Below are 790,704 nucleotides of genomic sequence, written 5' to 3'. Positions count from 1 at the left end.
TCTCCTCTCGTCAGCGTGTCGGGCGATCCCGGTGGGCCGGGGGGCCGGCCAGGCCGGACACCACACTCTATCCACAGCCTCCGACGCAGGTCCACTGAGGTATCCACATGGTTGTCCACAGCTGTGGAAAGACAGACTTCTCCCGTGGACGGTGCGTAGGTGGAGGATGGGCGGCGAGGGATCGGTGGTACTGGTTCGGATCTGCGGTTATGTACAGCCTGGGGGCGTGTTGGTGAATGACCGTAACAACACGTCCCAGCCAGGGGCAACCCTCAAGATCGACTGGAGGCCGGAAGTCAAGCGTCGCGGCCGTGGGCGTGTCGAGATGGCCTGCGAAGTGGTGACGGTGGGACAAATGGGATTACACGGTTTGGTGGTCGGCGCGTCGTCCGCGTAATCTTGAACAGTCTGTCGTGCGCCCGCGGGCGCACGGCGCGTCGTGGTGCCGCCGACCCCGGTGATTCGACGACGTCTCGTACTCGAACAGGCGCTGGTCACGGCGCCGACTTCACGTGAGGAGCCAACCATGGCCAAGGGCAAGCGGACTTTCCAGCCGAACAACCGTCGTCGTGCCAAGGTGCACGGTTTCCGTCTCCGGATGCGCACGCGCGCCGGCCGTGGCATCGTCGGCGCCCGTCGTCGCAAGGGCCGCGCCTCGCTGACGGCCTGATCCCGGCCGGGGTGGCGCGTGCTTCCCAGGTCGCACCGGCTCCACCGTTCCGCTGATTTCGCGACGGTGGTGCGTAAGGGTGCCAGGAAGGGCCGCCGCACCATGGTCGTACACGCCCACGTGGACTCCGCGGATGTCCGCGTGGGCGGTCCGCGTTTCGGGCTCGTCGTGAGCAAAGCCGTCGGGGACTCGGTGACACGCCACCGGGTCAGCCGGCGGCTTCGTCATATCGCAGCCGAGGTGCTGGCGGACGTCGACCCAGACCTCATGGTCGTCGTGCGAGCGAACCCGGCGTCGGCGACGGCCCCTCATGCGGATCTGGTGCGGGATATGAGAACCGGGTTGGCCGCTGCGGCGGCACGGGCGCGGGGGGCCTCGTGACCCGGGCCCGTCCGGGACCCGTGGCGCGGGTCCTGCTGTGGATGCTGGACTTCTACCAGAAGGGCATCTCGCCGCTCACCCCGCCGAGTTGCCGCTTCGAGCCGACCTGCAGCGCGTACGCCGTCGAGGCGGTGCGCGTCCACGGCGCGTGGTACGGCACCTGGCTCTCGGTGCGGCGACTGTTGCGCTGCGGCCCGTGGACGCCGGGCGGGTGGGACCCGGTCCCGGAGCCACGGGCGCCGGATCCACCGGACGAGCATGATGCGCACGACCACAATTCACGAACGTAGCTAGGACTCACACACCCATGTCGTTCATCACCAACCCGCTGGTCTATTACCCGATCTCCGGGATCCTCTGGTTCTGGCACAAGATCTTCGCGTTCCTCGGGGGGCTGCTCCCCTGGGTCGAGGCGCCGGACTCCAACGGCGTCATCTGGGCGCTGTCGGTGATCTTCCTCGTCGTCACGCTGCGCGCGTTGCTCTTCTGGCCGGCGGCCAAGCAGATCCGCTTCTCCCGCAAGATGCAGGAGCTGCAGCCCAAGATGAAGGAGCTGCAGAAGCGGTACAAGAACGACCGCGAGAAGCTCGCCGTCGAGACCCGCAAGATGCAGAAGCAGGAGGGTTTCAACCCGCTGCTGGGCTGTCTGCCCATGCTCATCCAGATCCCCGTGTTCCTGGGCCTGTTCCACGTGCTGCGCTCGTTCAACCGGATGGGTGAGCAGTTCGGCGCACTGGGGATGACGGCCGAGGAGACGCGCAACACGGGCAACTACGTGTTCAACGCGGACGAGGTCCAGAGCTTCCTCGATGCCCGCCTGTTCGGTGCCCCGCTGTCGTCGTTCATCTCCCAGCCGGTCGAGCAGTTCCAGGCCTTCGTCGAGCCGGGCGCCGCGCTCGACTTCGCCCGCTGGAACATCATCCTCGTCGCCGTCCCGCTGATGATCATCTCGGCGGTCACGACCCACTTCAACGCACGTGTGTCGCTGTCGCGTCAGTCGCCGGAGGCGGCGGCGAACCCGCAGGCGAAGATCATGAACCAGCTGATGCTGTGGGCGTTCCCCATCGGCATCCTGGTGACCGGCGCGTTCTGGCCGATGGCGATCCTCGTCTACATGGTGACCAACAACCTGTGGACCCTGGGCCAGCAGTACTTCCTCTACGAGAGGATGGCCAAGGAGGACGACGCCGCCGCGCTGGTGCGCCGTGAGGAGCAGAAGGCGCTCGCCCCGCGCGTCGGTGTGAAGCCGGTCAACCCGAAGAAGGCCCGTGGTGGCGGGGCGACCGCCGCGTCGGGCACCGCCGTGGCCACCGCGCCCACCGTGGGAGCGGATGAGGTGAAGAGGGACGACGACGAGGTGGTCCCGCCGAAGGCCGCTCCCGCCTCGCCCGCGCCGAGCGGGCCCCGCCCGGGGCAGCGACCCCAGGCGCCGGGCGGACAGCGGAGTAGGCCGGCTCAGAAGGCCTCCGGATCGCGGCCCAAGAACAAGAAGAAGAAAAAGAAGCGGTGACCCGGTAGGGCACTCAACTGGACAAGGTCCCCGATGCTCCGGCGTCGGGGACCTTGTCCCATACTTGGGGTAGATACTCGTCGGCTCATGCGGGTGCGGCGATCGGCGGTCACGACGGAGGCGGGTCCATGTCCAAGAGGAGCATCGAGGTGTCCGAGGAACGATTGGTCGAGGAGGGCGAGGTGGCCGGTGACTATCTCGAGCAGTTCCTCGACATCCTGGACTTCGACGGGGACATCGACCTCGATGTCGAGGGCGACCGCGCCGTCGTGAGCATCGTCGGTGGCGACGATCTCGACACGCTCGTGGGGCCCGATGGCGCGGTGCTCGATGCGATCCAGGAACTGACCCGTCTGGCCGTCCAGCAGGAGCTGGGCGACCGCAGTCGACTGATGCTGGACATCGCCGGGTGGCGTGAGGCCAAGCGAGAGGCGTTGACCGATGCCGGTCGTGTCGCCGCCCAACGTGTGCTCGAGTCCGGGGAGTCGGAGGAGATGGAGCCGATGACGCCGTTCGAGCGGAAGATCATCCATGACGCCATCGCGGAGATCGACGGCGTCACCTCGGACTCGACCGGGGTCGAGCCGAACCGCCGGGTGGTCGTCCTGCCGGAGTGACCGGCCCTCACGCGACAGGGGGTGCGAGTCGAGCGGCTCGCACCCCTGGCGCGTGTCTGGCAGAGAATGACATCGATGTGGTTTCGATGTTTCACGTGAAACCGGGCCCGGGCCCGATCGAGGGAGCGAAACGTCATGACCGACGACACGACATACGAAACGACACGTGACAGCGCCGGTCCCGCGGTACCGGCCGGCGCCGCCGGCGTGTTCGGCGAGCGTCTCCCGCTGGCGATCCGGTACGTCGAGTTCCTCGGCACCGCGGGATTGGAGCGGGGTTTGATGGGGCCGCGGGAGCGTCCTCGTCTGTGGGATCGTCACGTTCTCAACTCGGCTGCGGCCGCGTCTGCCCTCGGGGTCGGGGAGGCCATCGTGGACATCGGCAGCGGCGCCGGCCTGCCGGGGATCCCGTTGGCCCTCGCCCGACCGGATCTCCGGCTGACGCTCGTGGAGCCCCTGTTGCGCCGCGTCACCTTCCTGGAGGAGATTATCGACGAGCTGGGGATCGAGGTCCGGGTGGTGCGCGGCCGCGCGGAGGAGAAGGGCATCATCGCGACGGCGGGAGATGCCGACGTCGTGACGTCCCGTGCGGTGGCGCCGCTGGCCAAGCTAGCCGGGTGGTCCGCTCCCCTTCTCCGTGTCGGCGGGCGCATGGTCGCGCTGAAGGGTGAGTCCGCGGCAGACGAGGTCGAACGGGATCGCGCGGCACTCGCCAAGCTCGATTTCGACGGGCTTCGCGTCGAGACCGTGGCCGCCCCCGATGCCGAACCGACGAGGCTGGTGATCGGCACCCTGGCGACTAGGATGGGACACCGTGGCTCGCGATCTCGCGGGGGAGGACGCCGCGGTCGGTGACCGGCCCGGGCATCCGGCCCGGGATCGTGTCGGTTTCACGTGAAACGCTGACTCCACGGGCAGCGGATGCTGCGCCGCCGGTGTCCATGATGGAAGTCGAAAGGTGACGGATGTCCGACGACGAGACCCCGATTTTCGCGGCTGCGAGGCAGGCGAACGAGGTGCTCCACGGGGATGCCCCCGCACTCCCCCGGCCTGAGACGCCGCGCATCATCACGATCGCCAACCAGAAGGGCGGCGTCGGGAAGACGACGTCCACCGTGAATCTCGCCGCCGCTCTTGCTCTCGGCGGACTGGGTGTCCTCGTCATCGACATGGATCCCCAGGGCAATGCCAGCACGGCGCTCGGCGTGGACCACCGCGAGGGGACGCCGTCGAGCTACGAGCTGCTGATGTGGGAGGCCTCGATCGAGGACCTCATGCAGAAAAGCCCCCATGCCGAGCGGCTGTACTGCATCCCCGCGACCATCGATCTCGCGGGCTCGGAGATCGAGCTCGTCGGCCTGCCCCACAGGGAGCGGCGTCTGGCCGAGGTCCTCCACCCGGACGACCTCCGGCTGCTCGGCATCGACTACGTCTTCCTCGACTGCCCGCCCTCCCTGGGCCTGCTCACCGTGAACGCGATGGTGGCCGCGAGCGAGGTGCTCATCCCCATCCAGTGCGAGTACTACGCACTCGAGGGCGTGGGGCAGCTGCTGCGCAACGTCGAGCTGATCCAGCAGCACCTCAACACCGAGCTCGAGATCTCGACGATCATGCTCACGATGTACGACGGCCGGACGAAGCTGGCCGAGCAGGTCGCGGGTGAAGTACGGAACCACTTCGGCGACACCGTGCTACGGACTGTCATCCCCCGGAGCGTGAAGGTGTCGGAGGCGCCGGGATTCGGGATGACCATCCTCCAGTACGACGCGGGATCACGAGGTGCCCTGGCCTACCTCGACGCGGCCCGCGAGATCAACGGCAGGGGCGTCAACGGTCGTGGCGTGAGCGGCCGGGGCGTCGATACGACGACGGACGAGTTGGTGGGCACCCCCGCCCCCGGCACTAGCGCGGACGAGACGCGTCCGGAGGAGAATCGATGAGTCAGCAACGCAAGGGTGGTCTCGGACGCGGTCTGGCGGCCCTGATCCCCACGGGACCCGGCGACGGACCGCGGCTCGGTAGCGATGCGGCCGACGTGATCCTGGGCCCCCGCGCGGGCGGCCCTCGCACCTCTCCCCCGCGCCCCCGTCGCCCTTCGACGGATCCCGCGGCGCCGGCGGATTCCTCCGCCGAGGGCCCGCAGGCCGCCGCAGACAGCGCCGGGTCGTCGACGTCCGGCGCAAGTGCGGACCGTGTCCGGGACCCTGTTTCACGTGAAACGCCGGCCCGTGATAGCGGCGACCGTTCGGACGAGGTTTCACGTGAAACCGCCGATCTGGTCGACCCGGGGGCGGTCTATCGGGAGATCTCGCCGACCGACATCGACCCCAACCCCAAGCAGCCGCGGACGTACTTCGACGAGGAGGCGCTCGCCGAGCTCGCGCACTCCGTGAAGGAGTTCGGCCTGCTGCAGCCGATCGTCGTCCGTGAGATGTCCGGCGGCCGGTATCAGCTCATCATGGGTGAGCGTCGCTGGCGCGCGAGCCAGCGGGCCGAGCTGGCGACGATCCCCGCGATCGTCCGCCAGACGGAGGACGAGGACCTCCTCCGCGACGCGCTGCTCGAGAACATCCACCGGGTGCAGCTCAATCCGCTGGAGGAGGCAGCCGCGTACCAGCAGCTGCTCGACGAGTTCCACGTGACACAGTCCGAGCTCGCCAACCGGATCGGGCGGTCCAGGCCCGCCATCACCAACAGCATCCGACTCCTCCAGCTCCCCACCGCGGTCCAGCGCAGGGTCGCCGCCGGCGTCTTGTCCGCAGGGCACGCCCGCGCGCTCCTCGGACTCGAGGCGGGCGCCGCCGCGCAGGACGAGCTCGCCGCCAGGATCGTCGCCGAGGGCTTGTCGGTGCGCGCCACGGAAGAGATCGTCACCCTCGCCAACCGTGACGCCGGTGAGGCCTCGGACAAGCCGAAGCCCGCCCCCCGCGGTCGTCGGAAGGACCCCGAGCTCGAGGCGGTGGCCGGAAGACTGTCCGACCGCTTCGAGACGTCGGTATCGGTGACGATGGGGCGCCGGAAGGGCCGCATCACGATCGACGTCGGGGACGCAGACGATCTGGCCCGTGTCCTCGCTCTACTCGAGGGCGGGTCAACCGGTACGACCCGATGATCTCGATTCGTTCGTTGGACCTGTCCGCCGTGGACCATCTCGGCCCGCGGGCGCGGCGTTGCATCTATTGGCAGACGGACGGCGATTCGACGAGTGGCACCCCCGGGGATCCGGAGTTCGAGAAGGAGGCGTGGATCTCCCACGTCTCGCTCGAGTGGGGCGTGTGCGGACAGATCGCACGGGCCGCCGACCGGCCCGCGGCGGCGGCCTTCTACGCGCCTCCCGGGATGATCCCTCGGGCGTCATGCTTCCCGACTTCGCCGGTCGGCGCCGACGCGATCCTCCTGGCGGGTATGAGCGTCGAGGGCAGCGCGCCCGCCGGGGTGCTCACCTCGCTCCTCGATGCCGTGGTCGTTGACCTCCGGAGCCGCGGAATCAAGGCAATCGAGGCGTTCGGGGTGACGTCCGAGAATACGGGCGAGATAGCGTCACGTGACGGGTGCGGCGCGGACTCGTGCGTGCCGGCGACGAGCTTCCTCATCGAGCACGGATTCACCATCATCGCGCCGCACGAGACCCACCCGAGGCTCCGCCTCGACATCCAGAGCGAGCACCTGTGGAAGGCGGACGTCGAGCGCGCGCTCGATCAGCTGTTCGCGGAGCGGGGCTTCGCCACCCGTCGGCTAGGCGTGCTGTCTGGGGCGTCGGCCCGGGCGCAGGCGGCCCGGAGCCGGGCGCCGCGGTACTGAGCGCCACCTCGCTGAGAGCCGCGGGGGCTGAGCGCCCCAGCGCGGTGTGCGTGTGTGGGTCGAGCCGCCGGGCTCAGCTTCGCTGGCGCTGCTCGTAGTCGATGAGATCGTCGACGGACATCGACCCGGTGGGGTGATCGTCCTCGTCGAGCAGGTAGAGGCGCTTGACGCCCACGAGGATCGAATCGATGATCGTGTCCTGCGCGTTCCGGTCCCCCAGGATGGCGAGGTCGCCGGCGTTGTGGGCGTACCCGAGGTAGATCTGCACGGACGGCATACGGGTCATCCGCAGGAGTGGCCAGCTGCGGCCGTGCGTGCGGCAGTCGCGCAGTTCGGTGCGGCTGACGATCTCCCGCTGGATGAACCCCGACAGGGCCTCGCCGAGCATGGACTCCGCGCCCAGCGAGTTACCGAAGTAGAAGGTCGCGACCCCGTTGCCCACCGGGTTGGGGTGGCGGTCGAGCCGCAGGGAGATGATGAGGTCGGCGTTGAACGCGTTGGCGATCTCCGCGCGCTCGGGATCGGTGGGGATCATCGCCTCGGGCCGCGAGAGGAAGACCTCCACGCCGGCCTGGTTCATGCGCTCGGAGAGGCGGCGGGTGATGTCCCACAGGAGCTCGGCGTCCGTGATGGTCCCGTACGGCGTCTCGATGCGGATCGGGTTCTCGGAACCGCTGGGGCCGGGGTCGAGCACGATGCGCTTCCCGGCGAGCATCGGCCCGGACGTGCGGGCGCGCTCCTTCTCCACGAGGGACGCCACATCGCCGCCCTTGAAGAGGGTTGAGAAGCGGTTGATGGTGTCGAGGGTCTCGGCGCCCACCACGCCGTCGGCGTCGAGGGCGCAGTCCCGCTGGAAGTCGGTGACCGCCGCGTGGGTGAGGGCACCGAAGGTCCCGTCGACGAGCCCCGCGTAGAACCCGAGCTCTCCGAGACGCCGCTGGAGCTGGGCGACGTCGTCCCCGGCCATCGGCTTGGAGACGAGATAGCTTAGGTCCCGGGTCCCCAGGACGTGGCTGGCGTCGTCGAGCGCGGCCTGGGTGGCCGGGCCCACGATTCCGTCGGAGATCAGCCCACGGGCCTGCTGGAAGGCCAGAACGGCCGTCTCCAGATCGGCGTCGAACACCGCATCGGTCCGGGCGAGGATCGAGCCGGTCTCCGGCTCGGTGATCCCGACCGAATCGATGTTGTGCAGCAGACCCATCCCCGCGAGGGTGGCCCGGATCGCGGCCACCTCGGGCCCACGGTCACCACGCCTCCACGCCATGGGGCTCCTCCCGCTCTCCTCGAGTTACGTACCCGCATGAACTTACCGCGTCGCCCTCCTGAATGCCGTCTCCGCGCCGGGCGGCGGGGGACCGCTCAGGGGGCTCTCAGACGCACTCGGAGAGACGCTCAGGAACCCAGGATGTCGCCCAGCTCCGAGCGCAGGGCCGACTTGGACTTGGCGCCGGTGAGGCGCTTGACGGGCTGGCCCTCGGAGAACAGCAGGAGCGCGGGGATCGCCGTGATCTGGTACTCGGCGGCGAGCTCCTGGTTGGCCTCGACGTCCACCTTGGCGACGGTGAGCTTGTCGCACTCGGCGCCCGCGAGCTCGTTGAGGACCGGGGCCATCATCGTGCACGGACGGCACCAGGTGGCCCAGAAGTCCACGAGCACCGGCTTGGAGGCGCTGGCGGCGAGGACGGCGTCGGCGAAGTCGGCCTCGGTGACGTCGACGATGTTAGGGGTGTCGGCCATGCTGGCGGTCCTTTCGGTGGAGGTGTGGGTGGCTGGGGGTCAGGCCTGCTCGGCGAGCCAGCGCTCGGCGTCGATCGACGCGGAGCAGCCGGAACCGGCGGCGGTGATGGCCTGGCGGTAGCGCTTGTCGACGAGGTCGCCGCAGGCGAAGACGCCGGGGATGGACGTGGCGGTGGTCTGTCCGGTGAGGACGTACCCGTCCTCGTCGACCTCGACCTGGTCGCGCACGAGCTCCGAACGCGGGTCGTGGCCGATGGCGACGAACATGGCGGCGGCCTCGATCTCGCTGGTCTCGCCGGTGATCGTGTTGCGCAGGCACAGCTTCTCGACCGATCCGGTCGATCCGGCCACGACCTCGTCCACGGTGGTGTCGAGGATGAAGGAGATCTTCTCGTTCTCCCGCGCCCGCTCGACCATGATCTTCGACGCGCGGAACTCCTCGCGGCGGTGGACGATCGTCACCGACGAGCCGAACTTGGTGAGGAAGGTCGCCTCCTCCATCGCCGAGTCGCCGCCGCCGACCACCACGATCGGCTTGTCGCGGAAGAAGAAGCCGTCGCAGGTGGCGCACGAGCTCACACCGCGGCCGAGGTACTCCTGCTCCCCCGGGACGCCGAGGTAGCGGGCGGCGGCACCCATCGCGAGGATGACGGCGCGGGCGCGGTGCTCCTCCTCGCCGACGCGGACGATCTTCACGTCGCCGGCCAGGTCCAGCGACGTCACGTCCTCCATCCGGAGGTCGGCACCGAACCGCTCGGCCTGCTCACGCATCTGCATCATGAGGTCCGGGCCCATCATGCCCTCGGCGAAGCCCGGGAAGTTCTCCACCTCCGTGGTGGTCATGAGCGCACCGCCGAACTGGGACCCCTCGAAGACCACCGGCTTGAGCTCGGCCCGCGCGGAGTAGATGGCGGCGGTGTACCCGGCCGGGCCGGATCCGACGATGATGACGTCGTGGACGGTCTCGCTCATGAGTTCTCTGGGCTCCTCGGGGTGGGCGGTCGATGGGAGAGTGACGGACCTGCACCCCCGTGTCAGGCCTCCTCACAAGGCCTCAACACCCGGGTGGTCCGGCTTGTTCCCCCAGTGTCCCCGGTCTCCCCCTCACGCGGTGAGGGTGACCCCCTCGAGGAGGACGGCGAGCTTGGCGCGGCCGCGCGCGCACCGGCTCTTGATGGTGCCCGGGGCGACGTTGAGCAGGTGGCTGGCCTCGGCCACGGTGCACCGCAACATGTCGACGACGACGACGGCGTCGCGCTGATCGTCGGGCAGTCCCGCCAGCGCCTCGGCGACGATGATCGCGTAGGCGGGATCCTGGTGGAAGTGGTCGCGCAGGGTGATCTGCTCGTGCAGTGACGGGGTGAGCTGCGTGTGGGTGCGCAGGCGTTGGGCGCGCATCTTGTCCAGGCACGCGTTGACCACGATCCGGTAGAGCCATCCCTGGACGGGGCAGGCGTGCGTGAACGTGTCCGCCTTGCGGTACGCCGAGACGAGCGCCTCCTGGAGGGCCTCCGCGGCGTCATCACGGTTGAACGACGTCCGGATGGCCAGCCGCCACAGGTAGTCGTAGTGGCGGCGGGCGAGCGCGGAGAACGCGTCCGGATCGCCGGCGACGTGCGCGTCGATCAGCTCGGCGTCCGTCAGCGGTGACTCCGCCCGCAGGGGCGCACGCGTCGTCGCCGGGGCGGGGGTGACGATGGCACCGGTGTTCACGGGCGTCACGGTAACCCGGTGCGTCAGCCGGTGGGGGTGTCACCTCGGCGCCGGAGGGGACGGCGGGCGCGGGAAGGCGGGTGCGGAACGGACGGCGGGATGACGAGGCGGGCGCGGGGCGAGACGGCCGGTGGAGTCAGCGGGCGAGCTCGACCTCGGTGATCTCGGCGTCGTAGGCCTCGGCCCCGGACGTACCGAGCCGGGTGATCCACACGAGGAGATATTGCGACTCCTCGGGTTCGTCGATCGTCACGGTCGCCTCGCCGCCCCGGACGGTGCCCGTACCGAGCCGGGTGGTCTCGTCCAGGGAGGTCGGCGTCGCGGTGGACGCCGAGCGCACCTCGAAGCGCACGTCGTCGTCCTCGGAGTGCAGGACGACCCGCCGTACCTCCTGCTCGTCGTCGAGGGTGAACATCAGCCCGATGCCCGGTTTGTAGGCCGACGGCGCGTCACCGATCTGCGCGCGGTAGGTGTCGCTCGACCAGGAGGTGGACCGGTCACCGTCGGCCACGTTCGGCGCGCTCGCCGAGTTCTCCGCCGTGCCGGCCGAGGACGCCGGCTGCCAGGTCGTCACGGTCGAGACCTCGACCGGGATGTCCGGGGTGTCCTGCTCGTTCTCCTCGGCGTCCGCGTCGGTGCCGGCCGGGTCCTCCGGCGCGGGCTCGGTGGTCTGGGACGCCCGGCTGGCCTGGGCGGCCCGCTCGATCGCGTCGAGTTGTTGGGACAGCGGCGTGTCGTTGCTCGTGCCGCCGAAGCCGCCGAGCAACCACGTGAGGACCAGCACGATCACCACGACCGCCGCGGCGGAGGTGCCGGCCATGATCTGCCAGCGTCGCTTCTGCGTCTCCGGGTCCGGCTCGGAGTACGACGCGCCGTAGGTCCCCGAGTACGGCACCGCCGCGTACGCCGCGCCCGCTGCGGGACCCTCTACGGCACCCGCGGCGGACGGGCCACCCGCCGTGTCGGGGCCCACGGGGCGGGTGACACGGGCGGCGCGCACCGGCCCGCCGACGCGGTCGGCGACCATGGACCTCACGGTGGCCGCCGAGCTCACCGACGACCCGTCGAGCGTCCGCATCGCCAGCACCGCGGACTCGGGCGAGACCCCGGAACCGACCACTGTGGGATCGAGGACCTCGTCGTCGTCGCCCCTCGGGGCCTCCCCCGGCCGCCCGTCGGCCGGATCGTGCCGGTCGGACCCGTCGGGCAGGGACAGCGGCCACGCCCCGGTGAGCAGCGCGTAGAGCACCGCGCCGAGCCCCTGCACGTCGGCGCGTACGTCCGCGCCCTCGCGCACGCCGGGGAAGGACAGGACGGCGCGCCCGTCCTCGGTGAGGCGGACCCGGTCCGGAGAGTCCAGCCCGAGGGCGAGGCCGGCCTCTTCGGCGCGGGTCGCGGCGTCGGACAGGCCCCACACCGCACCCACGGCGGAGTCCGGGTCCGGCTCCGCGGCGGCGGCGGCGAGACTGCGGCCCGGGATCCACTCGGTGACCACGATGCCGCCCGCGCGGCCGCGGATGACGTCGAGCACGCGCGCGAGGCCGTCAGAGTAGACGGATGTCAGGGCGACGGTCCGGTCGAGGACCCCGCTCGCCGAACCCGGGGGCTGCTCGCCGGGCAGGGGGTCGACGAAGGTGAGGGCGACGAACCTGCCGAGGCGCCGGTCGCGGGCCTTCCAGAAGGCCTGTCCGGCGACGCCGCCGCAGGACTCGAGCAGCTCGTACCGGCCACCGGAGACGAGGCCGCCGACGGTCAGGCGGGGCGGAGTCGGCGAAGCGGGGCCCGCTCCGGTCCCGGTCTGATCGCCCACCCGCTGTCCTCCTCGCCTGGTGCGCCGGCCTCCCGTCGGCCGCTCGTGACCTCTCGAGTGTACGTACCGCCCGCCCGGGGAATCGACTATCGCCTCAGACGCCCCATGAGGCCGCGGAGAACGGGGGTGATGGAGTCCAGTTCCGGCAGACGGGATCTCGACAGGACCAGCCCGGTGACCGTGAGGGTGAGGACACCGGCGACCCCCGCGCGGAGCACGTAGCCGATGCTGCCGACGGCGTCGGTGAGCGCGTCCATCGGCAGGACCGTGTCCACCGCGAGGGCGACCAGGGCGCCGGCGACCGAGGCGCCGAGCGTCCACGCGGCGGACCGGAGGGTCTCCCGGCCGCGCAACGACCCGAGCTTCGAGCGGAGCAGGACGTACCCGGCCACGGCGCCGACGACCCACCCGAGGCCGTTGGCCAGGGCCAGGCCGATCACCACGTGCGAACGCTCGTCGGCGACCGCGGGGACGAGGAGCGACAGGATGACCCGGACGACGGTGATCGCGAGGATCATCACCGTGGGCGTCCAGTAGTCCTCGCGGGCGTAGAAGACGCGCTGCTGCAGCAGAACGATCGCGTAGGGCACCAGGGTGAAGGCGCCGGCGGCCACGGTGAGGCCGAGGACCCGGGCGCTGTCGGCGTCGAAGTTGCCGTAGCGGAACAGGCCTGTGGCGATGGTCGGCCCGAACGCGGTCATGAAGGCGATGATCGGCAGGAGGCCGAACAGGGACAGTCGGGTGCCCAGCGAGATGTCGCGCACGACCGCGTCGTTCCGACCGGCGACGCCGTTGTCCGCGAGGCGGGGGTTGATCGCCGTGAGCAGCGTGACGCCGATGATTCCGTACGGGACCTGCAGCAGGAGCCAGTATGTCTGGTAGATGGCGATCGCGGCCTCGTCGGCGGCGGCGCCGATGCGGTTGGTCATGACCAGACCGACCTGCGAGATGAGCACGTACGTCACACCGGCCAGCGCGTGCCCGCCGAACTGCTTGATCCGCGGGTCCAGCCCCCACTGCGGGCGCAGGTCGACACCGGCGCGGCGCAGCGCGGGGACGAGCACGGCGGCCTGGACGACCACGCCGAGCGTCGTGCCCAGGCCCAGCAGCAGGATCGGGCCGCTGAGCAGGTTGACCGGTGCCGCCGGGTCGATGCCGCTGCCCACCACCGCGAACAGGGCGAGGGTGGCGATCGCGACGACGTTGTTCCACACCGGCGCCCACGCGCCGGGTCGGAAGACGCCGTTGTAGTTGAGCACCGCCAGCATCACGGAGAACACGCCGTAGAAGAAGATCTGCGGCAGCAGGAGGAACGCGAACGCGGTGGCCAGGTCGGTGTTGACCTCGCCGTCGCCGAGGTTGAGTTCGGTGAGCAGTGGCGCGCACGCCACGGCGAGCACCGTCGCTCCGAGCGCGAGCGCCGAGGTGACTGTGAGCAGGCGGCGGATGAACGACACGCCCCCGTCCGCGTCCTCCTGCGCCGCCTTGGCCAGCAGCGGCATGAACATGGCCGTGAGCACCGACCCCAGCACGAGCTCGGTGATCATGTTGGGCAGCGTGTTGGCGGTGTTGAACGCCGACGCGACCGCGGGGCCCAGCACGGTGAGGATGAGGATCATCCGCACGAACCCGGTGATGCGGCTCGCGAGGTTGGCCACCGCCATCGAGCCCGTCGACCGCATCACGGACGCGTCGGACGAGTCGCGCGTGCGGCCCCCGGTCCCGCCCCCGACGCCGGGCTCCGCGGACCCGTCCGTGGACGTGCCGGTCGCCGGGGCCGCCGCACTCACGGAGGCGGCCGTCATCGCGGGGGCCGGGATCGCGTCGGGGACGAACGAGTCGGCGACCGGCGGAGGCGACGCCGGGCCGGGCAGCACGCAGCTGCCCGACTCACGCCGCCTGGCCCTGAGGCCGGGATCCGGTCTGCGCAGTTCGGGTCCGGTGGACCCCTGCTCGTCGTTCACGGTCGGTGCCCTTCGTCCGCGGGGTCGAGGATGCCCCGACGGTAGCGCAGGTACCGCCGGCCCCCGAGGACGAGGGCGAGCGCCGCCGCGGCCAACGCGAACGCCTGCGCGACCGGGTAACCGCCGGTCTGGACGGACAGTTCCACCGGCTCCGACAGCGGCCGGCCGTCGGGTCCGGTGAGCATGAAGGTCACGGCGTGCCGGGTGCCGCCCTCGGCGTCGGACTGGGTGGGCACCTGCAGGGTGCGCGATCCGCTCGCCGGGATCGGGACGACCCCCACCGGGTCGACCCGGATGTCCTCCGGGGCGGTCACCGTCACGCCGACGCGGACCGGGAACGGCAGGGCGTTGCGCGTCACGAGCAGGAGCGGGCTGTTGGGGCTGGCCATCGTGAAGACGCTGCCCGGCGGCAGGAGGTCGACGCGGTCGAGGGAGGCGGTCACCGTCTCCTCGAGCCGGTCGAGTCGCGCGGCGGACCGGGCCAGCGCGGCCTCGCCGGTCCCGGATCCGGGGACCACACCGTCGCCCCCGGCGCGCCGCCCGGTCTCCGAGAGGACCCGCAGGGCGTCGGTGACCATCGGGTCGAGGTGGTCCTGGGCGCCCGCGGAGGTCGGATCGGAGGTGTCGACCAACGAGCGGAGCGTGCCGACGGCATCGAGGGCGGCGGCGATGCGACGGTCCGCCCCGGCGGGGTCGGGCGCACCGGGGTCGACCGCGCCCGTCGGGTCCGGGGCGAGGCTCCCGTCGGGGACGGTCATGGGGCCGGTGAGGCGCTCGGCGAGCGGGAGCGCCCTCATTCGGCCGGCCGCCAGCTGGGCGCCGAGGGACTCGAGCAGGGAGCCGGCGGACTCCCCGTCGACGGTCCACACCTGCGGCGGAACGGCGAGGACGCCCTGGGCGGCCGCCGCGGTGTCCCCCGGGCCGGCGGCGCCACCGGGGACGGCCCCGGCCGCGGTGCCCGGAGCGCCGGCCGCGCCGGTGCCGTCGCCCGCCGCGTCGATCGCGTCCACCACCGGTGCCAGCAGAGCCGCGCGGGCGTCCTGGAGACGGGCCGCCGGCGAGTCGGCCGTGAGCCAGTACCGGGTGGCCGGGTCCGAGTAGCGCGGGTTCTCGGGCACGTCGCCGGTCGCGGCCAGGGCCGAGCCGATAGTCGCGGAGTAGGTCAGCGCGCGCCCCGCCTCCGTACCGGCCAGGCCCACGACCCCGGGCGGCGGCACGAGTCCGGTGTCGGTGCGGGTGGACGGCGCGGCCACCACGGCGCTACCCGCGGCACCGCCCTGCGGGGCGAGGGCCTCGGCGGTGCCCGGCGCCAGAGTGCCCGAGGCGGGCACGAGAACGTCGGGGACGGGCGCCACCCCGAGGATCCGTTCGACGGAGCCCGCGTTGTCCAGCGCTGCACGCGTGAGGTCCGTGGACCCCACCGCCGCGACGGACTCGAGACCCGCCTGGGCGGCCGGCAGGCTCACCACGCACGCGCCGTCGGCCAGGGCGCGCAGCTCGTCCAACCAGCGCGTGGCGTCCGCGGCCACGGCTTCCGGATCGGCCGGGCGCGTGGTGGTCCCGCCGGCCCCGGAGTCGTCCTCGCCACCACCGCGGGCCCTACCGCCCCGCGCGGCGGAGTCGCCCGCGCGATCGGGACCGGTGTCGTCGGAGATCACCACGGTGCGGCCGCCCGCGATCTCGGACACGGTCCCCAGCAGCGCCGGATCCACTGCCAGACACGTCGAACTCCGCAGCTCCTGCCCGCCGGGACCGTCGAACGCCTCGTCGGCCGCGCGGACCAGACCGGTGAGACGACCGGACCCCGACAGCTCGCGGAGGAGGGAATCGTCGGTCAGCATCACCACGGGATCGGGTCCCTCGACACCGGGCACCGCCGCGACCCGCGTCGGAGACGAGGCCAGCGGCCACAGCACGGTCAGCGGGACCGGCGCCGGGCCCGGCTCGTCCGCCGGCGCGGGGTCGACCACCTCGTCGTCGTCGACCCCCGGCACGGTCGCCGGACGCGGCGCCTCGAGCACCGGCAACAGGGTGCGGGCGTCGTCGAGGCGCGCGGGGGATCCGCCCGCGGGTGTGCCGTTGACGTTGACGAGCAGCGGGTAGACGCCGGGCTCGGTGAGCTGCAGGTCGGGGCCCGGATCGCCCGGCACGGCGCGCGCGGGCATCGAGACGCGGTACGGCACCGACGCGCCCGGCGGCACGGCCTCGGCCACGCGCACGAACTCGCCGCGCACCCCGAACGACGGTTCCGACCACACCAGCGGTTCGCGCACCGACTCGGCGTCAGCGGCCCGCGGCCCGCGCTGCAGGCGCACGTCGACCGCCTCCAGCGGGGTGTCGCCGACGTTGGTGATGGTCCCCGACACCGTGACGACCGGGACCCCGGCCTCGGTGCCGACCGCGGCCCCTCCCCCGCCCCCGGCGACGCCAGGGTCGTGCGCGCCGTCGAGGACGCGCGGGGTGAGCTCATCGATGCTGATCCTGGCCAGTGCGGGGGCCGGGTTGGGGATGTAGCCGGCGGCCGAGGCCTCCTCGGGGGTGATCGTGCGGGCCGCGGCCGCGCCCCACCCGACGCCCCAGCCCGGTCCGATCGCCAGTGCCGCGCACAGCGCCGTCGGGACGACCGCCCGGACTACGCGCCCAACCGGCCGCCCGATCACGGCCCTGACTCCTCCGGGGTGTCGTCGCGGGGCGCCGCTGCGGAACCACGGGCGCCGGTGCGGCGGACCGGCGTCGGACCGTCGGCGCGGCGGGACGGGTCCACCACCTGCGCGTCGGCGGGCGGCGGGTTGTCGCCGGCGACCTCGGCGTGGACGAGCTGCGGCAACAGGGTGCGGGCGGCCTCGACCAGCCGCCGCTCGTCCGGGTAGGCCAGGCGGCGGGGCAGGTCGTCGAAAGGCACCCACGCGACCTCGGTGATCTCGGGGTCCTCGTCGCACAGCTCGCCGTGGTCGTAGCGGATGAGGTGGTGGTGGACGGTCTTGTGGATGCGCCGGCCCTCGGCCACGAACCAGTAGTCGATGGTGCCCAGCGCCGCCAGGACCGTGCCGTCGACGCCGGTCTCCTCGAGCACCTCGCGCCGGGCCGTCTCCTCGACGGTCTCACCCGGCTCGATGTGCCCCTTGGGCATCGACCACAGCATGCGCCCCCGCCGGTCGAGGCGACCGATGAGCGCGACCTCGAGTCGGGACAGGTCGGGTTGGGGCCCGCTCGCCGCGCGCTCGAGGCCGCGCACGACCAGCCCGCCGGCCGAGGTCTCCAGCACGGTCTTGAGGCGCTGGCCACCCCGGGGATGGCGCGCTCCCCCGCGGCCGCCGCGGGCGTTCTTGGCGCCACCCTTGCCGCCCTGGGCGCCGGGTTTGGACGCCGCCTTGGCACCGGTCTTGGGCGCGTTCTTGGCGGCCGCCTTGCCGCCGGCCTTGGACCCGCCCTTGCCGCCGGCCTTCCCGGGCGGTGCCGTGCGGGTGGTGTTGGCCGAGGCCGCCTGTCCCCCACCGGATCTGGACCGGTTGGAGGTGCGTGGGTGGCGGGGCGCCTGGCGTGAGGTCGCGCCGGCGGTGCCGTCGCCGGACTTCACGGTGTGGGTGGCGTCGGCGCTCTGCTGCTTCTGGGCCTCGGCCGCGCGGCCCTGTCCCCGGCCGCCGCGCCGTCCGCGGCCGCCGCGACGACGTCGCCGGCCCTGGCGGGGCTGTCCGTCATCGGGCGCGCCGGACTGTCCCCCCTGGGTGGCCTTCGGCCCGGACGCGCCACCGGCGCCGCCCGAGGGGTTCTGGCCGGCTGACTTCTGGGCGTCGCCCTGTCCGGAGCGCTGCCCGTCGGAGCCCTTCGCGCCGCCCCGATCCGGGCGCTGACCTGCGGAATCGCGGCCGGCCGAGCCGGGGCCGGCGGGCCGACGCGCACGACGACGCCGCGGCGCGTTGGCGCGCGGGTCGGCGGGACGATCGGCTTCGGACACCCATCGATGCTACCGGCCGGGGGTGACTTGACCGGAATCCACGGCGTGCCGTCGCCGGACCGCGCGGGCTCAGGCCCCGAGCGCCGGTCCGACGACGCGCCACGAGTCGCGCAGCTCGCGGGAGAACAGGCCGAAAGTGTGCGCGCCGCTGGCGTAGCGGTCGTAGGTGAACGGCACGCCACCGACCCGCAGCGCGGCGGCCATGTGGCGGGTCCCCAGGTCCGCGGCGAGCTCGGTGGGGGCGCCGATCGCGAGGGTCGCCGAGCCGGGCTCCGCGGCGTCGTCGGGGCCGGGGTTGCCCGGCGCGGAGGCCAGGTACAGGGCGGTGTCGCGGAGTCGCTCGACGTCGTGCGACGGGTCGTTGGCCAGCCACGCCGGGTCGCCGGGGGCGCCCCAGGCGTTGTGGACGTTGCCGCCGCCGCGGGCGACCATCGCCGTCATGGCGGCGCGGCCGAGCGGCGTGGAGACCCCGGGGCACCCGGACAGGGACGCGGCGGCCGCGTAGGGGACGTGGTCGGCGGGCGGCGGGGCGGGGCGGTGGTGAAGCCCAGGGCGGTGGAGGTGTCGACGCCGCCGGAGGACTGGACGCCGGCGGCCGGAAGGCCGGGCGGCTGCGCGCCCGCGAGAGGAGCGGTGCCGCCGCTCGGGACGGGCGCCGCGGCGAGGGCGACGGCGACGGCCGGCGCGACTGCGACGCGTGGGCGGCGGTGACCGCTCAGAGGGTGACGACGACGAGACGCGCCCGTCACTTTAAGTCACTCCTGTCACGGAACACAGGGTGTCTGGGCGGGCGTCACGTGCGGCGGGACCGGCGGCATGGACGCGGCTAGAGTCCGCTGTATGAGCTCTGGCCCGCCCGCGCACGCCCTGGTCCTGCGACACCGGGCCAAGCCGGGGCGTCGCGAGGAGCTGATCGAGGTGTGGCGCCGGCACATGCCCGAGGCGGTGCAGGCCAACGACGGGCACCGCGCCTACGTCCTGTGCGCCTCGTACGTCGACCCGGACGTGATGGTGGTGTTCCAGCACTACCGGGACGCGGCCGCCGCGCAGGAGTTCCTCGGCAACCCGGCCTACCTGCGGTATCTCGAGGAGTCGGGGGACCTGCTGAGCGGGCCGCCGGAGGTCGAGGCGGTCGAGCCGCTGTGGTCCAAGGCGGTCGTGGCGGACGACTGAGACCCGCGGCGGGTCGAGTGGACGGACGGCGGGCGGCGGCGTCGCAGCACATTCCGGGGCGGTCGCGCCGCTTCTCCGCCCGTCAGGGGGATGTCGGGCCCACTCGGTAAAGTCAGCGCCGTGACAGCCCGCAGACCGACCTCCGATCGCAGCACCGCCGGCGATCGTGCCGCCTCCGACCGACACGATGCCGCGGTGTTCTCGGGTCTGCAGGACGGCCCGGGCGCCAGGCCCGATCCCGCGGAGGTCGAGGCCCGCAGGGTCAGGCTGCTGGCAGGCGCCCAGACCACCCTCAACCAGCTCGCCGACGTGCTGTCCCCGCTGGCCGCCGCGTTCGGTGAGGCCGGGCACGAGCTGTACCTCGTGGGCGGCAGCGTCCGCGACGCCGTGCTCGGGCGTCTTGGGACGGACCTGGACTTCACGACCGACGCCCGCCCGGAGGCGGTCCGGGGGATCCTCGACCGTTATGCGGACGCGGTGTGGGACACGGGGATCGAGTTCGGCACCCTGTCCGCCGTCAAGCGGGACGGCGACGGGATCGAGCAGCAGATCGAGATCACGACCTTCCGCGCGGACTCCTACGACGGGGTGACCCGCAACCCCGAGGTCGTCTACGGGGACACGCTGTCCGGCGACCTGGTGCGGCGCGACTTCACCGTCAACGCCATGGCGGTGCGTCTGCACTCGGACGGCCGGCACGAGTTCGTCGACCCGCTGAACGGGATGGACGCGCTGCTGGCCGGCGTGCTCGACACCCCGGCCGCGCCCGAGCAGTCCTTCGCCGACGACCCGCTGCGCATGCTGCGGGCGTGCCGGTTCGTCTCCCAGCTGGGCTTCACCCTCGCGCCGCGCGTGTTTCGGGCGATGACGGAGATGACCGCGGAGATCGACCGCATCACCGCGGAGCGCGTGCGGGCCGAGCTCGACAAGACCATCCTCGGCGACTACCCGATCGACGGTATCAACATGCTGTGCGAGACCGGCCTGGCCGACCACGTGCTGCCCGAGGTGCCCGGCATGAAGCTCGAGCGAGACGAGCACATGCAGCACAAGGACGTCTACTGGCATTCGCTGACCGTGCTCAAGCAGGCCATCGACCTCGAGCCGGAGGGTCCCGACCTCGTCCTGCGCTGGGCGGCGCTGCTGCACGACATCGGCAAGCCGGCCACCCGCGCGCCCAAGCCCGGCGGCGGCGTGACGTTCCACCACCACGAGGTGGTGGGCGCCAAAATGGTCCGCAAGCGCATGCGGGCCCTGAAGTACCCCAAGCAGATGATCGAGGACGTCTCGGGACTGGTGTTCCTGCACCTGCGCTTCCACGGGTACGGCGAGGGCCAGTGGACCGACTCGGCCGTGCGCCGCTACGTCTCCGACGCAGGTCACCTGCTCCCCCGCCTGCACCGGCTCGTGCGCGCCGACTGCACCACCCGCAATAGACGCCGCGCGGCCAAGCTGCAGGCCAACTACGACTCGCTGGAGAGGCGGATCGCCGAGATCGAGGAGAAGGAGGACCTCGCCCGGGTCCGCCCCGACCTCGACGGCAACGAGATCATGACTCTGCTGGGCCTCAAGCCCGGGCCCGACGTCGGCCGCGCGTGGGCGTTCCTCAAGGAACTGCGCCTGGACCGCGGCCCGCTCGACCGGGACGAGGCCGAGGCCGAACTCCTCCGGTGGTGGGCCGCGCAGAAGGGCGGAGACCAGCCGACCGGGGGATCGGACACGGACCGGCAGAACGGCGACCCGGCGTGACCGGCGCAGCGGTCGACCGCTACCTCTCCTCGGCGGTCGGTCGCCTCGTAGTCGTCGTCCTCGCCGCCGCCGGCACGATGCTGCACACCGTCGGCATCCCCGGCCTGCAGCAGATCCCGCCGTACCGCATAGACCTCGACGTCTACCGCGTCGGCGGGCAGGTGTTCCGTGACGGCGGCGAGCTGTACGGCGAACTGCCGCAGCTCGCGCAGGGCGCGCACCTGCCGTTCACCTATCCCCCGTTGTCCGCGCAGATCTTCTCGCTGCTCACGCTGGTCCCGCTGCCGGTGGCGTCCGCGCTCGTCACGCTGGCGACCATCGCGGTGTTGGCGCTCGTGGTGCAGCTGGTGCTCACGCGCACGTGCGAGCGGCCGGCGCGGGAGCTGTGGTGGCTCACGGCCGCCGTCATGGTGGTGGCGCTGTGGTTCGGCCCGGTCCGCGAGACGATCGGGTTCGGGCAGGTCAACGTGTTCCTCATGGCGCTCGTGCTGGTCGACGTCATCCTCGGCCGCGGGCGGTGGTGGGGCGGCACGCTCACCGGGCTCGCGATGGCCATCAAGCTCACGCCCGCGGTGTTCCTGCTGTACTTCTTCCTGCGGCGGGACTGGCGGGGCCTGGCCACGGCGGTGGTGTCGGCGCTGGCGTTCACCGGCCTCGGCCACCTGCTCGCGCCCGACGACTCCGCCCGCTACTGGAGCTTCGCCATCCGCGATCCCGAGCGGATCGGCGGCCTGGCGTTCACCTCCAACCAGTCGGTCAACGGCGTCGTCTACCGGCTCGGCCTCGAGGACACCGCCGCGTCGGTCGTGTGGTTCGTCGTGGCCGCGACGATCGGGCTGGGGATCGCGTGGTTCGCGTGGCGTCTGCTGCGGTCCGGCCAGGAGGTCGCCGCGGCGGTCGCGGTGGGTCACGTCGCGCTGTTCTGCTCGCCCGTGTCGTGGGGCCACCACTGGGTGTGGGCGGTGCCGGCGGTCGTGCTCGCGCTGGTGTGGGCCGAACGTGCGGGACGACGGGCTGACCTCGACGAGCGCCTCTGGCTGGGCATCGCCGCCAGCGGCGTGGTGATCTTCCTGGCGACTCCCCAGTGGTGGGTGCCGAACAGCGAGGACCGCGAGCTGGGCTGGAGCCCGGTCGAGCGCCTCGTCGGCAACGCCTACCTGATCTGGGCGCTGGTGTTCCTCGTGGTGCTCGGTGCGCGGGCGGCACGCCTGGGTCGGCCCGATCTGGGCGGCGACCCCCACCAGCCGGTGGTGCTGGACCGCGCGCTCGCCCGCTGACCGCACCTCCTCCGATCTGTCCGGCGGGAAGGCGTCAAGGGCTCAAGAAGGTCTGTGGACAACTCCGAGCACTCTCCACAGATCGGCCGGCGGCACTGGTCGGTCCGGTTCACGCGCGACACGATCGGCGCATGGACTACTTCTTCGGAGACGGCGTCGGTGAGCCGACGCAGTGGCAGGGCGAGCCCGATCTCACCCTCGGAATCGGCGCGCCGGACGCGCTGTGGCTGGACTTCGACGGCGACGGGTACGCCGACGACGCCCTCTGGGACTCGGATTTCGACGGCACCGCGGACCGTGTCGTGACCGACGTCGGCGCCGCCGGCCAGGTCGCCTACGCCGACGACGGCAATCGCGGGGTGTGGAACGTCCACGCGGGTGGCGTGGGGGCGCTCGCGGCGGGTTCTCTCGGCGCGGGGGCCGCGGGCGCCGGATCCGTGGGCGCAGGCTCGGTCGGCGCAGGCAGCGTCGGCGGTGGCTCTGTGGGAGCGGGCTCGGTCGGCGGGGGCTCGGTGGGCGCGGGATCGGTGGGTCTCGGCTCCGTCGGCGCCGGGTCCCTGGCGGCCGGCTCGATCGCCGCCGGGGTACACGGATCGGGCGGTCTCGTCGACGGTGCACTGGCCGCAGGGTCGGACGCGATCGCCGCCGGTACCCGGTCCCTGGGGGCGCTGCCGGACTGGGGCTCGCTGCTGTCCGATGCGATCGGTGCGATCCACCACGGCTCCGCCGCGGCGGCGGACTCGTCCAGATGGTCGACTCCCCCGGTCACCGAACCCACCCCGGCCCCGTCCCCGCCGGTTCAGGGTGGCACGGTCCCTGAGCCCGCGGCCCCGGTCGTCGAGGAGGACGGGTCGATCACGGTCGACACGGGTGGCGGGTGGCTGTCGGTCGCGGACGTCGACGGCAACGGTCGCCTCGACACCGCCCTGCCGTTCGAGCCCCCGCGCATCGAACTGCCGCACTTCGAACCGCCCCACATCGAGCTCCCCACCATTGAGCTCCCGCATGTCGAGCTGCCGCACGTCGACGCGGGGTCGGTGGCCGGCTCGGTGGACGTCGGGGTCATCGACGCGGGCGCGCTCGGAGTCGGCTCCGCGGCCGCGGGTTCGGCCGGGGTGGGATCGGCGGCCGCAGGGTCCGCTGCGACCGGGTCGGTCGGCGCGGGCAGCGTCGGTGGCGGCTCCGCGGCCGGCGGCTCAGTCGGCGCGGGGAGCGTTGGCGCGGGCTCGATCGGAGCAGGCAGCGTCGGTGGTGGCTCGGTCGGCGCGGGCTCGGTCGGTGGGGGTTCAGTGGGCGGCGGTTCGATCGCCGCGGGCTCGCTCAGTCTGGGCTCGTGAGCGCGTGCCCACCACCACCGCGATCACGGCCGCGGCGGCGTACAGCACCGCCGGGACCAGCATCAGCGACACCGACCGGCCGTCCGCGGGCACGAGCGGCAGCACCACGAGCATGCCCACGACGAATGCCGAGTTGAACAGCGCGTCCTGGAGGGCGAACACGCCGCCACGGCGCGCATCGGGGACATCGGTCTGCATGGCGTTGTCGGCGACGAGCTTGACCACCTGCGCCCCCAGACCGATCGCCACCGCGCCCACCACCAGGGCCGTCGGGTCGAGGGTCGGTCCGACGACGACCTGGGCGACCGCGGATGCAGCCGCCCCGGCGGCCACGACGAGGACGCGTTGGGCTCGGGCGATGGCCCACGGGGTGACGACCGCGGCCAGACCCATGCCCGCGGCCACGGCCGCCGACATCAAGCCGAATCCGCCCATCCCGGCGACGACCGGGCCGCCCGACCCGCCGGACTCGGCATCGCGCAGGAGCAGGATCGCCAGCATCGTCGTGATCCCGAACGCGGCCCGCCCGAGCGTGACGCCGGTCAAGGACACCCGCACCAGGGCCGAGGAACGTGCGGCCCGGACGCCCTCGGCCAATCCCCCGGCGAACGCCCGGGCGGCACGGCGGGTGACGGCCTCGTCCGGGTGGGAGAGGAGGTCGTCGTCGTCGGGTCCCAGGTGGCGCGGCGGCAGGGCGAGGACCGCCCACACCCCCGCCAGCGCGGTGACCACGGACGGCACGAGGGTCCACGAGACCGCGGCGTCGCCCGCGCCCAGGACGGCGAGCACCGCGAACGCCGCGACCGCGCCCACCGCGGTGATGACCGAACCGACCGTGACCAGCACCGAGTTGGTGGCGGCGAGGAGCCGGTCCGGGACCACCTTGGGCATGGCCGCGGTCATCCCGGTGTTGATGAGTCTGCCCAGACCGATCGCCACGAGGGACAGCGCGAACAACACCGCCAGACCCGCGCCCGAGTGGACGGCACCGGCGGCGATGAGCGCGATGGTCGCCACGATCGCCAGGGTCCGCACCAGGGCGGCGACGGCCACCACGACCCGGCGGTCCCACCGGTCCAGCGCGGCTGCGGCGAAGGGCCCGACAATTGAATAGGGCAGCAGCATCACCGCGAACCCGCCCACGATCGCCGCCGGAGTGGTGCCCGACTCGGGGCTGAACAACACGATCCCGCCCAGGGCGGCCTGATGGATGCCCTCGCTGAGCAACGCCGCCAACCGTGCCGTCGACAGCCGACCCAGACCATCGGACTCGCGCAGGGCGGCGGTCAGGCGGCCCCGTGTGGGAACGGCCGGATCGGTGGGCGGTGAGGTCACGGGAGTCACGGTAGCGCTCGCGGCCGGGCCACCGACCACCGCGGCGAGACCCGATCGAGGGGACGCGCGTGTGGCCCGGCGGCGACGGGGGCATCATGGATACATGGACACGGGACCGGATGATCTGAGCGGCGGAGGCCTGTTCGGCGACCGCCTCTACGACGCCATGGACAAGCGGGATCCCGTCGCCGGTTCACTGCTCATCGCCGCGCCCGACATGCCCGACCCGAATTTCCGGCGCGCGATCATCTACGTGATCGAACACGACCATTCCGGGTCGCTGGGCGTGGTGATCACCCGACGCAGCGAGACCGATGTCGAGGAGATTTTGCCCGCCTGGTCCGAGCTGTGCGCTCCCCCGTCCGTGTTCCACATCGGAGGGCCCGTCAAGCCCGACACCGGCATCGCCCTGGTCGTGCTGAGCGCCGGCGTCGACGGCCATCGGTTCAGCGGGCTCCAGCAGATCGAGGGCCGCGTGCACGTCGTGGACCTGGACAGCGACCCCGACCTCCTGCGCGAGCACATCGACGGCATGCGGGTGTTCGTCGGGTACACCGGCTGGGCGCCCGGTCAGCTGCAGGACGAGCTCGACCGCGGCGACTGGTACGTCGCGCCCAGCCTGCCCAGCGACCTGCTCGCGCCCGCCCGCGTCGACGTGTGGGGCGCGGTGCTGCGCCGACAGGAGATGCCCCTGCCCCTGTACGCCACGTACATGCAGGACGGCGACCTCAACTGACTCAGTCACCTCCTGCTGTCTCATGATATGGGATAGCGTTTTCGTATTCTGGTCAGTGCCATAAGCTCCTGCAGGTGGAGACGGTAGACGGTGAGTCGACGACAGTGACGGCCCGGCATTGGCTGGTGCTGGCCGTGGCCACGTTCGTCGCCGCGTCCGGATCGGCGTTCGTGATCGGTGTCGGCTTCCTGCTCCCCCATCTCACGAGCGTCATGGGACTGTCCCTCCCGCAGGGCGGGGTCCTGGTCGCGATGCCGCTGGTCGGCATGGCCGCGGCGTTGATCGCGTGGGGCTGGCTGGTCGACCGTGCCGGGGAGAAGGTCGTCCTGGTCGCCGGGTCGGCCGGTGCCGCCGTCACCCTCACCGCGGCGCTCTTCGTGGACTCGTTCGCGTTGCTGGCGGTGTTGCTGCTGGTCACGGGTGCCTTCACCGCCTCGGGTAACTCGGCGAGCGGGCGACTGGTCGTGAGCTGGTTCCCCGCGCACCGCCGCGGGCTCGCCATGGGCGTCCGCCAGATGTCGCAGCCGGCCGGATCCGCGGTCGCGGCGATGACCATGCCGCTGCTCGCGCAGTCGTATGGTCTGGGCGCGGCGTTCGCGCTCCCCCTGGCGATGGCCGTTGTCTCGGCGGTGGCGGCCCTCGTCGTCGTCACCGATCCGCCCCCACCCGAGGCCACGCCCGACGCGGGCGGCGAGGCGGTGAGCCGCGCGGGCGGTGAGGCGGCGACCGACGGCTCACCGTACCGCGGGTCCGACTACCTGTACCGCGTCCACGGCGTCTCGGTGCTGCTCGTGCTGCCGCAGGGCATGCTTCAGGCGTTCCTGCTGACGTGGCTCGTGCTGGGGCACGGTTGGTCGGCGGTGTCCGCAGGCGTCGTGGTGACGGTGAGTCAGGTGCTCGGCGCGGTCGCGCGGATCGTGGCGGGCGCGGTCTCGGACCGGGTGGGGTCCCGCATGACACCCATTCGCGGCGTGGCGATCTCGGTGACCGCCGGCCTGGCCGCGCTGGCGGTGGCGGAAGCACTGGGCGCGCCCGGGGTCATCGCCGTGACGCTCGGCGTGATCGCCACCGTGCTCTCGGTGTCCGACAACGGCCTGGCGTTCACCGCTGTCGCCGAGTTCGCCGGGCCCCGCTGGAGCGGCCGCGCGCTCGGGGTGCAGAACACCACCCAGTTCGTGGCGATCTCGGCGTCCACTCCCCTGGTCGCCGCGGTGATCGACGCGATCGGCTACTGGCCGGTGTTCGCCGGCGCGGCCGTGATCGCGGCGCTGGCGATCCCGCTCGTGCCCACCGCCGACCAGCGACGGGCCTGACCGCCGCACCGCGCGATCGTCAGGGCAGGGGCGCGCCCCGGTACTGCCCCACCGACCACACGTTGCCCTCCGGGTCCCGCACGGAGAAGGTGCGATCCCCGTAGTCGGTGTCCTGCAACGCCAGCACCACCTCGGCCCCGGCGTCCACGGCCCTGCGGTATACCTGCTCCGAGTCGGCGGTCACGACGTAGGCCAGACCGGCGCCGGGTGGCGAGGCGTGCGGGTCGTCCGCCCCGCGCCCGCCCTCGCCCAGCATCACGCCTCCGCCCTCGGGCCACAGGAGCTCCGCGTGGGTCACCACGCCGTCCTCGGCGTAGCACGCCGTCTCCACGAACCCCAGGGTCGCGACCAGCCAGTCGATCACCGTCCGGGCGTCGGAGCATCGGAAGCAGTGCCACACCGTCGGCGCGGGCACGGCGCCCGTCTGATGTGCGTCCATGCGTCGAGTCTGCACCCGCCGGCCGGGCAGCGGAAGGCCTCTGTCGGGGGTGATGCGAAATCGTGGCTGGATAGACTGCCCGGCGTGTCGACCAGCCCCTCCACCAGCGCGGAGATCCGCGCAGAGATCCGCAAGGGTCTGGCCGACTGCTCGACCGTCGGGTTGGGGCTGGTGCCACTCGGGCTGGCGTTCGGGGTGCTGATGACTCAGGCGGGGTTCGACTGGTGGTGGGCACCGGTGTTCTCTCTGGTGATCTACGCCGGGTCGATGGAGTTCCTGGCGATCGGCCTGCTCACTGCCGTCACTCCCCTGTACTCGCTGGCCGCCGCGGCGTTCCTGGTGAACTTCCGCCACGTGTTCTACGGCCTGAGCTTCCCGCTCGAGGCCATCCGTTCACGCCTCGGGCGCCTGTACGCCGTGTACGCGCTCACCGACGAGGTCTACGCGATCACCGCCACCAAGCGGCGCGCGGAGATGACCGGTCCGCGGACGCTGACCATCGCGATCACCTGCCAATCTCTGTGGGTGATCCCGGGCGTGATCGGTGCGCTCGTCGGCACCGCCCTGCCCGAGGGGCTGGACGGGTTGCAGTTCGCGCTGACCGCGTTGTTCGCCGTCCTGGCCGTGGACGCGTGGCGGTCGTCCGGCGACCTGCCCGCGCCGGTGATCGGCCTCGTGTGCGGGCTGATCGCCGCCGTGGTGGCCCCCGACCAGATGCTCATCGTGGGCCTGTGCGGGTTTGTCGGTGTGCTGTTGGTGCGGTACGCGTGGCTGCAGCGAACCGGGCGGGCGGAGCGGCCCGGGCGGACGAACCGGCCCGGGAGTGATGTCGGGTGAGCGCGGTCCCCGGGACCGCCTACCTGCTCGCCGGTCTGGGCGTGATGTTCCTGGTCACCGTGGCGCTGCGGGCCGCCCCGTTTGTCGCGCTCACCCGCCTTCGCGACTCGGGCGTCGTCCGCTATCTCGGCCGCACCATGCCGGCCGGCGTGATGGTGGTCCTGGTGGTCTACACCCTGCGCGACACCACCACCGCGCTCGGCTCGTGGGTGCCGGCGACCGTCGCGCTCGCGCTCACCTTGGGCGTGCACCTGGCGTTCCGGCGCGCCGCCGCGAGCATCGTGCTGGGCACGGGGACGTACATGTTGCTACAGGCGTGGCTGGGCTGAGCACGCGGGCGGCGAAGGTCCGGCGCGGCGGTCAAGGCCTCGCCCGCGGGCGGGTCAGCTCGCCACGGGGCACACGCCCAGGTCGACCCTCCACTCGGTGAGGCCGTTGAGCCACCCGGAGCGCAGGCGCTTGGGATCGCCGAGCGCGGTGAGGTCCGGCAGGTGGTCGGAGACGGCGTTGAAGATCAGCTCGAGCTGCATTTTCGCCAGGTTCGCGCCCAGGCAGTAGTGCGGGCCCTGGCCGCCGAAGGTCACGTGCGGGTTCGGGTCGCGGAGGATGTTGAACGTGAACGGGTCGTCGAAGACCTCCTCGTCGAAGTTCGCCGACCCGTAGCAGATCAGCACCCGGTCGCCCTTGGCGATGGACACCCCGCCGATCTCGGTGTCCTCCATGGCGGTGCGCTGGAACTGGGTGATCGGCGACGCCCAGCGCAGGATCTCGTCGTAGGCAGTCTCGGGCCGCTCGCGCTTGAACAGCTCCCACTGGTCGGGGTGCTCGAGCATCGCGACCATGCCGTGGGTGGTGGCGTTACGGGTGGTCTCGTTGCCGGCGACGGCGAGGAGGGTCACGAACCAACCGAACTCGTCGGCGGAGAGGTGCTCGCCGTCGACGTCGGCCTGGACGAGTTTGGTGACGATGTCGTCGCGCGGGTTGGCCGCCCGGTCCTCGGCCATGGCGTTGGCGTAGCCGATGAGCTCCATGGAGGCGATGGCGGGCGCGTCCGGGTCGACGCCGGCGTCGTAGCTGGTCATGATGTTGGACCACTCGAAGATCTTGTGCCGGTCCTCCTGCGGGACGCCCAGCAGTTCGGCGATCGCCTGCAGCGGCAGCTCGGAGGCCACGGCGGTGACGAAGTCGTCGGCGTTGTTCTCGGCGGCGGCGGTGACGATCTTCCGCGCGCGGTCGGCGAGCTCGTCACGCATGCCGGCGACGCCGCGGGGGGTGAAGCCGCGGGAGATGATGCGGCGGTGCTTCTTGTGGATCTCGCCGTCCTCGTTGACGAGCATCGCGCGCTGGGCCTCGATGATCTCGCGCGGCGTGCCCTCGGCGAACCGCGGGATCATCGTGTTCTCCCCCGCGGAGAAGATCTCGCCGGTCAGGCGGGAGATCTCCTTGACGTCGGCGTGCCGGGTGACGAGCCAGTAGTGGTCGTCGTCGAACCCGTCGGAGCCGGGGCGTTTGTCCACGCGGTGGATGGGCTGCGTCCGCCGGAGCTGGCGCCACTCGTCGTGTGGCAGTCGCTTTTCGAACAGGTCCGGGTCGGTGAAGTCGAAGCCCGCCGGGATGGTCACGTCCATGGTGTCTCCTGAGACTGGTCGCCCACCGGCCCCCGGTGGGGATGAAACCGTGAATAGTGGTAACTATAAACAGGTGGCACTATCGTCGAGGGAGATTCTCGATCGCGCGTTGATGCTCTCCGAGCAGATGGCCGGGCACATCGAGCGCGCGGCGGCGAACTACGGGCTGACGGTGCCGCGCCTGGAGCTGCTGTTCGTGCTGGGCTTGCAGGGTGAGTGCAAGCAGGTGGAGCTGGCGACGTACCTCGACTGCTCCCCGCGCCAGGTGACGGCGCTGGTGGACGGCCTGGTCGCGAGTGGTTACGTGGAGCGGACGATGCCGCCGGATGACCGGCGGGTGCGGTTGGTGAGCCTGACGGAGAAGTCGCGCCGGATCGTGGATGAGGTGGTGACGGCGCGCGTCGGTCTCGCCGAGTGGTTGTTTGAGGGATTCGACGACGACGAGCTGCAGGCGTTCGGGGCGGTCGCAGAGAAGTTGATCTCGCGGATGAGTGGGCGGGCGCTGAGTCGGCTTCCCGAGCCGTGAACCGGGCCCGCCCGTCGGATCACGCAGTGCAGGCGTCGCAGCCGGTGTCCGCTCGGCCGTATTCGACGAACCCGCGGGCGAGGTAGTTGGGGACAGCGGCGGGGGAGTCGTCGGCGCACGTGTGCAGCCACACGCGGCGGCAGCCCGGGACGTTCCAGGCGATGCGGCAGACCTCGGAGAGGAACCAGCCGCCCAGGCCGCGGCCAGCGAAGGCGGGCAGGATGCCGAAGTAGACGATCTCCACGTCGACTCCGTCATCGGCGGACCCGGTCCCGCCCGCAGTGGCCGCGTCGGCCGCGCCGTCCTAGGGACTCATGCGCAGTTCCGCGTAACCGACGACCTCGTCGCCCAGTCTCGCGCGAACGGTGCTGACGCACGGGTCGGAACAGTAGGAGGACCAGCGACCCTGCGTCCACTCGAGGCGGTCGGTCCAGTTCCAGTCGCTGCCGATCTCGCAGTACATCCGCTCATTGAAGGCGGGCTCGGCGGGGAAGACGCGGGAGATCGTGAGATCTGCGCGATCGGCCGACAGTAGCTGTTCCGCGTCGGTCTGCTGCAAATAGGTCACGCTGGTCACCGCGCCATTCAAGCACCCAAACCCCGCTGCGCCGACCACTGTCGGCGTGCAGCGGGGCTGGCGTGCTGATGGGCGAATCAGTTCACCTGGATGTGAACGCCGGGGATATTCAGGCCGTTGACGGCACCCGCGACCGACCCGACCGCATCGTTGTACATCTGGGCACCGGCGTTCTGCAGGCCTCCCGCCACGTGGGGGTTGGTCCCGGCGGCACCGGCACCGATGCCGAGTGCGCCGAGGCTGCCGGCACCGCCGAGCGCCGCCGCTGCAACGCCGGCGACCGTGGGCGGGCCGGCGGCGATGGCCGGCCCGGCCACGGACGCGGCAGCGGGTCCGAGACCGACGAGGGCGGTCGTGATCGTGGTCCCGATCGCGGCGATGGCGGCGAGGATTCCAGCGGGGATCATTGTGTTCTCTCCTTGGTGTTCCGAATTTGACTGGCGAGATTCAGCCGAGGGTGACGTGCCGCGGCTGAATGGGTGGCTGAGGATTGACGGGTAGTAGTGGAATGTTGATCGGAGGCGGCTCAGGCACTGTTGGCGCTACCGGTGCAGGTGCAGGTGGTGGCACAGGCTGCGGCGCGGGAGCCGGCGTGTACCGCGGCCGCACGGGTGGTTGTGCGGGCGCCACCGGCACGCGGATCGCGGGTGCGGGTGCGGGTGCGGGTGCAGGCGCCGGCCGGGTCGGGGGCTCCTCGGATGTCGAGGATTCGGGCGGCTTGGCGTCTACCCGTGCCGTCGACGTCGCCGGGGTCGATGTGGGCGCTGTGGACGTCGGGTTGGCCGTCGTCGGCGAGATCAACCCCGCTTGTGCGACGGAAGGATCTGCGCGGTGGTTCGTGGATACTGAGGCGGTTGCTTCAGTCATCCATGCGGTTCCCGCCCCTGCCGAGAACCCCAGCAATGCCAGGCCGGTCAGGACGACGAGTGGAGCGGTGCGACGGAGCAATGAGGGCTTTGTGGCCAACGAGTACTCCTTCAGTGCACCGGGAGAGGCCTGGATCACCCCTCGATTTGCGTGAGCCGCTCAGCTCATGCGGCGTGAACGCTAAGGCTTGCCACACCGCTCCTCAACGTTTTGCTTCCTAAGGAGCCGTCCGCATGAGGGACGGTCTGAGCTGCTGATATGTCGCCAACTGCGGGTACGACAGAAAAGCGCTGGTAACGGGATCGCACATGTCATCTTCCGTCACATGTGAATCAGATGAAGACATATATATTTATGGTTGAGGTCACGCGCGAGAAGCCTTGGTGAGACCAGTTGCGAGGCCGCTTGAGATCCGTAGGGTCGCGGCATGGCGAACGTATTGATGATCCTGTCCGCAGCCGACCACTGGACTCTCAAGGACGGTTCCCAGCACCCGACGGGCTTCTGGGCCGAGGAGTTCGTGGCCCCCTACGAGGTGTTCACCGACGCCGGGTGGTCCGTCACCGTGGCCACCCCGGGCGGCCGCACCCCCTCCGTCGACCAGGCGAGCCTCGACGAGGGCGCCGGCGACCCGGAGACCCTGCAGCACGTCCGGGCCTCCCTCGACCGCCTCGCTCAGGTCCTCGAGGCGCCGACCGACCTGGCCAGCGTCGACCACAACGACTTCGACGTGGTGTTCTACCCCGGCGGTCACGGCCCGCTGGAGGACCTCGCCGTCGACAAAACCTCCGGCGCGCTCCTCCGGGACCGCGTGAGCGAAGGCAAGCACGTCGCGCTCCTGTGCCACGCGCCGGCCGCCGTGCTCGCCGCCTCCGACGACGCGTCCTCGTCGCCGTTCGCGGGCTACAAGATGACCGGGTTCTCCAACGACGAGGAGGAGCAGGTCGGCCTGGCCGCCAACGCGCCCTGGCTGCTGGAGGACAAGCTCGTCGAGCTGGGCGCCGACTACTCCAAGGCCGCCGAGCCCTGGGGATCGCACGTCGTGGTGGACCGCAACGTCTACACGGGCCAGAACCCGCAGTCCTCCGAGGAACTCGCCAAGCGGATCGTGTCCGACCTCGGCTGACCGGATGCCGATGAACCACATCGCCGACCGCGACGCCGTCATCGATGGCCACCGGATCCGGTTCGGCATACACGGCGAGGGCGAACCCGTCGTCCTCATCCACGGAACGCCCTCGTCGTCGTACATCTGGCGGGGAGTGGTACCCGGTCTCTCCGAGGCCGGGTACCGCGCCCACGTCTTCGACCTACTGGGCTACGGGCTGTCCGAGCGGCCGCTGGACCCGGAGGTCGACGCCTCGATCACCGGGCAGGTCGCCGTGCTGGACGGCCTGCTGGACGAGTGGGGACTCGACACGTTCCACCTGGTCGCCCACGACATCGGCGGCGGGATCGCCCAGCGGTTCGGCGTGCGCTCGACCGAGCGGCTGCGGTCGCTGACCCTGATCGACGTGGTGAGCTTCGACAGCTATCCCTCCGAGCGGACCCGCCAGCAGATGGCCGAGGGCCTCGACGCGCTCGAGCGGACGCCCGACGCCGAGCACCGCGAGCACTTCCGCGACTGGCTGCTGTCCACGCACAGTGACCCCGCGAACTTCGACCCGGACGCGCTCGACGTGTACCTCGACTTCATCAGCGGGCCGATCGGCCAACCCAGCTTCTTCCGGCACCAGGTCGCCCACTACGACCCGCGGCACACACTCGAGATCAGCGATCAACTGGGCAGACTGGGTCAGGTGCCGGTGCAGCCACTGTGGGGCGCCGACGACACCTGGCAGATCACCGAGTGGGCGCACCGGCTGCAGGCTGCGATCCCGGGCAGCGACCTCCGGCTCATCGAGCGGTGTGGGCACTTCGCGCCCGAGGAGCGCCCGCGCGAGGTGGCCGAAGGGATCGTCGACTTCCTCGACGCCCAGCGCCGCTGAGAGGTCAATGCTCCAGATCGGCGAGCATCGTGCCCTTGGGGGTCAGGAAGAACACCACGAACGCGAACACCACCAGGATGAGCCCGCCGATCAGGCCCGCCAGGCCCAGCCCGGAGGTGAAGGCCTCGCCGGCCCGCGCGGCCAGGTCCGGCAACCGCGCGGCCTCCGCCACGGCCACGGCCCCACCGAGCGAGTCCCGGGCGGCCTCGGTGGCCTCTGCGCCCAGCACCAGCGCTTCGGCCGGGGTGCCCAGCTCCCGCCGGTAGAGAAAGGACGCGAGCGAGCCGAGGATGGCGATGCCCAGCACGGCGCCGAACTCGTAGGAGGTGTCCTCCATGGCGGCGGCGTTGCCGGCCTTTGATCGCGGGACGCCGCCCATGATCATGGAGGAGGCCAGCGCCAGCGCGCCGATCCCCGCACCGATCAGGCCGAGCGCGATGAACACCGAGGTCAGGTCCAGACCCCCGCCCCGCACCCCCAGGTAGAACATCCCCGCCCCGGTGACGAACAGGGCGAGGAAGATCGTGGTCCGCATGCCGATCCGCTCCGAGGCCACCGGCGCCAACAGCGAGGTGACCGCGGCGGCCAGGGCGAGAGGCATGAGCTGGAGACCGGACTCGAACGCGCTGGCACCGTTGACCAGCTGCAGCCACTGCGCCAGCAGCAAGAGCCCGGCGGACATGGAGAAGCTCGCGACCAGAGCCGCCAGGACGCCGGCGGAGAAGATGCGGTGGCGGAACATCGTCACGTCCAGCAGCGGGGAGTCCGAGTGCAGGCAGCGTCGGACGAACCACGTCAGGGCCCCGGCGCCCACGGCAAAGGCGATCCACGCCGGCAGGTAGATCAGGGAGGCCTGCTCGCTGAACGTCTTGATGGCCCAGATGATGGTCGACATCCCGACCAGGGTCAGGGCCGCGGCGAACGGGTCCCACGGCCCGGGTTCGGGAACGCGGGATTCCGGGACGGTGACGATGGCGCTGACGAAGGCGATGACCATCATCGGAACGCTCACCAGGAACGCCGACTGCCAGTGGAACGTCTCCAGGAGGAACCCGCCGAGCAGCGGGCCCACCGCGGCGCCGATGCCGGCCACGGCAGCCCACACGGCCAGCGCGGTGGCGCGTTCGCGGGTGTCGGTGAAGGTCACCCGCAGCAGCGACAGGGTGGACGGCATGACCATGGCCGCGCCGACGCCCAGCAGGACGCGCAGCGCGATGACGAACCCGGGGGAGTGCGCCAGCAGCACCAGGACCGAGGCGAGTGCGATGAGCACGTAGCCGGTCATGAGCATCCGCTTGCGGCCCCAGCGGTCGGCGATCGACGACATGGAGATGAGCAGCCCCGCCATGACCAGCGAGTACGCGTCGATGATCCACAGCTGTTGCGACGCGCTCGGCTGCAGGTCCGCGGACATCGCGGGAATGGCCACGTTGAGGATCGTCATGTCCGTGGTGATGGCGAGCAGCGAGAAAGTCAGTGTGATCAGGCCCAGCCAGCGGCGAGACGGATCGTAGGAACCCACGATGTGCGGGTCGGTGTGCATAGTGTCGCGCGTGGGGGCGGTCGTGCCGCTCATGTGGAGAGATCCTCGTCGGGTTCGGCGGCGATGTCGGGCATGGTGGCGAGCGCCCGGATGGCGGCCTCGAGACGGGCGGGGACAGGCGGGCTGCCGGTGAGGGCGGTGTTGAAGTAGGCGCCGTCGAGGCACATGGCCAGCACCTCCGACCGGGCGCGCCCGAAGTACGGGGTGAGGATCTCGGACAGGCCGGAGTACCAGCGCAGGGCGAGATCGCGGAAGCCCTCCTCGAACAGCCCGGCGTACTCGAGCGAGCACTCGGCGAGCACGGTGCGGTGGTCCGAGAGGTCAGCGTGGGCGGACACGGCCAGGTACTCCACGGGGTCGTCGGCGGAGGCGATCCCGTCCGCCAGTTCGGCGAGGTCGCGGTCGACCCGCTCGGCGAGGAACTCCAGGGCGTGGCGTCGCAGGTCGTCGATGCTCGCGAAGTAGCGGGTGGTGGTGCCCACGGCCACGCCGGCCCGGGCGGCCACAGCGCGATGGGTGAGCGCCTCCACGCCGCCCTCGGCGATGAGATCGGCGGCCGCCCGACCGATCTCGCGGATCCGCCGTTCGGGGTCGCGCGTGCGACCGGGTGCGGTCACGGTGCCCCTCCGTAGCTGTACATATGTACGCGTACAAACGTACAGTATAGCTCCGAGGGCCCGGAACCGGGACCGTCCTGCAGACTGAGCCGGTGACGGAACCGACGACCACGCGACTCCGGGCCTGGGCGGCGGTGGCCCTGGTCGCCTACGGCGCGGTGGTGGTGTCGCTGACGATGTTCAAGGCGTTCTTCGTGATCGGCATGCTGTGGCGGCCGGAGGCCCAGCGGAATCGCTCGATGGAATGGACGCCGTTCGCCCTCTACCGGGACTCGACGAGCTGGTTCGGGCCGCTGTTCGACTATCTCGGCAACGTGGCGTTCCTCGTCCCGGTGGGGGCGTTGCTGTTCATCCTGCTCGCGCACCGGAGGCGGGCGGTCGGCCTCGTCGTCGGGATCGCAGCGCTGGCCAGCGCCGCGATCGAGACCCTCCAGTACGTGTTCGCCCTGGGGCATTCGGACGTCTCCGACCTGCTGTTCAACACCCTCGGTGCCCTGGTGGGTGCCGTGATCGCGCATCTTGCCGGCCGCCGCCTCCACGTCCTGTGGACCGGCGTCGCGGTGACCACCGCGATCGTATTCGCGGTCCTGGTCCTCCTCGGGCCGCGACTCGGTGACCCCGACAAGGTGGTGGAGGTCGCCGCGCCCGGGCCGGCAGAACCGGGCGGCGCGGCTCAGGCGGACGCGGCATCGGCCGCTCGGCCATAGCGGCCGGCCAGCCACGCGCACACGATCAGCTGGATCTGGTGGAACAGCATCAGCGGCAGCACCATGAGGCCGATGGGCTGCCCGACGAACAGCACGGCCGCCATCGGTAGCCCGGTGGCCAGCGACTTCTTGGAGCCGCAGAACTGCACGACGCGCTTGTCGCGGTCCTCGAAGCGCAGGGCGCGGGAGGCGAGCTCGGTCAGGCCCAGCACCACCGCGAGCAGGACGCAGCACGCGACGAGCAGCCACGCGAGCTCGGCCGCGCCGATCGTCGACCAGATCCCGTCGGCGACCCCCTCGGAGAACGCCGCGTAGACCACCAGCACGATGACGGTCTTGTCGAACAGCGCGATCCTCGGGATCCTACGGATGACGGGCAGAATCCACCGCCGCAGCAACTGGCCCACCACGAACGGCAGGAGCAGCTGCAACGCGATCGACCCCACCGAGTCCCACGTGATGACCACCGACCCGTCCGTGGTCATGAGGGCGAACACCAGCAGGGGAGTGACGAACACGCCCAGGAGGTTGGACACCGACGCCGACACCACCGCGGCGCTGACGTGTCCGCGCGCGATCGCCACGAACGTGATGGAGGACTGCACGGTCGACGGGACCAGCGTGAGGAACAGGAAGCCCGCGGCGAGCGCCGGACCGAGCACGGGCGTGAGGAGCCACTGCCCGAGCAGCCCGAGCAGCGGGAACAGGACGAACGTCGCGACGAGCACCACCGAGTGCAGCCGCCAGTGCGTGAGGCCGACCAGCAGCTCGCGGGGCTCGAGTCGCGCGCCGTAGAGGAAGAACAGCGCAGCGATGCCGATAGTCGTCACCCAGTCGAGGGCGTCGGCCGCGCCGCCGGTGGCGGGCAGGAACGCGGCGACGACCACCGCGGCCAGGATCGCCAGGATGAACGGCTCGATCCGGAGACGACGCAGAAGGCGCATCCCCCTATTGCATCACTCCCGCCGCCCGGGCGCCCGATAGGCTCGGGTCATGACGGAGCACGCCGGATGACAGAGCAGGGGTGGCGGCCCAGGGCGCTGCGGGACGGCGAGGAACCGGATCCGCGCTTCACGCTCGCCAACGAGCGCACCTTCCTGGCGTGGATCCGCACGAGCCTCGGGCTGACGGCCGGTGCGGTGGCGCTGGAGGCGTTCGCGGGCGACGAGATCCCGGAGATCATCCGCACGCCGCTCGCGTGCATCCTCCTCGTGCTGGCCGGGCTGCTGGCGATCGTCGCGTTCCGGCGCTGGATCCGTATCGAGTCGGCCATGCGACACCAGCGGCCCTTGCCGATGCCGCAGGCCTCGATTCTGCTGGTGCTGGGCATCGCGGCGGGCGCGGTGGTGCTCACCGTCGCGATCCTCAGCGGGACCTTCGGATGACCTCTCCGCGCCCGCGCCGCATCGGTGTGGAGCCCGAGGCGGTCCCGCCCGATTCCGGACTCCAGTCCGAGCGAACCAGCTTGTCGTGGGCTCGCACCTGGGCCGTGGTGGCGGCGAACATCATCCTCGTGGCCAAGCTGGTGGGGGAGCTGTCGTGGGCGTGGGCGGCCGCGTTCTCGGTGCTCGTGGTGGTCCCGCTGCTGGCCCTGCTGCGGGTGCAGCGTCGGCACGAGCAGCGGGTGGGCCGGTTCGTCCGCGCGGGCGAGGTCGAGCAGACGCAGACCCGCCACAACATCGGCCTCGTGGGTCTCGTGATCGTGATCGCCGCCTGCGGGCTCGTCGCGATCGTGGTGACGTCCCTGCGGTGACCCGCCGGGGGCGTCGCAGCCCGCGGATCACCCTCCCGGGCGCCCTGGAAAGGGGCCTCCGCGGATACGGATGTAGCCATGGAGGGAATGGACGTAACCATGTCGGCGAAACGACCTACAGACCAACATGGTCACGTCCAAATCGCGCCGCGCGGCCGCAGCCGTACCGCGCGGGCGTCGCGCGTCGCCGCGGCAGTGACAGCCGCGCCGCCCCTCGCCTCAGGTGTTCTTCATCCGCCCGCTCAGCGCGTCACGCAGCCGGTCGACCATCCCGACGCCCGCGCCGACCGTCTTGTGGAACAGCTCGGAGTGGGGGGCGCTGGGGTGCGGCCGCGTGGGGGCGACCTGCTTGGCGGCCTCGACCTTGCGGCCCATGTCCAGCAGCGTGTCCTTCGACAGGTGCTCGCGCAGCTTGGGGAACTGGTCGGATTCCTCGTCGTCGGCGTGGTGGTCGAGCAGGCCCTTGAGTTCGCGGACGAGGCCCATGAACTCGGCCTCCTGCGCGTCGACGTTCTCGAGCTTCTTCATCACCACGACGATTTCGTCGTGCTCTTCCTTGTCGTGCTCGACCTCGTCCTTGCCTCCGGGGATCTCACGTTCCATGACGGGGTAGACGAACATCTCCTCGGCCACGGAGTGGCGCATGACCTCGGCGGTGACGGCGTCGGCGAGGGCGCGACGCTCGGCGGGGTCGGTGGTGGCCTCGATCTGGTCGAGGAGCTCGATCATCTCGCGGTGATCGGCGGTGAGGATCTCGGTGACGTCCCGGGTCGTGTCTGTGGCGGCCATGTCGGTCTCCTTCCACGGTGGTGACTGATGTGTCCCACACCGTAGGGGCGACCGGGGGGCCGGGCCACCGGTCCGCTCAGCGGGTGGCGCTCTCCGTCTCGCACATGCCGTGGAGGGCGCACGAGCCGCATCCGCCGGTGACGCCGCAGTCGGCGGCGGGGTCGCCGGGGGCGCCGGACCCCGCGTCGGCGGGGGCGCAGGTGCCGGCGGGGGAGTCGCCGGAGGAGCCGCTCGCGCAGCCGGTGTCCGCGGCGTCCGCGCCGGAGTGGCCTCCGCAGCCGTCGGGGCCGCAGCCGCATCCGCCCACGTCACCGCGGGTGGCGTCCCACATGGCCGCCGCGCGTGCCCCGGCGAGGCCGGCGACGCTGAGCAGGGCGAGGGAACCGACCACGGCGACGACGACGACGAGGCCGCCCACCCATCCGCCGATCAGTCCCAGGGCGAGCGCACCGAGCAGGAGCACGAGACCGGAGCCGAGAAACGCGGGTCCGGCGGCCCGGTTGGCGAGCTCCCACGCCTCGGGGGAGCGCCGGGTCTCGGGCGTGCGTACGCCGAGGACGCCGTTGCCGGGGAGTCGGCCGAGGAGGCCCGCCAGCCCGGTGCCGCCGACCACGAGCGCGAGCCCCCCGAGGAGCACCATGACCACCACGAGCACTGCGTTCACGCCCCTGAGGGTACGCCCGCGCCGGCGGATCGCCGATTCGTCTCGACCCCGTCGACACCCCGCACCTTCGCGAGAAGTCGGGCGAGTTCCCGCTTGTCGTCCTCACTGAGGCGGTCGAGGAACTCGCGACGCACCGTGGCCACGTGGTCCGGGGCGGCCTGTTCGATCGCCCGCATTCCCTCGTCGGTGGCGGAGACGAACGCGCCCCGGCCGTCATCCGGGCAGGCGGTGCGCTGCACGAGGCCGCGCTTGATCATGCGGCTCACCTGGTGCGAGAGCCGGCTGCGCTCCCACAGCAGGACGTCGGCCAGGGCGGTCATGCGCTGCGGGCCGTCCGCCTCGCTGAGATACACGAGGACCTCGAACTCGGGCTCGGTCAGGTCGGAGGACGCCTTGAGGTCCCGCTGGATCTCCAGGTGGAGGCGGCCCTGGACGGCGAGGTAGTCCCGCCACAGGGCCTTCTCCTCGCTGTCCAGCCATCGCACCTGGTGGTTCCGAGCCTGATCTGCCATAGCTCCACTATAGCGGCGTAGTTGACACGACACGTAGCGGGTGGGTACAAATATGTGCCGTATCACCTACCGAGAGGGTTCCCATGACCACGACCGTCACCCGTCCCGAGGCCGCCGACAGCCGGCTGCTTCCCGTCCCTGCCGTTGTCCGCGACGCGGGCCTGCTCCTCACCCGCGCCCTTCTGGGCGTGGTGCTCATCGCCCACGGCTGGGAGAAGTTCGCCATCAACGGCATCGACGGCACCGGCGCCTTCTTCGACTCGGTCGGCGTGCCGGGTGGCGCTGCCGCCGCCGCCGTCGTGGGTGCGATCGAGCTCGTAGGAGGCATCCTGCTCATCCTGGGCCTGCTCACGCCCGTGGTGGCCGTCCTCGTCGTCGTCGTCATGATCGGCGCGTTCTTCACGGTCCACATCGGCTCCGGCGTCTACGTCGCCGAGAACGGCTGGGAGCTGGTCGCGGTGGTCGGGCTCGCCGCCGCGGTCTTCGGACTGGTCGGCCCCGGGCGCTACAGCGTCGACGCCGTGCTCGCCGGTCGGCGCGCGGCCACGGCCTGACCCCCGCCGCCCCGAGCGGCGCCAGCCTGGCCCGCGCCACCCCCGTGGCGGTGCGGCCCGGCGCCCACGGCCCCGCGCGGCCGGACGTGACCACCCGTCCGGCCGCGCGGTCCCCACGCTGACGCGGCCCCACCCCGGGCAGGGTTTAGGCTGGACACGGCCTGCGTGTGGGCACCGGCGAGACCAGGGGAGAGCAGACGACGTGAGCAGCAGCGACCAGAGCGCCACCGGCGTGCAGCCCGAGACCGCGGCGGCGTCCGGGAGCGGGACCCAGCCCGAGGCCGGGCCTGCCCACCGCTACGGCGCGGCGCTCGCCGGGGAGATCGAGTCCCGCTGGCAGCGCGAATGGTCCGAGCGCGGCACGTTCGAGGCGCCCAACCCCGTCGGCCCGCTGGCCGCGCCCGACGGTGACCTGCCCGCGGACAAGCTCTTCGTCCAGGACATGTTCCCCTACCCGTCCGGCGCCGGGCTGCACGTCGGCCACCCGCTGGGCTACATCGCGACCGACGTGTTCGCCCGCTACAACCGGATGCTCGGCACCAACGTGCTGCACACCCTCGGCTACGACGCGTTCGGCCTGCCCGCCGAGCAGTACGCCGTCCAGACCGGACAGCACCCGCGCGTGACCACCGAGACCAACATCGCCAACATGGAGCGCCAGCTCGGTCGGCTCGGGCTGGGGCACGACCGCCGCCGCGTCTTCGCCACGACCGACACCGAGTTCTACCGCTGGACCCAGTGGATCTTCCTGCAGATCCACGGCTCCTGGTACGACCCCGACGCCCCCGCCCGCACAGTTGACGGCGGAGACCACCCCACCCGCACCGGCCGCGCCCGGCCCATCGCCGAGCTCGTCGAGCAGTTCGCCTCCGACGTCCGCCCGCTGGCCGCCGGGCTGCCCGCCGATCTCGCCGCCGACCTCGCCGGCCGCACCTGGGGCGAGCTGACGCGCGCCGAGCAGGAGAAGGTCCTCGACGCCCACCGCCTGGTCTACCTCTCCGACTCCACGGTCAACTGGTGCCCCGGCCTGGGCACCGTCCTGGCCAACGAGGAGGTCACCGCCGAGGGACGCTCCGAGCGCGGCAACTTCCCCGTCTTCCGCAAGAACCTCAGCCAGTGGATGATGCGGATCACCGCCTACGCCGACCGCCTCGTGGACGACCTCGACCGGCTCGACTGGACCGACAAGGTCAAGGCCATGCAGCGCAACTGGATCGGCCGCTCGCAGGGCGCCCGCGTCCGGTTCGCCGTGGCCGACCAGTCCATCGAGGTGTTCACCACCCGTCCCGACACCCTCTTCGGCGCCACCTACATGGTCCTGTCGCCCGAGCACCCGCTGGTCGCCGAGCTCGCCGGGCCGTTCTGGCCCGAGGTCCCGGCCGGCGCGCCCGGCTCGGCCCCCGGCGAGGCGACCCCCGGCGGCCTCGACCCGCGCTGGACCGGCGGCCACTCCTCGCCCGCCGAGGCCGTGTTCGCCTACCGGCGCGCCGCGTCCATGAAGTCCGAGCTCGAGCGCCAGGAGAACAAGGACAAGACCGGCGTCTTCACCGGCGCCTACGCCGTCAACCCGGTCAACGGCGAGCAGGTCCCGGTGTTCGTCGCCGACTACGTCCTCATGGGGTACGGCACCGGCGCCATCATGGCCGTGCCCGGCCACGACGCGCGCGACCACGAGTTCGCCGTGGCGTTCGGGCTGCCCATCCGGCAGGTCGTGGCCCCCGCCGACGGGCGCGAGCTCGACGTGCAGGCCGAGGCCTACGCCGGCGACGGCGTCGCGGTGAACTCCACCAACGACGAGGGTCTGTCCCTCGACGGCCTGGGCGTGGACGAGGCCAAGGCCGCCACCATCGCCTGGCTCGAGGGGGAGGGCACCGGCGAGGGGACGGTCCAGTACAAACTGCGCGACTGGCTGTTCGCCCGCCAGCGCTACTGGGGCGAGCCGTTCCCGGTGGTGTACGACTCCGACGGCGTGCCCCACGCGCTGCCCGAGGAGATGCTGCCCGTCGAGCTGCCCGAGGTCGAGGACTACAAGCCCGTCTCGTTCGACCCCGACGACGCCGACTCGGTGCCGTCCCCACCGCTGGCCAAGGCCACCGAGTGGATGACCGTCGAGCTCGACCTCGGCGACGGTCTGCAGACCTACACGCGTGACGCCAACGTCATGCCCAACTGGGCCGGCTCCAGCTGGTACCAGCTGCGCTACATCGACCCCACCAACTCCGAGCAGCTGTGCGCGATCGAGAACGAGCGCTACTGGACCGGGCCCCGGCCCGTCATCCACGGCCCCGACGACCCGGGCGGCGTCGACCTCTACGTCGGTGGCGTCGAGCACGCCGTGCTCCACCTGCTGTACTCGCGCTTCTGGCACAAGGTCCTGTTCGACCTCGGCCACGTCACCAGCGAGGAGCCCTACCGGCGTCTCTACAACCAGGGCTACATCCAGGCCTACGCCTACACCGACTCCCGGGGCGTCTACGTCCCCGCGGCCGAGGTGACCGAGCGCGACGGGAAGTACTACTGGACCGACGCCTCCGCCGGCGCGGACGCCGCCGAGATCGAGGTGTTCCAGGAGTACGGGAAGATGGGCAAGTCGCTCAAGAACTCCGTCTCCCCGGACGAGATCTGCGACTCCTACGGCGCCGACACGCTGCGCGTGTACGAGATGTCCATGGGCCCGCTCGACACCTCGCGCCCCTGGGCCACCAAGGACGTCGTGGGCGCCCACCGCTTCCTGCAGCGGCTGTGGCGTGTGGTGATCGACGAGTCCACCGGCGAGGTCCGGGTGACCGACGCCGAGCCCGGCGAGGACGTGCTCAAGGCGCTGCACCGCACCATCGCCGGTGTCCGCGACGACTACGCCGGCCTGCGCGACAACACCGCGATCGCCAAGCTCATCGAGTACGTCAACACCCTGACCAAGGCGTACCCCACCGAGGGCCCGGGCGCCCCGCGCTCGGTCGTCGAGCCGCTGGTCCTCATGGTCGCGCCCGTCGCGCCGCACCTCGCCGAGGAGCTGTGGACCCGGCTCGGGCACACCGGCTCGCTGGCCCACGGCCCGTTCCCGACCTTCGACGAGTCGTACCTGGTCGAGGACTCGGTCGAGTACCCGGTCCAGATCAAGGGCAAGGTGCGCTCGCGCATCACCGTGCCCGCCGACGCCTCGCCGGTCGACGTCGAGGCCGCCGCCCTGGCCGACGCCAAGGTGCAGGAGAACCTTGGCGGCGCCGCGCCCAAGAAGGTGATCGTGGTGCCGGGCAAGATGGTCAACATCGTGCCCTGAGCCTGACGCTGACCCCGACGCGGCCGCGGCCGCGTCAGCGCGCCGAAATCCGCTACGCGGAATCGGGATCCGCTACTCGTAGGGGAGTAGCAGATCCGGAGGGAGGGTAGCGGATTTCGGGGTGCCGGCGGGGCGCCGGCGGGGTGCCGGGGCGTCGGGGCCGTGCGCGGCTCAGCCCCGCTGGACGAACACCGCCGAGGACGAGATCAGCAGGTACGCGGTGGTGACCATCCACATCGCGTAGGTCGCGTACAGCCACGGCCGCCAGCGGATCCGCGCCTGCCACCGCCGGTACGTCTTCACGGCGGACGTGATGGCCAGCACGATCGACAGCAGCAGCGGGATGATGACCACCTCGACGCGGTCGGAGGTCAGGCACAGCGCACCCTGGTCGACGCACTCGTCCCCGATGCCGCCGCGGATCAGCACGATCACCACGGCCAGCACCACGACCGCGAGTGTGGACAGCAATACGAACCGGAACGCCTGGTTGCCCTGACGCTCGTTCCGCTCCAGTCGTTCGAGCGGGTCGTTGATCTCCCCGAACTCGGCGGATGTCATTCAACCCTCCTTGGTGAATCCGTTGTGTCCGCCCGCCGCGGCCACCTCGTCCACTGTCTCGATCCCCAGCTGCTCGTCCGTCACGGGCGGGAAGAGCGGGCCCCCGCCGAAGGCACCCCGGTGCGAGAGCGGCACCTCGCCGTCGTCGTTCCGGATGCCTTTCTCGCGACCGTACTCGGCCGTGATGACGGTCGAGCCGCTCATACCCGCGAGGTCGGGGTCGTCGGCGAGGGCGGCGATGACGCGGCCGACGAACGTGGGGTCCTCGGCGCGGGCCAGGGGGAAGCCGTTGAAGTCCTCCATGCCGGTGGACAGCAGCAGCTCGGTGCGGATGAGACCGAGCCACAGGGACAGGGTGGACACGCCGGTGCCGGCGAGCTCGTGCGCCATGTCGGAGGCCATCTTGTCCAGGGCGGTCTTGCTCATGCCGTAGAGGACGGTGTGGAACGGCGCGCGCGAGCCGAACGACGAGATGTTGACCATCAGCCCCGACCCCTGCGGCACCATGACCTTGGCGGCCTCGCAGCTCGCGACGTAGTGCGCGCGCAGGCCGACGCCCATGAGCGCGTCCCAGTCGGTGGCGGGCCGCTCCCAGAACCGGCCGTTGAACCCCATGAAGCCCTTGGGGTTGGTCCACACGTTGTTGACCAGGAGGTCCAGGCGGCCGGTCTCGTCGGCGATCCGGGCGACGACGGCGAGGATCTCCTCGTCTCGGGAGTGGTCGCACTCGAGTGGACGGATCCGGCCCGGGGCGCCGTCGGCTGCGTCGATGGTGCCCTGCAGTCGCTCGGCGGAGCGTCCGGTGACGTAGACATCCCACCCCGCGTCGGCGAGCGCGGTGGCCACGCCGCGGCCGACCCCGCGGCTGCCACCGGTGACCAGCGCGACGCGGGCGCTCACGAGTCGGCTCCCTCGGTGGCCGCACCCGGGACGACGCTGACCTCCGGGTAGGTCACGGTGGCCTCGTCGAGGGTGCGGGTGATGGACCAGCCGGGCGCGAACAGGCACTCGGCCATCACCCAGCGGTCGTCCTCGATCACGTAGACGTCCGAGTACTCGCCGGTGGAGAGGGTCTCGGTGCCCTTGTCCCGGTCGATCTGACGGAACTGCAGGGTCCACGTGCCGGTGGCGCGGCTGGGCGGGCTGCTCGGTCCGCCCGACTCGACGGTGATGGAGGGCATGAAGCCGTGGTGCATGTCGAGGATGCGGGGCCCGCCGTCGGCCGCGGTGGCCAGGGCGATCTGCCGGAAGATGCCGACCATGGTGTCGGGGTCGGTCCGGCCGAGGGGGCCGAAGTCGAGTACTCCGCCGGTCGCCACGAAGCAGGAGCGGAAGCCGTCGGGGTCCTTGGCGTCGCACGCCCGCCAGTAGCGGTACTTCAGCTGCTCGATCGCCTCGCGGGCGCGCCTTTCCTCCTCGTACTGCATATGGTCACGTTAGCGTAGGGATCATGAGCCGAACACTGGTCGAGTTGTCCGACCGCTGGGATCTGCAGGACCTCATGACCAGGTACGCGACCTGCATCGACTCCCGCGACTTCGAGGGTCTGGACCGGGTCTTCACGCCGGACGCGCGGGTGAGCTACGAGGCCTCCGGTGGGCCCGACGACGCCTATCCGGCGATCCGCGCGTGGCTGGCCGAGATGCTGCCGGTCTTCGCGGCCACGCAGCACCTCATGGCCAACCTCGAGGTGAGCCTGGACGGGGACGCGGCGACGGGCCGGTGCATGTGCTTCAACCCCATGGCGCTGCGGCCCGTGGAGGAGAAGGACCAACAGGTGTTCTTCTATGGGCTCTGGTACGTCCTCGAGTTCGTCCGGACGGACGCCGGCTGGCGGATCTCGCGGCTGACGCAGCAGCAGGCGTACCACCACAACCTGCCCTGAGACCGCCGCGGCGCGCGGTCGCGACGTGCCCGGAGACGAGTGAAGGGCCCGCCGCGTGGCGGGCCCTTCCGTCGTTTGCGTGCGTCGGTCAGACGGTCCCGCAGGAGTTCGGTGCGGGACGGTCGTGCACCCGGTCCATGAGGTAGCGGGCGTTGGTCGCGCGCTCGGACAGCATCGGGATCGCGTGGTCGATCACCAGCCCCGGGGCCAGGGCGGGCACCTCGGCCGTGCGCAGTTCGACCGTGGTCCCCTGAGCGCACCAGTTCCGGACGAGGTCGACGGCGGTGTCGTGCGGCACCACGTCGTCGTTCCGCCCGATCAGGACGAGAGACGGGACGGCCGGCGCCTCGTCGCCCAGGTTGTAGCCCTCCAGGACGCGCATGATCTCCGGCTCGGACCGGGCCGCGTCGGCGAGGGAGCGACCGTCTCGGGTGAACTCGGTGGTGCGGTGCAGGCCGTAGGCGAAGCCGGTCTCGGCGACGCACTGCCCTGCCGTCACCTCGAGCATGCGCTTGCCCGCGTCGTTCAGTTGACGGTCGAAGGCGGCCCGCAGCTCGGGGTGGACCCGCAGGATCCCGTTGATCGCGTAGCCCACGGCGCCGGTGAGCAGGCCGCCGTCGATCCGCTCGAGCGTGCCGATCATGTCGGACGGCGGTGCGCCCGCGGCGATGCCCACGAGGTTGACGTCCGGCGCGTAGGTCGGCTGCATCTCACCGGCGGCCGCGGCGGCGCCACCGCCCTGGGAGTAGCCGCTGACCACGGTCTTCGAGTCGGGGGCGAGGTCGGTGCCCGGGAGGCGCAGTGCGGCGCGCGCGGCGTCCAACGCGGAGCGGCCCTGCGAGTCGCGGTTGACGTACGGGTGATGGCCGGGGGTGCCGAGGCCCTCGTAGTCGGTGACGACCACGGCGAAGCCCTCCCGCACCATCGTCAGGGCGTCGATCACGGCGTAGCCGGCGGCCGCCGACGGCGGCGCGGTCTGCACGCCGAGCCCGACCTCCATCGACTTGGACGGCGCGCACTGGTCGCCCTGGCCCTGCGTACCGGGCGTGACGACGGCGAGCGGCCGCGGGCCCGGCCCGGTCCACGGGGTCTTGGGCTGGAGGTACGTGCCGGTGACGGCGATCGGACCGCCCGCGGCGCCCGTGGATCGGTACATCATCCGCTGTGCGTCGGCGGGCAGCGCACCGCCGTTCGCCAGGTCGGGGAAGCTGGGCGTGATGGTCATGGGCTCGGTGCGGATGATCGCTGCCGGCTCGGCGGGCAGGTCGGCCGGCGGCGTGTAGAACGCGCTGCGGTCCGGCGCGGTGGACGATCCCTGCGCGGCGGCCTCCGGGGCGGCGGGCGAGACTGCGGGGGCCAGCGCCATCGCGACGCCCAGGGCGAGTGCACCCGCGACGGTGGACAGTCCGGGCGTTCTGCTGCGGCGGCTGGTCGGTGATCTCACAAGTGCTCCCCGGGGACCGAGACGGTGGGCGGTCCCTGAGGACCATGAACTGGACAAAATCCTATCTTGTGTCATGTCTGGCCGGTGGTGCACCTCACCGGTGCCGGCGCTCCATCCCACGTGACGTGCACTCGCCGGCCAGCGACGGCGCGGAACATTCTGATCACCGTGAACTTCTCGGTGGCCACTGTCGTACGCCGCTGTTACGGTGAGGCCGTGCCAAAAGATGTGCTGATGTGCTGGCGACGCGTACCGGAGAGGTCCCGCGTCGCCCACGCCGTCATGGCGTAGCACGGACGACGCGCGGGCCCACCGGAGAGAAGCGGGCCGCGGTCGGTATCAGCGGCGGTCCGCGCCGGAACCCGGGTCCATGCTCATGACCCCACGGCGGCGGAAATCAGATCCGCGCCGGCTCACTTCAGGAGAGTTTCCAGGTGACCGTAAGGCCCGACCCCACGTTCCACGCGCTGGAGGACACCGATGTCCTCGTGAGCGCGCGATCGTTGGCCGAGTACACGGACATGTTCGGTTTGAACGGGGCAGACCTGGAGGGCCGGATCGTCGACTGCCCGGGCGGCGCGGCCAGCGCGGTGGCGGAGATCTGCGCGGCCGGTGGGCACGCCATCGCTGTGGACCCGCAGTACGCCCGGGGCGCGGAAGACCTCCGCGGCCGGATCCTCGCGGACGTCGACCGGTCGGTGGCGCAGAAGCAGGCGCGCGAGGTGGACTTCGACTGGGACGTCCGCGGCGGCGTCGTGGGACACGAGGCGATCCGGCGCACGGCAGCCGACCGCATGCTCACGGACCTGGCGGCCTCACCTGAGCGGTACATCGCCGGTGCGCTGCCGTCGCTGCCGTTGGCCAGCGACTCGGCCGACCTCGTGCTGTGCTCGCACCTGCTGTTCACCTACGCCGACCGGATGGATCTGTCCGACCACGTCGACGCGATCGTCGAGATGGCGCGGATCGCGCCGGAGGTGCGGATCTACCCGCTGGTCGACCATCTCGGCAATCCGCTGCCGGAGCTGGTCCGCAGCGTGATCGCCCGGCTCAAGAAAGAGCGGCTGGCCAGCCGGATCGAGCCGGTCATCCGGCCATTCCAGCTGGCGGCCACGACGCGGCTGGTGGTGGAGCGGATGAACCACCAGCGGCCCTGACCCTCAGCCCCGCGGTCCGGGCGCGAGCCGCAGGATCTCCTGGCCGGTGAACGGGGAGACCTCGGCGCTGGCGACCAGCGGCTGCGGCCCGCCCACCTCGATCGTCTGGCCGGGCACGAACACCGTGCCGGTCGCCAGTGAATACGCCACCAGATTGCACATCTCGGAGTACACGGCCGCCGGCGCGGCATCCACGTCCAGGCGCTCGAGGTCCATCCGGCCGAACCTGCCCATTCCGGTGGTGTAGACGCACGACGTGGACTCGGACTGCATTCCCGCCCGCACCCCGACGAGCGCCGGCGCCGGCACCGGGTTGCCCGTCACGAGATCGCGGTACGGGCCGGCCGGCAGGGTCGTCGCGGCGCCGCCCACGGTGACCGCCACCGCGCCGGGTAGCGCGGTCAGTGCTGCCGTGACGTTCGCGACCGCCAACTCGCAACGGAGCGTGTCGAGGCGAGGATCCAGGTATTCGGGATCGGTGGGCTCGCCGTCGTCGCCGATCGGTCCCCACCGGAACGCCGCCACCACGACCTGGGACCGGTGCGTCTCCACCACGGCCTCGCCGCCGTTCCACGCGGCCAGGTCGCGTGTGTACTGGGCGGCCTCCGGCACGGGGGCGTCGATCGAGGAGACGATGACCGTCGCGTCCTCGATGTACACCGCCGTGGCGGGGTCGTCCTCGGTGCCGCGCTCGACCTCGTAGGAGCCCTCGAAGATCTCGGCGAGCAGTTCACCGATCTCGTCGTATCCGGGGGCGGGCCGGTCGAGCAGCACGATCGCCACGGGCGTCTGCTTCCACGACAGGTCCTCGCCGGTCCGCGGGTCGACGGCGGGCTGCTGGTCCTGCGGCTGCTCGGGCTGGCCGGGCTGGCCGGGCTGCGGGGAGTCGGTCATGCACGAAAGGCTAACCCTTGCCAGCGCGGTCCCCGGGGCGCCCGACCGCCCGCGTGGGGGCTCAGTTGAGCAGGAAGTCGATCACCAGCCGCTCGAACTTGTCCTTCTGCTCGATCATGGCCCAGTGGCCGCAGCGGGAGAAGGCGTGCAGCTCGGCCTTGGGGAGCTGGCGGAACGCGAAATGTGCCTGCTCGTACGGCAGCATGCGGTCGTCGCGGCCCCAGATGAGCAGCGTCTCCTGGCGGATCTGGGACGCGCGGGCGTACAGCGGGGTGTAGGCGTTCTCGGGCTTGAGGATCGAGCCGAAGATCGAGTACATGCGCTCGACTGCGCCCGGCGCGGTCGCGGCCTCGGTGCGGGCGCGGATCAGTTCGGGGGAGACGATCTTCTTGTTGCCGACCATCGTGTCGACCCAGGCGCTCATCTTCTCATCGGTCGGATCGGCGAGGAAGTCGAACAGCCGGCGCGAGCCCTCGCTGGGGTCCGGAGCGAACAGCGGCGCGGCCAGGCCGCCCGGGCCCATGAGGGCCATCTTGCGGACGCGGTCCGGGTAGGCGAGCGCGGTCTCGCACGCGACGTTGCCGCCCATGGAGTTGCCGATGATGTCGACCTTCTCGATGCCCTTGGCCTCGCAGAACGCGTCGATCGCCTCGGCGGCGATCATCGGGTAGGCCTTCTCCCACTCCAGGTCGGAGCTCTTCCCGAAGCCCGGCATGTCGAGCAGGATGGTGTGGAACCGCTCGGCGAAGACCGGGAAGTTGCCGGAGAAGTTGGACCACGCGGTGACGCCCGGACCGGATCCGTGGAGGAACAGGACGGGGACCGCGCTCTCGGGCTCGGCGACGCTCTGCTCGCCCGCCTCGTGGTAGTGCAGCTCGAAGCGGCCGGCGGTGATGGTCTTGCTGGTGGACTCGAAGTCGAGGGCGCTCATGGCCTCAACGGTACTAGAACGCGTTCTAGGAATCGCGATGTCCCGGGAATCCCGCGGCCCCGGCGAACCCGGCGTCCCTCGAAATGATGTCAGCCGCGCGGGGAGTCCCTGAAACATCCCCGCGCGGCGATGACGAGACTCTAACCCGTAGTGGCGCCATGTGACAAGTCTGTAACGATCATTGCGCAGATTGCAGTTCTAGCGCCCGTGCGCGCGGCCTGACGTGCGCGAATGCGCGGAACCAAATGGACGGCCGCACGGGATGGCGGCGGTCGTCAGTGATCTGAATCACTCCATAAACCCGTGACCGCATCACCCCATCACCCGCGCCAGGAACGCGGTCGCATCCGGGGTTGCGGCGTACACGGTCCCGCTGTGGTCGCGGTCCGGGTAGACGCGCAGTTCGAGCGGCTGCTGGTTGAGCGTCATCTCGGCGGCGAGCGACAACGCCGACGGCGCGGGCACGTCCAGGTCGAGCAGTCCCTGGCCGAGGAACACGGGCCGGTCGTACCCGGTGGTCGGCGTACCCATGTAGCGGCGCAGGTGGCCGAACACGTCGGGGATCTCCTGCAGGGGCCGCGAGAGCGCCTGCGAGATCTGAAATCCGCCCACCTTCTCTCGCATCGCCGCGTAGCAGAGGGTCTCGGCGGCGTCGACCATCTCGCGCCCGGCCGGCGTGAGGTAGCCGTTGATGTCGAGCTCGGGGTGCTGATCGCGAAACCCCGCGAGGATGTACATCGCGTACACGTTGAGTCCGGTCGGTAGCTGCACGGGCGGAAAGCCGGGCCCGCCCCACTGGAAGATGTGCTCGATGTTCGCCGGGGCACCCGTCGCCACGACGCCGCGGTAGTCCAGGCCGTCGGGCGCGCCGAGTTCGGTGGCGCGGACCGCGGTGTTGAGCGCGGCCCCGGCGCCCTGCGATTGGCCGACCAGCGCCCAGGTGGGGGACAGGGGCAGGTCGGCCGAGCGTGCGGCGATCACCGAGTCGACGATCGCCTGGCCGGTGGCGGGCCCGTTGAGGTAGCTGAGCAGCCCGGGCGTGCCCAGGCCCACGTAGTCGGAGGCGACCACGGCGTAGCCCCGGTCGAGCCAGTGGCCGAGGTACTCGGCGTCACGCTCGGAGCGGGGCTGGGTGGAGGGCGCGCAGTCGTCGCCCAGGCCGGTGGTGCCGTGCGCCCACGCGATGACCGGCCAGCCGCCCTCCGGCGCGGCACCGTGGGGGAGGAACACCGCGCTTCCGGAGACCGCGGGCCGGCCGTGCTGGTCGATCGTGCCGTAGACCTGCCGCACGGCCCGTCCGGCCTGCGCCAGCGAGAGTGACGGGTCGAGCGGGACGGTCTCCGCCGCGACCCCCGGCGCGGGGATCGGCCGAGCCCATTCGCGGGTGTCGAGTCCGGACCAGGTGGGTGCCGGATTCGCGGTGGTGTCGGCGTAGGGCGCCGCCGTCGTCGCGCCGGGAACGTCGTGCGCGGCGACGGCCGGCGCGACGACCGGGGCGACGACTGCAGCGGGCTGCGCGCCGGCGGTGGGGGCGGTGAGAGGGGCGACGACGACGAGGGCCGCAGCCGCCGCCGAAAGCGTCCGCGAAACTCTCGTGGAGGTGAGGGAGTTCATACCCGGAGGGTAGTCCGCCGCCGGCGCCTCACCGGACGGCTTCGCCGAGCCCGCAATCGGCGGCCCGTCTTCGTCCCGGCTAGCGCCGACCGGGCCGCCGGTTCGACACGTGACCGGAAACCCGCGGGCCCACCGCGGGTCTGGCCGTCATCATCGAACTTTTGGACGTCACCATCGTGGCCCCGGCGGCGTTTCGCCCACATGGCTACGACCTTTTCCGCGGTGGTTACGACCAGATCGCCGGCGCGGCCACTCACGCGCCCGTCGCGCGCTCCTCACTCGCCCGCCGCGCACCCGTCGCGCGCCCTCACGCGGTCTTCGCGCGGCCCTTCACGCGGGGCCGGTCCGCGCGGCCGGGTCCGCTGCGAAGTGGCGCGGGCGCGGGCGTCCGGGTCGTACGCTTCGGCCGTGGCGCACAAGCAGATCGATATCCCCGACCTCACCGGCCAGACGTGGCTCGTCACCGGATCGACGAGCGGAGTCGGCCTCGACACCGTGCGGTCGGCGTCCAGGCACGGGGCGCGGGTGATCCTCGCGGTCCGGGACTCCGCACGCGGTCGTCAGGTGGCGTCCGAACTCCCCGGGGACGCGCGCGTCGTGGAGACGGATCTGGCCTCCCTCGCGAGCGTGCGACGCGCGGCCGGCGAACTGACCGGCGAGGTCGGCCAGGGCGGCGAGGAGATCGACGTGCTGGTCAACAACGCGGGAGCCATCACGTCTCGTCGGCGTGAGACCGCGGACGGGTTCGAGATGCTGCTCGGCGTCAACGTGCTGGGCCCGTTTCTGTTCACGAACCTGCTGCTGCCCGTGGTGCGTCGGCGCGTGGTGATCGTCGCGTCCAATGCACACCACGCGGGCACCTTCGACGGCGACGACCCGCACTTCCGGCGTCGACGGTGGACGTCCGCGGCGGCGTACGCGCAGTCCAAACTCGGAGACATGCTGTGGGGGCTCGAGCTCGAGCGGCGGCTGCGCGACGGACGTGCCGAGGCCGGCAGGGCCGGGGTCGACGTCCAGCTCACGCACCCCGGGTGGGCCGCCACCGGGATATCCAACGCGACCGGTAACGCGACGCTGGACAAAATAGTCACCGGCGTCTGCTCCCTCTTCGCCCAGCCCGCGGCGCAGGCGGCCCTGACGACCATGAGCGCCGCGACCCGGCCGCTGCCGCCGTGCAGTTACACCGGTCCCGACGCGATGAGACACCTGCGCGGCATGCCCACACTCATCGGTCGGAGCGCCGAGGCCTCTGACCCCGCGGCGGCAGCGCGGTTCTGGGAGTTCGCCGCGGCCGAGACGGCCGCCGCGTCGGCGTCGCGCTGACCGCGTTCGCCAGGCGGTGACCGCGCCGACCAGCGCCGACCGCGTAGTCCCGCGCTGACCGCGTTCGGCCGTCGGCACGCTCATCTGCAACTGAACGGTTGCACTCGAGCGCACGACGTGTCATCGTGTTAGGGCAGGTGCAGCCGCGACACCAACTCACCGAGCGGGAGGCACCTCGGGGGAGAGGAGAGCCCGATGAGCGAGAACACCGTGCCCGTCGACGGCGATAGCGCGCCCGGAGCGGGACTGACCAGCGATGACGTGCCCGACGAGATCGTCCGCAGCGTCCATATCGAGGCCGACGTGCAGACGGTCTGGGCCATCGTGTCGGAGCCGGGATGGTTCATCAACGACGGCACGTGGACCGATCACGAGATCACGACCGAGGGCGACGTGTCGCGCGTCGTCGACCCGGTGCATGGCGAGTTCACGATCGGCACGGTTGAGCTCGACCCGCCGCGTCGCGCGGTGTTCCGGTGGCTCGGTGGCATGGCCGGAGAGGTCGACGAGGCGCAGGCCAACCTGGTCGAGTTCATGATCGAGGACCACGGATCGGGCGTCGTCCTGACGGTCCGCGAGACCGGGTTCGCGGGTCTGCACGACGACGCGGCCGTCCGGCGCCGGCGATTCGAGGAGAACTCCGAGGGCTGGGTGTCCGAGCTGGAGCTCGCGCGGGTACGCGCCGAGGGCGGCGGATGAGCAGTCGGAACGGAGAGGACCCGCACGACCGGCTGCTCAGCGTGGAGGCGGACGGTGTGTTCGGCGCCCTCGCGGACCGGACCCGCCGGCGGGTCCTCGTCCGACTCGCCGATCGGCCCGACGACGCCGGTGCCGTGGCCCGTGATCTGGGCGTGAGCCGACAGGCGGTCGCCAAGCACCTGCGCATACTCACCGACTCAGGGCTCGTGCACGCGCGAGCGCATCAGCGTCGACAGGTACACGCCGTGCGGCCCGACCGTATCCGGGAGATCTCCGACCTCCTCGGCGCGGTGTCGCAGGGGTGGGACCACCGGCTCGCGCAGGTCAAGGAGCGCGCCGAGCGCATGGAGCGTGCCGAGGCGGCCGAGCGCGCGGTGTCCGGCGAGGCGGCCGAGCGCGCCGAGGGTGTCGGCTCCGGTGAGGGACCCGAGTCCGGCGAGCGCGGGTCGGGCCCGGGCGCCTCTAGGTGAGGTGGTCGTACTCGCCGTCGACCCATGCCGCGTAGCGCTCGGCCGACCGCTGCACCGCGGCCCGCGCGTCCCGGGGAACGAACCCGCCGAAGTTGCTGTAGAGCCTGTCGTAGTCGTACCGCGAGACGTGCTCGGCGATCCGGCGCACCACCGCACCGGACAGCGGCATCCAGTTGGGAAACGACCGCATGAACGTCACCCACTCCCGGTCGGCGACCGTGCCGATCGTGTCGCCGCTGAACAGCACCCCCTCGCCGTCCGGAGCGGTCCAGTGCACGACCACGCTGCCGGGAAAGTGGCCGCCCGGCTGCGACGCCCGCACGCCGGGCAAAATCTCGATCTCGCCGCCGTCGGCCGGGTCCGTCGCGTGGCCCCCGCCCCACACGATCGTCTTGCGCGGTCGCAGGCCCAGCCACTGCTCGTCCGGAGCGGAGACGTACACCGGGCAGTCGTCGAACGCCGCCGACCACAACGACTGCAGCCCGTACATGTGCGGGTGCGAGGCGATGATCGCCGACAGTCCGCCCCAGCCGCGGATCGCCGCGACCGCCTCGTCGCTGATGTAGTTCGGGACCTCGACCAGGACGTTCCCGTGGTCGGTCCGGATGAGCGACGGCCGCTGGCCGATCCCGGGACAGTTCTTCTGCTCCAGACCGATCACGTCGGTCTCGCGCTCGGTGAACTCGATGGACGCACCCGCCGCCCGCGACTGCTCGGGCGTGGTCCAGCGCTGCCCGGAGACGGGCACGTACTGGCGCTCGTCCGCGCAGATCGGACACACCTCGGGCAGGGGCTCCGCCCGCTCGACCCCGCACGTCGCGCACTGGGTCACCGAATCCGGGCCCGTCCCGTGAGAATTGCGGTCGGCTCCGGCGTCGCGGGCCGCGCTCACGGCATGTCCCCCTCGATGTCGACGGAGTGCCACGCCTCGCCCACCTGGACCTCGAGGGACCCGTCGGCGGGCCGGGTCTCACGATGACCGGACACGGCGGACTCGAGGGCCTGCTGGGCGGTCTCGTGCTCGCCGAGACCGATCGTCTGGTCGGGGGTGTGGAGACGGTAGTGGGGCATGCCCCCAGTGTTCCCCCGCCGGGCGTCGGCTGCATCCCTCGCCGGCCGTACCCCCGGGCGCCGGGTGCACCCGTCGGCGCGGAGAGGCTCGCCCTGCTGCTCGGCGGGTCTTCCCCTCGTCCCGATCGCAGCGCACACTGGGAGCAGGCACCTCGTCGTCGGAAGGGCACACCATGTCGTCGTCGTCATCCTCCTCGTCACACGGTCAGGCACCCACGGCGCCGGCCGACCCCCCGTCTGGTTACCCCGCCCTGGGCGCGGACCCGATCGACGGGATCCGGTTGCTGCGCGTGCCCGCCGTGCCCACCGCCGTGGTCCGCGTGACGGGCGTGCCGATGTCGGAGCTGACCGGGGTGTTCGACTCCGTCTTCGGGACCGTCCTGCCGCGCGCGTTCGAGGCCGGCCTGGCTCCCGCGGGCCCGCCCATCGCCCTCTACACCGACGCGGTCGAGGGGCCCGACTCGGTGGTCGACCTGGAGATCGGCTTCCCGCTCCGTGCCCCGCTGGCCGAGCAGGTTGGGGCGGAACCGATCGAGGCCGACGGTCGACGGGTCGTCGCCTCCGAGCTGCCGGCCGGCGAGATCGCCGTGATCAGCCACGTCGGCTCGTACGACGACCTCGGGCCGGCCTGGGGCGACTTCATGGGCGAGATCGCGGGGACGGGACGCGCGCCCGGGCTGCCGTTCTGGGAGTCGTATGTCACCGAACCCTCGCCCGACATGGACCCGGCCACGCTGCGCACCGACCTTTTCTGCGCGGTGCGCACCCCCGACGACGAGGCCTGACCCCGGGCTACTCCATCTCCTCCAGCGAGCGGCCGGTCGTCTCGGGGATGAACCGCGCCACGAACAGCAGCGACAGCAGCGCCGCGACCGCGTAGAAGCCGTAGGTGAACGGCAGGCTGAACTCGGCCATCGGCGGGAATGCGGTCGACACGGCGAAGTTCGCCAGCCACTGCGCGGCCGCCGCCAACCCCAGCGCGGTGGAGCGGATCCGGTTGTTGAACATCTCGCCGAGCAGCACCCACACCGCCGGGCCCCACGACATCCCGAAGAACACGACGAATCCGTTCGCGGCGATGAGGGCGATGAGCCCCGGGGTGTCGCCGAGCTGCGGGGCGAGTTCGCCGTCCGGCCCGGCGACCATGGTGGCCTGGCTGAACATCGCCGCCATCACCGCCAGGCAGATGGTCATGCCGACCGAGCCGATCATGAGCAGTCGGCGGCGACCGATCTTGTCGATGAGCGAGATCGCCACGATCGTGACGACGATGTTCGTCACCGACGTGATGACCGACTGGGTGAACGCGTCCTCCTCGGCGAAGCCGACCGACTGCCACAGCGTGGTGGAGTAGTAGAAGATCACGTTGATGCCCACGGCCTGCTGGAAGACCGACAGGATGATGCCGATCCACACGATGGGCAGGAAGTTCCAGCCGCCCGGGCGGATCAGGTCCCGCCACGACTGGCGGCGGTCCTCGCGGACGGTCGCGCGGATCTCGCGGATGCGGGTGTCGATCCCGCCCTCCTGGATGGAACGCAGGACGCGCTTGGCCTCGTCGACCATCCCCCTGCCCACCAGGTAGCGCGGCGATTCGGGGATCATCAGCGCCAGGAACCCGTAGGCCACCGCGGGGATCACCTCCGCCCAGAACATCCACCGCCACGCGGCCGCCCCGAACCACAGCTCCTCGATCGCGCCGCCGGCCACTCCGGCCAGCCACGCGTCCGAGAGCAGGGCGACGAAGATGCCCGAGACGATCGCCAGCTGTTGGAGCGAACCGAGTCGGCCACGGATCGCGGGCGGCGCCACCTCGGCGATGTACGCCGGAGCGATGACGGACGCCGCGCCCACGCCGAGCCCGCCGAGGACGCGCCAGGCGATGAGGTCCCACGGGCCGGACGCGAACCCGGAACCGAGCGCGCTGAGGAGGAACAACGCCGCCGCCAGGACCATGACGCGGGTGCGGCCCCACCGATCGGCCAGTCGCCCCGCCAGGTAGGCGCCGAGGATGCACCCGAGCAACGCCGAGGAGACCGTGAACCCGATCAGCCCGGCACCGATACCGAAGTCCTGCTGCACCGCGTCGACCGCGCCGTTGATCACCGCTGTGTCGAACCCGAAGAGGAAACCGCCGAGCGCGGCGACCAGGGAGATGATCACCACCCGGCCGGTGTGGAACGACTCCTCGTCCGACGGCTGTCGGGACGTCTGCTGTGTGGACATGCGTACTCCGCTCCCCGGGCGCGCCGGCCCTGTGACAGTCGTGAGAGGAGGGTAGGGCTGGGGCGCAAGTGGCGCAACCGACGAGGAGGCGCAGCAGAAAATGGTCCGGTGCGCGCCCGCCGCGTGAGAACACGTTCTAGGCTCGGGTCACCTCGTCGTCGTCACCGAAAGGCCACCCACCATGAGCGCCGCAGCCACCGCACCCGAGCAGATCCGCGCCACCGCGCAGTCCTACGTCGACGCGCTCGTCGCCGGCGACCTCGAGGCCGTCATGGCCCTCTACGCCGACGACGCCACCGTCGAGGACCCCGTCGGCGGCGGCACCGTGCACGAGGGCGCGGAGGCGATCCGCGCCTTCTACTCCAGCGTCGTCGCGTTGAAGATCGAGGCGAAGGTCCTCGAGACCCGCGTGTGCGGCAACGACCTGCTGTTCAACTTCGAGATCACCACCCACTTCGACGGGGGCTCCAAGGCCACCATCAACGTGTGGGACCTCATGGTCCACGACGCCGAGGGCAAGGTCTCCTCCATGCGCGCCTACTGGACCCCGGAGAACATGAGCTGAGCGCGCATCGGCCGGGGGCGGGGGACCGCCGTCGCGCATCGGCCGGGGCGGCGGACCTACGACCCGCCCTGGCTCCCCGCGCCCTGCGGGACGTTCTCCGACGGCTGGACCACGACCAGGCCCTGCCCGCCGAACGCCAACTGGAACGTCTCGCCCGACCCACCGCGGATCAGCGACCGCAGCCCACCGGTGTCCACGCGCACGTCCATCGACACCCCGGCCGTCCACAACACGACGGCCTGCGGATCGGCGAAGGTCGGCGCCCCGGAGACGTCCAGCGCCACCGGCTGCCCCTTGGTCGTCACGGCGACGAAGCCGGTGCCGCGCAGGGAGACGTTGAACAGGCCGCCGGTCATGACGGCGCCCTTCGCGGCGATGCGGTGGATGTCCCACGCGATGCCCTCGGAGAAGGCCAGGACGCTGGCGCCGTTCACCGAGATCATGTCGTTCTCGAGGTACAGCACCTGGACCTCGGAGGCATGGTCGGCGAGGAACAGCTCGCCGCGGCCGGTGCAGCGCATGAGCGGCACGCCCTCGCCGGTGGCAGCGGCCTTGAACATCTTGCCGAGCCCGCCGCTGCCGATGTTCTCGAACCCGATCTGCCCCTGATAGGCGACCATCGATCCGGTCCGCGCGAGAATCGGCTGGTCGGCGAGGGTCACCTTGAGCATCTTGGAGTTCTGGAGCGCGAACGGTCGGCCCGTCTCCGTCTCACGCGCGCTCCGGAAGAGGTCCCCGTGGATCATGGCAACCTACGCTACGCCCGCTGCGCTAGCGTTGGGTCCATGATCACCGCAATCGTCTTCGTCCACGCCGAGACGGCGCGGATCCCCGAGGTCGCCTCCGCGATCGCCGAGATCGACGGCGTGTCCGAGGTGTACTCCGTCACCGGGACCATCGACCTCATCGTGCTGGTCCGCGCGCGGCGCAACGAGGAGATCGCCGACATCGTCTCCGACCGCCTCAACAAGGTCCCTGGGGTGGTGGACACCGAGACGCACATCGCGTTCCGGACCCAGTCCAAGCACGACCTCGAGGCCGCGTTCTCGATCGGTTACGAGGACTGACCTTTCGGCTACGAGGACTGACCGCTCGTCTGCTGCAGTCGGGCGAGCCGGCGCGCCCGGCGCCGCGCGCGTTGCAGCTCGGCGAGCAGGTCGGGGCCGCTCCACCGGCGCCGGTTCTCGCCGTCGGCCTCGGCCTCGCGCACCAGTTCCACGATCCGCTCGCAGGCCGGCGCCGACAGTCCGAGCTGACGGGCCATCTTTACGACCTTGCCCTGCAGGACGTCGATCTCGGTGGGCCGGCCCCGCAGCAGGTCGTCGTTCATGGACGAGGTGCCGTCGGCGTCGACCCGCATCACGGCCCGACCGAGCCGGCGGAACAGCGGGGTGGGCAGGCGCATCACCATCGGCAGGGCGCCGGCGGGCACGGCGAGCGGCACCCGGGGCACCACGCCGGCCGCGGTGAACACCCGGTTCGCCTCGGCCTGGCACAGGGCGAGGCAGCACCGCAGATCGCGGTCGAGCAGCTCGGTGCGCAGCGGCAGGCCGGACAGCGCCTGTACGGCGTTGTTGAGGTTCATGAGGACCTTGCCGTGCAGGACGGCCTGGATGTCGTCGGTGGGACGCAGCGGCAGTCCGGCCTCGGCGGCCGTGCGCAGCAGTGGGACGAGCCTCGGGTGCTCGGCGATCCGGATCTCGCCCGTGGACGTGCGGCGGTAGGTGGCGGGCGCGGTGCGGGCGACGTTGAACGGCACGACGCCGGCGATCACCGGCGCGGAGTCCACGCCTTCGCGGATGAGGTCCGCCGAGTGCAGCCCGTTCTGCAGTCCCACGACGAGGGTGGTGGGGCGCAGGAGCGGCGCGAACTCCGCGGTGGCGGCGGCCGTCTGCCCGGCCTTGGTGCACACCAGCACGACGTCGGCGCGCCGGACCGAGTCCGGGGTGGTGGCCAGGGTGAGCATGTCGGCGGGGACGTGCAGGCGGCCGCCCTCGTTGCCGCCCGCCTCCACGGTGAGGCCCAGCTCACGGATGGGGTCGAGGACGTGGGGACGCCCGACGAGGGTCACGTCGGCGTCGCGGGCGAGCCGACCGCCGATGTAGCAGCCGACCACGCCCGCGCCGATCACGGTGATCCGCAGAGGGGAATCGGGGCTGGTCATGGTGGTGCAGACGTTACGACACGCACGGCCGCGCGGCAGGCGTTCGCGGTATGCGGCCGTGCGGAGAGGGCGCGAGGGGGGTGGCGCGGGCGTCAGCGGGACCGCGGCCGCAGGACGACCTCGGTGGGGTGGGCGTCCGGAGTGGACTCCAACGCGTGTCGGACGGCGGTGGCCACGGAGTCGGCGCTGAGGTAGGCGCCGGGGTCGTAGGTACCGCCCTCGTGCGCGACGATCGCGCGCTGCATGTCCGTGTCGACGCGGCCGGGGTGGATGGAGGTGACGCGCAGGTCGGGTTCCTCGCCGCGGAGCGTGTCGGTGACGGCGCGCAGCGCGAACTTGGAGGCGCTGTAGGAGCCCCAGCCGGGCTTGGCGGTGGTCCCCGCGCCGGAGTTGACGACGACGAGGTGTCCTTGTGCCGCGCGTAGCGCCGGGAGCAGTGCCCGGGTCAGCTCGACCACGGCCAGCACGTTGACCTCGAATGCCCGGCGCCACTGCTCGGCGTCGGTGTGCTCGGTCCGGCCGAGATCGGCGACCCCGGCGCAGTGGACGAGCCCGTCGAGCGTGCTGAGGCCGTCGGCGACGCGGGCGACCCCGTCGGCGGTGGTGAGGTCGGCCTCGACGATCTCGACGGACCGGCCGTCGCCCGGGTGTGCGGAGCGGCAGTCGGCCGCGACGGCCCGGAGCGCGTCGGCGTCGCGGCTCACCAGGACCAGGTCGTGGCGGTCGGCCAGGGCGCGGGCGGTCGCCGCCCCGATCCCGCGGGAGGCGCCGGTGATGACGACAGTGCTCATGCCCGCCGAGGCTAGTCGGACGGAGGCGGGGGAGTGGGCCGCGCGGAGGTCAGGCGGGTCCGGCGGAGGCGGCGTCGAAGGCGTCGAGCAGGGCGTTGAAAGCGGGCACCGCCGCCGACAGCAGCTCGCGCTGCTCGCCGGTCAGCCGACCCAGGTGTTCGGCGAAGTCGCGGTCGCGGTCGGCCAGCACCTGCTCGATCCGCGCGCGGCCCAGGTCCGTCAGTCGTACGCAGACGCCACGCCGGTCGGACTCGTCGGGCTCGCGCTCGACGTACCCCATGGCCTCGATGACGCTCACCGAGTTGCTGGTGGTCGGCACCCGCACGTTCTCGAGACGGGCGAGGTCCGTCATGCGCAGACGACCGTGGCACGCCAGAGTGTGAAGGATCGACGTCTGCGCTCTACTCAGCGCGTACTGAGTGCTCTGGCGGCGGACCAGCAGGTCCAGCCGGAGGAGGATCGGCCGGAACTGCTCGGCGAGACCCAGAGCGGGCCCGACAGCTCCGGTGTCCGGTTCCCTCGTCGTCGTCACCATGACCCCAGCCCCCTCGACACCGGCTCCCCCCGGAAGCCTCGCGGCACCGAATGTAAGCCCTTCTTCTCCCGCCGTGGGGCGTCACGTCGAGGCACTGGTGGGGCGGCGCGCGATGGTGGACACTGACCGCATGGGTTTGTATCACCAGATCACCGGATCCGGACCGACCATCGTCCTCATCCACGGCGTCTGCCACCGCGCGCACGCCTGGGACGCCGTGGTCCCGTTGCTCGCCGACCGGTTCCGCGTGGTCGTCGTCGACCTGCCCGGACACGGACGCTCCGCCGACCTGCCGGACGCCGGGGACGTGCTCGACCACTTCGTCGGTGAGCTCGTCGACCTGCTCGAGGCGGTCGTCCCGGCCGGCGAGCGGCCGCACATCGCCGGCAACTCCCTCGGCGGTTTCCTCGCGCTGGAACTCGGGGCGCGCGGGTTGGCCAGCAGCGTCACCGCGCTCTCGCCCGCCGGGTTCTTCCGCTCGCACGCCGAGTGGCGCTACACGATCACCGTCTTCCGTAGTCTCCGACGCGCGGCCGGCAAGCTCGGGCGGCACATCCCCGCGCTCACCGAGCGGGCCGCCGGACGAGCGGTGATGATGGCGGTGTTCTGCGCCCGCCCGTGGCGGTACCCCGCCGAGGCCGCCGCGATCGACAGCGAGGCGATCGTGTCCAACACCGTGCTGGACCGGGCCGACCGCCGGACCTTCCTGTTCTCCGCGCCCGTCGACGAGGACCTGCCCATCACCATCCGCTGGGGCCGGTTCGACATGGTCCTGCCGGTCGGCCAAGTCAAGCTCGCCACGCGGCTGTTCCCGCAGGCGGACGTGGAGATCACCGCCGACGGGCACGTGCCGATGTCCGACGACCCGGAGGGCGTGGCCACCTCGATCGCGGCCTGCGCCGAGCGCGGACTGGCGTACACGGGCGCGGCGCCCGCCGCCGCGAGCGCACGCGCCGGGCGGTAGGCCGCCGGGCGGGCGGCCCAGGGCGGGCGGCCCGTCGCGACCGCCGGGCGGGCGGCCCGTCGAGAAGAGCGTTCGGCCCGCATCGCCCGAGTGGACGTGTGCGAAACGGTCTTCTCGACGGCGGCCTGCGCCCCGGTGCGCAGAGTCAGCGGCCTACGCTCCGGGGCGCGGCGGGGTCAGCGGCCGAGCGAGCCCATCGGCAGCGGACCCGCGCCCAGGGAGCCCGAGCCGAGCGATCCGGAACCGAGCGAGCCGGTGCCGCCGGAGAAACCGTCGCGCCAGGCCACGACCGTCGACGGACGCGGCTGGGAGTCGCCGCCGTCGGGCCAGTGCGAAGCCGGGTTCTCGATCGACGCGCCGTCCATCTCGCCCGGGTGCTGGACGTTGACGATCGCGCGATCGTTGAACACCAGCGGACCGCAGGTCTCCGCCCCGATCGGGACGGTGAGGAACAGCTTGGTCTCGCCGCGGTTCGGCCCCTCGGTGGCCACCGAGTAGAGGCCGTCGTTGAAGCCGAGCGCGTTGCCGTCGGTCGAGACCCACAGTCCGCCGGCAGGGTCGAACGCGACGTTGTCCGGGCAGGAGATCGGGCTGACCTTGGACTTGTCGAAGCCACCGAAGTAGGAATCGGCGGCGGCGGGATCACCGCAGACGAGCAGCAGGTTCCAGCCGAAGGTGGTGCCGGCGTGATCGTCGGTGATCTCGACGACCTGACCGTGCTTGTTGTTGTGCCGGGGGTTGGCCTCGTCGGCCGCGGCCCGACCGGAGCCGCCGCGCTGGGAGTTGTTGGTCAGCGCCATGTACACCTTGCCGGTGGTCGGGCTGGGCTCCACGTCCTCGGGCCGGTCCATCTTGGTGGCGCCGACCCGGTCGCCCGCCATACGCGTGTGCACGGCGACCTGCTCGGGCGTCATGCCTTCGACGTGTGAGACGGCCTTGCCGTCGGCGTTGACGGTCATGAGCGGGATCCAGGTTCCGCTGCCGTCGAACGCGCCGTCGGACGGCAGCGTGCCCGAGCCGTCGATCTCGGCCGCGGGCGAGTTGCCGGAGAAGGTGGCCACGTAGAGGGTGCCCTCGTCGAGGATCCGCATGTTCTGGGCGCGAGCGGCCCGGGTGTTGCCGGGGACGATGCGGCGGCTGGAGACGAACTTGTAGAGGTAGTCGAAGCGCTCGTCGTCGCCGGAGTAGGCCACGACGGTCCCGTTGGCGGTCACGTGGATGCTCGCGCCCTCGTGCTTGAACCGGCCCATCGCCGAGTGCTTGACCGGCGTCGAGTCGGGCTCCCAGGGATCGACCTCGACGACGTAACCGAAGCGGTTGACCTCGTTTGGCTCCTTCGCCAGGTCGAAGCGGTCGTCGAACCGCTCCCACAGCCGTCCGGAGGGGGAGACGCTGATGCCGTAGCGACTCAGCTGTGCGCGGCGCTCGGTGTCGGTGACCGAGCCGGAGGTGCCGAAGTACTGGTTGAAGTTCTCCTCGCCGGAGAGCACGGTGCCCCACGGGGTGTGCCCGCCCGCGCAGTTGTTCAGCGTGCCCAGGACGCGTGTGCCGGTCGGGTCGGCGGTGGTCCGGGTGAGCGGGCCGACGGCGGGGCCGCGCAGCTCGAACGGGGTGGTGGCCGTGATGCGCCGGTTGTAGGAGCCCATGACGGGGTCGAGGCCGCCGTCGGAGGAACGGGTGGCCAGCTCGACCACGGTCAGGCCGTGTGCGGCCCACGCAATCTCGACCTGCTCGCGGGTGGGGTTCGCGGAATCGTAGCCACGGAACATCGTGGGCTCGGTGGTGTACTCGTGATTGACGGTGAGCAGGTAACGGCCGTCGCGGTCGTCCATCGGGAACATCACGGCGAGGTCGCAGTTGTAGCCGTACTGCATGGCCTGGGCGGCCGCGGTCTGGTTCTCGAAGTCGAACTCCGGGGCGCCGGGCAGCACGGGATCGCCCCAGCGGATCACAACGTCGCTGGAGTAGCCCTCGGGGACCGTGACGGCGTCGGCCTTGTTGGGCGCGACCGGGGTGAAGCCCGTGTCGATCGTGGCCCCGCCGGTCGAGCCGGCGGCGCCGAGCGAGCCGGTGGCGCCGGAAACCTGCGCGGCGGCGGTAGCGGGGAGGGCCTGCGCGGCTCCCACCGCCAGCGCCACGACGCCCGCGGCCTTGAGGGCCCCGCGGCGGCTGATCTCGGTGGCGATGTCGCCGAAGTAGGGGTTGTCGGTCGTGTTGGGCACCGGGGCAGCGCATTGGTCTCCACACTTGTACACACAGGTCACGTGCTGGCGGTTGGAGATCCCCGGGGTGGCGATAGGAAGCAGGCGGCGGACGGACATTCGAGTCTCCCTGAAGACATCTACGGCTCATCGGACGCTGTGACGCTAGGCGCGCAGAACCACCGGACGGACGCGCCCGGTGGACGTCCGGATGAACTGTGGGCGCAGTGCCGGTGAACTCCGGCACGGGCCGCTACAGTCGTCGTGTCCACCCTCTATCTCGGATCGTCCGGCACGTTCCTGCCGGTGAAGGGAAAGACCCGCTCATGGCCTCGGTGACCTTCGAGAACGTGTCCATCATCTATCCCGGGGCCGCGCGGCGCAGCGTGGACCGCCTGGACCTGGAGATCGCCGACGGCGAGTTCCTCGTCCTGGTCGGGCCCTCCGGCTGCGGCAAGTCGACCACCCTGCGCGCGCTCGCCGGCCTCGAGGACGTGGCCGCGGGCCGGATCCTCATCGGCGACAAGGACGTCACCGGCACCGAACCCAAGGACCGGGACATCGCGATGGTGTTCCAGAACTACGCGCTGTACCCGCACTACACGGTCCGCGAGAACATGGGTTTCGCGCTCAAGCTGGCCAAGGCGAGCAAGCAGGAGATCGCCGAGCGGGTGCAGACCGCCGCGGAGATGCTCGACCTGGTTCCGTACCTGGACCGCAAGCCCAAGGAGCTCTCCGGTGGCCAGCGGCAGCGCGTGGCGATGGGCCGGGCGATCGTGCGCAACCCGCAGGTCTTCCTCATGGACGAACCGCTGTCCAACCTCGACGCGAAGCTCCGCGTGGCGACGCGTGCGCAGATCGCCAAGCTGCAGCGTGACCTGCGCACCACGATGATCTACGTGACCCACGACCAGGTCGAGGCCATGACGATGGGCGACCGCGTCGCGGTGCTCAAGGACGGGGTGCTCCAGCAGGTCGACACCCCGCGCGAGCTGTACAACAACCCGCTCAACGCGTTCGTCGCCGGCTTCATCGGCTCGCCGTCGATGAACCTCTTCGAAGCCCCCGTGGCCGACGGCGCGGTGGACCTCGAGGGGTTCCGCGAGCCGGTGCCGGACGGGTCGGGGCCGCGGGTCACGGTGGGCGTGCGGCCCGAGCATCTGCGGATCGCCGAGGACGGCCACGGATTGCAGGTGACGGTGGTGCTGGTGGAGGAGCTCGGCGCGGACAGCTACCTGCACTGCTCGACCGCCGACGGCCACCCCGTGGTGTACCGCGCCGGGTCCGGCGAGCACGCGCGCAAGGGCGACACCATGTACCTCGAGGCGCTCGACGGCGAGGTGCGCTTCTTCGACGTGGAGACCGGGGACCGGCTCCGCTGAACCGTCAAGCGACGCAACATCTGTTGTTGTTACAGTTAACGCCGTGACCTCGCCTGCGTGAACCCCACGTGGCGGCGGTGGAGCGAGCGACCCGGCCGATGATCGCCGTGGTCCCGCGCCACCGACCTCGTGTGGGTTACGCTCAGCAGGTCCTCAGTGAGATCCGCGTCACAGTCGACGTCGATCAGCTGCCCGTCGGCGCGCGCCGACGGGAGTCGAGACACGACAGTAGGAGAGAGAGCGCATGGCCGTTCACGGCAGGTTCCTCAAGGCGGCGACGGCCGCCTCCATCGTCGCGGTGGTCGCCGCGGGTTGTTCCTCCGGGGGCGGGGAGGACAGCGAACAGGCGAGCTCCGGCACCTCCGGCGTCGGCCCCATCACCTTCGCGATGGGTAGCAACGACACGGACAAGCTGCGTCCCGTCATCGAACAGTGGAACGCGGAGAACCCCGACCAGGAGGTCACCCTCCACGAGCTGCCCGCCGAGCAGGACGGTCAGCGCGACACCCTCGTGCAGTCTCTGCAGACGGAGAGCGGCGAGTACGACGTGTTCGCGCTCGACGTCACCGACACCGCGTACTTCGCGGCCAACGGCTGGCTCCAGCCGATCGAGGGTGAGACCGAGGTCGACACCAGCGGGCTGATCGAGGCCGCCGTCGACTCCGCGACCTACAACGACACGCTCTACGCGGTGCCGCAGAACACCAACGCGCAGCTGCTGTACTACCGCACCGACCTGCAGCCGGAGGCCCCCGCCAACTGGGGCGAGCTCGTCGAGTCCTGCGGCGCGGCCGTCGAGGCCGCCATCGACTGCGTCAACCTGCAGCTCAAGCAGTACGAGGGCCTGACCGTCGCGGCCACGCAGTTCATCCACAGCTGGGGCGGCAGGATCGTCGGCGACGACGGCCAGACCCCGGAGCTGGACAGCGAGGAGACCCGCGCCGGCCTGACCGCCCTGGTCGACGCCTACAAGAACGACGTCGTCGCCATGAAGTCCGACAGCTTCACGGAGGAGCAGACCGCGCAGGCCTTCCTGGGCGGCCGCACCATGTACGCCTACAACTGGCCGTACATGTACGACTCGGGCCAGACCGACCCGACCTCGGAGGTCGTGGACAACTTCGACGTCGCGCCGATCCTCGGCCCGGACGGGCCGGGTAAGTCCGTCCTCGGCGGCTACAACAACGGCATCAACGTCTACTCCGAGAACAAGGCCACGGCCACGGCGTTCCTCGAGTTCCTCATCTCCGAGGACGTCCAGATGGGCTTCGCACAGGAGTCCTTCCCGCCGGTGCTGTCCTCGATCTACGACGACGCCGCACTGCAGGAGCAGTTCCCGTACATGGAGGCCCTCAAGGCCGCCCTGGACAACGCCGAGCCGCGCCCGGTCTCGCCGTTCTACCCGGCCCTGTCGAAGGCCATCCAGGACAACACCTTCGCGGCCCTGAAGGACGAGAAGACCGTCGAGCAGGCGCTCACGGACATGAGCGCCGCGATCGAACAGGCTCAGTGACGGGCCGTCTCTGAATAACGGCCGGTGGGCCCCGGGTGCGATTCCCGGGGCCCAGCGGTCTCCCTGACAGGGTGGGGCGCACCCGGCGAGGAAGCGGCGAGATGACGACGAGCGAGAAGTCCCAGGCTCCGCTAGTGGCGAAAAAGTTCGACTGGCGACCGGTGTGGATGGTGGGCCCCGCGCTGATCATCCTCGCGGTGGTGATCGGCTACCCGATCGTCCGCGCGGTGTACCTGTCCTTCATGGCCGACCGGGGACTCGACCCGGCCACCGGGATGTTCACCCAGGGTGGGTTCGCCGGCTTCCAGCACTACCTCTACTGGCTCACGCAGGCCTGCCCGGCCCCCGGCGGCGGTACCGTCACCTGCCCCGACGGCGTCTCGGCCACCGACTTCTGGCCCGCCATGGGCAACACCCTGTTCTTCACGGTCACCACCGTCTCGCTCGAGACGGTGCTCGGCTTCGCGATGGCCGTCATCATGGGCAAGAGCATCTGGGGCCGCTCCCTCCTGCGGGCCGCGGTGCTCGTCCCCTGGGCGATCCCCACCGCCGTCACCGCCAAGCTGTGGGCGTTCATCTTCGACCCCAACGGCATCGCCAACACGATTCTCGGCACGAACATCGCCTGGACCACCGACCCCTTCTACGCCCGTGTGGCCATCATCGTGGCCGACGTGTGGAAGACCGCGCCGTTCATGGCCCTGCTCATCCTGGCCGGACTGCAGATGATCCCCGGTGACGTCTACGAGGCGGCCCGCGTCGACGGCGCCTCCCGGTGGCAGCAGTTCGTCCGCATCACCCTGCCGCTGGTCCGGCCCGCGCTGATGGTCGCGATCCTGTTCCGCACGCTCGACGCGCTGCGCATGTACGACCTGCCCGTCATCCTGGTCTCGGCGAACTCCAACTCGCCCACCGCGACCGTGTCCATGCTCGTGGTCAACGAGATGAGGATGGGCAACTTCAACAGCGCCTCCGCGATCTCGACTCTGGTGTTCCTGCTGGTCTTCGCCGTCGCGTACATCATGGTGAAGTTCCTCGGCGCGAACGTCGTGGAAGATCGCACGGGCAAGAAGGAGGAGATCCGGTGAGCCACCGAGTGCCTGACCACAGCACCTCGCCGACCACGACGACGACCACCTCGTCGTCGTCGACCTCCGGCCCGGACCGACGCACCGACGACAGGGACCTCAAGCCCCCGCGCAAGCCCCTCGGCCGCACCGCGGGCACCTACGTCGGCGCCCTGCTCATCCTCATCTGGGGGCTCGCGCCGTTCTACTGGATGCTCGTCACGGCGTTCCGCGACAACCGGTTCGTGTTCTCCGCGAGCCCCCTGCCCTCAAACGTCACGCTGGACAACTTCCGCGAGGCACTGTCCACGGACGGCGGCAACAACTTCCTGGGCGCGATCATCAACTCGGTGATCATCAGCTCGGTCACCACCGCGCTCGCCCTGACCTTCGGCGTGTTCACCGCCTACGCGCTCGCCCGGGTCGACTTCCGCGGCAAGTTCTTCGTCACCGGCCTCATCCTCGCCGCGTCGATGTTCCCCGGCGTCGCCCTGGTCACCCCGCTGTTCCAGCTCTTCACCGACATCGGCTGGATCGGCACCTACCAGGCGCTCATCATCCCCAACATCTCGTTCGCGCTGCCGCTGACGATCTACACGCTGACGTCGTTCTTCAACGACCTGCCGTGGGAGCTCGAGGAGGCCGCCCGCGTCGACGGCGCCACCCGCGGCCAGGCGTTCATCAAGATCATCCTGCCGCTCGCGGCACCGGCGCTGTTCACCACCGCGATCCTGGCGTTCATCATCACCTGGAACGAGTTCATCCTCTCGCAGCAGCTGTCCACCACGGCGACCGAACCCGTCACCGTGGCGATCGCCCGCTTCTCCGGCGTCAACCCTTACATCCCGCCGCACGCGGCGATCATGGCCGCCGGCGCGCTCGTCACCGTGCCGCTGGTGATCATGGTGCTGCTCTTCCAGCGGCGGATCATCTCCGGCCTCACCGCCGGCGGCCTCAAGAGCTGATCGGCGTGGCGCGCAGCGGCAGTGACGCGCTGGCCTCCCGTCAGCGCCTGGAGGTGATCGCCGGGTTCGTCGCCTTCTTCACCGTGCTCGCGCTGGTCAACGCGGTGGGCCTGATCCTCACCGGACGCCCGTCGATCTTCGCCTCGTTCGTCCTGGTGCTCATGCTGGTCATCTCGTGGTTCACGTTCCGCACGTGGCGGCGCGTCGACAGGGCGGTCCGCGCGGGCTGACGTCGCGGGGACCCGGCCCGCGCGGCGGGAGTCCTCAGCGCCCGTCGCGCCAGGCGACCAGCGACTCGACCAGATCCAGCGGGTAGTCGGGGCCGTTGAGCCCCACGGTGAACAGGGTGATGCCCTCCGCGTGCAGCTCGTCGGCCATGCGCCGAGCCTCGTCCGGGGTGCTGGCCCCGCCGATCTCGGTGGAGCGCTCGATCTCGGCGGGGTTCCGCCCGACGTCCGCGCAGTGTCGAGCCAGCACCTCGGACTTGTGACGGTAGGTCTCCACGTCCACGAACGAGTGCCAGATGTCGGCGTGGCGCGCCACGTGCCGGAGGGTCTTCTTCTCCCCGCCGCCGCCGAGGAGGACGGGGATGTCGCGGGTCGGTGCGGGGTTGAGCTTGGCGAAGCGCTGCTCGATCCGGTCGAGCGAGTGGCCCAGCTCGTCGAGGCGCGAGCCCTTGGTGCCGAACTCGTACCCGTACTCGACGTAGTCGCGTTCGAACCAGCCGCTGCCCAGGCCGAGGATGAGGCGTCCGTCCGAGATGTGGTCGACGGTCCGCGCCATGTCCGCGAGCAGTTCGGGATTGCGGTAGCTGTTGCACGTGACGAGGGCCCCGAGCTCGACGCGTTCGGTCTGCTCGGCCCACGCCGCGAGCAGCGTCCAGCACTCGAAGTGGGCGCCGTCGGGCTCGCCGTACAGGGGGAAGAAGTGGTCCCAGGTGAAGACCACGTCGACGCCGGCGTCCTCGGACCGCCGGACGGCGTCGCGGAGGAGGGCGTAGTCGGGCGTGTGCTGCGGCTGCAGCTGGACGGCGATGCGGACCGGACGTTCGGTGCTTCGGGTCATGCGCCCCATTGTGGGGTCTCGCGGCGGGCCCCGCACCCGAAGTCGGGCGGGACCCGCCGCGGTGGTGCCCCGGCGTCGGCGGGTGGTCAGCCGTCGCGCTCGAGGACGAACCAGAAATGCTCGCCCTCGTGGACGGTGCCGCGTCCGTTCATCACCGCGAGGAGGGTGGTGGGTCGCCCGTCCGAGCCGGAGGTGACGACGGCGAAGTGGTCGATCACCGGCAGTCGGTCGTACACCATGGAGGCGGTCGGGCGGCCCCGGAAGGAGACCTCCCACAGCGACGCCCCGCCGCCCCCGGTCGCGGAGGTGTCGGGCACGATCTCGCCGGATTCGTCGGTGACGAGAATGGGATCGACCTTCCGCGCATTGGTGAAGTCCTTGCCCCACCAGTGCATCGTCCCGAGGGTGCCGTACATCGGGTGGCCGGTGTCCAGTCCCGTACCCCGCCACCGGCTACCGGCGATCTCGTCGACCCGCGCGGGCTCGAGGGCGTCCCACAGTGTCGAGACGCGCTCGGACGGGACGGTCTCCAGCGCGCGGATCCGGTCGAGCTCGGCGTCGGCCCCACCGCTGTCGGCCCCCTCCCCGGCCCGGGCGCCGGTCACGGTGGAGTCTGTGCTGGCGGCGCTCACAGCCCGAGGGTCTTCCCGATGATGTCGCGCTGGACCTCGTTCGTGCCGCCGAAGATGGTGGAGACGACGGCCTGCCGGACCATGCGTTCCATGCCGTACTCGGTGGCGTACCCGTAGCCGCCCATCGACTGCATGCACTCGAGTGTGACGCGCTTGCTGAGCTCGGTCGCCTTGAGCTTGGCCATGGACGCCTCGCGCGGGAACAGGGCGTCGGGATCGGACTCGTCCACCTTCTTGGCCACCGCGTAGACGAGAAGTCGGGTGGCCTCGATCTCGGTGGCCAGATCCGCCATGCGGTGACGGATGACCTGGAACGTCCCGACGGGGCGGCCGAACTGCTCGCGCTCCCTGATGAAGTTCAGGCAGTCGTCGAACGCGCGCTGTGCCACGCCGAGCTGCATCGCGGCGAGGATGAGCCGCTCGGTGTTGAGGCCGGTCATGAGCTGCTTCCAGCCGCCGCCGACCTCGCCGATCACGGAGTCCGCGGGCAGGCGCACGTCGGTGAAGTAGAGGTCGTTGACCTCCTTCCCGCCCATGGTCTCGATGCCGGTGATCTGGAGGCCCTCGATGCCGGCCGGCACGTCGAACATGGTGATGCCCTCGTGCTTCTTGCCCGAGGAGTCGGTGCGGGCCACGAGCAGGATGCGGTCGGCGAAGTGGGCGTTGGAGCACCAGGTCTTCTGGCCGTTGATCACCCAGTCGTCGCCGTCGCGCTCCGCCTTGCACCGCAGCGCCGCGACGTCGGACCCGGCGCCGGGCTCCGACATGGAGATGGACAGGGTGCCGCCCTCGACGACCAGCTCGAGGGCGCGCTTGCGCTGCTCCTCGTTGCCGAACTTCTGGTAGGCGGCGGCGGTGATGAGGGTGGGGCCGATGCCGCCGATGGGGGCGAGGCCCTTGAGGAGGTGCTCGAGGAGCAGGCACAGCTCCACGGCGCCGGCGTCGGAGCCGCCGTACTCCTCGGGGACGGTCAGTCCGAGCCAGCCGAGGTCGGCCATCTTGGAGTAGATCTCGGGCGAGTGCGTTCCGCCCTCGGCGGTGAGCTCGCGCCGCTTCTCGGGGCTGCCGACCTCGCGTGCGCAGAAATCGTCAACGGATTTGGCGAAGTCACGCTGCTCTTCGGTGAGGATGTCGAACACTTCTCGCCTCGTTTTCTGTCGGTGGACTCGAGTGGGGTATCGGATACGGTCACGGTGGACTACTGTGGCCGGTATCACGGTACGCTACATCAAATATATGTGATCTGAGACGAGAGGGTGACGGATGACCACCACCGAGCCGAGCAAGACGGGGTCCACGTTCGCGAGCCTGGACCCCCGCGACGGCACCGTCCTCGCGGAATACCCGATCGCCGGGCCCGAGGAGGTCGCCCTGGCCGTGGAGCGCGCCCGGGCAGCCGCGCGCTGGTGGCGGAACCAGGGTCCGCGCGGCCGTCGCGAGTGGTTGCTGGAGTACAAGCGCGCCATCTCCTCGCGCGCGCAGGAGCTGGCGTCGCTGATCTCCGCCGAGACCGGCAAGCCGGACGAGGACGCGACGCTCGAGGTCATGCTCGCCGTCAGCCACCTGGAGTGGGCGGCCAAGAACGCGGACAAGGTGCTGCGTCGGCGGCCGGTCTCGGCGGGGCTGATGATGTCCAACCAGGCCGCGTACGTCGAGTACCAGCCCTACGGCGTGGTCGGGGCCATCGGTCCGTGGAACTACCCGGTGTTCACCCCGATGGGCACGCTGTCCTACGCGATGGCCGCCGGGAACGCCGTCGTGTTCAAGCCGAGCGAGCTCACCCCGGGTGTCGGGGTGTGGCTCGCCGAGGTGTGGGACTCCCTCGGGGCGTCCCAGCCGCTGATCCAGACCATCACCGGCGACGGATCGACGGGTGCCGCCCTGTGCAAGGCGGGCGTCGACAAGCTGGCCTTCACCGGTTCCGCGGCGACGGGCCGCAAGGTCATGGCCGCCTGCGCGGAGACGCTCACGCCGGTCGTCATCGAGGGCGGCGGCAAGGACGCGCTCCTGGTGGACGCCGACGCCGATCTCGACGCGGCCGCTGACCAGGCGGTCTTCGGCGCGATGGGCAACGCCGGGCAGACCTGCGCGGGCGTCGAGCGGATCTACGTCCACAAGGACGTCCAGGACGCGTTCGTCCAGAAGTTCACGGCCAAGGTCCGCGCGCTGACCCCCGGCAACGCGATCACCTCGAGTTACGGGCCCATGACGCTCCCCGCGCAGGTCGACATCATCCGCCGGCACGTCAAGGACGCGATCGCCCGCGGGGGCAAGGCGGTCCTGGGCGGCGAGGACTCGGTGGGGGAGAGGATCGTCGAGCCGGTTGTGCTGGTCGACGTCCCCGAGGACTCGAGTGCGGTGACGGAGGAGACCTTCGGCCCGACCGTGGTCATCAACCCGGTCGTGGATCTCGAGGAGGCCGTGGAGAAGGCCAACGCCAGCAGCTACGGCCTCGGCGGGTCGATCTTCACCGGTGACAAGAGGCGCGGGCTCGCGCTGGCCGAGAAGCTTGACGTGGGGATGGTGTCGGTCAACTCGTTCCTGGCGTTCGCCGGCATCCCGGCGTTGCCGTTCGGTGGCTCGGGCGACTCGGGCTTCGGCCGCATCCACGGCGCCGACGGCCTGCGTGAGTTCGCACGGCCCAAGGCCATCACCGCGCAGAAGTTCTCGGCGCCGCTGAACCTCATGACCATGACCCGCAAGCCGCGCGACATCAAGATCGTCAAGTGGATGCTCGCCAACGTCCAGGGAAAGCTGTGATGTGACATGACCGCCACTACTCCGGAGAAGACCGGGGAGACCACGACGAGGGCCTCGGACTCCGATCGGCCCGCTCTGCCCGGGGTGTTCGGGACGATCCCGGCCGACCTCGTCGTGGACTCGGCAGTCGAACACCCGCTGACGGCGCGGGTCCCGCTCAAGCCCGGGCGGTGGTACTGGCGGGATCTCATCGCGACGCTGGACCCGGTGGCGGACGCGGCGGAGATCCATCGCATCACCTCGACGTACGAGTTCCCGTGGGACTACCAGCGCGCCCTTGAGCTGGCGCTGTACAGGACCTACTGCATCCCGTCGGTGTCGGCCGTGCTGGAGGAGGCGGGCAACTTCCGCGACCACCCACAGAAGCGGTACGACGACACGGCGCTGCTCATGGTGGAGCTCGTCGAGCACGGCTATGACTCGCCGCGCGGCAAGGAGGCGTTGCGGGTGATCAACCGCCAGCACGCCCGGTACGACATCACGAATGACGACATGCTCTACGTCCTGTCGACGTTCATCTACGAGCCGCTGGAGTGGATCGACGCGAACGGGTGGCGGCGCCTGCACCCGAACGAGCGCCTGGCCGCGTTCCACTTCTACCGCGGGGTGGGCCAGCGGATGAAGATCGCGGACATCCCCGAGGACATCGGGGAGTTCCGGCGCTGGCGGGACGACTACGAGGCGCGCACGATGCGTTACGCCCCGAGCAACGAGCTGATCGGCACGTACACCCTGGACCTCATGTGTTCCTGGTACCCCGAGGCGGCCCGGCCGGTGGTGCGCAGGGTCGTGCAGTCGCTGATCGACGACGACATGACCCGGGCCTTCGGGTTCCCGTGGCAGCCGTCGGCGTTGCGGAAGGCCGCGTACGGGGCGTTGCGGGCGCGATCGAAGGTCGTCCGCTGGATGCCGGTCCGTCGCCACGAGCTGGGCTCGCGCGGGACCGAGAACCGGACGTACCCCGGGTACCCGGAGGGCTACCGGCCCGCTGACCTGGGGGCGTGCCCCATCCAGCCGCGCGACCGGATGGGCGCGTGCCCGGTGGCGCACGGCGCACCGGGAGAGGCCGTGGCGTGACGCTCCGGTCCGCACCCGCCCGCCCGGCACCCGTCCGCCCGGCGGGCGCCCCGGCCCGGTTCGCCGCCGACGAGGCGTGGGGGCGCAGGGCCGCCCGCATGCTCCGGCCGTTCGCCGACGTACGCTCGGGCCCGACGCCCGCCGAGCGGGCGAGGATCTCCCGGGCGCTGATGAGCGGTGATCCCGCGGCCGACGCCCTCCTCGAGGCCATCTCGCGCGGGGACACGTCGATGTCCCGGCTGCGGGAGGCCCTCGACGAGGCGATCGCCGGTCGTCCGCTGCCGGCCGACGAGCCGGAGGAGGTCCACGCCTTCGTCCGGTCGGTCACGGACCTGCCCGACTGGCTCGATCCGGACCTGGCCGACCGCGGGGCCCGCGTCTGCCTCCGGGCGGGACTGACCGGGCAGGACGTGCTCGGGGATCTCGCGCTGCTCGGCGGCTACCGGCCGTCCGCCACCACCGAGGTGCTCACCTCGACGGGCCGGCTCACGGGCGAGGGCACGTCCCGGCGCATCGCCGAGACGATGGCCTGGTGGCACGCGGTCGCGGCACCGGGCGGCTGGCGACCGGGGAGCCGGGGCTGGGAGATGACCGTCCACGTGCGCCTGATGCACGCGCGGGTGAACCGGGCGATGCTCGACAAGGGCTGGGACACCGCGGCCAAGGGCATGCCGATCAACCAGGGCGACATGGCCGCCACCAACGGCCTCTTCTCTGCCACGTTCCTGCTGGGGACACTCGTGCTGGGGATCCCGCACTCGCCCCGCGACGCGCGGGCCGTCATGCACCTGTGGCGCTGGGTGGGCCTGGTCATGGGCGTCGACGAGGACTTCCTGCACGAGCGGCCCCGCCGGGCGCTGCGGGACATGTACCACTTCCTGCGCATCTCGCCGCCGCCCGACGACAACTCCGTGGTGCTGGCCGAGTCGTTGCTGGAGTCCTACGGGATGACCGGCTTCCCGCGCCTGGCGACACTGCGGCGCCAGCTCGACGTCGCCCGGCACCGGGCCATCGCCACGTACCTCAACGGCCTGGCCGGGATGAGGGAACTCGGGCAGCAGCCGGCCGTGCCCTGGTACCCGGCGGTCATCATCCCCGCCAACGCCCTCGCCCACGGGGCGGCCGCGGTGTCGCCGAGGGTGCGGTGGGCGCTCGAGCGGCGCGGCGACCGCCGCATCCGTCGGCAGATCGCACGCTACTCCCGCGGGACGGTGCAGCCGATCGCCTGAGCCGACGGGCAGCCCCCCGCCGGTCGCCCGCCGCATTCCGACTGGCGCCCGCCCCGGGTCGCCCGCCGGCCACCTGCCGCGATCGCCCCGGCCGTCCCCAGCGCGGTGCGGGGCTCAGCGGGGGAGGAGGACGACCCGCGCCAACTCCGCGAGACGGCCGGCCACCGCCGGGTCGAATCCCGTGCCGCGCCCCCCGTCGAGGACCACCGCCAGGGCGGCGTGGACACGGATCCGGGCGATGTCGACGTCGGTCGGCGGCCCACCCCGCGCACGCGCCGCCTCGAGGAGCAGCCCCGCCCACCGGTCCAGCTGACCGCGCTGGGCGCGCCGGATACGACGCCGGTCGTCGTCGCCGAGCGAGCCCAACTCCGAGTGGTACAGCATCAGCTCCGGACCGTGGGAGAACGCGATCGCCACGTACTGCTCCAACAGATCCACCAGCACCTCGGCCGGGTCGGCGTCGGCGCTGTGCCAGGCGGCATGGCGGTCCAGCAAATCCCCGACCAGGACGGCCGTCCTGTCCACGGCGGCTGTCAGCAACGCCGACTTCCCCGGGAAGTACCGGTACAGTGCGGACGCCGCCACACCCACGTCGGCGCCGATCGCCTCCATCGTCACGCTGTCGTACCCCGACGAGTGGAAGCGCTCGATCGCCGCGGCGATGGCGCCCTCCCGCGTCGCCGCGCCACCCCGGAGCCGTCCGGCCGGTCCCGCCGAGCCGTTGAGGGCCGAGCCGTTGAGGGACGGGCCGGTTCCCGCGTCGGACGCGCGTCTCGTCGCCGCGGCGGGTGTGCGTCCCGCCTGCGGCACGGACGCCGCCAGGTCCTCGGCGATCGAGGTCATCAGCGCCACGGCGCCGGAGTCGTCGATCCCGATCCGGTGGTGCCCCAGCGAGGCGATGCACGACAAGATCGCCCCCGCCGCCGAACCCGCTCCGGCGGCCGGCCCACCTCGTCGTCGTCCCCGGACGGCTACGGCGAGCCGGCGGCGCACGCGGGCGTCGGCGGCGACCACCGCGGCGCGGTCCTCCGGCGCGAGGTACCGCGCCTGCCAGCGGTACAGGGCCGCGCGCGGCCGGTGGGTGAGAGTGACCCGGGTGACCGCGTCGACCAGCTGCGCCAACGCGGCGTCATCGTCGGGCCCCGCGCCCGCCTCGTCGGCACCGCCTCCCGCGCTCCCTACGGCCCCTCCTCCGGCATCACCGCCGGGCGCCGCGCAGGATCCCGCGGCGGCCTCGAGCTCGGACACCAGCACGGCCACGGCGTCGCGGAACATCTCGTACTTGCCCGGCACGTGCCGGTACAGCGCCCCTGGCGTGAGATCCAGGCGCTCGGCGATGTGCTCGACGCGGGTCGAGTGATAACCGCGGCGGGTGAACTCCTCGGCCGCCACGAGGGCTATCTCCGCACGTCGCGAGCCCGCGGCGGGAGGTGACAGCGCGGGCGCGGGAGGCGGGGGAGGCAGTGTCACGGCGTCTCGGCTCTCGGGTTCGACGGAACCATGTGTGATCTTGACAACACGGGTTACAGTGGCCATAGTAAACCCCAATTCACACATATATGTGATCGGATCCGTCGAGACCGCCCGCCCGGCGGCCCCGGCGGGCCCGAGCGCGGAAGGGATCTCCCACCAATGTCAGTGCCCGAGGCCTTCATCTACGACGCGGTGCGCACGCCCCGCGGACGAGGCAAGTCCAGCGGCTCGCTCTACAGCGTCGCCCCGATCGACCTCGCGGTCGGCGTCCTGCGGTCCATCGTCGAGCGCAACGGTGGACTCGACCCCGCGCAGATCGAGGACGTGGTCATGGGCATCGTCGGCCCGGTCGGCGAGCAGGGTGCGGTGCTGCCTCGCGTCGCCGCGATCGCCGCGGGTCTGCCGGAGACCGTGGCGGGCGTCCAGGAGAACCGCTTCTGTGCCTCAGGCCTGGAGGCGGTGAACCTCGCGGCGCAGAAGGTCCGCGCCGGATGGGAGGACCTCGTCATCGCCGGCGGCGTCGAGTCGATGTCGCGCGTGCCCATGGGCTCCGACGGTGGCGCCTGGGCGCAGAACCCGCGCGTCAACTACGAGACCTCGTTCGTGCCCCAGGGCATCGGCGCCGACCTCATCGCCACGCTGGAGGGCTTCTCCCGCCGCGATGTCGACGAGTTTGCCGCCCGCTCGCAGGAGCTGGCGTGCGCCGCGTGGGACTCCGGCCGGTTCGCCGATTCGGTCGTCCCCGTCGTCGACCTCGCCGGCCAGGTCGTGCTCGACCACGACGAGCACATCCGTCGAGGCACCACCGCCGACGACCTCGCGAACCTCAAGCCGTCCTTCGCCGCGCTCGGCGAGCAAGCCGGATTCGACGCCGTGGCGCTGCAGAAGTACCACTCGGTCGAGAAGCTCGACCACGTCCATCACGCCGGCAACTCCTCCGGCATCGTCGACGGCGCCACCGCGATGCTCATCGGCGGCGCCGAGGCCGGCGAGCGCAACGGCCTGAAGCCCCGTGCGCGGATCGTCTCCGCCGCGGTCGTCGGATCCGAGCCCACGATCATGCTCACCGGACCGACCCCCGCCGCCCGCAAGGCCCTCGCCAAGGCCGACCTGGCGATCGACGACATCGACCTGTTCGAGGTCAACGAGGCGTTCGCCGCCGTGCCCATGAAGTTCGCCAAGGACCTCGACGTACCGATGGAGAAGATCAACGTCAACGGCGGCGCGATCGCCATGGGGCACCCGCTCGGCGCCACCGGCGCGATGATCCTCGGCACCGCCCTGGACGAGTTGGAACGCCGCGACGCCCGCTACGCCCTCGCCACCCTCTGCGTGGGTGCCGGGATGGGCATCGCCACCATCATCGAACGCCTCTGACAAGCGCCGGCCTCCAGCCTTACAAGGACGAGAACACCCCAATGAGCAGCGATTACACCAACACCATCACCTACGAGCGCGGTGCCGACGGCGTCGTCGTCCTCACCATGGACGACCCCAACCAGAGCGCCAACACCATGAACGCCGACTACCTCGCCTCCATGGAGGCGGCCGTCGACCGCCTGGAGTCCGAGATCGACGACGTCACCGGCATCGTACTCACCTCCGCCAAGAAGACGTTCTTCGCCGGCGGCGACCTCGGCGACATCCTGTCCATCCCCGCCGACGGCTCCGACCTGGCGATCCAGACCGTCGAGCGGGCCAAGGCCCCGCTGCGGCGCCTCGAGACCCTGGGCAAGCCGGTCGTGGCCGCGATCGCCGGTGCCGCGCTCGGCGGCGGACTCGAGATCGCTCTGGCCGCCCACCGCCGCATCGTGGTGGACTCCCCGGCCGTCCAGCTGGGCCTGCCCGAGGTCGGCCTGGGCCTGCTGCCCGGCGGTGGCGGCATCGTCCGCACCGTGCGCATGCTCGGCGTGGCCACCGCGCTCATGGAGGTCCTGCTCGAGGGCAAGCGCCTGCGCCCCGGCAAGGCCGCGGAGATCGGCCTGGTGGACGAGCTCGTCGCCGGGCCCGAGGACCTGCTGCCCGCCGCCAAGGAGTGGATCAAGGCCACCCCCGAGGCCGCGCAGCCGTGGGACCGCAAGGGCTACCGCATGCCCGGCGGCACGCCGTCCAACCCCGCGCTCGCCGCCAACCTGCCCGCCTTCCCGGCCATGCTGCGCAAGCAGCTCAAGGGCGCGCCGTACCCGGCCCCCGTCGCCATCATGGCCGCTGCCGTGGAGGGCGCGGGACTCGACTTCGCCGCCGCGGAGAAGGTCGAGGCCCGCTACTTCGCCGGCCTCGCCACCGGGCAGACGTCCAAGAACATGATCCGCGCCTTCTTCTTCGACATGCAGAAGGCCAACGGCCTCGCCAAGAAGCACGGCTCGGCCGAGCGCGAGCCGGTCGGCAAGGTCGTCGTCCTCGGTGCCGGCATGATGGGCGCCGCGATCGCCTACGTGTGCGCCAAGGCCGGCATGGAGGTCGTCCTCAAGGACATCGACCAGGCCGCCGCCGAGCGCGGTAAGGGCTACTCCGAGAAGCTCGTCGCCAGGTCCGTCGCCCGCGCCGCCGAGGGCGAGGCACGCGACAAGGCCCAGCTCAAGGGTGACGCCCTGCTGGCGCGCATCACCCCGACCACCGACGCCGCCGCCGCCGACGGCGCGCAGGCCGTCATCGAGGCCGTCTTCGAGGACCCCAAGGTCAAGGAGCAGGTGTTCGCGGAGATCGCCCCGCACCTCGCGCCCGACGCGCTCCTGTGCTCGAACACCTCGACCCTGCCCATCACCATGCTGTCCGAGGGCGTGGACCGGCCCGCGGACTTCATCGGTCTGCACTTCTTCTCCCCGGTCGACAAAATGCCGCTGGTCGAGATCATCAAGGGTGCCAAGACCTCCGAGGACACCCTGGGACGGGCCCTCGCGCTGGTCGCCCAGATCGGCAAGACCCCGATCGTCGTCAACGACTCCCGCGGGTTCTTCACCTCCCGCGTCATCGGCACCTTCACCAACGAGGGCATGGCCCTGCTCGCCGAGGGCGTGCCCGCGCCGACCATCGAGCAGGCCTCCTCGCAGGCCGGTTACCCGGCGCCCGTGCTCGCCCTCATGGACGAGCTCACCCTGACCCTGCCCCGCAAGATCCGGGAGGAGACCCGCGAGGCCGCCGAGGCCGAGGGGCGCGAGCTGCCCGACCACCCGGGCAACGCGGTGCTCGACCGCATGATCGACGAGTTCGACCGCAAGGGCCGCTCGAGCGGAGCCGGGTTCTACGAGTATGTCGACGGCAAGCGCGCCGGCCTGTGGTCCGGCCTGGCCGACGCCTTCGGCGGCACCACCGAGATCCCGCTGCAGGACGCGATCGACCGCATGCTCTTCGCCGAGGCGATCGAGACCGTCAAGTGCCTCGACGAGGGCGTGCTCGAGACCACCACCGACGCCAACGTCGGCTCGATCCTGGGGATCGGCTTCCCCGGCTGGACCGGCGGCGTCGCCCGCTACATGGACCAGTACCCCGGCGGCCTCCCCGGTTTCGTCGCCCGCGCCGAGGAGCTCGCACAGCGCTACGGCGAGCGGTTCACGCCGCCCGAGTCCCTGCGCTCCAAGGCCACCTCGGGCGGCACCTACGAGGAGGTCCAGCCGTGATCCGCACCCGCTTTACCGAGGAGTTCGGTGTCCGCCACCCGATCGTGCAGGGCGGGATGATGTGGGTCGGCCGCGCCGAACTCGCCGCCGCCGTGTCCGAGGCCGGTGCCCTGGGCATCATCACCGGCCTCACCCAGCCGACGCCCGAGGACCTGGTCTCCGAGATCGCCCGCTGCCGGGAGATGACCGACCAGCCCTTCGGCGTCAACCTCACGATCCTGCCGTCGATCAACCCGCCGCCCTACGCCGAGTACCGGCAGGCGATCGTGGAGTCGGGCGTGAAGATCGTCGAGACCGCCGGGTCGAACCCTTCCGAGCACCTGCCGGTGTTCCACAAGGCCGGCATTAAGGTGATCCACAAGTGCACCTCCGTGCGCCACGCCCTCAAGGCCGAGCAACTCGGCGTGGACGCCGTGTCCATCGACGGCTTCGAGTGCGCCGGGCACCCCGGGGAGGACGACGTCCCCGGCCTGGTCCTCATCCCCGCGGCGGCGTCCAGGCTCACGATCCCGATCCTCGCCTCCGGTGGCATCGCCGATGCGCGCGGCATGGTCGCCGCTCTGGCCCTCGGCGCCGACGGCGCCAACATGGGCACCCGCTTCATGTGCACCGCCGAGTCGCCGGTCGCCGAGCAGGTCAAGCAGCAGATCGTGACCAACTCCGAGCTGGACACCAAGCTGATCTTCCGGACGTTGCGCAACACCGCCCGGGTCGCCGCCAACGCGATCTCGGCCGAGGTCGTGGCCAAGGAGGCCGAAGGCGTCGAGTTCTCCGACATCCAGCACCTCGTCGCCGGCGCCCGCGGGCGCAAGGTCTTCGAGGACGGCGACCTGGACGCCGGCATCTGGACCGCCGGCCAGTGCCAGGGCCTCATCGACGACGTGCCCACGGTGGCCGAGCTCGTCGACCGCATGATGGCGGAGGCGGAGGAGATCATCGCCTCCCGGCTGGCCGGGATGGTCGCGGCCGCGGAGGCCGTCCGATGACCGCCTCCGGACGCGACGCCCTCCGCCTCGACAGGGACGACGCGGGCGTCGTCACCATCACGATCAACCGCCCCGAGCGGATGAACGCCGTCGACTACGCGACCCTCCAGGCGCTGGGCGAGGTGATCGCCGAGGTGGGGGCGGAGGACGACACGCGTGTCATCGTCCTCGCTGGTGAGGGTGGCGCCTTCACCACCGGGGCCGACCTCCAGGCCGCCGGCGAGGCCGGCTCGTCCGGCGACGCGGTCGCCCCCGGCGTCACGATGGACGCCGCCAACAACCTCGTGCACGCCGTGCTCAAGGCGCCCGTCCCGGTGATCGCGGCGGTCAACGGGCCGGCCGCCGGCGTCGGGGTCTCCCTGGCGCTGGCCGCGGACATGATGTTCATGTCCGAGGACGCCTACCTGCTGTTCGCCTTCACCAACATCGGCCTCATGCCCGACGGCGGCGCCAGCGTGCTGCTGCCCGCGTCCGTGGGGCGCTCGGTGGCCTCCCGCATGCTGCTGCGCGGGGACGCGGTGTCGGCGGCCGAGGCGCGCGACGTGGGCCTGGTCGTGGACGTGCTGCCGGCCGCCGAGCTGCACGAGGCCGCGCAGAAACTGGCGCGGCGCCTGGCGTGCGGCCCCCGGCGGGCCCTCGAGCTGACCAAGCGGGCGGTCACCCTGGCCGCCCTCACAGAGCTCGACGAGGCCCTCCGACGTGAGCACGAGGGGCAGTGCGAACTGCTCGTCTCCGACGACTTCGCCGAGGGCGTCAAATCGGTTCTCGAGAAACGACGCCCGAACTTCACCTGACCCACCCACCAGTCACCCACCGTCGCCACGAAAGGCCGAGACCATGACCACTGCCACGGATCCCATCGCCGAGCTGCATGCGGCGCGCCGCAACAACTGGAACACGTGGGTCGCCACCCACGCAGAGATGAAGCCCGACGCCGAGGCACTGCGTTACCTCGGTCAGACCACCACCTGGGCCGAGCTGCGCGACCGCAGCAACCGGTTCGCCGACGCCCTCGCGCGCCGCGGCGTCGGCAAGGGTGACCGGGTCATGCTCATCACCCTCAACAACCCCGAGTTCATCGAGGCCGTGCTGGGCATCAACAAGCTCGGGGCGATCGCGGTGCCGGTGAACTTCCGGCTCACGCCCGGGGAGCTGGCGTACCTCGTCAGCGACTGCACGCCCAAGGTCGTCATCACCGACGCGATGCTCGCGCCGCTCGTCGGCGCCATCCGGGCACAGGGTGAGGAGCCGGGCGCCCACATCGTCATCGGCGGCGAGAGCGGTGTCGAGGAGCAGACGACCTTCGCCGACGCGATCGCCGAGGAGGGCGCGCCGCACGAGCCGGTCGACGTTCCCGAGGACTCGACCGCCCTCATCATGTACACCTCGGGCACGACCGGCCGCCCGAAGGGCGCCATGCTGTCGTACCAGAACCTCACCGCGCAGTCGCTGACCTGCATCCGGGTGTTCCGCCTGTTCGACGAGGAGGGGCGCGCCCTGTGCGCGGCGCCGATGTTCCACATCGCCGCCCTCGGCTCCATCGCCCCGAGCCTCCAGCTCGGCGGCGTGACGGTGGTCCACCCGCTCCAGGCGTTCGATCCGGCGGCCCTGCTCGACACACTCGAGGCGGAGAAGATCACCAGCATCTTCCTCGTGCCCGTGCAGTGGCAGGCCGTCTGCGCCGAGCAGCAGGCCCGGCCGCGTGACCTGGTGCTGCGCAACATCTCCTGGGGTGCCGCCCCGTCCACGGACACCATCCTGCGGGCCATGGCGGAGACCTTCCCGGACGCGCTCAACTGCGCGGTGTTCGGCCAGACCGAGATGAGCCCCATCACCTGCGCGCTCGACGGTGACGACGCGATCCGCAAGCTCGGTTCCGTCGGCAAGGTGATCCCCACCATCCAGGCGCGGGTCATCGACGGGTTCGGCGATCCGGTCGGACCGGGCGAGGTCGGCGAGATCGTCTACCGCGGCCCCACCATGATGGCTGGGTACTGGAACAAGCCCAAGGAGACGGCCGAGGCGTTCGAGGGCGGCTGGTTCCACTCCGGCGACCTGGTCCGCATGGACGAGGAGGGATTCGTCTACGTCGTCGACCGCAAGAAGGACATGATCATCTCCGGCGGCGAGAACATCTACTGCGCCGAGGTGGAGAACGTCATCGCCGGGCACCCGCGGGTGCGCGAGGTCGCCGTCATCGGCCGCCGGGACGACAAGTGGGGCGAGGTCCCGGTCGCGGTCGTCGCCCAGCACGAGGAGGAGGGCGTCGCCGACCTCACGCTCGAGGAGCTGACCGAGTGGCTGCGCGACAAGCTCGCCGGGTTCAAGCTGCCCAAGCACCTGGTCCACGTCGACGAGCTGCCGCGCAACGCCAGCGGCAAGGTCGTCAAGGGCACGCTGCGCGCCGAGCACGGCACCGTGGGCGTCTGAGCAGCGACGCGCCCCATCCGACTGCCGAGTGAGGAAGCCGTAGTGATCACCGAGCTACACCGCAATCCCGCGCCCGCCGTGGTGCGTTCGTCCCCGCCCGCCGTCACCGACGCGGTCGACTCGCTCGGCGCCGCGAGCGGCGTGGCCAACGTCATCATGCAGCTGTCATGGCCCGAGGTCGGCTGGGGCGTGCGGGAGAGCCGCGTGGACGCCGGCAACGTCTACAAGCGACCTTTCAAGCGGGCGCGCACCACGTTCCAGTACCTGGCGGTGGCGACGCTGGGCACCGACGAGGACAAGCGCGTCTACCGCGACGAGGTGACGCGCATCCACCGTCGCGTGCACTCGACGCCGGAGAGCCGCGTGAAGTACAGCGCGCTCGATCCCAAGCTGCAGATGTGGGTGGCCGCCTGCCTGTACATCGGGTTCGAGGACGTCTTCGAGTGGCTGCACGGCCCCATGACCGACCCCGACCGCGAGGCCTTCTACGCCAGCGCCCCGTCGCTGGGCACGACGCTTCAGGTGCGACCGGAGCAGTGGCCGGCGACCCGCGCGGACTTCGAGGAGTACTGGAAGGAGGGATGTCGAGGGTCCACTTCGACGCGCCCGTCCGCGAGCACCTCGTGGGCCTCACGGAACTACGGATGCTGCCCCAGCCCGCGACGCTGCTGTTCGGGCGGGTCGCCAAGTGGGTGACCACGGGTTTCCTGCACCGCGAGTTCCGCGACGCGCTCGGCCTGCCGTGGAGCCCGCGCGACCAGCGGCGCTTCGAGGCCTTCCTCGCGGTGTCGGCGCGGCTCAACGGCCTCCTGCCGGAGTCGGTGCGGACCATCACCTACCGGGTGCTGCTGCTCGACCTGAAGTGGCGGCTGAAGACGGGTCGTCCGTTGATGTGACGACGGCGAGGTGGGTCCGGGGCCGGGTGACCGTGCGCCGGGCCCGCCGCCGGGACCCACGGGGCATGCGGCGGGAGCCGGTGCGGGTGCTCAGGCCTCGGCGGCGAGTTCCGGTTCGCGGACCTCGTCCCACACGCCGGCCCGCTCGAGGTGGGCGACCAGCAGCCGCGCGCCGTTGGCGAACTCGCCGTCCACCACGTCGTGGGCGGTCTCGAGGTCCCTGTCTCGCAGGGCCTGCAGCATGCGCCGGTGGTCGACGATGGCACCCGCGCGCCACTCGGGATCCTCGGCGTAGAGGCGGTACGGCATGTACCGGGCCGCGTTGGACAGGAAGCGCGAGAGCTTGTCCGAGCGGGAGACCCGGTTGATAAACCGGTGGATCGCGTACTGGGCGTGCACGACGCCGTCGGCGTGGCCGGCCGCGGACGCCGCCTCGAAGTCGTCGATCAGACGGGCGTGGGCCTCGATCGCGGCGTCGTCGTACCTGGTGATGGCCCGGTCCACGATCCGCTTGGACAGTTCGGCCTGCAGCCAGAAGATGTCCTCGATGTCCTGGCGGCTCATGGGAGAGACCAGGTAGCCGCGGCGGGGCACGAGATCGACCAGGCCCTCCCCGCGCAGGGTGAGCAGTGCCTCGCGGACGGGGGTCACGCTCACGCCGAGGGTGGCGGCGGTCTCGTCGAGCCGGATGAAGTCGCCGGGGCGGATCTCCCCGCTCATGATGAGCGTCCGGACGTGGTCGGCGACCTCCTCGGAGAGCTGCGGACGCTGTGCGAGTCGTGTGGGGGCCAAGTCCGCCACCTCGTTTCTTCAAGGAAGAGCACCCGCGTGGGGCGCCACTGACCGATAGTTTAAATCAAATATATCGGTAGCGGCTCACCATACCGCGGCGGGGTGGCGCGTGCCGCCCGCCGAAGGGATTCACGTGAAACATCTCGTCTCCGCGCTCGTCCTAACGATGGTATCGCTCGTCGTCGTCCCCTCGGCCGCGGCGGCGCAGGCCGGCGCCGAGCCGCCCGCCGCGAACGTCGGCGCCGAGCCGCCCGCCGCCACCACCGGCGCAGTTCCGGCGCCCACCGCCGGAGGGCCGCATCCGGCCCCGCGTCGTTCGTCGACGGCCTGCGCGCGGAGGTCCAGAACCCGCTCGGCGAGCACCCGGCCACCAACGACTGGGACTGCGAGCTCACCGAGGCCCGCCCGCGGCCGGTGGTCCTCGTCCACGGCACGTTCCTCAACCGGCAGGACAACTGGGCGTACCTCGCGCCGACGCTGGCCAACGAGGGCTAATGCGTCAACGCGCTGACCTACAGCGCGCACCCGCAGGCGCCGTGGCCGCTCAGCGCCCTGGGCGGGACCCGCACGATGGAGGAGGGGGCGGCCGAGCTGGCGGCGTTCGTGGAGCGCGTGCGCGAGGTGACCGGCGCGGAGAAGGTCGACCTCGTCGGGCACTCCCAGGGGACGATCATGCCGGCCGTGTACGTCAACACGAACTGGGCGGTCACGAGTACGTCGAGAACTACGTGGGCCTCGGCTCGGTGTGGCGCGGCAGCACGGCGTTCTTCAACTCGCAGGCGTTCGACATGTTTTGCCAGGTGGGGATCCGCGACGAGGTGGAGCATTTCCTCCGGACCGTCGGCTGTGGTGCCTGCAACCAGGTGCTCGCCGGCAGCCAGTTCTTCCACGACCTGTGGCGGACCGGCACGCCGTACCACCCGGACGTGCGGTACACGAACATCCTCACGCACTACGACGAGATAGTCACCCCGTTCACCAGCGGCTACGTCGAGGGGCCGAACGCCCAGAACTACGTGGTGCAGGACTTCTGCGCGCAGGACTACTCCGAGCACGTCTCAATCGTCACCGACCCGGTGGCCCGCGACCTCGTGCTCAACGCGCTCGACCCGGACAACCCGCGGCCGGTGGGCTGCGTCTTCGTCCCGCCGATCACGCCGTTGCACAGCTGACTCCGCCGCCGCCCGGGGCGGCCCCCGGTGCGGCTCGGTGCCATCCTGTCCGCGCTCCGGCGCGCGAACAGCCGCCGTGACGTCCGCGGGGACGTGAGCGAGCATTCGGCCAGCGCGAGTGGCCTCGGATGCGCTGCCCGTTCGGCCCGCGCTGGGGGAATGCGCGGATACGGCCCGGGTGCGCTGGCCATGCGGACCAGAGGGGCAGCGTAAGACCGAGCGGCAGCGTATTTGGGCGCACCCACGCTGCCGGAATGCTCACCGAGCGGCGGCGGTGCAAGCGGATCGACCGGCGAATCGACGGGCCGGCAACGGAACCGGCGGCGCGGCCGGTGAACTGGCGCCGTGGCCACCGGCCGGCAGAGCGGCCACCGGCCGGCAGAGCGGCGACCGGCCGGCAGAGCGGCCACCGGCCGCTGGAGCCACCGGCGGCCGCCGAACCGCCACCACGGGCGGCCCGGCCGGGTGAGACTGGGCGCATGACCGACTCCGCTGGCTTCGAGAACCGTCCCGCCGTCCGCACCGAGCGCCGCGATCACGTGCTGCTCGCGATCCTCGATCGCCCCGAGGCCCGCAACGCCGTCAACGGCGAGGTGAGCACCCTGCTCGGGCGGGCACTGCACGAGGCCGACACCGATCCCGAGATCCGCGCCGTGGTCGTGACCGGCGCGGGCGAGCAGTCGTTCTGCGCGGGCGCGGACCTCAAGGCCATCTCCCGCGGCGAGGACATCTTCCCCGCCGACAATCGCGAGTGGGGCTTCGCCGGGATGATGCAGCAGTACGTGTCGGTCCCGGTGATCGCCGCCGTCAACGGCACCGCACTGGGCGGGGGCTGCGAGATCGCGCTGGCCTGCGACCTCGTGGTGGCCGCCGAGCACGCCGTCTTCGGCCTGCCCGAGGTCAAGCGGGGGCTCATCGCGGCCGCCGGCGGCGCGTTCCGGCTGCCCGCCCAGCTGCCGCACCGCGTGGCGATGGAGATGCTCCTCACCGGCGAGCCGATCTCCGCCGACCGCGCCCTCGAGCTCCACCTGGTCAACCGCGTCGTGCCCGCCGACCGCCTGCTCAACGAGGCGCTCGAGCTGGCCGCGGTGATCGCGGCTAACGCCCCGCTGGCCGTGCAGGGCACCAAGCGCGTCGCGCTCGGCATCTCTGACGGGGCGCGCCCTTCGGAGGCCGACAGGTGGAAGGTCAGCGACACCGAGATGATCACCGTCATGACCTCGGAGGACGCCGCCGAGGGGCCGCGCGCGTTCGCCGAGAAGCGGGCGCCCGTGTGGAAGGCGCGCTGAGACGTAGCTCTCGGTCGCACCGGGTGTGCGCCGGACGGAGCGGTATTACCGTCTCTTCATGAACGCCTCCGGCCGGACGATCGTGATCGAGGAGGCCGAGCTGGGACGAGGCGATCGGCGCCGACGGCGGGCCGCGCCCGGAGTACGAGCGCGTCGTCGAGCGGCTCGAGCGGGTGGGCACGGTGCGGCTGCGGGCGCGGCAGATCCGGGCTGAACAGGAGGCCGCCGTCGCCGGGGTGACGTTCCGGGTCCCCGGGGAGGACCGGCCGCTCGTCTTCCCGATGGCCTTCCTGCCCCGGATCGTCTCCTCCGAGGTGTGGGAGCGGCTGGCCGCGGGCGTCGAGCAGCGCGCCAGGGCGGTGGACGCGTTCCTCCACGACGTCTACGGCGACCAGGCGATCGTCGCGGCCGGTCGACTGGCCCCGGAGGCCCTGGACCGCGCACCCGGCTACCGCAGTACCGGGCGGGTGATGAGACCGGGCCGGATCCGCGCCCACATCAGCGGCGTCGACCTGGTGTGCGCTGATGACGGCCGGTGGCTCGTCCTGGAGGACAACGTCCGGGTGCCCTCGGGCATCGCGTTCTCCCACGCCCACCGCGAGATGACCACGACGCTGTTCGGCGACCTGAGGAAGGGCTACGACTCTACTCACCCGACGAGGCGTTCCCCATGATCAGGGGGCCTCGAGGCGGCCGCGCCCCCCGCGGCCGGGGACGACCCCGCGGTGGTGATGCTCTCGTCCGGGCCCACGGACTCGGCGTGGTTCGAACACCGCCTCATCGCCGAACGCGCCGGTCTGCCCCTGGTCACCCCGGACGCCGTCGCGTTCGTCGACGGCGTCCTGCACCGCCGCGACCGGGGCGGGCTGCACCGGATCGACGTCGTCTACGCGCGTATCGACGAGGACATGCTGCTGTCCTCGCCCGGGTTCGACGGGGTGCCGCTGCGCGACGGGCTCCTCGAGGCCCTGTTCGCGGGCCGACTCACCGTCGCCAACGCGCTGGGCAACGGGGTGGCCGACGACAAGGCGATCTACGCCGCGGTGCCGGAGATGATCGACTCCTACCTCGGCGAGACCCCGATCCTCGACCAGGTCCCCACGTTCCTCTGCGCGGACCGCACCCAGCGGGACCACGTCCTCGACCGGCTGGCCGAGATGGTGGTCAAACCCATCGACGGCTACGGCGGGGCGGGCATCACGATCGGCCCCGAGTGCACCGAGGCCGAGCTCGCCGAGCGGCGCGAGGACCTGCTCGCCCGACCGGAGCGGTACATCGCCCAGGACGTGGTGTCCCTGTCGACGCTGCCGACCTTCGACGGCCGCGAGATGCAGAGGCGTCACGTGGACCTGCGAGCGTTCGCGCACCTGCGCCGCGAGGGCGGCCGGACCACCGCGCACGCGGTCCCGGCGGTGCTGACGCGGGTGGCACCCGCGGGGTCGATGATCGTCAACTCCTCGCGTGGCGGCGGGGGGAAGGACACGTGGACCCTGCGCCCACCCGTTCGAGTGGATGGCGACCCGAGCTGATCAGGCGCTGATCGCGCGCGGATGCATGCCCGGACGGGCTCCCTTAGCGTTGGAACCATGACCCAGCGACAACGATGGATCAGGGTCGAGGAGGAGCTCCACCTCGTCGACCTCCGGACCCGACGACCGGTGCGCCGCGCGCCCGAGGTGCTCGCCACCCTCGCCGACAGCGCCGACTCGGCCGACAGTGCCGACAGCGCCGACACCGCCGCAGGCGGTGCCGACGCCGCGTCGTCCGCACACCACGGTGCCCTCCTGGTGTCCCACGCGGGTGCGCACACGCGGCTCGACGACCTCGCCGAGGAGATCCGGCGCAACCGTCGGATCCTCGGCGAGGCCGCGGAGACGTCACACATGGGGATCGTGGCCGCGGGCTCGCTGGCCTCTCCGGGTGTCGAGTTCGACCCCGGACCCGGCGACTTCCACCCCGGCCCCGGCCGGGAGGCGCAGACCCGCGCGGCCGCCCGCTTCTCGGTGGTGGTCGAGGTCGCCGATGCGGACGAGGCCCAGTACGTCGCGCGACGGGCGGTCGCGGTGGCCCCCACGCTGCTGGCCATGAGTGCGAGCTCGCCCTACTGGGCCGACGGCACCGACTCCGGCTACGCCTCCACCCGCACCTTCGAGGCCCGCTGGTCGCCCGCCCACGTCACCGCGTTCGCCACCGACACCGCCGAGGGCCTGCTCGCGGCCGAGGACGAACTCGTCGGGACCGGTGTCGTGCCGGGCCGGGAGGCGCTCGAGATCGACATCCGCCCGTCCCGGGACGGCGCCGGGGTCGAATTCCGGGCGTGCGACTCCTGTAGCACCGTGGACACCCTCGTCGTCGTCGCCGCCCTGTTCCGCGCGACAGTCGACACCCTCCTGGCCGAGCGCGCCGACGGTGAGAGCCCCTGGGACGACCCCTCCCCGGCCGTGCTGGACGCGGCGTTCTGGCGCGCCGCGCGGTCAGGCCTCGAGGGTGACCTCGTGGACGTGGTCTCCGGTGCGCCCCGGCCCGCCACCGAGGTGCTCGTCGACCTGGTCGCCGACCTCGGGTCGCACATCGAGGCCACCGGCGAGGCCGACCTCGTGCGCGACCTCCTCGACGGGGTCCGTGCGACCGGCACCTCGGCCGCCCGGCAGCGCGCCGCGCACCGGCGGCGCGGCCGGCGCGGCGACGTGGTGTCCGTGCTGCTCGCCGAGACCTCGGGCCGGCTGCGGCCGCGCGCCGTGTCCGACGACCGCGGCATGCGCTCCATGCTGTCCTCGTACTCGCCGCTCGGCGAGGCCGTCACCGAGGACGTCCACGACGAGGCGATCACTGCCGACGGCGCGCCGCGGCCCGAGTACGTGGACGTGCTCAAGGCCGTCTCCGACCTCGGCCCCGAAACCCTGTGCGACCGCAAGGCCGGCGTCGACGACCGGCTGCGCGACCTCGGCATCACGCTCAAGGTGTACGGCTACGACGAGCCGCAGGTCTTCCCGCTGGACGCCGTGCCGCGCATCGTGCCCGCCGACCAGTGGGGCCGCATCTCCGCCGGGCTCGAGCAGCGCGCCCGCGCGATGGAGATGTTCCTCCAGGACATTTACGGCCCGAGCGAGATCACGCGGGCGGGGATCGTGCCGCCCGAGGCGCTCGAGCGGGCGCCCGGGTTCCGGCCCACGGGCCGCGCGGTGCCCGAGGGCGTGCTGCACGCCCCGGTGTGCGGCGCCGACCTGGTCTCGACGGGGCCGGGCGAGTGGATCGTGCTCGAGGACAACCTGCGCATGCCGGGCGGCCTGGCCATGGCCGTCGCGCTGCGCGACCGGATCACCGAGGGCTACCCCGAGTTCGGCGCGCGCTCCGAGGTGCACGACCCGCGCGCGGGTCTGGAGCTGCTCGGCAGGACGTTGCGCGCGGCCGCGCCGGAGGGCGTGGACGATCCGCGGATCGCCGTGGTGGTCGCCGAGGACGAGCTGGAGGCCTTCGACCTCATCCACGCCGCCGAGGCGGTGGACGCCGTGGTGGTGACGCCGGACCGCCTGGTGTGTTCGGACGGGAAGGTCTTTGGCGACGACGACGAGGGCCGCCACCCCATCGACGTGCTCTACGTCCGTATGGACGAGGAGATGCTGCTGTCGTCGGACGGCGCGGACGGTGTGCGCCTGCGGCGTGGGCTGCTCGGCGCGATGGCCGAGGGGGCCGTGGCCGTGGTGAACGCGCCGGGCAACGGGGCGGCCGACGACAAGGCCATCTACGCGCGGGTCCCGCAGATCATCGACTTCTACCTGGGTGAGAAGCCGCTGATCGGCCAGGTCGACACCTACCTGTGTTCCGATCCCGAGCAGCGGCGCGAGGTGCTGGACCGGCTCGGCGAGCTGGTGGTCAAGCCCATCGACGGCTACGGCGGGTCCGGCATCACGGTGGGCCCGGAGTGCTCGCCGCGGGAGCTCGACGAGCGGCGCGACGAACTGCGCCGCGACGGTTCGCGGTTCGTGGCGCAGGAGGTGCAGTCGCTGTCCACGCTGCCGACGTTCGACGGGCACGAACTGCAGCGTCGCCACGTGGACATGCGGGCGTTCGTCATGCTCAGCCGCGACGCGGCCGGGCAGATCGTCGCCGAGGCGCCGCCGGTCGCGATGACACGCGTCGCGCCCGCGGGCACCATGGTCGTCAACGCCTCCAGCGGAGGGGGCGGGAAGGACACCTGGATCCACCGTGCCTGACATCACCGAGGTCACAGAGGAGAGAGAGTCACTGGACGTCGCCGGGTCGCCCGAGGACGCGGTCGGCGGCCCGGAGTACATCCGGCACACGTCGTCACCGTGCCTGTCGCCCGACGGGTCGATGCTGGCGTGCGTGGTCACCGAACGGACCGGCTACCCGCGGGCGGTGCAGCGGCCGCTCGGGCCGGGTGGGCTGGACGGCGCCGGCCCGGAGCGCGACGTCGTCCTGCCCATCGACGGTCCCGTCCGCAAGGTCGCGTACTCACCCAACGGCAAGTGGCTCGCCTGCGAGGTCGCGCCCGACGGCGGTGAGCGCGAGCGCATCTTCCTGGTCACCACGGACCCGGCGGACCACAGCGCGTACGCCGTGGACACGTGGGGCGACGCGACCGTGCAGATCGTGTGCTGGGACGGCGAACTGCTCGCCGTGACGGCGTTCGACTCCGAGGGCGTCGCCGAGGGGCGGCTCGTGGACCCGGAGTCGGGGGAGAGCACGGTCGTGGACCGGCGGATGGGCGGCGCGCTCGTCCACGCCCGCGACGGCGCCGCCCTGTTCCGGGTGGGCGCCCGTGGCATCCGCGAGCTGCTGCGGATCGTCCCCGACGGCCGGTGGTGGCCGCTGCTGCCCGTCGACACAGGGGCCACGACCGACGCCGGGGTCATCCTCGACGCCGGCGGGCCGGATCGGCCGATGCGCATGGTGGTCCGCAGCGATCACTCCGCCGAGCGGACGGGCCTGCTCGCGGTGGAGGCCGGCGAGGACGGCACCGAGTCGTGGCCGCTCGCCTACCGCGACGACGCCGACCTCGACAACGTCGAGGTCAGTCTGGACCGCTCGACCGCCGTCCTGCTGTGGAACGTCCGCGGAGGGCTCTCCGAGCTAGAGGTCCTGGACATCACGTCCGACCGGCCGCGCGTGATCGCCCGGCCGCCCCTGCCCGACGTGGTGGCCACGTCGCCCACCATCACCGCGGACGGTCGGCTGCTCGCGGTGACGATCGAGAGCCTCGACGAGCCGCCCCGGGTGGTGATGTACGACGTCGAGCGATGCCGGTGGACCGGCCGTGGCCCGCATAAGCCGGACCCGGCCCCCGAGCTGGTGACGTTCACCGCCCGCGACGGCCTCGAGCTGAGCGGCTGGCTGTACCGCGCCGCGCCGGAGGGCGAGCCCGCGCCCACCGTGGTGTACCTGCACGGCGGACCGGAGGGGCAGTCGCGGCCGGGGTACAACGACGTCGCCCGGCGGCTGCTCGACATCGGGGTGACGTGCTTCGCCCCCAACGTCCGTGGCTCGACCGGGTTCGGGCGCTTCTTCAGCCACGCCGACGACCGCTACGGTCGCTTCGCCGGGATCGACGACGTCGAGGACGCGCTGCTGCATCTCGTCGACGAGGGCATCGCCGACCCGGACCGCGCGGTGGTCGCGGGGCGGTCCTACGGCGGGTACCTCGTCAACGCCACGCTCGTGCGGCACGCCGGGCGCTGGTGCGGCGGGATCGCGGCGTGCGGGATGAGCGATATGCGGACCTTCTACCGCGACACCGAACCGTGGGTCGCGGCGGCCGCCTATCCCAAGTACGGCAATCCCCTCCAGGAGCAGGAGTTGCTCAGGGAGGTCTCGCCCCTGCGCCGGTTCCACCGGGTGGACGTGCCGATGCTGTTCGTCCACGGCGCGAACGACACCAACGTGCCGCCCAGCGAGAGCGAGCAGGCGGCCGAGGCGTTGCGCGACAGGGACGTACCGGTGGACGTGCTGATCTTCGAGGACGAGGGTCATGAATTCGTGAAATTGGCCAACCGGCAGCTGCTCGGCGACCGGGTGGTCCAGTTCTGTCAGGAGGTGTTCGATGTTCGGACGCGGAAAGACCGGAAGTGACAACGAGAAGCGGGACCCGAGCGGTCTCGAGGAGCGCCTGGTGGAGTGGCGGCGCCACATCCACGCGCACCCCGAGCTGTCGTTCGAGGAGTCCGAGACCACGGCCTATATCGCCGAGCAGCTCCGCGGGATGGGGCTGAAGCCGCGCGAGTTCGAGCTGGGCACGGGTCTGTGGTGTGACGTGCCGGCGGCCGACGGAGCCACCGCGAAGGACGTCGTCGCGCTCCGCGCCGACATCGACGCCCTGCCCATGTCCGAGGAGTCGGGGGAGTCGTTCTCCTCCGAGGTCGAGGGCGTGAGCCACTCCTGCGGCCACGACGGGCACACCGCGATGCTGCTCGGTGCGGCGGAGATGCTGGTCGCCGACCCGCCGCCGCGCCCGGTCCGCCTCATCTTCCAGCCCGCCGAGGAGACCATGCCCGGTGGCGCCAAGACATGCGTCGAGGAGGGTGTGGTCAAGGGCGTCGACCGGATCATCGCGCTGCACTGCGACCCCCACCGCCGCGTCGGGGAGGTCGGCGTCACCGGCGGGCCCATCACCTCGTCCAACGCCAAGATCGGCGTCCACGTCCACTCGGCCGGCGGTCACACGGCGCGGCCACACGAGACGCAGGACACCGTCCACGCGCTCGCGCAGATCGTCCTGGGCCTGAACGGCGTGGTCGACCGGCGGATCGACCCCCGCTCCGGCACGGTCCTCACCTGGGGGTCGATAAAGGCCGGCGGTTCGGCGCCGAACGTCATCCCGGACTCGGGTGAACTGTGGGGCACCCTCCGCAGCGCCGACCGCGACGTCTGGGCCACCGCCGAGCCGCTCGTCCGCGACGCGGTCGAGCACCTGGCCACGCTGTACGGCGTCCGGGTCGACGTCGACTACGTGCAGGGCGTGCCGCCCGTGGTCAACGACGACGAGTGCGCCGAGCTGGCCGCCCGCGCGGTCGAGGCCGTGCTCGGTCCCGAGGGCGTGGGCACGGCCGACCAGTCCAGCGGCGGCGAGGACTTCGCCTGGTACACCGAGGAGATCCCGGGCGTGTACCTGCGGCTGGGCGTCTGGGACGGCGAGCGCGACGAGACGGACCTGCACCACCCGGGCTTCGTGCTCGACGAGCGGGCGTTGCTCCACGGGGCCCGCATCTTCAACGAGTTCGCCCGCCTCGACCGCAGCGCCTGACCGACCGCGGTGCGGGCCGGGCGGGCCCGCCCAGCCCGCGCTTCCCGGCCTGCGGTGCCGGCCCGCCCGGCTCTCCGAATCGGCCTCGGCGTGCGCTTCGGCAGCGCACTTTGCGGCACTTGTGCGTCCTCTGTGCCCGCGGGCCGGCCGTACCGTACCGTGCATTCCAGCAGCGCATCAGGCCGCGCTTACGCTGCCCGTTCGGCCCGCGCTGCCGGATTGCCCGGTTCCAGCCGGGTTACGCTGCCTCGCGGGACCAGTCGCGCAGCGTGGGTCAATCGGGCAGCGCATCTGGCGGTAGGTGCGCGCCCTCATTGCACGCCATCCCGTCTCGCACGCGGTGCCAGCACCCTCGTCCGGCGCCACAACGGTTGGTGACGGCAGCCACCTCGCCCGCCAGGTCAGCGAATGGTGATGGCCGCGTCGTCGGCGGGGACGAGCTCGCCGATCACCGGAGCGCCCGGGATCTCGCCGGCCACCAGCAGTCCGCCGGAGGTCTGGGCGTCGGCGAGCAGCAGCAGCTCGTCCTCGCTCACCCCCGCGTCCAGGTGCGGGCGCACCCAGTCGAGGTTGCGGCGCGTCCCGCCGCTGACGAACCCGTCGGCGAGCGCCTGGCGGGCCCCCTCGAGGTAGGGCACCGCGGCCGAGTCGATCACCGCCGAGACCCCGCTGGCCCGGGCCATCTTGTAGAGGTGGCCGAGCAGCCCGAACCCGGTGACGTCGGTCGCGCACTCGACCCCCGCGGCCAGCGCCTGTCGTGAGGCGACGTCGTTGAGGCGGGTCATCGTCTCGACGGCCTCCGCGCTCACCGCGCCGGTGTTCTTGTGCCGGCTGTTGAGCACGCCGATCCCCAGCGGCTTGGTCAGCGACAGTGGCACCCCGGCGCGCCCGGCGTCGTTGCGCAGCAGCCGGTCGGGATCGGCGGTACCGGTGACGGCCATGCCGTACTTGGGCTCCGGGTCGTCGACGCTGTGCCCTCCGGCAACGTGGCACCCGGCGGCCCCCGCGACGTCCTGGGCACCGCGGAGCACCTCGCCCGCCATCTCGTACGGCAGCACGTCCATCGGCCAGCACAGCAGGTTGATCGCCACGATCGGCGTGCCGCCCATCGCGTAGACATCCGAAAGCGCGTTGGCGGCCGCGATCCGGCCCCAGTCGTACGGGTCGTCGACGACGGGCGTGAAGAAGTCGGCCGTGCTGATCACCGCGACGCCGCCGGAGATCCGGACCGCCGCGGCGTCGTCGCCGTCGTCCAGTCCCACGATGAGCTGGGCCGCCGGATCCTGCACGGGGGCGCCGACGAGCCCGGAGACGACGTTCTCCAAGGCGCCGGGCGGGATCTTGCAGGCGCATCCGCCGCCGTGCGCGTACGAGGTCAGCCGGTCAGGGAACGAAGCGGTGTCGGTGGCCATGCCCCGACCCTAGCCACGCGAGCGGCCCGGCGGGCCACCACGCGCCCCGGCTCGGCGGGCCACCACCCGCCCGGACCGGCGGGCACCCACGCGAGAGGACCGGCGGGCACCCTCGCTCGAGGATCGACGGGCACGTCCGGCGCGGAACGCCTACCCTCGTGGTGGCAGGGAGGCGTCCGGGCACCTGGTGGTCCCCGCGGTCTTCAAAACCGACGTGGCCGAGTATCTCGGTCAGGCGGGTTCGATTCCCGTCCGCCTCCGCCACAACCGTTCGTAAAGGGGAGCGACGATCGCCGAGCAGCCGCCCGCGGGGCCCACGCGGATCGCCGCCGACGATCCGCGCTCGGTGCAGGCCCGCTCCGCCGCCGACGATCCGCCCTCGGTGCCGGTCCCGGCGACCGCCGACGATCCGCGTCGACGCATCCCGTCGACCGACGTGCTGCTCCGCGCCCCACGGCTCGCGGCCGCTGTCACCGAGCTGGGGCGTGAGCTGGTCAAGGCCGAGATCCGGCGCGCCCAGCAACAGGCCCGCACGGGCGACCTCGACCCGGTGAGCATCGTCGACGTCGTCACCGCGGCCCTGCCCACCGCCGCGGTGACCCTGACGCGGGTCCTCAACGCCAGCGGGGTCCTCCTGCACACCAACCTCGGCCGGGCGCCGCTGTCCGGGGCCGCGGTGCGGGCACTCGCCGAGGCGGCAGGGACCAACGACGTGGAACTGGACCTGGCGACGGGGCGCCGTGGCAGGCGGGGTCGCGGAGCGCTGGACGCCCTGCGCGCGGCGGTGCCGACGGCCGGTGACGTGCACGTGGTGAACAACGGTGCGGCCGCCCTCGCGCTGGCCGTGACGGCGCTGGGCGGCCCGGGCCGCACGGTCGTCATCGCGCGCGGCGAGATGGTCGAGATAGGCGACGGCTTCCGCCTGCCCGAGCTGCTCGAGTCCACGGGCACGCGCCTGCGGGAGGTGGGCACCACCAACCGCGTCACCGCCGAGGACTACGCCCGCGCCATCGACGAGTCCACCGCGTTCGTCCTCAAAGTGCACCCGTCGAACTTCGTGGTGAGCGGCTTCACCTCGTCCGTCCCGCCCGCCGACCTCCGAGACCTCGGCGTGCCACTGGTCGTCGACATCGGCTCGGGCCTGCTGACGCCGCATCCCGCTCTCCCCGACGAGCCGGACATGACCACCACGCTCGCCGCGGGCGCGGACCTCGTCACCTCGAGCGGCGACAAGTTGCTCGGCGGGCCGCAGGCCGGGGTCCTGGCGGGCGACGCCGAGCTCGTCCACCGGCTGCGCCGCCACCCACTCGCCCGCGCGCTGCGGGTCGACAAGCTCACGCTCGCCGCGCTCGAGGCGACGCTGCGTGGGCCGCGCCCGCCCGTCGTGGTGGGGCTCGAGGCCGACCCCGTCGCGCTGTTGGCGCGCGCCGAGCGCATCGCCGGCCGCCTGCACGAGGCCGGGGTCGACGCGCGGGCCGTGCGGTCGGTCGCGGCCGTCGGCGGCGGCGGTGCACCGGGCGTCGAGCTCCCCAGCGCCGCGGTGTCCCTGCCGGAGTCCTTCGCCGACGCGCTGCGCGCCGGCCGCCCCGCCGTCCTCGGGCGGGTCACCGAGGGCCGGTGCCTCCTGGATCTGCGGGCGTTGCCTCCGGGGGACGACGACGAGCTCGCTGCGCTCGTGCTCCGCGTGGGGGCGCTCGCCTGATGTTCGTCGTGGCCACCGCCGGGCACGTCGATCACGGCAAGTCGACGCTCGTCCGCGCACTGACGGGCGAGGAGCCCGACCGGTGGGAGGAGGAACAGCGCCGCGGACTGACGATCGACCTGGGCTACGCCTCCACCACCCTCGACGACGGCCGGACCGTCGCGTTCGTCGACGTCCCCGGGCACCGGCGATTCGTCCCGAACATGCTCGCCGGGGTGGGGCCGGTGCCGGCGGTGATGTTCGTCGTGGCGGCCGACGACGGCTGGATGCCGCAGTCCGCCGAGCACCTCGACGCGCTCGCGGCCCTGCGGGTGCGGCATGGGATCCTGGTCATCACCCGCAGCGACCTGCTGGAACCGGAGCTCGCGTTGGCGGAGGCCCGCGAAGCGCTCGCGGGGACCCCGCTCGCCGACATTCCGGCCGTGTGCGTCTCCGCGGTCACCGGCGAGGGCCTGGACCGGCTGCGCGCCGAACTGGCAGAACTGGGCTCGCTCCTGCCCCGGCCCGATCCCGACGCCGACGTGCGCCTGTGGGTGGACCGCTCGTTCACGATCGGCGGCGCCGGCACGGTCGTCACCGGGACCTTGCCCGCCGGCACGATCCGCGTGGGCGACTCGCTCGAGCTAGGGCCGTCGGGTCCGCGCGTCACCGTGCGCGGCCTGCAGTCGCTCGGGCACAAGAGGGACGAGGTGACCGCGGTGGCGCGGGTGGCCGTGAACCTCCGCGGAGTCGCCGCCGACGACGTCCCGCGGGGCAGCACCCTGGTCGCGCCGGGTCGCTGGCGGGCGGTCGACACCGTCGACGTGCGGGTCGACGGGGGGACCGACGCGCTGCCCGAGCAGGTCATGGTGCATCTCGGCTCGGCGGCGGTGGCCGCGCGCGTCCGGCCCCTCGACGAGCGCCACGCGCGGCTGACGATCTCCGAGCCGCTGCCGATGCGGATCGGGGACCGGTTGATCCTGCGCGAACCGGGCGCGGACCGGATCCCCTCGGGAGCCGTCGTCCTCGACCCCGCGCCCCCGGAGCTGCGTCGCCGCGGGGCCGCCCGCCGGAGGGCGGCCGGGCTCGCGCAGGTGCCCGAGTCGCCGGAGTTGGAGTCCGAGCTGCGTCGCCGGGGCGTCGCGCACCTCGACGACCTGCGGGCGTGGGGCGTGTCCGCCCCGCCCGTCGGTGAGGCGTACCGCGGGTGGCTCATCGACCCGGAGTGGGCGGCCGCGCTGGCCGGTCGCCTGGTCGAGGCCGTCCGCGGGCACGACCGCGACGACCCCCTCGACCCCGGGCTGCCCACGGAGGCCGCGCGTCGCGCTCTCGACCTGCCGGATGCCGCGCTGCTGGAGGCGGTGCTCGCGCAGCCCGCCGCCGCGTCGCTGCGTACGGAGGGCGGTCGAGTGACGGCCGGTGCGGCTGCTCTGCCCGAGAAGGTCCGGTCCGCCGCGGAGCAGGTGGCCGAGCGGCTGCGGGTCGCCCCGTTCGACGCGCCCACCGCCGATGAGCTCGCCGAGCTGGGCCTCGGGCCGCGCGAACTGGCCGCGTGCGAGCGCGCCGGACTGCTGACCGGACTGGGACCCGGCGTCTGGCTGGGTCCCAACGTCGTCGACGAGGCGGTGCGCCGGCTGCGCCAGTTGCCGCAGCCGTTCACCCCGAGCACGGCCCGGACACATCTGAACTCCTCGCGGCGCGTGGTGATGCCGCTGCTCGAGGCGCTCGCCGCGCGCGGGCTCACCCGCCGCGAGGGCGACGAGGGCCACGTCGTCACCTGATCCGGTTGGCCGCGGGGGCGGTGTGCCGCGGACGCTCGTCCGCCGCCGCCGCCGCCGCCGCCGTCGTCGTCAGCGGGCCCGGTCGTCGCCCACCTGCTCCGCGTAGGCCTCGCCGCCACCGCGGGCGTCCCGGCGCTCACGCTGCGGCACCACCACGTACTTCGGGTCGTCCGCCGAGGCCATGCCCGCGTGGAACACCGCCCACCGCGTGCACGCCGACCCGGCGGCCATCGCCAGTCCGGACACCGCGGACAGCAGCCGACTGCGCCGGCCGAGGACCGCGCCCACCGCACCGGCGCCGGTGAGGACCTGCGCCGCCCGGTGGTACTTCCCGGCCCGGCCCTCGTGCAGGGGCTCCGCGGTGATGCCCATGGATCGCTGCATGATCTGGTCGGCGGTCAGCTCGAGCGCGGCGCCGCCCACCGCCAGCCGACGGGCGGGGCCGCTCTCGTCCAGCGGGTTGAGCAACAGGCCCACCCCGCCGGACGCGGCCGCGGCACTGCCGACGAAGACGAAGGGCAGCTCGCGGCGCGCCGCGCTCCAACTCGGCAGGGACGTGTCGGTGAGCAGCACCGCCGTGTAGGACGCGACCGCCGGGGCGGCGAGCGCCGCGACGAGGCCGGCGGGCCGCGACGCCCGGCTGATGAGCTCGGTGGGCAGTCGCCGGGCGAGCTTCTCGGGCAGCAGCGGCACGATCTCCTGACCCAGCGCCAGCCCGGCGAACGGTCCGTACGCGGAGAGGATCCACGTGCCCACGCTCATCGGCGAGGTGAGCTTGAGGACCCGCAGCATGTGGTGGAACCGCTCCGGGCGCCCCAGGTCGTGGACCAGGTAGTACAGGCTGCCGGTGATCCCACCGAGGGCGACGATCCGCGCCGAACGGCGCTGATTGGGCAGTCCGGCCAGGTCCGCACCGGCCGCGAGGAGCGACGAGCCACCGGCCAGCCCGCCGAGGAAGAGATACGCCGCGATGTCGTACTTCCACGGCGGAGCCTTGACGATCGGCTTGCCGTAGTACGACCGGAACTCCGCGGGGGGCACCACGAGCTGCTCGCGGCCCCCGCGGCCTCTCCGGCGGGTCCGGGCACGCTGCCCCGGCCCTCCGGGGACGTCCGCCTTGTCGTCGTCGGCCATCAGGCCCCGCCTCCCGCGGCGAACGCGGCCACCGCGCCGCCCAACAGCGTCACGGCCGCCAGCGCCGCCTGGCGCCACATCGCCCCCACGTGCCGCGTCGTCACCACGGGATCCGGCGGTAGCCCGTACACCTCGGGGTCGTCGAGCAGGAGGAAGAACGCGCCCGTGCCGCCGACGCCGTTGCGGGTGTCGTGGCCGTACAGCTGGGCGTTGGGCTCGCCGGCCTCGACCAGCTGGTCCAGTCGGCCGGCCGCCCGCTCGCGGAGCTCGTCGAGATCACCGAACTGGATCGAGTCGGTGGGGCACGCCTTGGCGCAGGCCGGGGTCTGGCCCTCGGTGAGGCGGTCGTAGCAGAGCGTGCACTTCTGAGCGATGCCCACCGCCGGGTTCCCCGCCGGCCCCGAGCGCCGCTCGATCACGCCGTACGGGCACGCGCTCACGCAGTACCCGCAGCCGTTGCAGATGTCGTTCTGCACCACGACCGTGCCGAACTCCGTGTGCATGAGCGCACCGGTCGGGCACACGTCCACGCACGCCGCGTGGGTGCAGTGCTTGCACACGTCCGACTCCATCAGCCAGCGGAAGTCGGTGGGCTCGGCGGCGTCGGGGGAGTCACCGGGCAGGGTCGGCGCGGGCATGCCCAGGTCGACGGGCGCGCTCGGCGCCGGCGCGACGGACGCCTCCGCCACGCGCGCGGGCACCTCCTGCTCGATGAACGCGACGTGCCGCCACGTCGACGCCCCCAGCGCCTGCGTGTTGTCATACGACATCCCCGACAGCTCGACGCCGTCCTCGGGGATGAGGTTCCACTCCTTGCACGCCACCTCGCAGGCCTTGCAGCCGATGCACACGCTGGTGTCGGTGAAGAAGCCCTTGCGCGGCGGTGGATCCGAATAGCCGTTGTCCTCGGCCGGATCGATGTCACCGAAGAAGGACCGTCCGAGGTCGGACAGGAAGGCGGACATGGTTCAGCTCTCCGTTCCCGGTTCGGGGGTCACGCCGGCGCGGCGACGGTACTCCTCGACGAACTCGAGTAGCGCGGGGCCACGCGGGCGACGTCCCGCGACGATGTCACAGCTCGTCGCCTTGGTCGCGGGGATGGACACGTTGGGGTCGAGTTGCTGCGGCAACAGGTCGTTGGCCGGGTCACCGATGCTCACACCGTTGCCGCCCCAGTGGTACGGCAGGCCGATCTGGTGGAGGGTCCGGCCGTCGATCTGCAGCGGCGTCATCCGTCGGGTCACCAGGACGCGGGCCTCGATCGCGGACCGGGCGGTCACGATCGTGGCCCACCCGCCGTTGACCAGGCCCCGCTCCCGCGCGAGCTCGGGGGAGACCTCGCAGAAGAACTCCGGCTGCAGCTCGGACAGGTACGGCAGCGTCCGGCTCATGGCCCCCGCCGTGTGATGCTCGGTCAGGCGGTAGGTCGTGAAGACGAACGGGAAGACGTCCGCGCCCGGATCGCCGTGCGACGGCTGCGTCTCGTTGTACCGGCCGGGACGGATGGACCGTGCGGGGTTGGCGTCCCGATCCGGGTAGATCGGGTTGGCCACGGGCGATTCCGGCGGCTCGTAGTGCGCGGGCAGCGGACCGTCGGCGAGACCGCGGGGAGCGTAGAGCCAGCCCATGCCGTCGTCCTGCATGATGAACGGCTGCGCGCCGCCGATCGCCTCCGGACCGACCGCGCCGTCCGGCGGGATGTAGTCGGGCGACTTGTCGGCCTCGAAGTCGGGGACGTCGTCACTCACCCAGCGGCCGGCCCCGTCGCCGGCCTCGGGATCCCAGCGGACGTACGCCTTGCGCTCGCTCCACGGCCGGCCCTCGGGGTCCGCCGAGGCGCGGTTGTACAGGATGCGGCGGTTGGCCGGCCAGGCCCAACCCCACTCCGGCGCGACCGGACCTTGCTCGTGCCGCGACCTGCGCCGCGCGGCCTGGTTCACGCCGTCGGCGTAGACACCGCAGTAGATCCAACAGCCGCACGCGGTCGAGCCGTCCGGCTTGAGCTGGGTGAACGCCGACAACGGCTCGCCGTCCGGGCCGCGTCCGTTGATCTCGGCGAGCACCGCTTCGGCGTCGGGCTCGTCGGTCCCGTGCTCCATCGGGTAGTCCCACGTCAGGTCCAGCAGCGGCCGGTCGCGGGGATCGGTGGAGTCGGCCAGCTTCTCCTTGAGGCGACGCCCGAGGTGGTAGTAGAACCACAGTTCACTCCGTGCGTCGCCCGGCGGCTCGACAGCCTGGTGGCGCCACTGCAGGAGCCGCTGGGTGTTGGTGAACGTGCCCTTCTTCTCCACGTGGTTGGCGGCCGGGAAGAAGAACACCTCGGTGCCGATGTCCTCGGTGCGCATCTCACCGGTCTCGATCTCCGGACCGTTCTTCCAGAAGTCGGCGGACTCGATCATGACGAGGTCGCGGACCACGAGCCAGTCGAGGTTGGCCAGACCGGCGCGCTGCATACGCCCGTTGGCCGTACCGACCGCCGGGTTCTCGCCCACCAGGAAGTAGCCGCCGCCGCCCTCGTTGACCTGCCGCTGCACGGTCGCGGTCGAGTCGTGCTTGCCCGTGAGCTTGGGCATGTAGTCGTAGGCGAAGTCGTTCTCGGGCGTGGCCGCGTCGCCCCACCACGCCTTGAGCAGGCTGACGGTGTACGAGCGCATGTGGCCCCAGAAGCCCTGTGCCTCGTCGTCCGTGCCGATGTAGCTGTCCAGATCGGGCTGGTGATGGGCGTTGGGCGTGGGCAGGTAGCCCGGCAGGAGGTCGTACAGCGTGGGGATGTCCGTGGATCCCTGGATGCTGGCGTGCCCGCGCAGCGCCATGATGCCGCCGCCGGGTCGACCGATGTTGCCGAGCAGTAGCTGGAGGATCGCCGCGGTACGGATGTACTGCACACCCACGGTGTGCTGGGTCCAGCCGACGGCGTAGCAGAACGCCGCGGTGCGCTCGCGTCCCGAGTTCTCCGTCAGCGCCCGCGCGACCCGCAGGAAGTCCTCCGTGGCGATCCCGCAGGTCCGCTCGACCATCTCCGGGGTGTAGCGGCTGAAGTGTCGCTTGAGGATCTGGAAGACGCAGCGCGGGTGCTGCAGTGTCTCGTCCGTGTTCGGATCGGTGGTGGTCGCCGATGCGCGGGCACCGGCGGCGCCGCCGACCTCGGTCGGCTCGTCGTCGCTCTCATCAGCCCCGCTGCCGCTCTCGTCTGGTAAATCGTTCTCGTGGCCCTCGTACTGCCACGACTCGAAGTCGTACGTCCGGTCCTCGATGTCGAACCCGGAGAACAGGCCCGCCAGGTCCTCGGTGTCGAGGAATTCCTCGCCGATGATCGTCGACGCGTTGGTGTAGGCCCGTACGTACTCGTGGAAGTACGAGTCGGTGGTCAGGACGTGGTTGATCAGCCCGCCGAGGAACGCGATGTCGGAGCCGGCCCGGATCGGCACGTGGAGATCGGCGAGGGCGCTGGTGCGCGTGAACCGCGGGTCGACGTGGATGATCGTCGCGCCGCGCCGCTTGGCCTCCATGACCCACTGGAAGCCCACCGGATGGGCCTCGGCCATGTTGGATCCCTGGATGACGATGCAGTCAGCGTTGGCGAGATCCTGCTGGTAGTTCGTGGCACCACCACGCCCGAACGAGGTTCCCAGACCGGGAACGGTGGAGGAGTGTCAAATTCTGGCCTGGTTCTCCACCTCGATGGCGCCGAGCGCCGTGTAGAGCTTCTTCATGAGGTAGTTCTCCTCATTGTCCAGCGTCGCCCCGCCCAGGCTGGCTATGCCGCGGGTGCGCCGGACGGTGTCGCCCTCGGCGTCGGTCTCCTCCCAGAACTCCTCGCGGGAGGCCAGAACGCGGTCGGCGACCATGTCCACGGCGGTCTCGAGGTCGAGCTCCTCCCACTCGGTCGCGTAGGGCTTGCGGTGGAGGACCGTGGTGATCCGCTCGGGATTGGTCACGAGCTGCTTGCTCGCCGCTCCCTTGGGGCACAGGCGTCCGCGCGAGATGGGGCTGTTGTCGTCGCCCTCGATCTGGACGACTTTGCCGTCGGAGACGTAGACGTCCTGACCGCACCCGACCGCGCAGAACGGGCAAACGCTCTTGACCACCTTGTCGGCGGTCTTCGTACGAGGGGTGATCTCCAGCGAGCGGCGCGACCGGGTGGCGCTGCCGCGGCCGAGCAGGTCGGAACCGGCCAGCTGGCGCAACACGGGCCAGTTGAGCGGCGAGCCGTACTTCGCCAGCTCGGGCCTCGGTCCCCGGGGCCGATCCGGCCCGGACTGCTGGTACTCCGACTCCGACATGCCACCTCCTGTACTCGCGTACGGGCCCCATGTAACGCGAGACCCCCGGACGCCGCAACCGATTCGCGCCGACTCCGCCCGGTATGGGGCAGAGCGAGAACCGATCCGCCGCGCGGCGCCCGGCGATCAGCATGATGGTGGGGTGGACGAGCAGACACCGACCGACGCCGAGTCGTACGCGACCGTCGGCCTCATGGCGGATCCCGGCGTGCCCCGGCGGGTGGCCCTGGCGATCGCGGACGACCTCTGTGACGACCTGGCGCGAGAGCTCGGGGGGCAGTGGAGGGTGGACGTCGACCAGGAGACCCTCCCGCTCGGTCCGGACGGCGAGATTCGGCTCACCGAGCACACTCCGCGCCTGCTGCAACAGCACGGCTGGGACTTCGTGCTCTACCTGACCGACCTGGCCACCCACCCGGACGGAGTGCCGGTGCTGTACGACGTGAGCGACTCGACCGCGGCGGCGCTGGTGTGTGTGCCCGTCCTCGGTGCGTTCCGGGTGCGCTCGAAGCTCCGGTCGCTGGCCCTGGCCCTGGTGCGTTCGGGCACTCACAGGACCGGCCTGGGGGCGCCCACCACCGACGATCTGCCACCCGCCGAGAGCCACGGCCTCGTCAGCAGGACGAGGCTGCTCCTGGGCATGGTGCACAACAACAAGCCCACCCGGATGATGACGGCCCTGTCCGGTGTCGTCGCCGCCGGTGCGGGCTCGGGCGCCTTCGGCATCTTCTACGGCAGCGTCGCGTCCCTGGCGGTGGAGCTGCATCCGCTCAGGCTGTTGCTCATCAGCGCGATGGGGGTCTCCACGCTGATGCTGTGGCTCATCATGCGCAACGGCCTGTGGACGCGGGCCGATGACGCCCTGACCCCGGGTAACCGGCGGATGGACAACGCGGCCACCGTGCTCACGGTCGGAACCGGCGTGGGCATCATGTACGTCGGCCTGCTGGTGGCGATGTTCCTCCTCGCGATCGCCGTGATGGACGCCGGTTACCTCGAGTCCCAGCTCGGTCGGCCTGTGGTTCTGCTCGACTACGTTCACCTGGCCTGGCTGTCCAGTTGCCTGGGTGCGTTCGCCGGCGCTCTCGGGTCGAACTTCGACGACGAGGACGCCATCCGGGAAGCGACCTACAGCCTGCGGTGGCACGAACGGCGCAAGATGTTCGACAGCTACCAGAACCGGGAGGGCGACGAGGGGGAGCAGAGGGAGCACGAGCGGATCGAGCGTGAGCACGACGAGGACGGCGACGAGGACGGCGACGGGGGCGACGAGGACGGCGACGGGGGCGGTGCTGACGGTGACGGCGACGGTGGTGGCCGAGGTGGTGACCGCGGCGGTGTCGGCGGCGAGGCTGGTAACGGTGTCGACGACGACGAGATCCGCCACCGCGACGCCGCTGGCAACGAGAGTGTGCGCCGGTCCGTCGAGGTGGAGGACCGCGGACCGAAGGGGTAGACAAGGGGCATGACAGCGACCACCACTCTCGCGCCCCCGCTCCCCACCGCCTGCGGCCCCCTGTCGGAGGCGGTCGTGCAGGCGCTGTCCACGGGCGACACGGCGCTGCCCGCGGTCCCGCCCGGCGCCGACCCGCTGGGGCGCGACCTCCAGCTGGCGCTGTACACCCTCTACGAGTTGCACTACCGGGGCTTCGACCGCGTCGATGCCGAGCTCGAGTGGGAGCCGGAGATCCTGCGGATGCGTCGGGACCTCGAGCGACTGTTCCTCGCGCACCTGCGTGGCGCGGTCGAGCCGGGCGACGACCCCGTGGCCGAGATGGACGCGATGTCGGTCGAGGCCACCTCCGGCACCGGCCCGTCGTGGTACTTCAAGGACGAGGGCACCTGGGACCAGATCCGCGAGTACTTCGCCCACCGCTCGCTGTACCACCTCAAGGAGGGTGACCCGCACGCGTTCGCGATCCCGCGGCTGCAGGGTCAGGCCAAGGCGTCGTTCGTGGCCGTCGAGTTCGACGAGTTCGGCGGCGGCCGCGGTGAGCGCGTCCACCAGCAGCTGTGGGCGGACCTCATGAGCGCGGCCGGGCTGGACCCGTCGTACCTCGGCTACCTCGACCGGGTGTCGGCCGAGACGCTGTCGACGGTTAACCTCATGTCGATGTTCGGCCTGCACAGGTCGCTGCGCGGCGCCGCGATCGGGCACTTCGCGGCGATCGAGATCACCTCGTCGCCGGGCTCCGCGCGTCTCGTGGCGGGCCTGCGGCGGATGGATGCCCCCGAGGAGTGCGTGCGCTTCTACGCCGAGCACGTCGAGGCCGACGCTGTCCACGAGCAGGTCATGCGCCACGACGTGGTCGGCGACCTGGTCGGACGCGAGCCCGGGCTGGCCGCCGACATCGTGTTCGGGATGCGGACGCTGGACTACCTCGACGACCTCGCGGCCGAGAAGATGCTCGCGGGGTGGAAGCGCGGCGAGTCCTCGCTCCTGCCCTGACGCGCGACGACCCCGGCGGGGTGCGGGGCCGACGCAGCCACCGCCCCACATCCGCTACTCCCGCTCCTGATCCGCTACTCCCGCAGGGGTAGCGGATCCCTACTCGGAGTAGCGAATTCCTGGTTGGGCGGGTCAGCCCTGCGCGTCGTCCGTGTCGGTGGGGCGCACCTTGCGGCGGTGGCTGGTGTCGCACAGCGGGTAGTTCTTACTGCGTCGGCACGCGCACACCGCCACCGTGAAGCGGTCCGAGCACACCCGGTGCCCGTCGGGCGTGGTCATGTCGACCGGGCCCTCGACCAGGATGGGGCCGCCCGGCACGATCCGGACGCGCCGGGCGTCTCGAGTTCCGCGCTCAGCTGCGGTCAACGCGGATCACCACCAGCTCCTCCTCGCGCCGTCCGGGCTCGAGCAGACCGGCGGCCTCGAGGCGCTCGGCGTACGAGGTCATGACGGGCCCGAAGTCGACGGTGCGCGTGGCGATCGGCCGCGCGGTGAACCCGACCTCCTCCATCCTGCGGACGGTCTGCGGCGGGTCGGAGAACTCCGAGTGGACGATGAGCATGGTCCCGCCGGGCGCGAGCAGGTCGGGGGCGAGCTCGCACAGCTCGTCGAGCACGACCCGCCCGTTGGCGCCCGCGTCCCACGCCCGGTTGGGGCCGGTGCCCTCGAGCGGGGCGTCGGAGGGGACGTACGGCGGGTTGGACACCACCACGTCGAAGAGCCCGGCGTAGCGGGCGTCGGAGAGCGTGCCCAGGCGGACGTCGACATCGACGCCGGCCCGCTCGGCGTTGCGGGACGCGCAGGCGACCGCGGCGGGGGAGATGTCGTAGGCGACCACCTCACGGGCGCCCTTGAGCGCAGCCTCGATGGCGAGGATGCCGCTGCCTGTACAGATGTCGAGCACGCGCCTACCGGCGACCACGTCGCAGTCCTCGAGTGCGTCGCAGAGCAGCCAGGAATCGTCTTGCGGTGCGTACACACCGTCGTCGACCTCGATATGGGCGAACCGTGTCTGGGTCATCGGGGCCTCCGGTTGAGCAGGGGGTCAGATGTTGCCCAGTCAATCCGTGCAGGCCGACGCCTGCAACCGATGTGACCGCGCGAGACGGTGGTCCTACTGCCAGTAGAGGCCGCCGGGCACGTCCGCGCCGCCGGTGAGTCGGCAGGTCAGGACGGCGCCGTCGGCACCGGTCACGGCGAGACCCTCCTGTGCGCACGGTCCGCCGGGGCGCGGCTGGCCGGTGGCCTCCGCGAGTCCGCCCCCGCCCTCGCCGGCGTCCGGGGCGGAGCCGGCGCGGGGTAGCCACAACGGGCCGGCGCCGCGCGGGTCCTCGGTGCAGAACAGCGCGGACCCGTCCTCGGCCTGGGCGACCTCGCCGAGCATCTGGCACGGTCCGCCGGCGCCCACGACGTTGGCGGGCAGCTGCGGCGGGGGCGCGGGCGAGGTGGGCGCGGCGGTGGTGGCGGGCGCGGAGACCGGTTCGGCGGCGTCGCGGGTCGGTGTGGGGGACGAGGAGGTCGTCGACGACGACGAGGTGCTCGACGCCGCCGCCGGCGGGGCGACCGGTTCGCCGTCCGGGTCGGCGGAACAGGCCGAGAGTGCGACCCCGGCCGCCATCGCGAGTGCGATGACGGCCGGGACACGGCGACGCCCCGTGGTGGTGGGCGGGTGGTTCGTCGCTGTGGGGTTCATTCGATCCTCTGTGGTGCGCGGGTCAGGCCCCGATGATGAAGGCCTCGAGCTCGGCGCGGGCCTTGTCGTCCGCCATCTGCTCCGGCGGGGACTTCATGAGGTACGCCGAGGCCGGCAGGATCGGTCCGCCGATGCCGCGGTCCTTGGCGATCTTGGCCGCGCGGACGGCGTCGATGATGATGCCCGCCGAGTTGGGCGAGTCCCAGACCTCGAGCTTGTACTCGAGGTTGATGGGGGCGTCACCGAACGCGCGTCCCTCGAGACGAACGTACGCCCACTTGCGGTCGTCGAGCCACTCCACGTAGTCCGAGGGGCCGATGTGCACGTTGCGGTCGTGGACCTTGTTCTTGAGCGACCCCTCGAGGTTGGAGGTCACGGCCTGGGTCTTGGAGACCTTCTTGGACTCCAGGCGGTCACGCTCGAGCATGTTCTTGAAGTCCATGTTGCCGCCGACGTTGAGCTGGTACGTGCGGTCCAGCGCGACGCCGCGGTCCTCGAAGAGCTTGGCCATCACGCGGTGGGTGATGGTGGCGCCGACCTGACTCTTGATGTCGTCGCCGACGATCGGGACGCCGGCGGAGCGGAACTTCTCGGCCCACTCGGGGTCGGAGGCGATGAACACGGGCAGGGCGTTGACGAACGCGACGCCGGCGTCGATCGCGCACTGTGCGTAGAACTTGTCGGCCTCCTCCGAGCCGACGGGCAGGTAGCTGACCAACACGTCGACCTCGGCGTCGCGCAGGGCCTGCACGACGTCGACGGGCTCGGCGGCGGACTCCTCGATGGTCTCGCGGTAGTACTTGCCCAGGCCGTCGAGGGTGGGGCCGCGCTGCACGGTCACGCCGGTGGGCGGGACGTCGCAGAGGGAGATGGTGTTGTTCTCGGAGGCGCGGATGGCCTCGGCGAGATCCATGCCGACCTTTTTGCCGTCGACGTCGAACGCGGCGACGAACTGCACGTCGTTGACGTGGTAGTCACCGAACTTCACGTGCATGAGGCCGGGGACGGTCGAGTCGATCGCCGCGTCCTTGTAGTACTCCACGCCCTGCACGAGCGAGGACGCACAGTTGCCGACGCCGACGATCGCGACGCGCACCTTCTGGTCGGTCATTGGGGTTCTCCTTGTGATGGGTTCTCTGTCCGGATGAGCTCGTTGATCCACCGCAGCTCGCGTTCGCTGGTCTCGAGCCCGAGCAGTGTGAGCTGCCGGGCGTATCGCAGTTCGGTGGGCCCGGTGCGTGCGGCGGCGTCACGCTGACCCTCGCGCCGCTCCTCGAGGACCCGACGCCGACCCTCGAGCAACCGCACCCGGGCGGGGCCGGGCGTGCGGTCGAAGAACGCCAGGTGGACGCCGAAGCCGTCGTCGGTGAACGACGACGTCCCGGGTTCGTCGAGCAGAGCCGCCAACGTCTCCTTGCCGCGCGTGGTGATGCGGTAGGTCTTGCGACCGCGCCGCGCGGTGGCGGGCGGTCGGGTGGCGGTGGCGGCCGAGGAGTCCTCGACGATGTCGCCCTGGTGTTGGAGGCGACGCAGCGTCGGGTAGAGGGAGCCGAAGGACACGGTCCGGACCGTCCCGAGCATCTCTGACAGTCGCTTGCGCAACTCGTACCCGTGCATCGGCCGCTCGTCGAGCAGCCCCAGTATGGCCAGTTCCAGCACCCACCTCCCCTTCCCACGTCGGTCGTGCCTGCGGATGTCATGCGATGGTCACCGATCGTACACCCGCTGATGTATCGGGCCGATATACCGGGCTGTGGCATCGCGCCGACGTGTCACCGCCGGGGCGCTGCACCCGGGTCGGGCCCGGGGCGCTGCACCCGGGTCGGGCCCGGGGCCCCGGCGCGGGCCGTAGGCTGGTGTCGTGGACCAGGCCGACTCCCGCTTCCCGCGATCCGGCCCCCCGCCGGGGCCGGAGGACCCCACCGGCCGTGCGGCGCTGCGGCGCCGACGGGTGGTGGACTTCGCGCTGCGCCGTCGCGGCGTCCTGGCCGCCCTGCGCGAGGGCGGACTGTCCCTGCGCGAGGTCTGCGACGCGGACGTCTACCTCCTGCGTGCGGCCGGCTTCCACGGCGTGGTCACCGAGACCGTGTGCCCCGTCTGCCGCAAGGAAAACCTCACCGAGGTGTCCTGGGTGTTCGGCGACGACCTCGGCCCGGCCTCCGGCTCCGCCCGCGGCGCAGACGAGATCGAGCAGCTCGCCCTGTCCCACGACGAGTTCACCGTCCACGTCGTGGAGGTGTGCCGCAGCTGCTCGTGGAACCACCTCGTCGAGTCCTATGAGGTGGGGCTCACGCCGGGGACCGGAAAGCGCGTACGACGGGCGGCGAGAGAGCTCCGACGCCACCGCTGAACACCCCGCCCGATGCCCGACGGCGCCTCCGGAGTACAGCGTCGGCGCTCTTTTCGTACACAATGGTCGCCAGAGCACCGCCGCCGGGGGCCTTCCGGGTCGGTCGGATCGGCTCGCGGGAGGGTAGAGCATGGCGCAGAACGGCAGGACGGGTAAGGCCGCGGACGAGGGCCGGGGCGTGGCCTCGGAACAGACCGGTTGGGTCCGTCGCCATCCGGTCTGGACGGCGGTGATCCTCCTCGCCGTCGTCCTCCTCGTCGTCCCCCTCACGGTCGCGGTCGTGACCTACAACCGCACGGAGATCCCCGATCCCGGCAGCGTCCGCACCGAGCAGATCTCCGAGATCTACCAGAGCGACGGCGCCACGATGATCGGCCGCATCGTCCCGCCGGAGGGCAACCGCACGCTCATCGAGCTCGACGTGGTGCCCGTGCACGTGCGCAACGCGGTCATCGCCGCCGAGGACCGCTCCTTCTACACCAACGAGGGCTACGACCCCACCGGCATCGGCCGCGCGGTGATCGGGCAGATCACCGGCGAGTCCAGCGCGGGCGGCGGCTCCACCATCACCCAGCAGTACGTCAAGAACACGATGGTCGGTGACGCGCCCACCTACGAGCGCAAGGCCAAGGAGATCATCATCGCCGCCAAGATGACGAACGAATGGTCCAAGGACCAGATCCTCGAGGCCTACCTCAACACCATCTACTTCGGTCGCGGCGCCTACGGGATCGCCGCCGCCTCCACCGCGTACTTCAACAAGCCCGTCGAGGCGCTGACGGTGGAGGAGGGCGCGCTGCTGGCCGGCGTCATCCAGTCGCCCTCCGCCCTGGACCCGCTCAACAGCCGCGAGGCCTCCGAGCGGCGCTGGAACTACGTCATGGACGGCATGCGCGACATGGGCGCGATCGACGCGCAGCAGCGCGGCAACGCCGTGTTCCCGCAGGTCGTCGAGGACCCGCAGACCGTCGAGCAGAACGTCGGCGACCCCACCAACGGCCCGATCCGTCGGCAGGTGCTCGCCGAGCTCACCCAGTCCGGAATCGACGAGCAGATGCTCAACACCCGCGGCCTCAAGATCATCACCACGATCGACCCCAAGACCCAGTCCGCCGTGGTCGACGCCGCGCGCTCCAACATGCAGGGCGAGAGCCCGGACAACCGGACCGCCGTGGTGTCGATCAACCCGCGCACCGGCGGCGTGATCGGCTACTACGGCGGCGAGGAGGCCGAGGGCTGGGACTACGCCAACGCCCCGCTGCAGACCGGCTCGACGTTCAAGATCTTCGGCGTCGCCGCCGCCCTCGAACAGGGCATCGGCCTCGGCACCCAGATCTCCTCGGCGCCGGTCACCACGGGCAACGTCACCGTCACCAACGTCGATGGCCAGTCCTGCGGCTCCTGCTCGATCTCCCAGGCGCTGCTGATGTCGCTCAACACTTCGTTCATCCGCCTGCAGCGGATGCTCGACAACGGCGCCAACGACGTCCGCGACATGGCCCACCGCACGGGTGTCCCCAAGCAGATCCCGGGCCTGCCGTGGGAGACCCTGAGCGAGCAGGGCGAGGACCCGTACGACGGTCTCATCCTGGGCCAGTACCCGATCCGCGTCCGGGACATGGCGACCGGCCTGGCGACCTTCGCCGCCGAGGGTGTCCACCGGCCCACGCACTTCATCGAGCGGGTCGAGACCGCCGACGGCGAGGTGCTCCTGGACAACTCGTCGATCGAGGGCGAGGAGGTGGTCGAGGCCGACGTCGCCAACAACCTCACCTCCGCGATGGAGCCCATCGCCGCCTACTCGAACGGCCACGCGCTGGCCGGTGGCCGCCCCTCGGCGTCCAAGTCCGGCACCACCCAGCTGGGCGACACCGGCTACAACAAGGACGCCTGGTTCGTCGGCTACACCCCGTCGATCGCCACCGCGGTCTGGGTCGGCACCGACGACAACAAGCCACTGCTCAACGCCTGGGGCGGCACGATGTACGGGGCCTCCGTGCCCGCCGACATCTGGAAGTCGGCCATGGACGGTGCGCTGTCCGGCACCGACTGGGAGTCCTTCCCCGAGCCCGGCTACATCGGCGGTCAGGCCGGCCGCTCGTCGTGGGAGTTTTCCGGGACCGGCTCGGGCCCCACTGGCGGCACCGGCACCGGCGGCACCGCTCCCCAGCCGAGCGTCGCGCCCGAGCCCGTCCAGCCCGCACCCGCCCCGCAGGCCCCCGGCCCGCTGACCATCCAGGTGCCCGGCCTGCCGGAGATCGTCATACCCGGCGCCGGCGCGCCCGCCCCGGCTCAGCCCGCCCCCGCGCCCCAGCCGGCGCCCGGCGGCGGCGGTGGCGCGGGCGGTGGCACCGGGGGCGGTGGCACCGGGGGCGGTGGCCCCGCGGGTGGGGGCGCCGCGGGAGGCGGCGGCGGAAACGAGACCGGAACCGGTGGTGGCGGCGGCGGGACCGGCGGCGACAACGACGGCGGGGCCTGACCCGGTGTGAGCGTGCAGAGCAACGGCCACCTCTCCCCGCTGCCGCTCGACGACGACCTGCGATCGCTCGAGCCGCACGAGCGGGTCCGACCCGGTGACGGCGCCGGGGCCGGGGCGCTCGCCGCGTGGGGCGGCCCTCTCGGCCGGCACGCCGTGGTCGGGCGCCAGCGCTTCTGGACGCCGCTGCGCGTGATCATGCTGTTCGCCGTGATCTTCCTGGCGTTCGGCTTCTTCTCCAAGGCCGCCTGTCTGGAGACCACCCACCCCACCGACGGCTCGCAGCCCAGCCTCAACTGGGACGGTCGGCAGTACTACAAGGCCTGTTACGCGGACCCGCTGCCGCTGTACTCCGCCGAGGGCCTGGACACCGGTGCGCTGCCCTACAAGTACTCCTGGATCGCCGACGGCGGCGAGGTCCGCTACATGGAGTACCCGGTGCTGTCCGGGATGTTCCAGTACGTCACCGCGCAGGCCGCCCAGGCCCTGCACGCGATCTTCCCCGGCGGGCCGCTCGAGGTGGTCACCTACTTCGCGCTGGGCTGTGTCCTGCTGGCGTTCATGTGGATGGTCGCCGTGTGGGCCACCTACCGCTCGGCCGGCCGCCGGCCCTGGGACACGCTGCTCATGGCGGCCAGCCCGCTGGTGATCTTCCAGGCCTTCACCAACTACGACCTCATGGCGGTGATGTTCGCCTCCGTCGCGCTGCTGCTGTGGGCCCGCCGCCGCCCGGTCTGGGCCGGGGTCGTCTTGGGGCTGGGCGTGGCGGCCAAGCTGTACCCGCTGTTCCTGTTCGGCGCGCTGCTGGTGGTGGCGATCCGCCGCAGGCGGTTCGTCGAGCTCGGTAAGGCCGCGGCCGCCGCCGTCGTGGCGTGGCTGGCGGTAAACCTGCCGATCATGATCCCGTTCCCCGACGGGTGGCGGGAGTTCTTCCGACTCAACTCCGACCGGCCCGCCAACCCCGAGAGCGTCTACGTCGTCATCCAGACGCTCACGGGCTGGCAGGGCTTCGACGCGGGTCGCGCCGCCGGGGAGGCCCCTGCGACGCTGAACACCGTCTCGCTGGTGCTGTTCGCGCTCGCGTGTCTGGCGGTGCTTGTGATCGGTCTGACCGCGCCCGTGACCCCGCGCGTGGCGCAGTTGGCGTTCCTCATCGTGGCGTTCTTCCTGCTGACCAACAAGGTGTGGAGCCCGCAGTATTCGCTGTGGCTGGTGCCTCTCGCGGTGCTCGCCGTGCCGCGCGCGCGGCTGCTGCTGACGTGGATGGCGTTCGATGCGCTGCTGTGGGTGGCGCACATGTCGTACTTCCACGGCGTCGCCAACAAGGGGATCGGGCCCGAGCTCTTCCACCCGCTCGTGTTGCTGCGCGACCTGCTCGTCCTCGCCGTGTGCGCGGTGGTGATCCTCGAGATCTACCGGCCCCATCTCGACCGCGTCCGCATGACGCATCAGGGCACGCCCGAGGGGCCCGACCCGCTCGCCGGGGTCCTCGCCGATCCCGGAGAACGGCCGGTCACCCGGCCCGCCACGCGGGCCCCGGGTGCTGCGCGCGCCGCGGATGCCGCGGGCATCGCGGGCGTCCCGCTCGCGTTCCTCGCGGACCCCTCAGACTCCGGTGGGGCACAGCCCGCCGACCCCGAGACGAAGGACCCGATCCGATGACTACCAGCGCCATGATCTGGATGTTTCTGTGCATCCTGGTCGGATTCGTCTGCATGGTGACCGCCGCTGGCGGCTACCGCGCGGGGTGGCGTCAGCCCGTGTGGATCGGCTGGACCGTCGCGGCCTTCCTGTTCCTCACCGTGATCCCGGTGACGCAGGCGCTGACGATCGGGTTGCAGCACGGCTGACGCATCCGGCGTTTCAGCGCCCGACCGCCGTAGCCCCGCCGCAGCTGCCCCGGCCACAGAATCCCCGCGACGCGGCTGCCGCGTGGGCATTCCGGCAGCGCGAGTGCCGCCGGATGCGCTGCCTCTTCGACCCGCGCTGCCGGAATGCACGCTCAGGGCGGGGTTGCGCTGCGTGTCAGGACCATTCGGCCATCGCAAGTCGAAGAGGCAGCGCACCTAGGCGGGGTTGTGATGCTTCTTTGCGCGCGCCGGCCGCCCGGAATACGACGCGGCCGTACGGACTTGTCCGGACATCTCGCCCGCAGTCGACGGTGGCCGTGCGAGTCCTCAGGATGAACTCACATTCATCGTATCGGGGGCACCAGCGTGTGCGGTCCAAGTACGACGCGGTGGTCAGACCCGCACGGACCAAGGCGCGTCTGCTCCTGCGCGCCGTCGAGGACGGGTACGTCCGGCTCGACGATCTGTGAGGGCGCGGGCTGCTCGCAGCACGGTCCGAGTCCGACGGGGATTTCGTCAGCCGAGTTCGGGCGGGGTAGCCTTGAGCGGTTGCTGACGCAACGACCCTCCTGCCACGGAGACACCGTGGCCGAATCTGTAGTCCACAGGAGGTGATGAGGTCCCATGCGTCAATACGAAGTGATGGTCATCCTCGATCCCAGTCTCGACGAGCGCACCGTGGCGCCGTCGCTGGACACGTTCCTCAACGTGATCCGGCAAGAGGGTGGATCGGTCGACAAGGTCGATGTCTGGGGGAAGCGCCGCTTCGCCTACGAGATCAATAAGCTCAACGAGGGCATCTACGCCGTCGTCCAGCTCAAGTCCGAGCCGGACGCGGTCAAGGAGCTGGATCGTCAGCTCGGTCTGAACGAGAACGTTCTCCGCACCAAGGTGCTGCGCGCCGACAAGTGACCCGGACTGTCCGACCACCCCGGTACTCTGGGCGCGGTCGGTCGGCCTCCGATCACCATCCACACCAGGCCTGAAACACGGAGGACAAGCGAATGGCACAGGGCGACACCCCCATCACGGTGGTCGGGAACATCGTCGCGGATCCCGAGCTGCGGTTCACGCCGTCGGGTGCCGCGGTGGCGAACTTCCGGATCGCCTCCACGCCGCGTCGCTTCAACTCGCAGACCAACCAGTGGGAGGACGGCGAAGGTCTGTTCCTCACCTGCAACGTCTGGCGCCAGGCGGCGGAGAACGTCGCCGAGTCGCTGCAGAAGGGCATGCGCGTCATCGTCAACGGCCGGCTTCGTCAGCGGTCGTACGAGACCCGTGAGGGCGAGAAGCGCACGGTGTACGAGGTGGAGGTCGACGAGGTCGGCCCGTCCCTCAAGTACGCCACCGCCAAGGTGACCCGCACCAACCGCGAAGGCGGCGGGGGCGGCGGTTTCCAGGGCGGCGGCCAGCAGGGTGGTGGCTTCCAGGGCGGCGGCCAGCAGGGTGGCTACGGCGGCGGTCAGTCGCAGGGCGGCTACGGCGGCGGCCAGGGCCGCGGCCAGCAGAACGACGACCCGTGGGGCAGCGCCCCTCAGGCCGGCGGTTCCGGTGGCTTCGGCGGCATGGACGACGAGCCCCCGTTCTAGATCGGGTCGATTCCCCGGGGCGCTGCCGGCGTCCCACCCCACAAGCATGAGACATGACCTCGCGACAATCCGGCCCAGGTCGGGTCCGTCGGAGGAAAGAAAGGTAGACGGATCATGAAGCTGATCCTCACCGCCGACGTCGACAAGCTCGGTGCGCCGGGCGACATCGTCGAGGTCAAGGGCGGATACGGTCGTAACTTCCTGCTCCCGCGCGGGATGGCCATCGTGGCCACCCCGGGTGCCGAGCGCCAGATCGAGTCCATCAAGCGTGCCCGCGAGGCCCGCGAGGTCCGCGACTCGGATCACGCCAACGAGCTCAAGCAGAAGCTCGAGTCGATGACCGACGTCAAGGTCGCGGTCAAGACCTCCGACACGGGCAAGCTGTTCGGCTCCGTCACCGCGGGTGACGTCGCCTCGGCCATCAAGGCCGCCGGTGGCCCCACGCTCGACAAGCGCTCCGTGGAGATGCCCAAGGAGCACATCAAGGCGACCGGCAGCCACAGCGTCGTCGTCGACCTGGGTCACGACACCACCGCGCGCGTCGCGGTCGAGGTCGTCCCCGTCTGATACACCCGCGCAGGGCCCCGGTCGTCACAGTGACGACCGGGGCCCTCGCCATTGTGGACGGCCTGTGGATAACTAGTTGTAAAGGCTAGGGTCCCGACGGTTCTCAGATCCGTCGCGTTCATCTTTCGTTATCCATTGTGTCCCGGTTTGTGACGTGATAAACGAGGTTCTCCACGGGACCTCCGACCTGCATCGATACCAGTGACCTGCGGTTTTGCAGGAACTGACCTGGGCTGTCCACTGGTTCTCCACAGAGATACGCCCATCGGCCCTGCGTAATACCCAACCATTCACAGTTCTCCACAGACGCCCTCTCGCAAATGTGGAGAAGCCTGTGGATAACCGGGCAGGCCCGACACGGGGGTGTCGTGTCGGTGCCCTACAGTGAAGGGGTCGCTCGCCGGTTCCCAGTCGGGGCCGGGCGGGCGGTCGAGTTCGACAGCGAAAGAGGAGCGGTCATGGCGCAGGCGGGATACGACGGTCCCGGCGAACTGCCCCCTCCGCCCGACGAGGGCGGCGGCGGCGAGTTCGGCCGTACCCCGCCGCAGGATCTCACCGCGGAGCAGTCCGTGCTGGGCGGCATGCTGCTGAGCAAGGACGCCATCGCGGACGTGGTGGAGGAGATCCAGCCGGGCGACTTCTACAAGCCGTCGCATCAGGCCATCTACGACGTCATCCTCGACCTGTACGCGCGCGGGGAGCCGGCCGATGCGGTGACCGTGGCCGCCGAGCTCGATCGCCGCGGGGATCTCCGCCGCGCCGGTGGTGCGCCCTACCTCCACACGCTGATCTCGACCGTGCCCACCGCGGCCAACGCGGGGTACTACGCCCAGATCGTCGCGGAGAAGGCGGTACTGCGTCGTCTGGTCGACGCGGGCACCCGCATCGTGCAGTACGGCTACTCGGGTTCCGAGGGTTCGGACGTCGCCGAAGTCGTGGACCGGGCGCAGGCGGAGATCTTCGAGGTCACCGAGCGCCGCACCACCGAGGACTACGTCATCATCGAGGAGCTGCTGCAGCCCACGATGGACGAGATCGACGCAATCCACACCGCCGGCGGCCTCTCGCAGGGCGTGCCCACCGGGTTCGCGGACCTGGACGCCGTCACCAACGGCCTGCACGGCGGGCAGATGATCATCATCGCCGCCCGCCCGGGTGTGGGTAAGGCTCTCGCCCTGGACACCGTCCTGCCCACCCCGGACGGTCAGACCACCATGGGCGAGGTCGCGGTGGGTGACCGCGTGCTGGGCGCCGACGGGCAGCCCACCGAGGTCGTGGCCGTGACCGAGGTGTGGGAGGACCGTCCCTGCTTCACCGTGCGGTTCAACGACGGCCCCGAGCTGGTCGCCGACGCCGAACACGAGTGGCGCATCGAGATGGGCGGCACCGAGCAGATCGTCACCACCAAGTCGCTGGACACGCTCATGCTGGTCTGCGACTTTGGCATCGTCGTCCCCGAGCACCCGGACTCCGGGCGTGCGGCGCGGCTCATCACCGACGTGCGCGGTGCCGCGAGCGTGCCGGTCAAGTGCATCGAGGTGGCCGCCGACGACCACCTCTACCTGGCGGGTCCCACCGCGATCCCGACGCACAACTCCACCATCGGCTTGGACATCATGCGGTCCTGCTCCATCAAGCACGGGCTCTCCTCCGTGGTGTTCTCGCTGGAGATGAGCCGCACCGAGATCGTGATGCGTCTGATGAGCGCCGAGGCGCGGGTCAAGCTGTCCGACATGAAGTCGGGCAAGATGAGCGACGAGGACTGGACGCGGCTGGCCCGGCGGATGGGTGAGATCTCCGAGGCGCCGCTGTTCATCGACGACTCTCCCAACATGACGATGATGGAGATCCGCGCCAAGGCCCGTCGGCTCAAGCAGAAGCACGACCTGCGGCTGATCGTGGTGGACTACCTCCAGCTGATGTCCTCGGGCAAGAAGGTCGAGTCGCGTCAGCAGGAGGTCTCGGAGTTCTCTCGTCAGCTCAAACTGCTGGCCAAGGAGATCGACGTGCCCTTGATCGCGATCTCGCAGCTGAACCGTGGGCCGGAGCAGCGAACTGATAAGCGGCCGCAGGTCTCCGACCTCCGTGAGTCCGGCTCGCTGGAGCAGGACGCGGACATCGTCATGCTGCTGCACCGCCCGGACGCCTCCGAGCGCGACGACCCGAGGGCCGGCGAGGCCGACCTGATCCTGGGTAAGCACCGTGGCGGTCCCACGTCCACGATCACGGTCGCCCACCAGCTCCACTACTCGCGCTTCGTGGACATGGCGCGGGGGCTGTAGGCGGCTGCCTGTCGGTTCGCGCGAGCAGACGGGCGACGCGCGGCGAGAAGCGGGACGGTGGGCCGTGCGAGCGTCAGTTGAAGATCGGCGAGACGGATATTCGAATGGCGGCTTCCGGAACAGAATGCGTGGCCGCTGCCTCGCCCACACGATCTCAACTCGCGCTCTGACTTCGCCTGGGGAACACGCTCGTGGTGGGTCACGCCCACGCACAGCTGGGCCAGCCCCTGCCACAGCTCGCGTTCGTCGTCAGGGCAGGACTTCACCGGACCTCGAGTGCCTCGTAAGCCGCGAACGGGCGCCCCGCCTCGAGCAGAGCGCGGGCGTCGGCCAGGGTCTCCTCCGGCGGCAGCAATTCCTCGGAGATGGGCTCGACGCCGGTCGCCCGGTACGGCAACGGCCACCCCAGGCAGCGCGGGGCCGCGACTGCTGGTGACGTCCCTGCTCGGTCCGATCGCTGTCACCGGTCATCCCAGTGCCTTCCCGTCGACCGGTGTCGCCTGTTCACAGCGGGGTCTCCGCGCCCCAGACCTCCCGGGCGATGTCGACGACGCTCCGGACCTTGGACCACTGCTGTTCTTCCGTGAGGACGTTGCCCTCTTCGGTGGAGGCGAAGCCGCATTGCGGGCTGAGGGCGAGCTGCTCGAGGGGCGCGAATCGGCTGGCTTCGTCGATCCGGCGTCTCACGTCGGCGGGATTCTCGAGATCGCCGCTCTTAGACGTGATCAGGCCGAGCACGACCGTCTTCTCGCCCTCCGGCAGGAAACGCAGCGGCTCGAATCCGCCGGCCCGGTCGGTGTCGTACTCGAGGAAGTAGCCGTCGTACGCCGTGTTGCCGAGCAACTGCTCCGCCACCGGCTCGTAGCCACCCGAGGCGATCCAGGTCGAGCGGAAGTTCCCGCGGCAGACGTGGGTGGTGACCGTCAGGTCGTCGGGCTTGTCGCGTAGCGCGTCGTCGAGAAGAGCGGAGTACCTCTCGGCGAGGCGATCGGTCCGGACTCCGCGCTCGGACGCCTTCGCCATCTCCTCCTCCGAGCACAGGTAGGCCCAGGCGGTGTCGTCGAACTGGAGGTAGCGGCACCCGGCCTCGTAGAACGTCCGGATCGCGTCGCGGTACGCCGCCGCCAGATCGTCCAGGGTCTCGTCGCGGTCCGCGTAGTGCTCGGTGGCGATCGCGTCCTGTTCGAGCCGGAAGTGCAGGACCGTCGGCGCGGGGATCGTCATCTTGGGCAGCAGGCCACCCACCTGCTGGGCCCGGTCGCGCAGGAAGATGAAGTGCTCGAGCATCGGGTGGTGCTCGGGGAAGCCGATCCTCCCGTTGACCTGCAGACCGCGGGGCTTGGTCTCCACGCCGGTGAACTGAAGGCCGTGGTCGAGCTCGACGACTTCCACGCCGTCGAGCATCCCGAAGTAGTCGAAGTGCCACCACGAGCGGCGGAACTCGCCGTCGGTGACGGCCTTCAAACCGTTCTCCTGCTGCCTGGCGACCAGTTCGCGGATCTGCTGATCCTCGACCTCTCGCAGTCCGGCGTCGTCGAGCTCGCCGGCCTCGTGGGCCGCGCGGGCCCGCTGGAGCGCCTCGGGCCGCAGGAAGCTGCCGACGACGTCGGCGCGGAACGGCGGGGCGATGCTCACTTGGGGACCTCCACATTTGTCACGCTCACTTCGAGGTGACGCCGACGGTACCCCGCCGAGGGGTCAGCGTTCCTCGAGCGCCGCAGGTACGGCCGTGGCGAGCTCGGCCGCCATCGGGTGCCCGGCGGCGAAGAACGGGGCAGGGAGCCGATCGGCGCTCGTGACCGCTCTGGCGGCGTTGACATCGCTGGACAGTACGGCGCGGCGTCTGGCGGACGCGACCCCAGGGGATGGCCGGGCGAGGTCGCAGGGGGTTTCCGAGTCGGCCTACGGAAGATGAGACGCCGGGCCCCCGTTCGTGGGCCTGGACCCTCTCCTCGCATCGGTACGACTGTGTATGCATCAATAACTTTCACCGAGGCGGCGCCTGCAGAGGGCGTCGCAGAGAAGGAGGACGACACGTTGACGACAGTTCGCAACGACTACCCGGAGACCGCATACGGAACGAACCTGACCGACTACCGGGTTCTGCAGAGCGCGCCGGACTACTCTGTCGCGCAGGAGATCGTCGACCGACTGTCTGATCGCGGTTTCCCCGTCGAGCGGGTTCGGATCGTCGGCAGCGGCCTCCGCTCGATCGAGCAGGTGACCGGCCGGATGACCACGGGTAAGGCCGCGGGTCGAGGAGCGCTGGCGGGACTGTGGTTCGGCCTTCTACTCGCCATCCTCTTCCTCATCCTCGCCCCGCTGGCGAGCTTCCTGTGGATCCTCGTCTGGTCCCTCGGCTTCGGCGCATTGTGGGGCGCGCTCTTCGGAGCCATCGGCCACGCCGCGACGGGCGGACGCCGCGACTTCTCGTCTGTGCAGACGATGGAAGCCGACTCCTACGATGTGCTCGTCGAATCCACGCACCTCGACGAGGCCGTCCAGCTGATCGGCGGACCCGCGCCCCGGACCGACCTGCAGAGCTGACCTCCGGCGCTGACCTGCACCGCCTCTACGCGTGAGCCCGGGCGCTGAGCTGAGAGCGGTCGGCCCCTCAGTGCGCCAGCGCCGGAGCGCGGCGGCGGATCCGCTGAGAGACGACCTGCACGATCACGACGAACACCGCGACCACGGCCACGGTCATGCACCACCCCGCGATGACGTCGCTGGGAAAGTGGACCCCGAGATAGACCCGGGACGCTCCTACCGCCAGCACGTAGAACGCCGCCGCCACGAGAGCCGGCCAGCGATACCGGGTGCCCCAGGCGAGAACGACGAGTGGCGCCGCGATCGACATCGACCCCATCGCGTGCCCGCTGGGGAAAGAGAAGGTGTTCTCCGCGGAGAGGTGCTCCCAGAAATCAGGGCGCGTTCTCTCGAAGAGGGCCTTGAGCGCCACGTTGATCCGCGAGGCGGCGAAGTAGGCCGCCAGCACGAACCCGGCGTCCACCCATCGGCGTCTGACGCACAGCACGAGGGCGGTGAGGGCGGCGGCGACCGGCACACCCTTCCCGCCGAGTAGCGAGACGAACGTCGCCGCGTCGGTCAGCCAGGGCGTCGTCGCGCCGTGGACCCACAGCATCACGGTCCGGTCGAACGCGAAGGAACCCTGCCGGGCGACTTCCACGGCCAGGACACCGAAGATCAGAAGCGGGATGAGGATCAGGGCGGCGGCCGCGCCGGGAGCGAGGCGCGTGGCGGTCACCGTGGATCGCCAGCGGCGCCGGCCGTCGTCTTCGGTGTTCACGGCATCAGCCTAGAAAGAACCGCTGAGAAAATCAGGAAAAACTTCGAGCGGCGAGCGCGGCGCGAGCGCGGGCGCGTGGCTCGCCGGCCGCACACATGCAGCGACCCGGGGGCTCCGCCCGCCGGACACCGAGATGTCCGGGGCGGGAGCCCCCGGGTCGCCGAGGAGTCGAGGCTAGGACAGTCCGCCGAGCAGGTCGGTCGGCAGGAGGCCGGTCAGCGAGTCGGTCGCGCTGCCGGAGCCGCTTCCGGGCCCACCGAGAAGCGAGCCGAGGCCGAGCGAGCCGAGGATGGGTGCCGCGAGTGACCCCGCGGCGAGCGAACCGAGCGATCCGAGAGCTTCAGAACCCATGGATGTGTCTCCTTTCGACGGGCATGTGGCGTGGGCGGGGAGTGATCCCCGCTCACTCGGCCGAGAGTAGCAGTGACTCTCGGCCTTTTCGGACCGCTCGCGGACTGATTTTTCCTGGATATCATCCGGGGCGCGGCATGGTCCTCCCGCCCACCGCCGGGAGCTGCGCAGATGCCGTATCCACCGGACCGTGTTCGCATCCACGACGCCGGCGCTCACTGCGCCCGTCGATCGCGCACGAGTGCCCGTCCGTCGCCGGCACGTACACGAACGGGTTCTGGGTCGGGGAGAGTGGCTCGTCGTACCTGATGGATGCGGAGCTCTACGAGCACGGCGACCCGGAACCGGACGACGCGCCCGACGAACACGACTAGGGTCGGCCGCAACGGGGCCCGGCGACGGGCTCACGGGAACGGCACAGTCAGTTCGAGGAGGCGCCATGACCGGATACTCGCACTCGCCGATGAACAGTGGACCGTCGACGGAGAACCGCCATCGCGTCGTCATCATCGGGTCGGGATTCGGTGGGCTCGCCGCCGCCCGGGCGCTGGAGAAGGCCGACGTCGACGTCACGCTCGTCGCCCGGACCGGCCACCACCTCTTCCAGCCGCTGCTGTACCAGGTCGCGACGGGCATCTTGTCCGTCGGCGAGATCGCGCCCTCGACCCGGCTCGTGCTGCGGGACCAGAAGAACGTGACCGTCGCGCTGGGGGAGGTGGACCAGATCGACGTCACCGCCAGGACAGTGCACGCGACGGCCGGGCACGTCGACTTCGAGCTCGAGTACGACAGCCTCATCGTCGCCGCCGGGGCCAACCAGTCGTACTTCGGCAACGATCACTTCGAGCACTGGGCGCCGGGCATGAAGTCCATCGACGACGCGCTGGAACTGCGGAGCCGCATCATGGGCTGCTTCGAGCAGGCCGAGGTGACGGACGACGAGGAGGAGCGGCGCCGGCTGCTCACCTTCGTCGTCGTCGGCGCCGGCCCGACCGGGGTGGAGATGGCGGGGCAGATCGCCGAGCTGGCGCGGCGGACCCTCAAGCACAGCTTCCGGCGGATCGACCCGGCGCGGGCCCGCGTCATCCTTGTCGACGCCGCCCCGGCGGTGCTCCCGCCGTTCGGCAACAGGCTCGGCAACGCCGCCCGTGCGCGTCTCGAGGAGATCGGGGTGGAGATCCAGCTCAACGCCATGGTCACCGACGTGGACTACTACGGGATCGAGGTCAAGGACCCGGACGGGTCACGGCGCCGCATCGACGCCACCTGCAAGATCTGGTCGGCCGGCGTCCAGGCGAGCCCGCTGGGCAGGATGCTCGCCGAGCAGACCGGCGCCGAGGTGGACCGGGCGGGACGTGTGCTGGTGAACAAGGACCTCTCCCTGCCGGGTCGGCCGGAGATCTTCGTGATCGGCGACATGATCAACCTCGACAACCTGCCCGGCGTCTCGCCCGTCGCCATCCAGGGCGGCAAGTACGTCGCCAAGCAGATCGCCCGCGAGGTGGCGACGGGGCGGTCGCCGGCCGCGCGTCGCCCGTTCAAGTACTTCGACAAGGGCTCCATGGCGACCGTGTCCCGCTACAGCGCGGTGGCCAAGATCGGCCCGTTCCAGCTGCAGGGCTTCATCGCCTGGGTGCTGTGGCTGCTCGTGCACCTGGCGTTCCTCATCGGCTTCCGGAACCGGGTCATCACCCTGCTGTCCTGGGGGCTGCACATGGGCGACCATCGCTCGCACCTGAACTCCACGGCCCGGTGGGCGTACGGACGGCAGGCCCTCGCTCGCGCGGAGCAGTCCGCCGAGCGCGAGACCGACCGCGCGACCGCCGACCGGGACACCGACCGAGCCCCGGCCGACTGATTCCGCGCCCGGCGCGCTCGGCGGTCGTCCGGTGGGCTCAGCGGTCGCGGCCGACGGTCCGGGGTGGGACCGTGGCGGTCGACGACGACGAAGTGAGCTCGGGCGGAAGAGGTGCGGTGACCCGATCAACCGAAGAGTCCGCGGGACGCGCCCGATCCGTCCGCGCCAGCCCTGACGTGCCCCAGCGGGCACCGATCACCGCCGCAGACCTCTCCCGATTCCTCGGAACTCCGGTGGTGGGCGGTTCGGGGGCGGCAGCCCGGGTGGCGGCCGACCTCGTCGTCGTCGACATCACCGACGACTCCCGGAGCGTCTCCACCGGACACGCCTACCTCGCCCTGCCGGGCAGCCACCACCACGGCCTCGACTTCGAGGCCGAGGCCGCCGAGGCAGGCGCCGTGGTCGCGATCAGCGACCGCCCGTCGGCCGCGCTGCCGACCCTCGTCGTCGGCGACCCCCGCGCGGTGAGCGGCCCGCTCAGCGCGTGGTTCCACGGCTGCCCGTCCCACGCGATGCGGGTCTTCGGCGTCACCGGAACCAACGGCAAGACCAGCGCCGCCCACTTCCTCGAGGCCGGCCTCGCCGCGGCGGGCGAGAGCAGCGGGTTGATCTCGGGCGTCGCGATCCGCGGTGCAGGCCTCGACCTGCGGCCTGTCCGGACGACGCCCGAGGCGCCGATGCTCCAGCACACGCTCGGCCGGTTCTTCCGCGGCGGCGCCACCGCGTGCGCGATGGAGGTCTCCTCGCACGCGATCGACCAGGGCCGCATCGACGGGGTCCGCTTCCGCACGGTGGCGTTCACCAACCTGGGCCACGACCACCTCGACTACCACCACACGATGGAGGAGTACTACCGGGTCAAGGCGTCGCTGTTCACGTCGGCGCGCGCTGACACGGCGGTGGTCTCCGTCGACGACCCTCACGGGCGCCGGCTCGCCGCAGAGTCGGAACCACCCACGTGGACGTGCTCGGTCCGCGACGTGGGGGCGGACGTCTACGCCGAGGACATCGTGTGCGACGGCACGGGTTCGCGCTTCACCGCCCGGACGCCGCTCGGCGCCGTGCCGATCCACCTGCGGGTCCTGGGGCCGCACCAGGTGCCCAACGCTCTCGTCGCGCTGACCGGCCTCCTCGCCGACGACATCGACCCACTCGCGGCGGCCGAGGGCATCTCCCGACTGTCCCGGGTCCCGGGGCGCTGCGAGCCGGTGCACGCCGGGCAGTCGTTCACCGCGCTCGTCGACTACATGCACAACGAGCCCGGCCAGCGCGCGCTGCTGCCCTACCTGCGGTCGATGGCCACCGGGCGGTTGATCCTGGTGATCGGGGCGACCGGCGGACGCGACCGCACCAAGAGGCGCCCGCTCGGGCGGACGGCGGCGTCCTTCGCCGACCTGGTGATCGTCACCGACGAGAGCCCCGAGGACGAGGACCCGGCCGCCCTCCGCGCCGAGGTCCTCGCCGGCGCGCGCGAGGCCGCGGTGGTCCGCGCGCGTGAGACCGCGGGGGTCGAGGTGATGGAGGAGCCGGACAGGGGACAGGCTCTGGCCCTCGCCGTGGCGGTGGCCGGGCCGGGGGACGTGGTGGTCGTCGCCGGTCGTGGGAGCGAGGTGTCCCGACGCTACGGGCCGCTCCGAGACGACTTCGACGACCGCGCCCGTCTACTGCAGGCGATCCTCGGGTCCTCGGCGAAGAACCCCGGACAACGCTCAGCGTAAGAGCGGCATCCGGGGTTAGGCTGCCCCCATCGTCCCCGCGCCATCCGCGAAAGGCCGACCATGGGCACGTTGAGTTACACCGCGACCGTCTCGCTCGACGGGTACGTCGCGGACGCGGACGGGGACTTCCAGTGGTCCGCGCCGGACGCCGAGGTCTTCCGGTTCCACGTGGACCGCATGGGGGCCGTCGCCCACGAGGTGCTGGGGCGCCACACCTACGCGCTGATGGAGTACTGGCAGAACCCACCTGAAGGCGAGGAGTGGGGCCCCGACGAACAGGAGTTCGCGCGGCGCTGGCAGGCGATCCCGCGGACACTCGTCTCATCCACCATGACGGCCGCCGACCTCGCCTCGGACACCGACCGCCTGGTGCCGCGTCTCGACCCGGGCACCCTGCGCCGCATCGTCGACGAGGCCGACGGTGAGGTGGAGATATTCGGTCCGACCACCGCGGCGGAGGCGATCCGCGCGGGGATGGTGAGCGACTTCCTGTTCTTCGTCGTCCCGAAGGTGGTCGGCGGGGGCCTGCGCGCGATGCCGCCGGACGCACGCCTGGATCTGGAGCTCGCCGAGCAGCGCGTCTTCGGAGGCGGGACGGTGTTCCTGCACTACCGGAGCCGGTGAACCCGTAACGGAGCGCGTGAGCTGTGTAGCCGAGGCCGTGAGCCGTGGCCAGGTCGTCGTCGTCACACCCCCGCCCGTACACCCGACGGCCTGCCCGGAATTGGACACGGTGCGCAGCGGGCGAGAAAAATGACGATCCACACTGTGCCACGTGCACATCCACCGCTGGGCGGGGTGACCCAGATCACCAAGCCGCCTAGCCTTGTCGCGGTCGTCGGTAGCCACCCCCCGCTACCCGGACCTAGGAGGAACATGGCAACGCCGGACGGGAACACCGATCCCCATGCGAGCACGACCGCGGTCGACGAGACGATCTCGGCCGAGCCGGTGCCCCGTCACCGGATCATCCTCGCCTCGCTCATCGGCACCACGATCGAGTTCTACGACTTCTACATCTTCGCCACCGCCGCGGTGTCGGTCTTCCCGCTGCTGTTCTTCGCCGGCGGCGACGCCAGCACGGCACTGCTGGCGTCGATGGCCACGTTCGGCACGGCGTTCATCGCCCGCCCGCTCGGGTCCATCGTCTTCGGGCACTACGGCGACCGCCTCGGCCGCAAGGTCACCCTGGTGGGCGCGCTGCTCACGATGGGTATCGCGACGTTCCTCATAGGACTGTTGCCGACCATCCACCAGATCGGCCTGTGGGCCCCGGCGATGCTGACGATCCTGCGCTTCTTCCAGGGCATCGGCCTCGGCGGGGAGTGGTCGGGCGCGGCGCTGCTGGCGTCGGAGACGGCGCAGCCGGGTAAGCGCGGGTTCGCCGCGATGTGGCCCCAGCTCGGCGCACCGTTCGGCTTCATCCTGGCCAACGGCATCTTCCTCTTGCTGACCGTGTGGTTCGCCTACGACTCCACCGCCGCGGAGCTGTCGGACCCGTTCCTCGTGTGGGGCTGGCGCCTGCCGTTCCTGCTGTCGATCGTCATGGTCGGCGTGGGCCTGTACGTGCGGCTGCGCATCGAGGAGACGCCGGTCTTCGCCCGCGCGGTCGCCAACAACGAGCGCGTCAAGACCCCGGTGTCGGAGGTGTTCCGCCGCAACTGGTGGGAGATCATCCTCGGCACGTTCATCATGCTGGCCACCTACGGCCTGTTCTACCTCATGACCACGTGGATCCTGTCGTTCGCGATCGGTAGCGAGGAGACCGGCGGGCTCGGTTACGGCTACCAGTCGTTCCTCATCATCCAGGTCATCGCGATCCTGCTGTTCGCGGCGTTCGTCCCGGTGGCCGGCTGGCTGGCCGACGTGCTGGGGCGCCGCCGCATGCTCATCGGCGTCACCGCCGCGATCATCGTCTTCGGCCTGAGCTTCGGCTGGTGGCTCGAGCCCGAGGCCATGGGCACCGGTGACGACCTCGACGTCACCCGCATGCTGCTCTTCCTGTGCGTGGGCATGATGCTCATGGGCCTGACCTTCGGCCCGATGTCGGCGGTGCTGCCGGAGCTGTTCCCCACCAACACCCGCTACACGGGGTCGGGCGTGGCGTACAACTTTTCGGCGATCCTGGGCGCGGCGCTCACCCCGTTCGTCGCGGTGTGGCTCGTGCAGAACTACTCGGTCGCCTACGTCGGCTACTACCTGGTCGGTCTGTCCGTGCTGACGATCATCTCGCTGATCCTCGCGCCGGAAACCAGTAAGACCTCGATGTACACGGAGGAGTCGCGCTCGGAGGACGCCCTGTCGTGACGCCCGCCCTGCGGTGGATCGACCTCTGCTGAAGGGGCGAGCCCCGCCGGGAACAGACCCCGGGACCGTTGTCCGGTCCCGGGGTCTGTCGTGTCCGGGGGGTGACGACGACGAGGTGATCGGCCTCCGCGCCGGCGGGCGGGTGGGTCGACGTGCGGGGGGTGCGGGACCGGCCGGGGGACGGGGCCGACGGCCGGATGGTCAAAATCGCTAAAAGTTCCCCCATTTGAGGGCGCGCCCATAGTGTGAGGGACATCACACAGGAGGCGCGATGCTCTCAGTTCGGAACCTCGAGGTCGTCTACGGTGACGCGATGCTCGTCATCCGAGGCGCGAGCTTCGACGTGCCGGACGGCCACATCGTGGCGCTGCTCGGCGCCAACGGTGCAGGTAAGTCCACTCTTCTGCGCGCGGTGTCCGGGTTGCTCGACGTGCACAACGGGGAGATCACCAAGGGCGCCGTCACGCTCGACGGCGACGACCTGGGCAGCCTCAGCGCCCCGGCGATCGCCCGCCGCGGGATCAAGCACGTCCTCGAGGGCCGCCGGATCTTCAAGGAGTTCTCAGTCGAGGAGAACCTGCGGATCGGCGCCCACGTCCGCCGCCGGCACATCCGCGAGGGGCTCGGGCGCGTGTACGACCTCTTCCCGGTCCTGCGAGAGCGACGGCACCGGGTGGCCGGGTACCTGTCGGGAGGCGAGCAGCAGATGCTCGCGATCGGTCGGGCGCTGATGTCCGAACCCCGCTACCTTCTGCTGGACGAGCCGAGCCTGGGCCTGGCTCCCAAGATGGTCGAGCAGATCCGCGACATCATCGTGGAGATCAACGCGCAGGGGACCGGCGTCCTGCTGGTCGAGCAGAACGCGGCGATGGCGCTGTCGATCGCCCGGCACGGCTACGTGGTGGAGACGGGCCGCGTGGTCATGGACCGGCCGGCGGCGGAGCTGCTCAACGACGACGATATCCGCGAGTTCTACCTGGGCGCGCGGTCCGACACCCCGGGCTCCTACCGGGACGTCAAACAGTACCGCCGGCGCAAGAGGTGGGCGTCGTGACCGCCGGCCCCGGCCCCGGCCCCGCGTCCGGCCCCGGCCTCGCGCCCGGCCCGGCTCCGGTGCTGGAGTTCGCGGACGTGAGCCTGTCCTTCGGGAACCTCACCGCGATCGACGGCGTCGACTTCACGGTGAACGAGGACGAGTTGTTCGCGATCATCGGCCCCAACGGCGCCGGCAAGACGAGCATCTTCAACGTCCTGTCCGGCGTGTACCGGCCGCAGAAGGGGTCGGTGACGCTGCGGGGGCGGCAGCTCCTCGGGCTGCGTCCGCACCGGATCGCCCGCCTGGGCGTCGCCCGGACCTTCCAGAACGTCGAGCTCTTCGCGAACCTCACGCTGGTCGACAACCTCATGCTCGGACGGCACGTGAAGTTCCGGTACGGCACCCTCGCCGCGATCGTCTGGGTGGGACCGGCCCGGCGTCAGGAGGAACTCCACCGCGCGGCGGTCGAGGAGATCATCGACCTGCTCGAGCTCCAGGCGTGGCGCAAGCTCCCGGTTGGTCTGCTGCCCTACGGCATCCAGAAGCGGATCGAACTGGGTCGGGCTCTGGCGATGGAGCCGGAGATCCTGCTCCTCGACGAGCCCGTCGCCGGGATGAACCTCGAGGAGACCGAGGACACGGCCCGGTTCCTGCTCGCGATCCGGCAGGAGTACCGGACCCCGATGATCCTGGTGGAGCACGACATGAGCCTGGTCATGGACATCGCGGACCGGGTGCTCGCGATCGATTTCGGGGCCCCGCTCGCGCTCGGCAGCCCGGCGGAGGTCCAGAACCACCCGGCCGTGGTGGAGGCCTACCTGGGTGGCCAGGCCACCACGTCCGCGACCGACGGGGGCGGATCATGAGCACCACCACGCTGGCCACGAGGGTCCGCGACAACGCCGCCGCCCATCCGCACGACGTCGCGCTGCGGAGGAAGTCGCGGGGCGTCTGGGAGCCCACGACGTGGGCGCGGTACTGGGACCTGATCCAGGACGTCGCGCACGCGATGATCGCGCTGGGTATCGAGACCCGGGATCGCGTGGCAATCCACAGCGAGAACCGACCCGAATGGCTGATCTGTGACATCGCGGCGGTCGCCGTCCGGGGTGTCTCGGTGGGGATCTACCCGACCAACCCGAGCGCCGAGGTCGGCTACCTGCTGGAGAACAGCCAGGTGACGCTGCTCGTGGCGGAGGACCAGGAGCAGGTGGACAAGGCGCTCGCCGTGTCAGACCAGTGTCCGGACCTCGCGCACATCGTCTACCTGGAGCCGCGCGGCATCCGCGGACACTACCGGGACGAGCGGCTGATCTTCTGGGACGACTTCCTGGCCCTGGGCCGGGAGCACCGACGCACCGACGAGGGGGCGGTGGCGCGGCGGATGGAGCAGGCGCGGCCCGAGGACCTCATCACCCTGGTCTACACCTCGGGGTCGACCGGCCCGCCCAAGGGCGCGATGCTGACCACCGCGAACGTGGAGTTCGCGATCGACACCGTCATGACCCGCGGCGGGACGTCCGACCCGCCTCCGGGGCCGTCCGACTACGTCCTCACCTACCTCCCGCTGTCCCACGTCGCCGAGCGGTTCTTCACGACGTGGATGAGCTGCGCGAGCCGGCTCCAGGTGACCTTCGCCGAGTCCATCGACACGGTGCCCCAGAACCTGCAGGAGGTGCAGCCGACGCTGGTCATGGGCGTGCCCCGCATCTGGGAGAAGCTCCTGGCCTCGGCGCAGATCCGCCTCGAGGACGCCACGTGGCTCAAGCGGAGGTGGTCGGCGTTCTGGCTGGCGCGTGCCGAGTGGATCGGGGACGTCCTGGTCTCGAACGGCGGTCGGCACACGCCTTCCAGCCGGGCGTGGTACGTGCTGGGCTGGCTGTGCATGTACCGGGCCCTGCGGGTGCGCACGGGCCTGCGGTTCACGCGCTACGCGGTGTCCGGGGCGGCTCCGATCGCCCCGGAGGTCCTCAAGTTCTTCATGGGGATCGGCGTCCCGATGCACGAGATCTACGGGATGACCGAGAACTCGGCCATCGCCACCACCAACAAGCCGGGACGGGTCCGGCTCGGCACCGTGGGCGAGCCACACGACGGCACCGAGGTGAGGATCGACGAGAACACGGGGGAGATCCTCGTCCGGAGCCCGGCGGTGTTCGCCGGGTACTGGCGGAACCCGGAGAAGACGGCCGAGACCATCGACGCCGACGGCTGGCTGCACACCGGGGACGTGGGCGAATGGGTCGACGGCACCTATCTCAAGATCACCGACCGGATGAAGGACATCATCATCACCGCCGGCGGTAAGAACGTCTCGCCGTCCGAGATCGAGAACGCGCTCAAGGTGTCGCCCTATATCAAGGAGGCCATCGTGATCGGCGACGGACGCAGGTACCTCACCGCGCTCATCGGGATCGAGCTCGAGACCGTCGGTGACTGGGCCACCCGCAGGCGGATCGCCTACACGACGTACCGGGACCTCACGGAGAAGCCGGAGGTCCGCGCGTTGGTGCAGGGGGTGGTCGACGCCACCAACTCCAGGTTCAACGCCGTGGAGCAGATCAAGGCGTTCGCGCTGCTGCCCAAGGAACTCGACCACGACGAGGGCGAGCTCACCGCCACCCAGAAGGTCAAGCGCGCGGCCGTCACCGAGGCGTTCGCCCCCCTCGTCGATGACCTGTATGCGAGGGCGACATGACCCAGTTCCTGTCCGCGTTGAGCATCGGCCTGGGGTCAGGGGCCATCTACGCGCTGGTCGCGATCGGTTTCGTCATGATCTTCAAGGCGACCGGCGTCATCAGTTTCGCGCAGCCCGCGTTCCTCATGTCCGGCGCGATCATCGTCAGCTTCCTCGCCCCGCTGATGGGGTTCTACGTGGGCGCGGTCCTGGGCGTGATGGCCATCGGCGCCGTCGCCTTACTCGTCGAAAGGGTGGCGATCCGCCCGATGATCGGCAAGGCGGTGTTCACCATCGCGATCATCACGGTGGGACTGGACATCGTCATCCGCACGGTCGCGGGCATGTTCCTGGGCACCCAGCCGCGGTCGGTCGGCGATCCGTGGGGCACCGACGTCTGGGTGATCTCGGGGGTCGTGGTCCAGCAACGGCACGTGGCCGCGTTCGTCACGGCGACCGTCATCGTCGTCGCCCTCCTGCTGTTCTTCCGCTACTCGGCGGTCGGTCTGGCGATGCGGGCGGTCGCGTCCGATCAGGAGGCGGCGATGGCCCAGGGGGTCAGCGCGAGCGCGATCTTCGCCCTGTCGTGGGCGATGGCGGGCGCACTGGCAGCGGTCGCGGGCGTCTTCGCCGCGACCGGCGGTCCCATCGGCAACACCCTGTGGTTGGTGGCGCTCATCGCGTTGCCCGCCATCGTCATCGGCGGATTCGACTCCCTCGGCGGCGCGATCATCGGCGGGCTGACGATCGGCGTCGCCCAGGCGGTCGTGTCGACCTATCACAACCAGTGGTTCGACGGCAGCGGCGTACTCCCGGAGCTCACCACGAACCTCGGGCCGCTGATGCCCTGGGTGATCATGCTGGCCGTCCTGCTGGTCCGGCCGCACGGACTGTTCGGGACCAAGGAGGTGGAACGGGTATGAGCCATCTCGTCTCAGCCTCGGAACCGTCGGATACGCCGACACCGGACAGGGGGACCGGTCGTCGGGGCGGGTTCTTCGGTCGGCCGCGGGGCCGCCCGGAGCTGTACTCCAGCTACCGGCAGGAGCAGGCGCTGTTCAACACTCGCGCCAAGGCGGTCGGCGCCGCGGTGCTCATCGCGATCGCGGTCCTGTTGCCGTTCAACGTGAGCGACGACGTCTTGCGGATCCTCGGCCTCGGGCTGGTCCTGGCCATCGGCGGTATCGGGCTCAATCTCATCACCGGATACGCCGGTCAGGTCTCCCTCGGCCACGCCTTCTTCGTGGGGGTCGGCGCGTACACCGCCTCGGTGGTGGCCGGCGATCCCGAGGGGCGCGCCTTCGGGCTGGGAATCACCGTCATCCCCGTGTGGATCCTGGCCGCCGGCGCGATGGCAGCGCTCTGCGGGGTGATCGTCGCCCCGTTGGCGACGAGGTTGAGAGGCCTCTACCTCGCCGTCGTCACGCTCGGCCTGGTCTTCCTCGGCACCTACGTCTTCACCGAATGGGCGAGTGTCACCGGAGGGCCGGGGGTGGGCCGCGAGGCGCCCCGCCCCGTCCTGTTCGGCGACGACCTCACCCTGGACAGCGCGTTCACCTCGGACCAGAAGCTGTACTGGTTCTTCCTCGCCCTGCTGCTGATCGGGGCGCTCGCGGCCCGGAACATCGCCCGGTCACGGATCGGGCGCGCCTTCGGTGCGATCCGCGACCGCGACATCGCCGCGGGGGTCATGGGCGTCGACCTGGCGCGCTACAAGCTCATCGCGTTCACTGTCTCGTCGTTCTACGCGGGCGTGTGCGGGTCGTTGCTGTTCGTCGCGAACCGACACTTCGGGCCGGAGCAGTTCGGGCTGATCATGTCGATCCAGTTCGTCGCCATCGTGTTCATCGGTGGGGCCGCGACCATCTCCGGAACGATCATGGGTGCCCTGCTGATCGCCTCCCTGCCCCGCATCTCGGCCGAGATCGCGCACCTGTTCCCGTTCATCTCGACGGCACCCAACACGAGCCCGAACATCTTCGAGGTCGAGGCGATCCTGTACGGCGGTCTGATCGTTGCGTTCCTGCTGTTCGAGCCCCGGGGCCTGTTCGGGGTGTGGCTGCGGATGCGCATGTATTGGAAGAGCTTCCCGTTCACCTACTGAGCCACCGAGTCACCGAGTCGCCGAGTCACCGAGGAGAGAGCAATGAAGTCCAAGATGCTACGCAGCGGGGTCGCCGGCCTGTCCGCGGTCGCCCTGGTCCTGGCCGGGTGCGGCCGAGACGACGCCGCCGACACCGAGGTCGCCGGGGTCACGGAGGAACCGTGTCCGGAGGCGGTCGATCAGGAGAAGGGCTGCATCTATCTGGGCGCGATCACCGACCTGACGGGACCGTTCTCACCCATCGGCGCCCCGATGATCGAGGGCTCCCAGGCGTACTGGCGCTACGTCAACGAGAACGGCGGCGTCGGTGACTACGAGGTCGACATGGTGACCCATGTGCGCGACAACACCTACAACGAGACCACCCACTCCCAGGAGTACCGGGAGATCCGGGATCAGATCCTCATGCTGGCCCATTCGATGGGCACTGCCCACACCAACGGCATCCTCGACGACACCCGACAGCAGAACATCGTGACCGTCCCGGCGTCGCTGGGCTCCAACTGGCTGTTCGAGGAGGGGGTGATGGAGTTCGGCACCAGCTACTGCGCCGAGGCGATGAACATGGTCGACTACGCGGTCGACGAGTTCGACGCGCAGAGCATCGGCGTCGTGCACTTCCCCGGTGACTACGGCGACGACGCCGCCAACGGCGCACAGATCGCGGCCGAGGAGCGCGGCGTCGAGTTCTTCCGGTACACCACGGCGCCCGGCGGGACCGACGAGCAGACGGCGGTGATCCAGCGGATACTGGCCGACCGACCGGATGTCGTGCTTCTGTCGACCAGCGCGATCGAGACCGGCGCTGTCGTGGGTGCCACGGTCGCGCAGGGGTTCGAGGGCCGGTTCATCGGCTCCACGCCCACGTGGAGCGCCGGGTTGATGGGCAGTCAGGCCGCGCCGGCGCTCGAGGCCCGCTACCTGCACGTGGGTGCGGTGGCGCCGTGGGGTCACGATTCCGAGGGCCACGAGCAGATGCGGCAGGTCGCCGAGACCATCGGGGCGGAGCCCAACGACTGGTTCGTGCTGGGCTGGGGGGCCTCGTCGGTCATCCACGGGCTGCTGGAGCAGGCGGCGGAGAACGACCAGCTCAGCCGTAGCGGGCTCTTCGAGTCGGTCGACTCGCTGTCCGGAGTGGACACCCGCGGGATGTTCCCGGAGGGCGCCGGGGACTACTCGGGCGAACTCAACGAGAACGCGTCCCGGGAGAACATCGTCAGCCGGGTCGAGGCGGACAGCCCGACGGGTCTGGTGCTGGAAGAAGAGTGGTACGTGGGACCCACGGCGGCCGACTTCGAGTACACGGAGGCGTGCTACCTGATGTGACTCGTGCGTCGTCGTGGGATGTCGTGACCGCGCCCGGGCCGGCTCTGCCGGTCCGGGCGCGCACGGGCGGTGGCCGGTAACGCCGGGTGGATACCCCCCGATGTTCACGGTGACACCTGCTAACGCGGTCGGCGCGATCCGTCGCCGACCTCGCACCGAGGAGTTCCCGCATGATCTTTCGCCCGGACGGTCCCATCAGCGGCCCCATGTACGACGCCATCAACGCGGTGTTCGGCGCCTTCGCCGGTTCCCTCGAAGCGATCGGAATCCCGTTCGAGCAGTCCGCGGTGCCTCTGAGCTTCCTCGCCATGCCCTTCGTCGGGGGCTCCAGCTACCTTCCCGCAGCCCTCGGCTCCTGAGCCCGGGGCCCGGCCCCGCCTCGGCTAGCATCGTGGCAGTCGGTTCAGGGAACCCGGTGAGAGTCCGGGACTGTCCCGCAACGGTGTGAAGCCGATCCCGCTCGCGGAGGGGATCTCCTCGGCTTCGAGTCCGATACCTGCCGACACGCTGCCACGACCGTGGTGAGCGCGTGCCAGGCCGAGGAGCCCCACCGCATGACTGCCGCCGCCGCCAGCGCCGCGTCCCTGCTCGTCGCCGGAACGACGTCCGACGCCGGCAAGAGCATCATCACCACCGCCCTGTGCCGGGCGTTCGCCCGCCGCGGCCTGCGCGTGGCGCCGTTCAAGGCGCAGAACATGTCCAACAACTCGATGGTCGTCTCCGCGCGACCGGGGCCGGGGCAGCCGAATCAGCCGGGCCAGTCTGGACAACCGGCGCAGCGAGGCCGGGCCACCGCCGAGATCGGCCGCGCCCAGTGGATCCAGGCCCTCGCCGCGCGCGCCGAGCCCGAGCCCGCCATGAACCCGGTGTTGCTCAAGCCCGGCGGTGACCGGCGCAGTCACGTCGTGGTGATGGGGCAGCCGGCCGACACGGTGTCGTCGCGGGACTTCGTCGACGGGCGTGCCCACCTGGCCGAGGCGGCGTTCGCGGCGTACGACGACCTCGCCCCCAGGTACGACCTGGTGATCTGCGAGGGCGCCGGCAGCCCGGCCGAGATCAATCTCCGCTCGAGCGACTACGTCAACATGGGGCTGGCCCGCCACGCCGACATGCCTGTAGTGGTGGTGGGCGACATCGACCGCGGCGGGGTGTTCGCGGCGCTGTTCGGCACGGTCGCGTTGCTCGAGCCGGCCGATCAGCGGCTGGTCGCGGGCTTCGTCGTCAACAAGTTCCGCGGCGACCCCACACTCCTGGCCCCCGGACTGGACCAGCTCACCGCGCTCACCGGCCGCCCGGTCCACGGGGTGCTGCCCTGGCACTCCGACCTGTGGCTGGACTCCGAGGACGCCCTCGCGGTCAGCCCCCGCGCCGCCGACGCGACCGCTACCCTCCGCGTGGCCGTGGTCCGTCTGCCGCGCATCAGCAACTTCACCGACGTCGACGCCCTCGGCCTGGAAGCGGACGTCGAGGTCGCCTATGTCACGGAGCCCCGCGACCTCGCGGGTGCGGACCTCGTCGTCGTCCCCGGGACCAGGGCGACCCTCGACGACCTCGCGTGGCTCCGCGCGCGGGGCCTCGACCGCGCGGTCACTACACATGTCGAGCGCGGTGGCGCGGTGCTGGGGATCTGCGGTGGCTTCCAGATGCTCGGCGGCGAGATCAGCGACCCCGACGGCATCGAGGGCGAGCCCGGCGCGCGCACGACCGGCCTCGGCCTGCTCGACGTGACCACGCGGTTCGGCGCGGAGAAGGTGCTGCGGCTGCCGACCGGGACCGCGCTGGGGCAGCCGGTGAGCGGGTACGAGATTCATCACGGCCGGGTGAGCGTCGGCGGTGGGGGAGATCCGGGCGACGACGACGAGGTGTTCCCCGGCGGGGCCCGGCGGGGGCGGGTGTTCGGCACCATGTGGCACGGGAGTCTCGAGTCGGACGGTTTCCGGGGCGCGTTCCTGGCCGAGGTCGCGGCAGGGTCGGGGCGGACCCGTGAGCCCTCGGACGTGAGCTTCGCCGCCGCGCGGGAGCGCCGCCTCGACCTGCTGGGCGACCTCGCCGAGGAGCACCTCGACCTGGACGCGCTGCTCGAGTTGTCCCGCGACGGCGCGCCCGAGATGCCCCTTCTGCCGCCGGGTGCCGGGTCGGGCGCCGTGCCCGCCCCCGGGTCGGGCGCTGAACCGCACGCGGGGCCGCGCATGGGGCCGGGCCGGTGATCCTCATCCTGGGCGGCACGGCCGAGGCCCGCGAGCTCGCCGTCCTTCTGATCGAGCGCGGGGTGCCGGCGATGTCATCGCTCGCGGGGCGGGTGGCTCGGCCGAGGCTGCCGGTGGGCGAGGTGCGGATCGGCGGGTTCGGCGGCGTCGACGGACTGCAGCGCTTTCTGCGCGAGGCCGGCGTGACCGCGGTCGTCGACGCCACCCACCCGTTCGCCGCGGGCATCTCGGCCAACGCCGCCGCCGCGTGTGCGGCCGCGCGGGTCCCGCTACTGCGCCTCGAGCGCCCGGGCTGGGCCGAGGCCCCGGGGGCGGACCGCTGGCACTGGGTGGACGACCACGACGAGGCCGCGGCGACCACGTCCCGCCTGGGCCGACGGCCGTTCCTCACGATCGGGCGGCAGTCGCTGGACAGGTTCATCGGCCCCCTTGCTGAGCATCAGGTGCTGGTCAGGGTGGTGGACCCGCCCGAGGTGGCGCTGCCCGAGCCGTGGCGGCTGTTGCTGAGCCGCGGCCCGTACTCGGTCGACGGCGAGCGCGAACTCTTCGCCGACCACGGCGTCGACGTGCTGGTCACCAAGGATTCGGGTGGCGAGCACACGTGGTCGAAGATGGCCGTGGCCGACGAGCTCGGCGCGCCGGTCGTGGTGGTGCGCCGGCCCGGCGCCGCGCCCGGAGTGCAGATGGTCGGCGACGCCGCAGCCGCAGCCGACTGGGCCCGCGCCTTTCCTTCACCTTCCTAGACGAACTGTGGTGTAGCTACTGCGAGAATCTGGCCGATTCATCGCAGTAGCTACACCAAAGTCGACCGCCCGGCCGCCCGCGGCTAGAGCAGCTCGAGGTTGATCTCCCGGATCCGGTCGCCGTCCACGGTGTACCGGCCCCTCAGGTTCAGCGTCATGGCCTGCCCCTCGTCGAGCGACATCCCCATGAAGTCCTTCACGTCGGCGCGTGCGGTGAGCGTGTTCACGATGGTGGCGGTGGCCGTGTCGCCGTCGACCTCGATCTCCTCGGGCGTCATGCGGTCGACGAACGTGCTGGTCATGGCGCGGTAGGTGTCGAGGTAGGCGGACAGCCCGTGCTGCGTGCCGGCGGCGGAATGTAGGACCACGTCCTCGTGCAGCACGGCAGCCAGCTGGTGCGGGTCCTCGCTGTTGTAGGCCTCGTAGTAGGCGGTGACGACGTCGCGGGTGGCCATTGTGTCTCCGTTCGTGCCGATGGCGATGCACTCTGCCCGATACGCGCTGACGCTACGCTCGGTGGCGCCGTCTCACAGCCTGCAAGCAGAAGTGCGGCCAATGGTCAGGCGAGGACACTAGGGTTCCCGTACCTGCACTGCACATTCGCATCGGACGATATTTGAGAGGGAGTGATGTACTGGATGAAGCGCGTCGTTTATGTCAGTCCACACCGAGGTGTTCCGGATTTCATCTGGGGGACACAACGGGGGACAACCCCTTCCAAGGATTCGCTGGTCTCGTGGATACCAAAAGTCTTGGTCTCTCGGACGACCTGTTCGGAGACTTCAAGCTCTGGGTGGGGGACTGGCATGCGAACTTCCTCGGCCGCAACAGAGTGGGAGGGATGCTGATCCCCGTCTGGACAGAGGGGTTTGATAGCTCCGAGTGGCATTCCCGAGGAGTTGCCTTGATGCGCAGATTGCAGGACGAAAGGCCGGACCTCGAAGTGAGGAATGGGTTCGATGCTGACATTTACCCCACGGATCCATTCACCCATACGCCGCAGATGGACGCGTGATGCGTAGCTAGGTTCTCTCGATAGTCGAAGGAGCCATCTGCGCCCGGTACCGGTGGGCGGCCGCCCCGTGCATGCCGCCTGACCCGCTCCGCGAACCGGACCGCCAGCGCAGGATGCCCCGCCCAGTGCGTGTGGAGGTACGAGGCGTGGACCGAGCCGGTGACGAATCCCTCCGGCCCGGCGCTGCTCGTCCACGCGGGAGCCGTGCCAGACCCAGCCGCGTAGTCCGCGCCATCCGCACCCGCCGGCGGTGTCACCGCCGTTCGGTGGAACTCGTGCCCGGTGACCTCGGTGCCGGCGGTGGCGAGGACGCTGTCGGCGACGGCCGTCGAGCGCCGGTAGGCCAGCGTGAGCCGCGGGGCCATGGCGGCGTCGGCGTCGATCGCTCCCACCATCGGCGCGCCGTCGAGGCTTCGGCAGAGATACAGCAGGCCCGCGCACTCGGCCACGGTTGGTACGCCCGCGGTCGTCGCCGCGCGGAGCTCTCGCAGCATGGGCTCGTTCGCGGCGAGGTCGGCCGCGTGCACCTCGGGGAAACCGCCACCGAGGTAGATCCCCGCGGTCCCCTCGGGCAGGGCCTCGTCGGCGAGCGGGTCGAATGGCGCGACCGAGCAGCCGGCGGCCTCAAGCAGTTCGACCGTCTCGGCGTAGCGGAACGTGAAGGCCCGGCCGCCGGCCACGGCGATGAGCGGGCGGCCCTCGTCGTCGTCGCCGGATCCGCGCCCGCCCCCCACCACCGCCTCCCGCGCCGACCACGCCGGACCCGGCAGCGCAGGTGCGGACCGCGCGATGCGCACGACGGCCGCGAGGTCGATCGACGCGGCGACCTTCCCGGCCAGGTGGTCGAGAGAGCGCGCGGCCTCGGGGCGTTCAGCGGCGGGGACCAGGCCGAGGTGGCGGGAGGGGGCGGTGACGTCGTCGTCGCGTTGGAGGACGCCCAGCACCGGGATGCCGAGCGGGGCGAGGGCGCGGCGGACCTCGTCGGAGTGGCGCACGGACCCGGCCTTGTTGAGCACGACTCCGGCGATCCGCACGGCCGGGTCGTACGTGGCCATGCCGAGCACCGTGGCGGCGATGGTGCGCGAGGTGTGCGAGATGTCGACGACCAGCACGACGGGGGAGTCGGTGAGGCGGGCGACGTGGGCGGTGGAGGCGAATCCGTCGCGGCCGATGTGGCCGTCGTACAGGCCCATGACGCCCTCGATCACCGCGATGTCGGCGGGCCCCGCCCCGTGCAGCAGCAGCGGGACCACGAGCTCCTCGCCCACCAGGTGCGGGTCGAGGTTGCGGCCGGGCCGGCCGGTGGCGAGGGCGTGGTAGCCGGGGTCGATGTAGTCGGGGCCGACCTTGTGGCCGGAGACCGCGAGACCGGTGCGGCGCAGCGCGGCCATGAGGCCGGTGGCGACGGTGGTCTTGCCGTGCCCCGACGCCGGCGCGGCCACCACCAGGCGCGGCAACTCGGTGCGGACGCCGGTCGCCTCGGACGAGCCAGCCGCCGACGAGCCCGCCGCGGTCCAGCCGACCCCGGCCGCCGCGGAGCTCACCACTCGATCCCCCGCTGCCCCTTCTGCCCGGCGTCCATGGGGTGTTTGACCTTGGTCATCTCGGTGACGAGGTCGGCCACCTCGAGCAGCCGCGGGTCGGCGTCGCGGCCGGTGATCACCACGTGCTGCCGCCCGGGCCGCCCGGCCAGCGTCTCCACCACGTCGTCGACGTCCACCCAGCCCCACTTCATGGGATAGGTGAACTCGTCGAGCAGGTAGAGGTCGTGCCGCTCGGCGGCGAGGCGGCGCTTGATCTCGGCCCAGCCCTCGGCGGCGTCGGCGGCGTGGTCGTCCTCGGTGCCGCCCTTGCGCGACCACGACCACCCCGAGCCCATCTTGTGCCACTCCACCGGCCCGCCCTCACCGGTCTCGTCGTGGAGACGGGCGAGGCGTTCCATGACGGTCTGCTCGCCGATGCGCCACTTGGCGGATTTCACGAACTGGAACACGCCGATGTCCCAGCCCTGGTTCCACGCCCGCATGGCCAGGCCGAACGCGGCGGTGGACTTCCCCTTGCCGGGCCCGGTGTGGACCATGACGAGCGGCCGGTTGCGGCGCTGGCGGGTGCTCAGGCCGTCGTCGGGGACGGTGGTGGGCTGTCCCTGGGGCATCAGGCGACCTCGTTTCGCGTCGTGGGGGTCGGTGCGGCGGCCCGGTCGGGGCGTGGCGCGGGGGCGACGGCGCCCTCCGAGCGCGACGCGGTGCGCGCGCGGTCGGTGTGGACATCGACCGTGCGGGTGAGGCTGTCGGCGGTGACCTCGCCCAGCGGGACGTGCTCGGCGCCGAGGTGCGCGGCGAGTTCGGCCGCCAGGCCCATGCGGAACCGGCCGGTCTCGCAGTCCACCACCACGGACGCCACGCCGAGGGAGGCCAGCCCGGCCGCCGCGGCGCGGGACCGGGCGAGGGCGTGCGGGCCGTGGGTGGCGCGGCCGTCGGTGACGACGACGACGAGAGGTCGCCGCCGCCGATCGCGGATGCTCTCGATGCGCAGGACCTCGGCGGTGGTGAGCAGTCCCTCCGCCAGTGGGGTCCGGCCGCCCGCCGGGAGGTCGGCCAGGCGGGTGGCCGCGACGTCGACCGAGGAGGTGGGCGGGAGGGCGACCTGCGCGCCGAACCCGCGGAAGGTCACCAGGCCGACCTTGTCGCGGCGACGGTAGGCGTCCAACAGGAGGGACAGGATCGCGGTCTTGACCTGTTCCATGCGGGTGCGGGCGGCCATGGACCCCGAGGCGTCCACGCAGAAGAGGACGAGGTTGGACTCGCGGCCCTCGCGCACGGCCGAGCGCAGGTCCTCGGGGGCGAGTAGGAGGCGAGTGTGTTCAGCACCGTCGTGGCCGGCCACGCGGCCGCGGGCGGCCTGGTGCGGCGCGGCCGAACGGATGGTGGCGGGAAGGTGCAGGTCCGAGCCGGTGAACTCGCCGGCCCCGACCCGCCGACCACTGCTCGTGCGGGCCCGCGACCGACGACCCGTCGCACCCTCGCCGCTGCCGGCGACGCTGAACAGCCGCGTGCGGTACGGCTCCGACGCGGAGGCCACGGTGCCGGGCTGCGAGGCGGCGGGACCGGCGGTCGAGTCGGAGTCGGCGCTGGTTGCTGGGGCGTCTTCGGTGCCAGCCGGGCTGTCGTGCTGTGCGTCCTCGCCACCGTCGGCGATGGTCGCGTCGCTGCCGGGCCCGCCGGGCGAGGTCTCGGAGTCGGGGGCGGCGGGGCCGTCCGAGTCCTGCCCGGGCTCGGGGACCGTCTCGTGCTCGGCGTGCTCGGCCGACGCCCCGGCCGGGGCCTGGTCGGTGGACGGGGTGTCCGTGCTGCTCGAGTCGTCGGCGGATTCGGACGGTTCGGCGTTCTCGGCCTGCGGCTCCTCGTCGCGGGGGTCGGGATCGGGCTCGTCGTCGTCGCCCAACAGCCGGTCCAGCAGCTCCTCGTCGAGGCCCGGCGCGTCGAACGGCGCGCGGCGGCGGCGGTGGGGCAGCGCCATGCGCGCGGCGACCCGGATGTCCTCGCGGCCGATGCCCGTGCGGCCGTGCCACGCGGCGTGGGCGGCGGCCGCACGGGCGGTGACGATGTCGGCGCGCATGCCGTCCACGTCGAAGCCCGCGCAGACCCGCGCGATGGTGGCCAACGCCCACTCGGTGAGCTCGACCCGGTCCAGCACGCGGCGGGCGGTGGCGATCCGCTCGCGGAGCGCGCGCTCGTCGTCGGCGTAGGCGGCGGCGAACCCGGCGGGGTCGGCCTCGAACGCGATGCGGCGGCGCACCACCTCGGCGCGTAACCCGGGGTCACGCGGCGCGGCCACCTCCACGGTGAGGCCGAAGCGGTCCAGCAGCTGCGGGCGGAGCTCGCCCTCCTCGGGATTCATGGTGCCGACCAGCACGAACCGGGCGGCGTGCTCGACCGACAGGCCGTCGCGCTCGACGGTGACCCGGCCCATCGCGGCGGCGTCGAGGAGCTGGTCCACCACATGGTCGTGGAGCAGGTTGACCTCGTCCACGTAGAGGATCCCGCGGTGGGCGCGGGCGAGCAGGCCGGGCTGGAACACGGTGACGCCCTCGGACAGCGCGCTCTCCAGGTGCAGCGATCCGGTGATCCGGTCCTCGGACACCCCGACGGGCAGTTCGACCAGGCGGACCGGCCGCCGCTCGGTGGGCGCGTCGGTGGGGATGCGGCCGTCGGGAGTCTCGGCGCCGCGGTCGTCGGGCGCGGAGGAGAAGCGGTCGCCGGTGACCACCTCGATCTCCGGGAGGACTCCGGCGAGGGCGCGGACCATGGTGGACTTGGCCGTGCCCTTCTCGCCGCGGATGAGCACGCCGCCGACCTGCGGCGACACCGCTGTGAGGGTGAGGGCCAGCGCCATGTCGTCGGATCCGACGACAGCGCTGAAGGGGTAGTGCAATGGCATGGGGGCTCCCGCTCTCGTCTGCCAGGCTGGTCAGCGCGAGGCCGGTCTCCGGACTTCCAGGCTCGTCTTCCGACGTTGCGCGCTGGCGCGGTGTCGTGAAGAGGCCTGGTCACCGTAGCGGGCCCTGTGCCGGATTCTCACCGGCTTCCCTGATTCTCCCCTCCGCCCGCTCTCGCGATCGTGGGGCACCTCGTGCTGTGGGTCATGTTCGGTTGTGGTGCTTCAGGCTAGCCGAGCCGCCGGTCGCGTGAGGAGGCCGGGCCGCGCTGTATGGTTCCGCGTCATGAACGCACGGGTGGTGGTCGTCGGCGTCGGCGGCGACGGGTGGCAGGGTCTCGACGAGGCCCGCCGACGCGCGGTCCTCAAGGCTGACGTGCTACTCGGCGGGGAGCGTCACCTGGCGATGATCCCGGGCGGCGTGACGGCCGAGCGGGTGCCGTGGCCGCGGCCCCTGCGGGACGGGCTGCCGGAGCTTCTTGGACGCTTCGACGGCCGAGCGATAGTGGCCCTGGCCTCGGGTGATCCGCTCGTCGCCGGGATCGGGACGACGCTCATCGAACTGCTCGGCGCGGACGGCGTCGAGGTGCTTCCGGCGGCGTCCTCGGTCGCGCTGGCGCGGGCGCGGATGCGCTGGCCGGCTGAGTCCGTGGCCGTCCTGCGCGACCACCGCGGACTGGTCCGCGAGCTGTCCCCGGGGCGGCGGCTGCTCGTACTCTCGGCCGACCGGCACACGCCGGCGGAGGTCGCCGCGACTCTGCGGGGCGCCGGTTTCGGGGGGAGCGCGATGACCGTGCTCGGCGATCTCGGCGCCCCGGCCGAGGCCCGGTTCAGCTGCCCGGCGTGCGACTGGGCCGCCGATCGCGAGGCGCCCGCGCTGCACGTGCTCGCGGTCGAGTGCGTGGCCGATGCGTCCGCCCGCCCGCTCGGCCTAGCGGCCGGGCTGCCCGACGACGCGTTCGAGAGCGACGGCCAGCTCACCCGCCGTGACCTGCGTGCGTCGGCCCTGTCCCGGCTCGCTCCCGCGGCCGGGGACCTGCTGTGGGACGTGGGCGCCGGTGCCGGGTCGGTGGGCATCGAGTGGATGCGCGCGCACCCGTCGTGCCGGACGATCGCCGTGGAGGCTGATTCCGAGCGGGCGGCGCGGATCGCACGCAACGCGGCGGCGCTCGGGGTGCCCGCGCTGGAGGTCGTCCATGGCCGCGCGCCGGAGGCACTGGATGGGCTTCCGCGGCCCGACGCGGTGTTCATCGGCGGGGGCGGCACCGCCCCTGGCCTGCTGCGAGAGTGCTGGGATGCGCTGGTCCCGGGCGGCCGGCTGGTCGCGCACGCGGTGACGTTGGAGACCGAACGCGTGGTGATCGATGCCCGCGCCGAGTTCGGCGGGGAGCTGACCAGGTTCCACGTGGAACTCGCCGATTCGATCGGCCGGTTCACCGGCTGGACCCCGGCCCGCGCGGTGGTGCAGTGGGCGGCCGTGAAGCAGTTCGCCGGTGGAGATGTGTCGTTGGAGATAGGGGAGAGCTCGTGACGGTTCACTTTGTGGGGGCCGGCCCCGGCGCCGCCGACCTGCTGACCTTGCGTGCGGCGGCGTTGCTGGCCGAAGCCGACGTGTGCCTGTATGCGGGGACGTACCTCGACGACGGCGTGCTCGCGCACTGCAGACCCGCTGCCCGGTTGGTCGACACCCAGCACCTGGACCTGGACGGCATCATCGCCGAGATCGTGGCCGCCCACGCGGACGGGCTCGAGGTGGTGCGGCTGTGCTCGGGGGACCCGTCGCTGTACTCGGCGCTGGCCGAGCAGACCCGCCGACTCGACGCAGCCGGCGTGCAATGGGACGTGGTTCCCGGAGTTCCGGCCTACGCGGCAGCCGCCGCTGAGCTGGGGGTGGAGCTGACGGTTCCCGACGTGGTGCAGTCGGTCGTGCTCACCCGGACGCAGGCGCGCTCGACCGCGATGCCGTCGGCGGAGGCGCTGGAGAACTTCGCCGCCACGGGGGCGACGCTGGTCCTGCACCTGGCGATCACCCGGACCCGCGAGCTCGCCGAGCGGCTGGTGCCCACGCATGGCGCCGACTGCCCGGTGGCGGTGGTGGCCAACGCGAGTCGCCCACACCGCGTCGAGTTACGCGGAACGCTCGCCGACATCGCGGACGCGGTGGAGGCGGCCGGCCTGCGCCAGGCGGCGGTCATTCTGGTGGGCCGAGCGCTGGTACGGCCGGGGGAGGCTGAGTCGTGGTTGTACGCATCGAGTCCGGAGCGGGAGGCGAAGCGCCGGGGCCTGAACTGATCGGACAAGGTGGCGGGCCAGGGACACAGTCCCCGGGCCGGCCAGGGAGCCTGACGAAACGGCAACTATCGGTTGCTCGGGAGCTCGGTGGGAACACCATTCTTCAGAGAAGCGTCGCGGAGGTGCATCCGGAGGACTACTAATCGTCAAGAGGGAGTTCGGCCAGGGCCTCGACCCATCGATCGGACTGCCGAGGGCTGGTCAATCTGACGACGGTGAGATCCGGGAACCGAGCCTCCAGCGTCGGCACCACCGGCTTGAGCTTGTGCCGCGTCCGCCATCCCCACCGCAGGATGTGGTCGCTGTCGGTGAAGACCGTGTGCAGCGGGGGCTCGGTGTTCCCGTTCCACAGCTCCTCCCGCCGCAGTCGCCTGCGCACGGTGCGGCGGACCAACCGGGTCATATGCACGCGGGCGGGATAGTCCAGCCACAGGAGGGTGTCCGCGCGCGAGACGACCAGGGGCCGCGCCTGGCGGTATTGCAACTCGATGACCCATCGCGGCCCGGCCACGAACTCGCGGACGTCGTCGAGGAACGACTCGCGCGGTGTCCACCCGGGGCCGTGGAACAGGCTGTCCATCTCGACCCGCGCACACGTGCGCACGCCTGCGAGGTGATCGCACAGGGTGGTCTTTCCCGATCCGGACACACCGGCCACCGCGATCCGCTGAGGGTTCCAGGTGATCGGGTCGTCGGCGTTGCGCATGTGGCTCTCTCCTCTGGCCGGTACGGCGATGAGTGGAAGGCGGGTAGCCTGACCAGTGTAGTTCTCCGCTGGTCGGCGTAGCGTCCGCGATAACGCGGATCCTCGACGCACTTCGGTCGACGGTGCATTCCGAGCTAGTCGCCGTGCGAATGGCGGAGATCGGGAATACTGGGCGCATGGGTAACCGAGACGACGTCTGGCCAGCCCTTCCGCTCGATCGCTGGATCGACACCAGGGACACGGTTCAGTTGTGGACCCAGATCGTCGGCAAGACGCGCATGGCTCTCGGCCCGGACATCAACCACTGGTGGGGCGTCCCCCTGTACGTGGACGCGCGGGGGCTCACCACGTCGCTCATGGTCGCGGGACACCGCGGTCTCGAGATCCGCTTCGACTTCGTCAGTCACGAGCTACTGTTCCTCGTCTCAGACGGAAGCACCGCCAGTATGGCGCTCGAACCGAGGACCGTCGCCGACTTCTACGCCGAATACACGGGGCTACTGAGCGATCTCGGCTTCGATGTGGCGATCGTCGGAACCCCGGTGGAACTGAACGACGCGACCCCGTTCGCAGAAGACACCGCACACGCCTCATACGACGCGGATGCGATGTCCCGCTTCTGGCGGTCACTCGTCAGCGTGCACGGTGTCTTCTCCATCTTCCGTGGTGAGTTCCGTGGAAAGTCGTCGCCTGTCCACTTCTTCTGGGGCGCGTTCGACCTGGCTGTGACCCGATTCTCGGGGCGGTCCGCCCCCGAGCACCCTGGTGGGGTTCCGAACTGTCCGGACTGGGTCATGCACGAGGCTTACAGCGACGAGGTATCGAGCGCAGGCTACTGGCCCGGAGGCGCCGAGGAGGGTGTGTTTTACGCCTACGCTTACCCACACCCGGACGGATATGACACCCATCCGGCGGTCGAGGCCCCGGCGTACTGGGACCACGCGCTGGGCGAGTACGTACTGCCGTACCATCTAGTCCGACAGGCACCGGATCCGGACGCCATGGTTCTGAATTTTCTCGAACAGACCCACCGTGCGGCGGCGGAGACGGCGAACTGGCCCTGACCGCCCCACTGCGGCGGTGGCCGGTCGACCAACAGTCCGACCCACACCGATTCAACCGACAGCGGCGACCGCCGCCAGAGCAAGGTGATCGCGGAGACCACGCTGTACTCGCTGGCTATCGGGACACTCGTCGTGCCGAGAACCAGCTCGGCGGGCGGCCCATGGCTGACTGCCAGAGCGACGGCTGCCCGGAGCATCTTCTCGAGGCGAGGAGTGTCGTAGGACTCGCGGCACTCGCCGTCGGGTTCGATCGGGCTCCGCGGCGCGGACTTCACAGAGCCCGGCGTGAATCGCCTCGCGGACGGCGCGATCCAGCCCTACGGTGCCGTGCCACGGCGGACTCGATCACTGGCTTAGCCTGGGTCGGCTTGCTCAGTGGCCGGAAGAAGTGTTCCGGAGCGCGAGGGTGGTCGCCGCGGCCGACCGTCGCGGAACGCCGTCGGCCGGGGCCGTTCACTCACGTCCACGTCGATGGTCGAATATTCGGGGTTGACCGGCTGCGTCATGTGCGACGCCGAGACGGACCACGCGGTCGGCGGTGGCGACGAAGCCGTCGTCATGCGTGGCGCAGCCGACGGCGACCCCCCTCGAGGCCGACTCGACGAGGAGTCGGTGGACGTGGTGCCGGCTCTCGGAGTCGAGTCCGGCGTCGGGTTCGTCCATCAGGACGATGTCCGCCTGGCGCGCGAGCGCCTGCGCGAGCAGGGTGCGCTGCCGTTGCCCTCCGGACAACTCCGCCAACGGCCGGGAGTCGAGGCCGGACAAGCCGACCGCGTCGATCATCTCGGAGACGACAGCGCGGGCCTCCCGCCTTCCGAGTCGGCGCCCCCACGTCCCCATGGAGACGGTGTCCCACACGGTGAGGGGGAGGGTTTCCGGCGCGGCGGGTCGCTGGACCACCAGAGCGACATCGCCCCTGCGACGCACCGTTCCCTTCTGCGGGGTGCGTACCCCGGCGAGCAGTTCGAGCAACGTCGACTTGCCGGCGCCGTTGGGCCCGGCGATGGCGGTGACGGTACCCGGCTCGAGATCCACATCGACGTCATGGAGGATCTCCCGTCCCGCATACCCGAAGCACAGCCCGCGGGCGCTCACCGCCGGAGTGTCCGGAGACAGCATCACAGACCTCACTATTGATAACGATTATCAGTAGCGTTAGTGTACTACCTTGTGTCTTGGCTCCTCGATCCGCTCAACACCGCGTTCGTCGCGCGTGCTCTGCTCGGTGGCGTACTGGTGGCGGCGATCTGCGGTGTCGTTGGCACCTGGGTGGTCGTCCGCGGGATGGCGTTCTTCGGGGAGGCGATCGGCCACGGGATGCTGCCGGGCGTGGCGCTGGCCACCGTCCTGGGTTTCCCGGCGATGGCCGGCGGCGCCGTGAGCGCTGTCGCGATGAGCGCGGCGATCGGTGCACTGCAGAGGCGCGGGCGACTGTCCTATGACACGACTATCGGTCTGCTGTTCGTCACGATGCTGTCGATCGGCGTGATCATCGTGTCCCACTCGGGCAGCTTCGCCACGGACGCGACGGCCATCCTCTTCGGTGACATCCTCGCAATCGGCACCCCAGAGTTGATCACCCTCGGTATCGCCCTGGTGGTGACGCTCGCCGTCGCGGTGTGTTTCCACCGAGCGTTCGTGGCCGCGGCGTTCGATCCCCGTATCGCACAGACCCTCGGACTGCGCCCGGGTCTCACGCAGGTGGTGCTCGTCGGACTCGTGACCCTCGCCGTGGTCGCCTCCTATCAGGCGGTCGGGACCCTGCTCGTGGTTGCGCTGCTCCTCGCTCCCGTGGTCGCGGCGAACCGGTGGGCCAGGCGCATCCCCTCCACGATGGTGCTCGCCGTAGCTTTCGGCAGCGCCGCCGTGGTGGCGGGACTGCTCGCGTCGTGGCATGCCGGGACCGCGGCAGGTTCCTCCATCGCCTTCTCCGCGATCGCCCTCGCCGGGGCCTCCGCGCTGGTGCGCGGCGTCTATCAGTCCTCGCGGACCCGTCGGCTGACCCACCACGCGCCCACCGCGGGAGTCGCCGCCGACCCCGGTACGCAGACCACCGCCGCCCCGGGCCACACCGTGCCGGTGGAAGGCGCATGCAGATCGATATGAGTACCGGAGAGCAGGTCATGCAGAAATCCAGAACGATCGTTCCCCTCGCCTTCGCCGTCGCCGTCGCGCTCGCCTTCGGCGGGTGTGCGAGCGGCACCGACGAGCCGGACACGGAGACGGCCGGCACCACCGCGGCCGCCGAGAAGTCCGCGGGTTCGGAGTCGCCGGACGAGGACGACACGGGCGCCGGGCACGGCGCTGTCGAGGGGGCCGAGGAAGTGGCCGAACCCCAGCTGCACCTGGTGAGCATCGACGGCGACGGCGCCGTCGGGATGGTGGACCTACTGGACGGCACCCAGTCCGAGCTCGGGGGCATCGACCCGCCCTCGGCGGTCACCTCGGACGGTCGCTACCTCTTCGTCGAGACGGCGATGGGCGTCGAGATCGTCGACAGCGGCGTGTGGACATGGGACCACGTCGACCACTTCCACTTCTACCGGACGGCGCCGCAGCTGCTGGGCCCGGTGCCCGGCTCCGGAACGGTTGTCGTGGCGACTTCCGCCAACGCGACCACCGGCGGCACCGGGTTGTTCTTCCCAGAGTCGGGCGAGGCGGTTCTGTTGGACAACCAGGCGCTGTCCAGGGGCCGGGTCGAGGAGCTCTTCCGGGTGGAGACCGACCCGCACGAGGGACTGACCGCCCCGCTCGCGGAGGGAGCACTCGTCACGTCCGTCGACGACGCGGGCGCGGTGACCGAGGTGCTGTACCACGACGCCGATGGCACCCCCGTGGACGGCGTGTCGGCGCCGTGCCCCGACGCGACGGGCACCATCACCAGCCGCGTGGGCGTGGTCGTCGGCTGCGCGGACGGAGCCGTCCTGGCGACCGCCGACGGCGGCGAGCCCACCCTGGAACACATCCGCTATCCCGAGGGAACGGACGCTCCCCCCGCCACCGATTTCCGGAACCGCAAGGGACGCCCGACCGCGGCCGCGCTGGCCGGGGACACCGGATTCTGGCTGCTCGACACCCGCGAAAAGAACTGGCAGTACGTGCCGACGGACCAGCCGCTCCTGCAGGTCTCGGCCTCCGACGACGCGGACGAGCACGTCGTCGCGCTGGACGGCGAGGGCCGGATTAGGGTCTACAGCGGCGAGGACGGCACCGAGCTCGCCGCATCGGAGCCGCTGCTGGCGAAGGCGGTCGCGGATCCGGAGATGCTCGCCGGGGTCGACCTCGTGGTGGACCGGGAGCGCGCCTACGTCAACGACCCCGCCACAGGCGTGGTCCACGAGATCGACTACCGCGGCGACGTGCGTGTCGCCCGTTCGCTCGAGACCCCGACCGCGCCGGACTTCTTCTCGGAGGCCGGGCGATGAGGCGCCGGTGGATCCCGGCAGCCGCCGCGCTCGCCGCCGTGCTGACTCTGGCCGGGTGCTCGGGGTCGGACGAGGGCCCGGAAGACCGGCCGTCGGTCGTCGTCACCACCAACATCCTCGGGGATATCGTCGAAAACCTGGTGGGCGAGAGCGCCGACGTCACCACGCTGATGAAGCCCAACGCTGATCCCCACTCGTTCGAGATCTCCGCGCAGGAGGCGAGCCGCATGGACCGCGCGGATCTGGTGGTCTCCAACGGGCTGGGGCTCGAGGAGGGGCTGCAGCAGCATCTCGACCGCGTGGCCGACGCCGGGGTGGAGCGGTTCACGGTGGGCGATCACATCGAGGTGATCGCCTACTCCGACGAGGAGGCCGGCGGGGCCCCCGACTCGCACTTCTGGACCGATCCGCAGCGGGTGGTCGACGCGGTGGACGCCCTCGAGCCGCAGTTGCTCGAGGTCGAGGGCATCGACAGGGAGGCGGTGGAGACGGGCGCCGAGCAGTACCGCGCCGAGCTCGCCGCACTCGACGAGGAGATGACGACGGCGTTCGCCGGCATCCCGCAGGACCGGCGGGCGCTGGTGACCAACCACCACGTCTTCGGCTACCTCGCCGAGCGCTTCGACTTCCGCGTCATCGGCGCGGCCGTGCCCGGCGGCACCACCCTCGCCTCCCCGAGCGCCGCCGACCTGGACGAGCTCGCCTCGGCCATCACCGAGGCGGGCGTCCCCGCGATCTTCGCCGAGTCCTCCCAACCCGACCGCCTGGTACAGGTGCTGGCGAGCGAGGCGGGGATCGACGTCGAGGTGATCGAACTGTTCACCGAGTCGCTGACCGAGCCGGGCCAGGGCGCCGAGACCTACCTGGAGATGATGCGCGCCAACACCGAGCGCATCGTCGACGGGCTTTCGACCTGATCACTCACACGAGAGGAACATCAATGACATCACGAATCACTCGCGGCGCGGGAGCGCTCGCGATGCTCGCGACGGCGTCGCTGTTGGCGGCGGCGTGCGGCGGTGGCAGTGGCTCCGGTGACGAGTCGGAATCCCGGGACGCGTCCGCCACCACCTCCTCTGCCGGGACCCGCGGCTCCGGAACCGCCGAGAACCGCCTAGCGGTGTCGTTCGAGAACGGGATCGCGGTTCTCGACGGCGAGACGCTCGAAGTGGTCGAGGAGTTCGAGTCGGAGGAGTTCACCCGTCTCAACGCGGTCGGTGACGGTCGGAACGTCCTGGTGACGATGTCCGACGGCTTCCAGGTGCTCGACACCGGCGAACCGTCCCTCACCGACCTGGTCTTCAAGGCCGAGACCCCGGCGCACGTCGTGCGACACGACGGTAGGACGGTCCTCTACGACGACGGTACCAGCGATACCACCATCTTCGAGACCACCGCCCTGCTCGACAGCAACGGACAGCTTCCGGAGACAGAGGTCGTTCCGGGTGAGGACGCCCACCACGGAGTGTCCATCGTCCTGTCCGACGGCACTTTCCTCACCACCATCGGCAACGACGCCGGCCGCTCGGGAGTGCGCGCGATGGACGCCGACGGCAACGAGGTGGCCCGCAACGAGGACTGCCCAGGGGTCCACGGCGAGGGCACGGCGGCCGACGAGACGGTGGTCTTCGGCTGCGAGAACGGCGCCCTGCTGTTCAAGGACGGCGAGTTCCAGAAGCTCACCGCCGAGGACGAATACGGCCGCATGGGCAATGCGTACGTCTCCGAGACGAGCCCGCTCATCGTGGGCGACTACAAGGACGACCCCGACGCCGAGGGCGTCCTGCTCGATCAGGTCGCGCTCATCGACCCGGCCGCCGGTACCCACCGGGTCGTGGACCTGCCGGACGGGGTCGAGTACACATGGCGGGGCGTCGCCCGCGGCCCCGGGGACCTGGCGTACATCCTGGGCACCGACGGCTCCCTCCACGTAATGGACCCAGCCACCGGCGAGATCTCCGACAGCTACGAGGTCGTGGACCCGTGGGAGGGTCCGGCGGAGTGGCAGAACCCGCACCCGTCCATGGTGGTCCGCGGGGACGTCGCCTACGTGAGCGAGCCGTCCAAGAACTCCGTGTACGCGATCGACCTCACCAGCGGTGAGGTCTTGGCCACCGGTGAGATCTCGGGCGAGCCCAACGAGATGGCCGTGGCGCTGGGGTAATACCGCCGACCGCGGGGGAGGGCGCGTTCTTCCCCGCGGCGGCTGCGCCGCGCCAGCGACTTGTCGAAGCCGGCGTCCCGCAGCAGGTAGCCGCAGGCTCCGGCCTCGATGGCGCCGCGGGCCGGCCCTCCTTTCAGACCCAGTCGACCGACAGTGGGGACCGCCGGTCCCAGCCCACGGTCTGCAGCAGCGGCTCCTCGAGATCGAGGGCTGGATGCCCGAGACACAGGTAAGCGAGGGGCCGGGCGCCGTCTGGTAGCGGCACACTGTCGGAGAGGTGGGCTGGGTCGACGAGACTGACCCAGCCCATGCCCAGCCCCTCGGTCGTCACGGCCAGCCGCAGCAGGGTGATCGCGGCGACCACACTGTGTTCGGTGGCAGCGGGAACGCCGGTGGTGCCCAGTATGGCGCCGGCGGGTGGGAAATGGCTGACCACCAACCCGACGGGCGCTTCAAGGATCCCCTCGAGGCGCAGGGAGTCGTAGAGACGGCGACGCTCGCCGTCGAAAAGTTCGGCCTCCGCGGCGCGAACTTCACGAAAGCCGGCGTGGACCACCTCCCGTACGGCGCGGTCCTGTACCACCGTGACATGCCACGGCTGACTCAGGCCCACGCTCGGCGCTACGTCGAAGACCTCGAGCAGCCTCTCGATGGTGTCGCGCGGAACCGGGGTGGGGTTGAAGTGGCGGTGGTCGCGACGAGTGGCGAGGATGCGCCAGAGCGAATCGCGGTCGGCGGGTCCGCCCCCGCTCTCGCCGGCGACACCCGGTGGCTCCGCCGTCATGACCGCACGAATCTCGGACTCCACACGCGGCCCGAATCGGCGACCCGGGTGCCTGAGGCGCCCACGATGAGCAGGCATTTCATGTCGACTGAGGCGCAGTCGAGGCCGGCCAGGGTGGTCACGGTGAGGGACTCCTCCGCCCGTCCGACGTCGCGGCCAACGATCACAGGTGTGGTAGGGCCGCGGTGGCGGAGCAGGATCTCGCGGGCGTCGGCGACCTGGTCGGTGCGTGATCGTGAGGCCGGGTTGTAGATCGCCAGCACCAGGTCGGCCTCAGCGATCGCCTCGAGGCGACGCTCGAGCACGGACCACGGCTTGAGACGGTCCGACAGGCTCACCACCGCGAAGTCGGCGCCGATCGGTGCGCCCGCACGCGCGGCCACCGCCTGTACGGCCGAGACGCCCGGCGACACGCGGATATCGATGCCGGCGAAGCGCGGATCCTCGGCAGCTTCGAACACCGCCGAGGCCATGCCGAACACCCCGGCGTCGCCGCCCGAGACCACGGCCACCCGTTCGTCTGCGCCGGCAAGCTCAAGGGCCATCGCCGCGCGGTCGACCTCGACGGTGTTGCCCGAGCAGTGGCGCCGTAGGCCTGGCCGTTGGGGGACCCTGGCGACGTAGGGGGCGTACCCCACCACGTGATCGACTTCGGACAAGATCCGCGAGGCTTCCGGGGTGAGCCAATCCTGCGGCCCCGGGCCCAGACCCACGACGTGCAGCACGCCGCGCGGCGCAGGGAACCGCTTGCCGGGGGAGCCAGGAGAGTCAGCCGAGTCGGTGGCATGCCCGGGGGACGGCCCGGCGGGCGCGGAGAGCTGCGCCGGTCGGCGGCCTGCGGGGTCGGCGTGCTGCGAGTCGCCGGGGACCACGATGAGTGAGAAGTACGGCACGGATGCCGGGTCGACCTCACTGACCGGGTGGTGAGCCTCCGCGTCGGTCGACGCGCGCTCGACGTACACCGCGCCGTCGAGCCGACCGGCCGCCTCGAGCGCCCGCCGCACGGCGGGAAAACTCCGGCCGAGCTTCATGATGATCGCGCCGTCGGTGTCGGCCAGGCGGCGGGCGAGTTCGGGTTCGGGCAGCGTGCCGGGCAGGACCGTGAGGACGTCGGTCTGCCGGACCAGGGGCGTGGCAGCCGCCGCCGTGGCGGCGGCGAATGCCGGGATACCGGGGACGATCTCGGTCGGGAAAAGCGGCGAGAGTCGATCGTGCATGTACATGAAGGACCCGTAGAACAGCGGGTCGCCCTCGGACAGAAGCACCACGTCTCGCCCGGCGGCCAGGTGCTGGGCCAGTCGCTGTGCGCTGCGTTCGTAGAAGTCCGCGATCGCGCCCGCATACCCGCCCGGGTGGTCGGTGACGCCCGTGGTCACGGGATACTCGAGCCGCTCCTCGACCGCGGAGCTGGGGATGAGCTCGGCGGCGATGCGGCGGGCGTTGGACTCCTTGCCGAGGCCGGCATGGAACGCAACCACGTCGGCGGCGCCGATGAGCCGGGCGGCCTTGAGTGTGAGCAGTTCGGGGTCACCGGGCCCCACGCCCACGCCGTATAGGCGGCCGGGGACGAGGGAGTCGGGTGCAGACGCCGCTCCGGGCCGGCTGCTGGTCACTCGGCCCCCTGCGCCAGGGCGTTGAGAGCGGAGGCGGTCATGGCCGACCCGCCGCGTCGGCCGTGGACGGTGATGAACGGCACGTCGATCCCGTGGTCCTCGGCGAACGAGGCGAGCGCCGCCTTGGACTCGGCCGCGCCGATGAAGCCGACCGGGCAGCCGACGATCGCCGCCGGGTGGGGAGCGCCGTCGAGCAGCATCTCCAGCAGGTGGAACAGGGCGGTGGGGGCGTTGCCGATCGCGACCACGGCGCCGTCGAGGCGGTCGCCCCACATGCTCAGCGCGGCGGCGGAGCGGGTGGTGCTCATCTGTGCGGCCAGGTCGCGGACGCCTGGCTCGGAAAGCGTGCACACTACGTCGTTGTCGCGGGGCAGGCGAGAGCGGGTGACGCCGGAGGCCACCATGTGGGCATCGCACAGGATCGGAGCGCCGGCGTTGATCGCCGCCCGCGCGGTGGACACGAGGCGCGGGTGAACCTGCAGGTCCTCCACGAGGTCGGTCTGCCCGGTGCCGTGCACCATCCGCACCGCGAGCCGCTCGGCGTCGGCGGGGACGCGTGACAGGTCCGTCTCGCGCCGGATGGTGGCGAAGGAGTCGAGGTAGATGGCGGGCCCGTCGTCGACGTAGTCGTAGCGACGGGGCGGCCTCAGGACAGCACTCATCAGGTCCTCCTCGGGGTTCTCGCCCCGGTGTGAGAAGTCGCAACGCCGCGGCGTGAGCGACGCTGATCCCCGGTGAGTATCTGGCTGGGACCATCGCGTGGACGGGCCTCACAGTGGCGGAACCGCCCCGGAGTTTCACCGGGTTCCTCGCCGTGGGACAGTCCGCAGCCTACGCGCGCACGGCCAGCACCCCGCGCCATGGGGTGACGATCAGCTCGGAGACCTCGCCGCCGGTGAGCCGGGCGATGAGGTCGCGGTCGAGGATCCCGTCCGGCGCCTCGACGTGCTCGAGCCGCCCCGCCGAGCCGTCGACCGGGCCGTAGGGCAGCGGCGGGGTCGGCTCGGGCAATCGCGGATCCGGGGCGGCGACCGACGCGAGCGCCGCGGACGGGTCGGCGGCCGTTGAGCCTTCCGCGCGCAGGTCGGCGGTCAGCTCCCGCACGTGCCACGGCGCCTCCGGGCCGGTGCCGCGAGCCTGCACGAATGCGCGGGCCAGCTCGACCAGCCGGGCGGCGGCGCCGGCCAGCGGCACCACCTCCGACCACCGATCGCCCACGCGCAGCTGCGCGGTCCCGGCGTCCAGGGCGACCAGGCCCAGGTCGCAGTAGCGCTCGATGAGGTCGCCGAGGCCGTCGTCCAGCACGAACAGGAACCGCCCCGGCAGCCCGCCCAGCGTCGGGTCGGCCAGCAGCCCGGCGTCCAGGGCGTCGGTCACCGGCCGCAAATCCGCCCGGCCACCGGCCCGCCCGCCGACCAGCTCGCCCAGCCCCGTGAGCGGCGAGACCATCACGTTCCGCACCAGCTCGTGTCCGGGGGCGGGCAGGAGGCCGGTCGCGGCGATCGCCGCGACCACCTCCCCCGGAAGCTGCCCGTCCGGACCGACCGGCAGGGCCCGGAGCTGGAGGTTCGCGCGCGACGTGAGGTGCACGTTGTCGTCGTCGCCATATCGCACGGCGACCCCGTGGAGCGCGGCCAGGGACGCCGGCGAGACGCGCCCGCCCGGGACGCGCAGGCGGACCAGTGCGCCGTCGGAGGCCGGCCACGGCCGCAACACTCCCGGGCACAGGTCGCCGCGGGTCCGGCGGGTGGGTTCGGAGATGCTCACGCCGGACAGTGTGGCACCAGCGCGGTGCGCCGCCGCGGCGGGCGCGCTCTTCCTGGTCTGGGTCGACGTGGCCTCCCGGGTCGTCGCCGCCCCCAGGAGATGCCGTTGAGCATCGTCACCGGTCTCATCGGTGCTCCGATCTTCCTGCTGCTCATGGGCCGCCGGGCCTATACCTTCGGGAACGCGTCATGACGTAGGCTGGCAGCGCTCACTTGACCGCCCACGACGTGTCCTGCGCGCGGGGGAAGCGGGTCATCGTGTCCGGCGTCGACCTCGACGTCCCGGTGACGGGATCGGTGACAGTGGACGGGGCGACGTGCCGGATGCGGTCCCGCGACCGCGCCCGGCTGATCGCGGTCCGGGGTGCACTGGACACCCTGCATTCCACGGTGGTGGCCGCGATCCACGACCTCGACCTGGTCCTGCGGCACTTCGATGCTACCGCTGTGGTCGATGACGGGCGGATCGTCGCCTACGGACCACCTGCCGGCGAGTAGACGGTCGAGGACAAGATCGCCGCTCTCAAGGCACACCCCGCCAGCCGCGACCTCAAGGCCGCGCGCGAGAACCGCATCGTCAACCTGCCCCATGGTATGTGGGTCTCCAGCCCCTCAACATCGATGCCGCCGAGACGATCCGCGCCGTCCTGGAAAAGCACGGGATCGCCCCGGAGACGAGTCTGACGCCGCGGCTGGCGGTGGCTGAGCTGGAGCTCGGGGGCAACGACTGGCTCTGGGCGGTGACATCGCCCGGAGACGAGGCACCCCGGCCCCGGGAATGCGCGGGGAGTGCCTCTGCCTGCCATTCCTCCTGGGACGGCAGGCAGGGGCGTGCCCTACGCCGTGGACCCGGTCGCGGCGTTCCGCTTCGCCGCGACGGTCCGCCAGGTCGACACCAGCAGGTCAAACCCCACGAAGACCGCGAGAGACGCGCCGAGCAGCGGGAGGAACATCCCGACGGCCACGGCGACGGCGGCGGCGATGAGATAGGCCGGCCAGTGGTGGCCGGTCAATCGGCCCAGGCCGGTGGGGAGGCCACCGCGGGTCGGTCGACGTTTCCACCACATCCGATACCCCAGGACCGCGACAGCGACGATCGCCAACGAGGTCGCGGCGAGGGCGATCTGCAGCGGCAGTCCGAACAGGACGCCCATGTGCAGGTAGATGCCCCAAGAGGACAGTTTCGAGTACAGGGACTGGTCCTCGAAGGCGAGCGTGTCGACGATCCGCCCGGTGGAGCCGTCAACGGCGACGGAGTCGGAGCTGAACGTCCAGGGGACCCACCGCTCGCTCACCGACCACGCGGTGTGCGGTGCAGACGGCGGGACCATCTGCACCGGACCATCGATACCGGACTGTCGCGCCGCGGCCAGGACGTCGGCCGCCTGGTCGACCGGGATCTGGAAGCTCAGGTCGGCCGTCCCGTGGCCGAAATGCTCGGAGTGTTCTTCCACGTCCGTCGCGTCGGCGACCAGAGAGGTCTGCAGCGGGTCGGAGCGCCAGCTCATCCTCTCGACGACCGAGTCCACATTAGCGCCCGCGAAGGTGGACCAGGTCAGGCCGGTCACCGCGATGCCCAGGATGGCGATCGTGAACCACGTACCGAGGGTGGCGTGCAGGCTCATGGTCTTCTGCCGGGAACCGGGGCGCGCGGGAAGACCTCCGAACAGGGTTCTGCCCGTCGACGACTTGCCGTGACGGGTAGATCGGACCTTGCGCCACCACAGGACCAGCCCGCTGAGCGCGAGGACGAGAAGCCAGGATGCGGCGAGTTCCGAGTAGAACTCGCCGGGCGAACCGAGGCGGAGATCCCTGTGCAGGCTGGAGATCCAGCTCCGCACCGGGAGCTCGCCCATCCCGGAATAACTGCTCAGGTCGCCTTGGACAGCCCCGGTGGCGGGGTCGACGAACACCGCGCGGTTGAGCCCGTCCGCCAGGGTGTCATCGGCGAACAGAATCCGGGTGGCGACGCCGGGCTCGACGGCCGGCCAGATCTGGACGACGTCCAGACCCGGGAACCGCGTCTGCGCGGAACCGATCTGCTGCTCCAGGGGAAGTGCGGTGGGCGATGGGGGCGCGGTGATCTGATCGCTGTAGACGATCCGCTCCAGCGTCGGGGACAGGGCGTACAGGGCACCGGACAGGGCGGCGACGATCAGGAACGGGGCGACGAACACGCCGGCGTAGAAGTGGACGCGGGTGAGGATCGCGCCGAGTTGCGCGGAGATCTTCCGCAAAGGCGGAGCAGGGTCGGAGACACCAGGGTCGCGGGTGTGGCGTTCCGTCGGGTGCGTGGCGGTCATGAGTGGATTAGCCCTTCGGGATCAGGCGGTCCGCGAGCGGGTGCATCCTGCCCGTGAGGCAGGACGCATCTCTCGTGCGGAGTGCTGCGTTCGCGGCCGCGGTAGGTCGGTGAGAGTGGGCGCCGCTCATCCCTGACGGCATTCGGCGCTGCGGGCTCGAATGGGACCGGCGGAGGAATCGGCGCCCGGGTGACGCAGCGGAGGTCGGACGACCACGCCACATGCTTGAGGAGACTCCGGGGTGCTTCTCGCGTGGGAGCACGAGGAAGCGCCGCCGCGGTGACGCCAGTGGGCCGGCACTGCTGCGCGTGGGGCAGGGAGACGGGGTCGCGAACGTGGTGGATCCACGGTGAGCATCTCCCGAGTGTTTCCGCGCACCGTTGAGCACATCGCGGGAACCGGCCAGCGGTGTGTTCCTCGCCAGCTCTCGTGGCGGCCGATCATCGGGATCGGGCCAACGTGGTCCGCGTTGGTAGGTGCGGGACTGTGACTATGCGGCCGCGGGCGGCGCTCTGGTCCCACCGCGGGAAACCAGGTAGCGCTTGAGCGGCGCGTCGGCGCCGCGCGGGGACAGGACGACGGCAACGACGGCGACGAGGTGCGCTGTCGATTTCGGCGGCATCGTCCGCGCGGACACCCAGGCCAGGGCGCCGGCGAGAACAGCGATGACCAGCAGTGCAGAGCCGATCGCGGCGGCGTGCGCGGCAAGCATCACGGGCGACATCAACGCAGCTGCGGAGGCCAGTGCATCGTGAGCGGCGGTGTCCATCGCGGCCCGGAGTGCCGCGGGATCGGTGGCGTGGTGGCCCGGCGGGTGCGAGACGGAAGCGTGGTGCGTGTGCCCGCCGGACATCGCGACGTGGACGGCGCCCTGCCCGATGGCCAGACCCAGAGCTGAGGTGAGCATCGGGAGCCGATATCGGGCTGCGGCGGCAGTGGCGGCGCCGATCCCGGCGCTGGTGACCCCTACGGTGAGCGCCTGGGCGAACGACACCGGGCCCATGTCCGTCGCGAGCCCGTGGGCGCTGATCCCGAAGATGCCACTGACCATCGCCACGATCGCGCCCACGATCGCGGTCATGACCGGGGGGAGCTCGGACGTCGTCCGGTCAGCTGGCACGCGCCGAGTCTAAATCACGGTCCTCACTCGCAGTGGCCGTCGGTACGCCAGCGGTGAGAGACCTCAGGGCGGAGTCGCCGGTGGCATCCGAGGGCGAGGGTCGGTCTAGGCGCGGCGGCGGATAGGCTCGCCCGTGCCGTGGTGCTCGGGAAGCCGGAGGAAAAGCCGGCGCGGCCCTCGCCACTGTAGTCGCGGAGCCACGCGACCCTCGTCCGTCCCTCGCGGGGCGGAGGCCACTGGATTCATCGGTCCGGGAAGGTCGGTCGCGCGGCGTTGACGCGAAAGCCAGGAGACCGGCCACGGCGACATGTTCCACGAGGGTTTGGAGAAGAACATGCGCCCCGACCGGCGTTCGGCGTCCCCTGACGACGCCCCGGCACGCTCCGACGTGCCCCACATCGCACTACTGTCCACCTCCGACACGGACCTGCTCTCCGCGCGCGAGTCCGGCGCGGCGTTCACGCTCGGCAATCCGTCGCGCCTGGACGTCGAGGCTGAGCTGCCCGTCCTGCTCGAGGGTGCCGACCTGGTGGTGGTGCGCATCCTCGGCTCGCGCCGCTCGTGGGACGACGGGTTCGCCGCCGTGCTGGGCGCGGGCGTGCCCGTGGTGGTGCTGGGCGGTGAGCAGACCCCCGACGCCGACCTCATGGAGCTCTCCACGGTCCCCATCGGCACCGCCGCCGAGGCGCACCGCTACCTCGCCGAGGGCGGGCCCACCAACCTCGCGCAGCTGCACGCCTTCCTGTCCGACACCGTGCTGCTCACCGGCGCCGGGTTCGAGCCGCCGGTCAGCGTGCCAGTGTGGGGGATGCCGGAGCGGCTCGGCGCGGCGAGCGTTGAGGGCCTGCCTCGGGTGGGCGTGCTCTACTACCGCGCCCACGAGGTGAGCGGGAACTCCGGGTTCGCCCACGCGCTGGCCGACGCGATCGACGCCGCCGGTGCGGTGGGCGTGCCGATCTTCGCCGGCTCGCTGCGCTCGGCGCCCGACGAGCTGTTCGACGCGCTCGGCACCCTGGACGCGCTGATCGTCACCGTCCTGGCGGCGGGCGGGACCACTCCTGGGGCCGCCAGCGCGGGCGGCGACGACGAGGCCTGGGACGTCGAGCGCATAGCCGCCCTCGATATCCCCGTGCTGCAGGGCCTGTGCCTGACCTGGAGCCGGGACGACTGGGCGGACTCCGACGACGGCGTCAACCCGCTGGACTCCGCCAACCAGATCGCGATCCCCGAGTTCGACGGGCGCATCATCACCGCGCCGTTCTCCTTCAAGGAGATCGACGCCGACGGTCTGCCTCGCTACGTCGCCGACCCCGAGCGGTGCGCGCGCGTGGCCGGGATCGCCGTGGCCCACGCGCGGCTGCGCCACGTCGCCCCCGCCGACCGCAAGGTCGCGCTCGTGCTCTCGGCGTACCCCACCAAGCACTCGCGCATCGGCAACGCCGTCGGCCTGGACACCCCGGTCTCGACCATCCGCCTGCTGCGCCGCATGCGCGACGAGGGCTACGACCTCGGCCCCGCCGACGGTCCCGTCGCGACATTCCTGGACCAGAAGACCCACGCCAGCGACACCGAGGCCGGCGACGCCCTCATCCACGCCCTCATCGACGCGGGCGGCCAGGACGAGGAGTGGCTCACGACCGCCCAGCTCACCGACGGCCACGTCCGCATCTCCACCGAGGACTACCTTCGCTGGACCGCCGACCTGCCGGCCACCCTGCGCGACGAGATGGTCGAGGCGTGGGGCGAGGCGCCGGGCACCCTGTTCGTCAACGACGCCGGCGAGATCGTCCTGGCCACCCTGCAGGCGGGCAACGTCGTGCTGCTCATCCAGCCGCCCCGCGGCTTCGGCGAGAACCCGGTGGCGATCTACCACGACCCCGAGCTCGCGCCGTCTCACCACTACCTGGCCGCCTACCGCTGGCTGGCCCACGGCTTCGGCGCCCACGCGCTGGTGCACATCGGCAAGCACGGCTCGCTGGAGTGGCTGCCGGGCAAGAACGCCGCGCTCTCGGCGGACTGCGCCACGGACGCGGCCATCGCAAACCTGCCGCTGATCTACCCGTTCCTCGTCAACGACCCCGGCGAGGGTGCGCAGGCCAAGCGCCGCGCGCACGCCACGATCGTCGACCACCTGGTCCCGCCCATGGCCCGCGCGGAGTCGTACGGGGACATCGCGCGGCTCGAGCAGCTGCTCGACGAGTACGGCAACATCGCCGCGATGGACCCGGCCAAGCTGCCGTCCATCCGCGCGCAGATCTGGACCCTCATGCAGGCCGCGCACATGCACGAGGACCTGGGCCTGGAGCAGCGCCCCGACGACGAGGAGTTCGACGACTTCCTCCTCCACGTGGACGGCTGGCTGTGCGAGATCAAGGACGTCCAGATCCGCGACGGCCTGCACGTCCTGGGACAGGCGCCCGCCGGCGAGGCCCGCGTCAACCTGGTGCTGGCCATCCTGCGCGCGTCCCAGGTGTGGGGCGGGGAGTCCGGTGCGGTGCCGGGCCTGCGCCGCGCGCTCGGCCTGTCCGAGGGCGCGCCGACCGAGGAGGTCGACCGGGTCGAGGCGCGGGCGCGCGAGCTGGTGGAGGCCATGGAGGCGCGCGACTGGGACGTGGCCGCGGTGCCCGAGGTCCTCGCCGCCGCGGGGCTGGGCCTCGGCGCGTCCGGTGACGCCGGGGAGCATGGCGACGGTCTCGGGGGCGAGGACGACGAGGTGGCGCAGGTGCTCGGCTTCGCCGCCCGTGAGGTCGTACCGAGGTTGGCCGGTACGGCCGACGAGCTGGACGCGGTCATGCACGCCCTGGACGGCGGGTTCATCCCGGCCGGCCCCTCGGGATCCCCGCTGCGGGGCCTGGTCAACGTGCTGCCCACGGGGCGGAACTTCTACACCGTGGACCCGCGCGCGATCCCGTCGCGCCTGGCGTGGGACACCGGCCAGGCCATGGCCGACTCGCTGCTCGAGCGGCATCTGGAGGAGACCGGCTCCTACCCGGCGTCGGTGGGGCTGTCGATCTGGGGCACCTCGGCCATGCGCACCTCGGGCGACGACATCGCCGAGGTGCTGGCCCTGCTGGGCGTGCGCCCCGAGTGGGACGAGGCCTCCCGCCGCGTCACCGGCCTCGAGGTGGTCCCGACCGAGGAGCTGGGCCGCCCCCGCGTGGACGTGACCGTGCGCATCTCGGGCTTCTTCCGCGACGCGTTCCCTCATGTCATCGCGATGCTCGACGACGCCGTGCGGATGGTCGCCGAGCTCGACGAGCCGGACGAGCTCAACTACGTCGCCGCCCACAGCCGCGCCGACCTGGCCGAGCACCACGATGAGCGTCGGGCCACCACCCGCATCTTCGGCTCGGCGCCCGGGTCGTACGGCGCGGGGATCCTGCAGACCATCGAGGCGGGCAACTGGCGCGACGACCGCGACCTGGCCGAGGTGTACACCCGGTGGGGCGGGTACGCCTACGGTCGCGACCTCGCCGGCGTGCCCGCGGCCGACGACATGCGGACGAACTACCGGCGCATCGCGGTGGCGGCGAAGAACATCGACACCCGCGAGCACGACATCGCCGACTCGGACGACTACTTCCAGTACCACGGCGGGATGATCGCCACCGTGCGCGCGCTCACCGGCGCGGAGCCGCGCGCGTACGTGGGCGACTCCACCACCCCGGACGCCATCCGCACCCGCACCCTGGCGGAGGAGACCCGCCGAGTGTTCCGGGCCCGGGTGGTCAACCCGCGCTGGATCGCGGCCATGCAGCGGCACGGCTACAAGGGCGCGTTCGAGCTGGCCGCCACGGTGGACTACCTGTTCGGGTTCGACGCCACCGCCGGCGTGGTCCAGGACTGGATGTACGACACCCTGTCCCGCGAATACGTGCTGGACGAGAAGACGCAGGACTTCCTGCGGACCTCCAATCCGTGGGCGCTGCGCGGCATGATCGAGCGGCTCTCCGAGGCCGCCGACCGCGGGATGTGGGCCGAGCCGAACGCCGAGGTCATGGATCAGATGCGGCAGGTCTACCTCGACGTGGAGGGCGATCTCGAGGACTCCCATGGCGACTGAGAGCGTCCCCGGCGCGGGCGGCGATCGGCCTCCGGCGCAGCCGTCCGGCGGAACGCGGCGGCGTGTGCGCGTGGTGGGCATCGGCTCCGGCGGCCTCGACCAGATCACGGTCGAGGCCGCCGAGGCCCTGCGCGCCAGCGCCTACGCCCTCGCCGCCGTGAAGGGCCCGGCCGACCCGCTGGTCGACCTCCGCGCGCGGTTGCTCGCCCGGCACGCTCCGGACGTCGAGTTGGTGGGCGTGCCCGATCCGGAGAGGGACCGCTCGTCGTCGTCGACCTCGACCCACGGTGACTACCGCGGCGTGGTCCTGGACTGGCACGAGGCGCGCTCGGTGGCCTGGGAGCGCGCGATCGCGGCGCGACCCGGCGACGTGGCGATCCCGGTGTGGGGCGACCCGGCGTTCTACGACTCCACGTTGCGGATTCTCGACCGGATCGCCGAGCGCGGCCGCCTGGACCTGGACGTGGAGGTCCTGCCGGGGATCTCGGCACTGCAGGTCCTGGCGGCGCGGCACCGGCTGGTGCTGCACGAGATCGGCGGCACCGTCATCGTCACGACCGGGCGGCGGCTGCGTGAGGCGGTGGCGGCCGGCGCGGACAACGTGGTGGTGATGCTCAACGCGGACCTGCCGCTCGACGAGTTCGCCGACTGGCGGATCTGGTGGGGCGGCAACCTCGGCGACGTGGGCGAGACGCTGGTGGAGGGCCGGGTCGGTGACGTGCTGGTCGAGCTGCGTGAGCGCCGCGAGCGGCTGCGCGCCGAGCACGGCTGGGTGATGGATGTGTATCTGCTGCGACGCGGAGAAGGGACGACGGCCTGATGGCGGCTGCGGAGAATGCGGCGGCCGGCGACGAGCGCGCCGACCGGGCTTCCGCCGAAGGGCAAAGCACCGGCCGGGTGGTGCTGGTCGGCGGCGGGCCGGGCGATCCGGGGCTGATGACCGTGGCCGGCCTCGAGGCCGTGCGCACCGCCGACGTGGTGGTGACCGATCGCCTGGGGCCGATGTCGATCCTCGACGAACTCGACCCCGGCATCGAGGTGATCGGTGTGGGCAAGGTGCCGTTCGGCCCCGCGACCCCGCAGGAGGAGATCAACCGGATGCTCGTCGAGCAGGCCCGACGCGGCCGCACGGTCGTGCGGCTCAAGGGCGGCGACAGCTTCCTGTTCGGTCGTGGCGCCGAGGAGCACCTCGCATGCACGGCCGCCGGGGTGCCCGTGACCGTGATTCCGGGCGTGACCTCGGCGCTGTCGGTGCCGGCGCTCGCCGGCGTCCCGGCCACGCATCGCGGGCTCTCGCAGGGCGTCTCGGTGATCTCCGGACACGTCGCGCCCCGCGACCCACAGTCGACCCTCGACTACGGTGCGCTCGCCAGGTCGGGGACGACGCTCGTGCTGCTCATGGCGGTGACGACTCTTCCCGCTATTACCGCCGAACTGCTAGCCGAGGGGATGGTCTCGGACACCCCGGCGGTGCTGATCGAGAACGGCTCCACCCCGGCGCAGCAGATCCTGCGCGGAACGCTCGCGAGCATCGCGCGGCAGGCGGCCGAGGCGGGGGTCGCGCCGCCCGCGATCACCGTGATCGGGGCGGTCGCCGGGCTGGCCGAGCAGCTGGTGCCCGGGCTGCCCTTCGCCTGACCCGGCCGGTCGCCTAGCCCGGCCGTTCGCCCGGGGTGGCCGGCGGCCGTAGCCGCACGGTGGGCTGGGCCCTTCCTCGGCGAGTGGTCGCACATGCTCGGGTCGCGAGAACGCGACCTGGGGAAACGTGAGCAGATGTGACCCCGCGATGAGACCGCGCGAGGGACGCAGCGCCGTGCGCTGCACTCACCCGGCTACGTCCGATCGCCTGGCCCGTCAGAATGGCCCGTTCGGGCGGGATGGGCCTCCACTCGCGCGGCGACATCGTCGGGGGGCACTCAGCGTCGATGACAAGGAGAGGGAGCCGACGGGCAAGTGGGAGACGGACTGTGTGAGTGACTATCGAGGAATCGGCCACTACCGTCGGACCTGAGCGCGGCACCGTGGGTGTCGGGCGAGTCGCGAGGCCAGGTGCACCCGGGGCAGACCGGGACCCTGGCCTTGCGCACGATCAGTAAGTCAGACTTCCCACCTGAGTAGGCCAGGCACCTGACTACGTTCGTTGATGAACTCTGCCAGCACGGGGTCGATTCATCCCGCGACGCTGAGTAGGTCGCCGTAGCGAGCCTGCACATCCTCCGACCACACCCAATGGTGGTGGCCGATCCGGTTCCGTAGCTCGCGCAGTCGTTTTACAGGGTCCTGAATGGTCGACTGGTCGCGCGTGGGTGCGTGGGGGAACGCGCCGGCGATATCGGGCCAGAGGAACATCTGGCGGCGGGAGACCATCTGGTGCCAGAACCCGAACAGCAGTTCGGAGATAATCTGGCCGGGGCTCAGCGGCTTGCGATTTCGCCTGACGCGGCCGATGCTCTCGGCGATGTCCTTGTACGGCTGGCGGTGCTTATCTACTCCGTTGCCGTCGCGACCCAGCTCTCGGAAGTCGTCGAATACCCAATGGCCCGAACATCCAAGCGCAAGATGACGTTCGGCCAAACGCGCATCGAGAGCATTGCGGAACACCCGTCCCTGTAGTCCTCCTCGGAGGGCCGATCACACGGCCGGGGTTCTGCTTGTGAACCGCTCCGGTTGCTGCTGCCGCGATTCCGTCCAGCCAGCTCGTCAGCGGACCGTCTCGGGAGGGGACGCTACCCGGGAGTTCCGGCCCCGTGGGGCGGGCTACATTCGCCGAAGCAGTTCCGCCCGACGGTCGTCCGGGGCGCGGCGCGGGCAACTCGCGCACTTGCCGCCGTCGGTGGCCACATAGATGAGGCAACACGAACTGCGGCGGACGAACCGTCGCGTCCGGGCGGGGCCCTCCACGTCGACGAAGCGGGCCGGCAGTAGAGGAGGGCGGCACACGGCGCGAGCAAGCGCGACGCCGCGGTCTGGGTCGCCGGTCGCTCGGCCCGCCTCGAGGGCCCGGTTGGCGATGGAATCCGTGGCGATCGCCCACAGTGCCCGCGGCGAGGCGCTGGAAACCTCCGCGAGGGCGTCGATCACCTCGCCGTGGGCCTCCCGCAGCGCGTCGGCGAAAGCCTCAACCGACGGCAGGAGGCGGTTCGACCGCGCCGCGTGGAGATAGCCGTTCGGCTGCAGCGAGACGGTGAGCCGACCAGGGCGGGGATCGGGTGCGCGGCCGCTCGCGAGCAGCATCGCCAGCGGCGCGATGACAAGCGTCGAGCTCGCCGAATACCACCACAGGGTCCCGTTCACTCGCGGATCGTCATGGTTCCAGCGCCGTCCGGTGTCCTCCACCCGCCGGGCCAGCCACCGCGGGTCCGTCAGCACCTCCCCGGGCAGGACCGGGGAGGCGTGCTCGATGGTGCCGGCGAAGTCCCCGAGGAGGCCCGTGGCGCCCGAGTATGCGGCTGCAACGGTCCCGGGGGAGCGGAGCTCGTCGTCGTCGCCGTCGTCACCCACCGGCACCTCACCCACTGGCTGGTCACCCATCGGCGAGCCCCGCCACGTCGAGCGTGCGGCGACCGTCCGGCCCCGCCCGCACCTGGCCGCGCACGCCGAACACCTCCCGCAGCACCGCGGCGTCCAGGACCTCCTCCGGCGCGCCCGTCGCGACGAGCCGCCCGCGGTGCAGGACCGCGACGGCATCGCAGTACTCGACGGCCATGCGCAGGTCGTGGAGCGTGAGCAGCACCGCGAGGCCGCCCGCCGCGAGCTCGCGCAGCAGCGCCAGGACCGACAGTTGCTGGTGGAGGTCGAGGTGGTTGGTGGGCTCGTCCAGCAGGAGGACGTCGGGCTGCTGGGCGAGGGTGCGCGCGATCGACACCCGCTGCCGCTCCCCGCCGGACAGTGCCAGCACGTCGCGGTCGGCCAGCCCGGTCAGCCCGACCCGCGCGAGAATGGTCTCGACGACCGCGGCGTCATCGGCGCCGAGCGGCTCGAACAGCCCGCGGGTGACCGTCCGGCCCAGACGCACCGACTCGCGGACCGTGATGCCGCCGAGCGAGACCGGCTCCTGCGTGCTGGCCCCCACCGCGCGGGCGAGCGCGCGGCGGCGCAGCGAGGCGATGTCCGCGCCGTCCACCGTCACCATCCCCGCCGCCACCGGCAGGGCCCGGTAACACGTGCGCAGCAGGGTGGTCTTGCCGCTGCCGTTCGGCCCGACCAGGGCCGTGACCAGGCCGGGAGTGACGGTCAGGTCGACGCCGTCGAGGATCTCCCGGCCGCCCAGGCGGGCGGAGACGTCGTGGGCGTGGAGGGTGGTCATATCGACGCCTTCCCGTAGCGGCGCCACAACATCGCCAGGAACACCGGCCCGCCCACGACGCCCGTGATGACGCCGACCGGCAGCTCGGCGCCCTCGCTCACCGCACGCGCGGCGATGTCGGCCAGGACCAGGGCGAGGGCGCCGAGCAGGGCCGCGGTGGGCAGTAGGCGCGCGGAGGTTCGGCCGGTGAGAAAGCCCGCCAGGTGGGGGATGAGCAGGCCGATGAAGCCGATGGTCCCCGACACCGCCACGGCGCCCGCGGTGAGCAGCGAGACCAGCAACAGCATGAGGATCCGGAACCGGGGCACGTGGACGCCCATCGCGGTGGCGCCGTCGTCGCCGGTGAGGAGCAGGTCCAGGTGGCGGCTGCACAGCATCACCACCGTGCCGGTGACGACGAGGATCGCGATCGGCGCCCAGACCATCGTCCATCCCGCGTCGCCGAATCCGCCGGCCAGCCACCGCATGACCGTGCCGAGTTGGTGGTCGTCGCCCAGCACGAGCAGCGTGAAGGTGTTGAGCGCGCCGAAGACCATCGTCATGGCCGCGCCGACCAGCACGATGGCGGTGGTGTCGTGGGCGCGGCGGGCCACCAGCACCACTCCGGCCAGCGGGAGCAACGCGCCGACGAACGCGGCCATCGGCAGGGTGAACACGCCCCACATCCCCGCGCCCACCCCGAGGACCGTGAGGGCGACGACGCCGAAGCCCGCGCCCGAGGAGACCCCGAGCAGGTACGGGTCCGCGAGCGGGTTACGGGTTACGGCCTGCGCGACGCCGCCCGCCACCGCCAGGGACGCGCCCACGGCCGCCGCCATCAGCGCGCGGGGCAGCCGCGACTCGAGGACGATCGCCTCGCGGGCGTCGGTCCACCACGGCTCGAACGCCCCGGGGGCGAAGCGGTGCGCGACGATCGCCCACACGTCCCCGATCGGGATGGACACCGAGCCCAGCGAGACGCCCGCCGCGATCGCGACCGCGAGTGCGGCCAGCAGCGGCAGGCAGATCAGCGCGAGGGGCCGGCGCCCGGTGGGCGCGGGGGAGGGGGCGTCGGTGGTGGTCGTGGTGGCTCCCGCGTCGGCGGTGTCAGTGGCGTCGGAGGGGGAGACGACGGCGAGGTCGGCCCCGGCCCGGGCCGGCGGGCGGCGGCCCCCGCGGCGATCGGGTTTCGCGGCTACCGACGTCATGTCACTACCCGAACGCATGCGGGTGCAGCTCGCGGGCGATGGTCTCCACCGAGGTCGCCATCCGCGAGCTCTCGAAGAAGTCCGCCAGCGGCACCACCACGATCCGGTCGTCCCGGATGGCCGGGGTGGTGGCCATGATCGGCTGCGCGCGCAGGTAGGCGATCTTGTCCTCCGCGCTGGTCGCGCCGTAGTCCAGCACGACGATCGCCTCCGGCTGGCGCTCGCCCAGGACCTCCCACGTGGTCTTGGGGTACGGCTTGTCGCCCTCGGAGAAGATGTTGTCCGCGCCCGCGTACTCGCCGATCAGCTGGCCGATGCCCACCCCGCCGATCGTCATGGGCTCGGCCTCGCCGCTGTCGTAGAAGAACGTGGGGATGCCGGTCACGCCGGCCGCGTCGAGCGCGGTGCGGACGTCGGTGAGCTGCGCGCGGATCCGGTCGGTGAGGTCGCGGGCGCCCTGCTCGACGCCGAGGACGCGGCCGAGCTGGGAGAAGTCCGTCTCGAGCATCGACAGGTCGGGGAAGCCCTCGCCGCAGTACTCCGAGAACAGAAACGTGTTGATGCCGGCGGCCTCGAGGGCGTCGCGGCTGCGTCCCTCCTTCTCGTCGAACGCGCTGCGCATGCCGGCGACCACGAGGTCGGGCTCGAGGTCGACGATCTGTTCCCAGGTGGGGTACTCATCGGCCAGGGAGGGGATGGCGTGGAACTGGTCGGCGACCTCGGGCAGCACGTCGTTCTGCTCGCCGTAGCCCATCCCGACGATCCGGTCGCCCGCACCCATCTGGATGAGGGTCTCCGTGACGTGGTCGTTCATCGAGACGATGCGCTGCGGCGGCTCGGTGTAGGTGGCCTCGCGCTCGCAATTGGTGATGGTGACGGGTTCGGCGAAGGGCTCGACCGTGCCGCCGCTCTCGAGCGCCTCACCGCGGGAGCAGCCGGCGAGCGCCAGGCCGGCCACGAGCAGCGCGGCCAGCGCGGTTCTGGGGTGGTGACGGAACATGATCAGACCTCGGATCGTGTCGTGTGGTCGACGAACACGGCAGACCCGCAGGACGGCAGGCGTCGACGACGCCACGTCACCTGACAGGACTCCGGATCGCAGACCTCGGCGATGACTTATTGAGTCAGGCCTCCGGGCAGGCGATCGGGCTCGCCGCCACTCGTCGTGGCGGCACACCGTTGCGGGTCAGCGCCGGATTCTCACCGGTCTTCCCCTGCGTCCGGAAGTCAGTAGTGCGTGATGAGCATAGGCCCACCGCGTCGCGCGGAGGTAGTCGTCCCCGGTCAGCCACCCACGTCGGCGGCCAGCGCCGCCAGCACCTCGATGTCCGCGGAACGGCGATGGGCCGGCCACGCGAGGACCGTGGTGATCTCAGGGGCGTCGACGACGGGGACCGCCGCATGCCGGGGCCACTGCCACGCGCGGCTGGAGGCGGGGATCACCAGAAGAGCCCTTCCCAGCGCGACGAGATGGGCGATCGCCGACTGCGTACGCACCTCCGGCCCGGGCCCCTCCGGATAGGTGCCGTCCAGCCGCGGCCACCGGGCCAGCGGCAGGTCCGGGACGTACCGGATCCCCTCCATCCCCAGCTCGGTCCGGGCGGCGAGCGGGTGGCCCGCGGGGTTGATCGCCACCTGACCTTCGGTGAGGAAGTCGCGGGTCTCGAATCCGGCGAGGTCGTCGACCGGCCGGTGAATGATCGCCACGTCGGCGCGACCTCGGCGGAGCAGCCACGACTGCTCGCCGACCTCGCACAGGAGCACCTCGACGTCGGAGAGGTCGCCGCGTTCGGCGACCGCGGCCAGTAACCGCTCCACCACTTCGAGTGAGGCACCGGCTTTGGTCGCCAGCACCAACGCGCGCCGACCGACGGCGGCCATCCGCGTCCGCCGGACCGCGGCCTCGGCCGCGTCGAGCACGCCCCGCGCCTCCGTGACCAGCACCCGTCCGGCCTCGGTGAGGTCGGCGCCGCGGGGAGTGCGTTCGAGCAGCTGCGTACCGAGCCGGACGCGCACGGCCGGATCACATGCGTAGCGCGTCACCTCATGCGTAAAGGGGACCGAAGCACCGACCTCACCTGGCGGCTGCGGTACAGCGACACCTATCGCGGAATGACCAGCGCGTGGCGGATCGAGAGACGAGAGATCCGTATAGACGTGATCGAACTGCGTGAAGTAAGCGGATCCGTTCGTGACGCGCCGGAGCCCGTGTCGCCCGAGGAGACCCTTAGGACGACGACGAGGTCGGCGCCTCGGACAACTGGGCGGCCAGCGCGTTGATCATGGTGGCGGCCAGTCCGGCCACGGCGGGTCCGTCCAGCTCCGAGGAGTCGGTCTCGTCGGAATTGAGCCAGACGGACAGCAACTGCGTCACTCCGCCGACCACGAACTGGGCGGCGTGTCCCACGTCCACGGAGGACTGCACCGACGCGCCTGCGGTCGCGGCGGTGATCCGGGCGAAGAACGCGGTGGACTCCTGCCGTTTCCGCGAGATCAGCGGGTTGTCGATCCGGTAGGAGAACAGGATGTGTCCCGCACGAGGATCCTTCTCGAGGGTCTCGACGAGGGCCGTCATGGCGCGCTCGATCTGCACGGGGAGGTCGTGTGGTGTGGCGAACGCCAAGGACACCGTTTCGGCGATACCGGCGACGCAGGTGTCGTACGCCGTTTCGGCGAGCTCGTCGGTGGAGCTGAAGTTCTCGTAGAAGTAGCGCGAGGTGAGCCCTGTGCGTGCGCACAGTCCGCGGACGGTGAGCTTCTCCCCGGCGATGAGGGTGTCGATGGCGGCGTCCAAGAGGTTCTGGCGACGCGCGGCCTCGCGTTCGGCCGGCGACAGTCCGCCGTACACCCGTCCCGCCCTGCTATTGTCCGCCACCGCGGCTCCCGCCTCGCTCTCCGTCCGCTCCCGCGTCGCCGCTCCTGTCGGCGTTGCCGATCTCTGCTGACGCTAGCAGTCGGGCGAGGCCCGAGGACGCCCCGATTCGATCTGACTACGCTCTTGATCAGATCGCCGTACCGGCCTACAGTGTGTGCCACGCCACCGAGGGCGCCGACCAGGAGCCCGGCCCAACCGCGAAGGACGGACATCATGACCGCGGTCCACCACTCCGCCGAATCCGGTTCCGACGCCCCGGCCGCGCCTGCACGTTCCGTGCCCGCACGAACCGGGTCTCGACGCGCGCGGCTGAACCCGGCCGAGCGTGATCTCACGCAGATCGACTCCCTGCTGGAGTTGTCCACGGGCCTGTGGCCGTGGCTGCCCGGGGCCAACGTGATCATGCAGCTGGCCAATCCGGCGGTGGGGTACGGCGTGTTCGAGAGCCGGGTCGAGTCGGGGCGGGTGGACCGGCACCCGATCAAGCGTGGTCGCACGACCGGGCTGTACCTGGCGGTGGCGACCATCGGGAACGAGTCCGACCGGGCCTTCATTCACGACGAGGTCAAGAGGATCCACTCCCAGGTGTTCTCGACCCCCGAGTCCCCGGTGCGGTATTCGGGCAATTCGCAGCAGCTCCAGCTATGGGTGGCGGTGTGTCTCCTGCGGTTCTTCGTCGACCAGTACGAGTTGTTGTACCGCGAGCTCACCCCGCCGGAGCGCGAGCACGTCCTGGCGTTGGGCAGGCCCCTGGCGACGGTCCTCAACGTGAGCCCGGACGCGTGGCCGGAGAACTGGCAGGCGTACGAGGAGTACTTCCAGGAGGGCATCGAGGCCGCGCAGATCGACGCCCCGGTCCGCGAGATGCTCGACGACCTCGTCCGGTTCGGCCCGGTGTCGGGAAAGCTGCTCGGGGCGGGCACCGCGCTGCACCGGCTGGTGGGTCCGGCGAACCACTCCTTCACCCGGTTCGGTGTGCCGCAGCGGACCCGCGAGGAGATGCACTGGGAGATCAGGCCCGCTGATCTGCGTCGCAGGCGCCGGATCAGTGCCGTGGCCCGCGCCGGCGACGTGCTGCTGCCGACACCGCTGAAGGTCCTGTACACCGTCGCCCTGTGGGATATGCGGATCCGCAGGGCGCTGGGGATCGCGGTCTTCTGACCCCACGGGGAAACTCGTCCGGTGGTCGCGGGTCGACGCTTCGACCACGGTGGAACGAGCCACAGAACGAAGGTCGTCGACCGCTGACGTAGGAGGTCTTCTCGTGCCCGACGTGATCTTCCCCCTCGATCCGAACCGGCCGTTCGACGACCAGGACCTCATCGGCCACAGTCGTTGGCATCCGGAGATCCCGCCGGTGGCGGCGGTCCGGCCCGGCCAGACCTTTCGGGTTGAGTGCCGGGAGTGGTTCGACGGCGCCATCAAAAACGACGACTCGGCCGAGGACATCCTCCGGGCGCCGTTCCACACCGGGCACAAGCTGAGCGGACCGTTCGCAGTGGAGGGCGTGAAGCCAGGGGATCTCCTCGTCGTCGACATCGTGGACATCGGCCCCACCTCCACTGACGAGCTCGGCCCCCTCGCCGGCCAGGGCTGGGGGTACACGGGGATCTTCTCCCCGCGCAACGGCGGCGGATTCCTCGGCCACCACTTTCCCGACGCCTACAAGGCGGTCTGGGAGTTCGGCGGCGGGCGCGCCACCACACGCCACATCCCCGGCGTGGGATTCGAGGGTGCGCCGCACCCGGGTCTCATGGGGACCGCGCCGTCGGCCGAGCTGCTCGCCAGGTGGAACAAGAGAGAGGCCGCGCTGGTCGCCACCAAGCCGCTGCGCGTCCCGCCGCTCGCGCTGCCGCCGCTGCCCGACGGCGCGCTGCTCGGTCATCTGGCGGAGGACGACGCCCCGCGCGTCGCCGCCGAGGCAGCGCAGACCGCACCGCCACGCGAGAACGGCGGCAACCAGGACGTCAAGAACCTCACCGCCGGCAGCCGGGTCTACTATCCGGTGTTCGTCGACGGCGCGAACCTGTCGGTAGGGGACCTGCACTTCTCGCAGGGCGACGGCGAGATCACCTTCTGCGGCGCCATCGAGATGGGCGGGTACATCGACCTGCACGTCGACGTGATCCCCGGCGGCATGGACACCTACCGTGTCCACGAGAACCCGGTGTTCGTCCCCGGCGGGGCAGGGCCCCGGTACGACGACTGGATCTCCTTCTCCGGCATCTCCGTCACCGAGAAGGGCAAGCAGCGCTTCCTCGATCCGTACCTGGCCTACCAGCGGGCCTGTCTCAGCGCGATCGACTACCTCACCAGCTTCGGTTACACCCGCGAGCAGGCCTACCTGCTCATCGGCGCCGCGCCGGTCGAGGGGCACCTGTCGAGCGTGGTCGACATCCCCAACGCCTGTGCGACGCTGTACATCCCCACGGCGATCTTCGACTTCGACGTCAAGCCCGGCGTCGACGGCCCACACCGCGTCGGACCCGGTGTGGACGTGCCGCGGGCCGAGGCGTCCCGACTGCCCGACGACGAGGTCCTGCGGGCGATCCCCAAGGACAAAAGCGCGCTCCTGGCGTCGGCGAGGCGGCTGGCCGGGCAACGGGTGCGTCCGCTGCGTGAGGCGATCAGCCGCATCTGGCGCTAGCCGGCGGGTGCGCTGCCGACGGGTACGTTGCCGGCGGATGCGTCGCCGACGGGTGCGTTGCCGACGGGTGCGTTGCCGACGGGTGCGTTGCCGATGGGTGCGTCGCCGGCCGCGCGCCGGCACGCCCGCGGCGCCCATCCGCCGGATCAGCCCCGCAGCGGAAACGCGCGGATCACGTTGAGAACCCCCAGCACCAGCAGCGAGACGGCGAAGAGCCACCAGAGGAAGCCCGCGCCCCACACGGGAGTGGAGAGCAGCGCGAACCCGGCGAGTACGGAGATGATCGCGAAGACGATCGTCAACGCGGTGGAGCCGGTGTCGCCGAGGGTGAACAGCGCGGTGAAGCCCTCCACGATCCACAACACGCCGATCATGACGGTCACGAACAGCGCCAGGAAGAGCGCCGACTCCTGTAGTGACGCGAAGGCGTAGGCGCCCGCCATGATGAACAACAGCCCGAGAAGGGCATGCCCGATCCGGCTGCCCGTCCCGTGGCGCTTGGCGAGGATCGCGACGGCGACATAGACGATTCCGCCGGCGATCGCGTAGACCGCGAGCACGCCGGTCACGGCGACGGCTGTCTTCACGGGCCACACCAGGACCGCCACTCCGAAGCCCACGGCGATCAGGCCGCCGATCAGGAGTGCGACGCGGAGCGGATTTACCCGGCGCCGGGCGTCGGGGGCGGTCGGAGTGGGCGAGGCGGTCCGGGCAGCTGACATCGCGGTGGGCTCCTATCGGCCGAGGCGCGCGAGGATCCCGTTGCCGGTTCGGCGCCGAGGGATGAGTGCGTCCTCCATCTAACGCCGCCCGCGCTGCCGCTGAGAGCGGTTTCAGCATTCATGCCGGGACCCGCGCCGCGGTCAGCCGATCAGATCCGCCTCGTCGGCGGCCACGGGCCCGCCCAGCTCTCCTGTGCCGTAGCGGTCGAGCACCGCTCGGGACTGCGCGCCCCAGCGGGTGTGCGCGGCCTGCCGGCTGATGCCGGCGGCCCGGCCGATGGTCTCCCAGGTGACGCCCCATCGGCGGAGCCCCACCACCGAGTCGAGGGCGTCGACCCCGGTGGCGTGCTCGATCCGGAACGCGAGAACCTGGACGGCCACGTTCCACTGATCGAGCTCGGACTCGACGTCTGGGCGGGGACCGAGAAGGGACTGGGCTTGCACGAAGGCCTCGCTCGCCGCGGCGGACGAAGCGGTGCGGACGGCATCGTCCACCGGGGCTGCCAGCGCCGCGGCCAGGGGGCCTGGCGAAGAGTGATCGTTCATGCCGTCAAAGGTAGGCTGACAGAATGGTTGCTGTCAACGTTTGGTTGACGCACGGCTGGTCGGCGGCAGTGCCGAGAGGCCGGGTTGCTTCTCGCGCTGGACCTCGCGCAGTTCGCCGGTGGAGACGTCGTAGACGAATCCGCGCACCGCGGTGCTGTGCAGCAGGAACGGGTCCGACTCCACGCGGGCGATCGACTGGCGGGCATCGGCCTCCGGGTCCGGGAACGGCTCGGGCGCCCAGTGCGGCCGCAGTCCGTGGGGTGGATGAGGACGATCTCCTCGGTCCCGAGCAGGCGCTGGCTGATGGTCAGCGACCGCACGACATCGTCGGTGACGACCCCGCCGGCGTTGCTGATGACGTGGGCGTCTCCCTCGGTCGGGCCCGGCAGGCCGTACGGGTTGAGCCGGGCGTCCATGCGGGCCACGACGGCAGGCGGACGAGCCTACGCGGCGACTCCGCTCGCCTCTGGCCGACCGGGGGCGGTGTTGTTCATGCAGTACATGCGGGCCCTCTCGGAGACGGGCTTGCCGTGGCGGAGGGCGCTGGCGGTGTCAAGGGCGAACCACAGCTGGGCGATCACGTCGCGGGCGGCGCGGAACAGGGTCATGGGAATCCCTCCTAGGGGGCGAAGGGTGGGTATACAGGTCTGTGAGCCTCGGCTGCAGATTAGGTATACAGACCTGTAAAGTCAAGGGTGATATGACTGCCGACTTTCCTGACCTCAGCGACCTGACTCCCGGGGCGCAGCAGATCCTCGACGTGGGCTCGGAGCTCTTCTACGAGCAGGGCATCCACGCGGTCGGGGTGGACACGATCGCCGCCGAATCCGGAATCTCGAAGCCGACCCTCTACAAACACTTCGGCTCCAAGGACGGGCTCGTGGTGGCCTATCTCCTCAATCGCCACCGTTGGTGGTGGAGGTTGTTGGAGGAGGAGGTGGAGCGCGCGGAGAGCCCGCGCGCTCTGGCGATCTTCGATGTCTACGCCGCCGACCACGGAAACGCCCGGCGAGGCTGCGCATTCCTCAACGCCGCCGCCGAGCTGCCCGAGGACCACCCGGCGCACGAGGTGATTCGCTACCACAAGCACTCAATCTGCGACCTGCTCGAAGATCTGGTCAAAGAGGATGCCGCGCCGGACATCGACCACCGACTGTTGGCCAACCATCTGTTTCTGCTCGTGGAGGGCGCGTTCGCGCACCGCCCCATCTACGGGACGGAACTGGTGTGGCAGGGCCGCGCAATGGCCAGTCGGCTGTTGTCCGGGCCCGGGATCGAGGGCCAGCCGGCCCGGGGGCAGGCGGGCGCGCCACCACGGTGACTGGTCACCCTGCGTGGCCCGCCCCCCGGGGCGGATCAGGCGGGGGCGCGCAGCGGCGCCTCGTGCACCTCGCGGTCGAACTCCGGAAGCGGCTCGGCCTCCCGCAGGACCCGGGCGATCGCCGGATCCGCCAGGTGCATCCGGCCGATGGAGATGAGATCGAACTCGCCGCGCTCCATGCACTCCACGACCGAATCGATGTTGTCGGCCGCCACGGCCGCCTTGCCCGACTTCTGCTCGCGCAGGGACGTCCCGATCCCCACGCCGCCCACGGCGCCCGCCGGCTTACCCGTGAGCCTGCGGGCCCACCCGGCGAGGGTCACCTTGCCGTCGTCACCTTCCAGGTCGGGGAACGCCGGGTCGTTGAACCGCCTGGTTGACGCGTCGAACAGGTCGACGCCCGCCTCGGCGAGCGCGCCGAGGTAGACGCCGAGCTCCTCGGGGTTGGTGGCCTTGAGCACCGTGTAGTCCTGCTGCGTGTGCTGCGAGAAGCGGTAGAACAGCGGCGCCTCCGCGCCGATGGCCTCGCGGACCGCCACCACCACCGCTGCGGGGAAGCGGCTCCGCGCCGCCAGGTCGCCGCCCCACTCGTCGGTGCGGCGGTTAGTATCGGCCCAGACGAACGCGTCCAGCAGGTAGCCGTGGCCGCCGTGCAGGGTGACCCCGTCGAACCCGGCCTCGAGGGCATACCGCGCCGACCGGGCGAAGGCGCCGATCACGTCGGCGATGTCCGACTCGGTCATCGGCTCCACCGCCGGCGACCAGCGCTCGATGCTCCGCTCCGAGTACGTGGTGACGCCCGGCGTGCCCCACAGACCCGACGGGCGCATGGGGTGCATCGCCACGAGGCGGTCGCGGTTCTCGCGATCGAAGCGGGCGTTGGCGCCCCACAGCGGACCGACGTGCCACAGCTGCGCCATGATCCGGCCGCCCGCGGCGTGCACGGCGTCCGTCACCACGCGCCACGCCGCCACGGACTCCGGACCGTCGAGGCGCGGGATCGCGGAGTGGTCGACCGACGTGGGGTGGTCCACGCCGATGCCCTCGGTGACGACCAGTCCGGTACCGCCCGCAGCGCGGGCCGCGTAGTAGTCCCGGTTGATCTCGTCGGGCAGCCCGCCCGGGCAGTCCATCCGCGTCATCGGCGACATGACCAGGCGGTTGGCCAGGTGCAGGGAGCGGACGTCAAGCGACCGGAACAGGGCTTCACGACCGGCGGCGACCAGCGGAGTCATGATGCGAGACCTCGTGCTTCTCGGTGTGGCGACGAAGGCGGAGTCCTGATTCGGACACGCTCGCCGTTGACAGACGTCAAGTCTAGACGTGGTAATTGAGGAAACCAAGTGAATGCTTGCTTGGTGGCTGCGGACGCGCGCGGGCTGGGCGCCGAGACGATGTGGGAGCGTGAGGATGACGGGACAGATCTCCCTGAGCAGTGGGGAACAGGCGCTGGCGATCGAGGAGATCACGCGCGTGTTCGCCGCCCGTCTGCGGGCGCTCGACGAGAAGCGGTGGGACATCGACCCGACGCTCCACACCGACGACGTGATGAGCGAGACCTGGGGCGGACTGCCCGAAGACAAGCAGTCGAAGACCCAGGGCACGGCCAACCGCGTGGTGGGGCCGGAGGCGGTGACCGCGGCGATCCGCGGGATGCTCGGTGGCCCGACCCACGTGACGACGTCCATCACGGGCACTCCCCGGAGATCGAACTGACCTCCGACACCACCGCCGCTACCACGAGGAATATCTGTGCGTGGACGGGCGGTGGCTCATCAGCTACCGGCGCCTGACCCGCCTCCGCGAAGACCACAGCCCCGGGTTCTTCGATTACATGCCGGCCCTTTGACCTTCCACATCCCAAATGCCTGCGGTCAGCGCGAGAGGCGGCGCGACAGGTGCTCGCGAAGGTCCTCGAAGTGGCGCTCCGCCGAGGCCTCGTCGTACATCGACGTATCCGCCATCGAGTAGCCGTGCGGAGCGCCCGGGTAGACGGCCTGGTCGAGCGCCACTCCGGACTCGCGGGCGAGGGAGGTGATGGCGTCCATGCCCTCCGGCGGCATCGAGGGGTCGTCGTCGGCGTGACGCAGCAGGACCGCGGCGCGGGTGGTCGCCAGGCTCCGGTGCGGACTGTCCGGCTCCTCCGTGACCAGGCCGCCGCCGTGGAACCCGCCGACCGTCTGGATCCGATCAGGGTGGTCCCCGCCCGCGCGCATCGCCAGACGCGCGCCCATGCAGTAGCCGATGACCCCGACGCCGCCCGCGACCCCGGGCAGCGCCGTCAGCGCGTCCAGGTAGGCGGCGGTGTCCAGGCGGGACAGCTCGGAGGTGAGGCTGTTCATCCGCGGCACGGCCGTCTCGAGGTAGCCGTCCCGCTCGCCCGGTTTGCGCAGGTCCGTGGTGGGTTCGAGCTCGTCGGCGGTGCCGGACCGGTAGAAGACGTTCGGCACGAGGACCACGTAGCCCCAGTCGGCGATGCGGTCGGCCATCGCGCGGATCTGCGGCCGCAGGCCGAAGATGTCGGGGAACATCAGCACGCCCGGCAGGTCGTGGTCCGCGGCCGCGCGGCGTGAGACGAACGCCTCCGCGGTCCCGTCGGCAGTGTCGATGCGCAGGTCTACGGTCATGGCGGCTCCCGGTGTCGCGGTCGACTCTCCTCTGTCCGTCCCGACCGTACCGCTCGCCGCCGCGCGGGACCGGCAGGTCGGCCGCGGCAGGGCTCGGTCCGGCTGCGCGCCCGGCGTCCCGCTCAGCCGCGGGCGGCGCGGACCGCGTCCCGGGCGTCGCGTGCCGTGTCGCTGTCGAGTGCGATCCGGGCGAACTCGCGGCACTGCTCGAGCGTGACCCCGGCCAGCGCGGCGCCGACGTGGGGGAGGGCGGCGGTGGCCACCGACAGCGAGGTGACGCCGAGTCCGAGCAGCACGCAGGCGAGGTCCGGGTCGGCCGCGGCCTCGCCGCACACACCCGCCGGGATCGACCGGCCGTCGGGGGCGCGGCGGGCGGCATCGGCGACCGTGCGGATGAGCCGCAGTACGGCGGGCTGCCAGGGATCGGTGAGCGCGGCCAGGTCCGGGGACATCCGGTCGGCGGCCATGACGTACTGGGTGAGGTCGTTGGTGCCGACGGAGAGGAAGTCGACGTGGGGCAGGAAGCGGTCCACCGCCACGGCGACGGACGGCACCTCGACCATGATCCCGGGCGTGAGGCCCCGGCTGCGGCAACGGTCGGCGAAGTCGCGGGCCTCGTCGACGGTGGCCACCATCGGCGCCATCACCCACGGTGAGGACTGCGCGCCGCCGACCTGCCGGCCGGCCGCCGCGAGGGCGTCGAGCTGGCGGTCGAGCAGTCCACGATCGAGCAGGTCCACGCGGATGCCGCGCACGCCGAGGGCGGGGTTGTCCTCCTCGGTCATTCCGGCGAACGCGAGCGGCTTGTCCGAGCCGGCGTCGAGGGTCCGGGTGACGACGCGCGAGTCGGGGAAGGCGCCGAGTACGCGGGCGTAGAGCGCGACCTGCTCGGCGTGGGTCGGCTCGTCGGCCCGGTCGAGGAACGCCAGCTCGGTACGGAACAGGCCGATGCCCGCGGCCGGGCCGGCGCCGGCCGCCTCCGCGCCGTCGCCGTCCTGGACGTTGGCGAGCAGGGAGACCGCGTGACCGTCGGCGAGGGCGGCGGGCCCGGTCCAGGTCGCGGCCGCGGCGCGGTGCCGCCGGTCGGCCTCGGCCGCCGCCGCGGCCGGGCCCTCCTCGGGCTCGACGGTGACGGTGCCCGCGGCGGCGTCGACGAGCACGCGGGTGCCGTCGGCGACGGCGGACAGGCCGTCCGCGGCGACCATGCAGGGAATGCCCAACTGGCGGGCGATGATCGCGGTGTGCGAGGTGGGACCACCGTGCTCGCACACGATCGCCAGCACGAGGGCCGGGTCGAGGCCGGCGGTGTCGGCGGGGGCGAGGTCGTCGGCCAGGAGGATGCCGGGCTCGTCGAAGGCGGGGATCCCGGGCTCGGGCAGGCCTCGCAATTCGGCGACCACCCGGGCGCAGAGGTCGCGCAGGTCGGTGATGCGCTCGGCCTGCCGGCCACCGATCTTGGCGAACTTCGCGGCGAAGCTCTCGGTGGCGGCGACCGCCGCGGCCTCGACCGCCGCCCCCTTCTTCAGCTCCTTGGTGACCTCCTTCGCCCAGCCGCGGTCGCGGGCGAGGACGGCGTTGGCGGTGAGCACCTCGGCGCTGACGCCGGTCGCAAGGGCGGCCCGTTGGTCGAGGCGGCGGGCGACGGTGGCCGCCGCGGCCGCGAAGCGCTCTCGGCCGCGCTCGACCTCGCGCTCATCAGGCGCCGGCGCGCCCGCCGAGCCGCCGGCCTCGGCCGCCGACCCCGCATCCGACGAGCCGCCCTCGGCCGTCCCCGCGCCCGCCGACGCCCCGCCCGCCGACCCCGCCGCGGGATCGAGCGCCTCGGGCCGCACCACCCACCGGGCGGGCCCGTGGGCGAGTCCGGCGACCACGCCGGTGCCGCGGATGACCGCCCCGGCCTTCGACTGCTGCGTCATTGGGAGCTCCTAGCGGACCGGGCGCCCGCGCCCGGCCGATCGAGTGGTTCTGTGATGAGACTAACTAAGACCGCTTGACTTTCCAACCGTTTCGGGCAGAATCCAACACACTCGGTCACAGGCGAAAGGCCCATCATGTACGGCAGCGAGCGACGACGGCGCATCACGGAGACCCTCGCCGCGTCCGGGCGGGTCACCGTGGCCGAACTCGCCGCCGACCTCGACGTGAGCGCGGAGACCATCCGCCGCGACCTGTCGGTCCTGGAGTCGGAGGGCCACCTCGAGCGCACGCACGGCGGCGCGGTGCCCGCGGTCCCGGGCGGGCGGGTGGAGCGGACCCTCGCCGCGCGCCGGTCGGAGAACGTCGAGGCCAAGAGCGCGATCGGCCGGGCCGCGCTGCGCCTGTTGCCCGCCGCCGGCGGGACGGTGCTGGTCGACGCGGGCTCCACGACCGCGGCCCTCGCCGAGGCGCTGCCCGCCGACCACGGGCTGACGGTCATCACCAACTCGGTGCCCGTCGCCGACGGCCTGCACCGCGCGGCGACCGACGACCTGCACGTGCTCGGCGGGACCGTCCGCGGACTCACCGGCGCGTGCGTGGGCGCGTCGGTGCTGCGGGCCCTGGAGGCGATCCGGGTGGACGTGGCGTTCGTCGGCGCCAACGGCCTCCACCCCGATCGTGGCCTCACCACCCAGGACCCGGACGAGGCGGCAGTGAAGCACGCTATGTGCTGCGCCGCGCGGCGGGTGGCGGTGCTCGCCGACTCGAGCAAGTTCGGCCACGAGTTCCTCGTCTCGTTCGCCTGCCTCGACCAGATCGACGTGCTGGTCACCGACTCGCCCCCGCCCGGCCCGCTCGCCGCCGCTCTGGACACCCACGGAATCGAGGTCGTGCTGCCATGATCGTCACGCTCACCATGAACCCGTCGGTGGACCGCACCGCGCAGCTGCCCGCGCCGCTCGCCGTGGGCGGGGTCAACCGCATCGCGACCGTCGACGACTCGCCCGGCGGCAAGGGCGTCAACGTCGCGCGCGTGCTGGCGGCCGGCGGGGTGGAGGCGCGCGCGGTGTTCCCCGCGCCGCCCGAGGACCCGTTCGTGACGATGTGCGCCGGGACCGGCGTCGTGACGTCCGTGGTGCCGGCGACCGGGGCCGTGCGGGTCAACCTCACGCTCGCCGACCCCGACGGGACCACCACCAAGATCAACGCCCCGGGCCCCGAACTCGACGCCGCCACCCTGGATCGGGCCCGGTCCACGATCGCCGACCTCGCCCGCGACGCGCAGTGGGTGGTGCTGTGCGGTTCCCTGCCGCGCGGCGTGGGGGACGACTTCTACGCCGACCTGGTCACCGCCCTGCGCCCGGCGGGAGCGCGCCTCGCCGTCGACACCTCCGACGCGCCCCTGGCCGCCCTCGCCGCGCGCCTCCCGGCCGCCGCGCCGGACCTGGTCAAACCCAACGGTGAGGAGCTCGGCCAGCTCGCCGGCGTCGACGGCGCGGAGCTGGAACGACGCGCCGCCGACGGCGACACCGGACCCGTGGTCGCCGCCGCGCGCGCCCTACGCGACCGGGGCGTCGGCGCGGTCCTGGTCACCCTGGGCGGTGCCGGAGCGGTCCTGGTCGACGACGACGAGACGTGGTTCGCGAACGCCCCCGCCGTGCAGGTCAGGTCCACGGTCGGGGCCGGCGACTCCGCGCTCGCGGGATATCTGCTCGCCGGGGCACGCGGACTCCCGCCGCGGGACCGCCTCGCGTGGGCGGTCGGTCACGGCAGCGTGGCCGCCTCCCTGCCCGGCACCGGCCTGCCCCTGGGCCTCGACCCCGCGACCTTCCGCGCCACGCTCAGGCGCCTCGACTGAGGTCCCCCGACCCCCGCCCCACCCCTTCTCACCACGACAGCCCTTCTCACGACGACACGGAGCACGGCCATGAACCAGCCCATCATCGAGACCGCCGCCGTGCGGCTCGACGCCGACCTCGGCGGCACCAAGCAGGAGGTGATCCAGGCGCTCGCCTCGACCCTCGTCGACGCCGGGCGCGCCGATGACCACGACGCGCTCGTGCGCGACCTGCTCGACCGCGAGGACAAGGCGGCCACCGGCATGAAGGGCGGGATCGCGATCCCGCACTGCAAGTCCGAGGCCGTGACCTCGCCGAGCCTGGCGTTCGCGCGACTCGACCCGCCCGTCGACTTCGGCGCCAAGGACGGGCCCGCCGACCTCGTGCTGATGATCGGAGCCCCCGCCGGCGGCGGCAAGGAGCACCTCAAGCTGCTCGCCACGCTTGCGCGGAACCTCGTGCGGGCCGAGTTCGTGGACTCCCTCCGGGCCGCCGCCACGGCCGAGGACGCGGTCGCGGCCATCGAGAAGGTGCTCGCCGCGCAGGAGCAGAAGGTCTCGTCGTCGTCCTCGTCGTCGCCCGCCCCCTCGGCGCCCGGCGCCGGTGCGGCGACCACCCCCGACGGCGGCGGTGCGGCGACGCCCACCAGCGGTGACGGCGACGCGCCGCTGCGCCTGGTCGCGGTGACCGCGTGCCCCACCGGCATCGCCCACACCTACATGGCCGCCGACTCCCTCGCCCAGGCGGCGCAGGCCCGCGGCGTCGACCTGCAGGTCGAGACCCAGGGCTCGGCCGGCGCCACCGCCCTCGACCCGGGCGTCATCGAGGCGGCCGACGCGGTCGTGTTCGCCACCGACGTCGGCGTGCGCGACCGCGGCCGCTTCGCCGGCAAGCCCGTCGTCGAGTACGGCGTCAAGAAGGCCATCGACGCCCCCGACCGGGTCCTCGACGACGCGCTCGCCGCCGCGCGCGATCCCCGCGCCCGACGCGTGTCGGCCGACTCCGGCGACGGCACGGCGACCGCCGCCTCGGGCTCGGCCGGCGCCGACGAGCACTGGGCCCGCGGGCTCCAGCGCGCGGTGATGACCGGCGTGTCCTACATGATCCCGTTCGTCGCCGCCGGCGGCCTGCTCCTCGCGCTGGGCTTCCTCTTCGCCGGCTACGACGTCGCGTTCGTGTGGCAGGAGCTGTCCACCTCGTTCACCCTCACCGACCTGCCCGGCGAGGTCTGGTACCTCGACGGCGAGGTCGTCTCCGCCGGCACCGCCGGAGCCGAGGTCCTCACGCACACGGGGCTGCGCCTCTACATCGGTGCGGTGCTGTTCGCGATCGGGCAGGCCGCGATGGGCTTCATGATCGCCGTGCTGTCCGGCTACATCGCCTACGGCCTCGCCGACCGCCCGGGCATCGCGCCCGGCTTCGTCGGCGGCGCCCTGTCCGCGACCCTCGGCGCCGGCTTCATCGGCGCGCTGGTCACCGGCATCCTCGCCGGCTACCTCGTGCGGTGGATGACCACGTGGAAGACCCCGCGCTGGCTCTCCGGGCTCATGCCCGTCGTGCTCATCCCGCTCATCGGCTCGCTGGCCATCGGCCTGCTCATGTTCCTGCTGCTCGGGCGCCCGCTCGCCTCGCTGACCTCGGCCATGGAGTCGTGGCTCGGCGGCATGACCGGCTCGTCTGTGATCCTGCTCGGCGTGATCCTGGGCCTCATGATGTGCTTCGACCTCGGCGGGCCCGTCAACAAGGCCGCGTACACGTTCGCCACCGCCGGCCTCGTCGCCGACAACCCGGCCACCCTGCGGATCATGGCCGCCGTGATGGCCGCCGGCATGGTGCCGCCGCTGGCGATGGGCCTGGCCACCGTGATCCGCAAGCGCCTGTTCAGCCCGGCCGAGCAGGAGAACGGCCGCGCCGCGTTCCTGCTGGGCGCCAGCTTCATCACCGAGGGCGCGATCCCGTTCGCGGCCGCCGACCCGCTGCGCGTGATCCCGTCCATGATGGCCGGCGGCGCCGTCACCGGAGCGCTCATCATGGCGTTCTCGGTGGAGTCGTACGCGCCGCACGGCGGGCTGTTCGTGGTGTTCGCCATCAGCCCGGTGTGGGGCTACCTGGTGGCAATCCTCGCCGGCACGCTCGTCGCCTGCGCGGCCGTGGTCACCGCCAAGTCCGCGCGCCGGACCCCGGCCGTGGCGCCGGCCGCCGCGGCCGAGCCGGTCGCGGCCTGATCGGCCGCCGCGGCTGAGCCGGTCGCGGCCTGACCGACCGCCCTGCACGATGGCGGCAAGGCCCGACCCCCGCGCCACCGCCACCCACCCCACCCACCGCACACGCACCTCGCACACAGGAGGAGAGTCACCATGGCCAGCACCACTGTCATCGTCGGATCGGCCGAGGGCCTGCACGCCCGACCGGCCGGCATCATCGCCGAGGCCGCCGAGAAGTACGACACGGACATCGAGATCACCTTCGACGGCGAGGAGGCCGACGCCGCCTCCGCGATGCTCATCATGGCGCTCGGCGCGGAGAAGGGCGCCGAGGTCACGGTGAGCGGCGACGACGCCGACGCCGTGGCCGAGATCGCCGCCCTCATCGAGCAGGACCTCGACGCCGACTGACGGTCTCGCCAGCCCCGCCGAGCAGAGGAAGTCGCCTGTATCGCCCGAGAAGCGATGCGCGAATTCCTCTTCTCGGCGGGACGAAGGGGGTGGCGCTCAGACGTCCACCGTCTCCGAGGTGCCCGACCGGGCCAGGGCCGCGAGCTGTCGGGTCGTCGCGCCCGGCAGGTACGCCCGACCGATCGCCACACCGATCCGAGGCAGATCCGCCTCGTCCCGGAAGCAGAGATACACGGGCTCGATCCTCGGATTGAACTTGCTCTTGAAATGGTGCAGCGACCGGAACCCGTAGTAGGGCTCCAGCGCCTGACCCAGCAGATCGAGTCCGCGGTCGAGGACGGCCACTTCGTCGTCGTCCCCACTGCGAGCCAACGGGGCACCGGACAACGAGACATAATCGGCGCCCTCCTCCCTGAACTGCAGGGCCGAACGGGCGATGAGGAACTCGACCATGTTGTTCGCGCCGGGGCCGTTCCGCTTGCGCATGAGGTCCAGCGTCCAGCCGCGCACGCCGCCGTCCGGGCCGCCGCGGTAGACCGGCAGCCACGACAGGGCCGCCTGGACGACCCCGCCCGAGTCGACGGCCAGGGCGATGCGCACGTCGTCGTCGAGCGCCTCCTCCACCGTCCCCAGGGTGAAGCCCATCTCTGGCAGCTCCTTGTCCCCGACCCACTGCTCGGAGATCTCCCGGACCTGCGCCAACACGGACGCCGGCTGCTCGCGCAGCAGTCCCGAGACGAACGTCGTGCCGCTCTTGGTGGCCTTGTTCATGGCGGTGCGGATCTTCTGCCACTTCTTTCCGCTGAACTCCAGGTCGGGCAGATCCATGATGGTGTCCTCGGCGATCTGCAGCGCCCGCCAGCCGTGCGCGCGCATCCGGTCGGCCGTCTCACCCGACACCGAGAACAGGCACGGTACCGCGGCCTGGGCCTCGGCGAAGTCGACGAACGAGGTGAGGAGCGTGTCGCGGTCGGCGGGGTCCGCCACGGGATCGGCGAGGGCGATGATCGTGCCGACGTGCATGCGGTAGCCCACGACGCCGTCGGGAGCGCCGGTGGCGTCCTCCCGGCCGCCGCCGAAGAAGTAGTTCATCGGCTGCCACGTGATCATCCACGACATGGTGCTGCCGCCGTGGCGTCGGATGAGCTCGCGGACGCGCTCCACCACCTCGTCCGAGTGCACGCCGGAGCCGGTGACGCGCTGCCGGATCCGCACGCCGAACGCGCCGCGACCCACCACCAGCAGGACGGCCTCGCCGATCCACAGCAGGCCGGTGCCGAGGGTGACCGCGCCGAGCGACTCGAAGTCGGCGGCGACGACCAGGGCGGTGACGACGAGCGTGGCGATCGCGGTGACCACGGCGTACGCCAGGGCCACGCCCCACGCGAGCCGGTACCCGCGGCGGAGCAGCTCGGCGGTCGCCGCGGCGATGAGGACGGACAGGAGCATGCCGGCCAGGCTCACGTCGTCGGCTTCCGTCGGTCCGAGGGGGCCATCGGACGGCAGGAAATACACCACCACGTGGACCGCCGCGATGAACCACATGCCCGCCGAGACCACCAGCCGGGTCTCCCGCCGGGTCCGGGGCGCCAGACCCCGCTCGGTGCGGGAGAAGAACCGTTCGCCGACGAACAGGAACACCACGAAGGCGATCAGGTGCGTCAGGTCGGCCAGACTTCCCACGAACAGGAACGACACGATCACGTAGCCGTACAGCACCGCGCGCGCCCGGAGCCGCCACGGCGAGACCAGGGTGGCGGTGGCGGCGGCGAGGACCGCGATCACCGCGGTCGAGCACCCGACGTCCAGGAGCACGGACAGTTCGGTGGCCCACTCCCACCCGACGGCGTCGCCGGGCACGATCACCGCGGCCGCGCCGAGCACGCCGATGAGCTGACCGACCGCGGCGACCACGGCCGTACGTGCGGGGCCGAGCCGCCACTCGCCCGCACCGATCCCCGCGGCGACCAGCACGAGCAGCGACACGTGCTGCAGCGGTGTGAGCCCGAACCACGGCCCGGTCACCAATGTCCACCAGCGACCGCCCTCCAGCGCGGGCACGCCGTAGGCGACGTCCGGGAACCAGGAGGCGTTGCGGGCGCTGCGCCACAGGGTCTCGAAGACCAGGCCGGTGACCAGCAGTGCCGCGACGATCGCGGCGGTGACGGGCAGGCGCCGCGCGGCGGTGGCGACGGCGTGGCCCGCGGTGGTCAGGGGGGACCGGGCGGCGGGTTCATCGGTCGTCTCGGTGATCTGTTGGGTGCTCACAAGGGGACCTCCGGCGAGGGGACGGCTCAAGTATGAGCCCGCCGGGGTGAACCTGTTGTTATTTCGTGAGCGACAGGGCTGTGAGGACGGTCTCCACCTCGGCCCGGTCACGGCCGCGCAGCCCCAGAAGCGGCCGGGGCAGGCAGTCCTCCGGAGCGAGGCCGAGCAGTTCGGCGACGGCCGCCACCACCCGCAGGCTCCCGTGCCGGGCGAAGAGGTCCCACAGTGGGGCGAGCCGGTTCGACGCGGCGCACGCCTCCCCGCTGTCGCCCGCCAGCGCCGCGCGGGCGATCTCGAGGGCAGGCCCGGGCAGGGTGCCGGCGAGGACGGAGTACCAGCAGTCGCAGCCGCCGAGGAGCGCCGCGGCGGCCGAGGGATCTCCGGACACCCCCAACCCGACGCGCGCGGGCACGGCCGCCCGGAGCCGCGCGATGTGCTCGCGCGCGGCCTCGGCCTCCGGCGGGGGCGGTGGGATCTTGATCGACGCGACCGAGGGCAGCTCCGCCAGACGGGCGTAGAGCGCGGGCGTGAAGTCGAACCGGGTGGTGCCGGGGTTGTCATAGACCACCATCGGCACGGACAACTCGGTCGCGACGTCGGTGTACAGGCACACCACGTCGTCGGCGGTGAGCGGTTGGTAGCTCATGGGGGCGAGCATCACCGCCGAGGCGCCGGCCGCCTGCGCGTCGTGGGCCAGAGCCCGTACGTGCGAGGTGCGCAGCGCGCTGATGCCGACGATCACCGGGACGTCGGCCGCGTGCCGAACGGTCAGCTCGGCCACGCGGCGCCGCTCGGCCCGGTCGAGGTAGGCGTACGAGCCGGTGGAGCCGAGCGCGCCGATCGAGTCGACCCCGGAGCGCGCCAGCCGCTCGACGAGCTCGACGTAGGCGTGCTCGTCGACACGGTCGTCGCGCAGCGGGGTGAGCGGGAACGCGCTCAGGCCGGTGGTCGCTTCCGTGCGCACGCGGCCGGTCACAGCGTCAGCACCCGCCCGCACACCACCAGGTGCACCTCGTCGCAGCACTCGGCGACGGTCTGGTTGAGCGCACCGAGTAGGTCCCGGAACAGCCCGCCGGAGAGGTAGGGCGGGACGACGCCGGAGCCGACCTCATTGGTCACCAGCACCACGTCGGCCCGGTCCTTCAGCGCGGCGCAGAGCACGTCGGTGCGTTCGTCGACCGCGGCGCGGGCCTCGTCGGTGGGCGCGTCCCACAGTCCCAGGCCGTCGACCGTCGCGGTGAGCCAGGTGCCAAGGCAGTCCACGAGGACCGGGCCGGGCGCCTCGCGCAGAGCGGTGGCAACGTCGGGGGACTCGACCGTGCGCCACCCCGCGGGCCGGTGGGCGCGGTGGTGGGCGACGCGTTTAGCCCAGTCGGGGTCGTCGAGGTCGTCGGCGGGATGGCCCGGCGCCACGAACGTCACCGTGTCGGGTTCGGACTCGGCTAGCAGTCGCACCGCGTGCCGGGACTTCCCGGACCGCACACCGCCGGTGACCAGGACACGCATCAGCGTCGACGATCCCGGCCGACCGCGGTCACTATCGCCGTCCGCGGGTGAAGTAGAGGATCGGCCCGATGAAGTTGACCACGATGATCGCGGCCCACTTGCCCTTGGAACCGTTGACCTTCGCGGCCGGTCGCGCGGCCAGGTCCGCCCACGCGGACACCGCGAGCGAGACCTGGAGGGCGACCAGCGCCCACAGGCCCGCCCGCTGAGCGTCGTTCAGTTCGCTGATGCGCTTCTTCCGGGCCATGCCGGACCTCCTCCGTCGATGTGGTGACCTGACTCTAGAGGGTCCGGGGCCGTGTCGATCCCCGGATGGCGGCGCCCGGCGGCGGGGTTTCCGGGCAGCAGCCGAGAGCGGAAGCGCGAGCCCGGGTACCACCCGGCGAACAGCAGAACGAGGATCGTGAGGTCCACGATGTCGCCGCCGTAGTACATGAGCTGGGCGCCGATGCGGGCCTCGGTCGGCTCCACGCCTGTCGGTGGGTGGGCATAGAGCCACTTGCCGAGGATCGAGTGGGCGCCGATGAACAGCACGAGCACGGTGGCGCGGGCACGCAGGGACGCGCGGTGGGGGTTCGGATCGGGCCCGATCATGGCCACGGTGAACGCCACCCCCGCGAGTAGGACGTGCACGTGCACCACCACGTGCAGCGCCGGTGCGCTGTGCATCTCCGCGAACAGATCGGTGGCGTAGAGCAGCCACAGACCGCCCGCGTTGAGGCCGGCCGCGACGACCGGATGGGTCACCACGCGGACGGGCGGCGAGCGCAGCACCGCCGACAGGGTCCGTGCACCGGGGGCCGGGAGTGTCCGGAGCGCGAGTGTCACCGGCGCGGCGAGGACCAGCAGGAGCGGTCCGATCATGCCCAGAAGCAGGTGTCCGACCATGTGGGCGGTGAAGTCGTGACGGGCGGCGTCGGCGAGAGGGCCTGCCCAGGCCAGGCCGACGCAGGCGAGCCCGGTGATCCAGGCGGTGGTGCGCCACCGGGCCCACGGTCCGCGCGCGCGGTGCCGGTGGACGCCGGTGAGGTAGGAGGCCAGGGCGAGGGCGAGGACGGTGAGCCCGATCGCTTCGGAGATCCACCATCCGGCTGCCGCGTCGTGCGCGACGGTCCCGAGCCCGTCGTGTCCGCCGCTCCCGGGGTGGCCGGGGTGACCGGCGTGCCCGCCGGGTGCGGGATGCCCGGTGTGCCCGGTGTGCCCGCGCGGGTCGTGCCCGGAGTCCACGGCCGGTCAGACCCAGGGGCGCCTGACGGCGGGGGCCCGCAGCGGAACGGCCCTCGTCCGGCGCAGGATGACGATCCCGATCAGCAGCAGAAGCACCGCGGAGATGATCCACACGAGGTCGTAGACGAGCAGGTCCACGCCGTAGCGGATCTGGTGTATGCCGAGGATCTTGTGGAAGACCACTCCGTCGAACAGCTGGAAGACACCGATCCCGGCGAGGGCCGACCCGGTCCATCGTCCCCACGGGACCGAAATCTGCTGGCGGACGTCGGCGAACATGAACAGGCCCCACACGGTGATGAGCCAGGTGGCCCCGTGGAAGAGTCCGTCGGCCACGAGGGCGACCGTCGTGGTGGACAGGTCGTAGAAGTGGTGCCACTGCAGGAGCAGATGGAAGATGAACAGGTCGATGACCGAGCCGGCGATACCGCAGCCGAAGAGGAATCCCGACAGGACGAGGCGTCGGCCGATGGCGGGCGGGGGCGACGTGCCGGCGGGGTCGACGTCGGGTGTGGGTGTCGACGGCGTGGGCATGGACTGGTCCCTCCGGCGGTGGGATCGGCGTGACCCCAGAGAGTAGAGCTGGGGAGTCGGCCGGGCCACCGTTTCGACGCGGTCGGTCAGCCCGCGCTGGCGGCCTCGGGTTCGTCTCTCTTCTTCCCGGCCTTCTCCCACTGGGTCCGCTCCCTCATCTCCCTGGGGCGGAAGTAGAGCAACCCGGACAGGATGGCCACGAGGAAGACGATCAGCATCGCGATGAACAGCGGCCAGACGCCCGTGAGGAAGACGATCGGCACGGCCAGCGCGGTGACGAGGCCGCCACCGAAGAACGGCTCGAAGACGAGTTGTTTGTAGCCGAACGCCTCGAACGCGGGGCTCTCGCCCTCCGGGTCGACGATGCGCATGAGGATGAGGCCTGTGGCGGTGACCCCCATGGACTGCCCGAAGTCACCGATGCCGCGCTCGAACCAGAACCGGCCGATGATTCGTGGTGCCAGCCAGAGGAAGATCCCGACGTTGAAGGCGATGCCTGCCACGGCGAGAATCGCGAAGGCACCGATGTTCTCCCCGATCGCCTGCAGGGACAGCGTGGCGATCGCCGCCACGATGAGGAAGTCGAGTGCCCACCCCTGGATCCTCAGCATGATCTGCGGGTCGATGACGTGGGCCACTCCGGCCTTCGAAGCGACGAGCTGGACGATCACGCCGCCGAGCAGGGCGATGGGGAACAGGGGTACGTACGCGAAGATCTCCAATGGAGTGTTCTCATCGAGCATGATCGACGCGTAGGTGGCCTGCTCGATCCAGCGCAAGCCCTCGAGGATCCCGAGCCCGATGAGAATCGCGACGGTGACCAGTGCTATGTGGAGGGACAGCGGCTCCACCGACGAGGGGCGCGAGGTCATCTTGCCCGCCGAGTAGTACTCGTCCTCGCGGAACAGGCCCTTCTGCTCACTGATGGACATCTTGGCGCTGCCGCTGATGAGTTCGGTCTTGCCCGTGCGGGCCCCCCAGTTGATCAGACCGATGCCGATCACGATGCCGCCGACGATACCCACCGTCGCCATACCGACGGCGAGGTCGGCCCCCACTTCGAAGCCGAGTTCCTCGAACACGCCGCGCATGCCTGCCGCGGTGCCGTGGCCACCCTCGAAGCCGATCTCGATGAGCGCGCCCGTCATGGGTGAGGCGCCCAGTAGCGGTACCAGGATCAGAGCGGCCAGCAGCAGGCCGACGACGTATTGCCCGGAACCCAGGGCCACACCGAGAGACAGCTGTGGGCCGACGAGCCTGACGGCCCGCTTGGGGCTCGGTAGGTCCTGGCCGAGGAACATCGTGGCGAAGATGACGCTGATGAGCAGGCCCGGGAGGGCGGACCACACCTCCACCATCGGTTCGGTGAACAGGCCGTTCTCTCCCCACGGCCCGTTGAACCGGCCGAGGACCTCTGGGCCGAGCAGGAGCAGGAGCGCCCCGCCGACGATGGAACTGGGCAGGAAGAGGGACTGGACGATCCCCACCTTGACGCGGATGACCTTTCCGATCAACAACGCCAACCCGAGGATGAGGAGGGCGAAACCGACGGTGTCTGCGGACATGGCGCGCTCCTTCGACCCTGTGAGAACCCGTGAGGCGGACGTTCTCTCGTGGGACTCAACCTACCGACCGAGGGGCGACCGCGCCCCGGTTCGGGGCGCGGTCGCCAGTCGCCGTCGTCAGCCGCGGCCGCCAGTCCGGTCGTCGGTCGCCGCCGTCAGGCGCGGATCAGCTCCCGTTCCCGGTCGCCGTCGGGTCCGGCGCCGGGGGTGGCGTCGGGCGCGGTCACCTCGCCGGCCGGTGGGGTCGGCGGGTGGGTGTGGTGGTCGATCGTCGTGCGCAGCGGCTTGAAGCGGTCGATGACGACGACGACGAGCAGGGAGATCACCCCCCAGACGGCGAAGGTCAGGAGATGGCCGGGCACCACGTCTCCGTCGAAGTAGAGGATCGACCGGATCGACTCGACGGCCGCGGGCATGGGCAGATAGTCGTGCAGGATGCGGAAGATCTCCGGCTCCATGTAGATCGACAGCGCGCCGTTGGAGGCGGGGACGCCGAGGAACATCAGCACGCCCACCACGGGGATCACGGCGAACAGGCCGATGAGTCGCTCGAAGATCGTGGCGAACATCGCGACGCAGTAGATCGCGACGATGCCGACACCGAACAGCGCCCAGAAGTGCCCGTCGACGGCTCCGGTGATCGGCCCGGCGATGAGCCAGATCAGGGCCGACATGAGCGGCGCGTAGACCGCGACGATCGGCAGCAGTGTGCGCAGCGGCCTGCTGGCCGGGGCCGCGTTGGCGCCCACCACGATGATCATGAACCCGGCCAGGACCCAGCCCATCGCGACGTACATGCTCACGGTGCCGCCGCTGTCGGAGCTGGGCAGCGGCGCCACGTCCTCGGAGACGACCGGCAGCTGCTGCGCCCCGGCGACCTGGGTGAACACCTGGTTGACCACCTGCTGCGCGGCGCTGCCGCCGGCCTGGTTGGTCATCACCGTGGCGGTGGGATTCTCGGCCGAGGGCAGCACGAAGGCGCCGACGATCTCGCGGTCGGCGACCATCTCGCGGGCGTCGTCGCTGGTTGCGGCCACCCGCAGGTCGAACATGCCGGTCATCTGCGCGTCGAGTCCGTCGACGGTCTGCTGCGCCTGCTCCGCGGTGGCACCGACCACGGCGACGGGCATCTCCCGCGGCGTCGGCTTGTCCATCGCGCCGAGCATCACGGTGATCATCATCCCCACCATGAGGAAGGGGAACAGGAACACCGCGGTGTAGCGCCAGAACCGGCTCTGGGGACGAGCGCCGCCGTGGAGGGACGGCATGTTGATGACCACGGGCGCGGGGTTGGGGTTCCTACGCCGCTTGATCACGTCGACGAGGGCCGTCAGAGCCAGGCCGACGACCGCGCCGATGGCCAGGACCGCCAGGTGCGGACCGACCCCGCGACCGTCGAGGTAGAGGACGGACCGCATCGCCTCGCCGATGGCGGGCGTGGGCAGGAACGTGTGCAGGTACGGGTACAGGCCCGGCATCGTGTGCACGGACATGCCCATGTTGGAGGCGGGCACGCCCAGCACCATGAGGAAGAGCATGCCCACAAGGACGGCCATGGCCCCGAACAGGCGCGTGAAGAAGAGCTGGACGGCGCCCACGGCGAAGACGCCCAGCCAGGCGATGCCGAGCACCTCGGCGGTGTGGCCCTCGACGACGCCGAGCACTGGGCCGGTGACAAGCCAGACGAGCGCGGCGATCACCGCGGACCACCCGGCGAGCAGCGGGACCGCGCGGCGGAACCGGAGCAGCTCCGGGGAGTTGGACACCAGCACGCTGAACGGCAGGTATCCGGCCATGACCAGGGCGGTGGCCATGAACATGGCGCCGAGGCCCGACATATCGGTGGCCGGGAGCGGGGCGGGGTCGATGGTCTCGAGGGTCATCCCCTGCGACAGGATCTGCGGGGCGACCAGCCCCTGGACGACGGACGCCTGCGAGGCGCCCGCCCCACCGGCGGTGTAGAGCGTCGCGGCGGGGCCCTCGAGGTGCACCGCTCCGGAGGCCTCCTGGTCGAGGACCATCTCCCGCGCGGCCTCGGGGTCGTCGACCACGCGCACGTCGACCGCGTCCGGGTCGGCCGCCTCGAGGGCGTCGGCGAACGGGACGGTCTCGGACGTCGCGCCGGAGACGACTATGGGCATGTCGTTGGGCGTCGGCGAGCTCATGGCGGCCAGGTAGCCGGTGATCATCATGCCGACCATGAGGATGGGCATGACGAACATCGCCACGTAGCGGCCGATCTTCTCGGCCCTGGCGCGCTTGAGCGCCGCGGCCTCATCCGCGGAGAGCTCGTCCGCGGAGAGCTCGTCCGCCGGGGGATCGGCGGACGCGGGCGCGGTGGTCGCGGGCTCGCTCGGCGAGGAACCGGGGGACGACTCGGACGTGGTGCTCAAACGACAACTCCTGGCGCATCAACGGGGTCGGCCGCCGTGGTGACGAGCCGACCGGGCAACTTTACGACAGGTGGCGTAAATTCGACGCCGGCTGTGATGAGGTCCACGCTGACGAGGTGGGCGTCCCGACGAGGGAGAGACAGGGTGGCGGATGAGTAAGCACGGGGACAGGGCCCGGCAGGCGCTGATGGATTCGGCGGAAGAGCTCTTCGCCCGGCACGGGATCGACGCGGTGTCCAACCGGCGGATCACCGAGCACGCCGGGACCGCCAACCACTCGGCCGTCGCCTATCACTTCGGCACCCGTGACCAGCTGATCCTCGCCATGGTCGACCGTCATCTGTCGGCGACGGGGGAGCGGCGCGCGCAGCGACTGGCGGCGCTGGGCGACGACGTGGGGCTGCGGGACCTGGTGGCCGCCGGGATCCTGCCGGTGGTCGAGGTGCTCGCTGCGCTCCCGGTCCCCAGTTGGCGCGCTCGCTTCCTGCGTCAGGCGCGATCGGTTCCGTCGGTGGTGGCGGTCCTGGCGACTCGGGCCGGTCACCCCGACGGTCTCGAGTTCCTCGCCCGGCACACCCCGCTGTCCACGGACGAGGGATCGCGGAAGGTCATGCAGGCGCGGGTCGGGATCGTCAGCCACCTGGTGTTCGGCGTCTGCGCCGAGTACGAGGCCCGGGTGGAGGACGACGACGAGGAGGGCACCTGGCTCGACGTGGGCTACTTCCTCGTTGACTCGGTCGTCGGCCTCCTCACCGCACCGGTCACCCATCGGAGCTCGTACCTCCCGCGGTCCTCGGTGCCCGGTCTGGTCTGACCGTCGCCGGACGATGCGGCGAACGGCCACGCGGCCGTCGCCCCCCGAACTAGCGTGACGACCACATCGACTTCTCCAGGAGGATCAGCATGGCCGGAAGGCTCGAGGGCAGGGTCGCGTTCATCACCGGGGTCGCACGGGGACAGGGTCGGGCGCACGCCGTCCGCCTGGCCGCGGAGGGCGCCGACATCATCGGACTCGACCTGGCGGGCCCGCTGCCCGAGGCCGTCCCCTACGACCCGGCCACCCCCGAGGACCTCGAGGAGACCCGGCGCCTGGTCGAGGAGCAGGGCCGCCGCGCGCTGCTCTCGGTCGGGGACGTGCGCGATCTGGACGGGCTCAAGAAGATCGTCGACGACGGGGTGGCCGAGCTCGGCCACCTGGACGTCGTGGTGGCCAACGCCGGCATCTGCACCCCGCAGATCTGGGACACCATCGCGCCGGAGGACTTCGCCGCCACCATCGACACCAACGTCACCGGCGTCTGGAACACGGTGATGGCGACCGCGCACCACGTCATCGCGGCCGGCGGCGGGTCGATCATCCTCACCAGCTCGTACGCGGGCAAGAAGATCCAGCCGTTCATGGTCCACTACACCACCTCCAAGCACGCGCTCGTCGGCATGACCCGCGCGTTCGCCGCGGAGCTGGGCCCGAAGAGCGTGCGGGTCAACAGCATCCACCCCGGCGGCGTGGCCACACCGATGGGCGGCGGCGACATGGTGAGCACGCTGGAGAAGGTCGGCGAGTCGAACCCGCCGCTCAACCTCATGGGCTCGACGTTCCTCGAGCAGACCTACGCCGAGCCCGAGGAGATCTCGAACGTCGTGGCGTTCCTGGCTTCCGACGAGTCGAAGTTCATCACCGCCGAGCACATCAGCATCGACGGCGGCTCCCAGTACTTCTGACCACTGCCCGAGGGTCTTCCGACCGCGCCGCGCCGCCGTGGGGGATCATCGACAGATGACGCAGACCCGGTGGAGAGACCTGACCGAGTGGCCCCTCATGGCGGCCGCGCTCGCCTTCCTCTTCGCCTACGCGGCCATGGTGCTCGCGAGGCCGGCCGGAGCGGCGTTGCTCGTCGCCGAGGTCGTGATGTGGGGTACCTGGCTGTTGTTCGCGGTGGACTTCGTGGTGCGGCTGGTGCTGGCGGATCAGTGGGGTCGGTGGATGCTCACGCACTGGTACGAGGTGGCGGTGATCCTGCTGCCCATGCTGCGTCCGCTGCGACTGCTCCGGCTGGTGACCTTGTTGGGGGTGATGCATCGGTCGGTGGGCAGCGCGGTGCGAGGTCAGGTCATCACCTACGCCGCGGGGTCGACGGCGGTGCTGCTGGTTGTGTCGTCACTCGCGATGCTGGACGCGGAACGCGGGGCGCCCGGGGCATCGATCGACAGCTACGGGGAGGCGCTGTGGTGGTCGGCGGTCACGGTGACGACGGTGGGGTACGGCGACTACTCCCCGGTGACCGCGGTGGGCAGGGCGATCGCCGTGGGGCTGATGGTCGCGGGCATCGCCCTGCTCGGTGTGATCACGGCGACGCTCGCCTCGTGGATCGTCGAGCGGATCGGTGAGCAGGGCGACGCCAATCAGGCCGCGACGCGGGCTCAGGTGGCCGAGCTGTCCCGCGAGCTCGCCGCACTGCGGCGCGAGCTGTCCGCGGGGCGTGTGCCTGATGACCCGGTCGGGGACTCACGTGACCACGCGCGCGGCGGCGCGTCCGTATCGTCGTGACATGAGCACTTCGGAGCCCATCGCACTGGAACTCACGGCCCGGTACGCCACCGAGTTCCCCGAGCTCGGCGTGCCGTGGAAGGCGGCCGAAGCGTCGGATCCGCGACTCCTCGCGCTCAACGAGTCGTTGGCCGCCGAGCTGGGCCTTGATCCGGAGTACCTGCGCGGCGTAGAGGGGGTGCGCCTGTTCACCGGCAACCACGTGCCGGACGGCGCCACGCCCGTCGCCCAGGCCTACGCGGGCCACCAGTTCGGCGGGTACTCGCCGCGACTGGGCGACGGCCGCGCACTGCTGCTCGGCGAGCTGCCCGACGGCCGCGACCTGCACCTCAAGGGCTCGGGCAGGACACCCTTCGCGCGCGGCGGCGACGGTCTGGCCGCGGTGGGCCCCATGCTGCGCGAGTACCTCATCAGCGAGGCCATGCACGCCCTCGGCGTGCCCACCACCCGCGCGCTCGCCGTGGTGGCCACGGGCGACACCGTGTACCGCGAGACGCCGCTGCCCGGCGCGGTGCTGGCCCGCGTCGCCGCGAGCCACCTGAGGGTGGGAACGTTCCAGTTCGCGCGGTCGACCGACGACGGCGAGCTGCTGCGCCGGCTGGCCGACCACGCCATCGCCCGGCACCACCCGCACGCCGCGGACGCGGAGAACCCCTACCTGGAGCTGTTCGCCTCCGTCGTCGGCGCCCAGGCCGACCTCGTGGCGCGCTGGATGCTGCTCGGGTTCATCCACGGCGTCATGAACACCGACAACACGACGATCTCCGGCGAGACCATCGACTACGGGCCGTGCGCGTTCATGGACACCTTCGACCCGGCGACCGTCTTCAGCTCGATCGACACCGGCGGGCGCTACGCCTACGCGAACCAGCCGCCGGTGATGCAGTGGAACCTTGCCCGCTTCGCCGAGACGCTCGTGCCGCTCGTCGACCCCGAGCCGGAGGAGGCGGTCCGCCTGCTCACCGAGGTCCTCAACTCCTTCCCGGAGCGGTACCAGCAGGCCTGGACGGCCGGGATGCGGGACAAGCTGGGGCTGTCGGCCGAGGTCCCCGACGCCGAGGCGAACGACCTGATCGAGGAGCTGTCCCGCCTGCTCAACGCGACCCGGCCCGACTACACCGGCTTCTTCCGCGCCCTCGGCGCCGCCGCGGCCGGGGACAACGCCCCGGTGCGTGAGCACGTCGGCACCCTGGCGGAGGGCTGGCTCTCGAAGTGGCGGGCCCTCGGACCCGACCAGGGATCGATGTCGCGTGCCAACCCGCTCTACGTCCCGCGCAACCACCTCGTCGAAGAGGCCCTCGACGCGGCCACGGCAGGGGACATGGGCCCGTTCACCGACCTCCTCGTCGTCGTCACCGATCCCTACACCGAGCGCCCGGGGCGCGAGCGCTACGCACAACCGGCCCCTCCGGACGCTGCGCCCCACGTCACCTACTGCGGAACCTGAGGCGAAACTCGTTACAGTACAAGCATCTTGACAGGAAACATTTACTTACTCACTCTGCCGTTTATCAGGCGTTCGTACGACACTGAGGTTGTTACATCAATCTTGTGGAGCGCCGGTGTGTGCCCCTGGGGGTCAGGACGTGCGAATATTCATCGCGGACAGCGACGGCGGCTACCGGCAGCCCTCGAGGATTCTTGGACGGTTCGTCGACAATCTGGCGGAATGGACAGGTGCCCGGGAGGCCGTCAGGGTGCAGTGGCCCACCCCGGGGCAGCTGAACCCCCGGCGGTCCCACACCTGGGAATCCGCGGCCGCCGCGGGCGTGGCCGACCTCAGCCGGCTCGTGCGCCTGCACCCCTCGGACCCGCTGGTGCTCATCGGCGTCTGCAGCGGCACGCGCGTCATCTACGACTGGATGGACGCCCATCCGGAAGATCTCGACCGCGTGGTGGCCGTCGGGATGATCGGCGACCCGTACCGGCCGCGTGACCGCTGGCTCGACGGCACCCCGGACCCTGGCGGGCAGGGCGTGGCCGGCCTGCGACGCGGCCCGATCCCGGAGCGCACCCACTGGGTGTCCGTGCCGGGGGATCCGCTGAGCGGCGTGCTACCGGACTGTCTGCTACGCGGCGTGGTCCGCGCCTCCGCCCTGGCCCCCGACCAGGTCTACGACGAGCTGCTCGAGGACCTGCCGGACACCCGGCCGCGTCTGGCCGCCCGGCTGAAGCTGGCGCAGCAGCCCGCGCAGTGGTCGCCGCAGCTCCTGCGCCGCCTCGACGACGCCGCGGCCGTCCTGACGACCTATCGACAGCGCGAGTACGCCGCCCTGTACGAGTCCGGCGAGGACGGGGCGTCCCCGCTGACGCGGCTCGCCGCGGCCATCGTCGACCGCGTCGACGCACGCGACCGCGAGGGTGGCGGCGACTCCGGCCACGGCGGCGACGCCGGCTGGTCCCGCGGCGTGCGGCCGCAGCTCAGCGAGTGCGCATCCGGGACGGCGTAGCGAACGACCGACCCCGGCCCGCGGCGCTGAGCCGGCCCTTCCGCTGGCCCGTCGCGTCGACCGGGTCCCGACCCTGTCCCGCGGCGCCGACCGAGTCTCGGTCGCGGTCGCGGAGCAGTTCCTCGAACGCCGCCGCCGGCCGGGGCGTGGGGAGCAGCCCAGCGTTGGCGTCGGCGAGCAGTGAGTTCACCGTCTCTCGCGCGCACGTCTTGTTGGAGCCGAGGAACCCGCGCGGGCCGCGCTTGATCCAGCCCACCACGTACAGGCCGGGGACCTCGCTGCCGCCGACGGCGTCGAGGACGCGGCCCTCGCGGCTGGGGATCGTCGCGGTGTCCGGGTCGAACGGCACGCCCGGCACCTCGACCCCGCGGTAGCCGACCGATCCCAGCACGAGACCCGCCGGGATGGTCTCCTCCGAACCGGCCCGGGGCACGGCGCGGACCCGGCCCGTCTCACCGCCGACGAGGTCGGTACGCACCACGCGCAGGCCCTCGGTCCGCTCCGTGCCCACGACCTCGACCGGGGCGGTCTGGAAACGAAGGACGATCCGGCGGCGCTCGGTGCCGTCGGCGCCGCGGGTGGCGCCGGCGGCGTCCGCGGACTCCTCCCCGCCGGCGGTCCTGGCCGCGATGCGGGCCAGGTACTCCGTCTTCAGCCGGCTCTGGCGGGTGGTCGCGGCGTCGGGGTCGATGCCGCCCGGGGCGTCGACGCGCAGGTCGATGTCGTCCCGCGCGGCGAGCCCGACCAACTCGGGCAGCGTGAACGCCGCGTGCTCCGGGCCGCGGCGGCCGAGCACCACGACCTCGCGTACCCGGCTGTCTCGCAGCGCCTCCAGGGCGTGGCGGGCGATGGAGGTGTCGGCGAGCCGCTCCGGGTCGGTGGCAAGGATGCGCGCCACGTCGAGGGCCACGTTGCCGTTGCCGACGATGACCGCGCGCTCGTGGTCCAGCGGGACGTGGGCGTCCGCGTGGTCCGGGTGGTCGTTGTACCAGGCCACGACCTCGGTGGCCGACGTGCTCCCGGGCAGATCGGTGCCGGGGATGTCTAGAGGCCGGTCCGTGCCGGCGCCGGTCGCGTACACCACCGCGTGATGATGGGCCGCCAGTTCCGCGGCCGTGACGTCCTCGCCGACGTGCACCCCGAGCCGGTACCCGAATCCGGGCTGGTCCTCGATGGCCCGGAACAGGTCGGCCACCGCGCGCGTGCTGGTGTGGTCGGGCGCCACCCCGTGCCGGGCCAACCCGTGGGGTACGGGCAGGCGCTCGAACACCGTCACCTCCACCCCGGGCTGGCGGAGCAGTTCGTCGGCGGCGTACAGCGCGGCCGGCCCGGCGCCCACCACGGCCACCCGCACGGTCGTGCGCGTGGGGCCGAGGCGCACGAGCGTGGGGACGCGCGCCTGCGGCCGGGAGGGACGGTCGTCACCGGTCAGTTCGGCGTTGATCTGCAGGAAGTCGTGCTGTTCCGGGGCCAGCTCGGTGTGCGGCACGATCGCCCCGACCGGGCACGCGCCCACACACGCCCCGCAGTCGACGCAGGACACCGGGTCGATGTAGAGCATCTCCGCCGTGGCGAAATCCGGCTCATCCGGAGTGGGATGGATGCAGTTGACCGGGCAGGCGTGGACGCACGAGGCGTCCGCGCAGCAGGCCTGCGTGATGACGTGGGGCATGGCGGCTTAGCTCGCGCCGACGGCCGGAGCGGGCTCGTGGAACGCCACCGGCGGCTCGCCGCGGAAACGGGAGGGGCGACCGTCGATCTTCAGCGCCTTCCACACCCGGCGGGCGGTCGGGTTCATGAGCCCGGAATCCTCGGCGAGCATGCGCACGTCCCCGAACAGGTCCGAGAGGAACCGGCGCGACTCGGCGCTGTCCCAGTACAGCTCGTCGACGACCTCCTGCGGGATGTCGAAGGCGTCGCGGAACTCCTTGGTGGGCTTGAGGATGGCGTCGCACAGCAGCCTCATGATCACCGGGAACGCCAGCGAGACCAGGAACTTCTCCCGGCGGGACATGCGCGGAGCGTTGCGGGCGACGAATGTGTGGGCGAAGGAGATGTGCCGGGCCTCCTCGGCGACGTGGATCTCCATGATCCGCGACAGCACCGGCGGCAGATCGTCCGAATTACGCAGCACCTGCTTCTGCGTGTGGTCGATCGGCTCCTCGCCGGCGAGTACGCCGATGAAGAAGGCAACCGGGAACGGGCCGGCCACCATCGGGATGATGGGGGAGAGGCGGCGCAGCCACTTGGGCATGCCCGGAACATCCGCGCCGATGGCGTTCACGCCCTGCTGGAACATCTGGGTGTGGTGGCACTCCTCGGTGGCCTCGTGGGTGAGGTAGCGGAACTCGGCCGAGCCGTTCCGCGACTTGAAGACGTACTGCATGATCCCGCGGATGAGGAGGTTCTCGAACTGCAGGCCGACCTTCATGATGTTGGCCTGGCGCCACAGGCCGATCGCGATCTGCTTCTCCTCGGGCTGTGCCAGGTACCAGGGGTGCCCGCCCAGCGGGTCGATCCCCGAGGGCAGGATCCAGCGCTTGTCGGTCGGGTCCACCTTGAAATCCGCGTGGTCCCAGGAGATGTCCTTGAACGGGTCGAAGCTGCGGTGGACCGAGGCGTCCGACAGGCGCCGGAGCGTGCTTTCGTACTCCTCGGTGGTGGCCGACGGGGCGGGTGCGACAGCAGTCATGATTTTCTTCCTTCCGGTCACCGGCCGTTGCCGGGAGCGTGGGAACCAGATCCGGATGGGTACAGAGTGACATCCGTCATCCATATGTACCTGACGCTAGACACAGAGGCTCAATTCGTCAAGCAGTCATGAGGGGATTGTCAGTTCTGCGCGGGCGCGCCGAGCAGTCTCAGCGCTGCGGGTGCGCGCCGAGGAGGGGGCCGAGATGGTTGCGGGCGAAGGCCCGGGCAACGGCGGGGTCGTCGAGGTCGATGGTCGTCGACGGCGTGAGGACGAAGGAGACGACCAGCCGGGCGGTCAGTTCCGCCACGATCAGCACCTCCTCGTCGCTGCGCGGGTCGGGGGCTGCACGGCTGATCTCCGCGGCGAGGAAGTGCGCGGCGGCGGTGATGAGCGGCGCGCCCTGGACGGTGAAGTGGGGGACCGTCGCCTCGGGTTCGGTCTCGAGGAGGCGGTTGAGCAGGTCGTGGTCGCGGAGCGTCTGCACGGTGAACGCGAATCCCTCGGTGAGCTTGTCCTCGATGGACTCGTGCACGTCGAGCTCCCGCTGCAGGTCCGCGAGAAACCACGACGCCTCTCGCAGGAGCGTCGCCTCGACGAGTTCCTGCTTGTTGGCGAACCGCCGGTAGAGGGTCATCCGCGCCAAACCCGCCCGGCGGGTGATGTCGTTCATCGTCGACCGGGCGATCCCGACACTCTCGAACTGCGCGGCGGCCGCGTCGAGGAGCTGTTCGCGGATCGGGTCGTCGGCCTCGGCGGCGTCCGGCAGTCCGCGTCCGGAACGGAGCATCGCCAGTGGATCGGACGACGGGTTCTCGCTCATGGGGTCGATTGTCCCACCCCGGTGCGACCGTGCCGGACCTCGCGCGCGGTCATGCCCCACCACCGGCGCGCGTACTGGCTGAAGGTGGTCGCGTCGCCGAGGTCGAGGGCCGAGGCGATCTGGTATAGCGGGATCTCCGTGGTGGTGAGCAGCCGCGCGGCGACCTCGCGGCGGACCTCGTCGCGGACCGCGGAGAAGCTCGTGCCCTCGCCCGCCAGACCGCGCTGGAGCGAGCGGGGTGACATGGACAGCAGCCCGGCGATCCGGGCGAGGGACGAGGCGCCGGCGTCGAGGGACTGGTGGAGCGCCGCGCGGGTCCGGTCGGTCAGACTCCGGCGGTCGGTGGGCACGTGCTGTTCGAGGTAGCGCAGCGCCAGCTGCTGGACGGCGTCGTCGCCGCCCGAGATCTCCCGGCCCAGGAGGTCGGACGGCACGCGCAGGACGGCGGACTGGGTCGACGGCGTGACCGGCGCACCGAACAGAGCCTCGTACTTCGCTGCGTCGGTGTTGAGCGGACCCGGGAGCTCGACGGAGAGCAGCCCGTAGTCGCCGCCGAGGACGGTGCACATGGCCCGGTGCAGGAAGAGCAGCACGAGGTCGACGGCCTGGGGCGGGATGAGCTGGCCGGGGTCCCGGTAGCCGAACCGCACGCCCAGCACGTCCGGGTCGCGGCGCGGATCGGGGACGACGGTGATCTCGATCGACCTCGAGTGGAAGAACAGGTACTTGGAAGTCATCTCGAGTGCGTCGGTGGTGGTGCGCGCGTTCTTCACCACCACCGCGACGGGGCCGAGCATGTCGAGATCCTGGTGTTCGGCCACGCGGAGCCCGAAGTCGGGGCATCCGAGTTCGGCGGCCGCGGTCTCCAGCAGGAGCGCGATCGCCAGGTCCTCGACCAGCATCTCGTCGCTGTCCAGGGCACCGTAAGGCAGGCCGGAGCGCCGGGCGAGGTCGTCGGCGTCGCCGCCGAGCCCGGCCACGACGGCGCGAACCCCCCGCAGCCCCGCGGATCGTATGAACGCCATGTGAGCACTCTGGGCGACGTGGCGTGAAAGAGCAACTTGTTGGCGCATTACGGAAACCATCACTCGCCGCGGGGGGGTTACGGTACGTGGCATGATTGGTAGCACCCACCTCCCGGGCGGGCCGGGCACCGAGCCCGCCGACCCGCTGGACCTGCTCATCGTCGGGGCGGGGATGTCGGGGATCGACCTGGCCCACCACGTCCACCGCGCCTTCCCGGACTGGCGCTGGGAGATCCACGACGTCCACGACGATCTGGGCGGGACCTGGCACACCTTCCGCTACCCGGGCATCCGCTCGGACTCGGACATGGCGACCTTCGGGTTCCCCTTCCGGCCCTGGCCCCACGACTCGACGCTCGGCAACGGCGAGGACATCAAAGAGTACATCCGCGACACGGCCCGCGAGGCCGGCGCGCTCGACCGCCTCCACCTGGGCTCGTGGGTCGCGAACGCCGACTGGCGCAGCGACGTGCGCCTGTACCGCGTGACCTGCCACACCGCGGACGGCGAGCGCATCGTGTGGGCCCGCCGGGTGCACTTCGGGTCGGGCTACTATTCCCACGAGGAGGGATTCCGCCCGGAGTTCCCGGGCGAGGAGGCCTTCCGCGGGGAGATCATCCACCCGCAGCAGTGGCCGGAGCACCTCGACTACGCCGGCCGACGGTTCGTGGTGATCGGCTCGGGCGCGACCGCGGTGACGCTGGTCCCGGCGCTGGCGGAGCTCGGCGCGGACGTGACCATGCTGCAGCGCACTCCGAGCTACATCGGCCCGCTGCCGGAGAAGGACGTCATCAGCGCGGTGTGGAGGCGGCTGCTGCCGGCGCCGTGGGACCACCGGATGGCCCGGCTCAACCACGGCGCGCGCGACACGGCGCAGTTCGTGATCGCCCAGCGCCTGCCGTGGCTGTTCAAGGCGGCGCTGCGGGCGATGCAGCGGCGCTACCTGCCGGCAGAGCAGATCGACCAGCACTTCACGCCGCCGTACCGGCCGTGGGACCAGCGCGTGTGCAAGGCCCCCGACGGCGACATCTTCCGCGCCATGCGACGCGGCGCCGCGCGGGTGGTGACCGGGCACATCGACCGGTTCACGGAGACGGGCATCCGCCTCACCACGGGCGAGCGCGTCGACGCGGACGTCATCATCACCGCGACCGGGCTGCGGCTGCAGGTCTTCGGCGGCGGCACTCTGAGCATCGACGGCGAGCCGCTCGACATCCCGTCTCTGGCCACGTACCGCGGCATGATGCTGGCGGGTGTGCCCAACGTCAGCTTCACCGTGGGCTACATCAACTCCTCGTGGACGCTGCGCGCGGACATGGTCTCGCGCTACATGGTCCGCCTGTGGGGGTCCGGCGAGGAGGTCTTCGCGCCGCGGCTGCCCGACGAACCGGCCGATCAACTCCTGCTGGACTTCGACGCCGGCTACATCCGGCGCGACGGTCACCTGTTCCCCAAGCAGGGCGCCTCGCGACCGTGGCGCTACGTGCAGAACTTCCTGGTGGAGATCCCCGAGCTCGCGTTCGGTGACCAGCGCCGCGAGATGGCGTTCGGGGAGGACGTGGTCCTGACCGGCGCCCGCCGCGCGCCGGGTGGCGGCGGTGGTGGTGCCGGTGGTGCCGCCGTGCGTGAGGTGGCCGAGAGGAGCGACGACGAGGTGGCGCGATCATGACCCGTTTCCTTCCACGCCGGAGCGCCGGACTGTCCGGGCAGGCCGCCTCCGACGGGCCGGGCAGACGCGTGCTCATCACCGGGGCGGCCTCGGGGCTGGGCCTGGCGCTGGCCCGGGAGTATCTGGCGCTCGGCGACGAGGTGATCCTCACGGACGTCCACGCCGACCCGCCCGCCGCGGTACAGGGGCTGCCCGGGCGGTGGTCGTACCGCCGACTGGACGTCACGTCCGACGCCGACTGGGCGGCCGCCGCCCAGGACATCGACTCACTGGACATCCTCGTCAACAACGCCGGCATCGCGGTCGGCGGATCCCTGGAGACCACGTCCATGGAGTCGTGGCAGCGGATCGTGGACATCAACCTGCTCGGCGTCGTGCGGGGTTGTCGCGCGCTCGCGCCGAAGCTCGGTCGCGGCGGCCGCCTGGTCATCACCGCCTCGGCGGCGGGGCTTGTCCACGCGCCGAAGATGGGGGCCTACAACGCGACCAAGGCTGCCGCGGTCGCGCTGGGGGAGACCCTCGACGCCGAGCTGCGGCCGCGCGGGGTGTCGACGTCGGTGATCTGCCCACAGTTCTTCAGGTCGGGTCTGGCGGAGTCGCTCTCCGGCGACGACCCGAAGGCGGACGAGATGGCGCGGAAGCTGCTCACGCGGACGCGACTGACGTCGGAGATCATCGCCCGGCGGTCGGTGCGCGGCATCGAGGCCCGCCGGGTGGTCATCACGCCCGACGCCCTGGCGACGTTCTTCTGGTATTCCAAGCGTTTCTCCCGCGTGCCGTTCCTCGGGTCGACGCGCCTGATCGGCCGGGCGGTGGCCCGCCAGGGCTGACGCCGCGGCGGGCCCCCGCGCCGAGACAGGCGCGGCGACGGCCCACCCGCGCCCGGGTCAGCCCCTCGGGTAGACGAAGCCGCGCCGGACGTCGACGCCCACGGCCTCGCCGACCCGGCCGGGCACCGCGGTCCCGGCCGGGGCGAGAACCCTGAGCTCGGTGTCGCCGTGGCGGCAGATGACGGTTCGCCCGCTGCGGCCGTAGAGGGAGGTGACGAACTCCGCGTCGATGCGTCCCGCGGACCCGTCGGGCGCGGCGAGGTCGAGTCCGCCGGGCAGCAGCGCGAGGGTCGCGGGGCCCGTCACCGCGCCGGCGGGCCCGGTGAGGACAGCGGCACCGAGCACGATCCCCCCGTCGTGGGAGCGGAACCCGTCGCCGTCGACCGTTCCGTCGACGAGCGTGGCGTCGTGCAGGAACCCGGCGACGAAGGCGCTGTTCGGCGCGGCGTCCAACCGGTCGGGCACGTCGCACTGCACGAGTCGTCCCCCGTGCAGCACCGCCACCTCGTCGCCGAGCGCGAGGGCCTCGCCCCGGTCATGGGTCACGTGGATCATCGTGAGGTCGTGCTCGGCGGCGAGCCGGCGCAGGACCAGACGGAGCGAGGCGCGCAGCGGCTCGTCGAGCGCGGACAGGGCCTCGTCGAGCAGCAGGACGCCCGGTCGCGCGACGATGGCCCGGGCGAGCGAGACACGCTGACGCTGCCCACCGGACAGGGTGTCGGGCCGGCGCCGGGCGAACTCGCCCAGCTCGACGGTCTCGAGGGCCTCGGCGACGAGCGCGCGTCGGCGTGCGGTCGGCACCTTAGCGCGGCGCAGCGGGTAGGCGACGTTGTCGGCCACGCTGAGGTGGGGCCACACGGCGTGGTGTTGGAAGACCATGCCGAGTCCGCGTTCCTCGGGCGGGAGGTGGATCCCGTCGCCGACGAGGGTGCGGTCGCCGACCCGGATCGTGCCCGCCGAGGGGCGCTCGAACCCGGCGACGGCGCGGAGGAAGGTGGACTTGCCGGAGCCGGACGGGCCCACGAGGGCGAGGATCCGGCCGGAGTCCACGCGGACATCGAGGTCCTGCAGGGCGACGGTCTCGCCGAAGCGGACGCTGACGCCGCGGGCGTCGAGTTCAGGCACGGATCCTCCCGGATGGGGCGTCGGACCCGGTGTCGGGTCGGGTGTAGCGGGCACCGAAGGCGGCCAGGACGAGCAGGCCCACCGCCATGAGCACCACGGACAGAGCGGAGGAGGCGTTGTAGTCCCCGGCCCGCTGGTATTGGAAGATCACCACGCCGAGCGTCTGGGTGCCCGGGGCCACGAGCAGGACGGAGAGCGTGAGCTCCCGAACCGCGGTCACGGCGACCATGACCGAGCCGATCCCGGCGGCGGGCAGGGCCATGCGCACGCTCGTGTCGATCCGCGAGCGCAGCGCCTTCGCGCCCCCGATCCGGGCGGCCTCCTCCATCGACGAGTGGATCCCCGCCAGTGGCCCACGGACGGTCTGGACCACGATCGCGGTGAAGGCGGTGACGTACGCGCCGAGGATGACCCAGCGGGTGTTGAACAGGCCGGTGTAGCGGCCGAGGATGAGCCACCCCGTGGCGATGACGAGGCCGGGGACGGCCTGCGGCAGCAGCACCGACATGAGCAGCGGTTCCCGGTCGCGTCCCGCCAGGCGGGTGGTGAACAGTCCGACGAGCAGTCCGAGGACGCCGCAGACGAGCGCCGCTCCGAGCGCGAGGACGACGGAGTTGGTGACGCCGTCGATCGTGGTCGAGGCGGTCAGCGCCCGCCGGAAGTTGTCCAGGGTAGCGGTCTCCAGGGTGAGGGGTACGCCCGGCGCGGGGAGGAGGGCCCGGACCGCCAGGCCGACGAGCGGGGCGAGGGTGACGAGGACGCTGACGGTCCACGCGACCACCGCCAGGGGCAGCCGCGACCGGCCGAGGGCTTGGGGCGCGGCGGGCCGCCCGGTGCCGCCGAACTCGACCGACCCCTTGGTGACCTGCCGGTCGAGCAGCGTTCCCAGGACGCCGATCAGCAGCAGCACCACCCCGATCTGGGAGACGGTCTGCAGCGGCGAGACCACAGACCCGGATTCGAGGAACCGGTAGACCATCGTCGACAGCGTCTCGTACCCGGCGGGCAGACCCACGATCACAGGGATGCCGAAGTCGCCGATGCCGCTGACGAAGGTCAGGGTGAACGCCGCCGCCATGGCGGGGCGGATGAGGGGCAGGGTGACGTCGAGGTGTGTGCGCGTCGTACGGGCGCCGGAGAGGCGGGAGGCCTCCTCGAGCTCTGCGGGGATGCGTCGTAGCGCGGCCGCGACGACGAAGTACGCCATGGGGTAGGCGTGCAGGGTGAGCAGGAAGATGACGCCCGGCCCGCCGTAGAAGTTCCACGGCGCGAACCCGAACAGTCGGTCGAGGAGCCCGCCGTCGGTGAGCAGGCCGCTCCACGCGATGGCCCCGATGAAGGGCGGGATGAACAGCGGCGTGAGCAGCAGCAGGCGAAGCGCCCCGCGGCCCGGCAGATCGGTGCGGTCGAGCAGGAACGCCATCAGCGTGCCGATGATGACGGCCCCGACCGCCGAGAGCAGGGAGCTGACGAGGCTGTTGGCGGTGGCCGTGAGCAGGCCCTGGTCGATGAGTTCGGGCAGGTGGTTGGCCCCCAGCCCCAGCGAGACGACCAGGGCCAGGGGCAGCACCATGACGCCCGCGAGGGACGCCCACAGGGCCAGCCTGAGGGGGAGCGTCACCTACCTGACGGCCGCGTTGAAGGCGGCCACGGCGTCGTCGCGGGAGGCGGCGATCGCCTCGAGGTCCTGGTCGAAGAGGGCGATGTCGGCCAGTGCGGGGGCGCCCTCAGGGCTCCCGGCGTCCTCGCGCACGGGCAGGTAGCTCTGGTCGACGGCGATCTCCTGACCCTTCTTGGAGACGAGGAAGTCGAGGAAGAGCTTGGCGGCCTCGGGGTTGGGCGCGTCGGCGAACACGGCACCGGGCTGGGTGATGTAGGGGACGCCCTCGCTCGGGTAGCTCACGGCGATGGGCGAGCCCTGGGCGGCGAGGTCGCGGACGAGGTAGTCCACCACGATCCCGACGGGCCGGGATCCCTCGGCGACGGCCTGCGAGACGGGCCCGTTGGACTCGGCGACCTGCGGGTTGTTGGCGCCGAGCTGTTCGATCCACTCCTCGCCCAGGTCCGGCTGAAGGCTCCACGCCGCGGCGTTGAAGGCGGCCGCGCCGGAGACGTCCGGGTTGGGCAGGATGATCCGGTCGGCGTACTCGGGCTCGGTGAGCTCGGCCCACGAGGTCGGAGGCTCGGTGATCTCGGTGGTGTTGTAGGCGATCACGGTGGGGATGATGCGGGTGCCGACGTAGAACCCGTCGGGGTCGATCGCCACGTCGGACAGGGCGTCGGTCTCGCTGGGCTGGAACTCCTGGAAGAGGTTCTGGTCCTTGTAGTCCTCGAAGGTGGGCACGTCGGCGGCGAGCAGGATGTCCGCGGCGACCCCGCCGGTGGTCTTCTCGGCCTCGATGCGCGCCTTGAGGTCGCCGGTGCCTGCGCGGAAGACCTTCACCTCGATGCCCGGCTGCTCCTCGTTGAACGCGGAGATGATCTCGTCGATCTTGGCCTGCGGCTCCGAGGTGTAGAGGGTCACCTCGCCGGAGGCCTCCGAGGACGCGGTGCCCTCACCGGATCCGGGGGCCGCGGGCTCGGAACATCCCGCGAGCCCGAGAGCTCCGGCGGCGAAGACCGCCACCGATGCCAGTACCGCCCGACGACCAACAGACCGCGACACGCGACCACTTCCTATCTGCACCATGAAAAGGACACTCCATCCTGGCACCCTCGTCGGTCCGGCTCGGGAGTACGGGGTGAACCCACGGTGAATTCGGCGCCGAAGGTCGACCGGATGAGAACCGGTGCCGAGCGCTGACCGGATGAGAACCGGTGCCGAGCGCTGACCGGATGCGGACCGGTGTCGAGCGTTGACCGGATGCGAACCGGTGCCGCGGCGGGCACGGTGGAGTCATGACTGATTCCAACGCCATCACCGTCGAGCGCGTGATCGACCACTCGGCGGCTGAGATCTTCGATTTCCTCTCCAACCCGGAGAACCACGCCCGCCTGGACGGCTCTGGCTTCGTGCGCGGCGACTACAAGACCGACCGCATCCAGCAGGTCGGTGACGTGTTCGCCATGGACATGGAGGGCGAGCACATGGGCGGCGAATACCGCACCGAGAACCACGTCACCGGCTTCGCCAAGGACAAGCTGCTGGCCTGGCAGACCGCGCCCGCGGGCACCGAGCCCAAGGGCTGGGAGTGGGTCTGGGAGCTCGAGGCCCAGGGCCCGGACTCCACACTGGTGCGCCACACCTACGACTGGTCCAAGGTCACCGACAAGGACGTGCTCAAGAAGGTGTCGTTCCCGCTGGTGTCGCAGAAGCAGCTCGAGGACTCGCTGGGTAACCTCGCCTCGGCCGTCGCCGGCTGAGCGAGCCGCCCACCGCGACTCGCGACCTGCCCGACCAACGATCCGCCCCTCTGATCTCGATCCGCCCTGGGAGTGCCGAACTCCGGGGGCGGATCGCATTCGTAGGGGCGGATCGCCGCCGTCGCCTGTGCGCGCAGGGCCCGGCGTGCCGCTCCACCTGTGCGCGCATGGCCCGACTCGCCGCAGGAGCGGATCGCGGACTACGCCCGCATCGCCAGCGCCCGCGCCCGGCCACGTCTCGCCTTAGTCGATCTTCTTCAGCGCCGAACCCTTATGCATGGCCATGTGGCCGGTCTTGTCGCTTTCGATCTCGTACTGCGGCTCCTCCTTGCTGCAGCGCCGCATGCGTCCCTTGAACTCGACGTCCTCGGTGTGGATTTTCCGGATCACCCCGCGCACCATCCCGGCCTCGGAGTTCCACTCGACGTGGTCGCCCTTCTTGAAGTCGCTCATGACGCCAGTATGGGGGCCGGACGACGACGAAGTGAGCCATCTCACGCACTCGATCCCGTCCGCCGCCGAGTCGGCGGAACCTGCGCCGTGACCTGCGAGGCTGCACATCAGCGGTCACCACATGCGCCGGCCGCACGGGCCGCGGTGCCGCTCCGGGGCTTGCGAGGCCCCGCCCGCCTCTTCGTAGTCTCGGCGGCCGTCCGACAAACGACGTCGAAGCAGACGAACCAGTCGAAGAGCACGAGACGAGACCTTCAGGAGGTCACGAGTGATGCAGAAGAAGCTTGTCCGAACCCTGACCGGTGCGATGTTCGCGGGAGGCGTGGCCGCGGCCGGCGTCTCTCTCGCCGCCCCGGCTGCCAACGCGGCCCCGGCCAGCTCCTGGGACCAGGTGGCCCAGTGTGAGTCCGGCGGCAACTGGCAGATCAACACCGGCAACGGCTACTACGGTGGCCTGCAGTTCTCCGCCCAGACGTGGAGCGGCTACGGCGGCGGCGAGTACGCGGCGACGGCCGACCAGGCCACGCGTGAACAGCAGATCGACATCGGCGAGCGCGTACTCGCGGGTCAGGGCGCGGGCGCCTGGCCGAACTGTGGTGGGCCGCTCGCCTGATCCGAGCGCTACACACGGATATGCGCATGACCGGCGCCGGGGCGATCCTCCGGCGCCGGTCTTCCATCTAACCGGGGGCGATCCTCCGGCGCCGGTCTTCTGCCCGGCCGGGGCGATCCTCCGGCTCCGGTCGACTAGTCTTCTGAACGGTGACCACCGCCGATCGTGTCTACTCCCGACTCGTCACCCGCTCCGACGACGCGGAACACGAACTCCCCGAGCCCGTCCGACGCGACCTGCCGCGCAACGGCCTGCGGCTCGTCGCCGCCAACACGCTGCAGTCGTCCGGGGACCAGACCGTCAACGCCTCCACGGTGCTGCCCTGGTTGTTCCACGTCCTCGGGGTGCCCGCGGCGCTCGTGGGCCTGCTGGTGCCGATCCGCGAGTCCGGCTCGATGCTGCCGCAGGCGTTCCTCACCCCGCTCGTGGTGCGGGTGCGCCACCGCAAGTGGGTCTTCGTCACCGGGGCGGCCGTGCAGGCGGCGTCGGTCGCGGTGATGGCCGTGATCGCCGCGCTGGGCCGGGGAACCGCAGCCGGCGTGGGCATCCTGGCCGCGCTCGTGGTGTTCTCTCTGGGTCGCTGCCTGTGTTCGATCGCGTCGAAGGACGTGCAGGGCCGCACCATCCCGTCAGGGGAGCGCGGGCAGATCGTCGGCCTGGCGACGTCGGCGGCCGGGCTGGTCGCCATCACCCTCGGCGTGCTCATCCGGTTGCTGGGTGGCGAGGATCTCGACCACACCGCGCTGGCGATCCTGCTGGCCGTGGGCGCGCTGTTGTGGGCGCTGTCGGCGTCGGTGTACGCGCGGGTGCGCGAGCCGGCCGGCGAAGCCCGCGACACCGACGAACCGGGATCCGGCGCGGACGGCCCCGCGTCCGACGAGTCGTCGCCCTCCTGGTTCGCGGACGCGGCGCGGCTCTTCCGTGAGGACGCCACGTTCCGCAGGTTCATCTCCGTGCGCGGCCTGCTGCTGGTGTCCTCGCTGAGCCCGCCGTTCATCGTGACGCTGTCGATCGCCTCGGGGACGGGCGCGCTGGCCGGGCTCGGTGGCTTCATCCTCGCCTCCGGCGTGGCGTCGCTGATCGGTGGGCGCATCTTCGGCCGGATGGCCGACCGGTCGTCTCGCCTGCTGATGGCGGGCGCGGCGACGGCGGCGTCGATCGTGGCGGTGGCCCTGGTGCTGATCGAGTCGATCCCGGGCTTCGACGGTGGCTCACTGCTCGGCGCCGCGGTGTTCGTCGGCGCGTACTTCCTGCTCACGCTGCTGCACGCGGGCGTCCGCGTGGGGCGGAAGACCTACGTGGTGGACGTGGCGAAGGGCGACACCCGCACCGCGTACGTCGCGGTCGGCAACACGATGATGGGCGTCATCCTGCTGGTGGTGGGAGGCGTCAGTTCGGCGCTGGCGGCCGTGAGCGTGGACTGGGCGCTGGTGTTCCTCGCGGTGCTCGGCCTCATCGGGGCGGCGTCGGCGATCTCGATGCCCGAGGTCTCCCGCGGCGCTCAGGCCTCGGGGTCGAAGCCGACCACGTCGTAGATGAGCTTCTGCACGCCGTTGCCGTAGGCCTCGCTCTCGACCAGCTCGAGCTTCTGCCGCGGCTTGTCGGTGTCGCTCCACATGCGTTTGCCGGCGCCGAGGATCCACGGGAACACCAGCAGGTGGTAGCGGTCGATGAGCCCGGCGTCGGAGAGGTTCCGGGCCAGCGTGGCCGATCCGTGCACGAGGATCGGCGCCCCCTCGGCCTGCTTCAGTGCTGCCACCTCGTCGAGGTCGCGCAAGATCGTCGTCGTCCCCCATCCCTCCACGAGGTCGCCCTCGGCGAGCGTCGTGGAAACCACGTACTTGGGCATGGCGTTGTACTTCGGGAACTCGTCGACCATCTGCGGCCACACGGCGGAGAACGCCTGGTAGCTGACGCGGCCGAGCAGCATCGCGCCGGCCTCGTCCTGCTCGCGGGCCTTGAGGTCGTAGACCTCCTCGAGAAAGTCCACGCCGAACGTCCAGCCGGTGTTGCGGTAGCCGGGCTCGCCGCCAGGGGCCTCGACCACCCCGTCGAGCGAGACGAACGCGGTGTAGATCAGCTGGCTCACGGCGGTCTCCTCACGCGGGTCTGCCAGAGTACGCCCGCACGTGCGGTCTGGGAACGGTGACAATGGCGGCGACGAGTGCCACCGCGGCGCCGCCCGGCGCCCTGTGACGGCGACGAGTATGACGACGAGTACGACGACGAGGAGTTCCCATGCCCGACGACCAGACCACCCTCGCGGACTTCGAGGCCAGCCTGCTCGACGGGAGCGAGAAGGACCTGTCCGACTACCTGGGGCAGGTCGTCCTGGTGGTCAACACCGCGAGCAAGTGTGGGTTCACGCCCCAGTACAAGGGGCTGCAGGCGCTGTACGAGGAGTTCCGCGACCGGGGCTTCGTGGTGCTGGGGTTCCCATGTGACCAGTTCGCGCACCAGGAGCCCGGCACCGACGAGGAGATCGGCGCGTTCTGCGAGCGCAACTTCGGCGTGGAGTTCCCGCTGTTCTCCAAGATCGAGGTCAACGGGTCGGGCGCGCACCCGCTCTACGACTGGCTGAAGTCTGAGAAGCCCGGGGTGTTGGGCGGGCGGATCAAGTGGAACTTCACCAAGTTCCTCGTGGGCCGCGACGGCCGGGTGATCGACAGGTTCGGGCCCACCCGCAAGCCCGAGGACCTGCAAGAGGCCGTAGAAGCGGCACTACGGGCGTAGCCCGAGGGCGGCCGAGTCGGGGGCGCGTGGCCGAGGTCCGGATTCGCACTTGGACAATGGTCCGTTAAGGTGCCTAAGTCACCTCTTAGAACATCTGGAGCTTCATGTCCCTCGGACTCCGCCGCTTCGCGGCCACCACCGCCGGCGCGCTCGCCGTCGCCCTGACCCTCGGATCCGCCACCCCGGCACTGGCGCAGACCGCCAGCATCGATCCGTCCACCCTCGGTCTCGAGGACCTCGAGGCCATCATGGAGGCGGCCGGTTCGGTGCCGCTCGGGTCGGCGACCGGCTTGATCGGGTCGGTCGGGTCCGCGGACTTTCCGCTGGACGGCGAGGGCTCCTACAACCCGCTGCCGAAAAAGCCCCGCCCGGTGCAGGAGAACATCACCGAGTCCGAGTTCCTAAAGGTCGAGCGCACCTCCGGCGAGTACGAGTACTGGCTGGTCACCTCCGCGGCGATGAAGCGCGAGGTCATCCTGGAGGTCGTGCCCTCGCGCGTCACCGATGACGGCCCGGCGCCCGTGCTGTACATGCTCGACGGCGTCGACGCCCCCGAGTACAACTCGGGCTGGAACCACCAGGCGAAGATCCACGATCGCGTGCGGGGCGACAACGTCCACGTCGTGATGCCGACCGGCGCGTACGCCTCGTACTACGCCGACTGGAACGAGAACGACTCCGCCACCGGCTACAACAGGTGGGAGACGTTCCTCACGCAGGAGCTGCCCGGCATCGTCGAGCAGGGGCTCGCGGCGAAGGACCTGGAGACGAACGGCAAGGCCGCCATCGGCGGCATCTCCATGGGCGGCCAGGCGGCCATGCACCTCGCGGCCACTTACCCCGAGATCTACCAGGGCGTCATGTCCTTCAGCGGCTACTACTCGACCATGGACCAGCTGGGCTACCAGACCATCCGTGGCACGATCGAGACCCGTGGCGGCGACGTCGGCAACTTGTGGGGTCCGCACGGCAGCGCTGACTGGAAGCGCCACGACACCGTCTCCCACGCCGAGGACCTGAAGGACACGGCCGTGTACTTCTCCGCGGGCAACAACCTCGCCGGTGAGGCGGACTACGCCAACTACATGAAAAACGGCCAGCTGGACTTCATGAGCATGATCCTCGGTCAGCTGCTCGAGATAGGCGTGCTGGAGGGCTCGAAGGACTTCGAGAAGGCGCTCGATCGCGCCGGCGTGGAGCACCGCGTCGACTACGCCGAGACCGGCTTCCACAACTGGCCGAACTTCCTCAAGAACTTCGGCGCCGGCTGGGACTACATCAAGCCGGCCCTGTACGGCGGCGTCGTGGAGCGCGGAACGGGCAACCCGGGCACTTCCGGTTCCACGGGCTCGGCCGGTTCCTCGGGGTCGTCCGGGTCGACCGGTTCCTGATCGACCACCTGAGAAGCGGTCCTGCGCCCTCCCACACCCGGGCGCAGGACCGCTTCTGCATTGCTCGCCCCCTGCACTGAAGGACACCGCATGAACACCCGTCTCCGCCGCAGCGCTGTCGCCGGCGCCCTCGCTATGGCCCTCGGCGCAGTCGCACCCGCCCACGCCCAGATCGGCGGCGACATCGATACCTCGTCCCTGGGGCTCGAAGAGGTGGAGCTGATCGGGTCGGCGGCCGGTTCGGTCCCGCTCGGTTCGACGCTCGAGTCCCTCGGGTCGGCGGGGTCCACGAACATCCCGCTCGGCGGCACCGGGTCCTACGTGGAGCTGCCCAATCCGCCGCGGCCGCGTGACGAGTCGATCAGGCTGACCGAGCTCCGCGCCATCACCCAGCACGGTGACTACGAACACTGGCTCGTCACCTCCGCCACCATGCAGCGCGAGATCGTGCTCGAGGTCGTCCCGTCGCGCGTCCGCGGCCAGGGGCCGGCGCCGGTGCTGTACCTCCTCGACGGGGTCGACTCGGTCGAAGGGAACTCGGGGTGGAAGCGGGCCGGCCGCATCGCCGATCAGATGGCGGGCGAGAACGTCCACCTGGTGACGCCCACGGGCGGTCCTTCGACGTACTGGTCCGACTGGGATCGGGAGGACGAGGTCTTCGGCTACCGACGCGGACCGGCGAACCTACGGTGACGACTACTTCGAGATGTTGCAGGGTCTGGTGCTGGAGAAGGGCGTGATCGAGGGCGCCAAGGCGTTCTCCCGCGAGCTCGATCGTCACGGCATCGAGCATCGCGTGGACTACGGAGACGGCTTCCACGGGTGGCAGACGTTCCCCGACTTCATCATGCCCGGCTGGCACCACATCAGGCCCGCGCTCCAGGGCTGACCGCCGCCCTCATGACAAGACGGCCAGGCGCCGGCTCTCCAGATGACGGGCGATCGCGCCGACCGCCCGCTCCAGCACGTCCGCCTCGGGCAGGCAGACGATCCGGAAGTGATCCGGGTCCGGCCAGTTGAAGCCCGTGCCGTGAGTCACGAGGACGTGTTCCGAGCGCAACAGGTCGAGGACGAACGCCTCGTCGTCGTCGATCCCGTACATTTCCCGGTCGATCCGCGGGAAGCAGTACAACGCTCCGCGCGGCGCCACGCAGCTCACGCCGGGGATCGCGTTGAGCCTCTCCGCCGTGAGTGCCAGCTGCCGTTCGATCCGGCCGTCGGGGTCCACGACGTCCGGGCCCCACGGTGAGTCCTCCGCGAGCGCCACCGGGATCGCGTACTGGCCGGGCACGCCGGGACAGACCCGCATGTTCGACAGCAGCGTCAGTCCCTCCAGCAGGTCGGCGGCGCGGCCGAGCGGTCCCGTGGCCACCACCCAGCCGGCGCGGTACCCGCACACCCGGTATGCCTTGGACAACCCGCCGAAGGTCAGGCACAGCACGTCGTCCCCGGCCGCGAGCGCGGCGTGATGATGCGCGGCGTCGCCGAAGACCAGCTTCTCGTAGATCTCGTCGGACAGCAGCACCAGTCCGTGCCGGCGGGCGATGGCGGCCATCCCGCGGACGGTCTCCTCGCTGTACACCGCGCCGGTCGGGTTGTTGGGGTTGATCATCACCAGTGCGGTGGTGCGCGGGGTGATGCGTGACTCGATGTCCTCGAGGGAGGGGTTCCAGCCGTTCGCCTCGTCGGCGAGGTAGTGCACGGGCACCCCGCCGGTGAGGTTCACGGCTCCCGTCCAGGTGGGGTAGTCGGGTGCGGGGACGAGGATCTCGTCGCCGGGGTCGACCATGGCCTGGAGGACGAGGGTGATGAGCTCGCTGACCCCGTTGCCGCAGAATACGTCCGCCGGCGAGACCCCGCGGACGCCGCAGCGGCGGTAGTAGTCCGCGATCGCCTCGCGAGCCGCCGGGATGCCGCGCGAGTCGGAGTACGCCTGCCCGTCCTCGAGGCTCCGCGCGACGGCGTCCATCAGCTCGGGCCGGGCGTCCAGGCCGAACGGGCGCATGTTGCCCAGGTTGAGCCGGAGCACGTCGTGCCCCTCGGCCTCGAGGCGCATCGCCTCGGTGAGGATGGGGCCGCGCACGTCGTACCGGACGTCGCGGAGTCGGCGGGACTGGCGGTAGGTCTGCATGGCCTCCATCCCAGCCCGGAAGTGGCGCGCGCAGAAGATCCACTTCGCACATTTCCGCGGGACCACTTAACGCCCGCCTCGCCTACGCTGAGGCGCATGGCCCGCCCCGCCGACCCCGCTCGTCCCGATCGTCCCGCGCGCACCGCCCGCCCCGTCTCGCTCGTCGTGGGCGAGGTGGTCGGCGCGGCCGATCTGGTGGACGGGATCATCGACCGGATCGCGGAAGGGGCGCTGGCCGACGGCGACCGACTGCCCTCGACGCGCGCACTCGCCGAGCAGACCGGACTCTCGCGCGGCACTGTGGTGCGGGCGTTCGACGAGCTCGCGGCGGCCGGTTTCGTCGAGTCCGCGCACGGCTCGGGGACCCGGGTCAGCGCCGGTGCCGGGCTCGCCGCGCGGGCGGGGGCGCGCACCCGCGGCCACGCCGATCCCGTCGCGCCGCCGACCCCCGAGCCCCGCCGGGGCCGCTCGCCGCGGGACCTCCGGCCCGGCATCCCGGACGCGACCCTGGTGGATCAGCGTGCGTGGCGCGCGGCGGCGCGGGCGGCCGCCGCGCAGGGGCTTGCCGGCCTCAACCCGTGGGAGGAGCCGAGTCCGTCCCTGCGCGCCGCGCTCGCCGGTCACCTGCGTCGACACCGCGGAATCGCGGGTGCGGAGCCCCTGCTGTTCGACAGCTCGCGCTCGGCGATCGCGGCCCTGTGCGCGGCGTTCACCGCCGCGCCGGGGCACGACCGACCACCCGCGGTGTTCCACATGGAGGACCCCGGCTACCGCGGCGCGCGACTGATGGCCCGCGAGCAGGGCCTCGACGTCCGCCTGCACCCCGCCGAGCCGGGCGGCCTCGACGCCGCGCGCCTGGGCACCGAGCGCGCGATCGTGTTCACCACGCCCGCGCACCAGTTCCCGCTGGGGCACCGCATGAGCGTGGACAGGCGGGTCGCGCTGGTGGAGTGGGCGCGGCGGACCGGGTCGCTGGTGATCGAGGACGACTACGACGGCGAGTTCCGCTACGGCGTGGCACCCCTGCCGGCGCTGGTCACGCTGCCCGGCGCGGCCGATCACGTCGCGTACGTGGGCACGTCGTCCAAGTCGGTGGCGCCCGACCTGCGGGTGGCGTGGTGCCTGCCGCCCGCGTCGTTGCGGCGCGGGGTCGAGCGGTGGCTGGTGGTCCACCGCCGGGGCCCGTCGTCGTTGCCGGCCGAGGCGCTCGCGGCGTTCCTGGAGTCGGGGGCGATGGACCGCCACCTGGCGAGGGCGGCGCGCGTGTACGCCGATCGTCGCGGCCGCCTGGTGGCGGCGCTCGCGCGCGAGTGTCCCGGCCTGGAGGTGACGGGCGTCGAGGCGGGCCTGCACCTGTGCGTGGTGCTACTCGGATATGACGACGACGAGGTGGTCCGCGCACTCGAGGAGAGGGGGTGGCGCACCCGCCCGCTCAGCGGACAGGCGGAGAGCCACGCGGTGGCGGGACTCGTGCTGAGCTACTCGAGGCTCACCGCGCGGGACGCGGCCGAGTTCGCGGTGGACCTGCGACGGGTTCTCGATCGGCTGGCCCCGCGCTGACCCGTGACGCCCGCCGCGTGCTCGGCCCGGGGGCACGATGCACCCGCCGAACCCCCGCCGCGGGTTCGCGGTACGCCCGCCGAGCGGGTGCGGTCCCCGCCGTGCGGCCATACAGTGAGCCCGCGAGCAATCCGCGGCGAGGGCGCAGAGGAGACGCACCATGGGCACATCATTCTGGCGACGCACGACGATCGATCCCCCGGCGGCCGAGTTCCCCGAGGGCGAGCACGTGGACCTGGTGATCGCGGGCGCGGGGTTCACCGGCCTCATCACCGCGATGATGGCGGCCGCGCGCGGGCGCTCGGTGGTGGTCCTCGAGGCGCACACGGTGGGCGCCGGCGCGAGCGGGGCGACCACCGCCAAGGTCTCGGTCCTGCAGGGCACGCGCCTGTCGACGCTGCGCTCGAGGCACGGGCTCGAGACCGCCCGTCATTACGCCGAGGCCCATCAGTACGGGCTGGACTGGTGGGCGGAGTTCTGCGAGACGCACGGCGTGTCCGCCCAGCGCAGGTCCGCGCTCAGCTACTCGCGTGGCGCCCTGGGGACGGCATCGTTGCGCAAGGAGAAGCAGACGATGGACGACCTCGGTCTCCCCGCCCGGTGGCACGACCGACTGGATGTTCCCTTCCCCGCTCGATCGGCCGTGGAACTGCCCGACCAGCTGCAGATCGATCCCGTCCAGGCGCTGGCCGCGCTGGTCAAGGCCGTGGACGCGCTCGGGGTGCGCATCGTCGAGCACTCCCGCGTCACCAAGGTGACCCCGCGGGGCGACGGCGCGGACGCCCACGCCGAGGTACGCAGTGACCGCGGGATCCTCACCGCGCGCGACGTGCTCCTGGCGACGTCCGGTCCGTCACTGGACCGCGGCCCGACGGTGGCGACCATGGAGGCCGAACGCTCGTATCTGTGCGCGTTTGAATACGACGGCGGCCTGCCGGAGGGCATGTACGGCTCGGTGGAGACGCCGGTGCGCTCGCTGCGGACCGTGCCGACCGAGAACGGGGAGGTCCTCTTCGTGGGCGGCAACGGCCACCGCACCGGAACCGCCGCCCCCACCGGATCCAAGATCGAGTCGCTGCGGGAGTACGCGGAGAAGTACTTCCCCGGCGCGCGGATGACCCACGGGTGGTCCGCGCAGGACTTCCACCCGGTCGAGATGGTGCCCAGGTCGGGACCGCTGCCGTGGGGGAAGGGCCGTGTGCACTACGCCGGCGGCTACAGCAAGTGGGGGGTCAGCGGGTCCGCCGCGACGGCGGGGATCATGGTCGACCGCCTCGAAGGGCTCGACCCACGCGTGTCGTTCGGCAAGCCGACTCTGACAGGCATGGTCAAGACCGCGCCTTCGATGTACGCCGACCTGCCCGTCCACATGGCCGCCGCCGCGGCGAAGTCGGTGGTCCGGCGCCCGCGGCCGAGTGTCCGACCGATGGGAGAGGCGACGGCCGACGACGGCGAGAAGTGCACTGTCGGCCTGCTGTGCCCGCACATGGGCGCCGTGCTCAGCTGGAACGACGCCGAGCGCTCGTGGGACTGCCCCTGGCACGGGTCCCGCTTCACGGCGTGTGGTGAACTCATCGAGGGCCCGGCCACGAGCGACCTGAAGCGCCACGACACCGCCTGACGGCCCCGCCCCACGGGTCTGCGGCGCCCGCCGCCGGCCCTCACCGCCACACACGTAGAGAGAAAAGGAACACCGATGAGCCCCACCGACCAGGGCCCGAACCCCTTCGTCGTCGACATCGAGGAGGCCACACTCGCCAACGACAACTACCGGACCACTCTCTGGACGGGCTCGCACATGCAGCTCACCGTCATGAGCATCAAGCCGGGCGACGACATCGGGCTCGAGGTCCACGACGACCACGACCAGTTCCTGCGCGTGGAGGCCGGCCGGGGCCGGGTCGAGATGGGTCCGGCGAAGGACCAGCTGGACTTCGTGCGCGAGGTCTCCGACGACTGGGTCATCCTCGTGCCCGCCGGGAGCTGGCACAACGTCACCAACATCGGCGAGGACGACCTCAAGGTCTACTCGCTGTACGGTCCGCCCGAGCACGAGCACGGCACCGTCCACCCGACGAAGGCGGACGACGACCACCACTGAGGGCTGGCCGGGGCGGTCCCTCCCTCCCGGGCGCGGACCCGCCGCGCATGACACGCTGGTGACGTGAAGACGCCGGTACCTGACTATCTGCTCGAGATCCGCGACGCCTGCTCGGACGCCGGGGAGGGTCGGCTCGCCGACTACATCCCCGAGCTCGCGGCCGTGGACCCGGACCGGTTCGCGGTGGCCGCCTGCACGATGGACGGGGTCGTCTACACCGCCGGCGACGCGGACGCTGAGTTCACCATCCAGTCGATGAGCAAGCCGTTCGTCTACGCGCTCGCCCTGCGCGACCGCGGGATCGAGGCGGTGCTGGAGAAGGTCGAGGTGGAGCCGTCCGGCGACGCGTTCAACCAGATCTCCCTCAACCGCGACACGGGCCGGCCGCGCAACCCGATGATCAACATCGGGGCGATCACCACGCACACGCTCGTCGGCCCGCCCGGCGCCTCGGAGGACGAGCGCAGCGAGGTCATCGCGGACGGGTTGTCGGCGTTCGCGGGTCGGCGTCTCGAGATCGACGGCGCCGTGTGCGAGTCCGAGCTGCGCACCGCGTTCCGCAACCGCGCGATGGCCAACCTGGTCCGGGCCGGCGGGATCATCGAGGACGACCCCGACGAGGCCGTGCGCGGGTACACCCGGCAGTGCGCGTACCGGGTGACGGTGCGAGACCTCGCCGTCATGGCCGTCACGCTGGCCACCGGCGGCGTCAATCCGGTCACGCGCGAGCGGGTCGTGTCGGCGCCGGTCGCGAGGCAGGTCCTCGCCGTGATGGCGACGTGCGGGATGTACGACGCCGCCGGCGACTGGATGTCCACGGTGGGGATCCCGGCGAAGAGCGGGGTATCCGGAGGGATTCTCGGCGCGCTGCCAGGTCAGGTGGGGCTGGGGGTGTTCTCGCCGCGGCTCGACGAGCACGGGCACAGTGTCGAGGGCGTGCGCACCTTCGAGCGGCTGTCGCAGGACCTCGAGCTGCACCTCATGAACACCACGGTCACCGAGGTCGAGGCCGTGCGGTCGGTGCGGTTCGACGAGATCTCCGGCCGACGCACGTTCCGCCTGCAGGGCCCCATGACCTTCGCCAGCGCCGAGCAGGTGTTGCGGCGCCTGGCCGAGATCCCCGAGGGGCCGGGCGAGGTGACGCTCGACCTCAGCCGCGTGTCCTCGGTCAACACGAGCGCCCGGCGGATGCTGCTCGAGGCGATGCGGCGGCTGTCCGCGGAGGGGCACACGGTGGGGCTCGCGGATCCGGGCCGGCGCCTGCCGGAGCCGGACCTCGGCGACGGGACCCGCCCGGTCACCCGCCGCGCGGCGCGCTGACCGTCCCCGTGGCGCTCACCCGCCGCTGGGCCCGCTGACCGGCCCGAACTCGTGCCCCTCGCCGGCGGCGAGGTCGCGGAGCCGCGCCAGCTGGTCGCAGTAGTGGGAGGCGTCGCGCGAGAGCGCCTCGGCCGCGCCGGCCAGCATCGACTCCAGTTCCGGGAGGGTCAGTCCGAACGGCACCCACCCGTCGCCGTGGTCGAGCGCCCGCCGCAGGGACCGCCGGGTCCGCCCGCCGATCCAGAGCGGTACCCGGTCCTGGATGGCGTGCGGCCTGACGATCACGGCTGAGTAGTCGTGAAACCGGCCGTGATACTCCGGCTCCGGGACCGAGAGGGAGGCGCGAAGCGCGGCGAGTGCGTCGTCGGCCCGTGCACCGCGGTCGTTGAACGGCGCGCCGAGGAGCTCGAACTCCTCCTTGAGGCTGCCCACCCCGAGGCCGAGGATCACCCGTCCGCCGCTGACCGCGTCCAACGTCCCGTAGCGCTTGGCGATCTCCAGGGGGTGGTGGTAGCCCAGCACCAGGACCTGGGTGGCCAGCCGGATGCGGGTGGTCCGGGCGGCCAGGTAGCCGAACGTGGCCAGCGGATCCCAGTAGGTTCCGCCGCGTACGGCGGCGGTCTCGGTGGGGACCGCCACGTGTTCGCTGCAGGTGAGGTGGTGGAAGCCGAGCTCGTCGGCGGCCACCGCGATGCGGGCGATGTCCTCGATCCCCGCTGAGTGTTCCCACGCGGACGCGGTCGGTGGATAGACGGTGACCACCGGAGTCGAAATACCCAGTCGCATACCGCGGAGTCTGCCCTGTCACACCCCGGCCCCGTTGGCCGCGAGCGCCGCGCGGACCGTGTCGGGGGCGGTGGTCATGGAGTGCTCGAAACCTTGCGTGCGGCGCGCGCCGTTCATGAAGTGCGCGCTCAGGCCGGCGAGGTCGGCGGGGGTCGGCAGGATCGGCACGACGGTCGTGCCGCGGGCGCGGACGGTGGCGATCTCGGCGTGCAGGACGGTCGACATCGGGCGGCGGATCATCCGGTACTCGAGCGAGCCACCGGGTCCGGGGATGCGGACGCCCGGTGCCGACGCCATGGGGGCGATGACGTAAATGACGTCCGCCTCCTCGGGGGCGATGAGGTCGACCGAGGCGGTCGAGCCCATCCCGCCGTCGACGAAGATGCGGTCACCGATCGGCACCGGCGGCATCCAGCCGGGCGTCGCCCACGAGGCGCGCAGCGCCTCGCCGACGGTCGCGATGGGGGAGCCGGGCGCGCCGAACACGACCCGCTCCCCGGCGCGGACGTCGTAGGCCACCATCCGGGCGGCGGGGTGGGGCAGCCAGGCGCCGACCTCGAACTGCTCGGCGAGTCGCTGCAGCCACCCCGCGTCCGCGCGTCCGGTGGGGGCGATGCCGGTGAGGCCGGCCAGCCCGGCGCGCTTGCGTAGGAGGCCCGGGTTGAGGAGGGGGAACCGCGGCAGCGGCGGCACGCTGGGCGGAGTGGAGGCGATGTGGTCCCGCAGCCTCGGGTCGGTCGCCCGGCCGTACTGCATGTCGACCAGTTCCCCGACGGAGACCCCGCCGGCGAGCATGGTGACGAGTTCGGCGCCCGCGGAGGTGCCGAGCATGACGTCCGCTTCGCGCGGGTCGACGCCGGTCTGCTCGGTCAGGGCGTGCATGGCCGCGATCGCCCAGGCGGCCCCGATGGTGCCGCCGCAGCCGAGCACGATCGCCGTCCTGCTCATGCGGCGGACTCCTGAGGGCTGCGGCTCCCGTCCGCGCCGACCCTATCCACGGGGCTCGGCGACGAACACGGGAATCGTCCGATCGGTCTTCTCCTGGTAGTCCGCGTAGTCGGGGTACACCGACACCGCACGCGCCCACCATTCGTCGCGCTCGGCGCCGGTGACCTCGCGGGCGGTGTAGTCGCCGACCCGATCCATGTCCTGCACCACGACGTGCGGGTTCGCGGCGATGTTCCAGTACCAGAACGGATGAGTGGGCGCGCCGCCCTGGGAGGCGACCAGCGCGTAGGCGCCGTCGTGTTCTACGCGCATGAGGGGCGTCTTGCGCAGCTTGCCGGACTTGTTGCCCACCGTGGTGACGATGACGACCGGGATCCCGCCCAAGTCCGAGGCCTCGTCCCCGTTGGTGCGTTCGTATTGTTCGACCTGCGTGCGCACCCATTCGCTGGGGCTTGGTTCGTATTCTCCGGTCAGCGGCATGGAGTCTCCTCGGGTCGATGATGTCCTCACCGTGAGTGGGACCTTACCGGCCGGAGCGCTCAGGCGTACCGGTCCGTGAACCGGGCGACCGCGTCGACCACCGCGAGGTAGCGCGGCGAGCGCACGGCGTCGAAGCCGTGCTGCGCGCCGGGCAGCTCGGCGTAGATCACCGGGTTCGGCGACCCCGCGCGCAGGTGCCGCACGAGCCGCCGCGAGCCCTTGACCGGCGTGTACGTGTCCAGCGTTCCGTGGATGATCGCCACCGGCGGTGCCCCCGACGCCGGGTGCCGCACGGGGTCCGAGACGTCCCGGGTCGCACTGCCCAGCCGCCCGTAGTACCCGTAGAGCCCGACCGCCGCGGCCAGCGTGGTGTCGACGTGCTCGAAGCCGGGCTGGAAGCGTGGATCGTTCGCGGTCAGCGCGGTCATCATCGCGATGTGGGCGCCGGCCGAGCTGCCCGCCACGACGATCGGCGCATCGGCCGGGATGTCGTGCGACGGCCCCTCTGCGCGGATCCAGTGGATAAGCCGCTTGATGTCCACCAGGTGCTGCGGGAAGCCCGACTCGGGGGTGGGCGACAGGGTGTAGGTCGCGCTGATGGCGGCCCAGCCGCGGCGGGCGTGGTCGAACAGCATCGCGCGGGACTCGCGGCTCGGTGCGCCCGCGCGGAAGTGGCCGCCGTGGATGTGGACGAGCACGCCGCGCACCCCGCCCGACCCCGCGCCGGCACCGTCCGCGCGAGACCCGGCGCCAACCCCGCCGGCGCCATCAGGACGAGTGCTTGCACAAGTGTAGAGATCGAGCCGGTTCGCCACGGGGTCCGGTCCGTAGACCATGCCCCGGCGGGCGCGCACCCCGTGCGGCGGCAGCGGCCACGGACGGGCCAGCACCGTCGGCCAGGGCGTGCGGTGGCGAGGGGCGGGGCTCGTCGCCGTCGCCGTACCGCGCCCCTCCGTGCCGACCTGCAGCGCACCGTCCCCTGGCGCCCGCTCCCGCAGCGCGCGGTCCAGGACGGGCCGCGCGGCGAGGTGGCGCGCGAGCACGACCCCCAGCCCCGCGCAGGTCAGCGCGGCCATCCCCGCGCCCACCAGGTCGGACGGATGCCGCTCCCGGCGGCCCAGCGCGCTCGCCGTGGTCGCGCTCACGAGCGCGCCGATGTGCAGCGGCATCTCGAGCGCCGGCAGGCTCGCCACCCACCCCGCGGTGGCGGCGGCGAACGGCCGACGGATCGGGCGAAGCGCGAGCACCGTGGACGCCGCGGCGGGCGCGACGAGCGCGGGCAGCGGGACGCGGGTGGGTCGGGGCACGGTCACTCCTCGAGCAGGTCAGCGCGTTCCCAGGCCGCCACCGGGCCCGGAATCAGGTCGAACATCGGGTGCGGCCGCGGGGCGGCGAGCCGGTCCAGCCACGGCGGATCGCGCTCGATGACCTTGGCCCGCAGGTGCGCCCACTCCAGCGCGAGCTGGCCGTCGGTGAGCGGCAGGCGCTCGGGCCCGGGCGGCAGGACGACGCGCGTGCGGTCGAAGCGGTAGCCGCGCGCGTCGGCGGCGTCGGCGAGACCGTGGAGCCACGTGGCGATCCCCGCGACCGGGTCGGCGAGCGTGCGGAACCGCTCGAGCTGGGGATGCGCGCGATAGCCCTTCGTCATCCCGCGGAGTACCTTCTGGGCCAGGAGCCCCTCGCGCCACCCGGCGACGAGCGCGGCGCGGTCGAGCAGGTCGGGATGGATGCTCCACAGGCGCACCCCGGCGAGTATAGGGACGGCCGCGCGGCGGGGGCCGGCGTGCGTGGCGGCGGGCGCGCCCGGAGGGGAAGGGACGAGACCATGACGACGACGACAACGCCGACGCTCGACGAGGTGATGGCCGAGCTCGCCGAGCTCGAGGACGCCCGGATCCGGGAGGTCAACTCCCGACACGGGGACGACCACGGGGTCAACCTGACGGCGCTGCGGGCGGTGGCCAAGCGGGTGAAGAAGGACCAGCCCCTGGCGGTCGAGCTGTGGGCCACCGGCGACTCGGCCGCGCGGCTGCTGGCGATCCTCGTGTGCCGCCCGAAGGAGTTCTCCGCCGACGAACTCGACGCGATGCTGCGCCAGGCCCGCACGCGGAAGGTCCACGACTGGCTCGTCGGCTACGTGGTGATGAAGGGCCCGCACGCCGAGGACCTGCGCGTCGCGTGGCTCGACGATCCCGACCCGGTCGTGGCCTCCGCCGGCTGGGCGCTCACCGCCGACCGCGTGGTCAAGAAGCCCGAGGGGCTGGACCTGTCCGGTCTGCTGGACGTCATCGAGGCCGAGATGGCCGACGCCCACGAGCGGCTGCAATGGGGGATGAACACCTGCCTGGCGCAGATCGGCATCCACCACCCGGAGCTGCGCGGGCGGGCGCTGGAGATCGGTGAGCGGCTGGGGGTGCTGCGCGACTACCCGACGCCGCGCGGCTGCACCTCGCCGTACGTGCCCGAGTGGATCGGGGAGATGGTCCGCCGGCAGCAGGGCTGACGCCGCGCGCGGCGAGTGGTCACAGACGCCGGTTTCTGGCGTCAGCGACCTGGGGGAGTTTCAGCGCTGCGCGGTAGATCGCGGCGTGGACGGCCGCGACGGCGGCGTCCTCGGCGTCCGGCGAGCGCGCGGGGACCGGCGGGCTGCCGAGTGCGGTGTCCAGTGCCGCCCGGAGCTCGGCGATGTCAGGTGACCCGGGGTCGTACGAGGCGACGTCGTGGCCCCACTGCTCGACCAGATACCCGATGCGCGGCACCACAGGCGGCAGACCCAGGTCGCGGCACAGCTCCAGCCAGCCCGAATGCGTGCCGTGGCGGTGCGGAAGCACGAGGGCGTCGAACCCGGCGAGGGCGGCGCACAGGGCGGCCTCCGGTAGGTGGTCGTGCGCCCGCACCTCGATATCGGCGCGCGCGGAGAGGCGGTCGAGCACGAGCGCGTCGGCGTGCCGCGGGTGGCGGGGATCGCGGGCGGCGGCGAGGGCATCGGCGCGGACCATCACGACCAGCCGGGCGCCCCGCGGCAGTGCGTCGGCGAGCGCGGGCAGCAGCTCCTCGGCCGCGACGCCCGCACGCAGTGAGCCGAGCACCACGCCCACCGTGCGGACTCGCTCGGGGCTGCCGTCGGCTGGCACGTGCTCGGCTCGTGCGGCCAGGTCCTCTCGGCGGACGCGTTCGTCGCGCTCGCGGCGGAGCGGCTCGGTGACCGCGGCCGGTACGAGGCGAGGATGCGGGACGACCTGCGCGTCGACGCCCCATCGCTCCCGGATCTCAGCGGCGGCGCCGACGGTCAGCGTGAGGACGGCGGAGGCTCCGCGGACGAGATGACCGGTGCGCTCGAGATGGGCGGCGGGGTCCGGCTCGTGCGGGTTGGTCAGGTCGTGGACGGTCACCACCAGCGGCATCGCCCGCGCCCGCAGTGCCGCGACGAACTCGGCGATCTGACCGGGCGAGCGGTGCTCGTACCCGAAGTGCACGTGCACGAGATCGGCATCGTCGAGGACCTCGGTCCGCTCTGCCGCCTCCAGCGCCGGATGTGGCCACCAGCGGGCGGGCTCGGCCGGGTCCAGCACCGGGTCGTCGAGCACGACGACATCGGCGGCGGGCCCGAGGGCGTGGCGGACGTAATCGTGCCCGGCGGGCACCGAGCGGACCCGCATCGACGGGGCGGGGGAGACGCCTGAGTTCACCTCGACACCGTGCCATGCGCCCCCGGAGCGGCGATCCCGGGCCTACTACTGTCGACGCGGTGAGCACCCGCGACCGGCCGACCGTCATGGTGATCGGCAACTGCCAGGCCGACGTCTACCGCGACCTGTTGCGCGCCTCGGACGAGGTCCGGGTCGTCGACGTGCGGCCGGTGTACGAGATGACCGCCGCCGACCTGCCGGGTCTGCACGCCGACCTCGCGCGCACGGACGTGCTGATCATCCAGCCCGTCCGCGATGACTACCGCGACCTGCCGCTCGGGCATCACCAGCTCGCCGCGCTGCTACCGCCCTCGGCGACGGTCGTTCTCGTCCCCGTCCTGCGCTACGCCGGTCTGCACCCGTACCAGGTGCTGGTCCGACCGCCCCGCGACCGGTCGCTGGCCCCGCCACTCGCGCCGTACCACGACCTGCGCACGATCCTCGCCGCCGCGACCGGCGACCGCGGCGTGCTCGAGGCCGCGCCGACCGCCGAGCAGGCCCGGGCCGCCGCCTGCGACTCGGTCGAGGCCCTGCGGGTCCGCGAGCAAGCGCACGGCACGCTGGTCGCCTCGGACCTGCTCGACGGCGTCCCGCACTGGCACACCATCAACCACCCCGACCGGCGCACACTGGCCACGGTGTTCGACCGCATCCTCGAGCGGCTGCCCGCGGGGATGCTCACCGCCCCGCCGCAGATAGGCGACCGCGAGCCCCTCGGCGCCACGCGCGCGCCCGTGGAGCCGGCCGTCGCCCGCGCACTCGGGGTGGCCGGATCCGGCGGCGACTGGTTCGTCGACGGCGCGCCGGTGCGCACTCAGGACATCATCGACGCGCATCTGGCCTGGTACGCGGCCACGCCGGGAGTCGTCAAGGAGGGCCTGCGCCGCCACGCCGACCGCGTCGACCTGCTGGGGCTGCGATGACCGCGCCGAAGGACGCCGCCGCGAACAACGCCGCAGACCCCGCCGCTGCGAGCCCCGCCGCCCAGCATGACGCCGCCCCGGGACCCGGGGCCCCGCTGACCATCGCCCTCGGCCCGTCCGAGCACGGGGTGACCCGCTTCGCCGTGGACAGCGCGCGCGCCGCGGGCACGCCGGTGCTCGAGGTCGCCGCCGTGGCCGGGCTACCTGCCGCGCTGGCCGGGCGGGCGCGCGTGCCCGTGCACCTGCACATCACTGACCCGCTGTTCGGCCGCACGCCCGACGAGGCCGCTACGGCTGTGGAGGCGCTCGCCGCGGACCGGCCCGTCGGCGTGACCCTCCACGACGTGCCCCAGCCCGCGGAGGGAGCCGAGCGGTGCCGCCGCCGCACTCGCGCCTACCAGCGCATCGCCCGGGCCGCCGGCCTGGTCGTGGCGGGTTCCGAGCACGAGCGGCGCCTCTGCGCGGACGCCGGCATCGCCGTCGACGCCGTCATCCCGCTGCCCGTCCCCGACCTCGGGCCGCCCGCCGACCTCAGCCCTGACGCGCGGTCGGTCGGGGTGTTCGGGTTCCTGCACCCGGGCAAGGCCGTCGACGTGGTCGCCGAGGCCGTCGCCGCCCTCGCGGCGGAGGGCGACGTCGACGTCGTTCTACGGCTGTTGGGCGCTCCCGCCGACGGGCACGACGACTACGTCGAGGCCGCGCTGGAGACCGTCCGCGCCGCCGGCGGGCGCGCCGAGGTGACGGGACGGGTCGACGACGAGGACCTCGCCCGCGCCCTCGGCGAGGTGACCGTGCCCGTCGCCCTGTTCCGCAACGTGTCGGCGTCCGGGTCGCTCGGCACGTGGGCCGCGGCCGGGCGCCGCCCCCTGGTCTGGGACTCGGACTACATCCGCGAGATGGAACACGACCGCCCCGGCTCCCTGCTCATCACCGACGGCACCGACCTCGCCGACGTCCTGCGGCGACTGCTCGACGATCCCTTGCCCACACGCATCCCGCCCCCGCCGCCGGGGATCGAGGAGCTCGGACGCGCGTACCGCGCGGCGTGGGCGCAGTGGCCGGCGGGAACCGGGGGGGCTCGCATGACCCCGAGCACCTCCGTGCGCGGCGGCATCGACGTGGTCATCCCGTACTACCGCGACCAGCGCATGCTCGACCGGATCCTCGCCGCCCTTCGCGGCCAGACCGGGCTCGACCACCGGGGCGCGCCGCGGGTGATCGTCGCCGACGACGGCTCGCCCACCCCGCCGACGGTCCCGCCCGGGGTCACCGTCGTGCGGCAGGACGATCGCGGTTTCCGTGCCTCCGCCGCACGCCACCTGGGTGCGGAGGCCGGCGACGGTGAGCTCCTGCTCTTCCTCGACGGGGACACCGTCCCCGGGCCCGGTTACGTCGCCGCGATGTGCGAGGCGCTGGAGGGCCGGCCCGACCTGCTGGTGGTGGGGCGCCGTCGGTACGGGCGCTTCCCGGATCTCGCGACAGCCGTAGAGCCCACCGAGGTTCTCTCGGACCCCGAGTGGCCGGCCAGCTACTACGCTGAAACCGCGAACCTCACCCGGGGCGAGGACCTGTGGCGCGGCGTGCTGTCCGCCGTGTGCGGCTTGCACCGCCGCCTCTACGACCTGGCCGGCGGCTTCGATCCGGACATCGTCGGCTACGGCGGCGAGGACTGGGACCTCGCCTGGCGCTGCGAACAGACCGGCGGCCACCTGCTGTACGTCCCCGACGCCGTGGCCTGGCACGACGGCCCCGACTGGTCCGGCCGCGCCGACTCGGGCGAGCGACCCGGGACCGACCGCGCCGACGCGGGCCGGCGCTCGAACGACTCCGACCACCTCGCCCAGAAGAACGCCGAGACCGCACGCCTGGCCCCGCTCATCGCGTCGACGCTCACCCGGCCGGCCGGCGGGATCTACGCGCTGCCCTCGATCGCCGTCCACGTCCACGCCGCCGACCCGGCGTTCGGCGGGACCGGCACGGCCGCCGCCACCTGCGCATCCCTGCTCACCTGGGGCGATGTCGCGGTGACCGTCGACCCCGCCACCCCCGACGCCGCCGTGATCGCCGCGCTCTTCGCCGACGACTCACGCGTGGACCTCCGCCCGCGCAGCCCGTGGTGGCGACCGGGGACGCCGGTGGCGGGACCTCGTCGTCGTCCCCCCGTCCTCGTCGACATCCACCGTCCCTGTGCGCTCGGGGCGCTCGACGCGCGGCGGCTGCGCGCCCTGTGCCCACCCGAGGGGAGCGTGACCCTGGACGACGACGAGGGGCGCACCCTCGCGAGCATTCGCAGCTCCCGGGCCCTGGCGCGAGAGCAGGAGTGGGGCGAGCGCCCTCCCGCAGCGCGATCGATCGCCGCGGCGGGCGTCGGGGTCCACGGCGTGGGAGGCGACGGCGACGGTGTGCGGCTCGAGCGGATCATCGGCGGATGGTGACGGTCGGATGGTGCGTCGGGGGTGACGCGCCGGTGCCGCAGCGGTGGCGCGGGGGCCCCCGGCAGGACACTATTCAATGTTCTGGCAGCGCCCGGACCGGTCGGGTGCCACGAGAGGACGAGGGGGGCTGTGGACGCCGGTAGCGAGCAGCGTCTGGACATCGCCGTGATCGGGCCGTCCCGGTTCCCCATACGGGAGCCGTACGCCGGTGGGCTCGAGGTGGTCGTGGCCAAGGAGGTCCGGGCCCTGCGCGCCCGCGGCCACCGGGTGACCCTGTACGCCGCCGCCGGCAGCGACGGGCACGACCCGCGGTTCGAGTTCACCGCCATGGCCACCGCCACCGGCCGCGGCGACAGCTACTACCCGCCAGGCGGCTACGAGGCCGACTCCGCCGAGTTCGAACGACTCATGGACCATGTCGCCGTGGCCGGCTACGACGTCGTGCTCAACCACAGTCTCAGCCACGTCCCGCTCGTACGCGCCGCCGAGATGGGCACGCCCATGATCACCACGCTGCACTGCCCGCGGCTCGAGCGCATGCAGGAGGCCTTCGACCGGTTCGGCGCGGCCACCGGTCAGGTGCTGGCCGTGAGCAGATCCGTCCTCGGTACCTGGCGCGTGCCGCAGGGGGCCGACGTCCTGCCCAACGGCGTCGACCTCGCCACCTGGCGTCCCGGGCGCGCGGCCACTTCGCGCCGCGCTACGTCGCGCCGTGCGGTGTGGACCGGCCGGATCGTGCCCGAGAAGGGCCCGCACCTGGCCGTCGAGGCGGCCCGGCTCGCGGGTATGCCGCTCGACCTCGCCGGCCGCGTCGGCGACGACCGGTACATGCGTAGAGTTCTGCAGCCCCGGCTGCGGGAGGCCGGTGAGCTCGCGCACCACCGCGGCCCGCTGGGGCGCGACGCGCTGGTGCCGCTGGTCGCGAGTGCGGCCGTCGCCCTCGTGACCCCCTGCTGGGAGGAGCCGTTCGGACTGACCGCCGTGGAGGCGCTCGCGTGCGGCACCCCGGTCGTCGCCCTGGCGCGCGGCGGCGTCCGCGAGATCCTGCGCGGGCAGCCCGGCGTGATCCTCGTCGACCCCGGCGACGACCCCGCGTCCGCGCTGGCCGCCGGCATCCCCGCCGCGCTCACCCTCGACCGGGCCGCGACCGCCCGCGCCGCCGCGGCCGCGTTCTCCCACGACGCCCGCATCGACGATCTCGAGGAGCGGCTCCAAACGCTGCTGGTGGGCGTGGCGTCATGATCGGGATCTACGCCCACCACCACGGCAGCGGGCACGTGCAGCGGGCGCTGTCGGTGGCCGCCGCGCTCGACGACGAGGTCACCATCCTCACCTCCGCCCGCATCGCCGACGGTGCTGTTCCCGATCCCGCGCGCATTCGGATCGTCGCGCTGCCGTTGGACTACGACGAGGGCGGGCACGGCGCGGGCGGCGCGAGTGCCGCTGCCGTGGCCGGGGCCGGCTGCGGCGCGGACCCCGACCCGACCGCCGGTGGGCGGCTGCACTGGGTCCCGCTGCGCCAGGCCGGACTGCGCCGCCGGATGGCGATGATCGCCGAGTGGGTCGACCGTCACGCGCCGACCGTGTTCTGGTCCGACGTCTCCGTCGAGGTGACACTCGGCGCCCGACTGACGGGCACGCCCGTGATCTCCACCGTGCTACCCGGCCGCCGAGACGACGCCCCGCACCGGCTCGCCCACGGGGTCTGCACGGCGCTGGTGGGCGGGTGGCCCCGCGCGGCCGGCGCGCCCGTGCCCGCCGGAGCGACACATCCGCTCGTGCCCGTAGGCGGCGTCTCGCGGTTCGCCGGTCGGGATCCGGGCGCCTTTTCGCGTCCGGGCGGGCGCCGGGAGACACGGCCCCGGGTGTTGCACCTGCGCGGTTCCGGCGGAGACGGTCACGACGCGCGGTGGGATGCCGTGCGCGACGAACTCGGCGAGGTCGACTGGATGTCCCTCGGCGGTCCCGGCGGTCGCTGGGTGGCCGACCCGTGGGACGAGCTGTGCCGCGCCGACGTGGTGATCAGTGCGGCCGGGCAGAGCTCGATCGCCGACCTCGCCGCCGCCGACGCGCACGTCGTCGTCGCACCCGAGGAACGGCCCTTCGACGAACAGGACGCCACCGCCGCCACCCTCGCCCGGCTGGGCCTGGCAGAGGTCGTCGGCCGTGGTGACTCGGTCGACCAGCTGACGGGCGCCGTCCGGCGCACCCTCGAGGCCGCCCGCTCCACGCCGGGCGCGGGCTCCGGGCTGCGCGAGGCGTGGGAGGTGGACGGCGCCGCCGAGCGGCTGGCCGGCGTGCTCGAGGCGGTGGCCGACGGGCGGGAGCCGGGGGTCGGCGGGCGGGAGCCCGGGTCTGACTGGCGCGAGGCGCTGGCCGGCGGGTGCGAACAGGGAGCCGAGCGGCGCGGCCCGCAAGCGGGTCCCGCGGAGTCGACGGTGGGAGCGGCGCGATGACCACCGCGGCGTCGATCGCCGTGGTGACGGTATGCACGCCGGGCCGCGCCGAACACCTGTGGTCCCAGCGCCGCGCGATGGCCGCGCACCTGCCCGGTGCCCGGCACGTGGTGGTCCTGCCCGACAGGCCCGGCAGTGGGGAACTGGCCGACGAGCTGTCCGACGAGGGCGTCGAGATCGTGGGGCTGCCCGCCGGGCCCGACCTGCCGGTCGCCCGCAGTCGGAACCTCGGTGGCGACCGGGCGGCAGACCTGGGAGCCAACCTGATCGTCTTCCTCGACGTGGACTGCATGCCCGGCCCCGAACTGGGTCGGCGGTATTCGGAGATCTCCGACGGTGTCGTAGGACTCGGGCCGGTGACCTATCTACCGGAGTCCGCGGGCGCGCCCGACCCGGCCGACCTGCCCGCGTCCACCGACCCGCACCCGGCCCGCCCGTTCCCCTCCCGCGGCACGCGGCGACTGGAGCCGGATGAGTTCGGGCTGTTCTGGTCGCTGTCGTTCGCGGTGCGGCCGGACCTCTGGCGCCGGATACGGGCGGATTTCGGTGGGTTCGACGAGGCTTTCACCGGATACGGCGCCGAGGACACCGACTTCGGCCGCAGGCTGCTCTACCGTCGCGTGCCTGTGGTCCTGGTGGCCGGTGCGCACGCGTACCACCGGTGGCACCCGGTGGTCGATCCGCCGGTCGATCACCTGGCCGACCTGCTGCGCAACGGGGCGCACTACGCCGAGCGGTGGGGGGAGTGGCCGGCGCCGGGCTGGTTCGAGAAGTTCGAGCAGATGGGGCTGGTCCGCAGAGTCGGCGATGGCTGGGAGGCCGTGCCCGGCGCGACCGGCGACACCGACGGGACGGGCGCCACCGCGGGCTGAGCCGGCACCGGCGGGCGGACGGCTGGGCCGGGTTCGTCGGAGTCGCCGGGGAACGAGAAGAGCGTTCCGCACACGTTCCCCGCGTGGGAGTGTGCGGAACGCTCTTTTCGATGGGGCCCGCGGGCGGGTCAGCCGAGGAAGGCCTGATCCGACAGGGTCGCGCCCTTGATGTTGGTGAACTCGCGCAGCAGGTCCTGCACCGTGAGCTTGGACTTGGCCGCGTCGTCGGCCTCGTACACGATCCGGCCCTCGTGCATCATGATGAGCCGGTTGCCCAGGCGGATGGCCTGCTCCATGTTGTGCGTGACCATGAGCGTGGTGAGGCCGCCCTCGCGGACGATGCGCTCGGTGATCGACGTGACCAGCTCCGCGCGCTGCGGGTCGAGGGCCGCGGTGTGCTCGTCGAGCAGCATGATGCGCGGCTGCGTGAACCCGGCCATGAGCAGCGATAGCGCCTGCCGCTGACCGCCCGACAGGAGCCCCACCTTTGCGGTGAGACGGTCCTCGAGGCCCAACTCGAGCATGGCGAGCTGCTCGCCGAACTGCCCGCGCCGCTTCCTGCTCAGCCCACGCCCGAGACCACGACGTTGACCGCGGAGGAGCGCCAGCGACAGGTTCTCCTCGATGGTGAGGTTCGGGGCGGTCCCGGCGAGCGGGTCCTGGAACACGCGGCCGATGTACTTGGCGCGCTTGTGGTCGGGCAGGCGGTTGACGCGCACGCCGTCGATGTCGATCGCGCCGGTGTCGACCGGCAGCTTGCCCGACACGGCGTTGAGCAGGGTCGACTTGCCCGCGCCGTTGGAGCCGATCACGGTGACGAAGTCGCCCTCGCCGAGCATCAGCGTCAGGTCGTTGAGCGCCCGGCGCTCGTTCGCGGTGCCCGGGAAGAAGGTCTTGGACACTCCGGTGACGGACAGCATCGTCAGACCTCCTTGGTGCCGGGGGCGGTGGAGTCGGGCCCGGCGGACCCGGTGGCGGCAGCGTCGGCCGCCGTGCCGGGACCCGGATCGACCGCGGCGCCGACGCCGGCCACGGCGCGCTCGTTGGCGGCGACCGGGGTGGTGGGCTTACGACCGAAGCGGCCTCCCACGGACTTCCAGCGGGGCAGCAGCAGCGCGATGACCACGAGCAGGGCGGTGATGGCCTTCATGTCGTTGGGGTTCAGGCCCACCTCGAGCGCCGCGAAGATGATGAGGCGGTACAGGATCGCACCCACGATCACCGCGAACACGGCCAGCCACAGGCGACGCTGGCCGAGGATCGCCTGACCCAGGATGACCGAGGCCAGGCCCACGAGGATGAGGCCGATGCCCATCGAGATGTCGGCGAAGCCCGAGTACTGCGCGATGAGCGCGCCGCACATGCCCACGAACCCGTTGGACAGGGCCAGGGTGAGCGTCTTGGTGAAGTCGGTGGAGACACCGAACGACGAGATCATCGGCCCGTTGTCGCCGGTGGCGCGGATCGACAGGCCGAGGTCGGTGGTGAGGAACCACAACACGACCAGGCCGAGCAGGATGACGGCCACCGCGAGGACGGCGACGCCGCCCCAGGTGCCGAGGATGCCGGCCTCACGCAGCGGCGTGAACGCCGTGTCCTGCCGGAGCAGCGGGACGTTGGCCCCGTCCATGATCCGCAGGTTGACCGACCACAGGGCGATCATGGTGAGGATGCCGGCGAGCAGTCCGTCGATCCGACCCTTGGTGTGCAGCAGGCCGGTGACCATGCCGGCCAGGAACCCGGTGCCGAAACCCGCGAGGGTCGCGAGCACCGGGTTCCAACCGGCGAGGAGCCCCATCGCTGCGGTGGCGGCGCCGGTGGTGAAACTGCCGTCGACGGTGAGGTCGGGGAAGTTGAGCACGCGGAAGGTCAGGAAGACCCCCAACGCCATGACCCCGTAGATGAGGCCTACCTCGACGGCCCCGATCACTTGCGATCAGCCTCGGCGAGGATGTCCTCGGGGATGGTCACGCCCTGACGCTCGGCGGCGGCCTCGTTGACCACGTAGGTGAACTCGGTCGCGGTCTCCACCGGCATGGTGGCCGGGTCCTCGCCGTCGCGCAGGATGCGCAGCGCCATCTCGCCGGTCTGGCGGCCCAGCTCGGTGTAGTCGATGCCCAGGGTGGCGACGGCACCGCCCTCGACGGTGCCCTCCTCAGCGGCGATCACCGGGATCTGCTTGTCCTCGGCGACCTGGACGAGCGAGGCGATGCCGGCCACGACCATGTTGTCGGTCGGCACGTAGATGGCGTCGACGTCACCCAGCGCCTCGACGGCCTGCTGGATCTCGTTGACGGTGGTGACGGTCTGGGTGACGATCTCCAGCCCGAGCGGGCCGGCGGCCTCCTCGGCCTGATCCACCTGGACCTGCGAGTTGACCTCGCCGGAGGCGTAGACGACGCCGACACGCTCGGCGTCCGGCACGAGCTCCCTGAGCAGCTCGAGCTGCTCGGAGATGGGCGCGGCGTCCGAGGTGCCGGTGACGTTGGAGCCCGGCTCCTCCATCGAGTCGACCAGCTCGGCCGAGACCGGGTCGGTGACCGCGGTGAACAGCAGCGGGATGTTGATGATGTTCTGGGCCATCGCCTGAGCGGCCGGCGTGGCCACCGCGAGGGTGAGGTCCAGGTCGTCGGCGGCGAACTGCTGGGCGATGGTCAGCGCGGTGGCCTGCTCGCCGTTGGCGTTCTGCTCGTCGAACTCGACCTCGACCCCGGCCTCGGAGAAGGCCTCCTTGAACCCGGCCGTGGCCGAGTCCAGGGCCGGGTGCTGGACGAGCTGGTTGATGCCGATGCGGTAGGACTCGCCACCATCGCCGGCGGCGTCGTCACCGCCGCCCGAGCAACCTGCGAGGACGAGAGCCGAGGTGGCGACCAGTCCGGTGAACAGCTTCGCGCGTGTGAATGCCATGTGCCATGCCTTGTCTGTGCCGTCTGAGCCTCCCGGGTGGGTACGCGAGGGGCCGGATGCGTGAACGGTGCTGGCACATGAGGGTACCGGGTCGCCCCGGCACGATGAGCCCGGACTCACCTGACGGGCTGCGGGCCCTCCTCCGACTCGGCCAGTTCGCGCTTCCAGGTACGGAAGCCCTCCTCGGTCCGGCCACGTCGCCAGTAGCCCGAGATCGAGGCCCGGGCGGCGGGCACACCCCGCTCCTTTCTCAGGTACGGCCGCAGGTGCTTCATGATCGTCTCGGCCTCGCCGTGGACGAAGACCTGCACGTCGCCGTCCGGCCACGGCAGGTCACGCACCGCGCCGACCAGCGGGGCGTCGCCGTCGATCAGCCCCGGGCCGGCGTCCGTCGAGGGGGTCCCGCGGTGGATCCAGGTGACCTCCACGCCCGCTGGCGCGGCCAGGTCGACCTCGTCGTCGTCGCCCCCGACCTCCAGGAACACCGCACCCATGGCGTCCTCCGGCAGCGACTCCAAGGCCGCGGCGACGGCCGGCACCGCAGTCTCATCCCCGGCCAGCAGGTGGAAGTCGGCCTCCGGGTCCGGACGGTAGCCGCCACCCGGACCGCGCAGCGCGACCTGCGTGCCCGGGGTGACCGAAAGCGCCCACGGGCCGGCCACTCCGGCGTCGCCGTGCACGACGAAGTCGATCCAGATCTCCCGCGCGACCGGGTCGCACCGCCGGACGGTGTACGTCCGCACGACCGTCTCGCCGGCGTGCGGCAGCTCGATCTTGACGTAGCTGTCCGTGTCGGCGCGGGCGGCGAACGAATCGAAGCTCTCGCCACCCAGGACCACCCGGACGAGGTGGGCGGTCACCGTCTCGGTGCGCAACACCGTCAGGACGGTCGGGGCGGGGGACTGGCGGTCGCGGGCCACTCGTACTCCTTCGTCGGGGTTAGGTGACCCTATCTTTCCAGGTTTCGGCGATTCGGGAGGGGCTGCGGCGCGCTGGATATCCGTGTAAGATATATGTGATCGGATCGAACGGTCGACGACGGGGAGTGGATGATGACCGCAGGGACGCGAACCGACATCGCGAAGGTCGAGGACCGGCGGATCCGGCGTCTCCCCGACATCTCCACTCACCTGGCGTTCTGGCTGCCCGCCGCGAACGTCGTGATGCAGTTGGCGAACCCGGCCGTCGGGTACGGCGTCGTCGAGAGCCGCGTCGACAGCGGTCGCGGAGACCTCCGGCCCATCAAGCGGGGGCGCACCACCGCCCAATACCTCGCCGTGGCCACGCTCGGCAGCGAGAAGGACCGTCAGTTCTTCCACGAGGCCGTGCACGAGATCCACGCCCAGGTGACCTCCACCGAGTCCAGCCCGGTGCGCTACAACGCCAACCACGCCGGTTACCAGCTGTGGGTGGCCCTGTGCCTGGTCCGCTACTACACCGACCAGTGGGAGATGCTCCACGGCCCGCTCAGCGAGGCGGAACTGGACCGCATCATCGACATCGCCCGGCCGCTCGGCACCACGCTCAACGTCCCCGAGGCCCGCTGGCCGTCCACCTGGGCCGAATACGAGCAACGCTTCGTCGAGGGGCTCGAGGACGTGACGATCGACGACACCGTCCGCGAGTACCTGCAGTCGCTGACGAACTTCCGGGTGCTCGAGATCAGGATGGGGAAGCTCGGGACGCTCGCGCACAAGACGATCGGCCCGTGGAACCTGTCCATGACCAAGTTCGCCGTGCCCCGGCGCATCCGCGACGAGATGCACTGGGAGATCACCCCCGGCGACCTGCGGCGACGCCGCCTGGTGCTCGCCGCCTCCACCGCCCTCGGCAAGGTGCTCCCGAAGCCGCTGCGCGCCTACTACGCCTGCAATATCCTCGACCTGCGCGTGCGGCGCGCGCTGGGGATCAGCGTCTTCTAGCCGGTCGGGCGCCGGCCGGCGGCCGCCATCGGCCGGGTGTCGGGCGCGCTACAGGCCGAGTTGCTCCAACCGGGCCGAGATCCGCGGATCGGTGCTCGGCACCGGCGCCTCCTTGTCCACCCACGAGTCGCCGTCGAAGTACAGGCGGAAGATCTTCTCCGCCGTCCTCGTGGCCAACGCCTGCGTCGACAACGTCGGGTTCGGCCCACCCAGGGAGTTGGCCAGCGCCGAGTTGTCGGCGATGAACAACCGCTTGACCCACCGGGCCTCCGCGTTGACGTCGAGAACCGAGTTCTGGTCCGACTCGCCCATCCGCATCGAAGAATGCACGTGGAGAAGCAGGGGAGCCCAGTCGAGGCGGTAGACCTTCCTGGCGCCGGCGGCGCGCATGATCTCGGCAGCGCGATGAACCATGAACTCCCGGTTCTCGAGAGTGCGGCGCTTGCGGTGTCGCAGAGAGACGTCGATCTTCGCGGGCGCGCCGTTCTCGTCGGCCGGGAACAGTGACGGGGTCACGCGGTTGCCCGGTTCGACGTGATCGTCGGTGATGACGAGGAAGTTGAGCAGATTGTCGATCCCCCCCATCATCAGCTCCTTGAGCTCATTGCCCACCAGGCGGCCGGCCGGCCCGTCCCAGGGGCCGGTGAACCCCCGGCCGTTGTCGTAGTAGCCGCGGGAGCCCGAGTCGGAGAGGCTGAGCGCGAAAGCCTGGATCGCCGGACCCAACCCGACGTTCTCGATCCCGCCGCGGCCGGGGAAGTCCACTCGCGCCGAGGAGTTGGCACCCTTGGAATTGCCGGTGTACTCGTCGAAGCTGCCGACGATCCAGTCGAAGAAGTGGTCGGTGTGCCCGCGGCCGACCCAGTCGTTGGGGTTGGGCAGGCCGCTGTTGAACCACAACCGGGGGCTCTCGGTGGCGCCACCGGCGAGCACCACGACGCGGGCGTCCTCGGAGAAGATCTCCCCGGTGGCGTTGTCCCGCCAGGTGACCCCACGGGCCACCGTGTGGGCGCCCTCCTGCTCGTGGCGGATCGACTGAACGAAGCTGTTCGCGAGCAGCTCGAAGGCGCGGCCGCCGGGGCGGACGGCGTCGGCGGACAGACCGAGCGGGACGTAGCTGTTGTCGGTCGAGCGCTTGGCGAACTGGTTCCGCGGTGCCTGCCGGGGCAGGTAACACCCCTGGAAGCAGTGTCCGCAGAAGCTGCAACCGGTCGCCTGCGGGTAGTTGAGCAGATTCGGGTCGTCGGTCTTCCCGGCGTTTCCGCCCGGCTGCAGAATGGCGTTCTGCTGTGGACGGAAGGCGTTCCGGGTGATGTTCCTGGAGGTCTGTAGGGGCAACCCGTAGTTCTCGCAGCCCCGGAAGGTCAGCGCCTCCTTAGTCCCCATGGCGGCGGTCTCGACGGGCAGCGTGGCCTCCACCCATTCGAGGTAGGGCACGAACTCGTCGTAGGTGAACGGGAACAGGTGTCCGGTGTCGTACTCCGCGGCGTCCGCGCCGGAGTAGCCACGGAAGACGCCGGGCATGGGGCGCGGGCTGTTGCCGTAGTAGTGCTGGGTGGTCCCGCCCACGCCGGACAACTGCCAGACGAACATGTTGGTGGTCCACTCCCGGAACCACGCCGGCTTGGAGCGGTCCTCGGGGCCGAACCGGAGAAAGCCGTTGTTCGGGTTATTGGCGTCGTTCTCCGCGTGCGACCACTCGTTCTCCGGGTCGGCCTGGCGGGGGCCACCCTCCAGGACGAGGACGTCGAGTCCGCGCCCGGCCAGTTCCGCTGCGACGACCGGGCCGCCGCCTCCCGCGCCGATGACGACGACATCACGCATCTGCCGGCACCTCCGTCCGATTCTGGTAGTAGCCGATGAACTCGTCGTGCCCGTCGACCAGGCCGTTCGGTCGATAACCGGTGAGGTCCCACGGCACCGGGCGCGGGTCGACGGTTCGGGTCTGCGGGTCGTAGGCGTGCTGCTCCGAGTACACGCCGAAAGCCGTCCCCTCGAGGAGGATGCCGCCGGCGAACTTCAGGAATCCGGACGCCGATCCCCGCAACGGCACCGGTAACGCGCCGTCGATGATCGAGACGAGTTGGGGCACCGGGCCCTCGATGCCCTCGAGTACGCGGAGCTTGTCGGTCAGCGAGAGTCGAGAGAACGGGGAACCCAGCGGGCCGACGATCGTCTGCGGCGCGGCGAGCAGCGCGCCGGTGTTGAGCAGGAGTGCCACCGGCAGGGACAGCGGGAGCACCTGGTCGCTGTAGACGTACCCGAGCACCTGGTCGATCCGGCGTCCGTCGGGCTCGCTCAGTCCGAGGAAGGGGCCCGTCTGGACGCCCAGATCCGAGAGCGCCTGGGCGACCCCCAGGGCGAGCGGGCGCGCGAGCTGGTCCCCCATGCCGAGGTAATTGTCGAAGAGGTCCTTCATGAACTCGCCGCCGCCGACCTCGATTGGTCCCGGGTCGGTACGCGGGGTGCCCTGTTGGAGCGACCACGGGTCAGGGCCGGGCATCACCATCACGCACAGTCCCCGCATGGTGTCCAGGGAGAACGCCTCCACCGCGTCGAGCGCCGCGCTACCCGTGCCCTGGGCGGACGCGCGGGGAAGGGCGCCAGGGAGCGGGCCCCCGGTGGGCGCCAGAGCTCCGGGAAGTGCGAGGCCGAGACCGACGGCGGCTCCGAGCATGGACGCCCGCGCGAGGAACGTTCTCCGGCTGAACTCGTCCATGCCTCCGCCTCCCCCCGATCGCACTGTGGAGACACGGTAACTATGTGACGCAGCTCACGCCACCGAGATTCAGGGAATTCTCATCCCTCGTTGGCGCGGAGATCGGGGCGGTTCGTATAGGGCAGCAGGCTCGACGAATCGCCCAGGTCGTCGCGACCGATCGCGCCGAGGCTGCCGTCCTGCTGGAGGATGACGGCGGCGACGTCCTCCAGTGATCCCTTTCCCGACTGCCGGGCGGCCGTGTGGACGTCCTCCTCCAGTAGGCGGTGACTCCGCAGGGCGCGGTGCTGCATCTGACCCCGGTAGTAGAGCAACACCGGTGGGTTGTCGAGCAGCGATCGGATCCGCGACGACCGCGCGCGGGCCGCGGAGAAGACCCACTGCAGGGTGACCAGCAGGACGAGCACGAGGACGGTCTGGGCCAGCGGCACCGAGGTCGCGGTGAGCGTGCGGCCGAACGCCGACCCGATCGTGACGGCCACGATGAAGTCCAGCGGCGTCATCTTGGCCATCGTGCGCGGGCCGGACACCCGCAGGATGATCACCAGCGCGACGAAGCCGCACACGACCATGACCACGGAGTGGACGACCGGTTCCCAGCCGTCCCAGAACAGAGTGGAATCCATGGCCGGATCGTGCGCCACCGGCGGTCGTGAGACAACCGCGCGGGGTGTTGTCCGCCACACAACCTTGCACGGACTGTGCAATCGTGCAATGCGCGTGCAAAACTGCGAAGGTTCGCGAGCCGCACCTACGCCCCGAGGAGCCCAGCGCATGGCGTCATTTCTCTACCGGATCGGCCGATCCGCCTACCTGCACAGGTGGAGGTTCATCGTCGCGTGGCTGCTCATCATCGCGGGCATGGGCACGGCCGCCGCCACCCTGTCGCAGCAGACCACGAGCAGCTTCGAGATCCCCGGCCTCGAGTCGATCGAGACGCAGGAGGAGATCCAGGAGCGGTTCCCCGGCTCGCCCAGTCAGCTCGACGCACCGACGGGCACCGTCGTCGTCCGGGCGCCCGACGGCAGCACGCTCACCGATCCGGCCGTGGCGGAGGACGTCGACGCCTTCCTCGCCGAGGTGCGCGAACTCGACTTCCTCACGGGCACCGAGGCGATCGTCAACCCGGTGATCGCCGCCGAGGGCATGCGTCAGCAGATGACCGAGGCCAAGGCCGCGCAGGGCATCCCGCAGGAGAAGATCGACGCCGACTTCGCCGCGCTCAGCCCCCTGAGCGAGGACGAGACGACCGGCACCCTCCAGCTCCAGTTCGCCGCCGAGACCACGATGAACGTCGAGACCGAGGACCGCGAGGCGTTCGCGGACCTCGTCGCCGAGCACCAGGACGGCCTGACGATCGCCTACTCGGGCAACGCCTTCCAGACCTCGGAGATCAGCGCGACCGGCGAAATCATCGGCATCGCCGTGGCCGCCGTCATCCTCACCATCACCTTCGGCTCGCTCATCGCGGCGGGCCTGCCCCTGCTCGTCGGCGTGGTGGGCGTCGGCATCGGCATCGCCGGCATCTTCGCCGCCACGTCCTTCACGGACACGATCAGCAACTTCACCCCGACCCTGGCGTCGATGATCGGCCTCGCCGTGGGCATCGACTACGCCCTGTTCATCGTCTCGCGCTTCCGCACCGAGCTCGTCAAACATATCGGCGGCAACGATCTCGAGCCCAGGGAGCTGGCGCAGCAGCTCAAGACCATCCCGTTCCGGGAGCGCGCGCACCTCGCTGGGCTCGCGGTGGGCAAGGCCGGTTCCGCCGTGGTGTTCGCCGGTCTGACCGTGCTCATCGCGCTCGCCGCGCTGTCGATCATCAACATCCCGTTCCTCACGGCGATGGCGCTGTCCGCCGCCGCGACCGTCGCGGTCGCCGTCTTCGTGGCGATCACCCTGCTGCCGGCCGTCCTCGGCGCCGTCGGTACCAAGGTCTTCGGCGCCCGCGTCCCGGTGGTCAAGGCGCCGGACCCGGAGGACGAGAAGCCGACGATGGGCCTGACCTGGGTCCGCCGCGTCCGCAAGCACCCGATCCTGCACGCCGTCGTCGGCGTGGTGCTCCTGGGTCTGCTGGCGATCCCGGCCGCGCAGCTGCGGCTCGCCATGCCGTCCGACGGCACGATGTCGCCCGGTACCCCCAACCGCACCGCGTACGACCTCACGGCCGAGGCGTTCGGCCCCGGCCGCAACGCGCCGATGATCGCCCTCGTCGACACGCTCGAGGTCCCGGCGGAGGAGCGTCCGGCCGCGTGGGCCACCGCCGTCGAGAACATCCAGGCGGTGGACGGTGTCGGCAACGCCCAGATCACCGAGCCCAACGAGGCCGGCGACGCCGCGCAGGTGCTCATCACGCCCGAGTACGGGGCGACCGACGAGCAGGCCGCGACGGTGCTGGACAACATCCGCGCGGGCATCGGCGAGTTCGAGCAGCAGACCGGCGGCACCTACTCCGTCACCGGCGTCACCCCGATCTACGAGGACATCTCCGAGCGCCTGTCCGAGGTGCTCCTGCCGTACATCGGCATCGTCCTGGCGCTCGCGTTCATCCTGCTCATGCTGGTCTTCCGCTCGATCTGGGTCCCGCTCATCGCGGCGTTGGGCTTCGGCCTGTCGGTGGCGGCGACCTTCGGCCTCACCGTCGCGCTGTGGCAGGAGGGCTGGGGCGGCATCATCTCGGACCCGCAGCCGATCATCAGCTTCCTGCCGATCATCCTCATCGGCATCGTGTTCGGCCTCGCGATGGACTACCAGGTCTTCCTCGTCACCCGCATGCGCGAGGGCTGGGTCCACGGCAAGACCGCGCAGAACGCCGTGGCCAACGGGTTCAAGCACGGCGCCCGCGTCGTCACCGCGGCCGCGCTCATCATGACCAGCGTCTTCGCCGCGTTCATGACGATCGACGAGCAGTTCATCAAGGTGATGGGCTTCGCGCTGGCCGTGGCCGTGCTGTTCGACGCCTTCGTCGTCCGCATGACGATCATCCCCGCGGTGATGTTCCTGCTCGGCGAGAACGCGTGGAAGATCCCGCGCTGGCTCGACCGGATCCTGCCGTCCGTGGACGTCGAGGGGTCGGCGTTGGAGGACGTCGGTGCGGACGGTTCCCGCGGGGCCGGGGACCGCGCCGGGGAGGGTGACGACGACGAGGTGGTCCACGCCGACGCGTTGGCCGTGGGCCGGCATTCCGCCGAGACCGTCTCCGACCAGTCCCCGGGCGCCGGTAGGCATGAGCTCGACGGCGACACCGACGGTGGTGGTGGCGTCGGGACGCGGGCCGATGGCTAGCCTGCGGGAGCGGAAGAAGGCCGACACCCGCACCCGTCTCTCGGCGGCCGCCGTGGAACTCCTGGTCGCCGAGGGGGCGGAGGGGGCCACCGTCTCGGCGATCGCCGGGCGGGCGGGGGTCTCCACCCGCACGTTCCACAACTACTTCGCCCACCGCGAGGACGCGTTCGTGCACTTCCTGCGCGAGCAGATCGCCGAGTTCGTGCGGCAGGTGGACCAGGCGGACGCGGACCTGACCCCCGTGGACATCTTCCGGACCATGTTCCGGGAGCTCTACGGGCGCTCGTCGGACGACATCGAGGCCGCCGAGAACCTGCTCGTGGCCGGGGAACAGATCGGCATCATGCTCTCCAGCGATGCCCGGACGTGCCTCGCGGAGCAGATCCTCGACCCGCTGTACGACGCGATCGGCCGCCGGGAGCCGCAGCTCAGCCGGTTCCGCGTCCGCGTGCTGGTGGACCTCAGCCTGGCCGCCGGGGCGTCGGTGCTGCGCCACCGCCCGCGCGGCGGTCGGCCGGACGGCGGCGCCGGGCAGAACGACGCGGGCGAGCAGGACCGCGGCGGGCAGGACGAGCAGAAGAGCCGCGCGGGCTACCTCGACGAGGCATTCGATGTCCTGGAGAACGGCGCGGGGAACCTGCTGCGCGGCGGCGAGCGCCGCTAGGGCGAGTCGCGGTCGCGGTCACCGGGGGGCCCGGCGGCCGCGACCGCAGCAGACCACCTCGCCGTCGACACCGGCCCGGGCGCCGAGCCCGCGCAACCGCGCGGCCAGGACGTCGGGCGGCGGATTGTGGTGGCCCAGGTGCACGGCCACCACCTCGGTCGCGTCGGCCACCGCGCCCACCTCGCGCAGTCGCGCGAGCATCCCACCGAACCGGGCCAGGCCCAGGTGCGCGGGGGAGAGCTCCTCGCGGTCGCCGAGGGTCTCCTCGAGGAACACCGCGTCGAAGCGGGCGTCACGGACCGCGGCGAACCAGTCCTCGTCCCACGGACCGGTGTCGGTGGCCCAGAGCACGCGCGTCCCGTCCGGGCCGGTGAGGTCGTAGAGCACGGCGTCGCCGTCGCGGAAGACCCGGTGCCGGGCCGGCAGCACGCGCACGTCGTAGCCGCCCACGGTGAGCCGGTCCCCGGCAACGACCGGGAGGAAGCGCACCGGGTCGTCCGGACCGACCCACGGACGGCACACCTCGAGCGCGTCGGCGGGACCGACCACCTCGAGCCCACCCGCCTCCGGAACCCACGAGCGGTAGAGCAACGCCTGCGGACCGAGATGGTCGGCGTGGGCGTGGGTGATGACCAGATGTCTGACCGACGCCAGGGTGCGCCCGAGCCGCACCGCCGCGCCGGGGGCCTCCGGGCCGCAGTCGATCAGCAGCTCGTCGTCGACAAGCGCGCAGGTCTGGCCGCGCACCACGCCGAGCCGGCGTGCCTCGCCGCACGACGTGCACCGGCAGAACGGGTTGGGCCAGCCGTCGGCCGCGCCCGTGCCCAACAGCACGACCTCCATCACGGCGCGCCTTCCCCGGGCTCCGCGCGCCCGGGCGCGCCCTCCTCGCCGAGCCCCGCTCCCGCGCCGCGCAGCGGCAGCACCGCCGGGCCGTCGGGGCGCGCCAGGACCTCGACGCGCGCGCCGTACACCTGCTCCACCCGCTCGGCGGTGAGCACCTCCTCCGGCCGGCCGTCGGCCACGACGCGCCCGCCGTCGAGCAGCACCAGCCGCTCGCCGTAGTGCGCGGCCGAGGTGAGGTCGTGCATGGCCGCGACCACCGTCAGCCCGCTCTCGCGGCGCATCGAGTCGACCAGGTCCAGCACCTGCTGCTGGTGACCGATGTCGAGGGCGCTGGTGGGCTCGTCGAGCAGCAGCACCCGCGGCTCCTGGGCGAGCGCCCGGGCCAGCACCACCCGCTGGAGTTCGCCGCCGGACAGCGTGGTCGCGGTGCGCGCGGCGAGCTCGTGCAGATCCAGGCGGTCGATGACGCTCTCGACGATCTCGTGGTCGCGGGCGCTCTCGGTCCCGAACCGGGCGATGTGCGGCGTGCGGCCCAGGTGGATGAGCTCGCGCGCGGTGACGCCCTCCGGCACCACCGGGCGCTGCGGCATCATCGCCACCGTCCGCGCGACGCGGCGGCGACCCGCGCGACGCGGCGCGAACCCGTCGACCTCGATGCCCCCCGACGCCGGGATGAGGCCGGCGAGCGCGAACAGCAGGGTTGTCTTGCCGGACCCGTTGGGGCCGACCAGCGACACCCAGGAGCCGGCGCGGACCGACAGGTCGATGCCGTGCAGGACCGGGGTGCGGTCGCGGGCCACGTGGAGGTCCCGGCAGGCCAGGGCGGGGCGGTGCCGGTCGGCCGGGCTCTCGGGCGCCCGGCGGGCGGGGTCGGTCCGGCTCACATATGCCCCCGGCTGCGGCGCAGGACCACCAGGAAGAACGGGGCGCCGATCGCGGCGGTGACCACGCCGATCGGCAGCTCGGCCGGGCTCATGGCGGTGCGCGCGACGACGTCGGCGAGGATGAGGAACGTCGCCCCGGCCAGCAGGGACGTGGGCAGCAGCAGCCGGTGGCCGGGGCCGATGAGCATGCGCACGGCGTGCGGGATGACGATGCCGACGAAGCCGATGAGGCCCGAGACCGAGACGACCGCCGCCGTGCCGAGGGTGGCGACGCTGATGAGGATGAGGCGCACGCGCGCCGGCGCGATGCCCAGGGTGGCGGCCTCGACGTCGCCGACCGCCATGACGTCGAGCATGCGTCGGAACAGGGCGATCACCGCCACCGAGATCAGCACGTACGGCAGGACCGTCCGCACATCGGTCCAGCCGCTCGTGGTGAGGCGGCCGAGCATCCACGAGTACACCTGCCGCAGCGTGTCGTCGTGACGCTGCATGAAGAAGGTCTGGATGGCGCTCGCGAACGCGGCCACCGCGACGCCGGCGAGGATGATGACGACCTCGCCGCGCCCGCCGCCCACGCTGCGCCCCAGTGCGTACGTGGCCATCACGGCGATCATGCCGCCGGCGAACGCGGCGGGCGGCACCATCGCCGAGCCCATCGCGCCGCCGACGACGATCGCCAGGGTCGCGCCCAGGCCGGCGCCGCTGGACACGCCCAGCAGGTACGGGTCGGCGAGCGGATTGCGGAAGACGCCCTGGTAGGTGGCGCCCGCGATCGCCAGCGTGGCGCCGACGATCGCGCCCAGCACGACGCGCGGGATCCGGATCTCCCACAGGATCACCTGCTGGCGCTCCGTCAGACCGGAGTCCACCGCGATGAACGGCAGGCGGTCGAGCAGGTCGAGCAGCACGCCGCCCGCGGTGAGCCCGGCCGGGCCGATGAGCGTGCCCAGCAGCATCGCCGCCCCGAAGAGCAGCGTCGCCCCGCCCAGCACGAGGGCGTGGCGGGGCGACGGTCGGGTCACGGGGCCGGCTGGTTCGCGGGCTGGTCGGCGGGGATCTGCGCGACGATCGCGGCGACCTCGCGCATGAAGTCCACGATGCGGGGGCCCCAGCGGCTGGCAAGGTCCTCGTCCACCACGTGGACGCGGTCCTCGCGCACGGCGGTGAGCCCGTCCCAGCCGGGACGCTGCGCCACGGTCTCCGGGGTTACGCCGCAGCACTGCCCGTCGGCGAGGAAGACCAGGTCCGGGTCGGCCTCGAGGATGAGCTCCTCGGACAGCTGCGGGTAGGTGTCGTCCCCGGTGGCGATGGAGGTCAGGCCGAGCATGGAGTAGACCTCGCCGACGTAGGTGGCGTCGGTGACGGTGTAGTACGTGTCGTCCAGCTCGTGGAAGTACGTCAGCGGAGTCTCGCGCTCGGGCACGGAAGCGACGATCCCGTCGATGTCGGTCTGTATCTCCGACACCAGCTCGGCGGCCTCGCCGATGTTGCCGGTGGCCGCGCCGACCTGCTCGAGCTGGGTGTACGTCTCGTCTAGGGTCTGGGCGGCGGGCAGCTGGAGCACCTCGACGCCCGAGCGCTCGAGGCCGGCCACGATGTCGGCGTTGTCGTCGGTGAGCACGACCAGGTCGGGGCCGTAGCCCAGGATCGCCTCGAGGTTGGGCGTGTAGCCGGACAGGTCGGTGACCGGCGCGTCGGAGGGGAAGTCGGACCGCTCGTCCACCGCCACCACCTGATCGCCCGCGCCGACGGCGTAGAGCATCTCGGTGGTCGTGGGGCTCAGGGACACGATGGCCTGCGGCTCGTCGGCCGCCGCGCCGGCCTTGTCGGCGGGGACGGGGTCCTCGCCGTCGGAGCCGCTGCACGCGGTGGCGACGAGCGCCAGGGCGGCCAGGGGCGCGATCAGCAGGGAGCGGGCGCGACTGGTGCGTCGGGGGCTCTGGGCGTGGCCGGCGCGAGGGGCGTCCGGGGCGCCGGTGGCGTCCGGGATATCCGGCCCGATCGGGGCACTGTGGTGGTGCATGGCATCCTCCGCGGCTCGGAGGACGAAAACAGCTCGGGCCGCGGCGGTGGGGCCGCTGCACGCGACCGTCCTTCGTCCGAGGTCAGTACGTACGGCTACCGCGGCACCGGCCGACCTGGCTCGCCCGTCCGGGGACGGGATCACAGTTGCGGGACAGCGTCGGATTCACACCGACTTCCGCCGAGTTGCCGCGGGGCGCCCGGCGCAGGGGGCCGGACCTCTCGAGGGTAGCCGAGCAGGCGCGGCGGGCAGAAGCTGCCGCCTCGCCGACCGGCGTCGCCACCCCGCCGCCGAGCTTCCGAGCGGAAACCGCCGCGTCACCCGCCCAGCACGACCCCCTCGCGCCGCGGGTCGGCGCCGCCGACCAGCGTGCCGTCGGACTGACGCAGGATCGCCGAGAGCCCCGACGACTGCTCCTCGGTGGAGACCTCGTGGCCGCGTTCGGCGAGCCACCGGGTCAGCTCGGAGTCGTCGGTCACCGCCGGGTGCTCGCCGCCGATCGCGGTCTCGGGAGAGTTGATCGCGCCGAACGACGGGGAGCCCACGGCCTGCTGCGGGTCGAGGTCCCAGTCGAGCATCCCGACCAGCGTCTTGACGACGAACTGGATGATTCGCGACCCGCCGGGCGACCCGACCACCGCTCGCAGTTCACCGCGCGCGAGGGGCGTGCCGTCGAAGACGAGCGTCGGGGCCATGGACGAGCGCGGCCGCTTGCCGGGCTGGACGCGGTTGGCCTGCAGTTCCCCGGCCTCGTCGCGCGGCTCGGCGGCGAAGTCGGTGAGCTGGTTGTTGAGCAGGAACCCCTCGACCATCTGGAAGGAGCCGAACGCGGACTCGACGGTCGTGGTGAGCGCGGCGGCATTGCCCTGCGCGTCGACGATGCTGATGTGCGTGGTGCCGTGCTCGGGGCCGGTGAACACGCCGCGGGCATCGAAGGGGAAGTCGCCGGGCTCGGCCTCGCCCATGGAGCGTTCGGTGTCGATCAGGCCGGCGCGTCCGGCGAGGTAGCCGGGCCGCAGCAGGGTCATCGCAGAGCCCAGCGGCGGCGGCACGAAGCGCGGGTCGGCGATGTAGACGTCGCGGTCGGCGTAGGCGAGCCGTTCGGCCTCGGTGACCAGGTGCACGGCCTCGGGCGCGGGCAGGCCGCCGTCGGGGCCGACGTCGGTCGGCGGGTACGCGGCGAGGTCGGACTCGGCGAGCATGGCCAGGGTCGAGGCGACGGCGGTGCCTCCCGAGGACGGCGGCGCCATGCCGCACACCGCGTGGTCGCGGTACGGGCTGCACACGGGGTCGCGCGTGACGGCCTCGTATCCGGCCAGGTCGTCGAGGGTCATGGCGCCGGGCGTGATGCCCTCGCGCTCGGTGCTGACCTGGTCGACGATCGCCTCGGCGATCGCGCCGGTGTAGAACGCGGCGGCACCCTCGGTGGCCACCGCGGACAGGGTCTTGGCATAGGCGGGGTTGGTGAGGCGTGTCCCGGCGGGTTTGGGGGCGTCGCCGTCGAGGAAGTACCCGGCGGCGTCCGGGTCCCGGGCGAGGTCCTCGGCGGACGCGGCGATCGACTCGGCCAGGCGTGGGCTGATCTCGAAGCCGTCGTCGGCCAGCAGCACCGCGGGGTCGAACAGGTCGCGCCATTCGCGCTCGCCGTGGTCGGCGTGCGCTGAGTCGAGCAGGCGGAGGATGCCGGGCACGCCGATGGACCGCCCGCTTCGCCGGGCGTCGGGCTGCGGGGCGCCGGTGTCCTCGGGCGAGATGTGCCGGAGGTAGTCGCCGGTGGCGGCGGCGGGTGCGGTCTCGCGGCCGTCGTAGGTCTCGACCTGGCCGAGGTCGGCGTCGTAGTGCACGAGGAACCCTCCGCCGCCGAGTCCCGACGACTGCGGTTCGACCAGCCCGAGGACTGCCTGGGCGGTGACCAGGGCGTCAGCGGCGGTGCCGCCGTCGGCGAGGACCTCGCATGCGGCCCGGGTCGACAGCGGGTGCGCGGTGGAGACCGAGTACGACGCGGTGGCGACGGGCCGCATCCCGGTGCGGAACCCGGTGGCGACCTCGGGGTTCAACGTGATGGGCCCCTCGGGGCCGGCCTGGCCGTCGCCGGTGCGGGCGACGGGTGTGCCGCCGCCGTCCTGCGCGCACGGCGCGGTGTCCTGGACCGGGAGGGGCTCGCCGCCGAGCGTGCCGGGCCGTCCGGAGGTGGCGCGGTCCGGGGGCGACGACGACGAGGTGGCCGTCGCGTCCTCCTCGGCCCCTCCGGGCTCGGTCGAGCAGGCGGAGATCACCAGGACGGGCGCGAGTCCGAGCGCGAGGACCGCGCGTGCGATCCGTCGGGTTGACCGTGAGCGCATGGGCGGGCCGCCTTCCCGAGCCGGATACCTGACCCCAGACTGCTCCGGCGGCGCGGTCGGTGTGGCGCTTTCGCCCGAGACGGGACGGGTCCTCCGGCGGGGACGCGGCAGGGGAGGATGGTCGGTGACCCACGAGGCACTGACCGACGACGCCCAGCGGAAGGACCACCAGATGACGACGACGAGTTCTGCCGGCGACGGGCCTGCGGCCCGGGACCTGCGCGAGCAGGGGTTCGCGGCCAGGCGCGAGGTGATGGGGGACGCCTTCGTCGACCGGGCGATGGACCGGGCGGCCGGGACGGCGTCGGAGGCCATCCAGTACGTGGTCACCGAGAACGTGTGGGGCAACATCTGGGACCGGCCGGGCCTGGGTCGGCGGGACCGGAGCCTGCTCAACATCGGGATGCTGGTGGCGCTGCGCGCGAACGCCGAGCTGGCCGGTCACGTCCGCGGGGGCCTGACCAACGGGCTGACGCGGGAGGAGATCACCGAGGCCGTCATCCACGCGTCGGGGTACTGCGGGGCGCCGGCGGCCCTCTCGGCGATGAAGACGGTCCAGGAGGTGTTCGACGCCCTCGACGAGGAGTCGTCTGGCGCCTGACCTCGGTGTCGTGGTTCTTCTACACGGTCGCGGGCGATTCCCCCGTGAGCGGGTGGTAGGGAGGGGGTGGGGGTAGTCTCGGCCTGAAGAGTGACCTACGGCATACGCACGTGGCCCGCAGGTCACGCACGCCCAGCGAGTAAGGAGCCCCTCCCATGCGCAGCACGATGATGCCGGAGCAGCTGAACATCAGCACGATCCTGCAGTTCGGTTCGACAGTCCACTCCGACGCCGTCGTCACCACCTGGACCGCGGAGGGGCCGCGCAAGATCTCGTTCGGCGACCTCGGCAAGCGCGCTGCGCAGCTGGCCCACGCCCTGCGGTCGCTGGGAATCGACGGTGACCAGCGGGTCGCCACGTTCCAGTGGAACAACTCCGAGCACATGGAGGCCTACCTGGCCATCCCCTCGATGGGCGCGGTGCTGCACCCGCTCAATATCCGGCTGTTCCCGGACCAGGTGGAGTTCGTGGCCAACCACGCCGAGGACAAGGTCGTCATCGTCGACCCGAGCCTGATCCCGCTGCTGCAGCCGCTGCTGCCGCGGTTCTCCACGGTCGAGCACGTGATCGTCACCGGTGGCGCGGCCGATACGCTCGAGGCGCCCGAAGGGATGACGGTCCACGACTACGAGGCGCTCCTCGCCGCCCAGCCCACCGAATTCGACTGGCCGGAGGTCGACGAGAATTCGGGCGCCGCGATGGCGTACACCTCGGGCACCACCGGCGACCCGAAGGGCGTCGTCTACTCGCACCGCTCGATCTACCTGCACTCGATGCAGGTGTGCATGTCCGACGGCATGGACATCTCGTTGGACGACAACGTCCTGGCGATCGTCCCGATGTTCCACGCCATGTCGTGGGGCCTGCCGTACGCCGCGTTCATGGTCGGCGCCTCGCTGCTCATGCCGGAGCGGTTCCTGCAGCCCGAGCCGCTCGCCGCGATGATCGCCTCCGAGCGTCCGACGTTGGCCGCCGCCGTGCCGACCATCTGGATGGCCCTGGACGCCTACAGCGTGGACCATCCCGTGGACATGTCGAGCTTCCGCGCGGTCGTCGTGGGCGGCAGCTCCTGCCCGCCGGAGCTGATCCGCAAGTTCAAGGAGCACTACGGGATCAACATCATCCACGCCTGGGGGATGACCGAGACCTCGCCCATCGGCACGCTGTCGCGGCCCAAGGCCGACCTGCCGGAGGAGAAGCAGTTCCAGCTGCGTACCACCCAGGGGCGCTTCCTCGCAGGTGTCAAGGCGCGGATCGTCGACGACGCCGGCAACGAGCAGCCGTGGGACGGCGAGTCCGTGGGCGAGCTGCAGGTCCGCGGCCCGTGGATCACCGGCAGCTACTACAAGGTGGACGCGACCGACTCGTTCGACGACGGCTGGCTGCGCACCGGCGACGTCGGCTACGTGCGGCCCGAGGGCTTCCTCCAGCTGACCGACCGCGCCAAGGACATCATCAAGTCCGGCGGCGAGTGGATCTCCTCGGTCGAGGTGGAGAACTACCTGCTCGAGCACCCGGCCGTGGCCGAGGCGGCCGTCGTCGGTGTGCCGGATCCCAAGTGGGACGAGCGCCCGCTGGCCACGATCGTCGTCAAGGAGGGCATCCCCGACCCGGACGTCGAGGAGCTGCGCGCGCACCTGGCGGAGCGGATGGCCAAGTGGCAGGTGCCCGAGCGCTTCGCATTCGTCGACGAGATCCCCAAGACCTCGGTCGGCAAGCTGGACAAGAAGCGCATCCGCGCCTCGCATTCGGAGGGCCAGCTCGAGGTGATCAACGCCCTCGAAAGCTGACCGCGGCCCCGCCGCCCGGGTCCGCCGGGCGGCGGGCGCCCTTCGCCCATCGAGAAGACGGTTCCGCACGCGCCCACTCGGCCGATGCAGGTGGAACCGTCTTCTCGTCGGACAGCGGGGCTGCCGGCCGCCCGGCTGGCGCTCAGCTCACCTATCGGATCCCTACGACACCTATCGGATCCCCGCGTTGGCGCGGACGGCTCCGCCTGCGCAACTGACCTCGCCCGCACCCGGAGCAGGCTCGGGCGGGGCGGGCAGAGGCGCGTCGTGCTGGTGGAACACGAGCGCGGGCGGGGCAGGCCGAGGCGGATCGCCCGGCCGGCGGGTCAGGCGTGGACGCGCGAGAGCGGGCGCAGTGAGACGGGCAGGCCGTCGCCGGGGTAGGGCAGCGAATCGTTCTTCATGGGCGGGGAGTAGTCCAGCGGCACCGACCACTCGAAGTGGCGCAGCAGCGCGCTGAGCACGAGCTTCGACTCGAGGTTCGCGAAGATCATGCCGAGGCACTTGTGCACGCCGCCGCCGAAGGGCTCCCACGCGAAGCGGTGAGACTTGTCCTCCCGCCGCTCCTCGGAGAACCGCTCCGGGTCGAAGATCTCCGGATCCGTCCAGTACTCGGGCATGTGGTGTGAGTACAGCGGCATCACCGAGGTGAGCCGGCCGGCCGGGATCTCCACGCCCAGGACCTCGGTGTCCTTGACCGTCTTGCGGGCCAGCACCGGAACCGGTGGGTGCAGACGCAGCGTCTCCTTCATCACCAGCGCCAGATCGGGCAGCTCCTCCAGCTCGGCCAGGCTCGGGTCCGGGCCCAGCGCCAGGCACTGCCGACGCAGCCGCTCCTGCCATTCCACGTCGCGGCCGAGCTCGTAGACCATCGACGTCACCGTGCTGGTCGTGGTGTCATGCGCGGCCATCAGCAAGAAGATCATCTGGTTGATGATGTCGTCGTCGTCGATCCCGCCGGAGGCGTCCGCCACCTGACACAGGGCGGAGAACAGGTCCTCACCCGGTTTCGCGCGGCGGGCCGGAAGATGGCGGCGGAGGAACTCCTCCAGCAGTCGGCGGCCACGGGTGGCGCGGCCCCACTTGGTGAACGGCACCGGCACGGTCGACCGGACGTACCCGTTGGCCGCCTGCACGCAGTCGACGAACGCCGTGTTCACGCGGTCGAGCTCGCCGGGAGCGGCGTACTCGGCGCCGCCCATGAACACGTCGGTCGCCAGGTCGAGCGTGTGCGACTTGAGTGCGGGGTAGATCTGGAACGCCCGATCCGGCGACCAGGACGAGATCCCCGCGTCGACGAGGGGCGCGAGCGTGCGGGTGTAGCCCTCGAGCCGGGGACGGGTGAACGCCTCCTGCATGATGTGCCGGTAGTGCTTGTGCTCCTCGAAGTCGAGCAGCATCAGCCCGCGGTTGAAGAACGGTCCCACCAGGTATCCCCAGCCCGGTCCGCTGGCGAACGCTTTGTCGCCGTTCTGCAGGGCGGCCTGGCACGCGTCGGGCCCGATGAGAGCGGTCCAGGTGCGGCCGAGGAGGTTGAGATCGGAGACCGGGCCGTGGTCGCGATAGCGACGGGCCATCGCGGACAGCGGGTCGTGCACATATTCCAGCGTCTTGCCCAGCACCGGCAGGTGGGAGCGCAATGGCGCGGGTCCGGGACGGAAGACCTTCTCGCGCGGATCACCGGGGATTGACATACAGCACCTCTGTGTCGGGATATTCCCCAGTGTGTGACACGCCTCACGCGTTGTCACGCGATTTCCGAAACCGGCGGTGTCGTTTCTCTGTCGCGCGCCGGGTCAGGCCCGGTCGACCAGCGCGCGGATGTCCACGCCGTCGGGCAGGGCGCCGTACTCGGCCGAGCGGTCGTCGCCGAGGCGGGCCAGGCAGAACGCCTCGGCTACCGGGGCCGGGGCGTGGGCGAGCAGTACCGCGGCCTGCTGGGCTAGCGCCATCGACTCGACCAGCCGGCGAGCGATCCCCGGGGCCGCGCCCGGATCGGCGGCAGCCCGGCCGATGAGCCCGCGCACCCGCTCGACGTGCCGGTCGTACAACTCGTGCGAGCCCAGCTGCGCTGCCAGCTCGGCATCGAACGCCGCCACCGACTCCGGCTCTCGCGCCATCGCCCGCAGCACGTCCAGTGCGATGACGTTCCCCGAGCCCTCCCACACCGCCAGCACGGGCTGCTCCCGGTAGCGGCGCGCGAGCGGGAACGCCTCGGTGTAGCCGTTGCCGCCCAGGCACTCCAGCGACTCGTAGGCGTGGTTCGGCCCGCGCTTGCAGACCCAGTACTTCGCCACCGCGGTGGCCAGCCGACGGTAGGGGACGAACTCCTCGTCGTCGTACGCCGACGCCAACCGTAGCGCCGTCCACGTCGCGGCCTCGGACTCGAGCTGCAGGTCGGCCAGGACGGCCGCCATCGCGGGCTGGTCGACGAGCGTCGCGCCGAACGCCGCCCGGTGCCGGGCGTGCCACGCGGCCTCGGCCACGCCCTGCCGCATGCCCGCCGCCGCACCGAGCACGCAGTCCAGCCGCGTGCGACCGACCATCTCGATGATCGTGCGCACGCCGCGGCCGGGCTCGCCGACCATCCACCCGAGCGTGCTGTCGAACTCCACCTCGGAGGAGGCGTTGGACTTGTTGCCGAGCTTATCCTTGAGCCGCTGCACGAGGAACGGGTTGCGCTCGCCGCCGGGCAGGACGCGCGGGACGAGGAAGCAGCTCAGCCCCTCCGGCGCCTGCGCCAGCACGAGGAACGCGTCCGACTGCGGCGCCGAGCAGAACCACTTGTGGCCGCGCAGGACGTGGCAGCCCGAGTCGCCCGCGCCACCGGAGCCACCGACGGTGACGGGCTCGGCGGTCGTTGTGTTGGCGCGTACGTCCGAGCCGCCCTGCTTCTCGGTCATCGCCATCCCGAACAGCACGCCCGACTTGGTGGCGGGGTCGCGCAGCTCGGGGTCGTAGACCCGCGAGAGCAGCGCCGGCTCCCACTCGGCGGCCAGCTCAGGGCTCAGCCGCAGCGACGGCACCACGGCGTGCGTCATGGACAGCGGGCAGCCGTGCCCGGCCTCGATCTGCGAGACCAGCATGAATCCCGCCGCCCGCTCGACGTTGGCGCCCTGCCCGGGGTCGGCCCACGCCGAGGTGTGCAGTCCGTGGGCGACCGAGTACTCCATGATGCGGTGGTAGGAGGGGTGGAACTCGATCTCGTCGACGCGGTTGCCCCACCGGTCGTGCGAGTGGTGCACGGGCGTATGGATGTTGGCGAGCTCGGCGTCGTGTTGGTACTGCGCGGTGCCGACATGCCGGCCGATCTCGTGGAACCTCTCGACCCGCGCGTGCGGCGAGAAGGTCGCCACCGCCTCCTGCAGCGCAGGGTTGAGGGCGAACTCGTCCACGTCGACCCGCGGCGGCGCCTGGTTGAGGACCTCGTGCGTGGCGTGGTGGCGCTGGCTGGTGTGATCGAGCGACGTCGTCATGGCGGCGGCTCCTAACTCTTGAGTACTCAGCTCTTGAAGTACTCAGCTCTTGAAATACTCAGCTCTTGAAATACATAAGCTGCGTGCCCGTCGCCAGCAGCGTCCCGCCGCGGCCCCACAGGCGCGCGGCCTCGTCGTGGTAGTTGCCGTGGAAGCGGTGCGAGTGCACGCTGCCCAGCAGGAAGTCGGTGCCCTGGGCGGCGATCTCGTCGGCGGTGGCCAGGAAGTGGATCGTCAGCGTCACCGTGCCCGCGGGGACCGGCCGACCGAGCCGCAGGAACGCGCGCGGGAAGAACGAATCGCACATGGCCGTCAGCGCGAGATGGTCGAGACCGCGGGCCGGGGCGTCGCGGATCCACATCGTCGTCGTCGACCCCGGGCTCTCCTCGCCCGCCGCGACGGCGTCCCATCCCCCCTCGACAAACCGCATGTCGTAGTTCTCCACCCACTTCACGCCGCGGTCGGCGCCGGCGGAGGGCACCTCCTCCGGCGCGGGCACGGCGGGCGCGGCGGCTTCGGTCTCCGACCACGTCTCGCGCCGCAGCCCGGTGATCGCCGTGGCGGTGGTGACCACGTCGTCGCCCTGGCGCATCTCGATCCACCAGTGCTGGTTGGAGCGGTTGGTGCGGGCGGGGCGGGCCTCGATCTCGAACTCGCCCTCGGCGACGGGCCCGGCGTAGTTGAGGGTCAGCGCGAGCGGGTCGCCGTGCCGCTCGGGGTGCTGCAGGACCGCGGCCAGCATCGTCGCCGCGGTGGTGCCGCCGAACGGGCCGACCATGTTGGCGTACGCCTCGTGAGTGCGGCCGCGGTAGAGGTTCTCGCCGAGCGGCTCCAGCGCCACCACCTCATCGAGCACGTGCGTGGCGGTGTCCTGACTGGTCACGGGGCCTCCTGTGGGGCGGGCGGGGCGTCGACGCCGGGGGCGCTTGCGGGCGGCGTTGGGCTCACCGTACCGAGAGAAAAGGCGACGACGACGAGGAACGCCCGTCGCGCCCGCGTGGGCCGACGGCCATAGGATCGGGTCATGCCGATGATCGATGCGAAGAGTCCCGAGTCCGTCTCCACCGCCGCCGTCGTGGCCACCGGGCTGCTCGGCGGGTGGCTGACCGCGCGTGAGACGGGGATCCGTCCGCTCGGTGGGGTCGTGCTGGCGGCGGCGGGCGTGTGGGCCGGTCGCTCGTGGGCGGCCAAGACGGACGTGCCCACCACGGTGGGGCTGTCGGCGCTGTACGTGGCGGCGTTCGGCGCCTCGCACCCGCTGGCCAAGAAGATGGGGTCGTGGCCGGCGGTGCTCACGGTGACGGCGGCGGCGTCGGGCGCGGCGTACGCGCTGGCCGACGCGAAGTAGCGGCCGGCCGTCTGCCGGCTCGCTGCGCGGCTCCGGAGCGCGCCGCCGCCCGGCTCAGGCGTCGAGGAAGATGTCGAGCTCCAGTTCCTCGAGCGGCCCGCCGTAGACGGAGAAGTCGGTGACCCCCTCCTCGGTGAGGACGTCGTCGTCGATGAAGAAGTTGCCCGTGCACTCGCGGGGATCGCGCGTGAGGACCGCGTGCGCGGCGTCGGCCATGATCTCCGGCGTGCGGCTCCGCGCGACCATCTCCTCGCCGCCGAGCAGGTTGGCCACGGCGGCGGTGGCGATGGTGGTGCGCGGCCACAGGCTGTTGGCGGCGATCCCGCGGCCCTTGAGCTCCTCGGCCAGACCCAGCGTCACCAGGCTCATGCCGTACTTGGCGATCGTGTAGCCGAGGAAGCTGCCCGCCCACTTGGGATTGAGGTTCAGCGGCGGGGACAGCGTGAGGATGTGCGCGGCGTCCGAGGTCTCAAGGTGTGGCAGCGCCGTCTTGGACAGCAGGAACGAGCCGCGGCAGTTGATGTCCTGCATGAGGTCGTACTTCTTCATGGCCAGGGCCGGGGTGGGGGACAGGTCGATCGCGCTGGCGTTGTTGACCACGATGTCGATGCCGCCGAACGCCTCGACCGTCTTGTCGACGGCCTCCTGCACCGAGTCCTCGCTGCGGACATCGCCGACCACGGCCAGGGCCTTCCCGCCCGCCTCCTCGATCTGGGCCGCGGCGGTGTGCACGGTGCCCTCGAGCTTCGGGTGGGGCGTGTCCGTCTTGGCGAGCATCGCGACGTTCGCGCCGTCGCGGGCGGCGCGCAGGGCGATGGCCAGGCCGATGCCGCGGCTGCCTCCGGACATCAGCAGGGTTCGTCCGGCCAGGGTGCGAGTGGAGTCCGTCATGGCCCCGATCCTCTCCGATAACCGCCGACCGCGGGGCGGGTATCGGCTACCGATCGCCCTACTTGACGCGCCCCCTAGTATAAAAAGCACCTCACAAATGGGTGTGGCTCCGACCGTGCAGGAGACGCGCGATGACCGGTCGCCCCGAGCTCACGGCTTCCAGGACGATGATCGTCGTTCTGACGGCCGCCCTCGCCGTGCTCGTGGTCGGGGCGGGCGTGGTCGTCCTGGTCCGCGGCGGCGGGTCGCGGTTAGGACAGGCGGCCGTCGAGACCGCGCCGTCGGCTGCCGTGACGTCCCCGGGGTCGCCCCGGATGTCCAGGCTCGTTCCGCTGTCGTCCGCGCCCGAGGTGACCGGGGTGCTGGAGGTGACGGGGCCGGAGTGCGATTCCGCCGTGATCAACGCCGACCTGCTGTTCCCGAACAGTGGCGCGCGGATCATCGACTGCCAGGCGGGGTGGGCTGTCATGGCCAGCGCTGTGTCGGGCGATCCGTACTGGGTGGCGTACTCGGGCGGCAGGTGGCGACGGGCCTCGGACGTGTCGATCCACCTGGGGACCTGCCCGGCCGAGGCGATCGCCAAGGGCGTGCCGGCGTGGATGGCGCAGAAGCACCTGACCAGCTGTGCGCCTTCCGAGCGACCGGGCCCGGCGGCACCGACGCCCACACCGACGGCCGCGCGGACGTCCGTGGTGACGACCTCGTCCGCGCCCCCCGCCTCGCCCACTCTCACCAGTGCGCGGACCCGGTCCCGCACCCCGGCCGACGACCCCACGTCGTCGGCGACGAGTTCGAGGCAGACCAGCGTCACCACGCCGACGTCGTCTCCGACCAGTGGCACGACGCCGTCCACCGCGGCGGATGGCGCTCCCGGTCCGGACGGGGAGTAGCGACTCGGGGCGGCACTGGTCGACCCCGGCAGGCCCGGCGCGGGCTCACTCCCGGTCGTGGAAACGTGTTCCACTTTCGTCTGAGGCGGGCAGAATCGAGGCCATGCAGCCAGCGCAGTCGCCGACGTTCACCGAACTCACCGAGGGCCGCCCCGTGCCGCCCATGGCCGCCCGCCCGGGCCCCGACCTCGCCGCGGCGGGATTCACGGAGTCCGAGTGGGCCGCGTCCGGCGAGGCGGTGTCGTACTCGGTCGGCGAGCTGCCCACCGATGGCCGGGTCACGCTCGCCGAGGCCGACTCCCAGCCCTACTGCACCCGCGTGCTGGTCCGCCGCCCGTCCGCCGAGCGGTTCAGCGGCGTGGTGCTGGTGGAGTGGCTCAACGTCAGCGGTGGGCAGGACGCCGCGCCGGAGTACACCTACCTCGCCGAGGAGATCGTGCGTGCCGGGCACGCGTGGGTCGGGGTGTCCGCGCAGTTCATCGCCGTCGAGGGTGGCGACGCCGCGGTGGGCATGGGCGGACAGACCGGCGGCCTGCGGGCGCAGCGCAGGGACCGCTACGGCGACCTGCATCATCCCGGCGACGCGTACGCCTACGACATCGTCACGCAGGTCGGTCGGTACTGCCGTGGCGGCGACGCTGCGGCCGGCACCAGCGGCCCTCGCAACGCCGCCGCGCCCATCGTCGGCGGGCCGCTGGCCGGGCTCGCGCCGGAGACGGTGATCGCGATCGGGGAGTCGCAGTCGGCCATCGCCCTGACCTCCTACATCGATGGCGTGCACCCGCTGGCCGGTGTGTTCGACGGGTTCCTGCTGCACAGCCGCGGCGGCGGCGCCCTCCCGTTCGACGACCGCGGCCGCGCGGCCGGCATCTCAGCCGCCGTCTCCTCGCAGACCCTGCTCCTGCGCGACGACCTCGACACGCCCGTCCTGGTCGTGCAGGCCGAGGGCGACCTCGGCGGCCTGCTCGACTCGGCCCGCGCCCGCCAGCCCGACTCCGAGAAGATCGTCACCTGGGAGATCGCCGGCCAGGCCCACGCGGACGCCTACCAGCTGGGCGAGCTCGCGGGCATGGTCGACTGCGACGCCGCGATCAACAGCGGCCAGCAGGTGTTCGTGTGCCGGGCCGCGCTGCGCCACCTCGTCACGTGGATCGGCGGGGGAGCGCGCCCGCCGGTCGCGCCGCCGGTGGAATATGTCGACGACGAGGTGGTCCCCGGCGACCTGGGCATCGGCCGCGGTGGCGTGAGAACGCCGGCCGTGGAGGCGCCGGTCGAGAAGTTGGTCGGTGCGCCCTATCCGCACTCGGCGCCCTTCTGCATGTTGCTCGGGCGCACCGAGGTGGTTCCGGAGGAGCAGTTGCGGCGGCGGTGGGCGGATCGCGAGGAGTACCTGCGGGCCTACACCGAGGCCACCGACCGGCTCATCGATGAGGGCTTCCTGCTGGCCGACGACCGCGACGAGATCCTCGCCGACGCCCGCCCCGAGCGCATCATCTGGTGAGAGGAGCCGGCACGGGCTGCCTCGGCCGAAGACACGGGCCTGATCGCACCTCTGTCACCGGTGGCGGCGTCGGCTGACCCCTGACACAGTGGCCCGGCTGCGGTGGAGGCCGTCCCCGAGATCCGGGCGAAGGCCCCTCGCAGAGTGAATGAAGAGGCGGCAATGAGTCAGGAAATCGACCACGACGACGAGGTCCGCTGGTCGCAGGTGGAGGATGCGTTCTTCGTCGGTAGCCACCGGGGGAACTTCGTGGGTTACATCGATCAGACGTCGGACGGCACGTTCAGGAAGTTCGACGAGATGTCGCAACCGCGAGGTGAAGCACGCACGCTCGAGAAGTCGATGACGTGCCTGAACGACCTGTACTTCGCCACTGCTCGCGTAGCGGGCGACCGATGACGGCGGGCCGGGGCCGGGAGAATGCGGAGCTGGGCGAGACGCTCAAGTATCTGGTGTACAGCAGTGTGCCCTCGCGGCCGATGGAGCCCGCCGATCTGGAGGCGATCCTGTACACGGCGCGGAGGCGCAATCTGGACGCCGGGATCACCGGATTGCTCCTCTACCGCAACAACACCTTCATCCAGTTCCTGGAGGGCCCACCCGCCGAGATCGACTCCCTGATGGAGGACATCTCCGCTGACGACAGGCACGACCGACTACAGGTCCTGGTCGTGGAGCAGACGTCCCGACGCAGTTTCGGTGACTGGAAGATGGGTTTCGGGATGCCCAAGGAGACCCGGCCCACGGGTGTCGACGGTGTCCGCGACAGTTTCGACGATCTGACCAGCGGCTCGAGCTACGACGAGGTCCGTCGGGCCGCCCAGGACTTCTCGATCTGGTTCAAGGTCAAGGAGCGCGCCATCTCCTACTGAAGTGTGCGGGCCGGAATCGGGTCCTGTCCCGTAGCGCTTCGGCGAGTCTTGCGGCCACGTGGCGTTGCCAGCAACCACAGCCCGAAGCCTGCGATGATGAGTCCGACCGCTGCGAGGGCAGACGGTCCCCGCTCGATAACGCGCTCGGAGAGGGCGAGACCTGCCTGCGGGCCGTCGACGAGGGTTGCTTCGCACCGGCTCGTCACGAGTCCGGCCCACTCGGTGCTGTAGTTCCAGTGCGTCAACTGCGTGGCGCCGGACTCGAGCATCGACATTCGGAACGTACAGGTCTCCATAGGGGAGCTAAGTAGGAACGCGGCGACGTAGAGTGCCAGGCCAACGACAATGCCGACCAGTGCAGACGCCCGGGTGGCCGCTCGTCTGGGACGGACGAACGGGGTTCTTCTGGCGGGCAAGGCGCACCCCTTCGATAGCGAGGGACGTGTCAGCCGTCAACGTATCGTGCCGCTGCCTCTGAGGGGGCGATCTGGCCTCTCCGGCAGGGGCGTGCGCTCCGGGGAGCGCGTCAGCAGGATGACCGCCACGAAGAGGGCCTGCGCTGCGACGTAGGTGGCCATCACGAGCAGGTCGCGCTGTGGCCAGTCGACGAGGTCGGGGCGGAACGCACCCAGGGCGATGAGCCCGTCGGACAGTACGAACAGCGCTCCGCCGAGCCCGCCTACCCAGCCGTGGTCCGCGGCCAACCACGCCACCGCGAGTAGGAGCATCCCGTAGACGAGGACGGCCGGCGCGAACGCCCCTGCCTCGGGCACCGTCACCGCCAACAGCGCCACCGTGACCACGACGAGCAACAGCGTCCACGCCATGGGCGCCCGACCCCGCTCGACACGGGTGAACGCCACGATCCACAAAACCTGGGCCACCGCGAACCCGCCCACCATCGAGAGGAACTCCGCGTCCTCCGGCACGACCCGGGGCAGGGAATCGCCCACCCAGCTCGCGGCCAGAGCGCCCAGAGCCCAGGGCCAGGCGGGCCCGCGATCGTCGCGCGGCAACGCGAGCAACACCAGCGCGAGCGCGGGCATGAGCGGGACCTGCGACCACGCGGCCGCGGTCGCCGCCCCGGCAATCAGCGCGACCAGGTGGACCCCGGTGACGACCACGATCGGAACCCAGCTCGGCCTGCGCATGCCGGAACGGTATCGCGGGCGGGGGCGGACGGTGGGGCGACGGGTGGGCTCGTCGTCGTCGCCCCTCTCCCCGGCCTTCCTCCGGGCGCTCCCCGGCCGCTCCCCGCGCGCTACCCGGAACGCCGGCGGGACAACACGGCGTGGGCCACCAACGCCGCCATCACCACCGCACAACACACCACGCCCACGCCGAACGCCATGGTGATGCCCTCGTCCGTCGAGTAGATGGAGGCGGATGCCTACCAGCTGGCCGAGCTCGCGGGCATGGTCGACTGCGGCGGCGCGATCAACAAGGGACAGCCGGTCGAGAAGTCGGTCGGTGCGCGCTATCCGCACTCCGCGCCCTTCTGCATGTTGCTCGGGCGCACCGAGGTGGTTTCCGACGAGCAGCTGCGGCAGCTGTGGTCCGATCGGGACGAGTACCTACGCGCCTATACCGAGGCCACCGACCGGCTCATCGATGAGGGCTTCCTGATGGCCGACGACCGCGACGAGATCCTCGCCGACGCCCGCCCGGAGCGCATCACTTGATGAGAGGAGCCGGCACGGTCGATCGGGCGTAGCGCCGTTGGTCCACGCCCCGGGGCGGGAGCGCACGATAACCGCGAGCCTCGATGAACGTGTGTCCCGAAGGCGCGGCACTTCGGCGAGGCGAGGCTGCTCGACGCGCCGGCCCTGGGGCACTCATGACAATCGATCGTGCGACCGACGTTGTCCTCACCGGGTTCGCCGGCAAGCTCCTCGTCGACCCGATGGCGGCCCACTTACCCGCCTTGCCAGCCACGCCGCGGCCAGCGTGAATCCGAGATGGAGGAGAGGGGCGGTTCGGTTAACGCCGCGCCAGTGACGGCACAGTGCCGTATCGCTTCTTGTACGCCGCCGCGAACCGACTCGCTGATGAGAAGCCCCAACGTGCCGCCACTTCACTGACTGTCAACAGCGGGTCAGCGGTGAGGTCCGCATGAGCCCGCTGTAACCGGATATCAAGCAAGTGCTGGGTGGGAGAGCGGCCGACCCACCGCTGAAACCCTTCTTGTAGCCGCCGCGAGCTGGTTCCGGCAAGGGAGGCCATGTCGGCAGCGGTCCAAGCTCGCGCTGGGTCATCGTGGAGCGCTTCGATCACCCGTCGGACCATTCGTGGCCGGGCAGTGGAACCGATCCCGCCCTCGAGGCAACACGCTTCGACGAGCCCCACTGCTACCGCGCCGGCAAGTTGGCGTCGTACGAGCCCGCTGTCGATGAAGAGATCGGAGTCGTGCACGTTAGTGGCGAGGCTGACGACCAGGTGATGCCAAGCCCTGGCTCGTCCCACAGTCAGGGACATCTGTTCCGGCAGTAACGTACGCACGTTGCCTCGGTCGGTCCCTAATAGTCTTTCGGTTTCAACTTCCAGCCATGAACTGTCGAACTTCACTCCGATAAGGGTGCAGGTGGCGTCCCAGTGGCTAATCAGGGAGGGAGTGTCCGCTGAGAAGAGTGTGCCCTGGCCGACCACCGAGGTGAGTGATCCGAACCGACCTCGGCTTTCCAAGTGCCCGGTGATCGGCATGTTCACCTCGAACGCCCCCGGATAGTCGCACTCGATAGCCACATCGGCACCCCAGCCGACATGGCCGATGAGGACTGGTCCGAGATCGAGTGTGCGCAGCGTCAACCGGGGTTCGTAGGCGCCGCCGAGGAGGCGTAACTCGTGCGGGAAGTACTCATGCGCGACTGCGCGTGAAGCCTGCCCCCAGTCTCGAGGTGAGGATCGCAGACGACGGACCATGGCCGAGAGAGTACCTGAGACTCAGGTCACAAAGTCGCCGCGCAACGCGTATAGGTGTCGCGCTTTCCGTGTTGTCGCAGTGATGTGATCGACCTAACTTGTGGACGTCCCAACGGCCCACTCTCGAGGAGCACCCTTGACCGCCACCTCGCACGATCTGTCCTGGCTCGATGACGTCACAATGAGCGAGCTCGAGCGCAACCCGTATCCGACGTATGAGCGACTGCGTCGCGAGGCGCCGATCGCGTACGTCCCGGTCCTCGGCTCGTACGTCGCGTCTACCGCTGAAGCCTGTCGCGAGGTGGCCTCCAGCCCCCATTTCGAGGGCGTGATCACCCCGGCTGGCGGGCGCACGTTCGGTCACCCGGCGATCATCGGAGTCAACGGTGACATCCATGCCGAACTCCGGGGCATGGTCGAACCACAGTTGCACCCCTCCGAGGTGGACACCTGGGTCGACGACCTGGTCCGACCGATTGCCCGCGACTACATCAGCAAGATCGAAGACCGCGGCCACGCCGAACTCGTCGGTGAATACTGCGAACCGGTGTCCGTCCGGTCCCTCGGCGACCTTCTCGGACTTCAATCGGTGTCCTCCGACAAGCTGAGGGAGTGGTTTCACAAACTGAACCGCTCGTTCACCAATGCCGGTGTCGACGAGAACGGCGAGTTCACCAACCCCGACGGTTTCACCCCCGGAGACGAGGCGAGGGCCGAAATTCAGGCGGTCGTCGACCCGCTCATCGACAAGTGGATCGAGCAGCCAGAGAACACCGCCATCTCGCATTGGCTGCATGACGGCATGCCGCCAGGCAAGACCAGAGAGCGTGAGTTCATCTACCCGACCATCTATGTCTACTTGCTCGGCGCGATGCAGGAGCCCGGACATGGCATGGCCTCGACGCTAGTAGGTCTCCTCGGCCGGCCCGATCAGATGGAAGAGGTAGTCGATGATGCGAGTTTGATCCCGCGCGCCGTCTCCGAGGGGATGCGCTGGACCTCTCCGATCTGGTCCGCCACTGCACGGATCAGCACGAAGGCAGTCACCATCGCTGGCGTTGACCTCCCCGCCAACACCCCGGTGATCCTGTCTTACGGCTCAGCTAACCACGACACGGGAAAGTACGACGCTCCTACCGAGTATGACCTGCACCGGCCCCCGCTGCCGCACCTTGCCTTTGGGGCCGGCAACCACGCCTGCGCTGGCATCTACTATGCCAACCAGGTGATGCGCATCGGTCTCGAGGAGCTCTTCGAGGCAATTCCCAATCTCGAGCGCGATACCCGCGAGGGAGTGGAGTTCTGGGGTTGGGGCTTCCGCGGTCCGACGAGCTTGCACTGCACCTGGGAGGTGTGAGTGATGGCCCCCGCGATCAGCGTGGCGGGTCGCCGCGTCGAGTGTCTCGAGAACCAGTCGATCCTCGAGGCATTGCTCCGCGCCGGCGTGTGGATGCCGAACTCCTGCAACCAGGGGACCTGCGGCACCTGCAAGCTCCAGGTTCTCAGCGGCGAAATCGACCACCGAGACTCTCCTCAGGAAACCCTCTCGTCGCAGGAGCGGACGCAAGGACTGGCCCTAGCCTGTCAGGCCCGTCCGCTCCGCGACACCGAAGTGGCACTTCGCGGTGCCGACGAGACCCGCAGTACGCACGTGCTGCATGACCTCGCGGGCACCGTGGCCAAGGTCGAAGAGATTGCTCGTGACACTCGCCGGATCCTGATCGACCTCGACGAGGCGCTTGAATTCTATGCCGGCCAGTACATCGAGCTCACCGTCCCCGGCACCACTGAGCGTCGTCAGTACTCGCTCGCCAACATCGCCGACGAGAACACAGTGCTCGAGCTCCACGTGCGCCGCGTCCCCGGCGGCCTCGCCAGCGATAAGTGGCTTTTCGGGACCGTCGCAGCCGGAGATCGGGTCGAGGGGCTGGGTCCGTTAGGCGACTTCCACGTCCCTCCCACCGAAGAAGACGCCGGCGAGCCGATGGTTCTTATCGGCGGAGGCACCGGCCTGGCCCCGCTGGTCGGCATCGTGCGCACTGCGCTGGCCCGGCATCCGAGCCGTGAGGTGGTGCTGTATCACGGCGTGCGGGGTCAGTCCGACCTGTACGACGGCGGTGTTTTCGCCGAGTTGGAAGCGACGTATGCCGGCTTCCGGTTCGTCCCCGTCCTCTCGGACGAGACCTCCCCCGAGCATCGCAACGGCTTCCCGACTGACGCTTTCCTGGAGGACATCGCCAGCTGCCGCGGTTGGTCCGGATGGCTCTGCGGTCCGCCTCCAATGGTCGAGGCTGGTGTGAAAGCGTTCAAGCGTCGCCGGATGACACCACGCCTCATTCATCGCGAGAAGTTCACGCCCGCCGACGCACTCGCCCGCGCCTGATGAAAAGGACCGACATGGCCGTCCTTACCGTCCTCTACGGGCAGCCCACCGACCCGGGGGCTTTCCGCCGCCACTACGAGGAGATCCACGTTCCGCTAGCCAAGGCACTCCCAGGTGCGACCGACGTAAGCTACACGCTCCACGTCGACACTCTCGCCGGGGAGGCAGTATTCGCTAGCTTTCACGCAACCTTCCCGACAAGGGAGGCGCTCGATGCCGCACTGGCCTCGCCAGAGGGGCAGGCCGCTCAGGCAGATGTCGCCAACTTCGCGGACGGGGGTGCCACCATTCTGGTCGAGCATGACTGATCAGTGCGGGGTGACTGTCTCCGTCATCGAGCCATCCCCCATTGTGATTCCCGTGTGGTGAACTGCTGTGCTCTGCTGACGGGCCGCGTGCCGGCGAGCACGGCTTGCGCGCAACCTCATCCTGCCCTCGGCTCGCTCCGATCAGTGCGTACGAATTGCAGAAACCCCAGAGGGGAGCGACCGCAGTCGGCGGCCCCCCAAGTGTCTGCGGCGACGAGGCGAGCCATCAACATTCAGCGTCCACCGCCGATAATATCCCAATCCTCCAAGGAGAAGCATGTCCACCATCGCAGTCCCGAGCGCCGCCGGCTCCGGAAGCGCCGCCACCGACAAGTTCAAGGGCAATCGCTTCACCTCCGACACCTCCCAGGAGCGGGCGGCCGCCATCTACAAGGATGTTCTGACCAAGCTGTCGGAGGTGATCTATGAGCACGAGGTCACCTACGACGAGTACCGCGTCCTGAAGCAGTGGCTCATCGAGGTCGGTGAGGGTGGCGAGTGGCCGCTGTGGCTGGACGTCTTCCTCGAGCACTTCATCGAGGACTCCAACAGCCGGATTTTCAGCGGCACCAAGGGCTCCATCGAGGGGCCGTACTACGTGCCGGATGCCCCGAACCTGGGCTCCAAGGGCGTCATGCCGATGCGTGAGGACGAGAAGGGGACCCAGTTCATCTTCCGCGGCCAGGTCCGTGACCTGGATGGCAAGGGCATCGAGGGTGCCACGGTCGAGCTGTGGCACGCCGATTCCGACGGCTACTACTCGCAGTTCGACGACGGGCTCGGGATCCCGACGTGGAACCTGCGTGCCACGTTCAGCACCGACGCCGAGGGGCACTTCCACATCACCACGGTCCAGCCGGCGCCGTACCAGATCCCGCACGACGGGCCGACCGGTGAGTTCATCGCCAGCTATGGCGGCCACCCGTGGCGTCCCGCGCACCTGCACCTCAAGGTGACCGCGCCGGGCAAGCGCCTCATCACCACCCAGCTGTATTTCGAGGGTGGCCAGTGGGTCGACGACGATGTCGCCGGTGCGGTCAAGCCGGAGCTCGTTCTGCATCCGGAGCCCAACGCCGACGGCATCGACGAGGTCGAGTACGACTTCGTGCTGGATCCCGTCTCCGAGAAGCGCTACGTGGCCTGACCGGGCCCGACTCGCGCAGTACCCCTCCGTCAGCCCCGGTCGCCACGAGCGGCCGGGGCCTCGGCGGTTCACCGGCCGACCCAGCAAAGGACCCCCATGTCTGACCTGACCATCCGTTCCGTGGAGACGCGGATCCTCGACGTGCCGCTCATCCGGCCGCACAAGTTCGCGACGACCACCGCCACCGCACAGGCGATCCTGCTCGTCTCCGTGACCACCGAGTCCGGGGTCGTGGGGTACGGCGAGGGCGTGACGCCGGGCGGGCCCTGGTGGGGAGGCGAGTCGGCCGAGACCATGCAGGTGCTGGTCGAGAAGTACCTCGCCCCGGTCGCCGTGGGCCGGCGGGTGGACGAGATCCCCGCCGTGCTCGAGGCGATGGAGGGCGTCGTCGCCCGCGGCCGCTTCGCCAAGGCCGCCCTCGAGATCGCGATGTTCGACGCGTGGGCGCGCGCGCTCGACGTGCCCGTGCGCTCGCTCCTCGGCGGAGCGGTGCGGGACTCGATCGAGTGCACCTGGGCGCTCGGCGCGATGCCGCTCGAGGAGATGGTCGCCGAGATCGACGAGCTCATGGCGGCGGACCGGCACCGCACCTTCAAGCTGAAGATGGGCGCGCTGGAGCCGGCGGAGGACGTGGCCCGGATCGCCGCGCTCGCGGAGCGGCTGAACGGTCGCGCCGGCCTGCGGGTCGACATCAACGCCCGCTGGGACCGCTTCACCGCCAACGTCCACCTGCCCGCGTTGGTGGAGGCCGGGATCGAGCTCATCGAGCAGCCGACCCCCACCGAGCAGGTCGAGGTGCTCGCCGAGCTCAACCGGTCCCTGCCGGTGCAGTTCATGGCCGACGAGTCGGTCCAGTCGCCGCACGACGCACTCGAGGTCGCCCGCCGCGACGCCGCCGGGGTCATCGCCGTCAAGACCACCAAGCTCGGCGGGTTGACCCGGGGCAAGGAGACGGTCGCCATCGCCCGCGCCGCCGGGATCGCCTGCCACGCCGCCACCTCCCTGGAGGGGCCGATCGGCACGCTCGCCTCGCTGCACCTGGCATGCGCCGAGCCCGGCTTCAACTACGGCTCGGAGCTGTTCGGCCCGCTGCTGCTGGCCGAGACGTACGTCACCACGCCGATCCGCTACGAAGAGGGCCGCGTGCACCTCCCGGAGGGGCCGGGACTCGGCGTGCAGCTCGACCACGACGCGGTCGAGCGCTTCACCCGCCGCTGATCACCGCCCGACCCACACCACAGACACGAAGGAGAGGCCGACAATGGCACTGTTCCACGTCCGGATGGACGTCAAGATCCCGCACGACTTGGACCCGGAGGTGCGCGCCGAGACGGTGGCGCGCGAGAAGGCGTACAGCCAGGAGCTGCAGCGTTCGGGGAAGTGGAAGGAGCTCTGGCGCATCGTCGGCCAGTACTCCAACATCAGCATCTTCGACGTCGAGTCGGCCGATGAACTCCACGAGCTGCTCCAGGGACTCCCGCTGTTCCCCTACATGGACATGGAGGTCATGGCGCTGACCCGCCACCCGTCGCGCGTCGACTGAACACTCCCAGGCCAACGACTTCGCATTATCGACATATCGCCGGGCGGCGCCGCCCGGCGACGCACACAACTCATAGAAATCACATTCCCGAAGGAGAAAATCCATGTCGCAGACCGTGAAGGGCGTCATCGCCCGTAGTAAGGGCGCCGAGGTCGAACTGGTCGACGTCGTCGTTCCCGATCCGGGCCCCAACGATGTCATCGTGCGGGTGCAGGCGTGCGGCGTCTGCCATACCGATCTGGCGTACCGTGACGGCGGCATCAACGACGAGTATCCGTTCCTCCTGGGTCACGAGGCCGCCGGTGTCGTCGAGTCCGTCGGGGAGCGCGTCACGCACGTGGCCGAGGGTGACTACGTCGTCCTCAACTGGCGCGCGGTGTGTGGCGAGTGCCGTGCGTGCAAGCGCGGGCAGCTCGAGTACTGCTTCAACACTCATAACGCGTCGAAGCCGATGACCCTCACCGACGGCACCGAGCTCACGCCCGCACTTGGTATCGGGGCGTTCATCGACAAGACGCTGGTCCACGAGGGCCAGTGCACGAAGGTCGATCCGTCGGCCGACCCGGCGGTCGCCGGTCTGCTCGGCTGTGGCGTGATGGCTGGCATCGGTGCCGCGATCAACACCGGCAGGGTCACCCGCGGTCAGTCCGTGGCCGTGATCGGGTGCGGCGGTGTGGGCGTCGCCGCGATCGCGGGCGCGCGACTCGCCGGGGCCTCCGAGATCATCGCGGTGGACATCGACGACACCAAGCTCGAGTGGGCCAAGGACTTCGGGGCGACCCACACGGTCAACTCGACCTCCACCGACCCCGTCGCCGCGATCCAGGAGCTCACCGGCGGTTTCGGTGCCGATGTGGTGATCGACGCGGTCGGCCGGCCCGAGACGTACGAGCAGGCGTTCTACGCCCGCGACCTCGCCGGCACGGTCGTCCTCGTGGGAGTTCCCACGCCGGAGATGCGCCTGGAGCTCCCGCTGCTGGACTTCTTCGGCCGCGGCGGGTCTCTCAAGTCCTCCTGGTACGGCGACTGCCTGCCCGAGAGGGATTTCCCGATGCTCGTCGACCTGCATCTGCAGGGTCGACTGCCGCTGGAGAAGTTCGTCTCCGAGCGGATCGGTATCGACGCCGTCGAGGCGGCGTTCGACGCCATGAAGTCCGGTTCCGTACTGCGATCGGTGGTGACGTTGTGAGTGAGACCTACACCAGTGCCGGCTACGCCGGCGGGCTGCGTATAGAGAAGGTCGTCACGAGCGGGATCTTCGCTCTCGACGGCGGCGAATGGGAGGTGGACAACAATATCTGGATCCTCGGGGACGACTCCGAGGTGTTCGTGATCGACGCGGCCCACACGGCCCAGCCGATCATCGACGCGGTCGGGGGGCGGAAGGTCAAGGGCATCCTGTGCTCGCACGCCCACAACGACCACATCACCGTGGCGCCGGAGCTGTCCGAGAAGCTCGACGCCCCGATCCTCGTCCACCCGGGTGACCAGATGCTGTGGGACGAGACGCATCCCGACGTGTCCCACGGTGAGCTGCAGGACGGTCAGCAGTTCGAGATCGCCGGCACCCGCGTCGAGGTGATGAACACCCCTGGGCATTCGCCGGGTTCGTGCGTGTTCCACGTTCCCGAGGCGGGTGTCCTGTTCTCGGGCGACACACTGTTCTCGGGCGGGCCGGGCGCCACCGGCCGCTCCTACTCGGACTTCCCGACGATCATCACCTCCATCCGCGAGCGGATCCTCACGCTCCCCGCGGAGACCCTCGTGCACACCGGTCACGGTGACGGCACGAAGGTCGGCGACGAGTCCCCGCACCTCGAGGAATGGATCAAGCGCGGGCACTGACGGGCTTCGGTGCGTTCGGGTCCGACTCGGTCGAGTGGGCTCGGGTATGGATGTCGAGCATCGCCAGGCCGCCGGGATCCCGTCCCCGCAGGAGACGACTCTGCGGTGCGTGCATACACCGCGCGCAGGGTGCCTACTGACGCGAGTGAGATCCGGCTCGATTTCGTGGTCCACGGCGAGGAGGGTGTCGCCGGACCATGGGCCCGCACAGTCCAGCACGGTGCGAGTGTGGTCGTGAGCGGTGCGTGGCGGCTATCGCCCTGACCCGGTGCGCGCGTGACGTGGCCGGGCGGCGACGTGCAGGTGTTCGCCCGCGGCGAGTCGGATGCGGTGACGAAGCACGTGCGACCGCATCCGTGCCGGGAACGTGGGGTCCGGCCGAGAGCGGGCATCGATCTCCGGCTACTGGGGCCGTAACCGCCCCGAGGGAAGGGCTTTCGGACCAGGAGGAGAGACCTGGTGGAGTCGAAGGCAGGCTCGGGGGTGAAGCCACTGGGTCGATCGGCGATCACCGGAGGGGCCTCGGTCGCAGCCAGGGCAGGGTCCCGGTTGCGACCGAATACGGCCCTCCCGTGCAGGACGCCGTTGCGAGTCGTCAGCGGCTGCGGTGACGTTGGCCGGGGAGATCCCCGGGCTAAGCGGGTGTCGGGCGATCTGTGGCGACGACGACGACTTTCCGGTAGCCCCGCGAGGTGAGCCACTGGCCCGAGATCGTCTCAAAAAATCGCCGCCGGAACCGTCCTCGGCCCAGACCGAGCAGGAGTCAGCGGTGCTTATTGGCCGGTGCGGGCGCTGGCCAGGCTGAGCTTCAGGGCTAGGAGCACGATTGCCAGTAGTAGCCCGGTCCAGGCGACCGGGCCGGATGCGACGACGAGACCGGCCATGGCGGAGGCGGCTGCGCCGAGGACGAACTGCCCGGCGCCGAGGAGTGCAGCGGCCTGGCCCGTGTTCTCTTCTACCGAGGACAGGCTGTTGCTCATGAGGGCGGGCTCGGCGACACCCAGGCCCAGCATGATCACGGCGACGGTGGCGACGAGTACTCCGATCGGCGCGCCGACGACGGTCACCAGCACCGCCAGCGCGGAGCCGACGCCGGACAGGACCACGCCGGTGACGGCCAGCGTGTTCTGCTCGAGGCGCTTGGCCAACCGGTTCGCGCCGAACGCGCCCGCCATCAGGGCGATGCCAGTGCAGGAGAACAGCATCCCGAACGCTTCCGAGCTGACACCGTAGTCGTCCTGGTAGATGTAGCTGGCGCCGCCGATGTAGGCGAACAGCAGCATGAACATCGAGACCACGGCCGCCCAGGGCAGGACGAACGTGCGGGAGGTCAACAGTGTCCTATAGCCACGCGCGGTCGAGCCAAGCGCCACGGGTGTGCGACGCTCTGCAGGGTGGGACTCCTTCAGAAAGGCTGCGGCATAGAGCATTGTCAGTACGCCGAGGATCGCCAGGGTCCAGAAGACCGAGCGCCATCCGAGCACGGCGTCCAGCCACCCGCCGACGGCGGGGGCGACGATCGGAGCCAGTGCGGTGACCGTCATGAGGACGGCGAACAGCTGAGTGGCGGCATGGCCCGAGGCCCTGTCCCGCACGGTGGCGTTGGCGACGACCGCCCCGAGCGCCCCGCCGGTGGCCTGGAGGAGGCGGGCGATGATGAGCCAGCTCATGCTCGGAGCAACAGCGGCGAGCACGGAGCCGGCCACGAACAGTCCCAGACCGATGAGCAACGGCCGGCGGCGACCCACTGCATCCGTGATGGGCCCCGCCACGAGTTGGCCGGCCCCGAGCAGGAGCAGGTAGCCCGTGAGTGTCAACTGCGTGGCCCACACCGGAGCGGAGAACTCCCGGCCGATGTCCGGCAGGGACGCGAGGTACATGTCGATCGCGAACGGCACGAGGCCGACGATGGCGGCAAGGCCCACCACCACGGTGGGTGCCGCGGCGCGAGGAGAGGCGGGTGTCATGGTGTGGTTCATGGGTGATTCCTTTGAAGAATCCGAGGGCCCTCTGACGCGGGGAGTGCGGGTGACCGGACGAGTCGTCGCGTGCCGCCGGAACGACGACACTAACCCATAGTGATACGATCGTATAACAATGTGAGGGGATCACAGATGTCAGCCGCACAGGTGCGAGGCCAGCAGCGCCGCTCAGCCATCTTGGACGCCGCCACGTCTCTGCTGTTCGGCTCCGGCATGTCGGCGGTGACCCACCGCCAGGTCGCTGCGGCTGCGAACGTTCCGCTGGGGTCGATCCGCTATTACTTCTCCACCAGAGAGGACCTGCTCCTGGCCGCGGTGGACCGGCTCGAGACTGAACGCAGTTTGGCAGCCGACAAGGCCCTGGTTGAGGCGTCGGAGAGTGCCACGCCGCGTGAGGCTGCCGAGTTGTTCCTGCTCGCCTTCTACGGTCCCGACCTGAGCGATAGGCGCTTGGCGGGGTATGTGGGGATCGTCGTGGACTGCTCGCGCGAATCCGAGCGCCTCTCACTGCGCATGCGCGAGCACCGGCAGATCATGGACCGACAACTACGCGACCTGCTAGACGCCTGCGGTTACCGACACGTCCCGGTCTCACTGGCCACGGCCGTCGTGGACGGAAGCCTGCTCAACGCCGCAGCGCTTCGCCTGAGCGACCTCGCGAACATCGCAGTCCAAGAACTCACGCCACTATTGACCCGTTCCGGATGACCGGCCCCACCTCGTCTCGAATCGGTAATTTCTGAAGCCGGACTTGTGGCTACCCATGAACAAATAACTTCGCGTAGTTGCTGGCGGTCCTTCGGGGCGCACATCTTCGACACCGCTCCGGACGCCGGCGACGACCGCAGCGCAGGCGAGGTGCGTGAGCGGCGCGGGACGGGCGAGTTCGCCGCCTTCGCGAGAAGCCACAGCTGGCCGCGTTCGGAGTCGACGCGGACACGGTCGGCACGCAGGAGGACCGGCACGGCGGCAGCCGACGGCAGAAGAAGTGAGGATGGCCGTTTGGGCCAACGTGGCGCGGCAGGCGGCCATACTCGACTGATGGCTATCGATCCCCGCGGAAGAGACCTCAAGCGCTACCTGGAGGAAGACCCCGGCGGTCCGGTGGTGATGCTGAACCTGCTCCGGTTCGCCGACGGCGGGCGAGAGGACTACGCGCGGTACGCCGCGGCGCTGAACGAGACGTTCCTCCCCCGCTACGGCGCTGAGGTTCTCTACGCGGGTGACGGTTCCACAGTCCTGGTCGCCGAGACCGGCCAGGACTGGGATGCCGTTCTGTTGGTCCGATACCCCAGCCGCGCCGCGTTCAGCGAGATGGTCGCCGACCCCGAGTATCAGACCGTCACGGCACTGCGTACCAGCGCGTTGCAGGAAGCGGTGCTCCAGGCCACTACCCCCTGGGCCTGACTCCGATCCCGAAGGCACGTCGATTCCGACGCGCATGGCCGCGTGCGATCGCGCGCAGAATGCGGGACGCCGGGGCTACTGATGGGCTCGTCGTCGTCGCCCCAGGACGGCGTGGAGCACCAACGCGAGCATCACCGTCGCGCAGCAGATCACACCCACGCCGAACGCCATGGTGATTCCCTCGTCGGTCGAGTACGCGGAGTCGGAGGGGTGCGCGGCGAGGACGGCGGCCGACAGTGCCGCGCCGATCGCGCCACCGACCGTGCGCAGCACCTGGTTGAAGCTCACCGCGCTGCCGAGCTGGTCCACCGCCACGCTGCGTGCGATGAGCGCGGGCATCGCGGCGTAACCCGAGCCGATCCCGGCACCGAAGAGGAACATGCCGATAGCCAGCGTCCAGAAGTCGCCGTGCCGCAGCCACAACAGGACCGATGCCACCGTCATCACGGCCGCGCCGACGGGGAGGAAGACCGCCATGTCGTAGCGGCGGGACAGGGCACGGACCGTGCGGTTGGCCACGAGACTGCCCGCCGACAGGGGCGCCATCATGAAGCCCGCCCACATCAGCGGCACCGCCAGGCCGAAGCCGGTGTCGGCGGGCGCCTGCGCCACGAGGCTCGCGATGGACAACCCGATGTACATGGCGGTGCCCAGGCCGATCGCGGTGGCGTTGGCCAGCAGGACCTCGGGCCGGCGGACCACGCGGAGGTTGACCAGGGGGTGCAGCGTGCGGATGCTGTGCACGATCCAGAAGAGGAGCGTGTTCAGCGCGACCACGAGGACGACGAGCGCCGTCGCCGACCCCCAACCCCAGGTCTGACCCTCGGAGATCCACAGCAGCAACGCGGCCAGACCGCCGCCCAACAGCAGGGCCCCGCCCATGTCGAACGGCGTGCGGGGCGCGAGCGGATCGGGGCCGGCGGGGATGAAGCGCCAGACGCCGATCGCCGCGGTGGCCACGAACAGTGCCGCGAAGGCGAACGCAGCCCGCAGGTCGAAGGTGGCCGCGAGGATGCCGGTGAGCGGGTAGCCCAGCCCCATCCCCACCGACACGGTGACCGAGAGGGTCGAGATGGTGGGCTGCGATTCGGTGTAGGTGAGGTGCCGGCGGGCCAGGGCGATGGTGACGGGCACCGTGCCGTAGAGCAGTCCCTGCAGCGCGCGGCCGATGAGGAAGACGGTGAAGCTCGGCGCGACCGTGGCGATGATGGACCCGAGGAAGATCACACCCAGACTGGTCAGCAGCAGTTTGCGGGTATGGGGGCCGTCGGCGAGGCGACCCATGATCGGGGTCGCGACCGCGCCGACGAGCAGGTTGGCCGTGAGCATCCACTGCGCCGTGCTCACCGGGATGCCGAACTCCGCGGAGACCGACGGCACCAGCAGCATGCCGAGGGAACTGACAATCGAGCTGGTCAGCGCGGCGTAGACGAGGGCCTGGACGAACCAGCGGGGCGCCGGGCGGCGGTAAGGAGTCATCGCGCGTCCTCGGACTCGAGGCGGCGGAGCAAGGGGATCGCGGCCGCGAGACGGTCGCGCTCGGCGTTGTCGAGGTGGTCGGCGATCGCGTGGGCCAGCCAGTCCTGGCCCGCGGCCCACTCGGTGCGGAGCTGCTCTTGCCCGTCTGCGGTGATGGTGACGAGGGTCCGTCGGCCGTCGGCGGGGTCCGGACTGCGGGAGACGAGTCCGAGATCCTGCAGTTCGCGGACGGCGTTGGCGACGGCCTGGTGGCTGATTCGCTCGAGGCCGGCCAGGTCGGTCGCGGTCAGGGGCCCGCGCTGCTCCAGGCGGGAGAGGATCCCGACCTTGCCCATCGACAACGTCCGGTGGGAGTTGAACCGTCGCCACAGGGGACGCAGCGCGTGGCGGAGATCGTCGGCCAGGGCGTCGATGTCGGGTGGTGGGTCGGTGGGCGGGTCTGCGGGCGTCACTCCGGCGAGTCTACAACCGAATTGCGCAACCTGCTTGCGCAAGCGTAGGGGGCGGACGGTGGGGCCCATCGAGAAGAGCGTTCCGCGCACCTGTCTCTCGGTCGATACGTGCGGAACTGTCTTGTCGACGTCGGGTCCGGGGCCGGGCCGCCAGCCCCGGGGCCCGGTGGTCCGGAGTCGCTGGCCTCAGTAGGTCCCGCAGTTGCTCGGCGCCGGGACGCCGTTGACGCGGTCGTCGAGGTAGCGCAGGTTTCCGTCCAGTCCGGTGAGCATGGGTGCGGCGTGACCGATCACCAGGCCGGGCGCGACGGCAGGCATCGGGTCGATGACCATGTCCACGGTGGCGCCCTGCGCGCACCAGTCGCGACCCAACTGTTGCGACTGGTGGCCGGGGACGACGTCGTCGTTCACGGGCGAGAGGACGCGCACGGGAGTCGTGGGGGCGAGCCGTCCGATCCGCTGGCGATCGAGGAATTCCATGAGTACCGGCTCGGAGCGCACGATGTCGCCGGCCGACTGTCCTGAGACCGTGTAGTCGGTGGTGCGCTGCTGGAAGAACTGGACCGCGGTCTCGCCGATGCACTGGTCGGCGGTGACCGCGAGCATGGCGCGGCCCCGGTCGTTGAAGTACGGGTCGATGACCGGCCCCATCCCCGGGTAGGCGTCGAGCAGGCTGTTGAGCGAGTAGCCGATCACTCCGGCGATCGCGGTGCCGTCGACCTGCTCGAGGGTGGCCAGCAGGTCGGCCGGCGGCGAGCCCGCGGCGGTGCCCACCAGGTTGACCTCCGGCGCGTACTGCGGGTGCAGTTCGGCGGCCGCGGCGACGGCGCCGCCGCCCTGTGAGTAGCCGGCGAAGACCGTGCGGGCGTCCGGGGCTATGTCGGCGCCCGGCACCGACGCCGCGACGCGCGCCAGGTCGAGCACGGCACGCGCCTGGGACTCGCGATTGATGTACGAGTGCAGGCCCGGCGTGCCGAGGCCCTCGTAGTCGGTCATGGCGACCGCGTACCCGCGGGCGAGCAACGCGTAGGCCTGGATGAGCTCGTACCCGAACCCCACGCCCGGCGGGTCGGTGCGGACGGTGGCGAGATTCTGGAAGGTCTTGGACGGTGCGCAGTGGTCAGCCTGGCCCTGGGTGCCCGGCGCGACGACGGCCAGCGGACGCGACCCGGGCCCGGTCCACGGTGCGCGCGGTTGCAGGTAGGCGCCGGTCACGGCGATCGCTTGGCCGCGCGACCCGACGGAGGTGTACATGATGCGCTGCGCGTCGGTGGACAGCGGCCCGGCGGCGTCGGAGATCGGCCCGGCGCCGGGGATCGGCGGGAGCGCCCCGGCCAGCGGGAACGGCTCGCTCTTGATGAGGGCGCCGGGAGTGCTGGGAGGCTCGGCCGGCGGCTGGTAGAACGAGGGCACCGGGTCGTTGGACGAACCCTGGGCGCCGGCGGCCGGCGCGGTGAGGGCGCCCGAAGCGAACGCGGTGGCGATTGCGGTGGCGAAGGCGGCTGCGCGGAGCGCGGTGCGGCGAAGTGTCACGGTCCCCCCGGACTCATATGGCGTGGATCACGATAAAGCGGAGCTTAGTCGGGAATCGCCCGTCGCGGTGAGATGTCGTCGGAGGGTGGCCCGTCGTCGTGCGACGGCGCGGAAGGAGCTGCCTCGCGGGCGACCGCGATGCCTGTCGCCCACCCGGGTGCTGAGCCGCAGTCGGGCGGCCGGAGCGGCCCCGCGTGCACGCCGGGCCGGTCGCGACGACGACCACCGAGGGGGCGACGCGTCCCCAGGCCGGCGCCATCTCGATCACGTGGCGCCGCAGGTCGTGATCGGGCGGATCGGTGAAGGTCTCCGGGGCGCCGTGGAACAGCGGACGCGGGTCCCGGTGCTCGCGCCAGGCCCGGTAGCGCTCCCTCCAGCGGCTGGTGTGAATCACCAGGTGGCCACCGGCGCCGACCGGCAGCCACCACAGGGCCACGCGCGCCTCGCCCGCGACCGGGCGCTCCGGATGCATCGCCACGCGGGGAGAATAGACCCCGGGCTGCCAGCGCGGACCCGCCTGAGCGGCTACCGGCTGCAGGCTCTCCCGGAACCGGTAGCGCAGTCCGGCGACATGCAGATTCCACGCGAGGTGCTCGCGGCGGATCACGGGGTTGCTCTGCTCGTCATGTCGTCAGACGATGCGGCCCGCCCGGCCGGCCTCTCACTTGTCGCGGCTCTTGCGCGTCTCCTTGTCGTTGGCCTTGCGCAGCGCGTCGACGAGCTCGTCCTTCGTCATGTCCGAGCGGCCCGGGATGTCGAGCTTCTGGGCCTGCTCGTAGAGGTGCTCCTTGGTCGCGTTGGCGTCGACGCCGCCCTCGGACTTCCCGGACGGGTTCGGGCCCCCGCTCTCCGACTTCGAGTCCGACGGCCCGGAGGAGTCCTTGGGTTCCCAGTGGTCGCCGACCTTCTCGTGCGTGTGCTTCACCGCGCCCCAGGCGGTGCGGGCCACGCGGGATTCGCTGCTGTACTCCTCCTCGGCGGAGTCATAAGCTTTGGCGAACGTGTCCTTGGCCTTCTGGTCGCTGCGCTGGAGGGTCGAGGGCAGTTCGCTCTCCTTGGCGTGGCCGTCCTTACCGGTCTTGGGCATGACGTCTCCTCTTCTGTTCAACTGACGAGAATCTGAGTGGCGATTTCCTTGAGCTTCGCTTGGGCCCACGTGGCCTGACGCGTGGTCTGTGGCTGACATTCCTCCGCGACGGCGAGGAGATCGCGGTGTCGCAACCCCTGGGCCGCCTGGGCGATGAGGAGCCAGTCCATGGCGACTCCTGAGGCCTCCATATAGACCGTGCGCAGGTCCTCGAGAAGGAGCAGTTCTGCATCGCCGACCCGGCCGATGACCTCGCTACCCTTCTCCCGCACCTTGGCGGCCGGTCCCAGCTCGAGCCGGGGAGCGGGGTCGAGGTCCTGGTCGTAGTCGCCGCCGATCCGGGCGATCTCGGCGATGTGGGTCCGCGACCAGGCCACGAGATCGCGGGCGACGTGGTGGATTTCGTGGTCCACCCGGTGGCGCTCGGAGGTCTGGAGCAGTTTTCGCCCCAGCGCGACCTCGGAGCGGTGCAGTTCGCGCAGGACGCGCCCGAGCTTCATGACGCTCCTCCCGCGAGCGCTGTCGCCGCCTCGCTGCGGGCGGTGTCCCCGTCGTCGGCGATCCGGGTGATCCGCGCGGCGGCGGTCTTGAAGATCGGCTGTTTCGACACAGGGTCCCAATCCGTGGGTGTCAGCTCGTTGGCGGCCGTGGCGGGGGCGTCCTCATCCGGGCCGGGGCCGCTGGCGGAATCCCAGTATCCGTAGTGGAACGGCAGGAAGATCACGCCCTGCCGGATCCCGGTGATGCGCGCGGCGGCGCGGACCCGCCCGCGGGGCGTGGTGATCAGCGTGCCGTCGCCGTCGGTGATCCCGGCGGCGGCGGCGTCTGCCGCGGAGATCTCGACCCACACCTCCGGGGCGGCGGACTGGAGTTCGGGGGCCCGCCCCGTCTTGGTTCGGGTGTGGAAGTGATAGATCGTGCGGCCGGTGATCAGATGAAGGGGGTACTGATCGTCGGGGCACTCGTGGGCGGGGACGTACTCCGCGCCCTTGAGCATCGCCTTACCCTCCGGGTTCATCGCCTTGTACTCGGTGGCGTCCTTCGGGGCGCCGGTGACCAGGTCGCGGCCGTAGTTCTCGCAGTAGTCGGGGGAGGCCCAGAACTTTCCGTCCGAGTAGAGCCGTTCGGTGCCGTCGGGGTGGGCCTCGTTGCACGGCCACTGGATGCCGGAGCCGCCGCGGAGCTTGTCGTAGGTGAAGCCGGTGTAGTCGCAAGGCCGACCGCGGGTGCACTCCTTCCACGCCTCGAAGGCGGACTCGGGGTCGTGCCACGTGATCAGCGGCTCGCCGTCCTTGTCTTTCAGTCCCAGCCGCCGGGCGTAGTCTATGAAGATGTCGAGGTCCGGCCGGGCCTCCCCGGGCGGCTCGACGGCCTTCTCCGACAAGTGGACGGTCCGGTCGGTGTTGGTGAACGTGCCGGTCTTCTCGCCCCAGGTCGCCGCTGGCAGCACGACGTCGGCGAGCTGCGCGGTCTCGGTGAGGAAAATGTCCTGCACGACCAGAGTCAGTCGCTCCTGCGAGAGGATCGACCGGATCCGGCGGAGTTCCGGTAGCGAGACGGCCGGGTTCGTCCCGCTCACCCACAGCAGCCGGATCGACCCCTCCTCGACGTAGCGCATGATCTGCATGGCGTGTGTCGGGGCGGTGTAGTGCGGGATGTCCATCGGGTCGACGTTCCAGATCCGGGCGAGATCCTCGACGTGTGCGGAATTGGACCAGTTCCGAAAGGCGGCCAGATCCCCGTCGGCCCCGCATTCGCGGGTGTTCTGCGCGGTGGGCTGGCCGTTCATCTGCAGGACGCCACAGCCTGGCCGACCCAGCATGCCGCGGAGCAGGTGGATGTTGTTGACCTGGACGGCCGCCGCCGTGGCCTGGTTGGACTGGTAGAAACCCTGCAGCACAGTGGACATCAGGCGCTCGGCGCTCCCGATCAGACGGGCGGCGGCGCGGATCTGCTCGGCCGGGACGTCGCAGATCTCGGCCACCCGCTCGGCCGGGTAATCGGCGACCTGCTGCTCCAATGAGGCGTATCCGACGGTGTGCTGGTCCACGTAGTCGTGGTCGACGTGGCCGGCGGCCAGGAGTTCGTGGATCAGGCCGTTCATCAACGCCAGGTTGGTTCCCGGTCTCGGGGCGAGATGGAGGGTCGCGTGCTCAGCGACCGGGGTCGGACGCGGGTCCACGCACAGCAGCTGTGGTGGATCGTCCCCGGCGAGTCGGTCGAGGATCCGCATCCACGTGACGCTCTGGGTCTCGGCCATGTTGTGGCCGTAGAGGCAGATGACGTCGGCGTGGTCGATATCGGCATAGGAGCCGGGCTGGCCGTCGCAGCCGAAGGAGGCCTTGAGAGCCGCGGCGGCCGTGGCCGTGCACAGCCGGGTGTTGCCGTCCACGTGATTGGTGCGGATGCCGCCGTGCGCGATGACGCCGAGCGTGTAGTACTCCTCGGCGAACAGCTGACCGGTGGTGTAGAAGCCGATCGCACTGGGGCCCTGCTCCTCCAGCAGTTCGTTGGTGCGGCCGACGATCCGTTCCATCGCGGTGTCCCAGTCCGTCTCCACGAGCTCGCCGTCCTCGCGGACCAGTGGCCGGGTGAGCCGGTCGGGCGAGGCGTTGGCCTGCCATCCGTACAGGTCCTTGACCCCCACCCTGCCGCGGTTGACCCGGTCGACCGCGCGGCCGCGCACGCCGGCGATCCGGTCGTCGCGGACCGCGATGTCCAAGGCGTCGCCGTTGGAGTGCAGGATCGACGCCGTCTGGACCCACCGCTCCACGTCGGTCTCCGCCACACCGTCGGCCAGGTGCATGTCCACCCGAACGGGCCATCGCTCACCGGGCCCGTAGGGCGTGCGGTCGCCCCACAGGTCGGCGACACGGTCGGGCGTCGACTTGCTCCGTCTCGTCATGACGAGTGCTCAGGTGTCGGCCGGACGACCGCGGTGGAGGAAGGACAGAGCGACCATGCCGATGCCCAGGCCCAGGTGCAGCCAGTTGTCGGCCGTGTTGAGCGGCACGAAGTTCGCCGCCGAGTCGTGGCCGACGAGCATTCCGTAGATCCACAGGACGAGGTAGACGATGCCGCCGACGAGCAGAAACAGGCGGGCTTGAGCCGGGGTGCGGGACATGAGGATGCCGAGCACGCCGAACACCAGGTGGACGACGTTGTGGAGGATCGACACCTGGAACACGCCGAGCAGCATGGCCGTGGATTCGTGGCCGATGAACTGCATCGAGTCGTAGTCGGTGGTGATGCCCGGGATGAATCCCGCGATCCCCACGAGCAGGAACACCACGCCCACGACGAGGGAGGCGAGCTGCACCGGAAGGCGGGGGCGGGCAACGTTTTCGGGTTGTGCGGTCATGACTGCCGTTCCTTTCTCGACTGGTCGACAACGAGAAGCAGGTGTGGTCTCGACCATAGAAAGAACCGCCGCGAAACGACACCGGTAGCGGCGAGCAGATCGCCACCCTTGCAAGGCATACCCTAGGGGGGTACCGTATGAGCCATGACCGAGCACGGATACACCCCCCACAAGGACGACCTCCTCAAGCGGCTGCGTCGCATCGAGGGGCAGGCCCGCGGGTTGCAGCGGATGGTCGAGGAGGACAAGTACTGCATCGACATCCTCACGCAGATCTCCGCCATGACCCGGGCGCTGCAGTCCGTCTCGCTGGGCCTGCTGGAGGAGCACCTCGGCCACTGCGTCGCCGGCGCCATCGAGCACGGCGGCCCCGAGGCCGAGGCAAAACTCGCCGAGGCGAACGCCGCCATCGCCCGCCTGGTCCGATCGTGAGCCGCGCCCGGAACTGAACCAGGTCCGAGCATCACGCCCCACACAGCCGACTGAAAGAAGGAACACCATGTCCGCCACCTACACCGTCTCCGGCATGACCTGCGGCCACTGCGTCGCGTCCGTGAAGGAGGAGGTCTCCGAGATTCCCGGCGTCACGGAGGTCGAGGTCGATCTGGAGTCCGGCCGCCTCGTCGTCGTCTCCTCCGACCCGGTCGATCCCGCGGCGGTCCGCGCCGCCGTGGACGAGGCCGGGTACACACTCACGGAGGCCTGACCGCCATGACCACGAGTGACTCCACCCGGACCTCCGCCGCCGATTCGGCGCGCGCCACCGGCGCGGCGCCCCCCACGACGTTCGTTGAGCTGCAGATCGAGGGCATGACCTGCGCGTCGTGCGCGAACCGGATCGAGCGCAAGCTCAACAAGCTCGACGACGTCACCGCCGAGGTCAACTACGCCACCGAGAAGGCGCGCGTCCGGATCCCGGAGGGCCTGCAGCCGCAGCTCCTGCTGGACACCGTCGAGCAGGCGGGATACCACGCGAGGTTGCCGAAGCCCCGGACTCGTCAGCCCGCCACGGGCGACGCCGCCACCGGCGACGCGTCCGACACGGACAGCGCCGCCGCCGACGCCGGCCGTACGGTCGGCAGCGCGCACAACCAGACCGACGACGCCGCCGGCCCCGATCGGGTCGACGACCTGCGCCGCCGCGTCCTCATCTCAGCCATCCTGTCGATCCCCGTCATCGCGATGGCCATGATCCCGGCGCTGCAGTTCACCAACTGGCAGTGGCTCTCGCTCACGCTCGCCGCGCCGGTCGTGGTGTGGGGCGCGTGGCCGTTCCACCGCGCGGCGGCGATCAACCTGCGCCACGGCGCGTTCACCATGGACACGCTCGTCTCGCTCGGCACGTCCGCGGCGCTGGCGTGGTCGCTGTACGCGCTGTTCTTCGGCCACGCCGGTATGCCCGGCATGACGCACGGGTTCGAGTTCAGCCTCTCGCCCAGCGACGGCGCGGGCGACATCTACCTCGAGGCCGCGGCGGGCGTCACCACGTTCATCCTGCTCGGCCGCTACTTCGAGGCCCGCTCTAAGCGCTCGGCCGGCGCCGCCCTGCGCTCGCTGCTCGAGTTGGGCGCCAAGGACGTGGCCGTCCTCCGCGGCGGCGTGGAGACACGCATCCCGGTGGACGCGCTGCAGGTCGGCGAGGAGTTCGTCGTGCGTCCGGGCGAGAAGATCGCCACGGACGGCGAGATCGTCGACGGCGCCTCCGCGGTCGACACCTCCATGGTCACCGGCGAGTCCGTGCCCGCCGAGGTCGGCCCGGGTGACGCGGTGGTGGGCGGCACCGTCAACGCGAGCGGCCGCCTCGTCGTGCGCGCGACCCGCGTCGGCGCGGACACGCAGCTCGCGCAGATGGCGCAAATGGTCGAGGACGCCCAGTCGGGCAAGGCCGCCGCGCAGCGTCTGGCCGACCGCATCTCCGGCGTGTTCGTGCCTGTCGTGCTGGTGCTGGCGGTGGCGACGCATCTGTACTGGCTGGTCACCGGGGGTGGCGCGTCGATGGCGTTCACGGCCGCCGTGGCAGTGCTCATCATCGCCTGCCCGTGCGCGCTCGGCCTGGCCACGCCCATGGCGCTCATGGTGGGCACCGGGCGCGGCGCCCAGCTGGGCATCCTCATCAAGGGTCCCGAGGTGCTGGAGTCCACGCGCGCCGTCGACACCATCGTCCTGGACAAGACCGGCACCGTCACCACCGGCCGCCACGCGCTGGTCACTACAACTGTCGCGCGCGGCGAGGACCGCGCCGAGGTTCTGCGCCGCGCCGGCGCCGTCGAGGACGCCTCCGAACACCCCATCGCCCGCGCGATCGCCGCGGGTGCGCGCGAGGAGGTCGGCGCGCTGCCGGCCGTCGAGGGCTTCCGGAACCACGAGGGCCTGGGCGTATCGGGCCGGGTGGGTGGCGGCGCCGGTGTCCGCCGTGCGGTCGGCGCGGACGCCGTGGAGGGTGTCGACGACGACGAGGTGGTCGTCGTCGGCCGGCCCGCCCTACTGGCAGAGCGGGGCATGCCGCTGCCGCAGGAGCTGGAGGCGGCCTTCACCGAGGCCGCGCAGGCCGGCCGCACGGCGGTCGCAGCGGGCTGGGGCGGGAAAGCCCGCGGGGTTCTCGTGGTGGCCGATCAGATCAAGGACACCTCGGCCGAGGCCATCGGTCGCTTCCGTGAGTTCGGGCTCACGCCCGTCCTGCTCACGGGCGACAACGCCGCCGTGGCCGCCTCGGTGGCCGCCGAGGTCGGGATCGATCCCGGCCCGGAGACAGTGATTGCCGAGGTGATGCCCGCTGACAAGGTCGAGGTGGTCCGCCGCCTGCAGTCCGAGGGCCGGGTCGTCGCGATGGTGGGCGACGGCGTCAACGACGCGGCCGCTCTCGCCACCGCCGACCTGGGTCTGGCGATCGGCACCGGCACGGACGCGGCGATCGAGGCCTCCGACCTCACCCTGGTCCGCGGCGACCTGCGCTCGGCGGCCGACGCGATCCGCCTGTCGCGGCGCACGCTGGGCACGATCCGGGGCAACCTGTTCTGGGCGTTCGCCTACAACGTCGCGGCGCTGCCGCTGGCCGCGGCCGGGCTGCTCAACCCGATGATCGCGGGGGCGGCGATGGCGTTCTCGTCGGTGTTCGTGGTGGCCAACAGCCTGCGACTGCGGAGGTTCCGCGCCGACGTCTGACCGAGGGGCGGGCGTACCGGCGTGCGCCCTGAACCGGACCCTGAGTCCCCCGTCAGGGGCACTCAGGGTTCCTACTATCGAGGTCATGAATCAGGACGCCGATCTCTCCGTGGCCGTTCCGCGCGACACCCTCGCGCCCACACCCCCGACATCCACTGACGTCGGGCCCACCGACTCCGGCCGAGCCCGGCGCCGGTGGGTGACTGCAGGCTGGATCGCCCACTGGGTGCTGCGCCTCTGGTTGGCCTGCACGTTGCTGATTTACGGCTGGTCCAAGGTGTTCCTCATGCAGATGGGCGTGGCCGACTACGGCGACTCCCTGACGACATTCGGTGAGATGAGCCCGATGGGCCTGCTCTGGCGGTTCATGGCCTTCTCGCCGATCGTGCAGATCCTGGCGGGAGTGGCCGAGGTGGTGGCTGCGGCGCTTCTTCTGTTCCGGCGGACGGCGTGGCTGGGTGGGCTCGTGGCAGCCGCGGTGATGGCCGTGGTCTTCTTGCTCAACATGACCTTCGACGTTCCGGTCAAGCAGCTCACTCTGGTCATGACGCTGGCGGGTCTGGTGGTCGCGGCCCCGTGGTTCGCGCACCTGGGCAGGATCCTCACCGGTCGACCGGTGCCCGCGCCGATGCTCCCCCGCCCCGTGCCCTGGACACGGTTGCAGCGAGTCGCCCGGTGGGCGGGGCCACTGACGGCGGTCGCGGTGCTGGGCGTCTCGGGAACGGTGTTCGCGACGATGACTGGTGGCGCCGGCGTGGCGGCGCCGATGTCACCGGGGCTACCGGGTGTGTACCGGGTCGTCGAGGACACCGCTCCGCCCGCTGACCAGCTCGTCGAGGACGCGCGCTGGCAGCAGGTGGCGTTCGGCCAGCACGGGGTCGAGCACGCGCGGTTCGCCCTGAGGCTGGCGAACGGGGAGTTCTACGAGGGCCGCTACTCCGTGGACGGAGACCGGGTGCTGATCGATCTCTACCCGGCACGGGAGGGAGACCGTCCATTGGTGCGCGAGTACGAACGCACCGTGGTCTTGACATGGGCGCCGGTCCCGGCGGGGGTCGCACTGTCCGGGGAAGGGGTGGACGTCATCCTCGCGGAGGACCCGGAGTCGCGGTACCTGTTCGATCGCGGCTTCAGCTGGGCGCCGACCACTCCGGTCAACCGCTGACCGCCCGTCGGACGGCACCTCCCGTCGGACGCTGGCAGTCGTCTCCGGGGCCGGACTCCGGCTGCGACATCGGCCCCCGCGTGGTTGGGTGGAGTTATGAGGTCTCACATGAATCCCGCGGCCGATACATCCTCCGGGCGCCCCGGTGACCTCGGAGAACCAGGCGGGCCCGCCGACGTCGCCGGCCCGGGCACCCTCGCGACGCCGACCGGCTGGGCACTGCCGGTCATCACCGTGCTGGGCACCGCCGCGGCGATCGTGGCCGCGTTCTTCGGCAGTGGCGCGATGGGTGGCACCCCTATCGCCGAGGCCGCCGGCGGAGTCCTGTCCGCCGACGCCACGCCGGTCGCCCCCGCCGGGTCGGCGTTCAGCATCTGGAGCGTCATCTACATCGGCCTCGCCGCGTACGCCCTGTGGCAGCTCACCCCGACCGCCCGTCGGTCGGCCCGGCAGGCGGCGCTGCGGCCGTGGGCGCTGGCATCGGTGCTGCTCAACGCGGCGTGGATCTGGGCGGTCCAGCTGGAACTGATCCTGGGTTCGGTCATCGTGATCGTGCTGCTGCTGGCCGTGCTCGTGCGCATCCTGTACATCCTCGGCGCGCCGCGGATCGGCGGGGTGGTCGAGTCCGTGGTCACCGACGGCACCTTCGGGCTGTACCTGGGCTGGGTGTCCGTGGCGTTCTTCGCCAACACCTACGCGTGGCTCGCGAGCGCGGGCGTCGACGTGGTGGTCGAGGTGCCGTTCGGCATCGTCGGCATCGTGGTGGCCGCGGCGGTCGGCGTGGCCACCGCGCTCATCAGCGGCGGGCGGATCCCGCCGGCGCTGGCCACCGCATGGGGCCTCGCGTGGGTCGCGTACGGCCGCACCTCGGGCGAACACGAGTCGGCCGCCCTGGTGTGGACCGCGGCGATCGCCTCGGTGGTCGTGGTGGTCGTGGCGCTAGGCCGACGGCTGTCGACGCTGCGGCGCGAGCGCGGCCGCGGTGCCGCCGACCGCGGGGCGCGCCAGCCCGTCTAACCGGCGAAGGCTGCTGAGCGCGCCACCCAGTAGGCGGCGCCGAGTACCGCGCCGAGGATCATCGCTGGGCCGAACGCGATCCCGCTCTTGGCGGTGACCCGTCGGGACGCGAGGAGCACGAGCGCGACGACGGCATTGAGCGCGAACGCGGCGAGGGTGCCGGCGAGGACGGCGGGCCAGCCGAGCCAGCCGAGGAGCGCCCCGAGCGCGCCCGACAGCTTGACGTCACCCAACCCGAGGCCGGACGGGTTGATCAGCGCGAGGACGAAGTAGAAGCCGAGCAGCGCGACGGCCGCGGCGGCGGCCCGTCCGAGTCCTGCCCAGTCGTCGGTGAGCCAGGCGGACACCGCGAGCCCGGCGAACAGGGCGGGATAGAGCGGGCCGACGATCGCGTCGGGTAGCCGGAACACCGCCAGGTCGATCGCGATGAGCAGGCCGCACGCCACCGCAAGCGCGGCGAATGCCACCAGCTCGGCCCAGTTCGTCGCGAGCGCCGCGGCACCGGCGCCCCCGGCCGCGGCGAGCGCCACGTGCAGTCCGCTGCGCAGCCACCGCGAATCCGACTCGGCGAGCCGGCGCATCCACCGGGTGAGCGCGGCGGCGGCACCACCGCAGAGGAGGGCGCAGATCAGGGCGGTGACGGGAGTGGTCACGTCAGGAGAACGCCTCCATCATGTTGATGACGGTCGGACCGAGCAGCACGATGAACAGTACGGGCAGGATGCACACCAGGAGGGGGAAGATCACCTTGACCGGCACCTGCTGGGCCTTCTCCTCCGCCCGCTGCCTGCGCTTGAGTCGCATCTCGGCGGCTTGAGTGCGCAGGACGTCCGCGACGGAGATGCCGTAGGCGTCCGCCTGGATGATCGCTCGGACGAAGCGCCGCAGGTCGGGCACATCGGTGCGCTGGGCGAGGTTCTCGTAGGCGGTGCGGCGCAGCTGACCCACCTGGATCTCCTGCAAGGTGCGGATGAGCTCCTGCGCGAGTGGGCCGGTGCCGTTGCGTCCGGCGCGAGCCATGGCGGAGTCAAAGCCGAGCCCGGCCTCCACGGCGATGGTCATCTGGTCGAGAGTATCGGCGAGTTCCAGCTGGATCTCGTCGTTGCGCTCCTGGCTGCGACTGGTGAGCAGCAGCTCGGGCAGGAAGTAGCAGACCACGGCGGTACCGAGGACCAGCAGGAGCAGCAGCGGCTCGGGCCGCGAGCTCACCATCAGCAGGCCCAGCATCACCACGACGAGCGGCAGGCCGAGCTTGACCACGATGAGTCGCTCGATCGTCCACCCCTGCGGACGGCCGGCGCGAATGATGAGTCGCTCGAGCCGCTTGACGGTCCCGCGTGGGGTGAGTCGCCGGGCGATGTCCACGATCCGGCTGCTGGCCTGCTCCTCGTCGTCGACGGGGCCTGCGGCGACCCCGTACCCCGCGGTGAGTCCGCGTTGCAAGTTCTCCACGGTGCGCACGCGGGCGCTGTCACGGCCGGCGAAGACGCTCCAGGACAATAGGAACATCGACGTGGACAGAACGAACACGGCCAACACGGCGGTCAGCGGCATCGTGGGGCCTCCTTTCGCGGAGACGGGAGAGGGGAAGAGGGAGGGGAAACTGGGGCACCGGCGAGGAGGGGTTGGCCGACGGTCAGAACTTGATGGACACGACCTTGCTCAGCCAGAAGCCACCCACTGCGAGCATGACGACGCCGGCGCCGATCATGCCCCAGCCGAGCATGCTCTCGGTGAGCACACCGATGTAGGACGGGTTGGAGATGAACAGGAAGCCGCCGATTCCGAACGGCAGGGCCATGAGCACGTACGCGGAGAGCTTGCCCTCGGCGGCGAGGGCTTTGACCTGCCGGCGGATCTGGTTGCGCTCGCGGATGGTGTGGCCGACGGCGTCGAGCACCTCGGCGAGGTTTCCTCCGACCTCGCGGTTGATGGCGATGGCCTGGGTGACCCACACGAAGTCCTGGCTGCCCATGCGGGTGGCGGTCTCCTCGAGCGCGGAGCCGAGGTCGCGGCCGACGCGAGTCTCGTTGATGATGCGCGCGAACTCTTCGGAGGTGGGTTCCTCGGCTTCGCGCGCTACGGAGGCGAGCGCCTGCAGCATGGAGTGTCCGGCTCGGAGGCTGCTGGACATGAGCTGCAGAGAGTCGTCGAGTTGGTCGGCGAAGGCGGCGCGGCGCCGCGCGGCGAGGACCTTGAGCAGCCCGACGGCCCCAAGTGGGACCAGGAGGACGAGGAACAGGCCGAGGAGGACGCCGGAGAGCACCAGGCCTAGGGCGAACGCGACGAGGGCCGCGACGACGACGAGGAAGACGTAGTCCTGGAGCCGCATGCGGATGCCGGCTTGTTCGAGCGCGCCGGCGCCGGGGGTCCCGCGGCGGCGCAGGACGGCGTCGATCCCCTCGGTCAGCGCGGCGGCCGCGCGGTTCAGCAGGCCGGGGCCGGCGGACTGGCCGGGCCGGCGGCGCTCGCGCGGGATGTGGCCGGGCGCCGGGGAGATCACCAGATAGGTCGCCATGACGGCGGCGGCGACGAGCGCGACGATCCCGAGGCCGGCGGAGGAGAGCAGGGAGGAGATCATCGGATAGCTCCTGCTCCGTCGCCGGTGACCCCGAAGACACGGGGTGAGAGGGTGATGCCGAGCTCGTTGAACCGGTCGGTGAAGCGCGGGCGCACACCTGTGGCCAGGGGTTTGCCGAGGAACTTGCCGTCAGGGCCGATGCCAGCGGAGTAGTCGAACAGGAATGCGTCCTGCAGGGTGACGGTCTGGCCCTCCATACCCTGGACCTCGGTGACGGCGGTGACGCGGCGGGTGCCGTCGCGCAGGCGGGTGAGCTGGATGATCACGTCGACGGCGGAGGCGATCTGCTCGCGGATGGCCCGAAGCGGCAGGTCCATGCCGGCCATGAGGACGAGGGTTTCCAGACGGGCGATGGCGTCACGTGGCGAATTGGCGTGGACGGTGGAGAGAGAGCCGTCGTGGCCGGTGTTCATGGCCTGGAGCATGTCGAGGGTCTCTCCGCCGCGGACCTCACCCACGACGATGCGGTCGGGGCGCATGCGCAGTGAGTTTCGGACGAGGTCGCGGATGCTGATCTCGCCCTTCCCCTCGATATTGGCTGGGCGGGACTCCAGCCGGACCACATGGTCTTGCTGCAGCTGGAGCTCGACCGCGTCCTCGATGGTGACGATCCGCTCGCCGTCGGGGATGAAGGAGGACAGGACGTTCAGAAGAGTGGTTTTACCGGTGCCCGTGCCGCCGGAGACGATGATGTTCAACCGGGCCTCGACACACGCCTGCAGCAATTCGGCCATCTCGGGGGACAGCGTGCCGAACCCGATGAGGTCGCGGACCTGGAACGGGTCGGCGGAGAACTTGCGGATGGTGAGCGACGAGCCGTTGACCGCGAGGGGCGGGATGACGGCGTTGACGCGGGAGCCGTCGGCGAGGCGGGCGTCCACGAGGGGCGACGACTCGTCGATGCGGCGGCCGATGCGGGAGACGATCCGCTCGATGACCTGCCGAAGGTGCTCCTCGGAGGTGAACCGCGAGGGGTGGCGGGTGATCTGGCCGCGGCGTTCGACGTAGATCATGTCGGGCCCGTTGACCATGATCTCGCTGATGTCCGGGTCCTCGAGCAGCTTCTCCAGCGGGCCGTGGCCCAACACGTCGGCCTGAACGTCGGTGATGAGACGAAGCCGCTGGTCGCTGGTGAGGGGGATGGTCTCGTCCTCGACCACCTTGTTGAGCTCGGCTCGCACCATGTCGTGGAGCTGCTTCTCGGTGAGCGAGGGGTTGTTCAGGCGCGCGCCGATCCGCTCGAACAACGCCGAGGCTGCGCGTTCCTTGAGCGCGATGAGCGGATCGCCCGCCGGGTCCGCGGCGAAGTTCGGTTCGGGAACGGCCGCGGCGTGCGTGCTCGGGGCGGCGGTGATCTCTGAAGGTGAGCCGACAGGCGAAACGGCCTCCGAGTCCGCCGACGCGGGGGCGGAGGTGACTTCTTCAGTGCCGACGGCGCCGCGGACTGCCCGCAGGCGATCGGACAGGCTCATCGTTGGGCTCTCTTTCTCAGAACTCGGTGGCGTCCCCCTACTGGGGTCGGTTCGGTGGTGTCGACGGACTGCATCGCACCCGTGGTGAATCGACCCACCAGCTTGCGCAACTGCTTGGTCGCCGGGTCGCGGCCGTCGTTCTGCAGGAGGGGAACCCCTTGGTTTACGGAGGCCAGCACTCCGCGGTGACGGGGCAGGAGCAGTGTCACTCCGGTGCCGATCGTGGCCTCCACGTCTGACTTGCTCAGCCCGCTGTGGGAGTCGGCGAAGTTGACCACCATGTGGCGCCCCTCGAAGGACAGCCCCAGATCGCGCAAGATATCGAGCTCTTTGCGCATGGCTCGGACGCCGGGCACGTCGAGGCTCGTGAGTAGGAGCAGATCATCGGCCTGGTCCATCGCCGCCAACGCGTGGTCGTTGAGCCCGGGTGCCGTGTCGAGCACGACGTAGCGGAACTCGGCAGCGAGCGTCTGCAGGAGCTGGACGATGTCGGCGGTGGTGACCTCGTCCGCGTCGGCGGGGGAGAGCGGGGCGCACACCGTGTACAGGCCGGTGGGGTGCTGGGTGAGGAAGGTCTTGAGGACCATCGAGTCCTGTACGGCCGGGCCACGGATCACGTCGAGAAGCGTGTAATCCGGGTCGAGGTTCAGCGCGCTGGCCACGTCTCCGAACTGCACGTCGAGGTCCACCAGCACGGTGGACAGGGGAGCGGCACGCGCGAGGCCCACAGCTAGGTTGCTGGCGACGGTGGTCTTGCCTACTCCACCCTTGGGCGAGACCACGGCGATAACCCGTCCCTTGGTGGAGGCGTTGCCGTTGCTGGCGGGATCGCCATGGCCTTGCTGCGCGCCGTTCACCGACTGGACGGCGCGGTTGAGGACGTCTCGGAGCTCGTCGGGGTCGGCATCGGGACGGACCACGTCACGCGCACCCGCCCGCAGTGCGGCAAGGGCGAGGGAGTCGGGCTGCTCGCTGAACAGGATGATCGCCATCCCGGGTACTTCGGCGGAAAGCCTGCCGGACAGGGACAGAGCGTCGTCAAGGCCCGCATCGGTGTCGATGAGCACGATCTGCGGGATGGCAGCTCCGGAGCCCAGCTGTTGGAACAGCTGCGACGGTCCGGTGGGTATCGGTCGCGCACCGATCACCGAGATCCGGGTACGGGCCGCGTCGGCGACGTGCTGCCGCAGTTCGGCGGAGTCGGAGATCAGGAGTAGGTGGCTCATCGGTACGCGTTCCCGGGGTCGACGATGCGAGTGCCGTCAGTCGAGGCATCCGGGTGGACGATGGAGAGCCAGATGCTCCCGTTCTCGGCGGCGAAGATGATGGTTTCCGCGTCGCGTGCGTTGACCGCGAGTGTGACCATCGCCCCGCCGTCGTGCACAGGAGCCGCCGCCGGGTCGTCACTGGCCGCGGTCGACTCCTCGTCACCGTTGCTGCCAGCGGAGGGGGAAAGTCCGCCCTGCACCCGGGTGACCAGAATCTTGTCCAGGGTTAGGTGGGTCTGCTCACCTACGGAGATGAACACGCCCACGAGGTCGCCGGGGGTGACGGTTCCGCCCACGACGCGCGCCGAGTCCAGCGGCAAGGTCACTTGGTGCAGTCCGTCCGGGACGGGAATGCCGCCGAACTCCTGCATCTCTAGCGGGGTCGCGAATCGACCGGCCAGGAGCTGTTCTCCGGCCTGGATGTCGGTAGCGGCAACCAGTCCGGAGAGTTCCGCCAGTGAGCGAACCGCACCGGGCCCGACCCCGGACGACGGGATCTCCTCGGCGGTCACAATGGGTGCAATGCCCTCGGCGGGTGTTCCCTGCGGAATCGGTGCTGTGGCGACCAGGACGCTAACCGGTTCCATTCCGGCGAGCGCACGCTCGTCGGCGTTGTTGACGTAGGTGATGAGGAGCACCCCGCCGAGCACGGCCAGCACGGCTGCGGCCACCGCGGCGATCACGCGACGATTCATTGGTTACTCGCTAGTCGGGTAGTAGGTAGACGGCCGAGGCGCCGAAATTCGGTGCGTCCGGTCCGTAGTCGAAGTCGGGGTCGGAGTGAACCATCGTCGTGAAGTAGCCTCGGATGCAGCGTTCCTTCCCCTTGCACGGGGCATTCCATTCCTGCCCGGAGAAGTAGTACCCGGTGACGTGGAATGCTGCGTATCCGTAAACCCGGTACCAGCCGTTTCTGCCGTTTCCACCGGTGCTGCCTGCGTCGGCGTCGTCGAAGAGCGGGACGAGGATGGTCCGGTCCCGGATGGTGGAGAGATCGCACTGCTTAGGGGTGTTACCTGGTTCGCTGTCCGCCTGGGTGTCTATCCATGTCGTGGTGAAGCAGCTCTTCTTGGAATCCGATTCCAGCCAGCCGAAGCCGCCCGGCATGTTGTGTGAGGACTCCGGGTTTGAGCAGCTGCCCGCGGGCGTTGTGACGATCGTCTGCTCGATCCCCGACGGACGCCCGTTTATGGCACGTGCGTTGTAGTCGCAGAGGGAGATGATGAGCGGTAACGCTGCTGTTCCGCCGGTCGGGGCACCCCAGGCGGCGCTGGCGGTGGTGCTGATCTCGGTGGAATCGATCCCGAGCACCGGTGCGAACCAGTGCTGACGAACCGCCGAGTTGGTTACCGTCACTCGGCCACTCGTTACTGAGGGGATCGAGGCCAGACTCGCAACGGCGTCACCGGAGTTGCTGTTGAGCGTCGCGAACGTCTGGGCCGTGTCTAGTGGCGAATCGCAGGCCCCGCGGCCACAATCTTGCGCTATGGCCAACGCAGCGGCGTCGGCACCAGTTTGGAGTTGCTGCTTTTCGGCGTACGTCGCAGCCATGTCGAGGGAGATCGCCGCGAAACCGAGAAGCGGAACCATGAGGATGGCGACGATCACCGCGACCGCCCCGCGGTCGTCAGTTATCCGAAGCATCGCATGGTCCCCTTACCGGTGAGGGTGAGATTTCCGATGGGCAAGAGGCCCGAGACCGGTGTGAACGGGTAGGTGATGGTGACCGATGCCATTCCTGGTGTGGTCACATCGGAGGTGCAGCCCGTCGTGGGGGTGACGACGATCATCGAGTCGGTGAGGGGGAGGGTCTCTGCGGAGCTCTTGACCATGGTGAGCGCAGCAGTATGAGAATCCTGCAGCGCCATTACTCTCACACCGTCGCGTGCGGCATTGGAGAGGGTGGTCTGGACGTGGTAGGCGCGGCCGAATTCGAGAATTCCGATGACCAGGAGAAGGAGTATCGGAAGTATCAACGCGAATTCCACTGCGGCTGCTCCGCGGTCACGTGAGGACGTGAGCATTGCGGCGCCTGAGGGGGTGGGAGAGGGTGGGGGTCGGGATGCTGGGAACCACAGCCTCGGCGCAGCGCTAGGTTGTCGCTGTGCCGAGGCTGCGATATGCCACGGGGTCGGGTCAGCCGGCAGGCACAGTGACGTTGTCGAATTCGGTCCGACTGTCGAGCTCGTTGCTGGTCCCTGCGAACATGTCGCTGACCGTGTCGCCCAAGAAGACAACGGCGGCGATAATCGCAACGGCGATCAGGCCGACCATCAGCCCATATTCGACAGCGGTCGCGCCGCGGTCCTTGCGGTTGTCCAGGCGATCGGAGAAAAAGGCCTGCAGGGTGGCGAGAGCGTAGTACGCCTGGTTCATGACGAACCCTTTCTTGCGAGGGATCGAGCCCGTGGGCTCGCGGGGAGGGCGCCCCGCGGAGGGCCAGAGGAATCTGTGCGGGGACTGAGAAGAGTATGCATCTCCCTCTCAGGTTCCGCAAGCCTTTGGACAAGTTTGCGTAACGAACATCACACAGCGTGGCGAGTGCGGGCCGCGGAGGGGGTCTCGCTGTCGAGAGTTGCTGCAGGCCAGTAGTTCTAAATGGGAGCGGACGCGACAAAGGCGTGGCCGCCAGGGCGGTCGTCCGACTCAAGTGTTGGCGAATCAACAAAACACCAGGTCATTTAGCCAAGCGGGTGCTTATTTTGTGCTAGCGCTAAGCTTTGGCGTTCGCCCGGTGAGAACCACTGTCATCCAAGGCGGTTGCAGGGCCTGAGCCTCTGGGTAGCGTGACGGCCACGACGCCGTCCGAGGAGGTTCTGATGACCGCACGCACCGTGTCCACCGCCCGCCTTTCGCGCAGAAAAATGCCGCTCGTCGCCCTAGGCGCATCCGCGCTCGTTCTCGCTTCGTGCGGCACAGGAGAAGACTCGCCGGCCGCTCAGGGCGACGTCGAGCCGCAGGTGACCGCGACGACGACCGTGACCGAGGGCGGCATGAATGGTGGCGCCGGCGAGGGAGAGGTCTTCGCAGTTGCCGAGCTGGTCAACCCCGAGGGCGAGGCGCGCGGCACAGCGGAATTCGCCGAGACCGACAGCGGCACGATCGTCACCGTCGACGCCACCGAGCTCACGCCCGGGTTCCACGGCCTCCACATTCACGGCATCGGGCTTTGCGAGCCGGACAGTGAGAATCCCAACGAGCCGGGCGAGCGCGGAGCCTTCCTGTCCGCAGGCGGCCATCTCGCCGGCCCCGACGGCGAAGCGGGCCACCCCGAGCACGCCGGCGACCTCCCGCCGCTCTTCGTGACCGAGGACGGCTCGGCCCGCATCATGACGTTGACCGACCGGCTCGACCGCGACCTGCTGCTGGACGACGACGGCTCGGCCGTGATGATCCACGAGAACTCGGACAACCTCGCCAACATCCCCGAGCGCTACGCGCCCGACGGGCCAGACGAGGAGACCCGCAACGCCGGCGACGGCGGAAGCCGCGTCGCCTGCGGCGTCGTTACAGAGCAGAGCTGACTGGCGGCGCTGCTGAGCGGCAGGCCAGCGCCGGTGGCCGGCCCGCGGTCTCCGGCGTGCGAACACTGGTCAGCGGCTACTTCTGCCGCGCCACGCGACCCATGAGGTAGAACTCGTTGTTCGGACGCATGTCCGTGGCGTTGGCGAGCCGATTGCTCAAGCCGAACAGTCCGGTGATGGCGGCGATGTCCCACGCGTCCTCGTCGTCCAGGCCGTGCTCGTGCAGGGTGGCGAAGTCGGCGTCGCACAGCTCGTCCGAGCGCAGGTTGACCTTGGTGGCGAAGTCGCAGATCGCCCGCTCACGCGGAGTCAGATCGGCCTTGCGATAGTTCACCGCCAGCTGATCGGCGATCTGCGGGGACTTCTTCACGATGCGCAGGATCGCCCCGTGCGCGACCACACAGAACAGGCAGTTGTTCTGCCCGGAGATGGTCACCACGATCATCTCCTTGTCCGCCTTGGACAGGTTCCCCTCCCGCTCCATGAGCGCGTCGTGGTACGCGAAGAACGCCCGCGACTCGGCGGGCCGCCGCCCGAACATCAGGAATACCTCGGGCACGAACCCGGCCTTCTCCTGTTCGGCGAGGATGCGCTCGCGCAGGTCGTCGGGCAGGTCGGCGAGTTCGGCGAGGGGATAGCGGTCCGACACGGGGGCCTCCGGGCGTCGAGGGGTGAGGGGTGGGCTCAGCCTAAGGCCCCCATTCACTCATCGCGGGCGTTGTGACCGTCCCGCCCCCGCAGGCCCCCGACGAGTCAGGTGTCGAGGAGTCGGCCCCAGACGTGGACGTGCTCGATCTCCACCCAGGCGTCGACGCGCGGCCTGTCGCGGGCGGGGTAGGGCTCGCCCGTGTAGTGGCGGGCGAGGGCGTCGATGCCCGACAGGTCCGGGTCGTCGGTGATCTCGGTGACCCGGCCCTGGATGCTCGCGTGGGTGTACCAGTCGCCCGAGTCGATGACCGACAGCGCCACCCGCGGATCGCGGCGGATGTGCTGCAGCCGCACTCGGCCCGCGTCCAGGTTGAGGTGGATCTGATCGTCGACCAGCCGGTACCAGGTGGGCACGGTCACCGGCGAGCCGTCCTTGCGCAGCGTCGCCATCACGCACGGGTTGGGCTTGAGGAGCAGGTCGCGAACGTCGTCGTCCAGGCTGGAATCGGTCATGGCTGGGGTCCTTTCCTTGGGCGGCATGTTCCGTCCCCAGTGTGCGTCGTCAGGCCACGGTCGTCACCCGCTACCAGCCGGACACCCGCAGCTCGGTTGCGCCCGGCTCGCGCGCAGCGTCGGCTAAGGCGTCATCGAACTCGAAGGCAGCTACTTCGCCTCGGAGGGCGCCGGAATGCCCGCGGAGCGACCGCCGGGGCCGGCAAGGAGGGAGCCGACGGCCTCGAAGAGCAGAGGCTGTTCGGCGGCGGCGTCGAAGCCTGTCGGCGCCCCCACCTGGCCGGCGAACCCGTCGACCATCAGCATCACCCACCTCGCCAGCCGGGCCGCGCTCACATCGGTGCGCACGCTCCCGGTGTGCTGGGCCGCGGCCAGCCAGCGGGTGAGCCCGGCCCGCACGATACGGTCTTCTTCGGCCAGCGCGGCCGCGATGTCGTCGCGCCCGACCAGGCCGCTGACGGCGCCGATGAACCCCGCGGCCCGGGGGTCGGCCAGATCCGCCAGCGACCGGCGTACCCAGTCGAATACCACCTCTGACGCGTCGGACCGGCCGTCCTGGGCGTCGAAAAACTCCTGCGTCTCCCCGGCCCCTTCCTCGATGATCGCCACCACCAGTGAGTCCTTGGTGGGGAAGTAATGAAAGAACGTTCCCGAGCCGATGGACGCCTCCCGGCAGATCGCCGCGGTGGTGGCGCCGGCGTACCCGTGACGGGCGAGGATGGTCAGTCCGGCGTCGATGATGTGCAGCCGGCGGGCGCGGTGATGTTCCGGATCAACGGGGCGGGGCATGCGCTCAGCCTAGTTAATAGAGTGACCACTCTGCTAACGTCGAGCCATGTTGCCGCTGCGCCGTCGGATTCTCCCGCTGCTGTGCGTGTTCCTGGGGGCGCCGGTCGCGGCCGAATACCTGCAGGCCTACCTGCCGTTCACCGGCGAACTGTGGGCATCGCTGTTCGGCATCGTCTTCTTCGCGCCCCTTTACGGCGGCGCTGCACTGCTCATCCGGGAGGTCGGGGTGCGATACGGGATGGGCTGGCGGGGCACGCTGCTGCTCGCCGCGGCCTTCGGGCTGGCGATGACCGGCATCATCGACATGTCGATGTTCGGCGAGGAGCGGCCCGACGTGCCGTACTGGGCCGAACTGCGCGAACCGACCCTAATCGAACCGCTTGGCGTCAGCATCGCGGCCACCCTGAGCTGGACGCTCGGGCACGTCATGATGAGCGTGGGTGCCCCGCTGGCTCTGCTCTACGCGTTGGCGCCGGCCCATCGCGGGCGGCCGCTGCTCGGGAAGAAGGGCATTCCGCTCACCCTTTTCTGCGCGGCGGTCATCGCGCTCGCGGTCCATCAGGATGGGCAGCAGACGTACGGCTATTCGTTGTCTCCCGCTCGGGTGGCGGTCGTCCTCGCCGTCGTCGTCCTCCTCGTCGGCGCGGCGTTCGTCGCCCGGCACCGCCCCACCCGCGCGCCCTCGAACGCGGACGACGGCGGACCCGGCACGCAGGCCGAGGGATTCCCGCGCGCCGGTCACCCGCTGCCCGTCGCCGCCCTCGTAGCGTCCGGGTTGGTGGGGAAGGTCCTCGTCGACCTGGCGCCGTCGACGTGGCCCGGAGTGGCCGCCACGGTCGTGCTGGTCGCCTTCGCTGGCCTCGCACTGAGCAGAGCGTCGGTCCGGCGCCCCTGGGGTCCACGCGAGGTGGGATCGGTCGGCGTGGGGCTGGTCATCGGCGCGGTCCTCATCGGCTTCGCGGCGCCGGTGCCCGGTGGCGTGCCCGTCGCGGCCAAGATCGCGCAGAGCAGCGTCCTGCTGATCCTGGCCCTCGCGCTGCTCTGGCTGGTGATCCGCCGGACCGGCCCCGGCTACCGAAGCTCGGCGGCCGGCTCGGGCGCCTCCACCGGACGCGGCGCCACCGTCTCGTCCGAGGGCAGGAACCGGCCCGCCGCGAACTCGCGGCCGTAACCCTCGGCGAACTCGCCGTCGCTCCAGACCACCCGGCCGCCGATGATGGTCGCCGCGACCGCCCGGTCGTTGCGGTTGACCATCCGGCGGAGCCCGCCGAACTCGGGCATGGCTTCCTCGTGGTAGACGAGCGACTCGCCGTCGAGACCAGACGGGTCGATTACCACCACGTCGGCGCGTCGGCCCACCTCCAGGCGCCCCGCGTCGAGGCGGTAGAACTCGGCGAGCTCTCCGGTGAGTTTGCGCACGGCCTCCTCTATCGACAGGAACGGGCGGCCCTTGCGCTGGGCCTGGTGGACGCGCTCGAGCAGCCGGACCCCGAAGTTGTAGAAGGCCATGTTGCGCAGGTGCGCGCCGGCGTCTGAGAAGCCGATCGTCACGCCCGGAGTCCTCACGAGCCGGTTGGCGACCTTCTCCCGCGCGTTGGCAATGGTGGTGGTCCAGCGGAAGTCGGTGCCGTACTCCACCACCAGGTCGAGGTAGGCATCGGCCGGGTGAAGCCTGCGCGCCCGCGCCACGTCGCCGACCGTCTGGCCGACCAGAGACTCGTCGGGGCAGGCCACGATCAGCGCGTCGTCGAAGTCGCGGTGCCACACGCGCGGGCTGAACCGCTTCTCGAAGTCCTGCCGGAACCACCGTCGGTAGCTCTCCTGCTGCAGCAGCTCGTTTCGGGACACTTCGTCGGCCAGGTGCAGCGCCTCGCGGCCCGACCCGAACTCCTCAAAGACCACCAGGTCGATCCCGTCCGCCCACACCTTGAACGTGGTGGGCAGGTGCTGCCACACGAACCTGCCCCTGCCGAGGCTGTTGGCGGCCCAGGCGATGGGCCGGAAGATGCGGTTGACCCACGGCTCGGCCAGGGTGTCGGCGGCCGAGAGCAGCGAGACGCGCAGCGGCTTGCGGAACAGTCCGGTACTGGTGGCGGCGTAGAAGGCCACGTCGACCTTGGTGTTGAGGTTGGGCACGCCCTGCAGGACCCGGTCACGACGACGAAGAAGGCGGCTGATCCGGCGGAATTCGCCCCACGAGGCGTGCGTGGAGGGCAGCGTCCGCGAGCGGTAGCGGTCGCCGTCCATCTTGTCCCACGGGTTGGTCATGGTGGACACGCCCAGAAATCCGGCATCGAGCGCGGCGGTGATGCGCCGGTCGATCTCGCGCAGCTCCTCGCGGCTCGGGGCGTGCTTCGGATCCGTCGACCGGCCCAGGCCCATCACGGACGCGCGCACGTCGGAGTGGCCGAGGAACGACGCCACGTTGGGTCCGAGGGGGAGATCCTCGACGGCGCGCCGCCAAGCCGCGGGGTCGGACCAGGTCTTCTTCTCCTCGAGCGCCTGCAGGACCGAGTCGCGCGGCAGGGCCTCGACGCGGCTGAACAGGTCCGCCACGTCGACGGTGCCGGAGAAGACACCGGAGATCGAGCAGTTGCCCACCAGGACGGTGGTCACCCCGTGCCGCACGGACTCGCCCAGTCCCGGGGAGACGAGCAGCTCGACGTCGTAGTGGGTGTGGGTGTCCACGAAGCCCGGCGTCACCCACCGGCCCTCGGCCTCCACCACGCGCGTGGTGGGGGCCACGGGTAGCGGCGCGGCGCTGATCGCCGCGACGACGCCGTCGCGGATCCCGATGTCCGCGCGGACCCCGGGCGCGCCGGTGCCGTCGAACACCGTCCCGCCCCGGATCACGACGGCGAAGTCCGCTCGCGAGGCGGGGGCCGCGCCCGCGGCCGATTCAGCATTGCTCACGGGACGCTCCTCGGATTGTGATCTGCAACACAGTATGGACCAGTCTGCTCGGACAAGTGTCCATGTCCAGTCCGGGAGGCTCCCCCGGTGCGCCGGGCGCGACAAGTAGCGTTGCCGACATGACGACCCGCACGGAGCGCCTCGACGGCCTGCCGTTCACTCGCAAGCACCGCAGACTGCTGTTCGGTTCGGGCATCGGCTGGGCGCTCGACGCGATGGACGTGGGGCTGATCTCCTTCGTCATGGCGGCGCTCGCCGTCCACTGGTCGCTCACGCCCACCGAGCTGTCGTGGATCGGGTCCATCGGCTTCGTCGGCATGGCCCTGGGCGCCGCGTTCGGCGGCCTGCTCGCGGACAAGATCGGACGCCGGCAGGTCTTCGCCGCGACGCTCCTGGTCTACGGTCTGGCCACCGGCGCGGCGGCCCTGTCGACCGGCGTGGCGATGCTCATCGTCCTGCGCTTCATCGTGGGGCTGGGCCTGGGCGCCGAACTGCCCGTGGCGTCGACGCTGGTCAGCGAGTTCGCACCACGACGGATCCGCGGCCGCGTGGTGGTGATCCTCGAGGGGTTCTGGGCGGTCGGCTGGATCATGGCCGCGCTCATCGGTTACTTCGTGGTGCCCGTCGGCGACGACGGCTGGCGCTGGGCGCTCGCGGTGGGCCTGGTCCCGGCCGCGTACGCGCTGGTCGTGCGCTTCGGTCTGCCCGAGTCGGTGCGCTACCTCGAGTCACGTGGCCGTGTCGACGAGGCCGAGCGGATCGTCCGCGACTACGAGGCCTCCGCGGGAATCGAGGCGCCGGGCGCCGCGGCCGGGGCCGCCGCGCCGGCGACCGCTCAGCCCGACGCCGGAGACGCTCCGCCGGCGACGGCTCAGCCCGACGCCGAGGCCGCATCCGCCCCGGCCTCCGAGGCGGGCGAGTCCATCTGGTCACCGCGCCTGCGCCGCCGCACCGCCGCGCTGTGGATCGTGTGGTTCGGGATCAACTTCTCCTACTACGGCGCCTTCATCTGGCTGCCCAGCCTGCTCGTCTCGCAGGGCTTCGACCTGGTCAGATCGTTCGGCTATACGCTCATCATCACGCTGGCCCAGCTGCCGGGCTACGCGGTGGCCGCCTGGCTCATCGAGGTGTGGGGGCGGCGGGTCACGCTCGCGGTGTTCCTCGTCGGCTCGGCGGTCGCGGCCGGACTGTTCGGCCTGGCGGACTCCCCGGCCACGATCATCGCCGCAGGCATGGCGCTGTCGTTCTTCAACCTCGGCGCGTGGGGCGCCCTCTACGCGATCGGCCCGGAGCTCTACCCGACCGCCACCCGCGGGTCCGGCACCGGCGCGGCGGCGGCGTTCGGGCGGATCGCCTCCATCATCGCGCCGCTGCTCGTGCCGATCTTGCTCGATCTCGGTGACACGGTGATGGTCTTCGGCGTGTTCGCGGCGGCCTTCGTCGTCGCCGCCCTGGCCGCCTTCAGTCTCCCCGAGCGCAAGGGCGTCGCGCTCGAGGACACCTGACCCCCGCGCCGGGTCACGGCGCGCCGGGCCGGGCCGCGCCCGCTGGGGCCGGGCACGGCGCTCAGTCGTGCTTCTCGCGCCCGTCGCCCAGCTCGCGGATCCGCTCGGACGCCGCGCGCAGGCGCTCCTCGCGCGCCTTCTCGTCGGCCTTCTTCAGCTTCTCGTACGTCTTCTCGTCGGAATCGGTGAACCGCAGCACCAGCCGCGGGATCCCCAGCGTGAGCACCAGCGACGGCCACACCATCCACGCGTACTGCCAGTCCACCACGATCTGCAGGACGAGAAACGTGATGAGCGTCAGTCCGATCACCACCCCGTCCAGCGACTCGACCAGTTTCCCGCGGCGGCGCAGGTCCTCGAGATCGGCGTCGGCGTCGCGGGTGGCCGGCGTCCGCGCGCCGGTGGGAGTCGGCGCGAGGGGCGATGACGGCGACGACGACGAGAGCACGATCTCGCCACCGCCCGCCGTGGCCGACTGGACGATCAGGCCGTCGACCGACGTCAGCGGCGTCCCGCCCGGTAGGTCGGCGAACGAGCCGCGCAGCTGGCCGAGTGTGCGGGCCGCGGCCACGTCGGCGGACCGGGCGTGGAACTGCGAGTCGTCCAGGCGCCCGGACGCGTAGTGGTCGCCGAGCACGGTGAGGGCGTGCAGCCGCTCGGCGTCGGAGAGCAGCAGGTCGTCGGGCTCGGCCATGCCTCCAAGGCTATGACCGGCCACGACGCAGCGCCATAGGGGTTCTCCCCGAATCGGCCCCCCGGGTCCGGACATCGCGGGGCGCCGCGCTCAGGAACCGGGGGCCGCCGCGCTCAGAAATCGCCCGGCGCCACCTGGAGGCACGTCAGGCCGAGACCGCGCCACATCTCCACCACTCGGGAGCGGTCCTCGAGCACGCACAGCACGCGGTACCGGGGCTCGATGTGACGACGATATAGCTCCTTCTTGACCACGACGTCCGGCCGACGGTCCCCCACCGCCCGCAGGTACACGGCGTCGATCGGGACGCCGAGATGCCGCTCCAGCCAGGCACTCGTGTCCGCTCGGGCGGCCTCCGTGCGCCCGGACACCACTATCAGCCGATGCCCATCCCGGTACAGGGCGCGCACCACCGCGATGATGTCGCTGTTCGGCAGGTCGGCGGAGACGGTCGACTCGTCGTAGGGACTACGGCCGTCGGCCACCGCGATCGTGCCGTCGACGTCCACCAGGACGGCCGAGGCGCGGCTCACGCCCGGTCGGCGACCCCGCCCGCTCCCTGATGGTCGGCGCAGTGGGCGCAACAGAAGATGGTGCCGTCCACCTCGACCCCGTGGCCGAGGATCCGGCAGCCGCAGTGGGAGCAGGTCGGTGCCAGGGCGTGGGCCGCGCACTCGAAGCTGTCGAAGGTCCCGGAGCGATCGCCCTGGGTGATGGTGAAGGCCTTGTCGTAGTCGTTACCGCAGGTATCGCAGGTGGCCATGATGTCCTCCTCGTCGCGCGGGTCTGTTGATGTGGCCACCGTAAACCGAAGTGCCGTGGGTCACAACCGCGGTGGCGGGGCGTTGCGACGGCTCCTACCGTGGAAAGCGCCGAGCACATCGGTGCCGCACGTTCGACAGTCGACAGATATCGGGAGGTATCAGCATGACCACCGAACCGCAGAGCCCCGTCAAGGATCGGAACTACAACCTCATCGCCGTCATGGAGGCCTCGCTCAAGATGGCGTGGCAGCTCAACGAGTACATCGAGGACGCCGAGTCCGCCGGTGACACCGAGCTGGCCGACTGGTTCCGCCGCATCCAGGAGAACGACCTCAAGGCTGGCGAGCAGGGCAAGAAACTGCTCGCGAAGCGGCTGCAGGACGAGACCGCCTGACCGGAGCCCGGGGGCGCTGTCACGTTCCGGGGTGCTCGTGCGTCGACAAGGCATGAGCACATCACAGAGCAGGAACGACCAGCGCAAACAGGTCAGCGGAGGCGCCATGACGTCGATGCTGGCGCTCGAGGCCTACACCCGGGCCCGGGTCTCACGGGAGGACAGTCACCTCATCCGCCTGCGCGTCTCGGCGGTCAACGGCTGCCGATACTGCGCGGCCATGCACCGCCGGGACGCGCGCAGAGACGACTGGAGCGCCGACAAGATCGCGGCCGTCGAGGACTGGACCGCCCATGCCGACGAGTTCGAGGTGGACGAGCAGGCCGTGTTGCGGTTCGCCGACGCCGTCACCCGCATCGACGGCGAGGAGTCGGTCCCCGACGAGGTGTGGAACGAGGTGGCGCGCTACCGCGGTGAGAGCGGGGCTGGACAGGTGCTGATGGACATCGTCACCATCAACGCATGGAACCGCATAGCGATCGCCACCCGCAAGGACCCGGGGTCGCTTCGCGGGCTGATCCCGAGCGACCTCGAGCCGATGAGTGCGCGATGACCACGGGCGTCCTCGCCGGAACCGGTTCGTCGACCGGCGAGCAGGCCGCCGCGCCCGGCGCGATCCTGCCCGACCGGGCAGCGCTCGAGCGGATCCGCGGACGGCTGCTCGGGATCGGCTACCGCATCACCGGCACCTGGGCTGACGCCGAGGACGCCGCCGACGAGGCCCTCGCCCGACTCGTGACACTCGACCCGGCGGACGCGCCCCGCAACACCGAGGCGTGGCTGACCACCGTCGCGACCCGCCTGTGCCTGGACCGCCTCCGGCGACGGAAGCGCGAGGACTACATCGGGGCCTGGCTGCCCGAACCCGTCGACACCGCGCTGCTGCCGGCCGAGCTGGCCGAACAGCGAGACCAGCTGCGGATCGCGGTCCTGCTGGCGTACGAGCAGCTCGGGGCCGACGAGCGCGCGGCGTTCGTCCTGCGTGAGGCCTACGAACTGCCCTACGCGGAGATAGCCGAGGCGCTGCACGCCGCCGTGCCCACCGTGCGGCAGTGGGTCAGCCGCGCCCGACACAGGTTGCAGACCGACCTGCGGCCGCCCGAGCCCGCGCCGGATGAGCTGATCGCCAGGCTCGTGGAGGCGGTGATGTCCGGCGACCTCGAGCAGACGATCGCCGTGCTCACGTCGGACGCGCGGGCCCTGTCGGACGGAGGCGGCAAGGTCAACGCGGCCCGACGCGACATCGTCGGGGCCCGCAAGTGTGCGTACTTCCTGGTCAAGGCCATGGAGCTCGCCGAGGGTGCGGTCGCACCGGTCGAGGTCAACGGTGAGGTCGCACTGGCCGTGGCGTCGCGCGGGGTCCTGCGCGTGGTGCAGGTCGGAGTGGTGGACGGCCGCGTGGACCGCCTGTACTTCCACAGCAACCCGGACAAGCTCACGCGCCTGGCCGTTCCCGAGGGATTCGCGGCGGGCGGCTGACTCCGCCCGCCGCCCTCCGCCCGCCACCCGCCGCGCATCGCCGGTCGTCCGCCACCTGTCCCCGGGTGCCTCCGGCGAGCGGGGAGTGCCGGGTCTACTCTCTCGACATGGTCTCGACGATCCCGGGCGTCCTGTCCTCGGGCGCACGGACAGTCCGCGCGGTCACGTACAGCTCACCGGCGCGCTCGGCGCTGCTGGCGTTCGCCGCGGCGATCGCGGTCTTCACGGTGCTGCTGATGATGCCGTGGGCCAGCGCCTCCGACGACCCGGCGCACCTGCACGACGCGGTCTTCACCGCCACCTCCGCGGTGTCCGTGACCGGCCTGACGACGGTGGACACCGCGACGCACTGGTCCCCGGCGGGCCAGGTGGTGATCCTCGCGGGCATCCAGGTCGGCGGTCTGGGGATCGTGACCATCTCGTCTCTGCTGGCACTGTCGGTCACCAGGCAGTTCGGCGTCCGCACGCGGCTCCTCGCGCAGACGGGGATGTCAGCGGGTGGGCTGGGGGAGGTCCGATCGCTTATCACGACGATCGTCGTGTCCTCCGCTCTGGTGGAACTGGTCATCGCACTGGTCCTCGCCCCCCGCCTCATCGCCCACCAGGGGTCGTTCGGGGACGGGCTCTGGCACGCCGTCTTCTATGCGGTCTCCGCGTTCAACAACGCCGGCTTCGTCCTCAACCCCGAGGGTCTGGCACCGGTGGCAGAAGATCCGGTCGTGTTCTGGGCGCTCATCTGCGCCGTGTTCCTGGGCAGCCTCGGCTTTCCCGTTCTCCTGGTGCTGTGGAAGCACCAGTGGCATCTCGGGCGCTGGAACCTTCACACGCGACTCACGGTCGAGGTCAGTGTGCTCCTGATGCTCATCGGAGCTCTGGGGTTCGCCGCGTTGGAGTGGAGCAACGGTGCCACCCTCGGCGGCGACAGTGTGGCCGACAAGTTCCAGCAGTCGGTGTTCGCCTCGGTGATGATGCGGTCCGGAGGATTCGCCGTCATCGATCCCGTCGACACCAGGGCGTCGACCATGCTCATCACCGACGCGTTGATGTTCGTCGGTGGCGGTTCGGCGTCGACCGCCGGCGGCGTCAAGGTCACCACCCTTGCTGTGATCTTCCTGGCGTTCCTCGCTGAAGCCCGCGGTCGGGAGGACACCACCGCCCACGGGCGGGCACTGCCCACCTCCTCGATCCGGGTCGCCGTCTCCGTGGCCGGGATGGGCCTCACCCTGGTAGCCGTGTCCGCCCTGACCTTGATGATCCTCACCGGCGAGGACCTGGGGCGGCCTCTGTTCGAGTCCATCTCCGCCTTCGCCACCTGCGGGCTGAGTTCAGGTCTCAGCGCTGAACTCGAGCCGGCGGGGGTGTACGTTCTGTCCGGGCTGATGTTCGCCGGCCGAGTCGGCATCATCACCTTCGCCACCGCGCTGACCATGCGAGCCCAGCGGACCCGGTACCGCCTACCTTTAGAGAGGCCGATCATTGGCTGATCGCACCCGTCGCCAGTCTCCAGTCCTCATCGTCGGACTGGGCAGGTTCGGCATCTCCCTGGCCACCCAACTCGTCGACCAGGGGCGCGAGGTCCTCGCCGTCGAACGCGACCACGGACTCGTACAGAGGTACGCGGACGCCCTGACCCACGTCGTCGAGGCGGACGCCACGGACATCGAGGCGCTACAACAGCTCGGCGCCCAGGACTTCTCCACCGCCGTCGTGGGAGTCGGCACGTCGATCGAGTCGTCCGTGCTGGTCGCGGTGAACCTCGTCGACCTCGGTATCAACCAGGTCTGGGCCAAGGCGATCAATCAGGCTCACGGGAAGATCCTCACCCGTATCGGCTGCCACCACGTCGTGTTCCCCGAACACGACGCCGGGGTCCGGGTCGCCCACCTCGTGGCCAATCAGATGATGGACTTCATCGAGTTCGACGAGAGCTTCGCCATCGTCAAGATGCGCCCACCGAGGGACGTCATCGGCCACTCGATCGACTACTGCCATCCCCGCAGACGGCACAAGGTCAACATCGTCGGCATCAAGGCCCCGGGCGGTCCGTTCCGGTTCGCACAGCCGGAAACCATCATCGGCGCAGACGACGTCATCATCGTCTCCGGACACGTTCGCGACCTCGAACGCTTCGCCGACTATTCCGAACAGAAGCGGTGAGGGCTCGGCTGACGTCGCGGTCGGACTAGCGGGCCACCCACATGGCCAGCTCGTTGCCGCCCGGCTCGCGGAAGTGGAAGCGGCAGCCACCGGGGAAGTCGATCGGCCCGAACGTCACCACGCCGCCGGCCTCCTCGACCCGCTGACGTGCCTCGTCGAGGTCGGCCACGCGGATGACGAGCAGCGGGGCGGGGGACTGTTCGTCGATGTCGCCCTGGATGCCCACGTCCACGCCGCCTCCCATCAGGCTGGTGAACGAGGTCCCGTAGACCGTGGGCGACCAGCCGCACACGGACTCCAGGAACTCGGCGGTCGCGGGCATGGAGGTGCTGGGGAACTCGATTGAGGTGATCTCGAGCGGCGTCCTCTTGTTCACGGTGCAGACGCTACGCGGGCTCACGTTCGGGCGGGAGTGATTTCCCGGCCTCCCATCGCTCGAGCAGCTCCGCCGCGGCGGCCCGCGGATCCGGGGCGGCCATGATCGCCGAGACCACACAGATCCCGTCCAGCTCGGTGGCCGCCAGCTGCGCGGCGGTCGTCGGCGTGATCCCGCCGATCCCGACTGCGCGGACACCGCCGCGGACCGAGCCGTGAGCGTGCGCGGCACGGGCGAGACGGTCCGCCCCTTCCGGCCCGAGCGCGGCGGCGGTATCGGTCTTTGTCGCCGTGGCCCACACCGGGCTCACCCCGATCACGTCCGGCACCGGCCCCGGGCCCGCCAGCGCGGCGGCGAGTTGGGGGTCCGACTCGATCGACAGCCCCACCATCAGGTCGTCCGGCATCGCCGCGCGGGCCCGGGCGAACGGCATGTCCCGCTGCCCGACGTGCAGGTGCAGCCCCAGCTCGCGCGCGACGTCCAGCCTGTCGTTGACGAACACCGGGACGACCCGGCCCGTCTCGGTGCAGGCCCTCGCGACGGCCTCGGCGACGGCGACGGCATGAGTGGCGAACTCGTCGTCGTCGCCCTCCTTGTCCCGGACCTGGACCACGCCCACCCCGCCGAGCACCGCCTCGTACGCGATCCCCGGCACGGCGTCGCGCCCGCCGCCGAGGTGCGGATCGGTGACCAGGTAGAGCCGCCAGTCGACGCCGGCGCCGCGGTCGGGCTGAGCCTCGCCCACGGCGTGGTCGGGCCGCGCGTCGCTCACTCCGTCGTCACCGTGACCAGGCCCGCGATGTCCTCGGGGGTGAGCGTGTAGAGCGCGTCGAGCCACGCCACCGCGAAGCTGCCGGGCCCCGCGGACGTGCGGCCGGCGACCGTCCCCGCTGCCCCGGCGTGGGCGTGGGCGGCGACCACCGCGTCGTGGTCGTCGGCACCGGCCGCGCGCGCCGCACCGAGGTAGGCCGCGGTGAGCGCGCCCAGGGCGCACCCCGTGCCGATGACCTTCTGCAGCAACGGGTGGCCCGACTCGACCCAGGTGGCGCGCTCGAGGCCGTCGTGATGTGTGACGACGAGGTCCCGCGGCCCCGTCACCGCCACCACCGCACCGGACCGCGCGGAGAGATCCCGGGCGGCGGGCGCGGCGGCGGCCACCTCCTCGGTCGAGTCCACGCCCCGGCCGCCCGCCCCCGTGCCGGCGAGCGCGATGGTCTCGGAGGCGTTGGCCCGGATCGCGGCCGGCCCCGACTCCAACCACTCGGTGGACAGGCGTGTCCGCAGCACGAGTCCGCCCACCGCGACCGGGTCCAACACCCACGGGGTCCCGGCCTCGCGGGCCGAGGCGATCGCGGCGTGCATTCCCTCGACCTGCTCGGCGGTCGGGTTGCCGACGTTGACGAGCACGCCCGAGGCGATCGCGGCGAAGTCGCCGGCCTCGTCCGGGTGATCGACCATCGCGGGCGCCGCGCCCGAGGCGAGCAGCACGTCGGCGGTGATCTGACGGACCACAGAGTTGGTCAGGCAGTGCACGAGCGGGCCCGTCTCGCGCATCAGGGACACCAGGCGGGCGACGTCGACGGGGCTTTCGGCAGGGCTGGCATCGGGGCCGGCGTCGGGGCGATCAGCGGCGGTGCCGGCGTCGGGGCGGTCAGCGGCGGTGGGCATGCCCCCAGTGTGCCCCCGCCCGGCCGCTACAGGAATAGCGCGCCGCGGGGCCGGGTTGCACCCGGCATGCCCACCTCCGAGTCCAGCTCCGCGCAGTCCGATTCGTCACAGCCCGGTTCCGAACAGTCCGGTCCCGCGCTGCCCCTGTCCGTGATCGACTTCGCGACCGTCCGCCCCGGGCAGTCCGTGGGGGAGGCGCTGCAGGACTCGGTGGAGTTGGCGCGCAAGGCGGAGGACCTGGGGTACGAGCGGGTCTGGTACTCCGAGCACCACAACATGCCGTCGATCGCCTCGTCGGCGCCGGCGGTGCTCATGGCGCACATCGCCGCGCGGACTGAGCGCATCCGGCTGGGCTCGGGCGGCGTCATGCTGCCCAACCACGCGCCCATCGTGATCGCCGAGCAGTTCGGCACGCTCGCCGAGCTCCACCCCGGCCGCATCGACCTCGGTCTGGGCCGCGCCCCCGGCACGGACCCGCAGACGCTGCGCGCGCTCCGCCGCGAGCCGTCCGCGGCCGAGAACTTCCCCGACGACGTCCGCGAGCTGCAGGCCTTCCTCGGTGACTCGCCCTCCGACTTCGCCCGCACCCGCGGCATCGCCGCCATCCCCGGGCGCGGGACCAGGATCCCGCTGTACATCCTCGGCTCGTCGCTGTTCGGCGCGCAGCTCGCCGCCGCTTACGGGCTGCCGTACGCGTTCGCCTCCCACTTCGCCCCCGACGCCCTGGAGCAGGCGTCCGCGGTGTACCGCGAGCGGTTCCAGCCCGGCGAGCAGCTGGCCGAGCCGTACATGATCGCCGCGGTCAACGTGGTGGCCGACGACGACGCCGAGCGGGCCGGACGCGAACTGCAGTGGTACCGCCGCCAGCGGGTCAAGCTCATGGCCGGCCGGGGCCGCGAGTTCAGCGACGAGGAGCTGGACATGATCATGGAGTCCGCCGGCGGCCGCCAGATCCTCCACATGATCTCCTACACCGCGTGCGGCGACGGCCCCGCGGTGCGCGACTACCTCTCCGACTTCGCCCGGCGCGCGGGCGCCGACGAGCTGATGATCGCGCCCGTCGGATCGACGGTCGAGCGGATCCACGGGACGCTAGAAGTGTTGCGCCGCGCCTGGGATGACTGATCGCGGGGTCTGGAGCCGCTGATCGCCGGGCCGGGAGTGACTGGTGTGGTCGCGTGGCGTGCGCTTGGTCACGATAGAGGGCCGACCCGGCTCCGAGCCGTAGCCGCGGGCGCCGTGGCGCGCCTACTGTGGGTGTATGGCGATCTCCGACGTCGGCGAATACGCCCACCTGACCTCCGACCAGATCGAGGAACTCGGGCGGGAGCTGGACGCCATCCGCGCCCGGGTCATCGAGTCGCGCGGGGAGCGTGACTACCGCTACATCCACTCCGTCATCAAGCTGCAGCGTGGGCTGGAGTTCGGTGCTCGCGCCCTGTTGTACTTCGGCGCCCGTAACCGCAGCGTGTGGGCGCTCGGGACCGGCACGCTGGCCGTGGCCAAGATCCTCGAGAACATGGAGATCGGCCACAACGTCATGCATGGCCAGTGGGACTGGATGAACGATCCGGAGATCCACTCCACGAGCTGGGAGTGGGACCTCGTCGGCAGCTCGGCCGACTGGAAGCACACCCACAACCACCTGCACCACAAGTTCACCAACATCGTCGGGATGGACGACGACGTGGGGTTCGGCGTCCTGCGCGTGACCCGCGACGTGCCGTGGCAGCCGAGGTTCCTCGCCAACATGGCCGTCAACGCCGCTCTGATGGCGGGCTTCGAGTGGGGGATCGGTCTTCAGGCCGTCACCCTCGGCGCCGCGTTCGACCGGGACGCCGCCCCCGAGGACCGCCGCAAGGCGCGCGCGTTCCTGCGTAAGGCCGGCCAGCAGATCCTCAAAGACTACGTCCTGTTCCCCGTGCTCGCCGGGCCGAGCGGCCCCCAGGCGCTCACCGCCACCGTCACGGCCAACATCATCCGCAACGTGTGGACCAACGCCGTGATCTTCTGCGGCCACTTCCCGGACGGCGCCGAGAAGTTCACCATGACGGACGTAGAGACGGAGTCGCAGGCGGAGTGGTACCTGCGGCAGATGCTCGGCAGCGCCAACCTCGACGGCGGACCGGCCATGAACCTCATGTCGGGCAATCTGTCGTTCCAGATCGAGCACCACATGTTCCCCGACCTGCCGTCCAACCGGTACTCGGAGATCTCGCTCGAGGTGCGCGAGCTATGCGCCCGCTACGACCTGCCGTACGTCTCCGGCCCGCTGTGGAAGCAGTACCTCCAGTCGTGGCGCACCATTGCGCGGCTGTCTCTGCCGGACCGCTACCTGCGCCGCACCGCCGACGACGCCGCCGAGACCCGCAGCGAGAAGATGTTTGGCCACGGCCCGCGCATGTCCGGGCTGGCGACCGCGCTGGCCGGCGTCCGGAAGGCTCGGGGCCGGGCTCGCCGCAGCCGGAAGGAACGCTCCCCGGAGGCCCGCTGAGCGGCGGTGGCAGACTATGCCGCATGTCGCTGACGAGCATGCTGGAGTCCGCCGCACACGGTGGGACGGTCGAGGTCGAAGAGGGCTGGACGCAGGGCAGGGCCATCTATGGTGGTCTCACCGGGGCCCTGATGCTCTCCGCCATGAAGGGGAAGCTCCGCGATCTCGCGGGCAGCACCGGTAGCCCCGTGGTGGTCCCGCCATTGCGGTCGCTCACCGTGTCGTTCGTCGGCCCCGCGGCCACCGGCCCCGTCGACGTGGAGGCGGAGGTCCTGCGCGTCGGTTCCAACGTCATCCAGTGTCAGGCGACGGTGCGGCAGTCCGACGCGATCGTCGCCACTGCGCTGGCGGCCTTCGGCAGGCATCGTGAGTCGTCGATCTCCGTGCCGCCCGCGCACCCGATGCTCGACCTGGGCGACCCGGCGGCGGTCGAGCCGTTCCCCTACATCAAGGGCCTCACGCCGGAGTTCTACCGGTTCGTCGAGCTGCGCCAGGTGGGCGGGCAGATGCCGTTCAGCGGCGCCGAGGCGGCGGACCTGTCCGGGTGGACCGCACTGCGTGAGGCGCCGGAGCGGTTCGAGGAGGAGCACCTGGTGCTCCTGACCGACGCGTGGCCGCCGGCCCCCATCCAGATGCTCGACGGGTTCGCGCCCGGCAGCAGCCTCACGTGGACCATCGAACTCATCGCCGAGGTGGGGCCGGACGTCGTCCCCGCCGATGCGAACCTCGCCTACGCGGCCACCACCGACGCCGCCCGGGGCGGCTACGCGCACACCCACGCGATGGTGTGGCGGCCCGACGGCGAGCTTCTCGCGATCAGCCGCCAGACGATCACCATCTTCGGCTGAGCCGTCCGCCCGGCGCAGTGGGTGGATCCAGCACAGCGACCGAGCCTGGCGCGGCACCCCCGACTCGACGCACAAACGCCACCTTTCGAAATGCGCGCCACCTAGGGCATCCCTTAGGTGGCGCGCTTTCGGATAGGTGGCGCGTACGCCCGCCGGTCAGTCGCCCGGCCAGGCCGGCAGTCGCCCGGCGTTTCAGCCGGTCAGCCTGTCAGCCGGCGGAGCGGGTGGCGCGGCGGCGCTGGTCGTTGCGGGGACGCCCGGCGGCCTGCCCGATCGACTGGCGGGCACCCGTGTTGCGCGCGCCGGAGCCCTGGCCGCCCGAACGCTGCGCGCCGGCACCCTGACCGCCGGAACGCTGGGCGCCCGAGCCCTGTCGCGCGGAGCCCTGACGCGCGGCCGACGGCGCGCCGCTGTGCTGGGGGCGACGACGACGAGCGCCGCCACCGCCGGAGCCCTGCTGGTCGCGGGCACCGCGCTCCGAGCCGTCGTGATCCCGGCCCGCCCGGACCTGGCGGTCCTGGTCGGCGCCGCGCCGGCCGTCGCCACGGGACTGCCCGCCGCGACCCCGGCCCTGTTCGCCCTCAGCCTGCCGACCGCGGCCCTGCTGGCCCTGACCGTCAGCCTGCTGGTCCTGACGCTGCTGACCCGCGCGTTGCCGATTCTGGCCCTGGCGATCCCGTCCACGACCGCGACGGGACTGACCGCGGACCGACTGGCCCTCGGCACCGTCGTCGGACGGCACGTGGGCGGGCGGCTCGGGGGCGTCGGCCAGTGCGGCGGCAGCGTCGGCGCCCACGGGGAGTTCGATCTCGCCGGCGGTCACCCCGGCCGCGCGCAGCAGTGAGCGGACCTCGCGGACCTGATCCGCGGTGGCCACGGTGACGACCGTGCCGATGGCGCCGGCGCGGGCGGTGCGGCCCGACCGGTGGACGTAGGCCTTGTGCTCGGCCGGCGGATCGGCGTGGACGACCAGCCCGACGTCGTCGACGTGGATGCCGCGGGCGGCGATGTCGGTCGCCACGAGCACGGTCGCCTCGCCGGATGAGAAGGCGTCGAGGTTACGCACGCGGGCGTTCTGCGACAGGTTGCCGTGCAGGTCCACGCTCGCCACGCCGCGGCCGGTGAGCTGCTTGGCCAGGCGCTTGGCGCCGTGCTTGGTGCGGGTGAACATGACGGTCCGCGAGGTCGCGCCGGCGAGGTCGGCGAGGGCGCGGACGCGGTCGTCGGCGTCGACGTGGAACACGTGGTGTGCGGTCGGTCCGGGCGTGGCCGAGCCGTCGTCCACCGAGTGGTCCACCGGGTCGGTGAGGAACCTGGTCACCAGCTTCTGCACGCCCGAGTCGAGGGTCGCGGAGAACAGCAGGCGCTGGGCATCGGCCGGGGTCGCCGACAGGATGCGGGTGACGCCGGGCAGGAAGCCCAGGTCGGCCATGTGATCGGCCTCGTCGAGGACGCTGATCTCGATGGCGTCCAGGCGGCAGTGCTTCTGACCCATGAGGTCCTCGAGGCGACCGGGGCAGGCCACGACGATGTCGACGCCGCGGTTCAGCGCGTCCACCTGGCGGCCCTGGGACACGCCGCCGAAGATCACGGTGGTCTTCATGCCGACGGCGTTGGCGAGCGGGGCGAGGGACTCGTCGATCTGGCGGGCGAGCTCGCGGGTCGGGGCCAGGATGAGGCCGCGCGGCGCGTTGCGGGTGCGGCGACCGCCGGAGGCGGCCAGGCGCGCGACGAGCGGGAGGCAGAACGCGTAGGTCTTGCCCGAGCCGGTGCGGCCGCGGCCGAGCACGTCACGGCCGGACAGGGCGTCGGGCAGCGTCGCCGACTGGATGGGCGTGGGCGTGGTGATGCCCGCGCCGTTCAGGACGTCGAGCAGGGGGGAAGGAACGCCGAGATCGGCGAAAGAACGTGACAAGAGGAAGTGCTCCGAACATAGAGGATGGCGTCTTGCCCGGCGCGCTCACGGAAAGCCGCATCGCCGCTGAGGCGGTGCGTCCGGTGCGCGACCACGGGATGGTCGACAGGCCGCGGCCCGAGGCAAGAGTGGTGCGGGCCGTCCTCAGACCACCCTACTCGCCGACCGACCGCTCGCCCCATTCGCCGCGACAGGTGTGACGAGGACATCACGAGTGTCGGTGCGGGGTGGCACCATACAGATCGTGCGATTCGACCTGTCCCTGCTGCGCCGCCCGGAGCTCGGGTCGGTGCTGCTCGGACGGGAGCGGGAGTCCGCCCGGATCCGGGCGTGGCGCGTCCGGGTCCTGCTGGTGCTGTCACTGCTGGGTTCAAACCTCGTGGGCGTCGCCGTCGCCGTGACATTGGTCTTCTTCGTGCTGCCCGGGCCGGCGCTGCTGTCGCGGGAGTTCCTCGTCCCCACCGTCATCGTCGTGCCCGTCTACGTCTCGCTGGCGGTCATCACGGGCACGGTGTGGGTGACCCGCGCCGTCTACCGCCGGGTCCGCTGGTTCCTGGACGGACACGAACCCACCGAGCGGCAGCGCGTCCGCACCCTCCGGCTGCCGGGGCGCATCACCCTCATCCAGGCGTTCCTGTGGCTGCTCGGCGCGGCCGTGGTGACCCCCGCGTACGGCGTGGTGGACCCGTCGTCGATACCGGTGGTCGGGTTCACGATCGTCTTCGCGGGCCTGGTCGTCTGCGGCGTCGCGTTCCTGCTCGCCGACTTCGGGCTGCGTCCCGTCGCGGCGGCCGCCTTGTCCACCGGGCGGGCGCCGCGGGCCCGGTTCCTCGGCGCCATGACGCGGCTCCGGGTGGCGTGGGCCCTGGGCAGCGGGGGTCCCCGTGACAGGCCTGATCATCGTGGCGATCTACACCCTCGCGGGCCGCGCCCTGTCACTGGAACGCCTCGCCGTCGTCGTCATCGTCCTCGGTGCCACGTCGCTGCTGGCCGGCTTTCTCCTCATCTCCCTGGCGACGGCCTCGATGATCGGTCCGCTGCGGAGCGTGCGGTGGGCGATGGAGGACATCACCGCCGGCACGCTGTCCCGCCGGGTGGTGGTGTACGACGGCACCGAGCTCGGCGAGCTGCAGCGCGGCTTCAACCAGATGGCCTCCGGGCTCCAGGAGCGCGAGCGGCTGCGGGACCTGTTCGGGCGGCACGTGGGGCGCGACGTGGCCGAGGCCGCGGAACTCCACGAGCCGGAACTGGGCGGGCAGGACTCGCGCGTCGGCGTCGTGTTCGTGGACCTCATCGGCTCCACCGAGATGGCGGTGCGGTCCGAGGCGTCCGAGGTGGTGGACGTGCTCAACCAGTTCTTCTCCGTGGTGGTGGAGACCGTGGAGGAGTACGACGGCATCGTGGACAGCTTCCTGGGCGACGCCGCGCTCGTGGTGTTCGGGGCGCCGCGGTCGATGGCGGACCCGGCCACCGCGACCCTGGCGTGTGCGCGCGTCCTGGGGCGGCGGCTGCAGGAGCGGGTGCCCGACTGCCGCGCCGGCATCGGGGCGTCCTTCGGCGACGTGGTGGCCGGGTACGTCGGCTCGGACGACCGCTTCGAGTACACGGTGATCGGCGACGCGGTCAACGAGGCCGCGCGCCTGTGTGAGCTGGCCAAGGACCGGCCCGGCCTCGTGCTGGCCTCGGGCGCGGCGACCGACGCCGCCGCGGAGGCCGAGCGGGGCCGCTGGGACGAGGTGGGATCGCAGGTCGTGCGGGGGCGGAACGAACCGACCCGACTGTGCGCGCCGGCCGACACGGTGGACTCGGCGGACACGGCGGGCGGCGCGGGCACCCGCTAGCGCGGCGCGGGCTCCCGCTGCTACTGCAGGACCACGTCCCGCCCGCCGAGCGCGACCTCGAGCCCTTCCGGCACCACGCGCGCCCCCTCGATCACGACGCCGTCGGGCAGCGAGGCCACGGTCGAGTCGACGGTGCCGGTGATGCCCGAGAACAGGCCGCTCGGCAGCTCGAACCCGAGGAGTGAGGTCTGCTGCGGCGTGAGGGTCAGCTGACCGTCGGCCACGCCCGGGACGACCCCGACCTCCGCGATCCCGCCGATGTCCGCGCGCAGCAGCCCGGCCGCGGGGTCGGGCCGCACAGAGCGGACCTCGGCCAGGCCCGCCACCGGGGAGCCCTCCGCCGGGTTGCCCTGCGAGGCTGCGGCCGCGAGCTGCTCACCGCTGAGGATCGCGACGCCGTCGGCTGTGTCGGCGCGGATACCGCCGTCGACCAACCGCACGGAGTGGCCGGTCACGTCGATGCGCGGGACGGTCGCGTTGCCGGGCGAGGTCAACCGGGCCGTCCCCACGGCCTGGGTCGTGGCCAGATCCCACAGCACGGGAGTGCTGCCGAATGCCACCGACACCGGCGCGTCGAGCCGCGCGGACGCTTCGCTCTCGGCCCGGTCGGACAGGTACCAGCGGGCGCCGAACTCCGCGGCCACCACCAGCCCCACGAGGAGCAGGAGCAGCACGAACAGCGAGCACCCGCACCCGCGGCCGCGCCGCCCACCGCTGCGACGTCCGTTGGGGGCCATCCGATCTCGTCGTCCCATGGGGGTATGGTGCCGGACCCGCGCTACGCGGTCCACCGTCCCGGGGACCGGTTGCGAGGGGAGGTGCCCGCCCTCACGATCGGGGGCATGACCGAGACACAGGATGCACGAACCGACACCCGAACCGTCGCTTTCCTCGTGGCCTCCGAGGGCATCGAGCGCGTCGAACTCACCGAGCCGTGGGGCGCCGTCTCCGAGGCGGGTCACATCCCGATCCTCGTCAGCACGGACGGCGGTGAGGTCGGGCTGGTCGACCACCTCGACCCGGCCGGCTCGCACGCCGTCGACCGGACGAGCGCCGAGACCTCGGCCGCCGACATCGACGTGCTGGTCCTGCCCGGCGGCGTCGCCAACCCGGACGCGCTGCGGCAGGACCCCCACGCCGTGAACCTGGTGCGCGAGATGGTCGACGCGGGCAAGCCCGTGTTCGCCATCTGCCACGCCCCGTGGACGCTGGTCGAGGCTGACGTGGTCCGCGGCCGTCGGATCACGTCCTACCCGAGCCTGCGGACGGATCTGGTCAACGCGGGCGCGGAGTGGGTCGACGAGGAACTCGTCAGCGACAGCGGGATCACGACCAGCCGCCGGCCCGACGACCTGCCCGCCTTCTGCGACGCGCTCCTCGAGGCCCTTCGCGGAGACGCCTGAGGACGCTCCGACGATGATCGGCGTCTACGTCCACAACCGTGGGCGCGGGCATCTGCACCGGGTGCTGCCGGTCGTCGCGGCTCTGAGTGAGCGGGGCGAGGAGGTCACGATGCTCGTGACCGGGCCGTTCGATCACGCCCTCCGCCCGTCGGGGATCGAGGTGGTCCATCTGCCCGTCGACGGGGTCGCGGACGAGGGCCTCGCGGTCGCCGCCCGCCGCAGTGCGGTGGCGTGGATCGACCGCGCCAGGCCGCGGGCGTTCTGGGTCGACTCGTCGCCGGGGATGTCGCTGGCCGCGCGCATGGCCGGCGTCCCGATGGTGAGCACCCTGCCGCCCGGGCTGCGGGACGACGAACCGCACCGGCTCCGCTGTCGCGCCGCAGAGAAACTCATCGCGGCGTGGCCGCCCGGGGCGCACCGCGAGGCCGTCGCGCAGGCGGGCCGCGCGGTCCACGAGATCGGGGGGATCTCCCGCTTCGAACATCGCGAGCCCGCGCCCGAGCCGCGCGACCGGCGCCGACGCCCCCGCGTGGTCCACCTCAACGGATCCGGTGAAGTCTGGGATCACCGTTTCTGGCGCGCGGTCCGCACGACCGCCGGTGAGCTGGGCGTGGCGGAATGGGCGGAGCTGGGCGGGCCGGACGGGGCGTGGCACGACGACCCGTGGTCCGAGCTGTGCTCTGCCGATGTGGTGGTCACCGGGGCGGGCCAAGCGTCCGTGGCCGATGCCGCCTGCGCGGACGTCCCGCTCGTGGTGGTCCCGGGAAAGCACGATCACGGGGAGTACGACGCCACCGCCGAGGCGCTGGCCGGGCTCCCCGGCACGTCGGTGATGCGGTACGGGGACGGGCCCACGGCGGTCGCGCACGCGGTGCGCGAGCAGGTGGACCGCGCTCTGGACGGTGAGTCCGGGGGGATCCGGAAGTGGTGGGGGGTGGACGGCGCGGCGTCGCGCGCTGCGGAGGTCATCCGGTCGACGACGACGAGGGCATCGGCTCGCCGCTGACCACTCCGACCCACGGTGCCGGACATCAAGGGATGGACAACTTCTCACCAGTAGTGGATTCCGGCGTAAAAGTGCTGCGCAACCCCTTGACAGCCACATATACCTCTCGGTATGTGAGTTCACTCCGCGCGGCGCGGGGCGGATCACTGACAGGATGTGTGCAGAGCACCGCCTCTGGACGACCAGGGCCCATCTCGGGCACTTCGGAGCGGTGGGGACGGAGGCTATATGCCCAGATACAAGAACCTCGAGCCCACGGCGGCATTCTGGTCGTGGCGCGACGGTGCGGCGTGCATCGGGCACGAGGACCTGTTCTACAGCCTCGAGGAGGAGTCGAAGGGCGCGCGCCGGAAGAAGGAGGATCAGGCCAAGGCCATATGCGCCGGCTGCCCCGTCTTCGACACCTGCAGGACGTTCGCCCTCGAGACCAAGGAGTTGTACGGCGTGTGGGGCGGCCTCACCGAGGCCGACCGACACCGGATCGCCGGCCGCCACCGGACGGGCTGACGCCCCCGCACACCGTCAGTTCGAGTCCTCAGGGGTCGCCTCGTGTCCACGGCGGCCCCTGCTCCGACTCGCCTCCTTCATCTCCGCCTCGAAGACGTGCCGCCTGCCGCCGGTGAGTTCGTCGCGGACCGAGCGGTCGAGCTCGCGGGCTGTGCTCCAGAAGCCGTCGTCGAACTCCTCCACCATCTGGAAGGTCCAGCGCCCGTGGAGGAGGTTGATCCCCACCACCTCCGTGCGGATCCGCTCGGCCAGCTCGGCCCGACCGATCTGGTCGAGCTGATCAGCCGCCTGCTGGAAGAGGATGTCCGCCCGGCCGATGAGCTGGTGCAGGTCGTACAACCGACCGCGGGCCCGCTCGATGTACTCCATCGCCTCGCTCACGGTGCCGGCCGCCTCGACCTCGGCGTCGGTCGCACCCTCGGGCCGCCGATGCGTCTGGTCGACGCTCGGGGTGCGGCCGTCCGCGCCGGGGCCCACGTCGTCTCCCGCCACGTCAGACCGTCCGGGTGATGCGCTGCAACTGTCGGGGGTCGGTGTGGTGCTTGAGCGCCGTGACCAGGCCCGCGCGCCGACCGTCGCGGGTCTCATAGTTCTTGGGCTCGCCGGCGAACATCTTCTCCGACCGGGTCTCCGGCGCGTCGTCGGTCGTGGCCTTGAGGAACCGGTCCGGCAGCGACAGCTTGGCGATCGTGCGCCACGACTGCCAGTACTGCTTGTACAGCGGGCCGGTGGTGTACGGCAGGTCCCAGCGGCGGCAGACGTCCTGCACCTTCTCCGAGACCTCGGCGTACCGGTTGGACGGGATCGTGGGGAACAGGTGGTGCTCGATCTGGAACGACAGGTTGCCGGACATGAAGTGCGTGAGCTTGCTGCCGGTGAAGTTGGCCGAGCCGAGCATCTGACGCAGGTACCACTGCGCTTGGGTCTCGTGCTCCAGGTCCTCGAGCGTGAACTTGTCCGCACCGTCCGGGAAGTGGCCGCAGAAGATCACGGCGTTGGACCACAGGTTGCGGATGACGTTGGCGGTCATGTTCGCGCTCATGGTGGTCTTCCAGTTGGGACCCGACAGCAGCGGGAACCACACGTAGTCCTTGCCGACCTGGCGGCGGGCCTTGCGCAGGAACTGCCCGATCCGCTTCTTCTGCTCCTTCCACCCCGAGGAGTTGATGGTCCCCGGTGCGATCTCGAGGTGCTGGACCCCGACGCCCCACTGGAACGCGAACGCGAGCATGGTGTTCCACACCAGGTTGAGCGCGAAGGCGGGGTGCCACGGCTGGTCCCGCGTCACCCGCACCACGCCGTACCCGACGTCGTCGTCCATGCCGATGATGTTGGTGTACTTGTGATGGTGGTAGTTGTGCGTGGCCTTCCAGTGCTCGGACGTGCCGACGATGTCCCACTCCCACGAGCTGGAGTGCACGACCGGATCGTTCATCCAGTCCCACTGCCCGTGCATCACGTTGTGCCCGAGCTCCATGTTCTCGATGATCTTCCCGGCGGCCAGCAGGCCGGTGCCGAGGGCCCATGCGGGCCGGTACCCGGAGAAGAGCAGGACGACGCGGCCGCCGGCCACGAGGCCGCGCTGCAGTCTGATGGTGTTCTGGACATAGCGCCGGTCGCGGTCACCGAGCGAGTCCACGGTCTCCTGACGGATCGCCTCGAGCTCCTCGCCGATGGCCTCTACGTCTTCGGCGGTGAGATGGGCGTATTCCCTGACATCTGATATCGCCATGTGCCGACGGTACGCACCGGTGCATGCCATGTCGACCGGTCCGCGGTACGCATAGCGGACACGTCCCCGGTCTTGGGGCGGCCGGGCCTTTCGGAGCCCTATAGTTCCTCACATGGCTCTCGTCGAGATCTCAGGCGTCAATAAGCACTTCGGTGACTTCCACGCGCTCAAGGACATCAACCTGTCCATCGAGCAGGGAGAGGTCGTCGTGGTGATCGGGCCGTCCGGCTCCGGTAAGTCGACGCTGTGCCGCACGATCAACCGGCTCGAGACGTTCGAGTCCGGTTCCATCACGATCGACGGCAAGCCGCTGCCCGAGGAGGGCAAGGCGCTCGCCAAGCTGCGCGCCGACGTGGGGATGGTCTTCCAGTCCTTCAACCTCTTCGCCCACAAGACGATCCTGGAGAACGTCACCCTGGGGCCGGTCAAGGTCCGTAAGCAGGGCAAGGCGGAGGCGGAGAAGCGGGCCATGGAGCTGCTCACCCGGGTCGGGGTCGAGCAGCAGGCGGCCAAGTACCCGGCGCAGCTGTCGGGTGGCCAGCAGCAGCGCGTGGCGATCGCCCGGTCGCTGGCCATGGACCCCAAGGTCATGCTCTTCGACGAGCCGACCTCCGCCCTGGACCCCGAGATGATCAACGAGGTCCTCGACGTGATGACCGGCCTGGCCAAGACCGGCATGACGATGGTCGTGGTGACCCACGAGATGGGCTTTGCACGTAAGGCCGCCGACCGGGTGATCTTCATGGCGGACGGCGAGCTGGTCGAGCAGGCCACACCCGAGGAGTTCTTCACCAATCCGCAGAGCGCCCGGGCCAAGGACTTCCTGTCCAAGATCCTCTCCAACTAGAAGGGCCCGTCCGCGGACCCGCTCAGGACCCATCCACCCCACCCCACGAGGAGTACTCATGAACATCCGACGGATCGGAGCGGCCGCGGCGGCCGTCTCCCTGGCGCTCGGGCTGAGCGCGTGCGGCAGCGACGACGGCGGCGACGGCGGGAACCAGCTGAGGGTCGGCATCAAGTTCGACCAGCCGGGCCTCGGCCTCAAGGAGGGCAACGAGTACACCGGCTTCGACGTCGACGTCGCCCGCTACATCGCGGAGAAGCTCGGCACCGCCGAGGACGACATCGAGTGGATCCAGGCGCCGAGCGCCCAGCGCGAGACGCTGCTGGAGACCGGTCAGGTCGACATGATCGTGGCCACGTACTCCATCACCGACTCCCGTAGGGAGAAGGTCGGATTCGCCGGGCCGTACTTCATCGCCGGCCAAGACCTGCTGGTCCGCAGCGACGACGACTCGATCACCGGCCCGGACTCCCTCGACGGCAAGCGCCTGTGCTCGGTCACCGGCTCCACCTCGGCGCAGACCGTCAAGGAGCAGGTGCCGGGCGTGAACCTGCAGGAGTTCGGCACCTACTCCGAGTGCGTCTCCGCGCTGGTGTCCAACGCGGTCGACGCCCTGACCACGGACGACACGATCCTCGCGGGCTACGCCTCCCAGGACCAGTACCAGGGTCAGCTCGAGGTGGTCGGCGCGCCGTTCACCGAGGAGCGCTACGGCGTGGGCATCGCTAAGGGCGACACGGAGAAGTGCGAGCAGATCAACGAGGCCATCCGCGAGATGATCTCGGACGGCAGCTGGGACACCGCGGTCGAGGAGAACCTCGGCGCCGCCGGCTTCACCCCGGGCGAGGGCAACCCGCCCGAGCCGGACGCCTGCGCCTGATCTGAACCGTCCCTCGCCGGCCGGGTCGACACACGACCCGGCCGGCCCCGCCACCTCCGCGCCTGCCGCCCACCCGGGCGACGGCGCGGAGGGCCGGCACCCCATCACGGAAGGTGGACCATGGGCGACATCTTCGCCGACTATGACGTCCTCGGTGCGGTCTGGGTGACCATCCAGCTCTCGATCCTGGGCAGCATCGGCGCCCTGATCCTGGGAACGATCGTGGCCGTCCTGCGCGTGTCCCCGGTGGCGGTGCTGCGCGGCCTGGGGACCTCGTACGTCAACACGTTCCGGAACCTGCCGCTGACGCTGCTGATGGTCTTCAGCATCCTGGGCCTGTCCTTCATCCTCCAGCTGTCGGTCTCCGACGACTTCGCGCGCAACGCGTTCTGGTGGGCGGCGATCATGCTGGCCGTCTACCACGCGGCCTACATCTGCGAGGCCCTGCGCTCCGGAGTCAACACCGTGCCGGTGGGGCAGGCCGAGGCGGCCCGATCGATCGGACTGGGCTTCGGCCAGTCCCTGCGCGAGGTGATCCTCCCGCAGGCGTTCCGCGGCGCGATCGCCCCGCTGGGCTCGGTCATCATCGCGCTCATCAAGAACTCCACCGTCGCGGCCGTGATCGGTGTCGGCGACTCGGCGGGACTGCTGCAGGTGATCACCGAGAACGAGGGTGCGAGCCTGCCGACGTTCTTCTTCTTCGCGATGGTCTTCGTGGTCCTCACCCTCCCGATCGGGCTGTGGACCACCTCCCTCTCCCGGAAGCTGGCGGTGAAGCGATGAGCACCCAGGCCGTCCTGTTCGACGCGCCCGGCCCCAGGGCCAGGCTGCGGCACCGCATCCTCACGGCGGTGGGCGCGATCCTCGTGATCGGCATCGCCTACGTCGTCTACCTGCAGTTCCAGAAGGCCGGCCAGCTCAAGGCCTTCATGTGGGAACCCTTCGTCACCGACCCCGACGTGTGGACGTCGTACCTCATCCCGGGCCTCAAGGGCACGTTCACCGCGGCCGGGATCTCGATCGTCCTCGCGGTGGTGTTCGGCCTGCTGTTCGGCATGGGCCGCCTCTCACCGTTCGCCCCCCTGCGGTGGTTCTGCAGTGTGATCGTCGAGTTCTTCCGCGCCGTGCCGGTCCTGCTGATGATGGTGTTCGCCTACTTCGGCTACTTCGCCACGTCGAACCTCGTGCCCAACCAGCACGCGCCGCTCGCCGCCGTCGTCACCGCCCTCACGCTCTACAACGGTGCCGTCATCGCCGAGCTCGTCCGCTCCGGTGTCCACGGTCTGCCCAAGGGGCAGTCCGAGGCGGGACTGTCGGTGGGCCTCACCTCCGGGCAGGTGCTGCGGTCGATCCAGCTCCCCCAGGCCCTCACGGCGATGCTCCCGGCGCTCGTCGGCCAACTCGTCGTCGTCCTCAAGGACTCCGCCCTGGGCTACGGCATCACCTACCTCGAGTTGCTCAACTGGTCCAAGACCCTCGGCTCGGCGTACGCCAACACGGTCCCCGCCTACATCGTGGCGGGCATCCTGTTCATCGTCATCAACTACACGCTGACCAGGTTCGCCGTGTACCTCGAGGGCCGGATGAAGAAGCGCCGGGCCAGGGCCTGACCCGCCGCGCCACTTCCTGTTCCGCCCGCCGGCCCGGGCCTGAGAGAGGGGCCCCGCCGGATCCGATCCGGCGGGGCCCCTCTCGTCGTGTGTCGACCGGTCAGGTCACTTCGGTGGCATCCGGATGCCACCGTCGACGCGGATGGTCTCGGCGTTCATGTACGGGTTGGTGAGCAGCTCCATGACCATGGACGCCAGCTCGTCGCCCGAGCCGAGGCGCTTGGGGTGCAGGACGCTCTCGCCGAGCTTGGCCTTGAACGCCTCCGACTCCGGGCCCTCGCCGTAGATCGGGGTGTCGATGAGGCCCGGCGCCACGGTGTTGAGGCGAATGCCGGCGGCCGAGAGGTCGCGGGCGACCGGGAGGGTCAGGCCGACGATGCCGCCCTTGGACGCGGAGTACGCGGCCTGGCCGATCTGGCCGTCGAACGCCGCGACGGAGGCCATGTTGACGATCGCGCCCCGCTGGCCGTCCTCGTCGGCCTCCTGGGTGCTCATCTTGGTGGCGGCCAGGCGCAGCATGTCGAACGAGCCGATGAGATTGATGTCGATGACCTTGCGGAACGAGTTCAGGTCGAAGGCCGACGAGTACTCGCCGTCGCGACCGATCGTGCGCTGCGCCCACCCGATGCCGGCGGAGTTGACGAGGTAGCGCAGCGGGCCCAGCTCGAGCGCGGCGGCGACGGCCTTCTCGTTGTCCTCGGTCTTGGTCACGTCGACGGCGACGAACGTGCCGCCGACCTCGTTCGCCAGGGACTCACCCTTCTCGGCGTTGAGGTCGGCGACGACGACCTTGGCGCCCTTGGCGGCGAGTTGACGGACGACGGCGGCGCCGATTCCCGATGCGCCGCCCGTGACGATGGCACTTGCTCCAGAGATCTCCATACGTGCACCGTAACAAGCACCGGCGATGGATACGGGTGTCTTCCATCAGGCTCGACGGCGATCGGCAGCGGGACGCCGGTTCCGCCGCGGCCGCCGGCTACCCGCCGGTGCCGGGGACCACGACGTCCCAGCGGATGCCGAACCGGTCGTGGACCTGCCCGTACCGGTCGCCCCACGGCGCGACCTCGAACGGCATCGCCATCTGACCGCCGCTGTCGGTGACCTTGGCGAGGAAGGCGCGGGCCTCGTCCTCGGTGTCGAATCCGAGCAGGAACGAGTAGACGTCGTTTCGCAGCTGCGGCAGGGACTCGCCCATGGCGTCGCCGCCGGTGAGGGTGATCCCAGGCGCCGCGAGGGTCGCGTGGGCGACCGAGCCGTGCGGCGGGTCGAACGGGAAGTCGTCCGTCGACGGGAACTGGTCGTAGGTCATCAGGCTCAGCTCCCCGCCGAAGAGCTCGTGGTAGTACGGGAACGCCTCCGAGGCGTTGCCCGGGAAGGAGATGTACGGGGCGCAGGTCATGGACATCTGCCGCGGCCTCTCATCGTGGGCGTCCGCCTGTCGGTGCCGCCCGGTAGCGATAACGCTAGACCGTGGATGTGGGCTGAGTCACGTTAAATCGAGTCGGCGTGATCCTGGCGACCGGACAGCGCGAGGAGCCGGGTGCGGGCATCGGCTCCGATCGGGACCGGGACCGCGTCGGCGAGCACGTCGAAGGACCGCATCAGCTCGACCACGTCCCGCGCGTGGGCCAGGGTCCACGCGGCGAGCTCCTCGGTGTCCTCCGACTCCCACGAGGCCGGGTCGAGGTCGTGGGCGTGGATGAGCAGTTCGAACACACGCAGCGCGAGGAGGTCGCGGACGGGGATCTCGGCCAGCCGGTGCTGGACGGGGGCGTCCGCGTCGCGGGCCCGGGCCAGTTCCTTACGCAGGCCGGCGGAGGTGCGGTACAGGGCGGGGACCGGCGTGTCGCCGGCGTGGTCGGCGGTGCGGGTCCAGCCGATCTCCGATTCCGGAAGTCGCGGGAAGTAGGCGGCGTACCGCAGCCCGCCGCCCAGGACGTGGTTGGCGAGGTCGCGCCGGGACCAGCCGGGGCAGGCCTCGCAGTCGCCGTCCAGCGGCGAGGTGAGCGCGCGCGCGAACACCTTCGTCGACCGGTCGAGGACGTCGAGGTCCTCCGGGGGCAGTGGCGACGGGGTCACGGGCGGCACCTCATCTCGGGGAATGTCAGAGCTCCACACTAGGTTGGTCCTGACGGCGAGAACAGAGTGCATGTGGTGAGCGCACCCGCCTCTCGCCCCCGTGCGACGTGACGAGAAAGGACCGATACCCGACATGAGCCCGCAGACCTCCGGTGCCGCCGAGACCCGGGAGTTCCAGGCCGAGACCCGGCAGCTGCTGGATCTGATGATCCACTCGATCTACTCGAATCCGGACACCTTCCTTCGCGAGGTCATCTCCAACTCCTCCGACGCGCTGGACAAGCTCCGCCTGGCCGCGCTGCAGGATTCCTCGCTCGGGGTGGACACCTCGGACCTGCACATCGAGCTGGTCCCGGACGCGGCGGCGCGCACGCTGACGATCCGAGACAACGGTATCGGCATGTCCCGCGACGAGGTGGTCGACCTCATCGGCACGCTCGCCAGGTCGGGCACCGGTCAGATGCGCGAGGCGCTCGCCGCAGCGCGGGCCGCCCAGGAGTCCGGCGAGGTCTCCGAGCAGGCCACCGCGGACCTCATCGGCCAGTTCGGCATCGGCTTCTACTCGACGTTCATGGTCGCCGACACGGTCACGCTCGTGACCCGCAAGGCCGGCGAGAGCACGGGCACCCGCTGGGCCTCGAGTGGCGAGGACACGTACACGATCGAGGAGGCGCCGGACGCCCCGCAGGGCACGTCGGTCATCCTGCAGCTCAAGCCCGCCGGTGGGGACGCGGCCCTCCCGGACTACGCCGAGGAGCACACGCTCCGCCGGGTGGTGCGTACCTACTCGGACTTCATCGCGTGGCCCATCCGGATGGACGTCGAGCGCCCGGCGCCGGGAGACGAGGAGGGCGCGGCTGACGGGGAGTCCGGCGACGCCCCGGCCGGCGGCACCATCACCGAGACCGTCACCCTGAACTCGCAGAAGGCGCTGTGGACCCGGCCGAAGTCGGAGGTCACCGACGAGGAGTACGCCGAGTTCTACCGCCACATCTCGCACGCGTGGGACGAGCCGCTGGAGACCATCACTCTCAAAGCCGAGGGGACGTTCGAGTACCAGGCGCTGCTGTTCCTGCCCACGCAGGTGCCGTTCGACCTGTTCTCCCCGGACACCAAGCGCGGCGTGCAGCTGTACGTCCGCCGGGTGTTCATCATGGACGACTGCGAGGAGCTGGTCCCGCCGTTCCTCCGCTTCGTCAAGGGCATCGTCGACGCCCAGGACCTGTCGCTCAACGTCTCGCGCGAGATCCTGCAGCAGGACCGTCAGATCCGGGCGATCCGCAAGCGTCTGGTCAAGCGGGTGCTGCAGACCATCGAGCAGCTCCGCAACGACCGGCCGGAGGAGTTCCGCAGCTTCTGGGCCAACTTCGGCGCGGTCCTCAAGGAGGGCCTGATCTCCGATGTCGACGCCCGCGAGCAGCTGCTCGCCGTGAGCACCTTCGCGTCGACCCGGCCCGCCACCGCGTCGGAGAAGGCGCCGAAGGGCGAGGGCGAGAAGACCGGGGACGACGACGAGGTGGGCACCACCATCGCCGACTACATCTCCCGCATGGCGGACGGGCAGGAGGAGATCTACTACCTCACCGGCACGTCCCGCGCGGCGGTGGAGAACTCCCCGCACCTGGAGGCGTTCCGTGCCCGTGGCGTCGAGGTCCTCATCCTCACCGACCCGGTCGACGAGGTGTGGGTGGATGCGGTCGGCGAGGTCGACGGCAAGCGGCTGCGGTCCGTGGCCAAGGGCGACGTGGACCTGTCCGGCATCGGCGGGGAGGTGGAGGAGGGCAAGGACGAGCCCGACGCCGCCGAGTACGCCGACCTGCTCACCTGGCTGGGCGAGGAGCTGTCCGACGAGGTCAAGCAGGTGCGCCTGTCGCACCGCCTCACCGAGTCGGCGGCGTGCATGGTCGGTGACGAGTTCGACATGACCCCGCAGCTGGAGGCCATGTACCGCGCCTCGGGCATGGAGCTGCCGGTGAGCAAGCGGATCCTCGAGCTCAACCCCACGCACCCGCTGGTCGAGCGCCTGCGCGCCCGGCACGCCGAGGATCCCTCGGCGCCCGAGCTCAAGGACACCGCGCGGCTCATCTCGGGTGCCGCAGTCCTCGCCGAGGGTGGCACGCTGTCCGACCCGGCCGCGTTCGCCAAGCTGCTGGTCGACCGCATCTGATCGGCGGCGTCCGTCACAGCTCGTGAGCGGCGGCCGGGGGTCAGGACGCCCCGGCCGCCACCGAGGTAGCCGCAGGCCAGGCCGATCGCCGCGCCCGCGGCCGTCTCGACCGGCGTGTGGTGACTGATCCGCACGCGCGCCCACGCCACCGGCGGCACCAGCGCCAGCAGTCGCCAGTAACGAGGCGAGAGCTCGTGGGCGAGCACCGCGATCACCCCGCTCAGCACCGCCGTGTGGAACGACACCTTCACCTTGAGGGTCGCGGACCCGGCGACGCCCAACGCCACGAGCGCGGCCCGCGTCATCCGGCGCAGCTCGTCCGGCGCGCCGCGGCGCTGCTGGGCCGCCAACAGGGTCGCCACCGACACGGCGATCCCGGCGATCACCAGCGGCCGGTCCTCTCGGCGGGTGACGTGGTGGTCGGAGAGCGCCTTGCGCCGGACCCGCCACGTGATCGCCGCCTGCGGCACCACGCCCAACCCGGCCGCCGTCGCCACGCCCCATCGGGTCGACCCCACTCGCCGGCCCAGGTGTACCGACCCGACCGTGAGCACCACCCACGGCGCGAAGACCTCTGTCAGCACGGCCGCAGGGGCCACGCCCGGGCCGGGAGCGCTCGCCGCCTCCCGTGCGCCCTCGACGATTCGTGTCCCACCTGCGTCCGCCACCATCCACGCCCCCGAATTCGCTACTCCGTCTCGGCATCCGCTACTGCTACACCGGTAGCGAACCCGGAGGGAGAGTAGCGAATTTCGCCTGGAGCTGGTCGGACCGGGCCGGGCGGCTGGAGCTGGTCGGATCGGGCCGGCTGGAGTTGGTCGGATCGGGCCGGGCGGCCGGGCGGCCTGAAAGCCCCGGGCGGGCGTGGCGGGGAGACCTCAGTCGCCGAGCATGTCGGCGCGGCACTCCTCGGCCAGGCGCAGGGCGTCGGCGTCGAAGAGCACGAGCGTGGCGGTCTCGACCCCGGTGTCGGTGGCGGCCAGCGTGGCCAGCGCGGTGCGGATCGCGTCCTCGCGCGGCCACCCGTAGGCCCCCGCGGAGATGAGCGGGAACGCCACCGTCCGCGCGCCGAGCTCGTCGGCCACCGCGAGCGAGTTGCGGTAACAGTCGGCGAGCAGCCGGTCCCCGTCCGGATCGCGGCCGTGGATCGGCCCGACGGTGTGGATCACCCAGCGTGCGGGCAGGTCGCCGGCACCGGTCGCGACGGCCTGACCGGTCGGCAGCCCGTCGGGCAACGGGCCGGACCCCAGGTCGCGACACTCCGCCAGGATGGTCGGCCCGCCCGCGCGGTGGATCGCCCCGTCCACCCCGCCGCCCCCGAGCAGCGAACTGTTGGCCGCGTTGACCACCGCGTCCACGTCCATGCGCGTGATGTCGCCGTGGCTCAGCTCTGTCCGTGCGCGCCTCGTCGTCGTCATACCGTCTCCCTCCGGCGGATCATCGGCGTCGGCGCGTCATCGAGGCGGTCCATCAGCCACATGATGGTCGCCACCTCACCCACCCACGCCAGGCTCACGCACCATCCCGCCAGGATGTCGCTGGGGAAGTGCACCCCCAGATACATCCGGGTGCCGCCGATGGTCGGCACGTACACCGCCGACCCGGCGATCACCGCGGCCCGCCACCGCGTCGGCCACGCCAGGACACACGTGCACCCCGCCAGCGCGGCGCTGGCCATGGCGTGACCGCTGGGGAACGAGAAGCTCTCCTCCTGCACGATGTGCGGGAAGAACGTCGGCCGGGCGCGGCGGTACAGGGCCTTGAGCACCGAGTTGATGATCGTCGACCCCACCAGCGACACCGTGAGCAGCGCGGCCGGGCGGCGGCTGCCCCGCACCGACACCAGGTAGGCCGACGTCGCCAACGCGAACAACGGCACCGCCGTGACACCGCCGAGCTCGGTCACGGCCCGGGCGATCCGCGTGTTGCGGGGCGAATGCCTGCGCTGGAGCCACATCATCACCGGCTGGTCGAAGGGCAGCTTGGCGCCGCTGCGGATGCGCTCGGCCAGCTCGACGAATCCGATCACCGGCGTCGCGAACCCTACGAACGCCACCCCGAAGATCGCCCACGTCCCCCGGGGCAGCGGCACATCTCGCCGGTCGACGATGCTGCCGAGCAGCCCGTCCGACGGATACAGGCGGCGCAGCACGTCCCGCGCCGAGGACAGGGCCCGGGCGCCGCGGATGGTCGTCGTGCGCGACATGCCCCCAGACTAGGCAGGCTCACGGGGTCGCCGCCCGCGGATCGCAACGAGGCCCGGTGTCCCGCGGTTAGGGTGGGCCGGAGTCGACCCGAGAGGCGGAGGACGAATGACCCGGACCCGTGTGGAACAAGACCTGCTCGGCACCAAGGAGGTCCCGGCGGACGCGTATTACGGCATCCACACGGTCCGGGCCGTCGAGAACTTCCCCATCGCACCCACCACCGTCAGCGACATCCCCGACTTCGTGCGCGGCATGGTCATGGTGAAGAAGGCCGCCGCCCTGGCCAACCTGGAGATGGGCGTCCTCGACGAGACGGTGGCGGACGCGATCATCGGGGCGTGCGACGAAATCCTCACCGACGGGCGCTGCATGGACCAGTTCCCCTCCTGCGTGTACCAGGGCGGCGCCGGCACCTCGGTCAACATGAACACCAACGAGGTGGTGGCCAACCTCGCGCTCGAGCGGCTCGGCCATCCCAAGGGCTCCTACGACATCGTCAGCCCCAACGACGACGTCAACAGGTCCCAGTCCACCAACGACGCCTATCCCACCGGGTTCCGCATCGCCCTGTGGCACGCGCTCGAGCGGCTCGAACCGGCGCTCGTCGCGCTGCGGGAGGCCTGCTACGACAAGTCCGAGGAGTTCCGCGAGGTCCTCAAGATGGGCCGCACCCAGCTCCAGGACGCCGTGCCCATGTCGCTGGGCCAGGAGTTCGGCGGGTTCGCCGTCAACCTCGACGAGGAACTCCACGTCCTCGGGTCCGCCGCCCGCATGCTGCTCGACGTCAACCTCGGCGCCACCGCGATCGGCACCGGCGTCAACACCCCGCCCGACTACCGCCGCGCCGTCATCAACCACCTGCGCGCCGTCACCGGCCTCCCGGTCACCGGCGCGATGAACCTCATCGAGGCCACCAGCGACACCGGCGACTACGTCAACGTCCACGCCGCCCTCAAGCGGACCGCGGTCAAGCTGTCGAAGATCTGCAACGACCTGCGGCTGCTGTCCTCCGGGCCGCGCGCCGGGCTCAACGAGATCAACCTGCCCGAACTCCAGGCGGGGTCGTCGATCATGCCCGCCAAGGTCAATCCGGTCATCCCCGAGGTCGTCAACCAGGTGTGCTTCAAGGTGATCGGCAACGACATGACCGTCACCATGGCCGCCGAGGCCGGGCAGCTCCAGCTCAACGTCATGGAGCCCGTGATCGCCCAGGCCATGTTCGAGTCCATCTCCCTGCTCACCAACGCCATGGAGACGCTCACCGAGAAGTGCGTCCGCGGGATCACCGCCAACGCCGAGATCTGCCGGGCCAACGTGATGAACTCGATCGGGATCGTCACCTACCTCAACCCGATCATCGGCCACCACAACGGCGACATCGTGGGCCGCGAGTGCGCCCGCTCCGGCCGCGGGGTGCGCGAGGTCGTGCTGGAGATGGGCCTGCTGTCCGCGGAGGAGCTCGACGACATCCTGTCCCCGGCCAACCTCCTGCGCCCGCAGTACAAGGGACGCTCGACCAAGAACGTCGTGGCGCAGCCGGGGCAGGACATGACGGGGCCGACGGGCTGAGGTCAGGGCTCAGCGCCGAGTAGTTAGCCTGCCAAGGGGCTGATTCCGGACGCCGGGACCGCTACCGTCGGCCTATGACCTCTCCCACATCACGCGTCGTCGCCGGACGTGAGATCACGTTCCCGGTTCCCGTCGTGTCCGCTTCGGTCTCCGGGGCGGCCTTCCTTGCACGATCCGCCGTCGTGCGCAGGCTCATCGCCGGCGGGCGGCAGTCCGCCGTGATCGAGACCGCGGGTGCCGAGCCGGTCTCGCTGCCCGGCGGGCGCACCCCGGCGATCATGATCCACGTCCGCTACCACGACGTTCCGGGCAACGTCCTCGGCGCCTATCACGAGATCGGCCTGGCGTTCCAGCTCGCCGTGCCCGGCGCGGGGACGCTGGTGCACATCCACGAGCTGCCGGTCGACCAGGATTTCACCCTGGCGGCGGGCAACGAACTGTGGGGCTTCCCCAAGTGGAAGGGCGACATGGTCGGCACCGCCGGAGGCGCCCTCGACGACGCACGTCTGGGCGCGGTGGGCTCGGCCGGAGCGGGAGGCGTCGAACTCCGGCTGGACACGCGCGTAGGCCTGCCGATCCCCGGCCGTCAGTCGCTCGCCATGAACTGCGTCCAGGTCCTCGACGGAGCACCCGTCCTCGTCCGGGCCCAGGCCACGGCGACCGGCGGGCGGATGCGTCCGCTCAGCGGGGCGCGCGTGACGATCGCGCCCGGAGCCGACGACGCCGGCGGCGACGTGGCCCGGTTCGCCGAGGCCGTCCGCGAGCTCGGGCTGGACCGGGCCCGCGCGCTCGGCACGTTCTCCTACGAGAAGTTCGAGGCCGAGTTCCAGGCGCCCGCGCCGATCGGCTGAGGGGCCGGCCGGCCCCCGGCGCGGGCGCCTCAGTGTCCTTCGCCGAGATTGCCGGACAGTTTCTCCAGACGATCCTGACTGGCGCCGTCCAGTCCGATGATCTCCACGGTCTTGCCCTTGGCCGCGTACTTGTGGGTGATCGCGTCCAGGGTGGCGACAGTGGAGGCGTCCCAGATGTCGGCCTCGGTGAGGTCGATCACCACGTGCTCGGGGTCGCCGGAGTAGTCGAACTGGTACACGAGGTCGTTGCTGGACGCCCAGAACAGCTCGCCGCGCACCCGGTAGGTACGGATGTCGATGGTGCCGTCGTCGTCGACGTCGCGCTCGGAGACCTTCTCCAGGCTCGTCATGTGGGCCACGCGCCGGGCGAACATCATCATCGCGGTGAGGACACCGAGAACCACGCCGATGGCGAGGTTCTCGGTGATCACCGTGGCGACCACGGTGACGGCCATGACGACCGTCTCGCTCAGCGGCATCAGGCGCAGCGTGCGCGGGTGGATCGAATGCCAGTCCAGGGTGGCCACCGACACCATGATCATCACGGCGACGAGGGCGGCCATGGGGATCAGCCCGACGATGTCGCCCAGCGCCACCACGAGGATGAGCAGGAAGACGCCTGCCAGGAGGGTCGACAGCCGGGTGCGGGCGCCGGACTGCTTGACGTTGATCATCGTCTGGCCGATCATCGCGCAGCCGCCCATGCCACCGAAGAACCCGGTGACGAGATTCGCCACGCCCTGGCCCCAGCCCTCGCGGGTCTTGTCGGTGCGCACCTCGGTGATGTCGTCGACGAGCTTGGCCGTCATGAGGGATTCCATGAGGCCCACGAGGGCGGTGGCCAGCGCGTAAGGGGCGATGATCTGCAGCGTCTCCAGCGTCCACGGGACGTCGGGGAAGAACAGCGCCGGCAGGGAGGAGGGCAGCTCGCCCTGGTCGCCGACGTTCGGCATCGACCAGCCGAAGAGCAGGACGACGGCGGTGATCGCGATGATCGCGATCAGCGGGGCCGGCACCGCGGTGGTCAGTCGGGGGAAGAACACCATGATCGCGATGCCGGCCGCGACCATCGGGTAGACGAGCCACGGAACGCCCAGCAGGTGGGGGATCTGGGCGGCGAAGATGAGGATCGCGAGCGCGTTGACGAAGCCGATCATCACGCTGCGGGGGATGAAGCGCATGAGCTTGCCCACCCCGATCAGGCTCAGCACCACCTGGAAGACACCGGCGAGCAGCACGGTGGCGACGAGGTAGTCCATCCCGTGGTCGCGGGCGACCGGGGCCACGACGAGGGCGATCGCTCCGGTCGCCGCCGAGATCATCGCGGGACGTCCGCCGGTGAAGGCGATCGTCACGGCCATGGTGAACGAGGCGAACAGCCCGACGCGCGGATCAACGCCGGCGAGGATCGAGAACGAGATCGCCTCGGGGATCAGGGCGAGCGCGACGACCAGACCGGCCAGCACCTCGGTCCGCAGCCGCCGCACGGAGGAGAAGGCGTACCGGAAGGAGGCCACGACGCCGACCGGCGCCACACCGTCATCGTCACCGGCGGGCGCCGGGGAGGAGGCCCCGGGCGTGGTGGCGGGAGCCGACATGGGGATTGTCCTAACCGAGGAGGGATGTGACACACTCTCCCGTAACGGGAGATTCTGAAGGTACCGTAACGGTAGGTTTGACGATGCGGCGAATCTTCGGCGACCGCTGTGAGCAATCCCACAAGGAGGAGCATGTCGGAGGGCGCGGTACGGAAGATCGGCGAGGTCGCCGAGGCCACCGGTCTGTCGATCCGGACTCTGCGTCACTACGACGAGCTCGGACTGGTCGTCCCTTCCGGCCATACCGCGGGCGGGTTCCGGCTCTACACGGATGACGACGTCGAGCGCCTCCTGCTGGTGCGGCGGATGAAGCCCCTCGGCTTTTCTCTCGAGCGCATGAAGCAGTTCCTGCAGGCCACGGACGTGCTCGCCGCGGGCCGGCGCCCACAGGCGGGGGAGTCGGGGTCGGAGGAGAGGCGCGCGGCGCGGGCGACCGTCGAGGAGATCCACGCCGAGGCGGAGGCGCGCTACCGCGATCTGCAGACCCATCTCGCCTACGGGGCCGAGTTCCTCCAGTTGGTCCGCGAGAGGCTCGACTAGTCCGCCGAGACGTCCCGCCCGGACGGCGAACGAGTTGGCTGTCCGTCCGCAGAGTGCGGCCACTCTTGTCACATCTGCAACAGTGATAGCCGCTGGTCACAGCGGTAACGCGGTGCCGAGTCCGGCTCGTTACCTGCTCGGTCAAACGGTTCGCGTCAGGCGCACCGAAGCGGCATTATCACCATCATGCGCACCAGGCTCACCGCGTCACTCGCGACGATCGCCATCACCTCCGCCACCCTCCTGGGCGGCGGGGCGGCCACGGCTTCCGCCCAGACCCTGCCGTCCTTCATCCCGCAGCACCTGATCCCGGCGCACCTCGCGCCCCAGGTGGAGGGGATCGTCTCGCAGGTGCGCGCCGCCCTGCCGCCGGAGGCGTGGGCGGCGGTCGGCTCCAGTGAGATGGCCTATGGGGATGTCGCCGCCTTCGGGGTCTCCGGCGGACTGCGCGAGGGGATCATCCGCGAGATCGACGCCTACCGCGTCGCCCACGGCCGCGGGGCCCTGGCGCCCAACGCCGATCTCGACCGGGCGGCCCAGGCGTGGGCAGACCGCCTCGCCGCCCGCGACGAAGTGATGCACAACACAGGGCTGATCGACCGCGGCCACGGGGAGAACATCGTCGCGGCGGGCACCCATTGTGGGGCGATCTGCCTGGTCGATCTGTGGAAGAACTCGCCCGGTCACAACGAGAACCTCCTCGACCCGGGCTACCGTTCGGCGGGCATGGGTATCGCCTACTCCGGCAACGGCAAAGTTTTCGTGGTACACAACTTCGCGTACTGACTTGTGAACTCTGACTGAGCCACTCGATCCGGCAGCGGTGCTCTGAAGGGGCCGAGACGACGGGAGAGACCATGTCCGAACGGATACTGCGAGCACTGAGGCTCAAGACCGACCCGGGGGTGTTCTTCTCGACTGTCGGGGTGATCATCGCCTTCGTCGTCATCACCTTCTTCTTCGGCGACTGGGTGGGCAGTGTCTTCGGCACCGCATCGGGCTGGATCATGACCAACCTCGGTTGGTTCTACATCTTCGGCGTCACCGCCTTCCTGGGTTTCCTCGTCTGGATCGCGCTCAGTCGGTTCGGGCACGTGCGGCTCGGAGGGGACGGCGAGATGCCCGAACACTCCAACGCGGCGTGGTTCGGCATGCTGTTCGCCGCCGGCATCGGCACGATCCTCATGTTCTGGGGCGTGGCCGAGCCCATATCCCACTTCGCCACCCCGCCCCGCGGGGACGTCGAGCCGGGCACGCCGAACGCTGCGAGTGAGGCGATGGCGTTCACGCTCTACCACTTCGGCCTGCATACCTGGACGATCTTCGCGCTGCCGGCGTTGGCGTTCGCCTACTTCATCTACAAGCGCAAGATGCCGCCGCGGGTGAGCTCGATCTTCGCCCCGATCCTCGGCGACAAGGTGTTCGGCCCGCTCGGTAAGACCATCGACGTGGTCGCCTTGGTCGGCACCGTGTTCGGCGTCGCGACCTCCGTCGGGCTGGGCACGCTGCAGATCAACGCGGGCCTGAACGAGTTGTTCGGCATCGCCATGTCGTCGGTGGTGCAGGTGCTCATCATCGTGGTCGTCACCACGGTCGCCTGCATCTCGGTCGCCCTCGGCCTTGAGAGGGGCATCAAGCGGCTGTCCAACTTCAACATCGCCATGGCGATCGCCCTACTGCTGTTCATCCTCGCCACGGGCCCAACCCTGTTCCTGCTCAAGGGGACGGTCGAGTCTCTGGGCATCTATCTGTCGAACCTGCCGGAGCTCGCGCTGTGGAACAACGTCTTCCCGGCCTCCGATGACCTGGCGTCGTGGCAGAACACCTGGACCGTCTTCTACTGGGCGTGGACCATCACGTGGTCGCCGTTCGTGGGCATCTTCATCGCCCGCATCAGCCGGGGCCGCACGATCCGTCAGTTCGTCTTCGGCGTCCTCGGCCTGCCGGTGGGCTTCTCGGTCCTGTGGTTCGGGATCTTCGGTATGGCGTCGTTCCATATCGAGATGTTCGGCACGGGCGGTCTCGCGGAAGCGGTGGTCGAGGAGGGCGACATTCCGGGTGCGCTCTTCGCGTTCCTCTCGAACTACCCGCTGGCGACATTCCTCTCCGGGCTCGCGGTGGTCCTCGTCGTCATCTTCTTCACCACGTCGGTCGACTCGGCGTCGATGGTCGTGGACATGATCGCCTCCGGCAAGGACGACGACGTACAGACCTCGCCGACCCACCAGCGCGTCATCTGGGGCGTGCTCATGGGTGCCGTGGGCGCCACGATCCTCGCCGGCACGGGCGAGGGCGGCCTCACCGCGTTGCAGGAGGTCATCACGGTCATCGGACTGCCGTTCTTCGTCTTCGGCTTCGTGATGATGTACAGCCTGGTGCGGGGCATCAGCAACGACATGGGGGAGCGGCCGCCCACCATCACGCGGCAGTGGCGGAGGACCTACTCGCCCGAGGCGCTCGAGAAGCACGAGGAGGCGCCCTCACCGGAGCCGGTCCACCCGCTCTATCACATCCCGGACGGCGAGCAGGATGACGGAGCCCCGTCGGTCGCCGGCGAGGAGGAGACGTCCAGCGGCAAGGGCTAGTGTCCGCGCACGTCGAGCATGGTCATGCCGGCGTGCATCTCCCAGACGAGGATCTCGGCGCCCTGGGCGCCGGCGGTGACGCGTCGTCCGCCCGTGGCGGTCATGCGCGCGGCGTCGCCGGCCTCCAGGGCGCCCTCGCCTTCCAGGGTGGCCGACCCGATCGGGACGTAGAGGTGGAGGTAGGGCGCGTCGGGGAGCTCGACGGTGCGTCCGGGTGTGAGCCGGGCGGCGTGGAGCGCGGACGCGCGGTTGCGGATCCGGATGGCGGCGCGCTCCGCGTGGGTGGGTAGGCCTCCGGCGACGACGACGAGCTTGTTCTCCAGCTCGCGTGGGTCGATCTCCAGCTGTTCGTACCCGGGCTGCTCACCGGTCGTGCCCGGGACGACCCACATCTGGACGAGGTGGACCGGTTCGGCCGGGATGTCGGTGCGGAGCGAGCCGCCGCGCCAGCCGTCGTTGCGTTCGGAGTGCAGGATCCCCGAGCCCGCGCTCATCCGCTGGGCGAGACACGGGTAGATGACGCCGCTGTGGCCCTCGGAGTCCTGGTGGACCAGCGAGCCGGACAGCACCCACGTGACGATCTCCATGTCGCGGTGCCCGTGGGTGTCGAAGCCGGTGCCGGGCGCGATGCGGTCGTCGTTGTTGACCAGCAGTCGCCCGAAGTGCGTGTTCATGGGGTCCTGGTAGCGGCCGAAGGAGAACGAGTGCCGTGAGTCCAGCCAGCCGCCGCGGTCGCGGGACCGCGTTCGGGAGCGGTGGATCCTGACGCCGGGGACGAGCACGGACACGGTGACCTCCTCGGGGGTGCGGCGGGCTCGGCGCGAGCGCCGCACACTGCGGTTGACGCATCAACTATAACGCCCGTGCGGGCGGTGCGGCCGAGTGCGGCCGTCCGGTGGCACCCCGAACCCGGGATGGTTAACCTTCGGAACCACGCATCAGAACGGCTGTCCAAGTTTGTGGCGGATGCGCCCGCGGCGGCCATGCCAGCCGGTATCGTGACGGGTGTCACACTGACCGACGGAGGGTTGAGGATGTTGCAGAACGCGCTGATCGCCACTGTTCGAGTGAGTGTGGCCACCTACGCCGGGGTGACGCAGATCCTCGTGGACAACACTCTCGGCCGCGTGCTCGACACGAATCCGGACAAGGTCCGCTAGGGGCCGGACGAGCTCTGGCGGGCGGCCGGCAGGGTCTGATCGGTCTGCGGGGTGGCGTCGCGGACCTCGCCGACGAGTCGGGCGAGCACGTCCTCCAGCACGACTAAGCCCGACGGGCCGGACGCGTGGTCGTCGCCCGCGGCGCCATCGCCGCTGCCGTCGACGATCGCCAGGTGCGCCCGCGCCCGCTGCATGGCGGCCAGCACGTCGTCCAGCGGCGTGTCGGGCGACACCGATCCGAGCCGGCGGATCCGCTCCGGGCGCAGCGGGCGGGACGGGTCGTCGGCCAGGACGTCCTTGACGTGGACGTACCCCACGTACCGGCCGTCGCGGAGAACGGGGAACCGCGAGTGCCCGGTGCGGACGCACAGCTGCTGCACCTCGCCGGTCGTGAGGTCCGCATCGACCGCGTCGACCTCATCGAGGGGCCGGAGCACGTCCGCCGCGGTGATGTGGTCGAACTCCAGCGCGCCCGCGATGAGCGAGGTCTCGTCCTCGTCCAGGAGGCCCGACTCCCCTGACGCCGCGACCATCCCGCGCATCTGATCCACCGTGACCGTGGTGTCCACCTCGGATTTCGGCTCGACGCGTAGGACGTGGCGCACGACGAGGTCGGCGGTCTTGTTCATCAGCCAGATGGCGGGCAGGAACACCAGGACGAACACCCGCAGGACCGGACCGAGTAGCAGCGCGGCGGCGGCCGGCCGGGCGATCGCCATGTTCTTGGGCACCATCTCGCCGAGCACCATGTGCAGGAACGTGACGATGAGCAGGGCGATCACCAGCGCGATGGGGTGTGCGAACCCGGTCGACACCCCCAGCCACTCCAGTGGCCGTTCGATGAGGTGCGCGATGGCGGGCTCGCCGACGGCGCCGATGAGGAGGGAGCACGCGGTGATCCCGAGCTGCGTGGCGGCCAGCGAGAGCGACACGTTTTCCATGCCGCGCAGCGACCAGCGGGCGCGGATGCTGCCCCGGGCCGCGCGGGGCTCGAGGTGGTCGCGGCGCGCGGAGACCATCGCGAACTCGGCGGCCACGAAGAAGCCGTTGCCCAGCAGGAGGGCCGCGAGCACCAGGATCGCGACGCCGTCACTCATCGGACTCCTCCGTCCCCGCGTCGCCGCGCTGGTCCGCGTCGGCGGACTCGTCGGGCTCGCCGCGCAGGACGGTGGCCCGGAGCCGCTCGGCCCGGTAGTCGCTCACCGTCTCGACCCGCAGCCGTACGCGCGCCCGGGTGGGCAGGTCGTCACGGTCGCGGTGCTCGTGGTCGTGGGCCTCCAGCTCGACCTCGTCACCGACCTCGGGTAGGCGGTCCGCCGATTCGGACAGCACCCCGGACAGGGTCGACGCGGCGCCCGCCGGGGGGACCTCCAGCCGCAGGATCGCGCCCAGTTCGTCGGGCCGCATCATTCCGCCGACCAGGACCGTGTCGTCGTCGATCCGCTCGTGGGTGCGGGAGGCGCGATCCTGCTCGTCGTCGATCTCGCCGACGATCTCCTCCACCAGGTCCTCGAGCGTGACGATCCCCGCGGTGCCGCCGAACTCGTCCACGACCACCGCCATCTGCAGATCGGTTTGCCGCAGCAGCCGCATCAGGGGATCGAGGGTCATCATCTCCGAGACCACGGTCGGCTCGGCGGCGATCTCGCGCACCGGCGTGCGGTCCCGCTCATCGGGGTCCACGGCCAGCGCCTGGCGGTAGTGGACGACGCCCACCACCTCGTCGACGGTCCCGCCGAGGACGGGGAAGCGGGACCGGCCGGTCGCGGCGACGGTGTCCAGCAGGTCCTGCGCACTGTGGTCGCGCAGGAACGTCACCAGCGGCCTGGGCACCATCGCGTCGGCCGCCCGGTGCTCGCCGAACGAGATCGACCGGGTCACGAGCTCGGCGGTGTGCGGGTCCATCACGCCCTCGCGTCCCGACCGCGCCGCCGACGCGCGCAGCTCCTCGGGGGAGCGGGCATCACCCGGTTCCTCCGTCGGGGTGAACCCGAGCAGACGCAGCACCTGGTTGGCCGAGGCGTTGAGGGCGGTGACCAGCCACCCGAACACGGTCATAAAGGTGCGCTGCGGGTGCACGACCAGTCTCGCCACCTGCATGGGTGCGGCGATGGCCCAGTTCTTGGGGACGAGCTCGCCGAAGACCATCTGGAGGAAGGTGACGACGACGAAGGCCGCCGTCATCGCGATACCGCGGGCAGCGGCCTCCGGCATTCCGGACAGGCCCAACGCGCCGGTGAGCAGTTCCCCGACGGAAGGGCCCGTGAGGTATCCCGCCACGAGGCTGCTGACCGTGATGCCGAGCTGGGCCCCCGACAGGTTCGTCGAGGTCTTCGAGAGCGAGGAGTCCAGGGCCGCGGCGACGCGATCGCCCTCCGAGCCGGCGGCGCGGACGTCGTCCCGGTTGACTGTGAGGAACCCGAACTCGACCCCCACGAACAGCGCGTTCGCTGCGATGAGCAGGACCAGCGCCAGCGTGAGGAGGAGTGCGACGGTCACCGGGCGACCGGGCTACTGACCGTCGGCCGTGCCGTCGGAGCCGCCGACGGCGTGATTCGGCTGCTCGGGGGTCCGGTACACCTTCGACTGCTCGGCCCTGTCGGCGGAGCTCTCTCCGGACGCGCCGGTGGCCTCGTCGCCGGAGGCGTGCCCGGTGTCGCCGGCGGTCGAGGGCCGGGACGCCGGGGCGCGGCCCTCCTCGTCGGTGCCGCGGGTGGTGCTCCCGTCACCGGCGCCGGAGCCATCGACGGTGTTGCCGAGCTCCTCCGGCGACTCGTCGGGCACGCGGGCGTCGTTCTCGGGTCGGGTCGAGTCGGTCACGGTCGCCTCCGGGTGTCGTGGTTCGTGGTGTCGCTTCTGTGGTGTCGACCCTAGCCGTGTCCGCCACGGCCCGTCGGGCTCTCGCGGCGTCACAGGTGTGCCTTAGTCTGGTGCCCATGTCGGACAATCCCTTCGGTCGGGTCATCACCGCGATGGTGACCCCCATGCACGACGACGGCTCGATCGACTTCGACGCGCTGCAGCGACTCGCGGTCCATCTCGCCGACCACGGCCACGACGGTCTGCTGGTCAACGGCACCACCGGCGAGTCGGCCACCACCACGGACGACGAGGACTACGACAGCGTCGCCGCGGTCGTCGAGGCGGTCGGCGACCGCGTGCAGGTCATGGCCGGATGCGGCACCAACGACACCGAGCACTCCATGCGCGCGGCCCGCGAGATGGTGGCGAGGGGTGCGGACAGCCTGCTCGTGGTGACCCCGTACTACAACAAGCCCACACAGCACGGGATCGTCGAGCACTTCCGGATGATCGCCGAGGCCGCCGACCGCCCGGTGATGGCCTACGACATCCCGGGGCGCACCGGGACCGCGCTGGCCACCGACACCATCCGTCGGCTCGCGGAGATCCCCCACGTGCGGGCGGTCAAGGACGCCAAGGGGGACCTGTTCGAGGCCAGCCGCCTCATGGCCGAGACCGACCTGCTCTGGTACTCGGGTGACGACGTGCTCAACCTGGCGTTCCTCGCGCTCGGTGCCACGGGGATCGTCTCGGTGGTCGGCCACGTCGCCGGCGACGACTACCGGGCCATGATCGACGCCGTCGACGCGGGCGACCTGCCGCGGGCCCGCGAGATCCACACGCGCCTCATCCCGGCGGTGGACGCGATCATGCACACCTCGCAGGGCGCCATCCAGGTCAAGGCCGCGCTGAAGATGGCCGGTCTCATCGGCTCGGACCGACTGCGCATGCCGCTCCTCCAGGGGCCGCCCGAGCATCAGGCGAAGCTGCGCGACGGGCTGGCCGCCGCCGGGCTGAACTGACCCACCGGGCCCCGGCCCACCACGGTCACCACGGGGCGCGCGACGACCTCGCCGTCGTCGCCCCTCGCGCGCCGGCTACCGGAACGCCGCCGCCTCGGTGCACCGCAGCCACAACGCGGCGGCGGTGGCCCGGTCGTGCGAACGGCGGCTCGACCGGGTGAGATGCGGATGGCCGCGCAGGCCACCGAGACGGTCCGGCCCGACGAACGCGCCGCCGGGCACGTCGGGGGCCGTCGCGGCGTAGAGCACCGACAGTGCGCCCATCTCCGGCGACAGGCCCGCCCAGGTGAGGGAGTTGCCGAGCGCGAAGAACCGGTCGGCGACGGGGTCGCCGCTCTGCCGGATGAGTTCGGTCGCGGTGTAGCCGGGGTGCGCGGCGACCGAGCGGAGGCCGCCGCCGGCCCGCTCGAGGTGTCGCTGCCACTCGTAGGCCAGCATGATGCACGCCAGCTTGGAGTTCGCGTACGCGGCCATCGGCCGGTAGCCGCGAGCGTCCATGCCGAGGTCGTCGGTGTCGATCCGCCCCATCAGATGCGCGAGCGAGCCCAGCCACACCACGCGGTCCGTCAGGATCGGCTCGAGACCCAGGGTGAGCGCGTGGTGGCCGAGGACGTTGACCCCGAACTGCATCTCGTGGCCCTGCGCCGTGCGGGCGTGCGGGATGTTCATCACGCCGGCGTTGTTGATGAGGACGTCGACCCGGCCGGCACCGGACCGCGCCGCGTCGGGCGCCGCGTCGGGCGCCGCGGCCTCCGCCCGCATGGCTGCGGCGAACTCGTCGACGGAGTCCAGATCGGCCATGTCGAGTCGGCGCACCTCCGCCCGCTCGCGCGAAACCCCGGGCAGGGTCGCGCGTGCCGCTTCCGCCTTCTCGAGATTCCGGCAGGCCATCACGACCCGGGCACCGCGGGCGGTGAGCGCGGCCGTGGTGGCCAGCCCGATGCCCCCGTTGGCGCCGGTCACCACGAACGTCCGCCCGGTCTGGTCGGAGATGTCGACGGGGGACCATCTGCGGGATCGTGTCATGAAGATCAGTCAACCAGCCGCGCCTGCCGTGCGGTGGTGCTCTCCTGTGGTAACGCGGGGATATCATCCGCGATCTCTTTGTGACACACTCGTCGGGTGCGTGAGTCCCACAGGCCACACGCCTCCCTCACCGTTCGAGATGCCGGAGTACCTCCATGACGTTCGACCGCCGATCCTTCCTCCGTCGCGCAGGCCTCAGCGCGGCCGGGGCCGGCGCCATCGCCGCGGGCCTGACCCCCGCGGTGGGCGCGCAGTCCTCCATCCCCGCCGAGATCGGTGCCCTGCCGGGCGCGGGAGCCGGGGTCCCGGTCGGCACGCTGCTCGACTACGCCTCCGGTCCGCCGTCGGCGGCGTCGGTCCGCGCGGCCGGCCACATGGGCGCCGTGCGGTACTGCTCCAACCAGCGCCCTAACTCGGCCTGGATGACGGGCAAGCCGCTGCGGCGTCGCGAGGTGGACGACTTCCGGGCCCACGGACTCAACATGGTCTCCTGCTACCAGTACGGTCGCGCCGAGACCGCGGACTGGCACGGCGGCGCCGGCGCCGGCGATCACCACGCGCCCATCGGCATCCGCATCCACCGCGACGCCGGCGGTCCGTCGGGCGTGCCGATGTACGTGGCGATCGACGACAACCCCACCCGGTGGCAGTTCGACCACCAGATCCGCCCGTACCTCGAGCGCTGGCGCGCCCACCTGCACGGGTCCGGCATGAAGCTGGGGGTGTACGCCAACGCCCCGACCATCGACTGGTGCCGCCAGATCGGCCTCGGGCAGTACTTCTGGCAGCACGACTGGGGCTCCGGCGGGCGGCTCAACCCGGCCGCGACGATCCACCAGCTGCCGGTCCGCCAGCAGGTCACCGTCGGCGGCGTGGTGTCCGACCTCAACCGCGTCTACGCGCTGGACTACGGCCAGTGGTGGCCGATCGACCCGCTCGCGCTCGCGCAGTCGGCCCTCGGTAGCTCCATCTGATCCACCGGCGGCGGTGCCGCTCGCCCCGGCGTCGTCCGCGTCCGCGATCTCGCGGGCCGGTGAGGCCGGGGCGCACGGCTACCCGGCGGCGGTCACTCGACGGTGATCTCGCCCATCGTGCCCCACTGATCGCCCTCCGCCGTGGTGTTGATGATGCGCGGCGTGCGCTCGAGGTACTGGGCGGCTGACCCCGTGAAATGCTGGAAGTGGTCCGACTTCACGTGCTCGACCGGCGCGTCACCCTCGCGGAACGCCTCGCACAGCAGGTAGGTGTTCGGGGACTCCGGCGAGCGGTACCAGTCGAACCACAGGTTGCCCGCCTCGGCGCGGGTGGCCTCGGTGAACTCCCGGGTGATGTCGAGCCAGGAGTCGGCGAATTCTTCTTTCACGTCAAAGCGCACGTTGATGAGGATCATGTCCCCATCCTGCCGGGCCCGGCGAGGGGCGTCGAGGCGTGGCTCGGCCCGGGCGATCCGGCCGTGACTCGCCCCGCGTCGCCGCACACGCCTACCCTGTATCAGGTGACCATCGAGCTGAGCATCGAGAACCCGTGCGTCCCGCAGGCGGAGGCCGACTCCTCCGTCCGCGCCGTCTGGAACCGCTTGTCGCTCGACGCGAGCTCGAGCCGGAACGAACCGCTGATCGCGGGGCTGGTCCTGGATCTCATCGACGGGTGCGACGACCTCGGTGAATCCCTGGCGAGGATCGCCGCGTCCCGCATCGCGACGCCCGAGATCGGCCGCCACGTCCTGGAGAAGGAGATCCGGGCGGTCCTGGTCGAGCACCCCCACGTCCTCGACGCCGTGGCCGCGGACCTCGTGGTGAGCTACGAGCGGAACCCGGCGTACCCCAACTACCTGGTGCCTTATCTCTTCGCCAAGGGTTTCCTCGGCCTCCAGGTACACCGCGTGGCCCACGAGATGTGGAACTCCGGTCGCGTGATGGCCGCGTCGTTCCTGCAGAGCCGGATCTCCGAGGTGTTCGCGATGGACATCCACCCGGCCGCGCGCGTGGGCTCGGGCATCCTCGTCGACCACGCCACCGGCATCGTCGTGGGGGAGACCTGCGCGATCGGCGACGGCGTCTCGATCCTCCAGGGCGTCACGCTCGGCGGCACGGGGAACGAGGACGGCGACCGGCATCCCAAGATCGGCTCCGGTGTCCTGCTCTCGGCGGGCTCGATTGTGCTCGGCAACGTCCGCGTCGGCGATTGCTCGAAGGTCGCCGCCGGTTCGGTCGTCCTGCACGAGGTCCCGCCCCACACCACCGTGGCGGGTGTGCCCGCCAAGGTCGTCCGCCGGCACGCGGATTCACTGGTCCCCGCCGAGCGGATGGACCAGGAGATCGACCCGCGGGCCTAGGGCGGCGAGCCGATGCGGGTTCTGGTGGTCGACGACGAGCCGGCTCTGCGCGAGAGCCTGCGCCGCGGCCTGGCCGCGGGCGGGTGGTCCGTGGAGACCGCCCCCGACGGCGAGGCCGGTCTCGAGATGGTCTGCGGCGACGACTTCGACGTCGTCGTGCTGGACATCATGATGCCGCGCCGCAGCGGGTACGAGGTGGTCCGCGAGATGCGGCGGGGCGGGATCTGGACCCCCGTGCTCATGCTCACCGCCAAGGACGGCGAGTACGACGAGGCCGACGCGTTCGACCTCGGAGCCGACGACTACCTGGTCAAGCCGTTCTCGTTCGTCGTCCTCGAGGCGAGGCTACGGGCCCTCGTGCGCCGCGGCGCACCCGAACGCCCCGCCACGTTCGAGGCCGGCGACCTCGTCGTGGACCCCGCCGCGCGGGAGGTCCGCCGGGGCGACACCCGGATCAGCGTGACCGCCAGGGAGTACGCGGTGCTCGAGTACCTCATCCGTAATCGCAACCAGGTGGTGTCCAAGGCGCAGATCATGCGTGCCGTGTGGGACTCCGCCTACGACGGGGACGACAACATCGTCGAGGTCTACGTCGGATACCTGCGTCGCAAGATCGACACCCCGTTCGGTGCCCACGCCATCGAGACCGTCCGCGGCCAGGGCTACCGGCTGGTCGACAGCGAGGTCACTCCTTCAGGGACAGCGCCTCGCGGTAGGTGAGCTTGCGGCCGGTCTGCATGATCGACCGGCGGTAGACCCGCTCGGCGATCCGGATGATGACCGCGGCGGTGACGAGCGTGATCACGGTGGCGACGGCCGGCTCCCACCACGACGCGGTGCCGGCCACCAGGCGGATCGGCATCGTCACCGTCGACATGATGGGCACGTAGGAACCGATGACCTGCCAGGTGTCCTGGAGGAAGAGGCCTCCGAAGAACACGACCATGATGACCGTGAGCAGCGGCGAGGTGGTGGTCTGGACGTCCTCGGCGCGGGTGGCCATCGCACCGGCGACGGCGAACAGGCACGCCAGCGCGACGAAGCCGATGACGAAGAGCACCAGGTACCAGACCGCCGCGCCGACGACCGACGGCAGCAGGGTGGCGTAGTCGGTGAAGCTGAGGCCGATCAGGCCGATGGCCACGAAGATCACCATCTGCCCCAGGGCGAGAGCCGTGGCGCCGACGACCTTGCCGACGAGCAACTGCCGCAGCGGGATGGCGGCGGCGAGGATCTCGACGATCCGCGACTGCTTCTCCTCCACGACACTGTTGGCGATGGCGTAACCGAAGAGGATCGCCGCCATGTAGAAGAGGAAGACGAAGACGAACCCGGCGATCACCTGAATCCCTTCGTCGTCCGCCCCGTCGGCCTCGAGGAGACGCTCCTCGACGATCGAGCCCGCCGTGAGATCGGCGACGGTGGTCCCGGCGGCCGCGGCGTTGCGCTCGAGTGCATCGGCCGCCACCGTCGCGCTGACCGCGGCGGCGATGTCGGAGTCGACGCCGTCCGAGCCGACGAGCGTCCACGCCCCCTGCTCGCCGAGCAGGGCCGCATCGACGTCGCCGTCGCGGACCGCCTGTTCGGCCGCCGCGGGATCCGCCACCTGCTCGGTCTCGAGTCGCACGGTGGGCGCGCCCGCGGTCGCCGAGGAGTCGGTGTCCTCGCCGTCGGCGGCGTCGGCCCGCGCGTTCGTCTGCTCGACGATCGTCACCGCGTCGCCCGAGACGACGGCGATCCGCTTCTCCCCGTCGTCTCCGCCCAGCAGGAACGACACCCCGAACGCGACGATGAAGATCGCGATGGTCGTGAGGGTGGAGATGATGAAGTTCCGGTCGCGGAGTTTGACCATGATCTCGCGCCCGGCGACGATCCGCCATGCGGCGTCCGTGGAGCGGGGCCCGGTGGAGGCGTCCTCGTGGTCGGCCGACGACGGGCGTCGTGTGAGGGGGGTGGTGGTCATGAGGTCACCTCGCGGTAGATGTCGGACAGGCTGGGCACGACCCGGGCGAGTTCGCTGACGCTGCCGCGGGCCATCGCCTCACGCAGGACGAGGTCCGTGCTCCCGGGTCCTTCGAGTTCGAGCAGTGCGGTGGGGCCGTCGACGTCCACGACGTGGACGCCGGGCAGTGCACGCACCCAGCCGGCGTCCCCGCCCACGACGAGGCGGTGCAGCACCCGGCCGCGGCTGCGGAGCTCGGACACGGTCCCGGTCGACACGACCAGCCCTCGGGCCAGGACGACGAGCTGGTCGCAGAGCCGCTCGACGAGATCGAGTTGGTGGGAGGAGAACAGGACGGGCACGCCCCGGGTGGTGTGCTCGCGCAGGAGGTCGACCATGGAGTCCACCGCGGCCGGGTCCAGGCCGGAGAAGGGCTCGTCGAGGACGAGGAACTCCGGCTCACCGATGACGGCGGCCGCGATCTGGACGCGCTGCTGATTGCCGAGTGAGAGCGACTCGAGTTTGTCGCCCGTGCGCTCGCCCAGGCCGAACCGGTCGAGGAGGTCGAGCGCGGTCTGCTTGGCGCCCGCCGCGCTACGGCCCTGCAGCCGGCCGAGGTAGACGAGCTGGTCGAGGATCGGCTGCTTCGGATACAGCCCCCGCTCCTCCGGCATGTAGCCGAACGTGCGCCGGTCCGCGACCGTGATTTCGCGACCCGCCCACGTCACGGTTCCCGAGGTGGGCTGGAGGACGCCCATGATCATGCGCATCGTGGTGGTCTTGCCGGCGCCGTTGCCGCCGACGAAGCCGGTCATCGCCCCGGCGGGGACCTCGAAGGTCACGCCGTCGACGGCGAGGTTGTCGCCGAATCGTCTGGTCAGTCCGTTGACTCCGAGCATCGTGCCCTCCCTGGCGCCGGTGTACTGCTCACGCTAGGCCCGGGACGCACGTCGGCGGATCAGCCCACGGGATGATTCGGCGCGGAAGGCGGCGGAGGGATCTCCTCCTCAAGAAGGAGGGCTGCTCGAGAGGAAGGGACCGGGCGGGATCAGTCGCCGGGGTGGACGAGGCCGACCTCGTAGGCCAAGACCACCGCCTGGACGCGATCGCGCAGGTGGAGCTTGGCCAGGCAGGACGACACGTGGGTCTTCACCGTAGCCTCGCCCACCACCAGTTCGTCGGCGATCTCGGCGTTGGACAGCCCCCGCGCGACCAGGCGCAGCACCTCGGTCTCGCGTGCGGTGAGCACGGCGAGCGCGGACGCGCGCGACCTCGGCCGCTCGGCATCCGGAGCGTCCTCTGTCGGGGGCGGGGCAGCCAGACGCTCGATGACCCGGCGCGTGACCTCGGGCGCGAGCAGGGCGTGGCCGTGGCCCACCGCACGGATACCGTCGACGAGGTCGTCGGGGTCGGAGTTCTTGAGCAGGAAGCCGCTCGCGCCGGCCTGTAGGGCGTCGAACAGGTAGTCGTCGCGGTCGAAGGTGGTGAGGATGAGGACCTTGGCCAGGTGCTCGCCAGTGATGATCTCCGTGGCGGCGATGCCGTCGGTCCCCGGCATCTGGACGTCCATCAGCACGACGTCCGGACGGAGGCGGCGGCACATCTCGATGGCTGTCGCACCGTCCGCCGCGTCGCCGATGACGTCGATGTCCGGCTCGACGCCGAGCATCATCGAGAACCCGGAGCGCATGAGCGCCTGATCGTCCACGACGAGCACACGGAGCACGCCGGCGCGGGCGGCCTCGTCGGTGTGCTCGCTGCCGGCGCGCGGTCGGTCGTTCGTCCCGGGCATGGTCACTCCCCGCCGCTGTTGATGTGGCCGCCGTTGTCGGTGCTGCGGCCGCCGCCATCGCCGCCGCTATGGGACCCGTCGCCGTCGGTGTCCGGCCGGTACGGCAGCCGCACGCGGACGCGGTAGCCGCCGGTCACCCGCGGGCCGATCTCGCACTCCCCGCCGTGCGAGCGGACCCGTTCCCGCATTCCGAGCAGGCCGAGACCGCTGCCCGAGGTCCCGGTGCGCGGCCGCCCGTCGTCGAGGACCTCGACTTCCGCGTACGGGGTGCGGTCAGGGCCCTCTCCGGTGCGCAGCACGACACCGGCACGGTTGGCGGTGGAGTGGCGCCGGACGTTGGCCAGCGCCTCTTGGGCCGTCCGGTACAGGGACAGGCCGATGACCGACGGGACCTCTTCGAGCGGATGCCCGGCGTCGGCGGCCACGGAGAAGGTGGTGGAGAAGCCGGCGGTGTCATGGGAGGCGGCCAACCGCGCGACGTCCGCGAGCCCGTGACCGGCGGCCCGGGACACGTCGCCCGTGGACCGGGACGCGTCGCCCTCGGAGCGGGACCCCGGGTCGGCGGACCGGAGCGCGCCGAGCAGGGCCCGCATCTCCGCGACGGCCGAGCGCGAGGAGTCCTCGATCGTGCGCAGAGCGCCCGCGGCGGCGTCGGGATCGCGGTCCATGACCCGGCGCGCGGCGGCGGCCTGGACCCCGATCGCCGCGACGTGGTGGGCGATCACGTCGTGCAGTTCGCGGGCGATGCGCAGACGCTCCTCCACGACGGCCCGATCCCGCAGGGCCTCTGCCTGCTTCTCGATCGTCCGGGCCTGCTCCGTGAGGTCATGCCGACGGCGGGCGCCGCGCCATGAGGCGATGCCGAGCGCGGTCGCCCCGCCGAAGTAGACGATGTTGATCAGCACGGTGTACAGGAGATAGGCGGGGACCGGCGGGAGGAGGCCGCTCGAGCGGTCGACGTCGTCCACGGCGTCGAGAATCTGCTGCATCCCCGAACCCAGGGCGGCGTACCAGACCATCCACACCGCCAGGGCGGCGGTGATGCCCGCGGCGACGCCGATGAGGGCCCGCCGGTCGCGGGCCCAGGAGACCGCCGAGTACACCGCGACGAAGTACAGCACCTGCTGCGAGACCTGGCCCATCACCAGGGGCATGACGCTGCCGACCACCAACAGGTGCGCGGTCGCGCCGAGACCGGTCGTGAGCGGGAAGCGGCGGCGGACCGCCAGCAGGGCCGCCACGCTGGCCATGGCCAGGTACTGAGCCCAGACCGGCGCGCTCTCGTCGGCCAGGACCCCCATGCTCCGCAGGATCTCCACGCCGACCGCCGAGCACGCGAACACCACCAGGGCGAGGACCGCGTCGGCGCGGAGGTAGTGCTCCGGCAGGGGGCGGACCCATGCGTCCTCGGCGTCGAACAGGCGGTTCAGACGGTCCCACACGAAAGGTGAGCCTATCCGGTGGCCGGACGGCCCGGCTCGCCATCCGGTTCGTCTCCCGGCTCGTCCAGCGGCTCGACCGGCAGCTCGACGACGAACCTCGCGCCTCCGCCGGGCGCGTCCTCCGCCCGCACCGAGCCGCCGTGGGTCCGCGTGATCTCGGAGACGATCGCGAGGCCCAGCCCCGACCCGCCCGTGCCCCGCGCGCGGTCCGCGTCCAGGCGGGCGAAGCGATCGAAGACCGATTCCCGCTGGTCGGGGGGAACGCCCTCGCCGTCGTCGTCGACGATGATCACGGCCCGCGGGGCTCCGGCGCCGGACCGGTCGACGGTGAGGCACAGCGCCACGCGCTCGCGCGCGTGTCGGCGGGCGTTGTCGACGAGATTGCGCACGACGCGCTGGAGGGCGTCGGGATCGCCCACCAGTCGCGCGGGCTCGACCGAGACCGCCACCTCGAGACCGCCCGCGTCACCGGTGCCGGCGAGGCCGCGCAGGCGCGCGGCCTCCGACAGGACCACGTCGTCGAGGTCCACATCGTCGCGCCGCAACGGCATCCCGCGCTCGTCGCTCTTGGCCAGCAGGAGCAGGTCCTCGACCATCGCGCGCATCCGCTCCACCTCCGGCAGTAGCAGTTCGTCGACGGTCTCGACGTCCACCGGGGCGCCGGAGGTGGAGGCCAGCTCGAGCATGGTGGACAGCGTGGACAGCGGACTGCGCAACTCGTGGGAGGCGTCGCCGACGAAGGCCACCTGGGCGGTGCGGGCAGCGTCGAGGCGGGCGAGCATCGCGTTCATGGTGCGGGCCAGGCGCGCGATCTCGTCCTCGGCCTCCGGGACGGGCACCCGCTCGCCGCGACCGGAGACGGAGATCTCGGCGACGCGGGAGCGGATCGACTCGACCGGCCGCAGCACCCGGCCCATGGCGTAGTAGACGAACCCGGCGGTCGCGAGTCCGGCGACGGGCACGAACGACAGGAACAGCACCGCGCCGGCGGCCAGGACGGTGTCGTACCGGTCGCTGTCGGTGCCGACGTCCACGGCCAACGTCACGCCGCGCATGTCCACGCCGACGGACGTGACCCGCAGGTCGGTGCCGTCGGGGGCGTCGACCTGGCGACGGAGGATATCGCCGGGAGCCGGGACGGGCAGGGCGGGGACGGTCTCGAGCCCGCGGGTGACCTGGCCGGCCAGGATGCGGCCGTCGGGTGCGACGACCCGGACCAGGTCCACACCGGACAGCGGTTCGGAGACCAGTTCGAGGGAGGCCTGCGGGCCGCGGGCGGCGAGCCTGGACGCCACGTCGACCGCGCGGTCGCGCGCCGCCGAGTCGATCGCGCCGTGCACCGCCGAGCGCAGCAGCAACCAGGCACCGCCCGCCGCGAGAGCCAGCACCAGCATGACGATCGCGGTGGCGATCACCGTCGTGGCGACGCGGATGGGCCAGCGGCGGGGGGTCGTCAGGGCCTCGGGGGTCAGCGGCACGCCTCCATTGTGCGGTGCGCCGTGGACCCGGACGGGCGGGAACGCGGACCGGGGGCGCGACTAGAACACGTGTTAGCGTCGCCGGGTGAGAGAATCGCAGCACAACGGCCCCGAGCCTCGCCTCGGCTTGACGTTCAGTGAGAACCCGGACGGTACGGTGAACTGGCACCAGCCGGTCTCGGACCAGTTCGTCGACCCGTCCGGTCGCTTCGCCACCGGCGGCCTGGCCGTGCTGGTGGACTCGGGGCTCGGCGCGGAGAACCACCGCCGCCGCCCGAGCGGGAAGTGGACCGTCACCACCGAGCTGCGCCTGGATCTGATCGGCGCGCCGCGCGAGGGGTCGACCGGCCTGGGTATCCGCGCGGACCACCTGGGACACGACGGTCACTGCCTCACCACGCGGGGTGAGGTCGTCGACGACGACGGCGAGGTGATCGCCTCGGGACTGGTCAAAACCATGGAGTTCGCGGCGGGCGTGGACGCGGAGGGATATGACGACGAGCCGCCGTGGCCGTCCGCGCTCGAGCCGGGGACGCTGACCGAGGTGCTGTGTCTGACGCTGAGCGAGCGGGGCGACGGCCCGGGCGGCAGCCGCGTGGTGGAGGGCGTCATCGCGCCGGAGCCGACGCTCGCCAATCCCCTGGGGAATCTGCACGGGGGCGTGTTCGCGGCGGCCGCGGAGGTCGTCGGCGCCGCGGTGTTCCCGCACGAGCGAGACGTCAGCTCCTCCTCGCTGGACGTGCGGTACGTCCGGCAGATCCCGCTGGTGCAGCCGGTGACGATCCGGGCCGAGGTGCTGCACGACGGGCGGAGCTGGGGTATCTCGCAGGTCACCACGCGGGACGAGCGCGGACGGGTCAGCGCGGTGGCGACGGTCACCGTCTACGGCCGTCGATAGTTGGTTGTCACGTCACTCACGTACGATCGGGACTCAGACACCAGATCCGTACGTCGAGAGGGGACCGCGTCAAGATCGGCATCATCCTGGGCAGCATCCGTGAGGAGCGTTCGGGCCAGTCCGTGGCCGAGTGGGTCGCACAGCAGGCGCGCGAGCGCCGGGACGCGAGCTACGAGCTGATCGACCTCAAGTCCTTCGACATCCCGCTGCTCACCTCGGCCACCGTGCCGGGCGCGGCGAACAAGCAGTACGAGGACGAGCGGGTGCAGCGCTGGAGCGAGACGATCGACTCCTACGACGCCTTCGTCTTTGTCACCCCCGAGTACAACCACAGTGTCCCCGGCGGTTTGAAGAACGCCTTCGACTCGCTCGGGAACGAGTGGGCCGACAAGCCCGTCGCGTTTGTCTCCTACGGTGCCGAGGGTGGTGTACGCGCGGTCGAGCACTGGCGGCAGATAGTGGCGAACTTCCGCATGTTCGGCGTGCGTCAGCAGATTTCGCTGAGCCTGTTCACCGAGTTCGGCCCCGAGGGCGTGCAGCCCGCGGAGCGACGCACCGCGGAGCTCGCGACCCTGTTCGGCCAGCTCGAGGACGCCACGCGGCGCTTCTCCCTGGTGGACGCGAGCGCCTGAACGATCGCGCGCTGACGGCCCAGCGCTGACGGACCGGCGCTGACCGCGTCACGCCCACAACAGACGCCGCGGCCCGCCCCCCGGATCCCCGGGTGGCGGGCCGCGGTCGCGTCCAGAGCGTGTCAGTTCACGGCGGCGAGCGCGGAGTCGTAGTCCGGCTCGGTGGTGATCTCGTCGACGAGCTGGGTGTGGACGACCTTGCCCTCGGCGTCGACCACGACGACCGAACGGGCGCACAGGCCGGCCATCGGGCCGTCGGTCATCTTGACGCCGTAGTCGGACGCGAAGTCGCTGCGGAACGTCGACCCCGCGGTGGCGTTCTCGATGCCCTCGGCGGCGCAGAAGCGCTTGTGCGCGAACGGCAGGTCGGCCGAGATGTTGACGACCACGGTGTCGTCCAGGCCGCTGGCCTTCTCGTGGAAGGTGCGCACCGACTGCGCGCACACGCCGGTGTCCACGCTCGGGAAGACGTTGAGGATGAGCTTCTTTCCGGCCAGCGACTCGGAGGTGACCGGGCCGAGATCGGTGCCGACCAGCTCGAACGCCGGAGCGGTGGAGCCGACGGCCGGGAGCTCGCCGGAGGTCGTGACGGGATTGCCCTTGAATGCGGTGGTTGCCATGTGTCCGTTCTACCGGACGCCCGTGGCGGACGGGTGGCCGGTCAGCGCGGCGTCGCGACGTGGACGGCGATCTCCTCGGGCACGCCTTTGACCCCGCCCCACCGGAAACCGCGCTTGGGGCGCGTCGCGATCCGGGACGGGTCCAGCCCGGCGCGAGTGGCCTCGCTGACGAGGATCTCCCCGGCGCCCGCCTTCTCGGCGAGCCGCGCGGCGATGTTCACGTCCATGCCCAGGTAGTCGCCGCCGATCCTGCGGGGCCGCCCGGTGTGCACGCCGACCCGCAGCCTCGGGCGCCACCCGGCCACCTCGACCCCGGCCACCCCGTCGAGGCACGCCGCTACCGCGTCGAGCGCGAGCTGCGGCGACGGGAAGGCCGCCATGAGGCCGTCACCGAGTCGCTTGACGACGGTCCCGCGGTGCTCCAGCACCTCGGGCTCGGTGGCCGCGGCGACCCGGCGCAGCAGGAGCAGCGACTCCTCGTCACCGACGCGCATCGCCCAGTCGGAGAACCCGACGATGTCGGTGAACACGATCGTCACCTCGGCGCCGACCTCCGCGCGACCAGTGCGTTCACGCAGAGAATGCCACACCTGCAGGCCGCCGAGCGTCACCTCGCGGCTCGCGGTGGGCTGCTCGTCGAACAGTCGCCCGGCCAGCCGCGCGATCGTGCCCGCGCTGTCGCGACCCGCGGCCGAGAGCGGGTCGCCGAAACCCGCGTCGCCGGGCAGGACCCGCCGGGCGCGGCGCAGCAGTTCGACCGAGGTGGGGTTCCTGTTGGCCTCCCGCGCTCTCGCCGCGGCGCGGGCCGCCGCCGCCCGCGTCCGGTCCCAGTAGAGGTTCGCCATGCGCACGAGCCTAGGACGCCGCGGTCGTGGCGGGCACCGACTCGTCCGTCTGGTCGACCGCGCGCCACAGGTACCAGGACGCCACCGACCGGTACGGGGCCCACAGCCGCGCCCGCTCGAGCATCAGGTCGGGGGAGGCCTTCTCGTCGAGGCCCAGCACCCGCTCGAAGCCGCGCCGGACCCCGACATCGGCCACGGGGAAGACGTCGGGTCTGTCCAACAGGAAGATCAACAGCATCTCCACGGTCCACCGGCCGATCCCGCGGACGGTCGTCAGGGAGGCGATGACCTCGTCGTCGTCGTACTCCCTCAACTCGGCGAGGGAGGGGACACGACCGGTGCCCACCGCATCGGCGAGATCGCGCAGGGCGGCCACCTTCGGCCGCGAGATGCCGCACGCCCGCAGTTCCTCGTCCGACAGGGCGGCCACCCGGACGGGGTCGAGCTGGCCGGCACTCGTGGCGCGGTCGCGCAGCCGCCCGGCGATCGTCGCGGCGGCCTTGACCGACAGTTGCTGGGAGAGGATCGACGAGGCCAGGCGGTCGAACAGGGTGTGCGGACCCGTATCCGGCGTGGGAGTGAGCGTGCACGGACCCACCACGGCGATGTGCGCGCCGAACTCCGGATCCGCATCGTGGAGGTACCGCGCGGCCGTTACTCTGTCGTATCCTTCCGGCATGCCGTGCAGGGTACGCGGCGAATTCGTGACCGCCCCGTGCCATGGGTAACGGCGGCCCCGTGATCGACGATAACCATCGCGTCACGACACTGCTTGGGAGAGGAACGTTCTCGTGCGTAGGACACTCACGCGTCTCGTCGCGATCGCGGCCGCCGGCGCGCTCGCGCTGGGAGCCGGGGCCGGCACCGCTTCCGCCGGGTCGGCCGAAATGCCCACCCCCGTCGCGCTGTACGGCGGGCTGACGTCGCTCGGCTGCCAGCAGGTCGACGCCTCGTTGCTGCCGCTGTGCGGCGACTTCGAGGTGCTCACCTCCGACGATCCGGCGATGCTCACCATCAACCCCTTCACGACCGACATCGTGATCCTGGGCGCCGGCCTCTTCCCCGACGGCGGCATCCGCCCCGTGCTCGAGGAGCGGTTGCGCACCGGCTACCGGCTGGCTCAGGAGTACCCGACGGCCCGCATCATCGTCACCGGCGGCGTGCCGCAGAACGGGCGCACCGAGGCGCGGGCGATGGGCGACTGGCTCCGCGGCGCCGGCATCTCGCCGCTGCGGATCACCGAGGAGGGCAACTCCAACTCCACGGTGCAGAACGCCCAGTTCACCGACCGGATCTTCCGCGATCGCGGCACCACCGGCGCGGTCGTGGTGACGACCGGCGACCACGTCAAGCGCGCGGTGCTCAACTTCCGCCAGGCCGTGGGCGGCCGCATCCCGATCACCGGCGTCGTCGCGCGGGGCTGACCGGCGGCGCCGCCCGGCGGTCGGAGCGGGTGGCCCGCCCGGTCGACCGGGCCGCGCGGCGCCGCCCGGCCGAGCGCTAGTCGGAGTCGGACTCCGGCCACGCGCCGGTCCGCAGCAGCTCCAGGCTCGCCTGCTGGTCGACGATCGGCTGGCGCATCTGGTCCGCGCAGAAGTCCAGCAGCGCCTCGGACAGCTCCGAGTTGTCCGACGAGATCGCGCCGCGGGCGATCGCCACGTGCAGGTTCTCGGCGAACCCGTCGATCGCCGTCTGCGCCACGCAGCTGTGCGTCGACACGCCGCACACCAGCAGGTGGTCCACTCCGATGTGCGCGAGCCGCGCCTTGAGGTCGGTGTCGAAGAAGGCGCTGTCGCGGGTCTTGACCACCTCGATGTGGTCGCCGGTGGCCAGCTCGTCGAGGAACTGCGCCTGCTCGGTGCCGGGGAAGGCGAAGCCCTGGTCGTCCTCGCACATGTTGAGCGTCCACGTGGACCTGTCCCGGGCGTGCTCGGTGCGCACCAGCACCACCGGCCGGCCGGCCTCGTGGGCGGCCTCGATGAGTTCGTTGATCGACGCGACCAGCTCGTCGCGCACCGAGGCGAGGTCGGGGAACTCGAAGTACGAGTTCTGCATGTCGATCACCACGAGCGCGGTCTGCTCGCCCGGACGCCACCAGGCGTCGGACACCTCGACCGGGGTCGTGCGCTTGTGTCGGTTGCGGTGCCACACCGACTCGATGGTCTCGGCGATCTGCTCGGGCACGTCGCGGCCCTCGAGGTAGTCGTCGATGTCGTCGTACCGCAGGCCCAGCTCGTCCTCGTCGGTCTGCCCCTCGTTCTCGTCGAGCAGATCGGCGGTGGGGACCTTGTCCCACAGTTGCTTGGGCGCCCCGAGATGGCGCAGCAGCGCGCGACCCTGACGCTTGTTCAGGCCCGACAGCGGGAGCACGTCGGCGGCGCCGTCGCCGAACTTGGTGAAGAAGCCGGTGACGTTCTCGGCGGCGTGGTCGGCGCCGATCACGAGCAGTCCGCGGTCCCCGGCGAGGGCGTACTGGGCGACCATCCGGTGGCGGGCCTTGGCGTTGCCCTTGGTGAAGTCGGTGAGCTCGCTGCCCGTGGCCTCGCGGATCTCGCCGTTGAGCGCATCGACGCCGGGCGCGACGTTGACGGTGACGGCCTCGTCGGCGTCGACGAACTCCACGGCCGTGACGGCGTCGGCCTCGTCGTGCTGCACGCGGTAGGGCAGGCGCATCCCGACGAACACCGCGTCCCCGCCCTCGGCGCGGACCTTCTCCACCGCGAGCTGGGCCAGGCGACCGGCCAGTGTCGAGTCGACCCCGCCGGACAGGCCCAGCACATAGCCCTTGGCGCCGCTCGCCCGCAGGTAATCCACGAGGAACCGCACCCGACGGTCGACCTCGGCGGCCGGGTCGATCTCGGGCTTCACCCCGAGGTGGTCGATGATCGTCCTCTGAAGTTCACGCATGTCCCCATTGTGCGAGGACGACGCGATGGTGCCACCGCTGCCCGCCACCGCCGGCCGCCGCCGACCGCCACCGCTACCCGCCGCAGGCCACCACGAACTCGCCGACCAACCGCGGCCACGCCGCCACCTCGGCAGGGGTGCGCGCCACCTCGAGCCGGGCGTCGGGAAGCAGCTCCAGCAGGTGTTCGGCCACCTCGAGCGGGTGCGAGGCGTCCTGCGGCCACGCCAACAGGAGGACCGGCATCCCCAGCCGCGCGATCTGCTCCTCCGGCGGGAGGTCGGTCGCGGCCGCGCCCCGGAACGCGGCGGGCAGCCACTCGTCGCGCACGTCGGGGGTGGTGTGCGGCCGGTCGGGGTCGATCGCCGGGGACGTCGGTGGCAGTCGGGTCGCCTCGGCCCACCGCGCGCCGCCCCACCTGGCCACCTGCCGCGCGGCGAGGTCGTACAGGCGGGCCTGCTCGCGCCGCCACCGCCACACCGTCGGGGGGATGCCCAGCGTGAGGGAGGCGAACCGGTCCGGCTCGGCGGCCGCGGCGGTGAGGAGCGTGGCCGAGCCCATCGACTGGCCCACCCCGTGCACGCGTTCGCCCGGGAACTCCTCGTCGAGGAGCGCCAGCAGGTCGCGGGCCAGCGCGGGCCACGTGTAGTCGTCGGGATCGGTGGTGCCGGGCGACTCGCCGTGTCCGCGGGCGTCGTAGCGGACCACCTGCAAGCCGTCGCGGCCCGCCGTGAGATCGAGCCCGAACACCTCGTCGCGGCGCCGGCTCGAGCTGAGCCCGTGCAGCTGTACCACCGGAAGGCCGGTGCCCCTGCGATCCCGGGCCAGCGCGTGTCCGTCCCCGCCGGGCGGGGTGTCCGCCCGTCTCGTCGTCGTCACACTTCGCGCCTTTCCCCGTAACACGGCGGCCCTACCGTGCGGGCCATGAGGCTCACCACGGTAACCCGGATGGAGCTGCCGGACGGCGTCCTCCACCGGTATGTGACGAAGATCAGTCCAGCTCAGGATGCCGATCTGCCGCCGTCGTTCGACCAGGCGCGGCACGCCTCGCTGGGGCCGCGCGCCGGGTCGTGGATGGGGCTGGCGTTCACCCTGCCGCTGGCGGCCGACCGCGACCTGGTGGCCCGCGCGTGGCTGCGGGTCATCGAGCGGCACGGGGCCCTGCGCACGGTGCTCGAGGGCGGGGGGCACCGCGTGGATGACGACGACGAGATCGACGACGAGCTCCGCCTGCGGCCGGTGACCGTGCAGCCGCTCGGCTGGCGGGTCCCGCGGACGAAGCCGGGTGAGGACCCGCGGGCCGTGGTCCGGCGGGTCTTCGACGAGGCGTGTAGTCCGTTCGCCCGGCCGGCGCACGCGTTGTGCCTGGTGCAGCCACGGGATCCGCGGGAGCGGCCGGTGGCGGTGATCGGGTTCGACCACAGTCACGTCGACGCGTGGTCGCTGCTGGTGGTGATGCGCGACTTCTGCTCCGGCCTGGACGACCTGGCCCGCGGCCGCGAGCCCGCAGCGGGACTGCCGCCGGCGGCGCCGTTCGCCGAGCACACCGCCGAGTTGGCGGCCCGGCCTCCGGCGCCGGCCCGGGTGCACGAGAAGTGGGCGGCGATCATGGACCGCGGCGCGGGCGGGATGCCGGTCTTCCCGCTGGACCTGGGCGACATCGCGGTGCCCCGCGAGCAGGTGGTCGAGGTGCGCGACGTGCTCGACCGGGACGGGGTGACCGCGCTGGAGGCGGCGGCCGCGGCGGGCGGGGTGCGGATGATCGCGCTGGCCGTGGCCGAGATGACCGCGGTGTTGCGCCGCCGCGCCGGGGTCGGGCTGCGGGCGGTGCTGCCGGTGCACTCGCGCCACGACCCGGACCGGCCGCACCGCTGGGACGACTCGGTGGGCTGGTTCATCACCAACTCGGTCATCGAGTGCGACGACCCCGACCCGGCGGCCTGCGCGGCGGCGGTGCGGGAGGCCATCGAGCTGGGCTCGCACGCGCTCGCCCCGATCCTCGCACCGTACGGCGGGATGCCGCACACGCCGGGCATGTTCGCGGTCTCGTGGCTCGACCACCGGCGCCTGCCGATCGACGTGGACCTCGGCCTGCGCCCGCAGCACGTGTCGGCGGTGATCCGCACCGACGGGGTGATGGTGTGGTTCGTGGTCAACGGCTCGGGACTGCACGTGCGCTGCCGCTACCCGGACACGGCCGCCGCCCGGGCCTCGGTGGGCGGGTGGCTCGACGAGCTGTGCGCCGGGCTGGTGCGCCGCGCCCTCGGAGCCCTCAGCCCGGCGGGGGTCGGTGATCCTGGGACCCCTGGTGGGCCGGGGGCCGGTGACCCGGACGCGCTGTCGGGGGCGCCGCCGGGTTCGGCCCGAGGTCGGCCTGCAGCCAGGTCACGTCCAGCCACCGCCCGTGCTTGAACCCGATCCGCTCCAGCCGCCCCGCCTCCCGGAAGCCCAGCGCCCGGTGCATCCCGACGCTGGGTTCGTTGGGCAGGGTGATGATCGCGAGCATCCGCCGGAACCCGCGCCCCTCGAGCCGGGTGAACAGTTCGCGGTAGAGCGCCCGGCCCAGCCCGTTGCCGCGGGCGTCGGGGTCCACGTAGACGCTCACCTCGCACGACCAGGCGTACGCGGCGCGCTCCTTGACCGGCCCGGCGTAGGCGTAACCGGCGATGCGCCCGTCGAGCTCGGCGACCAGCCAGTCGTACCGGTCGAGCGCGCGCGAGATCCGCGCGGCGAACTCCTCGACGGTCGGCACCTCGTCCTCGAACGTCACCGTCGTCTCGCGCACGTACGGCGCGTACACGTCCCGACATCCGGCGGCGTCGCCCGTCGTGGCCGGTCGGATCACCGGACCCGCCGCCGACCTACTCGCGCTTCTTGCTGACCTGCTCATACCTCCGGCCCTCCCGGGTTGCATCCCTCGGCCAGCATCCGCTCGGGCGGCACGACCGGCCGCCACGGTTCGACGTTCCACGTGGGCTTGTCCGGCTCGAGCAGCCGCGCCCACGTCCAGTGGCAGTCGAACTGCTCCCACATGCCCGGGGTGTCCGCGTCGGGGGCCAGCTGCAGGACCTCGCGCCAGGCCGCCTCGGCGTCGCCCGCGCCCCACGCGCGGCGTCCCGAGTCGGTCGGCGCGACCTGGAGGGTGACGCCGTAGTCGGAGTCCGCCCAGGTCGCGGCTGCGATGAACGGCGGCGCGGGCGGGGTCGGCGGCGTCGCGGTGGGGGAGGGGCCCCGCGGCGAGGATGTCGGCGCGGTCGAGGACGTGGGGGCGGACGACGAGCGCGCGGTCGACGCCGGACCCGGGGACGACGACGAGGAGCTCCCCGGCGCGGACGGCGTCGCGTCGCTCGCGGTCTCCGGCCCGGCGGGCTCGTCGGGGTCGGCCGCACACCCGCCGGTGAGGGCGATCGCCAGGATCGCCGCGAGGGCGGCGGGCCGGAGGGGCGGTCGGTGGCGCATCGCACGCAGTCTGCCACGGGAGAGGCCTTGCGCCCGAGTGTGACGGCAGAGGATCCTGGGGGCAGAGGGAGCTCGGCGCCGGCGGAGAGCCCGCACGCCGCCCTCTGCAAGAGAAGGAGCGTGACAGATGCCCCCGTTCGACCTCTCCCAGCTCCAGGCCATGTGGGATGGGATCTTCCCCGCGATCTTCGGGCCCCTGGCAGCCGTGGTCGACACCATCGGCGCGTCGGTGCAGGGCCCCTGATCTCCTGACCGACCAGCCCGGCGGTGACCGGCCGGACGCTCAGCCCAGGGCGAGGACCTTGCGCAGCGTCCTGATGTTCCGCATGGTCAGGTGCCGCCCGTGCGACCTGTCACTGGTCACCTTGGCGGCGGGCGAGCTCAGCGTGAGCCCTCTGGGCACCCGCCAGTAGACGCACACGGATCCGGCCGCGACCTCCTCGGTGCCGGCCGGATCGACCGCCGCCGCCATCGCCTCGGCCACCGCCGCGGTCACCTCGGGCTCGTCCGAGAAGACCAGGTAGTCGTGGTGGTCGTTCAGGTCGGCGAACGGGTACGCCGCGACCGCGTCCTCGACGGCGCCGCGGGTGAGCACCTGGACCACCGCGTCGTAGCCGAAGCGGTCGGCGTAGGCCGTCTCCAGCACCGCCCGCAGCTCGGCCACGGGGCGAGGGTCGGTGGCCACCACGTTTCCGGTGGCCAGGACCGTCTTCACGTCCGCGCATCCGGCGGCCTCGGTGCACTCCCGCAGGTCCGCCATGGCGATCCGCGCGGACTTGCCCACGTTGATCCCCCGCAGGAGGGCGATCTTGCGATCGGTGGCGGCGTTCATTGATCGATCGTCCCACCGTATTCGCGCGTGAGGGTAACTTCTCGGCCATGGCAGTGTCAGTGCAGTCCGTGACGACCATCGAGGCCGGGGTCCCCGAGATCATGGCCGTCCTGGCCGACGTGGAGTCCCTGGTCGACTGGTCGGAGGCGCACCGCGCCGTGGAGGTCCGCGAGGCCGACGACGACGGCTGGCCCATCGTGGTGTGGGAGCAGATCTCCCAGTACGGCATGACCGAGGAGATGGTCGTCCGCTACGAGTGGTACGACGGCGAGGTGAGTTGGACCCTCGAATCCGGGACCAACCAGATGGTGCAGAACGCGCGGTACGTGCTCACCGACAACGGCGACGGGACCACCCGGGTGGTCTTCGACCTCGAGGTGGAGCTCAAGGCCAAGCTGCCGGGCGTGGTCGTCAAGAAGGCGCAGAAGCACATCGCCGACGTGGCCACGGCCGGCCTGCGCGAGGAGGTCCTGCGCCGCTACGGCTGACCTGCACCCGGGTGTAGGAGATCGAGCGTCGCGCGCACCCCGGCCGCGGGCAGCTGGCCGGGCGCCGAGGCCTCGCCCAGGGTGGCGAACGTCGCGGCCGAGCCGAACGCGCCGCCGCCGACCCGCGTCACCGCACCCGACGCCCCCATCGACATGGTGATCAGCGGGATCCCCGCGTCCCGGTAGCGGCGCTCGGTGGCCGCGAGCAGGGTCACCACGTCGGCCGCCGAGCGCGGCATCACGGCGATCTTGGCCACGTCCGCGCCCGCCTCCTCCATGGCGGCCAGGCGCGCGACGATCTCCTCGGTCGGCGGGGTCGCGTCGAAGTCGTGGTTGGACGCCACCACGGCGACGCCGTGGTGGTGCGCGGCGGCGATCGCCCGCGCGGCGAGCGGGTGCCGGTATTCCACGTCGACGGCCGCGGCGAGGCCGCTCGCCGCGAGCGTGTCGACGAGCCGGACGTAGAGCTCGTCGGACAGTGGCGCGCCGCCGCCCTCGGCGGTGGTGCGGAACGTCGCCAGGATCGGAATGTCCGGCAGCGCGGCGGCGAGGGCGCCGAGGGCGGCCACCACCGGGACGGGATCGAACCCGCCCCCGGAGGCGCCCGCTCCGGTGGTGCCCGCCCCGGCGGGTGCGGTGAACGGCTCGTAGAGGTCCACCCGCCACTCGATCAGGTCGAACGGCCGGCCGCCGCCCGTGGGGACGTCGTCGTGCTCCACGCCGTACGCCCCGCCGTATGCCCCGTAGTACGACGGGGCGTCCGCGCTGCCGTCCGCGCCGGCTCCGAGGTCGACGCCGACTCCGGCTTCGGCCCCGGCCCGGACCCGCGCGAGTGCCTCGGCCTGTCGACCGAGCTCGGAGCGGTCGCGCGCGGTGACCGGTACGATGATCGACGGCGAGTTCGCGTCCAGGTGCAGCTGAGTGCGGGGCATCCCTAGACCCTACGACGACCCCGGCCCGGCCCCGGCTGTCAGTCGCACACCTCGCACGGGCAGGGCCGACGCGCGGGGATCAGCTCCAGCGCGGACAGGCCGCCAGTCCCTGCGGTGCGGTAGTAGCGCCCGGCCAGCACCAGCGTGCGCGAGGGACGCCGCACGGGCACGAGTTCCCAGGTCGGCCCGCCGGAGCCCTCACACAGTAGATGCCCGGCGTCGAAGACCTCCCCGGACAGGACGGTGTTGCCCCACCGGGAGAGCAGCTCGGCGGTCTCCCGGGCGCCCAGCCCGCGGACCATCAGTTCCGGGTGTCCGACGCCGGTCAGTCCGATCGTGTAGCCGAACCTCTGGTCCGGTGGTAGCGGCGCGGCCGTGCACTCCCCGCAGTCGCACCGCTCGCCGATGTGGACGACGTGCATCCCGTGACGGTCGATGGCCGAGGCGATCTCGGGCATGGTCGGATCGATCGTCGCGGCGAGGCCGGAGCGCGGGGTGAGCGGGATGGCGGTGCGGGACATGGCTTCTCCTGATGGTGAGTCGTTCGGGCGGTGCGCCCGGTATCGAACAGGCGCTCGATACGGTGCAGACGGTAGATCGCGCCTACGACACGAACCGGCGACGATGACGTCCGTGCCCGGGACGCACCCGGTGCACACTGGTCACGACCGCGCGGGGGCCGCGCGGAGACTGGGCAGGAGGGGGCGTCGATGAGAGTGGCGCTGGCACTGGGATCCGGCGGGGCACGCGGGTACACGCACATCGGGGTGATCCGCGAGCTCGAGGCACGCGGGCACGAGGTCGTCGGCGTCTCCGGCGCGTCGATGGGCGCGATCGTGGGCGCCCTCTACGCGGCCGGGAAGCTCGACGACTTCGAGGACTGGGTGCGCGGGCTGACGCAGCGCGAGGTCCTGCGGCTGCTCGACGTGTCCTTCGCCGGCGGCGGGGCCATCCGGGCCAACAAGATCATGGGCGTGATCGGCGCGATGCTCGACGACGTCCGCATCGAGGACCTGGCGATCCCGTTCACCGCCGTCGCCACCGACCTGCGGGCCCGGCGCGAGGTGTGGTTCACCCGCGGCCCCGCCGACGTCGCAGTGCGGGCGTCGTTCGCCATCCCCAGCGTCATCACCCCGGCGCTCGTGGGTGGGCGGCTCATCATCGACGGCGGCGTCACCAATCCGGTGCCGCTGGAGCCGCTCGCACCGGTGAGCAGCGACCTGCTTTTGGCCGTGTCGCTGACGGGCCGCCGGACCGGGATCCGGGGGTCGACGTTCGAGGAGAGCTCGGATCCCGACGAGGCGACCCCCGACGCGGAGCCGCGGATCTCCCGCAGGGGCCCCGGCGCCGGCGGGGCGAAGCCGGCGGGCCGGCTGACCGGCCGGATCCGCACCGCGGCCGCGGACGTCCGCGACGCCGACCTCATCCGGCTCATCGCGGCCCGTTTCGGTCAGGACCCCGAGCCCGATCCGGACACCGCCGCTGTCGACGGGGTGGACGCCGCCGAGGACCCCGCCGCCCCCGGCGGCGGAGTCGGGATGAAGCTGCGGCAGCCCTCGCACGAGGTCGAGGAGGCGGTGGAGCACGGCGAGGAGGAGGTGGCCGACGACGACGAGGAGTCGCTACCCGGGTCGCTGCGCATCTTCGACGTGGTCACCCACTCCATCGAGGCGATGGAGAGCATCGTGACGGCCTACCGCCTGGCGGGTAACCGCCCCGACGTGCTGGTCGAAGTGCCCTCCGACGCGTGCTCCACCTTCGACTTCCACCGGGCCGACGAGCTGATCGCCCTCGGGCGCCGGCTGACCGCGGAGGAACTCGACCGGGCCGGCGTCTGAAACCGGGCCGGCGCGTGAGCTACGCGCCGCCCCCGTCCTCGCCGCCGCCCTGGCCGTCCTGGTCGCCATCGCCGACCTGCGGCAGGTGCTGCGAGCAGAACGCCTTGACCGCTGCCGTGACCACGACGGGTGCCTCGGTGACCGGTGCGTCGGGGTGGGCGTCGTTGTACTGCTGGAGCACGTCGACGTAGCCGACCCCCGCGTCGAGCGAGGCGCAGGCGTCGCGGCCGCGGGCGAGGTAGTCCTGCTCGTTCCCGGCGTCCACGCCCACCCGCTCGATGTCGTTCAGGAATTCCTCGTCCGGGTTCGCCGACCCGCCCTCGCCGCCCGTGGTGTCCTCGGGCTGCGGTTGGTCGCCCGTCGTGGCGCCGGGGTCGCCCTCGCCGTCGTCGCGTGTGGCGTCACCCACCGCGCTCGTGGCCTCGGCGGCGGCGGACCCCACCGCGCTGGTGGCCTCGCCGACCGCCTGCTCGGCGGTGCCCTCCTCCCCGCAGGCGCCGAGCGCCAACGCCAGGGCGGCGAGGCCCGACGCGGCGGCGACGGCACGGGGACGGGCGGTGCGCGAACGGGCGGGGCGAGCGGATCGGGATGCGGTGAACACTCGGGTCCTCCTCCGGAGTCGGTGCGCACGGCCAGGGGTGTGCGCAGAAACGGTGTGCGGGAACGGCCCTCGGGGCCGACGTGCCCGAGAGGCTACGGGCCCGCGTCGGTTCGGGTGGCCCGGATCCTCCGATCGTCTGTGAGTGGTGTCACAATCGAGACGTGAACGAGATGGGTTTCGGGGAGTCGCTGGCGCGCGCGCTGGCCGCGTTGGCCGATCCGTTGCACGAGCCGGTGCTGCTGGCCATTCCGGTGTTCGTGCTGTTCGTGGCGATCGAGTGGGTCTCGGCCCGTGTGCTCGAGGCCCGCGAGCCGGGTGGCTACCAGCCGCGCGATGCCGTCACCTCACTCATCATGGGCGCGAGCTCGCAGGCGTTCTGGCTGCTCGGCAAGCTGGTCGGCCTGGTCCTCTACGCGGCGGTGTGGGTGTACCTCGCGCCGTGGCACCTGCCGTCGAACGCCTGGTACACGTGGGTCCTCGCGATCCTCGGCACCGACTTCCTCTACTACTGGTATCACCGCGGCGCCCACCGCATCCGTCTGGTCTGGGCGACCCACCAGGCCCACCACTCCAGCGAGTACTACAACTTCGCCACCGCGCTGCGGCAGAAGTGGAACAACTCCGGTGAGATCATCGCGTGGCTACCTCTACCACTGTTGGGGGTGCCGCCGTGGGTGGTGTTCACCGGCTTCTCCGTCTCTCTCGTCTACCAGTTCTTCGTCCACACCGAGCGCATCGGCCGACTGCCCGCGCCGATCGAGTTCGTGTTCAACACCCCGTCGCACCACCGCGTGCACCACGGCAGTGACACGGAGTACCTCGACCGCAACTACGGCGGCATCCTCATCATCTGGGACCGCCTGTTCGGCACATTCCGGCCCGAGACCCACCGGCCCACTTACGGTCTGACCACACCGGTGAACTCCCATAACCCGTTCTGGCTGCAGCTGCACGAGTACGTCGCCATCTGGCGCGACCTGCGCCGCGCGGGCAGTTGGCGGGACCGACTCGGCTACGTGTTCGGCCCGCCCGGGTGGAAGCCCGCGGCACCGCCGGCACCGTCCGCGCCCGCCCCCCGATCGTCGGCGGGGGCCACCGAGCGCTACTAAGGTGTGACGCATGGGAACCGCCGTGAGTCTCGCCGAACCACTCGTCGTCGGTACCGAAAGCCACGCCCGCGGCGTGCAGCGACTCGTCGAGAGCTTCCGTGCCGTGCCCGCCCACGAGCCGGTCCGGCTGGCCAAGTCCACGTCCAACCTCTTCCGCCCGCGCGCCTCGTCGTCGTCGCCCGGTCTCGACACCACCGGCCTCACGCGCGTCGTCTCCGTGGATCCCGACGCCCGCACCGCCGACGTCCAGGGGATGTGCACCTACGAGGACCTCGTCGACGCCACCCTGGCGTACGGCCTCATGCCGTACGTCGTGCCGCAGCTCAAGACCATCACCCTCGGCGGCGCCGTGACCGGACTGGGCATCGAGTCCACCTCGTTCCGCCTGGGCCTGCCGCACGAGTCCGTGCTCGAGATGGACATCCTCACCGGCACCGGCGAGATCGTCACCGCGCGCCCCGACGGCACCGAGCGCGAACGCGCGCTCTTCCGTGGCTTCCCCAACTCCTACGGCTCCCTCGGGTACGCGGTGCGGCTGCGCATCGCGCTCGAGCCGGTCAGCCGGTTCGTGGAACTGCGGCACGTGCGGTTCGACTCCCTCACCGCGCTCGAGTCGGCGTTGGCGCGGGTCGGTGAGTCAGGGACGTACGACGCCGAGGAGGTCGATTTCCTCGACGGGATCGTCTTCTCGGCCGACGAGTCCTACCTCTGTCTGGGACGGCGGACCGACGAGCCCGGGCCCGTCTCGGACTACTCGGGTGTGGCCGACAAGCAGGCGATCTACTACCGCTCCGTCCGACACGGCGGTCCCGCCGGCTCCGTGAAGCGCGACCGCCTGACCATCCGCGACTACCTGTGGCGCTGGGACACCGACTGGTTCTGGTGCTCGCGCGCGTTCGGGGTGCAGAACCCGCGCATCCGCCGGTTCTGGCCGCAGCAGCTGCTGCGCTCCTCGGCGTACTGGAAGATCATCGGACTGGACCACAAGTACGACCTCGGCAACAAGATCGGCGCCCTCAAGGGCGAGGGGCCGCGCGAGCGCGTCGTGCAGGACGTCGAGGTGACCATCGACCACACCGCCGAGTTCCTCGAGTGGTTCCTGCGCGAGGTGCCCATCGAGCCGCTGTGGGTCTGCCCGCTGCGGCTGCGCGAGTCCAGCCCCGCCCCCGGTGTGGGCGGCGGACCCGGCTCGGACCGACCCTGGCCCCTGTACCCGCTCGCGCCGGAGACCACCTACGTCAACATCGGCTTCTGGTCCTCGGCTCCGATCGAGCCCGGCATGGCCGAGGGCGCGTGGAACCGGCGCATCGAGGAGGAGGTCTCCCGGCTCGGCGGCCACAAGTCGCTGTACTCGGAGGTCTTCTACTCCAGCGAGGAGTTCGCCGAGCTCTACGGCGGTGACCACGCGGCCAGGCTCAAGACGGAATTCGATCCCGAGGGCCGGTTCGCGACCCTCTTCGACAAGGCGGTGGGTGCACGGTGACCACGACGAGCGCGGGGACCGCGGGTTCCGCGGGTGCGGCGAGCGCAGCGGGCAGCAGGATGACGATCGGCGAGATCATCGGGGCCTTCGCCACCGGTGAGCCGCCGCTGCGGATCGAGGCGTACGACGGGTCTGCCATCGGCCCGGCGGACAGCGAGCTGGTGCTACGCCTGAAGAGCGAGAAGGCACTGCAGTACTTCGTCACCGCCCCCGGCGACCTCGGACTGGCCCGCGCCTACCTCATGGGCGAACTCGAGATGGACGGCGTGCACCCCGGCGCCCCCCACGACGTGTTCGGCGCCCTCGAGGTGTTCCGCAAGCACATGACCCGCACGCCCGACGCCCGGACGCTCGCGCGGATCGCACGCTCCGTGGGTACGGAGAACGTCCGGTTCCTGCCCACCCCGCCGATGGAGGTCAAGCCCGCGTGGAAGCGCGTCCTGTCCGGCATGCGGCGGCACTCCAAGGAGCGGGACTCCGAGGTGGTCAGCTACCACTACGACGTGTCGAACCGCTTCTATGAGTGGATCCTCGGTCCGTCCATGACGTATACATGCGCGTGCTACCCGGACGCCGACGCGTCGCTCGAGGTGGCGCAGGAGAACAAGTACCGACTGGTGTTCGACAAGCTCGGGCTCAAGGCGGGTGACCGGTTGCTCGACGTGGGCTGCGGCTGGGGCGGCATGGTCCGCTACGCCGCGAGCCGCGGCGTGAAGGTGATCGGCGTGACCCTGTCCGGGGAGCAGGTCGCGTGGGGCCGCGCCGCCATCGAGGCCGAGGGGCTGGGCGACCTGGCCGAGGTGCGGCTGCAGGACTACCGCGACGTGCCCGAGCGGGACTTCGACGCCGTGAGCTCGATCGGCATCACCGAGCACATCGGCCGGAAGAACTACCCCGGCTACTTCGCCAAGCTGCACGGATACCTCAAGCCGGGCGGGCGGCTGCTCAACCACTGCATCACCCGGCCGGACAACGTCGGCAAGGTCAAGGCCGGTCAGTTCATCGACCGCTACATCTTCCCCGACGGCGAACTCGCCGGCGCCGGCACCGTGCACCTCGAGGCCGAGAACGCCGGGTTCGAGGTGGTGCACGAGGAGAACCTGCGCCAGCACTACGCGTTCACCCTGCGCGACTGGTGCGCCAACCTCGTCGAGCACTGGGATGAGGCGGTCGAGGAGGTCGGCGAGCCCATGGCCAAGCTGTGGGGCCTGTACATGGGGGCCTGCCAGTACGGGTTCGAGCACAACAAGATCCAGCTGCACCAGATCCTCGCCGTGCGCCTGGACGAGCGCCAGACCTGGGGCGTGCCGCTGCGGCAGTGGTGGCAGGCCTGAGCGACCGATCGCGAGCGCGCGCGGCCTGACGCACGCGAGCCCCCGCTCGTCGCCCCGACGGGCACCCCGTCGAGAAGACGGTTTCGCACGCATCTGCCGAGTGGCGGCGTGCGAAACCGTCTTCTCGATGGCGGCGGGCCGACTATGCGGCCCGGCGACTACGCCGGGTCACTGGATGTCGAGGGCCAGCAGGACCTGACCGGTCGGCGCCGGCGAGCCACCCGCGGGCTCCTCGGTGATGCCGATCTGCTCGGAGTTGCGGATGCCGTCGATCTGCGCCGAGGGGGACGGGCCCACCTCGCCCGCCTCCATCGTCCCGGCGGATATGGGCTCGTGATCACCCATGAGCCACAGCTGGTAGGCGCGGCCCTCGGGCGGGGCGGGCAGGTCCGTCATCGAGATGACGGCCATGTCCGCCGTCTTCGACGCAAGCACGGTGGCGGTGCCGGTCCCGCCGATCTGGCCGCGGACCACCGCGAGGTCCTCGGCGGCCAACAGGGAGGTGACCTGACCCGGCATCGTCCCCGAGGGGGGCGCGGCGGTGGGCAGATCGTCGGACCCGGACCCGTCGGTGATGCGGCCGATCGTCACGCCACCGACCAGCAGTACCACGGCGGCCGCGGCGACGGCGAGGAACGTCAGCGGGCCGGGCCGCCGGCGCTCGCGCTCCCGGCTCAGGTCGAGGACGTCCGCACCCCCGGCCGCATCCCGCTCGGAGCCGCGGCGGCCGCCCGGACCGACGGGCCCGGTGGGGTCGGACGGCGAGGAGGCCGCCGCCAGCTCGAGGATGCGCTCCCGCAGATGCGCGGGAGGCGCGGCGTCGAGGCCGGCGTCGGCCACGAGTCCGGCCATGACCTCGCGGGTCGAGGCGATGTGCGCGAGCATCGACGACTGCTCCTCGGGCGCGGCACCCACCAGCGCGGCCTCGACGGCGTCGGCCTCGTGCTCGGGCAGTGCGTCCAGGGCGTAGAGGTCGAGGTCCTCGGGGCGGACGCTGTCAGGGGTCGACGGATGATCGTGGTAAGAGACGCTCATGACAGCTCACCTCCCAGGCAGTTCTTCAGGCGACGGAGCCCGTCGCGGATTCTCGATTTGATGGTGGGCAGTGCGGAACTGAGCTGGTCGGCGACCTCGCGGTACGTCAGGCCGGAGAAGTAGGCCATCTCGATGGACTCGCGCTGGTTGCCGGTCAGCGTCTCCAGACACCTGCGCACCTCCGCGGCGTCCTCGTCGCGGGAGATCTGTTCCGTGACCTGTTCGGCGACATCGTCGCCGTGGATGGAACCGGTCGCGGCATCGATCTCGTCGCGCCGGGCGGCCGACGTCTCGGAGCGGACCCTGTCCACGGCCCGGCGGTGCGTGATGGTCAGCACCCAGGACTGGACGGACCCGAGCGATGGCCGGTAGTCGGCCGCTTGCTTCCAGACCTGCAGGAACACCTCCTGCACCGTCTCCTCGGCGTAGCCCGGGTCGCGCAGAACCCGTAGGGCGAGCCCGTAGGCACGTGGGGCCATGAGGTCGTAGAAGCGACCGAAGGCCTGGAGATCACCGGACGCGGCCAGCTCGAGCAGGCTCCCCGGGTCGGTCAGTGGCGGGGCGACTGGCTCGGACACGGTGGCCAGTCTAGTGCCAACCGGGTCCGGGCCGCGCGACGGCGGCGCGGGTGGTCGAGCCGGTGGCCGCGCCGGCGGTCTGCGGGTCGCCTGGAGGGTCATGCCGTCGCCACCCGGAACGTGCGGTTGTGCCAGCCGGTGGCGCCGCTGGGAACGGGGTCCCTGCGTTCCTCCGGCTGGACCTCACCGGTCGAGTCGGTGGCACGGACGTGCAGCGTGTGCAGACCCGGCTCGGCGTCCCAGACCCACGACCACATGCGCCAGGTGTCCACCGAGTACTCCTCCGCCAGCCGGGCGTCCTGCCACGGCCCGTCGTCGACCCTCACCTCCACGCGGTCGATGCCGCGGCGCTGTGCCCACGCGGTCCCGGCGACGACCGTCGGACCGGGCGGCAACTCCGCGAGCGGGGCGGGCCGGTCGATGCGGCTGGCGGTGCGGATCGGGCCGCGCTCCGCCCACCCGCGGTCGGTCCAGTACGCGCTGGCCTGGTCGAAGCGGGTGACCTCCCAGTCCACTACCCACTTGGTCGCCGAGACGTACCCGTAGAGGCCGGGAACGATCTGACGGACCGGGTAGCCGTGTTCGAACGGCAGCGGCTCACCGTTCATCCCCACCGCCAGGAGGGCGTCGCGGCCGTCCGTCAGCGCCTCGAGCGGGGTGCCGGCCGTCCAGCCGTCGACCGAGGTCGACAGCAGCATGTCGGCGTCGGGCAGGGGGCCCGCCTCGGCGAGCAGGTCGGCGATGGGGAACCCGGTCCAGGTCGAGGTGCCCACCAGGTCGCCGCCGACCTCGTTGGACACGCAGGTCATGGTGATGATCCGATCCTGCGCCTCGCGCTCGACCAGGGTCTGCCAGTCCAGTTCGATCTCCCGCTCGACCATCCCGTGGATCCGTAGCCGCCACTCGGTGGTGCTCAGGGACGGCACGCGTAGGGCGGTGTCGATGCGGTAGAACTCGGCGTTGTCGGTGAGGAACGGCGTCACGCCCGGCGCGTCGGGCGTGACGCCCGGCGGAACGGGGGCGGCCGCGTTGCGGGCGAGCACCCGCGGCAGCCGCAGACCGGTGCGTTCGGCGACCGCGTCGGCGGCGCGTCGGGTCAGCGCGATGCCCGTGGTGCCGGCGGCGGCGATCACGGCGACGGCGGACCCGGCCAGGACGAGGAAACGTCGGCGGTCGGGTGCGGGCCGGTCGCCGGGCGGGCCTCCGGGCTGGGGCGTCGGCGCCGGCGGTGGCGTCGGCGCCGGTCCCGAGTCCGAGGCCGTGGCGGTGGCCGAACGGGTCCCGGCCTCTGCCGGGAACAGAGCCCCGATCAGGGCGCGCAACGCCACGACGGCGGCGACCACGCCGAGCAGGGTCGGTACCGCCCACAGCGGCCCGGCCGACGGGCGGGCCAGTGCCGCCACCATGCCGACGAGCCCGAAGACGACCAGGACGGCGCTCCCGGCGGGGCGACGCGGACGCTCGACGAGGCCGACCACCACGCCCGTGACGAGGAGGATGGCCGCCAGCCCGATCATCAGGGCGGGCTTGTCGGCGGTGCCGAGCGCGTCGATCGTCACCTCGCGCACCGCTGCCGGTGCGCGGTCGACCACGGAGTCGGCGACCGCGAGGAATGGGGACGAACCCGGTGTGACGACGCCGGCCACGGCGTGCCCCACCGCGACGGCGAGGCCGGTGGCGAGGAGGCCTGAGGCTGCCCGAGCGATCGCCCTGGGTCGTTGCTCTGTGCTGTCCATGCCAGGAGTTCGGAGCCGGGGTCCCGATGGACCGGTACGAAATAAATTCCCTACGGCACCCATCCGGTCCGGCTGGCCCGCCGAAGCACTGGTGACCCACTGCACAGAGTCCCGCCAACTCGGCGGGGCCCTACCGAAAGGAAACGCACCATGGGCATCACGATCTCCCGGCGCGTCGCGTCGATCACCGCGGCCGCCGCGGTCTCCGGACTCGTCCTCGCCGGCTGCGCGAGCGATGAGGGAAGCGATACCGAGAACACCGCCGAGGGCACCTCCTCCTCGATGATGACCACTTCGTCCGCGAGCGAGACCTCCGCGATGGAGTCTGACCCGGCCGGCATGCTCGTCGGCGCGGGCTGCGCAGACTACGCCGAGGCCAACCCCGAGGGGCCGGGCTCGGTCGAGGGCATGGCGATGGAGCCGGTCGCCACGGCCGCCTCCAACAACCCCATGCTCACCACTCTCACCTCGGCTATCTCGGGTGGCGTCAATCCGGAGGTCGACCTGGTCGACACCCTGAACAACGGCGAGTACACGGTTTTCGCCCCGGTCGATGACGCGTTCGCGCAGATCGACGAGGCCACCATGCAGGCGCTGCAGACCGACGCCGACATGCTCACCAGCATCCTGACCTACCACGTCGTCGAGGGTCAGGCCACGCCCGACCAGGTCGCCGGCGAGCACACCACCCTCAACGGTGCGCAGCTCGAGGTCACCGGCTCCGGTGACGAGCTCATGGTCAACGGCGCGGGCGTCGTCTGCGGCGGCGTCCAGACCGAGAACGCCACCGTCTACCTCGTCGACGAGGTGCTCATGCCCGAGGAGTGAGCCGACCGGCGGCAGGTGCCCTGAACACCTGACGCCACCCGCGGTGGGAGCCCTGAACTCCCACGCACTGTGACCCGGGCCCGGGCCGACACCACGTCGGTCCGGGCCCGCGTCGTGACGCGGGCATTCTGCCAGCACGAGTCTCCGCGGTCGCGCTGCCCCTTCGCCCTGCGCTGGCACTCTGTACGCATACGCTGGGGTTGCGCTGGGTCGTTGGACCACTCCGCCAGCGTGAGTCGAAGAGGCAGCGCATCTGCGGCCGGATGCGCTGGCGGATCGCCCGCCCGCCGACCCCTCGGCCCAGTGCCCGGCTCGCCCGTCCGCCGACCCCTCGGCCCAGTGCCCGGCTCGCCCGCCGGCCCCGCGGCCCGGTGCTCGGCTCGGCCCGGTGACCCCGCGGCCCGGTGCTCGGCCTGCCCGGGTCGACACCGTCGTCGGCCCGGGCGCGGTCGCGTCAGAACCAGTCGTCGCGCATGTCCAGCGTCGTGCGGTCGCCGGCGACGAGCAGGTCGAACTTGGCGTCGACGATCGGCAGTTCTCGGCGCAGGAAGTACTCGGCCGCCCTGAGCTTGCCGGCGGCGAAGGCGTCGGACGCCGAGGCGCCGTCGCCCGCCCCGCCCGCATCGCGTGCGCCGCCCTCGCCATCGCCCCCGGCGCCCGCGCCAGCCGCAGTGACCGCCGTCACCCGGTCGCCCAGCGCCAGCAACTGCTCGATCCAGATCCACGCGATCACCACGTGCCCGGTGGCCTCGAGGTACTCGGTGGCGTCGGCCAGGAACGCCTCCGGGTCGGTTGCGCCGACCTCGGCGAGCGCGGTGGTGACCTCGATGAGCCGGGTGACGCGCGGGCGCAGCAGCGAGGCCAGCTCGGCGACGACCCCGCCGGCCGTGGCCGCCCGGTCGCACGTGGCGGTGATGCGCCCGGTGAGCGCGGCCAACCCGGCGCCGCCGCCGGCCACGACCTTCCGGCCCAGCAGGTCCTGCCCCTGGATGCCGTGGGTGCCCTCGTGGATGGGATTGAGGCGGTTGTCGCGATAGTGCTGTTCGACGTCGTAGTCGATCGTGTACCCGGCCCCGCCGAGCACCTGCACCGCCAGCTCGTTGGCCTTGAGGCACCACTGCGACGGCCACGATTTGGCGATCGGGGTGAGGACGTCCAGGAGCGTCTTCGCCGCCGTCGACTCCTCCGGAGTACCCGTCTTCTCGTCGTCGACCAATCTCGCGCAGAACAGGCCCAGCGCCAGCGCGCCCTCCACGTACGACTTCTGGGCGAGCAGCATCCGCCGGACGTCCGTGTGGCGGGTGAGCATCACCTGCGGCGTCGACGGATCCGCGCCGGCGGGCCTGCCCTGGGGCCGGTTGCGCGCGTAGTCCAGCGACTTGAGGTAGCCGGTGTAGCCGATGGCCGTGGCGCCCAGGCCCACGCCGAGACGGGCCTCGTTCATCATCGTGAACATCTTCTTGAGGCCGGTGTTCTCCTCGCCCACGAGGTACCCGACCGCGCCCGGCCGCCCGCCGGGGGCGTGCATGCCCTGCCCGAGAGTGGGCATGGTGTTGACCGTGCCGCGGAAGCCCATCTTGTGGTTGAGGCCGGTGATGACGATGTCGTTGCGCTCGCCGAGCGAGCCGTCGTCGTCGACGAGGAACTTGGGCACGATGAACAGGCTGATGCCGCGGGTGCCGGGCGGGGAGCCGGGCACCTTGGCCAGGACGAGGTGGACGATGTTCTCGGCCATCTGGTGCTCGCCGCCGGAGATCCACATCTTCTGGCCGAACAGGCGGTAGGTGCCGTCGGGCTGGGGCTCGGCGCGCGTGGTGATGTCGGCGAGGTTGGAGCCGGCGTGCGGCTCGGACAGGCACATCGTCCCCGTGAACCGGCCCTGGATCATCGGCTCGACGTACTTCCGGATCTGCTCGTCGGAGCCGTGGGTGAGCAGCAGGTTGGCGTTGCCGGTGGTGAGCAGCGGATAGGCGGCCGTGGAGATGTTGGCCGCGTAGAACCACGCCATGCACGCCAGGTACGCGGTGTAGGGCAGCTGCAGGCCGCCGACGCGGGAGTCCATCGCCGCGCCCACGAGGTCCGCCTCGGCGAACTTCGCCAGCGCCTCGCCGATCTCGGGGATGAGCTCGACCTCCTCGCCCACGAGCCGGGGCTCGGTGAGGTCGGCCTTGCGGAAGTGGGGCGCGAAGTACGTCTCGGCGAGCTCGGCCGACAGGTCCAGCACAGCCTCGATCGTCTCGCGGGAGTGGTCGGCGTAGCGCTCGCGCCCGGTCAGCTCGGACACCCGCAGCCAGTCGTGCAGGAGGAAATCGAGGTCGGCGCGGGACATGAGGTGGGAGGGGGTCATGCCCCGCACGTTACTCGCGGGTGGCGCGCGCGAACTTCCGTCCCATCTCGGTCATCGTCTTCTCGTACGCGGCGGGAAGGAGCCGCTTGCCGCGGTAGGACCTGCGCGCCTCGGGGTCGGGGAGGATGAGGAACCGCCCGGCGTCGAGTCCGGTCATGACCTCGGCGGCGATCTCGGTGGCCCCACGCTCGGAGCGGTCGATGAGCTTGCTCGCGAACCCGCTGGCGGCGGGGTCGGAGGAGTTGAGGCTCGAGGCGAGGTTGGTGCGGAAGAACGACGGGCACACCACGGACACGTCCACGCCGAACGGCTCGAGCTCCCAGCGCAGGCTCTCGGAGATCGCCACGACGGCGGCCTTGACGGCGGTGTAGGACGACATGGTGGGCGGGTGCACGAGCCCGGCGAGGGAGGCTGTGTTGACGATGCGCCCGCTGCCCTGCGCCTTGAGCATCGGCACGAACGTGCGGCAGCCGCGGGCCACGCCGAGCAGGTTGATGTCGACGATCTGCCGCCAGTCGTCCTCGGTGAGCATCTCGATGCGCCCGCCCTGGGCGATGCCGGCGTTGTTGACCAGCACGTCGAGTCCGCCCCAGATCGCCTCGACCTCGGCGCGCACGGCCTGCCACTCGTCTTCCGAGCGCACGTCGAGGCGCAGGTAGCGCGCGTCGTCGGGAACCGTGTCGGGCCGCGCGTCGGTGGGGGCGAGGTCGGTGACGATCACGCGGTCGCCGCGCTCGAGGAACGCGGTGGCCAGGGCCAGGCCCAGTCCCGAGGCGCCGCCGGTGACGAGGACGCGGCGGTGGGTGTCGGCGGGGGAGGGGGACGACGACGAGAAGGGCAGCCGATCGAACCCGGGCAGCGGCAGAGCGGACAGGGAGACCGCGGGCAGGGAGAGTGCGGGCAGGGGGACCTTGGGCAGGCGCATGAGCCGAAACTACCGGTTCAGCCCGCGGGAAGCGGGGCGGGTTGCCCTGCGGCGCCGAGGAAGTCGGCGGCCATCTCCACCGCCGGGGCCGAGGAGTCGGCACCCTCGATGAGCACGGCCACGGCGATGTCGCCGGTTGATCCCACGAACCAGCCGTGCGACGGGCCGCTGCCGACCTCGGCGGTGCCGGTCTTGCCGATCAGCCCCGGGATCGAGTTCGCGGCGGTCGCGGTGCCGCTGCGCACGACCTGCTCCATGTACCGGCGCAGGGTGTCCACGATGCCCGGCGGCAGCGGCTCGGGGGCGTCGTTGGCCACCGCGGGCATTCCCGCGACGACCTGCGGCAGGATCATCCGGCCACCGTTCGCGACCGAGGCCTGCATGACGGCCAGGCCGAACGGGCTGGCCAGCACCTCGCCCTGCCCGATCGACGCCTCGACGCGGGCCGGGCCGCGCTCGGTGACGGGTACCGACCCGGTGAACCACGACGAGCTCATCCCCGGGCCGGTGAACCCGACCCCCAGGCCCAGCTGCGCGGCCGTGTCCTTCATGGCGGTCGGCTCGAGCCGGTCGCTGATGACGGCCTGGCTGGTGTTGCAGGAGCGGGCGAACGCGGTCTCCATGGGCACCTCGCCCAGCGCGAAGTCGCTGTCGTTGGGGATCGTGCGGCCGGAGACGGTGATCGATGCGGGACACGGCACGATCTCGTCGGGGCCCAGGACGCCGGACTGCAGCGCGGCGGATGTGGTGACCACCTTGAACGTGGAGCCGGGCGGGAAGCGGCCCTCCAGCGACACGGGCCCCTGCTGGTCGGCGGCGGAGTTCTGCGCCACGGCCAGGATCCCGCCGGTCGACGGCTGGATCGCGACGATCGACGCCGCCAGCCCGGTGCCGGCCACCGCGTCCGCCGCCGCCTGCTGCACGGAGATCTGGACGGTGGAGACGAGGTCCTCGACCTCCCCGACCGGTGCGCTGCCGAGCTCGATCGGCTCGGCGTCGGGATTGACGATCTCAGCGCGCCACCCGCCCTCGGCCTGCAGCGCCTCGAGCCACGCGTTCGGGAGCCCGTCCAGTACCGGGGAGCGGAGCTCGCGGTCGGTGCGGATGAGGTCGCCGCGCTCGGGAAGGCTCACCCCTTCGATCGCGGCGAGCTGCTCGCGGATCGGGTCGATGTCGCTGGGGCGCAGCCCCACCACCTGGTACGGCTGGTCGCCTGCCTCCGCCATGCCGTCGCGGATCGACTGCCCGGTGATCGTGGGCGCGGCCGTGCTCACCAGGGCGGCGACCGCGTCGGCGCTCCCGGCGGCGTCCGCGGCGAGCGTCACCGCCGTGACCGGAGTCCATTGCAGCAGCGGCGCGCCCGTCCGGTCGAGGACGGACGTGTCGTAGTCGAGGATCTCGGAGAACGCCAGGTAGCCACCCGGTTCGAGACGGGTGTCGAGGATGGTCGGCGCCCATTGCACCTTCCACTGGTCGTCCACCTTGGTCGTGGACGCTTCACCCGTGGTCGTGACCACGCGCGGCGCGGGCGACGGCTCACCGCCCCCGCCGGCCGGGTCGGCGCCGCCCTCGTCGTCGTCACCCTCACCGCCGCCGGCGCCGCCACCGTCACCGTCGCCGCCTCCGGCGACGCCCATATCCCACGTGATCTCCACTGGCACGGGGTCCCTGTCGGGGCGCCGGTCACCGTCGGGCGTGTCGATCGACAGGCTCGGCGCGAATCCCATCGACTCGATGTTCGCGGCGAGCGTCTCCTCCGCGGCGGCCGGGTCGGTGGTCATCGCGGCCGCCCCCGCGACGTCGCCGGCCTCGAGCGCGGAGAGGAACTGCTGGAGCTCGTCGGAGCCGGTGTCCCCGGTCAGCGCCGCGCAGCCGGACCCGACCATGACGACGGCGAGGGCCGCCGCCGCCAGGCCGGCGGCCCGGCGATTCCGGGGCCGGGAGGCGCGGGAGTCGCGGCCGGGCCGCGGCGAGTGGGAGAGCGGCGGGCGGAGGGGCGTGAGCGGCATTCCTCCACGAAACCAGACTCCGGCGCCGACCGCAGCAGCGTCGACGCGCTGACCTCCGACCCGGCGCCGACCCGCTACCCTCGGGCGCCATGACCGACCCCCACTCGACGCCGACACCCCGCGCCGCGCAGACCACCCCTGCCGCGCAGGCACCCGCCGCCCGTACGGGCGCCTCGCCCGTGACCGCCGGCCTCGCGCGCGTCCTCGACGATCTCGTCCGGGTGCCGGGCACCAACTACCGCGTGGGCCTGGACCCGGTGATCGGACTGGTGCCGGTGGTGGGTGACGCGGTGGGCACGGTCGTCGCCGCGGCCGTGTTCGCCGAGGCCGTGCGCAATCGCATCCCCGTCCACCTGCTGTTCCGTATGGGGTGGAACTACTTCGTCGACGCCGCGCTCGGCGTGGTGCCCTTCGTCGGCGACGTGGCCGACGCCGCGCACAAGGCCACCTCCAAGAACCTGCGGCTCGTGGACCGGGCCATCGCCGAGGGGCGCCGCGTGGACACCGATGCCCGCGGCTACCTGCTGCGGGCGATCGGCGCAGTGGGGCTCATGCTGCTGGTGCTCCTCGGTCTGGTGGGCCTGGCGCTGTGGGGGCTGCTCACGCTCATCGGCCTGGTCTGACCGACTTCGAGACCCGCACGCGCCTGCCCGCCTCCGCGCCGGTCAGGCGGAGGCGACGGGCAGGAGGCGTCGGACCACGTCGTCGAGTGTGAGGACGCCCCGCACCTCGGAGACGTGGGTCCCCGGGTGCCCGCCGGACTGTTCGACGACGACGAGGTGGGCGCGCGCCTCACGCATCCGGCGGAACGCCTCGGCGACCGTCAGATCGTGCTCGAGGGACAGGCTCGGCCGCATGAGTTCACGGGCCGTGGCGTCGCCGTCGACGTCGATCGCGTCCCGCGCGTGGACCACGCCGACCGCGGTGTCGTCCTCGAGGACCAGCAGACGCAGATGGCCGGTGCGGCGGGCGGTGTCGCGGATCTCCTCCGGGCCCGCGTCGACGCCGACCGAGGACATCTCCTCGGGGGAGGCGGGCTCGTCGATGTCGCGCTCGCCGAGCAGATCGCCCACGGTGAGTTCCTGCAGCTCGAGGGCGCTGAGCAGCTGCCGCTGGTGGGTGTCGTCGAGCGTCCCGGCCTCGCCGGAGTGCCGGACGAGCTCACGCAGCGAGTCGGCGTCCTGGCCGGCGGCGACCTCGTCCACGGCCTCGACGCCCAGGCGGTGCAGCATCGCGTTGGCGGTGTTGTTGAGCACCAGCAGCAGCGGGCGGGTCAGCCACAGGAAGCCGCGCATCGGCAGCGACAACAGGGTGGCCGAGTACTCGGGGTGGGTGATGGACCACGACTTGGGGGCCATCTCACCCACCACGAGGTGCAGGAACGTGACGATGATGAGCGCCAGGATGAACGCGATGACGTCGGCGGTCCACAGCGGGAGCCCCCACCCGGCGAACACCGGCGTGAGCCAGTGGTGCACGGCGGGCTTGGTGATGGAGCCCAGCGCCAGCGCGCACAGCGTGATGCCCAGCTGGGCGCCGGCGAGCAGGAGCGTCAGCTCGGACGCGTTACGCAGCGCCGCGCGGGCGGCGGCGCTGTGCGCGGCGTCGTCCTCGAGCCGGTGCCGCCGGGCGGAGATGAGCGAGAACTCGACGGCCACGAAGAAGGCGGACGCCGTGATGAGCAGGACGGTCGCCGCCAGGACGACCCAGGGGTTGCTCATGAGCCCACCGTCGGCGTCGGCGGCGAGCAGGGTGGTGGTGGGGGTCATCGTGCGGCCTCCTCGACCACGACGTGCAGTTCCGCGGGGACGCGGCGTTCGATACGGCGGACCTCTGTCCGGAGGACGCGGTCGGCGGAGATCTCCTCGAGGACGTCCGTGTCCGGCAGTGGGATGTCGACGCGGGCGCCGACGTCCGGCAGGTCACCGATCGTCTCGATGACCAGTCCGCCGAGCGTCTCGGCGTCGACCTCGGGAAGGGTGATGTCGAGGAGTCGCTCCACCTCGTCGAGGTGGGTGTCCCCGGTGAGGACCCACCCCAGCCCCTCGCTGACCGGGGCCTCCGCGGCCTGCGGGTCGTGCTCGTCCGCGATCTCGCCGACGATCTCCTCGGCCATGTCCTCCATGGTCACGACGCCGGCGAACCCGCCGTACTCGTCCACGACCACGGCCATCTCGGAGCGCTGGGCGCTCAGTCGGGCCGCCACCTCGGGCAGCGGCAGCGACGTGGGCACCCGGATCGGGGCGCGCATCACCGTCGACACCTGGGTCAGCGTGCCGTCGGTGTCGTCGCCACAGAGCACGAGGAGGTCGTGCAGGTCGACGATGCCGATCACGTCGTCGGAGTCCTCGCCCACCACCGGGTAGCGGGTGTGTCCGGTCGCCATCTTGGACAGGACCTCGTCGACGGAGTCCTCGGCCCGGACCACGTCGGTGCGCGAGCGCGGGACCATCGCGTGCTCGGCCGGCTGCCCGGGGAAGTCGAGCATCCGGTCGAGGAGTCGACTGAGCTCGGGGGAGAGCTCGCCGGCTTCGCCCGACTCGGCGACGATGTGTTCGAGGTCGCGGGCGGTGGCCGAGTGCTCCTTGTCGTGCACGGGCTCGATCCCGACCGCCCTGAGCAGCGCCTCGGAGGCCTTGTCGAACAGGCCGATGAGCCAGCCGAACACGGCGAGGTAGATGGCGGTGGACCGGGCCAGCCACCGGGCGACGGGCTCGGGCTTGGCGATCGCGAGGTTCTTGGGGACGAGCTCGCCGAAGAGCATCTGGACGACGGTCGAGAACAGCAGCGCCAGGACCGTGCCCACGCCCACGCCGACGGCCTGCGGCACCGAGGCCAGGCCGAGGAGGTCACCGATCGCCCGGCCGATGAGCGGCTCGGCGACGTACCCCACGACGAGGGTGGTGACGGTGATCCCGAGCTGCGCGCCCGAGAGCATGAACGACGTGCGTCTGGTGACGCCGAGGACCCGCTCGGCGACGGGGTCGCCCTTCTCGGCCGCCGCCCCCATGCGGGAGCGGTCGACGGCCATGAAGGCGAACTCCTGGGCCACGAAGTAGCCCGTCAGCGCGGTGATCGCGAGTACGACCACGACGCCCAGTAGTAGTGAGAGCGCGATGCTCATCCGGTGTGCCCCCTTCCGTGAAGGGGGCTGGTAGATCGGGCCGGGGTGTCGGCTCGGCTCACTGGAGGTGCTCCTGCGCTGATCGGGTTACACCCTGGGCCGGTCGCCCGGGGTTGATTCCTCTGATTCTCCTGTCCCGCGGCGGAAATGTCGACTCCCCCGCCGCGGCGTCGGCGGGGGAACGGGTTTGTCACGCCGAAAAAGCAGGAGTAACACTGTCCGTCATGACAACTCGGAATGCCGAGGTGGCTCTCGCCGATTCAGACCGCAGGTTCTTCGGCCATCCACTCGGACTGGCGAATCTGTCGGGCATCGAACTGTGGGAGCGCTTCAGCTTCTACGGGATGCAGGGCCTGCTGGCGTATTACATCTACTACGCGGTCGGTGACGGCGGGCTCGGCTTCACCGAGGAGATCGCCGCCTCGATCGTGGGCGCCTACGGCGGCCTCGTGTACGCGTCGGCGATCCTCGGCGGCTGGGTCTCGGACCGGCTCCTCGGCGCGGAGCGCACGCTCTTCGGTGCGGCCGTGATGATCATGCTCGGGCACCTGTCGTTGGCGCTCGTGCCGGGGGTGATCGGCCTGGGCATCGGCCTGGTGTTCGTCGGTGTCGGCGCGGGCACGCTCAAGGCCACGACCTCGACGGTGGTCGGTGACATGTACCGGCGGACCGACGACCGGCGTGACGCCGCGTTCTCGATCTACTACATGGCGGTCAACATCGGTGGCCTCACCGGCCCGCTCGTCACCGGCGCCCTGTGGCACGGCAACGGTTTCCACTGGGGGTTCGGCGCCGCGGCGGCCGGCATGGCGATCGGCCTGATCCAGTACGTGCTCATGCGCGGGGCCACGCTCAAGGGCATCGGCGCGACCGTCCCCGACCCACTGCCCCGGCCGCAGCGGGTGCGCTTCTTCGTCGTCTCGGCGGTCGTCGTGGTGGCCGTCGTGGCGGCCATCTCCACGGGCCTGATCCCGCTCGAGTCGCTCGACAACATCGTCACCGCGATCGCCGCCGTGGGCGCGCTGTCACTGTTCGCGCTGCTCATCGGCAGCCGCAAGACGCAGGCGGACGAGCGGCGACGCGTGATCTCGTTCATCCCCATGTTCGTCGCGTCGGTGGCGTTCTGGGCGTTGTTCCAGCAGCAGTTCACGGTGATCGCCATCTACTCGGACCAGCGCCTGGACCGGAACCTGGGCGGCTGGGAGATGCCGGCGAGCTGGGTGCAGTCCATCAACCCGTTGTTCATCATCATCTTCGCGGCCGTGTTCGCGGCGATGTGGGCCAAGCTCGGCAACCGTCAGCCGTCGAGCCCGATCAAGTTCGCGTTGGCGAACCTCATCATGGGTATCGCTTACCTGGTGTTCCTGTTCTTCGTGGGGAGCGTGGCGACCCCGCTGCTGGGCATCGTCGGAATCCTGTTCCTGTTCACGATGGCGGAGCTGCTGCTCTCCCCGGTCGGGCAGTCGCTCTCGACCAAGCTCGCACCCGAGGCGTTCAAGACCCAGATGGTGGCGCTGTTCTTCCTCAGCGTCTCGATCGGCAGCGCGCTGTCCGGCGTGCTCGCGGGGTACTACGACCCGGACGACGCCGGCGCCGAGCGGTCGTACTTCCTGACCCTGGGTATCGCGTCGATCGTCCTGGCCGGGATCGTGGCCGCGCTGTCGCCGTGGATCAGGAAGAACATGATGGGCGTGCGCTGACGCACCCCCTGCCTCGCCCTCTGACACACCCCCTGGCGCGACCGCGGCCACCGAGGAGATCCTCGGTGGCCGCGGTCGTATCGGGGGCCGCCCGCTCAGTCGGCCGAGCCGGTCTGCCAGACCTCCCACGGCACGGACCAGTCGCCGTTCTGCCAGACCTCCAGCTCGGGCCCGCCCGTGCCGCGGACCTCGACGACGTCCCCGGTGACCGCCTGGTCGAAGTACCACTTCGCATCAGCGGGGGAGAGGTTGAGGCAGCCGTGCGAGGTGTTGGTGTTGCCCTGGGCCCACATCGACGACTCCAGGGCGTGGAAGTAGATCCCGTCGTTGGAGATGCGCACGCCGTGGTCGACGGTGACCCGGTAGCCGGCGGACAGGGGCAGGCCGTAGGTCGTGGAGTCCATCAACACCGAGCTGGACTTGTCCAGGACGGTGTAGGTCCCCGGCTGGGTCCAGAAGTGCATGGTCACGCCGCCGTAGGTGGCCCACCCGCCCTTGCCCATGGAGGTGGGCATGGTCTTGAGCAGTTCGCCGTTGCGGTACACGGAGACCGTCTTGGTCGCGTCGTCGGCGATCGCGATGCGGCGGTCGCCGATCGTGAAGTCGGCTTCCGCGCCGGCACCACCCCACTGGTCGCCGCCGAGGTCGCGTCCCTCGGTGTCGAGTTCGACCTGCACCCGGGTGCCGGGCTCGTAGTACTCCTTCGGGCGCCAGTGCGCGGAGGAGTCGTCTACCCAGAACCAGTTGCCCTCCACCTCGGGCGAGGTGGTGACCTTCATGTGCTTCTCAGCTTCCGCGCGGTCCGCGATGGGCTGGTCGAACTCGGCCACGATGACGATCCCCACGCCGTATTCGCGGTCCGACTCCAGGGTGCCGCCGCCGGTCGTCCTCAGGGTGGGGGTCACGACGGCCGCCGGGTCGGCCATGCTGAAGGTCCGGGTGTCGGTCCGCGGCCCGCCGACCGCGCCCTCGTAGGTGATCTGCAGTGTGTACGTACGCCCGAACCCGAGCGTGACGGCCGGCTCCCACTCGGATCCGTCGCGCGAGAGCTCGCCCTCGATCTGCTTGCCGGCGTCGTTGGTGAGCACCGCGTTCGTGATGGTGCCGTTCTCGACGGTGGCCCGGACGCCGTCGACCACGGCGACGTCCGTGGCGCCGTCGGCCGGGACGACCTCCAGAGTCGCCGGGGCGGGCGCCTGAGCGGTGGGCTCGGTGGGGGTCGTCTCCCCGGCGGAGCCCGTGGGCACCGGGATGGTGCACCCGGCGACGACGAGGATCAGCGCGAGCAGTCCGGCGAGCAGGGCGAGGGGGCCCGTCACCGCCGGAAGAGAGGGGGTTCCAGACCTGGACAGGGACATGCAGCAACTCCGAAGCGAAAAGCGTGGGGGAGCCGGTGAATCACGGCTTATGTCGACATGATGCACTCCGGGTCCGACACGGAGCCAATCCGAAACGGCCCGGCCACCCACTTGTTGTCGAGTTGTGACCGCCGCCGGGTCCGCGCGCTCGCGGAAGACGGTCGGCGGGGACGCCTACGGACGAGTACAACGGAGGCCATGAGTATCGATCGACCAGTGACCATCATCGGCGGCCACGGCAAGGTCGCCCTCCGCGCGGCCCGGATCCTGTCGGACGCGGGCGCGGAGGTGCGCTCGGTGATCCGCAACCCGGACCACGCCGATGACATCCGGGCGGCGGGCGCCACCCCCGTCGTGGCGGATGTCGAGAAGCTCGACGTCGAGGGTCTCCGCGAGGTCGTCCGGGACAGCGGCTCCGTCGTCTGGTCCGCCGGCGCCGGCGGCGGCAATCCCGACCGCACCTACGCGGTCGATCGCGACGCGGCGATCCGCTCGATGGACGCGAGCGTCGCCGAGGGCGTGGAACGCTACGTCATGGTGTCCTACGACGGTGCCGGGCCCGATCACGGCGTGTCGGAGGACAACGCTTTCTTCCCGTACGCCGAGGCCAAGGCGGCGGCCGACGCCCACCTCCGCGAGTCCGATCTGCAGTGGACCATCCTCGGGCCCGGGGCGCTGACCGACGAGCCCGGGGGCGAGACCATCGCGCTGGGCGCGGACAAGCGCGAGGACCGGGCGACCAGTCGGGACGCGGTCGCCGAGGTCATCGCGGCCGTCCTGCGCCGGCCCGACACCGTCCGCCGCACCATCGAGTTCTCCGACGGGGACACCCCGATCGGCGAGGCCCTGACGAGGGACTAACGCCGGGTTATCCTCACCGGGTGAGGATCCTCGTGGGCGGTTCGTGGATCACCGTGATCTGCGCACTGCTCACCGCGTCGTGGAGCGTCCCGCAGTACATCATCACCGACACCGTCACGCTCAACTCGCATCCACTGTTCGTGGTGCTGTTCCTGTTCCCGGCGCAGATCGGCGTGCCTGTGTGTCTGTTGGTGGCGCTCAACTCGCTGCTGATGGGCCTCCGTCGTCAGCTCACCACGATGCCGAGGCGTTTCCTCGCGGGCGGTCAGCTCGTGACGGTCGTCCTGCTGGGCATCTGCGCGGCGCTGCTGATCTCGCCCACCGCGTTCGGTCGGGAGTTCATCGTCATGGCGCTGGCGTTCCAGGTGGGCCAGGTGCTGGTCACGTTCGGGCTGGTCCTGCACCTGCTCCGCCGGCGCCGTCATCGCCGCGCGGCGGAGAGCGCGCGCGTCGGCTGACACCTCCGGCCCGGGCGTCGGCTGAGCCGAGCGGGGCACGGGCTCGGTGGTGGGCTGACACTATGGACCGCATGCGTGCCATCCACATCCCCAGCCATGACGGACCCGCCGCCCTCGAGGTGGTCGACCTCCCCGAGCCCGAGCCCGGCGCGGTCCTGATCGACGTCCACGCCGCCGGCGTGACGTTTCCCGAGGTGCTCCAGACCCGCGGCAGGTACCAGATCTCGCCGCCGCTGCCGTTCGTCCCGGGCTCGGAGGTCGCGGGCGTGGTGCGGTCCGCGCCGGAGGGATCGGGATTCGCCGCTGGGGACCGCGTGTGCGCGTTCCCCGGCCTGGGGGGCTTCGCCGAGGTCGTGTCGACCGAGCCGTCCCAGGTGTTCCACCTGCCGGAGAACCTCAGCTTCGTGCAGGGCGCGTCGATCCCCATGAACGTGCTCACCGTCCACTTCGCGCTGGCCCACCGCGGTCGGCTGCAGCCGGGTGAGACGGTGCTCGTGCACGGCGCGGGCGGCGGGATCGGTATCGCCGCCACCCAGTTCGCCACCGCCCTGGGAGCCCGCGTCATCGCCGTGGCGTCCACCGAGGAGAAGCGGGAGCTCGCGCGGAAGGCCGGCGCGACCGACGTCATCGCGCCCGAGGGGTTCAAGGACGCCGCGAAGGAGCTCACCGGCGGCAAGGGTGTCGACATCGTCGTCGACCCCGTGGGCGGCGACCGGTTCACCGACTCCATCCGCGCGCTCGGTCAGGAGGGCCGCATCCTGGTCATCGGCTTCACGGCCGGCGAGATCCCCACGGTCAAGGTCAACCGCCTGCTGCTGGGCAACAAGAGCGCGGTCGGCGTCGGCTGGGGCGAGTACTGGATGTCCAACCCCGGCTACCTGCAGAAGCAGTGGGCCGAGGTCGAGCCGCTGCTGGCCGCGGGCAGGCTCGACCCGCTCGTCGGCGTCGAGTTCCCGCTCGAGAAGGCCTCCGAGGCGCTCGAGCTCATGGACGGCCGCGGCGCCGTCGGCAAGATCGTCCTCACCACCGGCCGCTGACCAGGGCCCGCGTCGGGACTGACCGGGAGGGTTCGGGCGGCGGCGATCGCGAGGACCCCGCCGGCACGCGGGGCCGGGCGGCGTCAGCGCGCCAGGGCCTGCAACCGCCGCCCGGCCTCGGCGAGCACCTCGGGCCGCTTGCAGAACGCGAATCGCACCAGGTGCGACCAGTCGTCGGTGAACGCGTCGGTGAACGGCGCGAACGGCACCGCCGCCACCCCGACCTTCTCGGGGAGCTCGAGGCACCAGGCCGCCGCGTCGGTCACCCCGAGCGGGCTCGGGTCCGCGGTCAGGAAGTACGTGCCCTGTGCGACGACGAGGTCGAACCCGACTCCCGTGAGGATCCCCGCCAGCTCGTCCCGCCGGGCCTGCATGTCCTCCCGCAGCGTCGCGATCCACTCCTGCTCGTGGCGCAGGGCGTGCGCGACCGCCGGCTGCAGTGGTGAGGCGACGGTGAAGCTCATGTACTGCCGCGCGGTGCGCGCCCCCTCGACGAGGTCCGCCGGCCCGGTGACCCACCCGATCTTCCAGCCCGTGCAGTTGAGCAGCTTCCCGGCGCTGGAGATCCGCAGCGTCCGCTCCGCCATCCCGGGCAGGGTGGCGATCGAGACGTGCTCGACCCCGTCGTAGGTGAGGTGGGAGTACACCTCGTCGGAGACCGCGATCGCGTCGAACTCGTGGCACAGGGCCGCGATCTCCTCGAGGTCCTCCCGCGGCAGCACGGCGCCCGTGGGATTGTGGGGCGTGTTGACCAGCACGGCCCGCGTCCGCGGTGAGAACGCCTCCCGCAGCGAGTCCACGTCGAGTCGGATATGGCCGCCCGAGCGGACCAACCGCGCGGCGCGACGGGTGGCCCCGGCCATCGCCACCGCGGCCACGTAGGAGTCGTAGTACGGTTCGATGACGACCACCTCGTCGTCGTACTCCACCAGGCCCACCACCGCGGCGGCGATGGCCTCCGTCGCGCCGACCGTCACCAACGTCTCGGTCTCCGGATCGTGCACCAGGCCGGTGCGCGCGGTCTCGTCGGCGACGATCGCGTGGCGCAGCTCGGGGATCCCCATGCCGGGCGGGTACTGGTTGTGGCCTCCGCGCAGGGCCCGCACCGCCGCCTCGATCATCGACTCCGGCCCGTCCGTGTCCGGGAAACCCTGCCCCAGGTTGATCGCGTCGAAGTGCGTGGCCAGGCGCGAGACCTCGGTGAAGATCGTCGTGGCGTGGGGCGCGAGTCTGCGGACCGTCATGGGGGAAGCCTAGGTGTCCCGACGGGGGCGGTGGCCCCGGGCCGGGCCGATACCATGGGCGGCATGTCCGAGCCCTTCTCCGCCGCCACGCCCGCCCCGATCGGTGCCGCCGCCAGCGGCCCGGCCACCAGGGTCGGCCCGTGCACCCAGCGCCGGGCCGTGCTGGCCGCCCTGCCCGGGATCATCCTGCTGCCGGGCATCGCCTCCGCGTGCGGGATGACCGAGCCGGCCCAGCCGCCGTCGACGGTGCAGCAGACCACCACGGTGCCCGCGACCACCGTCTCGGCCGCCGAGATCCCCGTCGGCACGGCCAAGCAGTTCAAGGCCGGCGACTCCACGGTGATCGTCGCCCAGCCCGCCGAGGGCGAGTTCGTCGCCTACTCCGCGCGCTGCACCCACCAGGGCGGTGTCGTCCAGGTGATCGAGGGCATGACGCTGCGCTGCCCGCTCCACGGCGCCGAGTACGACGCCACCGACGGCCGCAACACCCTCGCGCCCGCACCGAGGCCGCTCGACGTCGTGCCGGTCAGCGAGTCCGGCGGGCAGCTCACCCTCGGCTGACGCGCGTCCGGCACGCCGCGCGCCCGGCGCGCGCGTTCGGTGAGCAAAGCCGCAGCGCGACCCCGCTGACTTCCGCTGCCTCTTCGACCTGCGCTGCCGCTGTGCACGTATTTCGGGGGGTTGTGCTGCCCGAATGGACCACAGGCGCAGCGGAGGGCAGAGACGCAGCGCACCCGGCGGCACTCATGCTGTGCCTTTGACGCCTACCGCGGCGCCGTCCATCGACTGGGCGGGCCCACTCACATTTGCGCAGGCCCGCCGGCCGATTTCCCCTGTGGAGGCGACCACTCGACGATCCACCCGCCAACGAACGCGCCAACGGACTCGCCACCCGTTCGAGGCCCACTCGGCGCGCGCCCGCGGCGGGCTTCGAGACCCGGCCGACGACCCCGCGGCTTGCGGCGCGGCCCCCGTCAGGGGTACAACGGGAACACGTTCTCAGGGCGGGGTGAAACTCCCCACCGGCGGTGATGTCATCGACCCCATGGTCGGCGGCGAGCCCGCGAGCGCCCCGTACGGGTGGCGAGCCGGACAACGAATGTCCGGTCGCACCGCACGCGCGGGGGTCAGCAGACCCGGTGTGATCCCGGGGCCGACGGTCATAGTCCGGATGGAAGAGAACCTCGCGTCACCCGATGCGGACCCGGCCGGCGACGGTCGTGGCCGGGCGGGCGTCGTGGCACAAGCCCTGGGCCGTCTGTGTAGAGCCCGTGAAAGGGGCACACGATGAGCCTTCTCGTCTCATTCCTCGACGCGCAACTGGTGATCGGCGGAGTCCCGATCCTGTGGCGCGAGATCATCGGCAACGTCTTCGGCCTGGCCGCCGCGATCGGTGGCATGCGCCGCGTGGTGTGGGCGTGGCCGGTGGGGATCGTCGGCAACCTCACCCTGCTCACCGTCTTCCTCGGTGGCGTCTTCCACACCCCGCAGGACGTCGACCTCTACGGCCAGGCCGGCCGGCAGGTGATGTTCCTCGCGGTGGGCGTGTACGGCTGGTGGCAGTGGTCGCGGACGCGGCGGGCCAACGCGGCCGCCGCGGCTGCGGCCGCCCACGGTGGTCCCGTCGCTGACGCGCCCGCCGTCAGACCGCACTGGGCGACGGGCCGCCAGAGGGCCGGGCTCGTGGTGGGGATGCTCGTCGGCACGTTGCTGTTCGGCTGGATCTTCGCGCAGCTCGGCTCGTGGGGCCCGTGGGCGGACGCATGGATCTTCACCGGATCGATTCTGGCCACTTACGGCATGGCCCGCGGCTGGACGGAGTTCTGGCTGCTGTGGATCGCGGTCGACATCGTCGGCGTGCCGCTGCTGCTCAAGGCCGGCTACTACCCGTCGGCGGTGCTGTACCTGGTTTACGCGGCGTTCGTGATCTGGGGCTTCGTGGTGTGGTGGCGCGTCGACCTGGCGGAGCGAGCGGCGGCACTGCGCACGGAAGGCCTGCCGGTGGAGCGCTCGGTCGGCGCGGTGAGCGGCTGACCGCGCTGGGGAACAACGCGGAAAGCGCGACGCCGAGACAGCGGAAGTCGATTGACGCGAACACCGAGCCCGATTCCAGCGCTGCGGCCGTGGGTTCGGGAGTGCCCGCCCTTTCGCGTCGCGCCACCTATCCGATTGCACGTCACCTCAGGGGTCCGATAGGTGTCGCGTGATCAGATAGGTGACGTTCGCAGGGGCAGCCAGGGCCCGCCGCACGCCGCCGCTGTACTGCGCGGACGGCCCTCGCGGACACCGAGCCCGACGCCCGTCAGTCGGCCCAGCGCCGCGCGTGCAGCAGGACGTCGATCGCGGTGGCCTTGCCGGCCGGTCGCAGGTCGTGTCGCAGGGAGATCACCTCGAGGCCCTCGGCGCCGCGGGCGAGGTCGGCGACTCCGGGTAGGAGAGTCGGGTCCTGGGGCCCGCCGACACCGCGGCGGAGATTCTCGGCGGCGTGGCCCAGGTAGACGAGGTGCCCGCCGGGCCGCAGCCAGGTGCCGGCGTCGCGGAGCACGGCGGTGAGCTCGGGCAGGTCGAGGTGGAGGAAGCCCACCACGACGAGGTCGACCGGCTCCGCGGGGGCCCAGGTCCGCGCGTCGCCGACCACCCAGTCGACGCTGCCGCTGCGGCCCTCGTCGGAGTCCTTGGCCCGGGCCTGCTCGATCGCGACCTCGGAGAAGTCCACGGCCTGCACCCGCCAGCCGTGCGCGGCGAGCCAGCGCGCGTGCCGCCCGTCGCCGCACGCGAGGTCGACGGCGGCGCCCACCCCGAGGCCGGCGTCCTCCGCGGCCGTGACCTCCGCGACGATCCGGGCGGCCGGGGTGGTGCCCCAGGCGTCGGGCTGCGCGAGGTAGCGGGCGTTCCATGCGGAGGCGTCCACGAGTGGCGGTCCTTTCGGTCGGGCGCGGGAGAGCGGTCCGGGGCGGAGGCGGGGCTCCGGCATCCAGTGTCCCGCAGATCGCGCCGCGCGGGTATCCGCGCCGCCGACGACCGGGGGTGCCGACGACCGGGGGTGCGCACCCACAACCCGGCGGCACCGCGCGCGTCTACAGCCCGGCGCGCACCTCGCGCATCGGCGGGCGCTCGCCTGGGTCGACGCGGACGGTCTCGGCGCGGAATCCGCCGTCGTCGGGATCGCGTCGGTGCAGGGTCAGGGTGTCGCCGGGGGCGTCGGCGCCGGTCACGCGTCCGTGGCGCCGCAGCCGGCTCAGCATCGCCAGGTGCTGGTGCATGGCCATCACGGCCAGCGCGGAGTCGGGCGAGTGGCGGTGCACCCGCCGACCGAGGTCCACCTGGGCGAGCGCGTCGAGGCCGTACGCCTCGTAGAGGTCCACGAGGATGCCGAGGTCGACGCCGTAGGCGCCGGCGAAGGGGATGGACTCGAGCGCCTCGCGCGTCCCGGCGTACTCGCCGGCGAGCGGCTGGACGAAGCCGCCGAGGGCGGGCCAGTAGGTGGCGATCAGAGGCCGGGCGACGAGCTCGGTGACGCGGCCGCCGCCGGCGGGCAGGACGGTGCGGCCGTCGTCGAGGGGCCGGTCGTAGGCGCCCTTGCTGAACACGACGCCGGGTTCGGTGAGCAACGGCCCGAGCAGGCCGGTCGCGAACGCGGGGTTGAAGTCGCGCAGGTCGGAGTCGAGGAACGCGATGATGTCACCGTCGGTGGCGGCGAGCGACTTCCACAGCGCCTCGCCCTTGCCGGGCACGTCGCCCAGGCCGGGGAGGACCTCGCCCTGGGCGACGACGCGGGCGCCGGCGGAGCGCGCCACCTGTGCGGTGGCGTCGGTGGAGTGGGAGTCGACGACGACGAGCTCGTCGATCAACGGCACGCCCTGCACGAGCTCGGAGTGCAGGGCGGCGACGATCGCACCGACGGTCGACTGCTCGTCGCGGGCGGGCAGCACGACCGAGATGCGGCGGCCCGCCTTGGCCGCGACGAGGTCGCCGGGGCGGAAGTCGGCCGCGCGGTAGGTTCGTCGCGCCGACCAGGCACGAACCGGGTCCGCCCGGTCGGCGAGGGTCGTCCGCGAATGCTCGGTCACGCCCGCGATCCTGCCAGAGCCGGGACCGCGGGGGTCTCGCGCGCCCGGGCCCGGCTGGGAGCGGTGTGCCACGATGCACGTATGGACTTCTCCCCGTCGCCGCGCGCCGCCGAGCTCACCGCCGCGGTCCGCGAGTTCATCGACGCCCACATCGCCCCGGTCGAGTCGGACATCCACGCGGACATCGCCCGCCGTCGCCTGTCCGGGCAGGACCCGTGGGCGGTGGACCCGCGGGTCGGGGAGCTGCAGGCGCTCGCGCGCGAGCAGGGGCTGTGGAACCTCTTCCTGCCGGCCGGCCACGAGGGCCCCTACGCGGAGCGCTACGGCACCCGCGGCGGCACGGGGTTGTCCAACACGGACTACGCGCCGGTCGCCGAGGAGATGGGTCGGTCGTTCCTCGCCCCGCTGGTGTTCAACTGCAACGCCCCGGACACCGGGAACATGGAGGTCCTGCTCAAGTACGGCTCGCAGGAGCAGAAGGACCGCTGGCTGGACCCGCTGCTGGCCGGGGAGATCCGCAGCGCGTTCCTCATGACCGAGCCCGCCGTGGCCTCCTCGGACGCTTCGAACATGGCGGCCACGGCGCGCATCGAGGGCGACGAGGTGGTGCTCGACGGCCGCAAGTGGTGGTCCACGGGCGTCGGACACCCCGACTGCAGGGTCGGCATCTTCATGGGCGTGTCCGACCCGGACGCGCACCGCTACCTGCGGCACTCGATGGTGCTCGTCCCCATGGACGCCCCCGGCGTGACGGTGGAGCGGATGCTCACCGCGCAGGGTGTCCACGACGAGCCGCTCGGCCACGGCGAGGTCACGCTCACCGGCGTCCGGCTGCCGGTCACCAACATCATCGCCGGCCCCGGGCGGGCGGCCGAGATCGCGCAGGGCCGCCTGGGCCCGGGGCGCATCCACCACTGCATGCGGCTGATCGGCCTGGCGGAGATGGCGCTGGACCTGGCCTGCCGCCGCGCCTCCGAGCGCGTGGCGTTCGGTAAGCCGATCGTCAACCTCGGCGGCAACCGCGAGCGCCTGGCCGGGGCCCGCATCGCGATCGACCAGGCCCGCCTGCTCGTCCAGCACGCCGCCTGGAAGCTCGACACCGAGGGGCAGGCCGCGGTCGAGGTCAGCGCGATCAAGGCCGCGGTCCCGAAGATGGCGCAGGAGGTCATCGACATGTCGCTGCAGCTGCACGGCGGCGGCGGGATGAGCGACGACTTCCCGCTGGCCGGGGCGTACGCCACCGCGCGGTCGTTGCGACTGGCCGACGGCCCGGACGAGGTCCACCTCGCCGTCGTCGCCCGCGCCATGCTCGCCCCCTACCGCGACGCCGCCGCGGCCCGGACCACCGCCGACGCCGGGGCCGACCGGTGAGCCCGCGCGACGGTATGTCCGACGACGACGCCGCCCTGCGCCGCCGGGTCCCCGGCACCGGCGCGGTGCGCGACGAGGACGCTTTCGACGTGGAGGCCGTCGCCGCGTGGTTGCGGTCGGTCACCCCTGACGACCCGGACGTGCTCGCCGGCGTGGACCTGGGCGACGACGACGAGCCGGTCCTCCCGGAGGTCCGCCAGTACACCGGTGGCGCGTCGAACCTCACCTACCTGCTGCGCTACCCCGGCGCGGACCTGGTCCTGCGCCGCCCCCCGGCGGGGACCAAGGCCCGCGGCGCGCACGACATGAGGCGCGAGTACCGCGTCCAGTCGGCGCTGCGGCCGGTCTACCCGCTGGTGACGCGCATGGTCGGGTTCTGCGACGACCACTCGGTCATCGGCTCGGACTTCTACGTCATGGAACGCATGGCGGGCACGATCCTGCGCAAGAACCTGCCCCGCGACCTGCGCCTGGACCGGGTCACGACCCGGCGCCTGAGCGAGTCGGCCGTGGACGCGCTGGCCGACCTGCACTCGGTGGACGTCGCCGCCGCCGGCCTGGACGACCTCGACCGCGGCGAGGGCTACGTGCGCCGCCAGGTCGAGGGCTGGTCCGCCCGCTACCGCCGCGCCCGCACCCCGGACGTCCCGGACTTCGCGCCGGTCATGAAGTGGCTGCACGCGAACCAGCCCGAGGACGTCGGCCACTGCCTCGTCCACAACGACTTCCGGTTCGACAACCTCGTCCTGGACCCCGACGACGTCACCCGGGTGATCGGCGTCCTGGACTGGGAGATGGCCACCGTCGGCGACCCGCTCATGGACCTGGGCGGCGCGCTGGCCTACTGGGTCCAGGACGACGACGGCCCGCTGTTCAAGGCCTTCCGCCGGCAGCCCACGAACGCGCCGGGGATGCTCACCCGGCGGCAGGTCGTCGAGCGGTACGCGCGCCGCGCCGGGCTGGACATCACCGACGAGCAGTGGCGCTTCTACGAGGTGTTCGGCCTCTTCCGGCTCGCGGTGATCGCCCAGCAGATCAACCACCGCTACTACCACGGGCAGACCACCAACCCGGCCTTCCGCGCGTTCCGCCCCGGCGTGGCGTTCCTCGAGCAGCGCTGCCTGCGCCTCATCCGCACCGGCGACGGGCGCCTGTCACCCACGCGGATCTTCCCGAAGGACGTGATCGGAGAGCTGCTCGGCGTGCCCCGGGTGGCGCTGCCGCTGCTCGCCGGCGGCGTCCACGACGCCCGCGGCAAGGTGGCCGGCGTCCTCGGCGGGCTCCCCGTCGTCGGTGGTCTGGCCCGCGGCGCGGGCGGTGAGCGCTGATGGGCGCCATCCACCTCGTCCGCCACGGCCAGGCCTCGTTCGGCAGCGGCGACTACGACAGGCTCTCCGAGACCGGCCACCTGCAGGCGCGCCTGGCCGGCGAGGACATGGCGGCCCGCGGCCTGCGGCCCGATGTCATCGTCCACGGTGGCATGCGGCGCCAGCGCGAGACCGCGGAGGGCCTGCTCGAGGGCCTGCGCGCGCACGGCGACGTCGACTGCCCCGTCGAGGTCGACGAACGGTGGGCGGAGTACGACGCCGACGCCGTCCTCGAGGCCGCGCGGGTGGCCGGCCTGTCCGCCGAGCACGGCACCCTCGACTCGGCGGGCTCTTCCGACGAGGCCAAGCAGGCCTTCCAGCGCGAGCTCGACGCGGCGCTGGGCCACTGGTCGGGGCTCGAGGCGTTCGCCCGGTACAGCGCCGACGCCGAGGCCGCCCTCGCCGACGCCGCCGCCCGGTCCGGCAGCGGCAGGACGACCCTCGTCGTGTCCTCGGCCGGCACCATCTCGCTGGCCGTGGCGGCCCTGCTGGCCGACCCGGAGGGCGTCGTCGGGTTGTGGACCCGCCTGCAGCGTGTGACGGTGAACACCGGCACGGCCCGTGTCGTGGTGGGTCGGGGCGGGATGACCTGCATCGCGGTCAACGAGCACCAGCACCTCGAACGGGCGGCCGGACCGGATGACCCGCGTCGCCTGATCACCCTCCGGTGAGCGCGCGGCGGGACACGACCTCAGGAGAGACGCCCGATGCCCACGTTCCGACGCGGCCACACGACGATCGCCTACACCGACACCGGCGCGCCCGCCGGTCGTGAGGACGCCCCCGTGGTGCTGTTCGCCCACGGCCTGCTGTTCTCGGGCTGGATGTTCCACCCCCAGGTCGCCCGCCTGCGGGACCGCTACCGCTGCGTGACGATCGACTTCCGCGGGCAGGGCAACTCGCCGCGCGCCCTCGGCGGGTACGACATGGACACCCTCACGGTGGACGTCGCCGAGCTGCTGCGGCACCTGCAGATCCCGGTGGTCAACTTCGTGGGGCTGTCCATGGGCGGGTTCGTGGGCATCCGGCTGGCCGCCCGCAATCCCGAGACCGTGCACACCCTCACCCTCATGGACACCGCCGCCACCGCCGAGGAACCGGCCAACCGTCGCAAGTACCGGACCCTGTCGGCGGTGTACCGCGTCGCCGGCATCCGGACCGTCCGGTCGCGGGTCGCGCCGATCATGCTCGCCGACGGCAACCTCGACGCGCCCTGGGTCGACGAGTGGATGGCGATGCTCGAGCGCACCGACCGGGCCGGGCTCGTCAAGGCGATCGAGTCGGTCGCCGACCGCGACCCGTGCGAGGACGAGGCCATCCGGATCATCGCGCCCACGCTGGTTGTCGTGGGCGCCGAGGACGCGGCCACGCCGCCGGAGAAGTCCCGCCGACTGGTCGAGCTGATCGCGGACTCGCGCTACTGCGAGATACCCGGGGCCGGGCACTCGCCGACCCTGGAACGCCCCGACGAGGTCACCGGCATCCTCGAGGCGTTCCTCTCCGAATACGACATGTGAAGACAGGGAAATCGATGAGAGCGGAGCGCTCTGCCGTGGAGAAGTCAGGGTCGGCGGGAGGGTGGGTCGGCGCCGTCACCGGCAGAATCTCCGCCTGGGTGATGCTGGTGGCGGTCCTGCTGGTGAGCGGCGCGGTGTTCGCGTTCGCCTCCTCGGAGAGCTCGTCCGAGGCGCCGCAGACCCTGCCCGACGACTCCGAGGCGGCGCTCGTCTCCGAACTCCAGCGGGAGTTCCCCGACTCCGGCTCGGTGCCCGCGGTCCTCGTGGTGACCCGCGAGGACGGCGCCGAGCTCGGCCCCGAGGGCGTCGCCGCCGCGGTCGGCGCCGGTGAGCGCATGTCCGAGGTCGTGGGGACCCCGCCCCAGGGGCCGATCCCGTCCGAGGACGGCGCCGCCGCCCTGATGCTCGTCCCGGTCGACTCGTCGCTCATCTCCGGCGGCGAGGGACGCGAGCTCGTCGAGGAGATGCGGGGCGCCGTCGCCGCGGGGCTCGACGACGGGCTGAGCGCGCAGCTCACCGGCGGACCCGCGTTCGCCGCGGACACGGCCGCCGCGTTCGAGGGTGCCGACTTCCGGCTCCTGGCCGCCACGGCACTGGTCGTCGCGGTGCTACTCATCATCACCTACCGCTCGCCGGTCCTGTGGCTGGTGCCGCTGCTCATCATCGGCGTCGCCGACCGGGTCGCGGCCCTGCTCGTCTCGCTCGTCGGCGAGGCCGCGGGCGTCACCGTCGACGCCTCGACCTCCGGCATCGTCTCCGTCCTCGTCTTCGGCGCCGGCACCAACTACGCCCTGCTGCTGGTCTCCCGCTACCGCGAGGAACTGCGTAGGACACAGGACCGCCGCACCGCGCTCCGCGACGCCTACCGCGGCGCGGTGCCGGCCATCCTCGCCAGCAACATCACGGTCGTCCTCGCCCTGCTCACCCTGCTGCTGGCGACCCTGCCCAACTACCGCTCGCTCGGCCTGTCCGCGGCGGTCGGCCTCCTCGTCGCGCTGGTCTACGCCCTCGTTGCGTTGCCCGCCGCGCTCGCCGTGTGCGGCCGCGGCCTGTTCTGGCCGTTCGTCCCGCGCCCGGACGCCGGGCCCGGCAAGCACGCCCTCGAGCGCGACGGCGACGGCTCCGTCACCGGCGCGATCGCCGAGAAGCTCCCCGGATCCTCCGGCCCGTCCCGCCCGGCGACCCCCGAGGGCTTCGACGAGGAGGTTCCCCCCGGGATCTGGGGCCGCATCGCCGCGCGCGTCGTCAAGCGCCCGGTGACGGTCCTGGTGTCCTGCGTCCTGCTCCTGGCGGTCCTCGCGCTGGGCCTGATCGGCACGCGCGTCGGCCTGAGCCAGACCGAGCAGTTCCGCACCGCGTCCGAGTCCGCCGCCGGTCTGGAGACCGCGGCCGAGCACTTCCCGGCCGGCGTCACCGACCCGGTCACCGTCCTGACCCGCACCGGGACCGAGGCCGGGGTCGCGGAGGCCGCCCAGGGCGTCGAGGGCGTCGTCTCCGCCCGGCCCGCCGGGGAATCCGGAACCGGCTGGAGCCGCGTCACCGTCGTGCTCGACGCCGCCCCCGCCACCGACCGGTCCGAGGACAGCGTGGTCGCGCTGCGCGAGGCGGTCGACACCGTGCCCGGCTCCGAGGCACTCGTCGGCGGGTCCGTCGCCGAGGCCGTCGACACCTCCGAGGGCAACCTTCGCGACCTGAGCCTCATCGCGCCGCTCATCCTGCTCGTGGTGTTCGTCGTCCTCATCCTGGTGCTCAGGTCGCTCATCGCGCCGCTGCTCGTCCTCACCGCCACGGCGTTGTCGTCCGTCGCCGCGCTCGGGCTCGGCACCTTCGTCACCACCCAGGTCCTGGGCTTCCCCGGCCTGGACGTCGCGGTGCCGCTGTACAGCTTCCTGTTCCTCGTGGCTCTCGGTGTGGACTACTCGATCTTCCTCACCATCCGGGCCCGCGAGGAGGCCGGCACCCACGCCACCCGCGAGGCGATGGTCCGCGCCGTCGCCCTCACCGGCGGGGTCATCACCTCGGCCGGCATCGTGCTCGCCTCGGTGTTCGTGGTGCTCGGCGTCCTGCCGCTCATCGTGCTCACACAGGTCGGCGTCATCGTCGCCCTCGGCGTGCTGCTCGACACCTTCATCGTGCGCACCGTGGTCGTCCCGGCCCTGTTCACCCTCGTCGGGGACAAGGTCTGGTGGCCGGGCGACCCGCGTCGCGGGCACCGCCGCGCCGCCGGCGTGGACCGCACCGCCGACGGCACCGGAACCACCGGCGACGACTCGGGCGGCCCCGACTCCGACACCCCCCGCCGCACAGAGGAGATCCGCGCATGAGCATCACCGCCCGCACCCACGTCCCCGCCGACCGCACCCGCCGCTCCGGCTCCCGCCTCCGCGGGCTCGTGACCGCGCTGGCCGTGGCCCCGCTGCTCGCCGCGGGCCTCGGCGCGGCCCCGGCGGCGGGCGCCCAGGACCTCACCGACGGCGGCCGCCTCGGCGGCGGGTCCTCGCAGCTGCTTCCCGACGGCGTGGCCCTCGGATCGCTCGGCGGCCCCGAGCTCACCCAGGTCGAGTCGGTCGACCTCGAGCGCTACGCGGGGGAGTGGTTCCAGGTCGCCGCGATCCCGCAGCCGTACACCCTGCAGTGCACCAACGACACCCGAGCCGAGTACGCGGTCACCGCGCCCGGCACGGTCTCGGTCCGCAACAGCTGCGGCTCGGCGATCAGCTCGGACTCGGTGATCGAGGGCGAGGCGAAGGTCCGCGACACGGCCACGAACGCCTCGCTGCGGGTGAACTTCCCGATGGTCCCGTTCCAGGACGAGGCCGGGCCCGTCAACTATCGGATCACCTACCTGGCGGATGACTACTCGCTGGCGATCGTCGGCGACCCCACCCGCTCGTCGGGCTTCGTCCTCAGCCGCGAGCCCGCCCTCGACGCCGGGCAGTGGGCGACCGTGCGCGACGTCGTCGAGGACCGTGGCTGGTGGTCCTGCGCGTTCCTCACCGTCCCGATGGCCGGCGGGCGGGGCGACGCCGCCCCGCTGTGCCTCCTGCCCTGACGGGCACAGCCGTTCCCGACACGGATGAGTGACCGATGAGCATCAACCTCACCTGCACGATCCCGGCCACCCCCGGCCAGGCGTGGCGCTACTTCGCCTCCCCGGGCGCGTTCCGGCGGCTCTCGCCGCCGTTCATGCCGTTGCGGCCGGTTCAGGAGGCGGCATCCCTGCGGGACGGCCTCGCGGTCCTCGAGCCGCGCACGGCCCTGCCCGGCCCGCTGGGCAGGCGCTTCGGCCCCCGGTGGCACGCCCGGCACGATCCCGCCGGCTACGTCGAGGGGGAGCGCTTCGTCGACCGCTGCGTGTCCCAGCCCTACGCCGCCGCGACCGGCTGGGTCCACACGCACACCGTCACCGCCGCCCCCGACGGCGCCGCGCTCCTCGGCGACCGGGTCGAGGCCCGCGTCCCCGGCGGAGCGCTCGCCCCCGTGTTCGCCTACCGGTACCGGCAGATGGCCGCCGACCTGGCCGCGATCGACCGTAACCGCAGCGCGCCGCTGACCGTCGCGGTGACCGGTGCCTCCGGGCTGGTGGGCACCGCCCTGACCGCGCTGCTCGGCGTGGCCGGCCACCGGGTCATCCGACTGGTGCGCGGACCAGTCGGCGACGGCGAGGGCGACGGCGCGCGGGACGACCGCGGCGGCGGGCCGGAGCGGAGCTGGGATCCGGACGCCCCCGCCCCGGATCTGCTCGACGGCGTGGACGTGCTGGTCCACCTGGCGGGCGCACCCATCGCGGGCCGGTTCACCGATCGTCACGTCGCACGGGTCCGCGACAGCCGCGTCGGCCCCACGCGTCGGCTCGCCGAGCTCGTCGCCGCCCGCGACGGGGCCACCGCCATGGTCTGCGCCTCGGCCATCGGCTACTACGGCCCTGACCGAGGCGACGAGCGGCTGACCGAGGGCTCCGCGCCGGGCACCGGGCCGGTCGCCGACATCGTGGTCGACTGGGAGCGCGACTGCGACCCCGCCCGCGAGGCCGGCGCCCGGGTCGTCTCCGTCCGCACCGGCATCGCCCTGTCCGGGACCGGCGGGATGCTGCCGCCGCTCGCGGCCCTGACGCGCGCGGGCCTGGGCGGCCGTATCGGCTCCGGCCGGCAGTGGATGTCCTGGATCTCGTTGGACGACCTCACCGACATCTACCTGCGGGCGATCGTCGATCCCACGATGTCGGGGGCGGTCAACGGCACGGCCCCCGAGCCGGTGACGAACGCCGAGTTCACCCGCGTCCTGGGCTCGGTCCTGCGTCGCCCCACCTTCGTCCCCGTGCCGGGATGGGCGCCGGCGGTCCTGCTCGGCAGTCGCGGGGCCGATGAACTGGCCCTGGCCGATCAGCGGATCCTGCCACGGAGGCTCACCGACGCCGGGCACCACTTCCGGCATCGCACACTGCGCGCGGCGTTCGAGCACGAACTCGGCGCGGAGGAGGTCCCGGCCGCGCTGTAGCGGCTGCGTGGCGGCTCCCGCCGGAGCGGGCGGTCGGGTCGCCGCGGCCGCGGGGTCAGCGCTGCAGGATCATGGGCACGAGCACGCGGCGTGCCAGCGCCCGGATCTGCTCCTCGGAGTCCACCACGGGCGGGCCGTCCGGCATCACCACGAGCGAGTGCAGGAAGCGACCCACCACGGAGGCGACCTCGAGCGAGAGCTGCTCGGCCTCGTCAGGCTCCATGTGGCGGGTGTGGACGTCGGCGTTCCACGTGCTGCGCACGAACTGCGCGAGCATCTCGATGATCGTCTCGAGCACCGAATCCGACTGACCGGCGAGCATAGCCATGGCCTCGACCTTGTCGCTCTCGATCATCCGACGCAGCAATTCGTTCTGGCGGATGTCGAAGACGGTGCCCACGAGCAGGTCCTCGACGTGCCGGACCGGGTCCCATTCCAGCGATTCGAACGGCGTGTACCGCGCGTTGACGGTCATCATGAGCCGCTGCGCCTCGTGCGCGTAGATCGCCCGCAGGATGTCGTCGCGAGGCCCCAGCCGACGGTAGAGCGTCACCCGCGTGACGCCGGCGGCCCGAGCGATGTCGTCGGTGCTGGTCCCTTTGATCCCGCGTTCGGCGAACACCGCGGACGCCGTCTCGATCAGACGGACGTCCTCGGCGTCCGGTTCCGCCTCCGGCGTCCGGACACCACCGCGGCCACTGTCACGAGTCACGCCCTCATGTTAAGACGAGAGGCCGCGGCGGCTGTCCGTAACGGGCTGTCGGGGGCCCGCCCGGGTTGTGCTATCGCGAAGGCTGATCGCCGCCGTCGACCGGATAGCCGCCCTGCTGGCCCTGGCCCCACCGCTGGTCGGGATCCTGCGAGTGGCTCTGGTCGTAGCCCTGCCCGCCCTGGTCGAAGCCGGGCTGACCGGGCGCGGTGCCCCGAGGGCCGTCGATCGCCTGGGTCTCCTGGCCTGCAGGGGCGTCGGGGGCGGCGCCGCCCTCGGACTCGGGGACCATGTCGAACACGCCCGGCTTGGGCTTCTCCCGCCGGGGTTCCTCGTCCATGACGGAGGTGGCGCCCTTGGCCGCGGCTTCCGCGGCGGCCACGGAGCGGGCGATCTCCGGATCAGTCCGGGTGTCGAACCACTCGTCGGGCGCCGAGGGCAGATCCGCGTCGGTGTCGACGTCCGACGGCTCGTAGCGGAAGACCCCGTCTTCGTCCTTCTTGGCGACGGCCTTGGCGAAGGTCTCCAGGGAGTCGCCGAACTGCGACGGGATCATCCACATGGTGGCCGCGTCGCCCTTGGCCATCTCGGGCAGGTTCTGCACGTACTGGTAGGCCAGCATCTCCGGCGTCGGCTTGGAGGCCTTGACGGCGGCGTTGACCCGCGCGATCGCCGCGGCCTGGCCCTCGGCCACCAGGTAGCGGGCGGCCCGCTCACCCTGCGCGCGCAGCATCCGCGACTGCCGGTCCGCCTCGGCCGCGAGGATCGCCGCCTGCTTGTTGCCCTCGGCGTCGAGGATCGCGGCCTGCTTGGCGCCCTGCGCGGTGGTGATGGCGGCCTCACGCTGCCCCTCGGCGGTGAGGATGGTGGCGCGCTTCTCGCGGTCCGCGCGCATCTGCTTCTCCATCGAGTCCTGGATGGAGGGCGGCGGATCGATCGAGCGCAGCTCGACCCGGGCGACGCGCAGTCCCCAGCGGCCGGTCTCCGAGTCCAGCACGCCACGCAGCTGCTTGTTGATCATGTCGCGGCTGGTGAGCGTCTGCTCCAGCGTGAGGCCGCCCACCACGTTGCGCAGGGTGGTGGTGGCGAGCTGCTCGACGGCGATGATGTAGTTGTTGATCTCGTACACGGCCGACTTGGGGTCGGTGACCTGGAAGTAGACGACCGTGTCGATGCTCAGCGTGAGGTTGTCCTCGGTGATCATCGACTGCGGCGGAAAGGTCACGACCCGCTCACGCAGGTCGACCTTGGCGCGCACACGGTCGATGAACGGGACGATGAGCGTGAGCTGACCACTCACGGTGCGCTGGTAGCGGCCGAGCCGCTCGATGACCGCGGCCTCGGCCTGGGGGATGAGCTTGACCGAGCTCACCACCACCGAGACGATCAGGACGACGATGACGGCCAGGAAGATCAAGCCACCCATGGGTACCTCCGGTTGGGTCGTGCGTATCGGCTGCTGCGGGGAGGCCGCGTACTCATAGGCCGCGCACGACGATCGCCGTGGCCCCCTCGATCTGGTGCACGAGGACCTTGTCCCCGGCCTCGAACGTCTCGCCCTCGATGAGCGGTCGTGCGGTCCAGGTGTCCCCGGCGATCTCGACGAGGCCGCCGGACGACCCGATCGCCTCGACCACCGTGCCGCCGCGTCCGGTGAGCGCCGCGGTGTTGGTGTCGTGCTCGGGCAGTGCGCTGAGCATCCGCCGACGGACGATCGGACGGACGCCGACGACGAGGATGAGCGAGACGAGCGCGAACGCCAGCGCCTGACCCCACACCGGTGCGCCCAGGAAGGCGGCGGCCGAACCCCCGAGGGCGCCACCGGCGAGCATGAGCATGAACAGCTCTCCGCCCGCCGCCTCTCCGGCGGCGAGAAGAACCGCTGCCCCGAGCCAGGCGAATCCCACGTGCATGACACCGACCCTACCGACAACGAGCGGTCGGCAGGTGGACTCTCGGCACGCGACTACGCTCTCGGAACGTGTCGACTCTGAAGAAGTTCGCCTGGCTCTCGGTGGCAACCGCGATCGTCACCATCGTGCTCAAGGTCGGGGCGTGGTGGATCACCGGCTCGGTCGGCCTGCTGTCCGACGCCGCCGAGTCCGTGGTCAACCTGGTGGCGGCGGTGATCGCACTCGGGGCGATCAGCGTCTCGGAGCGACCGGCCGACGACGATCACCAGTACGGGCACTCCAAGGCGGAGTACTTCTCCGCGGGTGTCGAGGGCGCGATGATCTTCGTGGCTGCGGCGTTCATCCTGGTCGTGAGCGTGGAGCGGCTGATCAACCCGGCCCCGCTGGAGGCGCTCGGCGTCGGCCTGGCGATCTCGGTGGTCGCCGCGGTCCTCAACGGGGTCGTCGGTCTCGCGCTCGTGCGGGCGGGCACCCGCCACCGGTCGCCGACTCTGCGGGCGGACGGCAAGCACCTGCTCACCGACGTCATCACCTCCGTCGGCGTGGTGGTGGGTCTCGCGCTGGCGTGGGCGACCGGCTGGCAAGTGCTCGACCCGATCGTGGCGATCGGCGTGGGCCTGAACATTCTGTTCATCGGCTACCGGCTGGTGCACGAGTCGGGTATGGGCCTGATGGACGCGACCCTGCCGGACGAGGACAACAGGATGATCGAGGAGGTGCTCGAGCGGCACCGCGAGCCCGGCCGCGTCGACTTCCACGAGCTGCGGACCCGCGAGTCGGGCAAGTGGCGCTTCGTGGAGTTCCACGCGCTCGTGCCGGGCCAGTGGAGTGTCGAGCGCGGGCACGACCTGGTGGAGACGGTCGAGCAGGAGATTCACGCTGCCCTGCCCAACTCGCACATCACCACGCACCTCGAGCCGATCGAGGACGAGCGGGCGTACAACGACGTGCACCTCTAGAGCGCGTCGCGCGGCCTACCCGCTCGCCGGCTCGTCCGACCCAACCGACTCGTGCGGCTCCGCTGTCCGCAACCCTGCCGCCCGCAGGCCCGCCGCGCGGCCGCGACGCCGGTAGTAGCTCCGGCCCGCCACGTTCTGCCGATGGCAGTAGCCGCGCAGGAGCAGAGGCGACTCGGGAATCCAGAACCGCTCCTCGAGCGGCAGGACGGGCTCGCGGGCCCCGAGGGTGACGTCCGCGTAGACGATGCCGGGGCCCTCCTCGGCCCGCCGGGAGGCGAGCACCGTGCCGGAGGCGTCGACGATCTGGGTGGCGCCGACGTACTCCGTCTCGTACGGCACGGACACGGTCGTCCCCGGAGCGAGGAGGAAATCGGTGCGGAACGATCCGCAGTGCGAGGCCTGCAGGACGGGTGCGCCGAGGCGGCGGGCGAACTCCGCCGGCGCGTCTCCGAGAGGTAGCGGTTGTACTGCGCGAGCGGACCCAGCACGCGGTCGGTGAGCCCGCCCCAGTTCCGCGGGACCGTCCACCAGTGTGTGCCGGTGATGGCGACGCCGACGCGGCCCCGGAGCCTGCGCACGGTCCCGGTGCGGATGAGCTCCCAGCAGCTCGCGACCCCCACGGAACCGTCGGGCTCGACCAGGTGATAGCGGTAGTAGACCTCGTCGTCGTCGGCCACCACCATCGACCCACCTACGGTGAGGCGGTAGCGCGCGGCGAGGCGGCGGAACATGGCCACCGCCACGTTCTCGCGCGGCAGGACGGCGTCGTGCACCTCCGCCCGCATCGGCAGCGGCGACGTGCAGAACTCGGGCACCGCGATCAGGCGCGCGCCCCGCTCGGCGGCCTCGACGATCATCGTCTCCAGCCGGCCGAGCGTGAGGTCGACGCGGCCCGGCACGCCCTCGAGCTGCACGGCCGCGGCGCGCACCACCTGTCCCGACATCGGACCTCCTCCACCGAGCATGAGTTCGGATCGAGCGTGAACGAGCGCGCAGGTCAGCGCCCTGCCCTATGGTCGTCAGCATACAAATCCCGGCGCATTGTCAAGTGCTCTTCGGAAGGACCCATGGAACTCGGCATCGACACCCTGCTCACCCTCCTCGCGGCGGGCCTCATCTTCCTGCTGGCGCTGTGCCTCGGCGTGTGGAAGTACCGCCAGATGGCCACGAGCCCCGGTCACGTCGCGCACCCGTACGTGGACATCGCGCACCGGGCGTCGTTGCTGTACTCGTTCGCGACCCTGCTCATCGCCGTGTTCGTCGAACTGAGCGGCTGGCCGACCTGGGTCAACCTCACCGCCGCCGGCGTGCTGGTGTTCTTCTTCCTCGTGGCGATCGGCAGCTACATCCTCCACGGCTCGCTGAAGGACACGACCAACCAGTTCGAGCGGCCCTCGGTCGCGCTGCACCTCGGCATGGTGGCGCTCATCGTCGGCGAGATCGGAGGGTTCGCGGTGCTGCTCGCGGGGTTCGTCGCGGGACAGTTCGCGGGCTGAGCGCAGTTCGGGGGTTGAGCGCAGTTCGGGGGCCCGCGGTCGTATCCTCGGCCGTGTGGGCCACCCGATCATGTTCGACGCCGCGGATCCGCTGCTGGCGCGGCTGCGGCAGGTGTGCCTCGCGCTGCCCGACGCCGCCGAGAAGATCTCGCACGGACGCCCCAACTGGTACACGACCAAGGTGTTCGCGGTGTACGGCGGCTCGGTCAAGGGCGACCACGCGAACCCGCTCCTGTCCCGGGCGCTGCTGTTCCTGCCGGATCCGGAGGAGCGCGCGGCGCTGGAGCAGGACGAGCGGTTCCACGTCCCGGCGTACTACGGGCCGGCCGGCTGGCTGGCGCTGCCGCTGGATGATGGGCCGGACGGCGGCGACCCCGGGCCTGACTGGGACGAGGTCGCCGAGCTCGTCGAGTCCTCGTACCGGCAGACCGCCGGAACCCGGCGGGTCGCTCGTCTCGACGACGAGCGGGGTCGCGCGCGCGACTAGGCTGGCCGCATGCCGCTGCGCCCCCGCTCCGACGCCGCCTCGCCCCGCCGGCGCTCGTCCGGCGGCAAGCGCTCGTCCGGCGACATGGACCTGGGCACCCGCGCGCTCCTCCTGGGGGTCGGCTCGCTGGTCCTGTCCTGGGTGCCGCTGCTGAACATCATCGCGTTCCTCGCCGGACTCATGGCCGTGGCGTTCGGGCTGCTCGCGCGCTGGCCGACGGGGTGGCTGACGAACGAGGACACGAATCCACGGCGCGGGCTGTGGGGCGTGGTGCTGGGCGCGATCGCGCTGGTCGTGTTCGTGGTGACCGCGGTGCGGTACTCGGCGCTGTAGGGGCCGCCGCGGGCCCGATCAGCGCAGGTTGGAGACGACCCAGCCGATCGCCGTGCGCATCCGGCGGGCGAACTCCCCCGGGTGCGTGGCGCACGCGGCGTGCCCGGCGTGGACCGGGAACACCGCGCTGTGGGGCAGCAGGTCCGACATCTCGTCCTGCACCCACTGCGGGAACGCCAGGTCGCGAGTGGTCTTGACGACGGCCACCGGCAGCGTGAGCTCGTGCAGCCACGACGTGGAGTTGAATCCCGCGACCTGGGCGATGACGTTGCGGTGCGTCGCGAACGACACCGAGGACAACTCGCGCAACGCCCACGCGTGCGGTCGGAGGGCCTCGTCGTCGACCTCCTCCTCCACGACCTCGCCGACCTCCTCCGGCACCGCGTTGAGCAACGGGGCGGAGCGCGTCAGGCCACCGAGTGACATCCTCTCGATCGCGTTGCGCCGCGCGCCGGTGCCGGTCGCGGCCAGCACCAGCCCGCCGAGGCGCGATGGGTCGCGGCGCGCGGCCAGCTGGGACACGATCCCGCCCATCGAGTACCCGCCCAGCACCGGCGCGGGCAGCTCGAGGTGGTCGGCGACCCGGAGCACGTCGTCGGCGAGGGTCTCGAACGTGAACTCGCCGTGGAAGCCGTGGCCGTGCCAGCGCTGATCGAACGTGATGAGTCGGTGCTCGCCGCGGAGCCGCTCGAACGTCTGGTACCAGTTGAGCATCCCCGTGGCCGCCATGCCGTGGAGCAGGATCACCGGCGTGAGGTGCTTCTCGCCCGTGTCGTGGACGCGGGTGGTGACCCCGTCGGCGAGCGAGACGATCCGCCCCGGCGGCAGCAGCGACAGGTCCGGCACCATCCGCGGCACACGCGCGGCCGCCCGCGGCAGCGATCCGATCGGCCTCCTGGTCACGGGCATCCTCCTGGGGTCGTGTGCCGAGTGTGGGGCACGCGGCGGCCGGGTGCATCCGCGTCAGTCCACGGACACCAACCCCTCCTGCTCGAGGAAGTCCCGGGCGACCAGCGCGGGATCCTCTCCGTCGACGTCCACGCGCATGTTCATCTCCACCATCACGTCGTTGGTGAGCAGCTCCACCAGCGGCGCGAGGACGTCCTCGATCTGCGGGTACGCGTCCAGGACCTCGCCGCGGACGACGGTCGCGAGGTTGTAGACGGGGAAGAAGCGCTGATCGTCCTCGAGGACCACGAGGTCGAGGCCTTTGACCCGGCCGTCGGTGGTGTAGACCTCGCCGAAGCGGCACTCCCGGCCGACCGAGGTGGCCTGGTAGATGATCCCGGGCTGCATGATCGGCGTGGGCACCGCCGCCGCGTCGAACCCGTATGCCTCGGCGAGCCCGGGCCAGCCGTCGCGGCGCACCGAGAACTCGGTCTCCATGCACGTGACGGCCGACTGGGGGTCCGTCCGGACGAGTTCGGCGTAGTCGGAGAACGTCCGCACCCCGGTCTCCTCGGCGGTCGCCTGGTTCATGGCGAACGAGTACGTGTTGTCCACGGTCGTGGGCGGCAACCAGCGCAGGTCGTGCTCGGCCAGGTCGGCGTCGCGCACCGCCTCCCACTGCCCCTGCGGATCACGGATCGGCTCGGAGTTGCCCAGGTAGCTCATCCACGCGGTGCCCGTGTACTCCATGCCGATGTCGACCTGCCCGGTCACCAGCGCCTGCCGGAAGCTGTTGGACCCGGCCAACGACGACATGTCGGACACCTCCATGCCGGCCGCGGCGAGGAGGAACTCCACGAGATAGCTGGCGATGACGCCCTCGGTGAAGTCCTTGCCGCCCACCGTGATGCGCACACCCTCGAGCTCGGGGACCGTGCCGGCCGGCCCGGGTGCCACGGGGAGCGGGACCGAACCGCCGTTGTTGAGGCCGCAGCCGGTCGCGAGCAGTACGACGGCCATCAGGGAGGCCAGCAGCCTTCTCATCGCAACCCGTGTCATCGCAGCCCCTTCGGGTTGAACAGGAGCTCGCCGACCCCGCCGAGCCAGTCGACGAACAGTGCCAGGCACACCGCGAGCACCGAGCCGACGGCCAGCGTCGTGTAGTCCTGCAGGCGGTACCCGGTGTCGATGAAGATGCCCAGCCCCCCTGCGTCCACCAGGAAGCTCAGCGTGGCCGTGCCCACCGCCAACACGAGCGTGGTGCGCAGCCCGGCGAGGATGAACGGCACCGCCAGCGGCAACTCAACCGTCCGCAGGACGCGGGCGCTCGACATCCCCTGACCGCGGGCGGCGTCGATGAGCGCCGGGTCGACGTTGCGGATCCCCACGATCGTGTTCCGCAGCACCGGCAGCAGCGAGTAGACCGCCACCGGTAGCACCCCGATCCAGAAGCCCGTCCGGTTGGTCGCCAGGAACAGCAGCACGATCAGCCCGATCGCCGGCGCCGCCTGCCCGATGTTGGCGAACCCCACGGCCATAGGCGCGAGGAACCGCGTCCGCCGGCGGGTGAGCAGGATCCCCAGGGGGACGCCCACCGCCACGGCGATCGCGACCACCGTCACTGTGATCTGCACGTGCTCGAGCGTCCGCTGGGTGAGGGACGCCGCGTTGAGCGAGGCCCGCTGCGTCTCGTCGAGGTCACTCGTGAACGCCCACCACAGCACCCCGACCGCCGCGGCCACGATGACGAGCGGCTGCACCAGCAACCTCGCCGATCCGCCGCGGGCCACGGCAGCGGGGGCGCTCACGCCGGTCCGTTCTGGCCGGAGATCCGGTCCGCGTCGTTGTGTCGGTGGTTGATGCGCCGCAGCTCGGCCACCAGGTCGTCGATGCCGATGGTGCCGCGGTACACCCCCTCTCGGTCCACGACCACCGTGGTGGCGCTCGCCGTGGACAGCAGCCCGTCGAGCGCCTCCTGCAGGGACGAGTCCACCGTCACGGACCCGACCACAGGCAGTCCGCCCGACCGCAGATCGGGCATCCGGGCCACCGTGTCGCCGCGCACCCACCGCAGGGGCTGTCCCGCCTCGTCGAGCACGACCGCCCACTCCTCGCCGGTCCCGCGCAACCGGGTGGCGAACTCGGCCGGGTCGTCCGAGGCCCTCGCCGTCGTCGCCTCCCCCAGGTCCACGTCACCCACGCGCCGGAGGGTGAGGGTCTTGAGCGCGGCGTCGTCACCGATGAACCCGCTCACCGTGTCGTCCGCCGGGTTGGTGAGGATGGCCTCCGGGGTGTCGAACTGCAGCACCGACGACCCGGGGCCGAGCACCGCGATCTTGTCGCCGAGCCGGACCGCCTCGTTGAAGTCGTGGGTGACGAACACGATGGTCTTGCGCAGGTCGTCCTGGAGCCGCAGCAACTCGTCCTGCAGCGAGGACCGCGTGATGGGATCGACCGCGCCGAACGGCTCGTCCATGAGCAGCACCGGCGGATCCGCGGCGAGCGCCCGGGCGACGCCGACGCGCTGCTGCTGCCCGCCCGACAACTGCGCGGGGTAGCGGTCGCGGTAGTCCGACGGGTCCAGTCCCACCAGCTCGAGCATCTCGTCCACCCGCGCCCGGATCCGCGGCTTCTTCCACTTGAGCAGGCGCGGAACCGTGCCGACGTTCTGCGCGACCGTCATGTGCGGGAACAGCCCCGAGGCCTGGATGGCGTAGCCGATGGACCGTCGAAGGGTGTCGGCGTCGAGGCCGCGGTTGTCCTGACCGTCGATCGTGATGGTGCCCGAGGACGGCTCGATGAGACGGTTGATCATCCGCATGGTGGTGGTCTTGCCGCAGCCCGAGGGCCCGACGAACACAGTGGTCCGGCCGGCGGGCAGCTCGAGCGAGACGCGGTCCACGGCCGGCCGCTCCTGGCCCGGGTAGATCTTGGTGACGTCGTCCAGGACGATCGGCACGCCCGACACGGACTCGGTACTGGTCGTCTCGGTACTGGTCACTGGTTCCCCCTGATGGTCAGGCGTCCGAGCAGGACGAGGAGCGCGTCGAGGACGAGCGCGAGGACGACGATGAGCACGGTCGCGGTCAGCGCCATCGGTAGCGCGGTGGGCGTGCCGACCCGGGACAGCGCGGCGAAGATGAGGTTGCCCAGCCCGGGGCCCTTGACGTACGCGGCGATCGCGAGGATGCCCATCGACATCTGAGTGGAAATGCGGATCCCGGCGAGGATCGACGGCCAGGCCAGCGGCAACTCGACGCGGGCGAGTACCCCGATCCGGCTCATCCCCACCCCGCGCGCGGCGTCGACAGTCGCGGCGGGCACGGCGTCCAGGCCGACGATCGTGTTGCGCAGGATCGGCAGCACGGCGTAGATGACCAGCGCTGTCATGGTGGGCAGCACGCCCAGTCCCAGCACCGGGATGAGCAGGCCGAGCAGCGCGAACGACGGCACCGTGAGCGCCGTGGCGGCCAGGCCGGTGGCGACCGCCGATCCGGACCGGCTGCGGTAGACGGCCACGCCGATCGCCACCGACAGCAGGGTCGCCAGCAGCACCGCCTGCATCGTGGCGCTGACGTGCTGCCACGAGTCCGTGGCCAGCTGGAGGCGGCGCGTGGAGAGGAAGTCCATCAGGGCGGTCATCGCATCTCGGCTCCGTCGGGTCGGCGCTGTCGGGTCGGCGCTGTCGGGTGGGTGCTGTCGGGTGGGTGCTGTCGGATCGGCGCGGTACGAGTGCGCCCACGCTATCCGGATGAGCAACTGTAGAGGGCGGACTCTGGATATCCGGCCCCGGGATCGGCTGTGGCGGCGCGGTGTGGTCGTGCACCATGGGGACATGACGCGACGGCCCACCCGCCCCCTGGATCCCGACCTGACGGAGCACCTCGACGAGCTCCTCGCCGCGAGCGGCCGCATCGCCCGCCGACACTTCTACGGCGACCTCGCGGCGCTGGCCGCCACGGACAAGGGCGCCGCGGACAGGGGCGCCGTGGACTCGAACGGTGCGGCCGTCCGCGGCAACGGGCACCGATACGACCCCGTCACCGAGGCCGACCGCGCGATCGAGGAGCTCCTGCGCGCGGGGATCTCGTCGATGTCCCCGGGCGACCGGGTGGTGGGGGAGGAGAACGGCGTCACCGGTCCCGCCGACGCTGCCCGCACGTGGTATCTGGATCCCATCGACGGGACCAAGGCGTTCCTCACCGGGATGGCGGGATGGGGGACCCTGGTCGGCGTGGTGGAGGACGGTCGCGCCGTCGCGGGGTGGATGGACCAGCCGGTGTTGGGCGAGACGTTCTCCGCTCTGCACGGGCGCGCCACCGTGCGGCGCCGCGCCGACGGTCCGGAGGCCATCGACCTGCGTGTATCGGGCTGCACGGAGCTGTCCGAGGCGATCATGTACACCACGCACCCGTCGATGTTCGGGGACGACGGCGAAGTGCGCGATCGCTACGACGACCTCGGCCGCCGGGTCCGCCTCCAGCGCTTCGGCGGGGACTGCTACGCCTACTGCATGCTCGCCGCGGGGCGCGTCGATCTGGTCGTGGAGGCCGACCTGAAGTCCTACGACATCGTGGCGCTGATACCGATCATCGAGGCCGCGGGCGGCGTGATCACCGGCCCGGACGGTCGGCAGCCGCTCGAGGGCGGGACCGTGGTGGCGGCGGCGACCCCGGAACTGGCCGAGCAGGCCTGGGCGGTGCTGCGGCCGTAGCGCGCCTGACGCCGGGCCTGGCACGACTCAGGCGAGGTCGGTCCGCATCCTCCACACCGGCGGCGCTCCCGGTGCCTTCGACCGGGCTGTGATGGTGAAGCCGAGCCGCTCGTAGAGCCGCACGTTGAGGGGGTCGGAGGTCTCCAGTGCCATCGAGCGCGCGCCCCGGCGGACGGCCTCGACGATCGCGAACCGCGTCAGGGCACTGCCGAGCCCGCGTCCCCGGGCGGTCGGGAGCACGCCGAGCGTCTCGAGTCTCCAGTCCGCCTCGGGATCGCCGCCGCTCGTGAGTCGATCGATGCGGTCGCCGTGCAGGGCGACGATCCGCGCCACGGCCTCGGGTGCGGGGCCGGGGGTCCGAGGCGGCAGGACCGCGATCACGCCGTCGACGGCTCCCCCCTGCGCGGGGTCGTCGCGCACCGCGACGAGGCCGTGCCGAACCGCGTGGTGCAGGTACAGCTTCTGGAGCGCGCGCAATCTGTCCTGGTAACCCTCTGCTGGGATGACGTATCGCGTCCACGGGTAGTCGGCGAACGCGGAGGCGAGGGTGTCGGCCGCCGGGCCCACGTCCGCGACGTCGGCGAGACGGGGCGACGAGGGGGGAGAACTCACGCGGGCGACGGTACCCGGATCGGATGCGACACCCGTCACAGGGCGATAAAACCGAGTGATGGAGCGACGATCCCGGGGTGAGGCGTCCCCCGACACCGGGTCAGGGTCGGGCACACGCAGGCGTAAGCGGCGGCTCGGGACCATCAAGACGGCCGTGCCCGCCCGGATGGATCGCCTGCCGTGGGCGGGGATCCACTGGAAGATCATCGTCGGCCTCGGGACCGTGTGGATCCTCGACGGCCTCGAGGTCACCCTCATCGGCTCACTGGCCGCGCGCCTGGTGGAGCCGGGCAGCGGGCTGCCGATCACGGAGGGCCAGATCGGTCTCGCGGCGTCGATCTACATCCTCGGCGCCTGCCTGGGTGCGCTGTTCTTCGGCCGGCTCACCGACAAGTGGGGCCGCAAGAAGCTCTTCATGCTCACGCTGGTGGTGTACTGCGTCGCCACGTTCGCCACGGCCTTCGCGGTGGAGCCGTGGATGTTCTTCGTCTGCAGATTCTTCACGGGCGCCGGCATCGGCGGTGAGTACGCGGCGATCAACTCCGCGGTCGACGAGCTGATCCCCGCCCACTACCGCGGCCGCGTGGACATCCTCATCAACGGCACCTACTGGCTGGGCGCGACGTTCGGGTCGTTCTACTCGCTGTTCTTCCTCAACACGGCGATGTTCGCCGAGAACCTGGGCTGGCGGTTCGCGCTCGGCGTGGGCGCGCTGCTGGGCGTGGTGATCATCTTCGTCCGCCGGCACGTCCCGGAGAGTCCGAGGTGGCTGTTCATCCACGGTCGCGAGGACGAGGCCGAGGAGATCGTCGAGAGGATCGAGAAGCAGATCCGGAAGGAGACGGACGAGCCGCTGGAGAAGGTCGGCCGTGACGAGCGGATCACCATCCACCAGCGGGCCTCGATCCCGTTCAGCGAGATCGCGAAGACCGCTTTCGGTAAGTACCCCAGGCGGGCGATCCTGTGCCTGGCACTGTTCATCGGTCAGGCGTTCCTCTACAACGGCATCACCTTCAACCTCGGCACGCTGTACCAGAACTACTACGGCATCGACGCGGGCTCGGCGCCGCTGCTGATGGCCCTGTTCGCGATCGTCAACTTCCTCGGCGCGCTCATCCTGGGTCCGCTGTTCGACAAGGTCGGCCGCAAGAAGATGATCGCCAGCACATACCTCGGGTCGGCGCTGGTGACGGTTCCGCTGTACTTCGTCTTCCTCAATGAGACGGGCGGCCTGTGGGGCTTCGTCGTGCTGCTGTCGCTGACGTTCTTCATCGCCACGGCGGGTGCGTCGGCCGCCTACCTCACCGTCAGCGAGATCTTCCCCATGGAGACCCGCGCGCTGGCGATCGCCTTCTTCTACGCGATCGGCACGGGCGTCGGCGGCATCATCGGCCCGCTGCTGTTCGGTAACTTCATCGAGAGCGGCGACCGCGGGCTGGTCGGCCTGGGCTTCCTGCTCGCGGCGGGGATCATGGCGGTCGGCGGCATCGCCGAGATCTTCCTCGGCGTCGACGCGGAGGGGAAGTCCCTCGAGGACATCGCCGCGCCGATCACCGCGCAGCAACCGGGGGAGGAGAACGCGACCACGTGACCGAGCTGTTCTGCCATGACTGGCCTCTCTTCCATGACTGAGCCACTGTTCGGCGTCGACCGCGCACCGTCGAGCCTGGGCCCGGGCGCGGTGCACGTGCCGGACTGGATGAGCCGCGAACAGCAGGAGTACCTCCTCCGGGCGTGCGCGGACTGGGCGGCCGTGGCGGCGCCCCGATCGATCGTCCTGCCCGGCGGCGGGCGGATGTCGGTGCGGACGTTCAGCCTCGGCCGACACTGGATCCCGTATAGATACGACGACGACGAGGACACCCCGCCCATCCCGGAGTGGCTCGTGCGGGCCGCGCGAACTGCGCTGACCGCGGCCGCGGCGATCGATCCGCGCGCTGCGGTCCTCGACGGCCGCGATCACGAGCCCCTCCCTGCCGAACCCCAGCCTGCCGGGCCCGGCGCCCGTGAACCAGGCCCGGGCCCCGCCTACACCCCGGACGCCGCCCTGGTGAACCTCTACGGGCGTGGCGCGACGATGGGCCTGCACCAGGACCGCGACGAGGCGAGCCTGGCGCCCGTCGTGTCGTTCAGTCTCGGCGACGCGTGCACCTTCCGCTTCGGCACCCCCGAGCACCGCGGCCGGCCGTACACGGACGTCCGCCTGGAGTCGGGCGATCTGGTGGTGTTCGGCGGGCCGTCGCGGATGGCTTTCCACGGCGTGCCCAAGGTCTTCGACTCCACGGCGCCGTCGTGGTGCCGCGAGGTGCTGGGCGCCGAGCCGGGGCGGGTCAACATCACGCTCCGGATGACCCGGATGACCCGGATGACCCGGCCGCCGGCACGACCCGACCACCTGCCTTACCCGACGCCCTAGGCTGGGCGAATGACCTCAGACCGCGGCGCATCGCAGAACCCGTCGACCGGCCGTGGCCGGACCATCCTCGTGGTGGCGCTCGTCGCCGTCCTGGCGGTGGTCGCGGCGGTCGCCACGGTGCTCGCCTCGTCGGCGACGTACGCGCCGGCCGAGCGCACGCTGTCGCCGAAGGTCCAGGTGGCGGCCGGCTCCGATCACGTCGACCCCTTCGCCGGACTGGTCCTCCGCGTCCCCGAGGGGTGGCGGGCGGAGTCGGGCGAGCTCATCTTCGGCACCACCGCGATGAGCCCGGCGCCGAGCCCGGAGTCGGGAGCCCCCGCGGCCGGGCGTCCGGACGGCGTCGTGCTGGCGGGCGCGCTCACCGAGGACCTGTTCGACCCTCGCGAGCCGGATAACAGGTTGGCGGCGTTCACGCTGGCCAATGGGATGGGCCCTGTCCTGCTCCCCGTGCCGGGACAGCCGGTCGAGGAACGGATCGAACCGCTCTCCACCCGCGTCGGCGACGGCTGGTCCGTGTCGTTCCGCGTTCTCCCCGCGGTCCGGCAGGACGTCATCGGCCCGGAGGGCGCGCTCGTGTACTCGGCTGTCGTCGGGGAGGGCGCCCAGCGCTACTGGCTCACCTACGTCGGCCGCCCGGGCGACGGCGCCATGACCTCGCCCACCGCGGAATGGGCGGACGAGATCGTCGAGCGTCTGCGGCCCTCCGAGGCCGCGTACGCGCCTCTCGGGCAACCGGGCGCGCCGGCCTGAGTGCCGCGCGTCAGGGACGCACCCGAGTACCGCGCGTCAGGGACGCATCCGGCGGAAACCCACCACCGGGTTCCCGCCGGCGACGCCCTCGATCGGCGCGCACACCGCCTCGACCTGCTGACGGGCCTGCTCCCGCACGGGCGTGGCCGGGTCGAGGACCGACAGGTACTCGGAGTGCTGGGCGAGCGCGTCCACGGCCGGCTCGACGAACCCCGTCACCTCCACGAAGTGCGTGGGCTCGGTGGCCGACTCGAACCACATCTGCGGCCGCCCCTCCGCCGCGTCCACGCCGACCGCGGCCACGAGATCGTCGTACGCGGCCCCCACGGCCGCGCCGAACTCCATGTGGTCGCTCTGATTGGGCGCGCCGGGGGCCCACTCGGGACCGGAGTACAGCGAGACCACGACATCCGGGCGATGCCGCCGGATCGCGTCGGCCACCGCGTCGCGCAGCGCCGCGTTGTTCACGATGCGACTGTCCGGGAAGCCCAGGAACTCCACCTCGTCCACACCGACGATCGCCGAGGACCGCCGCTGCTCCTCTTCGCGGACCGGGCCGGCGAGCGCCGGCGACATGCCCTCGATACCGGCCTCACCGCTCGAGGCCAGGACGTAGACGACGCTCCGTCCCTCGGCCGTCCACCGCGCCACGGCGGCGGACATCCCGTACTCGGGATCGTCGGGGTGGGCGACGAGGACCAGGCAGCGGGTCCAGTCGGTGGGGAACGGCTCCGGGAGCGCCGACGGCCCGCCTGCGCCCGTCGCCTCGCTCGAGTCCGTCTTCTCCGGCTGGTCGGGGGATTCGCTCATGGCACGAGTATGACCCGCCGGGTGCGCGCACGCCCGCCGTCGCGGGAACGGGCCCCGTAATCTGGTGGCGCACCTCGTCGTCGTCACCCTTACGGAGGCCCCCGTGTCCGCGCTCTTCCCCGACTACCGCCCCGCCTGGGAGACCGACGACCACCGGCTGCTGCGCGAGCACGCCCGCGCGTTCTTCGCCAAGGAGATGACCCCCAACCAGGAGAAGTGGGCCGCGCAGAAGCACGTCGACCGCGAGACCTGGCTGCGCACCGGCGAAGCCGGCCTCATCTGCCTGGACGTCCCCGAGGAGTACGGCGGCCAGGGCGGCGACCCCGGCATGGAGTACCTCGTCACCGAGGAGCTCGTCTACTCCGGCGACACGGCCTTCGGCATGGGAGTGGGCTCCACCATCACCCCGCACTACGTCGCCAACTACGCCACCGAGGAGCAGAAGCGCGCCTGGTTGCCCAAGATGTGCTCGGGCGAGTGGATCTCCGCGATCGCCATGACCGAGCCCGGCGCCGGCTCCGACCTCAAGGGCGTCCGCACCACCGCCCGGCGCGACGGCGACCACTACGTCATCAACGGCTCCAAGACCTTCATCTCCAACGGTGGCTCCGCCGACTTCGTCGTGGTGGCGGCCAAAACCGACCTCGACGCCGGGCACAAGGGCATGGCCCTGTTCGCCGTGGAGGCCGACACCCCGGGCTTCGAGCGGGGTCGCGTCCTGGAGAAGATGGGTCGCCACGGCGCCGACACCGCCGAACTGTTCTTCAACGACATGCGCGTTCCCGCCGCCAACCTCCTCGGCGGAGAGGAGGGCCAGGGCTTCTACCAGCTCATGAACCAGCTCCCGCGCGAGCGCCTGGCCATCGCCGTGGACGCCCTGGCGATGGCCGAGGCCGCCGTCGTGGAGACCATCGCGTACACCAAGGAGCGGCAGGCGTTCGGCCAGCCGGTGCTGGACTTCCAGAACACCCGCTTCGAGCTGGCGCACTGCAAGACCCAGGTCATGGCCACCCGCACGTTCGTCGACTACTGCATCCAGCGCGAGATCGCCGGTGAGCTCGACGCCGTGACCGCCTCCATGGCCAAGATGCAGGCCACCGACATGCTCGACGACGTCGTGGACCGCTGCCTCCAGCTGTTCGGCGGCTACGGCTACATGATGGAGTACCCCATCACCCAGAAGTTCGCCGCCGCCCGCGTCATGCGGATCTACGGCGGTACGAACGAGATCATGAAGGAGGTCATCGGCCGGGCGCTGTAGCCCGCCTGCTGGGGGCGGGGGGCTGCGCGGCGCTGCGCGGGGCTGCGCGGGGCTGACTGCCCGAGGTTGGCGCGGCGCTGGGCACGGGGTCGGCGCGGTGCCGAGGCCGGTGTCGGCGGGGCGTTGACTGTCCGGACGCGGCGCGGCGGCACGGCCGCCGTCGGTGACCGGCGCCCTTCGTTTCGCTTGACCCATCGCGCGCACCTCAGGGTGCGCGCGATTCCGCGTTTACTGGGCGCTCGAAGCTTTCAGGTCGGACGCCGATGCTGCGGGCGCGAGCGGGGCGGCGGCTGCGGCGCGCCGCGCGCGGTCTCACGCTGCGGACGCGGATCGTTTGGTGGAATGCGTCGTCGCGGAACTCGCCGGTCGACTTGCAGGAAGCCCTTGTGGTGTCGAACACGTGGACGTAGAATAGAACACGTATTCGAGACAGGCTGCGGCGCGGCCGCACAGTCGACCACGGGGGGTGGGGCATGGACGGCGACACCGGGCGCACGACCGGCGGCCCCGCCGGCTCGTCCGGCCCTGCGGCGTTGACGGGGTTGACGGCGGCGGCGCGGAAGGGGTGGGCGGCGGAGAACCGCGCGGCCGCGCAGCGTCTGGTCGCCTGCTACGCGCTGTTGCAGGAATGCTGGCGCGAGTACGGGCACGGTATCGACGGCAGCCACGAGGCCCGCCCCGGCCACGCTGTTGTTGATGGCCTTGTCGCCGCGGCCGGGTATGTGGTGGCAGCGATGTCCATCTCCGCTAGGCGCGCGGAGAAGATGCTGTCCTTCTCGTGGGAGCTGCACACCCGCTACCCGGCGATCCTGGAGGCGATGGCCGCCGGCCTGATGGAACAACGCGTCGCCGAACTGCTCGCCCGGCAGATGGCCACCGTCCGCGGCGATGTTCTTGAGCAGATCCAGCGCCAGGTCGTCGAGGACTACTTGAACGGTGTCGCCGCCGGTATCCGTCTGGGCGACAAGGCCCTGCGCGATGAGATCGATGCCGTCATCGGCCGCCACGACCCCGACGCCATCCGCCTACGCAAAGAAGACGCCAGCCGCACCCGCGGCGTGCGCATCGGCAAAGGCGTCGACGGCATGTCCAGCGTCTCCGCGTTGTTGGCGACCGAGGAGGCCGCCGTGCTGGCCGAGGCCCTGGATCAGCGGGTCGCCGAACACGACGCCGCCGACGCAGTCGCCGACGCCGACGCAGCCGCCGCCCAGGCCGCGGCGCGGGACGCCGACCCCGACACCGACCCGGACGCCCCGGCCGAACCTGAGCCGCACTACTCGAAGGCCGAACGCCGCGCCGACGCCCTGATATCCCTGATCTGCGGCGACACCCCCACCCACCCAGGCACCGACACCGATGACGCCGACGGCGGTCCCGCGGGCGCGCCGAGTCGCCCGGGCGGCCCGAGCGCCCCCACCGGCGGCAGCGGCAATGGCGGCGGGCAGGGGCTGGCGCCGGTGTTGCGGCCGAAGGTCACCGTCATCGCCACCGGCGACAACGGCCGCGACGAACACGGCGCGCGAGTGGAGTTCGCCCGCACCGGCGAGGCCGCCCTGCAGACCCTGCTGGAGATGCTCGCCACCTCAGATGGCGCCTCGTTCGAGCAGGTCGACCCCCGCATCGGCGCCGCCGACGACACCAGCGCGGCCCTGAAATACCGGCCCGGTCCCGAGTTGGCGCGCCGGGTCCGGCTCCGCGACGGCACCTGCCGCCACCCCGGATGCGCGGTCCCTGCCGACGACTGCGATCTGGATCATGTGGTGCCGTTCAACCACGCCGACCCCGCCAGCGGCGGCCACACGGTCGAGGCGAATCTGGTGAGCCAGTGCCGGCGCCATCACCGGTTCAAAACGTTCTCCGACTGGACCTACCAACTCCAACCCGACGGCACCCTGATCGTGACCACCCCCGACGGCACCACCATGCTCACCCGACCCGACGGCCCCCTTGCCCAGTACCGGCGCGAGCACCAACGCGACGAAGCCGATGCCTGGGCGCGTCAACAACGCCGCAACCCCGCCCCCGTCTTCGGCGCCGGGATCCTGGACGAGGCGACCTACTTCGCCCGTCGCGCCCAGCGGCTGGCCCGCGAACGCGCCCGCGCCACGGCCCGCAACACCACCGACGCCGGCACCACACCAATCGAGCCGACCGCCGACACCACCCCAGGCCCGGACTCGATCTCTGCCCCGCGCGAACGGATGACCCCCGCCGCGGCCAGCCGCTGGTGGCAACGCAACAAACCCACCGACAGCGCCCTGGAAAAAGCCATCCTCCACGCCCTCCACGACCACCTCGACGAACTCCTCCAACCACCACCACCCTTCTGACCAAGTGGTAGCGGTCGGCGCGCGGACCGAGGCGGCAAGACCGAGGTGGCGAGCTCGCGAGTCAACCCTGGTAGCGCTCGGGCTCCTCGCCGAACTCGAAACCGAGGCCGGTGAGATGCTCAGGGGTGATCTCGACGAAGTTGTACTTCAGGGTGGGGATCCAGGGCTTGAGGTCGAGTTCCTCGGCTCCGTTGATCTCGTCGAAGCTGTCGAGGCGGCGTGCTCGCCCGCGGACCACGACCGACCAGGCGTGGCGGCCCTCCACGTGGTCGACCTCGAAGAGAACCTCGGGGTGCACGGTCAGGCCGGCGAGCTTGCTCCCCTCCGCGGTGCGGAAGAAGATCTTGCCGTCCCTCGACATCGCGTAGTTCACGGGGAAGATCTCAGCGCGGCCCCCGGTGACGGTGACGAGTCGACCGAGGGACGCGGAGGCCAGGAGCTGGAGGCAACGGGCCTCCTCGAAATCGGTGATCGGGCTGTCGTCCATCGCCCCATCGTCCCACCGGGAGTGCGCCTGCGGGAGTCCCTCGGAAAGGGTCGTGAGTGACCGACCTCACTCCATGTCGGCCACCTGCGCACTCATCGGCTATTCAGGTAACAACTTGAGGAAGGTAGATGCAACAACCGGGTTGCGTCACTACGGTGGAAGGCGATTATGAACCCAGGAGAACGAGAAGTACCCCGTACCCCTGATTCGTCCGACGCGGTGTTCCGTGTGCCCACGGCGGCCGACGGAACCCGCATGTGGGAGATCGCCCGTGACAGCGGCGTCCTCGACCTCAACTCCTCCTACGCCTACGTCTTGTGGGGCGCCGAGTTCTCCGAGAGCTCGGTCGTGGTGGAGGTCGAAGGTCGGGTCGTCGGCTTCGTGACCGGATTCATCCGCCCCTCCGAGCCGGACACGATCTTCGTGTGGCAGGTCGGCGTCGACGCCGACCAGCGCGGCAAGGGCCTCGCGGCCCGACTGCTGCACAGCCTCATGGACCGGCTGGCCGAACGCGGCGTGATGCGACTGCGCACCACCATCAGCCCGGACAACGAGGCGTCGCAGCGGACGTTCGCCGCAGTCGCCCGCGACCGCGGGATGACGCTGTCCAGCGAGGACTACCTCAGCTCCGAACTCCTCGGAGTGGGTCACGAGCAAGAAGACCTCTACACGATTTCCTAGACAAGGGCGCGCGGGCCGCCCGGCCCGCAACCGCCGCCCGCACCTTCCCCATTGGAGTGATCACGACAATGACCGAGCCCACGCACGACTCCAGCACCAACACGTCGATCTTCGACGACCGCGAATCGGAAGTGCGCAGTTACTCGCGGAACTGGCCGGTGGTGTTCGACACCGCCAAGGGTGCGACGCTCCGGACCGTCGACGGAGACGAGTACCTCGACTTCTTCGGTGGCGCGGGCGCCCTCAACTACGGCCACAACGACGAGGACATGAAGAACGCCCTGCTGGAGTACATCTCCCGCGACGGCGTCACCCACTCGCTCGACAAGTACACTGTGGCCAAGCGGGCCTTCCTGGAGACCTTCTCGGAGAAGGTCCTCGAGCCCCGCGGCCTGGACTACAAGGTGATGTTCCCCGGGCCGACGGGCACCAACGCCGTCGAGTCCGCGCTGAAGCTGGCCCGTAAGGTCACCGGCCGCGAGGCCATCATCAACTTCACCAACTCGTTCCACGGCATGACCCTCGGGTCGCTGTCCGTCACGGGGAACTCCATGAAGCGCGCCGGCGCCGGCATCCCGCTCGTGCACGCCACGCCGATGCCGTACGACAACTACTTCGGCGGCGTCACCGAGGACTTCCAGTGGATGGAGCGCGTCCTCGTCGACTCCGGCTCCGGCATGAACCGCCCGGCGGCCGTCATCGTCGAGTGCGTCCAGGGTGAGGGCGGCATCAACGCCGCCCGCGCCGAGTGGCTGCAGGCCCTCGACGAGCTGTGCAAGCGCCACGAGATCCTGCTGATCATCGACGATGTCCAGATGGGCTGTGGCCGCACGGGCGAGTTCTTCTCGTTCGAGTTCGCCGGCATCAAGCCGGACATCGTCACCCTGTCGAAGTCGATCGGTGGATACGGCCTGCCGCTGGCGGTCACCCTGTTCAACCGCGAGCTCGACGAGTGGACCCCGGGCGAGCACAACGGCACGTTCCGCGGAAACAACATGGCGTTCGTGACCGCCGAGCTCGCGCTGCGCAAGTACTGGTCGGACGACGCGCTGCAGAACCGCACGCTCGAGAACGGCCGTATCCTGCGTGAGCGGTTCTCCCCGCTGGTCTACAAGTACGAGGGCAAGCTCGAGCTGCGCGGCCGCGGCATGGCGTTCGGCATCGCGTTCCTCGAGAGCCCGGAGCTGGCCGGTCAGGTCATGGCGCGCTGCTTCGACAAGAAGATGCTCGTGGAGACCGCCGGCCCGAGCGACGAGGTCGTCAAGTTCCTCGCCCCGCTCACGCTGACCGATGAGGAGCGCGACCGCGGCATCGAGATCTGCTACGAGGCCGTCGACCACGTCCTCGCCCAGCAGTACGCCTGAAGCCAGTACGCCTGAAGCCAGTACGCCTGAAGCCCACAGACACCAACCCCTCGACGAGGAGGCACCGCATGATCGTTCGTAGCACCAGAGAGATCACCGACACCGACCGCCACATCAAGGGCAACAACGGCAACTGGGAGTCCAAGCGCATCGTTCTGGCCGACGACCGCGTCGGGTTCTCGTTCCACGAGACCACCATCGCCGCCGGCACGACCAACGACTTCCACTACGCCAACCACGTCGAGGCCGTCTGGCTGACCCGCGGTAAGGGCACGCTGCGTGACCTCACCAACGACAAGGAGTACCCGCTCGAGGCGGGCACGATGTACCTGCTCGACGGCAATGAGAAGCACCAGGTGATCGTGGAGGAGGAGATGCAGATGCTCTGCGTCTTCAATCCGCCGGTCGTGGGCGACGAGAACCACGACGAGAACGGCATCTACCCGCTCCTGCGACTGCAGGACGACGGCACCGTGGTGCGCGAGAAGTAAGCCCCGTGCGTCCGGGGGCGCCGCGCGCCTCCGCCACGCCGCACTCCCCGGCGGGTTTCGTTCAGTCCGAGCGAAACCCGCCGGGGAGTCGCTCGTTCCGGGGCAATATCTCTATCCGTGCGGAACATGGACACCGTCCAGTAGCGATCATCGGGGCGGGACCCTCCGGCCTCGCGGCGGCCTGTGGAACATCGACGCGCCGCGGAGCACGGTCTACTCCTCCGCCCACCTCATCTCGTCGGCCCGCACCACGGAGTTCGCCGAGTTCCCCATGCCGGCGGACACCCCGGACTACCCGGATCACTGACGACTGCTCGCCTACTTCCGGGACTTCGCCGACCACTTCGGCCTGCGCGAGCGGTTCCGCTTCGGCACCGAGGTGGTGCGCGTGGAACCGCTCGGGCCGGGGCGCGACTCGGGGTGGCGGGTCGTCACGCGGTCAGTGGGTGAGGACGGGCAGGACGACGACGACGAGGTGAACCGCGAGCCCGAGGCTGACGCCGGGGAGTTCTCGGCGGTGGTGATCGCGAACGGCACCCTCTCCGAGCCCAACATCCCGGGCTTCGACGGCGAGTTCAGCGGCGAGGTCCAGCACGCCGCCTCGGTCGACATCAGTGTGCGTCGCGGCTACCACTTCGTGCCCAAGTACATCCTCGGCCGGCCCGCGGACACGCTGAGCTCCGGCCGGCCGCTGCCAGCTCCGATCATGCAATTCGTCGACTCGCGCATGCTCAAGCTCTTCACCGGCGACCCGGTGCGGTTCGGGTTCCCGAAGCCCGACCACAAGCTCTACGAGTCGCACCCCGTGGTCAACTCGCTGGTCCTGCACCACGTGGGTCACGGCGACATCGGGGTGCGGCCGGACATCGAGCGCTTCGACGGACACACCGTGCACTTCCGCGACGGGCGCATGGGGCAGCGCAGACTACGACCTCGTCATGCTCGCCACCGGCTACACGCTGCACTACCCGTTCATCGACCGGCGGCATCTCGACTGGGCCGAGGGGTCCGCCGCCCCGGATCTGCACCTGAACATCTTCCCGTCGGCCCGCGACGATCTGGCGGTCCTCGGCATGTCGGAGGCGTCCGGCATCGGCTGGCAGGGGCGCTACGAACAGGCCGACATCGTCGCCCGCTATCTCGCCGCACGCCGGGACGACTCACCGGCCAGGCGTGCGGCCCTCGTCGTCGTCGACTCCTCCCGGCGGGGACCCCGGCCCGACCTCACGGCCGGCTACAAGTATCTCGGCGTGGACCGGATGGCCTACTACGTCAACAAGACCGCCTACCGCGACGCCGTGACCGGGTTGGTGGCGGAAATGACGCGGGCGGCCGGGGGCGCGGCATGAACGTCGACGACATCCGGATCGCGTTCGACTCCGGCTCCCTGACCACGCTGAAGATCGTGCTGGGGCTGATCCTGTTCGGGATCGCCATGGACACCCGGCTCGCCGACTTCCGGCTGGCACTGCGCAAGCCCAGGGCGTTCGCGGTGGCGATCATCGCGCAGTTCGCGCTGCTACCGGCGCTGACGTTCGGCCTGTCGCTGGTGCTCGGTGTCCAGGGTCGGTGGCGCTCGGGATGATCCTCGTGGCGTGCTGCCCGCCCGGCAACGTCTCCAACATCCTCACCCACCGGGCGCGCGGGGACGTGGCGCTATCGGTGTCGATGACGGCGGTGGCCAACAACTGGGCGCTGTTCGTCGCCTACATCGGAGTGGTCGCGGTGGCGGTGTTTTCCCACGACGCGCTCGCGCTGGGGCTCGGTTACGCGATCGCGCGCGGCTTCCGGCTGGACGTGCCCGCCCGCAAGGCCATGACGTTCGAGGTCGGCATCCGCAACGCCGGGCTCGGGCTGCTGTTCGTGTTCAGCTTCTTCGGCGGCCTGGGCGGCATGGCCCTGGTCGCCGCGTGGTGGGGCGTGTGGGACATCATCGCCGGGCTGATCGTCGCCGTGCTCTGGGCGCGGCGCACGCGGGCGACGGAGGCGGGCGCCGGCGCTTCCGGTTCTCGCGCCACGACAGGGGAGACGGTATGAGGGTTCTGGTCACGGGCGGCAGCGGCTTCCTGGGCACCGGCGTGGTGGCCGGGTTGGGCGCCGCCGGATACGAGGTCACCAGCGGCGACATCCGGGTGCCGGACGGCGAGGCGCCGCGCGTGCGGCACGTCCGGCCCAGATCACCGCCCTCTTCCACCGGCCGCGGCTGCTGGCGGTGCGCGGCCCGGACTCGCCGTTCGTGTTCATCTGGGACACCGACCTCGTGGCTATCATCGTGCGCGCGGTGTCAGGCGGCCCGGCCGGGATCTACAACGTCGCCGGCACCGGCACGCTGACGATCGACCAGATCGCGGCGCGGCTCGGCAAGCGGACGTTCGCGATCCCGGAGCCGGTCCTCAAGGCCGCGCTCCCGGTGGGCAGCGCGCTCGGGGCCACGCGCTACGGGCCCGAGCAGACCGGTTTCCTCCGCTACCGGCCCGTGCTGGACAACACGCGGTTGCGCGAGGTCTTCGGCTACACACCGGAACTCACCACGCCGAGGCCTTCGACCGGTGGCTGGCCGGTCATCCGGAGGCGCGGGCCTGAGTCGGTCCGTCCCGCCGGCCCGCCCCCGAACCGCCCCGGACAGGGCAGAATGTCCGGGTGTCGACGATCGTGTTCCTCCACGCCCATCCCGATGACGAGACCTCGCAGACCGCCGGGATGATGACCCTGGCCGCCCGCGACGGTCACCGGGTGGTGACCGTGTTCGCCACCGACGGCGACCACGGGGAGCGTCCCGAGCACCTCGGCCCCGACGGCGACCTCGTCGATCACCGGCGCGGGGAGGCGCGGGCCGCGGCGGCGGTGCTGGGCGTGGCCCGCATCGACTGGCTGGGTTACCGCGACTCCGGGATGACCGGCTGGGAGCAGAACGACGACCCGCTCTGCCTCCACCGCGCCGACATCGACGCCGCCGCCGCCCGGGTGGCCCGGATCCTCGACCGCGAGGACGCCGACGTCCTCGTGGGCTACGACGACCACGGCAACTACGGGCACCCCGACCACATCGCCGTCCACCGCATCGCCCGACGCGCGGTGGAACTGGCCACGCGCCGGCCGCGGCTGCTCGAGGCCACCACGAACCGCGACGCCCAGCTCGCCATGCTCGACAGTCCCGAGGCCGCCGAGTTCCTGCGCACGCTCGCGGCCGGCGGCACGGAGCTGGACCCGGATCAGCTGCGGGTGATGATCCTCACCGGCGACGACGGTCAGCCGGTGGGCATGCCGGAGTCCGAGATCGCGTGGGCGATCGACCTGCCGCAGAACGTGATCGACACCAAGCGCCGCGCGATGCAGTGTCATGCGAGCCAGACCAGCGACATCGGCACGATGCTGGCGCTGCCGCCGGAGATCTACGCGGTCGCCTTCGGTGCCGAGTACCTCATCGAGCCGGGTGCGGGGCAGCCGATGCGCCGCGCGTGGCCGTTCGGCTGAGCCGCCCGCGCCGCCTACCGCCCGCGCCGCCTACCGCCCGCGCCGCTCAGGGCTCGATCGCCCGCTCCTCGCTGTCGTGGCCCGCGTCGAGGTGGGCGACGTCCGAGAGTCGCAGGGGTGTGAAGTCCCCGCCGAAGTGGGTGGAGTGCACACGGGTGGTGACGCAGACGTGGTCGCCACCGTCGTCGAGGACGGCGATGCGTTCGAGCACTATCCGGTTCGCGCACTCGCCGACCAGGGGGACGCCGGTGTCGTCGGCGACGAGGTCGAGGTCGGCGAACTTGTCGACGTCCTCACCCGACTGCGTGCCGAAGTGCTCGGCCAGGGCGAGGTCGGAGCTAGTGAGGAAGTGCACCGCGAAATGCGTGGCGCGCAGGCCCACGCGGTACGTGTGGTTGGCCTTGGACAACCACACGCTGTAGTGCTGCGCCGAGATGCTCGACTGGGCGTGGAAGCCGACCAGGCATCCGCCTCGCGTGCCGTCCGCGGTGGTGGTCACCACGATCATGGCCGGGTCGACCGAGGCGAGGAGGCTCTCGAAGTCGCCGTCAGGCATCGCGCGCGCCTCCCTGTCGGTCCGTCTCGTAGCGCAGGAACAGGGTGTCGCCGTCGGCCATGGCCCCCTTCAGCGCGAACCGGGCGATCCCCGACCCCGCCGGGTTCACGCACACCGGGAGCGGGTCGCCGCCCATCAACGGGGAGATGGACAGGCACAGCTCGTCGAGGCGGTCCGCCGCGACGAGTTCGCCGAGCCAGGTGGGCCCGCCCTCGCAGAGCACGACGCGGTGCCCCAGGTCCGCCAGCGCCCGCAGCGCGGCGGCCGGCTCGACCGCGTCGCGGCCGGCGTCGACGACCGTCGCGGCCTTCTCGGCCTCGGCCCGCCGGGCCGGGTCCGCGGCGGTGCACGTGATGACGTGGGTCCGGGCGTCCTCGGGGGCGTCGGTGAACAGTCGCGCGGTCCAGTCGAGATCCAGGCTGCGGCTGATCACGGCGACCGGCGGGTTCCCCGGCTTCCCGGCGCCGACGCGCTGGGCCCGCGCCTCCTCGGACAGTCTGACCGGGCCGTAGCCCTCCCGCCGGACGGTCTCGGCACCCACCATCACGATGTCGGCGATCTGGCGCATGCTCCGGAACAGTGCCTGGTCGGGCGCGGTGGACAGGGAGCCCACCCGGCCGTCGATCGCGGCAGTCCCGTCGATCCCGGCGACCATGTGCCCGGTCACCCAGCACTCATGCGCGGGCCGGGATCGGTCCACGTCCAGGTACGGGGCGAGCGGGTCGGGGACCTCGGTTCCGGGCTCGAGAACGTGCATGGCGGCCACTGTACGGATGTACCGTTCCGCTGCGTGGCTGACGTGGGGCGGCGGTCAGGGCATGTCGAGCGGTCAGGGCATGTCCAGGGCGCGGACCCAGTCGCCGTGGCCGTGCGCGGTGGCCAGGGGGCGTCCGTTGACGGCGACGACGAAGATGCCCTTGTGGCGGCGGATCGACTCCGGGACATGCGCGGCGACGTCGGGCAGAAGGGTCACGCCCTCGACGGAGATCCAGACACAGTCCAGCTCGGTGACCCGGCGGACGAACTCGGCGCGGGCCGGCGGCTCGAGGTAGCCGAGCACGGCGGTGTGGAACACCACCGGGGTGGTGCCGGCCGGGCAGGCGGCGACGGAGTCCTCCAGTCGCTCGATGAGGTCGCCGGCGAGGACCCGCGGCGGGTCGGCGGACGCGATGTCCAGGGCGGCGTCCAGGCGCGGGCCCCGCTGCTCGTGCTGGCCGGGCCAGATGAGGCTGTGCAGCCAGGCGCGGGACTCCGGGTCGGCGGGGTCGATCGGCGCCAGGTCCACGCCGCCGCGGTGGGCGACCTCGGGCAGCGAGCGCGGCAGGGGCACGCCGTCGCGGAGGTCGCAGTCCAGGACCGGCGGGCGGCCCGCCGCACCGTCCGGGTCGGCGGCGGGCCGCAGCTCGTGGGCGCTCCCGCCGTCGACCGTGTACCGGTAGGCGTAGCGGTCCGGGTAGAGACACAGGCCCGCCGAGGCCCCCATCTCCACGAGGGAGAGCGGGCCGGGCAGGAGGGAGAGGAACGGCAGCAGCACCGCGCAGCGCTTGGCCTCGTTGGTCTGGGTGGAGTGGGTGAGCGCGATCCGCTCGATCTCCGCCCAGTGGTCGTGGACGAACCCGCGGAAAGTCGCGTAGTCCTCGGTCTCGGGGGCCCCGGCGTGCCGGGCGGCGGCGAAGAACAGGGCGGGTTGGCGCTTGATCCGGGGCAGCGTCCCGATGAGGTCGCTGGTCCCGGAGTCCTCGGCGACCCCGCGGGCCCACGAGAGGTACACGGGCGTGCGTCCGCGGACCTCGTACTCGGCGAAGTCGGAGTAACGGGTGGGGACGTCGTCGACGTGCGCGGAGTCCATGTCCCCAGCGTCGCACACCGCTGCGGGACACGCCGTCGGCGTGGGAAGGGTGGCCTCGCCCGCGATCAGGCGGTATGATAGGTGACGCATCAATAAACTGAGACGATCCTGGGAGCCCCTCATGTCTACCGCGACCGACTTTACCCCCGCTCAGAACGCCTCGACCGACGGCGAGTTCGTCCGCGACGCGACGTACATCAACGACCGCGTGGTCGCGGATGTGCCCGCGGGCTCGGATCCGGTCGGCGAGAAGATCGGCGAGATGCGGTGGCCGGTCGAGGCCGGCCGCTATCGGCTCATGGCCGCCCGCGCGTGCCCGTGGGCCAGCCGGAGCATCATCGTCCGGCGCCTGCTGGGCCTCGAGGGCGCCATCTCGCTGGGGCTCGCGGGTCCCACGCACGACATCAACTCCTGGGTCTTCGACCTCGACCCGGACGAACGGGACCCCGTCACCGGCCTGCACCGACTGCAGGAGGCCTACTTCAACCGGATCCCTGACTACCCGCGCGGCATCACGGTCCCCGCGCTGGTGGACCTGCCCACCAGGTCCGTCGTGACCAACGCGTACCAGAAGCTCAACTTCGACTTCATCTCCGAGTGGACGGCCTTCCACCGGGAGGGCGCCCCGGACCTCTACCCCGAGGAGCACCGTGACGAGATCGACGAGCTCGACTCGTGGATCTACCCCACGGTGAACAACGGTGTGTACCGATGCGGATTCGCCGCCGACCAGGAGGCCTACGAGGAGGCCTACGACGAGCTGTGGGCCTCGCTCGACCGCCTCGAGGAGCGCCTGACCACCCGCCGCTACCTCGTCGGTGAGTCCATCACCGTCGCCGACATCCGCCTGTTCACCACGCTGGTCCGCTTCGACGCGGTCTACCACGGCCACTTCAAGGCCAACCGGTCCAAGATCAGCGAGATGCCCGCGCTGTGGGGTTACCTCCGTGACCTGTTCCAGACCCCCGGCTTCGGCGACACGTGCGACTTCCCCCAGATCAAGGCGCACTACTACAACGTCCACCGCGACGTGAACCCCACGGGCGTCATCCCTAAGGGGCCGGACCTGTCCGGTCTGCTCACGCCGCACCACCGCGAGGAGTTGGGTGGTCGCCCGTTCGGCGACGGGACCGCCCCCGGGCCCATCACCGATCCGTCCGAGAGGGTGCCGGAGGGACACGGCGCGGCCTGACGTCTCGCGGAGAGGGCCTAGACTGGTCGCCTGTGAACCCAGCCCCCGCCGAACTCGGTCGCTACCGTCGCAGCGTCCGGCAGTTCGTCATGTTCGGAATCGTGGGCGGCTCGGGCATGGTCGTCAACATGATCGTCACGGTCTTGATGAACAAGGCCAACGGCGGCACGGCCAACGCGCAGGAGATCCTGTTCCCCATCGCGGACACGGAGTTCAACTTCCGGTTCACCACGCTCGTGTGGATCGTGGCGTTCCTCGTGGCCAACTTCTACAACTTCCTGCTCAACCGGCACTGGACGTTCGGCAAGGGTCGCAAGGCGCCGGCGTGGCAGGAGTTCTGGCCGTTCCTGGTGGTGGGGTCGGTGGCGGCGGCCGCGGGCATCTTCATCAAGCTCGCGTTCACCAACCCCACCAGCCCGCTCTACCTGCCGGAGCCGTGGTGGCACGAGGAGGCGGGGATCCACTCCCGGGAGTACTGGAGTCAGCTGCTGACGATCCTCATCACGATGCCGATCAACTTCGTCGTCAACAAGCTCTGGACGTTCCGCGCGGTGCGTAACCGTCACCACGCACGCTCGACCGCGAACGCGGTGGTCTAGGACCGACCGTGGAGACGTCGCCGCTCGTCCTGTGGTTCGACCTGATGGGCGTGTTCTTCTTCGCCCTGTCGGGCAACCTGCTGGCGGCGCGCAAGGACATCGACATCACCGGCGGGTTCATCCTGGGCCTGCTCGCGGGCCTCGGCGGCGGCATCATTCGCGACGTCCTGCTGGGCGTCACCCCGCTCGCGCTGGACAAGCCCGTCTACCTCGTCCCGCCGCTGGTCGCCGTCGTGGTGGTGTACCTGCTGGGCTCGGTCATCCACCGGGTGCAGACGCTCATCGTGGCGTGCGACGCCGCCGGTCTGGGCCTGTTCTGCACGTTCGGCACGGCGCGCGCGTTGGATCACGGCATGCCGGTGGCGTCCGCGTTGCTGCTCGGGGTGGTCACCGCGGTCGGCGGCGGGCTGATGCGTGACGTGGTGGCCAACGAGATCCCGGCCGTGTTCAGCGGGTCGAACCTGTACGTGATCCCCGCGGCGACCGGCGCCACGCTCACCGCCGTCGCCGTGTCCACCGACGTGTGGGGGCCGGTGTCGGCGACGGTGCTGTCGGTGCTGGTGTTCACCTTCCGGATGACCGCGTGGGTCCGGCAGTGGCGCGTGCCGGCGCCCGTGCGCAGCTGGACCGTGCGCGACCTGGACGTGTTGCGGCGCCGCGAGCGGTCGGTGTTCGACCGACCGCGCGGCGCGAGGTACGACGACGATGAGTACGACGACGAGCTCGGCCGCCGCGACGACCGCGATCCCGGGGACAGCCGGGGTCGCGGCCCGCGCGGCCGCCGGTAGGGTGACCCGGTGCAGTACTACCTCAGCCTGCTGGGTTTCGCGGCGATCGATTCGCTCAATCTCCTGGCCTTCGCCGTTATTGCGGGGCTGTGGCTGACGTCGGCCGGCCGCGGGATCGCGTTCGCCCCGCGGGCGGCGCGGTTCACCGGGGGTGCGTTCTGCGGGATCGTGCTGCTCTCGCTGATCTCGGTGTGGGTGATCGGCAACAACCAGGAGTTCGTCCGGAGCCTGTTCTACAACCTGTGGGCGATGATCGCGCTGGGCGTTGTCGGCCTGGTCATCACCGTCATGGGCCTGCGCCGGCCCGCGGAGGCCAAGGAGGAGAGCGTCGAGGCCCCGCTCACCCAGAACATCCTGCAGAAGTTCGGGATCATGGCCACCGGCATCGCGCTGGGCGTGATCCAGTCGGGGACGTCCGCGCCGTTCGCGGCGGGCATGGTGCTCATCTCGTTCGCCGAGACTCCGTGGTGGTCCAAGCTGCTGCAGATCCTGTTCTTCGCCGTCATCGCGATCCTGCCCAGCACCGGGCTGATCATCGCGCTGTCGCGGGTTCCCTCGGGCAGCATCGGTGCGGCGACCCGTCGCATCGACCGGTTCCTGTCCTACGGCCGCGTGGCCGGGCGGGTGCTCACCCTGGTCGTGGGCGTGGCGCTGACCGTGCTGGCCGTCGTCCGCATCGTCCAGCTCACCGGGGTGCTGTCGTAACCGGGCCCTTGTCGTAGTCCGGCCCTAGGGTGACGGCGACCACCACCGCCGGTGGTCCGACCGACGAGGGAGACGACATGCAGATCGACGACATGCAAATCACCGGGACCGAGCCGACCGAGACCGACCCGACCACGACCGGCGGCGCCGCGTCTTCCGACACCGTGCTGTGCGAGGACGGGCTGAGGCGGCCCCCGTGGGCGGCGCGGGACCCGCTACTGCGGGAGTATTACGACACCGAATGGGGTATGCCCGTCCGGGACGAGGCCGGTCTGTACGAGCGGCTGGTCCTCGAGGGGTTCCAGTCCGGGTTGAGCTGGGTCACGATCCTGCGCAAGCGGCCCGCGTTTCGCGAGGCGTTCGCGGGGTTCGACCCCGACGCCGTGGCGGCCTTCGGGGAGGACGACATCGCCAGGCTGATGGCCGACGCGCGGATCGTGCGCAACCGCCGGAAGATCGACGCGGCGATCGCCAACGCGCGTGCCGTGGTCGCCCTGCGCTCCGAGGGCGGTCTGGTCGAACTCGTCTGGTCCTATCGGCCCGAGCGCACGCCCGAGCCGCGGACCATGGACGAGGTGCCCAGCCGGTCGCCGGAGTCTGAGGCGCTGGCCAAGGAGCTCAAACGGCGCGGGTTCAGCTTCGTCGGGCCGGTGACGGTCTTCGCGCTCATGGAGGCCATCGGCGTGGTGGACACGCACCTGATGGACTCGCACCGCCGCGGCAGCTCGGGCGTGTGGTCTGCCGAGGGCGCCGGCTGACCTGTCAGCGCGGCGGCGGCAACGCGGGCAGGTCGGCCCGCGGCGGCAGGTCCGGGACCGGCGTGGCCAGCGGGCCGGCCTCCTCGAGGAACCCGGTGGCGGGGCCGCCCACGCACACGGGGATGCCCCGCAGGGTCGCCATGCGCTCGAGCGACCGGTCCAGCGCCCGCCGGCTCAGGACGCCGTCGGCCACGGCCCGCTCGACGGCGTCCAACGCTTCACCGAGCCCGGCCGTCGTGATCCACAGCGGGGAGTCGGCTCCGGCGATGAGGGATTCGGTCACGGCGGTGGGCAGCGGGAACGCGTCGGTTACGGCGCGCATGCCGGACAGGTCGTCGGTGAAGATCGGACCGTCGAACGGCGGGGCGCCGTAGCCGTGGCCCTCTCGCAGCAGCCGGTACGCGGCGGGCGAGAGGGAGGCGGGCCGGTCGACTCCGGTCAGGCCGGGCACCTGCTGGTGGCCCAGCATGATGCCGGCCCCCGGCGTCTCGGCGAGCGCGGCGAACGGGTGCAGGTCGTGGGGCACGAGCTGGTCGAGCGGTGGGACGGTCACCGACCGGTGGTGACTGTCGCCGGTGGAACGCCCGTGTCCGGGGAAGTGCTTGAACACGGGGGCGACGCCCGCGTCGCGTAGACCGGCGGCGAACGCGCGGGCATAGGACACGACGCGGGCGGGGTCGGGGGAGAAGGAGCGGTCACCGATCACCGCGCCGTCCGGTTGCTCGGACACGTCGAGGGAGGGCGCGAAATCGACGGTCACACCCATCCCGCGGAGGAACTCCCCTCGGGCGCGGGCCGTCGCCCGGACCTGCTCGGGGCTCATGGTCGCGGCCATCACGCGGGCGGACGGCAGCGGGCCGGCGTACGGGGCGATGCGCGACACGCGCCCACCCTCCTCGTCGATCGCCACGAGCAGCGGCAGGGCTGAGTCGTGCTGCAGCCGGGCGAGCCCGTCGCCGGAGACCACCTCGCCCACCACGTCTCCGCCGAGGAAGATGCCGCCGATCGCGTGCTGTTCGACCGCCCGGCGAGCGTCGGCCATGGAGCTCACGCCGACGGTGAACAGCTGGGCGATGCGTTGACGCTGCGTCAGCCCGTCCAGCGGCGATACACATCCGGGCGGCGGCGGTATCGCCGGCACGGGGCCGGCGAGACCAGTCGACGCAGCCGGATCGGTCGACGCAGCAGGACGGGCAGACGCGCCGGAATCAGCCGACGGAGCGGGAGCGGCCGGACCAGCGGCGGTGGAGTCCGGGCCGGGCGCGGCGGGCTCACCGGAGGCGCACCCGACCAGTGTCAGCCCCGTCGCGAGGGCGGCGACCGCCACACGGAGCCGGCGGGTGGGGGACACGCCCTCCACTGTATCCGGGGTCCCCTCGGGGGCCGCGCTGCTCCCGCGCCCGCCGACCGCGATGGAGGCGCCGGGGCGCCGAGGCGCCCCGGCGTCGGGTCAGCTGCCGACCATGGCGGTGCCGAAGTCCATCAGCATCGAACTGCCGCCCTCCATCTCGAGTGCGCTGCTGCCGAGATCGATGGCCTGCCCGACGCTGCCCACGCCGCCGGGGACGAAGATCGGGGCGTCGTAGTCCATCGAGAGCAGGTTTAGGCTTGAGTCGAGGCAGGCTCCCACACTGGCGTACACCCCCGGCTCGAGCTCGCCCAACCCGACAGCGTCGCGGGCCGCGTTGGCGTCGGTGACCGCCTCGGGCGCCTCGGCGCTCGTGCCGTCCTCGAGGTTGATCCACTGCGCGGCGTTGACGACGTCGAAGACGTCGATGTCGTCGATGTCGTCCGAGGCCGGTGCGGGCGAGATGACGGGCGGACTGTGAGATGCCGAGGGGTCCCTTCGTGGTGTGTCGGGTGGACGGTGCCGACCCGTGTCCCAGTGGCAGCACTGGCACTGCCGAGTGCTGAGACAACGCTGAGTACGCAGTTCGAGTGTTGCAGGCCACACAGGCTTGTTCAATGTTCACATGCGTCCGTTACGACGTTGACCTGCGTCCGCTTCGGCGCGGAATCGGTGCCCGGGTCCACAGGCCGGGAGTTCACTTCTCGTCCACCTGCGGCTGCGATGGTGTGCGGATGAACTCGACTCTCGACCGCAGGCTGGGGCCGTCCGATGCCGTCGTGGTGGGCCTCGGCGCCATGATCGGGGCCGGCGTGTTCGTGGCGTTCGCGCCCGCCGCGGCACGCGCAGGCTCATGGGTGTGGGCCTCGCTCGCGGTGGCCGCCGTGGTGGCCGTGTGCAACGCCCTGTCCTCCGCTCGCCTGGCAGCGCAGTTCCCCGCGGCGGGCGGGACGTACGTCTACGGTCGCGAGTTGCTCGGCCCGCTGCCGGGATTTCTCGCCGGCTGGGGATTCGTGGTGGGCAAGACCGCGTCCTGCGCGGCGATGGCCCTCACCGTGGGCCTGTACCTCTGGCCGGAGCAGTCCTCGGTGGTCGCCGCGGTGTCGGTGCTGGCGCTGACGGTGCTGTCGGTTCTCGGGGTGCAGCGCACGGCCACGGCGTCGAAGGTGTTGGTCGGCATCGTGCTGGCGGTGCTCGCCGTGTTCGTGGTGGCGGCGTTCGTCTCGTCGGCCGACTCGTCGGCAGCGTCGGTGCCGTCAGCGGCCGCGGCACTGCCCGGGGCAGTGCCCGCCGTCGACGGCGAGGCGTGGCCCGGGCGCATCCTCGGCGTGCTGGGCGGCGCGGGGTTCTGCTTCTTCGCCTTCGCCGGGTATGCCCGCATCGCCACGCTCGGCGAGGAGGTGCGTGACCCGGGCCGCACGATCCCGAGGGCGGTCGTCATCGCCATCAGCGTGGTGATCGCCGTCTACGCGATCGTCCTCGCCGCGACGGTCCACGTGCTCGGGGTGGGAGGCGTGGCCGCGAGCGCCGCGCCCGTACTGGACGCCGCTGAACGGGTCCCGGCCGGGGAGGTGTTCGCGCCCGTGGTGCGGATCGCCGCCGGGATCGCCGCGCTCGGGGCCCTGCTGGGCGGAGTGCTCGGCGTCTCCCGCACGACGCTGGCGATGGCGCGGGACCGGCACCTGCCCGCCCCGCTATCGGCAGTGCACCCCACCACGCGGACGCCGTACGTCGCCGAGATCTGCGTGGGCGTGGTGGTGGCCGCGATCGTCCTGGTGGCCGACGTGCGCCAGGCGATCGGGTTCTCCTCGTTCGCCGTGCTGATCTACTACCTCGTCGCGAACACCGCGGCCCTGCGCCTTGACCGACGGCGCCGCGGATTGCCGGCCTGGGTGCCGGTGCTCGGCGCGGTCGGATGCGTCATCGTCGCCGGGAGCCTGCCCTGGCAGTCGGTCGTCGGAGGCGTCGTCGTCTTCGTCGTCGGCGGTGTGGTCTACGCCGTCACCCGCCGCAGGGCGGTGACCCCGGGCGTAGCGTCACGGACATGACCGAGCATCAGACACAGTCCGATCGGGCCCCGCAGGGCCAGAACCGCCGCCGCCTGCTCCCGTCGCATCTGCGCCGGCCCGTGATCGGGGCGCCGATGGCCGGCGGCCCCACGACGCCCGAACTCATCGCCGCGGTGGGCGAGGCGGGCGGCCTGGGCATGATCGGCTCCGGTTACCTCGACGCCGCCGGCACCAGGGCGGAGATCGCGCGCGTTCGCGAGCTCACCTACGCGCCGTTCGGTATCAACGTCTTCCTGGTGGATCGCGCCGACTCCGAGGCCGCGCTGGCGTCGGCGGGAGGGCCGGACGCGGTGGTGCGCTACGCCGACGCGATCGGTCGGGTCGCCCGGCGGCTGGAGGTGGCCCTCGCGGAGTCGCCAGGCTTCACCGACTTCGACCTGGAGGCCACGCTCGCCGCGCTGGTGGACGACCCGGTCGCGGTGGTCTCGTTCACCTTCGGCATCCCGGAGCCCGGCGTGGTCCGTGCTTTACAGGACGTGGGCACGGCCGTGGTCGTGACGGTGGCCGGCGTCGCCGACGCGCGTCGGGCCGTCGAGGCCGGGGCGGACTGGCTGTCGGTCCAGAGCGCCGAGGCCGGCGGGCACCGGTCCACGACCACCGTCGGCGAGGAGCCCGACGACATAACCACGGTCGAGTTGGTGCGGGCGGTGCGCGAGGCGCTGCCCGAGGTGCCGTTCGTCGCCGCAGGCGGGATCAGCACGCCGGACGACGTCGCCGCCGTGCTCGCGGCCGGTGCGGACGGTGTTCAGCTCGGGACCGTGTTGCTGCGCACTCCGGAGGCGGGCACGAGCACTCTGCACCGGTCCGCGCTCGGCGACCACCGGTTCACCGAGTCGCGGCCGACCCGCTGCTACACCGGTCGCTACGCCCGGGCGCTCGTCAACGAGTTCGTCGCGGAGTTCCACGAGGCCGCGCCGGCGGCGTACCCGTACCTGCACCTCCTCACGGGTCCGATGCGCAAGGCCGCCGCGCAAGCGGGCGACATCGAGGTGCCGCCACTGTGGGCGGGGTCGCGCTGGCGGGCGGCCGACGCCTACGCCGACCGGCCGGCCGCGGAGGTCGTCGCAGAGCTGTGGGACCGCGCGGTCGAGCAGACCGGGTAGGCCGGGTACGCGCCCGCGGCGGCTAGGAAGATGAGGCCCGCCGCTCGGCCTCGGCCGCGATGTCGGCCAGGTCCTGCTCCATGGTCTTGCGGGTGGACTTCTCGGCGGCCTTACCCATCAGCCCCATCACGACGCGGGAGACCGCGGGGGCGTGGGCCGTCTCGGCGCCGAAGCGCATCCGGAGCGTCGACCCGCCCTCGGCATCGGGAGTGATGGTGAAGACGGTCGTGTACTCGGTCCCGCCGTTCTCGGCGACGATCGTGGTGGAGTGAGGCGGCTCGGCGGCCATCACCATCATCTCCTCGGTGGCCTTCATCCCGAACATCTTGCGGGTCTCGCGCCACCGCAGGCCGGGCTCGTAGGGGCCGGTCGTGAGGATCTCGACCCCGATCACCCCGCTGAGCGTGCGGTGCGCCTCAGGGATGTCGGTGAGCACGGACCACACGGTGTCGGGGTCGGCGGCGACGTGGCGGGACAGATCGAGCTCCATGGCACGAGGCTACCGGCGTGCCCCGGTGTGCGGAGGAGGCATACGGGCGGCGGAAATGCGGAAACCGGCCCCTGCCGAAGCGGGGGCCGGTTTCTCGGGGTGCTCAGGTCAGCTCACACACCGACCCGGGCGATGCGCCGTGAGGCGCGTCGGCTCAGGAGCCGAAGTTCTCGACCAGGTCGGTGAAGAAACCGATGACCTGGGCGGCGAGGTCGCCGCCGCCGTCGACAACCTCAGAGCCGGTGTTGACAGCAGCGGAGCCGGTGGCGAGGCCGTTCAGGAACTCGGAGATCATGTGATCGTCCTTTCGTCAGGGGCGGCGCCGGATGCGCCGCTCGGTCTGGCGTGAGGATCTTGTGGACCGGTGATCCCTCAAGATCTCACCATCAGACGCTACGTAGTGGATGCGACCGTTTCATCCGATCAGGCGTCGAAAACGGGCCGAGAATCGAGGAAATCGTTTACTCTTGCAGGTGAAGTCGCAGTTACGCTTTAATGTGATCTGGATCACTTTACGCGTCGCTTGGCCTGTCGAGTGGTCCGACGAACAAGGGGAGGGCCGGCTGAAATGAACGACACCGGCATCCGCGCGAGGCGGATGCCGGTGTCGAGGAAGTGCTGCCGGGGCGTGCCCGGCGGTCAACGGCCTAACTCAGGCGCCGAAGACGTTCCCGAGCGAGCCGACGACGGTGTTGTAGGCACCCTGGGCGGCGGCCGAGCCACCCTCGACGGCGACGGAGCCGGAGCCGATGAGGCCGTTGAAGAACTCGACAACCTGAGCGAAGAACTCGTTGATCATGGTGTGATCCTTTCGTATGTGAGCGGCGCCGGGGTGCGCCGCTGCCGTGGTGCAGTCCTGCTTGCGGACTCGTGAGGTACATCTGGCCCCGGGAGGAGACTGTTACCCGGCCTCTACACATTTCCGGCCCTGACGCCCGCTGTGGAGAGGTGCTCACTTTTACGATTGCAGGTCATCGGTTTCTCGATTTTTATTCTGTGACGAGCGCCATGAATCGCGAAACGCGCCGGTTCCCGAGGGCTGGCGCCGTCGGGCGTCGGCGTCGAGTGGGCGCAACTGGCGGCAATCTCGCGGCGCGTGATGCCGCGGGAGGGAATGCGACGACGCCGGCATCCGTCGTGGTGTCGGATGCCGGCGTCGTGGCGGTGATCGCCGGGCGCGGGGCCCGGTCGGCCGCGGCTCAGGAGCCGAAGGCGGTCGAGATGAACCGGGCGGCCTGGTAGAGCAGGCCACCGAAGAAGTCGGCGCCCTCATCGACGGCGGTCGAGCCGACGTTGATATCGCGCAGGGCTCGTGCGAAGTCGCGGAGAACATCGGAGATCATGGGTTGATCCTTTCGTCGGGGGCGACGCCCGATGCGCCACCCGCGTGTGTAGCTCTGTGATCGAGCTCACACTGTTCATCTCCGAAACCCGTGCGCGCGTTACACGGTCATCCCGGTTCCGCGCGGCAGACGGCGGCAGTAAGAATGGAGCACATGACGCCGCCCACGCAGCCCGCCCACGATCCCGTCCCGCTCCCACCGGGTTTCCGCGCGCACGCGGGATCCGCGGGACTGCGCGAGCGCGGTGACGACGTCTTCGTCGTCGTCAATGACGGTCCCTCCCCGGCCTCGTCCGCGGTCTTCACCCGCTCCCTCTTCGCGGGGCCGTCGGTGGTGCTCAGCCGTGAGAACGCCGCCGGCGGCACGGCGCGCGGCGTGGTGGTGGTCGCCAAGAACGCCAACGTCGCCACCGGCGAGCAGGGAATGGCCGACGCGCGTGAGGTGCTCGAGCGCGCGGCCGGCGCGGTGGACGTGGCCCCGGGGGAGCTGCTCATCGCCTCGACCGGCGTGATCGGCCGGCGCTACCCGATGGACAAGCTGCGCGCGCACCTCGACGGCCTGGCGGGCGCAACGTTCGACGCCGACGCCGTCGCGCTGGCGACCGCGATGATGACGACCGACACCCACCCCAAGACCGCGCGGGTGGAGGTGACGACGACGACGGGCGGCGCCGCTCAGGTGGTGGGCATCGCCAAGGGTGTCGGGATGATCGAACCGGACATGGCCACGATGATCGCCGTGCTGTTCACCGATGCCGCCGTGGAGCCGGGTGTGCTGGACTCCGCGTTCAGGGCCGCGGTGGACGAGACCTTCAACTGCCTGTCCGTCGACACCGACACCTCGACCTCCGACACGGCCATCGCGCTGGCGAGCGGGGCAGGCGATCCGGTCGGCGAGGTCGAACTGCGCGAGGCGTTCGAGGCCGTGTGCCTGGACCTCACCCGCCAGCTTGCCCGTGACGGCGAGGGCGCCACCAAGCTGCTCACCGTCGAGGTCACCGGTGCGCGGGACCGGGCCCAGGCCAAGCGGGTGGCCAAGGCGATCCTCAACTCCCCGCTGGTCAAGACCGCGGTCCACGGGGCCGATCCCAACTGGGGCCGCGTGGCGATGGCGATCGGCAAGTGCCACGACGACACCGACATCAACCCGGAGCGGGTGCGAATCGTCTTCGGCGACCTCGAGACCTATCCCGCGTTCCCCGGCGAGGCCGAGCTCGAGCGGCTCACCGAGATCATGCGGGCGGAGGAGGTCACCATCTCGGTGGACCTGGGTGTGGAGGGCGGCTCGGGTGTGGAGGGCGGCGCCGCGGACGGGTCGTGCACGGTCTACGGCTGCGACCTCACGCGGGAATACATCTCGATCAACGCCGACTACACGACGTGAGCAGGGCCGAGAATGTGGGCGCGGCGGGGATCGGCTCGGGCGCCGCGCTGACCAGTGCCGACCTCGAGGCGATTTGGGCGGTGTTCGCCCGCCGCCTGTACGTCATGGACACCAAGCAGTGGGACGCCTACGGGCCGTGCCACACCGAGGACGTGGTGAGTGAGTCCTGGGCGGCCAGCGGAGGCGCCGCCGAGGTGCGCGGACGGGAGGCGCTCACGGCCGCGATCCGCCAGACCCTCGACGGCGAGAGCCCCGTGACCAGCGTCCACCACGGCCACACCCCGCTGCTCGAGTTCACCGGCCCCGACCCGGAGACCGGCGAACCGACCGCGAGCGGGGTCTGGGCGATGGAGGACCGGCTCTGGTGGCGCGTCGGCGACCGAGAGCGTCGACTCCACGGCTGGGGCCACTACCACGAGCGGTACCGCCGCGTGGACGGGCAGTGGCTGATCGCCTACCGCCGGCTCGAGCGGATCCGGGTGGACACCGGCTGGGTCTGAGCGGGTGCGTCAGACTTGTGCGGGCGCGCCCGCCTGAGCTCAGCCCGCGGGGTCAGCCCCTGAGCTCAGCCCGCGGGGTTGGGGCTGCGGCGGGCCATCGCCAGGATGGTGTCGCGGGTGTCGTGCCAGACGGTGCCGGTGATGTCACCCCACGGGTCGTGACCACCGGTGACGAGGGAGACGCGGGCGGGATCGCCGGCCCGGCGCGCCGCCCGGACGTAGGACTCGGACTGCTCGGGGAGCACGACCTTGTCCTCGCGGCCGTGGACGCACACCACCGGTATCCCGGCGGGCAGGTGCGTCACCGGCGAGGCGTCGACGTACCGCTGCCGGCGGTCGTTCGGGCGGCCGCCGAGCAGATCGTGGACGTACCTGTCGCCGGCGCGTTCGGCCATGAGCAGGTCCGCGACGCCCGCCAGCGAGACGCAGCCGGACACCGGCACCACCGGTCTCGATCCGGGCAGCGAGGACGGCAGCCGGGCCCGCCCGGCCACCCACAGCGCCAGGTGCCCGCCCGCGGAGTGCCCGGCCACCACCACCCGGCGTAGATCGAGCCGATCGCCGATCTGCGCGGAGACCTCGGCGAGGTGGTCGACGGCGTCGCACACGTCCGCCACCGTGGTGGGCCAGCCGCCGCCGGAGTCCACGCGCCGGTACTCCACGTTCCACACCGCCACGTCGAACGACGCCAGGTCGCGGGCCTGGTTCTCCATGTACGTCAGGCCGAGCGAGTCCTTCCAGCCCCCGCCGTGGATGAGCACCACCACCGGCAACGCCGGGTTCGCCGAGTCGGGCAGGTGCAGGTCGCCGAACGACTGCCCGTCCGTGTCGCCCGGATCGGCGTAGTGGAACCGGCGGGGCTCGCGCACGGGGACCGCCCCCTCCGGCGGTACGTACGGGCGCGGGGCCACGGACTCGGCGCTCTGGCCGCGATCGAGGTCCTCGTCGTCGTCACCCCGCCCGATCGCCGAGGTCAGGGCCCACCCCGCCGCCCCGCCGAGCGCGGCCGACAAGCCGATCAGCAGCGAGCGGCGGGACAGGTCGGCGCGGGCGCGCGGGAGGCGGCCCGGTGCGCGACGGCCGGTCGCGGGGCGGCTGGGCATGCGGCGGCGGTACCTCCTGGTGGGGTCGTCGGCCGGCGCTGAGGCCCCCGTGCTCCGGGCCCGCCGCGGTCAGGCGGTGCTGCCGGTCAGGCGGCGCTGCGGTCAGGCGGTGCTGTGGGTCAGACGGTGCCGGCGACGACGTCGTTCTCCGCGCCATCGTAGAACGGGACGTACCCCTTCTCCTTGGACAGGACGTAGAGCGGGTCGTCGAACGCCTGGGTATCGAAGGCCTGCTCGCGCAGCTCGGTCTTGCGGCTCTTGTACGTGGAGGTGTGCTCGAGCTCCTTGGACAGCCGTATGAACAGCGGCACCGCGTACGACGGCAGGGAGTCCCGCAGGTGCTCGGCGAGCGCCGCACCGTCGAAGTCCGACTTGTCGTGCAGGCGGATCGCCGCCATGCCGGCCTTGCCGTCGGCGTCCGGGACCGCCACGCCGTACACCACGGCCTGGTCCACCTCCGGGCGGGCGCTGATCGCGGCCTCGACCTCGGTGGTCGCCACGTTCTCGCCCTTCCAGCGGAAGGTGTCGCCCAGCCGGTCGACGAAGGAGGCGTGCTTGAGACCCTGGTCGAGCATGAGGTCGCCCGAGACGAACCAGGCGTCGCCGTCCCTGAAGGCGTCGCGGACGATCTTCTTCTCCGTGGCCTCGGCGTCCGTGTAGCCGTCGAAGGGCTGCGAATCGGAGATCCCGCTGATGAGCAGGCCGGTCTCGCCCTTGCCGACCTTCCGCAGCCGGCCGTCGTCGCCGCGGCGGGGCTCGCCCGTCTCGGGGTCGTAGTCGACGATCGCGAAGTCCATCGGGCAGTACCCGGTGGTCCGCGGGACGTTGAACGCGTTGACGAAGGCGATGTTGCACTCGCTGGCCGCGTAGAACTCGCAGATGCGGCCCACGCCGAACCGCTCCCGGAACTCGTCCCAGATCTCGGGCCGCAGGCCGTTGCCGGTCATAACCCGGATGGAGTGGTCGCGGTCGCCCGGGCCGGGCTCCTGGTTGAGCAGGTAGCGGCAGATCTCGCCGATGTAGATGGCGGCCGTCGCCCCGGCGGCGCGGGCCTGGTCCCAGAACTTGGACGCCGAGAAGTGCTCTTCGATCGCCAGGCACGCGCCGGCCGCGAGGACGCAGCCGAGGGCCACCGTCAGCGCGTTGTTGTGATACATCGGCAGCGGGCTGAGCAGGACGTCGCCCTTCTTCAGCCGCACGCCGGACAGGCCGAACCCGGCCATCGCCTTGTTCCACCGGTAGTGGGACATGGTCGAGGCCTTGGGCAGGCCCGTCGTGCCCGAGGTGAAGATGTAGTACGCGGTCTCCGTGCCGACCGTCTCGTCGGCCTCCGGCGGGTTGACGTCCCCGACGTCGTCGCCGAGGGTCGCGAGCTCGTCCTCGAGCCACGTCAGATCGGCCAGCTCCTCGGGGCGGTGTCCCGCGGTGAAGTCGCGGAAGGGCAGATCGACCTCGGAGCTGACGGCGACGAGCTCGCCGATCCAGTTCTCGCGAGGCACGGACTGCACGGCCTCAGCGCACTCGGCGCCGACCAGCACGAGCTTGGACTCGAGGATCTTCTGGGAGTGGTCGAGGACCTCCCCACGCTGGTGGTGGTTGAGCAGCCCCACGGAGGCGCCGACCTTGACCGCGCCGAGGATCGCGAGCAGCACCTCGGTGCGGTTGCCCATGCAGATGCCGACCGTGTCACCGCGCTCCACGCCGCGGGCCTTGAGGACCTCGGCGAACCGGTTGGCGCGGCGGTTGGCCTCGCCGTAGCTGATCTCGGTGCCGAGGAACTTGAGGAACGGCGCGTCGGGCCGGGCGGCGGCGAGCTTCTGGAAGCGGCGGCCGATCGAGACCTTGTCCTTGCTGCGGGAGGTCTGCACGATCCGCAGCCCGTTGAGGACGGACGGCAGGTCGGCGGCGAGGGAGGGCAGGCCGCGGGCGAGGTCGGCCGGGGTGAGCGTGCGGGCGGCCCCGGACCGGCGGCCGGTGGCGGTGGTCTTGTCGGTCACGACTTCTCCTCTGTGGGCGTGGTGAGTGACTTGGCCGGATCGCCCGCGAGGCCCCGCCAGGCGAGCTCGACGACGACGCCGGCGGCCACCGACGTGGGGATCGACCGGTGCGCGACGCGGTCCGCGACCGCCTCGCCGGCTCCGACCAGGGCGGTGGCGACCACCTCGAGCACCTCGCGGCTGCGCTCGTCCCCCGAGTTCTGCGCGAGCAGATCGGTGGTGAGGTCGACCAGCACCGTCCGGGTCTTCTCGACCTCCTCCCTGAACTGGGGTTCGGCGAATGCCTGACGGTAGACCACATTCCACGAGTCGGTGTGGGCGTCGACGAACTCGAGGAACGCCTGCACCACGTCCTCGAGCCGACGGCGGGGGCCGACGCTGCCGGTGGCGGCGGCGGTGAGGTGGTCGATCAGCCGACCGGACTCGCGGACGACGCACGCCGCGAACAGTTCCTCCTTGGAGCCGTAATACAGGTACAGCATCGGCTTGGAGATGCTCGCGTGGCGGGCGATGGTGTCCATCGAGGCGGATCGGTAGCCGAGATCGGAGAACACGCGGATCGCGGAGTCGAGCATCTGTTGCTCGCGGATCGCACGTGGGATGCGCTTGGTCCCCGTCGTCACAGGTCTCCTCCCGGCGGGTCGCGGTGTCATGTGCCACACCCAACTTACCCGCCGGTAAGGACTTGTGGGAGCCGCTCCCCGGATCCGGCGCCCCGACGGGTGTTACGCTTCCGGCGTCGGTGTGCTCGGCAGCACCGCCGGACACCCATTGTCACGTGAACCCCAGGGAGACCACGATGAGCTTCGGCACCGGAGCGCTCGCCAGCGCAGTCGGCGGAATCGTCCTCGGCGGCATCGTCGCGTTCGGGGTCAACACCGCGATGGCCGAGAACTCCATCCCGGACGTGGCGCAGCCGCCCGCCGACCAGGCCCTGCTCGGCCAGGTCGAGTACGGCGCGCGCTGACGCCCGCCGCTTTCGACTCTCTCCACGCCGGCGTAGGTGATCCGCGGGGTCCGTCTCGGCGCCGGCGCGCGTGACGCGGTCGTCGCGTTCCTCGCCTTCCTGCTGCTGGCCTGCCTGCAGTCCCCCGGGTTGATCGCCCCGGACACCAAATACGACCTCGTCGCGGCCCCCGGCCGCTTCCTCGCCCAGGCCACCCACCTGTGGACCGGCCAGTCCTTCGCCGGCCAGGTCCAGAACCAGGCCTACGGCTACCTGTTCCCGCAGGGGCCGTTCTTCGCGCTGTTCGACCTGATGGGGATGCCCGCGTGGCTGACCCAGCGCCTGTGGTGGGCGGTCGTGCTCACCGTCGCGTACATGGGCGTGGTGCGCGTGGCCGCCGCGCTGCGCATCGGCACCCGCCGGACGCGCCCGGTCGCGGGCGTCCTCTACGCGCTCGCCCCGCGCATGCTCGGCGACCTGGGGTCGATCTCGTCGGAGATCTGGCCGGTCGCCCTCGCGCCGTGGGTGCTGCTGCCGGTCATCCGGGTGCTGCAGGGCCGGATGTCGCCGCGTCGCGGCGGGACCGGGGCCGCGCTCGCGCTGGCGCTGATGGGTGCCGTCAACGCCGTCGCGACCGCGGTGGCGTGCCTGCCCGCGGTCCTGTGGTGGGCGCTGCACCGGCCGGGCCGGACGTGGGCGCGTTTGGCCGCGTGGTGGGTGCCGCTGTCCGCGGCGGTGTGCGTGTGGTGGGCGGTTCCCCTGGCACTGCTCGGCCGGGTGTCGCCGCCGTTCCTGGACTACATCGAGTCCGCCGAGGTCACCACCCGGTGGGCGTCGGTGACCGAGGTGCTGCGCGGGGCCGCGACGTGGGTGCCGTTCGTGTCCACCGACCGCACCGCCGGCGCGGACCTCACCAGCGAGCCCGCGTTCGTCCTGGCCACCGGCGTCCTGGCGGGGGCCGGGGTCGTGGGCCTGCTGATGCGCGGGATGCCCGCGCGCGGCCGGCTGCTGGTGATCGCGGCCGTGGGCCTGGTGGCGATGTCGGCGGCGTGGGTGGGCCCGGCCGGTGGCGGGCTCGCCGAGACGGTGCGCGCCCTCCTCGACGGCGCGGGCGCCCCGCTGCGCAACGTCCACAAGTTCGAGCCCCTGCTGCGTCTGCCGCTCGTGCTGGGCGTCGCGCACCTGCTCACCCGATTGCTCGGCGGTCTCGACCGCGAGCGAGCCCCCGGCGCGCTGGCCCATCCGGAGCGCGACCGGGCGGTCGCCGTGGCGATGATCGTCGTGCTCGCGGCGGGCGTGTCGGTCGCGCCGGCGTGGCTCGGACGTCTCGCGCCGGTGGGCTCGCACCAGGACCTGCCCGACCACTGGCCCCGGGCCGCCGCGTGGCTGTCGGAGAACGCGCCGGTCGACCGCCCGGGCACGGCCGGCGACGGTGCCGAGGCCGGTGCGGAGTCCGACCCGGCCGCGACCACCCGCGCCCTGGTGGTCCCCGGCGCCTCGTTCGGCCGCCAGGTCTGGGGCGTCACCCGCGACGAACCGCTCCAGCCGCTGGCCGAGACGCCGTGGGCGGTGCGGGACTCCGTGCCGCTGCAGCCCGCCCCCGCGATCCGCGCCCTCGACGCCGTGCAGCGCCGCCTCGCCGACGGCCGCGCGGCGCCCGGCATGGCCGCCACCCTGGCCTCGCTGGGCATCGGGTACCTGGTGGTGCGCAACGACCTGTCGGTGGATTCCGCCGCGCCGCGCCCGGCGCTGGTCCACCAGGCCGTCGACGGCTCGCCCGGGCTCGTGAAGGTCGCCGAGTTCGGCGAGCCGGTCGCCGCGCGGGGGGACGACGTCGGTGCGGAGGGCGCGGATGGTGACGGCGCGTTTGGTGACGGCGCGGGCGGTGACGGCGCGGGCGGTGACGGCGACGCGGGCGGGGCTCGCGGCGGGAACGGGGGCGACGACGACGAGGTGGTCGTCCACGATTCCGGGCTGAGGCCGGCGTATCCGGCGATCGAGATCTACCGGGTCGACTCCCGCCTGGGGTCGGACGCGACGCCGCCCGGACCGCCCCGGTCGGCGACCGCCCCGTACACGGTGGAGGTGCGCGACCTGCCCGTGGTCGCGGGCGGGCCGGAGGCCCTGTCCCGGCTGGACGACCTGCTCGCCGAGCGGGACGCCATCGGCTCGCCGCCGCGCGTGACGCGACTGCTCGAGGCCGACGCGCTCGCGGCCGGCGTCGACCCCGCGTCCGACCCGTTCCCGAGACCGCGCCCGCTGGCGTCCACGGCGCCGGTGCTCACGGACTCGCCGACCGATCGCGAGACCGACTTCGGCCGACTCGACCACAACTCGTCCGCCGTCCGCGCCGAAGGCGACCCGCGACGCAGCCGTGGCGCGGTCCCCGATTACGCGGCCAGCGTCGGGGACGGGGCGGCCGGCGTCGCCGGCGACGAGCCGCCGCGGACCCGGGCCCGCTGGTGGGACGCCCGGGTGAGCGTGTCGTCCTCGGCGGCCGACTCCGCGCAGACCGGCCCCGTGCGGCCGTCGCACTCCGTGGCCGCGGCCGTGGACGGCGACCCGGACACCGCGTGGCGCTCCGGCGGGTACGGCTCGGCGTTCGGCGAGTGGATCGGCATCGACCTGCCCGAGCCCGTCGACCGCGCCGTCCTTCGGCTGACCGTCCCCGCGCCGGCAGTCGGCCCCCAGGTCACCGCGCTTGAGGTCCGCACCGACACGGGGACCACCACGGTGTACCCGCGCGCCGACGAGGAGACGACCGTCGCCCTGCCGCCCGGCCCCACCGATCAGGTCCGGGTCACGGTCACCGGCGTCGCCGACGGAGGCCGCGGCTCGTACTTCGAGGTCTCCGAGATCGGGCTCAGCGCCGACGGCGAGGACATTCCGCTGCTGCGGACCATCGCCCTGCCCGAGCGGGCCGACGACGCCCGCGCGCCGTCGGGCTGGTTGCTGCGGCAGGAACTCGCCGGCCGCACGGACTGCGTCCACGGCGGCAGCCCCGCCGAGGGACTCGCCGGCGCGGAGGAGGCCACGGGCGCCGCCCGGTGCGCCCCTGAACTGGCGATCGCCCCGGAGGAGCCCGGCCGGTTCGCCCGCCTGCTCGACGTCCCCGCCGACACCGCCGTCGCCCCGCAGTTGCTCGTGCGGCCGCGCCCCGGCAGCGCACTGGACGACGTCCTGCGCGGCGACCCCACCTCGCGGTCCCGGCAGGTCCGCGCGGAGGGCGACTCCCTCGTCACCGATCCCGCGGGCGCGCCGTCGGCGGCCGTCGACGGGGACCGCTCCACCAGCTGGCACGCGACCGACGCCCCGTCGCCGTCGCTCGGGCTGCGCCTGCCCGGACGCCACCTCGTCGGGTCACTGCGGCTGTGGGCGCCCCGCTCGGACGCGCCGGCGGCGCCGCGGGTCGTCACGATCGACACCGGCCTCCAGCGCACGCGCGTCGACCTCGCCACGCTCACGCCCGAGGAGGACGGCTCCGTCGTCGTCGACCTCCCCGCCGACCACGCCGACCGCGTCACCGTCCGCGTCGACAGCACCCGCGACGTGCGCACCCCCGGCGGGGCGCCCGTGCCCGCCGGCATCGCCGAGGTCTGGGTGCAGGACGCCTCCGGCGCCCGCATCGGCGCGCTGCCCGCCGCCGACGACGACCCCGTCGCCCTGACCTGCCAGGACGGGCCCCGGCTGCACATCGGCGACGGGGTGGTGCGCACGCGGATCACCGCGTCCCGCCGGGCCCTGCTCGAGGGCCGCGCCGTCCCGGCCGAGCTCTGCGACGAGTCCCCGGTCCCGCTCCCCGCGGGACCGCAGGAGGTCTCCGTGGATCCCGGTGAGGCGTTCTCGGTGGACACCGTGGGCCTCGTCGTCGTCGACGGTCCCGGCTCCACCACCGGCGGCGAGGGGGCCGGCGGCACGACATCGGCCGGCAGCACCTCGGCTGGCGCCGCGCGCGTCCTCGGCGGCGCCCCGCAGCCCACCCGGGCCGTCACCACGGTCCGGTGGGACGACGCCCACCGCGAGCTGCGCGTTCCCGCCGCCCCGCGCGAGCGCGTCCTGGTGGTCCCCGAATCGGTCTCGCCGGCGTGGCGGGCGCGCCTGGTCGCCGACGACGGCACCGCCCTCGCGGACCCGCGGGCCGTGACGGTCGACGGGTGGAAGCAGGGCTGGGTCCTGCCCGCCGCCACGACCGGCGCCACGCTCGTGCTCACCGTCCCGCTCGACGCGCCGTACCGGTGGGCGCTGCTCACCGGGCCCTTCGCGTTGCTGCTGGTCTTGCTGCTGTTCCTCGTGCGCGGCCACCGCGACCGGGCCGGGGCCCGCGCGACGCCGTGGCCCGGACGCGGGCCCGTCACCGTCGCCGCGACCGCGGCGGTGGGCTACCTGCTCGCCGGGCCCGTCGGGCTCGCGGTGACCGCCGGGCTCACCGCCTGCGCGCTGGCCGCGAGCCGTCATCTCGGCGTGGGAGGGGCGCGGCGGCTGCTCGTCGGCGGCGCCGGCGTGGGGGTCGTCGCGGGTGCCGCGCTGCTCGCCCGCGCACCGTGGCCGGACCCGCTCGGCTACGCCGGGGACGCCCTCGGGCCTCAGGTCGCGACGGTCGCCGGGCTCGTCTGCGCGGGGCTCGCCGCCAGCTGGCCGTCCGCCGGACGCCCGCGCGGCGCGCTCCGGGGAGCCAGCCAGCGCTGGGACGGGACCTCCACCAGCGCGTAGCTCGCCGCCGCCACCACCGCCGAGATCACGGCGGTGACCAGCCAGACCGTGAGCATCCGGCCCGAGAACATGGGCACCGACGCGATCTGGAACGCGAAGTGCAGGACCAACACGTGCCACAGGAACACGCTGTACGACCACCGGCCCAGCGTGGTGAGAATCGTCGACCCCAGAACGGCGAACCGGTCCCGGTCCGGCGACAGGGTGACCGGCGCCAGCAGGCAGAACGCGACCACCGCGCCGAAGGCGGTGCGGGCCGCGAACTCCGGGCCCGAGGGGTGGACGAAGCCCTCGGTGAACCACTGCGGGACCGTGGTGGCGAGGAACGCGGCGGCCGCGACCGCCCACCACGCCCACCGCGCCCGCGGGTGTCGGACCAGCGCCGCGACCCGCCCGGGTGGCGCCGCGACCAACTCGGCGAGGATCATCCCGGCCGCGAACCAGGACGCGAACGCCGGGGGCAGGATCTGGTCGTTGATCCGCTCGGGAAGGCCGAGCTCGTACCACGGCACGAGCGCCCAGCCCAGGCTCGCCACCCCCACGGCCGCGATCGCCGGGATCCGCCACCTCGCGGCCGGGCCGCGCAGCCGCACGAGCGCCCACCACAGCAGCGGCAGTACCAGGTAGAAACTCATCTCCACCGACAGCGACCACGCGTGCGTCAGGCCCTCGACCAGCGAATCGGGCACGAACACCTGGGTGAGCGTCAAGTTGGACGCCCAGGTGGATATCGACGCGCGGGCGTTCTGCGGGAGGAGGAGGAAGACCGCGGCGACCGCCACGAGGTACGCGGGCATGATCCGGACCAGCCGTGAGCGCAGGTACTCCACCGCCGGACGGGCGGTACCCGGGCCGCCCCGACGCGCGTGGAGGGCGTGCGCCCGCCACAGCAGGAACCCGGAAAGCGCGAAGAAGACGGCCACGGACAGGTCGAACCGGCCCCACACGCGGTGGATGAACGAGCCCGTGGAGGAGCCGGTCTGGAACGCCACGTGCGTTGTGAGGACCGCGAACGCGGCGACGGCTCGCAGACCTTCCAGCGCCGGGGCGAAACCGGTCGCCGACGGCAGAGTGCCGACTCGGTGGTCGGGGGTGCCGAATGCGTTCTTCATCACTGTTAATCTTCTCCTGATGATGGTCCGGCCGGGCAGGCACCCCGGCGGTTACCGGGTGGTAACCCGGCGGGCCCAGGGCGCGACACCAGGAGGACTAGGCGATGGCACGTCAGAGCAGTTCGGCGGGACGGAGGTCGTCGGTACCCGCACTGGTCCTCGTCGGGCTCGGCGCATTCCTCATCACTATTGCACTGGCTCTCGTGTTCTTCGTCGTGCCGGCGCAGAAGAAGACGCCGCTGGACATCAACTCCACCACCGTCACCGACACGGTGCCGGGCGCGGTCCTCGTGGGCGGTGCACTGGCGTCGAACACGCCCACCGAGCTCAACGCCGACCGCGCCGAGTGCCGGGCGCCCGAGGCTCCCGCCGAAGAGGGCGCCGGTGAGGGCGAGGGTGCCGAGGGCGAGGGTGCCGATGGGGGCGAGACGGTCGAGACCCTCGACGGGCCCGAGGCCGACGACTCCGACGTGCAGCTCCCGGTGACGTGCTTCATCGACAACGACATCCCGCTCTACTCGCAGCGCCGCGTCCAGGCCGTCGAGCCGTCGGACTCCGACGTCATCACCATGCAGGCCGCGCAGTCGTTGCTGCGTGAGGACAAGGCCGGCGGCGACGATGTCGAGTCCCTGATCAACGCCACCATCGACCGCGTGACCGTCGACCGCGTCTCGGCGATGCCCGTCGACGAGGCGACCAGCACCCTGCAGGTCGTGGCCGGCGGCGCCGGCGGTGACGACGCCCCGACGGGCTTCGTCCGCGAGGGGCTGCAGTACAAGTTCCCGTTCGACACCGAGCAGCGGGCCTACGACTACTTCGACGCCAGCACCTTCACCACCAACCCGATCGAGTTCGTCGGCGAGACCACCGTCGGCGGCATCGACGCCTACGAGTTCCGCCAGGAGCTCGGCCCGATCGACATGTGGTCCTCGATCCGCGACCACTTCGCCTCGATCTCCGACGGCTACGACCCCGCCGTCGAGTCGGTCCTCGCCAGCTACCGCCGCGAGGGCATGACCGCCGGGCAGTGGGGCCTCGAGGGCGACCCCGAGCGTGCGGTCGACATGCGCCGCTTCTACACCAACACCCGCACGGTGTGGGTGAACCCGGCCACCGGCCAGATCGTCAACGGCAAGGAGGACATCTTCCAGTTCTTCGCCGAGGACCAGGCCGAGGCCGACGCGTTCTTCGGCGACAAGGCCCGCGTGGAGGAGGAGAGGACCGAGCCCACCCGCACGGCCGTCCGCTTCCAGTCCGGCTGGAACGAGGAGACGCAGCAGGTGACCCTCGCCGGTGCGCAGGACAGCGCCGACACGCTCAACACCTTCGGCCGCGTCGTGCCCGCCATCCTGGGCATCCTGGGCCTGATCTCGCTGATCGGCGGAATCGTGCTCGGCCTGCGCGGTGGCCGCGGTGGAACCGGCGGTCGCGCCGCCCGGGCGCGCGCCTGAGCTGAGCCGGCACCCGCGGCCGGCCCGGCCGCGGGTGCCGCGCAGGCCGGGGCCGGCCGCGGGTGCCGCGCCGGTCCGCCTCCACGAACATCGACAAGAGCGTTCCGCACACATCAGCCGAGAGGGCGTGTGCGGGACGCTCTTCTCGTTGGGTGGCGGACCCACGACCGACGCGCAGCCGGCTGCGGAACCGGCCGGCTGCGACACCAGCCGCCCGTCTCCCACGATCTGCCCCTCGGATCGCGCGACGCGCTTCGGATTGCGTTTTGCCCCAGGAACTCCGAGAGCGAATCGCGGCGCGAGGGGCGAATCGCAATTCGAGGGGCAGATCGCGCGCCGCGAGCCCGACGCCGGCCTCGCCAGTCCCGCCCCGGCAACCGCTCCGGCATCCGCGTCACCTATCGGATTGCGCGCCACCTATGGGATCCGTTTGTTGCCAACCTGATCGTGAGACAGGTTGGCAACAAACGCGGGGATCGGATCCCGTAGGTGAGGCGCAAATGGATAGGTGACGTGGCTCGGCTGGCGGGGCGCGGCCCGCCCAGCGCCCTCACCTCAGCTCACTCGCGACCGGAGCGCGCGCCATCCGGCCGTGATCGTGGTGAGGACGACGGCGACGAGCGCGGCGGCCAGGACGCCTTCGACCTCGCGGGGGGCGAGCCACACGGCGACGGCGGTGAGCACCAGCCCGCACCACGCGATGCCGGCCTCCACGGTCCGGTCGGAGGCGATGGTGGCCAGGAGGAACGCCTGCAGGACGCTCAGTGTCACTCCGAGTGCGGCGAACGCCCAGAGGAGCCCGGCGACCGGCCGGTAGTCCTCGCCGACGACCACCGGCACCAGCGGCGCGGCCACGGCGGCCCCGATCACGACGACCGCGCCGATGCCCAGCAGGACGGCCACCGCCGAGCGGACGGCGCCCCGGTGTCCGACCGGGTCGGCCATCCGCGGGTAGAGCACCGTGCCGACGGCCTGCGGCAACCAGAACGCGGCCTTCGCGGCGACCGCCCCCAGCGCGTAGCGGCCCGCGTCCTCCGGGTCCAGCAGTGCCCGCGCGAGGAGCAGGTCGATCGAGGTGAGGGCCATCATCACCAGCTGCACCTGGCCGGCGGCGAGCACGGCGGCCACGCCCGGCGAGGTCAGGGCCGCCCCGTTCTCGCGCGGCCCCCCGACGACCGAGTTCCCTCGCGTCGCAACGCCCGCCGAGTCCCCGCGCGGCCCGGACGTCACCTGCGCCGCGACGAGCCAGGCCACGCCCACGCCCACGGCCCCGGCGGCGAGTGCGGGTCCGACACCGCCGCCCGCAGCGAGTACCGCGACGGCGGGGGCGACCTTGCCCGCGCCGGCCAGGGCGAGCACCACGCCGAGGGCCCGGAACCGCTCGGCGCCCTGCAGCAGCCCCTGCTCGGCGGCGAGCAGGCACAGCACCGGGCCGGGGGCCAACGCGGCGGCCGTGGCCCACACCGGGGTGTCGAGTAGGAGGGACACCGGGACGACGGCCAGCGCCGCGACCACCGCGACCAGCAGCGCGACCCGTCTGCCGAGCGCGCGCAGGACGTCGTGGGGGACTCCGCGGACGTGCTCGCGGGCCACCACCGCCTGCAGCGCCAGCGAGGGCACGGCCACCAGCAGTTGCGCGGAGAGCAGGGCGGCGAACGCGCCGTAACCCTCGGGGCCGAGCCACCGCGAGGCCGGGAGATGCAGGAGGTAAGCGGCGATGTTGGCCAGCATCGACCCGGCCGTGACCGCCCCCGCGCCGGTCAGGACGCGCCTGGCGGCGGAGCCGGGTGCCGCCTCGCGCGCCTGTTGGTCCACATCGGTGATCGTAGGGGGCTGTCCCGCGGCCTCTCCTGTGGGCCGGGCGACGCGGTGGCGCCGGGTCGGCCGCCCCGGCCAGGGCGATCGGGGCGACCGGCGCGCGTGGTGGAATGTGCGCATGTCCTCCGATGCCGGGCTCCGCCGCCTGATCGCGCGACCGGCCGCGACGGATGCCGCCGTGGGTGCGGTCGTCTCGGGCGCGCTGCTGGCCGGGGTGGCGCGGCCGGGCTTCCCGCTGTTGCGTGACTGGGTGGCCACGCCGACGCCGCCGCTGTCGGACGCGGCGCTCGGGCTCGGGGAGTCGGCGGCACGGGCGGTTCCGCAGGATGTGGCGGTGGCGTGGGCGACCCGGGCGCTGGCCGCGGTCGGGCTGCCGGTGTGGCCGTTGACGGGCCTGCTCACGGTGGTGTTCTGCGTGTGGCTCGCGGTCGCGGCGGGCGCGCTGGTGCGGCGGGTGGTCCCCGGTGGCCGGGCCGCGGGGGCGTGGCCGCGGCTGCCGGCGGTGGTGGGCGCCGTGTGGAATCCGTTCGTGGTGGAGCGGCTACTCCAGGGCCACTGGTCGGTGCTGGCGGGGGTCGCGGCGGTGATGTCGATGCCGGTTCTGCTCGCGCGCGGACGGCCCCGGGTGGCCGCGGCGTGCGCGGCGTTGGCCGCCGCTGGGCTCACGCCGACGGGGTGGGTGCTGGCGGTCGTCGCGGCGGCGGTGGCGCTGGCCGGTGGCGGAGGTGGCGCTCGCCGGACCCGGGCGGCGGTCGCGTTGGCCGCTACAGCTGTCGTGACCGCGCTGCCCTGGGCGTTGGCGACCGCCCTCACCGCGGCGGGTGACTGGGCCGGTGCCGCGGCTGGCGGGGGAGCGGACGCGCCCGCAGGGGTGGCCGCGTTCGCCGCTCGCGCCGAGCCGGGGATCGGGACGCTGGGCTCGGTCGTCGCGCTGGGCGGGATCTGGAATTCCGATGCCGTGCCGCCCTCGAGAGCCACGTGGTGGGCGGCCGCCGCGCTGTTCGCACTGCTGCTCGTCTGGGCGCTCGCGGCGCGGGGTCTGTGGCGGGCGCGGCGTGACCCGGTGGTGCGCGCGACGGTCCCCGTGGCCCTCGCCGCGTGGCTGCTCGTGGCCGTCGCCGCGACGGGCCCGGGCCTCGCGGCGATGGAGGCGCTGGTCACCGCCGTACCGGGCGCGGGGTTGCTGCGCGACACCCAGAAGTTCGTGGCGCTGGCGTTGCCGGCGACCGTGCTCGCGCTGGCCTTCGCCGCCCGCACTCTCGCCGTGCGCGTGCGGCCGATCGCCGCAGGGGTGCTCGTCACGGCGGTGGCCGTGGCCGCCGTCCCCGACGCCCCGCGCGCGCTGTGGCAGCAGCTGCGGCCGGTGACGTACGGGCCCGGGTGGGAGCAGGTGGCGGGCATCGTCGACGGTCGGCCCGGGGACCTGCTGGTGCTGCCGGCGGGATCGTTCCGCTCGACGCCGCTGTGGGCCGACGGCCGGCCGGTCCTCGACCCCGCGCCGCGCCTGCTCGACACCCGCGTCCTCGTCCCGGGCGACCTGGTCGTGGCCGGAGCCGGAGCCGGAGCCGGGGCCGGGGCGGGCGACGCCACCGCGGTGCCGGGCGAGGGGGATCGCGCGCGCCGTGCCACCGACGCGCTGCTGCGGGACGCGGAGCCCCGCGAGCTGGCGGGCCTGGGCGTGCGGTGGGTGCTCGACGAGCGCACGTCCGCCGGGCCCCGGGGCGCGGCGGACGAGACCCTGACGGCGACGACGACGAGGTTCTCCGACCCCGAACTGGCCCTGCACGAGCTCGCCCCGCCGGACGGGCCGGGTGACGCGGACTCGCGATGGAGCGCGGTCACCCCTCCCGGCGCCCCGGCGTGGGCCCGCGCGGCGGTGCTGGCGGCGCACGCGCTGTGGCTGCTCACGCTGGCCGGCGCGGCGGCCGCTGCCGTGACACGGGCGGCAGGTGCTCGCGGCTCGGTGACCGGAGCCGACGCGGCCCGCGACGGAGCCGGCTAGCGGTCGGCCCGGCCGTCGATCACGCCGCTGACCCGCCGGCCCTCGGTGACGGCCGCGAGGACCCGCGCCATCGCCGCGCCGGTGGCGGGCCACGACATCCCCGCCGCCTTCCGTCGGGCGGCCTCGCCCATCCGTTCCCGCAGGTCAGGGTCCGACAGGAGACGGTCCGCGGCGACGGTCATGGCCGCGACATCGTCCACGAGGAGACCCGTCTCGCCGTCGTCGATCGAGTCCCGCAGTCCCGCGGCGTGGTGGTACCCGACGGTGGGGACCCCGTGCTGCGCGGCTTCGGACACGGCGAGCCCCCACCCCTCCTTGCGCGAGGGCATGAGGTGGACGGTGGCGCCGGCGAGCAGGCGGTGTTTGGTGGCCTCGTCGACGTGCCCGTGGAACACGACGCCGCCGGCCTCACCCACGCCGCCGGCCTCACCCAGGCTGCCGGCCTCGCCCACGCCGCCGGTCTCGCCCACGGGGGCGGCGAGTCCGCGTTCGGCGGCGTACTCGCGGAGCCGGTCGGCCCACCAGCCGCTGCCGATGACGTCCAGCACGAGCCCGGGCCGACTCGCCCGCAGGGTGGCGAGCACGTCCAGTGCGTCCTCGACGTGTTTGTGCGGCACCAGCCGGGACAGGACGACCAGGCGCGGGCCGGCGGCGCGGGTGTCCTGCGCGCCCGGCTCCTGCTCGGCCGATCCCTCCCCGCCCGGGGCGATGCCGTCGGGCAGCGGGTCGAGGCCGTTGCGGACCACCGCGATGCGGGCGGGCGCGACGCCGAGCGCGGCGAGCTCGTCGGCCGACGGCAGCGACACGGTGACGTACTGGGACCGCGCGTGGACGAGCGGCGAGAGCCACGACTCGACCCACCACCCGATCCGTGCGACCAGCCACCCGGCGACCGGCCACTGCTCGCGGTGGATGTGATGGACCAGCACGACGACGGGGGCGGTGGTGGCCAGGCGGGCGAAGAAGGGGACGCCGTTCTGGGTGTCGACGACGACGTCGGGCCGTCGCAGAATCCCGAGCGGACCGAGGCCGAGCCGGCCGGACAGGATCGCCAGCAGCGCCCGGGGATAGACGGTGAAGCGCCCGCCGGCCCGGCTGAACCGGACACCGGCGGAGGTGGTGGCGGAGCGGGCCGCGCCCCGCGAGCGGGAGGTCCGGTAGAAGACAGTGTGGCCGGCCGCGGCGAGACCGTCCGCGACGTGCTCGAGGTAACGCTCGCTGCCACCGCCCTGCGGATGAGTACTGTCGCGCCAGCACAGCAGCAGGATTCGAGCCACCCGGACACTGTAGTGGGCGGCCGGACCGCTCCCGGCCGCCGGTATCGTCACCGCCGTGCTCACCGATCCCGTCCACCGCTCGCCCGCGCTGCGATCGGTGGCCCGCCGCGCCACCCTCGGCCGCTCGCTCGGGCTGCTGCGCTCGTTCCCCCTCGAGCAGGCCGACCCGGACGCCTTCTACTCCGGCCTCGCGCGCGACACCGTCGAGCTGGTCGCGGACCTGTGGGCGGAGTCCGGCGATCGGCCCGCCCGGCCGGGACCCGGGCCCGACGCCGGGCGGCTGCCCGGGCTGACGGTCCTCGACGTGGGCGGCGGGCCCGGCTACTTCTCCGACGCCTACGCCGTCGAGGGCGCCCGGTATGTCTCCGTCGAGCCGGACGTCGGCGAGATGTCCGCGGCGGGCCTGGACCAGACGGGGTCGATCCGCGGCAGCGGGATGGCCCTGCCGGTGCGGACCGACGCGGTGGACGTGTGCATCTCCAGCAATGTGGCCGAGCACGTGCCCGAGCCCTGGCGCATGGCCGAGGAGATGTGCCGCGTGACGCGACCGGGCGGCCTCGTCGTCGTCTCCTACACCCTCTGGTACGGACCCTTCGGCGGCCACGAGATGGGCCTGACCCACTACCTCGGCGGCGAGCGCGCGCGGCGCCTCTACGAGCGACGGCACGGCCACCCGCCCAAGAACGTCTACGGCGAGTCCCTCTTCGAGGTCGGCTGCGCCGACGGCCTCGCATGGGCGCGCGACACCGACGCCGCCGACCTGCTCGCCGCGTTCCCGCGCTACCACCCGCGATGGGCGTGGTGGCTGGTGCGCGTGCCGCTCGTTCGGGAGGTGCTCGTGTCGAATCTGGTGCTCGTGCTGCGCGCGAAGTAGGCCCCCACGGCACCCCGGACCCTCGTCTACAGTGAGGTGGAACACGTTCTTGTCAGCCCCGTGCGCGGTTGCAGGGACGGTTCCCACCGCACTCGTCCCCCACCGCACGGAGGTCCCCGTGGTCGTCGTCCATGACAAGCTCTTCTCCGGCACCCGCTGGACCGATCCCATCACCACCGGCGTCCTCGAGGTGACGTCCCCGGCCACCAACACGGTCGTGGGCCGGGTCGCAGAGACCACCACCGAGGACCTGGACGAGATGATCAGCCAGGCCCGCGACTCGTTCGAGTCCGGCGTCTGGCGCACCACGCCGCCCGCCGAGCGCGGCGCGCTGCTCGCCCGCGTGGCCGACATGCTCGAGGAGCGTCAGGCCGAGGTCTGCACCCTGCTGTCGCAGGAGATGGGCGCGCCCGCGAGCGCCGCCTCGATGATCCAGGTGACCCCCACCCTCGGCGTGCTCCGCTACTACTCCCGCCTCGCCGAGTCCTTCCCGTGGTCCGAGGTGCGTCAGGGCGACTTCGGTGCCTCCGTCGTCACCCGCCAGCCCGTCGGCGTGGTCGCGGCCATCACCGCGTGGAACGTCCCGCTCTACCTCAACACCGCCAAGCTCGCGCCGGCCCTGCTGTCCGGCAGCTCGGTGGTCCTCAAGCCCTCGTCGGCCACCCCGCTGTCGGCGCTGTGGCTGGCGGACCTGTTCCGCGAGGCCGGCCTGCCCGAGGGCGTGCTGTCCGTGGTGACCGGCCCCAGCTCCGTGGGCGACCACCTGGTCTCCCATCCGGACGTCGACAAGATCTCGTTCACCGGCTCGACCGAGGTCGGCAAGCACATCGCCGGGATTGCCGCGCAGGGCCTCAAGCGCTGCTCGCTCGAGCTGGGCGGCAAGAGCGCCGCCATCGTCCTCGAGGACGCCGACCTGGCCTCCGCCGCCGGCACCATGGTGTTCTCCGCCCTCATGAACTCCGGCCAGGCGTGCGTGTCGCAGAACCGGATTCTGGCCCCGCGCTCTCGTTACGACGAAGTCGTGAACGCGCTGGTCGAGAACGTCTCGCTGATGCCCGTCGGCGACCCCGCCGACGAGGGCACCGTGTTCGGCCCGCTGGCCAACCACAAGCAGAAGGCGTCCGTCGAGGGCTACATCCGCATGGGCGTCGAGGAGGGCGCGACCATCGCCTACGGCGGCGGTGAGGTCGAGGGTCTGCCCGAGCACGTGGCCGAGGGCGCGTACGTCCAGCCGACCGTCTTCCGCGACGTGGACAACTCCATGACCATCGCCCAAGAGGAGATCTTCGGGCCGGTCCTGCAGGTCATCGCTTACGATACGGTCGACGACGCCGTGCGTATCGCCAACGATTCCGAGTACGGCCTGGCCGGCGCGGTGTACTCGTCTGACCCGGACGCCGCGCTCGCCGTGGCCCAGCGCGTGCGTACCGGCACGATGGGCATCAACTGGTACGCCTTCGATCCCACCGCACCGTTCGGCGGGTTCAAGAACTCGGGCCTCGGCCGCGAGAACGGCCCCGAGGGGCTCGAGGCGTTCTGCGAGCTGCAGTCCGTGCTCATGCCGTTCGGCTGGGAGCCGTCCGACAACTGAGGGTGGACCGGCTGACGACGCCCCCGCGTGGGCGTCGTCAGCCGGTGAACAGGCCCCGCAGCTCCCGCACGGTCGCGTCGAACAGGGCGAGCGGGTCCCCGGCCCCGCCCTCGAGCTCCTCGCGGGCGAATGCCTGCCAGGCCACGCGCCACGTGGTGATGACCACCTCCGCCACCACCAGCGCCTGCAGGCGCCCCACCGTCCCCCGCCCGGCGAGCGCCGCGCTGAGTGCTGTCACCAGATCCCGCTCCTGCGCCGCCACCGCCTGCACCAATTCCGGTTCCCGGACCATGAGGCGGGAGACCCGGCGGAAGTCGCTGCGCTCGATCTCCCGGGCGAACACCTCGCGGGTCGCGTCCGTGAGCTCGGCCAGGGCGCCGGCCGCGTCGGTGCCGGCCGCCCCGGTGTCGGCCGCCTCGGTGTCGAGGCCGCCGCCCGCCACCAGGGCGTCGACCAGTCCCTGCTGGCCCGGCAGCAGTGCGTGGAGCTTCGTCGAGTAGTAGCGGAAGACCGTCCGCTCGGAGACGCCCACGCGGGCCGCGATGTCCGCCACCGTCGTGGCGTGGAGACCCTTCCGCTCCACCAGGTCCAGCGCCGCCCGCTGGATCTCCCGGTACATGCGGGCGCGGTGCTCGTCGCGGATTCCCATAGTGCTTCAGCTCCGGGGTCGTGGGGCGGGCGCCCGGGCGGCGACGGCCATAATCTCTGTCACACTCTGACAGTTCGATCGTAGCAAAGCTGTCAGTGGGTGACATGATTCGTCGGTCCGGTTCCCCAGAGGATAGGTAGGCCCGATGACCAGTACCGCCGATGGCACGTCCGCACCGCCGACCGGATCCACGCCGACCGGATCCACGCCGAGCGGGTCCGCGCCGACCGGGTCCGCGCCGGCCGGGCCCGGGTCGGAGGTGCCCGGGGCCGCGGGGCTGTCCCGCGGGCAGCTCACCGGGATCATCGGCGCCCTCGCGCTCGGCGCGTTCCTCATGATCCTCAACGAGACCGTGCTATCGGTCGCACTGCCGTCGATCATGGACGACTACGGGGTGTCAGCGGCCGCGGGTCAGTGGCTCACCACCGGCTTCCTGCTCACCATGGCCATCGTGATCCCCACGACCGGCTTCCTGCTCCAACGCTTCCCTCTGCGCGGTCTGTTCGCCTTCGCCCTGGGCAGCTTCCTCGTGGGAACCGTGCTGGCGGCCGTGGCTCCGGCATTCGGCGTGCTGCTCGCCGCCCGCATCCTCCAGGCGGTCGGCACAGCTATCGTGCTGCCGCTGCTCATGACCACCACCCTGACGCTCGTCCCGCTCCGGCACCGCGGCATGGTGATGGGCCTCAACTCGATCGTCATCTCCGTGGGTCCGGCGATCGGGCCCACCGTCTCAGGCGTCATCGTCAACTCGCTGTCCTGGCACTGGATCTTCGTCATGATGCTGCCGATCGCCCTCGTGATCCTGACCCTGGGCATCGTCTTCATCAAGGTCCCCACGCCCACCCGCAGTGTGCCCGTCGACGTGCTCTCCGTGATCCTGTCGGCTCTCGCATTCGGCGGCCTGGTCTACGCGATCTCCATCTTCGGTGAGGTGCTCGACGGTCCCACGCTCCCGCTGGTCAGCGCCGCGGTCGGCATCATGGCACTGGGCCTGTTTCTCACGCGTCAGTTCCGCTTGGCCCGCACGGGTCGCGAGTTGCTCAATCTGCGGCCGTTCACCAACCGCACCTTCTCGCTCAGCGTCGCGATGATCATGATCGCCATGGGCACCCTGCTCGGCACCGTGGTGATGTTGCCGATCCTCCTGCAGAACGGCAGCGGGTTGAGCACCCTGACCATCGGGATGATGCTGCTGCCCGGCGGCCTGGTGCAGGTGGTGATCGGGCCGATCTTCGGACGGGTCTTCGACCGCCACGGCCCACGGCCGGTGCTCATCCCGGGCGCGCTCATGCTGGCCCTCGGCCAGTGGCTGTTCACGACCATCGACCCCGGCACCGACCTCGGATGGATCGTCGCCTTCCACACGATCTTCTCCATCGGGCTGGCCATGCTCATGACCGGCCTGCTGTCGGCCGCGTTGAGCGACATGCCGCTGAAGTTCTACAGCCACGGCTCGGCCATCTTCAACACCGGCCAGCAGCTCGGCGGCGCGATCGGCGTCACGATCTTCGTGACCGTCATGAGCACCATCGCGGCCGGCCGGGCCGACGCCGGCTCCGCCGTCGTTGACGGGCTGTTCGACGGCGCCCACCTCTCGTTCGTCGTCGGCGGGGTCCTCGCCACGGTGGCTGTGGTGTGCTCTCTGTTCATCCGGCGAGCACCGGACTACTGACGCCCGCGGACGCCCCGGCGTACGCGCTGCGAGGGACGCCCCGCGAACGACAAGACCCCCGGCTGCGGCCGGGGGTCTTCTCTCGGTTCAGACGGGTCGGCGTCGGCCGGTCCGCGCGCTCACTCCACGCGGTAGCCGACCCCTCGCACCGTCTGCACCTTGTTCTCGCCGATCTTGCGGCGCAGGGAGCGGATGTAGACGTTGACGATGTTGGAACCCGGGTCGAAGTCCATGCCCCAGACGCTCTCCAGGAGCTGCTCGCGGCTGATGGTCTCGCCCTTGTTGCGCAGGAGCATCTCGAGCAGCGAGTACTCGCGGTTGGTCAGTTCCTGGATCCGGCCGTCCACCTCGACGCGGCGGGTACGGATGTCCAGGCGCATGCCGGCGTGCTCGAGGATGCCCGGGTCCTCGGTCGCCTCGTGCTCGCGCAGCCGCAGCCGGATGCGGGCGAGCAGCTCGGGGACGCGGAAGGGCTTGACCATGTAGTCGTTGGCGCCGGATTCCAGCCCCTCGACGGTGTTCGCGACGCTGTCGCGGGCCGTGAGGATGATGACGGGCGCGGCGAACCCGCGGTCGCGGGCCTCGCGCAGCAGCGTTAGGCCGTCGGTGTCCGGCAGTCCGATGTCGAGCAACATCAGGTCGATGTCGGAGATGGTCGACAGGATGGCACGCGCGCTCTCCCCGTCCACCGCCTCGAGTGCGGTGTACTCGGCACCACCGAGTGCCTTGACCAAGACCGAGCGGATGAGGTCATCATCCTCCACGACGAGAACGTTCGTCATGCATCCCTCCTTCTCCGACTTCGGAGTATCGCACGGGTACCGCGCTGCTGGACGCTGGCGGGCGACCGTGTCCGCGGTTCGGCGGGAGACCGGACGGGTTCAGCGGGTGCCGGAGCCGCCCGCGTCGGACGGGTCGGTCCCGGCGGGAGTGCCGGAACCCTTCTCGGGCGGCGGCGCGACGAAGGGGATGACGATGCAGAACGTCGCGCCGCCCCCGGCGGCGTTGAACGCGAACGCGCGTCCGCCGTGCGCCTTGGCGATCGTCGAGACGATCGCGAGCCCGAGGCCGGTGCCGCCGCGTCCGTCACGGAGCTGGCCGCGCGCGGTGTGGAACCGCTCGAAGATGCTCTCCTCCTCGCCGGGCGGGATCCCCGGTCCCCGGTCGCGGACCCACCACAGGAGCCGGCGACGGTAGGACTCCCGCTTCTGGGTCTCCGGGACGGCCCCGGACACGAGCTCGGCCGCGATGGTCGGGTCGCCGGACTCGATGACCCGGCACCCGATCTCGATGGTGTCCCCGGGCCCGGTGAACCGGACCGCGTTGGAGCAGAACTGCATGAGGGCCTGGGTGATCCGGTGCTGGTCCAGCCTGGCCAGGCCCTCGGCGTACGGCAGCACCCGCCAGTCCCGGTCGGCCACCACCTCGATCTTGGCCTCGACGTCCAGCACGAGCTCCGTGACGTCGGTCGCGGCGGTGCGGAGGAAGTCCGGGCGGTCGGCGCGGGCGAGCGTGAGCAGGTCCTCGACGATGCGGGTCATCCGGGACAGTTCGTCCTGCATGAGTCGGGTGGTCTCCGCCCGCCCCTCCGGATCCTCGGGCATGAGGTCGAGGTTGCCCTGCACCACGGTCAGCGGTGTCCGCAGCTCGTGGCCGGCGTCGTCGAGGAACTCCCGCTGCGTGCGGTAGGCGTCCTCGACCCGCTCGAGCATGTCGTTGACGGTGTCGGCGAGCGAGACGATCTCGTCGGGCCCGTCGGAGGGCACGCGCCGTGACAGGTCGGCCGCGGAGATGGTCTCCGCGGCCTCGCGGATCCGTCGCACCGGGACGAGCATCCGGCCGGCGATCCACCACGCGAGCAGTGCGCTCACGACCATGCCCCCGGCGGCCGCCCAGCGCAGGAAGCCGCCGACGCGACGGGCCTCGTCCTGCGTGCCGCGGTCGTTGATCGCCACCACGATGTTGGCCGGTCCGGCCGGGCTCTCGACGGTGGCCTTGCGCCAGCGCACCGCGTCGTCGATCACCCCGGAGTCCTCCGCCGAGGACAGCCCGATCCGCTGGATCCGGGAGCGCATGGCCGGGGGGAAGAGCCGGTCCTCGTCCGGTCCGTACCGGGAGAGGGTGAACTGGGTTCCCGACTCGTTGGCGGTGCCGACGAGCAGGATCTCGGAGGACGGGTACTGCTGCGCCAGGTACGCCCGGATGAGCTGCTCGACGGTGGGGTCGTCCGACTCGAACGACGGGAGGATCCCGGCGGACATGAAGGTCGAGAAGTCGGCCGCCTCGCGGTTGAGCCGGGAGTCGGTGACGCGTTCCGTGCTCAGGTCGAGCAGCTGGATCATGAAGACCACCATCGCGGCGAACACGGCCGCGGTGACCAATGTGATGCTGACGGTGATGCGCAGGCGCGCCGAATGCCACCAGCGGGCCGGTTGTGACCTCCGGAGAGCGGGGCTCACCTCGGTGCGGAGCCGTCATCGGCGGGGGCCGCCGCGCCCGGGGTGCCCCCAGGAGGGACGTCCGGGGTGTCCCCGACAGGGACGTCCGGGGTGGGCACGACGATCGGCGCGCCCAGCACCGGCCCGATCACGACCGGCGCGTCCCCGTCGGACGGGTGCTCCGGACGATCGGGGGTGCCCGCGTCCGGGGTCGGGAGGTCGTCGACGTCGTAGGGCGGGGGATCCGCCGGGGGCGTGCCCCCACCGGGCGGGCCGGGCGAGGTGAGCGGCGGTCGGCCCGACTGCGGAGGCCGGTCACTCAGAGGTGGTGGGCCGTCACCGTCCGGAGCAGGCGTGCCCTCGGCGGGGTCGACGTCCTCGTCGCCGTCGCCGGTGGGCACCTCGCCCCTCGGGTCGTCGTCCATGGGCGACGGCGTGCCGGGACGATCCTGGTCCGGCCGGGGAGCGCGGGGATCCGTGCCGTCCGTCAGGGCGTCGTCCTCGCCCGAGCCTGCCGAGCCGAGCGGCTCGCTGCGGTCCACGGTGTCGCGGATCTGGCCGCGCTGGGCGCCGTCACCGGCCGCCGCTCCAACTCTCGAGCGCGCGGATTCGGTACGGCCGTCGGTCCGCGGCGGCAGGGGCGCGAGGTCGGCCGGCTGCGCGGACAGTGTCGACAGGATCGAGGGGATCGGCGCCGGGACGGGGAGGGCGGACAGGCCGTCGATCACGGTGAGGTGGGGCCGGATGCCCTCGATGGCGGTGCCGGCGGGCTCGGGGGCGGCGACCCGGGTCTCGCCCGCGGTGCCGGAGGTCCCGCCGGAAGAGGCGGTGGCGGTGCGTTCGGCAGCGGTGGGAGGGACCTCTCCGTTCCCGGAGTCCAGGACCGTGACGGCGAGTACCAGGCCCGCGGCCGTCACGGGGAGGGCGATGAGTCCGACGACGGTGGCTCTCATACCTCTCCTCCCGCGGGAACGCGGTGCTCCCCACTCAGCCGTCCACTTTGACAATTGTCGGCGCCACTGTGAAGAGCGTCGAACACATAGTAATAGCGGACGGGTCACACCGGAAAAAGAATGTGTGACCCGTCCGCTATCGACCGTGTGGGGAGAGTGTCAGCCCAGGCGCTCCTTGAGGGCGGCGAACTGCTCGTGCACCTCGGCGGGCACCTTGGGGCCGCAGAACTCGAGCCACTCGGTGATGAGCGGCAGCTCGCGACGCCACTCCTCGGGGTCGACGGCCAGGGCGGCCTCGACGTCCTCGATCGCGGTGTCGAGTCCGGTCATGTCGATGTCGGCGGCGCGGGCGGTGAGGCCGGCGGCCGTCTCATCACCCTCGACGCGACCCTCGATGCGGTCGATGACCCACTTGAGCACGCGGCTGTTCTCGCCGAAGCCCGGCCACAGGAAGCGGCCGTCGGCACCCTTGCGGAACCAGTTGACCAGGAAGATCTTGGGCATCTTGTCGCCACCGCGGGCGCCCATGTCGACCCAGTGCTGGAAGTACTCGCCGACGTTGTAGCCGACGAACGGCAGCATCGCCATCGGGTCGCGACGCACCGCGCCGACCTGGCCCTCGGCGGCGGCGGTCTGCCCGGAGGACAGGGTCGCGCCGATGTACACGCCGTGGTTCCACGAGTACGCCTCGCTGACCAGCGGGACCGTGTCGGCGCGCCGGCCGCCGAAGAGGATGGCCGAGATCGGCACACCCTCCGGGGAGTTGAACTCGGGCGCGGTGACGGGGCACTGGTTGATCGGCACGCAGTAGCGCGAGTTGGGGTGCGCGGCGTTGCCGGGCTTGCCGTCGCCGGTCGGGGTCCAGTCGTTGCCCAGCCAGTCGATGAGGTGGTCCGGCGTGCCCTCGAGGTCCTCCCACCACACGTCGCCGTCGTCGGTCAGCGCGACGTTCGTGTAGATCGCGTTGCCCGGCTCCAGCGTCTTCATGGCGTTGGGGTTGGACGAGTAGTTGGTGCCGGGGGCCACGCCGAAGAAGCCGTACTCGGGGTTGACGGCGTAGAGGCGACCGTCGGCGCCGAAGCGCATCCAGGCGATGTCGTCACCGACCACCTCGGCGCGCCAGCCCTCGATGGTGGGCTGGATCATCGCGAGGTTGGTCTTGCCGCACGCGGACGGGAAGGCGGCCGCGATGTAGTGGACCTCGTCGGTGGGGGAGATGAGCTTGAGGATGAGCATGTGCTCGGCCATCCAGCCCTCGTCGCGGGCCATGGCGGAGGCGATGCGCAGCGCGAAGCACTTCTTGCCCAGCAGGGCGTTGCCGCCGTAGCCGGAGCCGAAGGACCAGATCTCCCGGGGCTCCGGGAAGTGGGTGATGTACTTCTCCTCGTTGCACGGCCAGGGGACGTCCTTCTCGCCCTCGGCGAGCGGGGCGCCCACCGAGTGCAGGCCCTTGACGTAGGCGCCGTCGGCACCGATCTTCTCGAGGGCCGCGGAGCCCATGCGGGTCATGATCTTCATGGACACGACCACGTACGCGGAGTCGGTGAGCTCGATGCCCAGCTTGGGGTCCTCGGCGTCCAGCGGGCCCATGCAGTAGGGCACCACGTACATGGTGCGCCCGCGCATGCAGCCGCGGTAGAGGTCGGTCATCTGGGCGCGCATCTCGGCCGGGTCGCGCCAGTTGTTCGTCGGGCCGGCGCCCTCGGCGGTCTCGGAGCAGATGAACGTGCGCGACTCGACGCGGGCGACGTCCTTGGGGTCCGACTGCGCCAGGAACGAGTTGGGCTTCTTCTCCTCGTTCAGCTTGACGAAGGTCCCGGCCTCCACCATCTCGGCGGTGAGGCGATCCCACTCCGCGTCGGAGCCGTCGGCGAAGACGACCCGGTCCGGCTGGGTGAGCTCGGCGACCTCCGCGATCCACGCGAGCATCTCGGTGTGATCGGTTGGTGCCTGACCCTCGAGGCCGGGAATGGTGGTGGTGGTCATCACTGCTCCTCGCGCGTGGTGCATGGTCTTGGTCACAGGGTATCGCCAACCGGCGCGGATCGCCGCGTCCGAGCCCCCGTTCGCACCCGGATGTGAGGGATCCCTCAGATGTGCCCGTGGTCGGTGCGCTCCCACCGCGCCGGCGGCGGGGGTGGCGAGGCCGGGTCGCCGGCCTCGTTGGTGAAGCCTCCGAAGGGTACTCCCTCGGCCGGGTTGGCCAGCCGCCACGAGTCGTAGCTGCCGTCGAAGCGCACGGTCGAGACGTGGTCGACCGTGCCGTCGCCGTCGACGTCCGTGTACACGGTCAGGCCGCGGTCGTCGCCGCGCGTGACCGCCTCCATGAAGCCGTCCCCGTCGAGGTCCGCCTCGGGGGAGCCCAGGTCGAGGACCTCGTCACCGACGGGGACGTGCAGCCCCAGCGACGACGGCTCGGCCAGCGGCGCGCCCTCCAGGCCGCAGACGTCGGGCGCGGTGTGGTGGTCGAACGGGTCCGGGCCGGCGAGTGGATCGGTCATGGCGACGTGCTCCCTGCGGTGGTGTGGGACCGGGCGGCCTGCTCGGCACGCATCCGGCGGATGCGCCGTTCGAGGTCGGTGACCCGGGGCCCGGGATCGTGGGCGAACCCGTCGGTGATGGTGGCCTCGGCGGCGAGGATCCGCGAGCCGAGGGACTGTTCGGTCTCGGCGCGCAGCGCTGCGAGCCTGTCGACCACCGCGGCGACGGTGTGGGTGCGCAGCGCCTGCGTCCGGCGCACGGAGACGGTGACCCATCCCAGCGCCACGCCGCACAGCAGCGCCAGGGGGATGACGAGCGCCGCGGCGCCGGGGACCTCGGCGAGCGGGGCCAGCAGCATCCTGCCCACGCCGGTGCCGCCGGCGGCACCGGTGATCATGACGAGCAGTTCCTCCCCGGTGTTGCGGGGCGGGCGGCCCGGCGTGAGGCCGCTCGTCGGCGCGGGTATGCGCGGTCCGGCCGGGGCGGTCGAGCCGAGGTGCCGGGCGACGAGGGCGTCGGCGCGGCGGTCGGCACGGGCGACGGTGGCGGCCACGGCGGCGTCGGCGTCGGCGGCGAGGCGGTGCACGAGGGCGTCGACGCGGGAGCGCGGCGCGGCGGCGAGCTCCTCGCGGGCGCGGCCGCCGAGATCGCGCACGGACCGGTGCAGGTCCTGGACCACCTCCATGCGCAGTGCCTGCACGTCCTGGCGCAGCGCCTGGGAGCGCGAGGTGATGGCCTCGGTGCGGCGGGCGAGGAGCCAGTCGATGGTGGCGGTCGCCGGGTCGGGCCCGGCGCGCCGCGGTCCGGGGCTGGAGGGCGCGGTGGGTTCAGAGCCCGCGCGCACCGCGGCGAGCAGCGACGACAGCAGCGCGGCGGGGGCGCCGGGGTGGCCCTCGTCGACGACGTGGACCGGGCACGTCACGCCCGCGTCGACCAGGCGGCGCGTGGTGACGTCGACCGTCTCCGAGAGGCGCTCGGCCGTGCACGTGCGGGCGCGCCCGGCCACGGCCACCGCCATCGGCAGGCGGGCGGCCACGCCGCGCGCGACCTCGACATCGTCGGGGCGCACCGGGCAGACGGCGTCGACGACGAGGACCGCCGCGTCCGGCCGGTCCTCGGGTGAGGCGTCGACGAGCACGCGGATCCGGGCGCCGGCGTCGGCGGCCGGGCCCGCGGCGGCGGACAACGCTGTGCCCGCTGCGGCGGACAACGCCGAGGCGACGGCGGGGGCGGCGGAGTCCCGGGCCCCCAGGACCGCGATCGTCAGCTCGCGGGGAGGGGCCGGAGCGGCCGTCACGTCGACGCCGATCCGGGGGGCGCGGCCGCGCCCAGGGCGCACAGGGCGGCCTCGGCGAGGTCGCCCACCTCGTCGTGGACCGCGAGCATCTCCAACTCGGCCTCGAGACGGGCCACCCGGGTCGCCGACAGATCGTGCAGGGCGAGGTCGAGGAAGGACACGACGCCGTCGACCGACCGGTGCTCGGGCTCGCGCGCGTCCACGGCGGGCAGCCCACGGGCCCAGTGCGGCGGGTCCTCGTCGTCGTCGACCCCGGTCGCCACCACCAGCAGCGGGTGCCGGCGCGCGCGGCGTATCCACGCCTCCTCGTGGCGGCACGGGGCGGTACGCAGACACACGATCTCCGCGTCCGGCGGCGCGACGGGCCCGGCGCCGGGCGCCGCGACGACGTCCAGGTCGTCGACGCGCGCGCGCCACCCCCGGCGGACACGCAGCGCGGCGGCGAGCGTGCGGCGACCCGAGCCCAGGCCCCCGCGGATGCGGATGTCGGCCGGCGCGTCGACACGCGCGACGGCGGCCTCCACCGGACCGGTCACGCCCCGGCCCCCGTCCCGCTCCCGGGCGGACGCCACCAGGCGCCGGACCCGCGCGGCGGGGTCCGGATCGGGGGCGCGCACCGGGGCCGGGGGCTCGGTGTCGGGGGTCGCGGTCGGCACGCGCTCATCGTGGCCTGACGGCCTGCGAGCGGCAAGGCCTTCCCCTCGCGCCCCGACGCCCGGATTCGGTGCCGACCACTGATTACGGGATGATGGCCGGGTGAACCAGAGCGAGAACCCCGCACACGCGGCCGGTGGCACCCCGGACGACAGTGCCCGTCTCTTCCCCCGGGTGACCGCCTACCGGTTCCGCCGCGGCACCCTGCGACCCGGGCAGCAGCGCAACTGGGAGGAGCACTGGCCGACCTACGGTCGCAACGTCTCCGACGAGATCGTCGACCCCGAGGCGCTCTTCGGGCGTCGCGCACCGCTGATCGTCGAGATCGGCTCCGGCACCGGCACGTCGACGGCCGCGATGGCCGCGGCCGAACCGGACATCGACGTCATCGCCGTGGAGGTCTACCAGCCCGGACTGGCCCAGCTGCTGGGCATGATCCTGCGCGAGGGCCTGGAGAACGTGCGCATGATCCGCGGCGACGGCGTGGACGTGCTCACCAACATGATCGCCCCGGCCGGCCTGGACGGCGTCCGCGTGTTCTTCCCCGACCCGTGGCCCAAGGCCCGCCACCACAAGCGGCGGCTCCTGCAGTCCGGCACCTTCCAGCTCATCGCCTCGCGACTGCGACCGGGCGGCGTGCTTCACGTGGCCACCGATCACGCCGACTACGCCGAGTGGATCGCCGAGACCGGCGACGCCGAGCCCGCGCTGGAACGGCTGGACCCCGCGACGGACCTCCGCCACGTACCGTTCAGTCTGGACAGACCCGTGACGAAGTTCGAGGGCAAGGGGTTGCAGGAGGAACGGGTGATCAACGAGTTCCTCTGGCGTCGGGTGCACTGACGCCCCACCCCAGGACCCCCGAACGACGAGAACCGAGGCGGACGACGCGATGACCCCACCAGACGAGATGCGCAACCACGACACGACGGACGTGGCCACGCCCGACGGACCGGGGGTGGTGCTCCTCGTGTGGGACGCGCCCAACGTCGACATGGGCCTCGGCTCGATCCTCGGCGGCCGCCCGACCGCCGTGTATCGCCCGCGCTTCGACGCGCTCGGCCGCTGGCTGCTCGGCTACACCGCCGACCTGTCCGTGCGGACGCAGGACGCCCTCGAGGCCGAGGCGACCGTCTTCACCAACATCGTCCCCGGCACCTCGGACAACGTCCGTCCGTGGGTCGAGGCGCTGCGCAACGTCGGCTTCGCCGTCTTCGCCAAGCCCAAGACCAGCGACGACTCCGACGTCGACGACGACATGCTCGAGCACATCGACCGGCGCGCCGAGTCCGGCCGACTCGCCGGCGTCGTGGTGGCCTCGGCCGACGGGCAGGCGTTCCGCGAGCCCCTCGAGGAGCTGGCCGAGGACATCCCGGTCGCCGTGATCGGGTTCCGCGAGCACGCCACCTGGGCCGTCCAGCACGACACCATCACGTTCCTCGACCTCGAGGACATCCCCGGGGTGTTCCGCGAGCCGCTGCCGCGCGTCAGCCTCGACAACCTGCCCGACGAGGGTGCCTGGCTGCAGCCGCTGCGGCCGCTGTCGGCACTGCTCACCTCGCGCTAGGAGCTTCCCCGGTGTTCAACTCACTCGGGCGGTTCGTCGCCCGCCGCCGCATCCTCGTCCTGATCTGCTCCGTGCTCGTCATGGCGTTCCTCAGCCTCGCCGGCTCCGCGTTCGGCAACCCGTTCGGCCAGGGCGGCTTCGAGGACCCCGACAGCGGATGGGCGACCGCCGAGCAGCTCGAGCAGGAGGCGTACGGGCGCGACGCGCTCGGCGACGTCGTGGTCTCCTACCACGCCCCCGAGGGCACGTCGGTCGACGACCCGGCGTTCCAGGAGCCCATCCGGCAGTCGCTGGAGTCGATCCGTACCGAGAACCCCGACCAGGTCACCGGTGTGACCAGTTTCGTGTTCAACCAGTCGCCGGCCCTGGTCAACCGTGACGCCGGCATCGCGGTGGCCTCCATCCAGATCGCCGGCGAGGCCGAGGAGATCCTCCAGAACTTCCGGGCGATCGAGGACCAGATCCCGGTCGAGGGCATCGAGACCGACATCGCCGGCCTCCAGCCCGTCGCCGGCGCCCTGCAGGACGGGATGGACGCCGACCTCGTGCGTGCGGAACTCATCGCGCTGCCGCTCGTGTTCCTCCTGCTCATCGTGGTCTTCGGCGGCGTCGTGGCCGCGTTCCTGCCGGTCGCGGTGGGTGTGCTGACGATCCTCGGCTCGCTCGGCGCCCTGCACCTGCTGTCGCTGGTCACGCCCGTCAACTCGTTCGCACAGAACGTCGTCACCCTCATCGGTCTGGGCCTGGCGATCGACTACGGACTGTTCGTGGTGAGCCGGTTCCGCGAGGAGATGGCCGAGGGCTATCCGCCGGACGCCGCGGTGCGCAGGTCCGTGGCCACCGCCGGCCGGACCGTGGTGTTCTCGGCGGTCATGGTCGGCGTGACCCTGTCGGGCCTGCTGGTCTTCCCGCAGGACTTCCTCAAGTCCGTCGCCTACGGCGCGATCGCCGCGGTGATCCTCGCCGCCGCGCTCTCGGTCACCCTGCTGCCGGCCGTGCTCATGCTGCTCGGCCGCCGCGTCGACGCGCTCGGCATCAAGCGGATGCAGCGGCACCGGACCCGCGAGGAGGTCGAGAACGGCCTGTTCGGCCGTGTCGCCGACTTCTCCATGAAGCGCCCGGTGGCCGTGGCGATCCCGGTCGTCGTGGTGCTGGTCGCGCTCATCATCCCGTTCTCGGGCGTGAAGTTCGGCGGCATCAACGAGACCTACCTGCCGCCCGACAACCCCACGCGCGTCGCGCAGGAGGAGTACGACCAGAACTTCCCGGGCACCCGCACCGACCCGGTCAAGCTCGTGGTCCTCGGCTCGGACGGTGCGACGCTGTCGCAGATCCGTTCGGCCGCCAACTCCGCGCCCGGGCTCACCGGCCCGTTCCAGTTCGCCCGCTCGGGTGAGCAGGACTCGCAGGGCCGCGAGGTCGTGGTGCTGCAGGCCGGCGTGGAGGACCGCAACGCGGCCACCGAGACCGTCGAGTACCTGCAGTCCTTCCCGATCCCCGCCGGGACCGAGGTGTTCGTCGGCGGCAACCCCGCGATGGAGAAGGACTCGGTCGACGCCCTGATCGCCGGGCTGCCGTGGTTCGTCCTGTACGTCCTCGTGGCCACGACGCTGCTGATGTTCCTGGCGTTCGGGTCCTTGGTGCTGCCGATCAAGGCGGCCATCATGAACATGCTCGGCCTGGGCGCCACGCTGGGCATCCTCACGTGGATCTTCGTCGACGGGCACCTGTCCGGGCTGCTCGGCTTCACGCCGGGCCCGCTCACCTCGCCGGTCGTGGTGCTGCTCATGGCGATCATCTACGGACTGTCCACGGACTACGAGGTGTTCCTCGTCTCGCGCATGGTCGAGGCCCGCTCCCGCGGCGCGCGCACCGCGGTGGCGATCCGCAGCGGCGTCGCGCAGACCGGCCGGATCATCACGTCGGCGGCGCTCATCCTTATCGTGGTGACGGGCGCATTCGCCTTCTCCGAGATCGTGATGATGAAGTACATCGCGTTCGGCATGATCGCCGCGCTCATCATCGACGCCACCGTCATCCGCATGCTGCTGGTGCCGGCGGTCATGCAGATGCTCGGCACCGACAACTGGTGGGCGCCGAAGTGGATGAAGCGGGTCCAGGAGCGGATCGGCCTGGGCGAGGCGGAGATCGACGACGAGCCCGAGCTCCTCACCGGTCGGCCCGCCGAGGCCGACCGCACGGGAACGGCCGGGAACGCGGTCGCGGGACCGTCGGCGGACCCGGACGCCGCCGCCACGGACTCCGGTGAGGCGGGCGCCGGGGCGGCGCACGCGCCGGCCGGGGCCGCCACGTCGGTCGCCGTGCTCGACCGCGAGCCCGAGGACACGAGCGCCCCGCAGGCCGAGCCCGAGCCGGCCCCCGAGCCGGAGCCGCAGGCCGAGCCCGAGTCCGAGTACGAGCCCGTGTACGACACGGAGTACGACGACGAGCCCGGGTCCGCCCCCGGCGGCAAGATCCCCGCCTCCGAACTGATCGCCCGCCTGATGCAGGAACGTCGACAGGATCCAGAGGCGTGACCGCCGCCCCGGGTCCCCGGTGTGGGATCCTGGGACGGGCGGCACGCTCTGGTTATGGTGAGGCAATGACGGGGACGCGGGGCGCCGAGGTACGGCGCCGTATCCGGGCTGTCCTGGGCAACCCGTGGTTGAAGGCCGGCGCGACGCTCGCCGTCCTGGGCTTCATCCTGTACTGGCTCCGCGGCCAGATGCCGTTCTTCGCCGAGGGCTTCGAGGCCGTCGCCCGGCCACACTGGGGCTGGATCGCGGCCGCGCTCGTCTTCTCCTACCTGTCCATGTCGAGCTACGGCTCCGTGCAGAAGGTGCTGCTGCAGTCCGCCGGCGTCCGCGTCGGCTACTGGGCCAGCGTCGGCCTCGTGTTCTCCGCCAACGCCTTCTCCACCTGCATCCCCGGCGGGCAGGTCTTCGGCACCACGCTGACGTACCGCAAGACCCGGCAGTGGGGCGCGACCCGGGTGGTGGCGTCGTGGCAGCTCGTCATCTCCGGCGTCATGTCGACCGTCGGCATCGTGCTGCTCGCCCTGCTCGGCTTCTTCCTCGTCGGCTCGGTGTCCAACCCGTTCCTGCTGGTCCTGTCGGCGTTCGGCTTGGTCGCGATCGTCGTGGTGGTCCAGTGGGCGGCCCGCCACCCGGACAAGATCGAGGGATCGGTGCTGGCGGTCCTGGGCTGGCTCAACGCCCGGCGTCGCAAGCCCGCCGACCATGGCGCGGCCGGCGTGCGCAAGGTCGTCGAGCAGGCCGACGCCGTCGACCTGAGCAAGCGGCAGATCGCGCAGGCGTTCGCGTTCTCCCTGCTCAACTGGATCGCCGACATCGGCTGCCTGTGGGCGGCCGCCAACGCGGTCGGTGCCCAGCACAGCATCGGCGGCCTGTGCATCGCCTACGTCACCGGCAAGATCGTCGCCACCGCCCCCATCACACCCGGCGGTCTGGGGACCGTCGAGGTCGCGCTCATCACCGCCCTGACCGCGGGCGGCCTCGGCGCGCATCAGGCCTTCGCGACCGTGTTCGTCTATCGCATCGTCAGCTTCGTGCTGGTCGCCCTGGCCGGGTGGGTGGTCTTCTTCCTCTTCTACCGGGGTGTCGTGGACGTCGACCCCGACGCCGACCCGTTGGGCGAGGACGACCCGGGCGAGCAGTCCTCGTCGTCGTCACCGTCGTCGCGCACCGCACAGCTTCGGGCGACCGTCGCGGCGGCCCCGCCGGCCGCGCTCACCGCGATGTGGCCGCTGCACGGCACGCCCTGGCGCCCGACGGTGACCCATGACTCCGGCCCGCTCCCGCTCCTCCGCGTGCGGGTGCGGGAGGACGGCGCCGCGGACGACTCGTCGGGGGCGAACTCCCACCCGTTCGCCGGCCGGGAGGCCCGGGAAGAGAAGGACAGGTGAGGCCCGTGGCCGTACCGGTGATGATCGTGCTCGACGCCGTACTGGTGGTGGTGTTCTCCACCTTCGGGCGCGGCGCACACTCCGAGGGCCTGGGCGTGGCGCAGGTGTGGGGGACCGCGTGGCCGTTCCTCGTGGGCCTGGCGGTGGGCTGGCTCGTCCTGCTGGCCGGCCGCCGGGAGCCCTCCTCGATCGGCTCGGGCGTCCTGCTGTGGCTGGCCACGCTGGTGGTGGGCATGGTGATCCGCGGGCTCGGCGACGGCCGGGTGCCGCACTGGAGCTTCATGATCGTGGCCGGCGTCGTCACCGGGGTGTTCCTGGTGGGCTGGCGCGCGGTGCTCGCCAGGCGGCGGCGTTAGCGCAGCCCGTCCGCCAGCTGCGCCATGACCTCCGCGGGCACCTCGATGGACTCGGGCAGCCGCACGCCGTCCGGCGTCGGGAGATCGCGCGGGACGGGGATCGTGACGGCCTCGACGGGCACGGGGACCTCGGGCGGGATCGGGGCGGGGGCCTCGGCGGCCGGAGCCGGGGCGGGTACGGCCTCGGGAGCGGGCGCCGGGGCGTTCTCGGGAGCGGGCGCGGGCTCGACGGGCCCGAGCCACGCGTCGAGGTCCGCGCGGGTGCCGGCGAAGACGTTGAGGTCCACGTCGTCGGCGAACCCGGGCACCTCGCCGGTCTCCGAGCGCTGCCAGAACAGCCACTGGTCCCAGCCGCCGATCATGGGCAGCGTCGGCTCGGACACGCCGTACTCGGCGAGCCACAGCGGGTACTCGGCGAAGCGCGGGGTGTTGGCCATGCGGTCGATCCAGAAGTAGCGGTACGTGTAGAGGATCGGCGTGCGGCCGGTGCGGTGCGCGAGCGTGTCGAGGAAGACCTGCGTCCAGTCGGCGAGCTGCCGGGCGTCGAGCCCCTCGTCGGTCTCGAGGTCCAGCACGGGCGGCAACTGAGGGCCGCCCACCGACTGCAGGCGGTCGGCGAACGCGTGGGCCTGCTGCGCGGGGTCCATCGCGGGCCGGGCCTTGTGGTAGCCGCCGACGAGCATCCCGGCGGCGCGCGCCTCGGCGACGTCCGCCTCGTAGTACCGGTTGGCCGGCCCGCTGCCCTCGGTGGCCTTGATGAACGCGAAGGACTGTCCGGCCGCGGCGGCGGCGTGCCAGTCGACGCCGGCACCGTGTGGGTGCTGCCAGCTGGACGCGTCGAGGCCCTGCGCGAGGCCGTGGTAGACGGGCGAGAGCGGCACCTCGGCGTCGGCGCGGGGGGAGATGACGACGACGAGGAGGCCGACCGAGAGAGCTGCTGCAGAGGCCAGGGCGACGACAAGTCGGGGGAGGAGGGCGCGTCGGGCTGACGATCCGGCAGTAGTCATGGGGTGAGTATGTGGCAACCACAACAGTCACACAAGCAACTCGCGCAACTTTCTCCACAACTGTCCAGTTCGGGAGGCGCGTCCAGACCAGGGGGCCCCGGGCTCCACCAAGGCGGACGCGGGGTCGGCCGGGGTGGGGGCGGGCCGGATCGCCGCCCGGGGGTGGCGTGGGTCACGGATTCACAACAACCCGTCACACACTGTCCCACGCGTACGTTGACCTGCTTTTCTCACCTACCCTTAAGGCGATCCCACCGACCAGTCGGGAGTGCCCCTCATGACCGATGCCATCGACCTCACCACCCCTCGTTACCGGCAGGACCTCGTCACGGAGATCGACGGTCCGGACGACGACCCGTTTCTCGAGGTGTCCGTCGCCGAGACCGTGGTGTTGGACGAGGACGGCGCGGACCGCGGGGTGCCGGAACTCCGGCTGCGCACCGGGGCCGCCGGCATCACGCTCACCGACCGCGACCAGATCCTCCAGCTCCAGGCGATCATCAACCGGGCCGTCAACCAGTGGCGGACGTCCGCCTCGCATCTGGCCTGACGCCGCGCGCGATGCGGCCGGCCCGGACTGGCCGGCTGCGCTACTCGACCCGGATCCCCGCCTCGCCGATGAGGGCGAGTCCGACGCCCAGGACCTGTTCGGGCGAAATGAGCGCGCCCCGCAGTGTCGAGGCCCCGCGCAGGTCGTCGAGGTCCGCGCCGCGCAGGTCCGCGGCCGTGACGCTCGCCCGCTCGACGGTCGCGCCGCGCAGGTCGGCCCCCTCGGTCGTGAGGTCGGCGATCTGCGCCTCGAGGAGGTCTGCCTGACGGCAGCGGGTCGCGGCCAGGCGTACCCGCTGCAGGCGCGCCATCCGCAGGTTGATCATGTCGGCGTGACAGTCCTCGAACGACACGTCGGTCAGGCGCGCGTCGGACAGGACGATGCCGGTCAGTCGGCAGCCGACGAACCGCACCCGCGTGAGGTTGGCCCCGTCGGCGACGAGTCCGGACAGGTCGCACCCGCTGATCACCACGTCGGTGAGCCGGAGGCCGTCGGCGCGGGCTCCGCTGAGCCGCAGGTCCTCGAGTGCGGATTCGCGGATCTCCATCCCGCCCATCGCGACGGCGCCCTCCTCCGGGCCCGGTACGTGGTCGGCGGTGGCCAGGACGCCGTCCCACAGGCCGTCGGGCTCTACGTCCGAGCGGGGCGGACCGAGCTGGTCGCGCCGGGGGAGCGCGGGGGCGGCGGGGGGACGGGGAGAGCTCGAGCGACGTCGCAACGGTGGGGCCACGGCCGTCAGCCTAGGCCGCGGCGGCCGCCGTCCCGGCCGAGCCTCCCGGGTCGCGGGCACAGCGCCGGCCGGGCCTCCCGGATCGCGGTCACAGCGCCGGCCGGGCCTCCCGGATCGCGGTCGGCAGGAGTAGGCTCGATCCGGCGATAGACAGATCGGTCTATCCGCAGTGATCGAGAGGTGAGGCCATGAGTCTGCGCGAGGCGTTCGCTTTCCCCGAGGTCGTCAACGACTATGCCGCCCGCTGCACCGCCGCCCTCGTGGTGGCCCTCGCGATCGTCACGATTCTCGTGCCGTCGCCCGCCCGGATCTTGCTCGCCGGGGCGTTGGTCGTCGGCTTCGCGCTGCGGGTCGCGGGCGGCCCGCGGTACTCGCCGTTCGGCCGGCTCTCCGTGCACGTGCTCGCTCCGCGGGTGAGCGCCGAGCCGAAGCTGGTCTCCGGGGCGCCCAAGCGGTTCGCCCAGACCATCGGCCTGGTCATGTCGTCGGTCGCGTTCGGACTGTTCCTGGGAGGACTGAACACGGCGGGGGTCGTGGTGCTCGGCGTGCTGGTGCTGGCCGCGCTCGCGGAGGCGGCGCTCGGCTTCTGCCTGGGCTGCTGGATGTACGGACAGCTCCAGCGCGTCGGCCTCATCTCGGACGACGCGTGCGTGGACTGCGCTGACATCTGGGCCCGGCCCGGGATGACCGCCCGGAACTGAGGCTCTCCCACCGGAGCTCGGTGTCGACGGTGCGGCGATCCGCGACGCTCCCGCAGTGCACGTCGGCGTCGGCCGTGCGTGCCGGACAATCACCCAGCGCGACCCACGCGAGATGCGCTGCCTCTCCGGCTCGCGCTGGCGGAATGGTCCATCGCCGCAGCGTGGGTCCGCCAAAAGCGTGCACTTTCGCAGCGCAGGGCAGAGGGGCAGCGCGTCTGAGGCCGGGTGTGCTGGCGGTCTGCTCGAGCACCCGATCGTGTGCTCGCCGCGACCGGCCCGCCGCCGCCCCGCGTTAGTGTGGGCCCATGAGCACTCCCGCTGACGGCACCGCCTCCGACCGCCCCGACGACCGGTCCGGCGACCGCGACTTCGAGAAGCGCTACGACACGTGGGCCCAGCAGGAGGGGGTCCGCGGGTACCCGGGCTCCGACGTCGGCGACACGGCGTTCGGAGACACCGCGTTCGGTGACCCGTACGGCGGTCAGTACGGCGCGGGTCAGTACGGCGCGGGGCAGTACGATCCGGCGCAGTACGGCGCGCAACCGGGCTACGGGACCCAGCCGTACACGCAGCCCTACGCCCAGCCCTATGACATGCAGCAGTACGGGATGCCGCAATACGGCCAGCCCGGTCAGCCCTACGCCCAGCAGTACGGGGCGATGCAGCCCTACGGCCAGTACCCGCCGGCCGCCCGCAAGGACCCCGCGCTGATGCTCGTGGCCTCACTGCTCATCCCCGGCCTGGGCACGATGCTCAACGGCCGGGTCGGTAGGGGCGTCGGGATCCTGGCGGGTTACGGCGTGGGCGTGCTGCTCTCGGTGGTCCTCATCGGGCTGCCGATCATGTTCGGGTTCTGGGTCTGGGGGATGGTCGACGCCTATCAGGGGGCGAAGGAGCACAACGCCCGCCACGGTCTGCCCTGATCCCGGGACGGCCGCCGCGGGTCCTCGCCGTCGTCATCCCGCCCGCGCGGGCCGCGCCCTTCCGTAACCTGGTCGCATGACAGCGACCGAGATTCCCACCACCGACGCCCCTCGCCCCTCGGGCCTGGACCTGCGGTACGTCGACACGGACGTCCGGCCGCAGGACGACCTGTACCAACACGTCAACGGCACGTGGATCCGTGATCACGTGATTCCCGCGGACCGGCCGATCGACGGCGCGTTCCTCGCGCTGCGCGACCTGTCCGAGGAGCGGGTGCGCGACATCATCACCGACGCCCCGGTCGACTCCCGGATCGGCGCGTTCTACGCCTCGTTCATGGACACCGACGCGGTGGAGGCGGCCGGCGTCGAGGCGCTGGCGCCGGATCTGGCGGAGGTCGACGGCGCCGGTGACGCGGACTCGCTCGCGCTGGCGATGGCGCGGCTCGAGAAGGTCGGCGTCGGCGGACTCATCGGCGCCTACGTCAACAACGACGCCAAGAACTCCACCGAGTACATCCTCTACCTAATGCAGTACGGCATCGGACTCCCCGACGAGTCCTTCTACCGTGAGGACCAGTACGCGCGGATCCGCGAGCAGTACACGGAGCACATCGCGCGGATGCTCGAGCTGGCCGGGCTGGCGGACGCCACCGCGGCCCGCGAGAGCGGCGGGCGCATCCTGGCGCTGGAGACGCGTATTGCGGCCGCGCACTGGGACGTCGTGGCCCGCCGCGACGCGGACAAGACCTACAACCCCGTGACCTGGGACGAGCTGCCGACACTCGCCCCCGGCTTCCCGTGGCACGACTGGGCACGCGAGCTCGGCGGCACCGAGGAGACCCTCGGCCGGCTCGTCGCCATGCAGCCCGACTTCCTCACCGCGGTGGCCGGGCTCTGGGCCGACGAGCCGCTCGAGACGTGGAAGGAGTGGCTGCGCTGGCGGATCGTCTCGTCCCGCGCGCCGTACCTGCCCACGGAGCTGGTCGAGGAGAACTTCCGCTTCTACGGCACCGCGATGTCCGGCACCGAGGAGAACAAGGCCCGCTGGAAGCGTGGCGTCGGCGCGGTCGAGGCCGCCCTCGGCGAGGAGGTCGGCAAGGAGTACGTGGCCCGCCACTTCCCGCCCGGCCACAAGGCGCACATGCAGGAGCTGGTCGCCAACCTCACCGCCGCGTACCGCTACTCGATCAGCCGGCTGCCGTGGATGACCCCCGCCACCCGCGAGCGCGCGCTGGACAAGCTCAAGGCGTTCGAGCCGAAGATCGGCTACCCGGACAAGTGGCGCGACTACTCGGCGCTCGAGGTCCGCGCCGACGACCTCATCGGCAACGTCCGGCGCTCCGCCCGGTTCGAGCACGAGTACGAACTGGGCAAGCTGGGCGGGCCCGTCGACCGCGACGAGTGGCACATGACGCCGCAGACCGTCAACGCCTACTACAACCCGGTGATGAACGAGATCGTCTTCCCGGCCGCGATCCTGCAGCCGCCGTTCTTCGACGCCGACGCCGACGACGCCGCCAACTACGGGGCGATCGGCGCGGTGATCGGGCACGAGATCGGCCACGGCTTCGACGACCAGGGGGCGAAGTACGACGGCGACGGCAACCTGGTCGACTGGTGGACCGACGACGACCGCGAGGCGTTCGGGACCCGCGTGGACGCGCTGATCGCCCAGTACCAGGGCCTCACCCCGGACGGCCTCGACCCCGAGAAGGACCACGTCAACGGGGCCTTCACGGTGGGGGAGAACATCGGTGACCTGGGCGGCCTCACGATCGCGCTGCTGGCCTACCGGTTGGCGCAGGGCTCGGACGGCGAACCCGCCCAGGGTACGGACGTGGGCCCCGAGATCGACGGCATGACCGGCATCCAGCGGCTCCTCACCTCGTGGGCGATCGTGTGGCGCACCAAGACACGCGCCGAGGAGGCCGCCCGGCGGCTCGCCGTGGACCCGCACTCGCCGCCGGAGTTCCGCTGCAATCAGGTGGTGCGCAACCTCGACGATTTCCACGAGGCGTTCGGCGTGACCGACGCGGACGGGCTGTGGCTGGCACCTGAGGAGCGGGTGAGCATCTGGTAAGCCCTCTCGGGGGCGATACCGCTCCGTTCCGCCGGCGGACGCGTACGGTGAAGGCCGTCACCTGATCTTGGCGCCGGTCGTGGCGCGGGACGCGGCGACCGCCGCGTCCCGTCTCGTCCGTGAAGAGGAACGGGGTATCGATGTCAGACGTTCTCGTGCCGCCCGGGCGGGCGGTCACCGCTGCGGACGCTCCCGCCATCCGGCGGCCGTTCGGGCTCTCCTGGCGGGAGATGTTCACCACGACCGATCACAAGAAGATCGGCCTGATGTACATCGCCACAAGCCTGGTCCTCTTCTCGATCGGCGGCCTCATGGCGCTGCTGATCCGGGCGGAGCTGTTCTTCCCCGGTATGCAGTTCCTCTCGAACGAGCAGTACAACCAGCTGTTCACCATGCACGGCACCGTGATGCTGCTGTTTTACGGGACGCCGATCGTGGTGGGGTTCGGCAACTACGTCATGCCGCTGCAGATCGGCGCGCCGGACGTGGCGTTCCCGCGACTCAACGCCATGGGTTACTGGCTGTTCGCGCTGGGCGGCGTCGTCCTGCTCACCGGCTTCATCACGCCCGGCGGAGCGGCATCGTTCGGCTGGACCATGTACATGCCGCTCGCGGACAAGATCCACTCCCCGGGCGTGGGCGCGGACCTGTGGATCCTCGGCGTGGGCATCGGCGGCATCGGCACGATCCTCGGCGCCGTCAACTTCGTCACCACCATCATCTGCCTGCGCGCGCCCGGCATGACGATGTTCCGGATGCCGATCTTCACGTGGAACATCCTCGTCACGTCGGTGCTGATCCTGCTCATCTTCCCGCTGTTGACGGCGGCCGCGATGGGCGTCTTCTACGACCGTACGTTCGGCGGCCGGATCTACGACCCGGCGAACGGCGGGGCCATCCTGTGGCAGCACCTCTTCTGGTTCTTCGGCCACCCCGAGGTGTACGTCCTCGCGCTGCCGTTCTTCGGGATCATCACGGAGATCCTCCCCGTGTTCTCCCGGAAGCCGCTGTTCGGCTACGCCGGCCTCGTCTTCGCGACACTGGCCATCGCCGCGCTGTCCATGAGCGTGTGGGCGCACCACATGTTCGCCTCCGGCGCGGTGCTGCTGCCGTTCTTCTCCTTCATGACGTTCCTCATCGCCGTGCCCACCGGCGTGAAGTACTTCAACTGGATCGGCACCATGTGGCGCGGGAAGATCACCTTCGAGACGCCGATGCTCTTCGCCCTGGGCTTCCTGGTCTCGTTCCTGTTCGGCGGCCTGACCGGCATCATGCTCGCGGCCCCGCCGATCGACTTCCACGTGCACGACTCGTACTTCGTGGTGGCGCACTTCCACTACGTCCTGTTCGGCACCGTCGTGTTCGCCACCTTCGCGGGGATCTACTTCTGGTTCCCCAAGATGACCGGCCGCATGCTGGACGAGCGGCTGGGCAAGTGGCATTTCTGGCTGACGTTCATCGGCTTCCACACCACGTTCCTGGTCCAGCACTGGCTGGGTAACCAGGGCATGCCGCGTCGGTACGCCGACTACCTCGACTCGGACGGTTTCACCGTCCTCAACCAGATCTCGTCCGTCGGCTCGTTCATCCTCGGCATCGCGATGCTGCCGTTCATCTGGAACATCATCTCCAGCTGGCGCTACGGCGATCTCGTCCTGGTGGACGACCCGTGGGGCGCGGGCAACTCCCTGGAGTGGGCCACCTCGTCCCCGCCGCCGCGCCACAACTTCGCGAGCCTGCCGCGCATCCGCTCCGAGCGCCCCGCGTTCGAGCTGCACTACCCGCACATGAGCGAGCGGATGCGCGAGGAGGCCCACGTCGGCGGCACCCGCAAGGCCGAGAGCCCGGGCGCCCCCAAGGACGTGCCCGAGCGGGGACCGTCGCCCCAGGACAGGTGACCCGCCGCGTGACCCGCCCGGACGCCACGTGACCCGGCACCACGTGACCCGCCCCGGCACCCGGGCCGTCGCATAGGGTCAACTCCCATGACGATCCGGGTCGTGGAGTGGTCGACGGGGTACCTCGGGCGGATGGCGGTCGAGGGGATCGACGCCCGGCCCGAGCTCGAGCTGGTGGGCGTGTTCGTCTCCGACCCGGCGAAGGTCGGCCGGGACGCGGGTCGGCTCGCCGGGATGGGCCGCGACCTGGGCGTCGCCGCCACCGATGACGCCGCCGCGCTACTCGCCCTGGACCCCGACGTCGTCGTCTACACCGCGGAGACCGAGACGCGGTTCATGGAGGCGATCGAGGACTTCCAACGGTTCCTGCGCGCCGGGGTCGACGTCGTCGCCTCCGGGCCGGTGCTGCTGCAGTTCCCGCACGGCACCATCCCGGAGGAGATGATCGCCGCGCTGGACGCCGCCGGGCGGGAGGGCGGCGCGACACTGCACGTCAACGGCATCGACCCCGGCTTCGCCAACGACGTGCTGCCGTTGGTCATGACGAGCCTGTCCCGGCGGATCGACCACATCCGGGTGGGCGAGATCGCCGACTACTCCGTCTACCACCAGGGCGAGACCATGCGTCGGCTCTTCGGCTTCGGGCAGCCCATGGACACCCTGCCGCCGCTGCTGCGGCCCGGGATGCTCGCCGCCGGATGGGGGTCGGTGGTCCGGCAGCTCGCCGCCGCCCTCGACGTCACCCTCGACGAGCCGCTGGTCGAGCGGCACGAGCGTCTGCCCGCCGTCCGGGACCTGTCGCTGCTCGCGTGCGAGGTGCCCGAGGGGACGCAGGCGGCGCTGCGGTTCGAGGTGGTGGGACAGGTCGACGGCGAGGACCGCATCGTGCTGGAACACGTCACCCGCACGGCCGACGATCAGGCCCCCGACTGGCCGCGGCCCGATCACGGCGACGGCTGCTACCGCGTCGAGATCTCCGGGGAGCCGGCGATGCGGATCGAGTTCGGCCACCACGCCGAACACGGTGATCACAACGAGTCCGGGATGCGGGTCACCGCGATGCGGCTGGTCAACTCCGTCGAGGCGGTCGTCGCTGCGGCGCCCGGACTCGTCTACGCGAAGGACCTGCCGATGATCACGGGCCGTGGCTTAATGAGCAGATGACGCTACTGCGCGCTGCCGGCGCCATCGCCACGGCACTCGTCACCACCCTCGCCATGGCCGCCACGCTCACCGTCGTCGGTGCGGGCGCCGCGACCGCACAGCCGGCACCGACGACCGACCCGTCGACGCGGGCGCCGCTGCCCGTGCCGTACTCGTTCTTCGCCGGGGCCGCGCAGGCGCTCACCGCGCCGGACACGGACCTGGCCGGAGCCAACGACTGGTCGTGCCGTCCCACCGCGGACAAGCCCCGCCCGGTCGTCCTCGTCCACGGCACGACCGGCGGGGCGGTGACCAACTGGGCGACCTACGGGCCATTGCTGCACAACGAGGGCTACTGCGTGTTCACCCTCACCTACGGTGCGCTCCCCGGGCAGCCCTGGCCGGTCAGTGTGCTGGGCGGGCTCTCGGACATCACGGAGGTGTCGGTCCCGCAGGTCGGTGAGTTCATCGACCGGGTTCTCGCCGCCACCGGAGCGCAGCAGGTCGACCTCGTCGGCCACTCGCAGGGCACGCTCGTGTCAGGCCTGGTGGCAAAGGTCGGTCGGCCCGGCAGGGTGGGCACCGTAGCGGCGATCGCCCCCCTGTGGCACGGTTCCCGCGGGACCGGATCCGGGGCGATCGGGACGGCCCTGGCCAGCGGGGACCGGGGGCGCGCCGTCGAGGTCGCGCCCGCGCTCGGTCAGATGGCGGCGGGTTCGGAGACGCTCGACCTGCTGTGGTCCGGTGGCACCCCGTACGCGCCGGACGTGACCTACCTCAACCTCGTGACGCGGTACGACCAGCTGGTCCAGCCCTTCACCTCCGGGATCGTGGAGGGGCCGCGCGCCACCAACGTCGTCATCCAGGACGGTTGCGAGCAGAACCGGGCCGAGCACCTGGCGATTGCCGCGGACGGCCGCACGGCCGATTTCGTGCTCAACGCCCTCGACCCGGCGCACCCGCGCGAACCGCGCTGCGAGGCCGTGGCCCTCTACCTGGGCCCGACCCCCGCCCTGCCGGTGCCCGCTCTCCCAGGCCCGCCGGGCTCGTGAACAACCCAGGACACGCAGGCCCCGCCGGGCACGCGGACCGGCCTGGGCCGGCGGCCCGGCGTGCCCGTCCGGCCGCCTCGGTGATCGCGGGCCTGATCGCGGTGGTGGCGCTCGTCGTCGTCACCCCGTCTCTTCCCGGACCCACCGCGAGGCCGGCGGCCGCCGTCCCCGCGGTGCCCACCGACTCGGTCTCCTCCGCAGCGCCTGCGGTCGACGGAGCGCCGGCCGACGGAGTGCCGTGGCGCTGGTGGGACGGCGCGGTTCACCAGCTCACGCACGGCCTCGCCGACCCGCCCGGCCTCAACCGCGACGACTGCCGACCGACCGCCGCGCGGCCGACGCCCGTGATCCTCGTCCACGGCACCGGGCTCAACGGCGGCAACTCGTGGGCGACGCTCGGGGCGGCGCTGGCGGCGGAGGGGTACTGCGTGTGGGCGCCGACCGTCGGGGCGCTGCCCGGGCTGGGCGCCGCCGGCGGGCTGGACTCGCTCACCGGGGCGTCCGCACCGCAGCTCGCCGCGGAGATCGATCGGGTGCGCGCGCTCACCGGCGCTGCCGAGATCGACCTGGTGGGGCACTCGCAGGGCGCGATCGTCGCCTCCTACGTCGCCGCCACCGCGCGGGCCGACTCGGTGCGGACGGTTGTGACGCTGGGCGCCGATACCGCGCGGTCGGGCGAGGGACCGCCGGAGTTCGTCACCGACCTGCTCGGCGTGCTGTCCGCCGGGACCGCCGAACGCGACGCGCAGGCGACCCTGGCCTGGCTGGGCGACGAGGGCGTGCCGTTCGCGCGCGGTGTGCGCTACGTGGCCGTGTCGTCCGACTACGACGAGCTCACCGGCCCGGTGCTCGCGCCGCAGGTGCCGGACTTCGTCGACCTGCGGGTGGTCCGTCTGCAGGACGGGTGCGAGGTCGACCGATCAGGGCATCTCACCGTGCTGGCCTCTCCGCGCGCGGTGGATCTGGTGATCGATGCGCTGGGTGGGTCGCTGCGCAGTGGGCGCGGCGGGCCGGTCCACCGCGCGGGACTCGACGCGCCCGCGCCCCGATGCGTGCCCGCCGACCAGCTCGTGGGCGCGCTCGCGCCCGTCCCGCCACGCTGATCGGAGCCCGCCCACCCAGCCGATCAGGGCCCGCCCACGCAGCCGCTCCCCGGCATGGCGTCTCGCACGCTCCGCGGGGTGGGCGAGACGCCATCGAGAGGGGCGGCTGCTGTCGCCGCCTACCGGCGCACATGCGAGACGCCATGGCGAGGAGCGGCTGTGGCCGGAACGGGCTGGCGCTCAGTCGATGCGGTCGCCGGTCTCGGTATCGAACGCGTGGACCTCGGCGTCGATGTGGCGCACGCGGATTCGTTCGCCCACCGCCGTACCGTGCCCGCGGTCGAGGCGGATCGCGACGCGGTCGCCGGCGTCGGAGTGCCCGTAGGCGAACGCCTCTGCGCCGAGTTCCTCCACCAGGTCGACCGTCAGCTCCAGCCCGGGTTCGCCGGCGCCGACCAGCCGCAGGGCTTCGGGGCGCGCGCCCAGGATGATGCGGTCGCGGCCGCCGAGCGAGGCAGGCACGTCGATCTTGGCGTCGCCCACGAGGGCGCGACCCCCGGCGACGGGCACCTCGACGAGGTTCATGGCGGGGGTGCCGATGAACCCGGCGACGAAGGCGTTGGCGGGCCGGTCGTAGAGCTCTCGGGGCGCGGCGACCTGCTGCAGGACGCCCTTGTCGAGCACGGCGACCCGTGTGCCCATGGTCATCGCCTCGACCTGATCGTGGGTGACGTACACGGTGGTCACGCCGAGCCGACGCTGCAGCCCGGCGATCTCGCCGCGGGTCGACACGCGGAGTTTGGCGTCGAGGTTGGACAGGGGTTCGTCCATGCAGAAGACCTTGGGGCGGCGCACGATCGCCCGGCCCATGGCGACGCGCTGGCGCTGGCCGCCCGACAGCTGGGACGGCTTGCGGTCGAGCAGGTCCTCGAGCTGCAGGATCCGGGCGGCCTCCTCGACCTGTCGGCGGATGTCGGTCTTGTTGACGCCGGCATTGCGCAGGGCGAAGCCCATGTTCTGCGCGACGGTCATGGTGGGGTAGAGGGCGTAGTTCTGGAAGACCATGGCCACGTCCCGGTCGCGGGGCGCCACGCGCTGCATGTCACGGTCGTCGATGAGGACGCGTCCGGAGTCGACCGGCTCGAGCCCGGCGAGCATGCGCAGGCTCGTGGACTTGCCGCACCCGGAGGGGCCGACCAGGACGAGGAACTCGCCGTCGGCGATGTCGATGTCGAGCGAGTCGACGGCGGGCGCCGAGGACGTGTCGAAGCGCCGGGTGGCGTGGTCGAACCGGGCGGTGGCCATGGTGGGTGGGTCTCCTGGGCGGGGGTGGTGGGGAGGCGGGGGGTCGACGACGACGAGGTCGGTCGCCGACCCGCCCGCCCGCGGTCTCGGGTCCCGCCGGAGTGGCGGGAGGTGAGACCGCTCAGCCGAGCTTCGGGGTGAGCTGCGTGTCGATGATTTGCTGGGTTTCGGTCTGGAGTTCCTCCATCACCTGCCGGACGTCCTGGCCGGCGAGGACCTTGTCGAGTCCACCGCCGATCCGGGTGCCGCCGTTGGGCACGAACACGCGCGCGTTGTCCTGCGGGCGCGTGAACTCGAGCTGGTCGATCGCGGTGCCGGCCTGCGGGGTCTCGGCCAGGTAGTCCCGGATCTCCTCGGCTTCGCGCGCGTTCCTGCGGACCGGCATGTAGCCGGTGGCCTGCGCGAAGATCGCGGTGCTCTGGGTGGAGGTGATGGAGTCGATGAACTTGAGCGCGTTGATTTTGCGCTCGTCGGAGATCTTGGCGGGGATGGCGAGGCCGGCGCCGCCGGTGGGGCAGGAGGAGTTGGCCCGGGCGCCGGGCAGGAAGGCGGTTCCGAAGTCGAATTGGGCGTTCTCGATGGCCGTCCGCAGGGAGCCGGTCGAGGCCATGGCGCACGCGGCCAACCCGGACCCGAACTCGGTGATGGAGTCGGCGGAGACCACGAGGAAGCCCTCGTCGTTGATCCGCTTGAGCTTCTCGACTCCGGCGATGGTGGCGGGGTCGGTGAAGGTCGCCTCCCAGTCGCGGGAGAAGGCGCCGCCCTCGTCCCACACCATGTTCTGCATGGTCCAGTCGAGGTAGTTGGAGCCGTCGTACATGGCGATCGCGTGCTTGCCGTCGCCGATCGCCTCCTGGATCCGCGGGGCCCAGTCGAGGAACTCGTCCCAGCTCTCGGGGCCGCGGTCGGGCAGGCCGGCCCGGTCCCAGACCTGCTTGTTGTAGTAGAACAGCGGGGTCGAGCGGGCGAAGGGCAGGCCGTAGGTCTTGCCCTCGAGCTCGTAGTCACCGATGAGCGCGTCGACGTAGCTACTGGTGTCCACGCCGGCCTCGGCGAACAGGTCGTCCAGAGGAGTCAGCTGGTCGTTGAGCGCGAAGTTGAACCAGGTGACGTCGGAGACCACCACGACGTCCGGGACGTCGTTGCCGGTGAGGGCCGCGTTGAGTTTCTGGGCGACCTCCTCGTAATTCTTGCCGCCGTCGACGAGGTTGACGGTGAGGTCGGGGTTCTCCTGGCTGAAGTTGGCGATGAGCTGCTCTTCGACGGCCTTGGAGTCGCCGGGGTGGTTGGACCAGAAGGTGATGGTGCCCGCGTCACCTCCGGCTCCGCCGCCGCCGCTCGCGTCGCCGGAGGTGTCGTCGCCTCCTGTCCCGGCGCAGCCGGCGACGGTGACGGTGGCGGCGGTGGCGCCGAGGAGACCCAGGAATAGCCTGCGGTTCAGGGGATTCATGGCGATGATGCCTTTCTCGAGGTCGTACCTGACGGAGGGGGGACTGGACGGGGTGGCTCGGTCAGCCCTTGACCGCGCCGGAGGTGAGGCCCTTGATCATGTGCCGTTGCAGGAGCAGGAACACGATGAGGATCGGGGTGATGGTGAGGATCGTGGCGGCCATGACCATCGGCCAGTCGATGTAGGCGTCGGTGGAGATGAGGCGTGCGAGCCCGACCTGCAACGGTGCGACGGTCTCGTCCGAGGCCACGAGGAACGGCCAGAGGTACTCGTTCCACTCGTTGACGATCGTGATGAGGGCGAACGCCACCACGGTGGGCCAGCTCATGGGCAGCAGGACCCGCAGCAGCAGTTTCATGTGACCGCAGCCGTCCATGCGCGCGGCCTCGATGATCTCGAAGGGCAGCGTGAGAAAGTGGTTGCGCATGAGGAAGGTGCCGAACGCGACGCCGGCGAGCGGGAAGATGATGCCCTGGAACGTGTTGATCCAGCCCAGCTGGGAGATGAGCGCGTAGTTGGAGATCACGGTGATCTGGTTGGGCACCATGAGCGCGGCCAGGACCAGCATGAACACCAGGCCGCGGCCGGGGAAGCGCAGATAGACGAACGCGTAGGCGCTGAGAATGCCCAGGACGAGCTTGGCGGTGACCAGCGCGCCCGTGATGATGAGCGAGTTGGTGAAGTAGCGCAGGAACGGCACCTGTTCCACGACCCGCGAGTAGGGGTCCGCGGTGACGGGGTCCGGCCACCAGGCGGGCGGCTGGATGTAGACCATGTCGGGCGTCTTGAACGAGGTGACGAGCACCCAGTACAGGGGCAGGGCGATGGTGGCGAGTACCAGGAGCATCGCCAGGTACCCGGCGATCCTGAAGGCCCGCGACCGGCCGGCGATCGGGTTCATGTCGTCCTCCTGTCCATCACGCGGACCTGGACGGCGGTGATGACGAGCAGGACCAGGAACATGATGGTCGCGACCGTGGCACCGTAGCCGGCGCGGAAGTTCTGGAACGTCTCCTGGTATACCTGGAACACCATCGTGGTGGTGCCGTTGCCCTGCGGCCCGCCGCGGGTCATCACGTAGATGATGTCGAACACCTGCAGCGAGTTGAGCATGACGGTGATCGACAGGAAGAACGTGGTGGGGCGCAGCAGCGGCAGGGTGACGGAGCGGAACGTCGCCCACCGTCCGGCGCCGTCCATCTCGGCGGCCTCGTAGAGTTCGGCGGGCTTGGCCTGCAGGGCGGCGAGGTAGATGACGAAGCTGTAGCCGAGGTTCTTCCAGATGTAGGTCACGGTGACCATGAACAGGGCCCAATCCGGGTCCTGATAGAAGTTCGGCACCGGCAGCCCGACCATCGTCAGCAGCGCCGAGATCATCCCGAACCGGGGGTCGAAGATGAACTGGAAAGCCACGCCGATGGCGGCGCCGGCGATGACGAACGGCGCGAACACCGCCGAGCGGACGATCCCACGGCCCACCAGATGCTGGTCCAGCAGCAGTGCCAACGCGAGGCCCAGGACCATCGACCCCACCACGGCCGCGACGGTGAAGATGACCGTGTTCTGCACGACCGCCCAGCTGTCGGCGCGGTTCCACCACTCGATGTAGTTGGACCATCCGATGAAGGTGGATGTGGGGGAGGAGATGTTCCAGTCGAAGAAGCTGAGCCGGATGTTGTCGATCAGCGGCCGGTAGACGAACACCCCGAGCAGGGCGAGGTTGGGCAGTACCAGTGCGAGGAACAGGAGTTTCTCGCCGAGCGGCCCGCCGAGGCGCGCGCGTCGGGGCCGCGCCCTGCGCTCGGGCCGGGTGTCGGCCGCCGGGTTCTCGGCGACCGGGGAGGTCGGTGTCTGCACGGTGGGAAGCCTCGTCGTCGATGGTGAACGGACTTTGTCCGGACGATAGACCACCGGTGACCCGGCGAGGTCGAAACGGTACAAGTGTTGAAAAGTGGGATGGCCCAGCGGATTCCCGAGCCGCCGCGGCCGCCGCGGGGCCTGCCGGGGTCAGTAGTTCCAGTCGCCCTGACCGTCGAAGGCGCCGAAGTGCCGACCGGGGCCGTTCTTGACGATGAACGGGTCGCCGTTGCGGGTGGTGTCGTAGTACCAGCGGGCGTCCTCGGGGCTGACGTTGATGCAGCCGTGGGAGACGTTCCGGACGCCCTGGTCGGCCACGGACCACGGGGCAGAGTGGATGTAGATGCCGTCGTAGCTGAGCCGGACGGCGTCGTGGACGATCGAGTTGTAGCCCCCGTTCTCGATGCGCAGGCCGAACGTCTCGGAGTTCATGCGGACCTGCCGCCCGCGCTGGCCGGTGTAGTAGATGCCGTTGTAGGTGTCCAAGCCGGGGCGGCCGGCGGAGGCGCGCATGGTTCGGACGTGCTGGCCGTTACGGGTGACGGTGATGAGCTTGGTGCGGTCGTCGAACTCGGCGATCACGGCGTCGCCGGTGCGGAAGGACTGCTGACGCTTGCCGCCGGCCCACACGGTGACGGAGGTGTTGACGGGCCAGAACTGGTGGGGGCGCCAGCGCACCTCCCGGTCGCTGACCCAGTAGAACTTGCCCGCCACCGGCGGTTCGGTGCGGATACCGATGGTCGCCTCGGCGCGGGCCCGGTCGGTGATGGGTCGGTCGAAGAAGAACATGACCGGCTGCGCGACACCCACGACCTCGTTGGGGGTCGGGAAGACGTTGACGTCGCCGTACTCGGGCGCCGGCCGGGCGGGTCCGATGACCGGGTAGGTGAGCACGGGCTGCGCGGGCACTCCCGGGATGACGGGGGTCGGCAGCGGGGCGTTCTCGAGCTGGGGGACGCCGGGCGGGCTCAGCGGCATGACGGACTGGGCCTGCGCGGCGGGGGCGGCCCCCGGGGCAGCCGGGATGCCCAGGACGAGGGCGGCCGCGGCGAGGATCGCGGCGACTGCCGAGGAGCGGGGGTGTCGGGGCATGAGGGGCTCCTGGGGACGGACGGGACTTTTTTTTGGTCTTGCTCAGACTTCTACAAGGAGATGTCGTGCGCCACAACCGAAGTGTTTCCCGGGGTCCGCCCCGAAGTCCCCGCCCGTGGGACCGTCGGACCCCTCGGGCGCGCGGTGGTCAGTAGTTCCAGTCGCCCTGGCCGTCGAAGGCGCCGAACTGCCTGCCAGGTCCGTTCACCACGATGAACGGGTCACCGTTGCCGGTGTTGTCGAAGTACCAGGCCGCGTCCTCGGGACTGACGTTGATGCACCCGTGGGAGACGTTGCGCACTCCCTGGTCGGCGATCGACCAGGGGGCGGAGTGGATGAAGATTCCGTCGTAGCTGAGCCGGACGCCGTTCTCGACGGTCGTGTCATAGCCGCCGGCGGTGCGGGACAGGCCCCAGGTGGAGGAGTCCATGCGCACCTGGCGGTCGCGCCAGCCGTTGTAGTAGATCCCGTTGTGGGTGGCGTAGGCGTCGCGGCCGGCGGAGGCGCGCATGGTGCGGACGACCTCGCCGTTCCGGGTGACGGTGACGAGGTGGGTGTTGTCGTCGTAGGTGGAGACGATCGCGTCGCCGGTGCGGAACGCGTGTTCGCGTCCGCCCGCCCACACGGTGACGGAGGTGTGCGCGGGCCAGAACTCGTGCGGGCGCCAGCGCAGTTCGGTGTCGCCGACCCAGTAGAACTTGCCCTCGACCGCGGGGGCGGTCCGGATCGCCACCGAGGCCTCGGCGCGGGCGCGGTCGGTGACGGGTCCGTCGAAGTGGATCATCACCGGTTGCGCGACGCCGACCGTCTCGTTGTGGGTGGGGTAGACGGAGGCGACGCCGACCTCGGCGGCGGCGCGCGCCGGTGCGGGGACGGGGATCGTGAGGACCCCGGACGAGCCGGCCACCGGAGGAGTGGAGACCGGGGCGGTTTCCGAGCCGAACGCGCCGACCGATCCGGTGGAGCCGGTGAAGCCGGCGAGTGACTGCGCTGAGGCGGCGGGGGAGAGGCCGACGACGACGAGGCCTGCCGTGGCCAGAAGCGGGGCGATGATCCGGGTTCGGCGCGACATCGGTCTCCTCGGTGCGGCGCCGCGATGGTGCGGCGAGGGCGGGGTGACGCGGGCGCACGGGCCAGCTGCAGGCAGCCTAGTCCCATGCGTCGCATCAGTAACACTAGAAACAATACCCTCGTCGCGGTTCGCCTGTACATCCCGTGCGGGACAGGATGTCCCGGGTCGGCGCGGACCCACGGGTGCGGCTCGCGGACCCCCACCTCGGAACCGTCCCAACGTTCGTTGGTAACGGGGCTCGGAGAACCGCTGGTAGGCACGCCGCAGGACGTTGTTGACCGAAAGTCAGCGACAGAACGCCTGCTCATAAGGTTGATGTGTTCTCGGATGCAACATATGGTCGACGCAGTCACCGCGTGAGGGGTCGGTGGCGAGGGTGAAGTGGTTGCTGAGGGGCTGCGACTTCACACTGCAGAGGGGCCGGTCGCGAGATCGGGGCACCTGGGGGGTGCCACCCGCAGCCTTGTAAGGCAGCGAGGAAGGTCGGATCGTGCTCGATCCGCCGGATAGAGGAACGGCGTCGGATGCTGAGGGGCTCCGGCGCCGTTCCCGTCTGTACCGACAGGCGTCGGCGGGTCGTGTCGCCGACTGTCAGGCCAGGATGCGCTGCGCGACCCGGTGCAGTCCGCTCAACGCTGCCGCCTCGGCGTCGGGCGACCGCGGGGTCTCCGGCTTGAGCAGGGTGATGTGCCACAGCTCGCCTCCCGACACCAATACCGTGTGCACCTCGACGCCGCCGCCGGTCGGCGCCGCCACACAGTCGATGTAGGCCGTGGCCAGGTCCGGCCGGCCCGGCGTGGGCGCCTCGGGGGCCGCCGGTGCCGCGCCCTGGATCGCCGCGGCATCGCTCCCGCGCACCTCGGAACACGCGTAGCGCGCCCCGAGGAGCGCGGCCTGCCCGGCGAGGGCCGCCTCCGCCCCGGCGCGCGGCGTGACGACGCCGGCGGCGAACGTGTCGGGGACGATCTCGGGATCGAACGCCGGCGCGGTGGGCGAGGTGGTCGCCGCCGCGGACGTGGTCTGGTCGGCCCCGGTCTCGTCTTCGGCCCCGGTCTCATCCCCGGCCTCGGCCTCGGTCGTCTCCGCGCCGTCCGCCTCGGCACTCGTCGTCTCCGAGCCCTCCGTGTCGGCGGCCGTCGTCTCGGTCCCGGTCGCCAGGGCCGCGGAGCGCTCGGCCTCGAGCCGCTCGGGCGAGCCCGGGCCGCCGTAGGTGCACAGCAGGCCGAGGTCGCCGGAGCCGGTGGGGTCGACCTCCGGCATGTTCGCGCGGGTGAGCTGGATGACCTCCTCGGTGGTCAGGTCCAGCAGTTCGCAGGCGTTGAGGCGCTCGTCGGGTGCGGGCCGGCCCTCGGCCATCGCGGCCGCGATGTCGTGTCGTGGATTCGGCGTCAACCGTGGCGGGCCGGAGTCGCCGGCGTCGGGGCCGGCCGTGCACCCGGCGACGGCGGCGACGATCGCCGCGAGGGCGGTGGATCCGCGAGCGAGACGACGACCGTGCGCCGGTCGGGGTCGCTGGCATCGCATGATTCGATCCTACGGTGCGGCCCAGAAGACGGTCCCCCGACGTCCGCAGTTCATCGCGCGTGCGCCGTCCGCTCACCTGGCCCGGCGACACTGCGGGAGTGGAGTCGATATCCGGTGCCGTCCCCGAGGGTGATCGTCGACCGGGCCCGCCCCCGGAGCCGCTTCCGGGCCCCGCGCTCGGGTATCAGCGCTCGACCCTGCCCGCTCACGGCCGCGCGCCCGAGGGCTGGCGCGAGGCCGTCGCGACCGCGGGGCTCGGTGAGGGCGTCGCCGTGTTCGACGCGCTGGCCGACGATCTGATGTCCCTGTCCGCCCACCGCCGGTCGGGACTGCGCATCACCCCGACTGATCGGGGACCGTCGGTGGACGTAATCGTCCTCGACGGGCCGATGCGGGGACCCTGCAGACTCGTCGACCGGATCGACGAGTCGCTGCGGCAGGGCCTCGTCGTCGGCACCCTCGAGGGCAACACCGCGGTGGCCGAGCACCGCTGCCTCGTCGACCTCGACCCCGTCACCTCCGCGGTCACCGCCACCGTCCGCACGGTGTGGCGACCCCGGACGTTCTACGTGCTGCCGGGTGCCACCGCGCGCGAGGCGCGCGCCTACGGCCGCATGGTCGACCGGCTTCTCCGCGCGCTCGGTTCGCCCCGTCCGGGCGGCGCGGCGTAACCCGGCGCGGCGCTGCGCATCCCCGCACCGCCCTGGCTCGGCGCCCGCCTCAGCCCGCCTCAGCCCGGGGCGTCCGGGGCGTCCGGGGTCGTCACCGAGTCGGCGACCGCCTCGAACGCCTCGCGGATGCGGTGCTCGAGCAGCGACCCGGACTCGTCCGTCCGCCACCGCTCCACGGCGACCCGCAAGATCGCGATAGACGCCGCGGCCACGGTCGCCGCCTCGACGGAGTCCGGTGCCCGGCCCTCGCGGCGCGCCACCAGGTGTGCGAGCTCCTTCTCCGTGATCGCGAGGATCTCGTGGACCTGCGTCCGGACCCCCGGCTCGCGCCGCCACATGTCGTGGAACCGGTCGAACGCCCCGCTGCGTCGCCGCGCGTTGGACACCTGGTGCCACATGAGGCGGGCCAGCGCGGTCATCGTGGACACACTGCGGTCGGAGAGGAACTCCTGTACGGCCTCCCGCCCGGCCGGGGGAGTGTCCGGGATGCACGCGGCGGCCTTGGAGGGGAAGTAGTTGAAGAATGTCCGCCTCGACACGTTGGCGGCTCTGGCGATCTCGTCGACCGTCACCGCGTCGAGCCCGCGCTCGATCACCAGGTCGACCGCCGCGGCGGAGATCACCGACCGGAGCTCGCGCCGTCGGTCCTCGGTGCGGTCGGCGCCGGGGGCGGTGCCCGCGGATCCACCCATGGCCACCCTCCCGTTCCTGGAACCGGTCTGCTGCCGCCGACTCTACTGAGCGGTCCGGCCTCTATCCTGGCCGTATGCGCAAACCCGCGGGTATGGTCCTCGACACAGTCTCCCTCGGCGCGGCCTCCGTGCTCCTGCTCGGTGTCCTCGCCGGGTGCAGCGGTTCCTCGGAGCCGGCCGCGGAGATGGGCACCATCCAGACCGCGCCGCCCGAGACGGTCGAGCCGGAACTGCCTCCGGTCGAACCGGTCTCGGAGGCCGACTGCCCGTACCTGTCCGCCGACGAGGTTCCGGCAGCGGCCGGTGTGCCCGCCGCCGACGTCCGGATCGACGACAGCGTGGACCCCGCGGCCTGCTTCTTCTACGACTCCGACGGCGCCGTGCACCTGACGACCACCGTCTACGAGGTGGCGTCGCCCGAGCGCGCGGCGGAACTCGTCGCCGAGTCGGCTCCGCCGGGCGAGTCCGAGCCGGTGGAGGCCGACGGCGGATGGAGCGGCGGCCTCACGGTCGGGCCGGCCGGGGCGCTGGCCGTCCTGTCCGGCGACGACCGCGTGCTCGCCGTGCAGTCGACCGGCGAGGAGCCCGACGCGGTGCGAGGCATCGTCGAGCTCATCGGGCCGCGGCTCGAGGACTGAGGCCTCGCCGAGGCGCGAGGCGCGGGCGCGGGGCGCCGGGCTCAGGCGGTCTCGGTGACCATCCCCAGGATGAGCTCGGCCATGCTGCGGGCGGTCATGGCCGTGGTCCGGACCTCGCCGAGCATCGCGGCGGTGACCGAGCCGTCGTGCAGCAGCGCCAACCGGTCGGCGAGGTCGGCGATGTTGTCCGGGTCCTCCAGCCCCATCGCGGCGAGTTCGTCGCGCAGGGTCTGGGCCACCCACGCCCGCTGATCGGCCACGGCCGCGCGGATCGCACGCTCCCCGTCGGTCGCGGGGCTCGGGAACTCGATCGCGGCCGCGAGGTGACAGGACCCGGGCATCGCCGGCTCCACCTGCTCGCGCACGATGTCGAACAGCGCGAGGATGCGTCCCCGGGCGTCCGGGGCGAGGTCGGCGCGGCGGCGCCACAGCTCGCGGTCCCGTTCGGCGACCGACCGCAGGTACGCCACCACCAGCTCGTCCTTGGACCCGTAGGTGTTGTAGAGGCTGGCCTTGGCGACCCCGGCCTCGCGCAGGATCCGGTCGATGCCCACCGCCCGGATGCCGTCGGTCGAGAAGAGACGGGTCGCCGTCGCCAGGAGCCGCTCCCGCGGTCCGGGCTTGGTCGACCGTGTTCTCGTCACGGGTAACAGACTATCGGCAGTGATAGCCGATACCACCTCGGCCGGGCGGGCGTCGGTCAGTCTCCCGGCCCGCGGCTGTGCTGCGACGTGTCCGGGTCGGGGGTCGGCGTGCCGTCCGGGGCGTCGGGCACGTCGGGCGCGTCGGCCGTCCGCCCGGTGAGGAACTCGCCGGCCTTCTGCTGGACGGTGTCGGTGCGCGAGGCGTGCTTGCCGCCGGTGCGCTCGTCGTACGCGTCGCCGACCTTGTCGAGGGCGGACTCGACCTTGTCGGGATTCTTCCGCGCCAGATCCCTGGCCTTGTCGACCGCCTTGTCGAACAGTCCCATCGCTGGCTCCTTCCGGTGGTGATGTGCGCGGACGGCCCGACCCCACGTGGGAGCCGGGCCGTCGGGTAGTTCTCGTGCGAAGGGTGTCAGACCCTGGTGCGCCCGCGACCACGGATCGCGGAAACGATCCAGATCAGGAGGCACGCACCGACGATCGCGGCGAGGATACCCGGAATCGAGAAGGCCTCCGGCATGGCGCCGCCCTCACTGTTGGTGAAGAACGACACGAGCCAACCGACGACGAAGGCGCCGATGACGCCGGCGAGGATGTTGGCGACGATGCCCATCTCGGCGTCACGCTTCATGATTTTGGAGGCGATCCAGCCGGCGAGTCCGCCGATGATGATCCAGGCGATGATGGTGCCCATGGCAATTGTCCTTTCCCGAGAGTAGTTCTCGGCCCGGGACGGGCCGCTCACTCAGGAGAACACGACAACGACACGAACGCTTCCGGTCGGAGGCGCCCGGTGATCAAACGTCGCTCACTCGTTACTGGCTCGTGTCCCTCAGGCAACCTCCGCCGAGTCGGGGTTCTTCTCGATGTACTGCGCGACGAACGAGCAGGACGGGCGCACGCGCAAGCCCTCCTCGCGGGTCTCCCGCAGGGCCTCGGCGACCAGGCGTCCGGCCAGGCCACGGCCGCCGAACTCGGACGCGACGACCGTGTGCGGGAACTCGCGGACGCCGTCCGGGCCGTCACTGTACTCGGCCTGGCCCGCCACGACGCCGTCCACGAGGATCTCGAACCGCCCCGCGGCGGCGTCGCGCCGAACCTGAACGTCCTCCGAGCCGCTCATGAGTGCGACTCCGGACGCACGACCATGACCGGGCAGGGCGCCGCCTGCAGGAGCGCCCGTGAGGTGGAGCCGAGGAGCATGCCCGCGAATCCGCCGCGCCCGTGGGAGCCGACGACAACGAGCTGGGCGTTCTCCGACTGCTCGACCAGTGCTCGGACCGCGCGATCGCGGGTCACATAGCGCTGCACCTCGACATCGGGGTAGCGGTCCGAGAATCCCGCCAGCCGCTCGGACAGCGTCTGCAGCTGCTGGTCCTCGAGCTGCTTCCAGTCGTCCTCGGTGAGTGAGATGCCGGCGGCCGCGGCCTGGACCTGCGGGTCCATCCACGTGTGCACCGCGACGAGCGGGGTGCTGCGCGCGGAGGCCTCCGCGAACGCCCACTCGGTGGCCTTGGCGCTGACCTCGGAGCCGTCGATACCCACGACCACCGGGCCGGTGCGGTCGAGGTCGTCGGTGTCCTCGCGGGTGACGACGACCGGGCAGAACGCGTGGCTCGCGACGGCCGCCGAGACGGAACCGAGGACCATGCCCTTGATGCCGCCCAGCCCGCGGGATCCCAGGACGATCATCTTGGACTTGCGCGAGTAGTCGATGAGCACCTGCGCCGGATTGCCCTCGACGATCGCGTGCGAGACCTCGACGCCGGGCGCGACCTTCTCCGCGGTAGCACGGGCCTTCTCGATGATCGGGTGACATTCGCGCTCCAGCTCGTCGTAGACGGGCTGGGGCGGGATCATCCCCTCGGCGAACATCGCCGCAGGCATCGTGTATGTGGTCACGAGCCGGAGCGGCACGCGCCGGGTGGCTGCGGTGTTGGCGGCGTAGGCGACTGCGCCGGTGGAAGCGGCGGAGCCGTCGACGCCGACGACGACGGTGTTCTCGAGGGAGCTCATGCCCCGAGCCTACCGCCGGCCTCCGACAGCGGACCGTGGAATCAGAGCTGCTCCGGGAAGGGCGCGTTCGAGGGGTAGGCCAGGTTGAAACTGCCCTGGAACGCCGGGAGGATGGCGCGACCGGGGCCGAAGAGGAAGAAGCCGACGACGGCGTCGATCATGAGTGCTCCCGAGGTTCTAGTGGTGCATGTGATGCACGAGACAAATGTTGCGCGAGTGAGTGTAGCCCACCGACTAGGCTGAGGGACATGTCCAGTTCCAGGCGACGCGGTCGTCCGCTCCCGCTGCGCGACGGCGTCGACCCGGTGCGGATCCGCCTCGCCGACCCCGGGCAGGGACCCCGCAGCATCGTCGAGGAACTGCGACGTCGCTTCCCCGACGGGCTCGCCGAGCTCGACGCGGCCCTCGAGGCGGGGCAGGTCGTCACCGCCGACGGAGAGGCCGTCACCCCGGCCACCCGGCGGCACCGTGGGATGGACGTGTGGATGTACCGGACGCCGGACCCCGAGATCCCCGTGCCGTATGAGATCGAGGTCCTGCACCGCGACGACCATCTCGTCGTCGTCGACAAACCCCACTTCCTCGCGACCACCCCCCGCGCCGGACACGTCACCGAGACCGCGTTGGTGCGCCTGAGGCGCGACCTCGGGCTGGAGGACCTCGCGCCCGCCCACCGCCTGGACCGGCTCACCGCCGGCGTCCTCGTGTTCACCGTCGACCCCGCCCACCGCGGCGCCTACCAGGACCTCTTCGCCGCCCGCCGCGTCGCCAAAACCTATCTGGCCGTGGCCCCCGCCCCCGACGGTGTCGCGACCGTGCGCGAACGCTCCAGCCGCATCCTCAAGACACGCGGCGTCCTCCAGGCCGCCGAGGTCGACGGCGAACCCGACGCCCACACCCGCATCTCCCTGCTCGATACTCACGGCACCGGTACCCACGGTGACGGCCCCGTGCGCCTCGGCCTCTACCGCCTCGAACCGACCACCGGTCGCACCCACCAGCTGCGCGTCCACATGAACGCGCTCGGCACCCCGATCCTCGGCGACGACCTCTACCCGCGCATCCTCGACGTGACCCCCGGCGACTTCACGCGCCCCCTGCAGCTCCTCGCCTCCGAGATCGCCTTCACCGACCCCGTCACCGGCCAGCCGCGCCACTTCACCACCAGACGCACCCTCGACGCCTGGCCCGGCGGACAGGATCAGGGTGGAAACCCGGGCAATCCCCCATCGGCCCCGGCTCCGAACTCCTGCAAGCTTTAGGTCGACCACCATGATCAGAGGGAGCACATGACCACCCAGGCCGAGACCCACCACCGGGCGGGCGCGGCGGACGCCGCAGCCGTCGCCACCGACCTCGTCATGACGTACGGGGAGAGGGAGACCGAGGTCCGCGCCCTCGACCACGTCAGCGCGACGTTCGAACGGGGCCGGTTCACCGCCATCATGGGTCCCTCGGGCTCCGGCAAGTCCACCCTCATGCACTGTATGGCCGGCCTCGACCGGCCGACCTCCGGATCCGTCCGCATCGGCGACACCGAGATCGTCGGGCTCGGAGACAAGGAACTCACCGCCCTGCGCCGCGACCGGATCGGCTTCGTCTTCCAGTCCTTCAACCTCGTGCCCACCCTCACGGCCGAGGAGAACATCACCCTGCCGCAGGACATCGCCGGCCACACCATCGACCGCGCCTGGTTCGACGAGGTGATCGGACGGCTGGGCATCGCCGACCGGCTCACGCACCGCCCGTCCGAGCTCTCCGGCGGACAGCAGCAGCGCGTCGCGTGCGCCCGCGCCCTCGTCGGCCGCCCCGACATCCTGTTCGGCGACGAGCCGACCGGCAACCTCGACTCGACCTCCTCCGCCGAGGTGCTGTCGATCCTGCGCAGCGCCGCCGACGACTTCGGCCAGACCGTCGTGATCGTCACCCACGACCCCCGCGCCGCCACCTACGCCGACCGCGTGCTGCTGCTCGCCGACGGCCGCGTGGTCCGCGAGCTCGAGCGCCCCACCGCCGACGAGATCCTGTCGGCCATGGGCGCCCTCGAGGAGCGGTGATGGCCGGCGGAAAGCACGAGGCGCGGCACGCGCCCCGACACTCGCGGCCGATGCTGCGCGTCTCCCTGCGCAACATCGCCGCCCACAAACTCCGACTGGTCCTGTCGGTGCTGGCCGTGGTGCTGGGCACCGCGTTCGTCACCGGCTCCCTGGTGTTCACCTCCACCCTCAAGAGCACCTTCGACGGTCTGCTCGAACAGGGCACCGCCGACCTGTCCGCCATGATCGAGCCCGAGGACCCGCGCGGCGCCGGTGTCCCGTTCGAGGTGGCCGAGCGGGTGCTCGAACTGCCCGGCGTCGAGGCCGCCACCCCCGGCGTCTCCGGCACCGTGGTGCTGTTCAACGCCGACGGCACCCCCTACCAGTCCGGCGGCGCCCCCTCGGAGGGCCTGGCCTGGGTCGACCCCGAGCACTCGGTCGGCGACAGCAGCTGGATCGTCGACGGCCGCGCCCCCGCCGGCGATGACGAGGTCGTTCTGCCCACCACCGTCCTCGAGAGCGCCGGATTGGCCATCGGTGACACGGCGCAGGTCTACACCACCGGCCAGGGCATGCTCGACGTGCGGATCGTCGGCTCCTACGCCAGTGACACCGACATCGGCGGTTACGTGGGCGTCGGGTTCTCCGAGGACCGTGCCCGTGCCCTGTTCACCGACGGCGAGAACGCCTCCGACGTCTCAGTCCGCGCCGAGCCGGGCGTGAGCCAGGAGCAGGTCCGCGACACCATCGCCGCCGAGTTCCCCGACTACACCGTCAGCACCGGCGACGAGGTCCGCGAGCGGCTCTCCCAGCAGCTGTCGACCCTCCTCGACTTCGTCAACTACTTCTTCGTCGCGTTCGGGCTGATCGCCCTGCTCGTGGGCACGTTCATCATCTACAACACCTTCTCCATGCTCGTCGCGCAGCGGCTGCGCGAGCTGGCCCTGCTGCGCGCGATCGGTGCGTCCCGCGGCCAGCTCACCCGCTCCGTCATGGCCGAGGCCGCCGTCACCGGGCTCGTCGGCTCCGCGATCGGCGTGGTGGCGGGCTTCGGGCTGGCACAGCTCATCTTCCTGGTGCTCGAGGCCCTCGACCTGGGTATCCCGTCCGGCGCCCTCTCGCTCACGCCGATGTCGGTCATCACCCCGCTCGTGCTGGGCTTCGTCGTCACCGTGTTCTCCGCCTGGGCCCCCGCCCGGCGCGCCGGACGCGTCGCCCCCGTGCAGGGCATGCGCGTCGGCTCGGTCTCCACCGAGGCCGGCGGCGCGTGGCGCACCTACGTCGGCGTCCTCGCCGTGGTCAGCGGACTAGCACTGGCACTCATCGGCACGTGGCACGACACGACCCGCGACGGGGCGATCACCGTCGGCGTGGGCGCCGCCGCCCTGATCGTCGGCAGCTTCCTCGTCATGCCCGCGCTGGCCAAGCCCATCGCCGGCGGTATCGGCCGCGTCATCGGCGCGCCCTTCGGCGCTGTCGGCAAGCTCGCCGCCACCAACGCCGGACGCAACACCCGTCGCACCGCCGCGACCGCCTTCGCCCTGACGCTGGGGCTCACCCTCGTCGCCGCGTTCGGAACCCTCGGCGCGACCACCAAGGAGAGCGTCTCCGGCGTCATCGACCAGGACATCAACTCCGAACTCGTGATCCAGGGCGTCGCCTCCCAGGGGCCGCCGACCCCGCTGCCCGGGGGCATCCAGGACCGGGTCGCCTCGGTCGAGGAGGTCGGAGACGTGGCGTGGCTGGCGTTCTCCTTCGCGCAGGTCGCCGGCGAGCCGCAGGCGCTGGCCGCCGCGGGCGGGCCACTCGAGGAGATGATCGACGCGACCATGGTCGACGGCTCGCTCGTGCCCGGGCCGGACTCGCTCGTCGTGTCCCGCACCGTCGCCCGTGACCGCGGCTGGACCGTCGGCGCGAGCGTACCCCTCGTCGGGCCGGACGGCGGCGAGTCGACCCTGCGGGTGACCGGCGTGTACGAGGACTCCCAGATCCTCGGGCCGTTCTACACCGGTATGGACGTCTACGAGCGTCTGGTGCCGGAGAACCTGCGCTCGACGTTCATCATGCTGGCCTCGGCGGCCGACGGCGTCGGTGCCGACGAGGTGCTCACGGCCGTCACCGACGAGCTCACCGACATCCCCATCGCGATGGTGCAGAGCAAGCAGCAGTACATCGACGCGCAGACCGGCGGGATCGACCAGCTGCTCTCGATCATCTACGCCCTGCTGGGGCTCGCCCTGGTGATCGCTGTCCTGGGCATCGTCAACACCCTCGCGCTGTCGGTGATCGAACGCCGCACCGAGATCGGGATGCTGCGCGCCGTGGGCATGCAGCGCTCGCAGATCCGCCGCACCATCAACCTCGAGTCGACGCAGATCGCCGTGTTCGGCGCGCTGATCGGCGCGGCGGTGGGCGTGTACCTGGGCTGGGCGTTCGTCACCGTGCTCGCCGACAGCGGCCTGACCGAGACGACCATCCCGTGGGGCAGCATCGGCATCGTCCTGCTGTCCTCGGCGGTCGTCGGCGTGCTCGCGTCGCTGTGGCCCGCACACCGGGCGGCACAGACGGGGCCGCTGGAGGCGATCGCCGACTGACGGGCGCTGACAGGGCTGCCGGCTGGCGGGGGCGGCTGGCGGTCGCCGCCAGGCTGGCGACGCCGGTTGGCGGCTAGCGCCGCAGGCCGAACAGGTTGCGGGGGCCGCGGTGCTCGTGCCGGGCGAGCACCGCGCCCAGCAGCTCGGCGTCGTGTTTGGCGTCGACCTCGGCGCCCGCCAGCCGTCCGACCGTGCGCTCCCACAGCAGGCCCTCGTAGACCGTGAGCAGGTCGACGGCGGCGGTGGCGGGATCGCGCAGCCCGGCAGCGTCGAGCGCACCCACCAGATCGCTGGGGTCGAGGAGGGACGCCACGAGGTCGGTGGTGTCCGCCTTGCCGGCCAGCTCGACGATGAGCGCCGACCGGGCCGCGAGTTCACCGCGGTAGTCCTCCAGCAGTCCTTCCACCATGCGCGTGAGCGTCGACAGCACCTCGTCGGCGTTCGACGACGCGAGTTCCTGGATGCCCGAGACCTCGACGAACCCGCGCAGCAGCGAGGTGAGCCGGTCGACGGTGAGGGAGAGCAGCTGGGCGCGGGTGCGGCAGTAGTAGGAGGTGGAGCCGGAGGGCAGTCCCGCCTCCGAGTCCACGGCGCGGTGGGTGAGCGCACGGACACCGTCCCGCGCCACGACCTCGATCGCGGAATCGGCGATGAGCATCCGCCGGTCCTCCATGGGGGCTCCCGTCGTCGTTGTGTCTCCGGTGACCGGCTCGACCGCTGTAGCGCCGGTACGCCTACCGTCCCGCTGACTCGAGCGCAAGCCTATAGGCGACCCACACTGCGGGGCGCCGAAATCAGCGACGCCCCGGCACCGGATCGCGGTGCCGGGGCGTTGCCGGTCGTGACGGGGTCGGGGGCCTCGTCAGGCCACGGCGACGACCTTGCGCGCCCGCCGGCGCGCACGGTGGTGCTTCAGCGCGGTCTTCAGACCCGCTCGCTTGCCCTCCGGGGCGGGCAGCGGCGCGGGCAGGTCCTCGAACATCCGCTCAGAGTGGGTCTCGGGCGCATCGTCCGCGGTAGCGCGCAGCATGTGGTTGGGCAGCGACAGCTTGGCGATGGTGCGCCAGGTCTTGGCGTACTGCACCGGCAGCGGCCCGGCCACGTACGGCAGGTCGTACTTGTCGCACACGGCGCGCACGCGCAGCGACGCCTCGGACAGGCGGTTGGACGGCATGTCCGGGTAGATGTGGTGCTCGATCTGGTACGAGAGGTTGCCGGACATGAAGTCCATGACAGGCCCGCCGGTGATGTTGGCCGAGCCGAGCATCTGCCGCAGGTACCACTCGGCCTGCGTCTCCTCCTGCACGTTCTTCTTGGTGAACTTCTCCGCGCCGTCGGGGAAATGCCCGCAGAAGATCACCGCGTTGGTCCACACGTTCCGGATGCCATTGGCCACCAGGTTGGCGGTGGCGGTGCGCTTCCAGCCCTTACCGGACAGTGCCGGGTAGAGCACGTAGTCCTTGATTAGCTGACCGGACGCCTTCTTGGCGAAGAGCTTGAGCTTGCGCTTGGTCTCCCCGCGGTCGTCACGGCCCATGGCGACCTTGCCCAGCTCGAGGTGCTGGATACCCACCCCCCACTGGAACAGCAGCGCCAGGGCCGCGTTGTAGGCGAGGTTGCCGTAGAAGAACGGGCTCCAGCGCTGGTCGCGGGTCACGCGCAGCAGGCCGAACCCCACGTCGTCGTCCATGCCCACGATGTTCGTGAACTTGTGGTGCAGGTAGTTGTGGGTCTGCTTCCAGTGCTCCGACGTACCGACGATGTCCCACTCCCAGGTGGTGGAGTGGATCTCCGGATCGTTCATCCAGTCCCACTGCCCGTGCATGATGTTGTGCCCGAGCTCCATGTTCTCGACGATCTTGGCGACGCCGAGCGCTCCCGCGCCGACCGCCCAGGCGGTGCGGTTGCGCGAGCCCACGAGGAGCAACGCGCGCGCCGCGACCTCGAGGCCACGCTGGAAGCGGATGGTGTTGTGGATGTAGGCGGCGTCCCGCTCGCCCAGGGAACCGATGATGTCCTGACGGATCTGCTCGAGCTCGGCGCCGAGTGCCTCGACGTCGTTCTCGGTGAGATGCGCGAACTCAGGGATTTCGGTGATTGCCATGAAGCTACGGTACCGTAACTTACGGTCGCGTAGGTAAGTCCGGTTGCGTGGGTCACAGAAATGGTGTGGGGTTAATCGACTCGGTGCCCCGCCGTCTGCGGCGCCCCCGGTTCTGTTCGTGGACCTCGGTAACGCCCTGGCCTGCGCGGAACGCCGACGATATCCCAGATGATGTCACGGTTGTGTAACGTCGGGCGGGTTCGCGACGACATAGAGGTCGTCGCGTAGGGACCACGGATACGACAGCGCCTAACGCGGTACGACCCAGTACGCACCAGCACGACAACCGAGGGGACACACCATGAGCAACGCCAACGACTTCTTCCTGCGCGCCATCCAGCCGGTCATCGACATCTTCTGGTCCCTGGTGTGGAGCGCCACCGGGTCGACCCTCAGCGTGCCGCGTCCGACGAGTCCTGAGGCCGCCTGATCTCCCAGGCCGGGCTCTCCGCCCGGCCGCACACGAAGGCCCGTCCCTGCTGTCGAGGGGCGGGCCTTCGTGTGTTCTGAGGTCGGTCGGGCTCAGAGCCCGAACTTCTCGCTACCGCCCAGGTCGACGGGGATCGAGGCGCCCGTGATGCCGGCGCCCATGTCGCTGCACAGGTAGAGGGCCATGGACGCGATCGCGGACGGCTCGACCCACGGCTGGGGCATCTGGGTCATGCTGCTGTAGGTCTCCGCGGTGTCCTCGAGCGTGGTGCCCTTGCCGCTGGACATCATCTCGATCATCGAGGGGTTGTCGATCATCGGGGTGCGGACGTTGCCCGGGTGGATGGAATTGCAGCGGACGTTGGAGAAGCCGAGCTCTCCGGCGAGCGCCTTGGCCAGACCGCGGACGGCCCACTTCGAGGTGGCGTAGCTCCCGGTGAACGAGCCGCCGCGCAGGCCCACCATCGAGCTGATGAGCACCACCGAGCCGCCGCGGCCGGTGGCCAGGATGTGGGGGATCGCCACCTTGGTGGTGATCCAGGTGCCCTTGAGGTTGATGTCCATGGTGCTGTCCCACTCCTCCTCGGACCGCTCCCAGGTGGCGCTGGGCTGCGGCGAGACCCCGGCGTTGGCCACCACGAAGTCGAGGCCGCCCAGTTCGGCGACCCCGGCGTCGACCGCCTCCTGCATCCCCGGCAGGTCGCGGACGTCGACGATGCCCGTGACGCAGCGCCGACCCAGCGCCCGCACCGCCTCGGCGGTGGCCTCCAGGTCCGCCGGCTCGGCCATGGGGTAGGGGACCGTGTCGATGTCCCGGCACAGGTCCAACGCGATGACGTCACAGCCCGAGGCGGCGAAGGCCTCGCAGTGCGCCCGTCCCTGACCTCGGGCTGCGCCGGTCACCAGCACGACCCTTTCGGTCAGATCGGTTGAAGTGGTGGCGGGGTGCGACATGGTGAAGCTCCTGACGATGAACGGCGGCGGACCCTGCGGGGCCAGCCGACCTGCGGCATGCTTGAAGTCAACGTAAACAGACAGAACAGGTAGTGGTCATCATGCTTGAACGGACACTCGTCCTAGTGGATACGTCCTATCTACTGGCAAGTTTCTACAATTCCTGGGAGGAGGGTGCACGAGGTCAGCTGGAGATATCACTGGCCACGGTCGTGCACCGTTTAGACCAGGTCGCCCATAGCCTCGTGGATCAGCCCGTACAGCGGCAGAACTGGTACGACGGCATCCCGGACTCCGGACCGCACCGGTATCAACGCACTCTGCGTGTTATCGAGGGTGTCCAGCTGCGCGCCGGGCAGCTGATCGAGTGGGGCGAACGCCGCACCCAGAAGGCCGTCGACACCCTCCTCGTCGCGGACATGATCCAGGCCGCCTACAAGGGGCATTGCTCGGACATGGTGTTGGTCACCGGTGACGCCGACATGATCCCCGGAGTCCGGGTGGCCGTGGACGCCGGCGTACGCATGCACCTGGTGGGTTTCGGCTGGGACTCCATCTCGTCGGCGCTGCGCCACACCTGCGACACGACGACGGTGCTTGACCCCCGCACCGACTTCCACGACGCCATGCAGATCCGCGTCCTCGAGGGGCCGATACCGCCCAAGGTGCGCACGCCGACGGCCTCGCCCGCCCATCCGGGCGAAGACGGACATGACCCGGACACGCACGAGTCGGTGGACCTGATGGAGGTGGACCTGCGGGCAGACCGCGCCGCCGCGACCTCCGTCGCCGACGAGACCCGGCTGACGATCGCTGACGAGGAACGCGCCGCCGACGCCGAGGAACTGGCCGCCGACGAGCAGGAATGCGCCGCCCGGGTCGAAAGCCAAGACGACGGCCAGGAGGCCGAGGCCGGGCTGCCCGGGCAGGACGCCGCGACGCCTGTTTCGCGGCCGGAGGAGTCATCTGCGGTCACGCCTGCTGACCTGGCGCCCAAACCGGGCCCGACGCCGCAGGCTTCGCCTTCGCCCGCCGATCACGCCGGGTCGGTCCAGAAGTCCTCGGCCGCGGGTGGGCCGGCGAACGGGTCTTCGCGGCCGAACCCGTCGATGATGGCCCCTCACCGTCGCCCGCTGCGGTCCAAGTTCGTGCCGCTGCCCGAGGAGGTGTGGACCTCCTCCGGTGAGCAGACACCCTTCGACGTCGGGCAGCAGTACGCCACCTGGTGGTACGAGCAGGCTGCGACCGAGGCTCAGCGCGACGAGGCCCACCTGCTGTCCGGCGGGGTGCTCCCCCCGGCTATCGACCGTCCGCTCCTGCAGTTCGCCTGCCAGATGCTCAACGAGTTCACTCTGACCGAGGCGCAGCGCGTCCGACTGCGCGACGGATTCCACGAAGGGATTCGCGCGGTTCTTCTCAAGCACCGCTGACAGCCCTCGCCCTCTAGAAGGGCGGTGTGTCGGTGTCGGTGGTGGGGTGGCTGGTTGTGGGTGGTGGTGTGGTGGTGTTGGCGGCGCGTTCGGCGGCCAGGCGTCGGGCGCGTCGGAGCCAGTGGGTGGCTTGTGGTCGGGGGTCGAGCCAGGGCCGGCGGGGTGGGGCGCTGGTCGCTTTTGGTTCGGGTTCGGGTTCGGGTTCGCGTTGGCGCCAGCGGGCCAGGGGTCCGGTGGGGTGGGTGGTCAGGGTGTGGCCGGTGTCGGTGGTCACGGTCAGGGTGCCGTCGGGGGCGAGGTGGTAGTGCCAGCCGTGGAAGGTTTTAAAGCGGTGGTGTTGGCGGCACATGATGGCGAGGTTGGCTTCGATGGTCAGGCCGCCGTTGTCGGGGTCGGTGTGGTTGAAGGGTCGGATGTGGTCGATGTCGCAGTCCTGGGCGGGTACGGAGCAGCCGGGGTGCGGCAGGTGCCGTCGCGTAGGCGGATGCGGTGGGCCAGTTCGGTGCTGATGCGGTAGCGGCGGGCTGTGGTGGGGGCGTCGGCGGTGCCGGGTTCGGTGTGGGGCACGGTGATGGTGGCGCCGACGCTGCGGGACAGCAGTTCGATGAGGGCCTCGATGGTGGCCGGGCCGCCGCGGGGGAGGTAGACCTCGGGTTCACCGTCGGGGCCCAGGGGTGCGAGCACGGTGATGGTGGGGCGGACCTGGGTCGCCGGGCGGCGGGCTCCGGCCCGCGCGCCATCGCGTGTGCCGGTCTGCACGTCGGCGGGTGTGTCTGCCGTGGCGTCGCCGCGGGTGAGGTCGCCGGGCTGGTCGGCTGTGTCGGTGGGGTCGGAGTCGAGGAAGGCGGCGACGAGGGCGTCGGCGCGTAGTTCGTCGATGCTGCGGATGTACTCGGCGTCGAGGGTGTCGGTGCCTGCGCGGGCGGCCTGCAGGCGGGCCTGTTTGTCGCGGGTGGCCTGCTCGGTGGCGGCGCGGTGCAGGACCTCGTAGACGGTGGAGGCTTCGGCGGCGGTCAGGTGGGCTGTGAGGTCGGCCATGCCGTCGGTGCCGCGGCGGAGGCGGATGTGGCGTTCGCGGGTGGCGGCGGCGCGGCGGGCGCGGACGCCGGCGGGGTCGTGATCGGTGATGATGCGGTCGAGGGTGCCCAGGATGGCCTCGCGTCCGGGGCGTGTGCTGGCGGCGATGGCGGCCATGAGCCAGTCGATGACCTCGCGTTGGACGGCGCCGCGGTGGGCCGAGTCCACGGTGCGCATCTGGCGGGCGAGCAGGGTGGCGGTGTCCTCGTCGAGGCGGCCGGTTTCCATGGCCTCGACCAGGGTGGGGAAGCGGGTGATCAGGGTGCGAGCCCGGGTGAGCAGGGTGCGGGCACGGTTGTTGTGCACGCCGTAGGCGGCGACGATCTCGGCGCAGGCGATGTGGAAGGGGTCGATGACGGCGTGTTCGGGTGTGAGGTCGACCTGCGGGTCGTATCCGGCGGCCAGGTCGCGTCGTTCCTGCTCGTCCTCGCAGACGGTGTAGAGGTGGTAGCAGGCCCGGAGGCGGGCGGCGGCGGCGATGTTCTCGGCGTAGAGGGCCTGCACGGCGGCGGCGCCGGCCGCGGCGATGGCGGGACAGTCGACGGAGCCGCCCGGGTGCGACTGTGCTCGCGTCATCGGCCGTGCCCGCCCCCTCGCGTGTGTGGGTGTGATCGCCGCCCGACCGGGCGACTATCGCTCGTGTGTTCGATCAAGTGAACACTAGCAACCCACTACGACACGATGGGGTTCCAACTCGTCTACCCGTGGCGAGAGGGCAAGGGGTGCCGGGCGGTGAGGGCGCGCCGGGCGGTGAGGGACTAGCCGCCGAGAAGCTCCCGGTAGTGCGCGGCCAGGCCGGGGTGGTAGTCGGGGCTGAAGTCGAGCGCCTCCGGATCCCGGCCCGCCTCGGCCTCGACCAACCGGTCCAGATAGAAATCCCACCCGGGACCGATGTCGGACGCGGACTGGGCGTCTGCGATGTCCTGTTCCAGGGAGACGACGACCTCGTCGTCGTCGCCCTCGATCCGTACGGTGACCACCCACCCGTCCGGACCGAGTCTCAGGACGAGGAGTTCGGGCGCCTCGCACCGCACCACCTCGACGGTCTCGGACGGCGCGCCCTCCTCGGCCGACATGGTCATCTCGATGGTGCCGCTCGCCGGATCGCCCGACCATGTGCCGATCCACCGCGCGGTGCGCGTCGGGTCGGTGACGGCCGCCCACGCCTGCTCGCGGGACAGCGACAGGCGGCGTGGGAACACCACCGCACCCGTCGGGGACAGGTATCCGGAGGCCGTGGGCGTGGTCGACATGGCGACTCCTCGCTGGTGGAGGGCGCGTGCGGCGGTCAGCGCAGCGCCGGCATCAGCGTATCGCGCATCGGGGCCACGAAACGGCCGAAGTTGTCCCAGTTGTGCAACCCCGTGGGCAGGTAGTCGATGCGTGCGTCGATGCCGAGCTCGTCGAGTCGCCGGTCCATCTCCACGGTGCAGGCGTGGGTGGCCATCTCCAGGCCCGCACCCTGCGTGAACCGCAGCAGGTCGCGGCCGTTGCGGTCCCACTCGGTGGCATCGGGCATGCCGGTTGCCGTGGCGAAGTACAGAGCCTTGCCCGCTAGCTCGTCGGCGTTGAGCAGACCGTCGTTCTCGAGGTAGTCGGGGTCGGTGCGCGGGCCCCACATGTTGGCGATGTTGCCGCCGCGGGTCTCGGCGACGATCTTGGCGAGGATGAACCCGAGGTCGTCGCGTGCGGTGTAGCAGCCGGCGATCGCGCCCACGGCGTCGTACAGGTCGGGGCGCCGCTCGGCGATGGTCACCGCGCTCGCCGCGCCCATCGACAGTCCGGCCATGCCGCGCTTGCCGGTGAAGGGCAGGGGTTCGACGTTCAAGTGGCCGGGCTGTGTGTCGGCCTCGAGCAGCGGCGGCAGCTCGTCGGTGAGGAAAGTCTGCCACTTGTTGCGGCTGAGAACCGGGTCGTCCCGCTGCCAGTCGGCGTGGAGAGAGCCGTCGGCGCGTGCGGGCATGACGAGCGTGACGTGCTCGCCGGCGAAGGTCCGCTCGACGCCGCCCGGGAGGAGCCAACCGCTGGGCGAAGGCGAGTCCACGCCGTCGAGCAGGTAGAGCATGGGCGCCGGCGCGTCCGAGGCCGGGCGCCAGATCTCCACCGGCAGCACGCGGTTCATCGACTCGGAGGCGACCCACCAGCGCTCGAACCGGGGGTCGCCGCCGGCGACCAGCGGATCACCGATCTCCACCCGGCGAACCTCGGAGACGGTGACGGGCTCGGACTCCATCCCGATAGGCGGGGTGGCCGACGTGTTCTGCGAGCCCGTGCCCAGCGGAGGGAGGGTGCCCGAGCCCACCAGCGAATCCGTGCCGGTGGAGCCCGTCGAACCGACGGTCGCCGAGCCGGCGGCCGCGCTCGAGGGGTCGACACTGCCTCCGAGGGAGCCCATCACCGAGCCGATGTCCGGCGTCGAGCCGCCCGGCAGCGACTGCGCGGCGGCGGGCGCGACCGCGCCTCCGACGAGGGCGGCGGCGAGGGCCGGGACCAGGAGTGGGAGGGCGTGGGAACGGCGGAGTCTGCGCACCGATCAACGATAGATCGCGGATCCGGTCCGCGGGGGACGTTACTCCCTGGTGTCGCGGGGCAACGTCGGCCCCGAGAGGTCTTCGGGGCCCGGCTGATCGGTGGCCTCGTCGGGGTTGCGCGGGGCCTCGGGGTCCGCCTGCTCGGGCGCGCCGGCCGGATCGGCCGGATCGCCCTGGCCGGGCTGCTCGCCCGAGGCGCCGGCCTGTCCGCCCGAGGCGCCGGCCTGGCCGCCACCGTCCGTCAGCTGACGATCGGCGCCCGCATCGGACCCGGACGCCAGGCCCATCGACGCGCGGATCTGCTCGAGCTTCGACTTGCCCTCTGACTCCCGGGTGAAGGCGGCGGCGTCGAGCTGGGCGGTGGACGGGGCACCGGTGGCCTCGGCGAGCTCCTGCTTGCCGAGCGCGGTGGTGTAGCGGCCCTCGATCTTGGCGCGGATCTCGTCGAATGTCGGGGAGTTGCCGCCGCCGGCGCCTTGCAACGAGGCCATGGACTCGGTGGAGCGGTGCTGCATCTCGGCCTGAGTGGCCTGCAGCAGCAGCTGGTCCTCCTGCGCGAGCGTTTCACGCAGCCGCTGCTCGGACTCCTTGACCGCCTGCTTGGCCTGCTCGGCGGCCTGGACCGCCTGGCCGTGGAGCTGGCGGGTGTTCTCCAGGTCCTGCTCCAGCGCCACGAGGCGGCCGGCGAGCTGCTCGGCCTGGTCGTCGAACTGCTGGGCCCGGGCGGTGTCGCCCTCGGCGCGCGCCTGCTCGGCGACCTGCAGGGTCTGACGGATCTGGCCCTGCACCTCGTCGAGTTGGCGCGCCTTGGTGCCCATGGCGATCTCGAGCTGCTTGGCGTTGCCGATCACCGCGGCGGCCTGGTCGGAGACCGACTCGTGCTGCTGGCGGGCGTTGTTCATGGCCTGGTGGACGAGCACCTTCGGGTCCGCGTTGTCGTCGACCGACTTGTCCAGCGAGGCCTTGAGGTAGTTCCAGCCCTTGGCGAAGGGATTCGGCATTGCGGCGTCCTTAGGTCTCTCGGCGTTGATACGGTGCGGCGTGCTCCTACCTCTTGACGGTACCGATCAGCGCGGCCACCGGCAGGGCTGTCCGGGGAAGGTAGGGCTGACGCCACAATCCGCCGGATGCGGCGCCGGACGACTCGTGCTGCCACTGCACGTCGACCTGCGGGCGACCCACGTGAAGGTCGTGGACCAGCAGCGCCGCGAGCAGGGCGGAGGAGGTGTCGGGCTCGAAGATCTCGATGCCGAAGGCGTAGGCGCCCTTGTAGGTGCTGGCGAGGATCTTGTTCTTGGTGACCGAGTAGGTGTCGGTGGCGGGCGCGACGTTGACGGAGACGGTGTGGCCGTCGGCGAACGCGGTGGTGGCGCGCCAGCGCTGGACGCGCTTGGCGAGGGTGTAGTTGGGGCCCTGCTGGGGGACCAGTGCGTCGTGGACGGCGGGGCCCTGACCTGCGGGATAGTTGCGACAGAACAGCTTGTGGCGGGTCAGCGCGCCGACGACCCGCTTGATGTCGGTGATCTTCCGGGACGCCAGCGCGGCCGCGGCGGCGTCGCGGACCTCGGCGGGGACGACGAACGTGTCCATCGGCGTGGCGAGGTAGGCCAGCGCGGTGGCGGTGTTGTCGCCGAGGAGGTCGACGACGAGGGCGTCGGCCGCGGACGAGAGCTGGACGTGGGTTCCACCGTCCGCGTAGAAGTAGCTGCCCACGGTGAGCGGGGCGGGCGCGGCGGCTCGGGCCCACGCGGCCAGTTCGGGGAGCTGGGTGAGCAGGTCGATCCCGGGGCGCCCGTCGGCGTCGGTGGGGATGTGCAGGCGACCGGCGAAGGTGGAGGCCTCGGCGCGGAAGCGGTCCCACGCGGGGCTCGACGGCAGGTCGACGCCCAGCACGTCGGCGCCCCACCGCAGGAGTCGGCGGGCGGGCCCCATCTCGGAGCCCAGGCCCAAGACGAGCATGGCGCGGCCGGGGAGTGAGAGCCAGTCGGGGTTGTCCTGGACGAGTTTCAGTGCGTCGGCGCAGCTGGGTTCGATGACGCCGGCCGCGACCCACCTGTCGAGGCGGGCGCGGAGGAGGTCGCCGGTCAGTTCCTCGCCGCGGAAGGGGATGGAGAGCTCGCGGACGGGGGTCGCCGTGCCCTGGATGGTCTCGGTTCCGGGCGTGGACGTGGGGGTGACGACGGCGAGGTAGTCCTTCATCGGGGTCTCCACCAGTTGGCCGTCCGCTTCTTGCACGCCGACCATCCGGGACTGCAGTGAGTCGAGCGCTGCTCGTGCGACGCCGTCCCAGGCCGCCGGGTCGGAGACTCCGACCCGCACGAGCTCGGTGAAGGGTTCGATGTAGCCCTTGCGCCAGTCCTTGATGCTGTGCACGCGTTCGGCTGCGGACGGGTCGACGGTGGCGAGTGCGTCGGCGACGACCTCTTTGGCCAGTCGACCGGTCGAGCGGTTCCCGGCGGAATCGGTGGGGAAGAGGACTCCGGTCGTACTCGGTGCCATGACGCTCCTGGTTGTTGGGGACAACACGAGGTTAACCTCAAGTTTGTCGATTTTGGGCGCCGTGTGTCGACCGGCGGGGGAATCCGCCCAAGGCACGAGCGGAAGAAAGTTCGTTTAACTTTGGGGCTGCCATCGTGGTTTCATTAAAGAAAGCCAATTGTGCGGGCTCACCATAAGGTGTGGTGGGCGGCCGACAAGCCCTGCATGAGCGCGTTCTGGCCAACTGAATTGCGTGGCTGGACAACTGCTGCATCTTGGACCAGTTCTCCGCCGGGTGCCGATGCTGTGTAACAGGCCCGAGGTTTCTGTCGACAAGCTGAGCGTACGATCCAATTGCGGGTGGTTCAAGCCACCCGCTGGACCGGCGAGGAGGGGATCCGAAGCGCCGGGCCGTCAACGACTACAGGAAGGCAATTCCTATGAAGAACGCAAAGCGGATGATGGCCGTTATCGCGGCCTCCGGCCTCGTGCTCGGCGCCATGCCGGGTATCGCCAACGCGCAGAGTGCCGAGCTCGGCCTCAACCTCGGCGGGGGCCTTGGTTCTTCCGGTGCCGGTGCCGGCGGCGGCCTGGACCTCGGAGCCGCCCTCGGTTCCACCGCTCCGGCTACGCCGGCCAGCGGCTCGCTGGCTGACTTCGGTTCGGCGGCCGAGGGCGAGACCGGTGGGGACGCGGCCAGCGGCTCGCTGGCTGACTTCGGTTCGGCGGCCGAGGGCGAGACCGGTGGGGACGCGGCCAGCGGCTCGCTGGCTGACTTCGGTTCGGCGGCCGAGGGCGAGACCGGTGGGGACGCGGCCAGCGGCTCGCTGGCTGACTTCGGTTCGGCGGCCGAGGGTGAGACCGGTGGGGACGCGACCAGCGGCTCGCTGGCTGACTTCGGTTCGGCGGCCGAGGGTGAGACCGGTGGGGACGTCGCTACGGGTTCCCTGGGCAGCATCACCGGCTCCCTCGACCCGGAGGAGGGCGACGACTTCGACTTCGCCGGTTCGCTGGAGGGTCTGTTCGACTTCGAGTCCGGTTCGGCGGGCTCTGCGGACGAGACCACTCCGGTCGATCCGCCCGCGACGCCCGCCCCCGGTGCCGGCGGCTCCGTCGCCGATCTGAACCTCGACACCGAGACCCTCCTCGCGCTCGGCTCGCTCGCCGGCGCCGGCATCGCGATCGGTATCGCCGTTAACGGTGGCATCGAGCTCCCGGCCCTGCCGACTCTCTGATACCTGCCCGAACCATGATCCCCGCCGACCGTGTGGTCGGCGGGGATCGCTGCATTTCCCGGGTCTGGATACGCTTTCCGTCATGACCATCCCGGACTTCGTCCTCGAGCTCCGCCGCCACGTGGGGACCACTCCGCTCTGGCTGGCCGGCGCCACCGCCGTGATCCGCGACGCCGCCGGCGAACGGATCCTGCTCGTCCGACGCAGCGACAACGGATGGTGGACCCCCGTCACCGGCATCGTCGATCCTGGGGAGCACCCGGCCCACACCGCGGTCCGGGAAGCGCGCGAAGAGGCCGCCGTCGACATTCGCGTCGACCGCCTCGCCTCCCTCGGTGTCTCCCGAATGGTCACCTACTCCAACGGCGACCGAGCGCAGTACATCGACCACACCTTCGCGTGCACCTACCTCGGGGGCGAGCCGCACCCCGCAGACGGCGAGAACACCGACGTCCGCTGGTTCGCGGTCGACGGCCTTCCCGAGATGAGCGCCCACATGCTCGCGCGCATCGACGCGGGCCTGGCCGACGAGGAGCGCACCCGACTGGCGACCACCACCGAGGGCACGGCCGCGGAGGGCACGACCGCAGAGGGCGCCGCCGCCGGATAGGTCCTGTCGTAGGGCCAGCCTAGAATCGGATTATGTCCGCCGACCGCCTGCGCGCCGAGGTCCCACCCGCGGTGACCGCGGTCGTAGGAACCGTGGTCGCACTGGTCAGCGGCGTGTTCGGCATCAGCGCCCACGGCCTGGCCGCCGGTGCCGCGGCGGGCCCGCCCACGTCGGGGCAGATTCTCATGGTCGCGGCCGCCAGCGCCGGTGTCGGTGCGGTCACCGCGGCCCTCGCCCGGCATCGATCCCCGGTCCTCACCTCTGCGGGCGGCCTCATCGCGGGCCAGGGGATCGTCCACCTCGTGCTGGCCTCCGGGCACTCGCACGGCGCGGCCGGTCCGCTCGGTCACCACGCGACGGACCCGGCGGCCGTGCGTGCGGCGATGGACGGCGTCGGCCTCGACTCGGCGGCCTCCGCGTCGGCGCTGTTCACCCCGTCGATGCTGGGCGCCCACCTGGCCGCGATCGCGACCACGCTCGCGCTCGTGGCGATCCTGACCGGGACGCTGTCCTGGCTGGCGGCCCGGGTGTTGCCCACTCCCGTGACGGCTCATCTCGTCGTCGTCGCCCGGCTCCTGGCCTCCTACGACGCCGACGTCCCGCGCGGACGGTACCTCCGGGCCCGCGGGGGGACCCGGGCTCCGCCCGTGGCCGTGTGATCTCACCTGTTCACGCCCCGGCGCGCCGCATGCCGCCGGGCAAACACACACGCCACCAAGGACTCACACCCATGCGTACCCACACCCGTGCCGCCTTCGCGGCGGCCACCGCCCTCGCGCTCGCCCTCACCGCCGCCTGCGGCGCCGACGACGCCGCCACCGCCGACGACACCGCCGCGGAGAACGGCGCCACCACCGTGAACTTCGACGACGGCTGGGCCAAGGCCACCGACACCGAGATGTCCGGCGTCTTCGGCACCATCCGCAACCCCGGCGACACCGACCTGCACCTCACCGGCGTCGACGGCGAACTCGGCGGCAGCACCGAACTGCACGAGACCGTCCCCGGCGGCAGCGGCATGATGATGCAGGAGCGGGAAGACGGCTTCGTCATTCCCGCCGGCGGCGAGCTCATCCTGGAGCCCGGCGGCAACCACATCATGTTCATGGGCCTCGAGGAGCCCATCACCACCGGGCAGCAGATCACGCTGACCCTCGAGTTCGACGGCGCCGAGCAGGACGTCACCGTCTTCGCCCGCGACTTCCAGGGCGGCGAGGAGGAGTACGTCGGCGGCGAGCACGGAGGCTCGGGCCACGAGGCGGACGGAGGCATGAACCACGATGGCTGACCAGGCCCGACGCGGTCTGCTTCGGCGCGGCCTGTCCCGGCGGTCCGTGCTCACCGGCGGCGTCGCGGCCGTGGTGGGTGGCGGCGTCGTCGGGGGAGCCGCGGGCTACGCGGGGCGGGGTGTCGTCGACGACGACGAGGCGATCGCCGACTGGAAGACGGTCGCCGACTCGCGGGTCGTGGGGACCACCACGGAACCGTTCCACGGCCCGCGCCAGTCCGGCATCACCACGGCACCGCAATCACACGCGGCGTTCGTGGCGTTCGACATCGTCCCGGGAGCGACGCGCACCGAGATCCAGGGCGTTCTGCGTGCCTGGTCCCAGGACGCCGCTCGCCTCACCCAGGGGCGGGGCGGCCTGGCAGACCTCGAGCCCGAACTCGCCGAGGACCCGGCGCGTCTCACCGTGACGATCGGGCTCGGGCCGGGATTCTTCGACGCCGCCGGGATGCCGGAGAAGCGTCCGTCGTGGCTCGCGCAGTTGCCCGCGTTCCCGGAGATCGACCAGCTCGAGGACCGCTGGTCGGAGGGCGACCTGCTCCTGCAGATCTGCGCGGACGACCCGCTGATCGTGTCGCACGCCGCCCGGATCCTCGTCTCCGGGGTGCGGGGTGTCGCGCGGCAGCGGTGGGCGCAGCGGGGCTTCCGCAAGGCCGTCGGCACCGACCCCAGCGGGCGGACGCAACGCAACCTGTTCGGGCAGATCGACGGCACCGAGAACCCGCGGCCGGACGACGTGGACTTCGACCAGATCCTGTTCTCCGACGGCAGCGACCAGCGCTGGATGCGGGGCGGATCGTCGCTGGTGCTGCGGCGCATCCGCATGACCATGGACACCTGGGAGGAGATCGACCGCACCTCCCGCGAGCTCAGCGTGGGCCGGCGGCTCGATACCGGCGCACCGCTGACGGGCGCGGAGGAACACGATCCGCCGGACTTCCAGGCCGTCGACGACGTGGGCCTGCCTGTCATCCCGCCGGAGTCGCACATCGCGAGGGCGCGGCAGCGCACTCGCGGGGAAGCCATGCTCCGGCGGCCGTACAACTACGACGACCCGCCGGAGGGCGGCGAGATCAGCAACTCCGGGCTGCTGTTCACCGCCTACCAGGCCGATCCGGTGCGCACGTACATTCCGGTCCAGCAGCGGCTCGCGGAGCAGGACGCGCTCAACACGTGGACCATTCCGATCGGCTCCGCCGTGTTCGCGCTCCCGCCCGGCGCGCCCGAGGGCGGTTACGTGGGACAGACGCTGTTCGAGGGCTGACGCCGGACGGGGCGCCGTCGCCGGTGACTCGGCGACGGCGCCCCGTCATGTCAGGCAGTCCGCTCCCGCGCGTGCCCGCTCGGCGCACAGCCGCCCCTGCCGATGGCGTCTCGCTCGCCCCGCGGTGTGTGCGAGACGCCATGCCGAGGAGCGGCTGCAGGAGCTGGCCGCGGCGGGCCGGGCTGTCGGCTCGCGTCAGAGCGCCGCGGCGATCGCGGCCGCCATGGCCTGCTGGCCGAGAGCGGTGGGGTGGAACGGCGCCGCATTGTTCTGGGAGCCATCGGCGAACACGACCCATCGCTCGTCCACCGAGGCGCAGCCGCTGCGGTCCGCGTCGTCGACGGGCAGCACCGAGATATGGCCGTTGCGGCGGGCCGCCTCGTCGACGGCGTCGTTGATCTCCTGGGTGATCTCGCGGGCCCACTCCAGGTTCTCGTCTCCGATGAACTGGGTGAATGCACAGCCGTCCTCGCCTTCGGCGGGCATCAGGGGCAGGTACTGGGTCGCGATCACCGCGGCATCGGGCGAGCGCTCGGCGATCTCGGCGTAGATATCATCGACCGCTCCGCCGGGGCCGTAGATGTCGTCGATGGCCCCGGACACAGTGGCGCCCAGCTCACTCTCGCAGTCGCGGGGGGAGCCCGGCAGTCCACCGGTGATGCACTGGACGATCGAACCGAAACCCACGTCGTTGCCGCCGATGGACAGCGTCACCAGATCGGTGTCCTCGTCGAGGGCGTCCAACTGGGGCGCAACTCCGGCGCGCTGCGGTTCGAACAGGTCATCTGTCACGGCGCCGCCGCAGCTGGCGTCGGTCAGCTCGCCGACAGCCGGGTTGGCGTCGAGTTGATTGGGGTAGTTCGCCAGGCTCTGGCCACAGCCGACAGGACCGTCAGCGGGCTCGGTGTCGTCGCCCAGCGCTGCATACGAGTCACCGAGCGCGACGTATTCGGGGTAGGCAGGTTCGGCGAGGGAGCCCAGCGACCCGGCGATGCTGCCCGGGATCTCGTTGGTCGTGCCCAGCGAGCTCACGGCGATCGCGCCGTCCGGCTGGGCAGTGGACTGGGCGGCCGCGGCGGGCGTCGCGACGAGCGCGGCGGCAGCAGCGAAGGCGAGGGATGTGGTGAGGGGGCCGCGTCGGCGGCGATGAGGAGTCGACATGATCTCAGTGTCTCCTCAGCGCCGCCGGTCCGAGCGGCGATCGGCGTAATTGGACAGATGTCCGCGAGCGTGACCAGTCGGACGCTCAGGCGTCGGCGAGCGCCGCCAGCACGCGGTCGGCGACGTGGGCGTGGCCGGCCGAGGTCGGATGGACCGGGACCGCGCCGGTCTCGAGCCCGGTGAAGTCGACCCAGCGGGTCTCGGGCGAGGTACACATCGAGTGTCCGGGCTCGTCCGGGATCACGACGGTGACGCCGTTGCGCTCGGCGGCGTCGCGGACGACGCGGTTGATGCTGTCCTGGAAACCGCGCACCTTGGCGCGCTCCTCGGCGCTGATCACCATGAACGGCGCACACGACGGAGACTGCCGGACGATCGCGTCATCCTCCGGAACGGCCGCCAGGTACCCGATCGTCACGACGCGGGCGCGGGGCGCACGCTCGGAGATCTCGGCGTACACGCCGTCCAGGCGCTGGTCGAGACGCTCGAGGGCCTCGGCGGCCTGCCGGTCGATCACGTCGGAGCAGCCGGTGGTGGGGTCGAAGCCCTTCGACAGGTTCCCGGTCGCCCCGTCGACGAGCGGTAGCAACCCGGGAGCGGTGTTGGGCCGCAGCGCGCAGGCCACGATCACCGCACCGAAGCCCACGTCGTTGCCGCCGATCGTCATCGACACCAGGTCGGTATCGGCGTCGAGGGCGTCGAACTGGGGAGGAGCACCGGTCCGGCCGGCCGCCCGGAAGTCGTCGACCACCGCACCGCCGCAGGTCGCGTTGACGAACGTACCCACGCCCAGTTCGCGGGCCAACGCGGTGGGATAGGCGTCGGAGGTACGCACGCACGCGACCGGCCCGGCGCCCCACGCGCCGGGCGCGATCCGGCCCACGGCAGCGTACGAGTCGCCGAGCGCCACGTACTTCGACGGGCCGGTGCCCGGCCCCGCCATCACCGAGGGGCCCAGGCCAGTGCCCGTGACCTGACCGGCGACCCCGGCGCCGAGGGTCTGGACGGACCCGCCGGCGGCCTCGAGCGGAGTCGTCTCCGGCGTGATCGGAGCCGGGATGGCGGGCGCGGCGCCGGCAGGCACAGCTCCGGCGGGGGAAGCCAGCAGCGGGGACAGCAGGACGGCGGCGGCCGCGGCGGCGCCGGCCACCAGGCGGCGCGACGGGCGGCGGAGAAGAGACGTGCGCATGGGCCAACTGTCTCATGAACGCATGTCTAGTTGTGTGCCCTCCCTGGGCCGCGTGGTGGCCGGCGGTGCCACGGCCTGTCGCGCCTGACGACGCGAGTCGGCGCCGTTAGTCCGCGGGCGGGGCCGCCGGGAGACGGACGACCTGGCCAGCGTAGGACAGGCCCGCGCCGAAGCCGATGCACAGGGCGATCTCGCCCTCCTTGGCCTGCCCCTCGCGGAGCATGGTCTCCATCGCCAGCGGGATCGAGGCGGCCGAGGTGTTGCCGTGTTGCTCGATGTCGTTGGCGATCGCCACGGTGTCCGGCAGGCCCAGGTGCTTGGCCATGGCGGAGTTGATGCGGCCGTTGGCCTGGTGCGGGATGAACGCCTGGATCTGGTCCGCGGTCACGCCCGCGGCCTCGAGCGTCCGGGCGGACGCCTTGGCGATCTGGACCGCGGCCCAGCGGAAGACCTTCGAGCCGTCCATGACCAGGAAGGGCGCGGGAGCAGGAGCCTTCTGGGTCTCGTCGATGTACTCGCGCAGGGTCTTGGTCAGAGTGATCGCCTCGGACTGCTCGCCGTCGGAGCCCCACACGACCTGGCTGATGTCGTTGGTGTCCGAGGGGCCCACCACGACGGCGCCGGCACCGTCACCGAAAATGAAGGCGGTGTTGCGGTCGGTCCAGTCGATGCCCTCGCTCATGCGCTCGACACCCACCACGATCACGTAGCGGGCACCGCCGCCGCGGACCATGTTGGACGCCACGGCCAGGCCGTAGCCGAAGCCCGAGCAGCCCGCCGTGATGTCGAACGCCGCGATGCCGTTGCGCCCGATGTTCTGCGCCACCTGCGGGGCGGCGTGCGGAACGTAGGTCTCGTAGGTGGAGGTGCACACGATGAGAGCGTCGACCAGCTCCGGATCGATCCCCGCCGACGCCACGGCCTTCCTGGCGGCCTCGGACGACATGAAGATGACCGACTCGTCCTTGTCGGCCACGCGACGGTTGAGGATGCCGGACCGCTCGTAGATCCACTCCGAGGTGGAGTCGATCTTCTCGCAGATCTCCTCGTTGCTCACCACACGACGCGGTCGGTAGGCGCCGATGCCCATCAGAGCCGTTCCGGGCGAGCCCTCGCCAGCTGCGATGGTCACGGTGTCGTTGGAATCCGCCATAAGCGATCTTGCTCCTCGTCGGTGTACGGCTCGTGGGAGGTGCACGGCTCTTGAGAGGTGCACGGCTCGTGCTGACCGCAACCCTACTGCGATCCGAGACTAGATCGTCTTACCAGACCGCGATGTTTCGGCCGTCCACCCGTGTCACCCCCGCCGGGCCCGGGGCCGGCCGAGCCTCCTCAGGCGCCGATCAGTCCCTCGAGCCACGCGCGCCAGCGCGGCGCCTCCCAGGTGGGCGTGACGTCGACCGCCGCGGCACCCAGCGGACGGCCGTCGCCGCCGGGCGCGTCGACGTACTCGTAGACCCGCAACGCCAGCGCCGCGCGACCGGCCGCGTCCTCGTGCGTCTCGCCCGCCGGGAAGGCGAACAGCTCGAGCATCCCGTCGACGGGCGCGGACAGGATGAGCGTGCGCGACGCCTCCGACTCGGTCACGACGATGCCGCCCACCTCGCCGGAGCGGGCCACCACGCCGTTTCCGCCCGCGCCGCCGCCCGCGTCGCCACCCGGGTGGCCGCCGACGCCCGCCGCCGGGGCGATCAGCTGCGACGTCACCCGGGCCCACAGCTCGGGCACCGTCTCGTCGACCGGATCGGTGGCCGCGTCCACGGTCACCACCCCGTCGGCCGGGCGATGGGTCAGCCGGTGGGCCAGCACCGTCAGCGCCTGCGCCCACCCGTCGACACTGCCCGACACCGACTGTCCCGCCAGTTCCCCGCCGGAGCCGAACCCGGACCGCAGGGTGAGCACGCTGCCGCCCTCGCCGTCGTCGACCACCTCACACGACGTCTCCCACGGCGGCACGGGCACGCCCTCGCCCATCCAGTCCCGCTCCACGTAGGCGAAGACGCCCGGCGCGCCCGCGGTGGGCGGCGAGTACTCGGTGATCTCCCCGACGGTCGCGGTGAGCATGGCCTCGGCCGCGGCCTCCGGGCCGGTCGTGGGATCCGCCGCGCCCGGGTCGGCGAACTGCACGATCCGTCCGCCGACCCGCGGTTCCATCGCGCACGAGACGAACCACGACGCGATGCCCTCCGCGGTGGCGACCGCGTCCCACACGACCTCCGGCGCGACCGGCAACGGCACACTGCACACCACACGGGTGCTGCCGTCGTCCGTCCGGACCTCCGCCGTCACGTCGTACATGTCCCGCTCCCACCCGTCGGTCGACCGCTCCACGCGCACAACGCTACCGCCGCACCCCGGGCCGTACCCTGGCGGGCGTGACCTCGACGAGCGTTCCCGACGACGCGGCCCGCACCGCCGACGTCCGGGGGCCGATCGCCGCGACCGCCCTGCTCTTCGCCGCCAACGGCGCGATCTTCGGCGCGATCGTGCCCCGCCTGCCCGACCTCAAGAGCGCCCTGGACCTGGGCGCGGGGGAGTTCGGGCTGGCGATGGCCTGCTACCCGGCCGGCGCGCTGGTCGGCGGGCTGCTCACGCCCGCTCTCATGCGGCGCCGCTCCGACGGGGCCGTCGCCGTGACCATGATGGTCGGCGCGTCCGTGGCCGCCGCGCTCGTGGGGTTCTCGCCCGTCGTGGCCGTGTTCGCCGCGCTGCTGTTGGTGTTCGGCGTGTGCGACGCCATCACCGACGTGTCCATGAACGCCCACGGGATCCGCGTGCAACTGCGCCACGGGCGGTCGCTGATCAACCGGTTCCACGCGCTGTGGTCGCTCGGGGCGGTGCTCGGCGCCGCGGGCGGGTCGGTCGCCGCCGGCGCCGGCGCGTCCGTGCGGATCCAGATGATCGGGGCCGCCGTGGTGTGTGCGCTGGCCGCCGTGGCCGCGTACCCGATGCGGCTGGGCCCCGCCGCCGCCGAGGACGAGCGGGGCCGTGACCTCGACACCGTGCTCGATGACACCGCGCTGGCCGACCCCGGGCCACGCGACGCCGGCTCGCGTGCCGCGGCCGGCCGCCGCCTCCCCGGCGGCCGCGCGCTGCTGCTGTTGATCGCTCTCGGCCTGTTCGCGTGCTGTGCCGAGCTCGTCGAGGACTTCGCCCAGACCTGGTCGGCCCTCTACCTGCGCGAGACCACCATCGCCGGGGCGGGGCTCGCCGGGCTCGGCTTCATCGCCGTGCAGGGCGCGCAGCTGGCCGGCCGCGTGAGCGGTGACGCCCTGGTCGAGCGCTTCGGCGCCGCGCGCCTCGGCCGTGCGGGCGGGCTGTTCGTGATGGTCGGCGCGGGCGCGGCGTTCGTCGCGTCGTTCACGCTCGGCGGCCCGGCCCTGCTGGCGGTTCTGCTCATCGGGTTCGTGCTGGCGGGCTGGGGGATCGCGACCGTCATCCCGGGCGCGATGGTCGGCGCCGACTCCGTGCCCGGCCTGGCCCCCGGCGCCGGGCTCGCAGTGCTCAACTGGGTGATGCGCCTCGGCTTCCTCGCCTCGCCGCCGCTCGTCGGGCTCATCGCCGAGGTCGCGGGCCTGCGCTGGACCGTGACGCCGATGATCGTGGGGGGCGTCCTCATCGCCGCCCTGGCCGGGCCGCTGCTCGGCCGCGCCGACCGCACCCCCGACGACCGCACTCCCGCCGACCGCGCCCCTGCGCGCGAGAAGGAGACCATGACGTGAGCGCCGATGTGTTCGTCAAACGCGGCTCGGACCACGGGCCCGACTTCTTCCGCCACGAAGCCGCCGGACTGGCGTGGCTCGCCGCGGCCCCCGGCGGGCCGCGCGTGGTGGAGGTGAAGGGGGTCGACGACGACGAGATCGCCCTCGAGAAGATCCCCGCGGGTCGCGCCACGGCGGACGCGGCTCTGCGGTTCGGACGGTCGCTCGCGGCGATGCACGACGCGGGTGCGGCCGCCTGGGGCGCACCCGCCGACGGCTGGGCTGGCCGGTGCTTCATCGGCAACCGTCCCCAAGAGTGCACGCCCACCGACTCGTGGGGCGAGTTCTACGCCGAGCAGCGGGTCCGGCCGTTCGTGCGCATCGCGGCGGATCTGGACGTTCTCGGCGGTGCCGACCTGGCCGCGGTCGAGCGGGCCTGCGACCGCGTAGCCGCCGGCGAGCTCGACCACCCCGACGACACTCCCGCCCGCGTCCACGGCGACCTGTGGACGGGCAACGTCCTGTGGGCGGCCGGGGGCGGGGCCGGCGCGGCGGGCGACGGCGTCGAGGCCGTGCTCATCGACCCCGCCGCGCACGGGGGCCACCGCGAGACCGACCTGGCGATGCTCGCCCTCTTCGGCGCGCCGCACCTCGAGCACATCCTCCGCGGATACACCGAGGCCCACCCCCTACGCGACGGCTGGCGGGAGCGGGTCCCGCTGCACCAGCTGCACCCGCTGGCCACGCACTCGGCCGGGCACGGCGCCGGCTACGCGGTCGCGCTGGCCGACGCCGCCCGAAAGGTGTTGCGCCTGTAGCCAGACGGGCGCCAGGCGCCCCATGGACGAGTCGTTGAAACCCGGAGCGGTTCACAAGGCGAAGGTCGACCCGGTGATCTCGCTGATCCTCGGCTGGTGCGCTCGGGACGGGGATCTTCGCCGGGTACGTCTTCGTGATCCCGGGGGCTGGCCGCGGTCTCCATCGCGGACCTGCTGGAGCAGCCGGGTGGCCCCGGCCCGTAGGCCGCGGGGAGACCCTGGCCGAGGGGACGACGAGGTATACCGCGGGCCGGGGTCTCTGGGGGCCTACCGTGCTGCGGCCGGGCTGACCCGGAAGACCTGATCCCGGTTGTCGGCGTCGGAGGTCGTCACCAGCAGCGAGCCGTCCGGCTCGGGGGCGATCGACCGCAGGCGGCCGAAGTCGCCCTCGAGGAGCACCGACGCGTCGACGACCGAGCGACCGTCCTCTCCGAGCCGGAGCAACACCAGCTTCTGCGTCTTGAGGTTGGCCATGGCCAGCGCGCCCTCCCACTCACCCCACTCGGGACCCAGGAACTCGATGTCGGCGGGCGCGAGAGTCGGGGCGCCGGACGACCAGACCGCGTTGATCGCGTCGGGGAACCTGACGGTGTCAGTCATGGGCACGTTCTGGTTGTACTGGCCGCGGATGTTCGGGTTCCAACCGTAGTTCCCGCCGGGCTCGAGCAGGTTGACCTCGTCGTCGACGTCCGGGCCGTGCTCGGCGGAGTAGACGCGCCCGGAGTCCGGGTCGATCGCCAGGCCCTGGACGTTGCGGTGGCCGATCGTGTGGATCACCGAGTCGCCCGACGCCGGATCGCCCTCGGGGGTGATGTGCAGGATCTTGCCGGCGAGCGACTCGGGGGACTGCGGGCCGGTGGGGCTCTGGGTGTCGCCGGTGCCGACGTAGATCGATCCGTCGGGGGCGGTGAGAAGGCGGCACCCGCTGTGGATACCGGTCGCGCCGAGCGGGATCCCGGTGAGCGTGTCTCGTTCCCACGTCATCGTGGACCAGTCGTCGGCGGCGCGGAACGTGCTGATCCGGTTGTCGCGCTGGCCGCCGGCCGCCCGCGACCAGCACACGTGGATCTCGCGGTTCTCGTCGAAACCCGCGTCCACGGCCATGCCCATCAGCCCGCTCTCGGACTGCTGGAACAGGCCCGGCAGGTCGATCGAGATCTCGCGCTGCTCCTCGCCGGGTCGCTGCACGACCATCCGGCCACCGCGCTCGCCGGTGAGGATGGTGCCGTCCGGGGTGCGGACCACGTCCCACGGGACGTTCAGGCCCTCCATGACGGCTTCCGTCTCGACCGCCGGGCCGTCGACGACCTCGACGCCCTCGCCGGCGCCGATGCCCGGGGTTGGCGGGAACAGCAGGCCCGGCGGGACGGAGCCCGTGTCCACCGACCCGGACGAGCCGGGCCCGAGGGATCCGAACTGGGCGGAGGCCACGGCGGGGAGGGCGAGGGTGACGGCGGTGGCAGCGGCGGCGAACCCGACGACGGAGCGGGCGCGGGAACGGGCGGTGGCGCGGGACGCGCGGCGAGCAGAGCTGTACGGCACGGGGGTCTCCCTGAGGGTGAGGGCGCGAATAGTGTTGCGGCCCACAACATATGCGGGATGCGGCACCGGCGGTACCGGACCGGGCGCCCGCGAGTCAGCCCGCTGCGGGGCGCACGCGCAGGATCTCGTCCTCGCCGCCGCCGTTGGAGGTGGTCACCAGCAGCGACCCGCCGGGCTCCGGGGTGATCGACCGGAGGCGACCGTGCTCTCCGCGCAGGATCGCGGCCGTCCGGGTGACGGAGGTGCCGTCGTCGGACAACGTCATGAGGACGATCTGACTGGTCTTGAGCATCGCCACCGCCAGGGCTCCGTCCCATTCGCCCCACGCGGCGTCGTCGAGGAACGCGATCCCGCCCGGAGCGAGCGTCGGCGCCCCCGATCGCCACGACGCCCCCACAGCCTCGGGGAAGGCGCGGGCGTCGGTCATGGGCACGTTCTGGTCGTACCGCCCGTCAGAGCCCGGGTTCCACCCGTAGTTGGCTCCGGGGACCACGAGGTTCACTTCGTCGTCGACGTCCGGCCCGTGCTCGGCGGAGACGATCTGTTCGGAGTCCGGCCGCAGCGCCAACCCCTGCACGTTGCGGTGTCCGTAGGTGAGGACCCGCGAGTCGTCGATGGTGTCGTCGGCGGGCGCGCCGGTGCGGGTGACGTGCAAGATCTTGCCCGAGAGCGAATCGAGGTCCTGCGGAGCCGGGCCGGTGAACGCGTCGCCCGTGCCGATGTACAGGGTGCCGTCTGGGTGGGCGAGGATGCGGCAGCCCGAGTGCAGGCCTCGCTCGGCCAGGAGGATCCCGTCCACGAGGACCCGCGGTGAGTCGAGGGCGGACCAGTCCTCGGCGGCGGTCCACGCGGTGACGCGGTTGTCGCCCGCCGCCGCGTCGGAGTGGCAGGTGTACACCTCGCGACTGGTGGCGAAGTCGGCAGCCAGGGCGATGCCCATCAGACCGCTCTCGCCCCGGTCGTACACCTCGCCGACGTCCGCCTCGACGACGGTCCGCTCACCGCCCTCGCGAATCGCGTGCAGGGTGCCCGAGCCCCGCTCGCCGGTGACGATGACGCCCTCGGGATCACGGACGACGTCCCACGGAATCGTCAACCCGTCGGCGACCGTCTCCACCTCGACGGCGGGGCCGGGCGGGAGCGGCCGCCCTGAGCCCGGCGACCCGGGCGCACCGGTACTCGCGGAGCTGCCGGAGCCGCCACCGGTGCCACCGCCGCCCGGATCGGCGGTCGTCGAGCAGGCGGTGAGCGTGACGGCCGCCGCCGCCACGAGGGCGGCCAGCCGGGCGGGCGGGCGCGGAACGTCGATGCTGGACACAGCTACTCCTGGGCCGGGCCGTAGGCGAGGGACCCGGTGGGGATCCCGGTCCCTCATGCCGCCGAACCTATTCGACCCGCGGCCCGTGCGACACCGGAAACCGGGCCCGGTCAGCGCCCGGTCACTCGCCGACTGCTGGCCGGATCCGCAGTACCTTGTCCTGGCCGTTGCCGTTCGAGGTGGTGGCGAGGAGGGTGCCGTCCGGCTCCGAGGTGAGGGAGCGGATGCGGCCGTGCTCGTCCGCGAGGATCTCGACGGTGTCGGTGACCGCGAGCCCGTCGTCGGAGAGCCGCATGAGGGCGATCCGCTTGGACTTGAGCATCGCGACCGCCAGCGCGCCGTTCCACTCGCCCCACGAGGGGTGGTCGAGGAAGGTGATCCCGCTGGTGGCCCAGGTGGGGTCTCCCGAGGACCACACGGCCTCCATCGCGTCGGGGAACTTCTCGAGATCGGTCATCGGTGAGGCGTCGTCGTGGTCACGCGGGATACCGGCCCGGAGCGGATCCCACCCGTAGTTCTTCCCGGGCAGGATGAGGTTGATCTCGTCGTCGACGAGCGTGCCGTGCTCGGCCGAGTAGATCCGGTCGGTGCCCGGCTGCAGCGCCAGACCCTGCAGGTTGCGGTGCCCGTAGGTGAGGATGCGCGGATCGGTCCCCTGCTCGCGGATCGTGTCGTCGGCGGGGGTGCCGTCGCGTTTCACGTGGAGCACCTTGCCGCCGAGCGAGCGCATGTCCTGCGGGACCGAGCCGTGGAACGTGTCGCCGGTGCCGATATAGAGGGTGCCGTCGGGATGCGCGAGGACCCGGCAGCCGGAGTGATGCCCGATGTCCTGCCGTGCGATGCCGGGCACGATGACGTCGATCTCGTAGAGCCGGGACCAGTCGTCCGCCGCGCGCCAGGCGGTGACCCGGCTGTCCCCGATGGTTCCGTCGGGCTCCGGCGCGGGGAAGTTGACCGAGTGGCAGGTGTAGACCTCGCGGCTGGTGGCGAAGTCGTGGGCCAGCGCGATGCCCATGAGTCCGCTCTCGCCGCCGTTGAACAACCGGCCGAGGTCCGCCTCGACGTCCGACCGGGTGCCGTCGGGGCGGGCCGCGACGATCCCGCCGGTGCCGCGTTCGCCGGTGACGACGACGCCGTCCGGGTCGCGCACGACATCCCATGGGATCGTCAGACCGTCCAGCACCACCTCCACCTCGACCGCGGGTCCGGCCTCCAGCGGCGGCGGGAGGGTGTCACCCCGCGGGCCCGCCGAGCCGAGCGATCCCGCCGAGCCGAGCGACCCGGTGTCCACCGAGCCGACGGGCGGGGCGGGGACGCTGCCCTGCGCCAGGGCGGTCGCGGGTACCGCCACGCTGACGGCGGCGGCGGCGGTCGCCACCCCGGCGAGCAGCCGGGCGCGCAGGACGGATCGGACGGGGCGACGCTCAGGTGGATAGGGCACGAGAACTCCAGAGTCGGGGGACACGAGACAGGGGACGCGACAGTGGACACGCGAGGACCCCCGGTGACCGCGGTCACGCGAGGGACGGGGATGAACCTATCCGACGCCTACGACACGCCCCGCGGGCCCTGCCGCGCTCGACCCGTCAACGAAAAGGACGTTCCGCACACCCGCCTCTCGGGCGATGTGTGCGGAACGTCCATTTCGATGGAATCGGTGCGCTCGGTGCGTCCGGCGCGGGGCGGGAGACCGCGTCGGGAGCCCCCCGGAGCTGGCGCCGGGCCTAGAGCTCCTCGATCGTCGCCGTCGCGTGCACGGTCCCCAGCTTCTTGGGGTTGCGCACGGACAGCGACCAGGCCGGGTCGCCGGCACCGCCGCGCCGGGCGTAGATGCCCAGCTTCGCGGGCAGGATCACCGGCTTGCCGAACTCCACCGAGTAGCGGGCACGCCGGGGGATCTCACCCTCGACCACGCCGAGCAGCGTGGCGGCGGTCCACATGCCGTGGGCGATGACGTTCGGGAACCCGAACGCCTTGGCGCCCACGCCGGAGACGTGGATCGGGTTGCGGTCGCCGGACACGGCCGCGTACTCCGAGATCTGCGCCTCGGACACCGACTTCACCACCGTGGGGTCGCCGATCTCGGCCGCGGTGGGCGGCGCGGGCTTCGGCGGGCGCGGGGCGTCCTTCGGCGGGGTCAGGGAGGTCCTGCGCTTGGAGAGCAGGCCCGACCGCTGCACCCAGGCGGGCTCGTCGTCGTCGCCGGTCCTGATCTCGGTGACCACGTCCAACAGCAACCCCGCCGGATGCTCCCGCAGGTTCTCGGCGTGCGCGCGGATGTTGAGCTCGTCGCCGACGCGCAGCGCGCGGCGCGATTCGATCTCGTTGGTCAGGTGCACCGAGCCCATGGCCGGCACCGGGTAGTCCGGGTCCAGCATGAGCTGCATGCTGAGCGGGAACGCCAACGTGAACGGGTACGTCAACGGCAGCTCGTCGGTCAGACGCAGGCCGCACACGCGCGCGTAGGCGGCGAGGTTCGCCACGTCCACGCGCACGCCGGTGACCTCGACGCCCGTGGACGGCATCGACGTGCCGTCACGGGAGCCGCCGACGACCGGGAGGGCGCCGACCGCGGCCTTGCCGTACTGGCCGAGCAGGTTGGGGATGCCGGGGAGGCGGGTGTATTCCACGACCGATCACGCCCCCAGCAGCGACTGGCCGCACACGCGGATCACGTTGTTCGTGACCGAGGAGGAGGCGGGGTTGGCGAAGTAGGCGATCGTCTCGGCCACGTCGACCGGCAGGCCGCCCTGCTGCATGGAGTTCATGCGGCGACCGGCCTCGCGGGTGGCGAACGGGATGGCGGCGGTCATCTGGGTCTCGATGAAGCCCGGCGCCACAGCGTTGACCGTGATGTTCTTGGAGGCCAGCTCCGCGGAGGCGCCGTTGACGAAGCCGATCACGCCGGCCTTCGAGGCGGCGTAGTTGGTCTGGCCACGGTTGCCGGCGATGCCCGCCATCGAGGACACGCCCACCACGCGCGAGCCCTCGCCCAGGACGCCCTTCTCGGCGAGCTCGGCGGTGATCCGCTCGGGCGCGATGAGGTTGACGGCCATGACGGACTCCCAGCGCGCGGCGTCCATGCCGGCGAGGGTCTTGTCGCGGGTGATGCCGGCGTTGTGGACGAGGATGTCGATGCGGCCGTCGTGGCGCTCGGCGACGTGCTTGGCCAGGACCTCCGCGGCGTCGGCGGCGGTGACGTCGAGCGGCAGGGAGGTGCCACCGACCTTGTTGGCGGTGGCCGAGAGCGACTCACCCGCGGCGGGGATGTCGCAGCAGATCACGTGCGCGCCGTCGCGGGCGAGGACCGCCGCGATCTCGGCGCCGATGCCGCGCGCGGCCCCGGTGACGACGGCGAGCTTGCCCTCGAGCGGGCGGTCCCACGACGACGGGGCGGTGGCGGGACCGGCACCGACGCGGAACACCTGGGCGTCGACGTACGCCGACTTGGCCGACAGGACGAACCGCAGGGTCGACTCGAGCCCGGAGGCGCCCGCGTCGGCGTCGGGGGAGACGTACACGAGCTGGACGGTGGAGCCGCGCTTCATCTCCTTGCCGAGCGAGCGCGTGAAGCCCTCGAGCGCGCGCTGGGCGATGCGCTCCTCGACCGAGCCGGTCTCCTCGGGCGTCGTGCCCAGGACGACGATGCGGCCGCTGGCCATGACGTTGCGCACGACCGGGTTGAAGAACTCGTACAGGGCGACGAGGTCCTCGGGGCGCTTGAAAGAGGTGGCGTCGAACACGAGGCCGGCGAACTTGCCCTCGGCGCCCGCGGCGGCCAGCTCGTAGTCGCCCGAGAGCATCTCGCGGACGGGCTCGGCGAGGCGACCCTCGCCGCCGATGAGGACCGGACCGTGGAGGGCGGGCTGACCGGCCTCGTGGCGGCGCAGCTGCTCCGGCTGCGGGAGGCCGACCTTGCCGGCGATGAACGACCCGGGGGCCGAGGTCACGAACTGCGAGTAGAGGTCGAGGTTGCCCTGTGCCATGGCGATCATCTCCTGGGAAAGGTGCGGTACTACGGGTCGACAAGTAACTTACCGCTGAGTAACAATACTGCCAGGGCCGCGTTTCGGGCCACCGGACACCGAGAACAAACGGGAGTGACACACGTGACCACAAGCCCCCGCAAGGTCGCCATCGTCGGCGGCAACCGAATCCCCTTCGCCCGCTCGAACGGCAAGTACGCGGACGCCTCCAACCAGGACATGCTCACCGCGGCGATCGACGGGCTGGCAAGCCGGTACAACCTGCAAGGCGAGCGCCTCGGCTCCGTCGTCGCCGGCGCCGTCCTCAAGCATTCCCGCGACTTCAACCTCACGCGCGAGTCCGTGATCGGTTCCGTCCTCGACTCGTCGACCCCGGCCTACGACGTGCAGCAGGCCTGCGGCACCGGCCTGGCCGCCGCCATCCAGGTCGCCGACGCGATCGCGCTCGGCCGCATCGAGTCCGGCGTCGCCGGCGGCACCGACACCACCTCGGACGCCCCGCTGTCGGTCAACGACGACCTGCGCAAGACCCTCATCAAGCTCACCGCGGCCAAGAGCACCGTCGACCGCCTCAAGCTGCTCGGCGAGATCCGCCCGCAGGGCCTCGTGCCCGAGCAGCCGCAGAACGCCGAGCCGCGCACCGGGCTGTCCATGGGCGAGCACGCCGCGATCACCGCCCGCGAGTTCGGCGTCTCGCGCGCCGACCAGGACGCGCTGGCCGCGGCCAGCCACCGCAACCTCGCCGCCTCCTACGAGTCGGGCTTCCAGGACGACCTGGTGACCCCGTACCTGGGCGTGGCCCGCGACGACAATATGCGGCCCGACTCCTCCGAGGAGAAGCTGGGCAAGCTCAAGCCCGTCTTCGGAAAGCGCGACGCCGAGGCCCACGGCACCGAGGCCACCATGACGGCCGGCAACTCCACCCCGCTCACCGACGGCGCCTCCGCGGTGCTGCTGGCCAGCGAGGAGTGGGCCGCCGAGCACAAGCTGCCCGTCCGCGCCTACCTCGTGGACTCCGAGACCGCGTCCGTGGACTTCATCCACGGGCGCGAGGGCCGCAACCCGGACGGCCTGCTCATGGCCCCGACCTACGCGGTGGCGCGCCTGCTCGCCCGCAACGGCCTCACCCTGCAGGACTTCGACTACTACGAGATCCACGAGGCGTTCGCCTCGCAGGTCCTGGCCACCCTCGCCGCGTGGGAGTCCGAGGAGTACTGCACCGAACGGCTGGGTCTGGACAAGGCGTTGGGCTCGATCGACCGGTCGAAGCTCAACGTCAACGGCTCCTCGCTGGCGGCCGGCCACCCGTTCGCCGCGACCGGCGGTCGCATCCTGTCCGCCACCGCCAAGCTCCTCGAACAGAAGGGCTCCGGCCGCGCGCTCGTGTCCATCTGCGCGGCCGGCGGCCAGGGCGTCACCGCGATCGTCGAGCGCTGACCCGCCCTCGGAACGCCTGACCTGCGGCCCCCGCGCCCGGCGCGGGGGCTGCGCTCATCGCACCGGTCCGTCATAGTGGTGTGCACAGTGCTTCGTGCGGGAGTCCGGAGGCCGGCGCCCCGCCGGGGCACCGCCCCCGCTTCGTGAGGAGGCGTGACGAGTGGACGAGTCCACCAGCACCGACGGCGGCCCGGCCCGGCCCGTCGCCATCGAGGGGTCCGAGCCCCGGCCGACCGCGTCCGACCGGCGCAGCTACCGCGTGCACTCGCGCTGGCTGTACACGGGCGTGGGCGCGTTCATGGCGCTCGCGGTGTTGTACGGATTCGACCTGGTCAACAGCATCGGCCGCGTACCGCGCGGCACCGAGGTCTCCGGGATCGTGGTCGGCGGGATGACCACGGCCGACGCCGAGCGGCGCCTGGTCGAGGAACTGGGGCCACGGGTCGACGACGAGGTGGATCTACGTGCCGGGGCCGTGTCCACGACGCTGGACCCGCAGGCGGTCGGCCTGTCGGTGGACTGGCAGGGCACGCTCGACCGGGCCGGTGAGCAGCCCCTCAACCCGATCACCCGGCTGATCAGCCTGGTGTGGTCCACCGACGTCGGCATCGCCAGCGTCATTCCCGACGCCCGGCTCACCGACTTCCTCGAACGGCTCGCGCTGCAGGCTGATTTCGAACCCCGCGAGGGGGCCATCTGGTTCGACCGCGACCGGGTGCGCTCGGCCATCCCGCTCGACGGCCAGCGCCTGCAGATCGAGAACTCCCGCGACGCGGTGCTCGAGCACTGGCTCGACGACGACGGCGTGGACCTGCCCGTCGACTACACGCCCACCGAGACCGACGCCGAGCAGGTCCGCGCACTGATCCGGGACGTGGCCGAACCCGCCGCCACCCGCGACGTGACGCTGCTGGCCTCCCGGATCCGCGAGGACGGGACCGAGCCGCCGGTCACGACCCTCACCACCCGGATGCCGGCCCCGCCGCCGCCCGCCGGCCGGGAGCGTCCCGAGACCGCCGAGCGGGAGGTCGAGATGATCGACCCGGACGACCCCGACGCCGTGCCCGTGGTCTTCCCCCGCGATCGGATCGGCGAGTACCTGACCTTCGTGCGCGAGGGCGACGTGCTCGAGCCGCGCTTCGACGCCGACGCCGCCAAGGGCATCCTCGAGCCGCTCGTGGAGCCGACCGAACAGGAGGGCCGGGACGCCACCTTCTCCTTCAGCGGGACCACCGCCACGGTCGTGCCCGCGGTCCAGGGGCGCACGGTCGAGTGGGGCCCGCTGCTCGGTGCGCTCCCCGGCCAGCTCACGGACACCGAGGGCCCGCGCGTGCTGCCGGTCAGCTACGTGGGTCGCGATCCCGAGCTCACCACAGAGGAGGCCGAGCGGGCCGGAATCCGGGAGCCGGTCGGTCAGTTCACGGTGGCCGTCGGCGCGAACGGGCAGGCCCAGTCGATGATCGCCTCGCTCGCCGGGCACTTCATCCCCGCGGGGGAGAGCTTCTCGATGGAGGAGCTCGCCGGCACGGTCTCCGGGGACACCTCCGCCGACGCCGTGGCCACCGCACTGTTCAACGCCGCGTTCGAGGCCGGCGCCCAGGACCCGGTGCGCACGTCGCGTGGCGTCGACGGCGACGCGTTCCCCGCCGGGCGAGATGTCACGGCCTCGGCCGACGTGGGTTTCCGCAACGCGCAGGGCACCGGGCTCGTGATCGACGCCTCCGGCAGCGGGAACTCGGTGACGGTCCGACTGTGGGGCACTCGCGAGTACACCGTCCGTATCTCCACGGCGCCCCGCACCGACGTCCGGCGGGCGCCGACCCGGGTGGTCACCACCGCGGGCTGCACTCCGAGCGCGGGCCGGGACGGCTACACGGCGCGGGTCACGCGGACCGTCCAGCGTGGCGGCACCACCGTCAGTACCGACACCGTGTCGTCCACCTATGCCGCGCAGGAGCGGATCGAGTGCCGGGCCGAGGAACCCGCCGCCGCCCCCGACGCCGACGCCGACGCACCACCGCCGCCCCCGCCGCCCGGGCCTGGCCCGATCCGCATCCCGGGCCTGCCTGAGATCCGCATCCCCGGGCTGCCCGGCAATTGACCCGGCCCCGCACGCGCGAAAGTCCGCTACCCGGAATCGACATCCGCTACTCCTGTCGGGGTAGCAGATCCGGATTCCGGGTAGCGGATTTCGGTGGGGTGGCCCGGCCGGTGGGGACCGGCCGGGCCGGCGGCCGGCGGGACCGTCAGCGCTCGACGACGACCCGCTCGTTGGGCACGCAGTGCGTCATCGTCAGGCCCTCGACGTTCCGGGGGCCGTTCTTGCCGAGGTTGGCCATGCGCTCGCGCTCCTCGTTGGTGAGCTGTTGCTTGGGCAGCGGCTCGAGGTGACGGACGTCGTCGGCCGAGATGCCCAGACCGTCACCGACGCGCTGGCCGAGCTCGTCCTCGCACATGAACAGGTGCCAGACCATGCGCTCCTGCACCTCGCGGGTGGCCTGCCCGATGTTGTCGATGAAGTTTTTCACCAGGTCGTCGCGCTCCCAGTCCTCCATGAGGCGGAAGCGCTGGCCCGCCTGCACGTAGTCGTTGGTGCGGGGGTACTCGCTGCGCGTGAGGCGACCCCGCAGCTCGGGACCCACCTCCTCCTCGCCGGTCGGCTCGGACTCGCGGAGGCCGTTCATCGTGGACGGCTCGTAGTTCACGTGGGGGTTCTGCCCCTGCAGGTCCACGCCGTACGACATTGAGCCGCCACGCTGGTTGGTGGCGACCGTGGCGTTCTTGGCGCTGTTGACCGGCAGCTGCAGGTAGTTGGCGCCGACGCGGTAGCGCTGGGTGTCGCTGTAGGAGAACGTGCGACCGACCAGCATCTTGTCGTCGGAGAACTCCAGGCCGTCGACCAGGACACCGGTACCGAACGAGATCTGCTCGTTCTCGTTGTGGTGGTCGGTGACGTTGCGGTTGAGCGTCATGGTGCCGACCAGCTTCGGCTCGAAGTCGTTCTCCGGCCACGTCTTGGTGTCGTCCAGCGGGTCGAAGTCCAGCTCGGGATGGTCGTCATCCGACATCATCTGGACGACCAGATCCCACTTGGGGTAGTCGCCGTTCTCGATGGCCTCGTACAGATCCTTGGACGCGTGACCGGTGTCGTGCGCCTGGATGTTCGCCGCGTCCTCCTCGGTGAGGCTCTTGACGCCCTGGTGGGGCAGCCAGTGGTACTTCACCAGGTGGCTCTCGCCCTCGGCGTTGACCCAGCGGTAGGTGTTCACGCCGAAGCCCTGCATGTGCCGGTAGTCGGCCGGGATGCCGCGCGGGCTGAAGAGGTTGACCAGCATGTGCATCGCCTCCGGCGACTGCGACATGAAGTCGTAGATCCGCGCCGGATCCTGGCGGAACGTGATGGGGTCGGGCTTGAGGGAGTGGATGACGTCCGGGAACTTGATGGCGTCGCGGATGAAGAAGACGCCGAGGTTGTTCCCGACGAGGTCCCAGTTGCCGTCCTCCGTGTAGAACTTCACCGCGAAGCCGCGCGGGTCCCGCGCCACCTCGGAGGAGTCCCGGCCGCCGATCACCGTGGAGAAGCGGATGGCGACGTCGGTCTTCTTGCCCGGCTCCTGGAACAGCTTGGCCCGGGTGTACTTCGAGATGGGCTCGTCGCCCCACTTCCCGGTCGCCTCGAACTCGCCGTAGGCGACGAAACCGCGCGCGTGCACGACCCGCTCCGGGATCCGCTCGCGGTCGAAGTGGCTGATCTTCTCCAGGAACTGGTAGTTCTCCAGCGTCGCGGGGCCGCGGGCCCCGACGGTGCGGGTGTTCTGGTTGTCGTGGACCGGGTGTCCCTGGCGGGTGGTCAAGATGGGGTCGTCGTGCCTGCGCTCTTCGGACATCGATTCTCCTCGGGTAGAAGGCTTCGCCCGTCCGGTGGGGCTGGTCGTGGCCCCGACCCTAAATTCACGGCGCTCACGGGTCCACCGGTTTGACCAGACCCGCGACAACCATCCGAAATGCGGCGATCCGCCGCCCGTGGACCACGGACGGCGGATCGTTCCGGGTGGGCCCGGTGTCGGGCCCGTCAGAGGTACGTCAGAACGCGGCCTCGTCCAGCTCCATGAGCTCGTTGCCGAGCCCAGAGACGATTCCCCGGGTGGCGGTGAGGAGGGGCAGTTCGTTCTTCGCGAACCACCGGGCGGCGGCGATCTTGCCGTTGTAGAAGGCCTTGTCGTCGTCAGACGCGCCGTCCACCTTGCCGAGGGCGACCTCGGCGCCGACCAGCAGACGCCAGCCCATCATGAGGTCACCGAACGCCATGAGCACGCGCACCGAGGCGAGCCCGACCGTGTACAGGCGCGTCGGCTCGTCCTGGGAGCCCATGAGGTGCTCGAAGCACGTGCCGAGCATGGCCTCGACGTCGGCCAGCGCGGTGGCCAGCAGCTCGCGCTCGGCGGCCAGCTTCCCGCCGCAGGCGTCGCTGCCCAGGAAGTGCTTGATCTGCGCCGAGATGTGACCGACTGCGGTGCCGCGGTCCCGGGCGATCTTGCGGAAGAAGAAATCCTGCGCCTGGATGGCCGTGGTGCCCTCGTAGAGGGAGTCGATCTTGGCGTCGCGGATGTACTGCTCGATCGGGTAGTCCTGCAGGAAGCCGGACCCACCGAACGTCTGCAGCGACTCGGTCAGCAGCTCGTAGGCACGCTCGGAGCCCACGCCCTTGACGATCGGCAGGAGCAGGTCGTTGACGCGGTGGGCCAGCTCGGCGTCCGCGCCCGAGGCGCGTACGGCCGTCTCGGGATCCTGATGGGCGGCGGTGTACATGTACACCGCGCGCAGGCCCTCGGCGAACGCCTTCTGGCGGATGAGGGCGCGACGCACGTCCGGGTGGTGGGTGATCGTCACGCGCGGCGCGGTCTTGTCGGCCATCTCGGTCATGTCGCCGCCCTGGACGCGCTCCTTGGCGAACTCGAGGGCGTTGAGGTAACCGGTCGACAGGGTCGAGATGGCCTTGGTGCCGACCATCATGCGGGCGTGCTCGATGACGTCGAACATCTGGCGGATGCCCTGGTTGAGCACGTCGCCGCCGACCATCCAGCCCTTGGCGGGCACGCCGTGGCCGCCGAAGGTGACCTCACACGTGGTGGACGCCTTGATGCCCATCTTGTGCTCGACGCCGGTGACGAACACGCCGTTGCGCTCGCCCAGCTCGTCGTTCTCGAAGTCGAAGTGGAACTTCGGCACGAAGAACAGGGACAGGCCTTTGGTGCCCGGTCCGGCGCCCTCGGGGCGTGCCAGGACCAGGTGGAAGATGTTCTCGAACATGTCGTCCGAGTCGGCCGAGGTGATGAAGCGCTTGACGCCCTCGATGTGCCACGAGCCGTCGTCCTGCTTGATGGCCTTGGTGCGACCCGCGCCGACGTCGGAGCCGGCGTCGGGCTCGGTGAGCACCATGGTGGCGCCCCAGCCGCGCTCGACGCAGGTGGCGGCCCACTTCTTCTGCTCCTCGGTGCCGTTCTCGTAGAGCACCGCCGCGAAGGACGGGCCGGCCGAGTACATGAACGCGGGCGCGTTGGCGCCGAGCATCATCTCGCCGACGGCCCACACCATCGCGCGGGGAGCCGGCATGCCGCCGATCTCGTCGGGCAGACCCATCGACCAGTAACCGGCGTCGAACCACGCCTTGAACGACTTCTTGAAGTCCTCGGGGATGGAGACAGAGTGGGTCTCCGGGTCGAACACCGGCGGGTTGCGGTCGGCGGAGGCGAAGGACTCGGCGACCGGTCCCTCCGCCAGGGTGGAGACCTCGTCGAGGATGCCCTTGGCGGTCTCGGTGTCCATGTCGCCGAACTCGCCGGCGTCGAGTGCCTCGTTCATGCCAAGGACCTCGAACATGTTGAACTCGAGATCCCGGACGTTGCTCTTGTAGTGACCCATTACGGTCTTCTCCGATCGGAGTGCGTGTCATGGAATTGGTCGCGCCCGAAGAGTCGGTGCTGCTCGCCCACGGGGCCACTGAAACCTACTCGTCGGTAACAACGCCGATGCTAATGCGTTGTCAGCGAACAGTCCAAGGTGAGGGAAGACTCTGCTTCCGCAGGCCGCGTCCCCTCGCGAGTTCCCGGGCGGGCTCGTCGGGGCGCCCGCGGCGCGAGAGCCGGTGGGGCAGAATCACCTCATGGCAGAGATCCAGCGGCGGGCGCCCTCCGCCGTCTCCGTAGTGGGGGCGGCGTTCCGTGTGGTCGAGTGGCAACTCGGGGTGGCCAGGGAGTTGATCCTCCTGCCCGCTCGGGTGCTGGCCCTGCTCGACGACGTCGAGGTGGTGGTCGAGCGGATTCAGGTCCTGCTCGACGAGGTGAACCGGACCGTGCGGGCGATCGACGGGATCGTCGCCTCCGCGACCAGCACCGTCGACGACGTCCGCACCACCGTCGCCAGGGCCGATCAGATGATCGACCAGGTGGCCGGGACGGTGACCGACGCGGAGGGGATAGTCCGTCGGGTCGACGGCACCATCGATTCGGCGGAGGGCGTGGTGCGTCGGGTGGATGCCACGATCGATTCGGCGGAGGGCGTGGTGCGTCGGGTGGATGCCACGATCGATTCGGCGGAGGGCGTGGTGCGTCGGGTGGATGCCACGATCGATTCGGCGGAGGGCGTGGTGCGTCGGGTGGATGCCACGATCGATTCGGCCGCGGGGGTGGTGACGCGGGTCGGCGCGACCATCGATTCGGCGGAGGGGGTCGTGACGCGGGTCGGCACGACCATCGACTCCGCAGAGGGAGTGGTCGCCCGGGTCGGCGCGACCGTGGACACCGCGGACGAGCTGGTCCTCGACGCGGGCTCGCTCATCGAGCGTGTCGGACCGCTCATCGACTTCGCGGACTCCGCGCTGGCCCCCGTCAAACCGGTCGTGGAGGCGCTGCTCGTCGACGCAGACCTCGACCCGGAGGTCGCGCGGCGCGTCGCGACACGTCTCACCGAGGTGCTCGTGTGGGCGGACAAGACCGTCTCGCTTTTGGAGCCGATCGCCGACGAGATCCTCGAGTCGGTCGACCCGGAGGAGATCAAGGCGGTCGTGAAGTTCATCGACCACCTGCCCGCGCTGGGCGAGAGCCTGGAGACCGACATCATGCCGGTGCTTGCCTCGATGGACACCGTCGCGCCGGAGGTCCACCAGATCCTCGAGGTCGCGCAGCAGTGCCTCGAGGCGGTGGCCGGCATCCCGGGCTTCCAGCTCCTGCGGCGCCGAGGTGGCGAGAACGGCAGGACCCCGACCTGAGCGGCCCCCGCGGTCCCCGACCCGGGAGTCCGCCGAGCCCGGACCTCGTGGCCGCTGTACCGGCTGCGTCTACCGGGCGCCGCGTGTGCTGTCGGCGGGCGTGAGGACGACGTCGCCCAGCACCTCGCAGGTGGCCAGGGCCAACTGGGTGTCCAGCCGTCTGTCCCCGGGTCGACGCCCGAGCTCGTGCTCGGCTTTTGTCAACCGGTACTTGACCGTGTTGCGGTGCAGGAGCAGCCGGGACGCGGTGTCCGAGTAGTTCTCCGCGGAATCGAGGAACACGCGGACCGTCTCGCGCTGGCGCGCGGCGTCCTCGGTGTCCGCGGCGAGGTCGCCCAGCACCTCACGGACCCATCTCCTCGTGGTGGTGATGTCTCCGGCCAGGCGCGCGATGACGGGGATCCCGTCGTCCGAGTAGGAGACGACGTGTGCCTCGCCGGTGGTGGAGGTCTGGGCGACCGACACGACCTGTCCGGCCTGCATTCGGGTGGTCCGGAAACCGTCCACCCCGCGTCCGGGCGCGCCGAACGCGACGCGGGCCCCGCGGGTCGCCGCCACCACCGACGCGACGCGCCGGGTATCGACGGCATCGGTGCGGACCTCTCTCCCGAACCATGCCTCGGCGGTCGCGCGGCCGGTGGCGACCGTCAACGGCGCCCGGCTCACCTCGAGTGCGCGCCCGAGCTGATCCACGAGGTTGGCCAGTAGCCGGGCCTGATCGGCGACGGCGCCGTAGTCGTCGATCCACACCCGGCAGCCGACGTGGACCTGGCCCAGGTGGTACTTCGTCACCCTCTCGAACTCGGCAGCGTCGACGCTCTCACCGTTGAGCACGCGATTCACCATCGAGTTGATGGAGCGCGCCGCCTGATTGTGCGAGTAGCGCACCTCCTCCTCGTGGGCGGCGATGACGGTCCGGGTGATCTCGTCGACGTATTGATAGAGCCATCCGGCGAGGTGGTGGTAGAGGGGGAGCTTCTCGTGGTCCGCGCAGTCGACCTCCTGCACCTGGTCGAAGACGTGCGCGAGGAGGCGGTCGGAACCGACGTGGTAGGCGCGGCGTAACGCGGCGCTCGACACGTTCCGCCGGGCGAGCACCACGGCGTAGTGCATCGCGTCGGGGAGCGGCGGCAGGTCGTGCGCGTCCTTGGTGTGGGAGAGCAGATCGATGATCACCTCCACGTTGTTCGCGACGCTGGCGTGGAGCGCGGCCCGCATGTCCTCGTCGGTGAGTTCGCCGATGGCGTGCTCGATGGCGGCGGTCATGCTGACGGCGATGGCGTCGGTCTCGGGGCTGAGCCGCAGACCGATCTGTCGGGTCAGTTCCCGGAGCCGCTCCGGATTCTGTGGCGTGGTGCTGAGCATGGGTGAGGGTAAGTCCGTGTCCCTACCGGGACCGATCCGTGCCGTGTCCTTCCTGCGGGATCACCGTCCGGCCAGATAGGCCAGAGCGGAGCGCGCCGCGTTCCACCCGGCCATCCCGTGCGCACCGGCGCCGGGCGGGGTGGCCGCCGAGCAGATGTAGACCCCCGGCACCCCGGTCGAGTACGGATCGAGAGCGACTCTCGGGCGGAAGACCAACTGTCGGGGGTTGTTGGCGCCTGTGACGATATCGCCACCCACGTAGTTGGGGTTGTGTTCGGCGATCTGTCGGGCCGAGCGCGTGTGGACGTGGTGGACGCGGTCACGGAAGCCGGGCGCGAAACGTTCGATCTGGCTGATGATGGTCTGGGTGGCGTCCCCCGTCCATCCCGCCGGTACGTGCGCGTAGGCGTCGACGGGGTGGACACCGTTGCTGGCCCTGCCCGGGTCGGCGACCGACTGCTGACCGACGAGGATGAACGGTCGCTCCGGCATCTCGCCGCGGACGACCTGCCGCTCGGCGGCGGTGATCTCCGCGAGGGTCCCACCGACGTGGACGGTGCCCGAGCGACGCGACGGCTCGTGCGACCACGGGATCCCGCCCTCGACCGCGAAAGCGACCTGGAACGCGGCCGGACCGTGCCGGAAGCGCCGATAGGCCCGCTCGACCCTGCGCGGCAGGACCCCGGCGAGGATCCCGGCGGCCGCTGACGGGGAGGTGTCGAGCATGACGATGTCCGGGTCACCCAGTTCGCGGTGGTCGCGGACGGTGGTCCCGGTCTCGATACGCCCGCCACGCGAGACCAGCATCCTCGCCATCGTGGACGCGATCGACACCGATCCGCCGACGGCAACCGGCCAGCCGTACCGGTGGGCCGCTGTGCCGAGCGCGACTCCGATGGCGGAGGACATGAGCGACCCCAGGGGACGGAAGGCGTGAGCGGCGACGCCCGCGAACAGGGCCCGCGCCTCGTCGGTTCGCCATCGGCGGGCCAGTACACCGGCGGGCAAGGCGGCGTACGTGCCGAACCGGGCGAGTGCCAGGGGATGCTCCGGGAAGTGGAGGAGAGGTTGGAGGAAGTCCTCGGTGATCTGAGGGAACCGTGCGGTGAGGGGGCCGAAGATCCGCTGGTAGGACGCGGCGTCCGCCCCGAGGTCGGCGGCTGTCCGGTCGACCGACTGCCACACCGCGGCTCCTCGACCGCCGTCCAGCGGATGCGAGTACTGCACCTCGGGCAGGGCCCACCGTAGGCCGTTCGACTCGAGGTCGAACTGGCGGCTGAATCCCGTGTCGAGCGCCAGGGGGTGGAAGCCCGAGCACTGGTCGTGCAGAAGGCCCGGGAGGGTCATCTCGCCGGAGCGGGTGCCGCCGCCGACGGCGTCGGATGCTTCCAGAACGGTCACATCGACTCCGTCGGCGGCGAGGGTCAACGCGGCGGCGAGACCGTTGGGCCCGCTGCCCACGATGATCGCTGTCGGCATGGACTCAGCTCATCCCGACCGTGGACTCGTCGTGGCCCGCCGTGGCGGGGGCGACGGACAGCTCGCCCTCGGCCCCCGGTGACGACGGCACCTCCGCCGAAGCGCGCTCCGCGGCCGGCAGGTACTCCGGATGGCGCCAGGTCACCGTGTACGGGATGGGCCCGTCGGGCAGCCAGGGCTGCTCCTTCACCACGTCGCGGACGTCGTAGTGCCCACGCTCCACGACGCCGAGGGCGGCGTCGATCACCCGGTACTCGATGGTCTTCTTGTGCAGCGGCTGGGACTCGGTCCACACGCTGAGGAACTCGCCCGGGGCGAAGTTGCAGCGCTTCTGCACAGCGGCGATCGTCCGCTCGTCGAAGAGGTGGCCGTCGCCGAACTGCCAGCCGGAGAAGAAGGTGCACATGACCTCGCCCTCGCGGAACCGGTAGTTCTCCATGCTGTCCACGTGGTCGGGGAAGATGGACATGTGGCCCCGGCCCTGGGTGTTCATCATCCGGAACGCGGTGGTCTTCTGCAGGAACATCTCCGCGCCGGCCTCGCCGAACAGGCTCGACAGCTGGTGCTTGGGGGAGGTCATCGAGGTGACGAACTCCGGATTGTCCAGCTTGGCCTCGCACCCGTTGTTCCGGAACGCCATGGTGGAGCTCGCCCAGTTCCCGGCGTACTGCCGCATGGAGATGAGGAACGAGATCTTGTCCGGGCGGAAGTTGCCGATGATCGGTCCGGTCAGTGTGAGCACGGCGGCGGCGACCACGATCCACGGACTGCTCGCGTTCCACAGTGCGTAGCCGTCACCATTGAAGAAGGCCAGGAACACGATCGGTGTCGCGAAGACGTAGAAGAGGTTCCACTCCTGCGGCATGGCCAGCGCGAACATCGAGTAGATGAAGACGTGGAAGCACATCATGAACGCCGCCGCCAGGACCGCGACGGTCCAGTTGGTGGTGAACAGGAGGATGAGCGGGACGACGAACTCGACGATCGTGCCCATGACGTGCGCGGCGAACCACGCCACCCTGGTGGGCATGAGGTCGTTCGGGGCGTCCTTGTAGAGGGACCTGCGCAGCGCCTTGGACCTGACCAGCGGACCGTTGGTGAGCATCGTCTGGACGGTGGGCGTGAAGTGGACGCCGATCTTCGAGATGAACGCACCCCACCACACGGCGAACATGGCGATCTTGGCGACGATGATCATGTCCACGTTGCCGCCGCCGTACATCGTGAGCACGCCGAAGCCCAGCAGGATGACCGAGTACTGCTCGGGCCGGGAGGCGAGGAACGTCACCCTGTCACGCAGGCTCAGGACGAGCTGCAGCGCGACGTAGGTGATGAACGGCCAGGCCGGGACCAGGCCCGCTTCGCTGTAGGCGGCCGCCGTCTGTTGGCCCGGCAGCACCAGGCCGAGGAAGAGGCTGGCGAGCATCCCGAAGTACAGGGCCACGTCGATGGCCTTGCGCTCGTCCCCCTTGGTCAGTGGCACCTTCTCCGGCCACGGCGGGAGCCGGAGCGTTCCGGTGCGCATCCAATAGCGGTAGCCGGCGGTGTTGGGCTTGAACTTGAACGCCAGCGGCCCCCAGGACTCGTTGAATCCGGTGGCAGACCACAGGACGACCCACAGCATCGCCTTCTGGTAGACGATCAGTTCGCCCCACCAGGCGCCGAGGTCCGTCAGCGGCAGCCCGGGCGTGGACAGGCCGATGATCAGCCAGCCGCCGATGAAGAAGAACAGGCCCTTGACGAGATAGAGGGAGTGCATGATCTTCGGGGCGCCGAAGCCGTGGTCGACCCAGTGGTGGGCGAGCAGCTTCATCCGCTCCGTGACCGGTATCGACTCGAACTTGTCGGGATCGATATCGGGTACGTCGGCTTGGAGAAATGCCATTGGTACTCCTTGGTGGACGGGATGAGGATGAGGGATCGGGTGGGGCGCGGGAGGGAATGAGGTCAGGCGGCCAGTGACGCCCGGAGGCCGGGTTTGTCGATCTTGCCGACGGGGTTCTTGGGCAGTTCGGGCGTGATCTCGACGTGCACGGGCACCTTCGCCCGGGTGAGGTGTCTGCGGCAGTGGTCGGTCACGGCCTCGGGAGTGAGGTCGGCGCCGGGGTAGGGGACCACGAACGCGACGGGGACCTCCCCCATGACGTCGTCGGGGCGACCGATCACGGCCACCTCGAGCACGCCGGGCAGGCTGCCGATCGCATTCTCGATCTCCTTGGGATAGAGGTTCTCGCCGCCGCGGATGATCATGTCCTTGAGGCGGTCGACGATAGTGAGGTACCCGTCGTCGTCGAGTCGGCCGACGTCGCCCGTGCGCACCCATCCGTCGACGATCGTCTCGGCGGTGGCCTCGGGCCTGTTGAGGTAGCCGGCCATCACCGTGGGGCCGGTGATGAGGACTTCGCCGGTCTGCCCGGTGGGGACGTCGTTCAGAGCGTCATCGACGATGCGGATGCGCTGGCCGGGCAGGGCCGGTCCGACGGTGCCGGGTTTGCGCGGGCCGTCGATGGGGTTCACCGCCGATGCGCAGGTGGCCTCGGTCAGGCCGTATCCCTCGAGGATCGGCGCGTCGAGGAACTCCTCGGCCGCCGCGAGGAGCTCGCGCGTGGCCGGAGCCGCTCCGCAGACGGCGAACCGGAGAGAGGACATGTCGGGTCGTCGCCCCTCGGCCTTGCTGAGCAGCAGGGCGAAGATGGTGGGGACGGCGGAGAAGTAGGTGGGACGCCGCTGCTCGACGGTGTCGAAGAACCTCGTCGCGTCGAACCCGCCGAGGATCGTGAGCTGTGCGCCGACCCGGAGGGGGGCGAGGAGGCTGACCATGAGGGCGTTGACGTGGAACAGGGGGAGCACGAGCAGGCAGTGGTCGTCCGCCGTCATCTTCATGGACTCGACCATCATCGCGGACATCGCGGTCGCGTTGTCGTGGGTGAGCATCACGCCCTTGGGGCGTCCCGTTGAGCCGCTGGTGTAGATCACCAGCGCGAGGTCGTCCCCGGCGATGTCGACGGGCTCGAGGTCCGTCGCGTCCGCCGAAGTCCTTAGGTCATCGACGCTAATCGCGGGACGGCCCCCTGAGGGGGACCCGTGCCCGGCGTTGACGACGAGCGCGGCGTCGGCGTCCGCGATCTGGTGCTCGGCCTCGTCATGGGTGAAACTGGGGTTGATCGGGGTGGCCGCCGCGCCGAGGTACCAGGCGGCGAAGATGGAGATGACCAGTTCGCTCCGGTTGGGGAGCATCACGGCGATCACGTCTCCGCTGGTCACGCCGTGTTCGCGGAACTGACAGGCCACCGCGGTCACCTTGGCGTCGAGCTCGCGGAACGTCATCTGTGTGTTCTCGTCGCGGACGGCGGGGGCGTCCCCGAACCGGTCCGCCAGCACTCTCGGTAGATATACGGGCTTCACATCGACTCCTCGTCACGGCCTGTGTGATCTCGGACACTACCCAGCCTGAGCAGGTCGATCATCGTGAGATGTGACGAAGTTCACCTTTGGGTTTGTGCATCGTGCACTAAGCGCCGACAGTAGTGGGGGTCTGAAGCGTCGGCGCGCACGTCCGAAGTGGTGCCCGAGGGGGAAGTGTCGCCCCGGAGACGACGAAGGCCCTCCCGGGCGGGAGGGCCTTGTCATGTGGAGCCGATGACGGGAATCGAACCCGCGCTGTCTGCTTGGGAAGCAGAAGTTCTACCATTGAACTACATCGGCGGTGCCTGCTCGAGGCGGCTTTCAGACTAGCACGAGCCCCGCGTGGCGCAGGGCGCCCGGGGTCACTTCCGGGCGGCCTTCCGCTTCGCGCCGGGTGTCATGGGCCGCTTGGGCTGTGCGAGGGAGGCGCGGGGGACGAACCCGAACGCCACGCCGCCGATCACGGCCACCGCGATCGCGCCGATGATCCACGGGGTGACGGACCCGCCGCTGGTGATCCCCATCAGCACGATGAGCACGCCCACGCCGACGCACACCCACGACCACTGGGTCCAGCGCCAGATGTACTTCGAGGGCTCTTCCCTGAACTCGTCCATGGGCCCATTTCACCACGTCAGCTGTGGTCGGCGCATATCCGTGGCGGCTCGAGGGGGGTCGCCGAGGGCGGGGCGGGCGCCCGATGTGGCCGGTCTCACGGCGATTCCGGGCGCATCCGGGAAGGAACCGACCCCGCCGGACGCTGAACTGGAGGATAGTCCGTTTTGCGCGGACGGTCGCCCGGCGGAGGGGCGCCGCTGACAGGAGGTGCGTGATGGACGACGTGACGGACCGGCCCGTTGCGGAACGCGTGCGGACGGTGCTCGCGCGAGGCGCGTCGGGAACGGTGGGGGCGGGAATGCTGCGGCGCCCGCTGCGGTCGGCGCGGGTCCGTGACGACGGCGTCGTGGTGCTCGTGGTCGACGTCGGCGGGGCGTCGCGCGAGGCGGGGGACGCCGCCCGGGTCGCGGCCGCCGGCGCCTCCGCGACCGTGGAGATCGTCGACACCGTCTGTACGGGCCGGTGTCGTGGCTCCGCGCCGCGCCCCTCGTTCTCCGTCGACGGCCGTCCCGCGCCGTGCGGGGGACGTGAGCAGGGCTACGGCGACGAGTGCGCGGTCGCCCGCGGCATCGTCACCCTCTCGGGGATCGTGACGGCCTCGTCGGCGGCACGACGGCGCAGGTTGGTCGCGGCGGACGGCGGCGGACCGGACGGGAGTGGCGACGTCGGATCGCTCCGGCTGAGCGAGTTGCAGCCGCTGGAGATCAGCTACGTCACCGTGGACGGGGTGCACCTGGTGCCGCGGTCGGACCTCGCCGCCGCGGGCGTCGACCCGATCGCGGTCGACGAACAGGTGTGGTTGCGCCGGTTGGCCGACGACCCGGGTCTGGCCGCGCGCCTCGCGCTGCGCGCCGGCCGGCAGATCGCCGGCACACGGCCGTGCCTCGCGGGCATCGACAGCTACGGGGTCGACGTGAACATCGGTTCGGTGCACTCCGGGTTCCGCGAGCTCCTGCGGGTGCCGTTCCCGCAGGTCTGTGCCGATTCGGACGACGTCCACCGGGCCCTCGCCGAGATGGCACGGTGATCTGTCACACAAAAGTTTCCTGAAAACCCTTGCCTTTGAGGTAAGCCTTACCTAAGTTTATCGCTGCGGGTAGTCACGTCCCCGCACCCGCTTCCCGTTCCGGCGTCAATCCCTGAGGCGCCGGGACGGGAAACGGGAACCGCGACGACGAGAGGCAAGGGCATGCGATCACTGGTGGGACCCGTACCGGAGCCGGCCGAGCGGGCGAGTTCAGCGCTACGCCGGTGCCCGCGCGCCACCCTCACGTTCGGCTCCGCCACCCCGACGGTCGCCCTCGTGCACCAGAGCCCGGGGACCGCCGACCTCAGCCTGGTGATCCCGATTGCCGACGCGGCGTCCATCGGGTTCGGTGGGGTCACCGCCCGACTCGAGGTACTCGACGAGATCGTCGGGGGAGTGGCCCAGGGTCGCTGCCGCCGCATCGTCGTCGTCGAGGGACGCGTCGAACAGACGGGGACGCGCGCCCAACGGATCACCGCCGCCGACATCGCGCGCGACCTCCCCGACTCCGCTCTCCTGGGCGTCGGATCCGACTCCGCCCTCGTCCGGTTCCGTGCCGACAAGATCGTCCTCGCCGACGACGACGGCGTCACCGACATCGCGCCCGACGACCTCGCCACCTCCGGCCCCGACCCGTTCACCGACCTCGAGGGCCACTGGCTCGACCACCTCAACGACCCCCGCTGCCAGGTCGTCCCGCGCATCGCGCTGCGCGTCTGCCGCTGCCTCCCCGCGGTGCGGCCCCTGCTCATCGGCATCGACCGCGCCGGCGTGGACATCGAGCTCGTCGACCGCGAGGGCCGGATCCGTCGCGAGCGACTGCCGTTCGCGGAGGCGTGCACGGGCGTCGCCGAGCTCGGCACCCAGCTCCGTCTGCTCGCCGGGGGCGCCCGGTACCCTCAGGACCGTGCTGCTCTCCGACCGTGACCTCCGCGCCGAGCTCGCCGACGGGCGACTGGGCATCGACCCCCTCGACCCCGCGCTGATCCAGCCGTCGAGCATCGATGTCCGCCTCGACCGGCTGTTCCGTGTCTTCAACAACTCGCGCTACACCCACATCGACCCGGCCCTGCAGCAGGACGAGCTGACCGAACTGGTCGAGGTCGCCGAGGGCGATCCCTTCGTCCTGCACCCCGGCGAATTCGTCCTGGGCGCGACCCTCGAGCGGCTCGCCCTGCCCGACGACCTCGCCGGCCGACTCGAGGGCAAGTCCTCACTCGGTCGGCTGGGGCTGCTCACCCATTCCACCGCCGGCTTCATCGACCCGGGCTTCGACGGGCACATCACCCTCGAGCTGTCCAACGTCGCGAACCTGCCCATCACCCTGTGGCCCGGGATGAAGATCGGCCAGCTGTGCCTGTTCCGGCTCTCCAGTCCCGCCGAGACCCCCTACGGCAGCGCGAGCGTGGGTTCCAAGTACCAGGGCCAGCGCGGACCGACGGCGTCGAAGGCGTACCTCAACTTCCGCTGAGCCGAGCGGGCACGGGCGCGTCCGGCAGCTGCGTGAACCCCGCGCCCGCGTCGCGCGGCGCTCACTGCTCGACCGTCGTTCACCAGCGCGTTCCCACCGCGACGCGTTGACGCGGTAGAACGGCGCCATGCGTATGACCGTGTTCGGGACCGGATACCTCGGCGCCACCCACGCCGCCTGCATGGCCGAGCTGGGCCACGAGGTGCTGGGGGTGGACGTCGACGAGGCCAAGGTCGAGCGGCTGCGCCGGGGCGAGGTGCCGTTCTACGAGCCGGGTCTGCCGGAGATCCTGCTACGGCACGTCGAGTCGGGCCGGTTGCGGTTCACCACCGACTACGCCGAGGCCGCCGAGTTCGCGGACCTGCACTTCATCGGGGTGGGCACGCCCCAGCGCAAGGGCGAGTTCGCCGCCGACACGACCTATGTCGAGGACGTGGTGACCCGGCTGGTGCCGCTTCTGACCGCGGACGCGGTGCTGGTGGGCAAGTCGACGGTGCCGGTGGGCACGGCGGCGCGGCTGCAGGGGGTCGCGGACTGGCACGCCCGGGACGGCGTGCGCGCGGAGGTGGTGTGGAACCCGGAGTTCCTGCGCGAGGGCTTCGCGGTGGCCGACACTCTCACGCCGGACCGGATCGTCATCGGGTTGCCCGGCGGGCCGGACGAACAGGGGTTCGCCCGCGAGCTGGTCGAGCAGGCCTACGCGCCGATCCTCGAGTCGGATCCGTGTCCGGTGATCGTGACGGACCTGGCGACCTCGGAGCTGGTGAAGGTGAGCGCGAACGCGTTCCTGGCGACCAAGATCAGCTTCATCAACGCCGTGTCGGAGGTGTGTGAGGCCGCCGGCGCGGACGTGACGGTGCTGGCGGATGCGATCGGTATGGATCCGCGGATCGGGCGGCGGTTCCTCAACGCCGGGCTCGGGTTCGGCGGGGGGTGTCTGCCCAAGGACATCCGGGCGTTCATGGCGCGTGCCGGGGAGTTGGGCGCGGACGAGGCGATGACGTTCCTGCGTGAGGTCGACTCGATCAACATGCGGCGCCGCGAGCGGATGGTCGACCTGACCGTCGAGGCGTGCGGCGGCACGGTCATCGGCAAGACCGTCGCGGTGCTGGGGGCGGCGTTCAAGCCGAACTCCGACGACGTGCGGGATTCTCCCGCGTTGAACGTGGCGGGGATGCTCTCGCTCAAGGGCGCGAGCGCGGTGGTGTACGACCCGCAGGCGCTGGACAACGCCCGGGCCCTGTTCCCGACCCTGACGTACGCCGAGTCCGCGCTGGCGGCGTGCGAGGGCGCGGACGTGGTGCTGGTGGCCACCGAGTGGGCCGACTTCGTCGAGCTGGATCCGGTCGCGGTCGCCGAGGTGGCGCGGGGCCGGGTCCTGCTGGACGGGCGCAACTGCATGCCCGCCGACCGCTGGCGCGAGGCCGGCTGGACCTACCGCGCCCTCGGCCGTGGCGTCCCCACGGTCGTCGGCACCGGATTCGGCGGGGCTGGGGGAGTCGCCGGGGCTGCGGGAGCCGGATATGGCGCCGGCGCGGGCCACGCTGCGGGCGCATGGCCCGCCGGGAGCGCAGCGGCGCGCGCGGGTGGCACCACCGACGCCCTGCCGCCCGTCGGGCTCGCGGTCGATCCGGCCGCCGCACACCGCGCACCGACCGTCTGACCGACTGATCGCGGCGCGTGCCGCCCCCGGCGGTCCGTGCCGCCCCGGCGGCCCGGCGGCCCAAGCGGTGACGCGGCCCGGAGGACTACTGGCGGTAGGACGCCAGGAAGTTGCCGATCCGCTCGATCGCCATACCCAGATCCCGCGCCGCGGGCAGCGTGACCACGCGGAAATGGTCTGGGTTCGGCCAGTTGAAGCCGGTGCCCTGCGTGACGAGGATCCGCTCCCGCTCGAGGAGGTCGAGGGCGAACAACCGGTCGTCGTGGATCTCGTGCACCTCGGGGTCCAACCGGGGGAAGGCGTAGAGCGCGCCCATCGGCCGGACGCAGCTCACGCCGGGGATCGCGTTCAGCTTCTCCCACGCGATGCCGCGCTGCTCGTGCAGACGCCCGCCGGGCTCGATCAGCTCGTTGATCGACTGGTAGCCGCCTAACGCGACCTGGATGGCGTGCTGTGCGGGCACGTTCGGGCACAGTCGCGTCGAGGCCAGGAGTTCGAGACCCTCGAGGAATCCCGCGGCGTGGGCCTTGGGACCGGTGATCGCGACCCAGCCGGCCCGGTACCCCGCCACGCGGTACGTCTTGGACAGCCCGTTGAACGTGAGCACCAGCAGGTCGTGTGCCAGCGTCGCGATCGAGGTGTGCTCGGCCTCGTCGTAGACGATCCGGTCGTAGATCTCGTCGGCGAGGATGAGCAGGCTGTGCTCCCGCGCGAGGTCGACGATTCCCTGCAGGACTTCTCTCGAGTAGACCGCGCCGGTCGGGTTGTTGGGGTTGATCACCACGATGGCCTTGGTGCGCGGGGTGATCTTGGAGGCGATGTCCTCCAGCGACGGGTTCCAGTCGTTGTCCTCGTCCGCGAGGTAGTGGACCGGCTTGCCGCCCGCGAGCGAGGTCATCGCGGTCCACAGCGGGTAGTCCGGGGCCGGGATGAGGACCTCGTCGCCGTCGTCGAGAAGTGCCTGCATGGTCATCGTGATGAGCTCGGAGACCCCGTTGCCGAGGTAGATGTCCTCGACATCCAGGTGCGGGAAGTCGGGGACGAGCTCGTAGCGCGTGAAGATCGCGCGGCGGGCCGAGAGGATGCCCTTGGACTCCGAGTAACCCTGCGCGTGCGGGAGCGCGGCGATCATGTCTCGCATGATCACGTCCGGAGCCTCGAACCCGAACGGCGCGGGGTTGCCGATGTTGAGCTTGAGAATGCGGTGCCCCTCTGCCTCGAGCTGGTTGGCCCGGGCGAGCACCGGCCCGCGGATCTCGTAGAGGACGTCCTTGAGCTTGGAGGACTGGTCGAGCGTGCGCGGCTGGCGGAGCGTGCGTCCCGTGGTCTCAGGAGTCATACCTGCTGATTGTGCCACCCGCCTCCTCGTGCCCGGCGCCACATGCCCTGTCGGAGGAGGAGTCGTCGATCGTAGGCGGATCGCTGCGGTCAGATCCCGTACCGGAGGTCGATGATCGCCGGGATCTCGGAGTCCGGAAGAAGGTCATCGGGATGTTCCACAGAGAGGAAGTCAACGCACTCGCGCTCGCGCGGACACAGTGAGTAAGGCTGCGAGTCGATCGACAGCCCGGTGAGTTGACGTAACCGACGGACCTCGCCTCGCACCGTGGTGGTGGCGGACGGGTCCTCGTAGAGGGCTTCAGACAGCGACCGCGCAGACCACGCCTCGCGGGAGGCCAACAGGGCGAGCAGTTCCGCCCGGCGCGGCGTGAGCGGGATCGAGGTTCCGTCCGCCCGGATCACAGCCGGTTTCCACCCCAGAAGCCGGATCGAGGTGACGGCGCTGGCGTGAGCGGCCCGATTATGGCCCGCGTCTCGGCCGGGGGTGCCGGCGTAGCTCGCCTCGGTACGACTGTCGGAGTCGAATGGCGAAGGCAGCGCGGCGAGGAGGGACTCGGCCAACCGCGTTCCGCAGCGCACCAGCGCGGCGGTCTCAGCGGACGAGTAGCGCAAGGGGTGGGACACGTCGAGGACTCCGACGATGCGGCCCCGAGAATTCCGGATGGGGCTTGCCGTGCAGGTCCATCCATGGTGGGCGCGGACGAAGTGCTCACCGGCCGTGGCATGGGCGAGAGTGCCGGCTTCCAGTGCCAGCGAGATGCCGTTGGTGCCGATGCTCTTCTCGGACCAGTCCGCGCCCTCCACGAAGGCGATCGAGTCCGCCCGGCGTAACACCTGTGCGCTGCCCGCGCGCCACAGCACACGGCCTCGCGTATCGGAGACGACGACGAGGTGTCGCCCGGCGGCCGAGGTGTCCGCTACCGACGCCACGACATCTCCCGCGACCCGGTGCAGCGGCGTCTGACCTCGTGCGTCCGCGATCTCCTCGCGGGACAGAACGCTGGAGGGCGCCTGCTGGTCCGGGGAGATTCCCGCGGCCCCACTACGACGCCATGCGCGCAGGATCCGCGAGTCCAGCGTGCTGGTCGTGCCGCCGGACAGCGCTATCTCATGAGCCTCGATCGAACGGGCCGCAAAGGTCCCTGGGTCAGAGAACCGCAACGTCGAGTGCAACGACATTGCCACCCCCTTGGGAAGAAAGTGTGATCTGCGTCATGAAAAACGCTACAGCAGAGCGAAGGAGTGGACATGACCCATACGGCGGAAACGCCTACGCAGGCTGGCGATGCGAACGCAGACCAGATGGTGGAGACGTGGCTGAACGAGTTCGGTGCGGCGCTGAGCGCGGGTGACACGGAGCGAGCGGCCGAGCTGTTCGAGGCCGACGGATGCTGGCGGGACTTCGTGTCCTTCACCTGGAACATCCGCACGCTCGAAGGCCGGGACGAGATCCGCGAGATGCTTGATGCCCAGCTCACCGCAGTCTCGCCCTCGAGTTGGACTCTCGACGAGCCCGCGACCACAGCCGACCATGTGGCCGAGGCGTGGATCCGTTTCGAGACCGCGTCGGGTCGCGGCTGGGGCCACCTCAGGTTGCGCGACGGCCGTGCCTGGACTCTGCTCACCACGCTGCAAGAACTCAAAGGGCACGAGGAGAAGAAGGGCCGCGACCGCGATAAGGGTGTCGAGCACGTCATCACGCGCGGCCGCCGGACATGGCTCGAGCAGAAGACCGATCGGCAGGAGAATCTCGGCTACACCGAGCAGCCCTACGCGGTGATCATCGGGGGCGGCCAGGGCGGGATCGGGCTCGCGGCCCGACTCAAGCGGCTGGGCGTACCCACGATCGTCATCGAGAAAAACGAACGCGCCGGGGATTCGTGGCGCAAGCGCTACAAGTCGCTGCACCTGCACGATCCGGTCTGGTACGACCATCTGCCCTACATCCCGTTCCCGGACGACTGGCCGGTCTTCCCCGCTAAGGACAAGGTCGGGGACTGGCTCGAGCACTACACCGCGATCATGGACCTCGACTACTGGTCGGGCACGGAGTGCCTGGGGGCCGAGTTCGATGAGGCGACGTCGACCTGGCGAGTTCGGGTCGATCGGAATGGCGAGAAAGTCGAGCTCAGGCCAACCCAGCTCATCTTCGCGCTCGGGGTGTCCGGCTACCCCAACATCCCGCGCTTCGAGGGCGCGGAGGACTTCACAGGAGAGCAGTGGCACTCGTCGGAGTTCACTGGCGAAGGTGATGTCGCGGGCAAGCGAGCCGTGGTGATCGGCTCTAACAACTCCGCCCATGATATCTGTGCCGCGCTGTGGGATCACGGCGCCGAGGTGACGATGGTGCAGCGCTCGTCCACTCATATTTCCCGGAGTGAATCGCTGATGTCGTTGGCTCTTGGCCCGCTCTACTCTGAGGAGGCGCTCGAGGCCGGGGTGACCACTGAAAAGGCGGACATGTTGTTTGCCTCCTGGCCATACCGGCTGCTCCCGGGCGCACAGATCCCCGTCTACGACCAGATGGCCGAGCAGGATTCCGAGTTCTACGACAAGCTTCGCGCTGTCGGGTTCGACTTGGACTTCGGCGAGGACGGGTCAGGGCTTTTCCTGAAGTACCTGCGACGCGGGTCGGGATACTACATCGACGTCGGCGCCAGCCAGTTGCTGATCGACGGCGAGGTGGCCCTGGAGCGAGGGCAGGTGTCACGAATCCTGCCCGACGGGGTCGAACTCGACGGCGAGCGCGTGCTGCCCGCAGACCTCATCGTCTACGCCACCGGGTATGGCTCGATGAACCAGTGGCTTGTGGACCTCGTGTCCCAGGAAGTCGCGGATCGGGTGGGCAAGGTGTGGGGCTACGGCTCTGACACCACCCGTGATCCAGGGCCGTGGGAGGGCGAGCTCCGCAACATGTGGAAGCCGACCAACGTCGACCAACTGTGGATCCACGGTGGCAACCTGCACCAGTCGCGGCACTACTCCAAGTACCTCGCGCTGCAACTCAAGGCTCGGATGGAAGGCCTCGAAACTCCGGTGTACCGGGTCCAGGAGACGTACCACACATGCTGACCGGCAGTTGGTCTCTTCCGCGCGAGGCGAAATAGACCGCGGCCCGTGATCAGAACTTCTGATCACGGGCCGCGACGGCTTCAGCCCAGGGACAGGCCGTAGCCGCCGGACTTCTTCGCCTTGGGGATGGCACCGCCCTTGGTGGGCGCCGACGCCTCGGCACCGGAGTCGGTGCTCTTGCCCTCGACCTTGTCGGTCGCCGACGCCTCGGTCGCCTCGGCGGGGGCGTCCTCGGCAGCCGTCTCCTCGGTGGCCGGCTTCTCGGCAGCGGGCTCCGCGTCAGCCGGGGCCTGCGCGTCAGCCGGGGCCTTCGCGGCGGCCTTCGGCGCGCCTGGCGCCTTGGGCGCACCCGGGGCCTTCGCGCCGCCCTTGAGCCCGAGGCCGACCGTCGGCTTGGCGGGAGCGGTCGTCTCGGCCTCGGCGGTGGACGCGGCGTCGCCCGTCGCGGATTCGGCGGGGGCGGACTCGGCCGGAGCAGTCTGCGCCGCCGCCGACTCGCCCGCGGACGGCTCAGCGGCCGCGGCCTTGGCGCCACCGGGGGCCTTCGCCCCGCCCGGAGCCTTGGCGCCACCGGGGGCCTTCGCCTTGCCTCCGCCGAGCGTGAGCCCGCCCGACTTGGGAGCGCCAGCGCTCGCCTTGGGCGCACCCGAGGTGGCCGGGGCCGAACCCTGGGCCGCCTCGCGCGTCTCCTCGGTGCGCTCGGCGTCCTTCACCGCGGACTGCTCCTCGACCGCGGCGGCGCCGGCCGTCGCGGTACCGGGTGCCTTGGCTCCGCCCGGCGCCTTGGCCCCACCGGGGGCCTTCGCGCCGCCCGGGGCCTTGCCACCGCCGAGCTTGAGGCCGCCCGACTTGGGCGCGCCCTTCGAGTCCGCGGCCGACGGCCCGGCCTCCGCGGCGCTGACCGTGCCACCGGAACCGGCGGCCGCGACCTCCGCGCCCTCGCCCTCGTCGATGACGGGGTTGTCGGGGGTGGCCTCGGAGGTCTTCGCCTCGGCAGGAGCAGCAGCCGACGCCCGCTCGGCGTCCGCCGCGTCACGCTCGGCCTCCTTCTCCGCGGTCGTCTTCTCCCGCTCGGGCTGCTCGAGCCACTGGGGCTCGCGGGGATCGGGCAACCCGCCGTCACGGGAGATGGACTCCAGCAGCAGCTGGGAGACGTCCACGACCTCGACCTGGCCCTCCTGCTCGGTGCCGTCGGTCTGGGCGGTGGCGCCGTCGGAGAGCATCACGCGGCAGAACGGGCAGCCCGTGGCGATCTTGGAGGGCGAGGTCGACAGCGCCTCGTCGACGCGGTCGATGTTGATGCGCTTGCCGACCGTCTCCTCCATCCACATGCGCGCGCCACCGGCGCCACAGCACATGGACCGCTGGCCGTGTCGCGGCATCTCCTTGAGCGTGACGCCCGAGCCGTCCATGAGCTCACGCGGGGCCTCGTACACCTTGTTGTGGCGGCCGAGGTAGCACGGGTCGTGGTAGGTCACGTTGCCGTCGATCGGCGCGACCGGGATGAGGCGCTTCTCCCGCACGAGGCGGTTGAGCAGCTGCGTGTGGTGGACCACCTGGTACTCGCCGCCGAGCGGTCCGTATTCGTTCTTCAGCGTGTTGAGGCAGTGCGCACAGGTCACGACGACCTTGCGGTGCGACGTCGGCACGCCGTCGAACGCGTTGTTCAGCGTCTCGATGTTCTGCTCGGCGAGCATCTGGAACAGGAACTCGTTGCCCGCACGGCGGGCCGAATCACCGTTACAGGTCTCGCCCTGTCCGAGCACCGCGAACTTCACACCGGCGGTGTGCAGCAGGGTGGCGACGGCCTGGGTGGTCTTCTTGGCGCGGTCCTCGAATGCACCGGCGCAGCCGACCCAGAACAGGTACTCGGTGTCGCCGAAGTCCTCGACGTCCTTGCCGATCACCGGGATGTCGAAGTCGAGGGCGTTCATCCACTCGTCACGACCGGAGTTGTTCTGGCCCCAGGGGTTGCCCTTGTTCTCGAGGTTCTTGAACAGGCCGGCGAGCTCGGTCGGGAACTCCGACTCGATGAGCACCTGGTAGCGGCGCATGTCGATGAAGTGGTCGACGTGCTCGATGTCCACCGGGCACTGCTCGACACAGGCGCCACAGGTGGTGCAGGACCACAGGGCCTCGGGGTCGATGATGCCCGCGGCCGTCGGGTCCTCGGAGACGTCGGCGGTGGTGTGGCCGACCAGGGGCCGCTGGGCCTCGAGGCGGGCGGCCTCGGGGATCTTGGCCAGCTTGGCCTCGTCCGGGTTGCCGTCGGCGTCGACCAGGCCGGTCTCCTCGCCCATGGTGGTCTGACCACCGGCGAGCAGGTAGGGGGCCTTCGCCGTCGCGTGGTCACGCAGCGACATGATCATGAGCTTCGGGCTCAGGGGCTTACCGGTGTTCCAGGCGGGGCACTGCTCCTGGCAGCGGCCACACTCGGTGCAGGTGGTGAAGTCCAACCAGCCCTTCCACGAGAAGTCCTCGATGGCGCCCGCGCCGAGCTTCGGCTCGAAGTCCTCGTCCTCCTCGGTGAGCTCCTCGACCTTCTCCATGGTCAGCGGGACGCCGTCCATGGTCATGGGCTTGAGGGCGCCCAGCGCGGTGCGGCCGTCGGCCTCGCGCTTGAAGTAGATGTTGAAGAAGGCGGAGAAGCGGTGCCAGGCGACGCCCCAGGTGATGTTCCGGCCCACGACGTACAGCCAGATCATGCCGGTGAGCAGCTTGATCAGCGCGAAGATCGAGACCATGAGCTCGTTGGCGGGCAGGATCGTCGAGAGCGGGCCGGTGACCCAGTCGGTGGCCCAGTGGAAGTCCTGGCCGTCGGCGCGGTACAGCGCGAGCTTGCCGGCCTTGACGAAGAGCATGCCGAGGCCCTCGAGGAGCACGACGGTCTCGACGAAGTAGGCGGCCTTGCGGTCGGAGCCGACGAAGCGGTTGAGGCCGCGGCGCTGGTTGACCTGGCGGATGATGATCAGAACGGTGATGCCGATGACGGTGCCGAGGCCCAGGAACTCGTCGATGACGTGGTACCAGGACTGCTCCGACAGCCACGGCCAGCCTCCGCGCGGGTTGAACGTCTGGATGTAGGCCTCGAACCAGACGATCGATCCGAGCATGAAGCCCACCATGACGAACCAGTGGAAAAAGCCCACGGAGCGCTTGCGGGCCATCCGGGTGTGGGCGCCCACCTCGATGATGACATTCTTGAGCCGGGGCAGGATCGGCCGGAAGCGGTCGAATCCGTCCTTCTGTCCCAGGAAGAGGCCGCGCACCATGCGGGTGACGCCGCCGATGAACGAGGCCCAGCAGAACAGACTGAGCAGGACGCCGATCGTCCCGAGAGTGATGGTCACGCCTGACATGGTTCGCGGCCTTTCGTCGCACTTCTCGACGCACGAGCACTCATAGACCCCTGTGGGCGCCCGTCGACTGTGTCGAGGTCAAAGGTAAGCCACGCGGGCCCCGTACGCCGAGTTGAGGCTGCCCTAACCGGAGCAGGCTCCACTCGGGACGGGGCCCGCGTGTCGTATAGATGGTCAGTTGGTGCGCAACGTCAGCCCGGGATGTGCGGCCAGTACGTCCGCGATCGGGACCGCCGAGAGCCGCGGGGTGAACCCGGCGGCGCGGGAGACGGTGTCCGCGTTGGCGCACGTGCCGGTGTCGGCGACGTTGGACGCGCTCGAGATGCCCAGGGCGCGGTCGCCGGAGAAGACGACTCCGCCGCTGTCCCCGGGCAGGGCGCACAGGTCGACGGTGAAGGCCCCCTCGATCGTGCGGGTGCCGGCGACGTCGATCTGGGCTCCGACCTGGGAGATGGTGCCGCAGGAGAAGCCGGTGCGGAACCCGGTCTTGCAGGCCTTCTGGCCCACGACCGGCGCCGCGGTGCCGACGATCGCCTGGGTGCTGCCGTCGCCGGCGCCGACGAGGTTGGTGCGGAACCGGTCCGCGGCATCCTCGTCGACCGCGATCAGGGCGGTGTCGATGCCCTCGCGCTGCGTACCCGTCATCGTGCCGAACTCCTCGCCGTCGGCCAGGGCCGCGCGGGTGCCGTCGGCGCCGGCGCAGTGGGCGGCGGTGACGACGACGGGCTTGCCGTCGAGCTCCCCGTTGAACCCGGTGGAGCACTCGAGGACGCCGTCCGGGACGCGCACCTGGTAGGCGGTACCGCCCACGACCGGACCCGCGGGGGCGGGCACGGACTGGATGGCGCGGCGTCGGTCCTCCGGCACCGGGGTGGCCTGTGCGGGCACGGTCTCGTTCATGCCGTCGATGATCGAGCCGGTGCCGGGCGTGAGTCCGGCGAGGAGGTCGACGACCGTGCGCAGCGGCCCCTCGGGGATGAGGCCGGCGTCGTTGAGGAGGCCGAGGCTGCCGAGCGATCCCGGGCCTCCGGTCCCGCTACCCGGTGCCGACTGGGCGTCGAGCCGCTCGCCGGTGGCGGCGCCGGTGCGGGTGGTGGAGGGCTCGAGGCCGTCGACGGTGGGCGTCCCCTCGGACTGCCCGCCGCCCTCGCTCCCGAACGGGGCGGTATCCCACCGGGGGTCGGGCGCCTCGATCATGTCGATCTCGGCGAGGTCGCGGAGTCGGGCGTCGAGGTTGCCCAGCTGGGCCGCCTCGCCGCCGCGGGTGGTGACGACCACGGCGTTGCGGGTGGGGTCGACGCGCACGGCGGTGACGAGCTCCTGCAGGTCCTCGGGCATGCCCTCGACGACCGTGCGCACCTGCCGTTCGCGGGCGCCGAGCTCGGCTGTGGTGAGCGCCACGTCCTGCACGGTGAAACCGGCCTCGGTGGCCTCCGACCGGAGGCGGTCACCGGCCGGACCGGCGACGACGCCGACCAGGCCGGTGCCCTCGTCATCCAGCCACACGCCGCCGAACGCGTCGCGGAACCGCTGCTCCCAGTGAGGCCGCGCCTCGGCGAGGCGTTCGCCGATACCGGCCTGGGCCAGGAACTGCTCGGGGGTGAGGCCGAGATCGCGGCGCAGGGCCTCGACGAGCGAGGTCAGCTGCGGTGCGAGGGCGTCGGCCAGGGCGGGGAGTGCCTGCGCCGCAGCGGGCTGCGCGGCGGGGGGAGCGGGTGCGGCGGGTGTGGCGGAGGGGTCCGCGCCGGCGGGCGACGCGGTGACCACCAGCGCCGCTGCGGCGGCGACGGCGGCGATTTTCGAGGTGATGCGCATGATGGCCTTCCGTGATGCACAGATGGACGACCGCTGGTCGACCGATCGCGGCTCGGGATGATGCCGGTGAGATTACGGATCTGTGATTAGTGAGTCCAGTGTGACACGTGTGATTAGTGAGAATCGCCTGGTGGTTTTCGGAAGGGAGGGGAGTCGGAGAATCGCCGCCCCTGCCGCTAGGCTGCCTCTTCGGCAACGACGCATGCGTCATCACCGAAGACTTATCGACCGGAGGTCCCATGTCCGACGCTGACGCCGCACTACACGACGCGCTGGAGACCGTGGTGCGACGCAATCCCGGACAGCGCCTCTTCCGGCAGGCGGTCCACGAGGTGCTGGAGTCGCTCGCGCCCGTGGTCAAGCAGCACCCCGAGTACGTCGAGGGCGGGATCCTCAAGCGGATCATCGAGCCCGAGCGCGTGATCTCCTTCCGCGTCCCGTGGGTCGACGACAACGGGGTCGTCCAGGTCAACCGCGGCTTCCGCGTGCAGTTCAGCTCCGACCTCGGCCCGTACAAGGGCGGCCTGCGCTTCCACAGGTCCGTGGACGAGGACACCCTGAAGTTCCTCGGCTTCGAGCAGGTCTTCAAGAACGCCCTCACCGGCCTCGGCCTGGGCGGCGGCAAGGGCGGGTCGGACTTCGACCCCCACGACAGGAGCGACGCCGAGGTCATGCGCTTCTGTCAGTCGTTCATGGCCGAGCTCGCGCACCACATCGGCGCAGACCTCGACGTGCCGGCGGGCGACATCGGCGTGGGCGGCCGCGAGATCGGCTACCTGTACGGGCAGTACCGAAGGATCACCGGCCGCAACGAGGCGGGCGTCCTCACCGGCAAGGGTGTCGGGTACGGCGGGTCCTGGGCCCGCACGGAGGCCACGGGCTACGGGCTCGTCTACTTCGTGCGCGAGATGCTCCGCGACTCCGAGTACAGCCTCGAGGGCTCGCGCGTCGTGGTCTCCGGCTCCGGCAACGTCGCGATCTACGCCGCCAAGAAGGCCGCCCAGCTCGGCGCGACCGTCGTGGCCTGCTCGGACAGCCAAGGCTACATCCTCGACGAGGACGGACTGGACCTGGACCTGCTCTCCGACATCAAGGACGTGCGTCGCGCACGCCTCACGGCGTACGCCGAGGAGCGCGGCAACTGCACGTACGTCGAGGGGCGGCCGGTGTGGGAGGTCGAGTGCGACATCGCGCTGCCCTGCGCCACCCAGAACGAGCTCGACGGCGACGCGGCCCGGATGCTGGCGGACAACGGGTGCCGGGTGATCGCGGAGGGCGCGAACATGCCCTGCAGCGAGGAGGCCGTGGAGGTCATCCACGAGCGGGGCATCATGTTCGGGCCGGCCAAGGCCGCCAACGCGGGCGGTGTGGCCACCAGCGGTCTCGAGATGCGGCAGAACGCCGGGCGTCTGCAGTGGGACTTCGAGCGCGTGGACTCCGAGCTCGACCGGATCATGACCACCATCCACGCCACCGCGGCCGCGACCGCCGAGGAGTACGGCGTCCCGGGCGACCTCGTCGCCGGCGCCAATATCGCCGCGTTCCGCAAGGTAGCCGACGCGATGCTCGCCCAGGGCGTGATCTAGGCCGGGGAGTGCGCCGGCGCCGGGGGTGATCGCCCACGGTGTCGGCGGACGGCGCACCTCGTCGTCGTCGCCCCTTCTTTTCTCTTTTCTTTCTTCTCTCCCACGAGCGTTCCGGACGCCTCCGCGCACCGCGGAGCGCCGGGACGCTCTCGTCGTTGAGTCTGTCAGACTCATCTTCTGCTGTGAGTTGACTCACTCCGGGAATGGAACCCGCAGAGCGCCCGTTGTACGGGGCGAGAAACCTCAGCGAACCAGACTCAAGTCGGGTTGACTCACCGAACGCCCAGAAGGCAGGGTGGAGTCAACGGCCCGCTCCTTGAGCCGGGTCCACTAAAGACGAGTCTTCACTCGCGGAAGCAGAAAAGGAGATCACCATGGGACGTGCAGTCGGTATCGACCTCGGCACCACCAACTCGTGCGTCGCCGTCCTCGAGGGCGGCGAGGCCAACGTCATCGCCAACGCCGAGGGGTCGCGCACGACCCCCTCGGTGGTCGCGTTCGCCAAGAACGGCGAGGTGCTCGTGGGCCAGCCCGCGAAGAACCAGGCCGTCACCAACGTCGACCGCACCGTCCGCTCGGTCAAGCGCCACATCGGCACCGAGTGGAAGTCCAGCGAGATCGACGGCAAGAACTACACCCCGCAGGAGATCAGCGCCCGCACCCTGCAGAAGATCAAGCGGGACGCCGAGGCCTACCTCGGTGAGGACGTCACCGACGCTGTCATCACCGTGCCGGCCTACTTCAACGACGCCCAGCGTCAGGCCACCAAGGACGCCGGCCAGATCGCCGGCCTCAACGTCCTGCGCATCGTCAACGAGCCCACCGCGGCCGCCCTGGCCTACGGTCTCGACAAGGGCGACAAGGAGCAGACCATCCTGGTCTTCGACCTCGGTGGCGGCACTTTCGACGTCTCCCTGCTCGACATCGGCGACGGCGTCGTCGAGGTCCGCGCGACCTCCGGCGACAACCACCTCGGTGGCGACGACTGGGACCAGCGGATCGTCGACTGGCTGGTCGACAAGTTCAAGTCGCAGAACGGCATCGACCTGACCAAGGACAAGATGGCCCTGCAGCGCCTGCGCGAGGCCGCCGAGAAGGCCAAGATCGAGTTGTCCTCGGGCCAGTCCACCTCGATCAACCTGCCGTACATCACCGTGGACGCGGACAAGAACCCGCTGTTCCTCGACGAGACCCTCTCGCGCGCCGAGTTCCAGCGGATCACGCAGGACCTGCTCGACCGCTGCCGCCAGCCGTTCCAGGCCGTCATCAAGGATGCCGGCATCTCGGTCTCGCAGATCGACCACGTCGTGCTGGTCGGTGGCTCGACCCGTATGCCGGCCGTGTCCGACCTGGTCAAGGAGCTCACCGGCGGCAAGGAGCCCAACAAGGGCGTCAACCCGGACGAGGTCGTCGCCGTGGGCGCCGCGCTGCAGGCCGGCGTGCTCCGCGGTGAGGTCAAGGACGTCCTCCTGCTCGACGTGACCCCGCTGTCGCTGGGCATCGAGACCAAGGGCGGCGTCATGACCAAGCTCATCGAGCGCAACACCACCATTCCCACGAAGCGCTCCGAGACCTTCACCACGGCCGACGACAACCAGCCGTCCGTGCAGATCCAGGTCTTCCAGGGCGAGCGCGAGATGGCCGCGCAGAACAAGCTGCTCGGCTCGTTCGAACTCGCGGGCATCGCCCCGGCGCCGCGTGGCGTGCCGCAGATCGAGGTCACCTTCGACATCGACGCCAACGGCATCGTCCACGTCACCGCCAAGGACAAGGGCACCGGCAAGGAGAACACGATCATCATCCAGGAGGGCTCCGGCCTCTCCAAGGAGGAGATCGACCAGATGATCAAGGACGCCGAGGAGCACGCCGCCGAGGACGCCAAGCGTCGCGAGGAGGCGGACGCCCGCAACCAGGCCGAGTCCACGATCTACCAGACGGAGAAGTTCGTCTCGGAGAACGAGGACAAGATCCCGGCCGACAAGAAGGAGTCCCTCCAGGCCGCGATCGCCGACGCCAAGACCGCCCTCGAGGGCTCGGACGTCGACGCCATCAAGGCCGCCGTGGAGAAGGTCAACACCGAGGCCCAGGCCGTCGGCCAGGCGATCTACGAGGCCTCCGCGGCCGAGGGCGCCGAGGCCGGCGACGCGACGACCGGTGAGGCGGCCGACGACGACGTCGTCGACGCCGAGGTGGTGGACGAGGACGACACCAAGGGTGAGTCCAAGTGACCCGCCCCGAGGAGAACGACGCCGCCGAGACCGCCGCCTGGGCCGGCGCTGACGACGAGGCGCAGCGCGCCGCGGAGACCGTGGAGGCCGAGGTCGTCGACGAGGGCACCGCTTCCGCCGACGGCCCGGCCGACGCCGACGGGGCCGCCACCGCGGACAGCGCCACCGCCGACGGCACCGCCACCGAGGCGGACGGCGCCCCGGCCGGTGACGGCGGGGACGACGATCCGACGTCGGCGCTGCAGGCGCAACTCGACGAGCGGACCGCGGACCTGCAGCGCGTGTCGGCGGAGTTCGCCAACTACCGCCGCCGCGTCGAGCGGGACCGCCAGTCGATCATCGACACCGCCAAGGGTTCGGTGCTCACCGAACTGCTGGGGATCGTCGACGACCTCGACCGCGCCCGCGCGCACGGTGACCTGGAGGAGGGGCCGCTCAAGGTCTTCGCCGACAAGGTCCACGCGCTGCTGGCCTCCCAGGGGGTCGAGGCCTTCGGTGAGGAGGGCGACGCGTTCGACCCGGCCGTCCACGAGGCAGTGCAGGACGAGTCCGACGGCTCCGAGCCCGTCCTCGGGACGGTCCTGCGCAAGGGCTACCGCCACGGAGAGCGGACCCTGCGGACGGCGATGGTGATCGTCCGCTGAGCCACCCGGCTCACACCCCGGCGTGCGGGCGCGGACCGACCACAGATCGGAGGCCGTGCCCGCACGCCGACCCGGCCCCGGCCGTGCCGGGGAACCTGAGAGAATACGAGAGCTGAGGAAAGGAGGCGTCTGGTGAGTCAGCGCGAATGGGTCGAGAAGGACTACTACGCCGAACTGGGCGTCTCCAAGACCGCGAGCCAGGACGAGATCCGCAGGGCCTACCGCAAGCTCGCCCGCGAGAATCACCCGGACTCCAACCCCGGCAACGCGGCCGCGGAGGACAAGTTCAAGCGGATCAGTGAGGCCAACGACGTCATCGGGGACCCCGCGAAGCGCAAGGAGTACGACGCGTTCCGTGCGCAGGTCTCCTCCGGCGGGTTCAGTGGATTCGCCCCCGGCGGCGGCAGCTACACCACCACGAGCGACTTCGACCTCGGTGACCTGTTCGGTGGGGGCGGGCCCGGCGGCGCCGGCGGATTCTCCGACCTCTTCGGCGGCCTGTTCAACCAGGCCCGCGGGGGCGGCGGGGCCGGCGGTCGGAGCCGAGCGCAGCGCCCGCGCGGCGGCCAGGACGTCGAGACCGCCCTGACCCTGTCGTTCCGCGAGGCCGCTCTCGGCGAGACGGTCCAGATCAAGCTGTCCTCGCCGTCGCCGTGCCTGACCTGCCACGGCAGCGGCGCGCGGCCCGGTACCAGCCCCAAGGTGTGCGGTACCTGTCACGGCGCGGGCGTCACGCAGCGCAACCAGGGGGCGTTCGGGTTCGCCGAGCCCTGCACCGACTGCGGCGGCACCGGCTCAAAGATCGACGACCCGTGCCCGGAGTGCGCGGGCAGCGGCGTCACCAACCGCACCCGCACCATCAACGTCAAGGTCCCGGCCGGCGTCCAGGACGGTCAACGCATCCGGCTCTCCGGCCAGGGCGAGGCCGGCTTCCGCGGCGCCCCGTCCGGCGACCTCTACGTCACCGTCACCGTCCAGAAGGACGCGGTGTTCGACCGCGACGGCTCCGACCTGCTCGTGGACCTGCCCGTGTCGTACCCGGAGCTGGTCCGCGGCGCGCAGGTGTCGGTGCCGACGCTCACCGGGCGGGTGACCGTGAAGATCCCCGCCGGCTCGCGCGACGGACAGATCCTGCGCGTACGCGGCCGGGGCATCGCGAGCAAGACCGGAACGGGTGACCTCAAGGTCACCCTCCGGGTGGCCACGCCCCCCGCCGGGATGGCCGAAGCCGAACTGGCCGCCTACGACGACGCATTGCGTGCGGCGGGCTTCGATCCCCGGTCGGGCTGGGCCGGGGCGACATGAGCCCCCGGCGGGACGTCGGGGAGCTGGGGCCCGACGACAGCGTCCTGGTGATCTCGGTGGCCGCCGAACTGTCCGGCCTGCACGCCCAGACCCTGCGCACGTACGACCGCCTGGGCATCGTCACGCCCGAACGCACCAGCGGCGGCGGGCGACGCTACTCCCTGCGAGACGTGGCCATGCTCCGCGAGGTGCAGCGCCTCAGCCAGGAGGAGGGCGTCAACCTCGCCGGCATCAAACGCATCATGGAACTGACCAATCAGGTCGACGCCCTGCGCAGCCGCGTGTCCGAGCTGGTCGAGGAGGTCGCCGAACTGCGCCGCCGCGCCGGCAGCGGCGGCCGGGCCGGCGGCGAGCTGGTTCACGTGCCGCGCTCGACCTCGGTCGTCGTGTGGCGCCCGCGCCACCAGCGCGGGGACCGCGAGGACTGACCCGCCGCCGGGCGCTGCAGCGGCGCCGGCGCCGCGCGGCGGCCACCCGGGCGGACCCGCGCGGGCGGGTAACCTCGGCGGCGACAACCCACCCGAAAGCCCACGAGGAGGACCGCCGTGCGTATCGCCGCCGCCCAGATCCTGACCGGACGCGACCCGCAGGACAACCTCCGACTGGTCCGCGAGTCGGTGGTCGAGGCCGCCGCGCAGTCGGCCCGCATCGTGGTGTTCCCCGAGGCCACCATGCGCGCGTTCGGGGCCGGTCGACTCGACGAGATCGCCGAACCCCTCGACGGCCCGTGGGCGACCGCGGTGGCCGACGCCGCGCGCGAGCACGAGGTCCTCGTCGTCGTCGGCATGTTCACGCCCGGACAGGGCGGCCGCGTCCGCAACACCCTCCTGGTCACGGGCCCCACCGGCGGCGGCGACGAGATCCACACGGGCTACGACAAGATCCACCTGTTCGACGCGTTCGGATTCGCCGAGTCGGACACCGTCGAGCCCGGCGACGAGACGCGCGTGGTGACGGTCGACGGCGTGGGGGTCGGCCTGAGCGTCTGCTACGACATCCGGTTCCCCGGCCAGTACACCGCGCTCGCGTCCGCGGGCGCGCGCGTCACCCTGTGCAGCGCGTCGTGGGGCGCCGGGCCGGGCAAGATCGACCAGTGGCGGCTGCTCGCCCAGGCGCGCGCGCTCGACTCGACGACCTTCCTGCTCGCCGTGGGCCAGGCCGACCCGGCCGTCGAGGGGGTCGAGGTCAAGCGCGGCGCACCCACCGGCGTCGGCCATTCGCTGCTCGTCGGGCCGGACGGGACCGTGCGCTCCGAGGCCGGCCCCGGCGCGGGGCTGATGGTCGTCGAGGTCGACGACGACGAGGTCACCGACATCCGGAAGACCATTCCCGTGCTCGCGAACGGGCGTGTCACGGAGGAGTCGCGCGGGGAGGTCCCGCGGTGAGCGGACCGGGCGGCCCACGCCGGGGCGACGATCCCGCGAACCCGGACCCGGACGACCGCGACGCGCCCACCGAGCCGACCCCGGCGGCCGAGCCTGCTGACGCGGGGGCGGCCGACGCGGGGCCGGCCGATCCTGCGGACCCACCGACGGAGCGACTGTCGCCCGGCGGGTCGGGTGCCGCCGACCCGCCCACCGAGCGGTTGTCGCCGGTCGACCCGCCGACGGAGCAGTTCCCGCCCGCGGACCCGGCCACCGAACACCTCCCGCCCGTCGGCGGCGGCACGTCGAGCGCGGCGTGGTCGCAGTACTCCGCAGGCCCCGCCGCGGGGGCAGCCGGCGCGGCCGGTGTAGTGGGGGCGGCCGGTGCCGCGGGTGCCGCCAACGCCGCGGGCTCCCCGACGCCTCCCGCCTACCCGACCGGGGATGTGCCCCCGCCCGGCGATGTCCCGCCCGACGACGGCGATCCCTGGGACGACGGCGACGGCGGCGGAGGCGGCGGGTCGACGCCCTGGATGATCGCCGCCGTCCTGTTGGCGGTCGCCCTGGTGGCGGCGCTGGTGATCTGGCTGCTCACCGCGACCGGCGGGGACGAGGAGCCGGTCGCGGTGCCCACCACATCGACGCAGACCACCACCCCGACGACGTCGCGGACGACGACGTCGACCACGCCCACCACCACGGGCCCGCCCAGCGCCACCGAGCGCTGTACGCCGGAGTTCATCGCCGGAGAGCTCGGCCGCGGGACGACCGTCCGCGAGTGCGACGGGCGCTTCCTGCTGGTCACCCGGGAGAGCGGTGAGCTGGAGTTGTTCTCGTGGCGAGACGACTCGTGGCAGTTCCTCGCCGAGCCGACGTCCGACGTGTGCCGCGAGCAGCTGCATCAGCTCGGCGTCCCGGACCGGTTCCGCCGCGTGTTCCAGCCGTGCGACGTCGCGACGAGTTCCACCACGTCGTCGACGAGCCCCACGAGCACGAGCAGGACGAGCCAGACCACCACCACCGGCGCCACGACCACCGTCACCACGCCGGGCACCGCGACGTCGGTTACGACCACCGACGAGACCGACGGGGGAGACGCGTCGGGCGACGACACGTCCGGCGACGAGACGACCGACGCACGCACGGCGGCCGGCTGACCCGGGCAACGGGCCCCTTTCTTCATCGAGAAGACACTTCCGCACGCCCGCTCTCGGCCGATGTGTGCCGAACTGTCTTCTCGATGGCGCCGGGGCGGGTGGCGCCGGGGCGTGTGGGCGCGGCCGGCGGGCCCGCGCGCCGCTCAGGGCCGGTCGAAGCTGATGTTCTCCCGTGGGGTGCCCGCCGCGACCAGGCCGCGGACGGTCGCCCGCAGCATCTCCGGCGACCCCGACACGATCACCTGCCGGTCGGCCCACGACCCCCACTGCGTGACCGCCTCGACCAGCGTCCCGGTCTGCCGACGGTGCAGCGTGCGGGGCAGCTCCTGGCGCGGCCCGGCCCACCAGGGGTCCTCGTCCTCCTCGGCGACGGGCTGAATGGTAAGCCACGGGGCGGTCGCGGCGAGGTCGACGAGCGTGGGCAGGTCATAGAGGTCGCCGGGGAAGCGGGCCCCGTAGAACAGGTGCACGCGCGGGTTCTGGCCGTGGCGCATCATGTCCAGCAGCAGGCAGCGCAGCGGGGCGATGCCGGTGCCGCCGCCGATCATGAGCACGTCCCGGAACGGCTCGGACCGGTCCACCTCGAGCAGGCCGAGCGGCCGGGCGAGCACCCAGCGGTCGCCCACACCGACGCCGCGGACGAGCGAGCCGCTGAGGGCGCCGCCGGGGACGTCGCGGATGTGGAACTCGATCTGCCCGGCCGGGTTCGCGGGGATCGACGGGCTGAGCCGCCGCCACACGCCGGGGGAGTAGGGCGTGAGCACGCTGAGGTACTGGCCCGGGTGGTAGTCGACCATCACGTCGCTGATGAGCCGCACCACCACGACGTCGCGGGTGGGCCGCAGCACCTCCACGACGGTGGCGCCGACGCGCGCGGGTCCCTCGCCGGCGGCCGCACCCTGCTGGAGGGCGGTCGACAGCACCCGGTACGCGGTGGCGAGCGTGGTCTCGAGCCGGTCGTCCCAGCCGCGTCCGGCCAGGTGCCGCAGTGTGTGGGTCAGCGCCTCGCCGAAGCGCTGGTGGTGGCGGGGCGCGAGGTCGAGTTTGCGGTGGTCGGCGCCGAGGTGCCGGGCGAACTCGACGACCTCCTCGACCTTCGACCGGTCACCGTCGGCATACTCGGTGGTCTCGAACGCCCAGGTCATCGCGCGGACGAACTCGCGGAGCACGGGCGTGGCGTCGCGGGGGAACAGTTCGCGGAAGTCGGGGTCGGCGGCGCGGAGCGCGCGGGCGAACAGCTCGGGGAAGCGGTCGTCGGCGATCAGGTCACGCAGCGCGAGCAGCGGCGGCGCCTGCGCGCCCACCTCGGCGGGCTCGTCGAGCGGCTCGGCCAACGGATCGTGTCGCCGACCGAGGAACGGGTCGAGGTCGATGTCCGCGACGAGGCGCTCCACGTCGTGATCGTGGAACGGCTCGTCGGCAGGCTCGGGTCCGGGGTCGTCGCTCACGTTCCGGGCACCTCCCGTCTCGTCGTCGTCACCGCCCCCACCCTATCCGCGCGCACCGACACACCCGCCGCGACCGACGCGATGCCCGCGCGCCGCACGGCGCCGCTCACCTGCCCAGGGTGATGTCGACGCCCGCGCGCAGTTCGTCCTCGGTGTAGGTCAACTGGCCGCGGCCGGGCAGTTCCACCACGTAGAACGAGCTGCCTGCGGGGACGTCGGGGAACCCGAACGTGAACGTGCACGAGGCCAGGTCGCCGCCGGAGTAGGCGAGCCGGGCGGTGTCGATGACCGATGTCGCGCCCTCGAGGAGGGTGATGGTGGTGCCCTCGCCGATGTCGGACAGGGCGACGGGCAGGTCGCAGCCGGTGTCGTCGCCGGAGACCGGATCGGCGGGCGTGGAGACCACGGTGAAGGTGCCCTCGACGGCGAACGCCGAGCCCGGCGCCCGTTCGGCGGGTGGGAGGAGCTGGGGTATCGGCCCCCGCGCGGCCTCGGTGCCGCGGCCGGCGTCGGAGCCGGTGTCCGACCACGGGCCGGGGAGCACGCCGGACAGGACGACACCCAGGGCGACGACGACGAGCGCCGCCGCCCCGAACACCGCCGCGATCGCGAGGCCGCCGCGAGGGCGGGACTTCGGCGGGGTCGCGTCGGGCGGTGGGCCGGCGCCGGGACCGCCATCGGGGGCCGGGAACGGGCGCTGCGGTGGCGGGGAGTCGGCGTCCGGGCCGGGCACGGATGAGGGCAGGGGCCGGGGCGGGTCGCCGTAGCGGTAGGTGCCGTCGGCGAGCGGCGGGTAGTGCATCGGCATGTGCGGTGCTCCTTCCCGTCCGGCATCCAGGGCGATTCTAGTGGTCGCGCGGGTGCCGGGTCGGTCACAGTGGGGACGCGGCCGGGCGTGTGGCTTGGTCCCGGGCGCCTCGGTCGGGGATGCTGGGAGGATGGCTGCCGATCCGTCGACTCCCGCTCACGCCCGCCGCGACCCGGTCGGACCCGGGCACGACCCGGTCGACGACGCCGATCTCGATCCGCGCTCGCCGTTGCCGACCCGGCCGGGTCCGCTGGGGATGGTCGGCAACGCCGTCCGCGGCGCGCTCATCGGGATGGCCGAGCTCGTTCCCGGCGTCTCGGGCGGCACGGTGGCCCTGGTGACCGGTGTCTACCCGCGGTTGCTGGATTCCGGCGCGCACGTGGTGGACGGACTGCGCTCGGCCGCCCTCGGTCCGGAGCGGCGGGCCCGCACCCGCGCGGCGTTCCGCCACGTCGACTGGTGGCTGCTGCTGCCGCTCGCGGTGGGCATGCTGGCAATGGTCTTCACGCTGGCCGGGGTGCTCAAGGGGTTCGTCGAAGGCAGCCCGGAGATCGCCCGCGGCCTGTTCCTGGGCATGGTGGCCGCGAGCATCGCGGTCCCGCTGGGGATGGCGGGCGCGACCCCGGGCGGACGGAACTGGGTGCTGGGTCTGGTGTTCGTCCTGGGCGCGGTGTTCGCGTTCGTGCTCTCGGGGCTGCCGAGCGGGTCGATCAGCGACCCCTCCTATCTGCTGGTGTTCGTCGCGGCGGCCGTGGCGATCTGCGCCCTGGTCCTGCCCGGGGTCTCCGGGTCGTACCTACTGTTGGCGATGGGCCTGTACGCCCCCACGCTCGGCGCGGTCGACGAGCGGAACTTCGCCTACCTGGGCGTCTTCGCGCTCGGCGCGCTGGTCGGCATCTCGCTCTTCGTCAAGGTCCTCGACCGGCTCCTCGAGGACTTCCGCAAGCCCACCCTCGTCGCCATGGCCGGGCTCATGCTGGGCTCGCTGCGTGCGCTGTGGCCGTGGCAGACGGAGGAGGCCGACGTGCTCGCGCCCGGGTCGGACTGGCCCGCCGTGCTGGCAGCGGTGGCGGCCGGCGTGGCGGTGGTGCTGATCGTGCTGGCCGCGGAGAGGGCCTTCGCGGGGAAGACCGCCACCACCGGCCCGGCCGTCACAATCGATCAGGCCACCACCGATCAGGCCGCCGACAGCACCTCCGACTCCAACCGCCGGTAGCCGACCTCCATCCCGTCGACCATCCCGGTGTCGAGGATCATCTCGCGCAACTCGGCGCTCGCGTAGGTGATGACGAGCGTGAGCAGCGTCCCGCCCTCCACGGCGGTGAGGGTCTGCTCGTTGCGGGTGGGCGGCGCGTCGGCGCCCTCCATCGCCTCGGTGAACACCTCGCGGTGCGGCGGGTCGGTCTCCAGCAGCTCACCCGTCAGCGCGAACGGCTCGCCCTCGACGCCCTCCTCGGGTGCCCACTCGAAGCGCGTGGTCTGCCCGGGCTCCGACGCGACCCGGCACCCGACGAGCGCCCAGCCGTCCGGCCCGTGGAACCACCGGTCCAGGACCGCGGGGTCGTGGTGGGCGTCCCAGATCTGCTGCGGGGTCCCGCGCAGGACGCGGGTGAACCGAACCGTCCGGTCGTCGAGGTGCTGGGTCCGCGTGCCGGTGTCGGCCGCGAAGGTGGCGTCGTCGCCGACGACGGCGTCGATCTGCGACATCGCCTCGCGGGTGCCTTCCTCCATGCCCATCGCGACCAGCTGCTCGAGCTCGGAGAGGCTGCCGAAGTGGGAGGTGGTGGTCAGGCGGGAGCCGGCGTCCGTCGCCTCGAAGGTGAACACCATGCGCGTGGTGGGCAGGTCCGTGTCGGGCGCGCCGTCGTCGCGGGTGAAACCGTCGAGCACCTCGAACGAGCGGCCCTCGTCGACCGCGAGGAACTCCCAGTAGCCGCGGGCGCGGCTACCGTCGGGCCCGGTCATGTAGTAGTCCGTCCGGCCGCCGGGGAACACGTCGTGCCGGGTGAAGGTGGCGGGCCACGTCGGCGGGCCCCAGAAGCGTTCGATCTGCCGCGGGTCGACGTAGGCGTCCCACAGGCGACGCACCGACACCGGGAATTCGGCGACGATGGTCAGGGTCAGTTGGTCGAGATCTTTGTCCACCGATGTCACCGGCATGACGGGCCTTCTTTCTCGCGGAGGGTGCTGGTGTGGGGTCACTCGTGGTGCTGCTCCTCGGCGAGGAGGGCGTCGAGTCGGTCGATGCGTCCCCGCCAGATGTCCTCGAACCCGTCGAGCAGGCTCTGTGCTCGTCGGATCGCGTCGACATCGCCCCGGACCCGGCGCTCTCGGCCGATCCGGTGGTCACTGATCAGTCCCGCCTCCTCCAGGACGTTGACGTGCTTGCGGACGGCCGCGAACGACATGTCGTAGTGGTCCGCCAGTGAGGAGACGGTGGACTCGCCGGCGAGCGTCCGCCGGAGGATGTCCCGCCGCGTGACGTCGGCCAGCGCGCGGAACAGTCGGTCCACCTCGTCGTCATCGAGGGCCACCTCATCCGTTCGACATGAAACCATGTGGTATCACGTTAGGTCTGTGGGGGCTCGGGGTCAATACCCGGCGGCGGGCCGGCCCTCCCGGCGCCGGCATTCCACAGCCCGCTCCGCCTCCACAGGGACGGGCGGGTACCGCCCGGCGAGCGGCCGTCTCGTCGTCGTCGTCCTCTAGCCTGACGGCGTGCAGGCATCGCTCCCCAGGGTTCCCGAGACCGACGTCGCCTCCTTCGTGGGCGCGGCGGCGCTCGGCCGCGCCCGGGGCTACGCCGACGCCACGCACATCCGGGAGCTGCGGTACGACGCCGCCACCCACCGCCTCGACGCGGACGTCGCGGGCAGCGGCGGCAGGGGCGGCCGCGCCTGGTACTCGACGACCGTCCACCTCACGGCGCCCGACGCGGACGGCTACTCGCGCCCGCGCCGCAGCCTGTGCACGTGCCCCGTCGCGCTGAACTGCAAGCACGCCGCCGCGGTCATGCTGTACGCGGCGACGCTCGCCGACCGCGATGCCGGCGTGTCCGACTGGCGGCGCCAGGCCGAGGAGTCCCTGCGCACGGTCGACGCGGGGCGGGCGTATCAGGAGGCCCCGATCGTCGGGATGCAGCTGTCGGTGGTGCCCGACGAGCTCGCCCCGGACGGCGGCGCGGGCGGCCTGCAACCGGGGCTCGGCAACCGGCTCAAGGCGCGGATCGTGGTGCCCGGCAGCGGCGGGCGCTGGAAGTCGGCGGGCGTCGAGTGGGACCGGCTGCGTTACGGCTGGGACGGCGGGCTGTCGCTCGCCCAGGCCGCGTGGCTGCGGGCGGTCGACGCGCTCGCCCGCAGTCACCGCCAGGCGCGCGTGTGGCTCGACCTGTGCGACGCCGAGGTCCCCGCCCTGTGGCCGCTCGTCTCCACGGCCGCGGAGGCGGAGATGGAGATCGTCCCCGGCGACGGCCTGCGCGAGGTCGTGCCCGGGCCGCCGCGCCGCGTCGGCCTCACCGCGTGGAGCCCGGACGGGTCGGCGCTGGTGGTGGTCGCCGCGGCGGAGGTGGAGCCGGGGTCGGGCGGCGCCTGGGACGCCGGCGGCTACGGCGCGGGGGACGACGGCACAGGGGATGACGGCGACGACGGCGAGGGTCGCGACCGCCCCCTGCCCGGCGCCCTCGTGGGGGAGCACGGGGACATGGTCGCGCTGGTCCGCGACCGGGTGCTGGAGCTGTCCCCCGTCGGGCGGCTGGGGCCCGGCGTGGCCAGGCGGCTGCGGCAGTGGCGCGCCCTGACCGTCCCGGACGAGGCGGTGCCCGAGTTCTGTGCGGACTTCCTGCCCGACCTCGTCGACAGGTTCCCGGTGACCGACCGCGTCGGGCTGCTCGAGCTGCCCCGGTTCGACCGCGTGGAGCTGGAGCTGACGATCCGGCCGCCCGCCGGGGCGGGCCCGGGTGGTGCGACGCACGAGCTGGGGCTGATGTTGCAGTGGCACCGCGTCGACGTGATGCGCATGACCGACGACACCGAGGTGATGCGCCGGCGGCCCCTCAGCGTGGCCGAGATGGGGATCGGCACCCCGCTGCCCGGGGATCCCGCGCTCGTCGCGCTGACCACGGCCGTCTCCGACGCCGGCTGGGGCTGGATCCTCGGCGAGGGCACCCTGCGGGTGACCGGTCGAGAGGCCGGCCTGGTGCTGACCGACGGGCTCGAACAGCTCCGCTCGCTCGACGGCGTCACAGTGGTGCTGGCCGACGAGGTGCCGAGTATCCGTCGGGCCACCGAGGGACCGCGCATCCACGTGGCCACCGAGGACGACCGCTCGGGGATCGACTGGCTGGGACTGACGGTCACCGTCACCGTCGAGGGCCGCCCCGTCCCGTTCGCCGCCATCTTCCGGGCGGTGGTCACCGGGCAGGATGAGTTCCTCACCGAGGACGGCCTGCTCGTCCCGGTGGACCTCGAGCGGTTCGGCGAGCTGCGCGAGCTGCTCGACGAAGCGATGGCGGCCTCCGCCGAGCGGGTCGGCAGGGACCCGGACGGGACGGGCGTGAAGATCGGCCTCGGTCAGGCCGGGGTGCTCGCGGACCTCGCCGAGCTGGCCGACGACCTCGAGCCGCCGTCGGGGCGGGCCCGGGCGCTGCTCGAACTGGCCGCCGACACCCCCGCGCCCGTGCCGGCTCCCGCCGCGCTCGAGGCGGACCTGCGGCCGTACCAGCAGCAGGGGCTGGACTGGCTGGCCATGCTGTGGCGGCACCGGATCGGCGGGATCCTCGCCGACGACATGGGACTGGGCAAGACCATCCAGTCGCTCGCGCTCATCGCCCACGCGCACGAGACCGCCGGCGACCACCCGCCGGGGCCGTTCCTCGTCGTGGCACCCTCGTCTGTCGTGCCCAACTGGGAGGCCGAGGCACGCCGGTTCGTCCGCTCGCTGCGGGTGGCGCGGCGATCGGCGACCGAGGCCCGGTCCACGACGACGGTCGCCGAGGACGCGGCCGCGCACGACATTGTGGTGACCTCCGCCGCGGTCCTGCGGCTGGACGCCGAGTCGTACGCGGGCATCGAGTGGGCCGGCGTGATCCTCGACGAGGCCCAGCAGGCAAAGAACCCGGGCTCGAAGCTCTTCGCCGCGCTGGCCGGGCTGCGGGCGGACTTCCTGCTCGCCGTGACGGGCACTCCGATGGAGAACAACCTCACCGAGCTGTGGGCGGTCGCGGCGCTGTCGTGCCGGGGCGTGCTGCCCGACGCCAAGGAGTTCCGCGCCCGCTTCCGCACCCCCATCGAGAAGGACGGGGACCAGGCCACTCTCGAGCGGCTACGCAGGCGGCTGCGTCCGTTCCTGCTGCGGCGGCGCAAGGAGCTCGTGGCCGCCGACCTGCCCCCGCGCACGGACGCGGTGATGGAGATCGAGCTGTCGGCCACGCACCGCCGGATCTACGAGCGGGAACTGGCCCGGCAGCGGGCCTCACTGCTGGCGCTGCTCGACGACTTCGAGTCCAACCGCATCAGCATCCTCGCCGGGCTCACCGTCCTCCGGCGGCTGTGCCTGGACGCCTCCCTCGTCGACCCGGACCATCTCGGCGTCGCGTCGGTGAAGACCGACGAGCTCATCGCCGCTCTGCGGGAGGTGGTGGCCGAGGGGCACCGCGCGCTGGTGTTCAGCCAGTTCACCACCTACCTCGACACCGTCGTGGAGCGGCTGCGCGACGAGGGGATCACGGTGGCCCACCTCGACGGCAGCACGACGGACCGGGCCGGGGCCGTCGGCGAGTTCACCGAGGGCGGCGCGCAGGTGTTCTGCCTGAGCCTCAAGGCCGGCGGCGTGGGGCTCAACCTGGTCGGCGCCGACTACGTCTTCCTGCTGGACCCGTGGTGGAACCCGGCGACCGAGGCCCAGGCCGTGGACCGCGCACACCGCATCGGCCAGACCCGGCCGGTGCTGGTCTACCGGATGGTCGCCCGCGACACCATCGAGGAACGCGTGGTGGAACTGCAGCAGCGCAAGGCCGAGCTGTTCGCCTCCGTGCTGGACAGTGGCGAGCACTTCTCGGCCGCGCTCACCGCCGACGACCTGCGCGGGCTGCTCGAGTAGGCGCGCCTCACTCAGCGCATCTCCGGCAGCGCCAGCCCCGCGGCGACGGCCGCCCCGAACAGCGCAGTGTCCCGCGACGGCGAGTAGACCACTCGCGGGATGGGCACGGAGATCGGCAGGGACTGCAGCTGCTCGGCGACCGGTCCGTGCAGCGCCTCGCCCAGCCCCACCACGATGCCGCCGGTGAGCAGGACCGTCCGGGGGCGGAAGAGCTGGACGGCGTCCACGAGGAACGACCCGAGCCGGTAGGCGTAAACCTCGGCGGCGCCGTCGCCGTGCTCGCGCTCGAGGTCGTACAGGCCGTGCCCGCCGAGCCCCCACCACGCCTCGGTGTTGGTGCCGTCGCCGACGATCCGCCAGTGCCCGAGGTCCCAGCCGGTGTGGCCGCACGGGTGGATGAGTGCGCCGTGGTGGTTGAGCGCGCCGAACGCCAGGGACGAGCCGAGGGAGATGGCGATGCCGCCGAACTCGACGTCCGGGAGCCGCGTCAGCGCCAGGGCGTGGGCGTCGCCGTCGCCGATGACCGAGACCGGCGCGTCGATCAGCGACACCAGTTCGGTGCGCAGGTCGCCCTCCGCCCACGCGGCGGCGCGCGACATGACCACCCGTCCGCGGTCCGCGTCGACGTGGCCGTTCAGCGACACGCCGACGCCGGCGGGGGAGCGGTCGACGGCGAGGACAGCGGTGGCGAGATCCTGGGCGGTCGCGACCTCGGCACCGTGGACGCCCACGACGTTGCCGTTCACCACGGCACCGATCCGCGTCCCGCTGCCGCCGATGTCCACGACCACGCCGTTGCGCATCGCCGCACCTCCCATTTTCGTGCCTACATTCTCTCCACTTATTCGTAGCGGGCGCGCGGAGGGTTTGCTGCCGGTGGCCGCGGGCCGGGCCAGCGCACCCGGCCGCCGGCCGGTGTGTGGCGAAGATCATGTGCGGCCCGGGGATCGAAAGTCGCCGCACGTCGTTAATAGTAGACATGACCACTACTTTCGACACCCAGAACGTGCTCGCCCTGGATGAGCAGGCGCAGGACCTGCTGTTCCGCGAGGCGCGCACGGCCAACGCCTTCACCGACGAGCCCGTCACCGACGAGCAGATCCGCGCGATCTTCGACCTGGTGAAGTGGGCTCCCACCTCCATGAACATCCAGCCCCTGCGCGCGATCGTCATCCGCTCGGAGGAGGCCAAGGCCCGCCTGCTGCCGCTCCTCGCCGAGGGTAATCGCGCCAAGACGGCCGCGGCCCCGGCCGTCGCGCTGCTCGCGGCCGACATCGACTTCCACGACGAGCTGCCCACGCAGTTCCCGCACTTCCCCGGTGCGCGTGACCTCTTCGCCGATGACGAGGAGGCCCGCGTGAGCACGGCCGAACTCAACGCCGGGCTGCAGATCGGTTACGCGATCATCGGCATCCGTGCCGCCGGCCTCGCGGCGGGCCCGATGACCGGCTTCGACGCCGAGGCGATCTCCCGCGAGTTCTTCCCCGACGGCCGCCACCGCGTGCTCGTGGCCGTCAACATCGGCAAGCCCGCCGAGGAGGGCGCCTGGTTCGACCGGCTCCCGCGGCTCGGGTACGACGAGGTCGTCGAGACCCTCTGACCACCCTTCCCTCCACCTCTCCGACGGGCCGGGCGCTGCGGCGCCCGGCCCGTCGGCGTCATCCGGTGGGCGGCCCCGGGCAGCCCACGACGTGCAGCGCGAACCGGTCGCCGTAGCCGAGCAGGACCTGCGGTGGGTATGCGGGCCGCTCGGCCATGACCTCGGGCCCGTACGGCACCGCGTGGGTGATCCCCACCGCGTGCATGAGTTCGTGCAGCGTCAGGCTCCGTGTCCAGGGGTCGCCGGGAACGGGGCCGATCTGGTCGGGCCGCAGCGTGACCGAGCCCCGCATGATGAGGCCGCGGGGCCAGACGGTGGGCCCGCCGACGCCCGCGACGTCCGTCCCGTGGAATTCCGGGTGGTCGCCGTAGGTCACGGAGAGGGCGCCCTCGGCCTCCCTGTCCGACTCGGTTCCCGGGCCGAGGTAGCGCAGCGGTAGCCCGCTGGCGAAGGCGAGGGTCTCGACCGCCCACGCCAGGTCGGCCTCGGAGCCCGGTGGTGCGTCGAAGGAGCGCACGGGGATCTCGTGGTCGCACGGCCAGTGGGCCACGTAGCCGTCCTCGCTCACCTCGAGGCTGTAGTCGACGCCGGCGACGAGCCCGGCCGGCGGCGGGTAGTCCTCGAGCCGGCGCGGCGACCATTCCCCGTGCAGCGGCCGCGGCGCGCCGGGGATCGTGGTGTCCGCGGCGTTGGCCTCCTGCGAGCGGAAGATCCCGCCGTTGCCGCCGGAGATCCGGACCGCGCCCTCGCCGATCGCCGCGACCGTGTCCCGGTGCTCGGCGGGGACCTTCTCCAGCAGAGAGGGGGTCGTGCCGACCACGGCCAGCGCGATCGCGATCGGCACCACCACCGCGAGGACGTAGATGACGAACCTGGTGGCGCGGGCCACCGGACTGTAGTGGTCCACCGCGCTACAGGCCCGCCGCGAGTGGAAGGACAGGGACGGATGAGGGGAGATCGGTCACGGGGGCTGCCTGGGGTCGAGGTGGAGCGGTCGAGGGAGGGCCGCTGGTGTCGAATGGAGTCTACTCAGTTATGGACGTCCGTTCACATCGGTTCGCGGCACCGCGTGACGAGATTCTTAACTTGAGCGGAATAGACTCAATCTGACAGCCGTTGTAGAGAGTGTCCGGCCGTGAACAGCGCCGGTATTGATTCAAGTACGCTCAACACTACGCCCAGAAAGGACCGGTCGATGAGCCAGTTCAATCCCACGACCAAGACTCAGGCGGCTCTCTCGGCCGCCGTCCAATCCGCGTCCGCGGCGGGTAACCCGGATGTGCGACCCGGGCACCTGCTCGTCGCCCTGCTCGAGCAGCAGGGCGGGATCGCCACCCCCCTCCTCCAGGCCTGCGGGGTCGACCCGCAGCTCGCCCTGACCCAGGCCAAGGCCCTCGTCGGCGGATACCCCAAGGCGTCAGGCTCGGGGATGGCCGCCCCCAACTTCAATCGCGACGCCCTCGCCGTCGTCAACTACTCCCAGACCCTCGCGGCGGAGATGGGCGACGACTACGTCTCCACTGAGCACGTCCTGGTCGGCATCGCCGCAGGTCACACCGGTGGGGACGCCGCCAAGCTCCTAAACGAGCTCGGCGCCACCGAGGACGCCCTCAAGCGGGCGTTCACCGCCGTCCGCGGTAACACCCGCGTGACCACGGAGAACCCTGAGGACCAGTACCAGGCGCTCGAGAAGTACGCCACGGACCTCACCGCCCGAGCGCGGGAGGGCAAGATCGACCCGGTCATCGGGCGCGACTCGGAGATCCGTCGCGTCGTCCAGGTCCTGTCGCGCCGCACCAAGAACAACCCCGTGCTCATCGGTGAGCCCGGCGTCGGCAAGACCGCCATCGTGGAGGGCCTGGCCCGCCGCATCGTCGCCGGGGACGTCCCCGAGTCCCTCAAGGGCAAGACCCTGCTCTCGCTCGACCTGGGCTCGATGGTCGCCGGGGCCAAGTACCGCGGCGAGTTCGAGGAGCGTCTCAAGGCCGTGCTCGACGAGATCACGGCGGCCGAGGGCCAGATCATCACCTTCATCGACGAGATCCACACCATCGTCGGCGCGGGCGCGACCGGCGAGGGCTCGATGGACGCCGGCAACATGATCAAGCCGATGCTCGCCCGCGGCGAGCTGCGGCTGGTCGGCGCCACGACCCTCGACGAGTACCGCAAGCACATCGAGAAGGACGCGGCCCTCGAGCGTCGCTTCCAGCAGGTGTACGTGGGCGAGCCCAGCGTCGAGGACACCGTCGGCATCCTGCGCGGACTCAAGGAGCGCTACGAGGTCCACCACGGCGTGCGCATCACCGACTCCGCCCTGGTCTCGGCGGCCACGCTCTCGGACCGCTACATCACGCAGCGGTTCCTACCCGACAAGGCGATCGACCTGGTCGACGAGGCCGCGAGCCGGCTCAAGATGGAGATCGACTCGCGCCCCGAGGAGATCGACGCCGCCGAGCGGATCGTCCGCCGCCTCGAGATCGAGGAGGTCGCGCTGCAGAAGGAGACCGACGCCGCGTCCAAGGACCGGCTGGTCGCCCTGCAGGCCGAGCTCGCCGACGCCAAGGAGAAGCTGTCCGAGCTGACGGCCCGGTGGCAGAACGAGAAGACCGCCATCGAGGGCGTGCAACGGATCAAGGAGGAACTCGACGCCCTGCGCACCGAGTCCGAGAAGGCCGAGCGCGACGGCGACTACGCGCGAGTGGCCGAGATCCGGTACGGGCGGCTGCCGGAGCTGGAGAAGCAGCTCGCCCAGGCGGAGGAGAGTGAGGCCGCGGCCGGGGCGATGCTCAAGGAGGAGGTCGGCCCCGAGGACGTCGCCGAGGTCGTCTCCGCGTGGACGGGCATCCCCGTGGGCAAGATGCTCGAGGGCGAGACCGAGAAGTTGCTGCGCATGGAGGACGGGCTCGGTCGCCGGGTCGTCGGCCAGCACGAGGCCGTGCGGGCCGTGTCCGATGCGGTCCGCCGCGCCCGGGCCGGGGTCGCCGACCCCAACCGGCCGACCGGCTCGTTCCTGTTCCTCGGCCCGACGGGCGTCGGTAAGACGGAGTTGGCCAAGTCCCTGGCCCAGTTCCTGTTCGACGACGAACGCGCCATGGTCCGGATCGACATGAGCGAGTACTCGGAGAAGCACTCGGTCGCGCGGCTCGTCGGTGCCCCTCCGGGCTACGTCGGCTACGAGGCCGGCGGTCAGCTCACCGAGGCGGTGCGGCGCAGGCCGTACACGATCGTCCTGCTCGACGAGGTGGAGAAGGCCCACCCGGACGTCTTCGACATCCTCCTGCAGGTCCTCGACGACGGCCGCCTGACGGACGGTCAGGGCCGCACGGTCGACTTCCGCAACACCATCCTCGTGCTCACGTCCAACCTGGGCGCGGGCGGGACGCGGGAGCAGATGATGGACGCGGTCAAGCGCGCCTTCAAGCCGGAGTTCATCAACCGCCTGGACGACGTGGTGGTCTTCGACGCGCTCAGCGAGGAGCAGCTGGAGTCGATCGTCGACATCCAGATCGACGAACTCGCGCGACGCCTCCGTGGCCGCCGGCTCGACCTGCGGGTCGACGACGCGGCCAAGGGCTGGCTGGCCCGGAGGGGCTACGACCCGGCCTACGGCGCGCGCCCGCTGCGCCGGCTGGTCCAGCAGGCGATCGGCGACAAACTGGCCCGCGCGCTGCTCGGCGGAGAGGTTCGCGACGGCGACACGGTCGCGGTCTCACTCGCTGAGGACGGGGAGTCGCTGCACTTGGGCTGACGCCCGGCGCGGTCGCTCTGCCGGCCCCCTGCGCATGACCGACGGGTCCGGCCACCACCGGTGGTGGCCGGACCTGTGTCGTCGGGTGCGGCGGAGGAGCCGGGGTGCCTACTTTTGTGCGTCAACGACAAAAGGGAGGCCGGCCTTAAGGATCGCGGCATCGGCTGTGACGAGTTGCAGGCCCTCCGCGCGGGCCTGCGCCACCAGCATGTGGTCGAACGGATCCCGGTGAGGAAGAGCGGCGGGATCGATGGCGGCCACGTGGGTCGACGACACGGTCAGCTCCTCCAGTCCGGCCGCGAGCACGTCCCCGGCGAAATCCAGGGGCAACTGCAACTTCCCGTTGATCTGCTTGATGGCGAGCTCCCACACGCTGGCTGCCGAATACAACACAGTGGGCGCGGCGGTGATCGCCCCACGTGTCGACGGTCCGAGACGCGGGTTGTCGTCCATGAGCCAGACAAGCGCGTGGCTGTCCAGAAGCACGGCGTTCACTCGCCGTCGAACAAGGCGACGATGTCGTCGTCCGGGCCCATCAGGTCTGAGTCGTCGTAGACGATCTGTCCTTTGAGCGCGCCCCACACGATGTCCGTTCTGCGGTGGGGGACGAGGTCCGCGATCGGGCGGCCGGCACGAGCAATCGTGATGGTCTCTCCGCCCTCGATCCGCTCCAATAACTTGGACAGGTGGGTTTTGGCCTCATGGATGTTCACGGTTGCCATGTGGTCCACACTACAGACTAAGTCGGACTAAGTTCACTCTCCGAAGCCGGGCGGTGTCGGCGAGGCCGCCGTTCGGTCCGCCTTTCGGGCGTGGGCGGGCCTCTCTGGGGCGGCTCCTGCAACGCGATCACACGCCGTGGCCGGAGAACGCCGGCCAGGCGGGGGAGTCGGCGCTGGCGGCGCAGGCGGAGACGGGCCACGTGGTGGCCGCCCTGATCTCCGGCGCCTACCCGGCTCCCTGGGAGGTGTTCGGTGGTCCGGCTGGGCTGCCCGACACGGCCTGAGACGGGGCAAGCGCGTAGAGGGCCTGCCCCCGAGTCGGGAGCAGGCCCTCTACGCGTGACTACCATTCCGGTCAGCTCCGTCAGACGGCCCTGAACCGGTGGTGGTCAGTTACGATCCGCCGAGACCGCCGAGGGAGCCGAGCGAACCGGCCGGGAGACCCGGGCCGATGGGGCTGGGGTCGGCGTTCGGGTCGGTGCCCCGCACGATGACGGACACCGGAGCCGGGGTCCGTCCGGTCCACCTCTCGTAACCCTCGACATGGTCGGTGACGAACTCGATCCGATACGCGTGGGAGCGGGTCGCGAGCTCACGCGCCACCACGTCCTCGAAGGTGATCGTGTTGCCCTCGGGCAGAACGAACGGCTCCCCGACCGGCGTGTCACCGCGGAAGAGCTGCGCCTCGGCGTCCGCCGGGACGCCGGCAGCCCGGTTGATGGTGGCGACGATGTCGACCTCGACACCCTCGTCGGTTTCGTCACCGAGCGTGGCGGTCATCACGAACGTGGTCTCGTTGGTGACGGTGGGTTCCGCGGTATTGGTGATGGTAAGGACCTGCGACTCACTCGCGCGGATGTCGCCGTCGATGCCGCCGTACTCGGCCACGTAGGTGTGCAACACGTCGGGCTCGCCGGGCGCGAGCGCGGTGAACGGCTCGAGCGGAAGAGTGGCTCGTCCCGAAGCGTTGATCGGGGCGGTTCCCACGACCTCGCCGGAACCGGTGTGCCGGAACGTCACGTCCTGGCCCGCGAGGCTGACCGGGTACTCGGGGTTGACCAGCGCGACGAGGTTGCCGGGGTCCTGCCCCGGGCCGACACGGCTGTTATCGGCCGAGAGCGCGGTGGAGCTGTCCAGCACCACCGGATCGACGTCGGCGACCGAGGTCAGGGTCAGCGACTCGGCTGCAGCACCGGACGAGCACTGCCGCTGTTGGTTGGTGTTGCCGAACAGTCCGGACGACGTACGTACGTACTGGAAATCCGTGCCCGCCGCGTTACCGTTGGTGCCGCTGTTGCTGTTGTTCCACCCCGGCAGGTTGACCGAGACCTCCTCGCCCGGGGTCAACGGCGCGCGCAAGGTCATCGACAGCTCGGGCAGGCGGAAGTCCGTGCCGCTCCCCGCGGCGAAGAGGCCGTTATCGGCGTTGCTGGTGCTCGAGTTGGGGCCGTAGCGTGCTGACGCGCCGCCCCAGATGCGGGCGACCTGCCCGTTCGCATCATTCCTGGTCTTGTCGGCGTTGAGGCGAACCGCCGACGGGGTGCCGTTGAGGCCGGTCGCACCCGAGACGCCGACTTCGAGTACGTCGGCGTTCTGTGGGAGGCCCACGTCGAAGGTGAACCGCCCCGTGTTGTCCCCCTGCGAGGTACGCATCGGCCCCGGCCGCACCGTCACGTCGAAGACCTCGCCCGGCGCGACCTCTGCCGGGTACGAGACGTCGATGTTCATCGACGGGGTCACTCCGGCGACCTGACCGGCGTTACCGTTACAGGTGAACGGGATAGCTACTGTTTCGGAGATCGCGTTGGATTGCGCGGAGGCAGCGGGGGCGACGGCAAACGAACTGGCGACGGCAACCGTCGCGCCAGCCAGCACCGTTCCGAGTTTCTTCACCGACATGAGGTTCGATCCTTCGAGGGGCGAGTCAGACGCCAAGCACGGATGAGATGGCGAGCGATCGGATGATTGCTAAACAGGACCTTAGCATTTATTCTGTGATTTGCGACACGATCGTTAGGTTACGGCTACGTGCAACGTCCGGCCGGTACTCCCTGACCGCGTGGACCTGCAGTCCCCCTACAAATCGCCCTGAGGAGCTCATAGACATGCGTTCAGTTTCCAAGTCGATGCGGTGCGCGACCGCCGCAACGCTCACATCTGCTTTCGTGATCGCCACCACCGGTGTCGCGTCGGCGCAGATCCCAGGGCAGAACGTCCCCGCCCAGGTCTTCCCGGTGGACGACACGTCCATCCAGCTCGCCGTCAACGAGCCGAATATCGAGACCGGAGCCGTCTCGATCACAATTCAGAACAACACGGCCAACGCCCTCACCTGCACGGGTATCGGCGGCGGCCCGGCGGCGACGGTCACCCGCGACGAGATCGTCGCCCTCGGAGTGGACCACTGGGCGCGGTACCCGTATGCCCCCTTCCAGGACCTCGAGATCGATCTCCAGTTGCCGTCTTCGGGCAGCATCTCCCTCCCGATCCCCGACCTCCCCGATCAGATGGACGTCGACCTGGGCAGCGTCACCGGACTGCTCCCCGGCAGTCTCGGTGAGCTGTTCTGGCCTGAGATCGGAAACGCCGCCGAGATCGGAACCGCCTACGGGCAGGCCAGGCGCGCAGGACAGGTGGCCGTCCTCGGCGACTCCTTCACGGTTCCGGCCAATACCGCCCGAACCGTCACCGGCGAGCTCGGCGTACTCAGCCAGGGCGAGCGTCAGGACTTCTCCGCGGGCGCCATCGCCACGTGCGTGGTCGACGGGCAGCGGTACATCTTCGCCGGCTACGAGAACGGCCGCCCGGACATCGGGGGCGGCTCGAGCAGCGGTTCCCTCAACGCCGGTTCTCTCGGAAGCTGACAGGCATGAGCAACCGCTCACACTCTGATCGTCCCGCACGCTCGTTTCCGGCTTACCCACTCTCCAGGAGAAGTTCATGAAGTTCACGCACACCACCACTCTGCGCGCCGCCGCAGCAGTCGGCCTGGCCGCGGCCGCGACGCTCACCGGCGGTACAGCTGCGGCCCAGTTGCCCGGTGCGGGCAACGGCGGCGTCGTCGTCCGGGTCGACTCGGATCTCGTCACCGTGGCCGTCAATGACAAGGGCGAGTCGCCCACGCAGGTCACCGGCACCATCAGGAACACCAGTACGACGACGGCCATGCGCTGCGCGACCCCCGGTCAGGATGGCGCCGAGTACCCCGGCCAGGTCACCGAAGCCGAGATCGTCGCCCGCTCGATGGCGCACTACGGCAACAGCATCTTCTCGCCGATCGGTGGAGGTGGCGCAGGAGTGGGAGGCCTCGATCTGGGTTCTCTGGCGCCGGGACTCGATATCGGCAGCGTCACCGGCATTCTGCCGTCCGGCGGCGAGGGCCCGCTCGGTTCGCTCATGGGAGACCCGAGCATCGCCGACGCGCAGGCGCTCGCCCGCGATCTCGGCCGCACCGGCGATCCACTCGTCGCGGGCAACGCCGCCTTCACTCTCCAGCCAGGACAGTCCCGCAACTGGACCGCCGCCCTCGCGCGGCCGATCACCCAGGATGGTGACCGCGGTGAATGGCAGGCAGGCGCGATGTTCTTCTGCAGCACCGTCGGTGACCCGACGCTCCACTACGTGTTCGCCGGCTACGAGGGCGGCGAGTACGCCGCGATCCCCGAGGGTTCCCTCGGCAGCTCCGAAAGCGGATCCGGCGGTTCTGTGCAGTCCTGACCCTCGACCCCACCCTCACTTCCACTCCCAAGGAGCATCATGAGCACTTCTCTCAGGCGCGCTGCCGTTGCCGCGGTCGCCGCCGTCGGTATGGCGCTGGCCGCACCGGCTGGCGCAGCGGCGCAGAACGTCATCCCCGGCGATACCCTGCCGCCCGATCCCACCCTCACCAACCTCGCGGGCGTCGAGGTCACCGTCGATGCAGTGGACCGCGGGACCGGTGCGGTGAGCGGCACGTTCGCCAACACCACCGGCCTCAACCTCACGTGCACCAACCCGCACCCCAACCCCGAGCTGGCGCGGGGCGGCACGGTGAGCACCGCGGCCGTGATCGAGCAGTCGATGGACTACTACTCCCGGTTCCGGCCCACCTATCCCGGGGCGATCGACATCGAAGAGAGCCTGCCGGTCGTCGGCGGGATCGCGGTGTACGGGCCCCTGTGGCCGATTCTCCAGCTGATCCCGACCGGCAGCGCCGCCGCGTTCCTCGCCCCCGAGGTCGCGGCCTCAGCAGAGATCTCGAAGCTGCAGAATTACGCGACGTCGCGCGGCCTCACCGGCGCGGTCCCCGTGTTCACCGTGAATGACGGCGACACCCACGATTGGGCATCCACCCTCGGAAGGGCGGGATACGGCGCCCGTGACAACGTCGGGCTCGGCGCCCTCTTCGTGTGCCGCGCGGGCGACGCCCAGAGCCAGCACTACGCCTTCGCCGGCTATGAGGACTTCGAGGTCGAGGAGAACACCGGCAGCCTCTCCGGTGGTTCCCTGGGCGCAGAATCCGGCAACGGCCCGCTCGGCAGCCTGGGTAGCAACGGCGGCGACAACGGCGGCGACAACGGCGGGGACAACGGCGGCGACAACGGCGGGGACAACGGCGGCGACAACGGCGGCGACGAAGGCTAGGAGCAATGCCGTCAACCCGGAGGTCCGGCACGTAGGTGCGTGTAGGTGACGCGGGGCAGGCACGAGTTTCTCTGGCTGGATAGGTATCAGAGCCGCCTACCGCCGCCGAGGACTCGTGCCTGCTCTGCCATCGCTAGTCATCGAACCGTTCTGGGGCCAGCTCAGCCTGCACATCGCTTGGAGGCCTGCGTCAAGACCATCGGCTTGGCCCTAGACGGGGTCGCCGTCGATGCGTGCATTGACCTTGCGCGCTGACGAACTGCATCTCGCGCTCGGCCACGTCGGCCGGATGTACGGCGCGAACGGGGACGGGGGCGACGTCGCCGCTGCCCGGCGACTCCACCGGAAGGTGGGCCAGATCGGCACGACCTGCCGCCTGGTCGAGCTGTCCCTGGCGCGAGAACACGTGGGCCGTGCGGCGGGTACAGCCGCGGCTGTCCCCTTGGCTCGTCAGCTGGACGACGAAGAGGTTGAGGATGTGGCTGGCTCGATGTCGGGATCTTCGCTGCAATGCACCCCGAGTTCGTAGCGTGGGCCGCGGCCGATGATGAGGACCTCGACATGAAGGCTGACCCGAATGAGGTGCGCGACCTGCGGCCGACGACCGTGCGGGATTGGCTGGCACTGTAGCTTCTAACCGCCACCATGCGTGTCGGGAAGGAGACCACAGTGCGGGAGTTGCCGGGCTCGACGCTGAAGATGGCCTTCGGAGGGGCTGTGGCTCATCATCTGAAGAGCGATGGAGCTTCTTGAGATACTTTCCGGGTAAGGTGTTCCTTATAGCGCCGATGTGGAATGCCGTCTGAAGAGATCTTAGCCGCCCTCGACACGGCCGGTGCGCCCGGTGTGAGGCCCACTCGTCGTCAACTCTATTACCATGGACCCGTGACCAGAGCCACCGCACCCGATACCCAGGTCCGCCCCCTGCTCGTTACCGCGCACGAGCTGATCAACGACGTTTCCTCCCTGCCGACCCCCGTCATTCTGGACGTGCGTTGGCAGCTCGGCGACACCCGCGGACGCGAGCACTATTGGTCAGGGCACATCCCGGGCGCGCAGTACATGGACCTGCCCGGCGACCTCGCGGGTCAGCGTAACGTCCGCGAGGGACGCCACCCGCTGCCGTCGCCCGGGGACTTCGAGGACGCGTTGCGCCGGGTCGGGATCGACAACGATAGCCGCGTGGTGCTCTACGACGACTGCGGCAACACCTCCGCCGCCCGCGCCTGGTGGCTCATGCGCTGGGCGGGCAAGGAGGATGTGTTCCTGCTCGACGGCGGGCTCAAGGCGTGGATCGCGGAGGGTGAGGACCTCGCCGTGGGGCCCGGGAACCCGGTCTCGCGTGGCGACTTCGCCTTCGACTTGGACCACATGCTCACCGTCGGCATCGACGACACCGCGACGTGGCCCGAGCGGGGCGTACTCATCGACGCCCGCACCCCGGAGCGCTACGAGGGCCGCACCGAGCCGATGGACTCGCGGGCGGGCCACATCCCGGGTGCGGTCAACATGCCCACCGGGAACTTCCTCGACGAGCGCGGCCACTTCCTTCCGGCCGACCAGATCCGCCGGATGTTCGCCGACGCCGGCGTGACCAGCGGGTCGAACGCGGTCGTGTACTGCGGCTCGGGCATCCACGCCTGTCACGCGCTGGCGGCGATGGCGGTCGCCGGGCTGGAGACGGGTCGGTTGTTTCCGGGGTCGTGGTCGCAGTGGTCGGCGGACCGGAAGCGGCCCGTCGCGCTCGGCGCGGACCCCCGTTAGGCAAGCCCCGCCACGGTCGGCCACCCTCCGCACGATCTGAGATCCTCTTCCTCGCAGGCAGCGCCCGCACGCGCCGCGCCGCCTGGCCGGGCAGACCGCCGCCGCTGACTACCCTTGAGGGCATGGTCTGGATCTGGTTCCTCGTGGCTCTTGTGCTGCTCGTCGCGGCGCTCGTCCTCCTGCGGCTGGACGCCCGGCAGCGCGGCGGCGGCGCAGGTGGCGGCACCCGTCCCCAGAGGGAGGCGGCCGCCGACATGCCGTCGGTGGGGGAGCCCCCGGGCGACGACGAGGGACCGCGTCTCGACGTACCGGCGGACGGGGCCGAGCAGGATCCCGGGGCGGCGGAACGTACGGGGGCGCCCCGTCTCGCGCCGTTCCAGCGGTCCGAGGAGCCGGACATCGCCGGCGAGGTGGCCGGGGGCGGCTCCGGACCGCAGTTGGGCGACGTGCCGGCGCCGGACGCCGGGTTCGGCTCGGAGGAGCGCTGCGACCTCGAGCCCGCGCCTCTCGATCCGACGGAACCTGCGGTGGAGTCCTCGCCACGCCTGCTCGACCGCGTCCGGGCTCTGCTACCCGCGCGTCGCCAGTGGCGTTCGGCGCCCGATTCGGCCGAGGAGCCGGCCGTCGACCCGCTGGCAAATTCGCCGGTCGTGCGCTGGCTGGAGGACCGGGAGTTCGCGCCGACTCCCACGCCGGCGCCGGAGTTCATTCACGGTGACTTCGCGGGCGGGCTCCCCGCTCTGGGCACGGTGTCCCACGGGGCGTTCCGTGGGCGCCGGGCGATCATGGGGGTCACCGGCGGACGCACGGTCCTCGCGCTCCGTAGGGACACTGCCTCCGACGTGGTCCTCGACCTGAGCCGCCCGGACGTCGACGCCGAGCCGGGGTTCCACGACGCCGGCGAGCTCGGGGAGTTGGAGGCCCGGACCTCGGATTACGGACGGCTCGATCTCATCGACCGCGACCGACTGGTCGAGGTCGTCGGCTGTGTCCCCACCGGGGTCCGCCGCATCTGGGCCGAGGGCGAATGGGTCGCCGCGACGATCGACGGCGTCGACGACCCCTCGACCTGGGATGACGTCGTGGTCGCACTGCACGGCGCAGCCGACGCCTTGGCGGCGTTGCCACCGGTAACAGGTCGGGCCCGCGCGCTGCCCGTCGAGATCGATCCGGGTGCGCCCGGCGCATCGGCAGGACCCGAGGCCGACCCCACCGTCGGGATGGACGGTGAAGTCGGTATTGGCATGTACGGCGCCCCGGACAGGGCGGCGCTGCCGGATCCCGAGGACTTCGCCGTCGTCGACGATCGGAGCGGCGGACCGCAGCTCGGCGAGGTCGCCACCGAGATCACCGCCGTGGGCGGCGCCGGGCCAGTCGGTCCGGGCCACGGCGAGGTCTCCGGCGCGGACACCGACGAGACGGACGCCCCGGCGTCCCCAGAACCCCGGCGGGCCGGCCACCTGCGCCTGGTTCCCGACCGCACCAGCGTGCTCGATCTGGCCGACGCGCCGGTCGTGGCCGACCGGGGGGACACCACCGAGGCCGCCACGGGCATCGCCGCCACCGATGCCACAGACGGACCCGAGGCCGACGGTCCCGAGGCCACAGACGGTCCCGATGTCGCCGCGGAACCCGTCGTCGAGGAGCCCGATCCCTTCGCCCAGATCTTGGAGCCGTCGGGTCCGGTCCCGTCGCGCGGCGACGTCGCGGCCGATCACCTGGCACCGAGGCCTCCCTTGTCGCGTCCGACCCGCGGCGTCGGGCAGGCCTACCCGGAGGACGCCTCGGTCCCGCCGCTGGCCGCGGGCGCGGTCACAGGCAGTGCCGGCATCAAGCCGCTCGGCTCGGAGGACGACGAGGACGAGATCCGTGACGAGGTCAAGCGCTTCGACGCCGCCCGGATAGACGGCGGCTCGGACTTGGCCCCGACGTCCGGGGGCCGTCACGGTCCTGGCCTCGCCGACGCGGCGTCGGGCGAGGACACCGGTCGACTCTCGGTAGCTGAGCTCGCGGCCAAGATGGGTGCCGCCCCGTCGGGCGGCCGACACCGCCACCGCCGCGCGGATACCGACGGGGATCCGGCTGCTGATGGCGAGCAGGGTGTCGACGGCGTCTCCTCTGGTGAGGCGGTGCGCGAGTCGGACGATCCCCAATCCGCCGGCCGCGAGCGACCCGGTGTGGACCCGGATGCGGAGCAGACCGCACGCCTTCAGTTGCCGCCTGATATCCGGGACTGAGGTACGGGCTCGCGCCCACGCCGAAGGTTCCCTCCACGCTCGCTGAGCGGACGGGCCCTCTTGGTCGTGTGGGTAGCGCACGGAGATGAAAGGATTTCTCTGCGGAGAGCCGGTGCGAGATCCCGCGTCGATCGCACCGGTCCCGGGTCGGGAAGCGCCTTGGACAGTGGACCAATTGTCGGTCGCCGTGACAGACTCGGAGCCGGCCCACTGGTCGTAGTCGACGCGAACGGTCTCAAGTTCGACGATGTAGCGATGGGTCGCGATGCGGTCCGTCCGAGCGTTATCGCCCTGCCAGGTCAGCGAGTTGCCGATCTCCGCCAGCGTGGCGGCGAACTCGCCGAACAACACCGGCGGGGCCCGAGTCCGCGACAGGTTGAGTTCGGTCACACGGACAAGCTGCGACCGCCGGCCGACTCTCGTTTCCAAGGCGTCGCCGAACCCAGGTGGCCGTTCTGCCTCCGTCGACCACCCGTGCGGCGGTGGGGGCCGGACTACAGTCAGTCGCGGACGGGCTAGGCCCGCCGTCGTATGAATCGCCGACTCTAAGGAGCCAGATGCCCGCCAGCAGTACAGTCGACGCAACGGCACGGGCACGCCTGGCCGAATTGGTGGCCGACCTCGCCGTCGTCCACGGCCGTGTCACCCTCTCGTCGGGGCGGGAGGCCGACTACTACGTGGACCTGCGCCGAGCGACCCTGCACCACGAGGCCTCGCCGCTCATCGGGCGCCTGCTGCGCGAGCTCACCGCGGACTGGGACTTCGACGCCGTCGGCGGGCTCACCCTGGGCGCGGACCCGGTGGCCACGGCGATCATGCACGCGCCCGGTCGCCCGATCGACGCCTTCGTGGTGCGCAAGGAGGCCAAGAAGCACGGCATGCAGCGCCGCATCGAGGGCCCCGACATCGTGGGCCGACGGGTCCTCGTCGTCGAGGACACCACCACCACCGGCAACTCGCCGCTGACCGCCGTCGCCGCCCTGCGCGAGGCGGGCGCTCAGGTCGTAGGCGTGGCCACCGTGGTGGACCGCGCGACCGGCGCCGACGACGTGATCCGCGCCGAGGGCGTGGAGTACCGGGCGTTGCTGGGCCTGACCGACCTGGGATTGGAGTGACCTGAGGTGACGAACAAGACGACGACGACGAGGTCCGCCCTCGACCGCGTGCGGCAGGCGCTGACGGAGCGCGTGGGCGTGCTCACGGGCAGCTCCCGCCCGGAGGGGCCGGCGTTCCTCGCGGCGGCCGCGGGGACGGAGATCGCCAAGGCCACCGGCATCGGCGCGCTGGAGAAGCTGTGCAAGCCGCTCTTCGTGCCGGCGGCGCTGGCGATCGCGCTGCGGGACGGTCCACCGCTCTCGGCGGTCGACACCGCGCTGCTGTCGGCGACCGGGGCGGCGTACACGACGGGCGATGTCATCCTCATGCTCGGCGGCGGTCACGCCAGCCGGGACGTGGGCAGGCTGGCCGCGGGGGCGGCGGCGTTCGCGACCGGCCACCTCACGCTGGGCGCGCTCATGCTGCGCTCGGGCCTGCGGTTCAAGCCGGTGCAGTCGGCCGTACACGGAGTGGTCGCCGGGGCGGCCGCCGCGGTGCTGCTGTCCGAGGGGCGGGAGAACGCGCCGCTGGCCGCGTACGGCGGGCTGCTCGCGACACTGTCGGCGCTCGCGACCTCGGTCGACCGTTCGCACGGCCGGGCCGCGTCGGTGCTGTCGATGGCCGGCCCGGTGTTCCTGCTCAGCGACTCGCTCATCCTCGCTCGCCGCACGGTGAAGGGCGGCACGGTGCCGGCCCGCGCCCTGGACGTCGGCGTGATCGACACCTACGCCACCGCCGCGCTGCTGCTGCTCACGGGCACCGCCGCCGCGGCCCGCCACGCCGGGAGCCGGGCGTGAGCGCCGGGCCGGGCTCGGAAGGCGGGGCTGCGGGCGGGGCCGCGGGAGCGGCCGTGCGCACCGTCCTCGTGACCGGCGCCGGGCGGGGGATCGGTGAGGCCACGGCCCGCCGGTTCGCCGACGCCGGTTACCTCGTCGGCGCGTACGACCTGCAGCCGTGCGCATGGGCCGAGGGCGACGACCGGTTCGTCACCGGCGCGCTCGACGTCACCGACCCCGCCGCGTGGGAGGCCGCGCTCGCCGAGCTCACCGGCCGCAGCGGCGGGGCGCTGGACGTGCTGGTCAACAACGCCGGGCTGTTGTACGGCACGCCGTTCATGGACGCGAGCTACGAGAAGGACTCGGCGCTGGTCGACGTCAACGTCAAGGGCGTGCTCTACGGCTGTCGCGCGGCCTTCCCGTACCTGCAGGCGTCGTCTGCGCCAACCGTGGTCAACCTGTGCTCGGCGTCGGCGATCTACGGCCAGGCCGAGATGGCCACCTACTCGGCCACCAAGTTCGCCGTCCGCGGCATCACCGAGGCGCTCGACCTGGAGTGGTCCCGGCACGGGATCCGCGTGTGCTCGGTGTGGCCGCTCTACGTGGGTACCGAGATGCTCTCCGGCGTCGACACCGCGGGCATGCGCAACATGGGCGTCCGTCTGACCGAGGGCGACGTCGCCGGCGAGATCCTCGACCTCGCCGAGCAGACCCGCCGCACGCCGCGCGGCCTGCTCGGCCGGATCCGCGGAGCGTTTGGCCGCGAGGTCCACCGCCCGGTCGGCACGCAGGCCACCGCGATGTACCTCGCGTCGCAGGTCGCGCCGGGACGCCTCACCCGGCTGACCAACAAGCGCCTCACCTCGTGACGGAGGCCGGCGAGCCCGCGCCCGGGCCGGCGGAACCCGGCGAGCCCGCGCCCGGGCCGACCGAGTGGGGCGACGGCGTGGTCGGCGTGGGCCCGTGGGAGGTCGAGCACCCCGGCGAGCCCCGCCCGACGGGCGAGACCTGGGACCCCGAGCTGCTCGACGCCGGCGACCGCCGCAACGTCGTCGACCGCTACCGCTACTGGCGGCGCGAGGCGATCGTCGCCGACCTCGACACGCGCCGGCACCCGTTCCACGTGGCGATCGAGAACTTCGGCCACGACGCCAACATCGGCACCGTCGTGCGCACGGCCAACGCCTTCCTGGCGGCCGAGGTGCACATCGTGGGCCGCCGCCGCTGGAACCGCCGCGGCGCCATGGTGACCGACCGCTACCAGCACCTGCGGCACCACGACGACGTCGGCGCCCTCATGGAATGGGCCGCGACCGAGGGGCTGCCGGTCGTCGCCGTCGACAATCTCCCCGGCGCCGAGCCGCTCGAGGCGGTGAGCCTGCCGCGCGAGTGCGTCCTGCTGTTCGGCCAGGAGGGTCCAGGCGTGAGCGACGACGCCCGCCTGCGCGCGGCCCGCACGGTCTCGATCGCCCAGTTCGGCTCGACCCGCTCGATCAACGCGGGCGTCGCCGCCGGCATCGCCATGCACGCCTGGATCCGGGAGCACGCTGCCTATTGATTCTCGATAGGTTTCGGTCCATAGTCGGTGTATGAACATCGAAAGGCGGGCGGTCCTGCCGCTCCGGATCTTCCTCGTGGTGCTGTTCGCCGTGCTCCTCCTGCTGGAGGTGATGTCGCTGCCGGGGCAGTTCGCCCACATGGCCGAGACGAACCCCGGGTCCGCGCACCTGCGGTGGCCGCTCACGGCCGTGTCCATCTACTGGGTGGTGTGCATCCAGGTCGTGGTGGTGGCCACGTGGAAACTGCTGTCCCTCGTCGAATCCGACCGCATCTTCACCGACGCCTCCCTGAAGTGGGTCGACGTGATCCTCGGGGCGATCGTCGCCGCCTGGGCCATGCTCGTGGTGGTGCTCGCCCTGGTCGGATTCACGGCGGATGACCCCGGCCTGCCGCTGCTGCTCTTCGTCGTCGTCGTCATCATCACCGTCGCGGCGCTGCTCATGGTCGTCATGCGCGCCCTCCTCCGGCAGGCCACCGGCCTGCGCTCCGAGATGGACACGGTGGTCTGATGCCGATCGTCGTGCGGATCGACGTGGAACTCGCCAGGCGCAAGATGAGCGTCGGCGAGTTCGCCGAGAAGGTGGGCCTGACGCCCGCCAACGTGTCGGTGCTGAAGAACGGGCGGGCCAAGGCGGTGCGGTTCAGCACGCTCGAAGCCATGTGCCGGGTGCTCGAGTGTCAGCCCGGTGACCTGCTGGAATGGGTGGAGGACGAGGAATGAGGAACGCGGTGGTGTTCCTGGCGGTCCTGGTCGGCGTCCTGGCGCTGCTCGCGCTGGGCGGGGCGGCGATCGTGCTCGGCGAGGCCGACGATTCCCCGGGGCTGCAGGGGATCGGCGTCCTCGTGGTCATCGGCGCGACGGTCGTCGCGCTCCGATGGCGGGGAGCATGATCCCGGGCGGCCGGACCCGGCAGCACGCGGGACCGCCCGTGTGGCGGACGCCGCTACGGTGGGGTCGTGGCCCCCATCGCTCTGCCGGATTCGCTCCGACTGTCCGTGTTGGCCAGGTCCCGGACCCGCGACGGTGAGTCCCACGTAGAGGCGATCGAGGCGACGCTGCGCCGCGCCGAGCACGCCGACGAGCTGGGCCTGCACCGGTACTGGACCGCCGAGCACCACGCCGTCCCCGGCATCGCGAGCGGCAGCCCGCCGCTTCTCATCGCGGCCGCCGCCGCCCGCACGGCGCGCATCAGGCTCGGCTCGGGCGGGGTGATGCTGCCCAATCACCGCCCGCTGGTCGTGGCCGAGCAGTTCGCCATGCTCGAGGCCATGCACCCGGGCCGCATCGACCTCGGCGTCGGCCGGTCGCTCGGCTTCACCGCCCCGGTCCGCGAGGCGCTCGGTGTGAGCGAGTACGACACCGACGCGTTCGACCGCGACATCACCGCCGTGCGGGACTTCCTCCACGGCCGCGGCCCCGTCACCGCGCTGCCGGTGGTGGAGGACCCGCCACCGATGTTCGTGCTGGCCACCGGTCGCGGCCTGGAGGTCGCCGCCCGCGCCGGCCTGCCGGTCGTCGTCGGCGGCCCGCGCCTGCTGGCCGACCCGACGCCGTTGGAGCGCTACCGGGAGTCGTTCCGGCCGGGCGGGGCCGCCTCCGAGCCCTATGTCGTGGTGAGCCTCGAGGTGATGATCGCCGACTCGACCGACGCCGCACGGGAGTTGCTGCTTCCGGAGTCGTGGGCGATGGCCGAGTCACGCGAGACCGGCGCGTTCGGACCTCTGCTGCCGGTCGGGGAGATCCTGGACCGGAAGTTCCGGCCCCAGCAGCTCCGGCGGATGGAGGAGTGGATGGGCACCGCCGTCCACGGAGACGCGGAGAAGGTGGCCGGGGAGATCGCCGCTCTCGTCGAGCGCACGGGCGCCGATGAGATCATGGCGGCGACGTCGACCTACGACCGGGACGCGCTCGCGCGGGCCGACGCGGCGTTCGCGGGACTTCTCCCGGGGTGACCGCTCCGGCCGGCGCGGCGCGGCTGCCGGGCGGCCCCGCCCCGCCTCGTCGAGGGAGTCGTCCCCGCCCTGTCGAGGGCGGCGCCGCGCGGCTCCCGGGTGGGCGCGGTGGGGCTGGCCTAGTCTGGTGGGGTGCGCCCGCCGTCACAACGGCGCCGGCGCCCCGGCCGAGGCCATCCGCACCAGAACTGAACCACCGGAGGAGACCACATGCCCATCGCAACTCCCGAACAGTACAAGGACATGCTCGACCGAGCCCGCCGGGAGGGTTTCGCGTACCCCGCGATCAACTGCACCTCCTCGGAGACCATCAACGCCGCCATCAAGGGCTTCGCGGACGCGGGTTCCGACGGCATCATCCAGTTCTCCACCGGTGGCTCCGAGTTCGGCTCCGGCCTGAACCTCAAGGACATGGTCACCGGCGCGGTGGCCCTGGCCGAGTTCGCCCACGTGGTGGCGGCCAAGTACGACGTCCTCGTGGCGCTGCACACCGACCACTGCCCCGAGGACAAGCTGGACGGCTTCGTCCGCCCGCTCATCGAGATCTCCCAGGAGCGCGTGGACCGCGGCGAGAACCCGCTGTTCCAGTCGCACATGTGGGACGGCTCGGCCACGCCGCTCGACCGCAACCTCGAGATCGCCAAGGAGCTCCTCGAGAAGACGGCCAAGGCCAAGCAGATCCTCGAGATCGAGATCGGCGTCGTCGGCGGCGAGGAGGACGGTGTCGAGAACGAGATCAACGAGAAGCTCTACACCACGCGTGAGGACTTCGAGGCGACCATCGACGCGCTCGGCGCCGGCAACACCGGCCAGCGCTACCTGCTGGCCGCCACCTTCGGCAACGTCCACGGCGTCTACAAGCCGGGCAACGTCAAGCTCAAGCCCGAGGTCCTCAAGATGGGCCAGGAGGTCGCGGTCGAGAAGCTGGGTCTGAACGAGGGCGACCTGCCGTTCGACTTCGTCTTCCACGGCGGTTCGGGCTCGGCGAAGAGCGAGATCGAGGAGGCGCTGAGCTACGGCGTCATCAAGATGAACGTCGACACCGACACGCAGTACGCCTTCACCCGGCCCATCGCCGCGCACATGTTCAGCAACTACGACGGCGTGCTCAAGGTCGACGGCGACGTCGGCAACAAGAAGACCTACGACCCCCGCTCCTACCTCAAGAAGGCCGAGCAGGCCATGTCCGAGCGCGTGGTCGAGGCGTGCAACGACCTGAAGTCGGCGGGCAAGTCCAAGGGCGCCTGACGCCCTTAGTCGGTTGGCTCGCCAGGCACGTTCGGCCCGGTATGCCCGGTTGGCCCGGTCAGCGGCGCCCCTCCCGTGTGGGAGGGGCGCCGCTGTCGTCTGCGGGCATGTTGAGGGGCGGCTGTGTCGAACGCTTGTGCGGGCCTGGTAGCGGCAGTAGAATCGATCACAAGTTCGATAGAGCTGCGACGCGGGCGGGGGTGACGGGGTTGGATACGACGACGACGAGGGCGTTCGGTCTCGGCGCGCTGCGCGCGGTGGACGAGCCGTTGGAGTTGTTGGACGCGTCCGCGCTGAGCGAGGTGGCGCGGTCGGTGACGCTGGCGCAGAACCTGGCGGGAGCCACTCGGCTGCATGCCGCGCACCTGCTGGTCGAGAGCTTCAAGTCCCTGGACGAGGCCGCCCACGGCGAGCCGGGCGCCGATGCCCGTCCCGCGCATGCCCGCCTGGATCCGGCCGACCGGGCCCGCCACCACCTCGCCGCGGCACTGGCGATGACCGGCTGGCACGCCCGCCACCTGGTCACCGCCGGCGTGCAGATCCACACCCGCCTGCCCCGCCTGCGCGAGGCCGTCGAGCGGGGGCTGCTGCCCGAGCAGTTGGCCATCGACGCCGCCTGCCGCCTGGCCTCGATCCCCGACGACATCATCGGCGGCGTCGAATCCGATGTCGTGGCCCGCCTGGCCCGTGACCTGGCCGGCGGTCACCGACCCAGCCGCACCGCCCTGGACACCACCGTCGACGCCTCCCGCGAACGCCACGACCCCCAAGGCGCCGGCGACGCCGTCGACGCGGCCGCCGACAAGCGTACCGTGCGGTTCCGCCCCGAACGCGACGGCATGACCAGCATGTGGGCCCACCTGCCCTCCGGGGACGCCGAGAAACTGCGCCGCCGCATCGACGCCGCCGCCCGCGCCGCCGCCGAGACCGGCCACCCCCGCACCCGCGACCAACTACGCGCCGACGCCCTGGTCGCACTCGGCGACCCCAACACCACCGACATCGCAGACCCCCCACCCGACCACCCGGCCGACAACAGTGCGGCCGACCCGGCCACCGCAGGCGCGACCGCCACCGCCGCCGACACCGATGGCGGTGGTGCGCCGCTGGGGGCCTCGTGGGGCACCGACCAACCGGTGCGGATCTCGGTGATCGACAGCATCGCCCAGGGCCTGCCCAACCGCGTGGAGTTCGTCACTGGCGCCTACGCCAGCTTCGACTGGCTCTGCGAGGAACTGCTCTCCGGCGGCGACGCGAAAGTCCGGTTCGAACTGCTCGACCCGCAACCCGGCACCGAGGACACCCCCGACGCCGCGCTGAAGTACCGCATCAGCCCGGCCCTGGCCGAACGGATCCGGCTACGCGACGGCACCTGCCGCCACCCCGGCTGCACGGTCGACGCCCACGACTGTGAGATCGACCATGTCATCGCCTTCGACCACCAGCGTCCCGACCTGGGCGGGCCGACCGCCGAGTGGAACCTGGTGTGCCTGTGCCGAAAACACCACCGGGAGAGAACCTTCGGCCACTGCGCCTACCGGGCAGGACCCCTCGGCGAGCTGACCATCATCACCGAAACCGGACACGAACACCACACCAGACCCCATGGCCCCCTGGCCCAGGCCCGCGACCGCATCCTCGACCACCGCTGGCACCAACACCTCGACCGACTCATCGCCGACGACGGCCACCTCACCAACCCGCCCGGCGTCGAAGGCACCCTGCGCGCCACCTCCCGCGGCGACAGGCCGGAGCAGTCGACGTCGCCAGAACGCCCAGGGCGGCCGGCGTGACCAGGCAGACCCGATCAGCCCGGCTGCTGGTCCTCGGGCACCGAGCCCATTCCGACGCCGGGCTGGCACAGCTTCCAGGCGCCGTCCTCGTCGCGCATCCGCACCTGCTCCGGAACGGAACCGTCCGACTCGGATTCGACCGTCGCCATCGCCTCCGCGCCGCCGTCGGCGATCTCGACCCCGGTCACCTCGAGATCCTGCGGGAACGACCCCGCGATCGACTCGCGGAACATCGAATCGAGATCAGGCCCCGTCGCCTCGCTCGACGCGGTGATCGTGTCCACCAGCTCCTGCGGGACCCGGTTCTCCGCGCACATATGACTGTTGAACTCGTCGAACGACTCCGCCGAGCTCATCTGCTCCAGCGTCTCGGCCACAGCCCGCTCGGCCCGCGCCGACGACGACAACGGCCCGGCCAGGAACGCCCACGCGACCGCGGCGACCACGACCAGCGCCACCACGGCCACCGCCGCGAGCACACCACCCCGGCCCGGGCGACCGACCCGCCCGTCACCCGACGGACGTGCCCCACCCTTCGGGCCACCGCCCGGTCGTCCTCCGGGGGTCGGCTCCCCGGCGGGCGGCTGCTGGCTCGTCGTCATCCACTACTCCCGATACACCCGTCGTCGGCCCCGGACGGGCCGCGTCGACCCGCCACCGTAGCGGACCAACCTGTGACTCGGCGGGTGCAGGGCGGAGCCCGGCAGCCCCGTCAACGGATCAGGGAAGCGGACCGACGGGCTCCAGCTGGTCCGTGCCATGGCGACTGCGCCAGCTGGCCAGCGGATACGCGCCGCTGTTCGGCTCCTCGCGAGCGACGACCGCCCAGAAGTCGGCGTGCGCGTAGTCGGTGGTGAACTCGACCACCGTAAAGCCGTGGCGGTCCAGATCCACACAGCGCACGTGTCGGTTGAGCTGGGAGAGTGCCGCCTGTGCGGTCTGCGAGAGCGGATTGCCCTCGGGCAGGTTCAACATGTCGTCGATGTTGTTACTGGTGATCGACGGGGTCACGAACTCGATCGCCCCCACACCGGCTCCCGGGTAGTTCGCCGCCTCGAACGGCACCTCGATGGCCCACGAGGTGTGGATGTCACCGGTGAGGAACACGGTGTTGCGGGTCCCGGCAGTGCGGATGACCTCCATCAGGCGGCGGCGCTCGCCCGCGTAGCCGTCCCACTGGTCGGGGTTGTAGGTGATGCCCTCGCGGGGAGCGCCCAGCAGCTCGGTGAGCGCAGCGGTGGTGCGCGGCTCGAGCGGCGGGAGGAGGACCGGTGAGAACATCACCGAGTTGCCGATGACGTTCCACCGGGCGGTCGACGAGCTCAGGCCGCGGGCCAGCCACTCGAACTGATCGGCGCCGGTCATGGTGCCCGTGACGTCGATGGCGTGACCGTCGAAGCGGCCCGGCTCCTCGGAACGGTAGGACCGCAGGTCAAGCATGCTGATCTCGGCCAGCGAGCCCCACCGCAGCCGCCGGTAGAGGTGCCCGCCGTCGCGCAGGGCCTCCGGCCGCACGGGCATCCACTCGAAGTAGGCCTGCCAGCTGGCGGCCTTGCGGTCCTCGAACGGCCCCTGCTCCGGACTGTGGTTCGCCGCACCGTGCGCCCAGTTGTTGTCGGCGAGCTCGTGGTCGTCCCACGTGACGATCCACGGCACGTGCGCGTGCAGCGACTGCAGATCGGGGTCGGTGCGGTACTGGGCGAGGCGGATCCGGTAGTCGGCCAGCGTCACGATGTCGTGCGCGGGATCGTGCGGGCGGACCGCGCCGAACTTGCCCGTGTACTCGCCGTGGCCGTACTCGTAGATGTAGTCGCCGAGCTCGATGATCGCGTCGAGGTCGCCGCGCGCCTCGAGGTGGCGGTAGCCGGAGAAGTACCCGGCCTCCCAGTTGGAGCAGGAGACCACCCCGATGCGCCAGCGGCCGGTGACCGGGAGCGTCCCGTCGGCGGGCGCCGTGCGGGTGCGACCGGAGGGCGAGGTCTGCCCTAGTGCGCGGAAACGGTAGTGGTACCAGCGGTCGGGAGCCAGACCGGTGCAGTCGAACTTGACGGTGTGGTCGCGGCCGGCGTCGGTGACGATCGAGCCGGACCGGACGATGGTCGCAAAGCCGGGGTCCAGAGCCACCTCCCAACCGACTGCGACGGGGGCGCCCAGTCCGGATCCGGGGACGGCCTCCGGCGACGAGGTCACACGCGTCCAAAGGATGACACGGTCGGGCATCGGGTCACCGGAGGCGACGCCGTGCTGGAAAACGTCGCCGACCGCTGGCGCCCCTACAGCGCCACCACCTCCCCCCGCCGCCGCGGACACGATCGCGGAGCGCCCCGCCAGAGCGCTGGTGCCGACCGCAGCACCGGCCAGAGCGCCGGCTTTGAGGGCGCTTCGGCGGGTGATTCCGGGCGTGGTGCGGGCGGGCTCAGATGGTGAAGATACGGTCATGTGTCCAGTTTTGCGGGTTTCCTTATCCTGTGGAAGGAAACGTCCGGACTGGTCACCGGGATGTCATGCTGCCGTCGCCGACCGTTCGCCTTCCCGGGAACTCCGCGCCGTTTCACCGGTGCCCTCTTCTTCCCCGCGGTCCGGCACCTCGACAACCGGTTCGCCGATCCGCTCCGGAGCGGCGGTCTCCCGGACCAAGCTGTTCAAGCGGCCCTGCTTCCGGATCGCAGGTCGATACGGCCCCATCGAAAGAAAAGCTCTCATCGCAAGGGGAGACGAGTTTTCGTGGACAATGGGCGGCATGACCCAGTTCGGAGATCTCCTCGGCCCCCCGCCCACCCGTCTGACCGGCGATCCGGAGGCGGAGGACGCCCTCGCCGCGGGCGAGGACCCCCGCACGGTCGCAGCCGACCATCCGGCGGCGTCGATCGCGTGGGCCGAGCTCGCCGAGCGCGCACTCGACGCCGGCGACGCGGTGACCGCGTACGCCTTCGCCCGCACCGGTTACCACCGCGGGCTGGACCAGCTCCGCCGCCACGGTTGGAAGGGCTTCGGCCCGGTGCCGTACGACCACGAGCCGAACCGCGGATTCCTCCGCGCGGTCGCGGCGCTGGCCCGCGCCGCGCAGTCGATCGGCGAGGAGGACGAGTACATCCGTTGCCTGGATTTGATCAATGAGTCGGACCCGCACGCCGCCGCGCCTCTCGGCCTGGCGTGATCGTCTAGACGCCCGCGCGCTGGGCGTCTACGCCGCGCTACCGGTTCCGCTGAGGACGCGGACCCGGCGACTGGCGTACGCGCTCCTGCCGATCCTGCAGTGCGGCCTGGCCGCCGGGATCGCCTGGTACATCGCGTTCGACCTGCTCGGACACCCCGCGCCGTTCTTCGCGCCCATCGCGGCGGCCATCGCCCTGGGCACCGGCATGGGCCGGCGGGTGCGCCGCGGCATCGAGCTGGTGATCGGCGTCGTGGTGGGCGTCGGCCTGGGCGATCTGCTCATCGCGCAGATCGGCTCCGGCCCGTGGCAGATCGCCGCGGTCGTGGTGCTGGCGATGTCTGCGGCCGTGTTCCTCGACCGGGGCGCGCTGGTCGGGACGCAGGCGGCGTCGTCCGCGATCCTCGTGGCCACCATCCTGCCGCCGGGCTCGGCGGGCGGCTACGAGCGGATGGTGGACGCCGCCGTCGGCGGTGTCGTCGCGCTGGTGGCGATGTCGCTCATCCCCGTGCACCCGCTGCGGCGCGCCCGGCGCGAGGCCGCGTCGCTGTTGGGCGTGGCCTCGTCGGTCCTGGCAGAGGTCGCCGAGGGGTTGGACCGCCGCGACTCCGACCTCATCCGCGAGGCGCTGCAGGACGCCCGTGACACCCAGCCGGCGATCGACGCGGTGTCCGAACAGCTCGCGGGGGCCCAGGAGCTGGTGCGGATCTCGCCGTTCTACCGCCGGCGCCGTCCGGAGGAGGTGGAGCTGACCCGCATCCTCCACCCGCTCGACAACGGCATCCGCAACATCCGCGTGCTGGCGCGGCGGGCGATCGTGGCCGTCGACGACCAGGTGGACGTCCCGCCCGCGCTCAGTTCGCTGCTGGCCGCGCTCGCCGACGCGGTCGAGCTGCTCGCCCAGCGGGTGGCCGCCGACCCCGACGCGCCCGGCGCCGCGAAGGTGCTGCGGGAGTTGCGCGCGGTGTCGGCGCGGGCCAAACGGGAGCTGGTGATCGGCTCCGGAATGACCGAGACGGTGATGCTCGCGCAGATCCGGTCGATCCTCGTGGACGTGATGCAGGTGGCGGGCCTGAGCAAGATCTCGGCGCTGGCCACGCTGCCGCCGACGGTGCGGACGCCGGCCGTGTCGCCGGAGCTGCTCGAGGAGGAGTGGCCGGACTCGCCCGACCGGCCCGCGCCGGAGATGCCGCCGTTCAGGGCGACACGAGCCTCCATGGCTCGGTATGACGGTAGAAGGTCGTCCTCTTGACGGCCCGCCGGCCGGTCACCCCGTCGCGGGTGAGCAGGCCTGCCTCGGTCCCCAGCTGGACCGCGCGCGCGGCGAGCCACGGCCGTCGTCGCAGCCAGCGGGGACGGGCGGCCGTGGCGACGACGCCCGGCAGGTCCGGCGTCGGGCGGACGGTGAGGGCGTCGATCTCGCCGGAGAAGACCCGGTTGTCGTCGGCGTAGGCCTCGCCCACCAGGTGGCCCCCTTCGGGACCGCGGACGGTGGCCTCGCCCACGAGGGCGGTTCCGGTGTCGTCGCGCACGAGGGGCACCTCGCGGGCACTGCCCCGGACGCCGAGCTTGGCGGCCTCCGAGCCGGTCGGAAGGCCGTACGCCCTGGTGGCAGGCGTGGGTTCGTCGGCGACGTAGGCGATCTCCACGTCGAGGTTCTCGGTGCGCATGAGGCGGGTGAGCAGCGCGGACAGTCCGGCGTCGGTACCGCACACGACCAGCCGTCGGCGGGTGCCGACCTCGGAGAGCGCGCGGGTGACCTCCTCCTTGGTGGGGACCGCACTGACCTCGACGCGAGGGTGTTCGCCGAGGACCGTCGGAACCGGCGCGGAGCCGCAGCGGATGACGATCATGACCTCCATCATGACCGCAGCGGCCGGAGTGGGCGAACCTGGGGCAGGATGGAGGTGTGCATGCACAGGCGCACGACATCGATCGCGGCAGCATCGATCTCAACTGCGACCTCGGGGAGGCCCGCCGGGGCACTCCGAGGTGGTCGGCCTCGCTCGCGCCGCACGCCGGGCCCGACCCCGGCGACGCCGCCCTGCTCGACGTGGTGACCTCCGCCAACGTCGCGTGCGGCTTCCACGCCGGCAACCGGCCCACGATGAACGCGACGGTCGTGGCAGCCGCCGAGCGGGGCGTGGCGGTGGGCGCGCACCCCTCGTACCGGGACGCGGAGAACTTCGGGCGCGTCGAGCACGACCTCGACCGCGAGGCGGTCGCCCGGATCGTGGCGTTCCAGCTGATCGAGCTCGACATGGCCGCGCGGCGCCACGGCTCGCGGGTGAGTTACGTCAAGCCCCACGGGGCCCTCTACAACCGCATCGTCCACGATCGCGAGCAGGCCGCGGGCGTCGTCGATGCGGTCCTGGCCTACGCCGCGGTCGCCGACGAGGATCCGCTGCCGATCCTCGGCCTGCCCGGCGCGGTGGTCCTGGCCGAGGCCGAGAAGGCGGGCCTGCGGGCCGTGACCGAGGCGTTCGCCGACCGCGGCTACCGACCCGACGGCACCCTCGTGCCGCGCGGCGAGCCGGGAGCCGTCATCACGGACGCCGACGAGGTCGCCGCCCGGGTGGTGGCTATGGCCACGGGGCGGGAGATCACGGCGTCGGACGGGTCGCCGGTGGTGGTCCGGGCCGCGTCGATCTGCGTCCACGGGGACACGCCCGGTGCCGTCGACCTGGCGCGCCGGGTGCGGTCGGCGCTCGAGGCCGCCGGGGTCGCGTTGGCGCCGTTCGCGCACGCGCGCGGTGGAGAGCCGGGGCGGCCGGGGGAGAGATGACGACGACGAGGATCCGCCGCTGCGGAGAGGCCGCGCTGCTGCTCGAGTGTGCGGGTCTGGCGGAGGCGGTGCAGCTTGCCGGGAGGGTCCGCGGGTTGCGGCCGGATGCCGTCGACGTGGTCGCGGCGGCCCGCACCGTGCTGGTGACCGCGCGGGAGGCCTCCGCGCTGCCCGGGCTGCGGCGGCGGGTCGAGGCGCTTCTCGCCGAGGAGCCGCCGCCCACCCCGAATCCGTCGCCCACCCCGAATCCGTCGCCCACCCCGAATCCGCCGTCCACCCCGAATCCGCTACCCGGGGACCGGATCCGCTACCCCGGTGCGGGTAGCGGATCCGGAGGGGGAGTAGCGGATCCTGGGGCCGCGGGTTGGGCCGGGGCTGCGGGTGGGGCGGCCGAGGTGATCCTCGACGTCCGCTACGACGGGCCCGACCTGTCCGCCGTCGCCGACCTGGCCGGGCTGTCGACCGAGGCGTTCGTGCGGACCCACACGTCGATCACGTGGCGGGCCGCGTTCGGCGGATTCGCGCCCGGTTTCGCCTATCTCGTGGACGCGCGGGAGCTCGACGCGCGCGGGCGCGATACGCCCGGGCGCGAGCAGCGCGAGCAGCGCGGGCTCGAGCAGCGCGGCGCCGCCGAGCCGCGGCCGCTGCCGACCGTGCCGCGGCTGCCGTCCCCGCGGGCGCGGGTGCCGGCCGGATCGGTGGGCCTGGCGGACCGGTTCTGCGCCGTCTATCCCGGCGTCTCACCCGGCGGGTGGCAGCTCATCGGCACCACCGACGCCCGGCTCTGGGACGTCGACCGCGCCGACCCCGCCCTGCTGACGCCCGGGACGACCGTGCGGTTCCGCGACGCCGGCGGCAGTCATGGCTCCGGCAGCACCGCCGGCTCCGGTAGCCGGGGCGCGGACCGATGAGCCTGCTCGTCCTCCGGGCCGGGCCCGCGGTTCTCGTGCAGGACCTCGGCCGCCCCGGACACGCCGACCTCGGGGTGACCGCCTCCGGGGCCGCCGACCGCGCCGCCGCGGCCACCGCCCTCCGGGCCGTCGGCACCGACCCCGCAGCCGCGGTGCTCGAGGTGCTGCTCGGCGGGCTCACCGTCCTCACGGACGCCCCCGCGGTCGTGGCGGTCACGGGTGCGGAGGCCCTCGTCGTCGTCGTCACCCCCGACGGTTCCCGACGCACCGCCGCCACCGGCGACGTCCTCCGCCTGGACACCGGGTCGACGCTGGAGATCGGCCGGCCCGTCGCCGGGGTGCGCAGCTACGTGGGCGTGCGCGGGGGGATCGACGTGCCGCCGGTGCTGGGCAGCCGCTCCCGCGACACCCTGTCCGGGCTCGGCCCGCCGCCCGTCACCGTCGGGGACGTCCTCGACGTCGGCGACGCGGTCGTGGGCCCGTGGGCGGACGGATGGCAGGCGGCCGTCGGCGGCACCGACCCCCGCCAGCCCGTCGACCTCGACGTCATCCCCGGCCCGCGCGACGACCTCTTCCCACCCGAGGCGTGGGACGTCCTCGCGGCGACCGGCCACGTCAGCGGCCACGCCGACCGGGTGGGCGTGCGCATCGACCCCGCCCGGCCCGTACCGCGGCGGTCGAGGGGCGAGATCCCCAGCGAGGGCATGGTGCGCGGCGCCGTCCAGATCCCCGCCGACGGCTGCCCGGTCGTGTTCGGCCCCGACCACCCCGTCACCGGCGGCTACCCCGTGATCGGCGTTCTCACCTCCCACAGCGCGGACCGGATCTCGCAGCTCCTGCCCGGAACGCCCGTGAGACTACGCAGGGTGCGGGGGGCCGGCGACTAGGGTGAGAGCACTCAGACGACTAATCTGGAGTGCTGGTGTGCGCGGAATCACGAGAAGGTGTCCGTCCCTCACCGTGTAGACGACTCTTTTCGAGGTGAAAGCGAACCATGCCAGCGATCGTTCTGATCGGCGCCCAGTGGGGCGACGAGGGCAAGGGTAAGGCCACCGACATCCTGGGCGGCCGCGTGGACTACGTGGTCAAGCCCAACGGCGGGAACAACGCCGGCCACACCGTGGTCGTCGGTGGCGAGAAGTACGAACTCAAGCTCCTGCCCGCCGGCATCCTCTCGCCCACCGCGGTACCCGTGATCGGCAACGGCGTCGTGGTGAACCTCGAGGCGCTGTTCGACGAGATCGAGGGGCTGCAGGCCCGCGGCGCCGACACCTCCCGGCTCCGGATCTCCGCCGATGCGCACCTCGTCGCGCCGTACCACCAGGCGCTCGACAAGGTCACCGAACGGTTCCTCGGCAAGAAGGCCATCGGCACCACCGGCCGCGGCATCGGCCCCACCTACGCCGACAAGGTCTCCCGCGTGGGCATCCGCGTCCAGGACGTGTTCGACGAATCGATCCTGCGGCAGAAGATCGAGGGCGCGCTGCACCTCAAGAACCAGATCCTCGTGAAGATCTACAACCGCCGCGCGGTCGAGGTCGAGGAGATGGTCGAGTACTTCCTCTCCTATGCCGACCGCCTGCGGCCGATGGTCGCCGACACCACCCTCATGCTCAACGAGGCGCTCGACCGTGGCCAGTCCGTCCTCATGGAGGGCGGCCAGGCCACCATGCTGGACGTCGACCACGGCACCTACCCGTTCGTCACCTCGTCCAACCCCACCGCGGGCGGCGCCTGCGTCGGCTCCGGGATCGGGCCCACCAAGATCACCCACTCGCTGGGCATCGTCAAGGCGTACACCACCCGCGTGGGCGCAGGGCCGTTCCCCACCGAGCTGTTCGACAAGTGGGGCGAGTACCTGCAGGTCACCGGTGGTGAGGTGGGCGTCAACACCGGCCGCGTGCGCCGCTGCGGCTGGTACGACGCCGTGATCGCCCGCTACGCCGCCCGCGTCAACGGCTTCACCGACTACTTCCTCACCAAGCTCGACGTGCTCACCGGCATCGGCGAGATCCCCATCTGCGTGGCCTACGACGTGGACGGCGTGCGGCACGACGAGATGCCCATGACGCAGACCGACTTCCACCACGCCACCCCGATCTACGAGACCATGCCGGGCTGGGACGAGGACATCACCGGGGCCCGCGAGTTCGGCGACCTGCCTGCTGCGGCGCGCGACTACGTGCTGCGGCTCGAGGAGTTGGCCGGCTGCCACATGTCGTACATCGGCGTGGGGCCGGGCCGCGACCAGAACGTGGTGCGGCGCGACATTCTGGGGTGACGCCGGCGGCGGTGCGCTCGGCGCGGTGGGCGCGGTGGGCGTGGGGCGCGGCGGCCCGGCTCGCCCGGCGGTGCCCTCGGCGGCCGCGGCGGCGCATTCATCGAGAAGACGGTTCCGCCCGCATCGCTCGAGTAGCGGTGTGCGGAACTGTCTTCTCGACGAACCGCCACGGCGATGATGTGGCGCATGTGGCAGGTGGGGATCGAGGTGCCAGACAGGGTGCGACCGTACGACACATGACCGACGAACGGACGACAGCATCCGGGTCGGGAATGCGGTGAGGTGGATCTCAGGTGGCCACCCGGCCATCATCCCTCCGTGAGTCTGGAGTCCCTCATGCGTACCTCTACTCGTGTCGGCGTAGCCGCCGCAACGGCCGCCATCGCCTCAGTCACCGCTCTCGCCGGAGCGGGTGCCGCGCCCAGTTCGGCGGAGACACCGGCAGCGTCGCCGCCGACGCGTTCACGACCACGTCTGCCTCGACGATCTAAGCGGAGCGCTCGTCGGACGGCGTCACGGTGACGTACACGAACAGGACTGACCGGTCGCTGGCGTGCGGCGGCGTCTCGGCGCCCGCCGCGGTGGCCGTCGTCGGTGACACCGGCAACCCGGACTTCGGTGACTACGACTTCTTCGTCGATGCCGGCGGTGGATATCCGTACCTTACTGACTGTTCATGCCGGGCGATCGAGCACGCTGGGACGATTGTCAACGTTGTCAGGGTGGAGTGAGACTTCACTTACGCCCCGCACCCCGCGTTTGTGATGTGCATCATGCGAAGTTATCGTCGCACACAGTGGTTGAGATCCAACTGCGATTCAAGGCAAGGAGGACACTTATGCGTCTTTCCACCAAGATCGGTGCAACTCTCTCCACCGCAGCCCTCAGTGGTGCGGCAGTCCTCGGCGGCGCAGGCGTCGCCCAGGCACAGTCCCTCGGCTCGCTCGGATCCTCGGATCCCGCCCCAGTCGTCCTCACCGTCGCGGGTGATGAGGACGCGGTCGGCGGCACGATCAGCAACAACACCGAAGAGGCGGTCACCTGCACGATCACGGTCAGTGACGCCGAGGTGATGTCGGACATCGAGGCCGTCTTCAACGAGGGGACGACCATCGGCGAGGCAATTGATGTGTCGGCCGACTTCATTGCTGCTGGATTTGAGGGTAAGAACACCGTCACAACTGTCGATGTCGCCGCGAACGACACCGAGGTGTGGGCCGGTAACGCGACCTACAACCCGGAAGCTGACTTCCGCGCGGGTGCGTCTGCGCAGTGTGGCGAGGAGGGCGCCTTCGCCTACGAGCCCGGTGGGGTGTTCGGCTCGCTGAGCATGGGTTCGCTCGGTGGCTGATTGGTGAGCGACCTGCGCCGAACGCCCCACCATCGCACCTGGCGGTGGTGGGGCGTTCGTGTGTCGATCGGGGGTGGGCCGCGTTAGCCGTCCCGCTCGAATGCATCCCGCACGGCGCGACAGGCGTCGTCGGCGGACGCTCCGGATGCGGAGGCCAGCGCGACGAATTCCTCCGCGGCCCTAATCAGGGCGGCCCTACGGACGTCGCCGGCCGCCACGAATGTGCCCGAACGCCCCCGGCTCTCGAGCACGCCAGTCTCTTCAAGTTCGCGATAGACCTTGGCCGCAGTGGCGGTGGAGACGCCCGCCTCGTCCGACAGTTTTCTCACGGGTGGCATGCGAGTGCCCGGCGTCAGCCTCCCACGCGTGACCGCCTCGACGATCTGGCCCTTGAGTTGGCGAAACGGTGGCTCTGCGGAGCCAGGGTCCACGGCGAGCGTCACCTCGGCCACGCGGGAGCCGGTAGCGGCTGAGACCCGACCGGTGTGGCGGGACTCGATGCTCCCCGCCCCGGAATCCGCCTCACCCATCCTCAGGACCAGACCTCGACGATCGCTGTCACCGCACGCGGCGGCTCGGCCGGAACGGCGGCAGCCGGGGTACGGGAGAAACGCGGCGCGGGCGCCGGTCCCACATCGCCGGCCACCTCGACGAACGTCTCACGAGCCGAGTTGTGGGGATGGCCCAACGCCTCCGTATAGGACAGGACGGGCGTGGTGCAGGCGTCGGTGCCGTAGAACACCTCGGCCCACTCGTCACGGGTCTTCTCGGCGAACTTGCCCGAGATCAGCTCGCGCAGCTCGTCCCAGCGGTCCATGTCGAACTGGCCGGGCATGCCCTCGCCGTCGACGCCGAGCAGTCGCGCGAACTCAGCGTAGAACTGGGGCTCGAGGCAGCCCACGGCCATGTACTTGCCGTCCGAGCACTCGTAGACGTCATAGAAGGGGTAGCCCGTGTCGAGCATGTTGGTTCCGGCGACGTCGGACCACTGGCCCCGCGCCCGCATCGCCCACTGGAACTGGCCGAGCACGGAGGCGCCATCGGTCATGGCGGCGTCGATGACCTGCCCCTTGCCCGAGGTGGCGCGCTCGATGATCGCGGCGAGGATCCCCTGGATGAGGAACATGGATCCGCCGCCGAAGTCGCCGACGAGGTTGAGCGGCGGCACCGGGCGCTCGCCCTTCCGGCCGATGGCGTTGAGATGCCCGGTCAGGGAGATGTAGTTGAGGTCGTGACCCGCGGTGTGGGCGAGCGGCCCGTGCTGGCCCCAGCCGGTCATGCGGGCGTAGACCAGCCGCGGGTTGAGCTCGAGGCATTCGTCCGGGCCCAGGCCCATGCGCTCGGTGACGCCCGGGCGGAAGCCCTCGACCAGCACGTCCGCCTTCCCGATGAGCGTGCGGACCTGCGCCAGGCCCTCGTCGCTCTTGAGGTCCGCCTCGACCACGGTCCGGCCGCGGCGCGTGATGTGGGCCCAGCCGTCGACGGACTTGGCCAGCTCACCGGGGCGCATGACGGTCACCACGTCGGCACCGAGGTCCGCCAGCATCATGCAGGCGTGCGGGCCGGGGCCGATGCCGTTGAGTTCGACGACGCGGATACCGGCCAGGGGGCCGGAGGAGGCAGTGGTCACGGGTGTATGCCCTTTCTTGTGGCGTTTAACACACCGTATATCCTCGGCCGGCGCGCGAGGGACACAGGCGCGTCCGGGATGGCGGCTACGAGGTGAGACGGGTCAGGGGCTGAGCAGATACTCCAGATCGGAGGCGTCCACCAGGGGGTCGTCCAGGTCGATGGTGATCCGTGAATGGGCCAGGAACCGGGCACGTCCGGTGACGGTCGTGTGCAGGGCAGGGAAGTCTCCGACCACGCCCTCCACGAGCGCGGTGCCCAGGAACCGGTTCCCGCGTGGCGAGATGGTCTCCAAGGTGTCGCCGGGTGCGACATCACCCAGCGCGGCCATCAACGCGAGCCTGGCTGAGGTGCCGGTCCCGGTCGGGCTCCGGCAGATCACGCCCGGATGGACGTACGTCGCCGACGGCGACTCGAACCTACCGGCCCCCAGCGTGCGTACGCGGCCCATGAAGTGGACGAACGGCAGCGGGCCCACATCGCCGAGCGAGGGGTGCTCCCGCCTCAGCCCGGGGCGGGCCGCCCGGACGAAGGAATCGCCGAACGCGGTGAGTGCGAATTGTTCGTCGGCCGTGAGTTCGAAACCGTGATCGGCCGCGCGGATCAGCGCGAAGTAGGCCCCGCTCCACACGAGATCGAAGCCGACCCGGCCATAGTGGGGGACTTCCACGGCGAGCCCCCGTTCGGCGACGAACGCCGGCTCCCCTCGCGTGGTGATCGACTCCACCCGGCCGTCGACGATTCGTGCAGTGTTGCGGGACAACCCCGCCGGGGACTCCAGGATGATTTCTTGCAGCCCCTCGGTCGCCGGGATCATCCCACTCTGGAGCAGGGCGGTCGCGGTGCAGATAGTGTTGGAGCCCGAGTACAGCGGATACCCCATCGCCTCCATGATGATGTACCCGGCCACGGCCTCCGGATGAGAGGGCTCCACGATGAGGTTCACCGACATCGCCGGGTCGCCATACGGCTCCGAGAGCAGCAACCGGCGCAGACCGTCGCCCTCTTTCTCCAGGTAGCGAGCCTTCTCCAACACGTTCTTTCCCGGCAGTGGCTCGATGCCGGAGGTGACGATCCGGCTGACGTCGCCGCCGCTGTGGGTGTCGATCAGCTCTAGGACACGTTCACGATCCATGGGGGGCTCCAACCGTGTCCCAGTGTCGGTCGGGGACCACGACCAGGTTGCCGACGTAGGTCTTGCTCATGAAGGCGCGCTGCGCCTCGTGGAACTCGGAGAGCCGGAAGGTGCGGTGCAGTAGAGGACGGATGCGGCCGTCCTCGATGTACCCGACCAACCGCCGGAACGCGGTCCTCGTACCCTGCGAGGAACCGTGGAGCTCGAGCTGCTTGAGGTACATGGTGCGTAGATCGAGCTTCACGACCGGCCCGCCGATGGCCCCGGCCGTCCCGTACCGGCCTTCCGGACGCAGAATTCTCAGCAGGTCGTTGAACAGTGGGCCCGCCACCAGGTCGCCCACCACGTCGATCGGGCCGTCGACGCCCCGCTCCACCTCGCCGACGAGATCGTCCGAGTCGCGGAGGAATACCGCCTCGGCGCCGATCTCGCCGAGGGCTGCTTCCTTTCCGGCGCTGGTCACCGCATAGGGGATGGCGCCGCGAACGCGGGCGAGTTGGATCAGGGCCGAGCCCACTCCTCCGGAGGCACCGGTGACGAGGATCCGTTCGCCCACGCTCAGGCGCGTCCGGTCGAGGATCTGTTCCGCGGTCAGGTAGGCGCAGCAGAAAGTGGCCAGGCCGGCGTCGTCGATGTCCGTGGTGACCTGGTAGGCGTTCACTGCGGGGACCGCCACGTACTCGGCGTAACCGCCGTCCCGCCCGTGGCCGATGTAGTCGATGTCGGACAGGCTCTCGTCGCTCTCCGGTCGGTTGTAGAGGCTGAAGTCGACCAACACTCTCTGCCCGATGCGATCCTCGGACACCGAGTCCCCGACGGCGACGATCCGGCCGACGATGTCGGTGCCCTGGATGCGGGGGAACTCGAGCGTGGAGCGGCCACGCCGCCACGAGGAGACGGCCTTCGGATCGGTGTCGCTGCCGTAGGCACCCTGGCGGACCCACACGTCGGTGTTGTTCATCCCGCAGGCGTGGACATCGATCAGCACCTCCCCCGGGGCCGGACTCGGGGTAGGGACGTCGTGCGAGTACACCAGCTGGTCCAGGTCGCCGTGGCCCAGGAGCTGCACCGCGTTCATTGTCGGCGGGTGTGACGGCATCCGTGCTCCTCCTCCGCTCGCACTGCCGGGACCGCAGGCCGCGGGTGCTTGGCGAAGAGTGTGTCACCTGCCGACCTCCCCGGTCTATCGGTGTGGTCCACCTTTTTTCAGAGCCGTGGATCACGCCTGATCCGGGCTCGCCACACCGGCTCGGGGAGAGTTCATCCAGGCGAGGCTTTGTGGGCTCGGCGCGGTCGTTCGCAGGTCTACTAGCGTGGGAGCCATGACCGAAGCGCCCGTCCCGTCAGCGCACGATCCCCTCGCCCCGCCCGCCGTGGACCGCATCGGCACGCCGGGCTCGCCGGGCGCGACCCGGGTCATGCTGCTCGGCTCGGGCGAACTGGGCAAAGAGGTGACGATCGCCCTGCAGCGGTTCGGCGTGGAGGTGATCGCCGTGGACCGCTACGACGGCGCGCCCGCCCACCAGGTCGCGCACCGGAGCCACGCCATCGACATGACCGACGCCGACGAGGTGCGCCGGGTCGTCGACCTCGAGAAGCCGCACGTGATCCTCCCCGAGATCGAGGCCATCGCCACCTCCGCGCTCGAGGAGATCGAGCAGGAGGGGCTCGCCCGCGTCGTGCCCACCGCGCGGGCCGCCCGGCTGACCATGGACCGTGAGGGCATCCGCCGCCTCGCCGCGGAGGAGCTGGGCCTGCCGACCAGCGGGTACGCCTTCGCCTCGTCCGTCGGGGAACTGCGGGACGCGTGCTCCGCGATCGGCTTCCCCTGCCTGGTCAAGCCCACGATGTCGTCGTCGGGTAAAGGCCAGTCCACCCTCCACGGTCCCGAGGACGTGGAGGCGGCGTGGAGCGCGGCGCAGACCGGCGCCCGCGTCGCGGGGGCGCGGGTGATCGTCGAGTCGTTCGTCGACTTCGAGTACGAGATCACGCTCCTCACCGTCCGCAGCGTCGACCCCGAGACCGGGCGGATCCTGACCGGCTTCTGCGAGCCGATCGGTCATCGGCAGGAGCGCGGCGACTACGTCGAGTCGTGGCAGCCGCAGCCCATGACGCAGGACGCCTACGACTCCGCCCGGTCGGTGGCCGCGCGGATCACCGGTGCGCTCGGCGGCGTCGGGGTGTTCGGCGTGGAGCTGTTCGTCAACGGCGTCGACGTCTATTTCTCGGAGGTCAGCCCCCGCCCCCACGACACGGGCCTGGTGACGCTGCGCAGTCAGGTCCTCAGTGAGTTCGAGATGCACGCGCGCGCGGTGCTCGGCCTGCCGGTCGTCACGACGATGGCCAGTCCGGGCGCGTCGGCGGTGATCTACGGCGGGGCGGAGATCGGCGAGGGGAGCGTCGAGGCGGTCGGCTTCGAGGGCGTGGCGCGGGCGCTGGCGGTACCGGAGGCCGACGTGCGGTTGTTCGGCAAGCCGTCGGCCAGCGAGTACCGCCGCATGGGCGTGGCGGTGGCGACCGCCGAGGACGTGGACGGCGCCCGGGAGCGGGCGCGCGAGGCGGCCGCGCGGGTGCGGGTCGTGGTGTAGGTGGGGAGGTCGGGAGTATGACGACGACGAGGTCCGCGGCAGACGACGCACGCGATCTGCCCGCCGAGCCGACGGCCCCGTGGATTCTCGTGCTGGCCGGGGGTGTGGTCCTGCTGTGGCTGGGTGTGCTGGCCTGGCAGGTGGCCGTCCTGCCCGAGCGGGTGCCGACGCATTTCGCCGCCGACGGGCGGGCCGACGGCTGGTCCAGCCGGAACGGGGCCCTCGCGTTCTCCGCGCTGATCCCATTGCTCGTCGTGCTGCCGATGCCGGTGCTGTCCCGGCTGGTGCTGTGGGCCCCGGGCCAGATCAACGCGCCCAACAAGCAGTGGTGGACGGCCACCGGCCCGAGGCTGCGACGGTTCGAGCGGCTGATGCGAGAGGACCTGTGGCTGATCACGACGGTCACACTGCTCCTGCTGGTGGCCGGGCAGGTGGGCATCGTGCTCGCCGCGCGGTCCGGCGGCGACGCGATGCCGACATGGATCCTCCCGGTCGCGCTGGTGGTCTTCCTCGTGGCGATCGGGGCGGTGATGGCCCGGATGTTCATCGGCGGACGGTATGCCGCGCAGCCCGATCTGGACTGAGTTGTGCCCCTGTGGATGGTCGTCGACCCCGTCCACAGGTACCCGTCGGCGAGGGCTTCTTGTCGGTGCGGACCCCTAGCGTGACCTGACGAGCGGCGCGGAGTGCCGGGCCGGAGGGGAGCGGGGTCGATGGCGGGGCAGGACGGGGGAGCGGCCGCTGCGGCCGTGGGGAACACGGCGGCCGCGGCGGCGGGAGAGACGGCGGCCGCGGTGGCGCAGGGGCCGCTGGGGGCGGTCGTGCTGGCGTTCGAGCAGGTGGCGGTGACGGCGGAGGCCGCGCGGGTCCGCGAGGCCGGGCGGGAGCTGGCCGAGGGAGCGGTGTCGCTGAGCGCGGCGCTCGAGGAGGCGTCCGTGGTGGCGGCCGCGGCACAGGCCGGAGGTGCCGGCGGGCTGCTCACCGGTGGCGCGCTCGCCGAGTGTGCGGCCCTGCTCGCCCGCCGGGCCCGCGACCTCGAGGAGGAGACGGAGCGGTCGGCGGACGGGATGGCGCGGGCGGCGGGCCTGCTGGCGGCGGCCGACGAGGAGGTGGCCGGTCGTGTCGCCGGCGCAGGGCCCTGACGCGCTGGCCGCGGCGATCGACCTGGCGGCCGCGCGGGCGGCGGAGGTGGGCCGACGGATCGCGGACTCCGCCGAGGACCTCGACTCGGTCGCCCGCAGGCTCGGCGGGCGCGCGGGAGACGGAGGGTGGTCGGGCCGGACGGGGGACCGGGCCCGCGGCGAGGCCGCCGACGCCGCCGCCGAGGCGCGGATGCTCTCCGGGAACTGCCTCTTCGTGGCCGATGTCCTCAGAGTCGAGGGGAGTCGGCTCGCCCGCGCCGTGACCGGGTGGGACGCCGCCGAAGCGGCCGAGCCCGGAACCGGGGACGCGGTCCCGGTTCAGGACGCCGACCGGGTTCTCGCCATGCGTCTGCGGGAGGCGGCGGACGGACTGGCCGGCCGGGTCGATCCCGCGACGAGGCCGTGCCTGGACCTCTCGGGATCGACCGACGACAACCCGCACGAGGTCGCCCGGCTGTGGCACTTGCTCGGGCCCGCAGACCGCACACGGCTGGCGCGCGACCACCCCGAGCTCGGCTCGGTGGCCGGGCTGTCGTCGGCGACGCGCGACGCCCTCAACCGGACCCGGCTGCGTCGGCTGCTCGACGCGACCGGGGCCGGGGCCTGGGTCGGCGGGCGGATACCCGACGAGGTGGCGCGGGACCTGACGGCGTTGGCCGCGTATCTCGAGCAGGATCCCCGGCGGCACCTTCTCGACCTGCATCGCGATGGCCGGGCGGTGGTCGCCAGCGCCGACCCCGATTCCGCAGAGCGGGTGGTGACGCTCGTGCCGGGGACGGGGTCCTCGCTGGCCGACCTCGGGCGCACCGGGGAGCGGGCCGGCGCGGTGTGCGAGGCGGCGGACCCGGCCGGAGCGTGCGTGGCGGTGTCGTGGCAGGGCTACGACGCGCCGGACGGCGTCGTCTCCGCCGGCTCCTCCGCCGGGCCGGCGTGGGCGCACGCGGGCGACCTCCGGACCTACGCGGCCGGGCTGGACGCGGTCGAGGGCCTGGACGGCGACGACGCCCCGCACGCGGCCGTGGGCTACAGCTACGGCTCGGTGGTCCTCGGCGCGGCCGCGGCGGACCCCGAGGGGCTCGCGGCCGACCTGATGATCCACGTCGGCAGCCCCGGCGCGGGAGTCGAGTCGCTCGACCGGCAGTGGGTGGACGAGGGGGGCGTCAGCCGTCCGGCGGTCGACGACGACGTGGTGGCCGTGGCCTCACGCTGGGATCCCGTGCCCTGGTGGTCGATCACGGGAGTCTCCGGCGAGAGGCCGGGGACCAACGAGTTCGGCGGCCGCTCCGTCGACGTCACCGAGCCCGGCGCGGGACCGGAGGCGGTGCGCACCGCGCACTCCCGCTACTTCGACCCGGGGACGGTCTCGCTGATGGAGATCGGCCGCCTCGTCAGCGGGATCGAGTAGGCCGCGAGGAGCGGGCGATGTCGAGCATCTCCGCCCGTCCCGGCAGCTTGGTGCGCTCGCGGCCGGCCGCCTCGCCGAGCTCACGCTCGTGGGCGTCGATCGCCAGCCAGGCGTCGCCGTCGACGACGTCCACGCCGCGGTCGGCGAGCAGGTCGCGCACGGCGGACGGATCGGGGTCGGCGGGCTCGGGCAGCGTGCCGGACTCGAGTTCGGTGGTCAGATGACCGACCGTCTCCACAGCGCACGACCGATTGGTGCCGATGACGCCGGACGGCCCGCGCTTGACCCACCCCGCCGTGAACAACCCCGGCAGGTGCTCCCCGCCCGGCGCGTCGAGCACCCGTCCGCCGTCGTTGGGGATGGTCGCCCGGGAGTCGTCGAACGGCACGCCCTCCAGGGCGGCGGAGCGGTACCCCACCGCCCGGTACACGGCCTCCACCGGCAGGTTTTCGACGTGGCCCGTGCCGCGCACCCGGCCGGCGGCCGCCCCGGAGTCGGCCGGCGCGGGATCGGGCTCGGTGATCTCCAGTCGCAACCCGGAGACCCGGCCGTCGTCGCCCACCATCTCGACGGGGGACCGGTGGAAGCGGAACCGCACCACCTTCCCGCCGGCCGCGAGCGCGGCGGCCTCGGCCTCATCCGCCGTCTCGAGCCCGGCCTCGCGCTGCGCCTCGACCCATTTCTCGAGTTGCGCGCACACCTGCCCCACCCGGCGATCGCCGTCGCGGAGGGCGCGCGCCTCGTCGTCGTACTCCAGGTCGTCGGGATCCACCACCACGGTGACGCCCTCCACCTTGGCCATCTCCCGCAGCTCCAGGGGCGTGAACTTGGCGTGCGCCGGTCCACGGCGCCCGATCACCGACACCACGCGCGTCACGTTGGTGCCGAAGCCGTCCCGCACGTGGGCGGGGATGTCCGTCGGCTCGAGCTGCTCCGGACTGCGCACCAGCATGCGCGCCACGTCCAGGGCCACGTTCCCCACGCCGACCACGGCCGCCCGCTCGGCGGTGAGCGCCCACTCCGGGTGCGAATCGGGATGACCGTCGTACCAGGTCACGAACTCGGCCGCCCCGTACGAGCCCTCCAGGTCCTCGCCCGGGACGCCCAGGCGACGGTCGGCCAGCGCGCCGGTGGAGAACACGACCGCGTGGTAGAAGCGCCGCGCGTCCTCCACGGTCAGGTCGCGGCCGAACTCCACGTTGCCCAGGAACCGGATGCGCGGATCCGCGGCGATCCCCTCGAGCGTCCGCGCGATGCCCTTGATGCGGGGGTGATCCGGGGCCACGCCGTGACGCAGCAGCCCGTACGGCACGGGCAGGCGGTCGAGCAGGTCCACCACGATCCCGCGCCCCGACGAATCACGCGAGTCGCTCCAGTCCAGCAGGGCCTCGCACGCATACACGCCCGCCGGGCCGGACCCGACGACGGCCACACGGTAGGGGTGATCTGTGAGCGGCGTCATATCCGGATCGTCGCACAGAACGACCACCGGGGTACCTCGACCCCGCCGATCGGCGTCGGGGGAGCATAATCGACACCCATGAGCGACTACGCCGGGGACCTACCGCCCCGCCAGGCCTGGGAACTGCTCGCCTCCGATCCCGACGCCGTACTGGTGGACGTCCGCACCAGCGCCGAATGGCAGTGGGTCGGCGGCGCCGATCTGTCGGAGCTCGGCAAGCGCACGCTGGGCATCGAGTGGATGACCTCGGCGGGCCAGCCCAACGCCCGGTTCGTGGAACAGCTGAGTGAGGCCGGGGTCGAGCCCGGCGCGCCCGTGCTGTTCCTGTGCCGCAGCGGACACCGGTCGGCGGCCGCGGCCCGGGTCGCCACCGCCGCCGGATACGGCGCCGCCTACAACGTGACCGGCGGCTTCGAGGGCGACCCCGACGCTGAAGGACACCGCGGCACGGTCAACGGCTGGAAGGTCGCGGGCCTGGCCTGGCGCCAGTCCTGACCGGGCTCGACCGGACACGCCCGTCCCGTCCACACACCCGGCCCGCCCACACACCCGGCCCGCCCACACACGCACGCACGAGTACACAGAAAGCAGCGGATGAGAAACAACGAGCTCCCCGACGGTCTCCACCCCGACACCCTGGGGGTCCGCGCCGGCCAGATGCGCACGGCCTTCGAGGAGACCACCGAGCCGATGTTCCTCAACTCCGGCTACGTCTACGAGTCCGCCGAGGCGGCCGAGGCGTCGTTCAACGGCGAGAGGCAGCGCTTCGTCTACTCCCGCTACGGCAATCCCACCGTCGCGATGTTCCAGGAGCGCCTGCGCCAGATCGAGGGCGCCGAGGCGTGCTTCGCCACCAGCTCCGGCATGTCCGCGGTGTTCGTGGCGCTGGCCGCGCTCTGCGGCAACGGGTCCCGGCTCGTGGCCTCCCGCGCGCTGTTCGGCTCCTGCTACGTGATCTGCGCGGAGATCCTGCCGCGGTGGGGCGTGGAGACGGTGTTCGTCGACGGCGCCGACCTCGACCAGTGGCGCGAGGCGCTCAGCGAGCCCACCGACGCCGTGTTCTTCGAGACCCCGTCCAACCCCATGCAGGAGCTGGTCGACGTGCGCGCGGTCTGCGACCTGGCCCACGAGGCCGGCGCGCAGGTCGTGGTGGACAACGTCTTCGCCACCGTCCTGCACCAGAAGCCGCTCGAGCTGGGTGCCGACGTGGTGGTGTACTCCACGACCAAGCACATCGACGGCCAGGGCCGCGTCCTCGGCGGCGCCGTCCTGGGGACCGAGGAGTACATCACCGGGCCGGTCCAGAACCTCATGCGCCACGCCGGGTTCGGCATGAGCGCGTTCAACGCGTGGGTGCTGGTCAAGGGCTTGGAGACCATGGGTCTGCGCGTCGAGCGGATGTCCGCCAACGCGCTCGAGGTGGCGCGGTTCCTCGAGTCCCACCCGGCGGTGGACTGGGTGACGTACCCGATGCTCGAGTCGCACCCCCAGTACGAGCTGGCGCGCGCGCAGATGTCCGGCGGCGGGTCCGTGGTGACGTTCGGGCTGAAGTGCGGCGAGGGTGACGACGGCGAGATCGGCAGCGGCAAGAGGGAGTCCTTCGCCCTGCTCAACGCGTTGGAGGTCATCGACATCTCCAACAACCTGGGCGACGCCAAGACGCTCGTGACCCATCCGGCGACGACGACCCACGCGTCCATGGAGCCCGAGGCCCGTGCCGCGGTGGGGATCGGCGACAACGTCATCCGCCTCTCGGTGGGCCTGGAATTCGTCGGAGATCTGATCGAGGACCTGCGCCGCGGTCTAGACTGACGCCCATGAGCGTCCTGGGTGGCGGGTCGCGGACGAGGGTGGCGGTGCTGCCCGCCGCGCATCCGGCCGTGCGCCGCATCATCGGCCTGGACGGGGCCGAGCACGTGGAGCTCGTGCCCGTGCGGCCCGGCGTGGTCAACGGGCACACCCCGGCCGAGGCGGTGACCCCCGCCGAGCTCGACCCGGATTCCGACGCCTCCGGCGAGATCCACCGGGACGCCGATCCTCTGCAGGACGTCGATCTGGCGCACGTGCACTTCGGCTACGACTACCTCGAGCCCGAGAGCGTGGACGACGTCGTCGAGCACTTCGAGACGGCCGGGATCCCGTTCGTGCTGACCGTGCACGACATCGTCTACCCGACGCACGAGGACGAGCTGCCGCACCGGGATCACACCGGCACGCTGGTGGAGGCGGCGTCCGCGGTGATCACACTGACCGAGGTGGCGGCCCACGAACTGTGGGTGCGCTGGGGTGTGGAGCCGGTCGTGGTGCCGCACCCGCGATTGCTGGACGAGGCGGAGATCTCCGCCGCCGTGCGCGCGGGCAAGCACCTGCGCGGGCCGGGTGACCCGCTCGTGGTGGGGGTCCTGCTGGAGCGGATGGGCGAGAACATCGAGGGCCCCGAGCTGCTGGACCAGTTGGCGCTCGTGGTGCAGGGCCGACGCGGCGCCCACCTGCGGATCGTGGTGGAGGCACAGGCGTGGCGCGACGCGTGCGGCGAGGACCGCGAGGCCGGCGGCCACCACCTCGTCGCGGAGCTGGCGGCCGAGGGCGGCTGGGAGTCGGTGCGGTTGGTGCGCTACGAGTCGCTGGATCTGGGGCCCGTGCTGCCGGAGTTCGCCGCGCTCGACGTGTGCGTCCTGCCCTACCGGTTCGCCACCCACTCAACGTGGCTGGAACTGTGCCGTGATCTCGGGGTTGCGCCGGTGTTCCCGTCGGTGGGGTTCCTGCGGGACCAGTGGTTCGACCGGTGCGACCCGGGCGAGCACTCGGGCGAGGTCTACGACCCGCGCGATCCGTCCGCGGTGGCGGTGGCCGTGCGGGCGGCGTTGGAGGATCCGCGGGCCGTGCCGCCGCGGGTGGCGGGCGCCGATCCGGCGACCGTCGTGGCCACCCATGCGCGGATCTACCGGGAGGCCGCCGGCGGCTGAGTAGGCGACCGGGCGGGCGGCTCAGGCGGTGGCGTCGCTGCGGGCGATGTCGACGGGCCACGCCAGCGTGAGGACCGAGTCGGGCGCCGGGGAGTCGGCGTCCATGCTCAGTTCGAGGCACACGGTCACCGCCGCGCCGGGTGTGGTGCGGGTGGCGGCGGGCAGGCTCAGCGGGACGTCCGAGGTGGGGGCGTCGACGGGCACCGGCTGCTCACCGTCTCCGGCGAGGATGTTGTCCGAGTCGAGGTGGAAGGCCGGAGCCGCGCAGGCCCCGCCGCGGGAGGCGACCGCCCTGATCCGCACGTCGGCGGCGGTGGCCGGGTCGCCCTCCACGAGGACACCCTCGCCGATCGCCACGTGGGCGTCGGCGCGCGAGTCGACGCTCGTGCGGAGGGTGAGCGGCTGGTAGGCCGAACGGTCCCGCAGTCCGGCGGTGTCGACGCGGACGGGGAAGTGGCCACCGTAGGACGAGATGGGCGCGGTCCAGGTGGTGCCGAAGTCGGTGGACGCCTGGACGGACCAGGCGGAGCTGCGGAGTTCGGACTCGCGGGCCTGCTCTTCGCGGTCCTGGAGGACCATCGTGGTGCCGAGGGCGCAGGCGGAGGAGGCAGCGAGGGCCACCAGGGCGGTGGCCGCGTGCCTGATCCGCATGACTCCTCCGATAATGCGCTCTCCCGGAGGTCGGTTCAGGGGAGGGGACCCTGGCCACGCGATGCGCGGTGACTTCCGGTTCATGAAGAATATTGCTGACGCAACCGTATTCGTTACGCCTCGTCTCGGCGTGTGGCCAAATTCACAGACCGCACGCCATCGCGCCCCCGGGGAACTGTCCGGTCCGTCGGCAACCGGTCATCGAACGCACACGATTGCGAGCCCGAGACCCGCAAGGCTGGCTGACGACGCCGACCTACTCTCCGCGTCCGCCTCCGGCGCCCCTCCCGCTGAGGCGGTGTTGGAGCAGTGAGGTGGGGACAGGGCGCTACGAGTGTCGTAGGCCACTGGCATACTCGGCGCAGTGGCCCGCGCGACGAAGTTGACGTCGAAACGAACCTGGCCACACGCCTAGACGCAGGAGAAGCCGATGCCCGACACCCCCTCCCTCAAGCTCGGATACAAGGCCTCGGCCGAGCAGTTCGGGCCGCGTGACCTCGTGGAGTTCGCGGTGATGGCGGAGCAGGCGGGCATGGACTCGGCCACGGTCTCCGACCATTTCCAGCCCTGGCGCCACGACGGCGGCCACGCCCCGTTCTCCCTGTCCTGGCTCACGGCCGTGGGGGAGCGGACCAGCACGATCCAGCTGGGCACGTCCGTGCTCACCCCGACGTTCCGCTACAACCCCGCGGTGCTGGCCCAGGCGTTCGCCACCATGGCGTGCCTCTACCCGGGGCGCGTCTTCCTCGGCGTGGGCACCGGTGAGGCACTCAACGAGATCGCCACGGGCCACCAGGGCGAGTGGCCGGAGTTCAAGGAGCGCTTCGCGCGACTGCGGGAGTCCGTCCGCCTCATGCGCGAGCTCTGGACCGGCGAGACCACCAGCTTCTCCGGCGACTTCTACTCCACCAAGGACGCGTTCCTGTACGACGTGCCCGAGGGAGGCGTGCCGGTCTACATCGCGGCGGGTGGCCCGGTGGTGGCCAAGTACGCCGGCCGCGTCGGCGACGGCTTCATCTGCACCTCCGGCAAGGGCATGGAGCTTTACACGGACAAGCTCCTGCCCGCCGTGGAGGAGGGCGCGCGGATCAACGAGCGTGACTCCTCGGCGATCGACCGGATGATCGAGATCAAGATCAGCTACGACCCCGACCCGGTGAAGGCCCTCGAGAACTGCCGCTTCTGGGCGCCGCTGAGCCTGACGCCGGAGCAGAAGCACTCGGTGGACTCGCCGCGCGAGATGGAGCGCCTGGCCGACGAGCTGCCGATCGAGCAGGTCGCCAAGCGCTGGATCGTCGCCTCGGACCCGGACGACGCCGTCGAGCAGGTCAAGCAGTACGTCGACGCGGGCCTCAACCACCTGGTCTTCCACGCGCCCGGTCACGACCAGAAGCGCTTCCTCGACCTGTTCAAGGCCGACCTCGAACCACGTCTGCGAGCACTCGTATGAGCGACGAGAACACTCTCCCCGGCCCGGACGCGGCCGATCTCTCCGGCCTCGAGGGCATCCTCGGGGGCAAGGACAAGGTCCGCGTCCTGCGCTACCCGCACGAGACCGAGCCGGACGAGGAGGGGAAGACCACCGAATGGCATTGCGACATCGTCGTCGTCGACAACGTCCCCGCCGTCGGCTTCTCCACCTACGCCACCATCGGCGCGCGGGAGCTGCCCACCAACGTCACCACGCCCGAGGGGCGCCAGATCCGCAGTGAGTTCGTCACGGTCGGCCGCACGGGGCACCGCGCGATGGCCGACGTCCTGGACGCGTGCGCGCTGGCGGTGGCGACCGGCTCAATCCACGTCGCGCCCGGCGCGGTGATCCCCAACGCGGTCGGTCTGGTCGATCCCGGGCGGCGCTGCGAGCACCTCGTCCTCACACCGCCGTTCCTGTGGCCGGAACTACAGGTCGTCGACGAGACCGGCGGCCCCGACGGCACCGGCCCCCTGCTCACGCGCCTGCAGGCCGTGCCCATCACCACCGCCGAGATGTCCGCGCTCGGGCGCGACGGTGCCGACGCCCTGTTCGAGAAGCTCGACACCGCCGACGCCGACGTCACCGACCCGGACCGTCCGAGCGTGGTGTGAGCGTGCGCGCGGCCCGGACGCCCGGCGTCGCCGCGCGGCTGCTCGAGACCTCGGCCGGCCTCATGATCGTCGAGGCCACGGCCGTGGGAGTGTCACGTCTGCAGCAGGTCGACGAGAGCGAACTCCACGCCGCCGACGCGTGGTTCGACGTGAAACACGGTGGCGGCGGGGGAGAGGACGACGACGAGGACCTCGACCGCGGGCCCGGCGGCGCGAGTGGGCTCCTGGACCGCCTCTCGGGGCAGGTGAGGGCCTACCTGGCCGGGGAGCTACGCGACTTCGACGTCCCGCTCGACTGGGCCGCTGCTGGCGTCCACGACGAGTTCTCGCGGGAGGCCTACCGCGAGATCCAGCGCATCCCGTATGGCGAGACCTCCACCTACGGGCAGATCAGCGTGGACGCCGGCCGGCCGCGCAACGCCCGGCGGGTGGGTCGGCTGTGCAGCATCGTGCCGGTGCCGTTCGTCATCCCCGTGCATCGCGTGATCCGCGCCGACGGCGGTATGGGCAACTGCCCGGAGTACCGACTGCGGCTGCTGGAGCACGAGCGCCGCAACCTCGCCGCCGCACGCGGCGGGTCGCACAGTCCGGTCCCGTTCGTCTAGCGGATCGGTGGGCGGTGTCGTAGGCCGTGGCTAGGGTGGCGGAAACGCCGGGGACCGACCGGTCCCCGCCCCAGACCGCCTGCCGTCGACCACGAACCACGGGGGATTCCATGACAGTCGGATCCGTCTGCACCGCTCCGCGCACGGGGAGCACCGTCGAGAGATTCATGCGGGTCCGCGGGCTCACGGATCTGCTCGCGTCCCGGCTCAGTCCCGAGGACCAGATCCCCCAGTCCATGACCGCCGCCAGCCCCGCGGCGTGGCACCGCGCGCACACCACGTGGTTCTTCGAGGAGTTCGTCCTGGCCCGGGTGCCCGGGTACGTGGCGCCGGAGCCGGTGTTTCGCTTCCTGTTCAACTCCTATTACGAGGCGGTCGGGCCCCGGCAGCCGCGCCCCGAGCGCGGGCTCATCACGCGGCCGTCGGTCGCGGAGATCTCCGACTTCCGGGCGCGGGTCGACGAGGCCGTCGTCGCGGCCCTCGAGGCGGGCGACGTCGACGAGCGCGGCCTCGAGCTGCTCGAGCTGGGCTGCCATCACGAACAGCAGCACCAGGAACTGCTGCTCATGGACATCAAGCACCTCTTCTCCCACAACCCGATCGATCCCGTGTACGTCGACAGGTCCGCCGACCCGGCCGCCGCGACGCCGGGAGAGACGGAATGGCTCGCCGTCGTCGAGGGGGTCGCGCAGATCGGCGCGCCCGATCCCACGGGCGGCGACGCACCCGGCGTCCACGCGCACGACGGCCACGCACCGTCCGGGGGGTTCTCCTACGACAACGAACGGCCCCGCCACCGCGTGTGGATCCCGGGCGGCGAGGTCGCCACGCGCCAGGTCACCGTCGGCGAGTGGAAGCGGTTCATGGCCGACGGCGGCTACTCACGTCCCGAGTTATGGCTCTCGGACGGGTGGGCCACCGTGCAGGCCGAGGGCTGGGACGCGCCCGGGTACTGGCGGCGGGAGGACGGTACGGGCGACGCGCGCGCCGACGCCGAGAGCGCCGTCTACGGCGAGTGGACCACCTTCACGCTCAGCGGGCGGCGGCCGGTCGTCGACGCCGAGCCCGTCCTCCACGTCTCGTTCTACGAGGCCGACGCCTATGCGCGCTGGGCCGGGGCACGGCTGCCCACCGAGTTCGAGTGGGAGGTCGCCACCACCGGCTGGCAGATCCGCGACGAGCTCGACCCCGACCGGTGTCACCCGCGGACCGTCGCCGACCGCACGATCGGCGGTGTGTGGGAGTGGACCTCGAGCGCCTACCTGCCGTACCCCGGCTTCGTCACCGAGGAGGGCGCGGCCGGCGAGTACAACGGCAAGTTCATGTCCGACCAGCACGTCCTGCGCGGTGGCAGCGCCCTCACACCGGCCGGCCACACGCGGCACACGTACCGGAACTTCTTCCCCGCAGCGTCGCGGTGGGCGGCCGCCGGCCTGAGGCTCGCGCGGTGACCGGCGCGCGCGAGGCCGCCGCGCGGGAGGCTGCTGCTGGCGAGACCGCCGCGCGGGAGAACGCTGCTGGTGGCGGCGCCGCACCCGGGGACACCGTTGGTGAGATCGCCGCGCGTGGGGACGTAGCGGTGCCGGCCGACGTCGCGGGGCCCCCGGGTTCGACGGCGACGACGACGAGCCCTGCCGATCCCGATATCACCGCCCTCGAATCGGACCTGCGCGAGGGGTTCTTCTCGGACCCGCCGACGGTGCCACCGCGGTGGTTCTACGACGAGAAGGGCAGCCTGCTGTTCGACCGGATCACCCGGCTGGCCGAGTACTACCCCACCCGTGCGGAGGCCGAGATCCTGCGGTCGCGGGCCGTGGACATCGTCGGCGACGCGAGCACGGTGGTCGAGCTCGGAGCCGGCACCTGCGAGAAGACGCGGGTGCTGCTCGACGTCTTCGCCGCTCCGCCGGGCGGCGGCGGGGCACGCGCGGATGCCGCGCCGCTCTTCGTGCCCGTCGACATCTCCACCGAGATGCTCTTCGACTCCGCCCGCGCCCTCACCGCCGAGTACCCGGGCCTGACGGTCGAGCCGGTCGTCGCCGACCTCACCGCCCTCGACGGACCCCTGCCCGGCGAGTCGGGCGGCAGGCTCGTGCTGTTCCTCGGTGGGACGGTCGGCAACTTCAGCGAGGACCAGCGCGCGGACTTCCTCGCCATGCTGCGTGGCGTCATGGATTCCGGCGACCGCCTGGTGCTGGGCTTCGACCTGGTCAAGGACCCGGCGCGCCTGGTCGCGGCCTATGACGACGCCGACGGTGTCACCGCGGAGTTCAACCTCAACATGCTCGACGTCATCGCCCGCACCGTCGAGTGCACCGGCCTGGACCGCGTCGACTTCCGCCACGAGGCCGTGTGGAACGCCGACGAGAGCAGGATCGAGATGTGGCTGCGGGCCGTCCGCGACGTGCGCATCGATTTCCCGACGCTCGGGTGTTCCCGGACCCTCGACGCCGGGGCGGGTATCCGCACCGAGATCGCGCGGAAGTTCGAGCCGGACGCCCTCATGGACGAACTCGCAGAGCACGGCTTCCTCCGCGGGCCCGTGTGGACCGACGACGCGGGTGACTTCGGGCTGGCCCTCGTCGTCGTCGACTGACAGGCACCTTCCCGTGGCCACGCCTGACGGTCCCGACCTCGCCGCGCGCGCCCGCGACCTGCTCGAGGACGCGCACGTCGCCGAGGCGGCCGTCGACACGGCCGCGGCGACGCTGTTCCGGCTCGGCGGAGACGTCGCCCGCGCGGGCACGCGACGCGAGGCCGCCCGCAGCGGTGCCCGCGTCGCCGCCGAACGGGACAGAGTCAGCGGCCTGCTCGACGAACTGGCCGTGCTCTCCGCCGCGGCGGATCGGCTCGACGCCGAACTCGGCGGCCCGGCCGGTGGCGACGCGGTGGTCGGCGGTGCGCCGCGCGGTGAGGCACCCGGCGGCGGGGTTCCGCGCGACGAGGCCGCTGGCGGTGAGGCACCTGGCGGCGGGGCCCCGCGCCACGAGGCGAGGGCGCTGCTCGAGTCGGTTCGGCGCGTCCTCGAGGCGGCCGGCGAGCGCGGCCGGGAGTGCGTGTGGATCGGCGAGCTCGCCCGCGACCGTGTGCACGACTTCGCCGAGTTCGACCTGCTCTACACGCGCGCGTCACGACATCTCGACCGCAGCGACCCCGACGCGGCCTCGGCCGACCTCGCCAGACTCATCACGCTCGAACGCGCGTTGGTGAGCACCGAGGTCGCCGCCATGCTCGACGAGCTCAGATTCCGGCTACTGACCGAGCGCGACTGACGAGCCTTGGACGCCGTCGGCCGCCGGGAAGCTCCCCCACGGCGTCGTACAACTGTTCTATACTCGGGGGCGTGGAACAGGGATTATCGGACGCGGAGGGTGACGGCGGCGACCCCGCTGCCGCGCCCGCGTTGGCCGATGTTCTCGTGTTCCTCGAGGCGTCCGTCGAATCGCTGTGCGCGGTGGAGTGGTCCGCCGTCGATGCCGACGCACTCGCGGACGCGGTGGGCCGCGTCGAAGTCCTGGCGCGCCGGCTCGAGGCCAGTGGCTGCCGAGCGACCGCCGAGCTGGCGGCGTTGCACGGCCGGAAGGGTCGGACGCCCGGAGGTGTTGCCGCCATGCTCGCCGAGAGGCTGGGCCTGGCCAAGGGCACGGTCCACGGCCGGATCGACGCGGGCGGTCGCCAGGCCACCCCGGCCGGCCGCGCGGCCGCGAGCGGAGAGATCACCGGCGAGCACGAGCGGATCATCGCCAAGGCCGTCTCGGCACTACCCGGGACGTTGGGCGGCTCGGCCAAGACCCGGTTCGCCGAGGAACTCACACGGTTCGCCCGGTCGGCCGCGCCCGCCGACCTGCGCGCGGAGGCCGCGCGACGGGTCGCGGAGCTGTGCCCCGCCCGCGGCCGGGACCGCGAGGAACATCAGGAACGGCAACGCTCCGCCCGGCTCGGTGCCGTGCGCGCCGACGGGACGAGCACACTGACCATGACGCTCACTCCTCGCGGCCGCGCGCTGGTGGAGCGGGCGCTGTGCGACTTCGGTGGCCCGGGCGGGGCCGTGCCGTGCGAACCCGGATCAGACGATCGCACCCCGGAGCAGCGCGCCCACGACGCCCTGGTCCACCAGTGGGCGCTCGGCTCGACCGTCGACCCGGCACGGCCCAGGGGGATCGCGACCATCGTGGTCCGGCTGACCCCCGAGCAGCTCGAGGACCCCCACGCGCTCGTCCGCACCGACTCCGGCACCCAGCTCAGCGTCAGGCAGGCTGTCTCGATGGCCGGAGCCATGCCGTGGTTCGTCTCGATGCTCCGCGACGGGCGCGAGGAGCTGCAGAGGATCGACGTGGACGCCCACCCCGAACGGCGCATCGCCTCGGCGATCCAGCGGCTGGTCCTCTACGCCGCGCACGGAGGGTGCACCTTCCCCGGATGCACCGCACCGGCCCGACGAAGTCAGTTCCACCACGTCCGGGAATGGTCGAGGGGCGGACCCACGACCGTCGCTAACGGCGCACTCGGCTGTCCCGTCCACCACGGGTTCGTCGGTGACGGGCCGGCGGGCTGGACGACCATCGTGAATCCAGCCTCGCCCGGGCTGTGCACATGGTTGCCACCCGGCGTCGACAGGCTCACCGACGCCTGACGATCGGCCCCCTACCTGGGTGACGGACGCGCCCGACAGGGGTGTACCAGATGTGCCGCGCCGTCCACGCTGTCACAATGCCCCCGTGCCCGATTCCCTTCCGCCCGATTACGTCACGCCCGCGTCGTCCGAGTCGTCCGGGGCCGAGCCGCCCGAACCCGACGTCGCCGCGCTGACCATCCCAGCCCAGAGCGGGAACGAGCCGCTTTCCTCGTCAGCCGTCTACGTGGCGGCCCCCGAGGGTGACACCGGGAAGTCGACCGTCGCGCTGGGCCTGCTGAGGATTCTCGCCGGGACCGTCCAACGGGTCGGCGTGTTCCGTCCCGTCACCGTCGCCCCGCGGCCGGTCCCCGGTGTGTCCACCGGCGCGGCTATCGACGACGAGCCGGCCCGGGACCGCATCCTGGAGATGCTGCTGCAGCACACGACCGTGGACCTCGACTACGAGGACTGCATCGGCGTGACGAACCTGCGCGTCCACGAGGACCGCGACGCCGCGCTCGGCGAAATCGTCGACCGGTACCAGGTGGTCGCCCGCCAGTGCGACGTCGTGGTGATCCTCGGGACCGACTACACCGGGGTCCCCAGTCCCACGGAGTACGACTTCAACGCCACGCTCGCCGTGAACCTGGGCGCCCCCGTGCTCCTGGTGCTCCGCGGTACCGACCGCTCCCCGGCAGAGATCGGCACCAACGCCCGGCTCACGCTCGACGAACTGCGGGCCGAGCACGCCCACCCCGTCGGGGTCGTCGCCAACCGCTGCGATCCCGACACACTGGAGGCGATCCAGGCGGAGCTCGACACGCTCGACGTGCCGGCCTGGACCCTGCCCACCCAGGCGCTGCTCACCGCCCCCACGATGGGCGAACTCATGGAGGCGGTCGACGGCACCCTGTACTCCGGCGACCCGGCGCTGCTCGACCGCGAGGCGATGGCCGTGATGGTCGGCGGCATGACCGGCGACCGGATCCTCGAGCGGCTCGTCGACGGCATGGTGGTCATCGTGCCCGCCGACCGCACCGACGCGGTGTTGGCGATCCTCGCCGCGCACGCCGCCGAGGGCTTCCCGTCGCTGGCCGGGATGATCTGGAACGGCGGGGTGACGCCGAACCCGGCGCTGGACAAGCTCGTCCGCGGGATGCGGTCCACCCTGCCGATCGTCTGCACCCAGCACGGCACCTACGACACCGCGCGGCTCGCCGCCGAGACCCGCGGTCGTGTCTACTCCGGCTCCGGACGCAAGGTCGAGACCGCGCTGAGCCTCATGGAGAAGCACGTCGACACCGAGGAACTGCTCGCCCGGCTGCGCGTCGACACGCCCGACGTGATGACGCCGCAGATGTTCGAGCACCAGCTTCTCGAACGCGCCCGCGCCGACAAGCGGCACGTCGTGTTGCCCGAGGGCGACGACGACCGCATCCTCCACGCCGCCGGCCGCCTGCTGCGACGTGACGTCGCGGACCTGACGATCCTCGGCGATCCCGAGGCGATCCGGCGCCGGGCCGACGAACTGGGCATCAACCTCAGCGGGGCGCAGCTGCTCGACCCGCGGACGAGTGAACACGCCGACAGGTTCGCCGAGGAGTACGCCGAGCTGCGCAAGCACAAGGGGATGACCCTGGACGTGGCCCGCGACCGCATCCTCGATATCTCCTACTTCGCCACGATGATGGTGCACACGGGCCTCGCCGACGGCATGGTCTCCGGCGCCGCCCACACCACCGCGCACACCATCCGCCCGGCCCTGGAGATCATCCGTACCCGCCCGGACGTCGAGACGGTCTCGAGCGTGTTCCTCATGTGCCTGGCCGACCACGTGCTCGCGTTCGGCGACTGCGCGGTGGTGCCCGATCCCACCGCGGAGCAGCTCGCCGACATCGCCCTGTCTTCCGCCGAGACCGCCGCGCGCTTCGGTATCGATCCGCGGGTGGCGCTGCTGTCGTACTCCACCGGTGACTCGGGCACGGGAGCGGACGTCGACAAGGTGCGCGAGGCCACCGCGCTCGTGCGGTCGCGCATCGCCGACGCCGCCGCGTCCGTCGGCGCGTCCGCCGCCGACCCGGTGGCCGGCCTCGTCGTGGACGGGCCCCTGCAGTTCGACGCCGCCGTCGACCCCACGGTCGCCGGAAAGAAGATGCCCGATTCCGAGGTCGCCGGACGTGCCACCGTGCTGGTGTTCCCCGACCTCAACACCGGCAACAACACGTACAAGGCCGTCCAGCGGACCGCGGGCGCCGTCGCGATCGGGCCGGTCCTGCAGGGCCTGCGGAAGCCGATCAACGACCTGTCGCGCGGCGCGCTGGTCGAGGACATCGTCAACACCGTCGCCATCACGGCCGTCCAGGCGCAGGGCGCCGGTGTCTCCCAGGAAAGCGATTCATGACCCGCGTACTCGTCATCAACTCCGGCTCGTCCTCACTCAAGTTGCAGATCCTCGACACCGCCGTGGAGGTCGAGCTGGCCTGGGCACTGGTCGAGCGGATCGGGGAGCCCGTGGGCAGCTTGACCGTGCGCCGCAGTGAGCTCACCGGATCGCCCGCCGCCGAGCGGACCGCGGAGGCCGGGTTTCCCGACCACACCGCCGCGCTGGCCCGGGTACTGGAGCTGGCCGAGGAACTTCGCGTGCACCCCGCCGACCTGGGCGTCGAGGCGATCGGCCACCGGGTCGTCCACGGTGGGCCGGCCTTCCACGAGCCGGTCGAGGTGACCGCCGAGGTGGAAGCCGACATCGAGAAGCTCGAACTGCTCGCCCCGCTGCACAATCCGGCAAACCTGCGCGGGATCAGGGTGGCCCGCGAGCTGCTGCCCGGCCTGCCGCACGTCGCGGTGTTCGATACGGGCTTCTTCCACACGATGCCCGCCGCCGCCCACACGTACGCGATCGACCGCGAGACGGCGCGCGAGTGGGACCTGCGTCGGTACGGCTTCCACGGCACCAGCCACGAGTTCGTCTCCCACCGTGTCGCTGACGTCCTCGGGCGGCCCTACGACGAGATCAACCAGATCGTCCTGCACCTCGGCAACGGGGCGTCGGCCTCGGCGATCGCGGGTGGTCGCCCGATGGACACCTCCATGGGCCTGACCCCGCTCGAGGGGCTCGTCATGGGAACACGCCCCGGGGACCTCGACCCCGGGCTGATCATCCACCTCATCCGCGACCGCGGGATGTCGCCGGAGGACGTCTCCACCCTGCTCAACCGCCGGTCCGGACTGGAGGGGCTGTCGGGCGCGCGTGATTTCCGCGAGCTGCTGACCCGGGTCGACGACAACGACGAGGACGCGCGGCTCGCCTACGAAGTGGTGATCCATCGCCTGCGCCGCTACATCGGCGGCTACTGGGCGGTCCTCGGCCGCGTGGATGCGATCACGTTCACCGCCGGGGTCGGGGAGAACGTCGCCCGCCTGCGGGCCGACGCGCTGTCCACGATGAGCGGCTGGGGGGTCGAGATCGACCGGGACGCCAACGAGAACGGCACGGGCGAGCGGGTCATCTCGACGCCGGACAGCCGGGTCGCGGTGCTGGTCGTGCCGACGGACGAGGAGCTGGCGATCGCGCGGGCGTGCGACACCGTGCTGGGCCTGGGGACGTAGCCACTCCGGGCGGGCCTAGAACAACGTGCGCGGGCGGATGCTGTTGGCCTGGTCGACCAGTCGGAACCGCTGGGCCCGCGTCTCGGTGGACCGGGCGAGCGTCCGCAGGACGGTCTCGGCGCCGGAGCGCAGGCCGAATTCGGTGAACGGCACGCCCCGCATCAGCGGGGACGGCGAGGGCTCGTTGCCGGGCCGCTGGATCCACGCCAGCGCGGTGGTGAGGACGGTGAGCCGGATCTGGAAGGCCCGGTGTTCGCCGGCGGACAGGTTGGTCACCCGACGTGCGGCTTCGCGCAGGTGGGACTCCTCGGTCTCCTCCAGGGGGCGGCCCTGGCACAGGAGGAGGATCGCGGTGAGGTTGGCGAGCGAGGAGTAGCGCGAGTTGGGTGGGACGCGGTCGAGTTCCTCGATGGCGGCCGCGACCTCGCCGCGACGCTGGAGCTGGCGGGCCAGACCGAACGCCGAGCTGATGACGGAGCGGTCGACCGACCACACGGTGCGGTAGAAGTGCTCGCTCGAGCGGGCCCAGCGGGCGCGGTCCCGTTCGGGACAGACGTCGAGGATGAGTTCGGCGGTGGCGGCGAGGGCCAGCTTGGGTCCGTTCTCGCCGGGCATGGCGGAAAGCACCTGCTGGAACTTCGGGTAGGCGCCCACCGGGTCGCCCTTGAGGAGCGCGACGACGCCGTCGTACCAGACGAGCCGCCACTCGGCGCGCCGTCGGTGGGCGTTCTCCTCCAGGAGCGCCTCGGCGGCCGCGAGGTCCCCGCTCTCGAGGTAGGCGCGAGCGAGCGACATGATGACGCCGATGCTCTCGTGCGCCTCGGAGTCGGTGTCGGAGTAGAGCTCCTTGAGCGTGTCGATCCGCTGCTCGACCGAGGTGTACGAGGTCGCGGCGAGGATGCGGCTGGCCGGGTCGGACGACTCCATGAGGGGCACCGGGAGCGCGTCGACGAGCTCGGCGCCGGTGAGCGTGGTGTCGCGGGCGCGGCCGTCGACGAGGAAGTCCGTCGGCTCGACGGTGAACAGGGTGCCGAACGTCGACCGCTGGGGGGAGAACACGGACGAGAACGCGGGGTGCGGCACCCCGGTCCGCAGTGCCAGCACCTCCCGCAGGACGCCCATGAGCTGGTTGGCCATGCCGGTGGCGCTGCGGAACCGCATGTCGGGGTTCTCGTGCGTGGAACGCAGCAGGAACCGGTACAGGGAGTCGTACCGGCTGAAGACCGGCTCCTCCATGGGGGAGGGGATCCCGTCGGCGTAGCGACCGTCGACGACGGGCAGTCGGACGATGAGCGAGGCCAGCGTCCGGCCGACGGTGTACAGGTCGGAGACGATGGTCGGTCCGGTCTCGGGGATCTCGGGGGCCTGGAAGCCGGGGGTGCCGTAGATGTGCCCGTAGTCGCCGACGCCCGACACGGCGCCCATGTCGATCAGCTTGACGTGGTCCTCGGTGAGCATGATGTTCTCGGGCTTGAGGTCGTTGTAGACCAGTCCCACGGAGTGCAGGTAGGACAGCGCCTGGAGGACCTCGAGGACGTAGGCGATGGCCTTCTCCACCGGCAGGACCCGTCCGGGGGCGGCGCGCCGGACGTCGCGGAGGCTGGGGCCGCCGACGTACTCCATGACGATGTACCCGCCGTGGGCGGGTGAGGTGGCCCAGTCGTCGTGGATGAAGTTGTAGATACGCACGATCGACGGGTGCGACAGTTCGGCGAGGATCTCCCGCTCGGCGACCGCGACCTCCTGGGCCTCGGCCTGGTCGGCGTGGAGCAGGCCCTTGAGCACGACCCAGCGGTCGGAGACGTTGTGGTCGACGGCGAGGTAGATCCAGCCCATCCCGCCGTGGGCGAGCGCGCCGCGGACCTCGTACTGGTCGGCGACGATGTCGCCGGGTCGGAGCTCGGGCCTGGGGAGTTTGCCGTTCGAGGCCTCGCACTCGGCCTCGATATCCTCCGGCGCGAGCATCGCGGAGGTGGGGTCGACGGGGATGATGTACGGCAGATCGACGAGACCCTCGGAGGCCTGGCTCGGCCGGTCCTCGGGCTTGTCGGGGTGCCGCATGCGGAACGGCGCCGAGGTGGCGCGGTCACCGGTGACCGCGTCGGTCCGGCCGGACGGACGCGCGCCGGGCACGGACTCGGTGCGGGACTCGGGATCGTGCTCCGTCCGGTCGGTGCGGCCGGGCGTCGTGCCGCCGTCGGGGTCGGTGTCGGACAGGAAGCCGGTCATGGACACCGCACCGGTGACGTCGACGGCGCCGGTCTCGGCCATCCCGCCGGTCGACGCGGAGCCACCCGTCTCCGCCATCGCGCCGGTGGCCTCCATCGCGCCTGTGGCCTCGGTCGCACCCGTCGCCTCGGTCGCCCCGGTGCCCGCCGCGCCGATCGTCGCCGCGGCGCCCGTGGCTGCCGCGGCCTGAGTGACGTCGACGGCCTCGGTCCGCACGGTGGCCTGGGTGCCGACGGTGGGTTCTCCGTCCTCCGGCGGGTCGTTCCACTTCCGGTAGCTCATCGCGGCTCCTCGATGTACCGCGGCTCCGGCATTCCGGGGTTCGGCCCCAGCCCGGACAGCCACGTGGAGTACATGCGGTTCCACGTGCCGTCCGCGCGGATCCGCTCGAGCGTCGAGTTCACCTGCCGGACCAGCCCGTCCGTGTTGTGCTCCGGGGTGGACTTGGCGATGCCCACGCCGTACGGCTCGGCGTCGAGCTGCGGACCGACGATCTGCAGGTAGGGGTCCTGGGCGGTGATGCCCACCAGGATGGCGTCGTCGGTGGTGATGGCGTCGACCTGGTTCTGCTGGATGGCGACCAGGCAGTCCGCCCACGTGTTGACCGACAGCACGGTGATCCGCTCCAACTCCGCCCACAGTCGGGACGCGGAGGTGGTTCCCGCCGCCACGCACACGCGCTTGCCCTCGAGGTGCTCGATCTCCGTGATACCCGAACCCCGCACGGTGAGCACTCGTTGGTAGGCCTGGTAGTACGGCACCGAGAACGTCACCCGATCTCGCCGGGCGCACGTGATGGACATCGACCGGATCACCACGTCCACCTGGTCGTTCTCCAGTGCCTCCAGCCGATTCGCCGACGTCAGCGACCGGAACTCCACCTGCTGCGGGTCACCGAAGATGTCGGCGGCGATCTCCCGGGCGAGGTCCACGTCGAAGCCGGTGAGCTGGCCGCTGGCGGGGTCGCGGAATGAGAACAGGTTGGAGCCCTGGTCGAGGCCGACGATCAGTCGGCCCCGCTGCAGGATCCGCGGCACGCGCTCCTCGGGCGGGGCGTCGTCAGGCCGCAGGCTGGGCAGGGGATCGCAGTTCTCGTCGTCCTCGCCCGGCAGGTTGTCGGGGATGTCGGTGCTGACCACCGCGCCGGCGGGCAGCGGCATAACGGCCTCGACCTCCGGGATCCCCGCCCCGACGGTGTCCGCGGACTCGGCCGCCGCGCCCTGTTCCGGCCCGCCGACGCCGGGTCGGACCTCGCCGTCGTCGACCCCACACGCGGCGCCGAACGCCAGGGCCGCCACCAGCCCGCCACCCAGCGCCACCCGCGACGCCCGGCCAGCGCGCGCCGCCCCGCCGGCGCGCACCGACCATCCAGCCCGCGCCCTCACAGGTACTCCCTGATCCTGGGCGCGATTCCCACGACCACGCCGAACGCGGCCAGCGTGGACAGCGCGATGATGAGATCCGGGCCGCTCGAGGAGGTGCGGCGGGCGTTGTCGATGCGGGTGCGCAGGGTGTCGCGGGCCTCCTCGATGGCGGCCTGCATGGACTCGTCGAATTCGTCGAACGCCGCCCCCGAGTCGCCGGCGTCCTGGCCGGAGGAGATCTCGATGGCGCCCTGGTAGTCGCCCTGCTGGTAACGGGAGTCGGCGCGGTTCTGTGCGGCCATCCACTCGTCGAGCGCCTCGATGGCCTCCGTCACCGCGCCGTGCGAGTCGAGGCTGATGTCGTTGCCGGTCTCCTCCTCGTCGTCGAGGTACACGGTCAGGGTGTCGCGGACGCCACCGAGGACGGCCGCGCGTTCGGCCGCCGACCCCTCGGGGTCCGTGCGCCGCACCAGGTTGAGCGTCTCCTGCGCGCGCACCTTCTGGGCGTTGATGCGCTGGCGGGTCAGCTCGTTCATCGGCGCCGCGCCCTCGGACAGGCCCTTGGCGTTGTCGTTGGCGGCGAGGAACCCGGCGATCATGGTGAGCAGGAACGTCGCCACCACGAGCAGGGACGCCACACCGAGCGCGGGGTTGATGCGCCGCCCGGTGAGCCGCCACAGCCACTGCTGCAGCAGCACCAGCACCGCGATCGCCAGGCCGAGCAGGAAGAACGAGCCCCACGGCGGCGACGACCACTCGCGGTCCGACTGGCCCACGGACGTGGACTGTCGGTCGTACAGGTCGGCGGCCGCGGGCAGGATGGTGTCCTGCATCAGCGCCGACGCCGAGGCGAGATATGCCGAGCCGACCGGGTTGGCGACGCGGTTGTTGGTGCGGGCGGTCTCCACGAGGCCGGTGTAGGTGGCGAGCTGCGCGTTGATGTGGGCGAGCTGGTCGATGGACTCGGTGTCGGTGCGGTCGAGGCCCTGGGCGGCGGCGATGATCGACGACGACGAGTCCGCGATCGCCTGAAGGTAGCGTTCGCGCAGTTCCGCAGGTTCTATCCCGCCGGTGATGAACGCGGTGTTCGCGGCGGAGTCCGCGATCGTCAGGGAGCTGTAGAGCGTCTGCGAGGCGTTGGCGACGGGCTCGACCTCGGCGAGCAGGGTCTCGTGGTAGCTCTGCCGCTGGGTGATGGTGGAGGACGCCACGATGCCGCCCGCGAGCACCACCAGGATCGCCACGACAGCGAACACCGACATGCGTCCGGGCGTGGTGAGCACGTCGCTCCAGAAGCGGGCGGCGCGGCGGCGCACGGGGTGGCGGGGCTGGACGGCGGTGCCGGACTCGCCGCTGCCGCCGCCGGCCCCGGGGCGACCACCGGCTACGGGACGACCACCGGTCGCGGGGCCCGGTCCCGTCGCGGAGCCGGACGAGGAGCCCGGCGTGGGCGTGGAACCGCTGCGGGTCCCGTCGGAGGATCCGGGAGTGCCTCGTCGTGCGAGGGTTCGGGCGCGCATCGCGTCGCTCACCTCCCCGGTCCTCGCCCGCCGAGCCGACGTCGCGACGGGAGTGTGTCCCAGGTTAGTGAAGTGACGGCGCGGAGTCGGGCAGACTGGTCGAGGAGGACTCGAGGATCCGCCCGATACGGGGGTGGGCCCGTCCGGGAAGGTGGAGGTCCGGTGACGGCGAGCGAGGGTGACGGCAACGGCTGGGTGGTGTCCGCGGGCGGTGATCGCCGGTGGGGCCGGTTCGGCGCCGCCGGGCTGCTGCTGCGCGCCGCCGACCCCACCGATCCCGACACCCCGCTGGTGTTGCTGCAGCACCGCGCGGTGTGGACCGCCTCCGGCGACACGTGGGCGCTGCCCGGCGGCGCGCGCGATTCGTACGAGGACGCGCCCCGGGCCGCGCTGCGCGAGACCGAGGAGGAGGCGGAGATCCGGCCCGCCGACGTCGTGGTGCGCGCGGAGGTCGTGACCTCCCGCATGCCCGGCACGGTCTGGCACCGGCCCGGCCTGGACATGCGCCATGCCGCGGAGATGCTGCGTAGGCTGCGCCCCGACCAGAGGCATGACGAGGAACTCGACGAGTCCGGCACGGACTCCACCGGCGCCGGCGCCGGCGCCGACGCGGCCGCCGGGGCCGTCCGCCGCCCCCGCGTGCTGCCGCCGCTGGTCCAGGAGTCCCCCGACTCGGTCGAGTGGACGTACACCACCGTGATCGCCGACGCGCCCCACGCGCTGGAGACGGTGCCCAACAACGAGAGCCTCGAGCTGCGCTGGGTGCCGGAGACGCGGGTGGCGGACCTGCCGCTCATGCCGGCGTTCGCCCAGGCGTGGGCCAACGGGCTGCGGTCCGAGCCGGTCGAGCTGGTGGTGGACGTGGCCAACGTCCTCGGCTCCCGCCCCGACGGCTGGTGGCGCGACCGGGCTGGCGCGACCGGGCGTCTGCTCGACGAGCTGGGCGCCGGGATGCCCCGCACCCTCGAACTGCCCGCGTCGGCCGGGCGACCGACCCCGGCCGGACCCCGCTCGGCTACCTCGCCCCCGGCCGGACCGCCCGCCCACGCGGCCGCCTTCGGTTGGGTGGCCCGCGCGCACGCCGTGATCGAGGGCGCCGCCCGTGCGGCCGAGCACTCCGGCCCGTTCGTGGTGCACCGCGCGCCCGGTTCCGGTGACGACGCGATCGTCGATCTGGCCACCGAGGTGGATGGCGGGCCCCGACGGGTCGTGGTGGTCACGGCCGATCGGGGACTGCGGGACAGGCTGCCGGGGAACGTCCTCGTCGTCGGGCCCCGGACCCTCCTCGGGTGACACGCCGCGCCCTCCTCGGGTAACCCGTCCCGTTCCACTCAACGGACCGGTCCCGCCCGCGCGCCGCGCGGGTGCACACTGGTGCGCATGACTGCGCCCGACCGCACGCCCGAGCTCATCCTCGGCCCGCTGCTCCGGTACGTCGACAGCACCGACGCGACGGTGTGGGTCGAGGTCTCCACCCCGTGCGAGGTGACGATCCGCGCGGGGGACGAGGTGGCCACCGAACCGATGTGGGGCGTGCACGGTCACCACTTCGCGGTGCTGCACCTGTGTCGCCTGCCGGAGGGGGAGGAGACGCCGTACACCGTGGAGCTCGACGGCGAGCAGGTCTGGCCGCTCGACCCGAGGCGGCCCAGCGTGATCTGCACGCCGCGCGCGGACGACACCGTGCGGCTGGCGTTCGGCTCGTGCCGGCGCGGTGAGAACCAGACGCCGGAGGCGCTGCGGGAGATCGGCGCGGACGCGCTGGTGGCGCTGGCCCACCGGATGGCGCACACGCCGCGCCGCGAGTGGCCGGACGCGATGCTGCTCCTGGGCGACCAGGTCTACGCGGACATCCCCAGCCGAGAGATCACCGAGCGCCTCGCCGAGCGCCGCGACGCCGGTCAGGGGCCGCAATCGGTGCGGGACTCGGCGTGCGCGGGCGGCGACCGTGACGTCTCGGACGAGATCTGCGATTTTGAGGAGTATTCCTGGCTGTATCACGAGTCGTGGCGGGACCCGGACGTGCGCTGGCTGCTGTCGACCGTGCCGAGCTGCATGATCCTCGACGACCACGACCTGCGCGACGACTGGAACTCCTCGTTCGCGTGGCGCCGCGAGATGACCGCCCAGCCGTGGTGGCGCGACCGCGTGATCGGCGCGTTCTCCAGCTACTTCGTCTACCAGCACCTCGGGAACCTCGCGCCCGACGAGCTCGAGGCGAACGAGACGTACCAGGCACTGCGGGGCGCCTCCTCCGACGCGGAGCGGGAGCGCCTGCTGGAGGACTGCGCCGTGGCCGCGGACTCCGAGCGCGGCACGGTCCAGTGGAGCTTCAAGCGCGACTTCGGCCGGGTGCGGGTGGTGATGCTCGACGTGCGGGCGTCACGGCACCTGGATCCGGACGACCGGCGGGTGATGGACGCCGACGAGTGGGCGTGGACCCGGGACGCGTGCCTGGACGCGGACGTGGACCACCTGGTGATCGGCTCGTCGCTGCCCGCCTTCATGCTGCCCGCGCTGCATCACGTGGAGGGATGGAACGAGGCGGTGGCGCGTCATCGCCCGGACATGCCGGTGACCGCGAAGGTCGGGGAGTGGATGCGCCTGGCGGTGGATCTCGAGCACTGGGGAGCGTTCCGCAACAGCTTCGACGACCTCGTGGGGCTGCTCACCGACGTCGCGGCGGGAGACGAGCGGCCGGCGCCCGCGTCGATCCTTCTCCTCGGCGGCGACGTGCACTGTTCGTATCTCGAGGAGGTGCAGCTCACCGCGCAGCGCGTGGCGGACTCGCCGACGCGCGTGCACCAGCTGGTGATGTCGCCGTTCCGCAACCCGCTGCAGAAGTCGATCCGCGCGGTGAACCGGCTGTCGGTGCGCGAGCCGCTGCCGGCGTTGACGCGTCGCCTCGCCCGGGCGGTGGGCGTGCGCGACCCCGAGGTGCGGTGGAGGGTGTCCGACGGCATCTGGTTCGACAACGGCGTCATGACCCTCGTGTTGCGCGGCCGCCGCGCGATGGTGCAGGTCGACCACGCGCGCGTCGAGTGGCCCGCGCGGGGCCTGGGGAGGCTCCTCACCCTCGTGCCGGGGCTGGCGCCCGATTCGTGGGGACGCAGGCCGGGAGACGAGCCGACCGGGGAGAGCGGGCGCACCGGGGAGAGCGGGCGCGCCGGTCAGACCGGGGGAGGGGGACGACGACGAGGTGGGGATTCGCTCGACCGCAAGCCCCGGCAGGTGCTGCGCAGGACGCTGACCAAGGAGTTGACCGCGGCGGACCCGCTCGCCGAGGGAGCCGCAGCGGGGGCCGGGAGCGGAGCCCCGCAGGCGGCGACGCCGTAGCCGGGCTGCCGGGGCGGGGTGGAGCGCTCAGTCCAGGGCGGCCCGGAGTTCGCGGGCTGCGGCGGTGGGGTCGGGGGCCGCGGTGATCGCGCGGACCACGACCACGCGGCTCGCTCCTGCGGCCAGCACCTCGGGCAGGTTCTCCGGGTCGATCCCGCCGATGGCGAACCAGGGCTTGGCCGGCCCGGCCGCGGTGTTCGGCCTGGCCAGCCCGCCCGCCGCGTCCGGCCCGCCGCCCAGCCCGGCTGCGTGGCGCACCAGGTCCGTGCCCGGCGCGTGGCGGCCCGGCTTGGTGGGGGTCGGCCACACGGGGCCGGTGCAGAAGTAGTCCACCACCGGGTTCGCCGCCGCGGCGTCGACCTCGTCCGTCGCGTGGCACGACAGGCCGATCACCACGTCGTCGCCGACGATCCGCCGCGCCCACTCCACGGGCAGGTCGTCCTGCCCGACGTGCAGCACGTCCGCGCCGGAGGCCACGGCGACATCCGCCCGGTCGTTCACCGCGAGCAGTGCACCGTGGGCGTCGCAGACCTCCCGCATCACCGCGAGCGCGCGCAGCTCGTGCCCGGCCTCCAGCGGCCCGAGGTCGCGGTCGCCGGCCGAGTTCTTGTCCCGCAGCTGCACGATGTCGACGCCACCGGCCACCGCGGCGGTGACGTCGCGGCGCAGGGCGGGGAAGTCGCCGGACCATCCCTGCTCGCGCGCCTCCTCGTCCAGGTGTCTGCGGGCGTCGATGCAGAGGTAGAGGCGGGCGTCGGCGAGGCGGGCACGGAGGCGGTCGGCGCGGGCGGTCATGGGTTCAACCGTAGTTGATGGCCCCACTAGGCTGGCCGCCATGACCGTTGATCCCGCCCCGCCCGCCGCCCGTACCGGTGCGGGCCGGGTTGCCGTGGTGGGTGGCTCGGTGATCGGTCTGGCGTGCGCCTGGGCGATCGCGCGCGCCGGGCTCGCCGACGAGATCGTCGTCCACGAGCCCGACGACTCGGGTCCCGACGGGGTCCCCGCCTCGGGCGCCGCGTGGGTCGCGGGTGGCATGCTCGCCCCGTTCAGCGAGGCCTGGCCGGGGGAGGAGGCGGTGTTCGCGCTGGGCGTGGACTCGCTGCGCCGGTGGCCGAACCTGCTGAGTGCCCTCGAGCCGTACGTCCCACCCGGCCCGCCGGTCCGCACCGCCACCCACACGCACATGCTGGCCGTGGACGAGGCCGATGCCCGCGACCTCGACATGGCCATGGAGTGGGCCGCCCGCCAGCCCGACCCCACCCGGCAAGCCTCCGGGTCTGGCCCGGGCTCCGGCCCCGCGCCCGGCATCACCGAGGCCGACCTGCGCCGCGTCACCCGTCGGCAGCTGCGCGAGGCCGAACCGTCCCTGGCCCGCGTCGCCCGTGCCGCCTACCGCATGGACTCCGAGGGCGCCGTCGACAATCGCGTCCTGCTGGCGGCCCTTACCCGCGCCTGCCGGGCCGAGGGCGTGACGTGGGTGCGCAGTGCAGTGACCTCGCTCGACGACGTCGACGCGGATCGCATCGTCCTGGCCGCGGGCTCCGGGTCCGCCGAATTGGCCGGGTTGCCGGTGCGTCCGGTCAAGGGCGAGGTTCTCCGTCTGCGTGCTCGGCCCGGCTGCGAGGACCCACCGCGCGGGGTGGTGCGGGCGTTCGTGCGGGGGCGGCCGCTGTACCTGGTCCCACGCGACGGCGGCTTGGTCGTGGGGGCCACGCAATACGAACACGGCGACGATCGGCAGGTCACGGTCGCAGGGGTGCGCGACTTGCTCGCCGACGCCGAGATGATTTTCCCCGGGGTCGGCGAGTACGAGTTGGCAGAGGCAGTCGCCGGGCTCCGGCCGATGTCGCCGGACAACCTCCCGTTCCTCGGCCCCGATTCCACGGACCCGCGCCTCATCCACGCCACCGGGCACGGCCGCAACGGCATCGCGCTGACGCCGGTGACAGTGGCGGCGGTCTGGGCGGAGTTGCACGCGGAGCGTGGTCCGGCGGCGGCGCGGGCGGCCGCACCCGATCGCTTCACCCGCGGGTGAAGCCCAGTGTCGGCGATTAGTGGTCTCCGGCACCGACGGCCACAGGCCCGCGGCACTGGCGCCTGCTTGCTTCCTCCGCCGATTACGGTGAAGTCGTACACTCGCGACCCTGATGCATGAACGCCCTTGATGGTCACCGTGAACGGCGAGGGCCGCACCTTGGCCGACGGCGCGACCGTCCGCGCACTCGTCACCGACCTGAATCTGCCCGACGAGGGCGTCGCGATCGCCGTCGACGGCGTGGTGGTGCCCGGCTCGGCGTGGGACGAGGCGCCGTTGGGCGCGGGCGCGGAGGTCGATGTCCTCACGGCGGTCCAGGGTGGCTGACCGCGCCCGGGGTCGCAGTGAGGCGAGCATCCCCGAGGGCGGTGCTGCGTTGTCCGCGTACCCGCCCGACGTCACCGCGGTGATGGACTCGCCCATGGTGATCGCCGGTGAGGAGATCGGCTTCCGGCTCATCACCGGGACCGGCGGAGCCGGACTTCCGGTGCCGTCCGAGATTTCGTAACGCTCCAGGCGCAGGCCAATCCAATCAACGAACCGCCCATGACGACCACTCGCCACTTGGGCGCCTCGGAGCCGCGAGTCGACATGGCATCCAACTGTGGGTCCGCACTTGTGCGTGACCCCATACCTGCTCCGGGTAGCGTTCGGGGATCCTGACCTCGTCAGTTCGCAACTGCCCTCTCCACATAGGGGTTGCGTCTTACTAACTATGTAGTCATACTAGTAAGTAAGTACGCAGGGACTATTTTCCCGTGAAGACCCCAAGGTCAGGAGATGGCAGTGAGGACCACCGACGAGAACGACGTGATTCGCGTCCACGGCAACGTGGGCAAGTACGCTCTCGAGTACCCCCAGGAGTTCAAGTTCGCCGAGGAGTACGAGCTCACCGTCGACGACACCCGTATCCCCACGGATCGGTACACCTCACCGGAGGTCCTGCGCGAGGAGATCGAGACGACCTGGATGCGCACGTGGCAGCTCGCGTGCCGCGAGGAGCAGGTCGCCGAGATCGGCGCCTACTACGAGTACCGAATCGCGGGGAGGTCATACCTGGTAGTTCGCGGCGAGGACTGTCGGCTCCGCGCCTTCGTTAACTCCTGTCGTCACCGCGGCAAGCTTATCCGCACCGGCAGCGGAACCACTGACGAACTGCGTTGCGGTTATCATTATTGGTGTTGGGGCCTCGACGGGTCACTGGCCGACATCCCGGACCGCCACGTCTTCGTCGGCATCGACGACGACGAGTACGCCCTCGGCCAAATCGCCTGCGACACCTGGGCCGGGTTCGTGTTCGTCAATCCCGACACTAGTTGCCCTCCGTTGAGCGAGTATCTGGGCGACGTCACGACGCAGTTGGCACCATACAACATGGACAAGTTTCGGGCCAACCTGCACGCCTCGCTAGAAATCGACTGCAACTGGAAGGTTGCGATCGAGGCGTTTATCGAGACGTACCACGTGCAGGGCATTCATCCGCAGATCATGCCGTACGTCGACGACTTCAACACGAAGTTCGACATCATGGGTGACCACACCCGCTACATCGTCCCGTTCGGTGTCCCAAGCATGCGTATCGAGCATATCGACGAGGCCGAAGTGTACGAGAGCCACCAGCGCGCGTTGAGGAAGCCCGGCCTGCGCGACAGGTCCACGCCACCGCCGCCGGAGACCAGGGTGGAACTACCCGCCGACCTCTTCAACGAACAGGGAGAGTGGATTGGCGAGGGCACACTCCGAGACCACCTCATCGACCTGACGCGCGAACGCGGGGAGAGCCTGGGTCACGACTACTCGGGACTGGGCCATGCGCAACTCGTCGACGACTACCACTACCACATCTTCCCGTCGATGTACTTCAACCTGCACGCCGGTGCGCTGCTATTGTTCCGGTCCAGGCCTCACGCGACGGATCCGAACAAGTCACATTTCGACGTTTGGCGCCTTTTTATGCCGGATCTCACCAAGCCCATGCCGGAGCCCGCACAGGAGTTTCGGGCAGATTTCGAGCAGACCAGCTTCGGAACGGTTCTAGACCAGGACTTCGAGAACCTTCCGGAAGTTCAAGCAGGTCTGAAGAACCCCGAGGTCGAGTTTGTCACGCTCGGTGGTGCCGAGATTCGGATCATTAATTTCCACAAGGTGTTGCGCCAATACGCTCAGCGCTTCGGGGCGAAGTGAGGTCTCGGGCAGAGCCGCCGGTCTGAACGGACCGGCCCGCCACCTGGTTCCGGTCAGTATTGGGGGTCGAACAGCATTCCTAGCTGTACTGGCCACGGACATTGTGTCGTTGGTCGGCATGGCGGGCTGACATGTCCTACGCTAACGCCCCACTGATACCGCTAGGAAGACTGCGTCAGGCTGCGTTCACCTACTCGGGCACCGGCGCCCCGATGCGTGCCCGCGAGCGGCAGGTGCGCCGCTACGGATACCAAGCGCCCGGTGGCCTGGTGCACATGGGCATCACCGCAAGGTCGCCGGGGAGCGGTCCACAAGCCTCGGCACAGCCCACGTCGACTGACTTTAGCCGAGGCGGGGTCGGTCCTGGGATCTGCTGGACGTCGGTAACGGCAGTTTGTGTGTTTCTATAGACACGGAGCTCTTAGTCGATAGACTGGGTCGGGACGAGAGGAAAACGGCGTGGCGAGCTACGGGGTACGCGCAGCCGACAATGCAGCGGCCGGCATCCCTACAGGCGAGCCTGCGCATCGGTAGAGAGCGGCATCGCTTGAAATGTGGCTAAGCGGCGTCGACTCCGTCCTCACGCGACCGGGTTTGCCGCTCCGCGACCGGCAGCGCAACTCGAGCACAAGTCTTTACCAACTAGGTCACGGTTATCGACGAGGCGCCAGGAAATGCCTGCCGGTCCGGCAGCGGCCGACCATTGTTCGAGAATCTCCCCGTTCCACGAAAGGGCGACCACTATGTCTGAAATCGCACCTCAGCCGACCAGCAGTACAGCTCCGTCACTGGTCGGCCGGATTGCCCTGGTTACCGGGGGTGCGGCGGGGGTCGGCGCGGCGATCGCGAAGGCCCTAGCCGAGGCTGGTGCACGTGTGTGGGTCGCCGACCTCGACAGTGACTCGGAGCGGGGCACCGAACCGGCGCTCGGAGTCGACGGCAGCATCACCCAGCTGCGATGCGACGTCTCTAGAGCAGATGACGTGCGCGCTACCGTCGACGCCGTGGTTAAGGCGGAGGGAGGCGTCGACATTCTCGTCAACAACGCCGGTGTGATGGGTCGAACTGGACCGTTGGATGACTGGGAGTCCTCGCTGGAAGACTTCGAGCGGATTGTCGCGGTCAACCTACGCGGCCCCTTCCTCTTCGGCCGTGCCGTCGCACCGCTCATGGTCCAGCGTGGCGGGGGAGACATTGTTATGATGTCGACCGACCATGTGCACACTTGCGGCTGGCCGCGAGTCGTTTCCCACGATGACTCGCCGGAATGCCCCTGGAGCGCGTCTCCACGCCCGCCCGGAGCGCTTGGCATGGACATTTACGACGCAACCAAGTGGGGTCTGCACGGCTTCACCCACGACTGGGCTAAGGAGCTGCAGCAGCACCGCGTCCGCGTTAACAACATCTGCCTAGGCGCGACCGACAGTAGGATGATCCGCGCGTTTTCCGGATACGCAGACTACGACCCGCCCCCGGAGGTGATCGCGGCCTGGCAACGGCCGGAAGCAGTCGCTGGCGTCATCGTCGATCTTCTACTCGAGGGACCTTCAGGCCGCTCGGGAGACAATATCGGTCTCTGGCGCGGTCATCCGACGGTCCTGCCGCCCGCAGACCCGCTTCTCAACGTCAATCGGGACGATGACTAGCTGCGGTGTACGGAGAAGTTGGTCAGTCGGGTCACCATCGGCCGGCTCCTGAGGGGGAGAGTGAGGGAGTGCTGCACGGATAGGTGACTTCTGATCTGCGTCGCCGTGTGTCGACGCTGAAAGGATGTGCACCGTCGGGCGCCCCCCGCCCGCAGGAAAGGGCGCCGTCGACCGGGGTTACCGCTCGGCGCGGTCCCACACGTTCGATTCGCAGTCGGTGAACTCGCCCTCGGACATGCCGCCCTGATCCACGGCGAGGCTGATCATGGCCTCGATCGACTCGCAGTTAATCTCGGTGCTGAGGAACTCCATGTTGCCTTCGACGAACTCCAGAGCGAGTTCGGGATCGCCGAGGTCAAAGTCGCGCTGCATGATCGAGCTCACTGCGTCGAGATTCTCTGTCGACCGAGTGAACTCGATCGACATGTCCATTCCCTCGCAGAAGGCGGCAGCTGTATCGGGGTTCTCCTCGAGCCACGACGTCGTTGAGAACCATACCGCGGACAGCGAGTCCTTCATCTCCGCGGGGAGGTCTGACGGCACGTGGAAGAGTCGGCGGGCCCCTTCGCGTTGGGCGATCAGGTCGTTGAACGGGTAGGCGTAGAGCGCGTCGATCTCTCCTTGGTTGAGTGCCGCGACAGCTCGGTTCCCGGCACCCACGGCGACATACTCGACGTCCTCCCCGGACATCCCGGCGGCGGAAAGGAGATTGTCCACGGCGATCTGGTCGGTGCCGCCAAGCGCATTGACGCCGATCGTCTTGCCACGCAAGGCCTGTATGACGTCGGTCCAGTCGCCGACCTGTCCCGCATCGGGGATCTCGGAGTCCGCCTGGGCCCACATCGAGGTCCAGTCCCCGTTCTGACTTCCGCAGATGATCCTGACATCTTGCCCGGTCTGATTCGCACGGGCCGCAACCGACGCTGCAAGGGGCATTACATGGATCGAGCCGTTCTGGAGTGCCGAGATCCCAGCGGGGCCGCTCGTGAGCCCGACGATCTCGACGTCGAGACCGGCCGATTCGAACACGCCTTGGTCCGTTCCCACCATGAACGGGAGTTGGGAGGCGGTGACAAAGTTGCCGACGCTGATCGGAGTGGTGTTCTGGTCTCCGTTACTACTCGTTTCGCCGCTGCAGGCAGAGAGTACCAGGCCGGTGCTGAGCGTAAGTGCCAAGGTGGCGACGCGGATGGATCTCATGGTGAACCTCCGGGTTCAGGAGAAATATTAACTGAGCATGCCCACAATGTGGCGCATGCTCTCCGGGTTTTCGGTCAGCCGTTGGTTCTCGGCCGTGGGACGGTTGGGCTTTGCGTTGTCCTTGGTGCTGGTGCCGGGGCGTGTCCGGGCGTCGATGTTGGGTGCGCGGCCCACTTCCGGATTGTCTTCTTGTCCGCGGGATCGATTTTGTTCGGCGTGTAACTCTCCTCCTGGGCTTGTGGAGGAGGTGGCGGGGAATCTGGGGCGGGTCGATTCTCGCCTTGTTTGGGCTGGTACCTGGGGGTTGGGTGTGGTTGTGGTGACGGTACGCCTGGGGGTGGTGTCCGGGCGCACCGTCGGGTGGGGGTTATTGCCAGCGGAGGAGCCAGCGTTCGAAGCGTTCGGTGAGGAAGCCCAGGACGACGGCGACGAAGGCGAGCATGACCAGGACGGCGAAGACGCCGTTGGTGTTGAGGGCGTTGGAGTTGGAGACGATTTCCAGGCCGAGTCCGTTTCTGGCGGCGATCATTTCGCTGGCGACGACGCCGAGCAGGCCGTAGGTGACGCAGAGTCGGAAGCCGGCCATGACGGAGGGTACGGCGAAGGGTAGGGCGACTTTGCGCATGACGGCCCAGCCTTTGAGTCCCAGGAGTTTGGACACCGATTGCAGGTCGGGGTCGACGTTGCGGACGCCGGCGCGGGTGTTGAGCAGCATGATGAATACGACGATGGACACTGCCAGGACGACTTTGGCCCAGATGGTCAGTCCGAACCAGAGCAGGAACAGTGGTGCGAAGGCGATTCGGGGCAGGCTGTTGAGGGGGACGATGAAGGGTGAGCTGATTTTGTCGAGGAAGGGCGAGAGGGCCAGGATCAGTCCGATCAGGACGCCGGCGGGTACGCCGATGGCCAGGGCGAGCATGGTGGCTTGCAGTGTTGCTGCGGTCTGTTCAAGGAGGTTGCCGTTGACGAGCATCTCGACGAACTGCTGGTAGGTGCCGATGGGGCTACCGAAGAAGCGTTCCTCGATGACGCCTATGTTGACCAGCAGTTGCCAGCCACCCAGCACCAGGACGATGAAGCCGATCTGTCCGATGAGTACCAGTCCGCGGCGTTCGGCCAAGGGGACTTTCTTGGTGGGCGTGGCCGCCGGTGCCGCGGAGGGCTGCTCGCCCTCGGAAGGCCGCTCGACCTCGGGGGGAAATGTCCTGGTCACTTGGTCTCGCCTTCCTGGAGCTTGTGGAACAACTCTTCGTGGAGTTCACGGAATGTGGGTTCGAACATCAGGTCGGCGAGATGCTCAGAGCGCGGTCTGCGCAGGTCGACGAACTGGTCGGTTGCTATCCGGCCCGGGCGGGGGAGCATGACCACGACCCGATCGGCCAGCAGGAGTGCTTCTTGGAGGTCGTGGGTGACGAACAGCACGGTCTTGGGGGTTTCGGAGGTCTCGAGGATGCGGGAGAACTCGGCCTGGATGCGCAGTTTGGTCTGGGCGTCCAGGGCGGCGAAGGGCTCGTCCATCAGCAGGATCGACGGGTCGGGGGCCAGTGTGCGGGCGATCGCGGCTCGCTGGCGCATGCCGTGGGAGAGCTGTCGGGGGAAGGCTTTGCCGAATCCGTTGAGTCCGACCATGTCGAGGAGTTGGTCGGCGCGTTCCTGGGCGCGTGTACGTGACCAGTTCTTGTCCGTCTCGAGTCCGAGGGTGACGTTGCGTTCGATGCGCCTCCAGGGCAGCAGGCCGTCGCGGGCGAACATGTAGCCCACGCTGGGTGGGGGGCACTTGGGGACCTCGCCGTTGACTGTCAGTGATCCGGAGGTCTGCTTGACCAGCCCGGCGAACATGTTGAGCAGGCTGGTCTTGCCACAGCCGCTGGCGCCGACGAGGGCGACGAACTGGCCCTGGGGCACCTCGAGGGTGACGTTGCGTAGCGCCTCGACGCCCTCGGAACGCCCGGTGCTGCCGCTTGAGGGGTAGGTCAGGGTCACGTCGATGGCGGACAGGGTGGCGGCGCCGGGTTCCGGTGCCCGATGGTGGCCCGTGGTCGGGCCGGGGACGCCGACAGCCTCGTCCGGCGTGGTGTAGTTCATTGTCATTTCACTTACTCCCGATTCGGCGGACCCGGCCAGGGCGTCGCCATGATGCTTGGTGATGGTTCTGACGAGACAGTTCGCGGCGGGGTGTGAAAAAATGCGCCACCGCACTCCGCGGGGTCCTCGCGAGTCAACGGGCCAACAACCCGCCTGCCCTCCGCCACCGCTCACCAGAGATTGGGTGGCAGACGCTCGGCTGCTCGCCGAGTTGACCCCTTCAAATGTTACCTCCCTCACATCTTCTTGGTCATGGATGGGTCCTTTTGGGCGTACCTGAGTAGTGTTCGGTAGAAGTTGATGATCCGGATCTCGGATGCTCCTACGGTCACCTCGGTCACGGCTCGGCCATGTAGGCCCTGTTGGACTTCGCCGATATTGTCGAAGTCCTGATCCAGGACGAGTCCGAAGCTGGTGGTGTCGATGCTCAGATGCTCCGTGGGTGCGGGCTCGGGCATCGGCTCGTTCAGATCGGGCACCCGCAGGGTGTAAATGTCGAACCAGCATCGGTCGGGGTCGGTCGCGTGGGGGCGGGCCCGGAACAACAGCATCGCGCCGGCGTGGAGATTGAACGCCATCGACGGGAAGATGTGGTAGTGGTAGTCGTCCACGAGCTGGGCTTCGACCAAGCCCGAGTAGTCGTGGCCGAGTATCTTGCCTCGCTTGCGGGTCTCCTCGATCAAGTGGTCCCGGACCGTGCCGGGGCCGATCCACTCCCCGTTGTCGTCGAAGTGCTCGGGGGGGAAAGTGAGCTTCTGCGGTGGTGGGGGCGGTGTCTTCTTATCGCGCGTGGCCACCTTGCCGGCGACGGTGTGGTACTGCTCGTACACCTCGGCCTGGTCAATGTGCTCGAGCCGCATGCTCGGCACGCCGAACGGCACGATCATCCGGGTGTGGTCGCCCATGACCTGAAATTTGGTGTTGAAGTCGTCGATGTACGGCATGATCTGCGGGTGGATGCCCTGGACGTGGTAGGTCTCGATGAAGGCTTCGAGCACGACTTTCCAGTTGCAGGGCAGCTCGACGACGGTGTGCATCGTGGCCCGGAGGTTCTCGAGGTGGTACGGGGTCAGCTGCTCGACGATCGGTCCGAGGTAGTCGACGAGTGTGGGACCGTGGGGATCGGGGTTGAGGAAGACGAAGCCCCCGAAGACGTCGCAGAGGATCTCGCCGAGGTCCAGGTCGTCCTCGTCCGCGCCGGGGAACCACTGCTTGTTCGGGATGTCCTTGAGTGAGCCGTCGAGTCCCCAGCACCAATAGTGGTACCCGCACCGGAGTTCGTCGCTGTTGCCCGAGCCCGTCCGGATGAGCTTGCCGCGGTGACGGCAGGTGTTCTGGAAGGCCCGCAGGACCCCATCCTCGCCCCGCACGATGAGGTAGGACTGCCGGCCGATGACGTACTCGTGGTAGTCACCGACGTTGGCCACCTCCTCCTCACGGCAGGCGAGCTGCCACGTTGCCATCCAGACCTTCTCGAACTCCTCCGAGAGCACGTCTGGGCTGGTGTACCGCTCGGTCGGGATTTTGGTGTCCTGTGCGGTGATGCCCAGTTCCTCCGGGAACTGGAGTTCCTGCGGGAACTCGATGCGGTTGGCGTGGACGTTGCTGTGTATCTCGTTGAGCTGTTCTTGGTCGATGCTCATTGTTGATTCCTCGGCTCTTGTGGTCTTACGCCGCGGCGTCGCACGGTGACGTCTGCTCGGAGTGTGGTCTGGCAGGCCAGCCGCTCGGATTCGGGTCGGAATGCGCCTCGTATCTTGCGTAGAGTGCTGCGCTCCTCGTCGGAGGCTTCAGACATTGCTTCGGCGCCGTCTTCGATCTCCATGACGCATCGGGCGCATCGTGCGTGGCCTCCGCAGATGGTGGGCCAGTAGTAGCCGGCTCGGTGCGCGGCGGCCATGACGGTCTCGTTCTCTGCCACCGACAGGACGATTCCGGAGGGAAGGACCCGGGCCGTTGTGTGTGGGACAGGTTCGGTCAAAACTTGACCATTTTCGTGAAACCCCCGTCCGCCACCACGTTGACGCCGGTGATGATGCTCGCCGCCGGGCTGGACAGGAAGGTGACCACCGAGGCGATCTCCTGCGGGGAGGCCATCGATCCGCGGGGAATCATCCCGAGGATGCGCTCGAACATCTCGGGGTTGTTGGTGCGGACGGTGTCCCAGGCGCCGCCCTCGAACAGCACCGGTCCGGGAGAGACGGCGTTGCAGCGGATGCCCTCGCCGGCCCACTTCTGGGCGTAGCCCGAGATCTGGTGGATCAGCGCGGCCTTGAGGGAGCCGTAGGCCACGGTCGGGTCGCCGAAGGTTTCGGTGGCGGCGGTGGTGCCGAGCGCGATGACCGAGGCGCGGGAGGACTTCTGCAGGTGGGGATGTGCGGCGACCATGAGGTGGTGGAAGCCCAGCACGTCGATGCGGAAGTTGCGCTCCCATGCCTCAAGTCCGGGGCCGCCCATGCCGCTGACGTTGGACACGACGATGTCCAGGCCTGCCAGGTCGTCGGCGGCCGAGGTGACCCAGCGGTTGATCTGGTCGGCGTCGGAGACGTCCACCGGTGTGGCGTGGACGCGTCCGGGTCCTTGGGTGGTGAGTTTCTCGGCGGCCTCGGCGAGTTGGTTCTCGTCGCGTCCGCAGATGGCGACGTTGGCCCCTTCTGCCACCAACTGCGTGGCGATCGCGAATCCGATGCCGCGGCTCGCGCCGGTGATGAGTGCGTTCGCGCCGGTGAGTCCAAGGTCCATTGTCAGCCTCCGATGGTTCGGGTGTCAGGCCAGAAGGTCTGGCGCAGTTGTCGCTTGTTGAGTTTGCCCATGTCGTTTCTGGGCAGTCGGTCGACGAACTGGTAGCTGCGCGGGCATTTATAGCCCGCCAGTTGCTGTCGACAGAACGTGTCGAGGTCGGCCTCGGTGACCGGGCCGCTGACGCTGACCAGGGCGCGCAGTTCCTCGCCCATGTCGGTGTTAGGTACGCCGATCACGGCGACGTCGGTGACCGCCGGACACTGCGAGAGCACCCGCTCGACCTCGGCGGGGTAGATGTTCACCCCGCCGGAGACCACCATGTCCACGTCCCGGTCGGTGATGTGGACGTAGCCGTCGGCGTCGAGGTATCCCACGTCGCCGAGGGTGAAGGTGCCCGGTTCGAGGTGGGCCTGGGCGGTCTTGTCCGGGGCGTTGTGGTACTGGATTCCGCGCAGTGAGGCGTCCCGGAAGTACAGCCTCCCGGTCGTCCCGGGGTCCTGGGGGGTGCCGTCCCGGTCGACCACCACCGCCTGGAAGCCGGGGACTGTGCGGCCGACCGATCCGGGGTGGTCGAGCCATTCGGTCGCGCTGATCCGGCACAGGGTGCCGGACTCGGTGCCGCCGTAGACCTCCTCGACCACCGGCCCCCACCACCGGATGACGGCTCTTTTGACATCGGCCGGGCACGCCGCCCCGGTGAGGATGACCTTCTGCAGGCTCGAGGTGTCGAAGCTCTCCCGCTCGGCCGACTCCAGGGCCAGCAGGCGCGACAGGTGGGTCGGGACCATGACCGAGGACGCCGACCCGTTCTCCTGCACCAGACGCAGGAATCCACGCGCGTCGAAGCGCGACGGGAGCACGATCGTGCGTCCGGCCAGCAGTGCCCGCACCGCGATCAGCGGACCGTTGTGATAGAGCGGACCGGCGACCTGGTGAGGTCCCTCGGGCAGCATCCGGCCCGCGGAGGCGAGCTGCTCGATGTGCTCGGCGACGGTCTGGCCGGGATCGGCGACCCACCGCACGCGGGTCCCCTTGGGGCGACCGCTCGTTCCCGAGGTGTAGAGCAGGGGTGCGACCGGGGCGGCCGCCGGACGCGTCCCGTTGGGCTGTGCGGCCTCGATGGCCGCCTGCCAGGACGACTCCGCCGCGTCGCCACCCCAGTAGAGGCCGGTGAATCCGTGGCGGGTGTCCAGACTGTCCACCGTCTGCGCCACGCCGGCCCCCCCGAGGAGCAGCTCGATGCCGGCGTCGTCGATCAGATAGGCGAACTCGTCGCGCGCCAGCTTGGGGTTGATCCCGACCGGGGCCCGCCCGGACACCAGGCAGGCCAGGTACGACACGAGCGTCTCGGGAGTGTTCGCCCCCGCGACTGCGACGTGCCCACCCGGGCGGACGCGCTCATCGATCACGGCGGCCAGGCGTTCGACGCGATCACGCAACGACGCCCATGACACGCTGCCCTCGTCCGTGACCACAGCCACTCCGGGGCGCATCGACCATGATCCAATGAGCAGGTCATCCACGCTTCGGCCTTCCATCCCGTCCAGACTTACTTTGGCTTGACCCCAGTAACCTATGCTCTTACTCTAGGCGGAGTCAAGTATCGAAATGTGACCGAGATAACCAGGAGTGGCGTTGAGGGACTCAATCCGAGACATGGGATTCGACGAGTATCTGGATGTGATCCGGCGCTTCTCGCAGGAGGAACTGCGGCCACGCGAAGGGGAGGTCGAGCGGGAGGACCGGATTCCCGAGGACCTGGTGGAGCGGATGCGCGAGCTCGGCCTGTTCGCCATCAGCATTCCCCGCCAGTACGGGGGCCTGGGCTGGTCGATGACCGAGCAGGTCCGGCTCACCATGGAGTTCACCCAGGCCGCCGCGGCGTATCGGTCGCGATTCTCCTCCACCATCGGGTTGTGCTCGCAGGCGCTGCTCGATCACGGCACCGACGAGCAGCGCAGCCGGTGGCTGCCGGCGATGGCGTCGGGTCAGTGCACGGCCGCCTTCGCGCTGACCGAGCCGGAGGCCGGATCCGACGCGGGGTCGGCCCGCACCACCGCCACCCGTGACGGCGACGAGTATGTGATCAACGGACACAAGCGTTACATCACCAATGCGCCCATCGCGGACCTGTTCCTGGTATACGCCCGTACCGGTGGCGACGGCAGCGCGGGCATGTCCGGTTTCCTGGTCCCGGCCGGCACGCCCGGCCTGCGGGTGGACCCGCAGAAGCCGATGATGGGCCAGCGGGGGTCTCTGAGCACCGAAGTCCACTTCGAGGACTGCCGGGTTCCGGCGGGCGCCCTCATCGGCGGCGTCGAGGGCAACGGTCTGCGCTCGGCGCTGCGCGGTATCAACTCCGCCCGCACCCATGTGGCGGCCACCTGCGTGGGTCAGGCCATGCGGCTGGTCGAGGAGGCGACGACCTACGCCCTGGGCCGTCACCAGTTCGGGCAGCCGATCGCCGATTTCCAGTCGGTCGAGAACCTGTTGGCCGACAGCCAGGCCGAGACCCTGGCCGGGCGGGCCCTGGTGCTGCACTGCGCGCAGCAGTTCGATGTGGGGCCGATCCCCGTCCCGGAGATCTCCGCCGCGAAGTACTTCTGCAGTGAGATGGCCTGCCGGGTGGCCGACCGTGCCGTCCAGGTCCTCGGTGGCGCCGGATATTTCTCCGAACACGCCATCAGCCGCTTCTACCGGGACGTGCGTCTGTTCCGGTTGTTCGAGGGCACTTCGCAGATCCAGCAGCAGCAGATCGCCAGACATCTCAAGTCCGCGCACTCCGGCTGAGACCGCCATCGCCGGCGCCCACCCGCATGCCCAGTGCCGGGCGCCGGCCGCGGCATGCGCAGGTCGCATCGTGCCCCGACGGCAGTGGGCGAGCGTGAGTGACAAGCCACTACGAGTGCAGTAGTTTCTTTACAGGCGATACGGAAACAGATGGCCGGACACCGGAGATGACGATGACAGAGCCGACGTCGGGGCCGTCAGGTCCCGCCCACGAGCGAGCACGCGATGGCTCGTGCGGCTCGTTCGGTCGTCGCGAAGCCACGGCCCGCCGGAAGTCTGTCCTGCAAGGTGGTCACCACGACCTCGTGCATCAGGGCCAGGAGTGCGACCGCCTGTGTCCACAGTTCGAGTTCGCCGGCCTCCGGGCGCAGCCTGCCCAGCACCTCGACCAGTCGTCGGGTGAACGCCTGCTGCGAGGCGTCGTAGGCGTCACGAACCTCGGGAGCGGCGACCGACGGCGCGGTGATGAAGTAGAAGCGGGCCATGAGAGGGTCCCGGCGGACCCACCGGGTGAAGGCCTCGATCATCGATCCGGCCCACGCGGTGGCCTCCTGTGTGGGGGCGACCTCGTCCAACAGCGCGTCGATGTCCGGCTCGGCGCACTCGAGCAGCGAGACCAGCAGGTCGGACTTGGAGGCGAAGTGGTAGTACATCGCCGCAGCCGTGACGCCGGCACGATCGGCGATCACCGACATCGCGGCCAGGTCCCCACCCTGCACACCCGTGACCCCGAACTCCTCCAGTGCGGCCCGCAGGATCTGCGGCCGACGCGAGGGCCGGTGCGCCGGCTTCTTGCTGGTGCCTGCCACTCGACCTCCCTCGACAACCGGGTGAGGGCGGCGCGCCTCACATCGTGCCTCGAGGTTATCCCATCGCCCACAGCGAGGTGGCGGCCGATCGATCGTCTCGCACACCCACTCGCCCCCCAGGAGTAAGGAACATGATGTCTGACTCGTATCCCGATCTCGCCGACTGGCGCCTGCAGGCCCGCCAGTGGCTCTCGGAGCGGCTGCCCCTGCGGTCGTCGGAGATCGCGCAGGACTCCTCGAGATCGGACGCGGTTCCGATCTTCCACAATCTGTCCTTCGAGCAGGAGGCGGAGCTCATCGAGGCGGCGTGCGCCTGGCAGCGGGAGAAGTACGAGGCCGGCTACGGCGCGATCGGCATGCCCACCGAGTTCGGGGGACTCGGTTTGCCCTCGCCGTACCTGCATGCGTTCGCCGAGGAGGAGTCCCGCTTCCTCACGCCACCGTCGACGGAACTGCACGGTGTCACCGTCGGACTCATCGCCCCGACCATCGCCGCACTGGGCAACGCCCAGCAGCGGGAGCGCTTCGTGGCCCCGATGCTGCGGGCCCAGCTGCTGGCATGCCAGTTGTTCTCCGAGCCTGCCGCGGGATCGGACCTGGCCGGGTTGACCACGCGGGCCGAGCGCGACGGCGACGACTGGATCGTCAACGGCCAGAAGGTCTGGACGTCCGGCGCCGGGTTCGCCCACTACGGCGAGCTCATCGCCCGCACGGATCCGAGCGTGCCCAAACACCGGGGCCTGACGGCCTTCATGCTCGCCATGGACACCCCCGGGGTCGAGGTCCGCCCGATCCGCCAGATGTCGGGGGGATCGTCGTTCTACGAGGTCTTCCTCACCGATGTCCGCATCCCCGACACCGACCGACTCGGGGAGATTGGCGGCGGCTGGAAGACCGCCCTGACGACCTTGGGTTTCGAGCGCGGCAACGCCGGTCACCGCCAGGTCGGCGGGACCTTCGCCCAGCTCCTGGACCTGGTCGGTCGGTGCGGGCGCGGACAGGACCCCGACACCAGGCGTCGACTCACCGACGCCTGGATCGAGACCCGGGTACTGGAACTGGTCGGTCAGCGCATCAGCAACGCCTCCGTGCGCGGGGAGGCCCCCGGGGCGGTCGGCTCGGTGCGCAAACTGCTCTGGGCCCGCAACCTCAGCCGGTACTCCGAGGTCGCCACCGCCGCGCTGGGCTCCAGGCTCACCGCCGACACCGGACAGTGGGGCACCTACTCGTGGGGCGAGCACGTCCTGGGCGCCCCCGGCTTCCACATCGCCGGCGGCACCGACGAGGTCCAGCGCAACATCATTGGCGAACGGGTCCTGGGCCTGCCCCCCGAGCCCCGCATCGACAAGGACGTGCCGTTCAACCGCGTCCCGCGAGACCACTGACGGCCCCACCGCACCGAGCGATCCCGCCCGCCGCAGGGGCCGGTCATCAGTCGCGGCCGCCTCCTGTGCCAGTGGCTCGAGTCCACCCCTTCCAGGTCGGCGATGGGCGCCGCCGATGCCCGCACCACAACGAGGAACCGGGCCGGGAGAGTGGTCTCCCGGCCCGGTTCCTCGTGCATCCGAGTGCTCACCGGATCGCCGGTGGGCACCGGGTCACACCCGGGCGTATGCCCCGCGGACGGTCTCCATGATCCGGTCGACGGACGGTATCGCGGCGTCCTCGAGCACCCCGGCGTGGGGCAGTGGGATGTGCGGGGTGGTGATACGCACGGGGGCGGCGGTCAAGGAGGAGAAGATTTCCTCGACGACGATGGAGCAGATCTCCGCTCCCCAGCCACACAGACGGGGGTTCTCCTCGACGGTGATCAGGCGCCCCGTGGACCGCACTGCCTCCAGGATCGTGGTGGTGTCCAGGGGCACCAGGGAGCGCACGTCGATGACCTGGCAGTCGACGCCGTCGGCGGCCAGGAACTCCGCCGCTTTCAGGGCGCGACCGACCATCATGCCCACGGCGACGATCGTGGCGTCTCGGCCCTCGCGGACGACCTTGGCCTTGCCGAGCTCGTCGACGATGTCACCGTCGGGGACCTCTCCCTTGGACGACAACAGGCCCTTGTGTTCGACGAACATCACCGGATCGGGATCGCGTACGGCGGCGGCCATCAGGCCGATGACATCGGCCGGGGTGGACGGGGCCACGACCTTCAGGCCGGGGATCGCCATCAGCCAGTTCTCCACGCTCTGCGAGTGCTGGGCGCCGAAACGCAACCCCCCACCGGCGTTGAACCGGATCACCAGGGGCAGCGGGAGCTGGCCGTTGGTCATGTACGAGGACTTGGCGATCTGGTTGGACACCAGGTCCTGCGCCACCAGGACGAAGTCGGCGAACATCATCTCGGCGATCGGACGCAGCCCCGAGGACGCCGCGCCCATCGCGGCACCGATGATGGCCTGCTCCGAGATCGGGGTGTCCATCACCCTGCGGGGGCCGAACTCGTCGAGCAGCCCGCCGGTGGTCTTGAAGACACCGCCCGGTTTGGCGACGTCCTCCCCGATGAGGAAGACGCGGTCGTCATGTCGCATCTCCTGCTGGATGGCGCGGGTCACGGCCGCGCGGTAGGTCATCGTCGCCACGAGGAATCTCCATTCGCCCACACGTTGGTCATCAACGTATCCACTGCCGGCAACGGGGAGGCGAGCGCGAAGTCCGCGGCCTGCTCCACCCGCTGAATGATCTGCTGTTCCATCTCGTCAAGATCCTCGGCTGGCACCCCGGCCTCCACCAGACGCGCCTTGTACATGGGGACCGGGTCGCGGCCGATCCACTCGTCGATCTCCTCCTGAGGCCGGTACTTGCCCGGGTCGGCGCTGGCATGTCCCAGATGGCGGTAGGTGACCGCCTCGATCAGGCTCGGACCCTGACCCGCGCGGGCACGCTCGATGGCGGCGCTCGCCGCGGCGTGGAGCAGGTCCGGGTCGTTGCCGTCGACCTCGATGGCCGGCAGCCCGTACGAGGCGGCACGATCGGCGGCGGGCCGGTCCACGGCGGTGACGTCCCGGATCGGCGTGTACTCCATGTACTGGTTGTTCTCGCAGACGAAGATCACCGGAAGCGACCAGATGGCGGCTAGGTTAATCGCCTCGTGGAAGGCACCGATATTGGTGGTGCCGTCCCCGAAGAAGCACACGGTGACCGTGTCCTCACCCTTGTACTTCGAGGCCAGGGCGGCGCCGGTGGCCACCGGCAGGTGCGCACCGATGATCGCGTACGAACCCATCATCCCGTGATCGACGCTCGTCAGGTGCATCGAGCCACCCTTGCCGCCGTTGAGGCCGGTGGCCCGACCGAGCAGTTCGGCCATCGTCTCGTTCATCGGCACGCCACGGGCCAGGGTGTGGGCGTGACCACGGTAGGTGGCGTAGGTCTTGTCCCCCTCACCCAGCAGAGTGCCGAATGCGGCCGCGATCGCCTCCATGCCGATGGACGAGTGGCCCGGCCCGGTCTTGCCGGAGTTGAAGATCCTCATCCACCGCTTCTCGAAGTGACGGATCTCCACCATCAGGCGGTACATGTCCCGCCGCACCTCGGACGACGGGACGTCCTGCGTTCCCGCGTCCGACTCGATTGTCGTTGCTGTCACCTTGTTCTCCTCATCTTCAGCCGTGTCCTGGCCTGTCAGGGCATCTGGACGGACTGCGGCTCCAGGTACTCGTTGATTCCGTAGCGTCCGAGTTCTCGTCCGTATCCGGACTGCTTGAACCCGCCGAAGGGCGCGGCGGGGTTGAAGGCACCACCGTTGACTGCGACCTGACCCGTGCGCATCCGACGCGCCAGACGGGCCCCGTGCTCGGGATCGGAGGTCCACACCGACCCCGACAGCCCGTACTGCGAGTTGTTCGCCACGGCGACCGCCTCGTCCTCGCCCTCGACCGCGTGGATCACCAGGACCGGACCGAAGATCTCCTCCTGAGCGATCCTGGCGTCCGGATCGACCTCGGAGAAGATCGTCGGCATCACGAAGTGGCCACCCGTCAACTCCGCGGGACGATCGGTCCCGCCCAGCAGAAGGCGTGAGCTGTTCATCCCGTCCCGGATGTAGTCCAGCACCGATCGGCACTGCGCCGCCGAGACCATCGGCCCGACGGACGTGTCGGATTGTCTCGGATCGCCGACCACCCGCTCGGCCGTGGCGGCGACCAACCGGTCCTCGATCTCACCGAGGAGACGACGGGGCACCACGAGCCGGGTCATCGCGGCGCAGGTCTGACCGTTGTTGACCAGGTACCCGTTGACCGCGGCGGGGATCACCAGGTCCAGATCGGCATCCTCGGTCACGATCGTCGCGGATTTGCCGCCGAGCTCCAGGGCCACCTTCGTCACGTTCCGGGCGGCGTTCTGGGCGATCGTGGCGCCGGCGCCGGTGGAACCGGTGAAACTCACGAAGTCGACGTCCGGATGCGACGACAACGCCTCGCCGACCACCGAGCCACGCCCCTGGACCACGTTGACCACACCGGCGGGAACGCCCGCCCGCTCGAGCTCCTCGACGAGGATGTACGCCGTCAACGGGGCCTGCTGCGGCGGCTTGATCACCGCAGTACAGCCAGCGGCCAGGGCCGGGGCCAGCTTGGCCACGACCTGGTACAGCGGATAGTTCCACGGGGTGATCGCCGCTACGACACCGATCGGAAGCCCGCGAACGCGCGAGTTCCCGATCCGCTCCTCGCCGACCGAACGCATCGCCTCGATGGTGGTGCGCAGGACCGCGACCGGGAGCCCGGCCTGGACGCGCTCACCGAACGCGAGGATCGAGCCGACCTCGCGCGCACTCGAGACCGCGATGTCACCGGCCCGTTCGGACAGACCGTCGGCCAGAGCCGACAGCATCGCCAGACGCTCCTCGACACTCGTGGCCGACCACCCGGCGAACGCCGCCCGGGCGGCACGCACGGCGTCATCGACGTCATCCGCCCCGGACATCCCCACCGACGCGATCACAGATCCGTCGACCGAGTCGTGGACATCGACACTGTCGACCCCCGAACGCCAACGACCCGCTATATACGCGGACGGACGAGTCTCCATGCTCCCTACCTCTTCCAGTCAGACAGGGTCCTGTTGTCTCGGTCACAGTAGCGACTTACAAGTTGCTCTGTCAAAAAAGACACATGCTATAGAAACTAGTCAGCGTAGAGAACGGACGGGGTCCGAACCGTCCCACCCCGCAGCGGCGTCACGCACCATCGCGTACATGTCGAGAATCGGCCGGTCGCGCTGATAACACTCGAGCACCCCGCCGCCGGGCTGGGCGAAGAAAGCAAAACGCACCTGGCGGGTCGCGCCCTCGACGATCGGTGTGGCCCCGGCCGCCGCGAGCCGCTCGATCTCGGCATCCAGATCGGACACGATCCAGGCCACATGGTGCGGACCCATACCCGGCGCGGTGAACGCCGCCCGCACCGTTTCCGGCTCGAGTCGGTGGTACTCGATCAGCTCGACCTGGACCGGGCCCCACTGCCCCATAGCGACCGACTGATCCACCACGGCCTCCACGGCCCCGTCGGCGCCCCGGTACGGGTGGAACATCCACTCCGTCGCCACATGGTCGACCACGAAGAACGGCCCCGCCCCGGTGAGCCGACTGAACTCCAGCGCGGCCTGCCGCAGATCCTCGACCAGGTACGCGACCTGGACCACCACGCCGTCCGGGTAGGCGCCACCGACCCCCCGCCCGGCCGGATCACCGTGATCAGGCTCGCTCACAGAACACCTCGCTACTCTCCGGCCGCCGCCGCGGCCCTGTGCGCACGCTGCGCATCCGGGCGAAACGCGAGAAGAAATGGCCCTACTCTTCCTCGGTTTCTTGACACTTGCTACGGTAACTCAGTAAGTCCCACCGCGATGGAGGATCGCCATGCTCGCCGAGCTCACCGAAGACCAGAAGGAGATCCGAGATCTCGTCCGCACCGTCCTGGCCACGAGGCCTATCGGGGGCACCGGCGAGCTGTCCCTGCCCGAGCAGGCACGCGCGGACTGGGCCACCCTCGCCGAGGAGCTCGGCGTGGGCGCGTTACTGGTGCCCGAGGACCACGACGGCCTCGGACTGGGCTTCGCGGAGTTCTGCGCCATCCTGACCGAGTGCGGCCGCGCACTGTCGCCGGCACCGGTGCTGTCCTCTGGCCTGGCCACACTCGCGGTCCAACTGAGCTCCTGCCAGACCGCCCGCAACCGGTGGCTCCCCGCCTTCGCCACCGGCACGATCGGCGCACTGGCCCTGGCAGAAGACGACGACCAGTGGTTCGCCACCACCCCGGCCACCCGCGCAGAACTCCTCAACGACGACACCTGGCGCCTAACCGGCCACAGACTCTTCGTCCAGGACGCCGAACTCGCCGACGTCATCGTGGTCACCGCCGCCACCACCCACGGACGCGGCCTGTTCCTCGCCCGCACCGACGACCCCACCGTCACCATCACCCCGATGCCCACCATGGACCCGTCCCGCGGCCAGGCCACCGTCCACTTCGACGCCACCACCGCCGACCGTCTCGACACCCACACCCCCGACCTCGTCGACACACTGCACGACCACGCCCTGGTAGCACTCGCCGCCGAACAATGCGGAATCGCCGAACACGCCCTCGACCTCTCAGTCACCTACGCCCGCGAACGCCACCAATTCGGCCGCCCCATCGGCTCCTTCCAAGCCGTCAAACACCACTGCGCCGACATCCTCGTCGACGTCGAACGCATGCGCTCCATCACCCAACACGGCATCTGGGCCATCCAAACCACACACCCCGAACGCACCACCATCGCCGCCGCCGCCCAAGCCATCTGCTCCGAAAGCGCCGTCACCACCACCCTCACCGCCATCCAAATCCACGGCGGCATCGGCTTCACCTGGGAACACGAACTACACCGCTACACACGCCGCGCCAAAACCAACGAAACCTACCTCGGACAACCCGCCACCCACCGCAACCGCATAGCCGACCACATCACCACCTAAACACCAGACCCACCCGCAACCCAGGCCCCGTCCGGGGCCAGAGGTAGGAGCACTTCGACCGTTGTCGCACTACTAACAGGTGTGATGGCTTACTGTAGTAGAAGTCTAGAATGAGAGGACCACGATGCCGATCCGCACTTTCCACGTCGATCTGACGGATCCGTACGGCCAGGAGAGCGGCCGGAACCGGGAGTTCCGCCCGACCACAGGAGCTCGCGACGTCTCCCGCCAGTCGCGTCTCGTCCCGCGTAGCTCAAACGAGCTCACTCTGGTTCCCGCGACGAGCGCGACTGCCCACGATGCCGTTGAAGGACGGGAGTCGCACCCGACTCGTCAGTCGGCGGTGCACCGGTGAAGACGTGGGAGGTGGTGGCACCGGGTGCTCTTCCGGACTCGGTGAGGCTCGTCGATGCGCCGGAACCGGCGATCGGCCCCGAAGACGTTCTTGTCGAGGTCCAAGCGGGAGCTCTCGGCTATCCGGACTACCTCCTCGCAGTGGGCCGTTACCACGACAAGCCGGAGGCGCCCTTCGTGCTAGGTGGAGAATCCGCTGGGGTCGTGCGCGCGATCGGGGATGCGGTCGACGGGATTACCGTCGGGGACAGGGTCCTCGCAGCTCCGGGCGAGACCGTCTTCGGCCGACTGGCCGAGCTGGTGTCGATTCCCGCGGAACTGGCTCTGCCGATTCCTGACGACATGCCCATGGACGAGGCCGCCGCGCTCTTCGTCGCTTATCAGACGGCGCACATCGGCCTCTTCCGGCGTGCCAATCTGCGCCCCGGCGAGACCCTGATGGTCCACGGCGCCTCCGGTGGCGTAGGCAGTGCAGCGGTCGAGCTAGGCCGGGCTTCGGGAGCCCGGGTCATCGCGGTCGCCGGCGGTTCGGAAAAGGCGGCGGTCTGCCGCGAGCTCGGGGCGCACGAAGTCATCGACCACACCACGGAGAACGTGGTGGAACGGGTCAAGACTCTCACCGACGGCCGTGGCGCCGATGTCATCCTCGACACCGTCGGCGGCGACGTATTCACCCAGTCGCGGAAGTCCGTCGCGGTCGAAGGCCGCATCCTCGTCGGCGGTTTCGCGAGCGGGGAGATCCCCAGAATGCCCGTGAACCACGCACTGTTGAAAAACTACGCGGTCGTCGGATTTCGCACCCGCCCGTTCCGCGATGACCCGGTTTACCGACGCGAGGTTCACGACGACCTCGTCGCGCACTACATCGGCGGGCGCATTAGACCCCGGGTGCAGCGCGTCGGCTTCGACGACGTAGTGGACGCGCTGGAACAGATCGGAAATCGCCGGGCTGTCGGACGGCTGGTGGTCGTCCGTGACTGACACCGTATGGGTCGAAGACTCCGAGGGAGTCAGGATCATCCACATCCGCCGACCCGAGGCTCGAAACTCGATCGACCTGGATACCGCCAAGAGCTTGTCCGCCTCCTTTGAGGACCTCGACTCGCACGATGAGGCTCGAGTCGGAGTTCTCGTCGGTGACGGTGGATGGTTCTCCGCGGGAATGGATCTTAAGGCGTTCCGACGATCGGGTGAGCGGCCTGTCATCCCGGGGAAGGGGTTCGGGGGCCTGACCGAGCGCCCGCCGTCTACGCCGCTCATCGCTGCCGTCGAAGGTTTCGCTTTCGGCGGCGGGTTCGAGATGGCCCTCGCGTGTGACCTCATCGTGGTTGCCGAGGACGCAGTGCTGGGACTTCCCGAGGTTCGACGGGGGGTGCTCGCCGCGGGTGGCGGCCTCGTACGGCTACCCCGTCTGATCCCCCGGAACGTTGCCTCTGAAGTGGCACTGACAGGTGAACCGCTGACCGCGCAGCGAGCCCACGAGCTCGGACTGGTCGCGCGACTCACTGCACCGGGGAAAGCGCTCGCCGGCGCGATCGAGCTTGCCCGCCAGATCGCGAAGAACGCTCCGTTGGCCGTCCACCAGAGCAAGCGGATAATGCGGGAGTCGGCTGACCGGCCAGTCGAGAGTGCTTTCGACTTCCAGCGACCACTCGCTGACGAGGTCCTCCAATCCCAGGACGCCCGCGAGGGAGCGGCAGCCTTTGCGGACAAGCGGCCACCGAGATGGTCGGGGCGGTAATAGCCTGGCGGCGGTACGCTCGTCGACTTGTCCACTTAGGTTGGACGGGCGCGCCAACGTGTGTAAATCGGGAACGCGGCGCTTACCATCGGCGGCGCTGGTACTCGAGTAGGCGGCATCTGGTTTGACCGGCCCTTCTAGGCCGGACTAGAAGTCTATTTCGGTGCTACCTGCAGGAGTCCCGCGACGACGTGGTGGGCGTTGCCCAGAACCGTGAAGACGGTGTGACGCTCGAGCAGATCGCCGGTGTCTTCGGGATCCACCCGGACCCTGAACAGGTGGTTCGAAAGGCCGACATAGAAGCCGGCATAAAGCCGGGCACGACGGCCGCGGAGGCGTAAGGAACTGCGCGAAGCCAAGCGACGGGTCCGACTGCTGGAACAGAAGAACGAGGTCCTGCGCCGCGCTGATGCGAACCTGTGCCAGGAGAAAATGTCGAGAGAAGGTGGTACCTGGACGCGTGCGAGCTTGCCGCTGACGGGGCCCGTCGCGGTGGAGTGTCGGGTACTCGGAACAGCACGTCAGCCCTTCTATCACCGCTGGCTCGCCTACCCAGCCACCGAAGCCGAGCTCGCCGAGGAGTAGCCTGGGACCGCATCACATGTCACCAATCCGGCTCTTCCGGATTCGGAGTGCGTAGGTGGGGTTCTCCGGTGACGCGGTGAGGCACTAGATGTGGGGGTCCTGGGGCGTGTGAAGATGCAGGTTCCTACGCCTCGCATCGAACACCCCAGGACCCGCATTGAACGCTACCGCCAGCCTGCTTGCGGACCCATCTGCCGCCACCGTCGAGCTCGGGGTGACCATCACCGATGCTGCCGTGGCCGGCGAGTTCACGCACCTGTTCTGCGCCTCGGTCTCGCTGGATCCGGTCTGCGGGGACTGCGGTGTCGCGGGCAGGCTGCGGGACCACGTCGAGCGGAGAGTCACGGACCTGCCGATCGTCGGCCACCCCACCCGACTGCATGTACGGGTGCCGCGCTTCATCTGCGAGAACGCCGAGTGCGGCACCAGGTGTCAAGCCCCGGGTTTTGTAGTGGGTGGTTATCTGGCGTCGACGAGGTCGTCGACGGGTTCGGGTGACGGTTCGACCGCCGCGTGCTGTGCTTCGTATTCGGCGGGTGGGACGTAGCCGATCTCGCCGTGAATCCGTCGATGGTTGAACCAGTCGATGTATTCGGCGACGGCGATCTCGAGGTCGTCGATGTCTCGCCATGGCCCCTTGTGGCGGTTGCGGATGAGCTCGGCCTTGAACAGGGAGTTGAATGCCTCGGCGAGGGCGTTGTCGTAGGAGTCACCCCGTGAGCCCACCGAGGCCACGAGGTCCTGTTCTTCGAGCCGCTCGGTGTATCGCAGCGCCCGGTACTGCACGCCGCGGTCACTGTGATGAATCAACCCGCCCAGGTCGTCGCCGGCGTGGGTGCGCTGCCAGATCGCCATGTTCAACGCGTCCAGGGCCAGGTCGGTGTACAGATTCTTGGACAGCTGCCAGCCGACGACCATCCGCGAATAGACGTCGATGATGAACGCCGCGTACACCCACCCGGCGTACGTGCGGACGTAGGTGATGTCTCCCGACCCACAGTTGGTTAGGTCGCTCGGCGACGAACTTGCGTTCCACCAGGTCAGCGGGACGCTCAGTCTCAGCCTTCGGGCGGGTGGTGCGCGGAGACTTGGCCCGCTGGACCCCCTTGAGACCTTCGGCTCTCATGAGGCGTTCGACGGTGCAGCGGGCGACCTGGTGGCCGGCGCGGCCCATCTCCCTCCACATCTTCCGGGCGCCGTACACGTGGTAGTTCTCCTCGTACATAGTGGTGATCGCGGCAGTCAGTTCGGCGTCGCGAACCGACCGCGCCGATGGCGGGCGGGTCTTGGCGGCGTAGTAGGACGAAGGCGCGATCGCGGCGCTGGTCTCGGACAGTGCGTCGCAGATCGGCTGGACACCGTGTTCGTCCTTGTGGCGGTCGATGAACTCGACCTTCAGCGCTGTGGACGGTCCAGCTCCGCAGCGAAGAAAGCCGACGCCTGCTTCAAGATCGTGTTTGCCCGCCGTAGCTCGCAGTTCTCCTTCTCCAGCTGGGCCAGGCGGGCGTCGCGATCGGCGGACACCGACGAGGCGTCTTGGCCCTCGGCCTGGGCTTTGCGCACCCAGGTCCGTAGCGCTTCGCGGTGCACGCCGAGCTGCTCGGCGACCCGCACGATCGCACCGTGTGAGCGATCGGGGTCGGCCAATGCTTCCAACGCCATTCGTGTGGCTCGTTCACGAAGCTCGTCTGGGTACTTGCGAGGTGCTCCCATGGTTCTGATGATCCCTTCCCGGGTATTCGATGTCTCCATCAAACCCGGGGCGATTCACATACTCTTCGGCCCTCATCTGGTCGACGAGTTCGCAGATCACCGGCAACGCCGGTCGAGCTCCCCCGCGAAGAAAATTGAGGCCCGGCGCATGTTCTCCGGGTTTTCGGTCAGCCGTCGGTTCTCGGCCTTGCTGGGGCGGTTCACCAACAACATGCGCGCCACGCCGCCGCGATCCAGTAGATAACGAACCCGGCCGGGACCGATGGTTCCCACGAGCGCGATCACCGGCCCCAACGGCAATACTGCTGGCCTACAACCGCAATATCTGGTGCCTTCAAGCCGCCAAGTTCTCAGCTCACCGATATCACCGAACACCGCACCGGTGTGGGCAAGCTCTACGTCTGCACGATCGAAGATGCCTTCTCCAACCGGATCGGCGGCTACTCGATCGACTCGAGGATGAAATCCCGCCTGGCCGTGGCAGCGCTTCGCGACGTAGTGGCCAGGCGCGGCGCCGAGGGAGAAGATGTCGCCAGCCGCATCGTCCACAGCGACCGCGGCAGTCAATTCCGCAGCCGGAACTGGGCTACCCGCGAGGAGTTCCAGATCGCAATCGCGACGTGGGTCGAGAGGGCCTATCACCGCCGTCGCCGGCAGGCCGCTCTCAGGCGGTTGACCTCCATCGAGCTCGAGACCATCATGCTGTGCCAGCCACTCGGGCTGCCGGACCAACCTGTCACCTATTCGTGCAGCAGTCCCGAGCGGGTCATGGACCGAGGGGTCGGTGAAGAGCAGCCCACCGGGCCCCCAGTCGCTCTCCAGGTCAATGCGCGAGCGCGTGGTTAACGAACGCGTATCGGCATGCTCACCTGGTCTCCAAGTCAATTCTGGCGGCGGATAGCAGAGCGGAACCGGTGCCAAAGAAACTGGCTCCGCTCTGCTTCCGCGGCTCAGGGGCTGAACGGCATCTTCGTCAGAAGCGTCAGTTCCTCCGCCACGACGCACTCGGCCAGCTGAGGTGCCAGCTTCACGAAATCCGGGTGCTCCGATGCGCGCTCGCGCGCCTCGGTCACCGCATTGGCGTCCTCTACCTCCCAGAAATCCAGGACCTCGGTGAGGGGTCCGATGACGTTCCGGTATGAGGCAATCAGACGCCAACCCTGCTCTTCGAAAATCGGGACGACGAAGTTTTCCATGATCTCCGCAAACCGAGGTACGCTCCCGTACTTGACCTGCACTCGGGCGAGTAAAAACGTTCCGCTCACGGCATCTCCTTCATCGTCGCGCGCCGGGATCGGCATGATCTGAGGTGTTTCGAATCGGAGGACTCCGACTCTGCAGACCGGCCGGTAACTACTGCACACCCTCCCACAGCAGCGTCGAGCAGTCCGTGGACGTGTCCGAGGGCAAGAGGCCGGCGTCGACCGCACCCTCGAGGGCGTTTGCCACTGCGTCGCACGCTAGGTCGGAACTTTGTAGAGCGAGCGGTCCGTCCTCCGCGGCCGAGGCCTCGAGAACGTCACCCTGGAGGTTGAATCTTTCCCTCAAGACATCGCGCAGCACCTCCGGGTTGTCGAACATTTCATCGATAGTATCGCCCATTACGCTGCAGAACCGTTCAGCGAGCTCCGAGTTGTTATCGAGCCACTCCTTCTTGGCCATCCAGGCGCCCTGGGTGGAGTTGGTTATTTCCTCATCCGGAGCGTCCTCGGCCCAGCTGAACACCTCCTTCGTGCGGTCCTGCGCTTGCTGGCTGAAGAAGGGGACACTGAACAGCAGGTCTATCTGACCCGACAGCAGCGCGTTGGTGGCCTGCTCACCCATCCCCACTGCAATGAGCTCGACGTCCTCGACTTCGGCCTCCTTGAGGAGCGAGCGAACATACCCCTCGATAGCGCCGCCCTCGGCAATGATTCCCATGGTGCGTCCGCTCCAGGATTGGAGCGCTTCTCGCCAGTTTTCCGGGGTGGCCTCCGGGATATCGGAGTCGGGGCGAGCAAGGATCACCGCGTTCAGAGAGGAGGCCGTTCCGCAGAAGAGGCGCATGTCGTTACCCGCGTTGTTGGCGGATGCCGCGACAACGGGCGACTGGACGGCGACGTCCACTGAGTTGTTTGACATGGCAGCGAGGATCGGGCCGGCGCCGCGTTCGATACTCACCTGTTCGAGTCCGATCCCGGCATCCTCGAACATTCCCAGCTCTTCTGCGAGATGCATGATTGTATACGACTGCGCCGACGCGGTTGCGACGGTGATCGTCTCGGTCTCGCCACCGTTACCGCCCGTGTCGGACGAGTCGTTGCCGCAGCCGGCTAGGACCAGCGCGAGGGCGGCTCCGACCGCCCCGGTCTTCTTGATTGACATGATTTCTCCGTTAGATTGGTGGTTCTGTGGAGCAAACCGCCTGAGCGGCGGTAGCGTCGCGTGGTCCCGAGTTACAGCGCGAGTTCGCCGCCGTCGATCGGCATCGTGTGCCCGGTGATGAAACTCGATTCTTCGGAGAGCAGGAAACACACGGGCTCGGCAATTTCCCGCGGCTGTCCTAATCGCTTCAAAATCGAGAACCTTGAGAGCACCTCCCGCCCTCGCGCCGGGTCGCCGTCTCCGCGCTCCAGGATGATCGGCGCCATCATCGCGGTCTCGATTCGCCCGGGCGCCACACAATTGACTCTGATTCCGTCCTGTCCCAGATCGAGGGCGCTCTGCCGGGTGAAGCCGGTGATTGCCGCCTTGGCGGCCCCGTAGGGGGCGTTCAGCGGCTGAGCGACGAAGGCGGCGACCGATGCGACGTTGACGATTGACGCGTTGTCGCTGCGGCGCAGGTGCTGGGCGGCGTACTTGGTCACCAGGAAGGTACCGCCAACGTGGACGTTCATCATCATCTGCCAGTCGGCCCAGTCCCAGTCCTCGACACGGCCGAACTTGGCGTGGCCGCCAGCATTGACCACACCGTCCAGTCCTCCGAGGTGCTCGGCGGCCGAGGCGACTGCCTCACGCACGGCGTCGTCGTCGGAGACATCGGCACCGATGCCGATCGCACCATCCAGGGTCCCGGCGGCCTCGCCAGCGCGATCCGCGTCGAGATCGACGACGGCCACCCGTCCACCTTCCTCCGTGAAACGCTCCGAAACCGCCGCTCCGAGTCCTGAGGCACCCCCCGTCACCAACAGCGTCCGGCCGGCAAATCGCTTGCTCGTCGTCTGCATCAAGCTCTCCTAGTTGTCTTACTGGGTTGTCTGGCACGGCACGGGTCGATTCGCTGTGGGCCTGTGGGGATTAGGTTGAGACAGCGCTCGCGTGGGCAGCCAATTCGGGAGACTCATTCCGGTGACACGGCCTCCGGCGCCGGGCACGACGCTGGGCCGAGATTCCCACTGAGGGCCGGATGGCCCCGCCTTCAAGCGAGTCAATCATTCGGTGGAAATGCTGCACGCCCCTCGTTTCGCTTTCGGGATTCTCGCAATCTCCGGGTCGGCGGTCCCTCCCGGTCGTCATGGGGTGCCTCGATCGAGGTGTCCGTCATCCGACGCCTCGGCGATCGACCCCGGGCAGTGTGCGGCACATCGCCCTGTGTCGTGAATCACGCTGTAGGCTAACTGTATAAGTTACTTGAGTCAAGAAGTATGTACATATGCACTTGAGTAATGGGCAACGGGAGCCCGATGGCCGGTGCGCGGCACGGACTGCATACGATGCCGCCTTCGCGGCGACCCACGGCGAACTGACGCTCGACTCCGGGTACTCGTGCAGCGGCACGCGCCGCGTCTTCGAAGTCAGGCTGGCGACTCCGGTGACATCGCCTCATCCCCACCAGTGCCGGCAGGGGCGACGGCGGTGTGCTCGCGGCGCGACCGAGACGGCGAGCACTTAGTGGCTGGAGTGGGCAGTGCTGTGCCCTGGCCTGCCACCTGTGACAATCGAGGGCTGGCCGCCGAGGGGGGCCTACTGCTCGGCGACACCGTCCGTTGGGTGGGCTGGAGGCGGGCCGCTAACCCCATCGAGAATCCGGTTATCCTCCTCGGTTTGCCCTTACTGTCGCCAGACCAGCTCGTCGCACGCTGTGGGGGCAGCGGCCGGGACGACCCCACTCTCGATGTCCCGCCGAACTAGTCCCTCGATCACATCGCAGTCGATCTCGGTGTTGTGATTGGCCAGCGGGCCATCCGGGGCGACGGCCAAATCCAGCGCGTCACCGGTGACCCCGTACTCGGTCGACACGATGTCGGAGAGTTCCTCGGGGTGGTCGGACAGCTCGCCCTCCACCTCGGTGAGCACATCGCAGAATGTTCGGGCGGCCTCTGCGTTGGCGTCCAGCCACTCCTTCTTGGCTATGAAGTTGACGCTCGCTGTCCCCAGCGGGTCGGGAGGATCCTCCTGCCAGCTCAGAATCTCGACGAAGTCGCGAGCTTCCAGGTTCTGCGTGAGGAAGGGGTAGCTGAAGAGCAGGTCAACGATGCCGGTCTCCAAAGCGACGATGGCCTGCTCGCCGGCACCGACCGCGCTGTATTCGACACTGTTCAGCGGGAGCCCGGCCGCATGGAAGAGGGCTTCGAACTCCGCCTGAACGGTGCCGCCCAAGGCGGTGACGCCGATCGTCTTCCCCTTCCACGCTTGCACGGCTTCCTGCCAGTTGTCGGGCTCAGCGACGGGCAGGTCGCTTCCCGGCGCGGCAAAGACAGCTCCCTGCGTGAGGTCGAGGTCTCCACAAAAGGCGCGCAGGTCCGCACCTTCGCTGTTGGCAGTCGCCAGGACAGTGAGTGTGTTGGTGTGCACAGTTGCCGATCCGTTCTCGAGCGCGCTAATAGCCGGGCCAGCGCCGACAATCGGGAGGAACTCCACCTCAAGCCCCCGATTCCGGAACATGCCGAGCTCGCTGGCAAGTCGGACCGGGATATAACCTGGTGCCGGCTGGGCGGCGATTGTGATCGTCCCGAGTTCCCCGTTGCCCGACTCGCCCGTGTCGGACGAGTCGTTGCTGCAGCCGGCGAGGACCAGCGTGAGGGCGGCTCCAACCGCCGCGACCTTCTTGATTACCACGATTTCTCCGTTCGATTTGCTCGTGAGGGGGCGTGAATCGCCGGCGTTAGCGGAAGTTCGAGCTCACTCGAGCGCGAGTCCGTCGAAAATGCCCATTCAATCCGCTTACCGCGGGTGTTGGACACTTCGCGAGTGGAGTGCCACTAGACATCGTCGAGGGCAGCGGGGTGTCAAAACATGCCGTCCTCTGCGGACGGGCGCTAGCTCCGGTCATTCAGAACCGTCGCGCCGAGACCCGCCGCGCCGGACCCGTGGAGGCTACCGCCAGAAGTCTGACCGGCCGCCGAGTTGTACAGAGTGCTCCAAATCACATCGGGTGGCGAAGCACTGAGGACGTTAGCGACGAGGCTTACTTAAGTCAAGCTCTATCTATATTTGAGGCTAAGTAACCGAACCGTTTTTTCGAAACTAGGAACGATCCGCCTCCGGCGCCCTGTCGTCTGCATGGGAGCGCCCTTCGCAGCAGCATGCTTCTACGGAGTCGGCGGCGGACGGAGGCAGGGCATATCGAAGTGACTGTTCTCCGATCGTCCCGAGGATGACCTCTGGGGCACGGTGGAGCTCGGTTTCGGGCAAGCCGTCCGGTCGCCGCGCCTCGGCGAGCGGAGGACGCCGTCTCGGCTGACGAAAAACCGGCGCGCGCCTCGGTGGACTATCTCATAAAGTTCGGGACGAAACGAGACAATTTCGCCGCCGCTCCCGGTCAGCAATGCTAGAAGCTCATCCGGGAGGGAGCCGAGAGGTGGCAAGGTCGATCTCCGTAGTGCTCATCCCGAGTTCACGGAGGATGCCGTCGGTATCGGCGCAAAGTCCGGTAACAGCAGCCGAGACGGGCTCTCGGTGGTCGTCAATATCGAAAGGTGTGACAGGCAGGAAGTTCCCGCCTCCCCGCTCGCCCGGTACGCGCGCGAGCATTCCAGCCGCGTGCACGTACGGATCGGCGAGGATCTCGTCGAATGACCGGACGGCGCCACAGACGACGCCTGCGGCGACGAGCAACTCCACGGCCTCCGCTCGTCAGAGAGAGGCCAGGGCGTCACCCAGACGGTTGAGCAACTCCCCGTGATTAGCCACTCTCGTCGGGTTGTCGGCGAACCGGGGATCCACCGCGATGTCAGATAGGCCGAGCGCGGCGCACATTGCCTGCCATTTGGTGTCCGTGTAAGCGGACAACACGATGTGACCGTCCGACACCTCGACCAGATCAGCCGCAGGGGCGAGCAGGGCTTGGCCGTTTATGCATCGTCGCGGAGGCTGACCAGTGAGCATGAACTCTGACCAGGTCGCGGCTTGGAGTTGCAGCGCCGCTTCGGCTAACGATGTCCGCACCCACGCACCCTCGCCGGTTCACCCCCGGCGGACGAGCGAGGCGAAAATGCCCTCTGTGAGCGCGGAGGCTGCGGCGACGTCCACCGCCGCGAACCCCACCCGCTGCGGGGTGCCCCCTCCTCGCCCGTCGCGTGCATGATTCCGAACTCGGCCTGTGCGGCGATGTCCAGGGCCAGGCGCGAGTACGTGTTGTCGATACGGCCGAATCCGCCGACCTGGCCACAGACGACATGTGGGTGCCGGGACTGGATCCGGTCGCCGTCAATGCCGAGTCGCTTATCGCTGCCACTCTTCATGTTGTGGATGAGTACGTCGCAACTATGGAGGAGTCGATCGAGGGCCTCCCGCCCGACCGGATGACGAAGATCGAGGACCAGTCCGCGTTTCCCGCGGTTGTAGGCTCGGACCATAGCCTCGCCGAATCGACCCCCAGCCCGCGCCTGCTCACCCCCGGGCGGCTCGATCTTGATGACCTCCGCACCGAGGTCTGCCAACCGCTGCCCAGCTGCGGGCGCAGCGATGTACTGCCCGAGGTCGAGTACCCGCACTCCAGCGAGGATGTCTTGCATCGGAGGCTCAGCCCGCCCGGTCGGCACTGGCACGAGCTGCTACAGCCTGGCCGTCCGGGTCGCGATGCTGGAGAAGATCGACCACCAGGTAGCGGCCCGCGCGCCGTAGTTCGTGAAATCCCCGACGGGGGCGCGCCCGCCCTTCTAGGCCGAGTTCGATGGCACAGATGAACACCTCGCGAATGGCATGGGCGCGAACCCAGACGGAGAGTTCACCGCAATCGACTCCGCTACTGCCGATGAAATCGAATACCCGTGAGAGGAACTCCGACCGGAACTCGGCGCACTGGGCGACGAGAGCCTCGTCAGGCAGGACTGGGGCTACCAGGAAGTAGAAGCGGGCAGCGTCTGGATTGTCCACCACCCAGTCGGCGAGGGCGTCGACAAGGCGCTCGATCCAGAAGGGGGCGGACACGGCCGTGAAGTCGCCCACCTCGAACAGGTGCATGACCTCGGGGTGAATTTCAGCGAGAATGGTGGACATGAGCTCGGAGCGAGAGCTGAAGTGGTAGTAAACCGCTGCGGCGGTCACTCCGGCACGGTGGGCGATCGCTTCGATGGTCGCCGGCTCGCCAGTCCGCTTCTCGTCGCTCAGCTCGCCCAGGGCTGCGCTGATGATCTCCCGGCGGCGTGATGGCCGGTGGGCGGGGCGGCTGGTCGCCACATCGATGACCTTTCGTCGACGATTCAATTGCGGGACTGCGACAGCAAGGATAGTCTACAGCCCATAAAGAAACTAGCGGTGTCGTCGCACCAAGGAGACCGGAGGTCATTGTGATATCTGATCGCACTGAATCGTCGCAGGACTGGAGGTCCGACGGAACGGGCGTGGTTCTGCAGGGTTCGCAATGCGCTGCGTGCTATACCGTGGGCTTCCCCGCGGCCGAGAGTTGCACCGGATGCGGGGGCGAGACCACCACCGCGGTGGATCTTCCAACCGAGGGCGAGCTCTGGACCTGGACGACGCAGTCGGTGCGACCCCCGTCTCCCCCGTACGCCGGCGCGGAATCCGCGGAGGACTTCTCCCCGTATCTGGTCGGCTACGTCGCCTTCGAGTCGGGCGTGTGTGTCGAAGGCCGATTGGCCGAGGTGGAGCCGGGCGGCGTCCGCATCGGCGACAGGATGCACATCGTCCCCGTCGAATATTCCACGGATTCCCAGGGCGCACCGTTGTCGACGTTCGCCTTCGCGCCGACGTCCGCGGAGGTGACCCGATGACCGGCGTTTCGATCGCGGGAATCGGAATTACCGAGTTCGGCCGCAATCCCCGCTCCGTGCCGAAAATGGCCGTCCACGCTGTCCGTGGTGCCCTCGCCGATGCGGGCGCAGAGTGGTCGGACGTGCACTTCGCAGCCGGGGGGAGTCATTCCGGTGGTCATGCCGACAACCTTCTCGGGCCACTCGGGCTCACCGGGATCCCTTTTATGAACGTCTTCAACGGGTGTGCCACCGGCGCGAGTGCGCTACTCGCGGCGTCCAATGCCATCCGAGCGGGCGAGGCCCGACTCGCTCTCGCCGTCGGCTTCGACCGCCATGCTCGGGGATCATTCGCTCCCCGACCGAGGGACCGCGGTCTGCCGGAGTGGTACGGCGATGCCGGGCTGATGGTCACCACCCAGTTCTTCGGTATGAAGATCCAGCGTTACCTCGAGCAGCATGACGTGGACCGTTCGGTGTTGGCGCGGGTGTCGGCGAAGGCCTTCCGCAACGCGGAGCACAACCCAAACGCATGGCGGCGGACTCCGGTGAGGGAGAGCGAGATCGCCGGGTCGATGATGGTCGCGGATCCGCTCACCAAGTACATGTTCTGCTCCCCGGGGGACGGTGCGGTCGCGGTGCTGCTGTGCCGGGCCGACGACGCCCACCGTCACTCGTCGACGCCGGTGCACATACGGTCCCTCACCCACCGGACTCGGCGCCCGGGATCGTTCGAGGTGTTCTCGCCCGCGTTCTCGCCCGTTGAGGGCGTGAGCGTCTCGGCCGACGCCGCGTCGGCGGCATTCGAGGCCGCCGGCATCGGACCCGGCGATATCGATCTGGCGCAGCTCCAGGACACCGACAGCGGCGCGGAGGTCATCCACATGGCCGAGGTGGGACTCTGCGAGCACGGTGAGCAAGAACGGCTGATCTTCGACGGGGCGACGGAATTGACCGGCCAGATTCCCGTGAACACCGACGGCGGCTGTCTTGCCAACGGCGAGCCCATCGGCGCCAGCGCTCTCCGCCAGATCCACGAGTCGGTACTCCAGCTCCGCGGCACCGCCGGGGTGCGTCAGGTCCGTAACGGGCCTCAGACCGCCCTGAACCATGTCTATGGAGCACCCGGGCTGAGTGCCTGCACCATCCTGTCCAGGTAGCGCGGCCCAGCCGGGGCTCCACGAAGATCAGACACGTGTCGAAGCCGAGAGTATCTGGGTCTGTGCGTCCGTGAGCGCCTCGACGATCTCGCTAGTGCTCCACTTGCGGGTCTCCTCGTCGGTGAGGCGTGCCGTGCTCACCTTGAGCATCAGGGTGATGACGGTGCGGGTGGCGAGACGCTCCAGTACCGTTGGGCGGCTATTGGGTCGCGAGCCGCGGATGCGGGAACCCACCTGGGCAACGTGGCGTTCGAAGAACGCTCGACGCGCCAAGTCGGCCTCGGCTGCGGGTGGGACCATCCAGAGATAGAGGAGCCGGGCCTCCTCGTCGTGCGACTCCATCCATTCCCACACTTGTCGGGTTGCGGTGTGGACGTCGTGGAGTTCGCCGTCGGCATCCCGTGTCAGCGCGGTGATCTCCTGCCCGATGCGCTCGAGGACAGCGCCGAGCAGTTGATCCTTGGAGTCGAAGTGGTAGTACATGGCCGCCGGGGCCATACCGGCTTCCGCCGCGATCTCGGCGACGGACGCCTCGGGCCCGAGCCTCGAAAATACCCGCAACGCGGCCTCGATGACCTCCCCTCTTCGGGAGGGGCGGTGGGCCGGACGGCGCGAGGACGTGGCCGCAGTGGCGCCGGTCTCGGATGCGACTCCCGCCGACTCCTTCTCGCGTGCTCGTCGTCCCATCGGGCTCGCCCTTTCGTTGTGAATGATCGCTCGGTTCCGGCCACCGTCATGCCATCGTACGTCTATAACTAGACAAGCACTCAACAAACTGTGACAGACGGCACGTCTGTGCCGTCTCGACAGGAAGGTAATCCTGTGGACCTCACTCCATCCCCGCTGGCCACTCGGCTTCTGTTCATCTTACGAGAGTTCATGGCTGAACACGTTCTGCCTGCCGAATCAGTGTACGAACACTGGCGCGCCGAAGGCGGCGTCGGCGAGGCCCCGGTGCTTCCCGAACTCAAAAAGATCGCCCGCGATCTGGGGTTGTGGAACCTCGGGCTGGTCGACAAGGCGGAACTGTCAAATCTCGACTATTGCTACCTGGCCGAGATCACCGGACGAAGCCCTGACCTGGCGCCCGCCGCGATCAACGGGTCCGCCCCCGACTCGGTCAACATGGTGATGCTCGACGCCGTCGCTACCCCGGAGCAGAGGAGACGGTGGCTCGAACCGCTGAAGAACGACGAGATCAGATCAGCGTTCGCCATGACGGAACCGGCCGTGGCGAGCAGTGACGCAACCACTATCGAGACATCCATCCGGCGCGATGGTGACGAGTACGTGGTCAACGGCCGAAAGTGGTACATCACCGGCGCGATCAATCCCCGATTGGGGTGGATCTTCGTCGTCGGGTGTACGGACCCCGACGCCCCCTCTCACCGTCGACACAGTGTGGTGGCGGTGCCCGCGAAAGCCCCGGGCGTCGAGATCGTCCGCTCGCTGCCCGTGCTCGGTTTCGACGGAGATCAGGGCGAGGTCCTGTTCACCGACGTCCGGGTACCCGTCACCAACCTCCTGGGGGAGGAGGGAGGGGGTTCCGCGTAGGGCAGGTCCGACTGGCCGCCGCCCGCCTCCAGCACTGCATGCGCATGATCGGAATGAGTGAACGAGCACTCGAGATGACCACTGAGCGCGCCCGGAGCCGGGTCGCCTTCGGCAGGCCGTTGGCGGATCAGGGCATGTTCCGCTCCGACCTGGCGGAGTCCCGCATGCAACTCGACCAGGCCCGATTGCTCGTTTTACGGACCGCCCACTTGGTCGACACCATCGGCTCGCGGCAAGCGCGGTCGGAAATATCGCAAGTCAAGGTTATCGCCATGAGGACCGCTCTAGATGTCATCAGCCGGGCGATGAACGTCCACGGAGCCCTGGGGCTGTCTGACGACACACCACTCGCGCGTTGGTGGGGCGACGGCGCGGGGGCTGCACATCGCCGACGGGCTGGAAGAGGTCCACAAGGAGGTCGTCGCACGACACGAGCTTCGGCGCGGCGAGGAACTCGGGCCCGTCGGCGGCCGCGGATGACGCACGACCGGAAGCGCCGCCGCTCGATTGGGAGACCCACCGCGAGGTGGTGGACCTCATCCACTCCTACTGCGTGCACGTCGACCGCTACTAGGGTGCATCTCCCGATATGGGTCGCCAGGCCAGATGTCATCGGCCCTGCCCGGTCATCTACCTATAACGCCATCCGCATCAAGGTACGCCAGGACCACCGGGTCGTGCAGCTCGGCGTGCATCGCCGAGCTGCACGGAGTTGGCGTCGAGATCGCTGGCCAGTTCCTCGTCACCGCCGGCGACAACGCCGAACGGATCCGCAACGAGGCCGCGTTCGCGAAGCTCAGGGGGCGTCGCACCGGAGTCGGCCAGCAGCGGCCGGCACCGGCTCGGCCGCGGCGGTGGCCGCGCCACCAACAGCGCGCTCTACATCGTCGCCATCGTCCGCATGAGGCACCATCAACCCACCCGCGACTACGTCGCCCAGCGCACCGCCGAAGCGTTCAGCAGACGCGAGATCATTCGCTGCCTAAGCGCTACATCGGTCGAGATATCTACAAGGACCTGCCCACTCCTGCCGCCGACGTCCAAAACGAGAAGTAGTCCACCGCGGCCACACACCACTTAAGGGCGCCTCACCCGCCGGCCGCGTACCTAAACCTCACGTACTTAGCCGACCGAGGTCGCTTCGCCGTTCGTTCGGCAGTGAGTGGACTATGGACCGCGCCTCGGCAGTCCCCTTTGGACGGGTAGTAGGCGGAGGCTGACTGACGGACTCCCCTGGTTCGCCGCGGCGAGTCGCCGCGTAACGAACGTCTGGCAGGAACCAGGGCGACAGCCCCATGGACAGTCCCAGGCAGCTCTACGACTGGGCAGGAGCCCCGATCACTTTGCCGGACCGAACGCTCACTGCTGGGGTCAACAGACGCGGCTCATATGAGGTGATTAGGAGAACAGCGCGCCTCGGAACCGACTCTACGGATGTCACGGAACAGGACTTCGGGCCGTCGAATGGACGCCGTCCGGCCGACGAACGTACCGCCGCCAAATCACGTTCCGCTTGCGCAGTTATGATCCACCTCACTATAGTTGCTGTCCAGTAAGTCCCACCTCGGCGGACTTAGATCATGGTGTGGAGGTTGATCGTGAAGCGGTCAGTATTCGGGAGTCTGGTTGTCGCGCTGTCCGTCTTCGCCACAGCTGGCTGCGGCGGATCGGAAGGCGGTGCGGACGGTGGCCCCGGAGGCGGGGCGCAAATCGTCCTCGGCCTCCAGCCGACGGCCGATCACCTTCCCGCACATGTCGCCCTCGAGCGGGGAATGTTCGAGGAGGCGGGGCTGGACGTGACGACTGTGCCGATGACAGGCGCGGGCACGGTCGTGACCGCACTCTCGAACAACTCGATCGATGTCGTCGATCAGTCGCCCATCGTCGCTGCCAAGTACAACCAGGATGGTGGCGAAGCCAGGTTGTTCTGTGGCACCACGGACCGGCAATGGGGGTCGATCGTGCGCGCGGCCGGCGGTGCACCCGCAATCGCGGACGGCGAGGACTGGAAGGAGGCCGTGCGATCGTGGAAGGGTATGTCCTTCGGCGTACCGGTACTGCAGGGAGCCGTCCACTTCTGGACCCTCGACATCATCGAGGAGGCTGGCTTGAGCTCCGACGATCTAGACTTTATCGCCACCGGCGTCGGCGAGGCGGCTCTGAGTTCGCTTGAGACCGGACAAGTCGATCTACTGTGGACATGGCCGTTCCTCACGCAGATGCTCGGTGATCGCGGAGAGGTCGTGTTCGACGTGGCCGAACAGGCACCGGACCAGATCAGCGACCAGATGCAGGCTGGCTGGATCGCGAACGCCCGGTGGCTCGACGAGAATCCAGATGCCGCACAGGCGTTCTGCGAGACCATGGAATCGGCGATCGACTTCGTCCAGAATCCCGCAAACGCCTCGGAGGTCGAGCCCATTCTCCAGGACGCGTTCGGAGTTGACGGCCAGACCGCGGCGCTCGCGCTGGCGGAAGACGGACCGATGATCCGACTCACCACCACCCTGAGCTGCAATAGCTTGATGCTTGCGCTCGAGGGTGCGGTTCGCCACGGTCAGGTCGCCGAGACCCCCGAACAGAACTGCGACACCCTCCTCTCCCCGGTCGCGGCAGCTGAAGAGAACTGATATGACACCGGTCGGTCTGTCCGTCCCCCAACTGGGGCCACACGTCGATCGAGCCGTCCTCAAGGACTTCTGCCAGTCCGCCGAGGCGCTGGGGTACGGCGGACTGTGGGTACAGGAACACCTATTCTTCCCCTACGAGGTCGCGTCCGCCTATGCGGGCCACAAAGGACGTCCGGTCCCCGAACAATACCGCTCAGTCCTCGGGGCGACTCAGACGATGGCAGCTATGGCCGCATGGACCGAACGGCCCGTAATCGGGTCGAGCATCCTCGTTGCCGGTTATCACCGGCCTGTTGAACTCGCACAGAGCCTGGCCACGGTTGACCTACTGTCGGATGGCCGGTTGGTTGCCGGTTTCAGCGTCGGGTGGTCTGACGAGGAGCACGCCCAGATGGATGTCGACCCCCGGACACGTGGCCGGCGTTGTGACGAGTTGATAGACGCGCTCGAGGCCTGTTGGGGCCCCGACCCAGTCGAGTTTCATGGCCAATTCTTCTCGATCCCACGGTCGGACGTCGATCCCAAGCCCGTACGTTCACCGCGTCCACCACTGTTATCGGGGATGCTTTCTCCGCGGGGGATCGAACGTACGATCGCGAAATTCGACATCTGGAACCCGGTCGGCGATCCGGCGCAGAACCGTGAGCTGGTTGACGAGATGAACACCCGTCGACCCCGGGGGCGCGATCCACTGCAGGTGTACCAGCGCCTCTTCCTCGAGCGTCCCGGGGGAGAGGACGAGCCCAACGGAGTGGACGGCGTGCTTCGGATGGTGGACCGATCCCGCGAACATCGGATGGACGCCGTAATCATCGACGCGAGTTTCTGGCGGGGAATCGACTCCCCGGCTGCCTGGGCGCGCCTGCCCGAACTTCTCAAGGATTGTGTGGAGGCCGAATGAGCACCGAGTCGATCGAGACGGCCATGGTGGTTGGGGACGCCCGTGCGTGCGCGGCGTTCTACCGTGACGTACTCGGCTTCGAGGTCACCCGAGAGGTCGACCTGCCGACCGCCATGACCGACGGCCTTGGCCTCGGCGACGGAGGGCGCCTAATCTGGGTCACCGCACCGGACGGCAGCGTCGTCAAGTTCTTCGATGGCGGTGGCCGTCGTTACCGTCCCCCAACCCAGGATGAGAGCGGATACGCGCACCACTTCATCACTCTCTACGTTCGGAGTCTCCGCGCAACGCTTGAACGCGCGCAAACGGCAGGCGCTGCGACGCAGACGGAGCCGGTAGCGGTACCGAACGGCAACACGATCTGCTTCCTCCGCGACCCGGCCGGCCACACCCTCGAGTTGATCGAGCGTCCGGCGAATCCGAGGGCCGCGGCGGAGGGTCGGCGATGACGGGTTCCCGCCGCGTCCTCGTGCTGACCGGCGGACACAAGATCGACGATGCGTCGTTCACCCGGATTATCGACCGACTGGCAGCCGAGCGGGGCTGGGTTGTCAGGAGGGCGGCGCGGGATCTCGGTGCGGAGTTGGCGGATCGGACTACACAGGACTTCGACGCGGTCCTCATGTACGACCTTCCGGGCCTTGCGCTGTCCCTTGGCTCGGCGCCGACCCCGGCCGGACCCGGCCCGGAGACGGTCGACGCCATCGCGGACCTGTTGGAGGCCGGTACCGGTCTCGTCGTGTTGCATCACGCCCTTGCGGGATGGCCGGCCTGGCCGGGCTGGGCCGACGCGATTGGTGGTCGATTCCACTACCGTCCGGCCCGCCTCCGCGGCCGCGCCCACGAGGATTCCGGGTACTACCACGGCCGGTTTCGAGCGCGTGTCGTCGACGAGTCTCACCCCGTGACCGCGGGTGTCGAGTCCCTCGAACTCGAGGACGAGTTGTACGCGGCCGTCGTGTTCGAGGACGACGTCCACCCGCTCGTGCGACTGGAGAGTGTGCCACCGACTTCCGATTACCGGTCGGCGTTCGACGCGGTCTTGCGGCGGCCACAGCGTGACGGGTGGTGCTGCCCCGTGCCAAGTGATCTGCTTGGGTGGAGCACCACCGCGGGCAGTAGTCCGGTGGTGACACTGCTGCCCGGTGACGGCGGAGGCACGTTGCTGAACGACGACTACGCACGCCTGGTGGGTAACTCGGTCGACTGGGTGCTGTCGTCGGATGCCCGCCAGGCGGCGGCGGCCGCGCCGCGACCGATCGACAGGAACATCGACGACTCCCTCATCCGCGTGAACGGCCGCTGATGGCTGGGCCGGCAGGTCGCTTGGACGCGGTGTTCGTGTGCGGTGGTCGGTGGCACGACTTCGACTACGCCCGCCTCGGTGTGCTGACGATGCTCGGGGAGCACGAGCACGTGCGGACGCGAGTGTTCGAGGATTATGCGACGAACGGCGCACTGCCGGGCGCCGACGTACTTGTGACCTACACGTGCGACGTGCGTCCGGACCCGACGCAGCAGGCGGAACTAGCGGATTTCTTGGCTCGCGGGGGACGGTGGCTCGCTCTGCATGCGACCAACGCCGCGATCGATCCACCTTCGGAACCCGGGGGGCGCTTCTCCGCATCGCCGGAGCTTGGGATAGCTCACCTGCTCGGCAGTAAGTTCCGGGGCCACCCTCCAATCGTTCCGTATCGAGTCGAGGTGTCCGATCCTGGTCACCCGCTGATCGAAGGAATCGGTCCGTTCACGGTCTCGGACGAGTTATACGTCAGTGAGGTGGCGGGAGACCTGGACGTGATCCTGCACGCCGATTATGTCGGGGATTGCCCCGGTTTCGTAGACGCTCGTGCGGTTATTGCGCGGCAGCCTGTGCTCTATACGAGATCGTTCGGGGAGGGCACGGTGTGTTACTTCACCCTCGGGCATTGTCGTGGCCGCTTCGATATCCAGGATCTCGGGGTCGAAGATCTTGAACGGGTCGATCGAGGCAGTTGGTCCTCGATGGAGTTTCGTACTGTGTTGAGCCGGTGTGTGGCCTGGGTTGCGGGTGGGTCTGGTGTTTAGGTGGTGATGTGGTCGGCTATGCGGTTGCGGTGGGTGGCGGGTTGTCCGAGGTAGGTTTCGTTGGTTTTGGCGCGGCGTGTGTAGCGGTGTAGTTCGTGTTCCCAGGTGAAGCCGATGCCGCCGTGGATTTGGATGGCGGTGAGGGTGGTGGTGACGGCGCTTTCGGAGCAGATGGCTTGGGCGGCGGCGGCGATGGTGGTGCGTTCGGGGTGTGTGGTTTGGATGGCCCAGATGCCGTGTTGGGTGATGGAGCGCATGCGTTCGACGTCGACGAGGATGTCGGCGCAGTGGTGTTTGACGGCTTGGAAGGAGCCGATGGGGCGGCCGAATTGGTGGCGTTCGCGGGCGTAGGTGACTGAGAGGTCGAGGGCGTGTTCGGCGATTCCGCATTGTTCGGCGGCGAGTGCTACCAGGGCGTGGTCGTGCAGTGTGTCGACGAGGTCGGGGGTGTGGGTGTCGAGACGGTCGGCGGTGGTGGCGTCGAAGTGGACGGTGGCCTGGCCGCGGGACGGGTCCATGGTGGGCATCGGGGTGATGGTGACGGTGGGGTCGTCGGTGCGGGCGAGGAACAGGCCGCGTCCGTGGGTGGTGGCGGCGGTGACCACGATGACGTCGGCGAGTTCGGCGTCCTGGACGAAGAGTCTGTGGCCGGTTAGGCGCCAGGTGTCGTCGTTGAGGAGTTCTGCGCGGGTGGCCGGGGTGGTGGCGAACCACTGGTCGTCGTCTTCTGCCAGGGCCAGTGCGCCGATCGTGCCGGTGGCGAAGGCGGGGAGCCACCGGTTGCGGGCGGTCTGGCAGGAGCTCAGTTGGACCGCGAGTGTGGCCAGGCCAGAGGACAGCACCGGTGCCGGCGACAGTGCGCGGCCGCACTCGGTCAGGATGGCGCAGAACTCCGCGAAGCCCAGTCCGAGGCCGTCGTGGTCCTCGGGCACCAGTAACGCGCCCACGCCGAGCTCCTCGGCGAGGGTGGCCCAGTCCGCGCGTGCCTGCTCGGGCAGGGACAGCTCGCCGGTGCCCCCGATAGGCCTCGTGGCCAGGACGGTGCGGACGAGATCTCGGATCTCCTTCTGGTCTTCGGTGAGCTCGGCGAGCATGGCGATCCTCCATCGCGGTGGGACTTACTGAGTTACCGTAGCAAGTGTCAAGAAACCGAGGAAGAGTAGGGCCATTTCTTCTCGCGTTTCGCCCGGATGCGCAGCGTGCGCACAGGGCCGCGGCGGCGGCCGGAGAGTAGCGAGGTGTTCTGTGAGCGAGCCTGATCACGGTGATCCGGCCGGGCGGGGGGTCGGTGGCGCCTACCCGGACGGCGTGGTGGTCCAGGTCGCGTACCTGGTCGAGGATCTGCGGCAGGCCGCGCTGGAGTTCAGTCGGCTCACCGGGGCGGGGCCGTTCTTCGTGGTCGACCATGTGGCGACGGAGTGGATGTTCCACCCGTACCGGGGCGCCGACGGGGCCGTGGAGGCCGTGGTGGATCAGTCGGTCGCTATGGGGCAGTGGGGCCCGGTCCAGGTCGAGCTGATCGAGTACCACCGACTCGAGCCGGAAACGGTGCGGGCGGCGTTCACCGCGCCGGGTATGGGTCCGCACCATGTGGCCTGGATCGTGTCCGATCTGGATGCCGAGATCGAGCGGCTCGCGGCGGCCGGGGCCACACCGATCGTCGAGGGCGCGACCCGCCAGGTGCGTTTTGCTTTCTTCGCCCAGCCCGGCGGCGGGGTGCTCGAGTGTTATCAGCGCGACCGGCCGATTCTCGACATGTACGCGATGGTGCGTGACGCCGCTGCGGGGTGGGACGGTTCGGACCCCGTCCGTTCTCTACGCTGACTAGTTTCTATAGCATGTGTCTTTTTTGACAGAGCAACTTGTAAGTCGCTACTGTGACCGAGACAACAGGACCCTGTCTGACTGGAAGAGGTAGGGAGCATGGAGACTCGTCCGTCCGCGTATATAGCGGGTCGTTGGCGTTCGGGGGTCGACAGTGTCGATGTCCACGACTCGGTCGACGGATCTGTGATCGCGTCGGTGGGGATGTCCGGGGCGGATGACGTCGATGACGCCGTGCGTGCCGCCCGGGCGGCGTTCGCCGGGTGGTCGGCCACGAGTGTCGAGGAGCGTCTGGCGATGCTGTCGGCTCTGGCCGACGGTCTGTCCGAACGGGCCGGTGACATCGCGGTCTCGAGTGCGCGCGAGGTCGGCTCGATCCTCGCGTTCGGTGAGCGCGTCCAGGCCGGGCTCCCGGTCGCGGTCCTGCGCACCACCATCGAGGCGATGCGTTCGGTCGGCGAGGAGCGGATCGGGAACTCGCGCGTTCGCGGGCTTCCGATCGGTGTCGTAGCGGCGATCACCCCGTGGAACTATCCGCTGTACCAGGTCGTGGCCAAGCTGGCCCCGGCCCTGGCCGCTGGCTGTACTGCGGTGATCAAGCCGCCGCAGCAGGCCCCGTTGACGGCGTACATCCTCGTCGAGGAGCTCGAGCGGGCGGGCGTTCCCGCCGGTGTGGTCAACGTGGTCCAGGGGCGTGGCTCGGTGGTCGGCGAGGCGTTGTCGTCGCATCCGGACGTCGACTTCGTGAGTTTCACCGGTTCCACCGGCGCCGGCGCCACGATCGCCCAGAACGCCGCCCGGAACGTGACGAAGGTGGCCCTGGAGCTCGGCGGCAAATCCGCGACGATCGTGACCGAGGATGCCGATCTGGACCTGGTGATCCCCGCCGCGGTCAACGGGTACCTGGTCAACAACGGTCAGACCTGCGCCGCGATGACCCGGCTCGTGGTGCCCCGTCGTCTCCTCGGTGAGATCGAGGACCGGTTGGTCGCCGCCACGGCCGAGCGGGTGGTCGGCGATCCGAGACAATCCGACACGTCCGTCGGGCCGATGGTCTCGGCGGCGCAGTGCCGATCGGTGCTGGACTACATCCGGGACGGGATGAACAGCTCACGCCTTCTGCTGGGCGGGACCGATCGTCCCGCGGAGTTGACGGGTGGCCACTTCGTGATGCCGACGATCTTCTCCGAGGTCGATCCGGACGCCAGGATCGCTCAGGAGGAGATCTTCGGTCCGGTCCTGGTGATCCACGCGGTCGAGGGCGAGGACGAGGCGGTCGCCGTGGCGAACAACTCGCAGTACGGGCTGTCGGGGTCGGTGTGGACCTCCGATCCCGAGCACGGGGCCCGTCTGGCGCGTCGGATGCGCACGGGTCAGGTCGCAGTCAACGGTGGTGCCTTCAACCCCGCCGCGCCCTTCGGCGGGTTCAAGCAGTCCGGATACGGACGAGAACTCGGACGCTACGGAATCAACGAGTACCTGGAGCCGCAGTCCGTCCAGATGCCCTGACAGGCCAGGACACGGCTGAAGATGAGGAGAACAAGGTGACAGCAACGACAATCGAGTCGGACGCGGGAACGCAGGACGTCCCGTCGTCCGAGGTGCGGCGGGACATGTACCGCCTGATGGTGGAGATCCGTCACTTCGAGAAGCGGTGGATGAGGATCTTCAACTCCGGCAAGACCGGGCCGGGCCACTCGTCCATCGGCATGGAGGCGATCGCGGCCGCATTCGGCACTCTGCTGGGTGAGGGGGACAAGACCTACGCCACCTACCGTGGTCACGCCCACACCCTGGCCCGTGGCGTGCCGATGAACGAGACGATGGCCGAACTGCTCGGTCGGGCCACCGGCCTCAACGGCGGCAAGGGTGGCTCGATGCACCTGACGAGCGTCGATCACGGGATGATGGGTTCGTACGCGATCATCGGTGCGCACCTGCCGGTGGCCACCGGCGCCGCCCTGGCCTCGAAGTACAAGGGTGAGGACACGGTCACCGTGTGCTTCTTCGGGGACGGCACCACCAATATCGGTGCCTTCCACGAGGCGATTAACCTAGCCGCCATCTGGTCGCTTCCGGTGATCTTCGTCTGCGAGAACAACCAGTACATGGAGTACACGCCGATCCGGGACGTCACCGCCGTGGACCGGCCCGCCGCCGATCGTGCCGCCTCGTACGGGCTGCCGGCCATCGAGGTCGACGGCAACGACCCGGACCTGCTCCACGCCGCGGCGAGCGCCGCCATCGAGCGTGCCCGCGCGGGTCAGGGTCCGAGCCTGATCGAGGCGGTCACCTACCGCCATCTGGGACATGCCAGCGCCGACCCGGGCAAGTACCGGCCTCAGGAGGAGATCGACGAGTGGATCGGCCGCGACCCGGTCCCCATGTACAAGGCGCGTCTGGTGGAGGCCGGGGTGCCAGCCGAGGATCTTGACGAGATGGAACAGCAGATCATTCAGCGGGTGGAGCAGGCCGCGGACTTCGCGCTCGCCTCCCCGTTGCCGGCAGTGGATACGTTGATGACCAACGTGTGGGCGAATGGAGATTCCTCGTGGCGACGATGACCTACCGCGCGGCCGTGACCCGCGCCATCCAGCAGGAGATGCGACATGACGACCGCGTCTTCCTCATCGGGGAGGACGTCGCCAAACCGGGCGGTGTCTTCAAGACCACCGGCGGGCTGCTCGACGAGTTCGGCCCCCGCAGGGTGATGGACACCCCGATCTCGGAGCAGGCCATCATCGGTGCCGCGATGGGCGCGGCGTCCTCGGGGCTGCGTCCGATCGCCGAGATGATGTTCGCCGACTTCGTCCTGGTGGCGCAGGACCTGGTGTCCAACCAGATCGCCAAGTCCTCGTACATGACCAACGGCCAGCTCCCGCTGCCCCTGGTGATCCGGTTCAACGCCGGTGGGGGGTTGCGTTTCGGCGCCCAGCACTCGCAGAGCGTGGAGAACTGGCTGATGGCGATCCCCGGCCTGAAGGTCGTGGCCCCGTCCACCCCGGCCGATGTCATCGGCCTGATGGCCGCCGCCGTACGCGATCCCGATCCGGTGATGTTCGTCGAACACAAGGGCCTGTTGTCGTCCAAGGGAGAGGTCCCCGACGGTGACATCGTCGACGAGCTCGGCAAGGCCAAGGTCGTCCGCGAGGGCCGAGACGCCACGATCGTCGCCGTGGGCATGATGGTCGGTCGCGCCCTGAAAGCGGCGGAGTTCCTGGCCGCCGACGGCGTCGACTGCCAGGTCATCGACGTGCGCTCCCTGGTGCCCCTGGACACCACCACGATCCTGGAGGCAGTGCGGTCCACGGGGCGCCTGATCACCGTCGAGGAGAACCCCCGTCTGTGTGGCTGGGGAGCGGAGATCTGCTCCATCGTCGTCGAGGAAATCTTCTCCTCCTTGACCGCCGCCCCCGTGCGTATCACCACCCCGCACATCCCACTGCCCCACGCCGGGGTGCTCGAGGACGCCGCGATACCGTCCGTCGACCGGATCATGGAGACCGTCCGCGGGGCATACGCCCGGGTGTGACCCGGTGCCCACCGGCGATCCGGTGAGCACTCGGATGCACGAGGAACCGGGCCGGGAGACCACTCTCCCGGCCCGGTTCCTCGTTGTGGTGCGGGCATCGGCGGCGCCCATCGCCGACCTGGAAGGGGTGGACTCGAGCCACTGGCACAGGAGGCGGCCGCGACTGATGACCGGCCCCTGCGGCGGGCGGGATCGCTCGGTGCGGTGGGGCCGTCAGTGGTCTCGCGGGACGCGGTTGAACGGCACGTCCTTGTCGATGCGGGGCTCGGGGGGCAGGCCCAGGACCCGTTCGCCAATGATGTTGCGCTGGACCTCGTCGGTGCCGCCGGCGATGTGGAAGCCGGGGGCGCCCAGGACGTGCTCGCCCCACGAGTAGGTGCCCCACTGTCCGGTGTCGGCGGTGAGCCTGGAGCCCAGCGCGGCGGTGGCGACCTCGGAGTACCGGCTGAGGTTGCGGGCCCAGAGCAGTTTGCGCACCGAGCCGACCGCCCCGGGGGCCTCCCCGCGCACGGAGGCGTTGCTGATGCGCTGACCGACCAGTTCCAGTACCCGGGTCTCGATCCAGGCGTCGGTGAGTCGACGCCTGGTGTCGGGGTCCTGTCCGCGCCCGCACCGACCGACCAGGTCCAGGAGCTGGGCGAAGGTCCCGCCGACCTGGCGGTGACCGGCGTTGCCGCGCTCGAAACCCAAGGTCGTCAGGGCGGTCTTCCAGCCGCCGCCAATCTCCCCGAGTCGGTCGGTGTCGGGGATGCGGACATCGGTGAGGAAGACCTCGTAGAACGACGATCCCCCCGACATCTGGCGGATCGGGCGGACCTCGACCCCGGGGGTGTCCATGGCGAGCATGAAGGCCGTCAGGCCCCGGTGTTTGGGCACGCTCGGATCCGTGCGGGCGATGAGCTCGCCGTAGTGGGCGAACCCGGCGCCGGACGTCCAGACCTTCTGGCCGTTGACGATCCAGTCGTCGCCGTCGCGCTCGGCCCGCGTGGTCAACCCGGCCAGGTCCGATCCCGCGGCAGGCTCGGAGAACAACTGGCATGCCAGCAGCTGGGCCCGCAGCATCGGGGCCACGAAGCGCTCCCGCTGCTGGGCGTTGCCCAGTGCGGCGATGGTCGGGGCGATGAGTCCGACGGTGACACCGTGCAGTTCCGTCGACGGTGGCGTGAGGAAGCGGGACTCCTCCTCGGCGAACGCATGCAGGTACGGCGAGGGCAAACCGAGTCCCCCGAACTCGGTGGGCATGCCGATCGCGCCGTAGCCGGCCTCGTACTTCTCCCGCTGCCAGGCGCACGCCGCCTCGATGAGCTCCGCCTCCTGCTCGAAGGACAGATTGTGGAAGATCGGAACCGCGTCCGATCTCGAGGAGTCCTGCGCGATCTCCGACGACCGCAGGGGCAGCCGCTCCGAGAGCCACTGGCGGGCCTGCAGGCGCCAGTCGGCGAGATCGGGATACGAGTCAGACATCATGTTCCTTACTCCTGGGGGGCGAGTGGGTGTGCGAGACGATCGATCGGCCGCCACCTCGCTGTGGGCGATGGGATAACCTCGAGGCACGATGTGAGGCGCGCCGCCCTCACCCGGTTGTCGAGGGAGGTCGAGTGGCAGGCACCAGCAAGAAGCCGGCGCACCGGCCCTCGCGTCGGCCGCAGATCCTGCGGGCCGCACTGGAGGAGTTCGGGGTCACGGGTGTGCAGGGTGGGGACCTGGCCGCGATGTCGGTGATCGCCGATCGTGCCGGCGTCACGGCTGCGGCGATGTACTACCACTTCGCCTCCAAGTCCGACCTGCTGGTCTCGCTGCTCGAGTGCGCCGAGCCGGACATCGACGCGCTGTTGGACGAGGTCGCCCCCACACAGGAGGCCACCGCGTGGGCCGGATCGATGATCGAGGCCTTCACCCGGTGGGTCCGCCGGGACCCTCTCATGGCCCGCTTCTACTTCATCACCGCGCCGTCGGTCGCCGCTCCCGAGGTTCGTGACGCCTACGACGCCTCGCAGCAGGCGTTCACCCGACGACTGGTCGAGGTGCTGGGCAGGCTGCGCCCGGAGGCCGGCGAACTCGAACTGTGGACACAGGCGGTCGCACTCCTGGCCCTGATGCACGAGGTCGTGGTGACCACCTTGCAGGACAGACTTCCGGCGGGCCGTGGCTTCGCGACGACCGAACGAGCCGCACGAGCCATCGCGTGCTCGCTCGTGGGCGGGACCTGACGGCCCCGACGTCGGCTCTGTCATCGTCATCTCCGGTGTCCGGCCATCTGTTTCCGTATCGCCTGTAAAGAAACTACTGCACTCGTAGTGGCTTGTCACTCACGCTCGCCCACTGCCGTCGGGGCACGATGCGACCTGCGCATGCCGCGGCCGGCGCCCGGCACTGGGCATGCGGGTGGGCGCCGGCGATGGCGGTCTCAGCCGGAGTGCGCGGACTTGAGATGTCTGGCGATCTGCTGCTGCTGGATCTGCGAAGTGCCCTCGAACAACCGGAACAGACGCACGTCCCGGTAGAAGCGGCTGATGGCGTGTTCGGAGAAATATCCGGCGCCACCGAGGACCTGGACGGCACGGTCGGCCACCCGGCAGGCCATCTCACTGCAGAAGTACTTCGCGGCGGAGATCTCCGGGACGGGGATCGGCCCCACATCGAACTGCTGCGCGCAGTGCAGCACCAGGGCCCGCCCGGCCAGGGTCTCGGCCTGGCTGTCGGCCAACAGGTTCTCGACCGACTGGAAATCGGCGATCGGCTGCCCGAACTGGTGACGGCCCAGGGCGTAGGTCGTCGCCTCCTCGACCAGCCGCATGGCCTGACCCACGCAGGTGGCCGCCACATGGGTGCGGGCGGAGTTGATACCGCGCAGCGCCGAGCGCAGACCGTTGCCCTCGACGCCGCCGATGAGGGCGCCCGCCGGAACCCGGCAGTCCTCGAAGTGGACTTCGGTGCTCAGAGACCCCCGCTGGCCCATCATCGGCTTCTGCGGGTCCACCCGCAGGCCGGGCGTGCCGGCCGGGACCAGGAAACCGGACATGCCCGCGCTGCCGTCGCCACCGGTACGGGCGTATACCAGGAACAGGTCCGCGATGGGCGCATTGGTGATGTAACGCTTGTGTCCGTTGATCACATACTCGTCGCCGTCACGGGTGGCGGTGGTGCGGGCCGACCCCGCGTCGGATCCGGCCTCCGGCTCGGTCAGCGCGAAGGCGGCCGTGCACTGACCCGACGCCATCGCCGGCAGCCACCGGCTGCGCTGCTCGTCGGTGCCGTGATCGAGCAGCGCCTGCGAGCACAACCCGATGGTGGAGGAGAATCGCGACCGATACGCCGCGGCGGCCTGGGTGAACTCCATGGTGAGCCGGACCTGCTCGGTCATCGACCAGCCCAGGCCCCCGTACTGGCGGGGAATGCTGATGGCGAACAGGCCGAGCTCGCGCATCCGCTCCACCAGGTCCTCGGGAATCCGGTCCTCCCGCTCGACCTCCCCTTCGCGTGGCCGCAGTTCCTCCTGCGAGAAGCGCCGGATCACATCCAGATACTCGTCGAATCCCATGTCTCGGATTGAGTCCCTCAACGCCACTCCTGGTTATCTCGGTCACATTTCGATACTTGACTCCGCCTAGAGTAAGAGCATAGGTTACTGGGGTCAAGCCAAAGTAAGTCTGGACGGGATGGAAGGCCGAAGCGTGGATGACCTGCTCATTGGATCATGGTCGATGCGCCCCGGAGTGGCTGTGGTCACGGACGAGGGCAGCGTGTCATGGGCGTCGTTGCGTGATCGCGTCGAACGCCTGGCCGCCGTGATCGATGAGCGCGTCCGCCCGGGTGGGCACGTCGCAGTCGCGGGGGCGAACACTCCCGAGACGCTCGTGTCGTACCTGGCCTGCCTGGTGTCCGGGCGGGCCCCGGTCGGGATCAACCCCAAGCTGGCGCGCGACGAGTTCGCCTATCTGATCGACGACGCCGGCATCGAGCTGCTCCTCGGGGGGGCCGGCGTGGCGCAGACGGTGGACAGTCTGGACACCCGCCACGGATTCACCGGCCTCTACTGGGGTGGCGACGCGGCGGAGTCGTCCTGGCAGGCGGCCATCGAGGCCGCACAGCCCAACGGGACGCGTCCGGCGGCCGCCCCGGTCGCACCCCTGCTCTACACCTCGGGAACGAGCGGTCGCCCCAAGGGGACCCGCGTGCGGTGGGTCGCCGATCCCGGCCAGACCGTCGCCGAGCACATCGAGCAGCTCGCCTCCGCGGGCCGGATGCTGCCCGAGGGACCTCACCAGGTCGCCGGTCCGCTCTATCACAACGGTCCGCTGATCGCGGTGCGGGCACTGCTGGCCGGACGCACGATCGTGCTCCCGTCGCGCTTCGACGCGCGTGGATTCCTGCGTCTGGTGCAGGAGAACGGGTCGGCGTCCTCGGTCATGGTCCCGACCCACCTGTCGCGCCTGCTGGCCCTGGAGTCGGCCGAGCGGGAGAGCTTCGACACCTCGAGCCTGCAGAAGGTCATCCTCACCGGGGCGGCGTGCCCGGCCGATGTCAAAAGAGCCGTCATCCGGTGGTGGGGGCCGGTGGTCGAGGAGGTCTACGGCGGCACCGAGTCCGGCACCCTGTGCCGGATCAGCGCGACCGAATGGCTCGACCACCCCGGATCGGTCGGCCGCACAGTCCCCGGCTTCCAGGCGGTGGTGGTCGACCGGGACGGCACCCCCCAGGACCCCGGGACGACCGGGAGGCTGTACTTCCGGGACGCCTCACTGCGCGGAATCCAGTACCACAACGCCCCGGACAAGACCGCCCAGGCCCACCTCGAACCGGGCACCTTCACCCTCGGCGACGTGGGATACCTCGACGCCGACGGCTACGTCCACATCACCGACCGGGACGTGGACATGGTGGTCTCCGGCGGGGTGAACATCTACCCCGCCGAGGTCGAGCGGGTGCTCTCGCAGTGTCCGGCGGTCACCGACGTCGCCGTGATCGGCGTACCTAACACCGACATGGGCGAGGAACTGCGCGCCCTGGTCAGCGTCAGCGGCCCGGTCACCGAGGCCGACCTCGACACGTTCTGTCGACAGCAACTGGCGGGCTATAAATGCCCGCGCAGCTACCAGTTCGTCGACCGACTGCCCAGAAACGACATGGGCAAACTCAACAAGCGACAACTGCGCCAGACCTTCTGGCCTGACACCCGAACCATCGGAGGCTGACAATGGACCTTGGACTCACCGGCGCGAACGCACTCATCACCGGCGCGAGCCGCGGCATCGGATTCGCGATCGCCACGCAGTTGGTGGCAGAAGGGGCCAACGTCGCCATCTGCGGACGCGACGAGAACCAACTCGCCGAGGCCGCCGAGAAACTCACCACCCAAGGACCCGGACGCGTCCACGCCACACCGGTGGACGTCTCCGACGCCGACCAGATCAACCGCTGGGTCACCTCGGCCGCCGACGACCTGGCAGGCCTGGACATCGTCGTGTCCAACGTCAGCGGCATGGGCGGCCCCGGACTTGAGGCATGGGAGCGCAACTTCCGCATCGACGTGCTGGGCTTCCACCACCTCATGGTCGCCGCACATCCCCACCTGCAGAAGTCCTCCCGCGCCTCGGTCATCGCGCTCGGCACCACCGCCGCCACCGAAACCTTCGGCGACCCGACCGTGGCCTACGGCTCCCTCAAGGCCGCGCTGATCCACCAGATCTCGGGCTACGCCCAGAAGTGGGCCGGCGAGGGCATCCGCTGCAACGCCGTCTCTCCCGGACCGGTGCTGTTCGAGGGCGGCGCCTGGGACACCGTCCGCACCAACAACCCCGAGATGTTCGAGCGCATCCTCGGGATGATTCCCCGCGGATCGATGGCCTCCCCGCAGGAGATCGCCTCGGTGGTCACCTTCCTGTCCAGCCCGGCGGCGAGCATCATCACCGGCGTCAACGTGGTGGCGGACGGGGGTTTCACGAAAATGGTCAAGTTTTGACCGAACCTGTCCCACACACAACGGCCCGGGTCCTTCCCTCCGGAATCGTCCTGTCGGTGGCAGAGAACGAGACCGTCATGGCCGCCGCGCACCGAGCCGGCTACTACTGGCCCACCATCTGCGGAGGCCACGCACGATGCGCCCGATGCGTCATGGAGATCGAAGACGGCGCCGAAGCAATGTCTGAAGCCTCCGACGAGGAGCGCAGCACTCTACGCAAGATACGAGGCGCATTCCGACCCGAATCCGAGCGGCTGGCCTGCCAGACCACACTCCGAGCAGACGTCACCGTGCGACGCCGCGGCGTAAGACCACAAGAGCCGAGGAATCAACAATGAGCATCGACCAAGAACAGCTCAACGAGATACACAGCAACGTCCACGCCAACCGCATCGAGTTCCCGCAGGAACTCCAGTTCCCGGAGGAACTGGGCATCACCGCACAGGACACCAAAATCCCGACCGAGCGGTACACCAGCCCAGACGTGCTCTCGGAGGAGTTCGAGAAGGTCTGGATGGCAACGTGGCAGCTCGCCTGCCGTGAGGAGGAGGTGGCCAACGTCGGTGACTACCACGAGTACGTCATCGGCCGGCAGTCCTACCTCATCGTGCGGGGCGAGGATGGGGTCCTGCGGGCCTTCCAGAACACCTGCCGTCACCGCGGCAAGCTCATCCGGACGGGCTCGGGCAACAGCGACGAACTCCGGTGCGGGTACCACTATTGGTGCTGGGGACTCGACGGCTCACTCAAGGACATCCCGAACAAGCAGTGGTTCCCCGGCGCGGACGAGGACGACCTGGACCTCGGCGAGATCCTCTGCGACGTCTTCGGGGGCTTCGTCTTCCTCAACCCCGATCCCCACGGTCCCACACTCGTCGACTACCTCGGACCGATCGTCGAGCAGCTGACCCCGTACCACCTCGAGAACCTCCGGGCCACGATGCACACCGTCGTCGAGCTGCCCTGCAACTGGAAAGTCGTGCTCGAAGCCTTCATCGAGACCTACCACGTCCAGGGCATCCACCCGCAGATCATGCCGTACATCGACGACTTCAACACCAAATTTCAGGTCATGGGCGACCACACCCGGATGATCGTGCCGTTCGGCGTGCCGAGCATGCGGCTCGAGCACATTGACCAGGCCGAGGTGTACGAGCAGTACCACACCGTCGCCGGCAAGGTGGCCACGCGCGATAAGAAGACACCGCCCCCACCACCGCAGAAGCTCACTTTCCCCCCCGAGCACTTCGACGACAACGGGGAGTGGATCGGCCCCGGCACGGTCCGGGACCACTTGATCGAGGAGACCCGCAAGCGAGGCAAGATACTCGGCCACGACTACTCGGGCTTGGTCGAAGCCCAGCTCGTGGACGACTACCACTACCACATCTTCCCGTCGATGGCGTTCAATCTCCACGCCGGCGCGATGCTGTTGTTCCGGGCCCGCCCCCACGCGACCGACCCCGACCGATGCTGGTTCGACATTTACACCCTGCGGGTGCCCGATCTGAACGAGCCGATGCCCGAGCCCGCACCCACGGAGCATCTGAGCATCGACACCACCAGCTTCGGACTCGTCCTGGATCAGGACTTCGACAATATCGGCGAAGTCCAACAGGGCCTACATGGCCGAGCCGTGACCGAGGTGACCGTAGGAGCATCCGAGATCCGGATCATCAACTTCTACCGAACACTACTCAGGTACGCCCAAAAGGACCCATCCATGACCAAGAAGATGTGAGGGAGGTAACATTTGAAGGGGTCAACTCGGCGAGCAGCCGAGCGTCTGCCACCCAATCTCTGGTGAGCGGTGGCGGAGGGCAGGCGGGTTGTTGGCCCGTTGACTCGCGAGGACCCCGCGGAGTGCGGTGGCGCATTTTTTCACACCCCGCCGCGAACTGTCTCGTCAGAACCATCACCAAGCATCATGGCGACGCCCTGGCCGGGTCCGCCGAATCGGGAGTAAGTGAAATGACAATGAACTACACCACGCCGGACGAGGCTGTCGGCGTCCCCGGCCCGACCACGGGCCACCATCGGGCACCGGAACCCGGCGCCGCCACCCTGTCCGCCATCGACGTGACCCTGACCTACCCCTCAAGCGGCAGCACCGGGCGTTCCGAGGGCGTCGAGGCGCTACGCAACGTCACCCTCGAGGTGCCCCAGGGCCAGTTCGTCGCCCTCGTCGGCGCCAGCGGCTGTGGCAAGACCAGCCTGCTCAACATGTTCGCCGGGCTGGTCAAGCAGACCTCCGGATCACTGACAGTCAACGGCGAGGTCCCCAAGTGCCCCCCACCCAGCGTGGGCTACATGTTCGCCCGCGACGGCCTGCTGCCCTGGAGGCGCATCGAACGCAACGTCACCCTCGGACTCGAGACGGACAAGAACTGGTCACGTACACGCGCCCAGGAACGCGCCGACCAACTCCTCGACATGGTCGGACTCAACGGATTCGGCAAAGCCTTCCCCCGACAGCTCTCCCACGGCATGCGCCAGCGAGCCGCGATCGCCCGCACACTGGCCCCCGACCCGTCGATCCTGCTGATGGACGAGCCCTTCGCCGCCCTGGACGCCCAGACCAAACTGCGCATCCAGGCCGAGTTCTCCCGCATCCTCGAGACCTCCGAAACCCCCAAGACCGTGCTGTTCGTCACCCACGACCTCCAAGAAGCACTCCTGCTGGCCGATCGGGTCGTGGTCATGCTCCCCCGCCCGGGCCGGATAGCAACCGACCAGTTCGTCGACCTGCGCAGACCGCGCTCTGAGCATCTCGCCGACCTGATGTTCGAACCCACATTCCGTGAACTCCACGAAGAGTTGTTCCACAAGCTCCAGGAAGGCGAGACCAAGTGACCAGGACATTTCCCCCCGAGGTCGAGCGGCCTTCCGAGGGCGAGCAGCCCTCCGCGGCACCGGCGGCCACGCCCACCAAGAAAGTCCCCTTGGCCGAACGCCGCGGACTGGTACTCATCGGACAGATCGGCTTCATCGTCCTGGTGCTGGGTGGCTGGCAACTGCTGGTCAACATAGGCGTCATCGAGGAACGCTTCTTCGGTAGCCCCATCGGCACCTACCAGCAGTTCGTCGAGATGCTCGTCAACGGCAACCTCCTTGAACAGACCGCAGCAACACTGCAAGCCACCATGCTCGCCCTGGCCATCGGCGTACCCGCCGGCGTCCTGATCGGACTGATCCTGGCCCTCTCGCCCTTCCTCGACAAAATCAGCTCACCCTTCATCGTCCCCCTCAACAGCCTGCCCCGAATCGCCTTCGCACCACTGTTCCTGCTCTGGTTCGGACTGACCATCTGGGCCAAAGTCGTCCTGGCAGTGTCCATCGTCGTATTCATCATGCTGCTCAACACCCGCGCCGGCGTCCGCAACGTCGACCCCGACCTGCAATCGGTGTCCAAACTCCTGGGACTCAAAGGCTGGGCCGTCATGCGCAAAGTCGCCCTACCCTTCGCCGTACCCTCCGTCATGGCCGGCTTCCGACTCTGCGTCACCTACGGCCTGCTCGGCGTCGTCGCCAGCGAAATGATCGCCGCCAGAAACGGACTCGGCCTGGAAATCGTCTCCAACTCCAACGCCCTCAACACCAACGGCGTCTTCGCCGTCCTGGTCATGCTCGCCTTCGTCGCCGTCGTCCTGGGCTTCCTCACCGAACGCTTCGAACGCTGGCTCCTCCGCTGGCAATAACCCCCACCCGACGGTGCGCCCGGACACCACCCCCAGGCGTACCGTCACCACAACCACACCCAACCCCCAGGTACCAGCCCAAACAAGGCGAGAATCGAACCGCCCCAGATTCCCCGCCACCTCCTCCACAAGCCCAGGAGGAGAGTTACACGCCGAACAAAATCGATCCCGCGGACAAGCAGACAATCCGGAAGTGGGCCGCGCACCCAACATCGACGCCCGGACACGCCCCGGCACCAGCACCAAGGACAACGCAAAGCCCAACCGTCCCACGGCCGAGAACCAACGGCTGACCGAAAACCCGGAGAGCATGCGCCGGGCCTCAATCTTCTTCGCGGGGGAGCTCGACCGCGTTGCCGGTGATCTGCGAACTCGTCGACCATATGAGGGCCGAAGAGCATGCGGTCGAGTCGGTTTGCCGTGGCCTGCGCAAAGCAGGCCTTGAAGATCGCCGCACGCACTTATCGGATGTGGACCTCACCCCGCCGGGCGGTGGCAACCAGAGTCGTCAGCGACGCTAAAATGGAGGGCCTCGTCCGGCAGCTGGTGTGGAAGCCCGATGCATGGTGGCGCCAGAGGATGCAGCCAGCCGGGCTGTACGGGCGGCGTCGCGAACAGCTCGATACGTTGGGTGGCGGCCGGCGGGCGGCTGGTCCACGGAAGCTGCTCCTCGAGGTGCGCCGGGCTGACCTGTTTGGGACGCTTTTCGGAAAGCGCGGTTCTGATGATCGGGTAGCGGTCGGACGGGCATCGGATAGCGGCCCGTCCGACCGCTTGGCCGCTATGGCGTTGCCGTGGCGAGGTGTCGTCTCATGTTGGGTCCGTCGAGGGCGATGATCTCGGCGCCGGCGACGATGCGGTTGAGGATCGATTCGGCGATGACCGCGTCTTGGAGCGACTTGTACCAATCGGGCGGATCGAACTGCGAGGTCACCAGAGTCGATCCTCGCCCTTCCCGAGCGGCAAGGATGCCCGAGCAGCTCCGCCGCGGTGTGCGGGGCCACCGGGGTGGTCAGGAAGTCGTCCAGAACCAGCAGGTCGCAGTTGTGCAGGTCGGTGAGGAAGTCCAGCCTGCGCTGCGAGGTCGGCTCCAGCACGGCGAGCCGGTTGGCCAGGTCGTCGAGGCGGAAGAACCTCGCGGTGTAGTACTTTCGGCACGCGGCATTGAGAAGCGCCTGGGCGAGGTAGGTCTTGCCCACGCTGGACTGGCCGAGCACGACGAGATTACGAGTGGCGTCGATCCATTGACAGCTGGAAAGACGTGCGATTAGCTCGCGGTTGACGTTGCGGTCAGGCAGGTAGCGGATCTCTTCTACGCAGGCGTCAGGGTTTGGCGATCTTTCAGGCCTTGAGTAGTTTCTGGGTCCGGCGTTCCTGCCTGGCCGTGATCTCTTTGTCTAGGGCGTGGAAGATCTTCTCGGAGAACGTCCACTCGTCGCAGGCGGGATCGTTGGCCAGATCGATGACGGTCTGTCCGAACGCGGTCATCCTCAACTGAGTGAACAGCGGCATGTCGGCGTCGGTGAGATGACGTTCAGTCACTGCAGCTCCTCCTGCCCCGCGATGCCGGCGCTCGGGCGGCCGGTCAGGGCGGCGAGACTGAACTGCTCAGGCCCGGCCAGATGCGCTCCGGTGGTATCTCGCCGCCCCGCCGGCGGCTCCAACCGGGCCGTCGTTGCAGGCGGCGCCGCCGTGGTCGTGGGCCGGGAAGCGGCCTGGGCTCGCAGGGCCGCCAACTTGGCGGCGGTGTAGCTGATCGCCCGGCGTGCGGTTTTAGAGACGAGTTGGCCGCAGGCCCGCTCGAGGAGCTGCTTGTTGTCCCCGCGGGCGAGGGCGAGGATGTTCTGGCACGAGCGGTAGCCCTGCGCTTCGATGCGCTGACGATCCAGTACCTCGCTGATCGCGGCGACGGTGTGCGGCCCGATCTTGTGGGCCTGGCGCACGAAGTAGGCCCGCGACCACAGGTCGGATGACTGCAGATGCTGAGCGGGCACGTGGTCAGGGGCGGTGACGAACGAATGTCGCTTACCGGAGACGGTGTGGGAGGCGATGACCTCCCCGCCAGCCATGACCGTGAGTGTGGGGCCGGTGATCACCCGCATCGACGTGCTGGCCGGCGAAGGTGTAGGGCACCGAGTACTTCACCGTGGCGATCTCGACGTGATAGTCCCGGTTGACCTTGGACTTCTTCCAGATGACCGGCTGCCAGCGAGCCTCGGGCAGAGCGATCAGTTCGGACTTCTCGTGCTCGGTGAATAGCTCGCGGCGGCTGGTCTTCTGGCCGCGGAACGGTGTCCGGTCGTTGATCGCCTCCACCTCGGCGGCGATCGCCTCGTTCAGATCGTCCAGGCTCGCGAACCGTCGATCGGCCAGCCGTCCGATCACCCAGTTCGTCACCACCTTCACCGCGGCTTCGACGTTGCCCTTGTCTTTCGGGCGAACCGGCCGAGTGGGTACGGCGGCGGTGTGGTGGTATTCGAGGAAGTCTCGGTACTCCCGGTTGACCTCGCGGGCCCGGTCGCCGCGGGCGATCTGGTTCGATGCCGTCGAGGCATTGTCCGGGACGATCACCTGGGCGGCGCCGCCGAAGTACTCGAAGGCCAGAAGGTGGGCATCGAGCCAGCTCGGCATCTTCTCGTCCACGCAGCCGCAGGCGAAGACCATCCCCGAGTACGGCAGCGTGGCCACAAACACCGACACTGTGGTCTTAGCGCCGGTGACGGGGTCGAAGATCGCCATCTTCGTGCCCGCCCAGTCGACCTGCATCGTGTGCCCGGGCACGTGCATGATCCTCATCGTCAGCTGATTTACCTCGACGTACTCGCCGATGATCTGGCAGAACCGCTGATAGCTGTAGTGCCGTTGCCCCGGCGTGCCGCCGGTGTCGAGGTAGTTGGCCCAGAGCACTCGCAGCGGTAGCTTCTTCTTGCCCGAGCGCCTCTTGACCATCTCCTCCACGTCGAAGGCCACGAACTCCGCCGACGGCGTCTTACGCCCGTCGGCGAACAAGGCGTCGATCTCCTCGCCGCTGAGCGCCTCGACCTGGCCGGCGGCGGTCAGCCCATGCTCGCGACACACCTTCTTCGCCTTCGCGACCGTGCGGTGCGAGCAACCCGCGATCGCCTCGATGTCCCGGTAGGACCTGTCCTGCAGCAGTAGCGACATCACCAATCGGCAATCAGTCACCGTGCCTCCTGTTCGGAAACACGCGCAGCCCAGTTGCCACGCGTAGAACCGACACGAACACACGGTGACTGGCACCGCTATCGGATGCTCATACTCGCGCTACCCGATCGTCAGAACCCTGCTTTCCGAAAGGGGTCCCTCACATGACCACAGCGAGTCCCGGGGCGGTGGACCGCGCGATACGCATATTAGGTCTATTCGATGTGACCAGGGCCAAAAAGGTGTACACGACCGCTCCAGCTCCGGACGCTGTGCGAAAGCCGGACCTGCTGGACCGGGACTTCACCTCTGTTCGCCCCGACCGTGTGTGGGGCGCTGGCTTCACCTACGTCCGAACGTGGGCCGGCTTCACCTACATGGCGTTCACCGCCCGAGTTTCCGCCCAGCGCCTCGTCGCCTAGAACGCAGACACCACCATGGCCACGGATCCGGTGGTGACGCCGCTACGGGTTGCGCTATGACAACGCGACCGCGAGGGCCCCCGTCGAGTCGAAGTCAATGATCAGCCACTGCGATGCGGACAGCCAATACACCTCTGTAGCGTTCACCGCACGCCTCGCCCTCGAGGGGATGGAACCATCGAACGGCAGCGTCGGCGACCCCTACGACAACGCGCCCAGAGACGATCAACGGGCTGTACAAGGCGGCCCAGTGTATCCGCTCGTCGATCTTCCGCGACGGGCCGTACAAGTCGCTCGCCGACATCGAGTACGCGACCGCCGGCTGGGTCGAGTGGTACAACAAGGGCCAGCTCCGCTCGAGCCTGGGCTACGTCCAGCCGGGCGAGTTCGAGCAAAGCTACTGCGCCGCTTTCAACCGAGAGCTGCAACGCACATAGGGAGCGGCGGGAAACCTGGGGCGGTTCAATGAGCTCGTCGCTCACTTCAGGCCAGCGGAGCGCTGGACGAGTTGTTCGCCAAGATCGATTCGGCGAGGATGAGATCACCGGCTCGGACGGGCCGCTGCCTGCCTAGCTCGAGACCACGTTGACGCGGGTCTGCAGTCGGAGCTGACAGGCCAACTGGGCTACGAGAAGGGTGAGCCGGCACCGGCCAAGCGAACGCCCCGAAACGGCCCCTCTCGAAGACCATCGAGTCCGAGGTCGGCTCGTTCACTGTCGGGACTGCTGCACGGATAGGTGACATTTGCGTCGAAGGGTATCGACGATGGAAGAATGTGTACCGTCCCGAAGGCGTTTCCCAAGGAGTTCCGCAAGGACGTGATCTGGGTTTTCCGCGACTCCGACGCGATCGTGTCCCAAGGTAGCGAAGGACATTTTGACCCTTCGAATCAAGCGGCTGTTCACGATCCCAGGTGCGCCTCAAGCTGCTTAATACACGAGGCACTATCGAGAGGGCTTCACAGGTTGAGCGTGAGTCGCTCACTCTTCGCGCGAGAGACGCATGGGAACATAGTATCGTTTGCTTCCCGTTCGTCGTCGGTGAGTACGGAGTCCAGGTGTAGGGGGATGCCGCTCAGCACCCCTGTCTCGCAGGTCCCGCAGACGCCTTCGGTGCACGAGACGTCGATGTCGAAACCGGCCTCTCGGAGAGCGTCGAGGGCTGAGGTGTCTTCGTCGACGGTGACGATCTGGCCGGTGGAGCCGATCTCGATCTCGAACGACGTCTGTTCGCCGATCTCCTCCTGGCGCGGGCTGAAACGTTCCATCCGGAGCGTGCCGGCCGGCCAGTGGCGCACGCCGTCCTCGACCGCTGAGATGAGAGCCTCAGGGCCGCAGCAGTAGACCAGTCGATCGGGCACCACGTCGGAGAGGAGCTCGGCCAGGGGGAGCAGTCCGGCTTCGTCGTGGGGAAGCAGTCGCACGCGCTCACCATGTCGTTCGACGAGTTCGTCGGCGAACGCCATCGACGACCGACTGCGTCCACCGTAGACGAGATTCCAGTCGAGCCCGACTCGCGAGGCCTCCTCGACCATCGTGCGGATCGGGGTGATGCCGATCCCACCGGCGATGAACAGGATGCTCTGGCAGGACGTCTCGAGTACGAAGTGGTTTCGTGGCCCCTTGACGCGTACGCGGTCGCCGGCGCTCAACTCGTCGTGGATGAATCGAGAGCCGCCGCGGGACTCGGGCTCGCGCAGGATGGCGATCCGCCAGCTGGACAGATCATCGGGTTCGCCGCAGAGCGAGTACTGCCGCACGATGCCGTCGGCGAGCTCGATATCGATGTGTGCCCCCGGGGTCCAGGCGGGCATGCTCTCGCCATCGGCGCGCACGAGCAGAAGTGAGACCACCCCGTCTGTGAGCACCTCCTTCGAGCGCACGACTGTGTCGAGCTCGACCTCATCATGGGTGCGGATCATTCGTTCCTCCTCTTTGTGGCCAGAGATCAGTCGCGGCGTGTGTAGGTGAAGGGGCGGTCTTTGCCGATGCGCGGCTCGGCGGGCAACCCGAGGACTCGTTCGCCTCCGATGTCTCGTGGGTTCCCGTCCGTAGTACCGACGAGGTTATGGCCCGGGGGCTGAACAGCTGCTCGCACCGGGCCGAGCGCGCCCGGCGGCGTGCGAACCGAGCACGCCGCGGCGGGCCCTTCGCCGTAAGCGTTGACGGCCCGGATGGCCCGATGGTGTCGCGAGGGCGCACGACCGCGGCGGAGGCGGCCTGCCAAGCTCCGGGGCCTATCGTCACATGATCGCCCTGCGCCCATTTGAGCACCTCCTCGTACTTACTTTAGTCAAGGTACACTAAAGAGTCGATCGGTCAAGAGCTTCTCGCGCTCCTCCGGCCATCTAAGTATTGACATCCTCTAGTAACTGTTTAGTGTTGGCGGACACACCCAGGAATGGAGGCGGCGTGAGCGTTGCAGGCGGTAGTCGACGAGTCATGGATCATGAGCAGGTCCTCTTCGGCATCGTGGACGACCGCGTCGAGAGCACCCCGCTCATCACTCGGTGCGCGAGCGTGCCCGGCCTGGCCACGTGGGCCAACACCCGGTCTATGCGTGTTGCCCCCTGTAGCGTTCGCTTCCGGCTCGCCACTACGAGGGGAAGGGTGGCCAGTCATCGTGAGCCGCGTCTGGACCTCGACGTGATGTCGTGCCACGTTTCCGCCGGTTCTGGCTGGGACCGTGGCGACGGGGGTACGCGGCCCCGCACGACGACCGGGTGGCGACGAACTGGTGCCGCTGGAGCACTTCACTGAGACCGTATCGGAGCAGTGTACCGGCCCCGGCGCGGCCGAGATGTGGCGCTCTCCCCGGAGGGCCTCGCCCGCGGAGGGTGCGGCCCCTCCCACGAAATCGATGGAGCCCCGGGGCGCACCGGGCCATTGACCTAAACGACCCGTGTTCCCGGCGGCGTGTCGGGACGACGAAAGGACCTACTCATGGAGATGCGACTATTCCCGGCCACCGACCTCGAAGTCTCGGTACTGGCGCTGGGTTGCAATAATTTCGGCCCACGACTCGACCAGGATGGCGCAACTGAGGTGACTCGAGCCGCACTTGACTCCGGCATCACGCACTTCGACACGGCGAACAGCTACTGGGCAGGGGCCTCGGAGCGCCTCCTCGGGCGGGCCCTAGGGTCTCGTCGTGACGAGGCAGTCATAGCCACAAAATTCGGAATGAAGAACGCGCCCGACGGTGGGGGCACCTCGGCGCAGGTTGTGCGCGACTCGTGCGAGGCCAGCCTCGAGAGACTCGGCACAGATCGGATTGACCTTTTCTACGTCCACTTCCCGGACGAATCGACCGCGATCGAGGAGACACTGCGAGCGCTTGACGAGCTAGTGCAGCAGGGCAAGGTGCGTCATGTCGCGTGCTCGAACTTCTCCAGTGGCCAAGTGCGGGAGGCGATCGAGGTGGCCACCGACGCCGACTTGCCGCGGTTCGTGGCCAGCCAGGTCCAGTGGAATTTGCTCGAGCGCGGGGTAGAGCAAGAGGATGTCCCGACCGCCCAGGAGCTCGGCTTGGGCATCGTGCCCTTCTTCCCTCTGGCCTCGGGTGTACTGACGGGCAAGTACCGGGCGGACGCCCCGCCGCCGGCGGACTCGCGGGCGGCCAACTGGAGCTACTTCTCCGACATCGCCACTCCGGAGCGCCTGGCGCGAGTCGAGCGGCTGAGTGAAGTGGCCGCGCGCTACGACCGATCGATCGTCGACCTGGCGCTCGGCTGGATCGCAAGCCAGCCGGCGGTAATTTCGGTACTCGCAGGCGCGACGTCGGTGCGCCAAGTGGAGTCCAACGTCGCGGCCGCATCGTGGCGACTGACGGACGAGCAATTATCCGAGGTCGACGCCACGCTCTAAGCGACGCTGCACGTCCCGGGCGGACGTGCTGGCGATGACCAACCAGGCGCAGCAGTCCTGGGCGGGCGCGGCTCCCATATGGGACGTCACTTCTGTACTCGATGACAGGGAGGCCGGCTCGTCACCCTGGCGGTGCCGCGGTTCCGAACTTCGTGTCGGCGAGGGTCGCGTTATCGTCATCGGCTACCTGGAATCCGCGCCATCGGGTGTGCATCGCCTTGCCGTTCAACGGCCTCTCGGCCAGCCGGTCCGTCTGTGGCCGGCTGGCCGTGCGGTCTCGCCGACCATGGCATCACCGTCACACTCGGGATGTCTGCGCTCCAGGCGGCAGGTGACTCGCCGCGTCGAAGGGCATGAGGCGCGCTTCCTCCTCCTACGCGGGGGGCAGTGGGCGGCTACGACGTGCGGAAGTCGGCCTGTCAGGGGTGGCTACATAGTCTTGACGTACTAAAGTATGTGAGTTTCAATACAGTGGATCTATAAAGAGGTGGCCCACCGGTGTGTCACCCTCGCACTCGACTGGAGGCCATTGCATGGTAGACATCAACACCGCGGCATCCGCGCCCGCTGCCCCCCGCCCGGACAACGGAGGCTCCGGTGCGCGAGGAAGCTATGAGGGTTTCGAGGGCACTGTCGGAAGAACTTTCGCCGCTTCCACACCGTGGTGGCCGAGTCGGCCCGAAGCTCCGGCGGGGGCGCCGAACGTCGTGATCATGCTGGCCGACGATGTGGGCTACTCGGACATCGGTTGCTTCGGGTCGGAGATTCCGACGCCACACCTTGATCGGGTGAGCCGGGAGGGGGTCCAATACACTGACTTTCACGTCTCGCCCCTGTGCTCGCCGACCCGAGCGGCACTGTTGACCGGAAAGAACGCGCACGCTGCCGGCGTCGGGATGGTGAGCAACATCGACCCGGGTTTCCCCGGATACGCATCGGAACTGCCCGATCATCAGAGCACGCTGGCCGAAATGCTTCGCGAAAACGGGTACGCGACGATGATGGTCGGCAAGTGGCACCTCACTAAGGACACCGACCTGTCCGAAGCGGGAGACCGACGGTCCTGGCCGCTCCAGCGGGGCTTTGACCAGTACTACGGATTTCTCGAAGCCTTGACCAATTTCCACCACCCCCACCGTCTGGTGGAGGGAAACAGCGTGGTGGACGTGGACGAGTACCCCGAGGACTACTACCTGACCGACGACCTCACCGATCGCGCGATCCGTATGATCCGCGAGTCGAAGGCGGCCCGGCCGGACAAGCCCTTCTTCATGTATTACGCCCACGGGGCCGTCCACGCGCCGCTGCACGCGAAGCGGGAAGACCTGCTGCGGCACCGTGGAAAGTATGAGGCGGGCTGGGACCGAATCCGTGAAGAGCGGCTCGCACGTCAGGAAGAGCTGGGGGTGATGCCCCCCGGCACACAGTTACCGCCGCGCAACTACGAGGACGAGCAGGACGTTCGCGCGTGGGACGAGCTGAGCGAGCGCGAGCAGTTGCTCTTCGCCCGGTACATGGAGATCTACGCGGCCATGGTCGAATCCATCGATGAGAGCACGGGCCGTCTGCGTCAGACTCTCGAAGAAATGGGCGAGTGGGACAATACGATCTTCCTGTTCCTCAGTGACAACGGGGCGTCACGTGAAGGTCATGACGCGGGAACCACTGCGTACTTCCGCACGTCCCAGACTGATGGCGCCGGCCGTGACGAGGACTGGCTGGCCTACGAGCAGGATCTCATCGGCGGTCCCCGGACGTGGCCGCACTATCCTCGCGGCTGGGCGATGGCGTGCAACACGCCGTTCCGGCTATACAAGATCTCCACACACCGCGGGGGGCACCAGATCCCGATGGTGATGTCGTGGCCGAAGGGCCTCAAGCGGCCGGCGGGTAGTTCGGTGCGCAGTCAATACACGCACGTCACCGGCGTTGTGCCCACTATCCTAGAACTCGTCGGCGTGCAGGCTCCAACGCATCGTCACGGGCTTGTTTCCGCTCCGTTGGATGGCGTCAGTTTCGTTCCCACGATCAGGGACGCGGCCGCGGAGGGCACGCACGGTGACCAGTTCTACGAATGCAACGGGAACAGGGCCTACCGTCGCGGCAAGTGGGAAGCCGTCACCAATCGCGAACCAGTGGGCCCGTTTCGGAGCCGCCCGGAGCGTACGGGCTTGAAGCCGTTGAGCGAAGACAAGTGGGAGCTCTACGACACCGAGAACGACCCCACCCAATGCGTTGATGTCGCCGACCAGTTCCCGGACGTGGTCGAGGAGCTGAAGGCGGCGTGGGACGAGGCCGCGTGGCGTAACCAGGTTTTTCCGATGAACGAGGGCACGGGCCTGGCTCACCTCAGACGCCCGGCCGATGTGGAGTCTCTCTCTCTGCCCGTCACGATCGCGACCGGGACGCCCACGCTGGAACGCTACCGATCGAGTTACCTCATTGATCAACGTAGCTTCATCGTCGAGGTTTCATTCCAACTGGCGGAGAGCGATCAGGGGGTGCTGTTCGCTCATGGCGGCCAAGAGGGGGGATATCTCGTCTACGTTGAGGACGGGAAACTCCACTTTGTGCAGAACGCCTTCGGTCGCATGCTCCGTCTGCCCGCAGTCGACATCGCGGCGGGGGAACACCAGCTCGAGGTGGACGTACACAACTCCGGGAACGGGCGGTGGGACGTCACTCTACGGCTGGACGGAGAGGCCAAGGCTCAGAGCGACGAGTTTCCGGCTTTCGCCGGTTGGCTCCCCTTCCAGGGGGTCGACGTAGGCGTGAACCGTCGCTCGCCGGTGTCGTGGGAGCTGTTCGAGAAGCACGGGTCCTTCCCGTTCACCGGAACCATGCACAAGGCGAGGTGGGTCCCTGGCGAGGAGGTCCCCAATGCTCGAGAGAAGCGGATCGCCAAGGCGATCGAGATGGGCCTGGCCCTCGAGTGATCAGGCTGCTGGCTGACCACGGCTGACATTGCGTCTACTGTGGTGATTCGGGCAGCCGTTCTTGCGCGGACGGTATGGACGTGTCCGGAGGGCGGCAGGACTCGGCTGGCAGGTCACGTGGTGCCGGCGCATTACGAACCTGCCGCCTTCTCTCCGCGGCACCGGGATAGCGCGCCTGTTCGCGATGCCGCCCGGTCGGGGAACTGCGACGAGACGGTCGTCACTCGAACGTCATGCAGCGGCATCGTCTCCGGAATTGGCCGACGCGATTGACCGGGCAGCAGTAGCTGATGTCAGGCGACATAGTCCATCCCACTGTGTCGGGGGAGATAGAGACAACCACCCCTCTCGATGCCGCGAGCCCGCCCGCCTGTGGGCGTTGGTGTCACGGCCGCGGTGTGTAGATCGCTGATCGCGGCCTGTAGGGGAGTAGGGGCAAGTCCCTAGTAGTGGCGTAGCTCGTTTCTGACCCGTCGCTGGTGGTCAGGCGGGAAGTTGCGTCGGTTCGTCGCCGACTACCTCCGCCTGTGCGCTTGTGTCGGATTTGTTGGTCAGGGTGAGTTGGCATCGGCTGAGGACCGTGAGGCCGAGGTAGCGGCGGCCCTCGGCCCGTTCGTCGGTCTGCTCTGGCAGCACTGCGCCGATGAGGCGGACGATGGCGTCGCGATTGGGGAAATCTCCACGACGTCGGCACAGCGGCGAATCTCCCGGTAGAGCCGTTCCGTGAGATTGTTGGAACAGATCGGGCGTCACGTTGCCGAGGTGCTCGGCAACCTCAGGCAGTCGCCGGTCGGTGTACTCCAACAGCCGGTCGAACTACTCGTAGACCGGCGTGGCGGTGGGCTGGTCGTACACGCTATGCAGCGTTGCCTTCACAGCCGGCCACATGGACTTGGGGCACACGGACATCGGGTTCGCGGCGTAGTGGGTGTAGCAGCGTTGCCACCCCACCCCGGGCGGGTTCGCACCGATTGCCTCGACCAGCCTGGCGTGGGCGTCGGAGGTCACCAGCCGCACCCTGCCCAAGCCGTTGGCGACCAGGTCGGCGCAGAAGGTGTTCCACGGGGCCTTGGTCCCGCTGGTGGTTACCTGCGTGCCGAGGACTTCGCGGTGACCGTCGCTGTTGACCCCGTCGGCCAGCAGGACCGAGGCCTTGATGACCTGCTTGTTCTCTCGGACCCTGATAGACAACGCGTCGGCGGTGACGAAGGTGAACGGCCCGGCCTCGTCCAGGCGCCGGTGGCGGAACGCGGCGACCTGCTCGTCGAGATTTCGGGCTATGCGTGAGTCCTGGGACTTGGACAGCGAGTCGATGCCCAGGATCTTGACCAGCTTGGCCATCCGCTGGGTGGACACGCCGGCCAGGTAGCAATCGGCAATGACAGTGATCGGCGCGGACTCGGCTCGCTTGCGGCGCTCGAACAACCACTCCGGAAAATAGCTGCCCGAGCGAAGCTTCGGGACGGCGACGGTGCCGACGGGTGTGGCCATTGAGAGCAGGGCGTTGATCATGGTCTGCGTCAGCTCACGCATCGGTTCCGGGTATGCGTCGGCGAGGGCTTGGTCAAGCAGGCCTGCGGGAGTCGACAGTATGGTGTGCGTCGCGATGACTCCTCGAGAGTTCCTTAGACGGTTGACTCGAAGGATCACGCGGAGGCCGCTCTACACCCGTAAACGACGCGGGCGTTACTTGCGATCTCAGCCACGGAGTTTCACCCTCTATGGGGCATTGATGGGGATAGGCCGGGGCGTCCACGCCGATCGCCTCCCGTGCCATCGTGACCGCCACCGCGCGCAGCCGGGTCTGCCACAAAGGGTGTCCGACTCGTTGGCCGCCCGAGCAGCTGGCGACGGCTCGGCTGGCTTCTTGTCGTCCATGTTTAGCCAGCGCTTGAAGCACGACGGCGAGATGGGCGAAGTCCTTCGCAACCCGTGCCACAGACGCGTCGGAGTCGCGGAAACCCGCATCGCGCCCGCGCGAACTCCTTGGGAAACGCCTTCGGCACGGCTCGACCGGCGGGGTCATCGTCGGCGCTGGCGCAGTATCTGGCCTCGATCGAGCCGGTATCCGATATCCGCCGGCCGTTGGCGTCCTACGAGCTGGTGGCGGTGGGGCCTCGTGAGCGAGTTCGTCATCAGCCGCATCACCGCGGTCGCGCAGCGCCCCAAGCTGCCCAAGCTGCCGCACATGGCCGCCAGCGCCACTGACGTCGCCACCCGTGCCGAGCAGTCGCGACTGGGTTGGTTACCTGTACTTCTTGAACCGGCCACTCGAGGAAGAGGTTACCGACCGGGAATCTGGCCGGTTCCGCAACGCGCTTTAGCTCTCCGGGCTGCCGCACCACAAGACCCTGGATACAACCACCACCGGATCAGCGGCGAGATCGGCTACGTACCACCCGCCGAATAGGAAGCTCAGCTCGCAGCGTCGAATCACGACCACAGCCCGTCGACGACCTCGTCGACGCCAGGTCAACTACCCTCTACAAAACCCGGGGGTTTGACAGCGTAGTGGATCGAGTGACCAGCCCGGCAGGCGATCATCGACAGCGCCACGGCGATGTGGGGCTTTACTACCCCGGGCGGGCCGAGCACGGCGGTGTCGGCTTTGCGTTCGACGAACTCCATCGCGGCGAGGTCCTTTAGGCGCCTGGCGTCGTTGCCGGTGCCGGTTGGAACGCGAAGTCGATTTCCTTCGGAACCAACGGCCGTCAGCATCGACCCGTTGACACCGGGGGACCACAGCAGTCACCGGCGGGAGCCAACCTGCATCGATCCAACCGGATTAGCGTACTCCCCGGACGCGTTCGCGATTGAGTCCGTGAAACGATGATACCTCCCGCTAAGAGTGCGGAGAGGGCTCAGAGGAGCGGGGCGTCAGTCAGCTGTGGCGAACCGTGGTAGTGCCGGACGAGCCTACGGTGGGAGAAGCGCAGTGCTCCGTCCTCGTCCTCGACGTACTCGTCCTCGTAATGGGCCAGTAGCAGGGCTCCCGTCCCGGCATCGGCGCGCCAGGCGTACTCGGTGAAGTGCCAGAGGCCGGTCAGACGGCCCTCGATCTCCCGGACGGTTCCGTGAGCCAGGGCCTGGAAGACCATCCGATGATGTCCCATGGCGTCGTGCCAGGTGCGGGTGATCTCGTCGATGCCGCGCAGCATCCGTCCATCGGCCAGCTGCCAGGTGGCGGCGTCGTGCCAGCACGCCGCCCAGACCTGCGGCTCGCGGAGGTTGACCGCCTCGGCGTAGGTGCTTGCGAGCTCATGCGCACGGTGGTGAAGAGAGTTCATAGGTTTCCTGTCGTGGCGTGGAAGGTGGTGCCGCCGGTCGCCCGTCGCGCTCGTGCGTAGGTCGATGTGGTGGGCGGTGCCCGACACTGCGAAACTACTGCGCGGGCGTTAGCCCCCGTCAGCTCTGGGGTCGCGCGGCACCGACCTCGTCGGTCAGCGAAAGCGCTGCTGCAGAAGCTCCCGCCACCCGACCGAACACTAGGCAGTTGGCATATGCGTTACCGCTGCCTACGTACGTTCGGCCTAGGACTCCGCCGGTGACCTCCCCAGCCGCGTATAGACCGGGCACGACCCCGCCGGTTTGGTCGAGCACCCGGGCATCCCGATCGATACGCACGCCGTATCCGGTCCAACACACCGTGCGTGGACGGACTTCCACTGCGCAGAACGGCGGAGTGTCCAGTGCGTCGAGGAACTCGGCTGACTTCTCGTAGTCGATGTCCTCGCCGTTGCGAGCGAACTCGTTGTAGCGGCGGACGGTTCCCGCCAGCTCGGGGGCCGGCAGGCCCAGGCGCTGAGCCAGTTCCTCCACGGTGTCTGCTGTCATGACGCGACCCGCGCCGACCTGTTCCTGCAGCATGTCCGAACCCCAGTTGGTGCTCCTACGGTTCTTCCACCCAGGCAGCTGATGCTTGTACCGGGTCGGCCCCGCAGCAGGCTCCAGCTTGCTGCTGTCGAACAGCATCCAGGCCCGGTCGCCTCGGTCTTCCATCAGGCGGTCGAGTATTCCGTAAGGCGAGATTTCACTGGCGAAACGGCGCCCAGTCGAATCGACCATGAGGAGCCACCCGGGCAAGAACGCCTCCAGTTCGCGAACGAATCCAGGGTCAAGCAACCGTAACCCCCGATTGTCGCCGGCCATCTGGGCCGTGACGTCGGACGCCCATTCGATCGCGTCGCCCCGTGATCCGTCAGCGCCGATGTACCACGCACCCGGGACCTTGCCGGCGGAAGGGAAGTGCTGCGCGAGCAACGCCTCATTTGCTCCAAAGCCGCCAGTCGCCACGACAACTGCTCCGGCTCGAATCTCGTCATCAGCGATGGCTGCCCCGACCACGCGTCGGTTCTCGACGAGGAGCCGGTCGACGCGGAGGCCGAGCGCAATGTCTATCGAATCAGACCGACGGCACGTGCTTAGCAGGACATCGATGACGTGCTGGCCCCCTCCGTCCGGCACGTGAACGCGGGGTTGGCTCTCGCCGCCTCCGAAGACCAGGTCATCAAAGAAGCGCACCCCCAGATCGGCGACCCAGTCGACGGTGGCGCCCGAGCGTTCCGCCAGGCGACGCACCGGACCCGGGTCCACGTCCCAGTAGTTGAGGGCCATGTAATCGGCGAACATCAAGTCAGCGGAGTCATCAATTCCCGCCGCCTTCTGAAAGCGGGAACCAGCGCCCATGACGAGACCGCCAGAGAGACGGGATGATCCCCCGACGACAGCCTCTGACTCCGCGACGACGACGCTACGCGCCCCTGCCTCCACGGCCGAGATCGCCGCTGCCAGGCCAGCGGCGCCGGACCCGATGACGAGTACGTCGATCATGTCCTCAGTCATGTCAGTGTCCATGCTCCTGAGAGTCCTCGTTCCGCTTCGACCGATTGAGCTGTACCCGCAACGAGTGCATCCCGTAGTTGGTGGAATCCGATCCGAAGACGGCAGCGCCTTCGCCCTCGCTCAAGGTTGCCGCGGGGAAACGTCCGAAGAACTCAGTGAACACCGTGGCGAGCTCCTCGCGGGCGAGGTACTGGCCGAGGCACTGGTGAAGGCCGTGTCCGAAGCCGAGGTGTTCCGGCTGGCGCTCGTCTCGAGACCAGCTCCACGACTCAGGGTCGTCGAAGGCCGACGGGTCGTGGTTAGCCGTCCAGATGGAGGTAAGGACACCTTCGCCGGCCTTAATGGTCACGTCTCCGACCGTGATGTCCTCGACCGCGACCCGGCGAGGGCCGCCGCGTACGATCGCGTGGAACCGCATCAGTTCGTCGATCACGTCCAACCACTCGGCCCGCGTCAGCGAATCGAGGCTGCGACCCTCCGGCGGCTCGGTATTGAGCAGGGACCACATATCCAGGGTCATCTGATTTGTTGTGGTCTCGTGACCGGCGACCACCAGGTGCATGATGTACGCCGCCAGTTCGTCTTCCGAGGCGTGCTCGGATCCGGAGTAGTTTTTGGCCAACCGGCTTACGAGTCCGTCGGGCGTCGCACGGCCGGTCGTTATCAATGAGCGGATGTAGTCTGCCACCCGGGTCTCTGACTCGAGGTACTGCTCAGCGCTGTCGTGCACGTTGAAGAGTGCGGCTGCAGCCTCCTTGAAGAACGCACGCTCGTCCTCGGGGATGCCCATGATCTCGTCGGTGACCCTGGCGGGGACCTCCTCCGCGATCTGCTTCTTAAATTCGATGACGTCCTCGCCAGAGGCGCACACCTCTTTGAGAACATCTTCGACGGCTTTGTCGATGATGGGTTGGAACCCTGCTACCCGCGCGGGCGTGAACTCACGCGCGATCATTCGCCGCATCCGAGTGTGCTCGGGCGGATCGTGACGCTGCATGGTTCGATTGAGTACGCTGCCCGCGAGACCGAAGCCGCCGGCCGTCGGGTATCCGGGCTTGCTGGACACCGAGCTGAACCGGCGGTCGCCGAGAACGGCCCGCACCTCGTCATAGCCGGTCACCAGCCATACCGGTTGCCCGTCAGGCATCGCTGCGCGTGCGACTGGGGTCCGGGATTGCAGGGCCAGCATCTCGCGAGAACCACCTACCGGGCACTCGCCGACCTCGAGGGGCAAGGTGAGGGCTTGCGGCACGTGAGCGTCACCTAGGGCGTGCGGACAAGATTCTGGCTGCTGGGTCTGTGACATCAGCTCTCCCGGGTGTCTGGGGTCGGTCGGCGTGGTCTGGGCCACATCTAGTTGCACTAACTGTAGTCATGTTCGCGTAAGTGTCAAGGGTCACAGTTTCGCGCGGGTGCGTACTCGTCTGAGTGCCCCTCCGCCTGCAGCCAGTCCACCGCGCAACTTGGGAGCCGAGCATATTGTCCGGCCCTGGCTCCGTCGGGGGATGCTCGTTTCTCCGGACCCAGACCTGACTTGCACACGTTTAGTGCCTGGCGCCTAGCGTCTCGATGATGGCTTGGGTGTCGTCGTCGAGCGGGGTGCGGGCGGTGAGTTCGTGGCCGTCGACGTCGATGACGACGGTGTGGATCCGGCGGAGGGCCCGCACGATCTTCTTAATCGACATTCCGGTGCGATTCTGCAGGTAGCGAGCCACAGCGAGGGCGGCGAAGACGATGGTCAGGTGCGCTTCGATTGAGTCGCGCGTGCGGTGGAAGACGGGCCGTGCCTTGAGATCGGACCTGGCCATGCGGAAGGACTGCTCGACCTTCCACAGGTCGTGGTACGCCGCCACGACGGCGTGGCCATCCATGATCTTCGGGTCGATGTTGGTGACATACCCCTTGTAGCCGGCCGCTTGACGTGCCCGTTCGATGAGCGCCTCGTCCAGGGCGACGGTTTGGCCGGTGATTTTGACGAACCCCTGCTTCTTGAGCGGTTCGGACCGGTCGGCAACCCGCTGGGCACGGTCGATCTGTGCGTTCAGAGTGCGCCGATCTCGCTGGGCGCGTTCCCACTTGTAGTGCCACACCACGCGCCGCTCTCGCCGATCCCGACCCTGCCCCCATCGGGCGGGTCAACTCCACGACCTCGCCATCAGCGATGGCGTTGCCGCGGCGGCCGAAGTGGTCCTCGAGCTCCTTCGGTGCCTTTTCAAGTGCGAGAGCCGACGATGAACGACAGCCCGGCATCCTCCAGGGCATTGAGGTTCGCCGCCGAGAGCATGCCCGCGTCAGCGACGACGACCATGTCGCTGACCTGGTGGCGCTGCTGGAAGGCGGTGATCACCGGGATCAGCGTCTTGGTCTCGGCCTTGTTGCCCTCGAAAACACGGGGCGTGTTTAATTTTCTGTGTAAGCCGTGCTGAAAGGACACGCAGCAAGAGATGACCATGACCGATGAAAGAGGCGCTTCATCGACCACGGGTAACGAGCTCGTCGCGCAACTTCAGGCCAGCGGAGCGCTGGACGAGCTGTTCGCCAAGATCGACTCCGGCGAGGTCGAGATCACCGGCTCCGACGGGTTGTTGCCGGCGTTGCTCAAGACCACGCTGGAGCGGGGCCTGCAGGCGGAGCTGACCGGCCACCTGGGCTACGAGAAAGGTGAGCCGGCACCGGCCAAGCGCCCGAACGCCCGCAACGGCACCACCTCGAAGACGATCGAGTCCGAGGTCGGCTCGTTCACCATCGACGTTCCCCGGGATCGGGCGGGCACGTTCACCCCGCGGCTGATCCGCAAGGGCCAGCGCCGTCTGGACGGACTGGACGACATGATCATCAGCCTCTACGCGGGCGGCATGACCGTCCGCGAGATCGAACATCATCTGGCCACGACGATCGGCGTGGAGCTGCCGGCGGGCACGATCTCGGCGATCACCGACGCCGTGGCCGACGCCGTCCTGGAGTGGCAGAACCGGCCGCTGGAGGAGTTCTACCCGGTCATCTACCTCGATGCCATCCGGATCAAGGTCCGCCAAGACCACCGCGTGGTGGGCCGCTCGGCCTACATCGCCGTCGGCGTCGACCTCGAGGGCGTCAAACACGTGCTGGGGATCTGGGTCCAAGACACCGAGGGCGCCTCTTTCTGGGCCCACGTGTGCGCTGACCTGGCCAATCGCGGTGTGCGTGACGTGCTCATCGTGTGCTGCGACGGCCTGCAGGGGTTGCCGGAGGCGATCGAGGCGACCTGGCCCGACTCGATGGTCCAGACCTTCCGTGGTGCCCCTGATCCGGGCCTCGATGCGGTTCGTCTCCTACGGCGATCGCAAGAAGGTCGCCGCCGAGCTGGAGAAGATCTACACCGCCCCGAACGAGGAGACCGCGCTGGCGGCGCTGGCCGAGTTCGAGTCCTTCGACTGGGGCGCCAAGTACCCGCAGACCGTGGCGACCTGGACCGCGGCGTGGGAGCGATTCACCCCGTTCCTGCAGTTCCCGCCAATGCTGCGGCGGGTCATTTACACCACCAACTCGATCGAGTCGCTGAACTTCCAGCTGCGCAAGGTCACCAAGAACCGCGGCCATTTCCCGAGCACCGAATCGGCGGTCAAGCTGATGTGGCTGGCGATCTGCAACATCGAAGACCGAAGGGCCCGCGAACGCGCCGCCGAGAAGGGCAAGCCCGCCGGGCAACGACGGGCCTCAGGCCGCCTCGTCGAAGGCCAGGTGACCACCAACTGGAAGCAAGCCCTCGCCCAGCTGGCGGCAGCCTATCCAGACCGCATCAACCCCTACCTCTGACCACCCGCATACACAGAAATCATGACAGGCTCCGAACACGTGAATATCCAGCGGGAACCCGTCGCGGGCCACCAGCAGACCGACGGTGATTTGTGGGTCGACGCGGCGTTCCTTGCTCATGCCGACCTTGCGCAGGCTGTCTTCCTTCTCGGCCTCGAAGTACAACGTGGTCAGGTCGTACAGCACCAGGGCGGCGCCCGGGCCGCCGGCGGCGGTGACATGCTTCCAGCAGGCGGTCGCCAGCACGGTGCGGTAATCGCGCTCGACGCAGCGAGCCAGACTCGCGTTGATCGTGTTGCGATCTGGAGGGTCGATCCCGATGTCCTCCAGGACGCGGATCGTATCCAGCTTGCTCGTCGCCTCAACCAAGCGCGCACACACCAGCGCCTGGAACGTTTCATCGGCAACGGCATCGAAGCCGAGAGCGTCGAAAGTGCTGGTCAACGTGCGCCACAGCAGCTCGCTGGAGTGCCGGCGCACCACCGCATCCCCACCGGCTCTCACTTGTGCCTCCGACTCCAGCCCGAGGTCTAGGGGCTGTTGGCCAGCGGAGATCTTGCCCCTCGCCACCGCGATCAACGCCGCCAACTCGCCCTCGGTGTGCGCGGACCCGATGTGCTCGACGATGCGGCGCCGACCATGAACCGACTCGGCGATCTGGACCGCCGTCGCACCCGACGCCGTCCTGACCTTCCGCACCCACGGGCTCACACCGCGACGATAGACCACCGAATTAGTGCCTAGAATCCGCAGTCACCGACGCCACTACCAGCAACGATCACCTGCACGAAGAGAAAACTCCCGTCAACATGTGCAACTCAGGCCAGACCGCGTTGATTGGTTGGAGCCCGTCGGAGTGGATGAATGACCTGGAGCTGCGGCGGCCGAGATAGCGAAACCGAGGGCGTTCCCGTGCAGCTGGAACTGCCGCACAAGAAATGGCATCTAATAGATGCGGCTGCGAGGTGCTGCAGGAGATGGTGCGCACAGCGCCGAAGCCGTGCCAGAGGAGTTTCGTGACGACGTTGTTCGTGTTGCCAGGGCCGTGAGCCTGGCGTCCAACTGAAGCAGATCGCTGCCGAAATCAACGTCAGGGAATTCTGCCCGACTCGCCCCGGTGATTCGCGGGGATCTGCGGATTGCCGGGTGCTGATACACCGAAGTGGCTCCTGGGAGGGGGAACTGGGACTTGCCAGAGGTTCCATGTTCTCCATCACGATGCACTCAGAGGTCACCGCCGGCAAGCGCAGGTAGATCTAGGTGGCACGTGCCCGTACTCGGCGGCACGTGTGGTCCTATCTGCCCGGCGGCGTCAGGGAGTCGAATTGTGCTGGACGGGCTCCAGGCTCGTCGTTGTCCGGCGGGCCCGTCCTTTTCGGCTGCGCGTTCGTGGGCTCGGCGGTCTTCGATGTCGCGGATCGCCAGCCTCAGTAGCTTGACAGTCGATTCAGTGTGGGAAAGTGCCCGGGGTTCCTGGTGACCTTGCGCAGCTGGAAGGTCAGCGATTCGATCGAGTTGGTTGTGTAGGTGACCCGCCGCAGCGTGGGCGGGAACTGCAGGAACGGTGGGCATCGTTCCCATGCGGACGTACAGGTGGCCCGGTCGGCGGGTACATACTGCCCCAGGCCGAAGACTCGGACGCGGCCTGCGCCGCCAGCGCGGGCTCCTCGCTCGGGGCGGCTGGGCGAAACGGTCCTTAAGTACGTTGTATCCTGCCAGCTCAGGAAGGCATCCGCATTCTCACGCCTACGCACGAAACCCTCCTTCGGCGGCTCGAGGATTAGCTCGGAAAATCACCAACAGACCACATCGCAGCAGACCGGAACATGGATAGACCCGTCCCGTCAGATCACAGCCAAGGGGGGGCGCTTAGTTGATCCGCCAGTCTCGGCTCGCGCGCCACTGCGTGGCAGCTGGGCCGTCGACCACTTTCCGGGTCGGGCGCGCACTGCCGGCATGAGCTACCTCGGCCTCCCCGGGATGCTGCGCATTTAAGCGGAGTTGGCACAGCGGAAGCCGATGTTCGACGATGCCGAATCAGGGGTGTTCGAGGACCGGGCCGATGCTCGGTAGCGATAGCAATACGAATGGTGGCACAAGTAGGAGCCGCCCCGCATCACGCGCGCCTGCCCCGTCTCAGGGCCTCGTGGATTGTCGGTAGGCGAGTTCTGATAATACGACGGATCAAACCAGTCTGCGCACCACTCCCATACGTTCCCGACCATCTGGTATAAGCCGTATCCATTGGGGCGGAACGTCTTGACCGGCGCTGTGGTGAGGTGGCCATCCTCGACCGTATTGTGTTGCGGGAAGGTCCCTTGCCAGATGTTGCACCGCCACTTACCCCGAGGAGTGAGCTCGTCGCCCCACGGGAACCGGGCGTCTCGCAAACCGCCGCGGGCAGCGTATTCCCATTCCGCCTCAGTGGGTAATCGCTTTCCGGCCCACGCGCAATATGCCATCGCGTCCCGCCAGGTGACATGCACGACGGGGTGGTTTTGGCGGCCGGAAATATCTGATCCCGGCCCTTCCGGGCGACGCCAACACGCCCCTCGCACTGCCAACCACCACGGCACACCGGTTACCCGGTTTAGCACGTCGGCCGGCCTGCCATGGAAGGCAAGATGGAAGACCGCTGAAACACCTAACTTCTCCGCCTCTGTGACGTAACCGCTGTCCTTGACGAACGTTGCGAATTGCGAATTGGATACGGCGGTTGAATCCATCAGGAAATCCGCTATGCTGACTCGGTGGACGGGGGTCTCGCCGTCCGCGGCGTATCCCTCGTCAAAAGAATCGCCCATCCGGAACTCGCCTCCGGAAATACGCACTTGGCCACGGGTACTGCGTCGCGAAGCAGATGACGAGGCGGGGTGCTCATTCTTGGCACCAGGTGCCGGGTCCGCGCTCGGAGCGCAACAGGGCTGATCAACCATACCTCTATTGTACTGGCTCTCCATAGGACTGGGCGAGATTCTCTACCGCTATTCGCGGGGTTCGTCCCGTAGCCTGACCCCGAGCGTTCCAATGTCCTGCGCCGGTAGTTCGTGTAGAACGTCGTCGAGTGAGTCGCGGGTCTTCGCGGCGCTCTCGGTCCAAATTAATGGCGGGGTTACTTTCCGATTGTTGACTGAGGCGCGGGAGTCTTTCCCCGGCGCTTGGGCTGAGCGGTGGTCAGAGGGTGGGGCAAGTCGCAGGTTGAAGCACCGCTCGACCGAGCTCAGTGTGGACGAGAAGAGTCAGGCGCTATCCTCGGCCAGGTCCCAGCCTACGCTCCCGATGATGCCGGATGCGCCCAGGGTGGCCGGGGTGCGCGCCCGCGACTATGTGCGAAACGGCGCCGCCGAGCCCGCTGAACCTAGCTGACGGCAAGGTGATCGCCTCCGCCCATCGCCGAGCGGTGAAGGTCAAAAAAGTCCCCGACAAAGATCGAGGGCTAGATCCCCGACCATTTGAACGTGCACGTAATCTGTCACAGCTACGGTGGCCAAGAACATCAAAGTACCAATATTCAACTGGACAAACCCCGATTCGCGATGCACTTCCCGCCAATCTACTATTCGGAGATGAACTACTCCGGCACCGTGTGGCCGTGCGGGAACGCCCCAGATCGGATTGCTGCTGGTTTGCGCTACACCGGCAGGGCGGGTGTTTGCGGACCGGAAGCCAAACCGGCCGCGGGGCGTGGGATGATGCGGGCAGTCGGACCGAAGAGCTCACCGCCTCGCTGGTCGGCGCGCCTGGCGGATCTAGACGTCGCCTCGGTCGCTATCGCGATAATGCAGTAGCCGCCGTCAAGGTTGCGGGATGAGTAGGCATGAACTTCTCTGAAGCTCACACGCGAACGGAAGCGGCACATAACAGTACTGCGACAACGAGGCTATGTAGACAACGAGGCTATAGTTGATGCTTCCGGCGGCGCCGACACCGGGTCGGCCTGCAAACACGAGTTAGTTTGTCGGATGCTCACACCACGAACAACTATGAAGCGATCCGTGCGGCCCTTATGTGGGAAGCCGAACCATATGTGCTTCGCCCTACGCGTCGGGTCGGCGTCGGGTCGGCCCCGATACGAGGGGTTGGGATCGCTCAGCGAGCCTTTTGGGGCGATGGAGGGTTGCCAGATGGGGGACATCACCGTTAGCGGAGTCAGCGATTTGGTTCTTGAAGAAGGGGTCATTGAGGCCAGTCTCGGTTTGGCGACGATCGACTTAGTACCGGCGGGGGTTTGCCCGTCCGCGGTGACCGCCTTCGCGCCCGCGCAGGTCGGAGTACTCCACAGCTTGCCATTCGTCGCGCAGGATTTGCTCGGTGACGGTCAGGTCAAGATGCTTGTCAACCTCACCCAGGAGTCCGAGCTGTTCGGTGAAGCGTGCTCGGCGGGGTTCGCTGCCACCAAGGTCCGGATCGAGGAGGGCCTCGAGGTCGCGCGGGGGGTGTGTGGCGCCGACGCGGAGCTCGTCGAGCTGAAAGCCTCTCCTGAGGGGAGGGCAAGGTGAATGCCCCCTCACGAAAGACGTCGACCTCGAGGTTGAGGGGGTCAGGGGCGCCGCGCGGGCGGAGCTCGCCCGCGGTGTCAAGGTCCAATTGCCCAAGGAGACGGTCGCTCGCGGTCTCGACGTTGTCCCTGAGAACGGTGCGATCCCGGCGGAGCCGGAGAAGGATTGTAACCACCGTTCTTCGTTCGGGCGCCCTGTGAGCGGGGGCAGCTCCGGAGGTCATCGGAGGGTCGCGGTCGTGACCGGTGCAGGGCGAGGTATCGGCCGCGCTTCGGCGGTCGAATTGGCCCGCCGCGGCCACGACCTCGTCCTCGCAGCGCGATCTACGGACCAACTGGCCGAAGTGGCCGTCGCAGTCGAGGAGATCGGTGGCGAAGCCCTGGTGGTGGAGACAGATGTGACCTCCGACGATGAGTGTATGGCACTTATGGATGCCGCGGCAGATCGGTTCAGCCGACTCGACGTTCTCGTCTGCAATGCCGGCGGCGGCGTGGCGGACCTCTCGCTCATGGACACCACGCCGGAAGACTGGCGGTCCGTGATCGACCTCAACGTCCACAGTGTCTATTACAGCGTTCGACACGCAGTCCCATACATGCGGGAGGTCGGTGGCGGAAAGATCATGGTGGTGGGTTCCGGCACGGGGCACGTTCCGATTTCCGGCGTCGCCGCGTACGCGGTGGCCAAGGCCGGGGCAGCCCACATCGTTCGCGTCCTCGCTCAGGAGTTGGCCGCTGACGGCATCGACATCAACGAGGTCGTGCCGGGCCCGGTGCTCACAGACTTGACGCGGGCGAACTTCACTGTGGGCGAGCCGCCACCATTGTCGGCGGTCGAACGGGTAAAGGAGCCCAAGGAGGTGGCAGCACTTGTCGGGTGGCTCGCCGGAATGCCCTCTCGAGGGCCGACGGGACAGGTGTTCAGCCTGGCCCGCCGCCAGCTGTGACAATAAGAGTTTCAGGGGCCCGCGCGCGGCGTGGGCTCCTGAGCAGATCTCGAGATCGAGGCGTTGGCGTCCTAGCGATGTCGCGATCTGAGACGTTGCCGAAGACGACCGGCTGGCCCTAGTTTGCTGCCTGCGCCACCGCAGGTGCGCCGTTCTCCGTCTGCGTGCTCGGCCCGGCTGCGAGGACCCACCGCGCGGGGTGGTGCGGGCGTTCGTGCGGGGGTGGCCGCTGTACCTGGTCCCACGCGACGGCGGCTTGGTCGTGGGGGCCACGCAATACGAACACGGCGACGATCGGCAGGTCACGGTCGCAGGGGTGCGCGACTTGCTCGCCGACGCCGAGATGATTTTCCCCGGGGTCGGCGAGTACGAGTTGGCAGAGGCAGTCGCCGGGCTCCGGCCGATGTCGCCGGACAACCTCCCGTTCCTCGGCCCCGATTCCACGGACCCGCGCCTCATCCACGCCACCGGGCACGGCCGCAACGGCATCGCGCCTCACCCCGATGACCGCCGCGACGGTCGTAGCGCAGGCGGGGGCCGACAGGTTCCGCCGGCGGCCCGGGCGGCCTCGCCTGCCCCCGTCCGTCGCGGATGAAGCCACGGGCACCGACCACTATGCTGGAGGAATTCGAAACCACCCCGGTACGTCGAGACCGTGAAGCAGGAGAACCAATGATCGTCACCGTGAACGGCGAGGGCCGCACCTTGGCCGACGGCGCGACCGTCCGCGCACTCGTCACCGACCTGAATCTGCCCGACGAGGGCGTCGCGATCGCCGTCGACGGCGTGGTGGTGCCCGGCTCGGCGTGGGACGAGGCGCCGTTGGGCGCGGGCGCGGAGGTCGATGTCCTCACGGCGGTCCAGGGTGGCTGACCGCGCCCGGGGTCGCAGTGAGGCGAGCATCCCCGAGGGCGGTGCTGCGTTGTCCGCGTATCCGCCCGACGTCACCGCGGTGATGGACTCGCCCATGGTGATCGCCGGTGAGGAGATCGGCTCCCGACTCATCACCGGGACCGGCGGAGCCGGCAACCAGGAGGTCCTCCGTGAGGCGCTGATCGCCTCGGGAACGGCCCTGACCACCGTGTCCATCCGCAAGGTCGACCTTCGGCTCGGCTCGGACGGCCTCGGACTTCTCGGGCTGCTGCGCGAGCTCGGCATCCGCCCGCTGCCGAACACCGCCGGGTGCCGGAGTGCCTCAGAGGCGGTCAAGACGGCCCGCCTGGCCCGCGAGGCGCTCGGCACCAACTGGGTCAAGTTGGAGGTGATCGCCGACGAGCGCACGCTCCTGCCTGACGGACTGGAACTCGTCGAGGCGGCCGAGGACCTGGTCGACGACGGATTCGTCGTCCTCCCCTACACCACCGACGACCCGGTCCTGGCCCGCCGCCTGGAGGACGTGGGCTGCGCGGCGGTCATGCCCCTGGGCGCGCCGATCGGCACCGGGCTCGGGATCTGTAACCCGCACAACCTCGAGATGATCGTCGAGCGCGCCGGGGTGCCGGTGATCTGCGACGCCGGCATCGGCACCGCGTCCGATGCCGCCCTGGCCATGGAGCTCGGCTGCGACGGCGTCCTGCTCGCCACCGCCGTCACCCGAGCCGAGAGTCCGCCGCTCATGGCCGCCGCGATGCGCGAGGCGGTCCGGGCCGGGTACGCCGCCCGCCTCGCCGGGCGGATCCCCAAGCGCTTCTGGGCGCAGGCATCCAGCCCGCCGATCGACTGAGGCGTCCGGGTTTCCGCCCGCCGGATCACTGCTCGACGCGCGGCACCCGTCGAACGCCGACCCCGCCCATCAGCGCCAGACCCGTGATCCTCAGGACAGGAGCGCCGGGCGGGGCCTGGTGAACCGGCCGGGGATCGGGCTTCCAGCGCCCCGACTCCTCCCCGAAACCGCCCATGAAGCCGATCCCGTCGACTTCCACGTGGACGTCGTCGGGGACGTAGATCTCGATGCCGCCCATGATCGCGAACGCCCGGATCACGGTCTCGCGGGACTGCAGCGCCGCGCGCCTGAGGTCGATCTCGATTCCGCCCATCAGCGCGACCGCTGTGTGCTCGGCCGGCAGGGTCCACGAGCCGGTGCGCTCCACGCCGCCCATCACCGCAATGGAGGTGGCGGGCCCGCTGCCTCCCGTGACCCGCCGTTCGGGTGCGCGGTGCGGCCGCTCCGCCAGCGTCGACTCGAGCTGATGGTGCGCGGCCGGCAGGTCGTGGGTCAGCTCCAGCAGCTCGGACCGGAACCGGGCGCCGTACGCCGCGGCGGTGCGCTCGTCGAACTCGGCGAGGGTCAGCCGACCTTCCGAGTACGACTCCTGTAGCAGCTTCGCGGTCGCCTCCCGCTCGGCGTCCGAGGCGCGGACCGCCGGTAGTGGCCGGTCCGGTTCGGGCGTGACATCGTCCATGGTCACGAGCCTAGACCTGCTTCAGCTGTACGCGGGCTGAGTAGGTGGACACACGCTGTCGGGGCCGCGGCAGGCACACTGGTGGCCATGATCGAGGTACGGAATCTCACCAAACGCTACGGCGGCTCCCTCGCCGTCGACGACCTCAGCTTCACCGTGCGCCCCGGCGTCGTCACCGGCTTCCTCGGCCCGAACGGTGCCGGCAAGTCCACCACGATGCGCATGATCGTCGGTCTGGACAATCCGACGGCGGGGGAGGCGCTCGTCAACGGCAGGCCGTACCGCGATCTCGAGCAGCCCGCGCACACGGTCGGCTGTCTGCTGGACGCCTCCTGGACGCACGCCAACCGTTCCGCCGCCGCGCACCTGAAGATGATCGCCGCCGCGGCCGGCCTGCCCGCGACCCGCGTCGACGAGGTGCTCTCCCTGGTGGGTCTGAGCGACGTCGCCGGCCGCAAGGTGGGCGGGTACTCGCTCGGTATGCGTCAGCGCCTGGGACTCGCCACCGCCATGCTCGGTGATCCCGAGGTACTGCTGTTCGATGAGCCCGTCAACGGGCTGGACCCCGAGGGCATCCTGTGGATCCGGCGCTTCATGCACGCCCGCGCCGCCGAGGGGCGCACGGTGCTCGTGTCCTCCCACCTGCTGTCGGAGATGGCGCAGACCGCCCAGGACCTGGTGGTGATCGGCCGCGGCAAGCTGCGCGCGCAGACCTCGGTCGAGGAGTTCCTCTCGGCCGCCAAGTCCTCGGTCATCCTGCGCACGCCGCACGTCGACGAGTTCACCCGGGCCGCGCGTTCCGAGAACGTCCAGGCCACGTTCGACCCGCAGCAGGGCGTGTTCCTGATCGACGGCCTGCGGGCCCCCCAGGTCGGCGACCTCGCCGCCAGTCTGGGCATCACCGTCCACGAACTGCACGAGAAGCGGGCGTCGCTGGAGGAGGCCTTCTTGGCTCTCACCGACCAGGACGTCGAGTACCACGGTCAGGAGTCCACCCGATGAACCTGCTGAAGTCCGAGTGGATCAAGGTCACCACCACCAAGAGCGCCTACTGGCTGTACGCGATCGGTATCGCGTTGGCCGTGTTGCTGGCTGTGATCATCGGCCAGTTCGACCAGTCCGCCACCGACCCGGTCGCCGGCGAGGCCGGTGGCGGCAGCGACCCGCTGTTCGCCATCCTCGGGGTCAGCGCGTTCACGGTGCTGCTGGTGTGGATCGCCGCGATCGTCGGCGTCACCGGCGAGTACCGCTACCACACCGCCAAGGCGACCTACCTTACGTCGCCGTCGCGCTGGCCCGCGATCGTCGCCAAGACCGTGCTGTTCACGATCCTGTCTATCGTTGTCACCGCCATCTCGGTGATCGTCGCGCTGCTGGTGGCGGGAGCGCTGTCCGGCAACGAGTCGTGGACGCCGTTCTCCGGTGACGGACTCACCTATCTCTGGCGTTTTCCCGTCTACGCCGCGCTCGGCACGCTCGCGGTCATGGGACTGGCGTACATCATGCGCAACGCCGCCGGGACGATCTCGCTGTTCCTCGTGTGGATCCTGGCGCTCGAGGGGATGGTGTCGCTCATTCCCAGGGTGGGGCAGGACATCGCGGGATGGATGCCGTTCGCCAACGGCGACTTCTGGACGCAGGGCGAGTCGGCCCGCGGTTACATCACGTGGGGCGAGTGGCCGGCGTTCGCGCTGTACGCCGCCGTCTGCGTCATCCTGTGGGTCGCGGGAGTGGTGATGACCGTGCGCCGCGACGCCTGAGTCCCGACGCGGGCCGACACGGGCCGCGCGCCGGCGTCCGCGATTCCGCCGATCCGCTGCGGCCCGCCGGTATTCGCTCTCGCGTTGCGCTGAACGGGGCCGCCCTCCAGGGGTAGGGTCGGAATCGATACTCGGTCGGCCCTAAGGAGTCGTGATGACCGGCGGAACCTCGCTCAAGCTCGTCCACAACACCGATAGAGACCGTTTCGAACTGTGGGACGGCGAGACCTTCATGGGACTGGTCGGGTACGAGAAGGACGGCGACGTCTACATCCTCCTGCACACCGTGATCGAGGAGCGGTTCGGTCAGCAGGGCATCGCCCGACTGCTGGTGAGCCTGGTCCTCACCCGCCTGCGACTCGACGGGCTGAAGATCCGCCCGGTGTGCAGCTACGTGCGCCGCTTCCTCGTGCGCTTCCCCGAGTACCAGCTACTCGTCGCCGCCACCTGACACGCCGCGTCACGGCGCCCGCACCACGGCCGACCGGCCCCGCCACGGCGGGGAGGATGTCCGACGGAAACCGTAGTGTGGGCGGCGGAAGACCGGCCAGCGAACAGGACTGCTCATGACTTACCCGCCGCAGGGCGACAACGCCGACAACACCTCCTCGTCCGGATACACGGACTACTCCGCACAATCCGGATACGGCGCCCAGTCCGGGGCCGGGCAAGGATCCTACGGGACCGGTGGCTACGGCCACGAGGCCTACGGACAGCAGGGGTACGGCCAGGGCGCCTACGGACAGGGTGGCTACGGCTCGCAAACGCCCGCGTATTCAGGCTCGGGCGGCTTCGCCGCGGCCCCCGGTGCCCGCCCCGGGCCGCCGTCAAACGTGGGGTGGGCGGTCGCCTCGATCCTGTTCTTCTGGCCCCTGTCCTTCATGGCGATGACGCGGGCACTGGAAGTCTACCCGCTCTGGGCCGCCGGGCGGCACGCCGAGGCCGAGGCTGCCAGCGCGACCGCCAAGAGGCTCGGGATGATCTCGCTCGCGATCGTGGCGGTCCTCATCATCCTGTACCTGATCTTCATCTTCGCGATGGTCGGCCTGGCCTCGAGCGGCTACTAGCGCTCGGCGGACGCACGCGCGCCGCCCACCCGGTTCCGGGTCGGCGGTGCGCACGCACTCGTCAGGACAGGCCCAGGCGCGGCGCCTCGATCGCCGGGCACGCGTCCATCACCACGTCGAGGCCGGCCTCCTTGGCCCGCTTCGCGGCGGCCTCGTCGATCACGCCCAGCTGCAGCCAGACGGCCTTCGCGCCCTTGGCGATGGCGTCGTCGACCACGCCCCCGGCGAGATCGGAGTTGACGAACACGTCCACGACGTCGATCTCGCCTGGGACCGACGCCAGGTCCGCATACCCCTGCTGACCGTGGACAGTCTCAGACTTCGGATGGACGGGCACGATCTCGTGACCGAGGTCCCGGACGAACGCGGCGATCCCGTACGCGGTGCGCGAGGTGTTCGAGGACAGGCCGACAACGGCCCACCGCCCCTTATCGGACAGCAGACGCTTGATGACGGCCGGATCATTGGAATGGCTCATACTCCGTGCAAGGCCCGACGGCGCCCAGACATTCCCGCGCGAGCAGTCAGTCCCCGACGGGATCCGTGCGCGGGGACATCGCTTCGCTCGCCGGCGCTCGCTCCGCTAGTCCCCGACCGGCCCTGCCCGCGGGGCGCTTCCTTCGCAGGCTCAGTCAGTCCCCGACGGCGTCCTTGCCGCGCTGGACGATCCTCGGGTCCGGCTCGAACACCACCTGGTGGTCCTTCTCCGGGTAGTCGAACTGGTTGAGGAAGTAGCGCATCGCGTTGATGCGGGCCCGCTTCTTGTCGTTGGACTTGATCGTCGTCCACGGCGCCCACTCGGTGTCCGTGCGCCGGAACATCTCCTCCTTGGCCTCGGTGTACTCGTCCCACTTCCCCAGCGACTCAAGGTCCATGGGGGAGAGCTTCCAGCGGCGCACGGGGTCCAGCTGCCGGATCGCGAACCGGGTCTTCTGCTCCTCGCGGGTCACCGAGAACCACAGCTTGGTGAGCCCGATACCCGACTCGACCAGCATCTTCTCGAACATCGGCGCCTGCTGCATGAACGTGGAGTACTGCTCGTCGGTGCAGAATCCCATGACCCGCTCGACGCCGGCGCGGTTGTACCAGGAGCGGTCGAACAGGACCAGCTCGCCGCGGCTGGGCAGGTGGGTGACGTAGCGCTGGAAGTACCACTGGTGCAGCTCGGTCTCGGTGGGCTTGATGAGCGCCACGACGCGGGCCTGGCGGACGTTGATGTACTCGGTGAACCGTTTGATCGTCCCGCCCTTGCCGGCGGCGTCGCGGCCCTCGAACACGATCACCTGTCGGTGCCCGGACTCGGCCTGCCAGCGCTGGAACTTCAGCAGTTCGATCTGCAGGAGGTACTTCTCGACCTCGTACCGGTTGCGGTCCATCCGCTCGTCGTACGGGTAGTTCTCCCGCCACGTGTCGACCGCACGGCCGGTGATGTCGATGAGGTCGGGGTCCTCGCCGTGGTCGTCGCGGACCGTGAAGCCCTCGGCGCGCAGCCGGTCGATGTAGTGCCGCAGCTGGAACGTGGACATCTCAGTCGAGTTCCACCACGACGGGCGCGTGGTCGGAGGCGCCCTTGCCCTTGCGCTCCTCGCGGTCGATAAAGGCGCCGGTGACGCGGGCGGCCAGCGCGGGGGAGTGCAGCTGGAAGTCGATGCGCATGCCCTTGCGCTTGGGGAAGCTGAGTCCGGTGTAGTCCCAGTACGTGTAGACGCCCGGCCCGGGGGTGTACTCGCGGGTGACCTCGCGGAAACCGGCGCCGTCGAAGGCGGCGAACGCCAGTCGCTCGGGCCCGGAGACGTGGGTCTTGCCCTCGAAGACCTCCATGTCCCACACGTCCTCGTCGAGCGGCGCGACGTTCCAGTCGCCCACGAGCGCGACCTGGGCGTCGGGGTCGGCGACCAGCTCGGCGGAGGCGTGGTCACGCAGTCGGGCCAGCCACTCGAGCTTGTAGGTGTAGTGCGGGTCGGACAGCTCACGGCCGTTGGGCACGTACAGGCTGTAGACGCGGACGCCGTCGCACACCGCGGAGATGGCGCGCGCCTCCGGGTCCTGCGACTGCTCGGGGTCCTTGTGGAAGCCGGGCATGCCGTCGAAGCCCAGCCGCACGTCCTCGAGCCCGACGCGCGAGGCCACGGCGACGCCGTTCCACTGGCTCAGTCCGTGGTGGGTGACCTCGTAGCCCAGTTCGCGGAAGTCCACCTCGGGGAACTGGTCGTCCTTGCACTTGGTCTCCTGCATCGCCAGGACGTCGACGTCGGACCGGTCGAGCCAGGCGAGCACGCGGTCCTTGCGGGCTCGGATCGAGTTCACATTCCAGGTGGCCAGGCGCATGGGTGCGAGTCTATTGCGCGCCGCGCGGCGGCGTCACCGTGGGAGGTCTGGACTAGTCGACGACGACGAGGTGCCGCAGCGAATGGTGTGGTTCGAGTCCGAGCTTGGCCCACAGGCCGCGCCCGGCGGTGTTGTCCGCGAACACGTGCAGGTGACACTCCCGCGCGCCGAGGCCGAGTCCCCAGTCGACGAGCGCGCCGGTGACGACCTCGGCGAGGCCGCGGCGGCGGTGGGCGTCGGCGGTCTGCACGCAGGACACGGCGACGCGCGCCTGCCCGTCGGGGCCGACGGTGACGGCGCCGCGGGCGATGGCGGCCAGTTCGCCGCCGGACTCGAGGCGGGCGAACACGACGTGGCCGCCGGGGCCGGGGTCGCCGCTGTCCGGCCCGTCGGTGAGGATGCCGGCCGTGGCGAGCATCGCGGGCCGCACGCGCTCGGGGTCCAGGTCGGCGGTGGCGTGGTAGAGGGCCAGCCAGTCGTCGTCGGGGCGGTCGGCCAGGGTGACGGCGGGCCGCGTGTCGGCGGGGAAGGCGGCGTCGACCACGGCGAGGAGCGCCTCGCTGTCGGCCGTGCAGAGGAACAGGTCGCGGTCGGCGTGGATGCGCGCCGGGTCCACGGGGGCGCCGTCGAGCGCCATCCGCTCGGCCGTGACGAGTCGCTCGACGTCGACCAGCCGCAGCGGCAGTCCGCGGGCGGCGTACCAGTCGCGCACGCCGTCCAGGTCCTCGCAGCTGGCCCACGGCAGGACGGGCACGGCCGAGTTCCCGCGATACGACCAGTCGTCGCCAGCCCGACAGAACCAGCCGTCGACCAGCTCGAACTCGGGGCACGGCCACGCCAGCGCCCCCGCGTACTCGTGCGCCCGGACGTCGCGGGCCCGCACCGGCCGCGGCGGCAGGACCTTGAGCACGGCGACGTCCGCGTCGGGGATCCGCAGCTCCTCGCCGGACTCCCGGCGGACGACCAGTTCCGGCTCGAGCGCCACCACGTGACCGATGACGTCCGTGTACAGGTGCGAGGCCTCACCGGGAGCCAGATGGCGACGCACGACCACGCGTTCGCCCACCGCCACGTGGCGGCCGGCGTTCCACCGGGACCGACCCGACAGGCCCCGGTCCTGCTCAGCCATGGTCGGTGACGACCTCGTCGTCGTCGCCGTCCCAGTCCTCCTCGTCGGCGAACGGGTCCGGGTCGGTGACCGGATCCCAGCTCAGGCCCGGCACGCCCCAGCCCGCGTCGCGGATGTGGCGCTTGGCAGCCTTCTTGTTCCGCCCGATGAGATGGTCGGTGTAGACGAAGCCGTCCAGGTGGCCGACCTCGTGCTGCAGGCAGCGGGCGAACAGGCCGTACCCCTCCACCGACACCGGCTCGCCGTGCTCGTCGGTACCCGTCACGCGCGCCCACCACGCGCGGCCACGCGGGAAGTTGACGCCCGGGACGGAGAGGCAGCCCTCGAGGTCGTCCTCGGGGTCCGGCATGGTCTCGGGGATCTCGGACGTCTCGAGCACCGGGTTGATGACGCAGCCGCGCCGGTTGAGCCAGCCGCCGCGCGCCTCGACCTCCTCGCGGGAGAGGCCCTCGCCGTTCTCGCTGTCCAGGTCGGGGCAGTCGTAGACGAACACGCGCTTGCGGACGCCGATCTGGTTGGCGGCCAGTCCCACCCCGTTGGCGGCGTCCATGGTGTCGTAGAGGTCTTGAACGAGGTCCGCGATCTCCTCGGGGGACTCGGTGACGGGTTCGGTGGGCGCGTGGAGCGCGGGATCGCCGAGGATGACGATGGGACGGACGGCCATGGTGGCCGATTCTAGTGCGCCGGCGATGGCGGGGTGTCGGAGGCGTGTGGTTCACTACGGGGGAATCACAACGGTGTGATCCGGCAGGAGTGTCGGCTACGTCGTGCTGCTGGCCGGAGCGCTGACTGGGGCGTCGGGTACGGCGCCCGTTGTTACAGGAGGAGGTGCGCACATGGGTCGATCGGCTGCCTCGACGCGTGAGGCAACCACCGGAGGCGACCGGGAGGACGAGCTGCACGCCGCCGACCCCGTCCTGTCGGAGCGGGATCAGAAGATGCTCGAGTTCGAGCGGCAGTGGTGGAAGTTCGCCGGCTCCAAGGAGGAGGCGATCCGGCAGCAGTTCGACATGTCGGGCACCCGCTACTTCCAGATCCTCAACGACCTCATCGACCGCCCCGAGGCGCTGGCCGCTGACCCCCTCCTCGTCAAGCGCCTGCGCCGCATGCGTTCCAGCCGCCAGAAGGCACGCGCGGCGCGCAACCTGGGAATGCGCCTCGACTGACCTAGACTCGGGCGCGTGAGCTCCCAGTCCGAGAACCCGCAGTACGCCCCGCAGCCCGGCGATTCCGACCACGGCGATCCCCGGTACGACGACGCACAGTACGGCGACCCCCGGGACGGCGGCCCGTACGACGCCGACGGTCCGTACGGCCCGGGCGCGGGCGGCCCCGACGAGCCGAGCGGCCCGCCGTACCGCGCCATCGCGATGGTGCTGTTGTCGGCGGTCGTGCTGGCCGTGGGCATCGGACTGGTGCAGCTGTTCGGGGGCGACGACGACGAGGCGGCCACCACCGCCGACGAGGGCACCTCCCAGGTCGAGCAGGACGGACAGGCCGGTCAGGACGCCGACGGCCAGCCCGCGCAGGGTGAGGGCGGCGGCGCCGAGGGTGCCCCCGACCAGGGCGGCGCCCCCGCCCGTCAGGACGGTGCCGAGGGCGCTCCCGGCGAGGCCGGCGGAGACGCTCCGCCCGCCGATCCGGCGTCCCCCGCCCAGCCAGGCGGTCAGCCGCCGGCGGGTCAGCCCGGCGGGGCCGGGCCGGATGTGACGGCCGTGCCGGTGCAGATCTTCAACAACAGCACCGTCACCGGCCTCGCCGGCCGCACCGGCGAGGCGCTGCGCGAGAGCGGCTTCGCGGTGGGCGACGTGGCCAACATGCCGTCCAACCGCGGCGTGGTGGCGGAATCCACCGCCTTCTACGGCACCGGGCCCGGTGAGCAGCAGGCCGCGCAGGCGATCGCCGACCAGCTGGGGATCACCGCGCAGCCGCGGCCGGCGGACCTGGCGGGGGAGGCTCCCGGCGTGATCGTGATCGTCACCCAGGATCTCGACCGCTGACCCCTGAGGATATGATGAGCCCACGCGTCCCGCCCGCCCGCGGGACGCACGCCCAGTAGCGACTTGCAGCCTCCCGAGATCGAAGGAGCCCCCATGGCCCCGCGTCAGACCGCCCGCCGCATCCTGGTCGCGGCTCCCGCACTCGCCCTGGCGTTCGCCGTGGCCGCGTGCAGCCCCAACCAGGAGCCGGCCGATCCCGACGCGCCGTACACGCTGCCCACCTACACCGAGGACGCCGTGCCCCACTCCGTCATCCCGGAGACGCAGGAGACCGACGACCCCGACACCATCGAGGACTTCGAGGCCGGCACCACCGCGACCGGCCTGCCCGGTGAGGGCGGCGACGAGGGCGGCGGCCAGGCCACCACTGACGACGGCCTCCCGGTCCCGGGCCCCGAGCAGCAGGCCGGCAGCGCGGTCCCGACGCAGCCCGCTCCCTGATCTTCGGTCCGGTCACCGGACCCGCGAGCCCCGCACCCGAGCAGACGGGTCCGGGGCTCGCGTGATGTCGGGCCCGGGCGCTCGGCTTGGCGGCCCGGCGGCGCGAGGCCCGGCCCGCAGCGCCGCCGCAGCAGCGGTCGAGAAGACCGTTTCGCACACATCGTTCGAGTAGAAATGTGCGAAACGCTCTTCTCGGTGGAGGGCGGGGTCCGGCGAGCGCCGACGCGCGCGGGTCAGGAGTCGCGGCGGCCGTCGATACCGGGGCCGGTGTACTTCTCGAGTACGGGCGCCTCGTGGGTGATGGTGCCGTCCTGCACGCTCTCGCGGTAGGCGAGGTTGCCCACTCGGTTTGCGATCACGGGCGCGGCGCACACGGCCACGATCCCGGCGAGCACGAGCATCCCGAGGTCGATGTCCGGAAAGACCCGGATGCCCGCCCCGATGAGGATGAGCACGAGCCCGAGGACCTGCGGCTTGGCCGCCGGGTGCATGCGGCCGAGAGTGTCGCGGAACCGGACGAGGCCGATGGCGCTGCAGAGCGTCAGCAGTGCCCCGGCGAGGACGAACAGGGCGGAGATGATCTCGACGAAGTCGTCGCTCATGTGATGGCCTCCTCGGGGGTGCCGACGTTGTCGCGGACGCGGAACCGGGCCACGGACACCGAGCCCAGGAACGCGACCAGGGCCAGGGCGACCAGTGCCGCCGCCGGGGTCGTGTCCCTGGTCCACGCGATGTAGACGCCGATCCCGCCCTGAGCGACGGCGACCAGCGTGTCGAGCGAGATGAGCCGGTCGAGGGTGGTGGGACCGGCGAGCAGGCGGATCACGGTCGTGAACAGCGCGGCCGTCAGCGCGACGATGGCCAGGATCCAGAGGACGAGTGCAACGCTCACCAGGGTCCCTCCTCTTTCATGCCTGGGTCGTACGGCTTCTCTTCGGCGCCTTCGGTGCTTCCGGCGTCGCGGTCGGCGCCTCCCGAGCCGGCCGGCGCGGCGTCGTCGGGATTCGCCGGGTCCGCCACACCGGCCGGATCGACCGGCTCATCGGTCGCCAGGGAGCTCGCCGAGCTCGCGGCGCCTGCGGAACTCGGGGCGCTGTCGGCGGGGGCCGAGTAGTGCTCGGGGCTCGGCTTCCAGTCCTCGTCCCGCTCGAAGGCACGGAGATAGAGCTGCTCCACGTGGGCGGTCTGGCGGCGGAACTGCTCCACGGCCTCGTCGGTGCCGGCGTCCAGGACGTGGACGTACACGTAGCGGGCCGCGGGGTCGACGCGGACCACGATGCCGCCGGGCAACAGGTTGAGGGTGTTCACCGCCAGGGCGAGGGTGAAGTCGGACTTCAGCCGCATCGGCGCTCGGAGCACCGCGGACCGCGGCGGCGCCTTCGGCCTGATCGAGAGCCACGCGACGATGAACGACGAGCGGATCAGGTAGAAGGCCACGACCAGCACGAGCCAGATCATGGACAGTGGCCGCAGCAGGCCCTCGACCGGGACGCGGGGGAGGGGCAGGACGACCATCACCAGGGTCGCCACGAGCAGTCCGGACACGATGGTGCCGATCTCGATGGTGCCCCACAGCAGCACCCACGCGACGGCCAGCCACAGCGTCATGAACGTGCGGGCGCCGAGGACCCGCGGGTCGAGTGAAACCTTGCGCGCCATGTCAGCGCACCCCCGTCACTGAGTCGACGTAGCGCTCGGGTGATCCGTCGGTCGGGACGGTGTAGAGGTACTCGATGCGCTCGCGCAGGGTGGTGGCGGCGCCGTCGGTGACCTCGAGCAGTGGCCCCGCGAACAACGTCATGAGCAGCGAGACCACGATGAGTGCCCAGGTCGGGGCGAGCATGCTCCAGGGCATCTTGCCGACCTCTTCGCGCTCGTCGAACTCGACGTACTCGTCGGACGGGAGCAGGGACAGCGGCCGCGCGAGTGCGAGGGCGCCCTCGGGGGCGTCGGCCCGCGGCCGCCAGAACGCCTTGGACCACACACGCGCGACCACGTAGAGCGTCAACAGGCTGGTGACCATGGCGCCGGCGATGAGCACCCACATGAGGGCTCCGCCCTTCTCGGCGCCGGCCTGCACCACCGCGAGCTTGCCGATGAACCCGGAGAACGGCGGGATGCCGCCGAGGTTGAGCGCCGGGAGGAGGAACGTGACCGCGAGGACCGGGCTGGCCACGCCGAGGGATCCCAGTCGACGCAGGGACGACGACCCGGCCTGACGCTCGATGAGACCGACGACGAGGAAGAGGGTGGTCTGGACGATGATGTGGTGGCCGACGTAGTAGATCGCCGCGCTCAACCCGGACTCGCTGGACAGCGCGATGCCGAAGATCATGTAGCCGATGTGGCTGACCAGTGTGAACGACAGGATCCGCTTGATGTCGGACTGGGCGATCGCGCCGAGGATGCCCACGACCATCGTCAGTAGACCGGCGATGAGCAGCACCCCGTCCATCCCGCCCCCGGGGAACACGAGGGTGTGGAAGCGGATGATGGCGTACACGCCGACCTTGGTGAGCAGGCCGGCGAATACGGCGGTGACCGGGGCGGGCGCGGTCGGGTACGAGTCGGGCAGCCAGGTCGAGAGCGGGAAGACGGCGGCCTTGATGCCGAACGCCACGAGGAACACGGCGAAGATGGTGTTGCGCAGGCCGTCCGGCACCTCGACCATCCGAGTGGCCAGCTGGGCCAGGTTGAGCGTGCCGACAGCCGAGTACGTCAGCGCGATGCCCAGTAGGAAGACCATTGACGAGACCATCGACACGACGGTGTACGACACGCCGGCGCGGACGCGTTCCTGGCTCGCCCCGAGCGTGAGCAGTACGTAGGAGGCGGCCAGCAACATCTCGAAGCCGACGAACAGGTTGAACAGGTCGCCCGCGATGAATGCGGCGTTGAGTCCCGCGGCCAGCGCGAGGTAGGTGGGCAGGAAGATCGAGGTGGGCTGGTCGCCGTCGCCGTCCCGGACGCCCTGCCCGACGGCGTAGATGATGACCGTCAGCAGCACGATGGCGGACACGCACAGCATGAGGGCGCTGAGGCGGTCGGCGACGAGGGTGATGCCGACGGGGGCGTCCCATCCGCCCACCTGCACCGTGTGCATGCCGTGCGAGTCGGTGAGCACGAGCAGGACACCCGAGACGATCAGCAGACCGGTGAGGGTGGTGATCGTGATGATGTTCTGGATCCGGGGCCGGCGCGAGACCACCAGGCACAGTGCTGCCGCGAGCAGCGGCGCGAGGACGACGGAGGGGATGAGGTACCCGAAGAGGTCGGGGGAGATCACAGGTCCTCCTCCTTCCCGGCCTTCTTGTAGCGCCTCTCACGACGGTCGACCTCCCGCGCCTCTGCCTCGGCCTTCGCCCTGGCCTGCGCGCGGGCCTCTGCCCGGGCTTCCGCCTCTGCCTCGGCCTCCTCGAGGTCCTGGTCGTCGTAGTCGACGTGGTCACCGAGTTCGGTGGGTTGGCCCGTCGTCTGGTCGTCCGAGGCGTCGCGGTCCGGCGCGGACCACGCGTCGGTCGGGGAACGCCGGGCGATCTTGGTGTCCTCGGCGTCGTCGGCGACCTCGTCCGCGGTGGTGAACTGGTACGAGCGGTAGGCCAGGGCGAGGATGAAGGCGCCCACGCCGGCGGTGATGACGATCGCGGTGAGGATCATCGCCTGGGACAGCGGGTCCGAGTCGACGGTGTTGTCACCCCACGACCGGTTACGGATGGGCGGGTTCCCCGGGGGCCCGCCCGCGGCGAGGATGAGCAGGTTGACGCCGTTGGACAGGATCATGATGCCGAGCAGGATCTTGATGATCGTGCGTTCGAGCAGCAGATAGACGCCGGTGGCGCTGAGGACACCGGCCATGAGCAGTAGGGCGAAGTCGGCGGTCATGGCATCCCCCGGGGAGTGGTGCCCTGGTTCTCGGCGGCCTCCAGGCGGGCGGCGCGGCGGGCGGCCAGGTCGGACCGCGGAGCCTGACCGTCGACACCGGGGACGCGGCGCAGGGCGGCGGTGGAGGGCGAGTCGGTGGCGTCGACGTAGACGGCCCGGAGCTCCTCCAGATCCTCGGCGTCGAGGTCGAGTCGCGCGCCGAGGCTGCGGAGGATGTCGAGGACGAGGCCGACGACGATGAGGTACACGCCCGCGTCGAAGAACAGTGCCGTGACGAGCTTGACGTCACCGAACACGGGCAGCGTCCACTCGACGGTGGCGCTGGACAGCGGCGGGGCACCGAGGACCATCGAGGAGGCGGCGGTACCCGCGGCCAGCAGGAGGCCCGCGCCGAGGATCCGGCCCGCGTCGATCGGGACGGCCTCGCCGAGTTCGTATCGGCCACCCGCGAGGTACCGCAGCACGAGCGCGAGGCCCGCGACCAGTCCGCCGGCGAAACCGCCACCGGGGTTGTTGTGGCCGGCGAAGAAGAAGAACAGGCTCAGGATCATCATCGTGGGGAAAATGAGCCTGGTGGTGACCTCGAGGACGAGCGAGCGGGCGCGGGGGTCGCGGACCGTCGCGCCGACCAGCCACCGGCCGGGCGAGGCCCCCGGTGCCTCGATGACGATGCGGGCGGCCTCCATCCCGCGTCGGCCCGAGCGGGTCTTGTCAGCGTCGGCGATACGCGGCCCGGAGCCGTAGCGTCGGTTGCGGAAGACCAGGCTGGCGACACCGGTCGCGGCGACCAGCAGCACGGTGATCTCGCCGAGAGTGTCCCAGGCGCGGATGTCGACGAGGGTGACGTTGACGGCGTTGGCACCGTTGCCGATCCGGTAGGCGATGTCCGGGAAGACTGCGGACACGGCCGGGTCCTGGCGGGCATTGATGGCGTACGCGCCGACGATGACGACGAGGAGGCCCACGCCGATGCCGAGCCAGGCCCGCAGCCGGCGGAATCCGTCCGACAGGGGCACCTCGGCGGGCATCGTGCGCAGGACCAGGACGAAGGCGACCATCATCAGGGTCTCGACCAGGACCTGGGTGAGCGCGAGGTCGGGGGCGCCGTGGAAGGCGAAGATCACGGCGACGCCGTAGCCGGTCACGGACATGCAGATGACCGCGGCGAGGCGGTTGCGCAGAACGGTGGCGGCCACGGCGGCGACGGTCATGGGGATCATGACGAACAGCACGACCGGGTTGGCCGACAGCTCCATCCGCAGACCCTCGCGGGTGCCGACCATTAGCGACACGAACGGGAACACCACGAGCGTGAACAGGATGATGCCCAGGGTCAGCGGCAGGGAACCGCGCTGGATGCTGGCGGTCAGGCGCAGCGACAGGAGGTCGAAGAAGCGCAGGACGGCGTCGTAGATGCGGTCGGCGTTGCCCAGGGCGGGCGTTTCGAACTGCATCCGCTCGACCGTCCGCTGCGCGACGTAGAGCATGGTGCCGAGGACGTACACGACCACCGTGAGCGCGAGCGGGACGCCGACGCCGTGCCACAGTCCGAGGTGGTAGGGCTCGGCACCGGCCCAGGGGCTGCCGGGCGGGAACGCGACGTCGACGAACCGGGTGAGCAGCTCCTCGACGGGCGCCGACCACACACCGAGGACGAGGCCGGCGACGGAGAGGAGGGCGGGGACCGAGAGGAAGAACGGGTTGATCGGCTTCGACCCGGCCACCGCGGGGCTGGTCCCGTCGGGGAAGAAGGACTTGGAGCGGAACGCGCCCATGACCAGGCGGGCGGTGTAGGAGAAGGTGAGCACCGAGCCGACGACCAGGCCCGCGGTGATCACGAGCGCCGGCATACCGTGCAGCCGCTCCTCGGTCAGCGTGGTGGCGAACGCGGACTCCTTGCCGACGAATCCGAGGAAGGGCGGCAGGCCGGCCATCGAGGCGGCGGCGAGGGCGAAGAAGAGGGCGAGGGCGGGGCTTCTGCGGCCCAGGCCGGACAGTTCGCGGATCTCCCGGGTGCCGGTGGCCTTGTCGATGACGCCGACGGCCATGAACAGCGCGGACTTGAAGAGCGAGTGCGCCAGCAGCATGGTGAGCCCGGCGAGCATCGTGTCCCGCGAGCCGATTCCCACCAGCACCAACAGGAACCCCAGCTGCGAGACGGTGCCGAAGGCCAGGACCAGCTTGAGGTCGGTCTCGCGTAGCGCCCGCCACCCGGCCATGAGCAGCGAGACCAGACCGAGCACGATGAGCGGCAGCTGCCATGTGGACGATCCGGACAGGCCGGGGCCGAAGGCGGCGACGAGGAAGACGCCGGCCTTGACCATCGCCGCGGAGTGCAGATACGCGCTCACGGGAGTGGGCGCGGACATGGCCCCGGGCAGCCAGAAATGCAGGGGGGCGATGGCGGACTTACTGGTCGCGCCCACGATCACCAGGGCGAGCGCCCAGTGCACGAGCGTGCCGGACGGCGGGGTCGCGACGATCTCGCTGAGCAGGTAGGTCCCGGCCTCCTGGGCCAGGATGATCATGCCCACCAGCATCGCCAGGCCGCCGAGGGTGGTGACGAGCAGTGCCTGCGTGGCCGCGCGGCGGGATGTCGCCCGCTCGGCGTAGTGGCCGACGAGCAGGAAGCTCAGGACGGAGGTGATCTCCCAGAAGATGTACAGCAGGACCATGTTGTCGGCGACGACCAGGCCGAACATGACCCCCGCGAACGCGACCATCTCCGCCGCGAACAGGTGTAAGCGGGGCTCGGTGTCGTCGAAATACCAGGTGCAGTAGAACAGCACGAGTGCGCCCACGCCGAGCGCGATGAGGGACATCAGCGCGGAGAGCGCGTCCATCCGCAGGTCCAAGGTCAGGTGGATGCCGGGCGCCCACTGGAGGGACTCCGTGGGGACGAGGTCGAGGTTGGCCGCCACCCACACCGCGCCCGCGGCGGGGACGAGGGCCAGGAGAGGGAAGGCGCGGCGCCCGAGCCTCAACACCAGTGGGATCGCGATCAGGGCGGCCACGGCGTGGGCCGCGAGGATCACGATCACCGGCGGCTCCTCTCCTTGCGTCGATCGGACGACGACATGCGGACGGGCCCGCCCGGAGAGAGGCGGGTAGCCGGTGTCGACCGGGGCGTGGTTACTGCGCTCACTTTACAGAACAGCGTTTCGAGTCGCTTTTATCGCAGGTGAAGACGGGTCGCGGCGCTGAGCAGCGCGGAGATGGACGCCTCGGGGGCGGTCTGCCCGAAGCCGAGCGCCCAGGTCTCTCGTCGGCCGCTCGTCGCACGCAGGATGGTGCACCACGACGATTCCGCCCCGTCGAACCCGCGTCCCTCGTACTGGTGGAACCGCTCGATCTCCGCCGGGGCACCGACCCGGCTCAGCATGTCCGACATCGCCGTGAGGTCGCCGCAGGACGCGGTGGTGAGGCGGTGAGCGCGGAAATCCCCGGGTGCGTCGCCGGCGGTGCGGGTGGCCAGGATCGCCTCGTAGGCGGTGATCCCGCGACCGAGCGGGCGACGCGAGAAGTCGGCCAGGTGGAAGCGGTCGGACGAGGGGGCGTAGGTGTCGACGAGGGTGCGCCAGTCCATCCCGGCCGCCTCGCCGGCGAAACCGCGGGGCATGCGCCGCCCGAAGCGCTCAGCGAAGGGGCAGGGGATGGCGGTGCCGCGGGCGGCGGTGGTGGCGAAATGCTGCGCGGGGGCGTTCATGGTGTTCTCGTTTCTCGACGTCGGTGACGGTGACCGACGGAGAAAGCAGTGACCACGCAACGGGGGTGCCGGTCTGTCAGGCCCCGTTACGTCCGGTTACTACGAGAATCTTCCGCATGCTTCTCACCATAGGCTGCCGCCCGCGGGCCCGGCAAGCCCGTGTGGCCGACGCCTCGGGCCTTCCCCGGCCGCTTCGTCTCAGTCAGCGCGACGCTCGGCGTAGAGCCGCAGGTTCTCGACCTGGTCGGGGTCGAGCGACGCGCGCACGGCGCTGCGGGCGCGGGCCACGTCTTCGGCGGTGACCTCGGCCGCGTCGATGTCGCGGCGCATCGCGGTCAGCGCCGACTCGCGCAGCAGGGCCGCGCAGTCGGCGGCGGAGTAGCCGTCGAGGTCGGCCGCGAGCTCGTCCAGGTCCACGTCGTCGGCCAGCGGGACGTCACGGCTGGCCGCGCGCAGGATGTCGGCGCGCGCCTCCGCGTCCGGCGGCGGCACGAACACCAGTCGCTCGAGCCGCCCCGGGCGCAGCAACGCGGGATCGATGAGCTCGGGTCGGTTGGTGGCGCCGAGGATGACCACGTCGCCCAACGGTTCGGCGCCGTCGAGTTCGGTGAGCAGCGCGGCGACGACGCGGTCGCCCACGCCGGAGTCGCCGGTCTGACCGCGACGTGGGGCGAGGGCGTCGATCTCGTCGAGGAACACCAGCGACGGCGCCGAGTCCCGGGCCTTGCGGAACAGGTCGCGCACCGCCTTCTCCGACGACCCGACCCACTTGTCCATGAGCTCGGCGCCCTTGACCATGTGCACGGTCAGTCGCCCGCTCGCCGCGAGCGCACGGACCACGAACGTCTTACCGCAGCCGGGTGGGCCGTACAGCAGGACACCCCGGGGCGGCTGCACGCCCAGGCGTTCGAAGGACTCGCGGTGCTGCAGCGGCCACAGCACCGTCTCGGTGAGCGCCTGACGTACCTCCTCCATATCGCCGACGTCGTCGAGCGTGATCGAGCCCAGGCTCAGCTCCTCCGTCCCCGAGCGTGAGAGCGGCCGGATGACGCTGATCGCGCCGAGGAGGTCCTCCTGCTCGAGGCGGGCGTCGGAGAGCGCGTCGGCCCCGGCCCCCGTGGCGCCGGCGCCGCCAGCGCCGGCCGTGGCGCCTGTGCCGGCTGTGTTATCCGTGCCGCCGGCGGCCCGGGCGGCTGCGCGAAGGGCCGCCTCACGGGTCAGCGCCCGCATGTCACCAGCGACATAGCCGGGCGTTCGGTCGGCGACGGCGGACAGGTCGAGGTCCGCGGTGGGCACGTCCCGCAGCATGACGGCCAGCAGGGCGGCGCGGTCGGCGGCGTCGGGCAGCGGCAGGTCCAGGACGCGGTCGCACACGTCGGGCTCGCGCAGTCGGGCGTCGGCGTCCTCGGGCCGGACGCACGTCGCGACCAGCACCGCGCCGGGGGCCGCCACCACCGACCTCAACCGGTCCAGGACGAGGGTGGAGACCGGCTCGGGCTCGGCCGGCAGCAGCGCGTCGACGTCGGTCACCAGCAGGATCCCGCCGTGCTCACGCGTCCGCTCGGTGGCCGCCCGCACCGCCTCCAGGCGCGACGCCGGGTCGAGGGAGCCGACCGACGGCCCGTCGATCACCTCGAGACGCCGCGCGCCCGCGACCGACCGCACGAGCGTCGCCTTGCCGACCCCCGGCGGCCCGGCGACCAGCACCCCGAGGTGCGGCGAGGCGCCCAGCGTCCGCAGCAGCTCCGACCGGTCCAGTGCCAGCGAGAGCCACTGCTCCAGCACTTCGGCCTGGTCGCCCACGCCCACGAGATCCTCGCGCGCGACGGCCGTGATGGCTGAACCATCGGCCCCACCTGCGCTCACGGCACCCGCGGTGCGCCCGGTGGCCGCGGTCCCGGACGACACCGGCGCGTGGACGCCGCCGGTGGCGGGACCGGCGGGGGAGGGGGAGCTCGTCGTCGTCGCCCCCGCCGTGCCCGCCGTACCCAGGGTGCCCGCCGCACCCACGGTGCCCGTCGACGCCGCGGCGCCCGTCACCACCGCGGTGGTGGGCTGCACGGACACGATGCCGTCGGGAACGGTCGCGGTCACGGTGAGGAGCTCCGTGCTCCACTGCGCGCCCATCGTGTTGCGCAGGGTGCGGGTGGTGTCCCCGGTGGGGAAGTCGGGCCCGAGGTCGCGCGGCAGCAGCGTCACCGAATCGCCGATGCGCACCACCTTGCCCAGCAGCGCCGACCGCAGGACCCGCTCGGCGACCCCGCGCCCCGCCGGCGGGAGCCCCTGCACCTCGATCGACTGCGCGCCCGTGACCTGCGCGGCCCGCACGGTGACCCGCGCGTCCTCGCCGAGACCGCAGTTGGCGGCCACCACCTCGTCCACCACGAGGATCCCGCTCGGCGAATCGGGCTTCGCGGCGGCCACCACGGCGCCGGTGGTGCGGGCGCCGACGATCTCGACCGCGTCCCACTCCCGCATCCCCAGCGCGAGGATCACCTCGGGGTGCGCGCGCACGATGCCCCGGCGGGAGTCGGCCGCGGAGGCGGACAGTCGCAGGGTCAGGTCCAGGTCCGGGCGCGCGTTCACGGTGCCGAGCCTATCGGCGCGCCGTCACGGTCCGGCGGTCAGAGGCCGACGCTGTGCTTGATGGCGTTCCACGCGACGGGGATCTGCCGCGAGTAGTAGGACCAGTTGTGCATGCCCGTGGGGAGGTGGTCGATGCGCGCCGGGATCCCCAGCTGCCGCAGTCGGCGGTCGGCGTCCCACGTGCACCGGTCGGTGGCCTGCTCGAGCGCCATGCCGGCGACGAAGTTGGCCGCGTCGTTGTTGTACGCCTCCCAGTCGCCGGGGTTGGCCACGCCGGTGCTCGACGAGAGATAGATGGCCTTGCCGCGCAGGTTCCCGGCGTTGATGAGGGCGTCGTGGGCGGCCCACTGCTCGTTTCCGGGCTCGCCCCACATGTTGGTGAGCGTCGCGCCGCGGCTCTCGACGGTGTAGCGGGTGAGGATCTGACCGAGCGCGTCGGTGGAGTAGCAGCCGGAGACGCCGAACACGCCGTTGTACAGGTCGGGGTGCCGGGTCGCGATGGTCACGGCCGCGCCGGCGCCCATCGAGATGCCGCCGATCGCGCGGTTGGTGTTGGCGCTGAGGCGGGGCTCGGCGATCTTCGGAAGGTCGCGGGTGATGAACGTCTCCCACTTGCTGATGCCCAGCACCGGGTCGGGCGCGTTCCAGTCCGACCACATGGAGCCCTGACCGCCCGTGGGGATGATGAGGTTGACGTTCTGATCGGCGAACTGCGCGGCCGCGCCCCACTGCATGAAGCCGCTGGGCAGCTCGGAGCCCACGCCGTCGAGGAGGTAGAGGAACGGCGCGCCGGCGCCGCCGCCCGGTGCGCGGAAGACCTCGACGGTGATGCCGCGCTGCATGTCCGCGGAGTCGATGAGCCAGCGCTCGTAGCGGCCGTCTTTCTCCAGGACCTCGACGAACTTCGTCTCGCGGATGTTCGGGTTGGGCTGCGGCGACGGCGGCGGCGGACCCGCGAACATGTTGGGCGAGAAGCCGAGCCGGTGGGCGATGTTCATCATCGACGAACCCGAGGAGCCGGGGAGGTTGCCGAAGTAGAGGAGTTGGCTGAGGCTCTCGGGCGAGATGGTGCCGAGGGCGTCGTTGGCGATCTGCTCGGGGCTGATCGAGCCGGGCAGGCCCTGGGCCTGCGCCGATGCCGGGACGAGGCCGACGCTCAGGGCCGCGGCGGTGGCGGTGGCGAGCAGGGCCCGCCCCGCTCGGTGGGCGGCGGATACCCGCCGGGTGCTCGGCTCGGCGGCGACGGGGGCGGGGACGGTCATGGCGGCTCCTTGCTCCGGGCAGCCGGGACTGGACAGCCGCCACTGCACCCACTATCGCACTGTTCCGTCACACTGTTACCGGGATGGGTGTGATGATACCGGGATGGGCGTGAAGGGCCCAGCGCCCAGCCGGTTCAGTGCCCGTCTCCGGTCAGCGGTAGCGCTGCAGGAAAGCCGCTTCGGCGAGGGCGATGCGCTCGATCTCCCGGGGGTCGACGCTCTCGTCCGGGGAGTGGATGGCGGCCGCCGGGTCCTCGACGCCGAACAGGCTGATGCTCGCGTCCGGGTGCGCGCGCTGCAGCGCCGTGCACAGCGGGATCGACCCGCCCGAGCCGACCTCCGCGACCTCCTCGGCGCCGTAGGCCTGCGCGAGACACTGCGAGAGCAGGTCGTGCACCGGGTCGGAACCGCCGGCGGGCACGGAGCGGAACGGGTGGCCGACGGCCTCGGGCTCGACCGTGACCCGGGCGTTCCAGGGGCGCCGACGCTCGATGTGCGCGGTGAGCAGCCGCTGCGCCTCGACCGGGTCCATCCCCGGTGGGACGCGCAGGTTGATCAGGGCACGGGCGTGGGGCTGCACGGCCGCGATCGACCCTTCGACCGGCGGGCAGTCGATCCCCAGCACCGTCACCGCGGGGCGGGCCCACACGAGGTCGGCCGCCGGCGCGGTCGTGGAGACCTCCACGCCGTCGAGGACGCCGGCGTCGGCGCGGAACGTCTCCTCGGGGTAGGCCTGTCCGTCCCACCGCCCCGAGAAGTCCAGGCCGTCGACGGTGGTCGCCCCGGTCTGCGGGTCGCGCATGGAGGCGAGGATCGAGAGGAGCGCGGCCAGTGCGTCGGGCGCCGCGCCGCCGAACTGGCCGGAGTGGACCCCGGCCTCGAGGGTGTCGACGGCGACGACGACGTTCGCGATTCCCCGGAGGCTGGTCGTCAGCGTGGGGGTGCCCACCGAGACGTTCCCGGAATCGGCGATGAGTATCGCGTCCGCCGCCACCAGATCGGGCCGATCGGCTACGAGATCGTCCAACCCTCCGCCACCGGTCTCCTCGGAACCCTCCACGACGATCCGGATCCCCAGGCCGTCCAGCGGGTCCGCCCCGGGCGAGCCGCCCTCGTCGTCGTCCTCTCCGGATCCTCGCGCGGCGGCCAGGGCGCGCAGGGCGGTGAGGTGGACGACCAGGTTGCCCTTACAGTCGGCCGCGCCGCGGCCGTACCACCGGCCGTCACGCTCGGTCAGCTCCCACGGCGAGGAGGTCCACGCCCCCACGTCGCCCGCCGGCTGCACGTCGTAATGGCTGTACAGCAGCACCGTGGCCCGGCCCGGCGCGGCCGGGCGGTGGGCGAACACGGCCCGCGACCCGTCGGACGTCTCGACCACCTCGACCGCCTCCGGTCCCAGGCCCGGCACCGGCAGTTCGGTGAGCAGGTCGCGGACCATCCCGCACGCCCGCTCGCAGGCCTCCGGCTCGGCCCCGTGCACCGACGGCATCGCGACGAGCGCGGCCAGGTCCGAGCGGGCGCGGTCGAGTTGCGCACCCACCGCGGCGGCCAGCGGCGCGAGCTCGGCGTGGGGATCGGCGAACGCGGGGGAGTCGGTCATGGGCAACAGGATAGAGGCCGGATCCGACACAGCCGCGCAAGATGAACGGCAAGTGAACGCGGAATGAAGTATGTTAGGAGTCATGAGCAGCTTTGTGATCGTCGTCACTCCCGCGGAAGAGGAGTTCCGCGAGCTCGCGCACGTCGACGAGCTCCCCCCGCGCCTCCGCGCCGACCTCGAGGCCCTGCGCGACGAGGTCGCCGAGCGGTTCCCCGAGGCGGAGGCCATCGGCGAGACCGGCGCGCTGTGCGCACGGCCCGAGATCGAGGGTGTCGGCGTCGTCATCCGTCCCGAGGTCATCACCCGCCCCCTCGTGGTCAACGCGGTCATGCGGCTGGCCGCGCCTCGGCAGCTCCGCGTCACCGCCCCCGAGCTCGGGCTCGCCGCGGATCCGCGCGAGCGCATCGACATCGACGTGAACCGGCGCCCCACCATGGTCGGGGCGGGGATCGCCGACCACTCGGTCCGCGGCCGGCCGCGTGGCACCCTCCCGTGGGTCACCCGGGAGCTGCTCGGTCAGCTCGTGGATCATCTCGAGATCGACGGGGACCGGTTGGACCTGGAGGTCGACGACGAGCGGTGGTTCCGCTACGAACGCTCCGGCGGCGCGCTGGTCGTCGAGGCCGCCGGCGGCCCGGACGTCCCCCTCCGACGCGTCATGGTCCCCGTGGACGTGGCGACCTCCGCGGCCGACGCCGGCTGGGCGTGGGCGCGATGCGACGCGGACTGGGCCCGGTACCTCGAGGCGGGCACCGGTTCCGGGGCGGAGGCCGGTGACGCCGTCGGTCCCGCCGCTCAGCTCGGTACCGAGCCGAGCAACCCCGCGACGGCGGCCTGAGTCCTCGCCGGCCCCGCGCGGTTGTGCCGCGTTCGCGCGGTGACAGCGAGATCGCGCGGTTACACCGAGTTGTCGTAGCGCAGTGAGGCCACGACGGCGTCGATCGTCTCCGTCGGCTGCACCCCGGGCTCGCCCTCGTCGGACATGAGGACGAAGACGGTGGACGCCGGCGCGCCATCCGGGGTGCGGGTGGAGACCGCGATCGTGTCGAAGCGGATGACCGGCGGCGTGCAGGTGTTGCGCGGTGGGCGCACCTGGCCGCGCAGGGACACGTACCAGGCGGGCACCCCGGAGACCCCGATGCTGTGGGCCTCGGGAACCGGGACGTCCGCTCCCGCCTCGGTGAAGCGGCGATCTATGGAATCGGCCATCGCCCGCGACGCCGACTCGGCCTGCTCGCGCGCCTCGCCCGGCAGCGTCGTCGCGCTGATGCCGACCAGCGTCCGGAAGCTCAGCCCACCGATCGCGCAGTAGTCCCTGTCCGCGATGGCGTTGGCGGTGGTCACGTACCCCGACCCCCAGTCCGTCCCCGGGTCGCGGCCGTCCTCGCCGACGCCGAACGGGTCACCGACCTCCCAGTCCGGCGGCACGGAGTACACGAGTCCGGTGGCGCTGCGCACGTCCTGCCAGTCCGCCGGTGGGGGCGCGGAGGCCAGGGTGGGGCCGGGCTCCTCTCGGGGCTCGTCCGGCTCGTCCCGACCGCCGGGCCACAGCGTGCACCCGGCGAGTGTCGCGATGAGCGCGCCGGCGAGGAGCGCCGCGGACGGGCGAGACATGCCGCCTTCAGCCCCGCTCGACGAGAGCCTTGATGCGCTGCAGCGAGGTGGACACGCCGCGGTCCATCTCGGCGGTGAACGACTTCTGTCCGCCGAAGAGCTTGTCGGTGAGGAACCGGGAGATGAAGGTGAGCCCGTCCGGCACCTCGCGGCGCTCGGTCAGTCGCGTGCCACCGGACGGCGTGGGCTCGAGCTCGAACACCCACACGGTGGTGTTCTCATTGATGCGGTTGGCGAACCGGCGACCGGGCTCGAACTCCACCACCCGGCTCGTGGTGGGCCACACGATAGGGCCGCGCTTGTTGAGGTTGATCGCCCACGTTCCCTTTGTGGTGCGGCCGCCGGGCGAGAGGATCTTCCACGCCTGGCTGCTCCACTCCGTGGCGTTGCGGACCTCGGAGACGACCTCCCAGACCCTGGCCGGAGGGGCGTCGATCTCGATGGAGCTCTCGATGGCGCCTGCGGCGGCGGGTTCGGTGGGCATTCGGCGGGCCTTTCGACACGGGCGGGTGGGACGGCGTCTCGATGGTAGGGCAGGGCCCGGGTCGGTGAGGGATGTTCGTGTGAGGCGTTCGCCGGTCGCGAACCCGGATATCGATCCTTTGCACTCGTCGGGGACGAGTGCTAGAAAAGCGATTGGCACTCGGCTACCCTGAGTGCCAGCAAGATCTGAAACTGAGGTCGCAAGGTGAGGGGCGGATCCGACACGGTCCGCACCGTCCGTCGCGGGCACCGACGCTGACCACACGCGTGTCACCCCATACCCGGAGGATGATTCACCCCATGGCAAAGATGATCGCGTTCGACGAAGAGGCCCGGCGCGGCCTGGAGAGCGGTCTCAATCAGCTCGCCGACGCCGTCAAGGTCACCCTCGGCCCCAAGGGTCGCAACGTCGTGCTGGAGAAGAAGTGGGGCGCCCCCACCATCACCAACGACGGTGTCTCCATCGCCAAGGAGATCGAGCTCGAGGACCCGTACGAGAAGATCGGTGCCGAGCTGGTCAAGGAGGTCGCCAAGAAGACGGACGACGTCGCCGGCGACGGAACCACCACCGCCACCGTCCTCGCCCAGGCGCTCGTGCGCGAGGGCCTGCGCAACGTCGCCGCCGGTGCCAACCCCATGGGCATCAAGCGTGGCATCGAGAAGGCCGTCGAGGCCGTCACCAAGCACCTCATCGACTCCGCCAAGGAGATCGAGACCAAGGAGCAGATCGCCGCGACCGCCGGCATCTCCGCTGCCGACCCGGCCATCGGTGAGCTCATCGCCCAGGCCATGGACAAGGTCGGCAAGGAGGGCGTGATCACGGTCGAGGAGTCCCAGACCTTCGGGCTGGACCTTGAGCTGACCGAGGGTATGCGCTTCGACAAGGGCTACATCTCGCAGTACTTCATGACGGATCCGGAGCGCCAGGAGGCGGTCATGGAGGATCCGTACATCCTCCTGGTCTCGGGCAAGGTCTCCACCGTCAAGGACCTGCTCCCGCTGCTGGAGAAGGTCATCGGCGAGAACAAGTCGCTGCTGATCGTCGCCGAGGACGTCGAGGGCGAGGCCCTGTCGACCCTCGTCGTCAACAAGATCCGCGGCACCTTCAAGTCCGTCGCCGTCAAGGCCCCGGGCTTCGGTGACCGCCGCAAGGCCATGCTGCAGGACATCGCCATCCTCACCGGTGGCCAGGTCATCTCCGAGGAGGTCGGCCTGTCGCTCGAGACCGCCGACATCTCCATGCTCGGCAAGGCGCGCAAGGTCGTCGTGACCAAGGACGAGACCACCATCGTCGAGGGCGCCGGCGACCAGGGCCAGATCGAGGGCCGGGTCAATCAGATCCGTGCCGAGATCGAGAACTCCGACTCGGACTACGACCGCGAGAAGCTCCAGGAGCGCCTCGCCAAGCTCGCCGGCGGCGTCGCCGTCATCAAGGCGGGCGCGGCCACCGAGGTCGAGCTCAAGGAGCGCAAGCACCGCATCGAGGACGCCGTCCGCAACGCCAAGGCGGCCGTCGAGGAGGGCATCGTCGCCGGCGGCGGCGTCGCCCTGGTGAAGTCCGAGGTCGCCATCGAGGGCCTGTCCCTCGTGGGTGAGGAGGCCACCGGCGCGAACATCGTCAAGTTCGCGCTGAGCGCCCCGCTGAAGCAGATCTCCCTCAACGCCGGCCTCGAGCCGGGCGTCGTGGCCGAGAAGGTCCGCAACCTCCCGGGTGCCGAGGGTCTCAACGCGGCCACCGGCGAGTACGAGGACCTCCTCGAGGCCGGCATCAACGACCCGGTCAAGGTGACCCGCTCGGCGCTGCAGAACGCCGCGTCGATCGCCGCGCTGTTCCTCACCACCGAGGCCGTCGTGGCCGACAAGCCCGAGCCCGCCGCGCCCGCCATGCCGGGTGGCGACGAGATGGGCGGCATGGGCTTCTGATCTGAAGCCCGCACGACTGACGCGCCCGAGGGCGCGCAGAGCAGGGCCCGTGGCCCGCACCGGTACGCCGGTGCGGGCCACGGGCTATTTCGGGCGTCGGTCCACTCCGGCGCGCCGTAACACCACGGACACGTTGAGGGTGCTGCGTAAAAGGTCCGTGACCTGCGGTAAAGGAGCTGTTTCAGCTATAGCGGCGGGTTCAACCGTTTCTTAGTGTCCTCTTCAGACGCCCCGTAAGGCGTCGCGAGTCACTGAGAAGGAGAACCCATGCCCAACTTCGGCCAGCTGTCCGACCTCTTCGGGGGAATCACCGACGTCCTCGGCGCCCTTGTCTTCTTCACCGGCTCCGTCGGCGGCGAGAACGGGGTGAACGACTTCATCGGCGCGATCACCAGCATCAGCGCCGAGTAGCCGGACTCCGACCCGCCACCGCACAGTCACAGATTCAAGGAGCAGACAATGACCTTTCCCGAGTTCGGATCCCTCGCCGGCGTCAGCGGCGCCCTGGGCTTTTTCAACGACTTCCTGGGGGCCTTCGGAGACCTGTTCTCCGGCCTCGACTACTTCACCGGAGGCGACTTCCAGGAGGCCCTGACGGGCGGATTCCTCCAGTGACCCCATGAGCTCCGTCGAGGGTGGCGACTCTCCCCGACGGCCAGATGCGGCCCGCGCGATTCTCCCTCGCGCGGGCCGCATCGCTGTGTGTTGGGTGCGGGTGCTCGCTCAGTGGGACGTCGGAGGTGAACGGAGGATGGCCGCGGTGAACCTTTGACCAGCGGTGATGGCCCGAAATAATGCGAGCCAAGAAATTTTTCTCGAAGCGCCAGGATTAATGAGACTTCTTAAGGCTTCGTGGTTTACAGTGACACAGGGCACACGCCCGGCGGGGGTCAAGGGCCAGCGCCGAAGGGGTGGGCTGAGACGCACGTCACGATTGACTTCAGTGCGTCTTAGGTTAGCCTTACCCGGGGCCCCGTGAGCGGGGCGACATCACAGTAAAAGGGAGATACACATGCCTGACTTCAGCGCCATCAGCGCCGCCATCACCGCTATCGACAATGCCCTGAAGGGCATCATCGGCTTGACGGGCTCGCTCGCGGGCGACGGGCTGGACGTGGTCCTCGGAAGCCTCGGCGCCGGCGACGCTGTCGTGCCGCCTGTCTTGGAGCAGTAGTTCCGCGGCTACCGGATCCGTCCGGGTGACGCCCTGGCCGGGGGCCTAATGCCGGTCACTTCCACTCCCGAGTGGCGGAACGCCGCCATCGGCACGAATGCAAGGAGATAATCATGGGCAGCACAGAATTCGGCCCCGAAGGCAGCCTCGGTGCAATCCTCGGTGGGGACGGCACCCTTGGAGTCGTTTCGACCATGCTGGGCTGGGTCAACAACCTGGTCAAGGCTGTCGGCTACTTTGTCGGTGGCGACTTCCAGGAGGCTTTCGACGCGGGCTTCATGGCCTGAGTCGGACGACCGACTCGAAAAGGGCTCCGGGCTACGGCTCGGAGCCCCTTTTCGTGCTCGCGCCCGCCGGGCGCCGGGCGCGCGACCTGCGATGGATATGGATTCGTTCATATCGGTAACACGGATCGGCGTCGAGTCGATAATGTTGACGTGAGCCGCACGGACGGCTCCGCGGTTTCCACCGGCCGGTGCCGGTGTGTCATCCTCGGGGCCGAACCCTGCGGGTGAACTACCCAGTCTTGGCAGCGCACTGGTGGCACCAGTGTGTTTAATGGGACTTGTGTGACTACTGGGAATCGGGTTAGCGTTCTCCGCGAGAAGGTGCCCGGGTCCGTCTGTGAACAACGAGAATGTAAGGCGTCGAAATATGCGTTCAGTGAAGCGGTTCGGCACGAAGGTCGCAGCAGCGGCCCTCGCCGCGGCCATGGTCCCCGTCGTCGCCACGGGCACGACTCAGGCCCAGGGCGGGACCATCCAGTACACCAAGGCCACGGCCGATAACAAGGTCGTCGAGACGAAGCTGCCGGACGGTCGGCTGATCGTGTCGGTGTGGTCCGACAAGATGGCCATCGAGGTGCCGAACATCGTCCAGCCGCCGCGCGACGGTAACGCCGGCGCCCCGGTGCTCTACCTGATCAACGGCGCCGGTGGTGGCGAGGACTCCGCCACCTGGCAGGCGCAGTCCGACGTCAAGCAGTTCATGTCCGACAAGGACGCCTGGACGGTCACCCCGATCGGCGGCGCCTTCTCGTACTACACGGACTGGCAGAAGCACGATCCCAACGTCCAGACCCGCTTCGCCCGCGAGACCGGCCGCCCGATGGCCTTCGAGACCTACCTCGCCAAGGAGCTCCCGGACCTCTTCGAGGGTAGGTACGGCGGCAACTACCAGGGTCGCAAGCGCGGCATCGCGGCCATCTCCATGACCGCCACCTCCGTCCTGACCATCGCCCAGAAGCACCCGGGCAGGTTCCAGGCCGTCGGCTCGTACTCCGGCTGTGCCGAGACCTCCACCCCGGTCGGCCACGAGTTCATCAACATCGTCACCGGTCTCCGTGGCGGCGCGGACCTCAACAACATGTGGGGACCGTTCCCGGGCGAGCCCCGCGCGGGAACCAACAGCTGGTTCGACAACGACCCGGTGTGGGGCGCCTGGCGTTTCCAGGAGCAGCGTGACAACGGCACGCTGCCCGCGATGTTCATCTCGACCGGCAACGGCCTGCCCGGACCGCACGAGTCGCTCGAGAACTGGCGCCTGCGCAACTCCATCCCGGCGCTGGCCAACCAGGCGATCGTCGGCGGCGTCATCGAGGCGGCCACGCAGTACTGCACGGCCAACCTCGCCCGCCGCTTCGGCGAGCTCGGCATCCCGGCCCACTTCGACTTCGCGCCCAACGGCACGCACTCGTGGGGCTACTGGCAGGACGACCTCAAGCAGTCCTGGCCCATGATGGCCAACGCGATGGGCGCGCGCTGGGGCGCCCTCTGATCGATTGACGCCACGGCGCACCCCGCGCCCGGCGCTCACGGACCCCGCTCACCACACGTCAGGTGGGCGGGGTCCGTCGTCGTATGCGGCCCGGGTGCGGCGAACGGAGCGTAGTCCGGCATTCTGGACCCATGACCACGATCGAGGACCCCGCCCGGGTCGAACTGCGCCACCCGGACGGCAGCACCAGCCCGATGCTGATCGTGGAGACCGACCGGCGGGACGAGCGCCGGCCGTCCGTTCTGGTGCTGCCGGGCATCGCCGTCGGCGCCCGCTACTACCTCCCGCTCGCCCGCGCGCTGGCGGCCGAGGGCGTCGACGTCGCGATCACCGAGCTGCGCGGCCAGGGGGAGAGCACGTACCGCATCGGGCGCCGCGGCGCCCCGGCCGGTTACCACGAGAGCGCCGCCGAGGACGTCCCGCTCGCGCTCGACGCGATGGAGCGGCGCCTCGGCCGCCGACCCGTGGTCCTCCTGGGGCACAGCATGGGCGCGCAGATCGGTGTGTACCACCTCGCGCGCCACGACCCGCGCGTCGCGGGGCTCGTCGCGGTCGCCGCCCAGTCACCGTTCCACCGCGGCTTCCCGGGGCCCGTCGGTCGCAAGCTGCGCGCGGGGTCGGTGATCCTGCCGGCGCTGGGCTGGCTGTCCGGGCACGTGCCGGGCCAGTTCTTCGGCGCGAAGGGCCGGATCCCGGCCGACCGCATCCGGGACTGGGCCAGGCTCGCCGCCGCGGGCGTCATGCAGCCGGCCCGCGCCGACCTCGACTACCCGGCCGGCCTGGCGCGCGTCACCGTGCCGGCGCTGGCGGTGGTGATCGCCGACGACCCGCTCGCCCCCGCGAGCGCCGCGCGCAACCTCCTGGCCATGCTGCCCTCCGCGCGCACGACCCTCGAGCTCGAACCCGAGGCGTTGGGTCACAACTCGTGGGCGCGCCGGCCCGCCGAGGTGGTCGCCCGGGTGCTCGCGTGGATGGACCGGGAGGTCGTCAGGCCTGAGGGGGACGACGACGAGGGAGTCGACGCCTGAAGAACTCGTACGTGAGGACCGCTTTCCGGGCCTCCTGCGTGTTGTCGGCGGCGCCGGCGTGGCCGCCCTCGACGTTCTCGTAGTAGGCGACCTCGTGGCCTGCGGCCTCCAGGGCGGCGGTCATCTTCCGCGCGTGGCCCGGGTGCACGCGGTCGTCCCGTGTCGAGGTGGTCATGAGCACGGGCGGGTAGCGGACCTCTGAGGCGGGTCGGATGTTCTGGTACGGGGAATACGCGCCGAGGAAGTCGTCCCAGTCGGACGAGTCGGGGTCGCCGTACTCGGCCATCCACGACGCGCCGGCCAGCAGCAGGTGGTAGCGCTTCATGTCCAGCAGCGGCACGGCGATCGCCAGCGCCCCGAAGAGCTCCGGGTAGCGGGTGAGCATGACGCCCATGAGCAGTCCGCCGTTGGACCCGCCGGTCGCGCCCAGTTGGTCGCGGGTGGTCACCCCCGTCTCGACGAGGGCGCGCGCCACGGCCGCGAAGTCCTCGTAGGCGCGCGGCCGCTTCTCGCGCAGGGCCGCCCGGTGCCACGACGGCCCGTACTCTCCGCCGCCGCGGATCCCCGCCACCACGTACACGCCGCCCTCCTCGAGCCACAGCGCGCCACGCAGGGCGGCGTACGCGGGCCGCATGGACACCTCGAACCCGCCGTAGCCGTACAGGATGGTCGGCCGGGGTCCGTACGGTCCGGGCCCGCGCATGACGGTGTACGGGACCTCGGTGCCGTCGTCGCTCACCGCGGTGTGGCGGGTGACCTCGATGCCGGACGTGTCGAACCGGTGCGGGGTCGCGCCGAGGGTGGTGGTGCTGCCGTCGGCGCGCAGGAGCACCAGCGACGGCGGCACGACCGGCCCGGAGACCGCGAGCACGGCGTCGTCGGGGTGTGGGCGATTCCCGGGCGTCGGGTCGCCGTCCGACAGTTCGCCGTTCGCCGGCCCGGAGTCCGCCTGCTCGCCGTCCTGCATCCCGGACAGCCGGTCGCAGGACAGCACGTCGATCGACACGTGCTCGGGCAGGCCCTCCACCGGCAGCGGCGTCCAGTCGCCGTCGGCGGTGTCGGGGATGGTGTGGGCGGCGATCCGCGACTCGGTGTCGTCGAGGATCGTCAGCAGGATCCGGCCGCGGCCCCAGGTGATGTCCTCGACGGTCGTCGACGGGGTGGGGGAGAACAGGACGACCGGCTCGGGCAGGCGCTCGGGGTCGGCGTCCACGGCGGACCACGGCACCACGAGCACCGACCCGCCGGGATGGATCCGGCCGGCGATCTCGAGATCGGTCCGGGGGCGCAGGAGGAGCCAGTCGCCGCACGAGGTGACGTCGCAGTCCTCGGGCACGGGCACGGCGCGCGGCCCGGTCGCGGTGGGATCGGTCCCGGGGGTCCAGAAGCCCTCCTGTGAGGTGTGGAAGTCCGGTGCCCGGCTGGCGAGGAATCTCCCCGTCGTCGGGTCGTGGGAGGCGCCCACCGCGACGTCGTCGGTCCGGCCCTCGAAGATCACGGGCGCCTGCGCGGGGTCGGTGCCGCGCCGCCACAGCCGCACGACGCGCGCGTAGCCCGACTCGGTCGCGTCGGAGCCCTCCGGGTCGAGCGGCGCGGTGAGGAGCACGGTGTCGCGGTCGACCCACGACACCGAGCACTTGGCCTCGGTCAGTCGGAAGCCGTCCTCCGAGGCGGGGACGAAGCGGCGCGCGACGAGGTCGAAGTCGCGGATCTCGACGGCGTCCGCGCCCCCGCGGGACAACCGCAGCAGCGCGCGGTCGTCGGCGGGCCGGCGGACGACCGTCCCCGAGTACACCCAGTTGACGCCTTCCTCGTCGGCGAGCGCGTCGACGTCGACGAGCGTCTCCCACGCCGGATGGTCGACGCCCGGCGCGCCCTCCGCGAGGACCGACCACGGTACGCGGCGCCACAACCCGCGACGATGGTCGCCGTCCTTCCACAGCGTGTACGCGTGGCGGCCGCGCAGGACGGGCCAGGCGATCCGGTCCGTGGCGTCGAGGATCTCCAGCGCCCGGGTGTAGGAGGCATCGGCGTGCTCGCCGGCCGCGAGATCGGCCACCGTGCGGTCGCTGCGCATCCGCACCCATTCCAGGACCTCGGGAGCATCGACGTCCTCGAGATGCAGGTGCGGATCAGTGCTGGGGGAAACCGTCATGCCCCGATGATGCCGTGACCGTCCCGGCGTGACGGAGCCGACATGTCGGCCGGGGGTCCAGTTCTTCACAGACTCTTGTTATGAGTCCGTGCCGTCAGTAGCATCATCCCTACGCTCGGGTCGTCTGACCCGGCCATTCTCGGGAATCCGGGAATGCACCCTCGATAAACGGAGACACATAATGGGTTCCCTCAATCTCGGTTCGGTCACGGAGTCCCTCGGCGGCGGCTCCGGCAGCTCCACGAAGTCCATCACCGATCAGATCGCCGAGACCGTCGGCGACCTGGTCGCCACCGCGCTTCGGCAGGTCCTGGGCAACCTGTCCTGACGGCGCCCGCAGGCATCCTGACGCCGCCCCTTCCACCCGGAGGGGGCGGCGTCAGGCATTTCGGGTGCGATTAGGGGCGGCTCGGCGTGCCTGGGCCACGCGTTGCGCATACTCTGTGTGTCGTGGCTGACACTCATTTCGACCTGATCGTCCTCGGCGCGGGCCCCGGTGGCTACGTCGCCGCAATCCGTGCCTCGCAGCTCGGCCTCAAGGTGGCCGTCGTCGAGGAGAAGTACTGGGGCGGCGTATGCCTCAACGTGGGCTGTATCCCCTCCAAGGCACTGCTACGTAACGCGGAGCTGGCCAACACGGTTCAGCGTGACGGCAAGCTCTTCGGCATCTCCGGTGACGTCTCCTTCGACTTCGGCGCCGCCTACGACCGCAGCCGCAAGGTCTCGGACGGCATCGTCAAGGGCGTCCACTTCCTCATGAAGAAGAACAAGATCACCGAGATCAACGGCTACGGGACGTTCACCGACGCCAAGACCATCGAGGTCGAGGGCACGGAGTACACGTTCGACAACTGCCTCATCGCCACCGGCTCCGTGGTCAAGACGCTCCCGGGCATCGAGCTGAGCGAGAACGTGGTCAGCTACGAGGAGCAGATCCTCTCCCGCGAGCTGCCGGACTCGATCGTCGTGGTGGGCGCGGGCGCGATAGGCATGGAGTTCGCCTACGTGATGAACGCCTACGGCGTCGAGGTCACGATCGTCGAGTTCATGGACCGCCTGCTGCCGAACGAGGACGAGGAGGTCTCCAAGGAGATCGCCAAGCACTACAAGAAGCTCGGCATCAAGCTCCTCACCGGGCACAAGACCACCAAGATCACCGACAACGGTGACTCGGTGGACGTGGAGATCGAGAAGAAGGACGGCGCGGAGACCCAGACGGTCACCGTGGACAAGGTCCTCATGGCCGTCGGCTTCGGTCCCCGCGTCGAGGGCTTCGGCCTGGAGAACGCCGGCGTCGAGCTCACCGACCGCGGCGCGATCGACATCGACGACCACATGCGCACCAACGTCGACGGCATCTACGCCATCGGCGACGTCACCGGCAAGCTGCAGCTGGCCCACGTGGCCGAGGCGCAGGGCGTCGTGGCCGCGGAGACCATGGCCGGCGCCGAGACCCAGACGCTGGGCGACTACCGCATGATGCCGCGCGCCACCTTCTGCCAGCCGCAGGTCGCGTCCTTCGGGCTCACCGAGGCCCAGGCGCGAGACGAGGGCTACGACGTCAAGGTGGCCAAGTTCCCGTACTCCGCCAACGGCAAGGCGCAGGGCCTGGGCCACGCGGTCGGCTTCGTGAAGATCGTCGCCGACGCCACGCACGGCGAGCTGCTCGGCGGCCACCTCATCGGCCCCGACGTCTCGGAGCTCCTGCCCGAGCTGACCCTCGCGCAGATGTGGGACCTCACCGCCGAGGACGTCGCCCGCAACGTGCACACCCACCCGACGCTGTCCGAGGCCATGAAGGAGGCCGTCGAGGGCATCGCCGGCCACATGATCAACCTCTGACGGCCGCCCGCCGGGTCGCACCGGGCGCCCGCTGAGCGCCGCGTCCGCTGAGCGAAGGGCGCGCTGAGCGCCGCGTCCGCTCAGCGAAGCGCGCGCTGAGCGCCGCTTCCGCCTCGCGAGGCGCCCAGCCCTGGCGAAGCCCCGTCGCTCCGCCCCGCTGCTCGCCGGTCCGTCCGGCCGGGCGGCGGGGCGGAGTGCCTTCCGGCGAAGATCCTCCCGGGTGCGGTCGGAGTCCGCGGGCGATCTGCCAGCACACCCGGCCGAGGATGCGCTGCCTCTTCGGCTCACGCTGGCGGAAAGGTCCCGACCGCCAGCGCAGGCATAGTGAATCCGTACACGAGGGCAGCGCAGGTCAAAGGGCCAGCGTGACTCGGGGCACTCGCGCTGGCGGAGTGCCGCGAGCGGCTGGCCCCGGACCGGTGGCTGCCCCGCGCCGGTGGCTCCTCGGTCCGGCAGATCCCACGGGACGTCGAATGGCCCGTGTGTCCTGGTCAACGAGAAGAGCGTCCCGCGTCTCCCCGCTGGATGGGGGTGCGGAACGCTCTTCTCGTTGGCGGCGGGGCCTGGCGGCAGGGCCGTCCCACCGGTGGCGCGGCGGCGGTGCTGGCGACGCGGTCGGGCGGACCTGTCGGCCGCGGGGTCACTCGGCGTTGACGAGCTTCTCCATCTGCGTCGTGTAGATCGCGTCGAGAGCGCCGGCGGCGGTCGGCAGGACCGGGTCGGCCGCGGGATCGTCACCGCGGGCCGCGTACTCCACGCTCACCGTGGTGTCGCGGGCGTAACCGTGGATCGCGATGGCCCGGCTCAGCGTCTTGCTGCCGTCCGGCTGCGTGGTGATGAAGTCGCTGGTGACGCGGAAGCCCTCGGCGCCCGCGATCTCCGGCGCGTCCTGCACCGACATGTTGAGCTCGACGTCGGGGTTGGAGGTGCTGGGGGAGGTGTCGCACGCCTCGTAGAGAGAGCGGTCCATGAAGTCGTCGAGCCGGCCGCTCACCATGCCGATGCCGAACCGGTGCTCGGTCTCGTCCGTCTCGGACTGCTTGTAGCGCACCGCCGCGGTCACTCCGTCCGTGGTGGCGTGATTGGAGACGGTCTCGAGGCGCGAGACCCTGTCGCAGGCCGGGTCCTCCATGAGTTGGCGCTGCTGGTCGGCGACGAGCTTGTCGACGGCCTCCTGGAGCATCGGCCGGTCGAGCACCTGGACGATGCCACCCCCCGGGGCCTCGCCCTCGGCCAGCACGAGCTCCTCGACGGGCGCCTGCGGGGCCGAGTCGTCGACGGTCGGCGAGGCCGGCGCCGAGGTCGACGTGTCGCCCGACTGCTCGGTCTCGGTGCCGGAGTCGTCCGACGAACAGGCCGTGAGAGCTGCCGCGGTGACCAGCGCGAGGCCGGCGGTCGCGACGCGGCGGGGGGTGCGGGTGCGGAGGCGCATCTCTCTCCTTTGTCTTCGGTTACACCACATAGTGCCACCGTCGTACCGCTATCTGTGCATTGTGCCCCGCGTGCGGCGCGAAGCCGAAAAACCCGCGGGCACGTCCGTGGAACGCCGGAAACATCAAAAGCGACCGCGGGGGCCCGAAGTCGGGGGCACCACTCGCGGAGGTGGAAGCGGTGGAAATGACCCGGTGTGACTACCCTTGGTGCCGCACGCGCGGAGCCTCTCGGCGCCGACGACCCCTGATATAGGACAACGATATGGACCATGACGGTGTGGACGCCGTGCTCTTCGACCTCGACGGGGTCATCACCCCGACGGCGGAGAAGCACATGGAGGCGTGGAACCGGATGTTCAGCGCGTACTTCGACGCCCGCGCGATCGACCCGTACTCCGACTCCGACTACTTCCGCTTCATCGACGGCAAGCCGCGCCTCGAGGGCATCGCGTCGATGCTCGCCGCGCGGGGCCTCACCCTGCCCGAGGGGAGTGACGACGACGAGGCCGGCCCGGACGCGGACACCGTGCACGGGCTCGGTACACGCAAGAACGTGATCTTCCGTGAGCTACTCGACGAGGGGATCGAGGCCTACCCCGGCTCGGTCGCCTACCTCGACGCGCTCGACGCCGCCGGCATCGCCTCCTGCGTCGTCTCGAGCTCGAAGAACGCGGAGGCCGTGCTCACCGCCGCCGGGCTGCGCGACCGGTTCGACGTGATCGTCGACGGCGTGGTCGCCGCCGCCGAGGGCATCCCCGGCAAGCCGAAGCCCGACACGTACCTGCGGGGCGCCGAACTGCTCGGCGTCCCCGCGGATCGCTGCGTCGTGATCGAGGACGCCGTCTCGGGTGTGCAGGCCGGCGCTGCCGGCGGGTTCGCGCGAGTGGTCGGCGTGGACCGCGGGGCCGGGCGCGAGGCCCTGCTCGCGGAGGGGGCCGACCTCGTCGTCGTCGACCTCTCCGAGCTCATCCCCGGATTCACGGAGGCACGACGGTGACCCGTATCCCCATCTCCCGTGGCCCGGTGCACGACACCGTCGGCCAGTCGGTGCCCGGCAACATCCGCACCACCTACGGCGTCAACCTCCGCAGCCACCTCGAGGTGCCGGAGATCAACCGCTCCACCCACCCCGCCGACCCGTGGCGCTGGGTCGAGACCAGCCCCAAAGCGTCCCCGCGCGGCGTGGCCGAGACGCAGTTCGCCGTCGCCAACGGGTACCTCGGCATGCGCGGCAACCCCGACGAGGGCCGCGACTCCTCCCAACACGGCACCTTCGTCAACGGCTTCCACGAGACGTGGCACATCCAGCACGCCGAGGACGCGTACGGCCTCGCGCGCGAGGGCCAGACCATGATCCAGGCCCCCGACACCAAGACGATCCGCCTCTACGTCGACGACGAGCCCCTGCGGCTCGGCGTCGCCGACCTCGAGCACTACGAGCGCAGCATCGACTTCCGCGACGGGATCCTGCGCCGCGAGCTCGTCTGGCACACGCCGGCCGGAAAGAAGGTCGTCATCCGCACCACCCGCATGGTGTCGATGGTGGAGAAGCACCTCGCCGTGATGACCTACGAGATCGAGCTCCCCGAGGAACCCGCCCCGGTCGTCATCTCCTCCCAGGTCCTCAACCGGCAGGACGGCGAGGACGAGTACGGCTCCGCCGACGACGTCCCCGAGCGGGGCTTCGATCCCCGCCGCGCCGAGGGACTCGACCACCGCGTCCTCGAATCGCAGCTCTGCGAGGGCCAGCGCGGCTACCAGGTGCACGGCTACCGCTGCGCCAACTCCGGCATGACCATCGCCGTGGCCGTCGACCACATCCTCGAGACCGAGGACGACGTGGCCCTGAGCCACGAGATCGATGACGACTCGTCGAAGGTCGTCTACCACGCGCACGTCACCCCGGGGCGCGTGCTCAAGCTGACCAAGTTCGCCGCGTACCACACGTCCGAGGTCGTCCCCGCCGTAGAACTCGCCGACCGGTGCTCGCGCACCCTCAGCCGGGCCCGCGAACGCGGCGTGGAGGACCTGCACCGCACCCAGCGGGACTGGTACGACCACTTCTGGGAGCGGGCCGACGTCGAGGTGGACGGCCCCGCGGAGACGCAGCAGGCCATCCGGTTCAACCTCTTCCAGCTGGCCCAGGCCTCCGCCCGCGCGGAGTACAACGGCATCGCCGCCAAGGGCGTCACCGGCAGCGGATACTCCGGGCACTATTTCTGGGACACCGAGACCTACGTCCTGCCGTTCCTGACGTACACGATGCCGCGGTTCGCCCGGAACGCCCTGCGCTTCCGGTACAACATGCTCGACAAGGCGCGGGAGCGGGCGAAATTCCTGTCCGTGAAGGGCGCCCTCTACCCGTGGCGCACGATCAACGGCGAAGAGGCATCCGCCTACTACGAGGCCGGCACCGCCCAGTACCACATCAACGCCGACATCGCGCACGCCCTGATCAAGTACCTGTGGGCCACCGAGGACCGCGAGTTCATGATCCGTGAGGGCGTGGACATGCTCGTCGAGACCGCGCGGATGTGGGTCTCCCTCGGGTTCTTCGACGGCGACGGCATGTTCCACATCCACGGGGTGACCGGGCCCGACGAGTACACGACCGTCGTGGACAACAACCTGTTCACCAACGTGATGGCGCGCTTCAACCTCGTCGCGGCGGCGATCGCCTGCAAGCGGATCGCCGATCTGGGCAACGGCCAGTGGGAGGCGATCTGCCGGCGGCTGAAGCTCCGCGACGAGGAGATCGCCGAGTGGAGGCGCGCCGCCGAGAACATGGTGATCGCGTTCGACGATGAACTGGGCGTCCACCCGCAGGACCAGGACTTCCTCGCCAAGGAGGTCTGGGACCAGGACCTCGAGGAACCCCGCCGGCCGCTCCTGCTGCACTTCCATCCGCTGGTCATCTACCGGCATCAGGTGCTCAAGCAGGCCGACGTCGTGCTGGCCATGTTCCTGCGCGGTGACGAGTTCAGCGAGGAGCAGAAGCGGGCGAACTTCGAGTACTACGACCCGTTGACCACCGGCGACTCCACCCTGTCGGCCGTGGTGCAGGCGATCATCGCCGCCGAGATCGGCTACTGCGACGAGGCGTTCGAGCACTTCCAGAAGGCACTCGTGGTGGACCTGGCCGACGTGCACGGCAACGCCTCCGACGGCATCCACGTCGCCTCCACCGGCGGGGTCTGGTCGGCGCTGGTCAGCGGCTTCGGCGGGATGCGCGACTACCGGGGTGAGATCTCGTTCGACCCGCGGGTGCCCGCGCAGTGGGGGTCGCTGACGTTCCGGATGACGGTGCGGGGCACGCACGTGCGGGTCCGCTGCGACCACCACGACATCACGATCGCCAACCTCAACGGCGCCGGCTTCGAGTGCACGGTGCAGGGCCGCGACGTGCACGTGCCGGCGGGGCAGACGGTGACGGTCGGCCTCGACGACCGCGCCCGCGTCTGCCTGTCCTGCCCCGAACAGGTCTGAGCAGGTCTGAGCGGGTCCCACCGGGCCGGCCCGTTCAGGCCCGGCGGGTCGCGTGCATGGACGCAGCGCACCTGCTCGGACTCGCGCTGCCTCTTCGGCTTACGCTGGCTGAATGCCCGCTTCGGGCCGGGGTGCGCTGGCTGACGGGACCAATTAGCCAGCACATGGCAGAGGGGCAGCGCATCCGGGCGGACTCGCGCTGCGCGTCTGCGCGCTAGCCGACCCGGCCGGTCCCGGGATCGTTCGTCATCCACAGGCGTTCCTTCTCCACAGGCAGCCGCCTCCGACGCGGATTCCCGCACACCACCCCGCGGGCGGCCGGGCAGGATGCGGGCCATGAACGGCCCCGACCACGACATCCACCCGGCACTGGCATCCGCGCGGCTGTGCCACGAGATCGCGACCATTCCGCGGCGTAGGCGCGAGCGCGAGTACGTCAAGATCGCAGACGAACTGTGGCTCGCGTCCAGCGCGGTTCGCGATTTCGAGACGCTGTCGGTCGCGTACACCCGGCTGTACCCGCGAGCGGTTCTGACCGGTTGGTCAGCTGCCGTCCTGCACGGCATCGAGCCGCCCGATGACGCGGTCCCGGAACTGTGCGTCGGCCCGCATGGCCGGGCGCGCCGTGGCCTGCGGATGAGGCGGTATGTCGTGCCCGAGCGTGCGATCACCACCATCCGAGGTGTGCCGGTCACCGCGCTGCGCTGGACAGCGTTCGACATCGCGCGGTTCAGCCCGCACGTCGACGGAGTCCTCGCGATGGAGAAGTTCTACCAGAGGGGCGTCAGTCGCGCGGCGATGCAGGAGACCGTGGCGTACATGGCGGGTACCTGGGGAGTATCGCGCGTGCGGCGGGTGATCGACGATGCCGATCCCCGGTCCGAGTCGCCGAGGGAGACGGAGACCCGTTTGTTCCTCAAGGCGGCCGGTTTCACCGACTTCGTTCCGCAGGTAGACGTCCCGGAGCTGGGCTACCGGCTGGACCTCGCGGACCCCGTGCACAAGATCGCGGTCGAGTACGACGGGCCGCACCACGACGATCCCGTCCAGCAGTCGAAGGACCGCCAGCGGAGGAACCGACTCCAGGCCGCCGGGTGGATCATCATCGTGGTCGACCGCAGACTCTTCAGACACCAGCAGGACGAGATCCTCGGGCAGGTCGAGGCCGCCTATCGGGTGCGTCGCTTCGCCGCCTGATGCGGGGACGGGCGGGCGGTGCCCGGATCAGGCGGGCCGAGCGGGGGTGGCTAAGCGGCGCCGACCGAGTAAGGATTGCCGAGCAGGGCCGATCGAGCAGAGTCTGCCGAGCAGAGCCGCAGCACGAGTGCCTCCGGGTGCGCTGCCTTTTCGCCCTGTGCTGCGTGAATGGACCATTCAGCCAGCGCACCCCGGTGGTTTTCGAGCATTCGGCCAGCGCGGGGCAAAGGGGCAGCGCACGTGGGCCGGGGCGCGCTGGCTCTCTGCCCGCTCCTGACCGGCGGCGGGCGGACCGGCGGGCGATCGGCCAGCGCGAGTCGGACGGTCCGCAGGCCGGCGGGCGATCGGCCAGCGCGAGTCGGACGGTCCGCAGGCCGGCGGGCGAACGGCCAGCGCAAGTCGGCCAGAGGCGGGAACAGCGAGAGCGTCGGGCGCGAGAGGGCAGGCGGAAGGCCAGTCGGCGTCAGGGGGAGTGGGCCCGGCGGCGTCAGCGGGGGCGGTCCGGCTGGATGCGCAGCGCCTGCAGGGAGGTGGCCAGGCCGTCGTACTGCGCGACCAGCTGCACCAGCGCGACCAGCTCCCCCGGGTTCAAGTATTCGGCGAGGGCGGACCATGTCTCGTCGTGCACGTCCTTCGTCCGCACCAGCTCGTCGACGGCCGTGAGCAGCACCTCCAGCCGGTCCGGCCAACCCGCGGAGGCGGGGTCGCGGGTAGTGCGGGCGATCTCGTCGTCGTCCAGTCCCACCCGCGCGCCGATGCGCTCGTGGTGCGCCCTCTCATACACGCTGCCCCGCAGGTGGGCCACGCGCAGGATCACCAGCTCGGTGGTGCGGCGGTCGAGGATCCCGAACGGCATCATCATCCCCGAGTAGGCGAGCCAGGCGGGGAAGAGGCGGCGGGCGCGGCCGAGCGTGGCGAACAGGTGGACGTCGCGCGAGCCGGTGATGCGCGCGCCGATGCGGTTGACCGCCCAGCCGAACGGGCCGAGCTCGCGGAACCCGCCCGGCCGGATACGCGCGGGACCGGCGGCGGGGGCGTTGTCGCTGCGGGCGCTGCTGTCATGCGGCTGGCTCATGGCCGTCAGGGTAGGTCAGGCGCGGACCCGGCGGAGGCGGGTTCGCCGAGGAGGTACGGCGAGAGCGACGAGCGGTGGGCGTCCACCCGCAGCTCGTGATTGAGCGGCGGGAAGGCGCGCTGCGGGCAGGCGGGGCGGTCGCACATGCGGCAGCCGGAGCCGATCTTGGTGGCGGCGTCGACGTCGTCGAGGTCCAACCCCTGCGCGTAGACGGTGCGGTGGGCGTGGCGGGCCTCGCAGCCCAGCCCGATCGCGAACGTCTTACGCGGCTGCCCGAACCGCATCGGCCGGGTGGTCACGGTGCGCGAGACCCACAGGTGCAGCCGGCCGTCGGGCATCTGGGCGACCTGCCGCATGATCTTGCCGGGGAACGAGAACGACTCGTAGATGTTCCACAGCGGGCACGTGCCGCCCGAGGTGGTGAAGTGGAACCCGGAGGCGGACTGGCGCTTGGACATGTTGCCGGCGCGGTCGACGCGCACGAAGCTGAACGGCACCCCGGACGCGCCCGGCCGCTGCAGGGTCGACAGCCGGTGGCAGACGGTCTCGTAGCCGGTGGCGTGGAAGGCCATGAGCCGCTCGATGTCGTAGCGGAAGTCCTCGGCGGTGTCGAGGAAGCGCTGGTAGGGCATGAGGACGGCGGCGGCGAAGTAGCTGGCCAGGCCGCGCAGGCCCAGGGCGACGGCGGCGGGGGAGCTGAACGAGCCCTCGTCGACGAGGCTCTCCAGCAGCTCGCGGTGCTCGAGGAACGCCAGCTCGGAGGCCACGCGGAACGCCTGCTGGCCCGGGGTCATGTGGGCGGACAGCTCGAGGCGACGCTCGTCGGTGAGGTAGCGGTGCCACAGCCCGTCGGGCAGGTCGACGCGGCGGACGATGCGCACGCCGTGGGCCTCGGCTATGCGGTGCTCGAGCTCCGCGCGCACGTCGCCGCGGTTGAGCCGGATGCGGGTGGTGAGCTCCTCGGCCGCGGTGTCGAGGGAGTCGATGTAGTTCTGCCGCTGGTAGAAGTAGTCGCGCACCTCCTCGTGCGGCATCGACAGGACGGCGCGGTCGACCGGGGTGTCGGGCGCGTTGCGGGTCTCGGTGAGGGCGGCCAGCAGGTCGGAGGAGTTGCGGTAGCGCTGGTGCAGGAGGGTGAAGGCGCGGGCGAGGGAGGGATGCGCGCGGACGAGTTCGACGACCTCCGCGGCGGGGACCTCGGCGGAGAGCTGCGTGTCGGTAAGGGCCTCCGTCACCGCCGCGATGAGGCGCGTGTCGGAGTCGGAGGCGAAGAACGTGGAGTCGACGCCGTAGACCTCGGAGATCTTGACGAGGACCCGGGAGGTGACGGGGCGGGTGTCCTTCTCGAGTTGGTTGAGGTACGACGACGACAAGCCGAGCGACTGCGCGAAGGCGGACTGGGTCAGACCGTGCTCCTCCCGCAGACGTCTCAGTCGCGATCCCATATGTGAGGCGTTCATCGGCTTCGGCCCTCCCGTCCATGGCGTGCCACACAATCTTCGCAAACTTTGCAAAAGTCTCCAATAAACTCGCCATATTCGCATTACCTGCAGGTAGACGGGCTGTCCGCGATGTGGCACGCTATGGGCAGTACGGGGCCAGCGGCTCGCAAGACTGCGAATCACGGCCCGCCCCCCGAGTAGGAAAGAGTCGCGATGTCGAACGTCGGCAAGGCACGTACCGCTGAAGAGATCCAGAAGGACTGGGACACCAATCCCCGCTGGAAGGGCGTCACCCGCAACTACACCGCGGAGCAGGTCGCCGAGCTCCAGGGCACCGTGGTCGAGGACCACACCCTCGCCCGTCGTGGTGCGGAGATCCTCTGGGAGAAGGTCAACACCAAGGACTTCGTCAACTCCCTCGGCGCGCTGACCGGCAACCAGGCCGTGCAGCAGATCCGCGCGGGACTCGAGGCCGTCTACCTCTCCGGCTGGCAGGTCGCCGGCGACGCCAACCTCTCGGGCCACACCTACCCGGACCAGTCGCTGTACCCGGCCAACTCGGTCCCGACCGTCGTCCGTCGAATCAACAACGCCCTACTGCGCGCCGACGAGATCGCCCGCATCGAGGGTGACACCTCGGTCGAGAACTGGCTCGCCCCGATCGTCGCGGACGCCGAGGCCGGCTTCGGCGGCGCCCTGAACGCCTACGAGCTGCAGAAGGCCATGATCGCGGCCGGCGCCGCCGGCGTGCACTGGGAGGACCAGCTGGCCTCCGAGAAGAAGTGCGGCCACCTCGGTGGCAAGGTGCTGATCCCCACCAACCAGCACATCCGCACCCTGACCTCGGCCCGCCTGGCGTCGGACGTCGCGAACGTCCCGTCGGTCATCATCGCCCGCACCGATGCCGAGGCCGCCACCCTGATCACCTCGGACGTCGACGAGCGCGACCGTCCGTTCATCACCGGTGAGCGCACCGCCGAGGGCTTCTACCACGTCAAGAACGGCATCGAGCCCTGCATCGAGCGCGCCAAGGCCTACGCCCCGTTCGCCGACATGATCTGGATGGAGACCGGCACCCCGGATCTCGAGTACGCCAAGAAGTTCGCCGAGGGCGTCAAGTCCGAGTTCCCGGACCAGCTCCTGGCCTACAACTGCTCGCCCTCCTTCAACTGGAAGGCGAACCTGGACGACGACACCATCGCCAAGTTCCAGAAGGAGCTCGGCGCGATGGGCTTCAAGTTCCAGTTCATCACCCTGGCCGGCTTCCACTCGCTCAACTACGGCATGTTCGACCTGGCCTACGGCTACGCCCGCAACCAGATGACGGCCTTCGTCGACCTGCAGCAGCGCGAGTTCAAGGCCGCCGAGGAGCGGGGCTTCACCGCGGTCAAGCACCAGCGCGAGGTCGGCGCCGGCTACTTCGACCTCATCGCCACCACGGTCGACCCCAACACGTCCACCGCGGCGCTGAAGGGCTCCACCGAGGAGGGCCAGTTCCACTGAGATAGTGGACCTGGCCGGTGACTCGATCTGATCGAAGGTCGGCTCGCCCGACATGAGGTGACAACCGGGGGCCGGGCCGTCTCGACGAGGCGGCCCGGCCCCCGGTCGTCTCTCCGCTCGCCCCGCCGCGGACCGGCGGACGGCCCGGCGCGCCCCTTGACGACCCTCCTCCCGAAGGACCCAGGACACCATGAGCAGCAGCCGCGACGCCGCGACGGACGCGGGACGGATCACCCGCGTCGGCGTGGTGGGGGCCGGGCAGATGGGCTCGGGCATCGCCGAGGTCTGCGCCCGCGCCCACGTGGACGTCCTCGTGTGGGAGCCCACCCGCGAGCTCACCACCATCGGCCGCTCGCGGATCCTGCAGTCCCTCGACCGCGGGGTGTCCTCGGGCAAGATCACCGAACGCGAACGCGAACAGGCCGCCCTGCGGCTGCGCTTCACCACCGACCTGGGCGATTTCTGCGACCGCCAACTCGTGATCGAGGCGGTCGTCGAGGACGAGGCCGCCAAGTCCGCCGTGTTCCGGCAGCTCGACGAGGTCATCACCGACCCGGGGGCCGTGCTGGCCACCAACACCTCAGCCATCCCCGTCAGCGCCCTCGGCGGGTGCACCGCCCGCCCCGAACGCGTGCTCGGCATGCACTTCTTCAACCCCGTCCCCGTGCTCCCGCTGGTCGAGCTGGTGAGCACCCCCGAGACCGGCACCGCCGTCCGCGACCGCGCCGAGGCGTTCGCCGAACAGGTCCTCGGCAAGCAGGTCGTGCACTCCGCCGACCACGCCGGCGCCGTGGTCAACGCGCTGCTCGTGCCGTATCTGCTCTCCGCCATCCGGATGGCGGCGTCCGGCCACGCCACCGCCGAGGACATCGACCGGGCCATGGTCCTCGGCTGCGCCCACCCCATGGGGCCGCTCGCCCTGGCCGACCACGTGGGGCTCGACACGGTCAAGCTGATCGCCGAGGCGATGCACGCCGAATTCGGTGAGCCGCTGTACTCGCCGCCACCGCTGCTCGTGAGCATGGTCGAGTCGGGTCGGCTGGGTCGGAAGA

Annotated in this window: 729 protein-coding genes, 2 tRNA genes, 25 pseudogenes and 7 riboswitches (1 of these 763 only partly in view); of the genes and pseudogenes, 394 read left to right on the top strand and 362 right to left on the bottom strand. The window is 70.8% G+C overall.

Features of this window, described 5'->3' with window-relative positions:
- Positions 1-526 precede the first annotated feature (526 nt).
- The 9 genes from rpmH to A6035_RS17360 all read left to right on the top strand — a co-directional run bounded on the left by rpmH (position 527) and on the right by A6035_RS17360 (position 6,979).
- Entirely contained in the window at positions 527-670 is a 144-nt protein-coding gene (gene rpmH, locus A6035_RS17400; protein WP_007629603.1) for a 50S ribosomal protein L34, read from the top strand.
- 18 nt (positions 671-688) lie between these two features.
- Positions 689-1,051 (top strand): ribonuclease P protein component, encoded by a 363-nt coding sequence (gene rnpA, locus A6035_RS17395; RefSeq protein ID WP_108848969.1) that lies wholly within the window; start codon positions 689-691, stop codon positions 1,049-1,051.
- The gene (gene yidD, locus A6035_RS17390; RefSeq protein WP_108848968.1) at positions 1,048-1,341 is read left to right on the top strand and encodes a membrane protein insertion efficiency factor YidD; all 294 of its coding nucleotides are present in this window, start codon (positions 1,048-1,050) and stop codon (positions 1,339-1,341) included. Before rnpA ends, yidD begins: the two co-directional genes overlap by 4 nt.
- 17 nt (positions 1,342-1,358) lie before the next feature.
- Positions 1,359-2,561 (top strand): membrane protein insertase YidC, encoded by a 1,203-nt coding sequence (gene yidC / locus A6035_RS17385; RefSeq protein WP_108848967.1) that lies wholly within the window; start codon positions 1,359-1,361, stop codon positions 2,559-2,561.
- Between the two features lie 128 nt (positions 2,562-2,689).
- Entirely contained in the window at positions 2,690-3,178 is a 489-nt protein-coding gene (locus A6035_RS17380) for a Jag family protein (protein WP_108848966.1), read from the top strand.
- Positions 3,179-3,313: 135 nt separating this feature from the next.
- The gene (gene rsmG / locus A6035_RS17375; RefSeq protein WP_108848965.1) at positions 3,314-4,033 is read left to right on the top strand and encodes a 16S rRNA (guanine(527)-N(7))-methyltransferase RsmG; all 720 of its coding nucleotides are present in this window, start codon (positions 3,314-3,316) and stop codon (positions 4,031-4,033) included.
- A gap of 110 nt (positions 4,034-4,143) precedes the next feature.
- Positions 4,144-5,118, top strand: a complete 975-nt coding sequence (locus A6035_RS17370; protein WP_108848964.1) for a ParA family protein — start codon at positions 4,144-4,146, stop codon at positions 5,116-5,118.
- A complete protein-coding gene (locus A6035_RS17365) occupies positions 5,115-6,290 on the top strand; it encodes a ParB/RepB/Spo0J family partition protein (RefSeq protein WP_108848963.1) in 1,176 nt (391 codons plus the stop codon). Before A6035_RS17370 ends, A6035_RS17365 begins: the two co-directional genes overlap by 4 nt.
- The gene (locus tag A6035_RS17360; protein ID WP_108848962.1) at positions 6,287-6,979 is read left to right on the top strand and encodes a hypothetical protein; all 693 of its coding nucleotides are present in this window, start codon (positions 6,287-6,289) and stop codon (positions 6,977-6,979) included. Before A6035_RS17365 ends, A6035_RS17360 begins: the two co-directional genes overlap by 4 nt.
- A gap of 73 nt (positions 6,980-7,052) precedes the next feature.
- Here A6035_RS17360 and A6035_RS17355 read toward each other — a convergent pair whose 3' ends face one another.
- The 9 genes from A6035_RS17355 to A6035_RS17315 all read right to left on the bottom strand — a co-directional run bounded on the left by A6035_RS17355 (position 7,053) and on the right by A6035_RS17315 (position 18,599).
- A complete protein-coding gene (locus A6035_RS17355) occupies positions 7,053-8,243 on the bottom strand; it encodes an N-acetylmuramoyl-L-alanine amidase (protein ID WP_108848961.1) in 1,191 nt (396 codons plus the stop codon).
- 128 nt (positions 8,244-8,371) lie between these two features.
- Positions 8,372-8,716, bottom strand: a complete 345-nt coding sequence (gene trxA / locus A6035_RS17350) for a thioredoxin (RefSeq protein WP_108848960.1) — start codon at positions 8,714-8,716, stop codon at positions 8,372-8,374.
- Positions 8,717-8,755: 39 nt separating this feature from the next.
- Positions 8,756-9,688, bottom strand: coding sequence for a thioredoxin-disulfide reductase (trxB, locus tag A6035_RS17345; RefSeq protein ID WP_108848959.1), 933 nt, complete (start codon positions 9,686-9,688; stop codon positions 8,756-8,758).
- A gap of 132 nt (positions 9,689-9,820) precedes the next feature.
- Positions 9,821-10,438, bottom strand: a complete 618-nt coding sequence (gene sigM, locus A6035_RS17340) for an RNA polymerase sigma factor SigM (protein WP_108848958.1) — start codon at positions 10,436-10,438, stop codon at positions 9,821-9,823.
- A 127-nt stretch (positions 10,439-10,565) separates the two neighbouring features.
- Complete coding sequence (locus tag A6035_RS17335; protein WP_108848957.1) at positions 10,566-12,239, bottom strand: protein kinase family protein; 1,674 nt, start codon at positions 12,237-12,239, stop codon at positions 10,566-10,568.
- 86 nt (positions 12,240-12,325) lie between these two features.
- Positions 12,326-14,203, bottom strand: a complete 1,878-nt coding sequence (murJ, locus tag A6035_RS17330; RefSeq protein WP_108848956.1) for a murein biosynthesis integral membrane protein MurJ — start codon at positions 14,201-14,203, stop codon at positions 12,326-12,328.
- Positions 14,200-16,863 carry a hypothetical protein gene (locus A6035_RS17325; RefSeq protein WP_244192479.1) on the bottom strand — a complete coding sequence of 888 codons (2,664 nt, stop codon included), beginning with the start codon at positions 16,861-16,863 and terminating at the stop codon, positions 14,200-14,202. The genes murJ and A6035_RS17325 overlap by 4 nt, the downstream gene beginning before the upstream one ends.
- Positions 16,860-18,158, bottom strand: coding sequence for an NUDIX hydrolase (locus A6035_RS18925; protein ID WP_244192478.1), 1,299 nt, complete (start codon positions 18,156-18,158; stop codon positions 16,860-16,862). Before A6035_RS18925 ends, A6035_RS17325 begins: the two co-directional genes overlap by 4 nt.
- A 69-nt stretch (positions 18,159-18,227) precedes the next feature.
- Entirely contained in the window at positions 18,228-18,599 is a 372-nt protein-coding gene (locus A6035_RS17315) for an alpha/beta hydrolase (protein WP_162534019.1), read from the bottom strand.
- A 399-nt stretch (positions 18,600-18,998) separates the two neighbouring features.
- On the opposite strand from A6035_RS17315, the gene A6035_RS17310 reads away from it, so the two are divergent.
- From A6035_RS17310 to A6035_RS17295, 4 genes are all read left to right on the top strand, one after another.
- A complete protein-coding gene (locus tag A6035_RS17310; RefSeq protein ID WP_108848954.1) occupies positions 18,999-19,331 on the top strand; it encodes a putative quinol monooxygenase in 333 nt (110 codons plus the stop codon).
- A gap of 195 nt (positions 19,332-19,526) precedes the next feature.
- On the top strand, positions 19,527-21,080 hold the full coding sequence (locus A6035_RS17305) for a CCA tRNA nucleotidyltransferase (protein WP_200836304.1): 1,554 nt from the start codon (positions 19,527-19,529) through the stop codon (positions 21,078-21,080).
- On the top strand, positions 21,077-22,357 hold the full coding sequence (locus A6035_RS17300) for a glycosyltransferase 87 family protein (RefSeq protein ID WP_108848953.1): 1,281 nt from the start codon (positions 21,077-21,079) through the stop codon (positions 22,355-22,357). The genes A6035_RS17305 and A6035_RS17300 overlap by 4 nt, the downstream gene beginning before the upstream one ends.
- A 131-nt stretch (positions 22,358-22,488) precedes the next feature.
- On the top strand, positions 22,489-23,694 hold the full coding sequence (locus tag A6035_RS17295) for a hypothetical protein (protein WP_108848952.1): 1,206 nt from the start codon (positions 22,489-22,491) through the stop codon (positions 23,692-23,694).
- On the opposite strand, the gene A6035_RS17290 is transcribed toward A6035_RS17295, so the two are convergent.
- Positions 23,644-25,029, bottom strand: a complete 1,386-nt coding sequence (locus A6035_RS17290) for an MFS transporter (protein WP_108848951.1) — start codon at positions 25,027-25,029, stop codon at positions 23,644-23,646. The genes A6035_RS17295 and A6035_RS17290 overlap by 51 nt on opposite strands.
- 103 nt (positions 25,030-25,132) lie before the next feature.
- Here A6035_RS17290 and A6035_RS17285 point away from each other — a divergent pair, with 103 nt between their 5' ends.
- Together A6035_RS17285 and A6035_RS17280 are read left to right on the top strand one after the other, a co-directional pair.
- On the top strand, positions 25,133-25,765 hold the full coding sequence (locus A6035_RS17285; RefSeq protein WP_108848950.1) for a YqgE/AlgH family protein: 633 nt from the start codon (positions 25,133-25,135) through the stop codon (positions 25,763-25,765).
- A 74-nt stretch (positions 25,766-25,839) separates the two neighbouring features.
- Positions 25,840-27,078 carry an MFS transporter gene (locus A6035_RS17280; RefSeq protein WP_235026748.1) on the top strand — a complete coding sequence of 413 codons (1,239 nt, stop codon included), beginning with the start codon at positions 25,840-25,842 and terminating at the stop codon, positions 27,076-27,078.
- A 19-nt stretch (positions 27,079-27,097) separates the two neighbouring features.
- On the opposite strand, the gene A6035_RS17275 is transcribed toward A6035_RS17280, so the two are convergent.
- Positions 27,098-27,517 (bottom strand): VOC family protein, encoded by a 420-nt coding sequence (locus tag A6035_RS17275; RefSeq protein WP_108848948.1) that lies wholly within the window; start codon positions 27,515-27,517, stop codon positions 27,098-27,100.
- 84 nt (positions 27,518-27,601) lie between these two features.
- Between A6035_RS17275 and A6035_RS17270 the strand changes: the two genes are divergently transcribed.
- Both A6035_RS17270 and A6035_RS17265 read left to right on the top strand, forming a co-directional pair.
- Positions 27,602-28,354: an AzlC family ABC transporter permease gene (locus A6035_RS17270; RefSeq protein ID WP_108848947.1), complete on the top strand. Its 753-nt coding sequence runs from the start codon at positions 27,602-27,604 to the stop codon at positions 28,352-28,354.
- Positions 28,355-28,398: 44 nt separating this feature from the next.
- Positions 28,399-28,683, top strand: coding sequence for a branched-chain amino acid transporter permease (locus tag A6035_RS17265; RefSeq protein ID WP_108849372.1), 285 nt, complete (start codon positions 28,399-28,401; stop codon positions 28,681-28,683).
- A 54-nt stretch (positions 28,684-28,737) separates the two neighbouring features.
- Here A6035_RS17265 and A6035_RS17260 read toward each other — a convergent pair whose 3' ends face one another.
- Positions 28,738-29,982: a cytochrome P450 gene (locus A6035_RS17260; RefSeq protein WP_108848946.1), complete on the bottom strand. Its 1,245-nt coding sequence runs from the start codon at positions 29,980-29,982 to the stop codon at positions 28,738-28,740.
- A 73-nt stretch (positions 29,983-30,055) separates the two neighbouring features.
- Between A6035_RS17260 and A6035_RS17255 the strand changes: the two genes are divergently transcribed.
- Positions 30,056-30,508 carry a MarR family winged helix-turn-helix transcriptional regulator gene (locus A6035_RS17255; RefSeq protein ID WP_235026750.1) on the top strand — a complete coding sequence of 151 codons (453 nt, stop codon included), beginning with the start codon at positions 30,056-30,058 and terminating at the stop codon, positions 30,506-30,508.
- A 19-nt stretch (positions 30,509-30,527) separates the two neighbouring features.
- Here the strand turns inward: A6035_RS17255 and A6035_RS18920 are convergent, their stop codons facing one another.
- From A6035_RS18920 to A6035_RS17245, 3 genes are all read right to left on the bottom strand, one after another.
- Positions 30,528-30,752, bottom strand: a complete 225-nt coding sequence (locus tag A6035_RS18920) for a GNAT family N-acetyltransferase (protein WP_235026751.1) — start codon at positions 30,750-30,752, stop codon at positions 30,528-30,530.
- Between the two features lie 60 nt (positions 30,753-30,812).
- Positions 30,813-31,085 carry a hypothetical protein gene (locus tag A6035_RS18915; protein ID WP_235026752.1) on the bottom strand — a complete coding sequence of 91 codons (273 nt, stop codon included), beginning with the start codon at positions 31,083-31,085 and terminating at the stop codon, positions 30,813-30,815.
- A 77-nt stretch (positions 31,086-31,162) separates the two neighbouring features.
- Positions 31,163-31,492, bottom strand: coding sequence for a hypothetical protein (locus A6035_RS17245; protein WP_108848945.1), 330 nt, complete (start codon positions 31,490-31,492; stop codon positions 31,163-31,165).
- Between the two features lie 887 nt (positions 31,493-32,379).
- Between A6035_RS17245 and A6035_RS17235 the strand changes: the two genes are divergently transcribed.
- Both A6035_RS17235 and A6035_RS17230 read left to right on the top strand, forming a co-directional pair.
- Entirely contained in the window at positions 32,380-33,078 is a 699-nt protein-coding gene (locus A6035_RS17235; RefSeq protein WP_108848943.1) for a type 1 glutamine amidotransferase domain-containing protein, read from the top strand.
- 4 nt (positions 33,079-33,082) lie between these two features.
- Positions 33,083-33,940 (top strand): alpha/beta fold hydrolase, encoded by an 858-nt coding sequence (locus A6035_RS17230; RefSeq protein WP_244192477.1) that lies wholly within the window; start codon positions 33,083-33,085, stop codon positions 33,938-33,940.
- Between the two features lie 4 nt (positions 33,941-33,944).
- On the opposite strand, the gene A6035_RS17225 is transcribed toward A6035_RS17230, so the two are convergent.
- The gene (locus tag A6035_RS17225) at positions 33,945-35,516 is read right to left on the bottom strand and encodes an MFS transporter (protein ID WP_235026774.1); all 1,572 of its coding nucleotides are present in this window, start codon (positions 35,514-35,516) and stop codon (positions 33,945-33,947) included.
- Positions 35,513-36,100, bottom strand: a complete 588-nt coding sequence (locus A6035_RS17220; RefSeq protein WP_200836422.1) for a TetR/AcrR family transcriptional regulator — start codon at positions 36,098-36,100, stop codon at positions 35,513-35,515. The genes A6035_RS17225 and A6035_RS17220 overlap by 4 nt, the downstream gene beginning before the upstream one ends.
- Positions 36,101-36,192: 92 nt before the next feature.
- Between A6035_RS17220 and A6035_RS17215 the strand changes: the two genes are divergently transcribed.
- Positions 36,193-36,807 carry a VanZ family protein gene (locus A6035_RS17215; RefSeq protein ID WP_108848941.1) on the top strand — a complete coding sequence of 205 codons (615 nt, stop codon included), beginning with the start codon at positions 36,193-36,195 and terminating at the stop codon, positions 36,805-36,807.
- Here A6035_RS17215 and A6035_RS17210 read toward each other — a convergent pair.
- Positions 36,774-37,751 carry a bile acid:sodium symporter family protein gene (locus A6035_RS17210; protein WP_108848940.1) on the bottom strand — a complete coding sequence of 326 codons (978 nt, stop codon included), beginning with the start codon at positions 37,749-37,751 and terminating at the stop codon, positions 36,774-36,776. The genes A6035_RS17215 and A6035_RS17210 overlap by 34 nt on opposite strands.
- A 66-nt stretch (positions 37,752-37,817) precedes the next feature.
- On the opposite strand from A6035_RS17210, the gene A6035_RS17205 reads away from it, so the two are divergent.
- Both A6035_RS17205 and A6035_RS17200 read left to right on the top strand, forming a co-directional pair.
- On the top strand, positions 37,818-38,192 hold the full coding sequence (locus A6035_RS17205) for a YidH family protein (RefSeq protein WP_108848939.1): 375 nt from the start codon (positions 37,818-37,820) through the stop codon (positions 38,190-38,192).
- Positions 38,189-38,560, top strand: a complete 372-nt coding sequence (locus A6035_RS17200) for a DUF202 domain-containing protein (RefSeq protein WP_108848938.1) — start codon at positions 38,189-38,191, stop codon at positions 38,558-38,560. Before A6035_RS17205 ends, A6035_RS17200 begins: the two co-directional genes overlap by 4 nt.
- A gap of 219 nt (positions 38,561-38,779) precedes the next feature.
- Here A6035_RS17200 and A6035_RS17195 read toward each other — a convergent pair whose 3' ends face one another.
- The 3 genes from A6035_RS17195 to A6035_RS17185 all read right to left on the bottom strand — a co-directional run bounded on the left by A6035_RS17195 (position 38,780) and on the right by A6035_RS17185 (position 40,525).
- Positions 38,780-39,349, bottom strand: coding sequence for a hemerythrin domain-containing protein (locus A6035_RS17195; RefSeq protein WP_108848937.1), 570 nt, complete (start codon positions 39,347-39,349; stop codon positions 38,780-38,782).
- 76 nt (positions 39,350-39,425) lie between these two features.
- Positions 39,426-40,013, bottom strand: coding sequence for an SdpI family protein (locus A6035_RS17190; RefSeq protein ID WP_108848936.1), 588 nt, complete (start codon positions 40,011-40,013; stop codon positions 39,426-39,428).
- A complete protein-coding gene (locus A6035_RS17185) occupies positions 40,010-40,525 on the bottom strand; it encodes a MarR family winged helix-turn-helix transcriptional regulator (protein ID WP_108848935.1) in 516 nt (171 codons plus the stop codon). Before A6035_RS17185 ends, A6035_RS17190 begins: the two co-directional genes overlap by 4 nt.
- Before the next feature lie 83 nt (positions 40,526-40,608).
- Between A6035_RS17185 and A6035_RS17180 the strand changes: the two genes are divergently transcribed.
- Both A6035_RS17180 and A6035_RS17175 read left to right on the top strand, forming a co-directional pair.
- Positions 40,609-41,079 (top strand): DoxX family protein, encoded by a 471-nt coding sequence (locus A6035_RS17180; protein ID WP_108848934.1) that lies wholly within the window; start codon positions 40,609-40,611, stop codon positions 41,077-41,079.
- Positions 41,080-41,311: 232 nt separating this feature from the next.
- A complete protein-coding gene (locus tag A6035_RS17175; protein ID WP_108849368.1) occupies positions 41,312-44,359 on the top strand; it encodes a leucine--tRNA ligase in 3,048 nt (1,015 codons plus the stop codon).
- A gap of 171 nt (positions 44,360-44,530) precedes the next feature.
- Here A6035_RS17175 and A6035_RS17170 read toward each other — a convergent pair whose 3' ends face one another.
- From A6035_RS17170 to A6035_RS17160, 3 genes are read right to left on the bottom strand one after another with little or no spacing between them, the layout of a single operon-like run.
- Complete coding sequence (locus A6035_RS17170) at positions 44,531-44,920, bottom strand: hypothetical protein (protein WP_108848933.1); 390 nt, start codon at positions 44,918-44,920, stop codon at positions 44,531-44,533.
- Complete coding sequence (locus A6035_RS17165) at positions 44,921-45,820, bottom strand: SDR family NAD(P)-dependent oxidoreductase (RefSeq protein WP_108848932.1); 900 nt, start codon at positions 45,818-45,820, stop codon at positions 44,921-44,923. It lies immediately after the preceding gene.
- On the bottom strand, positions 45,817-46,347 hold the full coding sequence (locus A6035_RS17160; protein WP_108848931.1) for a nuclear transport factor 2 family protein: 531 nt from the start codon (positions 46,345-46,347) through the stop codon (positions 45,817-45,819). Before A6035_RS17160 ends, A6035_RS17165 begins: the two co-directional genes overlap by 4 nt.
- A gap of 23 nt (positions 46,348-46,370) precedes the next feature.
- On the opposite strand from A6035_RS17160, the gene A6035_RS17155 reads away from it, so the two are divergent.
- Positions 46,371-46,805 (top strand): nuclear transport factor 2 family protein, encoded by a 435-nt coding sequence (locus A6035_RS17155; protein ID WP_108848930.1) that lies wholly within the window; start codon positions 46,371-46,373, stop codon positions 46,803-46,805.
- Positions 46,806-46,893: 88 nt separating this feature from the next.
- On the opposite strand, the gene A6035_RS17150 is transcribed toward A6035_RS17155, so the two are convergent.
- On the bottom strand, positions 46,894-48,249 hold the full coding sequence (locus tag A6035_RS17150) for a lipase family protein (protein WP_244192476.1): 1,356 nt from the start codon (positions 48,247-48,249) through the stop codon (positions 46,894-46,896).
- Positions 48,250-48,683: 434 nt separating this feature from the next.
- Here A6035_RS17150 and A6035_RS17145 point away from each other — a divergent pair, with 434 nt between their 5' ends.
- Complete coding sequence (locus A6035_RS17145) at positions 48,684-49,406, top strand: hypothetical protein (RefSeq protein ID WP_108848928.1); 723 nt, start codon at positions 48,684-48,686, stop codon at positions 49,404-49,406.
- Between the two features lie 3 nt (positions 49,407-49,409).
- Here the strand turns inward: A6035_RS17145 and A6035_RS17140 are convergent, their stop codons facing one another.
- From A6035_RS17140 to A6035_RS17130, 3 genes are all read right to left on the bottom strand, one after another.
- On the bottom strand, positions 49,410-50,300 hold the full coding sequence (locus A6035_RS17140; RefSeq protein WP_108848927.1) for a DUF4261 domain-containing protein: 891 nt from the start codon (positions 50,298-50,300) through the stop codon (positions 49,410-49,412).
- Positions 50,301-50,361: 61 nt separating this feature from the next.
- Positions 50,362-51,231: an alpha/beta fold hydrolase gene (locus A6035_RS17135; RefSeq protein ID WP_108848926.1), complete on the bottom strand. Its 870-nt coding sequence runs from the start codon at positions 51,229-51,231 to the stop codon at positions 50,362-50,364.
- A gap of 312 nt (positions 51,232-51,543) precedes the next feature.
- Positions 51,544-52,845: a lipase family protein gene (locus A6035_RS17130; protein ID WP_108848925.1), complete on the bottom strand. Its 1,302-nt coding sequence runs from the start codon at positions 52,843-52,845 to the stop codon at positions 51,544-51,546.
- Between the two features lie 408 nt (positions 52,846-53,253).
- Between A6035_RS17130 and A6035_RS17125 the strand changes: the two genes are divergently transcribed.
- The 3 genes from A6035_RS17125 to A6035_RS17115 all read left to right on the top strand — a co-directional run bounded on the left by A6035_RS17125 (position 53,254) and on the right by A6035_RS17115 (position 55,337).
- Entirely contained in the window at positions 53,254-54,168 is a 915-nt protein-coding gene (locus A6035_RS17125) for an SDR family NAD(P)-dependent oxidoreductase (RefSeq protein WP_108848924.1), read from the top strand.
- A gap of 195 nt (positions 54,169-54,363) precedes the next feature.
- Positions 54,364-54,867 carry an SRPBCC domain-containing protein gene (locus tag A6035_RS17120; RefSeq protein WP_108848923.1) on the top strand — a complete coding sequence of 168 codons (504 nt, stop codon included), beginning with the start codon at positions 54,364-54,366 and terminating at the stop codon, positions 54,865-54,867.
- Positions 54,864-55,337, top strand: coding sequence for an ArsR/SmtB family transcription factor (locus tag A6035_RS17115; protein WP_108848922.1), 474 nt, complete (start codon positions 54,864-54,866; stop codon positions 55,335-55,337). Before A6035_RS17120 ends, A6035_RS17115 begins: the two co-directional genes overlap by 4 nt.
- Here A6035_RS17115 and A6035_RS17110 read toward each other — a convergent pair.
- Together A6035_RS17110 and A6035_RS17105 are read right to left on the bottom strand one after the other, a co-directional pair.
- Positions 55,330-56,229: an MBL fold metallo-hydrolase gene (locus tag A6035_RS17110; RefSeq protein ID WP_108848921.1), complete on the bottom strand. Its 900-nt coding sequence runs from the start codon at positions 56,227-56,229 to the stop codon at positions 55,330-55,332. The two genes, A6035_RS17115 and A6035_RS17110, sit on opposite strands and share 8 nt — an antisense overlap.
- Positions 56,226-56,408 carry a hypothetical protein gene (locus A6035_RS17105; protein WP_108848920.1) on the bottom strand — a complete coding sequence of 61 codons (183 nt, stop codon included), beginning with the start codon at positions 56,406-56,408 and terminating at the stop codon, positions 56,226-56,228. The genes A6035_RS17110 and A6035_RS17105 overlap by 4 nt, the downstream gene beginning before the upstream one ends.
- A gap of 173 nt (positions 56,409-56,581) precedes the next feature.
- Here A6035_RS17105 and A6035_RS17100 point away from each other — a divergent pair, with 173 nt between their 5' ends.
- Positions 56,582-57,193 (top strand): GyrI-like domain-containing protein, encoded by a 612-nt coding sequence (locus tag A6035_RS17100; RefSeq protein WP_108848919.1) that lies wholly within the window; start codon positions 56,582-56,584, stop codon positions 57,191-57,193.
- A gap of 7 nt (positions 57,194-57,200) precedes the next feature.
- Here the strand turns inward: A6035_RS17100 and A6035_RS17095 are convergent, their stop codons facing one another.
- Positions 57,201-58,634: a sugar porter family MFS transporter gene (locus A6035_RS17095; RefSeq protein WP_108848918.1), complete on the bottom strand. Its 1,434-nt coding sequence runs from the start codon at positions 58,632-58,634 to the stop codon at positions 57,201-57,203.
- 181 nt (positions 58,635-58,815) lie between these two features.
- Here A6035_RS17095 and A6035_RS17090 point away from each other — a divergent pair, with 181 nt between their 5' ends.
- Positions 58,816-59,199, top strand: a complete 384-nt coding sequence (locus tag A6035_RS17090) for an SgcJ/EcaC family oxidoreductase (protein WP_108848917.1) — start codon at positions 58,816-58,818, stop codon at positions 59,197-59,199.
- Between the two features lie 56 nt (positions 59,200-59,255).
- On the opposite strand, the gene A6035_RS17085 is transcribed toward A6035_RS17090, so the two are convergent.
- Positions 59,256-59,945 carry an AIM24 family protein gene (locus A6035_RS17085; protein WP_108848916.1) on the bottom strand — a complete coding sequence of 230 codons (690 nt, stop codon included), beginning with the start codon at positions 59,943-59,945 and terminating at the stop codon, positions 59,256-59,258.
- 39 nt (positions 59,946-59,984) lie between these two features.
- Here A6035_RS17085 and A6035_RS17080 point away from each other — a divergent pair, with 39 nt between their 5' ends.
- On the top strand, positions 59,985-60,266 hold the full coding sequence (locus A6035_RS17080; RefSeq protein ID WP_108848915.1) for an Lrp/AsnC family transcriptional regulator: 282 nt from the start codon (positions 59,985-59,987) through the stop codon (positions 60,264-60,266).
- Positions 60,267-60,274: 8 nt separating this feature from the next.
- Here the strand turns inward: A6035_RS17080 and A6035_RS17075 are convergent, their stop codons facing one another.
- The 3 genes from A6035_RS17075 to A6035_RS17065 form a co-directional block, all read right to left on the bottom strand.
- Positions 60,275-61,363 (bottom strand): 2-dehydropantoate 2-reductase, encoded by a 1,089-nt coding sequence (locus tag A6035_RS17075; protein ID WP_108848914.1) that lies wholly within the window; start codon positions 61,361-61,363, stop codon positions 60,275-60,277.
- A gap of 92 nt (positions 61,364-61,455) precedes the next feature.
- Positions 61,456-62,154, bottom strand: a complete 699-nt coding sequence (locus tag A6035_RS17070) for an SDR family oxidoreductase (RefSeq protein WP_108848913.1) — start codon at positions 62,152-62,154, stop codon at positions 61,456-61,458.
- A gap of 49 nt (positions 62,155-62,203) precedes the next feature.
- On the bottom strand, positions 62,204-62,689 hold the full coding sequence (locus tag A6035_RS17065; RefSeq protein ID WP_108848912.1) for a MarR family winged helix-turn-helix transcriptional regulator: 486 nt from the start codon (positions 62,687-62,689) through the stop codon (positions 62,204-62,206).
- 130 nt (positions 62,690-62,819) lie between these two features.
- Here A6035_RS17065 and A6035_RS17060 point away from each other — a divergent pair, with 130 nt between their 5' ends.
- Positions 62,820-63,653, top strand: coding sequence for an alpha/beta fold hydrolase (locus A6035_RS17060; RefSeq protein ID WP_108849367.1), 834 nt, complete (start codon positions 62,820-62,822; stop codon positions 63,651-63,653).
- A gap of 176 nt (positions 63,654-63,829) precedes the next feature.
- Here A6035_RS17060 and A6035_RS17055 read toward each other — a convergent pair whose 3' ends face one another.
- A complete protein-coding gene (locus tag A6035_RS17055; protein WP_108848911.1) occupies positions 63,830-65,974 on the bottom strand; it encodes a PhoX family protein in 2,145 nt (714 codons plus the stop codon).
- Between the two features lie 206 nt (positions 65,975-66,180).
- On the opposite strand from A6035_RS17055, the gene A6035_RS17050 reads away from it, so the two are divergent.
- The 5 genes from A6035_RS17050 (at position 66,181) to A6035_RS17030 (ending at position 71,011) form a co-directional block, all read left to right on the top strand.
- On the top strand, positions 66,181-67,236 hold the full coding sequence (locus A6035_RS17050) for an ABC transporter ATP-binding protein (protein WP_108848910.1): 1,056 nt from the start codon (positions 66,181-66,183) through the stop codon (positions 67,234-67,236).
- A 244-nt stretch (positions 67,237-67,480) separates the two neighbouring features.
- Complete coding sequence (locus tag A6035_RS17045) at positions 67,481-68,749, top strand: ABC transporter substrate-binding protein (RefSeq protein WP_108848909.1); 1,269 nt, start codon at positions 67,481-67,483, stop codon at positions 68,747-68,749.
- A 101-nt stretch (positions 68,750-68,850) separates the two neighbouring features.
- Positions 68,851-69,837 carry a carbohydrate ABC transporter permease gene (locus tag A6035_RS17040; protein WP_108848908.1) on the top strand — a complete coding sequence of 329 codons (987 nt, stop codon included), beginning with the start codon at positions 68,851-68,853 and terminating at the stop codon, positions 69,835-69,837.
- Positions 69,834-70,781 (top strand): carbohydrate ABC transporter permease, encoded by a 948-nt coding sequence (locus A6035_RS17035; protein WP_235026532.1) that lies wholly within the window; start codon positions 69,834-69,836, stop codon positions 70,779-70,781. The genes A6035_RS17040 and A6035_RS17035 overlap by 4 nt, the downstream gene beginning before the upstream one ends.
- Before the next feature lie 5 nt (positions 70,782-70,786).
- Positions 70,787-71,011, top strand: coding sequence for a hypothetical protein (locus A6035_RS17030; protein WP_108848906.1), 225 nt, complete (start codon positions 70,787-70,789; stop codon positions 71,009-71,011).
- A 34-nt stretch (positions 71,012-71,045) separates the two neighbouring features.
- Here A6035_RS17030 and A6035_RS17025 read toward each other — a convergent pair whose 3' ends face one another.
- The 3 genes from A6035_RS17025 to A6035_RS17015 all read right to left on the bottom strand — a co-directional run bounded on the left by A6035_RS17025 (position 71,046) and on the right by A6035_RS17015 (position 73,617).
- Complete coding sequence (locus A6035_RS17025) at positions 71,046-71,846, bottom strand: LLM class F420-dependent oxidoreductase (protein WP_108848905.1); 801 nt, start codon at positions 71,844-71,846, stop codon at positions 71,046-71,048.
- 86 nt (positions 71,847-71,932) lie between these two features.
- Positions 71,933-72,478, bottom strand: a complete 546-nt coding sequence (locus A6035_RS17020) for a GXWXG domain-containing protein (protein WP_235026531.1) — start codon at positions 72,476-72,478, stop codon at positions 71,933-71,935.
- Positions 72,475-73,617: an acyl-CoA dehydrogenase family protein gene (locus A6035_RS17015; RefSeq protein WP_108848904.1), complete on the bottom strand. Its 1,143-nt coding sequence runs from the start codon at positions 73,615-73,617 to the stop codon at positions 72,475-72,477. Before A6035_RS17015 ends, A6035_RS17020 begins: the two co-directional genes overlap by 4 nt.
- A gap of 124 nt (positions 73,618-73,741) precedes the next feature.
- On the opposite strand from A6035_RS17015, the gene A6035_RS17010 reads away from it, so the two are divergent.
- Genes A6035_RS17010 through A6035_RS17000 form a run of 3 tightly spaced genes read left to right on the top strand, consistent with a single transcriptional unit; the run spans position 73,742 to position 77,544 of the window.
- A complete protein-coding gene (locus A6035_RS17010; RefSeq protein WP_108848903.1) occupies positions 73,742-75,238 on the top strand; it encodes an aldehyde dehydrogenase family protein in 1,497 nt (498 codons plus the stop codon).
- Positions 75,239-75,244: 6 nt separating this feature from the next.
- Positions 75,245-76,315: an oxygenase MpaB family protein gene (locus tag A6035_RS17005; protein ID WP_200836290.1), complete on the top strand. Its 1,071-nt coding sequence runs from the start codon at positions 75,245-75,247 to the stop codon at positions 76,313-76,315.
- A complete protein-coding gene (locus tag A6035_RS17000; protein WP_162534018.1) occupies positions 76,312-77,544 on the top strand; it encodes an oxygenase MpaB family protein in 1,233 nt (410 codons plus the stop codon). The genes A6035_RS17005 and A6035_RS17000 overlap by 4 nt, the downstream gene beginning before the upstream one ends.
- Before the next feature lie 114 nt (positions 77,545-77,658).
- Here the strand turns inward: A6035_RS17000 and A6035_RS16995 are convergent, their stop codons facing one another.
- Entirely contained in the window at positions 77,659-78,936 is a 1,278-nt protein-coding gene (locus tag A6035_RS16995; protein WP_162534017.1) for a TetR/AcrR family transcriptional regulator, read from the bottom strand.
- Positions 78,937-79,176: 240 nt separating this feature from the next.
- Between A6035_RS16995 and A6035_RS16990 the strand changes: the two genes are divergently transcribed.
- From A6035_RS16990 to A6035_RS19465, 6 genes and pseudogenes are all read left to right on the top strand, one after another.
- Positions 79,177-80,394, top strand: a complete 1,218-nt coding sequence (locus A6035_RS16990) for an acetyl-CoA C-acetyltransferase (protein WP_108848900.1) — start codon at positions 79,177-79,179, stop codon at positions 80,392-80,394.
- Between the two features lie 41 nt (positions 80,395-80,435).
- Positions 80,436-82,634, top strand: coding sequence for a 3-hydroxyacyl-CoA dehydrogenase NAD-binding domain-containing protein (locus A6035_RS16985; protein ID WP_108848899.1), 2,199 nt, complete (start codon positions 80,436-80,438; stop codon positions 82,632-82,634).
- Positions 82,634-83,620 (top strand): NAD(P)H-dependent flavin oxidoreductase, encoded by a 987-nt coding sequence (locus A6035_RS16980; protein ID WP_200836306.1) that lies wholly within the window; start codon positions 82,634-82,636, stop codon positions 83,618-83,620. Before A6035_RS16985 ends, A6035_RS16980 begins: the two co-directional genes overlap by 1 nt.
- Positions 83,617-84,414 carry an enoyl-CoA hydratase gene (locus A6035_RS16975; protein WP_108848897.1) on the top strand — a complete coding sequence of 266 codons (798 nt, stop codon included), beginning with the start codon at positions 83,617-83,619 and terminating at the stop codon, positions 84,412-84,414. Before A6035_RS16980 ends, A6035_RS16975 begins: the two co-directional genes overlap by 4 nt.
- Positions 84,415-84,457: 43 nt before the next feature.
- On the top strand, positions 84,458-86,050 hold the full coding sequence (fadD5, locus tag A6035_RS16970; protein ID WP_108848896.1) for a fatty-acid--CoA ligase FadD5: 1,593 nt from the start codon (positions 84,458-84,460) through the stop codon (positions 86,048-86,050).
- Between the two features lie 156 nt (positions 86,051-86,206).
- A pseudogene (locus A6035_RS19465) lies at positions 86,207-86,946 on the top strand (oxygenase MpaB family protein).
- 90 nt (positions 86,947-87,036) lie between these two features.
- On the opposite strand, the gene A6035_RS16960 reads toward A6035_RS19465, so the two are convergent.
- The 3 genes from A6035_RS16960 to A6035_RS18350 all read right to left on the bottom strand — a co-directional run bounded on the left by A6035_RS16960 (position 87,037) and on the right by A6035_RS18350 (position 88,448).
- The gene (locus A6035_RS16960; protein ID WP_108848895.1) at positions 87,037-87,747 is read right to left on the bottom strand and encodes a GntR family transcriptional regulator; all 711 of its coding nucleotides are present in this window, start codon (positions 87,745-87,747) and stop codon (positions 87,037-87,039) included.
- A gap of 120 nt (positions 87,748-87,867) precedes the next feature.
- A complete protein-coding gene (locus A6035_RS16955) occupies positions 87,868-88,167 on the bottom strand; it encodes a hypothetical protein (protein ID WP_108848894.1) in 300 nt (99 codons plus the stop codon).
- An 83-nt stretch (positions 88,168-88,250) separates the two neighbouring features.
- Positions 88,251-88,448, bottom strand: a complete 198-nt coding sequence (locus A6035_RS18350; RefSeq protein WP_159149720.1) for a hypothetical protein — start codon at positions 88,446-88,448, stop codon at positions 88,251-88,253.
- 18 nt (positions 88,449-88,466) lie between these two features.
- Here A6035_RS18350 and A6035_RS18345 point away from each other — a divergent pair, with 18 nt between their 5' ends.
- The 6 genes and pseudogenes from A6035_RS18345 to A6035_RS16920 all read left to right on the top strand — a co-directional run bounded on the left by A6035_RS18345 (position 88,467) and on the right by A6035_RS16920 (position 97,460).
- The gene (locus tag A6035_RS18345; protein ID WP_159149721.1) at positions 88,467-88,910 is read left to right on the top strand and encodes a hypothetical protein; all 444 of its coding nucleotides are present in this window, start codon (positions 88,467-88,469) and stop codon (positions 88,908-88,910) included.
- Between the two features lie 479 nt (positions 88,911-89,389).
- Positions 89,390-90,199 carry a crotonase/enoyl-CoA hydratase family protein gene (locus A6035_RS16940; protein WP_108848891.1) on the top strand — a complete coding sequence of 270 codons (810 nt, stop codon included), beginning with the start codon at positions 89,390-89,392 and terminating at the stop codon, positions 90,197-90,199.
- 281 nt (positions 90,200-90,480) lie between these two features.
- Positions 90,481-91,728, top strand: a pseudogene (locus A6035_RS16935) (circularly permuted type 2 ATP-grasp protein).
- 57 nt (positions 91,729-91,785) lie between these two features.
- Positions 91,786-94,413 (top strand): glutamate-cysteine ligase family protein, encoded by a 2,628-nt coding sequence (locus A6035_RS16930; RefSeq protein WP_108848890.1) that lies wholly within the window; start codon positions 91,786-91,788, stop codon positions 94,411-94,413.
- Complete coding sequence (locus A6035_RS16925; RefSeq protein ID WP_108848889.1) at positions 94,406-96,289, top strand: alpha/beta hydrolase family protein; 1,884 nt, start codon at positions 94,406-94,408, stop codon at positions 96,287-96,289. The genes A6035_RS16930 and A6035_RS16925 overlap by 8 nt, the downstream gene beginning before the upstream one ends.
- Positions 96,261-97,460: an amidohydrolase gene (locus A6035_RS16920; RefSeq protein WP_108848888.1), complete on the top strand. Its 1,200-nt coding sequence runs from the start codon at positions 96,261-96,263 to the stop codon at positions 97,458-97,460. Before A6035_RS16925 ends, A6035_RS16920 begins: the two co-directional genes overlap by 29 nt.
- Before the next feature lie 401 nt (positions 97,461-97,861).
- On the opposite strand, the gene selD is transcribed toward A6035_RS16920, so the two are convergent.
- A complete protein-coding gene (selD, locus tag A6035_RS16915) occupies positions 97,862-98,872 on the bottom strand; it encodes a selenide, water dikinase SelD (RefSeq protein ID WP_108848887.1) in 1,011 nt (336 codons plus the stop codon).
- A 168-nt stretch (positions 98,873-99,040) separates the two neighbouring features.
- Here selD and A6035_RS16910 point away from each other — a divergent pair.
- The 3 genes from A6035_RS16910 (at position 99,041) to selB (ending at position 102,334) form a co-directional block, all read left to right on the top strand.
- Positions 99,041-99,136 (top strand) — tRNA-Sec (locus A6035_RS16910).
- 175 nt (positions 99,137-99,311) lie between these two features.
- Positions 99,312-100,574 carry an L-seryl-tRNA(Sec) selenium transferase gene (gene selA, locus A6035_RS16905; RefSeq protein WP_244192607.1) on the top strand — a complete coding sequence of 421 codons (1,263 nt, stop codon included), beginning with the start codon at positions 99,312-99,314 and terminating at the stop codon, positions 100,572-100,574.
- Positions 100,574-102,334 carry a selenocysteine-specific translation elongation factor gene (gene selB, locus A6035_RS16900; protein ID WP_208635550.1) on the top strand — a complete coding sequence of 587 codons (1,761 nt, stop codon included), beginning with the start codon at positions 100,574-100,576 and terminating at the stop codon, positions 102,332-102,334. The genes selA and selB overlap by 1 nt, the downstream gene beginning before the upstream one ends.
- Positions 102,335-102,403: 69 nt before the next feature.
- Here selB and nrfD read toward each other — a convergent pair whose 3' ends face one another.
- The 3 genes from nrfD to fdh are packed head-to-tail and all read right to left on the bottom strand — an operon-like array spanning position 102,404 to position 107,691.
- The gene (nrfD, locus tag A6035_RS16895) at positions 102,404-103,468 is read right to left on the bottom strand and encodes an NrfD/PsrC family molybdoenzyme membrane anchor subunit (protein ID WP_108848886.1); all 1,065 of its coding nucleotides are present in this window, start codon (positions 103,466-103,468) and stop codon (positions 102,404-102,406) included.
- A complete protein-coding gene (locus A6035_RS16890; RefSeq protein ID WP_108848885.1) occupies positions 103,468-104,433 on the bottom strand; it encodes a 4Fe-4S dicluster domain-containing protein in 966 nt (321 codons plus the stop codon). The genes nrfD and A6035_RS16890 overlap by 1 nt, the downstream gene beginning before the upstream one ends.
- A gap of 3 nt (positions 104,434-104,436) precedes the next feature.
- Positions 104,437-107,691 (bottom strand): formate dehydrogenase, encoded by a 3,255-nt coding sequence (fdh, locus tag A6035_RS16885; protein WP_235026614.1) that lies wholly within the window; start codon positions 107,689-107,691, stop codon positions 104,437-104,439.
- A gap of 202 nt (positions 107,692-107,893) precedes the next feature.
- Between fdh and A6035_RS16875 the strand changes: the two genes are divergently transcribed.
- Both A6035_RS16875 and A6035_RS16870 read left to right on the top strand, forming a co-directional pair.
- Entirely contained in the window at positions 107,894-109,207 is a 1,314-nt protein-coding gene (locus A6035_RS16875; protein ID WP_235026613.1) for a hypothetical protein, read from the top strand.
- Positions 109,208-109,216: 9 nt separating this feature from the next.
- Complete coding sequence (locus A6035_RS16870; protein ID WP_108848883.1) at positions 109,217-110,200, top strand: iron-containing redox enzyme family protein; 984 nt, start codon at positions 109,217-109,219, stop codon at positions 110,198-110,200.
- Positions 110,201-110,332: 132 nt separating this feature from the next.
- Here the strand turns inward: A6035_RS16870 and A6035_RS16865 are convergent, their stop codons facing one another.
- The 5 genes from A6035_RS16865 to A6035_RS16845 all read right to left on the bottom strand — a co-directional run bounded on the left by A6035_RS16865 (position 110,333) and on the right by A6035_RS16845 (position 113,552).
- Entirely contained in the window at positions 110,333-110,566 is a 234-nt protein-coding gene (locus tag A6035_RS16865) for a CDGSH iron-sulfur domain-containing protein (RefSeq protein WP_108848882.1), read from the bottom strand.
- The gene (locus A6035_RS16860; protein WP_108848881.1) at positions 110,553-111,221 is read right to left on the bottom strand and encodes a HemK2/MTQ2 family protein methyltransferase; all 669 of its coding nucleotides are present in this window, start codon (positions 111,219-111,221) and stop codon (positions 110,553-110,555) included. The genes A6035_RS16865 and A6035_RS16860 overlap by 14 nt, the downstream gene beginning before the upstream one ends.
- Before the next feature lie 93 nt (positions 111,222-111,314).
- Positions 111,315-111,893, bottom strand: a complete 579-nt coding sequence (locus tag A6035_RS18340) for a hypothetical protein (RefSeq protein WP_162534016.1) — start codon at positions 111,891-111,893, stop codon at positions 111,315-111,317.
- Between the two features lie 22 nt (positions 111,894-111,915).
- The gene (locus A6035_RS16850; protein WP_108848880.1) at positions 111,916-113,004 is read right to left on the bottom strand and encodes an inositol-3-phosphate synthase; all 1,089 of its coding nucleotides are present in this window, start codon (positions 113,002-113,004) and stop codon (positions 111,916-111,918) included.
- The gene (locus A6035_RS16845; protein WP_108848879.1) at positions 113,001-113,552 is read right to left on the bottom strand and encodes a PadR family transcriptional regulator; all 552 of its coding nucleotides are present in this window, start codon (positions 113,550-113,552) and stop codon (positions 113,001-113,003) included. Before A6035_RS16845 ends, A6035_RS16850 begins: the two co-directional genes overlap by 4 nt.
- A gap of 292 nt (positions 113,553-113,844) precedes the next feature.
- Here A6035_RS16845 and A6035_RS16840 point away from each other — a divergent pair, with 292 nt between their 5' ends.
- The 9 genes from A6035_RS16840 (at position 113,845) to dnaB (ending at position 123,007) form a co-directional block, all read left to right on the top strand.
- On the top strand, positions 113,845-114,243 hold the full coding sequence (locus A6035_RS16840; RefSeq protein ID WP_159149449.1) for a DUF5318 family protein: 399 nt from the start codon (positions 113,845-113,847) through the stop codon (positions 114,241-114,243).
- Positions 114,244-114,373: 130 nt separating this feature from the next.
- Positions 114,374-116,722: a transglycosylase domain-containing protein gene (locus A6035_RS16835; protein ID WP_108848877.1), complete on the top strand. Its 2,349-nt coding sequence runs from the start codon at positions 114,374-114,376 to the stop codon at positions 116,720-116,722.
- Between the two features lie 6 nt (positions 116,723-116,728).
- Positions 116,729-118,381: a glycosyltransferase family 87 protein gene (locus A6035_RS16830; protein ID WP_108848876.1), complete on the top strand. Its 1,653-nt coding sequence runs from the start codon at positions 116,729-116,731 to the stop codon at positions 118,379-118,381.
- Entirely contained in the window at positions 118,378-118,569 is a 192-nt protein-coding gene (locus tag A6035_RS16825) for a hypothetical protein (RefSeq protein ID WP_108848875.1), read from the top strand. The genes A6035_RS16830 and A6035_RS16825 overlap by 4 nt, the downstream gene beginning before the upstream one ends.
- A gap of 332 nt (positions 118,570-118,901) precedes the next feature.
- Positions 118,902-119,039: a hypothetical protein gene (locus tag A6035_RS18470; RefSeq protein WP_167400749.1), complete on the top strand. Its 138-nt coding sequence runs from the start codon at positions 118,902-118,904 to the stop codon at positions 119,037-119,039.
- 154 nt (positions 119,040-119,193) lie between these two features.
- The gene (gene rpsF, locus A6035_RS16820; protein ID WP_007632072.1) at positions 119,194-119,481 is read left to right on the top strand and encodes a 30S ribosomal protein S6; all 288 of its coding nucleotides are present in this window, start codon (positions 119,194-119,196) and stop codon (positions 119,479-119,481) included.
- 92 nt (positions 119,482-119,573) lie between these two features.
- Positions 119,574-120,158, top strand: coding sequence for a single-stranded DNA-binding protein (locus tag A6035_RS16815; protein ID WP_007632070.1), 585 nt, complete (start codon positions 119,574-119,576; stop codon positions 120,156-120,158).
- Positions 120,159-120,272: 114 nt separating this feature from the next.
- Entirely contained in the window at positions 120,273-120,725 is a 453-nt protein-coding gene (gene rplI / locus A6035_RS16810) for a 50S ribosomal protein L9 (protein WP_108848874.1), read from the top strand.
- 320 nt (positions 120,726-121,045) lie between these two features.
- Complete coding sequence (dnaB, locus tag A6035_RS16805; RefSeq protein ID WP_425267510.1) at positions 121,046-123,007, top strand: replicative DNA helicase; 1,962 nt, start codon at positions 121,046-121,048, stop codon at positions 123,005-123,007.
- Between the two features lie 262 nt (positions 123,008-123,269).
- Here dnaB and A6035_RS19240 read toward each other — a convergent pair whose 3' ends face one another.
- Both A6035_RS19240 and A6035_RS16795 read right to left on the bottom strand, forming a co-directional pair.
- Positions 123,270-123,404, bottom strand: coding sequence for a hypothetical protein (locus A6035_RS19240; RefSeq protein WP_268817645.1), 135 nt, complete (start codon positions 123,402-123,404; stop codon positions 123,270-123,272).
- Positions 123,405-123,511: 107 nt separating this feature from the next.
- Positions 123,512-124,642 (bottom strand): 5-methyltetrahydropteroyltriglutamate--homocysteine S-methyltransferase, encoded by a 1,131-nt coding sequence (locus tag A6035_RS16795; RefSeq protein ID WP_108848872.1) that lies wholly within the window; start codon positions 124,640-124,642, stop codon positions 123,512-123,514.
- 402 nt (positions 124,643-125,044) lie between these two features.
- Here A6035_RS16795 and A6035_RS16790 point away from each other — a divergent pair, with 402 nt between their 5' ends.
- The gene (locus A6035_RS16790; protein WP_235026594.1) at positions 125,045-125,554 is read left to right on the top strand and encodes a YflT domain-containing protein; all 510 of its coding nucleotides are present in this window, start codon (positions 125,045-125,047) and stop codon (positions 125,552-125,554) included.
- A gap of 67 nt (positions 125,555-125,621) precedes the next feature.
- On the opposite strand, the gene A6035_RS16785 is transcribed toward A6035_RS16790, so the two are convergent.
- Positions 125,622-126,314, bottom strand: coding sequence for a phosphatase PAP2 family protein (locus A6035_RS16785; RefSeq protein WP_108848871.1), 693 nt, complete (start codon positions 126,312-126,314; stop codon positions 125,622-125,624).
- A gap of 174 nt (positions 126,315-126,488) precedes the next feature.
- Positions 126,489-126,665 carry a hypothetical protein gene (locus A6035_RS18465; RefSeq protein WP_167400748.1) on the bottom strand — a complete coding sequence of 59 codons (177 nt, stop codon included), beginning with the start codon at positions 126,663-126,665 and terminating at the stop codon, positions 126,489-126,491.
- 439 nt (positions 126,666-127,104) lie between these two features.
- On the opposite strand from A6035_RS18465, the gene A6035_RS16775 reads away from it, so the two are divergent.
- From A6035_RS16775 to A6035_RS16715, 13 genes and pseudogenes are all read left to right on the top strand, one after another.
- On the top strand, positions 127,105-128,523 hold the full coding sequence (locus A6035_RS16775) for an NAD(P)/FAD-dependent oxidoreductase (RefSeq protein WP_108848869.1): 1,419 nt from the start codon (positions 127,105-127,107) through the stop codon (positions 128,521-128,523).
- A 116-nt stretch (positions 128,524-128,639) separates the two neighbouring features.
- Positions 128,640-130,241, top strand: coding sequence for a Mur ligase family protein (locus A6035_RS16770; protein ID WP_327511812.1), 1,602 nt, complete (start codon positions 128,640-128,642; stop codon positions 130,239-130,241).
- A gap of 60 nt (positions 130,242-130,301) precedes the next feature.
- The gene (locus A6035_RS16765; RefSeq protein ID WP_108848867.1) at positions 130,302-130,865 is read left to right on the top strand and encodes a dihydrofolate reductase family protein; all 564 of its coding nucleotides are present in this window, start codon (positions 130,302-130,304) and stop codon (positions 130,863-130,865) included.
- A gap of 252 nt (positions 130,866-131,117) precedes the next feature.
- Positions 131,118-132,548, top strand: a complete 1,431-nt coding sequence (locus A6035_RS16760) for an MFS transporter (RefSeq protein ID WP_108848866.1) — start codon at positions 131,118-131,120, stop codon at positions 132,546-132,548.
- Positions 132,549-132,819: 271 nt separating this feature from the next.
- A complete protein-coding gene (locus tag A6035_RS16755; protein WP_108848865.1) occupies positions 132,820-133,602 on the top strand; it encodes an ABC transporter ATP-binding protein in 783 nt (260 codons plus the stop codon).
- Positions 133,599-134,450 carry an ABC transporter ATP-binding protein gene (locus A6035_RS16750; RefSeq protein ID WP_235026595.1) on the top strand — a complete coding sequence of 284 codons (852 nt, stop codon included), beginning with the start codon at positions 133,599-133,601 and terminating at the stop codon, positions 134,448-134,450. Before A6035_RS16755 ends, A6035_RS16750 begins: the two co-directional genes overlap by 4 nt.
- The gene (locus A6035_RS16745) at positions 134,447-136,282 is read left to right on the top strand and encodes an AMP-dependent synthetase/ligase (RefSeq protein ID WP_108848864.1); all 1,836 of its coding nucleotides are present in this window, start codon (positions 134,447-134,449) and stop codon (positions 136,280-136,282) included. The genes A6035_RS16750 and A6035_RS16745 overlap by 4 nt, the downstream gene beginning before the upstream one ends.
- Entirely contained in the window at positions 136,279-137,184 is a 906-nt protein-coding gene (locus A6035_RS16740; protein WP_108848863.1) for a branched-chain amino acid ABC transporter permease, read from the top strand. Before A6035_RS16745 ends, A6035_RS16740 begins: the two co-directional genes overlap by 4 nt.
- A complete protein-coding gene (locus A6035_RS16735) occupies positions 137,181-138,365 on the top strand; it encodes a branched-chain amino acid ABC transporter permease (protein ID WP_108848862.1) in 1,185 nt (394 codons plus the stop codon). Before A6035_RS16740 ends, A6035_RS16735 begins: the two co-directional genes overlap by 4 nt.
- Positions 138,366-138,407: 42 nt before the next feature.
- A complete protein-coding gene (locus tag A6035_RS16730) occupies positions 138,408-139,691 on the top strand; it encodes an ABC transporter substrate-binding protein (protein WP_108848861.1) in 1,284 nt (427 codons plus the stop codon).
- Positions 139,692-139,861: 170 nt separating this feature from the next.
- Positions 139,862-140,050: a hypothetical protein gene (locus tag A6035_RS16725; protein WP_108848860.1), complete on the top strand. Its 189-nt coding sequence runs from the start codon at positions 139,862-139,864 to the stop codon at positions 140,048-140,050.
- A 19-nt stretch (positions 140,051-140,069) separates the two neighbouring features.
- A riboswitch (cobalamin riboswitch) is annotated at positions 140,070-140,209 on the top strand.
- Between the two features lie 36 nt (positions 140,210-140,245).
- A pseudogene (locus tag A6035_RS16720) lies at positions 140,246-141,823 on the top strand (cobyric acid synthase); the annotation flags it as partial.
- A gap of 71 nt (positions 141,824-141,894) precedes the next feature.
- The gene (locus tag A6035_RS16715; RefSeq protein WP_108848859.1) at positions 141,895-142,641 is read left to right on the top strand and encodes a cobalt-precorrin-6A reductase; all 747 of its coding nucleotides are present in this window, start codon (positions 141,895-141,897) and stop codon (positions 142,639-142,641) included.
- An 83-nt stretch (positions 142,642-142,724) separates the two neighbouring features.
- On the opposite strand, the gene A6035_RS16710 is transcribed toward A6035_RS16715, so the two are convergent.
- The 4 genes from A6035_RS16710 to A6035_RS16695 all read right to left on the bottom strand — a co-directional run bounded on the left by A6035_RS16710 (position 142,725) and on the right by A6035_RS16695 (position 148,096).
- A complete protein-coding gene (locus tag A6035_RS16710) occupies positions 142,725-143,096 on the bottom strand; it encodes a nuclear transport factor 2 family protein (RefSeq protein WP_108848858.1) in 372 nt (123 codons plus the stop codon).
- 514 nt (positions 143,097-143,610) lie between these two features.
- Positions 143,611-145,101: a cobyrinic acid a,c-diamide synthase CobB gene (locus A6035_RS16705; RefSeq protein ID WP_482764227.1), complete on the bottom strand. Its 1,491-nt coding sequence runs from the start codon at positions 145,099-145,101 to the stop codon at positions 143,611-143,613.
- Between the two features lie 95 nt (positions 145,102-145,196).
- Positions 145,197-145,811: a cob(I)yrinic acid a,c-diamide adenosyltransferase gene (gene cobO / locus A6035_RS16700; protein WP_108848857.1), complete on the bottom strand. Its 615-nt coding sequence runs from the start codon at positions 145,809-145,811 to the stop codon at positions 145,197-145,199.
- Positions 145,811-148,096: a VWA domain-containing protein gene (locus tag A6035_RS16695; protein ID WP_108848856.1), complete on the bottom strand. Its 2,286-nt coding sequence runs from the start codon at positions 148,094-148,096 to the stop codon at positions 145,811-145,813. The genes cobO and A6035_RS16695 overlap by 1 nt, the downstream gene beginning before the upstream one ends.
- A gap of 22 nt (positions 148,097-148,118) precedes the next feature.
- Positions 148,119-148,304, bottom strand: a riboswitch (cobalamin riboswitch).
- Between the two features lie 75 nt (positions 148,305-148,379).
- Between A6035_RS16695 and cbiE the strand changes: the two genes are divergently transcribed.
- Positions 148,380-149,624 (top strand): precorrin-6y C5,15-methyltransferase (decarboxylating) subunit CbiE, encoded by a 1,245-nt coding sequence (cbiE, locus tag A6035_RS16690; protein ID WP_108848855.1) that lies wholly within the window; start codon positions 148,380-148,382, stop codon positions 149,622-149,624.
- Positions 149,621-150,385, top strand: a complete 765-nt coding sequence (locus tag A6035_RS16685; protein WP_108848854.1) for a cobalt-precorrin-4/precorrin-4 C(11)-methyltransferase — start codon at positions 149,621-149,623, stop codon at positions 150,383-150,385. The genes cbiE and A6035_RS16685 overlap by 4 nt, the downstream gene beginning before the upstream one ends.
- Before the next feature lie 139 nt (positions 150,386-150,524).
- Here A6035_RS16685 and A6035_RS16680 read toward each other — a convergent pair whose 3' ends face one another.
- A complete protein-coding gene (locus A6035_RS16680; protein WP_108848853.1) occupies positions 150,525-151,091 on the bottom strand; it encodes a P-loop NTPase family protein in 567 nt (188 codons plus the stop codon).
- A gap of 176 nt (positions 151,092-151,267) precedes the next feature.
- Between A6035_RS16680 and A6035_RS16675 the strand changes: the two genes are divergently transcribed.
- Positions 151,268-152,155 (top strand): DUF5996 family protein, encoded by an 888-nt coding sequence (locus A6035_RS16675; protein WP_108849358.1) that lies wholly within the window; start codon positions 151,268-151,270, stop codon positions 152,153-152,155.
- A gap of 453 nt (positions 152,156-152,608) precedes the next feature.
- Here A6035_RS16675 and aztA read toward each other — a convergent pair whose 3' ends face one another.
- On the bottom strand, positions 152,609-153,250 hold the full coding sequence (gene aztA, locus A6035_RS16670; protein WP_235026618.1) for a zinc ABC transporter ATP-binding protein AztA: 642 nt from the start codon (positions 153,248-153,250) through the stop codon (positions 152,609-152,611).
- Between the two features lie 75 nt (positions 153,251-153,325).
- Between aztA and aztB the strand changes: the two genes are divergently transcribed.
- From aztB to aztD, 4 genes are read left to right on the top strand one after another with little or no spacing between them, the layout of a single operon-like run.
- Positions 153,326-154,261 carry a zinc ABC transporter permease AztB gene (aztB, locus tag A6035_RS16665; protein WP_108849357.1) on the top strand — a complete coding sequence of 312 codons (936 nt, stop codon included), beginning with the start codon at positions 153,326-153,328 and terminating at the stop codon, positions 154,259-154,261.
- A 17-nt stretch (positions 154,262-154,278) separates the two neighbouring features.
- Entirely contained in the window at positions 154,279-155,580 is a 1,302-nt protein-coding gene (locus A6035_RS16660; protein WP_108849356.1) for an ABC transporter, read from the top strand.
- A complete protein-coding gene (gene aztC / locus A6035_RS16655; RefSeq protein WP_108848851.1) occupies positions 155,577-156,497 on the top strand; it encodes a zinc ABC transporter substrate-binding protein AztC in 921 nt (306 codons plus the stop codon). Before A6035_RS16660 ends, aztC begins: the two co-directional genes overlap by 4 nt.
- A 23-nt stretch (positions 156,498-156,520) precedes the next feature.
- Positions 156,521-157,744: a zinc metallochaperone AztD gene (gene aztD / locus A6035_RS16650; RefSeq protein WP_108848850.1), complete on the top strand. Its 1,224-nt coding sequence runs from the start codon at positions 156,521-156,523 to the stop codon at positions 157,742-157,744.
- Positions 157,745-157,877: 133 nt separating this feature from the next.
- On the opposite strand, the gene bluB is transcribed toward aztD, so the two are convergent.
- The 4 genes from bluB to A6035_RS16630 all read right to left on the bottom strand — a co-directional run bounded on the left by bluB (position 157,878) and on the right by A6035_RS16630 (position 161,908).
- The gene (gene bluB / locus A6035_RS16645) at positions 157,878-158,528 is read right to left on the bottom strand and encodes a 5,6-dimethylbenzimidazole synthase (protein ID WP_108848849.1); all 651 of its coding nucleotides are present in this window, start codon (positions 158,526-158,528) and stop codon (positions 157,878-157,880) included.
- Complete coding sequence (locus A6035_RS16640; protein ID WP_425267509.1) at positions 158,525-160,075, bottom strand: precorrin-2 C(20)-methyltransferase; 1,551 nt, start codon at positions 160,073-160,075, stop codon at positions 158,525-158,527. The genes bluB and A6035_RS16640 overlap by 4 nt, the downstream gene beginning before the upstream one ends.
- 62 nt (positions 160,076-160,137) lie before the next feature.
- Positions 160,138-160,803, bottom strand: coding sequence for a precorrin-8X methylmutase (locus A6035_RS16635; protein WP_108848847.1), 666 nt, complete (start codon positions 160,801-160,803; stop codon positions 160,138-160,140).
- A 54-nt stretch (positions 160,804-160,857) separates the two neighbouring features.
- A riboswitch (cobalamin riboswitch) is annotated at positions 160,858-161,006 on the bottom strand.
- Positions 160,973-161,908, bottom strand: a complete 936-nt coding sequence (locus tag A6035_RS16630; protein ID WP_108848846.1) for a nitrite reductase — start codon at positions 161,906-161,908, stop codon at positions 160,973-160,975. Its footprint overlaps the riboswitch before it by 34 nt.
- A 28-nt stretch (positions 161,909-161,936) precedes the next feature.
- On the opposite strand from A6035_RS16630, the pseudogene A6035_RS16625 reads away from it, so the two are divergent.
- The 3 pseudogenes from A6035_RS16625 to A6035_RS16615 form a co-directional block, all read left to right on the top strand.
- Positions 161,937-162,100: pseudogene (locus A6035_RS16625) on the top strand (iron chelate uptake ABC transporter family permease subunit); the annotation flags it as partial.
- 176 nt (positions 162,101-162,276) lie between these two features.
- Positions 162,277-162,393: pseudogene (locus A6035_RS19460) on the top strand (ABC transporter ATP-binding protein); the annotation flags it as partial.
- 12 nt (positions 162,394-162,405) lie between these two features.
- Positions 162,406-162,641: pseudogene (locus A6035_RS16615) on the top strand (ABC transporter substrate-binding protein); the annotation flags it as partial.
- A gap of 102 nt (positions 162,642-162,743) precedes the next feature.
- On the opposite strand, the gene A6035_RS16610 reads toward A6035_RS16615, so the two are convergent.
- Both A6035_RS16610 and A6035_RS16605 read right to left on the bottom strand, forming a co-directional pair.
- Complete coding sequence (locus tag A6035_RS16610) at positions 162,744-164,210, bottom strand: PepSY-associated TM helix domain-containing protein (protein ID WP_108848845.1); 1,467 nt, start codon at positions 164,208-164,210, stop codon at positions 162,744-162,746.
- 490 nt (positions 164,211-164,700) lie between these two features.
- Entirely contained in the window at positions 164,701-165,330 is a 630-nt protein-coding gene (locus tag A6035_RS16605) for a hypothetical protein (RefSeq protein ID WP_167400747.1), read from the bottom strand.
- A gap of 122 nt (positions 165,331-165,452) precedes the next feature.
- Positions 165,453-165,646, top strand: a riboswitch (cobalamin riboswitch).
- Here A6035_RS16605 and cobN point away from each other — a divergent pair.
- The 3 genes from cobN to cobA all read left to right on the top strand — a co-directional run bounded on the left by cobN (position 165,638) and on the right by cobA (position 171,031).
- Entirely contained in the window at positions 165,638-169,393 is a 3,756-nt protein-coding gene (gene cobN / locus A6035_RS16600; protein WP_425267508.1) for a cobaltochelatase subunit CobN, read from the top strand. (Overlaps the previous riboswitch by 9 nt.)
- The gene (gene cobF, locus A6035_RS16595; RefSeq protein WP_235026673.1) at positions 169,383-170,213 is read left to right on the top strand and encodes a precorrin-6A synthase (deacetylating); all 831 of its coding nucleotides are present in this window, start codon (positions 169,383-169,385) and stop codon (positions 170,211-170,213) included. The genes cobN and cobF overlap by 11 nt, the downstream gene beginning before the upstream one ends.
- On the top strand, positions 170,213-171,031 hold the full coding sequence (gene cobA / locus A6035_RS16590; protein WP_235026674.1) for a uroporphyrinogen-III C-methyltransferase: 819 nt from the start codon (positions 170,213-170,215) through the stop codon (positions 171,029-171,031). Before cobF ends, cobA begins: the two co-directional genes overlap by 1 nt.
- A 531-nt stretch (positions 171,032-171,562) precedes the next feature.
- Here cobA and A6035_RS16585 read toward each other — a convergent pair.
- The 7 genes from A6035_RS16585 to A6035_RS16555 all read right to left on the bottom strand — a co-directional run bounded on the left by A6035_RS16585 (position 171,563) and on the right by A6035_RS16555 (position 177,761).
- Positions 171,563-171,994, bottom strand: a complete 432-nt coding sequence (locus A6035_RS16585) for a hypothetical protein (RefSeq protein ID WP_108848843.1) — start codon at positions 171,992-171,994, stop codon at positions 171,563-171,565.
- 156 nt (positions 171,995-172,150) lie between these two features.
- Entirely contained in the window at positions 172,151-172,924 is a 774-nt protein-coding gene (locus tag A6035_RS16580; RefSeq protein WP_108848842.1) for a (2Fe-2S)-binding protein, read from the bottom strand.
- Positions 172,917-173,699, bottom strand: coding sequence for an ABC transporter ATP-binding protein (locus A6035_RS16575; RefSeq protein ID WP_108848841.1), 783 nt, complete (start codon positions 173,697-173,699; stop codon positions 172,917-172,919). Before A6035_RS16575 ends, A6035_RS16580 begins: the two co-directional genes overlap by 8 nt.
- Positions 173,696-174,886: a FecCD family ABC transporter permease gene (locus A6035_RS16570; protein WP_208635549.1), complete on the bottom strand. Its 1,191-nt coding sequence runs from the start codon at positions 174,884-174,886 to the stop codon at positions 173,696-173,698. The genes A6035_RS16575 and A6035_RS16570 overlap by 4 nt, the downstream gene beginning before the upstream one ends.
- A 4-nt stretch (positions 174,887-174,890) precedes the next feature.
- Positions 174,891-175,886, bottom strand: a complete 996-nt coding sequence (locus tag A6035_RS16565; protein WP_108848840.1) for an ABC transporter substrate-binding protein — start codon at positions 175,884-175,886, stop codon at positions 174,891-174,893.
- A gap of 127 nt (positions 175,887-176,013) precedes the next feature.
- Positions 176,014-176,100: riboswitch (cobalamin riboswitch) on the bottom strand.
- Between the two features lie 70 nt (positions 176,101-176,170).
- On the bottom strand, positions 176,171-176,902 hold the full coding sequence (locus A6035_RS16560) for a LysR family transcriptional regulator (RefSeq protein ID WP_235026640.1): 732 nt from the start codon (positions 176,900-176,902) through the stop codon (positions 176,171-176,173).
- A gap of 211 nt (positions 176,903-177,113) precedes the next feature.
- Entirely contained in the window at positions 177,114-177,761 is a 648-nt protein-coding gene (locus tag A6035_RS16555; protein WP_159149430.1) for a TetR/AcrR family transcriptional regulator, read from the bottom strand.
- 213 nt (positions 177,762-177,974) lie between these two features.
- Between A6035_RS16555 and A6035_RS16550 the strand changes: the two genes are divergently transcribed.
- Entirely contained in the window at positions 177,975-178,922 is a 948-nt protein-coding gene (locus tag A6035_RS16550; RefSeq protein ID WP_108848837.1) for an oxygenase MpaB family protein, read from the top strand.
- Between the two features lie 103 nt (positions 178,923-179,025).
- Positions 179,026-180,408, top strand: a complete 1,383-nt coding sequence (gene fmdA / locus A6035_RS16545) for a formamidase (RefSeq protein WP_108848836.1) — start codon at positions 179,026-179,028, stop codon at positions 180,406-180,408.
- A 146-nt stretch (positions 180,409-180,554) separates the two neighbouring features.
- On the opposite strand, the gene A6035_RS16540 is transcribed toward fmdA, so the two are convergent.
- The 4 genes and pseudogenes from A6035_RS16540 to A6035_RS18330 form a co-directional block, all read right to left on the bottom strand.
- Positions 180,555-181,130 (bottom strand): HdeD family acid-resistance protein, encoded by a 576-nt coding sequence (locus A6035_RS16540; RefSeq protein ID WP_108848835.1) that lies wholly within the window; start codon positions 181,128-181,130, stop codon positions 180,555-180,557.
- Positions 181,131-181,271: 141 nt separating this feature from the next.
- A complete protein-coding gene (locus tag A6035_RS16535) occupies positions 181,272-181,676 on the bottom strand; it encodes a hypothetical protein (RefSeq protein ID WP_108848834.1) in 405 nt (134 codons plus the stop codon).
- Positions 181,677-181,709: 33 nt separating this feature from the next.
- A pseudogene (locus A6035_RS18905) lies at positions 181,710-182,107 on the bottom strand (beta-class carbonic anhydrase); the annotation flags it as partial.
- Between the two features lie 12 nt (positions 182,108-182,119).
- Positions 182,120-182,284, bottom strand: coding sequence for a hypothetical protein (locus A6035_RS18330; protein WP_159149761.1), 165 nt, complete (start codon positions 182,282-182,284; stop codon positions 182,120-182,122).
- 92 nt (positions 182,285-182,376) lie between these two features.
- Between A6035_RS18330 and A6035_RS16525 the strand changes: the two genes are divergently transcribed.
- Positions 182,377-182,997, top strand: a complete 621-nt coding sequence (locus tag A6035_RS16525) for a TetR/AcrR family transcriptional regulator (RefSeq protein WP_108848833.1) — start codon at positions 182,377-182,379, stop codon at positions 182,995-182,997.
- 35 nt (positions 182,998-183,032) lie between these two features.
- On the opposite strand, the gene A6035_RS16520 is transcribed toward A6035_RS16525, so the two are convergent.
- Complete coding sequence (locus tag A6035_RS16520; RefSeq protein ID WP_108848832.1) at positions 183,033-184,232, bottom strand: oxidoreductase; 1,200 nt, start codon at positions 184,230-184,232, stop codon at positions 183,033-183,035.
- A gap of 175 nt (positions 184,233-184,407) precedes the next feature.
- On the opposite strand from A6035_RS16520, the pseudogene A6035_RS16515 reads away from it, so the two are divergent.
- Positions 184,408-184,846 (top strand): annotated as a pseudogene (locus A6035_RS16515) (nuclear transport factor 2 family protein).
- Between the two features lie 25 nt (positions 184,847-184,871).
- On the opposite strand, the gene A6035_RS16510 reads toward A6035_RS16515, so the two are convergent.
- Entirely contained in the window at positions 184,872-185,624 is a 753-nt protein-coding gene (locus tag A6035_RS16510) for a dienelactone hydrolase family protein (protein ID WP_108848831.1), read from the bottom strand.
- Between the two features lie 122 nt (positions 185,625-185,746).
- Positions 185,747-187,540, bottom strand: a complete 1,794-nt coding sequence (locus A6035_RS16505; protein ID WP_108848830.1) for a putative PEP-binding protein — start codon at positions 187,538-187,540, stop codon at positions 185,747-185,749.
- A 135-nt stretch (positions 187,541-187,675) separates the two neighbouring features.
- Between A6035_RS16505 and A6035_RS16500 the strand changes: the two genes are divergently transcribed.
- The 4 genes from A6035_RS16500 (at position 187,676) to A6035_RS16485 (ending at position 191,994) form a co-directional block, all read left to right on the top strand.
- Positions 187,676-188,443 (top strand): DeoR/GlpR family DNA-binding transcription regulator, encoded by a 768-nt coding sequence (locus tag A6035_RS16500; protein WP_108848829.1) that lies wholly within the window; start codon positions 187,676-187,678, stop codon positions 188,441-188,443.
- Positions 188,440-189,399, top strand: coding sequence for a 1-phosphofructokinase family hexose kinase (locus A6035_RS16495; protein WP_108848828.1), 960 nt, complete (start codon positions 188,440-188,442; stop codon positions 189,397-189,399). Before A6035_RS16500 ends, A6035_RS16495 begins: the two co-directional genes overlap by 4 nt.
- 69 nt (positions 189,400-189,468) lie before the next feature.
- A complete protein-coding gene (locus A6035_RS16490; protein WP_108848827.1) occupies positions 189,469-191,604 on the top strand; it encodes a PTS fructose transporter subunit IIABC in 2,136 nt (711 codons plus the stop codon).
- 132 nt (positions 191,605-191,736) lie between these two features.
- On the top strand, positions 191,737-191,994 hold the full coding sequence (locus A6035_RS16485; protein ID WP_007629212.1) for an HPr family phosphocarrier protein: 258 nt from the start codon (positions 191,737-191,739) through the stop codon (positions 191,992-191,994).
- A gap of 96 nt (positions 191,995-192,090) precedes the next feature.
- On the opposite strand, the gene A6035_RS16480 is transcribed toward A6035_RS16485, so the two are convergent.
- The 8 genes from A6035_RS16480 to A6035_RS16445 all read right to left on the bottom strand — a co-directional run bounded on the left by A6035_RS16480 (position 192,091) and on the right by A6035_RS16445 (position 201,487).
- On the bottom strand, positions 192,091-194,262 hold the full coding sequence (locus tag A6035_RS16480; protein ID WP_108848826.1) for a bifunctional lysylphosphatidylglycerol flippase/synthetase MprF: 2,172 nt from the start codon (positions 194,260-194,262) through the stop codon (positions 192,091-192,093).
- A 58-nt stretch (positions 194,263-194,320) separates the two neighbouring features.
- On the bottom strand, positions 194,321-195,226 hold the full coding sequence (locus A6035_RS16475; protein ID WP_167400746.1) for a dihydrodipicolinate synthase family protein: 906 nt from the start codon (positions 195,224-195,226) through the stop codon (positions 194,321-194,323).
- An 8-nt stretch (positions 195,227-195,234) separates the two neighbouring features.
- Positions 195,235-195,768: a bifunctional adenosylcobinamide kinase/adenosylcobinamide-phosphate guanylyltransferase gene (locus A6035_RS16470; protein WP_108849351.1), complete on the bottom strand. Its 534-nt coding sequence runs from the start codon at positions 195,766-195,768 to the stop codon at positions 195,235-195,237.
- 31 nt (positions 195,769-195,799) lie between these two features.
- Positions 195,800-196,015 (bottom strand): PLDc N-terminal domain-containing protein, encoded by a 216-nt coding sequence (locus tag A6035_RS16465; RefSeq protein ID WP_108848824.1) that lies wholly within the window; start codon positions 196,013-196,015, stop codon positions 195,800-195,802.
- Positions 195,985-196,995, bottom strand: coding sequence for a cytochrome c oxidase assembly protein (locus A6035_RS16460; protein ID WP_235026573.1), 1,011 nt, complete (start codon positions 196,993-196,995; stop codon positions 195,985-195,987). The genes A6035_RS16465 and A6035_RS16460 overlap by 31 nt, the downstream gene beginning before the upstream one ends.
- 6 nt (positions 196,996-197,001) lie before the next feature.
- Positions 197,002-197,529, bottom strand: a complete 528-nt coding sequence (locus tag A6035_RS16455) for a DUF2243 domain-containing protein (RefSeq protein ID WP_108848823.1) — start codon at positions 197,527-197,529, stop codon at positions 197,002-197,004.
- A gap of 86 nt (positions 197,530-197,615) precedes the next feature.
- Positions 197,616-199,094: a sodium/glutamate symporter gene (locus tag A6035_RS16450; RefSeq protein ID WP_108848822.1), complete on the bottom strand. Its 1,479-nt coding sequence runs from the start codon at positions 199,092-199,094 to the stop codon at positions 197,616-197,618.
- Positions 199,095-199,249: 155 nt separating this feature from the next.
- Positions 199,250-201,487 (bottom strand): ABC transporter permease, encoded by a 2,238-nt coding sequence (locus tag A6035_RS16445; protein WP_244192474.1) that lies wholly within the window; start codon positions 201,485-201,487, stop codon positions 199,250-199,252.
- A 151-nt stretch (positions 201,488-201,638) separates the two neighbouring features.
- On the opposite strand from A6035_RS16445, the gene A6035_RS16440 reads away from it, so the two are divergent.
- The 5 genes from A6035_RS16440 to A6035_RS16420 all read left to right on the top strand — a co-directional run bounded on the left by A6035_RS16440 (position 201,639) and on the right by A6035_RS16420 (position 206,485).
- The gene (locus tag A6035_RS16440; protein WP_108848821.1) at positions 201,639-202,301 is read left to right on the top strand and encodes a TetR/AcrR family transcriptional regulator; all 663 of its coding nucleotides are present in this window, start codon (positions 201,639-201,641) and stop codon (positions 202,299-202,301) included.
- An 89-nt stretch (positions 202,302-202,390) separates the two neighbouring features.
- Positions 202,391-203,209, top strand: a complete 819-nt coding sequence (locus A6035_RS16435; protein ID WP_108848820.1) for a mycofactocin-coupled SDR family oxidoreductase — start codon at positions 202,391-202,393, stop codon at positions 203,207-203,209.
- Positions 203,210-203,264: 55 nt separating this feature from the next.
- Positions 203,265-204,035, top strand: coding sequence for a potassium channel family protein (locus tag A6035_RS16430; protein ID WP_235026785.1), 771 nt, complete (start codon positions 203,265-203,267; stop codon positions 204,033-204,035).
- A gap of 1 nt (position 204,036) precedes the next feature.
- The gene (locus tag A6035_RS16425) at positions 204,037-205,482 is read left to right on the top strand and encodes a protein adenylyltransferase SelO (RefSeq protein WP_108848819.1); all 1,446 of its coding nucleotides are present in this window, start codon (positions 204,037-204,039) and stop codon (positions 205,480-205,482) included.
- 139 nt (positions 205,483-205,621) lie between these two features.
- A complete protein-coding gene (locus A6035_RS16420; RefSeq protein WP_162534015.1) occupies positions 205,622-206,485 on the top strand; it encodes a hypothetical protein in 864 nt (287 codons plus the stop codon).
- On the opposite strand, the gene A6035_RS16415 is transcribed toward A6035_RS16420, so the two are convergent.
- The 4 genes from A6035_RS16415 to A6035_RS16400 all read right to left on the bottom strand — a co-directional run bounded on the left by A6035_RS16415 (position 206,457) and on the right by A6035_RS16400 (position 211,025).
- Entirely contained in the window at positions 206,457-208,157 is a 1,701-nt protein-coding gene (locus tag A6035_RS16415; RefSeq protein ID WP_108848817.1) for an FAD-dependent oxidoreductase, read from the bottom strand. The two genes, A6035_RS16420 and A6035_RS16415, sit on opposite strands and share 29 nt — an antisense overlap.
- A 6-nt stretch (positions 208,158-208,163) precedes the next feature.
- Entirely contained in the window at positions 208,164-209,177 is a 1,014-nt protein-coding gene (locus A6035_RS16410) for an AurF N-oxygenase family protein (RefSeq protein ID WP_108848816.1), read from the bottom strand.
- A gap of 169 nt (positions 209,178-209,346) precedes the next feature.
- A complete protein-coding gene (locus tag A6035_RS16405; RefSeq protein WP_108848815.1) occupies positions 209,347-210,000 on the bottom strand; it encodes a TetR/AcrR family transcriptional regulator in 654 nt (217 codons plus the stop codon).
- Complete coding sequence (locus A6035_RS16400) at positions 209,997-211,025, bottom strand: AraC family transcriptional regulator (RefSeq protein ID WP_108848814.1); 1,029 nt, start codon at positions 211,023-211,025, stop codon at positions 209,997-209,999. Before A6035_RS16400 ends, A6035_RS16405 begins: the two co-directional genes overlap by 4 nt.
- 91 nt (positions 211,026-211,116) lie before the next feature.
- Here A6035_RS16400 and A6035_RS16395 point away from each other — a divergent pair, with 91 nt between their 5' ends.
- Complete coding sequence (locus A6035_RS16395; RefSeq protein ID WP_108848813.1) at positions 211,117-212,694, top strand: flavin-containing monooxygenase; 1,578 nt, start codon at positions 211,117-211,119, stop codon at positions 212,692-212,694.
- Complete coding sequence (locus tag A6035_RS16390) at positions 212,691-213,524, top strand: SDR family NAD(P)-dependent oxidoreductase (protein WP_235026705.1); 834 nt, start codon at positions 212,691-212,693, stop codon at positions 213,522-213,524. Before A6035_RS16395 ends, A6035_RS16390 begins: the two co-directional genes overlap by 4 nt.
- Positions 213,525-213,581: 57 nt before the next feature.
- On the opposite strand, the gene A6035_RS16385 is transcribed toward A6035_RS16390, so the two are convergent.
- From A6035_RS16385 to A6035_RS16375, 3 genes are read right to left on the bottom strand one after another with little or no spacing between them, the layout of a single operon-like run.
- Positions 213,582-214,649 (bottom strand): ABC transporter ATP-binding protein, encoded by a 1,068-nt coding sequence (locus A6035_RS16385; protein ID WP_108848812.1) that lies wholly within the window; start codon positions 214,647-214,649, stop codon positions 213,582-213,584.
- Positions 214,642-216,270, bottom strand: coding sequence for an ABC transporter permease (locus A6035_RS16380; RefSeq protein WP_108848811.1), 1,629 nt, complete (start codon positions 216,268-216,270; stop codon positions 214,642-214,644). Before A6035_RS16380 ends, A6035_RS16385 begins: the two co-directional genes overlap by 8 nt.
- Positions 216,271-217,338: an ABC transporter substrate-binding protein gene (locus A6035_RS16375; protein ID WP_412523634.1), complete on the bottom strand. Its 1,068-nt coding sequence runs from the start codon at positions 217,336-217,338 to the stop codon at positions 216,271-216,273.
- 209 nt (positions 217,339-217,547) lie between these two features.
- Here A6035_RS16375 and A6035_RS16370 point away from each other — a divergent pair, with 209 nt between their 5' ends.
- Positions 217,548-218,012 carry an SRPBCC family protein gene (locus tag A6035_RS16370; protein ID WP_108848809.1) on the top strand — a complete coding sequence of 155 codons (465 nt, stop codon included), beginning with the start codon at positions 217,548-217,550 and terminating at the stop codon, positions 218,010-218,012.
- A 243-nt stretch (positions 218,013-218,255) separates the two neighbouring features.
- Here the strand turns inward: A6035_RS16370 and A6035_RS16365 are convergent, their stop codons facing one another.
- On the bottom strand, positions 218,256-218,465 hold the full coding sequence (locus A6035_RS16365; protein WP_108848808.1) for a hypervirulence associated TUDOR domain-containing protein: 210 nt from the start codon (positions 218,463-218,465) through the stop codon (positions 218,256-218,258).
- A 271-nt stretch (positions 218,466-218,736) separates the two neighbouring features.
- Between A6035_RS16365 and A6035_RS16360 the strand changes: the two genes are divergently transcribed.
- Positions 218,737-219,078, top strand: a complete 342-nt coding sequence (locus A6035_RS16360; protein ID WP_061228150.1) for a transglycosylase family protein — start codon at positions 218,737-218,739, stop codon at positions 219,076-219,078.
- Between the two features lie 149 nt (positions 219,079-219,227).
- Positions 219,228-220,613, top strand: a complete 1,386-nt coding sequence (locus A6035_RS16355) for an MFS transporter (protein ID WP_108848807.1) — start codon at positions 219,228-219,230, stop codon at positions 220,611-220,613.
- Here A6035_RS16355 and A6035_RS16350 read toward each other — a convergent pair.
- Positions 220,580-221,167 carry a dihydrofolate reductase family protein gene (locus A6035_RS16350; protein WP_108848806.1) on the bottom strand — a complete coding sequence of 196 codons (588 nt, stop codon included), beginning with the start codon at positions 221,165-221,167 and terminating at the stop codon, positions 220,580-220,582. The two genes, A6035_RS16355 and A6035_RS16350, sit on opposite strands and share 34 nt — an antisense overlap.
- Before the next feature lie 149 nt (positions 221,168-221,316).
- Between A6035_RS16350 and A6035_RS16345 the strand changes: the two genes are divergently transcribed.
- From A6035_RS16345 to A6035_RS16330, 4 genes are all read left to right on the top strand, one after another.
- Positions 221,317-221,811: a glutathione peroxidase gene (locus A6035_RS16345; RefSeq protein ID WP_108848805.1), complete on the top strand. Its 495-nt coding sequence runs from the start codon at positions 221,317-221,319 to the stop codon at positions 221,809-221,811.
- 104 nt (positions 221,812-221,915) lie between these two features.
- Positions 221,916-223,202 (top strand): alpha/beta hydrolase, encoded by a 1,287-nt coding sequence (locus A6035_RS16340; protein ID WP_108848804.1) that lies wholly within the window; start codon positions 221,916-221,918, stop codon positions 223,200-223,202.
- Positions 223,203-223,292: 90 nt separating this feature from the next.
- Entirely contained in the window at positions 223,293-223,895 is a 603-nt protein-coding gene (locus A6035_RS16335; protein ID WP_108848803.1) for an alpha/beta hydrolase-fold protein, read from the top strand.
- A 13-nt stretch (positions 223,896-223,908) separates the two neighbouring features.
- A complete protein-coding gene (locus A6035_RS16330; protein ID WP_108848802.1) occupies positions 223,909-224,091 on the top strand; it encodes a hypothetical protein in 183 nt (60 codons plus the stop codon).
- A gap of 9 nt (positions 224,092-224,100) precedes the next feature.
- On the opposite strand, the gene A6035_RS16325 is transcribed toward A6035_RS16330, so the two are convergent.
- On the bottom strand, positions 224,101-225,333 hold the full coding sequence (locus A6035_RS16325; RefSeq protein ID WP_108849346.1) for a pyridoxal phosphate-dependent aminotransferase: 1,233 nt from the start codon (positions 225,331-225,333) through the stop codon (positions 224,101-224,103).
- 96 nt (positions 225,334-225,429) lie between these two features.
- Between A6035_RS16325 and A6035_RS16320 the strand changes: the two genes are divergently transcribed.
- From A6035_RS16320 to A6035_RS16305, 4 genes are all read left to right on the top strand, one after another.
- The gene (locus tag A6035_RS16320) at positions 225,430-226,893 is read left to right on the top strand and encodes an aminotransferase-like domain-containing protein (RefSeq protein WP_108848801.1); all 1,464 of its coding nucleotides are present in this window, start codon (positions 225,430-225,432) and stop codon (positions 226,891-226,893) included.
- A 160-nt stretch (positions 226,894-227,053) separates the two neighbouring features.
- Positions 227,054-228,514 carry an FAD-dependent oxidoreductase gene (locus A6035_RS16315; protein ID WP_108848800.1) on the top strand — a complete coding sequence of 487 codons (1,461 nt, stop codon included), beginning with the start codon at positions 227,054-227,056 and terminating at the stop codon, positions 228,512-228,514.
- Positions 228,515-228,589: 75 nt separating this feature from the next.
- Positions 228,590-228,994, top strand: a complete 405-nt coding sequence (locus A6035_RS16310; RefSeq protein WP_108848799.1) for a cupin domain-containing protein — start codon at positions 228,590-228,592, stop codon at positions 228,992-228,994.
- Between the two features lie 63 nt (positions 228,995-229,057).
- Positions 229,058-230,314 (top strand): glutaminase, encoded by a 1,257-nt coding sequence (locus tag A6035_RS16305; RefSeq protein ID WP_108848798.1) that lies wholly within the window; start codon positions 229,058-229,060, stop codon positions 230,312-230,314.
- 15 nt (positions 230,315-230,329) lie between these two features.
- Here A6035_RS16305 and A6035_RS16300 read toward each other — a convergent pair whose 3' ends face one another.
- From A6035_RS16300 to A6035_RS16280, 5 genes are read right to left on the bottom strand one after another with little or no spacing between them, the layout of a single operon-like run.
- A complete protein-coding gene (locus A6035_RS16300; RefSeq protein WP_108848797.1) occupies positions 230,330-231,100 on the bottom strand; it encodes a TIGR03619 family F420-dependent LLM class oxidoreductase in 771 nt (256 codons plus the stop codon).
- Positions 231,101-231,118: 18 nt separating this feature from the next.
- Entirely contained in the window at positions 231,119-232,048 is a 930-nt protein-coding gene (locus A6035_RS16295) for a patatin-like phospholipase family protein (protein ID WP_108848796.1), read from the bottom strand.
- A 42-nt stretch (positions 232,049-232,090) separates the two neighbouring features.
- Positions 232,091-232,528, bottom strand: a complete 438-nt coding sequence (locus A6035_RS16290; protein WP_108848795.1) for a nitroreductase family deazaflavin-dependent oxidoreductase — start codon at positions 232,526-232,528, stop codon at positions 232,091-232,093.
- 59 nt (positions 232,529-232,587) lie between these two features.
- Positions 232,588-233,835, bottom strand: coding sequence for an alpha/beta hydrolase (locus A6035_RS16285; protein ID WP_108848794.1), 1,248 nt, complete (start codon positions 233,833-233,835; stop codon positions 232,588-232,590).
- 2 nt (positions 233,836-233,837) lie between these two features.
- A complete protein-coding gene (locus A6035_RS16280; RefSeq protein ID WP_108848793.1) occupies positions 233,838-234,272 on the bottom strand; it encodes a pyrimidine dimer DNA glycosylase/endonuclease V in 435 nt (144 codons plus the stop codon).
- Positions 234,273-234,353: 81 nt separating this feature from the next.
- On the opposite strand from A6035_RS16280, the gene A6035_RS16275 reads away from it, so the two are divergent.
- On the top strand, positions 234,354-235,031 hold the full coding sequence (locus tag A6035_RS16275; RefSeq protein ID WP_108848792.1) for a DNA alkylation repair protein: 678 nt from the start codon (positions 234,354-234,356) through the stop codon (positions 235,029-235,031).
- A 19-nt stretch (positions 235,032-235,050) separates the two neighbouring features.
- Here the strand turns inward: A6035_RS16275 and A6035_RS16270 are convergent, their stop codons facing one another.
- Positions 235,051-236,217 (bottom strand): glycosyltransferase family protein, encoded by a 1,167-nt coding sequence (locus tag A6035_RS16270; RefSeq protein ID WP_244192473.1) that lies wholly within the window; start codon positions 236,215-236,217, stop codon positions 235,051-235,053.
- 59 nt (positions 236,218-236,276) lie between these two features.
- On the opposite strand from A6035_RS16270, the gene A6035_RS16265 reads away from it, so the two are divergent.
- From A6035_RS16265 to A6035_RS16240, 5 genes are all read left to right on the top strand, one after another.
- Positions 236,277-237,140, top strand: a complete 864-nt coding sequence (locus A6035_RS16265) for a WcbI family polysaccharide biosynthesis putative acetyltransferase (RefSeq protein ID WP_108848791.1) — start codon at positions 236,277-236,279, stop codon at positions 237,138-237,140.
- Positions 237,137-239,575 carry a glycosyltransferase gene (locus A6035_RS18900; RefSeq protein WP_244192472.1) on the top strand — a complete coding sequence of 813 codons (2,439 nt, stop codon included), beginning with the start codon at positions 237,137-237,139 and terminating at the stop codon, positions 239,573-239,575. Before A6035_RS16265 ends, A6035_RS18900 begins: the two co-directional genes overlap by 4 nt.
- A gap of 129 nt (positions 239,576-239,704) precedes the next feature.
- A complete protein-coding gene (locus tag A6035_RS16250; protein ID WP_108848790.1) occupies positions 239,705-240,817 on the top strand; it encodes a glycosyltransferase in 1,113 nt (370 codons plus the stop codon).
- A complete protein-coding gene (locus A6035_RS16245) occupies positions 240,814-242,031 on the top strand; it encodes a glycosyltransferase (RefSeq protein WP_244192471.1) in 1,218 nt (405 codons plus the stop codon). The genes A6035_RS16250 and A6035_RS16245 overlap by 4 nt, the downstream gene beginning before the upstream one ends.
- Entirely contained in the window at positions 242,028-242,903 is an 876-nt protein-coding gene (locus A6035_RS16240) for a glycosyltransferase family 2 protein (protein ID WP_108848789.1), read from the top strand. The genes A6035_RS16245 and A6035_RS16240 overlap by 4 nt, the downstream gene beginning before the upstream one ends.
- Positions 242,904-243,031: 128 nt before the next feature.
- On the opposite strand, the gene A6035_RS16235 is transcribed toward A6035_RS16240, so the two are convergent.
- The 4 genes from A6035_RS16235 to A6035_RS16220 form a co-directional block, all read right to left on the bottom strand.
- Complete coding sequence (locus A6035_RS16235) at positions 243,032-243,823, bottom strand: ABC transporter ATP-binding protein (RefSeq protein WP_108848788.1); 792 nt, start codon at positions 243,821-243,823, stop codon at positions 243,032-243,034.
- A gap of 2 nt (positions 243,824-243,825) precedes the next feature.
- Positions 243,826-244,833, bottom strand: a complete 1,008-nt coding sequence (locus A6035_RS16230) for an ABC transporter permease (RefSeq protein ID WP_108848787.1) — start codon at positions 244,831-244,833, stop codon at positions 243,826-243,828.
- On the bottom strand, positions 244,830-245,810 hold the full coding sequence (locus A6035_RS16225; RefSeq protein ID WP_108848786.1) for an ABC transporter substrate-binding protein: 981 nt from the start codon (positions 245,808-245,810) through the stop codon (positions 244,830-244,832). The genes A6035_RS16230 and A6035_RS16225 overlap by 4 nt, the downstream gene beginning before the upstream one ends.
- Before the next feature lie 116 nt (positions 245,811-245,926).
- Positions 245,927-246,730, bottom strand: a complete 804-nt coding sequence (locus A6035_RS16220) for a siderophore-interacting protein (RefSeq protein WP_108848785.1) — start codon at positions 246,728-246,730, stop codon at positions 245,927-245,929.
- A gap of 132 nt (positions 246,731-246,862) precedes the next feature.
- Between A6035_RS16220 and A6035_RS16215 the strand changes: the two genes are divergently transcribed.
- A complete protein-coding gene (locus tag A6035_RS16215; protein WP_159149492.1) occupies positions 246,863-247,732 on the top strand; it encodes an oxygenase MpaB family protein in 870 nt (289 codons plus the stop codon).
- A gap of 48 nt (positions 247,733-247,780) precedes the next feature.
- On the opposite strand, the gene A6035_RS16210 is transcribed toward A6035_RS16215, so the two are convergent.
- From A6035_RS16210 to A6035_RS16200, 3 genes are all read right to left on the bottom strand, one after another.
- Positions 247,781-249,556, bottom strand: coding sequence for a GMC family oxidoreductase N-terminal domain-containing protein (locus A6035_RS16210; RefSeq protein ID WP_108848783.1), 1,776 nt, complete (start codon positions 249,554-249,556; stop codon positions 247,781-247,783).
- The gene (locus tag A6035_RS16205) at positions 249,549-250,451 is read right to left on the bottom strand and encodes a hypothetical protein (protein WP_108848782.1); all 903 of its coding nucleotides are present in this window, start codon (positions 250,449-250,451) and stop codon (positions 249,549-249,551) included. Before A6035_RS16205 ends, A6035_RS16210 begins: the two co-directional genes overlap by 8 nt.
- Positions 250,452-250,531: 80 nt before the next feature.
- The gene (locus A6035_RS16200) at positions 250,532-251,077 is read right to left on the bottom strand and encodes a DUF421 domain-containing protein (protein WP_108849343.1); all 546 of its coding nucleotides are present in this window, start codon (positions 251,075-251,077) and stop codon (positions 250,532-250,534) included.
- Positions 251,078-251,225: 148 nt separating this feature from the next.
- On the opposite strand from A6035_RS16200, the gene A6035_RS16195 reads away from it, so the two are divergent.
- On the top strand, positions 251,226-253,736 hold the full coding sequence (locus A6035_RS16195; RefSeq protein WP_108848781.1) for an MMPL family transporter: 2,511 nt from the start codon (positions 251,226-251,228) through the stop codon (positions 253,734-253,736).
- Positions 253,729-254,400, top strand: coding sequence for a TetR/AcrR family transcriptional regulator (locus A6035_RS16190; protein WP_244192470.1), 672 nt, complete (start codon positions 253,729-253,731; stop codon positions 254,398-254,400). The genes A6035_RS16195 and A6035_RS16190 overlap by 8 nt, the downstream gene beginning before the upstream one ends.
- Positions 254,401-254,418: 18 nt before the next feature.
- Here A6035_RS16190 and A6035_RS16185 read toward each other — a convergent pair whose 3' ends face one another.
- The 5 genes from A6035_RS16185 to ggt form a co-directional block, all read right to left on the bottom strand.
- Positions 254,419-255,243: an MBL fold metallo-hydrolase gene (locus A6035_RS16185; RefSeq protein WP_108848779.1), complete on the bottom strand. Its 825-nt coding sequence runs from the start codon at positions 255,241-255,243 to the stop codon at positions 254,419-254,421.
- A complete protein-coding gene (locus A6035_RS16180) occupies positions 255,243-256,067 on the bottom strand; it encodes an ABC transporter ATP-binding protein (RefSeq protein ID WP_108849342.1) in 825 nt (274 codons plus the stop codon). Before A6035_RS16180 ends, A6035_RS16185 begins: the two co-directional genes overlap by 1 nt.
- A gap of 59 nt (positions 256,068-256,126) precedes the next feature.
- Positions 256,127-257,155, bottom strand: a complete 1,029-nt coding sequence (locus A6035_RS16175) for a FecCD family ABC transporter permease (protein ID WP_108848778.1) — start codon at positions 257,153-257,155, stop codon at positions 256,127-256,129.
- Positions 257,152-258,156 carry an ABC transporter substrate-binding protein gene (locus tag A6035_RS16170; protein ID WP_482764225.1) on the bottom strand — a complete coding sequence of 335 codons (1,005 nt, stop codon included), beginning with the start codon at positions 258,154-258,156 and terminating at the stop codon, positions 257,152-257,154. The genes A6035_RS16175 and A6035_RS16170 overlap by 4 nt, the downstream gene beginning before the upstream one ends.
- Positions 258,157-258,270: 114 nt before the next feature.
- A riboswitch (cobalamin riboswitch) is annotated at positions 258,271-258,331 on the bottom strand.
- A 142-nt stretch (positions 258,332-258,473) separates the two neighbouring features.
- Complete coding sequence (gene ggt / locus A6035_RS16165) at positions 258,474-260,498, bottom strand: gamma-glutamyltransferase (RefSeq protein ID WP_108848777.1); 2,025 nt, start codon at positions 260,496-260,498, stop codon at positions 258,474-258,476.
- A 172-nt stretch (positions 260,499-260,670) separates the two neighbouring features.
- Here ggt and A6035_RS16160 point away from each other — a divergent pair, with 172 nt between their 5' ends.
- Together A6035_RS16160 and A6035_RS16155 are read left to right on the top strand one after the other, a co-directional pair.
- Complete coding sequence (locus tag A6035_RS16160) at positions 260,671-261,099, top strand: carboxymuconolactone decarboxylase family protein (RefSeq protein WP_108849340.1); 429 nt, start codon at positions 260,671-260,673, stop codon at positions 261,097-261,099.
- 155 nt (positions 261,100-261,254) lie between these two features.
- On the top strand, positions 261,255-262,889 hold the full coding sequence (locus A6035_RS16155; protein WP_108848776.1) for a long-chain fatty acid--CoA ligase: 1,635 nt from the start codon (positions 261,255-261,257) through the stop codon (positions 262,887-262,889).
- Positions 262,890-263,215: 326 nt separating this feature from the next.
- On the opposite strand, the gene A6035_RS16150 is transcribed toward A6035_RS16155, so the two are convergent.
- From A6035_RS16150 to A6035_RS16140, 3 genes are all read right to left on the bottom strand, one after another.
- Positions 263,216-264,583, bottom strand: coding sequence for a cytochrome P450 (locus tag A6035_RS16150; RefSeq protein WP_108848775.1), 1,368 nt, complete (start codon positions 264,581-264,583; stop codon positions 263,216-263,218).
- Between the two features lie 102 nt (positions 264,584-264,685).
- A complete protein-coding gene (locus tag A6035_RS16145; protein ID WP_108848774.1) occupies positions 264,686-266,365 on the bottom strand; it encodes an acyl-CoA dehydrogenase family protein in 1,680 nt (559 codons plus the stop codon).
- Between the two features lie 58 nt (positions 266,366-266,423).
- On the bottom strand, positions 266,424-267,248 hold the full coding sequence (locus tag A6035_RS16140) for an acyl-CoA thioesterase (protein ID WP_108848773.1): 825 nt from the start codon (positions 267,246-267,248) through the stop codon (positions 266,424-266,426).
- 141 nt (positions 267,249-267,389) lie between these two features.
- Here A6035_RS16140 and A6035_RS16135 point away from each other — a divergent pair, with 141 nt between their 5' ends.
- Positions 267,390-267,713 carry a hypothetical protein gene (locus A6035_RS16135; protein ID WP_108848772.1) on the top strand — a complete coding sequence of 108 codons (324 nt, stop codon included), beginning with the start codon at positions 267,390-267,392 and terminating at the stop codon, positions 267,711-267,713.
- A 54-nt stretch (positions 267,714-267,767) separates the two neighbouring features.
- On the opposite strand, the gene A6035_RS16130 is transcribed toward A6035_RS16135, so the two are convergent.
- Positions 267,768-268,604 (bottom strand): SDR family oxidoreductase, encoded by an 837-nt coding sequence (locus A6035_RS16130; RefSeq protein WP_108848771.1) that lies wholly within the window; start codon positions 268,602-268,604, stop codon positions 267,768-267,770.
- Positions 268,605-268,695: 91 nt separating this feature from the next.
- A complete protein-coding gene (locus A6035_RS16125; RefSeq protein ID WP_162534014.1) occupies positions 268,696-269,445 on the bottom strand; it encodes a hypothetical protein in 750 nt (249 codons plus the stop codon).
- Between the two features lie 152 nt (positions 269,446-269,597).
- On the opposite strand from A6035_RS16125, the gene A6035_RS16120 reads away from it, so the two are divergent.
- The 3 genes from A6035_RS16120 (at position 269,598) to A6035_RS16110 (ending at position 271,867) form a co-directional block, all read left to right on the top strand.
- Positions 269,598-270,995 carry an alpha/beta hydrolase domain-containing protein gene (locus tag A6035_RS16120; RefSeq protein WP_108848769.1) on the top strand — a complete coding sequence of 466 codons (1,398 nt, stop codon included), beginning with the start codon at positions 269,598-269,600 and terminating at the stop codon, positions 270,993-270,995.
- Between the two features lie 102 nt (positions 270,996-271,097).
- Positions 271,098-271,394, top strand: a complete 297-nt coding sequence (locus A6035_RS16115) for a hypothetical protein (RefSeq protein WP_235026723.1) — start codon at positions 271,098-271,100, stop codon at positions 271,392-271,394.
- Positions 271,391-271,867 (top strand): BLUF domain-containing protein, encoded by a 477-nt coding sequence (locus A6035_RS16110; protein ID WP_108848767.1) that lies wholly within the window; start codon positions 271,391-271,393, stop codon positions 271,865-271,867. The genes A6035_RS16115 and A6035_RS16110 overlap by 4 nt, the downstream gene beginning before the upstream one ends.
- Positions 271,868-272,319: 452 nt before the next feature.
- Here the strand turns inward: A6035_RS16110 and A6035_RS16100 are convergent, their stop codons facing one another.
- Positions 272,320-273,018, bottom strand: coding sequence for a lysoplasmalogenase family protein (locus A6035_RS16100; protein ID WP_108848765.1), 699 nt, complete (start codon positions 273,016-273,018; stop codon positions 272,320-272,322).
- Between the two features lie 225 nt (positions 273,019-273,243).
- Between A6035_RS16100 and A6035_RS16095 the strand changes: the two genes are divergently transcribed.
- Positions 273,244-273,549: an alpha/beta hydrolase domain-containing protein gene (locus A6035_RS16095; RefSeq protein ID WP_235026724.1), complete on the top strand. Its 306-nt coding sequence runs from the start codon at positions 273,244-273,246 to the stop codon at positions 273,547-273,549.
- A gap of 298 nt (positions 273,550-273,847) precedes the next feature.
- Here the strand turns inward: A6035_RS16095 and A6035_RS16090 are convergent, their stop codons facing one another.
- Positions 273,848-274,786 (bottom strand): helix-turn-helix transcriptional regulator, encoded by a 939-nt coding sequence (locus A6035_RS16090; RefSeq protein ID WP_108848764.1) that lies wholly within the window; start codon positions 274,784-274,786, stop codon positions 273,848-273,850.
- Between the two features lie 136 nt (positions 274,787-274,922).
- Between A6035_RS16090 and A6035_RS16085 the strand changes: the two genes are divergently transcribed.
- The 9 genes from A6035_RS16085 (at position 274,923) to A6035_RS19235 (ending at position 282,273) form a co-directional block, all read left to right on the top strand.
- Positions 274,923-276,143, top strand: a complete 1,221-nt coding sequence (locus tag A6035_RS16085; RefSeq protein WP_200836395.1) for a cytochrome P450 — start codon at positions 274,923-274,925, stop codon at positions 276,141-276,143.
- Between the two features lie 3 nt (positions 276,144-276,146).
- Positions 276,147-277,169 carry a 2Fe-2S iron-sulfur cluster-binding protein gene (locus A6035_RS16080; protein ID WP_108849338.1) on the top strand — a complete coding sequence of 341 codons (1,023 nt, stop codon included), beginning with the start codon at positions 276,147-276,149 and terminating at the stop codon, positions 277,167-277,169.
- Positions 277,170-277,183: 14 nt separating this feature from the next.
- A complete protein-coding gene (locus A6035_RS16075; RefSeq protein WP_108849337.1) occupies positions 277,184-277,477 on the top strand; it encodes an EthD family reductase in 294 nt (97 codons plus the stop codon).
- A 277-nt stretch (positions 277,478-277,754) separates the two neighbouring features.
- Positions 277,755-278,621 carry a catechol 1,2-dioxygenase gene (catA, locus tag A6035_RS16070; RefSeq protein WP_108848763.1) on the top strand — a complete coding sequence of 289 codons (867 nt, stop codon included), beginning with the start codon at positions 277,755-277,757 and terminating at the stop codon, positions 278,619-278,621.
- Positions 278,622-278,717: 96 nt separating this feature from the next.
- Positions 278,718-279,839 carry a muconate/chloromuconate family cycloisomerase gene (locus A6035_RS16065; protein ID WP_108846974.1) on the top strand — a complete coding sequence of 374 codons (1,122 nt, stop codon included), beginning with the start codon at positions 278,718-278,720 and terminating at the stop codon, positions 279,837-279,839.
- Positions 279,840-279,882: 43 nt separating this feature from the next.
- The gene (gene catC / locus A6035_RS16060) at positions 279,883-280,164 is read left to right on the top strand and encodes a muconolactone Delta-isomerase (RefSeq protein ID WP_108848762.1); all 282 of its coding nucleotides are present in this window, start codon (positions 279,883-279,885) and stop codon (positions 280,162-280,164) included.
- Between the two features lie 103 nt (positions 280,165-280,267).
- Complete coding sequence (locus A6035_RS16055; RefSeq protein ID WP_108848761.1) at positions 280,268-281,353, top strand: S-(hydroxymethyl)mycothiol dehydrogenase; 1,086 nt, start codon at positions 280,268-280,270, stop codon at positions 281,351-281,353.
- A complete protein-coding gene (locus A6035_RS16050; protein ID WP_108848760.1) occupies positions 281,350-282,009 on the top strand; it encodes an MBL fold metallo-hydrolase in 660 nt (219 codons plus the stop codon). Before A6035_RS16055 ends, A6035_RS16050 begins: the two co-directional genes overlap by 4 nt.
- 9 nt (positions 282,010-282,018) lie before the next feature.
- On the top strand, positions 282,019-282,273 hold the full coding sequence (locus A6035_RS19235; protein ID WP_108848759.1) for a siderophore-interacting protein: 255 nt from the start codon (positions 282,019-282,021) through the stop codon (positions 282,271-282,273).
- A 509-nt stretch (positions 282,274-282,782) separates the two neighbouring features.
- Here the strand turns inward: A6035_RS19235 and A6035_RS16040 are convergent.
- Positions 282,783-283,988, bottom strand: a complete 1,206-nt coding sequence (locus A6035_RS16040) for a multidrug effflux MFS transporter (RefSeq protein WP_200836461.1) — start codon at positions 283,986-283,988, stop codon at positions 282,783-282,785.
- A 135-nt stretch (positions 283,989-284,123) separates the two neighbouring features.
- Between A6035_RS16040 and A6035_RS19230 the strand changes: the two genes are divergently transcribed.
- Positions 284,124-284,699 (top strand): TetR/AcrR family transcriptional regulator, encoded by a 576-nt coding sequence (locus A6035_RS19230; RefSeq protein ID WP_108848758.1) that lies wholly within the window; start codon positions 284,124-284,126, stop codon positions 284,697-284,699.
- 333 nt (positions 284,700-285,032) lie between these two features.
- A complete protein-coding gene (locus tag A6035_RS16030; RefSeq protein ID WP_108848757.1) occupies positions 285,033-285,398 on the top strand; it encodes a DUF1330 domain-containing protein in 366 nt (121 codons plus the stop codon).
- Between the two features lie 75 nt (positions 285,399-285,473).
- Here A6035_RS16030 and A6035_RS16025 read toward each other — a convergent pair whose 3' ends face one another.
- The 8 genes from A6035_RS16025 to A6035_RS15990 form a co-directional block, all read right to left on the bottom strand.
- Entirely contained in the window at positions 285,474-286,877 is a 1,404-nt protein-coding gene (locus tag A6035_RS16025) for an MFS transporter (protein WP_108848756.1), read from the bottom strand.
- Positions 286,874-287,329 carry a MarR family winged helix-turn-helix transcriptional regulator gene (locus A6035_RS16020; RefSeq protein WP_235026821.1) on the bottom strand — a complete coding sequence of 152 codons (456 nt, stop codon included), beginning with the start codon at positions 287,327-287,329 and terminating at the stop codon, positions 286,874-286,876. Before A6035_RS16020 ends, A6035_RS16025 begins: the two co-directional genes overlap by 4 nt.
- 186 nt (positions 287,330-287,515) lie before the next feature.
- The gene (locus A6035_RS16015) at positions 287,516-288,862 is read right to left on the bottom strand and encodes a lipase family protein (RefSeq protein WP_108848755.1); all 1,347 of its coding nucleotides are present in this window, start codon (positions 288,860-288,862) and stop codon (positions 287,516-287,518) included.
- 13 nt (positions 288,863-288,875) lie between these two features.
- A complete protein-coding gene (locus A6035_RS16010; RefSeq protein WP_108848754.1) occupies positions 288,876-289,469 on the bottom strand; it encodes a hypothetical protein in 594 nt (197 codons plus the stop codon).
- Between the two features lie 54 nt (positions 289,470-289,523).
- Complete coding sequence (locus A6035_RS16005) at positions 289,524-289,949, bottom strand: ChaB family protein (RefSeq protein ID WP_108848753.1); 426 nt, start codon at positions 289,947-289,949, stop codon at positions 289,524-289,526.
- Between the two features lie 17 nt (positions 289,950-289,966).
- The gene (locus tag A6035_RS16000; protein WP_108848752.1) at positions 289,967-290,449 is read right to left on the bottom strand and encodes a hypothetical protein; all 483 of its coding nucleotides are present in this window, start codon (positions 290,447-290,449) and stop codon (positions 289,967-289,969) included.
- Positions 290,446-292,854: a molybdopterin oxidoreductase family protein gene (locus tag A6035_RS15995; protein WP_108848751.1), complete on the bottom strand. Its 2,409-nt coding sequence runs from the start codon at positions 292,852-292,854 to the stop codon at positions 290,446-290,448. Before A6035_RS15995 ends, A6035_RS16000 begins: the two co-directional genes overlap by 4 nt.
- A gap of 9 nt (positions 292,855-292,863) precedes the next feature.
- Positions 292,864-293,310, bottom strand: coding sequence for a DUF4383 domain-containing protein (locus A6035_RS15990; protein WP_108848750.1), 447 nt, complete (start codon positions 293,308-293,310; stop codon positions 292,864-292,866).
- Between the two features lie 144 nt (positions 293,311-293,454).
- Between A6035_RS15990 and A6035_RS15985 the strand changes: the two genes are divergently transcribed.
- From A6035_RS15985 to A6035_RS15965, 5 genes are all read left to right on the top strand, one after another.
- Positions 293,455-293,742, top strand: a complete 288-nt coding sequence (locus A6035_RS15985) for a metal-sensitive transcriptional regulator (RefSeq protein WP_108848749.1) — start codon at positions 293,455-293,457, stop codon at positions 293,740-293,742.
- 67 nt (positions 293,743-293,809) lie between these two features.
- Positions 293,810-294,016, top strand: a complete 207-nt coding sequence (locus tag A6035_RS15980; RefSeq protein ID WP_108848748.1) for a heavy-metal-associated domain-containing protein — start codon at positions 293,810-293,812, stop codon at positions 294,014-294,016.
- 5 nt (positions 294,017-294,021) lie between these two features.
- Entirely contained in the window at positions 294,022-296,472 is a 2,451-nt protein-coding gene (locus tag A6035_RS15975) for a heavy metal translocating P-type ATPase (protein WP_108848747.1), read from the top strand.
- Between the two features lie 85 nt (positions 296,473-296,557).
- On the top strand, positions 296,558-297,637 hold the full coding sequence (locus A6035_RS15970) for a DoxX family membrane protein (RefSeq protein WP_208635548.1): 1,080 nt from the start codon (positions 296,558-296,560) through the stop codon (positions 297,635-297,637).
- A 108-nt stretch (positions 297,638-297,745) separates the two neighbouring features.
- On the top strand, positions 297,746-298,654 hold the full coding sequence (locus A6035_RS15965) for a tryptophan-rich sensory protein (protein WP_244192469.1): 909 nt from the start codon (positions 297,746-297,748) through the stop codon (positions 298,652-298,654).
- Here A6035_RS15965 and A6035_RS15960 read toward each other — a convergent pair.
- The 9 genes from A6035_RS15960 to A6035_RS15920 form a co-directional block, all read right to left on the bottom strand.
- Positions 298,651-299,307, bottom strand: a complete 657-nt coding sequence (locus A6035_RS15960; protein WP_108848745.1) for a prepilin peptidase — start codon at positions 299,305-299,307, stop codon at positions 298,651-298,653. The two genes, A6035_RS15965 and A6035_RS15960, sit on opposite strands and share 4 nt — an antisense overlap.
- A gap of 1 nt (position 299,308) precedes the next feature.
- Positions 299,309-300,208, bottom strand: coding sequence for a type II secretion system F family protein (locus A6035_RS15955; RefSeq protein WP_108848744.1), 900 nt, complete (start codon positions 300,206-300,208; stop codon positions 299,309-299,311).
- 82 nt (positions 300,209-300,290) lie between these two features.
- Positions 300,291-301,235, bottom strand: a complete 945-nt coding sequence (locus A6035_RS15950; RefSeq protein WP_108848743.1) for a type II secretion system F family protein — start codon at positions 301,233-301,235, stop codon at positions 300,291-300,293.
- Positions 301,232-302,707 carry a TadA family conjugal transfer-associated ATPase gene (locus A6035_RS15945; protein WP_108848742.1) on the bottom strand — a complete coding sequence of 492 codons (1,476 nt, stop codon included), beginning with the start codon at positions 302,705-302,707 and terminating at the stop codon, positions 301,232-301,234. Before A6035_RS15945 ends, A6035_RS15950 begins: the two co-directional genes overlap by 4 nt.
- Positions 302,704-303,933: a CpaE/TadZ family protein gene (locus tag A6035_RS15940; RefSeq protein ID WP_108848741.1), complete on the bottom strand. Its 1,230-nt coding sequence runs from the start codon at positions 303,931-303,933 to the stop codon at positions 302,704-302,706. Before A6035_RS15940 ends, A6035_RS15945 begins: the two co-directional genes overlap by 4 nt.
- Positions 303,930-304,634 carry a Flp pilus assembly protein CpaB gene (gene cpaB / locus A6035_RS15935; RefSeq protein ID WP_162534013.1) on the bottom strand — a complete coding sequence of 235 codons (705 nt, stop codon included), beginning with the start codon at positions 304,632-304,634 and terminating at the stop codon, positions 303,930-303,932. Before cpaB ends, A6035_RS15940 begins: the two co-directional genes overlap by 4 nt.
- Before the next feature lie 46 nt (positions 304,635-304,680).
- Positions 304,681-305,583 carry a pilus assembly protein TadG-related protein gene (locus A6035_RS15930; protein ID WP_235026636.1) on the bottom strand — a complete coding sequence of 301 codons (903 nt, stop codon included), beginning with the start codon at positions 305,581-305,583 and terminating at the stop codon, positions 304,681-304,683.
- 23 nt (positions 305,584-305,606) lie between these two features.
- The gene (locus tag A6035_RS15925) at positions 305,607-305,963 is read right to left on the bottom strand and encodes a TadE/TadG family type IV pilus assembly protein (protein ID WP_235026637.1); all 357 of its coding nucleotides are present in this window, start codon (positions 305,961-305,963) and stop codon (positions 305,607-305,609) included.
- Between the two features lie 148 nt (positions 305,964-306,111).
- On the bottom strand, positions 306,112-306,351 hold the full coding sequence (locus A6035_RS15920; protein ID WP_108848737.1) for a Flp family type IVb pilin: 240 nt from the start codon (positions 306,349-306,351) through the stop codon (positions 306,112-306,114).
- A 443-nt stretch (positions 306,352-306,794) separates the two neighbouring features.
- Between A6035_RS15920 and A6035_RS15915 the strand changes: the two genes are divergently transcribed.
- The gene (locus A6035_RS15915; protein WP_108848736.1) at positions 306,795-307,499 is read left to right on the top strand and encodes a superoxide dismutase family protein; all 705 of its coding nucleotides are present in this window, start codon (positions 306,795-306,797) and stop codon (positions 307,497-307,499) included.
- 76 nt (positions 307,500-307,575) lie between these two features.
- Here the strand turns inward: A6035_RS15915 and A6035_RS15910 are convergent, their stop codons facing one another.
- The 3 genes from A6035_RS15910 to A6035_RS15900 all read right to left on the bottom strand — a co-directional run bounded on the left by A6035_RS15910 (position 307,576) and on the right by A6035_RS15900 (position 309,449).
- Positions 307,576-308,148, bottom strand: a complete 573-nt coding sequence (locus tag A6035_RS15910) for a peroxidase-related enzyme (RefSeq protein WP_108848735.1) — start codon at positions 308,146-308,148, stop codon at positions 307,576-307,578.
- Positions 308,149-308,252: 104 nt separating this feature from the next.
- Positions 308,253-308,660, bottom strand: coding sequence for a PPOX class F420-dependent oxidoreductase (locus A6035_RS15905; protein WP_108848734.1), 408 nt, complete (start codon positions 308,658-308,660; stop codon positions 308,253-308,255).
- Positions 308,661-308,810: 150 nt separating this feature from the next.
- Positions 308,811-309,449, bottom strand: coding sequence for a TetR/AcrR family transcriptional regulator (locus tag A6035_RS15900; protein ID WP_108848733.1), 639 nt, complete (start codon positions 309,447-309,449; stop codon positions 308,811-308,813).
- A 46-nt stretch (positions 309,450-309,495) separates the two neighbouring features.
- Here A6035_RS15900 and A6035_RS15895 point away from each other — a divergent pair, with 46 nt between their 5' ends.
- Complete coding sequence (locus tag A6035_RS15895; protein WP_108848732.1) at positions 309,496-310,620, top strand: hypothetical protein; 1,125 nt, start codon at positions 309,496-309,498, stop codon at positions 310,618-310,620.
- Here the strand turns inward: A6035_RS15895 and A6035_RS15890 are convergent.
- Positions 310,521-312,362: an N-acyl-D-amino-acid deacylase family protein gene (locus A6035_RS15890; protein WP_108848731.1), complete on the bottom strand. Its 1,842-nt coding sequence runs from the start codon at positions 312,360-312,362 to the stop codon at positions 310,521-310,523. The two genes, A6035_RS15895 and A6035_RS15890, sit on opposite strands and share 100 nt — an antisense overlap.
- A gap of 119 nt (positions 312,363-312,481) precedes the next feature.
- Between A6035_RS15890 and A6035_RS15885 the strand changes: the two genes are divergently transcribed.
- Entirely contained in the window at positions 312,482-313,867 is a 1,386-nt protein-coding gene (locus A6035_RS15885) for an MFS transporter (RefSeq protein ID WP_108848730.1), read from the top strand.
- Positions 313,868-313,928: 61 nt separating this feature from the next.
- Here A6035_RS15885 and A6035_RS15880 read toward each other — a convergent pair whose 3' ends face one another.
- The 3 genes from A6035_RS15880 to A6035_RS15870 form a co-directional block, all read right to left on the bottom strand.
- Complete coding sequence (locus tag A6035_RS15880; protein ID WP_108848729.1) at positions 313,929-314,561, bottom strand: DUF1707 SHOCT-like domain-containing protein; 633 nt, start codon at positions 314,559-314,561, stop codon at positions 313,929-313,931.
- 113 nt (positions 314,562-314,674) lie between these two features.
- Entirely contained in the window at positions 314,675-315,094 is a 420-nt protein-coding gene (locus tag A6035_RS15875) for a phosphatase domain-containing protein (RefSeq protein ID WP_108848728.1), read from the bottom strand.
- Positions 315,091-315,324: a hypothetical protein gene (locus tag A6035_RS15870; protein ID WP_108848727.1), complete on the bottom strand. Its 234-nt coding sequence runs from the start codon at positions 315,322-315,324 to the stop codon at positions 315,091-315,093. The genes A6035_RS15875 and A6035_RS15870 overlap by 4 nt, the downstream gene beginning before the upstream one ends.
- A 164-nt stretch (positions 315,325-315,488) precedes the next feature.
- Between A6035_RS15870 and A6035_RS15865 the strand changes: the two genes are divergently transcribed.
- The 5 genes from A6035_RS15865 to A6035_RS15845 all read left to right on the top strand — a co-directional run bounded on the left by A6035_RS15865 (position 315,489) and on the right by A6035_RS15845 (position 319,355).
- Positions 315,489-315,719, top strand: a complete 231-nt coding sequence (locus A6035_RS15865) for a hypothetical protein (RefSeq protein ID WP_108848726.1) — start codon at positions 315,489-315,491, stop codon at positions 315,717-315,719.
- A 52-nt stretch (positions 315,720-315,771) separates the two neighbouring features.
- Complete coding sequence (locus tag A6035_RS15860) at positions 315,772-316,272, top strand: carboxymuconolactone decarboxylase family protein (protein ID WP_108848725.1); 501 nt, start codon at positions 315,772-315,774, stop codon at positions 316,270-316,272.
- Positions 316,269-317,198: a sigma-70 family RNA polymerase sigma factor gene (locus A6035_RS15855; RefSeq protein WP_108848724.1), complete on the top strand. Its 930-nt coding sequence runs from the start codon at positions 316,269-316,271 to the stop codon at positions 317,196-317,198. Before A6035_RS15860 ends, A6035_RS15855 begins: the two co-directional genes overlap by 4 nt.
- Before the next feature lie 107 nt (positions 317,199-317,305).
- The gene (locus A6035_RS15850; protein ID WP_108848723.1) at positions 317,306-318,682 is read left to right on the top strand and encodes a TrkH family potassium uptake protein; all 1,377 of its coding nucleotides are present in this window, start codon (positions 317,306-317,308) and stop codon (positions 318,680-318,682) included.
- The gene (locus A6035_RS15845) at positions 318,675-319,355 is read left to right on the top strand and encodes a potassium channel family protein (RefSeq protein ID WP_108848722.1); all 681 of its coding nucleotides are present in this window, start codon (positions 318,675-318,677) and stop codon (positions 319,353-319,355) included. The genes A6035_RS15850 and A6035_RS15845 overlap by 8 nt, the downstream gene beginning before the upstream one ends.
- 25 nt (positions 319,356-319,380) lie before the next feature.
- Here the strand turns inward: A6035_RS15845 and A6035_RS15840 are convergent, their stop codons facing one another.
- The 3 genes from A6035_RS15840 to thiM are packed head-to-tail and all read right to left on the bottom strand — an operon-like array spanning position 319,381 to position 321,399.
- Positions 319,381-319,731, bottom strand: a complete 351-nt coding sequence (locus A6035_RS15840) for a VOC family protein (protein WP_108848721.1) — start codon at positions 319,729-319,731, stop codon at positions 319,381-319,383.
- Positions 319,732-319,741: 10 nt separating this feature from the next.
- The gene (gene thiE / locus A6035_RS15835; RefSeq protein ID WP_108848720.1) at positions 319,742-320,503 is read right to left on the bottom strand and encodes a thiamine phosphate synthase; all 762 of its coding nucleotides are present in this window, start codon (positions 320,501-320,503) and stop codon (positions 319,742-319,744) included.
- Positions 320,500-321,399: a hydroxyethylthiazole kinase gene (thiM, locus tag A6035_RS15830; RefSeq protein WP_108848719.1), complete on the bottom strand. Its 900-nt coding sequence runs from the start codon at positions 321,397-321,399 to the stop codon at positions 320,500-320,502. Before thiM ends, thiE (A6035_RS15835) begins: the two co-directional genes overlap by 4 nt.
- A gap of 66 nt (positions 321,400-321,465) precedes the next feature.
- Between thiM and A6035_RS15825 the strand changes: the two genes are divergently transcribed.
- The 3 genes from A6035_RS15825 (at position 321,466) to A6035_RS15815 (ending at position 324,741) form a co-directional block, all read left to right on the top strand.
- Positions 321,466-322,524 (top strand): LLM class flavin-dependent oxidoreductase, encoded by a 1,059-nt coding sequence (locus tag A6035_RS15825; RefSeq protein ID WP_244192468.1) that lies wholly within the window; start codon positions 321,466-321,468, stop codon positions 322,522-322,524.
- A 136-nt stretch (positions 322,525-322,660) separates the two neighbouring features.
- Positions 322,661-323,893: a fatty acid desaturase family protein gene (locus tag A6035_RS15820; RefSeq protein WP_108848718.1), complete on the top strand. Its 1,233-nt coding sequence runs from the start codon at positions 322,661-322,663 to the stop codon at positions 323,891-323,893.
- A gap of 23 nt (positions 323,894-323,916) precedes the next feature.
- The gene (locus tag A6035_RS15815) at positions 323,917-324,741 is read left to right on the top strand and encodes a thioesterase family protein (protein ID WP_167400744.1); all 825 of its coding nucleotides are present in this window, start codon (positions 323,917-323,919) and stop codon (positions 324,739-324,741) included.
- A 208-nt stretch (positions 324,742-324,949) separates the two neighbouring features.
- Here the strand turns inward: A6035_RS15815 and A6035_RS15810 are convergent, their stop codons facing one another.
- Positions 324,950-326,656, bottom strand: coding sequence for a DEAD/DEAH box helicase (locus A6035_RS15810; protein ID WP_108848717.1), 1,707 nt, complete (start codon positions 326,654-326,656; stop codon positions 324,950-324,952).
- A gap of 884 nt (positions 326,657-327,540) precedes the next feature.
- On the opposite strand from A6035_RS15810, the gene A6035_RS18885 reads away from it, so the two are divergent.
- Positions 327,541-328,497: an adenylate/guanylate cyclase domain-containing protein gene (locus A6035_RS18885; RefSeq protein ID WP_244192467.1), complete on the top strand. Its 957-nt coding sequence runs from the start codon at positions 327,541-327,543 to the stop codon at positions 328,495-328,497.
- A 20-nt stretch (positions 328,498-328,517) separates the two neighbouring features.
- Here A6035_RS18885 and A6035_RS15800 read toward each other — a convergent pair whose 3' ends face one another.
- Positions 328,518-329,252, bottom strand: coding sequence for an LmeA family phospholipid-binding protein (locus tag A6035_RS15800; RefSeq protein ID WP_244192466.1), 735 nt, complete (start codon positions 329,250-329,252; stop codon positions 328,518-328,520).
- A gap of 87 nt (positions 329,253-329,339) precedes the next feature.
- Between A6035_RS15800 and A6035_RS15795 the strand changes: the two genes are divergently transcribed.
- From A6035_RS15795 to A6035_RS15785, 3 genes are all read left to right on the top strand, one after another.
- Entirely contained in the window at positions 329,340-329,900 is a 561-nt protein-coding gene (locus A6035_RS15795) for a type 1 glutamine amidotransferase domain-containing protein (protein ID WP_108849331.1), read from the top strand.
- Positions 329,901-329,913: 13 nt separating this feature from the next.
- Positions 329,914-330,906 carry a glycosyltransferase gene (locus A6035_RS15790; RefSeq protein WP_108848715.1) on the top strand — a complete coding sequence of 331 codons (993 nt, stop codon included), beginning with the start codon at positions 329,914-329,916 and terminating at the stop codon, positions 330,904-330,906.
- A gap of 228 nt (positions 330,907-331,134) precedes the next feature.
- A complete protein-coding gene (locus A6035_RS15785) occupies positions 331,135-331,413 on the top strand; it encodes a WhiB family transcriptional regulator (protein WP_108848714.1) in 279 nt (92 codons plus the stop codon).
- 15 nt (positions 331,414-331,428) lie between these two features.
- On the opposite strand, the gene A6035_RS15780 is transcribed toward A6035_RS15785, so the two are convergent.
- Both A6035_RS15780 and A6035_RS15775 read right to left on the bottom strand, forming a co-directional pair.
- The gene (locus A6035_RS15780; protein WP_108848713.1) at positions 331,429-331,905 is read right to left on the bottom strand and encodes a hypothetical protein; all 477 of its coding nucleotides are present in this window, start codon (positions 331,903-331,905) and stop codon (positions 331,429-331,431) included.
- A 1-nt stretch (position 331,906) separates the two neighbouring features.
- Positions 331,907-333,145 (bottom strand): fatty acid desaturase family protein, encoded by a 1,239-nt coding sequence (locus A6035_RS15775; protein WP_108848712.1) that lies wholly within the window; start codon positions 333,143-333,145, stop codon positions 331,907-331,909.
- Positions 333,146-333,257: 112 nt separating this feature from the next.
- Between A6035_RS15775 and A6035_RS15770 the strand changes: the two genes are divergently transcribed.
- From A6035_RS15770 to A6035_RS15755, 4 genes are all read left to right on the top strand, one after another.
- Entirely contained in the window at positions 333,258-333,992 is a 735-nt protein-coding gene (locus tag A6035_RS15770) for an amino acid ABC transporter ATP-binding protein (protein ID WP_108848711.1), read from the top strand.
- Between the two features lie 58 nt (positions 333,993-334,050).
- Entirely contained in the window at positions 334,051-334,872 is an 822-nt protein-coding gene (locus A6035_RS15765) for a glutamate ABC transporter substrate-binding protein (RefSeq protein ID WP_108848710.1), read from the top strand.
- A 120-nt stretch (positions 334,873-334,992) separates the two neighbouring features.
- On the top strand, positions 334,993-335,655 hold the full coding sequence (locus tag A6035_RS15760) for an amino acid ABC transporter permease (protein ID WP_063973267.1): 663 nt from the start codon (positions 334,993-334,995) through the stop codon (positions 335,653-335,655).
- Positions 335,652-336,482 carry an amino acid ABC transporter permease gene (locus A6035_RS15755; protein WP_108848709.1) on the top strand — a complete coding sequence of 277 codons (831 nt, stop codon included), beginning with the start codon at positions 335,652-335,654 and terminating at the stop codon, positions 336,480-336,482. Before A6035_RS15760 ends, A6035_RS15755 begins: the two co-directional genes overlap by 4 nt.
- Positions 336,483-336,587: 105 nt before the next feature.
- On the opposite strand, the gene A6035_RS15750 is transcribed toward A6035_RS15755, so the two are convergent.
- The 3 genes from A6035_RS15750 to A6035_RS15740 all read right to left on the bottom strand — a co-directional run bounded on the left by A6035_RS15750 (position 336,588) and on the right by A6035_RS15740 (position 338,564).
- A complete protein-coding gene (locus A6035_RS15750) occupies positions 336,588-337,364 on the bottom strand; it encodes an SDR family NAD(P)-dependent oxidoreductase (protein WP_108848708.1) in 777 nt (258 codons plus the stop codon).
- Positions 337,365-337,461: 97 nt separating this feature from the next.
- A complete protein-coding gene (locus tag A6035_RS15745) occupies positions 337,462-337,890 on the bottom strand; it encodes a VOC family protein (protein WP_108848707.1) in 429 nt (142 codons plus the stop codon).
- An 86-nt stretch (positions 337,891-337,976) separates the two neighbouring features.
- A complete protein-coding gene (locus A6035_RS15740; RefSeq protein ID WP_108848706.1) occupies positions 337,977-338,564 on the bottom strand; it encodes a maleylpyruvate isomerase N-terminal domain-containing protein in 588 nt (195 codons plus the stop codon).
- A 133-nt stretch (positions 338,565-338,697) separates the two neighbouring features.
- On the opposite strand from A6035_RS15740, the gene htpG reads away from it, so the two are divergent.
- A complete protein-coding gene (gene htpG, locus A6035_RS15735; RefSeq protein ID WP_108848705.1) occupies positions 338,698-340,731 on the top strand; it encodes a molecular chaperone HtpG in 2,034 nt (677 codons plus the stop codon).
- A gap of 878 nt (positions 340,732-341,609) precedes the next feature.
- On the opposite strand, the gene A6035_RS15725 is transcribed toward htpG, so the two are convergent.
- Together A6035_RS15725 and A6035_RS15720 are read right to left on the bottom strand one after the other, a co-directional pair.
- Positions 341,610-342,149, bottom strand: coding sequence for an O-acetyl-ADP-ribose deacetylase (locus tag A6035_RS15725; protein ID WP_108848704.1), 540 nt, complete (start codon positions 342,147-342,149; stop codon positions 341,610-341,612).
- Positions 342,146-342,937: a phosphatase PAP2 family protein gene (locus tag A6035_RS15720; RefSeq protein WP_108848703.1), complete on the bottom strand. Its 792-nt coding sequence runs from the start codon at positions 342,935-342,937 to the stop codon at positions 342,146-342,148. The genes A6035_RS15725 and A6035_RS15720 overlap by 4 nt, the downstream gene beginning before the upstream one ends.
- 106 nt (positions 342,938-343,043) lie before the next feature.
- On the opposite strand from A6035_RS15720, the gene aspA reads away from it, so the two are divergent.
- Positions 343,044-344,507: an aspartate ammonia-lyase gene (gene aspA, locus A6035_RS15715; protein WP_108848702.1), complete on the top strand. Its 1,464-nt coding sequence runs from the start codon at positions 343,044-343,046 to the stop codon at positions 344,505-344,507.
- A gap of 74 nt (positions 344,508-344,581) precedes the next feature.
- Entirely contained in the window at positions 344,582-345,358 is a 777-nt protein-coding gene (locus A6035_RS15710; protein WP_108848701.1) for an acetoacetate decarboxylase family protein, read from the top strand.
- Positions 345,359-345,387: 29 nt separating this feature from the next.
- Here the strand turns inward: A6035_RS15710 and A6035_RS15705 are convergent, their stop codons facing one another.
- Positions 345,388-346,956, bottom strand: coding sequence for a SulP family inorganic anion transporter (locus tag A6035_RS15705; protein ID WP_200836405.1), 1,569 nt, complete (start codon positions 346,954-346,956; stop codon positions 345,388-345,390).
- A 132-nt stretch (positions 346,957-347,088) separates the two neighbouring features.
- On the opposite strand from A6035_RS15705, the gene A6035_RS15700 reads away from it, so the two are divergent.
- The 3 genes from A6035_RS15700 (at position 347,089) to A6035_RS15690 (ending at position 350,081) form a co-directional block, all read left to right on the top strand.
- On the top strand, positions 347,089-347,496 hold the full coding sequence (locus A6035_RS15700) for a MerR family transcriptional regulator (RefSeq protein WP_108848700.1): 408 nt from the start codon (positions 347,089-347,091) through the stop codon (positions 347,494-347,496).
- 186 nt (positions 347,497-347,682) lie between these two features.
- A complete protein-coding gene (locus A6035_RS15695; protein ID WP_108848699.1) occupies positions 347,683-348,282 on the top strand; it encodes a CAP domain-containing protein in 600 nt (199 codons plus the stop codon).
- Between the two features lie 71 nt (positions 348,283-348,353).
- Positions 348,354-350,081, top strand: a complete 1,728-nt coding sequence (locus A6035_RS15690) for a BCCT family transporter (protein ID WP_108848698.1) — start codon at positions 348,354-348,356, stop codon at positions 350,079-350,081.
- Here A6035_RS15690 and A6035_RS15685 read toward each other — a convergent pair.
- The gene (locus A6035_RS15685) at positions 350,078-350,863 is read right to left on the bottom strand and encodes a pirin family protein (RefSeq protein ID WP_108849329.1); all 786 of its coding nucleotides are present in this window, start codon (positions 350,861-350,863) and stop codon (positions 350,078-350,080) included. The two genes, A6035_RS15690 and A6035_RS15685, sit on opposite strands and share 4 nt — an antisense overlap.
- 252 nt (positions 350,864-351,115) lie before the next feature.
- Here A6035_RS15685 and A6035_RS19225 point away from each other — a divergent pair, with 252 nt between their 5' ends.
- Positions 351,116-351,241: a hypothetical protein gene (locus A6035_RS19225; RefSeq protein WP_268817666.1), complete on the top strand. Its 126-nt coding sequence runs from the start codon at positions 351,116-351,118 to the stop codon at positions 351,239-351,241.
- Here the strand turns inward: A6035_RS19225 and A6035_RS15680 are convergent.
- From A6035_RS15680 to A6035_RS15670, 3 genes are read right to left on the bottom strand one after another with little or no spacing between them, the layout of a single operon-like run.
- Complete coding sequence (locus A6035_RS15680; RefSeq protein ID WP_108848697.1) at positions 351,238-352,338, bottom strand: hemolysin family protein; 1,101 nt, start codon at positions 352,336-352,338, stop codon at positions 351,238-351,240. The two genes, A6035_RS19225 and A6035_RS15680, sit on opposite strands and share 4 nt — an antisense overlap.
- Positions 352,331-353,740, bottom strand: a complete 1,410-nt coding sequence (locus A6035_RS15675; protein ID WP_108848696.1) for a hemolysin family protein — start codon at positions 353,738-353,740, stop codon at positions 352,331-352,333. Before A6035_RS15675 ends, A6035_RS15680 begins: the two co-directional genes overlap by 8 nt.
- A gap of 12 nt (positions 353,741-353,752) precedes the next feature.
- A complete protein-coding gene (locus tag A6035_RS15670) occupies positions 353,753-354,061 on the bottom strand; it encodes a hypothetical protein (RefSeq protein WP_108848695.1) in 309 nt (102 codons plus the stop codon).
- Between the two features lie 116 nt (positions 354,062-354,177).
- Here A6035_RS15670 and dapA point away from each other — a divergent pair, with 116 nt between their 5' ends.
- Positions 354,178-355,065, top strand: a complete 888-nt coding sequence (gene dapA / locus A6035_RS15665) for a 4-hydroxy-tetrahydrodipicolinate synthase (protein WP_108848694.1) — start codon at positions 354,178-354,180, stop codon at positions 355,063-355,065.
- A gap of 75 nt (positions 355,066-355,140) precedes the next feature.
- On the opposite strand, the gene A6035_RS15660 is transcribed toward dapA, so the two are convergent.
- A complete protein-coding gene (locus A6035_RS15660) occupies positions 355,141-356,091 on the bottom strand; it encodes an SDR family NAD(P)-dependent oxidoreductase (protein WP_108848693.1) in 951 nt (316 codons plus the stop codon).
- Between the two features lie 155 nt (positions 356,092-356,246).
- Here A6035_RS15660 and A6035_RS15655 point away from each other — a divergent pair, with 155 nt between their 5' ends.
- Complete coding sequence (locus A6035_RS15655; RefSeq protein WP_108848692.1) at positions 356,247-357,065, top strand: DUF1906 domain-containing protein; 819 nt, start codon at positions 356,247-356,249, stop codon at positions 357,063-357,065.
- A gap of 92 nt (positions 357,066-357,157) precedes the next feature.
- Here the strand turns inward: A6035_RS15655 and A6035_RS15650 are convergent, their stop codons facing one another.
- Entirely contained in the window at positions 357,158-357,481 is a 324-nt protein-coding gene (locus A6035_RS15650) for a putative quinol monooxygenase (protein ID WP_108848691.1), read from the bottom strand.
- A gap of 105 nt (positions 357,482-357,586) precedes the next feature.
- On the opposite strand from A6035_RS15650, the gene epsC reads away from it, so the two are divergent.
- Positions 357,587-358,426, top strand: a complete 840-nt coding sequence (gene epsC / locus A6035_RS15645; RefSeq protein ID WP_108848690.1) for a serine O-acetyltransferase EpsC — start codon at positions 357,587-357,589, stop codon at positions 358,424-358,426.
- A gap of 12 nt (positions 358,427-358,438) precedes the next feature.
- Positions 358,439-359,146 carry a response regulator transcription factor gene (locus A6035_RS15640; RefSeq protein WP_108848689.1) on the top strand — a complete coding sequence of 236 codons (708 nt, stop codon included), beginning with the start codon at positions 358,439-358,441 and terminating at the stop codon, positions 359,144-359,146.
- On the opposite strand, the gene A6035_RS15635 is transcribed toward A6035_RS15640, so the two are convergent.
- From A6035_RS15635 to A6035_RS15615, 5 genes are all read right to left on the bottom strand, one after another.
- Positions 359,112-360,389, bottom strand: a complete 1,278-nt coding sequence (locus A6035_RS15635) for an ABC transporter permease (protein WP_108848688.1) — start codon at positions 360,387-360,389, stop codon at positions 359,112-359,114. The genes A6035_RS15640 and A6035_RS15635 overlap by 35 nt on opposite strands.
- Positions 360,386-361,267 carry an ABC transporter ATP-binding protein gene (locus A6035_RS15630; RefSeq protein WP_108848687.1) on the bottom strand — a complete coding sequence of 294 codons (882 nt, stop codon included), beginning with the start codon at positions 361,265-361,267 and terminating at the stop codon, positions 360,386-360,388. The genes A6035_RS15635 and A6035_RS15630 overlap by 4 nt, the downstream gene beginning before the upstream one ends.
- Positions 361,268-361,416: 149 nt before the next feature.
- The gene (locus A6035_RS15625) at positions 361,417-362,166 is read right to left on the bottom strand and encodes a response regulator (protein ID WP_108848686.1); all 750 of its coding nucleotides are present in this window, start codon (positions 362,164-362,166) and stop codon (positions 361,417-361,419) included.
- Positions 362,163-363,602, bottom strand: a complete 1,440-nt coding sequence (locus A6035_RS15620) for a sensor histidine kinase (protein ID WP_235026647.1) — start codon at positions 363,600-363,602, stop codon at positions 362,163-362,165. Before A6035_RS15620 ends, A6035_RS15625 begins: the two co-directional genes overlap by 4 nt.
- An 11-nt stretch (positions 363,603-363,613) precedes the next feature.
- Complete coding sequence (locus tag A6035_RS15615; RefSeq protein ID WP_108848685.1) at positions 363,614-365,080, bottom strand: sensor histidine kinase; 1,467 nt, start codon at positions 365,078-365,080, stop codon at positions 363,614-363,616.
- 85 nt (positions 365,081-365,165) lie between these two features.
- Here A6035_RS15615 and A6035_RS15610 point away from each other — a divergent pair, with 85 nt between their 5' ends.
- The gene (locus A6035_RS15610) at positions 365,166-365,978 is read left to right on the top strand and encodes a PaaI family thioesterase (RefSeq protein WP_108848684.1); all 813 of its coding nucleotides are present in this window, start codon (positions 365,166-365,168) and stop codon (positions 365,976-365,978) included.
- A 44-nt stretch (positions 365,979-366,022) separates the two neighbouring features.
- Positions 366,023-366,610 carry an NADPH-dependent FMN reductase gene (locus tag A6035_RS15605; RefSeq protein ID WP_108849328.1) on the top strand — a complete coding sequence of 196 codons (588 nt, stop codon included), beginning with the start codon at positions 366,023-366,025 and terminating at the stop codon, positions 366,608-366,610.
- A gap of 122 nt (positions 366,611-366,732) precedes the next feature.
- Here A6035_RS15605 and tpx read toward each other — a convergent pair whose 3' ends face one another.
- Genes tpx through A6035_RS15590 form a run of 3 tightly spaced genes read right to left on the bottom strand, consistent with a single transcriptional unit; the run spans position 366,733 to position 368,754 of the window.
- On the bottom strand, positions 366,733-367,230 hold the full coding sequence (gene tpx / locus A6035_RS15600; RefSeq protein WP_108848683.1) for a thiol peroxidase: 498 nt from the start codon (positions 367,228-367,230) through the stop codon (positions 366,733-366,735).
- Positions 367,231-367,271: 41 nt separating this feature from the next.
- Positions 367,272-368,075, bottom strand: a complete 804-nt coding sequence (locus tag A6035_RS15595; RefSeq protein ID WP_108849327.1) for an adenylate/guanylate cyclase domain-containing protein — start codon at positions 368,073-368,075, stop codon at positions 367,272-367,274.
- A gap of 10 nt (positions 368,076-368,085) precedes the next feature.
- Positions 368,086-368,754, bottom strand: coding sequence for a DNA-3-methyladenine glycosylase family protein (locus tag A6035_RS15590; RefSeq protein WP_108848682.1), 669 nt, complete (start codon positions 368,752-368,754; stop codon positions 368,086-368,088).
- A 112-nt stretch (positions 368,755-368,866) separates the two neighbouring features.
- On the opposite strand from A6035_RS15590, the gene A6035_RS15585 reads away from it, so the two are divergent.
- Positions 368,867-369,499, top strand: a complete 633-nt coding sequence (locus tag A6035_RS15585) for a YdcF family protein (protein WP_108848681.1) — start codon at positions 368,867-368,869, stop codon at positions 369,497-369,499.
- A 76-nt stretch (positions 369,500-369,575) separates the two neighbouring features.
- Here the strand turns inward: A6035_RS15585 and A6035_RS19360 are convergent, their stop codons facing one another.
- The 6 genes and pseudogenes from A6035_RS19360 to A6035_RS15560 form a co-directional block, all read right to left on the bottom strand.
- Positions 369,576-370,139: a cysteine hydrolase family protein gene (locus A6035_RS19360; protein ID WP_341867177.1), complete on the bottom strand. Its 564-nt coding sequence runs from the start codon at positions 370,137-370,139 to the stop codon at positions 369,576-369,578.
- 24 nt (positions 370,140-370,163) lie between these two features.
- Positions 370,164-370,982: pseudogene (gene nadE / locus A6035_RS19355) on the bottom strand (ammonia-dependent NAD(+) synthetase); the annotation flags it as partial.
- 73 nt (positions 370,983-371,055) lie between these two features.
- Positions 371,056-371,859: an alpha/beta fold hydrolase gene (locus A6035_RS15575; RefSeq protein WP_108848680.1), complete on the bottom strand. Its 804-nt coding sequence runs from the start codon at positions 371,857-371,859 to the stop codon at positions 371,056-371,058.
- A gap of 1,393 nt (positions 371,860-373,252) precedes the next feature.
- The gene (locus A6035_RS15570; protein WP_108848679.1) at positions 373,253-373,825 is read right to left on the bottom strand and encodes a GNAT family N-acetyltransferase; all 573 of its coding nucleotides are present in this window, start codon (positions 373,823-373,825) and stop codon (positions 373,253-373,255) included.
- A 41-nt stretch (positions 373,826-373,866) separates the two neighbouring features.
- A complete protein-coding gene (locus A6035_RS15565) occupies positions 373,867-374,439 on the bottom strand; it encodes a DUF2599 domain-containing protein (RefSeq protein ID WP_108848678.1) in 573 nt (190 codons plus the stop codon).
- A gap of 283 nt (positions 374,440-374,722) precedes the next feature.
- Entirely contained in the window at positions 374,723-375,271 is a 549-nt protein-coding gene (locus tag A6035_RS15560) for a DUF1697 domain-containing protein (RefSeq protein WP_108848677.1), read from the bottom strand.
- A gap of 47 nt (positions 375,272-375,318) precedes the next feature.
- On the opposite strand from A6035_RS15560, the gene A6035_RS15555 reads away from it, so the two are divergent.
- Positions 375,319-375,759 (top strand): SRPBCC family protein, encoded by a 441-nt coding sequence (locus tag A6035_RS15555; protein WP_108849325.1) that lies wholly within the window; start codon positions 375,319-375,321, stop codon positions 375,757-375,759.
- Here A6035_RS15555 and aroD read toward each other — a convergent pair.
- Together aroD and A6035_RS15545 are read right to left on the bottom strand one after the other, a co-directional pair.
- Entirely contained in the window at positions 375,750-376,691 is a 942-nt protein-coding gene (gene aroD / locus A6035_RS15550) for a type I 3-dehydroquinate dehydratase (protein ID WP_108848676.1), read from the bottom strand. The genes A6035_RS15555 and aroD overlap by 10 nt on opposite strands.
- Positions 376,692-376,729: 38 nt before the next feature.
- The gene (locus tag A6035_RS15545; protein ID WP_108848675.1) at positions 376,730-377,212 is read right to left on the bottom strand and encodes a DUF4262 domain-containing protein; all 483 of its coding nucleotides are present in this window, start codon (positions 377,210-377,212) and stop codon (positions 376,730-376,732) included.
- Between the two features lie 189 nt (positions 377,213-377,401).
- Here A6035_RS15545 and A6035_RS15540 point away from each other — a divergent pair, with 189 nt between their 5' ends.
- Positions 377,402-378,529 (top strand): patatin-like phospholipase family protein, encoded by a 1,128-nt coding sequence (locus A6035_RS15540; RefSeq protein WP_108848674.1) that lies wholly within the window; start codon positions 377,402-377,404, stop codon positions 378,527-378,529.
- Between the two features lie 19 nt (positions 378,530-378,548).
- Here the strand turns inward: A6035_RS15540 and A6035_RS15535 are convergent, their stop codons facing one another.
- A complete protein-coding gene (locus A6035_RS15535) occupies positions 378,549-379,130 on the bottom strand; it encodes a DUF732 domain-containing protein (RefSeq protein WP_108848673.1) in 582 nt (193 codons plus the stop codon).
- 170 nt (positions 379,131-379,300) lie between these two features.
- Here A6035_RS15535 and A6035_RS15530 point away from each other — a divergent pair, with 170 nt between their 5' ends.
- From A6035_RS15530 to A6035_RS15520, 3 genes are read left to right on the top strand one after another with little or no spacing between them, the layout of a single operon-like run.
- Positions 379,301-380,239: a sterol desaturase family protein gene (locus A6035_RS15530; protein WP_108849324.1), complete on the top strand. Its 939-nt coding sequence runs from the start codon at positions 379,301-379,303 to the stop codon at positions 380,237-380,239.
- Between the two features lie 10 nt (positions 380,240-380,249).
- A complete protein-coding gene (locus A6035_RS15525) occupies positions 380,250-381,722 on the top strand; it encodes an FAD-binding oxidoreductase (RefSeq protein ID WP_108848672.1) in 1,473 nt (490 codons plus the stop codon).
- 59 nt (positions 381,723-381,781) lie between these two features.
- Complete coding sequence (locus tag A6035_RS15520; RefSeq protein ID WP_108848671.1) at positions 381,782-383,056, top strand: class I SAM-dependent methyltransferase; 1,275 nt, start codon at positions 381,782-381,784, stop codon at positions 383,054-383,056.
- Between the two features lie 168 nt (positions 383,057-383,224).
- On the opposite strand, the gene A6035_RS15515 is transcribed toward A6035_RS15520, so the two are convergent.
- The 3 genes from A6035_RS15515 to A6035_RS15505 all read right to left on the bottom strand — a co-directional run bounded on the left by A6035_RS15515 (position 383,225) and on the right by A6035_RS15505 (position 386,405).
- Positions 383,225-384,091: an anti-sigma factor gene (locus tag A6035_RS15515; RefSeq protein WP_108848670.1), complete on the bottom strand. Its 867-nt coding sequence runs from the start codon at positions 384,089-384,091 to the stop codon at positions 383,225-383,227.
- Positions 384,088-384,669, bottom strand: coding sequence for an ECF RNA polymerase sigma factor SigK (gene sigK, locus A6035_RS15510; protein ID WP_108848669.1), 582 nt, complete (start codon positions 384,667-384,669; stop codon positions 384,088-384,090). Before sigK ends, A6035_RS15515 begins: the two co-directional genes overlap by 4 nt.
- A gap of 98 nt (positions 384,670-384,767) precedes the next feature.
- Positions 384,768-386,405: a molybdopterin-dependent oxidoreductase gene (locus A6035_RS15505; protein ID WP_108848668.1), complete on the bottom strand. Its 1,638-nt coding sequence runs from the start codon at positions 386,403-386,405 to the stop codon at positions 384,768-384,770.
- A gap of 150 nt (positions 386,406-386,555) precedes the next feature.
- On the opposite strand from A6035_RS15505, the gene A6035_RS15500 reads away from it, so the two are divergent.
- On the top strand, positions 386,556-387,233 hold the full coding sequence (locus A6035_RS15500) for a fasciclin domain-containing protein (protein WP_108848667.1): 678 nt from the start codon (positions 386,556-386,558) through the stop codon (positions 387,231-387,233).
- Between the two features lie 454 nt (positions 387,234-387,687).
- Here A6035_RS15500 and A6035_RS15495 read toward each other — a convergent pair whose 3' ends face one another.
- Genes A6035_RS15495 through A6035_RS15485 form a run of 3 tightly spaced genes read right to left on the bottom strand, consistent with a single transcriptional unit; the run spans position 387,688 to position 392,514 of the window.
- On the bottom strand, positions 387,688-389,580 hold the full coding sequence (locus A6035_RS15495) for an acyl-CoA dehydrogenase (RefSeq protein ID WP_108848666.1): 1,893 nt from the start codon (positions 389,578-389,580) through the stop codon (positions 387,688-387,690).
- Between the two features lie 10 nt (positions 389,581-389,590).
- The gene (locus A6035_RS15490) at positions 389,591-390,505 is read right to left on the bottom strand and encodes an SDR family NAD(P)-dependent oxidoreductase (protein WP_108848665.1); all 915 of its coding nucleotides are present in this window, start codon (positions 390,503-390,505) and stop codon (positions 389,591-389,593) included.
- A gap of 17 nt (positions 390,506-390,522) precedes the next feature.
- Positions 390,523-392,514, bottom strand: coding sequence for a penicillin-binding transpeptidase domain-containing protein (locus tag A6035_RS15485; RefSeq protein WP_108848664.1), 1,992 nt, complete (start codon positions 392,512-392,514; stop codon positions 390,523-390,525).
- Positions 392,515-392,603: 89 nt separating this feature from the next.
- On the opposite strand from A6035_RS15485, the gene A6035_RS15480 reads away from it, so the two are divergent.
- The gene (locus A6035_RS15480; RefSeq protein WP_244192465.1) at positions 392,604-393,137 is read left to right on the top strand and encodes a DUF4112 domain-containing protein; all 534 of its coding nucleotides are present in this window, start codon (positions 392,604-392,606) and stop codon (positions 393,135-393,137) included.
- 42 nt (positions 393,138-393,179) lie between these two features.
- Here the strand turns inward: A6035_RS15480 and A6035_RS15475 are convergent, their stop codons facing one another.
- Together A6035_RS15475 and A6035_RS15470 are read right to left on the bottom strand one after the other, a co-directional pair.
- Positions 393,180-394,283, bottom strand: a complete 1,104-nt coding sequence (locus A6035_RS15475; RefSeq protein ID WP_235026712.1) for a CNNM domain-containing protein — start codon at positions 394,281-394,283, stop codon at positions 393,180-393,182.
- On the bottom strand, positions 394,280-395,638 hold the full coding sequence (locus A6035_RS15470) for a hemolysin family protein (protein ID WP_108848663.1): 1,359 nt from the start codon (positions 395,636-395,638) through the stop codon (positions 394,280-394,282). The genes A6035_RS15475 and A6035_RS15470 overlap by 4 nt, the downstream gene beginning before the upstream one ends.
- 224 nt (positions 395,639-395,862) lie before the next feature.
- Here A6035_RS15470 and A6035_RS15465 point away from each other — a divergent pair, with 224 nt between their 5' ends.
- The gene (locus A6035_RS15465; RefSeq protein WP_108848662.1) at positions 395,863-397,338 is read left to right on the top strand and encodes a peptide MFS transporter; all 1,476 of its coding nucleotides are present in this window, start codon (positions 395,863-395,865) and stop codon (positions 397,336-397,338) included.
- A 95-nt stretch (positions 397,339-397,433) separates the two neighbouring features.
- Here A6035_RS15465 and A6035_RS15460 read toward each other — a convergent pair whose 3' ends face one another.
- Positions 397,434-398,696, bottom strand: coding sequence for a L,D-transpeptidase (locus A6035_RS15460; RefSeq protein WP_108848661.1), 1,263 nt, complete (start codon positions 398,694-398,696; stop codon positions 397,434-397,436).
- Between the two features lie 198 nt (positions 398,697-398,894).
- Here A6035_RS15460 and A6035_RS15455 point away from each other — a divergent pair, with 198 nt between their 5' ends.
- The 3 genes from A6035_RS15455 (at position 398,895) to A6035_RS15445 (ending at position 401,052) form a co-directional block, all read left to right on the top strand.
- Positions 398,895-399,557 carry an NAD(P)H-binding protein gene (locus tag A6035_RS15455; RefSeq protein ID WP_108848660.1) on the top strand — a complete coding sequence of 221 codons (663 nt, stop codon included), beginning with the start codon at positions 398,895-398,897 and terminating at the stop codon, positions 399,555-399,557.
- A gap of 20 nt (positions 399,558-399,577) precedes the next feature.
- Positions 399,578-400,015 carry a hypothetical protein gene (locus A6035_RS15450; protein WP_167400743.1) on the top strand — a complete coding sequence of 146 codons (438 nt, stop codon included), beginning with the start codon at positions 399,578-399,580 and terminating at the stop codon, positions 400,013-400,015.
- A 71-nt stretch (positions 400,016-400,086) separates the two neighbouring features.
- Positions 400,087-401,052 carry an NADPH:quinone oxidoreductase family protein gene (locus A6035_RS15445; RefSeq protein WP_108849320.1) on the top strand — a complete coding sequence of 322 codons (966 nt, stop codon included), beginning with the start codon at positions 400,087-400,089 and terminating at the stop codon, positions 401,050-401,052.
- 83 nt (positions 401,053-401,135) lie between these two features.
- Here A6035_RS15445 and A6035_RS15440 read toward each other — a convergent pair whose 3' ends face one another.
- Positions 401,136-402,296, bottom strand: coding sequence for a pyridoxal phosphate-dependent aminotransferase (locus A6035_RS15440; RefSeq protein ID WP_108848659.1), 1,161 nt, complete (start codon positions 402,294-402,296; stop codon positions 401,136-401,138).
- A 63-nt stretch (positions 402,297-402,359) separates the two neighbouring features.
- Here A6035_RS15440 and A6035_RS15435 point away from each other — a divergent pair, with 63 nt between their 5' ends.
- Together A6035_RS15435 and A6035_RS15430 are read left to right on the top strand one after the other, a co-directional pair.
- Positions 402,360-402,857: a Rieske (2Fe-2S) protein gene (locus A6035_RS15435; protein ID WP_244192464.1), complete on the top strand. Its 498-nt coding sequence runs from the start codon at positions 402,360-402,362 to the stop codon at positions 402,855-402,857.
- Between the two features lie 430 nt (positions 402,858-403,287).
- A riboswitch (FMN riboswitch) is annotated at positions 403,288-403,483 on the top strand.
- Positions 403,484-403,583: 100 nt separating this feature from the next.
- Positions 403,584-404,330 (top strand): nicotinamide mononucleotide transporter family protein, encoded by a 747-nt coding sequence (locus tag A6035_RS15430; RefSeq protein ID WP_108848657.1) that lies wholly within the window; start codon positions 403,584-403,586, stop codon positions 404,328-404,330.
- A gap of 268 nt (positions 404,331-404,598) precedes the next feature.
- On the opposite strand, the gene A6035_RS15425 is transcribed toward A6035_RS15430, so the two are convergent.
- The gene (locus A6035_RS15425; RefSeq protein ID WP_108848656.1) at positions 404,599-405,207 is read right to left on the bottom strand and encodes a class I SAM-dependent methyltransferase; all 609 of its coding nucleotides are present in this window, start codon (positions 405,205-405,207) and stop codon (positions 404,599-404,601) included.
- A 166-nt stretch (positions 405,208-405,373) separates the two neighbouring features.
- A complete protein-coding gene (locus A6035_RS15420; RefSeq protein ID WP_108848655.1) occupies positions 405,374-406,366 on the bottom strand; it encodes a glucosyl-3-phosphoglycerate synthase in 993 nt (330 codons plus the stop codon).
- A gap of 81 nt (positions 406,367-406,447) precedes the next feature.
- Here A6035_RS15420 and A6035_RS15415 point away from each other — a divergent pair, with 81 nt between their 5' ends.
- The 7 genes from A6035_RS15415 to A6035_RS15385 are packed head-to-tail and all read left to right on the top strand — an operon-like array spanning position 406,448 to position 415,118.
- Positions 406,448-407,737 carry an acyl-CoA dehydrogenase family protein gene (locus tag A6035_RS15415; protein WP_108848654.1) on the top strand — a complete coding sequence of 430 codons (1,290 nt, stop codon included), beginning with the start codon at positions 406,448-406,450 and terminating at the stop codon, positions 407,735-407,737.
- Positions 407,734-409,065 carry a phosphotransferase family protein gene (locus A6035_RS15410; RefSeq protein WP_425267507.1) on the top strand — a complete coding sequence of 444 codons (1,332 nt, stop codon included), beginning with the start codon at positions 407,734-407,736 and terminating at the stop codon, positions 409,063-409,065. Before A6035_RS15415 ends, A6035_RS15410 begins: the two co-directional genes overlap by 4 nt.
- Positions 409,065-409,775 (top strand): histidine phosphatase family protein, encoded by a 711-nt coding sequence (locus A6035_RS15405; protein WP_108848652.1) that lies wholly within the window; start codon positions 409,065-409,067, stop codon positions 409,773-409,775. Before A6035_RS15410 ends, A6035_RS15405 begins: the two co-directional genes overlap by 1 nt.
- Before the next feature lie 36 nt (positions 409,776-409,811).
- Positions 409,812-410,621, top strand: coding sequence for an alpha/beta fold hydrolase (locus A6035_RS15400; protein WP_108848651.1), 810 nt, complete (start codon positions 409,812-409,814; stop codon positions 410,619-410,621).
- A 14-nt stretch (positions 410,622-410,635) separates the two neighbouring features.
- Positions 410,636-412,945 (top strand): MMPL family transporter, encoded by a 2,310-nt coding sequence (locus A6035_RS15395; RefSeq protein ID WP_167400742.1) that lies wholly within the window; start codon positions 410,636-410,638, stop codon positions 412,943-412,945.
- Positions 412,942-413,673, top strand: a complete 732-nt coding sequence (locus tag A6035_RS15390; protein WP_108848650.1) for a lipocalin family protein — start codon at positions 412,942-412,944, stop codon at positions 413,671-413,673. The genes A6035_RS15395 and A6035_RS15390 overlap by 4 nt, the downstream gene beginning before the upstream one ends.
- Positions 413,674-413,708: 35 nt before the next feature.
- The gene (locus A6035_RS15385; protein WP_108848649.1) at positions 413,709-415,118 is read left to right on the top strand and encodes a TIGR01777 family oxidoreductase; all 1,410 of its coding nucleotides are present in this window, start codon (positions 413,709-413,711) and stop codon (positions 415,116-415,118) included.
- Positions 415,119-415,173: 55 nt separating this feature from the next.
- Here A6035_RS15385 and A6035_RS15380 read toward each other — a convergent pair whose 3' ends face one another.
- From A6035_RS15380 to A6035_RS15370, 3 genes are all read right to left on the bottom strand, one after another.
- Positions 415,174-415,830: a TetR/AcrR family transcriptional regulator gene (locus tag A6035_RS15380; RefSeq protein WP_061228533.1), complete on the bottom strand. Its 657-nt coding sequence runs from the start codon at positions 415,828-415,830 to the stop codon at positions 415,174-415,176.
- 70 nt (positions 415,831-415,900) lie between these two features.
- Complete coding sequence (locus tag A6035_RS15375) at positions 415,901-417,253, bottom strand: SPFH domain-containing protein (protein ID WP_108848648.1); 1,353 nt, start codon at positions 417,251-417,253, stop codon at positions 415,901-415,903.
- Between the two features lie 52 nt (positions 417,254-417,305).
- Positions 417,306-417,740 (bottom strand): NfeD family protein, encoded by a 435-nt coding sequence (locus tag A6035_RS15370; RefSeq protein ID WP_108848647.1) that lies wholly within the window; start codon positions 417,738-417,740, stop codon positions 417,306-417,308.
- 68 nt (positions 417,741-417,808) lie between these two features.
- Between A6035_RS15370 and A6035_RS15365 the strand changes: the two genes are divergently transcribed.
- Complete coding sequence (locus tag A6035_RS15365; RefSeq protein ID WP_108848646.1) at positions 417,809-418,699, top strand: cation diffusion facilitator family transporter; 891 nt, start codon at positions 417,809-417,811, stop codon at positions 418,697-418,699.
- A gap of 15 nt (positions 418,700-418,714) precedes the next feature.
- Here the strand turns inward: A6035_RS15365 and A6035_RS18870 are convergent, their stop codons facing one another.
- Entirely contained in the window at positions 418,715-419,038 is a 324-nt protein-coding gene (locus A6035_RS18870; protein WP_235026670.1) for a hypothetical protein, read from the bottom strand.
- A gap of 338 nt (positions 419,039-419,376) precedes the next feature.
- A pseudogene (locus tag A6035_RS18865) lies at positions 419,377-419,643 on the bottom strand (nitrilase-related carbon-nitrogen hydrolase); the annotation flags it as partial.
- A 123-nt stretch (positions 419,644-419,766) separates the two neighbouring features.
- Here A6035_RS18865 and A6035_RS15355 point away from each other — a divergent pair.
- Genes A6035_RS15355 through A6035_RS15345 form a run of 3 tightly spaced genes read left to right on the top strand, consistent with a single transcriptional unit; the run spans position 419,767 to position 421,015 of the window.
- A complete protein-coding gene (locus A6035_RS15355) occupies positions 419,767-420,195 on the top strand; it encodes a hypothetical protein (RefSeq protein ID WP_108848645.1) in 429 nt (142 codons plus the stop codon).
- A 55-nt stretch (positions 420,196-420,250) separates the two neighbouring features.
- Entirely contained in the window at positions 420,251-420,682 is a 432-nt protein-coding gene (locus tag A6035_RS15350; RefSeq protein ID WP_108848644.1) for an MmcQ/YjbR family DNA-binding protein, read from the top strand.
- 9 nt (positions 420,683-420,691) lie between these two features.
- Positions 420,692-421,015 carry a hypothetical protein gene (locus A6035_RS15345; RefSeq protein ID WP_108848643.1) on the top strand — a complete coding sequence of 108 codons (324 nt, stop codon included), beginning with the start codon at positions 420,692-420,694 and terminating at the stop codon, positions 421,013-421,015.
- An 18-nt stretch (positions 421,016-421,033) separates the two neighbouring features.
- Here A6035_RS15345 and A6035_RS15340 read toward each other — a convergent pair whose 3' ends face one another.
- Genes A6035_RS15340 through A6035_RS15320 form a run of 5 tightly spaced genes read right to left on the bottom strand, consistent with a single transcriptional unit; the run spans position 421,034 to position 425,545 of the window.
- Complete coding sequence (locus A6035_RS15340) at positions 421,034-421,918, bottom strand: alpha/beta fold hydrolase (protein WP_235026668.1); 885 nt, start codon at positions 421,916-421,918, stop codon at positions 421,034-421,036.
- A 60-nt stretch (positions 421,919-421,978) separates the two neighbouring features.
- Entirely contained in the window at positions 421,979-422,947 is a 969-nt protein-coding gene (locus tag A6035_RS15335; RefSeq protein WP_108848641.1) for a glycine betaine ABC transporter substrate-binding protein, read from the bottom strand.
- An 11-nt stretch (positions 422,948-422,958) separates the two neighbouring features.
- On the bottom strand, positions 422,959-423,711 hold the full coding sequence (locus A6035_RS15330) for an ABC transporter permease (protein WP_108848640.1): 753 nt from the start codon (positions 423,709-423,711) through the stop codon (positions 422,959-422,961).
- Positions 423,708-424,904 carry an ABC transporter ATP-binding protein gene (locus A6035_RS15325; RefSeq protein WP_108848639.1) on the bottom strand — a complete coding sequence of 399 codons (1,197 nt, stop codon included), beginning with the start codon at positions 424,902-424,904 and terminating at the stop codon, positions 423,708-423,710. Before A6035_RS15325 ends, A6035_RS15330 begins: the two co-directional genes overlap by 4 nt.
- On the bottom strand, positions 424,901-425,545 hold the full coding sequence (locus A6035_RS15320) for an ABC transporter permease (protein ID WP_108848638.1): 645 nt from the start codon (positions 425,543-425,545) through the stop codon (positions 424,901-424,903). The genes A6035_RS15325 and A6035_RS15320 overlap by 4 nt, the downstream gene beginning before the upstream one ends.
- Positions 425,546-425,738: 193 nt before the next feature.
- Here A6035_RS15320 and A6035_RS15315 point away from each other — a divergent pair, with 193 nt between their 5' ends.
- Positions 425,739-426,617 carry an inositol monophosphatase family protein gene (locus tag A6035_RS15315; RefSeq protein WP_108848637.1) on the top strand — a complete coding sequence of 293 codons (879 nt, stop codon included), beginning with the start codon at positions 425,739-425,741 and terminating at the stop codon, positions 426,615-426,617.
- A gap of 27 nt (positions 426,618-426,644) precedes the next feature.
- On the opposite strand, the gene A6035_RS15310 is transcribed toward A6035_RS15315, so the two are convergent.
- The gene (locus A6035_RS15310) at positions 426,645-427,229 is read right to left on the bottom strand and encodes a GNAT family N-acetyltransferase (protein WP_235026669.1); all 585 of its coding nucleotides are present in this window, start codon (positions 427,227-427,229) and stop codon (positions 426,645-426,647) included.
- Positions 427,230-427,395: 166 nt separating this feature from the next.
- Between A6035_RS15310 and A6035_RS15305 the strand changes: the two genes are divergently transcribed.
- Genes A6035_RS15305 through A6035_RS15295 form a run of 3 tightly spaced genes read left to right on the top strand, consistent with a single transcriptional unit; the run spans position 427,396 to position 430,395 of the window.
- The gene (locus tag A6035_RS15305) at positions 427,396-428,820 is read left to right on the top strand and encodes an MFS transporter (RefSeq protein WP_108848635.1); all 1,425 of its coding nucleotides are present in this window, start codon (positions 427,396-427,398) and stop codon (positions 428,818-428,820) included.
- Between the two features lie 33 nt (positions 428,821-428,853).
- Complete coding sequence (locus A6035_RS15300; protein WP_108848634.1) at positions 428,854-429,645, top strand: alpha-ketoglutarate-dependent dioxygenase AlkB; 792 nt, start codon at positions 428,854-428,856, stop codon at positions 429,643-429,645.
- Between the two features lie 9 nt (positions 429,646-429,654).
- Complete coding sequence (locus A6035_RS15295; protein ID WP_108848633.1) at positions 429,655-430,395, top strand: APA family fibronectin-binding glycoprotein; 741 nt, start codon at positions 429,655-429,657, stop codon at positions 430,393-430,395.
- 36 nt (positions 430,396-430,431) lie between these two features.
- On the opposite strand, the gene A6035_RS15290 is transcribed toward A6035_RS15295, so the two are convergent.
- The gene (locus A6035_RS15290; RefSeq protein WP_108848632.1) at positions 430,432-431,205 is read right to left on the bottom strand and encodes a PIG-L deacetylase family protein; all 774 of its coding nucleotides are present in this window, start codon (positions 431,203-431,205) and stop codon (positions 430,432-430,434) included.
- Between the two features lie 103 nt (positions 431,206-431,308).
- Here A6035_RS15290 and A6035_RS15285 point away from each other — a divergent pair, with 103 nt between their 5' ends.
- Together A6035_RS15285 and A6035_RS15280 are read left to right on the top strand one after the other, a co-directional pair.
- Complete coding sequence (locus A6035_RS15285) at positions 431,309-432,466, top strand: acyl-CoA dehydrogenase family protein (protein ID WP_108849318.1); 1,158 nt, start codon at positions 431,309-431,311, stop codon at positions 432,464-432,466.
- Positions 432,467-432,939: 473 nt separating this feature from the next.
- On the top strand, positions 432,940-434,796 hold the full coding sequence (locus tag A6035_RS15280; protein ID WP_244192463.1) for an HNH endonuclease: 1,857 nt from the start codon (positions 432,940-432,942) through the stop codon (positions 434,794-434,796).
- A gap of 61 nt (positions 434,797-434,857) precedes the next feature.
- On the opposite strand, the gene A6035_RS15275 is transcribed toward A6035_RS15280, so the two are convergent.
- Entirely contained in the window at positions 434,858-435,283 is a 426-nt protein-coding gene (locus A6035_RS15275) for a pyridoxamine 5'-phosphate oxidase family protein (protein ID WP_108848631.1), read from the bottom strand.
- A gap of 168 nt (positions 435,284-435,451) precedes the next feature.
- On the opposite strand from A6035_RS15275, the gene ectA reads away from it, so the two are divergent.
- The 3 genes from ectA (at position 435,452) to A6035_RS15260 (ending at position 437,819) form a co-directional block, all read left to right on the top strand.
- Positions 435,452-435,964: a diaminobutyrate acetyltransferase gene (gene ectA, locus A6035_RS15270; protein ID WP_108848630.1), complete on the top strand. Its 513-nt coding sequence runs from the start codon at positions 435,452-435,454 to the stop codon at positions 435,962-435,964.
- A gap of 68 nt (positions 435,965-436,032) precedes the next feature.
- Positions 436,033-437,328 (top strand): diaminobutyrate--2-oxoglutarate transaminase, encoded by a 1,296-nt coding sequence (gene ectB, locus A6035_RS15265; RefSeq protein WP_108848629.1) that lies wholly within the window; start codon positions 436,033-436,035, stop codon positions 437,326-437,328.
- A gap of 68 nt (positions 437,329-437,396) precedes the next feature.
- Positions 437,397-437,819 carry an ectoine synthase gene (locus A6035_RS15260; RefSeq protein ID WP_108848628.1) on the top strand — a complete coding sequence of 141 codons (423 nt, stop codon included), beginning with the start codon at positions 437,397-437,399 and terminating at the stop codon, positions 437,817-437,819.
- 439 nt (positions 437,820-438,258) lie between these two features.
- Here A6035_RS15260 and A6035_RS18325 read toward each other — a convergent pair whose 3' ends face one another.
- A complete protein-coding gene (locus A6035_RS18325; RefSeq protein WP_159149426.1) occupies positions 438,259-438,705 on the bottom strand; it encodes a hypothetical protein in 447 nt (148 codons plus the stop codon).
- A 52-nt stretch (positions 438,706-438,757) separates the two neighbouring features.
- Here A6035_RS18325 and A6035_RS15250 point away from each other — a divergent pair, with 52 nt between their 5' ends.
- The 5 genes from A6035_RS15250 (at position 438,758) to A6035_RS15235 (ending at position 441,293) form a co-directional block, all read left to right on the top strand.
- Positions 438,758-439,168 carry a hypothetical protein gene (locus A6035_RS15250; RefSeq protein ID WP_108848626.1) on the top strand — a complete coding sequence of 137 codons (411 nt, stop codon included), beginning with the start codon at positions 438,758-438,760 and terminating at the stop codon, positions 439,166-439,168.
- On the top strand, positions 439,165-439,404 hold the full coding sequence (locus tag A6035_RS18860; protein ID WP_235026638.1) for a hypothetical protein: 240 nt from the start codon (positions 439,165-439,167) through the stop codon (positions 439,402-439,404). Before A6035_RS15250 ends, A6035_RS18860 begins: the two co-directional genes overlap by 4 nt.
- Positions 439,389-439,856, top strand: a complete 468-nt coding sequence (locus tag A6035_RS15245; RefSeq protein WP_235026639.1) for a bile acid:sodium symporter family protein — start codon at positions 439,389-439,391, stop codon at positions 439,854-439,856. Before A6035_RS18860 ends, A6035_RS15245 begins: the two co-directional genes overlap by 16 nt.
- Positions 439,857-440,031: 175 nt before the next feature.
- Complete coding sequence (locus tag A6035_RS18320) at positions 440,032-440,523, top strand: Rossmann-fold NAD(P)-binding domain-containing protein (protein ID WP_159149428.1); 492 nt, start codon at positions 440,032-440,034, stop codon at positions 440,521-440,523.
- On the top strand, positions 440,460-441,293 hold the full coding sequence (locus A6035_RS15235; RefSeq protein WP_108848624.1) for a PIG-L family deacetylase: 834 nt from the start codon (positions 440,460-440,462) through the stop codon (positions 441,291-441,293). Before A6035_RS18320 ends, A6035_RS15235 begins: the two co-directional genes overlap by 64 nt.
- A gap of 46 nt (positions 441,294-441,339) precedes the next feature.
- On the opposite strand, the gene A6035_RS15230 is transcribed toward A6035_RS15235, so the two are convergent.
- The 3 genes from A6035_RS15230 to A6035_RS15220 all read right to left on the bottom strand — a co-directional run bounded on the left by A6035_RS15230 (position 441,340) and on the right by A6035_RS15220 (position 443,698).
- Positions 441,340-441,849 (bottom strand): flavin reductase family protein, encoded by a 510-nt coding sequence (locus A6035_RS15230; protein ID WP_108848623.1) that lies wholly within the window; start codon positions 441,847-441,849, stop codon positions 441,340-441,342.
- Complete coding sequence (locus A6035_RS15225; RefSeq protein WP_108848622.1) at positions 441,842-442,606, bottom strand: pyrimidine reductase family protein; 765 nt, start codon at positions 442,604-442,606, stop codon at positions 441,842-441,844. The genes A6035_RS15230 and A6035_RS15225 overlap by 8 nt, the downstream gene beginning before the upstream one ends.
- A 72-nt stretch (positions 442,607-442,678) precedes the next feature.
- Positions 442,679-443,698 carry a DUF2332 domain-containing protein gene (locus tag A6035_RS15220; RefSeq protein WP_108848621.1) on the bottom strand — a complete coding sequence of 340 codons (1,020 nt, stop codon included), beginning with the start codon at positions 443,696-443,698 and terminating at the stop codon, positions 442,679-442,681.
- A gap of 121 nt (positions 443,699-443,819) precedes the next feature.
- On the opposite strand from A6035_RS15220, the gene A6035_RS15215 reads away from it, so the two are divergent.
- The 5 genes from A6035_RS15215 to A6035_RS15195 are packed head-to-tail and all read left to right on the top strand — an operon-like array spanning position 443,820 to position 447,740.
- A complete protein-coding gene (locus A6035_RS15215) occupies positions 443,820-444,890 on the top strand; it encodes a glutathione S-transferase family protein (protein ID WP_108848620.1) in 1,071 nt (356 codons plus the stop codon).
- 32 nt (positions 444,891-444,922) lie between these two features.
- Positions 444,923-445,489, top strand: a complete 567-nt coding sequence (locus tag A6035_RS15210) for a GtrA family protein (RefSeq protein ID WP_108848619.1) — start codon at positions 444,923-444,925, stop codon at positions 445,487-445,489.
- Positions 445,490-445,497: 8 nt separating this feature from the next.
- Entirely contained in the window at positions 445,498-446,277 is a 780-nt protein-coding gene (locus tag A6035_RS15205; RefSeq protein ID WP_108848618.1) for a trimeric intracellular cation channel family protein, read from the top strand.
- Positions 446,278-446,286: 9 nt separating this feature from the next.
- Positions 446,287-446,982: a hypothetical protein gene (locus A6035_RS15200; protein WP_108848617.1), complete on the top strand. Its 696-nt coding sequence runs from the start codon at positions 446,287-446,289 to the stop codon at positions 446,980-446,982.
- 29 nt (positions 446,983-447,011) lie between these two features.
- Positions 447,012-447,740 carry a DNA-3-methyladenine glycosylase I gene (locus tag A6035_RS15195; protein ID WP_244192462.1) on the top strand — a complete coding sequence of 243 codons (729 nt, stop codon included), beginning with the start codon at positions 447,012-447,014 and terminating at the stop codon, positions 447,738-447,740.
- 4 nt (positions 447,741-447,744) lie between these two features.
- Here A6035_RS15195 and A6035_RS15190 read toward each other — a convergent pair whose 3' ends face one another.
- Together A6035_RS15190 and A6035_RS15185 are read right to left on the bottom strand one after the other, a co-directional pair.
- Positions 447,745-449,091 carry a glycoside hydrolase family 3 N-terminal domain-containing protein gene (locus A6035_RS15190; RefSeq protein WP_108848616.1) on the bottom strand — a complete coding sequence of 449 codons (1,347 nt, stop codon included), beginning with the start codon at positions 449,089-449,091 and terminating at the stop codon, positions 447,745-447,747.
- Positions 449,092-449,190: 99 nt separating this feature from the next.
- The gene (locus tag A6035_RS15185) at positions 449,191-449,706 is read right to left on the bottom strand and encodes a hypothetical protein (RefSeq protein ID WP_159149507.1); all 516 of its coding nucleotides are present in this window, start codon (positions 449,704-449,706) and stop codon (positions 449,191-449,193) included.
- A 116-nt stretch (positions 449,707-449,822) separates the two neighbouring features.
- On the opposite strand from A6035_RS15185, the gene A6035_RS15180 reads away from it, so the two are divergent.
- Both A6035_RS15180 and A6035_RS15175 read left to right on the top strand, forming a co-directional pair.
- On the top strand, positions 449,823-451,136 hold the full coding sequence (locus tag A6035_RS15180; protein ID WP_108848614.1) for an APC family permease: 1,314 nt from the start codon (positions 449,823-449,825) through the stop codon (positions 451,134-451,136).
- Complete coding sequence (locus tag A6035_RS15175) at positions 451,133-452,260, top strand: NAD(P)H-dependent flavin oxidoreductase (RefSeq protein WP_108848613.1); 1,128 nt, start codon at positions 451,133-451,135, stop codon at positions 452,258-452,260. Before A6035_RS15180 ends, A6035_RS15175 begins: the two co-directional genes overlap by 4 nt.
- 22 nt (positions 452,261-452,282) lie before the next feature.
- Here A6035_RS15175 and A6035_RS15170 read toward each other — a convergent pair whose 3' ends face one another.
- From A6035_RS15170 to A6035_RS18310, 4 genes are all read right to left on the bottom strand, one after another.
- A complete protein-coding gene (locus A6035_RS15170; protein WP_108848612.1) occupies positions 452,283-452,750 on the bottom strand; it encodes an SRPBCC family protein in 468 nt (155 codons plus the stop codon).
- Positions 452,751-452,904: 154 nt separating this feature from the next.
- Positions 452,905-453,045 (bottom strand): hypothetical protein, encoded by a 141-nt coding sequence (locus A6035_RS18460; protein WP_167400741.1) that lies wholly within the window; start codon positions 453,043-453,045, stop codon positions 452,905-452,907.
- Between the two features lie 357 nt (positions 453,046-453,402).
- Positions 453,403-453,549 carry a hypothetical protein gene (locus tag A6035_RS18315; protein WP_159149529.1) on the bottom strand — a complete coding sequence of 49 codons (147 nt, stop codon included), beginning with the start codon at positions 453,547-453,549 and terminating at the stop codon, positions 453,403-453,405.
- Positions 453,550-453,949: 400 nt separating this feature from the next.
- Positions 453,950-454,093 (bottom strand): hypothetical protein, encoded by a 144-nt coding sequence (locus A6035_RS18310; protein WP_159149528.1) that lies wholly within the window; start codon positions 454,091-454,093, stop codon positions 453,950-453,952.
- 144 nt (positions 454,094-454,237) lie between these two features.
- Here A6035_RS18310 and argJ point away from each other — a divergent pair, with 144 nt between their 5' ends.
- Positions 454,238-455,476: a bifunctional glutamate N-acetyltransferase/amino-acid acetyltransferase ArgJ gene (gene argJ / locus A6035_RS15165; protein WP_412523626.1), complete on the top strand. Its 1,239-nt coding sequence runs from the start codon at positions 454,238-454,240 to the stop codon at positions 455,474-455,476.
- A gap of 14 nt (positions 455,477-455,490) precedes the next feature.
- Positions 455,491-455,976: a nuclear transport factor 2 family protein gene (locus A6035_RS15160; RefSeq protein WP_412523627.1), complete on the top strand. Its 486-nt coding sequence runs from the start codon at positions 455,491-455,493 to the stop codon at positions 455,974-455,976.
- A 65-nt stretch (positions 455,977-456,041) separates the two neighbouring features.
- Here the strand turns inward: A6035_RS15160 and A6035_RS15155 are convergent, their stop codons facing one another.
- The 3 genes from A6035_RS15155 to A6035_RS15145 form a co-directional block, all read right to left on the bottom strand.
- The gene (locus tag A6035_RS15155) at positions 456,042-457,079 is read right to left on the bottom strand and encodes an alpha/beta hydrolase (RefSeq protein WP_108848610.1); all 1,038 of its coding nucleotides are present in this window, start codon (positions 457,077-457,079) and stop codon (positions 456,042-456,044) included.
- A 119-nt stretch (positions 457,080-457,198) separates the two neighbouring features.
- On the bottom strand, positions 457,199-459,076 hold the full coding sequence (locus A6035_RS15150; RefSeq protein WP_108848609.1) for a long-chain-acyl-CoA synthetase: 1,878 nt from the start codon (positions 459,074-459,076) through the stop codon (positions 457,199-457,201).
- On the bottom strand, positions 459,073-459,699 hold the full coding sequence (locus A6035_RS15145) for a TetR/AcrR family transcriptional regulator (protein ID WP_108848608.1): 627 nt from the start codon (positions 459,697-459,699) through the stop codon (positions 459,073-459,075). The genes A6035_RS15150 and A6035_RS15145 overlap by 4 nt, the downstream gene beginning before the upstream one ends.
- A gap of 155 nt (positions 459,700-459,854) precedes the next feature.
- Here A6035_RS15145 and A6035_RS15140 point away from each other — a divergent pair, with 155 nt between their 5' ends.
- Together A6035_RS15140 and A6035_RS19455 are read left to right on the top strand one after the other, a co-directional pair.
- Positions 459,855-460,043: a DUF2613 domain-containing protein gene (locus A6035_RS15140; protein WP_007631397.1), complete on the top strand. Its 189-nt coding sequence runs from the start codon at positions 459,855-459,857 to the stop codon at positions 460,041-460,043.
- A 36-nt stretch (positions 460,044-460,079) separates the two neighbouring features.
- Positions 460,080-463,640: pseudogene (locus A6035_RS19455) on the top strand (alpha-(1->3)-arabinofuranosyltransferase domain-containing protein); the annotation flags it as partial.
- 965 nt (positions 463,641-464,605) lie between these two features.
- On the opposite strand, the gene A6035_RS15130 reads toward A6035_RS19455, so the two are convergent.
- Positions 464,606-465,844 carry an acyltransferase family protein gene (locus tag A6035_RS15130; RefSeq protein ID WP_108848607.1) on the bottom strand — a complete coding sequence of 413 codons (1,239 nt, stop codon included), beginning with the start codon at positions 465,842-465,844 and terminating at the stop codon, positions 464,606-464,608.
- A gap of 104 nt (positions 465,845-465,948) precedes the next feature.
- Here A6035_RS15130 and pgfA point away from each other — a divergent pair, with 104 nt between their 5' ends.
- A complete protein-coding gene (pgfA, locus tag A6035_RS15125; protein ID WP_108848606.1) occupies positions 465,949-467,295 on the top strand; it encodes a cell envelope lipid trafficking protein PgfA in 1,347 nt (448 codons plus the stop codon).
- A gap of 555 nt (positions 467,296-467,850) precedes the next feature.
- On the opposite strand, the gene A6035_RS15120 is transcribed toward pgfA, so the two are convergent.
- Complete coding sequence (locus A6035_RS15120; protein ID WP_108848605.1) at positions 467,851-469,110, bottom strand: polysaccharide biosynthesis protein; 1,260 nt, start codon at positions 469,108-469,110, stop codon at positions 467,851-467,853.
- A gap of 121 nt (positions 469,111-469,231) precedes the next feature.
- Between A6035_RS15120 and A6035_RS19215 the strand changes: the two genes are divergently transcribed.
- Positions 469,232-471,115 carry an MmpA family trehalose lipid delivery protein gene (locus tag A6035_RS19215; protein ID WP_279629896.1) on the top strand — a complete coding sequence of 628 codons (1,884 nt, stop codon included), beginning with the start codon at positions 469,232-469,234 and terminating at the stop codon, positions 471,113-471,115.
- Here A6035_RS19215 and A6035_RS15110 read toward each other — a convergent pair.
- Positions 471,112-472,392, bottom strand: a complete 1,281-nt coding sequence (locus A6035_RS15110) for a glycosyltransferase family 4 protein (RefSeq protein ID WP_108849314.1) — start codon at positions 472,390-472,392, stop codon at positions 471,112-471,114. The genes A6035_RS19215 and A6035_RS15110 overlap by 4 nt on opposite strands.
- Before the next feature lie 55 nt (positions 472,393-472,447).
- On the opposite strand from A6035_RS15110, the gene A6035_RS15105 reads away from it, so the two are divergent.
- Entirely contained in the window at positions 472,448-473,266 is an 819-nt protein-coding gene (locus A6035_RS15105; RefSeq protein ID WP_108848604.1) for a class I SAM-dependent methyltransferase, read from the top strand.
- A gap of 118 nt (positions 473,267-473,384) precedes the next feature.
- Positions 473,385-474,857, top strand: coding sequence for an aldehyde dehydrogenase (locus A6035_RS15100; protein WP_108848603.1), 1,473 nt, complete (start codon positions 473,385-473,387; stop codon positions 474,855-474,857).
- Between the two features lie 37 nt (positions 474,858-474,894).
- On the opposite strand, the gene A6035_RS15095 is transcribed toward A6035_RS15100, so the two are convergent.
- Positions 474,895-475,506 (bottom strand): TetR/AcrR family transcriptional regulator, encoded by a 612-nt coding sequence (locus tag A6035_RS15095; RefSeq protein WP_108848602.1) that lies wholly within the window; start codon positions 475,504-475,506, stop codon positions 474,895-474,897.
- A gap of 145 nt (positions 475,507-475,651) precedes the next feature.
- Here A6035_RS15095 and A6035_RS15090 point away from each other — a divergent pair, with 145 nt between their 5' ends.
- Complete coding sequence (locus A6035_RS15090; RefSeq protein ID WP_108848601.1) at positions 475,652-477,178, top strand: MDR family MFS transporter; 1,527 nt, start codon at positions 475,652-475,654, stop codon at positions 477,176-477,178.
- Positions 477,179-477,297: 119 nt separating this feature from the next.
- Here A6035_RS15090 and A6035_RS15085 read toward each other — a convergent pair whose 3' ends face one another.
- From A6035_RS15085 to A6035_RS15055, 7 genes are all read right to left on the bottom strand, one after another.
- On the bottom strand, positions 477,298-477,960 hold the full coding sequence (locus tag A6035_RS15085; protein WP_007629456.1) for a response regulator transcription factor: 663 nt from the start codon (positions 477,958-477,960) through the stop codon (positions 477,298-477,300).
- 99 nt (positions 477,961-478,059) lie between these two features.
- A complete protein-coding gene (locus tag A6035_RS15080; RefSeq protein WP_244192461.1) occupies positions 478,060-479,559 on the bottom strand; it encodes a sensor histidine kinase in 1,500 nt (499 codons plus the stop codon).
- 74 nt (positions 479,560-479,633) lie between these two features.
- Positions 479,634-480,569 carry a hypothetical protein gene (locus A6035_RS15075; RefSeq protein ID WP_108848599.1) on the bottom strand — a complete coding sequence of 312 codons (936 nt, stop codon included), beginning with the start codon at positions 480,567-480,569 and terminating at the stop codon, positions 479,634-479,636.
- A 159-nt stretch (positions 480,570-480,728) separates the two neighbouring features.
- Positions 480,729-482,555, bottom strand: a complete 1,827-nt coding sequence (locus tag A6035_RS15070) for a phosphoenolpyruvate carboxykinase (GTP) (RefSeq protein WP_108848598.1) — start codon at positions 482,553-482,555, stop codon at positions 480,729-480,731.
- Positions 482,556-482,659: 104 nt separating this feature from the next.
- Positions 482,660-483,070: a DUF6802 family protein gene (locus A6035_RS15065; protein WP_108848597.1), complete on the bottom strand. Its 411-nt coding sequence runs from the start codon at positions 483,068-483,070 to the stop codon at positions 482,660-482,662.
- Positions 483,067-484,347: a hypothetical protein gene (locus A6035_RS15060; protein WP_108849313.1), complete on the bottom strand. Its 1,281-nt coding sequence runs from the start codon at positions 484,345-484,347 to the stop codon at positions 483,067-483,069. The genes A6035_RS15065 and A6035_RS15060 overlap by 4 nt, the downstream gene beginning before the upstream one ends.
- Positions 484,344-485,003 (bottom strand): hypothetical protein, encoded by a 660-nt coding sequence (locus A6035_RS15055; RefSeq protein ID WP_108848596.1) that lies wholly within the window; start codon positions 485,001-485,003, stop codon positions 484,344-484,346. Before A6035_RS15055 ends, A6035_RS15060 begins: the two co-directional genes overlap by 4 nt.
- A 100-nt stretch (positions 485,004-485,103) precedes the next feature.
- Between A6035_RS15055 and trmB the strand changes: the two genes are divergently transcribed.
- The 5 genes from trmB (at position 485,104) to A6035_RS15030 (ending at position 490,849) form a co-directional block, all read left to right on the top strand.
- Positions 485,104-485,844 (top strand): tRNA (guanosine(46)-N7)-methyltransferase TrmB, encoded by a 741-nt coding sequence (gene trmB, locus A6035_RS15050; protein ID WP_108848595.1) that lies wholly within the window; start codon positions 485,104-485,106, stop codon positions 485,842-485,844.
- Between the two features lie 49 nt (positions 485,845-485,893).
- Positions 485,894-486,568 carry an NYN domain-containing protein gene (locus tag A6035_RS15045; RefSeq protein WP_082767749.1) on the top strand — a complete coding sequence of 225 codons (675 nt, stop codon included), beginning with the start codon at positions 485,894-485,896 and terminating at the stop codon, positions 486,566-486,568.
- A gap of 11 nt (positions 486,569-486,579) precedes the next feature.
- Positions 486,580-489,105, top strand: coding sequence for an MMPL family transporter (locus A6035_RS15040; protein WP_108848594.1), 2,526 nt, complete (start codon positions 486,580-486,582; stop codon positions 489,103-489,105).
- Between the two features lie 65 nt (positions 489,106-489,170).
- Positions 489,171-490,493, top strand: a complete 1,323-nt coding sequence (locus A6035_RS15035) for a lysylphosphatidylglycerol synthase transmembrane domain-containing protein (RefSeq protein WP_108848593.1) — start codon at positions 489,171-489,173, stop codon at positions 490,491-490,493.
- Positions 490,494-490,498: 5 nt separating this feature from the next.
- A complete protein-coding gene (locus A6035_RS15030) occupies positions 490,499-490,849 on the top strand; it encodes a DUF3054 domain-containing protein (protein WP_108848592.1) in 351 nt (116 codons plus the stop codon).
- Here the strand turns inward: A6035_RS15030 and A6035_RS15025 are convergent.
- A complete protein-coding gene (locus tag A6035_RS15025; RefSeq protein ID WP_167400739.1) occupies positions 490,846-491,856 on the bottom strand; it encodes a glycoside hydrolase family 25 protein in 1,011 nt (336 codons plus the stop codon). The genes A6035_RS15030 and A6035_RS15025 overlap by 4 nt on opposite strands.
- 277 nt (positions 491,857-492,133) lie before the next feature.
- Here A6035_RS15025 and A6035_RS15020 point away from each other — a divergent pair, with 277 nt between their 5' ends.
- Positions 492,134-492,406 carry a hypothetical protein gene (locus tag A6035_RS15020; RefSeq protein WP_108848590.1) on the top strand — a complete coding sequence of 91 codons (273 nt, stop codon included), beginning with the start codon at positions 492,134-492,136 and terminating at the stop codon, positions 492,404-492,406.
- 40 nt (positions 492,407-492,446) lie between these two features.
- On the opposite strand, the gene A6035_RS15015 is transcribed toward A6035_RS15020, so the two are convergent.
- A complete protein-coding gene (locus A6035_RS15015) occupies positions 492,447-493,136 on the bottom strand; it encodes a pentapeptide repeat-containing protein (protein WP_108848589.1) in 690 nt (229 codons plus the stop codon).
- 188 nt (positions 493,137-493,324) lie between these two features.
- Here A6035_RS15015 and A6035_RS15010 point away from each other — a divergent pair, with 188 nt between their 5' ends.
- The 7 genes from A6035_RS15010 to A6035_RS14980 all read left to right on the top strand — a co-directional run bounded on the left by A6035_RS15010 (position 493,325) and on the right by A6035_RS14980 (position 502,039).
- Positions 493,325-493,837, top strand: a complete 513-nt coding sequence (locus A6035_RS15010) for a DUF4395 domain-containing protein (RefSeq protein ID WP_108848588.1) — start codon at positions 493,325-493,327, stop codon at positions 493,835-493,837.
- Between the two features lie 305 nt (positions 493,838-494,142).
- Complete coding sequence (locus A6035_RS15005; RefSeq protein WP_108848587.1) at positions 494,143-494,760, top strand: hypothetical protein; 618 nt, start codon at positions 494,143-494,145, stop codon at positions 494,758-494,760.
- 76 nt (positions 494,761-494,836) lie between these two features.
- Positions 494,837-496,843, top strand: a complete 2,007-nt coding sequence (locus A6035_RS15000) for a M13 family metallopeptidase (RefSeq protein WP_108848586.1) — start codon at positions 494,837-494,839, stop codon at positions 496,841-496,843.
- A gap of 230 nt (positions 496,844-497,073) precedes the next feature.
- Entirely contained in the window at positions 497,074-498,741 is a 1,668-nt protein-coding gene (gene ctaD, locus A6035_RS14995; protein ID WP_244192605.1) for an aa3-type cytochrome oxidase subunit I, read from the top strand.
- An 87-nt stretch (positions 498,742-498,828) separates the two neighbouring features.
- On the top strand, positions 498,829-499,905 hold the full coding sequence (locus A6035_RS14990) for an NAD(P)H-dependent amine dehydrogenase family protein (RefSeq protein ID WP_108848584.1): 1,077 nt from the start codon (positions 498,829-498,831) through the stop codon (positions 499,903-499,905).
- Entirely contained in the window at positions 499,902-500,936 is a 1,035-nt protein-coding gene (locus A6035_RS14985; protein ID WP_108848583.1) for an esterase/lipase family protein, read from the top strand. Before A6035_RS14990 ends, A6035_RS14985 begins: the two co-directional genes overlap by 4 nt.
- An 80-nt stretch (positions 500,937-501,016) precedes the next feature.
- Complete coding sequence (locus tag A6035_RS14980; RefSeq protein ID WP_244192460.1) at positions 501,017-502,039, top strand: alpha/beta hydrolase; 1,023 nt, start codon at positions 501,017-501,019, stop codon at positions 502,037-502,039.
- A gap of 180 nt (positions 502,040-502,219) precedes the next feature.
- Here A6035_RS14980 and A6035_RS14975 read toward each other — a convergent pair whose 3' ends face one another.
- From A6035_RS14975 to A6035_RS14945, 7 genes are all read right to left on the bottom strand, one after another.
- Complete coding sequence (locus tag A6035_RS14975; protein ID WP_108848582.1) at positions 502,220-503,284, bottom strand: ABC transporter ATP-binding protein; 1,065 nt, start codon at positions 503,282-503,284, stop codon at positions 502,220-502,222.
- A gap of 121 nt (positions 503,285-503,405) precedes the next feature.
- Positions 503,406-504,734, bottom strand: a complete 1,329-nt coding sequence (locus A6035_RS14970; RefSeq protein ID WP_108848581.1) for an ABC transporter substrate-binding protein — start codon at positions 504,732-504,734, stop codon at positions 503,406-503,408.
- Positions 504,735-504,795: 61 nt separating this feature from the next.
- Positions 504,796-505,635, bottom strand: a complete 840-nt coding sequence (locus tag A6035_RS14965) for a carbohydrate ABC transporter permease (RefSeq protein ID WP_108848580.1) — start codon at positions 505,633-505,635, stop codon at positions 504,796-504,798.
- On the bottom strand, positions 505,632-506,591 hold the full coding sequence (locus A6035_RS14960) for a carbohydrate ABC transporter permease (protein WP_412523639.1): 960 nt from the start codon (positions 506,589-506,591) through the stop codon (positions 505,632-505,634). Before A6035_RS14960 ends, A6035_RS14965 begins: the two co-directional genes overlap by 4 nt.
- A 150-nt stretch (positions 506,592-506,741) precedes the next feature.
- Complete coding sequence (locus tag A6035_RS14955) at positions 506,742-507,683, bottom strand: L,D-transpeptidase (protein WP_108848579.1); 942 nt, start codon at positions 507,681-507,683, stop codon at positions 506,742-506,744.
- Between the two features lie 148 nt (positions 507,684-507,831).
- A complete protein-coding gene (locus tag A6035_RS14950; RefSeq protein WP_108848578.1) occupies positions 507,832-508,755 on the bottom strand; it encodes a L,D-transpeptidase in 924 nt (307 codons plus the stop codon).
- A 591-nt stretch (positions 508,756-509,346) separates the two neighbouring features.
- Positions 509,347-510,279: a hypothetical protein gene (locus tag A6035_RS14945; RefSeq protein WP_108848577.1), complete on the bottom strand. Its 933-nt coding sequence runs from the start codon at positions 510,277-510,279 to the stop codon at positions 509,347-509,349.
- Between the two features lie 98 nt (positions 510,280-510,377).
- Between A6035_RS14945 and A6035_RS14940 the strand changes: the two genes are divergently transcribed.
- The gene (locus A6035_RS14940) at positions 510,378-510,950 is read left to right on the top strand and encodes a DUF1990 family protein (protein WP_162534012.1); all 573 of its coding nucleotides are present in this window, start codon (positions 510,378-510,380) and stop codon (positions 510,948-510,950) included.
- 59 nt (positions 510,951-511,009) lie between these two features.
- On the opposite strand, the gene A6035_RS14935 is transcribed toward A6035_RS14940, so the two are convergent.
- Complete coding sequence (locus A6035_RS14935; RefSeq protein WP_108848575.1) at positions 511,010-511,642, bottom strand: TetR family transcriptional regulator; 633 nt, start codon at positions 511,640-511,642, stop codon at positions 511,010-511,012.
- 74 nt (positions 511,643-511,716) lie between these two features.
- On the opposite strand from A6035_RS14935, the gene A6035_RS14930 reads away from it, so the two are divergent.
- A complete protein-coding gene (locus A6035_RS14930; RefSeq protein WP_235026686.1) occupies positions 511,717-512,280 on the top strand; it encodes a DUF2020 domain-containing protein in 564 nt (187 codons plus the stop codon).
- Between the two features lie 41 nt (positions 512,281-512,321).
- Here A6035_RS14930 and A6035_RS14925 read toward each other — a convergent pair whose 3' ends face one another.
- The 5 genes from A6035_RS14925 to A6035_RS14905 all read right to left on the bottom strand — a co-directional run bounded on the left by A6035_RS14925 (position 512,322) and on the right by A6035_RS14905 (position 514,940).
- Positions 512,322-512,924, bottom strand: a complete 603-nt coding sequence (locus A6035_RS14925) for a TetR/AcrR family transcriptional regulator (protein ID WP_108848574.1) — start codon at positions 512,922-512,924, stop codon at positions 512,322-512,324.
- 56 nt (positions 512,925-512,980) lie between these two features.
- Positions 512,981-513,250, bottom strand: coding sequence for an antitoxin (locus tag A6035_RS14920; protein ID WP_108848573.1), 270 nt, complete (start codon positions 513,248-513,250; stop codon positions 512,981-512,983).
- 86 nt (positions 513,251-513,336) lie between these two features.
- Positions 513,337-513,618: a GlsB/YeaQ/YmgE family stress response membrane protein gene (locus tag A6035_RS14915; protein WP_063972359.1), complete on the bottom strand. Its 282-nt coding sequence runs from the start codon at positions 513,616-513,618 to the stop codon at positions 513,337-513,339.
- A 138-nt stretch (positions 513,619-513,756) separates the two neighbouring features.
- A complete protein-coding gene (locus tag A6035_RS14910; protein WP_108848572.1) occupies positions 513,757-514,047 on the bottom strand; it encodes a GNAT family N-acetyltransferase in 291 nt (96 codons plus the stop codon).
- Positions 514,044-514,940: a universal stress protein gene (locus A6035_RS14905; RefSeq protein ID WP_108848571.1), complete on the bottom strand. Its 897-nt coding sequence runs from the start codon at positions 514,938-514,940 to the stop codon at positions 514,044-514,046. Before A6035_RS14905 ends, A6035_RS14910 begins: the two co-directional genes overlap by 4 nt.
- A gap of 248 nt (positions 514,941-515,188) precedes the next feature.
- Here A6035_RS14905 and A6035_RS14900 point away from each other — a divergent pair, with 248 nt between their 5' ends.
- The 3 genes from A6035_RS14900 to A6035_RS14890 are packed head-to-tail and all read left to right on the top strand — an operon-like array spanning position 515,189 to position 519,570.
- Positions 515,189-516,202 (top strand): pseudouridine synthase, encoded by a 1,014-nt coding sequence (locus tag A6035_RS14900; protein WP_108848570.1) that lies wholly within the window; start codon positions 515,189-515,191, stop codon positions 516,200-516,202.
- Between the two features lie 27 nt (positions 516,203-516,229).
- Positions 516,230-516,997: an ABC transporter ATP-binding protein gene (locus A6035_RS14895; RefSeq protein ID WP_108848569.1), complete on the top strand. Its 768-nt coding sequence runs from the start codon at positions 516,230-516,232 to the stop codon at positions 516,995-516,997.
- Complete coding sequence (locus tag A6035_RS14890; protein ID WP_108848568.1) at positions 516,997-519,570, top strand: ABC transporter permease; 2,574 nt, start codon at positions 516,997-516,999, stop codon at positions 519,568-519,570. The genes A6035_RS14895 and A6035_RS14890 overlap by 1 nt, the downstream gene beginning before the upstream one ends.
- A 73-nt stretch (positions 519,571-519,643) precedes the next feature.
- Here A6035_RS14890 and A6035_RS14885 read toward each other — a convergent pair whose 3' ends face one another.
- Positions 519,644-520,243, bottom strand: coding sequence for a TetR/AcrR family transcriptional regulator (locus tag A6035_RS14885; RefSeq protein WP_108848567.1), 600 nt, complete (start codon positions 520,241-520,243; stop codon positions 519,644-519,646).
- Positions 520,244-520,432: 189 nt separating this feature from the next.
- Positions 520,433-521,674, bottom strand: a complete 1,242-nt coding sequence (locus A6035_RS14880) for a fatty acid desaturase family protein (protein WP_108848566.1) — start codon at positions 521,672-521,674, stop codon at positions 520,433-520,435.
- A gap of 301 nt (positions 521,675-521,975) precedes the next feature.
- Here A6035_RS14880 and A6035_RS19210 point away from each other — a divergent pair, with 301 nt between their 5' ends.
- Positions 521,976-522,104, top strand: coding sequence for a hypothetical protein (locus tag A6035_RS19210; protein WP_268817647.1), 129 nt, complete (start codon positions 521,976-521,978; stop codon positions 522,102-522,104).
- Between the two features lie 92 nt (positions 522,105-522,196).
- Here A6035_RS19210 and A6035_RS14875 read toward each other — a convergent pair whose 3' ends face one another.
- Complete coding sequence (locus tag A6035_RS14875) at positions 522,197-523,057, bottom strand: mycofactocin-coupled SDR family oxidoreductase (protein ID WP_108848565.1); 861 nt, start codon at positions 523,055-523,057, stop codon at positions 522,197-522,199.
- 101 nt (positions 523,058-523,158) lie between these two features.
- On the opposite strand from A6035_RS14875, the gene A6035_RS14870 reads away from it, so the two are divergent.
- Positions 523,159-524,487 (top strand): NYN domain-containing protein, encoded by a 1,329-nt coding sequence (locus tag A6035_RS14870; RefSeq protein ID WP_108849309.1) that lies wholly within the window; start codon positions 523,159-523,161, stop codon positions 524,485-524,487.
- A 13-nt stretch (positions 524,488-524,500) separates the two neighbouring features.
- Here A6035_RS14870 and A6035_RS18845 read toward each other — a convergent pair whose 3' ends face one another.
- From A6035_RS18845 to A6035_RS14845, 6 genes are all read right to left on the bottom strand, one after another.
- Positions 524,501-524,836: a hypothetical protein gene (locus A6035_RS18845; protein ID WP_244192459.1), complete on the bottom strand. Its 336-nt coding sequence runs from the start codon at positions 524,834-524,836 to the stop codon at positions 524,501-524,503.
- A gap of 23 nt (positions 524,837-524,859) precedes the next feature.
- Complete coding sequence (locus A6035_RS14865; RefSeq protein ID WP_244192458.1) at positions 524,860-526,140, bottom strand: DUF222 domain-containing protein; 1,281 nt, start codon at positions 526,138-526,140, stop codon at positions 524,860-524,862.
- 182 nt (positions 526,141-526,322) lie between these two features.
- Positions 526,323-526,817: an SRPBCC domain-containing protein gene (locus A6035_RS14860; protein WP_108848564.1), complete on the bottom strand. Its 495-nt coding sequence runs from the start codon at positions 526,815-526,817 to the stop codon at positions 526,323-526,325.
- A 35-nt stretch (positions 526,818-526,852) separates the two neighbouring features.
- Positions 526,853-528,094: an alpha/beta hydrolase gene (locus A6035_RS14855; RefSeq protein WP_108848563.1), complete on the bottom strand. Its 1,242-nt coding sequence runs from the start codon at positions 528,092-528,094 to the stop codon at positions 526,853-526,855.
- A 39-nt stretch (positions 528,095-528,133) separates the two neighbouring features.
- The gene (locus tag A6035_RS14850) at positions 528,134-529,096 is read right to left on the bottom strand and encodes a PspA/IM30 family protein (RefSeq protein WP_108848562.1); all 963 of its coding nucleotides are present in this window, start codon (positions 529,094-529,096) and stop codon (positions 528,134-528,136) included.
- A gap of 46 nt (positions 529,097-529,142) precedes the next feature.
- Positions 529,143-530,594, bottom strand: a complete 1,452-nt coding sequence (locus A6035_RS14845; protein ID WP_108848561.1) for a hypothetical protein — start codon at positions 530,592-530,594, stop codon at positions 529,143-529,145.
- A 419-nt stretch (positions 530,595-531,013) separates the two neighbouring features.
- Between A6035_RS14845 and A6035_RS14840 the strand changes: the two genes are divergently transcribed.
- The 5 genes from A6035_RS14840 (at position 531,014) to A6035_RS14820 (ending at position 534,970) form a co-directional block, all read left to right on the top strand.
- Positions 531,014-531,808 carry a hypothetical protein gene (locus A6035_RS14840; protein WP_108848560.1) on the top strand — a complete coding sequence of 265 codons (795 nt, stop codon included), beginning with the start codon at positions 531,014-531,016 and terminating at the stop codon, positions 531,806-531,808.
- 82 nt (positions 531,809-531,890) lie between these two features.
- On the top strand, positions 531,891-532,418 hold the full coding sequence (locus tag A6035_RS14835; protein WP_108848559.1) for an NUDIX hydrolase: 528 nt from the start codon (positions 531,891-531,893) through the stop codon (positions 532,416-532,418).
- A 32-nt stretch (positions 532,419-532,450) separates the two neighbouring features.
- Positions 532,451-533,077: a hypothetical protein gene (locus tag A6035_RS14830; RefSeq protein WP_108848558.1), complete on the top strand. Its 627-nt coding sequence runs from the start codon at positions 532,451-532,453 to the stop codon at positions 533,075-533,077.
- 71 nt (positions 533,078-533,148) lie between these two features.
- Positions 533,149-533,706 (top strand): copper chaperone PCu(A)C, encoded by a 558-nt coding sequence (locus A6035_RS14825; RefSeq protein WP_167400738.1) that lies wholly within the window; start codon positions 533,149-533,151, stop codon positions 533,704-533,706.
- Complete coding sequence (locus A6035_RS14820; protein WP_108848556.1) at positions 533,699-534,970, top strand: Dyp-type peroxidase; 1,272 nt, start codon at positions 533,699-533,701, stop codon at positions 534,968-534,970. Before A6035_RS14825 ends, A6035_RS14820 begins: the two co-directional genes overlap by 8 nt.
- Before the next feature lie 195 nt (positions 534,971-535,165).
- Here the strand turns inward: A6035_RS14820 and A6035_RS14815 are convergent, their stop codons facing one another.
- The 4 genes from A6035_RS14815 to A6035_RS14800 form a co-directional block, all read right to left on the bottom strand.
- Complete coding sequence (locus A6035_RS14815) at positions 535,166-536,131, bottom strand: SGNH/GDSL hydrolase family protein (RefSeq protein WP_108848555.1); 966 nt, start codon at positions 536,129-536,131, stop codon at positions 535,166-535,168.
- Positions 536,132-536,216: 85 nt separating this feature from the next.
- Positions 536,217-537,320 (bottom strand): SGNH/GDSL hydrolase family protein, encoded by a 1,104-nt coding sequence (locus tag A6035_RS14810; RefSeq protein ID WP_108848554.1) that lies wholly within the window; start codon positions 537,318-537,320, stop codon positions 536,217-536,219.
- Positions 537,321-537,426: 106 nt separating this feature from the next.
- Positions 537,427-538,473 (bottom strand): beta-ketoacyl-ACP synthase III, encoded by a 1,047-nt coding sequence (locus A6035_RS14805; RefSeq protein ID WP_108848553.1) that lies wholly within the window; start codon positions 538,471-538,473, stop codon positions 537,427-537,429.
- A 179-nt stretch (positions 538,474-538,652) separates the two neighbouring features.
- Complete coding sequence (locus A6035_RS14800) at positions 538,653-539,651, bottom strand: SRPBCC family protein (RefSeq protein ID WP_244192457.1); 999 nt, start codon at positions 539,649-539,651, stop codon at positions 538,653-538,655.
- Between the two features lie 44 nt (positions 539,652-539,695).
- Here A6035_RS14800 and A6035_RS14795 point away from each other — a divergent pair, with 44 nt between their 5' ends.
- Together A6035_RS14795 and A6035_RS14790 are read left to right on the top strand one after the other, a co-directional pair.
- Positions 539,696-541,042 carry an MFS transporter gene (locus A6035_RS14795; protein ID WP_108848552.1) on the top strand — a complete coding sequence of 449 codons (1,347 nt, stop codon included), beginning with the start codon at positions 539,696-539,698 and terminating at the stop codon, positions 541,040-541,042.
- Positions 541,039-541,839 (top strand): fructosamine kinase family protein, encoded by an 801-nt coding sequence (locus A6035_RS14790; RefSeq protein ID WP_108848551.1) that lies wholly within the window; start codon positions 541,039-541,041, stop codon positions 541,837-541,839. Before A6035_RS14795 ends, A6035_RS14790 begins: the two co-directional genes overlap by 4 nt.
- A 267-nt stretch (positions 541,840-542,106) precedes the next feature.
- On the opposite strand, the gene A6035_RS14785 is transcribed toward A6035_RS14790, so the two are convergent.
- From A6035_RS14785 to A6035_RS14765, 5 genes are all read right to left on the bottom strand, one after another.
- Positions 542,107-543,381, bottom strand: a complete 1,275-nt coding sequence (locus A6035_RS14785; RefSeq protein WP_235026609.1) for a PQQ-dependent sugar dehydrogenase — start codon at positions 543,379-543,381, stop codon at positions 542,107-542,109.
- Between the two features lie 94 nt (positions 543,382-543,475).
- Entirely contained in the window at positions 543,476-544,699 is a 1,224-nt protein-coding gene (locus A6035_RS14780) for a PQQ-dependent sugar dehydrogenase (RefSeq protein ID WP_108848550.1), read from the bottom strand.
- Positions 544,700-544,820: 121 nt separating this feature from the next.
- Positions 544,821-546,140: a PQQ-dependent sugar dehydrogenase gene (locus A6035_RS14775; RefSeq protein WP_108848549.1), complete on the bottom strand. Its 1,320-nt coding sequence runs from the start codon at positions 546,138-546,140 to the stop codon at positions 544,821-544,823.
- Positions 546,141-546,423: 283 nt separating this feature from the next.
- Positions 546,424-547,329 carry a MaoC family dehydratase gene (locus tag A6035_RS14770; RefSeq protein ID WP_108848548.1) on the bottom strand — a complete coding sequence of 302 codons (906 nt, stop codon included), beginning with the start codon at positions 547,327-547,329 and terminating at the stop codon, positions 546,424-546,426.
- A 6-nt stretch (positions 547,330-547,335) separates the two neighbouring features.
- On the bottom strand, positions 547,336-548,685 hold the full coding sequence (locus A6035_RS14765) for a 3-oxoacyl-ACP reductase (protein ID WP_108849306.1): 1,350 nt from the start codon (positions 548,683-548,685) through the stop codon (positions 547,336-547,338).
- A gap of 123 nt (positions 548,686-548,808) precedes the next feature.
- On the opposite strand from A6035_RS14765, the gene A6035_RS14760 reads away from it, so the two are divergent.
- Entirely contained in the window at positions 548,809-550,122 is a 1,314-nt protein-coding gene (locus A6035_RS14760) for an acetyl-CoA C-acetyltransferase (protein WP_108848547.1), read from the top strand.
- Positions 550,123-550,282: 160 nt separating this feature from the next.
- The gene (locus tag A6035_RS14755; RefSeq protein WP_108848546.1) at positions 550,283-552,223 is read left to right on the top strand and encodes a VanW family protein; all 1,941 of its coding nucleotides are present in this window, start codon (positions 550,283-550,285) and stop codon (positions 552,221-552,223) included.
- Positions 552,224-552,368: 145 nt separating this feature from the next.
- On the opposite strand, the gene A6035_RS14750 is transcribed toward A6035_RS14755, so the two are convergent.
- Positions 552,369-554,009, bottom strand: coding sequence for a catalase (locus A6035_RS14750; RefSeq protein ID WP_108848545.1), 1,641 nt, complete (start codon positions 554,007-554,009; stop codon positions 552,369-552,371).
- A gap of 196 nt (positions 554,010-554,205) precedes the next feature.
- Positions 554,206-556,044, bottom strand: coding sequence for an acyl-CoA dehydrogenase (locus A6035_RS14745; RefSeq protein WP_108848544.1), 1,839 nt, complete (start codon positions 556,042-556,044; stop codon positions 554,206-554,208).
- Between the two features lie 241 nt (positions 556,045-556,285).
- Between A6035_RS14745 and A6035_RS14740 the strand changes: the two genes are divergently transcribed.
- The gene (locus A6035_RS14740; RefSeq protein ID WP_108848543.1) at positions 556,286-557,389 is read left to right on the top strand and encodes a methyl-accepting chemotaxis protein; all 1,104 of its coding nucleotides are present in this window, start codon (positions 556,286-556,288) and stop codon (positions 557,387-557,389) included.
- 69 nt (positions 557,390-557,458) lie between these two features.
- Here the strand turns inward: A6035_RS14740 and A6035_RS14735 are convergent, their stop codons facing one another.
- From A6035_RS14735 to A6035_RS14710, 6 genes are all read right to left on the bottom strand, one after another.
- Positions 557,459-558,754 carry a PucR family transcriptional regulator gene (locus A6035_RS14735; protein ID WP_108848542.1) on the bottom strand — a complete coding sequence of 432 codons (1,296 nt, stop codon included), beginning with the start codon at positions 558,752-558,754 and terminating at the stop codon, positions 557,459-557,461.
- A 60-nt stretch (positions 558,755-558,814) separates the two neighbouring features.
- Entirely contained in the window at positions 558,815-560,233 is a 1,419-nt protein-coding gene (locus A6035_RS14730) for a phytoene desaturase family protein (RefSeq protein ID WP_108848541.1), read from the bottom strand.
- A gap of 4 nt (positions 560,234-560,237) precedes the next feature.
- Complete coding sequence (locus A6035_RS14725) at positions 560,238-562,118, bottom strand: DUF3556 domain-containing protein (protein WP_108848540.1); 1,881 nt, start codon at positions 562,116-562,118, stop codon at positions 560,238-560,240.
- A gap of 62 nt (positions 562,119-562,180) precedes the next feature.
- A complete protein-coding gene (locus A6035_RS14720) occupies positions 562,181-563,638 on the bottom strand; it encodes a class I adenylate-forming enzyme family protein (RefSeq protein WP_108848539.1) in 1,458 nt (485 codons plus the stop codon).
- Positions 563,639-563,864: 226 nt separating this feature from the next.
- Positions 563,865-563,938: transfer RNA gene (locus A6035_RS14715), tRNA-Gly, on the bottom strand.
- Positions 563,939-564,000: 62 nt separating this feature from the next.
- Complete coding sequence (locus A6035_RS14710) at positions 564,001-564,255, bottom strand: hypothetical protein (RefSeq protein ID WP_108848538.1); 255 nt, start codon at positions 564,253-564,255, stop codon at positions 564,001-564,003.
- 215 nt (positions 564,256-564,470) lie between these two features.
- Here A6035_RS14710 and A6035_RS14705 point away from each other — a divergent pair, with 215 nt between their 5' ends.
- From A6035_RS14705 to A6035_RS14690, 4 genes and pseudogenes are all read left to right on the top strand, one after another.
- Positions 564,471-565,283: a DUF2470 domain-containing protein gene (locus tag A6035_RS14705; RefSeq protein WP_108848537.1), complete on the top strand. Its 813-nt coding sequence runs from the start codon at positions 564,471-564,473 to the stop codon at positions 565,281-565,283.
- A gap of 162 nt (positions 565,284-565,445) precedes the next feature.
- The gene (locus A6035_RS14700; protein WP_108848536.1) at positions 565,446-566,210 is read left to right on the top strand and encodes a hypothetical protein; all 765 of its coding nucleotides are present in this window, start codon (positions 565,446-565,448) and stop codon (positions 566,208-566,210) included.
- Entirely contained in the window at positions 566,191-566,754 is a 564-nt protein-coding gene (gene dcd, locus A6035_RS14695) for a dCTP deaminase (protein WP_063973835.1), read from the top strand. Before A6035_RS14700 ends, dcd begins: the two co-directional genes overlap by 20 nt.
- A 127-nt stretch (positions 566,755-566,881) precedes the next feature.
- Positions 566,882-568,213, top strand: a pseudogene (locus A6035_RS14690) (UDP-glucose dehydrogenase family protein); the annotation flags it as partial.
- Positions 568,214-568,502: 289 nt separating this feature from the next.
- Here A6035_RS14690 and A6035_RS14685 read toward each other — a convergent pair.
- Together A6035_RS14685 and A6035_RS14680 are read right to left on the bottom strand one after the other, a co-directional pair.
- A complete protein-coding gene (locus A6035_RS14685) occupies positions 568,503-569,756 on the bottom strand; it encodes a pyridoxal phosphate-dependent aminotransferase (protein WP_108848535.1) in 1,254 nt (417 codons plus the stop codon).
- 89 nt (positions 569,757-569,845) lie between these two features.
- Positions 569,846-570,937 (bottom strand): helix-turn-helix domain-containing protein, encoded by a 1,092-nt coding sequence (locus A6035_RS14680; protein WP_108848534.1) that lies wholly within the window; start codon positions 570,935-570,937, stop codon positions 569,846-569,848.
- Between the two features lie 69 nt (positions 570,938-571,006).
- Here A6035_RS14680 and A6035_RS14675 point away from each other — a divergent pair, with 69 nt between their 5' ends.
- The gene (locus tag A6035_RS14675) at positions 571,007-572,830 is read left to right on the top strand and encodes an NAD(P)/FAD-dependent oxidoreductase (RefSeq protein ID WP_200836455.1); all 1,824 of its coding nucleotides are present in this window, start codon (positions 571,007-571,009) and stop codon (positions 572,828-572,830) included.
- Between the two features lie 80 nt (positions 572,831-572,910).
- On the opposite strand, the gene A6035_RS14670 is transcribed toward A6035_RS14675, so the two are convergent.
- Both A6035_RS14670 and A6035_RS14665 read right to left on the bottom strand, forming a co-directional pair.
- Complete coding sequence (locus A6035_RS14670) at positions 572,911-576,189, bottom strand: (Fe-S)-binding protein (protein WP_108848532.1); 3,279 nt, start codon at positions 576,187-576,189, stop codon at positions 572,911-572,913.
- Positions 576,190-576,363: 174 nt separating this feature from the next.
- Positions 576,364-578,004 (bottom strand): S1 family peptidase, encoded by a 1,641-nt coding sequence (locus A6035_RS14665; protein WP_108848531.1) that lies wholly within the window; start codon positions 578,002-578,004, stop codon positions 576,364-576,366.
- A 239-nt stretch (positions 578,005-578,243) separates the two neighbouring features.
- On the opposite strand from A6035_RS14665, the gene gdhA reads away from it, so the two are divergent.
- The 7 genes from gdhA (at position 578,244) to A6035_RS14630 (ending at position 586,288) form a co-directional block, all read left to right on the top strand.
- Positions 578,244-579,590 carry an NADP-specific glutamate dehydrogenase gene (gene gdhA, locus A6035_RS14660; protein ID WP_108848530.1) on the top strand — a complete coding sequence of 449 codons (1,347 nt, stop codon included), beginning with the start codon at positions 578,244-578,246 and terminating at the stop codon, positions 579,588-579,590.
- Positions 579,591-579,964: 374 nt separating this feature from the next.
- A complete protein-coding gene (gene dnaK / locus A6035_RS14655) occupies positions 579,965-581,818 on the top strand; it encodes a molecular chaperone DnaK (protein WP_108848529.1) in 1,854 nt (617 codons plus the stop codon).
- On the top strand, positions 581,815-582,462 hold the full coding sequence (gene grpE, locus A6035_RS14650) for a nucleotide exchange factor GrpE (protein WP_108848528.1): 648 nt from the start codon (positions 581,815-581,817) through the stop codon (positions 582,460-582,462). The genes dnaK and grpE overlap by 4 nt, the downstream gene beginning before the upstream one ends.
- A 132-nt stretch (positions 582,463-582,594) precedes the next feature.
- A complete protein-coding gene (dnaJ, locus tag A6035_RS14645; protein ID WP_108848527.1) occupies positions 582,595-583,767 on the top strand; it encodes a molecular chaperone DnaJ in 1,173 nt (390 codons plus the stop codon).
- Positions 583,764-584,195, top strand: a complete 432-nt coding sequence (locus tag A6035_RS14640) for a heat shock protein transcriptional repressor HspR (protein WP_108848526.1) — start codon at positions 583,764-583,766, stop codon at positions 584,193-584,195. Before dnaJ ends, A6035_RS14640 begins: the two co-directional genes overlap by 4 nt.
- 117 nt (positions 584,196-584,312) lie before the next feature.
- Positions 584,313-585,152 (top strand): carbon-nitrogen hydrolase family protein, encoded by an 840-nt coding sequence (locus A6035_RS14635; RefSeq protein ID WP_108848525.1) that lies wholly within the window; start codon positions 584,313-584,315, stop codon positions 585,150-585,152.
- Positions 585,149-586,288, top strand: a complete 1,140-nt coding sequence (locus A6035_RS14630; RefSeq protein ID WP_208635547.1) for a hypothetical protein — start codon at positions 585,149-585,151, stop codon at positions 586,286-586,288. Before A6035_RS14635 ends, A6035_RS14630 begins: the two co-directional genes overlap by 4 nt.
- A 143-nt stretch (positions 586,289-586,431) precedes the next feature.
- Here the strand turns inward: A6035_RS14630 and A6035_RS14625 are convergent, their stop codons facing one another.
- Positions 586,432-587,736, bottom strand: coding sequence for an FAD-binding oxidoreductase (locus A6035_RS14625; RefSeq protein ID WP_108848524.1), 1,305 nt, complete (start codon positions 587,734-587,736; stop codon positions 586,432-586,434).
- 106 nt (positions 587,737-587,842) lie between these two features.
- Positions 587,843-588,544, bottom strand: coding sequence for a hypothetical protein (locus A6035_RS14620; protein ID WP_108848523.1), 702 nt, complete (start codon positions 588,542-588,544; stop codon positions 587,843-587,845).
- Positions 588,545-588,674: 130 nt separating this feature from the next.
- On the opposite strand from A6035_RS14620, the gene A6035_RS14615 reads away from it, so the two are divergent.
- A complete protein-coding gene (locus A6035_RS14615; RefSeq protein WP_108848522.1) occupies positions 588,675-589,760 on the top strand; it encodes a DUF368 domain-containing protein in 1,086 nt (361 codons plus the stop codon).
- Here A6035_RS14615 and A6035_RS14610 read toward each other — a convergent pair.
- Entirely contained in the window at positions 589,721-590,704 is a 984-nt protein-coding gene (locus A6035_RS14610) for an SRPBCC family protein (RefSeq protein WP_108848521.1), read from the bottom strand. The two genes, A6035_RS14615 and A6035_RS14610, sit on opposite strands and share 40 nt — an antisense overlap.
- A gap of 38 nt (positions 590,705-590,742) precedes the next feature.
- Entirely contained in the window at positions 590,743-591,102 is a 360-nt protein-coding gene (locus A6035_RS14605) for an ArsR/SmtB family transcription factor (RefSeq protein ID WP_108848520.1), read from the bottom strand.
- A gap of 160 nt (positions 591,103-591,262) precedes the next feature.
- Here A6035_RS14605 and A6035_RS14600 point away from each other — a divergent pair, with 160 nt between their 5' ends.
- On the top strand, positions 591,263-594,640 hold the full coding sequence (locus A6035_RS14600; protein ID WP_108848519.1) for a DEAD/DEAH box helicase: 3,378 nt from the start codon (positions 591,263-591,265) through the stop codon (positions 594,638-594,640).
- A gap of 11 nt (positions 594,641-594,651) precedes the next feature.
- Here the strand turns inward: A6035_RS14600 and A6035_RS14595 are convergent, their stop codons facing one another.
- Positions 594,652-595,443, bottom strand: a complete 792-nt coding sequence (locus A6035_RS14595) for an acetate and sugar kinases/Hsc70/actin family protein (protein ID WP_108848518.1) — start codon at positions 595,441-595,443, stop codon at positions 594,652-594,654.
- A gap of 176 nt (positions 595,444-595,619) precedes the next feature.
- Here A6035_RS14595 and A6035_RS14590 point away from each other — a divergent pair, with 176 nt between their 5' ends.
- Positions 595,620-596,240: a malonic semialdehyde reductase gene (locus A6035_RS14590; RefSeq protein WP_108848517.1), complete on the top strand. Its 621-nt coding sequence runs from the start codon at positions 595,620-595,622 to the stop codon at positions 596,238-596,240.
- A gap of 58 nt (positions 596,241-596,298) precedes the next feature.
- Here A6035_RS14590 and A6035_RS14585 read toward each other — a convergent pair whose 3' ends face one another.
- Entirely contained in the window at positions 596,299-597,147 is an 849-nt protein-coding gene (locus tag A6035_RS14585; protein WP_235026666.1) for a hypothetical protein, read from the bottom strand.
- A 288-nt stretch (positions 597,148-597,435) separates the two neighbouring features.
- Between A6035_RS14585 and clpB the strand changes: the two genes are divergently transcribed.
- Positions 597,436-599,988, top strand: a complete 2,553-nt coding sequence (clpB, locus tag A6035_RS14580; protein WP_108848515.1) for an ATP-dependent chaperone ClpB — start codon at positions 597,436-597,438, stop codon at positions 599,986-599,988.
- Between the two features lie 108 nt (positions 599,989-600,096).
- On the opposite strand, the gene A6035_RS14575 is transcribed toward clpB, so the two are convergent.
- Both A6035_RS14575 and A6035_RS14570 read right to left on the bottom strand, forming a co-directional pair.
- Positions 600,097-600,483 carry a type II toxin-antitoxin system VapC family toxin gene (locus A6035_RS14575; RefSeq protein WP_108848514.1) on the bottom strand — a complete coding sequence of 129 codons (387 nt, stop codon included), beginning with the start codon at positions 600,481-600,483 and terminating at the stop codon, positions 600,097-600,099.
- Positions 600,480-600,710: a type II toxin-antitoxin system Phd/YefM family antitoxin gene (locus A6035_RS14570; protein WP_108848513.1), complete on the bottom strand. Its 231-nt coding sequence runs from the start codon at positions 600,708-600,710 to the stop codon at positions 600,480-600,482. The genes A6035_RS14575 and A6035_RS14570 overlap by 4 nt, the downstream gene beginning before the upstream one ends.
- Positions 600,711-600,763: 53 nt before the next feature.
- Between A6035_RS14570 and A6035_RS14565 the strand changes: the two genes are divergently transcribed.
- Positions 600,764-600,994: a hypothetical protein gene (locus tag A6035_RS14565; RefSeq protein ID WP_108848512.1), complete on the top strand. Its 231-nt coding sequence runs from the start codon at positions 600,764-600,766 to the stop codon at positions 600,992-600,994.
- 109 nt (positions 600,995-601,103) lie between these two features.
- Here the strand turns inward: A6035_RS14565 and A6035_RS14560 are convergent, their stop codons facing one another.
- On the bottom strand, positions 601,104-602,609 hold the full coding sequence (locus A6035_RS14560) for a hypothetical protein (protein ID WP_159149486.1): 1,506 nt from the start codon (positions 602,607-602,609) through the stop codon (positions 601,104-601,106).
- Positions 602,610-602,875: 266 nt separating this feature from the next.
- Here A6035_RS14560 and A6035_RS14555 point away from each other — a divergent pair, with 266 nt between their 5' ends.
- From A6035_RS14555 to A6035_RS14485, 16 genes are all read left to right on the top strand, one after another.
- A complete protein-coding gene (locus A6035_RS14555) occupies positions 602,876-603,574 on the top strand; it encodes a hypothetical protein (protein WP_108848510.1) in 699 nt (232 codons plus the stop codon).
- A 76-nt stretch (positions 603,575-603,650) separates the two neighbouring features.
- Positions 603,651-604,427 carry a hypothetical protein gene (locus tag A6035_RS14550; protein ID WP_108848509.1) on the top strand — a complete coding sequence of 259 codons (777 nt, stop codon included), beginning with the start codon at positions 603,651-603,653 and terminating at the stop codon, positions 604,425-604,427.
- Between the two features lie 39 nt (positions 604,428-604,466).
- Positions 604,467-605,333 carry a hypothetical protein gene (locus A6035_RS14545; protein WP_162534011.1) on the top strand — a complete coding sequence of 289 codons (867 nt, stop codon included), beginning with the start codon at positions 604,467-604,469 and terminating at the stop codon, positions 605,331-605,333.
- A 229-nt stretch (positions 605,334-605,562) separates the two neighbouring features.
- Positions 605,563-605,862: a hypothetical protein gene (locus A6035_RS14540; protein ID WP_108848507.1), complete on the top strand. Its 300-nt coding sequence runs from the start codon at positions 605,563-605,565 to the stop codon at positions 605,860-605,862.
- 356 nt (positions 605,863-606,218) lie between these two features.
- A complete protein-coding gene (locus tag A6035_RS14535) occupies positions 606,219-607,097 on the top strand; it encodes a sulfurtransferase (protein WP_235026665.1) in 879 nt (292 codons plus the stop codon).
- Between the two features lie 122 nt (positions 607,098-607,219).
- Entirely contained in the window at positions 607,220-609,334 is a 2,115-nt protein-coding gene (locus A6035_RS14530) for a hypothetical protein (RefSeq protein WP_108848505.1), read from the top strand.
- 557 nt (positions 609,335-609,891) lie between these two features.
- Complete coding sequence (gene pyrE, locus A6035_RS14525; RefSeq protein ID WP_108848504.1) at positions 609,892-610,449, top strand: orotate phosphoribosyltransferase; 558 nt, start codon at positions 609,892-609,894, stop codon at positions 610,447-610,449.
- 6 nt (positions 610,450-610,455) lie between these two features.
- A complete protein-coding gene (locus A6035_RS14520; protein ID WP_108848503.1) occupies positions 610,456-611,226 on the top strand; it encodes a lysoplasmalogenase family protein in 771 nt (256 codons plus the stop codon).
- A complete protein-coding gene (locus A6035_RS14515) occupies positions 611,223-612,074 on the top strand; it encodes an SDR family oxidoreductase (RefSeq protein WP_244192456.1) in 852 nt (283 codons plus the stop codon). The genes A6035_RS14520 and A6035_RS14515 overlap by 4 nt, the downstream gene beginning before the upstream one ends.
- Positions 612,071-612,763 (top strand): TrmH family RNA methyltransferase, encoded by a 693-nt coding sequence (locus tag A6035_RS14510; protein WP_108848499.1) that lies wholly within the window; start codon positions 612,071-612,073, stop codon positions 612,761-612,763. Before A6035_RS14515 ends, A6035_RS14510 begins: the two co-directional genes overlap by 4 nt.
- A 31-nt stretch (positions 612,764-612,794) precedes the next feature.
- Positions 612,795-613,274: a DUF2975 domain-containing protein gene (locus A6035_RS14505; protein ID WP_108848497.1), complete on the top strand. Its 480-nt coding sequence runs from the start codon at positions 612,795-612,797 to the stop codon at positions 613,272-613,274.
- Positions 613,274-613,486 (top strand): helix-turn-helix domain-containing protein, encoded by a 213-nt coding sequence (locus A6035_RS14500; RefSeq protein ID WP_108848495.1) that lies wholly within the window; start codon positions 613,274-613,276, stop codon positions 613,484-613,486. Before A6035_RS14505 ends, A6035_RS14500 begins: the two co-directional genes overlap by 1 nt.
- Positions 613,483-613,656, top strand: a complete 174-nt coding sequence (locus tag A6035_RS18305; protein WP_159149780.1) for a hypothetical protein — start codon at positions 613,483-613,485, stop codon at positions 613,654-613,656. Before A6035_RS14500 ends, A6035_RS18305 begins: the two co-directional genes overlap by 4 nt.
- Positions 613,657-613,722: 66 nt before the next feature.
- The gene (locus A6035_RS14495) at positions 613,723-614,718 is read left to right on the top strand and encodes an MsnO8 family LLM class oxidoreductase (RefSeq protein WP_108848493.1); all 996 of its coding nucleotides are present in this window, start codon (positions 613,723-613,725) and stop codon (positions 614,716-614,718) included.
- A gap of 210 nt (positions 614,719-614,928) precedes the next feature.
- Complete coding sequence (fbaA, locus tag A6035_RS14490) at positions 614,929-615,966, top strand: class II fructose-bisphosphate aldolase (protein ID WP_108848491.1); 1,038 nt, start codon at positions 614,929-614,931, stop codon at positions 615,964-615,966.
- A gap of 209 nt (positions 615,967-616,175) precedes the next feature.
- Positions 616,176-617,759: an HNH endonuclease signature motif containing protein gene (locus tag A6035_RS14485; protein WP_244192455.1), complete on the top strand. Its 1,584-nt coding sequence runs from the start codon at positions 616,176-616,178 to the stop codon at positions 617,757-617,759.
- A 14-nt stretch (positions 617,760-617,773) separates the two neighbouring features.
- Here the strand turns inward: A6035_RS14485 and A6035_RS14480 are convergent, their stop codons facing one another.
- Together A6035_RS14480 and A6035_RS14475 are read right to left on the bottom strand one after the other, a co-directional pair.
- Positions 617,774-618,361, bottom strand: coding sequence for an Rv0361 family membrane protein (locus A6035_RS14480; RefSeq protein ID WP_167400735.1), 588 nt, complete (start codon positions 618,359-618,361; stop codon positions 617,774-617,776).
- A 118-nt stretch (positions 618,362-618,479) separates the two neighbouring features.
- Positions 618,480-620,198 (bottom strand): alkaline phosphatase D family protein, encoded by a 1,719-nt coding sequence (locus A6035_RS14475; protein WP_108848487.1) that lies wholly within the window; start codon positions 620,196-620,198, stop codon positions 618,480-618,482.
- Positions 620,199-620,499: 301 nt separating this feature from the next.
- Here A6035_RS14475 and A6035_RS14470 point away from each other — a divergent pair, with 301 nt between their 5' ends.
- Together A6035_RS14470 and A6035_RS14465 are read left to right on the top strand one after the other, a co-directional pair.
- Positions 620,500-620,916, top strand: a complete 417-nt coding sequence (locus A6035_RS14470; protein WP_043567286.1) for a DUF3151 domain-containing protein — start codon at positions 620,500-620,502, stop codon at positions 620,914-620,916.
- A complete protein-coding gene (locus A6035_RS14465) occupies positions 620,873-622,165 on the top strand; it encodes an FUSC family protein (RefSeq protein WP_108848483.1) in 1,293 nt (430 codons plus the stop codon). The genes A6035_RS14470 and A6035_RS14465 overlap by 44 nt, the downstream gene beginning before the upstream one ends.
- Here A6035_RS14465 and A6035_RS14460 read toward each other — a convergent pair.
- A complete protein-coding gene (locus A6035_RS14460) occupies positions 622,110-622,766 on the bottom strand; it encodes a hypothetical protein (protein WP_108849304.1) in 657 nt (218 codons plus the stop codon). The two genes, A6035_RS14465 and A6035_RS14460, sit on opposite strands and share 56 nt — an antisense overlap.
- Before the next feature lie 56 nt (positions 622,767-622,822).
- Here A6035_RS14460 and A6035_RS14455 point away from each other — a divergent pair, with 56 nt between their 5' ends.
- From A6035_RS14455 to A6035_RS14430, 6 genes are all read left to right on the top strand, one after another.
- Complete coding sequence (locus A6035_RS14455; RefSeq protein ID WP_108848481.1) at positions 622,823-623,698, top strand: LamB/YcsF family protein; 876 nt, start codon at positions 622,823-622,825, stop codon at positions 623,696-623,698.
- A complete protein-coding gene (locus A6035_RS14450; RefSeq protein ID WP_108848479.1) occupies positions 623,695-624,609 on the top strand; it encodes a 5-oxoprolinase subunit B family protein in 915 nt (304 codons plus the stop codon). Before A6035_RS14455 ends, A6035_RS14450 begins: the two co-directional genes overlap by 4 nt.
- Positions 624,606-625,496 (top strand): 5-oxoprolinase subunit C family protein, encoded by an 891-nt coding sequence (locus A6035_RS14445; RefSeq protein ID WP_108848477.1) that lies wholly within the window; start codon positions 624,606-624,608, stop codon positions 625,494-625,496. Before A6035_RS14450 ends, A6035_RS14445 begins: the two co-directional genes overlap by 4 nt.
- A 107-nt stretch (positions 625,497-625,603) precedes the next feature.
- The gene (locus A6035_RS14440) at positions 625,604-626,890 is read left to right on the top strand and encodes an adenylosuccinate synthase (RefSeq protein WP_108848475.1); all 1,287 of its coding nucleotides are present in this window, start codon (positions 625,604-625,606) and stop codon (positions 626,888-626,890) included.
- Positions 626,891-627,408: 518 nt separating this feature from the next.
- Positions 627,409-627,621 (top strand): hypothetical protein, encoded by a 213-nt coding sequence (locus tag A6035_RS14435; RefSeq protein WP_108848473.1) that lies wholly within the window; start codon positions 627,409-627,411, stop codon positions 627,619-627,621.
- A gap of 107 nt (positions 627,622-627,728) precedes the next feature.
- On the top strand, positions 627,729-628,241 hold the full coding sequence (locus A6035_RS14430; protein WP_108848471.1) for a hypothetical protein: 513 nt from the start codon (positions 627,729-627,731) through the stop codon (positions 628,239-628,241).
- An 83-nt stretch (positions 628,242-628,324) separates the two neighbouring features.
- Here the strand turns inward: A6035_RS14430 and A6035_RS14425 are convergent, their stop codons facing one another.
- The 4 genes from A6035_RS14425 to A6035_RS14410 all read right to left on the bottom strand — a co-directional run bounded on the left by A6035_RS14425 (position 628,325) and on the right by A6035_RS14410 (position 632,104).
- Positions 628,325-628,693, bottom strand: coding sequence for a GntR family transcriptional regulator (locus A6035_RS14425; RefSeq protein WP_235026523.1), 369 nt, complete (start codon positions 628,691-628,693; stop codon positions 628,325-628,327).
- An 80-nt stretch (positions 628,694-628,773) separates the two neighbouring features.
- The gene (locus tag A6035_RS14420; protein WP_108848467.1) at positions 628,774-629,871 is read right to left on the bottom strand and encodes a CaiB/BaiF CoA transferase family protein; all 1,098 of its coding nucleotides are present in this window, start codon (positions 629,869-629,871) and stop codon (positions 628,774-628,776) included.
- A gap of 102 nt (positions 629,872-629,973) precedes the next feature.
- Positions 629,974-631,005 carry a proline racemase family protein gene (locus A6035_RS14415; RefSeq protein WP_108848465.1) on the bottom strand — a complete coding sequence of 344 codons (1,032 nt, stop codon included), beginning with the start codon at positions 631,003-631,005 and terminating at the stop codon, positions 629,974-629,976.
- Positions 630,995-632,104 (bottom strand): alcohol dehydrogenase family protein, encoded by a 1,110-nt coding sequence (locus tag A6035_RS14410; RefSeq protein WP_159149230.1) that lies wholly within the window; start codon positions 632,102-632,104, stop codon positions 630,995-630,997. Before A6035_RS14410 ends, A6035_RS14415 begins: the two co-directional genes overlap by 11 nt.
- A 223-nt stretch (positions 632,105-632,327) precedes the next feature.
- On the opposite strand from A6035_RS14410, the gene purT reads away from it, so the two are divergent.
- From purT to A6035_RS14390, 4 genes are all read left to right on the top strand, one after another.
- Positions 632,328-633,593 carry a formate-dependent phosphoribosylglycinamide formyltransferase gene (gene purT / locus A6035_RS14405; RefSeq protein ID WP_108848461.1) on the top strand — a complete coding sequence of 422 codons (1,266 nt, stop codon included), beginning with the start codon at positions 632,328-632,330 and terminating at the stop codon, positions 633,591-633,593.
- Between the two features lie 17 nt (positions 633,594-633,610).
- Complete coding sequence (locus A6035_RS14400) at positions 633,611-634,177, top strand: DUF1648 domain-containing protein (protein WP_108848459.1); 567 nt, start codon at positions 633,611-633,613, stop codon at positions 634,175-634,177.
- Positions 634,178-634,306: 129 nt separating this feature from the next.
- A complete protein-coding gene (locus tag A6035_RS14395; RefSeq protein WP_162534010.1) occupies positions 634,307-634,735 on the top strand; it encodes a hypothetical protein in 429 nt (142 codons plus the stop codon).
- Entirely contained in the window at positions 634,713-636,140 is a 1,428-nt protein-coding gene (locus A6035_RS14390; protein WP_244192454.1) for an alpha/beta hydrolase, read from the top strand. Before A6035_RS14395 ends, A6035_RS14390 begins: the two co-directional genes overlap by 23 nt.
- On the opposite strand, the gene A6035_RS14385 is transcribed toward A6035_RS14390, so the two are convergent.
- Positions 636,124-637,602, bottom strand: coding sequence for an FAD-dependent oxidoreductase (locus A6035_RS14385; RefSeq protein WP_108848455.1), 1,479 nt, complete (start codon positions 637,600-637,602; stop codon positions 636,124-636,126). The two genes, A6035_RS14390 and A6035_RS14385, sit on opposite strands and share 17 nt — an antisense overlap.
- Positions 637,603-637,680: 78 nt before the next feature.
- On the opposite strand from A6035_RS14385, the gene A6035_RS14380 reads away from it, so the two are divergent.
- The 3 genes from A6035_RS14380 to A6035_RS14370 all read left to right on the top strand — a co-directional run bounded on the left by A6035_RS14380 (position 637,681) and on the right by A6035_RS14370 (position 640,568).
- Entirely contained in the window at positions 637,681-638,097 is a 417-nt protein-coding gene (locus A6035_RS14380; protein WP_108848453.1) for a rhodanese-like domain-containing protein, read from the top strand.
- Positions 638,098-638,196: 99 nt separating this feature from the next.
- Positions 638,197-639,414 (top strand): O-succinylhomoserine sulfhydrylase, encoded by a 1,218-nt coding sequence (locus tag A6035_RS14375; protein WP_108848451.1) that lies wholly within the window; start codon positions 638,197-638,199, stop codon positions 639,412-639,414.
- A gap of 5 nt (positions 639,415-639,419) precedes the next feature.
- Positions 639,420-640,568, top strand: coding sequence for a glycosyltransferase family protein (locus A6035_RS14370; protein WP_244192453.1), 1,149 nt, complete (start codon positions 639,420-639,422; stop codon positions 640,566-640,568).
- 21 nt (positions 640,569-640,589) lie between these two features.
- Here A6035_RS14370 and A6035_RS14365 read toward each other — a convergent pair whose 3' ends face one another.
- A complete protein-coding gene (locus A6035_RS14365; protein WP_108848449.1) occupies positions 640,590-641,219 on the bottom strand; it encodes a hypothetical protein in 630 nt (209 codons plus the stop codon).
- A gap of 430 nt (positions 641,220-641,649) precedes the next feature.
- Here A6035_RS14365 and fgd point away from each other — a divergent pair, with 430 nt between their 5' ends.
- The 9 genes from fgd (at position 641,650) to A6035_RS14320 (ending at position 652,133) form a co-directional block, all read left to right on the top strand.
- Positions 641,650-642,669, top strand: a complete 1,020-nt coding sequence (fgd, locus tag A6035_RS14360) for a glucose-6-phosphate dehydrogenase (coenzyme-F420) (RefSeq protein ID WP_108848447.1) — start codon at positions 641,650-641,652, stop codon at positions 642,667-642,669.
- Positions 642,666-643,304, top strand: a complete 639-nt coding sequence (locus tag A6035_RS14355) for a suppressor of fused domain protein (RefSeq protein WP_108848445.1) — start codon at positions 642,666-642,668, stop codon at positions 643,302-643,304. The genes fgd and A6035_RS14355 overlap by 4 nt, the downstream gene beginning before the upstream one ends.
- Positions 643,301-643,909, top strand: coding sequence for a methylated-DNA--[protein]-cysteine S-methyltransferase (locus A6035_RS14350; RefSeq protein WP_108848443.1), 609 nt, complete (start codon positions 643,301-643,303; stop codon positions 643,907-643,909). Before A6035_RS14355 ends, A6035_RS14350 begins: the two co-directional genes overlap by 4 nt.
- A 110-nt stretch (positions 643,910-644,019) precedes the next feature.
- Positions 644,020-645,360 carry an ergothioneine biosynthesis protein EgtB gene (egtB, locus tag A6035_RS14345; RefSeq protein ID WP_108848441.1) on the top strand — a complete coding sequence of 447 codons (1,341 nt, stop codon included), beginning with the start codon at positions 644,020-644,022 and terminating at the stop codon, positions 645,358-645,360.
- Between the two features lie 194 nt (positions 645,361-645,554).
- On the top strand, positions 645,555-646,505 hold the full coding sequence (gene egtD / locus A6035_RS14340; RefSeq protein ID WP_425267524.1) for an L-histidine N(alpha)-methyltransferase: 951 nt from the start codon (positions 645,555-645,557) through the stop codon (positions 646,503-646,505).
- 13 nt (positions 646,506-646,518) lie between these two features.
- On the top strand, positions 646,519-647,181 hold the full coding sequence (locus A6035_RS14335; RefSeq protein WP_108848439.1) for a hypothetical protein: 663 nt from the start codon (positions 646,519-646,521) through the stop codon (positions 647,179-647,181).
- Between the two features lie 71 nt (positions 647,182-647,252).
- Positions 647,253-648,542: an HNH endonuclease signature motif containing protein gene (locus A6035_RS14330; protein WP_108848437.1), complete on the top strand. Its 1,290-nt coding sequence runs from the start codon at positions 647,253-647,255 to the stop codon at positions 648,540-648,542.
- 172 nt (positions 648,543-648,714) lie between these two features.
- Positions 648,715-650,925, top strand: a complete 2,211-nt coding sequence (pta, locus tag A6035_RS14325; protein WP_412523635.1) for a phosphate acetyltransferase — start codon at positions 648,715-648,717, stop codon at positions 650,923-650,925.
- Positions 650,922-652,133, top strand: coding sequence for an acetate/propionate family kinase (locus A6035_RS14320; RefSeq protein WP_108848435.1), 1,212 nt, complete (start codon positions 650,922-650,924; stop codon positions 652,131-652,133). Before pta ends, A6035_RS14320 begins: the two co-directional genes overlap by 4 nt.
- 15 nt (positions 652,134-652,148) lie before the next feature.
- Here the strand turns inward: A6035_RS14320 and A6035_RS14315 are convergent, their stop codons facing one another.
- Genes A6035_RS14315 through A6035_RS14305 form a run of 3 tightly spaced genes read right to left on the bottom strand, consistent with a single transcriptional unit; the run spans position 652,149 to position 657,258 of the window.
- A complete protein-coding gene (locus A6035_RS14315; RefSeq protein ID WP_108848433.1) occupies positions 652,149-654,644 on the bottom strand; it encodes a serine/threonine protein kinase in 2,496 nt (831 codons plus the stop codon).
- Positions 654,641-655,747 (bottom strand): glutamate ABC transporter substrate-binding protein, encoded by a 1,107-nt coding sequence (locus tag A6035_RS14310; protein ID WP_425267506.1) that lies wholly within the window; start codon positions 655,745-655,747, stop codon positions 654,641-654,643. The genes A6035_RS14315 and A6035_RS14310 overlap by 4 nt, the downstream gene beginning before the upstream one ends.
- Entirely contained in the window at positions 655,744-657,258 is a 1,515-nt protein-coding gene (locus A6035_RS14305; protein WP_244192451.1) for a hypothetical protein, read from the bottom strand. The genes A6035_RS14310 and A6035_RS14305 overlap by 4 nt, the downstream gene beginning before the upstream one ends.
- Before the next feature lie 150 nt (positions 657,259-657,408).
- Between A6035_RS14305 and A6035_RS14300 the strand changes: the two genes are divergently transcribed.
- A complete protein-coding gene (locus A6035_RS14300) occupies positions 657,409-658,539 on the top strand; it encodes an NUDIX domain-containing protein (protein WP_108848429.1) in 1,131 nt (376 codons plus the stop codon).
- A gap of 87 nt (positions 658,540-658,626) precedes the next feature.
- A complete protein-coding gene (locus tag A6035_RS14295) occupies positions 658,627-660,582 on the top strand; it encodes an alkaline phosphatase D family protein (RefSeq protein ID WP_108848427.1) in 1,956 nt (651 codons plus the stop codon).
- A 27-nt stretch (positions 660,583-660,609) separates the two neighbouring features.
- Here the strand turns inward: A6035_RS14295 and thiE (A6035_RS14290) are convergent, their stop codons facing one another.
- Positions 660,610-661,377: a thiamine phosphate synthase gene (gene thiE, locus A6035_RS14290; RefSeq protein ID WP_108848425.1), complete on the bottom strand. Its 768-nt coding sequence runs from the start codon at positions 661,375-661,377 to the stop codon at positions 660,610-660,612.
- Between the two features lie 40 nt (positions 661,378-661,417).
- On the opposite strand from thiE (A6035_RS14290), the gene A6035_RS14285 reads away from it, so the two are divergent.
- The 5 genes from A6035_RS14285 (at position 661,418) to A6035_RS14265 (ending at position 666,447) form a co-directional block, all read left to right on the top strand.
- On the top strand, positions 661,418-662,617 hold the full coding sequence (locus A6035_RS14285; protein WP_108848423.1) for an FAD-dependent oxidoreductase: 1,200 nt from the start codon (positions 661,418-661,420) through the stop codon (positions 662,615-662,617).
- A gap of 126 nt (positions 662,618-662,743) precedes the next feature.
- Positions 662,744-662,944, top strand: coding sequence for a sulfur carrier protein ThiS (gene thiS, locus A6035_RS14280; protein ID WP_108848421.1), 201 nt, complete (start codon positions 662,744-662,746; stop codon positions 662,942-662,944).
- On the top strand, positions 662,937-663,125 hold the full coding sequence (locus A6035_RS14275; protein ID WP_108848419.1) for a hypothetical protein: 189 nt from the start codon (positions 662,937-662,939) through the stop codon (positions 663,123-663,125). The genes thiS (A6035_RS14280) and A6035_RS14275 overlap by 8 nt, the downstream gene beginning before the upstream one ends.
- 278 nt (positions 663,126-663,403) lie before the next feature.
- On the top strand, positions 663,404-664,801 hold the full coding sequence (locus A6035_RS14270; protein ID WP_159149362.1) for an aromatic ring-hydroxylating oxygenase subunit alpha: 1,398 nt from the start codon (positions 663,404-663,406) through the stop codon (positions 664,799-664,801).
- Between the two features lie 674 nt (positions 664,802-665,475).
- Positions 665,476-666,447 carry an SDR family NAD(P)-dependent oxidoreductase gene (locus tag A6035_RS14265; protein WP_108848415.1) on the top strand — a complete coding sequence of 324 codons (972 nt, stop codon included), beginning with the start codon at positions 665,476-665,478 and terminating at the stop codon, positions 666,445-666,447.
- A gap of 177 nt (positions 666,448-666,624) precedes the next feature.
- On the opposite strand, the gene A6035_RS14260 is transcribed toward A6035_RS14265, so the two are convergent.
- From A6035_RS14260 to A6035_RS14230, 7 genes are all read right to left on the bottom strand, one after another.
- Positions 666,625-667,647, bottom strand: coding sequence for an ABC transporter substrate-binding protein (locus A6035_RS14260; RefSeq protein WP_108848413.1), 1,023 nt, complete (start codon positions 667,645-667,647; stop codon positions 666,625-666,627).
- A gap of 367 nt (positions 667,648-668,014) precedes the next feature.
- Positions 668,015-668,863, bottom strand: coding sequence for an ABC transporter permease (locus tag A6035_RS14255; RefSeq protein ID WP_108848350.1), 849 nt, complete (start codon positions 668,861-668,863; stop codon positions 668,015-668,017).
- Positions 668,860-669,741, bottom strand: coding sequence for an ABC transporter ATP-binding protein (locus A6035_RS14250; RefSeq protein WP_200836278.1), 882 nt, complete (start codon positions 669,739-669,741; stop codon positions 668,860-668,862). The genes A6035_RS14255 and A6035_RS14250 overlap by 4 nt, the downstream gene beginning before the upstream one ends.
- A gap of 230 nt (positions 669,742-669,971) precedes the next feature.
- Entirely contained in the window at positions 669,972-671,378 is a 1,407-nt protein-coding gene (locus tag A6035_RS14245; protein WP_108848352.1) for an aromatic ring-hydroxylating oxygenase subunit alpha, read from the bottom strand.
- Positions 671,375-671,716 (bottom strand): 2Fe-2S iron-sulfur cluster-binding protein, encoded by a 342-nt coding sequence (locus A6035_RS19450; protein ID WP_412523597.1) that lies wholly within the window; start codon positions 671,714-671,716, stop codon positions 671,375-671,377. Before A6035_RS19450 ends, A6035_RS14245 begins: the two co-directional genes overlap by 4 nt.
- Positions 671,713-672,477, bottom strand: a complete 765-nt coding sequence (locus A6035_RS14235) for an SDR family NAD(P)-dependent oxidoreductase (protein ID WP_108848355.1) — start codon at positions 672,475-672,477, stop codon at positions 671,713-671,715. The genes A6035_RS19450 and A6035_RS14235 overlap by 4 nt, the downstream gene beginning before the upstream one ends.
- Positions 672,478-672,479: 2 nt before the next feature.
- The gene (locus tag A6035_RS14230; RefSeq protein WP_108848357.1) at positions 672,480-674,015 is read right to left on the bottom strand and encodes an AMP-binding protein; all 1,536 of its coding nucleotides are present in this window, start codon (positions 674,013-674,015) and stop codon (positions 672,480-672,482) included.
- A gap of 118 nt (positions 674,016-674,133) precedes the next feature.
- Here A6035_RS14230 and A6035_RS14225 point away from each other — a divergent pair, with 118 nt between their 5' ends.
- Positions 674,134-675,267, top strand: coding sequence for an acyl-CoA dehydrogenase family protein (locus A6035_RS14225; protein ID WP_108848359.1), 1,134 nt, complete (start codon positions 674,134-674,136; stop codon positions 675,265-675,267).
- Between the two features lie 197 nt (positions 675,268-675,464).
- Here the strand turns inward: A6035_RS14225 and A6035_RS14220 are convergent, their stop codons facing one another.
- Positions 675,465-676,076: a TetR/AcrR family transcriptional regulator gene (locus A6035_RS14220; RefSeq protein ID WP_159149226.1), complete on the bottom strand. Its 612-nt coding sequence runs from the start codon at positions 676,074-676,076 to the stop codon at positions 675,465-675,467.
- A gap of 131 nt (positions 676,077-676,207) precedes the next feature.
- On the opposite strand from A6035_RS14220, the gene A6035_RS14215 reads away from it, so the two are divergent.
- The gene (locus A6035_RS14215; protein ID WP_327511255.1) at positions 676,208-677,461 is read left to right on the top strand and encodes an acyl-CoA dehydrogenase family protein; all 1,254 of its coding nucleotides are present in this window, start codon (positions 676,208-676,210) and stop codon (positions 677,459-677,461) included.
- A 213-nt stretch (positions 677,462-677,674) separates the two neighbouring features.
- On the opposite strand, the gene A6035_RS14210 is transcribed toward A6035_RS14215, so the two are convergent.
- The 4 genes from A6035_RS14210 to A6035_RS14195 all read right to left on the bottom strand — a co-directional run bounded on the left by A6035_RS14210 (position 677,675) and on the right by A6035_RS14195 (position 681,785).
- Positions 677,675-678,646, bottom strand: coding sequence for an alpha-ketoacid dehydrogenase subunit beta (locus tag A6035_RS14210; RefSeq protein WP_235026522.1), 972 nt, complete (start codon positions 678,644-678,646; stop codon positions 677,675-677,677).
- Positions 678,643-679,662 (bottom strand): thiamine pyrophosphate-dependent dehydrogenase E1 component subunit alpha, encoded by a 1,020-nt coding sequence (locus tag A6035_RS14205; RefSeq protein ID WP_200836279.1) that lies wholly within the window; start codon positions 679,660-679,662, stop codon positions 678,643-678,645. Before A6035_RS14205 ends, A6035_RS14210 begins: the two co-directional genes overlap by 4 nt.
- 35 nt (positions 679,663-679,697) lie before the next feature.
- A complete protein-coding gene (locus A6035_RS14200) occupies positions 679,698-681,107 on the bottom strand; it encodes an aldehyde dehydrogenase family protein (RefSeq protein ID WP_108848365.1) in 1,410 nt (469 codons plus the stop codon).
- Positions 681,108-681,206: 99 nt separating this feature from the next.
- On the bottom strand, positions 681,207-681,785 hold the full coding sequence (locus A6035_RS14195) for a VOC family protein (RefSeq protein WP_159149227.1): 579 nt from the start codon (positions 681,783-681,785) through the stop codon (positions 681,207-681,209).
- A 151-nt stretch (positions 681,786-681,936) separates the two neighbouring features.
- Between A6035_RS14195 and A6035_RS14190 the strand changes: the two genes are divergently transcribed.
- From A6035_RS14190 to A6035_RS14175, 5 genes and pseudogenes are all read left to right on the top strand, one after another.
- Positions 681,937-683,034, top strand: coding sequence for an acyl-CoA dehydrogenase family protein (locus A6035_RS14190; RefSeq protein ID WP_108848368.1), 1,098 nt, complete (start codon positions 681,937-681,939; stop codon positions 683,032-683,034).
- Between the two features lie 351 nt (positions 683,035-683,385).
- Entirely contained in the window at positions 683,386-684,369 is a 984-nt protein-coding gene (locus A6035_RS14185) for an NADPH:quinone oxidoreductase family protein (protein ID WP_108848407.1), read from the top strand.
- Entirely contained in the window at positions 684,362-685,129 is a 768-nt protein-coding gene (locus A6035_RS14180; RefSeq protein ID WP_108848405.1) for a crotonase/enoyl-CoA hydratase family protein, read from the top strand. The genes A6035_RS14185 and A6035_RS14180 overlap by 8 nt, the downstream gene beginning before the upstream one ends.
- Before the next feature lie 191 nt (positions 685,130-685,320).
- The gene (locus tag A6035_RS18300; RefSeq protein ID WP_162534009.1) at positions 685,321-685,470 is read left to right on the top strand and encodes a hypothetical protein; all 150 of its coding nucleotides are present in this window, start codon (positions 685,321-685,323) and stop codon (positions 685,468-685,470) included.
- A gap of 401 nt (positions 685,471-685,871) precedes the next feature.
- Positions 685,872-686,141: pseudogene (locus A6035_RS14175) on the top strand (transposase family protein); the annotation flags it as partial.
- A gap of 32 nt (positions 686,142-686,173) precedes the next feature.
- Here the strand turns inward: A6035_RS14175 and A6035_RS14170 are convergent.
- Positions 686,174-687,427, bottom strand: a pseudogene (locus A6035_RS14170) (IS3 family transposase).
- 96 nt (positions 687,428-687,523) lie between these two features.
- Positions 687,524-687,712 carry a hypothetical protein gene (locus tag A6035_RS18295; protein ID WP_159149295.1) on the bottom strand — a complete coding sequence of 63 codons (189 nt, stop codon included), beginning with the start codon at positions 687,710-687,712 and terminating at the stop codon, positions 687,524-687,526.
- A gap of 54 nt (positions 687,713-687,766) precedes the next feature.
- On the opposite strand from A6035_RS18295, the pseudogene A6035_RS18840 reads away from it, so the two are divergent.
- Positions 687,767-688,126, top strand: a pseudogene (locus A6035_RS18840) (DDE-type integrase/transposase/recombinase); the annotation flags it as partial.
- Positions 688,127-688,377: 251 nt separating this feature from the next.
- Here the strand turns inward: A6035_RS18840 and A6035_RS14155 are convergent.
- The 7 genes and pseudogenes from A6035_RS14155 to A6035_RS14120 all read right to left on the bottom strand — a co-directional run bounded on the left by A6035_RS14155 (position 688,378) and on the right by A6035_RS14120 (position 695,026).
- Positions 688,378-688,692 (bottom strand): NIPSNAP family protein, encoded by a 315-nt coding sequence (locus tag A6035_RS14155; RefSeq protein WP_159149294.1) that lies wholly within the window; start codon positions 688,690-688,692, stop codon positions 688,378-688,380.
- An 88-nt stretch (positions 688,693-688,780) separates the two neighbouring features.
- Positions 688,781-689,791, bottom strand: a complete 1,011-nt coding sequence (locus A6035_RS14150; protein ID WP_108848397.1) for an ABC transporter substrate-binding protein — start codon at positions 689,789-689,791, stop codon at positions 688,781-688,783.
- A 71-nt stretch (positions 689,792-689,862) separates the two neighbouring features.
- The gene (locus A6035_RS14145; protein ID WP_108848395.1) at positions 689,863-690,633 is read right to left on the bottom strand and encodes an SDR family NAD(P)-dependent oxidoreductase; all 771 of its coding nucleotides are present in this window, start codon (positions 690,631-690,633) and stop codon (positions 689,863-689,865) included.
- An 823-nt stretch (positions 690,634-691,456) separates the two neighbouring features.
- Complete coding sequence (locus tag A6035_RS14140; RefSeq protein ID WP_159149293.1) at positions 691,457-692,464, bottom strand: ABC transporter substrate-binding protein; 1,008 nt, start codon at positions 692,462-692,464, stop codon at positions 691,457-691,459.
- Between the two features lie 720 nt (positions 692,465-693,184).
- Positions 693,185-693,793, bottom strand: a pseudogene (locus A6035_RS19350) (CoA transferase).
- Positions 693,778-694,362 carry a CoA transferase gene (locus A6035_RS19445; protein WP_162534008.1) on the bottom strand — a complete coding sequence of 195 codons (585 nt, stop codon included), beginning with the start codon at positions 694,360-694,362 and terminating at the stop codon, positions 693,778-693,780. The pseudogene A6035_RS19350 and the gene A6035_RS19445 overlap by 16 nt, the downstream one beginning before the upstream one ends.
- A 7-nt stretch (positions 694,363-694,369) precedes the next feature.
- Complete coding sequence (locus A6035_RS14120; protein WP_159149291.1) at positions 694,370-695,026, bottom strand: TetR/AcrR family transcriptional regulator; 657 nt, start codon at positions 695,024-695,026, stop codon at positions 694,370-694,372.
- Between the two features lie 260 nt (positions 695,027-695,286).
- Between A6035_RS14120 and A6035_RS14115 the strand changes: the two genes are divergently transcribed.
- Together A6035_RS14115 and A6035_RS14110 are read left to right on the top strand one after the other, a co-directional pair.
- Positions 695,287-695,580, top strand: coding sequence for a Zn-ribbon domain-containing OB-fold protein (locus tag A6035_RS14115; protein ID WP_159149290.1), 294 nt, complete (start codon positions 695,287-695,289; stop codon positions 695,578-695,580).
- A complete protein-coding gene (locus tag A6035_RS14110) occupies positions 695,577-696,719 on the top strand; it encodes a thiolase family protein (protein WP_108848382.1) in 1,143 nt (380 codons plus the stop codon). Before A6035_RS14115 ends, A6035_RS14110 begins: the two co-directional genes overlap by 4 nt.
- Before the next feature lie 27 nt (positions 696,720-696,746).
- On the opposite strand, the gene A6035_RS14105 is transcribed toward A6035_RS14110, so the two are convergent.
- Positions 696,747-697,406, bottom strand: a complete 660-nt coding sequence (locus A6035_RS14105) for a TetR/AcrR family transcriptional regulator (RefSeq protein WP_108848380.1) — start codon at positions 697,404-697,406, stop codon at positions 696,747-696,749.
- Positions 697,407-697,541: 135 nt separating this feature from the next.
- On the opposite strand from A6035_RS14105, the pseudogene A6035_RS14100 reads away from it, so the two are divergent.
- From A6035_RS14100 to A6035_RS14070, 6 genes and pseudogenes are all read left to right on the top strand, one after another.
- Positions 697,542-698,753: pseudogene (locus A6035_RS14100) on the top strand (acyl-CoA dehydrogenase family protein).
- Positions 698,754-699,871: 1,118 nt separating this feature from the next.
- Positions 699,872-700,903 carry an ABC transporter substrate-binding protein gene (locus A6035_RS14090; protein ID WP_208635546.1) on the top strand — a complete coding sequence of 344 codons (1,032 nt, stop codon included), beginning with the start codon at positions 699,872-699,874 and terminating at the stop codon, positions 700,901-700,903.
- A 1-nt stretch (position 700,904) separates the two neighbouring features.
- Positions 700,905-701,804 (top strand): TIGR03619 family F420-dependent LLM class oxidoreductase, encoded by a 900-nt coding sequence (locus A6035_RS14085; RefSeq protein WP_108848376.1) that lies wholly within the window; start codon positions 700,905-700,907, stop codon positions 701,802-701,804.
- Positions 701,801-702,253, top strand: a complete 453-nt coding sequence (locus tag A6035_RS14080; RefSeq protein ID WP_108848374.1) for a VOC family protein — start codon at positions 701,801-701,803, stop codon at positions 702,251-702,253. The genes A6035_RS14085 and A6035_RS14080 overlap by 4 nt, the downstream gene beginning before the upstream one ends.
- The gene (locus A6035_RS14075) at positions 702,250-703,110 is read left to right on the top strand and encodes a ThuA domain-containing protein (RefSeq protein ID WP_108848372.1); all 861 of its coding nucleotides are present in this window, start codon (positions 702,250-702,252) and stop codon (positions 703,108-703,110) included. Before A6035_RS14080 ends, A6035_RS14075 begins: the two co-directional genes overlap by 4 nt.
- A 29-nt stretch (positions 703,111-703,139) precedes the next feature.
- On the top strand, positions 703,140-703,871 hold the full coding sequence (locus tag A6035_RS14070) for a ThuA domain-containing protein (RefSeq protein WP_235026569.1): 732 nt from the start codon (positions 703,140-703,142) through the stop codon (positions 703,869-703,871).
- Here A6035_RS14070 and A6035_RS14065 read toward each other — a convergent pair.
- A complete protein-coding gene (locus tag A6035_RS14065; RefSeq protein WP_108848368.1) occupies positions 703,868-704,965 on the bottom strand; it encodes an acyl-CoA dehydrogenase family protein in 1,098 nt (365 codons plus the stop codon). The genes A6035_RS14070 and A6035_RS14065 overlap by 4 nt on opposite strands.
- Before the next feature lie 151 nt (positions 704,966-705,116).
- Here A6035_RS14065 and A6035_RS14060 point away from each other — a divergent pair, with 151 nt between their 5' ends.
- The 4 genes from A6035_RS14060 (at position 705,117) to A6035_RS14045 (ending at position 709,227) form a co-directional block, all read left to right on the top strand.
- On the top strand, positions 705,117-705,695 hold the full coding sequence (locus A6035_RS14060; protein ID WP_159149227.1) for a VOC family protein: 579 nt from the start codon (positions 705,117-705,119) through the stop codon (positions 705,693-705,695).
- Positions 705,696-705,794: 99 nt separating this feature from the next.
- A complete protein-coding gene (locus tag A6035_RS14055; RefSeq protein WP_108848365.1) occupies positions 705,795-707,204 on the top strand; it encodes an aldehyde dehydrogenase family protein in 1,410 nt (469 codons plus the stop codon).
- A gap of 35 nt (positions 707,205-707,239) precedes the next feature.
- Positions 707,240-708,259: a thiamine pyrophosphate-dependent dehydrogenase E1 component subunit alpha gene (locus A6035_RS14050; protein ID WP_200836279.1), complete on the top strand. Its 1,020-nt coding sequence runs from the start codon at positions 707,240-707,242 to the stop codon at positions 708,257-708,259.
- Positions 708,256-709,227: an alpha-ketoacid dehydrogenase subunit beta gene (locus tag A6035_RS14045; protein WP_235026522.1), complete on the top strand. Its 972-nt coding sequence runs from the start codon at positions 708,256-708,258 to the stop codon at positions 709,225-709,227. Before A6035_RS14050 ends, A6035_RS14045 begins: the two co-directional genes overlap by 4 nt.
- 213 nt (positions 709,228-709,440) lie before the next feature.
- Here A6035_RS14045 and A6035_RS14040 read toward each other — a convergent pair whose 3' ends face one another.
- A complete protein-coding gene (locus tag A6035_RS14040; protein ID WP_327511255.1) occupies positions 709,441-710,694 on the bottom strand; it encodes an acyl-CoA dehydrogenase family protein in 1,254 nt (417 codons plus the stop codon).
- A gap of 131 nt (positions 710,695-710,825) precedes the next feature.
- On the opposite strand from A6035_RS14040, the gene A6035_RS14035 reads away from it, so the two are divergent.
- Complete coding sequence (locus A6035_RS14035; protein WP_159149226.1) at positions 710,826-711,437, top strand: TetR/AcrR family transcriptional regulator; 612 nt, start codon at positions 710,826-710,828, stop codon at positions 711,435-711,437.
- Positions 711,438-711,634: 197 nt separating this feature from the next.
- Here A6035_RS14035 and A6035_RS14030 read toward each other — a convergent pair whose 3' ends face one another.
- Complete coding sequence (locus tag A6035_RS14030; protein WP_108848359.1) at positions 711,635-712,768, bottom strand: acyl-CoA dehydrogenase family protein; 1,134 nt, start codon at positions 712,766-712,768, stop codon at positions 711,635-711,637.
- A 118-nt stretch (positions 712,769-712,886) separates the two neighbouring features.
- On the opposite strand from A6035_RS14030, the gene A6035_RS14025 reads away from it, so the two are divergent.
- The 6 genes from A6035_RS14025 (at position 712,887) to A6035_RS14000 (ending at position 718,887) form a co-directional block, all read left to right on the top strand.
- Positions 712,887-714,422 (top strand): AMP-binding protein, encoded by a 1,536-nt coding sequence (locus A6035_RS14025; protein WP_108848357.1) that lies wholly within the window; start codon positions 712,887-712,889, stop codon positions 714,420-714,422.
- A 2-nt stretch (positions 714,423-714,424) separates the two neighbouring features.
- On the top strand, positions 714,425-715,189 hold the full coding sequence (locus A6035_RS14020) for an SDR family NAD(P)-dependent oxidoreductase (RefSeq protein ID WP_108848355.1): 765 nt from the start codon (positions 714,425-714,427) through the stop codon (positions 715,187-715,189).
- Positions 715,186-715,527, top strand: coding sequence for a 2Fe-2S iron-sulfur cluster-binding protein (locus A6035_RS19440; RefSeq protein ID WP_412523597.1), 342 nt, complete (start codon positions 715,186-715,188; stop codon positions 715,525-715,527). The genes A6035_RS14020 and A6035_RS19440 overlap by 4 nt, the downstream gene beginning before the upstream one ends.
- On the top strand, positions 715,524-716,930 hold the full coding sequence (locus tag A6035_RS14010; protein WP_108848352.1) for an aromatic ring-hydroxylating oxygenase subunit alpha: 1,407 nt from the start codon (positions 715,524-715,526) through the stop codon (positions 716,928-716,930). Before A6035_RS19440 ends, A6035_RS14010 begins: the two co-directional genes overlap by 4 nt.
- A 230-nt stretch (positions 716,931-717,160) precedes the next feature.
- Positions 717,161-718,042 carry an ABC transporter ATP-binding protein gene (locus tag A6035_RS14005; RefSeq protein WP_200836278.1) on the top strand — a complete coding sequence of 294 codons (882 nt, stop codon included), beginning with the start codon at positions 717,161-717,163 and terminating at the stop codon, positions 718,040-718,042.
- The gene (locus A6035_RS14000) at positions 718,039-718,887 is read left to right on the top strand and encodes an ABC transporter permease (protein WP_108848350.1); all 849 of its coding nucleotides are present in this window, start codon (positions 718,039-718,041) and stop codon (positions 718,885-718,887) included. The genes A6035_RS14005 and A6035_RS14000 overlap by 4 nt, the downstream gene beginning before the upstream one ends.
- 781 nt (positions 718,888-719,668) lie before the next feature.
- Here the strand turns inward: A6035_RS14000 and A6035_RS19505 are convergent.
- The 3 genes and pseudogenes from A6035_RS19505 to istA all read right to left on the bottom strand — a co-directional run bounded on the left by A6035_RS19505 (position 719,669) and on the right by istA (position 722,148).
- Positions 719,669-720,429 (bottom strand): annotated as a pseudogene (locus A6035_RS19505) (ATP-binding protein).
- Positions 720,426-720,956, bottom strand: a complete 531-nt coding sequence (locus A6035_RS18820) for a hypothetical protein (protein WP_235026715.1) — start codon at positions 720,954-720,956, stop codon at positions 720,426-720,428. Before A6035_RS18820 ends, A6035_RS19505 begins: the two are co-directional and overlap by 4 nt.
- Positions 720,913-722,148 carry an IS21 family transposase gene (gene istA, locus A6035_RS13990; protein ID WP_244192449.1) on the bottom strand — a complete coding sequence of 412 codons (1,236 nt, stop codon included), beginning with the start codon at positions 722,146-722,148 and terminating at the stop codon, positions 720,913-720,915. The genes A6035_RS18820 and istA overlap by 44 nt, the downstream gene beginning before the upstream one ends.
- An 80-nt stretch (positions 722,149-722,228) precedes the next feature.
- On the opposite strand from istA, the pseudogene A6035_RS18815 reads away from it, so the two are divergent.
- Both A6035_RS18815 and A6035_RS19435 read left to right on the top strand, forming a co-directional pair.
- A pseudogene (locus A6035_RS18815) lies at positions 722,229-722,911 on the top strand (integrase core domain-containing protein); the annotation flags it as partial.
- Positions 722,912-722,955: 44 nt separating this feature from the next.
- Positions 722,956-723,192, top strand: a pseudogene (locus A6035_RS19435) (transposase); the annotation flags it as partial.
- Between the two features lie 240 nt (positions 723,193-723,432).
- On the opposite strand, the gene A6035_RS13975 reads toward A6035_RS19435, so the two are convergent.
- Entirely contained in the window at positions 723,433-724,395 is a 963-nt protein-coding gene (locus A6035_RS13975) for a PDR/VanB family oxidoreductase (protein ID WP_108848346.1), read from the bottom strand.
- Positions 724,396-725,416: 1,021 nt separating this feature from the next.
- On the opposite strand from A6035_RS13975, the gene A6035_RS13970 reads away from it, so the two are divergent.
- Entirely contained in the window at positions 725,417-726,340 is a 924-nt protein-coding gene (locus A6035_RS13970; RefSeq protein WP_108848344.1) for an aldo/keto reductase, read from the top strand.
- Positions 726,341-726,873: 533 nt separating this feature from the next.
- Complete coding sequence (locus A6035_RS13965) at positions 726,874-729,276, top strand: arylsulfatase (protein ID WP_108848342.1); 2,403 nt, start codon at positions 726,874-726,876, stop codon at positions 729,274-729,276.
- A gap of 483 nt (positions 729,277-729,759) precedes the next feature.
- Here A6035_RS13965 and A6035_RS13960 read toward each other — a convergent pair.
- Positions 729,760-730,884 (bottom strand): annotated as a pseudogene (locus A6035_RS13960) (IS256 family transposase).
- 511 nt (positions 730,885-731,395) lie between these two features.
- Here A6035_RS13960 and A6035_RS18290 point away from each other — a divergent pair.
- A complete protein-coding gene (locus A6035_RS18290; protein ID WP_159149329.1) occupies positions 731,396-731,686 on the top strand; it encodes a hypothetical protein in 291 nt (96 codons plus the stop codon).
- A 62-nt stretch (positions 731,687-731,748) separates the two neighbouring features.
- Here A6035_RS18290 and A6035_RS19190 read toward each other — a convergent pair whose 3' ends face one another.
- From A6035_RS19190 to A6035_RS13935, 5 genes and pseudogenes are all read right to left on the bottom strand, one after another.
- Positions 731,749-731,994, bottom strand: a complete 246-nt coding sequence (locus A6035_RS19190; protein ID WP_268817646.1) for an ATP-binding protein — start codon at positions 731,992-731,994, stop codon at positions 731,749-731,751.
- 143 nt (positions 731,995-732,137) lie between these two features.
- Positions 732,138-732,563 (bottom strand): nuclear transport factor 2 family protein, encoded by a 426-nt coding sequence (locus A6035_RS13950; protein ID WP_108848340.1) that lies wholly within the window; start codon positions 732,561-732,563, stop codon positions 732,138-732,140.
- Positions 732,564-732,681: 118 nt separating this feature from the next.
- Positions 732,682-734,130: an FAD-dependent oxidoreductase gene (locus A6035_RS13945; protein ID WP_235026596.1), complete on the bottom strand. Its 1,449-nt coding sequence runs from the start codon at positions 734,128-734,130 to the stop codon at positions 732,682-732,684.
- Positions 734,120-735,370 (bottom strand): cytochrome P450, encoded by a 1,251-nt coding sequence (locus A6035_RS13940; protein WP_162534007.1) that lies wholly within the window; start codon positions 735,368-735,370, stop codon positions 734,120-734,122. Before A6035_RS13940 ends, A6035_RS13945 begins: the two co-directional genes overlap by 11 nt.
- 292 nt (positions 735,371-735,662) lie before the next feature.
- A pseudogene (locus A6035_RS13935) lies at positions 735,663-736,507 on the bottom strand (IS1634 family transposase); the annotation flags it as partial.
- A gap of 61 nt (positions 736,508-736,568) precedes the next feature.
- On the opposite strand from A6035_RS13935, the pseudogene A6035_RS13930 reads away from it, so the two are divergent.
- A pseudogene (locus A6035_RS13930) lies at positions 736,569-737,913 on the top strand (IS256 family transposase).
- A gap of 33 nt (positions 737,914-737,946) precedes the next feature.
- Here A6035_RS13930 and A6035_RS13925 read toward each other — a convergent pair.
- From A6035_RS13925 to A6035_RS13910, 3 genes and pseudogenes are all read right to left on the bottom strand, one after another.
- Positions 737,947-738,624 (bottom strand): annotated as a pseudogene (locus tag A6035_RS13925) (IS1634 family transposase); the annotation flags it as partial.
- Positions 738,625-739,257: 633 nt separating this feature from the next.
- Positions 739,258-739,591 (bottom strand): annotated as a pseudogene (locus A6035_RS18810) (transposase); the annotation flags it as partial.
- Positions 739,592-739,904: 313 nt separating this feature from the next.
- Positions 739,905-740,849 (bottom strand): formylglycine-generating enzyme family protein, encoded by a 945-nt coding sequence (locus A6035_RS13910; RefSeq protein WP_108848336.1) that lies wholly within the window; start codon positions 740,847-740,849, stop codon positions 739,905-739,907.
- A 1,188-nt stretch (positions 740,850-742,037) separates the two neighbouring features.
- On the opposite strand from A6035_RS13910, the gene A6035_RS13905 reads away from it, so the two are divergent.
- From A6035_RS13905 to thiG, 5 genes are all read left to right on the top strand, one after another.
- Positions 742,038-742,412: a hypothetical protein gene (locus tag A6035_RS13905; protein WP_159149593.1), complete on the top strand. Its 375-nt coding sequence runs from the start codon at positions 742,038-742,040 to the stop codon at positions 742,410-742,412.
- Between the two features lie 196 nt (positions 742,413-742,608).
- The gene (locus tag A6035_RS13900; RefSeq protein ID WP_341867176.1) at positions 742,609-743,358 is read left to right on the top strand and encodes an SDR family NAD(P)-dependent oxidoreductase; all 750 of its coding nucleotides are present in this window, start codon (positions 742,609-742,611) and stop codon (positions 743,356-743,358) included.
- A gap of 199 nt (positions 743,359-743,557) precedes the next feature.
- Positions 743,558-743,953 carry an FAD-dependent oxidoreductase gene (locus A6035_RS13895; RefSeq protein ID WP_425267505.1) on the top strand — a complete coding sequence of 132 codons (396 nt, stop codon included), beginning with the start codon at positions 743,558-743,560 and terminating at the stop codon, positions 743,951-743,953.
- 77 nt (positions 743,954-744,030) lie between these two features.
- Entirely contained in the window at positions 744,031-744,231 is a 201-nt protein-coding gene (gene thiS, locus A6035_RS13890) for a sulfur carrier protein ThiS (protein WP_108848330.1), read from the top strand.
- 82 nt (positions 744,232-744,313) lie between these two features.
- Positions 744,314-745,081: a thiazole synthase gene (thiG, locus tag A6035_RS13885; RefSeq protein WP_108849296.1), complete on the top strand. Its 768-nt coding sequence runs from the start codon at positions 744,314-744,316 to the stop codon at positions 745,079-745,081.
- A gap of 25 nt (positions 745,082-745,106) precedes the next feature.
- Here the strand turns inward: thiG and A6035_RS13880 are convergent, their stop codons facing one another.
- Complete coding sequence (locus tag A6035_RS13880; protein ID WP_167400734.1) at positions 745,107-745,760, bottom strand: DUF1707 SHOCT-like domain-containing protein; 654 nt, start codon at positions 745,758-745,760, stop codon at positions 745,107-745,109.
- An 87-nt stretch (positions 745,761-745,847) separates the two neighbouring features.
- Between A6035_RS13880 and A6035_RS13875 the strand changes: the two genes are divergently transcribed.
- From A6035_RS13875 to A6035_RS13860, 4 genes are all read left to right on the top strand, one after another.
- The gene (locus A6035_RS13875) at positions 745,848-746,762 is read left to right on the top strand and encodes an ABC transporter ATP-binding protein (RefSeq protein ID WP_108849295.1); all 915 of its coding nucleotides are present in this window, start codon (positions 745,848-745,850) and stop codon (positions 746,760-746,762) included.
- Complete coding sequence (locus A6035_RS13870; protein ID WP_108848326.1) at positions 746,759-747,520, top strand: ABC transporter permease; 762 nt, start codon at positions 746,759-746,761, stop codon at positions 747,518-747,520. Before A6035_RS13875 ends, A6035_RS13870 begins: the two co-directional genes overlap by 4 nt.
- Positions 747,521-747,674: 154 nt before the next feature.
- Positions 747,675-747,971 carry a GNAT family N-acetyltransferase gene (locus A6035_RS13865; RefSeq protein WP_108848324.1) on the top strand — a complete coding sequence of 99 codons (297 nt, stop codon included), beginning with the start codon at positions 747,675-747,677 and terminating at the stop codon, positions 747,969-747,971.
- A 115-nt stretch (positions 747,972-748,086) separates the two neighbouring features.
- Positions 748,087-748,587, top strand: coding sequence for a CD225/dispanin family protein (locus tag A6035_RS13860; protein WP_108848322.1), 501 nt, complete (start codon positions 748,087-748,089; stop codon positions 748,585-748,587).
- A 61-nt stretch (positions 748,588-748,648) separates the two neighbouring features.
- On the opposite strand, the gene A6035_RS13855 is transcribed toward A6035_RS13860, so the two are convergent.
- The 5 genes from A6035_RS13855 to A6035_RS13835 all read right to left on the bottom strand — a co-directional run bounded on the left by A6035_RS13855 (position 748,649) and on the right by A6035_RS13835 (position 752,708).
- On the bottom strand, positions 748,649-749,065 hold the full coding sequence (locus A6035_RS13855; RefSeq protein ID WP_108848320.1) for a CoA-binding protein: 417 nt from the start codon (positions 749,063-749,065) through the stop codon (positions 748,649-748,651).
- A gap of 154 nt (positions 749,066-749,219) precedes the next feature.
- Positions 749,220-750,113, bottom strand: a complete 894-nt coding sequence (gene ppk2 / locus A6035_RS13850; RefSeq protein ID WP_108848318.1) for a polyphosphate kinase 2 — start codon at positions 750,111-750,113, stop codon at positions 749,220-749,222.
- A gap of 1 nt (position 750,114) precedes the next feature.
- A complete protein-coding gene (locus A6035_RS13845) occupies positions 750,115-750,915 on the bottom strand; it encodes an exodeoxyribonuclease III (protein ID WP_108848316.1) in 801 nt (266 codons plus the stop codon).
- Between the two features lie 52 nt (positions 750,916-750,967).
- Positions 750,968-752,044 carry a GNAT family N-acetyltransferase gene (locus A6035_RS13840; protein ID WP_108848314.1) on the bottom strand — a complete coding sequence of 359 codons (1,077 nt, stop codon included), beginning with the start codon at positions 752,042-752,044 and terminating at the stop codon, positions 750,968-750,970.
- Positions 752,037-752,708, bottom strand: a complete 672-nt coding sequence (locus tag A6035_RS13835) for a peptide deformylase (protein WP_108848312.1) — start codon at positions 752,706-752,708, stop codon at positions 752,037-752,039. The genes A6035_RS13840 and A6035_RS13835 overlap by 8 nt, the downstream gene beginning before the upstream one ends.
- A gap of 172 nt (positions 752,709-752,880) precedes the next feature.
- On the opposite strand from A6035_RS13835, the gene A6035_RS13830 reads away from it, so the two are divergent.
- The 3 genes from A6035_RS13830 (at position 752,881) to A6035_RS13820 (ending at position 754,485) form a co-directional block, all read left to right on the top strand.
- A complete protein-coding gene (locus A6035_RS13830) occupies positions 752,881-753,210 on the top strand; it encodes a nucleoid-associated protein NapA (RefSeq protein ID WP_108848310.1) in 330 nt (109 codons plus the stop codon).
- A gap of 15 nt (positions 753,211-753,225) precedes the next feature.
- Complete coding sequence (locus tag A6035_RS13825; protein WP_244192448.1) at positions 753,226-754,044, top strand: LytR C-terminal domain-containing protein; 819 nt, start codon at positions 753,226-753,228, stop codon at positions 754,042-754,044.
- 93 nt (positions 754,045-754,137) lie between these two features.
- A complete protein-coding gene (locus A6035_RS13820; RefSeq protein ID WP_108848308.1) occupies positions 754,138-754,485 on the top strand; it encodes a hypothetical protein in 348 nt (115 codons plus the stop codon).
- Positions 754,486-754,718: 233 nt separating this feature from the next.
- On the opposite strand, the gene A6035_RS13815 is transcribed toward A6035_RS13820, so the two are convergent.
- The 10 genes from A6035_RS13815 to A6035_RS13770 all read right to left on the bottom strand — a co-directional run bounded on the left by A6035_RS13815 (position 754,719) and on the right by A6035_RS13770 (position 767,521).
- Positions 754,719-755,087, bottom strand: coding sequence for a cation:proton antiporter (locus A6035_RS13815; protein ID WP_108848306.1), 369 nt, complete (start codon positions 755,085-755,087; stop codon positions 754,719-754,721).
- On the bottom strand, positions 755,084-755,377 hold the full coding sequence (locus tag A6035_RS13810) for a monovalent cation/H+ antiporter complex subunit F (protein ID WP_108848304.1): 294 nt from the start codon (positions 755,375-755,377) through the stop codon (positions 755,084-755,086). Before A6035_RS13810 ends, A6035_RS13815 begins: the two co-directional genes overlap by 4 nt.
- A complete protein-coding gene (locus A6035_RS13805; RefSeq protein ID WP_108848302.1) occupies positions 755,374-756,144 on the bottom strand; it encodes a Na+/H+ antiporter subunit E in 771 nt (256 codons plus the stop codon). The genes A6035_RS13810 and A6035_RS13805 overlap by 4 nt, the downstream gene beginning before the upstream one ends.
- Before the next feature lies 1 nt (position 756,145).
- Entirely contained in the window at positions 756,146-757,771 is a 1,626-nt protein-coding gene (locus A6035_RS13800) for a Na+/H+ antiporter subunit D (protein ID WP_108848300.1), read from the bottom strand.
- On the bottom strand, positions 757,768-758,367 hold the full coding sequence (locus A6035_RS13795) for a Na(+)/H(+) antiporter subunit C (protein ID WP_108848298.1): 600 nt from the start codon (positions 758,365-758,367) through the stop codon (positions 757,768-757,770). Before A6035_RS13795 ends, A6035_RS13800 begins: the two co-directional genes overlap by 4 nt.
- Positions 758,364-761,408 (bottom strand): Na+/H+ antiporter subunit A, encoded by a 3,045-nt coding sequence (locus tag A6035_RS13790; protein ID WP_108848296.1) that lies wholly within the window; start codon positions 761,406-761,408, stop codon positions 758,364-758,366. Before A6035_RS13790 ends, A6035_RS13795 begins: the two co-directional genes overlap by 4 nt.
- A gap of 131 nt (positions 761,409-761,539) precedes the next feature.
- Positions 761,540-762,073, bottom strand: coding sequence for a hypothetical protein (locus A6035_RS13785; RefSeq protein WP_108848294.1), 534 nt, complete (start codon positions 762,071-762,073; stop codon positions 761,540-761,542).
- Between the two features lie 198 nt (positions 762,074-762,271).
- On the bottom strand, positions 762,272-764,659 hold the full coding sequence (locus A6035_RS13780) for an AAA family ATPase (RefSeq protein WP_108848292.1): 2,388 nt from the start codon (positions 764,657-764,659) through the stop codon (positions 762,272-762,274).
- A 38-nt stretch (positions 764,660-764,697) separates the two neighbouring features.
- Complete coding sequence (locus A6035_RS13775) at positions 764,698-765,921, bottom strand: alpha/beta hydrolase (RefSeq protein ID WP_108848290.1); 1,224 nt, start codon at positions 765,919-765,921, stop codon at positions 764,698-764,700.
- A gap of 151 nt (positions 765,922-766,072) precedes the next feature.
- Positions 766,073-767,521: a M20/M25/M40 family metallo-hydrolase gene (locus A6035_RS13770; protein ID WP_200836277.1), complete on the bottom strand. Its 1,449-nt coding sequence runs from the start codon at positions 767,519-767,521 to the stop codon at positions 766,073-766,075.
- 82 nt (positions 767,522-767,603) lie between these two features.
- Between A6035_RS13770 and A6035_RS13765 the strand changes: the two genes are divergently transcribed.
- The gene (locus A6035_RS13765) at positions 767,604-768,359 is read left to right on the top strand and encodes a hypothetical protein (protein WP_235026521.1); all 756 of its coding nucleotides are present in this window, start codon (positions 767,604-767,606) and stop codon (positions 768,357-768,359) included.
- 59 nt (positions 768,360-768,418) lie between these two features.
- On the opposite strand, the gene A6035_RS13760 is transcribed toward A6035_RS13765, so the two are convergent.
- Both A6035_RS13760 and A6035_RS13755 read right to left on the bottom strand, forming a co-directional pair.
- Positions 768,419-769,135 (bottom strand): DUF8017 domain-containing protein, encoded by a 717-nt coding sequence (locus A6035_RS13760; protein WP_108848286.1) that lies wholly within the window; start codon positions 769,133-769,135, stop codon positions 768,419-768,421.
- A 7-nt stretch (positions 769,136-769,142) separates the two neighbouring features.
- A complete protein-coding gene (locus tag A6035_RS13755) occupies positions 769,143-769,619 on the bottom strand; it encodes an SRPBCC family protein (protein WP_108848284.1) in 477 nt (158 codons plus the stop codon).
- Between the two features lie 299 nt (positions 769,620-769,918).
- Here A6035_RS13755 and groL point away from each other — a divergent pair, with 299 nt between their 5' ends.
- The 7 genes from groL to A6035_RS13740 all read left to right on the top strand — a co-directional run bounded on the left by groL (position 769,919) and on the right by A6035_RS13740 (position 775,519).
- Positions 769,919-771,541 carry a chaperonin GroEL gene (groL, locus tag A6035_RS13750; RefSeq protein WP_108848282.1) on the top strand — a complete coding sequence of 541 codons (1,623 nt, stop codon included), beginning with the start codon at positions 769,919-769,921 and terminating at the stop codon, positions 771,539-771,541.
- A gap of 267 nt (positions 771,542-771,808) precedes the next feature.
- Entirely contained in the window at positions 771,809-771,952 is a 144-nt protein-coding gene (locus A6035_RS18455; protein ID WP_167400733.1) for a hypothetical protein, read from the top strand.
- A gap of 48 nt (positions 771,953-772,000) precedes the next feature.
- Positions 772,001-772,156: a hypothetical protein gene (locus A6035_RS18450; RefSeq protein WP_167400732.1), complete on the top strand. Its 156-nt coding sequence runs from the start codon at positions 772,001-772,003 to the stop codon at positions 772,154-772,156.
- 397 nt (positions 772,157-772,553) lie between these two features.
- Positions 772,554-772,715, top strand: a complete 162-nt coding sequence (locus tag A6035_RS18445; protein ID WP_167400731.1) for a hypothetical protein — start codon at positions 772,554-772,556, stop codon at positions 772,713-772,715.
- A 113-nt stretch (positions 772,716-772,828) separates the two neighbouring features.
- On the top strand, positions 772,829-773,002 hold the full coding sequence (locus A6035_RS18440; RefSeq protein ID WP_167400730.1) for a hypothetical protein: 174 nt from the start codon (positions 772,829-772,831) through the stop codon (positions 773,000-773,002).
- 367 nt (positions 773,003-773,369) lie between these two features.
- Entirely contained in the window at positions 773,370-774,491 is a 1,122-nt protein-coding gene (locus A6035_RS13745; protein ID WP_108848280.1) for an alpha/beta hydrolase, read from the top strand.
- A gap of 131 nt (positions 774,492-774,622) precedes the next feature.
- Positions 774,623-775,519 carry an alpha/beta fold hydrolase gene (locus A6035_RS13740; protein ID WP_108848279.1) on the top strand — a complete coding sequence of 299 codons (897 nt, stop codon included), beginning with the start codon at positions 774,623-774,625 and terminating at the stop codon, positions 775,517-775,519.
- Here the strand turns inward: A6035_RS13740 and A6035_RS13735 are convergent.
- Positions 775,479-777,674, bottom strand: a complete 2,196-nt coding sequence (locus tag A6035_RS13735; RefSeq protein ID WP_108848277.1) for a prolyl oligopeptidase family serine peptidase — start codon at positions 777,672-777,674, stop codon at positions 775,479-775,481. The genes A6035_RS13740 and A6035_RS13735 overlap by 41 nt on opposite strands.
- 181 nt (positions 777,675-777,855) lie before the next feature.
- Here A6035_RS13735 and A6035_RS18435 point away from each other — a divergent pair, with 181 nt between their 5' ends.
- Positions 777,856-778,002, top strand: coding sequence for a hypothetical protein (locus tag A6035_RS18435; RefSeq protein WP_167400729.1), 147 nt, complete (start codon positions 777,856-777,858; stop codon positions 778,000-778,002).
- Positions 778,003-778,124: 122 nt separating this feature from the next.
- Positions 778,125-779,516 (top strand): dihydrolipoyl dehydrogenase, encoded by a 1,392-nt coding sequence (lpdA, locus tag A6035_RS13730; RefSeq protein ID WP_108848275.1) that lies wholly within the window; start codon positions 778,125-778,127, stop codon positions 779,514-779,516.
- 640 nt (positions 779,517-780,156) lie between these two features.
- Here the strand turns inward: lpdA and A6035_RS13725 are convergent.
- Complete coding sequence (locus A6035_RS13725) at positions 780,157-780,948, bottom strand: hypothetical protein (RefSeq protein ID WP_108848273.1); 792 nt, start codon at positions 780,946-780,948, stop codon at positions 780,157-780,159.
- 263 nt (positions 780,949-781,211) lie between these two features.
- Between A6035_RS13725 and A6035_RS13720 the strand changes: the two genes are divergently transcribed.
- The 3 genes from A6035_RS13720 (at position 781,212) to A6035_RS13710 (ending at position 785,632) form a co-directional block, all read left to right on the top strand.
- The gene (locus tag A6035_RS13720) at positions 781,212-781,946 is read left to right on the top strand and encodes an HAD family hydrolase (protein ID WP_108848271.1); all 735 of its coding nucleotides are present in this window, start codon (positions 781,212-781,214) and stop codon (positions 781,944-781,946) included.
- A complete protein-coding gene (locus A6035_RS13715; RefSeq protein ID WP_108848269.1) occupies positions 781,943-784,435 on the top strand; it encodes a glycoside hydrolase family 65 protein in 2,493 nt (830 codons plus the stop codon). The genes A6035_RS13720 and A6035_RS13715 overlap by 4 nt, the downstream gene beginning before the upstream one ends.
- A 336-nt stretch (positions 784,436-784,771) precedes the next feature.
- Positions 784,772-785,632 carry an endonuclease domain-containing protein gene (locus A6035_RS13710; protein WP_108848267.1) on the top strand — a complete coding sequence of 287 codons (861 nt, stop codon included), beginning with the start codon at positions 784,772-784,774 and terminating at the stop codon, positions 785,630-785,632.
- 487 nt (positions 785,633-786,119) lie between these two features.
- Here A6035_RS13710 and A6035_RS13705 read toward each other — a convergent pair whose 3' ends face one another.
- The gene (locus A6035_RS13705; protein ID WP_108848265.1) at positions 786,120-786,707 is read right to left on the bottom strand and encodes a carboxymuconolactone decarboxylase family protein; all 588 of its coding nucleotides are present in this window, start codon (positions 786,705-786,707) and stop codon (positions 786,120-786,122) included.
- Between the two features lie 5 nt (positions 786,708-786,712).
- Entirely contained in the window at positions 786,713-788,167 is a 1,455-nt protein-coding gene (gene ramB / locus A6035_RS13700; RefSeq protein WP_108848263.1) for an acetate metabolism transcriptional regulator RamB, read from the bottom strand.
- A gap of 195 nt (positions 788,168-788,362) precedes the next feature.
- On the opposite strand from ramB, the gene aceA reads away from it, so the two are divergent.
- Positions 788,363-789,652 carry an isocitrate lyase gene (gene aceA, locus A6035_RS13695; protein WP_108848261.1) on the top strand — a complete coding sequence of 430 codons (1,290 nt, stop codon included), beginning with the start codon at positions 788,363-788,365 and terminating at the stop codon, positions 789,650-789,652.
- Positions 789,653-789,842: 190 nt separating this feature from the next.
- Positions 789,843-790,704 carry the 5' portion of a 3-hydroxybutyryl-CoA dehydrogenase gene (locus A6035_RS13690; protein WP_108848259.1) on the top strand. The gene runs 59 nt beyond the window's last position, so only the first 862 of its 921 coding nucleotides appear in the window; it begins with the start codon at positions 789,843-789,845; its stop codon lies beyond the right edge, outside the window.

The sequence above is a fragment of the Dietzia lutea genome (assembly GCF_003096075.1).
In the GTDB taxonomy this organism is placed as follows: domain Bacteria; phylum Actinomycetota; class Actinomycetes; order Mycobacteriales; family Mycobacteriaceae; genus Dietzia; species Dietzia lutea.
Note: the sequence above shows the minus strand (reverse complement) of the source record. Positions and strands in the feature narration are given on the sequence as shown.

Coding starts and splice junctions, on each gene's coding strand:
- A6035_RS16725 (WP_108848860.1), top strand. CDS start 139,862: ATGATCTTTCGCCCGGACGGTCCCATCAGCGGCCCCATGTACGACGCC.
- A6035_RS17090 (WP_108848917.1), top strand. CDS start 58,816: ATGAGCGCCGCAGCCACCGCACCCGAGCAGATCCGCGCCACCGCGCAG.
- A6035_RS15010 (WP_108848588.1), top strand. CDS start 493,325: ATGAGTCTGCGCGAGGCGTTCGCTTTCCCCGAGGTCGTCAACGACTAT.
- A6035_RS15020 (WP_108848590.1), top strand. CDS start 492,134: ATGACCGATGCCATCGACCTCACCACCCCTCGTTACCGGCAGGACCTC.
- A6035_RS15560 (WP_108848677.1), bottom strand. CDS start 375,271: ATGAACGCCGCCACCGATCGCAAGATCGCCCTCCTGCGGGGGATCAAC.
- A6035_RS15300 (WP_108848634.1), top strand. CDS start 428,854: ATGACTGAGCCACTGTTCGGCGTCGACCGCGCACCGTCGAGCCTGGGC.
- A6035_RS16505 (WP_108848830.1), bottom strand. CDS start 187,540: ATGACGCAGCAGTCGAAGGCCGGGGCGGTCATCCGCGGCACCGGCGTG.
- A6035_RS17380 (WP_108848966.1), top strand. CDS start 2,690: ATGTCCAAGAGGAGCATCGAGGTGTCCGAGGAACGATTGGTCGAGGAG.
- A6035_RS14865 (WP_244192458.1), bottom strand. CDS start 526,140: ATGACGCGAGCACAGTCGCACCCGGGCGGCTCCGTCGACTGTCCCGCC.
- A6035_RS16210 (WP_108848783.1), bottom strand. CDS start 249,556: ATGCGTGATGTCGTCGTCATCGGCGCGGGAGGCGGCGGCCCGGTCGTC.
- A6035_RS16570 (WP_208635549.1), bottom strand. CDS start 174,886: ATGACGTCGGTAGCCGCGAAACCCGATCGCCGCGGGGGCCGCCGCCCG.
- A6035_RS15455 (WP_108848660.1), top strand. CDS start 398,895: ATGAGTATCGATCGACCAGTGACCATCATCGGCGGCCACGGCAAGGTC.
- A6035_RS16195 (WP_108848781.1), top strand. CDS start 251,226: ATGGCGTCATTTCTCTACCGGATCGGCCGATCCGCCTACCTGCACAGG.
- A6035_RS17075 (WP_108848914.1), bottom strand. CDS start 61,363: ATGACCAGCCCCGATTCCCCTCTGCGGATCACCGTGATCGGCGCGGGC.
- A6035_RS15480 (WP_244192465.1), top strand. CDS start 392,604: ATGACCGACCCCCACTCGACGCCGACACCCCGCGCCGCGCAGACCACC.
- A6035_RS16360 (WP_061228150.1), top strand. CDS start 218,737: ATGCAGAAGAAGCTTGTCCGAACCCTGACCGGTGCGATGTTCGCGGGA.
- A6035_RS15680 (WP_108848697.1), bottom strand. CDS start 352,338: ATGAGTGACGGCGTCGCGATCCTGGTGCTCGCGGCCCTCCTGCTGGGC.
- A6035_RS16200 (WP_108849343.1), bottom strand. CDS start 251,077: ATGGATTCCACTCTGTTCTGGGACGGCTGGGAACCGGTCGTCCACTCC.
- A6035_RS16325 (WP_108849346.1), bottom strand. CDS start 225,333: ATGCAGACCTACCGCCAGTCCCGCCGACTCCGCGACGTCCGGTACGAC.
- ctaD (WP_244192605.1), top strand. CDS start 497,074: ATGTTCACCACGACCGATCACAAGAAGATCGGCCTGATGTACATCGCC.
- A6035_RS14890 (WP_108848568.1), top strand. CDS start 516,997: ATGGCCGGCGGAAAGCACGAGGCGCGGCACGCGCCCCGACACTCGCGG.
- A6035_RS15130 (WP_108848607.1), bottom strand. CDS start 465,844: ATGAAGAACGCATTCGGCACCCCCGACCACCGAGTCGGCACTCTGCCG.
- selD (WP_108848887.1), bottom strand. CDS start 98,872: ATGGCCACCGACACCGCTTCGTTCCCTGACCGGCTGACCTCGTACGCG.
- A6035_RS15765 (WP_108848710.1), top strand. CDS start 334,051: ATGAACATCCGACGGATCGGAGCGGCCGCGGCGGCCGTCTCCCTGGCG.
- A6035_RS17245 (WP_108848945.1), bottom strand. CDS start 31,492: ATGATCCCCGCTGGAATCCTCGCCGCCATCGCCGCGATCGGGACCACG.
- ppk2 (WP_108848318.1), bottom strand. CDS start 750,113: ATGTCCACGTTCCAGCTGCGGCACTACATCGACCGGCTGCGCGCCGAG.
- A6035_RS15920 (WP_108848737.1), bottom strand. CDS start 306,351: ATGAACCAGGCGTACTACGCTCTCGCCACCCTGCAGGCCTTTTTCTCC.
- A6035_RS14895 (WP_108848569.1), top strand. CDS start 516,230: ATGACCACCCAGGCCGAGACCCACCACCGGGCGGGCGCGGCGGACGCC.
- pgfA (WP_108848606.1), top strand. CDS start 465,949: ATGGCACGTCAGAGCAGTTCGGCGGGACGGAGGTCGTCGGTACCCGCA.
- A6035_RS13875 (WP_108849295.1), top strand. CDS start 745,848: ATGATCGAGGTACGGAATCTCACCAAACGCTACGGCGGCTCCCTCGCC.
- A6035_RS17370 (WP_108848964.1), top strand. CDS start 4,144: ATGTCCGACGACGAGACCCCGATTTTCGCGGCTGCGAGGCAGGCGAAC.
- A6035_RS14595 (WP_108848518.1), bottom strand. CDS start 595,443: ATGCGCAACGGCGTGGTCGTGGACATCGGCGGCAGCGGGACGCGGATC.
- A6035_RS16335 (WP_108848803.1), top strand. CDS start 223,293: ATGAACACCCGTCTCCGCCGCAGCGCTGTCGCCGGCGCCCTCGCTATG.
- A6035_RS15795 (WP_108849331.1), top strand. CDS start 329,340: ATGACCGAGACACAGGATGCACGAACCGACACCCGAACCGTCGCTTTC.
- A6035_RS14640 (WP_108848526.1), top strand. CDS start 583,764: ATGAGCCCCCGGCGGGACGTCGGGGAGCTGGGGCCCGACGACAGCGTC.
- cobN (WP_425267508.1), top strand. CDS start 165,638: ATGTTCCACGAGGGTTTGGAGAAGAACATGCGCCCCGACCGGCGTTCG.
- A6035_RS14055 (WP_108848365.1), top strand. CDS start 705,795: ATGGAGACTCGTCCGTCCGCGTATATAGCGGGTCGTTGGCGTTCGGGG.
- A6035_RS17005 (WP_200836290.1), top strand. CDS start 75,245: ATGACCGCCACTACTCCGGAGAAGACCGGGGAGACCACGACGAGGGCC.
- A6035_RS17105 (WP_108848920.1), bottom strand. CDS start 56,408: ATGCCCCACTACCGTCTCCACACCCCCGACCAGACGATCGGTCTCGGC.
- A6035_RS17085 (WP_108848916.1), bottom strand. CDS start 59,945: ATGATCCACGGGGACCTCTTCCGGAGCGCGCGTGAGACGGAGACGGGC.
- A6035_RS19210 (WP_268817647.1), top strand. CDS start 521,976: ATGAGCAACGCCAACGACTTCTTCCTGCGCGCCATCCAGCCGGTCATC.
- A6035_RS15785 (WP_108848714.1), top strand. CDS start 331,135: ATGCCCAGATACAAGAACCTCGAGCCCACGGCGGCATTCTGGTCGTGG.
- A6035_RS14750 (WP_108848545.1), bottom strand. CDS start 554,009: ATGTCCGAAGAGCGCAGGCACGACGACCCCATCTTGACCACCCGCCAG.
- argJ (WP_412523626.1), top strand. CDS start 454,238: ATGGAGCACATGACGCCGCCCACGCAGCCCGCCCACGATCCCGTCCCG.
- A6035_RS16390 (WP_235026705.1), top strand. CDS start 212,691: ATGACCCGTTTCCTTCCACGCCGGAGCGCCGGACTGTCCGGGCAGGCC.
- A6035_RS14440 (WP_108848475.1), top strand. CDS start 625,604: ATGCCAGCGATCGTTCTGATCGGCGCCCAGTGGGGCGACGAGGGCAAG.
- A6035_RS16680 (WP_108848853.1), bottom strand. CDS start 151,091: ATGCGCAACGCCGACGACCCGATCACCTGGAACCCTCAGCGGATCGCG.
- A6035_RS16870 (WP_108848883.1), top strand. CDS start 109,217: ATGACAGCGACCACCACTCTCGCGCCCCCGCTCCCCACCGCCTGCGGC.
- A6035_RS14815 (WP_108848555.1), bottom strand. CDS start 536,131: ATGTCGACTCCTCATCGCCGCCGACGCGGCCCCCTCACCACATCCCTC.
- A6035_RS15980 (WP_108848748.1), top strand. CDS start 293,810: ATGTCCGCCACCTACACCGTCTCCGGCATGACCTGCGGCCACTGCGTC.
- A6035_RS17010 (WP_108848903.1), top strand. CDS start 73,742: ATGACCACCACCGAGCCGAGCAAGACGGGGTCCACGTTCGCGAGCCTG.
- A6035_RS16295 (WP_108848796.1), bottom strand. CDS start 232,048: ATGAGCAGGACGGCGATCGTGCTCGGCTGCGGCGGCACCATCGGGGCC.
- A6035_RS14810 (WP_108848554.1), bottom strand. CDS start 537,320: ATGCGCACGTCTCTTCTCCGCCGCCCGTCGCGCCGCCTGGTGGCCGGC.
- A6035_RS15915 (WP_108848736.1), top strand. CDS start 306,795: ATGACCGCACGCACCGTGTCCACCGCCCGCCTTTCGCGCAGAAAAATG.
- A6035_RS14590 (WP_108848517.1), top strand. CDS start 595,620: ATGACCACTACTTTCGACACCCAGAACGTGCTCGCCCTGGATGAGCAG.
- A6035_RS15075 (WP_108848599.1), bottom strand. CDS start 480,569: ATGAGAGCCACCGTCGTCGGACTCATCGCCCTCCCCGTGACGGCCGCG.
- A6035_RS15375 (WP_108848648.1), bottom strand. CDS start 417,253: ATGGGTGGCTTGATCTTCCTGGCCGTCATCGTCGTCCTGATCGTCTCG.
- A6035_RS16495 (WP_108848828.1), top strand. CDS start 188,440: ATGATCGTCACGCTCACCATGAACCCGTCGGTGGACCGCACCGCGCAG.
- A6035_RS14480 (WP_167400735.1), bottom strand. CDS start 618,361: ATGACGACGAGCCAGCAGCCGCCCGCCGGGGAGCCGACCCCCGGAGGA.
- A6035_RS16990 (WP_108848900.1), top strand. CDS start 79,177: ATGTCAGTGCCCGAGGCCTTCATCTACGACGCGGTGCGCACGCCCCGC.
- ramB (WP_108848263.1), bottom strand. CDS start 788,167: ATGAACGCCTCACATATGGGATCGCGACTGAGACGTCTGCGGGAGGAG.
- catA (WP_108848763.1), top strand. CDS start 277,755: ATGTCCACCATCGCAGTCCCGAGCGCCGCCGGCTCCGGAAGCGCCGCC.
- A6035_RS15295 (WP_108848633.1), top strand. CDS start 429,655: ATGACCTCAGACCGCGGCGCATCGCAGAACCCGTCGACCGGCCGTGGC.
- A6035_RS13725 (WP_108848273.1), bottom strand. CDS start 780,948: ATGCGCCTCCGCACCCGCACCCCCCGCCGCGTCGCGACCGCCGGCCTC.
- cobO (WP_108848857.1), bottom strand. CDS start 145,811: ATGCCCCAGGGACAGCCCACCACCGTCCCCGACGACGGCCTGAGCACC.
- A6035_RS15095 (WP_108848602.1), bottom strand. CDS start 475,506: ATGGGAATCCGCGACGAGCACCGCGCCCGCATGTACCGGGAGATCCAG.
- aceA (WP_108848261.1), top strand. CDS start 788,363: ATGTCGAACGTCGGCAAGGCACGTACCGCTGAAGAGATCCAGAAGGAC.
- A6035_RS16215 (WP_159149492.1), top strand. CDS start 246,863: ATGACCGCAGGGACGCGAACCGACATCGCGAAGGTCGAGGACCGGCGG.
- A6035_RS15690 (WP_108848698.1), top strand. CDS start 348,354: ATGTCCGAACGGATACTGCGAGCACTGAGGCTCAAGACCGACCCGGGG.
- A6035_RS14610 (WP_108848521.1), bottom strand. CDS start 590,704: ATGCCGGTGACATCGGTGGACAAAGATCTCGACCAACTGACCCTGACC.
- A6035_RS15965 (WP_244192469.1), top strand. CDS start 297,746: ATGAATCCCGCGGCCGATACATCCTCCGGGCGCCCCGGTGACCTCGGA.
- pyrE (WP_108848504.1), top strand. CDS start 609,892: ATGCCCGCCAGCAGTACAGTCGACGCAACGGCACGGGCACGCCTGGCC.
- fgd (WP_108848447.1), top strand. CDS start 641,650: ATGCCCGACACCCCCTCCCTCAAGCTCGGATACAAGGCCTCGGCCGAG.
- A6035_RS18450 (WP_167400732.1), top strand. CDS start 772,001: ATGACCTTTCCCGAGTTCGGATCCCTCGCCGGCGTCAGCGGCGCCCTG.
- A6035_RS15850 (WP_108848723.1), top strand. CDS start 317,306: ATGGTCTCGACGATCCCGGGCGTCCTGTCCTCGGGCGCACGGACAGTC.
- A6035_RS14500 (WP_108848495.1), top strand. CDS start 613,274: ATGCCGATCGTCGTGCGGATCGACGTGGAACTCGCCAGGCGCAAGATG.
- thiE (WP_108848425.1), bottom strand. CDS start 661,377: ATGACCGCCCGCGCCGACCGCCTCCGTGCCCGCCTCGCCGACGCCCGC.
- A6035_RS15460 (WP_108848661.1), bottom strand. CDS start 398,696: ATGTCCCTGTCCAGGTCTGGAACCCCCTCTCTTCCGGCGGTGACGGGC.
- A6035_RS15475 (WP_235026712.1), bottom strand. CDS start 394,283: ATGACCCCCACCACCACCCTGCTCGCCGCCGACGCCGACGGTGGGCTC.
- A6035_RS18470 (WP_167400749.1), top strand. CDS start 118,902: ATGAACTCACATTCATCGTATCGGGGGCACCAGCGTGTGCGGTCCAAG.
- A6035_RS14005 (WP_200836278.1), top strand. CDS start 717,161: ATGACAATGAACTACACCACGCCGGACGAGGCTGTCGGCGTCCCCGGC.
- A6035_RS16235 (WP_108848788.1), bottom strand. CDS start 243,823: ATGCTGTCCGTCACCGGAGTGTCCAAGACCTTCTTCCCGGGCACCGCG.
- A6035_RS14375 (WP_108848451.1), top strand. CDS start 638,197: ATGAGAAACAACGAGCTCCCCGACGGTCTCCACCCCGACACCCTGGGG.
- A6035_RS18900 (WP_244192472.1), top strand. CDS start 237,137: ATGACCGCGCCGAAGGACGCCGCCGCGAACAACGCCGCAGACCCCGCC.
- A6035_RS15695 (WP_108848699.1), top strand. CDS start 347,683: ATGCGCACCAGGCTCACCGCGTCACTCGCGACGATCGCCATCACCTCC.
- A6035_RS15555 (WP_108849325.1), top strand. CDS start 375,319: ATGGCAGTGTCAGTGCAGTCCGTGACGACCATCGAGGCCGGGGTCCCC.
- A6035_RS14675 (WP_200836455.1), top strand. CDS start 571,007: ATGACCCATACGGCGGAAACGCCTACGCAGGCTGGCGATGCGAACGCA.
- A6035_RS15595 (WP_108849327.1), bottom strand. CDS start 368,075: ATGGCGAACCTCTACTGGGACCGGACGCGGGCGGCGGCGGCCCGCGCC.
- A6035_RS14190 (WP_108848368.1), top strand. CDS start 681,937: ATGCTCGCCGAGCTCACCGAAGACCAGAAGGAGATCCGAGATCTCGTC.
- A6035_RS14550 (WP_108848509.1), top strand. CDS start 603,651: ATGAAGTTCACGCACACCACCACTCTGCGCGCCGCCGCAGCAGTCGGC.
- A6035_RS14910 (WP_108848572.1), bottom strand. CDS start 514,047: ATGAGCGGCTCGGAGGACGTTCAGGTTCGGCGCGACGCCGCCGCGGGG.
- A6035_RS15770 (WP_108848711.1), top strand. CDS start 333,258: ATGGCTCTCGTCGAGATCTCAGGCGTCAATAAGCACTTCGGTGACTTC.
- A6035_RS17275 (WP_108848948.1), bottom strand. CDS start 27,517: ATGGACGCACATCAGACGGGCGCCGTGCCCGCGCCGACGGTGTGGCAC.
- A6035_RS13820 (WP_108848308.1), top strand. CDS start 754,138: ATGGCCCCGCGTCAGACCGCCCGCCGCATCCTGGTCGCGGCTCCCGCA.
- A6035_RS15065 (WP_108848597.1), bottom strand. CDS start 483,070: ATGACCGATCCACTCGCCGGCCCGGACCCGTTCGACCACCACACCGCG.
- fadD5 (WP_108848896.1), top strand. CDS start 84,458: ATGACCACTGCCACGGATCCCATCGCCGAGCTGCATGCGGCGCGCCGC.
- A6035_RS15700 (WP_108848700.1), top strand. CDS start 347,089: ATGTCGGAGGGCGCGGTACGGAAGATCGGCGAGGTCGCCGAGGCCACC.
- aztC (WP_108848851.1), top strand. CDS start 155,577: ATGAGGCGCCGGTGGATCCCGGCAGCCGCCGCGCTCGCCGCCGTGCTG.
- A6035_RS15950 (WP_108848743.1), bottom strand. CDS start 301,235: ATGATCTCCTCCCTGCTCTCCTCCGCCGGCCTCGGGATCGTCGCGCTC.
- A6035_RS14935 (WP_108848575.1), bottom strand. CDS start 511,642: ATGGGTGGATCCGCGGGCACCGCCCCCGGCGCCGACCGCACCGAGGAC.
- A6035_RS14450 (WP_108848479.1), top strand. CDS start 623,695: ATGACGACGACGAGGATCCGCCGCTGCGGAGAGGCCGCGCTGCTGCTC.
- A6035_RS15900 (WP_108848733.1), bottom strand. CDS start 309,449: ATGCCCCGCCCCGTTGATCCGGAACATCACCGCGCCCGCCGGCTGCAC.
- A6035_RS16080 (WP_108849338.1), top strand. CDS start 276,147: ATGGCCCCCGCGATCAGCGTGGCGGGTCGCCGCGTCGAGTGTCTCGAG.
- aspA (WP_108848702.1), top strand. CDS start 343,044: ATGACCCGGACCCGTGTGGAACAAGACCTGCTCGGCACCAAGGAGGTC.
- A6035_RS16660 (WP_108849356.1), top strand. CDS start 154,279: ATGCAGAAATCCAGAACGATCGTTCCCCTCGCCTTCGCCGTCGCCGTC.
- A6035_RS14840 (WP_108848560.1), top strand. CDS start 531,014: ATGAAGAACGCAAAGCGGATGATGGCCGTTATCGCGGCCTCCGGCCTC.
- A6035_RS15855 (WP_108848724.1), top strand. CDS start 316,269: ATGACCACGGGCGTCCTCGCCGGAACCGGTTCGTCGACCGGCGAGCAG.
- A6035_RS14850 (WP_108848562.1), bottom strand. CDS start 529,096: ATGCCGAATCCCTTCGCCAAGGGCTGGAACTACCTCAAGGCCTCGCTG.
- A6035_RS14615 (WP_108848522.1), top strand. CDS start 588,675: ATGGCTGCCGATCCGTCGACTCCCGCTCACGCCCGCCGCGACCCGGTC.
- A6035_RS18440 (WP_167400730.1), top strand. CDS start 772,829: ATGGGCAGCACAGAATTCGGCCCCGAAGGCAGCCTCGGTGCAATCCTC.
- A6035_RS17045 (WP_108848909.1), top strand. CDS start 67,481: ATGGCCGTTCACGGCAGGTTCCTCAAGGCGGCGACGGCCGCCTCCATC.
- A6035_RS15370 (WP_108848647.1), bottom strand. CDS start 417,740: ATGCACGTGGGATTCGCCTGGCTCGGGGCAGCGGTTCTTCTCGCCGCC.
- A6035_RS13710 (WP_108848267.1), top strand. CDS start 784,772: ATGAACGGCCCCGACCACGACATCCACCCGGCACTGGCATCCGCGCGG.
- A6035_RS14835 (WP_108848559.1), top strand. CDS start 531,891: ATGACCATCCCGGACTTCGTCCTCGAGCTCCGCCGCCACGTGGGGACC.
- rsmG (WP_108848965.1), top strand. CDS start 3,314: ATGACCGACGACACGACATACGAAACGACACGTGACAGCGCCGGTCCC.
- gdhA (WP_108848530.1), top strand. CDS start 578,244: ATGTCCGACGCTGACGCCGCACTACACGACGCGCTGGAGACCGTGGTG.
- A6035_RS15630 (WP_108848687.1), bottom strand. CDS start 361,267: ATGCTCGGAGTCAACGGACTGACCAGACGATTCGGCGACAACCTCGCC.
- ectB (WP_108848629.1), top strand. CDS start 436,033: ATGACCGAGCCCACGCACGACTCCAGCACCAACACGTCGATCTTCGAC.
- A6035_RS16075 (WP_108849337.1), top strand. CDS start 277,184: ATGGCCGTCCTTACCGTCCTCTACGGGCAGCCCACCGACCCGGGGGCT.
- A6035_RS15435 (WP_244192464.1), top strand. CDS start 402,360: ATGTCCGAGCCCTTCTCCGCCGCCACGCCCGCCCCGATCGGTGCCGCC.
- A6035_RS15530 (WP_108849324.1), top strand. CDS start 379,301: ATGGGTTTCGGGGAGTCGCTGGCGCGCGCGCTGGCCGCGTTGGCCGAT.
- A6035_RS15525 (WP_108848672.1), top strand. CDS start 380,250: ATGGGAACCGCCGTGAGTCTCGCCGAACCACTCGTCGTCGGTACCGAA.
- A6035_RS14740 (WP_108848543.1), top strand. CDS start 556,286: ATGGCAGAGATCCAGCGGCGGGCGCCCTCCGCCGTCTCCGTAGTGGGG.
- A6035_RS15705 (WP_200836405.1), bottom strand. CDS start 346,956: ATGTCGGCTCCCGCCACCACGCCCGGGGCCTCCTCCCCGGCGCCCGCC.
- A6035_RS15860 (WP_108848725.1), top strand. CDS start 315,772: ATGAGCACATCACAGAGCAGGAACGACCAGCGCAAACAGGTCAGCGGA.
- A6035_RS14105 (WP_108848380.1), bottom strand. CDS start 697,406: ATGGGACGACGAGCACGCGAGAAGGAGTCGGCGGGAGTCGCATCCGAG.
- A6035_RS16190 (WP_244192470.1), top strand. CDS start 253,729: ATGGCTAGCCTGCGGGAGCGGAAGAAGGCCGACACCCGCACCCGTCTC.
- A6035_RS16310 (WP_108848799.1), top strand. CDS start 228,590: ATGAGCCCCACCGACCAGGGCCCGAACCCCTTCGTCGTCGACATCGAG.
- A6035_RS14355 (WP_108848445.1), top strand. CDS start 642,666: ATGAGCGACGAGAACACTCTCCCCGGCCCGGACGCGGCCGATCTCTCC.
- A6035_RS17180 (WP_108848934.1), top strand. CDS start 40,609: ATGACCACGACCGTCACCCGTCCCGAGGCCGCCGACAGCCGGCTGCTT.
- A6035_RS16320 (WP_108848801.1), top strand. CDS start 225,430: ATGGCCCGCCCCGCCGACCCCGCTCGTCCCGATCGTCCCGCGCGCACC.
- A6035_RS16365 (WP_108848808.1), bottom strand. CDS start 218,465: ATGAGCGACTTCAAGAAGGGCGACCACGTCGAGTGGAACTCCGAGGCC.
- A6035_RS14415 (WP_108848465.1), bottom strand. CDS start 631,005: ATGGATCGTGAACGTGTCCTAGAGCTGATCGACACCCACAGCGGCGGC.
- A6035_RS17205 (WP_108848939.1), top strand. CDS start 37,818: ATGACAGAGCAGGGGTGGCGGCCCAGGGCGCTGCGGGACGGCGAGGAA.
- A6035_RS17230 (WP_244192477.1), top strand. CDS start 33,083: ATGCCGATGAACCACATCGCCGACCGCGACGCCGTCATCGATGGCCAC.
- A6035_RS17265 (WP_108849372.1), top strand. CDS start 28,399: ATGTTCCTGGTCACCGTGGCGCTGCGGGCCGCCCCGTTTGTCGCGCTC.
- thiM (WP_108848719.1), bottom strand. CDS start 321,399: ATGCCCACCGCCGCTGACCGCCCCGACGCCGGCACCGCCGCTGATCGC.
- A6035_RS13745 (WP_108848280.1), top strand. CDS start 773,370: ATGCGTTCAGTGAAGCGGTTCGGCACGAAGGTCGCAGCAGCGGCCCTC.
- A6035_RS15260 (WP_108848628.1), top strand. CDS start 437,397: ATGATCGTTCGTAGCACCAGAGAGATCACCGACACCGACCGCCACATC.
- A6035_RS15870 (WP_108848727.1), bottom strand. CDS start 315,324: ATGGCCACCTGCGATACCTGCGGTAACGACTACGACAAGGCCTTCACC.
- trxB (WP_108848959.1), bottom strand. CDS start 9,688: ATGAGCGAGACCGTCCACGACGTCATCATCGTCGGATCCGGCCCGGCC.
- A6035_RS14025 (WP_108848357.1), top strand. CDS start 712,887: ATGGAAGGCCGAAGCGTGGATGACCTGCTCATTGGATCATGGTCGATG.
- A6035_RS15895 (WP_108848732.1), top strand. CDS start 309,496: ATGTTGCCGCTGCGCCGTCGGATTCTCCCGCTGCTGTGCGTGTTCCTG.
- A6035_RS15175 (WP_108848613.1), top strand. CDS start 451,133: ATGACCGAGCATCAGACACAGTCCGATCGGGCCCCGCAGGGCCAGAAC.
- A6035_RS16185 (WP_108848779.1), bottom strand. CDS start 255,243: ATGGAGGTCGTGCTGTTGGGCACGGGCGCGGCCGACGGCTGGCCCAAC.
- A6035_RS17355 (WP_108848961.1), bottom strand. CDS start 8,243: ATGGCGTGGAGGCGTGGTGACCGTGGGCCCGAGGTGGCCGCGATCCGG.
- A6035_RS14380 (WP_108848453.1), top strand. CDS start 637,681: ATGAGCGACTACGCCGGGGACCTACCGCCCCGCCAGGCCTGGGAACTG.
- A6035_RS15590 (WP_108848682.1), bottom strand. CDS start 368,754: ATGCCGGAAGGATACGACAGAGTAACGGCCGCGCGGTACCTCCACGAT.
- A6035_RS14400 (WP_108848459.1), top strand. CDS start 633,611: ATGACGACGACGAGGTCCGCGGCAGACGACGCACGCGATCTGCCCGCC.
- A6035_RS15465 (WP_108848662.1), top strand. CDS start 395,863: ATGACAACTCGGAATGCCGAGGTGGCTCTCGCCGATTCAGACCGCAGG.
- A6035_RS17315 (WP_162534019.1), bottom strand. CDS start 18,599: ATGACGGCGATGGTCGCCCGCGGCGGCGGCAACGTCCACAACGCCTGG.
- A6035_RS17185 (WP_108848935.1), bottom strand. CDS start 40,525: ATGGCAGATCAGGCTCGGAACCACCAGGTGCGATGGCTGGACAGCGAG.
- A6035_RS15400 (WP_108848651.1), top strand. CDS start 409,812: ATGCCCACGTTCCGACGCGGCCACACGACGATCGCCTACACCGACACC.
- A6035_RS15405 (WP_108848652.1), top strand. CDS start 409,065: ATGGGCGCCATCCACCTCGTCCGCCACGGCCAGGCCTCGTTCGGCAGC.
- A6035_RS17310 (WP_108848954.1), top strand. CDS start 18,999: ATGAGCTCTGGCCCGCCCGCGCACGCCCTGGTCCTGCGACACCGGGCC.
- A6035_RS15440 (WP_108848659.1), bottom strand. CDS start 402,296: ATGACGGTCCGCAGACTCGCGCCCCACGCCACGACGATCTTCACCGAG.
- A6035_RS16675 (WP_108849358.1), top strand. CDS start 151,268: ATGGGTAACCGAGACGACGTCTGGCCAGCCCTTCCGCTCGATCGCTGG.
- A6035_RS15000 (WP_108848586.1), top strand. CDS start 494,837: ATGACAGCGACCGAGATTCCCACCACCGACGCCCCTCGCCCCTCGGGC.
- yidC (WP_108848967.1), top strand. CDS start 1,359: ATGTCGTTCATCACCAACCCGCTGGTCTATTACCCGATCTCCGGGATC.
- A6035_RS16030 (WP_108848757.1), top strand. CDS start 285,033: ATGGCTATCGATCCCCGCGGAAGAGACCTCAAGCGCTACCTGGAGGAA.
- A6035_RS16985 (WP_108848899.1), top strand. CDS start 80,436: ATGAGCAGCGATTACACCAACACCATCACCTACGAGCGCGGTGCCGAC.
- A6035_RS15430 (WP_108848657.1), top strand. CDS start 403,584: ATGAGCCTTCTCGTCTCATTCCTCGACGCGCAACTGGTGATCGGCGGA.
- A6035_RS16145 (WP_108848774.1), bottom strand. CDS start 266,365: ATGACGACGTCGCTCGATCACACCAGCCAGCGCCACCACGCCACGCAC.
- A6035_RS15660 (WP_108848693.1), bottom strand. CDS start 356,091: ATGACACGATCCCGCAGATGGTCCCCCGTCGACATCTCCGACCAGACC.
- A6035_RS15650 (WP_108848691.1), bottom strand. CDS start 357,481: ATGATCCTCATCAACGTGCGCTTTGACGTGAAAGAAGAATTCGCCGAC.
- A6035_RS16405 (WP_108848815.1), bottom strand. CDS start 210,000: ATGAGCGAGAACCCGTCGTCCGATCCACTGGCGATGCTCCGTTCCGGA.
- A6035_RS17365 (WP_108848963.1), top strand. CDS start 5,115: ATGAGTCAGCAACGCAAGGGTGGTCTCGGACGCGGTCTGGCGGCCCTG.
- A6035_RS16575 (WP_108848841.1), bottom strand. CDS start 173,699: ATGACCACCCTCCACGCCCACGACGTCTCCGCCCGCCTGGGCGGCCGG.
- A6035_RS14110 (WP_108848382.1), top strand. CDS start 695,577: ATGACCGGCGTTTCGATCGCGGGAATCGGAATTACCGAGTTCGGCCGC.
- A6035_RS16920 (WP_108848888.1), top strand. CDS start 96,261: ATGTTCGGACGCGGAAAGACCGGAAGTGACAACGAGAAGCGGGACCCG.
- A6035_RS15865 (WP_108848726.1), top strand. CDS start 315,489: ATGACCACCGAACCGCAGAGCCCCGTCAAGGATCGGAACTACAACCTC.
- A6035_RS15345 (WP_108848643.1), top strand. CDS start 420,692: ATGCCGCTGCGCCCCCGCTCCGACGCCGCCTCGCCCCGCCGGCGCTCG.
- A6035_RS13740 (WP_108848279.1), top strand. CDS start 774,623: ATGACCACGATCGAGGACCCCGCCCGGGTCGAACTGCGCCACCCGGAC.
- A6035_RS14410 (WP_159149230.1), bottom strand. CDS start 632,104: ATGCCGTCACACCCGCCGACAATGAACGCGGTGCAGCTCCTGGGCCAC.
- A6035_RS14620 (WP_108848523.1), bottom strand. CDS start 588,544: ATGCCGATGCACTACCCGCCGCTCGCCGACGGCACCTACCGCTACGGC.
- trxA (WP_108848960.1), bottom strand. CDS start 8,716: ATGGCCGACACCCCTAACATCGTCGACGTCACCGAGGCCGACTTCGCC.
- A6035_RS13775 (WP_108848290.1), bottom strand. CDS start 765,921: ATGACCGTCCCCGCCCCCGTCGCCGCCGAGCCGAGCACCCGGCGGGTA.
- A6035_RS18455 (WP_167400733.1), top strand. CDS start 771,809: ATGCCCAACTTCGGCCAGCTGTCCGACCTCTTCGGGGGAATCACCGAC.
- A6035_RS16815 (WP_007632070.1), top strand. CDS start 119,574: ATGGCACAGGGCGACACCCCCATCACGGTGGTCGGGAACATCGTCGCG.
- A6035_RS14370 (WP_244192453.1), top strand. CDS start 639,420: ATGAGCGTCCTGGGTGGCGGGTCGCGGACGAGGGTGGCGGTGCTGCCC.
- A6035_RS15445 (WP_108849320.1), top strand. CDS start 400,087: ATGCGTGCCATCCACATCCCCAGCCATGACGGACCCGCCGCCCTCGAG.
- A6035_RS15335 (WP_108848641.1), bottom strand. CDS start 422,947: ATGAGAAGGCTGCTGGCCTCCCTGATGGCCGTCGTACTGCTCGCGACC.
- A6035_RS14395 (WP_162534010.1), top strand. CDS start 634,307: ATGGCGGGGCAGGACGGGGGAGCGGCCGCTGCGGCCGTGGGGAACACG.
- A6035_RS16510 (WP_108848831.1), bottom strand. CDS start 185,624: ATGACCGTAGACCTGCGCATCGACACTGCCGACGGGACCGCGGAGGCG.
- A6035_RS15090 (WP_108848601.1), top strand. CDS start 475,652: ATGACCAGTACCGCCGATGGCACGTCCGCACCGCCGACCGGATCCACG.
- A6035_RS14725 (WP_108848540.1), bottom strand. CDS start 562,118: ATGGCATTTCTCCAAGCCGACGTACCCGATATCGATCCCGACAAGTTC.
- A6035_RS14860 (WP_108848564.1), bottom strand. CDS start 526,817: ATGTCGACCACGCCCACGGCCTCCGGATACCTGTCCCCGACGGGTGCG.
- A6035_RS14975 (WP_108848582.1), bottom strand. CDS start 503,284: ATGGCCACCGCCCGGTTCGACCACGCCACCCGGCGCTTCGACACGTCC.
- A6035_RS17060 (WP_108849367.1), top strand. CDS start 62,820: ATGGGTTTGTATCACCAGATCACCGGATCCGGACCGACCATCGTCCTC.
- A6035_RS15170 (WP_108848612.1), bottom strand. CDS start 452,750: ATGGAGCTCGATCTGTCCCGCCACGTCGCCGCCGACCCCGACACCGTG.
- A6035_RS15470 (WP_108848663.1), bottom strand. CDS start 395,638: ATGAGCATCGCGCTCTCACTACTACTGGGCGTCGTGGTCGTACTCGCG.
- A6035_RS14830 (WP_108848558.1), top strand. CDS start 532,451: ATGTCCGCCGACCGCCTGCGCGCCGAGGTCCCACCCGCGGTGACCGCG.
- A6035_RS16540 (WP_108848835.1), bottom strand. CDS start 181,130: ATGTCAGCTGCCCGGACCGCCTCGCCCACTCCGACCGCCCCCGACGCC.
- A6035_RS13855 (WP_108848320.1), bottom strand. CDS start 749,065: ATGAGCCATTCCAATGATCCGGCCGTCATCAAGCGTCTGCTGTCCGAT.
- A6035_RS15515 (WP_108848670.1), bottom strand. CDS start 384,091: ATGAGCGTCTCTTACCACGATCATCCGTCGACCCCTGACAGCGTCCGC.
- A6035_RS16240 (WP_108848789.1), top strand. CDS start 242,028: ATGACCACCGCGGCGTCGATCGCCGTGGTGACGGTATGCACGCCGGGC.
- A6035_RS13860 (WP_108848322.1), top strand. CDS start 748,087: ATGACTTACCCGCCGCAGGGCGACAACGCCGACAACACCTCCTCGTCC.
- A6035_RS15290 (WP_108848632.1), bottom strand. CDS start 431,205: ATGAGCGAATCCCCCGACCAGCCGGAGAAGACGGACTCGAGCGAGGCG.
- A6035_RS16290 (WP_108848795.1), bottom strand. CDS start 232,528: ATGCCGCTGACCGGAGAATACGAACCAAGCCCCAGCGAATGGGTGCGC.
- A6035_RS16160 (WP_108849340.1), top strand. CDS start 260,671: ATGACGACGACGAGTTCTGCCGGCGACGGGCCTGCGGCCCGGGACCTG.
- A6035_RS17095 (WP_108848918.1), bottom strand. CDS start 58,634: ATGTCCACACAGCAGACGTCCCGACAGCCGTCGGACGAGGAGTCGTTC.
- A6035_RS17260 (WP_108848946.1), bottom strand. CDS start 29,982: ATGGACGTGACCATCCCGGCGGGCTTCGACTTCACCGACCCGGACCTG.
- A6035_RS16275 (WP_108848792.1), top strand. CDS start 234,354: ATGACGACGACGACAACGCCGACGCTCGACGAGGTGATGGCCGAGCTC.
- A6035_RS18465 (WP_167400748.1), bottom strand. CDS start 126,665: ATGGGTTCTGAAGCTCTCGGATCGCTCGGTTCGCTCGCCGCGGGGTCA.
- cobF (WP_235026673.1), top strand. CDS start 169,383: ATGGCGACTGAGAGCGTCCCCGGCGCGGGCGGCGATCGGCCTCCGGCG.
- A6035_RS14930 (WP_235026686.1), top strand. CDS start 511,717: ATGCGCAAACCCGCGGGTATGGTCCTCGACACAGTCTCCCTCGGCGCG.
- A6035_RS14085 (WP_108848376.1), top strand. CDS start 700,905: ATGACACCGGTCGGTCTGTCCGTCCCCCAACTGGGGCCACACGTCGAT.
- A6035_RS16635 (WP_108848847.1), bottom strand. CDS start 160,803: ATGAGTGCTGTCCTGAGGCCGCCCCGTCGCTACGACTACGTCGACGAC.
- A6035_RS15760 (WP_063973267.1), top strand. CDS start 334,993: ATGGGCGACATCTTCGCCGACTATGACGTCCTCGGTGCGGTCTGGGTG.
- A6035_RS14150 (WP_108848397.1), bottom strand. CDS start 689,791: ATGTCAATCAAGAAGACCGGGGCGGTCGGAGCCGCCCTCGCGCTGGTC.
- A6035_RS14870 (WP_108849309.1), top strand. CDS start 523,159: ATGCTTGAACGGACACTCGTCCTAGTGGATACGTCCTATCTACTGGCA.
- A6035_RS14295 (WP_108848427.1), top strand. CDS start 658,627: ATGACTGCGCCCGACCGCACGCCCGAGCTCATCCTCGGCCCGCTGCTC.
- A6035_RS15825 (WP_244192468.1), top strand. CDS start 321,466: ATGCCCACCTCCGAGTCCAGCTCCGCGCAGTCCGATTCGTCACAGCCC.
- fbaA (WP_108848491.1), top strand. CDS start 614,929: ATGCCCATCGCAACTCCCGAACAGTACAAGGACATGCTCGACCGAGCC.
- A6035_RS15655 (WP_108848692.1), top strand. CDS start 356,247: ATGACGTTCGACCGCCGATCCTTCCTCCGTCGCGCAGGCCTCAGCGCG.
- A6035_RS15155 (WP_108848610.1), bottom strand. CDS start 457,079: ATGCCCAGCCGCCCCGCGACCGGCCGTCGCGCACCGGGCCGCCTCCCG.
- A6035_RS16500 (WP_108848829.1), top strand. CDS start 187,676: ATGTACGGCAGCGAGCGACGACGGCGCATCACGGAGACCCTCGCCGCG.
- A6035_RS14200 (WP_108848365.1), bottom strand. CDS start 681,107: ATGGAGACTCGTCCGTCCGCGTATATAGCGGGTCGTTGGCGTTCGGGG.
- A6035_RS16455 (WP_108848823.1), bottom strand. CDS start 197,529: ATGCCCACGCCGTCGACACCCACACCCGACGTCGACCCCGCCGGCACG.
- A6035_RS17115 (WP_108848922.1), top strand. CDS start 54,864: ATGAGCAGTCGGAACGGAGAGGACCCGCACGACCGGCTGCTCAGCGTG.
- A6035_RS15280 (WP_244192463.1), top strand. CDS start 432,940: ATGGACGGCGACACCGGGCGCACGACCGGCGGCCCCGCCGGCTCGTCC.
- egtB (WP_108848441.1), top strand. CDS start 644,020: ATGACAGTCGGATCCGTCTGCACCGCTCCGCGCACGGGGAGCACCGTC.
- A6035_RS17200 (WP_108848938.1), top strand. CDS start 38,189: ATGACCTCTCCGCGCCCGCGCCGCATCGGTGTGGAGCCCGAGGCGGTC.
- A6035_RS16765 (WP_108848867.1), top strand. CDS start 130,302: ATGGGCACGTTGAGTTACACCGCGACCGTCTCGCTCGACGGGTACGTC.
- A6035_RS14385 (WP_108848455.1), bottom strand. CDS start 637,602: ATGACGCCGCTCACAGATCACCCCTACCGTGTGGCCGTCGTCGGGTCC.
- A6035_RS15025 (WP_167400739.1), bottom strand. CDS start 491,856: ATGACTACTGCCGGATCGTCAGCCCGACGCGCCCTCCTCCCCCGACTT.
- A6035_RS17295 (WP_108848952.1), top strand. CDS start 22,489: ATGGACTACTTCTTCGGAGACGGCGTCGGTGAGCCGACGCAGTGGCAG.
- A6035_RS15975 (WP_108848747.1), top strand. CDS start 294,022: ATGACCACGAGTGACTCCACCCGGACCTCCGCCGCCGATTCGGCGCGC.
- A6035_RS14730 (WP_108848541.1), bottom strand. CDS start 560,233: ATGCCGACAGCGATCATCGTGGGCAGCGGGCCCAACGGTCTCGCCGCC.
- A6035_RS15500 (WP_108848667.1), top strand. CDS start 386,556: ATGGGCATCACGATCTCCCGGCGCGTCGCGTCGATCACCGCGGCCGCC.
- A6035_RS13965 (WP_108848342.1), top strand. CDS start 726,874: ATGGTAGACATCAACACCGCGGCATCCGCGCCCGCTGCCCCCCGCCCG.
- A6035_RS15745 (WP_108848707.1), bottom strand. CDS start 337,890: ATGTCCATGACCTGCGCCCCGTACATCTCCTTCCCGGGCAACGCCTCG.
- A6035_RS16535 (WP_108848834.1), bottom strand. CDS start 181,676: ATGAACGATCACTCTTCGCCAGGCCCCCTGGCCGCGGCGCTGGCAGCC.
- A6035_RS18315 (WP_159149529.1), bottom strand. CDS start 453,549: ATGATCAACGAGTTCTTCGCTCAGGTTGTCGAGTTCTTCAACGGCCTC.
- A6035_RS15505 (WP_108848668.1), bottom strand. CDS start 386,405: ATGGACAGCACAGAGCAACGACCCAGGGCGATCGCTCGGGCAGCCTCA.
- A6035_RS17210 (WP_108848940.1), bottom strand. CDS start 37,751: ATGCGCCTTCTGCGTCGTCTCCGGATCGAGCCGTTCATCCTGGCGATC.
- tpx (WP_108848683.1), bottom strand. CDS start 367,230: ATGGCAACCACCGCATTCAAGGGCAATCCCGTCACGACCTCCGGCGAG.
- A6035_RS16150 (WP_108848775.1), bottom strand. CDS start 264,583: ATGTCAATCCCCGGTGATCCGCGCGAGAAGGTCTTCCGTCCCGGACCC.
- A6035_RS13870 (WP_108848326.1), top strand. CDS start 746,759: ATGAACCTGCTGAAGTCCGAGTGGATCAAGGTCACCACCACCAAGAGC.
- A6035_RS13840 (WP_108848314.1), bottom strand. CDS start 752,044: ATGGCTGAGCAGGACCGGGGCCTGTCGGGTCGGTCCCGGTGGAACGCC.
- A6035_RS16225 (WP_108848786.1), bottom strand. CDS start 245,810: ATGGCATTCACACGCGCGAAGCTGTTCACCGGACTGGTCGCCACCTCG.
- A6035_RS18435 (WP_167400729.1), top strand. CDS start 777,856: ATGGGTTCCCTCAATCTCGGTTCGGTCACGGAGTCCCTCGGCGGCGGC.
- A6035_RS16465 (WP_108848824.1), bottom strand. CDS start 196,015: ATGGCCCGGAAGAAGCGCATCAGCGAACTGAACGACGCTCAGCGGGCG.
- A6035_RS13970 (WP_108848344.1), top strand. CDS start 725,417: ATGGAGATGCGACTATTCCCGGCCACCGACCTCGAAGTCTCGGTACTG.
- A6035_RS18340 (WP_162534016.1), bottom strand. CDS start 111,893: ATGAACCCCACAGCGACGAACCACCCGCCCACCACCACGGGGCGTCGC.
- A6035_RS14905 (WP_108848571.1), bottom strand. CDS start 514,940: ATGAGCTCCCTCGAGAACACCGTCGTCGTCGGCGTCGACGGCTCCGCC.
- A6035_RS14045 (WP_235026522.1), top strand. CDS start 708,256: ATGACCTACCGCGCGGCCGTGACCCGCGCCATCCAGCAGGAGATGCGA.
- A6035_RS14030 (WP_108848359.1), bottom strand. CDS start 712,768: ATGGGATTCGACGAGTATCTGGATGTGATCCGGCGCTTCTCGCAGGAG.
- A6035_RS14020 (WP_108848355.1), top strand. CDS start 714,425: ATGGACCTTGGACTCACCGGCGCGAACGCACTCATCACCGGCGCGAGC.
- ectA (WP_108848630.1), top strand. CDS start 435,452: ATGAACCCAGGAGAACGAGAAGTACCCCGTACCCCTGATTCGTCCGAC.
- A6035_RS16610 (WP_108848845.1), bottom strand. CDS start 164,210: ATGACCGCCACGCACCCGACGGAACGCCACACCCGCGACCCTGGTGTC.
- A6035_RS13760 (WP_108848286.1), bottom strand. CDS start 769,135: ATGTCTCGCCCGTCCGCGGCGCTCCTCGCCGGCGCGCTCATCGCGACA.
- A6035_RS14250 (WP_200836278.1), bottom strand. CDS start 669,741: ATGACAATGAACTACACCACGCCGGACGAGGCTGTCGGCGTCCCCGGC.
- A6035_RS17135 (WP_108848926.1), bottom strand. CDS start 51,231: ATGAGCGCCCTCGACTTCGAGTCCACCAGCAAGACCATCACCGCCGGC.
- catC (WP_108848762.1), top strand. CDS start 279,883: ATGGCACTGTTCCACGTCCGGATGGACGTCAAGATCCCGCACGACTTG.
- A6035_RS16470 (WP_108849351.1), bottom strand. CDS start 195,768: ATGCGTGTCCTGGTCACCGGCGGTGTGCGGTCCGGGAAGTCCCGGCAC.
- dnaB (WP_425267510.1), top strand. CDS start 121,046: ATGTGGAGAAGCCTGTGGATAACCGGGCAGGCCCGACACGGGGGTGTC.
- A6035_RS14970 (WP_108848581.1), bottom strand. CDS start 504,734: ATGAATCCCCTGAACCGCAGGCTATTCCTGGGTCTCCTCGGCGCCACC.
- A6035_RS14965 (WP_108848580.1), bottom strand. CDS start 505,635: ATGAACCCGATCGCCGGCCGGTCGCGGGCCTTCAGGATCGCCGGGTAC.
- A6035_RS13795 (WP_108848298.1), bottom strand. CDS start 758,367: ATGACCGCCGACTTCGCCCTACTGCTCATGGCCGGTGTCCTCAGCGCC.
- A6035_RS15885 (WP_108848730.1), top strand. CDS start 312,482: ATGACGACCCGCACGGAGCGCCTCGACGGCCTGCCGTTCACTCGCAAG.
- A6035_RS16370 (WP_108848809.1), top strand. CDS start 217,548: ATGACTGATTCCAACGCCATCACCGTCGAGCGCGTGATCGACCACTCG.
- A6035_RS18445 (WP_167400731.1), top strand. CDS start 772,554: ATGCCTGACTTCAGCGCCATCAGCGCCGCCATCACCGCTATCGACAAT.
- A6035_RS15790 (WP_108848715.1), top strand. CDS start 329,914: ATGATCGGCGTCTACGTCCACAACCGTGGGCGCGGGCATCTGCACCGG.
- A6035_RS14685 (WP_108848535.1), bottom strand. CDS start 569,756: ATGACTCCTGAGACCACGGGACGCACGCTCCGCCAGCCGCGCACGCTC.
- A6035_RS17360 (WP_108848962.1), top strand. CDS start 6,287: ATGATCTCGATTCGTTCGTTGGACCTGTCCGCCGTGGACCATCTCGGC.
- A6035_RS16410 (WP_108848816.1), bottom strand. CDS start 209,177: ATGACTGCTGTCGCACCCGCCCCGTCGGCCACCACCGAGGAGTACGAA.
- A6035_RS17235 (WP_108848943.1), top strand. CDS start 32,380: ATGGCGAACGTATTGATGATCCTGTCCGCAGCCGACCACTGGACTCTC.
- A6035_RS14540 (WP_108848507.1), top strand. CDS start 605,563: ATGCGTGCATTGACCTTGCGCGCTGACGAACTGCATCTCGCGCTCGGC.
- A6035_RS16525 (WP_108848833.1), top strand. CDS start 182,377: ATGACTGCCGACTTTCCTGACCTCAGCGACCTGACTCCCGGGGCGCAG.
- A6035_RS15970 (WP_208635548.1), top strand. CDS start 296,558: ATGAATCAGGACGCCGATCTCTCCGTGGCCGTTCCGCGCGACACCCTC.
- A6035_RS16440 (WP_108848821.1), top strand. CDS start 201,639: ATGAGTAAGCACGGGGACAGGGCCCGGCAGGCGCTGATGGATTCGGCG.
- A6035_RS16740 (WP_108848863.1), top strand. CDS start 136,279: ATGACCCAGTTCCTGTCCGCGTTGAGCATCGGCCTGGGGTCAGGGGCC.
- A6035_RS14080 (WP_108848374.1), top strand. CDS start 701,801: ATGAGCACCGAGTCGATCGAGACGGCCATGGTGGTTGGGGACGCCCGT.
- A6035_RS15005 (WP_108848587.1), top strand. CDS start 494,143: ATGAGCACTCCCGCTGACGGCACCGCCTCCGACCGCCCCGACGACCGG.
- A6035_RS15395 (WP_167400742.1), top strand. CDS start 410,636: ATGAGAGCGGAGCGCTCTGCCGTGGAGAAGTCAGGGTCGGCGGGAGGG.
- nrfD (WP_108848886.1), bottom strand. CDS start 103,468: ATGGCCGACGACGACAAGGCGGACGTCCCCGGAGGGCCGGGGCAGCGT.
- A6035_RS14245 (WP_108848352.1), bottom strand. CDS start 671,378: ATGAGCATCGACCAAGAACAGCTCAACGAGATACACAGCAACGTCCAC.
- A6035_RS16425 (WP_108848819.1), top strand. CDS start 204,037: ATGAGCACTTCGGAGCCCATCGCACTGGAACTCACGGCCCGGTACGCC.
- A6035_RS14670 (WP_108848532.1), bottom strand. CDS start 576,189: ATGTCAGGCGTGACCATCACTCTCGGGACGATCGGCGTCCTGCTCAGT.
- A6035_RS17040 (WP_108848908.1), top strand. CDS start 68,851: ATGACGACGAGCGAGAAGTCCCAGGCTCCGCTAGTGGCGAAAAAGTTC.
- A6035_RS15880 (WP_108848729.1), bottom strand. CDS start 314,561: ATGGCCGAGCCCGACGACCTGCTGCTCTCCGACGCCGAGCGGCTGCAC.
- A6035_RS17055 (WP_108848911.1), bottom strand. CDS start 65,974: ATGTCCGTCCGCCGCCTGCTTCCTATCGCCACCCCGGGGATCTCCAAC.
- A6035_RS14820 (WP_108848556.1), top strand. CDS start 533,699: ATGGCTGACCAGGCCCGACGCGGTCTGCTTCGGCGCGGCCTGTCCCGG.
- A6035_RS13880 (WP_167400734.1), bottom strand. CDS start 745,760: ATGGACGATGTCACGCCCGAACCGGACCGGCCACTACCGGCGGTCCGC.
- A6035_RS16315 (WP_108848800.1), top strand. CDS start 227,054: ATGGGCACATCATTCTGGCGACGCACGACGATCGATCCCCCGGCGGCC.
- A6035_RS15545 (WP_108848675.1), bottom strand. CDS start 377,212: ATGTCCCGCACCGCCATCCCGCTCACCCCGCGCTCCGGCCTCGCCGCG.
- A6035_RS15275 (WP_108848631.1), bottom strand. CDS start 435,283: ATGGACGACAGCCCGATCACCGATTTCGAGGAGGCCCGTTGCCTCCAG.
- A6035_RS16000 (WP_108848752.1), bottom strand. CDS start 290,449: ATGAAGCTCGGGCGCGTCCTGCGCGAACTGCACCGCTCCGAGGTCGCG.
- A6035_RS17225 (WP_235026774.1), bottom strand. CDS start 35,516: ATGAGCGGCACGACCGCCCCCACGCGCGACACTATGCACACCGACCCG.
- A6035_RS16890 (WP_108848885.1), bottom strand. CDS start 104,433: ATGTCCGCCTTCCTGTCCGACCTCGGACGGTCCTTCTTCGGTGACATC.
- A6035_RS14985 (WP_108848583.1), top strand. CDS start 499,902: ATGACGCTACTGCGCGCTGCCGGCGCCATCGCCACGGCACTCGTCACC.
- A6035_RS16940 (WP_108848891.1), top strand. CDS start 89,390: ATGACCGACTCCGCTGGCTTCGAGAACCGTCCCGCCGTCCGCACCGAG.
- A6035_RS14920 (WP_108848573.1), bottom strand. CDS start 513,250: ATGGGACTGTTCGACAAGGCGGTCGACAAGGCCAGGGATCTGGCGCGG.
- A6035_RS14145 (WP_108848395.1), bottom strand. CDS start 690,633: ATGCAGACGACGAGCAAGCGATTTGCCGGCCGGACGCTGTTGGTGACG.
- A6035_RS16755 (WP_108848865.1), top strand. CDS start 132,820: ATGCTCTCAGTTCGGAACCTCGAGGTCGTCTACGGTGACGCGATGCTC.
- A6035_RS13905 (WP_159149593.1), top strand. CDS start 742,038: ATGGGGGACATCACCGTTAGCGGAGTCAGCGATTTGGTTCTTGAAGAA.
- A6035_RS14605 (WP_108848520.1), bottom strand. CDS start 591,102: ATGGTTTCATGTCGAACGGATGAGGTGGCCCTCGATGACGACGAGGTG.
- A6035_RS15775 (WP_108848712.1), bottom strand. CDS start 333,145: ATGGCGATATCAGATGTCAGGGAATACGCCCATCTCACCGCCGAAGAC.
- A6035_RS16100 (WP_108848765.1), bottom strand. CDS start 273,018: ATGCGCAGGCCGAGCTGGGTTCCGATCGTGGTCGTCACCGGGGTCCAC.
- A6035_RS15750 (WP_108848708.1), bottom strand. CDS start 337,364: ATGGAGATCTCTGGAGCAAGTGCCATCGTCACGGGCGGCGCATCGGGA.
- aztD (WP_108848850.1), top strand. CDS start 156,521: ATGACATCACGAATCACTCGCGGCGCGGGAGCGCTCGCGATGCTCGCG.
- A6035_RS14765 (WP_108849306.1), bottom strand. CDS start 548,685: ATGGCACAGGGCAACCTCGACCTCTACTCGCAGTTCGTGACCTCGGCC.
- selB (WP_208635550.1), top strand. CDS start 100,574: ATGTTCGTCGTGGCCACCGCCGGGCACGTCGATCACGGCAAGTCGACG.
- A6035_RS15495 (WP_108848666.1), bottom strand. CDS start 389,580: ATGACCCCCTCCCACCTCATGTCCCGCGCCGACCTCGATTTCCTCCTG.
- rpmH (WP_007629603.1), top strand. CDS start 527: ATGGCCAAGGGCAAGCGGACTTTCCAGCCGAACAACCGTCGTCGTGCC.
- A6035_RS15085 (WP_007629456.1), bottom strand. CDS start 477,960: ATGACGAACGTTCTCGTCGTGGAGGATGATGACCTCATCCGCTCGGTC.
- A6035_RS14065 (WP_108848368.1), bottom strand. CDS start 704,965: ATGCTCGCCGAGCTCACCGAAGACCAGAAGGAGATCCGAGATCTCGTC.
- A6035_RS16490 (WP_108848827.1), top strand. CDS start 189,469: ATGAACCAGCCCATCATCGAGACCGCCGCCGTGCGGCTCGACGCCGAC.
- A6035_RS13765 (WP_235026521.1), top strand. CDS start 767,604: ATGAGCAGCTTTGTGATCGTCGTCACTCCCGCGGAAGAGGAGTTCCGC.
- A6035_RS18860 (WP_235026638.1), top strand. CDS start 439,165: ATGAACGTCGACGACATCCGGATCGCGTTCGACTCCGGCTCCCTGACC.
- A6035_RS17065 (WP_108848912.1), bottom strand. CDS start 62,689: ATGGTGACGACGACGAGGGAACCGGACACCGGAGCTGTCGGGCCCGCT.
- A6035_RS16730 (WP_108848861.1), top strand. CDS start 138,408: ATGAAGTCCAAGATGCTACGCAGCGGGGTCGCCGGCCTGTCCGCGGTC.
- A6035_RS15390 (WP_108848650.1), top strand. CDS start 412,942: ATGAGCATCACCGCCCGCACCCACGTCCCCGCCGACCGCACCCGCCGC.
- bluB (WP_108848849.1), bottom strand. CDS start 158,528: ATGACGGCGGAGCCACCGGGTGTCGCCGGCGAGAGCGGGGGCGGACCC.
- A6035_RS16450 (WP_108848822.1), bottom strand. CDS start 199,094: ATGTCCGCAGACACCGTCGGTTTCGCCCTCCTCATCCTCGGGTTGGCG.
- A6035_RS18305 (WP_159149780.1), top strand. CDS start 613,483: ATGAGGAACGCGGTGGTGTTCCTGGCGGTCCTGGTCGGCGTCCTGGCG.
- A6035_RS17100 (WP_108848919.1), top strand. CDS start 56,582: ATGTCGTCGTCGTCATCCTCCTCGTCACACGGTCAGGCACCCACGGCG.
- A6035_RS17160 (WP_108848931.1), bottom strand. CDS start 46,347: ATGCAGTACGAGGAGGAAAGGCGCGCCCGCGAGGCGATCGAGCAGCTG.
- A6035_RS16340 (WP_108848804.1), top strand. CDS start 221,916: ATGTCCCTCGGACTCCGCCGCTTCGCGGCCACCACCGCCGGCGCGCTC.
- A6035_RS13830 (WP_108848310.1), top strand. CDS start 752,881: ATGGGTCGATCGGCTGCCTCGACGCGTGAGGCAACCACCGGAGGCGAC.
- A6035_RS15565 (WP_108848678.1), bottom strand. CDS start 374,439: ATGCGCCACCGACCGCCCCTCCGGCCCGCCGCCCTCGCGGCGATCCTG.
- A6035_RS15725 (WP_108848704.1), bottom strand. CDS start 342,149: ATGACGACGACGAGGCGCGCACGGACAGAGCTGAGCCACGGCGACATC.
- A6035_RS15940 (WP_108848741.1), bottom strand. CDS start 303,933: ATGAGCCACCTACTCCTGATCTCCGACTCCGCCGAACTGCGGCAGCAC.
- A6035_RS16395 (WP_108848813.1), top strand. CDS start 211,117: ATGATTGGTAGCACCCACCTCCCGGGCGGGCCGGGCACCGAGCCCGCC.
- A6035_RS14235 (WP_108848355.1), bottom strand. CDS start 672,477: ATGGACCTTGGACTCACCGGCGCGAACGCACTCATCACCGGCGCGAGC.
- A6035_RS15225 (WP_108848622.1), bottom strand. CDS start 442,606: ATGCACGTTCTCGAGCCCGGAACCGAGGTCCCCGACCCGCTCGCCCCG.
- cbiE (WP_108848855.1), top strand. CDS start 148,380: ATGAACGCACGGGTGGTGGTCGTCGGCGTCGGCGGCGACGGGTGGCAG.
- A6035_RS16055 (WP_108848761.1), top strand. CDS start 280,268: ATGTCGCAGACCGTGAAGGGCGTCATCGCCCGTAGTAAGGGCGCCGAG.
- A6035_RS13815 (WP_108848306.1), bottom strand. CDS start 755,087: ATGAGCGACGACTTCGTCGAGATCATCTCCGCCCTGTTCGTCCTCGCC.
- A6035_RS17050 (WP_108848910.1), top strand. CDS start 66,181: ATGGCCTCGGTGACCTTCGAGAACGTGTCCATCATCTATCCCGGGGCC.
- A6035_RS13945 (WP_235026596.1), bottom strand. CDS start 734,130: ATGGACACTGACATGACTGAGGACATGATCGACGTACTCGTCATCGGG.
- A6035_RS13865 (WP_108848324.1), top strand. CDS start 747,675: ATGACCGGCGGAACCTCGCTCAAGCTCGTCCACAACACCGATAGAGAC.
- rplI (WP_108848874.1), top strand. CDS start 120,273: ATGAAGCTGATCCTCACCGCCGACGTCGACAAGCTCGGTGCGCCGGGC.
- A6035_RS16975 (WP_108848897.1), top strand. CDS start 83,617: ATGACCGCCTCCGGACGCGACGCCCTCCGCCTCGACAGGGACGACGCG.
- A6035_RS14445 (WP_108848477.1), top strand. CDS start 624,606: ATGAGCCTGCTCGTCCTCCGGGCCGGGCCCGCGGTTCTCGTGCAGGAC.
- A6035_RS15710 (WP_108848701.1), top strand. CDS start 344,582: ATGACCTCTCCCACATCACGCGTCGTCGCCGGACGTGAGATCACGTTC.
- A6035_RS14665 (WP_108848531.1), bottom strand. CDS start 578,004: ATGCGCATCACCTCGAAAATCGCCGCCGTCGCCGCCGCAGCGGCGCTG.
- A6035_RS14885 (WP_108848567.1), bottom strand. CDS start 520,243: ATGGAGGACCGGCGGATGCTCATCGCCGATTCCGCGATCGAGGTCGTG.
- purT (WP_108848461.1), top strand. CDS start 632,328: ATGACCGAAGCGCCCGTCCCGTCAGCGCACGATCCCCTCGCCCCGCCC.
- A6035_RS16745 (WP_108848864.1), top strand. CDS start 134,447: ATGAGCACCACCACGCTGGCCACGAGGGTCCGCGACAACGCCGCCGCC.
- A6035_RS18310 (WP_159149528.1), bottom strand. CDS start 454,093: ATGATCTCCGATGTTCTCCGCGACTTCGCACGAGCCCTGCGCGATATC.
- A6035_RS15320 (WP_108848638.1), bottom strand. CDS start 425,545: ATGACCGCCCTGATGGACTTCCTCTCCACGCGCCGCCTCCAGCTGGCC.
- A6035_RS16040 (WP_200836461.1), bottom strand. CDS start 283,988: ATGAACCACACCATGACACCCGCCTCTCCTCGCGCCGCGGCACCCACC.
- A6035_RS16930 (WP_108848890.1), top strand. CDS start 91,786: ATGACCCAGCGACAACGATGGATCAGGGTCGAGGAGGAGCTCCACCTC.
- A6035_RS16090 (WP_108848764.1), bottom strand. CDS start 274,786: ATGGTCCGTCGTCTGCGATCCTCACCTCGAGACTGGGGGCAGGCTTCA.
- A6035_RS18845 (WP_244192459.1), bottom strand. CDS start 524,836: ATGTGCCGCCAACACCACCGCTTTAAAACCTTCCACGGCTGGCACTAC.
- A6035_RS15905 (WP_108848734.1), bottom strand. CDS start 308,660: ATGACCGATTCCAGCCTGGACGACGACGTTCGCGACCTGCTCCTCAAG.
- A6035_RS19230 (WP_108848758.1), top strand. CDS start 284,124: ATGTCAGCCGCACAGGTGCGAGGCCAGCAGCGCCGCTCAGCCATCTTG.
- A6035_RS13910 (WP_108848336.1), bottom strand. CDS start 740,849: ATGGTTGATCAGCCCTGTTGCGCTCCGAGCGCGGACCCGGCACCTGGT.
- A6035_RS16415 (WP_108848817.1), bottom strand. CDS start 208,157: ATGCCCCACGTCATCACGCAGGCCTGCTGCGCGGACGCCTCGTGCGTC.
- A6035_RS14955 (WP_108848579.1), bottom strand. CDS start 507,683: ATGCCCCGACACCCCCGCTCCTCGGCAGTCGCCGCGATCCTCGCCGCG.
- A6035_RS16135 (WP_108848772.1), top strand. CDS start 267,390: ATGCCGATGATCGATGCGAAGAGTCCCGAGTCCGTCTCCACCGCCGCC.
- A6035_RS14805 (WP_108848553.1), bottom strand. CDS start 538,473: ATGGCGGATTCCAACGACACCGTGACCATCGCAGCTGGCGAGGGCTCG.
- A6035_RS16065 (WP_108846974.1), top strand. CDS start 278,718: ATGTCTGACCTGACCATCCGTTCCGTGGAGACGCGGATCCTCGACGTG.
- A6035_RS14845 (WP_108848561.1), bottom strand. CDS start 530,594: ATGGCACCGAGTACGACCGGAGTCCTCTTCCCCACCGATTCCGCCGGG.
- A6035_RS14880 (WP_108848566.1), bottom strand. CDS start 521,674: ATGGCAATCACCGAAATCCCTGAGTTCGCGCATCTCACCGAGAACGAC.
- A6035_RS14430 (WP_108848471.1), top strand. CDS start 627,729: ATGCGTCTTTCCACCAAGATCGGTGCAACTCTCTCCACCGCAGCCCTC.
- A6035_RS15540 (WP_108848674.1), top strand. CDS start 377,402: ATGAGAGTGGCGCTGGCACTGGGATCCGGCGGGGCACGCGGGTACACG.
- A6035_RS16860 (WP_108848881.1), bottom strand. CDS start 111,221: ATGACCCAGACACGGTTCGCCCATATCGAGGTCGACGACGGTGTGTAC.
- A6035_RS15520 (WP_108848671.1), top strand. CDS start 381,782: ATGACGATCGGCGAGATCATCGGGGCCTTCGCCACCGGTGAGCCGCCG.
- A6035_RS13835 (WP_108848312.1), bottom strand. CDS start 752,708: ATGGCCGTCCGTCCCATCGTCATCCTCGGCGATCCCGCGCTCCACGCG.
- A6035_RS14945 (WP_108848577.1), bottom strand. CDS start 510,279: ATGCGATGCCAGCGACCCCGACCGGCGCACGGTCGTCGTCTCGCTCGC.
- A6035_RS13975 (WP_108848346.1), bottom strand. CDS start 724,395: ATGATCCGCACCCATGATGAGGTCGAGCTCGACACAGTCGTGCGCTCG.
- A6035_RS17140 (WP_108848927.1), bottom strand. CDS start 50,300: ATGACCGACTCCCCGCAGCCCGGCCAGCCCGGCCAGCCCGAGCAGCCG.
- A6035_RS14010 (WP_108848352.1), top strand. CDS start 715,524: ATGAGCATCGACCAAGAACAGCTCAACGAGATACACAGCAACGTCCAC.
- A6035_RS15720 (WP_108848703.1), bottom strand. CDS start 342,937: ATGTCGCGCACGACGACCATCCGCGGCGCCCGGGCCCTGTCCTCGGCG.
- A6035_RS15755 (WP_108848709.1), top strand. CDS start 335,652: ATGAGCACCCAGGCCGTCCTGTTCGACGCGCCCGGCCCCAGGGCCAGG.
- A6035_RS15045 (WP_082767749.1), top strand. CDS start 485,894: ATGACCCCACCAGACGAGATGCGCAACCACGACACGACGGACGTGGCC.
- A6035_RS15955 (WP_108848744.1), bottom strand. CDS start 300,208: ATGCCGCTGACCGCCGTGTTGGCCGTGTTCGTTCTGTCCACGTCGATG.
- A6035_RS14735 (WP_108848542.1), bottom strand. CDS start 558,754: ATGCTCAGCACCACGCCACAGAATCCGGAGCGGCTCCGGGAACTGACC.
- A6035_RS16580 (WP_108848842.1), bottom strand. CDS start 172,924: ATGGGTGACCAGCCAGTGGGTGAGGTGCCGGTGGGTGACGACGGCGAC.
- A6035_RS13785 (WP_108848294.1), bottom strand. CDS start 762,073: ATGAACGCCCCCGCGCAGCATTTCGCCACCACCGCCGCCCGCGGCACC.
- A6035_RS16330 (WP_108848802.1), top strand. CDS start 223,909: ATGTTGCAGGGTCTGGTGCTGGAGAAGGGCGTGATCGAGGGCGCCAAG.
- A6035_RS14260 (WP_108848413.1), bottom strand. CDS start 667,647: ATGAGATCCATCCGCGTCGCCACCTTGGCACTTACGCTCAGCACCGGC.
- A6035_RS14705 (WP_108848537.1), top strand. CDS start 564,471: ATGGACGACGTGACGGACCGGCCCGTTGCGGAACGCGTGCGGACGGTG.
- A6035_RS14285 (WP_108848423.1), top strand. CDS start 661,418: ATGACCGTTGATCCCGCCCCGCCCGCCGCCCGTACCGGTGCGGGCCGG.
- A6035_RS15315 (WP_108848637.1), top strand. CDS start 425,739: ATGACGCGACGGCCCACCCGCCCCCTGGATCCCGACCTGACGGAGCAC.
- A6035_RS14460 (WP_108849304.1), bottom strand. CDS start 622,766: ATGATCGTCATCCGCTGCGGCTCCGCGCCGGTTCCGACGGTCCTCGGC.
- dapA (WP_108848694.1), top strand. CDS start 354,178: ATGTCGGACAATCCCTTCGGTCGGGTCATCACCGCGATGGTGACCCCC.
- A6035_RS15995 (WP_108848751.1), bottom strand. CDS start 292,854: ATGACGAGACGGAGCAAGTCGACGCCCGACCGTGTCGCCGACCTGTGG.
- A6035_RS16835 (WP_108848877.1), top strand. CDS start 114,374: ATGGCGCAGAACGGCAGGACGGGTAAGGCCGCGGACGAGGGCCGGGGC.
- A6035_RS16110 (WP_108848767.1), top strand. CDS start 271,391: ATGACGGCGGGCCGGGGCCGGGAGAATGCGGAGCTGGGCGAGACGCTC.
- A6035_RS14320 (WP_108848435.1), top strand. CDS start 650,922: ATGACCCGCGTACTCGTCATCAACTCCGGCTCGTCCTCACTCAAGTTG.
- A6035_RS16735 (WP_108848862.1), top strand. CDS start 137,181: ATGAGCCATCTCGTCTCAGCCTCGGAACCGTCGGATACGCCGACACCG.
- A6035_RS14040 (WP_327511255.1), bottom strand. CDS start 710,694: ATGATGTCTGACTCGTATCCCGATCTCGCCGACTGGCGCCTGCAGGCC.
- A6035_RS15990 (WP_108848750.1), bottom strand. CDS start 293,310: ATGACCGCACAACCCGAAAACGTTGCCCGCCCCCGCCTTCCGGTGCAG.
- A6035_RS13805 (WP_108848302.1), bottom strand. CDS start 756,144: ATGGCGCGCAAGGTTTCACTCGACCCGCGGGTCCTCGGCGCCCGCACG.
- A6035_RS19190 (WP_268817646.1), bottom strand. CDS start 731,994: ATGCTGACGGCCGTTGGTTCCGAAGGAAATCGACTTCGCGTTCCAACC.
- A6035_RS19445 (WP_162534008.1), bottom strand. CDS start 694,362: ATGCAAGACATCCTCGCTGGAGTGCGGGTACTCGACCTCGGGCAGTAC.
- A6035_RS14825 (WP_167400738.1), top strand. CDS start 533,149: ATGCGTACCCACACCCGTGCCGCCTTCGCGGCGGCCACCGCCCTCGCG.
- A6035_RS14230 (WP_108848357.1), bottom strand. CDS start 674,015: ATGGAAGGCCGAAGCGTGGATGACCTGCTCATTGGATCATGGTCGATG.
- A6035_RS17025 (WP_108848905.1), bottom strand. CDS start 71,846: ATGACCCGAAGCACCGAACGTCCGGTCCGCATCGCCGTCCAGCTGCAG.
- A6035_RS16485 (WP_007629212.1), top strand. CDS start 191,737: ATGGCCAGCACCACTGTCATCGTCGGATCGGCCGAGGGCCTGCACGCC.
- A6035_RS16565 (WP_108848840.1), bottom strand. CDS start 175,886: ATGTTCCGTCACCACCCCAGAACCGCGCTGGCCGCGCTGCTCGTGGCC.
- A6035_RS17070 (WP_108848913.1), bottom strand. CDS start 62,154: ATGAGCACTGTCGTCATCACCGGCGCCTCCCGCGGGATCGGGGCGGCG.
- A6035_RS14365 (WP_108848449.1), bottom strand. CDS start 641,219: ATGCGGATCAGGCACGCGGCCACCGCCCTGGTGGCCCTCGCTGCCTCC.
- A6035_RS14875 (WP_108848565.1), bottom strand. CDS start 523,057: ATGTCGCACCCCGCCACCACTTCAACCGATCTGACCGAAAGGGTCGTG.
- A6035_RS15215 (WP_108848620.1), top strand. CDS start 443,820: ATGTCTACCGCGACCGACTTTACCCCCGCTCAGAACGCCTCGACCGAC.
- A6035_RS14990 (WP_108848584.1), top strand. CDS start 498,829: ATGACGATCCGGGTCGTGGAGTGGTCGACGGGGTACCTCGGGCGGATG.
- A6035_RS15635 (WP_108848688.1), bottom strand. CDS start 360,389: ATGACCACCACCCCCCTCACACGACGCCCGTCGTCGGCCGACCACGAG.
- A6035_RS15490 (WP_108848665.1), bottom strand. CDS start 390,505: ATGCGCCTGCCCAAGGTCCCCCTGCCCGCACTCTCCCTGCCCGCGGTC.
- A6035_RS18330 (WP_159149761.1), bottom strand. CDS start 182,284: ATGACCCTGTTCCGCGCCGCCCGCGACGTGATCGCCCAGCTGTGGTTC.
- A6035_RS15385 (WP_108848649.1), top strand. CDS start 413,709: ATGAGCATCAACCTCACCTGCACGATCCCGGCCACCCCCGGCCAGGCG.
- A6035_RS14215 (WP_327511255.1), top strand. CDS start 676,208: ATGATGTCTGACTCGTATCCCGATCTCGCCGACTGGCGCCTGCAGGCC.
- A6035_RS16825 (WP_108848875.1), top strand. CDS start 118,378: ATGACTACCAGCGCCATGATCTGGATGTTTCTGTGCATCCTGGTCGGA.
- A6035_RS14210 (WP_235026522.1), bottom strand. CDS start 678,646: ATGACCTACCGCGCGGCCGTGACCCGCGCCATCCAGCAGGAGATGCGA.
- A6035_RS15820 (WP_108848718.1), top strand. CDS start 322,661: ATGGCGATCTCCGACGTCGGCGAATACGCCCACCTGACCTCCGACCAG.
- A6035_RS15180 (WP_108848614.1), top strand. CDS start 449,823: ATGAACTCGACTCTCGACCGCAGGCTGGGGCCGTCCGATGCCGTCGTG.
- clpB (WP_108848515.1), top strand. CDS start 597,436: ATGAGCCAGTTCAATCCCACGACCAAGACTCAGGCGGCTCTCTCGGCC.
- A6035_RS14950 (WP_108848578.1), bottom strand. CDS start 508,755: ATGTCGCGCCGAACCCGGATCATCGCCCCGCTTCTGGCCACGGCAGGC.
- A6035_RS15355 (WP_108848645.1), top strand. CDS start 419,767: ATGGAACTCGGCATCGACACCCTGCTCACCCTCCTCGCGGCGGGCCTC.
- A6035_RS15800 (WP_244192466.1), bottom strand. CDS start 329,252: ATGGGACGACGAGATCGGATGGCCCCCAACGGACGTCGCAGCGGTGGG.
- A6035_RS15640 (WP_108848689.1), top strand. CDS start 358,439: ATGCGGGTTCTGGTGGTCGACGACGAGCCGGCTCTGCGCGAGAGCCTG.
- A6035_RS16345 (WP_108848805.1), top strand. CDS start 221,317: ATGCCCGACGACCAGACCACCCTCGCGGACTTCGAGGCCAGCCTGCTC.
- A6035_RS14075 (WP_108848372.1), top strand. CDS start 702,250: ATGACGGGTTCCCGCCGCGTCCTCGTGCTGACCGGCGGACACAAGATC.
- A6035_RS13720 (WP_108848271.1), top strand. CDS start 781,212: ATGGACCATGACGGTGTGGACGCCGTGCTCTTCGACCTCGACGGGGTC.
- A6035_RS16120 (WP_108848769.1), top strand. CDS start 269,598: ATGCAGCCAGCGCAGTCGCCGACGTTCACCGAACTCACCGAGGGCCGC.
- A6035_RS16760 (WP_108848866.1), top strand. CDS start 131,118: ATGGCAACGCCGGACGGGAACACCGATCCCCATGCGAGCACGACCGCG.
- A6035_RS16695 (WP_108848856.1), bottom strand. CDS start 148,096: ATGCCATTGCACTACCCCTTCAGCGCTGTCGTCGGATCCGACGACATG.
- A6035_RS13845 (WP_108848316.1), bottom strand. CDS start 750,915: ATGCGCCTGGCCACCTGGAATGTGAACTCGATCCGAGCCCGCAAGGAC.
- A6035_RS16550 (WP_108848837.1), top strand. CDS start 177,975: ATGACCGCGGTCCACCACTCCGCCGAATCCGGTTCCGACGCCCCGGCC.
- A6035_RS14225 (WP_108848359.1), top strand. CDS start 674,134: ATGGGATTCGACGAGTATCTGGATGTGATCCGGCGCTTCTCGCAGGAG.
- A6035_RS18820 (WP_235026715.1), bottom strand. CDS start 720,956: ATGGCTGGCGGGGAGGTCATCGCCTCCCACACCGTCTCCGGTAAGCGA.
- A6035_RS14545 (WP_162534011.1), top strand. CDS start 604,467: ATGAGCACTTCTCTCAGGCGCGCTGCCGTTGCCGCGGTCGCCGCCGTC.
- A6035_RS13950 (WP_108848340.1), bottom strand. CDS start 732,563: ATGAACTCTCTTCACCACCGTGCGCATGAGCTCGCAAGCACCTACGCC.
- A6035_RS13735 (WP_108848277.1), bottom strand. CDS start 777,674: ATGACGGTTTCCCCCAGCACTGATCCGCACCTGCATCTCGAGGACGTC.
- A6035_RS17120 (WP_108848923.1), top strand. CDS start 54,364: ATGAGCGAGAACACCGTGCCCGTCGACGGCGATAGCGCGCCCGGAGCG.
- A6035_RS14745 (WP_108848544.1), bottom strand. CDS start 556,044: ATGGGTCACTACAAGAGCAACGTCCGGGATCTCGAGTTCAACATGTTC.
- A6035_RS15485 (WP_108848664.1), bottom strand. CDS start 392,514: ATGCCGCTCACGCCCCTCCGCCCGCCGCTCTCCCACTCGCCGCGGCCC.
- A6035_RS14470 (WP_043567286.1), top strand. CDS start 620,500: ATGACCCAGTTCGGAGATCTCCTCGGCCCCCCGCCCACCCGTCTGACC.
- A6035_RS14680 (WP_108848534.1), bottom strand. CDS start 570,937: ATGTCGTTGCACTCGACGTTGCGGTTCTCTGACCCAGGGACCTTTGCG.
- A6035_RS14475 (WP_108848487.1), bottom strand. CDS start 620,198: ATGACCGTATCTTCACCATCTGAGCCCGCCCGCACCACGCCCGGAATC.
- A6035_RS16435 (WP_108848820.1), top strand. CDS start 202,391: ATGGCCGGAAGGCTCGAGGGCAGGGTCGCGTTCATCACCGGGGTCGCA.
- A6035_RS17080 (WP_108848915.1), top strand. CDS start 59,985: ATGATCACCGCAATCGTCTTCGTCCACGCCGAGACGGCGCGGATCCCC.
- A6035_RS19215 (WP_279629896.1), top strand. CDS start 469,232: ATGTCCTCCGATGCCGGGCTCCGCCGCCTGATCGCGCGACCGGCCGCG.
- A6035_RS16850 (WP_108848880.1), bottom strand. CDS start 113,004: ATGACCGACCAGAAGGTGCGCGTCGCGATCGTCGGCGTCGGCAACTGT.
- A6035_RS14900 (WP_108848570.1), top strand. CDS start 515,189: ATGTCCAGTTCCAGGCGACGCGGTCGTCCGCTCCCGCTGCGCGACGGC.
- A6035_RS15945 (WP_108848742.1), bottom strand. CDS start 302,707: ATGAGCCTGTCCGATCGCCTGCGGGCAGTCCGCGGCGCCGTCGGCACT.
- A6035_RS14465 (WP_108848483.1), top strand. CDS start 620,873: ATGAGTCGGACCCGCACGCCGCCGCGCCTCTCGGCCTGGCGTGATCGT.
- A6035_RS14505 (WP_108848497.1), top strand. CDS start 612,795: ATGAACATCGAAAGGCGGGCGGTCCTGCCGCTCCGGATCTTCCTCGTG.
- A6035_RS14530 (WP_108848505.1), top strand. CDS start 607,220: ATGGTCTGGATCTGGTTCCTCGTGGCTCTTGTGCTGCTCGTCGCGGCG.
- A6035_RS16400 (WP_108848814.1), bottom strand. CDS start 211,025: ATGGCGTTCATACGATCCGCGGGGCTGCGGGGGGTTCGCGCCGTCGTG.
- rpsF (WP_007632072.1), top strand. CDS start 119,194: ATGCGTCAATACGAAGTGATGGTCATCCTCGATCCCAGTCTCGACGAG.
- A6035_RS16300 (WP_108848797.1), bottom strand. CDS start 231,100: ATGCGACTGGGTATTTCGACTCCGGTGGTCACCGTCTATCCACCGACC.
- A6035_RS16095 (WP_235026724.1), top strand. CDS start 273,244: ATGGAGGCGGATGCCTACCAGCTGGCCGAGCTCGCGGGCATGGTCGAC.
- A6035_RS16155 (WP_108848776.1), top strand. CDS start 261,255: ATGCGCAGCACGATGATGCCGGAGCAGCTGAACATCAGCACGATCCTG.
- A6035_RS16710 (WP_108848858.1), bottom strand. CDS start 143,096: ATGGCCACCCGCGACGTCGTCACCGCCTACTACGAGGCCTACAACAGC.
- A6035_RS14265 (WP_108848415.1), top strand. CDS start 665,476: ATGCCTGCCGGTCCGGCAGCGGCCGACCATTGTTCGAGAATCTCCCCG.
- A6035_RS14710 (WP_108848538.1), bottom strand. CDS start 564,255: ATGGACGAGTTCAGGGAAGAGCCCTCGAAGTACATCTGGCGCTGGACC.
- A6035_RS15230 (WP_108848623.1), bottom strand. CDS start 441,849: ATGCCTGACGGCGACTTCGAGAGCCTCCTCGCCTCGGTCGACCCGGCC.
- A6035_RS15815 (WP_167400744.1), top strand. CDS start 323,917: ATGTCGCTGACGAGCATGCTGGAGTCCGCCGCACACGGTGGGACGGTC.
- A6035_RS17195 (WP_108848937.1), bottom strand. CDS start 39,349: ATGGCCGCCACAGACACGACCCGGGACGTCACCGAGATCCTCACCGCC.
- A6035_RS16775 (WP_108848869.1), top strand. CDS start 127,105: ATGACCGGATACTCGCACTCGCCGATGAACAGTGGACCGTCGACGGAG.
- thiS (WP_108848330.1), top strand. CDS start 744,031: ATGATCGTCACCGTGAACGGCGAGGGCCGCACCTTGGCCGACGGCGCG.
- A6035_RS16430 (WP_235026785.1), top strand. CDS start 203,265: ATGACGCAGACCCGGTGGAGAGACCTGACCGAGTGGCCCCTCATGGCG.
- A6035_RS19225 (WP_268817666.1), top strand. CDS start 351,116: ATGTTGCAGAACGCGCTGATCGCCACTGTTCGAGTGAGTGTGGCCACC.
- groL (WP_108848282.1), top strand. CDS start 769,919: ATGGCAAAGATGATCGCGTTCGACGAAGAGGCCCGGCGCGGCCTGGAG.
- A6035_RS17130 (WP_108848925.1), bottom strand. CDS start 52,845: ATGAACTCCCTCACCTCCACGAGAGTTTCGCGGACGCTTTCGGCGGCG.
- A6035_RS15070 (WP_108848598.1), bottom strand. CDS start 482,555: ATGACCACCACCACCATTCCCGGCCTCGAGGGTCAGGCACCAACCGAT.
- A6035_RS17155 (WP_108848930.1), top strand. CDS start 46,371: ATGAGCCGAACACTGGTCGAGTTGTCCGACCGCTGGGATCTGCAGGAC.
- A6035_RS13755 (WP_108848284.1), bottom strand. CDS start 769,619: ATGCCCACCGAACCCGCCGCCGCAGGCGCCATCGAGAGCTCCATCGAG.
- A6035_RS15305 (WP_108848635.1), top strand. CDS start 427,396: ATGGATCGCCTGCCGTGGGCGGGGATCCACTGGAAGATCATCGTCGGC.
- A6035_RS15035 (WP_108848593.1), top strand. CDS start 489,171: ATGACGGGGACGCGGGGCGCCGAGGTACGGCGCCGTATCCGGGCTGTC.
- A6035_RS13770 (WP_200836277.1), bottom strand. CDS start 767,521: ATGACCGACTCCCCCGCGTTCGCCGATCCCCACGCCGAGCTCGCGCCG.
- A6035_RS16375 (WP_412523634.1), bottom strand. CDS start 217,338: ATGGTGCAGATAGGAAGTGGTCGCGTGTCGCGGTCTGTTGGTCGTCGG.
- A6035_RS15220 (WP_108848621.1), bottom strand. CDS start 443,698: ATGGACTCCGCGCACGTCGACGACGTCCCCACCCGTTACTCCGACTTC.
- A6035_RS13705 (WP_108848265.1), bottom strand. CDS start 786,707: ATGAGCCAGCCGCATGACAGCAGCGCCCGCAGCGACAACGCCCCCGCC.
- dnaK (WP_108848529.1), top strand. CDS start 579,965: ATGGGACGTGCAGTCGGTATCGACCTCGGCACCACCAACTCGTGCGTC.
- ggt (WP_108848777.1), bottom strand. CDS start 260,498: ATGCGCTCACGGTCAACCCGACGGATCGCACGCGCGGTCCTCGCGCTC.
- A6035_RS14700 (WP_108848536.1), top strand. CDS start 565,446: ATGCGATCACTGGTGGGACCCGTACCGGAGCCGGCCGAGCGGGCGAGT.
- A6035_RS15250 (WP_108848626.1), top strand. CDS start 438,758: ATGCTCGCCACCGGCTACACGCTGCACTACCCGTTCATCGACCGGCGG.
- thiG (WP_108849296.1), top strand. CDS start 744,314: ATGGACTCGCCCATGGTGATCGCCGGTGAGGAGATCGGCTCCCGACTC.
- A6035_RS15415 (WP_108848654.1), top strand. CDS start 406,448: ATGGACTTCTCCCCGTCGCCGCGCGCCGCCGAGCTCACCGCCGCGGTC.
- aroD (WP_108848676.1), bottom strand. CDS start 376,691: ATGCCCCGCACTCAGCTGCACCTGGACGCGAACTCGCCGTCGATCATC.
- A6035_RS16005 (WP_108848753.1), bottom strand. CDS start 289,949: ATGCCCAAGACCGGTAAGGACGGCCACGCCAAGGAGAGCGAACTGCCC.
- A6035_RS16520 (WP_108848832.1), bottom strand. CDS start 184,232: ATGACTCCGCTGGTCGCCGCCGGTCGTGAAGCCCTGTTCCGGTCGCTT.
- cobA (WP_235026674.1), top strand. CDS start 170,213: ATGGCGGCTGCGGAGAATGCGGCGGCCGGCGACGAGCGCGCCGACCGG.
- A6035_RS16205 (WP_108848782.1), bottom strand. CDS start 250,451: ATGGACGAGTTCAGCCGGAGAACGTTCCTCGCGCGGGCGTCCATGCTC.
- A6035_RS18460 (WP_167400741.1), bottom strand. CDS start 453,045: ATGATCTCCGAGTTCCTGAACGGCCTCGCCACCGGCTCCGCTGCTGTC.
- htpG (WP_108848705.1), top strand. CDS start 338,698: ATGAGCCCGCAGACCTCCGGTGCCGCCGAGACCCGGGAGTTCCAGGCC.
- A6035_RS17170 (WP_108848933.1), bottom strand. CDS start 44,920: ATGACATCCGCCGAGTTCGGGGAGATCAACGACCCGCTCGAACGACTG.
- A6035_RS16025 (WP_108848756.1), bottom strand. CDS start 286,877: ATGACTCCTTACCGCCGCCCGGCGCCCCGCTGGTTCGTCCAGGCCCTC.
- A6035_RS14560 (WP_159149486.1), bottom strand. CDS start 602,609: ATGTCGGTGAAGAAACTCGGAACGGTGCTGGCTGGCGCGACGGTTGCC.
- A6035_RS14570 (WP_108848513.1), bottom strand. CDS start 600,710: ATGGCAACCGTGAACATCCATGAGGCCAAAACCCACCTGTCCAAGTTA.
- A6035_RS14915 (WP_063972359.1), bottom strand. CDS start 513,618: ATGGGCACCATCATCGCCTGGATCATCATCGGCGGACTCGCCGGCTGG.
- A6035_RS16245 (WP_244192471.1), top strand. CDS start 240,814: ATGATCGGGATCTACGCCCACCACCACGGCAGCGGGCACGTGCAGCGG.
- A6035_RS17285 (WP_108848950.1), top strand. CDS start 25,133: ATGGACACGGGACCGGATGATCTGAGCGGCGGAGGCCTGTTCGGCGAC.
- A6035_RS15985 (WP_108848749.1), top strand. CDS start 293,455: ATGACCGAGCACGGATACACCCCCCACAAGGACGACCTCCTCAAGCGG.
- A6035_RS16130 (WP_108848771.1), bottom strand. CDS start 268,604: ATGACGGACTCCACTCGCACCCTGGCCGGACGAACCCTGCTGATGTCC.
- A6035_RS14315 (WP_108848433.1), bottom strand. CDS start 654,644: ATGAGCTACCGGAAGTGGAACGACCCGCCGGAGGACGGAGAACCCACC.
- A6035_RS16170 (WP_482764225.1), bottom strand. CDS start 258,156: ATGCACCACCACAGTGCCCCGATCGGGCCGGATATCCCGGACGCCACC.